Here is a 922,746-nt window from a genome sequence, read left to right as displayed (position 1 = left end):
CCAGCACCTGCACCGCAGGCAGATTAAGGGAACGCACCAGCGCTTCGCTGGCGCTGACCGGCCCATGAAAACCGGTATCGAAGTTACCCGGACGGTAGTCGCCAAAACGGCGCGGCACATCCTGCAGCAGCGACTCGGCATGAATCAGCCCGTCATCCAGCGCCATGCCATAAACAAAGGGTTTTAAGATCGATCCCGGTGAGCGTACGCTGGCAATCATATCGACATGCCCGAAGCGGTTGTCGTCAGCAAAGTCAACGGAACCAACATACCCACGTACGGCCATGGTGGTGTGATCGACCACCAGAATGGCCAGCGAGGTGCGCGGCGGCAGCTGATTTTTGATGTTCAGCGTCATACTTTCCAGCTCACGCTGCAGCGACGGGTCCAGCGTTGAGACGATTTTTTCGTGAGTGCTGATCGACAACAGCCGCCGGGCCAGCAAGGGTGCCATCTGCGGCATTTGCCGTGGTGGCAGCCAGACCGGTTCCTGGCGGATCTCGGCCACCTGACGCGCAGACCAGACGTGATATTGCGCCAGACGGTCCAGCACTTTATTACGTGCCGCCTCAGCCCGTTCCGGCCAGCGGTCGGGCCGCAAGCGGCTGGGTGACTGCGGCAGCACGGCCAGCAAGGCGGCTTCCCCGCGGGTTAACTGCGACGGGGCTTTGCCCAGCCAGCTCCAGCTGGCTGCGCCAATGCCTTCCAGCGTGCCGCCAAAGGGCGCGCGATTAAGATAAAGCGTCAGGATGTCGCGTTTTGACAGGTGCCACTCCAGTTGGAGGGCACGCCATGTCTGAATCAGCTTGCCGCGCAGCGTCCGCGGCTGCGGGTCGATAAGCCGTGCCACCTGCATCGTTAAGGTGCTGCCACCGGAAATCACACTACGATAGCGAAGATTCTGCCAGGCGGCCCGCAGCACAGACAGCGGATTAATACCAGGGTGATACCAGAACCAGCGATCTTCATAGGTCAGCAACGCCTGGATATAGGCGGGCGAAACCTCTTCGGGCGTGACCGGATAGCGCCAGATCCCCTGACTGTCGGCAAATCGCCACAGCGGCGTACCGTCCTCCGCGACCACTACTCGCGCAGGCTGGACCGCTTTAAGCGGCAGTGGTGACAGCCGGTCCAGTATCAGCAGCGCAAGCAGCAGCCCCAGAACACAAAGCGGCAGCGCCAGCAGCCACCGCTTTCTGATGTGCCTGATCACGCACGCACCCGATTACTGTACATGCAGCTGCTGCGGTGTGCTGCCAATGGCGCGCCATTCGGGCACGTACATGGATTCCACCTGCGGCGGGGGCAATTGATAGCGCCCCGGTGTGACTGCCCGCGCCAGATAAATCAGCGTGGTGGGACGATACGTATCGACGGCCAGAGCGGCAACAAAGCGGTCATCACGGAACTCAATATGCCTGATGCTGGCCTGTTGCATATCCATCATGCTCTCTTTTAAGGCATCGGCGCTGTCCCCCAGACTGGCACTGCTGTCCGCCAGGTTCTGATTTTCCAGCTCCAGACCGGCGGGCAATAAATCCACCACCAGCGCATCGCTAATGCTGCGTTTGGCTGAGACCGTCAGGCGCACCACCAGCAGTTCTCCGCTGCGCAGATTATTCAAATCGGCAGCCTGCCCATCCAGCGTAAAGTACTCGCGTTTAATCGCCATCATATGGCTGACTGGCGCAGGCGGACTCAGCGGATAGCCGACCACGTTCAGACTGGCGTACAGCGGCGTGCTGCCGACATTACGTACGTCAACGCCCTGAGTCAGTTGCTGATGATCCAGTCCTTTATTTAGCGGCGCATCTCCACTCACAGGCTGATCGCTACCAGAAAGTTGCGCCTGCCAGCGTTGCCCGTTGGCGGTTTGCAGCGTCCGGGCCGCCAGGTAAAGGGCATTATTCTCCTGAGTAGAGAACCAGCGCTTGCCCGTCACCTCTTTAGACAGTGACAGCAGCAGGCTGTTTTGCAGGTCCGGCTGCAGCTGATTTTCAGCCAGCAGCGCAATCATCATGCCCTGATCGCGCACGGTACTGCCGTAGTCGCCAAACCAGCGGTTCTCAGCGCGTGGCAGCGTTGCCCCCTGCATCACCGCCAGTTGCGCACGCTGTTCATCACCCATTAGCTTCAGCGCAATGCCCAACTGCATCAGCGCCAGGCCCGACTGGGCCTTGTCACGCTTTTCATACAGCGCACGTAAGGCACCCAGCGGTGCCCGCTGCTGGCGCGCCAGCACCAGTCCGGCATAAGCCTGCACGCTGAAACGTAACGCTTCGACGTGCTGGCTGCCGCCTCCGGTGATCTGCGCCGGGTCCTGAAGATAACGCAGCAGGCGCGCGTTCGCCCGGCTGACAACCTCATCAGGCAACGCATAGCCCGCCTCACTGGCGCGCAGTAAGAAATCCGTTACGTAAGGCGTTAACCAGAATTCTTCTTCGCTCTGTTTGCCCCATAAACCAAAGCTGCCGTCCGCGCGCTGCATGCCCGCCAACCGGGCAATACCGGTTTCCACCGCTGCCCGGCGAACCTCATCAGAGCTGGTTTTGATACCCATGGCGGTAAGTTGCGCCTGGCTGGTGTACAACGATGGCCACAGCCCGCTCGCCGTTTGCTCCAGACAACCGTAGGGATAGGCATAAAGCGCACTGATATAGCGCGCAATATTCAACGGTGGGCGATTACTCAGCGTCAGTTGTCCACTGAGCGTAGCCGCGTCCAGGCCGGCAAAGGCTGCCGCCGTTACCTGCCACGGCTGCTCACCGTTGATCACCGCGTCAAAACTGAGCGTCTGGGCTGGATAAGGGGGCCTGACGCCAATTTTCCACTGCTGCTGGCTGGGCCGCACCTGCTCACCCGGCAGATTCAGGCCCGAAATCGTGACCTGAACGTCACCGTCACCAAAACCATTTTGCGCGGTGACCGGCACCTGTAGCGTTTTCCGCTCACCTTTGGCCAGCGTCACGTTTTGCGTGGCCGCGCCGGACAGCGCAATCAGCCCCCGGGCTGCGAGATCCACCTTCAGCGTTTGCGGTAAATCAGTCAGGTTGGTGATATCCAGCGCCAGCGATGCGCTGTCGCCGCTGGCCAGGAAGCGCGGCGTGACCAGTTCACTGACCAGCGGCGCCGCCACAACCAGCTTGCGCTCTGCCGCGCCAAAGCTGTCATCGCTCCAGACCTGCGTCATCAGGCGCAGTTCACCGTTAAATGCCGGGACAGGGAGCGTGATCGAGCCCTTGCCGTTTTTATCCAGCGTAACAGCCTGTAGCTGCTGCGCCACAATGTTGACGTGGGTAACGGGTTTCTTGCCGCCGCGCGTCAGCGTGTCGTCTTCGCCGTCGCCGCCAAAGCGCAGCGCTGCCAGGCGTCCGCCGCCTTCAATCAACTGCCCAAACACATCGTACTGGTCGACGTTATAACGTTTACGGCCGAAAAAGGCCTGCCAGGGATCCGGGGTTTTGTAATCCGTCACGCTCAAAACCCCGCTGTCCACCGCCGACAGCAGCACATGCACCTTATCCGGCAGCGGGCCGCCTTCACGACTGGCCTGCACATTGACCGTCAGGTTCTGCTCAGGGCGAACCTTTTCGGGCGCATCCAGCGTCAGGGTCAGGCGGCGCGCGTCGGTCGCCATCGGCAGATGTAGCAGTCCGACGGCACGTTTTGGCGTAGCGCCGCTGGTCTTGTCCCCTTCCCGTACGACAATGGCACTAAAATAGAGATCGTGACGCTGCCAGCTGTTGGCAATCGGCACATCCACCGTCGTCCCGCCCTGCGGAACGGTCAGCGGCTGCCACCACAGCGTGCCGCTGCTGGACTCAACCATCAGATAGCCCTTACCGGCCGTGGGCGATTCCACCTGCAGATGCACGGTTTCTCCGGGCTGATAAGCGGCTTTGTCTAAGCGGAGTTTGACCTGATCCGGGCGCAGAGCGCCCGTACCATTAGTATTATCCTGCCAGTCATAGCCCGCCTGAAAACGCACGCTGCTGACAATTTTTTCACCCGCCTGCACTTCCAGTCGGTAGCTGCCCCACTCGACCGGGAAGCTGACTTTGGTACTGCCCTCAGCGGGCACCGTAATCGATCGCTCATCTTCCTGCAGATCTTTCGCGTCGTAGCGTGACTGCCAGCCTTCACTGTCAGAGAAGCTCCAGTAGTAGTCACGACGTTCGCGAATCAAGCGCACATTCAGCTTTTCTGCCGCCAGCTTTTCGCCCTGACTGTTGGCGTAAACAATGTCAAAATCGGCCAGGCTGTTTTCCGGCACGGTCGGCTCATCGCGATAACTGTCACTGCGGTAATCGTAGATCGACTTGTTGCCGAACAGGGGGCGAATGCCCGGCAGCGCCTCCGCGGGCCAGATCGCCTGAGTGGCACGTCGGGTCACAGGCCGTCCACCCGTTTCCAGCAGGCTGGCCTGTAAAATCAGGTTTAGCGGCGAGTGAAGCTGGTCCCACTGATTCTCGACGGTTAGCTGGGCTTTGCCGTTCGCATCCAGTTTGATATCCACATCACCCAGGCTGCGTTTGACGCCCTCCTCAGTGATATCCCCAAACTGATAGCCAGGCAGCGCTGCCACCGCGTCCCGGGCAGGACGTAGATAGAGCTGCCCCTGCAGCGCATTCCCCGCCGCAGGCGCACCATAGAGATAACGCCCCTCAACGTTAAAGGTGATATCCGCATCGGCAGGCTGAGGTTGCTCATCGTTTTTCAGCGTCAGCGCCATGCGCTCTGGCAGGAAATCTTCGACGCGGAAATGCCACTGACGCGGCAGGTTATCACCGGTGTTAAGTCGCAGCATCCAGCCACCAGTCATGGCGGTCGTGGGCAGGCTGAATCGCTGCTGATACAACCCGTCCTGCGGTTGCCAGACAAAGGTGCGCACCACTTCACCGTCGGGCTGTACCACTTCGGCTTTAACCGGCTGGGCCGGTAACGGTTTGCCATCAGCATCACGCAGCAGCGCATTGACGATCACCGTTTCGCCGGGACGGTAGATATCGCGCGGGCCAAACACGAACAGCTGCTTGTCATAGCCCTCCGGTCCCGCCACGGGAAATTCGGCTAAATCTAATGCCGGGCGAGCCAGATCGATGAGGGAGGTTTGATCGCCCTGTATTGCCAACAGGAACTTGCCCTTGTCTTCGGCTTTCAGACGCACATGCCCGCTGCTGTCGCTGGTGCCGTTTTGCAGGACCTGCCCTTTATCGTTCAGGACTCTGACATTGACGCCTGAGAGCGGATCGCCGTTTTCCAGACTCTGGGCAAACAGCTCAAACTGGCCCGGAAAACGGTGCAGTGACAGGCCGATATCGCTCAGGGTGAAGAGCGTGGCTGGCATACTGTAATGATACGTGCCGGCCTGTTTCATCACGGCCAGATAAACGCCCGGTTGCTGAAGCGGCTTGATGTCTTTTAGCGGCAGCTGCAGTTTTTCCCGCGTATTGCGTGCCGGGTTAAGCTCAAAGCGGCCGCTGTAAACCAGCTCGCTGGTTTTAAGCAGCTCCTGAGATTGCCAGGTTGAGAGATTACTCCCGTTATTCCACTGGGACAGGAATTGCGCCAGGCCCGCGTTTTTAATCCTGAAAAAATCGACATCCACCTGATCGACATTCAAGGCCAGCACCGGCAGGCCCTGCGCAATACGCAATGGCAGCAAAGAACCGCGACTGGCGAAGCCCACCATCGGCGCAATGTCGCGCGTGGTGATTTTTTGGCTGTAAGCCGCGGTCAGCGTTTCACCACTGGCGGCGCGCAAGCCCGGATCGACGGTGACAGTAAAGTGCCGTGAGGGTTCAGGATGGCGAAAACGCAGCGCCTTGCGATTCCCGGACAGCTCCCAACCGCCATCCACCTTGCCGCGCTGATCGTCCGTCAGCCGGACCTTTTTGGCCACGTCCTGCTTATCATCAAGCGGCTGATTGAACGTTAACACCAGTGCGGCAGCACCATCGAGCTGGAGCTCGGAGAGGTCGATAATGCTCAGCGGCTTACTGACCTGCGCACTGGCGGCAGGCGTTTCAGCGCTGACGGAAAAAGCAGGTAACGTGGCGGCAGACAGCAGCGCGCCGCCGATCAGCATGCTGAACAGCAGCCGGTTAATGCGTTGTTTCATGGTAAATCCTTCACCGTGCCCCAGGGGAATTGTTTTATAATGCTGCACGATTTCACATCAACCTTCGCATTTAATCAACGCTTCTCTTGAGATGGTGGGCACATTGCCCGACACTGGCATCACAGATTGCAGAGAAGAGGTTGTTATGACGACGCCACTGTTTGTGTCCGCCGACTGGTTACAAGAACATTTTAATGACGGCACGCTCCAGGTTCTGGATGCGCGTATGCTGCCGCCGGGCATGGAAGCCACGCGCGATATTCAAAAAGAATATCTGGCGGAGCATTTGCCTGGTGCGCCTTTTTTCAATATTGAAACGCTTTCCGATCACACCAGCCCTTATCCCCACATGTTACCCCGGGCCGAAAGCTTCGCGGTGGCGATGCGCGAACTGGGCATCAACAGTGATAAGCATTTGATTGTTTATGATGAAGGCAATCTGTTTTCTGCGCCCCGCGCGTGGTGGATGCTGCGCGCCTTTGGCGTGGCACAGGTCTCCATTCTGGCTGGCGGTCTGCAGGGCTGGAAAACGGCGGGTTATGCGCTGGCTGAGGGCGAGGTCAGTCTGCCGGAAGGTGAGTTTGATGCACAGTTCGATGAAGGCCTGGTGAAACGCCTGACGGATGTCTTGCTGATTAGCCATGAAGGCGGCGCGCAAATTGTCGATGCGCGCGCGGCGAACCGTTTTAATGCTGAGGTCGATGAACCCCGTCCGGGATTGCACCGTGGGCACATTCCCAACAGCCTTAATCTGCCCTGGAATACCCTGGTCGAGCAGGGCGCACTCAAGCCGGAAGCCGAACTTCGTTTACGCTTTGCGGAAGCCGGTGTGGATATCAGCAAACCCATCGTAGCCAGCTGTGGCTCTGGCGTGACTGCGGTGGTGTTGATTCTGGCGCTGACGGCTCTGGGTGCAAGGGAAGTGACGCTGTATGACGGATCCTGGTCCGAATGGGGCAGCCGGGATGATTTGCCGATTGCGAAGTAACGGTAAACGCGCGGCCGAACAGGCCGCGCAGTGTGTCAGATGATCCGCTGACCACCTTTGAACTCACGCAGGAAACTGCCCCAGCGGCGTTCATAAAAGGGCGTAATGTGCGCGGTAAAGAAGTGACTGATTCCGCGGTCCTCTGCCGTAATCTCACACACATCAATGGGTGCATCATCCAGTAATGTATCGGTGGCTACGCTGCCGGCCGCCTGAATAATTGCCTCAATATCGCTGTCCGCTTCAATACCAATCAACAGATTAGGCGCATCATCCGCCTGTTCACGAATGCTGGCAATGAAAGCGCGTTTAACCTGCTTGTATTTGCTGAACAACTGCGTCAGCGAGTCGATCATCTGCGCGGGCGGTTCCGCGATTTCTGACAGCAGCAGTGACTGACCGCCTTCCAGCACCGTTTGCTGCATCAGGGCACTGCCCTCTTCCCCCAGCAGATGACTGATTTCCGCCGCAGAAAACTCTTTGCCCGTGGGCAACTTTGGATTAAGAAACAGCGTTTCGCCACGGGTCATTTCAAACAGCGTACGTACCGGCAGCCGCACATAAGGCTGCTCATCGTTGATCGCCTCGCTCATCGCCTGTTCGGAGGTAAAAAACGGGATCACACTGCTGCCATCTTCTTTTTCCCAGTGCTGCAGGTCGACAGGCGTGCTGGCATCCAACTGCTGCTGGGTGCTTTCCCCCGGCACCCATGCATCCGCCTCCAGCAGTAGCTGAAAAAACTCAGGACGATGGGCAGGCTCCGTGGCGGCCAGCTTCAACACCTCTTCAAGACGGTTCATCATTCACTTCTACCTTCAAAAAGCGGTGACCAGGTCACCGCGGAGATTGCATTTATTTCAGTAACAGGTTGGCGATAGTGCGCACGCCCAGGCCGGTTGCGCCTGCCGACCATTGATCGACCGCGCTCTTACGGTACGTCGCCGAGCAGTCGATATGTAACCAGCCCTGCTGATAGTGGCTGACGAAATAGGACAGGAACGCCGCCGCGCTGCTGGCACCGGCAGAATGTGCCGGGCTGGCAATGTTATTCAGATCGGCAAAGTTTGACGGCAGATGACTGCGATGGAACTCTGCCAGCGGCAAACGCCAGAACGGTTCGTTTTCACTGACCGCACTGCCCATCACCGACTGCGCCAGCACATCGTCGAAGGTAAACAAGGCGTGATAATCATTGCCCACCGCCGTTTTCGCGGCACCGGTCAGCGTTGCCGCATCGATCAGCAGCGTCGGATTCTGCTCGCTGGCATCGATCAGACCATCTGCCAGGACCAGACGACCTTCCGCATCGGTGTTCATCACTTCTACCGACTTGCCATTGCGGTAACGAATGATGTCACCCAGCTTAAAGGCGTTGCTGCTGACCATGTTATCCGCGCAGCACAGGTAGAGTTTGACGCGCTTTTTCAGTCCGCGCGCGATGGCCATGGCCAGTGCACCGGTCACCGTCGCGGCACCGCCCATATCTGACTTCATGGAGTCCATGGTGGTACTGGTTTTGAGGCTGTAGCCACCGGTATCGAAGGTAATCCCTTTACCGACCAGGCAGGCGTAAACCGGCGCTTCGCTGTCGCCGGTGGGGTTAAAATCCAGTGCCAGGAAAACCGGCGGACGGTTTGAGCCCCGTCCTACCGTGTGCAGGCCCATATAGCCTTGCTCACGTAAATCATCGCCTTTGGTAATGCGATAGCTGACCGCTTCGCCACCTAACTCGCTCAGTAAGTCTACGGCACTGTGCGCCAGCGTCTCTGGCCCTAAATCATCTGCAGGCAGGTTAATCGTATCGCGCACCCAGCCTACGATCTTACGGCGGCGATCAAACTCCGCCTGTTCATGTTCACCCAACTGCGGCCAGTCAACGCTGTTTTTGGCTTTCGGGCTGCGATAGCCCTGCCAGAAGGCCCAGCACTGCTCCAGATGCCAGCCTTCGCCCGTCAGGGCAACATGACGAATGCCCTGCCCATCCAGCTTACGCGCGGCACGCTGGATGCTCATCAACGCATCGGCTTCACGCAGGTGCACGGTCATACCGTTTTCATTGCTGCTTAACAGTGCTTTTTCACCCCAGCGCGCATCGGCGGGCTGGTTGCTGAGCGTGATATTCATCGGTTGTGTACTCATTGTAGGGCTCCGTATTCGTTATTCGTTTCATCCAGCCTGTTTTAGCGACGGCTTTTCATACAGATGTTACGCCGCACACCGCAGGCGTTGCCGGTGCGCAGTGGTCAGCCTCTTCAGGCCTGATTATGACTTCATGAGTTCACGCAGGCGCGTCACGGACTTCTGCACCAGCGCAATGGCATAATCGATCTCTTCTTCAGTGGTGAACCGCCCCAGTGAGAAGCGAAGTGAACTGTGGGCCAGTTCTTCGTTCAGACCGAGTGCGCGCAGAACATAGGAAGGTTCCAGACTGGCAGAAGTACAGGCCGATCCGGACGACAGCGCAAGATCTTTCAGCGCCATGATCAACGACTCACCTTCAACATCAGCAAAACTGACGTTAAGTATGTTGGCGCAGCTGTGTTGCAAATCACCATTCACCGTTACGCCGCCTGTCTCACGGATGCCGTGCCACAGTTTGTCACGCAACAGCGACAAGCGGGCCATCTCTTCTTCACGCACCGCTTTGGCAATGCGGTAAGCCTCACCCATGCCGACAATCTGGTGCACCGGTAAGGTGCCCGATCGCATATTGCGCTCGTGACCGCCGCCGTGGATCTGCGCATCAATCTGGATACGCGGCTTACGACGGACATAGAGCGCGCCAATGCCTTTAGGACCATAAACTTTATGACCGGAAAACGACATCAGATCAACAGGCAGTTCAGCGAGATCGATAGCCAGTTTCCCGACGCTTTGCGTCGCATCGACGTGGAACAGGATGCCCCGCTCCCGGCACAGGGCGCCCAGCGCAGCGATATCCTGAATCACACCGATTTCGTTATTCACATGCATGATGGAAACCAGCACCGTGTCGTCACGTAGCGCGGCGCGCAGGTCGTCAGGCGCGATCAGGCCATTCGCTGCTGGCGTCAGCCAGGTGATCTCAAAGCCTTCACGTTCAAGTTGCAGGCAGGTATCAATGACCGCTTTATGTTCGGTTACGCTGGTGACGATGTGTTTACCACGCGACTGGTGGAAATGGGCTGCGCCTTTAATGGCGAGATTGTCGGATTCGGTGGCCCCGGAGGTGAAGACGATTTCACGTGGGTCAGCATTGACCAGCTCCGCGACCTGATTGCGCGCAACGTCCACCGCCTCTTCTGCCTGCCAGCCGAAACGGTGCGAACGGGAGGCCGGGTTACCAAACGTGCCATCCAGCGTCAGGAATTGCATCATTTTGCTGGCCACACGCGGATCGGCCGGCGTCGTGGCGGCATAATCCAGGTAAATCGGTAATTTCATTGCGCTACAGCTCCGTATAAAAAATCATACGTATTTATAGCAGATTCAGCCCCTGCCGCGTTAGCAGTAAGGGCCGGAGAAGCAGAGGATTAGGAGGCGCGGAGGTTAACGTTGATTTCCTGTGCGCGGGCGTGCTGGAAACGACGATTGTCGTTAGCATTCTGGCGGTCGGCCACATCCAGGATTTCCTGATTATTCACCAGCTCAGCCAGCGTAATGTTGTTCAGGAATTCGCTAATACGGACGCTCAGGTCACGCCACAACACATGGGTCAGACAGCGCTCGCCACCCTGACAGCCTTCTTTGCCCTGGCATTTGGTGGCGTCCACAGATTCATCAACCGCGGTGATCACTTCACCCACCGCAATCGCGCTGGCTTCTTTGCCCAGCAGATAACCGCCACCCGGACCACGAACGCTGGATACCAGATTGTGCTTACGTAACCGCGAGAACAGCTGCTCCAGATAAGAGAGCGATATACCCTGGCGTTCAGAGATGTCAGCCAGTGGAACAGGGCCCTGGTGAGAATGCAGGGCAACGTCCAGCATAGCGGTAACAGCGTAACGTCCTTTGGATGTCAGTCTCATAGCATACAACCTCAATAGCGTCCGGTTATCGGAGGATTAGCGAAGATGACGGCAAGTCTGACATTCCCGAGTAATTTGGTCAACTATTTAACCAAGTAATTTACTCAACTATTTAACCTGGCGTTTTACTCAACTATTCAGGGCCGTTTTGTTTCGGTCCTTTACGCTTCTCAAACGAGGCGAGCATCCCGCGCAGAATATTGAGTTCGTCGCGCTCAGGACGGGCGCGCGTATACAGACGACGCAGCTTGCTCATTACCTGGCCGGGATTGGCTTCACGGATAAATCCGCTTTCCAGCATCATCTGTTCCATGTGCTGGTAGAAACGTTCCAGGTCGTCAACCAGCGGATAAGGTGATTCCTCGTACTGCGGTTTGGGACTGGCGTTTTCCTGCGCCTGCAGCCAGGCCATGCGGACTTCATAGGCAATGATCTGCACAGCCATCGCCAGGTTAAGCGAGCTGTATTCCGGGTTCGCCTGGATGGCCACATGATAATGGCACTTTTGCAATTCATCGTTAGTCAGCCCGACACGCTCACGACCAAACACCAGGGCGACGGGGGCCTGCCGGGCCTCTTCAATACTTTTCAGGCCACATTCACGTGAATCCAGCATCGGCCACGGCAGCGAGCGGGAACGTGCACTGGTGCCGACCACCAGACTGCATCCGGCAATCGCGTCATCCAGTGAGTCGACAATTTTCGCCTCGCCAATCACGTCACTGGCCCCGGCAGCCAGCGAGATAGCCTGTGAATCCGGCTTCACTAACGGATTGACCAAATAGAGGTTAGTTAAGCCCATAGTTTTCATCGCGCGCGCGACGGAGCCCATGTTGCCGGTGTGAGAAGTTTCTACCAGTACGATACGAATATTTTGCAGCATAATTGGGATCGGTCAGAAAATGATGACGCGTACTCTAACATAAAGCAGGACATTTACCGAACACCCTGCTATACTCCGCGCCGTTTTCCCCGTTCTTTAACATCCAGCGAGAGATACCGATGCATCCAATGCTCAACATTGCCGTGCGCGCAGCGCGCAAGGCCGGAAATTTAATTGCCAAGAATTATGAAACCCCGGACGCCGTCGAAGCCAGCCAGAAAGGCAGTAACGACTTCGTAACCAATGTTGACCGCGACGCAGAACGCCTGATTATCGAAGTGATTCGTAAATCCTACCCGAAGCACACCATTATTACTGAAGAGAGTGGTGAACTTGAAGGTGAAGATCAGGACATTCAATGGGTAATCGATCCGCTGGATGGCACGACCAACTTTATCAAACGCCTGCCCCACTTCTCTGTTTCTATCGCCGTACGCATTAAAGGCCGTACTGAAGTGGCGGTGGTATATGATCCTATGCGTAATGAACTGTTCAGTGCCGTACGTGGCCAGGGCGCGCAGCTTAACGGCTACCGTCTGCGCGGCAGCATCGCTCGCGATCTGGATGGCACCATTCTGGCGACCGGTTTCCCGTTCAAGCTAAAACAGCACGCGCCGGCTTACATGAACATCATGACCAAACTGTTCACACAGTGTGCGGACTTCCGTCGTACCGGCTCTGCCGCACTGGACCTGGCCTATGTTGCCGCAGGTCGTGTGGATGGCTATTTTGAAATCGGTCTGAAACCGTGGGATTTTGCCGCGGGTGAACTGCTGGTGCGTGAAGCGGGCGGACTGGTTACTGACTTCACCGGCAATCATGGTTACCTGCATTCAGGTAACATTGTGGCCGGTAATCCTCGTGTGGTTAAAGCGCTGCTGTCGTCCATGCGCGATGAACTGAGCGAAGCGCTGAAGCGCTAAAGAAAAAGGCGGCACATTCTGTGCCGCCTTTTTTAACGCCTTTCGGTTAGCGACGTTCGTTCGCCAACACCTGACGTGGCTGAGTACGACGTCCCACCATGCCCATCACGCCTGCCAGGACTGCTTCAATAATCAGGATAAAGAAGGCGTACCAGCTGGCTTTCGCTGTCGCTTTAGCCGCCTGCTCACCGGCTTCACGGGCTTTCTGCTCAGCCTGCTGTTTCAGCTCCTGATATTTCTGCATAGCCTGCTGATAGCTCTGCTCTGCCTGATTAACGATCTGCTCTGCTTCCTGATCGCTTTTGCCGGTGCGCGCTTTAATAATATTTTTCAACGCCTCACGATCGGCTGCCTGTAATGTATCAGCATGACGATCAATAACGCCTTTAAACCAGTTAGCTAAATCCGTGTCTGCGGTTTGCGGATGATTAGCGGTGTTATTTGCCTGGTTCTCTGCATTCTGCGCTTCATTATTCGCATCCTGCTTCAGTTTTTCAGGTTGTAATTCAGGCTTGCCTGTTTGACGCAGCGTCGTTTCCAGCTCACGCTGCATGTCATTTAAATTAATATTGTTTTCCTGCAGCTTGTCTTTTGCCATTTGGGTAACAGATGGCGCAGCGGCTGAAATACCCTGACCGACAGCCTGGAAGCCCGTGCCCAGAATGTTCATCGCACCGCCTAATACGCTACTGGCAAGACTGACGGCTAAATAAATCGTTATCACCGTGCTGATGCCAAACATCAGTAACCCATGCAGCGCGCCTTCGCGCTGTGCCAGACGTCCGGCAACATAGGCGCCCGCGACGATGGCGAGAAGCATTTCAATCGCCGTCCACACCAGCGCACCGGTGCCCAGGTGTTTAAACGGATTGCCTTCCTGCAGGGGATCAATAGTCGTCGCGCCGATAGCTGTTCCCAGCAGAGTTAATAATATGTGAATTATCAGTGCGCAAATAACACCAGCAAAAACGGCACTCCATGAAATACGTTTTAGGGGCAAACCCGCTGTTCCAGTTACCAGCGGATCGGTGTAGCCATTATTAATACGGGTATCAGCCATGAGATATTTTCCTCGCAAAGCACGGAATCGTTCCGTTTTTATTCATCCCATTATTGGGAGGTGATTTAACTATTAACAGCGTAGACAGTGAAAACAAATTTCACCACTAAACAGTCAGCAGAAAAATAAAAAATAGTGAGGAATATATTGCAGAATGAGCAGCGAAAAACGCTTTTCGCTGCTATAGAAATCAGAAAGGCCGGATGCCGCCCGCCAACCCCGGCTGAGCAGATTGCCATAACGCACAGCCCGCAACGATTAACATGACGCTTCCCAGCAAAGCCAACAGAGGCAACAGACTGCGTGCGCGATCGCTTATGTGGCTGTTTGCACTCAGCCGTTGCGCCAGCGAACGCGAGCGCTGCACCAGCAGACCAATCGCCGAAATGGTCAGGGCCGTTCCCATCGCCATCACCGCCGCCGAGAGGACGCCCCAGAGGTAAACGCCAATCACCTTAGCAAACAGCAGCATCATAATGGCTCCTGAACAGGGCCGCAGCCCCATCGACAGAACCACCAGTAACTGGGTTTTCACGTTAACGGCACCGGCTACCTGCTGTGCACTGGGCAGATGAGCATGACCGCAGCCGCACTGATCATCATGATGATGGTGTGGATGCAGAGCACGAATGTTCATCGCCGGTTTCGGTCGGAACAGTCGCCACAGAGAGTTGACCGCCCGATAACCTGTCCAGATTCCCAGGGCAATCACCAGAAGATAACTGCCCTTCTCCAGCCAGAAACTGCTCAGATGCAACTGGCGTGATGAGGTGTGCAATACCACCAGCATCAGGGTTACCAGAACAATCGCGACTGAACCCTGTAACAGCGATGCCAGCAGCGTCAGCTTCATGCTGGTTTTCAGTTTTGCCGGATGAGTGGCCAGGAAAGTGGTGATAACAACCTTACCGTGCCCAGGTCCTAACGCATGCAGGATGCCGTACACCAGACTAAACGCCAGTAATGACAGGCCAGCCCGGTGCGGATGTTCGGCGACCTGTTGCAGGAGCTGCGTCATCTCGCGATTGAGAATTTTTTGCCAGAGCACACTTTGCAGCAGAATTTGCGGCCAGTACAGCCAGATCGCGCTGACCGCCGTCACCAGCCCGACCATGAATACTGCCAGTGGCCACAGCCGTTTTTTGGGCCGCGCTATGGTCGTCAGTGACATGTCAGAATCACCGTTTGCGCGAACTGCCTGCCCAGATCCATCTCTTCGGGTGGCGCATCGGCCTTGTCGAGCGATAAGGCATACTGCTTCAACGAGTCATTCGGCTTTGGCGTATGCAAGGTGAAGGCGCAGCGTGACTGCAACGCTGGCGGCACGGTTAAGGCGTCAGGCTTGTCATAGAACATGTCGACGAAATATGTGGGATCGAAGGTGAGAATCTCAAAGCGCTGACCGGTTAATGTGGGTGGCTCGGCCAGCGGCAACACAAACTCCAGCACCGCTTTGTTGCCACTGCGTGACAGATTGTATTCTTTTGGTAGATTCAAGAACTTCACCCGCTGCTTGTTATGCCAGATTTCAGAAAAATAATGTTGTCCCAGCACATTCGCCATCACGCCGGCTGCCAGTTTTTTCCAGACCACGGTGCCCGGTTTCGCATCGCTCGCGTCGTAAAGAAGATCGGCGGAGGTAATTTCATCCATGGTCCAGATCATTTTCAGGCCCGTAAACCGATCGCCGTCAGCAACCAGTTCCGTTTTCATATCAATAAAGCTGTGAGGATGTGCCAGTGCTGACGAACTTATCAGGGTTAGCAGTGCGAAAAACATGCGTTTCATAATGTTATAAAGTAACGTTCCTGATAAAAAGGTTTCATAAGTAACAAAATTTTGTGACCCGCCTTAAACCTCTGAACAAAAAACCGGGTAAACCATTCACCGGTCAGGGCAGTTGACTATTCTTAGCTAAAAAATAGCCAGCGGGAATATTGATTGATGAGTTCTGCTACATCTTCAGCACCACTCTTCACCGTTTCTCAGCGTCGCTGCCACCTGTTGTTATTGCTGTTTCTGCCCACTCCCGTGCTGACGCTCACGCGGTTAAGCCTGCTTAACGGCGTGGATGCTGCCACCGCCAGGCAAGATATTGCCGCCGTGGGTGATGAGATACAGCGCTATCATCAACTGGAACTTCACCAAATGGTGGATGGCAGCTTGCGCATTCATGGTACAGAGCTGGACAGACGAATTTGTCTTATACATAACCTGCGGCGCAGTTTGCGTCTGTCGCAGACGTTTGTCTGTGAGCATTTTGCGACACCGCTTCGCCAGCGCCTTAAGCAAATGAAAATTGAGAAGGCGCTCTACGATGAAACCAATCTACAGGCACTCATCCAGCACTGCAGCCTGTGCCTTGATCGCCCTTTCAGTACACGCGATCAACTCTTTTTACAAATATTTATGAAATACGGCCTGTGCCAGCGCCAGCCTGCCCTCTTTACTGCACAACAGCAGGACTGGCTGGCGATGAAGGCGGAGCGCCGCGCGGCCACTGATGTCATTCGTCACTGGAAAAAACGGTGCCATCTCGCACCGGATGCGAGTGAAACCGACTTCTGGACATTACTGTTCAGCCTCATCCACGCGCCGCATCCGGACGCCATCCGTCACGCCAGTGAACAGCGGCTCATGCGCGCCACGCATCAGCTGATCGATGACTTCGAGGCTTCGTCAGGCGCCCCTTTTCCTGAACGTGCCGAACTCCAGCAGCAACTGTATACGCACCTGGCGCAGGCGCTGGATCGCACTTACTTTACTATTGGCATTGATGACAGTGTGGCACAAGACGTAACCAGGCTTTATCCGCGCCTGCTGCGAACCACTCAGCAGGCGCTGGTGGCGTTTGAGCAGGAATACGCGATTTGTTTTAAACCGGAAGAAGTCAGTCTGATAACCATTATTTTTGGTGCCTGGCTGATGCAGAGCAGCGCCCTTCAGGAAAAACAGGTGCTGCTCCTGACCGGTGACGATCCGGCGCTGGAACAGGACGTTGAGCAGCAGATCCGGGAAATCACCTTATTACCCGTTAATATCACCTATCAGCATGTGGATGACTTTCAGCGCGACGGCGCGCCGCGCGAAGTTGATTTGATCATCTCGCCTTACGTCACCTCCCTGCCGCTGTTTTCGCCCCCGCTGATCCATGCAGAATTGCCGTTGACCGAATATCATCAGCAACGCATTCGTTATTTGCTGGAGTCCTGACGCGGGCGCAGAAACAGCGCAGGCAGCGCCACCAGCGCCATCACCCAAAACAGCTGTCCATGAAGATGGGTAAACAGCACGCCACAAATCATCGTCATCACGGCGATACCGCCGCCCATCGCCAGCGCCGAATAGAGCGACTGCAACCGAATCACCTCCGCACCCTGCCGCGAAGCAATGAAACGCATGGCTGCCAGATGGCAGACCGTAAACGTACCGCAGTGGAGAATTTGCGCCACAATCAACACCGGCAGTGCCGTGCTGGCCCCCAGCAGGCTCCAGCGAATTAACGCGCAAACGCCGGACAGCAGCAGTAAATCGCGCGCCTGCCAGCGGTGAAACAGACGGTGACTCAGCGCAAAGATCACAATTTCTGCCACCACGCCAAGCGACCACAGATAACCAATGCACGAGGCGGAATAGCCACTTTCCTGCCACCAGATCGCGCTGAAGCCGTAATAGGCCGCATGCGCTCCCTGCAGCAGGGTGACGCACACCATGAAACGCCAGACCGCGTTTTCCCGTATCAGATCGCGCCAGGCCTGCCAGCCACCGCTGACGTTGCTCTTGCGTTCGCTGCCCTGAGGGTGTGTTTGCGGCGTCAGCAACATGCCCGCCAGCATACTTATGACGCCCGCTGACAGCAGCATTAAAATCGCCTGGGATGAAAAAGCCGTCACCAGCATACCGGTCAACGACGAACTGATGACGAAGGCCAGAGAACCCCAGAGGCGCACCGGCCCGTAGGCCAGACCAATTTGTTGCGTCCAGGTCGCCGCCAGCGCATCACTTAAAGGCACCAGCGGGGAGAAAAACAGATTAAAGCCGGTCATCACTAACAGCAGCCACAACCACTGTTGTCCAGTCCAGTATCCCACGGCAAAAAGACAGGTCAGCAGCGCCAGCAGCCGCAACGCCGTAATCAGTTGAGAAGGATGTTTAACCTGCGAGGCGATGAACAAACTGCCTACAAAACGCGCCACCATGCCGCAGCCAAGCAGCAGGCCAATTTGTTCGGGGTTCAGTCCCACGCCTTTTAGCCAGACGCCCCAGAAAGGCAGGTAAATACCGTAACAAAAAAAGTAGGTGAAATAGCTTAATCCAAGCCATCTGGCGGAGCCGATTGCCATGTTCCCTCCAGCAATAGTGTGACCGGTCGTGTTAAGAGGTCGATACTTTGTCAGAGCCACGTGAGACGGGCAATAAAAAAGGATGGCCGGGGCCATCCTTTTTCCACCGTTGACTCACCTGACGGGATCAGGCGTAAACCGGCAGGCGCGCACAGATATCCAGCACTTTTTGCTTCGTGCGTTCAATCGTGGCTTCGTCGTTCACATCGTCCAGCACGTCAGCAATCCAGCCGGCCAGTTCACGCACGTCCGCTTCTTTAAAGCCACGACGTGTGACCGCTGGGGTACCGATACGTACACCGGAGGTGACAAACGGGCTTTTCGGATCGTTCGGCACGCTGTTTTTGTTCACGGTGATATTGGCACGGCCCAGTGCCGCATCCGCTTCTTTACCGGTCAGGTTTTTGCTCACCAGATCAATCAGGAACAGGTGGTTGTAAGTGCCGCCTGACACGATGTTATAACCGCGTTCCAGTAAGACCTCGACCATCGCTTTCGCGTTTTTTGCCACCTGCTGCTGGTAGGTTTTGAACTCGGGTTCCATCGCTTCTTTGAACGCCACGGCTTTACCCGCAATGACGTGCATCAGCGGGCCGCCCTGGCCGCCAGGGAAAACCGCAGAGTTAAGCTTTTTGTACAGTTCTTCGTCGCCACCTTTCGCCAGAATGATGCCGCCACGCGGACCGGCCAGCGTTTTGTGGGTTGTAGAAGTCACAACGTGCGCGTGCGGTAAAGGGTTCGGGTAAACGTCAGCCGCAATCAGACCCGCAACGTGCGCCATATCCACAAACAACCAGGCACCAACGCTGTCTGCGATTTCGCGCATTTTGGCCCAGTCGCAAATACCCGAATACGCAGAGAAACCGCCAATGATCATCTTAGGCTGGTGCGTTTTTGCCAGCTCAGCCAGTTCGTTGTAGTCAATTTTACCGGTTTCATCGATACCGTAAGGCACGACATTGTAGAGTTTGCCCGACAGGTTAACAGGCGAACCGTGCGTCAGATGACCACCGTGCGCGAGGTTCATACCCAGAATGGTATCGCCTGGCTGCAGCAGGGCGGTAAACACAGCAAAGTTAGCCTGTGAACCTGAGTGCGGCTGTACGTTGGCATAATCTGCACCAAACAGCGCTTTCGCACGATCGATAGCCAGCTGCTCAACAATATCTACATACTCGCAGCCGCCGTAATAACGTTTGCCAGGATAGCCTTCAGCATATTTGTTGGTGAGCTGTGAACCTTGCGCCTGCATTACACGCGGGCTGGTGTAGTTTTCAGAAGCAATCAGTTCAATGTGCTCTTCCTGACGCACTTTCTCTTGCTCCATCGCCTGCCACAACTCGGCATCATAATCGGCAATGTTCATTTCACGCTTTAACATCCGCATCTCCTGACTGGCTATCTTTAAATCGGCAAATTACGCCTCCAAAGGGCGAAGGCAGACAGTGTAAACCCTTTTACCAGGGGACGGTAGGGCCAATCCCCTCTTTTTACGCAAACGTTTGGCTTCGCATTGGCGATGTGTTTTTGGCTCGCTTTGCAAGCGGTTTTCCGCTGTTTTTCCCCGCACCCTGTAACGGAAATTTTCCATTTCTCCGTCTGAAAATTTGCCGCTCAGTCTTCCTGTAAACCACAACGCTATTTACAGAACAAAACGCCCGGCCATAAGATGCATTTAAAATGCAACTTTAAGTGAGGTATTCCCATGCTTGATGCCAAGACGATTCACATTGTGAAATCCACCCTTCCCGCGATTGCCGCATGCGGCCCCGATCTGACGGCCCATTTTTACAGTCAGATGCTCTCTCATCATCCAGAGTTAAAGCATGTCTTTAACAGGGCCAACCAGCGCAATGGCGCACAGCGTGAAGCGCTGTTTAATGCGATTTGCGCCTACGGGGCCAATCTGGACAATCTGACGGCGCTACGGCCAGCCGTCGAAAAAATTGCCCAAAAGCACGCCAGTCTGACGATCCAACCTGAGCAATATAAAATTGTGGGTGAGTATTTACTCTCCTCTATCGACGCCATGCTGAATCCTGGCGAAGCGGTGCTCGCCGCCTGGAGACGCGCCTACACAGTGCTGGCCGATATCTTTATCCAGCGTGAAGAAGCCCTTTATCAGGCATCGGCACACCAGCAAGGCGGCTGGCGCGGCACGAGAGCCTTCTTCATCAGCGCGATTGAGCAACAAAGTGACGTGATCAAAAGCGTTACCCTCGCTCCTGTTGATGGTAAACCCATTGCGTCCTTCAGGCCGGGACAGTATGTGTCACTGCATCTGCAGCCAGCGGGCTTCCGTTATCAGCAAATTCGTCAGTACTCACTCACCACCGTCAGCAATGCGCAGACCTACCGAATTGCGGTAAAACAGGAAGCCGGGGGAACAGTCTCAGGCTGGCTGCATCAACAGGCCAAAGCAGGCGATGAGATTCAGCTGACGCCTCCACACGGGGATTTTTTTCTCCAGGCAATTCCGACGACGCCGGTCACGTTGATTTCAGCGGGCGTAGGGCAAACGCCGATGCTGGCCATGCTGCATGCGCTGGCTGCCCGGCAGCACCCGGCAGCGGTCAACTGGTTACATGCCGCTGAAAACGGCCAGCAGCATGCCTTTGCAGATGAAGTGCGCGCGGCCGGTGCCCTGTTGCCTGATTTTGCCCAACATATCTGGTATCGCGAGCCAAATCAGGGTGATGCAGGTCGTTATGATGCGCAAGGCCTTATGGATCTGGCGAGCGTTTCACCACGTCTGCAGGAGGTGAATACCCACTTCTATCTTTGTGGGCCGCTGGGCTTTATGCAGTTCGTCGTTCAGCAGCTGCTGGCGGTCGGCGTGACGGCGGACAGGATTCACTATGAGGTGTTTGGTCCGCATAAAGTGATGTAATAATAAAAAAGCCCGCGACAGGCGGGCTTTCGACAAGGACACGATTAAATCGCTTCCTCGTCTTCTTCACCGGTACGGATACGCACTACGCGAGCGACATCGAAAACAAAGATCTTGCCGTCGCCAATTTTGCCGGTTTGCGCGGTGCGCATGATGGTTTCGACGCAGGTGTCCACGATATCATCGCCTACCACCATTTCAATTTTTACCTTCGGCAGAAAGTCCACCATATACTCTGCCCCACGGTAGAGTTCCGTGTGCCCTTTCTGACGGCCAAAGCCTTTCACTTCGCTTACGGTCATCCCGGTGATGCCGACTTCAGCAAGCGCTTCGCGCACATCATCAAGTTTGAATGGTTTAATTATTGCATCGATCTTTTTCATGTCAGACCCTTTCCTCGCGGCCTCCGTGGTCAGAGGGATTTTTTAAGTATAAATGTCGCTGGCCATGCTGCAGGCTGGTGCGGCAGAAAATTACTCTTTAAAGTCACTGGCGTCCAGTTCGTGACGTGACAGCAGCTTATAGAATTCAGTACGGTTACGTCCAGCCAGACGCGCCGCGTTGGTCACATTTCCTTTGGTCATCTGCAACAGCTTGCGCAGGTAATTGAGTTCAAACTGATTACGCGCCTCGACAAAGGTTGGTAATGCGCTGTTTTCGCCGCTCAGTGCCTGCTCTACCAGCGCATCGCTGATCACCGGCGAGGAACTGAGCGCCACGCACTGTTCAATCACATTCACTAACTGACGCACGTTACCAGGCCAGCTGGCGGAGATCAGGCGCTTCATCGCATCCACCGAAAAACTGCGCACCTGCGGTTTGTGACGGTCCGCGGCCTGGCGCAGCAGATGATTAGCCAGCAGCGGAATATCCTCGGTACGTTGATGCAGCGCCGGTATTTTCAGGTTAACGACGTTCAGGCGATAAAAGAGATCTTCACGGAATTCGTTTTTCTCCATCGCTTTCGGTAAATCCCGGTGCGTGGCGGAGATAATCCGCACATTGATATCAATATCGTTGTTGCTGCCAAGCGGCCGGACTTTACGCTCCTGTATGACCCGCAGCAGTTTCACCTGCAGCGCGGGCGGCATATCGCCGATTTCGTCCAGAAACAGCGTCCCGCCTTCGGCCGCTTTAAACAGGCCGTCGCGTGCGCTGACCGCACCGGTAAAGGCACCTTTCGCGTGACCAAATAACTCCGACTCCAGCAACTGCTCGGGCAAGGCACCACAGTTGATCGCGATGAACGGCTTGTCGGCGCGCGGACTGGCCGCATGGATAGCCTGCGCCAGCACCTCTTTACCCGTCCCGCTTTGCCCGTTGATCAGCACGCTGACATCCGACTGGGCAACCATGTGCGCCTGTTCAAGTAAGCGCAGCATCTGAGGATTGCGTGTTACGATGGCTTCCCGCCAGCGGTCGTCGCTGACCGGGACGCGCTGCGCGAGTGCTTCATCGATTGCCTTATAAAGCGCATCGCGATCGACCGGTTTGGTTAAAAAGCTAAATACGCCCTGCTGGGTTGCCGCGACGGCCTCTGGAATCGAACCGTGTGCGGTTAAAATGATGACCGGCAAGCCCATATGGCGTTTCTGGATTTCGCCAAAAAGCGCCAGGCCGTCCATCTCATCCATGCGCAAATCGCTTATCACCAGATCGATTTTCTCTTTCTGCAACAGCCGAAGCGCGTCAGGCCCACTGGCTGCGGTGGTCACCTGATAGCCTTCGCTGCTCAGCCGCATCCCTAACAGTTTCAGCAGGCTGGGATCATCATCCACCAGCAGCAGATGTGCCGCATGTTTTATCATTACTGCTCTTCCTCTTGTGGCAACGCCGTTCCATGACTGCCTTCTGGCATCTCTGAGGTTTTGCGCGACGAAAGCTGGCGTTCGATATCGGTTAACCGCTCCAGCTTGCTTTGCGTATCGCTTAACTGCTGCCGTAATTTTATCTGCTGCTGACGCAGCGCATCCGTCTGCGCATCGCTGCTCTGCTGCAGATGGACGTACCGCGAACGTAGCGCACTTAAATCCAGCTGTGCCGCCTGGTTACTGCGCCAGAGCTGGATGAGTGCCCGCAGGTTTTGCGGGAACTGCTCACTGTAGCTGTCCAGCTCGGTGATATAGTCGCGCCGTTCCAGTGGCGTTACGTTGCCATTTGCCATGAGTACGCCCTGTTTAAAGGCTCGCGACCAGCTGTCTACTGGCCAGCGGTGCGCCTCGGCGCGGGCTTCCGCGGGCGAAAGTCGTTCGGCGCAGTCAATACTGCGCATCCAGTAAAGGGGATTGGAAAGCGCGGCAGTGTTTTCAATATGCCAGATATCGCTACAGCGGGTTGTCAGATAATCCACCAGGCGCGTTTCAGGCACCGCGACAGAGTTTGGTGCGGGCTGGGATGCCGAGGTCGCCGGTGAGGAGGCACAGCCGCTGAGCATCAGGGTGCTCAGTGCGCTTATAAGAATCGCGGCAAAAAATTTCATACTTCAGACTTTCCCGGCGGTGGTATTCAGTTCAATGCGAAAACAAACATCCGCGTCATCGCGGCTGACCAGTTGCAGGTTGCCGTGCATGCGGCGCAGACAATCCTTTGCGATACTTAACCCCAGCCCACTGCCTTTAACCGGCCCTTTGCGCTGATGGCTGCCCTGAAAAAAGGGCTCAAAGATCATTGCCTGCTCATGCTCGGGAATGGGCGTACCGCTGTTAGCGACCTCAATGATGACTGTATCGCCCTGCTGCTGGCTACGAAGCCAGATGTTACCGGATTCATTGCCATAGTTCACGGCGTTAGAGTAGAGGTTATCAATTACGCTCATTAATAGCATAGGCTCAGCCAGGCAATCTGTGGCCTTCAGATCGATCTCAACATGCATCTGTTTGTTACGCGCCGAAAGGGCGTGGGCATTCACAACGTCATGCACGATATCGTCCAGTTTGATCGCCTCAAGCGTGATTGGCCCATCAGCGAGCCTGCGGTTGTAGTCGAGCAATTGTTCAATCAGGTGCTGCAAATGACGGCTGCTGGTATCGAGTATGGAGACGATTTCTTTCTGCTCCGGATTTAGCACGCCCGCGACTTCATCCGCCAGAAGCGCCGTGCCTTCACGCAAACTGGCCAGCGGGGTTTTCAGTTCGTGTGAAAGGTGGCGTAAAAATTCGTGTCGCTGAGATTCAAGCCAGTGCAGCCGCTCGCTCAGCCAGACAATACGTTGCCCCAGCGAACGCAATTCCCGTGGCCCCCGAAACACCATGCTGCTGCCCAGTTCCCGCCCTTCGCCAAGGCGGTTAATCATCCGTTCGACACTTTTGACCGGACCGATGATCATGCGGGTAAACAGCAGCGTGAGTGTCAGGCTGATAATGAACAGAATCAGCGCCTGCCAGCCAAAGAACTGACCGCGATCGGCGATTTCGCGCTGAAGCTGTAAGCCGCGGGCGAATACCACCTCCCGCGTGTCGTGCACCAGTTGTGCGTTGGTTGCGGAAAAACGGTCAAGCGCCTGCGCAGCACTGCCCATCGGATTACCGTTCTGGCACTGCAGGGTTTCCAACAGCGGCAGCGTGTCCCGTAGCGTCTTAAAAGCCGGTAAATCGGGCAGATTATCAGCATGGGAGCTGAGCATCTGGCTGTAACGAATCCGCTGCGTCTGATACAGCTTCGCCAGCGAGGCATCACCCAGTACGCAATACTGACGATAGCTGCGCTCCAGCTCAATGGCGGTTCGTGCCATGGCTTCGCTGCGCCGGACATCGGTAAAGGTGTTGCGGTTAGTGTCCGCCGCCTGATTGCTGAGTGCGGAGAGGCTTTCCCATGCCTGCCAGGCCAGTACCAGTAAGGGCAGGAGCACCAGCAAAAAGGCCATCAGCACCAGCTGACGCAGAGATTGGGGGAAAAAACGCCATTTTTTCACGCGACGGCTTCCATAAAGATACGCTTACCGGATGCTAGCGGAGTCGGCCCGGAGAAGGAAGAGGCAGAAAAGAAAACGGCAGACCATCTGGCCTGCCGCAGACGCGCCGCCTTAGCCACGCGTGAGAATGGGTGGAGCCTAACTCAACGTTACGTCCGATGCTTGATAACGATGCAATGCATACGATTATCGGTGTGGTGGACGGCAGGCTCCGTTTGGTGCGTCATTCGGGCTTTATGAGCTCTGACCGCAGCGCGGTGGCATTCATAAACAAGTGAATGAGCAGCGCGATAATTATAGCAAAGATCATGCCAACAATAAAAGACCCTTTCTGTTCAGGCTCTTGCAGGTAAGCGAGCAGTGAAAGCGGCCCATTCAGACCATCCGGTCTGGCAAATGTGTCGCCAAATGCCAACACATTTTCATCGTACCTCTGCCGTATAATAAAATCATAGAGATAGATGTCACCAATCAGCGACATCAAAAGGTGACGGCTGTCTCCTTTTGCCAACATCTCGTGCCCATAAAAAAGGGAGGCACCTGGCCTCCCCATTTTTTTACGGCAATTAACCCAGTTGTTTGCGCGCGTTACGGAAAATGCGCATCCATGGGCTGTCTTCCCCCCACTCCGCCGGATGCCAGGAGTTGCTGACCGTACGGAAAACACGCTCAGGATGCGGCATCATAATGGTGACGCGCCCGCTTTCGTTGGTCACGGCAGTGATGCCATTTGGCGAACCGTTCGGGTTGGCCGGATAGGTTTCCGTCACCTTACCGCTATTGTCCACAAAGCGCAGCGCCACCAGCCCTTTGGATTCCAGCGCCGCCAGGTGAGTACCATCGCGCACTTCTACAAAACCTTCTCCGTGTGATACCGCAACAGGCATCCGCGAACCCGCCATGCCATCCAGCAGTAATGACGGGCTGGCGGCCACTTCAACCAGGCTGAAGCGCGCTTCAAAGCGCTCAGACTGATTACGCACGAAGCGCGGCCACAGTTCGCTGCCAGGAATCAGCTCGCGCAGGTTGGACATCATCTGGCAACCGTTGCAAACACCCAGCGCCAGCGTTTGCGGACGATGGAAGAAGGCTTCGAACTGATCGCGCACACGCGGGTTGAACAGGATAGATTTCGCCCAGCCCTCACCGGCTCCCAGTACGTCACCGTAAGAGAAGCCACCACAGGCCACTAACGCCTGGAAACGTTCCAGATCGATGCGTCCTGCCAGCAGATCGCTCATATGAACGTCCACGGCGGTAAAGCCTGCGCGGTCAAAGGCTGCGGCCATTTCCACATGAGAGTTAACACCCTGCTCACGCAGCACGGCCACGCGCGGACGGGCACCTGTCGCAATCATCGGCGCGGCAACGTCCTCTTCCGGCCTGAAGGTCAGGCTGACGTTAAGACCCGGATCGTTGTCGTCCTGTTTTGCCTGATGTTCCTGATCAGCACAGGCCGGGTTATCACGCAGACGCTGCATCTGCCAGGTGGTTTCCGCCCACCAGGTACGCAGCGTGGCGCGACTTTCGCTGTACACAGCACTGTCGCCTGAACGAATCACGAAGCGATCGCCCGGCTGTGCGCTGCCCAGCACATGACTGCACTGCGCCAGTCCATGTTGAGCCAGAATCTGCTCGACACCTTCACGATCGGCGGCCTTGATCTGAATGACTGCGCCCAGTTCCTCAGTAAACAGCGCCGCCAGCGCATCACTGCCCAGCGCCGCGATATCAACATCTACACCGCAGTGACCGGTAAAGGCCATTTCTGCCAGCGTGACCAGCAGGCCCCCATCGGAACGGTCATGGTAGGCCAATAGTTTCTGTTGGCTGACCAGCGCCTGCATCGCATTAAAGAAGCCTGCCAGTTGCTGTACATCACGTACATCGGCAGGCTTGTCGCCCAGTTGACGATACACCTGCGCCAGCGCGGTTGCGCCCAGGGTATTGGCACCGTTACCCAGATCGATCAGCAGAAGCAGGTTGTCCTGATCCGCCATCAGTTGAGGCGTCACGTTGCGACGAACATCTTCGACACGAGCAAAGGCGGTAATCACCAGCGACAGCGGCGACGTCATTTCGCGTTGTTCAGTGCCTTCCTGCCAGCGGGTTTTCATCGACATGGAGTCTTTACCCACCGGGATAGTAATGCCCAGCGCCGGACACAGCTCCTCACCGACAGCTTTCACGGCGTCATACAGGCCCGCATCTTCGCCCGGATGACCCGCGGCTGACATCCAGTTTGCCGAGAGTTTCACACGCTTCAATGACCCCACGGGCGTGGCGGCCAGGTTTGTCAGCGCTTCACCAACAGCCAGTCGTGCTGAGGCGGCAAAGTCGAGCAGCGCCACCGGCGCGCGTTCGCCCAGAGCGAACGCTTCACCATGATAGCTGTCGAGGCTGGCGGTCGTGACCGCACAGTTGGCTACCGGGATCTGCCAGGGTCCTACCATCTGATCCCGTGCCACCATGCCGGTCACACTGCGATCGCCGATGGTGATCAGAAAGGTTTTTTCCGCCACGGTCGGTAAGTGCAGAACGCGATTCACCGCCTCCGTTAAGACGATGCCATCACGGTGTAACGGTGTGCCCTGCGCCTGCTGTTTGACGACATCGCGCGTCATTTTCGGGGTTTTCCCCAACAGCACATCCAGCGGCATATCAATTGGGCTGTTATCAAAGTGGCTGTCGTTGAGCGTCAGATGCTGCTCTTCTGTGGCTTCACCGATAACCGCAAAAGGCGCGCGCTCACGCTCGCAAATCGCCGCAAATTCAGCCAGCTTTTCGGGTGCCACCGCCATGACGTAACGCTCTTGCGATTCATTACACCAGACTTCCAGCGGGCTCATCCCTGGCTCATCGCTGAGGATATCACGCAGGTTGAAACGTCCACCGCGACCGCCATCGCTGACCAGCTCAGGCATGGCGTTCGACAGCCCGCCCGCACCGACATCGTGGATAAACAGAATCGGGTTGTCGTCGCCTAACTGCCAGCAGCGGTCAATCACTTCCTGGCAACGCCGTTCCATTTCCGGGTTATCACGCTGTACGGAGGCAAAGTCGAGATCAGCGTCAGACTGGCCCGATGCCATAGATGAGGCCGCCCCGCCGCCCAGACCGATATTCATTGCCGGGCCGCCCAGTACGATCAGCTTTGCCCCGACAGTAATCTCGCCTTTCTGGACGTGATCGGCACGGATGTTCCCGATGCCACCCGCCAGCATAATCGGCTTGTGGTAACCGCGCAGTTCGGTGCCGTTGTGGCTGTTGACCTGTTCTTCATAGGTCCGGAAATAGCCATTCAATGCAGGACGGCCAAACTCGTTGTTAAACGCCGCGCCGCCCAGAGGGCCTTCAGTCATAATGTCCAGTGCGCTGACGATGCGCGCGGGCTTGCCAAAATCCTCTTCCCACGGCTGCTCAAAGCCCGGAATACGCAGGTTCGACACCGAGAAGCCGACCAGACCGGCTTTCGGCTTCGCGCCCCGTCCGGTCGCCCCTTCGTCACGAATTTCGCCGCCGGAGCCGGTTGCCGCGCCAGGCCACGGCGAAATCGCCGTAGGATGGTTATGCGTTTCGACCTTCATCAGAATATGCGCCGCCTCCTGGTGGTAGCCATATTCCCCGTTTTCGGCATCCGCAAAGAAGCGTCCTACTTCAGAGCCTTCCATCACCGCCGCATTGTCTTTATAAGCCGACAGGACATAATCCGGCGTTTGCTCAAAGGTGTTCTTAATCATTTTAAACAGCGATTTCGGCTGTTTTTCGCCGTCAATAATCCAGTCGGCGTTAAAAATCTTGTGACGACAGTGCTCGGAGTTCGCCTGAGCAAACATATAGAGTTCGATGTCGTTAGGGTTACGGCCCAGCTTCGTAAAGGCTGCCAGCAGGTAGTCAATTTCGTCGTCTGCCAGCGCCAGGCCCAGCGATGTATTGGCATGAACCAGTGCCTGACGGCCTTCACCCAACACATCAACGCTTTTGACCGGTTGAGGTTCGTGGTGGGCAAACAGTTGTTCGGCCTGATGGAGGTCGCTGTACACCGTTTCCATCATGCGGTCATGCAGCAGCGCTGACAGCGTTTGCCACTGGGTTTCCGTCAACTGGGGTGCCTGAACATAAAACGCCAGACCGCGCTCCAGTCGACGGACCTGTGACAGATCGCAGTTATGCGCAATATCTGTCGCTTTTGAAGACCATGGCGAAATGGTGCCTGGACGTGGCGTGACCAGCAGCAAACGCCCTTGTGGCGCATGTTCAGCGAGAGAAGGACCGTACTTGAGCAGGCGCTGCAGACGGGATTTTTCATCCTCACTCAACGGCGCGCTGACATCGGCAAAATGGACGTACTCAGCGTAAATATCACTCACCGGCAGATGAGCGTCCTGAAAGCGGGCCAGCAGTTTGTTTACACGAAATGCCGACAGGGCGGGCGAACCACGCAGAATTTCCATCATAAGATCTCTCGTCTTTGAAACGCCGGGTGCGACGCTTCATTGGGCGCAACAGGGGGAAAACGGGGCGTATTATAGAGAAAGCCACTCCGCGACGAAACCGTTTGCGCAAAATTTATGGCCAACAAGATTTGGCTGATAATTGCGCAAAAATTGCTTTATAAGTTGCTCTACCTCAGTTTGTTGCGCAAAATGCCCCTCGCTCTGGGAGTTAAAACAAAATCAATACTGCCTTAAAAGACAGAGGCCTTGGAGCCATCGAGAGATAACTATTTGAAACGCCTGAAATTAAATTATCTGTTTATCGGTCTGCTCACCGTGCTGTTAGCACTGGCACTGTGGCCGTCCATTCCCTGGCATGGGAGCGGGCAGGATACGATTTCACAGATTAAAGCACGGGGAGTGCTACGGGTCAGTACCGTAAACTCACCGTTGACTTACTACACCGTGAATAAAGCACCGGCCGGGATGGATTACGAGCTGGCGAAGCGTTTCGCCCGTTATCTGGGCGTCAGGCTGGAAATCACGGTGCGCGCGAATATCAGCGACCTGTTTGATGCGCTTGACGACGGCAAAGCCGATTTGCTGGCCGCAGGCCTTATCTATAATAATGAGCGACTGAACCGCTATCAGACGGGCCCCAGCTATTACAGCGTTTCCCAGCAGTTGGTTTATCGTGTGGATAAAACTCGCCCGAAAAACCTGGGCGATTTAAAGGGACGGCTCGTCGTTGCCTCCGGATCGGCTTATCTGTCTACACTTAAGAGCGCCAGAGCGGATCACTATCCCGACCTTGACTGGGCTATCTCGACCGATCAAAGCCCGAAAGCGCTACTTGAGGCCGTCGCCGAGGGCAAGCTGGATTATACGATTGGCGATTCCGTCACCATCGCACTGCTTCAGCGCATCCATCCACAACTGGCGGTCGCCTTTGACGTCACGGATGAAGAGCCGGTGACGTGGTATATGCCCCGCGAAAGCGACGACAGCCTGAACGCGGCCATGCTGGATTTCTTTAATGGCATGGGCGAAGAAGGCGCAATGGCGCGGCTGGAAGAGAAATACCTCGGGCACGTTGGCACCTTTGATTATGTGGATACGCGCACCTTCCTGCGTGCGATTGATACGGTTCTGCCTGATATCAAACCGTTATTTGAGAAATACGCCAGTAATATCGACTGGCGTTTGCTGGCCGCTATCTCCTATCAGGAATCACACTGGAATCCGCAGGCAACATCACCGACCGGCGTGCGCGGCATGATGATGCTGACGCGCAATACTGCCGACAGCGTGGAAGTGGGCGATCGAACCGATCCTGAGCAAAGTATTCGCGGCGGCAGCCAGTATCTGCAAAATATGATGGATAAAGTCCCGCAGTCCATTCCGGAAGACGAACGTATCTGGTTTGCGCTGGCCGCCTACAACATGGGTTATGCTCATATGCTGGATGCCCGTAAGCTCACGGCAAAACAGGGTGGCAACCCGGACAGTTGGGCTGATGTGAAACTGCGCCTGCCGATGCTGAGCCAGAAGCGTTATTACGCGCAAACGACCTACGGCTACGCGCGGGGCCAGGAAGCGTATAACTACGTGGAAAATATTCGTAAATATGAGATTAGCCTGGTGGGCTATTTGCAGGAGCAGGAAAAGCGCCTTGCCCAGCAGGCCGCGCTGGAAGCGGAGATGGGCAAAGGCTATCCTGCCGTTTCGCCACAAGTGGCAATGAATTAGCTTTCGCGCTGCGCCTGTCGCAGCGCTTTTTGTTGCTGACGACGCATGCGGAAAAAGTCGCTCAGCAGCGCCGCGCACGCGTCTTCCAGCACGCCGTGATCTAACCTTACCTGATGGTTCATCCCCGGATGGCCCAGCACGTCAATCAGCGAACCGGCTGCGCCGGTTTTCACATCGTGCGCGCCATAAACCAGACGACCTATCCGGCTATGCACCATCGCGCCGGCGCACATGACGCACGGCTCCAGCGTCACATAAAGCGTGGTATCCAGCAGACGGTAATTTTCCAGTACTTTCCCGCCCTGACGAAGCGCCATAATCTCTGCGTGCGCGGTGGGATCATGCTGACCGATAGGCCGGTTCCAGCCTTCGCCAATGACGCGGTCGCCGTGAACCAGGACGGCGCCTACCGGCACCTCGCCCTCATCCCATGCGCGTTGCGCCAGCGTCAGCGCCCGGCGCATCCAGTATTCATCTTGTTCTTGTGTCACACGAACCACTCCCGGCAGCAAAAAGCGGCGCATTATACCGGGCATGCCGGCAAAACCGAAGCACAGTACAGGTTATTCTAACTGCTGCAATTCACCCGCCGGCGTGACGCGCCAGCGATGCTGACAAAAGAACAATAACGGGTTGTCCTGCTTGCTGTCGCTGTAACCACTATAGAGTTGCAGTGGTGTGCCGATGTGCTCTTCTAACTGCACCACTTTTTCGTGGCCCAGACAGCGCAATTTCAGCACGCGCCCCCCCAGGCCGCGCTGCATCTGGCTGGCAATCAACTTTACTCTGGGCAGAAACGCCGAATCGTAATAGACCTGCTCCACCAGCGACTGCGGCGAGCCCGTAATCAGCCACACATCCGCATCATCGCTGCTGAGGTACTCGCTGAGACGCTTCTGCACCACCGGAAACGCTTTCACGCGCTGGCGAAACCACTGAGCAAACTCGGCCTCCAGTCGTAACAGGGTGGTTTCAGATCGGCCAAAGGTGATTGACCAGAGCAACAGGCTCATCGGCCAGCGGGCCGCACGCCCTTTGAACAGCAGCCCCGCGCCGACGACGGGCAGCAAAGGCACGACCAGTAGCAGATTCAGGGGCTTGCGGCGCAGCAAATAGCGCATGAAAGTGCCAAACATATCCTGTTGGTGCAATGTGCCATCAAGGTCGAAAAACACCACGCGACGTTGTCTCTCGTTGGTCAAACAGCTCTCCTTTTTAACGAATATGCATCAACAGCCTCTATTGTAGTCATCTTCGCGCAGCGAGGCGATGACTGTCATTTTTTATTCCAGTGGCTACAATGCTTTTAGAATCATTTATTCCTTGCGGACGCACCGCTACATCATGAGGACTGGGCATGAGTTCATTGCTGCGCATTCGCCAGCTTTATCCTTCACTGGCGCTGAACGAACGCCGGCTGGCGGATTTTTTACTGTCACAACCGGATCGGGCACGGCATTTAAGTTCACAAAAGCTGGCAGAAGAAGCTGGCGTCAGTCAGTCCAGCGTCGTTAAGTTTGCGCAAAAACTGGGATATAAAGGTTTTCCGGCACTCAAGCTGGCACTGAGCGAATCGCTGGCCGATAAAGATGCCATCACCGTGCATAATCAGATCCTCAGTGACGATCCCCTTAAGGCTGTGGGCGAAAAATTACTGACAGAAAAGCTGTCAGCCATTCGCGCGACCCTGGATATCAACAGCGAAGAGAAGCTGAATGCCGTCTTGCAGCTGCTTAAGCGCGCACGCCGTATTTTACTGGTCGGAATCGGCGCATCCGGCCTGGTGGCAAAAGATTTTTCCTGGAAGCTGATGAAGATTGGTATCAATGCCGTCGCGGAGCAGGACATGCACGCGCTGCTGGCCAGCGTACAGGCCATGTCATCCGGCGATGTGCTGCTGGCGATCTCTTACACGGGTGAACGTCGTGAGATTAACCTGGCCGCGCAGGAAGCAGTGCGGGTGGGCGCGGACGTGCTGGCCTTTACCGGCTTTACGCCTAACACTTTGCAGCAGTGCGCCACGCACTGCCTGTACACCGTTGCAGAAGAACAGAGTACGCGCAGCGCCGCGATCTCCTCGACTACCGCCCAGCTGGCGTTAACGGACCTGCTCTTTATGGCGCTGGTACAGAACGATCCTGAGCGCGCGTCCAGCCATATTCGCCACAGCGAGGCGCTGGTGAAGAAGCTGATTTAGCCGCGCCGGGCTCAGGGTGCGCGATATCCTCATAACGGCCCGGTAACGTTCCGCTTACATGAGTGTTCATTTATCTGCATCATGTTTGCGAGGAACACGCTGTGTTATTGTACGCAGCGTAGCGCGCCTGACCCGGATCCCTTAGTTGAGTGACGAGGAGAAGGCGATCCATCGTGCTATAACGGCGTTATTTCGGGTGCTGTGGCGAGCATACTTGTTCGCCGCAGAAACGCCCTGCTCCCTTTACTGACTCAGAAACCGCGATGTCTTTACTGATTACAGAAAGATGCATTAACTGCGATATGTGTGAACCCGAATGCCCGAACCAGGCTATTTCGATGGGTGAGATGATTTATGAGATTGAGGTGAGCCGCTGTACCGAATGTGTGGGACATTATGATGTGCCGACCTGCCAGCGGGTTTGCCCTATTGATAACACCATTGTGACGGATCCCCAGCACATCGAATCACGCGATGCGCTGTGGGATAAGTTTGTTGCCCTGCACGATTAGCTTTCGATAATGACCGTAGCACAGGCATAGTGGCGCTCGTCGGCCAGGGTGACATGGACATGCTGTACACCCAGCCGCTGCGCCACCTCAGCAGCATGATCGAAAAAACGCAGGAGCGGTTTACCCAGCGCATCGTTGTAAACTTCAAACTGATTGAATGCCAGTCCGCCGCGAATGCCGGTGCCAAACGCTTTGGCTGCCGCTTCTTTAACGGCGAAACGTTTAGCCAGAAAACGCACCGGCTGACGATGCTGCTGATACTGCTGCCATTCGGCCTCACTCAGCACGCGACGCGCCAGTCGATCGCCAGAGCGAGAAATCACATCGGCAATCCGCTCTATTTCGACGATATCGCTGCCCAGTCCCAGAATAGCCATTAGCGACGCGCTTCTCGCAGCAGCTGTTTCATGGCTTTGACGGCGTCAGGCAGGCCGCTCATCACCGCCCGACCAATGATCGCATGACCGATGTTCAGCTCATGCATTTCCGGCAGCGCGGCAATCGGCAGGACATTGTGGTAAGTCAGACCGTGACCGGCGTTAACTTTTAATCCGCGGCTGGCCGCAAAGGTGGCCGCCTGACGGATCCGGGCCAGCTCAGCGTCGCGTGCCGGGCCTTCAGGGGCTTCAGCATAGGCACCGGTATGAATTTCAATATAAGGCGCGCCGCTGGTGACAGCCGCTTCGATTTGCCGGTGATCGGGATCGATAAACAGGGATACCAAAATGCCCGCCTCACTGAGTTTTTTTACCGCGGCGTTAAGTTTTTCCTGTTGTCCGGCGACATCCAGTCCGCCTTCGGTGGTCACTTCCTCACGCTTTTCCGGCACCAAGCAGCAGAAGTGCGGTTTGATATCACACGCGATGTTCAGCATCTCATCGGTGACCGCCATTTCGAGATTCATCCGCGTTTCGATGGTATCACGCAGAATACGCACGTCGCGGTCGGTAATGTGGCGGCGATCTTCCCGCAGGTGCACCGTGATCCCATCCGCGCCCGCCTGTTCGGCGATAAAGGCCGCCTGGACCGGATCAGGGTAATGGGTGCCACGCGCGTTGCGGACGGTAGCAATGTGGTCGATGTTAACGCCTAACAGTAACTCAGCCATGACAATCCTCGGTTCATTATGGTCATTGTATGGAGTGTAACGCGCCGTGATGCGATTCCGCTACGACCCGCATCAGGGCTCGCCGGCAATATCGGGCTTTTTTTTCGGTGTAAACTGACGGAAAAGCTCCTGACTTTTTAACGGTTTGCCCCCCAGGTAGGGTTTTAGCGCCATGCGGGTAAAGCGCTTCGCCGCGCGCAGGGCATCCGCATCGGGAAATTCACGCGTGGAGAGCGCCTGCAGGTGTTTACCTGTAAAGCTGCGCTGATTGAGCACCAGACTGGCGATGAAGCCCTTCTCTTCCCGGTAGCTGTAGGTCATGTCTTCACTGACCGGTTCACCACTGCCTGCGCAGTGCAGGAAATCCACGCCATAGCCTAGGTGCCCTAACAGCGCCAGCTCGAAACGACGCAGTGCAGGTTCGGGTGAACCCTCGGCGGCGGCCAGCGTCTGGATACATTGCAGATAGTCAAAAAACAGGTCGGAAAAGGGGATGTGCTGTTCCAGTACCCGAGACAACAGCTCGTTGACGTACAGGCCGCAGTAAAGCGTGATACCACTGAGGGGGAGAGCAAGCGAAACCGCTTCGGCATTGCGCAGCGTTTTCACCTCACCACGACCGCTCCAGCGCACCAGCAGCGGGGTAAAAGGCTGAAGTGTGCCTTTTAACTGAGAACGCCGTGATCGTGCTCCTTTTGCCAGGACACGAACACGGCCTTCACTTTCACTAAACAGGTCAAGCAGCAGACTGGTTTCGCTGAAAGGACGACTATGCAGCACAAAGGCGCGTTGCCAGCCTTCCATTTATTCAGAGATCGTCTGTGTAACCCAGACTACGCAGCGCACGTTCGTCATCTGCCCAGCCGGATTTAACTTTAACCCACAGTTCGAGATGCACTTTGGCATCGAACATCTCTTCCATGTCCTTACGCGCTTCAATACCAATGGTTTTGATTTTGGCGCCTTTATTGCCAATCACCATTTTTTTCTGCCCTTCGCGCTCGACCAGAATCAAACCGTTGATGTCATAACCGCCACGCGCGTTAGACACAAACTGTTCGATTTCGACTGTGACCGAGTAAGGCAGTTCCGCACCGAGGAAACGCATCAGCTTTTCACGGATAATTTCGGATGCCATAAAGCGCTGTGAGCGATCGGTAATGTAATCTTCCGGGAAGTGATGGTCAGATTCCGGCAGATGCTTGCGGGCGATGGCGGCGATGGTGTCGACATTTTTACCGCTTTCGGCCGAAACCGGCACGATATCAATAAAGTTCATCTGCTCGCTGAGGAACTGCAGGTGCGGTAACAGGACGCTTTTATCCTGGATGTTGTCGATTTTATTGATCGCCAGCAGAACCGGCACTTTGCCATCGCGCAACTTGTTTAACACCATCTCGTCGTCGGGCGTCCAGCGCGTGCCTTCAACCACAAAGATGATCAGTTCAACGTCACCGATAGAACTGCTGGCCGCACGGTTCATCAGGCGGTTGATCGCCCGCTTCTCTTCCATATGCAGGCCGGGCGTATCCACGTAAATCGCCTGATAAGCGCCTTCCGTATGGATGCCCATAATGCGGTGACGGGTGGTTTGCGGCTTACGCGACGTAATTGAAACCTTCTGCCCCAGTAACTGGTTCAGTAAGGTGGATTTACCGACGTTAGGCCGGCCAACTATCGCGACAAAGCCGCTGTATGTAACATTTTCGCTCATTCGAGTCCTGAGGTTTTCAGCGCCGGTTGCGGCGCCGGGATAATACTGTTATTCCAGACCGAGTTTAATCAGCGCCTGTTCAGCCGCTGCTTGTTCAGCTTTACGGCGGCTGGAGCCCACGCCCACCACCGGTTCTGCCATACCACTCACCTGACAGTGAATGGTAAATTCCTGATCGTGGGCTTCGCCGCGAACCTGCACCACTAAGTAACTTGGCAGCGGCAGATGACGGCCCTGCAGGTATTCCTGCAGGCGCGTTTTCGGATCTTTTTGTTTATCACCCGGACTGATTTCGTCCAGGCGCGTCTGATACCAGTCAAGGATCAGCTTTTCGACCGTCTGAATATTACTGTCGAGGAAGACACCACCAATCAGCGCTTCCACGGTGTCCGCCAGAATAGATTCACGACGGAAGCCGCCGCTTTTTAATTCGCCGGGCCCCAGACGCAGGCATTCACCCAAATCGAATTCACGCGCCATCTCTGCCAGCGTATTACCGCGCACCAGCGTCGCGCGCATGCGGCTCATGTCGCCCTCATCCACACGCGGAAAACGGTGGTAGAGCGCATTTGCAATCACGTAGCTCAGAATCGAATCGCCTAAAAACTCCAGGCGTTCGTTATGCTTGCTACTGGCGCTGCGATGCGTCAACGCCTGCTGTAAAAGTTCAGAATGTGTAAAAGTGTAGCCCAGTTTGCGCTGAAGCTTGTTAATCAGGATGGGGTTCATGCGATTCCAGTTCTGTTTTGCGTCTGTCACTCTGCATACCAAACAGGGCTGAGAATCCAACACATTCTGTTTGGTGTGCAGTGGCCCCCATGACGGAGGCCACCCTATTTTGCCTGACTCTCAGGCTGGCTTAATGGATACCGCCGATACGACTCAGTCGTACGCCGGTTGGCCACTGGCCTTCTTGTTTTTCAAAGCTCATCCAGATGGCGACCGCTTTACCGACCAGATTGCGCTCGGGAACAAAACCCCAGTAGCGACTGTCGGCGCTGTTGTCACGGTTATCACCCATCATGAAATACTGCCCCTGCGGCACAACCCAGCTCGCCTGCGGCTGGCCGGGCTGCTGATAGTACATGCTCGCCTGGCTTTGTGCTTCCGTCACCAACAGAATGTCATGCGTCACATTGCCCAGCGTTTCTTTGCGCGTGGCCAGACGTAATCCACCGCGCATGGTTTCATTCAGCGGCACCTGGTAGAACCCGTTACCGGCTTCGTTACCATCAAACCCGCTAAACGTCTGAACAAACTTGCTTGGCTCAATGTTACTGTAGGTCACTGGCAACGCTTTGCTGCAAGGCTTGCCATTATCGCAGGCCGGATTAATGGTCAGCGTTTTACTGTAGGGATCATAGGTTACACGATCGCCCGGCAGGCCAATCACGCGCTTGATGTAGTCCAGGCTGGGATCTTTTGGGTATTTAAAGACCGCAATATCGCCACGCTTAGGATGACCGGTAGGAATCAGCGTGGTTTGCGTAATCGGGTCTTTAATGCCGTAAGCAAACTTCTCGACCAGGATAAAGTCACCAATCAGCAGCGTGGGCATCATCGATCCTGACGGGATCTGGAAAGGCTCATACACAAATGAGCGCACAAAGAATACCACGGCCAGCACCGGAAATACGGAGGCAGCGGTTTCAATCCAGCCCGGCTTAGGTGCCATTTTTGCCAGCGTTTTTTTATCGAGCGTGCCGCCTGACTGCGCCTGTGCCGCCGCCTGCAGCGCCCGGCGCTGTGGTGCCCACTTGATACGATCGATCACCCAGAGAATACCAGTAATCAATGTCGCTATCGCCAGGACTAGCGCGAACATATTAGCCATTTAAGATCCTTATTTGCTGTCTTTTCCGACATGCAGAATGGCGAGGAATGCTTCCTGCGGCAGTTCAACGTTACCGACCTGCTTCATTCGCTTCTTACCCTCTTTCTGCTTCTGCAACAGCTTTTTCTTACGACTGACGTCACCGCCGTAACACTTGGCAAGGACGTTCTTACGCAGCTGTTTGACGGTTGAGCGAGCGATAATGTGGTTGCCGATTGCCGCCTGAATCGCAATATCAAATTGTTGACGTGGGATGAGGTCTTTCATTTTCTCAACCAGCTCACGTCCACGATAAGGTGCGTTATCACGGTGGGTAATCAGCGCCAGCGCATCAACGCGTTCTGAGTTAATCAGCACGTCGACGCGCACCATGTCAGAGGCCTGAAAACGTTTAAAATTGTAGTCCAGTGAAGCATAGCCGCGCGATGTTGATTTCAAACGGTCAAAGAAGTCGAGCACCACTTCAGCCATTGGAATCTCATAGGTCAGCGCAACCTGATTGCCGTGGTAAACCATATTTGTCTGAACGCCACGTTTCTCGATGCACAGCGTAATGACGTTGCCCAGGTATTCCTGCGGCAGCAGCATGTGACACTCCGCAATCGGTTCACGCAACTCTTCAATGTTATTGAGCGGTGGCAGCTTCGAGGGGCTGTCCACATAAATGACTTCGCCGCCCGTGGTTTCCACTTCGTACACCACCGTCGGTGCGGTCGTGATCAGATCGAGATCGTACTCACGTTCCAGACGTTCCTGAATGATCTCCATGTGCAGCAGACCCAGGAAGCCGCAACGGAAGCCAAAGCCCAGCGCGGTTGAACTCTCTGGCTCGTAGAACAGAGAAGCATCGTTCAGGCTCAGCTTGCCCAGCGCATCACGAAACGCTTCGTAGTCATCAGAACTAATCGGGAACAGACCGGCGTAAACCTGCGGCTTCACTTTTTTAAAGCCAGGCAGCGCTTTGTCCGCCGGGTTACGTGCTGTTGTCAGGGTATCGCCCACCGGCGCGCCCAGAATGTCTTTAATGGCGCAGACCAGCCAGCCGACTTCGCCACAGTTCAGTTCAGTGCGGTCAACCTGTTTCGGCGTGAAAATGCCCAGTCGATCGGCGTTATAAACCTGGCCGGTACTCAGTACCTTGATTTTATCGCCTTTACGCATGGTGCCGTTTTTCACACGAACCAGTGAGACAACACCCAGGTAGTTATCGAACCAGGAGTCGATAATCAGTGCCTGCAGCGGCCCTTCCGGATCGCCTTCTGGCGGCGGAATATCGCGCACCAGGCGCTCCAGCACTTCAGGTACGCCGACACCGGTTTTCGCCGAGCAACGCACGGCATCGGTGGCATCAATACCGACAATATCTTCGATTTCCTGTGCAGCACGTTCAGGATCGGCGGCAGGCAAATCGATTTTATTCAGCACCGGCACGACTTCCAGATCCATCTCAATCGCGGTGTAGCAGTTAGCCAGGGTTTGCGCTTCAACGCCCTGCCCGGCATCCACCACCAGCAGCGCACCCTCACAGGCGGCTAGTGAGCGGGAAACTTCGTATGAGAAGTCAACGTGTCCCGGCGTGTCGATAAAATTGAGCTGGTAAGTTTCGCCGTCTTGGGCTTTGTAATCGAGCGTCACGCTCTGTGCTTTGATGGTAATACCACGTTCACGCTCTAGGTCCATTGAGTCCAGAACCTGCGCGGCCATCTCGCGGTCAGTTAATCCGCCACAGATCTGAATCAAGCGGTCAGAAAGCGTGGATTTACCGTGGTCAATGTGGGCGATGATGGAGAAATTTCTTATGTGCTTCATTTATAGAGATATCTTCACGTAGAGAATCAGTTAGAAACCTGAGCACAGACACATTCAGGAAGATCGCTCTTAACCCACAATCCTGTCAGCCTCATTAATGACGACGCATATTACACTGTTAAGGCCGCGCATAAAAGAATGGAACGTCGTGGAAACGAAACAGTTTTTTGCGCGTCAGGCTTAAGACAAAAGCCGCAACAAGTGCGGCTTAAGCAGGGGTCAGGCTTCGCTTTCAACACGAAGCGCATCTGGGGGCAAGGCGATATTGAGGATAACCGGCTGGAAGGCCTCACGATCGCCAAATTTCATGGAAATGCCTTTGGCGACGATAAAGCCGCCAACTCCGCCTAACAGCGCGCCGCAGGCGGCGGCCAGGTCGCTGCCGAACAGGGCCTGGAACAGACCTGCGAACAGAAACAGGCCAAACAGCGGCGTCATGTATACCAGCAGTGCCGAACCGAGCAGGCTGCTCTCTTTGATGCCCAGTTCGACACGTTGGCCCGGAGCCAGGGGCTTGCTGCTGGCGATTTGCATCACATGCGCATTCTTTGGCCCCAGCTTATTCAGCATATGGCTGCCACAGCCTTTGCGTGCCTGGCAGCTGTTGCAGGAGGTTTTGGCTTCGGTATGCAGTGTCGCGATACCATCCTGCCATGCCACCACGGTGGCCCATTCTCTCATCATTTTTTTGCCCCAGGATTAACACTGTCCGCGATACGTTTGGCCGTCGCAGGCGGTAACTCGCCAACGACCGTAATTTCGTAATTATCGCGTATTACGGTTTCCACCGTACGACGTCCCGTGCGCAATGTCTGTGCGACGCTGTTTTTATCTGCCGGCGTAACGTTTACAGCAAAGCTAAACAGACCATCGCTGTACAGCCGGGATTCAAGGGATTTATTTAACGCGGGAAGCATACGCCGGCTTTGGGAAACGAGCGTCATCCCTGCGGGAAGCCAGGCGGGCTCCCAGTCCAGCGTCGCGTTGTCTGATTTGGTTAATGAGAGCGACGGCGGCAGATTGGCTTTTTCAAGGCCCTGCATCAGGTTGCGTACGCCATCATCCACCGCGAAGCTGATCACGCGAAACTGTTCCATCGTTTCACCGTCACGATCCAGCAGATCTACGCGCAGCGGCAGCTTGGTATCCACATCCAGCCATACAACATAGCTGTAGCGCGTGCCATCGCGCGACACTACGCGCACCACATCACACATTTGATCGGCAATGCGGGAACGGCCGACGGTAATAAAGTCATAAGCCGCATCAAGCTTGGCAAAGTCGGCGTAGATAATCGATGGCAACGCATCGACGATATGATTGCCGGGAAGCGAGAAAGGCTCAATACCCGGTTCGAAATAGCTGATGTCGTTGCCGCGCTGAATGACTTCGCGACGCGGACCGTCCATCTGCAGAATCTGTGCATAGACGCGATCGTCGATTACTGCGTGACGATAACGGAGCGATTCCATACCAAGACGGGAAACGTTGATGTAGGCGAATTCGTAGTTGAGCGTCTGACTTGCCTGCTCCATCTGCTGTAATAACGCCCCAGACGCAGAAACCTGCGCTGGGGCGGCAGTGGACCACAACAGGCTGCCCGTCAGAAGACTAACGGCATACCATAGCGGCTTCATTACTGCTGCTGCATTCCTAATGACTGATTACCCGGTACATTGGCCTGCGCTTGTTTTGGCGCATTGGTTTCGAACTGCAGCTGATCGGCGTGCAGACGACGCTGAAGTTCGTAGTCCTGCAGCATGGCGTTCACGCGGCGACGCTGGTCCTGCACCTGTTGTGAGGCATTGCCTGAACCAAACATATCCGAGGGGACACCCAGACTGACAGGTGACGCTTTGCCCATCACTGGCAAGGTGTTGAATACCGGTGAGTCAGAGCTTTCCACGCTGCCGTTGGTGGGTTGGTTATAGTGCTGAACACCCACAATTACCGCCAGGGAAACACAGGCGGCGACGCCGACCTGCGTAATCTGGGCCGCCCAGGGGCGAACTTTGTGCCAGAACGGCATTTTTTCCCAGCGAGAAGGCTCGGGCTGTGCTTCAGGAATCAGGGACGTCACATTGCGCTGTGGCTCGTTTTCGATGGCAGCGGCAACGCGAGCAGAAATATCAAAATGCAGGTGTTCACCAACATCGCCGCGCATGGTATCGCGAATCAGATGGTAGCGTTCCCAGCTTTTTTGTAGATCTGCATCCTTAGACAGGGCTGAAATCAGCGCGTTATCTAAAGCCTCACCATCCATTAAAGCGGAAAGTTTTTCTTTCTGCATGCCTAATACCCTTCCAGTAGCCGTTATCACTGACGTTGGATAAGCGGTTGAACTTTATTATCAATGGCCTCACGTGCACGGAAAATACGTGACCTTACCGTGCCCACCGGGCAATCCATAATGACGGCGATCTCTTCATAGCTCAGACCGTCAAGTTCCCTGAGGGTAATTGCCATTCGCAAGTCCTCAGGAAGCGCCTCGATGGTACGAAAGACGATTTGTTTCAGTTCGTCAGACAACATTAAGTTCTCAGGGTTCGAAATTTCTTTTAACGCACCCGCACTTTCGAAATTTTCCGCATCAATTGCATCAACATCGCTGGAAGGCGGACGGCGTCCCTGAGCAACCAGATAGTTTTTGGCTGTATTCACGGCAATCCGATACAGCCAGGTGTAAAACGCGCTATCGCCACGGAAAGAATCCAGTGCCCGATACGCCTTAATAAATGATTCCTGAACGACGTCAGGCACATCGCCTGAAGGCACATACCGTGAGACCAAGCTCGCGACTTTATGCTGGTAACGGATCACCAGTAAGTTGAAAGCTTTTTGATCCCCCTTCTGAACCCGTTCAACCAGAACCTGGTCCGCTAACTGCTCGCTCATCCGAGGTAAAGTCTCCCCAAATACTTTCTTATGCGTTAAGGAACTGCCAGCACACAGCTATTGAGCAAGCATGCGCTTTGAGTCATTACGTGGCGAAAAGTTCATTTTCGGCCGCTTTGCTGCAGGATTACACAGTTTGTTGATTTTCGTTCAATGTAACACGCGCAAATCGCAGGCAGAGTAACCTATGACAGCCGCTTTTTCATCTTTAAATCCTTGTATTCGATTAAGTTTGGTATGAAAAACAGATTTTAAACGGTTAAATGACTAACCATTTGATATATCTCATAAATTAGATTTAGTCCGCTATTACGCCTGCTTGCGTGTTCAAAATACTTCACAAAAAACCATCAAAGGCTTATGCTCGGGTCATTCTTGTTTAGTAAATTAAACACTATGACAACATTCTCCCCCTCAGATTATCAGTGTGATGTGCTTATTGTGGGCAGCGGTGCGGCGGGACTGTCACTGGCGTTGCGGCTGGCCTCGCATTACCGGGTCACTGTGCTCAGTAAAGCGCAGGTTAATGAAGGCTCAACGCTGTATGCGCAGGGCGGCATTGCGGCAGTGTTTGATGAAACTGACAGCGTGGATTCTCACGTTGAAGACACGCTGATTGCCGGGGCGGGCTTGTGCGATCGTGAGGCTGTTTCATTTGTCGCCAGCAATGCGCGGCACTGCGTGCAGTGGCTGATCGATCATGGCGTGGCGTTTGATACCGATCCTCAGGCCGGCGGTGAGATGCGTTATCACCTGACGCGAGAAGGCGGCCACAGCCATCGCCGTATTCTGCACAGCGCCGACGCCACCGGCCGGGAAGTGGAAACCACGCTGGTCGGCCAGGCGTTGCGTCATCCGAATATCCGCATCCTGGAACGCACTAACGCGGTGGATCTGATCCTGTCAGACAAACTGGGCTTACCGGGCCCCCGCCGGGTAATGGGGGCCTGGATCTGGAACCGCAATCGCGAACGGGTCGAAACCTGCCAGGCGCGCGCCGTCGTGCTGGCCACGGGCGGCGCGGCCAAAGTTTATCAGTACACCACGAATCCTGATGTCGCCTCTGGTGACGGCATTGCGATGGCGTGGCGAGCAGGATGCCGGGTCGCTAACCTGGAATTTAACCAGTTTCACCCTACCTGCCTGTTTCATCCGCAGGCGCAAAACTTTCTGTTGACGGAAGCCCTGCGCGGCGAAGGCGCCTGGCTGGTGCGGCCCGATGGTTCGCGGTTTATGCCTGACTTCGACGAACGCGCGGAACTGGCCCCGCGCGATATCGTCGCCCGCGCCATCGATCATGAAATGAAACGGCTGGGCGTAGACTGCATGTATCTGGATATCAGCCACCAGCCGCCGGCCTTCATCCGTTCCCACTTCCCGATGATTTACGAAAAACTGCTGACCTTTGGCTTTGATCTGACAAAGGACAGAATCCCTGTGGTGCCCGCCGCGCATTACACCTGTGGTGGCGTGGTCGTCGATCGGCATGGCCGCACCGACATCGATTGTTTATATGCAATCGGTGAAGTCAGTTATACCGGGCTGCACGGTGCCAACCGCCTCGCCTCAAATTCTGTCCTGGAGTGTCTGGTATATGGCTGGTCTGCCGCGGAGGATCTGATGCGGATCTTACCTGAAACGGAGACCGTAGATCGTTTACCGGCCTGGGATGAAAGCCAGGTGGATGATGCCGATGAGCGCGTGGTCATTCAGCATAACTGGCATGAACTACGGCTGTTTATGTGGGATTATGTCGGCATTGTCCGTACCACTAAGCGGCTGGAACGCGCGTTGCGCCGCATCAGCCTGCTTCAACAGGAAATCGACGAGTACTATCGCCACTTCCGGCTGTCAAACAACCTGCTGGAACTGCGCAACCTGGTACAGGTGGCAGAGCTGATGGTGCGTTGTGCGCTGCAACGCAAAGAGAGCCGCGGGCTGCATTTTATTCGCGACTATCCCGATACGCTGGCGGAAGCGCAACCGACCGTCCTGCAGCCCGGCGATCACATAAACAAATAGAAGTCACGCGTCAGGCTTTGCCAGGCGTCAGAATACTGCCGGTCGGCATCGCGGATAGCCAGGCGTTCAAACAGGGTTTCACCCGGACTGGGTGAAAACCCCAGCAATACACGATGTGGTGGACGGTGAGCATATTCCGCCACATCGAAGCGAAAGCGCAGATGCCAGCCCTCCGATTGTGCCTGCGCAATCACCTCCTGCCCTGTCGTCTCAGGCAATATCACACAAAAGAAGCCCTCTTCTTCTATGAGCAACGCTGCGCAACGTAATAAGGTCTGATGGTTTAAGGTACCGGTCGCGCGTGCGCTGTCGCGTGCCGACGTTGAGCAGGCCACGCCAGGTGCAAAGTAAGGCGGATTACTGACGATCAGTGAATAGCGCGTATTGCTGTTTTCCGCCCACTGCGCGATATCCTGTTGATGAACATGAATACGCGCAGCCCAGGGTGACTGACAGGCATTCTCGCTGGCCTGTTGCGCAGCGTCGGCATCAAGCTCCACCGCATCGATCACCACATCAGAATGCGTTCGCTGGGCCAGCATCAGCGCAATCAGGCCCGAACCGGTACCGATATCAAGGATGCGCTTTACCCCGGCGACCGGTGCCCACGCGCCCAGCAGAATGCCATCAGTACCGACCTTCATTGCACAGCGATCGTGTGCGACAAAAAACTGCTTGAAGGTAAACCCGTTCTTTTTTAACTGCGGCCGCGCCTGCGGCTTGTCCTGCATCATACTCAGCGACCATTCACCTGTTTTTCTGCCGTATAGCTGGCGCCAAGTGTAACGTGCCAGGTTGGGGAATTCACGCCGTTGACGTAATCTGACGCAGTCAATACCGATAAACAGATGAAGATTATGTCCGATCTGTCTATAATCAGCGCCCCAAACTGAGGTAGAACATGACCGTAACCACATTTTCCGAACTTGAACTCGACGAAAGCCTGCTTGAAGCGCTGCAGGAGAAAGGCTATACGCGCCCGACAGCAATTCAGGCTGCTGCCATTCCCCCCGCGCTGGAGGGCCGCGACGTTCTGGGTTCGGCACCTACCGGGACCGGGAAAACCGCCGCGTATTTATTACCGGCGTTGCAGCACCTGCTCGATTTTCCACGCAAGAAGTCTGGCCCGCCACGTATTTTAATTTTAACGCCCACCCGTGAACTGGCGATGCAGGTTGCCGACCAGGCGCGGGAACTGGCGAAACATACGCATCTGGATATCGCCACTATCACCGGCGGCGTGGCCTTTATGAACCACGCCGAAGTGTTCAGCGAAAATCAGGACGTTGTGGTTGCCACCACCGGCCGTCTGCTGCAGTACATCAAAGAAGAAAACTTTGACTGCCGCGCAGTGGAAACGCTGATCCTGGATGAAGCAGACCGCATGCTGGACATGGGCTTTGCCCAGGATATCGAAACCATCGCGGGTGAAACGCGCTGGCGTAAACAGACAATGCTGTTCTCCGCTACGCTGGAAGGCGAGCATATTAAAGATTTTGCCGAGCGCCTGCTGAACGAACCGGTTGAACTGGAAGCCGATCCCAGCCGTCGCGAGCGTAAGAAAATTCAGCAGTGGTATCACCGCGCCGACGATCTTGAGCACAAAACCAAACTGCTGGTTCACCTGTTAAAGCAGCCGGAAGTGACCCGATCCATTGTGTTTGTGCGTAAACGTGAACGCCTGCATGAACTGGTCAGCTGGCTGCATGATGCCGGAATCCGCACCAGCTACCTGGAAGGGGAAATGGTCCAGGCTAAACGCAACGAGGCGATTAAACGTCTGGTGGAAGGTCGGGTAAACGTGCTGGTCGCCACCGATATCGCCGCACGCGGGATTGACGTGGAGGATGTGAGCCACGTGATTAACTTCGATATGCCACGCACGGCGGATACCTATCTGCACCGCATCGGCCGTACGGGCCGTGCCGGTCGTAAAGGCATCGCCATTTCGCTGGTCGAAGCCCATGACCATCTGCTGCTGGGTAAAGTCAGCCGCTACGTTGACGAGCCGATTAAAGCACGGGTGATTGACGAGCTGCGTCCGGTCACGCGTGCGCCTTCGCCAAAAACCACCGGAAAACCGTCGAAAAAGGCGCTTGCGAAGCGTGCAGAGCGAAAAGCCAAAGAAGAAGAGAAACCGCGGGTGAAAAAACGCCATCGCGATCTTAAAAATGTCGGTAAACGCCGCAAGCCAAGTGGCAGCTCATCCGGCAGTGAGAATGCGGAATAAAACAGCACGCTTCTAAAAAAATCGCCTCCTGAGAGGCGATTTTTCATTGTTCAGGTGGGTAAAGCCCGGTTTCGTCGCCATTCAGCATCAAACATCATAAAGCCGCCCGGCTGGGTGTTTCACCCGACGACAGTCATGTTCTATCTGTCTGTTAACGCATAGAAATTTGTCCTTCTGGCGCTGCGTTTTATTTCAGCACACAGGCAGTTTATAAACTTTCCGTAAAGGTACGGGTAATGACGTCACGCTGTTGTTCAGGCGTCAGCGAATTAAAGCGCACGGCATACCCGGAAACACGAATGGTCAGTTGCGGATACTTCTCAGGATGTTTCACGGCGTCTTCCAGCGTTTCACGGCGCAGGACGTTAACGTTTAAGTGCTGCCCGCCTTCCACGCGCACCTGGGGTTTAATCTCGACCGGTACTTCACGGTAAGCCATGTCCCCTAACTCACCAATCGCGACAATCTGATCGTCCTGATAGCCTGCTACGGCACACAGACAACGTGCCTGAGCGGTTTCTTCATCTAACAGCCAGAACGAATTCACTAAGGCCGGATTGTGTGACTGGGTAATTTGAATACCTGTGATCATCTCAGTTTCTCCTGCAAGGCATTGGCTGGACCAATACCGTCAATAAATCAATGATGAGCAACTGGTATATCACTCGCTCATGACGTTAGTTTTGACCTGAATCAAGTACAATCGGGCACTTTTTGGCCACATTGCTAAGCGATTGATTTTTAAAACGTAGCGGGACTAAATTTTATTGAATTTTTAAAATAATTTTAGGCTTCATGTCTGGATACTGAACAGCTAAGCTTAGCGTTCAGAACACAAGGGAGTTGATTATGGCTGCAAAGCTGACCTGGCACGATGTGCTGGCTGAAGAGAAAGAGAAGCCCTATTTCATTGAAACCCTGAAACAGGTCGCTAACCAGCGGGCTGCAGGCGTGACCGTTTATCCGCCGCAGAAAGACGTCTTTAATGCCTTTCGCTTAACGGAGTTAGGCGATGTGAAAGTGGTGATTTTGGGTCAGGATCCTTACCACGGGCCGAATCAGGCACATGGTCTGGCTTTTTCTGTATTGCCGGGCGTGCCCATTCCGCCTTCCCTTCAGAACATGTATAAAGAGCTGCAGCAGGATATTCCGGGCTTTGAGAAACCCAGTCATGGCTATCTGGCCAGTTGGGCAGAGCAAGGCGTGCTGTTGCTGAATACCGTGTTAACGGTGGAAGCGGGCAAAGCGCATTCTCATGCCCGGCTGGGCTGGGAAACCTTTACCGACAGGGTGATTGACGCGATTAACGCGCAGCGTGAAGGGGTAATCTTTTTACTGTGGGGTTCGCATGCGCAGAAGAAAGGCAGCATCATTGATCGCCAGCGCCATCATGTGTTGCAGGCGCCGCATCCTTCTCCCCTTTCGGCACACCGCGGCTTTTTTGGCTGCCAGCATTTCTCAAAAACTAACGCCCTGTTAAAAGAAAGCGGCAGAGATCCTGTTGACTGGACACCAGTTTTACCTGACCCGGCAGCCTGAACACAACGGCCGCGTCAGTGCGCGGCCGTTGTGAGATGAGGCTACAATCAGGCTTTCGCCTTGGCCACTGCAACCATGGCCGGACGCAGTAGACGCCCATTCAGGGTATAACCGCGTTGCATCACCATCATCACGTGGTTAGGCTCGACATCGTCAGATTCCATCATCGACATCGCCTGATGGACTTCAGGGTTGAACGGCACGCCGGTTTCACCGACCACTTCAACACCGAATTTACGCACTGCGCCCAGCAGCGATTTCAGCGTCAGCTCAATGCCTTCCACCATCGAAGCGGATTTCTCATCTTCTTTGTTCGCCAGCTCCAGCGCACGCTCCAGGCTGTCAATCACCGGAAGCAGCTCGTTGGCAAACTTCTCCAGCGCAAATTTGTGCGCTTTTTCAATGTCCATCTCGGTACGACGACGCACATTTTCAATCTCTGCCTGTGCACGCAGCTGCGCGTCACGCACGCCGTTCTGCAACTGCGCTAACTCAGCTTCGAGCTGAGCGATGCGCTCATCACGCGGATCCACCTCACCTGCTGTCTCCGCGTCCTGAGGTTGCTGTTGTTCCTGTTGAATTTCGTCTGAGACTTGCTCGTTTGGGGTGTTCTGTTCTTTACTACTCATGAATTTCTCCGCGTTTTGCACATTCACTTCGCTGGTTGGCTTATTATGGGGATTGGTTTGGCGGTTTCAAGGGAACACGTCACATCATCGTGCCGATTTGGCTTATGAGGAAGACCCACTCGATGAACAAACACTTTAACTGCATTGGAATTGTGGGCCATCCACGCCATCCCACCGCGCTTACCACGCATGAAATGCTGTGCCGCTGGCTGACCGGTAAGGGCTACCGTGTCATTGTCGAACAGCAGATTGCGCAGGAACTCTCACTGGACGATGTCCAGACTGGCACGCTGGCAGAAATCGGCCAGCAGGCGGATTTAGCCGTCGTGGTCGGCGGTGACGGTAATATGCTAGGCGCAGCCAGAGTACTGGCGCGGTATGACATAAAAGTGATTGGCATCAACCGCGGCAATCTGGGATTTCTGACGGATCTGGATCCAGATAACGCGCACCATCAGCTTGATGACGTGCTAAACGGCAATTATTTTGTGGAAAGCCGCTTTCTGCTGGAAGCGCAGGTCTGCAAAACCGACTGCTCACCCCGCATCGGCAGCGCGATTAATGAAGTGGTACTCCATCCGGGCAAAGTCGCCCACATGATCGAGTTTGAAGTGTACATTGATGAGGTGTTTGCCTTTTCACAGCGCTCAGACGGCCTGATCATTTCTACGCCGACCGGATCTACGGCCTATTCCCTGTCCGCAGGGGGCCCGATCTTAACGCCGTCGCTGGACGCGATAACGATTGTGCCGATGTTTCCGCACACCTTATCGGCCCGGCCTCTGGTGATTAACAGCAGCAGCACCATTCGCCTGCGCTTTTCGGCCCGCCGCAACGACCTGGAAATCAGCTGCGACAGCCAGATTGCGCTGCCTATTCAGGAAGGGGAAGATGTGCTGGTCCGCCGCAGCGAAAACCATCTCAATCTTATCCATCCCAAAAACTACAGCTATTTCAACACGCTGAGTTCCAAACTGGGCTGGTCAAAAAAATTGTTCTGAAAGTGAGCGCACCCTCTTTACTGGATAAAAAACCAGTTTATACTGTATGAAAAACCATATGTGTTTATTCATACAGGTGACGCTATGCTGGCACAACTGACCATCAGCAATTTCGCTATCGTTCGTGAGCTCGACATTGATTTTCAACGTGGCATGACGGCCATTACCGGTGAAACCGGTGCCGGTAAATCTATTGCTATCGATGCGCTCGGATTGTGCCTCGGCGGTCGCGCGGATGCCGATATGGTGCGTCAGGGTGCCAACCGCGCAGATTTATGCGCGCGCTTTCAAATCAAAGCCTCGCCTTCCGCTCAGCGCTGGCTCAGCGACAACCAACTGGATGATGGCAATGAGTGCCTGTTGCGCCGCGTGATCAGTGCCGATGGCCGCTCACGCGGTTTTATTAACGGCACGGCGGTTCCGCTTTCACAGCTTCGCGATTTAGGCCAGTTGCTGATTCAGATTCATGGCCAGCACGCGCACCAGTTGCTGCTCAAGCCCGACCATCAAAAACACCTGCTGGATGCCTATGCCGGGCATGACGCGCTGCTGGTTGAGATGCGTGCGGCGTATCAGACCTGGCATCAGAGCTGCCGTACCCTGGCGCAGCATCAGCAGCAGGCGCAGGAACGTGAATCCCGTCGCGAATTACTGCAGTACCAACTCAAAGAACTGAACGAGTTTGCCCCGCAGGCAGGTGAGTTCGAGCAGATCGACGAAGAGTACAAACGCCTGGCCAACAGCGGACAGCTGCTTTCAACCAGCCAGCAGGCACTTCAGCTTCTGGCGGACAGCGATGACACCAACCTCAACAGCATGCTGTACAGCGCACGCCAGATGCTGTCAGAGCTTACCGCACTGGATGACAAGGTCAGCGGGGTTTATAACCTGCTGGAAGAAGCGGCCATTCAGTTGAGCGAAGCCAGCGACGAATTGCGTCACTACTGCGACAGCCTCGATCTGGATCCCAATCGCCTTTATGAACTGGAACAGCGTATCTCGCGGCAAATCGCGCTGGCGCGTAAGCACCATGTCACGCCGGAAGGCTTACCCGCTCTCCATCAGCAATTGCTGGATGAAGCAGAGTTGTTATCCCAGCAGGAAAGCGATCAGGAAAGTCTGCAAACATTGGTCACCGAACATTATCAGGCGGCCTTACAGTGCGCGGAACGACTGCACGAACAACGTAGCCGCTTTGCGGATGAGCTTCAGCAGTTAATTACCCAGAGCATGCATCTGCTTTCGATGCCGCATGGCCGCTTTGCCATCGACCTGGTGTTTAATCCCGATCAGTTAACGGCGGATGGCGCAAGCCGCATTGATTTCCAGGTGACGACCAACCCCGGGCAGCCTTTACAGCCGTTGGGCAAAGTTGCTTCCGGCGGTGAGCTGTCACGCATTGCGCTGGCCATTCAGGTGATTACGGCCCGCAAGATGGAAACCCCGGCGATGATCTTTGACGAAGTTGACGTGGGCATCAGCGGCCCTACCGCCGCCGTCGTCGGCAAGATGTTGCGCCAGTTGGGCGAATCAACACAGGTGATGTGCGTTACGCACCTGCCGCAGGTCGCCGGTTGCGGACATCAGCACTTCTTTGTCAGCAAAGAGACTGACGGCGAAATGACGGAAACCCATATGCAGCCGCTGGACAAGCGCGCACGTTTGCAGGAACTGGCGCGTTTACTGGGCGGCAGCGAGGTCACCCGCAACACGCTGGCTAACGCTAAAGAACTTTTAGCCGCCTGATATGCACTTTTTTAACACAGCGTGGTCATATGCATGCTCTGTAGAGGTTTCCAATAGCGAAAAGGTTTATTATCATCGACAGCTATTGTCGCCTGAATAATAAAGCCTGCCGCAGGCAGAGTTCAGAATTTGATGGCAGAAGAACAGCCTGTAAAAGGCGTTTGGCCCCAGAAAAGGAATGTATAGATGCGCTGTAAAACGCTGACTGCCGCGGCAGTGGTAATGTTGATGATGACCGCCGGATGCTCCACTTTAGAGCGCGTGGTTTATCGTCCCGATATCAATCAGGGAAACTATCTGGTTGCCAATGATGTTGCCAAGATTCATACCGGCATGACTCAGCAGCAGGTGGCCTATACACTGGGTACGCCGATGATGAAAGATCCGTTTGGTAGCAATGTCTGGTACTACGTATTCCGTCAGGAACCTGGCCATGAGAAAGTCAAACAGCAGACACTGACGTTGACCTTCGACCGCAGCGGTGTGCTGACCAACATCGATAATAAACCTGCCCTGTCCTCGCAAGAAGGCTAACGGTTGATCCTGACCGTCGCCATCGCGGCGGTGGTTAACCCGCAGAAAGCAAAAAGGCGCTCATCAGCGCCTTTTTCATGTTCTTCGATCTGACCGGTTATTTCTTGCTGCTGGCCGCGCGTTCTGCGCGTTGACGACGCAGTTCTTTCGGGTCGGCAATCAGCGGGCGGTAGATCTCAACCCGATCGCCTTCCTGCACGATATCCGTCAGTTTCACCGGGTGGCTGTAAATACCCACCTTATTGCTGGCAAGGTCGATATCAGGCCGCAGCTCAAGCAAACCTGATTTTTTGATGGCCTGCTCGACCGTACTGCCCTCTTCCAGCTTTACGTACTGCTGATACTGTTTTTCAGGCAGGGCATACACCACCTCAACCGAGATATCAGGCACTGTAAACCTCTTTGGCGCGTTGCGTGAACGCCTGCACCATGCTGTTGGCCAGTTCTTTGAAGATGCGACCGAATGCCATTTCAACCAGCATATTGGTGAACTCAAACTCCAGGCTTAGTTCGACCTTACAGGCATCATCGCCGAGATCGATAAAGCGCCATCCGCCGGTCAGCTTGCGGAACGGGCCGTCGACCAGCTGCATATGAATGCTCTGGTTGTCGGTCAGCGTATTACGGGTAGTAAAGGTTTTACTGATGCCCGCTTTAGACACGTCGACTGACGCCGTCATCTGATTTTCAGAGGCATCCAGCACGCGGCTACCGGTGCAGCCCGGCAGAAACTGCGGGTAGGCATCGACATCGTTTACGAGTTGGTACATTTGTCCGGCGCTAAAGGGGACCAGCGCCGAACGACTAATCTGAGCCATAATGGTTCCTGTTCGTCACAAAACCGCTAAATAATAGCATTTTCAGCGATTAAACAAAAATTCCTCATTGTCATGGTGTGCTAGAATACCCTGTTTCCTGCTGCCCCGCTGGACTGGGGATGCGATAACCGACCAAGTGATGTAAAATACGCGGCATTATGACAAAGAAAAAAGCACACAAACCCGGTTCTGCCACCATTGCCATGAACAAGCGCGCCCGCCACGAATACTTCATTGAAGAAGAGTTCGAAGCCGGTTTGTCGCTACAGGGATGGGAAGTTAAATCACTCCGTGCAGGTAAAGCGAACATCAGCGACAGCTACATTTTGCTGCGCGATGGCGAAGCCTATCTGTTCGGTTCAACCTTCCAGCCGCTCGCCGTGGCTTCAACGCACGTAGTCTGCGATCCTACCCGCAGCCGTAAACTGCTGTTGAAAAAGCGTGAGCTGGATTCACTGTATGGCCGCGTTAATCGCGAGGGCTATACCGTTGTTGCGCTGTCGCTCTACTGGAAAAACGCCTGGTGTAAGTTAAAAATCGGCGTGGCTCGCGGTAAGAAAGAACACGACAAGCGTAACGACATCAAAGATCGTGAATGGCAAATGGACAAAGCGCGTATTATGAAGAATGCCAATCGTTAAATACTGGAATTCGATACGCTTTTTTGCTAGTATTTGAAGTTCTGGGGCTGATTCTGGATTCGACGGGATTGTGAAGCCTTAGGAGCATGCCGAGGGGCGGTTGGCCTCGTAAAAAGCCGCAAAAAAATAGTCGCAAACGACGAAAACTACGCTTTAGCAGCTTAATAACCTGCTGAGAGCCCTCTCTCCCTAGCCTCCGCTCTTAGGACGGGGATCAAGAGAGGTCAAACCCAAAAGAGATCGCGTGGATGCCCTGCCTGGGGTTGAAGCGTTAAACTTAATCAGGCTAGTCTGTCAGTGGCGTGTCCGTCCGCAGCTGACCGGCGAATGTAAAGACTGGACTAAGCATGTAGTGCCGACGGTGTAGTAATTTCGGACGCGGGTTCAACTCCCGCCAGCTCCACCAAAATTCTTTCGCGGCGATACCAGAATTGTCCGCTGAAGTCCTGAAAGCCCGCAAGGTGAAAGCTCTGCGGGCTTTTTTGTGTCTCTGACTTCCATATAGCAGGCAAAAGTTAAGCGTTATTACCTCGATCACCACCATGCTGACCGGAACGGACAACGCCGTATTAACCACCATCGAGACGCTGTAATCCTCGCGCAAGCGCGTCTCGGTCATCGGCTATTCGCTCATCCGCCTGCCCGACCAGGAGAAGTGGAGCGGCGACGGCGCGGGCATCAAGGCGATTACCGGCGGCGATGCGGTGTCCGTTGACCCCAAGTACCACGACGCCTACTCCACCCACATTCCGGCGGTGATACTGGCCGTGAACAACAACCCCATGCGCTTCACGGACCGCAGCGGGGGCGTGTCGCGCCGCCGGGTTATCCTGCACTTCGCGGAAATCATCCCGGCGGACGAGCGTGACCCGCAGCTGAAGGATAAGATACAGGCGGAGCTGGCCGTTATCGTGCGCCAGCTGATGCAGCGCTTCAGCAACCCGCAGGACGCCCGCGCTGCTTCAGCAGCAGAACTCCGGAGAGGCCATGCGCATCAAGCGCGACGCCGACCCGATGGTGGACTTCTGCGGCTACCTGTTTGCCACCGCCGAGCCGAACGGTTTGCTCATGGGTAACGCCAGCATCCGGCCGCTCCAGCCGAAGCGCTACCTCTATCACGCCTATCTGGCGTACATGGAGGCCAAAGGCTACCGCAACCCGCTCAGCATGAAGACCTTCAGCCAGGCGCTGGAGAGCATCCTGCGCGAATACGGGAAAAGCTACCTCAAGCGGCGCACGAAGCTCGGGATGCAGACCAACCTCGGGCTGACGGACGAAAGCAGCGCTGACTGGCAGCCGAAGTGCGATGATCCGAACGCAGTATGACAACGTGAACCGGCGAAGGTCGGTTTTTTTACGTTCGCCGGTCATCTGTGGTGAACGATGTGCTCAGACATTCTCAGTTCACTATAAAGTTCCCGCGCCGTCAGGCGCCCCAGCACGTCATACTCAAACGCGGTGACCAGCGGCGCCTCCTGGCTGCCCGGCAGCGGATGGCGAATCACCTCCGTCACCTGGCCCAGCGCGTCGTGGCGATACTCCGTCAGACGACCCGCGTAGTCGCGCTGGCCCGTCAGCCGCCCCGTGGCGTCATACTCAAAGCGCCAGCTCTCGCGGTTCGGGTTAATCAGCGTCGTCAGGCGGCCTAAGCGGTCATAGCGCAGGCGCGTCAGATGGCCCGCCGGGTCGGCGGCGCTCACCACCTGCCCGCGCGCGTTGCGCGTGACTTTGCGCTCGCGCAGCCCGTCGTCGTACTGCCCACACAGCAATCCCAGCAGTGGCGCGTCGAGAAGCCCGCGTCGCAGCTCACCGTCGCGGAGCGTTTCGCCTCGTCAGCGTCGATGCGCCAGCGCTCCAGCACGTTAAAACCCCGAGATTTCTGTCCGGTACGTCCAGTTAAAACCTTCGATAAAGGCATTCTGCGATGGCTTGTCCGGCTTAATAAACGCCAGCAATACACCATGTTCTTCTGCCCACTGTGCCAGCGCCAGGGAGACCAGTGTTGATCCCCTTGGGACGAAAATTTAGTTTCAGCAGGCAGTAGATCCGATGATCGCCTTTATGGTTCCGGGTTTGGTCCTGCCTGCGCAGCAGCTGCTCAACATTTACCTGTATAAGAGGGGCTGATGTTTCGGGAACAACAGGATGTGGATGGTGATTACAGTGTGCTCTACGATTTTGATGGCAGTACAATTCAAATACTGCTTGTAATCAGTATGAAGCAGTATTTTGTTAATGCCCGGGCAGCCGGGCTATTTCGTATGCTCTGTCATTAGGGTGAGTTGAAGCCGGTTCACATTTCAAGGCTTCCGGATGCGAAATAAACTACGCCAGTTTTTTCCATCTGCCTTCATTGTCTTCCACTGCACCATCGAAAGGGTTTGAGCCTAAATCGTAAATTTCGATTAAGTGAGGAAGGATTTTAAAATTTGTCATCATAGCTCTATGGTCTGAGGGATCTTGTTTTAAACCATCAACGTCACTCTTTTTAACTCGCAATACCCTGCAATTAGATATTCCACCATGATACTTACCATAATCTTTCAAAGCTAAAGGACCATAATCTTTTTGGACAAAATAGATATTATTAGATGTTATATTTTCTTCAATATCATAAATCTTAGTAGTATATTCTTCCGCATAACGATAGATGTCACTATTACGGTGGCTTACAAGGTATTTTGGCACAATAGCCTTTATTTTTATACCAGAAAGCTTAACACTTGAAGGTGTTGTGGGTTTTCCAATAACAGTGTCTACCAATCTATTCTCTTCGTCAGTTAACTTTGACATGGCATCATCCCGATTCATCTTTGTATCGACACCCTGAATGGAGAAATTAAATTTTCGGTTAAAGAGTTCATCTGCAGAAAAACCTTTTTGTGATACTTTAAAGAGCACGTTACACAGCACGCTCTCAATCTTTTTTTGATACTGACTAGCTTTATTCACAGCAAAAGAACCAGAAGAACTGGCTTCGTTTCGTCCTGTTCTCTGGCTGGCGGGTACCAAACCTTGCTGGCGTATTTGAACAGTTGCTATAGCATTACCTGTCACATGATACAAATACTCTGACATTTTTACCTCGTCACACGTCATGAATTGGACATCTACAGCTTAATCCTGCTTCATTTTCGCACGTGAATCAAAAAAAATTTACTCACAAGAGTCAATTTAAAAATATGATAAGACTGGGGCAGTCAACATAATAATCTCAAAAAAAATAAATTTAGGATTTATCTTGCATTAATATGGCAATTTAATATACCAAAAAACATGATAAATAATTACTTCGACTAAAAAATAATGTCCTTAATTAGAATTGGGCGAGTATGGTTTATACGGCATTAAGGTGCCAGACGACTTTTGTCATTTTTTTGCGGCATACTTGGGGGCCAAAACCGACGTGATTTTCGCGTAACAGCGTCAGTATGCGGTGCCGCAGAGCCTCATCAATGCGATGCGTGCCGGGCTTTCCACGCCGTGCGTCGGTAAGACCGGCTGCGCCAGACTCGCGGTAGCGGTTCATCAGCCTCTGAACCTGACGCTCGGAAAGATCCAGCTGAGGGGCCGCATCACGGCGACGCATGCGCTTCTCAGTAACAGCCTGAATGACGGTAAGACGGTGAAGTTCTTTGTTCGACGTGGTCACCAGCATCAGCAGAGATCTCCCAGAAAAGGGGGTAAACGCGCCGCATCTGGGTGACATTATGAACCAGCTAAAAAGTGACATTACTATATTGGTGCTACACAGGGTGTGCGGCCAAGGGTTGTTATGTTTAATGTGGCAGAGCTTCACTGTGAACACCATTTGATGTCCGCTCCTCGCTCATAGCGGACCTTCAGCGCCGTTCGTCCACCTTGTGCCAGAAGCGGACGTTCATCGGGTTTACGTTGTTAAATTGAGCAACCTGAATTACTGCCTGATGTCCCGGTCCGAGGGTGAGAAACATACCTGACTGACTTCCAGGGATACGGTTTTTTCACCGACCCTGTAGTCTATCAACCTACAATTCCGTACTTTCCCTGCACGCCCTCTCTTAGGGCCAGTCAGATGACATTTTCAGCCTGGCCCGGCTTCTGAACATGGCGGCACCCAGACTCATTCGCCGTGCAGCTTCCTTTTTATCCATCACCATTAAAAGTCTGGCGCAGCGTTCAGGGTCATCTGTAGCTGCGTGATTACCGGCCTTGCGAGCTGAGACAGATTCTGGTGAAACGCATATTCTTTACTGATAAATTCAGTATTTAGCGAATGCCACTCCTCTCTGAGTTATGCAATCTCCTCCCGACTAAGCCTGCCCACCGACGTTTCACGTTCTTTCGCCATATACCAGAGGTGCAGGCGAAAAGGGTCGCGGCTTCGCGGTGCTGGCCGGAGAGGTGCGGACGCTGGGGCAGCGCCGTGGCCGCGAAAGACATCAAACTCCTGATTGAGCAGGCCGTTGCCCAGGTGGAAAGCGGCGTGGAGAGCGCTACGGGAACCAGCCAGAGCATCCTGAAGATAATGGGCATGGTCGGCGAACTGGCTGAGTCCGTGGACATCCTCGCTCTGGCCTCGTCGGAGCAGATGCAGGGGATTTCGCAGGTCAGCGTGGCCGTGAGCCAGATGGACGGCCTGACGCAGAACAACGCGGCGCTGGTTGAGGAGGCGTCCCCGGTCTCCCGTTCACTCTCAGAGCAGGCTCACCCCCCTGCGGGGTATGGTGGAGGCGTTTCGCGTCTGAAATGAATGTACCGGCTCTGCTATTTTAGCGGAGCCGGCAGAAAGCTGATAGTGATTCGCACAGTACGGGGTTATCTCAGGGCTGTGATAATCCCTCAGCCAATCTTCCAGAAAGGTCGGGAACAGATTTTTTTTACATTCCAGTAAGTTACTTTATTATTTCCGTAAACTTTAACAACTTCATCAGGGCTCTCTGATGCGTCTGGTCTGAAGCTGTCGGGAACCTGAACGGCACGGCTGCCTGAAGATACATAATAAGATTTCCCGGCCTCCGGAATGACTGAAGAGTCAGTATTCTCAATAAACCTCCCGTCATTTCTGATCTGGGATACGGAATAAAAAACGCCGGGTTTTATCCTGGCCGTTATCACGCTCCCTTTTGCTTTGAAGAAGTTGGAGTCGAGCTCGTAACGATCAGACATGTCGTAGCAGCTGTCTTTATTGTTATAGACATAAGATGCCAGATAGATTGTGCCCACGTTTCCCTGACTGTTAAGGACATACAGTGTCGCAGCGTCAATTCCCTCATAGTTTGTGTAATTAAGAGGTAGGACTTTTGCGCAACCATTCAGTCCCAGACAGAGCAGGCATAACAGTATCAGCCTTTTAGATTTCATATCGTCCTGCATGGGTTAATGTATGATTTTCGCCAGTGTTCAGTAAATATTGTGTAAGCAGCTAATATATCGGCATAAACCGGCACTTCTTCAGTCGCATCTGAATCTGCCCGGTTCCGGAAATATAGCGTGTAAGGCATTCTTTATAGTAATTCGCGCACGGAAGACTGATATCGATTCAGATAGTCGGCCTGATTATCGGCAGGTACGCCCCCTGACGCTGAGGGAGGCGCCTTCATACGCCTGCCTCGACCGCGGCGTTGAGCGCAAGGATATTGGTTTGGAAGGCAATGTTTTCAATCACCGACGTAATATCCCGTACCTTCAGCGCACTCCTGAATGCTCTGCATTGTTTCGGTCATGTGATTCACCTGAGACTTGTCGGCGTCAACGGTCTTCGTTGTATTCCGGGTTGAGGTACCCGCTCAGGCCCCGTTCGCCAGTGTCTCAGGAGAGGGCAGATAAGATAGATATGTTAAGATAGCCGGGTTTACATGGGACACGAGTGATCGGGGGTGATTTATGGATATATCAGTGTCACTGGAAGAACTCGGCCATCGCATCTGCATTTTGGGCCCCTCCAACAGTGGTAAATCCACGCTGGCCAGCGCGATAGCAGCCAAAACATCTCTGCCTTTAATCCATCTGGACCAACTCCATCACCAGTTGGGTACAAAATGGATCCCCAGAAAACCAGAAGGTTTTCATCGATTACATGCCGAAGCCGTGAATACGGAAAAATGGGTGATGGATGGCAATTACACGAAGTGCTTACAACAGCGACTTGCGCGTGCCACTGGGCTGATACTGCTGAATGTTTCGATGCCTCTGGCACTGCTGCGATATATAAAGCGGTGCTATTCGTCGAGTCCCAGAATCGGTGGTCTTTATACCGGAAAGGACAGCGTGACCTGGGAAATGCTCAAATACATCACGCTGACTGCGCCGAAAAACCAGCTTCGTCACAGAGAGCTTTTCTGCCACAGCACTCTTCCAAAAGTGATGCTGAAGTCATCCCGTGATATCAGTGCCTGCTGTCAGCAATGGGGACTGGAATTACTCCGCTGAAAGTAATACACAGCAGTACGCTTCGTCTTTTGCAGGCCCCAAAAAACGATGTAAGCACACGGCAGCAACAGTACACCATTTCTGTGCTTCACCGGCATCCTCCATAGAACGTTCGCTCTGTGCCAGAAGCGGACGTTTAACACACCTTAGAATTATGTTTAGCTGTAAAAATTAATAAACCGCCTGATGATGGCCCACGTGCAGTAAGGCAGATTCAGGTGTATTCAATAATATCAAAGCCTTCATCGGTTGTTGGTTCTGAGAAATAACGCGTTATGATCTCAAATTGTTGGTCTGAGGCCGAAAACTCATGTTCTCCTTCCGCGTTACGGGCGCGTAAGCGGGATTTACATACTTCATCAGAAACTTTCAGATAGTGCAGCTGATGACTGGCTCCTGACGCTTTAATAATGCTCATCATCCATTCACGATTTGTTTGTGTGTTTGCCGGAAAATCAAGAACTACTGATAAACCAGCTTTTAGTAATGACACCAGATGAGGCTTCATGGCATTTCTTAGTCTTAATGAATACTGCACATAATCAGATATGGATTGCATTTCATTGGCAAAGAGAGTAGCCAGCCAGTGATCCTCGCTGACAATTACAGTCCTAGGTGATGATCCTAATTTTGCTGACAATGTGGATTTTCCTGATGCAATTTTTCCACATAACAAGTGCAAGACCGGTTTTTCAGGCGTTGTTATTGCAGTTGTATCCATTGTTTACCTCACTGGATTGTTACCGGTAAGGCCCGCCTTACCGGCGGGAAAATGGCGAACGTTATCCCACCTGAATTCGACAGGTGATAATAATGATTGATTTGAATAGCACAAAGTTTGTTTTCATCGACATTCAAGTTAACAGTGTCTGGATGAAAAACCAGCACTTTTTTCACATATACGCTTAATGTCCGCTTTTCGCTCATAGCGGACTAAACCAACTCCAGTACCTCACGACGTGCTCGCATTTCGACGAAGCAAGATAAGAGCTATCTTCCGATGCGGCGATTATAGCTCGGGATGCAGACCAACCCGGGGCTGACGGACGAAAGCAGCGCCGACTTACTGCCTAAGTGTGACGATTCGAATCCAGCATGACAACCTGAACCGGCGAAAGCCGGTTTTATTATGTCCATCTTTCACCCTTGGTGAAGGATATGCGTCACCCTTCACCTATCCATTACCCGTTAAACAAATGATATAATTAGATAAAATATAAAGGTGAACAGTGTGAAGGATTATTTATAAAATCTTTTTTCGTAGAATCTCGCTTTCTGGCCGCGCAACTGTTTTGATGACGTTTGAATGCCTAAAAAAGGAGCAATAAATGGACACCTCTTTTTTGAATGCACTGGACACTGAAAATCGTGAACAGTTTGACGCAGCGATTAATGCTTTGCAGGGGGATGTTGCTGCTGCCGCTCGATTATCCATAGATCCCCGCTTGCGCCTTGAGTATTCCAGGCGTATCAAAGAGATGGCTGACGATTTACGAGCCCGAGTTAATGCTGGATTGCTGACATAGGAACAGGCTGCGAAAGAAGCTCAGGAAACGCGGAATCTCATCATGGAAATGATCAGGACTCGCAGTACGCCACCTGGGCGTGCAATGGCGGAAAGGATGAAGTCATCAGGTAAGACGCTTACTGAGTTAGTTGCAAAGAAAGCGACCTCACTTTTTGGGCCTAAAACAAACTTTGCCAGCCTTTCTGAAGTGCAAAAAAACCAAGTGTATGCCAGCATCGTGGAAGCTGCGGGTAAATCTAACCCCAGCGTTAACCTGAAGATGTTGCAGCTTTCACGAGCAGGAAAAAGGCTTATCGTCCTCTCTTTAGCCATCTCTGTATATGAAATTGATACCGCTGAAAACAAGGTTGCTGAAACCGGTAAACAAATAGCGATTAACGGTGCAGGCATAGCAGGTGGTGCAGCGGGAGGTGCTTTAGCAGGTTTAGTATGCGGCCCCGGAGCACCCGTTTGTGTTTTAATTGGTGGATTTGTAGGTGGTGCACTTGCCGCTTTTGAAATGGGACGTTTTTGGGGGTAGTCATGGAACAAACTCTCTCGGTAAAGCTTGTTGAGAAAAGTAAAGCGACTGATTTTCAGCAGGCCGTTTCTAAAGTAGTGATCGATAACGAACCGACGGGTATCACTATAAAAGGACAGGTACTCGAAGCCTCAGTTAAAGTCGACAATGACAGGTATATTCTTTTTACAACGGATGATGTGATATTTGAGGAGTTTCTTACTGTTACTCTCATCAGCCTGAGTCAAGGGATTGTTGAAAGTTTGCAGGTTGGCAATGCGTATTCATCAGGCTCTTTCGAGGCGCTGTCTGTCAATCACAAAACCATTGAGTTCAATTTCATTGGCGGGTCTGTCTGGACAATTAAAGTGAACGACACCCCAAAGCTCCGTGTTCCATTCTTTTCCGATCCGCGTGGTGTAAAACGCTCTTCAGGTCTAAAAGCGTATCTGACCATAGATGCAAAGCCATCGCCCTCCCCAACATAAAAAACCTTTTAACAAAAGCAATTGGTATACGCTTAGGTATACCAATTATTTTTATATTGGATATTTATATTAAATTTCATGCAGATAGGTGATTTATTCAGATTCCGCCAGCGATGAAATCCTGAAAGCCCACACGGCGCAAGCCTGCGGGCTTTTTTGTCCCCTCCTGTGCCTTTGAAACCCGCATTCAAAACTTACCGGTTCCAGAGAAGCATGGTCATTGATTGCAGGTATCCGATATTGACTGACTTAATGGCCCATGCGTCATGGTAGACCTCAATGCATTACGGGAAAACCATTATTCATTTAAATAACGCTATTATGCTAAGCCAGCTTATTTCACAAAACAGAATCAAATATTTCACATAATCAGACTTATTATTGATCCAAGTCATTTTTCTCAACTTCTTAACAATTATATAAATTAACAAGAACATCTTTTACCTTTCGTAAATATCATCCAAAACGTAAAAAAAGATAATATTAAAAAGAAACTTACAGGCAGGGAATTATTCAGAAATCCAATCAGCAAAAGAAGAAATTCTTCGTCTTAAATCTTTATATATCAAAGGCCTGTCTTACATAAAAAGCAACTACCCTTTCCCGCTTCCAGATCATTCCCGCCGATCCTGAATCATTAAAATTCCCACGCAATTACCCTGCGCATTTATTTCACCGCCAACTGATAATGATTATTGATTTGATTCCCATTTATATATCACCTTATGCTGTTTATCAGCCCGTAAATATCTTCAGGACAAACAACCGTTAAAGGATTAACCGTTATGACGTCGTTAACCCCTCTCGCCCGTCGTATCAAAACCAGTCTGTTCATTCCCGTTTTTGGCATAGCTTCACCTGCGTTTGCTGAGCCGGAGATCACCGATCCCGATGAAGAGGTGATGGTGGTGACGGCTTCAGCTGTCGAACAGCGTCTGAAAGATGCTCCGGCATCAATTTCCGTGATTACCGCACAGCAACTGGCACAGGACGTTGGTAAATCGGCCACGGATCTTGCGGATGTGCTGGAACGTGTCGCGGGCGTATCCAAAGCCATCGGAACAGATGTGGGCTCCGGTATTCAACTGCGCGGTATGCCAGCGGCGTATACGCTGTTGCTGGTTGATGGCAAACGCATGAGCTCCAGCAACGGCATCAAAAGCACGCAACAAAACTATTTCGACGATATCAACTGGATCCCCGTTGATGCCATTGAACGCATCGAAGTGGTGCGGGGACCGATGTCCGCGCTCTATGGCTCGGATGCGATGGGCGGCGTGGTGAATATCATCACGAAGAAAAACAGTGATGTCTGGCACGGTACCTTAACCGCAGGCACGCGCCAGCCGCAGGACGATAAGCGGGGAAGTACCCAGACCTGGACAGGTAGCGTTGGCGGCCCACTGGGGAAAGGGTTTGACCTGCGTCTGAATGGTTCGTGGAATAAGCGCCAGGCGGATAAAAGCGACACCGGCGCACTGCGCTGGGGAAGCGGTCAGGAGGGACGCAAGAATGAAAATTACGGTGCCGAACTGGGCTGGGATATTACCCGCCAGCATCGGCTGACGATCTCTACGCAGCAGGGAACCGAAGAAGGTCTTCCCGGCGTCGCCAGTAACGGCAGTGAAATTAATCTGCGCGGGGCCAGTAAGCTTGAGCGTGAAAACTATGCGCTGGATTACCGCGGCATTTTTGCATTTGGCACGGCGAAGCTAAGCGCTTATCAGAATAAATTTAAAAACTGGGTGTCGGACGTACCGGTTATCGCCAACGGCGCGGTGAAGGGCAGCGAGGACAGCACGTTGTGGAATAAAGAATCCATTATTGAAGGCGATCTCAACCTGCCCTTCGAACTCGGTTTGCCCCAAAACCTGACCGTGGGCGCGCAATGGAAAAAAGAAGAGCTGCATAACCCGCGCTCGCTGGGCGTGACAGCTGACGCGGCCGATACCTTTGGTAAACATACTGGCGAAGCGAAAAGCACCGGCATCTTCATCGAAAACCAGATTGACCTGCGGGACGATCTGGCCCTGACGCTGGGCCTGCGCCGGGATAATACCGATTACGGCAACCGGACCACGCCACGCGCCTATCTTGTCTGGCAAGCCACGGATGCTCTGACGTTGAAAGGCGGCTATTCCGAAGGCTTTAAGGCGCCCAGCGTTCGTCAGGCCAGCAAAGGCTTTATCGAAACCTCCCGCGGTGCCGGCTGTAACGGCTATGCCGATTACCAGGGCGGGAGCTGTTATACCCTGGGGAATGACGCGCTGAAGCCTGAATTGTCGCAGAACTGGGAAGTGGGCGCCCTGTACGATTATGCGGGATGGGGCGTGGGCTTAACCTTCTTTGACAGCCGCTTTCAGGACAAAATTGCTTCCGCGCCGGTGGGCTATATTCCGGGCGATGCGTCCGGTAGCTACTGGCTGAAGCGCGTCAATCTGGATACCGCCCGCACGCAGGGCGTGGAAGGCAGCCTGACGGTGCCTCTGATTACGGAAGAGAAAGGCCCCTGGCTGAAAAGCCTGACCCTGAATAACACTTTTACGCGCATGATCAAAGCGGAAGACACACTGGGCGTCATGTTGGTGACCACACCAAAACTCGCCACCTGGTCCTCGCTGGACTGGCAGGTCAATGAGGCGATCAGTCTGTCGATGACCGCCAAATACTACGGAAAAATGCTGGGGCTGAATAACCGCGCGGATCAGGCCGCACGCGGCAATACCGCAACTGCACGTATCCGCCAGGCCTATATGATTTATGGCCTGTCCGGGCAGTACCGGGCGACCAGGCATCTGAAATTCAACATGGGCGTCGATAACCTTTTCGATAAAAATCCGGTGTCCGCGCAACCCTCAGCCGGTACCACCAGCGGCAATAACTATTACGTTCCCGGACGAACGCTGTACGCCTCCGTGACGGCTTCGTTCTGATAACACTGAGGGTCCGCTCGCCATGCTGAACATACCACGTACCCAGGGCGGAAAGCGGATGGTCAGCCCGACAACCGGGCACACTTTTACGGACAATGACAACGTACAAGGAGAAGGTATGCGTTTTTCCCGTCTGGCAGGTTTACTGGCGCTCGCCTGCTTACTGAGCGCGCCGTTGGCGTCGGCCAGCAACGCGCCCAGCGTCCAGCTGTCGCATTTTCAGGGCACAACGGCCATTCCTCTGCATCCCCAACGTGTGGTGATCTTAAACCCGGTAACGCTGGACAGTGCCGATGCGTTAGGAATTCATCCGCTGGGCGTGCCCCGGACCGCGATAAGCTATCCGGCCCATCTGGCGCGCTACAACAGTGATGAGTACCTCAATGCGGGCACGTTATTTGAGCCTGACTATGAGGCCCTGAGCCACGCCAGGCCGGATCTGATTCTGGCCGGCGGCAGAGCCCTGGCGGCCTATAACAAACTCAGCGACATTGCGCCGACCGTATCGCTGGATATCGATCCCAATGATGTTTTAAACAGCCTGCGTCAGCGAACCACGCAACTGGGCGAAATCATGGGTAAACAGGCGCAGGCGAGCACCGTTCTGGCGAGATTTGATGCGCAGGTTGCTGACCTTCGCCGCCAGGCGGCTCAGGCAGGCACGGCCATGATGCTGATGGTCAACGGCGGCAAACTCAGTGCTTACACACCGCATTCCCGCTTTGGTTTTATTTTTGATGTCCTGCAGTTCAGACCGGCCATCGCCCTGCCGACCGCCAGTAAACACGGAAACGCCATTTCGCCCGAACTCATCATGCAGGCCAATCCGGACTGGCTGTTCGTTCTGGATCGCGACAGCGCCATCGGCAGCAAGGCGGGCGTTTCTGCCCGGCAGGTACTGGATAATCCGCTGGTGCGCCGCACCACGGCATGGAAAAAACAGCAGATAATCTGGCTGGATTCGGCCTCGTTGTACCTCGCTGGCGGGATCCAGAGTTACAGCCTGATGATGGAGCAGATCAGGCAGGCACTCAGCACAGCCGGCGTCCGCCCAGAATGAAGTCCGTGGCCTTTAGCTTTAGCCTGATCCTGCTGGGGGCGCTGATGATGCTCAGTGTGATGACGGGCGTCACGCAGCTGTCACTGATGGACGTGTGGCGCGATGCCGACATGCGGGAGATTATGTGGTTGAGTCGCGTGCCGCGCACGGTCGCGCTGGTGCTGGCTGGCAGCGCCATGAGCGTTGCAGGGCAAATCATGCAAATGCTGACGCAAAACCGTTTTGTCGAGCCCTCTGTCGTGGGCACGACACAGTCCGCCGGTCTGGGCTTACTGCTGGTCATGCTGTTTTATCCCGCCGCGCCCGTCATAGTCAAAATGGGCATTGCCGCCCTGTTCGCCCTGGCCGGTACCCTGCTGTTTATGCTGTTAATCGCCCCTGTTCGTCAGAAAAGCGCCCTTATTGTGCCGCTGACCGGCATCATGTTGGGGGCCGTTTTCAGTTCGGTCACCACCTTTCTGGCGATGCAGTTTGACCTGCTGCAGGCGCTGGGCAGTTGGGAATCGGGGGATTTTTCCAGCGTGATGCAGGGGCGCTATGAACTGCTGTGGCTAGTAGGGATGATCGCCCTGCTCGCTGGCCTGCTTGCCGACCGTTTCACGGTCGCCGGTTTAGGGCATGATTTTTCCGTAAACGTCGGGCTGAACTACCGTCGTGTTCAGCTCACGGGCATGGCGATGATTGCGCTCATCAGCGGCGTGGTTATCGTGGTCGTCGGGGTCCTGCCGTTCCTGGGGTTAATCGTGCCGAATATTGTCAGCCTGATGGCTGGCGATAACCTGCGACGCACCGTGCACTGGGTCGCGCTGACGGGGGCTATGCTGGTAGTAAGCTGCGATATCCTGGGGCGGCTTATCGTGCAGCCGTTCGAGATCCCGGTCAGTACGTTGCTCGGTGTACTGGGCGCGGCGGTGTTTCTGCTGCTGATTATGAAGGGGAAACGCCATGGCCGTTGAGTGTTCGCTGCCGTCTCGCGTGCTGAACAGGATGCGCTCCCCTGCCGGACGGCTGTGTTTGCTGACCATCATCGCGATTGCGCTCTGCACGCTGTTTCTGACCCTTAACCTGCAGGGCAATATCGGCTATCTCCTGAAACACCGCGGGCAGATTTTACTGACAATGGTGCTGGTTGCGTTTGCCTCGGGCATCAGCACGCTGCTTTTCCAGACCATCACGCAAAACCGCATTCTTACGCCGTCGATCATGGGGCTGGAGTCGCTGTTTATTTTACTTCAGACGCTGATGGTCTTTTTTATTCACCTGTCGCCGTTGAGCCAGACCTACCCTGTGGTGCAGTTTCTGGGCGAAACGGCGCTTCTGATGCTGTTTGCCACGCTGCTTTACCGCTGGTTATTTAACCGCAGCGGGCTGGAACTTCAGCGCGTCTTACTGGCAGGCCTGGTGTTCGGCACGCTGTTCCGCAGTCTGTCCGGACTGATGCAGCGCCTGCTATCACCGGGAGAATTTGCCGTTTTACAGAGCCGGATGTTTGCCACCTTTACCCGCGCCGACAGCGACGTCCTGCTGTTGTCAGGCAGCGTCATTGCTGTTGTGACGGTAATCATCTGGCGCATGCGCCATCGCCTTGACGTGCTGGCGCTGGGCAGCGATACCGCCACCGCACTCGGCGTGCCCGTTCAGCGCTACGTGACCGGTCTGTTGCTGCTCATCTCCCTGCTGGTAGCGATCTCAACCGCGCTGGTGGGGCCAATGACGTTTCTGGGCTTGTTGATCGTGAATCTGGCCTGGCCCGCCATGGGCTCATGGCGTCATCGCGAGATGCTGCCTGCCGTGGTACTCATCGGCATGATTACGCTGACCGGCGGACAGCTCATTCTGGAGCGACTGCTGGACAGGGCAGGCACGCTGTCCGTCATCATTGAATGTGTTGGCGGTGGACTCTTTCTTTATCTGGTGCTTAAAAAGGTGGCAACGTGATTGAAGTGGTGAATGTGAATAAGCGCTACGGCACGCTTTCTGTTCTCAACAATATCAATGAAACCCTGCCCGCGTCGGGCATTACTGCCATCATTGGTCCTAACGGTGCCGGAAAATCCTCTCTGCTGTCGGTGATGAGCCGACTGCTGACGCCGGACAGCGGTGAAATCAGAATCGATTCGCTGGTCGTGAACGAGGCGCACACTGAACAGCTGGCGAAAGTGCTGTCGGTGCTGCGGCAGGAGAATCATTTTACCCATCGGCTGACGGTGTACGATCTGGTCAGTTTTGGCCGCTATCCCTGGTCAAAAGGACGGATAACGGAAGCGGACAGGCACCATATTGAGCAGGCGCTGTATTTTCTGGATTTGTTGCCGCTGGCACAGCGTTATCTGGATGAGTTGTCCGGCGGGCAGCGGCAGCGGGCCTTTGTGGCGATGGTGCTGTGCCAGGATACGCAGTACGTTCTGTTAGATGAACCGCTAAATAATCTGGATATGAAACACAGCGTGGCCATGATGCAGCAATTGCGACGAGCGGCGGATGAACTGCACAAATCCATCATTCTGGTTATTCATGATATCAATTTCGCCTCCGCCTATTCCGACTACATCATTGCCATGAAAAACGGCGCCGTTTTTATGCGCGGTACGCCAGCCGACATCATGCAGCCGGACGTGCTGACGCGGCTGTTTGAGATTCCGGTGGCGATTGAAACGGTGGCGGATCAGCGGATAGCGATCTATTACCGCTAACCTGACTCACGCTTTCGTGGCGCGGAAGCGGAGCCGCGGACGTCGCCGCGCGGTCCGCTTTATCACTGGCCGATTGCAGGCAAGCGGAGAAACGCGGATGCGCCCGGCTGAGCAGTAGAATACATGTCGGAGTTCTGCCTGCACACGGGGCGGAGGACGGCAGCACATGCCTGCCCTGCTCAGCCGCCGAACGGTTCTTGACCCAACCGCGCGGCACTGCCCGCTATTTACCCCAGTAAACCCCATCGCAAAACGGCTTTCTGGCCCCTAACTGAGCCGACAATCTGGCGGCACTTTCCCGCATCAGGTCACCCAGCCCTGCCGCTTTGCGGTCCAGGGTTAAGCGTGATGACGGACCGGTCAGCGCCAGGGCGGCCGTTAATTTATCCCCTTCGCCAAACACCGGGATGGCAAAGGCGGCAGTGTGCGGATCGCGCGCCCCCGACGTATAGAGCGGTAAGTCCGGTGTCTCAGCAAACAGGGGTTCGCCCATTCCCCAGTAACGCAGCACCTGGCTAATCGCCGAGTTATCCAGAGGATAAAGCGAGCCCGGCAGTCGCGTATGGCGCAGGCCATCCGACGATTCCGCACGGAAGACGCAAAGACGCTGACCGTTATCAATCACATACCAGCTGGCGCTTTCATGGGTTGCCGAAGCCAGCGCCTGTAGCTCGGGCTGGACCACGCTGGCCAGATGAAACGACTGTTCGTAGAGCTTGCCCAGATACAGCAGTCTTGGTCCCAGGGTATAAATCCCGTTATCCCGTCTGACTACATAACTCATGCGTTCCAGCGAATTCATCAGGCGATAAACGGTGGTTTTGTGGTAGCCCGAGAGCTGCGACAGCGCCGTCAGGGACAGGCTTTCTTCGCCTGGCTTAAAACAATCCAGCAATGCCAGCGCCTTCTCTACCGCATTAACCCCTTCGTTTCCCATTTCGCTTCTCCTGATTTTTGCTGGCACTGAGTGTACCTGAAACTGTGAGTCACATCTTATTTACATCACAAACAAGCTCGCAACACTGGCGCGAGCGTCAGTGTCACCGATATAGTAATTTCATTATGTACAACACAGTTTTACTCTGTAAAACATCAAACCTGTGAGGTGACCCATGTCCGCGAACGAAAAACCGATGATCAACCGCGACGTTACGCGAGTCAGTCATGATTATGTCAGACGTGCCGCTGAATTTCAGGCCGCGATTATTGCGGATGTCGCGGGCAGACGAGGCACGCTCCATGGCCGCGTTAAGCCACTGGGTGCGCATATGAAAGTGGCCGGACCGGCGGTAACGGTGGAAGTGCGTTCAGGTGATAACCTGGCGATCCATGCTGCGCTGGCGGTGGCCAAACCCGGCGATGTCATCGTGGTAGACGGTAAAGGCGATATCAGTTGTGCGCTGCTAGGCGAAATCATGGCGACCCAGGCAGAAGCGTCCGGCATTGCCGGCATTATCATCGATGGCGCGGTCAGGGATGCGGATGCGCTGAGCAACCACACCTATCCGATTTTCGCCGCTGGCCTGAATCCATGTGGCCCGACCAAGCTGATTCCCGGTCGTGTGAATTACCCGGTTTCTGTGGCCGGTGCGACGATCAACGCGGGCGATCTGGTGGTCGGTGATATCGATGGTGTGGTGGTCGTCCCACGTGACGAGGTCGAATTGGTGCTGGAACTCGCGGCGAAAAAGCTGGATATGGAAACCCGCCGTATTGCGGCAATCAAAGCCGGAGACAAAAGACCGACCTGGCTGAACGGTGCCCTGCGTGCAGCAGGCATGTTAGCGGAAGGGGAGGAACTCTGATGCGCAAACAGGATACTGTCATTATTACCGGCGCTGACATCGCCCCCGCCGCGCTTGCGATGCTGAACGATTATGAAGTGGTGTTTGCGGGCACCAGGCCAACCGAAGACGATCTGGTCGCGCTGTGCCAGCAGTATAATCCCGTCGGAATCGTGGTGCGCTATGGAAAAATTAACGCCCGCATCATGGACGCCGCGCCTGCGCTGCGCGTGATCTCTAAACATGGCAGCGGCATTGACGTTATTGATCAAGCCGCGGCGGCCGAACGAAACATCAGCGTTCAGTCTGCGCCGGGTGCCAACGCGGCGGCGGTGGCTGAACATACCTGGGCAATGATTCTGGCCTGCACCAAATCCCTGATTCCGCTGAATCGCCGGATGCGTGACGGTCACTGGGACAAATCCAGCCACAAGTCCCTTGAACTGGAAGGCCGGACGCTCGGGCTCGTGGGCCTCGGCGCGATTGGCGGTCGGGTGGCCGATATTGGCCGCGTGTTTGGTATGCAGGTTATTGCTTACGATCCCTGGGCGAAAACGCTGCCCGCGGGCTGTGAGCAGGTGGACGACTTAGCCACGCTGTATGCGCGCGCGGATATTGTGTCGCTGCACTGTCCGCTGACCGCGCAAAACAGCAAGATGATTAATGACCAGGCGCTGGCACAGTTCAAACCCGGCGCCGTGCTGGTGAATACCGCACGCGGTGGACTGATTGATGACGATGCTCTGGTGCGTGCGCTCAGGAGCGGCAGGCTCAGTTGGGCGGCGCTGGACAGCTTTACTGTGGAGCCGCTGACCGCGCCCAACCTCTGGCAGACGGTAGAAAACGTCATTATTACCCCGCACATCGGCGGCGTGAGCGATAACTCTTACGTGAAAATGGGGACAGCTTCCGTGACCAATCTGCTGAAGATCTTAGCGCAGAAGGAAGCGACGGTATGATGTGCCTGACTACACCGGAGATCAGGCAGACCACGGTATTTACCCGGCTGCCCGATCGTTTCCGCCAACCTGACAGCCGCAATGCCTGGGCGGTCGCTAATCGCGGCGGCCAGCTGACCGATTCATTTCTGGAAGGGCCGGTCTGGCATCCCTCGGGTTGCCTGTACCTGACCGATATTCCGTATGGCCGCATATTCCGTGTCGATATGGCGGGCAACTGGGAGCTCGTGGTGCAGTACGACGGCGAACCCAACGGCATGAAACTGACCGATCCCGATACGCTTCTGATCACGGATTACCGTCACGGCCTGATGAAGCTGTGCCTCAAGGAGAACACGATCGCGCCGTGGCTGTCGCGCCGTAACAGCGAAAGTTTTCGCGGCGTGAACGATCTAACCCCTGACAGCCGGGGCAATCTTTATTTCACCGATCAGGGGCAAACGGGGCTGCACGATCCGTCCGGACGCGTTTACCGGCTCAGCCAGGACGGGCAACTGTCCGTTCTGCTGGATAACTGCCCAAGTCCAAACGGCCTGGTGCTGTCACCCGACGAGAAGGTGCTGTATGTCGCCATGACGCGCGGCAATGCGATCTGGCGCGTACCGCTTCAGCGTGACGGATCGGTCAGCAAAGTCGGCCAGTTCTTTACCTCGCACGGGCCAAGCGGTCCTGATGGTATCGCCGTCAACGCGCAGGGCGAACTGTTGATTGCTAACCCGGGGCTGGGCCGCGTCTGGCTGTTAAACGATATGGCAGAGCCGATTGAGATTCTGACCAGCCCGGTCGGACGATCCACCACCAACCTCTGTTTTGGCGGCGATCAGCGCCGGCAGTTATTTATCACCGAATCTGTCAGCGGCAGCATTCTTACCTGCTCAATGCAAACGCCAGGCCACCCGCTGCCCTTTCTTTCCACTGCTTTTCTCTGAGAATAACTCTGCGTTGACGCAACGCAGCGGAGACAACCATGAATCTGCACTCAACGCCTTCCCGCTCAATGACGGAGCAGGATGACGTGCCCGTGTCCCATGACGGCATGACTCAAACGGATTTTGAACAAAGTGAAGTCGCGGCAGGCAAAGCCTTTCGCCGTATCCTGCCTTTTATTTTTATCTGCTACGTGGTCAGTTATCTGGATCGCACGAATGTCAGCTTTGCCGCGCTGGGCATGAACGCGGATCTAGGGATTACAGCAGAGCAGTTTGGCTTTGGCGCGGGCATGTTCTTTATCGGGTATTTCCTTTTCGAAGTGCCCAGTAATCTGATCATGCAAAAAGTAGGTGCCCGCATCTGGATCGCCCGTATTATGATTTCGTGGGGGTTGATCTCCATGGCCACCGCCTTCGTCACCGGTCCCGTCAGCTTTGCCTTTGCCCGTTTCTGCCTGGGCGTGGCGGAAGCGGGCTTCACCCCGGGCATTTACCTGTTTTTTACCTACTGGTTCCCCGGCAGCTGGCGCGCCAAAATCACGGCCGCCTTTCTGGTCGGCATTCCCGTGGCGAATATTATCGGTGCGCCGTTATCCGGCATGTTGATGCAAATTACCGGACACGACACTATCCGCAACTGGCAGTGGCTGTTGCTGCTGGAAGGCTTTCCGGCGGTAATACTTGGTGTCATGTGCCTGTTCTTTTTACATGACCGTCCGGCCAAAGCGGGCTGGCTAAGCGAGGCGGAAAAAGTGTTGCTGAGCAGGCGGCTGGCGAATGAACAGAAAAAGATCGAACAGGCACACGGTTCCAGCCTGCGGGATGCAATGCGTAATCCCCTGCTCTACCTTCTGGCTTTTATTAACTTTTGCGGCATTGTCGGCTCAATTGGCGTAGGTTTGTGGATGCCGCAGATTATCAAACAGCTTGGCGTCAGCCACACCGCGACGGGTTTTCTGACCGCGTTGCCCTATATCTGTGGCGCCTTCAGCATGCTGTTTTGGGCACAGCGCGCGAATGCTTCCCGCCACCGTATTCGCTGGATCAGCGCGGCGCTGGTGATCGCCGCCGTGGCGTTAGGCTGCAGCGCCCTCATTGATGAACCCGTCCTCAAAATGCTTGCGCTGTGTTTCACTGTGAGCGGCATCCTGGCATTTCAGGCATCATTCTGGGCGCTGCCTTCCGGTTTTTTGACAGGGAGCGCGGCGGCGGGCGGACTGGCGATGATTGTCTCGATTGGTAATCTGGGCGGCTTCGTGGGCCCTTCGCTTATTGGCTATGTGCGCCAGACCAGCGGTGGCTTTATGTGGGCACTGCTGGCGGTGTCGGCGGTGCTGCTGCTGGGAGCCTTCTGCGTAGCGTCCGTCAAGGACCCTTACCGTCACACCTGACCGGACAAAACGACCACGCCGCCGACATTCAGGGTGGCGTGATGTCGCCTCGGATTATGGCCTCAGTTAACTAACCCCGACGCACGATCTGAATGGACACAAAGCCACGCCAATATCAGAGGCGGCGTGGTTTTATCCCCCACGGCTTCATTTCTCCATTATCCTCCTTCCTGCCGCCGTTCCTGCGCATGCAGACTGTTTTTCCACGCCGTTGTCTTTCCCACCGCAACAACGTTCGCGTTCGTCTGCTGATCGCGGCCCGGTATTTCCGATAACCGATACCGGTTTCCGGGAAGTATCCCATCACGAGGGCAGGCGAGCACACGGAGCAGAGCAGGCTGAAACGGTATACAGGCGTCCTTGCCGCATCAGAGCGCTCGGCCTGCCCGATAAGGATGGCAGAACCGAACACGGCACCGCTCCTTCCCGGCATTCCTGCGGTTCGCCTCACCTTCACTTTTCTCCGGTATAAAAAAAAGCGCCCGGAGGCGCTTCAGTGATTTCAGCGATGCGACTTATTTGCTGACGGTCGACAGGCTGTGATCCGCTTCGATTCTGGTCGCGCTTTTGCGGCCCATGATCAGCACTGCGATACCGCCCGCCCCGCAGAGCACGGCCAGCGGAACCATGGCCAGCGCATGACTGCCCGTCTGCTCGTTGATGATCCCGTACACGTTAACCATCAGGCCGCCGCCAATCAGGTTCGCCATGGCACCGATAGCCGCCAGGCCCGCCGCTGCGGTGCTGGACGACAGCCAGCCGGAAGCCAGTGCCCAGAACGGCCCTTTCATGGAGTACGCGCCAATCAGCACCAGCGACAGAATGACCACGCTGCCCGCCAGCGACTGCGTCAGGAAAGCCGACAGTAGCCCACCCGCAATAAGAAACAGCGTCAGCGCCGTGTGCCAGCGACGTTCGCCCGTACGGTCGGAACTGCGGCCCCAGACGATCATCAACACGGACGCCAGGCCGTAAGGAATGGCGTTCACCAGACCGGTCGTGAAGTTGTCGAGTCCGAACGACTTGAGTAATTGTGGCGACCAGACGCTGAGCGTGGAACCTGCCGCCGAGGCACCGGCATAAATTAAGGCCATCACCCAGATGTGCTTGTGTCGCAGTAACTGCCACAGCGAGATATGACCGATCACCTTACGTTTCGCATTCTCGTCCGCCAGCGTTGTGCTGAGCCAGTTGCGCTGTGCTTCCGTCAGCCAGGTCGCGTTTTCCGGGCGGTTGCTTAACAGGAAAAAGGCGGCTATTCCTAAAAGGATGGCCGGGAAGCCTTCTAAAATAAACAGCCAGTGCCAGCCACGTAAGCCAAACCAGCCATCCAGTGACAGGATGGCCCCGGAGATCGGTGAGCCGATAAAGTTTGCTGCCGGGATAGCCACCATAAAGGTCGCAATGACGCGGGCGCGGTATTTACCGGGGATCCAGTAGGTCAGGTAGAGGATCACGCCAGGGAAAAAGCCCGCCTCCGCCGCGCCCAATAAAAAGCGCAGGAAATAAAGCATCCCGGCACTGGAGACAAAGGCCGTGCAGACCGACACGATGCCCCACGTCACCATAATGCGCGATATCCAGATCTTCGCCCCGATCTTTTGCATCGCCAGATTGCTGGGCACTTCAAACAGAAAATACCCCACAAAAAACAGGCTGCTCGCCAGGCCGAACACCGCTTTGGTCAGCCCGAGATCTTCATTCATCTGCAGGGCCGCCATTCCGATATTGCCCCGGTCAATGATAGCGATCAGATAACAGACAATCAGAAACGGCAGAATGCGCCATATAACACGCTTTACCGTCTGCTGCTCTATATCGGAGGTTATGGCCACATTGGGTCTCTTTTCAGACATGGTGTTCCTCACAGAAGGTTCATGGTTTTACATCTGGGTAAACTTCATGTTTTACTCTGTAAAACTATGGTGTACAAAGTACACTCATTATCTGGCGAAACTTTTTCCTGTGCTGGCAAATGTTATGAGGTTGTGTGACTTGTCACAAAAAGGGATCAGTTTGCCGTGGGATATGTGACGCAGCCGGAGCTTTTCCCGCTTCCTCCGCGTTCCCGGGACATGGCGCATTGAGCAGAATCGCAGAAAGCCCGCAGGTACAAACGCCAGGAAAAGCGGAACCGTGCGATAAAAGCCGCACGGTGCCCTGCGGTGCTGACAATACTGAAAAGCAGTATGCCGTTTACCGGACTGCATATGTGATGCGGCTTCGTTGTTCCCCTCTTCGAAAAAATTAGCGTCGCCGCAGGTTAATTTGAAAAAGTCATTTAAAAGCCATAATACTGAAATATATTTTTAGCGGTAACAAACGCGTGCAAAATGATAATAGATATTGCAGACATAATGTCGTACTGATAATTAAAGGGCAAAAAGGATGGGGTTAATATGAAATATACTTTCTGTGCGGCTGCCGTTTTTGTCCTGGCCAGTTTTACCTCACAGGCGGCGATGAACAAAGTCGTTGACGAGAAGCGCCCACCCAACACCGTTAAAACGGTAAAAATTGCTTTCACTGGCGCGATAACGCAGAACAAAATTATGGCCCTGTCCGCCGCCATTGACGAGATTGCGCAAAACTACAAAGCCGCTACGGAGATACAGCTTTATCTCACCAGCCCCGGCGGTGATGTTGATGCCGGGAAAATGGGCTATCAGATAGTGAAGGACTCACCCATTCCGGTGACCACCGTGAATATGTCCTCCGTCGAATCCTCCGCAACCTTAATTTATTGTGGCGCAAAGAAACGGCTAACCATGGACGATTCGATTTTTTTATTACATGCGCCCACGATTCATGATGCTCAGGACAGAAATTTTTCAGAAAATATGCTGGTTGAAAAAAATGAATTTAGCAGCCGATTCCGCAATATTATTAAAAATATTTATCACACCTGTACCAACCTGACGGATGATCAAATCGACAAAATTACCTACAGCGAAGACAACCATATGCTGCTGGATAATCAACACGCACTGGCTGTCGGCATTGCGACAGGCGGGCTCAGCCATTTTATGCCCGCTGACGCGGCCTATTATATTCACGACAATAATTAATCCTGCGCAGGCCGCGATGCCTGATGAAGGTTCTGGTTTCAGCCCTCATCAGGCACCGTTTCTACGGACACACCAGCCTTACTGCGCGTGACTCACCATTCCACACAGATCTTGCCGAAATGCGAACCGCTCTGCTGCCAGGCAAAGGCCTCGGCGAGGTCCTGATAACGGAAGAGGCGATCAACGACGGGCTTCTGATTCATCCCTTCCAGCGCGTTCACGTAATCGATCTGATCCTGTCGGCTGGCAACGATCACCCCTTTGATGGTGACCTGCTTCGCCAGGACAGACAAAATGGACAGCCGGGCTTCATCGCCGGAAATGATGCCGATTTGGGTAATGTGGCCGCCCACTTTGATCGCTTTCAGCGACTCACCCAGCGTGGCAGGTCCGCCCACTTCCACCACCTGATCCACGCCCACGCCGCCGGTCAGTTCGAGCACCTTCTTCCCCCACTCTGGCGTCGTGCGATAGTTAATGGTTTCGTCTGCGCCCAGTTGTCGGGCGCGCGCCAGTTTCTCATCCGAAGAGGAGGTGGCAATCACTTTCGCGCCCATGGCCTTAGCGATTTGTAAGGCAGCGATAGATACACCGCCGGTGCCCTGCACCAACACGGTATCATTAGCCTGAAGATTGCCTTCGGTCACCAGTGCTCGCCAGGCGGTCAGGCCAGCTGTCGTAATGGTGGCTGACTCAGCGTGCGTCCAGCCTTTTGGCGCATGAGTAAAGGCGCTCTGCGCCCGCACAACGTATTCACTGGCCATGCCATCAATGCCGTCGCCCGGCGTGTGGGCAAAGCCGCCGACGTCCGCGGTGGGTTTGCCGGACAGCCAGACGGGGAAGAATGTCGACACGACGTGATCACCTGCGCGAAAATCGGTCACGCCCTCGCCCACGGCTTCCACCACGCCCGCGCCGTCGGACAGCAGTATGCGGCCATCTTCGGTGGGAAATTGCCCGGTCGCGACGACCAGGTCATGGAAATTCAGTGAGCTGGCCTTGATGGCAACCCGGATTTCGCCTTTTCCCGGCTGTCCCGGATCGGCTCGGTCTGACAGGTGGATGTTCTGCAGTCCGCCAGGGGCTTTCAGGGTCATTGCTTTCATTACGTTCTCCGTTGCCTGATGTGTTTTCTTAAGACATGTTGCTTAACATAGTCCACAGGGAGATTTTGTAAAATGTCGTCATCAGGAAGCGGACCGCGGCAAAGAGAATACGCTCAGGCCTGCGCGATGGTACGGTGACCGGGCTAAAGGCGTGACCATCATCACCGTGGTTAACGTCGCAGCGCTGTCAACGCGCGCCTCCGTTTCCCGCTAAACGGCCGTAAAGGGCACGCTCGCGCCTTGCAAAACGGGCACTGCGAAGCAGAGCACCCCGCGCGTCGTTCATTGTACGGGTGAGCATGTTAAAGGGCGCCTGTTGGCGCCCTGCCTCGCGTTAAACCGTGCTGTCTACCACCGCATACATTTGCTCAAAGAGTTGTGCATAGTGGCTGACGTCATCCTGAATGGCCTCCTCAACCCCTAACGTGTTGTAGAGGAAATGGACGTCCACATCGCGGATCGCCAGATAAGCCGAAACGCCCAAAAGATGATCGGTGATGTTTTTCTCCCAGCCATATTTAATAAATGACCGATGGGAGCCGCCCGCCAGCGCCAGCCAGCGCACCGTTTTTGCCGTTAACCGGTTTTGCTCACCATAGGCCAGGCCATAATTCCATACGCGCTCAAGATAGCCTTTCAACATGGCCGGAAAGCTGTACCACCACACCGGGAAGACAAAGAAGATAATGTCCTGATTGTCCAGTTCAGCAAACAGGCGGTGGACCTCTGGCGAATAGCGCTTATCCGGGTTGTCCCACTCCGGTTCATCCTCGACACGTAACACCGGATCAAAATCGCTGCGATACAAATCCAGTTCAGTAACATGGGCGCCGCGCGCCTCTGCGCGCTGGCGCAGGCTGTGGACCATCTGCGCGGTTAACGAATTCCTGCGCGGATGCGACCAGACGATATAGACATGTTGTTTCATCGTTCACCTCATTTTTGTGCTGACGAAAGCACCTTACGCTCGCGACATTGCTGTGGGAATCGTATGATTTGAGACGGGTTAATGAGGGATTTTCATCAATGAAACTGAACGTCTATGACTTCGCGACTTTTATTGCCGTTGCCCGGCACAACAGTTTTCGCGCCGCGGGAGATGAACTCGGACTGTCGCCATCGGCAGTCAGCCACGCGATTAAGCAGCTGGAGCAGCGGCTGAAAATTCGCCTGTTTAACCGTACCACGCGCAGCGTGTCACTCACCGAAGCCGGCGCCCGTATGTTTGAACGTTTACGCCCCGCTTTCGATGAAATCAACATGGTGCTGGATGAAGCCAACTGCTATCGCCAGACGCCGATGGGCGTGCTGAAAATCAATGCCTCGCGCCTTGCCTCACGTCTGGTGCTGATTCCGCTGGTCACCGGCTTTAGCCAGCGCTATCCGGATATTCGTGTGGAAATCACGACAGAAGACAGGCTGGTCGACATTGTGAAAGAGGGTTTTGATGCGGGCATTCGCCTGAGCAGTACGCTGGAAAAAGACATGATTGCCCTGCCGGTAGGGCCAAAAGTCAAACTGGTGGTCGCGGCCAGTCCCGATTATTTTGCCCGTCATCCTCGTCCCACGCATCCACGCGAAATCGACGTGCACCCGTGCGTCATGTTTCGTCATCGCAGTGGCCGGATTTATCAGTGGGAATTCAACGGACCGGACGGCCAGTTTGCGCTTCTTCCCGGCGGAAACATCATCCTTGACGACATGGATTCACAGTTGGATGCCGTACTGCAGGGTGCGGGGCTCGGCTATCTCTATTACGAGCAGGTGAAAGATCATCTGGCAAACGGCAGTCTGATCTCGGTACTGGAGGACTGGTTACCGGAACGGCCCAGCCTGCAGTTTTATTACCCTAATCGCCAGTATATGTCTTCGGCATTGCGGACGTTTATTGACTATATCAAAGCGGCACCGTTGTCGACATTCAGCCGCTGATCTCATACGCTTTTAGCTTACGCCACAGGGTGGTCGCACTGATCCCCAGCATTGCCGCCGCCTGGGTTTTATCACCCTGGCATTGTGCCATCACGTCAATAATTAGCCGGCGCTCCTGTTTTTTCAGAAGATCGGTTTCAGCGTCTATGCACGCAAAAGAGGATGATTCATACACCACGTTATTGAGTACCTGCTCATCCTCAAGCAACGAGATCACGGTCGATTTATCGACCGTACCGCCCTGATGAAATACCGCCAGTCTGCACACGACCGATTGCAGTTCTCGTATATTCCCCGGCCAGTGATAACGGTTTAAATACGCCAGCGCATCCGGCGAAAAGACCCTGTCTTTTCCCTGCTGGTGAAGTAAATGCCGGATAAGAGGTTCAACGTCACCTTTACGCTCAGTCAGCGCGGGAAGCCGGAGTGTGAGGATATTGATACGGTAATAAAGATCCTGACGAAAAGCGCCCATGGTTATCTGCGCCTTCAAATCTTTATTACTTGCTGTTATGAGTCGAAAATCCGCCGCAATCAGCCCATCACCGCCCACGCGAACAAACTGTTTTTCCTGTAGCACACGCAGTAATTTGACCTGTACGTTGAGTGGGGCCTCGCTGATTTCATCAATAAATACGGTGCCCTTCATCGCCATCTCAAAGATACCGGGCTTGCCCCCTTTCCGGGCCTGGGTAAATGCCCCGTCAGCATAACCAAACAGTTCACTTTCAAGCAGACTTTCAGGAATCGCCGCGCAGTTAATCGCAATGAACGGGCTGTGGCTTCGGGTGCTGTGCTGGTGAATGCTTTGAGCGAACAATTCTTTACCCGTACCGGTATCACCTAAAATATGGACAGGTGCATCATGGCTGGCACAACGCTTTGCTTTTTCGATCGCTGACTTAATACTGGCTGACTCACCAACAATATCATCAAAGGTGTAACGGGTATAAAAAGCACGCTGTTTTCGCTTTTTACTGACCGTGTTTCGCCACGGGGCTTGCGATTGCAGACAGCCGGTCACGATTGAATAGCTCTCCTGCCGCTTACAGTAATGCTTTATCGCGACAGAAATGCGTTCCCCGTCAAGTTCAAGGGTCATATCGCTGAAGTCAGACTCGTCAATAATGGCATTGTATACGTCTTTGAATCCTTCTTTTTTGTATATTTTCTCCCCGACGCGGCACTGAAAAAGCGCTTTTCCTTTGCTGTTTATTGTGACGACAGTCCCCATCGGGTCGAGACACATAATGCCTTCCCGTGACTGATTTATCGCGGACTGACTTATCTCCAGCTTCAAATTTTCCTGGTTAATATATTTTAACAGGCTGAAGGCCTCGTTGATGGCCTGTTCAATAGAGATATTATCGGTATCCCCCATTACAACCTTCAGACCATATTTTTTGGCCATTTCAGCAACGGTCAGACCGCCAATCACGACCTGATAATTATTTTCCGCAAGGCTTTTGACGACATTATCGATATCGTAATGATTATAGACCTGACAGATCTTGAAATTATCATGAGTCATATGTTGATAATGCTTAAGCGCGTGGCAAAACTGGGGAAAGCCGACCGCAGCAATCTTCTGTGACTTGATTTTTGCTTCCTGCAGAATACGGTTCACGCCTTGAAAATCATGTGCAATTTCGACCACCGGGATGGCCAGGCTGCTGCGCAGTAAGGCAGCGGTACCGCCACGACTGATGATGATTCTGGTGCCGGCGCGAATCATTTCATTCGCTTTATCCAGCACATCTGAATAACCTATTTCGTAGACGGGTAATTCTAGCTGTTTTTCAAACAGCACATTAGAGATACGCTGAGTAATGGTTTTTGAAACAGAGAAAATGACAATTTCATTGAACTTCATTAACAGTCCGATTATATCGATAACGCGCTGAACAAGTATAAAGATAACGTCTGCCCCTATATTGACAGACGTCATGTGCAGGCACGTAAAAGCCACCTGGCGTTAATATTCCAAAACTGAGCGAACGGATAAGGCGTGATTAAACATGCAGACGGCGATAGCAGATCTGCCCACGACTGATGGTTAAGCAGTTATCAATATAGCGATCGCCTTGTAACTGATTGCCCCTCGTGTCTTCGAAAATGGTTTTTTCCTGACGTATTTTAACCACGGCGATGTCGGCAAATGCCCCCGGTGTGAGCGTTCCGATCTGGCCCTGCATTTTCATTAGCCTGGCAGGGGTGCTGGTGACCGCTTTTACGATATCAAACAGTGACATACCCATATTCAGGTATTTTGACATGACATGAAGCAGACTGTAGACCTTATTCGTACGCAGGCTGTTACGCTGCGTTAAGTCCGTGCTGATAATATCGGGATAAAATCCCTGCGCCATCGCATGACGGGCAATATTAAAATCAAAATGCGCCACGCCATTTGAACAGTCAAAGATGACGCCTTTCCGCTGGGCTGCCTGAATCGACGGGTACACTTCGCCCTGCTCATTAAGGATGGTGTGACCCGTTCCGTGAAAGCAGTGCGCGTATATATCACCCGGGTTGAAATGCGGGATGAGTTCGTCCGCCTGGCGTTGGGAATCCGTGACGTGCACGCATAACGAGGTATTCAGCTCACGTGCCAGCGCAACGGTCGTCAGAAAAGGATCGCTGCTGTAGGGTTTGCCTTTCGCAATATCCTGACTGTAGCGCAGCTTCAGGCCCAGAATATTGTCTGCATTTTTGCTGACAACCTGCTTTATTTTTTCCCGATTAAAATTGGCCGGATTCGTGTTTTCCAGATATCCCGTCGGCCCACCACCCAGCGTAGACAGGCCTACATTTACCACATTTAAGTAACTTTTTATCCTTACCGTAGCCGTGTTGATCACACTGTTACGGAACAATCCATAATTGACCCAACCGCTACTGCCAGCGTCAACCACGCTGGTTACGCCATTGGGCAAACAAATGATGTCTGGATTCACGCTTATAGCCGTTCCGCCATGAAAAACATGAGTATGAAAGTCAATTAAACCAGGAAGGACAATACAGCCTGCGGCATCAATTTCAGTTTCAGCTTCAATGCCGTCAACCTGGGTAAGATCAACGATAACATCCCCCATAATGCCCACATCCCGCTGAATATAATTCTGGCCCTGGCCGTCTATCGTCAGGCCATTTTTGATACGAAGATCCAGTTTCATGTTTATCCTCCGATCAGATACCGATGAATTTCCAGTAAGGAATGCCGAGCAGGAAATAAACAATGACGTTAAACAGCACCATCATTGTGCCCAACAGCCAGAAGGTTTTTTGCGGCACATAGCCACTGGAGAAGGTAAAAACCCCCGCTCCGTTACCGTAATGCGTGAGGAGAGCACCGTAGCCTGCTGAAAACGCCAACGACAATGCAACGTACATTGGATTGGCCTGCGTCGTCATGCCGAGGGTAAACAACACGGGATAAAAAGAGACGACAAACGCACTGTTTGAGACAAAGAAATAACGTACGGCAAGACTGATAAAAATCAGCACACCAATTGCGCTAAATTCATTGAGATGAGAAAGATCCAGGTAGTTTTTAATCACCCCCACCAGGAAAACGTAGAACCCGCCTTTTGACAGCGCGACAGCACATCCATAGAACGCGCCGTACCAGACAAACGTTTGCCAGGCCGCTTTTTCACTGACCACATGTTCCCAGCTCAGCACTTTAAATAACAACAAGCAGGCAAGGAATGCAAAGCCAACCGGAATAAAAGGAATACCCGTTACTGAGCCGGTCATCCATCCCAAAACGCCCAGAATAAAAAACACGATCAGCAGTTTCTCTTCGCGCTTCACCGGCCCGAGTTCACGCAGTCCCTGTTCAGCGATCTCATTGACGTTATCAATTTTTTTCAGTTCAGGCGCATAAACTTTATAAAGTATCCAGGGACACAGCAGCAGAACTAATCCGGCCGGAATAATGGCCGCCTTAAACCAGGTCATCCAGTCCAGATCGACCTTCATAATTTCGTTAGCCAGTGACACGGTGATAGCGTTGGTGGCCATACCGGTTAAAAACAAGCTGGATGTTCCCATTGATACGACATACATCAGAATCGTCAGGTAGGAACCAATCCGGCGGCTACCCTCGTCAGGTTTTGAGCCCAACGCTTCAGCAATGTTGCGGAAAATGGGATAGACGATACCGCCAGAGCGCGACATATTCGAGCCGGTGGCCGGAGCCAGCACGGTGTCCGTAACCATCATCAGATAACCCAGCGTCAGAGTATTTCTGCCGTAGCGTTTCAGTAAAATGTAGGCGATACGCTTACCCAGCCCGGTAATAACGAATGCCTTACAAATAATAAAGGCGCTGATAATAAACCAGACCATGGCCGTGCCATAACCTGCAAACAGAATATGAGGATCGATAAAAACAGATGCGATGCCGAGGATAATGAGCATAATAATCGCATCCGTAAAAGGCCGAAATACCAGCCCGCATAACATCGCCAGATAAATACCGACCATATGCCAGGTCGTGGCGGAAATCTCGTCAGGGTTAGGCAAGATCCAGAATAAAACCGGGAAAAACACGATCAATAAGATTTTTAAAGAGAACATATATTTTTACCTTTGCTTATCACCACGAGAGCATGACTCCCGTGGTTTGAGCGAATGGATATTATATTGGTCGACTAACGAAATACGTCGTTAATAAATTCAACGCCCTTTTCTTCCAGTGATTTGGTGACCCATTCACGATTTGCCGTGCCGTTTTTTGCGGCTTCAACTTTGCTCGCATCGAATGCTGCATACGCTTTAGCTTTTTCGAGTAAGGGTTCTGCATCATGCAAAGGAACAACAATTACGCCATCCGCATCACCAATAATGAGATCGCCAGGGCACACGGCTACGCCACCCACCGCAACAGGTGTATTTACTTCGCCAGGACCTTCTTTAAACGGACCGGCCGGGTTTGCCCCTGTGGCAAAAAGGGGAAAATCCAACTGTGACAAAGCATCAATATCGCGGATGGGACCATCCAGCACGATGCCAGCGATCTTCTTGCAGTGATGCGCGTAAGCCACCATGATTTCGCCCATCAGGGCTCGCGAACGGTCACCTTCATTAGATACGACAATAACGTCATTCTCCGTCGCCATATCCAGTGCGGCATGCAACATCAGGTTGTCGCCCGCGCGCGCTTTCACCGTAATGGCATATCCCGCCATAACCGGTTTTTGAGGGGAAGAAATCCGCCTGATACCGTTGCCCAACACAGCAATACGATTCATGGTATCGGCGATATTCGCAGCGGGAAGTTGCGCGTATTCCTTGAGTAAATCAGGCTTACCTGCAGGACGTTTTAAATAAATACGATTTCCAATAGTCATTTTATTATTCTCCAAAGCCAGGAACGGGCCAGGTTGGTTTTTTACCCGACAGCACCTCATCAATCCCTATGGCGGTATGAAGTGAGGCTCTGTCGGTGGCTTCTTTCGTTGCGGCGCCGATATGAGGGCCAATAACGACATTGCTGAGTGAAAAAATCGGATCGCTGGCGTCGAAGGGCTCTTTCTTTAAAACGTCCAGACCTGCGCCGGCAATAAGGTGGTGACTGAGGGCGTGATACAGCGCTTTTTCATCGACGAGTTTGCCGCGCGCAGTATTAATGAAGTAAGACGTCGGTTTCATCATGGCAAATTGCTTTTCTCCGACGAAATTCTGGGTCTCTGCCGTTGTCGGGCAATGCAAAGAGACAACGTCGCTTTCGCTGAAAATGCGGTCAATATCATCTGTACGTTCAACGCCGTCTGGCATTTGTTCCTGCGTCTTATAGGGATCGTATGCAATCACTTTCATATTAAAACCCCGTAAGGCTTTAACAGCGACGCGCGAGCCAATATTGCCTACACCAATTAATCCCAGCGTTTTGCCATCCAGTTCCACTTTGGGCGTGCGCAATTTTGCCCAGTAGTAATCCTCAAGCATTTTCTCTTCAACCAACCTGAAATTGCGGGAACAGTGCAGCATGTAGAAAATAGCCAGTTCGGCCACGGACATGCTGTTCGCCACCGGCGCATTCAGCACCACAACACCGTGACGTTTCGCGGCCTCAAGATCGACAGTATCGTAGCCCGCGCCGTGTCGTGCGACGACTTTGAGTTTTTTCGCGGCGTTAAATACACGTTCAGACATTTTTGAAAGCCGAACGATGATGCCATCACAGTCGGGAATATCACGAATAATGTCGTCCTCTTCCATGCCAGAGCCCGTAATTAATTCATAGCCCCGACTCTCCAGATACGCTCTCCCTTCCGCCATAATTTCCTGTGGGAGTAAAATTTTATAAGCCATGCCATTATCTCCAGTGTTATACGCGACAATGTTATTGTTTGCAGACGCCGTGCCAGACCCGATAAAAAAACAGAAGAAATAATGCAATCGCCTGAGAAGAAAGGATTTAATTTATTTGGCCGTAAAAGAAGGTGAAGGGGTAAAAGTGAAATGCGTCACGAAATAAAAAAATGATAATTTCAAAAAGAAAACCCATTTCGGATAGTGAGTTCATTTTGAAATGCGAGATGTGAATACGTTAACAGCGAATTAAACATCAACACCGCATCATCTATGAACACCTGATGCATCGACGCAGACTTCTTATTACTGCAATCCGTACAGGTATGATAAAAACGCGCTTTAATCACGCGTGCCTTTCTAAGGCGTCACCTAAAAAAATGAATACGCTTAGCAACCTGCTCCATTTTTTGTGCTGGCAGGCTAATACAGAAAACGATCAGGCCCGATGTTTTAACCGATGCTGCAACAGCGTCAGGAGGCTTGATGGGCATTTTTGAGGAATCTTTATTACAGCGTTAGTGTCATCTGCAAAATACCTCTCTCTTGACGCTATGCACGCTGCCTTTCACTCAAATTTTAATAATATAATTCGATACAGCTTTAACTATTACTTAAGATATGCCTCTGTAATTAACATGCTAGTTACGACTTCTGATCGATACAAAAAATGACATAAACCATCACAGCGACACCCATAAAAATTCAAACAAAAAGTAAAAATAAGAAGCAGTAACAACAAACACCGCCAAGGTAAAAATATATACAAAAACATTCAAAATAAATATCACAATAAAATCAAACAGCATAATAAAGTGATAACAAATAATCACTGATTACTGGATCGGGATCATATAAACAAAAACAAACAAGATCTTACGGAAACTTATTATTGAATTTACACTGCATCTATTTTAAAAATAACGCGCCATTTAAGCGCACCATACTTTTCAATTGCTCTGGTCGAGATAAAACATAATTAAAAGGATTTCTTTAATGAAACTTAACTTAGTTGCAGTGGCCGTTACCACCTTATTCGCCGCAGGCGTAACAAATGCTGCGGAAGTTTATAACAAAGATGGTAATAAAATTGATCTCTACGGTAAAATGCAGGGGCTGCACTATTTCACCAGTGATAACGACGGACGTGGGGATAACTCCTATGCCCGTCTCGGTGTAAAAGGTGAAACACAGATTACTAACCAACTGACTGGATTTGGTCAGTGGGAATACAATATGCAGGCGAACCGTGATGAAAGGTCTGAAAACCAGTCCTGGACACGTTTAGGCTTCGCCGGTCTCAAATTCGGTGAGTATGGTTCGGTCAACTATGGTCGCAACTACGGCGTCGTTTACGATGTCACCTCCTGGACCGACGTCCTGCCAGAGTTCGGCGGTGACAGCTACGGCTCGGATAACTTTATGCAGCAGCGTGCCAATGGCCTGGCAACCTATCGTAACACCGATTTCTTTGGCCTGGTCTCCGGCCTTAATTTTGCCTTGCAGTACCAGGGCAGAAATGGGGGCTCCAACGCAGAAGGCGGCAGTCTCACCAATAACAACCGAAATGCAGTGAAACAGAATGGCGATGGCTATGGCGCGGCTGTAACGTATGCTCTGCCAGAAGGTGTGAATTTCGGTGTCGCCTATTCCCATTCTAAGCGTACGCTGGACCAGAACGGCCTGGCATTGGGCGAAGGCGATAATGCTGAAACGTATTCAGGCGCCCTGAAATACGATGCCAATGCTATTTACCTGGCAGCCCAATATACACAGACATACAATGCTACCCGCATTGGTAATGGCAATCCAGGCTACGCCAATAAAGCCCAGAACGTTGAACTCGTTGCACAATACCAGTTTGACTTCGGTCTGCGCCCCAGCATCGCGTATCTGCAGTCAAAAGGAAAAGATCTTGAAAGCTATGGCGATCGGGATTTAGTGAAATACATCGACGTGGGCGCGGCTTATTACTTCAATAAAAACATGTCAGCCATCATCGATTACAAGATCAACCTGCTTGATGAAACCGACTTTACTCAGGCAGCCGGTATTTCAACCGACAATATCCTGGCCGTGGGTCTGACTTACCAGTTCTGATTCCGGTGTACTTGTATCAAGCCAGCGCTTTCTGCGCTGGCTTTTTTTATGGTGCGGCTTTTATCGCTCTGCGGTTTCACAACTGGCGCTCACGGCACTGACCGGACAGCATCTTTGGTGGGGCGGCCCGTTCACAATCCAGATCCACGAACGAAACAGGCACGTCCGTTATTTACGCTCCGCCCGCCTCCCGGCGACAATGCAGAAGGCGTTGGTCTTCTCCACTGTGCTTTTCACGCTAAGAGGCGGCCTTTTGCCCACGCGGCCCTGCACACTGTTAAGACCACTTACGCGTCAGTTTCTCCACGACCTTCATGACCGAGAAATAGAACAGCGGAACAAAGAAGATAGCCAGTAATGTGCCGCTGATCATGCCACCAAACACGCCCGTTCCAATCGCCTTTTGCGTTGTCGCGCTGGCCCCTGTGGCCAGCATCAGCGGTACAACACCCAAGGTAAACGCCAGCGATGTCATCAGAACAGGCCGCAAACGCATACGTGAAGCCGCTAAGGTGGCGTCGATCAGCCCCTTACCACCTTCGTGAATCTGTTTCGCAAACTCGACGATCAAAATGGCATTTTTTGCCGACAGCCCGATGAGAGTGATCATCCCGACTTTAAAAAAGACGTCGTTTTGCATATCCAGCATGCTGACCATCAGTACCGCTCCCAGCAGTCCCAGCGGGACGACCAGCATGACCGATATCGGAACTGACCAGCTTTCATACAGCGCCGCGAGCACCAGAAAGACCACCAGCATCGACAGCACCATGAGCGCGGGCGCTTCTGATGCAGATTGCTGCTCCTGTAACGATCCACCGCTCCACTCAAGGGCAAACCCTTCAGGCAACTGCTTTACCAGACGTTCCATCTCGTTAAGCGCATCGCCACTTGAATAGCCTGGTGCAGGGTTACCGGTGATTTTTATTGACGGGTAGCCCTGATAACGCACCCGTTGCAAGGGGGCAGTTTCCCACTGAGCCTGCACAAACTCACCGATCTGCACCATGCCGCCTGTCGCGTTGCGCACATATAACGCCAGGACGTCGTCCGGTTGCATGCGATATCTCGCATCCGCCTGAATGATGACCTGCTGCATACGATCGCGGTTCGGGAAGTCATTGACGTACAGCGAACCGATCGCTCCCGAGAGCGTCTGGCTGATCTCCTCAAAAGAGACGCCCAACGCGAAGGCTTTCTGGCGATCAATATTCAGTCGGATCATCTGTCCGTCAGGCAGGCCATCGACATAAACGTTGCGGACCACCGGGCTTTTTGCCGCCAGCGCGAGCAACTGCGCTTCAGCCTTCTTCAGTTCAGCAAGGCCTTTACCACCGCGATCCTGCAGACGCAGGGTAAAGCCCGAGGAGTTTCCCAGTTCATCAATGGCGGGCGGGATCAAACTGAAGGTTTCCGCTTCAGGATTCATCGCCATCTGTTCCTGCGCATGCGCCGCTTCAGAAAAGGCGGTCGCGCCGTTTCGTTCGTCCCAGCCTTTTAAAGTCGTAAACGCCATCGCCGAGTTGGGCCCGGATCCGGCAAAGCTGAAACCGAGAATGGCGATGGTCGATTGCGTCGCGGGGCGTGAAAGCACCGCCTGTTCAAAAGCCTTAACCACGTTTAACGTGCGCGCTGCCGTGGCTTCCGAGGGTAGCTGAATGGACGTCATAAAGTAGCCCTGATCCTCTTCAGGCAAAAAGGACGAAGGCAGATTTTTCATCGCCAGGAAAAGCAGCAGACACAGCGCCGCGTAAACCCCCAGCGCGCTGCCGACGCGTTTCAGTAAGCGACTGACGCCGCGACCATACAGCGCCGTAATGGCGGCAAACTGGCGGTTAAATCCGCCAAAAAATCCTGTTTTCTGCTGCGCGTGTTGGTTGACAGGCCTGAGCAATGTCGCACAAAGGGCGGGGGTCAGGCTCAGCGCCAGAAATGCCGAGATCAAGACAGAGACAGCCATTGTCAGCGTAAACTGGCGATAAATCGCGCCGACCGACCCGCTTGCCATCGCCATCGGGATAAACACGGCACTCAGCACTAACGTAATGCCGATGACCGCGCCGGTAATCTCTTTCATCGCTTTCCGGGTCGCTTCTTTCGGGCCCAGTCCCTCTTCCGCCATGATACGTTCGACGTTTTCCACCACGACGATGGCATCATCAACAATGATCCCTATGGCCAGTACCATACCGAACATCGTAAGTACGTTGACCGAGAAGCCAGACAGCAGCATAACGGTAAATGTGCCCAGCAGGGCAATCGGAGCCACAATAGCCGGGATAAAGGTATAACGAATGTTTTGCAAAAACAGGTACATGACGAGAAAGACCAGCACCATGGCTTCAATAAAGGTATGAACCACTTTCTCGATGGAGATTTTTACAAACGGCGTGGTATCAAACGGAATGCTGTAGGTCATGCCTTCGGGCATGGCGTTACTCAGTTCATTCAGGCGCTGTCTGATCCTGTCTGCGGTTTTAACGGCGTTTGCTCCCGGCGTCAGCTGAATGGCCGCCGCCGTCGACACGTGACCGTTTTCACGCGTAGCAAAACCATAGGATTGGGAACCCAGTTCGACGCGAGCCACATCCGACAGAATGACGCGCGAACCATCGGGATTGGCACGTAAGGTAATATGACCAAACGCCTCAGGTGAGCCGAGCTGCCCGGTGACCAGCAGCGGATAGCTGACCTGCTGACCGGGGATAGCGGGTGAATCACCGGTCCGGCCTGGCGCAATCTGTGCGTTTTCGATGCTGACCGCCCGGTTAATATCGCTGACGGACAGACGATACTGACTCAGCCTGACGGGATCGATCCAAATCCGCATCGCTTTCTCGGCACCAAACAGCTGAACGCGGCCCACGCCTTCCACCCGGCGCAGTTCTTCGGAGAGGTTACGGGAAAAGTAATCGCTCAGATCGGCGTCAGTCAGCTTACCGTCTTTCGATGTCAGCCCGACAATCATCAAAAAATTTGCGCCTGAGGCTTCAACGCTCAGGCCATTCTGTCTCACAACCTGCGGCAGGCGAGGCTCCACCACTTTTATACGGTTTTGCACGTCAACCTGCGCCAGCTCGGGATCGGTTCCCGGCGCGAAGGTCACGGTAATGGAAGCCATGCCGCTGGTATCGCTGGATGATTCGTAATACAGCACGTGCTTCGCCGAAGAAAGCTCACGCTCAATCAGGGCAATTACGCTGTTGTTCATCGTTTCCGGCGTTGAGCCCGGATAAGAGGCATTAATGGTAATGGTAGGCGGCGCGACAGACGGATACAGGGCCACCGGTAATTTTGGAATCGCGAGCAGGCCAGACACGATAATAAAGATGGCAATTACCCAGGCAAAAACGGGGCGGTTAATAAAAAACTGAGGCATGTTCTACCCTGAGAAAATAAGTAAGGTATGTTCCTGCTGCATCTGATCAGGTGTTATTCAGCGCATGACGCCCTTTTGTGCGCATCTGTGGAATGCATTTCACCCGACGCGCTCCACCGTCAGTTTTCAGTCAGCCGATGGACAACGGACTTATATAACAGCCGGGTAACCCGACCGCCGCGCCAGGCTGTGGCGTTTGTCGCGACGGCCTGCCAAAAATGCCGGTTCCACGCGTGAACGGTGAGCGTTTTTTTTGGATAATAAAGCGCAATAACCGTCGGCTTTGCGTGGGGAACACGGTAAATTTTTTGAGACAGGCCTGATGCGGGACTTATTCCTGTCGCGAGTAATGACCAAAATAAACAGCAATAACTTAACCTGATTAAAATACCTGGCCTCATCACGAACGGTCTCATAATAATGCGCATAGTTACAGCTTAACGCGCGAACAATGAGCCATGATGTCATTTTTATGGAGGGAATATGGAGAAGAAAATCATTAAATAAAAACGGGGGGAATGGCTTATATACGATGGACAACATCAAACCATCAACAGTAATATAGCGCCAGTTTTCACACAGGGCAGCCTTTTAAAAATGCTTTATCTGTCCCTATTATCGCTTCTATTTCCTCACGTAAAGGTGCGTTATGCAAATAGCAGAATCAGAACGATTAATCCTGCGGCGTTTTATGCCGGACGACGCCGAAGCGTTGTTTGCTTATTTGTCTGATCCCCAGCCCGCATGCTTTTACGATGAAAAACTGGAAGACATGGCCGCCGCCAGAGAGGAAGCGACAAAAAGGCGCGATGATGACACGCAATATGCCATCTGTTTAAAAGAAACGGGTGCCGTGATCGGCCATCTGTTTGCTTCTGGTGAGGCCGAGCCTGATGACAATACGTTAAGCGTTGGCTGGTATGTCAATCCACACTATCAGGGACAGGGTTTTGCACTGGAAGCCACGACCTGTCTGTTTACTTATCTCTTTAACGTCAGGGACGTCCGCCGCCTCTATGCGTATGTCGCAAGCGATAATACAGGCTCACAAGCGCTATGCCGCCGTCTGGGGATGCGCCTGGAAGGCTGCTTCAAAGAGTACGTCTGTTTTGCGCAGGAAGACGGTGTGCCTGTGTATGAGGACACGTTGGTTTTTGCCCTGCTGCAAAAAGAGTGGTGAGTGAACTGTTGCGAGCCTCCTGCGGTCTCATCATGCTGTATGCGTTCAGGGCCTGATGTCTGTTATGTCGCAGTGTGCTTTGCTGGTCTGCCGCGACTGACAACTGTGCCGATTGTGAGGCGACGCATTCTGGTGTGGATGTGACATTGACCGGCAACCGTTTCTGACTTTGATGTTGAGGGCGTCATGAATAACGACAAATTAATCCTGGTGGCGGAGGATGATGTTGAAATCTCCGATATCCTGATGAGTTACATCAAGCGAGCCGGGATGAGAACCGTCCATGCGGCCGACGGTGAGCAAGCCCTCACATTGATCACCCGCCTGCAGCCTGATTTAGTGCTGCTTGATATCCAGTTGCCCCGCGTTGATGGCTGGAATGTCCTTTCAACATTGCGTAAAGAGAGCAATACGCCGGTCATCATGGTCACAGCCCTGGATCAGGATATCGATAAACTCATGGGGCTTCGGCTGGGTGCGGACGATTATATCGTTAAACCGTTTAATCCTTCTGAGGTCGTGGCCCGTATCGAGGCGGTGTTGCGCCGCGCCAACCCTCAGGCGGCACCGCATAACCTGATTAAAACCCGTTTCATGACGCTTTATCCCGATGAGTTTTATGTGGAGATCCACAGCAACGGTCAGACACTGACGCCTGTCCTGACCACGACAGAATTTAAGCTGCTGACGCACATGGCAAAATACCCACGTAGAGTTTTTAGTCGGGAAGAGTTGCTGAACGCCTGCTTACCTGAAAGCGATACGCTGGACAGAACGGTCGACAGCCACATGAGTAAATTACGCAAAAAATTCGAAAACTGTGGCATATCAGGCGTACCGGAAAGTATTCGCGGCATGGGCTATCGGCTGGGTGAACAGAAGTGAATAAAGACAAAGCGCTCAGTCGGCAAATTCTTTTGTTTATGCTGACTCTGGCCTTAGCCATTATTTTTGTTGCGGTGGTGGGCTCTTATCTGTTCTACAGCTTTGTCATTGATCATATCCCTGGTGGCTTATCCGCCAGCAACAGCGAAAATATGACGGTCTTCGACTGGGTCTGGATCGCCATCAGTTCCTCTCTCTGCATCCTGATTGCCTTGCTGTTTGCGTTTAAACTCACCGCGAAAATCCTTCACCCCTTAAGTTCCGTCGCCGCCAGCCTGCGACGTATTTCTCAGGGTGATTTAAGCGCGCGCGCCGCCAGCAGCCAGAGCCGCCTGGGCGAGGTCAATCTGTTAGTCCGGGACTTTAACGACATGGCGGAAAAACTGCAGACCCTGGACAACGAAAGGAAGTCCTGGAACGCGGCCATTGCCCACGAACTTCGCACACCGGTGACTATTCTGCGCGGCAGGTTGCAGGGGCTGGTCGACGGCGTTTTTGAGCCTGAACCCCCCTTATTTATCAGCCTTTTGCGGCAGACTGAGGGATTATCTCGTCTGATCGACGACCTTCGCGTTGTCGGCGCGGCGGAAGGGGGTTCGTTTACGCTGGATATCCAGTCTGTCCCGTTTAGCGATATCCTGGAGAACGTCAGTACTGCGTTTTGCCATCCGTTCCGTGAACGTGGATTCACTCTGGTCATGGAGAAAACGCAGGCGATAACGCACTGTGATCCCCTCAGAATTATTCAGTGCCTGACGATTTTATTTGATAATGCACGCAATTACGCCACGCCAGGCCCGATCGCTGTGCGAAGCGGTGTCCGGGACAGCGCCTACTTTATTGAGGTGGAAGATGCGGGGCCGGGCGTAGCCGAAGAGTTCCAGCGTCATATGTTCGAGCCGTTTCAACGTGGTATCGCAGGCCGTGCGGCCAATCCGACAGGCTGCGGGCTGGGCCTGTCGGTCGCCAAAGCAATTATGCAGGCTCACGGTGGCGATATCGGCTATAAAACGTCTTCTCAGGGCGGGTCGCTGTTTTTATTGCGCTGGCCCGTTGCGCGCCAGGGCAGATCGGCAGGATAAGGTGGGTTGATACGGCTTCTGTTGCCACATCGCGCCGAGTTTAGCGTCCCATTCCAGAGGCATTATTTTGAGCTTGCCGCGCTGAGGCGTTAAGGTGATTTCACTAAAATACAGGCTGTCATCTTTCAGCATTAAATCGACCCGACAGTAGTCGATATCTTTTGCCAGCGCCTGCGCCGCACAGAGTGCGCGATAAAACAACGCGGGCTCGGCTATCGGCGCGGGATGATGAGGATAGGCAATCTGGAAAGGCTGCAGTTCCCACTTTCTGTTGTAGACATTGACATATTCCCTGCCCTGCTCATCCGTAAAATCCGCTTCAATAATGCTGGCATTACCGTTGAAACAATGGATACGCAACATCTCAGGCGTTGTACTTCTTTCACGGCCTGCAAACAATTCAATATATTCTTCACAGAGAATCATCGGCGAGATGTTTTTATATTGCCATTCCCGAGTGGTGTAATACATATTCTTTTTCATCGCTAAATCCAGCTTCAGTAAAGCGGCTTTGATATTGAACGTCGTTTTGTCTTTACAGATTATCGTGCTGCCGCTGTCGTGATTGCATTTCAAAACGAAAGTCGCGGGTAAACGTTTTAACGTAATCTCTTTGGTGCTTTTATACGTGTTAATGAGTGGCACAATCATCACATCATCGGTCCGGCTGGCCACGTAATCGCGCACCGCTAATTTATCCACCAACTGCGTATAATGCGGATTCCTGTCATAAATCAACCGATGACACATTTTTTCATTCAGGGTGACCGGATGAATCAGGTCAGGCTCTCTGCCCAGTAAAATACGCAATCGCTGCGTATGAAAACGTGCATCATTAATAATAAAACACCTTGCAACCTTGAGGCCGTATTCACAGTATTTAGCAATAAACGTAAGGGTATTCATGACATCCTCCACAACGGTGGCAGGATGATAAGCACCCCAGGTTGCCTGAGTTTGTCTGAACTGTGGAGCGCAAATGGAGGCTATCTGTTTCACTCTGCTCTCTCACCCAGGCCCGTTTTAATCGTGCGTTCGGTCAAAGTGCAAAGCGGTTTTTGGGTTTATTCTCTGATATCGATGCCGCTCAATGGTTCGTGATCTTTTTATCACGTGGAAAACGATTAACCCGTTCTTATGCAAGAGCGGCGTCAGTGCCGCCTCAGCAAGGGCTTATCACGCTGTTTTGACTCGGCGTGATTTATCTTTATTGCTGCGCTGATATTTCTTTCCCGGCTAATAACTGAAGTAAATTTTATGCGTTTTTGTTAAATATCAACTCATATAATAATGATTTCTATTTACATTTTTTGTCTGATAAAATTCGCCGCGCCAGAATCGTTACGGCATGCCGTCTCATTTAATGATGGAAAACACCAATGAAAAAAATGCTTAGCCTGTTAAGTTTTATTTTCCTCACGACGAGTTCCGCCTGGGCCACCACCTATCCGCTGACCATCGAAAACTGTGGTCAGAAGGAAACCTTTACTAAAGCGCCAGCGCGCGTCGTAGCACTTGGGCAAAATACGGCGGAAATCATGCTGCTGCTGGGGCTGCAGGATAAAATGGTGGCGAGCGCATTCTGGCCGACCAAAGTGTTACCTGAGCTTGCTGAAAAGAATGCGAAAGTGCCGGTACTGACGGTGGAAATTCCTACGCTGGAATCCATCCTGGCGAAAAACCCCGATTTTGTGGCTGCCCAGATTCAGCTACTGATGGGGCCGAGCAGTAAAGTTGCCAAACGTGAAGACTTTGAGTCCGTTGGCATAAACACCTACCTGTCACCAGGCATGTGTGCCACAAAGCAGAATACCGGCGATATTTATGGCAGCCGTTCGACGCTGTGGAATATGGCCTATGTTTACGAAGAAATCGCCGATTTTGCCAAAATCTTTAACGTTGAAGATCGCGGACAGCAGGTGATCAACGACTTTAAGAAGCGTGAAAGCGCCCTGAGAAAAGCCTTTCCTAAAGGCAAGAAAGACCTGTCTTTCGTGTTTTGGTTCTCCAGCTCCTCCCCCACCGCGGATGCCTACGTGGGCGGTAAAAATGGTGCCTCCGGCTTTATCGCCGATCTGCTGGGCGGCCATAATGCCATTACCACCGAAACCGAGTGGCCCACTGTCAGTTGGGAAAGTATCATTGCCGCCAATCCGGATGTCATCGTGGTCACCAGCCTTGATCGTAATCGCTGGAAGCTGGATAGCGCCGAAGAAAAGATTAAGTTCCTGAAAAGCGATCCGGCCGTGAGCCAGCTCGATGCCGTGAAAAAAGGCCATATTGTCGTGATGGACGGTCAGGCGATGAACCCGACGATTCGTACGATTTATGGTGCAGAACAGGTTGCAGAGCAGTTACGTAAGATGGGCCTGAATTAATGAGTGAAGGGGTTGTTCAGGCACGACGAGTGGGGTTTATCGCCATTGCGATCCTCGCCCTTGTCGTGCTGGTTGTGGTGATTGCACTGGGCGTCAGCGTAGGCGAGTTATCAATACCGCTAAAATCCGTCTTTTATACCGTCACCAATAAACTGGGAATGACGGCGGTGCCCGTTAACCGTATCCATGAAAGCGTGATCTGGGATTTCCGTTTAAGCCGGGCGCTGGTTGCCGCATTCAGTGGGGCAGGTCTGGCGATCTGCGGGGCGGTGTTACAGAGCCTGCTGAAGAATGCACTGGCCGAACCCTACGTGTTAGGGGTTTCGGCTGGCGCATCAACCGGGGCGGTGTTGATTGTGGTCTCGGGCGTCGGCGCGGGGGCCATCTCCCTTTCGCTGGGCGCCTTTACCGGTGCCTTTGCGGCCTTTGCGTTTGTTGCCCTGCTGACCAATGGCGCACGTGGCGGGACGGAGCGCACGATTCTGGCGGGCGTTGCGGCATCGCAACTCTTTAATGCGATAACCGCTTACACCATCAGTACCTCGGCGAATGCGCAGCAGGCGCGCGACGTCATGTTCTGGCTGCTGGGCAGCTTTAGCGGCGTACGCTGGCCGGAGTTTCAGTTGGTGGTCGTGGTCGTGCTGGTCGGTTTAGCGGTCTGTCTTTATTATGCGCGCGCGCTGGATGCCTTCACCTTTGGCGACGATGCCGCGGCTTCGTTAGGTATTCCGGTTGGCGTGGTTCGTCTGGTGCTGTTCACGGCAACCGCCCTGATGACCGCCACGATTGTCAGCATGGCCGGCTCGATTGGCTTTGTCGGGCTGGTGGTGCCGCATGTGATGCGCTTCTTTTTCGGTCCTCTGCACAGCCGCCTGCTGGTGGCCTGTGCTATCGCGGGTGCGATTTTGATGGTGCTGGCGGACATTGCCTCTCGTATGCTGATTGCCCCCCAAAGCCTGCCGGTGGGCGTGGTTACCGCGCTGGTGGGTGTGCCATTCTTTGCCGTTATTATTTATCGCTCCAGGAATCAATAATGAGCATTAGCGCCGAACACCTTACCTGGCAGGTGGGGAAAAAAATCATCGTTAATGACGTTTCCCTGGCGGTATCGCCGGGCGAAACGGTGGGATTACTGGGGCCAAATGGCTCAGGCAAATCCTCCCTGCTTCGTCTTCTGGCTGGCCTGCGTAAGCAACAAAAGGGCAAAGTGCTGCTGGATGGCAAGGACCTGTCGTCCATTGCCCGCAAACAGCTTGCCCGTCGTGTCGCCTTCGTTGAACAACATGCGTTAACCAGTGCCAATATGCGCGTGCGCGATATCGTCAAACTGGGCCGCATTCCGCATCACTCTCCGTTTTCCAGCTGGACCCATCAGGACGATGACATCGTCGATGCCGCACTGAAACGTGTGGATATGGCCTCACGTTGCGATCAGGGCTGGCAGAGCCTGTCTGGCGGAGAACGGCAACGCGTGCATATCGCCCGGGCCCTTGCTCAGTCACCGAATGAAATACTGCTTGATGAGCCCACCAACCATCTGGATATTCACCACCAGATTCAGCTGATGAAGCTGATCAGCGAGCTACCGGTCACCAGCATTGTGGCAATTCACGATCTGAACCATGCCGCGCTGTTTTGCGATCGTCTTATCATTATGCTGCACGGGGGCGTGGTGGCGCAGGGCACGCCGGATGAGATTCTCACGGAGTCACTGCTGTGGGACGTGTTCAGGGTCAAAACACAGATCGAGACGTCCCCGGTACATGGTAAAAAACATATTCATTTCTATGTGTGAATCCCCGCGGCGCGCCGTCAGGACGGCCGGTTACCGGCCATCAGTCTGACGCGCGCGGGGGCGCGTCCGTTGCCGCGTTATGACGGGCTTCTTTCCCTGCGGCACATCCCGCCTGTGCAGTCACGCACGGTTGCCGGTGAGCGTCAGGTCATCGGGAGCACGCATGGGAAACACTAAAGAATAAACCATTTACAGGATTTGGTTCCGGCCTCTCTTTTTAGCAGTCCACTGTTTTCCAGTTTTAACAGCCAGTTTCTTGCAGCGTAAATAGACATATCGCACTCATCGGCGACGTCCCGGGTTAATATGCCTTCCGACTGTTTTTTAATAAGACACATAATGACGTCTTTCATCTGTGGTTTTTTCTCAGTGTCCTGAAGCTGATTCCATTTCGCGTCACATTGAATTTTATAAGCAAGCTCTTTCATGGCCGTTTCCCCGTAAAGTGTTAACACCTCAAAAATTAAATTTTCCGGCTATGTCTGTTATTTCGTTACAGCGCCAGGCTGTAACGAACCCGGGCATGCTGCCGATATGAGGATTTAACAATTACGGGGCTCAAATAGCTACAAACACCTTAGAGTGGTTAATCTTAGAAAGGAAAAACTGTTTTTATAAATTTATATAAAATTAAATTCCACACAAGAGACGCTCGCTGTGCAGGGTAGCCACCAGAAGGAGGCGTAAACCCGCGTACATTCCACAGGGCAAGGACGTGCGAAACGGCGCTACCCGCGCCTGCGGACAACGCCATTAGCGGGTATGACAAACGATAAGAGGTAATACCCGACTGCCTACCAATATCGCATCCTCCATTCCTTTTATTTTCGAAATATAGAGATAGGCAAAGTGGCTGTTTAATATATTTTCCGGTACGTTGTCGCGCAGACCGCGACTCACACTATAGTGGTCGAGCTTATAAAGTGACTGGATATAGGGTGAATACTGAAATTCGACATTACGTCTTAAGATATACGTATTTCCCGCTTGATAGACCGTTCCATCAACGGACACCATACCTTCTCCGGAATGACGCAGCGTCAGCACAAAGCTGGCATCCAGATGATAATTCCGGGTGAGATCGCGCTGTTGAAAATTCGCTGCGCAGGTAAATTCGAACATGGCGCGTTGCGATTTTACAGAGTACAGGCCTCCCGCAATAACCAGGATGGCACAGAGCAAAACCAGACTGAGCGACACGACGGTCTTCTTATTCATTCTCTGCCCGCCATCCGAGTTCAGAATAGTTTGAGCAGTAGGCCTGGCCGCCCGTTACGTGGCGGCAGTAAGCGACGTAGACATTGCCCCAGTGGCCGGCCGTCACGTTTCTGTCCGCGTAAAACAGATATTTGCCGCCCTTCTGACAGGGCATGCCGCTGCTGGCGATGATTTTGCGCCACACGGGTTCCGGCGGGAAAGCCGATTCCCCCGGATGCACCGGCAGATAGAGTACCTCGCAGCCGTTGACGTCTGCCACGCTGACAGGCGCGATCGATTTTTCAGGCCGGAGGGAAGACAGCACCAGCACAGCCATGCCTGCCAGCAGGAGCACCGCAATACCTGCAGCGTAATAACGACGGTCGCGTCGCGGCAGAGCCGCCGTCGGAGAGACCGGATCCGCAGTGGGAGCCGCCAGTTCCGGCTCAAGGTGCGTCGTTTGAATCGCCAGCGTGGGATTGAAAACAAAGCCCACTTTATAAACGGTGGTGATAACGTCCTGGCTGATGCCCAGCGAGGCAAAACCGCGTCGAATAGACGATACATAGGCATTCAGGCTGTTGAACGAAGGCGTTGCGCCCGTTTCCTGCCAGAAATTATCAAGAATATGTTCCCGGGCCAGCACCACGCCGGGGCTTTTCAGAAACATTTCCAGTAAATGATTGCAGGCAGGCGATAAGGGCACGCTGGTTTCACTGGACTCGACCAGGCACAGTCGTCCCTGAGCGGGTGAAAACCGAACCAGACCTTCAATTACATATTCTGTCTGCTGCATTTCAGGCTCCGGCAACACACAGGCAAGGCAGTAAACAACAACGCATGCGGGATAACGATCCTCAATCATCGGGCAAAAAAGTCCGCGCATCATCAGCGCCGGCCGGGTGTGGTATGCATGGCCACTGAGCAAAATCTTCTGACGTGGCGGGCAGTGTGCATTACCGGCCGGGGAAACGGGCGGCGTTCAGATACGTGTCCGTTCGCTGAGCTAACACGCATGATGACGGCAGATCCCTCCAACCCGAATATTGTCAGGTCAGGTTAAATAATTTCGCTGTAATTGTATCAGAGAACGCCACGGCAAGAGCGGGAATGGCAGAAAGGTTCGTCTACGTTATCGACATCACGTTTTTTGCAATGATTTAGCACAAGTTCACGAAGACGGGCCATGCAGATGCGCACAGAGGGAAAACCGGTCAATGCCACCCTCACCTTGTGGCATTGACCGGCGATGTTTTTACGGCTGATGCATTTAATACCAGCGGCCAAAGCGTTTGATGTACGCCATCTTCATTCCCTGCGCCACCAGACAGTAGCTAAACAGGGTGAGCACCAGCCAGGGGAAATAGTGCCAGGGCAGCGGAACTAATCCCACCAGCGTACCCAGCGAAGAGAACGGCAGCAGGATACCCGCCGCACAGATACCCATCGTGGTCAGCAGCACCGGCAGCCGGGCGCAGCTTTGAATAAAGGGAATTTTCTGCGTCCGCAACATATGCACCACCAGCGTTTGAGACAATAACCCTTCCACAAACCAGCCAGACTGGAAAAGCGACTGGGCGCTTTCATGATTTGCCCCGAAGACGTACCACATCAGCGCAAAGGTCGTGACATCGAAAATAGACGATGTTGGCCCCATCCACAGCATAAAGCGCTTGATGTTACCAGCATCCCACTTACGCGGTTTACGTAAAAACTCGCGATCCATCTTGTCCCAGGGCAGAGCCAGTTGAGAGATGTCATACATCAGGTTCTGAATCAGCAACTGGATAGACAGCATGGGCAGAAAAGGAATAAATGCGCTGGCAATCAGTACGGAGAACACGTTGCCGAAATTCGAGCTGGCCGTCATGTTCAGATACTTGATGATATTGCCGAAGGTTTCGCGCCCTTTGAGGACACCTTCGCCCAGCACAGCCAAATCTTTTTCCAGCAAGATAATGTCCGATGACTCTTTGGCAATGTCCGTCGCCGTATCGACAGAGATCCCCACATCAGCCTCGCGCAGCGCAGGCGCATCGTTGATGCCATCGCCGAGGAAACCGACGGTATGACCATTCTGCTGCAGCAGTTTAAGCACGCGTGACTTTTGCTGCGGCGTCAGCCGGGTGAAAATCATGCAGCGCTCCACTTCCGTGCGCAGCACCGCGTCGCTCATGTCATCAATCTCATTGCCGGTCAGCATGGCTTCAGAAGCCAGCCCCACTTCCTGACAGACGCGCAACGTCACCAGCGGATTGTCGCCTGTCAGCACTTTGACCTTCACGCCACTGTCTTTCAGCGCCTGAATCGCTTTGCCCGCGCTCTCCTTAGGCGGATCCAGAAAGGTCAGCATCCCTTCAATGGTCAGCTCGCACTCATCATTGCTGCTGAGTGGCAGCGCTATGCCGTGCTCACGGGTTGCCACCAGGAGGACGCGAAAGCCTTGCTGATTATAATGCTGCGTCAGGTTCAACAGTTCGACGCGTTTCTGTTCGCACAGCGGAATGACCGACTCGCCCTGACGTAGTGTGGTCGCAGCAGCCAGCATTTCCTCGACCGCCCCTTTGCAGATTAACAGTGGACGGTGCGTTTGCAGATCTTCCACCACCACAGAGACACGACGGCGGACGAAGTCAAAAGGCAGCTCATCCACCTTCTGAAACTGGCTGCACTGGGCCGCAGACAGGGTTTGCTCTCCAAATTTCAGTACCGCGCGGTCCATCAAATTTTTTGCCCCGCTCTGGCTGCTGCTGTTGAGCCAGGCCAGCAGCAATACGCGCGCATCCTCTACGCCTTCCCCGTTCAGATGCGCCGACAAAAAAATGTTGTCCTGCGTCAGCGTGCCGGTTTTATCGGTACACAGCACATCCATTGCACCGAGGTTTTGAATCGCGTTCAGCCGTTTAACGATGACTTTGCGCCGTGACATCGCAATCGCGCCTTTGGCCAGATTGGCACTGACGATCATCGGCAGCATTTCGGGGGTCAGACCGACGGCAACCGCCAACGCGAACAAGGTGGCGTCCATCCAGTCGCCTTTAGTAAAGCCGTTGATCAGTAAGACAACCGGCACCATCACCAGCATGAAGCGGATCAGCAGTCTGGACACGCTGTTTACGCCACGGTCAAACGCGGTCTGCGGACGACGACCTGAGAGCGAGGCCGCCAGCGAACCAAACCAGGTTTCACTGCCGGTGGCGACAACCAGTGCGCGAGCCGTGCCGCTGGCGACATTGGTCCCCATCAGACAGCTGTTTCTGAGCTCCAGTACGCTGCGACCGGGCTGCTCTGCGATCTCTTCACCTGCGCTGAGATCGTTTTTCTCAACGGGCAGCGATTCACCGGTCAGGATCGCCTGACTGATAAACAGATCGCGCGAAGCCAGCAAACGCACGTCGGCCGGCACCAGATCGCCCGCACTCAATAAAATCACATCGCCGGGCACCAGTTCACGCATATCGATATCGTGACGGCGGCCAGTCGTGCTGCCTTCTTCACGACGCAGTACAGTAACCTGCGTGCGAACCAGCGACTTTAAAGCCTGCGCGGCGCGGTTGGTACGGAACTCCTGCCAGAAACGCAGCAGTCCACTGAGCGTTACCATGGTAAGTATGATGATCACGCCAGACAGATCGGTGTCCTGACCGGCCCGCATCGGTAGCCAGTAATCGGTTACCCAGCTGACCAGTGCCAGCACCATCAGCACATAGATGAACGGATTGTTAAAGGCCAGGATCAGCTGGACAAACGCGGAAGGCGCTTTTTCATGCACCACTTCATTGCGGCCATAATCACCCAATCGCGCCCGGGCTTCCGTGTGCGTCAGGCCCTCATAGCTGCTGTGGAGGTTGCTCAGCGTGACATCGGTGCGATTGCGTGCTTCGCGTTCAATGGCAAAGGGCGTTTTGGTTTTTTTAAGTGCACGCTGGCGGTTGTGAATCATCGCGGCGTGTTCGAGTTTCATGTCGCTCATGTCGACATCTCCCTGCTTTAAAGCAACAGATATCCTGCATGCGAAATAAAGCATGCCTGTATGTCCGGTTATTTCCGGTAAAGAGGTTCAGTCAGTTTTTAATAAATAAGCGCGCACGTCCGCCGCGCAGAAAAATAAAAACACCGCGCAATACCGGACCTGGGGAAATAAACGCACAAAAAATGACTGTATGAGAAAGGGTGCGCAGCCCGCGGCTACGCCTGTCGAGGCGGAGGAAAAAGTGCCTGAATATACATAAACATAATGCGCTCTCGCAGTGACTACAGCGTGTATTTCAGGGAGAGCAATCGGATCGTACAGAGAAGATTGCTGCCCGCCAGGTGGCAAGCAGCGAAATGCAGTTAGCTTGCCGGAGTAATAACGTATTTAGGGTGACTGTCCAAAGTATGACTCCTGCGACTATTTTCGCTTAGTATAATCCCAGCCCGGTTCGGGTAAAGAAAAATAACGGTTCAATCCCGGTTTCGTTTATTAACCGTTGTGACTTCAGCATGACCGCCTGATCAGCCTTATAACTGTGCTGCATTTGTTATAACTTTTTTGCATATCATTAGCCCATAATCGACTATTCTTTGCATGAGCCCTTTCGTACACTCGCGTTACTTTCTCAGGCAAGGATTTTCCATGAAAAAAATAATTCCATCATTACTGGCCTTGTCACTGGCCACCGCATTCAGCGTTAACGCCGCCACACCAAAAGATACCCTGGTCGTCGTACAGTCAACAGACGATGCAGACAGCTTTGATCCGGCGAAAGGGTTTGAACTGACCAGCGTGCAAGCATTTACCAACATTTATCAGCGCCTGGTGCAGTCGGATCCACAAAACCCCACAGATTTAAAACCGACCCTGGCGACATCCTGGCAGCCAGGTAGCGATAACCGCAGCCTGACGTTTGCATTGCGTAAAGACGCCAAATTCGCCAGCGGCAATCCCCTGCGCCCGGAAGATGTGATCTTCTCGCTGGGGCGCGTGGTGAAACTGAATCTGGATCCTTCCTTTATTCTGACCCAGCTCGGCTGGAACAAAGATAATGTGGATGGCTTCCTGAAAAAGGTTGATGACAACCATGTGCAGATTAGCTGGACGGCGAACGTCAGCCCGGCTTACGTTCTTAGCCTGCTGTCCGCACCGGTTTCCTCCATCGTCGATGAAAAAACTGTCAGCGCGCACGCCGAAAAAGGCGATTTCGGTAACGGCTGGCTGGCCACCAACTCTGCCGGTAGCGGCCCTTACCAGATTCGTAAAGTGGTGATGCATCAGGCCGTCATCCTGACCGCCAACCCGACGTCACCGGCCGGCGCGCCGAAGATTAAAAATATTCTGATCAAAAATGTGCCGGAACCGGCGGCCCGCCGGTTGCTGCTTGAGCAAGGCGACGCTGACATCGCCCGTAACCTGGGGGCAGACCAGATTGCCTCGCTGCAGGGCAAAAGCGGTGTGAAAACCGACGCGATTCCGATGGCCTCGCTGTATTACATCCAGTTCAACATCGGCAACAAAAACAACCCGGCGTTAAAAAACCCGGCCTTCTGGGAAGCAGCACGCTACCTGTTCGACTATAAAGGCATTGCCGGACAGCTGCTGAAAGGGCAGTTCGATGTGCACCAGACGTTTCTGCCGAAAGGTTTTCTGGGTGCCTTAAACGACAACCCGTACAGTTACGATCCGGAAAAAGCGAAAGCGATCCTGAAAAAAGCCGGCCTGACGAATGTCAGCTTTACCCTGTCCACCAGCAATCAGCCCCCGTATCTGGATATTGCCCAGGCCCTGCAGGGCAGCTTTGCTAAAGGCGGCGTAAAAGTGGAAGTGTTGCCGGGACTGAGCTCTGAAGTTTCTACCCGCGTTAAAGCGCATAACTACGAAGGCACGATCAACGCCTGGGGCGCAGACTACTTTGATCCGAATACCAACGCCTCGTCGTTCGCCTACAACCCGGAAGATGGCAGCAAGACGATTGCTTACCGTTCTGACTGGCATATTCCAGAGCTGAATAAGCAGGTGCTGGCTGCAACCGCGGAAAGCGATCCGAAAAAACGCGTTGAACTTTACCAGGCGATGCAACGTGAAGTGCTGAAAAGCTCGCCTTATGTTATTGGACTGCAGGCGAAAAACCTTATCGCCCTGCGCGATAACCTTAAAGGCTACGTTCAGGGCATTAACCCGGACATGGTTTACTATTCGCAGGTTACTAAGTAATGGCACACTCTGCCTCTTCTGCCGGGTCCGCCCGGCATTTTTGGCGGCGCGCTGGCCGCCTTTCATCAGGCTTACTGTCACTGGTAATCACTCTGTCAGGATTGCTGGCGTTTACCTTTATGCTGTCGCATCTCTCGCCGATCGATCCGGTACAGCAAATCGCGGGCGATCATGCCAGTGAAGCGACCTATGCGCAGGTTCGTCACGATCTCGGGCTGGATCAACCGGTACTGATGCAGTTCTGGCACTACATTGCGCATCTGATGCGCGGCGACCTCGGCGTTTCGCGTCTGACGAATCAGCCCGTCAGCAGCGACCTGTTGCAGACGTTTCCGGCCACCATTGAGCTGGCCACCTGCGCAATGATTTTTGCCGTGATCTTTGGCGTTTCACTGGCGTTGCTGGCCGCCTGGAAACCCGGCAGCGTGATCGATAACGTGGCACGCTTTATCTCTCTGTTGGGTTACTCCGTGCCGGTCTTCTGGCTGGGCCTGCTGGGCTTATTGCTGTTTTATGCGGTGCTGCACTGGTCTGCCGGACCGGGACGGCTGGATGATATCTGGGCCTATACGCTGGAGCCGAAAACCGGCTTTGTGCTGATTGACAGCTGGCTGTCGGGCGACCGGGAAATTTTCTGGAATGCGGTGGCCCATCTCTGGTTGCCGGTGGTGATTTTGGGCCTGCTGGCGATGGCGGGCATTACCCGTTTGCTGCGCGCGGCGCTGCTGGAAGAGAGCAGTAAAGAGTACGTGGTGCTGGCGCGGGCAAAAGGCGCGGGCCGGGTGCGGATTCTGCTGCGCCATATCTTCCCGAACGTGCTGGGTACGCTCATTACCGTGATTGCGCTGTCCTACGCCACGCTGCTGGAAGGCTCGGTGCTGACAGAAACCGTGTTTGCCTGGCCTGGCGTAGGGCGCTATATGACCAATGCGCTCTTCTCTGGCGATGTGCCAGCCATTCTGGGGGCCACTCTGTTGATTGGAAGCTGTTTTATTCTGATCAATGCGCTGGCGGACGCCCTCACCTGGTTAACCGATCCGAGAACACGATGACGCAACAACTTACTGAACTTGAAACGGTGCGACCACGACGCAGCCGCCGACGCATCACCTCGTTAACCATCGGGTTAACGCTGGTGGCGATTGTCATTCTGATGGCAGTGCTGGCACCGCTCATCGCGCCTTACGATCCCAATCTGCAAACCATCTCCAGCCGCCTGCTGCCGCCTTCGGCTGCACACTGGTTTGGCACCGATGGCTTTGGCCGCGACCTGCTCTCACGGGTGATCTATGGCGCACGTCCGACGCTGCTGCTGGTATCACTGATTCTGATCCTCACTATCCCGGTGGGCCTGCTGGTGGGCATTACCGCCGGCTATACGGGCGGCTGGACCGAGCGCGTCTTAATGCGCATCACTGATATTTTTCTTTCACTGCCAAACCTGGTGATTGCCCTGGCGCTGGTTTCCATTATGGGACCGGGCCTGATGAACGGTGCGCTGGCGCTGGCGCTGACCAGTTGGCCGCCGTTTGCCCGTCAGGCGCGCGCCGAAACCCTGGCGCTGCGGCGCAGTGACTATCTGGCCGCCGCCCGTATGCAAGGCATTACCGGCTTTCGCCTGATGTTCGGCCATATTCTGCCGCTGTGCCTGCCCACCGCCGTGGTGCGCGCGGCGCTGAGCCTGGGCGGGATTATCCTGGCCGCTGCCGGACTGGGCTTTCTGGGCATGGGCGTGCAACCGCCTACCGCCGAGTGGGGCTCAATGGTTGCGGAAGGCAGTAAGGTGATCTTTGACCAGTGGTGGGTGGCGGCGGCTCCCGGCGCGGCCATTCTGTTTGCCAGCCTGGCGTTTAACCTGACAGGCGATGGCCTGCGTGACCGACTGGATACCCGACATGCAAAATAACATTCTTGTGGAGTCACTCAGCATCCGCAGCGAGGCGGCGACGCTGGTCGACAATATCAGTTTCTCCATCGGGCGGGAGCGGGTGGCGCTGGTTGGTGAATCCGGTTCGGGTAAATCGCTGACCGCCCGGACGTTAATGGGCTTACTGTCCCCTGCCCTGCATCTGCAGGCCAGCCAGCTTCAGGTCGCGGGTGAAAATGCCCTGGCCCTGAACGAGCGCGGCTGGAGTAAGCTGCGGGGCGAGCGCGTGGCCATGGTCATGCAGGACCCCAAATATGCGCTGAATCCGTCACGGACGATCGGCTGGCAGGTGGAAGAGCCGCTGATTCTGCACCGTCGCCTGAGCCGCGCAGCGCGCAAAGAAAAGGTGTGCGACATGCTGGATGCCGTCGGCCTGCCTAATCCGCGCCAGTTGATGCAGGTTTATCCGCATCAGCTGTCCGGCGGGATGGGACAACGCGTGATGCTGGCCATCGCCCTGATTACCGATCCGGCCTTTTTGATTGCCGACGAGCCGACATCCGCACTGGATCACGCCATGCGCGATCAGGTGCTGTCGCTGATTCGTGAGCTGGTGGAGTCCCGCAACATGGGCCTGCTGCTAATTAGCCATGATCTGCAACAGGTCTCAGAGCACTGCGAGCGCGTGATGGTAATGTACAAAGGTCGCGTGCTGGATACGCTGCCTGCGGCGGATTTGCCGCGCGCAACCCATCCCTACACTCGCACGCTGTGGTCCTGCCGCCCCAGTAAAGCCACGCACGGACAACCACTACCGGTGCTGGACCGCGCAGCGCTGGAGGCTCACTATGATTAATCTGCAACACCTGAGCGTGTCACACAAACAGGGTTACGATCTGCGTACCGTCGTACACGACGTTAACCTGCAGGTTAACGCGGGCGAGTGTTTTGGTCTGGTCGGCCCGTCTGGCTGCGGCAAGTCATCGCTGCTGTGGGTGATGGCCGGACTGAACCCGCACTGGCAGGGGGATATGCAACTGGCAGGGCACAAAGTCCTGCCGGGCAAAAGCTTTACCGGCGCGCTGCGTCAGGAGGTGCAGATGGTGTTTCAGGATCCCTATGCCTCCCTGCATCCCCGCCATCGCCTGCGCCGTACGCTGTCCGAGCCGCTCAACCTGCTGAAACGGGACAACATCGACGATCGTATTCATGAGGGATTTCGCCATGTGGGGCTGGATCCGTCGCTGGCCGATCGCTATCCTCATCAGTTGTCCGGCGGTCAGCGCCAGCGTGTGGCTATCGTGCGCGCCCTGTTGCTTCAGCCCAAAATACTGCTGCTGGATGAGCCAACATCGGCACTGGATATGTCAATCCAGGCTGAGATTCTCAATCTGCTTAACGATCTTAAGCGTCAGGATGGTCTGACGATGGTGCTGGTCAGCCACGATCCCGATGTGATTGATCACATGTGTGACCGTGCCGTCCGGATGGCGCAGGGACGGATCGTTGAGCAGATTGCCGCCTCAGCCTGATGCAAGGAAAAACCATGAGCATCCGACTTCGCCCACTGGAACGAGAAGATCTTCACTTTGTGCATCAGCTGGATAACAACGCCAGCGTCATGCGCTACTGGTTCGAAGAGCCGTATGAAGCCTTCGTGGAATTGTCCGATCTGTACGATAAGCACATTCACGATCAGACCGAACGGCGCTTCGTGGTTGAGCATGAGGGGCAAAAAGCGGGGCTGGTGGAGTTAGTGGAGATTAACCATGTTCACCGCCGCGCTGAATTTCAGATCATCATTGATCCGGCGCATCAGGGCAAAGGTCTGGCCACCCAGGCGGCGAAGCTGGCGATGGATTACGGTTTTTCCGTGCTGAATCTGTATAAGCTCTACCTGATCGTCGATCAGGAAAATGAGAAAGCCATCCACATCTACAGCAAACTGTGCTTTGAGATTGAAGGCGTGCTTAAACACGAATTCTTTATCAATGGCGAATACCGCAACACCATTCGTATGTGCATTTTCCAGCATCAGTATCTGGAACGCCATAAAGCACCGGGCGGTATGGTAAAACCTACCGCCCAGTAATCAGCCGCGTGCGCCGACCGGGTTCATGTAAGGCTTTGGATGCTCGGGCTCCAGGTTATACATGCCCCCGTAGAACGGATCGACCAGCAGCCAGCCGGGGAAGCCCAGCAGTGGAATATTCCCCAGCAGGTACCACAGGTTGGCACGGGCTTCGATCGGCACCGTGACGGGCACATAGCCCGGACTTTCCAGCATCAGCAAATAGTGCTTTTTACCAAAATAGCGATGGGTGGATTTTTCCAGGATGACGGTTTTTGGCGTATAGCCTTCCGCAACCGGACGACCAGTTTCATCCTGTACGGTAAAACGCGCGCCGGGCGGCTGCGAATCGATCAGAACCGATTGGGTTTCGTTGCCAACAATGGTGGCGCAACCGCTCAGTAGCATCGCGGCAGCGAGAGCCAGAATGTGCTGTTTCATGGCAGGATCCGATAAAAGTCAGGAAGCACAGTGTAAACCGCCCTTCCCACCTTTTCATCCTTCTCAATCGGGCTATCATCGCCCGATTCTGCTGCTTTATTGCGGTTGACAATGGCGGGCAATCGCCGCGATGTCACGGGGTGAGGTGCGGCAGCAGCCGCCAATCAGTCGGGCGCCGGCCTGCTGCCATTCGGCAAATTTGTCATGCAGCGTGCAACCTGAGGGCGCGGAGTGCCAGCTTTTGCTGTTGGCATCGTACTGCTCACCCGAATTGGGATACACCACCAGGGGCTTCTCTGTCAGGCGCTGAAGCTGCTGCAGAGCGGGTGTGACACTTTCCAGCGCGATGCAGTTGATCCCCACGGCAATAACCTGCGGCTGCGCATTCAGGTAGGCCGCAACGTCACGCAGCGGCGTGCCATCGCTGAGGTGTTCCGCATCACGCAGCGTAAAGGAGAACCAGGCACAGCTGTCAGGGAATTCGCGCAGCAGGTTGACCAGCGTCTGCGCTTCGGCAAACGAAGGCAGGGTTTCACAGGCCAGCACATCCACGCCCGCTGCCAGCAAGACAGCTATCCGGGGGCGATGAAACGCCATCATCTCGGCTTCGGGCAACGTATAGTCGCCGCGATATTCCGACCCGTCCGCCAGAAACGCGCCATAAGGGCCCACCGAGCCTGCTACCAGCAATATCCTGTCGTCTGTCTGCGTCGCCAGGTAATCTGCGCGGGCACGTTGAGCCAGTTCGACGCTTTGTGCGATCAGCGCCAGCGACTGCTGTTCGTTCAAACCGCGTGCCGCAAAGCCTTGTGGCGTCGCCTGATAGCTGGCGGTAATCGCGCAGCGCGCGCCAGCAGCAAAATAGTCATAGTGCACCTGGTAAATCAGCTCAGGATTTTCCATCAGCACTTTCGCGGACCACAACGCATCCGTCAGATCGCAGCCCCGGGCTTCCAGCTCAGTCGCCAGCGCCCCATCCAGAATCAACGGAGCAGTCTGCTGCAGTGCGTGTGATACAGGATTACGCGACATCTCTGGCCTCCTTAGCCTGTGATTTTTTGTGGGTCACATGGTAAGCGCCATAGCAAAACAGCACAAACGGAATTCCGCACCACAGGGCAATGCGCTGTGAGGGATCAAACGCCAGCCCGGCACAGGCCAGCAGGCAGAGTAAAAAGCCCAGAATCGGCGTAAACGGATAGAGTGGCGCGCGGTAAATCAGGTCCGCTGGCGCTTTGCCCTGCTGCACATGGCGGCGACGGAAAACATAGTGCGATGCACAGATGCTGAGCCACACCGCCACGACGGCAAAGCCAGAGATAGCAGACAGCGCCACAAATACGGTGTCCGGCGCGACCACACTGGAAAACAGCGCCAGCAGCCCGCCAATCATGCTGACGGTGATAGCCAGCAGCGGTACGCCACGTTTATTTACCCGGGCGAAGGCGCGCGGCAAGGTGTTTTCATTGGCCAGCGACCACAGCATCCGGCCCGAAGCATACAGGCCCGAGTTCGCCGCTGACAGGATGGCCGTGAGAATAACAAAGTTGATGATATCCGCCGCCCATGGAATACCGATTTTCTCAAACACCAGCACAAACGGGCTTTTGACGATACCGGCCTGATCCATCGGGATCAGCGCCGCCAGCACGAAGACGGTGCCGACAAAGAACAGGATGAGACGAGCAACGGTGGTACGAATAGCCAGCGGCACGACTTTTTGCGGGTTTTCGGTTTCACCGGCGGCAATACCGATTAACTCAGTGCCGGAAAAGGCAAAGTTCACCGCCACCATGGTCATGATGATCGGCAACACACCGTTAGGCAACCAGCCGTGCGCGGTAAGATTGCTCAGTCCGGGTGCTGGCGTACCGTCCTTCATGGGAATAAACCCGAACATGGCTGCGCCGCCCAGGACGATAAAGGCGACAATGGTGATGACCTTGATGATGGAAAACCAGAATTCCCCTTCCGCAAAGAAGCGGGTAGAAATCACGTTCAGCAGATAGATGGCAATACAGAAAACCAGGCACCAGATCCAGACCGGCACATGCGGAAACCAGTACTGCATACAGAACCCTGCCGCCGTCAGGCTGGATCCCAGCGCGACGGTCCAGGTCAGCCAGTAGAGCCAGGCCACGGTATAGCCGGTTGCCGGACTCAGATAGCGGGCCGCATAGACGTGGAATGCGCCGGTTTCGGGCATCGCCACGGACAGCTCACCCAGGCAGGCCATGACCAGCCAGACCACCAGCGCGCCAATCAGATAAGCCAGCAGCGTACCGGCGGCCCCTGTCGTGGAAATGATGTAGCCGGTGTTAAAAAACAGGCCCGTACCGATCACGCCGCCCAGCGATAACATCACCAGGTGGCGTACTTTCATGGTTCGCTTGAACTGACCCTGCGAAGACGTATTCTGCTCGCTCATAAACCTCATCCGTATGGACGTCTAAACATCTATATGCAGCAGATTTATACGCGTCGTCGCGCCGAAATGCAACGGGCGAAGCGGTAAGGTGCCAGAAAGGCCGGGATCGGTGCCCCGTGATAACGGGGCGGAATGCGTTAGCCAAACACGCTTTGCAGGTAGCGTTCCAGCGCCATTCGCGAACTGAAACCGTGCGGAATACCGTAGTGTTCCTGCGTATCACCGGCCAGGTAGAGAGGGAACTGTGTGTAGTGATCACAGGTTTTCATTTCTGAGGCCGGTTCGGCGAAAGGCTGACTTTTTTCTTTTAACGTCGGGTGGATGACCAGCGCCGTGCGCCCCATGCGCGCTTCGCGATTGACGTAAACATAGTTGTCGCCACGACGATAGCCGTACGCACGGGGGGTAATTTCATCGACTTCAAAGCCCACTTTTTCCAGGACGCGCGCTACCTCATCTGGTCGTAAATACATGCTTGATCCTCTCCTCTTCAAAAGCCACGCAACCTTACATCAGCGTGGCTGTACGGGCATTCGGAATTTTCCCTAAAGGGTCGTCCCGCGCCTCGTTAAGCAAAACGTGGTCTACACTGAGTATTACGTGTTAATGACAAGGGAGCCAAAAATGTTTAATCGAACGCAAAAAAACGATGACATTGATATCAATCAGGATGTTAATGAGTTGGCAGATTCACTTGAAGCCCTGCTGAAGTCTTACGGCAGCGAGGCCAAAGACGAAGTCAATTCTGCGCGCAGTCAGGCTGAAGCCCTGCTTAAGCAAACCCGGGCAAAACTGAACGGCGGCGGTAACCGTGTCACGCAGGTGGCCCGCGATGCCGGCTATCAGGTTGACGCGTATGTCCATGAAAAACCCTGGTACGGTGTCGGTATCGGCGCGGCCGTCGGCATTGTGTTAGGCGCACTACTGGTTTCACGCCGCTAACGCTGTTCCACCCCGTTATCATCCGCCTCGCTCACTGAGCGGGGCTTTTTTATGCCTGTTTTTTAATCAATCAGCTTTACAAATTTATTTTTCGGGTGGCAGAGCGCGCCAGGCCTGACTTGCCGCGATAATCGCGATTAACCCTACATATGGTGCTATTGACCGCCATAAATACTACATCTAGTATTCATTTCATTGTCAGCCCACAAGATGTTTGCACGAACGAAGCCTGATTCAGGGATATACACGTCGTTATTCGCAGCAGGACCGCAATGAAAGAGGAATACGAATCATGCGCATTATTATTTACACTAAAAACCACTGTGTCCAGTGTAATGCCACGAAGAATGCACTGGATCGCCACGGCATCGATTACCAACTGATCAATCTGGATACCCAGCCGGACGCAATCGACAGCCTGAAAGCGCTGGGCTATCGCCAGGTGCCCGTGGTGATGACCCATGACGATCACTGGAGTGGCTTTCGTCCTGACAAGATAGCCCGTTTAACCCAAACCACGACCATCGGCGGGTAGTCACATGTTCCCACTGGTCTATTTTTCCAGCCAGTCGGAAAACACCCATCGGTTTATTACCCGTCTGGGCCTGCCCGCGCACCGCATACCGATTGAGAGTAAGCAACCGCTGCATATTCACCAGCCTTATATTCTGGTGGTGCCGAGCTATGGCGGTGGCAGTCATCGCGGCGCCGTGCCCAGACAGGTGATTCAGTTTCTTAATGATGAAGCCAATCGTCGCGGTCTGCGCGGCGTGATCGCGGCCGGTAACCGTAACTTCGGTGAAGGCTACTGCCTGGCGGGCGACATCATTGCTAAGAAATGCCAGGTTCCCTACCTGTATCGGTTTGAACTGATGGGAACGCCGGACGATATCGCCAATGTAAAAGCGGGAGTAACCCAATTTTGGCAACAACAGACACTCTGAACAACGTTGCGCTGGACTACCATGCGCTGAACGCCATGCTGAATCTGTACGACGCCGATGGCCGTATTCAGTTTGAAAAGGATCAGCAGGCGGCGCGACAGTTCCTTATTCAGCACGTGCAACCCAATACGCTGCACTTTGCCAGCGTAGCCGAGCGCCTGCGCTATCTGGTTGCAGAAGGCTACTATGAAGCGGACGTGCTGAATCAGTACGATTTTGACTTCCTGTGTGCCCTGCACGATGAAGCCGACGCATGGGGTTTTGAGTTCAAAACCTTTTTAGGCGCGTGGAAGTACTACACCAGCTACACGCTGAAGACATTTGACGGCAAGCGTTACCTGGAAACCTTTGCGCAGCGTGCCTGCATGGTGGCACTGACGCTGGCACGGGGCGACGAAAGCCTGGCACGCGCAGTACTGGCGGAAATCCTCAGTGGCCGTTTTCAGCCTGCCACGCCGACGTTCCTTAACTGCGGCAAGCAACAGCGCGGCGAGCTGGTTTCCTGCTTCCTGTTGCGTATTGAAGACAATATGGAATCGATTGGCCGGGCGGTGAATTCCGCCCTGCAGCTGTCCAAACGCGGCGGCGGCGTGGCGTTCCTGTTGTCGAACCTGCGGGAGGCCGGTGCGCCGATTAAGCGCATTGAAAACCAGTCTTCCGGCGTCATTCCGGTCATGAAAATGCTGGAAGATGCGTTCTCCTATGCTAACCAGTTGGGCGCACGTCAGGGAGCGGGCGCAGTCTGGCTCAGTGCTCACCATCCTGACATTTTACGTTTTCTGGATACCAAGCGCGAAAACGCCGACGAGAAAATCCGCATTAAAACCCTGTCGCTGGGCGTGGTGATCCCGGACATCACCTTCCAGCTTGCCAAAGAGAATCAGCCGATGGCGCTGTTCTCGCCCTACGATGTGGAGCGGATCTACGGTCAGGCGTTTGGTGATATCAGCGTCAGTGAGAAATATCACGAGATGCTGGCGGATGACCGCATTCGTAAAACCTATATTCAGCCGCGCGATTTCTTCCAGACGCTGGCGGAAATTCAGTTTGAATCGGGTTATCCCTACATCATGTATGAGGACAGCGTCAACCGCGATAACCCTGTTGCCGGTCGCATTAATATGAGCAACCTCTGTTCAGAGATTTTGCAGGTGAACAGCGCCAGCGAGTTTAATGAAGACCTGAGCTACCGCCGCGTGGGAAAAGACATTTCCTGTAATCTGGGTTCCCTGAATATCGCGCATGCGATGGACTCGGGCAATCTCGCACAGACGGTGGATACGGCAATCCGCGCCCTGACGGCGGTATCAGAGATGAGTGATATTGCGTCCGTGCCTTCCGTTGCAGAAGGTAACCGGCGTTCCCATGCGATCGGCCTGGGCCAGATGAACCTGCATGGCTATCTGGCGCGGGAAGGCATCGTCTATGGTTCTCCGGAAGCACTGGATTTCACTAATCTCTATTTTTACTGTGTGACCTATTATGCGCTGCGCGCCTCGAATCAGCTGGCAAAAGCACGCCAGCAAACCTTCGAGGGTTTTGAGTCCTCGACCTATGCCACCGGCGCTTACTTTGACAAGTATCTGAACGCTGACTGGCAGCCGCGCACCGCCCGTATTGCCGCCCTGTTTGCCAAAGCGGGCATTACGCTGCCCGGCCGTGAAGACTGGCTGGCGCTGCGTGAAGCGGTGATGACCTCGGGTTTATACAATCAGAATCTGCAGGCTATCCCGCCCACGGGGTCGATCTCCTACATCAATCACGCCACCTCCAGTATTCATCCGATTGTGTCGCGTATTGAGATCCGCAAAGAGGGTAAAACCGGTCGCGTATACTATCCCGCCCCCTTCATGACCAATGACAATCTGGCGTTCTATGAAGATGCCTACCAGATTGGGCCGGAGGCCATTATTGATACCTACGCTGAGGCAACCCGACATGTGGATCAGGGCCTGTCACTGACCCTGTTCTTCCGGGACGACGTGACCACGCGCGACATCAATAAAGCGCAGATATACGCCTGGAAGAAAGGTATCAAAACGCTCTATTACATTCGACTGCGCCAGATGGCCCTGCAAGGCACCGAAGTGCAGGGGTGCGTCTCCTGTGCACTGTGAGAAACCTGTTATGCAACTTCGACATATTCACGCGATTAACTGGAACCGGATTCAGGATGAGAAAGATCTTGAGGTCTGGAACCGTCTGACAAGCAACTTCTGGTTGCCGGAAAAAATCCCGCTGTCCAATGATTTGCCGGCCTGGCAGACGCTGGACAAGTCACAACAGCAGCTCACCATTCGCGTCTTTACCGGCCTGACGCTGCTGGACACCATTCAGAATGTGCTGGGCGCACCGGGGTTAATGCCTGACGCGCTGACGCCGCATGAGGAGGCGGTGCTGTCGAATATCAGCTTTATGGAGGCGGTGCATGCCCGCTCCTACAGCTCGATTTTTTCGACCTTATGCAATACCAGCGATGTGGATGCGGCGTACCAGTGGAGTGAAGAGAACCAGGCCCTGCAAAATAAAGCCGGGATTATCCTGACCCATTACCGCGCTGACGATCCGTTAAAGAAAAAAATCGCCAGCGTCTTTCTGGAGTCGTTTCTGTTTTATTCGGGCTTCTGGCTGCCGATGTACTGGTCCAGCCGCGGCAAGCTGACCAATACGGCGGATCTGATTCGTTTAATCATCCGCGATGAGGCGGTACACGGCTACTATATCGGCTATAAATACCAGAAAGCGCTTGAGCAGGTCGATGAGGGCCGCCGCGAAGCCTTACAGCAGTTCGCCATCGATCTGCTGCTGGCGCTGTATGAAAATGAAGTGGCCTATACGGAAGCGCTGTACGGCGAAACAGGCTGGGCAGACGAGGTGAAAACCTTCCTGCATTACAACGCCAATAAGGCGTTGATGAATCTGGGCTACGAGGCTCTGTTCCCGGCGGAGCTGACGCAGGTCAATCCGGCCATTCTGGCGGCACTGTCACCCAATGCGGATGAGAACCATGATTTCTTCTCGGGCTCAGGATCGTCTTACGTGATGGGGAAAGCGGTCGAAACCGAAGACGAAGACTGGAATTTTTAAGACGTTGTGTGCCGTGCTGTCAACGGCACGTTTCCCCTTAGCGAAGGGACAGGCGCGCGGCATTTTCACAGCGCGCTGAACCTTCCCTCTCCGTCCGCGGAACGGGTGCCGATCGCGCCACAATAAATGACGGTAACGATTTGGCCGCCGTTGCCAGGGTTAACCAGGCTGAGATCACTGCTCACGCAATGACCGCTCTCAGCATCGCGCTGCCTTTGGCATGGCGTTGAGAAACCCGTTTATTCCGACGCCAAAACGGGGCGCCGTACCCGGATCCAATCTGACAGAGGGATAAGTCTGTGCCTGCCACGACCCGAGAAATCGCGACCAACAAACCCGACGTAAACGGCTGTCGATCTTTACTGTTACCCGACTATCATATAAACATAGCTATCAAATTATTTTTTAGGTTATTATTAACGCCACATTATTATTCATCTTTGCTACTGACGACCTATGACAACGTCTCACCCTGGTTTATCTTCCGCGCTGGTGGGACTGATGTCCGTTGCCACGGGACTGTGCGTCGCCAGTAATTATTATATTCAGCCTCTGCTGCATACTATCGCCCTTCACTTTCACTTATCCGTCGCATTCGCCGGGTTTATCGTGACCAGCGCGCAACTCGGCTATGCCTGCGGTCTGCTGTTGCTGGTCCCACTTGGCGATATGCTGGAACGGCGTGGACTGATTGTTGCCATGATGGTGCTGGCGGCGCTTGGTATGGTGATCATTGCCCTTTCCTCCTCTTTTCCTGTGTTGTTACTGGGAACGGTACTTACCGGGCTCTTTTCTGTCGCGGCGCAAATTCTGGTACCGCTGGCGGCCACCCTGGCCCGCCCGGAAACACGGGGCAAAGTGACCGGCACCGTCATGAGTGGCTTGCTGTTGGGTATTTTGCTGGCGCGCACCGTGGCGGGCGGCCTGGCTCAGTTGGGCGGCTGGCAAACCGTCTACTGGGTCGCCAGCGTCTTAATGCTGTTGATGGCGCTGGCGCTGTGGCGCGCGCTGCCGCGTATTACCCCCTCGGTCTCGTTAAATTATCCGCAGCTGCTGGTTTCCATTTTCAGGCTGTATGCGGCCGACGCTGTTCTGCGCACCCGGGCCTTTACCGGTTGCCTGACGTTTGCCAATTTCAGCATCCTGTGGACCTCAATGGCCTTTCTGCTCTCTTCCGCGCCCTACGGTTATTCGGAAGGGGAGATCGGCTTACTGGGGCTGGTGGGTGCCGCTGGCGCGCTGGCGGCCAGAAAAGCCGGGGCGCTGGCGGACAAAGGTAAAGCGAAACTGACCACCAGCATGGGCTTGCTGATTATGCTGCTGTCATGGAGCGTGACCGCCTGGGGCACGCAGCATCTTGCGGCTCTGATTATCGGCATTTTGCTGCTGGATCTGGCGGTACAGGGCGTGCATATCACCAATCAGAGCGTGATTTACGCGCGTCAGCCTGATGCCCGTAACCGCCTGAATGCCGGCTATATGACCAGCTACTTTATCGGCGGTGCGTTGGGTTCGCTGCTGTCTGCCAATGCCTATCATCTGGGCGGCTGGCATGGGGTTTGCGCAGCCGGTGCAACACTGACGTTACTGAATTTACTTGTCTGGTGGAGGAATCACCGCTTAGAGCAACCGAATAGCTAGAATAGTGTGATTTAGCCTGTTCAGCCGAGTGTGAGTTTGCTATGGTTGGCCCCAAAGTTATTCACGTCGGTTATTTTTTCTTTCGAAATCATTTGATGTCGTACCGTTTCGCTCTACGACTAACGCCTGTGATATCGATGCGCACCACCTTCACCCTGGGGTCAAGGACAGATCTTGAATCACCACAGTGGAACAGCCCGAGAACACCGCTTCTGTGTCCGGTGACTCAACAGTCATGCTGTCGCCGTGGTTACTATAAAAGTTGAAATTAGTGAGGTTTTTTCTAATGGAAAGTTCGTTTACTCCCATTGAGCAAATGTTAAACATCCGCGCCAATCGTCATGCGGATTTCCCCTTTCAGGAGATTCTTCTGACGCGACTCTGCATGCATATGCAAGGTAAGCTGCTGGATAATCGTAATAAAATGCTGAAAGAACAGGGCATCAATGAAACCCTGTTTATGGCATTGCTGACCCTGGATGCGCAGGAAGATCAGAGCATTCAGCCTTCTGAACTGAGTACCGCGCTGGGTTCATCACGTACCAACGCCACGCGCATCGCTGATGAGCTGGAAAAACGCGGCTGGATTGAGCGCCGTGAAAGTGCGCAGGATCGCCGCTGTCTGCATCTGCATCTGACCGACAAAGGTAATGCCTTCCTGCAGCAGGTTCTGCCGCCGCAGCATCAGAGCCTGCAATATCTGTGGTCCGCTCTGACCGCTGACGAAAAGTCGCAGCTCGAAAGCATCACCCGTAAGTTGCTTACCCGACTGGATAAAATGGAAGAAGACAAACTGTCTGCCTCGTTATCACGGTAATAGCAAGATCTGCGACACAATCACCTGACGAAATCGTTATTTTAACCCTCTTTCATCCGGCCAGCGCTTAGTCGCTGGCTTTTTTGGCTCGGGCGAAGGCGAAAACGGACTTGACCTCGCCGACATAGTGGAAAACGTGGAGAAATACATGAGTGCATCAGAGGCGCAAAGCCCGCATCAGCCTGTGAACAACAAAAAGAAAAAGCGCAAAGGCGCACTGATTTTACTGGCGCTGGTGGTCGTACTGCTCGGCATTGCGTGGGGCGTATACTGGTTTTTAGTGTTGCGTCATTTTCAGGAAACGGATGATGCCTATGTTGCGGGTAATCAGGTGCAGATCATGGCCCAGGTATCAGGCAGCGTGAACAAAGTCTGGTTTGACGATACGGACTATGTCAAAAAAGGGGATGTGCTGGTGTCGCTGGATAAAACTGACGCACAGCAGGCCTTTGAAAAAGCGCAGACGGAGCTGGCTACCAGCGTTCGTCAGGTGCACCAACAGATGATTAATGCGAAACAGTATCAGGCCACCATTGCACTCCGTCAGACGGCGTTGGATCAGGCGCAGGCCGATCTGAAACGCCGCGAACCGTTGGGTGCGTCCAACCTGATTGGCCGTGAAGAACTGCAACATGCGCGCGATGCCGTGGCCTCGGCGAAAGCAGAGCTGGATGTGGCGATTCAGCAATACAACGCCAACCAGGCGATGATCCTGAACACCTCACTGGAAAACCAGCCTGCCGTAAAACAGAGCGCCGCGCAGCTGCGTGACGCCTGGCTGGCACTGCAACGTACCGACATTCGCAGCCCGATGGACGGTTATGTCTCGCGTCGTAGCGTCCAGGTCGGATCGCAAATCAGCACCAGTACCCCGCTGATGGCTGTCGTCCCGGCGACGGATTTGTGGGTGGATGCAAACTTTAAAGAAACCCAACTGGCAGGCGTGCGTATTGGTCAACCGGCCACCGTTGTGGCAGATATCTACGGCGACGATGTGGTCTATCACGGCAAAGTGGTGGGGCTGGATATGGGCACAGGCAGCGCGTTTTCCCTGTTACCTGCACAGAACGCCACGGGCAACTGGATTAAAGTCGTTCAGCGCCTGCCAGTGCGCATTGAGCTGAACCAGGACGAAGTCGCGAAGCATCCACTGCGTATTGGCCTGTCAACGTTGGTCAAAATTGATACCGACAATAAAGACGGTAGCGTACTGGCAACCAGCGTACGTCAGCAGGCAGCTTACAGCACTAACGCGCTGGCCATTGACCTGGCACCGGTTAATACGCTGATCACCGATATCGTCCACGCGAACGCCGGATGATGAGCCGGAGGCTGTAATGGCACAAACACCGCTTAAAGGGATGCCGCTGGTCTTAATGACCATTGCGTTATCGCTGGCGACGTTCATGCAGGTTCTGGACTCTACCATTGCGAACGTTGCGATTCCGACGATTGCCGGTAACCTGGGGGCGTCCAACTCCCAGGGAACCTGGGTCATCACCTCATTCGGGGTGGCCAATGCTATCTCGATTCCGATTACCGGCTGGCTCGCCAGGCGCATCGGTGAAGTCAAACTCTTTACCTGGTCCACTATCCTGTTTGCGCTGGCCTCCTGGGCCTGCGGTATGTCAGAAAGCCTGGAGATGCTGATTTTCTTCCGCGTCATTCAGGGGATCGTGGCCGGTCCGTTGATTCCGCTGTCGCAAAGCCTGTTGCTGAACAACTATCCTCCGGCCAAGCGCAGTATCGCCCTGTCGCTCTGGGCGATGACGGTGATCGTGGCCCCGATATGTGGACCGATCCTCGGCGGCTGGATCAGCGATAACTACCACTGGGGCTGGATTTTCTTTATCAACGTTCCTATCGGGGTTGTCGTCATTATGCTGACGCTGCAAACCCTGCGTGGTCGTGAAACACAGACACAGATTCGACCGATCGATACCGTCGGGCTGGTCCTGCTGATTGTCGGAGTCGGTTCGCTGCAGGTCATGCTGGATCGGGGTAAAGAGCTGGACTGGTTTAGTTCGACGGAAATCATCGTTCTGACCATTGTTGCCGTGGTGGCGCTCGTGATGTTGCTGATATGGGAGTTGACGGATGAGCATCCGATAGTCGATCTGTCGCTGTTCAAATCGCGTAATTTCACCATAGGCTGTTTGTCGATTAGCCTGGCCTACATGCTCTATTTTGGCTCGATTGTCCTGTTGCCGCAGTTGTTGCAGGAGGTCTACGGCTATACCGCAACCTGGGCCGGGCTGGCGTCGGCACCGGTGGGGATTATCCCGGTTATCCTGTCGCCGATTATTGGGCGTTTCTCGCATAAGATAGACATGCGGCAACTGGTAACGTTTAGCTTCATTATGTATGCCATTTGTTTTTACTGGCGAGCTTACACCTTTGAGCCCGAGATGGACTTTGCGGCCTCCGCCTGGCCTCAGTTTATTCAGGGCTTCGCGGTGGCCTGCTTCTTTATGCCATTGACGACAATCACGCTTTCCGGTCTGCCACCGGAGCGCATGGCCGCGGCATCCAGCCTGTCTAACTTTGTGCGTACGCTGGCGGGCTCGATTGGCACTTCCATTACCACGACAATGTGGACGGATCGTGAGGCAATGCACCACAGCAACCTCACCGAATCAGTGACGCCGTACAACATCAATGCGCAGCAGATGTACAGCCAGCTTGAAGGGATGGGCATGTCGCATCAGCAGGCGTCGGCCTACATCGCCCAGCAGATTACCAATCAGGGGCTGATTATCTCTGCCAATGAGATTTTCTGGGCCTCGGCGGGCGTGTTCCTCGTCTTGCTGGTCCTGATCTGGTTTGCCCGTCCACCGTTCGGCGCGGGCGGTGGAGGCGGCGGCGCGCACTAGCGGCTGCCGCACTGTCTTCGCCGGTTCTGGCGTACCTGCCCGGTACGCCAGAACGTCCTTACCAACGCGTCGCTTTTATATCAATCACGAACCGGTATTTCACTTCTCCTTTCAGCATCCGCGCAAATGCCTCTTCTGTCTGCTCTCCGCGAATCAACTCGATGTCAGCCGTAATATTGTTCTCACCGCAGAAGTCCAGCATGTCCTGCGTTTCTTTGATGCTGCCAATAGAAGAGCCGCTGATGCTTAAACGGCGGAATACCATAGGCGTGATATCCGGTGAGGCGTGCGGGCTGTCGGGAATGCCCACCAGCACCAGACGGCCATTGGTTTTAAGCGTGGCCAGATAGGGATCCAGATCGTGAGGCGCGGCAACGCAGTCCACGATCAGATCCAGCGACTGCTGACAGGCCTGCATCTCTGCTGCATGGCGTGATACCACAACATGACGGGCACCAAGTCGGCGCGCATCTTCCGCTTTGTCGGGAGAGGTGGTGAACAGCGTGACGTCCGCACCCAGTGCGCTCGCCAGTTTTACCGCCATGTGCCCCAGCCCACCCAGGCCAATGACGCCAACCTTGTCGCCCGCTTTGACATCAAAGTGACGGAGCGGTGACCACACAGTGACGCCCGCACACAATAGCGGGGCCACGCCTGCCAGCGGCAAGTGCGAAGGAACCGATACGACAAAATCCTGATCGACGACAACGTGTTCCGCATAACCGCCCCGGGTGCGCTCCCCGGTATATTTATCTGTGCCGTTATAGGTCGCGGTGAAGCCGGCTTCGCAATACTGCTCTTCCTGCTGCTGACAAAAACGACAGGTGCGGCAGGCATCCACCATCACGCCCACACCGACAAGATCGCCGGGGGCAAAACGGCTGGCCTTTCCGCCGGTTTCAATAACCCGGCCCACAATTTCATGACCGGGTACTAATGGATAGTGGCTCACCGCCCACTCATTGCGGGCCATGTGCAAATCGGAGTGGCAAACGCCACAGTAAAGAATTTCGATTCTGACATCACTGGGCTGAAGCGGACGCAGCGCTATCTGGCCGGGCGTCAGGGGTTGTGTCGCATCGTGGGCGATCAGTGCATTGATTTTCATTGTGCCTCTCATCGTATCTGGCGTTATTTAACGGAAGGCGGCAAACTCTACTCAAATGGGTTCATTATTGATAGTAGTCACCTTTTGGTGACCATAGAAAGGAAGGACACTATGCCAGCCTGGGTTGACGGAAAACTGGTTTTTTATGTGGATTCGCCACCGCGCCGCCTGATGGATCTGTTTTCGGTGAAGTGGAGCACAATGGTGCTGCACGCGCTGTTTCACTGGCCAGGTGGCCGCGCACGCACGGGGGAACTGCAGCGAAGCCTGCAGGGAATATCGAAAAAGATGTTGTTTCAGACGCTAAAAGAGCTGGAGCAACGCGGACTAATTTCCCGCCATGTTTATGACGTGGTGCCGCCTAAAGTGGAATATCAGTTAACGGCGCTGGGCAGAACCTTTGCGGAACCGGTGGAACAGCTTTATCAATGGGGACTGGAGAATCAACGGGTACTTAATGAGATGGATGCGCATTATCAGCGATCAAAGCCTGAGGGAGAGTAAAGCGCGGTAACGAACGGCATAGAGCATGATGGCGCCTTGGCCGCGCCATCGTTTTGCTCGCACAGATTATGCGTTCTGACGCCACCATTCGGCTAACAGCACACCGGTCGCGACCGACACATTCAGACTTTCCACATTACCGGTGCCGCCAATTGACAGGCTCATATCGCCCTGCTGGAACGTGCTGTCGGACAAGCCTTCACGTTCCTGCCCTAACACCAGGACCATTTTGGCAGGCAGCTCGGCTTCAGACAGCGGCGTACCCTGATGGCTGGATGTGGTTACGATGGTGTAACCCGCTTTACGGAACGCGTCGAGGCCTTGCGTAAAGGTTGTGCCGCTGATGGCCTGAACGTGTTCCGCCCCGCCTTCCGCGGTACGAACTGCCGCGCCGGATTCCAGCAACGAGGCATCATTCACCAGCAGCCCTTTCACACCGAAATGTGCACAGCTACGCATGATAGCGCCAAGGTTATGTGGGTTACTGACATCTTCAAGGGCCAGCACGCAGTCTTTGCTTTCGGCCTTCTCCAGCCACGCCGCCACATCCATGCCCATGCGCTTTTTAATCAGGAAGCACACACCGCCATGGTGTTCGGTGCCGGAGGCTTTGGTGATCTCAGCGTCATCTACCACGTGGTAGGCTTTACGGTTCGCTGCCAGCCAGCGCAGCGCGTCGCGAAAACGCGGCGTAACGCTCTGCACAAACCAGGCACGCACGATGCTTTCGGGACGGCTCTGGAACAGCGCCTGACAGGCGTTTTCGCCATAAACCCGGGTTTCTTCCAGGCGCTGGCGGCGGATCTGCTCTACGTCCACGACACCTTTACCGCTGATGCCCGGGTTATCCGATTTGGGCTCATCGACCGGTGCACGGGAAACGGTGCGCCAGGGCGAATCACTGCTGCCGTAAGCGTCGCGGTTATCGCTGCTGCGATCGTTGCGGCGAGGTGCACTGTCATTGCGGCGTGGCGCGCTGTCGCTGCGACGACCTGTACTGCGTCCGCCTTCTTCACTGCGCTCAGTACGTGGGCCGGATGAACGACGAGTGTCTTCACGGCGAGCAGCAGGACGGCCACCTTTGCCTGTACGAGGATTGGGCGCACGCGCGCTTTGCTCATCTTCGCCACGCACATACATGACTTTGACCTTACCACTTTTGCCTTTAAATTCGTCGTTCATTTCTTCCTCCTGCATTGAGAGCGCGAAGATTACCTGATGTGACTGCGCTTAGCTATCAACTATTGAACCTATAGAGCAATCCACATTGAGCGGATCTTATCACCCTTTCATAATGGACAATATTGAGCAAAGCGCTCTACATCATTATCAGAGGTTTTTTATGAATACGGTATGCACGTCTTGTCAGGCAACCAATCGCGTTCCCGAAGAACGGCTTGCCGATGGTGCCAAATGTGGTCGTTGTGGCGAAAGCCTGTTTTCGGGTGACGTGATCAACGCCACTGCCGCCACGCTGGACAGCTATCTGCAGGATGACCTGCCTGTCGTCGTGGATTTTTGGGCACCCTGGTGCGGCCCTTGTGTCAACTTTGCGCCCGTTTATAAAGACGTCGCGCAGGAGCGTAGCGGTAAGGTTCGCTTTCTGAAGGTGAATACCGAAGCCGAGCCCGCCCTGAGCAGCCGTTTCCGCATTCGCAGTATCCCGACCATCATGGTGTTTAAAAAAGGCGAGATGGTAGATGTGCTGAACGGCGCGATGCCGAAAGCCCCCTTTAATGAGTGGCTCGACGAATCCCTGTAAGTCCCTGAGGCCAGCATCTGCTGGCCTTTTCCTTTTGTCCGACGCTTCGATTACACTACGCTTTTTCCTGTCCTGAAGAATCATGTCTGATAACGCCGTTTTACGTTTACGCAGCCAACGTCTGGCCCGTGCTACGCGTCCTTTTTTAGCCCGCGGAAATCGTGTGCTTCGCTGTCAGGGCTGTCTGTTGCCGGAAAAACAGTGCCTGTGCGACAGCATCGTTACACAGTCCGCCCGGAGCCGCTTTTGCCTGGTGATGTTTGATACCGAGCCGATGAAGCCAAGCAATACCGGCCGGTTGATTGCGGATGTGTTGCCAAATACGCAGGCCTTTGGCTGGTCACGCACGGAGCCCGATCCGCTGTTACTGGCGGCGGTGGCCGATGGGGCTTATCAGCCGATGGTGGTTTTTCCTGCCTCCTATGCGGATGACGGTCGCGAGGTTCTCCACGCGCCGCCGCTGTCGGGCAAACCGCCGCTGTTTATTATGCTGGACGGTACCTGGAATGAGGCGCGGAAGATGTTTCGCAAAAGCCCCTGGCTTGATCGTTTCCCGGTGCTGTCGCTCAATGTAACGTCCCCTTCCCGCTACACGCTGCGTGAAGCACACGGCGAAGGCCAGCACTGTACGGCAGAAATTGCAGCGGCATTACTGCAACAGGCGGGCGACAGCGACGCAGCGCAGGCTTTATCCCGGCATTTTGAGCAGTTTCGCCAGGCTTACCTGGCCGGTAAACCGCACCATCCCGGTCAGAACCGATAACGTTAGCGGTCACGTACATGCGTGACGAATAGTGTCCCGGGCGCGCTGATGTACGCCCTTCTTCAGCCTGCGATCTGCCCGGCGGTAAAACGGGGCAAATACGTTTACAATCACCTAAATCCTGATGAATGGAGTACGTGATGAGTCAACGCGGACTGGAAGCGCTGTTAAGGCCGAAATCCATTGCGGTTATCGGCGCCTCGATCAAACCGGGACGCGCAGGCTATTTCATGATGCGCAACCTGCTGGCCGGCGGCTTTAGCGGACCGGTGTTGCCGGTTACGCCAAAATACAAAGCCGTCAGCGGCGTGCTGGCCTGGCCTGATATTCACAGTCTGCCTTTCGCCCCGGATTTGGCGGTCATTTGCACCCATCACAAAAGGAATCTGGAACTGCTGCAGCAGCTTGGCGAGAAAGGCTGTAAAGCCTGCATCATTCTTTCTGCGCCCACCAGCCAGCTTCCCGAATTAAAACAGTGCGCCAGCCGCTGGCAGATCCGCCTGCTCGGCCCTAACAGTCTGGGCCTGCTGGCACCGTGGCAGGGACTGAATGCCAGCTTTTCGCCCGTACCCATTGCTAAGGGCCGCATTGCGTTTATTTCGCAGTCATCCGCCGTCTCTAATACCATTCTCGACTGGGCACAGCAGCGTAACCTGGGCTTCTCCTGGTTTATCGCGCTGGGAGACAGTTTGGATACCGACGTGGATGACCTGCTGGATTTTCTTGCCCGCGATGGCAAAACCAGCGCGATTCTGCTTTATCTTGAACATCTTAGTGATGCACGCCGTTTTGTCTCGGCTTCGCGAAGCGCCTCACGTAATAAGCCCATCCTGATCATCAAAAGTGGGCGCAGCCGTCAGGCACAGGCGTTGCTGGGAACGCACAGTGGTCTGGATGCCGCCTGGGATGCCGCCATTCAGCGCGCGGGGTTACTGCGGGTACAGGATACCCACGAGCTGTTTACCGCAGTGGAATCCTTAAGCCATATGCGCCCGCCGCGTGGTCATCGCCTGATGATCGTCAGCAATGGTGCCGCGCCCGCCGCACTGGCGCTGGATGAACTCTATGCCCGCAACGGTAAGCTGGCCGTGCTGAGCGACGAGACCGTGCAGCAGCTCAATGCTGTCCTGCCGGAGGGCGTCGGACATGGCAATCCGCTTGATTTAAAAGACGATGCCACACCGGCGCGTTATCTTGACTGTATTAGCGTGCTGCTCGACAGCCATGATTTAGATGCGTTGATGCTGATTCATGCCCCCAGTGCCGTTGCCCCCGCCACCGAAACCGCAGAGAAAATTATTCAGCTGGTGCAACAACATCCGCGCGGTAAACAGCTTACGCTGTTGACGAACTGGTGCGGGGAATACTCTTCTCAGGCGGCGCGCCGGGCTTTTACGCAGGCGGGCATTCCTACCTGGCGCACGCCGGAAGGTACCGTTACTGCCTTTATGCACCAGGTGGAATACCGGCGTAATCAGAAGTTACTGCGGGAAACCCCCGCGCTGCCGGCCAGTCTGACTCAGGACAGTGCGCAGGCGCACCAGATCTTATCTCAGGCATTAAATCAGGGTGTGTTATCGCTGGATACGCATGAGGTGCAGCCGGTGCTCAAAGCCTACGGACTGGCCACTCTGCCCACCTGGATTGCGAAAGACAGCGATGATGCGGTCACCATTGCCGAACAAATCGGTTACCCGGTTGCGCTAAAACTGCGCTCCCCGGACGTGGCGCATAAATCCGACGTCCAGGGCGTGATGCTGTATCTGCGCAATGCTGCTGAAGTGCGGCGCGCGGCAGACGCCATTATCGACCGCGTAAAACAGACGTTACCCAGCGCCCGAATCGAAGGGCTGGTCGTGCAGAGCATGGCAAATCGTGCCGGAGCACAGGAGCTGCGCATAGTCGTGGAACAGGATCCGCTGTTTGGCCCGATCATCATGCTGGGTGAAGGTGGCGTGGAATGGCAGGCTGAGAAACAGGCTGCCGTAGCGTTGCCGCCGCTCAATATGACGCTGGCGCGCTATCTGGTCATACAGGCGATAAAAGGCGGTAAGATCCGCAGCCGCAGTGCGCTCATCCCTCTTGATGTTGCCGCGCTGAGCCAGTTACTGGTACAGGTGTCTAACCTGGTGGTGGATTGCCCGGAAATAGCGCGCCTGGATATTCATCCGCTGTTGGCGGCGGGCAGTGATTTCACGCTGCTGGACGTCACCCTGTCGTTGGCCCCCTTTGACGGCGACAGCGAAACCCGCCTGGCGATTCGTCCTTATCCTCAGCACCTGGAAGAGGAGGTGGAGCTGAAAGATGGTCAGCATTGCCTGTTCCGCCCGATCTTACCTGAAGATGAACCGCTGCTGCGTGACTTCATCAGTCAGGTAACCAAAGAAGATCTCTACTACCGCTATTTCAGCGAAATTAACGAATTCACACATGACGATCTGGCCAATATGACACAGATCGACTATGACCGGGAAATGGCGATCGTCGCGGTGCGTCAGCACCAGGGACAGCCGGAGATCATCGGCGTCACCCGCGCCATTTCGGATGCCGACAACATTGATGCAGAGTTCTCCGTGCTGGTACGTTCCGATCTGAAAGGTCTGGGAATGGGGCGGCGGTTACTCGAAAAAATGATTCGTTACACCCGCGCCCATGGCCTGCAACAACTGAACGGCATCACCATGCCGGGCAACCGTGGCATGGTCACGCTGGCGAAAAAACTCAATTTTAACGTGGATGTGCAGATGGACGATGGTATCGTCAGCCTTAAGCTTTTGTTACAGGATAATGTCAATTTACCGTGTACAGAAAAGTAAAAATCGCCCGGTCAGCTCGGGTTGATGTTATTATTTAGCGTTATGACCCTGATTTGGTGGCAAAAGGCCATACAATGAACCGAGAAGAAGTGCACTGTGATGTTGTCTAAATTTAAGCGCAATAAACACCAACAACACCTCGCACAGCTGCCTAAACTGTCACAATCTGTTGCGGATGTGTCGACGCTTTATTCGCCTGGCGAATTCCGTGAGACGCTTTTGGAAAAGATTGCGTCAGCGCAATCGCGCATTTGTATCGTCGCCCTTTATCTGGAAAATGACGATGCGGGCCGCGCCGTCATGAACGCACTTTATGCGGCAAAAATCGCGCGTCCACAGCTGGATATCAGTATTTTAGTTGACTGGCACCGCGCCCAGCGCGGGCGCATTGGTGCCGCGCGCGGCGTCACTAACGCCGACTGGTATTGTGAGATGGCCCAGCAACATCCCGACAGCGTGATTCCGGTGTACGGCATCCCGGTGAATACGCGTGAAGCGCTGGGCGTACTGCACCTGAAAGGTTTCATCATTGATGACATGCTGCTTTACAGCGGTGCCAGCATTAATGACGTCTACCTGCACCAGCATGATAAATACCGCTACGACCGCTATCAGCTCATCCGTAACCCCGCCCTGGCTGACACCATGTTCGAATGGATTAATCACCATTTGAAAGAGGCGGAGGCGGTGAATCGTCTGGACTATGCAGAGCGGCCTTCCAGCCCGGAAATTAAAAACGAAACCCGGCAGTTTCGTCAGGACCTGCGCGGTTTTAACTATCAGTTTGAAGGCAACGCTGGCAACGATGAGCTGGCCGTAACGCCTTTAGTGGGCTTAGGTAAACACAGCCTGCTGAACAAGACCATTTTCCATCTGATGCCCTGCGCAGAGAAAAAACTCACTATCTGCACCCCCTATTTCAACCTGCCCGCCTTGCTGGTGCGCAATATCATTTCCCTGTTACGTCAGGGCAAAGATGTCGAGATCATTGTGGGTGATAAGACGGCGAATGACTTCTATATTGCACCCGATGAGCCGTTCAAGATCATCGGTGCACTGCCCTATCTCTACGAAATTAATCTGCGTCGCTTTTTGAGTCGCCTGCAGTATTACGTCAGTAACGGACAGCTGATCGTGCGCTTATGGAAAGAGGGTGAGAACAGCTATCACCTGAAAGGGATGTGGGTCGATGATGAATGGCAGCTTATTACAGGCAACAACCTGAATCCGCGCGCCTGGCGGCTGGATCTGGAAAATGCGGTACTGATCCACGATCCGCATCAGCAACTGGCCGATCAGCGCCAGCACGAACTGATGCTGATCCGCCAACATACCACTGTGGTTAAGCATTTCCGTGAGCTGGAAAGTATTGCTGACTACCCGGCTAAAGTCCGTAAACTGATTCGACGCCTGCGTCGTATCCGTATTGACCGCCTGATCAGTCGTATCCTCTAGTTTTTCAGCATGCCGCAGACTGACTGCGGCATGTTTACCGATTAAAGCGCCATGCCCTTACCCTGCCGGTGCAGCAACAGCGATACCACGAAGGCCAGTGCACCCATCCCAGAAACATACCAGAAGAACGTGGTTTCCATGTCGTGGTGTTTCATCAGCAACGCAACATACTCTGCCGATCCACCAAAAATGGCATTCGCCACCGCATAGGAAAGCCCGACACCGAGCGTCCTGACCTGCGGTGGAAACATCTCTGCTTTTAAAATCCCACTGATCGAGGTGTAAAAACTGGTGATCAGCAGCGCCAGCATAATCAGAACAAATGCCATGCCCGGACTCTGAACGTTTTGCAAAAGTGTCAGGATGGGCACAGTACAGATTGCGGCACCAGCCCCGAAGATCATCATGGACGTGCGGCGGCCGATTTTATCCGACAAACCACCGATAATCGGCTGCAGCAGCATATAAACCAGTAACGCGCCGGTCATTAATCCGCTGGCCGTTTTCGCATCCATGCCTGACGTATTGACCAGGTACTTTTGCATATAGGTGGTAAAGGTATAGAAACTCAGCGATCCGCCCGCGGTAAAGCCCAGTACCATCAGAAACGGCTTAGTATGATTTCGCAATAAGCCGATGACGCTGCCCGCATCGCGGTGTTCACGGGTTTGTTTATCTGAGGTCTCATCCAGCGAGCGGCGCAGCCATAACGCGACGACAGCCAGCGCGGCGCCTAAAAAGAACGGGATACGCCAGCCCCAGGTTCGTAGCTCATGATCGGTTAACAGAAACTGCAGCACCACGACCGTCAGTACCGCAGCCAGTTGGCCGCCGATTAAGGTGACATACTGGAATGAGGCATAAAATCCTTTTCGTCCTTCCAGCGCGACTTCACTCATATAGGTGGCGCTTGTGCCGTATTCACCGCCTACTGACAGTCCCTGAAACATACGCGCCAGCAAAAGCAGTGCGGGCGCGGCGATGCCAATACTTTCGTAGCCCGGCAGGCAGGCGATCACCAGCGATCCGAAACACATCATGCAGACCGAGATCAGCATGGATTTTTTGCGACCGTGGCGGTCGCCAATGTAGCCAAATAACCAGCCACCAATCGGCCGCATTAAGAAGCCCGCCGCAAAGACGCCCGCGGTTTGCAGCAGTTGGGTTGTGGTGTCGCTCTGGGGGAAGAAAATATGGGCAAAGTAGAGTGAGAAAAACGAGTACACATAAAAGTCGAACCATTCGACGAGATTACCTGAGGATGCGCCTACGATGGCCCAGATACGTTTTTTTCTGTCGATCGCCTGCGTGTGGGGAGTGCTGTTCATGTCTGACATGCTATGCCTCGGCTCCTTGCTGATAAGCAGCGTTAAAGCGTTGAGTAAAGCATGGACGGCAATAAAACGGAAAGAGGTGTTGCCCCGAGCCTATAAAATGTGACCTGTGTTGCTAATTTACTGAAATCATTGCGTGATATATCAGGCGGCATTTACCGATAACGCTGCGTCAGCGCCTCACGATGACATCCTGGAAGCACTGACATGCGCACAGGGAGACCGTTAAAATGCGGTGATCACCGTAACACCGGGCGATTCAAACTTATCCATATTCATTAACGCCTCTATGGATTGCTCCAGGTTAATGGTTCTGCCGATCAGTTTTTCCGGACAGAGTTTTCCTGCATGAATCATGTTCATCATCACATCATAGCGATGGGCCTGCATGCCGTGGCTGCCAATAATTTCCAGTTCATTAGCAATGACCCGCGCCATAGGAATGGGCGGTGCGCTGTGTTCACCTGCCATCAGGCCAACCTGAACGTGCCTGCCTCTTTTTCGTAATGAGTTGATAGCGTTGACACAGGTTGCCGTATGACCCAGCGCATCGATTGAAACGTGCGCCCCGCCGTGGGTGAACTCTCTGACCGCTTCCGCTACGTCGGCGACCTGCGTGGCATTTACGATGGCAACAGCGCCCAGCTCACGCGCCAGTTGCAGCTTTTCATCCGAGATATCCACCGCTATGACATTGGCGCCAAGTGCATTGGCAATCATGATGGCGGAAAGGCCTACGCCACCACAGCCGTGCACAGCAAGCCACTGCCCTGCGGACGTTTTCCCCTGATCAACAACGGCCCTGAAAGAGGTGATGAAGCGACATCCCAGACTGGCCGCAGTGGTGAAATTCAGCGTATCCGGTAGAGCAATGAGGTTCAGATCCGCCTGCTGTATGGCGACATATTCTGCGAAGGATCCCCAGTGGGTAAAGCCTGGCTGAAACTGATGATCGCAGACCTGTTGATTGCCTGAATGGCACTCATGGCATAAACCGCATCCCGAGACAAAGGGCACGGTGACATTATCGCCCGGGCGCCATTTCGTCACCGCGCTGCCGACCGCTTCAATCGTGCCGGCGAATTCATGCCCCGGCACGTGGGGTAACGGGATATCAGGATCGTGGCCGACCCAGCCATGCCAGTCGCTTCGGCAAACCCCAGTTGCTTTAACCCGAATCACAACGCCATGGGGTTCCGGTGTGGGATCCGGCAGCGTTTTCAGGACAGGCGGGGACAGAAATGATTCGTATATGACCGCTTTCATCAGTAAACCCTCATGTATGGTTTACTAAAAGTATACTGACAGGCCGTGAAATTACTTTTCGTGTATTGCAGGCGGATCATGGTTTATGAAATTATCTTTCATTAACGATAGTAAGGCTGAGTGGATATTTCAGTGAGTATTCTTGATAAGAAAGATGTGGCGTTACTGCGCTATCTGCAAAAGGACGGCAGAGTATCGAGTCTTAAGCTGTCTCAGGATTTGGATATGAGCCCGGCGTCAACATGGCGGCGCCTGAAGCGGCTTGAGGACGAAGCCTTCATTGAAGGTTATCAGGCGGTAGTGAATCGTCGAAAGATGGGGTTTGGCGTGATGGCATTCGTGCGTCTGGTCTGCAGCCAACACAGTGAGGCGGCAACACGAGACTTTGAAGAGCGGATCAATGCGAATCCTTATGTCCTGTCATGCCACAATATCACTGGCGAGGCCGACTTCCTTTTGCAGGTGGTTGCGCGGGATTTAGATCATTACAGCCTGTTTATTGAAAAGGAACTGCGCAAGCTGCCGGGGATCCTGAGCATTAATTCTTCGATTTCGCTCAGGGAAGTGAAGAAAAGCCATCCCCTGCCGGTCTGAGGGTACGGTTTACTTTCTGACCCAGGATGGCGGGCCTGGAGAATTTATACAAAGAAACGGTACCAGGCGACGATGGAAGGAGTCTTGCCAGCCGGTTCAGTGCAAACAGCAGCGTAGGATATCGGGCTCAAGAGGCTTTAAACGGCCATAAGATTCTGCCCGGCTGCCTGCTGAACCATGATTTGCGGACGTAAAAAAGCCCCGTACGGAAGTACGGGTCTTTTTTACTTTATTGATGCCTGGCAGTTCCCTACTCTCGCATGGGGAGACCCCACACTACCATCGGCGCTACGGCGTTTCACTTCTGAGTTCGGCATGGGGTCAGGTGGGACCACCGCGCTACAGCCGCCAGGCAGATTCTGTCTGCCGCACCGCCCCCTCGGGCCGCACGGCGTTATCCGGTAAACAAGGCTGAAAATTCTTCTGTCTCTCAACCAAAACGCCTCTGGCGTTGTAAGGTTAAGCCTCACGGGTCATTAGTACCGGTAAGCTCAACGCATCGCTGCGCTTACACACCCGGCCTATCAACGTCGTCGTCTTCAACGTCCCTTCAGGAGGCTCGAAGCCTCAGGGAGAACTCATCTCGGGGCAAGTTTCGTGCTTAGATGCTTTCAGCACTTATCTTTTCCGCACTTAGCTACCGGGCAGTGCCACTGGCGTGACAACCCGGACACCAGCGGTGCGTTCACTCCGGTCCTCTCGTACTAGGAGCAACCCCCCTCAATTCTCCAGCGCCCACGGCAGATAGGGACCGAACTGTCTCACGACGTTCTAAACCCAGCTCGCGTACCACTTTAAACGGCGAACAGCCGTACCCTTGGGACCTACTTCAGCCCCAGGATGTGATGAGCCGACATCGAGGTGCCAAACACCGCCGTCGATATGAACTCTTGGGCGGTATCAGCCTGTTATCCCCGGAGTACCTTTTATCCGTTGAGCGATGGCCCTTCCATTCAGAACCACCGGATCACTATGACCTGCTTTCGCACCTGCTCGAGCCGTCACTCTCGCAGTCAAGCTGGCTTATGCCATTGCACTAACCTCCTGATGTCCGACCAGGATTAGCCAACCTTCGTGCTCCTCCGTTACGCTTTGGGAGGAGACCGCCCCAGTCAAACTACCCACCAGACACTGTCCGCAGCCCGGATCACGGGCCCACGTTAGAACACCAAACATTAAAGGGTGGTATTTCAAGGACGGCTCCACGCAGACTGGCGTCCACGCTTCAAAGCCTCCCACCTATCCTACACATCAAGGCTCAGTGTTCAGTGTCAAGCTGTAGTAAAGGTTCACGGGGTCTTTCCGTCTTGCCGCGGGTACACTGCATCTTCACAGCGATTTCAATTTCACTGAGTCTCGGGTGGAGACAGCCTGGCCATCATTACGCCATTCGTGCAGGTCGGAACTTACCCGACAAGGAATTTCGCTACCTTAGGACCGTTATAGTTACGGCCGCCGTTTACCGGGGCTTCGATCAAGAGCTTCTCCTTACGGATAACCCCATCAATTAACCTTCCGGCACCGGGCAGGCGTCACACCGTATACGTCCACTTTCGTGTTTGCACAGTGCTGTGTTTTTAATAAACAGTTGCAGCCAGCTGGTATCTTCGACTGGCCTCGGCTCCGGGAGCAAGTCCCTTCACCTACGCGCCAGCGTGCCTTCTCCCGAAGTTACGGCACCATTTTGCCTAGTTCCTTCACCCGAGTTCTCTCAAGCGCCTGGGTATTCTCTACCTGACCACCTGTGTCGGTTTGGGGTACGATTTCGTGTTACCTGATGCTTAGAGGCTTTTCCTGGAAGCAGGGCATTTATCACTTCAGCACCGTAGTGCCTCGTCGTCACGCCTCAGTGTAAAGTGCACCGGATTTGCCTGGCGCACACACCTACACGCTTAAACCGGGACAACCGTCGCCCGGCCGATATAGCCTTCTCCGTCCCCCCTTCGCAGTAACACCAAGTACAGGAATATTAACCTGTTTCCCATCGACTACGCCTTTCGGCCTCGCCTTAGGGGTCGACTCACCCTGCTCCGATTAACGTTGAACAGGAACCCTTGGTCTTCCGGCGACAAGGTTTTTCACCTTGTTTATCGTTACTTATGTCAGCATTCGCACTTCTGATACCTCCAGCATGCCTCACAGCACACCTTCGACGGCTTACAGAACGCTCCCCTACCCAGCAACGCTTGCGCGTCGCTGCCGCAGCTTCGGTGCATGGTTTAGCCCCGTTACATCTTCCGCGCAGGCCGACTCGACCAGTGAGCTATTACGCTTTCTTTAAATGATGGCTGCTTCTAAGCCAACATCCTGGCTGTCTGTGCCTTCCCACATCGTTTCCCACTTAACCATGACTTTGGGACCTTAGCTGGCGGTCTGGGTTGTTTCCCTCTTCACGACGGACGTTAGCACCCGCCGTGTGTCTCCCGTGATAACATTCTCCGGTATTCGCAGTTTGCATCGGGTTGGTAAGCCGGGATGGCCCCCTAGCCGAAACAGTGCTCTACCCCCGGAGATGAGTTCACGAGGCGCTACCTAAATAGCTTTCGGGGAGAACCAGCTATCTCCCGGTTTGATTGGCCTTTCACCCCCAGCCACAGGTCATCCGCTAATTTTTCAACATTAGTCGGTTCGGTCCTCCAGTTAGTGTTACCCAACCTTCAACCTGCCCATGGCTAGATCACCGGGTTTCGGGTCTATACCCTGCAACTTAACGCCCAGTTAAGACTCGGTTTCCCTGCGGCTCCCCTATACGGTTAACCTTGCTACAGAATATAAGTCGCTGACCCATTATACAAAAGGTACGCAGTCACACCACGAAGGTGCTCCCACTGCTTGTACGTACACGGTTTCAGGTTCTGTTTCACTCCCCTCGCCGGGGTTCTTTTCGCCTTTCCCTCACGGTACTGGTTCACTATCGGTCAGTCAGGAGTATTTAGCCTTGGAGGATGGTCCCCCCATATTCAGACAGGATACCACGTGTCCCGCCTTACTCATCGAACTCACAACTCATGCACCTTTGTGTACGGGAGTATCACCCTGTACCCTGCGACTTTCCAGACGCTTCCACTGATGCACAAGCTGATGCAGGTTCTGGGCTCCTCCCCGTTCGCTCGCCGCTACTGGGGGAATCTCGGTTGATTTCTTTTCCTCGGGGTACTTAGATGTTTCAGTTCCCCCGGTTCGCCTCATGCCGCTATGTATTCACTGCATGATAGTGTGACGAATCACACTGGGTTTCCCCATTCGGGTATCGCCGGTTATAGCGGTTCATATCACCTTACCGGCGCTTATCGCAGATTAGCACGCCCTTCATCGCCTCTGACTGCCAGGGCATCCACCGTGTACGCTTGGTCGCTTAACCTCACAACCCACAGGCGTTTTGCGCTTGCGTGTCGTGAGCTTTTGAGAGACCCGAACGCATCGTGCTGTGTTCCTTATTACGGAGGAACACGACGTGCGTCGTTTCAAATTTTCAGCTTGTTCCGGATTGTTAAAGAGCATAATACTTCGCAGCACACCGTCGCCGGTACGCTCTGAAGTATTGTCAGAAAAAACAGCAAGTATGGTGGAGCTAAGCGGGATCGAACCGCTGACCTCCTGCGTGCAAGGCAGGCGCTCTCCCAGCTGAGCTATAGCCCCATACAGTTACTGCAGAGACCACTACTACCACTCAACCGAGTACACATTCTTCGCATGGAGGAATGCAATTTCTTCTCAGGCAAGGCATGCGGAAGGGAAGTTTACCTCTGTAAACGACCGCGCGCATAACGCAGCATGAGGAGAAATTTGGTAGGCCTGAGTGGACTTGAACCACCGACCTCACCCTTATCAGGGGTGCGCTCTAACCACCTGAGCTACAAGCCTGTAGAGGTTTTTTCTGCTCGTGACTTTCTATCAGACAATCTGTGTGAGCACTTCGCACGAAGGTATCTTCAGGTAAGGAGGTGATCCAACCGCAGGTTCCCCTACGGTTACCTTGTTACGACTTCACCCCAGTCATGAATCACAAAGTGGTAAGCGCCCTCCCGAGGGTTAAGCTACCTACTTCTTTTGCAACCCACTCCCATGGTGTGACGGGCGGTGTGTACAAGGCCCGGGAACGTATTCACCGTGGCATTCTGATCCACGATTACTAGCGATTCCGACTTCACGGAGTCGAGTTGCAGACTCCGATCCGGACTACGACGCACTTTATGAGGTCCGCTTGCTCTCGCGAGGTCGCTTCTCTTTGTATGCGCCATTGTAGCACGTGTGTAGCCCTACTCGTAAGGGCCATGATGACTTGACGTCATCCCCACCTTCCTCCGGTTTATCACCGGCAGTCTCCTTTGAGTTCCCGACCGAATCGCTGGCAACAAAGGATAAGGGTTGCGCTCGTTGCGGGACTTAACCCAACATTTCACAACACGAGCTGACGACAGCCATGCAGCACCTGTCTCAGCGTTCCCGAAGGCACCAATCCATCTCTGGAAAGTTCGCTGGATGTCAAGAGTAGGTAAGGTTCTTCGCGTTGCATCGAATTAAACCACATGCTCCACCGCTTGTGCGGGCCCCCGTCAATTCATTTGAGTTTTAACCTTGCGGCCGTACTCCCCAGGCGGTCGACTTAACGCGTTAGCTCCGGAAGCCACTCCTCAAGGGAACAACCTCCAAGTCGACATCGTTTACGGCGTGGACTACCAGGGTATCTAATCCTGTTTGCTCCCCACGCTTTCGCACCTGAGCGTCAGTCTTCGTCCAGGGGGCCGCCTTCGCCACCGGTATTCCTCCAGATCTCTACGCATTTCACCGCTACACCTGGAATTCTACCCCCCTCTACGAGACTCAAGCCTGCCAGTTTCAAATGCAGTTCCCAGGTTAAGCCCGGGGATTTCACATCTGACTTAACAGACCGCCTGCGTGCGCTTTACGCCCAGTAATTCCGATTAACGCTTGCACCCTCCGTATTACCGCGGCTGCTGGCACGGAGTTAGCCGGTGCTTCTTCTGCGGGTAACGTCAATTGCTGAGGTTATTAACCTCAACACCTTCCTCCCCGCTGAAAGTACTTTACAACCCGAAGGCCTTCTTCATACACGCGGCATGGCTGCATCAGGCTTGCGCCCATTGTGCAATATTCCCCACTGCTGCCTCCCGTAGGAGTCTGGACCGTGTCTCAGTTCCAGTGTGGCTGGTCATCCTCTCAGACCAGCTAGGGATCGTCGCCTAGGTGGGCCGTTACCCCGCCTACAAGCTAATCCCATCTGGGCACATCCGATGGTGTGAGGCCCGAAGGTCCCCCACTTTGGTCTTGCGACGTTATGCGGTATTAGCTACCGTTTCCAGTAGTTATCCCCCTCCATCGGGCAGTTTCCCAGACATTACTCACCCGTCCGCCACTCGTCACCCGAGGAGCAAGCTCCTCTGTGCTACCGTCCGACTTGCATGTGTTAGGCCTGCCGCCAGCGTTCAATCTGAGCCATGATCAAACTCTTCAATTTAAAGTTTGATTTGCTGCAACCAGTGCAGCGATGCTCAAGGAAAACGTCGTAATGAATTTCAATACGTGTTCACTCTTAAGACTTGATATTTTTTTGCGTCCGGAGACGCGGATATCAATCCTGCGAGTGCCCACACAGATTGTCTGATAAATTGTTAAAGAGCAGTGCAACCACCGGGTTAACCGTCTGTTGCGAGGTGGCGTATATTACGCTTTCCTCCTTCAGAGTCAACCTCTTTTTCAGAAGTTTTTCTCCGGCGAAAACTCCGGGGAGTTCTCTGCTGAACACCGCGTTACGTAAGCCGTTGTGCCGTGTCAGTGGAGGCGCATTATAGGCAAATATTTTGGGCTGGCAAGGGGGTAATTCAAAGAAACTTCTCAACCGCTCACTTTCCAGGCAAACCGTCGCAGAAACCGCCAATCCGGCCCGTTTCAGAAACAAAAAACGGGCATTACGCCCGTTTTTAACAGAGACAGCCTTACTGATGTGCCGTAATGACGTCGTCTTTGACATCCATTTCTATCACTTTTCCCGGAACCAGTTGTCCGGAAAGGATCTGCTGTGCCAGCGGATTCTCTATCTGTTGCTGGATAGCGCGTTTCAGTGGACGCGCACCGTACACCGGATCATAACCGTTCTCACCCAGCAGCTTGATCGCGGCATCAGAGATATGCAGCTGATAACCGCGATCCTCCAGACGTTTGTACAACCGTTGCAGCTGAATCTGTGCGATAGAGGCAATGTGTTTTTCACCCAGAGGATGGAACACCACCACCTCATCAATACGGTTAACAAATTCAGGACGGAAGTGCTGTCCTACCACACCCATGACAACCCCCTTCATTTCGGCGTAGTTCAGATTGCCGAAACGTTCCTGAATCAGATCGGAGCCCAGGTTCGAGGTCATGATTACCACCGTGTTGCGGAAATCAACGGTGCGACCTTGCCCATCCGTTAAACGGCCATCATCCAGCACCTGCAGCAGGATATTGAAGACATCGGGATGCGCCTTCTCTATCTCATCCAGCAGAATCACCGAATACGGACGACGGCGAACCGCCTCGGTCAGATAGCCGCCCTCTTCATAGCCAACGTAGCCCGGAGGTGCCCCCACCAGCCGCGATACCGAGTGTTTCTCCATAAATTCAGACATGTCGATACGGACCATCGCATCGTCACTGTCAAACAGGAAGTTAGCCAGCGATTTACACAACTCGGTTTTACCCACACCCGTTGGGCCGAGGAACAGGAATGATCCGACAGGACGGTTTGGATCGGCCAGACCCGCACGGCTACGACGAATGGCATTGGACACCGCTTCGACGGCTTCATCCTGTCCGATAACGCGCGAGTGGAGCTCCTGTTCCATTCGCAGCAGTTTGTCTCGCTCCCCTTCCATCATGCGGGCAACCGGAATACCGGTCCAGCGCGCCAGCACATCGGCAATTTCCACATCTGTCACGCGATTGCGCAGCAGCTTCATGGTTTTGCCTTCAGACTGGGTGGCAGAAGCCAGTTGTTTTTCCAGCGCCGGGATTTTGCCGTACTGCAGCTCAGACATCTGCGCCAAATCACCAGAGCGACGCGCCTGCTCAAGCTGGAGGCGTGCCTGTTCCAGCTCCGCTTTAATATTCTGCGTACCGGTTAATGAGGCTTTTTCCGCTTTCCACTCTTCTTCCAGCTCAGCATATTCACGCTCTTTCTGATTCAGCTCCGCTTCGAGCATCTCCAGACGTTTCACGCTGGCATCATCAGACTCTTTCTTCAGCGCCTGCTGTTCCAGTTTCAACTGAATAATGCGCCGCTCCAGTCGATCCAGTGCCTCTGGTTTGGAGTCAATCTGCATACGAATGCTGGATGCCGCTTCATCGATCAGGTCAATCGCCTTATCGGGTAACTGACGATCGGCGATATAGCGGTGAGAAAGCGTGGCCGCCGCAACGATAGCCGGGTCAGTAATCTGTACATGATGGTGCAACTCATAGCGCTCTTTTAACCCGCGCAAAATGGCGATGGTATCTTCAACGCTTGGCTCTGCGACAAACACTTTCTGGAAACGACGCTCCAGTGCCGCATCCTTCTCAATGTACTGGCGATATTCATCCAGCGTGGTGGCACCGACGCAGTGCAGCTCACCACGTGCCAGTGCCGGCTTCAGCATATTACCGGCATCCATTGCGCCGTCCGCTTTGCCTGCGCCCACCATGGTATGTAACTCATCGATAAACAGGATGACGTTGCCTTCCTGTTTGGCCAGGTCGCTGAGTACGCCTTTCAGGCGCTCCTCGAATTCACCCCGGTATTTTGCCCCTGCCACCAGCGCGCCCATATCCAGCGCCAGTACACGGCGACCTTTCAGCCCTTCCGGCACTTCGCCATTGATAATGCGTTGGGCCAGCCCTTCAACAATGGCGGTCTTACCTACGCCGGGCTCACCGATTAACACAGGGTTATTTTTAGTACGGCGCTGCAATACCTGGATGGTACGGCGAATTTCCTCATCACGACCAATCACCGGATCCAGCTTGCCTTTCTCGGCACGCTCAGTGAGATCGATTGTGTATTTCTTTAACGCCTGACGCTGATCTTCAGCACCCTGATCGTTCACGTTGTCACCTCCACGAAGTTGTTCTATCGCTTTGGTGAGCTTGTCGTTAGTGGCACCCGCAGACTTCAGAATGTCTGCCAGCGAGCCACGTGAATCCAGGGCTGCCAAAACAAATAATTCAGATGAGATAAAGTTGTCATTGCGCTTCTGTGCCAGCTTGTCGCACAGATTAAGCACTCTGATCAGGTCGGCAGAAGGTTGCACGTCGCCGTCGCTGCCTTCCACCTGGGGCAGACGATCGATAGCCTGGTCAATCTGCGTACGCAGAGAGGCCACATCTATGCCGGTAGAGGACAACAGCGGAGCGACCGATCCCCCTTCCTGTTTGAGCAGTGCGCTCATCAGATGCAAAGGTTCGATAAACTGGTTGTCGTGTCCCAATGCCAGAGACTGCGCGTCGGAGAGAGCAAGTTGAAATTTATTAGTAAGACGATCCAGACGCATAATTCCTCCCATTACAGGTCAAATGCTACTGGAGATTAAAATGAGGTCATCCCTCAAGTTTTCAAGGATAATGACCTGAGATATGAGTAAAAAATGCACTGCCTGGATCGTCTTATGGCGTAAGACTATAACAGCCAAATTAAAGTTGCCATACGCCCGGTGATCCCGTCCCGACGGTAGGAGAAGAAATTGTCGGGTTCACTGACGGTGCAGCGTGAATCTGCACTGACAGACTGGACCCCTGCGGCCTGCAGGCGTTGTCGGGCCAGATGCCAGATATCGGCAAAAAATTTATCTCCGACGGGGCGGAATGCATCCGCCGCACGCGGATCAATGTCCATGAATGCACGACGAACCTCCGCGCCGACTTCAAAAGCATCAGGACCGATCGCCGGCCCCAGCCAGGCATGGATTCTGTCGGGCGGCGCCTGAAACTGCGCCAGCGTATTTTCCAGCACGCCGCCACAAAGCCCACGCCATCCGGCATGTGCAGCGGCCACTTCACGCCCATCGTCAGAACAAAACAGCACGGGCAGGCAGTCAGCGGTCATCACAGCACAAACTACGCCCGGCTCACGCGTCATGCAGGCATCGGCTTGCCGCGGCTGAGGATCCATACCGGCAGAGAGATGTTCAACGTCAGTTGAATGCACCTGATTCAGCCATTGCGGCATCGCGGGCAACGCCGCTAGCGAGACCAGTCGCTTGCGGTTAGCACGAACATGTTCTGCTTTATCACCGACATGGCCCCCGAGATTCAGCGAGCACCAGTTTCCCTCACTGACGCCACCGTGGCGTAATGTCGAGACAGCTCGCACCTGCGCTGGCGCAGGCCATTTTGGGATAATCAGACTCATAACCAGTCCAGTTGATCCTTGAACATCTCTGTGTCGGCTTTCAGCGCGTCAATCAGATCGATCATATCCTGCGGAATGGCCGCATGAAACTCCATCTCAATACCCGAGATAGGATGATAAAGACGGAGCATCGTGGCGTGCAGTGCCTGACGATCAAAACCGCGTAAGGTCGCGATAAATTCTTCAGACGCGCCTTTTGGCGGACGCGGCCGACCACCATAGAGCGGATCGCCCACCAGCGGATGATTAATATGCGACATATGCACGCGAATCTGGTGCGTACGGCCGGTTTCCAGTCGCAGACGAAGCCGCGTATGGGCGCGGAAATGCTCCATAATGCGATAATGGGTCACAGCGGGTTTACCCATTGGATGCACGGACATATGCGTACGTTTCGTCGAGTGACGGCTAATCGGTTCATCCACCGTTCCCCCCGCCGTCATGGTGCCAATGGCCACCGCCTCATATTCACGCGTAATTTCACGACGCTGCAGGGCATCAACTAAATGCGTCTGCGCCGGTACGGTCTTCGCCACCACCATCAAACCGGTGGTGTCTTTATCCAGACGATGGACAATCCCCGCACGCGGAACGTCCACAATGGCGGGATAGTGATGCAGTAGTGCATTCAGTACCGTACCGTCGGGATTTCCCGCCCCAGGATGAACAACCAGGTCACGTGGTTTATTGATGACGATAATATCTTCGTCTTCGTATACGATATCCAGCGGGATGTCCTGGGGTTCCCAGCGCTGCTCCTCTTCGATCTCTGCATCAATCGTGACGCGCTCGCCGCCAAGCACTTTCTCTTTCGGCTTATCAATGACAGTGCCGTTAACACTGACGCGCTGGTTGAGAATCCACTCTTTTATGCGGGAACGTGAATAATCAGGGAACAATTCCGCCAAAGTCTGATCTAAACGTTGTCCGAGTTGTGACTCGGATACCGTTGCGGTGAGTTGAACTTGTTGTGCCATATACAGCTTCTTCGTTAACGTTGGGTTTTACGGCGATGCCGTTTAATATAATGTGCTATCGTACCTGGTCATTACCGGGAGCTATACGGACAGCTTCCGCCATAACATTTTGAGGATAATCACTTCGTCATGACGCGTATGAAATATCTGGTGGCTGCAGCCACACTGAGCCTGGCACTTGTTGGTTGTTCCGGCTCAAATGACGCGGTACCGGACAACCCGCCTTCTGAAATCTATGCTACAGCGCAACAAAAGCTGCAGGACGGTAACTTTAAAGCGGCGATTAAGCAACTGGAAGCGCTGGATAATCGTTACCCGTTCGGTCCCTATTCGCAGCAGGTTCAGTTGGATTTGATCTACGCGTACTATAAAAATGCCGATCTGCCCATGGCGCAGGCGGCGATCAGTCGCTTTATGCGTTTGAATCCTACGCACCCTAATATCGATTACGTCATCTATATGAAAGGTCTGACGGATATGGCGCTGGACGATTCAGCATTGCAGGGCTTTTTTGGCATTGACCGTTCGGACCGTGATCCTACGCATGCGCGCGATGCTTTCCGCGACTTTGCACAGCTGCTGCGCAGTTACCCGAACAGCCAGTATGCCGCTGATGCTTACAAGCGTCAGGTCTTCCTGAAAGATCGTCTGGCTAAATATGAACTCTCGGTGGCGCAATTCTATACCAAGCGCGGGGCTTATGTCGCGGTCGTTAACCGTGTTGAAGGCATGATGCGCGATTATCCTGATACGCAGGCGACCCACGACGCGCTTCCGCTGATGGAAAATGCCTACCGTCAACTGCAGTTGAATGCAGAGGCCGATAAAGTGGCAAAAATTATCGCCGCCAATAACGGTTAATCAGCCTTCCTTTCCCGAAACAAAAAAAGCAGCCCTGAGGCTGCTTTTTTTTGCGCACAGAACAGGCAATATTGACACGTTGCCGCTGAGCTAACCTGTCAACAATGCCTTGTTAATGCCCTGGCTTCAAGCCTTTTCGACCACATTCTCGCCCTTTCTCACAATTTGCCCTGGTTGACAAAAAGTGACATTTTTTTGTGATCAAAATCACACAAATACAGAATTATCGCGCTATGCTGGATCTATTCCGACGGCAATCACAGAGAGGTAAGCATAATGATCGTGAACATTACCAGTAAGCAAATGGAAATTACTCCAGCCATCCGTGAACACGTCGAAGACCGCCTTGCCAAGCTTGAGAAATGGCAAACTGACCTGATTAATCCGCATATCGTCCTGTCGAAAGAGTCCAAAGAGTTTGTGGCGGACGCGACCATCAACACACCAAACGGTACCCTGGTCGCCAGTGCCAAACATGACGACATGTACACCGCTATCAATGATTTGATCGGCAAACTTGAGCGCCAACTCAATAAAGTCCAACACAAACCTGAAGCGCGGCGTGCGGCCAGCAGCGTGAAAGATTTCACGCCAGCAGCCGAAGAGTAGCCTCATCCCCGCTTTTCTGACGCGCCTCCGGGCGCGTTTTTTGTTGACAGCTTTTCGTGAGTACGGTTACTCTCAGGTCAGCTCAATTTTGGAACGCCTCATGAAAATACTGTCGTTTTTCTTCGCTTTCTTTTTTACCTTCCCCTGAACGGGAGGCCATTCGTCGTGTAAAAAGAAAGCGAAGACGAACAACAAAGCCTCCCAATCGGGAGGCTTTTTTATTGGATAGCTTACAGGTGAGCCTTATGACCCCGGACAATCCGCTTCTGGCGCTGCGTGAAAAAATCAGCGCCGTGGACGAAAAACTACTGACGTTACTTGCCGAACGGCGTTTGCTGGCTGTGGAGGTGGCAGAAGCGAAACTCGCCACCCATCGTCCTGTCCGTGATATCGAACGTGAGCGCGCGCTGATCGAACACCTTATTGTGCTGGGCAAAAAGCATCAGTTAGATGCGCATTACATTACCCGTCTGTTTCAGTTAGTCATTGAAGACTCCGTGCTGACACAGCAGGCATTGCTGCAAAAGAACCTGAACCATCCGCATGCACAGGCTGCGCGCATCGCGTTTTTAGGGCCAAAGGGCTCTTATTCTCATCTGGCTGCGCGACAGTATGCTGCCCGCCATTTCGACAGCATGGTGGAATGCGGTTGCCTGAAATTCCACGACATTATTAAACAGGTGGAGAACAACGCGGCAGACTACGCTGTCCTGCCCATCGAAAACACCAGTTCCGGCTCCATCAATGATGTTTATGACCTGCTTCAACAGACCAATTTGTCGATTGTCGGTGAAATGACGTTGCCCATTGAGCACTGCATGCTGGTGAGCGGCCCGAGCGACCTGGAACAAATCGAAACGGTTTACAGCCACCCACAGCCTTTCCAGCAGTCCAGCCACTTTATCAACCGTTTTCCACACTGGAATATTGTTTACACAGAAAGTACCGCCGCCGCGATGGAAAAAGTGGCCGCGCTCAACTCGCCGAAGGTTGCGGCTATCGGCAGTGAGGCTGGAGGTGAGCTTTATCAGTTACGCGTGCTTGAGCGCCATCTGGCTAACCAGCAGCAGAACCATACTCGCTTTATTGTTCTGGCACGCAAACCTATTGATGTCTCCGATCAGATTTCGGCCAAAACCACGCTGATCATGGCAACCGGTCAACAGGCAGGTGCACTGGTTGACGCCCTTTTGGTCCTGCGCCAGCACAATCTCATCATGAGCAAGCTGGAATCCCGTCCAATTAACGGCAATCCCTGGGAAGAAATGTTTTATCTGGATGTGCAGGGTAATTTGCAGTCTGAGAAAATGCAGCAGGCACTGGAAGAACTTCGCGCCATGACGCGTTCACTGAAAGTTCTTGGCTGCTATCCCAGTGAGAATGTGATTCCTGTGGAACCCAAGCAATAGAAATGAAAAAGGCATCCGGTTGGATGCCTTTTGCTTTTAAGGACGGCTGTCGTTAGCCGATCGCAGTAAGCTTCTGCTTTCAACCAAAAAGCGTTTTGCGTGATCGCCAAACCAGGCCTCAACCCGATTGAAGCTGGCGATAAAGGCGTGCTTATCGCCTTGTTCCAGCAAAGCAATCGCTTCGCCAAATCGCTGATAATACCGCTTGATAAGATTCAGGTTATTTTCAGACGACATGATGATATCCGCATAGAGCTGGGGATCCTGAGCAAACAGGCGCCCAACCATTGCCAGCTCCAGCCGGTAGATAGGCGATGACAACGCCAGCAGTTGGTCAAGATTGACGTTCTCTTCCGCCAGATGCAGCCCATAAGCAAACGTCGCAAAATGGCGCAGGGCCTGAATAAAGGCCATGTTCTGATCGTGCTCTTCCGCACCGATACGATGGAGGCGCGCGCCCCAGACCTGGATCTGCTCCAGAAACCACTGGTAGGCTTCCGGTTGTCGCCCATCACACCAGACCACAACCTGCTTGGCCAGGCTGCCGCTGTCAGGCCCAAACATTGGATGCAGACCCAATACTGGCCCGCGATGTGCGGCCAGCATCGCCTGCAAAGGGCGATGTTTAACCGAGGCAAGATCCACCAGAATGCAGTCATCCGGCAAGGGAGGAAGCCGGTTAATCACTGCCTCTGTCAGATGAATAGGGACACTGATCATCACCATACCGGCATCCGCCAGCAATGTATCCGCCTTGTCCCAGTCATCTTTGTCCAGCGTCTTTACCGCATAGCCAGACAACGTCAGCATTTTATTGAACAGGCGCCCCATCTGCCCTTCACCGCCGATAATCACGATTGGGCGAAGCGCAGGACACAATGTTTTAAAACCTTTATCGTTTTCGCTGGCGTAAGATTCACGCATCACTCGGCGTAATACGTCTTCGATCAAGTCCGCAGGAACACCGAGGGCCTCAGCTTCTTTACGACGCGACGCCAGCATTGATGCTTCACGTTCAGGGACATAGACCGGCAAACCATGGCGGCTTTTGACTTCACCCACTTCAGCGACCAGTTCCAGACGTTTTGCCAGCAGATCCAGTAAAGCTTTATCTACCGTATCAATTTGTTCACGTAATGCGTTTAGTTCCGCGACCATTACCTATCAGACCTCGTGTGAAAAACGCGCCGCCAGCGCCCCTTGTAGCTCATGATGCATGCCACGCAGTAAATCTTCGGTAACCTGCCAGTTAATGCAGGCATCCGTGACGGAAACACCGTACTTCATCTCGCTGCGCGGCTGCTCAGAAGACTGGTTGCCTTCATGGATGTGACTTTCCAGCATCAAGCCAATAATTGAGCGGTTACCTTGTTTGATTTGCGCAACGGCAGATTCCGCTACACCGGGCTGACGGCGGTAATCTTTATCGGAGTTACCATGGCTGCAATCTATCATTAAGGCCGGACGGAGTCCCGCTTTTAGCATGGCGGCTTCGCACTGCGCCACATCTTCAGGGCTGTAGTTGGGCGCTTTTCCTCCGCGTAAAATGACGTGGCCATCCGGATTACCCTGCGTTTGCAGCAGGCAGACCTGGCCCGACTGATTGATCCCGACAAACCGGTGAGGCATCGCCGCCGCACGCATGGCATTAATCGCGGTGCCCAGGCTGCCATCAGTCCCGTTTTTGAAGCCAACCGGCATGGAGAGCCCTGACGCCATCTCACGGTGCGTTTGCGATTCCGTTGTACGCGCACCGATCGCCGACCAGCTGAAGAGATCGCCCAGATACTGTGGGCTGTTAGGATCCAGCGCTTCCGTAGCTAAAGGCAGGCCCATGTCGACCAGATTAACCAGCAATTCACGTGCAATATGCAGCCCTGCTTCCATATCAAATGAGTTATCCATGTAAGGATCGTTGATCAACCCCTTCCAGCCAACGGTTGTGCGGGGTTTCTCAAAGTAGACGCGCATAACAAGATAGAGTTGATCACTCACCGTTTCGGAAAGAGTTTTTAAACGACGCGCATAATCAAGAGCGGCTTCTGTGTCATGAATAGAGCAAGGACCGCACACCACTAACAGGCGTGGATCGCGACCGGCAATGATATCGGCAATGGTCTGGCGCGATGCCGCGATTTGCGCCTGCTGCGCAGGGCTTAACGGAAACTTGGTTTTCAGCTCTTCAGGGGTGATCAACACTTGTTCATTCGCAATGTGAACATTGTTTAGCGCGTCTTTTTGCATCTTGCTGTCCTTTACACTCATTTATGCGTTTACAGGATCCTCACAGAGGATGTGGCACTACTGTACCATAACTGATACACGCAACAATGCTGGATGTACACTTTATTTACCACTAACCATAAAATCATTGGCAAAATAAATTAAATACCAATAAAAACATAATATTAATAAAAACAAAAGAACTCAAAAGTCGCTGAATGTGTAAACTTTAATATACATACAAGAATTTTACGTGGCGGTATCGCCTGTTAAGATAAGCGCAATCCCACAGAGAGGCAGAAATATGGTTCAGATCCCACCAACAATCCGGCTACGTCCTTTTCAGTTAAACGATGTCGAGGCATTTACCGCGGCGGTAAATGCCTCACTTGATACCCTTTTGCCCTGGATGAGCTGGGCACACGAAAACTATCAGCCTCATGAGGCCGAAAGCTGGATTCGCTTTACCCACTTACAACGGGCGGTACGAGAATCAGAAGAGTTTGCGATTGTGGATGCGCAGGATCGTCTGTTAGGCGGTGCTGGTTTTCGTTTTGCCAGCGAGCCGGGCGCGTTGTGTTCCCTCGGTTACTGGGTGCGCAGCGATGCACAGCGCCAGGGCGTGGCTACGCAGGCGGTGAAGTTATTACTGGAATTTGGCTTTGCGCGGCCGGATGTGCAGACAATCGAACTGCTGGCGGTGGAGAACAACTATGCCAGCCGGCGAGTGGCAGAAAAAAGCGGTGGGCGCTTTATCGATTACCGTTATGGCTTAATTGTCTTGGACAGCGGGCCAGTAAACGCGGCGATCTATCATTTTCAGCGCCCCTGATGTCAGGTCAGCCGGGCGTTCTCAGAGGCTATAAGCCTCAACATAAGCGATAAGCCAGTCGTCAACGGTCATGCTTTCATTTGTCCGCCAGACAATAACCATGCCGTACTCAATCCGGTCCAGTTCGAATGCGCGTAACTCTCTGTAAAAATGACTATAACCTTTAATAAATCGCCCATCGCAGGATTCCACATCGACGCGTTGGTAAACGACCTTGCCCTCATAGTCAAAATAACTGAAGCCAATCTCTTTCATGTTCAGCCAGGGTATATCCACATCGACTAACGGGATATGCGGCTTAACTGCCGTGGCTTTCTGCTTCTTACGCGCCATTTCCTTTCTGTGTTCACGGCCAGCCCAGACAATGATGAGGTTCAGCGCCACCAGAATCAGGGCCGGACCATATAATCCAATGGCGAGAAACAGGGGAAACAACACGAACACCATGAGGGACCACAGCACGGTCAGAATGCGGCAAAGCCATAGATTGCTGTTGCCTTCCAGCGCATAGCGGGCTGAACGAAATGAGGCGATGGAAAGTAAAAATCCAGAAAGAAAAAAAAGAGCGTCCTTCACAACCTGTCCTTATGATAATGCGCACCTTCCCGGGCAACCCCTCTCATGGGCGAGACGACGAAAATCGGGGAGGCAATATTTATGCAGCCGCTCATGACAGCGTGCTTTTATTTTGCAGTACGGCCCTGTCTTCAACGCGCGAACGGCGGGACACATGTTACCTGAAAACACCGGCAGAGACGCCATCCCTTGCTGACGGGAGTGACCGTGATCGTCCTTCACGCCGGGATTCGTCATCCTAAACGACAATCAGCCCTGTCAGGCCGACAGACCCGGACTGCGGGCTGCATCGGGTAAGTCTTTTCTGTAAAAGCGTTTCTCTGGCAATAAAAAAAGGGGCTGGCATGCTGCCAACCCCTTGTTTGCTATTAACTTTTAGATGTCGCGTTAGCGATACCTTAGCTAAGACGCTCTTTGATACGAGCAGACTTACCAGTACGCTCACGCAGGTAGTACAGTTTGGCTTTACGCACAGCGCCACGACGTTTAACAGCGATGCTGTCAATTACCGGAGAGTGAGTCTGGAAGACACGCTCAACGCCTTCGCCGTTAGAAATTTTGCGAACAGTGAATGCAGAGTGCAGACCGCGGTTACGAATAGCGATAACCACGCCCTCGAATGCCTGCAGACGTTTTTTAGAACCTTCAACGACCCATACTTTCACTTCCACGGTATCACCCGGACGGAAGGAAGGTACGTCCTGTTTCATCTGCTCTTGTTCAATTTGCTTAATAATGTTGCTCATAATTAAATCTCTTATCCTGGGTAAACTGATAGTCAGGGAAGATTACTCTTCCGCATCATCGTTTTGTTGCTGGTGTTCCTGTTGGAACGCCTTAAGCAACCTTGCTTGCTCTTCAGTCAGAGCCAGGTTTTCCAGAAGTTCAGGTCTTCTCAGCCAGGTACGGCCTAGCGACTGTTTCAGGCGCCACTGGCGAATATCGGCATGGTTGCCCGACAGTAATACTGGCGGAACCTCCATCCCTTCTAACACTTCAGGTCGGGTATAGTGTGGACAATCCAGCAATCCCTCCGAGAACGAATCCTCATCGGCTGACGCCTGCTTGCCGAGTACTCCCGGAATGAACCGGGCGACTGCGTCAATCATCGTCATTGCGGGCAGTTCCCCACCGCTGAGAACGTAATCACCGATTGACCATTCTTCATCAATTTCGGTCTGGATTACGCGCTCATCAATCCCTTCATAGCGGCCACAAACAAGAATTAACTTGTCGCGTGACGCCAGTTCGCAAACGCCCTGTTGGTCCAGTTTGCGCCCCTGAGGTGAAAGATATATCACCCTGGCACCCTCTCCCGCCGCTGCTTTCGCTGCGGAGATGGCATCCCGTAAAGGTTGTACCATCATCAGCATTCCCGGTCCGCCACCATAAGGACGATCGTCCACAGTACGGTGCCGGTCGTGCGTGAAGTCACGTGGACTCCAGCTTTGAACGCTGAGCAGGCCATTTTTTACTGCCCGGCCAGTTACCCCGTAATCGGTAATAGCGCGAAACATTTCTGGAAACAGGCTAATTACACCAATCCACATTGTTTTCGCCGTTACGTTACCGTTTGATTCGGAGATCAAAAACCAGGATCCCAATCTACTTCAATAAGGCCAGTAGCGAGATCGACTTTCTTGATAACCTGTTCATCAAGAAACGGAATTAACCGCTCCTGTACACCAAACGCATCTTTCAGGTTTGCCTTCACGACGAGAACGTCGTTCGAACCGGTTTCCATCATATCGATGACTTTACCCAGCTCGTAGCCTTCAACGTTGACCACCTTGCAACCCATCAGGTCTTTCCAGTAGTACTCACCGTTTTCCAGCGCAGGCAGTTGCGTAGAGTCGACCTGAATTTCGCAATTGGTCAACTGTGCCGCCGCATCCCGATCGTCAATGCCTTTGACTTTGATGATCAGGTCCTGATTGTGGTGCTTCCAACTATCCAGTTCCACCTGCTGCCATTTACCGGCGCGCTGGATAAACCAGGGTTGGTAGTCAAAGATGCTTTCAGCGTCTTCAGTGGAGGAAAACACTTTGAGCCAGCCGCGAATGCCGTATGCAGCGCCCATTTTGCCCAATACAATCGGGTTAACAGGTGCCTGTGCGGCAAGTTGTCTGCTCATGCTCACCACCGTGACAGATTAAGCTGCTTTCTTTGCTTCTTTGATCAGCGCGTTAACGCGATCAGAAAGCGTTGCGCCCTGGCCAACCCAGTGCTCGATACGATCCAGATCCAGACGCAGTGCTTCAGCCTGACCAGAAGCGATCGGGTTGAAGAAACCTACGCGCTCGATGAAGCGACCGTTGCGTGCATTGCGGCTGTCAGTAACGACGACCTGATAGAACGGACGCTTTTTAGCGCCGTGACGTGCCAAACGAATTGTTACCATAACATCCTCTTCAGTTAATAAAACACCCGGCCCCCATCGAGGAACGGGGTCCGGGTGCTGTATAAAAAGCCCGAAAATTTTACTCATTTTGGCGCAAAAAGCAACCTAAACTGAGCCATCCCAGGCTTTTTTGTGGAACCCCTTAGCGTCCGGGGAAACCTGGCGGCATCATACCTTTCATGCCGCGCATCATTTTCGCCATTCCGCCCTTCTTCATTTTCTTCATCATCCGCTGCATGTCGTCGAACTGCTTTAATAAGCGGTTAACGTCCTGCACCTGCATACCGGAGCCGGTGGCAATACGGCGCTTACGTGAGCCTTTGATGATTTCTGGTTTTTCGCGCTCTTTGCGCGTCATTGAATTGATGATGGCTTCCATGCGGACCAGCACTTTGTCATCCATCTGCGATTTCACGTTGTCAGGCAGTTGCCCCATGCCCGGCAGCTTGCCCATCAGGCTCGCCATTCCGCCCATGTTGCGCATCTGCTTCAGTTGCTCAAGGAAATCATTGAGATCAAAACCGTCGCCGGTTTTCAGCTTCTTCGCCAGTTTTTCCGCTTGCGCGCGGTCAACTTTGCTCTCGATATCTTCAATAAGCGAGAGGACGTCGCCCATACCAAGGATGCGTGAGGCGATACGGTCCGGATAAAACGCTTCCAGCGCATCGGTCTTCTCGCCCATCCCCATAAACTTGATTGGCTTGCCCGTGATATGGCGAATCGACAGCGCGGCACCGCCGCGCGCGTCACCATCCACTTTCGTCAGGATAACCCCGGTCAGCGGCAGCGCTTCATTAAAGGCCTTCGCGGTATTCGCCGCATCCTGACCGGTCATGGCATCCACGACAAACAGGGTTTCAACCGGATTAATCGCGGCATGAACCTGTTTAATCTCGTCCATCATCGCTTCGTCTACGTGCAGACGACCTGCGGTATCCACCAGCAATACATCGTAAAACTTGAGTTTGGCTTCACGCAGCGCGTTGTTGACGATATCAACAGGCTTCTGGCTCAGATCGGACGGGCAGAAATCCACCCCCACCTGTTGTGCCAGAGTTTCCAGCTGTTTGATCGCCGCCGGGCGATAAACATCCGCAGACACCACCAGCACTTTTTTCTTGTGCTTTTCACGCAGGAATTTACCCAGCTTACCCACACTGGTGGTTTTACCCGCACCCTGCAGGCCCGCCATCAGCACGACAGCCGGCGGCTGCGCGGCCAGATCCAGCGCGTTGTTTTCTGCGCCCATCGCCGCAACCAGTTCATTGCGGACGATTTTGATAAATTCCTGCCCCGGCGTCAGGCTTTTATTGACGTCATGGCCCACCGCGCTTTCTTTTACGCGGTTAATGAAATCCCGCACCACCGGCAGCGCAACGTCAGCTTCCAGCAATGCCATGCGCACTTCGCGCAGCGTGTCTTTGATGTTGTCTTCAGTCAGCCTTCCGCGGCCGCTGATATTGCGCAGGGTTTGCGACAAACGATCGGTTAAATTGTCAAACATTGTCTCTCACTTAAAAAAAATCGCGAGGCGCCATATCGGCAGAATGCGGCGGATTATAACACGAAGCCGAGCCGATCTCTTCAATTCCACCTCAGATCGTTTGGAGCCTGCTTCGCCTGGCGCTATACTGCCCTTTTCCTTTATCTGACTGATGCCTGAAAGGAACTATGTCCGTTTTCGCGATTGTGGCGCTGTTCGCCTACTCCCTGAGTCTTGCACTCATCATCCCCAGCCTGTTGAAACGTCAAAGCGGCTGGCGTCGGTTAGCTGTGTTGTCGGCCTGTGTGGCGCTTGTCACCCACGCCGTCGCCCTGCAGCAACGAATTTTCGCTGTCGATGGCGGGCAAAACCTCAGCCTGCTGAATATTGGTTCGCTGGTCAGCCTGCTGATCTGTGCCATTATGACCATTGTTGCCTCACGGAATCGTGGCTGGTTACTGCTGCCGATTGTCTACAGCTTTGCCTTAATTAACCTGGCTTTTGCCACATTTGTACCGAACGCATTCATTACCCATCTTGAAACAACGCCAGGCATTATGATCCACATTGGCCTGTCGCTGTTTGCCTATGCCACGCTGATTATTGCGGCGTTGTATGCGTTACAGCTGGCATGGATTGACTACCAGTTGAAAAACAAAAAGCTGGCCTTCACGCAGGATATGCCACCGCTGCTGACCATTGAACGGAAGATGTTCCACATCACCCAGGTCGGCGTGGTGTTACTGACGCTGGTGCTGTGTACAGGCCTGTTCTATATGCACGATCTGTTCAGCGCCGAGAACGTGGATAAAGCCGTGCTGTCCATTATTGCCTGGTTTGTCTACATCGTTTTGCTCTGGGGCCACTATCATGAAGGCTGGCGCGGTCGCCGTGTGGTGTGGTTCAACTGCAGCGGCGCTGTGCTGCTGACGATGGCTTATTTCGGCAGTCGCGTGCTTCAGCATCTGCTTATTCACAGTTCTTAATCAAAAGGAAGTTTTGCGGTGGAACATGTTTCGACCACGACCCTGATTGTCACGCTCATCATCATGGTGTTGGTTTCAGCCTACTTTTCGGGTTCTGAGACCGGCATGATGACGCTCAATCGGTATAAATTGCGTCATCAGGCAAAAAATGGTCACCGCGCCGCCCGCCGCGTTGAAAAGTTGTTAAAGCGTCCCGATCGCCTTATCAGCCTGGTGCTCATCGGGAATAACCTGGTCAATATCCTTGCGTCCGCCATTGGCACCATTGTGGGAATGCGCCTGTATGGTGACGCCGGTGTGGCGATTGCGACGGGTGTTCTGACCTTTGTCGTGCTGGTTTTTGCCGAGGTGCTCCCTAAAACCGTTGCTGCACTTTATCCAGAAAAAGTCGCCTATCCCAGTAGCTTTCTGCTGGGTCCGCTGCAGTACGTTATGCTGCCGCTGGTCTGGTTACTGAATACCATTACGCGTCTACTGATGCGTCTTGTCGGCATTCGGGCAGAAGGGGCTATCAGTTCCGCGTTAAGTAAAGAGGAACTGCGCACTATCGTTTATGAATCACGTACGCACATGTCCCGACGCAACCAGGACATGTTGCTGTCCGTACTGGACCTGGAAAAGGTCAGCGTGGACGATATTATGGTGCCACGCAATGAAATCGTCGGCATCAATATCAATGACGACTGGAAATCCGTGATTCGTCAGCTCAGCCACTCACCGCACGGTCGTATTGTACTGTTCCGCGACTCACTGGATGACTGCGTTGGCATGCTGCGCGTGCGTGAAGCCTGGCGCATGATGACGGAGAAAAAAGAGTTCACTAAAGAGATGTTGCTGCGTGCCGCTGATGAAATTTACTACATCCCGGAAGGCACTCCGCTTAATACACAGTTGGTGAAGTTTCAGCGCAACAAGAAAAAGACCGGTCTGGTCGTTGATGAATATGGCGATATTAAAGGGTTAATCTCTATCGAGGATATTCTGGAAGAAATTGTCGGGGACTTCACTACCTCGATGTCGCCGTCGCTGGCCGAAGAGGTCATGCCGCAAAACGATGGCTCGGTGCTCATTGAAGGCAGCGCCAATATTCGTGAGATCAACAAAGCTTTCAACTGGCAGTTACCCGAGCAGGAAGCGCGCACGATTAACGGCATGCTGCTGGAGGCGCTGGAAGAGATCCCCACCGTTAATACGCGAGTCCGGGTGAATCATTACGACGTCGATATCCTGGATGTGCAGGATAATATGATTAAGCAGGTGCGCATTACGCCACAGACGCCGCTTAAACAGTCTGTAGGCTCCTGAGCAGAATAAAGCCGCCTTTTAGGGCGGCTTTTTATTGGCCTGGCTCCGGCTTTTTGCATAAACGGCGAGCCGTAACCCAATAAAAAACGCCGCGTATGCGCGGCGTTTTTGTGAGAACAGCCCAGACTAGATGTGCAGCTCTTTTAGCTTTTCAGCAGGCAGTTTCAGATCGTCATTGTGGTTAACGCCGATCTCCTGTGCCAGCACATTACGGGCAATTTGCTGCGCTTCATCCAGCGAATGCAGCTTGTAACTTCCACACTGGTATTCATTCAGCTCAGGAATCTGGTTCTGATCTTTCACTTTCAGCACATCTTCCATCGCGCCTTTCCAGGCCTGTGCCACACGTTGCTCATCTGGCGCACCAATCAGGCTCATGTAGAAGCCGGTACGGCAACCCATAGGTGAAATATCGACAATTTCTACGCCATCACCGTTGAGGTGGTTACGCATAAAACCTGCAAACAGATGCTCAAGCGTATGGATGCCACGTTCAGTCAGAATATCGATATTGGGGCGACAAAAACGCAGATCGAAAACGGTAATCGTATCGCCATGCGGCGTCTTCATGGTTTTTGCAACACGCACGGCGGGCGCGGCCATGATGGTATGATCTACAGTAAAACTATCCAGTAATGGCATACGTCACCTCTTAGTCTGAAAAATTTTTTATGAACGATGAAACTTTTCCGATCGCCCAGCGTCTGAATATATGAAAGACGCGCATTTGTTATCATCCATCCCTGACAACAGAGATGTTAATTTGGCCACAGTGATGTGGCCTTTTTCTTTTCTACCCTTCCCGGCTGGCCAGATAGGTTTCAAAATCCAGCGTATCACTCGCTTCGAGCTGCTGTTGCGCCGCAACAGATGCCTGCGCCTGTTGCGCAAAGTCTTCTGGCTTTAACACTTCCAGCGGCTCATTAACCAGCAGCTGACGATACTGTTCCGCCAGCATAATCCCCGTGCCCGTTACGCCGTGTTCTTTCATGGCATTCAGAATACGTGCCGAATAGGTTAGCTCAGGATCGTCAAAGGATGCTACCAGTTCATCGCAGACCTGCTGATATTCAGTGGTGCCCTGATTACTGTCCAGCGCTTCTGCGACGCGGCGCAGGTCGGCGAACAAGGTTTTGCCCACCTCGCGCAGTGAATATTCCGCCTCACCACATCCTACCGCAATCTTCAGGTCAGGCTTACGTCCTTCCAGCACTACGCGGTTCCAGTTCTGCCGGCTACATTGTAATTCATCAGCGCTCATTTCAGGCGCGTCTGCCAGCGTGCACCAGATCAGGAACAGATCGAGGAAGCGGACCTGATTCTCATCCACACCAACAGGTGAGAAGGGATTAATGTCCATGGAACGCACTTCAATGTACTCAATACCACCCCGTAACAGCGCATCTGATGGAGCTTCTCCGGAACGGGTAACGCGTTTCGGACGAATCGGCGCATAGAGTTCATTTTCAATCTGCAATACGTTGGTATTCAGCTGTAACCAGTTGCCCTCAGCATCCCGGGTGCCCATCTTCACAAAGTCTTCTGAAGGCGTTTTAATCGCTTTTTTCAGTGCGCTGACGTAACCCTCAAGGGAATTAAAGGTAATGCCCAATGCGCTTTGTGACTTGTTGGTGTAACCCAGGTCGCTCAGACGTAACGATGTCGCGTAAGGCAGCCACAGCGTGCCTTTGTCATCGTGTTTAAACGGCAGTGCGCTTTCTTTGCCCTGCAGGAAGCTGGAGCAGATAGCGGGCGATGCGCCAAACAAATAAGGAATGACCCAGCCAAAGCGATAATAGTTACGAATCAGGCGCAGATAGCCCGCAGAAATCGTCTCTTTACCACTTTCGTAATCTTTTACGTCTGCCCATGCCTGCCAGAACGACAGCGGCAGAGAGAAATTATAGTGAATGCCGGAGATGGTTTGCATCAGCGCACCATAGCGGTTTTTAAGCCCCTGGCGATACAGCGTTTTCATCCGACCAATATTCGATGTGCCATACTGCGCCAGCGTAATCTTATTGGCGTCCTCAATCAGGCAAGGCATGCTGAAAGGCCACATGCGTTCGTCACCGAGCTCATCCGCAACATGGCGGTGGACATCGCGCAAAAACGCCAGCATATGCTCAATGCTGTGATCGACTGGGGTAATGAACTCTAACAGCGTCTCAGCAAAGTCAGTGGTGATCCAGTCATGCTTAAGCGCCGATCCGAGCGACGCAGGATGCGCAGTCGTTGCAAGATGTCCATCCGGCTGCACGCGCAACGTTTCACGTTCGATGCCACGACCAATGCCTTTTAATGCATCAGGATGCGCCTCCAGCCAGGATAACGCTTTTGATACGTCGGGGATCACATTAACCTCCGGCTGTGTGAATAATTTATTTTTGTTCAGCATAGTGTTAACCCTAGCCCCGAATCTGTACGAATCAATGCCACCATTCCATGCCCTGTAATGTGGCGGTCGCAATAACGATGTAACGCAGAGTTTTGCCAATCGCCAGAAACAGCACAGTAGGTAGCCAGGCAAAACGCAACCAGCCTGCAAGCACGCAGAGCAAATCACCCACTACCGGCAACCAACTCAATAACAAAGCCGCCGGCCCAAGCCGCTGCAACCATGCCATTGCTGTTTCATGCCATCGCCCCTGACGTTTTAACGGCAATAAGCGACCCAAAATTATGTTGGTCAAGCCACCCAGGGTATTCCCTAACGATGCGACTCCAATCAACCCGTAAACTGATGCGCTTTTCGCGATCAGCAATGCAACCAACAGCGCCTCTGAGCTACCCGGAAGTAGCGTCGCACTAAGAAAGCTGCTGCTCAATAAAGACAGATATGCCAGCGTCTCGCTCACAGCAGACGGACATCAACCACGGCCATACCTGCGGCTTTCGCTGCCTGTACGCCAAAATCTGCGTCTTCAAATACTACACAACGCGCCGGTTCAACGCCCAGTAATGCCGCACAGCGCAGGAACGTCTCGGGCTCCGGTTTGTGATGCTCGACGTCATCCGCCCCAACCACCGCCGAGAAGAGATCTCTGACACCCAGATGATTAAGAAGTGCATCTGCCATGGCGTGCTGGCTACCGGTGCCAACAGCCAGTGGTCGACGTCCGTGATAAGCCTTAACGACGTCCATTAACGGAAGCGGCTGGACATTTTCCAGCAGCATCGCTTTCACTGCCGCCGTTTTTTCTGCGGCAAGCAGATAAGGATCGTGATCGGCGTTATTAGTTTCGACAATTAGCTGCGCCAGCCGCCATGATGGCGCACCATTGAAATCCATCATGCGCGCTTCATCAAACGTTAAGCCATAACGCGTCAGCACCTGACGCCACGCTTTTCGATGTGTCGGTTCTGTATCAAGAATAGTCCCGTCCATATCGAAAATCAGGGCGTCGTATTGATCGTAGATTGTCACAGAGGACCTCCAACAAATGAGCCACTACTTTAGCTGAATGTGCGTAGGTTGTCGCCAGGCGGGATGAACAGCAAATGCTTTGAAAGCATTAGCTATTTTAGTTTTCAGATAAAGGTGATCGTGATGGAAAGCCTGTAACCCTTCGAATTTCCAATGGTTTTAGCAGGAAAGCAGAACGTAAGCATTATGTTAAGAAAGCCGAAGTGCCTGCCATCCGGGACAGAAAGTTTACGTCGCGGTAAACACGATATTCCTTACAAAATCAGCCTGATCGAGAGGAATTCAATACTATGTTTATGACTAAAACAGTTAAGTTGGCGTTCTGGATTGCGACGGTAAGGCTGGATGTTACGCACCTGCTGCACCAGGAAGGCGTTGAATGAAATACACGACGCCAATCCTTGCTTTTGCGTTTAGCACGCGTGGCGAGGTTGTGTGGACTGTCAGGTGGAGCGCAGAGAGAAGGCGTTTGAAGATTAATCGCGATACACCGGGAGGATGATTCGGCTAGCGCCTTACCCTTCGGGCCGTTGCTGTCGCAACGTTATCCTCTCTGGTTCTGACTGACAGACTGAATGGCTTACAGACCAGGAACACATGTTCGTCCTGAAAAGTATGGTGCATCCGGGAGGATTCGAACCTCCGACCGCTCGGTTCGTAGCCGAGTACTCTATCCAGCTGAGCTACGGATGCATTTAGAAAGCTTTATGGGACGGCAGAAGCCAGTCTGGGGATAATACGAAGAATGGTGCGTCCGGGAGGATGATTCGGCTCGCGCCTTACCCTTCTGTCCGTTGCTGACGCAATGCTGGTTCTGACTGACAGACTGATTGGCTTACAGACCAGGAACACACGTCCACACCGAAAAGTATGGTGCATCCGGGAGGATTCGAACCTCCGACCGCTCGGTTCGTAGCCGAGTACTCTATCCAGCTGAGCTACGGATGCATTTAGAAATCTTTTATGGAACGGCAGAAATCAACCTGGGGATAATACGAAGAATGGTGTATCCGGGAGGATGATTCGGCTCGCGCCTTACCCTTCGGGCTATTGCTGTCGCAACGTTATCCTCCCTGGTTCTGACTGACAGATTAAATGTCTTACAGACCAGGAACACACGTCCATACTGGAAAGTATGGTGCATCCGGGAGGATTCGAACCTCCGACCGCTCGGTTCGTAGCCGAGTACTCTATCCAGCTGAGCTACGGATGCATTATGAAATTCTTGTACAACGCAGGGTGCTAACGACTCACCATGAAGGAATTGCTAATTCACTTTACAACTCTGTTCCGATACCGTTCTCTGCTGGCGTGTAGCCTTGCATCAACGTGTCCATATTCAACGATATGGTGCATCCGGGAGGATTCGAACCTCCGACCGCTCGGTTCGTAGCCGAGTACTCTATCCAGCTGAGCTACGGATGCATCGGAAATGGCGGTGAGGGAGGGATTCGAACCCTCGATACAGCTTTTGACCGTATACTCCCTTAGCAGGGGAGCGCCTTCAGCCTCTCGGCCACCTCACCTTACGCGTTCTTCCGAACTGTGCTTCTGAACTTTGTTTCCGCTCATCGGCACTGCGTGGCGCACATATTACTTTCCCGGACTTATAAGTCAAACAATTTTTCGGAAGGTTTTTTCTGTTTGCACAAATGACAGGCAATTGGAACAAAATGACGGCAAAAAGGGTGAATAATCAACAATGAAAGATGATGAAGTTAACAAAAATGAGCGATAAACAGAAAAAAGGAAATTAAGCGGCGGGAGGAAAAAGGGGAGCGTCTCGCACAGGTGCGAGACGCAGAATCTGTCAGACGTTAGTTTGTTGCGTTTTTTCGGCCTGGATGCGCTGGTAAATCTCTTCGCGATGCACAGACACTTCTTTGGGTGCGTTAACACCAATACGGACCTGGTTACCTTTGACGCCCAGCACCGTTACAGTCACCTCATCGCCAATCATGAGGGTTTCACCAACTCGACGAGTTAGAATAAGCATTCTTTGCTCCTTGAAAGATTAAAAGAGTCGGGCTCATACAGCTTCCCGGCGTTATCCATCACTTAACGCTGTACACAGGTTATGAGAAATACACCATTGCACATCAACGCGCCAATACATTCTGCTGATAAATAGTTTAGCCGAAATACGCTACATCAACCCGACTTTGTCACTAGCAAATTTAACACCGTATTAAAAAGCGCCGGAACATCAGTTCTGACGCTTGCTACGATGAATTATTTTATTTCATCACAGACGGCTCGAAACCCATCCTTCAACACCTGCCAGCGCACCTTTCAGTGCCGTAGCATCACTGCCACCTGCCTGCGCCATATCAGGTCGACCACCGCCTTTCCCGCCCACTTTCGGGGCAAGTTCAGCAATCAGCTCTCCCGCTTTTATGCGGTCGGTAAGATCTTTTGTTACGCCAGCAATCAATGACACTTTGCCCTCAGCGACAGTGGCCAGAACAATGATGGCTGAACCCAGCTGATTTTTAAGATCATCAACCATAGTGCGCAACATTTTCGGATCGGTGTTACTGAGCTCTGTCACCAGCAGCTTCGCGCCTTTCACATCAATGGCGTTGTTGCCAAGCTGGGCACTTTCCTGCGCCGCCTGCTGATCGCGCAACTGCTGTAATTCTTTTTCCAGCAACCGCACGTGATCAACCAACCCACGCACTTTGTCGTTCAGGTTACTGCTGTTGGCTTTCACCAACTGAGCAATGTCCTGTAACTGACTGCTCTGGGCATAAACCTGCGCCAGTGCTGCTTCACCCGTGACCGCTTCAATGCGGCGAATACCGGCTGCGCTACCCGATTCAGCCTGAATACGGAACAGACCAATATCCCCCGTACGTGCAGCGTGCGTACCACCACAGAGTTCAACAGAGAAATCGCCCATGGTCAGTACACGCACGCGTTGGTCATATTTCTCGCCAAACAGCGCCATTGCGCCTTTCGCCTTCGCCGCCTCAAGATCCATCACGTCGGTTTCTACCGGTAAGTTGCGACGGATTTGCGCGTTCACAATGTCTTCGACCTGACGAATCTCCTGAGGTTTCATGGCCTCAAAATGAGAGAAGTCAAAACGCAGGTATTTATCGTTAACCAGAGAGCCTTTCTGTGCGACGTGCTCACCCAGCACCTGACGCAATGCAGCGTGCATTAAGTGCGTTGCGGAGTGATTCAGACGGATACGTGCACGACGTGCTTCATCAACCACCGCCTCCACGCGGTCGCCAATGCGCAGTTGACCGCTGCTCACTTTGCCAATATGCCCAATTGCCTGGCCATATTTCTGCGTATCCTGAACCTGGAATTCAACGTTATTGCCTTTCAGCACACCGGTATCGCCAACCTGACCACCCGACTCGCCATAGAAAGGCGTTTCATCCAGCACTACCACCGCATCCTGGCCTGCCGAAACGGTGTCAACCGCTTCACCTGCGACGAACAGCCCTTTCACCGTCGCGGCCAGGTCCAGTTGGTCATAGCCTTTAAAGGATGAGGCCGCATCTGTGCGGATGACATTGCTGTAGTCAGCGCCGAAGCCGCTGGCTTCACGGGCCCGTTGACGCTGTTGTTCCATGGCTTTTTCAAAACCGGCTTCGTCAATTTTGAGATTACGCTCACGGCAGACATCGGCCGTTAAATCGGCAGGAAAACCAAAGGTATCGTACAAACGGAAGACAGTTTCACCATCCAGCGTATCGCCTTTCAGTTTAGCCAGTTCGTCATCAAGCAGGGCCAGGCCACGCTCCAGCGTTTTCGCAAACTGCTCTTCTTCGCTCTTCAGAACATTTTCAACCTGAGCCTGTTGGCGCTGCAGCTCTTCGCCAGCCGCCCCCATCACCTCAATCAGTGGCGCAACCAGTTTGTAGAAGAACGCCTCTTTCGCACCCAACATGTTGCCGTGACGCACTGCACGACGAATGATACGGCGCAGAACATAACCGCGGTTTTCGTTCGACGGGATCACGCCATCCGCAATCAGGAATGCACAGGAGCGGATATGATCGGCAATAACGCGCAACGACTTATTGCTCAGATCGGTCGCACCAGTGACCTCAGCAACCGCGTTAATCAGCTTCTGGAACAGATCGATTTCATAGTTGGAATTCACATGTTGCAGGACCGCCGTGATGCGTTCCAGCCCCATTCCGGTATCTACCGACGGCTTAGGTAATGGCAGCATGGTGCCATCCGCCTGACGGTTAAACTGCATGAAGACGATGTTCCAGATTTCGATGTAACGATCGCCGTCCTCTTCAGGACTGCCTGGCGGCCCGCCCCAGATATGATCGCCATGATCGTAGAAAATCTCGGTGCAGGGACCACAAGGACCCGTGTCCCCCATCTGCCAGAAGTTATCTGACGCGTAAGCACTGCCTTTGTTGTCGCCAATACGGATAATACGTTCGCGCGGAACACCAATATCATTGGCCCAGATGTCGAACGCTTCGTCATCGGTTTCATAGACAGTAACCCAAAGGCGCTCTTTCGGCAGCCTGAACCATTGGTCGCCGGTCAGCAGTTCCCAGGCATAGGCAATGGCTTCTTTTTTGAAATAGTCGCCGAAGCTGAAGTTGCCCAGCATTTCAAAAAAGGTGTGATGGCGTGCGGTGTAACCGACGTTTTCAAGGTCGTTATGCTTCCCGCCCGCACGAACGCAACGCTGCGACGTGGTGGCGCGGGTATAGTCACGCTTGTCCTGACCGAGAAACACATCTTTAAACTGGTTCATTCCGGCGTTAGTAAACAGTAACGTCGGATCGTTGTTCGGTACCAGGGAGCTGCTTGCTACAACCTGATGTCCCTTACTATTGAAAAAGTCGAGAAACGCTTGACGGATCTCAGCAGTGCTCTTGCTCATATATATCCTGGAATCACGCTAACGAAAGGTCCTTCTTTATCAGGCGTACCGCGTTATCACGGCAGCAAGCTTAAGGAACCAAAAGGGGTAAGATAAATATTCTTCGGAGGGAAGTAAAATCACATCGGCCTTTAGTCGTCAAAATTTCTGAAAACCTGCTGAATATCTTCACTCAGAAAGCCTTTTGCATGCAGATAGCGTTGCACTTTTGCTTTTTCTTTCCATTCGGTCGGCAACGGATGGCCAAATTTCTTTTCTGCCAGTTCCGCTGCGCAGGCTGACCAGTCGATCTCCGTCTCTTCCATGGCGAGATCAATCGCATCACGGCTTATGCCCTTTTGCCCCAGCTCCAGCCGGATCCGTTGTGGGCCAAAGCCTTTACGGCTGCGGCTCTGAATAAATCGCTCTGTGAAGCGCTCATCGTTCAGCCAGCCATTTTCGCTGCACCAGTTGATGACCCTTTCCAACAGCTCGGGAGTGATAATTTCAGGTTCTTTTTGTTTTATCCACGCACTGCGCTGGGCAGATAACTGCAGTTTTTGTTTGAGCTCTTCGCGACTGTGATCGCGCTGACCCAGCAGGCGCATTGCCCGATCGAGCAGGCGTGAAAAAGAGATAACGTGTGGCTGAGGTTGTTCAGACATACTGCGCACCTTTAACAAACGGAAAGAGAGTATGGAGGCAGAGGAGGAAAGAGGAAAGGCAAGTGAGAGGTTAACGTCAAACGGGAGCAGATTTCTCTGCTCCCGTTTCAGGCATTAATAGTCTTCGTTTGCTTCGCTGGCTGCATTCTCAACGTCGTCAGCGGAGAAGTCCGCTGCGTCGTTTTGCTCAGCGCCGTTGAGCAACATGTCGCGCAGTTTCAGGTCAATTTCGTTCGCGACAGCCGCATTTTCCTTGAGGAAGTTGCTGGCGTTTGCCTTACCCTGACCAATTTTATCGCCTTTATAGCTGTACCAGGCACCCGCTTTTTCAATCAGCTTGTGCTTCACACCGAGGTCTACCAGCTCGCCAAAGGTGTTGATCCCTTCGCCATACATGATCTGGAACTCAGCCTGCTTAAAGGGCGCAGCAATTTTGTTCTTAACCACTTTAACGCGGGTTTCACTACCGACGACGTTATCACCCTCTTTGATGGCGCCAATACGGCGGATATCAAGGCGAACTGACGCGTAGAACTTCAGTGCGTTACCGCCGGTGGTGGTTTCCGGATTACCGAACATCACACCAATTTTCATACGAATCTGGTTGATGAAGATCAGCAGCGTATTCGACTGTTTCAGGTTACCGGCCAGCTTACGCATCGCCTGGCTCATCATACGCGCCGCCAGGCCCATATGTGAGTCACCGATTTCGCCTTCAATTTCGGCTTTTGGTGTCAGGGCAGCAACGGAGTCGACGATAATCACGTCAACGGCACCGGAGCGCGCCAGCGCGTCACAGATTTCCAGCGCCTGTTCACCCGTATCGGGCTGTGAACACAGCAGGTTATCGATATCAACGCCCAGTTTCTTGGCGTAGACCGGATCCAGTGCGTGTTCAGCATCGATAAAGGCACAGGTTTTACCTTTACGCTGTGCGGCGGCAATCACCTGCAGCGTCAGCGTGGTTTTACCCGAGGCTTCAGGACCGTAGATCTCGACGATACGGCCCATCGGCAATCCACCCGCACCTAATGCGATATCCAGTGACAGGGAGCCTGTTGAGATGGTTTCCACATCCATTGAGCGGTCTTCACCCAAGCGCATGATGGAGCCTTTACCAAATTGCTTCTCAATCTGGCCGAGCGCGGCAGCTAAAGCCTTCTGTTTGTTTTCATCAATTGCCATTTCTACTCCTAATCATGCCGGGTAAACACGCACACATGGTGCCTGTGCACTTTCTGTTGCGAATAATTATACTGTATAGTCATACAGTATCAAGTTTAATTTTTCAGAAATTTACTGGCCAATGTCTGCAGCGCCCAGGCAACCGACTGACGGCGCACCGCATCACGGTCACCGTCAAACTGCTGGCGAAAAGCCATGACAATATCGTCGGGGCCGGCAAAGCCAAACCACACCGTTCCCACGGGTTTGTCTTCACTGCCCCCCTCCGGGCCAGCAATGCCGCTCACGGAAATGGCGTAATCGGCCCGCGCCTGCTGCCGGGCACCGACAGCCATTTCGCGCACTACGGCTTCACTGACCGCGCCAGAGTGCGTCAGTGAGGCGGCACTGACGCCGACTAATTCCTGCTTGGCTTCATTACTGTAGGTCACGAATCCCCGTTCAAACCAGGCCGAGCTTCCACTGATGTCCGTAAACACCTTGGCGATCCAGCCGCCGGTGCAGGATTCGGCGCAGGTCACCGTAGCATTACGCTGCTTCAGCGCCTCACCAATCTGCGCACTCAACGTCTGCAACTGCGAATCATTCATTTTGTCGCTCCCTGTCAACGAGTACTGAACATGGTGCAAGCCCTGCCCTTTTTCAAGCGCCTGGGGTAAAGCAATGCAGAAATTGCGTGTGACTATCCAGATATTTTAGCGATTACGTGTCGCCACCATGAAAAGCCGGGGAAACGCCAGTAAGACCTTGCCGTCCTGCCGCGCCGGATACGCGGTCATGAGGCACTGGTGATAGGCGGCCAGAAACTGTTCCTGTTCAGATACGCTAAGTGGCGCAAGAAACGGACGCAGCCCGGTGGCTTTCAACCAGTGGATGATGGCCTGGGCATTATCCATAACGTGATAATAGGTGGTCCGCCAGATATCAACGGCACACCCGGCCGTTGTCAGCACATCGTAATAGTGTTCAGTTGAAGGTATTCGCTTGCGCTCGGCCGCCTGCGCGCTGATTTTGTCACGCCACGGCCCGGAAGTGGCCACATCTCGCATTAACTGATGTGAAGGCTCATCCAGATTATCAGGCATCTGGACGGCCAGCGTACCGCCGGGTGCCAGCTGATTTACGAGATGTGGTAAGAGCGAGGAATGGCCGCCCAGCCACTGTAGCGAGGCATTCGCATAGATAACCTGCTGTGGAATCGCGGCCTGCCAGGTGGCGATATCAGCCTGAATAAATGCGCATTGTGGTAGACGTTCACGCGCCTGCTCCAGCATGGCAGCAGAACTGTCGAGGCCCGTAATCTGCGCCTGTGGCCAGGCGTCGACAAGCAGTTCGGTACTGTTGCCGGGGCCGCACCCCAGATCGGTAACGAAACGGACATCTTCAACCCTGATTCTGGACAGTAATTCCTGAGCCGGTCGTGTTCTTTCGGCTTCGAACTTGCGATACAGCGTGGGATCCCAGTCTTGCATAACGTTTCACCTCTCATGCGCTCCGGACACACAGAACATAGACGTATAAATACGCATAAAGTGCCCGTTCAGGCAACAAAAGGGATAATGTCTGGTGGGGCTGTCAACGGATTTTGGCAGAGCCGGTGAGTACCGGTAACGCATCAGGGCGACGTGAGGACACATAAAATCGGGCGCACTGGGCGCCCAATACCATCAGTTCTTTTTGACAAACTCAGACTTCAGCTTCATCGGACCGAATCCGTCAATTTTACAATCGATATTGTGGTCGCCTTCTACCAGCCGGATACTCTTCACGCGGGTGCCAATCTTCAGCACAGAAGAGCTGCCCTTCACCTTGAGATCCTTGACAACCGTTACGCTGTCGCCATCTGCCAGTATATTGCCGTTAGCATCGCGAACGACCTGTTCCTGAGCGCTGTCGCTGCCTTCAGCTTGCGTCCAGATATGACCACATGACGGACAGTTTAGGTTCTCAGCATCCTGCCAGGTGTAATCAGCCTGGCAAACGGGACAAGCAGGTAAAGACATAACGACTCCAGATAATAACGGCGGCACAAAATACAGGGCCGCCATCATATAGCCTTACAGTTAATAAGGGTAGTATTAAAACAGCGAGCCCTTGCGCGCCTTGCTGACCGCTTCACCCAACTGCCACACAGCCATCGCATAATGCGTGCTGTTGTTATAACGCGTAATGGCATAGAAGTTAGGTAAACCGTACCAGTACTGATAACTGGTGCCTAAATCCAGCCGCAGCAGGCTGACCTGATCATTGCCGTCCAGCGGACCCTGGGGAGAAAGTCCTGACGCGGCCAGCGTACTGACGCTGTAACGGGTCTTAAAGCCATTCTCCAGCATCGGTGCCTGGCCGCTGGCCGGCACGGCCACATTCTCGCCAGGACGCCAGCCATTCTGCTGAAAATAGTGCGCGACGCTGCCTATCGCATCGACCGGATCCCATAAATTAATATGGCCATCACCATTGAAGTCGACTGCGTAAGCTTTGTAGGACGATGGCATGAACTGGCCATAGCCCATCGCACCGGCAAACGATCCTTTGAGATCGAGCGGATCGTCTTTTTCATCACGCGCCATCAGCAAAAAGGTTTCCAGTTCGCTGCTGAAATAGGCAGAACGGCGTGGATAATCAAAGGAGAGCGTAGCCAGTGCATCCAGAATACGGGTTTTGCCCATAACACGGCCCCAGCGCGTTTCGACGCCAATAATGCCGACGATAATTTCCGGCGGAACGCCATAGACCTGCTGCGCGCGCTGCAGAGCATCCTGATATTGATTCCAGAACGCCACGCCATTTTGTACGTTATCCGGCGTAATAAACTTATCGCGATAGCGGATCCAGGCCCCGTTAGGCCCACTTGGTGGTGTATACGAGGGAGCCTGGCGATCCATCAGACGCAGGACATAATCCAGTCGTTTTGCCTGGCCGATGATGGCGTGCAGTTGCTGACGGTCAAAGCCGTGCTTCGCCACCATTTTATCAATAAATTGTTCTGCAACAGGGTTACTGGCGAAATCACCAAACATCGGTTGAACCGCATGTGCGGGTTCCAGTAAAAATCCGCCTTTCGGCGCAATCAGTTCCGCAGGAGGCTGCGGCTGCGAAGTGTGTGGCTTACTGCTACAGGCGGCAAGCAGGGCAAAAAGCGGAAGAAGAGCAAGCTTAGAACGCATTGGATATCCATATAACAAGCCAGACCAGGGATGTTAATGTTAATCGTTCAGCAGGAAGACATACAAACGTGATCGTATAAAAAATCGCTTTTTTTACCGCTGCATCGGCACGTTTTGTGAAGTGGCCCGAACGCTGAGGCCTCCCTTTACTGACGCGCTTTCTGTCACCCCGCGGCTTTGTTAAGTTCATGACTCGCCGTGGCAACCCTGATGATGCAGAAGCCGTAAACTGGTAAGATTCCTGCACGGTACAGACATCCCTGTCTGTCTCTCTGTTAAACCACCGCCTTGACCGTGACGGGCAAAAGGAAGAGTCAACCTTGAGTAAAGATGAGATGAAAAAAGCAGAGCAAATGGACTTGAGCACCCATACGCCAATGATGCAGCAGTATTTACGCCTCAAGGCCGAGCATCCTGACATCCTGCTGTTTTATCGCATGGGCGATTTCTATGAGCTGTTTTACGACGATGCGAAACGCGCCTCTCAGTTATTAGACATTTCCTTAACCAAGCGCGGTGCCTCGGCGGGCGAACCGATCCCTATGGCCGGTGTCCCGCATCATGCGGTTGAAAATTATCTGGCGAGGCTGGTGCAACTCGGTGAATCGGTCGCCATCTGTGAACAAATTGGCGACCCGGCGCTCAGCAAAGGGCCGGTCGAACGTAAGGTCGTCCGCATTGTTACCCCGGGGACGATCAGTGATGAGGCACTCTTGCAGGAGCGGCAGGATAACCTGCTGGCCGCTGTGGTGCACGGTGCGCGCGGCTATGGTTATGCCACGCTGGATATCAGTTCAGGCCGGTTTCGTCTGAGTGAGCCCATGGATCTGGAAACCATGGCGGCCGAACTGCAGCGAACCAATCCTGCCGAACTCCTTTATCCGGAAGATTTTTCGCCGATGTCGCTCATCGATCAGCGTCGTGGTCTGCGCCGGCGTCCCCTGTGGGAATTTGAAATTGATACCGCGCGTCAGCAGCTTACTTTGCAGTTTGGTACGCGGGATTTAAACGGTTTTGGTGTTGAGCAGGCCCATCTCGGCCTGCGCGCGGCGGGTTGTCTGCTGCAGTATGTCAAAGATACCCAACGGACCAGCCTGCCACATATCCGCGCCATCAGCATGGAACGTCAGCAGGACAGCATCATCATGGATGCCGCTACCCGACGTAATCTTGAAATTACCCAAAACCTTGCAGGCGGTACCGAGAACACCTTAGCCGCGGTGCTGGATAAAACCGTCACGCCAATGGGCAGCCGGATGCTAAAACGCTGGCTGCATATGCCGTTGCGTGACAGCAGCGTCATCGCGAAACGACAGGAATCAATCGCCGAGCTGCAGGCGCTGAGCGACGTGCTTCAGCCCGTTCTGCGCCAGGTCGGTGATTTAGAGCGTATTCTGGCCCGTCTGGCGCTACGCACGGCGCGTCCACGCGATCTGGCGCGCATGCGCCATGCGTTTCAGCAGTTGCCGGAACTCAACGATCTGCTGGCAAACGCCGGGTCCGCCCACCTGAAAACCCTGCGTACCCAGATAGGTGACTTTAGCGACCTGCGCACACTGCTTGAGCAGGCCGTTGTCGAATCCCCACCGGTATTAATCAGAGATGGCGGGGTGATCGCCCCGGGTTATCACGCTGAGCTGGACGAGTGGCGCGCCCTGGCGGATGGCGCGACGGATTATCTGGATCGCCTGGAGATCCGCGAACGTGAAAAACTCGGTCTGGACAGCCTGAAAGTCGGTTTTAACGGCGTGCACGGTTATTACATTCAGGTCAGCCGGGGTCAGAGCCATCAGGTGCCTATTCACTATGTCCGCCGTCAGACTCTTAAGAATGCTGAACGCTATATCATTCCCGAGCTGAAGGAGTATGAAGACAAGGTCCTGACGTCAAAAGGCAAAGCGCTGGCGCTGGAGAAAAGCCTGTATGAAGGCCTGTTTGATCTGCTGCTGCCGCACCTTGAAGCGTTACAGTTAAGTGCGGCGGCGCTGGCCGAACTGGATGTACTGAGTAACCTCGCGGAACGCGCATGGACGCTAAACTACTGCCGTCCCACGCTGCACGACAAGCCCGGGATTAAAATCACCGCCGGCCGCCATCCGGTAGTGGAGCAGGTCCTGAAAGAACCTTTTATCGCCAACCCGCTCTCGCTGGCACCACAACGCCGCATGTTGATCATCACAGGCCCGAATATGGGCGGTAAAAGTACCTATATGCGTCAGGCTGCGTTAATCGCGCTGATGGCCTGGATCGGCAGTTTCGTTCCCGCCGAAGAAGTGGTTATTGGTCCACTGGATCGTATCTTCACCCGTGTGGGCGCAGCAGATGATCTGGCCTCCGGCCGCTCGACATTTATGGTCGAAATGACGGAAACGGCCAATATTCTGCACAACGCGACAGAAAACAGCCTGGTCCTGATGGATGAAATCGGCCGCGGCACCTCTACGTATGACGGCTTGTCGCTTGCCTGGGCTTGTGCGGAAAACCTGGCGAACCGAATCAAAGCGATGACCCTGTTTGCAACGCACTACTTTGAACTGACGACCCTGCCTGAGAAACTGGAAGGCGTGGTTAACGTTCACCTGGATGCGGTAGAACATGGCGATACGATTGCGTTCATGCACAGTGTGCAGGACGGTGCCGCCAGTAAAAGCTACGGGCTGGCCGTGGCCGCGCTGGCCGGCGTGCCAAAAGAGGTGATTAAACGCGCGCGTAATAAGCTGAAAGAGCTCGAAACGGTTTCCAGTCAATCCGCAACGTCAAACGTTGACGGCTCGCAGTTGCCATTGCTGGTGGAAGAAACGTCTCCCGCCGTGGAAGCGCTGGAAGCACTGGATCCCGATACGCTGACACCGCGCCAGGCGCTGGACTGGATTTACCGCCTTAAAGCACTGGTCTGATGACGGCCGCCCTTTCGCGGGGCGGCTATGGATTTCCCGTTACGCGTTTCTCTGCGCCCGCCTTCTTTACCCCTGCTGGCGCATCCTTCTGCTACCGCTTTACGCGATTACAGGCTGATAAAGCGGTGTCATAATGCTGTCGTGTGCCTGTCGTGCTGCGATCGTGTTTCTGTCGACACTTACCGGCGATGCTGCAAACCGATTGTTTACTCTTTCGGAGACTCATTATGCGTAACCTGAACAACGTCAGAGAATATCGTCTGGCACGTGCCTGGTCACAGGAACAACTGGCTGAAATGGCCGGCCTCAGCACCCGAACCATACAGCGCATCGAAAACGGCGATCCGCCCAGCCTGGAAACATTGAGCGCACTGGCGGCCGTGTTTGAGATTAACGTGACCGATCTGACCGATGCCCCTGCGAATAACGGTGAAGCGCTGGACAGCTACATTTCTGACGCCCGCCAGCAGCTGGCTGCCGAGAGCCGGTTTTACCGTTCTCTGTTTAGCGCTGTGGTGGTATGCGCATTGCTGTATGTCCTGAACCACTTTACGGCGCCCAATGACCGCTGGTCACTCTGGGTCGCCGCCATTTGGGGCGCCTTACTGCTCGTCAGAGCATTGCGTCTGTTTATATTTAAGGATGCGATCCGCCGCTGGCAGCAAAAACGGCTGCAAAAATTATTGCGCAGGCAGGGCTAAGTTGCGCCGGTTACACATCTCTGTTACACCACACTGTGGGAAAAGCCTATGAACTGGTATCGTCAGGACGCGTTTGCTGTTCGTCTGGAATGGGGGATCCCGGCCATTGATCATCTGGCCGGGGACGTGGATATCATCGTGATTATTGACGTGATGTCCTTTTCTACCTGTGTCAGCGTGGCAGTGGAGAACGGGGCGCGCGTCTATCCTTATCCTTGGAAAGATCACTCTGTCACGCAGTATGCGCAGTCCGTCGGTGCCATCGCGGCTAACAGCGACAGGCGTTTCAGTGGCGAGGGCTACAGTCTGTCGCCGCGAACGTTACTCAGCGTTCGTCCGGATGAAAAACTGGTGCTGCCCTCCCCTAATGGCTCCGCAACCTGCTTCAGGGCGCGGGAACGGGGCGTCCCCGTGCTGACAGGCTGCCTGAGAAACCTGACCGCAACGGCCGAAGCCTGCCGCGCCTTCAGCCGTATTCTGATTGTCCCCTGTGGCGAACGTTGGCCAGACGGGAGCCTTCGCCCCTGTATTGAGGATTATGTGGTAGCGGGGGGAATCATTGCCGCGCTGGCACAACGCACGCTTTCACCTGAAGCGCAGACCGCTGTCGCCGCCTGGCACGCTCATCAGTCCCAGAATTTCGCGGCACTGTTTCACTGCGCGTCCGCAGTCGAGCTGATACAAAGAGGCTTTCCGGACGATGTGACACTTTGCCTGACAAAAGATGCCGCCCGTCAGCCCTGTTTTCTGACAGGGGAGTATTTTGCCGGACAGACTTAAGCGTAAATAACAGACAAAAAAAAGCGATGGGGGTTACCCATCGCTTTCTGTTGACGTGCCGTATTCAGCTTATTCGCGGAACAGTGCTTCAATGCTGAGGCCCTGACCTTGCAGGATTTCGCGCAGACGGCGCAAACCTTCAACCTGAATCTGGCGCACACGCTCGCGGGTTAAACCGATCTCACGGCCAACATCCTCAAGCGTTGCCGCTTCATAGCCCAACAGGCCGAAACGACGAGCCAGCACTTCGCGCTGCTTGGCGTTCAGTTCGAACAGCCATTTAACGATACTTTGCTTCATATCGTCGTCTTGCGTGGTATCTTCTGGGCCGTTGTCTTTTTCATCGGCCAGGATATCCAGCAGCGCTTTCTCAGAATCGCCCCCTAAAGGAGTATCAACTGAGGTAATACGTTCGTTGAGACGCAACATACGGCTTACGTCATCAACCGGTTTATCCAGTTGTTCTGCAATCTCTTCCGCACTCGGCTCGTGGTCGAGCTTGTGAGAAAGTTCACGCGCAGTACGCAGATAAACGTTCAATTCTTTCACAATGTGGATCGGCAAACGAATTGTCCGGGTCTGGTTCATGATTGCCCGTTCAATGGTCTGACGAATCCACCAGGTGGCATACGTTGAGAAACGGAATCCACGTTCTGGATCAAATTTCTCAACGGCGCGAATCAAGCCGAGGTTACCTTCCTCAATCAGGTCCAGCAGGGCCAGACCGCGATTGCTGTAACGTCGTGCAATCTTCACCACCAGTCGTAAGTTACTTTCGATCATGCGGCGACGAGAAGGAATATCACCTCGTAATGCCCGGCGAGCGAAGAGTACCTCTTCCTCGGCCGTCAGCAATGGAGAATAGCCAATCTCCCCAAGATAGAGCTGAGTAGCGTCAAGGACACGTTGCGTCGCACCCTGCGCCAGCAACTCCTCTTCTGCTACATCATTGTCGCCAGAGTCATTTTCGACGAGCGCCTTCTCATCAAAAATTTCTGCTCCATTCTCTTCGAATTCCGCATTCTCATGTAACTCGTTTACTTTCAGCGTATTCTGGCTCATAAGTGGCTCCTACCCGTGATTCCAGGGCAGACTCCAGAGGACTCTGCCGGATTATCGCTGCGGTAAATAACGCAACGGGTTTACGGATTTCCCCTTGTAACGAATTTCAAAGTGTAATCTAACTGAACTGGTTCCGGTGCTACCCATGGTAGCGATCTTTTGCCCAGCCTTAACTTCCTGTTGTTCCCGGACCAGCATTGTATCGTTGTGGGCGTAGGCACTCAGGTAATCATCATTGTGTTTGATGATGATTAAATTACCGTAACCACGAAGCGCGTTGCCTGCATAAACCACCCTTCCTGAAGCAGTGGCCACAACCGGCTGTCCGCGCGAACCTGCGATATCGATCCCTTTGTTACCACCCTCGGTGGCAGAGAAGTTATCGATGATCTTACCTTCGGTCGGCCAACGCCAGCTTCCAACAGGCGTTGAACTGTTTGTTGTACTGCTCACCGTCGGTGGTGCGGTAACGGCTGGAGCTGTTGTCGTTGCAACATTTGCTCCCTTCGAAGGCAACAATTTACTGCCATTCGAGTTACCTGAATCATCAGAATACGTAATAACAGGCTGCTGTGCAACAGGGGCCTGTTTTATTTGTGGTGCGGTGACGATGCCACTTTGTGATGCATCCGCCGCGGTAATCGCGTTGCCCCCGGTAATAGGCTGGCCGGAGCCGTTGTCGACCTGCAAGGTTTGCCCAACATTTAGGCTGTACGGTGGCTGTACGTTGTTGCGCTGCGCCAGATCGCGGAAGTCATTGCCGGTAATCCAGGCAATATAGAAGAGGGTATCGCCGCGTTTTACGGTGTACGTTTGTCCAGAATAGCTTCCTTTAGGAATATTCTGATAACTTCTGTTGTACACAATTCGCCCGTTCTGGGTTTCAACTTCATTACTTGTATTATTACCGGTACTAATGATTCCCGGCTTATTCTGCGGCACAGGCGTATTTCGGCTTAACATGCCGCCCTGCGATGGCATCGTCGGCACACCACTGGCAACAGGCGCAGTACCAGTGCTGGCCATATTACCGTTATCATTCATGCTGCTGCCGTCGCCGATATTACTTATTGGCGCTTGTGTATTGTCGCCTGAACTACAGCCTGCCAGCCAAAAACTTACCAGTGAAAGCGCCGCCAGACGGCGTAACTGAAAAATTGTGCTTCCCGTGCTCATTAATCCCCCGTGGTGGCAACCTTTAAAAACTGACTTTCTCTTTTCACCAGCACATTACACTGTGTGGCACGTTAAACGCTGTATTTTCGTTGAACTGACTGGATAGTAACAATATCAACTACCGTGTGCCATGAAACAGTTATTAAGAAATGCTAACACGGTCATCAGGCCAGATCGCCCTGAACCAGCGGGACGAAACGCACCGGCTCAATCGTTTCCTCGGTGATTTCACCGCCACGTCGGCGCAGGCGTTTAAGCACCTGCTGCTCTTCACCGACAGGTAGCACCATAATGCCACCTTCTGCCAGTTGTGCTATCAGCGCAGTCGGAATTTCGGGGGGCGCCGCCGTCACAATAATGGCATCGAAAGGCCCGCGCGAGGGCCAGCCCTGCCAGCCATCACCGTGGCGGGTAGAGACGTTATGTAAATCGAGCTGTTTCAGACGGCGCTTTGCATGCCACTGCAGACCTTTGATGCGTTCGACAGAGTAAACATGCTCAACCAGATGAGCCAGAATCGCGGTCTGATAACCAGAACCGGTCCCGATTTCCAGAACACGCGAGTGCACATCGAGCTCCAGCAGGGCGGTCATCCGCGCCACCATATAGGGCTGTGAAATCGTCTGGCCTGAGCCGATGGGGAGCGCCATGTTATCCCAGGCTTTGTGCTCAAAGGCCTCATCGATAAAGCGCTCACGCGGCACGTCGGCGATGGCTTTTAACAGGTGTTCGTCATGAATCCCCTGTTGACGCAGTTGCGCCAACAGTGTCTCGATACGCCGACTCACCATACCAGGTTTACCTCAGCGTTATCCAGCCAGCGACTCAGCACGTCCTGAGCCTTGTGCGCGGTGAGATCAACATGCAGCGCGGTGACGGACACATAACCTTCATCCACGGCGGCAAAATCAGTATCAGGGCCGGCATCCAGTTTTTCGCCCGGTGGTCCTATCCAGTACAGCGGATTGCCGCGCGGATCGGTTTGGGCAATCACCTGATCGGCCGGATGCCGACTGCCACAGCGCGTCACGCGAATGCCTTTCACCTCCGCCAGCGGCAGATCGGGCACATTGATGTTCAGTATGCGTCCGGTGCGCAGCGGCTCACGACTCAGCGCTTTTAGCAGCGCACAGGTTACCGCCGCCGCAGTGGCATAGTGCTCGTGACCATTGAGCGAAACCGCAATGGCGGGCAAACCCAGATGACGTCCCTCCATGGCCGCGGCCACCGTGCCGGAATAGATAACGTCATCACCCAGATTGGGGCCGGCATTGATCCCCGAGACCACAATATCGGGTCGGGGTTGCATCAGCGCGTTTACGCCCAAATACACGCAATCGGTGGGCGTGCCCATTTGCACCGCAATGTCCCCGTTTTCATGGGTAAAGGTGCGCAACGGGGTTTCCAGCGTCAATGAGTTGGAGGCACCACTGCGATTGCGATCCGGTGCCACCACCTGCACCTCGGCAAATTGACGCAAAGCCTTTGCCAGCGTCTGAATACCAGGCGCATGGATGCCATCATCGTTGCTGAGCAATATCCGCATTTAATTCTGACCTTTTCTGTTCAACCGGGTCGCCGTAATAAGGACCTGTTTTGAAGCATGGCAACAGGTTATGACTGGACAGCGACTTTTGCATTCTAGCGGTGAGCGAGAGGAAGTGGTAGACGAAAATAAAACGCACAGGCAGGAAAAAGGTAACACATTTGCTTGAAAGGAAAGATTTCGTGCGATGCTGGCCCCCTGCTACGCCGCCCATTGTGCACGCCAGCGCGTCCCTCACCCGCGCGACTGGCCAGGTGAGGACGTGGCTTATTCGTCAGGTAAATCCGCTGTGTCGTCAGTGATGACCAGCTCTCTGACCACGCTGGTGGCAAAGCTGCCCGCCGGTAACCAGAACTGCAACGTCAGGGTGGCGTCATCCAGCCACTGCCAGTGCAAATCGCGCGGCACCACCAGCATGGCACGCCGGCTGGCCTCCACCCGTTCACGCACCAGCAGCGCGCGCAGTTCTACCGCATCCGCCAGACAGTGCTCTTCGAACGCCAGCGCGTCGCCCTGTGGCCCCGCCTCGCCTTTTCCGGGCAAGGGTGCCGTGATACGCAACGCATGCTGATCCACGCGCGCCTGCAACGCCTCCCTTTCCTCGGGCTGGGCGACAAACCAACTGCCACGCCCGGTAAGCTGCAATGCATCCCCGTTCATGACCTGAGTCAGGCTACCCTGCTGCTGCAAACGCAGACTGGTGACCTGATTGAATAACGCACTGCGTGCAGCAGAGAGCATCAGGCCACGTTTATTGCGGTCACGTATCTGGATTTCCTGACGCGCCAGTTTCAACGCCGTCTGCAGATTGTTGCCGTTGCGCCCAAAGCGTTGCTCGCCAAAATAATTAGGCACACCGCGTTCACGAATCTGCTTAAGGCGGGCCTCGACGTCATCACGCTGGCTGACCTGTCGTATGGTCAACCGAAAGGCGTTTCCGGCCAGCGCGCCGACGCGCAATTTGCGCTTATGACGCACAACCTCAAGGATTTCGACGCCTTCTGATGCAAAGCCTGTCAGGTTGGGCATCGCATTGCCCGGCACACGGAAGCAGAGTGTTTGCTCAGTCACGGCGTGGCGGTCTTTCATGCCGGCATAACTGAGGTCGCGGGCAGGAATTTTCATAAATTTTGCCAGGGCTTCGGCAACAAAACGCGTATTGGCACCCGTTTTACGAATGCGCACCAGCACATGCTCACCTTCACCGTCAGGGCGGTACCCCAGGTCTTCCTTCACCTCGAAGTCTTCCGGACGGGCTTTAATCACGCCCGTCGCGCCAGGCACACCGTGGAGGTACTGCAACGTCATGCCGACTCCGTTTTCAGCAGCAACGCGACCGCTTCACAGGCAATGCCTTCGCCGCGTCCGGTGAACCCGAGCTTTTCCGTCGTGGTGGCTTTAACGTTCACCTGATCCATATGGCAATCCAGATCTTCAGCAATATTGATGCGCATCTGGGGTACATGCGGCAGCATTTTAGGTGCCTGAGCGATAATCGTGACGTCCACGTTACCGATGCGATAGCCTTTCGCCGCAATACGGCGCCAGGCTTCCCGCAGCAAACCGCGGCTGTCTGCGCCTTTGAACGCCGGATCGGTATCCGGGAACAGCTTGCCAATATCGCCCATTGCCACCGCGCCCAGTAAGGCATCGGTCAGAGCATGCAGTGCCACGTCGCCATCCGAATGGGCGATAAAACCATACTCAAATGGAATTCGCACACCGCCAATCACCAGCGGACCTTCTCCACCGAAAGCGTGAACGTCAAAACCGTGACCGATACGCATCATGCGCTCTCCTTTGACTGAATCTGACTAAGATAAAAAGCCGCCAGGGCTAAGTCTTCCGGGCGGGTAACTTTAATGTTATCGCTGCGACCTGTGACCAGTTCAGGATGGTAGCCACAATATTCCAGTGCCGAGGCTTCATCGGTAATGATCGCGCCCTCGTTCAAGGCGCGGGTCAGGCAGGCGGTAAGGAGCGCGTAGGGAAAAAGTTGCGGCGTCAGGGCATGCCACAGATGGTCACGTTCGACCGTATGCGCAATCGCTGACTGGCCGGGTTTCCCCCGCTTCATGGTGTCACAGACCGGTGCCGCCAGAATGCCACCCGTTTTGCTCTTTCCTGGTAACTGCAGCAGGCGGTCCAGATCATCCGGATGCAGACACGGGCGCGCGGCATCGTGCACTAACACCCAGTGTGCGCCCTGCGCCGCCTGTAATCCCGCCAGAACCGACTCGGCACGCGTTTCTCCGCCGGTCACGCGCACAACACGCGGATCGCTGGCCAGCGGCAAACGGGCAAAGTGATTATCGTCAGGGCTTAACGCGACGATGACCTGAGAAACCGCGGGATGGGAGAACAGACGCGCAATACTGTGTTCCAGAAGTGTGTGCTGACCAATCGTCAGATACTGTTTGGGACAGGTTGCCTGCATGCGGCTGCCGATACCGGCAGCGGGCACCACGGCAATCACATCCGCAGAGTGGGACTGATTGTTCATGTTTTATCGTTGTTGGTTTTGCGCAGCTTGTTGCGCGTTGCGTTTGTTCTGGTCAGGCACCAGACGATAGAAGGTTTCACCCGGCTTAATCATGCCTAATTCACTGCGTGCGCGTTCCTCGATCGCTTCAGAGCCGCCATTGAGATCGTCAATTTCGGCAAACAGTTGATCGTTACGCATTTTAAGTTTGGCGTTTGTCGCCTTTTGTACCGCCACGTCATCGCTGACGCGCGTAAAATCATGGATACCATTCTTGCCTAACCACAAGGAATATTGCAGCCAGCCAAGCAGCACCAGTAGCAGTAACGTCAGTTTTCCCATCCCGCCCCCTAAAAACGGCTCAATCATCCCATAACTTTACTCAGGACTCCACACTAGCAGCGAAAATGCCTGCTAATGCCGTTCGCCTGAGCAAAAAAGGAGAAGAATGAGAAGGCACAAGACCGGAAAACTTTTGTAACCTGCTGGTGCGTTTAGACATCAACGCCGTTACCAGCGTGACAGAAACAGGAACAGTATCCAGAACTGGAGGGCGACAGCGATAACGCATATCAGGGAGGTCCATATCCATTGTCCACGCAGCCAGGTACTCAGTACCATGCCCGTCAGGACGGAAACCGGAAACAGCGCCAGGAAAAAGGGCCACGTGTAGAGAAAGAAAAACAGCGTACTGGAGCCGTACAACAGGAAAGGAATGGCCAGCGCACACCAGTAACATACGAAACCAATGATGCCACCCGGTAATACCGAACGCGGTTCATCAGGCGTACGTGAGTCTTTGCGTGCCAGCATGGGGGTTATATTCTGCATAAATATCCTGTCAACGCGAAGGCGGCAAAACGGAATGCGCTCTGCCGCTGTCTGTTCAGGAACTGATAATATCGCGCTGGCGCAGCAGATCTAATAATTGGGGCGTCAGTTTTGTAACCAATTGTTCCCCATTAAGCCGGATTTCTGGCTGTTCCGGCGCTTCATAAACGCTGTCTATACCGGTGAAATTTCGCAATTCGCCCGCGCGGGCTTTTTTGTATAACCCTTTCGGGTCGCGCGCTTCACAGACTGCCAACGGTGTATCGACATAAACCTCAATAAACCGGCCTTCATCCAGCAGATCACGCACCATTTGACGCTCGGCCCGATGCGGTGAGATAAACGCGGTCAGCACCACTAACCCCGCATCCACCATCAGTTTTGCGACTTCGCCTACCCGGCGAATATTCTCTTTACGATCGGCATCGCTAAAGCCCAGATCGCGGCACAGGCCATGACGCACGTTGTCGCCGTCCAGCAGATAGGTGCTGACGCCGATGCGGTGCAACGCCTGTTCCAGCGCGCCAGCCACGGTGGATTTTCCCGACCCCGAAAGGCCGGTGAACCACAGCACCACGCCCTGATGGCCGTGCTGCTGTTCACGCGCATCGCGCGTGACGGGATGGTCATGCCATACGACATTTTCATCATGCCGGGCCATTACTGACCGCCCAGCAGATCGCGTGCATTCCAGTGCGGGAAATGACGACGAACCAGCGCATTCAGTTCCAGTTCAAACGCACTAAATTCACCGTGCTGCTGGGGGTTATCGGCCAGCGGCTCATGAATAAGCCCTGCCCCGACGGTCACGTTACTCAGACGATCGATGATAATCATTCCGCCGGTGACCGGGTTATCCTGATAGCTGTCGAGCACCAGCGGTTCGTCAAAGGTAAACGTCACCAGACCAATGCCATTCAGCGGCAGGTTGTCCGCCTCGCGTTTTTCCAGCGAGTTAATCTCAACCTGATGAATGACCTTTTCAACACGACCGCGCGCTTTTTTGCCCGCAATTTTTACATCGTAACTTTGCCCGGCCTGTAACGGCTGCTCTGCCATCCACACCACATCGACGGTGGCTGACTGAACCGCACGCAGTTCCGCGCTTGCCTCCACGAGCAGATCGCCACGACTGATATCAATCTCATCATTGAGAACCAGCGTAATGGCTTCACCCGCGCCCGCCTCCTGCAAATCGCCATCAAAAGTCACGATACGGGCAACAGTCGATTCAACGCCGGAGGGCAGCACTTTAACCCGCTGGCCCACCTTTACGGTCCCGGACGCGAGCGTACCGGCATAACCCCGGAAATCAAGATTGGGACGGTTGACGTACTGCACCGGAAACCGCATTGGCTGATGATCGACGACTGCGTTCAGCTCCACCGTTTCCAGCACGTCCAGTAAGGTCGGACCGGTGTACCAGGGCATGCTTTGACTCTGTGAGGCGACGTTTTCGCCTTCCAGCGCCGACATCGGCACGAAACGAATATCCAGGTCGTCGGGCAGTTGTCCGGCAAAATCGAGATAATCCTGTTTGATCTGCTCGAACACAGACTGCTGATAGTCCACCAGATCCATTTTGTTGATCGCCACGACCAGATGCTTGATTCCCAGCAGAGTGGAAATAAAGCTGTGGCGGCGGGTCTGGTCCAGCACGCCTTTACGGGCGTCGATCAGCAGAATAGCCAGATCGCAGGTCGATGCCCCCGTCGCCATATTGCGGGTGTACTGCTCATGCCCCGGCGTGTCGGCAATGATGAATTTGCGCTTCTCGGTAGAGAAATAGCGGTAAGCGACGTCAATGGTGATGCCCTGCTCACGCTCGGCTTGCAGGCCATCCACCAGCAGGGCCAGATCCAGTTTTTCGCCCTGCGTACCATGACGTTTACTGTCACTTTGTAATGACGACAGCTGATCTTCGTAGATTTGTCGGGTGTCGTGCAGCAGGCGACCGATCAGCGTACTTTTCCCATCGTCCACGCTGCCGCAGGTCAGAAAACGCAGCAGGCTTTTGTATTGTTGTGCGGTCAGCCAGGCTTCAACGCCGCCCTGTTCGGCAATTTGTTGTGCAATTACGGTATTCATCTGGCGTCTCCTTAGAAATAACCCTGACGTTTTTTCAGTTCCATCGAACCGGACTGATCGCGGTCAATCACCCGGCCCTGACGCTCGCTGGTGGTCGAAACCAGCATCTCTTCAATAATCTCAGGCAAGGTTTGCGCTTCAGATTCCACCGCACCGGTGAGCGGCCAGCATCCCAGGGTACGGAAACGCACCATGCGCTGTTTAATCACTTCACCTGGCTGAAGGTTGATACGGTCGTCATCGATCATCATCAGCATGCCGTCACGTTCCAGTACCGGACGCGGCGCGGCAAGATAGAGCGGAACAATCTCAATGTTTTCCAGGAAGATGTACTGCCAGATATCCAGCTCGGTCCAGTTTGACAGCGGGAAAACACGGATGCTCTCGCCTTTGTTAATCTGGCCGTTATAGTTATGCCACAGTTCCGGGCGCTGGTTTTTCGGGTCCCAGCGATGAAAACGGTCACGGAATGAGTAGATACGCTCTTTAGCGCGTGACTTCTCTTCATCACGGCGCGCGCCACCAAAGGCCGCATCGAAACCGTACTTGTTCAGGGCCTGCTTCAGGCCTTCGGTTTTCATGATGTCGGTGTGTTTGGCACTGCCGTGCACAAAGGGATTAATGCCCATCGCCACGCCTTCCGGGTTGCGATGCACCAGCAGTTCGGCCCCCATGGCTTTTACGGTGCGATCGCGGAATTCGTACATCTCACGAAACTTCCAGCCGGTATCGACATGCAGCAACGGGAAGGGCAGCGTACCCGGATAGAAGGCTTTGCGTGCCAGATGCAGCATCACAGAAGAATCCTTGCCGATAGAATACATCATGACCGGATTGCCAAATTCGGCTGCCACTTCACGGATGATATGGATACTCTCTGCCTCCAGTTGGCGCAGATGAGTGAGTCGTTTTTGATCCATCGTTTTTCCTCTCAAGCCAGATTGACAACGGCGGACTCACGAGCCCCCTGCTGTGCCGAATGCTGAAACCAGGCAAGTTGCCCGTGTAAATTAACCACTTCCCCAATCACCAGCAGGGCCGGGGAAGGCGCTGACGCTGCCAGCGTTTCAAGATGTTCAAGCGTGCCGGTCAGAACCTGTTGGTCGGACCGGGTGCCGCGGCCAATTACCGCCACCGGCGTCGACGCCGCGCGTCCATGGAGAATAAGCTGTCGACTGATTTCGGCGGCCTTCATCGCGCCCATATAAATCGCCAGCGTTTGTCGCGCGCGCGCCAGGGACGGCCAGTCAATGTCATCACTATCCGGCCGACAGTGACCGGTAATAAACAGAACGCTCTGCGCGTAATCACGGTGCGTCAGCGGGATACCGGCGTAGGCGGTTGCGCCAGCGGCAGCGGTAACGCCAGGCACGACCTGGAACGGAATGCCCGCCTGCTGGGCGGCCTGTAACTCTTCGCCGCCGCGGCCGAAGATAAACGGATCGCCGCCTTTCAACCGCACCACGCGCTTGCCTTTCTGCGCCAGCTGCACCATCAGTTGGTTGATTTCGTCCTGCGGTAACAGATGCGCGCTGGCACGCTTGCCCACGCAGATACGGTCGGCATCGCGTCGAACCAGATCCAGCACCTCTTCACTGACCAGATGGTCATAGAGCACCACATCGGCAAGTTGCATCACCTGCAGCCCGCGCAGCGTCAGCAGACCGCTGTCGCCCGGCCCGGCACCGACAAGGATAATCTCGCCCTGCCGGGGCGGCTGATCGCCCAGTTCGCTGTCCAGCGTCGCTTTGGCGGCCTCAACATCGCCTGTTGCCATCTGACTGGCAAAGCGGCCGTTAAAGATCCGTTCCCAGTAGCGGCGGCGATCGGACATGCGACTGAAGCGGGCTTTGACTTTGTCACGCCACTGCCCCGCCAGCTCGGCCATCTGGCCCAGATGAGACGGCAGCAACGTTTCCAGCTTTTCACGTAACATGCGGGCAAGGACCGGTGCCGTCCCGCTGGAGGAGATCGCCACCACCAGCGGTGAGCGGTCTACGATGGAGGGGAAAATAAAACTGCATTTCGGCTGATCGTCGACGACATTGACCAGTTTATGGCGGGCATTGGCCTCGTCATAAACCTGCGCATTCAGCGCGTTATCGTCGGTCGCGGCAATGACCAGAAACACCTTGTCTAGCTGTGCAGGCTCAAAAGCCGTCGCCAGCCATTCAAGCTGCTGTTCATCCAGTAAGGTTTGTAACTCCGGGCACAGCTCGCGTGAGGCAATCTGAATGCGCGCCCCCGCCCGACGCAGCAATTCAATCTTGCGCGCCGCGATATCTCCCCCGCCCACGACCAGTACAGGTCGACCCGCGAGATCGGCAAAAAGAGGCAAATAATCCACGTTAACCCTGGTGTTGTTACGATGCGTTATCGCGACTATACGTTCCCTGGTGAATTGAGATGAAATTACGAATTGGAATGAGATGTTACCGAATGGAATAACGCTAAAGAAAAGCTCAGAACAAAATGTGCTTAGCGGATGATCCTACAGGCCTTTCAGGACGATTCAAATTGTGTAATGAGCATCACAGTTTCATACTAGGCCACAAAAAATGCCCCTCCTTTTTAGGAATAAGCCACAAGGAACCCGACATGCTTGCCTTTCTCCGCCTGGCCGCACTGCTTGGTGGCAGCGTGATCTTCAGCGCTCAGGCCCTGACCGACCTCACAGGACACTTCGCCGAACAGCAGGTCCGTCATATCTCAACGTACTTTCCCGGTCGCATGAGCGGCAGCCCGGCCGAGTTGATGGCGGCGGAATACCTGCAACATCAGTTTACGGCCCTGGGGTTTGAAACCAATACCCGACAGTTCAATACGGGTTACACATGGCAGGAACGTGATGGCACATCGCGCTGGCGCAAGCTTACCGCGACCTCGGTGATCGCCGCACGGGAAGGCAGCGCCCCACAGGAAATTCTGGTGATTGCCAGCCTGGATACCTGGATTCCACTCAGCGACAATGAGCAGGCGCGCGGCCTGGGTGGCCTGCGTTTGCAAGGCGTGGATGATAATGCTTCCGGATTAGGCGTGATGCTGGAACTGGCTAAGCAGTTAAGCCATAAGCCGCTTCATTACGGGGTGCGCTTTGTGGCGCTCAGCGCCAGCGAATCCCATCTGCATGGCATGGACGATTATGTGGCGCGCATGAGCGAGAAAGAGAAGAAGAATACGCTGCTGGTAATCGATCTCAACAGTTTGATTACGGGCGACCACCTCTATTTCAACAGCGGTATGAACACGCCGCGTGCCGTACGCAAACAGACCAGCGAACGCGCCCTGCTGCTGGCGCGTCGTTTTGGCATTTCCGCCGCCAGTCGTCAGCTCACGAAAAATGACTTTCACGGTGTCAATCCTTTCGATGCGGCAGGTTTTCCCTTACTGGATGTCACCGCCAGAAACTGGAACGCAGGCAGCAAAGACGGCGACCAACAGCGCCGCCGTTCCCGGCATTTCCCTGACGGTACCACCTGGCATCAGACCGACCGCGACAATCTGGATTTCCTGGATCACTGGCTGCCCGGTCGTATCAGTCTGCGCACCCATGACAGTGTGAAAGTCCTGCTGCCGTTACTGAGTGAACTAACCAACCCCAAAGTGTGAGGCGCTACGATGTACATCGTTTACCTGAACTATTTCCGCCCGATTGAGGACGTCGAGGCCCTGCTGGCTCCGCACATTACGTGGCTGGATCAGCATTTTAACAGCGGCGACTTTATCGCTGCGGGCCGAAAGGATCCGCGTACCGGCGGCATGATTATGGTCAAAGCAATGCCGCGCGCCCGGTTAGATCACATTCTGGCGGACGATCCTTTTGTTGCGGTGGCCCATTACGAGGTCACTAACGTCAACATCACGCGCGCAGCCGATGAAGTCGCGGTCCTCAAAGGTTATTAGCACGTCAGTGTGACCGACAGAAGAAGCAGGCTCTTCTGTCGGTTCAGGTAAAGTCAGACAGCTTTTGCCCCGCGTTAATAAGCGTTTTTAACAGCATCTGACGTCGCTCCTCGGGCGTATCCCGACTGACCATAAAACAAATCGCGGCCACGGCCAGATCGTTTCGGGCGCGAATCGGGGCGGCCATACAACAGGTAAAACTTTCAGACAGCCCTTCCGTCATCGAATAGCCCTGATGGCCCGCCCGATGAATATCGGTCAGAAAAGCCTGCTTATCTAAGACGTTACCATTGGCCAGCCGGTAATCCTCCTCGGGGATCAGGGCCAGAATCGCCTCATCACTCCAGTTACTCAACAGCAGACGGCCCGTTGCGGTCCAGGGAATCGGAATTTTAACGCCGATGTCTGAGGTGATTTTGAAAGGATGCGCATTGCTCTCTGACAGCACCACCGTATATTTATTGCCTTCCAGCATGCACAGCTGCACGGTTTCGCCATGCTCAGCAACCATCTCGATCATTAATTGATGCGCGCGGCGAATCAGAGGATTGTGCGCCATGTAGTCCGCACCGTAATAGTGCATTTCGCGGCCAAAATACACGCTGCCTTCTGCATCCAGTTCAACCAGCCCTGCCTCACTCAGCAGATTAACCAGTTCATAAACGCTGGAACGCGGCGCACCGGTCGCTTCAATCAGTTCGCGCATCGCCATCGGCTGGCGGGCAATATGCAGCTGACGGAAAATATCAATTACGCGGTCCACGCCGCGCGCTCTGGCGGGTTTATCTTCCTGCATACCACTTTTCTCCTACCGGCATCGCCACGTTAAATCGGTTCAGGCCGCCATCATACACAGCCAACACGGTTTTACCTGAGTACGCGCACAATAACCATCCTTTTCTTTTTCCTCCTGATGCTAATTATTGGGGCACCAAAAACGCGCACGCTGAATTAAAAAAAGAGACATCGATCACTTTTAATTTAAAAAACTAATCATTGATAAAAAATATTCGTGAGCCATACGTTAATGCTAAAAAATAATCCCGTTACTCGCTATTGCAAAATAATTAACATTGTGCAAATCTCGAACTATCCGGTATTGCAGATTGAATTCCGGTATACCAGACAAAGCGAAGTGACGATTTTAAGGGCATAAGTATGACTATCAAGCGTTACGGTACGGAAGGCGGCGTCGGAACCGGAGGACAAAAACTGCCTTTTGCACGTGCGGTCGAAGCCGATGGCTGGCTTTATATCTCCGGACAAACACCGATGACAGGCGGTGAAGTCGTAGAGGGCGGCATCATTGAGCAAACACGGCTGGCCTTTGAAAACTGCCTGACCATCATGCGGGAAGCGGGTTATCAGATTAAGGACGTGGTGCATGTGACGGCGGTCCTGACGGATGCCCGGTACTTTAGTTCATTTAATAAAGTGTTTAGTGAACTTTTTCACGACCATCCGCCCGCCCGAATCTGCAGCGTGCAGGACCTGGTTGTGGATTGCAAAGTCGAAGTCGATATGACGTGTTTTAATGCCGGACGGAAATAATAGCTGCGGTTTATTCGCCTGGTAAAAATAAACGCATCCAACAGAAAAGCCATAATTAAAAATATCCCGCCACATTATTTAATAATGTTGGTGATATCCCTCTTTTATTTGAGAGAAGAAATATGAATACCACTTTCCAGCAAAATGTATTCGTCCGGCTCCTTCCCGCTCTGCTCACCGTCGCGGCGCTGACCGGTTGTACACCGACCGAAAATAAAAACGAAACCGCAGGTGCAGCACCGCCATCCACGCTACAAACCGTTCTTCAGCGCGGCACATTGCGGGTGGGCGATTGCCTGAGTTTTGCACCGTTCGGTTTTTACGATAAAGCGGGTAATCCGGATGGTTACGATGTCGACCTGGCGAAAGCGCTGGCAAAAGAGATGGGCGTCAAACTGGAAATGGTGAATACCACCAGCGCTAACCGTATTCCTAATCTGCAAACCAACAAAGTGGATGTCGTGTTCTGTAATTTCACCCGTAACCTGACGCGCGCGAAAGAGATTGGCTTTACTCAGCCCTACGTGGTGGCCAGTGAAGCCATGCTGGTGCGTAAAGCGAGCGGGATCAAATCGGCCCACGACATGGCGGGCAAAACCATTGCGACCGTGAAAGGCTCGACCAACGGCGACGAAGTACGCAGCATGGGGATCGACGTGAAGATTCAGGAATATGACTCTTCTCAGGCCGCTATCCTGGCGGTGAAACAGGGACAAGCCGATGCGATGATTGAGGATAACAACTTCCTCGCCTACCAGGCCAAGCTCGATCCGACGCTGGAAGTGACAAACGAAGCGCTGGTCCCGCTGGAATATAACGCGTTTGGTGTTAAACAGGGCGATCAGATCTGGACGAACTACCTCAACGAGTTCCTGTTTGAAATTAATGCATCCGGTGAGAATGCCCAGCTCTACCAGAAATGGTTTGGCAGTAAACCTCGCTATCCGCTGAATCCGCAGTTCTGACCAGAGAGGACGCAGGTGATGTCCTGCGTCCTGTTAAGGAGGCTTCCTATGCGCTATCAATGGCTGACACTCTGGCAGTATGCCGACACCTTTCTCGCCGCGACCTGGCTGACGCTTCAGGTGACGCTGCTGGCGTTTATGCTGGCGCTGGCGCTGGGATTGCTGGCTGCCGTGGCAAAAGCCGCCCGCTTTGCGCCTGTTCGCTGGCTGAGCCACGGCTATGTTGAATTTATCCGTAACACGCCCGTGCTGTTGCAAATATTCATCGTGTTCTTTGGGCTGCCTTCGCTGGGCATCACCATGAGTGCGTTTACGGCGGGTGTGCTGGCGTTGGGCATTAACGTCGGAGCCTATCTGGCCGAGATTTTCCGGGCCGGGATTCAGTCGGTTCCTAAAGGTCAGCTGGAAGCCGCCTGGATTTTGGGCATCAGCCGCCGCCAGATGTTTATCAATGTGGTCATGCCCCAGGCAGCGCGCGCGGTCTGGCCCGCTATCGTGAATAACCTGATTCAGCTGTTGCTGGGCACCTCACTGCTGTCAGCGATTGCGCTACCGGAACTGACGGGCACAGCCACCGTGATTAACGCCCGGACGCTGCTCTACATCCAGACCTTTAGCGTTGTCGCGCTGGTCTACCTGTTTCTCAGCAACCTGTTCTCGTGGTTAGGGACGGTTGCGGGACGTCGGCTGTTCATGCCACCGCTGGTCGTCGCCGTAAAAAGGCCGCTCTGGTCACAGGCCAGAAAAATGCTGTCACCTTCCGCTAAACAGGAGCCGGTCCAATGAGCGAACTGATTCTCAGCAGCCTGCCATTGTTGTGGCGCGGTCTGATAATTACGTTGTTGCTGTCGGTTGCCGCCATTGTCGGCAGTACGTTGCTTGGCCTTCTGGCCGCCGTCTTGCGGACCAGCCGCCTGCCTGTCGCCCGGCAGATTGCGGTGATCTATACCGAGCTGTTTCGCGGCACACCGGTTTTGATCACGTTGATGTTTATCTACTTTGGCGTGGCGTATTTTGGCTATGACATCAACCTGTTTGCCGCAGGCATTTTGGGGCTGAGCATTTATCAGGGCGCATACATTGCCGAGATCTTTCGTGGTGGCATTGAGGCGGTCCCGAAAGGCCAGTGGGAGGTTTCCTGGATCCTCGGCCTGTCCAGACGACAGACCTTCACCAGCGTTATCCTGCCGCAAACCCGTGGGATCGTCTTGCCCCCGCTTGTCGGCCAGTATCTGTCGCTCATCAAAGATACCTCGATTGTCAGCATGATCGGCATGTCTGAACTGATGCATCAGGGCCAGGCCATCGTTGATCGTATCGGGCAGCCGGTGCTGATTTATGGTCTGGTCGCCCTGCTCTACTTCGCGCTTTGTTACCCGCTTTCTCGCTGGGTGCAACACCAGCAAACCAGGAACCCGTTATGATGAAAAATGCAGCCATTACCCTGAGCCGGATCACGAAGTCATTCGGCGCGACTCAGGTTCTGAAAGAAATCAGTCTGGATGTCTCGCCGGGCGAGGTTCTGGTGCTGATCGGAGCGTCCGGTTCGGGTAAAAGTACGGTACTGCGCATTATGAGCGGTCTGGAAAAAGCCGACGGCGGCGAAATTTGGGTTAACGGCATACCGCTGCACGATCAAAAACGGAGTCGTGATATCTGTGGGCACGTCGGCATGGTGTTTCAGCAGTTCAATCTGTTTCCCCACAAAACGGCACTGGGCAACGTCACGCTGGCCTTGATTAAAGCCCAGAAACTCTCCGTCGCAGAGGCAAACGCGCGCGGCATGGCCGCGCTGGAACGCGTCGGACTGGCTGACCGCGCCGGCCACTATCCTTCTCAGCTTTCGGGCGGACAACAGCAACGTGTGGCTATCGCACGCGCGCTGGCGGTACAGCCCAAAATCATGTTTTTCGACGAAGCGACCTCCGCACTCGATCCCGAATTAGTCGGCGAAGTCATGGAAGTCATGCGCGGGCTGGCGCGTGAAGGGATGACCATGGTTGTGGTGACGCATGAGATGGGCTTTGCCCGCAAAACCGCCGACCGGGTGGTGTTTATGGATCAGGGCGTGATTGCCGAACAGGGCACACCAGACGCCATTTTCGGGCATCCCCAGAATCCACGCACGCAACAGTTTCTGTCACGCGTTCTTGAGCATTAAGGAGCCGCTATGTCTTTACGTCTTCCGCTAAACGCGGATGCCACGCTGGATGCCGCGCAGCCATCGCCCCGTTTTAAATCCGTTGCCGGTACCGGCGCGGCGCCGCTTGAGATCGGCACCGACGTCCTGCGCAGCGCAGCGGTGTTTTCGCCGGTGATGGTCATGAAACAGGCCGCACTGGAGAATAACCTGCAGCAACTCGCGGCATTCTGTCGCGAAAAAGGTGTCATGCTGGCGGCGCACGGTAAAACGTCGATGGCACCGACCATCTTACGGCGAGCTGTCAGTCAGGGCGGTGCATGGGGCATCAGCGCCGCCACGCCCGCTCAGGTCCGTGCCCTGCGACACTTTGGTATCCGCAATGTCTTTCTGGCAAACGAGTTAGTCGATCCTGCCGGTATTCGCTGGATCGGTGAATGGCAGCGCCAGCATCCTGACCACGGCTTTCTCTGTTATGTGGACTCACTGGCGGGCATCACGTTGCTGGAAGAGAACCTGGGCGATACGGCCATTGCCGTGTTGATTGAAGTATCGATTCCCGGCGGCAGAACAGGATGCCGAACCGAGGAGGAAGTGCTGAGGATAGCTGAACGCATCGCCCGGAGTCGTCACCTGCAGCTTGTCGGTGTCGCGGGCTATGAAGGGGCGCTGGGTGCCGCGCGTGATGCAGCGGGCGTGGCGTTAATTCAGCACTACTGCAACGTCATGTTATCTACCGCCACTCTGCTGGCTGAACGCCAGCTGTTTCAGAGTGAGACCATTCTGCTGAGCGCCGGTGGGGGTGCCTGGTTTGATGTGGTGACAGCGTGCTTTACCCAGGCCACGCTGCCGCTACCGGTTCAGCCTTTAATTCGCTCGGGTGCGTATATGGCACACGACAGCGGTCTCTATTCCCGTATCGCCCCCTTTGCGCAGCCGGGCTCAGGCCACCATTTTGAAGCCGCGCTGGAAATCTGGGGACGCGTACTGTCCCGTCCGGAACCGGGACTGGCGCTGCTGGACTTTGGCCGACGCGATGTCCCTTTCGATCAGGATTTACCTGTCCCGCTATGGATGCGTGCCGCTGACGGCAGCGCACCGCGATCCGGCACGCATCTGTCGATCAGCGAGGTTAACGATCAGCATGCCTATCTGCGCCTGCCTGCGGATGAATCCCTTCAGCCGGGCGACTGGGTAGGATGCGGTATTTCTCATCCCTGTACCGCTTTTGATAAGTGGCGCTATCTTCCGCTGGTCGATGACGACTACCGCGTCATGGACAGCGTAGAAACCGCGTTCTGACCGCAGAGAATCTCCACCGCTGAGGCCGCGACCCGGCCCATAACAAAACGGGCGATTCGGATGAATCGCCCGTTTTGTTATGCTGTCTTCATCAGCCTTCGTGCAAGCCGCACTCGCGTTTCAGGCCAAAGAAACGTGTTTCTTCTTCCGCCATGCCCGGTTCCCACTTACGCGTGGTGTGCGTATCTCCAACCGACAGGTAGCCTTCGTCCCACAACGGATGGTATTTCAGATTATGGGTTTGCAGATACTGATGAACCTGGCGGTTATCCCAGTCAATAATCGGCAGCACTTTAAACACACCGCGCTGAACGCCCAGCACCGGCAGACTGGCACGACTGCCTGACTGATCGCGACGCAGGCCCGCAAACCAGGTCTGGGCGCCCAGCGTTTCCAGTGCCCGGTTCATCGGCTCAACTTTGTTGATTTGATTGTACTGCTCAATGCCTTCAACCCCTTGTTCCCACAGCTTGCCATAACGCGCTTCCTGCCAGGCAGGCGACGTTTCGGCGCGGAACACCTTCAGGTTGAGATTGAGCTGGTCGGCCAGCTCATCTATAAAGCGATACGTTTCCGGAAACAGATAGCCCGTATCCGTGAGGATAACCGGAATATCGGGTTGCACACGCGTGACCAGATGTAGCGATACGGCAGCCTGAATACCAAAGCTGGACGAGAGCACATAAGCACCCGGCAGGTTTTCCAGTGCCCAGCTTACGCGTTCTTCCGCAGAGGCTTTTTCCAGTTGGGCGTTCGTCGCGGCCAGCGCCATCGCGCGCTGGACCTTCGACATCGCATTCAGTGCTGCAAGATCGATACTCATTTTGCCTCCTGCCAGAAGTCGCGCGCAGGGTCCAGCACCGGAGCAACGATGCCCGCACGGATCACGAAGTCGCCAAAGCCTTCTGCGGCCTCGCGCTCTTTCGCCCAGCGCCCTACCAGCTCATCAATTGTGGCGAGAATTTCAGGTTCGGTAATGTTTTCACGATACATACGTGGGATACGCGTGCCGATACGGTTACCCCCAATGTGCAGGTTGTAACGCCCTGGCGCTTTCCCGACCAGGCCCACTTCTGCCAGCATCGCACGGCCACAGCCGTTCGGACAACCGGTAACGCGTAGCACGATGTGCTCTTCACCGACGCCGTGATTGTGCATGATCGCTTCAACCCGGGTGACGAAAGACGGCAGGAAACGCTCAGCCTCCGCCATAGCCAGTGGACAGGTCGGAAACGCCACGCAGGCCATTGAGTTTTCTCGCTGCGGCGTCACATTTTCCATCAGTCCATGTTCACGGGCAATCGCCTCAATCTGCGCTTTCTGGCTTTCTGGCACGCCCGCCACGATCAGATTCTGGTTGGCGGTCAGGCGGAAATCGCCCTGATGGATTTTGGCGATTTCGGCGATGCCGCTTTTTAACGGACGTCCCGGATAATCCAGCAGACGGCCGTTTTCAATGAACAGCGTCAGATGCCATTTGTTGTCGATCCCTTTGATCCAGCCGAAACGATCGCCGCGTGTAGTGAATTCGTAAGGGCGCGTCGGCTCAAACGTTACACCAGCGCGCTTCTCAACTTCGGCCTTAAAGGTGTCAACGCCCACGCGCTCCAGCGTGTATTTGGTTTTGGCGTTTTTACGATCGGTACGGTTGCCCCAGTCGCGCTGCGTGGTAACCACCGCCGCGGCGACGTCCAGAATCTTCTCTACCGGAAAATAGCCGAATTCGCTGGCGGTACGGGCATAGGTCGCTTTGTTACCGTGCTCAATGGACAAACCGCCGCCCACCAGCAGGTTAAAGCCGACCAGCTTGCCGTTTTCCGCAATGGCAATAAAGTTCAGATCGTTAGCGTGCAGATCGACATCATTGTGCGGCGGGATCACCACCGTGGTTTTAAACTTACGCGGCAGGTAGGTTTCCCCCAGGATCGGCTCTTCGTCGGTTGTGGCGACTTTCTCCTGATCCCACCAGATCTCAGCATAGGCGCGGGTTTGCGGCAGCAGATGTTCTGACAGCTTTTTCGCCCATTCGTAGGCTTCCTGATGCAACGCGGATTCCACCGGGTTGGAGGTACACAGGACGTTACGGTTAACGTCATTCGCCGTCGCCAGCGCATCCAGCCCCACTTCATGCAGCATCTGATGCGTAGGTTTGACGTTCTTTTTCAGGATGCCGTGAAACTGGAACGTCTGACGGTTCGTCAGACGAATGCTGCCGTAGAGCGTTTTCTCGGTGGCAAACTTATCGATCGCCAGCCACTGGGTCGGCGTAATAATCCCACCCGGCAGGCGGCAGCGCAGCATCATGGCATGGCGCGGTTCCAGCTTTTGCTCGGCGCGTTCTGCGCGAATATCGCGATCATCCTGCTGGTACATGCCGTGAAAACGGATCAGCAGGAAGTTGTCGCCGCTGAAACCACCGGTCAGTCCATCCTCAAGATCGTCAAGAATGGTTCCACGCAGGTAATTGCTCTCTTTTTTTAACCGCTCTGCATCCGTCAGTTTGCCTTCAACCACCAGCGGTCCAGGGTATTTTTCAGTCATTAGTAAACGTCTCGCTGATAGCGGCGCTCAATGCGCAGCTCACTTAAAAATTCGTCAGCCGTTTCACGATCCATAGCACCGTGCTCGACCACCACATCCAGTAACGCCTGCTCAACGTCTTTTGCCATGCGATTTGCATCGCCGCAGACATACAGGTGCGCGCCATCCTGAATCCAGCGCCAGACTTCCGCACCCTTCGCGCGGATTTTATCTTGTACATATATTTTCTCTGCCTGATCGCGCGACCAGGCCAGATCGATGTGCGTTAACAGACCGTCTTTAACATATTTCTGCCATTCAACCTGATACAGAAAGTCATCCGTAAAGTGCGGATTGCCAAAGAACAGCCAGTTTTTCCCACTGGCCCCATCGTTATCACGCTGTTGCATAAAGGCGCGGAACGGGGCGATTCCGGTGCCCGGACCAATCATGATCACAGGTGCATCGGGATTCTCCGGCAGGCGGAAGTTATCATTATGTTCGATAAACACCCGGACTTCGCCGTCTTCTTCAACACGGTCTGCCAGCCAGGTTGATGCGCCGCCGCCGCGCTGCCGTCCTTCGATATCAAAACGTACCGCACCCACGGTGATATGCACTTCGGTATCGGTCTCCGCCTGCGAAGAGGCAATCGAATACAAGCGCGGGGTTAAGGGACGCAGCAGGCCGGTCAGCTGCTCAGCCGTCAGTTGCGCAGGCGCCAGGCGAACCATATCGACAATCGGATAACGTTGCGCGTACTGTTGAAGTTTAGCTTTGTCATCCACCAGCGACAGCAGTTCGTCGTTGCGGGACAAAGTGGCGTACTGCGCCACAATTTGCGCGGTGTTGACCGTTAACTCGAAATGTTTCTGCAGCGCCTCTGCCAGCGGCAGCGTCTGGCCCTGTACGTCAACCGGCTCATCGCCTTTTAACCACACCAGCTCCAGCAGTTCGCTGACCAACGCGGCATCGTTTTCATACCAGACGCCCAGCGCATCGCCGGGCTGGTAGCGCAAACCGGAATCGCCCAAATCAATTTCGATATGGCGGACGTCTTTATCCGAATCGCGGCCGGTGATTTTCTGATTGACCGATAAACTCGCGCTGAGGGGCTGCGTTTTGGAATAGGGGCTGGTGGACACTTCATTGACGCTGCCCGCCACGGTTGCCGCCGCCTGTGCGGGCGAGGCCGTCGGGACCCGTGCTTTCAGAATGTCGGTGAGCGCCTTGCGCCAGGCGCTGGCCTGCTCAGCATAGTCAACATCGGCATCAACCCGATCCAGCAGGCGTTCCGCCCCCAGCTCAGCCAACCGTGTATCGAAATCTTTGCCCGCCTTGCTGAAGAATTCATAGGAGGTGTCGCCCAGACCCAGTACGGCAAAAGCCGCACCGTCCATTTTGGGCGCTTTTTTCGACATCAGGAATTTATGCAGCGCAACGGCTTCTTCCGGCGGCTCGCCTTCCCCTTGCGTGGAGGTCACCACAATCAGCAGCTTTTCCTGGCCGATTTGTTTAAATTTGTAGTCGCCGGCGTTTACCAGATTCACGGTCAGCTTTGCGGCCTGCAGGTCATCGCGGAGCTGTTCAGCCACCCGACGGGCGTTGCCGGTTTGCGAGGCGGAAAGCAGCGTAATCGCGGGCGCTTCAGGCTGTGCCGGAGCGCTGGCCACCGCCTGACCAGGCGCATGATTGACTTTGCCCCAGAAGTAGCCGGAGAGCCACGCCATTTGAGTGGTGGAAAAATCTGTCGTTGCTGCCTCTAAACGGGCAAGTTGCTCCGGAGAGAGCGGAAGCAGTGAACCTGGTGCCTGAGTCGTCATCGCGATAAAAATTCCAGTAGCAGAAATCCGGACCGAATAGTGGCGGAAGAGAGAGAAGGGTACAGCCAGCTATATTAACGATTAAAGACGCCTTCGACATATCAAATAACCAAAATGACTAAATGGTTTTTCAGATACAATTAATCGTTAAAAGTGGTAATCCTGACAGTCATCAACAGACTCAGGTAATCATCCTTCCCGCTCTGATTAATGGCGGGTGATTGCCCTGAATACGTGGCATAACGAATTGCCAAAGCGACGATACGAGAGGATCGGGTGCCTGAGACAGTAACTGCATTATCGCCTGCGCTGACAGAGCGAATCCTGGATAAACTGGGCCTGGATCACTCCCCTGCCCCAGATGCGGCCGGGCTTCAGGCGCTTTACCGCGCCTGGTGCCAGAAGGTGCCCTTCGACAATATCCGCCGGCGCATTCTCGCGGACGATCCTCCTTCCCAACCGTTGCCCGGCACTACGGCCGACGATTTTTTCACGCACTGGCTACAATTTGGCACCGGCGGCACCTGCTGGGCCGGTCATGGCGCACTCTTTGCGCTGCTCATGCAACTGGGATTTCGTGCGCAACTCGGTGTCTCCAGGATGCTGTCCTCGCGTCCGTCCCCCGTCGATTCTCCCGGTCATGGTCTGCTGTTGGTCACCCTCGACGATCGTCCTCTGGTGGTGGATGCTACGATGCTTCATGGCCATCCGCTGCCGCTTGAGGTAGCAGAGTATGCGCATCCCGTCTGGGGCACGCAGGTTCATCAGCAGGGCGACAGTTGGTTGATTAACTGGAAGCCGTTAGGTCGGGCAAGGCTGGATTGTCAGCTCCTGGCGCTTAATATCCCCTTCGCTGACTTTCAGGCGCGCCATCAAAAAAGCCGCAACACCAGTCGCTTTGATGGTGCACTGCTGATTCGTCGGGCAGGTCATGAAACACTCACCGGCATCGTTAAAGGTGAGCAGGTAGTAAGAGCCCAGGACGGAAGCGAAAGCTTCACGCCGCTGTCACAATCACAACAACATCAGTTGTTAATTGAACATTTCGGTATCGCCGAAGAAATCGTGGCGCGTCTTCCCGCCGACGTGTCGCACAACGGTTAACGGCTTTATGCCGGGTTAACGCCCTGATGCGCTTAACCATTCTGGCGATTGGCTGAGCAAACTCCGCTTAACGGGTGCGAAAAAGCTGCTTTTCAGGTAGAATTCGGCCCGTTTTTAATGCCTGAGAGCGATTATGTCTACCACGTTATTTAAAGAGTTCCAGTTCGAAGCCGCACACCATTTACCTAATGTACCGGCCGGACACAAATGCGGTCGTTTGCACGGTCACTCCTTCCTGGTGCGTCTGGAAATCACCGGCGAAGTGGATGCGCATACCGGCTGGGTGATGGATTTTGCTGAACTGAAAGCGGCCTTTAAACCCCTTTATGACCGGCTTGATCATTATTACCTCAATGACATTCCGGGACTGGAGAATCCGACCAGCGAAGTGCTGGCCAAATGGATTTGGGATCACATGAAGCCTCGCCTGCCGTTGCTGAGCGCGGTCATGATCAAAGAAACCTGCACCGCAGGCTGTACCTACCGCGGTTAACCGGCCGCCCTTCGCCAACGGGCGGCTGATCGGACACAGGGTTGATCAGTCGGCAGGGTTGCTGACATGTGCATTTTAACGTTCCGTCGGCTGTCATCCCGCTGTCATCTTTACCGACCAGGCTGTTCTCTCCTTCATTAAAGATCATGAGAATCAACAATGAACCTGAGAAAGCCTTTTCTGGCCTTGTCCGTTTTTATCACTGCCTCTGCCGCCGTCCAGGCGGAAAACATCCTTAACTTCCCGCAACCCGAAACGCTGCCGGATGCCTTCTATGCCGTCACGGAAATTCCGGCAGGCGGCATCATTAAATATGAAACCGATGCGAAAACAGGTTTCATCGTTGCCGACCGTTTTCAGTCCATGCCGGTTGCGTATCCGGCTAACTACGGTTCGCTGACGCAATCACTGGGCGGTGATAACGATCCGCTGGATGTGATCTTCTATACGCGCGCCCCACTCGCCCCCGGGACACTCATTAAACTGCGCCCGATTGGCGTACTGAAAATGATCGACGGCGGCGAAGTGGATGACAAAATTGTCGCCGTACCCGCCAGTCATGTCGATCCAACCTATGATGCGATTCAGACGGTAGCGGATTTGCCCAAAATGGAGCAGCAGCGGCTGGAGGCTTTTTTTCGCGTTTACAAGGAACTGCCCGAGGGCCGTAAGAAGGTTGAGCTGAAAGGGTTTGAAGACGCGAACGCCGCAAAAGCGGAGATTAAGCAGGCTTATGAAACCTGGAAAGCGAAACAGTAAATGAAAAAGGCGGCCAGGGCCGCCTTTTTGCTGTCAGGCAATATTCAGGTATTTATGCGTCTGCATCGACAGGCGCCAGTTGCGCGCAATGCAGGTTTCGATACACAGTTTAGTCGCATCATCTTTGCGACTGATCGGCTGCAGCGCAATAATGCGCGCTTTCGTGTCCTGAATCCCGGCCAGTAAATCGTCTAAGGCCTCCACATCACGTTGCCGTGCTACCGGATGTTTGATCTCATCTGCACGGCTCAGCGCCTGTGCCAGGACATCATAACCGCCGCGCATATTAACCTTCGGCGACACGGTCACCCAGGTTTGTGCAGAGCAGTGGATTTCGTGGGTCCCGCTGGTTTCGATCTGGCACTGAAACCCTGCGGCTTCCAGCGCGTCGGTCAGTGGGCGCAAATCGTAGATGGCCGGTTCTCCGCCGGTGATCACAATGTGACGGGCAGTCCAGCCCTGTTGCGCGATGCTGCTGAGCAGCATTGGCACATCCGCGTTGCCCCAGGCATCGCTTTCCACCGTTTTAACCAGAATATCGCCTAATGCTGTTTCCCGATCCGCCTGTTTTTCCCAGGTGTGTTTGGTGTCACACCAACTGCATCCTACCGGACATCCCTGTAAGCGGATGAAAATCGCCGGCACGCCGGTGTAATAGCCTTCGCCTTGCAGCGTCTGGAACATTTCGTTAATCGGGTACTGCATAATCATCTCTGTGAAGTTTTAAAACGCGATTATCGCAGAACTCAGCGCTGAGATCATGTCAGGTGATGCTGAACCGACGCGATCTGCTGTGAACGCGCCAGGCGACAGGAGGACAGCAGGCGGGATCAGAGGGCCAGATCCACCCACACCGCCGCATGATCAGACGCCGCATTCACCTCTTTTTTCAGTTCGGGATAGGTTTCCCATTTTACCGGGCGAACACCGGGCCACATCCCTTTGCGCCACACGCCGCCTTTTTCGACCTTTTTCCACAGGGCGGGCGACAGCAAAATATAGTCAATTTTATTACTGGCGCTGCAACCGCCCCAGGTACCGGGATAGCCACCGTTATCAAACTTTTCATGGGTAAAGATATCTTTCAGGTCGGTGTCCTTCAGCAACGGCGATAAGGCCTCGCTGTCTGGCGTGTCGTTAAAATCGCCCGTGATCGCGATCAGGGTTTGCCCGTCTTTAATGCGTTGCTGATATATCGCTTTGACCCGCTCCGCCTGCCGTTTACGGCGGGCGTCAGAGGTGGCTTTTGCACCGTACCCTTTGCTTTTAAAATGGTTAACCAGCACAAGCAGGGTTTGACCGTCGGGCAAAGGAATCGTGAATTCGGGACAGTCGCGCGAGAAAATCAGCTCGCCCTGTTTATCTTTGTCATCGACATGACTTCGGATTGTGTCGATAGCAAAGTCTGCCGCGCTCATTAGCCCGACATCAATGCCCCGCTCATCGTTGCCATCAATCACCATCACATGATTAAACGGCGTGCCGCCGCGGGCGGGCAGCATCGTGTTATTAAATTCCAGCAACGCGGGGCGGCTTTCTGCTTCCACGACCGTCAGGATATCCGCCCTGAGATCTGTCATGACCTGCGCCGTTAATCCCATAGCAATCTCGTCTATCGGCGCACGTCGCAGTTCCAGCGAACCGACCCAGTCAGCACGGCCATTGGCGATAATGCGAATGCCGCTGTTGTCTGTGGGTCGGGTCAACAGTTTACCCCGGTTGCGCCGCAGGAGAACAAAAGGCCCGGTGTCTGACTTTTGCAGTCCCAGCGCCACCATCAGTTCAACCATCTGTTTTTTCATCGCGTCGGTATACTCAGCCTGCCCCAGCAGGGCATTCAGCTCGGCGAATTTTTCGAGCACCGGTTTTCCTGCACGCCATTCGTTCTGATTCATCGCTCTGGCGCGATCAAACAGGTTTTCAACGTTATACGAAGCCAGCCTCACAGGTTTCCTCCTTCAGCCAGTTAATTTTTGCCTGAAAGCGGCGATTCATGCGCCTCAGGCGAGCAACAGGATGCGTCAGATTCGTGTATACAACGTCAGTGTCGGTGGGTTGTGTTAAGCGCAGATGTATACAGCATAGACGTCGCAGAAAAAGGTGAGGAAGCCTGACAGCAAAGGCATAAAAAAACCCGCCACGTGGGCGGGTTTTCATCAGAAGTCAGAAGTCAGTAAACTTACTGGCCTTTTACTTCTTTCAGACCGTTGAAGGGCGCTTTTGAACCCAGCGCTTCTTCGATACGGATCAGCTGGTTGTACTTCGCAACACGGTCAGAACGGCTCATTGAACCGGTTTTGATCTGGCCTGCAGCAGTACCGACCGCCAGGTCAGCGATGGTCGCATCTTCGGTTTCACCTGAACGGTGAGAGATCACAGCGGTGTAGCCTGCGTCTTTCGCCATTTTAATCGCAGCCAGGGTTTCGGTCAGTGAACCGATCTGGTTGAATTTGATCAGGATGGAGTTCGCGATGCCTTTCTCGATACCTTCTTTCAGGATCTTCGTGTTGGTAACGAACAGGTCGTCACCTACCAGCTGGATTTTGTCGCCCAGCACTTTGGTCTGGTAGGCGAAGCCATCCCAGTCAGATTCGTCCAGACCATCTTCGATAGAAACGATCGGATACTGCTTCGTCAGATCTTCCAGGAAGTGGGTGAACTCTTCAGAGGTGAAGGCCTTACCGCCTTCACCGGCCAGCACGTATTTGCCATCTTTATAGAATTCAGATGCCGCACAGTCCATTGCCAGGGTGATATCTTTACCCAGCTCATAGCCTGCTGCTTTTACCGCTTCAGCGATAACCGCCAGCGCTTCGGCGTTAGAACCCAGGTTTGGCGCATAGCCACCTTCGTCACCTACCGCTGTGCTCATACCTTTGCTTTTCAGCACTTTCGCCAGGTTGTGGAACACTTCTGAACCCATGCGGATCGCTTCTTTCACGCTTGATGCGCCGACAGGCTGAATCATGAATTCCTGAATGTCGACGTTGTTATCCGCGTGCTCACCACCGTTGATGATGTTCATCATAGGCAGTGGCATAGAATATTTGCCTGGGGTGCCGTTCAGTTCAGCGATGTGCTCATACAGCGCCTGACCTTTAGAGGCTGCCGCCGCTTTTGCCGCAGCCAGTGAAACAGCCAGAATGGCATTAGCACCGAAGTTAGATTTGTTCTCAGTACCGTCCAGGTCGATCATGATTTTATCGATGTTCGCCTGATCTTTCGCGTCTTTGCCTTTTACCGCTTCAGCAATCGGACCGTTAACCGCAGCAACCGCTTTAGTTACGCCTTTGCCCAGGAAGCGAGATTTGTCACCGTCACGCAGTTCCAGTGCTTCACGAGAACCGGTAGAGGCACCTGATGGTGCTGCAGCCAGACCTACGAAGCCGCCTTCCAGGTGCACTTCAGCTTCAACAGTTGGGTTGCCACGTGAGTCGATAATTTCGCGACCGATGACTTTTACGATTTTGGCCATTACGATTTTCCTCAGTACAAGTTAGTCAATCCTAAGACAAACAACGCGCGAAAAGTTCGCGCGTTGTTCGTTAAACTTATTTCGCTAAACGCTTCTGATGCTCATGTGCTGCCTTCACAAACCCGGCAAACAACGGATGACCATCGCGTGGCGTCGATGTGAACTCAGGGTGGAACTGGCAAGCAATAAACCATGGATGGTTCGGGATCTCAATGATCTCAACCAACTGATCGTCGCCAGAACGTCCTGCCACGCGTAAACCCGCTGCTTCAATTTGCTTCAGCAGCATATTATTTACTTCGTAGCGGTGACGATGGCGCTCAACAATCGTGTCAGAACCGTACAGCTGGCGAACCTTGCTTTCCGGGGTCAACTGGCACTGCTGGCTGCCAAGACGCATGGTACCGCCCAGATCGCTCTGCTCAGAACGGACTTCAACGTTACCTTCTTCGTCACGCCATTCGGTGATCAAGGCGACCACCGGATACTTACAGTCTGGCACAAATTCTGTGGAGTTTGCGCCTTCCATACCGGCAACATTGCGCGCGAACTCCATCAGGGCAACCTGCATGCCAAGACAGATGCCGAGATAAGGCACGTTGTTTTCGCGGGCATATTTCGCCGTCATCAGCTTGCCTTCGACACCGCGGTAACCAAACCCACCCGGAATCAGAATGGCATCTAAATCTTTCAGCAATTCGACACCGCGGGTTTCTACGTCCTGGGAGTCGATCAGCTTGATGTTGACGGTAACGCGATTCTTCAGCCCGCCGTGCTTCAGGGCTTCAATAACAGATTTATACGCATCCGGCAGTTCGACATATTTGCCCACCATACCAATGGTGACTTCGCCGCCCGGGTTCGCTTCTTCATAAATCACCTGCTCCCACTCGGCCAGATTGGCTTCCGGAGCATTCAGATTGAAACGCTTACAGATATAGTCATCCAGACCCTGCGATTTCAGCATGCCTGGAATTTTGTAGATGGAATCGACGTCTTTCAGCGAAATAACGGCTTTTTCTGGCACGTTACAGAACAGGGCAATTTTGCCACGCTCGTTGGCCGGCACCGCCCGATCGGAACGGCAGATCAGGACATCTGGCTGAATACCGATAGAGAGCAGTTCTTTTACAGAGTGCTGCGTCGGCTTGGTTTTGACCTCGCCCGCTGCCGCCATGTAAGGCACCAGCGTCAGGTGCATGTACATCGTATGTTCGCGGCCCACGTCGACGGCCATCTGACGAATCGCTTCCAGGAACGGCAGGGATTCGATATCACCGACCGTACCGCCGATTTCGACCAGCACGACGTCGTGACCTTCGCCACCTTCGATGATGCGCTCTTTAATCGCATTAGTAATATGCGGAATGACCTGAATCGTGGCACCCAGATAGTCGCCACGGCGCTCTTTGCGCAGGACTTCCGAGTAGATACGGCCAGTGGTGAAGTTGTTGCGGCGCGACATTTTCGTGCGGATGAAGCGCTCATAGTGACCCAAATCCAGATCGGTTTCGGCCCCATCATCAGTGACGAATACTTCACCGTGCTGTGTCGGGCTCATGGTACCCGGATCGACGTTAATGTACGGATCCAGTTTCATGATGGTCACGTTCAGACCACGCGCTTCGAGAATGGCTGCGAGGGAGGCTGCGGCAATGCCTTTACCCAGAGAGGAAACGACCCCGCCGGTCACAAAAATATAATTCGTTGTCATGCTGAACCTGAGAGTTTAGGTTTAAAGACGGTGGAATAACCAGGACGGGAAAACAGTATACTGGAAACCGCCATCAGCCACAATTGATGAATCACATCCCTCTCCTCACGCATTGCTGCGCGTACCTTAGCGGATAGCGGTTAACAAAATGTTGACGTACATCACAAAGTTGACGCGAAGCTGAATCGAGTAAGCCCGAGCGCGCACTTTATGCGCAGCGCTGGAATAATCAGCGTTTTTCGTCGGCTTTTACCTGCTGCCAGGCCGCTTCCATTTGTTCCAGCGTGGCGCCAGGCATAGACAGTCCCTGTGCAGTAATGATTGCTTCCACCGCACGGAAACGGCGTTCAAACTTATCGTTGGCCTTCTGTAGCGCGATTTCGGCTTTGCTGCCCAAGTGACGCGAGAGGTTAACCGTCGCAAACAGTAAATCGCCGATCTCTTCTTCCAGCTTTTGCGGGTCGACGACGCTTTGCTGCGCCTCATGCATCACCTCATCGATCTCTTCATGCACCTTGTCGACCACCGGGCCCAGCGTGGTCCAGTCAAAGCCCACATTGTGGCAACGCTTTTGAATTTTATGGGCGCGCATCAGCGCAGGCAGCGCTTTTGGAATATCGTCCAGTGCCGAATGCTGGGCTTTCTCTGCCCGTTCCGCGCTTTTTATCGCCTCCCAGTTTTTCAACACCTCAGCACTGTTCCCGGCGGTGCCTTCCGCAAAAATATGCGGATGGCGACGTTCCAGCTTGTCACTGATGGCATGGCAGATATCATCAAAATTAAAGCGCCCCTGCTCCTGTGCCATCTGGGCATAAAACACCACCTGAAACAGCAAATCGCCCAGCTCCCCCCGCAGATCGTCGAAGTCTTCGCGCTGGATCGCATCCAGCACTTCGTAGGTTTCTTCCAGGGTATAAGGCGCGATGGTGGCAAAGGTCTGCTCGCGATCCCACGGGCAGCCCTGTTGCGGATCGCGCAGGGTTTTCATAATGCCCAGCAGGCGATCAATTGACGTCATAGGGTAATCCTTCCGGTGTTTCGTTGGCATAAACGCGGTGATAAAAGCAGCCAGGCGCACGTCGGTCAAAACGTGCGCCTGATGACAGGTTAGTGCAGGCGGCGGGCATCGATGATGTCAGGTACCTGATTGAGGCGAGACAGCACGCGCCCCAGGACCTGGTGATTGTAAATCTCGATGTCCATATCAATGGTGGCGAGCTGTTTTTTGGTATCGCTGCGGCTCGATACGCCAAGCACGTTGACCTTTTCGTTGGCGAGAATCGTGGTGATATCGCGCAACAGCCCGCTGCGATCGTTAGCCGTGACGCGCACCACCAGCGAATAGCCGCTGGAGTAGCTTTCGCCCCATACGGCATCGACGATGCGCTCTGGCGCGTTGGAGATCAGCTCCGACAGCTGATCGCAGTCGGCACGGTGAATGGAAATACCGCGTCCGTGGGTGATAAAGCCGACGATATCATCGCCCGGGATAGGCTGACAGCAGCGTGCGATATGGTGCATGAGGTTGCCCACGCCTTCCACCACGACGCGACCACTTTCCTTGCGGGCAGACGGCGCGTGCGATTTTTGCGTCAGCTGACGCAGGGCTTCACGGTCCTGTTCTTCCGCCGTCGGCTTATTAAGTTTGGCCTGCAGGAAATTCACCATCTGGTGCAGACGAATATCCCCGCCGCCAATGGCGGCCAGTAACTCGTCCAGCGAAGTGACGTTATAGCGCGGCAGCAGCAGCTTCTCGGCTTCACGCAGGCTGATATCCATCTGGTTCAGCTCGTTGTCCAGAATCTGGCGACCGGCGAGAATGTTTTTATCGCGATCCTGCTTACGGAACCAGTTGTGAATTTTGGCGCGGCCACGGCTGGTAGTGATGAATCCTAAATTCGGGTTCAGCCAGTCGCGGCTCGGATTCGGCTGTTTTTGTGTGATGACTTCAACCTGGTCGCCCATCTGCAACTGATAGGTAAAGGGCACGATGCGCCCACCGATTTTGGCACCGATGCAGCGATGGCCGATATCGCTGTGGATATGGTAGGCAAAGTCCAGCGGCGTAGAACCGGCGGGCAAATCGACCACATCGCCTTTCGGGGTAAAGACGTAGACGCGGTCATCAAACACCTGACTGCGGACCTCTTCCAGCAGCTCGCCGGAATCGGCCATCTCTTCCTGCCAGGAGATCAGCTTACGTAACCAGGCAATGCGTTCTTCATGGCCTGCTGCCCCACGGGCATGGCTGGACGACGGGCCTTCTTTGTATTTCCAGTGTGCCGCGACGCCGAGTTCCGCGTCCTCATGCATCTGACGCGTACGAATCTGGATCTCAACGGTTTTACCCTGCGGTCCCAGCACCACCGTATGAATGGACTGATAGCCGTTAGGCTTCGGGTTAGCGACGTAATCGTCGAATTCACTGGGCAGATGGCGGTACAGCGTATGTACCGTACCCAGCGCGCCATAGCAGTCCTGCAAACGCTCAGCCACAATACGCACCGCGCGCACGTCGAACAGCTCATCAAAGGCGAGCGATTTTTTCTGCATCTTGCGCCAGATGCTGTAGATATGTTTGGGACGGCCGTACACTTCGGCACGAACGCCCTCTTTCGCCATCTCTTTACGCAGGTTAACAACAAAGTTATCGATATATTGCTCACGATCGATACGACGTTCGTGCAACAGTTTCGCAATGCGCTTGTATTCTTCGGGATGCAGATAGCGGAAGCAGTAATCTTCCAGCTCCCATTTCAGCTGGCCGATGCCCAGCCGGTTGGCCAGCGGCGCGTAAATATTGGTGCTTTCTTTGGCGGCCAGAACGCGTTCGTCTTCCGGTGCATCCTTCACCTCGCGCAGGTTCATAATGCGCTCTGCCAGCTTAAGCACCACGCAGCGGAAATCTTCCACCATCGCCAGCAGCATGCGGCGCACGTTATCCACCTGCTCTGAGGCCATTGAATCGTTATGAATGGCTTTCAGCTGGCGAATCGCATCCATATCGCGCACGCCATGTACCAGCGAAACGATGCCTTTGCCCACGGTTTTTTCCAGCTCTTCTTCGCTGACCACTTCGTCATTGGCGAGCGGGAAAATCAGTGCCGCACACAGGCTTTCAATGTCCATGCTGAGCATTGAGAGGATTTCCACCATCTCAATACCGCGCCACAGCAGCAGCGACTGGTCGGGATGGCCTTGCGTCTGCGCCTCACAATAGCGCCAGGTTTCAGCAAGACGTTCACATGATTGCGGGTTAGACACGCCAAGACTGGCGATCCACTGGTCGAGGGCAAATTCCCCTTCCGTATTTAAATGTGCACTTCTGACCGCAACCATATCCTCTCCTGCACAGCGCCCCTGCCGGACACTTATGTTTTTTTTCTGAACAGCACCATGGATTCGAGATGACGGGTATGCGGAAACATATCCAGCATCGCGACCCTTTCCAATTGGTAGCCCGCCGACAACAGTGTTTCGCTGTCACGCGCGAGTGTTACAGGATTACACGACACATAGACCACACGCTGTGGTGATAGTTTGACGACATGGGACATGACACCCGCCGCCCCGGCCCGCGCCGGATCGAGTAACACCTTATTAAAGCCTTGCGTCGCCCAGGGCTGACGCGAAACATCGTCTTCCAGATTGTGCTGAAAAAATCTGACGTTTTTAAGATCATTGACCTCAGCATTATACTCCGCCTGCTGGACTAATGCTGCAACGCCCTCCACACCTACGGCATTTTGTACCGTTTTTCCTACAGGGAGCGTAAAGTTTCCCATGCCGCAAAACAGGTCCAGCACACGATCGTCAGGCTGTAAATCCAGCCACGCGATTGCCCTGGCGACCATCTGCTGATTCACCGTATCATTAACCTGAATAAAATCCTGTGGACTGAAGGTTAGCGTAAGCTGGTGTGAATGATAAAACGGGCGTTGTTCACTGATTGCGCGCAGTGCCTCGCCGCCATCATCCAAAAACAGCATGAGCTGATGCTGATGCGAAAACCGTTCCAGTTTTGCCATATCGTCAGCAGTTAATGCATCCAGATGACGCAATAACATCACCGGCCCGTTATCAGCCAGCACCAGTTCGACATGGCCTAAACGGTTGACAGCATTAAGCGTAGTGAGACAATTGCGCAGCGGAATAATCAGCGCCTCAAGTTGGGGCACCAAAACGGGGCACTGCTGGATATCGACCAGATCGTTGGTGGCTTCCTGGCGAAAGCCCATCTGAAGCTGCTGTGTTTTGCTGTGCCACTGCAGGCCAAGGCGGGCACGGCGGCGATAGCCCCAGGCAGGACCGGCGATGATCTCATCCACCGTGATCGGCTGCTTTGCTGCCTGAGTAAGCATTCGTGCCAGCGCACGCGCTTTACTCTGCTGCTGTAGCGGCTCATCAACATGTTGCTGTTGGCAGCCACCACAGCGGCTAAAATGCGGACAGCGAGGTTCAACCCGTGACGGGCTGTGGTTCAACAGACGCTCTGTTTTGGCGCGAGCATACTGGCGCTTCTCCTCCAGCAGGGTGACTTCCGCCTGTTCGCCGGGCAGCGCACCCGCGACAAACAGGGTTTTTCCTTTGTGCCGGGCCACGCCCTGACCGAAAGGATCCAGGTCTTCGATAGTGACGGTCAGCCTTTTTCGGGTCGTCACGCGCTGTTTTGCGGAATAAAATTGCGCCATAGTGTAGTTCTTTCTCTTTAAATTCGATGTGCATCCATTTCAGCGACGTGCACAGGGACGTTCAGGCCGAAACAGCAGGCGACTATTATGACTAAATACAGCCTGCGGGCGCGAATGATGATTTTAATCCTGGCGCCTACGCTAATGGTAGGCTTACTGCTCAGCTCATTTTTTGTGGTGCATCGCTACAATGAATTACAGCGCCAGGTGATTGAGGCGGGGGCAAATATCATTGAACCGCTGGCGGTCTCCACAGAATACAGCATGACCTGGCACAATCGTGATGCGCTGCGTGAACTGGTGAGTTTACTCCATCGCCGCCATTCCGGCATTGTACGGGCCATTTCTGTTTTTGATGATAATAACCAGCTCTACGTCACCTCCAACACCAACCAAAACCTCAGCCTGAAGACAAAGCAGGCGATCCAGGCGCTGCCCGAGGATGTTTCCCTGGAGGGCAGCGGCAACCTGTTGATCCTGCGCAAACCCATCACCTCCGAGCGTTACGCGGTGGATGAATTGCCCGGACAGGATGCCAAGCCCGCCGGGAATCCGCTGGGCTACGTGGCGATAGAGCTGGATTTGCAGTCCGTGCGTTTACAGCAATACCGGGAAGTCTTTATTGCCACCCTGATGCTGCTGTTCTGCCTGTGTATTGCCATGTTGTTTGCCTATCGCCTGATGCGGGACGTTACTGGCCCCATTCGCAATATGGTCAGCACCGTTGACCGGATTCGTCGTGGGCAACTGGACAGCCGGGTGGAAGGCCACATGCTGGGCGAGCTGAGCATCCTGAAGAATGGGATCAATGCCATGGCGATGTCGCTTACCGCCTACCACGAAGAGATGCAGCACAACATCGATCAGGCGACCTGGGACCTGCGGGAAACGCTGGAGCAGCTCGAAATTCAGAACGTTGAGCTGGATCTGGCCAAAAAACGTGCCCAGGAAGCTGCCCGCATCAAATCCGAATTCCTGGCGAACATGTCCCATGAACTGCGCACGCCGCTGAATGGCGTGCTGGGCTTTACCCGTCAGATGCTGAAAACGCCGCTGCGCACCACCCAGCGTGACTATATGCTGACGATTGAACGTTCGGCCAATAACCTGCTGTCGATTATCAATGACGTACTGGATTTCTCGAAGCTGGAAGCCGGAAAGCTGATGCTGGAATCCATTCCTTTCCCGCTTCGCGCCACGCTGGATGAAACGCTGGTTTTGCTGGCCCCATCGGCCCACGAAAAGAAGCTGGAGTTGACGGTGGTATGCGATAACAACGTCCCCGACAACGTGATCGGTGACGCGCTTCGCCTGCAGCAAATCCTGATTAACCTGATGGGCAATGCGATTAAGTTCACCGAAAAAGGCACCATCAATTTACGGGTTGAGCAACATACCCTTACGGCAACCCAGGTTGAGCTGGAGATTCAGGTGCGTGATACGGGGATAGGCATTTCCGAAGAACAGCAGGCGCAGCTGTTTCAGGCTTTTCGCCAGGCGGATGCCAGCATTTCCCGTCGCCACGGCGGATCGGGGCTGGGACTGGTGATCACCCAGAAACTGGTGCGGGAAATGAACGGGGAGATCACCTTCGTCAGCCGCCAGAATCACGGTTCCACCTTTTGGGTGCGCGTGAAACTTGATCTCAATCCGAATGCACCGAGTATGCCGCGCGTCCTTGACGCACTATCGAACACCCGCATGGCCTATGTGGAAGCGAATCCCGATGTTGCCAGCGCAGTCGTCGAGATTTTAGGCGCGACGCCGTTACAGGTAGAGCACAGCTTAACGCTGGAAGGCCTGAGTCAGCCGCGTTATCCCCTGTTGCTGATGGCGATGCCTGTCGATGCCAGCCAGTCGCAGGTGCTGGAAAGCCGGTTTATCAATTCGCTGCTGGAACGCGCCGATCAGGTCATCATGGCGCTGCCAAGCCCAATGATGTTGCTGGCCGATGAGCTAAAAGTACGCGGTATTGACGGCTGTATTGCCAAACCTGTCTCACAAACGCGTTTACTGCCCATGCTGCTGGAGCTGCATGCCCGCCACAGTAACGATGCCTCTTCCTCGCCGCGTCTGCCGTTAACCGTCATGGCGGTGGATGATAATCCTGCGAATCTCAAGCTGATCGGCGCACTGCTGGAAGAACAGGTTGAGCACAGCATCCTGTGCAATAACGCCGAGCAGGCCATCCACGTCGCCCACCGGCAAGCACTGGACGTGATTTTAATGGATATCCAGATGCCCGACATCGATGGCATTCGCGCCAGTGAAATTATCCGCACGCTGCCAAACCATGCCAACACGCCGATCGTCGCTGTAACCGCGCACGCGATCGATGGTGAACGTGAGCACCTGATCCGGGCCGGCATGAACGACTATCTTGCTAAGCCTATTGATGAAAATAAGCTCAGTCAGGTGTTGACGCGTTATATGCCCAGCCCGGCCAGCGCTGTGCCTGAGGTTCCCCAGATCCTGCCCACGCTGGACTGGAAACTGGCGTTACGTCAGGCGGCCAACAAACCTGATTTAGCGCGGGATTTATTGCGAATGCTGCTGGAATTTTTGCCGGAAGTGCACGCTAAGATCGTACAGTATATGGCTGAAAACGATGCGGTTGCCTTGCGGGAAATTATCCATAAACTTCACGGCAGCGCCAGTTACAGCGGCGTACCGCGGATGAAGCAACTCTGTCGTAAACTGGAAAAAGAACTGCATCAGGCCAGTGATATTGAGGCGCTGGAGCCGGAGTTGCTGGAGCTGCAGGATGAGATGGAAAATGTGGCCAGACAGGCGCGCCGCGTGCTCGCTATGCCGTGAAAGGCCGGTCAGTCAGCAGGCCCCTGAACGCCAGGGGCCCCCAAATTAGCGTTTAAAAACCCCCGATTTTCAGGGTGGCCGCCACATTGCGTGCAGTAAGCCGCACATTGTTGCGTGCGCCATCCAGCGCTTCATCCAGCGAACAGATACGGTATAGCACGCTGAATACCGCATCAATGCCATGTTGATGAACGACGCCGACATCGTCCGTCAGGCTACCGGCAATGCCAATCACCGGAAGACCAAACCGCTTTGCAACTTTCGCGACGCCAATCGGCACTTTGCCATTGATACTCTGACTGTCTATGCGCCCTTCGCCCGTAATCACCAGTTGGGCGTCCTGCAACTGCGCCGCCAGCCCGAGCGCTTCTGTAACGATTTCAATACCGGGGCGCAGGGCCGCCTGGCAAAATGCATACAGCGCGGCCCCCATTCCCCCTGCGGCACCGCCACCGCTGACCTGCAGGACATCCATGCCCAGATCGCGCTGAATCATCGCAGCATAGTGCGTCAGCGCCTTATCGAGCAGTGCCACCCGTTCAGGTGTTGCGCCCTTTTGCGGGCCAAAGACCGCCGACGCACCGTCATCGCCTGTCAGCGTATTGGTCACATCACAGGCCACTTCGAAACGGCACGCCCGGATACGGCTGTCCAGGCGAGAAATATCAATGCGGGCCAGATGCGGCAGCGCGCCGCCGCCTGGGCCAATCTCTTCACCTTGCTTATCCAGCAAACGTGCACCCAGCGCCTGCATCATTCCTGCGCCGCCGTCATTGGTGGCGCTGCCACCAATGCCAATAATGATGTGCTTTACCCCTTTATCCAGCGCGTTTTTGATCAGTTCACCTGTGCCAAACGAAGTGGTAATCAATGGGTCGCGCCGCGCCGCCGGGACCAGCTCCAGGCCACTGGCGGCGGCCATCTCGATATAGGCGGTCTCGTCGTTGCCCGACACCCCATAGAACGCCTCCACAGGTTCCCCCAGTGGACCGGTCACCTGTAACCTGATCTTTTTTCCCTGGGTTGCAGCGACCATCGCTTCAACCGTGCCTTCACCGCCATCAGCGACCGGTATTTTCACATAATGCGCATCGGGGAAAATCTCGCGAAATCCCGCTTCGATTGCCGACGCCACATCCAGGGCAGAGAGACTTTCTTTATATGAATCCGGTGCGATGACGATTTTCATAAGCAATCCAGGCGGTATGGTTTGACGATAAGGGAAGGACATTCGCCCGGCATCCGCAGATACCGGGCAACCCTTAGCGCGAAATTTCGACGTTTGCTAACTTTTCATAATAGCAGGCCAGCGCGCTGTGGTCGGCGGTTCCCTGTCCGTCGTTACGCAGTGCCTGCATCATCTCCATCACCGCCGCTGTCAGTGGCAGAGGAGCACCAATGTCATGTGAGGTATCCAGTGCGTTAGCCAGATCTTTAATATGTAAATCGATACGAAAGCCGGGTTTAAAATTGCGGTCCATCACCATCGGCGCTTTCGCATCCAGCACGGTGCTTCCTGCCAGACCGCCACGTATAGCCTGATAGACCAGCTCCGGATTGACACCGGCTTTGGTCGCCAGTGACAGCGCTTCTGACATCGCGGCAATATTCAGCGCCACAATCACCTGATTGGCCAGCTTGGTCACGTTACCGGCACCGATATCGCCGGTATGCACGACCGAGCCCGCCATGGCTTTCATGATGTCGTAACACTGGTCAAACACCGCTTTATCGCCGCCCACCATCACCGACAACGTGCCTTCGATGGCTTTGGGTTCGCCGCCGCTGACCGGCGCATCCAGCATACGGATCTGTTTTGCCGCCAGCGCATCATGGATTTCCCGGCTTGCCAGTGGGGCGATTGAACTCATGTCGATGACAATCAGACCGGGTTTTGCCCCATTGATAATGCCATTTTCACCCAGACAAACCTCTTTGACCTGCGGCGAGTTCGGCACCATGGTGATGACCACATCGCACTGCCCGGCAATCTCTTTCGCGTTGCTGGCCGTTGTCGCACCCAGCGCGACCAGCTCGGCCTCGTTTTCGGCATGATGATCCCGCACGACCAGTGAATAACCCGCCTTCAGCAGGTTTTTACTCATAGGTTTGCCCATAATCCCAAGGCCAATAAAGCCAATTTTCATTGCGTCTCTCCTGGATGATTACGTTTTAAATTTGCCACACAACGCCTGCGTGGCACTGCGGAAAACACCGAGATCGCTACCCACAGCAACAAAGGTCGCGCCCCACTCGAGGTAGCGGCGGGCGTCGGCCTCGACCGGCGCCAGAATCCCGCTGGGTTTGTTGGCAGCTTTTGCCCGTTCGAAGATGTGTTTGATAACGGGCAATACCGCCGGGTGCGCCGGCTGGCCGAGATAACCCAGCGCGGCGGACAGATCGCCCGGTCCGACAAAGATCCCGTCCACGCCCTCAACGGCCGCGATAGCATCGATGTTGTCCACGGCCTGCTGCGTTTCTATCTGGACTAACACCGTAATGTTGTCGTTGATAGTGCTGTTGTACGCTGGCATGGTGCCGTACATATTGCTGCGATGTGAAACGGATACGCCGCGAATCCCCGCAGGCGGATAACGCGTCGAGGCGACCGCACGTCTGGCCTCGTCTTCGTTCTCGACGAAGGGCACCAGAATGTTGTTAAAACCAATATCCAGCAGGCGTTTAATAATCACCGGCTCGTTACAGGGTGGACGCACAACCGGCGCACTATCGCTGCCTTTCAGCGCCATCAGTTGAGGCACAAAGGTGGTGATATCGTTAGGCGCGTGCTCGCCGTCCAGCACCAGCCAGTCAAATCCGGCCAGCCCCAGGACTTCGGTCGAAAGGGGATTCGCCAGGGCACACCAACTGCCAATCAGGGTTTCACCTGCCAGCAGGCGATGGCGAAATTCATTGCGCCAGGTTGTATTACTCATGGTTTTACTCCTGTGAAACGGGTTTCCTGCAGGAAGCCCAAAAACGTTAACGCACCAGGCACGGACGCTTGTGATCGAACGTCCACTGCGGAATCAGAAACTGCATGGCCTGTGCATCATCACGGGCACCCAGGCCATGCTTTTGATAAAGCGCATTAGCCTGCATCACCCGCTCCCTGTCCAGCTCAATACCCAGGCCCGGCTTCTGTGGCACTGCCACCCTGCCACCTTCAATCTGGAAAGGCGCTTTTGTGAGCCGTTGATTGCCCTCCTGCCAGATCTAGTGTGTATCAATGGCGGTGATGTTGCCCGGTGCGGCGGCCGCAACGTGCGTGAACATCGCCAGGGAAATATCGAAATGGTTGTTGGAATGGGAACCCCACGTCAGGCCAAATTCATGGCACATTTGCGCCACGCGCACGGATCCCTGCATCGTCCAGAAGTGCGGATCGGCCAGCGGGATATCGACTGACTGTAAAGACAAGGTGTGTCCCATCTGACGCCAGTCTGTAGCAATCATATTGGTGGCGGTAGGCAGGCCGGTGGCGCGCCGAAATTCGGCCATAACTTCGCGTCCGGAGTAGCCCTGCTCTGCGCCACAGGGATCCTCTGCATAGGCCAGCACACCTTTAAGCTGTTTACCCAGCGCGATGGCCTCCTCAAGCGACCAGGCCCCGTTGGGATCGATCGTGATACGCGCCTGGGAGAAACGCTTCGCCAGCGCAGCGATCGCTTCCGCCTCATCATGGCCATTCAGCACACCGCCTTTCAGTTTAAAGTCGTTAAAGCCGTATTTTTCATAGGCCGCTTCGGCCAGCCTGACCACGGCCTCAGGCGTGAGCGCTTCCTCATGACGCAGGCGATACCAGTCACAGGTCTCGCTGTCCTGGTTCTGATAAGGCAAGGTGGTTTTTCGGCGGTCGCCGACGTAAAACAGGTAACCCAGCATCTCGACGCTGTCGCGCTGCTGCCCGTCCCCTAACAGTGAGGCGACATTCACGCCCAGATGCTGTCCCAGCAGATCCAGCAGCGCGGCTTCGATGCCGGTGACGACGTGAATGGTGGTGCGCAGGTCAAACGTCTGATTACCGCGCCCACCGGCATCCCGATCGGCATAAGACGTGCGCACCAGATTCAGGATATTTTTATATTCACCCACCGTTTTACCCACCACCTGCGCGGCAGCCTCTTCCAGCGTCTGGCGTATCTTTTCGCCGCCGGGGATTTCTCCCAGGCCCGTATTGCCGGCATTATCTTCAAGGATGACGATATTACGGGTAAAGAAAGGTGAATGGGCGCCGCTCAGGTTCAGTAACATACTGTCATAGCCGGCGACCGGAATGACCTGCATGGCGGTGATCTTCGGTGTCGTGTTCATCTGTTATCCCTTAAGCAGAGGCTCGGCCAAAAGCCGGGCGTTTACGGTCAAATGTCCAGCCGGGAACCAGGTACTGCATGGCCGTCGCGTCATTACGTCCGCCCGCTGGCAGTGATTTGTAGCGTTCGTTTGCCCGCCGCAGTTGCGCCCAGTCCAGTTCAATGCCCAGGCCCGGTGCAGTGGGCACTGCAATTTTTCCCTGCTGAATCGGCAGTGGATTTTTCGTCAGGCGCTGGTCGCCCTCCTGCCAGATCCAGTGCGTGTCTATCGCGGTGGGGTTACCGGGTGCCGCAGCGCCGACATGGGTAAACATGGCCAGGGAAATATCAAAGTGGTTATTGGAGTGACAGCCCCAGGTGAGTCCCCATTCATCGCACAGCTGAGCGACCCGCACGGCACCGCTCAGCGTCCAGAAATGGGGATCGGCCAGCGGGATATCGATCGCGTTAAGCATCAGTGCATGCTGCATCTCGCGCCAGTTGGTGGCGATCATATTGGTGGCGACCGGCAGGCCCGTCGCGCGCCGAAACTCCGCCATCACCTCACGCCCGGAATAACCCTGCTCCGCCCCACAGGGATCTTCTGCATAGGTCAGCACATCCTGCATGCCTTTGCACAGCCGGATCGCCTCGTCCAGCCGCCATGCGCCGTTAGGATCAACGGTGATACGCGCAGCGGGAAAGCGTTTTTTCAATGCCTGCGCGGTCGCGATTTCCTGTTCGCCCGGCAGCACACCGCCCTTGAGTTTAAAATCGTGAAATCCGTATTTATCCTGAGCCGCTTCCGCCAGCCTGACGATGGCCTCACTGCTCAGGGCTTCCTGATGACGCAGCCGATACCAGTCATGCTGCGCGTTCTCACCAGTGAGGTAAGGCAGATCGGTTTTGCGCCGGTCACCGATATAGAACAGGTAACCCAACACCGTGACCGCATCGCGTTGTTTACCCGGCCCCAGCAGCTCGGCGACCGGCACGCCCAGACATTGCCCCAGCAGATCCAGCAGCGCGGCCTCCAGCGCCGCAACCGCATTTACGCGCAGTTCAAACGTCCAGGCGCCCTTGCCAAAGGTCTCGAAATCCGCAGACTGATTGCCCCGATGCACCTGCTGTACCAGCCGGTTCAGGCAGGCGACCTGCTGACCTGTCACCTGCGGTACGGCATCCAGCAAGGTCTGATAAATGGTCTCGCCTCCCGGTGCCTCACCCAGCCCGGTATGACCCGCACTGTCCGTCAGTATCACAATGTTGCGGGTAAAACTGGCATTGTGTGCCCCCCCAATGTTGAGCAGCATACTGTCGTAACCGGCCACCGGCACAACCTGCATAGCGGTGATAACGGGCGTGGATTGCGTATTCATACAGGCTCCTTAGCGGGTTTTCAGCTCAATGCGCTTGATGTTATCCACCAGCACCAGATAACTGAGTACCGCGACAAAGGCGTGGATACCCACGTATACCAGCGCACCGTTATACGATCCGGTCGAGGCAATGATGTAGCCAATCGCGACAGGCGTGATAATGCCGGACGCATTACCAAACATATTGAACAGGCCGCCGCTCAGACCGCTGATCTCCTTCGGCGCGGTATCGGCCATCACCGCCCAGCCCAACGCACCAATGCCTTTGCCAAAAAAGGCCGTCGCCATAAACAGCACCACAACCCAGTCGGTTTCAACGTAGTTACATATCACCATAGAGGTCGAGAGCAGCATCCCGAGCACAATGGGCGTTTTGCGGGCGATGTTCAGGGAACCGGTTTTGCGCATCAGCCAGTCGGAGATCACGCCACCCAGCACGCCGCCAATAAAGCCGCACAGTGCCGGTACGGAGGCAACAAAACCGGCTTTAAGAATCGACATTCCGCGCGCCTGAACCAGATAAACCGGAAACCAGGTGATAAAGAAATAGGTCAGTGCGTTGATGCAGTACTGGCCAATATAGATACCGATCATCATGCGTGACTGCAGCAGCTGTTTGATCTGGAACCGCTTGTCACGGAAGCTGACGTTTTGCTTTTCGCTTTTCTGATCCATGTTGATCAGCGCACCACCCTGCTCCATGTATTCCCGTTCCGCCTGATTAACGCCAGGATGATCGCTGGGATCGTGAATCACTTTGAGCCAGATAAGGCTCAGGATGATGCCCAGTCCCCCCATGAACCAGAAGACATGAGCCCAACCGACTGCGGAGGTCAGCCAGCCCATGATGGGTGCGAAAATCACGGTCGCAAAATACTGGGCAGAATTGAAAATGGCCACGGCGGTACCGCGCTCCTGAGCCGGAAACCAGGCGGCCACAATCCGGCTGTTACCCGGAAATGAAGGTGCTTCTGCCAGCCCCACCATAAAGCGCAACATAAACAGCGCCATAACGATGGTGTAACCACTGAACAGGTCCACGAAACCTTGCAGCAAGGTAAATAACGACCAGAGGAAGATGCTCCAGAAATAGACGCGTTTGGACCCAAAGCGATCCAACAGCCAGCCGCCGGGGATTTGTCCAATAACATAGGCCCACGAAAACGCCGAGAAGATGTAACCCATGCCCACGGGATCGAGGCCAATATCCTTTGCCATCGCGGAGCCAGCGATGGATAACGTCGCCCGGTCGCCGTAGTTGAATGAGGTCACAATAAACAACATGACCACAATCCAGTAGCGTGCATTTGTCCGTTTATGGACCGCCTCTGACGTCTGGTGAAAACTACTCATGATGCACTCCTGAAAAATAGCGAAAGTGACATTCGCTCTGACTGCATACACATCGCGTTGGGTATCAGAGAGATGTAGGTTAAACACGGCAATTTTTTTATTGGCAAATTGCTCACGCGGCGTGACATATAACCTGACCGGGGAAACGGAAATCAGTATAAGAAGTGGGTTTCACGGTGACATTGGAATATCTCCCTGGAATAAGGAGAAGGAATCGTGCTTTTTTGGGCTATTGCATAAAACACTGCGGCGCATTTCACGTATTTTGGTATTCCTCACCCAAAGCCAGCTCCTACGCCCGACGATCGCCGGCTTTGTGAGAATCTTCACTTGATTTGGTAAAAAGACATGAAAACGGCCGTCTCTGAAGGCTGAATGTAGGTCAATTGCACAATGTGCAGGTGAGAACCCCTCTTTATACTGACGGTGGCAAATACTGAACCTGTGACATCTGACTTCTTATAATGAATGCGCCACAGAAATAAGGCGCGACGCACTGGAAGGTGAGCGATGATCCCCCTGTCAAACGAACAACCGCTCTATATCAAAGTTCATGAAAACGATAACGTGGCCATTGTGGTTAACAGTCAGGGACTGCCTGCCGGTACCACGTTTCGTGATGGCTTAACTCTGACCGAGCATATTCCCCAGGGACACAAGGTGGCGCTGCAGGCTATTCCTGGTGGGCAGCCCATACTGCGCTATGGCGAGGTGATTGGTCTGGCCATGCGTGATATCGGCCAGGGGAGCTGGATCGACGAATCGCTAATTGCTCTGCCGGACGCCCCGGACTTAGCGCATTTACCTTTAGCGAATAATGTGCCGCCGGCGTTACCGCCGCTGGACGGTTATACGTTTGAGGGCTATCGCAACGCCGACGGCAGCGTGGGCACCCGTAATCTGCTGGGAATCACCACCAGCGTGCACTGCGTCGCGGGTGTGGTGGATTATGTGGTGCAAATCATTGAGCGTGATTTACTGCCCCGCTATCCCAACGTTGATGGCGTGGTGGCGCTGAATCATCTTTATGGCTGTGGCGTGGCGATCAATGCCCCCGCGGCGGTGATCCCGATCCGAACCGTTCATAATATGGCCCTGAATGCCAATTTCGGCGGCGAAATCATGGTGGTCAGTCTGGGATGCGAAAAGTTACAACCCGAACGCCTGCTGACCGGCACGCCTGACGTACAGCCCATCTCGCTGGACGATGCGGATATTGTGCGTTTGCAGGACGAGAGCCGGGTGGGCTTCGGTGCCATGGTGGATGAGATTTTGCAGGTCGCAGAGCGTCACCTGAGCCGCCTTAATCAACGCAAGCGCGAAACCTGCCCGGCCTCTGAACTGGTGGTTGGCATGCAGTGTGGCGGCAGCGACGCGTTTTCGGGCGTGACCGCGAATCCCGCCGTCGGCTTCGCCGCTGATCTGCTGGTACGCTGCGGAGCCACCGTAATGTTTTCTGAAGTCACGGAGGTACGGGATGCCATTCATTTGCTGACGCCACGCGTGGTTGACCAGACCGTGGGCCAGCGACTGATTGAGGAAATGGCCTGGTATGATCGCTATCTCGATCAAGGCAAAACGGACCGCAGCGCCAATCCCTCGCCCGGCAACAAGAAAGGCGGACTGGCCAACGTGGTGGAAAAAGCATTAGGCTCGATTGCCAAATCAGGCCGAAGCCCGATTGTGGAAGTGCTGTCGCCGGGACAACGGCCAACACGACGAGGGCTGATTTTTGCCGCCACGCCCGCCAGCGATTTTGTCTGCGGCACGCAGCAGCTGGCCTCAGGCATCACCTTACAGGTTTTTACAACAGGCAGGGGAACGCCTTACGGCCTGGCGGCGATTCCGGTGATTAAGATGGCGACCCGTACCGCATTGGCTGAACGCTGGCATGATTTAATGGATATTAACGCCGGTACGATTGCCACGGGCGAAGAAACCATCGAGCAGGTTGGCTGGCGGTTGTTTACATTAATTCTGGACATTGCCAGCGGCCGGAAACAAACCTGGTCAGACCGCTGGGGCATCCGCAATCAGCTGGCGGTCTTTAATCCCGCACCGATCACCTGATGCCGTTTTTATGCAGACAGGCAGTGCTGACACCCGCATGGCGCGCATGTCAGCCACGCGGGTGCCGTCTTCCCCACCCTGTACAGTCAGAGCTGTTTGCCCCACTGCTCAACCCAGGGAGACGTTACCGACTCTGGCTCCGGATTTTCGGTGGCGTCGATGAGCAACACGTCACCGATCCGCTTCGCCTGGTGCGCCTGCAGCAATGCATCAAAACGCTTGCCTGCGCCGCAGAAATTTTCATAACTGCTGTCGCCTAACGCTATCACGCCATAACGCAGCGTGGGCTGATGGCCCAGCTTATCCTGCATAGCATGAAACAGGCCGGAAATCGTATCCGGAAAATCGCCCTGACCGGTGGTCGAGGTGATGATCAGAGCGACATCACTGGCATAGTGTTGCCAGTCGGCCAGTGTCGGATCTTCGAAAATCGTTACCTCATGGCCCTGCTGCTGCAACAACGGCTCAGCTTCTTCTGCAACCAGTAAGGCGTTCCCATAGACGGTGCCTACAAAAATCCCAATCTTTGCCATTTCTTTTCCCCTTTATTCCGGAACGCTATCCTGACCTGAGCCTGCGAGAAACTCAACCCGTGGCACATCAGGAATACAGGCCTGCCAGCCAAACCGCTCCATCACCCGTTGCCAGACAGGATCGAGCCCGGCACGAATAAGCAGCGGTTCGCCCGTCACAGGATGGTTAAGGGATAAGCTGCTGGCATGCAGCATCAAACGGCTGGCCCCAAAGTGCGCAGCCGCACCACGATTCTGGCGTAAATCCCCGTGGGCCGAATCGCCGATGATGGGATGACGCAAATGGGACATGTGCCGACGGAGTTGATGTTTCCGCCCGGTTTGCGGTTTAAGCTCAACCAGGCTGTAACGTGCCGTGGGATAGCGACTGATGGCGACCGGCATTTCTACCGTTGCCAGTGCGGCGTAATCGGTCACCGCCGGCTGCGGCGCACGGGGTTCGCTGACAAATTTGTCCGCGATCTTGTCCAGTTCTTCCACCAACGGATAATCCAGCCTGTCACTGCCTTCAAGCCAGCCGCGCACAATGGCATGGTAGGTCTTTTCCATGTGGTGATGCTCAAACTGCTGGGACAGCAGGCGGCCTGCCTCACTGGACAGCCCCATCAGCAGCACGCCTGATGTGGGACGATCCAGCCGATGCGCCGTGAAAACATGCTGGCCTATCTGGTCGCGTACCGTCTGCATCACAAACCGGGTTTCATGGCGATCAAGCCAACTGCGGTGCACCAGCCAGCCTGCGGGCTTATTCACCGCGACCAGCCACGCATCCTGATAAATGATTTCCAGCATCAGACCGGGTCATCCTGCAGCAATGCATCCAGCTGCTGTAAGGTCAGCAACAACAGTGTGCGCCCCGGCTGAACCGGCGTTAACGCCATTTCAAAATAGGGGGCAACCGCAAAATTTTTTGGCAATGCCTGGCCCGCACGAATCAGCATCTGCACCCGTGGAATCAGGACCCACTGCAACCATTCCAGCGGCTGCATCGTGTCGAGGAAAAAAGGTTGCTGGCTTGCGAAAGCCTGTTCGTCTGGCGCGTCCACCTGCCACAGATCGTGCTCACGCATGACGGCTTCGAGCTGTTCAAGCCGTTGCATAATAAACTGTTCTGACGTCATGCCTCACCTCTGACGAATAAAAAGGGGCGGCAAGGATAACCCGCAGGCACAAAAAAAGGGAGCACTGTATTAAACAGTGCTCCCGGTTCGTTTGCAGCTCTCCTGCTACGTTAATGCTCCCTGCTCATCCTTGACAACTTTTCCCGTGCGTAGTCCTTCCGCGAATCATCCTGATCACTCCTTAGCCTCCTGGCCCACCGCCTCGTCCGAGGGGCTCTCATTCTCCATCCTGGAGGTGTCCCTTAACTCATTCCTGAGTGTCCTGCTTCGTCCTGAAGCCTTCCTTGTGACGTAACAGCATTACGTTCCTGCCTCCTGGCTACCGTCTTCCTGACGGTTCCTGCTGTCCATGACGTCCTGTCAGCGAGACCTATTCTCTTAAGAAAAGCCTCAGGGCACAAGGTGTTAAAACACGATATAACGCGATCCTGTTCAAGAGATTGAACAGCGGTGCTAATAAGTTAATGATTTACAATATTTTTACATCTCGGCCGCCACTTCACCGTTTCGCTAATATGGCGATCTCTCACACGGCATGTAAGAGATCTCTCACACGCGAAGCGGCACATCTCTGCAATTAATCACTAAGCGGTTGTAAATTATTAAGAAAAGTACAGATATCCGATGCCAGCGTAATACGTTTCTTCTGACCGGGCGTTTCAAGGATGATGTCACCGCTCAGATTGCACAGGGAAATAATGTTCTCTTCTGACGCAGTGGTGGCAATAAACAGTGTTGGATTCTGCTTCAGGCGCCGCTGCATGACGAGGTGCCCGATCAGGTTTTCCTGCAGCCGGACAAAGTCGGTTTCACTCCAGACCTGGAGCAGCGTTAGCCTGTGGTCCTGCCACATGGCCTGCATGTCCCCCGCGAACTGGTGCGTATAAAAGGCCGTAATCTGCGGTTGCAGCGCAATCTCCAGCGCCCGCTCAACCGCCTCCAGCGAGGGCGGTAGTGTAAAGGGTTGCGGTTGCCAGAGCGCACACTCATCACGGTTTTCCAGCAAACAGGGGGAAGGAATACCATAAAGATCGCGACTGGCTGGCGCATGGCCCCGGCTCTGCTGCCAGTGCTGGCAGTAGCGCGTGGTAAAATCCGTTAACGCTTCAGCGGTTTGCTGCATCATTCAAATTCTCACTTCTGATAGGTTACACTTACTCACTTTGATGACTCTAGTGGTAACCGTTATGTCTTCTTACCAGCCGGACCCGGCACTGAGCAACCTGACGCTGGGCAAGCCTACAGCGTATCACGATCGCTATGACAACAGCTTATTACAGGCCGTGCCGCGCAGCATGAATCGCGAGCCTTTGGGCCTTTATCCCGATAATTTGCCGTTCTCGGGCAGTGATATCTGGACGCTCTATGAACTCTCATGGCTCAACAGCAAAGGCGTGCCCCAGGTGGCCGTGGGCGAAGTCGAGCTTGATGCCCGGAGCCGTAATCTTATCGAATCAAAGAGTTTTAAGCTCTACCTTAACAGCTTTAACCAGACGCGATTTACAGACTGGGCCGAGGTACGCCAGACGCTGGAGCAGGACCTGCGCGCCTGTGCCGAGGGCGATGTCCGTGTGGCGCTGTTTCGCTTACAGGAGATCGAAGGTCAGCCTGTCGGCCACTTTGCGGGCACCTGCATTGATGAGCAGGACATCGAGATTGAAGATTACGGCTTCAATGCCGATTATCTGATCGACGCCGCCGGTCAGGAACAGGTGCAAGAAACGCTGGTCAGCCATCTGCTTAAATCCAACTGTTTGATCACCAATCAGCCTGACTGGGGATCGGTAATGATTCGCTATCAGGGCCCGCGCATCGATCGTGAAGCTCTGCTGCGCTATATCGTTTCATTTCGTCAGCATAATGAGTTTCATGAACAGTGCGTGGAGCGTATTTTCAACGACCTGATGCGCTTTTGTCAGCCATCACAGCTGACCGTCTACGCACGTTACACGCGACGGGGTGGACTGGATATCAATCCGTGGCGCAGTAATGTGCCCTTTACGCCGGGCCATTCTCGTCTGGTTCGTCAATAGTTTGCGAATCCTTTCTCAGACTGTTAAACGCGCATACGGTTCCACTTGAGCAAACCTTGCCGACAAGGCTACTCTGGACAGGGCGGTAACCTGCGGGTTGCCAACCAGGGATTTTGGTCACTGCATTTGCAGTGTCAGTTATCACCCCAGCGGGTGCAAAGGAGTTCATTTGATTACACATGTCAGCCCTCTTGGCTCTATGGATCTGCTCTCCCAACTGGAAGTAGATATGCTGAAGCGCACGGCCAGCAGCGATTTGTATCAACTTTTCCGTAACTGCTCGCTCGCCGTACTCAACTCTGGCAGTCAGACTGACAGCAGCCATGAACTGCTGTCGCGTTTTGAGAACTTCGACATCAACGTACTGCGCCGTGAGCGCGGCGTTAAGCTGGAACTGATTAATCCCCCGGAAGAAGCCTTCGTCGACGGTCGTATCATCCGTTCACTCCAGGCCAACCTGTTTGCCGTCTTGCGCGACATCCTGTTTGTGAATGGCCAGCTCGCCAGCTCGGGGCGTTTACCCTGCGAAGAGGACAACGACTCAGCCACCATCACCAACACGGTGTTTTCCATTTTGCGCAATGCCCGCGCCCTGCATGTGGGTGAATATCCCAATACCGTTGTCTGCTGGGGTGGCCACTCGATCAACGCGGTGGAATACCAGTATTGTCGCAACGTGGGCACGCAACTGGGGCTGCGTGAGCTGAACATTTGTACCGGTTGTGGACCGGGCGTGATGGAAGCGCCGATGAAAGGTGCCGCCGTGGGCCATGCCCAGCAGCGCTATCGTGACAGCCGCTTTATCGGGTTAACTGAGCCGTCTATTATCGCGGCTGAGCCACCGAATCCGCTGGTGAACGAACTTATCATCATGCCGGATATCGAAAAGCGCCTGGAAGCCTTTGTGCGCATCGCGCACGGCATCATCATCTTCCCGGGCGGCGTGGGTACCGCAGAGGAGTTCCTCTATCTGTTGGGCATTCTGATGAATCCACAGAACGCGCATCAGGTTCTGCCGCTTATTCTGACCGGCCCGAAAGAGAGCGCCGATTATTTCCGCGTACTGGACGACTTCATTGTCAGCACGCTCGGCGAGCAGGCACGTAAGCATTATCAGATCATCATTGACGATGCTGCTGAAGTTGCCCGTCTGATGAGAAAAGCCATGCCGCAGGTGAAAGAGCATCGCCGTGAAACCGGTGACGCCTACAGTTTTAACTGGTCAATGCGTATTGCTCAGGATCTGCAGGTGCCGTTTATGCCAACGCATGAAAATATGGCCAACCTCAATCTCTACACAAACCAGGCTCCAGAAAAACTGGCGGCGGATTTGCGCCGGGCCTTCTCTGGGATTGTTGCAGGAAACGTCAAAGAGATGGGCATTCGCGAAATCCGCGAAAAAGGCCCTTACAAACTGCACGGCGATGCCGACATCATGCACCGCATGGATGAACTGCTACAGGGCTTTGTGGCGCAGCAACGTATGAAACTGCCCGGCACTGCCTATATTCCGTGCTACGAAATCATCAAGTAAATCTGGAGGCAGCCTGCGGGCTGCCCATATCTTATGTCTCTTCACTTACTCATTGTTGACGCCCTCAATTTAATTCGTCGCCTGCATGCGGTACAAGGCTCGCCCTGCGTCGACAGTTGCGTAGGCGCGCTGCGTCAGCTTCTGGGGCACACGCGGCCGACGCACGTGATGGCGGTGTTTGATGGTGAAGCCCGCCATCAGGGATGGCGGCACCAGTTGTTGCCTGACTATAAAAGTGGACGCCCACCGATGCCCGACGATTTGCAGGCCGAAATGCCCGCGCTGAAGGACGCCTTTCGAAACGCGGGCGTCAGTTGCTGGATAGCCGACCAGGATGAAGCCGACGATCTGGCGGCGACGCTGGCGGTCAAAATGGCGCAGGCTGGTCATCAGGCGACCATCGTTTCAACCGACAAAGGTTACTGCCAGTTACTGGCACCGACGATTCGCATCCGTGACTATTTTCAAAAGCGCTGGCTGGATGTGCCTTTTATTGAAGCCGAATTCGGCGTTGCACCCGCGTTGCTGCCTGACTACTGGGGATTGTGCGGCATCAGCAGCAGTAAAATTCCCGGCATCGCAGGCATTGGCCCCAAAAGCGCCCGGGAACTGCTACAGCAGTTTGGTTCACTGGAATCGCTGTATCAGCAGTTGGATCAGGTGCCGACCAAATGGCGTAATAAGTTACAGGCCGGACAGGAGATGGCGCTGATCAGCCGCGATGTGGCCCGGCTGAAACAGGATTTGGTGCTGGAAGGGAATCTGAATTTACTGCGTTACCATGGCGGCTAATCATATCAGACCGGGCACAATCGTGCCCGGTCAGCAGGGTTAACGCTCGTCGCGGCGGCCACCGACAGCGGCCCAGATGCGACGAATGTGCACTGTCACTTCTTCACGATCGTGATAAAGCTGACGTGCCCGAATCTGCGCGTTAACGCCATTTTCATTGAGCCGCTGCTCGATCATGGCCAGATTCTGCGTGACTTCTTCGTAGCGCTTCTTCATGGGCAGTTTCAGGTTAAATATGGCTTCGCGGCACCAGCCGTTGACCAGCCAGTCCGCCATCAGGTTCGCCACGCGAGCCGGCTTTTCCACCATGTCGCAGACCAGCCAGCTGATGTTGGTGCGGGGCGGACGGAAACGGAAACCGTCTTCACGCTCGTGAAAAACCTGGCCGGTCTCCATCAGGCTGGGCGCCATCGGCCCGTTATCCACGGCGTAAACCATCATGCTGCGCTGTACCAGTTGATAGGTCCAGCCGCCTGGACAGGCCCCCAAATCGACGGCATACATTCCACTGGCCAGACGTTCATCCCACTCATCGGCCGGAACAAAAACGTGAAAGGCCTCTTCCAGCTTAAGCGTGGACCGACTCGGCGCATCAGACGGGAACTTAAGACGCGGAATGCCCATATAAAAGGGTGAGCTGTTCTCCGGCAGTGAATACCCGACGTAGCAGGTGCCGGGGGCGATAAAGAACACATGCACGACCGGGCGTTTTGGGCTTTCATAGTTGAGCAGGATTTTGCTCTCACGCAGGCTGGCGCGCAGCGGGACGGTAAACTTGCGGCAGAACCTGGTGAGCTCTTTGGCTTCGTTGGTATCCGGCACTTCAACACGCAGTTCCCCGCCCTTTTCCACCACGCCGCTTAACATGCCTACGATGGGGGAAATACGATCGTCCTGGGGCAGATCCCGCAGCAGTTCGCCAACAACCAGCATCTGACGGGCAAAAATCAACTGCTCAAACGGCAACTCGCGGATCAGTCTCTCCGCATCGGGCTGCTGGTAGCACTCAAACAGGACATAACCTGCATCCTCTTTAACCCGAGGAAAGCCGTAAACATTGCGCTCGGCGGCTTTAGCACTAATTTCCGCCGCACACTCTTTTTCAAAGCCAGCGCGGCAATACAGTAAAACTTTATTCATGGCGTTCTGCCTTGGTTTTAAGACGCAGTGCGCCAATCAACATCAATAGCCAGCCAACGAGGAAGAACAGCCCCCCGACTGGCGTGATAAAAACAAAAAACGTTAAGTGCGACAGCGCCAGGGAATAGAGGCTGCCGCTGAATAATACGGTACCCAGTGCCATAGAGGCGCTGCTCCAGTAGAACCAGATATTACAGCGATAAAGCATCGCCGCTCCCAGTCCCAGCACAGCCAGCGTATGATAAGCCTGGTATTCCAGCCCGGTATGAATCCAGGCCATTTCAGTCGCTCCCAGCGTTTTATTCAACACATGAGCACCAAAAGCACCAAATGCCACCAGGAAAAACCCACTGATGGCCGCAAAAATAAACATGGCACGTCTGGACATGAATGTATCCTCAAGGTGCGTTTGCAGGTCCCTGCAAAAAAATAAAAAAGTTACTGATCATAACGAAAGCGGAATTTTTCTTGTTCGGTAGCCGCTTTGGCGAGGATCCACTGTCGAAAGGCGGCTATTTTACCCAGTTCTGCCTGACTGTCATGACAAACCAGATAAAAAGCATTTTTGCTCACTAAAACGTCATTAAACGGACAAATCAACCGTCCCGCTTCGATTTCGCTTTGCGCCATAACGTTATTGGCCAGGGCAACGCCCTGCCCATGGATGGCCGCCTGCAGCACCATCGCGCTGTGGCTGAAAATGGGCCCCTGTTGCACATTGATATGCTGGACGCCTGACTGACGGATATACGCCTGCCAGTCACGGCGGGAAGCATCATGCAACAGTGTAAAACGAGCCAGATCCATGGGCGTTTTCAGGGGATTTTCCCCCGTCATCAGCGACGGCGAACAAACCGGCAGCAAATATTCGGCATAGAGTTTTTCGACCCGCAGGCCTGGCCAGTTTCCCCGGCCATAGAAAATGGCCACATCCACATCATCGGCCAGCTTCTCTTCATCCCGATCGACCGCCTGAATGCGGACGTCAATTCCCGGATAAGCCAGATTAAAGCTGGAAAGACGCGGGACCAGCCACTGAATCGCAAAGCTTGGCAGCAAACTCACCGTCAACGCCCCTTTGGCGCTGCGTGCCTGCAGTTTACGCGTCGCCTCGTTGAGCGCAGAGAAAATTTCTTTGATATCCAGATAGTAGCTTTGGCCTTCCTCGGTGAGTAAAAGCGACCGGTTTCGCCGTCTGAACAGCTTCAGTCCCAGAAAATCTTCCAGTGATTTGATCTGGTGACTGACAGCAGCCTGGGTCACAAACAGCTCTTCAGCGGCTTTGGTGAAGCTTAAATGGCGTGCTGCGGCATCAAATACCCGCAGTGCATTCAGGGGAGGAAGACGTTTTGACATGGTTATCCATAGCCAGCCTGGCAAAAAATACGCGGACTAATACAAAGCCTTAACGTATTAGAATTTATAATCCGAGACATTATAAATTGTCCGTTGAGGAAGCTCCAGCAAATACCTATAGTTGCGGTACTTCCTGAGCCGGAACGAAAAGTTTTTAGATTTGTGAGTGAGTTCGCAGATTTTCTGAAAGCTTTTGGCTTGTGGTCGTGATGTTGTGTTTGCAATTTTGATCTGACCTTTACAGATCAAGCTTTTTTATTTCCTGTAGATTTACCCTGTCTGTCCATTGTGATATTGAGTAGCACCGCGAATTGCGGTGCTTTTTTTATGCGCGGATTACTTCATCTCAACCATTTCTTTCACATCTGAACGGTTAATCTGCTGCTCATTGCCATTCGCATCTTTATAGCTAATCATACCGGTATCAGTATCGACTCTTGGTTTACCTTCAGCAACGATAGTGCGTCCGTCATTGGTATGCATTACGTAGTTGCTTGAACAGGCAGCCAGGGTAAAGGCCATTGTACAAACGGCCAGCATTGCGGCGAGTTTTTTCATCTTCTATCTCCTTGCAGATTGATTGCACCAAACCGCCCGCGTTACGCTGACCCGAGAAATGGTCAAGTGGGATCGACTATCAGAATGTCGTATCGCCATGCGGGTGAAGTTTTTACCTTGCAATATTCAGCATAACCCGCTTTTCCAGCTTTGCCAGACAGACATCCATCTTTCAGCCTGAGTCTGAAAATTAACAACGAGCTATGTATGCGTGCCTTTAATCCTTCTTCATTCCGGCAGCAGTTTCCTGCCCTGAGCGACGCGGGTGTTTATCTCGACAGCGCCGCCACCACGCTAAAACCGCAGGCGGTAATCGAGGCGACTCAGCAGTTCTACAGCCTGAGCGCCGGTACGGTTCATCGTAGCCAGTTTGCAGCGGCCCGCCGGTTAACCGAGCAGTATGAGCAGGCGCGGGGCCAGGTGGCGCAGTGGCTCAATGCCGCCAGTAACCGGCAGATTGTCTGGACGCGCGGTACCACCGAAGCCATTAACCTGGTGGCGCAAAGCTGGTTAGCCCCGCGTTTACAGCCCGGCGATGAAATCCTCGTCAGCGAAGCCGAGCACCACGCCAATCTGGTTCCCTGGCTCATGGTCGCACAGGCCACGGGCGCGCGCGTGGTAAAATGGCCAATCGGTGAGGATCGCCTGCCCGATATCGCCGTGCTGCCCTCACTGATCACTCACCGGACGCGTCTGCTCGCGCTGGGTCAGATGTCCAATGTCACAGGCGGCTGCCCCGATTTATCCCGGGCCATCGCTCTTGCCCATGCGGCAGGCGCAAAAGTTATGGTCGATGGCGCGCAGGGCGTCGTACATTGCCCACCGGATGTACAGGCGCTGGATATTGATTTCTATGCCTTTTCCGGCCACAAGCTCTATGGCCCAATGGGCATCGGTGTGCTGTACGGTAAAGCGGAATTGCTGGAAGAGATGGCCCCCTGGCAGGGCGGCGGTAAGATGCTGACGAAGGTCGACTTCACCGGCTTTACGCCCCAGCCGGTGCCCTGGCGCTTTGAGGCCGGTACGCCAAACGTGGCGGGCGTGACCGGACTGAGTGCCGCGCTGAGCTGGCTGCAACAGCATAATATGTCTAAAGCGGAGATCTGGAGCCAGCAGTTAGCCAGTCTGGCCGAGGAACAGCTTGCAGAACTGCCGGGCTTTCGCAGTTTCCGTTGTGGCCAGGCCAGCCTGCTGGCCTTCGACATTCAGGGAATTCATCACAGCGATATCGTGACACTGCTGGCAGAGCATGGGATCGCCTTACGTGCGGGTCAACATTGTGCCCAACCGTTAATGGCGGCACTGGGCGTTGAGGGGACGCTGCGCGTATCGTTTGCCCCCTATAATAATTTACAGGACGTCGATGCGCTGCTGCGCGCTATGCACAGCGCTGTCGCGTTGTTATCGGAGTTTTAATCATGCACGCATCCCTGCTTGCCCCGCATCCGTTCGGTGTTGAAATTACGCCTGCGGATCTGAAAGAAACCTTCTCTCACTGTCGGCAGTGGGAGGATCGCTACCGGCAGCTGATTTTACTTGGCCGACAGTTGCCGGCCTTACCTGACGCATTAAGAACACCGAACAGTGAGCTGAGTGGTTGCGAGAATCGCGTCTGGCTGGGCAGCCAGATCCGGGAAGAAGGTTCCCTGCATTTTTACGGTGACAGCGAAGGTCGCATCGTTCGTGGTTTGCTGGCCGTGCTGCTCACCGCTGTTGAAGGCCAGACGCCCGCGCAATTACTGGCGGCCGATCCGCTGGATCTGTTTGAATCGCTGGGCCTGCGTGCGCAGCTTAGCGCCTCACGCAGTAGCGGCCTGAAAGCGCTGGCCGATGCCGTCCAGCAGCATGCGCAACGGGCGCTGGGTTAACCGCTCATGGCGCAGTCGTCGGCCAGTGTTTAGCTAATCAGGTCAGGCTGGCGGCCTGGCAAACGCGGGCTAAAGCCGTACAACCGCGTTGCACGGCAGATTAGCATTACGCCTGGCGCGCGGCCCGTGCCAGAAATTTCTTCAGGGCATGCGAAACGGCAACAAAGCCAAAGGTGGCGGTGACCATCGTGGCTGCGCCAAATCCGGATTCACAATCCATTCTTTTCGGCCCTTCCGCTGTGCTGCGTGAAGCGCAAACCGAGCCATCCGCCTGCGGATAAACCAGCGCCTCTGTAGAGAAAACGCAGTCGATGCCCAGCTTGCCTTTGCTGTTTTTTACCACGCCCAGCTGTTTAAGCCGCTCGCGTAATTTAGCTGCTAGCGGATCCTGGATGGTCTTCGCTAAGTCAGTCACCTGGATTTGCGTGGGATCGATTTGCCCACCTGCGCCGCCCGTGGTGATCAGGGGAATCTTATTGCGTCGACACCAGGCAATCAGCGCCGCCTTGGGGCGCACACTATCGATAGCGTCAATCACATAGTCGATATCGGCAGTCAGCAGCGTCGCCGTGTTTTCCGGGGTGATAAAGTCATCAATACAGATCACCTCACAGTCAGGATTAATGGCGCGCAGACGCTCGGCCATCACGTCCGTTTTGGCTTTACCCACATTGCCGCTCATCGCATGTATCTGACGATTGGTGTTGGTGATACAGACATCATCCATATCGATCAGGGTAATCCTGCCGATGCCGGTTCTTACCAGTGCCTCGGCAGCCCAGGAGCCCACGCCGCCAATACCAATCACACAGAAGTGGGCATCAGCGAAATGCTGCAACGCCGACTGCCCATAAAGACGTGCCGTGCCACCAAATCGCTGGTGCCAGGCATCGTTTAACACTTTCATAGTTGAACCTGTTACTGAGCGCGGGCCCGATCGCCCGCCGCTTCAAAATTTAGTTAGCGCCTAACAGCAGGCTGCCGTTGTTGTTGCTCTGCGCGTTGCTGAACAGCGGCTGACCGGCTCCCGGTGCTGATTTCAGCACCCACACACGACCATAATGGTTATAGAATCCCGCCAGATGGGCAGCATCTGGCCCTACGCCCTGATAGATATCGAAGTGCTGGCCTTTGATCGCGCCGCCGACATCCAGCGCCACCATCACCCGCATTTCATATTTCCCGTTGAATTTGCCCTTTTCATTGAGCTGCGGCACTTCCGCCAGCAGCACCGTTCCGGCAGGAATCAGTGAACGATCGGATGCCACAGAGGCTTTCGCCACCAGCGGCACCGCGCTCGCGCCACGTACCGGCACATAAGGTTCGGGTTTGAAAAAGACAAAGGAGGGGTTAGTTTCTAGCAGCGCCCGCACTTCCTCGGGTGAATGTTCCTCAGCCCACTGGCGAATGGCCTGCATTGACATGTCTTCACGCTTGACCTCGCCCCGGTCGATCAGCTCTTTACCGATGCTATGATAACCCCAGCCGTTTTTGCCGCCATAACCAAAAAAGCTCATCGGACGTCCGTCACCAAAATCGACATAGCCGCTGCCCTGCACATCCATAATAAAGTTATCGATGAGTGAGTTACTCCAGGCAATGACGTAGCGATCGTCCAACGCCCCACTGTATATCGATGCGCGGCTGGGTAATTTCTGACCGCGTTTGCGCGGCGGCATGCGGTAAATAGGGTACTGAAACTCGCCCTGTCGCGTGTAGCGTGCCTGAACGACCGGCGTGTAGTAGCCCGTGAACTGGACGTTACCGTAATTATCGGTGCCTTCCATCTGAAACGCATTTAACCCAAACTGGCGCAACTGTCGTGTATCGCCCCCCGCCATCAGCCAGTTTTCAACCGCACTGTAAGTGCTGTTGTTACGGCCAAACAAACCCGAAGCGGCCGCCTGGATTTGCTGAATCTGTTGCCCAAAATCTCTGCCGTTAACCGGACGGCCTTTGGCGTTAGGTTGATTCACCAGCGCTAAGGGCTGATCAAGTTTTCCGTCTTTATATTGTTGACCCCGATCGGTCGGCTTAGAACTACAGCCCGCCAGAAGCGCTAAAAATGCGCCAGTAAGTGCGTACTTCGCCCAACGTCCTTTCATCTTCATCTCTTTTTATAAGTGTTCGCCACGCGACGATAGCAAAGCCGTCATCAGAATGAAATCCATCCTCTTTCGTCATAACGGATATCGGTGCAATAAATCACCAATTGGTGGAATCCTTCAGCAATTAACAGCAAATTTAGCCTTTTAGGGCAAAAAGGGGTTGCAACAATCATCGTGCGGAGTATAGTGCGCATCCACGGACGCGGGGTGGAGCAGCCTGGTAGCTCGTCGGGCTCATAACCCGAAGGTCGTCGGTTCAAATCCGGCCCCCGCAACCAGTTCTTCTGTAGTTTTGCTCAGACAGAAGAAACAATGTGAAAAGTCGCTATGCGCAATCGGACGCGGGGTGGAGCAGCCTGGTAGCTCGTCGGGCTCATAACCCGAAGGTCGTCGGTTCAAATCCGGCCTCCGCAACCAATTCTTCTGAGATAATGCTCACTCAGAAGGGACAATGTGAAAGTCGCTATGCGCAATCGGACGCGGGGTGGAGCAGCCTGGTAGCTCGTCGGGCTCATAACCCGAAGGTCGTCGGTTCAAATCCGGCCCCCGCAACCACTTTAAACACCTGAGAAGGTGTTTTTTTGTTTCTGGCCTCCGTCAGTCAATCCCCCTCTCCTTTTTACCGCTCAGACACGCAGTGAGATCAGACCGCACGCGAATGTCGCAACAGATCTTGCTCTGGCCAACCCGTTTCTGCTTTTATGATTCATCCGGACACGACAAGGTCTGTTATGAATACCTTCAACATTGCTGCACTTGCTGCACAGTATCCGCCGGTTGCGGATATGATCGCGCTGAAAGAAACCATCTGGTTCAATCCTGCCACCACAACCGTCGCCGACGCCCTGCCCTTTGTGGGTCTGACAGAGCAGGACGTTGAAGCCGCCCATGCCCGCCTGAAGCGGTTTGCGCCTTTGCTGGCTCAGGCCTTTCCTGAAACCGCCGCCACGGGCGGTATAATCGAATCGGATGTGGTCGCGATCCCCGCCATGCAGGCCCGGCTGGAACAGGCGTACGGCCAGAAAATTGCAGGCACACTGCTGCTGAAGAAAGACAGCCACCTGCCGATTTCTGGCTCCATCAAAGCGCGTGGCGGCATTTATGAAGTCCTGAATCATGCCGAGAAACTGGCATTAGCTGCCGGTTTGCTGTCCCCGGAGGCGGATTACCGCACGTTGCTCTCCCCCACGCTTCGGCAGTTTTTTAGCCAGTACCGTATTGCCGTGGGATCGACCGGCAATCTCGGGCTGTCGATTGGCATCATGAGCGCCCGCCTCGGCTTTAACGTAACCGTTCATATGTCGGCGGATGCCCGGGAATGGAAGAAAGCAAAACTGCGCAGCCATGGCGTAACGGTGGTGGAATATGAACAGGATTACGGCGTGGCGGTCGGGCAAGGACGCAAAGCGGCCGCATCGGACCCCAACTGTTTCTTTATTGACGATGAAAACTCCCGCACGCTGTTTTTAGGTTATGCGGTCGCAGGCCAACGGCTGAAAGCGCAGTTTGAACAACAGGGTCGCGTGGTTGATGCCCAACATCCCTTATTTGTGTACCTGCCCTGCGGCGTAGGCGGTGGCCCCGGCGGCGTCGCGTTTGGCCTGAAGCTGGCATGGGGTGACCATGTTCACTGTCTGTTTGCGGAGCCCACTCATTCGCCCTGCATGTTGCTGGGCATAACAACGGGCTTACACGACGGCATTTCCGTACAGGACATAGGTATTGATAATGTCACGGCTGCGGATGGTCTGGCGGTAGGCCGGGCGTCCGGCTTTGTGGGCAGAGCCATGCAACGTCTGCTGGGTGGCATTTACACACTTGATGATGCGCGCATGTACGACATGCTCGGCTGGCTGGCGCAGGAAGAAGGTCTGCGGCTTGAACCTTCTGCGCTGGCCGGGATGATCGGTCCACAGCACGTATGTGGTTCAGCGCACTATCACGCGCTGCACGACTTCGGCCCAACACAGTTACGACAGGCCACTCACCTGGTCTGGGCGACGGGCGGCGGCATGGTGCCGGAACAGGAAATGGCGCACTACCTGGCAAAAGGCCGCTAAGTGGACGCACATCGCCGGCGAGACAGGAACGCCACGCAACCCGGTCCCTGTTCTTCTTCTGACGACAAACCCTGACAGCAGATAAGGCCGGGCGGGTGATTTTTCCTGCCCGGCTGCTTAACGGTGTGCCAGCGCCGCCCCGTTTTTGAAATAGGCCTTAATGCCTTCCAGAATGGCCTCGGCGACCTGATGTTGATAGCGCGTGGTGCGGAGTTTACGCTCTTCTTCGACGTTGCTGATGAACGCGGTTTCCACCAGGATCGAGGGAATATCCGGTGCCTTCAGCACCGCAAAACCGGCCTGATCCACAGTGCGTTTGTGCAGATGGTTAATCCGCCCCATCCGGTGCAGCACTTCTTTGCCAAACTTCAGGCTGTCATGGATCGTCTGGCGCTGCACCATATCAAACATGGTGTGATCCAGATAGCGATCGCCACTCATGCTGACGCCGCCAATCAGGTCGGATTCATTCTGGGTTTGCGCCAGAAAACGCGCCGCGGCTGACGTCGCCCCCCGGGTCGAAAGGGCAAACACAGAGGAGCCCCGTGCGGCCCGGCTGGTGAACGCATCCGCATGAATGGAGACGAACAGATCGGCCCGCTGTTTACGGGCTTTGGCCACGCGAACCCGCAGAGGAATAAACACATCCTCGTTACGCGTCATGTACGCCTTCATATTGTGTTCTTTCTCAATCAGCGCCTTAAGGCGGCGGCCAATCTTCAACACAATGTCTTTTTCACGGGTTTTGTATTTACCGTGCGCGCCCGGATCTTCCCCACCATGGCCAGGATCGATCATGATAATGATAGGGCGATCGCGCCCGGCTTTACCGGGTAACGGCGGCTGAACGCTTTCATTTTTATCCAGATCGCCCTGGTTGTAATCTTTCAGTAATGCCAGCAGTGGATCATCTTCTACCGTATTCTGGCTGGGGTAGAGATCGACCACCAGCCGGTGTTGAATACTGGAGACCGGTGCAAGGCTGAAGATTTTTGGCGAGACGTTGCGTTTCAGTTCCAGCACCACCCGCACGGTATTGGCATCGAACTGCCCGACCCTGGCGTTTTTGATAAAAGGATCGTCCACCCTGACGTGCTGGTTAACGCCCTTAAGGACCGAATTAAGGTGCAGGTTCTCAATGTCGATGACCAGCCGGTCCGGATTCGTCAGTGCGAACTGCTTATACTTAAGGGCAACATTGGATTCCAGCGTCATGCGCGAATAGGTTGAAGAGGGCCAGATGCGAACCGCCATAATATGGCTGGTGGCCGCGATGCCCACACCGCTTACGCTGAGCAGCAGCAGTGCCCCAGTACCTTTTAATAATCGTCTACGTGAAATAAGGGGATGACCTTCCGACATGCCACTCCAGCTGTTATATCGTGTTTAAAAAAACGGCAACCAAATAAAATGGCGGCGAAAACTTTATCCAATCCGGCTGACGATGTCACCCCGGAAACTCTAAATAATGCAGTCTGTTAGCGGCGTTATCACCTGAAAAAACGTAAATAAACGTCAGGATTAGCGCTTGCAAAATGGCCGCCAAAGGCATAAAAATACAGAAAATACGAATAAAGATTCACTGAGGGTTAGCCGTGAAGGAACGTAGTACTGAACTGGTTCAGGGTTTTCGCCATACCGTTCCCTATATCAATGCGCATCGGGATAAGACATTTGTCATCATGCTTGGCGGTGAGGCCATTGAGCATGAAAATTTCTCCAGCATCGTCAACGATATTGGCCTGCTTCACAGCCTTGGCATTCGTTTAGTCGTCGTGTACGGCGCACGTCCGCAGATTGATGCCAGCCTCGCCGCAAACCAGCTGGAACCGGCTTACCACAAATATACCCGCGTAACCGACGCGCAATCACTGGAGCTGGTAAAGCAGGCCGCAGGCCGTCTTCAGTTGGATATTACCGCCCGCCTTTCCATGAGCCTGAACAACACTCCGTTACAGGGCGCACATATCAACGTGGTGAGCGGCAACTTTATCATTGCCCAGCCGCTCGGCGTGGATGACGGCGTCGATTACTGTCACAGCGGTCGCATTCGTCGTATTGATGAAGAGGCTATTCACCGCCAGCTCGACAACGATGCCATTGTGCTGCTGGGTCCGGTGGCCGTGTCAGTGACCGGTGAAAGTTTTAACCTGACTTCTGAAGAAGTGGCCACGCAGCTGGCAATTAAGCTTAAAGCAGAAAAAATGATTGGCTTCTGCTCGGAACAGGGCGTAATCGATCGTGAAGGCAACATTGTTTCGGAGTTATTTCCCAATGACGCTCAGGCACGCATTGATGAAATGGAACGCGATGGCGATTTTCTGTCTGGCACGGTGCGCTTTCTGCGTGGCGCCGTTAAAGCCTGTCGCAGCGGCGTCCGTCGCAGCCATCTGATCAGCTATCAGGAAGACGGCGCCCTGTTACAGGAACTCTTCTCGCGCGACGGCATTGGTACGCAGATTGTCATGGAGTCCGCCGAGCAGATTCGTCGGGCCACGATCAACGACATCGGTGGCATTCTGGAGCTGATTCGTCCGCTGGAGCAGCAAGGGATTCTGGTACGCCGTTCACGCGAACAGCTGGAAATGGAGATCGACAAATTCACCATCATTCAGCGGGATAACCTGACCATCGCCTGCGCCGCGCTCTATCCGTTTATGGATGAAAAGATTGGCGAAATGGCATGCGTTGCGGTCCATCCGGATTACCGCAGCTCCTCACGCGGAGAGCTGCTGCTGCAACGCGTTGCACTTCAGGCGAAGCAGATGGGGCTGGAAAAACTGTTTGTGTTAACCACACGCAGTATCCACTGGTTCCAGGAGCGCGGCTTCACGCCGGTGGATATCGAGTCGCTGCCGGAGAGTAAGAAAGAGATGTACAACTACCAGCGCCGTTCCAAGGTGCTGATGGCCGATTTAACCTGATGGCAGCCGGGCGGCCATCCCGCCGCCCGACGTGTTATCCCTGCGTTTCCGCCCCCAGCCTTTCCACCAGGCCACTTCGCCGCTGCGTCTGCAGCTGGACTGCCCGTTCAAATATCGCGCGATCGCTGTAAAGGGTCAGTTGTTTGCGTGCGCGGGTAATGGCCGTGTAAACCAGCTCACGGGTCAGGACCGGCAAAAACTGCGTCGGCATGACCAGCGCGGTATGATCAAATTCTGAACCCTGCGACTTGTGCACCGTCATCACCCATGCCGTTTCATGAGACGGCAAACGGCTGGGCTGAATCGCTTTCACGCTGCCGTCTGGCAACGGAAAAAACACCCTGAGTTGCCCTTCAGCATCACGCAACGTAATGCCGATATCGCCGTTAAACAGCCCCAGGGCACTGTCGTTGCGGGTGATCATCACCGGACGTCCCGGATACCAGCGGCTGCCCAGTGCAGGACGCCGGATGCGCTGCAGCTGCATCAGACGCTGTTCGATGCGCTGATTTAATCCGTGCACACCGAATGGCCCTTCACGCAGGGCACACAGGAGCTGATAACGGCTAAATGCCGCAATGGCCTGTTCTGGCGCAGCCTGACGCTGAACGGCATCCAGATAGTCCTGATAGCCCTGCGCCACCTCGTTCAGCATGGTCTGATATGCCTCACCGTCATTCAGCGGCTGAAAAGACAGGTCAGCATGTCCGGCGGCGAACACCTTACTCATCTGGCGCGCATCGCCCTGGTTGACGGTGCGGGCAAGCTGGCCAATACCGGACTTTTCGTCAAAGCGGTAACTCTGGCGGAGCAGACAAATGCTGTCGCGAACGGCAGGCGCGGTATCGTCATCGCTGCCCGTAAGCGCACATTCGGTAAGCGTCACCAGTTGTGCGGCGCGCGCCGGACTGAAGCCGGTTTCGCTGCAACGACAAATGTCCCCCAACACCGCTCCGGCTTCAACCGAAGCCAGCTGATCGCGATCGCCCAGAAACACCACTCTGGCGTGAGGCGGCAAGGCGGAAATCAGTTTTGCCATCATCGTCAGATCAACCATCGACGCTTCATCAACCACCAGCACATCCAGGTGTAACGGGTTACCCGCATGGTAGCGCATGCGCTGCGAGTCAGGCTGTGCGCCAAGCAGGCGATGCAGCGTGGTCGCTTCAGCAGGAAAACGCGCACGCTCGTCATCGTCCACCGCCAGTCCCTGCAGGGCTTTTCCCAGGGATTCGGTCAGACGGGCTGCCGCTTTCCCTGTCGGTGCCGCCAGCTGTATGCGCAGAGGTTCGGGATTAAGGCGAATCAGCGCCGCCAGCAATTTCGCCACCGTCGTGGTTTTGCCGGTACCGGGTCCGCCTGAAATAACGGCGGTTTTACGGGTCAGTGCCACCGCAGCAGCAATTTTTTGCCAGTCGTCAGGTTGACGGCCAAATAACGTCTGCAGAACATCTCGTGCCTGTTGCGAATCGAACGTCCCGCTATCCGGCTGCAATGAGAAAAACCGGGCAACCTGGCCTTCACTTTGCCAGAGCCGGTGCAGGTATAAACGCTGGTGACTCAGCACCAGGGGCGTGACAACACGGCCATCGCTCACCGCTGACCAACTGGACAACTGTGCATGCCGCTCTGCTTCATCGGGCGCGCCTGCGGCCTGCCACAGTGCCTGTGCCAGTGCGGGCTGACGACCGGAGAACAGCCCAGCCTCATTCAGGTTAGCCAGCGGCAGGCAGACATGTCCTTCGCCCGCGTCGGCACTCACACAGGCCGCTGCCAGCAACCGAAAGGGTTGCGTCTCATCTGCAATCAGGCGGGCAAACTGAATATCCAGAGGACGCAGTAAACGCTTTTCGACTGCCTGAAGCAGCAAGGCGTTTATATCACTCATAAGCTCTCCTCTGTATGACCAAACAATGCATCCAGTACCTCAATAAAGGCGGGATCGGGACGAGTGGTAAAGATGCCGTTATCGGCAGAGGTGCCATCCACCCCGCGCAGGAATACATAAAAGACGCCGCCAAAATGCTGTTGGTAATCATAGCCCGCCAGGCGGTGCTGCAGATACCGGTGCAGCGCCAGTGTGTACAGCTGATATTGCAGGTCATAGCGATGGTCGATCATGGCCTGCGCCATCGCCTCCTGCGTATACGCGGTATGGCTGTCACCCAGCCAGTTCGATTTGTAATCCAGCAGATAATATTTTCCCTGCCAGCGAAATACCAAATCAATAAAGCCTTTTAACATGCCTCTCACCTGACGGAAATCCAGCGCGGCAGCGCGCTGCGACAGTGGATCGTACCGGCGCATCAGCGCATCCAGATCGGCAGCCGTCAGCAGGCGGTTGATCGGCAGGTAAAACTCCATCTCAATCAGCCGATCAGCGCTGCGGATGCAGTCCAGGGTTAAGCCGTCTTTGTTGAGCGGCGTGGTCAGTACGCGGGCGATCCACTGCTGAATCACGGGCAGCCAGTTCAGGGAATAGCCCTGTTGCTGAAGCTGATCCTCCAGCCAGAATGCGTCCGGCGGCTCAGTGAAATCCATGGCCTCAAACAGCCCGTGCAGAAACGTGCCGGGAGCCGCACCGCGGGGGAAGTGGTGCGGCGTTAACAAGGGCTCTTCATCCTCAACCGCCTCACCAGCAGCATCAATATCGAATTTCGGCAAAGCATCCAGCAGGGGGGAACTGCCGTGCTGTTGTAATCCGGAGTAACTGGTGACGCGCCAACTGTCCGCCAGCGCTCGGGTCATTTCCCGACTGCTCAGCGCGTTCTCGCGGTGTTCGCTGTCCTGCCACTTCGCGCCGGGCTGCAGCTCGCTCCGTATCACCTCAATCCCTTCGCCTGCGAGCGCCTCAAGATGGTGACTGAGCACGGCGGCATCGCCGCTCTCACCGCGCTGTACCAGGTAGCCCAGCGCGCTCTTATGCAGATCGCTGTCGCCCTCTTTTTTACGCGCGCCTTTGATTAGGGGCGCAATACCCACGCTGCAGTGGTAAACCGAGCGCGTCAGCGCGACATAGAGCAGCCGTAAATCCTCGGCCAGTCGCTCCTCTTCCGCCAGCGTCAGGCTCTGTGCATCGCCCTGTACGTCGAGCATGGCAGCAAAACTTTCACGGTCGTGATACAGGGCGCTGGCCGCTTCGCGAAATCCGGCCGCAAACGGCAGCCAGACCAGCGGATACTGCAGGCCTTTGGATTTGTGAATCGTGACGATCTGCACCAGATGGCGATCGCTTTCCAGACGCAGCTGCTGACTGGCGGCCTGGCTGTCAGGGCGGGCAATTTGCTGTGCCAGGAAACGCACCAGAGCATGCGTGCTGTCGAGCTGCGTTGCCGCTTCCTGCAGTAATTCGCCCAGATGCATCAGATCGGTTAAGCGCCGCTCGCCATTTTCGGAAGCCAGCATATTTTCCGCCAACTGCCGTTTAATCATTACATCGCGCAACATGGGCAGTACGCCACGTTGCTGCCAGATCTGCTGCCAGCTGACAAACTGCTCTACCAGCGCATCCCACTCACGTTCGTTTTGCGCCAGCGCATCAAGTTGGGCGGCATCGATAGCAAAGATGGACGTGGCCAGCGCGCTACGCAGCAGTCGCTCCTGTTCAGGTGACTGCACCGCCTGCAACAGCCATAACAGCTCGCGCGCTTCAGGCGTGGTATAAACGCTGTCGCGGCTGGAAAGATAGACCGACGGAATGGCCAGCTTATTCAGCGCGTCACGAATCAGACTGGCTTCATTGCGGCTACGCACCAGTACGGTGATATCCGAGGCCTTAACCGGCTGCAGTGCATCGCCTTTCCCTAACCGCGCCTTGCCCTGCTGACCGGCCGCCAGCCAGCGGCTGATATCGGCCGCACACTGCTGGGCCATAAATTGTTGGTAATCACTTACTCCAACACCTTCGCCCGGCTGGAGCCAGAAGCGCAAGGCTGGCTGGGGCTGATCATGGTAAACCAGCGTTAACGCCTGATTCGGGGCGGCCGGGCTGACCGGAAGAAACGGAATGGAAGAAAATAAAAAGGGTGCGTCAACCTGTGAAAACAGGCGGTTGACGCTGTTCACCATCGCGGGCGATGAGCGCCAGTTCGTCTCCAGCGTATAGTGAGCACTAACTTCACTACGAGCGCGTAAGTAGGTAAAAATATCTGCGCCGCGAAACGCATAGATCGCCTGCTTGGGATCGCCAATGAGCAGCAACGCCACATCCGGCTGTTGAATATACAGCGTACGGAAGATTCGGTACTGTTGCGGGTCGGTATCCTGAAACTCGTCAATCAGGGCCACCGGGAAACGGCCACGAATAGTTTCGGCCAGCAGCGCCCCGCCCGGCTGCTGAAGCGCTTCATCCAGACGACTTAACAGATCGTCAAATCCCAGCAAGGCACGCTGCCGTTTTTCCCGCTGCACCGTTTCTTTCACCTCGCTCAGCGCCTGCCAGATGATGATATCGCGGAGCGTCAGCGGTTCGGCAAGAAAGCCATCGACGGCATCGAACACCGCATGTTGCGGTGCCTCGCCCTTTTTGGTTTTTTCGTGCAGCACCTGCTGGCCAAAGCGTTCAAGCTCTTTAGGAAACTGGTAATCCAGCGTATCGCTCTGTGCCCACTGAGTCACTTTCGCCACCCAGTTAGGTAAGTGCTTACTGCTGTAGCTGCGTTTGTCGACGCCGGAAGCCGCGATCATCCCTTCGATATCGGCACAGACAGTCTGCCACTGCTGCTTGAGGGCCTGGATGCGTTGCAGGTTAGCGGTATGACGTGATGCCAGCGTTTCGTCTGCGCGAGGCGGACGCTTCAGCCTGGGGGATTCCCCCTGCAGCCAGGGCCGTAACGTCGTCAACAAACTGTCCGGGCCGCTCCACTCCGCCGCGATCACCCGGGCCACATCCAGTGACAGGGGATAACACTGGCGACGCCAGAAATCCGCCGCGGCCTGGCGGAGTAACGTTTGTTCGTTTTCGATGAGTTCCTGCTCGAACAACATGCCTGACTCAAAGGCATTCAGGTTGAGCATGCGCTGGCAAAAACCATGAATGGTAAAAATCGCCGCTTCATCCATTTGCCGCTCAGCCGCCAGCAGCAGCGAGGCCGCCTGGGGCAAATCCGCTATCTGTTCAATCAGCTGTTGGTGCATGGTGTTATGGCTTTTACCCCGCACGCAGGCGAGCCGAAGCTGATGAATATTGTCACGAATACGGCCGCGCAACTCCGCCGTGGCGGCTTCTGTAAAAGTCACCACCAGGATCTCTTCGACTGACAGCGGCCTGCGCCAGGCGTTCTCGCCCCCCAGCCCTAATAACAAACGCAGGTAAAGCAGACCAATCGTAAAGGTTTTACCGGTGCCCGCTGAGGCTTCAATTAACCGCTCGCCGTTGAGGGGCAGCGTTAGGGGGTTTAACGGTTCAGGTCTGGACGCCGTCATGGTGTTTCACTCTTGACCGGCAAAGACTGCTGTAATTTGGCGATTTCTGGCCAGGTCCGCCAGCCCGGTAACGGTGCGAACGCGATGTTATGCTCGCCGCTACCGGCGATTTGAGAGGTCATTGCCATGCCCTTTTTCTGCATGACGGCCTGGTGAAAGAAGTCCGCCAGTCCGGCAGGGGTAAGCTGTTGAACCTGCTCCATCAGCTTTTGTCGGGTATCAAAATCGTAATTCTGCCGATCAAAATCGCGGCTGTAACGGTCGGCCTCTTCATTCAGCGTTTGTGGACGCTGTTTCAAATCGTTGATCATGGCCTGCTGATACTGCACAAAATCGGCCTGACTCATCGAGCGCAGGCGGTGTTCCGCCTGGGGATAAAACGCCTGATAGCGCTGCATCAGATAAGCGGGTGGCTTACTGTTACTTTGCAGCAGAAAGCCAATCCCCCACTGACGCCCTACCGGCATCCTGAACGCAAACACGGCATAACCTAACTGCTCCTCGGTACGCAGTTGGTTATAGAACCACGGCTGGACAATCTGACTGAGCATCGCGCTGTTGGCCATACTCTGGTATTCGTCATAACCCAGGGGAATATAGAGCGCCGCCAGCGCAGAGTCCGTGCTGCTGCCGTGCTGCTCCAGATTCGCCTTAAGCGGCTTTTCGACACTGAGGTAATTGCTGTGCCAGTAGTGCGTACCGTCGCACTGCATCTGCTGTTTCAGCTCGCGTCCCAGTTGCGTCACACTGTCAGCACTCAGGTTACCGATCACCATCATTTCTGGCGTGGCATTTTTAATTAAGGCATCGCGATAGGCCACGACATCCTTCAGTGTAATCCCGTTGACCAGCTTACGGCGCGTGTCTCGTTGCGTGTAAGGCAGTTGGGATAAGAGCTGCATAGGCTGGATCGCCTGCTCGAAGGCTTTTCCTTTCTCTGCGGCATCCAGACGCTCCAGATACCAGGATTTGGCCTGTTGTAGCTGTGCCTCGCTGGGCTGAAAAGTGCTGTAGCGATTAACTAACTGCTTAAGCAGGTCAGGCAGGCGTTGTGTAAAGCCGCTGGCATTAAAGACCAGACCATCGTTTTCGCTGGTTGAAAAACTGATGCCGCCAATAGACGCCTGGGAACTCAGTTCATCCAGCGCCAGGCTTGCCAGATAATCATTCAGGCCGAACAGTACCTGCTGACGCGCATCACTGATCGCCTGCTGATTTCGCAGCGCGACGGTGATGCTGGCCTTTGGCTCGCTGGCATAGAACTGGCTTGGCATCCAGTAAATACGCATCCCGAAATCATTGTCGAGCTTAACCGGATGACGGTAGGTTTTGTCAGTCGACACCAGGGTAAACGCATCGGGAATGTAGGGATTTAAGCGCGGCATGGCGAGCTGAATCGCCTGGCCACGCTGTTGCCATTGCGTCAACGTCTGGGCCGTTATCTTATCAACCTGATAAGGCGCATTCACAAAATAGGCCAGCTTGTTATGCGGTTCCTGCGGGCTGATGTACCAGATTCGCGCCTGCGCTGGCGTCATGCTTTCCAGACGAGCATTGATAGCCGCGGGATCGTAGCGATCGGCCAGATAAGGCGCATCCAGCGTGTGCTCAACCGGGACACGCAGCATCGTATCCGCCAGCCACTCAATATAGTCCATGTCGCGGGTGATTGACGGATAACGGAAGTCCAGCGCCAGCACATGCGAAACTTCATCGAAATAGCGTTGGTCGATACCTTTTTTGCGCAGCATCGCGAGATAGCTAAAAACAGCCGCGACGACCTCATCACGTTGTGCCAGACCTTTGTCCGTTAATGACACGCTGATGGAGAACACGCCGCTGGTGCGCTCGGTCACCGGATCGGCCCCCGCGCTGACGCCGTCGGCCAGGCCCTGTTTTTGCAGCCAGTCGGCCAGCGTATTGGGGCTGCGGTTACCAATGACATAGCTGATAAGCGTGTCCGTTTTACTGCGAAAGCGGTCGCTGTTATTCGGTATACGGAACTCGATTTTTAACTGCTTACGCGGCTGCGCCGGCACATAGTGAATAATGATGCCTTGCTGGGCTTCCGTGACGACCGGCTCGGTAATCGCGGGAACGCTGGCATTGTGGTTAGCCACGCGCCCAAACGTATTCACGGCGATGGTCGCCATCTCTGCCAGCGGTTTATTACTGTAGATCACCGCCTTCATCAGATTGGCTGAATAGTGCGTGTGGTAAAAGTCCAGCAGCGCCTGATGCAGATTACTGCCGGGCTTATCGCGCAGGGTATCCAGATTGCCGCCGTAAAAATGCGCGGCCGGGTGCGCCGGGTTAATCGTCTCAGCCCCGACCTGTCCCATGCGCAAACCGTCACGGGACCGTGCCATGGTCAGCTCCGCATTGACCGCATGGCGTTCCCGATCGGCATTGACCGGATCCAGTAAGGGTTCGGCAATCGCGTCGGCCAGACGATCGACGGCAGGCTCAAGCGCATCGTTTTCGACTTCGAGGTAATAAGCCGTGCGACAGGAGGCGGTGCTGGCATTATGGCTGCCACCGTGTTTCTTGAGAAAATCGGCAAGGCTGTCAGGCTGTGGGTAACGCGTTGAGCCCATCAGCACCATATGTTCAAGATAGTGCGCCAGGCCGGGCTGCTGCGCGGGATCATCCAGTGAGCCAATGGGCAATGTCAGCGCAGCAAGGGATTTCGGCGCCTGAGTATCTGAAACCAACAGCACCGTCATGCCATTATTCAGCGTGATGGCCTGATACTGACGCGGATCCTGTTCGCTTTTCCCGATGGGCGTGTTGACAGGCTGCCAGCCCGCGCCGGTTTCGGCTTGTACCGCCAGCGCCAGTAAGCCCAGCAGAATGGCGGCGATCAAGCGTGCATGTGTGCGCATGTAAAACCTCTTACGTTACCCAAAAGCCGCGTTGCGAGCGCATTAACGGCTGAAAGTACAACAAACTTTTTGATGTTTTCATTACCCGGCAGCGGTCGCTTACCGGTCGTCCTGATGCGCCTGGAGTACCGGTAAATACCAGCATTCAGCCGCGTCGGTTATCTGCTGTATCCGGGGTTCATCCAGTGCCCTGCATAACCGTTGCAGGTAGGGATCGCTTCCCTCGCCTTCCTGTTGGTAACCGCCGACCCAGGCGGCAAGCAGAGCGTTACGGGCTTTGAGCTGTGTCGCCTCATCTGTCATAAGCTGATGATTTTTCTTGGCAAAACAGGCATTAAGCCAGGCGCCACCGCTTTTGGTCAGCAACATCAAAGGCTCGCGCATGCCCTGCAGATAGCCTTGCATATAGCGCGCCAGCGCATCAGTCGCCTCGTCCGGCGGCACGGCAGGGAAGCACCAGTAGCTGTGCTGTCGGCCAAACATCCGACTTTTACCGTCGCCACCCAGTGCACAATAAACTAAATGTTCCAGCCACAGTAATAAACCGTCATTGATATTCAGCACACCCGGTCGCCAACGCAGCAGGCCATCGCTCTGCACCTGGGTTAACCAGCCGGTTAATGTGACGCCCGCCAGTGCCAGATTGATCTCCCGACTTTCACCCTCACTGCGCTGAGTGATCACCTCTGCGGCCACCTCCTGCATCTCTTCGCGCTGAGCCTGCCAGAACAGCTCGCCAAACGCCCCATAAGGTAAATTGCCGGCGGCGCGGTGATGGGCATAAAGGCGATCGGTGTCCTCCCCTGTTACCAGCGCATTCAGTAGCTGCGCATTGATCTGATAGCGCTCCAGGCTGTCCAGAGCAAAGGGTTCACTGTCGGGCAGTTCATTTTCTTCAAGCCAGAAATTGACCCCCAGGCGCTGCTGAAACCAGGCCCGAACCGGATGACGCCAGAAGCGCAGAAACTGTTCGAAGGCTAATGTCTCTACAGGCGGTGTGCTCAGCGGCTGAACAAAATCAGGCTGGGGCTGACCGGTGCCCTGCGCGGCAGGCAGCCATTCACGGGCAAAGCTGTGTGCCGCTGACGCAGGCTGGAAGTTTTCCGGCGCAAACGGCATCCGGCTGTGTAAATGTTCCAGGTGTGCCCGTACCCGCTGTGCGCTGTCATCCAGTTCCCTGTCCTCGTCGCCAGGCAGGTAAAAACTTTGCCCGATATACTCCAGCAATTCGGTGACCAGCACCGAAGGGTAACGTTCGGTATTGTCCTGAATAGCGCGGCCAATATAGCTGATATAGAGCTGTTGCTGAGCGGAAATCAGGGCTTCCAGAAACAGATAGCGGTCGTCATCACGACGGCTACGGTCACCTTTGCGCGACTGCTGCTGCATCAGGTCAAACCCCAGCGGCGCTAAGGTGCGCGGATAAACGCCGTCGTTCATCCCCAGTAAGCACACCACGCTGAAGGGAATCGAGCGCATCGGCATCAGGGTACAAAAATTGATTTGCCCGGCCAGAAAGCGTTGGCTGATCCGCTGCTGATCCAGCCGCCCACGCAGATCGTCGCGCAGGAGCACGACCGGAATCGCCTCATTGAAACGCGCGTCCATACCGTACTCAATCAGCGTCTTCCACTGCTCTTCCACCAGCAGCAATGCCGCTTCTGTTTCGGTATCCGGTGTAAAAAAGGCATTCAGCAGTTCGCGACACAGCGGCAGCCAGGCCTCCAGCGGGCGCGGCTCCGATAAGACCTGTCGCCAGTGATTAAGCCGGGACAGCAGTTCAGCCAGATGGCCCGCCAGTTCGGCGACCAGCCCACTTGATTCGTCATAAGGCAGAATACCTTGCCAGTCGCCATGCTGGCTTTCCATTGCATATCCCAGCAGCATACGTTGCAAACCAAAGCGCCAGGTATGCTGACCGGTGACCGGCAGAGCCAGCGCTTCCACACTGGCATCATCCAGCCCCCAGCGCACGCCTGATTCGCTGACCCAGCGGCGCAACAGACGCAGGCCGCTTTCGTCAATCGAGAAGTGATTCGCTAAGGCCGGGACATCCAGCAGCGCCAGCACATCTTCAGAGACAAACCGGCTGTCCGGCAGTGACAGTAATTGCAGAAACGCGACGATAGCAGGATGCGCCTGACTGGCACGACGGTCAGAAATGGCAAACGGCAGATAGCGTTCTGCCGGGGCGTTTGCAAACACGGCCTGAATAAAAGGCGCGTAAGCGTCAATATCGGCCACCATGACGATAATATCCCGCGCTTTCAGCTCAGGATCGGCTTCCATCAACGCCAGCAGATGATCCTGTAGCACTTCAACTTCGCGCTGCGCACTGTGGCAAACCTGGATGGCAACAGAGCGATCCTGCGGGTCCAGCCGCCGTTTCTGCCCACTGTAAGCCAGTTCATCCGCCGTCAGGCCAATGATTGCCCTGTCCTGCAGATTAAGAAGATCGTGCTGCATGCAGTGCAGCAGGTTGTCTTCTTCGACGTCAACAAACGCATCGATTTCGCTGTTCAGCTCCATCTGGCTGAGCAGGAAGAGGTTATCGCGGCCTAACTTGCCCCAGGAGGCCAGCAGCGGGTTAGTCAGATGTTGTTCCCCTTGCTCACTAAACAGGGCTGGCGCGCGCGCCACATCACTGAATAAACCGCGATATTCTTCCCGGTCATGACGCCGCCGCTGGCGGCTTTGTAGCTTCGCCAGAAACGCATAGTCCTGAATATCGCCCCAGTAATCACGGCAGGGATTGGTAAACAGCAGATAGATATCAACGTGCCGCCCCAGCGCCTGCAACGCCTGTAAATAGACCGGCGGCAGCGCTGAAATACCACAGATAAACACCCGCTGCGGCAGGTTATCAGGTCGGGTTTGTGCCTGCTCAAGCGTGGTAATAAAGCGCGCATAGAGGTTGGCACGATGCCATTTGGGCTGGCCCAGCGCGTCGGTATAGTCGACTAAATCACGCCACAACGCGGCCTGCCACACCTGCGCCTCTCCCAGGCCCTCGATCTGTTGACCGCGTTCCCAGCTGTTAAGCCAGTCCGCGCGGTAAACCAGATACTGGTCAAACAGGTCGGCAATGCGGGCACTGAGCTGAAAAAGTTTGCGCCTGTCTCCGTCGTCACTCAGATAATGGCGCAGTGAGGCAAACTCGTCCTGCAGCAGCAACGTGGGTAAACGATGCATCAGTTTCCAGCTCATGCTGGCTTTGCTGAAGGCGCTCTCCGGCGGAATGTCTGGCAGGACGCGCACAAACATTTCCCAGATAAAGCTGGCCGGGAGCGGGAATTCGATATTTGCCGCAATGCCAAAGGTGCGCGCCAGTTCCATCTGCAACCACTGCGCCATCCCCGGGCTTTGCACCAGCACCATTTCTGACGCAAAGGGATCGTCAAGCGGATCCAGTTTAATCACTCTCGCTGCCAGACTTTTGAGCAGATCAAGCTGATTAGAGTGATAAACGTGAAACATGCAAACTCCTGTGGAAACACTAAACGGCATGGCGATGGCAGACGGTACTCACTCTACCGCGTATCGCATTTGAAGCCTACCGTGAAAACCCATTCTCATCCGCTCAGCAGTGTAATCGCGTCAGGCTGGCCTGACGTTGATGCGGACCGCTCACCGTAACCGTTTCCAGCGTGCAGCCGCCCGGCCCCGTTTTTTTATCTGACCGGGTTTGCCAGCCCGCCACTTCACGCCCCAACAACCGCTGTTCCGCCACACGCCAGGCTTCACGCTGCTGCCATTGCTGACTAAAGCCGAGCGTTAACACCCGGTGATACTGCAATAAGGCGCTGGTGCTGACGGCCATCAGTAACAGGGCAAACAAGGCTTCCGGCAGGCTAAATCCTGCCGCCTCACAGGCACTGCTCCGGCGCGGATTGCGGGCAATAATCAATCCAGCCCTGTGGCAAGGGACTGATTTTGCTGCCCTCCAGCCTGACCCAGTGCCATAACGCCTTATCACCTTTTTGCGTTTCACCTTTAAGCAATCCTTTCTCATCGTCCACGCGATGCAGGCACGCCTGCCAGCCATACTGCGGCTCGCGCTGGCAGGTGGCAGGTGGTTGCGCTGGCCACGTTAATGTCAGTCCCCATTGCAGTGCCGACTGGGCCTGCCAAAACCCCTGAATAGCGTGTTGCTCATCGGCGACGATAAACATTCCCTGCGCCAGCATCTCGCGGCTGGCCTGAAGCGTGATGCCGCCTGTCAGCAGGATGACGAGTACCATCCCCAGCGCACTGTTGCCCTCGGCGTTCACAGATTCATTCCTTCGACCCGGCTTTCCAGCGTTTCGGTTCGGTTCCCGCTTCGCCCCTGCAGTACAACGGTGACCAGCCGGCCTTCACGGCGCACGTCGAATGCCTCAATCGAAAGGAAATCCGGATCGGAAAGCCGTTCCCATCCACTGCCGTTGCAGTTATCCACACCACGCTGCATCTCCAGTTGGTGTTGTCGCAGCCGGTAACCGTAGTAATCGCTCTCACTGTGCGTAACCCCTTCCCACTGACCGTTGCTGTTCTCGTCAAACCGGATCAGCACACAGCCTTCGGCTGTCATCAGGCCACCCGTTCCGCACTCCCCGTGGCAATAACCCGCCCGCCGGATCGCTTTTTCCAGCGTGGACAGCATTTGCTGTAACTCCTGACGCAGTTGAACCTGTTGTTGCAGCCTGAGGTTTTCGGCCAACAGTCGCGGCATAAAGCGTCCTGCACTGACCATCAGCACCGCACTGATCGCCATGGCGATGAGCATTTCCAGCAGACTAAACCCGGCCATTTTCATTCGCAGTCCGCATCGTCAATACGGCAAAGACGAATTCGCGCCCGTGCAGAAATAATCACCCGTATTTTTCCGGCGCGATTGCGCAGCTCAATGCTGCCCGCTTTGGCCACGTTGCGGCGTCCGTAAAAACCCGGCTCGCCACGCAGGGCGTGAAGGGTGATGTCCGCATACGGCGCGATAAAGTGCAGGCGGCTTGCCGTACTGCAGCCATTCTGTGGCGGTGCTGCCACGCCGATACACCAGGGCTGTGTGGGGCGGTGCCACAGCACCAGGTCCCGGTTTTGCGCATTGGCCTGAGCACGGACGCGTAACAGAAAGTGTTGCAGTTGCAGCGCCGTATCGCGAAGCTGTTGACGCTGCTGCCAGCGCTGCCAGCCTTGCGTGGCAAAGGCGCTGAGTATGCCAGCGATTACCATCACCAGCAGCAGCTCCGCCAGCGTAAACCCTTTTGACTGTGATCTTTTCATGGCGGCAGAGTGCCGCAGCAGCGAGCGCTTCAGCAAGCCCGAAAGCCACCTGTTGGAAGCAAAGCTACAGCATTTTTCCTCTGGATAAAGACATGATCAGTGCAAGTGTGCACCGCGCCGCAACATCGCTGTAAAAAAAACGCCCCGGCATGCTGTGGCAAGACCGGGGCGGATGCTGGCGGCGGGTGTTCAGACCGCAACCGGCGCTTTGATGGCGGGATGCGGATCGTAACCTTCAATCTCAAAATCATCGAAGCGATAGTCAAACAGCGAGGCAGGCTTGCGTTTAATCACCAGCTTCGGTAACGGACGCGGTTCGCGCGTCAGTTGCAGGCGCGCCTGCTCCAGATGGTTGCTGTAAAGGTGCGTATCGCCGCCGGTCCAGACAAAGTCACCGACCTCCAGATCGCACTGTTGCGCGACCATATGCACCAGCAGCGCATAGCTGGCGATGTTAAACGGTAGCCCCAGGAAAATGTCGCAGGAACGCTGGTAAAGCTGACAGGAGAGCCTGCCATCCGCGACGTAGAACTGGAAAAAGGCATGGCACGGAGCCAGCGCCATTTCATCCAGTTCGCCCACGTTCCACGCCGAGACAATGATGCGGCGGGAATCCGGATCGCGCTTGATCTGTTCAATCACTTTGGTGATCTGATCAATCTCTTCGCCACGGGCGGTGCCCCAGCTACGCCACTGTTTGCCGTATACCGGTCCCAGATTGCCCTGCTCATCTGCCCACTCATCCCAGATAGAGACATTGTTTTCTTTCAGGTAACCAATGTTGGTGTCCCCTTGCAGAAACCACAGCAGCTCATGAATGATGGAGCGAACATGGCACTTTTTAGTCGTGACCAGGGGAAAGCCATCCTGCAGATTAAAACGCATCTGGTGACCAAAAATTGAAAGCGTGCCTGTACCGGTACGGTCAGATTTTGGTGTGCCTTCGTTCAGCACGTAGCGCATTAAGTCCAGATACTGTTTCATTTTTCCTCGTGAAGTTGTTGCTGCGGACGTCGACGGTACGCCCAAATCATCATAATCACACCGGCGATGATCATCGGCAGAGACAGTATTTGTCCCATGCTCAGGCCGCCGGTGAGCAAACCCAGTTGCGCGTCGGGCTGACGGAAGAACTCAACAATAAAGCGGAAGCAACCGTAGCCGATCAGGAACAGGCCGGACACGCTGCCCATCGGGCGGGGTTTGCGAATAAACAGGTTCAGGATAATGAACAACACAATGCCTTCAAGGAACAGTTCATAGAGCTGTGAAGGATGGCGCGGCAGGACGCCATAGGTGTTCAGCAGTGCCTGATATTGTGGATTGTTAGCCGCCAGCGCGATATCTTCGCTGCGCGAGCCGGGGAACAGCATGGCGAAACGGAAATTGGGATCGACACGGCCCCACAGTTCACCATTGATAAAGTTGCCCAGACGACCGGCGCCGAGGCCGAACGGAATCAGAGGGGCAATAAAATCAGCAACCTGGAAGAAATGACGTTTGGTACGGCGCGCAAAAATCAGCATCACCAGGATGACGCCAATCAGACCGCCGTGGAACGACATGCCGCCATCCCAGACTTTGAACAGGTAAAGCGGATTTTCCAGGAACAGCGGCAGGTTATAAAACAGCACGTAACCGATGCGTCCGCCCAGGAAAACCCCCAGGAAGCCGGCATACAACAGGTTTTCGACTTCCTCTTTTTTCCAGCCGCTGCCGGGTTTGTTCGCGCGGCGCACCGCCAGCCACATGGCGAACACAAATCCCACCAGATACATCAACCCGTACCAGTGAAGCGAAAGCGGTCCGATTGAGAAAATCACCGGATCAAACTGTGGAAATGCGATGTAGCCGTTATTCATCATTCACCGTTTTTTTTCTGCCCTGAAAGGGGACGTGATGCACATAAATTAAGGCTGTGCATCATAGCACAGCCAGTTTTTTGCGTAGTCGCAGAAATGTAACCTGGGTTAACGCCCGCCGCGTATCAGACCGCCCAGACCACGCTGTTCCATAAACGCCGACATCATCTGGCGTACCTCCGTCGCTGACGAGGCTTTAAGCGCCTGGGTGCTGAGCTTCTGCGTTTCTTCGTAATCCAGATGACGCAGCAGGTATTTAACACGCGAGACGTTTTTCCCGTTCATACTGAGGTGGTGATATCCCATTCCCACCAACAGCGCCACGCAGGTCGGATCGCCCGCCATTTCACCACACAAACACAATTCCAGATTCGCCAAATGGGCTTCAACAGAAATGGCCTGCAGTGCGCGCAACATGGCCGGATGGAGGGAATCGTACAGATTCGCCACGCGCGTATTGTTACGATCGACCGCCAGCAAATACTGGGTCAGATCGTTGGTGCCTACCGAGATAAAATCAACACGCGAGGCCAGATGCGGGATCATAAACAGCATGGAGGGCACTTCAATCATGATGCCGATGCGCGGCTTCGGAATCGCATAGCCAAGCATCTCTTCCACTTCTGCCCCGGCACGCTGAATCAGCCGTTTGGCCTCGTCGATCTCATCAATGTGGCTGATCATCGGCAGTAAGATGCTCAGGTTGCCGGAGGCGGCATTCGCACGCAGCATCGCGCGCACCTGCACCAGAAAAATTTCCGGTTGATCGAGCGTCAATCGAATCCCGCGCCAGCCCAGACACGGGTTCTCCTCGCTAATCGGCATGTAAGGCAGTTGTTTATCGGCCCCGATATCCAGCGTACGCAGCGTAACGGGCTTGTCGTGAAAGAGCTGTAACATGCCCTGATACTGTGCCACCTGCTCTTCTTCTGACGGGAATCCACTTTGCAGCATAAACGGGATTTCCGTACGGTAAAGACCGATGCCGTCAACCCAACTGCCCTGCGTTTGCTCATGCTCCGGGCTCAGTCCCGCATTAAGCATCACCTGTATGCGCTGACCGCTTCTCAGTTCTGCCGGTCTGTCTACACCGCCTTCAGCCATCTTGCTGAGGGCATTTTCTTCATTGATTAACCGCTGGTACTCCTGCACGATCACCGGTTCAGGGTCGATCAGCAGTTCACCACGATAGCCATCGACAATCAGCAGGCGCTTATTGAGCTGGCCGGGCTGAATGTCTGCGCCCATGACCGTGGGGATCCCCATGGCGCGGGTCAGGATCGCGGCGTGCGAATTCGCGGCGCCGTCACGCACCACAATACCGGCCAAGCGATCATGCGGGATCTCGGCGAGCGTTGTCGCTGTCAGCTCATCGGCTACCAATACAAAGCGTTCGGGCCAGGCGTTGACGCCCACCAGGGAATCATCAAGGTGGAACAGCAACCGCTGTCCAAGCACCCGCAGATCGCCCGCGCGCTCTTTCAGATAGCTATCCGTCAGGCTGGCAAACTGCGCGGCAAACTTTTCAATCACGGTTTTGACTGCCCACTCGGCCACGGATCCGCGTTCGATCTCATCGAAGAGATCTTTTTTCAGGCGGGCATCCGTTAACAGGTGCGAGTAGAGATCGAAGATTGCCGCGCTTTCTTTCTGCGCGCTGGCAGAAAAGCGTTTACTGAAGCGACGAAACTCACTGGCAGCTTCGCTCATCGCCAGTGACAAGCGCTCACGTTCGCGCAGTGGATCCAGCGTGGAGGCCGCGGAGACCTGATCGAGCAGGGGTTGGGTTTCATCCACCCAGCCCGGTGCAACCGCCACACCCGGTGCGGCCGCGATGGCGCGAACACGGGCCTGGCGATACTGACCAAACAGCTGGCTCAGCTGCGATTGTGACAGCAGGGCCGCTAGCTGGGTGGCGAGCGTAACCAGAAAAGACTCTTCGCTTTCGTCGAACTGGCGATGCTCGCGCTGCTGCACCACCAGCACGCCCAGAAGCTGGCGGCGGCTGATGATGGGCACACCAAGGAAAGAGCGATAGCGTTCTTCCTTAACGGAAGGGATGTATTTAAAGCTCGGATGGCTCTGCGCATCAGCCAGGTTGATAGGCTCGGCCAGGCGACCGACCAGGCCCACAATCCCTTCATCAAACGCCAGTTTCACCGTCAGGCCACGCGGTTTTTTCAGACCGCGCGTCGCCATCAGGTAATAACAGCGATGATCGTGATCGGCCAGATAAACGGAACAGACTTCCGTTTCCATCGCCAGACAGATCTCATTAACCAGGATGTCGAGTGCTTCGTTCAGACGGGGCGCACTCGCCACCTTTTCAACAATTTCTCGCAACTGAGTGAGCATAAAGGGCGTGGCCTATCCTCTTTTACGTCGATGGGCAGGATGATTTCGCTGCACCGCACTCTCCTGCATGGACATGACAACGCCTGCAAACTCCTTCATCACCCGACGGTACACATCGCGTTTAAAAGAGACAACCTGACGTACCGGATACCAAAAGCTCACCCAGCGCCAGCCGTCGAATTCCGGCGTGCTACTGTGTTGCACATTAATATCTGCATCACTGCACATCAACTGCAGAAGAAACCACTTTTGTTTCTGACCAATACAAACCGGTTTTGTGTCCCAACGCACCAAACGTTTTGGCAATTTGTAGCGCAACCAGTTACGGGTAGATGCAAGTATTCGGACATCCTTTCTGTGTAACCCTACTTCTTCGAACAATTCGCGATACATCGCCTGTTCTGCGGTTTCACCGGGATTGATGCCTCCCTGAGGAAATTGCCAGGAGTGCTGTCCAAAGCGCCTGGCCCATAACACTTGTCCCTGCCTGTTACAAATTACGATACCAACATTCGGGCGGTAGCCATCATCATCGATCACTGGACTACCTCAAAAGCTAAATTTGAATGGTCTGATTGTTTCACACTCCTTACAGGCGGTAAACCACTGGATTCGCGGGCAATGGGGACCGTAATCTCGGGATAACTCACAGAAGAATGCAAAGTTATAAACAAAGTACCGAGAAAACATCGATCTTATTCACGTTTTCTGTGGATAGCTTTGTGTAGAACACGGGAGTTAACTGAATAACCCGTTGGGAGGAATCTGAATACGCTTTACTGTGATTCTGAAATAGCCATTGAAATATAAGACTATTTCTCTGCTGAGGTTTGAATAAATTCGTCTGAGTGACATTGTATAATGTCCTGCCGCTGACAATTGGCTAAAGATCCACCACCCGGCTTTTTATCCACAGAGATCGGTTCAAGCTTGCAGCAAACCGGCTAATTTTTGCTAAAAAACAGCAAAGTCAAGGCTGTAAATCGAACCAGTAACCCGTCTGATGCCAGGTTATCCCATCTTTCTGTGGATAACTGGTCATAAGATCCTGTTCATTGTTGATAGCAAGTTGGGATAACCTGACCCGTCGTTAACAGCATGAAGCGGTGCATTCTTAAAAAAGCACTATGTTTCATGTTATTATGCGCACCTTACCCTGCTCATTCCTGTGGAAAACCTGACAGGCCGCAGGGCGCTTATTTTTTAACCACATCGGGTTACGCATATGATCACTCTTCCAGAGCCACCTGAAAACGAATCGGTACTGTTCGCGCGGGCGCAGGCACTGGCAGGTTTACCTTTACACTGTCTGGCAGAACAGGCCGGCATTCCAACGCCAGCCAATCTGAAGCGCGATAAAGGCTGGGTGGGCATGCTGCTGGAATGGCATTTGGGGGCCAGCGCAGGCAGTAAAGCCGAGCAGGATTTTGCGCATCTGGGCATTGAGTTGAAAACTATCCCTGTCGATCGTGAAGGCAAACCGCTGGAAACCACATTTGTCTGCGTTGCACCGCTGACCGGTAACAGCGGCGTGACGTGGGAAAACAGTCATGTTCGCCATAAGCTGGCTCGCGTACTGTGGATGCCGGTTGAGGGTGAGCGTGATATTCCCCCTGGCGAGCGCCGGGTAGGCGCGCCCTTGCTGTGGAGCCCGACGGCACAAGAAGAAGACATGCTGCGTCAGGACTGGGAAGAACTTATGGATATGATTGTGCTGGGTCAGGTGGAACGTATTACTGCCCGTCATGGTGCCTGGCTGCAAATTCGCCCCAAAGCGGCTAACAGCCGGGCCCTGACCGAAGGGATCGGCGAACAGGGACAGCCCATTATGACGTTACCGCGCGGGTTTTATCTCAAGAAAAGCTTTACCGCCCCGCTGCTTGCCCGCCATTTTCTTCTCTGAATCCCCTTTCCCCTGGCCATACACTATTTAAATGTGAGTTCGACAGATTAGGTGCGTATAATCTTCGTTTACTTTTCGTTTAGGATACGAGTGCAGGTATGTTCGAGTGGATTTCCGATCCTAACGCCTGGCTGGCGTTGGGCACCCTGACCATTCTGGAAGTGGTTCTGGGCATTGATAACATTATCTTTTTGTCATTAGTGGTGGCAAAACTGCCTAAACATCAGCAGGCCCGCGCACGGCGCATTGGTCTGATGGGCGCGATGCTGATGCGGCTGGGACTGCTGGCCTCGATTGCCTGGGTAGCAAAACTGACCAATCCCCTGTTTACTCTGATGGATCATCCGTTCTCCGCGCGCGATCTTATTCTGCTGTTTGGTGGCTTATTTCTGCTCTGGAAATCCAGCATGGAAATCCATGAAACTATCGAAGGTGAGGAAACCGAACACAAATCCAATGTGCATTCGTTCCTGGGGGCGATTGTGCAGATTATGTTGCTCGACATTATTTTCAGCCTCGACTCGGTTATTACAGCCGTCGGCCTTTCCGACCATCTGTTTATTATGATGGCCGCCGTGGTGATTGCCGTCTTAATGATGATGTTTGCGGCACGCAGTATTGGCGAATTTGTTGACCGTCATCCGTCGGTCAAAATGCTGGCGCTTTCTTTCCTGATTTTGGTGGGTTTCACCCTCATTCTGGAGAGTTTCGGCGTGCATGTACCAAAAGGTTACATTTATTTTGCCATGTTCTTCTCGATGGCCGTTGAGTGCCTTAACCTGATGCGCAGTAAGAAAAAAGTCAGCTAGCGTTGTCAAGGGCGGCGGCCTGCCGCCCACCTATTTTCAGATTGATACGATTAACCCAATCGGTAAAAGGATTTATTACTACACTTTTTTACAGTGGACGCGTTGCGAGGATAAGCACAATGAAAGGGCTGAGTAAGATTATATTGGTGGCCGTTGCCGCAGTGACATTAGGTGGTTGTAGTTCTGATTATGTGATGGCGACAAAAGACGGTCGCATGATTATGACGGAAGGCAAACCGAGCATTGATAAGGAGACCGGACTGGTACAGTACACCGATCAGTCAGGCCATACGGTACAGATTAACAGTGATGAAGTATCAACCATCATTGAGCGTTAAATGCGAAACCGAGCAGGCCTGTCGACCTTTCCCTCTCCGGCAGGCTGTTTCTCCTTGTTGTTTCCCTTTCTTAGCCGCTACGCCTCGCGCTATAGTCCCTTAAGACACAATATCCATCCTCAGAGAAAAGGAAGCCGGCAATGCATTATCACCGTATCCCCCATAGCACGCTGGAAGTGAGTCAGCTTGGATTGGGCACCATGACGTTTGGTGAGCAAAACAGCGAAGCCGACGCCCACGCGCAACTGGATCTTGCGATCAGTTCCGGCATCAACCTGATCGATACTGCCGAAATGTATCCGGTGCCGCCTCGCCCGGAAACCCAGGGCCTGACCGAAAAGTACATTGGCAGTTGGTTAAAAAAGACCGGCAGCCGCGATAAAATCATTCTCGCCAGTAAAGTCGCAGGGCCGACCCGCGGCAACGATGCCTCCATTCGCCCTAATATGGCGCTGGATCGTAAGAACATTCGCGAAGCGCTGGATGCCAGCCTGAAGCGCCTGAATACCGATTATATCGACCTGTACCAGCTGCACTGGCCGCAGCGCCAGACCAACTTCTTTGGCAAACTTGGCTATCAGTACAGCGCTTCCAGCGTCCCGGTGACCCTGCTGGAAACGCTGGAAGCGCTGGCAGAACAGGTGCGGGCCGGTAAAATTCGCTACATCGGCGTCTCTAATGAAACCCCCTGGGGCGTGATGCGTTACCTGCAACTGGCAGAAAAGCATGAGTTACCGCGCATTGTTTCTATTCAGAATCCCTACAGCCTGCTGAACCGCAGTTTTGAGGTGGGCCTGGCGGAAATCAGCCAGCATGAAGGCGTGGAACTGCTGGCCTATTCGTGCCTGGCTTTTGGTACGCTAAGTGGGAAATACCTGAACGGTGCACAGCCTGCTGGTGCACGTAATACCTTGTTTAGCCGGTTTACCCGCTACAGTGGCGAGCAGTCTCAGCTGGCAGTCGCAGAATATGTGGCGCTGGCAAACAAGCATCAGATCGATCCCTCGCAAATGGCCCTGGCGTTTGTTCGCCAGCAGCCGTTTGTTTCCAGTACGCTGCTGGGCGCCACCACGCTGGATCAGTTAAAGATCAATATCGACAGCGCCAACCTGACGCTCAGTAGTGAGATTCTGGAAGAGCTTGAGGCGATTCACCGCCGTTATACCTACCCTGCACCGTGATGCCATGTGCCAGCCGCAAGTGCGGCTGGCAGTCCTGACTGACAGCCTGCCTTAACCCAGTTCCAGAGCCAGCAGATCCTCGATACGCTGCGCGCGACGAATCTCACGTGGCGTGCCGTTTTCAAACAGGATTTCCGGAATCAGCGGTCGACTGTTGTAGTTAGAGGACATGGACGCACCGTACGCCCCGGTATCGTGGAACACCAGATAGTCGCCGACTTTCGCGTCGGGAATCGCCCGGGTTTCCACTTTGCCCCCTTCAAGCTGAGTAAACACATCGCCGGACTCGCAAAGTGGCCCCGCGACAACGCTTTCACGCGTATCCTGTTCATCAATCTGTCGGTTGTCGCCAGCCATCAGGGAGATATGGTGATAGCTGCCGTACATCGATGGGCGCATAAGATCGCTGAATCCGGCATCCACCAGCACAAAGTGACGGCTGCCCATCTCTTTAACGGCCCGCACCTGCGACACCAGCACGCCTGACTCCGCCACCAGGAAACGGCCCGGTTCAATTTCCAGCTTCACGGCGTGACCCAGATGTGAGGCAATACGCTGGCGCGCGGCGTCCCACAGGCCAAAATAGTGATCGGTATCAATCGCTTCTTCCCCATAGTGATAGGGAATGGATAAACCGCCGCCCGCAGAAATCGCCTCCAGATCCTGACCGAACGCCACCACCAGATCGACCATGGCATCGCAGACCTGCTGCAGGTGCGCATAGTCCACGCCCGAGCCGATATGCATGTGAATGCCGATCAGGCGCAATCCATATTGCTCAACCGCCGCCTGAGCAGCAGGCAAATCACTCGGCCAGATGCCATGTTTACTGTTTTCACCGCCGGTATTGGTTTTCTGGCTGTGGCCATGACCAAATCCCGGATTGATACGCAGCCAGACCGCGTGCCCTGGCGAAACCGCACCCAGCTGATGCAGCATATCGACCGAACCGGCATTCACCGGCACCTTTAATTCTGCAACTCTGGCGAGTGTAGGTTCATCCAGCACGTCAGCCGTAAACACGATGTCGTCACCGCCGGGCGTAAAACCGGCCACGAGGGCGCGCTCAATTTCGCCCAGCGAAACGGAATCCACCTTAACCCCGGCCGATTTCATGAGGCGCAGGATGTGCGTATTTGAACAGGCTTTTTGAGCAAAGCGCACCACATCAAAAGCGTGAAGCTGTGCAATACGCTGCTGAATCACCTGCGCATCGTAAGCCCAGAACGGGCCCGAATACTGGCGGGCAAGCGGCAGCAGATGATCAACGTTGAGGGCGGTTTCTGTGGTGTTTAACGGACGCGGCATGGCATTTCTCCTGTGGCAATCCTCCTATTAAGCCAGATTCGTGCCATGACTAAAAATATCTGTTTTAATAGCATCTATGCATAAATGATATGGGATATCCCATGGCCACGATTAACTGGCGCCACATTGAGATCTTTCATGCCGTGATGACCAGCGGCAACCTCACCCAGGCCGCCACGCTGCTGCAAACCTCACAGCCCACGGTCAGCCGTGAACTGGCGCGGCTTGAACGGCAGTTGAGTCTGCAACTGTTTGAGCGCGTGCGTGGCCGTCTGCAACCGACGGTGCAGGGATTACGCCTGTTTGAAGAGGTGCAGCGCTCGTGGTATGGGCTGGACCGCATTATGGATGCGGCAGAAGGTTTGCGGCAGTTTCGTCAGGGCGAGCTGTCGATTGCCTGTCTGCCGGCCTTCTCACAGTCGTTGCTGCCGCCCATTTGTCAGACGTTTTTACAACGCTATCCCGACGTCAGCCTGAACATCATTCCGCAGGATTCACCGCTGCTGGAAGAGTGGCTGTCGGCGCAGCGCTATGATTTGGGCCTGACAGAAACGCTGCACGCACCTGCCGGTACCGATCGCCAGGCTTTACTGACCTGCGATGAAGTCTGTGTCTTACCGAAACAGCATCCTCTGGCGCAGCGCAACTTACTTACGCCGCAGGATTTTGCGGGTGAGAACTATGTCAGCCTGTCACGTACGGACAGCTATCGGCAGTTACTGGATGCACTGTTTCATGAGCAAGGCGTGACGCGCAGGATGGTGATGGAAACCCATAGCGCAGCCTCGGTGTGCGCGATGGTGCAGGCTGGCGTGGGTATTTCTGTCGTTAATCCGCTGACAGCACTCGATTATGCTGACAGCGGGATCGTCATGCGTCCGTTTAGCGTGGCGGTGCCCTTTACCGTCAGTCTGGTCCGGCCGCGCCACCGGCCGGCTTCAGCGCTGGTTGACGCCTTTGCGGCGCACCTTCAACATCAAATTGCCCGTTTTCCGGCGCTAATTGCGGCCAGGCTGGCTTAGGCGTGTACGCTGGTCGCCGCACCGCCTGATTTACGGAAGGTGATCAGGCAGACGATCAGCCCCACCGCCGCCAGCGCGGCCGCGGCAACCGGCACGCTGGTCAGCCCATAGCCCCGGGCAATAACCGCTCCGCCTACCCAGGCGCCCAGTGCATTCCCGACATTAAAGGCCGAAATGTTCAGGGTCGACACCAGATTTGGTGCCTCCTTACCGTGGCGCACGACATTTATCTGCAAGCCGGGTACCGTAGCGAAGGTAGCCATCGCCCAAAGGAACAAGGTGATTTCCGCGAGCCACAGCGCATGGCTGGTCCAGCTAAACAGCAGTGAGAACAGCGCGATCAGCAGGAAACTGCCTGTCAGGCTGAGCGCCACATTGCGGTCAGCCAGTTTGCCGCCCAAAATATTGCCTGCCGTCAGCCCCGCCCCAATCAGGAACAGAGTCCAGCTCACGCCATGATCGCTGATGCCGGTGACCTGCAACAGCAACGGCGCAATATAGCTGAACAACGTAAACATGGCGGCAGCAAAACAGACCGTCATCAGTAACGACAGCCACAGTTTACCGTTTGCCAGCGCGCTGATTTCGCTGGCCAGATTGACGGGCTTCTCGTTTTTATTTCCCGGCAGGCTGGTGATCAACGCAATAAAGGCCAGCACACCAATTACCGCAACGCCCCAGAAGGTGGCACGCCAGCCAAACAGCTGACCAAACCAGGTCCCCAATGGCACGCCTAATACGTTGGCTAACGTCAGGCCGGTAAACATCAGCGCCACGGCGGACGCCTGGCGATCGGCAGCCACCAGACTGGCAGCCACCACAGCGCCAATGCCAAAAAACGCACCGTGACAGAGGGCGGTAATCACCCGCGCCAGCATCAGAAGGTTGTAGCTGTACGCCAGCGCGCACAACAGGTTACCGATGATGAAGATGGCCATTAACAGAATCAGCGTTTTCTTGCGTGGCAGTTTCGCGGTCAACAGTGCCATGACCGGCGCGCCAATCGCCACGCCCAGGGCATAGCCGCTGATGAGCCAGCCCGCTGACGGAATGGTCACCTGTAAATCGTTTGCCACTTCCGGCAGTAATCCCATAATAACGAACTCAGTGGTTCCGATGGCGAACGCACTCAGCGCCAATGCCAGTAATGCCACAGGCATAACACTCTCCCAAATATGATTATTGCGACGCGGTTGCTTCCGCGTGCATCGCGATGAACAGGCTATAATTTATGATCTCTGTCACATTCTGTATTACACCATAGCTGACTGTCATCGGATACTCACACAGAGGCAACACTGTATTGCAGGAAAGGCAATAATTGACAGTAAGATGAACTATGCTTATTAAACATGAGGTTAAGGAGAAAGGGATAGCCCGCCACTTAAAACAAGCAGAAAGGTTGCCAGCGAAGTAGCCGTTTTTTAGCTAATACCGATTTTAGTTATCAATAAAGTATTAGCGTTGCCGATAAAGCTCTTATGAATCGCCAGATGAAATGCAGTCCAACTGACGCGGAGAGAGAATAATGCAACGGCTTACCCTCTTACTGGTACTGGGCTTAACGGGTTGCTCAGTCGGTCACTATGAGTACAGTAAAGAAGCTGAAAAGCGGGTTGATATGACCGTTACCGGCATTCCAACCATCATGGGGCTGGGCACGCTGGGTACGACCATTCCCCTGACCCCGGACTACAGCCTCACGGCGGCCCACGTGGCGAAATATTCGCTTTACCGGGTGAAAGCCTGGCATCCGGAGTGCGACCTGGCGGTGGTCTACCACAAGAACAGCGAAGCCAACCTTCCTCCTGCCTTCCGTAACAGCCACATTGGCGACAAGGTAAACCTTTACGGATACAGCTTTATCTCGGCCATGCCGGTCAGCTCAACCGGTCAGAATCTGGTGAATACCACGCTGGCCAATGACTGGAACAAAGCTAACTGTGTGGTGGTGGCAGCGAATGCCGGCGTAGTGAAAGGGATGTCTGGTGGCGCGGTTTACAATGCCTCTGACGACACACTGGCTGGCGTGATTGTCGGCTACAGCCAGCGCATTAACGATAACCACAGCGGCAAGACGTTGTATAAAGACGTCGCCCTCTATGTTCCTTACTCTCGCTTTCAGCACTGGCTGGATGACGCCGTAAAATCTTAATTTTTGTCGGGCAAACCGGGATGCTTGCCCATCATCTGTTCAGGCGGATTCAGCCACCTGTCCTCACGGGTTGCTTCGTAGTCCGGATTGAGCGGATAAGTAATACGGTTTTCGGGTTTGCTCACCTCGCCCACCACTAAAAAGCGCGCCTCATGGTCGCGGTTGTTGATAAAGGTGTGGCAGATGCCTGTTCCGGCCGGAAAAGCAACGGCATCGCCCGGCGACAGCGGGTACAACTCACCGTTGATCCAGGCGTCAGGATGACCTTCAAGCACAAAGATAAACTCTTCTTCCGCGCTCTCCGCGTGCGGATAGGACATGCGGCGTCCGGGCAACAGCCTTTCATGGTGAATGCCGAGGCGGGTTAACCCCAGTAACCGCCCCAGTGGCGCGCCAATCGACATGCGCTCATCGCTGTCAGAATAGTGTTCGTTATCGTCGCCTTCCAGCGTCTGCCAGTGGCGAATACAGTCGGGACGTTGTGTCATCGTGGTTGGCTCCCTGTTGAGATTTCAGTCTGGCAGAGGGAGCGGGATGACTCAAGCACGGCATCGCGAACAGCAGAAAGAAAAAAGGCCGGGATAACCCGGCCTTTTTACAGAACAACAAGACTTATTTAGCGCCAGGACGCAGCGCCGGGAACAGGATCACGTCACGGATGGTATGGCTGTTGGTAAACAGCATCACCATCCGGTCGATACCAATGCCTAAACCTGCCGTTGGCGGTAAGCCGTGTTCCAGTGCGGTAACGTAGTCTTCGTCATAGAACATGGCTTCATCATCGCCCGCGTCTTTGGCATTAACCTGCTGCAGGAAGCGATCAGCCTGATCCTGCGCATCGTTAAGCTCAGAGAAGCCGTTGCCGATTTCACGTCCGCCGATAAAGAACTCGAAACGGTCGGTGATTTCCGGGTTTTCATCGTTACGACGAGCGAGCGGAGAAACTTCCGCCGGGTATTCGGTAATGAAGGTAGGCTGAATCAGGTGCGCTTCTGCGGTTTCCTCAAAAATCTCGGTCACCACGCGGCCTAAGCCCCAGCTTTTCTCGACTTTGATGCCGATGGCCTGGGCGACTGCCACGGCTTTATCGAAATCGTCAAGATCGGCCAGATCGGTTTCCGGACGGTATTTTTTGATGGCTTCACGCATGGTGAGCTTTTCAAACGGCTTGCCGAAATCGAATTCCTGCTCACCGTAAGGCACGACGGTGCTGCCCAGCACATCCTGCGCCAGCGTGCGGAACAGGCTTTCGGTCAGTTCGATCAGATCCTTATAATCCGCATACGCCATATAGAGTTCCATCATGGTGAACTCTGGATTATGACGTGGCGAAATCCCTTCGTTACGGAAGTTACGGTTGATCTCAAACACGCGGTCAAAACCGCCCACAACCAGACGTTTCAGATACAGCTCTGGCGCAATACGCAGGTACATATCGATATCCAGCGCATTATGATGCGTGATAAACGGACGCGCTGATGCGCCGCCCGGGATCACCTGCATCATTGGCGTTTCCACTTCCATAAAGTCGCGAGCGACCATGAACTGGCGAATACCGGCCATAATCTGAGAGCGAATTTTGAAGGTGTTGCGTGATTCATCGTTGGCGATGAGATCAAGATAACGCTGACGATAACGTGTTTCCTGATCGGCCAGGCCGTGAAACTTATCAGGCAACGGACGCAGCGCTTTGGTCAGTAAACGCAGTTCTGAACAGTGAACAGACAGCTCGCCAGTTTTAGTTTTGAACAACTTACCGCGTGCGCCGAGGATATCGCCCAGATCCCACTTTTTGAACTGCTCGTTATAGATGCCTTCAGGCAGATCGTCACGTGCTACGTACAGTTGAATGCGGCCGCCAACGTCCTGCAGGGTGATGAAAGACGCTTTGCCCATAATACGGCGCGTCATCATACGGCCCGCCACGCTGACCTCAATGCCTAAGTCTTCCAGCTCTTCGTTACTCTTCTCGTCATAGCTGGCGTGCAGCCGATCGGAGGTGGTATCACGACGAAAATCGTTAGGAAACGCCACGCCGTTTTCACGCAGCACGCTCAGTTTCTCGCGACGCGTTTTCAGTTCGTTATTTAACTCAAGTGCGACGTCAGCGCTCTGCGGTTGTTGTTCAGACATGTCGGTTCCTTATAGCCCTGCTTTTAAACTTGCTTCAATGAAACGGTCCAGATCGCCATCCAGAACCGCCTGCGTATTACGCGTTTCCACGCCGGTACGCAGATCTTTAATTCGTGAGTCGTCCAGAACGTAAGAACGGATCTGGCTTCCCCAGCCGATATCCGACTTATTGTCTTCCAGCGCCTGCTTCTCGGCATTTTTTTTCTGCATCTCAAGCTCGTACAGCTTCGCCTTCATCTGCTTCATCGCCTGATCTTTGTTTTTGTGCTGAGAGCGGTCATTTTGACACTGCGTGACCGTACCGGTCGGAATATGGGTGATACGCACCGCAGATTCCGTCCGGTTAACGTGCTGACCACCGGCACCGGAGGCACGGTAAACGTCAATGCGCAGGTCTGCCGGGTTAATGTCGATATCGATATCGTCATCGACTTCCGGGTAGATAAACGCGGAGCTGAATGAGGTATGGCGGCGACCACCGGAGTCAAACGGACTCTTACGAACAAGGCGATGAACGCCTGTCTCGGTGCGTAACCAGCCAAACGCATAATCGCCCGACACGCGAATGGTTACCGATTTAATGCCCGCCACTTCGCCTTCGGACTCTTCAATAATCTCGGTTTTGAAGCCTTTCGCTTCAGCCCAACGCAGATACATACGCATCAGCATGCTGGCCCAGTCCTGCGCCTCGGTGCCGCCGGAGCCAGCCTGCAAGTCGATATAACAGTCTGCGCTGTCGTACTCACCCGAGAACATACGGCGGAATTCGAGTTCACCCAGTTTAACATCCAGCGCGTCCAGTTCTTCGACCGCTTCGTTAAAGGTTTCTTCGTCATCGGCTTCCACAGCCAGATCAAGCAGGCCCTGTACGTCTTCCAGCCCCTGCGTCATCTGATCCAGCGTATTCACGATTGCTTCGAGAGAGGAGCGCTCTTTACCCAACGCCTGGGCGCGTTCAGGTTCGTTCCAGACGTCAGACTGTTCGAGTTCTGCGTTTACTTCTTCAAGGCGTTCTTTCTTGGCATCGTAGTCAAAGATACCCCCGAAGAACGTCGCTGCGCTCGGTGAGGTCCTGAATACGGTATTTGACCGGATTAATTTCAAACATGTGTTTAGCGTCTTTTTAACGTTTGATGGAATAAGAAATGTAACCTGCGAGTTTACCCGAAACCGGCGACAGTTTGTAGCGTTGAGAAAATGCGCAGGGTGTAAACGTTTGGGACAGGCTGTGCTGAAAGGGAGGGAGGCAACGTCAGAAAGGCCTGGCGGACGGACTCCCGTCCGTCCACCTTCATCCGTTAACTGAGCGGCCAGAGATGTTCAATAATCAACTGCACTGAGCGGTTACCGCGATATTCATTGATATCCAGCCGGTACGCCAGTTCAACCTCGCGAACGCTGCTGTCAGGCCACAGCGTGGTATCTACGTTAAACGCGATACCGTCGATCAATGGCCCGCCGCCCAGTGGCTCCACCATGACTTTCAGATGACGTTCCCCCACCAGCCGCTGCTGCAACAGCCGGAATTTGCCGTCAAACGCAGGCTCCGGAAAGGCCTGTCCCCAGGGACCGGCATCGCGCAGCATTTCGGCGGTCTCCAGAGAAAACTCAGCGGGTTGTAACGCGCCATCAGACCACATCACCCCTTGCAGCGCTTCGCCAGCCAGCCAGTCGCCGACCAGTTCAGCGAACCGCTGACGAAACTCCTCGTAGCGCGCCTCCTCCAGCGACAGCCCGGCCGCCATGGCGTGACCACCAAACTTCTGCATCAGCCCGGGGTGAAGCGTATCGAGCCGTTCCAGGGCATCCCGCAGGTGCAGGCCCGCAATCGAACGTCCCGAGCCTTTGAGCATGCCGTCGCCCGCAGGCGCAAAGGCGATGACCGGACGGTGAAAACGCTCTTTGAGCCGGGAAGCCAGAATACCTACCACGCCCTGATGCCATTCGGGATGATAAAAGGCCAGCCCCAGCGGCAAATCGGTTTGCTCACGCTCCAGCGTCTGACAGAGCGCCAGCGCCTCGCTTTGCATGCCCTGTTCAATCTCTTTGCGCATCTGATTGAGCGCATCCAGCTCGCTGGCTAGCATACGCGACTGGCTGAGATCGTCCGTCAGTAACAGCGCGACGCCGACCGACATATCGTCGAGCCTTCCGGCCGCATTCAGCCGCGGTCCCAGCGCAAACCCCAGGTCGCTGGCGGCCAGCTGGCGCGCATCGCGATTGGCGATTTCCAGTAGCGCCTTGATGCCCGGTCGGCATTTACCGGCACGAATGCGGCTCAGGCCCTGCCAGACCAAAATACGGTTATTTGCATCCAGCGGCACGACATCCGCAACCGTGCCCAGCGCCACCAGATCGAGCAGGTCAGCCAGGTTAGGTTCTGCCCGCGTGACGCCAAACCAGCCCTGGGTTCGCAGATGGGCACGCAGCGCCATCATCAGGTAAAAGGCCACACCAACGCCTGCCAGCGCACGCGACGGGAAAGTGCAATCAGGCAGGTTTGGGTTAACGATAGCGTCCGCGTCAGGCAGCGTTTCGCCGGGTAAATGGTGGTCGGTCACCAGCACCGCAATCCCGTGCGCATGCGCGACGGCGACGCCAGCATGAGAGGAAATACCGTTATCGACAGTGAGGATCATCTCCGCGCCGCGCGCTTTCGCCTGTTCGACAACCTCAGGACTGAGGCCGTATCCATCCTCAAACCGGTTAGGTACCAGATACTGAACATTGCTGCATCCCATGCTGCGCAGAGCCAGCACGGTAAGCGCGGTACTGGTGGCACCGTCAGCATCAAAATCGCCGACGACCATAATACAGCGTCCATCCAGCAGCGCTTCATGCAGCAAGGCGACGGCCTTATCAATACCGCTCAGCGCACTAAACGGCAGCAGGTTTTTCGCGCCTCTTTCCAGCTGAGCGGCATCACTGACGCCGCGTTGCAAATAAAGCCGACGCAGAAGCGGCGGCAAATCAGCAGGGAGCCCGGGCAAATCCGGTACCGCCTCACGACGACGTAATTCGACTTCGTGCTTTACCACGCCTTAACCACCACGCTTTTGATTATCCAGTACCTGTTTGAGTTCCTGAGGGCTTTGGTAGCCCGGGATCATCATTCCGCTATCGGTCAGAATGGCGGGCGTGCCCTGAATGCCGAACAGAATGCCCAATTTATACTGCTGACCAATGTCAGTTTTGCATGACGCAGGCGCCTCCATCTTCGGCGCATCACCTTTCATCGCGTCATCGAAGGCTTTGTTACGATCGGCGCTGCACCAGACCGCTTTCATGGCGCTGGCGACATTACCGTTCATCCCTTCGCGTGGGAAAGCAAGATAACGAACCGTGATGCCCAGCGCATTGTAATCGGCCATCTGCTCGTGCAGCTTGTGACAATAGCCACAGGTAATGTCCGTGAACACCGTGACCACATGCTGCTCTTTTGGCGCTTTATAGATGATCATCTCCGGAACCAGCGCGTCGACCTTTTTATCCAGCAGCGTATTGGTCACGTTCACCGGTTGCGTGCCGCTGACATCATAAAGGGGACCCTGGATCATGTGTTTACCATCATCGGTCACATACAGGACGCCGCTTTCGCTGAGCACGGTTTTGAAGCCTGGCAGCGGAGACGGCTGAATCTCGGTCTGGTGTAAACCCAGTTTTTTCAGGGAAAGCTGAATAGCGCTGTCATCAGCGTGGGTTAAACCGGAAAAGGCGCTGACCAGCAGCGCCAGCGTGGCAACATGTTTGTTCATTGTTTTCCTTATATCCGTCGGTCATGCACGCGGATGATGCTGTTGATGTAACAGTCGCAGACGTTCCGTGGCGACGTGAGTATAAATCTGGGTCGTGGAGAGATCGCTGTGTCCCAGTAACATCTGTACGACACGCAAGTCTGCCCCGTGGTTCAGCAAATGTGTGGCAAAGGCGTGGCGCAGCACATGGGGCGACAGCTTTTCGCTGTCAATGCCTGCCAGCGTGGCGTAGTGCTTGATTCGGTGCCAGAACGTCTGCCGCGTCATTTGCTGCGCGCGGCTACTGGGGAAGAACACATCCAGCGTTTGCCCGTTGAGCAACCACGGACGACCATGTTCCATATAATATTCCAGCCAGTAAACCGCCTCTTCACCTAATGGCACCAGGCGCTCTTTATTGCCCTTACCGATCACCCGCACCACGCCCTGACGCAGGCTGACGTCGTTCAGGGTTAATCCCACCAGCTCCGAAACACGCAGCCCGGTGGCATACAATAATTCCAGCATGGCTTTATCGCGCAGTTCCAGCGGCACGTTGACATCCGGAGCCTGCAGTAAACGCTCGACCTGTGCCTCGCTCAGATCTTTGGGCAGCCGCTGGGGCAGCTTTGGCGCGGCCAGTTGGGCGCTGGGATCGTCCACACGAATCTTTTCACGGTACAGGTACTGAAACAGGCGGCGCATAGCGCTGAGCAGACGCGCTGAGCTGGTGGCCTTATAGCCGCCTTCCAGTCGCTCTGCGAGAAACTGTTGCAGATCCTGCGGGCTTAATGACACCAGCGTCAGGCCGTGATGTGCCAGCCAGCCGGTGAGCGTTTGCAGATCCTGTCGATAGGAGGACAAGGTATTTTGCGCCAGATTGCGCTCAATCCACAGCGCGTCAAGAAACTGTTCTGTCAGTTCGCTGTCTTGCACGTTTTCCCCGCCGTTCAGTCTGAAATCGTGCTCATTATGCCTGATTCACCCCTGCTTCTGATACAATTACGCCAAAGTCTGGATTAACAGAGCACTATCTGCATGAAAATTGGTCTTTTTTACGGTTCCAGTACCTGCTACACCGAAATCGTAGCGGAGAAGATTCGGGATTGTATTGGCGACGAGTTAGTGACGTTGCACAACGTGAAAGATGACGATCCGCGTCTGATGGAAGAGTACGACCTGCTGATTTTGGGCATTCCGACCTGGGACTTTGGCGAGCTACAGGAAGACTGGGAGGCCATCTGGCCGCAGTTGCCCACCCTCAATCTGCATAACAAGATAGTGGCGCTTTACGGCATGGGCGACCAGATTGGCTATGGTGAATGGTTTCTCGACGCGCTGGGTATGCTGCACGACCTGCTGCAACCCATGGGCGTGCAGTTTGTCGGCTACTGGCCGCTGGATGGCTATGAATTTACCAGCCCCAAACCGCTTAGCGCGGATGGCAAACAGTTTGTGGGGCTGGCGCTGGATGACGTCAATCAGTTTGACGTGACGGATGAGCGCGTTGAGCAGTGGTGCGAGCAGATTCTGACGGAAACGGCAGAACGCCTGTAGGCTGTCGGTGTTAACGCGCGCGCTGTCTGTCGCGAAAACAGCAGGCGCGTAAGGCGCGCCATTCAGCAGGCTGCATATTATCCTGCATGAGCCAAAACCGCGTTATCCTGCCCTGAGGGTTCTTCATAACCAGCAACACCGCGCCAGGTAACCAGTAAAGCGGTTGCTGCGTTTGCCAGTGTTCATCCTGCCAGTGCCAGTCACGGGCACTGTCGCGTTGTAGCGCTCCACAGCGCAGACACAAGCGCCTGTCCTGCCGCCATCCTTCCCACACGATGAGGGCGAACAGCACCGGCTTTATCACCCACTCTGCCGCAGACAAGGGCATCAGCCCGACGCCGGCTAGCGTTACCACCAGCGTCAGGGCAAGGATTGTGCGCGCCTGCAACGAGGGATGAAGGTTACATTGCCACCGGGCCGCGTTCACGATTACGCTGCTGAATAAGCTTCACCATGCGTTTCAGCTCGGGATCGGCTGGCTCGCCGTGGTTCATCATCCAGTTGAAAAGGTCCGGATCGTCACTTTTCAGCAGGGCAATGAAAACCTGCTTGTCGGTATCGTTTAACGTGTCATATTCGTACTTGAAGAACGGCATAATAGCGACATCCAGTTCCAGCATGCCACGACGGCAGGCCCATTGAACGCGCGATTTATCATTAATATCCATGCATCAGTTTTCCTGTTTCACATCGTGGCGACTAGTGTAACCTGGATTAACAGCGGCTGCAGGCTCCAGACTTCGTCATGTGCACAACGCCGCAGGATGACGCTTTTGCTGCGTTCATCACGCGTTTTGTGCGCCCTGTTCAGTAAACAGGTTGCAATGCCAGTCTGCTCTTTTACCATTGAAGATATTGTTCCGGATGAACCTTCATACTCAGGATTTATCAATGCCAACATTTACGCTTCCCCCACGTCAACCTGCGGCCTCATCGCGTCTGCCGCTCACGTTAATGTCTCTGGATACCTGGGCTCTGGTGTCTGTAGTGGGCCCGGACAGTACGTCCTATTTGCAGGGTCAGTTGACGCTGGATGTCGCCGCGCTGGATGCCGCCCATCATCTGCCCGCCGCCCACTGCGATGCGAAAGGCAAAATGTGGAGCAATCTGCGTCTGTTTCACCGCGGCGAAGGCTATGCCTATTTAGTGCGCCGGGCACTGCGTGATACCCAGTTGCCGGAGCTAAAAAAATACGCCGTATTCTCTAAAGTGACGCTGGCCGCCGATGACGATGTGGTGCTACTGGGCGTTGCCGGTTTCCAGGCTCGGGCTGCGCTGGCCGACCTGTTTGAAGTCCTTCCTGACAGTACCACTCCCGTGGTGCAACAGGGCGAAACCACCCTGCTGTGGTTTGCCCAGCCCGCAGAGCGCTTTTTACTGGTCACCTCGCTTGCTGAGGCAGAAGCACTGAAACAGAAGCTGGCCGAGGATGCTCAGTTAACAGACAGCACACAGTGGCTGGCCCTGGACATTGAAGCCGGTATTCCGGTGATTGAACCTGCGACCAGCGCGCAGTTTATTCCCCAGGCGACTAATTTGCAGGCACTGGACGCGATCAGCTTCAAAAAAGGCTGCTACACCGGGCAGGAGATGGTGGCCCGCGCGAAATACCGTGGCGCCAATAAGCGCGCCCTGTACTGGCTGTCAGGCCAGGCCAGCCATCTGCCTGCCGCAAACGACTCGCTGGAATTGCAGATGGGTGAACGCTGGCGTCGCACAGGAACCGTTCTCGCCGCCGTGCAGCTTGATGATGGCGTGACCTGGGTGCAGGTCGTGATGAATAACGATCTGGAGCCAGACAGCGTATTGCGCGTCGAAGGGGATGAAGGAGGCAAACTCACTATTCAGCCTTTGCCTTATTCGCTGGACGAAAACTGAGTGTCGGGGCGGGAACCTCTCCCGCCCTGTTTCTACATGACGTAGAAATAGATGGCGCAGAAATGACAGATGCAGCCGCCTAACACAAAACCGTGCCAGATGGCGTGATTAAACGGCACGCGGCGCGCCACATAAAAGATCACCCCCAGGGAATAGATGATGCCTCCCAGCGCCAACAGCCAGATTCCCCCGGCGACAGTTTCATCGCCAGTTGATAGACCACCACCAGCGACAGCCATCCCATACAAAGATACGTGACCAGTGACAGCACCTTATAGCGTTCGGCGATCGTCAGTTTAAACAGGATGCCCAGCAGCGCCAGTCCCCAGATGACCGCCATTAATGCGTGAGCCAGCGGTGACTGCAGCCCTGTCATCAAAAACGGCGTATAAGTGCCCGCAATCAACAGATAGATGGCGCAGTGATCCACTTTTTTCAGCACGCGTTTGGCGCGTGGATGACTGACAGCGTGATAAAGCGTGGACGCCAGAAACAGCACGATCATGCTGCCGCCATACAGGCTTGAGCTGACGATGGTGGTGACATCCGCATGGATCGCTGTTGCCTTAACCAGTAGCAGCACTAACCCAACGATCCCAAAGAGGCAACCCAGCCCGTGACTGATACTGTTGACAATTTCCTCTGCCAGTGGATAGCCCTGCGTGGAAAAATGTTTATGCGTCATAACCTTCCTGCCTGAAAAGTGAGAGCCATTGCAGATTAATCACCAGACAAATTAATCAGAAAAACTTTCAGTGTACAAGTGTAAGCTTAAATTAATTAATGCGGTCAACGCCGGTTCAAATTCTGTTAAAATGCTGACTGGTCAACTATCTGGTGATTTTTTCATGTTCGCGCATCACGATCTTGCCACGCTCAACGATCTGGAATTGCAGGTTTATCAGTACATCATCAGACATCGTGAAAGTGTCAGTTACATGACCATTCGTGAACTGGCGGAGCAGGCCGCCGTGTCAACTACCACCGTGCTGCGTTTCTGTCGCAAAATGCACTGTGAAGGCTGGTCTGAGTTTCGTATCCGTCTGCGGCTGGCCCAGGAACACACGGCCCCAGCTTTACCGGTCTCTGGCCCGGCCGATATGCTGAGTTTTTTTAAAAGCATCAATAATGCTGAATTTGAGCAGGTCATCACCCAGGCAGCCGCGATGATCAGGCAGGCTGAGCGGGTTTTTTTTATTGGTGTGGGCACATCAGGAAGCCTGGGAAAATACGGTGCACGTTTTTTTTCGAATGTGGGGAAATTCAGTCATGCTATTGATGATCCTTATTATCCCGTCAGTCCGAGCCTGTATGAAAATGCCCTGGCGATCATCCTTTCTGTCTCGGGCGAAACAGAAGAAGTGCTGCGTATCGCCAGCCAGTTTAGCCTGAATAAATGCAAAATTATTGCGGTCACCAACAGTGAAAACTGTTCGCTGGCAAAAATGAGCGACTTTACGGTTTCCTATCACGTCCCGGTTATCCGCCTAGCGGATAACTGCGATATTACCACTCAGGTACCGGCGATTTATATTATCGAATCGCTTGGCCGACGGTTAAGCCAGTAAAACACAGCGTTTTTTAGCTGTGACAAATCCCTTTTTTCGCACGGTGTTATACCGTGACTTTATAAAGTGCTTTGCTACACTCAGCCCAATTTTATCTGTATTGGAGAGTGGGTAATGAGCTTACCAGACACATTTTTGTGGGGCGGTGCCGTCGCGGCTCACCAGGTTGAAGGCGGGTGGGATCAGGGTGGAAAAGGTATTAGCATCGCTGACGTGCTGACAGGGGGTGCACACGGCGTGGATCGTGTCATTACCGATGGCGTTCAGCCCGGAAAATTTTACCCTAATCATCAGGCCGTCGAGTTTTACTCACACTACAAGCAGGATATTGCGTTATTTGCGGAGATGGGATTTAAATGCTTCCGTACCTCGATTGCGTGGACGCGTATATTCCCTAATGGCGATGAGCAGCAACCTAACGAAGCCGGCCTGCAGTTTTATGATGACCTGTTTGATGAATTACTGAAATATGGCATCGAACCAGTAATTACCCTTTCCCATTTTGAAATGCCCTACCACCTGGTAAAAGAGTATGGCGGCTGGCATAACCGTAAAGTCGTCGATTTCTTTGTGCGTTTCAGTGAAGTCGTGCTGGAACGATACAAAAATAAAGTTAAATACTGGATGACCTTTAACGAAATTAATAACCAACGTAACTGGCAATATCCGCTGTTTGGCTACTGCTGTTCCGGCGTTATTTTCACCGACCATGAAAAACCTGAACAGGCGATGTATCAGGTCATGCACCATCAGTTCGTTGCCAGTGCCCGGGTGGTGAAGCGCGGACACGAGATCAACCCGGACTTCAAAATTGGCTGCATGATCGCCATGGTGCCGGTTTATCCGTTCTCCTGCCATCCGGACGATGTCATGCTGGCTAAAGAAGCGATGCATCAACGCTATGTCTTTAGCGATGTACAAATGCGCGGTTACTACCCTGCCTACGCGCTGAAAGAGTGGGAACGCAAAGGCTACCACATTGAGATGCAACCAGAGGATGCAGATACCCTGCGTCAGGGCTGTGCCGATTACATCGGTTTCAGCTATTACATGAGTAATGCCGTGCAGCACAGCGCCAGCGGTGTTGACGACCCCATTACCGGTTTTGACGGGGTGGTCAAAAACCCGCATGTCAGCGCCTCAGACTGGGGCTGGCAGATCGATCCCGTTGGCCTGCGTTATGTGCTGAACGATCTGTACGAACGCTACCAGAAGCCGCTGTTTATCGTGGAAAACGGCTTTGGCGCGATCGACAAACCGAATGCGCAGGGCGTGATCGAAGATGATTACCGCATTGCGTATCTGGCGGCGCATATCGCAGAGATGAAAAAAGCCGTCATTCATGATGGTGTGGATCTGATGGGATATACGCCGTGGGGCTGCATCGATTGTGTATCCTTTACGACCGGCCAGTACGACAAGCGCTACGGTTTCATTCACGTTAATAAAAACGACGATGGCAGCGGTGATTTCTCACGCGCGAAAAAGAAAAGCTTTGCCTGGTATCAGCAGGTTATCGCCAGTAACGGTGAAAAGCTGTAAGTCGGCTGCCGCAGCGTCACGCTGCGGCATGAATTTACCGCCCGCCGGCGGCATCAATTATGCTGCCGGTGATGTAAGAGGCCGCATCGCTGGCCAGCCAGACCACCACTTCTGCAATTTCTTCGGCATGTCCACCACGTCCCATCGGAACGCCGCTCGCCAGTCGGTCGACGCGGCCGGGCTCCCCGCCATCGGCATGCATCCCGGTGTAGATCAGACCGGGCCGCACACCATTGACACGAATCCCCTGTTGCGCGACCTCCAGTGACAGACCTTTCGTCAGCGTATCCATCGCGCCCTTCGATGCGGCATAGTCGACATATTCACCGGGAGAACCCGTACGGGCTGCCGCGGAGGAAACGTTCACGATACTGCCGCCCAGTCCTCCCAGGTGCGTTCCCATGCGCCGGACGGCTTCACGACAGCAGAGGAAGGTACCCGTGACATTTGTGGCAAAAACCTGTTGAATGCGCGCCGCATCCAGTTGCTCAAGACGGCATTGCTGAAACAGGATACCGGCGTTATTTACCAGCAGCGAGAGCGGCAGGTTCTCCTGATCCAGCCGTTGAAACAGCGCCATGACCTGCGCCTCGTCACTGATATCGGCCTGTACGCTAAAGGCTTCTCCGCCGTTACGCACAATCTCATCCACCACCCGCTGCGCTTCACTTTCGCGCGTGCGATAATTCACGGCCACACGGTAGCCCCGTGTCGCCAGTAAAACGGCGGTCGCACGGCCAATGCCGCGACTACCGCCAGTAACAAGCGCGAGTTTCATCTGAGCCTCCATAAAAAAGGGCCGAAAACCGGCCCTCAAAACAGTTGTGTTAACCCGACTCAGGCATAGTCGCTCATCGGTACACATGAGCAGAACAGGTTGCGGTCACCAAAAACATCATCCAGGCGCTTCACTGTTGGCCAGTATTTATTGTGGCTGCCTGCCGGGAAAACGGCCAGCTCGCGGCTGTAAGGATGCGTCCATTCGCCAGTCACTTCCATTTGTGTGTGAGGCGCGTTAACCAGCGGATTATCATCCATTGGCCACTCGCCCTTTTCCACCCGCCCAATTTCCATACGAATCGCCAGCATGGCATCAATAAAGCGGTCCAGCTCCAGTTTGCCTTCCGATTCGGTAGGTTCCACCATCAGCGTGCCCGCGACCGGGAATGACATGGTTGGCGCATGGAAACCGTAGTCGATGAGGCGTTTTGCAATATCCAGTTCACTGATCCCGGTCTGCTCTTTCAGCGGACGAATATCCAGAATACATTCGTGCGCCACACGACCATCCCGCCCGGTATACAGAATCGGATAAGCTGATTTCAGACGGCTGGCGATGTAGTTGGCATTGAGAATCGCCACCGAACTGGCCTGCTTGAGCCCTTCCGCGCCCATCATGCGGATGTACATCCAGCTGATTGGTAAAATGGAAGCACTGCCAAACGGTGCAGCAGATACAGCGCCCTGCTGTGTCAGCACACCATCAATCTGTACCACGCTGTGACCGGGTACAAACGGTGCCAGATGCGCTTTCACGCCAATAGGTCCCATGCCCGGGCCGCCGCCGCCGTGCGGAATACAGAAAGTTTTGTGCAGGTTAAGGTGCGAAACGTCAGCGCCAATATAACCCGGCGTCGTAATGCCCACCTGGGCATTCATGTTCGCACCGTCCAGGTATACCTGGCCGCCGTACTGATGCACGATCTGGCACACTTCACGAATAGTCTCTTCATACACGCCGTGCGTGGATGGGTAGGTCACCATGATGCATGACAGTTTATCGCCCGCCTGTGCGGCTTTTTCGCGCAGGTCGCCCAGATCGATATTACCCTGTTTGTCACAGGCCACGACCACCACATCCATGCCCGCCATCTGGGCTGAGGCCGGGTTGGTCCCGTGTGCTGAGCTGGGAATCAGGCAAAGGTGACGTTCACCTTCACCACGGCTTTCATGGTAACGACGAATCGCTAACAGCCCCGCGTATTCCCCCTGTGCACCGGAGTTCGGTTGCATGCAGAGCGCATCGTAACCGGTAAGCTGAACCAGCCACTGGGAAAGCTGGCCAATCATTTGCAGGTAGCCGCCCGCCTGTTCTGCCGGGCAGAACGGATGCATTTCGGCAAATTCAGGCCAGGTGATGGGAATCATCTCTGCGGCAGCGTTAAGCTTCATCGTGCATGAACCCAGCGGAATCATCGCCTGGTTGAGAGCCAGATCTTTTTTCTCCAGGCTGTGCATATAGCGCATCATCTCGGTCTCACTGTGATGGCGATTGAACACAGGGTGAGAGAGGATGTCGCTGACGCGCTGCTGGCTTGCAGGGATTGACTGGCTGTCTGCCGCAACCTGGCTATCAAGTTGATCGATATCCAGACCATGATCATCGCCCAGCAGGATGGCGAACAATGTCGCAACGTCTTCACGACATGTGGTTTCATCCAGCGTGATACCGACAGCGTTATGAATATCACTACGCAGGTTAACGCCGAAACTCAGCGCACGGTTTAACACGGCGGCTTTATCGGTCACGTCCACTGTCAGCGTGTCGAACCAGTGGTGATGACGCAGCTTCAGCCCGCCACGTTGCAGTCCGGCAGCCAGGATATCGGTGAAGCGGTGAATACGTGAAGCGATACGTTTCAGCCCAACAGGCCCGTGGAACACGGCATACAGTCCTGCGATATTGGCCAGCAGCACCTGAGAGGTACAGATATTGGAGTTGGCTTTTTCCCGACGGATATGTTGCTCGCGAGTTTGCATCGCCATACGCAACGCGGTGTTGCCAGCGGCGTCGCGTGAGACACCGATAATACGGCCAGGCATAGAACGCTTGTGTTCATCACGGCTGGCAAAAAAGGCCGCATGAGGACCGCCATAGCCCATTGGTACACCAAAGCGCTGAGCGGAACCGAACACAATATCCGCGCCCTGCTTGCCCGGCGATTCAAGTAACACCAGGGCCATAAAATCCGAGGCCACGCTGACGACCACCTTACGGGTTTTCAGCTCGGCAATCAGGCTGGTGTAATCGTGTACCTCGCCCGTGGTGCCTACCTGCTGAAGCAGGACACCAAACAGATTATCGTGCTCCAGGGCTTTCTCCGCGCTGTCGATAATCAGTTCAAAACCAAAGGTTTCGGCGCGGGTCCGTACCACATCCAGCGTTTGCGGATGGATATCATCAGCGATAAAGAACCGGTTGGCATTTTTCAGTTTGCTGATGCGTTTTGCCATCGCCATCGCTTCGGCCGCCGCGGTGGCTTCATCCAGCAGTGAAGCGGACGCGATATCCATGCCGGTCAGATCAATGGTGACCTGCTGGAAGTTTAGCAGCGCCTCCAGGCGCCCTTGAGAAACTTCGGGCTGATACGGCGTGTAAGCCGTGTACCAGCCCGGATTTTCCAGCATGTTCCGCAGGATAACGGGCGGCGTTATCACCGCACTGTATCCCATGCCGATCCAGGATTTGTAGCGCAGGTTTTGCGCGGCAATCGCTTTTAACTCTGCCAGCGCCTGCTGTTCAGTTGCCGCATCGCCAACGGCGGGCGGACCGGGCAACTGAATGTCGGCGGGAACAATAGAACCAATCAACGACGCCAGAGAGCTGGCACCAATCGCCTCCAGCATAACGGCCTGTTGTTCTGGCGACGGACCAATATGGCGCTCGATAAACGCACCGTTGTGTTCAAGCTGGCTGAGAGTCTGAGTCATGAGCTGTAAATCCTGAATCGGGCTGGGGAACAGAGAGTGCTGGTCAGATATCGGCGGCCTCATCTGGAGGCCGCGCAACGATTACTCGTCAATAGATGCTTTGTAGGCATCCGCGTCCAGCAGTGAGTCTAGTTCTGACTCATCGCTGGCTTTGATCTGGAATAACCAGCCGTCCTGATAAGGCTCGCTGTTAACCAGCTCTGGGGAATCATTCAGCGCGTCGTTCACGGCGATAATTTCGCCACTGACAGGAGAATAGATATCGGAAGCCGCTTTTACGGATTCGGCGACGGCGCACTCTTCGCCGGCAGCGAACGTCGCCCCTACTTCTGGCAGGTCCACAAAGACCATATCGCCCAGTAATTCCTGCGCGTGTTCGGTGATGCCGACGGTGTAAGATCCATCCGCATTTTTGCGCAGCCATTCATGACTGTCGCGGTATTTCAACTCAGCTGGCACATTGCTCATCGCCCTTTCTCCTGTAATTATGTTTTACTGCGCAACCGGCTTGCCGGCGCGAACGAAAACGGGTTTAGTCACTTTTACGGGCATTTCACGGTTGCGGATTTCAACGATAGCGTCTTCGCCAATGCCCGCAGGCACGCGGGCCAGCGCAATGCTGTAACCCAACGTTGGTGAGAAAGATCCGCTGGTAATAATGCCCTGCTGCATCTGCCCCTGACTATCCGTAAAACGCACGGGCAGGCCGTTACGCAGTACGCCTTTTTCTGTCAGGATCAGGCCAACCAGTTTTTCAGTGCCTTTTTCGCGCTGACTTTCCAGTGCTTCGCGCCCGATAAAATTGCGGTTCGCCGGTTCCCAGCACAGGGTCCAGCCCATGTTGGCGGCCAGCGGTGAGACGCTTTCATCCATTTCCTGACCGTAAAGATTCATGCCCGCTTCCAGACGCAATGTATCACGTGCGCCCAGTCCGGCGGGTTTGACGCCCGCGGCGAGCAGGCGCTGCCAGAATGTAACGGCCTGCGCCGCAGGTAGCGCGATCTCGTAACCCACTTCACCGGTATAACCGGTGGTGGCGATAAACAGCTCCCCGGCCTGGATGCCAAAGAACGGCTTCATACCTTGTACAGCCTGACGCTGTGCATCACTGAAGAGCGTTTGTGCTTTTTGCTGGGCCTGTGGGCCCTGCACGGCGATCATCGCCAGATCGTCACGCTCCCGGACTTCCACGCCATAACCCTGCGCATGCTCATTGATCCATGCCAGATCCTTTTCACGCGTCGCAGAGTTCACGACCAGGCGGAAAAACGTCTCATCCATGAAATACACGATCAGATCGTCAATCACGCCGCCCGACGCATTCAGCATGCCGGTGTAAAGCGCTTTGCCGGGTTGCGTCAGCCTCGCGACATCGTTTGCCAGCAGAAAACGCAAAAACTCACGCGTACGTGCACCGTGCAGATCGACGATGGTCATGTGCGAAACATCAAACATGCCTGCGTCGTTGCGAACAGCATGATGTTCATCCAGTTGGGAGCCATAGTGCAGCGGCATCATCCAGCCATGGAAATCCACCATACGCGCACCGTTTTCCTGATGCTGGTCAAACAGAGGTGTGTGCTGAGTCATAACTATCCTGTGCTGAAACAAGTAAGTTTGAAACCACGCCGCCGGGAGCCGACGCAAACGTTCTCTTTGCAATGACGTTACCACTGAACGGGTCGATTAACCATAAGCAAAGCGAGGTCGAACGCAGGCGCACAGCCTAACCGCGCAAAAGAAAAAGCAGGACAAAAGACTGTAATTCTGTGATTAAACACACAACAAATACGACCTATTCATTTTTTTACAGCCATTTTATTCGTACCGACACGCAAGATGTTAAAAAAATAGCGAAGCAAAAATGGCGTCGAATAAAAATAAGTAATGCGAAACATCACGCAAAATTAGAATAAATCAAATGAGGCGCTGCAACGGTGCAGGACTGCATTTTTACGGTGCAGTCCTTTTTTTAATATAAAAAAGCCAGCAATTACGCTGGCTTTAAGAAAGGGATTCGCGTCAGCGAAGCCAGGCGGGAATGTCGTTCAGGCCCATCGCCTGCCGCAACATGACAGGTTTCACGCCCGGTAAATTATCGGCCAATTTTAGCCCGACATCGCGAAGCAGCTTTTTAGCCGGATTATTGCCCGCAAACAGCTCACGAAATCCCTGCATGCCCGCGAGCATCATGGCGGCACTGTGTTTACGGCTGCGTTCATAGCGGCGCAGATAGAGGTGCTGCCCGATATCTTTGCCCTGCTGATGCAGGCGGCGAACTTCACCAATCAACTCTGCGGCATCCATAAAACCGAGATTGACACCCTGCCCGGCCAGCGGATGAATGGTATGCGCAGCATCGCCCACCAGCGCCAGCCGATGTGCAGCAAAGCTGCGCGCATAGCGTGCCGTGAGGGGGAATGCCTTCCGTTCGCCTTCCAGTTCGCACAGGCCAAGGCGCATATCAAACGCCACCGACAACTGTTGATTAAAGAGCGCCTCAGGCATCGTTTCCAGCCGGGTGGCTTCCTGGGGCGACAGCGACCAGACGATGGAGCACAGATGCGGATCCTGCATCGGCAGAAACGCCAGAATGCCATCCCCATGGAATACCTGACGCGCGACGCCATCATGTGGCATGGAGGTACGGATGTTCGCCACCAGGGCATGGTGTTCATAATCCCAGAAAGTCAGCGGAATATCGGCTTTGTTGCGCAGCCAGGAATTGGCACCGTCTGCGGCAACCATCAGCCGTGCGCTCATCATGCCGCCATCCTGTAGCGTAATGAAGGCTTCGTTATCGCCAAATGCCACCTGCTGAAGATGTGACGACGGCAGCAACGTCACGTCACTGCACTGCCTGGCTCGCTGCCATAAGGCGCAGTGAATCACCGGGTTTTCGATAATGTGCCCGAGATGGGTTAAGCCCTGCTGCTCACCGTCAAATGAGATAGCACCGAAGCTGTCACGATCCCAGACTTCCATGGCCTGATAAGGGCTGGCTCTGAGCGACAGGATCGTCGACCAGACATCCAGTTTTTGTAAAAGACGTTCACTGGCCGCATTGATAGCCGATACGCGGACAGACGGAGAAGCGGTGGCATCAAATTGCGGCTCGGGCGCTTGTTCGAGTACGGCGATACGCAAGCCACTGCCCTGCAGACCGCAGGCCACGGCCAGTCCTACCATACCGCCACCGGCGATCACCACATCATAAGTTTGCATCAGTGCCTCTCAGTTAACGCTTAACCCAGCCAAGCGTGCGCTCGGCCAGAAGATTTCTCAGCAACGGCAGATGATCCATTGCCAGCAGGCCAAGGTTGCGCCCGACGACCAGCGGTGCATGGCGGTTGGCAAACAGGCGCACCAGACCGTCGGTGAGACCGATGGTCGTGGCCCGATCCTGTTGGCGACGCTGACGGTAATGCTGCATGACAGCATAGCTGCCAGGGTCCTGTTGCTGCCGGTGCGCGGTGGCCAGGATTTCGGCTAAGGACATGACATCCCTCAGGCCCAGGTTAAATCCCTGCCCGGCAATAGGGTGCAGCGTCTGGGCTGCGTTGCCCACGGTGGCAACACGATGTGAAACGACCGGTTCGGCCTGTTGCAATGCCAGCGGATAGATATCGCGTTTACCGGTGTGGGTAAATTTCCCCAGTCGCCAGCCGAACGCGTGCTGAAGTTCGCTGAGAAACGTCTCGTCGTCCCAGCGCTCAAGCTGCGGGCGCTTATCCAATGAATGACACCACACCAGCGACAGACGGTTGTCAGACATCGGCAGCAGGGCGAGCGGGCCGAACTCAGTAAACCGTTCAAAGGCCCGCCCCTGGTGCGGTATCTCGCTGGTGACATTCGCAATGAGTGCCAGCTGCTGATAAGTTTCGGTTTGCCACTGAATACCGCAGGCTGCCGCGACAGCCGAACGCGTGCCATCAGCCGCCACCAGCACATCAGCGTCCAGCTGTTCATCATTATCCAGCGTGACCTTCACGTGCGCCTGAGTACGGTTCACATTGGTGACCCGTGCCGGACAGCGCAGGGTGACGCCGGGAGCCTGTTTAAGCTGCGCGAATAAACGCTGGCCTACGTCGAACAATTCGACGACCTGGCCCAGCGCGGGAATCGCATAGTCGCTGGCCGTCAGTGAGACAAAACCCGCATGACCCCGATCGGAAACATGGATCGTCGTGATCGGCGTTGCGCAGGGGGCAATGCGCTGCCAGAGATTAATATTGGCCAGTTGCTGACAGGTGCCGGCAGACAGCGCAATGGCACGGCCGTCATAACCTGGATGCGCGCGGCTGGCAGGTTCGCTGCTTTCGATCAGCGTGACGGGCAGCGCGCCCTGTGTCAGGTGCGAAATAGCCAGCGCCAGCGTGGCACCGGTCATTCCGCCACCCGCGATGAGGACGGTCATCCTGCGCGTGCCGCCGCCATCAGCGCCTCAATAGCATCCGGATCTTTCACCACGCTGTCAGTGAGATTCTCGTTACCTGTTTCAGTGATCACAATGTCATCCTCAATGCGAATGCCGATACCGCGGTATTCCACCGGCACGTCGGCATCGGGGGCAATGTATAAGCCTGGTTCAATAGTAATGACCATGCCCGGTTCCAGAATGCGATCCCGGCTTGGCGTGCCGTAGTGCCCCACATCATGGACATCCAGCCCCAGCCAGTGGCTCAGGCCATGCATAAAGAATTTGCGATGCGCGTCTTCAGCAATTAACGCGTCAACCTCGCCCTGCAACACGCCCAGTTCAACCAGACCGGTCACCATGATGTGCACCACCTCATCATTCACCTCGCGAATACTGACGCCAGGCCGGAAACGGGATAATGCCGTCTCTAACGATTTCAGCACGATGTTGTAGACAGCACGTTGAGCGGGTGAGAATTTACCGTTTACCGGGAAGGTGCGGGTAATATCGCCTGCGTACCCCTGCCATTCACATCCCGCATCAATCAGCACCAGGTCGCCATCCCGCAGCTCACATTCATTCTCGGTATAGTGCAGAATACATCCATTTTCACCGGAACCGACGATGGTGTTGTAGGAGGGAAAACGCGCACCGTGGCGGTTAAACTCATGATGAATTTCGCCTTCCAGATGGTATTCGTACAGGCCGGGGCGACAGGCCTGCATAGCGCGCGTATGGGCCAGCGCACTGATCTCACCTGCACGGCGCAGAATGGCGATTTCTTCCGGACTTTTGAACAGGCGCATCTCATGCACCCAGGGACGCCAGTCTGTCAGGCTGGCAGGGGCGCTCAGGTTCTGGCGGAAACCGCGACGTAGTTTATCCAGTGCACTGAACACCAGCTTGTCAGCCTCAGGATATAACCCTTGCGCGTGATAAACCTCATCCAGACCGTTCAACAAAAGATGAAGCTGCTCACCGATATCGTTCCAGGGCAGTGCGCGATCCACACCCAGTTTTGCCGGTGCCGCCTCCTGGCCCAGACGGCGACCAAACCAGATTTCTGCGGTCAGGTCGCGGACACGATTAAACAGCACACTGTGGTTGTGGTTCTCATCACTTTTGATCAGCACCAGTAAGGCTTCAGGCTCATTAAAACCTGTGAAGTACCAGAAATCACTGTTTTGACGAAACGGATATTCGCTGTCGTTACTGCGCGTTACTTCAGGCGCCGCAAAAATTAACGCTGCGCTGCCCGGAACCATTTTCGCTAACAGCGCCTGACGACGCTGCTGGAAGGTCTCCAGTGAAATCATATCTGCACTCCCTGTTGAACTGAGATATCTGGCTTAGTGTAACGTTGGCTTCTGTACTTCAGGTGCGGTTGGCTGCGGGCGCGTGAACGTATCGTGACAAAGTAGCGCCGCGACGCGGACGTACTCGATCACCTCCTCCAGCGACTGCTCCAGCTCTTCCTGATCTTCGTCTTCGTCATAGCCAAGCTGCGCGATAGTACGCAGATCATCAATGGCCTCGCCGGTTTCGCCGGTGACCTTATCCAGTTTAGGCTGAGTTACGCCCAGGCCGAGTAAAAAATGGTTTACCCAGCCAGCCAGGGCGTCCGCCCGATCAAACACGGTGATGTCATCATCGTCGGGCAGCATCAGTTGAAAGAGAAAGCCATCTTCTTCAAGCGCCGTCGTAATATTTGCATGCAAATCCTGCAGCGGCTGGGCCAGCGTGTGCGAAAAAGCCATGCCTTCATTCGCGAGATCGTGGACCAGCGTTTTCCAGCTGGTATCCTGATTACCGCCACACAGAATACCGCTGAGTAATCCGTGCATTTCGGCAGGTGTCATTCCGACGCCGTGCTGTGAGAGCGCCGCCGCCAGCGCATTGTAATCAGGGGTTGCGTTCTGTGAAGACATCATTTTTCATCGTCGTTGGCTGTAAGAGTTCGTGGTATGCTACCACTAGCTGCCTCAAGGTTTCCAGAAAAGGGGTTGTATCTTATTTCTCAGGTCTATATAGTTGCCCGCCTCCCAGGCCATTGAAGGCTAAGGGAATGGCGAGCCAGGTAATCAGTCAGGAAGGTGGCATGTCTGCACAACCGGTAGATTTACAAATTTTTGGTCGTTCTTTGAGAGTAAATTGTCCGCCTGAACAGCAAGATGCGCTGAACGCGGCGGCGGAAGATCTCAATCAACGGTTGCAAGATTTAAAAGTTCGCACTAGAGTCACCAATACAGAGCAACTGGTGTTCATTGCCGCGTTAAACATTTGCCATGAACTGGCACAAGAAAAAAACAAGACGCGCGACTATGCTGCTAATATGGAACAACGAATCCGTATGTTACAGCAGACGATAGAGCAGGCATTAGTTGAGCAAGGTCGCATAACTGATCGTCAGGATGCGAAGTTCGAATAATACTTCATGGTCACTGTGCTACACTGACGGTGAAGTCAATTTTCTCTGAGATGTTTGCAAGTGGGCCAGTCCCCTGAGCCGATATTTCATACCAACAGAATGTGACGCTCCGCAACCTGTGAGCATGCTCGGTCCGTCCGAGAAGCCTGATGGTTGCGACGGCATGTTCACCTTGAACCAAGGGTTCAAGGGTTACAGCCTACGGCGGCATCTCGGAGATCTCCTTTCTGGTTGTACTGCATTATCCCCCACCAGACATGATATAGTGCGTCGCTCAGGCGACTTCTTCTGGGGGACACCATGTCAGAACCCTCTTTACTTCAGCGACAGGCCATTCGTCAGCATGTTCGTCATTTACGTCGCGCCTTAACCCCGGAACAGCAACATACTGCCGCCGAACAGCTTGCGGAACACGTGATTAACTTTGCGCCTGTCTCCGACGCCCAAAACGTCGCGCTGTTCTTATCCGTCGATGGGGAAATTAATACGCGTCCGCTTATCGCAAAATTATGGCAGCAGAACAAACGCGTTTATCTTCCTGTGCTTCATCCCTTCTCTGCCGGTCATCTGCTTTTTCTGCGCTATACGCCAGAAACGCCGCTGAGCCCGAACAAGCTACGTATTCCTGAACCGCCACTTGATATCCGGCATATGGTTACGCTGGACGAACTGGATGTGATGATGGTGCCGCTGGTGGCCTTTGATCGCAGTGGTCAGCGTCTGGGCATGGGGGGCGGCTTTTACGACCGCACGTTACAAAACTGGAAACAGCACGCTTTTTTACCGGTTGGCATCGCGCACGACTGCCAGTTGGTCGATTCGCTGCCTGTGGCGGCCTGGGATATTCCTTTGCCCGCCGTGCTGACGCCGTCAACGCTGTGGTTGTGGGAAGAATAAACCCAGGCACTGTTGTGCGCCTGGGTTGATTATGTCGATAAATCAGTAGAGGAGACGGGCGCGGATAGTGCCAGGGATAGCCTTCATCAGCTGCAACGCTTTCTCTGCCAGTTCATGCTCGGCATCGATATCAATCACCACATACCCCATCATGGGTGAGGTTTGCAGGTACTGCGCGGCGATATTGATGCCCTGTTCGGCAAAAATCTGGTTAATTGCGGTCAGCACACCCGGACGGTTTTCATGAATGTGCAGCAGACGGCTTGCGCTGACGCCGTGCATAGGCAAGGACACTTCAGGGAAGTTCACTGCAGACAGCGTTGAACCGTTATCGGAATATTTCGCCAGTTTGCCTGCTACTTCGATACCAATGTTTTCCTGCGCTTCTTCGGTGGAACCCCCGATGTGTGGCGTCAGAATGACATTATCGAACTCACTCAGTGGCGAGACAAACGGATCGCTGTTTGTGGCTGGCTCAACCGGGAACACGTCAATGGCCGCGCCCCCGACCTGCTTGCTGGCCAGCGCGTCACACAGTGCCGGAATATCCACGACGGTGCCGCGTGAGGCGTTGATTAACAGCGCGCCAGGTTTCATCTGCGCCAGCTCATCAGCAGAGATCATATTTTGTGTCGAGGCGGTTTCAGGCACATGCAGACTGACGACATCGCTCATATTCAGCAACTGCGTCAGGCTTCGCACCTGCGAGGCATTACCCAGCGGCAGCTTATTTTCAATATCGTAAAAATACACGTGCATGCCCAGGCCCTCAGCCAGCACGCCTAACTGCATACCAATGTGACCATAGCCGATAATGCCCAGCTTCTTACCGCGCGCTTCGAATGAGCCTTTAGCAATCTTATTCCAGACACCGCGATGGGCTTTGGCGTTCGCTTCTGGCACGCCACGCAGCATCAGCAGCATTTCGCCAATCACCAGTTCGGCGACCGAGCGCGTGTTAGAGAACGGGGCGTTAAAAACGGGAATACCGCGCTTTGCCGCCGCATTTAAATCAACCTGGTTGGTACCGATACAGAAACAGCCCACAGCGACCAGTTTTTCTGCTGCGGCAAAAATCTCTTCAGTCAGTTGGGAACGGGAACGGATACCGATAAAGTGCGCGTCACGGATGGAAGCCTTTAATGACTCGCTATCCAGTGCGCCTTTGTGGAATTCAATATTGGTGTAACCTGCAGCACGAAGATTGTCCAGCGCGCTCTGGTGGACACCTTCCACCAGCAGGAACTTAATCTTGTCTTTTTCCAGTGAAACCTTTGCCATTTCCCAACCCTATTCAGAATTCAACGAGGACTGAACGCAGTCAGCCAGCAGTCAAAATATCAAAAAAAACGCCAGCAGCAATACAAACGATTGCCTGACCGGCTGGCTGGCTGGATTCAGAAGCCAAACTTTGCCGGACAAAATCGTGGGTTGGCCGCATCGGGGAGAATGAACCCGCTGTTGATGACGCTTATGTGACATAAGTCACCAAATTTCAGCCTGGCGAGAAAAGTTTTTTTTTAATTAAAAAAACGCGGGCGCAAATTATGCGCCCGTCGCGTTATTTTTTCAGCGTTTTGACCCCATCCGGTCCGCCAATCAACGCCACATCGGCACCCCGGGTAGCGAAAAGCCCGACGGTGACGACGCCCGGTAACGCGTTAATGGTTTTTTCCAGCTCAATGGGATCCAGAATACGCAGATTATGCACGTCCAGGATGATATTACCGTTGTCAGTGACGACATTCTGGCGATACTCAGGCAAACCGCCCAGCCTGACCAGTTCACGCGCGACGTAGCTGCGTGCCATGGGAATCACTTCAACGGGCAACGGAAAACGCCCCAGCACGTCGACTTCTTTCGATGCATCGGCAATACAGATAAACTTTTTAGCCACGGCCGCGACGATTTTTTCGCGGGTCAGCGCGGCACCGCCGCCTTTGATCATCTGCATCTGGGGATTAATTTCGTCGGCACCATCAACATAGATGGCCAGGTCATCGATTTCATTCAAATCAAACACCTGAATACCGAGGCTTTTGAGCTTTTGCGTGGAGGCTTCAGAGCTGGACACGGCACCTTCAATCTGGTGTTTGATGCTGCCGAGCGCATCAATAAAATGGGCAGCGGTAGAGCCTGTTCCCACGCCGACGATCGTACCTGGCTGGACATAATCAAGTGCAGCCCAACCAACAGCTTTTTTCAGTTCATCCTGCGTCATGGTATGTTTAGAACCTGTGCGATAAGAAAATGCGCGTAGTATAAAGCAAGGTTTGCTGAAAATGCTCGGATGCATTGGGCGGATTTAATGCTTTGGAAGCCAGCCCACAAAAATACCCCAGACTTTTGCTCAGGCACATTTGTGGCATCGTAACGTCCACCCTGAAGGAGAGAAAAGAATAATGAAACGCCCGGACTACAGAACGCTTCAGGCGCTGGACGCAGTGATACGTGAACGTGGCTTTGAACGTGCTGCGCAAAAACTGTGCATCACCCAGTCGGCCGTATCGCAACGCATCAAACAGCTGGAAAACCTGTTTGGTCAGCCGCTGTTGGTTCGCACCGTGCCCCCTCGTCCCACTGAGCAGGGGCAAAAGCTGCTTGCGCTGTTGCACCAGGTTGAACTGCTGGAGGAAGAGTGGCTGGGGGACGAAATCAGCGGTACGACGCCGTTACTGCTCTCCCTGGCGGTGAACGCCGACAGTCTGGCCACCTGGCTGTTGCCTGCATTAAAAGACGTGCTGGCCGATTCGCCGGTGCGCCTTAACCTCCAGGTTGAAGATGAAACCCGTACGCAGGAACGTCTGAGACGTGGCGAAGTGGTCGGCGCAGTCAGTATCCAGCCCCAGCCTTTACCCAGTTGTCTGGTTGATCAACTGGGCGCCCTGGATTACCTGTTTGTGGCTTCCCGTGACTTTGCCGAGCGCTTTTTTCCCAACGGCGTCACCCGTTCCGCGTTGCTGAAAGCGCCTGCCGTCGCATTTGACCATCTGGATGATATGCATCAGGCCTTTTTACAGCAGAACTTCGATCTTTCGCCGGGCAGCGTGCCCTGCCATATCGTTAACTCTTCTGAAGCCTTTGTGCAGATGGCCCGTCAGGGCTCAACCTGCTGTATGATCCCGCATCTGCAGATTGAGCGCGAACTGGCGAGCGGTGAGCTGATCGATCTGACACCGGGGCTGTATCAGCGCCGGATGTTGTACTGGCACCGTTTTGCACCGGAAAGCCGACTGATGCGTCGGGTAACCGATGCGCTGATTGCGCATGGTCATCGGGTTCTGCGTCAGGACACGATGGAATAGCGGCCAGAGGCGAAAGTGAAGGCCGGATAAACTGGAAGACGGTGCGTGCCAAACGCGACTCTCTGCCGCTACCGGGCAGCATTCCTGGTCTGCTTATTCTCCTGACAAACCGCCCGGAACCGGACAGCCTGTCCGGGCTTCTGCTGAACTAAAGAGAATAATCCCCTGTGCCGCAGCAAGCGTCAGGCGTTGCAGTGAGAGTGTACCCTGCTAAAAGCAGCACGGCTCCATGGCCATCAGGGGCGTGATTTCAGCAGGTGATACCGGGCGCTGAAAAGCGGGAATCAACCAGAGATTGCCCCCGCAGGGATGCGGGGGAAAAGCGCCGCCGGCAAAGGAACAGGCCGACTGCGACAGTCCGTCAGGTTGCTGAGCGATGGAAAGGCACCGCATCAGCGGCGCAAAGCGCACCTGGTAAACACGGCCGCTGATGGCTTCACGACAGCATCGATAGGCTTACTGTGCCGTATTGGGTTTCATCTCAAAAACCACATCAACCTGGTCATCGAAGTTAATGCTTTGCTGGTCGTAGGTTTCCTGCGCGGAAGTATCGGCCGCTGCCGCGGAGGCTTTAAACATGCGATTCATCGGCATAGGCTGGTAGTTAGCGACCTGATAGCGAATGCTGTAGATTGGCCCCAGTTTGGCGTTAAAGCCTTCTGCCAGTTCTGTGGCTTGCTGAGTCGCATTTTTGATGGCGGCTTTCAGCGCCTGCTGCTTGTAGCGCTCAGGATTGGCGACGCCTAACTCGACGCTGCGAACTTCGTTCAGGCCCGATTTCAGCGCGCCGTCAAGCAGCTCATTCAGCTTGTCCAGCTGGCGGACGGTCACCTGAACCTGACGTACCGCACGGTAACCTTTCAACTGCGATTTACCGTCTTTGGTATAATCGTATTCTGGCTGCGTGGTCAGGTTGGCCGCTTCAATATCCTTTTTCTCGATGCCGTTTTTCTGCAGGAAATCAAAATACTGCGCAACACGACTGTCGACCTGTTTCTTTGCCTCTGCGGCATCTTTCGATGAGACATTCACCACAATTGACAGCGTCGCGATATCCGGGCGGGCATCAACCGTCGCTTTGCCTGACGTCACAACATGCGGTCCGTTTGGCAGTTCATCAGCCTGTGCGCTTAAAGGCAATGCCCCTGCGCTCATCATCGCGACAAGCGCCAATGCTTTCAGTTTCATGAAAGTCCTCCTTGAAAGGTCAGTTCGGTGGCTTCGGGTCCGAAGCCGGCACGCGCATCATATTACGCCTTGCTTGGAGTGAAGGTAATGACAAAAGTTCGGAAAACGGGTCTGGATAACCCGTTTTCGTTTACCTTTTGCTCAAAATCCTTTGATGGCCTGCTGTACGAGTTGAAACGCGATAAACCACATGACCGCGCCGACCAGCAGGTTGATGAGGCGTTGCGCGCGCGTTGTCTGCAGTAACGGCGCAAGCCAGGCCGCCAACAGGGCTAAGCCAAAAAACCACAACACAGAGGCACTGACGGTCCCTAGGGCGAACCACTGACGCGCGTGGGTATCAGGAAACTGGCTTCCCAGGCTGCCAAGCACAACAAAGGTATCGAGATAAACATGGGGATTGAGCCAGGTGACTGCCAGCAGGGTAGCAATGATCCGGCCTCGGCTCTGCCGGATATCCAGGCCTGACGCCAGCGCCAGCTCGCGGCGAAAAGCGGTCCGTAATGCGCCCCAGCCATACCAGAGCAAAAAGGCCACACCTGCCCAGGTAATCACGGTCAGCAGCAGTGGCGACTGCTGCAGGATCGCACTTCCCCCGAAAATCCCCGCGCAGATCAGCACAACATCGCTCAGCGAGCAGAGCGTGGCGGTCATCAGATGATAGTGCCGTTTCACGCCCTGATTAAGCACGAAGGCATTTTGCGGCCCCAGCGGCAGAATGAGCGCGGCCCCAAGAGCAAGCCCTTGAAAATAAATCGATAACACGGGAAATATCCTTACATCAGTCAGATGTCAGGCATTATAGGGAAGCCGATATGATTAGCGGAAATGGAAAAAATTAATACGTCATTAGCCATTTTAATGGGCGGCGGCTGCCGCCCATCGGCTTAACGGGTGACCGCAGTTTCCGCGTCAGGTTTGTTCACCTGATGCAGATGGACATCCATCTGTGGGTAAGGAATACCAATGCCTTTGTTATCCAGCGCACGTTTGAAGTTCTTGAGCAGATCCCAGTAAACGTCCTGCAGATCGCTACTGTTGCTCCAGCAACGCACAACGAAATTCAGCGATGAAGCGCCCAATTCATTCAGGCCAATCTGGATGCCACGATCTTTTAAGACACGCTGATCGGCTTCCACCACTTCACGCAGCAGGGCAATCACCTCATCCACATCGGCTTCATAGGCCACGCCGACAATGAATTCATTACGGCGCACGGGTTCACGCGAGAAGTTGATGATATTCCCGCTGATGATTTTGCCATTGGGCACCACCACAATCTTGCCATCCGCCGACCGCAGTGTGGTCGAGAAAATCTGCACATTCAGTACGGTGCCCATCACGCCGCCCAGATCAACAAACTCACCGGTACGGAAAGGACGGAACGTGACCAGCAGTACACCGGCTGCCAGATTGGACAATGAGCCCTGTAGCGCAAGGCCGACGGCCAGACCTGCCGCACCCAGCACGGCAATGACCGACGCGGTTTGCACGCCAACGCGTCCCAGCGCAGCAATCACCGTAAACGCAATGACGCCATAACGAACCAGCGCGGAAAGAAAGTCTGCCACGGTGGCGTCAATATGACGCGCGATGAGCAGACGATTAACGGCGTTTGAAATCACTCTGGCGATGACCATCCCGACAATAATGATGGCAACAGCCGCAACGATATTCACGGCATAACTCAGAATCAGCGCCTGGTTGTGTACTAACCAGCCACCGGCACTGTTGATACCATCCACAACATTCAAGTCTTCCATTTGTAAGCCCTGTTGATGAATCCCCGAGGGGAAAAACAAAAACTGCCAGATGTAATCCGACACCCAGGGATTAAGGGTAATCAATTATTTAGCCTGGTGCCAAATTACATGGCACCATAATGAGGACGGGCAGCCTGAATCGTCGCCACAATGCGTTTGACTCCCCTCGCTTCGCCCTTCCCTGTTGAGAAGTTTTTGAGCATAAAAGGTGGTGAGCGATGCCGCTGTAACCGGACGTCGACTTATCAAAAGCGCAAAGAGAAAGGTGTGCAAAGGCGGGATAAAAAAAGTCCCGATCGGCTGATCGGGACAGAGTCAGTCACGCTGACGTCCTGACGACCTCAGCGCTGAGCAACGCTACTTACAGAACGTCAACGGCGTTGAGTTCTTTGAACGCCTGCTCCAGACGCACCACCATGGATGCCTGCGCAGCGCGCAGCCAGACGCGTGGATCGTAGTATTTCTTGTTCGGCTTATCAGCGCCTTCTGGGTTACCCAGCTGCGCCTGCAGATAGCCTTCGTTCTTTTTGTAGTACTGCAGAATACCGTCCCAGGTCGCCCATTGAGTATCGGTATCGATGTTCATCTTGATCACGCCGTAGCTGATAGACTCTTCGATTTCTGCAGCAGAAGAACCTGAACCACCGTGGAACACGAAATCCAGCGCATTGTGCGGCAGGCCATGTTTTTCACAGACAAATTTCTGGGAGTCACGCAGGATGGTTGGGGTCAGTTTCACGTTACCGGGTTTGTAAACGCCGTGGACGTTACCGAAGGATGCCGCAATGGTGAAACGCGGGCTGATCGCATTCAGTTTTTCGTACGCGTAGTTCACGTCTTCTGGCTGGGTGTACAGGGCAGAAGCGTCCATGTGGCTGTTGTCCACGCCATCTTCTTCACCGCCGGTGCAGCCCAGTTCGATTTCCAGGGTCATGTCGATTTTCGCCATGCGCGCCAGGTATTTGCTGCTGATTTCGATGTTTTCTTCCAGTGACTCTTCAGACAGGTCGATCATATGAGAAGAGAACAGCGGCTTGCCGGTTTTTTTGAAGTGCTCTTCGCCTGCGTCAAGCAGACCGTCGATCCACGGCAGCAGTTTTTTGGCACAGTGGTCGGTGTGCAGGATAACCGGCACGCCATACTGTTCAGCCATCAGATGCACGTGCTGTGCGCCAGAGATCGCACCGAAAATGGCGGCGCCCTGTGGCTTGTCGGTTTTAAAACCTTTACCGGCGATGAACGCAGCACCGCCGTTAGAGAACTGTACGATAACCGGGGCTTTAACTTTCGCGGCGGCTTCCAGCACAGCGTTAATTGAGTCAGTACCGACGCAGTTAACCGCTGGCAGAGCGAATTTATTCTCTTTCGCTACTTTGAAGATCTTCTGAACGTCGTCACCAGTGACAACGCCGGGTTTTACGAAATCAAAAATTTTAGACATGATTGTGTCCTGTTTCGTGACCGGTTATCCCCAACATGGGGACAGCGATTTAAACGCCCGGTATCGGGCGAGTTTTCAGGCAGTGCCGCCAGGCACCGCCCCCAAAGGATTACTGCTTCGCACGCTCTTCCAGCATGGCAACGGCAGGCAGTTTTTTGCCTTCAACGAACTCAAGGAACGCGCCGCCGCCCGTCGAGATATAGGAGATTTTGTCTTCAATGCCAAACAGATCGATAGCAGCCAGCGTATCACCGCCACCTGCAACAGAGAACGCGTCACTGTCTGCAATCGCGTTAGCGACAATCTCGGTGCCTTTACGGAAGTTCGGGAACTCAAACACACCAACCGGGCCATTCCACAGAATGGTTTTCGCATTCTTGAGGATGGTTGCCATGGCCTGAGCGGTTTCGTCGCCGAAGTCCATAATCTCTTCGTTATCTGCCACTTCCGAAACCTTTTTCACGGTTGCCGGGGCAGTTTCAGAGAATTCCGTGCCAACGCGTGAGTCGGTTGGGACAGGAATACCGTACTGATCGCGCAGGCCTTTTGCCGCTTCAACAAAGTCTGGCTCATACAGCGATTTACCCACTTTGTTATCGATAGCGACGAAGGTGTTCGCAATGCCACCGCCGACAATCACGGTGTCCGCAATCTTGACCAGCGACTGCAGCACATCAAATTTGGTTGAGACTTTAGAACCACCGACAACGGCCACCAGCGGACGCTCAGGGTTTTTCATCACTTTACCCAGCGCGTCCAGCTCAGCCGACAGCAGCGGGCCCGCACAGGCGACAGGCGCAAATTTACCCACGCCGTGTGTAGAGGCCTGGGCGCGGTGCGCGGTGCCAAAAGCATCCATCACGAACACGTCACACAGTGCTGCGTATTTTTTTGCCAGCGCTTCGTCGTCTTTCTTTTCGCCTTTGTTAAAGCGAACGTTTTCCAGCACAACCAGCTCGCCCGCGCCGATATCGACGCCGTCAAGGTAGTCTTTCGCCAGCGTTACCGGGGTGCCGTTCAGTTTTTCTTTCAGGTAGTTCACTACAGGCAGCAGTGAGAATTCGTCGTTGTATTCACCTTCGGTCGGACGACCCAGGTGAGAGGTAACCATCACTTTAGCGCCCTGCTTCAGGGCTGCTTCGATGGTAGGCAGAGACGCACGGATACGTGCATCTGACGTCACTTTCCCTTCTTTTACCGGCACGTTGAGATCGGCGCGGATTAGAACGCGTTTGCCAGCAAGATCCAGATCGGTCATCTTAATTACGGACATGGTGAACCCTCTCGTTGATTCTCATAAGTTTTGCCAGACGCAAACCGCGTCTTACCTGAAACCGCTTGCGGCCATCGCTAACGTCGTGTCGATCATTCGGTTAGCAAAGCCCCATTCGTTGTCGCACCAGACCAGGGTTTTGATCAGATGCTGACCGCTGACCCGCGTTTGTGTACCGTCCACAATGGCACTGTGCGGATCATGGTTGAAATCTATTGAGACTAACGGCAACTCCGTATAGTCAACTATACCACGAAACGCCCCTTCTGCCGCGCTCAGCAACAAGGCGTTAACCTCACAGGCCTTAACCGGCTGACGCACAGAAACGCTGAGATCAATGGCGGTCACGTTGATCGTCGGCACACGCACTGCAATGGCTTCAAAGCGATCGTTAAATTTCGGAAAAATACGCGTAATGCCTGCCGCCAGGCGCGTGTCCACCGGAATAATAGACTGACTGGCTGCACGCGTGCGGCGCAGATCGCTGTGATAAGCATCGATCACCTGTTGATCGTGCATCGCCGAATGGATCGTCGTCACCGTGCCCGACTCAATCCCAAACGCATCATCCAGCAGCTTAATCACGGGAATAATGCAGTTGGTGGTGCAGGAGGCATTCGAGACAATACAGTCCGTTTGTTTCAGTTCCTGCTCGTTAACACCGTACACGACGGTGGCATCAAGATCGTGACCACCCGGATGGGAAAACAGGACTTTTTTAGCGCCAGCGCGCAGATGAGCTTCACCATCCTGGCGGGAACCATAAACGCCGGTACAGTCCAGTACCACATCGACATTGAGTTCGCGCCAGGGCAGCGCGTCCAGTCCGGCGTGGTGCAGAATACGAATAGTATCTTCTCCCACCCACAGCAGGTCCCGCTCCTGGCGAACATCCAGTGCAAAACGGCCATGACTGGTGTCGTATTTTAATAAGTGCGCCATGCCTGCGGCTTCCGCCAGCTCATTAATCGCCACCACGGTGATTTCAGCACGGCGTCCCGTTTCATACAGTGCACGCAACACGTTGCGTCCAATGCGACCAAAGCCGTTTATTGCAACCCGAATGGTCATCTTTCTCCTGCCAAACCAGACTGAAAAAAAGGTGCAGATAGCCTGAGCGTTTCACCACGTTTTGTACAGGAGATTCTTACCCGATGCAGGGTGAACGCGCCATAACTGAAACGGTTCAGCGAGAATAATAGAAGTGAGGAATAACAGGAATGACTGCGATCAAGCGAGCTGCGAATTTTTGGATCTGCATCACATAATTGAGCAAAAATGAGCGATTACTCCAGGAATAATTGCGTCAGTCAGGGGGCAGAAAGCGCCCCCTTTTTATTGCTATCCTGACGCGCAGGCACGCGTCAGGACTGTGGCATTACGCCAGCAACGCTTTTGCTTTTGCGACAACGTTGTCGAGCGTGAAACCAAACACTTCGAACAGCTTCTCAGCAGGAGCCGACTCACCAAAGGTGGTCATCCCAACAATAGCCCCGTTCAGCCCGGTGTATTTAAACCAGTAATCGGCGATACCAGCCTCAATAGCGACGCGCGCCGCAACGGCTTTTGGCAGAACAGATTCACGGTATTCTTCGGACTGTTTATCGAAAGCATCGGTCGATGGCATAGACACCACGCGCACCTTGCGACCTTCTTCGGTAAGCTTCTGGTAAGCCGCGACGGCCAGTTCCACTTCGGAACCTGTGGCAATCAGAATCAGTTCTGGCGTGCCTGCGCTGTCTTTGAGGACATAACCACCGCGGGCCACGTTGGCCAGTTGCTCGGGTGTACGCTCCTGCTGTGCCAGGTTCTGACGCGAGAAGATCAGGGCGCTTGGGCCGTCTTTACGCTCAATGGCATATTTCCACGCCACGGCAGATTCAACCTGGTCACACGGACGCCACAGGCTCATGTTCGGCGTCGTGCGCAGGCTTGCCATCTGCTCAACAGGCTGGTGCGTCGGGCCATCTTCACCCAGACCGATTGAATCATGGGTATACACCATGATCTGACGGATCTTCATCAGCGCAGCCATACGTGCCGCGTTACGCGCATATTCCACGAACATCAGGAAGGTTGCGGTATAAGGCAGGAAACCGCCGTGCAGGGCCAGACCGTTAGCAATCGCGGTCATACCAAACTCCCGCACACCATAATGGATGTAGTTACCCGCAGCATCTTCATTGATTGGCTTAGAGCCCGACCAGATAGTCAGGTTACTGGGTGCCAGATCCGCTGAGCCGCCCAGATATTCCGGCAGGATCTTACCAAACGCTTCAATCGCATTCTGCGAGGCTTTACGGCTGGCAATTTTCGCCGGGTTCGCCTGCAACTGCTCAATGAATTTTTGCGACTCTTGCTGCCAGTTAGCTGGCAGTTCGTTGCTCATGCGACGTTTGAATTCGGCAGCCAGTTCCGGGAAGGCTTTGGCGTAAGCGGCAAATTTTTCATTCCACGCGGCTTCTTTCGCCTGGCCCGCTTCTTTAGCATCCCACTCGGCATAAATCTCAGACGGGATAACAAATGGCGGATACTCCCAACCCAGTTGCTTACGGGTCAAGGCCACTTCGTCGTCACCCAGTGGCGCGCCATGTGAATCATGGGTGCCCGCTTTGTTTGGTGAACCGAAACCAATCACGGTTTTGCACATCAGCAGTGAAGGCTTATCGGTTACGGCTTTCGCTTCTTCGATGGCTTTCGCGATCGCATCCGCGTTATGCCCATCCACACCGCGCACCACATGCCAGCCATAGGCTTCAAAACGCTTAGCGGTGTCATCGGTAAACCAGCCGTCGATATGGCCATCGATTGAAATACCGTTATCGTCATAGAAGGCCACCAGCTTACCGAGCTTCAGCGTACCGGCCAGTGAGCAGACTTCGTGTGAGATGCCTTCCATCATGCAACCATCGCCCATAAACACCCAGGTGTTATGGTCTACGATGTCATGACCCGGACGGTTAAACTGCGCCGCTAATGTGCGCTCAGCAATGGCAAAACCCACGGCATTGGCAATGCCCTGGCCCAGCGGACCGGTGGTGGTTTCCACACCAACGGTGTAGCCGTACTCAGGGTGCCCCGGGGTTTTAGAGTGCAGCTGACGGAAGTTTTCCAGTTCGCTGATGGGCAAATCGTAACCGGTCAGATGCAGCAGGCTGTAGATCAGCATCGAACCGTGACCATTCGACAGCACAAAACGGTCGCGGTCAGCCCACAATGGGTTAGTTGGATTATGATTCAGGTAGCCACGCCATAACACTTCGGCGATATCCGCCATGCCCATAGGGGCACCCGGATGTCCCGATTTAGCTTTTTGCACTGCATCCATACTTAACGCGCGAATGGCATTGGCAAGATCTTTACGAGAGGGCATCTTCTACTCCATTTCGGATTAACGATTTGCGCCTTAACCTTTTGTAATTAATCAGTTATCGGGCAAAGCGAGGGGAAACTTTCACAACAATGTACATGAAAAACGGCCTAAAAGTAATGTCGTAAAACGCGAAATATGCCCGGCGCGTTTGGCTTTTCCGGTAATGTCTGCTAGCAAAACGGTTTACCGCCGACTATAACCAGTAAGTTCGATCACCAGCCACCGCGTCAGGTGATTGTTTTTTATCTTGTTACTATTGGGAAGATGGAATGAAAATTCAGAAAACGGTACTGGCTTTGGGGATGATCGCGCTGTTAAGCGGCTGCGAGGGGATGAATAACAACGGCCTGCTGCAGTCAGGTGCACAGGCTTTCCAGGCTTACACATTAAGCGATGCCCAGGTGAAGCAGTTGAGCGATCAATCCTGTGCCCAGATGGACAAAGACAATCAGGTCGCGCCGGCGAACAGCGAATACCAGCAACGTCTGAATAAAATCGCGGCCGCACTGGGCGACAACATTAACGGTACGCCGGCTAACTATAAGGTCTACCAGACCAAAGATGTGAATGCCTGGGCGATGGCCAACGGCTGTATTCGCGTTTACAGCGGCCTGATGGACATGATGAACGACAATGAAGTGGAGGCGGTGCTGGGGCACGAAATGGGTCACGTCGCGCTGGGCCATACACGTAAAGCGATGCAGGTTGCCTTTACCACGACCGCCGCGCGCACCGCTGCCGCGTCCGTAGGAGGCATCATTGGCTCGCTGTCGCAGTCACAACTGGGCGATATGGGCGAAAAACTGGTGAATGCGCAGTTCTCCCAGACTCAGGAAACGCAGGCGGATGACTACTCTTACGATCTGCTTAAAAAAAGGGGAATTGACCCTGTCGGATTAGCGACCAGCTTTGAAAAACTGGCGAAACTGGAACAGGGTCGCCAGAGCTCTATGTTCGATTCGCACCCTGATTCTGAAGCCCGCGCACAACACATTCGCGATCGTATCGCGGCAGACAGCAAGTAAGCCTGAATCAGCGGGATAACGCTGTGTTATCCCGCTGTGGCATTAGCCTTTGTTGGCGGCCTGAACGTGTAACATATCCAGTGCCAGCGTTGCGGCAGCCAGCGCGGTCAGATCGGCGTGATCATAGCCCGGGGCCACTTCCACCAGATCCATCCCGACAATATTCATGCCCTGCAAACCCCGAATCAACTTGGTCGCTTTATCGGTCGTTAAGCCACCGATCACTGGCGTACCGGTACCCGGCGCATGCGCAGGGTCCAGGCAGTCAATGTCAAAGGTAAGGTAAACCGGCAGATCGCCAACGGTGCGCTTAATTTCCGCAAGGATATCGTCCACGCTGCGGTCGTTAACCTGCGCCGCATCCAGCACGTTAAAGCCCAGGCTCTTATCGAACTCGGTACGGATACCGATCTGGACGGAGTGCTGCGGATCGATCAGGCCCTCTTTTGGCGCCGTAAAGAACATGGTGCCATGGTCAAACGTGGGGCCGTTAGAATAGGTATCGGTATGCGCGTCGAAGTGCACCAGCGCCATTTTACCGAAGTGCTTCGCGTGGGCACGCAGTAGTGGCAGCGTGACGTAGTGATCGCCGCCAAACGTCATCATACGTTTACCGTTAGCCAGCAGCTTCTCTGCGTGAGCCTGCAACTTGTCAGACAGGTCCTGAGAGTCGCCAAAGGCATAAACCAGATCGCCACAGTCCACGACATTCAGGCGCTGACGCAGGTCAAAATCCCACGGCCAGCGACAGCCTTCCCAGGCCAGATTCGTTGAAATCTGACGGATGGCACCAGGGCCAAGACGGCTGCCTGGACGGCCAGAGGTTGCTGCATCAAACGGAACGCCGGTGATCACCCACTCTGCGTCGCTGTCGTAAGGCTGAAAATTGACTGGAAAACGCATAAAACCAAAGGCGTTAGAAACCAGTGAATTGTCGTACTGATTACCGAGGGTATTGTACATAAGTCGTCCTCTGTTAATGTCTGAACCGGGCCGGGCCCGCACACCTTTCAGGTTGAGATAAAAAAAATCCCCTCCGCGTCGTTAGGCCCGACGAGGAAGGGATGTGTTGCCGCCGATTATCAACAATGTCCCGCCCGGCTGCAAGCGCTTCGCAGGGCGTTATTCGTCTTCTAAATACGTGTAGCCATACAGACCGCTTTCAAACTCCTGCAGGAACTGCTCACGCAGGTCTTCGTCCAGTTCAGAAGTCTGAATCTGTTTACGGAACAGCGTCATCAGCTCATTGGGGTCCAGTTGCACATACTGCAACATGTCGGCCACGGTATCGCCTTCATCGGAAAGCTGTACTTCCACTTCGCCATCCTGGAATGCGAAGACATCCACCGCTTCGGTATCACCAAACAGGTTGTGCATGTTGCCCAGAATTTCCTGGTACGCGCCGACCATAAAGAAGCCCAGCATCGGTGGGTTCTCCACATCATATTCCGGCATCGGCATGGTCGTAGCGATGCCGTCGCCGTCCACGTAGTGATCGATGGTGCCATCGGAGTCACAGGTAATATCCAGCAGCACGGCCCGACGTTCGGGCTTTTTATTCAGGCCTTCCAGTGGCAGCACCGGGAACAGCTGATCGATGCCCCACGCGTCCGGCATCGACTGGAACAGCGAGAAGTTCACATAGATCTTATCCGCCATGCGCTCCTGCAGCTCATCAATAATCGGGCGATGTGCGCGGTTGCTGGGATCCAGATGCTGCTGAATATAATGGCAAATGCTCAGGTACAGCTGTTCAGCCCAGGCGCGCTGCTTAAGGCTGTAAATGCCTGACGAATAGCCGGTGTGAATATCAAACAGGTCCATCTGGCTGTCGTGCAGCCATTCACGCAGAGAGCGGCGCGTATTCGGCTCGTGCATCTCCTGCCAGGTTTCCCACATGCTCAGGATAGGACGTGGCGCATCATCGATATCGGGCGCTTCAGGTTTGCTGAATTCGTTCCGCTCAACACCAATGATGTTAGAGACCAGCACCGTATGGTGCGCCGTTACGGCGCGACCGGACTCGGTGATGACGGTAGGATGTTCAAGTCCGTGTTCGTCGCAGGCGGCACCGATGGCCCAGATAACATTATTAGCGTATTCATTCAGCCCGTAGTTTACCGAGCAGTCAGACTGTGAACGCGTCCCTTCATAATCCACGCCCAGGCCGCCGCCGACGTCGAAGCACTTAATGTTGACGCCCAGCTTCGCCAGCTCCACGTAAAAACGTGCCGACTCGCGCACGCCGGTGGCGATATCGCGAATATTCGCCATCTGAGAGCCAAGGTGGAAGTGCAGCAGTTGCAGGCTGTCAATGCGTCCGGCTTCGCGCATGATTTCAACCAGCTTCAGCACCTGCGTGGCAGACAGGCCAAATTTGGATTTCTCGCCACCGCTCGACTGCCATTTACCGGAACCTTGCGACGCCAGACGCGCACGAATGCCGAGGCGCGGCACCACATTCAGGCGTTCCGCTTCTTCCAGCACCAGGCGCACTTCGGTCATCTTCTCCAGAACCAGATAAACCTTGTGCCCCATTTTTTCGCCGATCAGCGCCAGACGAATGTATTCACGATCTTTATAACCGTTACAGACAATCACTGAGCGGGTGTGGCCGGCATGCGCCAGCACCGCCATCAGTTCCGCTTTTGATCCGGCTTCAAGGCCCAACGGCTCACCGGAGTTCACCAGCGATTCAATCACGCGTTTGTGCTGGTTAACCTTGATGGGATAAACCAGGAAGTAGTCACCGGTATAGCCATAGGATTCACGCGCGCGTTTGAACGCGGCGTTGATTGAGCGCAGGCGGTGCTGAAGGATCTGCGGAAAACAGAACAACGCCGGCAGACGCTGGCCTTGCGCCTCACGTTCTTTCACCAGTTTTGCCAGATCAACGCGCACGTCCGGGCGATCCGGGTCGGGACAGACACTAATATGACCCAGTTCATTCACGTCATAATAGTTATTGCCCCACCAGGCAATGTTATAGGTCCGCAGCATCAGGCTGGCGTCCTGATCGTTCATCGCCACCTCCTGCATAGAGCGGAGAGCACCTTGTTCGCCAGCTGACGAACCCTTGATATTCTTCATGCCGTCAGACATCACGAACCTCAATTTTCCGTTGAAAGATAATACTGTAATCCGACTCAACAGCCGGATGTAGGGAAATTCGTTGCCACATATTACGTCATGCTCTGTCAGCGTCATGCGCCCAGATAATCCCCTTGCATGACCTAAGTGTAAAACACTCCGCCACGACAGGGGAAAAAAGGGCCGCGAATAATTCACACCACGTCGGTCGGGCCACTTGCCCACTTTGACGTGTCAGAGGTTAGCCAGCGCTTGTGTCGGGATAATTACCGAAGCGAATAAAAGGGTGGCAGGAAAGAAATAAAGACGGGAAACAGGATAACGCTGACGCAAAGCCAGCACGCAAAGAAGCCGTGAAGGAGAAGATAAGGCTCATGACGTGTATCACCTCCGCACATGACGCCGTCATGTGGCAAACCATCAGGGTGAAAGCCAGACAGTGGTCTGACGGGCGCGACGCGATAGCGCGTCATCCTTTTTCTGCTGCAAACGCAGCGGCGTTTTATACAATTTGCGCCTGAAAAATGCAAAGAGATTATTCGCTTAATGCTGGCCCTGCCCGCAGCATTATTCACTACTCAGCACCAGGCCGGCAGTGCATCAGAAAAAAGGGCTGGTAATTCGCTCATCTCGTAACCTAAAATAGACGTCCAGATGGTTTTCCATCTAAACAGGTTAATATCCAGGCGGTGTTGGCCTGGCGTGCTGACACTACCTGACTGCTCTCGGCTTTGCCTTAAGGGGCGTTAAGTCAGCTAACACTCACTTGCGCTACGCAGTCGAACTCAAACCATTGGTAAGGTAAAGAACATAATGGCTAAACATCTTTTTACATCCGAGTCCGTATCAGAAGGACATCCTGATAAAATCGCTGACCAGATTTCCGATGCGGTGCTTGATGCGATCCTGGAGCAGGATCCTAAAGCGCGCGTGGCCTGCGAAACGTACGTGAAGACCGGTATGGTTCTGGTCGGCGGCGAAATCACGACCAGCGCCTGGGTTGATATCGAAGAAATCACCCGTAATACCGTACGTGAAATCGGCTATGTTCATTCCGATATGGGCTTTGATGCCAATTCCTGCGCTGTGTTAAGCGCCATCGGTAAACAATCTCAGGACATCAACCAGGGCGTTGACCGCAGCGATCCGCTGGAACAGGGTGCAGGCGATCAGGGCCTGATGTTCGGCTACGCGACCAACGAAACCGACGTGCTGATGCCCGCCCCGGTAACCTATGCGCATCGTCTGGTCCAGCGTCAGGCTGAAGTCCGCAAAAATGGCACGCTGCCATGGCTGCGCCCGGATGCGAAAAGCCAGGTCACTTTCCAGTATGACAATGGCAAGATTGTAGGCATCGACGCGGTCGTGCTCTCGACTCAGCACAGCGAAGCCATCAGCCAGAACGATCTGCAGGAAGCGGTGATGGAAGAAATCATCAAGCCGGTACTGCCTTCTGAGTGGCTGAACGCGTCCACCAAATACCACATCAACCCAACCGGCCGTTTTGTTATCGGCGGTCCAATGGGTGACTGTGGCCTGACCGGTCGTAAAATCATTGTCGATACCTACGGCGGGATGGCGCGTCACGGTGGCGGCGCATTCTCAGGTAAAGATCCCTCAAAAGTTGACCGCTCCGCGGCGTACGCTGCGCGCTATGTTGCCAAAAATATCGTGGCGGCTGGCCTGGCCGATCGGTGTGAGATTCAGGTTTCCTACGCCATCGGCGTGGCAGAGCCGACATCTATCATGGTGGAAACCTTTGGTACCGAGAAAGTCTCTACTGAACAGCTGACGCTGCTGGTCCGTGAATTCTTTGACCTGCGTCCATACGGTCTGATTCAGATGCTGGATCTGCTGCACCCAATCTATAAAGAAACGGCTGCTTACGGTCACTTTGGCCGCGAACATTTCCCATGGGAAAAAACCGACAAAGCGGCACAGCTGCGCGAGGCCGCTGGCCTGTAAGCATCGGTGAGTAAGTGCACCTGAAAGCCCTGCCCGATGGCGGGGCTTTTTTATGGGCTTTATCCCGCATTCGACCTCCGCTTTTTTCCTGCGGCACATTTTTTTAACTCAACTACACTTTCTTTCAGTTTGTACCCTGCCCTTGTGTTAACGATTACAATTTGAAACGCTTTAAATATCGGCTATTTAGGAATTTATCGCCGTAGTTATTCTTTTAAAAATGCGTTATTTTCAGCGTCATCTGATAGGCGTTAATCAGGACATTGTCAGAAACTTCGAGGGTACTATACCTCACTGGTTACTTGACCTTTCTGGGTTGTAAATGCTGGATTTCAGGGTTTCAGCATGTGTAAGCGATTACATCAATGTGATCGGGCTCACTTTTAACCCAGATAAGGTTTTTTAACATCGATAACAACAATGATGGATAATTTGGAGGCAACCATGCCTGGCAACTCACATAAAAGCAGAACCTCAAATAAGGCAATGACCTTATTTGTCTGCTTTCTGGCAGCGCTCGCAGGCCTGCTCTTTGGGCTGGATATCGGCGTTATCGCAGGTGCCCTGCCCTTTATCGCTAAGGACTTTAATGTTACTGCCCACCAACAGGAGTGGATTGTCAGCTCCATGATGTTTGGTGCAGCCATTGGTGCTATCGGCAGCGGCTGGATGTCATCACGTCTGGGCCGTAAAAAAAGCCTGATGGCCGGTGCGATTCTGTTTGTCATTGGATCACTCTGGTCAGCGATGGCACCTAATCCAGAAATGTTGATCTGCGCGCGCGTCCTGTTAGGTCTCGCCGTGGGTGTCGCCTCGTATACCGCGCCACTTTACCTTTCTGAAATCGCACCAGAGAAAATCCGCGGCAGCATGATCTCGCTGTACCAGCTGATGATTACCATCGGTATTCTGGGTGCGTATCTCTCCGATACCGCATTTAGCTTTACCGGAAACTGGCGCTGGATGCTGGGCGTGATCACGATCCCTGCCATTCTGCTGCTGATTGGTGTGTTCTTCCTGCCGAACAGCCCGCGCTGGCTGGCGGCGAAAGGCAACTTCCGCGACGCACAGCGTGTTCTGGATCGTCTGCGTGACACCAGTGAACAGGCAAAACGCGAACTGGATGAGATCCGCGAAAGCCTGAAAGTGAAGCAGTCTGGCTGGGGTCTGTTTACCAATAACGCCAACTTCCGCCGCGCGGTCTTCCTCGGCATTCTGCTTCAGGTGATGCAGCAGTTCACCGGGATGAACGTCATCATGTATTACGCGCCGAAAATCTTTGAGATCGCCGGTTTTGCGAATACGACTCAGCAGATGTGGGGAACGGTTATTGTCGGTCTGGTTAACGTACTGGCCACCTTCATCGCCATTGGCCTGGTGGATCGCTGGGGCCGTAAGCCTACGCTGATTCTGGGCTTCCTGGTCATGGCTGCCGGTATGGGCATCCTGGGCACTATGCTGCACATGGGCATCCATACACCAGGCGCGCAGTACTTCGCCATTGGTATGCTGCTGATGTTTATCGTGGGCTTCGCCATGTCAGCCGGTCCGTTGATTTGGGTACTGTGTTCCGAAATTCAGCCGCTGAAAGGGCGTGATTTTGGTATCACGGTTTCAACCACCACCAACTGGATTGCCAATATGATCGTTGGCGCAACCTTCCTGACCATGCTGAACACGCTGGGTAATGCACCGACCTTCTGGGTTTACGCGCTGCTGAACGTGTTCTTTATTGTGCTCACCGTTATGCTCATTCCGGAGACCAAAAACGTGTCGCTGGAACATATTGAACGTAACCTGATGGCGGGTAAAAAACTGCGCGATATCGGCCAGTAAATTCCTTCGCGCCCGCGTCCGTGAAAGCCAGTCAGTGTAAACTGACTGGCTTTTTTTAACCCTTTACCCACGTCAACAGCTCAGCGTATTCACGCTCAAACCCTGCCACGCCTGGCTTGCGCCGCCCCGCTTCGCTTTTCTTTCGTTAAAGTCGAAAAAATATACGCCGATAAATGACCTGACGTTTCCCTTATAAAAACCCGTTTTCAGACTTTATTTTCATCAGGAAATCCAATGAACAACCCCAGCGTAAAAAAGACAATGAGCACTCGGGCTCAGATGCTGCTGGCAGGGGGAATGACGATTGTCGTGGGCTTTGCAGCGACCATCGGATTGCTCAGCTGGCAGTCTTCAAAAGCGCAAAAATCTCTGGCCGCTGACTACCTGCAACAAATTGCTGCCAGCCATGCCGGACAAATTCAACAGGAACTGACGCATGCCCTGGACGCGGCACAAAACCTGGGGCAAAGCCTTGCCGCGCTGCCTGCGGCCGGCGTGACCGATCGCAACGTTGCCCATAAGCTCATGGAATATGCCCTGCAGAAAAATCCTGACTTTGTATCGATGACCGTGGTGTTCGAACCCAACGCCTTCGACGGTCGTGACAGTGCTTTCGCCGGCCAGCAGGGAATGCCACCCGAGGGGCGCTATGCCTGGTATATTGATCGGGATAAAGACGGGCATTTTAAAATGAATCCGGCGCTGGATTTTTTACAACCCGGTGCGGGCAATTACTATCTGCTGCCGAAAGAAACGCTTAAAGACACGCTGATTGAACCCTACAGCTTCGCCTATGATGGCGCGAAACCCGAGTGGTTAACCTCAGTCGCCACGCCTGTCATGGTGAACGATAAGCTAAAACTGGTCGTCAGCTCGGATATTCTGCTGTCGTCTATCCAGAAAAAAATCAACCAGATCAAACCCTGGCAAGGCACCGGTTACGCGCTGCTGATTTCGAACAGCGGTAACGTGATTTCCTCCCCCGATACAAGTGAAGCGGGCAAGAAATGGCCGGGGAACGTAAACAGCACCAGTACCAACGTGACGGAGCAATACGATCCGGTGCTCAAAGAACAGGCCATGTATACGTGGTATCCCGTGCGCGTTGGGAAGAGTGATAAACCCTGGTATGTCGGGATCGTGGCGCCCGTCAGTCAGGTGATGGCGGCCGCTGACCGCCAGCTGTACTGGGCCATCGGGCTGATGATCATCAGCATCCTGTCGGTGGGTGCCGTACTGGGGCTGCTGTTCAGTCGCAAAGTGATGCGCCCGCTGGGTGGTGAACCGGCAGAGGCTGCGCGTATCGCGCTGGCTGTGGCTGAGGGGCGGTTAAACAACAGCATTGGCGTTGCGCCCGACGATAGCCGTAGTCTGTTCTACGCGTTGAGTACCATGCAGTCACAGCTTAGGACGATGGTCGGCCAAATCAAAGATGCCAGCCTCTCTGTCCAGCAGGGCGCGGGCGAAATCGCCAGCGCCAACCTGAACCTGTCCTCCCGAACTGAGGAGCAGGCTGCCGCCCTGGAGGAAACTGCGGCCAGCATGGAACAGATTAGCGCGGCCATTCGTATGAACGCTGACAACGCACAACAGGCGACAGGCCTGACGGAAAATGCCACCCGTATCGCTAACCGTGGCGAAACGCTGGTGGATCAGGTCGTGACAACCATGGCGAAGATCGATGAAAGCTCGCAGAAAATTGGTGATATCACCACGCTGATTAACAGCATTGCTTTCCAGACCAATATTCTGGCGCTTAACGCCGCCGTTGAAGCGGCACGTGCAGGGGAACAGGGACGCGGATTTGCCGTGGTGGCCTCAGAAGTGCGTAACCTGGCGCAGCGCACCACCAGTGCCGTAAAGGACATCGCCGCCCTGATTGAAGAGTCAGCGCTGCGCGTCGAGAATGGCGTTGTGCTGGTCAATGATGCGGGCAAAACCATGCATGAAATGACAAATGCCGTTTCATCCGTGCAGCGCATCATCGGTGAAATTGTTGCCGCATCCGATGAACAGGCGCGCGGTATCGCTCAGGTCACCATTGCCGTTAATGAAATGGACGGCACGACTCAGCAAAATGCGGCACTGGTTCAGCAGATGTCGGCGGCCTCCAGTTCGCTTGAGGATCAGGCCCGCCAGCTGGCACAAACCGTCGCGCAGTTCCATTAAGCCGTGGCGATGTCCGTCGTGACAGACGGGCATCGCCATCTTTGCCCCGCGCATTCATATTGAGTTCCGCCTCTGCGGCGCTTATGCTGAGCGCCATGAAAACACCTCGTCTTCCGATTGCCCTGCAACAAGCCGTTATGCGCGCCCTGCGTGATGCTCTTGAGCGCGCTAATCGCACGCTTGAACGCACCTACCCTGAGCCCACGCTGGTTTATCAGCAACGGGGCACCGCCGCCGGTACCGCCTGGCTGGAAAAATGGGAGATTCGCCTCAATCCTGTGCTGCTGCTGGAGAACCAACAGGCGTTTATTGATGAAGTCGTCCCTCACGAACTGGCCCATTTGCTGGTGTGGAAGACCTTTGGTCGCGTGGCACCGCACGGGAAAGAGTGGAAGTGGATGATGGAAACCGTCCTCGGTGTTCCGGCCCAGCGTACCCACCGTTTTGAAGTCGCGTCCGTCCGTAGTCGCACCTTTGCCTACCGCTGTCAGTGCCAGCAGCACCACCTTACCGTACGGCGTCATAATCGCGTGATTCGCGGCGAAAGCGAATACCGCTGTGTCCATTGCGGCAACGTATTAAAAGCCGGCCTTTTCCTTCCATCCTGACCGGATTCTCATTCCGCCTGCCCCCGCATTCTGGTACCCTGCCGCCCTTTTTAGGATCAAGGTGATAACTGGAATATGTCTCGCAAAATAATCATGACCGCCGCGCTGCTGCTGGCCTCCTTTCATGCTACCGCGCTTAACCTGAATAATTACCATCAGAATAATTTTCAGCAGGCAAAAGCTTATGCGGCCGAGATTAATGCCGATGCACCGGGCAGCTTTTATTGCGGCTGCAAAATGACCTGGCACGGTAAAAAGGGCGAACCTGATCTGAGCAGCTGCGGTTATCAACCGCGTAAAAATGCCAACCGTGCCGCGCGCATCGAGTGGGAGCACGTGATGCCTGCCTGGGAGTTCGGTCATCAACGTCAGTGCTGGCAGAATGGTGGACGCAAAAACTGCAGTAAAGATGCCGACTATCGCCATATGGAGACCGATCTGCACAATCTGCAACCGGCAATAGGGGAAGTAAACGGCGACCGGGGTAACTTTGCTTACAGCCAGTGGAACGGGACAGAGAAGCAATATGGTCAGTGCAGCATGCACATTGATTTTAAAAACAAACAGGCAGAGCCACCAGAACGGGCCCGCGGTGCCATCGCGCGCACCTACTTCTATATGCGCGATCAATATCATCTGCGCTTGTCGCGCCAGCAAACCCAGCTATTTACGGCCTGGAACAAGCTCTATCCGGTCAGCCAGTGGGAATGCGAGCGAGACCAACGTATCGCACGGGTACAGGGGAATCACAATCCTTATGTGCTCGAAGCTTGCAAGCGTTAAAATCCCTGCCCTAAACTAACTGTCTTTACGGCCTCGCCGCGTGGATCGCGCGGCGTTTTGCTCTCAGGTACTTTATGCGCATACCTCGCATTTTTCACTCACAGCCGCTGCATGTTGGCAGTGAGATTACACTGGATGACGATGCCTCTAACCATGTTGGTCGCGTATTACGCATGACCAGTGGACAGCATCTGGAACTGTTTGATGGCAGTAATCTGACTTTCGCAGCAGAAATCACGCAAGTTGATAAAAAACGTGTAAAAGTATCCATCACAACGAGTCAGACTGACGATCGTGAATCGCCCCTTTATCTCCATCTCGGCCAGGTGATGTCGCGTGGCGAAAAAATGGAATTTACCATCCAGAAATCAATCGAACTGGGCGTTAATGTCATCACGCCGCTGTTTTCTGAGCGCTGTGGTGTCAAACTGGACGCCGAACGTCTGGCGAAAAAAATTCAGCAATGGCAAAAGATTGCGATTGCCGCCTGTGAACAGTGTGGCCGTAACCGGGTACCGGAAATCCGTCCGGCGATGACGCTGGAAGCCTGGTGCAGTGAAGCGGAAAGTGGGTTAAAACTGAATCTGCATCCGCGCGCCAGCCACAGTATTAACACCTTGCCCCAACCGGTCGAGCGCGTCAGGTTGCTGATTGGCCCGGAAGGTGGGCTGTCCGCTGAAGAAATTGCCATGACGGCACAGCATGGATTTACGGATATTTTGCTTGGCCCACGCGTTTTACGCACCGAAACCACCGCGCTGACGGCCATTACGGCACTTCAGGTGAGGTTTGGCGACCTGGGTTAAGCGATACTTTTAGCACGTTCAGGCCATGCAGCCTCACCGCCAGCCTGAAAGATCAGCCCCTTTTGCCCGAACGGAACGAGACGGTTAGTGCCGCCTCCTTCAGGAGAGAATAATGATTAAGCTTGGCATCGTGATGGACCCGATCGCATCCATCAACATTAAGAAAGACTCCAGCTTTGCAATGCTGCTGGAAGCCCAGCGCCGGGGCTACGAAATTCACTATATGGAGATGAACGATCTCTCCCTGCGCGGCGGCGTGGCCTTTGCCCGCACGCGCCTGCTCAGCGTGGAACAGAATGCCGCGAGCTGGTACCAGTTTGGCAGCGAACAGCAGATCAAACTGGCCGATCTTGATGTCGTCCTGATGCGCAAAGACCCACCGTTCGATACCGAATTCATCTACTGCACCTACATTCTGGAACGTGCCGAAGAACAGGGCACGCTGATCGTTAACAAGCCGCAAAGCCTGCGCGACTGCAATGAAAAACTCTATACCGCCTGGTTTGCTGAATTTACGCCGGATACGCTGGTGACCCGTTCGAAGCAGCAACTCCGTGCGTTCTGGCAGGAACATGGCGATGTGATTATGAAGCCGCTGGACGGCATGGGTGGCGCATCCATCTTTCGCGTGAAGCAGGATGACCCGAACTTTGGCGTAATCGCCGAAACGCTGACAGAGCATGAAAGCCGCTACTGCATGGCGCAAAATTATCTGCCAGCGATCAAAGAGGGCGACAAACGCGTACTGGTCGTCGATGGCGAACCCGTTCCCTATTGCCTGGCGCGTATCCCCCAAGGCGGTGAAACCCGTGGTAACCTGGCCGCCGGTGGACGCGGTGAAGCGCGCCCGCTGAGCGAAAGTGACTGGGCGATCGCCCGCAAAGTCGGACCCACGCTTAAAGCCAAAGGCTTGATTTTTGTCGGACTCGATATTATTGGTGATAGACTGACAGAAGTTAACGTGACCAGCCCAACATGCATTCGTGAAATCGAGGCCGCTTTCCCTGTGTCCATCACCGGTATGCTGATGGATGCCATTGAGAAGCGTCTGGGCTCAGCATAACGCTGGGACCATGCTCCGTGATCAACCCAACACCGGTGCTGACGTTACGCACCGGTTATCTTTGGTAAAGCATGTGAGAATGAATTTACAGCATCACTTTTTGATTGCCATGCCAGCGTTGCAGGATCCCTTTTTCAAACGTTCTGTGGTCTACATTTGCGAGCACAACGAAGAAGGGGCAATGGGGCTGATTATTAACAAGCCTATGGAAAACCTGACGGTTGAAGGCATTTTGAAAAAGCTCAAGATTGCCGAGGAAAACCGCGATCCGGCAATCAACCTGGATAAGCCGGTATTCAGCGGCGGCCCGCTGGCAGAAGATCGCGGATTTATCCTGCACTCTGCCCAGCGCACGTTTACCTCCAGCATCCGTGTCTCAGACAACACGGTGATCACGACATCACGCGATGTCCTGGAAGCCATAGGTACCGCCGATCAGCCCGACCATGTTCTGGTGGCGCTGGGCTATTGCGCCTGGGAAAAAGATCAGCTTGAAAATGAGCTGATGGAAAACGCCTGGCTGACCACCCCCGCAAACAGCAATATTCTGTTTCAGACGCCCATCGCTGAGCGCTGGCGCGAAGCGGCACGAAGCATCGGGGTGGATATTCACAATATGGCCAGCGATGCAGGTCACGCCTGATGACACATCAAACCTTGTTAGGCTTCGACTTCGGCACCAAAAGCATTGGCGTTGCCGTCGGGCAGCAGCTGACGGGCAGCGCCCGTCCGTTAAGTGCCCTCAAAGCACAGGACGGTACGCCTGACTGGCTGCAAATCGAAAAGTTGCTGAAAGAGTGGCAGCCTGATTTTGTGGTGGTGGGATTGCCGCTTAATATGGACGGCAGCGAACAGCCACTGACCGCGCGTGCGCGCAAGTTTGCCAACCGCTTACACGGGCGTTTCGGCATTCGCGTGGAGCTGCAGGACGAACGCCTCAGTACCGTTGAAGCCCGTGCGGGCCTGTTTGAGCGTGGCGGTTACCGTGCGCTGAACAAAGGGTCGGTCGATTCACAGTCAGCGGCCATTATCCTGCAGGACTGGTTCGACACTCACTAGCGAATGACCCCTTCAGCCTGACGGGCTGCGCGGCTCTGTTCGAATGTCTGCATCCCGGCCCGAGCGCCGGTTTGCAGAAGCGCCGGAATCTGATGCATTTTGCCTTCCCGAATCAGATTGACCACGGCACTGGTCGCCATCAATACTTCAAACAGCCCGGTCCTCTTCTCATCACAGGCTGGCACCAGTTGCTGCGCGATCACTGCGTTGAGGCTGCTTGCCAGTTGAGTGCGCACCAGATTTTTTTCTTCCGCAGGAAACACATCCACCAGCCTGTCTACCGCCTGCACCGCACCGCGCGTGTGCAGCGTGGCCAGCACCAGATGGCCGGTTTCTGCGGCAGTGAGCGCCTGACGAATGGTATCGCTGTCGCGCAGTTCCCCCAGCATAATAACGTCAGGATCTTCCCTGAGTGCGGCTTTCAGGCCCTGGCTGAAACTCCGGCAATGCACACCGACTTCACGCTGTTGAATCAGGGATTGCTGACTGCGATGGATAAACTCAATCGGGTCCTCCAGGGTCAGGATATGGCGGGCCTGCTGCCGGTTAATCGCATCCACCATTGCCGCGAGGGTGGTCGACTTACCGCTGCCCGTCGCCCCGGTGATTAATATCAGTCCGTCCCGTTTCTTCAGTAACGCCTGCACCCCTTCCGGTACGCGCAGATCGGTCAGCGTCGGGCATTCGCTGGCGATGGTGCGTAGCGCCAGAGACAGCCCGTTACGCTGCATAAACAGGTTGGCGCGCAGGCGCTGTCCCGCCGCCAGGGTCAACGCGAAATCCAGTTGCCCTTCCCGCTTAAGTTGCTGCTGCTGTTCGCTGTCCAGCCACACCGACGTAAACTGCGCCATCCAGTCAGGTGACAGCGCAGACCGAGCGGGCAGCGGCTCCAGCCTGCCCTGACGCCGCCAGTACGGCAAATGTCCGCTACAAAGGTGCAGATCGGCAGCGTTATGCTTTACACTAAGCGCCACGATTTCATCCAGATTCATTGTGTTCTCCCGACTATGACTTCAATCCAGCACAACCTACAGCAAGTCCGCCAGCGAATCGCCGCTGCTGCAAGGCGTTTCGGCCGGGCTCCCGAAGAAATTACGCTACTTGCAGTGAGCAAAACGAAACCTGCGAGCGCAGTCAAAGAAGCGGCGGCGGCGGGTCAGCTCGCGTTCGGGGAAAATTACGTTCAGGAAGGGGTTGAAAAGGTTCAGGCGCTGACCTCACATCCCAATCTGATATGGCACTTCATTGGCCCGCTGCAGTCCAATAAAAGCCGACTGGTGGCAGAACACTTTGCCTGGTGCCACACCCTTGATCGTCTGAAGATTGCACAGCGGCTTAACGATCAGCGGCCTGAACATCTGGCACCGCTCAATGTGCTGATTCAGGTAAATATCAGTGACGAAAACAGCAAATCTGGCATCATGCTGGAGGCCGTCGACGAACTGGCGCAGGCTATTGCCGCGATGCCGCGTTTGCGTTTGCGCGGGCTGATGGCGATTCCGGCACCCGAACAGGATTATCAGAAACAGCTGGCGGTATGCCAGCAAATGGCTGATGCATTTCACCAGTTAAAACAGCACTATAGTGATGTTGATACGCTGTCGATGGGAATGAGTGATGATATGGAGGCGGCGATTGCCGCAGGCAGCACCCTGGTGCGCATTGGCACCGCAATATTTGGCGCACGTGATTACACACAGCCTTCACAACAATAATTGAGGAACTTCATGTTAACAATGACGTTTTTGGTAAAAACGCTAATCGATCTCTACGTCATGGTGCTGTTGCTGCGCATCTGGATGCAGTGGTCACGTTGCGATTTTTATAATCCGCTTGCCCAGTTTGTCGTGAAGATTACTCAGCCGATTGTAAAACCGTTGCGTCGCATTCTGCCTGCGCTGGGTCCGATTGATACGGCTTCTCTGCTGCTGGCGTTTGTGCTCACTACGCTGAAATATCCGCTTCTGCTGCTGATTCAGGTCGGCGTGTTCTCTGTCGATCCCGCTAACTTGCTGGTCGGCCTGCTGTCGCTACTGAAATCCGCCGGTTATCTGGTGTTCTGGGTCATTATTATCCGTTCCCTGATGAGCTGGATCAGCCAGGGCCGCGGTCCGATGGACTATGTGCTGATTCAGCTGACCGAGCCGTTAATGGCGCCGATTCGCCGCATTCTGCCCGCGATGGGCGGCATCGACTTCTCCGCCATGATCGTCATTCTGGTGCTGTATGCCCTGAATTTCCTCGGCATGGACCTGTTCCCGGGTCTCTGGTATTTGCTGTAAATGAACCAAACTGGAACTGTTATGCAAAAAGTTGTTCTTGCCACCGGTAATCCCGGCAAAGTCCGTGAACTGGCGGATCTGCTCTCCGCCTTTGGACTGGATATCGTGGCGCAAACCGACCTCGGCGTTGAATCCGCCGAGGAGACCGGCCTGACCTTTATTGAAAACGCCATCCTGAAAGCGCGCCATGCCGCGCAGGTGACCGGGCTGCCCGCTATCGCAGATGACTCCGGGCTGGCCGTCAACGCGCTGGGCGGCGCACCGGGCATTTATTCGGCCCGCTATGCCGGTGACGACGCCAGTGACCAACAGAACCTGGAAAAGCTGCTTCAGGCGCTGGAAAGCACCCCGGACGGACAGCGTCAGGCCCAGTTCCACTGCGTGCTGGTGTATTTACGTCACGCTGCCGATCCCACGCCGCTGGTGTTTCACGGCGCCTGGGACGGCGAAATCACCCGCACCCCAGCCGGTGAAGGCGGCTTCGGCTACGACCCGGTGTTCTACATTCCGGCATTGGGTAAAACCGCCGCCGAGCTGACAAAAGCAGAGAAAGGAAAAGTCTCTCATCGAGGTAAAGCATTGACGCTGTTACTGGAAGCGATGCGTAATGCCTGATTTACCCCCGCTGAGTTTATATATCCATATTCCCTGGTGCGTCCAGAAATGCCCTTACTGCGATTTTAATTCTCACGCGTTAAAAGATGAGGTGCCGCACATTGAGTATGTGCAGCACCTGCTGCGCGATCTTGAAAACGATCTGCCGCTGATTCACGGACGTGACGTACGCACGATATTTATCGGTGGCGGAACGCCAAGCCTGTTAAGCAGTAGCGCGATGCAGATGCTGATGGATGGCGTACGCGCGCGCCTGACGCTGGCAGAAGGGGCGGAGATTACGATGGAGGCGAATCCAGGCACGGTGGAAGCCGACCGTTTCAGCGCCTATCAGCGCGCCGGGATTAACCGCATCTCCATTGGGGTACAAAGCTTTAGCCCGCAGAAGCTGGAACGCCTCGGTCGCATCCATGGTCCCGAGGAAGCGAAGCGCGCCGCGGCGCTGGCGCAGGGCCTGAACCTGCGCAGCTTTAACCTCGATCTGATGCACGGTTTGCCCGACCAGTCACTGACGGAAGCGCTGGACGATTTGCGTCAGGCGATCGCGCTTAATCCTCCGCATTTGTCCTGGTATCAGCTGACCATCGAACCGAATACGTTGTTTGGCTCACGTCCGCCTAAATTGCCCGACGACGATGCGTTGTGGGACATCTTTGAGCAGGGACATCGGCTGCTGACCGCTGCCGGTTATGAGCAATATGAAACATCGGCCTATGCCAAACCGGGATACCGCTGTGAGCACAACCTGAATTACTGGCGTTTTGGCGATTATCTTGGGATTGGCTGTGGTGCCCATGGCAAGCTGACCCAACCCGATGGCCGTATTGTTCGCACGGTCAAAGTGCGCCATCCGCGGGGTTTTATGAAGGGCAACTATCTCGATAAACAGTACGAGGTAGCAGACAGTGACAAGCCGTTCGAGTTCTTTATGAACCGTTTCCGGTTGCTGGAGCCTGCGCCACGCGCGGACTTCGGCCGCTATACCGGGCTGAATGAAGCGCTGATTCGTCCACAGCTCGATCAGGCTATTGCCGCAGGTTACATCACTGAAACAGCGGACATCTGGCAAATTACCGAGAAGGGCAAACTGTTTCTGAACTCGCTACTGGAACTGTTCCTGGCCGACGAGTAACGCGCTTCGGGTTCGGCGTGCAAACTGCGGCTGTATGAAGGAGGCCGAATCCTTATCCGCGCTCAGTATTCTGTCTCAGTTGCAACAACCGGGTATTGATGATGGCAATGTTCACCTCGCAGGGCATGCCATCATCCAGATAAACCGTCTCATTAATCTCCAACGCCGCCTCATTCGCACTAAAATTCAGCAGTCTGAGTTGCTCACTGTCGGTCACGTTAATCGCATTAAGCTGCTGGTCGCGGCGCTGAATCTTTTTGCCGGTGATTTGTTCAATGTAAGAGTATTTCGAGATTTCCAGCCGGCCAAACTCCATGCTGCTGAACAGGCTGACAGGCAGGTGGATATATTCCAGCGCCACGGGAATATCGTCAAAGCACATCAGTCGAAGAATTTTGTATATCTGATCGCTGTTTCTGATACGTAACGCCTGCGCCATCTCCGGTCCGGGCACCTTGATGATGCTGGCAGTGAGCACCTTCCTGACCGCTTTATGGCCTTTTTTATGAGCCTGATAATCAAAGGGCGAAAGCGCATGGAACCGGCCGGCGTGATTGCTCTTGCCGATAGAACCGACAAACAGTCCCGACCCCTTCACGCGATAAATACGCTGCTGCTCAATCAGAATACGGGTTGCTTCCCGTACCGTCGCCCGGGTGATACCGATGTTCTTTGCTATCGCAATTTCGGTATCCAGCTTGTCGCCCGGCAGCAGTCCGTCCTGCATGATCTTGGTCAGAATATAGTCGACAACCTCTTTTTGTTTCTCTGTTATGCCATCGAACATCACGCTGTTCCCGAATAGTAAGCCCGTGCCTGCGGTGCGCCGCCGCATCGCCTGTATGCCTGATTTCCGTCACTGCGTATGAGTGAGACAGGAACCAGTGTGATCCAGCTAACGATTTTGCACTCCAGTGTCGCCTGTCCAGCCAGAATTGATTCTTGCATATTGTATCTGTACAGGTCGAGGTGCATCATCAAGATGACTAGACACGTTAAACATGTCTATACGTATAAATAAATTTGTGCAACAGGCAATTGTCAGAACTGACGCCTGCTTTAGCAATAAAAGTCATTACTAATCAAATAACTGGTTTTGACTTTTTATCTACCCTGACGTGTGTGGAAGAGAATCAGGAAAAACAAACAGGTTGACCGCCTGAAAAAGGCAAAAAGCTGACTGTACATCTTGCAATGACAAGCAGCCTGCCTGCTGGCCCAACTTTTTTATCCAGGACACCGTATGGCAAATCTTACCCAATGGCTGAATGCTGAAAAAATTCAATACATTGAGCGCGTTTCCGACTGGAAAGAGGCGATTCAGGTCACCGGTAATCCTCTCTGCCGTGAAGGCGCTATTTCGCAGGATTACATTGACACCATCGTCCGGCTCAAAGAAGAGACCGGCCCCTACTTCGTGATCGCCCCCCGAATCGCGATGCCACATGCGCGTCCTGAACAGGGCGCGAAGAAACTGGGCTTGTCCGTCGTGAAACTGGCAACCCCTGTCAACTTTGATGCTGATGAAAACGATCCTGTCGACATCCTTTTTATGTTCTCGGCCCCTGACAGCAACAGCCATATCGAGATGATTTCGCAGCTGGCTGAAGTGCTGACAGACGAGGACATCATGCAACGCGTTTATCACGCACAAAGCCAGCAGGAACTGTGCACGGTTCTGCTGGCAGACGACCTTATCAGTTAACAATTTCAAATAAGAAGAGGTAGTTATGAAAATTATGGCAGTGTGTGGTTCAGGCCTGGGAAGCAGCTTCATGATGGAAATGAACATCAAAAAAGTGCTTAAAGCGATTGATATGACGGCGGAGGTCGAACATGCCGACCTCGGCTCGGTGACGCCGGACGTCGCAGATGTATTCGTGATGGCAAAAGACATCGCCTACAGCGCTAATCTGCCCCCGGAAAAAGTCATTATCATCAACAACATCATCGACCTGAAAGAAGTTGAGCAGAAAATTCGCGACTACTTCAACAAATAACACCGTTATCCCCTTTGATAAGAACACTTACCGCTGAGGTTATTATGTTTATACAAAACCTTTTACTGGTAGTTGTCGATGTGCTGAAAGTCCCTTCGATTCTGGTCGGATTAGTCGCGATGTTCGGCCTGATCGCGCAGCGCAAGCCGTTGCCGGATGTGATAAAGGGAACGGTAAAAACGATTCTGGGCTTTTTAGTGCTGGCAGGCGGTGCCACCGTTCTGGTGGGCTCGCTGACGCCGCTCGGCGATATTTTTAAGCACGCATTCAACGTTCAGGGCATTATTCCTAATAACGAAGCGATGGTATCCATCGCGCTGGCGAAATACGGCGCGCCTACCACGCTGATTATGGCGTTCGGCATGGTGGCAAACATTACCGTCGCCCGCTTTACCCGCCTGAAATATATCTATCTCTCTGGCCACGTCACCTTCTATATGGCCTGTATGATTGCCATTATTCTGTCCGTTGCCGGTTTTGAAGGTGTGCAGCTGATTTATACCGGTTCGCTGACGCTGGGCATGCTGATGGCCTTTTTCCCGGCCCTGGCTCAGCCCTATATGCGTAAAATTATCGGTCACGATCAGGTTGCGCTGGCTCATACCGGCACGGTGGGTTATGTCCTGTCAGGCTGGATAGGCTCTATAGTGGGCAAAGGTTCAAAGTCCACCGAAGAGATGAACATGCCCAAAAACCTGAGTTTTTTGCGCGACAGTACCATCTCCATCTCTCTGACCATGATGATCATCTATTTTATTTTGTCCGTCTCGGCGGGCAGAGAGTATGTTGAAAGTCAGTTCAGCCATGGTCAAAACTATCTGGTGTATTCGTTTGTCCAGGCCATTACCTTTGCTGCCGGGGTCTTTATTATCCTGCAGGGCGTGCGCTTAATTCTGGCGGAGATTGTACCGGCCTTTACCGGGTTTTCAGAGAAGCTGGTGCCCAGCGCGCGTCCTGCTCTGGACTGCCCTATCGTGTTTCCCTATGCGCCCAATGCCGTTCTGGTCGGCTTTATTTCCAGCTTTATCGGTGGACTCGTCGGGTTGTTTATCCTTGGGCAGCTGCACTGGGTGCTGATTTTGCCCGGCGTGGTGCCGCACTTTTTCTGCGGGGCGACGGCGGGCGTCTTTGGCAATGCGACGGGCGGCAAGCGGGGTGCGATGATTGGCGCCTTTGCACACGGTATTCTGATTACCTTCCTGCCGGTTGCGTTACTGCCTGTGCTGGGTGCGATTGGTCTGACGAATACCACATTCTCAGATACGGACTTTGGCGTGACAGGGATTCTGCTGGGTAATATGGCGAGGTTCCTCGATAAAGGCACCATTACCATGATTATTACGGGCATCTTTGCGCTGCTGGTGATCTATAACTATGTCGCCGGTAACAAGACCGTGACCAAAGAAGCTAACAGCGACTGAGACAAAACGGGGCTGATGATTCAGCCCCTTCTTAACAGGGCAGGACATAAAACGGGTTAGTTAAATGATTTAACCAGCGTTTTACGGTCTTTTTCCAGCGAGATAACCCGGTTACAGACGTCTTTACCAAACTGCTGGAAGTCCGTTTCCTGATTATTCCATTCGCTCTGAATGGCGTTCTGCAGACCACCAAGGTTACCCATCAACCCCTGCAGCCCGCTGCCGCCACCGTTGGTCATGGCTTTCGTCCCCATCTCATTAATGCTGTCCTGCAGGATACCGCCCATCGCCTGATTCACCAGTTGCTGCCCATCGGCACGAACCTGATCGATCGCCTGGTGATGGAACGTCAGTCCGTCACTGCGATGTTCAATAATGCGGTTCATCTGGGTTTTTAACTGGGCATTCAGCGTGGCCAGTCGGCTGTGCAAGCGGCTTGATTCCCCTACCTGCTCAGTGATGATCTTATCCAGCGCCAGCCGACCTTTCTCCAGACGGGAGGTGGCACCGTTATCGATCCACGGCAGATCGCGACGTAACGCATTTTGGTAATTAATGGCCTGCTGACGACTGGCGGCGTTCATCGTGATTTTTTGCCCGTTGAACTGCACATCGCCCTGCGGCGAAATCACAAGATTGCCGTTTGCGCCAACAACCTGCACGTTTTGTGGGCTAATGACCACATCATCCTGTGGTTTAACGCTGCATTCCCAGGCCGCCTGGGCCTGCGTTGCCGCCAGCAAGAGGCCAGCGACCAGCACGTTACGAATCATACGTTCTCCCTGTCTGGGTGTGAAAGCGATATCGCTGGTAACTTAGTCCCACCAGACGTCAAAGAGTTCGGTCACCTTTACATCCAGTAACTGGCGATCTTCCAGCCATTTACGTACCAGCTCGCGATGTTCCTCGGTACATTTACCGGTTTGCTGCAGGCAGATTAGCCCTTCCCAGGCCAGATAGCCGCTGCCGTCATAAGCCAGGCCATTGGGATCGATCGCTTCGTTAATAAACTGATTCAGCGTTTCGTCGATAACCTCTTCAGAGGTGCCGTCCGGGAAGCGCCAGGCTACGGAAAAGCCCAGCTCCTGAAACTCATCAATATGCAATTTTTTACGTAAACGACGGCTGCGTTGTGTGGCCATTATTTCACCCTCTCAAACATTAAATCCCAAACGCCATGGCCCAAACGCTGCCCGCGCTGCTCAAATTTGGTCAGTGGACGCGTCTCAGGACGCGGCACATACGTATTGTCTTCAGACAGGTTTCGATAACCCGCGATGCTGCTCATCACCTCAAGCATATGCCCGGCATAGGCTTCCCAGTCGGTCGCCATATGGAACACACCGCCCAGTTTCAGTTTACGCATCACAAGCTCGGCAAACGGCACCTGCACGATACGGCGTTTGTTGTGACGGGCTTTATGCCACGGATCGGGAAAGAACAGCTGAACCATGCGCAGTGAATTATCCGGGATCATTTTCTCCAGCACTTCCACCGCATCATGACACATCACCCGCAGATTGCTGACATTGGCCTCTTTCGCCGACGCCAGGCAGGCTCCCACGCCGGGCGCATGCACTTCGATGCCAAGGAAGTTTTGATGCGGATTATTTTGCGCCATGGTGACCAGCGACGCGCCCATACCAAAACCGATCTCCAGCGTGACAGGCGCATCGCGCCCAAACAGCGCGGGCAAATCAATGGGCTCTGGCTGATATTCAACACCCATTTCCGGCCAGTAGTTGTCCAGCGCCTGCTGCTGGCCTTTGGTTAAGCGGCCCTGGCGGCGCACAAAACTACGAATCCGACGCAACGGGCGTCCATTTTCATCATATTCTGGGGTGATGACGTCATTAATCATGTTGAAGCCTGCTGGTTAGCCTGTTCAGGGAAACGGGCATTATGCAAAGTTCAAAAGCAGAAGCAAGCCTTTGCCACTTTCCGCGCGCACCCGGCGTGTTTTGACATGCGTTTTCCTGCCTGAGTGTAGAGTAATGCAAGAAAATTGCCTGGGAGGCTGCTGGCCGGAAACAGAATTATAACGTCATGGTCTGCCGCCGTTGCTGACTGAGCTTGCGGTACTGTTGTGGCGACATGCCGACATACCTGGCAAAGGTGCTGTAAAAGCGACTACTGGAACGGAAGCCGGCCGTCAGCGCCACATCCAGCACGGTAATATCGGTATCGCTCAGCAGCGCCCGGACATGGTTAATGCGCATCGCGGTAATGTACTGTTTTAGCGTAAGCTGCATGACGCGTTGAAAGATGCCCATGGCATAGTTTGCATTAAGCTTGACGTGCTCTGCGACGTCATTGATTGTCAGAGCCTGGTCATAATTGTCGGCAATATAGCTCAGCATCTGGCTGACATAAAACTGCGCATGGCGCGACACGCTGTTTTTGTGTGTCCGCGACGTTTTGTTCACCAGCACAGGCTGCCACCCTGACAGACTAAAGCGTTTAAGCATCAGGCCAATTTCATCCACAGCAAGCTGGCGAATCTGTTCATCCGGGCTGTTCAGTTCCTGCTGCCAGCGCTGCACTTCAAAGGCGCTGAGCTGCTGTTTTGCCACAGACTTAATCACCATGCCATGTGTGACATGATTGATGAGTTCCCGGTCGAGCGGCCATGACAGAAACAGATGCATCGGCAGATTAAGGATAGCCATGTTCTGGCAGTTACCGGGCCGGGTAAGCTGGTGCGGTGTACAGGCCCAAAACAGCGTGATATAGCCCTGCTTAATCTGCACGACTTCATTATTGATTAAATATTCCACGTCCCCGTCGAACGGCACATTGACCTCAACCTGCCCATGCCAGTGACAGCTGCTCATCGCCAGCGGCCGACGCAGTTCGATATCCATACGTTGATATTCGGAATAGAGCGACAGCGGGCTGCGGGTTTGCTTTTCGTCACTGCTGCACATATGCGGATCGGGCGGCAGCGTGGCAACGGGCTGTAATGTCGTCATGATTCTCTCCTGAATTATCAGAACCCCGCCCAGCGTACCCGCGGAGACGGCCAAAAACAGCAGTGGATTCCCTATACTAAGCGCTCTTTCAGACCAGATACTCTTCTTTTTACGTTAATTTATCCCAAAAACTCAGATCTGTTCGTTGCCAGCATCTGATCTGAGTTTTTGGGAATGCTCATCCGATAAGACGGAAGTTTTCGCCCGCACAGCGTGCCACCATGAGATTATCCCACCCTGTCATGGAGCGTTCTGATGTCTGCACCCAAAATTACCTTTATTGGCGCGGGTTCCACTATCTTCGTCAAGAATATCCTTGGCGATGTCTTCCATCGCGATGCGCTAAAATCGGCCCATATTGCCCTGATGGATATTGATGCAACCCGGCTTGAAGAATCCTATACCGTCGTCAGTAAACTTATGGATTCCGCGGGCGCGGCTGGCCAGATTACCTGCCACAGCGAGCAGAAAGCGGCCTTAGCGGATGCGGATTTTGTCGTGGTCGCCTTTCAGATAGGCGGCTATCAGCCCTGTACCGTCACCGATTTTGAGGTCTGTAAACGCTATGGTCTGGAGCAGACCATAGCCGATACGCTGGGCCCCGGCGGCATTATGCGCGCCCTGCGCACCATCCCGCACCTGTGGCAGATTTGCGAAGACATGACGGAAGTCTGCCCGCATGCCACCCTGCTTAATTACGTCAACCCCATGGCGATGAACACCTGGGCAATGTATGCGCGCTATCCCCATATCAAACAGGTTGGGCTGTGCCACTCGGTACAGGGAACGGCGGAGGAACTGGCCAACGATCTGAATTTAAATCCTGCCGATCTGCGTTACCGCTGCGCCGGGATTAATCATATGGCGTTTTATCTGACGCTGGAGCGCAAAACCGCTGACGGCAGTTACGTTGATCTCTATCCCGACCTGCTGGCGGCCTGGAACGCCGGCCAGGTGCCGAAGCCCAACCTGCACGGCAATACGCGCTGTCCCAACATTGTGCGCTATGAAATGTTCAAAAAGCTGGGCTATTTCGTCACCGAATCCTCAGAGCACTTCGCAGAATATACGCCGTGGTTTATCAAACCAGGCCGCGAAGATCTTATTGAACGGTATCAGATTCCGCTGGATGAATATCCCAAACGTTGTGAAGAACAACTGGCGGAATGGCGGGCAGAACTGGCACGTTACCGTCGCGCCGAAGGTATTGAAAGCAAACCCTCGCGTGAGTACGCCAGCACGATTATGAACGCTATCTGGACCGGCGAACCGGCGGTCATTTATGGCAACGTGCGTAATGATAGTCTGATTGATAATCTGCCGCAGGGATGCTGCGTGGAAGTCGCTTGTCTGGTCGATGCCAATGGGATTCAGCCCACCAAAGTCGGTACGATTCCGTCACATCTGGCCGCCATGATGCAAACCAATATCAATGTGCAGACACTGCTGACCGAAGCCATTCTGACTGAAAACCGCGATCGGGTTTATCACGCCGCCATGCTGGATCCGCATACGGCAGCGGTATTAAGCCTTGATGAGATCTATGCACTGGTGGACGAACTCATCACTGAGCACGGCAGTTGGCTGCCCGCCTGGCTTCATCGTTAATTCTTTGTCGCCGGATGCTATGTCCGGTCGCGATTCTACGTCATAACAGTGAGCGGGCGCTGGCAACAGCGACCCGGCAACCGATGAGCATTTCGATAACGACAAAACTCAGTTACGGATGTGGTGCGTTTGGAAAAGACTTCGCGATTGGCATTGTTTACCTCTACCTGATGTATTACTACACCGACGTGGTGGGATTATCGGTTGGCATGGTCGGCACGTTGTTTTTAGTCGCCCGGATCTGGGATGCGATTAACGATCCCATTATGGGATGGATCGTTACCATTACACGTTCTCGCTGGGGGAAATTTAAACCCTGGATTTTAACTGGCACGCTGACAAACTCGCTGGTGCTGTTCGCGTTATTCAGCGCTCACCTGTTTGAAGGGACGACACAGCTGGTTTTTGTCTGGGTCACCTACATTCTGTGGGGAATGACCTATACCATAATGGATATTCCGTTCTGGTCACTGGTACCGACCATTACGCTGGACAAACGTGAGCGCGAAGAGCTGGTGCCCTGGCCACGCTTTTTTGCCAGCCTCGCCTCCTTTGTCACGGCCGGCATTGCGCTACCGTTTGTCAGTTATATCGGGGGCGACGATCGCGGCTTTGGCTTTCAGATGTTTACCCTGCTCCTGATCGTATTTTTCATCGCGGCAACCCTCATCACGCTGCGTAATGTTCATGAGGTTTATTCATCAGACGGCGCGCAGACCCAGGACGGCGGCCGGATGGGACTGAGCGCGATCGTCGGCCTTATCTACCGCAACGATCAGCTTGCCTGCCTGCTCGGTATGGCGCTGGCCTATAACATTGCGGCGAATATCATTACCGGTTTTGCGATTTACTATTTTACCTATGTGATCGGCGATGCCAGTCTCTTCCCTTACTACCTCTCCTATGCTGGCGCGGCGAACCTGGCAACACTGGTTCTGTTCCCCAAATTAGTGAATCTGCTGTCACGCCGGATACTATGGGCGGCGGCGTCTGCCCTGCCGATTCTGAGCGGCGGTGTGCTGTTCGCTATGGTATTAGCAGGCAGTCACGCGACATCCTTAATCGTTATTGCCGGGATTTTATTCAATACCGGAACGGCGCTTTTCTGGGTGCTTCAGGTAATTATGGTGGCGGATACCGTAGATTACGGCGAATACAAACTGCATGTGCGCTGTGAAAGCATTGCCTATTCGGTGCAAACCATGGTCGTTAAAGGCGGTTCTGCGCTGGCGGCTTTCTTTATCGCTGTCGTGCTGGGCATGATTGGCTATCTGCCCAACGTCAACCAGTCGCAGGAAACCCTTGCTGGCATGCAGTTTATTATGATCGTGCTGCCCGCTGTCTTTTTTGCCCTGACGCTGCTGCTCTATTTCCGTTTCTATACACTGAACGGCGACATGCTACGGAAAATTCACATCCGCCTGCTGGATAAATACCGTAAGCCACCGGAAAAGGAAGCGGTGCCGATCGCAGCAACCAAAGAGATAAAAATTTAAACGCGAAGCCCCGACCCGGGGCTTCTGTTTTAAGTCTGACTTTCGGCTATGCCCGAAAACGAGAAACAACCCGTGTTTTATCAGCAACATTTCCATCGCCTTCTTGTGTGTAACCGGCCTTATCTGACAACCGGGCGTCAGTGGCCACCAGAAAGAAACAGGCCTTTGCAATCTTCAGGTTTACTCTCAGTGGCGCTTATGCTGGAATTCCCACCTGAATGTCGCGTAATCACGGAAATATCCCCTTTATGATGCAAGCCCCGCAGTTCGCGCAACAGGTGCTGGACTGGTATCAACGCTTTGGCCGCAAAACCCTGCCGTGGCAGTTAGAGAAAACACCTTATAAGGTGTGGCTGTCTGAAGTGATGTTACAGCAAACCCAGGTCGCCACCGTTATCCCCTATTTTGAGCGCTTTATGGCGCGCTTTCCGACCGTCAGCGATCTGGCCGCCGCGCCGCTGGACGAAGTGCTGCATCTCTGGACCGGTCTGGGTTACTACGCGCGTGCGCGTAACCTGCACAAAGCCGCCAAACAGGTGGTTGAGGTGCACGGCGGCGAATTCCCGCGCAACTACGATGACATCGCCGCGCTGCCCGGCGTAGGCCGCTCGACAGCGGGTGCGATCTTATCGCTATCGCTGGGCCTGCACTTCCCGATTCTGGACGGTAACGTGAAACGGGTTTTGGCTCGCTGTTACGCAGTGGCTGGCTGGCCGGGCAGGAAGGATGTTGAAAAACGGCTGTGGCAAATTAGTGAAGACGTGACGCCAGCCGAGGGCGTCAGTCAGTTTAACCAGGCCATGATGGATCTGGGCGCCATGGTTTGCACCCGCTCGCGCCCGAAATGTGAAATCTGCCCGCTCAGCGATGGTTGCGAAGCCCGCGCGACGAACAGCTGGGCAAACTATCCGGGCAAAAAACCTAAGCAGACGTTGCCTGAACGCAGCGGCTGGTTTTTGATGATGCAAAACGGCGACAATGTCTGGCTTGAACAGCGTCCGCCGGTGGGTTTATGGGGCGGTTTATTCTGCTTCCCGCAGTTCACCAGCGAAGACGATCTGAACGCCTGGCTGTCGACGCGCGGCATCCATGCCAAACCGCAGCAGCTTACGGCATTTCGTCACACCTTCAGCCATTTTCATCTGGATATCGTTCCCATGTGGCTGTCATGGCCTTCTGCCGGGGCATTAATGGATGAAGCTGGCGGTCTCTGGTATAACTTAACGCTGCCGCCATCTGTGGGATTAGCCGCACCTGTAGAGCGTCTTTTACACGAACTGCGCCATCCCCAGCCGTTGCCTGTGGGCGACGGTGAGATTAATGAGGAAGAGTAATGAGCCGCACCATTTTTTGTACTTTTTTACAACGCGACGCTGAAGGGCAGGATTTTCAGCTCTACCCTGGCGATCTGGGAAAACGCATTTACAATGAAATCTCGAAAGAAGCCTGGCAGCAATGGATGGCTAAGCAGACGATGCTGATCAACGAGAAAAAACTCAATATGATGAATCCCGACGATCGCAAAGTGCTGGAAAAGGAAATGATCAATTTCCTGTTCGAAGGTAAAGACGTTCATATTGAAGGCTACACGCCACCCGAAGCATAACTTTATTGGCCTCCGTGTTGAGGCCGTTTTCCAGGTCAGGCACGTATTTTAGATGAATAAAAAGCTGATAGCCCTGCTGGTGATTGCCCCCCTTTTGGTGTCCTGCTCCGGTAAAAAACATCCGGAATATTCAGAGGAATGGGTCAAAGATACCAACGGATTTGACATTCTGATGGGGCAATTCGCCCATAACATTGAGAACATCTGGGGTATCAATGAGGTCCTGATCGCCGGACCGAAAGACTACGTTAAATACACCGACAATTATTACACCCGCAGCCACATCAACTTTGAAAGCGGGAACATCACCATTGAGACCATTTCCGGTACCGATCCTGCCGCCAGTCTGCGTCAGGCGATCGTGACTACGTTACTGATCGGTGACGATCCGGGAAATGTCGATCTCTACTCTGATGCTAACGACATTCAGATCAGTAAAGAGCCGTTGTTGTACGGACAGGTGCTGGATAACACCGGTCAGGCGATTCGCTGGCAGGGACGTGCTCAGGCCTTTGCTGACTACTTGATTGCCAATAAACTGCAACGCCGTACGTCCGGCCTGCATGTGATCTACTCGGTCACGATTCCGATGGTGCCAAACCATCTGGATAAGCGTGCGCATAAATATCTGCCTATGGTGCGTAAAGCCGCCGAAGAGTACGGTGTAGATGCGTCTCTGATTCTGGCTATTATGCAGACCGAATCCAGCTTTAACCCCTACGCAGTCAGCCATTCTGATGCGCTCGGGCTGATGCAGGTAGTGCAGCATACCGCCGGTGTGGATGTATTCCGCATGAAGGGCAAATGGGGCAAACCGAGCCGCAGCTATCTGCTGGATCCCGAGAACAACATTGATGCCGGTACTGCCTATCTGTCGTTGCTGCAGAGCAACTATCTGGCCGGTATTCAGGATCCGGTTTCACGCCGCTATGCGGTTATCACCGCCTATAACGGCGGCGCCGGTAGTGTACTGCGCGTGTTCTCCAGCGATAAAGATCGTGCCTTTACCATTATTAACAGTATGTCGCCGGGTCAGGTTTATCAGACGCTGTCGAAGCAGCATCCGTCGGCGGAATCGCGGCGGTATTTGTATAAGGTGAGTTCGGCGCAGCGGAGTTATCACAGGTATTGATTTGGCGGGGTTCCGCTCAGCAGGTGCTGCGGGTTGCTCTGAGCGGGTTCCGCCCGCCAGGTGGCGGGAGCTGCGGGTTGCTCTGAGCGGGTTCCGCCCGCCTGGTCGCGGGGCTGCGGGTTGCTCTGAGCGGGTTCCGCCCGCCTGATGGCGGGAGCTGCGGATTGCTCTGAGCGGGTTCCGCTCACCAGGTGGTGGGGCTGCGGGTTGCTCTGAGCGGGTTCCGCTCACCAGGTGGTGGGGCTGCGGGTTGCTCTGAGCGGGTTCCGCCCGCCAGGCGACCGGGAGTTTCAGCCTGCCCGTGCAGGCGGACGTGTTAAGGGGCTCGCGCCAGCCCCTTAACAATCCCGGCGGCCGTCAGCCGTCGCTGTTCCTTCGTCTCTCACTCCGGCCCCACGGGCCGTCCGGATGCGCCCTCCCTGGCGCAGCCGTCCTCGTCGCGGCATCCCTGCCGCGCCGCCCTGGCCTCCGTTCTCTCCTCAGCGCGCCGGATGCCGGCAGAAAACCCCCCGCCTGCCAGTCCTGGTTTCTTTTAAAAGCGGGTGTTGTCTGTTTGAATGTGTTCAGTGAGGCTTAAAAAGAGCAGACTTGATAAACGGGGAGTGCTTCAGAACCTACAAGAGCAGGTTTTGCGATTACCTACAGCGACACCGGAAGTGGCTTTAACAAAGACAGTGAAGCGGGGGTTTGGGGCGGCCTTCCCACCCGCTGAGCGGATGAGGGATTTCCGGATGAGCCGACAGGACGTCGGCGAGAGCCGGGCCGCGCCACGGATGGCGCGTCCTGGCGGTCCGCAGAAATCCTGAAGCAGCGAAGGCACCGCGAAGCGGCGGGTGGGCAGGACGGGAGCCCGGGGTCAAGGGGCCGCGGCGGCTGGCGGCCCCTTGTCGGTCGCCCGCACCGGGCAGACTGAAACTCCAGGCCGCCTGGCGGGCGAAACCCTCTCAGCGTTTCATAAGCTGTCAGAGACTCAAACCTTCTCAGTACCAGCCATGGCCCCTGATTCCAGCCAGGCTGTGCAAACAGCCACCCAGCACTTACCCCTGCATCATGTTCGCCACCAGGTACTTACGTCCCTCGGCATCTTCCTCGGTGTAAACGCCCTGTAGCTCGGGTGAAAAACCCGGGAGCTGGTTGATGCCTGCTTCCAGCGCAAGAAAATAACGCTGTACCGCCCCACCCCAGGCTTCACCGGGAACAACACAGAGTACGCCAGGCGGATAAGGCAGCGCGCCTTCCGCGGCGATGCGTCCTTCTGCTGACGCAATCGGCACCAGCTCCACATCACCGCGAATATAAGCCTGATGTGCGTCCTGTGGATTCACTTTGAGCTGAGGTAAGCCCTGCTCACGGAACATGAGACGTTGCAGATCTTTCACATTGAAGCTTACGTACAGGTCATGCATCTCCTGGCACAGGCGGCGCAACGTGTAACCGGCGTAGCGTTTGGCGTTCTTACGGTAAAGCGTGGGCAGGACTTCAGCCAGCAACGTGTCGTCTTTTACATGCTGCTCAAACTGCGCCAGCATGGCGACCAGGTTGGCCATTTTCTCCGGGCTTTCCGCTGGCGTAAGCAGAAACAGGATGGAGTTAAGGTCACATTTTTCCGGCACGATGCCGTTTTCACGCAGGTAGTTGGCCAGGATCGTCGCCGGAATCCCAAAGTCAGCATATTCGCCGCTTGCCGCGTCAATGCCCGGCGTGGTCAGCAGCAGTTTGCAGGGATCGACGCGGTACTGATCGCGATCGTATCCCGCAAAACCGTGCCATTTGGCGTTGGGTTCGAAGCTGAAATAGTGCAGATCCCGCGCGATCTCCTCTGTGGGCGCATCCTGCCAGCGTTTGCCGTTCACCGTTTCAGGAACAAAAGGCAGGATCATATCGCAGCGTTCAAAGATTGCCTTGCGCGCCTCAATGCCCAGCATGACGCACTCGTCCCACATGCGACGTCCCGCCTCGCCCTGGTGCATTTTGGCGTTAATATCCAGTGCGGCAAACAGCGGATAAAACGGGCTGGTAGAGGCGTGCAGCATAAAGGCGTTATTCAATCGCTTATGCGGGCAGAAACGCTTCTGACCACGGATATGGTTGTCTTTTTTATGAATCTGCGAGGTCTGTGAAAAGCCCGCAAGCTGCTTGTGTACCGACTGCGTCACGAAAATGCCGGGATCGTTTTCGTTTAACGACAGCGTCAGCGGTGAGCAGCCTTCCATCAGCGGAATAAACTGTTCGTAGCCCAGCCAGGCGGAGTCAAACAGGATGTAGTCACACAGATGACCTATGCGATCCACCACCTGACGCGCGTTGTACACCGTGCCGTCATAGGTGCCTAACTGGATAATCGCCAGGCGGAAAGGACGTGCTTCCTGCGCTCGCTCAGGGGCCACGTTGGCGATCTGAGCACGCAGATAATCCTCATCAAAACAGTGCGCGTCAATGCCGCCAATGAAGCCAAACGGATTACGGGCCGCTTCGAGATAAACGGGCGTTGCGCCAGCCTGAATCAGCGCCCCATGGTGGTTGGACTTGTGGTTGTTGCGGTCAAACAGCACTAAATCGCCGCGCGTCAGCAAGGCATTCGTGACCACTTTGTTGGCGCTTGAGGTGCCGTTCAACACAAAGTAGGTTTTATCGGCATTAAAAACTTTGGCAGCAAACTTCTGTGCATGCTTGGCCGATCCCTCATGGATCAGCAGATCGCCCAGCTTGACGTCAGCGTTACACATGTCTGAGCGAAAAACGTTTTCGCCATAAAAATCATAAAATTGCTTACCTGCCGGATGCTTTTTAAAAAAGGCACCGCCCTGATGACCGGGGCAGGCAAATGTACTGTTTTGCATATCGACATAGCGGGTCAGCGTTTCAAAGAACGGGGGCAGCAACTCAGCTTCATACGCCTGCGCCGCCGTTTCCAGTGCCGCCCAGTCCTGCGGTTCACCGTTCAACTCACCCGTCACGCCGGGCAGATGCATGACCTCTTCTTCAAAGGCATTGGCAACAAACACCGGTAAGTTAAAACCGGTATGCCGCAATAAGGCCAGCACGCCACTGCGTGTATCCGCAAGCGAGACGACCACAGCCGCCACATCGGTAAAATCAGTATTATCCAGCGTGACCACGTCGCGCGCAGTATTCAGGGACAGACTTGGCGCAACGGCAGCGCTGGCAGCAATTTTAAGTGGTGTCATAACACAAATCCCTAACAGTCAGGGAGTGGGTGCCTGAGGCACGGCAATAGGGAAATTTCCCCGGCGAATGATATCTGACGGGCCAAACCGATAGACATCAGTAAAGAGTAGTCCTTACTCATGTCCAACAGCAACGACCAGGCTGGCGTCACCGCATAGTGACGGAAATTTGTGTAACCGGTATGACGGCGGAAAACAGGTCACGCGCCAGGTCTGGCGAGTGGGAACAAGTGCAAAAACGCATTGATCCGGACATGGTAGCGTCCTCTGTCTGGGATGGCGGCGGGGAAAAATGTGGCGGCAATAATGTCATTTTTTACTGACAGGGACAACCCGACAACGTTAAATATCAGGTCAATAACTTTAAAATAAAAAACAATACATATCATTCAGTTGCAATATCTTTAAGCGACTAAGCTTCTGTAATCAATGCAAAATTATGCCATGTCCGGACATTGCCGCCCCGCCACCGGGATGTTTGATAATGCCTCAGAGCGGGGTACTTGTCGGGCCAGTACCTGGCCCTCTCAGGCTGTCGGGCGTAAACTTGCCTGATGATTCTTACACCTGACGGAGGCTGTATGTTTAAGGCACTGGTCATTGAAAATGACGAACAAGGTTACCGTACCGAGTTAAAAGAACTCTCCGAAGCACAGTTGCCCCACCAGGATGTCACGCTCGACGTGCACTATTCCACCCTGAACTACAAAGATGCGCTGGCCATCTGTAATAAAGGCCCGATTGTCCGTGAATTTCCCATGGTGCCGGGGATTGATTTCGTCGGTCGCGTAGTCGCCAGCCAGCATTCCGACTGGAAGCAGGACGACACCGCTATTTTGACCGGCTGGGGCGTGGGAGAAAAACACTGGGGCGGCCTGGCGCAAAAAGCCTGTGTCGCAGGCGACTGGTTAGTGCCCGTGCCAGACGGCTTATCGCCACTGAATACGATGGCCATTGGCACCGCCGGTTTTACCGCCATGCTGTGCGTGCTGGCTTTAGAAAAACAGGGCGTTACGCCCGATCGCGGCCCCGTGCTGGTCACCGGTGCCAGCGGTGGCGTGGGCAGCTTTAGCGTCAGCCTGCTGGCAAAACTCGGCTACGAGGTGATCGCCTCCAGCGGCCGCGCCAGCGATGAAAACTGGCTGATCAACACGCTGGGCGCGAAAAGGATTATGGATCGTGCTGAACTGTCTCAGCCGGGCAAACCTTTGGGCAAAGAGCGCTGGGCCGCGGCTGTCGACAGCGTGGGCAGCCATACGCTGAGTAACGTTCTGGCGGGCACGCAGCGCGATGGCGTTGTCGCCGCCTGTGGCATGGCTCAGGGGCTGGATCTGCCCACCAGCGTCGCGCCTTTTATTTTACGCGGCGTGACGTTGGCGGGCGTGGACAGCGTGATGTGCCCTAAACCGCTTCGCCAGCAGGCCTGGCAACGGCTCGGACAGTTGATGAATGATGCGCAACTGTCTCAGATGATCACGGTCATCCCACTGAGCGAAGCCAGTCAGGGCGCGCGGGATCTGCTTGAAGGCAAGGTTCGCGGCCGCCTGGTGGTGAACTGCCGCTAACGGTCTTTATGGGGCGGCGCATCCTGCTGCATCAGTAACGCGCTTAGCCCCTGCAGTGCCCAGCTCGCGCCCTGCTCCATGACGGCTTTGGGGTCGCCAGAAAAGTGCTGACAACGGGCCACGACTTTGCCATCAGGCAATGTCCATCCTACCCAGATAGTGCCTGCAGGCGTACCATCTTCGCCGCCGTCCGGTCCGGCATAGCCGCTTATCGCCAGACTCACCGGTTCGCCGGACCGTTCACGCGCCCCCAGCGCCATTTCACACACGGTTTCTCTGCTGACTGCAGTGTGGTTTTCCAGCGTTTGCGGGTTAACGCCAAGCAGACGCACTTTGGCGCTTTCGCTGTAGGTGACGAAGCCGCTGGTAAAAAAATCACCGCTGTTTTCGACCGCCGCCAGCGTAATACTGATCAATCCCGCCGTGCAGGACTCTGCGGTTGCCAGACGCAAACCAGAGGATAAAAGCTGCTGACCCAGTTGTTCAGCAGCCTGACTGAGTTTCATGGTCATGAGTTTTCCTTTGTTTTCTGTCACAGGTAAAGTATGGCTGAAACTCAGTAATCTGATGCGGCTAATCTGATGTTTTATCAGCGTAAACGGGAAAATGGCCTGTGCCGTTTCGGCTAACACGTCGCCCATCGTTCTCTGCCGTTTCGGCTGGCAACGCGAACCGGTTTGTCCCGGTCAGCCTGTAGATGTTTCATGTAGCCTGTCTGCCATTGCGTAACATCGCTGACAGCCCTTATTCAGGAAAAGGAGAAAAGAATATGCAAAAACCTGTCGTTGTGATCCACTACTGTACCCAGTGTAACTGGCTGCTGCGCTCAGCCTGGATGGCACAGGAATTGCTGCACACTTTTGCTCAGGACCTGGCCAGCGTCACGCTTCGCCCCGGCAGCGGCGGCATATTTGAAGTCACGGTAGATGACCATCTGGTGTGGGAACGTAAACGTGACGGCGGCTTTCCCGATGCTCAGGTGCTCAAGCAGCGTGTCAGAGATATCTGCTTTCCGGAACGTTCACTGGGACACATCGACAAAAACAAAACTGACGGAAGCTGACGGGCGCGATCCGGCGTTAACTGCGGCTGATTTGCTCAGCGGCTGCGTTCAGCGCAGCCACAATCTTATGCCGTGTTTCGTCCGTGATGTCCTGCTGTGCCAGACGGCCATTTAAGGCGTTTTTAAACTGAAAGATGGCCTGTTCTATGTCGGGAATACTGCGGTTGTTGACTAATACAGCCAGCGAGGTAAGGCGCGTAATCAAACGCGACAATGGCTGGGCTTCGGCCTCTAACATCGCCTGACCCGTTGCGGTCACTACATAAGCCTTTCTCGCCGCCTGAGGCTCGACAATCTCAATGGCCTCCATTTCCTCAAGCAAGGTCAGATTGGGATAAATGATACCCGGGCTGGGGGAATATTCCCCTTTCGACAGTTCTTCAACGCATTTAATCAGCTCATAACCGTGAGAGGCGCGCTGAGCGATAAAGTGCAGCATCAACAGGCGCATTTCACCCGCATCAAGCATCTTTTCCCGGCGCTTCCGCCGCGCTGCGCAAGGCCGCGCAGACTGGCTGCGGTTATCCTGTTCTGAATGGGCCGAATCCATCTGTCGCCTCTGCCTGTTTAAGGAGAAAGAGCCTGATGGTAGAGGGCCACCAGGTAAAATTCAATCAACGGCAGGTCACTCACTTGTGATGCCAGTAAGCAACCGCACGCACAAGATCAGCATCCACGCCGCGTTGCGTTGTGAAGTAGTCAGCGAGCTGTTTAACGACGCGCCCTTCTCCCGTTAGCCAGATAAAAGCGTCATGCGACGGTATCGCTATCTTATCCAGCGCCGCCGTCAGGGCTGGCAAAGCCGCCTGCGTCATCTGCTGGCTACCGAGCCAGGCCACATTTGCCTTGCCGGTGTCCGCTAAGTAGTCACGCCCCGTTTTTTCATCGGTGAAGGCAAACAGGTGCAGGGTTTCGGCTTCAATGCTGCGGCTGCGGCGCTGAAACGCAGGCAGACCAGTTTCATCACAGACATAAAGCTGGAAAGCATAATCCGTTGGGACCAGCAGAGAACCGCGAGGTCCACCGATAATCAGGCTGTCGCCGGTCTGTGCCTGCGCGGCCCAGTCGCTGGCGACACCGCTTTCATGCAGGTAAAAATCGATTGTCAGCGAAGATTCACCATCAAAGTCAAACGGCGTGTAGTCACGCGCAGCCGGCCGCAAGCCGTCTTTCCAGTGAATGCCGTCATCGTCCATCGTCGGCAGTTGCAGCGTCGTGTCAGCGGTGGGCGGGAAAAAGACTTTGATGTGATCATCAAAACCGGGCGAATTAAATCCTTTCAGGTCGTCGCCCGTAAACACGATGCGCCAAAACCGGTCAGCCACTTTGGTTTTGGTGGCAACGTGAATACAGCGAAAGCGGAGCGCGTTACGGATACGTTCAGGTAAACGGCGGGAAGAAGATGCAGGCACAGTGGCTCTCCGAAAAACAGGGTTGTACGCAACCTTAGTAAACAACAATCATTCTCATGTCAGTCGGAGAGAATAGCTATGATATATCTTAAGAACAATGACTAAAAATGCGGTCCGGCAATAGGTGCAGGCACATCTGTCGGCCTTTTATCGCTGAAAAGCAAAAAGGCGCTTACGCGCCTTTTAAAGGAGGACTGTCGGTCATCGGGCGGTTACTGCGCCTGATTTTGTCCGCTGTTTTGCGGCAGCGAGCTGTCACCGAGTATCTCGCTGTGGCCGGCCTGACTGCCGGGATGTAATCCTGTGCGAACATTGCCGGGATCGGTGAGTTGTGCAGTCGCCAGGCCGGGAGCGGCACACAGCGCGACAGTCAGAAAAAAGGCGGCTATTTGCGTTATTTTGGTCATGGTATTTTGCCTGTTCAGGCGTAAAAAGCAGGTGAATATCCAGCGCTGAGAAGGAAATACAGTATGCGTAGCTGCGCTCAGCGCTTCGGTAAGGATTTTACGCCTTGCCTGCCAGCCTGCTTATAAAATCGTGCGCTTTATCACACATTGACGCACATAATGTGCATTATCCCTGCGTGACAGGAATAGAGAACACGCCTTCAATGTTGTCGGCTGTGCATCGGGTTAAATCCAGACAGAGCAAATCCATTCCCGGCCGGCAGGCCACATTCAACTGCGGCAGATAAAGGTAGTAAATATCCGCGATGAAACGCGTCAGTTCTTCCGGTGAGCCACGCCATGCCAGGCGGGCGTAAAGCCCCGCAGGCACCGTGCGGCATTGAAGATCGCCTGGCCCGGCATCCGTGTTTGCCAGCGCGACGCCACGAAACAGGCTGATGTGCTGTTGATCGACGGACGCGTTGCCGGGGCCATACTGAAATCCCAGCCATCCTTGCGCGTCACCCTGCTGCGTACGGACAAAATGGCGTACCAGGCCGGCCATACGCTGATGCCGGTCGCGAATATAGTCGCCATAGGGGCATTCCCATTCCAGCGTGTCGCCCTGCAGGAGCAACTCCTCTTCGCGCCGGTAAAGCGATACCGGCATGACCGGCTCGCGCTGAGCAATACGGCCGTGAAAATACCGGACAGGCAGCACGTTAAGACGGCGAAAACCGCCCGGCGTAACAGAGAAGTGATTTTTAAACACGCGGTTGAAGTTTTGCTGATTTTCAAACCCGAAACGGACGGCGATATCAATTAACGGCATGCGCGTCAGTCGTAACGCCATAGCGGCAAGGGTTAAGCGGCGCTTGCGCGTATAGGCCGCCAGCGTTTGTCCGGTCATCTCCTTGAACAAACGTTGCATATGCCATTTGGAATAGCCCGATTTGAGCGTAATCAGATCGATGGAAATGTCGTTGGTCAGGTTGGCTTCAATCCAGTCGACTAAATCATTTATATGCTGTTTTTTTATGGTTTGACTTAGCATTTTAAAAAACGTGAAAAGAAAAAAGAGGGAAAGATTTGTAATAAAATAGTAACAAAAAGCGTTGCAGGATGTCATGACTCATGGGCCAGCTAGGGCCGGATAGCGGCAAAAAGCGCATTAATTGCCTGGGTTACTACTTTAAAAAGCCAGCACACAGGCTGGCTTATGGAAGGACGAGGGGAACAACGGAGGCAGTCGGGAATGCACTGCCTCGTTCGGAGGACTCAGTGGCTACGCATGCCTGCGGCGGTCATCATCATTCTGAACAGCGTCGCGACCACACCGAGTGCCAGCACGCTGGCACTGTAGATGACCACCAGCCACAGCACGCGTTTCCACCACGGTGACCGGGTTTCGTTCTGACGTTCTTTGCTGCTGACCTGGGTCTGCATATCAATGGTATCCTTCGTCTGCTTTGATTTTTCCACGGAACACGTAGTAGCTCCAGAAGGTATATCCCAGAATCATTGGAATGATCAGTAAGCTACCTACCAGCATAAAGGCCTGGCTCTGTGGCGGGGACGCGGCGTCCCAGATGGATACCGAGGGCGGAATAATATTCGGCCAGATACTGATACCCAGACCCGAGAAGCCCAGGAAGATCAGGGCCAGCGTCAGCAGGAAAGGCGAATAATGCGCCTCGCGCTTGATTGCGCGGCGCAGTCCCCATGCACACAGCAGCACCAGTACAGGCACCGGCAGGAATAAGAACAGATTTGGCGTGGTGAACCAGCGATGTGCAATGTTCTGATGCGTGAACGGTGTCCAGATACTGATGATGCCAATAATTAACAACAGCGCAATCAACAGCGGTGTCGCCAGGGCTGACATTTTACGGTGCAGTTCATGTTCGGTTTTCATGATAAGCCAGGTGCAGCCCAGCAGCGCATATGCCACCACCAGCCCGACGCCGCAGAACAGCGGGAACGGGGCCAGCCAGTCCATCGTCGAGCCTGCAAAGCTGCGGCCTTCGACAGGAATGCCATCCAGCATCGCGCCGACGGCAACGCCCTGGCTAAAGGTTGCGAGGAGTGAACCGGCAATAAACGACTTGTCCCAGAAGGCCCGATGGTGCTCGACAGCCTTGAAGCGGAACTCAAAGGCGACGCCACGGAAAATCAGCCCAATCAGCATGGCGGTTAACGGCACGGAAAGCGCATCGGCTATTACCGCATAGGCCAGCGGGAAAGCGCCATACAGTCCTGCGCCGCCCAGCACTAACCAGGTTTCGTTGCCGTCCCAGACAGGCGCAACGGTGTTGACCATCATGTCGCGCTCGCCTGCGTCTTTGTTAAAAGGAAACAGCAGGCCGATGCCCAGGTCGAAACCGTCCATGACGATATACATCAGGACAGCAAAAACGATAATCGCGAACCAGATAACAGAAAAATCAATCATCTCAACGCTCCTCATGATGGTGAGTGGCCGCAGAGAGCGGGCGCGCTGGCGTTTTGATTTGTCCGGGGCCACCTGTTTCCACGGTATCGCCTTCGCCGGTGACCGGCCCTTTTTTAATCAAGCGCATCATATAGTGATAACCCACACCGAAGACGGAGGAGTAAACCAGAATAAAGGCGAGCAGGCTGATACTCATGTGCATTTCGCCATGGGGAGATACCGCATCAATCGTTCGCTGAACGCCATAAACTACCCAGGGCTGACGACCGATTTCGGTAGTAAACCAGCCTGCTAAAATCGCGATCAGGCCGGAGGGTCCCATGAGCAAAGCAAACCACAGGAACGGACGCGACTGGTACAGGCGTCCTTTGTAACGCAGCCACAGGCTGACTACGCCAAGGGTGATCATTAACAGTCCCATTGCCACCATGACGCGGAATGACCAGAAAATGATGGTGGAGTTAGGACGGTCCTCTTTCGGGAAAGATTTCAGCGCCGGGACCTGTTTATCCAGACTGTGCGTCAGGATAAGGCTGCCCAGATACGGGATTTCGAGCGCATATTTAGTACGTTCCTCTTCCATATCCGGTAAACCAAAGAGTATTAATGGCGTGGCTTCACCGGGTGGGTTTTCCCAGTGGCCTTCAATGGCCGCAATTTTTGCAGGTTGATGCTCCAGCGTGTTCAGTCCATGCGCGTCACCAATCATGGCCTGCACAGGGGCGACAATCAGCGCCATCCACAACGCCATTGAGAACATTTTACGGATGGCAGGATTGTCATTTCCTTTAAGCAGATGCCAGGCCGCCGACGATCCGACAAAGAACGCACTGGCCAAAAATGCCGCCACGGACATATGTAACAGGCGATAAGGAAAGGACGGGTTAAAGACAATTTTAAACCAGTTTTCTGGCACCACGATGCCATTCTGAATGAGATAGCCCTGCGGTGTTTGCATCCAGCTGTTAGAAGACAGGATCCAGAAGGTGGAAATCAACGTTCCCAGTGCCACCATGCAGGTCGCAAAGTAGTGCAGCCCGGGGCCGACGCGGTTCCAGCCAAATAACATCACACCTAAAAAGCCCGCTTCAAGGAAGAAAGCCGTTAACACTTCATAGGTCAACAAGGGACCCGTGATACTGCCGGCAAACTGGGAGAAACCACTCCAGTTGGTCCCAAACTGATACGCCATGACCAGCCCGGAAACCACGCCCATGCCGAAATTCACCGCAAAAATTTTCGACCAGAAATGATAGAGATCGCGGTAGGTTTGATTACGTGTTTTGAGCCACATTCCCTCCAGCACAGCAAGAAAGCTGGCCAGACCGATGGTGATGGCTGGAAAGATAATATGGAAGGAAACAGTAAAACCGAACTGGATCCTGGCGAGATGAAAGGCATCTAATCCAAACATTGCTTACCTCTTTGCCACATAGAGCACCACATATAGTTACTTATAATTAACGACTTATACACAAAGCATGTCATTCCATTGCATGGAAAAATGCCATGACGAATGTAAGATGCTTCGTCCTGGTAAAACAGAGACAATCAGATAAGTAAAAACTATAACAGTATTTTTTGATTAAGATCATTTTTTTATTGAAAGTTTTCTTATTTAGGACGGATAAGCAAAACGTTAATTTCAAAGGGGCAATGTGACATTATTGTTATTAAAACAGACCCTGCGCGGAGCCGTAACGGCCACGCGAGATTACCGCTAAAAAATAACGCAACTCGCTGTTTTTAAGCGTCATTCGCCATTTCCGCGCTTCGTTAAACAGAGAAAAGTACCGTTCTGACAGGGGAATCACGTGTTTTATTATATTGTTAGCAGGATATTTATCTTATCTGCGCTTTATGATGCTTTTTTTTAGAATACGTCCGGTTTTTCGCACTCTGGCTTCGCTATTTCCGGGCAGGAAAACGAAGCTCAACCGGTCAGGCATGTTAAAAATCATATGCAATATGTAAATAACTCATCACATCTTTATCGCGCGCAATAATTAACGCAGCCAGAAACCTCAGGAAAAAGTCGCCTGGTAAAAAGGATGTTAAAGAAATGCTGTGAGTAATTAAGACCGCCCGACGCAGAATGAATCTGTTATGTCGGACAGGCATTTTTTTACGGTGGCCGAGGGGAGTGTTTCTCTGCGCGCTTCGGTCCCGTCTTATGAACGGTCTTACGCGTCGGCGGACTGTTTCTCCCGGTGGGCGAGGATGCGTTCTACATTCATCTCCAGCCAGTCGGCCAGTCCTACCACCTGCTCCCCTACTTCCAGACCCAGCGGTGTCAGTCGGTATTCAACATGCGGCGGCACAACATCGTAGGCGATGCGCTCAACAAAGCCGTCTTCCTCCATATAGCGCAGGCTCTGCGACAGCATACGTTCGCTGACGCCGCCGACTGCACGCCGGAGTTCGCTAAAACGCAGCGTGTCATTTTTCAGCGCCAGTAAAATTAATACGCTCCAGCGACTGGTAATGCGCTTTAACACATCGCGCGACGGGCAGTTAACATTCAGCAATTCGCCGCGCATAAATTTTTCGCTTAATTTATCAGTCATTTAAACAAAACCCTTCATCCTAACAATTCTGTAAGTACTTACGAAAAGTTAGCATATCGCATAGGCTGCTGTTGACCAACTGTCCTCTTAAAGGAGCTATGTGATGATCGCAGTGACTGGAGCAACAGGCCAACTGGGCCGTTTAGTTATCGACGCATTACTGAAAAAAGTAGCCGCAGATACGCTGGTTGCCGCCGTACGCACGCCGGCGAAAGCGAGTGACATCGCCGCCCGTGGTGTTCACGTTCGTGAGGCGGATTACAACCGCCCAGAAACCTTAACGGCCGCCCTGCAAGGGGTCGACAAACTCCTGCTGATTTCCGGCAGTGAAGTGGGCCAACGTGAAGCGCAGCACCGTGCAGTTATTGATGCCGCTAAAGCCGCAGGCGTGAAATTTATCGCCTATACCAGCCTCCTCCATGCGGATAAGTCTCCGCTGTCGCTGGGCGCTGAGCATCGGGCTACGGAAGCCCTGCTGGCAGCGTCTGGCGTCCCTTATGCCCTGCTTCGCAACGGCTGGTACACCGAAAACTACGCGGCGAGCATCGCCCCTGCCCTGGCGCATCATGCGTTTCTCGGTGCGGCAGAACAGGGCCGTATCGCTTCTGCGGCGCGTCGGGATTATGCCGACGCCGCAGCGGAAGTTATGGTGCGTGACGGCCAGGCGGGCAAGGTGTACGAGCTGGCCGGCGATGACAGCTATACGCTGGCGGAGTTTGCGGCTGAAATCGCCGCGCAGAGCGGCGAAAAGGTGGATTACGTCAATCTGCCACAGGCAGATTTTGCCGCCGCACTGAAAAGCGCAGGCTTGCCGGCCCCGCTGGCAGAGCTTCTGGCAGATTCCGATGCGGGTGCCGCTCAGGGCGGTCTGTTCGATGCGTCCCGCACACTGAGCCAACTGCTTGGTCGCCCCACCACGCCTTATGCCGAGGTGATCCGCGCGGCGCTGACAAAGGGATAACGCACTCACGCTTACGCTGCGGTTAAGCCCTGCCGGTTAACCGCAGCGATTATCCTCTCTCACTCCCTTTCTCCCCTTTCTGATGCTCCATCAGCCACGATTCGGTGCACACCGAAGTAACCGCTTTTGCATCGGGTACGCTGTCTGCAGGCTGACTTAAGGGAGAGAGAAATGATTGCCGTACTTTTTGAAGCAGAGGCCTTACCGGCAGCGCAACAGCGTTACATTGAACTGGCGGCCGAACTTCGGCCCGAACTGGACAGGATACCGGGATTTATCGCGATTGAGCGCTTTCAGAGTTTGAGCGAGCCTGGCAAGATATTGTCCCTGTCGTGGTGGGAAGATGAACGGGCGGTGCGTCACTGGCGGGAAAACAGCCTGCATCAGTCGGCACAGCGGGAAGGCCAGAACACAATTTTCAGCCATTACCGCCTGCGCGTTGCGAAGGTTATGCGTGATTATGCTGGTCCAGAGGAGAACACCCGGCATGTTTAATCTTTATGTGGTCTTCAGGAACGAACCGGGGTCGCTGGCCGCGTTTGGAACACTGCTTGGGCAGCATGGCATCGGCCTGGAAGGCGGCGGCGTCTTTTCAACGGGCAAGGAAAGTCACGCTCATTTTCTGGTGGAGGATGGCCCGCGCGCCCGGCAGGTGTTAGTGAATGCCGGTTTCGATGTCAGGGACGTCCGAAGGCCACTGCGCCGAAAACTCCCTCAGCAGCGGCCAGGTGAACTGGGTGAAATTGCGCAGTGCCTGGCGCAAAATGGCATTAATATTCGCGCGCAGTACAGCGATCACAGCAACTGGCTGGTGCTGATTACCGATGATGACAGGCGGGCCGAAGCACTGACCCGCCAGTGGAAAGGATGAGCAGAATGACACGCATGGCGGCCCGGTGTGATGACAGCACACACTCTTCTCTGACCTTCAGCATGGCGACGGTGGCCACTGCGCTGGCGGATACCTCGCGCATGCACATCCTCTGTGCCCTGATGGATGGCCGGGCCTGGACGGCGACCGAGCTGAGCGTGGTCGCTGACGTTGCGCCCTCCACCACCAGCGGCCATCTGAATAAGCTGACGGAGACAGGGTTGCTGACCTGCGTGGTACAGGGACGGCATCGTTATTACCGTCTGGCCAGCCATGAGGTGGCGGGCCTGCTGGAAAACCTGATGGGCATTTCGACCCGGCCCGGTTCAGTCCTGAAAACAACCACGCCAGACCGGCTCCGGCGAGCCCGCACCTGTTATGACCATCTGGCCGGTGAGATTGCCGTCGGTATCTATGATGCTATGCAGTCAGCGGGCTGGCTGATGTCGGATGGCACGGCGCTCACAATGGAGGGCAAGGCGCATTTTGCCGCAACAGGCATCGAGCTGACTTCGCCGTCGCGACGAAAGCCCTGTTGCCCCTGCCTGGACTGGAGTGAGAGGCGCTTTCATCTTGGTGGCGAGGCCGGTGCAGCCTTGCTGCGCTTCATGATACAAAAAGCCTGGCTACAGCAGACGCCCGGCTATCGGGAACTTGGCGTCACCGCACGCGGCCAAACTGGGCTGTCGCGCATATTTAACCTCCGCCTCGGCTGACAGCCTCCTTTTCGCCTTATACCACGCGCGGGCATGCTGGCAGTGCGCCTCAGCCGATAGCCGTTAAGTCCAGCCGCATCAGCACGGTATCGTGGAACACACCGTCGACATACAGCGCCGCGACGTCTGTTCCGTAGGTCGTAAATCCCGCAGACCGGTACAGGGCCGTTGCTGCTGCATTGGTGGCGCTCACGGCAAGCCGAATGCTGATGCATTCACGGGCTTGCGCGATTGCGGTCATGAGCAGCGTCTTCGCCAGGCCGCTTCCCCGCCACTCAGGCAGCACATACATTCCCCAAATCGTGGCGTCGTGCCGCTGTTTCTGGCCGGGATGGAAGCGTAAACCCGTCACGCCCACGATCTCGCCCTGGGGATCGAATCCGGCCAGCACAGTATTGTTTTGCAGCAGAGCCGCAAAAAACGCGTCAGGTTCTGAGCGCTCACGCGCATAATCCGCGCCAAACGCCTCAGGATGGCGTTGTAATCCGTCCAGCCGAATGGCGCGATAGCCTACACTGTCGCTGCTGGTGAGTCGTCGCAGAGTAAAGGAACGCACGATCATTCTCCTTAACAGGGCACCCCAGAGGGTATTTTCTTACATCATGCCACTTTTGCTTCATTTTCCTGCCACACAGGGAAAAAACAGCCCCTTTTGGCCCAGGCAAAATTTTATTAAGCCTGCCGTAAGAGATTCATCTGAAATGCATTTACGTCATAAGTCGAGATATTCGGTTGAATTGTCTGTGTTTTATTCAATCTATACGATTAATAGACAATTTTTATTACGTTCATAGACAATCTGCATTGTTGTTCCTGCCTGCGAGAGGTCTATAATTTCCTTTTTGTGCAACCCCGTTCGCTCAGGAGGCCGTTATTAATACTTATCGCCAGCAACTCAATGCATTCGAAGAGAATCGTGCCGGGGCGGAAGTTGAGTATCAATACGATCCCCATGAACTGAAGCTGGAGCGCATGCAGGATTCTGAACCCGAGCCAGAGCTGATCGAAGGTCTGCCTGCCCCGGATGCGTTGACGCCTGCCGATCGCTATCTTGAGCTTTTCGAGGCCGTTCAGATGTCGGGCATCTTCGAGGACAGCAAAACGTTCCCCGACTGCTCGCCCAAATACGATCCGCTTGATGTGCTGATGCGTTACCGCCGTCAGAAGCGCAGCAAGGACTTCGATCTGGCGCGATTCGTTGCCGACCATTTCTACATGCCAGGTATCAACGAAAGCTTCTACGTTTCGAACCCTGACAAAACGCTTAACGAGCACATCGACGATCTGTGGCCGGTTCTTACCAAGATGCCGCAGCAGCATATGCCGCATTCGTCGTTGCTGCCGTTGCCTAAACCTTATGTCGTGCCCGGTGGTCGTTTTGGCGAAACTTATTACTGGGACTCGTACTTTACGATGCTCGGCCTGGCGGAATCAGGGCGTGACGATTTGTTACGTCATATGGCCGACAACTTTGCCTGGCTGATTGATAACTACGGGCACATTCCGAACGGGAACCGCACTTATTATCTGAGCCGCTCACAGCCACCTGTGTTTGCGCTGATGGTGGAACTGTTCGAAGAGGACGGCGTGCAAGGCTCACAGCGCTATCTGGATCAGCTGATGAAAGAGTATCAGTTCTGGATGGATGGCGCCGGCTCACTGATGCCCAACCAGGCTTATCGCCATGTGGTCCGGATGCCGAACGGCTCGCTTCTGAATCGTTACTGGGACGACCGCGACACACCACGTGATGAATCCTGGATCGAGGACATCGAAACAGCGCGTCATTCTAAGCGTCCGGCAAGCGAAGTTTACCGCGATCTGCGCGCGGGTGCCGCGTCAGGCTGGGACTATTCATCACGCTGGCTGCGTAATCCAAAACGTCTGTCGAGCATCCGTACAACGCAGTTTATCCCGATCGATCTCAATGCGTTTTTGTACAAGCTTGAGCTGATGATTGCGACGTTGTCTCACGTTAAAGGCGAAGAGCTGACTGCGCTGGCCTGGCAGAATAAGGCGGATGCCCGCAAACGTGCCATTACCCGTTACCTGTGGGACAGTACCGCAGGCGTTTTCCGGGATTATGACTGGCGCCGCGCCCGCTTTGGCGCGTTCACCGCCGCTGCGGTAGTGCCGCTCTTCGTCGGACTGGCAACGCCTTATCAGGCGCATTTACAGGCTATCGCGCTGCGCCATCTGCTGCTCAGCAATGGCGGGCTGCTGACCTCTATGGTGGAAAGCGGCGAACAGTGGGATAAACCTAACGGCTGGGCGCCTATGCAGTGGATGGCGGTGGTGGGCCTGAATAACTACGGCGAAGAAACCCTGGCGAGCGAAATCGCCGTGAACTGGCTGACAACCGTGAATAACTTCTACCAGTTACACCATAAACTGGTCGAGAAGTACGATATCAGCGGTGACCGCGCGCGTCCCGGTGGCGGCGGTGAATATCCTCTGCAGGACGGCTTTGGCTGGACAAACGGCGTAACCCGTCGGCTGATGGCGATGTATGGCCATATGATGATGGATTAATCTGTGTCGCAGGCACAAAAAAGCCGGGAAACGTTCCCGGCTTTTTTCTGGCGATTTCTCTGTAGAGAACTTACTTTTTCGCTTCAACGCCTGGCGCCGCAGAGCGCTGCAGGAACTGCTGAGTGACTTCCGGCAGATGCGTGAACAGCCATTCGGCCATCGCAATTTCCTGATCGCGAATTTCGGTCAGGACTCTGACGCCATCACTGTCGCCGACCTGCTCGGCAGCCGCGATCAGGCTGGTGTAGCTGGCGATTTCCGCGTTTTCGAACACATAGCCGCTCATCGCGCCTTTGACGACTTCGTCAGAAGTAAACATGCCGCCAATCGCCTGTCCTGTGGCGGCCATTTTGCCCATCACGTCTTTCATAATGGAATGGTCAATGCCGTGGCGATCCAACAGTTGTTCAAGCAGAGTAAGCTGATGCTTAGTTTCATCCAGATGCTGGGCAAGGCGCTGCTCCAGAGCGGGATAATGCTCCAGACGACCCGCCATTTTGCTCAACATGCTCTCGGCCTGCTTCTCCATGGCATGCGCGTCACGCAACCAGTCATGATAGTTTTCAATGGCCGTCATTTCGCAACTCCTTCAGCCGAACTGATGGTCTGTGCAACGCTGGTCAGTTTTTCATCCGTCTGCTTTTCCTCCGCAAGGGTTTGGGCCAGCAGCTTCGCGGCTTTGGTATAACCCAGCTTTGAGGCCAGCGCGTGCAGCGTACCGTAGGTCGCAATTTCATAATGCTCGACCTTCTGCGCCGCCCCGATCAATCCCTGATCGCGTACTTCACCCTTTTCAACAGACTCAATAATTTCCTGGGCTTCTTCTACCAGGCCTTCCAGGGCATGGCATTTCATTCGCTTGATTTTCACTTCAGGCGTAACGTCGACTAATTCGTCCAGACGTTCGATTTGCCCGCGTGTCTCTTCGAGATGCTGATTAAACGCAGCGATAAGATTTTCATCACTTGCCGCACGCGCCATTTTGGGCAGTGCTCTCGCGATTTGTTTTTCCGCACTGTAAACATCGGACAAGTCATGGATAAAGAGATCGTTTAACGTTTTGACAGTCATAAAAGAGCCTCATTAATTGAACGGCTACGCCACTATTTTTAATGCAGCGCCAGTGACAATGTACTCACTAACCTTAGACTATTTAACGAAGAATGCATTCGGCTCCGTTTAATTCAGATTTTAAAGTAGCATTGAAAATGCCTTTTTCCCTTAATTACCAGTACTTTACTCAAAATGAGTTATTTTGATAAATGCCCCGCCTCACCTCAATTAAGACAAACCTATACAGAATTAGCAAAAACCGTACAAGTTAACCTTCAGTTAAAATAGAGGCGTTTCACCTGGTGAACCCGGATTTCATTTTTTCGTTCAGACAGCCGTGCGTTGACCGGAAAAGCAGCAATAAAAAAACCGGAAAGGAATATCCTTTCCGGCAAGATTGACCAAATCCTAAACCAGAGGTGGTTTATTTCATGGATTAAACAGCGAAGTTTATATATTGAGTAGAAGTCAGCTTCACTGAAGGTTTCAGTTTAAATAGCTAACCCCTTGTTAATATTGAATTAACTCCTTCGACTGACCTTACCTCCCTTACGCCCCGCCTCAATAGCTCGCTGGGGATCGTTTTTGAAATTCCCACCGCTGTTTTGTCCGCCTTTACGGCCTGCTTCTGCTGCTCTCTCTTTGTCTGCAGCGAAATTACCGGCCCCACCACGATATTGAGTCATTCTGTGTTCTCCGCAAGTTTAATTATTGAAATAGCACAGTGGAAGTTGCATCAACTAAAGGGTGCACAAACAAATGTAGCTGTAAAAATCACCTAATCAAGCATGACGGCCACGACACTCACAAAGGCAGATACATATACCTTATTTGTACATCCAGTTAATTCTTTAGTGATGAAACTATTTTTCGAGGAAACTCTAGTTTAACGCTCCTGGCGAAAACTTTAATGAAAACGCTCCTCTAAGGCTCTATTAATCGATCTATTTATTAAAAAGTCCACACTGATTTTATTTTCAATCGCAGCACAGGGACGGCCAGGTGACATTGCCTATCGTCAATATGATCAATAAATGATCTATTTAACTAAGCGCGATAAAATCGAATTCATTACGGCAGGGTTTGCAACATGCAAAAATAAGCGAAGCGGTAAACGTCTCGTTTATTAGAATGAAGAGAAAGAAAAGATCATAAAATGACCAGGCAGGCGACAATTAGTAAAATGGCACTTCTCACAAGCGGAAGAAATACCGCTCATCACATTTCAGGTAAGCGAAGCGGCAATAAAAATAAAAACGCCCTGACGGGCGTTTTTTTCGGACTATTCTGCCCTGCTGTTTTGCAGGAAGGCGAGTAAATCGTTGTTGAGCTGAGCCTGATGCGTGACAGCGAATCCATGAGGCCCCTGATCGTAGATCTTGAGCTCTGAACCCGTAATCAGTTCATGGGCCAGCTTTCCGGTCGCCTCGAACGGGACGATCTGATCATGGCTGCCATGAATGATTAAGGTGGGCACATCAACGCGAGCGAGATCCGCGCGGAAGTCGGTTTCAGAAAAAGCGGTAACACAGTCCAGCGTTCCCTTGAGCGATGCCAGCAGGGCCATGTTTAACGTCTGCGTCAATACGCCCTCGGATACTGACTGGCCAGCATTGGTGCCATAAAAGGGGGCGGCAAAATCCTTAATAAACTGCGCTCTGTCGTCAAGCAGTCCCTGTTTGATATCGTCGAAAACCGATTTCTCTACGCCTTCGGGATGATCGTCTTTCTTACCAAACACGGGCGTGACTGCGCCTAACAGAACCAGCCCTTTAACGTTGCCCGTGCCATATTTTCCAATATAACGCGATACGTCGCCGCCGCCCATTGAGAACCCGACCAGCGTGACATCCTTGAGTTGTAAATGTGTGATCAGGCTATGAATGTCGTCAGCAAACGTATCGTAGTCGTATCCTTCCCATGGCTGGTCCGAACGTCCAAAACCGCGCCGGTCAAAAGCAATAACCCGATAGCCGCGTTCGGCAAGGAAGTTGAGCTGGCTATCCCACATATCCGCGTCCAGCGGCCAGCCATGGCTAAACAGTACCGGTTGCCCTTTGCCCCAGTCTTTGTAGTAGAGGTTAAATCCATCTTTGCTTTTAAACAGACTCATAAACGCCTCGCTATGGATGAAGGTGATGACGCTTCCGGCCATCGTCTGAGAAGCTCAGCGACGTTCCGGCGCGCGGCACTACCTGTCAAGCATGGCAGAGGGAAACCGATGGTCAAACCAGAAGCAGAAAAAACGCGTTTTTACAACGCTACACCGCGTTTACCGTTTTTTTTGATGCGGTACATCGCCTCATCAGCACGGGCCAGCGCACTGTCAAAGTTTTCTGGCTCCTCAACCTGAACAACCCCAATGGATGCGCCAATGACGGCAGTACCGTTGGCCAGCTCAAAAGGTTGCATGGCAGCATTAAGACAGGCGTGCGTGAGCCTCTTCGTGAGTGGATGGGTTAACGCGAGCGGAATCAGTAAAACAAACTCATCGCCGCCCAGTCGCCCAATAATGACACCTGGTGGGCAGGCTGCGATAAAGCGCAGACTAAGTTGAATCAGGACTTCGTCGCCACTGCGATGCCCTAACGTGTCGTTGACATGCTTAAAATTATCTAAATCAATAAAGGCAATACATAATGCCTTTTTCTTCATATCGCGAAAATGATTGATCAACGCATGCCGGTTGGTTAATTGCGTCAGGGGATCGTGCATGGCCAGTGAAGCCAGTTGCGCTTCGTACTGTTTCTCTTTGGTCATATCAATGTGCGTGCCCGTCACTTTGATCGGTCTGCCCTGCTCGTCCCATTCACTGACGCGGCCCCGGTCCAGCACCCACGTAATTTTTCCTGTTTTACCAATCATCCGATGTAAGGCTTCATAGAAGGGTGCTTTGCCCTCGATATGATCATAGAACGCCTTCAGAACATCTGCGGCATCCTCAGGATGCAGGCAGGATTTCCAGACATCAAAATGGGCATCCGTTTCTTTAGGCTGAAAACCCAGCATGGATCCCCAGCGGCGGTTAAAAATAACCAACTTGCCCGTGGGAATATCCAGTTGCCACAAGCACAGGCCCGTGCCGTCCAGCGCAGCACCCAATTTATCGCGGGCATCATGCGCAATACGCCTTAATCGCGCATTGTGTTTTTTTAAATTCGCAATTTGCTGCCGCAGGGCATCTTCAGACATATCGATAGCGGGAAAGAGAAAAGGCTATTTTGCCATTGCCATGCGCACTGTAAAGCAACATGTTCAAAACACGATGAGACAGGGATAAAGTCAACCCGTTCAGAATTAACCACGCTTAGCCGCATCAGAACCAGCATACGGCAGACACTCAGTGACAGCGCGCTGAATGATTATCTTGCACAGAGAGTGATCAACGACGGCGCGGCTGATGTGGCTTCTTTTATAACCCGACTGTCAGCCTGTACGCTTTCTTCTATAGAAAACTCAGGTTTTTTAAAGAAGCGGTAAGATGTAACAAACACTGATTCGCAAGCCATTGAATTAAAATGATAAAAAACCATGCAATTGTAACAGTGACATTTTTCTGCAAACTCATAATTACAATTAAATATCCTCCGGGTGTTAAGTAAAGACGTCAAGACGACATCAAGGAGATAACATTATGGCTCTGCCCCTTCTGCTTTCTTACCACGGTAACCTGTGTAAAAGTGATTATTCACGCCAGGATTCACATCTGACCGACGCCCTGTTTGTTGGCGATATGTTTTTCTCAAAAAACAGCCCGGACATTTCGCAGGCGGATTATGTTTTCAACGCCGTTTCACCTCATTATTTTTGCGTGAAGAATGCCATTCTGGATAACTGTTTCCCAAACAGCAAAAACAGCGACGTTGCATTTGTCTGACAACGCAGTGTTATTGCTTTTTCGAAAAAAGACAGTCCAGGTAAATGAACACTACAGATGTAATCAATGACGTTAGCACCTTTCGGATGCATAAATACAGAGGATAAATATCATGAAAAAGATGATTATTAGCTCAATGATTGTAGCCGTATTAGTGTTTACTGGTGGCGCTGCGGCCGCTGAGTCCTTTAAAGACAGCCATACATTAAATAATGAAGTCATTTCGGCCCAGGCCGCGCAGGCCATGAATGATATTCAACTTTCACGCAACGCGTTATTTAATGGCCAAACTCAACAAGCAAAAGCGCTGGCGACTCAGGCTGACACTTATTTAAAAGATAATAGTGTGGACTGGACAAAGTATATTCGCTATGACAAAAAAGCCCCGATGACGGGAGATAATTATATTCGCATCGGCTCCGATGTATCCGTGTCGGAAGATTACCAGTTATCAAAACAGAAAAATGACGCGATCGATAAAGCCAATCAGCATATTAAAGCAGGTGATAAGCAAGGTGCGCTTGATGCGCTGAAGCTGGCTGGCGTAGCCGTCACTGAAACGCAGGAACTGATGCCGCTACAACAAACAGAAAATGATGTTTCAAATGCCCTTGCTTTAATGAAACAGGATAAATACTACCAGGCAGGCATGCTGCTGAAATCCGCAGAAGAAGGCGTGATTTACGATACGCAAACTTATTCTGAACTGCCTGTGAGCCCGACCCTGCATCACTCACAGACCGGTGCCAGTGCATCACAGAGTAATAAAGGCTCGTAATTATCAATAAGCGTGACATTAAATACACGATGACGATGTTTAACAATAAGGCCGCTTTCATTTCATCGATAAGGTGAGATGAAAGCGTCAACCTTATTTAATCCGTTCAGATATCAAGCGCACAATGATACGGCCTGATTATCATCCATTTTTTTCTCCCCACTCCAGCGACTACGCTCACTTAACACAAATCCCCCGCATCTCCTTTTCATTATCACTTTTATTTTCAGTTTATTTATACACCTTACGCTAATCTCGTCCTTTCTATCGAATACTATAGATAACTCAGGAAATTAACTTTTTACTAAACTTAAGGATAGTTTTTAAACTTTTTTTTAAAAAACGGCTTCGCTTTCATAAACTGCCTTCCTTTGTTGCCGATACTCGAAAAGCAAGGGTTGTTATTACAAAAATAAAAAAATTACTAAACGGGGAATCAACATGAAAATCACAACAGGCCGCAAAATCGCGTTCGCGTTCGGCATCATCGTTCTTGTGTCATTAATAGGCAGCAGCTTGTCGATTATTAACTTTCTCAAGCTACGGCAGGCCAATAGCTGGAATATTCACAGTTATAAGGTGATGAGTCTGAGCGACAGCATGTTAACTGACATGGTTAATATGGAAACGGGCGTGCGGGGATTTGTCATTTCCGGTAATGAAGCCTTCCTGGCACCGTTCAACGCAGGCAAAACGGCGTTCGACCAGAAATATAATCAGCTCCGCACCATGACGGCAGATAATGCCAGTCAACAGCAAAGACTGACGTCATTACTTGACCTGCACAACAGCGTCCAGGCCATTGACGATCAGCTAATCGCATTGCGTCGTCAGGTTAATGGTGGACAACAACCGCTCGATGCCCTGACGCATTTTTTTCAGGAAGGGCGTGATAAAGCCTTTATGGATCGCTACCGCGCCGTCGCCGCCGATTTCAACAACGCAGAATCGTCGCTGCTGGCTACGCGCTCTGACGACGTCAACAGCCTGGCCTTTGCCACGAAAATGACGCTCAGTCTGGCCGGGTTAACCACCATCCTGCTCTCGTTGGTGCTGGGCACCATCATTACACGCAGTATCGTTCGCGCACTGGGCGGCGAACCCAAAGCGGCTGCCGATATTGCTGGCATGATTGCCCAGGGTAACCTGACGGTAGACATTGCTGTGCCGCTTAAAGGCCAGGGCAGCCTGATGGCCTCGCTGGAAGCCATGCGCCAACAGTTGGTCACCATTGTGAGTGGCATTCAGTCCTCTGCGGAACTGATCAATAACTCAGCGAGCGAAATCGCCCAGGGCAATATTGACCTGGCTCAGCGCACTGAAGAGCAGGCTGCCGCACTGGAACAAACGGCCGCCAGTATGGAGGAGCTGACCGCTACCGTCCGTCAAAATACCGATAACGCCCGTCAGGCAAATTCTCAGGCGGATACCACTTCGCACGTGGCCCTGCAGGGGGGAGATGTGGTGAAACAGGTTGTCGAAACCATGCGCTCTATTTCAGAAAGCTCAGGCAAAGTGGCCGAGATTATCTCTGTCATTGAAGGGATTGCATTCCAGACGAATATTCTGGCCCTGAACGCCGCCGTTGAAGCCGCACGGGCTGGTGAAGGCGGACGCGGATTTGCGGTGGTTGCCGGAGAAGTACGTTCGCTCGCCTTACGCAGTTCTACCGCGGCTAAAGAAATCAAAGATTTGATCACCCAGTCGGTTGAACACGTGGCGAAAGGTTCGGGCCTGGCGAAACAGGCAGGTAACACGATGGAGGAGATCGTGAAATCCGTACAGGGCGTGACGACCATTATGGGCGAAATCACCATTGCGTCGGATGAGCAAAGCAACGGTATCGGGCAGGTCAGCATTGCCGTCAGCCAAATGGACCAGGTCACCCAGCAGAACGCCGCGCTGGTGCAGCAGGTCTCCTCTGCGGCCCAGGGCATGGTGGAACAAACGACCCTGTTACGTAATGCCGTGTCCATTTTCCGTATTGACCGACACCAGCCAGCCGCTGTGCTGCGCTAAACAGCCTCGGTGTTTAGCTGCGGCATGACGTAAAGCCCACCCGGCACGTGTCTGGATGATTCTGGCGCGTGCCGATTTTACTGTTAGCGTGAATCACTCACCTTCCTCTGTCGCCTGAAAAAAGCCGTTTAAAAAAACAGCCATGCCGACTAAAGTGGGCCTTCCCTCACTTATCAGTGGCCATACTATGTTTAGCAAAACGTATCAGGTTGACGAAAAGCATATCGATTTTCAGGGCGTTGTAGACGGACTTTACTATCCCTTCTATATGGAATGGACACGCCACGCGTTCATGAAAGAGCATCTTGGCGTGGATCTGGAAGCGGAGTTTGCCGAAGGCCGTATCCATATGCTGCTTGAATATACGCTTCGCTTTAAAAAGAGTCTGAAAAAAGGCGATGAGATGCAGGTGACCTGCGCACTCGCGGCAAACGAAAAGCGTAACCGCGTTAATTTCGTCCAGCAAATTTTGGTTGATAACGTTGTTTATGCTGAGGCGGTTTTCACCGGCACCTGTCTGGAAAAAGGGCGTCCTGTTATTCCGGCTTTTTTACGTAGTGCGATACCTGACGCCGGAAACTAACGCGCCGGCTTTCCGGCTGATTACCGCGACGCTCGATCACGACATTCTCATCATGTTGAGATCGAGACGTCCTCTCCTGTGTCGATGTACCTGCCTTGCCCACCACCTGTAACGTGACGCATCTCACTGTGCGCTCACCGTGGCTGAAATGTGACCTAAATATGACATGCGCAATGCCGATAACCGAAGTAGACCCGAGCCGATCGACTTCCCCTTAACCGGGTCGCTGTCTCTCCACTACGCGGTCATCACCTTTCGAGCTTATTACAGCGATATCTGGAGAGATCTATGTTTTCCCTTATGCGTTTACTTCGCGGCAAAAACGCGCGGAGCGCCTCGGATGATCAGAATAATATCCAGGCCATCCAGGCCTGTAGCGGCTGGATTGAATTCACGCCCGAGGGCATTATTCTCACGGCTAACCCGGCCTTCCTTGCCGTAACGGGTTACCAGCTCAGTGAGATCACCGGTCAGCACCATCGGCTGTTCTGTAAGCCTGATTTTGTGCGCTCCCGTGAATATGCCCTGTTTTGGGAAACCCTGGCCTCAGGCCAGTCATTCAGCGGCATTTTCGAACGCTACCGCAAAGACAACAGCCTGCTCTACTTAAGCGCTAACTATTTCCCCGTGAAAGATAAACACGGCACGGTCAAAAAAATTATCAAAATCGCTAACGACATTACCGATCGGCATGAAGAACTCACGCATAAAGAAGCGATTATTACGGCGCTGAACAACACCATGGCCATGATTGAATTTACGCCACAGGGCGAGGTCATTAATGCCAATAAAAACTTCCTTACGCTGATGGAGTACGATCTGGCCGCTATTCAGGGCAAACATCACCGTCTGTTCTGTTTTGACGCGTTCTATAAAGAAAACCCGGACTTCTGGCACAAAATTCAACAGGGGCGCGCGTTCACCGGGCGCTTCGAACGGGTAACAGCATCAGGAAAACGCGTCTGGCTTGAGGCCAACTACAACCCGGTGAAAGATGCCTCGGGACACGTTTATAAAGTGATTAAACTGGCGTCGGATATTACCGAACGTGTCGTCACGGCGCAGGACGTGGCGGATATCGCCATGACCACGTCTGAAAAAACGTCACACATCACCGTGAATGCCAATGATGTTCTCAGTCAGACGGTGCGTAACGCCGAATTGATGGCCTCGCAGGTCGCTGCGGCAGCGGGAATCAGCGACAAACTGAATTACTCAGCCAAAGACATCAAAGAGATTGTCTCAACCATCCATAACATTGCCGGACAAACCAATATCCTGGCGCTCAATGCTGCGATTGAAGCCGCACGGGCAGGCGAAGCAGGACGCGGTTTTGCCGTGGTGGCAGAAGAAGTCAGACGTCTTGCTGCTTCTACCTCACAGGCGACGCAGAAAATCAGCAAGGTGGTCGAAGAAAATGCCAGCCTGATTGGCGATATGCACCAGCAACTCGACGGCATTAACAGCTTTCTCACCACAGAAAACGACAAAATCACGCATCTGTCCGACAACATTCAGGAAATTTTCAGCGGCGTAAACGAATTCGTAACGGTGATTCATCGACTGAAGGTCTGAGGGCACAGGCAGCATTGATGCGATTCACGGCACTGCATACGGTTTTATTGTCAGGGTTACGCCCCACACACGGGCGCGTCATTGTTTGACGCGTCAGCCTTTTCTGCTGCCACCAGCCTGTCAACGCCGCCGTGTGGTGATGCAGCGCCTGGGTATCACAGCGGCGACATGCCTGCCTGACAGAAAATCCGGCTCATCGCCATCGCAGGCGCGTTCTCGGGTGTGCATGAAAACGCCTGGCGACGCCATTGCCATCGGCTTCGCTCTCGCTGATTCGCGCTTTCCTGTCATAAAAACGTCCCTACACTGCAACAAGCCCTAAACACTTTATGTTGACTGTATAACCCCTCCTGATGTCTTCTTTTACCTCGTTTGACAAACTCTGGTTAACAATCTTATCCGGGCTGTAGCGGTTGCCGCTGACATCTGCCCGGAAAAGCCCCCGCTCATCCTGCTTTTTTATCTGCCGTCCTGTCTGGCAGCGGGAAGCAATCCGCCACATGGCTGCTGTTTTTCTGCTTTCGCCATCTTTTCACTGTTACAGGCAGTCTGTCAGAAGACGTAGCTCGTTATCTGTGTGCACTGACAGTCACTGTGATAAGCATCAATTTTTTTAATACATTTCTAAATATGAACCGGCCTGTGCCGATAAGTTAAATGACCCGGGCCGGACGCTTTACTTTCCATCAGACAGCAAACTCTCCGCCACGAGGCCCGACGCTTTACGTCCCTTTAACTGAATCAGATGGAGAGAAGTATGTTAGCCCTGACACGTTTTATGCCTGGTAAAGCTTCACTGGGGTTAGCGGACGACCAGACCAATACACAGGCGATCAAAGCCAACATCGGCTGGATTGAATTTACGCCCGACGGTCGCATCATTACGGCAAACACGCCTTTCCTCGAACTGACAGGCTACACGCTAAATGAGATCGCCGGTCAGCATCATCGCCTGTTCTGCGATGATGAATTTGTGCACTCCAGCGACTATACCCACTTTTGGCAAACACTCGGCTCAGGTCACTCGTTCAGCGGTATCTTTGAGCGGTTTCGCAAAAATCACAGCCGGCTGTATTTGAGCGCCACCTATTTCCCTGTGAAAGATCGCCACGGTGCGGTGAAAAAAATCATAAAAATTGCCAACGACATTACGCATAAACATGAAGCGTTAAAGCATAAAGAAGCCATCATTACCGCGTTGAATAACTCCATGGCCATGATTGAGTTTACACCGCAGGGTGAGGTCATTGACGCCAATAACAATTTTCTGAAATTAATGGGCTATCAGCTTGAGGCCATTCAAGGTAAACATCATCGCATATTTTGCTTTGATGAATTTTATAAGGAGCAGCCTGATTTTTGGCAAAAGATTCAGCAGGGGCGTGCTTTCACAGGGCGTTTTGAACGTGTGACAGCGTCTGGAAAACGCGTCTGGCTGGAGGCCAGCTATAACCCTGTCAAAGATGCCTCCGGGCATGTTTATAAGGTTATTAAACTGGCGTCTGATATCACCGACCGCGTAGAGAATGCCAAACGGATCGCTGACATTGCCGTTACAACGTCGGAAGAGACGTCGCAAATCACCTTTAATGCCAATGATGTCCTGGGTGAGACCATCCGCAATGCGGAATCCATGTCGTTACAGGTGGGTGCGGCAGCAGACATTGGCGACAGACTCAATCATTCTTCCATGGACATAAAAGAAATTGTTTCGACGATCAACACCATCGCCGGACAAACCAATATTCTGGCGTTAAACGCGGCGATTGAGGCCGCGCGGGCAGGCGAAGCGGGACGTGGGTTTGCCGTGGTGGCCGAGGAGGTCCGGCGACTGGCGGCTTCGACGTCGCAGGCAACGCTTAAAATCACGAAAGTTGTGGAAGAAAATACCGCGCTCATTGAAAACATGTCCCGGCAGCTTGATGAAATCAGACGCTTTCTTACGACTGAAAACGATAAGATCAGCAATCTCTCGCGCAGTTTCCAGGAGATCAATCGCGGGGTAAATGAATTCGTGACGGTCATCCACCGGCTCAATGTATAAGCATGAAAACGTCATGCCAGCGGCGCATACGCTGGCTTTTTCTTTCTCAGACGAGCAGAAAAAAGCGCGCAGATGAACAAGCCACGACGACGCTGCATCGGGCGTTATGAAGCGTGCTGCAAGCGCCATTGCGGCCCGCTTAGTCATAACAGATATTCCTCTTTCGCTCGTTGTACATCTTCAGTCATTTTTTAGTCACAGATCTTCACTAAGCTCCCCGGTTGAGAAGCGCCCTGAGCGGATCACCGTGCAGGATGACGTCGGGTTCTTTGTTTCTGCGCATGCGCGTTATTGTCCCCTTATCACAGCACCCCTGCCTGTTAAGCCCGGTCAGGCATGAGAACAGCTTCTCAGGAATACATCACGCGCAGATACGGGTGGCGTTGCGCGGGGAAACGGTCCCGTTACCGACCTTGTCGGAACCGGCTAAATGCAGAGGTTATTCGATGACAACACGGAGAAGGCTGTTGAAAGGTACGATTGCCACCCTGGGCGGTCTGGCCGCTTCCCTCGCCATCGGTGCGGAACACCGCCCCAACGATGTGGGTCGTAAGTTTGACGCAGATGGCCGGGTTCTTCCCTTTAAAGGAAACACGATTATCTGCCATCTGCCGCAGCAAGGTGACGGCTCAGAATCCTTTGATGCCCTGCTTGATGTCTATCGTGAATTGCCCGGCGAAAGCTGGTCAAGGAAGGTTACCGCACTGCCGCCCTCCAGTTATCACATGACTGTTTTCGGCGGAGCCAACGACAAGGCAAGACGCTATCCCTTATGGCCTGCCGGGCTGCCGCTGGACATGCCCATGGACGAGTGCGACCGGATTCTGGCTGAACGCCTGCGGACATATAAACTGGGTGAGGATGCCTCGCCTTACCACATGCGCGTCAATCCGGAGGCGCCGTCTGCGCGTGAAACCCCGTTAACGCTGCGCCTGCTAACGGCGGATGCGGAGACAGAGACGCGGTTGCGCCGTTTACGCGATCGGCTGTCCGAGGTCACCGGCATTCGCGAACCAGACCACGATCGCTACCAGTTTCATATCACGCTGGGATATCAGTTTGCGCCGTTGACCGACGACGAAGACGCCGCCTGGCGACGTTCACTGGCGAACTGGAAAACGATGATCGCGCAGCGCGCGCCAGTTATTACGCTCGGTAATCCCGAGTACTGCCTGCTGAATGATATGTTTGCCTTCAAGCGACAGTTTTATCTGACCTGATCCGCCTCACTGTGCAGCGCGACGCCCCTGCTTCGCGCCTTTGTTTTGATTCCTGACTTTGCGCGCCAGCCACGGTTTACAGGTGGTGGCTGAAACGTTTACAGCTTTCGCGTTTATGCCGATAAAAAGATGACATAACAGCATTAATAAGCATTTTAAATGTGAGCAACATCCCACTAACACGCTTAATCCTGCCTGATTTTCCAGCAGGTGAGAGAAATCACGTTTCCGCGTAGCCCAAATCAGTAAATTCCTCTCACTAATGAAAAAACGATTCAGCCAGAGAGGTAAACGATGAAGACGAAACTCGCACTGACGGTGCTGGCCGTAATGATTTCGGGTTCGGTATCTGCAAAAACTTGGGTGCTGACGAGTGCTGAACAAGGCACCGACAAAGGAAACTGGCAGATAAACAGCAGTGAGCTGAACATTCAGGGCAAACCGTTCAGCATTGAGCAGAAAGTGTTGCATGGCGGCAAGCAGGAAGGCAGTAAGCTTCTGGTCATCCGCAGTCAGGATGGCCTGACTATTACGCTTATTCCGACACGCGGTATGAACCTGCTCCGCGTAGAGGGATTCGGCACCCGCCTGGGCTGGGATTCGCCCGTTAAAGAGGTGGTAAACCCGGCGTTCATCAATCTTGAAAGCCGCAATGGCCTGGGCTGGCTGGAAGGATTCAACGAAATGATGGTGCGTTGTGGCTACGAATGGACCGGCCATCCGGTGAACGACAAAGGCCGTATCTACACGCTGCATGGCAAAGCCGGAAACACGCCGGTCTCGCAGCTTGAAGTCGAGGTGGCGGATGCGGCCCCGCATGAAATCCGTATTCGCGGTTTGATCAAAGAGAGCACGTTTAAGAAAGCCGATTTGCAGACGTGGACGGAATTGCGTTATGTGCCGGGCAGCAACCAGTTCAGCCTGCACGACGTGCTGACCAACCATTCCGATTACCCGCACGATTACGAGATCATCTATCACAGCAACTTCAGTACGCCCATTCTGGAAGAAGGTGCCCGCTTTATGGCCCCGATGTCGGGCATCAGCCCGTTCAATGACTATGCCAAAGCGGGGCTGAAAAACTGGCAGACCTATCAAGGCCCAACCAAAGACTTCGATGAAATGGTGTTTAACATCAAACCGCTGTCCGACAAGGATCATCAGACGGTCGCCGCCGTGGTTAATAAAGCGGGCAACAAAGGCGCGTCCATTCAGTTTGATACTCAGCAGTTACCGCTGCTGACCTTGTGGAAAAATACCGACACGCTTAAACAAGGCTATGTCACCGGGATTGAGCCCGGCACCAACTATGCCTATCCGGTCACGATTGAACGGGAGCAGAAGCGCGTGAAACAGCTGGCACCGGGCGCGAGTGCAACCTTTGATCTGACCTACACGCTGTTGCACAACAGCGATCAGGTAAATGCGGTAGAGAAGCGGATTCAGGCGATTCAGGGCGACACCAAAATCGAGGAAAATTCGACGCCGATCGCGAATGAATAAGCGCGGTTTACTGCCACAAAAGCGGTAAGGTTTCGCTGTTCATCACAGAGCCGGGGGCAACCCCGGCCAGTTGATATTAACGCGAACAGCGTGGACAGGTTTTTTATTGCGCAGCTGAACGCAATATGGCGTTACGCTGAAAACTGGCCGGGATTATCCAACTCGTCCAGCTTCTTCTCCACCAGCCACTGAAACGTTTTACCATCCGGTTGTGAGTAGAGCGTCTTTCTCACCGTTGACAGTGCAACCCACTTTTGGGCGATGGTCATTTTTCTGACCTCCGCCAGCGGCAGCCCCTGACTCTCGCTAATCACGCGGTTGACGGCCTGCTCCGCGCTGATATCAGTCCAGTTGTAGTTACGTTTCAGCGCCTCGCCGAACCACAGCAGACGAAAACTCTGGTGACGTTCGATAAGCTCTTTCATCGCACTGACGCGCTGCCAGAACGTTTTACTGAGGGTATCAATGACATCCTCAGGAAAGAAAGAATCCATGGTGGTTCTCCTTTGCAGATGAATGTTCAGGTCAGTATGTGCACTGTTTTCTGTTTTATCGGCAAACTTCCGACTGAGTGACAGTGACGTATGGCAGGAATGATAAGCGCGTCACAGGCTAAAAACGCGCGTTTTTACAGCCTTTTACGTCCTTTACACTACTCCACAACGCAGCCGTACTGGCGATCAGATAAAGCGGAAAAGCGATAAGGCGAAGTCCGAAAAACGCAGTCTGCCTTCACAGCGGGTGCGTAACCTGATGACGTAATCAAACGGCTGAAGAATGAAGCGGCCCAGGCAAGTGAACGCACGGCGCTTTCGTCATCCGTCAGGGGATCGTGGCCGTTGCAGAGCAAAAAGGCGGGCTTGCAGGGCGTTGAGCGGAAACGCTCTTATCGTCTGGGAAGCCCTACCTGAACCTACCGCTTTATAATCCGGCCTCTCAGGGCTGCGTGAGTGCCTCCAGCGCCGTTAACTGCTGCCGCGCAAACGCTAAAAACATCTCCAGCGCGGCGCTGCGGGGCCGACCAGAAGGCACCTGCAGTTGCAGATTGCGCTGGCTCAGTTGATCGATGTCGACAGATCGCATCACCAGTCCATGCGCTTCGGCTTCCTGTAGCACGCTGAAGGCACTACAGATGGTCATGGCCAACGGCGTACGGAGCAGAAACTGGAATAAGGTAGAGAAATTATCGCAGGTCACCACCGGCTCAATCAGGTTGCCACTCATATGGCTCGCCAGCTCGAACAACTGACGCACGGTGGTATTCTGCTGGGGCAGTGCCAGCGGATAGGGACTGATATCACGCAATGTCACCTGCGGCGCGCTGGCGAGTGGGTGGCTCTGATGCATCACTAACAACACCGGCGCAGGCCAGGAGCCGATAATTTCCACGCCCGTTTCGGCATGAAGACTGAACTGCAGCGCCAGGTCGCACTCGCCGCTGCGTATTCGTTCGGACACGCCCTGTGGGCTGGCGACATTAATGTCAAAGAGGATGCCGGGATTCGTCTCGCGAAAGTCGGCAATCATGCGCGGCAGCAACGTAAAGGCCAGCCCGTCGGTACAGGCCAGCCGAATCAGCGTGCGCCGCACGGCTTTCAGCCCTTTGATCTCGGCCAGCGCATAGTCCATATCCAGCATGTTCTTGCGCACATGGTGGGCAAAAATCTCCCCGGCTTCATTCAGCACCATCCCGCGAGCGTGACGTTCAAACAGCGGAACGCCCACCTGGGTCTCCAGCCGCTGAATCTGACGGCTGATAGCCGACACCGCAATAAACAACTGTTCGCTCGCCGCACTTAACGAGCCCGTATTCGCCACGGCGAGAAAATAGCGGATTTCATTACTGATCATGCGCGCCTCATGCTGGTGCATGCCTCGAAAACGGGCAGGTTAGCTTTGCTTTAAAAGCAAATCTTACTCGATAAATTGATAATTGTGGCAAAGCAGCGTTTCGGAAATGATGGGACAACATAATACGCATAAAAGATACGCAAACATGACAGCGCAAAACGCCATACAACAGGCCACCGCCTGGTTCGACAGTGGGGAATTTCAACGCATTCTGGCGCGTCGCGTGGCGCAGCGCACCGAGAGCCAGCGCCAGGATCGCGACGGCGAGTTGCATCACTATTTACACGATGAGATTGGGCCGCAGCTGCGCGCGCTGGGCTTTACTTTGCACTTTATTGAGAACACCGAAGCAGCCCACCGTCCCTTTCTGGTGGCGGTACGCATTGAAGATCCCGCCCTACCCACCCTGCTGAGCTATGGTCATGGCGATGTGGTGTTTGGCGATGACGAAAACTGGCGCGCAGGGTTAACGCCCTGGGAGCTTGTTGAAGAAGACGACCGCTGGTATGCCCGCGGCAGTGCGGATAACAAAGGTCAGCACTGCGTCAACCTGGCCGCGCTGGAACAGGTGTTTCAGGCGCGCGGCGGCAGGCTGGGTTTCAACTGCAAGCTGCTGTTCGAGATGGGCGAAGAGATCAGCTCGCCAGGTTTGGCACAGCTGTGCCAGCAGCACGGCGATCTGCTCAAAGCCGACCTGTTTGTCGCCTCAGACGGTCCACGCCTGAACGCGGTGCAGCCGACCCTGTTCCTGGGCTCGCGCGGTGCCGTCAATTTCCGCCTTACCATCACGGCTCGCGACAACGCCTATCACTCCGGCAACTGGGGTGGCCTGTTGAGTAACCCCGGCACGCAACTGGCCAATGCCATTGCCTCGCTGGTGAATGCTCAGGGCGTGCTTCAGGTGGCGGCGCTGAAACCCAGCTCACTCACTCAGCAGGTACGCGATATTCTCCGTCAGATTCACGTCGGCGGCATGCCTGGCGATCCCGAGATTGACAGAGACTGGGGCGAACCGGCACTTACCCCCACAGAACGCCTGTATGGCTGGAACACGCTGGAGGTGCTGTCTTTTCTCACCGGCAATCCTGCCCGCCCCATGAACGCCATTCCGGGCGAGGCGACCGCGGTATGTCAGCTGCGGTTTGTGGTCGGCACCGACTGGGAAAATCTGGCGCAGCACGTCAGGAAACACCTTTCACAGCACGGCTTTGACAACGTGAACGTCGAGTTTATGCGCGGATCGCCTGCCACGCGGCTGGATCCCACCGATCCGTTAGTCGACTGGGTGCTGACCAGCATGGCCGAAACCAGCGGCAAAACGCCGGCACTGCTGCCGAACCTGGGCGGTTCACTGCCTAATGAGGTGTTCTCCGACATTCTCGGCCTGCCCACGTTGTGGGTGCCGCACTCTTATCCCGCCTGCGGTCAGCACGGCGTGAACGAGCATATGCTGAAGTCAATTGCGCGCGAAGGCCTGCAGATCATGACCCGACTGCTGTGGGATTTGGGCGAACAAGGCCGCGAACTGGTCGCGAAGCATCGTCACCATGCCGGAGGTGCCGCATGAGCACACTTAATACCACCGCATCTCTGCACGCGAATAAACCCAGCCTGCACAAAACCCTGTTTGCCACCTGCATCGGTAATGCGCTGGAGTGGTTTGATATTGCGGTTTACGGCTTCTTTGCCAGCTATATCGCCCATGCGTTTTTCCCGACCCGCGATCCGTCCGTGTCGATATTGCTTACGTTCGGCAGTTTCGGTGTGTCTTTCCTGATCCGGCCGCTGGGCGCGATTGTGCTGGGCAACTATGCTGACCGCCATGGTCGCAAAAAGGCGCTACTGCTCTCCATCAATCTGATGATGCTGGGCGGTGCCGTGATTACGTTTATGCCGGGTTACGACAGTATTGGGTTGATGGCCCCTGTACTTATCCTGCTGGCGCGGCTGGTTCAGGGTTTTTCTGCCGGCGGCGAATTTGGCAGCTCGACGGCGTTCCTGGTGGAGCATTTTCCCGAGCGCAAAGCCTTTATCGCCAGCTGGCAGTTTGCCACTCAGGGGGCCAGTACGCTGATGGCATCCGCGTTTGGTCTGGGATTAACGAAAATCCTGACGGAAAGCGAGATTCAGGACTGGGGCTGGCGCATTCCCTTTGCCTTTGGTCTGCTGATTGGCCCACTGGGAATTTATATCCGCCGCCATGTGCATGAACCTGCCAGCTTTGCCACACATCAACCTGATGTTGCCCCACTTAAACGCCTGTTTGGCCGCCAGAAAGAGCTGATGTTGCTGGCGATTGGCCTGATGGTCATCTCCACGGCGGTTAACTACATGCTCAACTATGTACCGACCTATGCCACGCGCAATCTGCACCTGCCCGGCTCTGTGGCCTTTACCGCGACGTTAATGGCGGGTGTGATCCTGACCGTGGTGACGCCGGTTATGGGTCTGTGGGCAGAACGCATCGGCCGGGTTCCGTTGATGTGGGGATCGCTGATTTTACTGATCGTCACCATCTATCCCGCCTTTAAGCTGGTCGTCAGTCACACCACGCCCACCACGCTTGTCGCGCTGGTCTGCTGGATGGCGTTGCTGAAATCGATCTACTTCTCAACCGTGCCGTCGGTCATGGCCGATCTGTTTCCGATGGGCACCCGCGCCAGCGGCATGGCGATCAGCTATAACATCGCAGTGACCGTATTTGGCGGATTTGCACCGCTGATCTGTTCGCTGTTAATCACGGCCACCGGCACCAGCCTGGCACCCGGCTATTACCTGATGGCCATGTCGGTGCTGAGCGGCCTGGCACTGCTGCGCAGCCAGAAGCGCGTGAAGTAGGAGAACAGGTGCACAGGGTTGTGCACCTGACGGATTTTACAAGGTGGCAGAAGTTTGGCTGTTAACGCTTCATTTGCTTCAATAACCCCAGCATCAGTCGGGCTGAGAAAGCTGACTGATTTTTCCTTTCTTTATACCTTGCTAAGAACCCCACCGATTGCTTTCAACAATATTCATCCCCCCCACTTTAGAATGTAACAGTCTTCATAAAACCCGGTAATGGCTCAATGTGTGGTCTGCCACCCCGAAAACGGAACGGTAGAAAAGACGCATTAATACTGTAAACAAGATTAACTTACTCACATGAGGCATCATCTTTATGCCGTCTGGCAAGCTGACGATAATGAAAAATAACAATCCAGTCACGATAAAGAAGCTCTGTGAACCATCATATTCTGCTGCGTTCCAGCAGCAAGACTTACGGAGAACCCACTAACAATTAACACGCACCGTTTTTATTCCAGTGATGGAACGGCAGAACAATAAGGATGCGTTCACCAATACGAGCAAAGGTTATTACAGCGTTATTAAGAACAGCCCATTTCGGAAGTATTTTTTAGCAGCATTAAAACTATCAGACCATGACTTTTCGCCTGGCCAGTGAGCCATCTTTCCTCCGCCTGAATATGCTGTTTGTCAGCGACCCGTTCGCCTTTTTCCTGTTGCGCGATTTGGCAGGGATCTGTGAATCATTTCAGATCGGCTTTAACTGTAAAATCTATCCCGTATTCTGTTTAACTCATCCCGGCTCTGTTAACCATTTTGATCTCGCTCAATGTTCTTACGCTTAATGTTGCCTACCCAGGCAGAAACCCGTTTTTTATTACGTGCAATCATGCAAACCTGCCATTATTCGGCCCTCCCTTGCTGAAGATGCAGTAGAAACACTGCGTAATTTACATTAAATACGGACAGACACACCATGCAGATCAAGTAGGTTTTACGTTAAAAATGAGGTGAATATGGATACGTTATATGACTATATTTTTGCGCCCGACATGGGTATTTACCCTGATACATCCGAAGATCTCTCTGAAAAACTCATTGCGCTATTAAATATCAGCACGCAACAGAAAAAAGGCATTTATTTCCCCGCAGGCGTCTACCTTTTCTCGCAGGATATCCAGCTCAAATCGTTTAACTCACTGAAAGGTGATGTTACCGGCACGCTATTTCGCGGTATCAACAACAAACGCGCCGTCATGTTTGGTGACGGTCAATATGGCAATACCGTTGCTAACCTGACAATAGAGAATATTATCTTTGAGAATGCGACGCTGTATTTTTACGGAAGAAAAACCGGCATTAATGTTAACTATAATGTTTTTATTAATACGGTGAGCGATACTAACGAGGCCCAGTTAACCTGCTCAACAAAGGCTTACCTGATTAAGGGCAATGTTTTTATGCGTGGCCGGGGTTATCCCGGCGTGGCGATAAATACTTATGGCAATGCGCCCGGCCTGACAATCGAGCAAAATTTTCTGGGTTCAATAACGGACATTTCTGTTGCTGAAGCGTGGATTGATGCAACCACAAAAGCGATGCTGCTGACGCTTATCGCATTACGCACACGGGGGATAATGACATTTGATGATGAGCAGGGGCACTTTGTTGCCGGGTGGTACTCGACCAGCAATTTGAAAAAAGGGGTTTTCCGTAAAAATTTCTTTTCAGGTAGCACGACTCCCCGCTTGTATAATCCGGCCAGCGGTGAAAATGATATTGTCCGGGATCATGCTGTTTATATTAAAGCCTACGACCAGGTTGAAGTTGTTGAGAACTATTTTTCAGGCTGGCCTGCTGATGCGTCCGGTCAGTTGAAATTCCGTAATGCCCGAGGCCTCGTATTTGCCGGTAACTATCTAAAAAGTATCTCATTTGATGCACGTCCCTACGACGATCTAGCCGTTCAATGGCGCATCATGCAGGATACCTTTATATTCAATAATTATTTGAACGATGGAATGATTAGCTACTGGAGTAACATTTATGATACGCCAGAGAAACACATCACCGTTTCAAAGTATCTGGTGTTCTCTAATCTGTTTATTAATCGCAGCGAAGATTCTCAACTCATTGGTTCGCCTGGCCCTGGCGTCACCCTGTTCCCTGACGCTTTTCATTGCGCGGAAAACCGCTTTGCCGACAGCGGAAAACGGGTGGTGATAGCAGGCGTCATCGCAGAAATACCCCTGCCAGCGATCATCGATCTGTTACCTGACTATGCGTTGCCCTATCTGAATCTTCAGCCGATCATGCCAGCCGTGTAGCCTCTCGCTTCGCCCCGGTACCGTCCGGGGTTTATTATTAGCCTGGGCCAGGCCGGACAGCCTGATTTACGCAATTCGAATGGGGCAGCAGGCCGTAGCAGTAAACTGGATGTCAGTCCTTGCGTCTGGCAGGCGTCAGCGACGTGATCCCGTTAAGCTGATGATAACAGGCTTCCGGTAAAAAGAGGTCTTTCTGCTCTGCTACCGGACTGCATACTTTTCGGAGAAGCGCATGACATAGGGAAGATCGAGGTGCTATCGCCGCTCAGTCAGCCTTTTTATGGGCAGATGCCGTAACAGGCTGGCAATCGACATACGCCTTGTCCCTCGCCACGAAGAGGCTGTTTTGCACGTTTAGCCGTCCCGATAACTACGGCCTTGCCCCCAAACGCAAAAACCCCCGCCGAAGCGAGGGTTTCAAATTTGTGGTGCCCGAACCCGGAATCGAACCAGGGACACGGGGATTTTCAATCCCCTGCTCTACCGACTGAGCTATTCGGGCAACGGGGCGCATTAAACCCTATGCAGGCCCCAGCGTCAAACGCTTTTCACAAAAATGAAATCAACTGCCGCCTTTTCCATCAACCGCAGCAACATTGACCGCCGGTCCCGGTGGCGCATAACTCGGGTGCCGGATTTTCACGCTGTCTAACGCCGCCTGGCTGGCGGTTTTTCGCTGCTATTTTGCTTTATCCACGATTTATCGGCGCTCTTTTTACTAACTGTTTTTTTGCCATAAATCCGTCATCTGCGCTCATTACTCTTAAGATTATTCCTGGACAATCAAGAGCCGCATCATGCAGTTACCCGCCTCTGTGAATACTGTGGTTTCCGCCTCAAGTCGTTACGACGCGCGGGTGTTATGCATTGAGGTCCCTTTTGTCAGTCCGGAGACGGATAACCGTGCGGTGATGGCGCTGTTTGCCGAGCATAAAGATCTCATCGGTTTGCCCGTGGTAGAAAACGGCAAGCCATTCGGCATGATTAACCGCCACATCTTTTTGTCGCAGATGGCGCGGCCCTTCTTTCCCGAACTGTATGACCGTAAGAGCTGCATTGCCTTTATGGATAAGTTCCCGCTGGTGATCGACGTAGAAAACACGCTGGAAAGCGTGGCGCAGCAGGTGGTGGCCAATGGCGATAAGTCCGTCGCTGATGGCTTTATCCTGACGGAGAACGGGCACTATATTGGCATTGGTTTAGGGATCGATCTGATCCGCCGCGTCTCCGACTTACAGGCGCGCCAGCATCAGCAGATTTTACAAAGCATTGATTACGCGCGGGTGATTCAGGATGCGATGCTGGACCGATCCAATCAGCTAATCGCGACTCTGCTCGACGACTGGTGTCTGTACTGGCAGCCCAGGGACGGCGTGGGGGGCGATTATTACGCCTTTCACCGTCATGATAACGGCTGGCTGGCGGTCATTGCCGACTGTACGGGCCACGGTATTCCTGGTGCCTTTATGACGGTAATTTTGCAGTCTGCGCTGGAAAATGCGCTACGCGAGGCCGATCTGCAGGCGCCTGCCCGCATTCTGCATGCGCTTAACCACCATATTAAACAAACCCTGGGACAGTTAAATGCGTCTCAGCAAACGTCACTCTCTAACGATGGCTGCGATGCCATCGTGCTGTCTGTCGATACCGAACTGCATCAGCTGCGTTGGGCCAGCGCCCGAACCCAGGCATTTATGCTCAGCAACATCAGTAACGAAATCATCGCGCTCAGCCAGGATCGCGTCGGCGTGGGGTATACCGATACGCCGGAGGATTATGACTGGCCGGAACAGAGCCTGGCATTTAATCGCGGCGATATGCTGTTTGTGCTGACGGACGGCGTCACCGATCAGCCGGGTGGCGAGCGCAATATTATGTTTGGCAATAAGCGTATTCAGTCACTGCTGATGCGCTATCAGCATTTGCCTATGGCGGAGTTATCGCTGGCGTTTCAGCAAGACTATTTAAGCTGGCAAGGTAACCAGGCGCGACGCGACGACGTCACCTGGTTTGGCTTTCGCTATTGATTGCACCGGGAAGAAAATGAAAAACGAATCACTCCGTGGTCTGCCGTTCAACACCGAATCGCAATCTGGTCTTATCGCGCTCCAGTACACCGGCTTTTTTTCGCCGCAAAACATCACGGCAATGGGTGAAGTGGTCAAACTGTTTCTGGAGAACCACGAGCAGTCACAGAAAGTGCGACGACGGCTGTTCTCCAGCTTTGTCGAGATCGCGCAAAACATCCTGCGCTACTCGCAGGACAGCCGGGCGCTGAGCCACAACGATCAGCTCTATCGTTTTGGATCGCTGAGCCTGCGCTATGATGGTGGGCGCTACTATCTGGAAAGTGCCAATCTGGTAGGCAGCGATGCCAGCGTTCAACTGCGTGGCGATCTGGACTCGTTACGGGTCATGAACGCAGACGAAATTAAACAAGCCTACCGCAGTCGGTTACGCGCAGAGAGTCCTGTCTGGAGCAAAGGCGCCAATATCGGCTTACTTACCCTTGCCCGCGACGTCAGTGAACCGCTGGAATACTGCTTCCAGCCACTGGAAGCCAGCGAGCTCTCTGCCTTTTGGCTAAAGGCGACAATCTGCCATGACTAAAGAATCCTCTATGCAAACCATTCATCTCACCGCCACCGAATGCACGCCCGCCGTGGAATTTGATTTTGCGGCCCAGCGATTTTCCCTGCGGGGCGAATCCTGGCCGGAAAATGCGGCCGCCTTTTATCGCCCGCTGCAAAGTGCACTGGAATCCTGGCAACCGCAGGCCAGCCAGCTGACTGAAGTCAATATCGACCTGAGCTATTTCAACAGCTCCAGCACCAAAATGCTGTTTGGGCTGTTCGATCAGTTCAACAGGCTGGCGCAGAACGGCTGTGAGATTGTGCTGAACTGGTTCTATGACGCTGAAGATGACGTGTCAGAAGAGTTTGGCGAGGAGCTGTCGCTGGATTTCACCGCCCTGACCGTCACATTACATGCGGAACAGCGCCAATGACGCACCTTAATGAGCTGTTTCTGGAAGAAACCCAGGCGCTGAACCATGCCAGCCATGTGGCGGCGCAGAGCTGTCTGCACGCCGAAGAGTACCGCCAGGCGCTGTCCGATCTTAATAACCACTATCAGCGGCTGATGCGCGAAACTTACCGGCTGATCTCGCGCAGCGATCGAGCCGAGCGTGAGTTAAACCGGGTGAATGAGCAGCTTATTGAGCTTACGAGAGAGCTGGAGTACAAAGCCACTCACGATCCGCTGACGAATGTCTGGAACCGCAGCGCCATTATTCAGCGCATCAGCGACACACTGACGCGAACCCCCGCCGCTCTGATCATTCTTGATATCGATTTTTTTAAACGGATTAACGACGAATATGGCCATCCCACCGGGGACAAAGTGATCTGCGAGCTGGTGCAACGTATACAGCGCAACACACCGGACATTGCCAGCATCGGGCGCATTGGGGGGGAAGAGTTCACGATTATGCTGCCGGATACGTTCCTTGGGGAAGCGGTGATTGTCGCCGGGGCGATTCTCGCCTCACTGAACGCGTCTCCCCTGGATGCGTTGCCCGAGCGGCTGGTCACCGCCAGCCTGGGCGTGAGTTGGGGCGCGGCGGGCTCCCACTTCGAAGCGCTTTATACGCATGCCGACGCCGCACTCTATGATGCTAAAAAGCACGGACGTAACCGGGTATTTTTCCGCTAGCGGGCCGGACGCTGGGCAACCTCAACGGGCGGCGGCGTGGTGGGCGGCAGGAAAATATGATCGAGAAGCTGCCGCATTACCGGCGCGGCCAGCACGCCTTCGCTGCCCCCATTTTCCAGGATCAACGCCACAGCCACCTTAGGATCGTTAAAGGGGGCGAAGGCGGTATAAAACGTATGATCGCGCAGCCGCACCGGGATCATTTTGGCATTGTAGGTCTGATTTTGTTTCAGGCTGAATACCTGCGACGTTCCACTCTTGGCCGCAATGCCATAAGGCGCGGTGTGGAAATACTTGTAGCCTGTGCCGTTCGGCGCGTTAGCCATGCCAAACATGGCGTGACGCACCAGCGACCAGTAAGGGGAATGCGGATCACCAATCTGCGCCTGCGGCAGTTTCGGCTGGTAAAGCTGCACGTGGTTGCCAAGCTGCGATTTCTCCAGCAGGTGCGGGGCAATGACTCTGCCATTGTTAATCAGCGCCACCAGCGCCTTCACCATCTGAATCGGCGTGGCGATCCAGTAGCCCTGACCAATGCCGACTGACACCGTATCGCCCTGATACCAGGGTTTCTTATGCACTTTCATCTTCCAGTCACGGCTGGGCAGCAGTCCGTTGTACTCTTCATTCAGATCGATGCCGGTGGACTGACCGTAGCCAAATTTACTGAGCATGGTGTGAATACGATCGATGCCCATCATAAACGCCACCTGATAGAAGAAGGTGTCCGCCGACTCTTCGATCGCTTTAGTGACATCCAGCGTACCGTGACCGCTTTTTTTCCAGTCGCGATAGCGGCGGTCAGTACCGGGTAATGTCCAGGTGGGCCCGCCAAAAAAGGTGGTCTGTGGCGTAATGACGTGCGTGAGCAGCGCCGACATCGCCATATAGGGTTTTACCGTTGAGGCCGGCGGATACAGGCCCTGCGTGACACGGTTGATCAGCGGTAAATTTTTATCCTGCAGCAGCTTTTTGTACGCCTGATAGCTGATGCCCTTTACGAACGGATTGGGATCGTAGCTGGGGCTGGAAACCATCGCCAGCACTGAGCCATCATGGGGATCTTCGACCAGCAACGCGGCGCGCTGCCCGACCAGCAGGCTTTCCGCGTACTGTTGCAGATGCAGATCCAGCGTCAGCGTAATGTTCTTTCCCGCCACCGGCGGCACTTCTTTCAGCACCCGGACAATGCGCCCGTGGTTATCCACTTCCACTTCCTGATAGCCGGGTTTGCCGTGCAGCAGGGATTCGTAATAGCCCTCAATCCCCTGCTTACCGATGTTATGGTCGGCAGCATAGTTTTCAGCGATGCCCTCTGCGTTCAGCCGCTTGTAGTCATTATCGTTGATTTTGGAAACATAGCCGATCACATGCGCGAGATCGGCCCCATAGGGATATTCCCGGTCCTGATAGGTATCGATGCTGACGCCGGTAAAACGGAACTGGTTAACCGAAAAACGCGCCACCTCTTCGTCTGTGAGTTCCTCTTTGAGAATGACGGGCTTATAACGGCTTGTCTGATGCAGATCGTGCTGAAAGCGCTCGATATCTTCCGGGGTCAGATCAACCAGTGGCGTCAGTTCTTGCAACAGCGCCTTCATGTCCTCCACTTTGTACGGGGTAACCGTGATGTCATACCAGGTCACGTTGCGCACCAGCGGGATCCCGTTGCGGTCAAAGATCAGTCCGCGCGTGGGCGCAATGGGGATCATTTTGATGTCGTTCTCGTTCGAGCGCGTCTGATAATAGCTGTGGTCGCGGACCTGCAGGCGATACAGGTTAAAACCCAGGATGCTAAAGCACAGGCAAACCAGTACAAACGCCATAGCGGCACGGCGGACAAACAACTTCTCTTCAGCGTCGAAATCACGGAAATTCATCAGGCAGGTATTTTCTGTATGGCGTGTTGTTATTAATTGTTCGGCTTCATGATAGTGACATCAGCCCGTCGTGCCAGCGCGAAGATGCACAAGCCTGATGAAAAGTGTGTCATTTAGTGAGAATGTTGCGAAATGGAAAACGGGAGAGGATCATCCGGCCGCAGATGCGCAGCCGGATAAAGGGGCCGATCAGCCACCGTGGGGATTAATCACCCAGCAGCACCGACTCCAGCGCGATTTTAATCATGTCATTAAAGGTGGTCTGGCGTTCTGCGGCCGTGGTCTGCTCGTGGGTACGGATATGGTCAGACACGGTACAGATGGTCAGCGCTTTCGCGCCAAATTCAGCGGCTACGCCGTAGATGCCTGCGGCTTCCATTTCCACACCCAGAATGCCGTACTTCTCCATCACGTCGAACATCTGCGGATCGGGCGTATAGAACAGATCGGCCGAGAAGATGTTACCGACGCGCGCCTCGACGCCCAGGTTTTTGGCCGCATCCACCGCGTTGCGCACCATGTCGAAGTCCGCGATAGCGGCAAAGTCATGGTCTTTGAAGCGCATACGGTTCACTTTGGAATCGGTGGATGCCCCCATGCCGATCACGATGTCACGCAGTTTCACATCGGGACGCACCGCACCGCAGGAGCCCACGCGGATGATTTTCTTCACACCGAACTCGGTGATCAGCTCTTTCGCATAGATAGAGCAGGACGGAATGCCCATGCCGTGGCCCATAACAGAGATTTTGCGGCCTTTATAGGTGCCGGTGTAACCCAGCATGCCGCGCACGTTGTTGACCTCAACGGCATCGTCCAGAAAGGTTTCTGCGATGTGTTTCGCACGCAGCGGATCGCCCGGCATCAGTACGACGTCAGCGAAATCACCCATTTCTGCGTTAATGTGAGGAGTTGCCATGATTCTCTATCCTTTTTAAAAATTTCGCTGTTTTTACAGCATGTTCTTGCCGTAGTCCATGGGGGACAGGTCAAAATAGTGTGCAATCGTCTGGCCGATATCCGCGAAGGTATCGCGGTAACCCAGCGATCCCGGCTCGACCTTCGGGCCGTAAATTAAGATCGGAATATGCTCGCGCGTATGTTCCGTGCCTTGCCAGGTCGGATCGCAACCGTGGTCGGCGGTGAGGATCAAAATATCATCCTCTTTGACCAGCGCCATCAACTCTGGCAAGCGGCGATCGAACAGCTCCAGCCCGCCTGCATAGCCTGCCACATCGCGACGATGGCCCCAGGTAGAGTCGAAGTCTACGAAGTTGGTAAACACAATCGCCTGATCCGGCGCGGTTTTCATTTCCTGGATGGTGGCATCAAACAGCGCATCCAGTCCGGTGGCTTTGACTTTTTTGGTGATGCCCTGCTCCGCGTAGATGTCGGCAATTTTACCTACCGAAATCACATGACCGCCCTTCTCATCCACCAGCTTCTTCAGCATGGTAGGCGATGGCGGCTCCACGGCCAGATCGTGACGGTTACCGGTGCGCTCAAAGCTGCCGGCTTTGTCACCCACGAACGGGCGGGCAATCACGCGGCCAATGTTATAACCGCCTTCCGTCAGCTCCTCGCGCGCAATTTCACACAGCGCATACAGGCGATCTAAGCCGAAGGTTTCTTCATGGCAGGCAATCTGAAACACGGAATCCGCCGAGGTGTAAAAAATCGGCTTGCCCGAAGCCATGTGTTCTTCACCCAACTGGTCGAGAATAACCGTACCGGATGAGTGACAGTTACCGAGATAACCCGGCAACTCCGCCCGCTCAACCAGTTTATCCAGCAGCTCCTGCGGAAAGCTGTTCTCTTTATCGCTGAAGTAGCCCCAGTCGAACAGAACAGGCACACCGGCGATTTCCCAGTGGCCTGACGGCGTATCTTTACCGGATGAGCGTTCGCTGGCGTAAGCGTAAGCGCCTTTTATCTCAGCGTCAGGATCCAGTCCCGGCGGGAAACGCCCGGTAGAAAGCTCGGCCGCTTTGCCCAGACCTAACGCGGTCATATTCGGTAAGTGCAGCGGTCCTTTACGGCCCTGATCCGCTTTACCGTTAAAACAGGCTTCTGCGATATGACCTAACGTATCGGAACCTGCATCGCCGAATTTGTCGGCATCTTTGCTGGCGCCGATTCCAAAGGAATCCAGCACCATAATAAAAGCACGTTTCATGCCAGTCTCCTGCGCTAACGCGCGCGACAAGTCAAAAAAAGCGATCAGATCAGTATACCCGAATCGTCTCCGGTATACAGTCTGTTATCCGCGTTATCCCGCTTCAGTCACACGGCGATAAACCACCGGTGTGGTCGCCGGGGCGCTGTCCCCCAGAGTGATGGCCGCTTTGACAGCGGCGGCGGCCTGCTGCCAGTGCGCTTCGCTGCTGGCATGAATAACCGCCAGCGGGCGTGAAGCGTCCACCCGCTCGCCCAGCGTGATCATGTCGCTTAAGCCCACGCTGTAATCAATGGCGTCGCTGGCGCGCTGACGTCCACCGCCCATCGCAACCACCGCCATGCCTAACGCGCGGGTATCCATCTGCGTGACGTAACCTGCGCCATCGGCATAAACCGCTTTGCTCATCACAGGGGCTGTGAGGTAGCTGTCGTAGCGCTCAACGAAATCGGTTGGGCCACGTTGTGCTGCCACCATGCGGGCAAATACCTCTGCGGCTTTGCCGTTATCCAGCACGGCGAGAAGTTGTTCACGGGCGTCGGTTTCGTTAGCCGCCAGTTTGCCGGAAATCAGCATTTCGCTGCACAGGGCCAGCGTCACGTCCAGCAGGCGCGGATTGCGCTGCTCACCCGTCAGGAAGCGCACGGCTTCGCGCACTTCCAGGGCATTGCCCGCCGAAGAAGCCAGGACCTGATTCATATCTGTTAGCAGCGCCGTGGTACGGCAGCCCGCGCCATTCGCCACGCCCACAATGGCCTGCGCCAGACTCTCAGAGGCTTCCCAGGTCGGCATAAAGGCGCCGGAGCCGACTTTGACATCCATCACCAGCGCATCCAGGCCTTCGGCCAGTTTTTTCGCCAGGATCGAAGCGGTAATCAGCGGAATGGAATCCACGGTGGCGGTGATATCGCGGGTCGCGTAAAAACGTTTATCCGCCGGTGCCAGCGAGTTAGTTTGCCCGATGATGGCCACACCAACCTGTTTGATGGTCTGGCGGAAATGGTCATCGCTGGGGAAAATGTCAAAACCGGGAATCGCCTCCAGCTTATCCAGCGTACCGCCGGTATGGCCCAGTCCGCGTCCGGAGATCATCGGGATATAGCCGCCACAGGCCGCCACCATGGGTCCGAGCATCAGCGAGGTCACATCGCCCACGCCGCCCGTGGAGTGCTTGTCGACCACCGGCCCGTTCAGATTCAGTGAAGCCCAGTTCAGGACGGTGCCGGAATCCCGCATCGCCATGGTCAGCGCAACGCGCTCCGGCAGTGACATATCGTGGAAATAGATGGTCATTGCCAGTGCGGCAATTTGCCCTTCGGACACGCTGTTATCGCGCACCCCGTTGATGAAGAAACGAATTTCGTCTTCAGTCAGCGCCTGGCCGTCACGTTTTTTTCGAATGATTTCTTGTGCGAGGTACAATGTCGCCCCCTTACGTCAGGGAAAGAGGAGAAGAGGCGGCCGTGAGCCGCCCGGATGAATCAGTAACCCGACTTGCTGGTGTCGCTGCTGTGCCCAAGCGTGTTGAGCAGATTTGCCAGCAGGCTGGAGGCACCAAAACGGAAATGGCGGGCATCGGCCCAGTCGGCACCCAGCGTGTCATCCGCCAGCTGCAGATAGACAGCGGCATCTTCAGCGGTGCGAACGCCGCCTGCCGGTTTGAAGCCAACCTGCGCTTTCACACCTTTGTCGCGAATGACGCTCATCATGATCTGCGCCACTTCCGGCGTGGCGTTGACCGGCACTTTACCGGTTGAGGTTTTGATAAAGTCAGCCCCGGCATCAATCGCAATTTCAGAGGCCTGACGAATCAGCGCTTCCTGCTTCAGTTCGCCGGTTTCGATAATAACCTTCAGTAAAACGCCGGCTTCCGCACAGGCGGTTTTGCAGGCCTTGACCAGATCAAAGCCGACCTGCGCATTGCCTGCCATCAGCGCGCGATAAGGGAAAACCACATCCACTTCATCAGCGCCGTAAGCGATGGCGGCACGGGTTTCGGCCAGCGCAATCTCAATATCGTCATTGCCATGAGGGAAGTTGGTTACGGTGGCGATGCGCACGTCAGGCGTGCCCTGCTCACGCAGCGTTTTACGCGCCACGGGAATGAAACGCGGATAAATACAGATGGCAGCGGTGTTACCCACCGGAGATTTCGCCTGATGACAGAGCGCGATCACTTTCTCGTCGGTGTCATCCTCGTTCAGCGTGGTTAAATCCATCAGTTTCAGGGCGCGCAGGGCCTGCTGTTTAATATCGGTCATGGTGATCTCCAGAACATCGGGTAAACGTTCGCCCACCCTTAAATGTGATAATATTAACAATAATGACGGCCATTTTATGTGCACCAAATCACATAAAAGTATGAAACGGCTGCAAACACTCAGCGAAAATTTAGATTATATGCAAGGTATGGCGCAAGGCAGCCAGTATAAGTCAGCGACAGGGATGTTACTATTATAACATTTCACCAGGACACGATGTGACGGCGGGAATTATGTGAGCGAAAACAGCGCATGACTGTTGTGCCATAACGCGTCGGCGATTTCGGCGGGCGGCTCGTCACGCAGTTCACACAACACCTGCCAGACTAAAACGGCGCGCTCGGGTCGGTTTGGCTGGCCCTGGTAGCCGTTCAGCGGCATATCAGGCGCATCGGTTTCCAGCAGCAGCGACGAGAGCGGTAAACGGGCAATCGTCTGCCGGGTTTTACTGGCGCGGGGATACGTAATCGTGCCGCCTACGCCAATCGCATAGCCGAGCTTAATAAACGCCTGCGCCTGCTGCAGGCTACCGGCAAAACCGTGTACGACGCCGCGCCGTGGCACAGCCTGCCGACGCAGATGCAGTGCCAGCTGATCGTGCGTGCGGCGCGAATGCAGGATCACCGGCAGATCGTAACGTTTCGCCAGCTTCAGTTGCGCATCCAGGAAACAGGTTTGCTTATCAAACTGCGGATCGTCCCGATACAGATCCAGGCCGATCTCACCGAGGGCCACCAGCTTTGGGGGCCGCTGTTGTAACAGGCTTTCAAGCTGAGCGAGGTGCTGCTCCTCGTGCTGCTCCGTCACAATCGGATGCAGGCCGAGTGCGGCATATAACGCGCGGTGCTGCCGGGCTAACTGACAAACAAGGTCAAAGCGCCCTGCCTCGACCGACGGCACAATAATTTTTTCAACGCCCGCGTCCGCAGCCTGGCGCAGACTGACGTCGGCCGCGTCCACAAACGGCGGAAAATCAAAGTGACAGTGGGTATCAACAAACCTCATGTCAGCGGACCCTCGCCATAAGTGCCATCGTTGCCGGTCAGCGGGATGACCGGAGCGATATCCCCCGGCTCATTTGCCACCGGCGCAGAAGGGACCACAATATCCAGCCCTGTGTGGGGCTCGGCATCGCTCAGCCATTGCCCCAGCGTGGCAATAAAGTAGCGACCACAGCGGCGCCCCAGATGGTAATCCTGATTCAACGCGGCAATACGACTGCCCAGTGCGTTACTGGCTAACACGCGCGGCGGGAAGATTTCGATGATACGTAAATCACCCGGCGGCTTTTCAATAAACTGCTGGGTTTCGCGATAGGTCTGCTCGTGATGGTGCAGAATCTTGATCATCGGCTGCAGCGCCCCGCCGCTGAACCAGCGTTCCATACGGGTCACCCAACGGGGCACATCGAACATCTGCGACGGCACGGTACGGATGACCACAATGGTATCGGCCCCGCGTTTTGCCGCTTCGCGTACGGGAATCGCATCGCTGACGCCGCCATCCAGATAGCTTATGCCTTCCAAATCCACGCCCAGACGGTAAAAGCCCGGAATGGCGCTGGAAGCCTTAATAATATCCAGCCAGTTACTGGCTGTGGGGGCAAAGTAACTGGGGGCATAGTCATCACTGCGACAGGCGCACATGTAAAATTGCCGCCCCGAAGCAAACAAGGTTTCGGCGCTGGTCATGGCCAGCGGAAATTCGCTGCGGGTGATATCAATTAACCAGTCGAGATCGATAAGATTACCGCCGCGCAGGAAACGCACGGGGTCAAAGAACAGCTTACTGGTGGTATAGCGGGTAATCACCCGACGTGCATAGCCCGGTTGGCCGCAGACATAAGCGGAAAGGTTCTGCGCACCAGCAGAAGAGCCTAACAGCAACTGAAAGGGATTGAATTTTGCCCGCTGGAACTCATCCAGAACGCCTGCTGTGAAAATGCCGCGCTGGCCGCCGCCCTCGCACACTAAGGCAATTTTGTTGGCTTTAAACGGTGTGAGTGCAAGGGGTTCAATGGCCCCGAGCGTCACGGGAATACGTATACCCAATGTACCGACCTCAGAGTGGGATCCCGAAATACGAATGAAGAGAATGCAGGGAGTTAATTGTGGGTCGATACTAGCACGGAGAACCAGCCAGAGTGTCCATTAATTGTGCTATTAGCGTTGCGCTTTTTAACACTTCGTTGCGAATATGAAGCATCCTTTGCTTCACACTACCTTTCGCGACAAATAACTGGTCTCCGTTTAACGCTGACTATGCCAGCGTTAACCTGTCTGGGTCATCGCTATAGCTTTTTACGGCCAGTAAACAAGCTGATGAGGAACAGAATAATACCCACCACGAACACGACTTTCGCTGCCCATGCTGCGGTACCGGCCAGGCCACCAAAACCTAATGCAGCGGCGATCAGTGCAATCACCAGAAAAATAATGCCCCAACGAAACATAAGCCTCTCCTTAACCATTTTTAATATTGAACTGCTTGTTTCATCCCAGGATGGGTATTCTTATTTGTGCGGCCCGGACAGAGGCCGCACGGAGTCATGTTAAGACTTGACCTTCAGGTCGTTTTTAACACTTTTTACGCCTTCGATAGCTTTCGCGATGCTCTCGGCACGATCGGACTGCGCCTGGTTCGCCACTTCACCTGAGAGCTGTACCACACCGTCGGTGGTTTCAACTTTCACGTTACGTGAAGGAACCTTGTCATCTGCTAATAGCTTAGCTTTAATTTCGCTGGTTGTGGCAGCGTCACCGGCATAACCTTTCATGGACTGCTTTTTCACGTCTTTTACGTGCAGCTTGTCACTAACGGATTTCACACCTTCGACTTTCTTCACCACGGCCACGGCTTTTTCCGCCTGGTCTTGTGAAGTCACGAAACCGCTCAGCGTCACAACGCCGTTGTGGGTTTTGACCGAAATATCGGTGCTCTTAATCGAGTCGTCATCCACCAGCGCCGCTTTCGCTTTGGCGGTCACCGCGCTGTCGTCCATAAAGCCACCGACTTTCTTCATTGAGCTGTCGATTTTCGCGCCCGCGCTGTCAGCGGTTTGTGACGCTTTCTGAGACGCGGACTCTTCTGCAAAGACGTTTCCGCTTAACAGTGCGGTACCTACCATTGCAGCCATTAATGTTTTAGTAAGCTTAGTTGTGTGCATCGATATCATCCTTCTATCTGTTAATTCGCCCCAGACTGTGGGCGCAAGAGCAGCAAACAACGCTACTGCGGCACAGGACGCATGGAGAAATAAGTCTCTTTAACCGTCCGATGAAATAAGGATAGTCGGGATTTGGCACTTTGCTCGGGTAACTGGTTGATCGTGCGTCAAAAGCGAGGAAAAAGCGTGTTTTAGGAGGGTTCTGTATCGTGGGAAACCGGGCCATTCCCAGGGAGAATGGCCCGGAAAACGCGATTAGTGCTCGCGGGTTTTGCGGAAAATGACGTCAGGATAGCGCTCCTGAGTGATGTTCAGGTTCACCATTGTTGGGGCGATATAGGTCAGATTATCGCCGCCATCCAGCGCGAGGTTGACCTCGTTTTTACGCTGGAAATCTTCAAATTTTTTGGCGTCTTTGCATTCAACCCAGCGCGCCGTCGACACGTTAATCGCCTCATAGATGGCTTCGACGTTGTATTCGCTCTTCAGGCGCGCCACCACCACGTCAAACTGCAGCACACCGACCGCACCGACAATCAGGTCGTTGTTATGCACCGGGCGGAACACCTGCACTGCCCCCTCTTCCGACAGTTGGACTAATCCTTTCAGCAGCTGTTTCTGCTTAAGCGGATCGCGCAGGCGGATACGGCGGAACAGTTCGGGGGCGAAGTTCGGAATCCCGGTAAACTTCATGTTTTCACCCTGCGTAAAGGTGTCGCCGATCTGAATGGTGCCGTGGTTATGCAGGCCGATAATGTCGCCCGGATAGGCTTCTTCCACATGCGAACGGTCGCCCGCCATAAAGGTCAACGCATCCGAAATCACTACATCTTTGCCGGTACGGACCTGACGCAGCTTCATGCCTTTTTCATAACGCCCCGACACGACGCGCATAAAGGCCACGCGGTCACGGTGTTTTGGGTCCATGTTGGCCTGAATTTTAAACACGAAGCCCGTGAATTTCTCTTCTTTGGCTTCAACGGTGCGGGTATCGGTCTGGCGCGGCATAGGGCGCGGCGCCCACGCCACCAGGCCATCCAGCATATGATCTACGCCGAAGTTACCCAGTGCGGTTCCGAAGAACACCGGCGACAGCTGACCGCTGAGAAACGCGTCCAGTTCAAACTCGTGTGATGCGCCCTGCACCAGCTCCAGCTCGTCACGCAGTTGCGAGGCCAGCTCTTCCCCGACGGCCGCATCGAGGTCAGGGTTGTTCAGGCCCTTAACGATGCGGACTTCCTGAATCGTGTGACCTTTACCGGTCTGATACAGGTAGGTTTCGTCCTTGTAGAGATGGTAAACGCCTTTAAACAGCTTGCCGCAGCCAATCGGCCAGGTGATGGGCGCGCAGGCAATTTTTAGCTCACTTTCCACTTCATCCAGCAACTCCATCGGATCGCGGATATCACGGTCAAGTTTGTTCATAAAGGTCAGGATCGGCGTATCGCGCAGACGGGTTACTTCCATCAGCTTACGGGTACGATCCTCGACACCTTTCGCCGCATCGATCACCATCAGGCAGCAGTCGACCGCCGTCAGCGTACGATAGGTATCCTCGGAGAAGTCTTCGTGCCCCGGTGTATCCAGCAGGTTTACCAGGCTGTCACGATAGGGAAACTGCATAACGGAGGTAGTAATCGAAATACCACGCTGCTTTTCCATCTCCATCCAGTCGGATTTTGCGTGCTGGTTAGAGCCACGGCCTTTTACCGTACCGGCGGTCTGGATAGCCTGTCCGAACAGCAGAACTTTTTCGGTGATGGTGGTTTTACCGGCATCCGGGTGCGAGATAATCGCGAAGGTGCGGCGGCGTGCCACCTCTTCTAAAAAGGGATTAGACATGAGTGAATTCTTCTCAACGTAGCCACGCACTCTCAGGCGCAGCAGATAAATCACGGTGGCCGGCAGAATTTTACCGGCGAGTAAACGGTGCCAGATGCGACTTTCTGTCGTCGCGGGATGAGCGCAAAGTTACATTGGCGTGATTCCGGTTACCTGGTCAACTTTAAGGCGGCATAGCATACAATATTTTGCGCTATTGGCCTACAGCGGACGGAAGAGAAAGTCGCGCCACCGGCAAACAGCGGGTCACTGTGCAGCAGAGGGCTGCTGGTGAAGCCAACGCGGGGGAAATGACGCCGGGTTTTCTCCCGTCTTTACGGTATTCATCCCGCCGCCTCGCCAGCGGGTTAATCCACCAGCTCAATGCCCAGACTTTCCAGCAGGCAAACCGCCTCCAGCCGCGAAAAGCGGGCTTTTTCGACTGTGTTATTAAAGATGTTGATGGCGTAATGCCAGGATTCCGTCAGATCGGCCCCGCGCAGCACGGTGTGATGAAACAGGCTGCCCGTCATGTCACACTCGGTCAGCGTGGCACCCGTTAAATCGCACTCTCTGAAATCCACCTCGATCAGTTTGCATCCTTCCATTTTCACGCCGTGTAGCCGCAGACCAAAAAACGATCCGCTGGTCAGGATACACGTTGAAAAGTGCAATTCATGGTCCAGGTAAAAATCAGGCCACCAGGCTTTCGTCCAGTCCATGCCGGTCAGCTTGCAGTCGTTAAAGTGAACGCCAAAGAAGCGGGTGCCGGACGGATCGACCAGACTGAGGTTACAGTGCGTAAAGACGCAGTTAATGAATTTACAGGCTGAAAAGCGCGCCGAGGTAAAGTTAACGTGCGTAAATTCACAGTCTTCAAAATGCGCCTGCGTGAGCACCCGTTCGCTGAGATCGCAGGTGGTAAAACACGCATCATAGTATTCAGTTTTGCTTTCCAAAGATTGCATTTTTACGCCATCCTCTTTCGTGCGAAGACACAGGCCCCGCTCCGCATAGTAAACCCCGGCCAGGCACACCAGTGTAATGCTGTTCATGCTTCCTGACGCGATTATGGCCTTACCTTATCACCGGGACGGGAAAAAGCGGTTGCCGGACAGTAGCAGAACGCCGCAGAACGCGGTCCACTGACGGATCCGGGCCGACTGGATAAACCGCCTTCACGCCCGCGCGTCCGGCACAACCTGGCTCAGACACAGGCAGAAAAGCAGACCACAATGATAATCGCTCGCATTCAAGAGTTGAAATAATTCTTTTTAAATCAATCAGATAAAATGGTATTTTTTTAACAAAACGCTTCACATTTCTTATAAGCCTGATGCATAATTCATCACTTATCACCTGTCTATTTACAATGAAATAAGGACGCGGCCATGCTGACTGCTGAAATGACTGGGCGTTTAAACGACCAGCTGAACCTGGAATTTTTCTCCGCGAATCTCTATTTACAGATGAGTGCGTGGTGCAGCGATAAAGGCTATGAGGGCGCAGCGTCCTTCCTGAAAATGCACTCACGTGAAGAAATGGAACACATGCAGCGCCTGTTTAACTATCTGAGCGATACCGGTGCGATGCCGGTGCTGGGTACCATCGCAGCCCCGCCTGTTGCCTACAATTCACTGAACGAAGTGCTGATTCAGGCGCTGGATCATGAAAAGCTGATCACCAGTAAGATTAACGAGCTGGCCCATGCGGCAATGACCACCCAGGACTATTCGACCTTCAACTTCCTGCAATGGTACGTTGCGGAACAGCATGAAGAAGAGAAGCTGTTTAAAACCGTACTGGACAAACTGGCGATGGTCGGCGAAGGCGGCAATGGCCTGTTCCTGGTAGATAAAGACCTGGGACGCATGAGCACTGAAACGCACTCAGCCTGAATACAAACCGGCCCACGCAGGTGGGCCGGTGGTTATCGTAACGAACCCTACCGGTCTGACACGTTACGGCTTATGCCAGCCGATAGCATGATGTCATTTCACCATTGATCCACAACGTACGTTTCTCACCCGGCGGTAAGATAACCGTCATTTCCCGCCATGCTGGCAGATAATCCCCGCGCTTCTCGACCGTCAGATCCAGCCGCGACGCGCTACTGGTTAACGTCCAGCTCAGCCAGAGTGCATTGCCCTGGCGCCAGCCGTGCGACTCGCCGTCATCGTCAAACAGCTCACCGTGGGTCGTGGCGTTGCCCGGCGCAGGCCATACCTGCAGTTCACGCACGTTGTCACGTTGCGCATCGGTGGTGGTTTCACACTGGCCAAGCGGAAGCGCGGCACCTGCGCGCACCAGCAGCGGCAGGCGATCCAGCGGTGCATCCAGCGTAACTGTTTGTCCGCCCGCCAGCCAGTTGCCGTTATGCCAGTCATACCAGCCGTGTGGATTCTCGGGCAGATATACGGATCGGGTACGCGCGCCCTGCTCCACAACGCTGGCGACCAGCAGGTCGCGTCCCAGCATAAAGTCATCGCACTCATCATAGGTCCGTGCATCGTTCTCATGGTCCAGGAAAGTCGGACGCAGCATCGGTTCATCGTGCGCGCTGGCCTGCCATGCCAGCGTATACAGATACGGCATCAGCCGGTAACGCAGGCGAATCGCCTCGCGAATCATTGGCGTGGCTTCCGGATACATCCACGGCTCATTCACGGTGTGATCGTCATTCCATGAGTGAATGGTAAAACGCGGATGCATAACACCATTCTGAACCCAGCGCACAAACAGCTCCGGATCCGGTTTATCCCCGGCAAAGCCGCCGACATCGTGCCCCACGTTAAACAATCCTGACAGGCTCATCCCCAGTCCCATGCGGATGTTGTAGCGCAGGGTCTGCCAGTTGGTCCGGTTATCCCCGCTCCAGGTCTGCACATAGCGTTGCATACCGGCACAACCCGAACGGGAAATCAGGTACGGGCGTTTTTCCGGGGCAAAACGCTGTTGGGCTTCCAGCGAGGCGCGCATCATCAGCAACGGCATGACCGGACGAATATGCTTAATGGCAATCGGCTGGCCGAAGCCATGACAACGCGCTTCGCCGTCCCAGACTTCATATTCATTGTTGTCGTTCCAGGTCGCGTCGATGCCTTTTTTCAGCAACTGCTCCGTGACGTTTTCCTGCCACCACGCCACCGTTTTGGGATGGGTGAAATCCAGATGCGAACCTTCGTCGTCCCAGAACACGGAGCGTTCTGGCTGATCCTGCTCAGAATCACGGATAAACAGTCCCTGAGCCGCCACCTCGTCATAGCGCGGATGATCCTGTAACAGACAGGGTTTGATATTGGCTGCCAGCTTCATCCCGGCATCATGGAACGCGGCGGTCATCGCCTCGGGATTGGGCACTTTGTCGTAGTTCCAGTTAAAGACATAGCGCTTGTTATTAATTGAGGTATAACCGGATGACAGCTGGAACGAATCACAGGGGATCTCATGCTCACGGCACAGCTGGATGAAGGAGAGCAGCTGGTGTTGCGCATCCGGCGCATCGGTGTAGTGCATGGTGGATCCGCTGTAGCCCAGGCTCCATTTCGGCTGAAAGAGCGTTCGGCCCGTCAGGCGCACAAACGCCTTGGTCACATCCAGCAGCGTCGGCCCCAGCATCATGTAGTAATCCAGATCGCCCGCCTCTGCACGATAGCGGCGATAAGGCAGATGGTAGTTATCCAGCTCATTGCCCAGATCGAGCCAGCTACTGGAAAGATTATCGTAAAACAGCCCAAAACTGACGCCGTCGCGCTGGGTCAGCGTGAAGGGAATATGTTTATAGAGCGGATCGGTGCTGGCCGCGTTATAGCCCATCGCATCCAGATTACGCATCTCATAGCGGCGATTAACCCGGTTAAGATCCCCGCTCTTTTCGCCCAGGCCATACACCCGATCCTGCGGCTGACGGCGCTGGTAATGTTCAACGCCATCGCCATGCATGTTCAGCAGATAAGCCCCGGTATGACGATCGGCCGCCAGCGGCTGCCACTCGGTACCATCGAAATGCTCCCAGCTAAGGTACAACGGCGAATGCACCGTCACGCGCAGCCGGTCGGTGGCCAGGCGAACAAACTGCGCCCCCTGTTCAAAGGTGAATGCGGGCAACGAAAAGCCTTCCAGCGATTCCCGATCGCGCCCCTGCCAGGGCACGTCATCCTGAGGCGCAATGCTCCAGGTCCGGTTTAATGCCAGCTCCCCATCGCGTTTCAATAACACGCGCATCAGCCCGCTTTCCAATACGTAAATACGTAAAAAGTGACGCTGCTCGGTTTTCAGTTCGACGAAGTGCGCTGCCTGCTGATGGAGCGTCCATGTCTTAAGCGTTTTCATCAGGTTACCCTCAATTTTTAGCAATATTCTGGCGGCGTTCGGCGATAAACATCACCAGGAAAACCGCGCCAATCAGGTCAAAGAAACCCATGGCAATAAACAGGGGATTGAAGCCAATCGTGTCGGCGGTGACGCCGATAATCAGCGAGAAGATAAAGCTGGCGATCCAGGCGCAGGATCCGCGCATGCCGTTGACTGTCGCCATCTGGCGGCGATCAAAACGCTCTACCACCAGCGCACTCAACATGCAGGAGATCACCTGATGACCGAAGCCACCAATGGAGATCAGCGCGATGGCCAGGTAGGGATCTTTAACCAGCGTCATTAACGCCAGCGAGATCATCAGCACCGCACCGGTGATCGAACTGGCAACGATCGAGTTCACCCGGGTGCAGCCAAACCAGCGCACATAAATTTTGGTCAGATAACCACTGGCCACGCTGCCAATATCTGCCGCCAGGAAGGGCAGCCAGGCAAACATCACGATCTGTTTCAGATCCATGCCGCGTTCATTGGCGAGGTAGAGCGGCACCCAAAAGCTCAGCACGGCCCAGGCGGGTTCGGCTAAAAAGGCCGGAATGGCAATGCCATAGAATTTCTTTTCTTTGCCGATGACTTTCAGCGCGGTAAAGAACGGTAACTTTTCACCGATGACTTCCTTGTCCTGCGTAATAAAATCCCGCTCTTCATCCGACAAACGAGGATGGCGTTCCGGTGAGTGATAACCCCACCACCAGAGCGTGACCCAGATAAGGCCAAGGCCGCCGGTCAGCAGGAACGCGCCCTGCCAGCCAAAGGAGATATGGGCGACATAGATGATGGGCGGTGCCAGCATCGCGCCAATAGAGAACCCCACGCCCGCCCAGCCTGCCGCAACCGGACGTTCCTTTTTCGGAAACCACTCGCCGATGGCCTTGGCGTTGGCCGGCGTCGCCGCCGCTTCGGAGGCACCCATCACAAAGCGCAGCAGCGCCAGATGCAGCCAGCTTCCCGCCCCGGCGTGCAGCAGGCAGGTGATCGACCAGATGACGGCGCAAATCAGAAAGCCCATCTTCAGACCGATGACATCGATTAACCAACCGCACACGGGCTGAAACAACGTGTAGGCCAGCTGGAAGGCGGCAACGACCCAGGAATATTGCTCGGTGCTCATATTCAGGGTGTTTTTCAGTTCAGGGGCCAGAATGCCCAGGGAGTTTCGGGTGATGTAGTTCACCGTCACGCCAAGCAGAAACATGCCCAGCATCCACCAGCGCAGATTTTTTATGATCCGCAGCGGGCGCGATGCGCTGCGGGCAGAGGTTGAGTCGAGACTCATGATGACGCTCCTGTAGCCAGTGATTATCACGTTGCCGTGAACAAACTTCTCTCTGCCCCGACCTTAAAAAAGCGCAAAACGTGGGTACAGCCAATTTTTTGCAACTCTTTTCATGGCAAGCTTGCAGCACAACAAAAATGTCCGTTCACACCAGAAAGGACACGATTCAGCACTTTATGAAAAATTTTTCATTTGCAGACTTGAGGGCGATCACAGAATGAAACAAAGCTTAAAAGTGAGCGAAATTGCCGCCCTGAGCGGTGTGTCGGTGAGCACGGTTTCACGCGTTCTGGCCGGCAAAGCCAACATTCGCCCTGCCACGCGCGACAAGGTACTGCGTATTGCCCAACAGCAAGGTGTGCTGGACAACCTGCACCATGGCCGGCTGCTGCTTAATGACCTGATCGTGTTTGCGCCGCCGCGTGCCTTCGATATCCGTACGGATATTTTCTATTACAAGGTGATCCAGGGGATCAGCGAAGCCGTGAAACCGCACGATGTCCGGGTGCGCTACTGCCCGCTGGAAGAAGTCGACAGCGATGCGGCACTGTTTATCGATAAGATGCAGCAGACCGAAGCTGCGCTGGTGATTGGTATTGATGATGAACATATCCATCAGCTGGCCGCTGAAATGCACAAGCCCTGCGTGCTGATTAATGCCCGCGACCGCCGGATGCGCCTGCCGTCGGTCTCCCCCGATCATCATTTGATTGGCGAGTTCTCAGCACGCTATCTGTTTGAACAGGGCCACCGGCAAATCCTGTCGCTGCACTGCCTGCGCCGCTACACGATGGAGCAGCGGCTACAAGGCGTCCGTGATGCCTGGCATGCCATGAATCTGCGCTTCGACAGTCGTCAGCATCTGCTAACGCTGAACAGCTTTAGCAGCAATGACGCCCGCGACCGGCTGAGCGACTACCTGCGCCATTGCCCTCAGGCGCAGCGGCCCACGGCCATTCTGGCCAGCGGCGATTATATTGCCGCCGGGGCGGTTCAGGCGTTACAGCAGGCGGGCCTGCGGGTGCCGGAGGATGTGTCGGTGATGAGCATGGATGGTTTTAACCTGGCGACCGTTCAGGAGATTCCCTTAACCTCAGTACAGGTGCCACGCGATGAGCTGGGCGAAGCCGCGGTGAGAATTCTTCAGTCGCTCCGGTTAGATCCGGATCTTCCTCCGGGTAACCTGCTGCTGAACGGCAAACTGGTGGTGCGCGATTCGGTACGCCGCATCCGGGATAATCCGGGCCATGCGCCGGTCCAGCAGTACGGGCTTTACAGTTGAAGCCGTTTGCTAAAGCGTCAGACAAAACTCTCCCAGCGGGATGACAGCGTGAAGTGACGCTGCCAGCACAGCGTGCTACCCGCACGGGCCATCAACTGCTGACACTGTTCGGGTGCGACAAAGGCGGGGATCACCTGCTCGGCTCCGCAGTGTTTTATCAGGGCCAGTTGATCGTCCAGCGGCGGATGAACGTTCCAGGGCAGCCACTGCGCCAGCCCGTTTTGCAGCATCTCAAAGGCTCGTGTCCCGCGGGCGACGTGGCTACTAAAAATCAGGGTAAACTCAGGGCAGTGGCTCAGCGTGGCCGCCAGACCGCTGTCGGCGACCGCATCGGCAGCCACGATTACGCTGTCAGGTTGCCAGCGTGCCGGTGTCGGCTCGCGCAGCAGCGGCAGTAACGCCAGCGCCGTGGCGGCCGGTAACGTTTTTTGCGCCAGCAACTGGGAGACTTCCTCGCGCACCTGCGGACACAGCCTGACCGGTAATCCCTGGCTGCGCAGTCGCAGGGCCATCTCTGGCCCTCTGCCATGTAACGGTGCCGTGACCACCACCCCGTGTCGGGCCGCCTGCACCAGCGCGTCGACCTGTTGATGCAGACGCTGATGACGGTCGCCGTAGGACGCATCGGTAATCAGCCAGCGCGCCCGTGGTGGGCGGTCAAACGGTAACAATAATGACTCGCGGCTCCAGTCACCCATATAGGTGATGCCGCCAGCGACAGGCAGATGAAGCCACACGGATCCCGGTGAATGTCCGCTCCGGCCGGTAAACAGATTCAGTGGCCCTACGGCGCACTGGCCCTGTAAAGGCAGCGCATGTCGGCAGCGCGCAGGCACCGGACCGTCGCCCAACTGCTGCCAGGTGATGTCCGTCGCGTAAACCGGTGGCGAGCCCAGTTGCTGCCAGCTGTCCAGCGCCCCGGTATGATCGCGATGAGAATGGGTCAGGCAGATCGCATCAACCTGACCGATGGCGGCCAGATCGGGTCTGACGCCCGGCTCCGGCCCGGCTCCCAGGTCCCACAGCAGACGATAGCCCTGAATCTCCAGCAGGAACGCCGCGGGCAATTTGCCGCCCACCCCGCTTACAACGGTCAGGCTTGCCATGGCAATGTACCCTGTGGCAGACGACGCGTTAAACGCGTCGCCAGCAGCATTAAGGTCAGAACCACCAGTATCATCAGGCAACCCACCGCCGCCGCCAGCGGGGCAGATCCGCCTTCATCAAGAAAGATAATCGTGGGACCGAGGGTTTGCGTTTCCGATGTCACCAGCAGAACCGATACCTGAATTTCGTTTAACGCGGTAAGAAACACCAACAGACCGCCTGCCAGTGCGGAGGGTGCGGCCAGCGGCAGTAAGATATCGCGCATACGGCGCATCAGTCCTGCGCCACACAGACGGGCGGCTTCATCAAGCGCAGGTTCGATTTGCGCGAAGCCAGCCAGCACAGGCCGCAACACCAGCGCCAGAAAGTTGGACAGATAGGCGGCCAGAATGATCCAGACCGTGCCATAAATCGACACGTCCAGCAGCGGAAGCGGCGGCAGAAAAAACAGGATTGCCGCCACGCCGGTGACAATACCAGGCAGCGCATAGGTCAGCTCGCTGGCGAACCACAGGCCGCGAACCAGTCGGGTACGCTGCCAGCTCAGAAAAAAAGCCAGAAACAGCGCCATGGCGGTCAGGATCAGCGTCGCCAGCCCGGTCAGCCACAGGCTGGTTGCAAAAGCATGGCGGATGGCGGGATAGCCCCACAGCGCCTGAAAAAAGTTTTCCAGCGTCAGGGTTTGCCACGTCAGAGCCTGTCCAAAACCCCGCGTCAACGCGCTGGTCAGCAACGCACTGACGGGCAGGATAAGCGTTGCGACCATCCACAGCCAGGCCAGAATTTCTGTCGGCAAACGTGCGCCCTGTAGCGGTTGTCGCCACGCCTGCGGGGATCCACTGACGCGGACATCGCGCCGTCCGCCCAGCCAGCCGCTCAGCAACATGCCCGACAGGCTAATCAGCGCCATCAGCAACGAATAGACAGCCGTGTCCGGCAACGCACCCGGACCTGTCGCGTTAAGCTGTTGATAGACGAGGGTGATAAGCGTCGGCAGGCGCGCCGGAATGCCCAGCATGGCCTGAATACCAAAATTGCCGACGGCCGCGACAAAGGCCAGCGCGGCGCCGGCAAACAGGGCCGGACGCGCCAGCGGCAAAATGATGGTGCGAAGAATCTGCCCATGTGACGCGCCACTGATACGCGCCGCTTCCACCAGTTCGGCGGGTAAACGCCGCAGACCGGCCCGTACCGTCAGAAACACCAGCGGCGCGCTGTGCAGGCCCAGCAGCAGTACGATGCCGCCCCATGAAAAGAGCGGCTGATCGCCTGGCGCGAACCAGGGTAAACCCAGTAACTGAAACAGTGAGGCCAGCAGGCTACCCGGTGCCAGCGCCTGCAGCCAGGCCAGCGCGGTCACCTGGGGCGGAATCATCAAGGGCAGAATAAACGCAAAAACCCAGGCTGCTTTGGCGCGCATATCGCTGAGCGCGACCAGCCAGGCAGCGAGCGTGCCCAGCAGCAGCGACAACAGTGTGGCACAAAGCCCGATACTCAAGGTATTGAGCGTTGCACTGAGGACCCGCCGACTGACCAGCAACTGCGCCAGCCGCGTCAGATCGGGGACGCCCTGCGGCGCTACCGCCGTCCAGATAAGCCGGGCAAAAGGCGCCACCGACAGCAGCCCAATCATCAACACCAGCACGCCCAGCACCCACGGCTCGGCGCGAAAACGCCCGCGTGTAAGATGCCAGCAGCGAGGCTGACTGTCGTGACTCAGCACGCTCATGCTCAGCCTCCGAACAGTGCGGTAAACTGCGCCCGCACCTGCGCATCATCTGCGACCGCCTTTTCCACGTCCGGCGTCAGCAGTTTGATCTGCGCAACCGGAACAAAGCCTTCCGGCGCGGCTACGCGATCGTCAACCGGCCGGTTGCCCTGATCGGCCACCAGTTTCTGGCCCTGCTCTGACAGTAAAAAATTCACAAAGGCTTTCGCAGCGGGCAGGTTGTGGACGGATTTCATAATAGCAACCGGTTCGGTGACGTAAGACACGCCCTCTTTGGGATACACCAGATCGATCGGCGATCCTTGCTTTTTCGCCCGGATAATATCGGCATCGGTGATCACGCCATATTTATCCATCCCGCTCGCCACGGCTTTCAGTGCTGGCCCGTTGCCTCCCTGCGGCGCAATGCCCAGCGCCGCCAGCTGTTTATAGAAGTTCCAGCCGATGTCAGGCGTGGCGATGTCGGTATGCAGTTTGTACAAGGCCGCCCCGGAATAGAGCGGACTCGGCATCGCGATTTGCCCTTTGTTATCGGCGTTGAGCAATGCGTTCCAGCTGTTGACCGGTTTGGCCCGTTGCGTGTTGTAGGCAATGACCGTGGCAATGATCTTGGTGCCAAAAAAGGTCTTGTCACGATCGTAGAAGGACGGCTTCAGGTGTGCAACGGGGGCGTCCTGATAGGCATAGAGCTGCTGCTCTTTCTTCAGCGCGCCGAGATTAATGGCATCCGCAACCAGCAGCACATCAGGCTTGACTCTGCCGCTCATCATTTCCGTATGCAGCACATTCATTAACTGCGTGGTGCCGTTGCGCGTCCACTCCACCTGAATATCGGGATAGGCCGCTTTGAACGCATCCATCGTTTGCTGTGCAATTTCCGGTGCCTGCGAGGTGTACACCACCAGTTTACCGGTGGGCTGGTCTGCCGCCTGCGCCAGCGCTGAGCCTGCCAGCAATACGGTAAACAGCAGCGAGGTCACCGAAGTGAAAATAGCCTTTTTCATACTGTCTGAAGTCCTTTATGCGGGGAGAATCCAGCCGTCAGTCACGATAATGCCGACGGTATCGTCAACCGTAAGCGCAGAAACGTCGTTGAGGGCCAGGGTAAAAGACACATCAGGCGCTGCCGAGGGGGACAGATGGACGTCGTAATGACCGCCACGGTAGACCAGACGTGTGATCTGCGCGGCAAAATGCCCGGTTTCGCCCCGGGCCAGGCGGAAACTGGCGCGATGGAAACTGGCTTTGCCATAAGGTAAGGCTGTCTGCTGCGCGGCACAACGCAGCCGTAGTCGCGTACCGCAGAGCATGACCGATGCCACGCCCTGTCCCAGGGGTTCAATATCCTGTATCGGTAGCACACGTCCTTCATCGATAAAGGTAGCAACCATCTCGTTGGCCGGTTCGCGCCACAAGGTTTGTGGCGAGGCAAACTGCATCACCTGACCACCCTCCATCACCACAATACGATCGGCCAGTGCCATGGCCTCACGCTGATCGTGGGTGATGTAAATCAGCGTCGCGCCGCTGTGACGATGAAAACGGCGAAATTCGTCTTCCATCGCCGCGCGCAGATGTACGTCAAGGTTAGCCAGGGGTTCATCAAGCAGCACCAGCCGTGGCCTGGCCACCAGACAACGCGCCAGCGCCACGCGCTGACGCTGGCCCCCGGAGAGATCGGCCGGGTGCCGATCGGCAAACGCCAGCAGATCGACCAGCGTCAAGGCCTGCCGGATGCGATCCGCCCGTTCAGTTCGGTTTACGCCGGTGACTTTCAGGCTGTAGCCCACGTTTTCGGCCACCGTCATGTGCGGCCACAGCGCGTAGTTTTGAAACACCACGCCAAGATCGCGACGTTCCGGAGGCAGGTGAAAATCCGGAGCAGCAAACACGGTGTCGTCCACCCGAATCTCGCCGCGATCCAGCGTTTCGAATCCGGCGATCAGGCGTAGCAAGGTTGTCTTGCCGCAGCCGGACGGACCCAGCACGGCGACAAATTCGCCCTGCTGGATCTTCAGCGTTACGTCATGGATAACCGGCTGCGCCGCGAAGGCCTTATGCAGCCCGGTGAGAGAGAGTGCGGCCATATCTACTGTGCCTTTGCCATAAACGTCCTGCGTTAAACGTTACGACACGTTGATGACAGCACCGTGACATCCCGCTACTTCGGCAGATGCACCGCCACGTAACGTTCATAGCGCGACGGCTTGATTTTGGTGAGATCCGCCAGCACCAGCCCATCAATACAGTTGTTAAAATCGGGATCGCTTCCGAAATCAATAAACTGCACGCCGCCCGGCTCGTACACTTCGCAGTACTGTTTGTACAGGGTCGGAATCGCGGCGCCAAGGTTACTGAGCAGTTGTTTCAGCCGCTGCAGATCCTCTTTGTAATCATTACCGCTGAACTGTGCCAGCACGTCAGGCAGCGAGGCCGGATACGGGCAGCGTGAGGTGGCCAGCGGAAAATCTGTCGGGAAGTAGATGCGGTAGAACGCCACCAGCAAATCACGCGCCGCCAGCGGCATGGTGCCTGAAATCGAGACCGGCCCGAACAGATAGCGTACTTCGGGATATTTGGCGACATAGGCACCAATGCCGAGCCAGAGGTAATCCAGTCCACGTTTGCCCCAATAGGCTGGCTGAATAAAGCTACGGCCCAGCTCGATGCCCTGGCGCAGGATCGGGATCATCCGTTCATCGTAATGGAACAGGCTGTGGCTGTAGAGACCTTCCATTCCGCGCCGTTCCAGTTGTTCGCCACCCGGAATAAACCGGTAGGCACCGACGATTTCCAGTTCGGCGTCATCCCACAGAATCAGGTGATAATAGTCATCATCGTAGCTGTCCAGGTCACGACGACGTCCGCTGCCCTCGCCCACGGCGCGAAACGCAATTTCACGCAACCGGCCCAGCTCGCGCAGGATTGGCACCCAGGTTGCGCCGTTGCGTCGCCACAGATAGATCTGCTTACCGTCGGTGGTCGTTCCCAGCAGCTCGCTTTGCAGTAGCGCTTTCTTCAGTTCAGCGCGGTCTTCCGCCAGGGCGATAGCGGATTCGGTCTGGAAGAGCCCCTTTTTTCCCTGCCCCAGGCGATAGACATGTTTACGCACACGTTTTGCCAGCTCTTTGCCTGGCGTGTGACCATCGTGCCAGTGCGCGAACGGAATCTGTGCCCCAATGCGCAGTTTGATGCGCATGCCGCGCTGCTTAAACATTTCACGCACCAGCATCAGCATCGCCACCGGTGGGGCGACTTTGGCGGTGGTGTAAAACAGGGAGCTGTTACGCCCTTCAACGTGCACCGGTACCAGCGGTGCGCGGGCTTTCGCGGCAAGGCGCAGGAAGCTGTGATGCCATTCACGGTCGCGAACGCCCGCGCTGGTGAGACGGGAAACTTCCCCGGCAGGGAAAATAATCAGTACGCCCTGATTATTGAGGTGCTGCTGCATGTGTTGCAGCTGCTGGCGGCTGGTACGGTTACCGATGTTGTCGACAGGCAACATCAGACTGTTGAGCGGCTCCAGTAACATAATCAACCGGTTTGCCACGATTTTGACATCACGGCGCACCTGAGAGATCGCATGCAGGAGTGCCATGCCATCAATCGTGCCCAGCGGATGGTTCGCCACCACCACGACCGGGCCGCGCGGCGGAATTTGTTCCAGATCGCGCTCGCTGAGTTCGCAGCGTACATCAAGGTGTTCCAGTACCTGCTCCACCATATCCAGCCCTTTCAGGTGCGGATAGCGCGCGGCAAAGCGCTGGAATTCATCTTCACGCAACACCCACTTCAGCATCCGTTTCTGCCAGTTGGCAGGACGCTGGTTAGGCCAGAAACTCTCAATAACCTGATCGACTGAAAACATAGTTAACCTTTCGTGCCTGTCCCAGAGATACAGCGAAAGTAAGTCGCGATGTTTGCACTTTTATGAATCGGGACAAATCGAAGGGCAAAATTGTCAGCACAGTCTGCTGATAACGCATGGAAACACGGATTTTATTTACTAAAAACAGCAGGTTAATAAAGACAATTTCGCCAGAGCGAAACGCGGCGTAAAGGGGGAAAAGTCGGCTATGACGTGGCAGTCACTTGCCCTTGCCGGGAGAAACAAGGGGCGGTTGCGCGGCGTAAAAAACGGCAGCGCAACCGTGCAGCGGGTCCCTGCCTTACTGCTGGTGCATGATGGTGGCAACGGGATTCCAGATCTCCGTCATCGCCCCGGCTTTGCCTGTGAAGGGATCGCGTGTTGGCAGGGGCACTTTTTTCACTTTTTCCTGCGACAGTTTGAGCAGGCCGATTTCGTCGCGCAGAATCTCGGGCTTCAGGCCCTCGGGATACGCGCCCACGGCCACGAAGTCTTCGCTGGCCGACACCTGACGGTGCCCAACGCCCGCAGGAATCAGGACGGCATCGCCCGCCCGCAGGGTAATCATACGGCCGCTGTCCCCACCAAACAGCACTTCAGCCCAGCCTTCCGCCACACCCAGCAGCTCATGCGTGTTGGGATGATAGTGCATGTAGGGGAAGATCTGATCGCGCCAGTCCGAAGGCCAGCCATTTTTTTCAAACGTCGTCTCAAACCAGCGCGCGATGTCCTCTTCCTCTTCAGGCACAACGCGCGGCCAGATGATGAGCGGCAACGGATTATTGGGCACGCCAGCAGACGGGCTGGCGAACATCAAATGTTGCGGGTTATTCGATGCACCGGCTGAAAATGTCCCTGCGGCGAAAGACATCAGCAACATCAGACTGGAAGTTTGGGCAGTCATACAATGTCTCCTTTTTTCTATAGTGTGACAAAGGTCGCAGGTGATGTAATGTGCGCCATGCATCACAATTTACACAATCATCCAAACTCGCTAACCAAAGCCAAATTAATTGTTAACAATTCCACCTTAAGTCGGTAAGGCTTTGTATCGTGGTAGGATTAATCTGTAAAACGCGCAACACAATGCGCCCGTCGCTGAGCAGGCCGGGAAAACCTGCCAGGGCAACCGGCCATGCAGCCTGTTTATATCAGGAAGGGATGAGCGAAAACAGGCTGACCGCGCAGCCTTCTTCTGTCAGATGAGACGGGATTATTCGCCCGTGCTGGCACTGGACTGTCAGGGCCTGTGGGGGAAAATCCGCCTGCAGGCCCTGAATCAGTACACAATACCGGGTGGGTTAATCGTGGAATGGGTGATCGCCTCATCCTGCTCACCCCAGCGTTGCAAAACCTGCTGATATTGTCCGCCTGCAATCGTGCCATCGAGTGCAGTTTGCAGCGCCGCCGCCAGGCCATTGCCCTTTTTCGTCGTGACGGCAACCCAGGCGCGAAACGGCCCCTGGCCCACCAGTTTCGTCTGGCCCCGTGAGGCGACTTTCCAGGCCGCCACAGAATGTGGACCAAACATCACATCGGCCCGCCCAGATAGCAGATACAGCGTGGCTGAAGCATCATCGGTCAGATAGATCGGCGTAACCGGCGGCAAGCCCTTCGCCCGATTCTGTGCGTCCCAGTTCAGCAGAATGCGTTCCTGATTGGTCCCCGAGGCCACGATGATACGTTTCCCTGCCACGTCCGCCGGTGAGGTGATCGCGCGGAGGGGACTGTCAGCTTTGACCGAAAAGGCATGGTTATCGGCACGATAGGTCGCGAAATCAAATTTCTGCTTTCGCTCTTCGGTTACTGCGATGTTAAACATGGCTACGTCATAGCGGCCTGCGCGAATGCCCAGGGGCCAGTCCTCCCAGGAGGCCGGCACCAGTTTCAGTTTGAGTCCCAGGCTGTCTGCCAGCAGGCGGGCAATGTCCGGATCGCTGCCAATGCGCGTCACGTTATCCGACGCCAGCAGCGCCAGCGGCGGTGAGTGGATAGCCGAGGTGGCGACGGTCAAGGTGCCCGGCTCCACAAACGGAAAATTCGCCGGGATTTTTCTCACCGCTTCCGGGTTCACGGGCGCATGAATGGGCTGTTCATTCTGGGCGGCATCCCGTCTTTCTTCGGCGCATACCGCACCGCTCACCAACACCGCTAACAGCGTCAGAGACGCGTATTTCATATCGGCGGCTCCTTATAATACGCGTGCCAGAAAGCGGCGGGTGCGTTCATGACGTGGATGGTTTAGCACCTGGGCACTGCTGCCCTGCTCGACAATTTTCCCGTCCACCATAAACACCACGTTGTCGGCAACTTCACGGGCAAAGCCAACCTCGTGCGTCACGATAACCAGGGTGGTGCCGGAGCGGGCCAGTTTTTTAATCACATCCAGCACCTCGCCTACCAGTTCAGGATCCAGCGCGGAAGTCGGCTCATCAAACAACATGACACGGGGTTGCAGCATCAGGGCCCGGGCAATCGCAATGCGTTGTTGCTGACCGCCCGACAGATGACGCGGCCAGGCATCCGCTTTATGGCGCAGGCCGACCGTTTCCAGTAGCTCGCCAGCCCGGATGATCGCCTCACGTTTTGAGAGCTGCCGGTGCGCTATCGGCGCTTCGATTAAATTTTCCAGCACCGTGAGATGAGGAAACAAATTGAAGTTCTGAAAAACATAGCCAACGTTGACGCGCTGGCGCAGTATCGCTCGCGCCTTCAGTTCATAGAGTGTATTTCCCCGACGCTGATAACCGATGTACTCACCGTCGATCTGAATAAAGCCTTCGTCCACGCGTTCCAGATGGTTGATGGTGCGCAGCAGGGTCGACTTTCCTGAACCGGATGGCCCCAGAATCACCGTCACAGAACCGGGTTCAAGTTCCAGCGAGACGTCGTCCAGCGCCTTGAGCTTGCCGAAACGTTTGCTGACCCCGGTAATGCTGATGGCCCCGGTACGTTGCGCTACGCGGTAATCAATGGCTTCGGACATGGCTGATCTCCTCAACAGGATTGAGCGGTGTGACGCGGCTGCGCCATTGTCGCCAGCGCGACGGTTGGGGTTCACGGCTGACGCTACGCGCCAGCCAGCGTTCGACGCTGTGCTGAATCAGTGACAGAACGGTGGTGATAATCAGATACCAGGCCGCACCGACCATGAGTAAGGGGATCACCTCCTGGTTGCGGTTGTAGATCATCTGAATGGTGTAAAACAGTTCCGGCATCGCCAGCACATAGACCATTGCCGTGCCCTTCGCGAGGCTGATAATTTCGTTAAAGGCCGTGGGAATAATGGCGCGTAGGGCCTGGGGCAGAATAATGCGGAAGGTGCGCCGCGTGGCAGACAGCCCGAGTGCGGAAGCCGCTTCCACCTGACCGTGATCAACGCCCAGAAAACCACCCCGGATGATCTCTGCACTGTAGGCCGCCTGGACCAGGGTCAGGCCAATGACGGCCGCCGGAAACTGCCCCAGCACGTTAATCGTCTGAAAATGGCCCCAGGACAGCGTGGTAAAAGGCACGCCAATGGACAGCGTGTCGTAGAGATAAGAGAAGTTATAGAGAATGATCAGCACCACGATAAGCGGCAGCGATCGAAACAGCCAGATGTATCCCCACGCCAGGCTGCTTAACAGCCAGGACGACGACAGCCGCGCCAGCGCCAGTAGCCCGCCTAAAAGCAGGCTGAATACCGTGCCCAACAGCGTTAGCAGCAGCGTTTGCCCCAGACCATGCAGAATGACGGGATCAAAGAACCAGCGGGCAAACACGCCCCATTCCCAGCGTGGATTAAACGCGACCGACTGCACCACGCCTGCCAGGATAAACAGCGCGACCACCGCGCCCAGCGTGCGGGCAGGATAACGGGCAGGCACGACATGTAAATGTTGATGAGAGTTCATACTGACTCCTTAACTTGCCTGCACAACGCTGTGCACGCCAATCACTTTGATAAACCGTAAGCGGCCATCGTGCGGTGGCTGCCCGTAACGCTCCAGATCGCCACTCAGATCGAACTGCGGCTCATAGCCGTGGCCGGTATATAAGCGAACGGCCTCGGGCTGCCGGAAACCGGTAGTCAGAAACAGCCGTTGATAACCGGCGCGCAGGGCCCGTCGCTCCAGCTCTTTCAGCACCACCAGGGCTAACCCCTGTCGCCGGAGATCGCCACGCGTCCAGATTCGCTTCAGCTCTGCCGTCTGCGCGTCGTAAGGTTTGTACGCCCCCATCGCGATAATCTCCTTGTCGCGCTCCAGCACGATGAATAAGCCGTGCGGCGGCAGATACCATTCGGTTTTTTCCTGCTCCTTGTGGCGGCTGAAGTAATCGCCATAGCGGGCCGCATATTCACCAAATAAGCCGGTGAGAATGGGCTCTAACTCTGGTGCATCAGGTGACAGTTCACGGAATTGCTGTTGACTCATCGTGTGCGCCTCAGTCACCCAGACCGGGTGGATTAATTTCGGAATGGTCGATGCGTTCAACGCCTTCGCCCCAGCGATCCAGTACCTTCTGGTAAGCGCCATTTTGAATGACGCCGTTCAGCGCCGTACTGACAGGTTGCGCTAAGCCGCTGCCTTTCTTCACCGTCACGGCGATATGCGCCGCCTTGGGCCAGCCGCCATCCACACTGCCGACCAGACGAGTCTTACCGTTGAGCGCGGCTTTCCAGGCGCCAATCACGTTAGGGCCAAAATAGGCATCTGCACGTCCGGCCTGCAGCGCCAGCGTCTGTGCCGCATCGTCTTTGGTATAAATGGGTGTAAACGGTTTAAGCCCTTTGGCCTGATTTTGTTTGTCCCAGGCCAGTAAAATGGCCTCCTGATTGGTCCCGGAACCGACAATGATGCGCAGCCCGGCGATATCGTCGGCTTGAGTGAGTGATTTAATCGGGCTGCTGGTTTTTACGTAGAACCCCAGCGAATCTTTGCGGTAGGTAGCAAAATCGAATTTCGCTTTGCGCGCCTTCGTCACGGTGATGTTGGTAATGGCGGCATCATATTTTCCGGACGCCACGCCCAGCGGCCAGTCCTCCCACGAGGTGGGCACCACGTTGAGCTTTAACCCCAGGCTGTCTGCGACCAGTCGCGCGATATCGACTTCGCTCCCCAACAACGTGGTATTGTCGTCCGAGAAAACGGTGAGCGGCGGCGAGTTCAGGGCCGCCACCGCCACCGTGAACGAACCCGGCACAGCAAAGTGGTAACCGGCGGGCAACTGTGCGATGGCCTGCGCATTCTTTACGGTATGGACAGGCGTTTTATTGGCTTCAAGACTGACGCGCTGCCCATTTACCGCGACGCTGGTGCTTTCCGCCTGGCTGGTAGCGCTGGCCGTCAGCAGCATCAGCGCCATCAGCATTTTTTTCTGCATAGCAAAGGTCCTTATTGCAAAGTGAACTGATTGACCGGCTTGGGCAAGGCGAAGCTGCCACGCAGTGTGCGCCCCGGATACTCACGTCTTGTCAGGCCACGCGCCTGCAAAACAGGCACCACTTCATCAACAAAGCGCTCAAACGTATCCGGCGTACCGCCATTGATGATGAAACCGTCTGCAGCCCCGCTCTCAAACCATGCCTGCAGGCCGTCGGCAACCTGCGCTGGCGTGCCATGAAACAGCGGCCGTGGCGTGGCGGCTTCCAGTGCCGCCTGGCGCAGTGAATGTCCCTGTTCACGGGCTTTGCGTTTAATTTCGTCGGTGGTGCTGCGGAAACTGTTCTGGCCAATGTCGCCAACGTCGGGGAACGGCGCATCGAGCGGATACTGGGAGAAGTCATGGTGATCGAAGAAGCGGCCGAGATAATTCAGCGCATCATCAATCGAGACCAGCGCAGCGGTAGTTTGATACTGCTGCTCCACATCCTCTGCATCGCGACCCACAATGACGCTGACGCCCTGAAAGATATGCAAATCGTCCGGTTGCCGTCCGTTTTTCACCAGCTGCTGCTTCACATCCCGGTAAAAGGCCTGGGCTTCTTCCCGCGTCGGCTGGTGCGTAAAGATGGCATCGGCATGTCGCGCCGCCAGCTTTTTACCGTCGTCAGACGCGCCGGCCTGGAAAATGACAGGCCGTCCCTGCGGCGTGCGTGAAATATTGAGCGGCCCCTGTACCTGAAAGAAATCGCCGTGATGATGCAGTGTGTGTAGTTTGGCGGGATCGAAGAACTGGCCACTCTCTTTGTTGCGAACGAAGGCATCCTCTTCCCATGAATCCCACAGCCCTTTCACTACCTGAAGGTATTCGTCGGCAATGCGGTAACGCAAAGCGTGTTCCGGGTGCTGCTGGCGGGAAAAGTTTTTTGCCGACCCTTCGAGTGGCGAAGTGACGACGTTCCAGCCCGCGCGGCCACCGCTCAGATGATCCAGGCTGGCGAACTGGCGCGCCACGGTAAAAGGTTCGCTATAGGAAGTGGAGACCGTGCCCACCAGCCCTAAATGTTCCGTAACGCCGGCCAGCGCCGAGAGCAGCGTTAAAGGTTCAAAACGGTTCAGGAAGTGAGGAATCGATTTTTCATTGATAAACAGACCATCGGCGACAAACAGAAAGTCCAGTTTGCCCTGCTCGGCTTTACGCGCGATTTTTTTGGCATAGTCGAAGCTGATGCTGGCATCCGCCTGAGCGGCCGGGTGGCGCCAGGCGGACATGTTACCCGAGGCACCGTGCAACAGGGTACCCAGTCTAAGCTGTCTTGTGGTCATGATTACTCTCTTTTTTCTGCGTCACAATGCCAGGCGGTTGTCCGCGACAAGCCGCACAGGTCGTCAGGAAGTGGAACTTAATTCAGGGCGGGTTCACGACATCGGTCATGAAGATGGCGCAGGGCCTGCTGCGCGAGTTGAGCAAAGTAGTGGGCAGCGGGCGCGATCGACGCTTCATCGGGTGTAAAACCGGCATGGTGCAGACCAAAGTCGCTGCCGCTGCCGATGCTGACAAAGGCACCGGGCACCTGCTGCAGGTAGAAGGCAAAGTCTTCTCCCCCCAGATGCAGGTCAGCCGTCTGTACCCGATAGCCGACATCGTGCGCTACTTCGCTGGTAAACTGCGCCCACTGCGCATCATTGATCAGCACAGGCGGTCCGGCGTGCCAGCTCAGACTGGCCTGCGCGCCGCTGGCCCGGGCGATGTGCTCCACCAGCGTGCGCACACGGTCTTCCAGTTCGGCACGGCGTTGCAGGTCGTGGGTGCGGGCAGTGCCGCCAAATTCCACAGAACCCGGCAATACATTCCAGGTTTTGCCGCCATCAATGCGGGTCACGCTGAGCACCAGGCTGTCGAGCGTATTGAAGCTGCGACTGGTCAGCGTCTGAAGAGCCTGAATAATCTGGCTGGCCACCACAATGGCATCCACGCCCTGCTCAGGATGCGCCGCATGCGCGCCTTTGCCGGTAACCTGAATGACGAACTTGTCTGCATTGGCATAAAACGCACCGCTGCGCGTGGCAAAGGTGCCGCTCGGCAGGCCCGGCTCGTTATGCATGCCAAAAATTGCCTGAACGCCCTCCAGCACGCCGGCCTCAATAAACTGTCTGGCACCGCGTGCGATCTCTTCGGCGGGCTGAAATAAAATACGTACCCGTCCTGGTAGTTGATGCGCCCTTGTCTGCAGCTCAAGTGCAGCGCCCAGCATGACGGCAGTATGGAGATCGTGACCGCAGGCATGCATGACGCCGGGCTGACGGGAATGAAAACTGACGCCGCTGGCTTCATGGATTGGCAACGCGTCAATATCGGCACGCAGTGCGATCAGATTTTCACCCTGGCCGATTTCCGCCACCACGCCGGTTGCCAGTGGGTAATCCAGTAAGCGAACCCCGGCGGCCTGGAGCCACTGGCGAAGGCGCGCGGTGGTGGCAAATTCCTGACCGGAAAGTTCGGGCCAGGTATGCAGTTCACGTCGCCATTCAATTAGCTGTGCTTCGTTCAGACTCATCATGACCTCGGCGATTCAGGCAGCGACCCATTGATGGGTTGCCAGTAATTCCAGAGACCGGTATCGGGCGCGCGCATCGGCAACCGGCGTGTCGATAACGAATTCATCAATGCTGAAGTTCTGATGCAGCGCGTCAAGCTGCGCGTGAACCTGTGAGGCCGTGCCTTTCAGCAGCGAGGGCGTGCGCGGCTCAATCAGGTAGTCCGTGAATCCACCCTGACGGACATAACGTTCGGCCTGTTCCAGACTGGCAACATTGACGCCCGGCCCGTCTTTAACCTGGACATGGAACTGTTTGAGCCCCGCGACCAGCAGATCGGCCTGGGCGGGAGAATCCGCCACCACAACCTGTACCGCCACCAGTGCCCGCTTGCCGCGGGTCAGATGTGAATAGGTCTTCAGTGCACGCTCAAGTAACGGGCGATCACCATTGATGTGAGCGGCAAAGACAAACTGCCAGCCCAGCTCTGCCGCCAGCTGTGCGCTCTGTTCACTGCCACCCAACAAAAAACGCTGCGCCGGGCGCGCCGGTATCGGCGTGGCGCGTAACGTTTCGTCCTTATTCTCTTGCGCCGCGCCGGGTGCCAGCCAGTGTGCTAACTGGCGCAGTTGTTCCGCAAAGCTGCCTTTTTCATCCTGATGCACACCGCGCTGCAGCGCCCGGGTGGAAAGCGGCAGGCCGCCCGGTGCTTTACCAATACCCAGATCGATACGTCCGGGGGCCAGCGAGGCCAGTAGATTGAAATTTTCTGCCACTTTGTAAGGGCTGTAGTGCTGCAGCATTACGCCACCCGATCCCAGCCGGATGCGCGTCGTTTGTGCCGCAATCCAGGCGATTAACACTTCGGGCGACGGACTCGCCAGCTGTTCAATGTTGTGATGCTCAGCCAGCCAGAAGCGGTGATAGCCCCATTTCTCGGCCTGTTGCGCCAGCCGCAGCGTACGTTGCAGGGCCGCGCCGGGCGATTCCCCTTCCGCCACGGGCGCTTTATCTAACAGACTTAACTGATATGCCATTCACCTGCCCTCGCTTATTTCCTTTGAAAGCTAGTGTGGCGAGAACGTTATATTTCGTAAAACAACAATTATGAGAATATGAAGTTAAAAAACGGCAATAGAATTTAAAAGAATAAAAAAAGCAGAGAGTAACGTTATTTCCGCCTCCCTGTTTAGACGACCTGTGGAAATAAACCCGGCAACATATCTCAGGCATTTGCGTATTTTCACTAAGCTTTGCGCTATTCCTTATTTTATCTGTCAGACAGAACGTTTAATGATGAAACCATTGTAAAAACACCGCGTTTCAAGAGGAAGATAAGGATGAATAACATCATTGGCCTGATACGGGAAAACGTTCTGAAGCCGGATGGGTTTTCAAAAAAAAGACTGTCGGCTATCCCGCCTGCCCTGCCAGACCGCGCATCTAATCAGACGTATTCTGACAGCGGTTCATGCCTGAATAATATTCCTGCCCCTGAGACGCGTGAAAAGAACAACGTGCAGCAAGCCTTTATCCAAACGCCATTATCGCGGAACGACAGTGCCCTTACGGTATTACCGGATTATCGCTGGCAGCCCAATCATATTTAAAGACAACGCGGCCCCTTTTGCTGACCGGGTCTCAGTCTGTGTTATCAGGAGAATCATGACTTCTTTAACGGAAAAACTGGTGCAGTGGCGGCGTGAACTGCATCAGCATCCCGAGCTCTCTCATCAGGAGTTTGCGACCACGGAACGTCTTACCCGTTGGTTACAGCAGGCGGATATTCGTCTGTTGCCCCTGCCGTTAACGACAGGTGTGGTGGTGGAGATTGGTCAGGGCGAGCCGCTGATTGCTTTTCGCGCCGACATTGACGCCCTTCCCATTGACGAGGCGGTGAACGTGCCCTGGAAATCTCAGCGGCCCGGCGTCATGCACGCCTGCGGACATGATATCCATACGTCAGTCATGCTTGGCGTTGCGCATCAGCTGAAACAGCAGGAAGCCGCCCTGCCTGGCCGGGTACGCATTCTTTTTCAACCCGCAGAAGAAACGTTCGACGGTGCCAGACAGCTGATTGATGCCGGTGCACTGACGGGCGTACAGGCTATTTTTGGTCTGCATAACGCGCCGGATTTGCCGCTGGGTACGCTGCGCACCCGCCCCGGCGCGTTTTACGCCAATGTTGACCGCTTTACCATTCGGGTGCTGGGTAAAGGTGCGCATGCCGCCCGACCGCAGGAAGGCATTGATGCCATCGTGATCGCCAGTCATATCGTTTCGGCACTGCAAACCCTACCGGCTCGCGTCTTTAGCGCGCTGGACACGGTGGTGTTAAGCGTCACCCGCTTTACCGCCGGCAATACCTGGAATGTGCTGCCAGAGCAGGTGGAACTGGAAGGTACGGTACGTACGCACAATGCGACCATACGTGAGCACATGCCTGAACGCATGACCGCGCTGATTCAGGGCATCGCGTCGGGCTTTGGCGCGCACGCTGAACTGGCGTGGATAACGGGACCGCCTGCGCTGCTGAATACCCCGGAATGGGCCGACTTTGCCCTGCAACAGGCTGCCCAGAGCGGTTATCGCGCCGAACGGGCTGAAGTACCGCTGATGGGAGGTGAGGATTTTGCCTTTTACCTGCAGCAGGTGCCGGGGGCATTTGTCAGTATTGGCAGTGCCAGTGAATCGGGGCTTCATCATCCGGCCTTTAATCCTGACGAAGCGCTGATGGGACCGGCTGTCGACTATTTTAGTCAGTTGGCTCCGCACGCCCTACGCCGGATTGCGGCGCGCAAGGAGGCATTGGCGCAACTGTTATAGAAAAACGGGCGTAATCTGTGTCTGAACAAGTTGACTGTTATCTGTTCTAATCGCTATCAGTTGAAAGTGAGGGGAACGATGGACGCCATTAAACAGATCTTAATCGACGAAATTAATACGCTAAACCGTGAAGGACGCCGCGATAATTTGCCGCGTTTCAGCTTCTCGTTTTTAAAAACCCATCCCGGACTGTGGGCAGTGATGTACCTGTGCTATGGCCTGTGCGTCGCGCTGATTTTTTCCACGGATATGCTGGGCTGGCCCGCGTTCTGGTTTGCAACAGCATTTGTGCTGGTGATGAGCTTTCTGATGTTGCTGGACATCAATCCTAAATACCGTTTTGAGGATATTGATGCTCTGGATCTGCGGGTTTGCTACAACGGCGAATGGTATTACGTGGAGCCCGTCCCTGAACAGGCGGTCTCCCGCATTCTGTCACTGCCGGATGCGCCAGAGCGTGTGAAAAGCGGCATTACCCGTTTGCTGAAGCAGAAAGGTGAAGTGGACTTTTACGATGTGTATTACCTGACCTGGGGACATCGTCAGGCCGCTCAGGTTTAATCCTGCGCCATCTCTGCCATTAACCTGCCCAGCGTGACCACCGCCGCCTCGGCCCGCGTATCCCACGGCCAGGCGGTGTTAAGCCGAAAACAGTGACTGAACTGTTCGCCTGCGGCAAACATCTGTCCCGGTGCAATACTGATCCCTTCTGCCAGCGCACGCTGATACAGCTGTGTGGTATTAATACTGTCTGGCAACGTCACCCATAAAAAATAGCCCCCCGCCGCGTCACTGACCGTTGACTGCGCAGGCAGCACCTTTATCAGGGCCTGGCGCGCCAGTTGCTGACGCTTAGCCAGACTTTGCCGCAGCCGTTTCAGGTGATTATCGTAACGTCGGGTCGCCAGGAAATCGGCTAACGCTAACTGCATCGGCGCGCTGGTCGAGAGTGTGCTCATCAGTTGCAGGCGCTGAATTCGCTGCGCATGCCGCCCGGCCGCGACCCAACCGACACGGAACCCCGCCACCAGCGATTTCGAAAAGGAACCGCAGTGCAGCACATTCCCCTGGCTGTCCCAGGCTTTAGCGGGCAACGGCGGTGTGCTGTTGTCGTCCCATAGCTCTGCGTAGACATCATCTTCAATCAATGGCACCTGATAGCGTTCCAGCAGGGCAACCAGTTGCGCTTTACGCGCCGGCGTTAAGGTCACGCCGAGGGGATTTTGCAGCGTGGTCATTAACCAACAGGCTTTAACCGGCCAGCGCTGAAGCGCGTCTTCAAGCTGTTGCAGGTCGATGCCGTGCTGGGTATCGCTCGGGATCGCCAGCGCCTTGAGCTTAAGGCGCTCAATGGCCTGCAGGGCACCATAAAAACTGGGCTGTTCGATCACCACATAGTCACCCGGTTCAGTGAGCGATTGCAGGCTGAGGTTCAGGGCTTCCAGTGCGCCGCTGGTTATCACGATTTCGTCGGGCGACAAAGTGATGCCCTGGCGGGCATAGCGCTGAGCCAGGAGCTGGCGCAATGTCGCGTTGCCCGGCGGCAGGTTATGCAGCGCATCCGTGGGCGTGAGCTGATGCGAGACATTTGCCAGCGAACGCATCAGCGGACGTTGCGGGAACAGCGCCGGATCGGGAAAAGCTGAGCCAAACGGCACAATAGCGGGATCGCGCGAGGCCTGTAACACATCGAACACGAAGTCATTAATATCGACCCGTTCGCTGATGGCAACGCTGAGCGGCGCGGCGGCAAGGGCACGGGGCGCGACGTAATAGCCTGACTGCGGACGCGAAACGATCCAGCCCTGACTTTCCAGCAGTTCGTAGGCGTGCAGCACCGTCATCAGGCTCAGCCCCTGACGCGCGACCTGCTGGCGCAGCGACGGGAGCCGGGTACCCGGCGGCCAGATACCGGCTTCTATTTGCTGCTGAATGTCATCCATTAATCGCTGATATTTCGCCACGGCCTGTCGCTCCTGATGCAGAGGCGTCACTTTATCATGTTGATCAGCGCTAACAAAAATCCCTGGCGGGCCTTACACTTCCAGTGCGGCAGGCTCAGTAGCGTGCGGGCCGACAAACTCCTTCAGCTCATCGATCCGATCGGGTGGCAGCGGTTTGCCAAGCAAATAGCCCTGCAGCGTATTACAGCCAAGCTGGGTCAGAAACGCTTGCTGTTCCGACGTTTCCACGCCCTCTGCCACGACCTTTAACTGCAATGACTGCGCCAGCGCCACAATGGCCGACACAATGGTGGCATCTTCAGAATGATGCTCCAGTTCGTTGACGAAGGCGCGGTCAATTTTCAGCTCACTTGCAGGCAGGCGTTTAAGATACAACAGGCTGGAATAGCCGGTACCAAAATCATCAATCGAGGCTTTCACGCCCAACTGCGTCAGTTCGGTCAGAATCCGCACGCTTTCATCGGGATTACGCATGGCGGTGGTTTCGGTCACCTCCAGCGTCAACAGCTCCGCCGGAATCTGGTGTGTCGCCAGTGCCAGCTTGACGGTGTCGATCAGATTGCTTTGCTCAAACTGCAGCGCCGACAGGTTGACCGCGACTGACCACGTCTGATGGCCCTGCAGGTGCCACTGATGCAGCTGGCGACAGGCTTCGTTAATGACCCATCCCCCAATATTCACAATCATGCCGGTTTTTTCCGCTATCGGCAGAAAGCGATCCGGCGACAGCAGGCCATGCTGGGGATGCTGCCAGCGCAGTAGCGCTTCGAAGCCCAGAATCGGGCCGTGCGGTGCGCAGTACTTGGGTTGATAAAACAGGCGCAGTTCATCATTGTCCAGCGCATGCCAGAGGTCGTTGTTCAACTGTAACTGGCTCTGTGCCAGCAGATTCATAGAAGGCTGGAAAAAGGTGTAACCGTTTCGGCCATTGTTTTTGGTGTGGTACATCGCGGCATCGGCATTAAACATCAGCTCGCGCTCATCCTCGCCATCACCGGGATAGACAACAATGCCAATGCTCAGTGACACCACCAGATCGTAACGCGAAATGGGGAACGGGCGGTCAACGGCCTTAACCAGCTGATCGGCGACCGCCGCCGCATCATTCGGCTCGGTAATTTCAATCAGCAGTACAAACTCGTCGCCGCCCAGACGTGCCAGCGTGTAGTAGCCTTTCATCTGGTCACTCATTCTTTTGGTGACGCTGATCAACAGGCTGTCACCGATGTGGTGACCAAAGGCATCGTTTACGGCCTTGAAGCCATCAAGGTCCATAAACATCAGCGCAAACTGCGTGCTTTCACGATTCGCTTTATTGATGGCCTGCTCAAGGCGATCTTCGAGCAGAATACGGTTTGGCAACCGGGTCAGGTTGTCGTGCAGCGCCAGTTGTGCCAGCTCACGGTTGGCTTCAGCCAGCGAGCTGGCCAGGATCGAGGTGCGCGCCTGCATACGGGCATCCAGCATGGAAACCAGCAGCGTAATCCCCAGTATGGCGAGGGTTACTACCGTGACGACAATCGCCAGCCAGTTGCTGTTGACGCCGGATGACATCGTGTGGCTTCCCATCGGGAACTCCGCCGCCATCATGCCGGTATAGTGCATGCCGGCAATCGCGGCCCCCATTACGATAGAGGCACACAGCCGCAAGGCGGCAATTCGCCCCTGTGGGCCTTCGCGCAGTTTAAAAGCCAGCCACAGTGCGGCCACCGAGGCCACAAGGGCAACAATGACTGAAGCCGCGACCCAGCCCCAGTTCCAGCGAATACCCGGTGAAAGCATCAGCGCGGCCATGCCGGTGTAGTGCATCGCGACAATGCCGCAGCCCAGGACAATCGCGCCGCCCAGCAAGCGGAACAGCGGCAGGTTGCCCTGGCAAACCAGCCACAAGGCGAAGATGGATGCGCACACCGCAATGCCGGCGGACAGCGCCGTCAGCGAGGCGTCGTAACTCATCATCATGTTCAGGTCCATGGACAGCATGCCAATGAAGTGCATGGCCCAAATCCCTATCCCCATGGCAAAGCCACCGCCAAAGAGCCACGCCAGGGCCACTTTACCGGTTGAGGTCGCAACCCGTCCCGCCATATCCAGCGCGGTGAATGAAGCCAGCATCGCCACTAAGACCGAAATGACGACAATGAATGAGTTGTATGAGGCCACTAACATAGTGATTTCCGAATAGCGCCGAACACGCCGCTGTTAAAGAGATGATGGAAAGGAATTTTCGCCTTGTTACCCTTTTATCGGCGCGGGAAACGACTAAATTAGGCTTTTTTAATAGCGCTTTCCGATACCTGCAAGCGTCCGGCTCAATCAATTCTTTTAGCTGGCATATGAGCCGCCGTTTTGCTGCCTGACCACAACGTTATGCCTGCACTGACGACCTTTACCGCACGGGCAGACAGCAGCTATTCAAAGATAGCGCATCTGCCGCTTTTCAGCCTCACATCCCACATGCGCTTCTTTCTCATACCAAACTGACGGAAACATAACAGCGACACCACAGACAGGCAAAACAGTTCTGCGGCTCTGCGTCTTCAGCCCGTGATCGCCTGTCGATTCGCCGTTGCGGCAGGCAATGTAACAAAATAATAAAAAATTTATCGATGAGTTTCGCCACTTTGCCTGCGCTGATGTATAGTAAAAAAAACTAATATAAATCAGCCCCCCCTTTTTGCTGGGGCGCTGGAGAGAGTGACGGCAGGTTGCTGTTATCTGGCGATTTAATGTTATTTTTTCGAGGTTTTTGCATTATACCATCAGGTGAAAAAGCACTGACCCTAAATAATCAGTAAGGAATGGTTATGAAATTCAAGCTTTTTCTGTTAGCTGCCGGTGTTGCTACCACCCTGCCGTCCGCGACGTTTGCTGCCACTACCACGGGTGCAATTAACGCTACGCTAACATTAACCACGGGATGTCTGGTGAACGGCCAGTCGGCCACCTCTGGCGTCAACTTCGGTTCGTTGAACTTCGGTAGCAGCGCAGCCACCTTTGGTACGTTGAACGCTACGCTGGTCGGCGCGGCAGGTAACGGCATCTATGTGCGCTGTACGACCGGCCAAACGTTTAACGTTCAGGTGACCAGCAGTAACGCAGCACCGGGAACCGTCTACGGTACCGTTTCTTCTGCGCCACGCTACCTGGTGCTGGGCGCCGATAATACTCAAGGCATCGCTTATACCCTCTACAGCGATGCGTCCTTCACGACCGCCATCGCCAACAACACGAATATTGCGCCCAGCGGGACGACCGATCCGACCCTCGGCACCAATTACGCGATCTATGGACGTGTGGTGGGCGGCGGATTTAATCCGGTGATCCCGGCCGGGACTTATACCGACACGATTAACGTCGCCGTGAACTATTAAGTGCCTGTGTTGGCGTAGATGCAGATGACGGTAAGACGGTCACCTGTTTCGTTCACCGCTGGCGGGTTGCTGCTGATCGTGTGTATGAATGGGTGGAGCATTACGACCAGCTCCACAACATTCCAGGTTTCAGCGTCAATCGTGGCAGGTTGCGTGATCTCCGGCACCAATACGGGGATCTTCGGCACGCTCAATTTTGGCACCCAGTCGGGGCTGGCCAGTAGCAGCGTCAGCGCCAGCTATGTACAAAGTTCCACGATTAACCTGGCCTGCACGCCGGGTACGACGCTGAGTATGACCATCAACGGCGGCAGCAATTACACCACGGCCCGTAACCTGAAGCTGGCGAACAATACCAACACGATTCCTTATTACCTCTACAGCAATGCTGCACACACCACGCCGATTCCGGTGAACACAGCCGTGCCATTGAGTTACAGCAACGCGAACAACATTACGTTACCTATTTACGGCTTGCTGCAATTACCCGGTCCGACAAGCGCCGGGGTTTATTCTGACACCCTCAGCGTCACGCTGACCTGGTGATGAAAAAGGAGCTTTACCATGCCATCCCTGCGTGCCCTGTTTTTTCTGTTCGCTTTTCTGGTGTTGCCTCAGGCTCAGGGTGCAAATTCCGTAATGATTTGGCCCATCGATCCGGCCATCGATCCGGAAGATAAGGCCAGTGAACTGTGGCTGGAAAACCGAGGCAATACTACCACGCTGATGCAGGTGCGCATTTTTGCCTGGCAGCAAACGAACAACCAGGAGCAGTATCAGACCCAGCAGCAGATTGTTGCCAGTCCCCCGTTAGTGCGCATTGAACCGGGGCAAAAGCAACTGGTCCGTCTGATTAAACAGATCCCGCCTGCCGCAGGACAGGAGATGGCCTATCGCGTTGTGCTGGATGAAATCCCCACGCCACGTGCCGTTGGCGATAATCAGGCCGGGCTCAATTTTCAGATGCGCTATTCGGTGCCGCTCTTTGTCTATGGCAACGGTCTGGTGCGCGACAATGCAAAACCCGCCCTGAGCTGGCGTCAGGTGAATGCGGGCGGTAAGCGCTACCTGGAACTGACGAATCGCGGTAACGGCCATGCCCGACTCAGCAATGTCACCATTGGTGGCCAGCGGCTCGGCAACGGCCTCTATGGTTATGTGCTGGCGAACAGCACACAGCGCTTTCCGCTCAGATCCGCCGTCAGCGGTGAACTGCGCGCAGAGACCAACACCGGACAGTGGCGCAGCGCCGCGGCGCAGTAAATCGCAATGAAGCCGTATTCCCCGCATCCCGTTGCGCTCGCCATTGCGAGTCTGTGTTGTCTGGTGCCCACGTTTGTGTGGGCAGAAACGTTTACGTCGCTTCCCCCGCCGCCGCCCGTTGACAACGGGGCCACGGGCCAGCGCTATATGCTGGAGTTGGTGGTGAATCAGCTGTCACGTGGCGATATTGTGCCCGTGGAGCAACAAAACGGCCACTTCCTGGTGCGGGCAGGCGACTTACAACGCGCGGGAATCCCGGCGGAGAAGATTCAGGGGCAACAGCAGGTCGATGTGAATCAGCTCGCCGGGGTCAACGTGGAGTACGACGATCGCCGTCAGCGCCTGTTGCTGACCGTGCCGCCCGGCTGGCTGCCTGAACAGACCATTGGTGAGGAAAGGAACGGGTCGCGCTTCCCCGGACGCGTGAGTACCGGGGCGCTGTTCAATTACGATCTCTATGCCACGCGCACCGATGTGGCAGGCACGCGTCTGGCCGCCTTTAATGAGCTGCGCGTGTTTGGTCCCGCCGGGCACTTCTCCAGCAATGGCGTTTTACAGCAGCAGCTGGAAGGACAGAATCGCTACCAGAATGACGGCTACATTCGCTACGACACCTGGTGGAGCAATGAAGACGAAAACGCCATCCTGAGCTGGCGGGTGGGGGATCTGACTACCGATGCGCTGTCATGGAGCAGCAGCGTGCGGCTTGGCGGCATCCAGATTGCCCGCGACTTTAGCGTGCGGCCGGATCTGATCACCTATCCCTTGCCTGCCTTTTTTGGCCAGGCGGCGGTGCCGTCAACGGTGGATCTGTTTGTCAATGGCTACCGCTCTACTCAGGCGAATGTCCAGCCTGGCCCCTGGTCGCTCACTAACGTGCCTTTCGTTAACGGTGCCGGTGACGCCGTGATTACAACAACGGATGCGGTGGGCCGTCAGGTCGTCACGACGCTGCCGTTCTATGTGTCCAGTAACTTGCTCAAGCCAGGCCTGTCTGACTACGCCTTTTCAGCCGGTGCGCTTCGGCAAAATTACGGCATCAAAAACGCCGATTACGGTGCGGCCGCGATGAGCGGCTCGTGGCGCTATGGCCTGACAGACTGGCTCACACTGGAAACCCATGGTGAAGGGAGCCGCGATTTGGCCATGGGCGGCGCAGGTGCCCTGTTTAAAGTCGGCAGTTGGGGCGTGATCAACGGAGCCGCCGCACAGAGCCACCTGGACAGCGAGTCGGGCAATCAGTACAGCTGGGGTTATCAATACAACACCAGCCGTTTCAGCCTGGGCACTCAGCATACGGTGCGCAGCGCGGGCTTTGGCAACCTGGCGTTGGTGAGTAGCCAGAGCAATGCCCTCTATGCAGATAACCGCTACAGCCTGGCACGGCGCACGGCGCAGTACACCGCCAGCGTGTCGCTCAATCGCTATGGCAGTCTGGGCGCGGCCTGGATCGACATTGCCAGCGGCGATAACCAGCGTACCCGCCTGTGGAACCTCTCCTGGAGTAAAAATTTGTGGGGCAATGCCAGCCTGTATGTCTCCGCCAGCCGCGACAGAGAGCAGGGAGAATGGAGCGGCGCAGTCTCGCTGGTGATTCCGTTTGGTGAAAACAGTAATGCTTCCCTGAGCGTCGAACGCGATCAACAAGGTCAACAAAGCCAGCGGGCGTATTTATCCCGCGCCATGCCCAGCGATGGCGGATTCGCCTGGGATGCCTCCTGGGCGAACCAGGGCGGCAACAGTGGCGACTATCGTCAGGGCAGTCTGCGTTACCGCAATAACAAGATCGATACCTCTGCCGGCTTCTACGGCGATGACGACAACCTCACCCAGTGGGCCGATGTGTCCGGCTCGGTGGTGTTAATGGACAGCCAGGTGTTTGCCGCTAACACCATTAACGATGCGTTTGTGGTGGTGAAAACCCATTACCCTGACGTGAATGTGCGCTATGAAAATCAGTCGATGGGACGCACCGACCGCCAGGGCTATCTGCTGGTGCCGTCGATCAGCAGCTACTATCCCGCTAAATACGACATCGATACGCTCGATCTGCCCGCCGATATGACGGTGCCCAACGTCGAGCAGCGCTTTGCCGTTAAACGGCAAAGTGGGTTTTTGCTGAACTTCCCGGTCGAGCGGTTGCGCGCCGCCAGCGTGATACTGCATGACGGTCAGGATAAGCCGCTGCCCGTGTCCAGCCAGGTGATTCGGCCGGGACGGGCTACGGGCTATGTGGGTTGGGACGGTATTGTCTGGATGGAAGAACTGGGTGCCACCAATCCCATCCGCGTGATCGCCCCTGATGGTCGCGCCTGCGAAACGATCCTGACGTTGCCTGGCGGTCAGCCGCAGGCACTCAAAACGTATGGCCCGCTTACCTGCCCGTTGCCGCCGCTCCCCAGAGGCGCATCCGTGCCTAATCCCGATAACGCCACTGCCGGAATCACCCCATGAAAACGCTAATGTTGCTGCTTTGCCTGCTGCTGTTACCCTCGCTGAGTTACGCCGCCTGTGCCCTGCCCGCCTCCAGCGCCAGCTTTGGCAGTGTGACCACCTTTGTGGCTAACACCACGGTCAGTAGCACCTCGACCAATGCTGACGTCAACTGCGGGGCCGGCAGCGCGCTGTCGCTGCTGAGCAATAACCAGATCACCTTTCAGCTGACCAGCGCCAGCAACGCCAATGGGACGCGCGGCATCCTCAAACGGAGCGGCGATACCGGCAGCGACAACATTCCGGTGCGGTTATGTACCGACAGCGCCTGTGCCAGTGAGCTCACCATTGGCGGACCTGCGTTTGTCTACAACTCCGCCACCTTAATCAACCTGGCGGGATTGCTGGGTAGTCTCAACTTTGCCATTCCGGTCTATTTGCGCACCCTCACCGGGCAAACCGTGGCCGCCGGGACCTACACGGTGACGCTGAATATGACGGTCACCTACAACATCTGTACCAGCGTTTCGGCTGTTGGCCTGTGTCTCACACCGCAAACCGGCAGCGGCGTCATTCCCATTACTGTTACCGTGGTGCTCAGCAACGACTGTACCGCCATCACCGCGCCCAATATCAGCTTTGGCAGCGCACCGCTGGTCGCCAGTTTTGGCAGCGTGTCACAAACCATCAATGTCCTGTGCAGTAAAGGCAGCACCTATACAGTGGGGTTAAGCAACGGCAATAACGCGGTAAGCAGCGTACGTAATATGGCGAGTGGGACGAACCGACTGAGTTACGAGATTTATAAAGGAACGACCAGTAATCGCTGGGGACCGAGTGGCACGGAACGGGTAAGCAGCACGGCGGCGGATACCGTCAGTACCGATGGGCTGACGCGCAGCTACAACTACACTGCGCGTGTCCTCACCACCCAAAATACGCCGCCTGCAGGGAATTATACCGACAGCGTCGTGGTGGATATCGCGTTTTAGAGCGGCGCGCTGACGGGGGTTCCGCTATGCCGGGCGCGATACTGTTTCACCATGCGGCCAATCAGTAATGTCCCGATCAATCCACAAATGGCCGCAAAGGTCAGCCACGCGCCGGGCATCGCCTTATCGCCGCTGGCGTGGATCAGATAGCTGGAAACGGCGGGCGTGAAGCCACCGAACAGCGCCGTGGCCAGGCTGTAAGCCAGCGAGAAACCGGCGGCACGCACCTCGGCGGGCATAATTTCTGCCAGATAAACCACCATCGCGCCGTTGTAGCTGGCGTACAGGAAGGAGAGCCAGAGCTCCGCCGCCAGCAGGTGGCCGAAGCTCGGCGCGCCAACCATCCAGTGCAGCACAGGCCAGGCGGTGGCAATCATCAATACCGTAAACGTCAGCAGCAGCGGACGACGACCTACGCGGTCAGACAGCGCGCCCATCACCGGGAGCCAGAACAGGTTGGAAATCCCCACAAACAGCGTCACCATAAAGGCCTGTTTGTCACTCATCATTAATACGGTCTTGCCGAAGGTTGGGGTGAACGCGGTGATCATGTAAAACATCACCGTGGTGGTCACCACCATCAGCATACCGGCCAGCACCAGTGCCCAGTTGCTGGCGACGGAACGCATAATGTCGGTCATTGATGGATGGTGTTTACGCTGACTAAAGGCTTCGGTCTCTTCCAGCATGCGACGAATATAGAACAGGAAAGGGACGATCAGGCAACCCACGACAAACGGAATACGCCAGCCCCATTCGGTCACCTCATCATGTGAGAGCAGATGATTCAGCCCCAGCCCCAGCAGAGCCGCGAAGATCACCGCGATTTGCTGGCTACCGGACTGCCAGCTGACAAAGAACCCTTTACGCCCTTTCGGTGCCACTTCGGCCAGATAAACCGAAACGCCGCCCAGTTCTACCCCGGCAGAAAAACCCTGCAATAAGCGACCAAGTAAAATGAGTATCGGTGCGGCAGCACCCAGGGTGGCATAACCCGGTACCAGTGCGATAGTCAGCGTGCCTAACGCCATCAGCCCAAGCGTTAACAGCAGTCCTTTACGACGGCCATGATGGTCAATGTACGCTCCCAGAATAATCGCCCCCAGAGGACGCATCAGAAAGCCGGCACCGAAGGTCATCAGTGTCAGCATTAACGAGGAGAAGGGATCGTCTCCGGGGAAAAAGGTTTTGGAAATGGCCGTGGCGTAGTAGCCAAACACCATAAAATCGTACATTTCAAGGAAGTTACCGCTGGTAACATTGAAAATGGTTCTGGCCGCACCTTTTGGCGGCTTTTGTAAAGTTTCACTTTGGCTCATAACTGCTTCCTTGGTTTTTTATCCCTTTTAGCCTGCCAGAGGTGAGATTAATGTGACCTCCATCACCATTGCACTTTACAAACTCTCTGGTTTAAGTAACAAGAAATTAACAGAAGGGTTACAGCAGCATAACTGCCTGCTCGGCGCAGGATTTGCCAGACAAGATGTGGCAAAAATTCAGGCATAAAAAAAGCGCGTCGGGCTGAACGCGCTGTCTTACAAAACAAGGGATAAACGGATGAAGGAGAAACAGGCGAAACGCACTCAATGCAAGGCTGTGCAGGACGGGTTTAGCCTGCGCACATCAACGACGCGTTATTTTTTTACCGTTTCCATCCCCATCAGGCCGATCTTGAGATAACCCGCCGTGCGCAGTTCATCCATCACGCTCATCAGAGTTTCATAATCGACCGATTTGTCGGCCTGGAAGAAAATGGTGGTATCTTTGTTGCCTTGCGTCTGCTGCATCAACACGTTGATAAGCGCGTCCTTGTTCACCTGATCGTTACCTACGTAAAGCTGCTTATCGGCTTTAATCGAGAGATAGACCGGTTTTTCCGGACGCGGTTGCGGCGCACTGGTGGAGGCGGGCAGATTCACACGCACATCCACCGTTGCCAGGGGCGCAGCCACCATAAAGATAATCAGCAGTACCAGCATCACGTCGATAAACGGCGTGACGTTGATTTCATGCATTTCACCATCGGTTTCTGAGCTGTCGTTAAATCGCATTGCCATAACGCTTACCCCAGACGCAGTTTTTGCGCGGCGGCAGGACGGCTGACCTCAGGCTGAGCCAGGTTTCCCAGGTCGATATCGCGGCTTTGCAGCAGCATGACCTGCGCGGCAACGTCGCCTAAGGAGGCTTTGTAATTAGCGATCATACGGGCAAACACGTTATAAATCACAACCGCCGGAATCGCCGCGACTAAACCAATGGCCGTCGCCAGCAGCGCTTCGGCGATACCCGGTGCCACGACCGCCAGGTTAGTCGTCTGGGTTTTGGCAATACCGATAAAGCTGTTCATGATGCCCCAGACGGTACCAAACAGGCCGACGAAGGGCGCTACCGAGCCAATCGTGGCCAGGAAGCCATTCCCGCGCCCCGCATGACGGCAGAATGCCGCAACCCGACGCTCAAGACGAAACGCAGTGCGTTCTTTAATGCCGCCGGTTTCTTCAACGCCTGCGGACAGTTCCAGCTCGTTTTGCGCATCATGTAACAGCACCGCGCTGTGGCTGGCCGCATGGAAGCTCTGGGCCGCGCGCGCGGCATCATTGAGATTGCGGGCTTCGCCTAATGCCAGCTGTTCACGCTTCAGGCGACGTCTGGCGGCGCTCAGCTCAGCGTACTTCCCGAAGAAAATGGCCCAGGTCACGACTGAGGCCAGTAACAGACCGATCATGACAACCTTCACCACAATATCGGCATGCTGATACATGCCCCACACGGAAAGGTCCGCTTGCATTAAATCACTGGCTACCACGCTGCTTCTCCAACTTCATATACAGGATGCGGAATAAGGGCAAATGATAGCAAAAATCAATCGAATTGATAGTGGTTCTCATTAGTATTTACAATCAAATAGCTGGACATCGCTGGAAGAAGGGATAACGCGTAGCCGTATCTGTTGCACCGTGTTGCCTGTATCCGGACAGTATGCAACGCAGCGATGAGGGCGGTCAGAAACTGCCTGGTCGATGGCTGATGCGCATGGAGAGTGAGTTGATCCGCAGCCCGCCCTGCTGAGCACGCTAACCGCAGACGCAGGGAAAGTGTTTTGTGGCGTTTAATAAGCCATCGGGCGTCATAATGGCGCGAGAAAAATAATTTTATCCGGTCCAGCATCAATCTGAATTTTCATTGTCAGATAAGCCAGCACGTAAAACATTGAGGCCGCCAGTCAGGGTTTGCCTGTTGTAAGTGGCCGTTGCGCAAACATAATGAAAACAGCCGATGAGTAACCTCTTTATCGCCAGCCTGATGACGTTTTTTCGTCGAATAAAGCAGCAGGGCCGCTGTGCTTCACATAACAGGATCGCTGCCTGCAATCGCCACGCTGATCGGCAATCCGTCCGGGCCCATCCGGAAGATGCGTCACTGAGTGCCGGCGCGCGCCGGTCCTCTTTGGTATCTGTACCAGGCGCTGAGGACTCGCCACAAATGCCGGGACGCCCTGCCTCTCTCTGGCTGTCGCGCGTCTTCCTGCTTATCTCACTGCTGTTGCCGGGATCGGGCATGGTTTCACCCTGTTCAGGGGCGTGCTATGCCGCGACGAACACCTTGATTACGTTGCACTTCTTCAGACGCTGCTATGAATCGGGTAAGCCCTCATCCGGTATGGTGAAGTGTTTCAGTCGTCAGCTCCGCACGGTCGCGCTCATTCGCTTTATTCATGCTTCACGCAATGCGGCACCGCCGGGCAAACTGAAGCGTTTTCACTATGCGCATCACGCCGGTAAAAAGTCCGTCCGGCCGCCATTCCGTGCAGACAGCGGGGAAGCGCCAACACCGGTAAGTACGTCAACCTCCCCCCTGTTCCAGCCTGATACCTTACTGCGTCAGCGCCCTGCGCAACCGCTGCCGCCCTGCCTGAGTCAGGCAGACAACGCGGCACAGCAAAATCTGTTTGTGCCGCAACGGGACATGGACGCGGGCTTACTGCCCTGTCTGCATTGACCGCGGCTGGGCAGGTTAATGGATATCCCCCGGGCTGACGCCCCAGCGGGAGACGGTGCCGCTGTCCGCGCGCTGACGCTGCTGATAGCGTCCTTTCGCCGCAATCATTGCCACCGTCAGCAAGGCCGGAATCGCTAATACCGCGAAAATCGTGGTAACGCCCCACCCCAGCGCCAGCATTTCCGCGCCCGCCAGCGCACTCAGGATTGCGCCAACGCGCCCGACGCCGTGCATCCAGCTGGAACCGGTTGCCCGCGCCTCGGTGGGATAAAAGCTGGCCGACAGGGCATTCATTCCGGTGTTCGCGCCACCAATGCAAAAGCCTATCATCAGTGCGCAGCCGCCAAGCAACACCGGATGCGTCATCGACAGCCCCATACAAACAGTAAACAGTCCACCCGCACCGTAAATCAGCGATAAGGCACGATGCGATTCAATACGATCCATCAGCCAGCCCGAAAACAGAGAACCGCATGTGCCGCCAGCCTGGAACAGGGCCGTAATAACCGCTGCCTGAACCACGCTAAAACCGTTGTCTTTAATCAGCATCGGCAGCCAGCTGCCCAGGGTGTAAAACAGAAACAGTGCGGTGAAATAGGCGCCCCACAGCATCAGGCTGCCGAAGCGGTAGGTGTCATTGAGGACGACTTTAACAGGTTGCGCGTGAGCCCGACTGACCGGGGGCAACGCCAGCGTACACTGTTGCAGATCCAGATCCGGGGCCAGTTTCGCCAGGATACGGTGAATTTTTTGGCTGGCCGCGCGCCTGACCACCAGAAAGCAGACCGACTCCGGCAGCGCCCAAAGCAGTAACGGCACAAACAGGATCGGCAGGATGCCGCCCAGCAACAGCACAGCATGCCAGCCAAAGTGCGGCATCAGCCAGGAGGCGGCGAAACCGCCCAGTGCCGCGCCAAAAGTAAAGCCACAAAAAACGACGGTGATAAGAAAGGCGCGCCGTCTGGCCGGGGCAAACTCCGCCACCAGCGTCCCCACATTCGGCATCGCCGCGCCTAAACCCAGGCCGGTGAGAAAGCGAAACAGGACCATCTGTTCCATATTTTGCGAGAAGGCGGTGATCAGCGTCCACGCGCCAAAAAAGAACACGCTGTTAATGATGACTACTTTTCGGCCCAGCTTATCGGACAGCGGACCCGAGAGCATCGCCCCCAGCGCCAGTCCCACCAGCGCCGCGCTGATAATCAGCCCCAGTTCGCGATTCGTGATCCCCCAGTCTGCTTTTAATTCAGGGGCAATAAACCCCATGATGGCGATATCGAACCCATCAAGCGCGATGATGCAGAAGCCGAACAGCACCACCATCTTTTGCCACATCCCCAGCGGGCGGCTGTCGATTAACGCCCGAACATCAATTGCTTTGCTTTCCGCCACGGTGACTCTCCGGTGAAATAAGTAATGTGCAGTTACTATATGCAGGCGCTGCAGGGCAAGAAATGGCGATAATCGAAATTTTGTGCGTTTATCGCGCAACCTGCGCCCGTGCGGGCAGCTGAAATGCGTTAATGGCTTGTTAAAAATAAGGAATTTTCTGGAAAGTCTGTCTGGACTGTCCGGTGAGGATTGTGAGCGTGATCGGCGTGATGCCAGCAAAGGGAAAGAGAGAAAACGCGGGATTAGGGTAACGGGGCCAGTCAGCCTGGCCCCTGTGAATTACCGCATGGCGGTCAGCCGTACCGGCGCGTTTGCCGCACCGAAGCCGTGATAGCGACGCCGCCGCTCCAGTAGTTCAAAGAAAAAGCGCCCTTTTTCATAGGGTTCCGTATAGACGTGAAGCAGCTCTCCGCCCTGTTCATCGCGATCATACATCACGTCAAAGCGCTGTAACTGCGCCAGAAAATCCGGGTCGAGGTCAAAGCGCGCCAGCAGATCCTGATAATAGTTAGCGGGGATGCGCAAAGTTTTCAGGCCGCGTTCGCGGGCGGCTTTTACTGCGCTGAACAGATCGTCGCAACCAAACGCCACGTGCTGTAATCCCGCCCCCTGGTAGGTCGTCAACGCACGGGCGATCTGCGTTTCCCGGCTGACCGACATATTCAACGGCAGACGGATAGCATCATTCGGGCTGCGTAAAACGCGGCTGCGCACCAGCCCAAGCGGATCAGGCAGTTCCCATTCGGTATCCTGAACAAAGCCCGGTACGCTGCGCAGGAACATAATCCAGTTGTCGCGCGTTTCATCCGGCAACGCGATCGCCAGATGATCCAGGGTCTGCATCGCAGGCTGAGGCGCGCTGCGATGCGTTAAATTGAAATCACTGTGGTAACCGTCCTGACCGGCGGGCTCGTCTTCCACCAGATAAATCAGGCTGCCATCCGGCGCGCATAAAGCCGGTATCTGACGTTCATTCGGGCCGGTTTCGCCCTGCCAGATAGCGTAGCCATAATCCTGCGCCCGCTGAATCAGGTTCTCCACGCCGCATACGCGCCAGGCCACTGCACAGAGGGAAATACCATGCTGATGGTAGTAACCGCTGGCCTGGCTGTCGGGCTGCGCATTCAGAATGACGTTGACCTTGCCGTTGCGATAAAGCGAAACCTGTTTCGAACGGTGCTCGCCCGCGTGCACCAGGCCAAGCTGCGTGAGCCACTGTCCTAACGCCAGCGCATCGTTATGGCTGACGGCAAATTCAATAAACTCCAGTGCCATCAGCGGCGGCTGAGGCGCTGAGTGAAATAATTCTTCTCCCGCCAGCGAAGCCAGCGCGCTGGGTAGCAGCGGTTGCCTGACCAGCCAGTCGCGGGTTTGCTCCTCCAGCCACAACAGCGATCGGTAGCCGTCCTGCGCCGTCGGCACTACCGGTGAAGCGCGGAATCCGTCGTTAAAAATCTCCAGCGACCAGGCATCGCGATAGCCATGTGCTGACAGCTGCGTCATAAACTGCGTCAGATTCAGTTCCCCCTGGCCGGGGAAGCAGCGGAAGTGACGGCTCCAGGAAAGCACGTCCATTTTCAGCAGCGGCGCATCTGCCAGTTGCACGAACACTATTTTTTCGGGCGGCACGATGTCCAGGCCGTCAAGGCTGTCGCCGCGAGACAAAATATGAAAACTGTCGAGCACAATGCCAAAGGAGGGATGGTCCACCGCTTCCACGCGGGCCCAGGCATCACGCCACAGGCTGACATGCCGGCCCCAGGCCAGCGCCTCATAACCGAGGGTAATACCGTACTGCGCGGCCAGCTCCGCCAGCGCACGCAGATCGCTGACCTGGGTGTTGAAATCATCGCTGCAGTCGGGTGACACATTACTGCATACCAGCATCCGCTGGCAGCCCAGTTGCGTCATCACCTCAAACTTGCGCGCCGCACGGGCCAGATTTTGTGCCAGCCTGTCACGCGGGCCGCCTTCGAAGTCACGGAAGGGCTGGAACAGCAAAATTTCCAGGCCCAGCTCTTCGCACAACTGGCGAATCTCCACGGGTGAGCCGGGATAATAGACTAAATCGTTATCGAAAATTTCGACACCATCAAAGCCGGCGGCGGCGATTGCGCGCAGCTTTTCCGGCAGCGTGCCCGATACCGAGACCGTTGCGACAGAACGTTTCATTATTGCCTCCTGATAAACGGTCACAGGGTGACCTTAAAGCAGCCAGTCAGCAGCGAGGCGTTCTGCTAACGGAGATTGGCAATTGTTATGAACCAGATGGAACATTTCGTCAATGTGACAGGTCATGATTTTTGGTTATGAGCAAAGCTACGTTTTTTCACTTTTCTTTTACAAGTTACGCTTCCTACACTCGTTCCTCTGTACGCGAAAAACAAAACAATAAGGATGCCTGGATGAAAAATGACTGGCCCGCCCGTGAACTGGTACACCGTGATTACCGCCATCACCCGCCGGCGCTTGCGCCGTTGTACAAAACCAGCATACTGCGCTCGCCGCGCAATGCGCTGATTTCGCTGCAAAATTCCTTATCGGAAATCACCGCACCGGTGTTCACCCGTCAGGAGCTGGGCCCCCGGGACAGCGATCTGATTCTTAATTATGCGAAGGACGGCCTGCCGATTGGCGAGCGCATCATTGTGCATGGCTACGTGCGCGATGCGTTTGGTCAGCCGGTGCGGAATGCCCTGGTTGAGGTATGGCAGGCCAATGCTGGCGGTCGCTATCGTCATAAAAAAGATCAGTATCTGGCCCCCATCGATCCGAATTTTGGCGGCTGTGGTCGCATGCTGACCGACGACAATGGCTACTACTGCTTTCGGACCATTAAGCCCGGCCCCTATCCCTGGCGTAACCAGGTCAGCGACTGGCGTCCAGCCCATATTCATTTTTCCCTTTCTGGCGAAGCCTTTGCTCAGCGCTTGATTACGCAGATGTATTTTGAGGGCGATCCGCTGGTAGGACGCTGTCCTATCCTGCAGTCGGTAGGCAGCGAAGAAGCCGTCCGCACCCTGATTGCAGAGCTGGATACGCATTCGGCGATTCCCCTGGACTGTCTGGCCTATCGCTTTGATCTGGTATTGCGGGGTCACCGCGCAACCTGGTTCGAAAACCGCACTCAGGGAGCCGCATCATGAAAAACTATCTGCCTGAAACAGCCTCACAAACTGCCGGCCCTTACGTGCACATTGGCCTGGCACCGCATGCCGCGGGCTTTGATATCTTTGAACATAATTTCAGCGAGGTGCTCACGCAGCCGGAAACGCGCGGTGAGCGCATTACCGTTGAAGGCTGTGTTTACGATGGTTCTGGCACGCCGGTGCGCGATGTGCTGATTGAAGTGTGGCAGGCCAATGCCGCCGGGCGCTACCAGCATCCCGCTGACCAGCAGCACGACAAGCCGCTGGATCCGGCGTTTCGCGGCTGGGGGCGCACCTGCTCCGATTTTGACAGCGGCATCTGGCGTTTTGAAACCATCAAGCCCGGCAGCGTGACCGGCCGCGACGGACGTCCCATGGCGCCTCACCTCAACTTATGGATTGTGGCACGAGGTATCAATATCGGCCTGAACACCCGCCTCTATTTTGTCGATGAACAGGCGGCAAATGCCCGGGATCCGGTGCTGAATCTGATTGAGTGGGAGAAGCGGCGCAACACCCTGCTGGCACACCGTGAACAACGCGGCAGCGAAACGGTTTACCGTTTCGATATCGTTCTGCAGGGCGAAAACGAAACCGTATTTTTTGATGTCTGACGCTTAACAAAGTCGCTACATTGTCCTTGCCGCTGCGGCGGCAAATTCTTACCATGAGCCATGGATAGTGTTTCCCGGTTCAGTCAGCGCGTGCGCCTGCGTCATCTTCACGCTTTTGTTGCCACCGCGCAGCAAGGGACGCTGGGCCGTGCCGCCCGCCAACTGGGTATTACTCAGCCCGCCTTATCGAAAACCCTCAGCGAACTGGAATACCTGACCGGTGAACAACTGCTGGTGCGCAGCCGCCAGGGAACAGCGCTGACCGCCAGCGGGACGCGCTTTCTGCATGACGCCATTCGCATCCTGGATGCACTTACGCTGGTCGATCAGGTCATGCGTCCGGACAGCGCGCCACATCTCGCGCCTCTGCATATCGGTGCCTTGCCGACCGCCATCGGCAGCGTGGTTGCGCCGGTGCTGGCCAGCCTGCAGCAGCACTATCCGGGCTGGCGTATACAGGTCACTACGCTTTCGAACGACGCGCTGCTGATGGCGATAAAGTCGGGGCAAATGACGCTGGGAATCGGACGGATGGCGGAACCGGTTCTGATGGACGGTCTGAACTTTGAACTGTTGTATCTGGAAACACTGCGTCTGGTCGTGGCCCCGCACCATCCCTTGCTGCATGCGGGCGTGACCCTGGCAGAAGCGCTCAGTTGGCCGTTGATCCTTTCGCCACGCGGCACCGTACCGCGTCAAAATGCGGAATCGCTGATGACCAGCCATGGGCTGACCCTGCCTGAAGGCGCGGTAGAAACCCTGTCAACGACGCTGGCGCGGCGGCTGACGCAAAACCACGGTTACGTCTGGCTGGTGCCTTACGGCGCGGTGCGCGACGACTTAACGAGTAATCAGCTTCGGGCTCTGCCGCTGCCGAACCAGGGCATGGCCGAAGCGGTGGGCATCCTGACCCGTCAGCAGCATACACCGCCCCCTGAACAACAACATCTGGTGGCGGCATTGCGTCAGCGGGTGCTGGATGTCCCGGTCTGACGCCGCGATTTAACGGGCACTATCCCGCTCGTCGAAAATGCTTTGCGCCAGGTGGAACGCCGCGTTCGCCGCAGGCAGGCCACAATACAGCGCGGCATGCATCAGTACCTCTTTGATCTCATCCCGACTGACCCCGTTATTGAATGCGGCCCGCAGATGCATTTTCAGTTCGGCTTCACGGTTAAGCGCAATCAGCATACCGATGGTGATCAGGCTGCGCGTGTGGCGCGACAATCCGGGCCGGGTCCAGATCTCTCCCCAGGCGTAACGACTGATGAAGTGTTGAAATTCGTCGTTCAGAGGGGACAGATTCTCCAGGGTGCGGTCCACATGCGCGTCACCGAGTACCGCGCGGCGCACCGTCATTCCCTGCTGATAACGCTGCTGCTGCGTCAGTTGCGCGTCAATAAACGGCTGCAGGGCGCGATTAAATGCCAGCCACACCTCCACACTGGAGAGATGCGACGCAGGCAACACCACCAGCTGCGCGCCGTGGATGTGCGCCACCATGGCTTCTGCGTCGGCCACCGTCGTCACGGCATCGTCCCGCCCCGCAATGACCAGCACAGGAAGATGAATGGCCGCCAGTTCGTGACGTAAATCTGCGGCAGCCAGCGCATCGCAGCAGTCCGCATAACTTTCTGCATCACAGTCACGCAGTTGCGTGAGCAACGCCTGCACGGTGGCGGGTGCCCGTTCGCTGAACGCCGGCGTAAACCAGCGTGCGGCAGCACCGTCAGCAATCGCCGCCATACCGTACTGACGCACCTGCGCTGCGCGCTGCTGCCAGGCCGCAGACTCACCGATCTTCGCGGCGCTGTTGGCGACCGTGAGCGTGATCAGGCGATGAGGATGGAAACGGGCCAGCCAGAGCCCGGTCAGCCCGCCCATCGAAATGCCGCAAAAATGCACCCTGTCGATAGCCAGCTTATCCAGCAGCGACAGCACCGCCATCCCCAGCTGTTCCAGCGAACGGGTTTGTCCGTTCGGTGCCGAGGCACCGTGCCCCGGGACATCGTAACGCAGAATGCGATAATGACCGATCAGCGCATCGCGCTGGGGCTGCCACATGTCTGCCGCCGTTCCTAAGGAGTTGCTGAATAACACCACCGGAGCATCGTCTGGCCCCTCAAGGATGTAATGAAGTGTCATGATTCCCTCGCCGCCGCTAAAACCTGTTGAATAAAGCGCGCCGCACTGCCCGTGGCATTGGCCGGGTCGAGCAGTGCCTCCAGCGTTGAATGACTCAGGCGCGTTCTGACCGTTTCATCCGCACTCAGTACGGACAACAAACTCTGCTGTGTGTCCAGCGCCCGGCGGCAGCACTGCTCAATATGATGGTGCGCCTGCTGGCGTCCCATCTCGTTCGCCAGCGCCAGCGTGACCGCTTCCGCCATAATTAATCCCTGCGTCAGGCCAAGGTTACGTTGCATGGCATCTTCATGCACCTCCAGCCCGTCGATCAGTTCCGTGCTGTGGGCCAGCGCCGCGCCGCTCAGTACGATCAGCTGCGGCAGGCTCTGCCACTCGGCCTGCCAGCCACCCAGCGCACGCTCGTGTTCCTGCACCATCCCGGCATACAGACCGGACATCAGCGCCGGTACCCGATTGGCCGCGCTGAGAATGGCGGCGCACAGTACCGGATTACGTTTATGCGGCATGGTTGAGGAGCCGCCGCGCCCTGCCGCCTGAGGTTCGCTGATCTCCCCTACCTCGCTCTGCATCAGCAGCGACATATCCCGCGCCAGCTTGCCCAGCGTCCCGGTCAGGCCGGCATACCAGCCTGCCAGCTCGGTAAGCCTGTCGCGCTGAGCATGCCAGGGCGTGGCGCTACGCGGCAAATTCAGCGCCTCGGACAGTGCCTGCTCGACCTGCTCGCCTTTATCGCCCAGCGAGGCCAGCGTGCCTGCCGCCCCGCCAAACTGCAACGCCAGTACCCGCGGCTGCATCGCCCTGAGGCGTTGTCGATCGCGTACCAGGGCGTCCAGCGTGCCTGCCAGCTTTAGCCCAAGGGTAACGGGCAAGGCATGTTGCAACCACGTGCGTCCGACCATCAGCGTTTTGCTGTGCCGTTCGCACTGCGCGCTCAGCACGGCAATCAGCCGATCCAGCAGCGTAGCCGTACCGCTGAGCGCCGCGCGCAGTTGCAGCATCAGTCCGCTGTCGATTGCGTCCTGGCTGGTTGCGCCCCAGTGGACATAGCGCGCCGCCTCGGGCGATCGGGCAGCCACCAAAGCGGTCAATTGTTTGACGAGGGGAATCGCCAGGTTGCCGGCCAGCCCTGCGGCCTGGGTCAGCGCAGCGGCATCGATCGCGTCGGCACGGCAGCAGTCCTGAATGATCTGCGCAGATTCGCGGTCCATCAGCCCCGCACTGGCAAGCGCCTGTGCCAGGCCAGCTTCAAAATCCAGCATCCCCTGCAGCAGCGCCGTATCGCTGAAGCCCTCACTGAGAGGAGAAGCCATAAACATGGCGCGGTAAAGAGACATTAATTATACCCGTTCCAGAATAAGTGCGATTCCCTGCCCGACACCGACGCACATGGTGCAGAGTGCGTAACGTCCTCCGGTGCGCCGCAGGTGATAGGCCGCGGTCATGGTCAGCCTGCCACCGGATGCGCCGAGCGGATGGCCCAGCGCTATTGCGCCGCCGTTAGGGTTCACCTGCGCGGCATCGTCGGCCAGCCCGAGCGCCCGCGTCACGGCCAGCGCCTGGGCAGCAAACGCTTCATTTAATTCGATTACGTCCATTTGTGCCAGCGTCAGGCCACTCTGGGCCAGCACTTTGCGTACCGCAGGTACGGGACCATAACCCATGATACGCGGTTCAACGCCGCAGGCAGCCATCGCGACCACACGCACCAGCGGCGTGAGGCCGTGGGCGGCAACCGCGTTTTCACTGGCGAGTAATAAGGCGCAGGCCCCGTCATTGATGCCCGAGGCATTGCCTGCCGTCACGCTGCCGTCCGGCGTCACGACGCCTTTTAACCCCGCCAGCGCCGCCAGGGAGGTACTGCGCGGATGCTCATCGCAGGCAACAGTGATAGCTTCACCTTTGCGCTGCGGGAGAGTGACGGTCATCAGCTCGTCACTGAACAGGCCCATCTCCTGCGCACGCGCGGTACGAAGCTGGCTGCGTAACGCAAAGGCATCCTGATCGGCGCGGCTGATAGCAAAATCGTGTGCCACGTTTTCCGCCGTTTCCGGCATGGTTTCAACGCCAAAGCGGTCGCGCATCTGCGGGTTGATGAAACGCCATCCCATGGTGGTGTCTTCCATTTTCAGGCTGCGACTAAACGCGCTTTGTGCTTTTCCGGTCACGAAGGGCGCGCGCGACATACTCTCTACGCCGCCTGCGATCATGACCTCGGCTTCGCCGCATTTTATTGCCCTGGCCGCCATGCCGATGGCATCCAGCCCCGAACCGCAAAGACGATTGATCGTCGTGCCAGGCACGCTGGACGGCAGCCCGGCCAGTAACAGGGCCATACGCGCCACGTTACGATTGTCTTCGCCTGCCTGATTGGCGCAGCCATAGATCACATCATCGATCGCCTGCGCGACAGAAGCAGGCTGACGGGCAAGCAGCGCCGCCAGCGGTAAGGCCGCCAAATCGTCTGCCCGAATTCCCGCGAGCGCGCCGCCATAACGGCCAAATGGCGTGCGGAGCGCATCACAAATAAAAGCCTGTTGCATTCGCGGTTCCTCAGGCGGTGGTCGCCAGTTCAGGTTGCAGTAAACGCACCGGCGTGACCGCCTGGAGCGCCTCAAAACTCAGTCCGGGGCAGCACTCGACCACCAGCGGACCGTCCGGCGTAATATCAATCACGGCCATATCCGTATAGATCCGGCTGACGCACCCCAGCCCGGTGAGCGGATAGCTGCACTGCTTCACCAGCTTGCATTCCCCTTTTTTCGTCAGGTAGTCCATCATCACGTAAACCTTGCGCGCGCCAATGGCGAGATCCATGGCGCCGCCGACAGCAGGAATTGCATCCTGCGCACCGGTACTCCAGTTCGCCAGATCGCCGCTGACGGATACCTGGTACGCGCCCATGACGCAGATATCCAGATGCCCGCCACGCATCATGGCAAAGGAGTCGCCATGATGGAAAAAGCAGCCGCCCGGCAGCAGGGTTACCAGCTCTTTCCCGGCATTGATCAGCTCCGGATCGGCGTCTTCCGGCGCAGGCGCTGGCCCCATGCCGAGCAGTCCGTTTTCGCTGTGCAGAAAGATTTCTTTGTCCGCAGGCAGATAGTTCGCAATGCGGGTCGGCAGGCCAATCCCCAGGTTAACGTAAGCCCCTTCCGGAATATCGCGCGCCACGCGCTGTGCCAGTTGGTCACGGGTGAGTTTTTGCATTGCCGACTCCTCAGGCTGAAACGGTCAGGGTAACGGGATGGGGAACGCACACCAGGCGCTGGACAAAAATGCCCGGCGTGACGACGTTTTCAGGATCGAGCTGGCCCAGCGGCACCAGCTCTGCTACCTGGGCAATGGTCGTGGTGGCGGCCATCGCCATCACGGGGCCAAAATTCCGCGCCGCTTTGCGGTACACCAGGTTGCCCCAGCGGTCGCCCTGATGGGCTTTGATAAGCGCGAAATCGGCTTTGAGCGGTTTTTCGAACACGTAATGGCGGCCATCGATTTCCCGCGTTTCCTTGCCTTCCGCCAGCGGCGTGCCAAAGGCGGTGGGGGTGAAAATGCCGCCTAAACCGCTGCCTGCGGCCTGCATCCTGGCGGCAAGGTTGCCCTGCGGCACCAGCTCCAGTTCAATCTCTCCACGACGATAGCGCTCATCGAACACCCAGGAGTCAACCTGGCGCGGAAATGAACAAATCATTTTATCAACGCGGCCTGCCTTAAGCAGCGCGGCCAGGCCGCTGTCACCGTTGCCAGCGTTATTGCTGATCACCGTCAGCCCGCGAGCGCCGCTTTCGATCAACGCATCGATCAGTTCCAGCGGCTGACCGGCAGGTCCAAATCCGCCAATCATGATGCTGGCCCCGTCCGGGATGACCGCCACGGCCTCTGCCAGTGTTGCCACACTTTTATTGATCATTAGCTGTTCCTTTAGCCCGGCATCAGCCGGTTGGTAGTGAATAGCCAAAAAGTAGATCGCTCTGTGAGCGCAAACAATACCGATTATCGAAATAGTGTGCGATTATCGGTCACTGGCAAAACCAAATAGCACAATGTGATCGTTCGCACAGTTGCAGGACGATCCAGTTAATCTCGGGAGAAAAGCATGACGGATGACGATCAGACGCTGCGCGGCAGCAGCGATCCCTGGAAAGGGGATCCGAACTTTATGGCCTCACTGGCGCGTGGGCTGGAGGTCTTGCAGGCATTCACCCCACAGCGACGCGTGATGTCCGTGTCGCAAATCAGTCAGCGCACCGGTATTCCGCGCGCAGCCGTGCGGCGCTGTCTGTACACTCTGAGTAAGCTGGGTTTTGTCTATGCCGAAGATGGTAAAAACTTTGAACTGCGTCCGCGCGTGCTCACTCTGGGTCATAACTGGCTGGGCGCCACGCCGCTCGCCAGCGCCTCACAGCCGGTTTTACGCCAGCTGAGCCAGACGCTGAACGAGTCCTGCTCAATGGCGGTGCTGGACGGGGATGACATTCTCTATATCGCCCGCGCGTCCGCGTCGCGCATCATGACGATCGACCTGCATATCGGCAGTCGTCTGCCCGCCAGTACCACCTCCATGGGCAGAGTGCTGCTGAGTGGGCTTGCCGCTGAGCCATTGAACGACTATCTGGCGCGGCTGACCCAGCTGCGTTATACCAGCCACACGCTGGTCAGCAGCAGCGCACTGCGTGAAGAACTGACCCGCGTCCGGCAGCAGGGTTACGCCATTAACGATCAGGAACTGGAAATCGGTCTGCGTTCGCTTGCCGTGCCGCTTTGTGGCGCGGACGGACGCATCGTGGCCGCTCTGAACGTCGGCGTCCATGCCGGACAGGTTTCTGCGGATACGCTGCGTCAACACCATTTGCCGCTACTGCAGGAGGCCGCACGGGAAATCTCCCTGTTGCTGCGCGAATAATCTGTGTTGCCCCTCAACGTCATCGCCGAATTCGTGCTAACGTGAAGGCTCAGGTGCAAGCGGCAAGGCAGGGAGTTCATGACCACAAAAAAAATTGATACCACACTCGTCAGCGCAGGACGCGATAAACGTTATACCCAGGGTTCGGTGAATGCGGTCATTCAGCGAGCCTCGTCGCTGGTTTTCGATACCGTTGCGGAGAAAAAACGCGCGACCGCAGGGCGGGCAAAGGGCGAACTGTTTTATGGTCGTCGTGGCACGCTGACCCACTTTGCCTTGCAGGACGCCATGACAGAGCTGGAAGGCGGCGCGGGCTGTGTGCTGTATCCTTGCGGCGCCGCAGCGGTCTCTAACGCTATTCTGGCGTTTGTTGAAGCAGGCGATCATGTGCTGATGAGCGGCGCGGTGTATGAACCAACCCAGGATTTCTGCACCAAAATTCTTGCTAAACTTCAGGTCTCCACCACCTGGTTTGATCACGGCATCGGCGATGCGATCGCCACCCTGATTCAGCCCAACACGCGCGTGGTGTTCCTGGAGTCGCCCGCCTCCATCACGATGGAAGTGCAGGACGTTCCCGCCATTGTGGCGGCGGTGCGCGCAAAAGCACCGGACGCGATTATTATGATCGACAACACCTGGGCGGCGGGCGTGCTGTTTCGTCCTCTTGCGCTGGGCGTGGATATTTCGATTCAGGCTGGCACCAAATACCTGATTGGTCACAGCGATGCCATGATTGGGACCGCCGTCGCCAATGCCCGCTGCTGGGATCAACTGCGCGAGAACAGCTACCTGATGGGGCAGATGGTGGATGCCGATACCGCCTACATGGCCAGCCGGGGGTTACGTACGCTGGGCGTACGTCTGCGGCAGCATGAAGAAAGTGCACTTCAGGTCGCGGAATGGCTGGCCGCCCGCCCGGAGGTCGCCAGAGTGAATCATCCGGCGCTGCCCTCATGCCCCGGTCACGCCTTCTGGCAACGCGACTTCAGCGGCAGCAGCGGATTATTTTCGTTTGTGCTGAAAGAAAAACTGAGCCGCGAGCAGTTAGCGATGTATCTTGATCATTTTCAGCACTTTAGCATGGCGTACTCATGGGGCGGTTATGAGTCGCTGATTTTAGCCAGTCAACCCGAAGAGCTGGCGGCTATTCGCCCGGCGGGCGGCGTTGATTTCAGCGGTACGCTGGTACGGCTGCACATCGGTCTGGAACATGTGGATGATTTACTGGTTGATCTTGACGCGGGTTTTGCACGCCTGACGCGCTAAAAGAGTAAACCTGATATAAACCAGATACAGACCCGTGTGATATATCGACAGGCCACAGCCAGATAGATGTTAAAATTCTCTTAATATAAAAGTGTTCAGCGAGCAGAAGAACCCCCGCAGGTTAAGGTTGTCGCCCACTCTGGGGCAGGCGACAACCAAGAGGTCAGGCCGATCTGAACACTATAATTCAGCATGATTGTGACGTAATGGGATAGCTAATGGGTGTTTTACATGAGATTGTGCACGCGCTTTGGCATCAAGACTTCGCCGCGCTGGCCAATCCGGAAGTGGTATGGATCGTCTACAGCGTGATGTTTATGACGCTATTCCTGGAAAATGGTTTACTGCCCGCCTCTTTTCTGCCCGGCGACAGTCTGCTGCTGCTGGCTGGCGCGATGGTAGCCAAAGGCGTGATGGATTTTTTCCCCACGCTTTTGATCCTGACCACCGCCGCCAGTCTGGGCTGCTGGCTCAGTTACCTGCAAGGCCGCTGGCTGGGTAATACCCGACTGGTTAAGAGCTGGCTGATGCAGCTTCCGGCACAATATCACCAACGCGCATGGAATATGTTTAATCGTCATGGCCTGATGGCGCTGCTGGTGGGACGTTTTCTGGCCTTTATTCGTACCATTTTGCCAACAATGGCGGGCATTTCCGGCCTGAAGAACAGCCGTTTTCAGCTGTTTAACTGGCTGAGCGGTCTGCTGTGGGTGGGCATTGTGGTGACGCTGGGTTACGGCATCAGCCAGGTGCCGTTTATTAAACGGCACGAAGATCAGGTGATGGCTGTCCTGATGGTATTACCGATGGTGCTGCTGGTCGTCGGGCTGGTTGGCAGCATCGTGGTTATCTGGAAAAAACGTCGTCAAAGAGCCTGACCACGCGTGCGTCAGGCGGGCGGTTCGGCCACCGTCTGACGCACCCGATTCACTTCCTCACCCGGCGTCACGCCAAAGTAGCGCTTAAACTCCCGCGAAAACTGCGACGGACTCTCATAACCGACGCGCACCGCCGCGACGCTGGCTTTCAGGCCATCCTGCAGCATCAGTAAACGCGCCTGATGCAGGCGATAACGCTTGAGATACTGCAGCGGCGACGTCTGCGTCACCGCTTTGAAATTATGATGAAACGCTGAGACACTCATGTTCACCTCTGCCGCCAGCGTGTCCACGCTGAGGTTGTCGGCATAGTGATTCTCTATACGGCGCAGTGCCCGGGCAATCTGGCTGAACTGCGTCTGACGACTCACCAGTGACAGCAGTGCCCCCCCAATCGGCCCGGTCAGCACATAGTAAAGAATTTCCCGCACAATCTGTGGCCCCAGCACCCTTGCATCACGAGGCTGGGTCATCACATCCAGCAGGCGTTCTGCCGCACACAGCATCGGCTCTGTGAGAAAGGCAGAGTGAATGCCCGAGGTCAACGGCTGAGGCTGAAACCCTTCGTCATCACCGATGTCCATCAGCAAATCCTGCAGGCTGGCCGTATCTACGCGCAGGCACATCCCGGCCAGAGGCTGCTCGGGTGACGCCCAGGTTTCACATTCGACCGGGAGCGGCACGGTGAGCATCAGGTATTTTGTGGCGTCGTACTGAAAAACCGTACTGCCCAGATAACCGGTTTTGCTGCCCTGAAACAAAATGACAATGCCGGGCTGATACATGATGGGCTCACGCGGTCGGTGCTGCCCCGCATAAATCAGTGAGACATTTTCCACCGGACACAGTTGTTCGCGTCCGTTCGTCATCAGCGTGACCACCTGTTGAGCCAGCCGCTGACACAGTAAGTCGTGGGGCATCATCACTCCTGAAAATTAAAAGCGCAGTTTGCCGCGCGCCTGGTTAAATCGCCAGCAAAATGGAGGATCAGGCAGGGTTATCCTCGCCTGTTCGCAGGCAGCCTGAAAATTGTTAGCTAGACTTAAGCACAGCGAAGACTCACTGGTTTACTGCAAATGTAAGGAGCAGGATATGGCAGACCAACCTATTATCAAACTGCACGACGGTAACATGATGCCACAGCTTGGACTTGGCGTGTGGCAAGCCAGCATGGAAGATGCGCGCAACGCCGTGCTGAAAGCGCTGGACGTTGGCTATCGTTCAATTGATACCGCCGCCGCGTACAAAAATGAAGAAGCGATTGGTCAGGCGTTACAGGAAACCGATGTCGCGCGTGAGGATATTTTTATCACCACTAAACTGTGGAATGCTGACCAGCAAAATGTCCAGCAGGCACTGGAAACCAGTCTGCAAAAACTGAAGCTGGAGCAGGTAGATCTGTATCTGATGCACTGGCCGTGCCCGGAGAAAGATCAGTACGTTGATGCCTGGAAGAACATGATTGCGATGCAGCAACAGGGCCTGGTCAAAAGCATCGGCGTCTGTAACTTCAACCAGCCGCACCTGAAACGTCTGCTGGAAGAAACCGGTGTAACCCCGGTGATCAACCAGATCGAGCTGCATCCGATGCTGCAACAGCGCACGCTGCATGCCTGGAACGCCATGCACCAGATTCAGACCGAGTCCTGGAGTCCCCTGGCTCAGGGCGGCGAAGGCGTATTCGATCAGGAAATCATCAAGTCTCTGGCCAAAAAATACGGTAAGACGCCGGCGCAAATCGTTATCCGCTGGCATCTGGACAGCGGGCTGGTGGTTATCCCGAAATCCGTCACGCCGGCACGCATCGAAGAAAACTTCAATGTGTTCGATTTCCGCCTGGATAAGGCAGAAATGAGTGAGATTGCCCAGCTTGATACCGGTAAGCGTTTAGGTCCTGACCCGGATACGTTTAACGGCTAATACGGGCGCATCGGACCCGATGCACGCCTCATGCAGGCCTCTCCTCCGGGAGGGGCTTTTTTACGGTTAGCGCCCACGCAAAATGTTAAACGTCCTTAAAATGTATGACAAAACGCATAATAATTACGCAACGCCTTTCTGGGCAGTGCGCGGCGCAGGGCAAAAAAACCCTTCCCTGACCGAAATCCCCCTGTCTTTCCGCTCTGCTAAATCAAATTTTTTGCGCTGAACGCTGACACCTTAATTCCGCCCTGTATTTTGTTTTTTAAATCAAAAACTTAAAATTCAAATCACCTCACCTTACCTTGTTATAACAGGTAAAATTTTGCAACACACCGAAGCCGCTCCGCTTTTGTGAAAACGTCGTTGTGCAGGTAATACTGTTTTCTGTCACACCTGTCGCGTGATCCCGGCTACCACCATTGAACGTCATTTCACGGTTTTCAGAACGTTAAGCGACTTAACCAGGGAGCGTATCATGTCGGTTATCAATACCAATATCGTGTCGTTGATCGTTCAAAACGATCTGTATAACTCTCAAAATGCTTTATCGACCGCCATTGAGCGCCTGTCTTCAGGTTTGCGCATTAACAGTGCGAAAGATGATGCGGCGGGAATGGCGATTGCTAATCGTTTGACCTCAAACATCGACGGCATGACGGTAGCGGGCAGAAATGCCAATGATGCGATTTCGCTATCACAAACCGCTGAAGGGGCGCTCTCCACGATTAACGACAACCTGCAACGCATACGTGACCTGACGGTGCAGGCGCAAAATGGCAGCAACTCCGCTGCGGATATCGACTCTATTCAGACAGAAGTGAATCAGCGAATGGAGGAGATTAACCGTATTACCGCACAAACGAATTTTAACGGCATTAGTATGCTGAATACCGGATCGGGCTCGGCTGCGTATCGCTTTCAGGTCGGTGCGGAAGACGGCGAAACGATCACGATCGATCTGGATGCCAGCGACAGCTATAACCTTCTGAAAGCGGGTACCACCGGCTCAACACTTAATATCCGGCAAATGACCTCAGGAGATACCGTAAATGGCGTGGCCCGTACGGTTGCGGCAGAAGGCTTTGACGTTTTAAAAGGGGATGTTACCGGCGGAGCAAGTGGAACCGCGACAGACGGTACGCCTTTGGCCGATCTCGATCGGGCGATTAAATCCGTTGATAGTCAGCGTAGTATGCTGGGTGCCTATGAGAACCGCTTTCAGTCGGTTATCGCCAACCTGAACAATATGGTCACAAACCTTACCTCTGCCCGTAGCAGGATAGAGGACGTAGACTACGCTGCGGAGGTATCGGCGATGTCACAGGCGCAGATTTTACAGCAGGCCGGTACCGCCATGCTGGCCCAGGCAAATCAGATGCCCCAACTGATGTTGCAGCTTCTGCGCTAGCCAAACGCAAAAGCTGAAAGCCCTGCCCGGCACAGTCTGCTCCGTTATGCCGTGGCAGGCTGCACCAGCAGCTGACCTGCCGTTCCCCGATCCGCCAGCTCCAGCGTCTGACTGTAATAGACAAACGGGAAATGGTCTGAAGAGCTTTGGGTAAAGTTGACCAGCAGTTCGACCTCGCCGTCCACCCAGACGGTGTCTTTCCAGCCCCGGTCTTCCCCCATCGACTGCGCACCGTTCACGCTCTTAATCAGGAACATTACACCCTGAATATGCAACGATTGCGGACGATCGGCACGGATAATCCAGCGCTCAAATGTGCCCTGCTGCGCGGTGGTATCAATGCGGTTCATATCCCACACGGCACCGTTGATGCCGGGCATACTGTCGCCAATACGAAACTCCCGGGTACGCACCGAAGCGCCGTCCAGAATCTGATCGGCCAGTAAACGCATTGGCAGGTTATCCGTCACCAGCGGCAGCAGGCCAGTGGGGCGAAGCGTGAGCACCAGCGTTGAGGTCAAAATCGTCGAAGGCTCGAAGAAACCGCGCAGGCGATCCATGATGCCAGCCGCGGTGCCCGCTGTAATGGAGACCTCATCCCCTTGCGACATATCCACCAGAACTTCGCGCCGCTCACCGGGAGCCAGCGTTAGCCGCTGTACCGCTACCGGCGACGGTAAAAAACCCTGATCGCTGGCGATGACCGTAAACGGTCGGTTATCGCTGATGCTGAGTTCGTAACGTCGGGCATTGGAGGCATTGAGCAACCGCAGGCGCACCCAGCCGCGTGATACCTCAATAAACGGATTGCGTACGCCATTAACCAGCAGCGTATCGCCCAGGAAACCGCCGTCAGCGGGTGGGTCATAAACCGGTGTCGCAAAATTATCCAGCCGCTTGTCCTGAATGATCAGCGGAAAGTCATCCACGCCATAGTGTTTTGGCAACGGAAGCTGCTTACTGAGGTCGTCCTCGATCAGCCACATGCCCGCCAGGCCGTTATAGACGTGCGGTGCCATGCGGTTTGGCGTGTTGGCGTGATACCAGCAGGTGGCGGCGTTCTGACGAATCGGTAACACCGGTGCCCAGTCGACGCCCGCTGACATCATCCGCGGCGCGCCGCCCATCAGTGCCCCTGGCACCTGCAGGCCGCTGACGGTCATCGAAACCGGTTCATTGAGGCGGTTGCTGTAGATCAGTTTGACATCATCGCCGCTGTAAACACGGACAGTTGGCCCAAGGTACATGCCATTGATGCCCCAGACCGGCACCTTGTTATTGTCACCGTTAAACGACCAGTGGCTGCGCTGTAAGGTCAGAAACAGCGGCTGACCCCGGCGGGATTCGATCAACGGCGGAACGGGAAGCGGCGTGTCACCACGTAAGGAAGCGGCACGTGCCGCATGCGGCATTACCGTGGCACTGAGCGCCACACCGGCAGAAAGCTGGATAAACTGACGTCTGCTGAAAGACATGAAATTTCAGACCTTTTACGCGTGGCGCTGAAACGCCAACCCTGTTTTTATTGCTGTCATTGCTGTGCTGCTTTCACGGCGAGCGACGCAGGACGTCACTCGCCGTGGGGCATCCATGCAGAATAGTCCGACAACGGATTTGTCGGTTAGATTTTACCGTTTTTTTCGCGTTCTTCGACTTCGGCGTTAAGCTCTTCCAGCTTCGCCGCCATCAGTTCACGACAGTGGGTAGCCAGTTTGCGCACAGACGACGACTCAAATTGTTTGACGTCTACCGGCGGCAGCATTTCCACAATCACCAGGCCGTTTTTCAGGCGGTTGAGGTTAATTTTATTATGCGTATTGGACACCACAATCGGGATGATCGGGACGCCGGCCGCCACCGCAGCGTGAAACGCACCGGTTTTAAACGGTAATAATCCCCGCCCGCGACTGCGCGTACCTTCAGGAAACATCCAGAACGAAATCCGTTTTTTATTGAACTGCTCGACCAGCTCGCCAATGGTGCCGTGAGCTTTGGCCCGGTTGTCACGGTCAATCAGCAGATTACCGGTCAGCCAGTAAAGCTGGCCAAAGAACGGTATCCACAGCAGGCTTTTTTTCCCCACGGTCACGGTGGTGGGCTGCACAATTTTAGCGGCCGTCACCATATCGTAGTTGTTCTGGTGATTAGCGATATAAATCGCATTACCGTAATTATCCGCGCCCTCTGGGCGACGAAGTTCAACCTTCAGACCAAACAGCGTCGATAATTTGCCAAACAGATGACCAAAGGTGGCGACGTGACGCGGATTGCGCGGCGAGAACAGACACCAGATGCAGCCAAATACACAGACCAGAATCGAATAAATTACCACAATAATCGTGCGTAATATCAGTAACATAGCTTCCTCAATGTAACACGGCTGGCGATGAACCAGCCGGATGAATTACGCGTCGCTGTCAGCGCTGTCAGGACGTGCCGGGGCATCCAGTTCGACCCGATCAATTTTTTGCAGACCGCGCGGTAACAGCGTGCCACGGCGACCCCGATCGGCACGGAATTTCTGCAACTCTTCACTGCGCAGCAACAGCTTGCGTTTACCGACGTGCAGCGTAATCGCGCTGCCTGGTGGCAGAATCATGAGCCAGGCCAGTTTATCCGTGCCCGCCGCGGCATCTGCCGACGGAATCGAGATAATCTTGTTGCCCTTGCCTTTCGACATTTGCGGCAACTCGCCGACCGGGAACATCAACATCCTGCCCGCCTGGGTGATCGCTAACAGCATGTCGTCTTCATGATGCACAGCCATCGGCGTCATGACGCGCGCATTCTCCGGCAGGGTCAGCAGCGCTTTGCCCGCACGGTTGCGCGAAATCAGATCGTTGAAGGTGCAGATAAAGCCATATCCGGCATCCGAAGCCATTAGCAGGCGCTGCTCTTCCGGCTCCATCAATACCTGTTCAACAACCGCACCCGGTGGTGGCGTCAGTTTACCGGTCAGTGGCTCGCCCTGGCCGCGTGCCGACGGCAGCGAGGTGGGATCCAGCGTATAGCTGCGGCCAGTGGAATCGATAAAGGCCACAGGCTGATTACTCTTGCCGCGTGCCGCCGCCAGGAAGCTGTCACCGGCTTTATAGCTCAGGCCCGCCGGGTCAATATCATGTCCTTTGGCGCTGCGCACCCAGCCCATCTGCGACAGAACAATCGTAACCGGCTCAGACGGAACCAGCTCGGTTTCGCTGAGCGCTTTGGCTTCCTCACGTTCACGCAGAGGCGAACGGCGATCATCACCAAAACTGTTGCTGTCTGCCTGCAGCTCTTTTTTCAGCAGCGTATTCATTTTGCGTTCAGAGGCCAGCGTCGCCTGCAGCTGATCGCGCTCTTTTTCCAGTTCGCTTTGCTCACCACGAATCTTCATCTCTTCCAGCTTCGCCAAATGGCGCAGCTTGAGTTCAAGAATCGCTTCGGCCTGGGTTTCACTGATCTCAAAGCGCGACATCAGCACTGGCTTTGGTTCGTCCTCGGTACGGATGATGTGAATGACTTCATCAATATTAAGGAAGGCCACCAGCAAACCGTCCAGGATATGCAGACGGCGCAGCACGCGTTCTAAACGATGATTCAGACGGCGACGAACAGTATCGCGACGGAACACCAGCCATTCAGACAGGATTTCCAGCAGGTTTTTCACGGCCGGACGGTTATCCAGTCCGATCATATTCAGGTTGATACGGTAGCTTTTTTCCAGATCGGTCGTGGCGAACAGGTGGTTCATAACCTGATCCAGATCGACACGGTTTGACCGGGGCACAATCACCAGGCGAGTCGGGTTTTCGTGATCGGACTCATCACGTAAATCCTCGACCATTGGCAGCTTCTTATTGCGCATCTGGCTGGCAATCTGCTCCAGTACCCGGGCACCGGACACCTGGTGCGGCAGCGCGGTGATCACCACCTCGCCGTCCTCTTTTTTCCACACCGCACGCTGGCGAATCGAGCCGCGCCCGTTCTGATAGATTTTGCGAATCTCGTCGCGTGGCGTAATGATTTCGGCTTCGGTCGGGAAATCCGGCCCTTGCACAATCTCCAGCAGCGCATCCAGGCTGGTTTTCGGATCGTCAATCAGGGCGATAGCGGCCTGCGCCACTTCGCGCAGGTTATGCGGCGGAATATCGGTTGCCATGCCCACCGCGATCCCCGTGGTGCCGTTCAGCAGAATGTTTGGCAGGCGCGCCGGCAACATCTTCGGCTCCTGCATCGTGCCGTCAAAGTTTGGCACCCAGTCTGCCGTGCCCTGCCCCAGCTCACCCAGCAGCACTTCGGCATACTTCGACAGGCGAGACTCGGTATAACGCATGGCGGCGAAAGATTTAGGATCGTCAGGTGCCCCCCAGTTTCCCTGGCCATCGACCAGCGGATAACGGTAGGAGAACGGCTGTGCCATCAACACCATGGCTTCGTAACAGGCGCTGTCACCATGAGGATGGTATTTACCCAGCACGTCACCCACGGTACGGGCCGATTTTTTAAATTTGGCGGTAGCGTTAAGCCCCAGCTCCGACATGGCATATACAATGCGGCGCTGGACGGGTTTCAGGCCGTCGCCAATGTAAGGCAACGCACGGTCCATGATGACGTACATGGAGTAGTTTAAGTACGCATTCTCAGTAAACGTATGCAGGGCAAGACGCTCTGCACCATCCTGCGTCAATTCGCTCATTAAGTCCTCATCCTCACATCGTGACCCGCAACGGCGGATCACCCGGCGGTTGTTTGGCGAGGATAGTACCTTATTCGTGGGTATTAGTCACAGTCCTGGAGCGGGCTGGTCACTCTTTTTTCCCTGTTTTCCGGTCGCCGAAAAAACCGCACCGGTAAAAATCCCCGTGCGCTTATTTTTAATAGTTTGTGACCTTCCTCGCAATTAATTATCAGCTTATTTATAGCGTATTAATCCTGTCCCGTTCCCGGGACAACATTTAGTATTGTTGCTTTTTCTTTCACCACCTAAATTCAATTTCAGCGACATATACCGGTTTTATTTTATGCCCTGGTTGGATTTAACGAATTGCCACTTAAGCACCGCTAACGAAATAATAGACGGGTGACTGAATGCAAAATCTGACTTCACGACAACACCGATTACTGAAATTACTGTTACAGGCGGGCACGCCGCTGGCGTTGGCGCAATTAGCCCAACAGTTAACCGTTTCTGAAAAAAGTATTTATCGGGATTTACAAAGTCTGGAACCCTGGCTGCATGGCTGGCAGGCGCAACTGGTGAAGCTGCCTGGCCGCTGTGTGGCGCTGGAAACATACGATCATGAACAGCGGCTGCGCTTGCAGCAGCATGTTGCCAGCGACGATAACTGGTCTGCGGGCTTAAGCAACAATGCGCGGCGGGTAAAAATCCTGTCCCAGTTGCTACGAGACGCGCCACGTGAAACCTCGATCAGTAAGTTATCTGAACGTTATTTCATCAGTCACGCTTCGATTGTTAATGACCTCAAGGTGATTGAAGAGTGGTTGCAACCGCTGGCGCTGGAGCTGGTCCGTAGCCAGAGCGGCACGCATGTGGCAGGCAGCGAACAGGCACTGCGCCAGGCCATGGTTTTGCTGATTAACGACGTTATGCAGCATAACACGGGCAGCAATATGGCCCTGCCGCGGCTCGACCCCGGCAGTTATCAGGCGCTGATCCACTATTTCGGCGAAGAGGACGTGGCCTTTGTGCAGCGCTTACTGCAGCAAATGGAGCAGCAGCTTGGCTACCCTTTGAGCGATGCGTATTACCTCAATCTGTCCACCCATATTCTGATCATGATTCACCGTATGGCGCAGGGCAAAGCCTTGTCCCTGCCGCTGGCTCTGAGCGCGTCAGAAATGGACAACCGCATTCTGAAGATTGCCCGCCAGATGGTAGTACAGATTGAACAGCGGCTGGGGCAATCCGCGCCCGCGGATGAAGTGGGATTTATTTATCAATATATTATTTCATCGGGCATTGTAGTCGAAGAACGCGGCAGCCACATGCTATCGCACTCTCCTTTTTCAAATGCAGCATCGCGCAATATTACGCTCGAATTAATTCATTGCTTTTCCGCATTCATCCAAAAGGATCTGTCGACCGATTCTTTATTATTTGAAGGTTTGCTATTCCATATTAAGCCGCTACTTAACCGGCTTAAATATCATATTACGATTCGCAATCCCTTACTCGATGACATAAAAGCGGAATTACAGGATATTTTCACGCTGACCCAACGCGCCATGCAGGTAACGGCCGAGCGGTTTCATTATGGGCCAATCGCTGACGATGAGATCGGTTATCTGTGCGTGCATTTTCAGGCCGCGCTTGAACGGCAAATCGCCCATAAACGTATTTTGCTGGTGTGTTCCAGCGGCGTCGGCACGTCGCATTTGCTGAAAAGTCGCATCCTGCGCGCCTTTCCGGACTGGATTATCGTGGGCGTTATTTCGGCCAGCACGCTGGACGACTTTTGTCAGCAGGAGCCGGTGGATCTGGTCATCTCCACCATTCATCTCGATATCAGCACCTTGCCCACCGTGTATGTTACTGCGTTTTTTAACGACGACGATATTCGCCGGGTGACGGACGCCATGATTGGTCGCCAACTGCCACAGGCCGCAACGCGCGCACTGGCAGAACATTAACTGAATGAGGTCTGATTAATGGATATTTCTCGCATTCTCACGCCACGCCGCGTCAATCTCAATCTGCAGGCCAGCAGCAAAGAAGCGGCCATTATCGAACTGACGGAGTTGCTGTTCAGCGACGGTGCCATTAGCGATAAAGAGGCCTTTATCCGCGATGTCTGGCTACGCGAGGCGGAGGGATCGACCGGGTTTGAGAATCATATCGCCATTCCTCACGGTAAGTCCTCTGCCGTTAAGCAAACCACGCTGGCCATCGGGCGCAGCCAGCAGGATATCCCCTGGGAGACGCTGGATGGCAGCAAGGTGCGCTGCATCATCCTGTTTGCCGTGCGGCTGGAAGATCAAAACACGACCCATATTCGCCTGCTGTCACAGGTGGCCAGTGCGCTGGCCGATGATGAGGTGATTGCGCAACTGCTGGTGGAAAACGATCCCAGCGAAATCATTCGGCTGTTTAGTCAGTACGCCGAAACCGACCTCTGTTAACCCTGGAATCCGAGGTAATCATGAACATTGTCTGTGTTGCCGCCTGTACGGCGGGCATCGCGCATACCTACATTGCGCGTGAAAAAATGATCAAAGGCGCTCACGCCCTTGGCCACACCATCCATGTGGAAACGCAGGGCACCATCGGGACAGAAAACGCCCTGGATGCCGAAACGATAGCGGCAGCCGACGTGGTGATCCTGGCGGTGGACGTGAAGATCACAGGCGAGGAACGTTTTCGGGGCAAACCGATCGTGCGGGTGAAAACCGAAGTGGTGATCAAGTCGCCCATCAAGTTTCTGGAAAAAGTGGCGGATTCACTGGCGCGTGCCTGAGGAGATCCACAATGAACGCTAACAAAAGCCAGTACGGGCAAGCGATCAAAGGCCATCTGTTAACCGGGATCTCCTGGATGATCCCGCTGATTGTCGCCGCCGGGATCTGCATTGCGCTGGGTCAGGTGATTGGCGGGCCCGATGTGGGTAAACATCCCGGTACGATCGCCTGGATGCTGAACCAGATCGGTGGCTGGGGCATGGGCTTAATCGTCCCGTTGATCAGTGCGGCTATCGCTTACTCGATTGCCGACAGGCCGGGCTTCGCGCCGGGTTTGATCGTCGGGTTTATCTGCGGACAGATTGGCACCGGCTTTATCGGCGGCATCCTGGGTGGCTTCCTGGTGGGTTACACGGTGATTTTGCTGCGGCGCAGTATCCGGTTGCCACAGTCGATGCAGGGGCTGATGCCGATCATGGTCTTGCCCGTACTGAGCACCATCATTGCCGGGCTGCTCATGATGACGTTTATCGGTCAGCCCATTGTCTGGCTGCAAAAGGCGCTGATCGCCCTGCTGGAATCAATGCAGGGGGGCTCTAAGTTCATCATGGGGGCGATTCTGGGGGCGATGGCGACCTTTGACTTCGGCGGGCCGGTCAATAAAACCATGTCGCTGTTTGCGGATGGCATGCTGGTGGACGGCATTTACGGGCCGGAAGCGGTCAAATTTGCCGGTTCGATGATCCCGCCCTTTGGCATCACGCTCTCCTGGCTGCTCACGCGCCATAAGTACACCCGCGCGGAAAAAGAAGCCCTGAAAGCGGCCTTCCCGATGGGGATCTGCATGATCACCGAAGGTGTGATCCCCATTGCCGCACGCGATTTGTTCCGGGTCGTCGGGAGTTGTGTGGTTGCCTCAGCCGTTGCCGGTGGCCTGATCATGGTCTGGGGCGTGGAAGCGCCGGTGCCTCACGGCGGCATGTTCGTCGTACCGCTGTTCACCAAACCCGGGTTGTTCTGCCTGGCGCTTGGTATCGGCACCACGATCTGTGGCGTCATGCTTTCGCTGCTGAAAAAGCCCGTCACTGAAGCCGACGAAGAGTTTGACGACGTGGAAGATCACACCGTTCGCGACGACGACATTAAATTCACACTGGAATAAGGAGTGAGTATGTACGCGGCAATGAACGACCTGATAAGCCAGGCTGCGCAGAAAAAATATGCCGTTCTGGCCATCAACTGCTTCAACCTGGAAAGTGCCCGGGCGGCGGTTAAGGCGGCGGAGCAGCAGCGTGCGCCCCTGATACTGAATGTGTATCAAGGCCATAGCCGTCATTTTCCGCCAGCCATCGCGGTGCCGCTGGTGCAGGCGCTGGCGGCAGAGGCCAGCGTACCAATCGCGCTGGCGCTCGATCATGGCAAGGCCTTTCCGCTGATTGGCCAGGCCTTTCGCGCAGGCTTTACCGGGCTGATGATCGATGCTTCGGCGGAGCCGCTGGCCGAAAACATTCGTCAGACGGCCCGCGTGGTCGACATGGCCCACACCGCCGGGGTTTGCGTCGAAGGTGAACTGGGCCATATCGCCGATGCGCCCACCTACGCGCTGGCCGACGCGGCGGTCAAAATGACCCAGGTGGCGGATGTCCTGCCGTTTCTTGAGCAGACCCATATCGATCTGCTCGCGGTTTCGGTTGGCACCGCGCATGGGCTTTATCCCGCTGGGGTGCAGCCGACAATCGATTTCCAGCGTCTGGCAGACCTGCACGCGGCCTCATCGCGCCCGCTGGCGCTTCACGGCGGCAGTGGCACGCCAGCGGACGATATTCGGCGCGTCAGTCAGCACGGCGTCGCCAAGATTAACGTTGGCGCGGCGGTATTTGAAGCCGGTAAACAGGCGCTGCACCAGGCGCTTAAACACCCTCCCACCACCGAACTGCCGGACTTACTCGCCCTGATGGAGTCCGCCTGTTGTGAAGTCGTCAGTGACTATCTGAGCTGGTCTGGCTCCGCCCGCCAGGCCTGATGGCTTTCTGCTGTAACCCGGTGCGCGTCACTGAACGTCAGCGCAGGGCAACCCTTTGTCATAAAACAAGCTGAGGAAGATTTAACATGTTGATTTCTATGAAAGAGATGTTAAGACCCACCCGTCAACATCGCTTTGCGATTGGCGCCTTCAATGTCGCTGACAGCTGTTTTATCCGCGCGGTCGTGGAAGAAGCCGAAGCCACTCAAACCCCGGCCATTATCTCGATTCATCCCAGTGAACTGGAATTCGTCACCGATGCATTTTTTGGCTATGTGCGGGAGCGCACACTGAAAAGCAGCGTGCCGTTTACGCTGCACCTGGATCACGGTGCATCGGTGGCCCATGTGCTGCGCGCTATTCAGTGCGGTTTCACGTCGGTGATGATTGACGGTTCCCTGCTGCCTTACGAAGAAAACGTGGCGCTGACGAAAGAGGTGGTGAAGCTGGCCCATGCGGTGGGCGTGTCGGTTGAGGGCGAACTGGGGACGATTGGCGATACCGGGACGACCGTGGAAGGCGGCGTGAGCAAAGTGATCTACACCGACCCGGCTCAGGCCGAAGACTTTGTGCAGCGAACCGGCGTGGATACCTTAGCGGTCGCCATCGGCACCGCGCATGGTATCTATCCCAAAGATATGAAACCGGAATTGCAAATGCATATCCTGCGCGACATTTCACAGCGCGTTTCCATTCCACTGGTGCTGCATGGCGGCTCGGCGAATCCCGATGCCGAAGTGGCCGAGGCGGTGACGCTGGGCGTGGGTAAAATCAACATCTCCAGCGACATGAAATATGCCTATTTCCAGAAAGTGCGTGAAGTGTTAACCCGTGAAACCTGGTGGGATCCGAACGTAATTTATCCCGAAGCGATTGAGGCGGCAAAAGCGGTCATTCGCTACAAGATGAATTTGTTTGGTGGGCTGGGTAAAGCGTCGTTGTATTAAGCATCTTCGCTTTTGATTCAGACAACCGCACCGTGGCGTTTCAAAGCCATCTGACAGGAAGTCGGAGCAGGCAATCCGCAGCGCTGAACAGAGCGATAAAACCAGGATTTGCCCGCAGGACGCGGGCAAAAAACGGAGTCGGTACAGGCTGTATCGTCTCCGTCAGTCCGTCAGGCTGAAGCGCGACGTGAAGGCACGCGACAGCGACGTGAGGACGCCCGCTCAGAAACCCTGTCGGATGGCGTGTACAGCGCTGCAAAAAAACTGAGCGCACAAAACATGATTACTTCATCACGCCCATCCACTGCTGCGCAATCTTCGCATATTCTCCCGTGGCCGTGCTCAGGTGTAGCCACTGATCGACATACTGTTTCCAGCTCATATCATCACGCGGAAGCATATAGGCCTTCTCGCCATACTGAAGCGGTTTATCCGGATTGAGTGCGCACAGGGAAGGGAAGCGTTTTTGCTGATACAGCGCCTCTGAGGCATCGGTAATCATCACATCGGCTTTGTTATCCACCAACTGCTGGAAAATGGTGACGTTATCGTGAAACAGCGTTAACGCCGCCTGAGGAAGATAACTGTGCACAAAGGCTTCGTTCGTCCCGCCCGCGGGTTCGATTAACCGGACGCCGGGTTTATTTAGCTGGTCAACCGTCTGATACTTCGTTTTATCCGCGCAGCGCACCAGCGGAATTTTGCCGTCCACGCCAAGCGGCTGAGCAAACCAGGCGGTTTGCTGGCGCTTCAGCGTAACCGATACGCCACCCAGTGCGATATCACACTGTTTCGCTAAAAAGTCCTGCATCAGGGTTTTCCAGGTGGTAGGTACCCATTGCACTTTCGCTCCCAGTGACGCCGCCAGCGACTCCGCCATGCTGATATCCAGCCCTTCATAGTGGCCATCGGGTTTCAGAAAGCTGTAGGGCTTGTAGTCCCCGGTCGTACAGACTTTCAGGGTTTTGGTGTTGAGCACGCTGTCCAGACGCGACTGGGCCTGGGCAACGCCAGCCACCAGCAGTAAAGTCATTATGAGTGTTTTCTTCATCATTCTTTTTTTTCGGAGGTGAGTTTGCGCCGTTATGGTGACATAACCTTACGGGTTATTGCGCTAATCGCAAAAGTGTTGTGATCATTCTCGCATTTTTCTCCCGCGCGTCGCGGCCTAAGCTACTCCCCATAAACGCATACGGGAGACACGCTTAATGAGCTACATTTTAATTATCGATGGTGGTAAAACTTTCGCCCATTCTAAAGGTGAACTGAATCATACGCTGACCGACGTGGCCGCCAGCCAGTTGCGCGATCTGGGCCATGAGGTGACCGTTACCGTCGCCGACAGTGACTATGTTGTGGCAGATGAGATCCAAAAATATCTCGACAGCGATGTCGTGATTTATCAGATGCCAGGCTGGTGGATGGGCGAACCCTGGACCGTGAAACGTTATATTGACGAAGTCTTTACGGAAGGCCACGGCAAGCTGTATGCCAGTGATGGTCGCACACGTTCAGACAGCGAGAAAAAATACGGTTCTGGCGGCCTGCTTCAGGGCAAAAAATATATGCTTTCCCTGACCTGGAACGCTCCGCTGGAAGCCTTTACCGATCCTGAGCAATTCTTCGAAGGCGTCGGCGTGGATGGCCTGTACCTGCATTTTCACAAGGCTAATCAGTTCCTTGGAATGGAAGCCTTACCGACGTTCATCTGTAACGACGTGATCAAGCAGCCTGATGTGCCGCGGGATATTGCTCGTTATCGGACGCATCTCAGCGAAATTTTTGCTTAAATAGACTTTCCCCCCGAAAGAGGAAACGTGAATGTTAACCGTCGTTGCTGAAATTTGTGTGAAGCCAGGCTACCGTCAGAAAGTACTGGAGGCGTTTCATCAGGTGATCCCGACCGTGCTGGAAGAAGAAGGCTGCCATCAGTACAGCGCGCTGGTCGATCATCAGGCGCAGGTGCCGTGGAAACACAACTCACCCGATTCGATTTTCATGCTGGAGCAGTGGGAAACCCTGCGTCATCTCGACCAGCATCAGCAAATGCCGCATATGGAAGCCCATCGCGCTGCCATTAAAGAATACGTGACAGACGTAAAAATTCTGGTGCTGGAACCCGGCCAGTAATTTCTGCTACGCTGACACGAAAAAGCCCCGGTACAGGCCGGGGCTTTTTGCAGCGGGTAACCGACTCAGACTTCGATATCGGCCTTGTCGCCTTTTTCCTGTAACCAGTTGCGGCGATCTTCAGAACGCTTCTTCGCCAGCAGCATGTCCATCGTCCGCAGCGTCTGCTCAATATCGTCGTCACTGACGGTAAGCTGAACCAGACGGCGGGTATTCGGATCGAGCGTGGTTTCACGTAACTGAAGCGGGTTCATTTCACCCAGCCCTTTAAAGCGCTGAACGTTCGGTTTGCCCTTCTTACGCTTTAACTGCTCCAGTACGCCCTCTTTCTCGTCTTCATCCAGCGCGTAATACACTTCTTTGCCCAGATCGATACGATAAAGCGGCGGCATCGCTACATAAACGTGGCCGTTTTTTACCAGCGTACGGAAGTGCTTCACGAACAGCGCGCAGAGCAGCGTGGCAATGTGCAGCCCATCTGAGTCGGCATCGGCGAGAATACAGATCTTACCGTAGCGCAGCTGCGTCAGATCTTCGCTGTCGGGATCGATACCGATCGCCACAGAGATATCGTGCACCTCCTGTGAGGCCAGCACTTCATCCGACGAGACTTCCCAGGTGTTCAGGATCTTGCCTTTAAGCGGCATGATCGCCTGGTATTCGCGGTCGCGTGCCTGCTTGGCTGAACCGCCCGCCGAATCCCCTTCCACCAGGAACAGTTCGGTTTTATTCAGATCCTGTGCTGTACAGTCTGCCAGTTTTCCGGGCAACGCCGGGCCGCTGGTCAGCTTTTTACGCACGACCTTCTTCGCCGCGCGCATCCGGCGCTGGGCGCTGGAAATCGCCAGCTCTGCCAGCTGTTCTGCCGCCTGCACGTTCTGATTCAGCCACAGGCTGAAGGCATCTTTGACCACGGCTGACACGAAGGCGGCGCACTGGCGTGAAGATAAGCGCTCTTTGGTTTGACCGGCAAACTGCGGATCCTGCATTTTGACCGACAGCACATAGGCACAGCGATCCCAGATATCCTCGGCGGACAGCTTCACGCCACGCGGCAGGATATTGCGGTATTCGCAAAACTCACGCATGGCGTCCAGCAGGCCCTGGCGCAGACCATTAACGTGTGTCCCACCCTGCATGGTCGGGATCAGGTTCACATAGCTTTCGGTCAACAGCTCACCGCCTTCCGGCAGCCACAGTAACGCCCAGTCCACCGCTTCGATATCGCCTGCAAAGGCACCCACAAACGGTTTTTCCGGCAGCGTCGGCAGGCCGTTTACGGCTTCACACAGATAATCTGTCAGGCCATCTTCGTAACACCAGCGCTGCTCGGTATTGTTGAGCTTGTCTTTAAAGACGATTTCGACACCCGGACACAACACGGCTTTCGCTTTCAGCAGGTGAGATAAGCGGGAAACCGAGAAACGCGGGCTGTCAAAGAAGTGTTCGTCCGGCCAGAAATGGACGCTGGTGCCGGTGTTGCGTTTGGCAACCGTGCCGGTGACGGTCAGATCCTGCACCTTTTCACCATTTTCAAAGGCGATAGTGTAGATCTCGCCGTTACGGCGCACATTCACTTCAACGCGTTTGGACAGGGCATTAACCACCGAAATCCCGACGCCGTGCAGGCCACCGGAAAACTGGTAGTTTTTATTGGAAAATTTACCGCCCGCGTGCAGCCGGCACAAAATGAGTTCAACAGCCGGAACGCCTTCTTCCGGGTGGATGTCCACCGGCATGCCGCGCCCGTCGTCGATGACTTCCAGCGACTGATCGGCATGCAAAATCACCTCTACCCGTTTGGCATGGCCCGCCAGTGCCTCATCGACGCTGTTATCAATGACTTCCTGACCCAGGTGGTTAGGGCGCGTCGTATCGGTATACATTCCCGGGCGACGGCGAACCGGCTCAAGGCCAGTCAGGACCTCAATGTCACCCGCATTATAGCTTGATTGACTCATGGTAACTGTCTGATTAGATGAAGAAAATGGTTGCGATTTCCACGTTGCTCAAGCGTGATTCAGGCCCAGAAAGTCCAGAATTTGCGGGAAATGGCGCTCGAATCCAGTAAATGCATGATTTCCGCCCTCTTCAACCGTATGACGGCACGCGCTGTAATAGTCGAGTGCCTGGCGGTAGTCGAGCACTTCATCGCCGGTTTGTTGCAGCAACCACAATAAATCAGGCGCTTCCAGCGGATCAACTTGCATCACTTTCAGATCGTAAATGTGGCGAGACTCTAACACATATTGCTGACCGGTGTAGGGATTCTGATTTTCACCCAAAAAATCCACCAGCAACTCAAACGGGCGAACGGCGGGATTGACCACCACCGCCGGCAGCATAAAACATTGTGACAGCCAGGTGGCGTAGTAGCCGCCCAGCGAAGAACCGACGAGGCCCAGCTGTCGTCCGCTGTGGCTGAGCACGATATCTTCCAGCATAGCTGCCGCATCCGCAGGAAACGTTGGCAACTGCGGCACAATCATCTCAATATCGGGATGATGCTGGCTCAGCCACTGTTTAAACAACGTCGCTTTTGCTGAACGCGGTGAGCTGTTAAAGCCGTGCAGATAAAGCAGCGCCTTCATCCGTTAATATCCTTCAGCATCCAGATCGGGGCGAAAAGCCTGTGTGGTGAGTCGGTTGACTTCGGTCTCAAGCTGACCGTCATTGTGCAGCGTAAACCAGCGCCAGCCGGGCGCAACGGTATCGATGGTAAAGCTGGTACAGTGCGGTTTGAACTGCACGCAGGTCGACGGCGTTGCCAGCACACGGCGGCCCTGCCACGGTACATCCATTTCCTGATGAATATGGCCGCAGACCAGCGTTTTTGCCAGCGGATAGTGCTGCAACACGGCGTCTAACTGATGCGGATTGCGCAGGCTGTGTTGATCAAGCCAGGTGCAGCCCGACGCTAAAGGATGATGGTGCAACAGCACCAGCGTATGGCGCTGCGGATAACGGGCAAGCGTGGTATTCAGCCACTCAAGCTGGTAGTCACTTAACATGCCATGGGGCACGCCGAAGACCTGGCTGTCCAGCAGAACAACCTGCCAGTGATCGCCTAACAGCACATGCTTGTGTGCGTTAATGCCGGCCTCTGCCAGCGTATCGACCATCGCAGGTTGAAAATCATGATTCCCCGGCAGCCAGACGCAAGGTTTAGGCAGGCGCGAAATGCCCTCAACAAAATGCTGATAGGCTTCGACTGAGTGATCCTGAGAGAGATCGCCGGTGGCAACGATAAGATCATAATCACGCTGCTGCGCGATGATCGCATCCAGTACCGCGTCATAACTGGCCCAGGTATTCACCCCCAGCAGGGATTCGTGTTTTCCTGCGAACAAATGCGTGTCCGTTACTTGCAGAATCCGAACCTCAGATTCTGTTGTCGCAGGAAGAGTTAGCAGGCTATCCAAAGCGTTTCCTTCGTCTCTACGCCATTCAGTGCATTATACGCATCAGCAAACCGGAACTGCCATCGCGCCGTGCGTCAGGCAATAACGTAACCAGTCAGCAAGAAACTGATTGATTTGATGCTTCTCATCACGCTGATTCATTTTTTTATTCGGATAATCATAACGTGCTTTGAACCGATAGATCTGCTGTGTCGAACACACTTCAGCCACCATCGCGTCATGATACAGCCTGACAGACATTGACGGCAGGCTCCAGTAACTTACGGCTGGGGCCGTCTGACGGATATCGACCAGGGTAGTATAACGCGTTGATTCTTCAACGGTTACCTGGTAGCGGGCGCCACTCACCTGATAGATCACCGATGCGCCTGCTGCGTCATCACGTGGTAGCAGACGACGTAACTGGGCGAAATTGGTTTCGCACAGCCTCATCATCTCGGGGAAATCAGGGATATAGCGCTGTTTCATTTTTGCGTCCACTCTTCTCGAAGTTTTTTATGGTGCAGTGCCAGCCATTGCAAGGCGATGACAGATGCCGCGTTATCAATAATCCCCTGTTCCACCCAGTGGTAAGCCTGTTCACGACTGACCACATGGACAAGAATATCCTCATTCTCTTCCTCCAGACCATGGCATCCTTTTGCCTGGCTGGCATCCACTTCTCCGACCATTACCGATAACCGTTCGCTGGTGCCGCCGGGGCTGGCCAGGTAGTTCAGCACCGGTTTGACCCGGCCAACCGTCAGATCCGCTTCTTCGACGGCCTCACGGCGTACCACCTGCTCCGGGGTTTCACCCGGTTCAATAATGCCTGCCACCATTTCCAGCAGCCAGGGCGTGGGACTGCAATCGAAAGCCGGGATGCGGATCTGTTCAATCAGCACCACTTCATCACGGACGGGATCATAAGGTAGCAGCACAGCGGCATGACCGCGCTCAAAAACTTCACGCGTCACTTCCCGGCTCATTTGGCCATTAAACAACCGATGACGAAAGCGATAACGCACAATGGAAAAAAAACCCTCGTACGCGGTTTCTCGTGCAATAATTTCTACATCATTTTTTGTGAAAGTCACAGGTGATGTTTTATTGTCCTTCATCATTAAGTTCCTTATGCAGATTGGGATAACACAGATAAAACACAAGCCCAGATGCCATCCAAAGGGTTATTACTGAGTTATTTACCTGAAACACACAAATATGGCACGTTCAGCCACCTTATCTCACAGTTGCCCTCTGCTAGAATCTGCGATAATTTTTGGCTTACAGGCGGCACAGTCACTGCGATTTGCTGCAACAAAAGGAATGCAAATGAAAAAACTGCTCCCATTTTTTATTGGGCTGAGCCTGGGCGGTTTCAGCTTCGCCAGCCAGGCGGAAAACCTGCTTCAGGTTTACCAGCAAGCGCGTTTAAGCAACCCTGATCTGCGTAGCTCTGCGGCGACGCGTGATGCGGCGTTCGAGAAAATTAACGAAGCGCGCAGTCCTTTATTACCCCAACTGGGTTTGGGTGCAGACTATACCTACGCAAACGGCTACCGTGATAGTAGCGGTATTCACTCCAATACCACCAGTGGCTCGCTGCAATTGACGCAAACCATTTTCGATATGTCAAAATGGCGTGCGCTGACGCTGCAGGAAAAAGCAGCCGGTATTCAGGATGTGACCTACCAGGTCGCCCAGCAGGATCTGATTCTGAACACCGCGACGGCCTACTTCAATGTGCTGAAAGCCATTGATACGCTTTCTTACGTCGAAGCGCAGAAGATGTCGATTTATCGCGAACTGGATCAAACGACCCAGCGCTTCAACGTGGGCCTGGTCGCCATCACCGACGTGCAGAACGCCCGCGCGCAGTACGACAGTGTCCTGGCGAATGAAGTGACCGCGCGTAATGACCTGGACAACGCCGTGGAGTCTCTGCGTCAGATTACCGGTATGGATTACCTGGCGCTGGCGTCGCTGGATATTGATCGCTTCAAAACCACTAAACCTGAAGCGGTTAACTCGCTGCTTAAGCAGGCTGAAAGCCGCAACCTGAACCTGCTTTCTGCCCGTCTGAACCAGGACTTAGCCCGTGAGCAAATCCGTTCAGCGGAGGCGGGCCATTTACCGACGCTGGATCTGACCGCCTCGACGGGCCTGTCCAACAGCAAATACGGCGGAAGCCGTGCTGAGCAAAATGCCAGCTCGACAGATTCCATCACCGGCAACAACAAAGTGGGCCTGAGCTTTACCCTGCCGCTTTACAGCGGTGGCAGCGTGACCTCGCAGGTGAAACAGGCGCAATACAACTTTGTCAGCGCCAGTGAGCAGCTGGAAGCCGCGCACCGTTCAGCCGTGCAGACCGTGCGCTCGTCTTACAACAACGTCAATGCGTCAGCAAGTAGCATTGCCGCGTACAAACAAGCCGTGGTGTCCGCACAAAGTTCATTAGACGCGATGGAAGCCGGTTACCAGGTGGGAACCCGTACCATCGTTGACGTGCTGAATGCGACATCAACGCTTTATAACGCTAAGCAGCAGTTGTCGGATGCGCGTTACAGCTATCTGATTAACCAGTTGAATATCAGCTATGCCCTGGGCACGCTGAACGAGCAGAGTTTGGGTGTGCTTAACAGTCAGTTAGGTAAAGAAATCTCAACCTCGCCGGAAACGGTTCAGCCACAAAATGTACAGCAGGTGCTGGGTGAAGATCACATCTCCACTTCCGAAACGGCACCAGCACCGGCCCCCGTACATAAGGCCGCACATAAGAGCAGCCGTAATCCGTTCAGTCACTAAGCCTGTTGCGGGCTGCTTTGCGGCCCGCCTCTCTGCAAAACGTATAACTACGTAAAGATCCCCGTCCTGCCTGGCCGTTAGCTTCATTTCTCACCACTCATCCCCTATTCTATGCACTACCTTTGGGCACAGGATATTTATAATGAAACGGACTAAAACGATCCGCTATGCCGCCTTTCGTAAGAGCTGGCAAGCAAGACACTTAACGCCTGTTGCTATCGCTGTTTCAGCGGTATTTATGCTGGCAGGTTGTGAGCAAAACGACGAAACCGTCACCCTTTATCAAAACGCGGACGACTGTTCAAAAGCCAATCCGGGACAAAGTGCGCAGTGCACCACCGCGTTTAACAACGCTAAAAAGGAAGCTGAACGCACCGCGCCAAAATATGCGACACGTGAAGACTGTGTCGCCGAATTTGGTGAAAACCAGTGCCAGCAGGCACCGGCACAGGCGGGCACAGGCAGTACGAATGCCGAAGCGCAGCAAAGTGGCAGCTTCTGGATGCCGTTAATGGCAGGCTACATGATGGGGCGCATGATGGGCGGCGGCGCGGGCTTTGCCCAGCAACCGTTGTTCTCACCGAAAACCCCCAACAGCCCGGCAAACGGTCAGTTCGTGGATGCCTCTGGCCGTAACTACGGTAATGCCACCCCAGGTAAAACCATGAACGTGCCCAAAACTGCCCTGGCGCCGAAACCGACCACCACCTCCACCATCACACGTGGTGGTTTTGGCGAAACGGTTGCGAAACAAAACGCGATGCAGCGCAGCAGTGCTTCCTGGACCTCCAGTCGTTCGCTGGGAGGCTAATACCGTTTATGCAACGTATCGCGATTTCTGAGCGTCCGGGCTGGCGGGAAAAAGCCACAGAGTTTGGTTTTCGTTTTCACACCATGCACGGTGAGCCCTACTGGTGCGAAGATGCTTACTATCAGTTTACCCTGGCGCAAATCGACTATCTGGAGGAGGTGACCGCCGAACTTCATCAGATGTGTCTGCAGGTGGTGGAAAAAGTGGTAAACAGTGAAGCCCTGCTTACCCGCTTCCGTATTCCAAAACATACCTGGGACTTCGTGCGTGACTCGTGGAATCAGCGTCAGCCTTCACTTTATTCCCGTCTCGATCTGGCGTGGGATGGCCGAGGCGATGCCAAACTGCTGGAAAACAACGCCGATACACCGACCTCGCTGTATGAAGCGGCGTTTTTCCAGTGGCTGTGGCTGGAAGACCAGCTGAATGCGGGCCAGTTGCCGCCTGGCAGCGACCAGTTTAACAGCCTGCAGGAAAAGCTTATCGATCGCTTCACGGTGCTGCATCAGCAGCACGGCTTTAACTGGCTGCACTTTGCCTGCTGCCGGGATACCGAGGAAGATCGCGGCACGGTGCAATACCTGCAGGACTGCGCCACGGAAGCCGGCTTACCCAGCGAATTTCTCTATATTGATGAGATAGGGCTGGGTGAGAAAGGCCAGTTTACTGACCCGCACGATCAGGTGATCAGTAATCTGTTTAAGCTTTACCCGTGGGAATTTATGCTGCGCGAAATGTTTTCGACCAAGCTGGCGGATGCGGGCGTGCGGTGGCTTGAACCCGCCTGGAAAAGCATTCTGTCAAACAAAGCGTTATTGCCAATGCTGTGGCAGATGTTTCCCAATCATCCCAACCTGCTGCCTGCCTGGTTTGCTGAAGACGACGTGCCGCCTATGGACAAGTATGTGGTCAAACCGCTGTTCTCCCGCGAAGGCGCTAACATTCGTATCGTGGAAAACGGCAAAGAGATCGCCCGGGTGGATGGTCCATACGGCGAAGAAGGCATGATTGTGCAGCAGTTCCATCCGCTGCCAAAATTTGGTGACAGTTATACGCTGATTGGCAGTTGGCTCATCGACGATCAACCGGCCGGTATTGGCCTGCGGGAAGATCGGGAGTTGATCACGCAGGATCTGTCGCGTTTCTATCCGCACGCCTTTATTGAATAGCCTTTTATCTCCAGGCCAGTTCGCTGGCCTGTCTTACGCGTTAACCGACCTGTACCGACAACATACTGATTGCGCCCATCTCCATACCTTCCACCGGAACGGTCACAGGCTCATCTGCGTGACGGGAACCCAGCACATACAGCAATGGCAGGAAGTGTTCCGGCGTCGGGTTGGATAAGGCCGCATCCGGATGCTGCATAAAACTCACCAACGGATGTGCGTCCGCCTCGGCCTGCACCGCCAGATTGTCCCGCACGAAGTTATTGAACCCCGTCGCCCAACTGTAAGCTTCGCCACCGCCCCAGAGAACTTTACGCAGGTTGTGCACCACGTTACCGCTGGCGACGATCATCACGCCGCGATCGCGCAGCGCAGACAGCTTTCTTCCCATCCCGAAATGCCAGGCGGCGGGCTTGCCGCTGTCGATACTGAGCTGGACGACCGGGATATCTGCGTCGGGATACATCTTAATCAGCACGCCCCACGAGCCATGATCCAATCCCCATGCGTGATCCAGATGAACCGGCACCGGGGATAACCGTTCCGCAATCTCTTCCGCCAGTGCGGGTGAGCCCGGCGCGGAATAACGGGTATCAAAAAGCGCCTGAGGAAAGCCGCCAAAATCGTGAATAGTGCGTGGATTGTCCATCGCCGTCACGGCAGTTCCCTGTGTGTACCAGTGAGCCGAAACCGCCAGAATCGCACGTGGCCGTGGCAGGGTTTCACCGGCTTTACGCCAGGCAGCGGTATAGCGGTTTTCTTCTAAGGCATTCATTGGGCTGCCGTGTCCCAAAAACAGCGCCGGCATGCGAACCTGACTCATAGTGATCCTTGATGTGCTCATTCTGTGAACACCACGATACGCTTTTTACCGGCGTGATCACGCGGATAAGCATGATGTTCTCTGTCAGAAATTTTGAATAAAAATGGCAGGGACTGAGGAAGCACACACACAGGACAAGGCGAGACGATCAGGCCAGAGAACTGGCCTGATTAAGACGAAAACTAGCTGGCCTGACGCGTTTCGTGTTCGCGACGGTAGGCGACCAAATCTTCGATGGTGACGACGGGCATGGCGTGTTGTTTCGCGAACGCGATCACTTCCGGCGCATGCGCCATGGAACCGTCGTCGTTGGTCAGTTCACACAGAACGCCTGCGGGCTTGAAGCCTGCCAGCGTCACCAGATCGATAGTGGCTTCGGTGTGGCCACCGCGCGTCAGAACGCCGCCATCATGGGCACGCAGCGGGAAGACGTGACCCGGACGGTTTAAATCTTCAGGTTTTGCGTCATCGGCAATCGCGGCACGGATAGTGGTGATACGATCCTGAGCAGATACGCCGGTGGTTACGCCTTTTGCCGCTTCAATCGTCACGGTGAAACCGGTGCCGTAGGCGCTGGTGTTGTTTTCCACCATCATCGGCAGCGCCAGTTGCTGGCGACGCTCTTCAGTCAGGCACAGACAAACGATACCGCTGCCGTGACGAATGGTTAACGCCATCTGCTCCACGGTCATGGTTTCCGCGGCGAAAATCATGTCACCTTCGTTTTCGCGATTCTCATCGTCGAGAACCATAACACCACGGCCTTCGCGTAAGGCTGCAATAGCACGTTCTACACGCTGTTTCGGCGTGCCAAATTCAGAAAGTAGAGTCTGATTCATGGTAATAAAACCTTATAAATGTGTTGGGTTACCAGAATCAGGGCAAGCTTAGGAGTGACGTCGTAAAGACGTAGCAATGACGCAAAACAGACATAATGCCTGACAGATGTCGTTACCCTCTCCCATCCGGACTTTAACCGTCGGCCCCGGAATTACACCGGATCTGCTGACCTTCACCATTACGGCGAAGCGCTCGCGGGCTTTCAGCCTGGGCTGATTTACCGCCGGTGGGGAATTTCGCCCCGCCCTGAGAATAAGCGTTTTAACTATAACGTTTCCCCGTCAGGGCAGCAATCCACAAAGCCATTATTGCTTTAGCTTTTTTTGCGCTATGGATTTCAGGTTTAACCTTTTCAATTCAGGCATTACACTTAAGTGACTCTAGCGTTGGTAAAATGCTGCCACAGCAACCCGTAACCAGGAAATCATCATGATCGACACGAAAAAAATTGAACAAATTGCCCGTCAGGTTCATGACGCGCTGCCGAAGGGAGTTCGTGAATTTGGCGATGATGTTGAAAAGAAAATACGGCAGACTCTGCAGGCCCAGCTGACCCGCATGGATCTGGTCAACCGTGAAGAGTTTGATGTACAGACTCAGGTTTTACTGCGTACGCGGGAAAAACTGGCGGCGCTGGAACAACGTCTGGCCCAGCTGGAAAGCAAAGGAACCGGGACCGCATCGTCTGCACCAGCGGTGCCCACCACGCCAGGCCCGGCACCGGCGATTGTCCCGGCGGCGAACCCTGCGGATAAATCCGGCGAGTGATGCTGGCTGGCGGGAGCGCAGGCTCCCGCCATCACGACTCAGTTGCCGCGAATGGTTTTAATGATATTGGTGGTTGAAATGCCATCTTCAAAGTTCAGCACCCGCACGTCACCGCCATTCGCCCAGACTTCCTTACTGCCTGCAATGTCTTCCGGCTTGTAATCCCCGCCTTTCACCAGTAAATCCGGTAATATGCTGGCGATCAAACGCTGCGGCGTATCTTCTTCAAACAGCACGACCCAGTCTACGGCTTCCAGTGCACCCAGCACGATCATCCGGTTTTCCTGCGGATTCACCGGACGGCTGTCGCCTTTAAGACGTTTCGTCGACGCATCGCTGTTTACCGCCACAATCAGGCGATCGCCCAGTTTACGGGCGTTTGCGAGGTAGGAAACATGACCGGCATGCAGGATGTCGAAGACGCCATTGGTCATGACCACTTTTTCGCCGCGCTGACGGGCCATAGCGACGGCCTCTTTCAGTTCCGCTTCGGTCATGATGCCAAAACCGCGCTCCGGACGGGCATGAATGGCGTTTTCGAGCTCCACGATGCTGACGGTTGAGGTTCCCAGTTTACCCACCACCACACCGGCTGCCGCGTTGGCCAGGAAACAGGCTTCTTCCAGCGAATCCCCCGCCGCCAGAGCAGCAGCAAGCACACCAATCACCGTATCCCCGGCGCCGGTAACGTCAAACACTTCCTGTGCCTGCGTGGGCAAGTGCAGCGGCGCTTTCCCCGGCTGTAGCAGCGACATGCCATTCTCAGAACGCGTGACCAGCAGCGCGGAAAGGTCGCAATCGGCAATCAGTTTCATGCCGCGTTCAACAATTTCCTGCTCCGTCCTGCATTTACCGACAACAGCTTCAAATTCCGACAGGTTGGGCGTCAGCAGCGTCGCGCCGCGATAGCGGGCAAAATCGGTGCCTTTCGGATCGATCAGGACGGGCACACTGGCTTCACGCGCCAGAGTGATCATCTGCTGAACGCTGTCGAGCGCCCCTTTGCCGTAATCCGACAACACCACCGCGCCACTGCTGGCCAGCGACTGGCGCATTTTTTCGTGCATCGGTGCGGCATCAACCTGCTCAAAACCTTCTTCAAAATCCAGGCGGATAAGCTGCTGGTTGCGGGACAGCACACGCAGTTTGGTGATCGTCGGATGGCTTTTTAACGTGACAAAATCGCAGTCAACACGAACGTCCTTCAGCGTTTTACTCAGGACCTGAGCCGCATCGTCCTCACCGGTCAGCCCGATCAACCGTGAACCGGCACCCAGCGCAGCAATATTCATCGCCACGTTAGCGGCGCCGCCAGGGCGTTCTTCAACGGTCTCCACTTTCACCACCGGCACCGGGGCTTCAGGGGAAATACGGCTGGTAGGGCCATACCAGTAACGATCCAACATGACATCGCCAACGACCAGTACCGAAGCCTGGCCGAACGCGGGCAGAGTAACTTTCATTCCAGACACTCCAGACTGCATTCAAAATAGTGCGCGGATGATAGCACAGTTGCTATCAGCATCACGCCGTGAGAGATTCTGCTGACTGCAACCACCGCTGCCAGCTGGCGTTGACCGACGCTCTTTCCTGCGCAAAGGCATCCGGTTCGACGTGTCCCGGCAGCGCCTGCAGCGCCAGATGGTGCAAGGCATCGCGCAGCGTGACATAGGCATGGGTTAATGCCGCCGCTTCGTCGTCTGCCATTTTTTGATGGTTTGCCATCAGTTCAAAGATCCGCACATTGTCCGACCAGCGCGTTAAGGCAGGCTCTGCTGCGGCATAGCGCAGTACCAGATATTGGGCAATAAACTCGATATCGGTAATGCCGCCTTCGTCGGTTTTGATCTCCCAGCGCCCTTTATGCTTATTGCTCAGATGCGCGCGCATTTTATCACGCATCTCCCTGACCTCGGTTTGCAACGCCACCGGTTCACGGGGCAGGCAGAGAATCGCCCGACGAATGGCGTTGAAACGTTCGCTCAGGGCGGGCTCACCGAAGACAACCCGGGCACGCACCAGCGCCTGATGTTCCCATGTCCAGGCTTCGTTACGTTGATAGTCATCAAAAGCGTCAAACGTGCTGACCAGCATGCCCGCCGCACCGGAAGGACGCAGGCGCGCATCCACTTCGTACAAAATCCCGGACGAGGTGCGGGTGCTAAACAGGTGCATGATGCGCTGCGCCAGCCGCAGATAAAACTGTCGGCCGTCAATGCTGCGTTCGCCCTGGGTCACCGCGTCCAGCGGGCAGTCGTGCAGAAAAACCAGATCAAGATCGGAGCTGTAACCCAGCTCCCATCCACCCAGCTTGCCATAGCCCAGCACGGTAAAGCCCCGCTCGTGCTCCTGCACCAGATGCGAAGGCCGACCGTAACGCTGCACCATCATATTCCAGGCCTGTTGCACCACCGATTCAATGATGGCTTCGGCCAGCCAGGTTAAGTGATCGCTCACTTTCATCACTGGCAATGTCCCTGCAATGTCGGCTGCCGCGATGCGTAACATCTGCGCCTGTTTAAACTGGCGTAACGCTTCAAGCTGTTGCTCTTCATCGTCGGCGGGAATGCGCATCAGGTACTGGCGCAGTTCATCACGATAGGCATCCGTCGCGGTGGGCTGATACAGCGTGGCGGGATCGAGAAGCTCATCCAGCAGCAGCGGATAATGCGCCAGCTGGCTTGCCACCATCGGCGAGGCTGCACACAGACGGATCAGGTGCCGCAGGGCTCCGTGATATTCCGTCAGCAGCTCCAGATAGGTACTGCGCGTCAGCACGCTGAGCAGCAGCGGTGCCAGCCGGCTAAAGGTGACGGCCGCATCGCTGCGCAGACAGACTTCGCTCAGCAGGCGCGGCATCAGCTGATCCAGTGCCTGACGGCCGCGCGGACCAATGGAACGGCGGCTGATATCCTGACGAAACGCTTCCAGTGACTGATTGAGCGCCTGACAGTGTTCCGCGTCCAGTTGAGGAACCAGCGGGGCCAGCTCGCTGTCTTCCAGACTGTCCTGCCAGAGCATATTAAAATCGGCCAGCTCCGGTTGATCGCCAACATCCGGCGAATCTTCACCAATCAGCTCGTCAAAGATTGCCCGCACGGCGGCCATGTGCGTATCCAGTTTTGCGCTAAGTTCTGACCAGTCCTGACACTGCATCGCCCAGGCCAGTCGGGCGCGGTGCAGGGCATCTTCCGGCAGCGTTTGCGTTTGTTCATCGGCCAGGCTTTGCAGCAGGTTTTCCAGCCGCCGCAAAAACAGGTAGGCCTCGCGCAGTGCAGCAACCTGCTCCGGTGGCAGTAAGCCCAGGGATTCAATGGCGGAAAGCGTGGGCAGCAAGGCTCTGAGCTGAAGCGAGCGCTCACGTCCACCACGAATCAGTTGAAAGACCTGGACGATAAACTCCGTTTCGCGGATGCCGCCCGCCCCCAGCTTAATGTTATTTTTCAGGCCACGGCGGCGCACTTCACGTGAGATCATCGCCTTCATGTTACGTAACGACTGAATCACGCTGAAATCAATGTAGCGGCGATAGACAAACGGCCGCAGCATCTGCTGCAACTCCTGGCTCCAGCGATCCTGATCATCGCCCATCAGCCGGGCTTTCACCATGGCATAGCGTTCCCAGTCGCGCCCCTGCTCCTGGTAATAATCTTCCAGCGCGGCAAAGCTCATCACCAGCGGCCCACTGTCGCCAAAGGGCCGTAAACGCATATCCACCCGGTAAACAAACCCGTCCGCGGTGGGCTGATCGAGCACCTTGATCAGGCGCTGCCCCATACGGGTAAAAAATTGCGCATTGTCGAGTTCACGCCGACCGCCACGGGTACTGCCGTTCTCGGGCCAGACAAAAATTAAATCGATATCAGAGGAGAAATTCAGCTCGCCGCCGCCCAGTTTTCCCATGCCCAGGATCAGCAGCGGCTGAGGCTCACCCGCGGCATTACACGGCGTGCCAAACTCACGACAGCAGTCCTGATAAACCCAGTCACGCGCCGCACTGATCAGGACCTCCGCCAGTACACTCAGCTGTTGCAACGTCTGTTCTGTGCTGGCGTGATGCAGGCACTGCATCCAGGCAATGCGCACCAGCATCCGACGCCGAAACAGGCGCAGCACGCGCATCAGACTGGCTTCGCTGTCTGCCGCCGCCATGTCACCACTCAGCCACTGCGCATAGTGCCGCCACTCTTCAGGCTGAGGCGAGCGGTCAGCGATCGCCTGCCACCAGTCCGGGTTCTGCTGCAGGTTGTCGAGCACGAAATCGCTGAAGGCCAGACCGGCAAGTTGCTCTTCCGTAAGAGCAGAACCGGTAAGACCTGACTGTTCGACCGCCCGCTCGGCCTGAGTACGCAATACGGTAGGTAAGGCTGGCAACATGTTCTCTCCCTGATAGCGTGCTGTTAGATTCAGCGCGGCGAGCCGCTGGTTAACCAGAACGGCGGTTGTTTCATTGCCTGCGCGGTTAAGCCGTCTAAGCTGACGTGCTGCTTTTCGTGTATGGCGCGCTGTAGCTGCTGCCACGGGGCCAGCCAGTGCTCTACCGCGTCCGGCGAGTAAGCGCCCGCCAGCAAATGAACGGCCAGTAATTGTCGATCGAGACGCGTGGCTTTGTCCTGATATTCATTCGCCTGATGAATAGTGGCAAAGGTTTCTTTCAGATCGGCATTAATGCGGCCCAGCATGATATCGCCGAAACGCTTGAAGGAACCTTGCAGCTTGGCTTGCCCCTTCTGATCAATCCACGGCGTCCATTGTGCCTCAGCCAGCCAGTGAGTAAGTGCTAACTGAGTTTCTACGGAGCGAGTAGAGAAGCAGAAGCTGTCTGCATCCACGTCTTCATTCAGCAGCGTTTCTTCCAGCGTCGTCAGCTTCTGACGCAGATCGCTACTGGCCTTACGCGGCACTAACGCACCAAAGAGCGCAAAGGCCTGGCGCAGCACGTCCAGCGCTTCACGTACTGATTCCCGCGCGCGCTTATTGCCCCGTAACCACACTTCTTCATGATATTGCCAGTGCTCCAGGCCAGCGGCCATTGCCGCCACCATGCCAGCTTCCACCGTCGCCTTCGGTCCGGCTTTCAAAAGCGGAAAAGCACGTAATTCACGTGGAAGGTTACCTTTAGCCAGCTGATAGCCGCGTGCCGCTTTGCTCAGGCTGCCCATACGCAGGTCGCCCACGGCAATCAGTTGCTGCGCAAACGCCAGCATATCGCTGCGCTCACCGCTTTTTAACTCCAGTTCGACTTCTGACAGCGCTTCCTGATGCTCACCGGCCGCGACCTCGCCTTTATCGAACGCGATTTCCACTTCGCTCTTACCTGCCGTCACCAGCCAGATTTCACGGTCAAAATGCGTGCTGAACAGCGGGTTCAGGCGCTGCTGCAAGGCCGCGATATCCGTTCCCTCTGGCCAGATGTCGGCGGGCAGACGGCTGATATCCAGCGTAGGTTCCGTCAGGTCAACGTTGTATTCGCCGCGCTGATGTAAACCGCCCAGCGTACTGCCGGCCGTTTTCAGCGTCATTTCGTAACGCTGGTCCACGCCGCGAATACGTAAGCCCATGTTCCACCGACGTAACTGGTTATCGTCGGTTTCAAAATAGATATTGGTCAGCTGGCGCGCTGCCTGATGCTGATGCGGAAAAGCCGCTAGCTTCTCTGCCAGTTTCCCGGCAGCGTTGGGTTTTGCAATGAACTTAAGCTCAATCTCGATGGTCATATTTTTTTATTCACTACGTCGCTGGCACTTGAGGATATATTCCCTGCCCGTTTAAGGTTATCTTCTGCTGCATCCACTGAGCCGAAGATGCGGGTTTTCAGGCGAAGAGTAATGCACAGAAGCCTTGCTGTCTCTGGTTTCTTTCTGCTTTCGCTCGCCTTTTCGCACTGTTATGAGACCAGGATAGTTCTCATTCAGATTTATGCGAAGCCTCTACAGACTGTGCCGGTAAATTATCTTTATTTTTAAACAAAACGAAATCGAATGAAAAAAATCACACTTGCTGGAATCACTTTGCTGGCCCTCAGCGCCCTTACACCTGCTCATGCCGATCAAAAACGCTATGTTTCTGACGAATTATCCACCTGGGTTCGCAGCGGCCCCGGCGACCAGTTTCGCCTGCTCGGTAAGCTGAACGCGGGTGAACAGGTCGAACTGCTACAAACCAATGACGCCACCAAATATGGCCAGGTGCGCGATGCGGAAGGCCGCACCGTCTGGATTCCCCTGTCGCAGTTGAGTGAAAATCCCAGCCTGCGCACCCGGGTGCCTCAGTTAGAACAACAGGTTAAAGACCTGACGGCTAAGTTAGCGAACATTGACAACAGCTGGAACCAGCGCACGGCCGAGATGCAGAATAAAGTGGCCAGCAGCGACAGCGTTATCAATGGGCTGAAAGAGCAAAATCAGAAGCTGAAGAACGAACTGATCGTGGCCCAGAAGAAGGTCAATGCCGCTAACGTTCAACTGGATGACAAACAGCGCACGATCATCATGCAGTGGTTTATGTACGGTGGCGGCGTGCTCGGCGTGGGCCTGCTGCTGGGTCTGTTGCTGCCGCATATGATGCCGCGTCGCAAGAAAAACGATCGCTGGATGAACTAACCTTTTCCACCGCTCGCTGCAAAAGGGGATCGCAAGATGCCCCTTTTGGCCTGTCTGCAATATGTCGAATTTGTGTAACAATAAGGGTTGTGCCCGTCTGAATTCAGGTGCAGGACGCCCGCAGACGCGCAGGTCGCTTATTTATCTCTGGAGTGGTGCGTGAAGACGTTTCTTGTTGGCGGTGCGGTACGTGATGCGTTGTTGAAATTGCCGGTTAAAGACAAAGACTGGGTGGTCGTGGGCGCAACGCCAGAAAGCATGCTGGACCAGGGCTATCAGCAGGTGGGCCGCGATTTTCCGGTGTTTCTGCATCCTGACAGCCGCGAAGAATATGCACTGGCGCGCACCGAACGCAAAAACGGCAAAGGCTATACCGGTTTTACCACCTGGTCGGCCCCGGACGTCACCCTGGAGCAGGATTTACAACGCCGCGATCTGACGATCAACGCTATCGCCCGCGATGAAAACGGCACGCTCTATGATCCCTACCAGGGGCAACAGGATATTGCTGACCGACTGCTGCGCCACGTTTCAGAAGCCTTTAGTGAAGATCCGCTGCGCGTGCTGCGCGTGGCGCGGTTTGCTGCGCGCTTTGCCCACCTTAACTTTCGCATTGCCGATGAAACCCAGGCGCTGATGCGGCAAATGGTCGAGAGCGGCGAGCTGGCCGATCTTACCGCTGAGCGCGTGTGGAAAGAGACCGAAAAAGCGCTGTCCTCGCATAATCCTCAGGTCTATTTTCAGGTGCTGCGTGACTGCGGTGCCCTGAAGGTGCTGTTCCCGGAAATCGATAACCTTTATGGCATCCCCGCCCCCGCCAGATGGCATCCTGAAATTGACACGGGCGTGCATACGCTGATGGCATTGACGCTGTCCGCCGCCTTAAGTGAGGCCATTGATGTACGTTTTGCCACGCTGTTTCACGATGTAGGCAAAGCGTTAACGCCCGTTGAAAAGTGGCCCAGCCATCGCGGTCATGGCCCCGCCGGCGTGCCGCTGGTTGCCGCACTCTGTGAGCGTTTGCGCGTGCCGAATGCCATTCGCGATTTAGCCCTGCTGGTAACCGAATTCCACGACACGATGCACACCATTGAGCAGTTGCCTTCTGAGGCGATTGTGGCGTTATTTGACCGTCTCGACGCCTGGCGTAAACCTGAACGCGTGCATCAACTGGCGCTGTGTAGCGAAGCCGATGCCCGTGGGCGCGGTGGGCTCGCCAGCATGCCGTATCCACAGGGCGACTATCTGCGGCGCGCATTTGCGCGGGCGCAGGCCGTGTCATCGAAAGCGGTGGTTGAGGCGGGCTTTAAAGGGAGTGCGGTGCGGGAAGAGCTGACGCGGCGCCGCATCGACGCCGTTGCCGAAGGCAGAGGTTAACGCGGCCAGTGACCTGGCCGCGTTGGGTTTACGTGAACAGCATGTAAACCGCAGCCGCTACGATAAAGCGGTAGACCGCAAACGATACGAAAGAGATGCGTTTGATCAGCTCCAGGAACACTTTGATCGCAATCATCGCGACGATAAAGGCAGTGATAAAACCCACCGCAAACATCGGGAAGTCGGCCATGCTCAGGAAGCCCAGGCTCTTATACAGATCCAGCCCGGTCGCCCCCATCATCATCGGTACGGCGAGGATAAAGGAGAACTCGGACGCCGCATAGCGACTCACGCCCATCAGCATCCCGCCTGAAATCGTGGCACCTGAACGCGAGAAGCCCGGCCACAGCGCCAGACACTGGAAGCAGCCGATCATAAACGCCTGACGATAGGTAATGTCATCCACGCCAACGGATTTTGGCTGTTTTGGCTTCAGGAATTCCGCCGCTAACAGCAGCAAACCGCCGACCACCAGCGCATACATAACATTTATCGGATTAAACAGCGTTTTAATTTGATCGTGTAAGACCAGCCCTATCACGACAGCAGGAATCATGCCCAGCAGGATATGAATCAGCGTTAAGCGACCGGTTCCTGTCCCTTCGTGTTTGACTTCGCCAAAGTGGATGCCGATCAGGCCAAACAAACGCCGCCAAAACATCACGACTACCGCCAGAATGGAGCCTAGCTGAATCACGACTTCAAAGGTTTCGGCTTTGTCACCCTCAAAGCCAAGCAAATGCCCCACTATAATCATGTGCCCGGTGGAAGAGACCGGTAAAAACTCGGTCAGCCCTTCTACCACGCCCAGGATTGCAGCTACCCACAGCTGATGAATATCTGCCATCAATGTATTCCCTCTGTCCGTTTTAAAACCATGAAAAAGGCGCTAGCAGCCGCGCTATCGCCTTAAATCTTATCTGCTTCAGTCTGAGTAAAACCTTAAGGTTAACTACCGTTGAGTTTTTACTAACGAAACGGTATCTGCTGAGACAGACCATAATTTGGTTTGGTTTCATTGTGATGGCAATCACATCATCACTATTTAGGAATAGTCCCGCGCTCAATTCGCACGCCAACCTGCGCGGCCTGCGCTACAGCGCCCGGTTTTGCTACCTTTATACGCACACCGGGCGAATTGAAACGGTTCATCAACAGATCCGCAATTTCTTCGGCAACGCGTTCGACCAGTGCAAAACGTCCGCCCGTCAGATGTGTCAGGATCGCCTCAGAGACGTCGGCGTAGCTCAGACAATCCTTAACATCGTCACTGGCGGCCGCCTGGCGGTTATCCCAGGCCATTTCGATATCGATCACCAGCTTCTGCTGAATCCCCTGCTCCCAGTCGTAAACGCCAATTGTAGTGAAGACGGTGAGTTGTTCTATAAAGACGATATCCATGACGGTGCTCTCTGTTTTTGGCCAGGCCGGATACCACTTCCGGCAGATTGTGCGTATTATCCATAGTTGACGTGATCAAAACGACCCCAAAGGAAACGGGACGGTGTTATGAGTGCTTTCGCGCTTGGTATGATTATTTTCGCGTATCTGTGTGGGTCCATCTCCAGTGCGATTCTGGTATGCAAACTCGCCGGGCTACCCGATCCCCGCACCCACGGTTCAGGCAACCCGGGTGCCACCAATGTGCTGCGCCTTGGCGGCAAAGCGGCGGCAGCAACGGTGCTGGTATTCGATATTCTGAAAGGTATGGTGCCTGTCTGGCTGGCGTACCTGCTTCATGTGCCCCCGCTCTACCTGGGCTTAACCGCCATTGCCGCCTGTCTGGGCCATATTTATCCGGTGTTTTTCCGCTTCAGAGGCGGGAAAGGCGTGGCGACCGCGTTTGGTGCTATCGCGCCTATCGGCTGGGATCTGACCGGGCTGATGACCGGCACCTGGCTCTTGACCGTGCTGCTCAGCGGCTACTCATCGCTTGGGGCGATTGTCAGCGCCCTGATTGCGCCGTTCTATGTCTGGTGGTTTAAACCGCAGTTTACGTTCCCGGTTTCCATGCTCTCCTGCCTGATTTTGCTGCGGCATCATGACAACATCCAACGTCTGTGGCGTCGTCAGGAAAGTAAAATCTGGAAGCGCAAAAAGAAACAGTAAGCGTAAAAAAAGCCGGTTGACCGGCTTTTTTCTGTCAGATGGCAGGCAGTTCGGCCAGCGGCCAGCGCGGCCTGACGCTTACGCCCAGCTCTCCCCGCGTACCGCCTTTCAGACGCACCATGCCCGCGTAGGCAATCATGGCACCGTTATCGGTGCAAAATTCAGGACGGGCATAAAACACCTCACCACCGCGCTTCTGCATCATGACCGCCATTTGCTCGCGCAGCGTACGGTTGGCACTCACGCCGCCCGCAATCACCAGCCGCTTAAAGCCGGTTTCATCCAGGGCGCGTTTGCATTTGATGGCCAGCGTATCCACCACCGCATCTTCAAACGCACGGGCGATGTCGGCACGGGTTTGCGCGTCATCGTCATGGCCACGAATGGTATTCGCCGCAAAGGTCTTCAGGCCCGAGAAACTGAAATCCAGCCCCGGACGATCGGTCATCGGACGCGGGAACGTGAAGCGTCCAGCCGTGCCCTGTTGCGCCATTTTCGACAGCATGGGACCGCCGGGATAATCCAGCCCCAGCAATTTGGCGGTTTTATCGAAGGCTTCGCCTGCGGCATCGTCAATTGACTCGCCAAGCAGTACATATTCACCAATGCCGGTAACGCTGATCAGCTGCGTGTGGCCGCCAGAAACCAGCAAGGCCACAAACGGGAAGGCGGGTGGATTGTCTTCCAGCATCGGCGCCAGCAGATGGCCTTCCATATGATGCACGGGCACCGCAGGCACCTTCCACGCAAAGGCCAGCGCGCGCCCAATCGTCGCGCCCACCAGCAGCGCGCCGACCAGGCCCGGCCCCGCCGTATAGGCCACCGCATCAATCTGCTGCGGCGCTAAATCCGCCTGTTTCAGCGCCGCCTGAATCAGGGGCACCGTTTTACGTACGTGATCGCGCGAAGCCAGTTCCGGTACCACGCCGCCGTAATCGGCATGCAGTTTTACCTGGCTGTAGAGCTGGTTCGCGACTAAGCCAGCCTCGTCATCATAGATTGCGATGCCGGTTTCATCGCACGATGTTTCAATACCCAGAATTCGCATTGCTTCACCTCATTCTTGCGGCGCGCAGTTTAGCATAGCCACTGTGCAAAAAGAGGACTCAATCCACGCAAAAAGTCATTTTCTGCTGCCTAAAGAGTGCGCTATACTCCCGCCCCTGGAAAAAACCGGCAGCCGCACAGGCACACGCTCCTGTTGGTTCTTAATTATCCATGGTGCTTTACAAGCCGACGCGAGTTGGAGTAAAATGCTGCACCATTTTGAAATGTGCTGGCGCCGCAGTCAGCAGAAAAACCGAATTTTATTGAGGTGAGAGTTACATGCCGGTAATTAAAGTACGTGAAAACGAGCCGTTCGACGTAGCACTGCGTCGCTTTAAGCGTTCTTGCGAGAAAGCAGGCGTTCTGGCTGAAGTTCGTCGTCGTGAGTTTTATGAAAAACCAACGACCGAGCGTAAGCGCGCTAAAGCATCTGCAGTTAAGCGTCATGCCAAAAAACTGGCTCGCGAAAACGCACGCCGCACTCGTCTGTACTAATATCCCGGAGGTTCGCCTCCACAGCGTGATAAACGCAGACCGAGTCAAGTAAAAGGCCGTGCTTTCCGAAAGGAAGCGCGGCTTGTTGTCGTTTATGAGCTGAAAAAACGGGGCTTATGGCAGGACGAATTCCACGCGTATTTATCAATGACTTACTTGCCCGCACGGACATCGTGGAGTTGATCGATGCTCGCGTAAAGCTAAAAAAGCAGGGAAAGAATTATCATGCGTGCTGTCCTTTTCATAATGAGAAAACCCCCTCTTTTACCGTAAATGGCGAAAAACAGTTTTATCACTGTTTTGGTTGTGGTGCGCACGGTAATGCCATCGACTTTCTGATGAACTACGATCGTCTGGAGTTTGTTGAAAGTATCGAAGAGTTAGCCACTTCTCACGGGTTAGATGTCCCTTACGAAGCGGGTAACGGGCCCAGCCCGATGGAACGCCATCAGCGCCAGAGCCTGTACCAACTGATGGACAACCTTAACGGTTTTTATCAGCAGAGTTTGCAGCAATCCAGTGCCCAGTCAGCGCGCGATTATCTTCAACATCGCGGCCTGAGCGCCGATATCATTAATCATTTCGCGATAGGTTATGCCCCCGCCGGTTGGGACAATGTTCTCAAACGCTTTGGTAAGCAGCCGGAAGATCGCGAGTCATTAATGGAAGCGGGCATGCTGGTCAGTAATGACAAAGGCCGGGTTTACGATCGCTTTCGCGAGCGCGTGATGTTTCCCATCCGCGATAAGCGAGGCCGCGTTATCGGTTTTGGCGGCCGCGTGCTGGGTAATGATACACCGAAGTATCTGAACTCGCCGGAAACGCCTGTTTTTCATAAAGGTCGTCAGCTGTATGGCCTGTATGAAGCCTTAAAAAATCATCCTGAACCGAAACGCCTGTTAGTGGTGGAAGGCTATATGGATGTCGTTGCCCTGGCGCAATACGGCGTGGACTACGCGGTTGCCTCACTGGGTACATCGACCACGGCTGAACATATTCAGTTGCTGTTTCGCAGTACGGATAACGTAATTTGCTGTTACGACGGCGATCGCGCCGGACGTGAAGCCGCCTGGCGAGCGCTTGAAACCGCATTGCCTTACATGAATGACGGTCGTCAACTACGCTTTATGTTTTTACCTGACGGCGAAGACCCGGACACGTTGGTTCGCAAAGAAGGTAAAGCCGCATTCGAAGCGAGGATGGAGCAGGCTATGCCGCTCTCTTCGTTTTTGTTCGACAGCCTGTTGCCGCAGGTCGATTTAAGCTCTCGTGACGGCAAAGCGCGTTTAAGTACACTGGCATTGCCACTGATCACGCAGATTCCCGGTGAAACGTTACGCATTTATCTGCGTCAGGAACTGGGAAACAAACTCGGTATTCTGGATGATGCGCAGCTTGAAAAGCTGATGCCTAAACAGGCACAGGGCGCAAGCGCACCGGTTGCTCCGCCGCTGAAACGCACCACAATGCGCGTACTGGTGGCGTTGCTGATTCAGAATCCACAACTGGCAAGTCTGGTCCCTGCACTGGATGGGCTGGCCGAGTCAAAAATAGCCGGTTTACCGCTATTTATTGAATTAGTGAAGCGCTGTAACGAGAATCCTGGATTGACCACCGGTCAGCTACTAGAGTTATATCGCGGAACAAATTTTAGCCAAACGCTTGAAACACTGGCCGTGTGGAACCACATGATAGTGGATGAAGAGAGCGAAGCGGTGTTCCAGGATTCCCTGGCCAGTATTTATGACGCGGCTCTGGAAGAACGACTGGAGTTCCTGATTGCGCGAGAACGCACCCATGGACTCAGCACCGACGAACGTCGCGAGCTCTGGACACTGAGCCAGGCCTTCGCGAAAAAGTAACAGGTTACCCTACCTGCTGCTGTCCGTAACCGGAGCGGCAGGTTTAGTTATTCAGGGCGAAGCAGGTTTTGTCGCGGTAAGCGAACCGTTACCTCCGCTATGTGAGGATGGCGAGTACCGCCAGTGGCAAAAATGTTGTGAAAGCCAGCTTCCGTCCTCGGGCTATTGGCGTTGAAGCAGGTTTTGCCGCTGAAAGCGCGCAGTCACCGGAGCGTACTGATGTACGTGAGGATGACGAGCACTGTCAGAGGCAAAAATGGCGAGTAAGCCAGGCCCGACATAAAATTTGCGGCTTAAGTGCCGATTACTAATGGGCAAAGCCCAGGCCGCGACGAAGGCAGCGGCGAGAACGAAATGCCTTCAATGTTATTGTTGGCTCGCTGCCGACCGACACCAATCTAATTAACAGAAGTGTGGATACCGTCTTATGGAGCAAAACCCGCAGTCACAGCTCAAGCTTCTTGTCACCCGTGGTAAGGAGCAAGGCTATCTGACCTATGCTGAGGTCAATGACCATCTGCCGGAAGATATCGTCGACTCCGATCAGATCGAAGACATCATCCAGATGATTAACGACATGGGCATCCAGGTGGTTGAAGAAGCCCCGGACGCCGACGATCTGATGCTGAATGAAAACAGCTCCGATACTGACGAAGATGCCGCGGAAGCTGCCGCTCAGGTATTATCCAGCGTTGAATCTGAAATTGGCCGCACCACCGACCCGGTTCGCATGTACATGCGTGAAATGGGTACCGTTGAACTGCTGACCCGCGAAGGCGAAATCGACATCGCGAAGCGTATTGAAGACGGTATCAACCAGGTTCAGTGCTCCGTTGCTGAATATCCGGAAGCCATTACCTACCTGCTGGATCAGTACGATCGTGTTGAAGCCGGTGAGTCGCGTCTGTCAGACCTTATCACTGGCTTTGTCGATCCTAACGCAGAAGAAGACCTGGCACCGACCGCCACCCACGTCGGTTCTGAGTTGTCCGAAGAAGATCGTAATGACGACGACGATGACGACGAAGAGAGCGACGACGACAGCTCTGACGACGATAACTCTATCGACCCGGAACTGGCGCGCGAGAAGTTCTCTGACCTGCGTACGCAATACGAAACGACGCGCGATGTGATCAAGAGCAAAGGACGCAGCCATGCGGCCTCTGTCGCTGAGATCCAGAACCTGTCTGACGTCTTCAAACAGTTCCGCCTGGTACCGAAGCAGTTCGACTACCTGGTGAACAATATGCGCGAAATGATGGAACGTGTCCGTACCCAGGAGCGTCTGATCATGAAGCTGTGTATTGAAGTGTGCAAAATGCCGAAGAAAAACTTCATTACGCTGTTCACCGGTAACGAGACCAACGAGAGCTGGTTCAAAGCCGCACTGGCGATGAACAAGCCATGGTCTGAAAAACTGCTGGACGTGCAGGATGACGTGATGCGTTCGCTGCAGAAGCTGGCACAGATTGAAGAAGAAACCGGCCTGACCATCGAGCAGGTGAAAGACATCAACCGTCGGATGTCGATCGGTGAAGCGAAAGCCCGCCGCGCGAAGAAAGAAATGGTTGAAGCTAACCTGCGTCTGGTGATTTCAATCGCCAAGAAATACACCAACCGTGGTCTGCAGTTCCTGGATCTGATTCAGGAAGGGAACATCGGTCTGATGAAAGCGGTTGATAAGTTTGAATACCGTCGCGGCTACAAGTTCTCGACCTACGCCACATGGTGGATTCGTCAGGCGATTACCCGTTCTATCGCTGACCAGGCGCGTACCATCCGTATTCCGGTGCATATGATTGAGACCATCAACAAACTCAACCGTATTTCGCGCCAGATGCTGCAGGAGATGGGCCGTGAGCCGACGCCAGAAGAACTGGCTGAGCGTATGCTGATGCCAGAAGATAAGATCCGCAAAGTGCTGAAGATTGCCAAAGAGCCTATCTCTATGGAGACGCCGATTGGTGATGATGAAGATTCACATCTGGGTGATTTTATCGAAGACACCACGCTGGAGCTGCCGCTGGACTCTGCGACCTCTGAGAGCCTGCGTTCTGCGACCCACGACGTGCTGGCTGGCCTGACCGCGCGTGAAGCCAAAGTGCTGCGCATGCGTTTCGGTATCGATATGAACACCGACCACACGTTAGAAGAAGTGGGCAAACAGTTTGACGTTACCCGTGAGCGTATTCGTCAGATTGAAGCGAAAGCCCTGCGTAAACTGCGCCACCCGAGCCGCTCGGAAGTGCTGCGTAGCTTCCTCGACGACTAAGTCCCTTAAAACCCCGGTTCGCCGGGGTTTTTTATGTCTGCTGCCCTGCCCTTTTCCCGCAAACCGCCACCATTAACGCCGCAGTTGTAACGCCTCGTACATCTGGCGATATAGGGCCACCATCTCTTCCAGTGAGGCCCGGTTTAATCCGCTGGGATTCGGCAACACCCACACCTGGGTTTTCCCCATGTAGATCGGCTGCTCGCCCCATTCCACTTTGCTCTGACGAAACGCGCGTTTAAAGGCATCTTTGCCCAGGATAGCCAGCGCGGCAGGCTGATAGCATAGAACCTTGTCCATCAGCCGCTGACCGCCATCACGTAGCTCATCACTGGCCAGTTCATTTGCCTGGATGGTCGGGCGCTCGACCAGCATTGTAATACCACAGCCGGTCTCCAGTAAGCGCTGCTCCTCTTCCGGCTTCAGTTGCTGCACCGTAAACCCTGCCAGGTGAATCACCTTCCAGAAGCGATTGCCGGGATGGGCAAAATGATAGCCGGTGTGCGCGGTCGACTGACCGGGATTAATGCCGCAGAAGAGGACGTTCAGGTCCGGTGCAATGATATCGGTGATGTTGTGTTCGCTCATGAGGCCTCCTGGCTTTGCGCTGCGTCCTGGCCGCTCACGCAAAGAATCCGTATTCGTCATAATCTTGCCAGTGGTTAACGCTTATTTGCGGAGCAATGTCGTGATCGCGGCTGTCTTTCCTACTGTTAAGCCCGGCAAGTCAATCGTGCATTACCGCGCATGTGATGACGCTGCGTATCAGCGTAGCGTTTTTGGCGGTTTTATCATAGTTATCAGCAAGTAAAACATTGCTGCTTATTTCAGCAACCAGCCGAACAACGCTGGATTGCCCCGAACAGATACTTTATAATCCCCGCTCCATTGGCCCCTTAGCTCAGTGGTTAGAGCAGGCGACTCATAATCGCTTGGTCGCTGGTTCAAACCCAGCAGGGGCCACCAGATAAAACAAGGAGTTAGATGAGAAATCGTCTGACTCCTTTTTCTTTGGGTGCGATTCAGGTGATGTAGTGGATGACGCAAGTGAATGGCTGGGTGACGTAAGTAGTATGGGTTTAAATGTCTGGCTGGCCGGTTGCCAGAAACCTGATTTCCTGTTTTCGAAAAGCCTGAAAGCCCTTCGAGTTCAATAATAAACACAGCCTTATCTAAACCATCCTAGGGTTGCAGTACAAAACAAGCCATGAGTTTCGACGATTCCATTCAGCAACTGCGTAATGAGCAACTAGCGTGCCGGTCAGATACAGAACGCTTTATAAGCATCCCGGCAAACCCGACCATTCACTTTAGAGATCTTCCGGCATACTGATTATGTCCACGGAGGAGATCGCCATGCTTAAAGCACGATTCACTGAACACCAGATCATAGCCGTTCTGAAGCCCGTCGAAGCCTGACGCACGATTAAGGATGTCTGCCGCGAGGCCGGGGTCCCTGAGGCCTCGTACTACAACTGGAAAGCGAAGTTCGGCGGCATGGAACCCTCTGATATCAAAAAGATTAAGGAACCTGAGGATGAAAACCGTCGACTGAAACAGATGTTTGCGGAACTGAGTCTCAAGTGCCGCGCCCTGATAGACGTTATTGAAAAAAGCTTTAAAACCAGCGATAAAGCGTGAGCTGGTCAGCTATCTGACCGCGCAGCTTGCCATGAGCTTACGTCAGGCATGCAGGACATTGTCACTGAGCAGGACGGTATTCGTTATCAGCCGGATACGCGACGTGATGAGCCGGTGATTATGGAACTGACCGTGGCGGCTGAACGCTATCCGCTATCCGCGATACGGATTTAAAAAAGCTTTTTCAGGTGCTATGCAGGCAGGGCAATAGGTGGAACCATAAAAGGGTTCGCCGTATTTATTGCCTGCTGAAACTGAATTTTCGCCGTAAGAGAAAACAGCGCCTGCCGGTGCGTAATCTGGCTCCGCTGGCGACGCCAGGAGGCGATGAACCAGAGCTGGCCCGTCGATTTTATGCACGATGCGCTGGTGTGCGGCTGGCGCTTCAGGACTTTCACCGTGGTGGATGATTTTAACCGCCAAGCACTGGCGATCGAAATTGACCTGAATATCCCGGCGCAGCGGATTGTGAGAGTGCTGGACATGATCGTGACAAACCGCGGATATCCGCTGAAAACGCGGATGGATAACGGTCCGGAGCTGATCTCGCTGACGCTGGCACAATGGGTAGAAGAACATGGTGTGATGCTGGAATTTATCAGGCCCGGCAAGCGCACGCAGAATGCCTTTATCGACCGGTTCAATCGTACATAAAGGACAGTAAAACTGGATTTTTATCTGTTCAGAACGCTGAATGAAGCACGGGAAATTACTGAGCGCTGGCTCAAAGAATATAACAGCGAGCGCCCTCATGAATCCCTGAATAACCTGACGCCTGAAGAATACCGGCTGACGGTCGAAAACCCGGAGATCTAAAAAAGTGCGTGAAATTAAAACAGGCATGCTTACAATAAAGTGCATTAATTCGGTGAGTTGTGTGTTCATGCTGAAATGATCGCAGTCTAAACATATTAAGGAAATCATTGCATTATGTGTGGCAGATGATACAAATTTATATACATTTTCAATCTGAAAAAAGCTGGAGAGCAATATGGTAGAAACACATGCTGTTAGCGGGCTGCTTAATAATCTTAGCATGAAGGATATAATTGTTAGCTTGGCAGGATTGACTGCTATATTAACTGCCTTAGGTAAATTTATAAGTACAACCATAAATAAATTAAACCTTCCTATAAAATATCATCAAGAAACTTATCGGAAAGCAGGTATAAAAACATGGCTATTAAAATTATTTTCTATAAGCATCAACCTTAAAAAGGTTCCAAAGTTAGATCGCATTGATCTTTTCTTTATTTATTTAATGATGGCGGTATTTATTTCTGCAGCTGTAACTTTTACATACCTAGACTGGAAGATCGCAATAGTTCCTAAAAACTGGACTGCATTAACGTTAAAATCAACAAAAGAAAAATTCCTTATTACATATGATAAAGCTTCTGCACATGCATTGAAACCATCTTGGTCAATTAGTAGTGAGCAGTGTAAATCAACCCCTCACACTACCCTAGCCTACAATAATAAAATATCCAATGAGCTTGCGAATGTAATTTGTGAAATTTTAAGTGCAACACCTCCTGATAAAAAACTCAAGCAATCCATACTGGAGTTTAACAAAAATCGTAATTTTTATATTATACTCCTTTCCCTATTAATATTACTTATGGTTTGGTTATCAATTGGCGCCAGGCTTAATATAAAGTACACAAAAAAATTAAGGGAGCATATTTTAAAGGAGCAAGAAATGGTAGAGAGATATACGTAATTTTATTTTCAATATATTCCCAACCAACGGAGTAATGCTTTCCATATTGCGTTGGTTAAATCACCCCTCTTAGTGAAAACTCATCAAGAATTTAAATTCTATAAGCTTCTTACCTGTTCACTAAGCAATTAGTTATGTTTCTCTTAAATAAAACAATTATTATTGACTGTAAAGATAGTTCCAACATAGCTCAAGTTGGAGGTAAAACGCATTAGCTCAACAATTTTTTTCATAGTGTTATAATGACATGAAAATAACTACTATACCTTAAACAGAAATTTTGACAAATTACATAGCACGATATACCACCTAACTTTTAAATTATATGATAAATCCATCTGATAAGAGAATCCGACTGGACAATCACCCACTTTATGTATTTTTAAAAACCGACAGGAACGCATCAATGTTTGATATTAAAGACGAGAAATTTACGTTTACGGTTTCTCCTTTTGAAAGAGTGGTCGATAACGACATTGACCCTGAACATCATCGCTGGGACTGGATAAAATCTTTTGTTGAATTTTCTGTTCCTGGCCTGAAAGCGCAGTTTCAAACTGAATTTACGGTAGGCGAGCTACTGGAACTACGTGAGCAATTTGCAGCGCACCATAACGCTTTAATTGCTCAACGTGAGATAAAGCCTTTCGAGTTTCAAAGCCAGTGCCATCAACTGAATATGATAATCAGGAAAGTAACCGGCGAAGAGGGTGTAATTATTGAATATAACCTTCGTCCTGAAGCGCATGCTGACAGCGCTCAGGTGAAAGGTGATTTCGACATCAATGAGAGCTACTTCCCAGATATTTTAAAACGGCTGGATGAGATGATTGAATGGCAAAATTAAGCCTTCCCGCCTCTAAAATTTTCCTGATAGTCCCCGCTGTAACGGGGATGTTTCTGTTTAGGCTTTCCCGGCCAACTAATATCCGGTGCCGTTAAGGTCTCCACGCGGTAGGTTCTCCATTACTCCAGTAGCGCTTTCTCGCTCTCCATGGCGATGCCCAACTCGTCCGCATCCTGCAAGGGCGGAATAACGTATTACACCTCACATTACGCTAAGAATGGCACACTTTGACCTACTCACATTTCCCCCATGATTTTGCGCGGACCAGCCACTGTAAAACAGGTCCGCAGATCCTATACGCTTTCCTGGATTGCTTTCGCTCAACGTTTTCAGCTTTGGCAAAATTTTGCTCTCAGTGCGTTGGTAACGCATACAGAGCGTACAGCAGGTATGCTATTTTTTTAACCTGACAAAATATCGGTAGATTTTTTTTGCCAGACAGATAGCGGCAATGCCCAGCAAAATCGATGTTATACCGAGAAAAAGCATTAACGAAAGGAGATGGCTAAACATCCCGCCCAGGCTTGTGAAATCGCTGAGTCTGACGAGTTGTTCTGGGGTTAGTGTACGAACCACTATTTCCGGAAGAATCAGAAAACATATAATGACTGCTAAAATATAAATCGTCTTATTTTTTCCCTTTTTCATTATTTTCCTGTCTGAGTTTGAGGGTAAGGTATTTTCTGTTTTTGATTTTTCTTCATCCGTCCAGTGACCTGCTCGGGCCGAGTCAATCAGTAATTGAATGGTCAACGCCTTTTCTGCTTTGCCATTGTCTTCAGGAAAATAGCGAGTGAAATTGATTTCATCTAAATTAATTGAAAATTTCTCTGTGAATTCCTCTAGTAAATCATAGACATCTAACGGGTCCATTCGAAAATCTTGATTAAGATCGGTATTATGTTTGAGCGGATACCGCTTAAAGGTAAATATGCTTCGACCATTGTAAGTCTCAACAAGATCGAGTACTGCTTTTTCTGTCTCGTCCATTATCGTAGTCTGCTCTTCTTTCTGGCAATCTTATTTTATTTGAATGTTATCTCATAGCTAATTTTGTAAGCGTACAACTTAGATTGCTCATTCATTTATAAGGATCTTACATCCTGATTATTTACTTTGAGCAAGTCAATATGGGTAAGGCCCGATTCACTGAACATCATATTACAGATAAATATTTAAATTTCATGGTGTTTTGAAAATCGTCATGAAAAAGATTATACGGTTGAGGTTAAACCCACTTACTGTATCTTACATAAAGATAAGCAACGATACCGACCCAGGCAACCACAAACCCCATTGGGTAAAATGGAACGAATCGCACAATAAAATAAGCACCAACAACACTGACTATAATCGGTACAAGATAGAAAAAAGATTGAAGTAACCATAAAATAAAAAGCTTCATTTACTCACAACTCCATCAAAGCCTCAGCTATTTTATCAAACTTGTAATGGCCACATTAAAAAATTCACAATAGTGAAATTTAGCTTTTTTTCATTTACCACACATATAATTAACTCAATATTTCACGCACAAATTACCCCTCCGGCTCAATCCCCCTTGCCTTTAACGCCTCTCTCGCCAGGTTCTTCAGCCAGCTTGCCAGACTAATTCCTTCTTCAGCTGCAACCGCATCGAGCTGTTTTTTCAAGGCGGGATCAATGCGCATTTGAAATTGTGGGGACTTGCCTCCACCTTTTGGTTTTTTTTCACGCATTATAATTGACATGTACTGACCTATTCCCTCATTTTAATCCTTTAAAAGACCACACTAACATGAGGCCTTTTATGAGAGCAACGCCCCGGCAGTGATGCAACACATACCGGAGCGTCTGACCACAACGTTCACTCTAAAGGAAACAACGCTATGGCTAATACCAATAGTAACACAACCACTCATTATGAAATCGTGGACATTCAGCCAGTTATCGAACCGGCAGTATCAACCCTTTTGAAAACACCGCTCGGCACGACGCACGATCTCTTTCAGGTGCTGGAGGCATGTAGCCACTATGTCGATGCCCTGGTGGAATATCACGATATCACCGCTCGTATGGCACTATGCGGCCGTCTGCTCGCTGCACTGGAAGTCTTGAAAGTTCTGTTAGACAAGCCACTGCCAGAACACCTGATTAAACGCCTCACGCTGGAGAAAGGTAATGACAAAGCCTGTCGCAGCGGTTGTTCGATAGATTCGGAAGAGATGCGGCAATATTGCAGCGCATTGACGTTAGTGTTGCTGAATCAGCCGGCTTCTACAGACTTGCAGAAACACATCACCGGCTTGTTATTCCAGATGATTAACATCATGACTGATGACTTAACCGCGCCGCGTTTTGTGCAAACAGCGTCGGGGCTGGTGATGATCGATAGCAAACTTACAGATAGCGTTCATTAATTTCGGCCCTTTCCCTTCTTCCCTTTGGAAGAAGGGAATTCGCATACCGAATTCAAATCCCAGCGCGGACTTACTCTTAGTACCAAAATACTTTATCACCCCTGCGTTTTCTTCTGGCGAAAATCGCCACGCTTTTTCTCTCTTCACCGGAAGCCTGTTTTGCCTGACTCATATCAGTGAAATCTTTTTATTCCGTACAGTAATTGCCAGTGTCCCCCCAAGGGCCCCGGCCCTCACCACCGTACAGTTATTAACAGCACTCCCAGAGGCCGCTGTCGCGCCCTTAAACGTCAACGGCGCGTGGGCCTTCAGCCCCGTCTGTCCTCTATCCCACCTAAACCGCTATCATAAAAAACCCGCTTTCGCGGGTTGGGCTTACAGCATCTGCGGTGACGGGTTATTGCTGCCTTTCGCCATCACCGGCACGGTATTAATCTGCGCCGGTTCGACGATAATCCCGGATACGCTCTCCAGGGTTTTAAAGGTACAACTGCAGTTAATGTTCTGGCACTGGTGATAACGTTCTTTCGTCTCTTTCGAAACGTAACGGCTGCTTTTCGTATGGGCGGCGGTCTGACATTTTGGGCAATGCATCATAGTTGTTCTCCTCTCTGGCATAGTGCAACATTAGCCAAAGACTAAGCAAAAAGCAACAATAATTAGACTAAATCTAACCACCTTGCTTTTCAACTAAGATGTATTCCACGTTTTCGATCATAAGCTCCAGGTTCAACTGGGTGGTAAAGCCACTTTTATCGAGGGTATGCACGATATTGGTAATCAGCCATTTTTGATTATCGATGACCGATTTAAAACCTTGAGCTTTGACCGGCGTTTCAGGAATCAACTCCGCAGCACCCAGCGCCAGTAGGATCTTCAGCGTAGCCCGGTTGCGTTGCAGTTCCTGCCACTTTGCCTTAGCCGCCTCCTCTGCTTCCTCCTGGCTACTGAAGTGCGTATTCAGTACATACAGCTTCTTATTGCTGCCAAAAACATAGGTTTTTCCCGGGTCTTGTTGCCCGATTGTGGGGATATTTTTGGCCGCGGGATGGACAGGGTTCACCGTCGGTGTTGCTGGCGGTATCGTGTTGACGGTTACCCCTTTCTGCTGCGCCTTTTTCTGATCGTACCATTTTGCTTCTACGCCACTGTAATCGTCGCGCTTAAACAATTTGTACTCATACTTATCGCCATCCTGTCGGTTCAGATTCAGGAGTGAAATCGGCTTTCCGCTCACGGTCACGCCCTGCCCGGGGGCAAAGAACTGCAGCATTTCTTTTTTAATTGTCGCCACCGCGCCAACCAGCATAGCCAGACGAGTAATAAATGTGCCGTCCGTTTCCTGCGTTTGATCGAGATGCTTAATCTTTTTCTTAGCTATCTCCTGCGAAACTTTCCACTTGAGGTTGTTACGTTTCGCGATTTTCTCCACGGCCTCGCCAACCGTCATGTCTGGATATGAATCAGTGATTTTAACATCGAGCGAACCGCTAAAATCGGCGCTTCGGGCGACCACCGTTATCGTGTCCGGCGCGCCCTGGTAGGTGACCTCATCAATGAGGTAGATGCCTTTATTTGCAAGCGGCTGTCCTTTCCAGCCAATCTCCAGGGCGATTTTTGCGCCAAAAGGCGGCATGACCAACTGGCCGTCGCTGTCGTCCAGTGTCAGCTCCAGTTGATCGGCCTGCAAGCCACGGTTATCCGTTAACTTCAGAGAAATCAGCCGTGGGCGAATATCTTCCGTTTTATCCTTCGTCTCAATTTTGATATTGAAGTCCGGCGTCGGCGCAACGCGCAGAGGCACCGGAATCGGGGCGATATCGCTCATCTCAGCGCCCTCCGCTCAGCGCAGAGGTAACGCTGTTGATGACAGAACCCACCCGTTGCGCTGCGTCACTAGCCCGGTTTTGCAGTTCTTCCGCCTGCCTTTTTAAGTCGCCGAACATGCTGGTCAGCGAATCGTCAACCCGCAGCAGGTTGAGGGTAAAGCCAATCTTGCGCGCGCTGCCGTCGCTGTAAAATTCCGTATGCGTGGCCGAGAAATCTGCTACGACAAACATGCCGTAAATAATGCCATTACCGCCAATCAGCGGCCACGCCAGGCCTTCATCGGCCATCGCCTTCAGTGCCAGCAGCGTGACATTGCCGCCGGTGATTTCAGGCCGGAGCTCGCCAGACAGGGTGATTTTATCGTCACCGGCACCCATAAACTGGGTCGACTCACGTCGCCCCACGCGACTGTTCTTTGCCCAGCGATAGCCCACGTCATGCTTCAGATTGTCGAAGGGAAGGGTTTGCCGTACAAACGGCATCATGCCTAATATCATCATCATGGTGAATTAATCCCGGCTAAACATGGAGTTATAGCTGCTATCAGCCGTGGACCACGGCGATGCCGTGGAATACTGTGCAACGGCCTGTCCAATCGCCTGGGGGTCGCCTGTCGCATAGATGTTGTTGGTTACGGTGTGCTGACGGTTATCCACGTTTGAATTGTTAACCGAGGGCAAAGGCTGATTGAGCGTGCTGTTAAGGCTGGCGCGCGATGCGGCCGGACGGGCATACGCATTATCCTCATCCTCGTCGTCCTGCTCGCGCATTTTGGGCGGTGGCAGCTTGTCTTTCACCTTGTCAGATTTCTCATCGATGATGCCAAGTTTGCCCAGCACCCAGTCAATGCCGCCCCGCAGTTGGTTAAGGGCTTCACCGGGCAATTTCAGCGCTGTCGCCAGCATGTTGCCGAAGCGCTGTCCCATCTCCCCTGCTGAAGCCAGCTCCTGCTGAGAAAACTTCACGGGTTCCAGCAGCTTCGAGAACCATGCGCCCAGCTCGGACACTTTGTTACTGAACCAGTCAAATACCGGCTTCAGCGGCGCGAACGCGTCGCTGATCGGTCCCATCGCCGCGCTGAAACCTTCAGCAACCCCGCTGATAAAAGCGCTAATCGGATCCCAGTATTGGTAAACCAACATGGCGCCCGCCGCGATAGCCGCGCCAAGCAAGACCACCGGTAGCGTAATCGCCCCCAGCGTGGCCGTAATCGCGCCACCGATGATGGCAAACGCGCTGCCCAGCAGCTCCACACCCGCCATGATAGTGCTCAGCCCGCTAATGACAGGCCAGGCAATGTTTCCCACGCTGGCCAGGGAATCCACCAACGTCAGCCCACCGGCCGCCAGCGTCAGCAGGCTGTCCGAGAGCTGGGGATTGATATTCATAACGCCGGTCAGGACGGACTGTACGGACAAGCCGTCCTGGGTGATGGCCTGCAGGCTGGTATCAACCGACGCGTCTGCGGCTGGCGGCTGGGCAGCGGGCGCCTGAGACAGCTGATCCAGTCGGCCACTGGCTGCGCCCTTCATCAGCACTGCGGCAGGGGCCGCGCCCTGTTCACCAAAAATGGCCTGCAGATAAGCGGCTTGTTGGGCTGCGTCGAGTTTATTTTTCTCAAATGCCGCCTGTACCTGACCGAGCACCGCGAAAATGGGCTGGTTGTTGCCCTGGTCGTCAGCGGTTTGCACATTCAACGCTTTCAGAGCGCTGTCTGCGCTGGCGTCCGGTGCCTGAACATGTGTCAACATGGCGCTGACGCCAGCACCGGCCTGGCTGCCCGTCATGCCGTTTTCCGCCAGCACGCCCATCATGGCCGCGGTCTGACCGACGCTTACACCGGCGTCCTTCGCGGCTGGCCCTACAGCGACCATCGCCGTCTTAAGCGCGGTAAAATCGGTGGTTTTATTGGCAAAGGTCGATGAGAGCACGTCGCCTAACTGACCAACCTGGTCATCTGCAATGCCGAACGCGTTTTTAATATTGAGCACCAAAGACGCGCTTTCTTGCATGCTACGTTGCGTCGCGTTTGCAAGGTTAGCCACTGCCGGTGCTGCAGCTTTTGCCTCTCCCGATGAGCCACCCGATTGCGTAATCGCCGCGCGGGCTTGCACAACCTCATTTGCAGGTGACAGGTAACCAATGACTTTTCGGCCCTTCTCAACAAAGTCTTTGGCCTTCGAACTGGCACTTTGCACGTTATCTGCCAGCGCCATGCCGGCACGGTAGCGATCGCGTATGCGGTTGAGCTTGTCCTGACGTTGATTCAGCCGATCCATGGACTGACCCTGCGCATTGAGGGTGGATGTCGTCTGCTCGGCTTGTTGGTTCAGCTTCCGGCGCTCACTGCTCAACCGGCGCGTGGAAATCCCGGCGTCATTCAGCGCCTGGCGTTGCTCCTGTACCGACTGACGCAGCTGAATATTTTTTTGCTGCAGCGCGTTAGCCGACTGACGCAGCTTATCCAGCGCCTGCGTTTGTTCCGCGGTGGGGTTTTGGGTGTTTTTAAGTTGAATGGCGAGTGCTGCCGCTTCTGCCCGGGTATTTTTAAGATTTTGCTGGGTCAGCGTCAGTTCTTTGCGTGTCGCCCGGAACCCTTCAATCTGCGCGGATTTAGCGTTGAGCGCATCCAGGTGGTCCTGCGTTTCCTGGATATCCGCAGACAGTTTTTCTGTTTCTTTACGCACGGCACTGAACGGGCGCGTCGCCCGATCAACCGCTTCCAGCAGCACTTGCAGCTTGAGCGTGTTACTCATCTGAGGTTACTCCACTGCGGATCATCACTCTATGCCGCCAGTCGAGTAACTCTTCCAGCGACATGGGATACATTTCTGAGGGGGGCCAGTGAAAAACGCTGGCAATATCGGCCATCAGATCATTGACCGTCATATCGCGGGGCCAGCTTACGTGGCCGATTTCGCTGACAAAAAACCAATCACCTTGCCGCCCAGGGCAATCAGGTCAACCGGGTCCAGCGCATTGCATTCCGCTTTGGTCAGCGAAGGCATCGTGATACGGGGCAGCACCATCAACAGCGCATCCACATCGGACGAGGCCAGCTCGGCCAGTCGTACACCGCGCAGTGCGCCGGCGTTCGGTTTGACCAGCTCGACCTGGGCGATCACTACATCACCGCGTGAAATCGGGCTTTCCAGCACCACCAGGTTGTCTTTCTGTTCCGGCTTATCCAGCTGTTCCATTTTTTCTCCATCTCAATCAAGAGGGGCCAGCGCAGAACGCGCTGGCCTTTGTTATTACACCAGGCCGAGATTTTTACGGCGCTGTTCCAGACGATCGACGCCGTTGACCTTCTCCACCATGTTGACGGTGTCGATTTCGATCAGCTCTTTGCCATTCCAGGTCAGTTTGAAATAGGTATTTTTGCTGGTGACTTTGGTTTCGGTGTTTTCACCCTGCTTGGCTTCACCGAAGTCAAACGCCTGATGCTTACCGCGCACTTCAATTTCAACGGCAATCTCTTCGCCGGTGTCATCGCGCTGATAAGAACCGGTAAAACGTAACGGAACGTTGGCCGTTGCGCCCCACTGGCTGAGTACCAGCTCATCCATACCGCCCAGCGTCCACTCCATATCGAGCGCCGCATCGTCCAGGCCGTTATCGATAAACGCGGCGCCGTTCATGCCGCCTGCGCGATAGGTATCCAGCTTGCGTGACAGCTTCGGCAACGTAACGGCGGTTACAATGCCCTGATAGCTGTTTGAATCATTAAAGAGGTTTAACCCCTTGAGTTTACGTGGCAGTGCCATTTATCCGGCTCCTTAGCTGTTTACGGATGCGGCGAAGTTCGCCAGATAGGTATCAGTGATGCGCTGACGCAGCGTCAGATCTTCCAGCGGGGGTACCGGCGTGTACTCGTAATCGATAAACAGTTTGCCCGCCTTCAGGCTCTCTTTATCGTTCGCACTTTCGTCGTACCAGCAGTTCGCACCCAGCAGATAACCAGCGCTGACCAGTTCACGGAACTTCGCGTTGATGCCAGCGATGATTTCGCGTACCAGCACTGGCGTCAGCGGTTTATCGTTGGCCCACATGTGCGCTTCCGCCATGGTATCGGCCAGCACCTGCGCTGAACGGGTGTAGTTCTCAAACGCGAAAAGCGGATCGTCGCTACAGGTACGGTTGCCCCAGAAACGGAAGCCGTCTTTGCGGATTAGCGTGGTGACGCACTTCTCATTCAGCAGATCGGCATCGGTGCCAGTCTGTTGCAGATCCCAGAAAACGTCTGCAGAGATGCCGGTTACGCCATTGACGCCCACGTTGGACAGGGTTTTATGCCAGCCCGTATCGTTGTCAATTTTGGCGCGCAGGCCCAGCGCACGTGCGGTGGCATAAGCCATTTCAGATTTGCTGGTCGCGGTATTCCAGGCAATAAAGTCTGGCCAGATGACCATCAGCTCACGCTGGCTGAAGTTTTCGCGGTACTTCATGGCATCAGAGATGGTTTTGCTGTTCCAGGCGGACACGTAAGCAAAGCCACGCAGCTGCTGTGCAATGCTGGCCAGCGCGGTCGCCACTTCCAGCGAATCCAGCCCTGGCACGCCCAGAATACGTGGCTTAACACCCAGCTGAGTTTGCGCGCTGAGCAGCGCCTTCATGCCGGTGTATTTACCGTTCGCGTCTGTCGAGCCAATCAGGTTAGAGGTGGTTTCCGCCTGACTCGCGCCTTCTGCTACGCGAACCACGACAGTTACCGGCTTCGCCTGGTCAGCAATCGCCTGCAGCGCGGCCGCCAGGGTGCCCTGGGTACCGGCTTTGCCGATGGCCGCCTGCACGTTGGTCAGCAGAACAGGTGTGTTAAGAGGGAACGCCGTTGCATCAGCATCTTCTGCGGTGCAGATCATGCCAACAATGGCGGTTGAAACAGTCGAGATGGTGCGTGTGCCGTCATTAATTTCGACGACGCGGACACCGTGATGAAAATCAGACATCTGTAGCACTCCGTGTTGAGGGTGTGCTCAGAGTGTCAGGTCAGCAGAAAGGATGCATGCGATTGCGGTTTGCTGGCGCGTGGCTAAACAGCGGCGATAATTTACAGGGTAACGGGGCTGTCAAAAGCCTTACTCCAGAGCCGGATATCCACGTTTTGACGCAGTCCCTCTTGCTATAACGGGTCCTGCTTCAGGAGGGTTTCAACGGCTTCTTTGGATGCGGCTTCCACAATCCATAACGCACCATCGGGATGAGCCGTGGCATGCTCTCTGAGGGAGCCCGCAATCAGTACGCCTGACCTGACGCTTTCCAGCCACTGCAGATGAGCGTCCATATAGATTTTGCGGATATCAGCCCGGTCGGCACGATCGTAAAAACGCACGGCAAATAACATCGCTTATTCCTGTTAGTTACTACTGTGATCGGTGGGTTTAGTGGCGTTGACTGGAAGGTAGCGATACAGGGTTTTGACAGAAATATCCAGCACCAGTGCCACCTGGTAACGTGTGGCGCCGTTCGTCAGCATTCTTTTTGCCCGCTCCACGACGTCCGGCGTCATAATGCGCCGCCGCCCACCAATGCGTCCTTTCTCTCGCGCAGCGGAGAGGCCCGCTCGCGTGCGTTCAACGATTAATTCACGCTCCATCTCCGCCAGGGCGCCCATCACATGAAAGAAAAAACGTCCCATCGGCGTGCTGGTGTCGATGCTGTCTGTCAGGCTACGGAAATTGACCCCGCGTTCACGCAGCTCCTCAGTGAGCATGACCAGATGACGCATGCTGCGGCCAAGCCGATCCAGCTTCCACACCACCAGAGTATCGCCCTCTTTTAACGTCCTGAGCGCCCGCTTTAGGCCTGGTCGTTCGCTGGTCTTACCGCTGATTTTATCCTCAAAAATCTGTTCACAATTTGCACTCTGCAAGGCATTCCGTTGTAAATCGGTGTTTTGGTCATTTGTTGACACCCTGACATAGCCAATCAGCATCGTTTTTCCTCTGGTAAAAGGTGGGGAGTTTGCCATTGTGCAGGTTACAGGGGCCAGGGGTTTGTTTCGTGGAAACCTCGGTTTAGGGGAAGGCTCTGCTTTGCCGGTTGGCGTGCCGGTTCCCTGGCCGTCTGAAGTACCACCATCAGGCTGGTTGACCTGTAATGGTGATACTTTTAGCGCAGCTGATTACCCGCTTCTGGCGAAAGCCTATCCATCACTTAAATTACCGGATTTACGTGGAGAGTTTATTCGTGGCTGGGATGGTGGTCGTGGTATCGATAATGGAAGAGGGATCTTAACATCGCAGCAGTCTACGACCCTCAGAACAGCGATGCTCGATTATTATAATCAGGACGCAACGGGCGCTAATGGTGTAGTCGGGCTAGGATTCAAAAATGAAGACTCATTATTTGATATGCAGCAATCTGACTTTAAAATGCCAGATGGAACTAACCCGAATAATTATGAAGGCGCGATTTCAGACAATGGTATGAGTTCAACCATTATTACCTCTATAAAATCTGGAATATCCAAAGGTATAACTACCAGGCCACGCAACTTAGCATTCAATTATATAGTGAGAGCTAAGTAATGACTTATATACATCCTGCTTTAGAGTTCTGTTTAAGAGATAATGAAAGCTGGGTAAGGGGCTGGCAAAAAGTATGAAGCCTGTATGTCAAATGTCGACAAGCATTGATAATGTGTTATTGAATGATACTAAAATATTATATTGCACCGAAAGATTGCAACTTTCTTTTGTGATATTAGCGGCAATATAAAGTCGAAATATTATCTTGTTTATCATATGATAATCCAGTAAAAGCCGTCGATGTATCGACGGCCCTGGAATATTAAAATTTATCCGTCTCGGCTTGAAGTTGACATCGAAATAATTACAGATGCAAGGATATTTATGCATCTGTAATTTGCAGGAGGGTTATTTTTAGTTGAACATCTTCCTGTGGAATAAAGTGGCTGGATTTTTTAGTATAAAAAAAAGCCCTGGTTACGCTCACTATTGAAAAGATAAATCATTAATTTTTTGAGATGACGTTGACTTGATTCTGGAATTAATCTACTCGAAGAATATTTCAATGGAAAATAATTGTTATATTTCTACAGTTTCAAATGGCCTAAAAGACAAGTGGGTTTCTATTGTTTCCCTGTCCAAAGAGTGAAAAATTCTCATAACCAAGCTGAGTTAACAGATAGCGAGCCTCGCTATCTGTCATTCTTGAGGAACACTTTAATTATTCCGGTTTTTGCGGCCAGTTAACTTCAGGTGCCGTCGATACATCGACGGCTTTCACTGCAGACTTGTATGCCATCCACGCTGATAGTTTTGCTTTGTCATTATCGCTAATGTCACCAAGCAAAAGTTCAATCTTCCAATCGGAGATTGTCTTATCGATACTATTTAAAATATCTTCTCGATGTTTTTCTGCATTTTTTTTATCGGCTTCATGTTTAAGCGAAAAATCCTCAGCCCAGTTTTCACCATCCCATTTACAGTACTCTGAAGCTGGAACTTTTGAAGTTGTATTGGTTGGGTAATCACCCAGTTCAGTTATAATAAATGATTCTCCTGTCTCAGTGTTGTAGACAGTTTCACCGCGATGATCACTAATATATTCCCATGCAGAAAGGTCTTTAGTTCTGCAAACCTTCATGCCCTCTTTTTTTTCTAAGGGAGCATCGACACATGAATTAGCAGGAAGTCCTACTCCTTTAGCAAGGGTTTCAGTGATAGTTGAAAGATATTCACGAGAAACACCATCATAATTATAAACACTAATTTCCCCATAGTTAATAGCTATGAGATTTTTATCCAACTGAGCTCTTAACATTACGCAGCCCTCAAAATATAATTAAATGCAATATTGCGTGGTCTTGTTTCATTGCCGCCAGTATTTTCCATGAAAATATAAGTCCAGGCTCGCAAACCATTGACATTATTTGCCTCAGCGTTTTCGTTATTTTCATCCGTGTACGCGATTATCTTGTCCGTAGGCGTACCATACTCATTTATAAATCTGTGATTATGGGACTTAAACATATCATCTTGGGAAGAAAGCAAGCTACGTGAGCTGTCGATGCCTCGACCATCATCCCATCCACGAATAAATTCGCCGCGTAAGTCCGGCAATTTTAACCCAGGATAAAGTACAGCCAATTTAGGGTAGGTTGTACTGGTGAATGAGGCACCATTCGCTTTGACAAAAACCATTCCAGCCATTGATGCAAACAGTTCATTGGGCATTTTTGAATGCGGCCATGCAAAAGGGGAGCCAATGAGTGGAGCACCTTCTCCCAAACCGAGGTTTTTGAGAACCTCCGCCACCAGCCCCGCATCTTTAATCTCTGCCAGCGCTTTAGCCGTTTGCAGATACTGGCTATGAGGGTTTGTCGCATCGACATGCTTCTTCATCACGTCGTCGGTATAGGCTTTCACTTCGATGACTTTGTCATCCACATACTGGCGCGTGGCCAGCACCACCGAAGGATCAATCTTTAATGTGACGGCACTGGTGCTGTTCACGATCAGAATCATGCGCACGGTCTGGGTACGGCCGCTGCCTTCCTGAAGTTGTGGCTTATAAGTTTCAGCGCAGTTTGCCACCGCAACCATAACGCCATCGGCGTCATACAGGCCAATTTCGCGGATCCAGAAGCCGCCTTCACCTTCAGGGATAATCTGCTCAGCAATAATCTGGCTGGTGTTCGCGGCATCCACCTTCAGTGAATTCAGTGCGGCGCGTCGCTTTTCGCCGACCAGTTTGGTCTGTGCAGGATCGGGCGTGGGCAAAGTGCCGCCGCCATCCCCCACCGCCATTTGGGTGATTTGCAGTTGGGTACCCAGGGCTGCGGCATTGGCCAGCTTAGCCGCGCCCTGATTGGTCAGTATGGCAAAATATTTCGTTGTCATGCTCTCACTTCCGTCAGGTCAATAAGATGGACCGCTGCGCCGGTGTAACCGGAACCGCCTGCGGTGATAACTTCAGGTGTATAGGGATAAACGGTAAGCTCATCGCCACTGTAACTGGCGGCCGCAACAGGAACGGTGCCGGTGCTGTCCAGATTGATGGATAACCCCGTCAGATGACGGCTGACCGGCTTGGCATCGGCAATTAATCGCTCCAGCTCGTTGTACATAGCCTCAGTGATACCGGTTTCCAGCACGCCCACGTCCAGGCGGAACGTGCCCGGCGCTTCGTTGGTGTTCCACCATTCCTTGATGCGGATTAGATAGCCAAGCGGCTCCACCACACGGCGCAGCGATCCAATCGTTCCCTTGTGCTTATGGATGTATTCCGATGCGGCAACCACGCTGCGCTTGGTGCTTTCGCTCCAGCCTGAATCCCAACGGTCAACCGACCAGGCCCAGGCCAGATAAGGCAGCAGCTCGACCGGGCAGGTCTGAGCATTCCACAACATGCGCATCGGCGCAGGGATGGCCTCCAGCGTTGCGCAGGCTTCCGCCGCCGCCACTTCCAGTGCCGAAGATCCGGTGGGCAGCAGGCGTTTACTCATCAGAACCTCCTACCGTGATCTGATAACCGGTGCAAAACGCCGCCTGGGTTTTATCCAGCACCACATCCGCAGTCGGCTGCGCCAGTTCGACACGCTGTACACCTTCGACGTGCAGGGCGGCGTAAAGCGCAGACTTCCGGATATCGCGGCCCAAACGTGCCTGGGTGTTCACGAACGCCTGCAGTTTTGCTTCTGAGGCAGCGCGAATAGGTTCGGCTTCGGGGCCGGGATAGAGGTACAGCGTGGCCTCGACGCGATAATCCACAATCTGAGCCGACTGAACAGTGACGCGGTCGGCGACCGGTCGTACATCTTCATCGTTCAGGGCGGCATCCACGATTGCCAGCAGATCGTTATCCGCCACGCCGTTGCCTTCACGTGACAGCACGGTAATGGTGACGCTGGCAGGAGACGGACTGATGGCGGAAGCATCGGCGACGCGTCCGTCGGCACTCCGCGCATGAAACTCATAGGCACCCGATGGCCCTGCCACACTCAGCCCCTCAAAGGCGGCAGCAATGCGGGCGCGAAAATCTTCGTCACGCTCCATTACGGCTTCAACAGGCGGCGTGGCGGTAGGATCTGCAGGGGTCAGTACCAGCCGCGTCACGCCGTTATTCGCGCCCAGTTGATCCAGATCGCTGCCGTTGGCCCAGGCAACCATCACCGCCTTTGCCGCCTCGTTAACGCGCTGGCGCAGGATAACTTCCCGGTACGCGTTCTCCTGCAGGAGCTTCACCAGCGGATCCGACTCCAGCGCCAGTACGCGAGCAACCGACGCCTGCTGGTCAGCAGGATAGAGCGAAATCAATGTCGCCTTGCGTTCCGCAAGCAGCGTTTCATAGTCCAGCGTTTCCACCACATTTGGCGCAGGCAGCTGGCTCAGGTCGATAGTAGGCATGATTCAACTCACAGGGACGGTTAACGAAAAATCCTGCGCGGTATCCGCTCGGTTGCCGGTGATTTCCACCTCCATCCCGCCGTTAAACGCAGACTCAAAATTGATGCCGCTCAGGCTGATGCGCGGCTCCCACTGCAGCAGCGCCATATAACAGGCCGACATGATTTGCAGACGCAGCGTGTCGTTTTGTGGCTGGTCAATCAGCGCCGACAGTAGCGAGCCATAATCACGGCGCATCACCCGCGACCCGAGTGGCGTGGTCAAAATGTCGCGCACGGATTGTCGGATGTGATCCAGCTCTTCCAGCGTCGTACCCGTTTCGCGGCTCATACCGCTGTAGCGTGCTGTTGTCATAATGGCGCTCCTGTTGTCCCACCGCTGTCGCCCGGATGTTGGTGCGTATGCAGCACTTTGCCATTGGAGGCGAAACTGCCGCCGCTGTGCGATACGTCGCCCTTCATGGTGCCGCCCTGTGTGACTTCCAGCGTGGCGGTTTTGAGTAACGTTGTGCACTCCACCTCGGGCGTATCCAGCAGGATTTTAACGGCCGCCTTGAGAGTGGCAGTCTGGATCCCCTCCGCTTTTAGCGCGCCGGTCTGGGGCTCATATTCAATAACCGCCCCATCGGGAAAGGAGCAGTGCAGCGCATCCGCAGAGGCCGATGGCGCCGGGCTGGCATCCGAAAACACACCGGGCAAAACAAAGCCGCTGTTCAGCTCGCCGCCCAGGCTCATGATCAACACCTGCTCGCCAACCGAAGGGGCATTCCAGGTACGGGTGCGTCCCGCCCGGGCTGTCAGCCAGTGCAGCCAGTCAGTGGTGTTATCACCGGTCTTTACACGGCAGGTGCCCGCCTCCAGATTGACGTCGGAGACAGTACCGATGCGGACCATGTTGCGCAGCAAGCGCTTGATTTCTAATATTTGCTCGTTCATGGCAGTAGTTTCACGTTGCAGGAGAAAAGCAGCAATCGAATGCCGTTTACTCAGAAATGACTAAACAGCGCCTCAGCAACAGCGGCAGTGGCTATGCCTTCCATTCGCTGACCAGCTTGCCTTTGATATACAACTGCCAGGGCCGCGCATCGTTTTCTGGCAGCGCAGGTTCCGGCAAATGCGTGATGTGTAATCCACCTTCCTGCTGCTCAACCCAGACACGTTCGGTCAGCTGGAGCGTGACCGTCACGGTGTGCTTCCCCTCGCCCGTGGCATCGAGCGTGAAGGTAAAGCCGGTGCGGCGTTTTTCCTCCGACACCATGATGTCGGGCTGGTTTTCCCGCAGCCAGGTCAGCACGGGCACCATGATCAGATCAATATCGTCGGCATACTGAGTAATGACGACAGCCAGCTGAAAGTGGTATTCAAACGACAGCGAGCTGGCGAGGGTGGAGACCAGACTGCCGGACTGAATATCGATGGTCAGGTTGTCAGGATTTTGCTGTAGCAGCGGAACGCTGTTTATCAGCACCTGACGGAGTTGGGTTGCTTTCAACATCATGCTGCTCCTGGCACGCTTTAATCATCTCTACCTGCAACCCGCACGATGCGAGCGCAGCCTCTAACTGGCGGTTATCTGCCGCCAAATCACCCTGCGTTTGCAGGCGGTTCTCCGGGATGGGGCAACTGGTCACGCGTGGACAGCCAGTCCAGATAATCTCGGGCATTGCTGAAGGCGGGACGGCTGTGCAGCCGGATAACGTCAGCAGGCAAAGCAGTCGCACTCCAGGTACGTAAAGCGGGATTCGCATCGGTTTCTCTTCTGATTGTCGTTTCGCGGTTCAGCGCCTGAGCGCTGGCCTGGTTTTGCTGTAGCCGCAGTTCGGCCTCACGTTTTCGGCTGGCCTGACTATCCCGGTTGAGTTGATCGATGGCCTTCTCCCGGTTGCTCAGGTCGGCGGCCAGCGCCGCGGCCTTGTGCTGTGCCTTGTCCAGCCGCGCCTCGATGACGCTGAGACGCCAGCCGCCGGCCCCCAGTGCCGCAAGTAACGTCACGATCGCAAACACCATCAGTCGCATCATCCTGCCCCCTTCAGGCACCAGGCCATTTCACGCTGGCGACGGTTATCCAGCCCGGCGTTATACGTCCCTTTGACATAGACCCAGCGTCTGAGCTGCAGGCAGGCATCGCGCCAGCGGCCACGGTTAATGAAGCCCGCCAGCGTGGAGTTACAGGCGGCATGCACGCCGACGTTAAAGCCAAAGGACACCACCGCGTCGTAGACCTCGGAGGGCATGTCACGTGTCATGCACTGATCAATGCCGCGCTCAACGCGCATGACGTCATAAACCAGGTTGACTGCCGCCTGGCGCTCGTTCACCACGCTGGCAGGCGTAACGCCCTGCGTATGGCCAATGCCGTTAGTCCAGACGCCGGCGCTGCACTGATAAGGTGACGTGCGGCACCCTTCGGCATCAGCAATCAGCCTGAGTCCGGCTTCGGAGGTTTTTAGCATCTTGATTTGCGGTAGCAGTGCGGCCATGGCCAGCACGGCGACGACGGCACATCGCTTAGCGGTCTGGCTCAAAATTCAGCCCCTTAACGTTGCGCTGCTGCAGCTCGTAGGTTTTGCGGCGGTAATACCAGTTGATAAAAAAGGTTGCGACATTGATGCACATCGTTAACACAGCAACGCCAGAGCCCACCATAAAAGCGATATCCTGTGGTGTGTGACGTCCAAACCACATCAGGACAATCCCGATGAGGTAATTAATCAGAGAACTGATTTTTTCCATTGGCACTAATCCCACAGATTGAGCGTCTCACCAGTAGCCGCCTGGGGCAGATCCGGTAAGACCACTTTGCATCCGTGCGGTAAGGTTGGGCCTTTTTCTGCCAGGCCAGGATTGGCGGCATAAACCTGTTCAACCGCCTGCTGCGTGCGTCCGTAATAACGCCAGCAAATCTCATCAACCGTTTCTTCCTGTCGTGCATAAATCAGCATTGATTGGCCCCTTATGAGCATAAAAACCATGGTTGGCTGGGCGAAATATTGTCAGCGGTAGCCTGCATTACCGGCACCGCATCGCCAGGCCATATCTCCTGTAGCAAAAGCAGGTTTCATAAAGCTCAGGCCATGCGGTAAACAGGGGGCATGTGCTCAGCGCGGCCTGCGTTGCCAGCGCGCGACAGGAGTAGTGTCTGCTTCAGCAGCGCATTGCTCAACGCGGGAGCGCCCGCTCAACAGTGAGCGGGCAAAGGCAGTAAAAATGGGATGACTCCGGCTAAAAAAACGGTAGGAAGGAAGAAAAGCGCGCGTTTTAACGATGAGGTTCCATGACCGGAAGAGGCAATAAAACGGGAAAGGAAGGTGCGTGTTTTAGCCGTGATGATCCGCAGGCGGAAGAGGCAGCGAAACGGGAAAGAAAAGTGCGTGTTTTAACGATGAGCGTCTGCGGCCGGATGAAGCAGTGAAACGGGAAAGGAACGTGACAACTGCCTGGCGTTTTTTGTGGCCTGACATGACAGAAAGGAACGCTAAAGACCGATCGAAGTGAAGGTCTGTTTGCCCGGACCGCTGCCCGCGCCTGAACCCACATCATCCTTTGGGTGGGCTCAGGCGACGGACAACCCGCTGACGTTACAGTGAGAACGCCGGCATCATGGTTTTTTTAAAGGCGTAGCCGAAAAGACAACGGAAAATCGGTTATCGGAAAGGGTGTAGTTAGCTGCGAGTTCAGCAATCAAATTTAACGCAATTTCCCTGTCTCGTTCGCCGCAGGCCCCTTCACTGGTGAGCCTGGCGATAAGCTCAACGCGCTCAAGCATAACTCGCTCATGTAATTCATTTCCCACAATTCCCTCCCCCAAAATAAACACTGTACATACATACAGTATCATAGCATTGATTAACTGTGGAAGCGTTTTAAGATAGTTGGTAAAAAATTATATCATGTTGATAGGCATCAACTTTTATTAACCTTCCCTTAAGACAAACCTGCGGCACTGACCTGCAGAAGCGTAAGAAAAATCAATAGATTTTCACTGTTTATAGTTTAAAAATCTGGCCTTTTAACCCGCCTGTTTTCGTCCGGATCAGGCCAGGCCTGCCTGTCACGATAACGCGGCGGTACCGTCAACGCTGTCCGGCTGTCCGGCTTAAAAACCGTGCCGGAGAATGCGACAGACTGGGTTGTGTGTGGGCACTGAAAAGGCTTCTGACCTGTACCGTTCCCGAACCCGACTTTATTCCGCGCCTCCGCAGATAATGTCCCGCTGTCAGAAAGAAGATATGCCTGAGACGTACAGTTATTAACAGAACTCCAAGACCGCAACGCCGGCTGCGGTTTTTGGCCGCCCTCTTCTTCAGCGCGTTTAGGCACAACTTTCCATGTTTTCAGCCGGGTCAACACGGGCACGCCGGGCCCTGTCGCCGTGGCATAAACACCTTTAATCGACTGCGTTTCCTCACCAAAGGCATTACAATTTTCATCGGGCTGATACCAGACACGCACGGTAAGTGCGTCACGTTTAACGAAGGGGCCGCCCTGGGCATCGGTGTACGCAGCCCATTGACCGGCATCAGCCGCAGCATGTACGGCAGCAAACGCCTCGCCCGCACCATGAGCGCTTTGCAGATCAGCCAGGCGGCGCAGTTCGCGATAAACCGTGACGGGAGCACCGCCGATAAACTGAAACTGGCGGATGCGCCAGCGGGCCGCCCAGGCCGAGACGGCCATCGCCGTTTCCTTCAGCGGCTTTCCGCTTTCATGATCCCGCTCACCTTCGAGCGCATAACCATCAATGTTTTTTGCTACGTATTTAGCGATATAGCCTGTCGCGCTGCCTTTTGCTGGATCAATGGCTTCCGCATGAAAACGCGCTTTGCATGCGCGGGCGCTGTTCAGCTCATCGCTGTCCTGCTGGCAGGCATAATCACGCAGGATCTCACTTACCCGACTGACGTCCTCAGGGCGCATAAACATCAGCATGTGCCAGTGCGGTGTACCATCGTGATGAGGCTCAGCAACGCGCAGACCAAAAATACTGATGTTATTTCGATGCAGTTTGGCACGGACTCGCTGCCAGAGCGTGCAAAGATAGCGCTGCGTGTCCGCCGGGCTGGCCCCGTTCCATTTCGCATTGCGGTGGCCCGTTTGCAAGGTGGCGTGATAGCGAGACGGGGCGGTTAAAGTATAAAACTCCGCCCGGAAGCCCATATTTTGACAAAGGGTTTCAAAGCCACGAATGCGTGTCATGAGTTCCGCACGACGAATGGCTGGATTGGCCACACTGCCGTCATATTTTTCGATCAGGCTGATGCGGTTCCCCTCCTCATCTTCCAGATCCATACTCTGCAGGAAGTCACGAGTGCGTCGACGCTGTTCCCGCCATTCCGCAACCGCCATCGGGCTGGCATAAGGTGACCGCTTTTTGCTGACGTTGGCTAAGGCAATATGCAGATGTTCTCGCCAGAAGGCGCTGAGACGACGCAACTGTCCTTTCCACCATTTCTCTGCCTGCATACGCAGGATGGCGGCGGTAACCTCGTCGGGACAGAAGAAGCGAGTACTGACCGTTTCCCAGAGCGGTGGCGTTTGTCCCAGCTCACGGGTGATGATAGCCGCGGTTGTGTAAAGGTGATGGACATAACGGTAATCCGTCCTGTCACTGATGCTGGCATGCAACTGCACCAGTTCTGCATGAATAAAGCTGGCAATATCGCCCGCGAGTAAATCAACATCAGCACGGGACATATCCGGCAGGCGGTTAAACCGCTTCATCAGTTCCCACAATGTGCCGGCCGCTCTGGCTGCACCTTGCGGGCACGACAGCGTTCGGGATAGTTGCGCCACGATGCCGGGACGCATGGCATGCAACTGGTAGCGCTGGTTGACTGACTCAACACGCGGTAATGTACGCTCAACAAAGGTTTTTGCTAAGTACGCATTAGCCCGGGCTGTGCCCTGTTGCTTTTCAAGTAACGCCATGCGACGCCGGACGTCCAGTTGCACCATCCTGGCCTGGGCATTAAGGGTTTTCTGCCCATGCAGCCACGCCGCAATCAGGCGATCGCGGTGTTGCTGCTGGTCATAAGTGGGATACGGGCTGGCAATCGCCAGCCGGGGGGCATTCCACGGGTAAGCAAAAGTCATCATCGCGCCTGTCCGTGGTGAAGACGTGTGCGTAACTCGCAGACTTCCTGACAGGACAGGCAGCGGGTGACACCCTGAACGGCGCGACGGCGCGCCTCGGGAATCGGTGCATCACACTCTTCACAAAACGAAGCGCTGATTGCCACGGGCCGTTGCGTGACCTGGGCAATATTGTGCGCCAGGATTTCTTCGCTGCGCTGCTGCGCGACATCAATGGTATCGGCCATCAGCGCAGCGCTCCTGATTCGTTTTCATAACGTTCAGCTTCGTTGCGCAGCAGTTCCGCAGCCTCAATGCCGTTTAATGTCTGACGCGTAATATGCGCCGCCATAACATTCAGCCGTCTGGCGACCGCCAGTGCGCAGGCTTTTCTTTCGTTATCAAGTAGTTTGTTAAGGGTAAAGGTTGTGGCGTCATTCAGTGAATGGGTTTCGCTGTTCATCATTTCTCTCCAGATTTTGGGCAAAGTCATGCCCGACGGGTTTACGTCATTGCGTTACGATTAGGTGGTCTATTCAGGCAAAAAGCAGTCCGCCGTTGAGAACTGTCGCGGCAATATCTTTCCCCAGCGCGCCAGCTTGTTCATCGCCATGATGATGCGTTCACGACGTAACTGATCGAAACACTCGAAAGGTTTGCCAATATCTTCCTGCCTGAAACTGCCGGGCCAGTCACGATTGACCAGCGTTAAAACACAGAATTTGAAATCGTCATTTTGGTGATTGAAGTACCGCAGCGCAGGGTTACGGTTGCTGTCGCGCAGCAAACGCCAGCGCTGACGAAATTCATCAAAGGTCATCTTTTCGCTGCTGCCGTTGTCAAAACGCGCTTCAGCATGCGAAGCGGATAGCGGGCTTTTTATCTGGACGGTGCGACTCATTGTTTTCCTCCGATAAAGTTTGCATCGGGTTTGACTGACCAGTCGCCACCGTCACTGACATCATGGTGTCTGTACCTGATGACGGATTCGCGCCTGTCTCATCGCTGGCTTTTGTTAAGCATTAAGCGAAACGGTAATAAAACTGGCCTCAGTGTCAGCACGACAAGGCGTTAAACCACTTTCACTCACATCTTGCGCGCAATCGCGGCGCTTACCGACACAATCGCCCTTGTTGCCTTATCTCACCGGTGCTGACCGTTACACGCAGACAGGTGAGCGACGCGATAAGGTTCCGGCATGACGATTGTAAAAATGGGCCTCATCAGGCAAAATCTTTCGTTATCTGATAAAGCCGCCTGCTGCTGCATCAATCAAAGGCTAACTAAAACCGGAGGATACTTAGACTAAATCTAAGTGTCAATGAAAATGAGCGTTTATACTAATTTCAAATTTCCGAACTCGAGCGCTGAAGCTCTGGATCGCGTTGTCGATGCCTATGGCTTTACCATGAAAATGCAGCTTGCAGATCACCTTGGAATTGCCGCAAGCAGCCTGTCTGCACGCTATAAACGTGATGTTTTTCCGTCAGATATCGTTTTGCAGTGCGTTATGGAAACGGGGGCGGACTTGCAATGGTTGATTACGGGTAAAGGAAGTAAGTTCTCAGAAAGCAAACCTGACACACCGACACTGATTAGAAAAAAACTAATCAGCGGAAAAATCGAGGATGCGGGTTATGTGATGCTGGATAAAGCCTTATATGCGCCCCTGAAGCAGGAACCGCGCAACGCTTTTTTACTGTTGGCCGAAACCACGCAATACATCATCGATACTGACTTCGAAGATATGCATGACGGCGTCTGGTTGGTCGAAATTGAAGGCACAGCCAGCGTCAGAACGCTGACGCGTATTCCGGTCAGGAAAGTCCACGTCAGCGGGATTGGCGTGGCCTTTGATTGTGGAATTGATGACATCAAACTGATTGGCCGGGTTGTTCTGACCATTCAGTGACAGGCCTGATCGCGGGGATGTCCTGTCGTGAGGCTGGAGACACCAGACTCTGTGATATAAAAAAGGGGCGTTACCGCCCCTGCTAAGCGATCAAACCTGAAATGCTTCAACCATGCCGCGTAAGGCGTGCGCCTGCTCTGACAGGGAGTGCGAGGCGGATGAGGATTCTTCAACCAGCGCCGCGTTATTCTGGGTGACCCCATCCATCTGACTGACGGCGACGCTGACCTGCGAGATCCCCTGCATCTGCTCTGACGAAGCCATTGATATTTCATCCATCGCGCCCGCCAGTGCATTGACCATGCCCACGACCTTCAGAATACTTTCTCCGGTCCCGGCGGCGACATGAACGCCGCTATCCACCTGTTCCACCGCATGTTCGATCAGTTCTTTGATCTCTTTTGCGGCAGTGGCGCTACGCTGTGCCAGGATTCTGACCTCGCCAGCGACGACGGCAAAACCGCGCCCACCCTCGCCCGCCCGCGCTGCCTCAACCGCCGCATTTAACGCCAGGATATTGGTCTGAAACGCAATACTTTCAATCACGCCTGTGATGTCGCGTACTTTTGTCGCGCTCAGGGCGATGTCATTCATGGTATGAGACATCCGCTGCACTTCGGACTCGCCGCTGCGCGCCAGGGTTGCAGCCTCGCGGGCAACGGTAGCCGTGTGTTGTGCACTGGCCGTATTGCTCTTCACCGTGGCGGTGAGCTGTTCCATACTGGCCGCCGTTTCCTGTAGGGCGGCAGCCTGCTGTTCTGTACGTGATGACAGCTCAGTATTGCCCTGAGCGATTTCATCGGATGCCGAGGCGACCGATCCGGCGGTCTCTTTGATTTGGCTAACCAGACGACGCAAACTGGTCTGCATATTCGCCAGAGAGGCGAGCAGACTGGTTGAATCGTTGGCACGCAAGGTGACCGGTGCGGTTAAATTGCCGCCGGCAATCGCCGCAGATAATGCCTGCGCCTGAGCAGGTTCACCACCGAGCTGACGCATCAGCACGCGTATAATCATATACCCCGCTGCGACGGAAACGACCACCGACAGAGAGGCAAGAATCAACAGAATCAGCGTGGCCCGGCGCACATTTTGACTGGTGATTTCAACGGACTTTTCACTGTCTTCCATTTGCAGCCTGGTCATCTCTTTCAGCGACTCAAGTAATTGCCCTTGCAATGGCCGAACCGTTTTTATCAGATAAGACGTCGCGTCCTGCTGCTTGTTTTGTAAGCCAAGCTGGCCGGCATGTTCCAGCGCCGCCAGCACCGGGCCCTCGCTACTTACTATCTTATCAAAGGCCTCTCTGGCCTTTGGCGTTGAATCTCTGGCAACCATTGCAGCCAGACGCTCACGGTTCTCTATATAGCTCGCTTTTTGCGTGACAATACGTTGCCACTCTCGCTGCATTTGGTCGGGATCCGTAATCAGGGCAAGGTTACGCACAATGACGGCCATGTCACGTAACCCACCGTACATGTCCATCCCCACACGGTATTTCTTCATTTTGACATTTACGGCTTCATCCATGCCGTTACGGGCATTATTCATACCGGTATAGGCCACTGAGGTGCAGATAATAAACAGCGTAATTAAAAGGCCGAAACTCATCGTCAGGCGCGTTGAAATTTTCATTATGGACTCCCTGCTTATGGTGAAAAACAGGTATCGGTTAAAAAAGTAAAATCCACAGTAAAAATTAAGAGCCCCGTAATAAAAAAATAATAAGCAATTGATAATTATGGTTTTTTAATAAAAACAAAAATAATTTGACGAATATTAAATCTTAAACTAAACGAGAAGAATTTCATTTAGAAAAAGAGAATAAAACATTGTATTGGTTACTTTCTGGCGATAAGAAAAAAATATTCAATCTTGGTTAACAGGGAACACTCACCGTTTGCCGCTGCGGCGTCAGAGCGTGCACCACTTCTTCACTGTAAACAGTGCTTAAGCGCAGGAAAACACGCAGGCGATGACGCACGCAGCGACACAAAACGCGTCACAGGGATTGCAACACAACCCTCAGCTTCGGAAGCGTCTTGCGGGAGTAAGCGGAATGTATGTTTAACCGGTCCTGAGCACGTGGCGATACTCATCGTAAGTCATATGACTTTAATTATCTGACCAGAATATTACCCGGTAAAAGCCCCTGGAAGACTTTATTGTTGGCTAAAAAAATAAGGACCGCCATTATCGTCACCCCTCAGGATAACTTTAATTTTTTTTCATTCTTTGGGATCGAGGCTGCTTTTTTATAACAAGCATCCCATATATACCTATTTATGATTAGATGAAAATTAAAAAAGAAAAATAATTTGGCTTAGCCACACTGAAAAGAAAATTTAGTGAATCTTTAACATGATAAACAGAAGAATGCACTCTATACTGTCTTTCACTGTGAAAAATGGGCCTCGTCCTGCCGTTAAATCAAACAGATCGTTGATAATAAGCGAAAAATTTCCATTCTATTACAGTAAAAACATAACATAATTATATTTTGATGATTTTATCAAAAGACACCACTCCACCTGGACCGCAAGTAATGAAAAACATTCTCGACAAACTCGGCCTGCCGACAAAATTTCTTATCCTCGGTATTTTTGCTCTGGTTTTATTTATATTACCTACCTATCTATTTATTCAGACGGGTAATGAAGCGATTAACGTAAAAACACAAGAGTTACAGGGCGTACCGATCGAAAAAGATATCCTGACATTACTTAACCTGATACAGCGCCATCGTGCGGAAAGTGCCATCGCTATTTCCCAAAATAAGCTGGATAACGCGCCACGCGTAGCGCTGGCTTCTCAGATCGATGCAATGTATGAAAAAATAGCCTCTGAATTGCGTCAATATGATGCCAGCGCACAACCCACTCAGCGTTTTTTAAATGTTCAGACCGCATGGTCACAGCTACAACAGGACGTGTTAACGGGGAAGTTAACGCTGTCGAGCAGCCTGACGCATCATGCCCAACTCATTCAAAACCTGCTGGACACGAATCAAGACATTCTTGATTTGTATAGTCTATCTTTAGATGCCGACCTGAATACTTATCAGCTTATCATGAGTATTTATGGCCGCCTGCCAGAGCTGACCGAAACGCTCGGGCGCATCCGGGCAAGTGGTACGTCCATCATTGCGGCGGGGGATAAAGCTGACGAATCCTATCGTGGCGCCATGGAATATCAACTTGAAGGCGGCCGAAATGCACTGGAAAAATTCAGTAATGTACTGAATAAAGCCTTTACCGTGGAGCCAGGACTGAAAACTGACTTTGCCGCGCAGGCGCAGGACGCCTATCAACGTTCGGCCAGCGTACTTAAGATGGCGGAAAACGTCTTTATCACGAAAACCGTGCAGATTACGCCTCTGGACTACGTAAAAGACTTTACCCAGGCGATTAACGCCTATAACGATCTTGACACAAAACTCAGCCAGCAACTGGCAATCACGCTCAACGATCAAATCGATCAACGTCGTCATTCGCAGTATATCCTGCTGGCCGCATTACTGGTGTTAGCACTCATAGCAGTCTTTGTGGCGTTTATGATTAGTCGTTCGGTCACGCGCCCTGTAAAAGAGGCGGTGGCAGTGGCCAGTAAAGTTGCAGCGGGTGATCTAACCACCGTAATAACGGTATCGGGCAATAATGAGATCGCCGAACTGCTGAATGCCCTGGCGCAGATGCAGCTACGTCTTTCGCTGTTAGTGACCAGTATTAAAAATAACGCGTCAACCATTGCCAACTCGTCGGAAGAAATTGCGATGGGTAATAACGACCTCTCATCGCGTACGGAGGAACAGGCCGCCTCGCTGGCTGAAACCGCCGCCAGTATGGAGCAACTGTCGTCCATTATTAAACAGAATGCCGATAACACACGTTACGCCTCCGATATGGCCGTATCGGCGACTAATGCGGCCTTAATGAGTGGTGATGCGATGAACGCTGTCATGGCGACAATGCAGAAGATGCGTGGCAGCTCAAGCCAGATTGAGGAAATCACCGCCGTCATTGACAGCATCGCCTTTCAGACTAATATACTGGCGCTTAACGCCGCCGTTGAAGCGGCTCGCGCCGGCGAACTGGGTAAAGGATTTGCCGTAGTAGCGGCCGAAGTGCGCGCGCTGGCGCAGCGCTCAGCCGGTGCCGCCAAAGAGATTAAAGGTCTCATAGAGCAATCCGTCGTTCAGTCGAATGAAGGCTTAACGCTGGCGCAGGATGCGGGCAGCAAAGTTAAGCAGAGCGTAGAGGCCATAGAGCAAACCTCTCAGCTGATTCGCGATATCTCATCATCGTCTGAAGAGCAGAGCAGCGGCGTAAGCCAGATTAATATTGCCGTTAACCAGATGGATCAGGTGACACAGCAAAATGCAGTACTGGTTGAGCAGTCGGCGTCATCCGCAGATGAACTGGCAAAACGGGCCAGTGATTTGCGCGACATGGTTTCTGTGTTTCGTACAGCCTGACCGCCTGCTCAGTTAACCGGCGATGCAGCAGCATGACCGCCAGAGCCCGGCACTGCCCGGGCTGTTTCTTTGGCAAAGATGAAAAATACGTCAATGTGCAATTGAATGATTGCTCAAAGAAACTTATTCTGTTGCCCGCAAAAAAAAGCCAGTAAAGGTTTTCGGTGCCATTGCAGTGCCGCCTGCACATCCGTGCAGTCTCATTTTGATGCTGAGCAAACCCCCACTGGAAAAACCTGTGCTAATCTTTCGGTCTCAGAACCGCCTTCCGGGGAGTATATGAATAACGTTTTTGACGAAAAAATGACGGACATCATCATCGGAGAGATGGTGACGCAGCTACTGAATGAGGATGCGGCAATTTCCTGGCGCCTTCTCCTTGAGCGGCTGCAACAGCTTCTGGATACCGAAAGTGATGAGGTACGCATTCGCGCAGCATTGCGGGCCATTGAAGAAATCCGTGCGGAGATGATTTCTCGTCCGGCTGAATCGCAAACGACAGAACTCGGTGATCTCAGTATCCATCACCTTCATTAAGTCGCTGCCAGGCAGCGGCTTACCCCATTTTCTGAAAAACGCTTTGCACGAGTAAGCGCCTTGAAAGGTATTCACATAACCGACGCGCTGATTAATAAAGGCACGTTTTCGCTGACGGAGGTCGAATGAGTGATGACACCGCCATGCAAGACATCTATACCATTATTGGTACGATAGTTGCGCGTTTGCTTAAACCCGATGGCGAGCTCCATCTTCAGGATATTGTCAGTTCACTGCATAATTACAGTGAACAGAGCACAGAGCAGCTTGAAAAGAAAGCGTGTCAGGAAGCGATACGCCTGCTTTCCCGACAGTTTCATTAAGATGATGAAGCACCGGACTAGCGGTGGTACCGATACCGCTTTATCAGTACAGGGCGATGCGCTTTTATTCCATGACAGATTCAGCGAGACCGCGCAGGCTGTATCTTACGCATCGTCCCTGGAGGATGTTCGCCCCACAACAATTTCCAGGCAATGGCGTAACACGGCCAACTCATTGCTATCTTCCGTGCATTCCAGTTCGGCAATCAGACGTATGATGATGGCCTTACTGGTCACCTTTTGCCCCTGAATGACGATGTCACGAATCACCGCATCCAGCACTGCATTTTCAGCCTGAAGTGTGTCACCCGCACGGCGAAAGAGATGCAGTATTTCTGCTTCTGTCGTGTTTTGCTCAATGTCGATAGTATTCGGCATGATGATCTTCTTAATCTGTATCTGTGAAGGTAAGTGACGTCATACTGACTGTTCAGTGCTGCAATCCTGCGTGCATACCAGCAACCGCTGCGTTTTTACCCTGCATGCATCGCCCTGAAGGCCGCCCAGACTTAGTGCTTACGACTGTTGTCCGGAATGCTCTGACCAAATGCCAGTACGGTGGCATCAATCGGGTCACGTGCGGAGGCAAACTCGTTGCGAACTTCCGTAAGCGCCATTTCAATAGCCTCGTGCCGCTCGTCGTGAGTTTCATCCCGGAGAATGATCTTAAGTCTGTTTGCCAGTGTCGCACCACTGATGGTGTCATTGCTGTCAAGCAACGCGGTAATCGCCTCGCCCATGACAATTTCAATAAGTTTCTCTTGTTTATCTTTTTGCATACCCGCATTCCTGATGACATTGTGCCCCTGTAACCGGGCAAACCAGCCTCAAATGCTCAGGCCTCTGGTGACCTGCTTATTTGACCAATCAGATTACTGCTGCGGGACGTGAATGCACGTGTGCGTCGCAGTGTTCAGCGGTCAAAAAGCATACTGATCAGTTTCTGATAATGTTGCTCTTCAAGCGGACTGGCCGACTGACTCAGTCGACGAATCAGCGCGCTACAAATGGCCTTACGGTTAAGGCTTTTGCCTGCATGAAGGATCTCCACGATGACCTGACCCAGCGTCGCTTTTTCGGAAGGGAGCGTGTCGTTGCCAAAGTAACGGGCAATATCGTGAACCGTATTGGACGTATTTTCGTTCTGACGCATCATGAATCTCCCAAATGAGAAATAGTATAAACGTTAGTCAACGCAATGTTCACTAAACTTATACAACATCTGGAAAATTGTACAGGAATTCTCTTAACTGGCTGGCAGGGTTATTGTGCATAAAGTGCTATATCATACTTAACAGTCACTTGCGTAAATATCAGAAAGCTAACCGTCTTACAGCGTTGTGATTACACCACAGGGCAGAGGCGAGGCGGTAAAGCAGAGGCAGAGAGGTCATTGATTACCTTTTCTTGACTAACTTGCCAACGTTTGGCTATGCACGGTCGTCATCCTCTTCCGGATTAAGACGAATAACATTTTCATCTGTTTTTCCTTCCTGACTGGCTGTCATTAACCAGCGCAGGCCGGAATCCCTCCTGACGGGTGAAGGTCTGAACTGCTTTAGCCAGCGTCGCGCCGAAAAAATATCGGCTAATCTGTTATCACAGGTTTCTGACTCGGCCATCATATTGAGCTCCGCAATGAGTGTATCAATACTAATTTCTTTCTCACCAAGGGCAAGATTGACCACCGCTTCGCCAAGAATGACATGACTTTTCTCATCGTCGTGAAATAACACTTTACGCTCCTCAATCGGGCAATTAATCACTATTGTTTTTCACATTCTAGTAATAATCAAACAGATGACAAAAGCCTTTTTCTGCCGAAAGAATAGTAGCCTGAAGTGATAAAAATGATACTTTTGAAATGCCTGTTTTAACTTAATGAATTGCAATAAATTTATTAAATTCCTGGCCTGAATGCTGTCTGATAAAGACTATTCTGAATATATCTACAGTACGCCTGACAACACCTGCAGGCCTTGCCAGGCCTGGCCCGGCGTTATGCGTGTATTTTCAAAGGCACGTAAAGACAGATATCCGTCAACGTCGAGATATTATCGTTCAGCATTTTGTAAGAGCAGTATTAATATTTTTTGTTGTGGCGCTGATGGTTATACTTCCTGGCGACTGTTTACGCCCATGAATAAAACCCTGCTAATGATGATGTTATTCTCTTCGGTAATGCTTCGCACTAAAACGTTATTATTAACGTGCGCCATGCCTGTGCCTGTTCATTTAGCGGCGTTTATGCTCTTATCACAGACTGAAATATTCACGCACAATGGGAAGCCAGTCGCCGCTGTCAGCCAGCTCTGAAGCGCCAGTGCCCGCCTTACATATCGCCGCTTTACCCTGCCAGATCTAAGCCAGACGGCTGGCAACCTTTCTCTCGCCAGTAATCGGTAATACTGCTGTACAGCGGCCCCCAGGATCGGTTAACTTGCGCACAAATACTCCTACTCAGCTTCAAGGAACACTATGCGCCAGGACGGTTTGCCGCCCTCAGGAAAAACCAGCAATCTGGCCCATTATTTCAGCCAGATTGATCACCCACATCAACTTGAAACACTTGGCAGGATCGCAGTCGAAATTCTTCGGGAAAATAAGCCTGTGAGTCGACGCATCATCTGTCTGAAGCTGATTGGTTGTCTTGAAACGGCAACGAATGAGGACGATGCGTCACATTATCGTGAACTTCTGACGCTGCTCTTCAGGCAATAAACGTTACACGCGCCTGCTTACCTGCCTCTCGACTCACCATTACCACGCTGACGTTAATGCCCTTCCCTCTCTTACTCTGTCCTCTGTCGTTATGCACAGGAAACGGGCTGTCGTCAGCGCTGGCCTGCAAGCAGGTTTTACGGCCTTCCCTGACGCGTTGAACGTGCAACAGAGAGGCAAGGCGCTGTTTAAAGTGCAAAAAAATGCCCGAACCTCGTTAAAGGGCCGGGCCGGAGTTCTCAGGGAAATCCTAAATGACTTCCAAACAGCGTTATTACACTAGTTCACGCTTTGGATTGTCGCCACCCGGGATCAAATAAATTTTCTCTATACCTGAAATGCCTCTCTCTTTTTTTGCGGATAAATGCCCTCAGACCGCTTAAAACCTGCGTCGCGTCACGTTTTCACAAACGTGTCATCGGTTCGCTCAATCTTACTGGCACAGGGCCGATAATCTTAGTGTGAGTTGATTATCACAATGATTGTCCTGACAAACGTTGCTCACTTCGGCATCCTCGCGGTGCCGTTTTTTCTGCCTCATCGGTCAGGACAGCGTCATCTTCGTTAACGCTCAGGACCCTGAGCGTTAACTCCAGAAGAACAGCAAATCAGGGTTGGGGGCAATTGAGCGGCGTAACATAAAGCTTTTCGAAGCGAGGCGCGCTGACGGGTGCCCCCATCTGTTTGCCCTGTAAAATGTCACATGCCGCAGCACAAATGAATTCATGCTGTGCACGGTTCTCAATGCCTTCAGCCGCGACCGTGATGCCCATATTTTTGCCTAACGAAGCAATCGCGTTAAACAGCAGTCGGGCTTTGTTGCTCTGCTCAAGTTGGCCCGTCAGCGATTTATCTATCTTGAGACCGGCAACACAGCGATGCTGCAACAGGCTGAGCGAGGCCAGGCTGCGACCAAAATGGTCGATGATAAATAACGCCCCTGTATTTTTAACCGCATCCAGAACCTGTAATTTTGTCTCATCGGCGTCGGTAAGCAGCGGTTCATCGATTTCCAGTTCGATAAAGCCTGCATCTTCTCCGGCACAGTGACGGATAACATCGGCCAGGCCCGTTTCCAGCAACTGACGTGGGAACAGATTAATACTGACACGCAAGGCAGCGTGTTGACGCCGCCACTGCTTAATTTGACTGACAGCGGACTGAATGATCCACTCCCCAAGTTTGACTGACAGCGGACTTTTAATCAGCATATCAATAAACTCAGCGGGAAAAAGGATGCCACGCGCGGGATGCATCCAGCGCACCAGTGCTTCGCAGCCGATCAATGTCCCATCGGCCCCATTAAAACGCGGCTGGTAATGCAGAACGAACTGATGCTGACGTACCGCAGCTTCCAGTTCACGCTCAAAACGGCGTCGTCCCTGTTCCGCCTCACGAAATTCAGGCTGAAAGAGAACAGACTGGCCTTTCCCGCGCGCTTTGGCGCGGTACAGCGCTAAATCGGCGGCTGACATGACCGATGACGTGTCGGTGCCATGTAAGGGAAAACAGGCCACACCGGTGCTGGCTCCCACCGTCAGCACCGATCCCATGTAATCAAATGGCATCTGGATGGCCGCAGTGAGTATATGCGCTATCCCCATGGCCTCATCGCAACCATTGGGTAGCAGGACAATAAACTCATCGCCGCCAAGTCGGGCTGCCGCAATCGCATGGGTACAAACCGCGCGAATCTGCTCAGCCACATGGCACAGCAAGGCATCGCCTGCGGCATGGCCTAGTGTATCGTTCACCTCTTTAAAACTGTCTAAATCCGTCATCAGCAAGGTATAAGGTACGCCGGATTCCGTCAGCTTACTGAGTTGGGTCATAAACGCACTGCGGCTGGCAAGACGCGTCAGCATATCCAGTGACGCCAGCTCACACAGTCGCGCCTCGCTTTCATAACGCAGCGTAACATCACGGATAATCATGCCGACATAGCGTTCCTCCCCTTCGCGCCAGCCCGAGAAAGAAACTTCTGCCGGAAACTCTTCACCGTTGCAGCGTTTCCCCCAAATCTGCAGAGTACGAGGGACTGCGATCGCGTCATCGTCATGCTCAAGCCGATCAAGTTCGTTGCGGTAGTCGGTCTGGCAGCGTTCCGGGATCAGTCCGGCGACATATTTTCCCATCATTTCGCTGGCGTCATAGCCAAACATGTTGGTCGCGGCAGGGTTCCAGAATGTAATCCCGCGATTCAGATCGGTACAAATAATGGCATCAGGCGAGGTGACCGATATGGCTTCAAGCCGCTGCTGACTGGCATGGCGCAGCACCTCCATACGATGAACCTCCATGCGGTCCATCACCAGCGCAGCCAGATCGGTCAGGTTCTGACGATCCGTTGGACTCATTGCAGGGCGGGGATGATTATCGGTCAGACATAATGTCCCAATTCTGTGCCCGTCGGGCGTAATCAGCGGGACGCCAGCATAGAATCGAATATAGGGATAACCCAGCACCAGCGGGCTGTTACAGAAGCGGGGATCGTTGAGTGCGTCAGGCACACAAAGAATCGAGTCACTCTCAAGCGTATGATGGCAGAACGCCACGCTCCGCGAGGTTTCAGTAATCTGCAGACCATAGCGAGACTTGAAAAACTGGCGTTTTTCATCAATCAGCGACACAAACGCCACCGGCACGCTAAACAGTCGCGCGGCCAGAATCGTCAGGCGATCGAACGCTTCATTCGGCGGCGTGTCCATCAGGTGATACTGGGCCAGCGCACGCAAGCGCGCTTCTTCAGCGCCGTTTTCGGTTGAGTGCTTCAGAGTATGTCCTCCTGAGGTCGTATACTGTGGCCGGGCATCTCACAGTAAAAAGAGGACGCCTGCAATCAGACAGAACCAGGTAAACGTCATCTGCCAACCTGAAACCGCAACAAAGGCCCGCCTGTACAGCAAAAATCCCAATCTCAGTCATCTGCTCTGATCACGGGATCGCCTTTAACTTCGACCCCGTTTTTACTGTTATCGTCCTCTCAGAGATGAACTTCATAGTCTGAGGCTGCTTATCTGTGTAAAACGGTAAAAATCGCTATTTTTTGGACTGTGGCACCAGTTCATAATAGGGATGCTTGCCTGCCAACAGCAGCAGCAATTCATACTCGCCCTGACTCAGTAACGCGACTTTCGCCGTGGCTTCTTTTGTCTGCCAAGCGCGCAAGCTAAGATCAAAGCGTTCGGCTGCGCCCTCCTGTGACAGACCTGCCGCAATACGCAGCTCCCGGACGTTATTCTGGACGGGCACGGGCCGTCGGACGATTGAATTTCCCAAACCAGGCTCCCTGTTGTTGACTTAGGGTAACAGTGCCTTAGCGCAGCCCGTATCGGTTCTCTCACACGGTCATCAGCCACCGCCGCAGCACACATTTCATAAGAATACTTAATCTTAACAGGGGAAATGTCAATCGAGGGAAGGCCGTTCTGGCAGGAATTTTATGGGTCCGAATCTATGCTTTGATCAACTTATATCACTTTCCCTTAAGCGAAACGGCATGACTTTTAAAAAAACCAATAATTTGAGTTTATTTCGTAACGTAAGATGTAAGGAAATATAAATTTAAAACAGGACGTTCAACAATAAATTCCCCCGCCATAAGGCGGGGGCATGAAAACCTCAGTGGTTATTTTCAATTGAAAAACAGACCACCGGCTGGCTTATATATCTTTATTTGCCAAACGCAATCCAGGCCGCATCATCTTTTGTCGCCACAGAGACCGAAGGACGAAGAGGTTGCGTGGCCTTATGGCTGGCTGAACGGACAACAGACGAGGTTGTCACGGGCAGTGTAAACCGTGTAATGACGCTGGTCAGTGTCTCAGTCTGGCTGCTCATGCTTTCCGCAGAGGCTGAGATAGTCTGCACCAGACTGCTGTTTTGCTGCGTAACCCGGTCAATTTCCGCTACGGCGAGTGTGACCTGAGAAATACCTTTACTCTGTTCTTCGGAAGCCAGAGCAATCTGACCAATCAGGTCGTTCACGCTGCCGACGTTACGTAACACCTCTTCCATCGTGCTGCCCGCCGTGTTGGCCGCATCACGTCCTTGACTGATACCGGCGACCGTATCCGCAATTAACCCTTCAATCTCTTTCGCCGCTTCGGCACTGCGTTGCGCCAGAGAGCGTACTTCGCTGGCCACTACAGCAAAACCGCGCCCCTGCTCTCCGGCGCGCGCCGCCTCGACGGCGGCATTGAGCGCCAGAATATTGGTCTGGAACGCAATACCATTAATGGTAGCCGTAAACTGACGTATTTTTTCTGCGCCCACAGACAGGCCTTCCATCGCGCCAACCACCGTTTTCACCAGTTGTTCGCCCTGCTGAGTGGTTTGCGCAGTGATGCCTGACAGCGCGCGCGCTTCACGGCTGTTTTCTGCGTTATAGCGCACGGTCGCGGTTAACTGCTCCATGCTGGCCGCCGTTTCTTCCAGCGCGGCTGCCTGAGTCGCCGTCCTGTTCGACAGATCGGCATTGCCTTTAGCGATATCGCTGGCCTCATCCCGTAACACGGATGCATTGTCGCGAATCGCCAGAACGGTCTTCAGCAAACTTTGTTGCATTTCTTTAAGTAACGGCACCATTTGCCCGACACAATTCCGACCAAGATCTTCGGGTTCCTGGGTCAGATCGCCGTCAGCAATGATGCGGAAGTGATTACGCAGTTTTGCTACGGGGCGAACAAGATGGACAACCAGATAGCGGTCACAAAAGAAAAGCAGCCCCGTGACCGCAGCCAACGTAATCAAAAAGAGTTCTACCAGTCTCTGATGCTCTACGCTCAGCGGCGCGTTATTGCTGGAAATCTGCTGCGTCAGAGCACGGAGTCTTTCCTGCGCAGCCGCAGGATAATCCTGTGGCGCGCTGGTCAGCGCGGCACGGTAGCGCTGCCACTCATCACCCGCAGGCACGTCTGCCGCCAGCGCAGCACGATTCGCTGTCGCATTCTCCTGCATCTGCAAACTGGCACGATTGAGGAAAATAAGCTGCTCTGTCAGGCTGTTACTGCGCGTAACTTCCCGATTAATGTCTTTGAGAATCACCGAACCATAGGCACCCGCAAGCGCAATGACGATCACGGCGATAATGAGTATCCATAAGACGACACGTCTTATCGTAAAATTTTTTAGAATATTCATAGTATTTCCCCGGTGTGGCTGTGTAAAAACGTCAATAAAAATATTCATGCCTAATAGTTGCGGGCAAAACAATAGCGCGCTACTCTTTATAAAAATAATTGTGGCAGTGTTAATGAAAAAATAAAACGTAAAAATTGATTAAATGTGTGCATCGTTCATAACTAAGAAATTTATTAAAGAAAATAAAAAGAGACATAAACCCAGAACACGCCTATTATTTAGTGAAAATAAAATTATTTCCTGTTTTTCCTTTCGCGCCCTTTGGCCAGCGTTGCGGTGCTTCTATCCGACACTTTTTCTTTTTAATTTCGCGCCGTTATCAGTACGGAGCGGAGGACACACATGCTTATGAGTCTCGACGGCGATCCTGAACGCCGCATCCGTGCCCTTGAGGCACTTCGTCATCCTGATGAAAGTCGGGATGACATACTGAGAAAATTTGTCAGACTGGCCAGTCAGGCACTGAACATTCCCGGCAGTTTTATTTCTATCATTGATGATGAGTTTCAGTATGTGCGTGCCTCACACAATTTTAAGCTGGAACGTTCGTCCCGGGAGGATTCACTTTGTCGCTATGCGGTAGATGGTGATACCGCCGTCGTCGTGCCTGATACCTATCTCGACAGCCGCTTTGCGGCCCATCCCCTGATCGTTGGGGCGCCCTTTATTCGGTTTTATGCGGGCGTCCCACTGAAAAACCGTGATGGCATAAACCTGGGTACGCTGTGCGTCACGGATGTTCAACCGCACCCCTTCAGCGCCTCACAAATTACGACGCTTCAGTTACTGTCATCATTAGTGATGTCGTTTCTGGAGGCCTGGCATTCTGCGGGCTTTGTCGACCCGGTGACCGGGCTGCCCAACCGCCAGCGCCTGATTCGTGACATGCATTATTTATCGGCAGCAGGCGATACAACCTTACGCCGCCTGGTCCTGATTGACTGTATTGATATGCCGCGCGCCTATGAACTGGCCCGGTCGATGGGCATGGGGCCCGTTGAAAGCCTGCTCAAGGATGTCGCTACCCTTTTGCCCCTTCGGCTGCGTCCTGCGGCCAGTGACATTATTTATACTGTTGCCACCGGGCGTTTTGCGGTGCTGACGCGTGCGGACAGCCGCATCAGTGCGCACTGGGTCGCCTGTCAGATGGAAGGCATCAGCGCCGACCTGGGTGAAGGCCTGTCAGTGGGGCTCAGCACCCACACCGGCGAGGTCGATTTCGTCTCCGGTATTTTCCCGCCCCATGAAACCCTGCGCCAGGCGGTCAGCGCCTTGCACGAGGCCATTGGGCGCGGTTTACCCTCTTTACGCTTTAGTGAAGCCACGGATATCAGACGTACGCAGGATTTCACGTTAATCAACGATCTGGCGCGCGCGCTGCGCGAAGATGTGGGCCTTTATCTGGTTTATCAGCCTAAAATTTGCCTGCAAAGCGGTAAACCCATCGGGCTTGAAGCCCTGATTCGATGGCATCATCCTGAACGAGGCGAACTCTCACCGGCCACTTTCATCCCGCTTGCCGAGCAGACCGAAACCCTTACTGCCCTGACATCATGGGTGATTGACAACGTTATCGCCCGCCTGAAGCGCCTGCGCAACAGCTGTATCCAGTTGCCTGTTACGATTAATGTGAGTGAGCGCGATTTCTCGCTTGACGGTTTTGCGGATAGTCTGGAAGAGAAAATGCTTAAGGCAAAACTCCCCACCTCCCTGCTGGGAATCGAGTGTCTGGAAACGGAGCGCATTGTTGAGAGCCCCTCGTCCATGCGGGGGCTTGAGATGCTGAAACTGCGCGGCTTTGGCATTTCTCTTGATGATTTTGGTACCGGCTACAGCAATATCAGTTATCTGCGCCGGATGCCGCTGGATGTGATCAAGCTGGACCGTTCGCTAATTAGTGAGCTTTCATCCGATATGGCCTCACGCATTATTGCTCGTAATATTATTACCATGCTGAAAGAGCTGGATTATGTGGTACTGGCCGAAGGCGTGGAATGTGTCGATACCGTGGAAGCGTTAACGGAATATGGCTGCGATCAGGCCCAGGGTTTTTTCTATTCCCGTCCCCTGGCAGACAGCGAACTGGACCACTGGCTGCACTGGAAACTCCGCGAAATGTGTTAAGACGCCGTTGGGTTCACGCCCACGGCGTTACCTGGCAGGATAGCGAGAAATGTTCCCCTCATGGTTCACCATGACGCAGTTACGGCCTTCGTCTTTTGCCGCGTACAACGCTTCATCTGCTCGCCTGAGCAGTGAGGCGTCGTCGCCCAAACCGTTTAAGGTAGCGACGCCGAGGGAAACCGTCATGCTGTTGATAAACGGGAACACCGTATGACTGACGGCCTCACGGATGCGTTCTGCCATTGCGGCCGCGTCGCCCATAGAGGTGCCCGGCAGCAGCAGCACAAACTCTTCGCCGCCGAACCGGCTGATTACATCCAGCGTACGGCAGCGCTTTCTTAACAAACCCGCCAGGCTCACCAGGACTTTGTCGCCAGCATCGTGTCCATAGCGATCGTTGATGATTTTAAAGTGATCGATATCGATGGCAATCGCACTCTGCACAGGCTCCTCGCGGTGCTGAGCCGCCTGTGCATAGAAACCGCGACGGTTATTTAATCCGGTCAGCGGATCGGTCATGGCTTTATCGTTCAGGTCCGCAACATGCCCGGCGACCGCACGCCGGTGATGCTGAACCGCTTCTCTTAATCTGTCAGCTTCGTTGTACCAGGTGTTAACGGATGACAGCGGATCCGGGCTGGCCTCACTTCCCCCGTCACGCACCATGCCTGCCAGTTTTTCCAGCGGATAAGAGATGCGGGACGCCAGAAAGGCCATGCAGGTTGCAGTCAGGACGATGATGATCAGAATAAACCAGAAGGCATTTCTGGCCGTATGCATCATCAGGCCATTTACCGTTTCTGAGGTACCGGACATAAAGATATTCCAGTCCGTTTTTTGCAGGCTGGCGTAACCGATAAGGTACTTTTTGCCCGCGTCCTGAATCATAAACTGGCCGCTCATCGTGGCCGCCAGGCGTTTCTGTAACGGCTGACTTAACGCCATGCGCGTCCCGACACGCGTCGGATCCTGACTGAAAATAATCGTGCCATCATCACTGACAATACTGACCGATGTGCCATCACCGTAATAATGCTGGCTCAGGATGTCACTCAACATACTCTGTTTTTTCAGGTAAATCGTTCCCCCAATAAAGCCGAGATAATGACCGTCATACGCAAACAGGGGATGCGAGATAAAGACCACATAGTTGCCCGAGGGTGAGATAAAAGGCGAAGAAATAAACGGTTTTTGTAGCTTATTCGCCTGTTCCGTTTCAGCGGTGTCCACCTTAACACCCAGCAGAGACAGGCTTTCAGGCGAGAGGGAGGCGATAATGGAATGGTTATCCAGCACGACTACCGAGTTGAAAAAACCTGACTGTTGTAACAGGCGCGTAGTTTCGCGATGTAACAGCTGAACGTTATTCAGGTCAGCGATCTGACCGGCGCTCCAGGCCAGTTCACGTTGGGCAATGGCAAGATAATGATCGGTGGTGTCGGCCAGCTTACGGGCATAGGCAATATTGCTGTCCAGCAGCGACTCTTCAATATTACTTTTTTGAAAAAGAAACAGCGCGCCCAGCAGCAAGCCGGAAGTCACAATGACACTTCCTATCGATAACGCGGTGAGTAACGTTCGAAGATGGATTTTTCTGCGATACATAACGGGATGTGCTGAGAATAAATTATGCAGATAGTAAACGCTAATCAGCCAGACAAAGGGCAGAATAAACGTCACTTTTGTTCTCTACAGTACTGAATGAGTGGCAGTATTCATCCGCAGGCAGCAAGCGACACTTTTTTACCTGTGTGCAGATTCTCACCGTGTTGAGGCGTCATCTGAGCTGGCATCAATCATAGTGGCCCCGCACGCAATACCGCTATAAGAGTAGTTAATTATTTTGCCTTAAACAAAATAATCCAGTTATTCGATGGCAGATTCTTTCTTAAATATACGTCAGTCCGTTAACCCCGTGTTGAGGAGTACGCTGAAAGAAATTCAGGCGCTACTCCTTGCGAAGTAATGAAGCGTTGCAAGCGTTCTGAATCGCGTGTCTCCTCTTTTCTCTCCGACCTTGCCCGGCGTGCTGATCACGACGCACAACAGAAGGCGCTCTCGTTCATCCGGCTGTTTTTTATGACAATGCGCATGCTATGGTAGTGATTTGCGTTTATGTGGATACCTTTGATGAAAAAACAGCGGGTTGGCATCGTCTTTGGCGGGAAATCTTCAGAACATGAAGTATCGTTGCAGTCAGCAAAAAATATCGTTGATGCCATTGATAAGACCCGGTTTGAGGTCGTGCTATTGGGTATCGACAAACAAGGGCAATGGCACCTCAATGACGCCTCCAGCTTCCTGCTGAATGCAGAAAATCCGTCACTTATTGCCCTCAATCGCACGGCAAAACAGATTGCCCTGATTCCCGGCGAACCTGAGCAGCCACTCATTGCCCGTGACGATGCGCATTCCCTGTCACAGCTGGATGTCATTTTTCCGGTGGTTCACGGTACGCAAGGCGAAGATGGCGCGTTGCAGGGGTTACTGCGCATGGCGTCGCTGCCCTTTGTCGGGTCGGATGTGCTGGGGTCGGCGGTCAGCATGGACAAGGATTTCACCAAGCGCCTGTTACGCGATGCCGGCTTGCAGGTTGCCCCCTGGCTGAGCGTCACGTCTTCACAGCTGAACCAACTGGACACCGAAGCCGTCATCGCCCGCTTCGGCCTGCCGCTGTTTGTTAAGCCTGCCAATCAGGGCTCTTCGGTGGGCGTAAGTAAAGTGACCCATGCCGCAGCGCTCCTGCCCGCGCTGGAAATGGCGTTTACGTTCGATCGTAAAGCCCTGATTGAAAAAGCTATTAAAGGCCGGGAGATCGAATGTGCGGTGCTGGGTAACGAAGAGCCACAGGCCAGCCCGTGTGGCGAAGTGGTGGTGAAAGAAGGCTTCTATTCCTACGACACAAAGTACATCAGCGAAACCGGCGCACAAACGGTTATTCCTGCCGCCATCCCACCGGACGTCGATGCGGCGATTCGCCAGGTAGCGATTAAGGCATTTACCACACTGGAATGCTTTGGCATGGCGCGTGTCGACGTGTTTTATACCGAGGAAGGCGAAATCGTGATCAACGAAGTGAATACACTACCCGGTTTCACCAATATCAGCATGTATCCCAAACTGTGGCAGGCGGCGGGCCTGAGCTATCAGGACCTGATTACCCGACTGATTGAACTGGCTATCGCACGCCATCAACAGAGCGCCCTGCTGAAAACCAGTATTCATTAATGTGCGTCCAGCGACCTGCTCAGGCAACGTCGCTGGTCATTTCATTATGGGCTTTGCCCGGCGATGTCTGATTGCGACCATTTCGCTTGGAAATATAGAGATTTTTGTCGGCTGCGGAGATCAGGTTGTTAATCGTCTCAGCCCAGGCCGTACCCGGTTGGGCTTCGCCATTTGCCAGGCCCAGGCTCACCGTGACCGTGACGGCATTGCCCTGCAGCACAAATTTCTCGCGGACAATGCTCTGCCGAATCCCCTCCGCCAGCGAATAGATTTTCTCCGGAGACAGATCGAACTGCACCACCACAAATTCTTCTCCGCCAAAACGGCAAATGTGCCCTTTGCTGCCAACCAGCGGCGAAATGCGGCGGGCAATCTCTTCCAGCACGCTGTCGCCCGCATCATGGCCGAAATTGTCGTTGACTGATTTAAAGTAATCCACATCCAGCAGGATCACGCCGACCTGACGTTGCGCATAGCTGGGCTCGTTACGCAGTCTTTCATACAGGCCGGATCGCGATAATAACTGGGTAAGAAAATCGTAATCGGCGCGCAGAGCCAGCCGCTCATTGAGCTGACGGATAGCATCCACGCTGACCGCCACAATCAGAGGACTGATGGCAAGCGTAGCCACGCCCAGTCGCGCTGACGTCAGATGACTGATGGGCAGCAGGCTTGAATCGCCCTGGATATGCATGACGCCATGGGAAACCAAAATGATCTGGCTGATGCCGGTTATCAGTGTCACCAGGCTGGTGAGCGGGATGGGCAAGACAATGGCGCACCAGATTAACGCCGGCACCGGCAGCGTCAGGCTGCCTGCGCCGCCCATTAAGGCCCCCGTCGTTAAGGACAGCCCCACGGCGATAAGCGGCAGAATCGTCCCCACCTTTACCCGTAGCCCTGAGAACATCACGCGCCAGTTTGGGGTCAACAGAAACGGCAACAGCATTAAGCCGGTCGAAAACTGTTCGCTGAACCAGTTCATCCAGGCATCGGCGAACGCGGCATTGACACTGCCTACCTGTGCCAGTGCGCCCCAGGTGGCGCAACCGAACGCCGCCAGCAGGCAGGCGGGGAAGATCCGTAAGGCATTTGAGATGCGTTCACTGCTGGAATCATGCTGATACTGTTTTCCCATCACTAGTACGCATATCAGGATAAACAGAATATTGGCGACATTGAGCGTAAATGCCGGTAACGTCCAGCCCGAAAAGACCGTATCGTTAAATACCATCGCACTAAAGCAAATAAGATAAAAACGGGTTCGGTGAAGGAAGGGATAACGCAGCATCATACCGGCAATAAACACGTTTACCGGCCAGAACAGGGATAAATCGTGGGGAATGCGCAGATGACCGCCAACGAAACAAAACATCAGCGTAATCATAAACAGCCAGAAGGCACTCTTTTTAGCATTATGCTCTTCAAACAGCTTAGCGCGCATACGTCCGGACCTTGTCACAAAGAGGCTCACTATCTCGCCGCCCACAAAGTATGTGGCGTTATCATCATCATTAAAGCCTGATTAGTGTCTGCGCCATTCAGAGAAAAACAACAGTAAACAGGCGAACGTCAGGGTATTGAAACAGGTTACCGGTAACGAATGGGCTGGCAGACATCCCTGCCTATTATGTCTTACAAATAAAAAAATCGGATATCCGAGATATCCGATTTTTCTGCTGTAAATTCCAGAATACCGATGTCTGGTTATTTCACCGCCACCGGCCACTGACTCAGGCGTATGTTTCGTTTATCAGCATTTTCACCAAAATCTTTCAACACGGCTTTTACATCCGGATCGATATATTCTGCATTATCGTTATCAACAATTACCACGCTATTTTCGGGAATTTTTTCCAGCAGGCCCTGAAGTTTAGGGTTGTGCAAAAACGTCAAATTTTGCTGAAAACGCAGCACATAGTGGTCGTCATAGCGCGTAAGCTGCAAGGCGTTGCGATGACTCTTGTAGATGCTGTAGATAATTTGAGTGGCAATACCTATGCCGATTCCCACCAGCATTCCCAACGTGATAATTCCGATAATCGTCGCCAGGAACGGGACGTACTGCTGTGCGCCCATACGAAACTGTTCGATAAACAGTCGCGGTGCAGCCAGCTTATAACCGGTATAGAGCAGGACCGCAGCCAGACTGGCAAGCGGAATGGCATTCAGCATCTCACTAAACCACATACCGCAAATCAGCAACATCACACCATGAAGCAAAATGGACAGTTTGGTTTGTGCGCCTGCGTTGACGTTTGCTGAGCTGCGAACAATAACCGCCGTGATAGGCATTGCACCAAAGAAGCCCGCCGTTATGTTACCAATGCCCTGAGCAAACATTTCTCTGTTGGGCGATGGCGCAGGATTTTGCGGACGTAGCTTTTTCAGGGCTTCCTGGCTCAGGAGCGTTTCCAGACTGGCCACCAGCGCCAGCGTCACCGCGACAACCCACACCTGCGGATTTTGCCAGGCCATCCAGTCCGGCGTTTCAAGTTCGGCTATCATCGCCGAAACGCTGTCAAAAGCGGGCAGTGAAATACGCGGTAAGGCGTCGGTGAGTGACGGGAACAGTCGCGCCCCCAATACTGTCACCCCACAGCCAAACAGAACCGCAAAGAGCGGCCCCGGGATCCAGGCTATCGCCTTGATGCGCTTGATGGGGCCGGTTGTCCACGCAAACAAAATGAACAAGCCCACCAACGACACCAACAGCGCCGAGAGCGAAAAGGTCATTTCACCGTTTACCAGCGACACCAGTTTTACGCTGCCGCCGGCTCCTAGCGCCACCGGTATTTGCTGCATGATCAGCAGCAGGCCAATCGCCGCCAGCATACCTTTAATCACGCTACCGGGCACGAGTGCAATAAAACGGCCAGCGCGCAGCAGACCAAACAGGCACTGTAAAAGCCCGGCGATGATCAGCGCAGTGAGAAACGCGGAAAAACTTCCCAGCGTGGCCATCGAGGCGACCACGATAGTGACCAGTCCTGCCGCAGGACCGCTGACGGCGAAGCGTGACGGACTGAGTGATGTCACGATTATCCCGCCAATCACACCGGTCAGTAAGCCGGCAAAAGGCGGTAAACCGCTGGCCTGAGCAATACCGAGGCAGAGCGGGAGTGCGACCAGAAACACAACCAGCCCTGCCGGCACATCGCGGCGTAACGTATCCAGATTCATGGTGAAGACTCCTCTGCAGATTGCTGAATCAACTCTTTAAGATGACCCGATTGCAGGCCGTAAACACAGCCAAACACATCCAGTTCCTGACCAGATTGCCAGGCCTGACGGACAGGGTCGGAAGCCACCAGCCTGGCAAACTGCACCCGCACGTTTGCCTCCACCAGACGGTTCAGTTTCTCACCCTCTGTTTCCTGCGCCGTCGGGTCGCCAAGATGGCTTGCCAGGCCGTCGCGCAAACAGGTAATACGACGCGCCAGTGCAGAATCCTCCGTCGCTAACGGACTGCCAGGCAGATTCAGAGCCGCCTGAACGCCGCCGCAACCATAGTGACCGCTTAATACAATGCGCTTCACGCCAAGAAAGAAGACGGCATATTGCAGAACACTCAGCAGATTGTCGTCTTCCGCCACGACCATATTGGCGATATTACGATGAACAAACAGCTCGCCAGGATGGGAACCCGTTAACACCTCCGCCGGTACCCGACTGTCTGAGCAGCCAATCCATAATGAATGCGGTTTTTGCTGATAGAGCGATTTTTCAAAATAGGCGGGGTTACGTTGGCGGCGCTGTAAGGCCCAACTGCGATTTTTCGCTAATAAGGGTTTAAGTGTCGTCACAATCATCTTCTCTTAACTACCGGGAATATCATTTCCAGGCGAACCACGGAGTGAACCCGCTCACCTTATTTGGCCGAGGGGCTAATGAAACCTGAACTCCATCACATTAAAAGGTTATAGACGCTTATCATTTTCAATGCACCTGGAATATTACACGCGCCAAAATACTGCCTGCCTGTGTAAGACTTTATTCAACTAACGTCATCAAAACGTAAATAAGATTAAGAGGTCATACCACCAAATTTTGCAGCTATTTTACTTTTATTCATTTAAAATCAAACACATAAAATTCACGCCATGATTTATAAATTGACAAATAAATACAAAAATTTCATAGCGAACTAAGTAATTAAAATAACAGCGACGCCGCAGACCAGGATTAGTCTTAAATGCAGAATTTATGAATAGCACGATTAACCGCCTTTATTTAATGCAGGCAGTGAATCCGTCTTAATGAAGGGGTAAACTAAAGCGAGAGATAGTTAATTTAATTTGCGTGAAAATAGTGACGGATGTAAGTAAATATTTGAGCCAACGTGAAGGCGCCCGCCCAGTGCAGGCGCTTCATATTGACATTTTATTTACCGTTCCAGGCGTTGAGGCGCGCCTCACGAACGGAAAGCTGTTGTTGTGGTGTCAGCTTATTGTAATTTTCCGCCATGCCGCTTTCCCAGTCGCCATACAATGGATTGGGTAAAACAATAAATTGCGTACCGAAAAGCGCGTGATTATTGTCGACAAATGCCCGACGCTGCGCGTTACCCTGATGCCAGGTTGCGCCGCCAAAATCATTCAGGTTGTCACCGATATATAAAACGACATTGTAGCCCGCATTTTTAATGGCATCGAAACGCGCCTGCTTGTTTGAGGAGTCGGTTTTCAGGCTGACCGTTTTCTCACTGACTCCGCTGAAGCCAAGCTGCTGCAGGTTGGCCACCGTGGCGGCATAGTCTTTTTGATCGCGATTGGAAACGTAAAAAACGGTGCCGCCATGGCTGTTGACGTAGCGGGCGAATTCCACCGCGCCGGGAACCGCTTTTGCCTGCCGCGCCTGTGTCCAGGCTGACCAGGTTTTGTCGCTGAAAGGCTGGCCATTCTTCACCTGCCACGCGCTATAGGCACTGTTGTCCAGCATAGTTTCATCTAAATCGACAATGACCGCTTTAGGCTTGCCCGCCAGCGAAGCCGATTGATCAAAGGCCAGACGGGCGCTGTTGAATGCCTGCCAGCAGAGCGCCTGATATTCGCCGGACTGCTGGAACCAGTTCAGGGCCAGGACCGATTGTTGCCCCAGTTGCTGCTGTGCCTGCTGTCGGGCAGGTTGCGCGCAACCTGCCAGTGCCAGCGCAACCACCGCCGACAGTGCGAAATTCACTGAATGTTTCATCGTTTTATCCTAAGGTGTGAAAGATTTAAGTGGGTAACGCTTCAAAAATGTAGCAGTTAACGTAAGCTGAGGGCAGCAACATTACACGCTGTTTCAACAGGAGATGAGGATGTCCGCTACACCGCGTTCGCCGTTGCTTGATGCACTTGACTGGGTCGATTATGCGTTTCAGCCCGCAGGCGAACCGCCTCCTGATGATGCCGCCTATGCCCATCAGCGTCACAGCGCCGTCGTGTTAACCGACACTCACACTATTCCACCCAAAAGCGGTGATGCAGATGGCGTGATCGCCACCGGCCACCGCCCCGTCGCGGTTTACACGGCCGACTGTTTACCGGTGCTGTTTGCCGACAGCCAGCAGAAACAGGTTGCCGCTGTTCATGCGGGTCTGCAGGGGACCCTGGCTGGCGTGCTGTATCGGGCGGTAGCGCATCTTTGCGAACGCGGTGCCACGCCAGCGAGCCTGACGGTGGCGATTGGCCCGGCGCTGGCTCCCTGCTGTTTTGAGCTGGATCGTCAACGTCTGGCAGAGATTGAACAGATGCCCGACATGCCATTGCCCCTGCGCTATTATGCGGCGCAGCCCCACAATCCCGGCGCTCAGCGCCCCCAGGCCGTTGCTACCCGTGGCGGTGTCTGGTTTGATCTACCGTATCTGGCGACGCAAATGCTGATAAAAGCAGGCATTCCGGCAGAAAACATTGACCCTGTCCACCAGTGCACCTATTGCACTACCGAGGCGGGCGCCAGTTACCGTTTCAACACGCATCACGGCAGTGGCTATCGTTCTCGCTATTCCTGGATTCGCCGCCGCTAAGGTTGCGCACACATCCGCTGGCCTTCCCCTGCATTTCCCCGGCCTGGCCGTTTTATGTGGCGGCTAAGGCCGCTTTTATGATGTTTCTCACAGCCTGATGCCATTTCACTTTTTTTTAACAGAAAAATGGTTAAAGCTAACTCATCCGACCACTTTATCTGTGAGTGATTATGACTGTGCTGCCCTCATCCTACCCGGCGTTGTTTACGCCCCTTGATCTGGGGTTTACTCAGCTCAGAAACCGCTTTTTGATGGGATCTATGCACACCGGTCTGGAAGAGCGTGAAGATGGCGCGGCCAGGCTGGCGGCATTCTATGGCGAACGGGCACGGGAAGGCGTGGCGCTGATCGTGACGGGCGGCGTGTCGCCCAATCCTCAGGGCGTGACCGCCGCACACGGTGCGGTGCTGAACCAGGATTCACAGTGTGACTGGCACCGGCAAATCACCGCCGCCGTGCATCAGCACGGGGGAAAAATCGCGCTGCAGATTTTGCATACCGGCCGTTACAGTTTTCAGCGCGATCTGGTTGCGCCCTCTGCAATACAGGCCCCCATTAACCGTTTTACGCCGCGGGAACTGAGCGACGCCGAAGTTGAGCAGACCATTGCCGACTTCGCGCACTGTGCCCGTCTGGCGCAAAAAGCGGGCTACGACGGCGTAGAAATCATGGGCTCCGAAGGGTACCTGATTAATCAGTTTCTGGTACCGCACACCAACCAGCGTCAGGACCGCTGGGGCGGCGATTTTACCGGGCGCATGCAGTTTGCTTTAGCGGTCACCCGCGCGGTCCGTCAGGCCACCGGCGACCGTTTTATCATTATCTTCCGCTTGTCGATGCTGGACCTAATTGAGCAAGGCAGTACGCTGGACGAAACGCTACGACTGGCAACAGCGCTGGAACGCTGTGGCGTGACGCTCTTTAACACCGGCATTGGCTGGCACGAAGCTCGCATTCCGACCATTGCGACCTGCGTGCCCCGCGCCGCCTTCGCGTGGGTCACGCGCCGCTTGCGCCAACACGTTGCCGTGCCCGTGGTGGCAACGAATCGAATCAACCATCCACAGGTGGCAGAACAGCTTTTGCAGGATGGCTGTGCGGACATGGTTTCCATGGCCCGACCGTTCCTGGCCGATGCCGCGTTTGTCAGCAAGGCGCAACGGGGGGATGACGACAGTATCAACACCTGTATCGCCTGTAATCAGGCCTGTCTGGATCAGATCTTTGCCGGTCACGTCACCGCCTGTCTGGTCAACCCGCGTGCCTGCCACGAATCCCTCATGCCGGTGACACCGGCGCACATGCCCAAACGGCTGGCGGTTGTAGGGGCCGGTCCGGCAGGTATGGCGTTTGCCTTACAGGCGGCTGAACGCGGCCACCAGGTCACCCTTTATGAGGCGGCCGATGAGATCGGCGGACAGTTCAATATCGCCCGACAGATCCCAGGTAAAGAGGAATTCCGCGAAACCCTGCGCTATTTTCGCCATCGTCTGCCGGCGGCGGGCGTGGTAATCAAAACAGGCTGTCGGGTCACCGCTCCCCTGCTGGCAGACGCCGATGAAGTCATCCTGGCGACCGGCATTAAACCGCGTACGCCAGATATCCCCGGTATTGATCATCCCAAAGTCCTGAGCTATCTGGCCGTGCTGGCGGATAAGCGTCCGGTTGGTGCACGCGTGGCGATTATTGGCGCGGGCGGGATCGGGTTTGATACGGCTGAATATCTGTCTGAACCGCCCGCAAACGAAACCACCGGGGATTTTTATCGCGAATGGGGCATCGATCAGAGCCTGACGCAGCGCGGCGGCGTGATTGCGCCCGCGCCACAGCCTTCACCGCGTCAAATCTGGCTGCTTCAGCGCAGGCCCGGCAAGCCCGGTGCCACGCTGGCGAAAACGACCGGCTGGATCCATCGCAGCAGTCTCCAGTCACGGGGAGTTGAAATGTGGGGCGGGATTGAGTATCTGGCGATTGATGATGAAGGGCTGCATATCCGGCGCGACGGTGAGCGCCTGCTCCTGCCGGTCGACAACGTGATTATTTGTGCCGGTCAGGAGCCGCAACGCGAGCTGGAAGCGGCGCTGCGGGCAAACGGTAAACCCGTGCAGGTGATTGGCGGGGCCGACGTCGCGCAGGAGCTGGATGCCCGTCGGGCGATAGCCCAGGCCACCGCGCTGGCGTTAACGCTGTAGTTAACGCATTTTCACTGCACGCAGCACCACAAATTTTTTGTTGGAGGCAACCAGGGTGCAGTTGCCAAAGAGCTTCTTCAGCTTGTGGTGATAATCCAGGTGACGGTTGCCGACAATGCGCAGCTCCCCGCCGTATTGCAGGCAGCGCTTTGCGTCACGGAACATCTGCCAGGCCAGGTGATCGGTCACCGCGTGCTGCTGGTGGAACGGCGGATTACACAAGACCGCATGCAGCGTATCGGAAGGATAACCGCTCAGGACATTATTGACCCGGAACTGACAGCGTGACAGATCGTCCGGGCGGTTGATCTCTACGTTTAACCGGCTGGACGCCACCGCCATGTATGACTCATCAAGAAAATGCACCTCCGCCTCGGGATTTTGTGCCAGCGCCATCAAGCCAATCACGCCGTTGCCACAGCCCAGATCGACAATCTCGCCTTCAATATTTTCCGGCAGGTGCTGCATGAACAAGCGCGCGCCAATATCCAGTGAAGAGCGGGAAAAGACGTTGGCGTGGTTATGGATCTGATAAGGCGTACCGTCCAGCGACCAGACCTGGGTAGGCGATTTTTCGCGCAGCGCAGGCTGGGTGAACTGGCTGTAAATCACGCGCGCTTTTTTGACGGCCAGTGAGGTTTTGGTCTCACCAATGATTTGCTCAAACAATTGCAGAGTGGAGGTATGAATCTCTTTCGCACGCCCCGCCGCCATTATCACGGTCTCTGGCGTGATAACCTGACGCACTGCGCGCAGTTGCTGCTCCAGCAACGCCAGGGTTTTAGGAATTTTGATCAGGACCAGTGCCGGTGCGGCCGGCAACGGTGCCAAGCTGTCAAGGAACTGGACATCGCTGTCGTCCAGCGCATTCAGGCGCAGGTTCTGACGCGTGGCCTGCTGACTCAGCCAGGAGTCACTGATATGCCACAGCGGACGGGTGTTTAGTGCGCAGGTTAACGCCCCAAAGCTGTCGTTAAAGATTAACGCTGGACCAGACGGCAGGCTTTGCTGCAGGAGATATTCATCAGCGGCATCCCAGGCTTGTAACGGACTTTCGTCACGCATCTGCGGGAAACGGTGCAGGATCAGTGTGCGATCGTTCAGTTCAAGTTGGCTCATGAATTCTCCGGCGTGGTACACTTTGGTTGATTTTCGCCCCAAAAAGGGGGCGCAGTATACTGTCTTTCGCCGGGAATCTCTAATGTCCTCACTGATCTATCTTCAGGGTTATCCTGAGTCCATCCTTGAACAGGTGCAAACGCTCATCGATCGCCAGCGTCTGGGCCCGGTGCTGCAACAGCGCTATCCCGACAGACACGATGTGATGAGTGATAAGGCGCTGTATGACTTTACGCTGGCACTAAAAAACCGCTTCATGCGCAACGCGCCGCCCATCAATAAGGTGATTTGGGATAACAAAATCAAGGTGATGAAGCACGCGCTGGGCCTGCACACGGCCATTTCCCGTGTGCAGGGCGGCAACCTGAAGGCCAAAGCGGAGATTCGTATTTCCACGTTTTTCCGCCAGGCGCCTGAGCCTTTTTTACGCATGATCGTGGTACATGAGCTGGCGCACCTGAAAGAGAAAAATCACGACAAGGCGTTTTATCAGCTGTGCTGCCATATGGAGCCGGACTATCACCAGCTCGAATTCGACGCCCGCCTGTGGATGACAGAACAGGCTTTGCAGGGCAATGCGGCTTAGAGAAACTCCTGCGCTTTCTGAATCAGGCTGGTTTTGGTCAGCGCGCCTAAAAAACGGCGCTCCTGGGGATTATTCAGGACAGGCAGACGTTCCAGCGTGACGGCTGCAAAAGCTTCCCATCCTTCCCGCAGACTTTGGTTTTGATAGGCCACCGGGAAATCCTCATCCATCACGCACTGCACCGGCGAGTCCAGATTAATCTCCTGCGCCAGCACCCGGCGGGATATTTCGTGAATGGAAACCACGCCCAGAAACGCGCCCTGCGCATTGATGACGTACACATAGCGCTCACGCTTAAGCGAACTCACCGCCAGTGCTTCCCCAACCGAAGCCTCAGGTTGCAGGGCCGCCCCCGGAATGATCAGTTCGCTGATGCGCATATTATCGAAGTCATATTTGGCTTCAGAACGGTTGAAATGGTGCGTCACGACGGGATAGGTACTGGCCATTTGCAGGCGGTAGACCACCATTGTCGCCAGAACGGACGCTATCATCACCGGAAACAGCAGGCTGCTGTTGAGCGTCATTTCCAGCACCATTAACATGGCCATTAACGGCGCCTGACTGACGGCCGCCAGGACGGCCGCCATGCCAACAGCGGCGAACAGCAGGACATTATTCAGGGGAAGATGCAGGGCAACCCCACATAACGCGATGACCATACCCAGCAGCGCCCCGATCAGCAAGGACGGTGTAAACAACCCGCCCACCGCATTGGAGCCTACCGAGAGGCTGGTCGCGAGCGTTTTTAAGACCAGCAGCAGCAGTAAACCTGATAACACATAATGCCCTGCCATCACCTTTACAATGACTTCATAGCCGTTCCCGAGGATATCGGTCGAGACCAGCGCCAGCAGGCCCACGGCAAAGCCACCCGCCCCAAGACGTAGCGGTAAGGACCGAACCCGACTGAACAGCGTTTTAGCACGGGCGATCAGGCGAATCAGGAGCAAACCGGCCAGCCCGGACAGTAAGCCAATCAGGACGGTAATCAGCAGGCTGCTGACATCCATCGTGAAACTCACCTCGGCCAGCGGATAAAGCGCATTACGAAAGCCCAGCGCCCACATGGTCATGACCGCAACAGCGGAGGAGACCACCAGCGGAATCAGGCGTTGCAGGGCGGAGATACCAAACGCGATCTCTGCCACGAAAATGGCCGATGCCAGCGGCGCATGGTAGACCGAGGAAAGACCAGCTGCGGCGGCCATGGCGACGACGTCGCTGTTTTTTAACTGCACGCCAGGCGGCAACAGGCGGCCGATCATGCTGCCACAGAGCGCGGCCAGTTGAACCATCGGGCCTTCTTTACCGATTGACGCGCCGCTGCCAATACTGGCAACCGAAGACAGCGCCCGGAAAAGGGAGGTTTTCGTCGGCACGGCGTCAAGGCGGGCATTAATGACTTCGAGATAGTCGGTCTTGACGGTTTGCTGCCGCTCTATCGCGACCGCGTAGCGCAGGAAGAAACCGGCCAGCAGACCGCCCACGCCGACCAGAACGGGCCAGAACAGCATGGGCCAGAGATGGATGGATTCGGTGATGTCGTTGCTGCGGCCAAACAGCAGATAATTGATGAGCTCAATCGTTTCGCGGAACAGCAAAGTAACTAACGAGGCGGCACAGCCCACCGGCACGGCAATCACTAATGTGGTCCAGTTTAATGCGTGTTTGCTTCCTTTCACCTGCGCTCCCCGTCTTGTGCTTAACGTGCGGTATTCAGACATAGTATTGGAATGGCGATCTCAGGATCAACGTCTGATGTTGCCTGCCGGATGCCAGATGCTACTCTGCACTTTTACCTGCGCAGGAGATCACTGTGATTCGCTTTGCCATTGTGGGAACGAACTGGATAACGCGTCAGTTCATCGAGGCGGCACACGAAACCGGCAAGATGAGGCTGTGTGCCGTCTATTCACGTACCCGGGAGCAGGCGGCGGCATTCTGTCATGACTATCCCTGCGACCAGCGCTTTACGTCGCTGGCGGCCATGGCCGCCTGTCCTGATATCGACGCCGTCTATATCGCCAGTCCCAATGCCCTGCATTGTCAGCAGGCCATGCTGTTTATGTCGCAGGGCAAGCACGTCATTTGTGAGAAACCGCTGGCCTCGAATCTGCACGAGGTCGAAGCCATGATCGCCTGCGCCCGCCAGTATCAGGTGGTGCTGTTCGAAGCCTTCAAGACCGCCAGCTTACCCAACTTTATTCAACTCCAACAAGGGCTGCCTGCGCTTGGCACAGTGCGCAAAGCGCTGCTGAACTATTGTCAGTACTCGTCCCGTTATCCGCGTTACCTGAACGGCGAACATCCCAACACCTTCGATCCTCGCTGGTCCAACGGGTCCATCATGGATATTGGCTACTATTGCCTGGCGGTCGCCGTCACGCTGTGGGGCGAACCCCGGCAGGTGCTTGCCTCGGCCACCCTGCTGGAAAGTGGCGTGGACGGCCACGGCACCGTGAATCTGAATTATGGTGAGTTTGATGTCACGATAGTGCATTCAAAAGTCAGCGACTCGGTACTGGCCAGTGAAATCCAGGGGGAAGCGGGTTCGCTGGTGGTGACACGTATTTCTGAGTGTCCATCTGTGACCTTTATTCCGCGTGTCGGGGAGAAACAGGATTTGAGCCAGCCTCAACACATCAATACCCTGCTGTATGAAGCAGAAACCTTTGTACGACTGGTAGAACAGCGCCATGTCAGCCATCCGGCGCTGGACATTTCCCGTAGCGTTGCAAAATTACTGACCGAGATCCGACGTCAGACCGGCGTGGTCTTTCCGGCCGACAGTGCCTGAGTGTAAATATTTCAAAATATGACGGGCAGACGATTGATTCCTGACGGCCAGCCACGTAATTTATCGGCTTGCAAAGGGGAGTAACTTGTAAGCTGATTGATCGTCACTACGTTGCGTACGCATCCGGTCATCAGGCAACCCAGAATCCATTCCTGAGTTGTAAGTGAGACCTTGCCGGAAGGCGAGGTTTGCTTACACAGAATAAGCGGCTGACGTCTTCTGACCTCAGCCGTTTTTTTATTTCAGACAGGATACGATTATGCAAACTGTAGGTACGCCACTCCTCTGGGGCAGTTTTGCGGTTGTAGTACTTATCATGCTGGCGATTGACCTGTTCCTGCAGGGCCGTCGCGGTTCGCAAACCATGTCCTTCAAACAGGCTGCCGTCTGGTCGCTGATTTGGGTCTCCGTCTCGCTCCTGTTCAGTGCGGCGTTCTGGTGGTATCTGGACGGTACCGCCGGGCGTGACGTGGCGACCAGTCAGACGCTGGCTTTCCTGACCGGTTACGTGCTGGAAAAATCGCTGGCGGTAGACAACGTCTTTGTCTGGCTGATGCTGTTCAGCTACTTCTCTGTTCCGGCCAACCTGCAACGCCGCGTCCTGATCTACGGTGTACTGGGCGCTATCGTTTTGCGCACCATCATGATTTTTGCGGGTAGCTGGCTGGTAACGCAGTTTAGCTGGATCCTCTATGTCTTCGGTGCCTTCCTGCTGTTTACCGGTATCAAAATGGCGATGGCGAAAGAGGACGATGCAGCCGTAGGTGACAAACCGGTTGTGCGCTGGCTGCGTAAACATCTGCGCATGACCGATACGCTGGACGGGGAAAAATTCTTTACGCGGAAAAACGGCGTGCTGTTTGCGACGCCGCTGCTTTTGGTACTGATCATGGTCGAACTGAGCGATGTCATTTTTGCCGTCGACAGCATTCCGGCCATCTTTGCCGTCACCACCGATCCCTTTATCGTTCTGACCTCAAACCTGTTTGCGATTCTGGGTCTGCGCGCCATGTACTTCCTGCTGTCTAACGTGGCGGAACGTTTCTCAATGCTGAAATATGGTCTGGCTGTCGTGCTGGTCTTTATCGGTATAAAAATGTTGATTGTCGATATCTACCACATTCCGGTAGCGATATCGCTGGGCATCGTCGGAACGATTCTGGCGTCGACGCTGCTGATCAACGCCTGGGTTAACCGTCAGAATGACAAAAAGAAGCTGAATAAGCCGTAACGGTAAGGCAAGGAAAAACACGGAACAAGGGCGGCATGGGTGCCGCCCTTGTGATTTACAGCGTCACACCGCTCTTGAAAATCGCGAGCTCACGAAAATCATTTTGTTCGTTACGGGTGCGTTGCCCGTTGGCAATGGCCACAATCGTGTCCACGAAATCCGCCAGCAGCGCCTCCATGCTCATGCCCTCAACCAGCCTTCCGGCATTAAAATCAATCCAGTGCGGTTTCTTTTCAGCCAGCGGCGTATTGGTGGCCAGCTTAACGGTCGGTACGAATCCGCCGTAAGGGGTTCCGCGTCCGGTGCTGAACAGCACCATATGACAGCCTGCGCCCGCCAGGGCACTGGTCGCCACTGCATCATTGCCCGGTGCGCTTAACAGATTAAGGCCGGGTACCGTCAGGCGTTCACCGTACTTCAGTACGTCCACCACCTGACTTTGCCCCGCTTTTTGTGTGCAACCGAGCGATTTCTCTTCCAGCGTAGTGATGCCGCCGGCTTTATTGCCCGGAGACGGATTTTCATAAATAGGTTGATGGTGATCGATAAAGTACTGTTTGAAATCGTTGATCATTGCCACGGTTTTATCGAAGGTCGCGCGGTCGCGACAGCGCCCCATCAGAATGCGCTCGGCACCAAACATTTCGGGGACTTCGGTCAGCACCGTGGTGCCGCCGTTGGCGATCATCTGATCAGAAAAACGCCCCAGCAGCGGATTGGCGGTAATGCCTGAGAAGCCATCAGAGCCGCCACATTCCAGACCAAATTTCAGCTCGCTGAGTTTGCCCGGTGTACGGCGATCGTGACGCATTTTTTCGTACAGTGCGTGCAGGCGTTCCAGCCCGGCTTCTATTTCATCGTCATGCTGCTGGCAGACCATGAACGCAACGCGGTCGCTTTCAAACGCCCCTAATGTTTCACGAAAGGCATCGACCTGATTATTCTCACAGCCCAGGCCAATCACCAGCACCGCGCCCGCGTTTGGATGACGCACCATGTTTTGCAACATGGTGCGGGTGTTCTCATGGTCCTGGCCCAACTGTGAACAGCCAAATGTGTGGCTGAAAAGAAACGCCCCGTCGGTTCCGGCCGCGTCCTGGGTTTCTTTCAGGAAACGCTGCAGAATTTGCCGGGCAATTCCGTTAACACAGCCGACGGTCGGTAAGATCCACAGCTCGTTGCGAATGCCTGCCTCACCGTTAGCGCGGCGGAAGAGCTGCACGTCGCGATCGCCAGGTTGAGGCGTTAAGGCTGGCGGCTCTGGCTGGTAGTCGTACTGGTCGAGATCGCTAAGATTGGTACGTGCATTGTGCGAATGCACCCGTTCTCCGGCCCCGATAGCCTGCGTGGCGTGCGCGATGGGCAACCCGTATTTCACGACCGTTTCGCCTTTCTCCAGCGAGCGTAAGGCAAACTTATGCCCCCGCTCCACGGCCTGTCGTAACGTCACGGGGTGATCCGCCAGCGCAATTGACGTCCCGATGTCGATATCCTGCAACGCCACGGCGACATTGTCCTGCGGATGAATTTTTATGGCGTCTTGCATCATGATCTCCGGTGGCTCAGCGCGTCGCGTATTCCATGCGCGAGAATGCGTTGCAGATGGTGGCTGACCGTTTCGGTCAGGCCGGGTAGCTGAGTTAAATCCTGTCCCCAGTGCGATGCCTCACCTAAAACCTGCTGAACCAACGCCGCGGGAGAAAGACGTTGTGCGCTGACGGCAGCCCAGCTCTCTGCATAACGCTGCAACCAGTACGGCTCGTCCTGCAAGGTCCAGCGCTTGTCTGCCTGTTCGCCCCGATAAAACGCGATCAGGGCGGCAAGCGCAAACGTCAGGTTTGTTGGCCACTGGCCGGTTTGCTGATGGGCAGTCAGTAATGGCTGCAGCAAACGTGTGCGAAATTTGGTCATGCCATTAAGAGCGATAGACAGCAGCGCATGGTGGATAAAGGGGTTACGAAAGCGACGCAGTACCGCGTCGGCGAAGGCGTTAAGCTCATCAGCGGGCAGATCGAGCGTAGGGATGATCTCTTTGCGCAGGAGATCGTCAATATACCCAGCGATCTGTGTATCCTCCATCGCCTCGCCCACGCTCTCCAGGCCCGCCAGAAACGCCACCGGCACCATTGCGGTGTGCGCGCCATTCAGAATGGCCACTTTTTGGGCTTTATACGGGGCGATATCCTCCACCCGGCGCACGTTGGGTGCCAGCGCCGTCAGCCTGAGTTCGTCAAACAGCGCGGCGGGGCCTTGCAGAACGAACTGATAATAGACCTCACCCGCTACCAGGAAGTGATCCTGATAACCCAGTTGTGCCTCAAGCGCGGCGCTGTCGGCCGGAAACCCGGTGACGATGCGATCCACCAGCGTGTTATAGAACGCACAGCTTGTCGTTACCCAGCGTGTAAAGGCGTCCGGTAACTGCCAGTGTTCGGCATAGCGCAGCACCAGCGCGCGCAGCATATCGCCATTATGATCGACCAACTCGCACGGCACGATAAGCCAGCCTTTGCTTTCGTCACCGGCAACGTGCTGATAACGCGCCCAAAGCAGCTGCGTCAGTTTGCCGGGAAAGCTGGCGGCGGGCGAATCGGTCAGCCGATCCGTTTCGCTAAACGCGATGCCCGCTTCGGTGGTATTCGAGAAAACAAAGCGCATGTCGGGCTGGCGCGCCAGCGCCATAAACGCATCGAACTGCGTGTAAGGCTGGATTTCACGGTTCACACTGCGGATCAGGCGGCTTTCGCTCACCGACTCACTCTGCGCGTTCAGGCCACGAACCAGGGTCGTATAAAGGCCGTCCTGCTGATTCAACGTGTCGCTGACTTCGCGATTGCGCGGCCTGACCACCACCACACCGGCATCCGTTCCCTGATGCTCATTGAGCCAGTCCAGTTGCCAGTCGATAAAAGCACGCAGAAAATTGCCTTCACCAAACTGAATCACGCGATCGTGGTAGACCGCGCCGGGAAAGTCGTGGCGGTTCAGCCGCGTCATCATCAGGCTCCCAGCTCAATGCCAAAATAGTCGCGCGCATTGTTAAAGCAGATGTTTTGCACCATCTGTCCTAACAAGGCTTCATCGGCCGGGGCTTCGCCGTGATCCACCCAACGACCAATCATCTGACACAGCAGACGACGGAAATACTCGTGGCGGGTATACGAGAGGAAGCTTCGGCTGTCGGTTAACATGCCCACGAAACGGCTCAGCAGACCGATTTGGGCCAGCTGCGTCATCTGACGTTGCATGCCATCCAGTTGATCGTTAAACCACCAGGCGGAGCCAAACTGCATTTTCCCGGCCTGGCCTTCTCCCTGGAAGTTGCCGGCCATAGTTGCCAGCACTTCGTTGTCACGCGGATTCAGGCAATAAAGGACCGTTTTAGGCAGCGCATTATTGAGGTTTTGCGCACCCAGCAAACGAGCCAGCGGTTCTGCCACAGGCTGATCGTTAATGGAGTCAAAACCGACGTCCGCGCCTAACAGCTGGAACTGGCGCTGATTGGTATTGCGTAACGCACCAATGTGGTATTGCTGCACCCATCCGCGTCGGGCGTACTCGCCGCCCAGCCAGACCAGCACCGCCGTTTTGAACTGGGCGATCGCCTGTGCATCGGGTTTGGCACCACTGCGACGGTGCGCCAGAATCCTGTCCAGCGTCGTTTCATCGGCCTCGGCATAACACACGACATCCAGCGCATGATCGGAAATCTTACAGCCGTGTGCGGCAAAGTGGTCCAGCCGTTTGCTGAGCGCCTGACGCAAATCATCGAAGCGTTGCACGCTGACATCGGTAAGGCTTTCCAGCTTTTCAATCCACGGCAGGAAGGTGTCCGCTTCGATGTTGAACGCTTTATCCGGACGCCAGCTTGGCAGCACCTTAACGTTGAAACTGCCGTCTTCGGCGATCGCACGATGGTGCACCAGATCGTCCAGCGGATCGTCGGTGGTGCCGACCATTTTCACATTCATCTGCTGCATGATACCGCGCGCGGTGAAAGCGTCCTGAGCCAGCAGATCGTTACAGCGCTGCCAGATCTCATCCGCCGTTTTTTCTGACAACAGGACGCCGGTAATCCCGAACGGGCGACGCAGCTCCAGGTGCGTCCAGTGGTAAAGCGGGTTGCCGATGGTGTGCGGTACGGTCCGTGCCCAGGCATTAAATTTCTCGCGATCGCTGGCATCACCGGTGCACAGCGCCTCAGCCACGCCGTTTGCCCGCATCGCGCGCCATTTATAGTGATCCCCTTTCAGCCAGATATCGTAGAGATTGGCAAAACGGTAGTTTTCAGCGATCTGTTGCGGCGGTAAATGGCAGTGATAGTCGTAGACAGGCTGGTCTTTGGCGTAGTCGTGGTAAAGACGACGGGCGAACTCTGTGTCCAGCAAAAAATCCTCGGTCATGAAACGCGACATAAAAAGCTTCCTTATGGGATACACCCCGAATGGCCCAAAGTTATCATACCAATTTTCACTGACTGCCGTTTTTTTTACGACTCAGGTCACATTTAAGCGAGATTTTTCCCCCGAAAAGCGACCTTTTTGCCGCCGGCAGCGCGCTAACTGGCTGTGTTCTCATCTGTTTGCAGTATCCCACATGCGATTACGGGTTTTTGTGATGGCTTTCAACTTTTAAAGTTGTATAACAAGTTAGGCTCTCGCTTTACCGCAAGGTAACAAACTTCTGACATAAGGCAAGGCAGATAACGGTCGCTCAGGCAGGGCCGGCGGGCGTGAGCAGAGCTGTATCACGAGATGTCCCGCTCCAGATAACAACAGCGGTTTGACCGCATACACAACTGGAAGAGGTACAGAATGCGTAAGATCAAAGGATTACGCTGGTATATGATTGGCCTGGTGACGCTGGGGACGGTACTGGGTTATCTGACGCGTAACACTATTGCCGTAGCAGCGCCAACCTTACAGACCGAGCTGCACATCACCACCCAGCAATACTCGTACATTGTGGCGGCGTACTCCGCCTGCTATACCGTGATGCAGCCCGTTGCGGGTTATGTGCTCGACCTGCTAGGCACCAAAGTCGGTTATGCGGTCTTTGCCGTACTGTGGGCCACATTCTGCGCCGCGACCGCGCTGGCAGGCAGCTGGGGCGGACTGGCCCTGGCGCGTGGCGCTGTCGGTGCCGCCGAGGCAGCCATGATCCCCGCCGGGCTCAAAGCCAGTAGCGAATGGTTCCCGGCAAAAGAGCGCTCCGTCGCAGTGGGCTACTTCAATGTGGGCTCATCCATTGGTGCCATGGTCGCGCCGCCGCTGGTCGTGTGGGCTATTGTGGCGCACAGCTGGCAAATGGCGTTTATCATCGCAGGCGTACTGAGCATGATTTGGGCGCTGTGCTGGCTGGTGTTCTACAAGCATCCTAAGCAGCAAAACAAGCTGAGCGACGAAGAACGTAACTACATCATTTCAGGTCAGGAATTGCAGCATCAGACAGGTAACACGACCAAAATGTCGGCACTGCAGATCCTGCGTAACCGCCAGTTCTGGGGCATTGCGCTGCCGCGTTTCCTGGCCGAACCTGCGTGGGGCACCTTTAACGCCTGGATCCCGCTGTTTATGTTTAAGGTTTACGGTTTCAACCTGAAAGAGATCGCGCTATTTGCCTGGATGCCCATGCTGTTTGCTGACTTTGGCTGTATCCTGGGTGGCTACCTGCCTCCGCTGTTTCAACGCTGGTTTGGTGTAAACCTGATCGTGTCGCGCAAAATGGTGGTCACAATGGGCGCGATATTGATGATAGGCCCGGGCACCATTGGTTTGTTCACCAGCCCGTACGTTGCCATCGCGTTGTTATGTGTTGGCGGCTTTGCCCATCAGGCGCTCTCTGGCGCGTTGATTACGCTCTCGTCTGACGTTTTTGGCCGTAATGAAGTGGCCACCGCCAATGGTTTAACCGGTATGGCGGCCTGGACAGCCAGCACGCTGTTTGCGCTGGTGGTTGGCGCGCTGGCAGATACGTTAGGTTTCAGTCCCCTGTTCGCTGCGCTGGCCGTGTTTGATTTGCTGGGCGCCATCGTCATCTGGACCGTCCTGAAAAATCAACCGGTGTCGGAACTGCAGACGCCACATTCGCCTTCTCAGGCTGCGCCCGTTCGCAGCTAATCTCCCGGGCTGGCCTGCGCCAGCCCTTTTCTTCAGTTACAGCAAAGTGGTATAACAACTTATCTGCTTGTTACTTTGGATGGTGCTATGGACCTCACCGAATCGCGTCGACTTTATCAACAACTGGCCAGCGAATTAAAACGGCGCATTGAAAATGGCGTTTATCAGGTGGGAGACAAGCTGCCCGCAGAGCGTCTGATTGCCGAAGAAATGCAGGTCAGTCGCACAGTGGTCCGCGAAGCCATCATCATGCTGGAAGTAGAAGGCTATGTTGAGGTGCGCAAAGGCTCGGGTATTCATGTGATAGCCAGCCAGCAGCAAACCCGTGTGGCTGAGTCCAGCAGTCAGTTGGAGTTCGCCACCTTTGGTCCCTTTGAACTCCTTCAGGCGCGTCAGCTGATTGAAAGTAATGTCGCCGAATTCGCCGCCACGCAGGTAACGCGTCAGGATATTGTCGACCTGATGGCGATTCAGGAGAAAGCCCGTCAGGAGGACCATTTCAGGGATTCAGAATGGGATATGCACTTCCATGTTCGTATTGCGCAGTCCACGCAGAACAGTGCCCTCGCGGCCATTGTCGAAAAAATGTGGCTGCACCGGTTACACAATCCCTACTGGCTCAAACTGCACGAGCATATCGATCAGCGCAGTATTCTCAGCTGGTGTGACGATCACGATCAGATTCTTAAAGCACTCATCCGCAAAGATCCTGCCGCCAGTAAGCTGGCAATGTGGCAACATCTCGAAAATACTAAGCAGATGTTATTTAACGCCACCGCCGACGATTTTGAATTTAATGTCGACCGCTACATGTTCAGCGAAAATCCGGTTGTCTTACCTGATGCCGATACGATTCAGCGCTAATCTGGCCTAAAAACAGTCAGTTAATCTGCAATAGTGTCAGAACATGTAAAACTCCTTTTTACATCGTAATGGAGAGGGTAAAACTCCTGTTCGTTTAGGAGTAGTTCTGTCTCCGAAGCTGGATTTTTGTTACAGTTATCACCCTTTTCTTACCTTTTGCGTTAAGGGCTTATCAAATCGCTGATTTAACAATCAGTTCTGGAAGGATCCAGACATGCATGCTCAGACGGTCACCCCAGAATTTATAACTAACTGTCAGTCTGCGCTTTAGTCCCAGTGGGACATGTTCAACGATGATGTTCGGGAATGATTGATGGAAATTTTGCAAGCGCTGCTGCATGCCTTATGGCAACAGGATTATGAAACGCTTTCTGATCCAACACTGGTGTGGGCGATTTACGGCGTTTTATTCATGATTCTTTTTCTGGAAAACGGTTTACTGCCTGCCGCTTTCCTTCCCGGGGACAGTCTGCTGATTCTGGTTGGCGTGCTGATTGCCAAGGGCACAATGAGCTTCCCGCTGACGATCCTGGTCTTAACAACAGGTGCCAGCCTTGGCTGCTGGGTCAGCTATATTCAGGGCCGATGGCTCGGCAATACGCCCACCGTACAAAACTGGTTATCGCACCTTCCCGCCCGCTATCATCAGCGGGCCCATAATCTGTTTCATCGCCACGGATTATCCGCCTTACTGGTTGGCCGTTTTATCGCCTTTGTCCGCACCTTACTGCCCACGATTGCCGGGCTGTCCGGTTTAAGTAATGCCCGTTTCCAGTTTTTTAACTGGATGAGTGGCTTCCTGTGGGTGGTGATTCTGACCGTTCTGGGCTTCGCGCTGGGTAAAACCCCTATTTTTCGGCGTTATGAAGATGAGCTGATGTTCTTTCTGATGATGCTGCCGCTGGTGTTACTGGTGGTGGGATTAATCGGTTCGCTGGTTGTTCTCTGGCGCAAGCGCCGTGCAAATCAGCGGGGGACCGGCTTATGAAAACATTACAGGCCATACCTAAACACTGGCGGCCCTGGTTGATTGGCGGTGCATTCGCGCTGATTGCGATAAGCCTGGTGCCAGGTCTGATGCGCCATGAAAATGTGGTACAGATTCGTGTTTCGCACGCGGGAGCCCCGATGCCGGACGGCTTCTATTTATACCAGCAGTTGAGCGCGCAAGGTATTCGCATCAAAAGCATCACACCCGCAGGTGATGCGCTGGTTATTCATTTCGACAATGAAGAGCAGAGCCTGGCCGCGCAAAAAGTGTTGCGTCGCTTGCTGCCTGAGGGCTTTATCGTCGCGCAACACGATCAATCGCCTCACCTCTCTCTCGCCTGATGCGCGTTTCTTTATACGTTCAGCGTTTATCGACCGCGCGCTGAACGTTTCCCCGTATATCGGTGATCTTTGGACTTTTTCCACCTGATGTCTATGCTTAAACTAAGGCGGGTTTCAACGCACACCGTGAAGCGGTTGCGCCGCGTTGATGTAAATCAGGCAACAATGGAAGGTACTACGCCTAATGAAAAATAAATTACTGCTGGGCATCGTGTTGTTTTCGCTTTCAGGTTCATTGATGGCGGCGGAATCGCTGTGCCAGCAAAAAGAACAGGACATACAGCACGAAATTGAGATGGCGAAGAAGCATAACAATCAGCGCCGGGTAAACGGCCTTGAGCGCGCCCTTACTGAGGTGCGCGCGGGCTGCACGGACAAAAAGCTGAAAGCTTCACATCTGGAAAAAATCAACGCGCAGAAACAGAAAGTGGCTGAGCGTGAACGCGAACTCAAGGAAGAGCGCGATGAAGGTCATGATAAGGACAAGATAGCAAAACGCGAACATAAGCTGGAAGAAGCACGCCAGGAGCTTAAGAAGTTACAGGCGGAGCCCTATTAATCGGATTCACTCTACTGATGTTAAAGGAGTATTTTATGTCTAAAGACACATCATCGGAACATTTGCGTGCTGAGCTGAAAAACCTGGCGGATACGCTGGAAGAAGTGCTGAGCAGCGGCACAGAAAAATCGAAAAGTGAACTGGATAAACTGCGTCATAAAGCGCGCGTGGCGCTAGACAGCTCCCGCGAGCGTTTAGGTGAATCCGGCGAGCGCCTGGCAGCCACTACGCGCGAAGCGGCACAAAAAGCAGACGGTTATGTACGTGATAACCCGTGGCATGGTGTCGGTATTGGCGCGGCGATCGGTGTCGCTATCGGTATGCTGATCTCGCGTCGTTAACCATGACCGATTCACAGCAGAACCACGGACCAGCTAAAGGGGTGATCACGATTGGTCAGCGTATCGTTACGACGCTGGTCAGTATGGTCGAAACACGCGTTCGTCTGGCAGTGGCAGAGCTGGAAGAAGAAAAGGCCAATCTGATACAGATGTTGTTGATGCTTGGCCTGACGATGCTTTTTACTGCTTTTGGCCTGATGAGCCTGATGGTGCTGATTATCTGGGCAGTCGATGCGCAGTACCGTCTTATGGCGATAGCCATCACCACCGGCGTACTGTTCCTGCTGGCGTTGATTTTTGGGCTCTGGACACTGCGTAAATCACGCCAGTCGACGCTGCTGCGTCATACGCGTAAAGAGCTGGCCAACGATCGTGATTTGCTTGAGGATAACCGCTAATGAGCCGCCGCGAACGTGAAGCGCGTATAGAAGAGTTGCTTAAACAGGTTCAGCAACAGCGCCTTGATCTCAGCGCGGCGCGGCGTGGCTGGCTCGAAATCACGGCACCTTACGACCGTGGCTGGTTTACCTTTTTGAGCCTTAAACGCTATCTGGCCATTGGCAGCAGCGCGTTAGCGATTTACTCCATCCGCAGTCCCAACCGCCTGTTACGCTGGGCTAAGCGCGGCTTTGGCCTGTGGAGCACCTGGCGCATGGTTAAGTCAACCTTCCCCCCGCGCTGACATCACCAGGCCAGTCCATTGTGACTGGCTTTTTCTTTTGTCAGATTTACTGAATAACATCGACAGTTTATATCGCTTACAACTGTCACACCTCGCGACTATCATCTCCAGCTATCAGCCCAGCGGTTTGCTATCAGGCGGCCAACGGGAATATTCACTGCGGGCATTCCTGCCTTGCAAACTTATAGCGTTGGAGTAGATGATGAAAAAATTCGAAGACAGTGGTTTGTTGGCCGCCCGTATCCTGATGACCATTCTGTTTATCACCGCAGGCTGGGGCAAAATTACCGGTTATGCAGGTACACAGCACTACATGGAAGCGATGGGCGTCCCCGGCTTCATGTTGCCACTGGTTATCCTGCTGGAGTTTGGCGGCGGTCTGGCGATCATGTTTGGCTTCCTGACCCGTTTCACCGCGCTGTTCACCGCGGGCTTCACGATTCTGACCGCCTTCCTGTTTCACAGTAACTTTGCCGAAGGCGTGAACCAGCTGATGTTTATGAAAAACCTGTCTATCGCTGGCGGTTTCCTGGTGTTAGGTCTGGTTGGACCGGGCGCGTACAGCATCGATCGCCTGATCAGTAAAAAGCCACAGGGTGTTCTGGCGCGCTAATTCACCGCCAGCAATCCCGCTTTAGCTGAACGCACCGGCTGCTTTTTCCGGTGCGTTTTGCTTTTTTGCTGCCTGCCGTCTCGCCGCTTCTCCGGTACCGCGGAGAAACGCTTAAGGTAAGCCTAATCTACGCATGAAAATATAGTGTCCTGTTCTTTTCATTTCAGGATTACTATGAACATGTCTTACAGGCAGTGGCTCCCTCATCACGATGCGCCTTTTTTTCGACGGCTCCATCTCTTCGTTGCCGTCCTCATCCTTTCCCAGATCATCAATTCCAGTTTCACCGAACGTGAAGCGCTGGGCGGGCACAGTCTGGAAACGGTGATCACCTGGTTTCATATCCTGTCTGGCCTGTTACTGATTGTCGCCGGATTCGCTATGCTGATCTGGATGCGCATGCAGCGCGGCTTACACTGGTACTTTTCGTGGCTGACGCTGGATTTCCGCGGTATTCGGGACGATCTCGCCTGTCTGGCGCGCATGAAATTACCCGACGCGCACAGTGGCGGCATCGCTGCCACCGTACAGGGGCTGGGCGTTAGCGCGTTGCTTGTGGTGGCCTGCTCAGGCGCGCTATGGTTTTTACTTAACAGCACATCGTTCGCGTCGCCGGGTCTGACGCATGCAGTGCTGCACTGGCACAGGTTCCTGACCACGTTTGTCGAAATCTATTTCTACAGCCACGGTGCAATGGGCGTGCTGCATATTCTGCTTTCGCACGATGAAAATAAGCGTACCCGTCGGGTCGCTGATCACAGGGATAACGAATGCAACACAGTGAAACGCATAAAATAGAACACGCAGGCTGGCTGCGCGCGGCCGTTCTGGGGGCTAATGACGGGATTGTCTCAACCGCGAGCCTGCTGGCAGGCGTGGTGTCAGCCAGTAGTGCCCCCCACACGGTATTGCTCGCCGGGCTGGCGGGAATCGTCGGCGGCGCGATGTCGATGGCCACGGGAGAATATGTCTCCGTGTCTTCACAGTCAGATAGCGAACAGGCCTCTCTGCAGCAAGAAAAAGCCGAGCTGGAGGCTGACTTTGCGGCGGAAACCGTTGAACTGACGGCGATTTACCAGGCGCGCGGGCTGTCTGCTGACCTGGCTCATCAGGTAGCAGAGCAACTGATGGCCCATGATGCCCTGGCCGCACATGCCCGGGACGAGCTGGGCATTACCGACTTCAGCAGCGCGAAACCTCTTCAGGCCGCGCTGTTTTCCGCTATCAGCTTTGCCTCCGGCAGCGTGCTGCCGTTTGCTGTCGCCCTGCTCATTACCGGGCCCTTCGCCCTGCCCGCGATTGCATTGTCGGCCCTGCTGGCGCTGGCACTACTGGGTGCCCTGGCAGCTAAAGCGGGGGATGCGCCCGTACGCAAAAGTATCATGCGTATCTGCTTCTGGAGCCTGCTGGCAATGAGCTTTTCGGCGACCGTCGGCTACCTTACGGGTCAGGTACTGGGCTAGCCGCATAAGGCCGTCCACGAGCCCCATCAGGCCTTCACGGGCTGGCCCACCACCAGCCCAAGCTGACTGGCCAGAACCCGGCCTGAAACAGATTCACCGTCCGGGCCCTGCCCTTGCAGGATTTCGAGTTGCCCTTGTCCACAGCGAATGATCAGGGGCGATAGTGATACAACCTCACCCGCACGCCCGCTGTTATCGCCGTTCATCACCTGGGTTTGCCAGACAGTAAACCTTTGCGTGCGGGTAAAGCTGAACGCCCCCGGCCAGGGAAAGTCCAGCGCCCGAACCAGATTGTGGATATTGACGGCACTGTCCTGCCAGTGTATCTCGCCGTCCTCGGGTTTGCGGCTGCCCCAGCAGCTGGCGGCCCGTTCATCCTGCGGTGTTTCTGTCAGCTCGCCCGCCACCAGCGCCTTAAGCCAGCCCGGCAACATCTTGCCCGTCGTTGCCACTAAGCGCGTATGCAAGGCCAGAGCATTATCTTCCGGCAGAATATCCACCGCCTGCTGCGCCAGTATGGGACCGGCATCTGGCCGTTTAATCATGCGGTGCAGCGTAACGCCTGTACGGGTTTCGCCCTTGATAATGACCCAGTTGAGATGGGCGCGGCCACGGTAGGCTGGCAGCAGCGCGGCATGAACGTTATAGGCGCCTTTTGTTACCGAAGACAGAATGGCCTCGCTCAGTACCTGACGGTAGGAGAAGCAGAACAGGTAGTCCGCGTCGAAACTGGCGATACGGGCCTGCCACTCGGCGGTATTCACCTCCTCGGTGATAAATACCGGAATAGCGTGACGACGCGCCAGCTCAGCAACGGAACCATAAAATGGTGTGGCGTTGCCGGGATCGGCATGGGTAAACAACGCACTGATACTGAATCCGGCATCCAGCAGCGCCTGTAATCCGGTACAGGCCATTTCATGGTATCCAAAGACGACGGCTTTCATTGCACTTTCCTTTTTCTCCGCCTCTCCGGATGGACAGGCTGGTGGAATGAGATGCCTGGGGCAGGCAGAATGTCCGACATCATAAAGGAATCGTTACCGGTTTACGTCATCAACCCTTCTCTCAGTGAGAGGCCGTTAAGACGATGGCACAAAATGTCTGACGCCATGCGCGCACAACGCTGTCGCAGTCGCGCATCACCACCTATGGTTAATCAGACGAGAACATTTCATTGCACGACAGAGAGTGGAGACAAGATGGGCCAGTTAATTGATGGTGTCTGGCATGACACCTGGTATGACACAAAATCAACCGGCGGGCGTTTTAAGCGCTCGGAATCCGCATGGCGCAGTTGGGTCACGCCGGATGGCAGCGCCGGCCCGAGTGGCAACGCCGGGTTTGCGGCAGAGCGCGATCGCTATCATCTTTATGTATCGCTTGCCTGTCCCTGGGCACACCGTACCTTGCTGATGCGTCAGTTAAAAGGGCTGGAGAACATGATCGATGTGTCAGTCGTGCATCCGCTGATGCTGGAAAATGGCTGGACCTTCGATGACAGCTTCCCGGCGGCAACCGGTGACAAGCTGCATCAAAATGAATTTCTTTATCAGCTCTATCTGCACGCGGATAAGGACTACACCGGTCGGGTGACCGTGCCCGTGTTATGGGATAAGCAGCAGAATACCATCGTCAGTAATGAATCTGCCGATATCATTCGCATGTTTAACAGCGCCTTCGACGGCGTGGGCGCACGTGCGGGCGACTATTATCCGCCGGCACTGCGCGACAAGATTGATGACCTCAACGGCTGGATTTACGACACGGTCAATAATGGCGTGTATAAGGCGGGGTTTGCCACGTCACAGGCGGCTTATGATGAAGCGGTTACGGCACTCTTTCAGTCGCTGTCCCGTCTGGAACAGATCCTGGGCCAGCACCGTTATCTGACCGGCGACACGTTGACCGAGGCGGATTTACGTTTATGGACTACGCTGGTGCGCTTCGATCCGGTCTACGTCACCCACTTTAAATGTGACCGTCACCGTATCAGTGACTACCTGAATCTGAGCGGTTTCCTGCGGGATATTTACCAGATGCCTGGCATTGCTGAGACCGTGAATCTGGCCCATATTCGCCATCACTACTACTGCAGCCATAAAACCATCAACCCGCACGGCGTAATCTCTGTCGGCCCGGCGTTCAACTGGGATGAACCTCACGGTCGCGGTTAACAGGATGACGCAGACCTGACATGGGGACATGTCAGGTCAAAACGGCTGCGCGGCCCGTCAGAAAAACTTATACGCAATATTCAAAATCGTCAGCACGCCAATCGCGCTCACGAAAACGTTGTCAGCGCGGCCTTTATATTTCGCCAGCGCCGGAACCCTGCGGATAGCAAACATCGGTAACAGGCACAGCAGCGAGGCGATAATGGGCGCACCCATCGCCTCGATCAGGTCAAGAATATTGGGATTGAGATACGCCACCAGCCAGGTGGACCCCATAATAAAGACCATACTTACGGTGTTCAGCTTACGATGGGACACGGCGTCTTTATCACCGTGGTAGCGGAACTTGATGATTAACCCATTCAGCCCTTCCAGCGTGCCCAGATAGTGGCCAAAGAAGGATTTAAAAATCGCGACCAGGGCGATGACCGACGCGCTGTATTCCAGCACCGTGGAAAAGGTAGACTTTTCACCCGCCATACTGGAGAAGTGATTCGCCAGATAAGACAGCACAGGAATATTTTGTGCCCTGGCATCCGCCATGTCCTGCGGCGACAAGGTAAACAGACAGCTAAAGGCAAAGAACATGACCACTGCCACCATCAGGATGCTGGCGCGGGAGATAATCTGACTGCACTTGTTTTCTGTGTAGGTCCGGCCCATTTCCGGCTCGTACTCCTCCCGTTTCGACACCACGAAAGAAGACACAATGGGCGAGAAGTTAAACGAGAACACCATGATAGAAATGCCAAGCCATACCGTGACGAGAATGCCATCATGCCCGGTAAAGGCCAGATCGTTCAGGTGAACCTGATCGATAACGGCGCGATTCCAGTACGGGATGAGCGACAGTGAAATCAGCACCAGACTGGCAATAAACGGAAACACCAGCCAGCTCATCACTTTGACCATCAAATCTTTACCAAACCCAATCACAAACGCCATCAGCAGCAGCAGACACAGCGCGACGACGCCACGATTAAGGGCGGGCAACAGTAGCTGATATTGCCAGAACGCCATAAACGTGTTGGTGATGGTGACGCCATAAATCCATAACAGCGGGCAAATGGCAAAAAAGTAGAGGAAGGTGATGACCACGCCGCCGGTTTTACCGAAGTGTTCTTCTACGGTGTCGGTAATATTGCCCGATACGTTACTGCCGGACAGGCACAGGCGCGCCAGTGCCCTGTGGCAGAAAAAGGCAATCGGATACGCCAGCACTAACATAATCAGAATGGGGATCAGGCCGCCATAGCCCGCTCTGATAGGAAAGAAAAGGACCCCGGCTCCAATGGCGGTACCAAAAAGCCCCAGTGTCCATGTGGTATCGGACTGACGCCAGATCGACGCTTTTTCCCGGTTGAGAATATTTTCAGAATTACTCATAACTTATCCTTTATGCGTCAGCGAGACCCGAAACCCGGGACAAATCAATATTGCCGCCAGAGAGCGTGTAAACGGTTTTCCGCCCCTGAATGTCATGGTCCACGTTGCCGCTGAGCGACGCAGCGCAGGCTAACGCACTGACGCTTTCCGTAACCATCTGGTTTCGCTGAGTCTTTTCAATCAAACACTTACGAATGTCGCCTTCACTTAGTCACCCCTTCTGATCGACCTGTTCGTTCATAACCGCGAAGGTGAGTTCACCCGAACAGGCGACATCGCGGCCATCCGCAAGGGTACCCGAGTACAACAATGGGGCGTCATGGTACCAGCAAAAATGGAGGCTGCCATACCGTCAGGATCAACAGATTGCGCACCGTTGACGGTAAACGCTGGATTCCTTGATCTCAGGGCAGCCACCCTACCGGCCCTCCGTCCATGGCGAAACCGACACCGAAAAGTTCGTCAGGCATCGCCAGACCGATGGCGCCCTGCCCGGCAATACTGGGCATTTTCTTGCCAGCAGGGATAAAAACAGGGGATGAGTGCGCGAAAAAAACGCCCACTGGGTGAGTGGGCGTGATGAGGACATTACTTCTTGTCGCAGGCGACCGGCCAGGGCTTCGCGGGGGAGTTAAACGGATGGTACTGATAACACCAGGTTTCAGATACCACGTTTTCCTGCGCTTTCAGATAAAGCTTCAGCTCCACCGGGTCACCGTCCCCCGCCACCAAATCAAACTGCGCCAGCCAGTTGCCGGAGTCATCAGGCAGCTTAGAGACCAGCACGTTCTCAAACGTCCCGCGCGAGGCGGACAGCACGGCTTCCGGCGCAACGCCTGACGGCAGGTGATTCAGGTTGCCACCGTGGAATTCAACGGTGAATTTACGACTGTCATGCGGACGGTCAGATCCCGGCACGCCGCCGCGTCCCAGTCGGGTTGCACCACAGCGCGCCAACGTTGAGGGATAAGGTTCATCGGACAGCCAGTGCAGCCGGTAATGGAAATGATGTTCATCACCCGCTTTGGCTGGCGCATCCGGCACCCACATGGCGACGATATTGTCGTAGATTTCGTCATCGGTCGGTATTTCCACCAGTTGTACCGATCCTTTGCCCCATTTCCCTAGCGGTTCGACCCACAGGTCCGGGCGACGCTCGTAGTGCGCAGCATCCAGGTAGCTGTCGAAATTCCTGTCTTTCTGCAGTAATCCAAAGCCTCGCGGATTCTCGTCGTGGAAGCTTGAGGTGACCACACGCAACGGATTGTTCAGCGGTCGCCAGAGATGTTCACCGCTGCCGGTCCACATTGCCAGACCATCGGAGTCATGCACTTCGGGACGCCAGTCTGTCGCAGCCCCCTTGACCGTTTTTGAGAACCAGTACATGGACGTCAGAGGCGCGATGCCGAAACGCTGAATATCCTTACGCAGGAAAAGCGTGCATTCCACGTCCTGCACCACGCCTTTGCCACGATGCAGGATAAACTTGTAGGCACCCGTTATGCTCGGCCCGTTGAGCAGGGCATAGACCGTGAGGTTTTTGCTGTCATCTTTCGGCGCTTCGAACCAGAAATCCGTGAAATCAGGAAACTCTTCATCCACACCGGGCTGGACGGTATTCAGAGCAATACCGCGAGCGGACAAACCAAACTGCCCTAATTCACCAATAGCGCGGAAATAGGACGCCCCCATGAAGGAAATCCAGTCATTTTGGGGATTGGTTTTTAACGCGTCCTGGCTTGCCAGCACTCTGAAACCTGAAAATACGTTTCCTTCCAGCGCCGGCAACCTGACGCTTTTATCCGTCGTGGTGAAGTAATCAATATTTTGAATGATTTCGCGCGCGGCGTTATTTTCCACTACGTGCATTTTCACCGGCATGCGGTGCAGGCCGTTAACCATGAAAAAGGTGACAGGAAACCGCCCGGCATTTTTGAACAGGGCATATTCCGGTTTGTACACGGTCTTCATGTAGGCGTCATAGGTGATGTTGGACAACAATGACGGATCGAATTCGGTGGGTTTTTCGTAAGGTTTGGCTGCCAGCGCTTTAGCCCGGGCAATCAATGTCTGAAAATTAAATGTTTCGCTGTTACCCAGTTTGAGCACACCTGCTGCCATCGCGCCGGGAGAAATGCCTAAAGCAGATAAGGCAGCAAACGCCCCAGAATACGTTAATAAATCCCTTCTTGTAACCATGATCCACCTGTTTTTTTAATCTTCATTCAATGAATGCGTGCCCAATGGGGCAAAACGTAAAATCAGTGACGTCTGGCGAGCTGCCTTCAACTATAGACGAGAGAAACCGTTGCCTCCCAAACAGATGGCAAGCCATCATGTAACACATCGGATGAGCGTATAGGGCATTGGCGAGAAATTGCATGGGATTTGCCTGAGAAACACACCCTCTGGCAACCGGCCGCTTATTTCCCCGATCAAAGGGTATAGCCCGGACGCCCGTACAGAACCGCCCTGCCGCATTTTTTTACCACGGCATCGTCAAACCATCCTGTGTGACTCGCGCCGAACAATGGCTCCCGTGGCAACGTCGTGCGCGTCTTTCCCCTGTGCCTGATGGAGACAGCAAAGCCTGCATAGCTGCGCCATAAAGCAAAAACCCCGCTTGCGCGGGGTTTGCATGAATAAGTCGAAACTGACCGATAAGCCGGGTTCTGTCGTGGACAGTCATTCATCTAGGCCAGTAATCGCTTACTGGCTCAAGCAGCCTACCCGGGTTCAGTACGGGCCGTACCATGTGAACCCCTATTTGGCCTTGCTCCGGGTGGAGTTTACCGTGCCACGGACTGTTACCAGCCGCGCGGTGCGCTCTTACCGCACCCTTTCACCCTTACCTGATCCCATTACTGGGCCATCGGCGGTTTGCTCTCTGTTGCACTGGTCGTGGGTTTCCCCCCCAGGCGTTACCTGGCACCCTGCCCTATGGAGCCCGGACTTTCCTCCCCTTTGCCCGTCTCCCTCAGAGAGGGACGACGACAAAGCGGCGACTGTCTGGTCAGCTTCGGCGCGCATTATAGAGCGTTTAGCCGGCGCTGTCACGCAGGCAAAACAGGCGGCTTACGCCTGCTGATCCAGCGCATATTTATAGAGGGCGTTCTTTTTCACCCCATGAATCTCCGCTGTCAGGGCGGCCGCTTTCTTTAGAGGCAATTCCTGCTGTAACAGGGCCAGTGTGCGCAAGGCCTCCGCTGGCAAAGCCTCTTCATCAGGCTGGTGGCCTTCCACAATCAGCACCATCTCACCTTTGCGGCGATTTTCATCCTCTTTGACCCAGGCCAGCAGTTCCGCCACGGGCGCACCATTGAGATTTTCCCAGGTTTTAGTCAGCTCACGCGCCAGCACGACATAACGATCGGCACCCAGCTCGGTCACCATGTCCTGCAGGCTGTCTAACAGACGGTGAGTCGACTCATAAAAAATTAAAGTGCGTGGCTCGTCGGCAAGGGCCCGCAGCGCATCACAGCGTGCCTTGGTTTTGGCTGGCAGAAACCCTTCGTAACAGAAACGATCAGACGGCAATCCCGCTGCGCTTAATGCTGTAATCGCTGCACAGGCACCCGGTAAAGGAACGATGCGAATACCGGCCTCCCGGCAGCGGCGAACCAGGTGGTAACCGGGATCGTTGATCAACGGCGTGCCAGCATCAGAAACCAAAGCTATGCTTTCTCCCTGTTGCAGCCTGGCGAGCAGGATGTCTGCTTTCTGCTGTTCGTTGTGGTCATGAAGTGCGAAGAGTCGCGCATTGATGGCGAAATGTTGTAGCAACAGTCCGGTATGACGTGTATCTTCCGCTGCGACCAGATCGACGCTGGAAAGTACCGCTAGCGCCCGCTGGGTAATGTCAGCCAAATTACCTATTGGGGTTGGCACGATGTAAAGCGTGCTGGCGGAAATGTCTGCCCGATCGAGTTGTTTCATTGTTTCATCCGAATTGCCGATTTAATATTGAGCATCTTGAAAAAAACATCACTGGATACAGTATGCTTCCTTCAAAAATCGTTCGTCATAAAGCAGGACGCTTTGTGCCTGTCCTTCTTGCTGGTCTGATTTTAGCCGCGTGTAGTGGCCAGGGTCCCAAAAGCCAGTCCGTAGACATTCAGGGGCCAGCCACCAATAATTCTGCTTACTATCTGCAACAGGTGCAGCAAAGCAGCGATGATAGCAAGACCGACTGGCAATTACTCGCAATCCGCGCCTTGTTAAAAGAGGGAAAATATCCTCAGGCCGACCAGGCGATTGGCGAACTGCCTAATCAACTGTCCTCAACACAGCAACAGGAATTACGCTTGCTGAAAGCCCAGTCGCTGATTGGACAGCAAAAAGTGGCTGACGCGCAGCAACTGTTGAGCCAGGTGAAAACCAGTGAATTGTCTCAGGATCAACTGGCGCGCTACTACGATTTGCAGATCGCCAGCGCACAGGGGAAAACCTCTCTGGCCCTGCTCCGTGCCTACATTGCCCAGGAACCGTTGCTGAAGGGTGACGCACGTCAGAAGAACATTGATGCAACCTGGCAGGCACTGACGCAACTGTCACAGCAAGACATGAACGCGCTGGTCATCAATGCCGATGAAAACATTCTGCAGGGCTGGCTGGATCTGCTGACCGCCTGGCACGCCAATGCGCAGGATGCCAACATGCTTAAGTCGGCCATTAAAGACTGGCAGACGCGCTATCCTGACAATCCCGCGTCCAAAACCTTGCCGACGCAGCTGAGCCAGGTGCAGAACTTCACCAAAGCGTCCACCAGCACCATCGCGCTGCTGCTGCCACTCAACGGTCAGGCTCAGATGTTTGCCAGCGCCATCCAGAAAGGCTTCAACGACGCGAAGAACGGTGTTATCCCGGCGGCACCCCAGGCAACGCCGGGCAGCGCACAGGATCCCATCGCGATGAATCAGCAGCAGCCTGCTGATGCCAACGCGGTTGTCAGCCCCTCAGCCGCCCCTGCGGCAACAACGCAGACGGGCACGGCTCAGCAACCTGCCACGACCGCCCAGCAGCCTCAACAGCAGCAACAGCCGTCGGCGCAACCGGCCAGTAATGCGCAGGTTAAAGTCTATGACACCAGCAGCCAGCCCATCGCCCAGGTGATGCAGCAGGCGCAACAGGATGGCGCGACACTGGTCGTCGGCCCGCTGTTGAAAAACAACGTCGAAACCGTCGCCAACAGCCAGACACCGTTGAACGTTCTGGCCCTGAATGAGCCGGAACACATCCAGAACCATCCCAATATGTGCTACTTTGCGCTGTCGCCAGAAGATGAAGCGCGTGATGCGGCTCACCATATCTGGGATCAGGGTAAGCGCCAGCCGCTGCTGTTGCTCCCGCGTAATGGCCTGGGCGATCGCGTCGCAACGGCCTTTGCGAAAGAGTGGCAGTCACTGGGCGGTGGCACCGTGCTCCAGCAGCGTTTCGGTTCGGTTTCAGAGCTTAAGCAGGGCATCAACAGCGGTGCAGGAATCAGCATGAGCGGGACGCCGGTGGTTATCCCTTCTGCGTCTCAACCGCAGAACGTGTCCGTTGCAGGGCTGACTATACCGGCCCCTCAAACCAGCGCACCGGCAGCCAGCGAATCGGGTGCGGTAGATGCGGCCTATATCGTGTCGACGCAGGATGAACTGCAGCTGATTAAACCGATGATCAGCATGCGCACCGGCAGCCGCAGTAATGTCGCGCTCTACGCCAGTTCCCGTAGTGCTCAGGCTGGCGCAGGCCCGGATTTCCGTCTGGAAATGGAAGGCCTGCAGTACAGCGATATCCCTCTGCTGTCCGGCGCCAATCCAGGCCTGATGCAGCAGGCCGCCCGGTCGTTTAACAACGATTATTCACTGGTGCGCCTGTATGCCATGGGGATGGATGCCTGGACGCTGGCTAACCACTTCAATCAGATGCGTCAGGTGCCTGGCTTCTCTCTTGATGGCAATACCGGCAAGCTCAGCGCGACGCCTGATTGCGTGATCAACAGGAAGTTGACATGGAACCAGTATCGTCAGGGCAATATCGTACCGGCCAGCTAAACCGCCGCCGTACAGGTGCCGAATATGAACAACGCGCCCGCCGCTATCTTGAGCGGGCGGGGTTAACATGGGTCGCCAGCAATGTGTACTATCGCGCAGGTGAACTTGACCTGATAATGCGAGACAACCAATGCTGGGTGTTTGTCGAAGTGCGTTACCGCCGTAACGCACGATTCGGCGGCAGTCTGGCCAGCATTACCCGACAGAAACAACACAAGCTGCTGCGTGCTGCCTCTCTCTGGCTGGCGCAACGCGGCGGCAGTTTTGAAACAGTGAATTGCCGTTTCGACATCATCGCCATTACAGGCCCGGCGCTCGAATGGTTGCCCAATGCCTTTAATGCAGACGTTTAGAACCAGGTGGTCGTGTGCAGGAAAGAATTAAAGCGTGTTTTACTGAAAGTATCCAAACTCAAATCGCTGCGGCTGAGGCATTACCTGATGCCATCTCACGTGCAGCAATGACCATGGTGCAGTCCCTTCTCAACGGTAACAAGATACTGAGTTGCGGTAACGGCGCATCATCCGCCAACGCACAGCATTTTGCCGCCAGCATGATCAATCGTTTTGAAACCGAACGCCCCAGCCTGCCTGCGCTGGCTTTAAGTGCGGATAACGTCATGCTGACTGCGATCAGTAATGACCGCCTGCATGATGAGATTTATGCCAAGCAGGTGCGCGCCCTCGGGCTAAACGGTGATGTGCTGCTCGCCATCTCGACCCGCGGCAATACGCGTGACATCGTCAAGGCTGTCGAGGCCGCCGTCACGCGCGATATGACGATCGTTGCGCTTACCGGTTATGATGGGGGAGAATTAGCCGGATTGCTGGGACCGCAGGATGTGGAAATTCGTATTCCTTCACATCGCAGTGCTCGCATTCAGGAGATGCATATGTTAACACTCAACTGTTTGTGCGATCTGATTGATAACACCTTGTTTCCCCACCAGGAATGACGGAAGGAGCACCCATGAAAGCATTGAACGCTGTAGCCATTGTTTTAACCGCCATGCTGCTGCAAGGCTGCGTCGCGGTGGTGGCCGGTAGTGCCGCTGTCGCGACCAAAACCGCCACCGATCCCCGCTCTGTGGGCACGCAGGTTGATGATGGCACGCTGGAGTTACGCGTCAGCAATGCGCTGGCTAAAGATCAGCAAATCAAAACCGATGCCCGCGTCATTGCCACCGCCTACCAGGGTAAGGTTCTGTTGACCGGCCAGGCACCTAATCAGGAAGTCGCTAACCGCGCGAAACAGATCGCCATGGGCGTTGACGGTGCCACCGAAGTCTATAACGAGATTCGGATTGGGCCGAAAGTCAGCCTGGGTACGTCCTCCGCTGACACCTGGATCACCACGAAGATCCGCTCGCAGCTGCTGGGCAGCGATCAGGTGAAATCATCAAGCGTGAAGGTGACCACTGAAAACGGTGAGGTGTTCCTGTTGGGTCTGGTCACGCCGGAAGAAGCGAAAGCCGCTGCGGATATTGCCAGCCGGGTAAGCGGGGTGAAACACGTCACCACGGCCTTTACCATGGTGAAATAACGCGGAGGTCGGGGTGGTCTTGCCTGCCTGAATCGCGTGAATAAAAAAGCCGTCCCCTTTCAGGGACGGCTTTTCTCGTTTCTGGCGTCTGATCCCATGACCAGGCTGACGCACACCACTTCGCCCTTCGCTGTCGGCTATCCGTCTCTGCGCGGATATCCACTGTTGTGATACCGCCACAACGCCACGCCAACAGAAGCGCGTCAGACAGGGATATCGATTACCAGCGCCCGCGTCGGTGTGAGGGCAGCCAGCCACAGTTGCTGCTCTTCCTGCAAAAACGCGCCATCACCACAGCCGAGCGTTTCCTGATGCGATGCACCTGCAGAGGCTTCAAGCGAACCATGGATCGACTGCAGATAGGCGCGCGCGCCATGCAGCGGCACCAGATGCTGCTCGCCAGCCGCCAGCTCAAGCTGGTGGATCCAGACCTGCTGACGCAGTTGCAAGCTGTTGTCGCGGCCATCCGGCGAAGCCACCAGTTGCGAGCACGTTCCTGCGGTCAGGCTGATTTTCTGCATACGCGGGTTTTCCCGTTCCGGGCAGGCCGCCAGCCAGAGCTGCATGCGGGTCAGTGAGCGCTCTTTACTCGGATTCAGTTCACTGTAGCTCACGCCAGGCTGGGCAGAGAGCAGCAGTGCCTCACCTTCACCGACGGTAATGTGATTGCCTTCGCTGTCGCGGTACTCCGCTTCACCCTGCAGGACAATATTCAGCACATCCACCTGAGGATAGGTGCGCGGCTGAAACGCCGCGCCGGGTGCCAGCACTTCCTGGTTCAAAACACGTAAAGCGGCATAACCCATTAATTTGGGATCGAAATAGTGGCCAAAAGAGAAACTATAGCGTGCCTGTAGCCAGCCATAATCAGCCTGACCACAATCGGATGCACTGCGTGTGGTTATCATTGTTTACCTCCTGCATCCGTCGGCAAGAATCGACGACGGGTATGATTCCCTTATGGTAAAAGTCTGGACGCCGGATTGTTAGCCAGTTAATCTGCCGGGCATATTCAAATTTCCTGACAGAGAACCAGGATGGCAAAAGACCGTGCGTTAACCCTTGAAGCTTTACGTGTGATGGATGCTATCGATCGCCGGGGCAGTTTTGCCGCCGCCGCCGATGAGTTAGGGCGCGTGCCCTCGGCACTCAGTTACACCATGCAGAAACTGGAAGAGGAGCTGGATGTGGTGCTGTTTGACCGCTCTGGCCATCGCACAAAGTTTACGAATGTCGGACGCATGCTGCTTGAGCGCGGTCGGGTGTTGCTGGAAGCCGCTGACAAACTCACGACCGATGCCGAAGCACTGGCGCGCGGTTGGGAAACGCAGTTGACCATCGTGACCGAAGCCCTTGTCCCTACCGATGCGCTGTTCCCGCTGGTTACAAAGCTGGCTGACAAGGCTAACACCCAGATATCCATTATGACAGAAGTGCTGGCAGGTGCCTGGGAAAGGCTGGAACAGGGGCGGGCAGATATCGTTATCGCACCGGATATGCACTTTCGCGCCTCAACTGAGATCAATACCCGCAAACTCTACAGCATCGTCAGCGTTTATGTCGCCAGCCCTGACCATCCTATTCATAACGAACCCGAGCCGCTTTCAGAGATTACCCGGGTAAAATATCGGGGGATTGCCGTGGCCGATACCGCACGCGAAAGGCCGGTGTTGACCGTACAGCTGCTGGATAAACAGCAACGTCTGACCGTCAGTACAATGGACGATAAGCGGCGTGCGCTTCTGGCCGGTTTAGGCGTGGCGACCATGCCCTATAACATGGTAGAGCAGGATATCGCGGAGGGGCGGTTACGGGTCGTCAGCCCGGAATATTCTCGCGAGGTGGACATCATCATGGCCTGGCGTCGTGACAGTATGGGCGAAGCGAAAGCCTGGTGCCTGCGCGAAATCCCCCGCCTGTTAGCAAAGAAACACTGATAACGGGCTGGACGCTATCCAGCCCACCTTGCCCCTACTTACAGCCGACTCAGACAGTCCAGCGCCACGGTTTTAAAACTGCTGAAGTCAGTGCTGTCGCGCAGGCGCGTCATCGCCCGCTCACGCATAAACGTGACGAAAAGGTCATAAATTGCCATGGCTTCTTCATACTCGCTTTTACTGATTGCCAGCAGAAAAATCACGTAAGCCGTATCGTCGCCCCACGGAATACCCTGTGGAGCCAGCACGGTGTAGACGACCGTTTCCCGGGCCATGAGCCCCAGCGAGTGCGGTAGCGCAATGCCCTCGCCCAGCATGGTACTGACAATGGCTTCGCGTTCCTCCACGGATGCAAAGAAAGCCTCATCCACCACCCCTTCATCCTCAAGCTGATCGCACAATAACCGGAACAGATCCGACTGGCTCATGGGCGCATCAACAATCCGAAAATGCCGGGCATCAAAAAATTTCTCCAACATATAGGGGCGGGTACGATCCACCAGCACCAGCTTACCAATCTGCTCCAGCTGGAATTCGGTCGGGAACGGCGCCACCACCACCACCGGTTTTTCTTTTTCGCTGACCCGCGCGGTAGAGATGACAAAGTCTTCTTCGATACGTTGACGCGCTTCGTATTCGCGCTGAGACAGGCACTGGGTTACCTGCAACTGGGGATAGTTTCGCAGCAGCATCGCTTCAATCATGCGCAGCGTGGAATTCCCGCTGTCGCACACCAGCAGCACCTGAGGGCGACGTTGATAGCCCACGTTGTAATGGCGCTCCAGCCCGACGCCAATATGCAGCACCAGGAAGCCAATTTCATTCTCACTGATGACGTAAGGCGAATATTTGCCCCAACTGGAAACCGCCGCCAGCGTTACGTCATAGGCCATCGGATAGTGCTGCTTGATATTACTTAACAGGGGATTGGGAATATGGATCTGATAACGCACCCGCGTGATCATGGTTTTAATATGGGTGAGCAGATCGGCACGCAACTGAGGATCGTTCTGCAGATCGTAATAGTAGTGTGTGTTAATAAAGCTGAGCAGATAGTCGACCAGCGCATCCGCGTCATCCGCATTGATCGTGCTGGGTGCGCTGTCCTGAATGCGCCGGGCAGCGATATTAACCTGTAGCCAGCTCTCCTCCGCCGGCGAAACGGGCTTGCCGATAAGCGGCAGCAGCGAATGAATCAGGGTTTGTGCCGCGTCGCGTATCGCATCGTCCATCTGTTCCGTGTCCGCGGGATCGTTAACCGGATAACCTTCGCTGATGCGCCGGACCGCCACCGCACAGTAAAACTGTAAATAGCGTTCACCTTCGTCACTGAGACGGATATGGTGCTGGGCAAAACAGCGTTGCAGGCACGGTTCCAGACTTTCCAGCAGGCCACCTTCCAGGGATTCCGGCGTGATCAGCGGGCTGTCTGGCTGCGACTGATCGATCTCGATCAACAGATCGGTTAAGCAGGTGCGGATCGCCACCTCGCTGCCAAACAGTTTCATGCCGTGGTGCGGTTTGCTTTCAATGCTGAGTTGGTAGCGTCCGAGCCATTCACGTACGTCGGCCATGTCATTCTGCAAGGTCGCGCGGCTGACAAACCATTCTTCTGCCAGCGCCTCCAGTTTCAGCGAATAGGCGGCGGTCAGGAAGCGCACCAGCAGATAGCGGATCCGCTCCTGAGAAGTACGCGGCACCCGGAGAGGCGCACGCGTTTGCTGCTGGAGAATAGTAAAACGCTGCGCGTCGGCAATTTTAAGCTGATAGCCGGCCCCGCGATTCAACACAAACTGCGCGCCGTGCTGTTCCAGTAAGGCATTCAGGGCGGTGATATCCGTGCGTACGGTACGCGTTGACACGGCAAAGCGCCGGGCCAGCTCGTCCTGAGGCAAGGTTTCGTTTTTCAAAGCGTCAAACAGTTGCGCAAGGCGCTGATTAGGAAATCTCACGTCGGTTTACCTGACTGAATGGAGAAAAGAGCAACACTCACAGAGTGCAGGAAACGCGGCTGTACGTCCAGGAAAGGGCGCGCCGGCCACAGTTTTCTGCGCCAGCGCACAACCTACGTCAGGCCAGCAAGGACTTGCTCATTGCCAGAAGCTGTTTGACGTCATCCACGCGGGTTTCACCGCTGGCCTGATCAATGATCGAACTGTAAATATGCGGGATCACCTTGCTGACGCCCGCATCCAGCGCAATTTTTACGATCTCGCTAAAATTTGCCAGATCGATCCCGCCTGTCGGCTCCAGCCAAAAATCCTGCTGTGCACAGGCCTCCGCCACGGCGCGGTATTCTTCCACCCTGTCCAGACCGCCCATGGGGAAATATTTTACCGAGCTGCCGCCCATATCGATCAGCATGGCGATGGCGGTGTCGATGGGCACGATGCCGTCGTTGCGCTGTGAGCTGAGCGGACCGGTCGAAATTTTTACTTTTCCTGGCGTCCCTGTCGGCGAGATCAAGCCGTTCACCACCGTTTGCGACTGGCCAAGCAGCGCCCGGCTGGTGCCAACGCCGGTAAAGACCTGGTTAACATGCTGAGGCTGTAGCTCAGCGGCCAGCTCGCTGACCATGCGTGACTGCCGGGGATCGCCCGCGCCCAGGCCAATCGAGAGCGCATTATTGATCAGCGCAGCATAGTCGCGCATATCCGCGATTGCGGCGTCATGACTGGCGTAATTCTTCGATAGCACACCGACCAGAACGTGCCCTTCTGCCGCCTGCCAGATAGCGCGCGCATTTTCTTTTGAGCCGGCCAGCACGTTGAGGCACAGCCGGTCTTGATAAAAATCAGGGGTAAGCGTCATTAGTGTTCTCCGGTTATCAGCGCCTGAATACGGGTAAAAATGATATGCAGTTGCTCAGCGCTGACGCTACGCACGTCGGCTTCGATAATGCCTTCATTCGCTTTGTAGCCACGGAAGTAAATGGCGATATCACCGTTTTTCAATGCCTGAACCAGATCGCCGGTTTGACGCGCAATTTTGGCTTCATCAAAGTGTATTTCGGCGCGTGCAATATCGCGTCCGGCCGCATCCCAGACGACGCGCGCAGTTACGCCGTCCAGCCCATTGAGGTTGTTAATAAAGGGCGTCATTTTTTCTACCATCTGTGCGCCGGTCACTTTCGGCTGAGTCAGATAGGACTCAATGGCCTGCGTCAGCCCCAGAATCCCCTCTTTGCCCACTTTCATGGTGCGGCCAATGCCGTTGCTCTGGCGCTTTACCCACTCAACAAGCTGGTGCTTACCGATAACCAGGCCGCTGGTTGGGCCTTCAATCGCTTTGGCGCCGCTGTAGATCACCAGATCGGCACCGGCCTGGTAGTAACACTGCAAGTCCTCTTCGGCGGCGGCATCCACAATCAGTGGCACACCATGCTTACGTGCGACTTCTGCGGCCTGTGCAACGCTCAGGTGGCTCTTTTGTACGCAGTGATGTGACTTCACGTAGAGAATGGCGGCCGTCTGATCGGTCACCGCGGCGGAAAGCTGCTGAGCCGAGCATTCATTACTGTAACCCGCTTCAACCGTCCGGCCCCCACCCAGCGCGATCATGCTGCCCACCGGCGCACCGTAGTTCACGTTATGCCCTTTTGGCACCACGATGTCGCGCGGCACGGTCAGCGGTGCACTGTGTAAATTATCCAGCAGCCAGTCATCATCTTTCACAATGACGGCGGCCACGCTCTGGGCTATCCCTGCCGAGGCGCAGGAGACCACCAGCGCATTTTCCACTTTCAGCAGGTTAGCAATATACGCGCCGGTTTTATCGACCAGATCCTTTACTTCAAAGTAGTGCGCCAGACCGTACTTAACCGTATCGATCACCTCATCCGATGGCGTTGAAACGCCCAGTATGGTCATACGACCGGAGGCGTTGATGACCTGCTTCAGGCCATATTTTTCATACAGAGAAGACATGGTATTTTTTTCCTTGTTCAGTAATCCAGCACTCGCCGGCGACAATGGCGGCAAGGGGAATCAGGTGACGATCGCCCTGTTCCGCCAGCCCTTCCGCATCTACAAAGGACACCGGCTCTTGCGCGACGGTGAACAGCGTAAAGTCGGCATCGTAGCCGGGCTCAATACGGCCTTTGTGGCGTAAACGCAGGCCGCTGGCTGCCTGGTGAGTCACACAGGCGATAATCTGTGGCAGGGTCATGCCGACATTGAAAAACTTCGACATCACATGGGCCAGGGTATAAACCGGTCCATTGAGGCGGTTACGGCAGTAAATATCCGAACTGATGGTGTCAGGCAAAATGCCCTGTGCGATGGCCGTACGCGCGACCTCGAAACTAAAGCTGGCGCTGCCGTGGCCGACATCAAGCCGTACGTCGCGTGCCAGCGCATGTTTGACGGCGGCACGCAGTTCGCCGTCGGGTGTCAGGATGCGATTGGGTTTGCCGTTATAGCAGTGAGTGATGATGTCACCCGAGGTCAGCAGTTCCGCGATCTCATTAAGGTTGGGTGGGTTGTTACCGATATGCACCATCAGCGGCAGATGGCCGTTTTCCTGCTGAATAGCTTTCGCGAGGACCAGCGGCTTAATGCCGTTTTCGCCCACTACGCTGCTGCTCATACGGGCTTTAAGCCCCACAATAAAGTCGGGGTGACGTTTTACCGCGTCGGCAATGGCCTGGCGATCAATCTGCGTCATGTCCGCCAGTTCATTTTGGGTAATGATGCCAGTGCGTGCGATATTCAGCAGCGCGTAAACCTGCGTGCTCACCGCTCGGGTGCGCTGCCAGAAATCGTCAATGTCATTCGCGCCAGTACTGCCTGCATCCACCACGCAGGTGACGCCGCTTTCCACGCCAACCCGATCGGGATGATCGTGGTAGACAGGGGATTTTTCATAGCAGTGCACATGCGAATCAATCCAGCCCGCACTGAGATAACAGCCTTCTGCCAGCGTTTTCTCGACGGTTGCGTGGCCGCTGATTTCACCTGTGGCGGCAATCTTGCCGTCACGTATCGCAATATCGATCAGGGTTTCATCAGGCAAACGCGCACGCCGCAGAATCAGATCGTACACAGGAACCTCCTTAACTGCCCCGATCGGCCTGAACCGATCGGGGGATAACAGGGTCAGATCGCCACAGGAAAGATCGCGCCCAGGATCATGGCACCCAGGATCGCACCGCCCGTGATCGGTTTATTCCACAGATAGAACACCAGCGCGCCCAGCAAGGATCCGAGGCCGATAGGAATTGAGGCACCCATCGCGGCCAGAATGATCAAGGGTCCCAGGAAACGGCCTGATGCATTGCCCGCCCCCATCATGACGTCCGCACCGTACGTGCTGTTGCTCTGATTGATGGTGAACTTACGCGCCAGGATAATGACGTAACCGATTGCCACACCGAGAATCAGGCCGGTGACCAGCGAAGCCGCAAAGTTGGCGACGGGGAAAACAAAACCCGCTCCGAGCAGCAGCGCCGGCACGCCCAGACCGACACCGGTCTGTATCGCACCACCGATGTCCAGAATCCCGACCAGCGATCCTTCAATGATGCGGGCGAACAGGAAGCTGGCTCCGAAGGCAGCCACCGCCCCATAGACGCCGGTATCGATTCCGGCCCGGAGCATGGACACGAAAGCGACTTCGTTAAACGCCCCAATGCCGTACAGGTAGTACATATGGGTCCCGGCAAACACGCCGGAGGAGAGCAAACCGACAAAAATCGGGAATGACCAGTCGGCATACCAGAAACCTTTGTTTGATTCTTCCATTGCAGACGCTCCGTTATTTGCCGCTCAGGCTGTTATGAATACTGTCGAGCCAGCCAGGAATGCCGAGCTGGAAGGATTGCAGCATCTTCATATCGAAACCGCGGAAGAAGGCGCTGAGGACAAACAGGGCAACGATGGCGGTCATCATGACTTTGGTCACTTTGTGCCAGCCGCTCTCTTCAACCCCTTTGCCAATCAAAATACCCAGCACCAGGCCCGGTACTGCATTGCCCATAATCAGCTGCGCCAGACCGCCAAAAATGGTGGCCCAGAAGCCCGATTTCTTACCGGCATCGATTGCGGCCAGCCAGAAGATGACGGGCATGACCGTGTTCACCAGCAGATTCGCCGCAGGGACCAGCACTTTGACCGCCGTAACCTGCAGGGCCGCCGGAACGGCAGAGGCCGTCGAATTCAAAAACGCGACCACCACCATGCCGATGATGCCGCAGGCGATAGCCATCTTTTTTGGATCGTGCAGCGTTTGCGCGACGTTGCGGTTTTTGACCATGATGGCCGCCGCGCCCCAGTTGGGAATGATGCGGTGATCCACATCCTGGGTGAATGCACCCGCCGCAACGGAGGAAGCCCAGGCATTGAAAAAGAAACCCAACCCAAAAGAGAAGTGAGAAGCGGGATCGCCTTCACAGGAGTTGAGTTCACCCAGTGTGCGAAACGCGCCCATACCTTGTGTCGTCGGCGCGTGGAACATGCGGGCAGCGCCAGCACCCACACCGACGCCCACAAGGCCGCCGATGATTAACGACTTGAGCAAAATGATGAGAAACATCCTCTTTCCTTATTTATGTTGTTTGAGGCTGACTTACACGCGGGTGAACGCAACTTTATCGCCGTCCAGACAGGTCACGTTGATGGTGACCTCCAGATCGACACTGAAGTGCCTGCGCTCGCGTGCCAGGAAAAAGAAAAGAAATTTTTCGGTTCTGACGCGCTCCTGCGCGCGCACCACCTTTACGTCCTGGGGTTCGATGCGCAGCAAAATCTTGTTGGCGTTGCGCAGGACTTCGTGCTGCACCCGGCTGAGCGCATCAGAGAACGCTTTCGCTTTGGTATCGCCTTTGCCGCTTACGGCTACCGAGGTTGTAAAGGTCTCTTTCATTCCTTATCCACCGTGTTTTTTGTGCCAGGCCTGAACCAGACGTTCACCCAGCTCTTCTTTATCCATAAACCCGAAGCCCAGCACGGTGGCGCCTTCGTTGATGGCTGTCACACCTTCATCCACTGAGCGCATGCCGTGTTTGGCTTTGTAGCCATACTTGTTTTGTGCCGTAATCGCCCCCGCACCGCCGCTGCCACAAAAAGAAATGCCAAAGTCGGCATTCTCAGCCTTCATCACATCGCCCAACTTCATGTCAGCTGCCACGCCGGGCACGACAACAGCACGCCCGCCCGCTTTCTCAACGCCGGCCGCCACTTTCTGTCCTTTACCTAATCGATCGCCTATTACTACGGTTACCATATGTCTGTACCTCTCATGATGGTGAAAATCAGTCGTTCTTAGCCACTTCAAAGTGGACGGAGAGCAGCCAGGCTTCTTCCGGCGGTAAATTGCCAAACAGATCCACGACCTGCTGCGCCAGTGCCATTGACGCTGGCGAGATCTCATCGAACAGATCCGCCTCCACCTCCGGCAGCCCTTCACCGGTTACCGATCGCAATGCCATTGCGCGGACATGCGAAGCCAGCATTTGCAGCTGTACCGCATTCGGCTTAATGGACCGCTCGGCAAACAGCGCGCCGATCTGGGTCATTACGCGATCCGCCAGGGCCTGAATCGTTTGCTGCTCGTCTTGTGACGCGTTCATCGCTACCGCTCCATTACACGTGCTCATCGTCTGCATCCCGTTACGCATTCAGCGTGATCACAAACTAAACAGAGTCCGCGCGGCTGTGGAGAACGACTTTTTCCGTTTCGAAGTGGAAATCCTGCACCTGAGCGTGATCGGTGCCGCAAAGTGGGGAATGAACAGGGGGAGAATGGAGATTCAGGTTATATAAAACAACAGGTTAGGCTGTCTTACCTGTGCGCAGTGATGCGCCTGCGAACACATAATGCGCGATGGCCGGTACTGTACCGCTGTCACAAAACCGACAAACAGTTACCTGCCATCACGTCTTAACAGAGAAACTTATGGCTTTTCCGCACCCGTCACCTGAACGCAGGCCTCGTTGCGCGTTGGGATAGCAGCAGGGGCAAGAGCGTGCCGTTTACGCTGGTTAATGGCCGCGACAATGCGCGCGAAACGCGCTTCATTGAGCCTGTAACCCCATCCCATAATCAGTGCCGCCGCGATGGCCAGCGTACAGGGCCAGATAAAGATCAACTGCCGCAGCCCCGCCAGCGTGGCATCCGATTGAAGGGCATTCGGCACATAGCCGATTTGTGTCAGCATCAGGCCCGGCAAAAACCCCGCCATGGCGGCAGAGATTTTACGGAAGAAGGTGTAGCCGGTATAGCAGGCGCCCTCTGCGCGGATACCGGTTTTCCATTCACCGTACTCGACGGTATCCGGCACCAGCGCCCAGTTAAGGCTGTTCACAAACGCTGTGCCGAAGAACGCCATACAGGAGAACAGGACGAACATTAGCGATGTGCTGCCCCAGAGAAAATTGCACAGATCGCCGACAGCCCAGAATACTAAACCCCCCAGATACACCTGCTTTTTACCCCAACGTTTCACCGCAGCGGGCACCAGCAGCACACCGGCCAGAATACAGCCCATGCTGAAGAAACCCATCCAGGAGAGCAGACTGACATCGTTCAGCACGTACTGGGTGTAATAAACCTGAATCGCCAGCTTGATGTTGAATGCCGCCAGGGTACACAGGTTCGCCAGGCACAGCGTCCGCAAGGGCGGATTGTGAAAGATGGCGCGAAAGGCGGTTGCAACGCCAGGTTTGTGATGGGCGGGCGTGACCTCGACATAGCGTTCTTTCACGCCGCTGTAGCAAAGCCCCATGCACAGCAATCCGCCAGTGACAAAGACGGCAGCCGCCACCTGATAACCCAGCGCACTTTTGCCCACAAACAGCGACTGGATGGGCATAAAGCCTACGGTACAAACCAGCAATCCTAACGTGGCCCCGCCCTGCCGCCAGGCGGCAAGATGAGCGCGCTCGGTGGGATTTCTGGTGATGGCAGGCACCATTGCCCCGTAGGAACAGTTCATCAGACTGTAAAACAGGCCAAACAGCATAAACAGCGCGGTGGCGACAGCCGTTTTACATGTCAGGCTGAGGTCATGCGCCACAAACTGCGCCGCCGCCACCAGCGCGACCGGCAGCGAAAAATACAGGATAAACGGCCTGAATTTTCCTCTTGCGCCAATTGTCCGCCGTGAATCCAGCACGATGCCCGTAAACATATCGGTAAGGGCCGTAAAGAATTTGGCGACGAGGAAAATCACGCCGCCATACCAGGCCGGCATCCCCAGTTCATCGGTGTAAAACTTAAGTAAGTAAAGCGTCCCGATAGCCAGCATCAGGTTGGAGCCGAAATCACCGATGCCGTAAGCAAACTTCTCACGCAGAGGCAGTTTCAGCGTTAAGGGATCAGAACCTGTGTTCATAACGGATCCTTATCACAGAGCCAAATCAGTGCTGACGCTTACGGGCGTCAATCTCGTCAATGATGCGGACATACATCTTTTCATTGAGGTTGTAGAAACACCCCATGGCCACAATCGTGACCACGGCTAACGCACCGGGATAAATAAACATCAGTTGCTTCAGGCCCTCGACCGTACCGGCGCGCTGGACAACGTTAGGCACGTAGCCAATCTGGGTCAGCATCCAGCCGGGGAAAAAGCCCGCCAGTGCCTGTGAGACCTTACGGAAAAAGGTGAAACCGGTATAAACCGTGCCTTCAGAACGCACGCCCGTCCGCCATTCCCCGTATTCGACCGTATCAGAGACCAAAGCCCAGTTAAGACTGTTCACAAAGGCAGATCCAAAAAAAGCCAGACAGGAAAACACGATGAAACTGACGGAACCGCCCCCATAGCAATAGTTGAGCAGATCGCCCACGACCCAAATCAGCAAACCGCCGATATACACTTTTTTCTTACCAAAGCGCCTGACGGCGCCGGGCATCATAAAGACACCGATAAAAATGCAGCCCATGCTAAAGAAGCCCATCCATGACAGCAGGATGGGATCGTTCAGAACGTACTGGGTGTAATAGACCTGAATCGCCAGCTTGACGTTGAACGCCCCCAGTGTGCACAGGTTGGCAATACAGAGAATAAACAGCGGACGGTTACCCGCGATAGCGCGGAAGGAGGCTAACAGGCCCGGGTTTTGCGTGGGGTGGGCAGACGGCTGTTCGACATAGCGCTCCTTTACACCGGCATAGCACCACCACATAAAGAACAAACCAAATGCCGAGAAAAGTGTGGCTGCAGCGATATAGCGGAACTGCGCGCTGCCTTCTGCCAGGTTCATCACCGGCACAAAACCCACAGTACAAATCAGTAACCCCAGCGTTGCACCGCCCTGCCGCCAGGCGGCCAGGGAGGCGCGCTCATCAGGATTTTTGGTGATGGCGGGCACCATCGCCCCATACGAACAGTTCATCATGCTGAAGAACAGGCCATACAACATAAACAACACCGTGGCGACGACCGCTTTACCGGTGATTTCAAACGGCGTGCCGATAAAGTTGGCGACAGCCAAAAGCGTGACCGGAAACGCGGCGTACAAGACAAACGGCCGGAACTTCCCTTTCGGGCCAATCCTGCGCCGCGAATCCAGCATGATGCCCGTGCCCATATCGGTAAACGCCGTGAAGAACTTGGCGACCAGAAAGATAATTCCGCCGTACGTTCCCGGCAGCTCCAGCACATCGGTATAGAACTTCAGTAAGTAAAGCGTCCCGATATCTAACAGGATGTTAGAACCCAGATCGCCCATGCCATAGGCCACTTTTTCCCGGAACGGCAACCGCAGCGTCGCAGGCTCGCCGGCAGAAGATACAGTTTGCTGATTCATGATGGTTCTCCGGTTTACCCGCCCGCCTGGCGGGTAACCTTGCTCAGGATGAAGGGGAAGCGTTTTGCTGCTGTGTTTCCGCGCGTATCGCCGCAACTTTTTTGCCCAATACCCACTGCATAATCGCCAGCAGGCCAAACACCGGCACCAGTACCGACCATACCGGAATCGCCAACGCCCCCTTGATCAGCATGGCGCCGGATGCGATCAGCAGCAGGAGCACCATCAGCCGGAAAGTGCTGACAGAGATGCGTTGGTGAACATACTGGCCCACCAGCGAGCCCAGGATCATGGTGGGCACGCAGAACAGCACCAGCTTGACGGTTGACAGCGTTAAGATGCCGCTGGTCGTCAGGCCGCCAATAATGGCGATGTTACTGGCGGTAAAAAACGCATTGAGCGTGCCACGAAACGCCGCCGGAGCCAGATTTCTCAACATGCCATAAATCACTACCGGCGGGCCGTTGGTCGCAAAAGCCGACCCCAGAGCGCCGGCGATGATGCCCGTAGGCACCACTAGCCAGTTTTTGTCACAGACGGGCAGACGAGGAACAAACAGGCTGTAAAACGCGTACAGGATCAGGAAAGTGCCCAGCCCGGTTTTCATGATGTTGTCCGGGAAACTGGCGAGCGCATAAATCCCCAGGGGAATGCCGGCAAAGGAGAACAGGATAAGCACCAGCGCAGATCGCCAGTGGGTTTCGTTACGTGACAACCAGGTCGCATATAACGCGGTGGCTGTCCCGACAATGACCGACATAGGTGCCGCCATTTTGACTGGCAGCAACAAGGTGATCAGCGGCATCGTCACCAGCGCGCCACCAAAGCCTGCGCAGATACCGATGAAGGTATACAGGAACATGATGGCGATGATGATGCAGACAACCTCAATACTCAGCTCAAGCCCGTCGGGAGTAAAAAGCGTGAAGAAATCCATACCCTTTCTCCTTTATCGCGTCGAACCGGCACTGTCGATCAGCCGTAACGAGGCGAATAACGCCTGCCATTCACTTTCAGCCCGGTAAAAGACGGGCGGCTGGCCAAGCGGTGCGGCCACCGTGATCTCGCCACCGCTGGCCGCTTCACCGGTCCAGAGGTTTATCCAGCGATCCTCCGGCAGATAGAGCGTCCAGTCGTGGCGGCCCTCTTCATACACCGGCGCGACCAGCAAATCACGACCAAACAGGTACTGGTATTTCAGCGAGTAGGTGCGGGCATCCGCTTCATAGTGCAGGAAAAGCGGCCGCATAACAGGCAGACCACTGCGGGCATTCTGCGCCACCGCCTGCCTGATGTAAGGCTTTAAGGAAGTAAAGATCGTCGACATACGGGCAAAATGCGCCATGGTTTCGTCATCGCTGTCAAACTGCCAGTTATCGCCGGGACGGTTACCTTCATGGGTACGCATCATGGGCGTAAAGGTGTTGAAATCACACCAACGCAGCAGCAGTTCTTTGCTCCGTTTCATACCGTAGAGCGTGGTATAGCCACCAATGTCACTGTGATGCAAACCGTGCCCACTCATTGCCAGCGACAAGGCGGCAGGCACTACCGACGCGAGGCCATCGTCCAGACTCCAGTCAACGTTTTGATCCCCGGCCCACATCATCACGGCGTATTTCTGACTGCCGGTATAACCCGCGCGCATAAAATAGAGCGTTTCGCCGAGCTTGCCGGTTTCTGCCAGCGCGTCGTAGTTACATTTTGCCCACAGCGCAGGCCAGGCATTATGCATAATCTCGGCGTGGACACCGTTATGCAGAACCGTATCGGTTGGGAGATATTCGCCAAAATCCGCCATCCAGCCGCCACAGCCCAGGCCGATCAGATTTTGTTTGATAACCTCTTTGAACCAGTTATAAGCATCAGGATGAGTCAGATCGACAACGCCCGCATAGAACTCACCAAATTCAACGTGGTAGTCCTGACCGGAAGCCGTTTTGGTGAGATAGCCGTGCCGGGCGGCCTCGTCGCACAGAGGGCGATCGCTGGCGACATAAGGATTGATATAAGAGAGAAACTGGACGCCTTCGGCTTTCCATTGCTGAATGCGTGTATCCAGTTGCGGATAGAGTTCGCTGTCCCACTGCCAGTTCCACATGACACGTTTGCCAAACGACGTCATGCGAATACCGGACCAGTCCTGAGCCCAGATACCGTTAACCTTCACGCCCGCCTGACGCATCTTGTCTAACTTCTGCTGACACACGTCGGTGCCGCCCTGAATGCCCAGAATCACGCCATCGTAAACCCAGTCAGGCAATTCAGGCTGGCGGCCCAGCAAGGCGCTCAGTTTTTCCAGCAGCGCAATATAGCTGTCGGCGCATTCAAAGCGTAACGTCGCGCGGTTTTCCCAGAACGCCAGTTCGTGATAATCGGGTGCGCTGAAGTCAAAATTCATGTAGCCGCTGTTGTCCACATGGCAGTAATACTTCTGGCTGCTGACGAAGGTGGGCTGAGGGAAAAACGTCCAGTAATAATCGCCGCCGGCATTCTCCGCACAGTCCGCCTGCCAGGTAACATAACTGTTTTTATTCCGTCCGACGCCCTGCTCACTGGTCCAGAGCGGGAACGGTTTCCCGCGCAGGTCAAAACAGGAAAACTGTTCGCCGCAGCCGTAGATGTGATCCGCCTGCTGCGCTGCCAGCCGTAGCCAGATGCGGTTATGACTGTCGGCGTCATTATTTAGCGTGAGCAGTAAACGCCCGCCGGCATCCAGCCCAACCGTCAGCGTGGCGCTGATGACGTTGCCGCGCGAGAAACGAATGTGCCAACAGTCGGCCTGCGACGTCATGGTGGCCTCAGTCAGGGCCAGCTTTTCATTCAGCCGATCTTTGATACTGAAGTTGCCACGAAACATTTTAATGTCGGCCCGACCGTGCCCCATCCACAGACAGGGCGCTTCCGGGCTGTGGCTCAGAATAACGCGGCCGTGATAAACCAGTGAAAAGCCGTTATCAGTGGCAGTGAGTTTTACCCCTGCCGTTTCAAGATGTTGTAAGTGCATACTGGCCTCTTAGTTGTAGGGTAAGGCGGTAAGGTGATCTTTATCCGGGGCGATCGCAGCCAAGGGTGAAGGCCAGCCGATGCGTCGCCTGCGGTGCGAGCCAGACCAGATCAACGCCGGAGTTAAACGCATCAGGCGGGCAACTCATGGGCTCGGTTGCCAGCCCGGTGCGGCCCAGTTTTTCGCCGGTGTAAATTTGCAGCCAGGGCTGATCGCTACGTAAGTAAACAGAAAGGGACGGCTTCCGGCTGGTCAGGCGCACTTCCCACTGCTGGCCGTCCGTGCCTGTGCGAAGGCTGTCATCAATTTGCGTTGCGCCGAGCAGACGTGGGGAAAGGAAATCGCCTTGCGCTATCGCGGCAGGCAACGTGAGCAGGCACTCGTCCAGCGGCGTTCTGTTGCAGGTCAGATACGGGTGCGCACCTGCGCCATAAGGAGCAGGTTCACGTCCTGTATTTTGACTGTCGAGCGTCACCAGCAGGCCCTGCATGGCATCCAGCCGGTACGTCACCGTTGAAACCAGGGCAAACGGATACCCGTAGCTGGGCGGTAAAAAGATTGTCAGCCTCGCTGTGCTGTCGGTATGTTCCGTAATCTGCCAGTCACGCCACGCCAGCAAACCGTGAATGGCGGTTCCCCCTTCGTGATCATTGATCGGTAAATGAAGCCATTTACCGTTATGGTACCAGGTGCCCTTCGCGACGCGATTGGGCCAGGGAATCAGGACTTTCCCCATGTGCGCCAGCGGCAGGGTTTCAGGGGGATGGGGGAGCACCAGATGCTGACCTGCGTATGTCAGTTCAGCCAGACCCGCGCCCACGGTGACAAGGGTGGCCTGATAGTCTCCGGCACGCAGTACAAGGGTTTTTCCGCTGCTGTGCATAGCTGGTACTCCCGTCTGTTTTGGAATTATTTTGCGTTACAGTCCAGTAATCCGGCGGCGACAGCGGGAGCCAGGCCCGGTGCCAGCGGAAGGCGTGGGATGACCAGGCAATGCAGCAGGTGGTAGATATCCTGTTTGCCGTCCCAGACTTTGGTCGTCACCTTGTTTTCGCAATCCAGTTCCTGCCACCAGGAACCGTTTTCGAAGTCCATCAGGTAGGTCATGCAGTAGTCCCACCACTTCTGATACCAGGCTTCGTATTGCGCCTCACCGGTGACGGTATACAGCGCATAGGCGGTTCCCATCGCTTCGACGATAGGCCAGCGTACCCGCTCGCGCACCACGGGCTTGCCGTCCCAGTCCACGGTATAAACGAAACCGTCTGCGCCATCGGGCGCCCAGGCATCACGCAGGGTGGCGTGAAATAACCCTTTGGCATCTTCCACTAACCAGGCCGGTGGGGTTTCAAAGCGCGCTTCAAACGCGGCGTGCAGATGCAGCATCAGTCGCCCCCACTCAATCCAGTGGCCGGGCGTGCCACCATAAGCACGGAAGCGGTGGGCAGGGTTGTCTTTGTTGTAATCGCGCAGTGGCGTCCAGTGCGTGTCAAAGTGTTCATTCACGCGGTAATTATTTTGACGCGCGACATCATGGATGATTACGGACGTGACGCGCAGCGCGCGATCCAGCCATTTCTTATCGTGCGTGACGTCATACACGATCAGGAACGCTTCAACGGCGTGCATATTGGCGTTCCCTCCCCGGTAGTCTTCGGTCTTGCTGAATGCCTCGTCCCAGGATTCCAGGCACATCTGCTCGTCTTCACTCCAGAAGTAACGTTCAATGACCTTGATCGCCTCATCCAGCAATGGACGTGCCGCCGGATGACCGGTGGTAACGGCGCTGGCGGCGCCCAGCAATACAAAAAAATGCTGGTAGCCCTGCTTGGAGGCATCGAGAACGCCTTCGTCGTTGACGCAGGCGTACCAGCCGCCATATTTTTTATCGCGAAGGGCACCGTTTAATGCATTGATACCATGTTCAACCAGTTGATAAGCCCCGGGCCGCCCCATCGAGGCCGCCACCGCATAGACGTGCAACATGCGGGCGGTGATCCACAGGTGCGTTCCCTTATCGGGTTTGACCTGACCGTTATTACCCAGCCAGCCAAATCCGGTTGGCACCGCCGCATGCTTGCCAAAACTGAAAATCCGATCGGTTTCCTGTTCGAGCCAGCGATTGTGGCTTAAGGTGTTAAACCATTTCATCTGCTTCTCCCTATTAACGTTTCGCCATCATTTCATCTACGATCTCGCCCAGCCGTTGCAGTCTGGGAACAGAGATATCCCGCAGCATCAGGTCGGTATCGGGTAAACCAATAACCGAAGACCAGACTGCGCGGCCCGCCAGGAATCCGGAGGCACCCGCCTGCATGGCGACTCTGACGGCTCGTGGGAATAATTTTTCGTCAATGCCAGAGGAGAGGATGACCCACGGCATCATGATCAAATCGTTAAGTTTCTGCGCGGCCGTCAGCAGGTCGGCTTGTGAACCTTTGCCGTACAGCGGCATTTCCACCTTATAAAGATCCGCTCCGCTGTTACCCAGTTCCTTCGCTGCAGCGAGGATCGCCTGCTCGCGATCGAAGCGATCGCCCCGGCGCGGCGGTCTGACAACGGGTTCGATAATGCTGAGCAGACCATGGCGATGACAGCGCGCAGTGAAGGTATTCACCATATCGAGCCGCTGCTGTGCGTCTTCATCGCTGCGCCACAGCACCAGCAGCTTGAGCGCCTTTGCCCCGTCACGCTTGACGGTCTGAGGATCGACGCGGTGATCAATCTCCACACTGTCAACCGGCATGCCGTTGCCCGGTATAAACGCATCCGCCGCGACAATGATGCCGCAACCGGGCGACACAGCCCGCTGCTCCACAATCTGCTGAAAGCAAAATTGCTGATCCACCAGGATGGCGGAGGCATAAGGCGATAACACGCTGGCGGCATTCACTTTGAATTCGGTCAGAACCCGATCGCTGACCGGCTGTGGCGCACCCGCGGCGGCAAACATCAGCCGCATCGCTTCACGCTGATCCACAGCCAGCATGGCGAAACCACCTGATGGCCGGGCGATGTCTTTAAGGGTGTAATGAGTCATGTGCTTTCCTCTGATTAAGCGTCACAAGGGGTTGTCGAAGGTGAGAGGCCTGCGCTGGCGCGCACGTGTTCGAGAAGGGCGGTCCAGTCCTGACGTCCGCGTCCGGCGGCGCGCGCCTGGCTGTAAACCTCACGTGAGGCGGCCCCGAGCGGCATGGGCACATGCAGCTGGTTAGCCACATCCAGCGCGATGCCCAGGTCTTTATGAGCCAGATCGATCATAAAGGCCGGTGACAGGTCGCCTTTCAGCACCTTATTTGGCCAGGTCGTGGTGAAGTGCCCCTTCCCTGCTGGCGTGCCGTTCATGACCTGTAGCGCAACTTCCAGCGGCAGCCCCAGCCCTTCACACAGCACCGCCGCCTCTGCAGAGAGCGCATTCAGGGCGATACTCATGTAGTTATTAATCAGCTTGACGCGAATCCCCATGCCCGGTCCGCCAGCCACCACCACCTCATTTCCCATGGCCAACAGCAGCGGTTTTGCCCGCTCAATCTGTTGCAGTGTTCCGCCTGCCAGCAGCAACAGCGTGCCGGCGATAGCATGATCGGATGTGCGCCCAACCGGCACGTCCATCATGCTGAAGCCGCTCGCCCGCATCTCGTTAATCATCTGGTCGGTCTGTAGCGGATGGATCGTCGACATATCGATCACCAGTGCCGAAGGCGACAGGGTGGTACAGACGCCCTGATCACCTGACAGGACAGCGCGCACCAAATCGCCATTGGGCAGCATGGTGATAACGAATTCAGCCCCTTCGGCGGCCTCGGCTGGAGAACGGGCAGCCTGTGCGCCTTTTTCCACTAACCTGGCAACCGCCTCGGGATTGACGTCAAACACCCTGAGCTGATGGCCCTGCTTAAGCAGATTGCTCGCCATCGGCGCCCCCATTTGCCCCAGTCCAATAAACGCTACTTCCGCCATACCGCTCTCCCAAACCCGATGAATGTCACATTTTGTCCGATATATGATTTTTGCTGTCTTTTTCGGATCATATTTGTAATTTATGGTCAAAAAATTGACAGGTGTCACTTTTAAAACATTTGATGAAATTAAAATGACAGCACGAGAAAATGTCTGAGGAAGAGTGATGACGCGCATAGCTTGTGTAGGGATCACCGTACTGGATCGCATCTGGTACCTGGAAACGTTACCGCATCAGGGCGGAAAATATGTCGCCAGCAACTATCGGGAAGTCGGCGGTGGCCCGGCGGCCACGGCAGCCGTCGCGGCTGCCAAGTTGGGTGCGCAGGTAGATTTTATTGGCCGGGTCGGGGACGATGACACCGGGAAAAGGCTGCTGTCCGAGTTAAACAGTTACGGCGTAAATACACGTTATACAAAGATTTTTAACGCTGCCCGCTCCTCGCAATCTGCCATTCTTGTGGATGCTGAAGGCGAACGTATCATCGCCAACTATCCCAGCCCGGATTTACCCGACGAGGCCGACTGGCTAGCGGAAATCGATTTTTCTCAGTGGGATGCCGTGCTGGCGGATGTCCGCTGGCATCAGGGCGCAAAATGCGCCTTTACGCTGGCACGCAGGTCCGGCGTTCCCACTATTCTGGATGGCGATGTGACGCCACAAAACATTGCTGAACTGGTAACGCTGAGCGACCACGCGGCGTTTTCCGCACCCGGTTTGCAGCGCCTAACCGGTATGGAAAGTGACGCCAGTGCGCTGAAAAAAGCACAAATGCTCACAAAGGGACATGTCTATGTGACACAAGGCGTTCAGGGTTGCCTCTGGCTTGATGCGGGCAGATTACAGCATCAGCCAGCTTTTCATGTCAGGGTGGTCGACACGACCGGTGCCGGCGATGTGTTTCATGGCGCACTGGCATTCAGGCTGGCCCAAAAGCCCGCCGTGGCGGAAGCGGTGCGCTTTGCCAGCGCTGTCGCGGCCTTAAAATGTACGCGCCCGGGTGGCCGGGCCGGTATTCCCGATTATGAGCAAACCTGTTCTTTTATGTCAGTTAATGGTTAAACTGACAGCCAAAGTGGTCTTCAGAGAGCAGCTCATGATCCTCACGGACGTAACCGGTAATCCTCGCCACGATCGTTTACTCAGCCTGATCGCCGAACGTGGCTACATGAATATTGATGAACTTGCGGTGCTACTGGATGTGTCGACGCAAACAGTACGCCGCGACATTCGCAAACTCAGCGAACAGGGATTGATTACCCGTCATCATGGCGGCGCAGGCCGCGCATCCAGCGTGGTCAATACCGCCTTTGAACAGCGCGAAGTCTCACAAACCGATGAAAAACGATCTATCGCTGACGCCATCGCTGACTACATTCCTGATGGTTCTACGGTGTTTATTACGATTGGCACCACCGTGGAGCATGTGGCCCGCGCCCTGATGAACCATAAGCATCTGCGGGTTATCACCAACAGCCTGCGGGTGGCACATATTCTGTATAAATGCCCCCAGTTTGAAGTCATGGTGCCCGGCGGCACGTTGCGCCCACACAATGGTGGCATTATTGGTCCGGTGACCACGGCCTTTGTGGCCAGTTTCCGGGCGGATTATCTCGTCACCAGCATGGGCGCCATTGAGAGTGACGGTGCGCTGCTGGAATTTGACGTCAATGAGGCCAACGTTGCACAAACGATGATGGCGCATTCGCGTCATATATTGCTCGCCGCCGATCATACTAAATTCCAGGCCTCGGCCGCGGTGGAGATGGGCAGCGTGGCGCAGGCGACAGCCCTGTTCACTGATAAACTGCCGGGTACGGCGCTGCAAAACCTGCTGAAAACCCATCAGGTTGAAGTGATCCTGGCTAAGCCGGGTGGCGATGAGGGGGCGGAATAATTAACCCCGGCAGTGCCGGGGTTAGCGTGGGTTTAGCGGAACTTCTTGTGGTTTTCGTTACGGATAGCAGCCAGTTTTTGCGCTTCTGCTTTCGCTTCATCCAGCTTGCCCTGCTTAGCCAGTGCATCGGCTTTATCAATCTGGGCAATCAAATCATCCATGCCTTTGTGAAAGTCTTTCATTTCCGGGCTGTCCGGTGCTTTGCCTTCCAGTTTGTCCGGGGTGCCTTTTTTGGCATCTTCGGCTTTGGCGCGCAAATCACCTAACATTTTGTGCAGCTGATCGGCGCTTTTCGCCCCATCCAGCGACTTGTAAATACCCGCCATCTCTTTCATATCGTGCTCAAGAGAAGCCGCACCGGCGGTGACATTAACAGATAACAAGGCAACAGCTAACAACGACATAAACGCTTTACGCATGCTCAGCTTCCTTTTTATTGTGAAAACGCTGCTTATAAAAAAGCGGAGGGTCGATGCCCTCCGCTTGCTATCGCCTACACAACTTAAAAGAGATTTTACTGTCCGGCAATATACATTTCGGGTAACAGAACAGAACCACACTGAATATTGCTGCGGGTTTCAATGTCATCGCCTACGGTAACAATGTTCCGCCACATATCGCCTAAGTTACCTGCAATCGTAATTTCACTTACCGGATACTGAATCTCGCCATTCTCCACCCAGAAACCGGCTGCGCCACGCGAATAATCGCCCGTGATGGCGCTGACGCCCTGTCCCATCAGTTCGGTCACGACCAGCCCGGTGCCCATCTGCTTCAGCATGTCGTTGAAGCTGTGCCCCTGACCGGCGATGCGCCAGTTATGAATGCCGCCCGCGTGACCGGTGCTGGTCAGGCCCAGCTTGCGCGCAGAATAGCTGGTCATCAGCCAGGTTTGCAGCACGCCATCTTTAATAATGTCGCGGGCCTGTGTACGTACGCCTTCGCTGTCAAACGGCGTGGAGGCCAGGCCTTTTAACAGATGCGGCTGCTCCTGAATGGTCAGCCATTCAGGCAGAATCTGTTTGCCCATCGCATCCAGTAAGAATGTGGATTTACGATAGACGCTGCTGCCGCTGATGGCGCCGACCAGATGGCCGAACAGGCCGGTCGCGACTTCCGGCGCAAAAATGACCGGCGCTTTCATGGTATCGAGCTTACGCGGTGCCAGGCGCGACAGCGTCCGGCGAGCGCACTCAGCCCCAACCCAGTCCGCGCTCTTTAAGTCCTCAATGGCGCGGCCAATGGTGTACGCATAATCACGCTCCATATTGCCGTCCTGCTCAGCAATGACGCAGCTGGACAGCGAATGACGGCTGGAACAGTAGCTTTGCAGCATGCCGTGGCTGTTACCAAAGACTTTGATACCGACATGGCTGTTAAAACTACCGCCTTCAGTATTGGTGATGCGTTTGTCTGCCTGCAATGCCGCCTGCTCTGCCTGTGCCGCCAGCTGGATAGCATAATCGGCATCGATCTCCCACGGATGGTAGAGATCCAGATCCGGTGCGTCATAAGCCAGCAGTTCGGCATCCGCCGGGCCGGCAAAGGGATCCGGCGAGGTATAGCGTGCGATATCAATCGCCGCCTGCACGGTTCGTTTAATGGCATCCGGGCTGAGATCGGTCGATGAGGCACTGCCTTTACGGTTTTGGTGGTAAACAGTGATGCCCAGCGCGCCATCACTGTTGAATTCGACGTTTTCCACTTCGCCGTAACGGGTACTGACACCAATACCGGTGGTCTTGCTCACCGCGACTTCCGCGCCATCCGTACTTGCTTTTGCCAGTTCAAGCGCCTGTGCAATTGCCTGTTCCAGTGCTTTTCGCTGTTCTGCAACTTGAGTTGATACGTTCATCGACCTGCCGTCTAATCTTATGGTTGAATAATTTGAGTCTATCAGAGTCAGAGAACAATTTCGCAGTCACCCGATAAACTGGTAGGATTAGCCTCTTTTTTTTGGAGCCAGATATGACTAAGCAGCCTGAAGAGTGGCTCGATGATGTGCCCGATAATCACGAAGAAGAAGATGAAGAGATCATTTGGGTTAGTAAGAGCGAAATCAAACGCGATGCTGAAGAGCTGAAACGCCTGGGGGCCGAACTGGTCGACCTGGGGAAAAACTCGCTGGATAAAATTCCGCTGGATGAGCGTTTGCGTACCGAGATTGAACTGGCGCAGCGTATTAAGAAAGAAGGCCGCCGCCGTCAGTTACAGTTAATTGGTAAGCTGCTGCGCAGCATCGACGTTGAACCGATTCGTACCGCACTGGATAAGCTTAAAAACCGCCATAACCAGCAGGTTGCGCTGTTTCACAAGCTGGAAATGCTGCGCGATCGCCTGATTGAAGAAGGCGATGAGGCGATGACCGACGTGCTTGCCCTTTATCCTCAGGCCGATCGTCAGCAACTGCGTAGCATGATTCGTAATGCACAGAAGGAAAAAGCGGGTAACAAACCGCCAAAATCTGCCCGTCAGATTTTTCAGTACCTGCGCGAATTAGCAGAAGCCGTCTGACCCTGGCGGTGATGTGCGGCTGAGCAGTGCCCAGCCGCAGGGTTTTCTCTCCCCTCGTTCGGGGAGAAAAGGATCGGCTACCGGTTAACGAGCCAGACGATCCAGCAGCTTCTGATGAATCCCACCAAAGCCCCCGTTGCTCATTACCAGGATGGAATCGCCCGGCTGCGCCGTTTTGGCGATCGTTTCTACCAGCGCATCAATATCCGCGCTGCAGTGCGCAGGCTGCATGCAGGCTTCTGCGACATCCGCGACCTGCCAGGGAATATGGCTCGGCTGGAACAGAAACACTTCGTCGGCACGCGCCAGTGACGGGGCAAGTTCATTTTTATTCACGCCCATTTTCATGGTGTTTGAACGCGGTTCGAGCACGGCCAGGATACGCGCCGTCCCGCCCACTTTGCTGCGCAGCGCGCTCAGCGTGGCAAGAATCGCGGTCGGATGATGGGCAAAATCATCATAGATCTTGATGCCGTTGACCTCGCCGCGCAGTTCCAGACGACGACGGGCATTGATAAAGCTGTCCAGTGCCTGGCTGGCATCCTCGGGTTTCACGCCAACATGACGGGCTGCCGCAATGGCCATTAAACCATTGTGCATGTTGTGTTCGCCGACCAGTGCCCAGTTCACTTCACCCACTTTGTTGCCGTCCAGCCAGACTTCCCAGTGTGAGGCGTCAGGCGTCAGTTTTTTCGCCTGCCAGTGACCGCCGTCGCCGACATGTTCCTGCTCGCTCCAGCAGCCCATCGCCATTACCTGCTTCAGGTTATGATCGTGCTCCGGCAGCAGGATCTTCCCCTGGCCCGGCACGATGCGCACCAGGTGATGGAACTGTTTCTGGATCGCCCGCAGATCGTCAAAAATATCCGCATGATCGAATTCCAGGTTATTCAGAATCAGCGTACGTGGGCAGTAATGAACGAATTTAGAGCGCTTATCGAAAAACGCGCAGTCATATTCGTCAGCCTCAATCACAAAGAATGGGCTTTTTCCTAATTTTGCTGAAACATCGAAGTTGCCGGGTACACCGCCGATAATAAAGCCCGGTTCCAGACCACACGCCTCCAGAATCCACGCTGCCATGCCTGCCGTCGTGGTTTTACCGTGGGTGCCGGCCACGGCCAGCACCCACCGGTCACGCAGCACGAAATCATGCAGCCACTGGGGACCTGAAAGGTAGGGAATGTTGCGTTCCAGAACCGCTTCCACACAGGGATTACCGCGCGTCATGGCATTGCCGATGATGACCAGGTCTGGTTGAGGATCAAGCTGACTGGCGTCATAACCCTCTGTTAATTCAATACCTTGCTGTTCCAGCAGGGTGCTCATCGGCGGATAAACATTGGCATCTGAGCCTGTCACCTGATGGCCAAGGGAGCGTGCCAGCATCGCCAGCCCGCCCATAAACGTGCCACATATCCCGAGGATGTGAATGCGCATAAAAACGTCCATAACTCAAAAGTTCGGCGCACAGTGTAACCTCGGTTGCGAGCGGAAGAAACGGATTAGGACTATGGTTTTTGAAGTTCAATCGGCTAAACTGCGTACGCATCCGTCGGCAGTGAAGTATGCCGCTGCCACTCCATCGATGATTCAGGGAATGTGTTATGAAAACGTTGGGCGAATTTATCGTCGAGAAGCAACACGACTTTCCGCACGCTACAGGTGAACTGACGGCGCTTATCTCAGCAATTAAGCTGGGTGCCAAAATTATCCACCGCGATATTAACAAAGCCGGTTTAGTGGATATCCTGGGGGCCAGCGGCGTCGAGAATGTTCAGGGTGAACAGCAGATGAAACTGGATCTGTTCGCCAACGAAAAACTCAAAGCCGCACTGAAAGCGCGCGGTATCGTTGCCGGTATCGCTTCTGAAGAAGAGGACGAATTTGTCATCTTTGAGGGCGAGGAAAACGGCAAGTACGTGGTCTTGATGGATCCGCTGGATGGATCATCGAACATCGACGTTAACGTCTCTGTCGGCACCATTTTCTCAATCTATCGTCGCGTCAGTGAACCCGGCACACCGGTCGTCGAAGCGGACTTCATGCAGCCGGGCAATAAACAGGTCGCGGCCGGTTATGTGGTTTACGGTTCGTCTACCATGATGGTTTACACCACCGGTTGTGGTGTGCACGCGTTTACCTACGATCCGTCACTGGGCGTGTTCTGCCTCAGTCACGAACGGATGACGTATCCGGAAGTGGGCTACACCTATTCCATTAACGAAGGTAACTACATTCGTTTCCCGCAGGGCGTGAAAAAATACCTGAAATTCTGTCAGGAAGAGGATGTGGCAACGCACCGTCCTTACACCTCACGCTACATCGGTTCACTGGTGGCGGATTTCCATCGTAACCTGCTGAAAGGCGGCATCTACCTTTACCCCAGCACGGCCAGCCATCCGAAGGGTAAACTGCGCCTGCTGTATGAGTGCAACCCCATGGCCTTCCTGGCCGAGCAGGCGGGCGGTAAAGCCAGCGACGGGCAAAACCGTATTCTGGATATCCCCCCGGTAACGCTGCATCAGCGCTGCCCGTTCTACTGTGGCAACACCGCCATGGTGGATGACGTAGAGCGCTTCCTGGCAGAGTTCCCGGAGTGTCGTCAGGGCTAAACATAAAGGGCGCGGGTGTCGCGCCCTTATTTTGTCTTATGCCTGCTGAAGCCGGAACAGCGCCATAGCAGCCTGCAACTGCTCTGACTGCGCCTCCAGTGAATGCGTGGCGGCGGTGGCCTGCTCCACCAGCGCAGCGTTCTGCTGCGCCGCTTCATCCATCTGCGTCACCGCATGGTTGACCTGATCGATGCCCCGACTTTGCTCTTCTGAAGCCATCGAAATCTCTTTCATCAGTGCCGTCACGCGCATGACTTCACCAGCGATATCATCCATGGTTTCGCCTGCACGCGTGGCCATTTCACTGCCCTCTTTCACCCGCGTTTGTGAATCGCTGATCAGCGTGCGAATCTCTTTCGCCGCGCTGGCACTGCGCTGCGCCAGGGTGCGCACCTCATTCGCGACGACGGCAAAACCGCGCCCCTGTTCACCGGCACGTGCCGCTTCCACGGCGGCGTTTAACGCCAGAATGTTGGTCTGGAAGGCAATGCCGTCGATCACGCTCAGAATATCGCCGATGCGATTGGCGCTCTCGGTGATCTCACGCATTTTTTCCATCACGTAGTTCACCACTTCCGCCCCGCGATCGGCACTGTCAGAAACGGCATTTGCCAACTGGTGAGCCTGCTGCGCGTTACTGGCGTTCAGACGAACCGTTGCGGTCAACTGTTCCATACTGGCCGCCGTTTGCTCCAGCGACGCGGCGGATTCTTCGGTACGTTGAGAAAGGTGAACGTTGCCCGCCGCCAGCTCGCGGCTGCCGCTGTCGATTTTCAGCCCGGCCTCACGCACCTTATTCACCGAGTCACGCAGAGCCTGCTGCATACCCGCCAGCGCATTGTTAAGACGACCCAGTTCGTTGTTGCCCGCCAGCGGCAACGGTTGAGACAGATCGCCCGCCGCCACCTGCTCAAGGTGAATAATCGCCTTGTTCAACGGCGTCAGTAACATGCGGCGCAACAGCACCCAGGCCAGTACCAGCAGCAGCACGGAGAGCCCCACCGCCACGGCGATCAGCACTTTCATCATGATTTCATTGCGCTGAGCTTCAACTAACTGTGCCTGGGTAATTTCGTCGGCTTTTGCGCCAAAGGTCTCTACCGCTTTGGTGTACTTCGCGGATAAAGGCTCCAGTTTACCTTCCAGCAGTTGGTAATATTCATCGTTATACTGTTTGTCGAGCGCCTTCATCATCGGCAGGATGCCCTGATCAAGGTAATCCTTATAGCTTGATGCAATGGCATCAGCCATGATTTTGCCTTCCGCCGTCACGGTTCCGGCATCCACAAAACGTTTTAAGTTGCGCTGAGAGGACTCGACATCGGCCTGCGCCGTTTTGGTGACCTGCGCGCCCTCATCCAGTAAACCAATCTCAATCTTGCGTACTGCAAGCGCAGCACTGGCACGCGCGCGCATTAAATCGGCGTTACTGCGATACAGACTGTTTAACTCAATCCCCTGAATGCGGTTAATCACATCCAGCGAGCGGTTGCCCTTGTTGATTGCCACAATGCCCATCACACTCACCGCCAACAACAGCAGTGTCATGAATGCCAGCAACGCCAGCAACCCCGTGCGTAGTGATAACTGTTTCATCTTGATCGTTTCCGTATGAGTAGTAAAAGGCGAAATAATTTCGACAACCCTTAAACGGAGAAAGTATCGGCATCGGGATTCGCAAACTTTAACGCCTGTGAATGATTAATCCGGTGCTTGCCGCTAACCTGTTAATGGAATTGAAGGTATTTTGTTAAGGAAACAAAGGGGAAATCGATGAAAAAAAGGGTAATGTTGATAGCACTCTTGAGTTGTAAGCTCGCAGTGGCTGAGCAGTCCACTATTGATGTCACTTTAAATCAATGCCTTAATCAAGCCGATACCACGCTGGCCTTGATGCAATGTCAGGATACGGCAACCCAGCAATGGGACGCGGAAATGAACGCGCAGTACAGTGCATTGATGAAAAAATTAAGCGGAGAACCCAGAGAGAAACTGCGTATCGCCCAGCGCGCCTGGCTGCGTTACCGGGAAGCCTGGTTAGCGGTGAGCCGCAGCCAACTCAACACGCAGGGCACTCTCGGCCCCGTTGCGCTGGCCACCCAGAGCACCGCGCTGGTCCGCAATCAAACTCTACAGTTGCAATCTTTAGCCACTGGCAGTTGCGCGAACCCCGACGATTGTTGATTAATGTAACCCTTTAAAGTCAGTCATAACTGTCTTCATTCATTTTCAGGGAAAAACTATGGTTGCTTACGCCTCCACGCTGATCTTGATCTGCCTTGCTGTACTGAGTTACTTCGTCCACAACACCGCCGTGACCCTGTCCATTCTGATCCTGCTGATCATCAAAATGACACCGCTGTCGCAATTCTTTCCTTATGTGGAAAAACAGGGCATTACAGTGGGCATTATTATCCTTACCGTAGCCGTAATGGCCCCGCTGGCCAGTGGTTCGCTGCCTGCGTCATCCCTGCTGAAATCCTTTGCCAACTGGCAGTCGATTGTCGCGATTTTGGTAGGCATTTTCGTGGCCTGGCTGGGCGGGCGCGGCGTGAGTTTTATGAGTGTACAGCCTTCCGTCATTGGCGGATTGCTGATAGGAACAGTAATCGGCGTGGCGTTTTTCCGTGGCGTTCCGGTAGGGCCACTGATTGCTGCGGGCATTGTATCCCTGTTTGTCACGGCCAAATAGCGTTGAGGAGCATTCTGAAACGCCAAAAAGGGGGCGTACTTTCACAGTCAGTTGGCTATAATAGCCGACACTCAACATACGACGACTGAAGGAATACCCGATGAGTTTGAACCAGGTGCCAGCAGGTAAAGACCTGCCAGAAGATATCTACGTAATTATTGAGATCCCGGCGAATGCCGATCCGATCAAATATGAAGTTGATAAAGATTCTGGAGCCCTGTTTGTGGATCGCTTTATGTCTACGGCAATGTTCTATCCATGCAACTATGGTTACATCAACAATACGCTGTCGCTGGATGGTGACCCGGTAGACGTACTGGTTCCAACACCGTACCCACTGGAGCCCGGCTCAGTGATCCGCTGCCGTCCGGTTGGCGTGTTAAAAATGACCGACGAGTCTGGCGAAGATGCCAAACTGGTTGCTGTCCCGCACACCAAACTCACCAAAGAGTACGATCACATCAAAGATGTAAACGACCTGCCAGAACTGCTGCGTGCGCAGATCACCCACTTCTTTGAGCACTACAAAGATCTGGAAAAAGGCAAATGGGTTAAGGTTGACGGCTGGGATAACGCCGAAGCAGCCAAAGCCGAGATCGTCTCGTCTTTTGAGCGTGCGGCGAAGAAGTAATGCCACTTGTGCTGTGAAATAAAACTGAAGTTGCAGCACAGGATACACGCTAAATCTGTTGATATAAACAGGCCCAGCAATGGGCCTGTTTTTTTGTCTCAAAACTAATAAATTACAGCAAGCTCTTATACATTAGTGCTGGCAACCCTTTAGCGTAAAGTCGACGGTCAGTCGGTCATGGTACTTATATAAATCATAATCCTGATTATGTGCAATGCGCTCTCCGTGACACAGCGCCATAACCAAATCTTCATTGCTCACAGTAATATTGTCCTGAATAGGATTTTTAGCCTGAAAGCCCCTTATCGCCATGTAAGGAAATGGAAACCACCAGTTGGCGAAATATTCAGGAATCAGCGCGCTGAGAACCGGATAGTTATTCAGGGAATTAAGATATACTGGGGAACGCGGCGAGGCTCCATAAAACTGCATATAGAGGGAGCCAACGGATAATGCATTGGTGTCCTGTTTTAACCGTTGTGTGATTGCGGCATTAATCTCATCTTGCTGATGAATGGCATTCCCATAGACATATATACCTGTAAAGGCGTAGAGCAAAGGAATTGCGATAACCATGTTTACGAATGACCATTTTCCTTTCATCGCCCACGCCAGTAATGTTGCACTGAACAACATAAACCCACTCACTGCCAGCATGACCCGAGGTGCAAGTAATGGATTTTGTAAAATGAGCAGGCTACCGGGAATCATCAGGAATGCAGCGAAAGGTAAAAACAGCGCTATAACTGCAACAATAATCCTGGCTGGATTACGTTGTTGCTTTATATAACGCGAAGCGATTATCGCTGCGGAGACCACTGACGCACTCAGGACAACCATGAGCACAGCCATTCCTTTACCATCTTTATAAAAGGTGGCATTAACGAAGTGCCAGTATGCGAGCGCATTATTGCAAGCGGTGAGCCACAATTGCTCAAAGGCAATAGCCGGATGATTAGCTGCGTACTCACCTGAAAAAGTCAATGGTAAAACAATTTTGAGGTAAACAGCTGAGGCGACGATAAACTCTGCGCTTCGCAGTATAAGCCCACGAATGATCTCTGTGGCAGGGGCATTGTTGACCATCTGTCCAAAGACGATCACGAACACCATCATCACAGCAATGTTTGCCGCAATCTGATAGAGGCTAAAGATGGCAACGATAGCAAGTACAGCCACTAAGAACTGTATCCATGTTTTCTGCACAGGAAATAAAATCCATGCGATGCTCAACACCAGCGCGCAACCTATGGTGAGCACGTCAAAACGATAGGAAAAGATTTCAGCAAGATAAGGGTTAGCAAAAAAACTCAGCGCGGCTAAAGCACCGACCCAGGTTTTGAGTGACGTAAAGTGGCGGCGATGATAGTGCGCTAATACCACTGCGATAAGCACACTTGTGATGATCAGCGGTAAAGGAAAAATGTCTGAAACGTGAGAACTAAGAAATAATATTTTCATTAGCAGGTCAGCTAAAGGCCTCCCATCCCGGCCCCAAAGCGCATTCCCTGTAATGGCTCTTCCGTTGTCATCAATGTAAAAAGTATTGGCAAGCAATAACGGTAATGAAAATAAAAAAACTGCGACAAGATAAATATTGATTGTTTTTTTCATTGCTTTTCACTTTGGTAAAGTTTTGCTGGCGTCGTGATAATGGCACCATTATGCGATTTTCTCGCATGCGTACAGACTCGCAAGCGTCATGTGGGCGCGATTATCAATGTATATTTCTTTTTCGCAAACCGCTTTTTTATAACTAACCCCGCGGATGTACGATTACGCTGTAAAAGTGAATGATCGGAAAATTACCGCTATCAGGTTGGCGCAGGAAGAAACAGAGAGGGCTTTAAGCCACTTTAGTGCATGGATAAAAGGGCACATAACAATCATGAACCCTTTTACCTGAGAAGCATTTAGCCTGATACACGCAACCGCAACGTATTAGTGGCTTTCCTGCTCCTCATCACGCTTCAGCCAGTCTCCACTCTGGATACGCTGGCGACCCGCGACCGAACGCTGATAGACATAAAGCCACGCACTACCAAACGGCGTCTGAATCAGATGGCGTTTGTACTCACCACCTTTGGTCCGAAGCGCATCTAACTCGGCGAGAATGGAGGCATCAATTCGGTAGACTTCGCAATATACCGTTCCTTCGCCCGTGATCACGCCAGGATAGTGACCCAGACTGTAGAGTTCATAACCCTCAATCTGGTGATCACCCAACCATTGCGCATGTGTCATCCAGTGACTGTTTCCCTGTTTGCGCCGTAAACTGCCATAGACAATTATTCGCATTACTAAAACTCAAACTGATAGAGCAAATCAAGAGCCTGATCCACACCGGACACGGCTTCCAAATAGAGTTTGGGCATCAGTCGGTAACGTAAGGTTAACGTTGCCAGTGAATCAAAGATGCCAACCCCGTATTTTACTTGTAGACCCGGCAACACATAGCCGCTGACCTGTACCTGCTGACTGTCGCCAACGCCGGTCGTATCAAGGGCAAGATTACTGACACCGAATGTCTCGCCGATTTTACCCACAACCTGCCCACTTTGTGCAACCCCTAAGCCGACTAACGCTGACGTTAACGCGTTACTGTCGCCGTCGCTATTCAGCCCCTGACCGCGTAACAGGTAAGAAAGGGCCTCCTGCTGTGACATCGCCGGATCGGAGAACACTTCCACTTTCGGCTCATCCGCCAGCCCCGTAACGCGCAATCCTGCCGTTACGCCATCCTCGGTCGCATCCGGATTACGAATCGCTTCCAGGTTAAGATAAGGCTGGTCTGGCGGGCCCGCAAACTGCAGCTCGCCTTTACGCACGATCAAGTCCTGACCGTAAGCATGGAAACGGCCGGATGGAATATTGATCTGTCCGTTGAGTCCCAGTCCTGATTTATCCTGGACCATTTTCAGATCGCCATTCAGACGGGCTTTCAGTCCAAAGGCCGACAGACGCACATCGTTTCCAACATGAATGGTCAGGTTACTGTTAATCGGTATTGAGGCCGTTTTAGGCGCAATCGGTTTAAGGTTTTTATCCAGCATAACTTCATCAGACGATACGCCGACTGCGCTCTCAGGAACCTCCTGTACCGTGATACGTGCCCAGGGAATATCGACGCGCCCGTCAAGATTAAAGGCGGCTGGCGTGGCTTCAAATACCACATCCGGCGACACATCCATGCGCACCATTGGCGGCACCGTGACACGGACCCGGCTGCCTTTGGCGGCTACGCGCGCACGCCAGTTATCCAGTTGGCTCCAGTCCGCATCGCCGCTCAGGTTGATATTGCCCTGTGCGGTCTGTAGCAGGCCATTCAGCGTCGAACTCATGCCGTTAAACACCATGTTCAGACTGGCACTGGTCAGATCCACCGGCATGAAGTTGCCTTTCACATTCACATCTTTCAGACCCAGTTGCCCAAAAAGCTGCGGCTGCTGCACTGTGCCGCCCAGGCGCAGATCGCTGTTCAGCAGGCCTTTGATGCTCTCGCCCTGCATTAAGGCGGGATTGATCATCGCCAGCGAGATATTGCGGATATTCACATTGCCACCCAGCTCACGGCGCTGTTGCGGATCGGTAATCTGCACATTGCCATCCAGTTGGCCGTTATTGACGAGGCGAATCAGCCAGTCGAGCTGTGCACGTCCGTCCCGCAGTGCCGCATTGACATTAATTGTGTTAAACGCGATGGGCAGCGTATTGCCCTGCACATCCTGCGCGACTTTCACGTTATTACTCTTCAGCGCCAGCGTGCCGACGGGCAGTTTGCCATCCGCCGTCCAGTTAACGCGGGCATCACCGCTGAACACGCCGCTCAGTTGGGTCTGGTCAGTCAGGAAGGGTTTTAGCATCGCCAGATCGAAGCGGTTTAATACCACATGAGCGTGACCGCTGGGGCCGGCTTCAATCGGTTCTGGCACACAAAGCTGCGCGTTGGGGTTTTGCCAGCAGTGCGGGCCGATTGACGCAGTCTGCTTCTGATTAACATAGTCGATCGCCATAGCGCGCGTCAGACGCCATTCCCCGACGGGCGTATTAAAACGCGTATTGTTCAGGCTGCCTTTCCATGTCTCCGTCTGGCGGTCAAAGCTACCGTTCAGCGCGAGCTGACCCGATACCGGCTCGCCCTGCACGTTAAGTTTAAGCTGATGCTGCTTTTCGTCGCCATCAGCATTGAGCGTCAACAGATTAATGTTAAGCGCATCCTGCTTCAGTTGTTCAACGCGCAACTGCAGCTTACCGGCGATCTGGTCGCTGGAGCGTACATCGCTTTTCAGCGTTACGCGCCGGACCAGCAGTTGCTGCCAACGTAAGCCAGTGGCCGTCAGATCCGCCAGCAGCTGAGGGGCTTTCAGCGATCCGCGGGCTTTGATATCCCCTTTGACCACACCGCCCAGTCCCGGCAATGCGTTATCAAGATGGGGGGCATCCACGTTGGCATCCAGGTTCAGCGTTTCGCCCAGACTGCCTTTGATATCCAGATGATTGCGGCCCAGCGCAATCTTAATACCCGGAATATCCCACTGGTTGTAGCTGTTGCCCCGTAATGTTCCGTCCGCACTGACCGCGTTCTGTTTGACGTTACCCTTCAACATCAGTTGCGGCATACTCAGCTGCCAGCTGCCGCCATACAGGCTGCCGCGCGTAGTGATTTTACCCTCCAGTCTGGCTGGCCAGTCCGGATACTGGCGGGCGGTATTGATGCCCGCCAGCGTCAGTTCACTGCGCCAGCTGATGGCTTTGCTCCAGTCCACCAGCGCCGTCAGATCGATAGTGCCCTGTAACGCTGCCACACGCAGCTTGTCCAGGCTGAACTGTTCACTATTCCCTTTACCGTCCAGCGTAATCGTGGCAGGCGGCACCGCTTCGCCTTTCACCGCCGTGCGCAGCGACATCACGTAGTCGGTCGCCTTGCCTTTGAACTGATAGTCGAGATTGTCCGCCTGATACTGAACCGCTCCGGTGAGCGGCCAGCGCAGTTGCGGACTGGTCAGGGTTAATGCCAGCGGAAGACCGGCAACGGCAGGCTGAGCGCGGGCATCCAGCTGCGCCCTGACCGGGCCAGAGAGGTTGAGCGCCAGCTTCAGCTCGTCACGCATCGCGCCCTGTAAGGTCAGACTCAGCTTTTCCCCTTTAACCGGATCAACATTCACATCGCCATTCAGGGCAAAATCAACGGGCCAGTTGTCTGCGAGCGTGGCCTGGCCGCTGCCGTTGAGCCTGCCGAGGTTTGAGTCCACGTCCAGCGTTTGCAGTTGTATATGGCGGTCAAGCGTTTTGGCCTTCACACGCAGCTGATTCACAACGATATCCGTATCGCCGGTAATGCGCAGTTGTTCGCCCACGATGTCCTGAACATCGATATCCAGCGGTAACTGGAAGTCCGGCAGTGTCGGTAGCAGGGGTTTGGCAAACATCGCCTGCAGCGTTTCGCCCAGCGGCTTCTCGTTTGGCTGCGGCTGCTGGACTTTCGGATCGACCACCTGCTCCTTCGCGACCGCTGCCGCTTTAGGCAGCGCAATTAACAGGCTTTGAATGTGGGTAGGATTCAGCGTTAACGCCCGCGCCTGCCAGTGTAATCCGGTGGAAAAATCCACCAGCGAAATCGCGGTATCATCGACTTTCACACTGATGTTATGCAGCCCGACGTGGCGCAGGCTGATGGGATACGGCGTACTGAGATTGGTCGCGCTGTTATCGTCTTCGGGTGCCGCCGCCGACGGCGTCATCTTTTTACTGTCGACGACCACACTGATATCTTTTAGCGTCAGATCATCGACGCAGACCGACGAGTGCAGCAGGCAATTGAGATTTACCGCCAGATGGATATTGCCCGCGTTAACGCTGACGCCCGGCATGTCGTAACGCAGACCGCTGAGCGTAAGATTACGCCAGCCGCCATCCACTTTGTTGATGGATAATCCCGGTACCCAGCGCGACGCGCCGTTTAACACTAAATGCAGGCCCGGCGTCGTACCAATCAAAAATGCCACACCAGCCAACAACAAGACCAAAAAAATCAGAAAGCCAGTCAGGACCTTTTTCCAGCGCTTCATAGTTCAGGCCCCAATCCTACGTAAAATTGCAAACCGTGCTCCTCCCTGTCGCCAATGGGACGCGCAATATCAAACTTAATGGGCCCCACAGGCGATGCCCAGCGCACGCCGATACCGGCACCGGTTTTAATATCGCTTTGGCTGATGTCATTGACGGCCTCACCGGCGTCAACAAACACCGCACCCCACCATTTTCCGCTGACGTTGTACTGGTATTCCAGTGAACCGGTGGCCATTTTTGAGGCTCCGGTCAGTTTGCCATCACTGTCACGCGGCGAGACGTTTTTGTACTTATAGCCACGAATACTGCGGTCCCCCCCGGCGAAGAAGCGCAGATCCGGCGGCACCTTATCGAAGTCGTTGGTTTCAATCCATCCCACCGTGCCGCGTGCAATAAAGCGGTTCTTTTCGCCCAGCGTACGAATCCAGACGTTTTGCGCCTGCAGGATCAGGAAATCGACATCCGATCCCCAGGTGGTATCGGACACATCGACAGAATAACGCTGCGAGTCGCCCCAGGTCGGCATCAGGCCACCGCGTGAGCGCGTGCGGTTCAGACTGACGCCGGGATAAAGCAACATCGTGGTATTGGTGACATTCCCCTGGGTAAAGTGGTCAAGGCTCCAGCGCAGATTGACGGCCCTTTGCCAGCCACTGCTGCTGTCCCAGTTACGCGATACTGCCAGCGTGCTGGTATCCGCTTTGGTGTCGTTCAGATCGGTGCGTTTGAGCCCGCCTGAAAAAGTGTAGTACTGCTCCAGCGGGCTTTTGAGTAACGGAACTTTGTAGCTGAGATCCACCTGCTGCTCAGGCGCAGAAATATAGGCACTGGCCATCATGCTGTGGCCACGGTCGTTAACCCAGGGCTTTCTCCAGGTGCCTTTCAGGCGCGGCCCGACATCCGTCGAATACCCGACACCGGCTTCAACAATATTTTTTGCCCGAGGGGAAACGGCCGCATTTAACGGCAGGACTTTGGTTTTGCGTCCCTCTTTAAATTCCGGCGCGACGACCACCGACTGGAACCACCCCGTCGCCGACAGGCGGCGATTCAGTTCAGCCAAATCACGGGAACTGTAATAGTCGCCCTTTTTAAACGGCACCAGATTTTGCAAATAGGCGTCACGGATCTGTGAGCCCTGGAAGGTGACATCGCGGAAGCGGTAACGCGGTCCGCTATTGTAGTCGATATCCCAAAAGGCTTCGTGGCGCGCCACGGAAACGCCTAACTGACTTTTTTCAAATTCGCCATCGAAATAGCCGTTGCGCAGCGCCAGGTTGGTAAAGCCACTTTTGAATTTATCGTACTGACCATGATTGAGGATTGTGCCAACTTTAGGGCGGCCCTGGGCGATCCAGTTTTTATAGTCTGCATCGTTTTTTGCCTGACCGGTGACAATGATCGTACTACCGGCAATCTTTACCGGCTGGCCAGGCGTCACGCGCGCGATGAGCACCGGACGGCCGCCTTGCGCAGGGGCAGGGCGTGATTCAAAGTCGATATCAGGCTCATAGTAGCCGAGCGCGCGAAGCCCTTCTTTGATAGCGGCCGATACACGCGCGCGGAAACGGCCATCGTTGGTGACTTCGTCGCTGCTGATGGTCGACAGGCGTGCCCTGACGTTTTTTTGCAGTTCGCCGGTCAGCCCTTCAAGCTGTAGTCGAACCGGTGCCGCCCCAAAGGCGGGCGCGACGAGCAATAAGCCCGCCATGCAATAAACATAAAATCGTGGCACCTGTACTCCTGTCTCTCATGCCCGCCCCATTCCGCAGGGCGCGTGTTAATCCTTGTTGCCGTCACAATCGCAACGGCAACTTACTCATCATAGCCGCACTTTTTGCCAAAGGGCAGTCTGTAACGCGTTCTAAGTCAAATTGCGCATTATTGTCGGTAAAACGGACGCACGATACAACGACCTTGTTGTCCAGACAGGCCGCACGCCAGTAGACCGCTCTCCTGCATTACACATGCATCCTGAGCTGAAAACCTCATTATAAGCCACTGTTTGCCCTCTGGCGGCGGCCTCCTCGCTGCTGCTATAATCACCCACCGCAGGCATCCCGCCTGTCTTCATTTCTGCCCCTTTCCCCTTACAACCTTGTCGAACGGGCGCAGACATTTTTGGCACGGATAGCTCCTCTGCGTCGTACGTACAGGGAAGAAGCGCATCAACCGCACGCTGCCCAGGCCAAAAATGACAAGTGGATAACTCTTTGGATTACTTATGCTTGATAGCTTACTTGTCATTCTGCTACTGATCGTAATCAGTGCTTTTTTTTCTCTCTCCGAAATCTCGCTGGCTGCCGCCCGCAAGATTAAGCTGAAACTGCTGGCTGATGAAGGCAACGTTAACGCTCAGCGGGTATTGAAGATGCAGGAAACGCCCGGCATGTTCTTCACCGTGGTGCAAATTGGCCTGAACGCCGTCGCCATTTTGGGTGGTATCGTCGGTGATGCGGCCTTTTCCCCGGCATTTTCCGCCCTCTTCAATCGCTTTATGTCTCACGAACTGGCCGAACAGCTCAGTTTTATCTGCTCATTCACCATCGTCACCAGCCTGTTTATTCTGTTCGCCGACTTAACCCCAAAACGGGTAGGCATGATCGCGCCAGAAACCATTGCCCTGCGGATTATCAATCCCATGCGCTTTTGTTTACTGGTTATGCGGCCGCTGGTCTGGCTGTTTAACGGCCTGGCCAACGTCTTTTTTCGCGTCTTTAAGCTGCCGATGGTACGCAAAGACGATATCACGTCCGACGATATTTACGCGGTTGTGGAAGCCGGTGCGCTGGCTGGCGTGCTGCGTAAGCAGGAACACGAACTGATTGAGAACGTGTTTGAGCTGGAATCACGCACCGTGCCCTCCTCCATGACGTCACGTGAAAATATCGTCTGGTTTGATCTGCACGAAGACGAAGTCAGCCTGAAAACAAAAATCGCTGAACATCCTCACTCGAAATTCCTGGTCTGTAATGGGGATATCGACCACATCGTTGGCTATGTCGATTCGAAAGAGCTGCTGCTGCGTGTGCTGGGCAATCAGAGCATGGCGCTGAACAGCGGCGTGCAGATTCGTTCCGCGCTGATTGTTCCGGATACCCTGACGTTGTCTGAGGCGCTGGAAAGCTTTAAAACGGCGGGCGACGACTTCGCGGTCATCATGAACGAATATGCGCTGGTGGTCGGTATCATTACGCTGAATGATGTGATGACGACGCTGATGGGCGACCTGGTGGGTCAGGGCATGGAAGAACAGATTGTTGCGCGCGATGAAAACTCCTGGCTGGTGGAAGGCGGGACGCCGATTGATGATGTTATGCGCGTGCTGGATATCGATGATTTTCCGCAGTCGGGTAACTACGAAACGATTGGCGGCTTTATGATGTATATGCTGCGTAAAATCCCGAAACGTACCGACTTTGTGAAATTTGCGGGCTACAAGTTTGAAGTGGTCGATATCGACAGTTACCGCATTGATCAGCTGCTGGTGACACGGATTGATGAACGACCGCCGATGCTGAACGTGACGAAAAGCGAAGAATAGAAACACTCAGGGCGCCATCGGCGCCCTGTTTTTTAGTTAAACTCTAGCTTGAGACGAACGACCTGGCGGTTAATTTCTGACATCACGCTCAGGTGCTGTTTGTCTTTGACCCGGGGGATCAGGACTTTACCTTTATCAAACTCAAACGCGCCCACATCCTTGATGTACAACCTTCCTTTAAACAGCGTCTTAACATATTTTGCTATCTGTAGCGGATTATAGCGCTGGAAGATTTTCATACTTCTTAACTCCTTAATTTTTAAGCACGCTTCACCGTTGCCAAATTCGGTACGGGTCCATGAAGCGCGAATGCGAGATAAACTATAGAACACTCTGCTTACTTCGCACGACCAGAAATAACTTTTTTTACCGTGCTGACAGAACATTACAGAATACTCTGTTATTTACTTTTCACTATTCAGTATAAACCTTCGTTCGTTACAGAATTGTGTGGTTGATAACAAAGCTGACAGCTTTTTGAGACAGCCGCATCATCCCTGCTTACTATTACAGTTGGATGACTAACTGGTCTGATCACTGGAGAAAATAATGAGGCGTATCACTCTGGCCGCACTGGCCTTGTCACTGCTGCTTCCTGTAAGTGCGTTGGCCCACAATCTTGAGCCGGGAAAACGCGTGCCGCCCGTGGGCGTCAATGACAAAGGCGAGTTGATCCTGGCGCAGGAAAAATTCAGTTATCAAGACTGGAACAGCGCGCAACTGAACGGAAAAGTACGTGTCATACAGCACATTGCAGGCCGCTCATCGGCTAAAGAGATGAATGCAGCGTTGGTTGAGGCCATCAAGTCAGCGAAACTGTCACACGATCGCTATCAGACCACCACGATTGTGAACACCGATGATGCCATTCCCGGCACCAGCCTGTTTGTTCGCAGCAGCATTCAGAGTAATAAAAAGCAGTATCCGTGGTCGCAGTTTATCGTCGACAGCAAGGGCAATGTGCAGCACGCCTGGCAGTTGCAGCAAGGCGGATCGGCCATTGTGGTGCTGGATAAAAACGGTCAGGTGAAATATGTCAAAGACGGGGCACTGACGCAGCAGGAAGTCAAAGAAGTCATTACGTTGTTAAAAACGCTGTTAAAAGCACCCTGACAGGTGAAGTCGGGAGGCGAGTGCCTCCCGTCTGACGTCAGAACAGCGATACACGGAAGCCCGGATTCAGGAAAGATTCACGCGGCGCATAATCCAGCGTTCTTCCCTGCCAGTCGTGGACGTGGGCACCTGCCGCGACAGCAACGGCATGACCTGCGCCGGTATCCCAGATATTGGTGGGTCCAAAGCGCGGATAAAGCTGGGCCTTACCTTCAGCGACCAGGCAAAATTTTAACGATGAGCCGGTTGCCACCGTCTGATGTTCCCCTAGCTGCTTCAGATACTCTTTCATCTCATCATCATCGTTGTGGGAACGACTCACCACCACCAGCGGTGGACGTGCATCCAGAACGTGAATCTGCTGCTTTTCTCCGCCCTCTTCCTTCCAGGCTTTACCTTCTGCTGCCGAGTACATCACGCCCAGCGCGGGCGCGTACACCACGCCCATGATCGGTTTGCCCTGCTCGATCAACGCAATATTGACCGTAAACTCACCATTGCGTTTGATAAACTCTTTGGTGCCGTCAAGCGGATCCACCAGCCAGTAGCGCTGCCAGTGCTGACGGACTTCCCAACCGGGCGGATCTTCCTCTGACAACACCGGAATATCCGGTGTCAGCTGTTTCAGGCCCTTCACAATCACATCATGCGCGGCCAGATCGGCTGCTGTGACGGGCGAATCGTCTGCTTTATGCGAAACATCAGCGGGAACCGAACCGTTATAGACCTGCATAATCGCGTCGCCTGCCTCACGCGCCAGTTGGCTTATTTGCTCTAACATTTGTCACCTCATGTATGCGAATGCTACGCGTTAACTGTTATGCCTGTTGGAGTACATTTTAGCAGCTTCATGCTCGCCCCTGGTTTCAGGTAAACATTTTGAATCCTTTTTCAGCTATATCAACACAATAGCCCACAATGGCAAAGACCTCTTTTCACGCTGGCCTCTGCACTGATATGACTGAAGCGGCACCAGTCAGGCTCAAAACGTTATTTGCATCACGTTTTAATCTGCCCTTTCATCAGCCTTTTACATTACTTTTGTAGCCTTGATCTTTTAACGTTGGGAGTGAACATGGTTAAGGCGGGAATGATGTTACTGGCACTGAGCGTTTCAGTTGCAGCACAGGGAGCCACCGTGGATTTACGCGTGCTGGAAACGACCGATCTGCACAGCAATATGATGGACTTCGACTATTACAAAGATACGCCCACAGAAAAATATGGTCTGGTGCGCACTGCGTCCCTGATCCATGCCGCGCGTCAGGAAGTCACGAACAGCGTGCTGGTGGACAATGGCGATCTGATTCAGGGTAGCCCGTTAGGCGACTATATGGCTGAGAAAGGGCTCAAACAGGGTGAAGTCCATCCCGTCTATAAGGCGATGAATACGCTGGATTACAGCGCGGGCACGCTGGGCAATCATGAATTCAATTATGGTCTGCCCTATCTGCAAAAAGCCCTGGCGGGCGCGCATTTTCCTTACGTCAATGCCAACGTCATCGATCTGAAGAGCGGTAAGCCACTGTTTACGCCTTATCTGATTAAACCCACCACAGTGACCGATCGCGACGGCAACACGCAGACGGTGAACATCGGCTATATCGGCTTTGTCCCGCCGCAGATTATGGTGTGGGATAAAGGCAACCTGCAGGGCAAAGTGCGGGTGGACGATATTACAGAAACCGCCCGGCGCTACGTGCCCGAAATGCGCGCTAAAGGAGCGGACGTGGTTGTCGTATTAGCCCATTCAGGGTTAAGCAGCGAGCCGTATCAGGCGATGGCAGAAAACTCGGTTTATTACCTCAGCGAAGTTCAGGGCATCAGTGCCATTATGTTTGGTCATGCGCATGCCGTATTCCCGGGGAAAGAGTTTGCGGGGATCAAAGGTGCAGACATTGAGAAAGGAACATTAAACGGTGTGCCTGCGGTCATGCCCGGCATGTGGGGCGATCATCTTGGTGTGGTGGATCTGGTGCTGAGCAAGGAAGGCAATCACTGGCAGGTGACAAGCGGTACCGCGCAGGCGCGTCCGATCTACGATATCGCGCATAAAACTGCGCTGGCTGCTGAAGATCCTGCACTGGTTAAGGTTCTGAAAGACGATCATGATGCTACCCGCACCTTTGTCGCCCAGCCTATCGGAAAATCTGCGGATGTGATGTACAGCTATCTGTCGCTGGTGCAGGACGATCCTACTGTGCAAATTGTGAATAACGCCCAGCGCGCCTACGTCGAGCATTTTATCCAGGGCGATCCCGATCTGGCGCACTTGCCGGTACTGTCTGCCGCCGCGCCGTTTAAAGCCGGGGGACGTAAAAACGATCCTGCCAGCTATGTGGAAGTTGAGAAAGGCAACCTGACCTTCCGCAACGCAGCCGATCTCTATCTGTATCCGAATACGCTGGTGGTGATGAAAGTCAGCGGCGAGCAGGTGAAAGACTGGCTGGAGTGCTCTGCGGGTCAGTTTAACCAAATCGATCCGACCAGTCGCCGCACACAGCCGCTGATCAACTGGAATTTCCGCACCTATAACTTCGATGTGATTGACGGCGTGAGCTATCAGATTGATGTCACACAACCCGCCCGTTACGACGAAGAGTGCAACCTGATCCATCCGGACGCGTCACGCATTAAAGATCTTCGCTGGCAGGGAAAACCCATCGATCTTAAGGCGACCTTCCTGGTAGCAACCAATAACTACCGGGCCTACGCGGGCAAGTTTGCCGGAACGGGCGACAAATACATTGCCTTTGCCTCGCCTGATGAAAACCGCGCGATTCTGGCGGCGTATATCAGTGCCGAAACCAAAAAGCACGGTGAAGTGCGCCCACAGGCGGATAATAACTGGCGACTGGCTGCAATACCTGCCGCGCAGCCTCTTGATATTCGCTTTGAAACCGCACCCGGCGATAAAGCCACACACTTTATTCAGCAGCATGCGCAATATCCCATGAAGGCGACAGGGAATGACGAGACGGGATTCGCTCTCTGGCAGGTAAACTTACAGCAGTAGAGGGGTAAGGGCAGCATCGCGCCGCCCTTTATCCTTACAGGATTTCCAGTAGCTCAACTTCAAAAATCAGGGTGCTGAATGGCGGGATGGACGCGCCCGCTCCACGCTCGCCGTAGGCGAGGTTGTGGGGAATCACCAGTTCCCACTTTGAGCCAACCGGCATCAGCGTCAGCGCTTCGATCCAGCCCGCAATCACGCCGGTGACCGGGAATTCCGCCGGCTCGCCACGTGCAACAGAGCTGTCAAACACCGTGCCGTCGATCAGTTTACCGGTGTAATGCACGCGTACGCGGTCCTGGCGCGAAGGAATCGGGCCTTCGCCCTGCGTAATCACGCTGAACTGTAAACCTGACTCGGTGCTGCTGACGCCTTCACGCTGAGCATGGTCCTGCAGGAAAGCCTGGCCTTCTGCGGCCATGGCTTCCACGCGCTCACGACGCACGCTTTCCGCACGCTCATGTACTTCACGCAGGGCGCGATGTACCACATCGACAGGCACCGCAGGTGAGTTCCCTTCCAGCGCGTCGCGCAGGCCCGCGAGCAGTGCTTCTGGCTGCAGCCCCTGCAGACCAGATTCCAGCAGCTGCTGGCCAACCTGTAAACCAATACCGTAACTTGCTTGTGCTTCGACGCTGTCGAAAGAAGGGGTAGTCATCTTCGTTCCTTTCACTCTCGGATATAGTAAGACGGGCAGCATAACAGCGCTGGCCGCTGGCGTAAAATCCGCAGCGCTACAGATGACTTTTGTCGGCGAAAGAGAAACAATACGCAGGTCAAATTTACCAATGCTGGCAGGCACTTCGCGTCCACATTGCCCATACTGTATAAGTGACAAGTTCCCCCTTGTCAGTGGCACTATAAGAAAGAGAGAGAATATGGGCCAGATAGCCCCTCGTCGCCGCAGGACGCATGCACTGCGTATTTTAACCCGGTTACAGAACTTACTGCCGCAACGAACGCGGTCGCAAGGTGCCGGAGCGGAGGAACCCGATATGACTTCAGACGTCCCGTCTCGCCTGCCCAACTGGCTGTATCGCCTCTGGCATTTTACAGACGATATTCGCTGGATGGACCCGCTCCCGGCTTTCCACCGTCGGGGGATCGTCATTGCCGTCATCGTACTGCTGCTGGCCTTTCTCTGGCCCTCCAGCACGCCGCAGTATCCGGTCGAACGGCCTGTGACACCTTCGGCCGAAAAAGACGTGCCGATGCAGGCGGATATCTACGATAACAAACCGTCTCGCTCCTCTGCCCAATCCGAACCGAAGGCGGACACGCAGGGTGACTGGCACAGCTATCAGATTGCCGCCGGACAAACGCTGGCACAGCTGTTCCGCGACAATAATCTGCCGGTCAATGATGTGTTTGCCATGGCACGCGTTGAGGGCAACGATCAGCCGCTCAGTACGCTGAAGCAGGGGCAGCAGGTGAAGATCCGGCGGGATGCGAATGGCGTCGTTACAGGCTTAACGCTGGAAGGCGCTAACGGTCCCGTCCTGTTTACCCGCCAGCCGGACGGCAGCTTTTTACGTGTAGAATAAGTCCTCCCCGGTGGCGGTCCGTCACCGGTTGCGCCCTTCATGGCCGTCATTTTATTTGCCCGCCCGGTTTCCGGGCTGACCAACCGCAACACAAGCGGATAGCCGCGTCAGCACAGATGACGGAGTGTGGTCGGTGATGTCGCGTCGTCACCCTGATGCGCTGAGGGTTTAGCCGCACATATCATCGTCACCTTTTAATCGGCAAACAGCGCGTTAATCGCATGAGGATCGGGCTGTCCGGTACGCCTTTATGTGATGGTGAAGATGCGGGTGCCGGTGAAGAGGGATGGGGCCGGGCAGAAAAAGAAAGGGTGTTAACGACTGAAAACAAAAACGCCGACACAAGTGTCGGCGTTCAGGTGCGGCAGGCTAATAAAAATTAACCTGCAACCACGTTCACGATCAGTTTCGCGAATACTTCGCTGTGAACCTGGAAGTCCACTTCGTGCTCACCGGTGGTGCGCAGAACGCCGTTCGGTAAACGAACTTCGCTCTTAGCAACGTCAACGCCAGCTGCAGTAACAGCGTCAGCGATGTCGCGGGTACCGATGGAACCGAACAGTTTACCTTCATCGCCTGCTTTAGACGTGATGGTAACAGTGCCCAGTGCGTTGATTTTTTCTGCGCGCGCGTTAGATGCTGCCAGAACGTCAGCCAGTTTGGCTTCCAGTTCTGCACGGCGTGCTTCGAAGAATTCAACGTTTTTCTTGGTAGCAGGAACAGCTTTACCCTGTGGAACCAGGAAGTTACGAGCGTAGCCCGCTTTAACGTTAACCTGATCACCCAGGCTGCCCAGGTTTGCTACTTTATCAAGCAGAATAACTTGCATTACCTTATCCTCTTAAAGTCGTTAATGGACAGTTGCCGATTACTGATGACGATCAGTGTACGGCAGCAGAGACAGGTAACGCGCGCGCTTGATAGCACGAGCCAGCTGACGCTGGTATTTTGCGCGAGTACCAGTGATACGGCTTGGTACAATCTTGCCGCTTTCAGTGATGTAGTTTTTCAGCGTTGCGATATCTTTATAATCGATCTCTTGAACGCCTTCCGCGGTGAAACGGCAGAACTTGCGACGACGGAAATAACGTGCCATTTGGCTAGTCTCCAGAATCTATCAATTCAATCTGCTCGGCATGTAACACCATTTTACTCTGACCATTTCGCGCCTGATGGCAGCTAATAAAGCCTTCGAGAATGAGTTGCGTGCCGACCGTTATATGTTGAGTAATCACCTGATGGGCGCTGCCGCTAAGAATAACAGGCATTCGACACCAGGCTTGCCGGTGAAATCCGGCTTCCATCTGCACCGAGTTGTGCTCAAGCACGAACTGACAGTGCGGAATTCCTGACGGGCTAATTTTTCGAACTGGCGTCTTACACACGGTGCCAGACAGGCGCAGCCGATTAACCGTCACGATGGATTACTCTTCAGAATCCCCAGCATCTGAGTCATCAGCGGATTCGTTAGCAAAATCTTCGCGGCGCTCACGACGCTCGTCTTTCGCTTTAACCATCGGTGATGCTTCAGTTACCGCGTTTTTAACGCGCATAACCATGCTGCGGATAACGGCGTCGTTGAAGCGGAAGTTCGTTTCCAGCTCGTCAATCACTTCCTGCGGCGCTTCTACGTTCATCAGAACATAGTGTGCTTTGTGCAGTTTGTTGATTGGGTAAGCCAGCTGACGGCGGCCCCAGTCTTCCAGACGGTGGATCGTGCCTTCTGCACCAGTGATAGCACCAGTGTAACGCTCGATCATGCCAGGAACCTGTTCGCTCTGGTCAGGATGAACCATAAATACGATTTCGTAATGACGCATCGAAATTGCTCCTTACGGATTATTCAGCCTCCTGTCAGGGTCAGCTGCGGCCCACGGAAGCAAGGAACGTTATAGGTTGTGAATCACCGAAATGACACACACCTCTGAATGCAGCTGAAAAATTGACGCGTAATCATACTGGCGTGGGCGGACAAACTCAAGCGGGGATTTCATTTAAATCGGCGGGAGACCGCCCCGCTCCCGCGCTTATGTGTGAAAAGCAAGCAAGGTCCAAAGCAAGAGGGCGGTTTCGTTAACGGATCAGAGTTGACGCTTAAAAAAGCTGACCAGCGCGGTCAGACCTGACGGCGTAATTTTATGTCCGATATGCGTTTCGGACAGCGTGGTCAGGTGGGCATCAAGCCCCTTTTCGCGTAATGCCCGATCCAGGCGCTGAGTTTCAGCAAAAGGCACCACTTCATCGGCATCACCGTGCCACAACAAAAGTGGCCGGTTCGCCAGGTTCTGCAGCCGGGCAGAAGGATCATAGTCCGCCAGCGATGCCATACGTGCTGTGAACTGGGCTTTCTGTTCTTCGTTCGTTACCACCACAGGCGGAAACAACGTATGACTGAGCTGCATAAAGTAGCCTGACCCCATCATGCAGGCAACGCTGTGGATGTGTGAATAGCGCGCCATAATCCCCAGCGCCGTCATGCCTCCCATTGAGGCGCCAGCAACGGCAAAGCGCGCATCGGCAATCAGATCGTCGGCACGTAAGGCGGCCTCGATAGCCGGAAATTCATCAATGTTCTGTTTGAGGATGTCCCAGAAATGGCGCAACCGCGTCTCGGCATCACCGTTATAACGCGCACCATGCATGTCGGCATCGGGCATAACGGCACGGAAGCCTGCCTGCGCCAGCGCAACGGCAAAGTAAGCGTACACCTCTTTGGATGAGGTAAACCCGTGATAGAAAACGAGGGTGGGTAAACGCTGGCGACGCTGACCCGCAGGCGCAGCATGCAGGCACTCGATTCCTGCAAACCTTTCCGTGGTGAGCTCAATCATTTTTTCTCCTCTCCGACGACAAATTGAGACGACATATTAGGGGTTTAATGTAATTCCGCGCTTCACAACATCATAAAGGCAATAATTTCTTAACTAAACATTTGCGCCGCGCTGCCGTTGTTAGTGCATATTTGACAAAAAATAAAGGTACTTTATGAAACGTTTCTCTCTCAGCAGAACAAGCCTTGGAGTGAAGCTGTGCGCCATAACTTCAGTAAGTGTAGGCGTTTTATTGTTAGTTTTGACGCTGATTCAAAGTCAAAATGCTTCACGCCAGTTGGAAAGTCTCGCCATGGATGACATGGTCAATCAGGTGCAGGGCATTACTGAAATGGCGTCCATGTTTAACGCGACGCTGACGCAGGAAGTGGGCAATTATACTCAACTGTTTGTCAGCTTTTTGCCTAAGCGTTTCAGCCGCGATGAAACTTCACGTATTCAGGTGGGCGAGTTTTTAACACCGACTCTGCGGGCCGGGCTCAAAACGCTGAACCTCGATCAAATTGCCGTAGATGATTTTACGGATCGTACGTCGGCCGTCGCCACCATCTTTGTGCGTGATGGTGATAATTTCATTCGTGTTTCCACCTCGCTGAAAAAAGAAGATGGCAGCCGGGCCATTGGCACCCAGCTTGATCGGACCAGTGGGGCCTGGAAAAAAGTGACGCAAGGCGAGATCTACCGTGGACTGGCCACCCTGTTTGGTCACCGTTATATCACGCAGTATCAGCCCGTTAAAGACGACAGCGGTACCGTGATTGCCATTATTTTTGTTGGCGTACAGATCGATAAACAGTACGGCCTGATGCGCGAAAAAGTGCTGGCACGTCGTCTGGGCGACAGTGGGCATTTCTACGTGTTAAACGGCACGCCAGGTGCTATGCAGGGGCAGTACCTGTTTGATAAACAGGCTGAAGGTAAACGTCCCGACTGGCAGGAGGGCGTGCTGAACGCGATGCTGACGCAGCCTGAGGGCGTACAGCAAGCCGATATTGATGGGGAAACCAAAATGCTGGCCTGGCAACAGTTGCCTGGCTGGAACTGGATTGTGGTCGGTGAGGTCAACCGCGACAGCCTGCTGGCACCGGTGATTCACAGCCGCAATATGTTCCTCATAACCGGCCTGATTCTGGTCTTGCTGTTTGCGCCGTGTTTTGTCTGGTACAGCCGTCGTGCCATTACGCGTCCGTTACAGCAGGTCATCCATTTGGCTGAGCAATACGCGGCCGGCAACTTACTGGTTCATCTGGCTACGACGCGCCACGATGAAGTGGGTCAGTTGATTAATGCCATTAACGGGATTGGCGAAGGGCTGGAGAAAATAGTCGCGCAGGTTCGCCGTGCCGCGCAGGAAATCAGCGATGGCACGGATACCATTGCCGCCAGCAGTCACAACATCAGTGAGCAAATTGGGCGCCAGGCAAGCAGCGTTGAAGAGACATCGGCCAGCATGGAGCAGTTTGGTGCGACCGTTGAGCATACCGCCGACAGCCTGCGTCAGGCCATGTCGCTGGTGGCCGAGGCCAGCAGTATCGTGGATAACGGCAACCAGACGGTCACCCGTTCGGTCAACACCATGTCCGCCATTAACGTTTCGTCGCAGAGCATCGCTGACATTACGCACGTTATTGAGTCCATTGCCTTCCAGACCAATATTCTGGCGCTGAACGCCGCGGTTGAAGCCGCCCGGGCGGGTGAGCACGGGCGCGGCTTCGCCGTCGTTGCCGCCGAAGTACGGGCGCTGGCACAGCGTTCCGCGCAGGCAGCAAAAGAAATTGATACGTTGATTGCGACCTCAATACGTCATGTTGCTGAAGGCCATGCATTGTCGGAACAAACCCGCGATGCGATGAGCGAAATTGTGATGCATATTGAGCAGGTTCAGGCGTTAATGGGTGAAATTAACGTCGCCGCACAACAGCAAACGGCCGGCATTGGCCAGGTTAACCTGGCGATGAATCAGATTAGCCAGGCCACGCATCAGAACAGTGAACTGGTTACGCAGGCAGAACAGACAGCCCAGAGCCTGAGTGATAAAGGCCACCACCTGACGCAGCTTGTCAGCGTTTTCTCGATTAAGTCGTGATGATCGTGGGGCGGTAGCTTACACTTATCTTGTTAAGGTGACTCTCAAGGATTAGCTATGCGTTATGTTGTGTTACTGACGTTGAGTCTGTTGTTGAGTAGCTGCACGGCGTTTCAGGAGACGCCGAAAGCCCCGCCCGCGCCAACGGCTCAGGCGCAGTCGATTACCCGCGCGCAAAGCTATGGTTTACCGAAGCTCGGTACGATTAGCGCCAGCGTGAGAGGCTCACCGGATGACGCGGAGCGGGCGATTGCTGCGCGCGCGAATCAGGCAGGCGCCGTTTATTATCAGATTCTGATGGTCGACGAAACGATAACGCCTGGCATCTGGTATACCACCGCGATCCTCTACGGTGCCTCACCGGCCGCTGGCACGCGCCAGTAGGCGATTGGCCAGTGCCGCATCGATAGTGGGGTCGCCCCGCGTATCCAGCCACTGGCCGCACCAGGCATCCGCCAGTCGCGGTTCAGCGTGGCGTAACAGTTGAACCGCTGTGGCCAACTGCAGGATGTCCTGTGTTAACGTCCGCGCCTGGGCTTCATCGTGTTTGCCAAGGCGCAGCTTCAGTTGACGCCAGCGTCTGTCGAAGTGGCGGTTAACGCCCTTTACCTCATCACATTCCCGAATTAACGCCTCCACGATACCGCTCTTTTTGCTTATCACACGCAGAACATCCAGACACATCACATTGCCTGAGCCTTCCCAGATGCTGTTAACGGGCATATCACGGTAAAGCCGGGGCAGTTCGCTTTCCTCGCAGTAGCCATTTCCTCCCAGCATTTCCATGGATTCCGCTACAAACGGCATGCCCGCTTTGCAAATCACAAACTTCGCCGCGGGGGTTAACAGCCGGGCAAACGCCGCCTGATTCGCGTCATCCGCCTGCGACCAGGCACGCGCCAGCCGCATCAGTAAGGCCGTTTGCCCTTCCAGTTGTAGCGCCTGACGCGCTAACACCTGACGCATCAGGGGCTGATCCACCAGATTTTTTCCCATCACCTGGCGCTGGTGGGCATGGTAAAGGGCGACGGAGAAGGCCCGGCGCATTTGTCCGTGGCTGCCCAGCGCACAGTCAAAGCGCGTCATGCCGGCCATTTTCAGGATCAGGCGCACGCCTTCGCCCTCTTCACCCAGCAGCCAGCCGGTTGCGTCTTTGAACTCCACTTCACTACTGGCATTGGCGCGGTTACCGAGTTTGTCTTTTAAGCGCTCAATGAAAATGGCGTTATGTGACCCATCCGGCAGCAGGCGAGGCAGAAAGAAACAGCTGAGTCCCTGCTGAGTTTGCGCCAGGATGAGGTGGGCATCGCTTTGCGGTACAGAGAAAAACCATTTATGGCCGATGAGGCGATACGCTTCGCCACTTCCCCGTCCCTGCAGCGGCTCTGCGCGCGTGGTATTCGTCAGCACATCGCTGCCGCCCTGCTTTTCAGTCATCCCCATGCCGATCAACAGTCCACGCTTCTGATCGCCCGGCATCGCATGTGTGTCGTAACGATCGCTGAGTAATGGCTCAAGCCAGCCCCGAAACGCGGTGGGCAGATAGCGTTGCAGCAAGGGAATCGCGGCGTGCGTCATCGTCACCGGGCAAAGCGTGCCAGCCTCAACCTGGGCATGCAAAATAAACCGGGCCGCGCGCGCCACGCTGGCGTTTGGCTGTACATCAGGCTGCCAGCTGAGGTTATGCAGACGGCTGCTGCACACGCCCTGCATCAGCAGATGCCAGGCAGGATGAAAGCGCACGTCATCCACTCTTACGCCGCGCGCATCATAGCGGTGAAGTTCAGGAGGACAGGTATTCGCAAGCCGCCCCAGCTCCAGCGACTCTGCACTGCCCAGTTGACTGCCTACCGATGCCAGCCAGTCGCTGTCCCATCCGCCGCCTTCACGCAACAGCGCGTCACATAACGGCACGTCAGACAGAAACAGGTTGCTGTTACTGAGAGGAAAAGGTTGATTAAACACGGTGTGAGTTGTCCAGGTCATAACGGCTCCTCGCGGATATCACTCACTCAGTATGTAAGGTGAGTGGCCATTATGACCGGACAGAAAACCTAATTTGCGGCGGCGATCACGCGTTGCGCTGACGCACCGCCTCAAACAAACAGACGCCCGTTGCGACTGAAACATTGAGCGAGGAAACGCTTCCTGCCATTGGAATGCTGATCAGTTCGTCACAGTGCTCACGTGTCAGGCGGCGCATGCCTTCGCCTTCCGCGCCCATGACCAGCGCCATCGGGCCTGTCATCTTACTTTGATAAACGGTGTGGTCGGCTTCACCAGCGGTACCCACAACCCAGATGTGATATTCCTGTAGCAGACGTAAGGTACGCGCCAGATTCGTGACCCTGATTAACGGGATGTTTTCCGCTGCACCGCTGGCCACTTTTTTAGCGGTTGCGTTCAGGGGCGCAGAGCGATCTTTCGGCACGATAACGGCATGTACGCCCGCCGCGTCGGCACTGCGCAGGCAGGCACCCAGGTTATGCGGATCGGTGACGCCGTCCAGCACCAGCAGGAAGGGTTTCTCCAGGCTCTGCAGCAGATCCGGCAGATCGCCCTCCTGATACTGCCGACCCGGCTTAACACGTGCCACGATGCCCTGATGTACGCCGCCTTCGACCTGGCTGTCCAGCCATTTGCGGTCGGCCAGCTGAATGACGATCCCTTGAGCTTCCAGCGCGGTCACCAGCGGTTGCAGGCGACGATCGTCGCGGCCTTTGAGAATAAAGACTTCCTGGAAACGTTGTGGGTCACGTTCCAGCAACGCCTGCACGGCATGGATACCAAAAATAATTTCGCTCATCAATCTGCTCAGTGGTTGGAAATAAATGGATAACAGCCCCTGCGCGAACGCAGAGGCCTGGGCGCATCAGGCAGGCTTCGCCTTCTTCGCGGCGCGCTTCGCCTTAGTGGCGGCGGCGATTTTACGGGTTTTCTCCGAAACTTTTTTACTTTTTTTCTCAGTCTTTGCCGCAGCAGGCTTGCTGCTACTCTTGCGGAAAGCGGAATCCGGTTCAAAGTTGGTTTTACGGCTGGCCTGGCGGCGGCGTTTGGTTGGTGCTTTACCGTCCCGCTTCGCCTTGTCACGTTCGGTTTTCCCTTCGCCGCGCACCTGACGCTTGCTGGAGATCAACGCAAAGTCAATCTTGCGCTCGTCCATATGGACCGCTTCAACACGCACTTCAACCGCATCACCTAAGCGATACGTGCGCCCACCGGATTCACCGATCAACCGCTGCCCCACCGGATCAAAGCGGTAGTAATCATTGTCCAGTGTCGACACATGCACCAGGCCGTCGATAAACAGCTCGCTGAGACGGACAAAGAAGCCAAAGCCGGTAACGCTGGAGATGACACCATTGAAGACATTACCGACCTGATCCTGCATAAAGTCACATTTCAGCCAGTCGGCGACATCGCGGGTGGCTTCGTCGGCACGACGCTCGGTCATGGAACAGTGCTGGCCCAGTTGCAGCATCTGCTGCATATCGTAGTGATAACCGCCCGTGGGTGTCGTCAGGCCTTTCACGTCGCCCTGCTCTTTAGCCAGCAAATACTTGATGGCGCGGTGCAGGAGTAAATCCGGATAACGGCGAATGGGTGAAGTGAAGTGAGCATATGACGCCAGCGCCAGGCCAAAGTGCCCACGGTTTTCCGGGTCGTACACCGCCTGTTTCATGGAGCGCAGCAGCATGGTTTGCAGCATTTCCGCATCCGGACGATCGGCAACCTGCTCCAGCAACGCGGCGTAGTCGACAGGCTGCGGTTTATTGCCTCCAGGCAGACTCAGGCCAAGTTCATTTAATACGGTGCGGAAACTTTTGATGCTGTCGTCGCTGGGGCGATCGTGATCGCGGAACAGCGCAGGCTCCTGATTCTTCTCCACGAAGCGGGCAGAAGCAATGTTTGCCAGAATCATGCACTCTTCAATCAGCTTGTGGGCGTCATTGCGCGAGGTGCGTTCAACGCGTTCGATGCGGCGTTCAGCGTTGAAAATAAACTTCGCTTCTTCTGTCTCAAAGGAGATACCACCCCGTTCTTCGCGGGCGGTTTCCAGCACCTGGTACATGTTGTGCAGTTCCTGCAGGTCTTTGACCAGCGGCGCGTACTGCTCACACAGCTCCGGGTTGCCTTGCAGAATATTCCACACTTTGGTGTAGGTCAGACGCGCATGGGAGTTCATCACCGCTTCATAGTGTTTGAAGCCGGTGAGTTTACCTTTTGCCGATACGGTCATTTCGCACACCATACACAGGCGATCGACCTGAGGATTCAGCGAGCACAAGCCGTTCGACAGCACTTCCGGCAGCATTGGCACTACCTGCGAAGGGAAATATACCGATGTCCCGCGCTGCTGTGCTTCGTTATCCAGCGGTGTGCCGGGGCGAACATAGTAACTGACGTCCGCAATGGCCACCCACAGACGCCAGCCACCTCCGCGCTTTTTCTCGCAGTAAACCGCATCATCAAAATCGCGGGCATCCTCACCGTCGATAGTGACTAACGGCAACTGGCGCAGATCGACCCGGCCTTTTTTCGCCGACTCGGGCACCTCTTCACTCAGCTTGCTCACCTGAGCTTCAACCTCTGGCGGCCAGCTGTGCGGAATTTCATGGGTGCGCAGCGCCATATCCACGGCCAGGCTGGTGCCCATATCATCGCCCAGAATCTCGGCGATTTTACCGATTGCCTTCGAACGGCGGGTTGGACGTTGTAAAAGCTCAACGACCACGACGGACCCCATGCGGGCATTCATGGTTTCTTCAGGCCCGATCAGAATATCGAAGCTCAGACGACTGTCGTCGGGCACAACAAAGCCGACGCCGGCATCGGTGAAATAACGGCCGACGATTTGATTATTGCGCGGTTCCTGAACCCGAACGACACGCGCTTCGCGGCGACCTTTCCGATCGGCCCCCAGCGGTTGCGCCAGGATGACATCGCCATGCATACAAAATTTCATCTGTTCGGCAGAAAGATACAGATCGTCTTTTTGCCCTTCAACGCGTAAAAAGCCATAGCCATCGCGATGACCAATGACCTTTCCACGCAGCAGATCAAGACGTTCAGGCAGGGCATAACACTGGCGGCGGGTGAAAACTAACTGGCCATCACGTTCCATTGCACGTAAACGACGGCGTAAGGCTTCGAGGTGCTCTTCTTCCTGCAAATTCATTTCTTGTGCCAGCTCTTCGCGGCTGGCGGGTTTTTCGCGTTTTTCTAATAAAGCCAGAATAAATTCACGGCTTGGAATAGGGTTTTCGTACTTTTCAGCTTCTCTGTCCAGAAAAGGATCTTTTGACATTACGGTTCCTCCGATGTCATTGAGTATTCATTGCCACCGGCGGTTCAGACAATACAATTTCATATAAAGGCGTATTACCTTCCACTAAATCTGCCAGCGTATAGCCGTCCAGTTCTTTTAAAAATAACTGCACGGCATCATGTAAGGCCTGCTTAAGGCGACAGGCAGGCGTGATAGAGCACCGGGCGCAGTCAACCAACTGCAAAGGTTCCATTTTGCGAACCACATCACCAATGATGATATTTCCCGGAGGCATTCCCAGACGAATGCCCCCATTTTTGCCACGTATGGCCGCAACAAACCCAGCACGACTAAGTTGATTGATAATTTTGACCATATGATTACGCGACACGCCATACGTATCGGTGACCTCTGTAATACTGGTTAGTCTGCCTTCCGGCAGCGTGGCCATATAAATCAACGCCCTCAGGCCGTAGTCGGTAAAACTTGTTAGCTGCACAGTGACCTCAGTCAATCATTCGGTGGCACCTGTATGCTCGCCCGTCCTGCTGTTTATTTCAATATTGAACTGGTTCTGACGTATTTCGCTACGATGATAAACCAGAGTGTTGGCGGCTGTGTATTTTTTTCAGCCAGTGTAGAGTTGGACAAGCGAAGGGAATTTTAGTGGCATTAAATCACATAAAAAACAAAGGCCGGACATTGTCCGGCCAGATGATGATTACGCGCTGAATGGGTCACGCAGAATCATTGTCTCGCTACGATCAGGGCCGGTTGAAATAATATCAATCGGAACACCGGTCACTTCTTCTACACGTTTGATGTAGTTGCGCGCCGCCTGAGGCAGGCCTTCCAGCGTTTTAACGCCAAAAGTGGTTTCGCTCCAGCCCGGCAGGGTTTCATAGATCGGCTCAATGCCTTCCCAGTTCTCAGCAGCCAGCGGCGTAGTGGTGACTTCACTGCCGTCAGGCATGCGATAAGCCACGCAAATTTTTACTTCTTTCAGACCATCCAGTACGTCCAGCTTGGTCATACAGAAACCAGACAGTGAGTTGATCTGCACCGCACGGCGGACCGCAACGGCATCCAGCCAGCCCGTACGACGGCGGCGGCCTGTAGTGGCACCAAATTCGTTACCTTGCTTGCAAAGGAACTCACCGGTTTCATCGAACAGCTCGGTAGGGAACGGACCCGCACCCACACGCGTTGAGTAGGCTTTAACAATACCCAGTACGTAATCGACAAAACGCGGGCCGATACCTGAGCCTGTCGCCACACCACCGGCGGTGGTGTTGGACGAGGTCACATAAGGATAGGTACCGTGATCGATATCCAGCAGTGTTCCCTGCGCGCCTTCAAACATAATCAGATCGCCACGCTTACGCGCCGTATCCAGCAGTTCAGACACATCGACCACCATGCCGGTCAGAATGTCGGCAACCGCCATGACATCGTTCAGCACTTTATCGTAGTCGACGGCTTCTTCTTTGTAATAATTCACCAGCTGGAAGTTATAGAGATCCATCACTTCTTTCAGCTTGGCAGCAAAGGTTTCTTTGTTGAACAGGTCGCTGACGCGCAGTGCACGACGGGCAACTTTGTCTTCGTAAGCCGGTCCGATGCCACGGCCCGTCGTCCCGATCGCTTTTGCACCGCGCGCTTTTTCGCGCGCCATGTCCATGGCGACATGGTATTGCAGGATCAGCGGACAGGCTTCAGAAATCAGCAGACGTTCGCGTACGGGAATCCCACGCTCTTCCAGGCCTTTCATCTCTTTCATCAATGCTTCAGGAGAGAGAACCACGCCATTACCAATGATGCTGGTAACGTTATCACGCAGGATGCCAGAAGGGATTAAGTGGAGAACGGTTTTTTCACCGTTGATGACAAGTGTATGGCCCGCATTGTGGCCGCCTTGATAACGCACCACGTAGTTAGCGCGCTCAGTCAGAAGGTCTACAATCTTACCTTTACCTTCGTCACCCCATTGGGTGCCCAGTACGACGACGTTCTTACCCATTTCTCAAAATCACCGATTGCTTAAAAAAGGATTCTACCATCTGATTTTATGGTTTTCAGCACTTTTAGCACACGATTGCGCGCTTTTTTGCCTGCGTTTTGATCACTACTACATCCAGGGGGTAAACACGACTTCAGATACCACACAGATGGCGAGCGCCACCTTATCAGGCTTCGCCATGCAGCCGCAGCATGCAGTAAATCACCACGCCGGCGACCACTAATCCCCCACCAAAACGGTGTAAAAGCCGATCGGGCAACTGGGTCATGCTCAACACTACGCGCCGCCACAGCCGTGGCATAAACATCGGCCCCAGTCCCTCAAGCACTAAAACCAATGCCAGTGCCATCCAGATATTTACGTTCATTCCGCATCCAAAAAAAAGGCCGACAACATTGTCGGCCTGTCAGTTATATCAGTTCTTAGCGCGTGGCGTTAGACGGTGCCTTCATATAGCGGAAGAAGTCACTGTCCGGGCTCAACACCATCACGTCCTGATTTTCGTTGAAGCTGTTTTCATAAGCACGCAGGCTGCGGATAAAGGCGTAGAAATCCGGATCCTGACTGAAAGCATTCGCAAACAGTTTTGCCGCTTCTGCATCGCCATCACCGCGGGTAATCAGGGCTTCACGCTGGGCTTCTGCCAGCGTACGGGTAACCTGATAGTCAGCCTGAGCACGCAGTTTTTCCGCCTCTTCCTGTCCCTGTGAACGCTGGCTACGCGCAACCGCTTCACGCTCGGCGCGCATACGGTTAAAGATCGCATCTGAGACTTCCGTCGGCAGATTGATCTGCTTGATCCGCACGTCAACAACCTGAATCCCTAACGCCGCCATACTGTTTGGATTTGGCGCAGGTTCACTGCTGTTGGTTTCCCGTTCAACCCGGGCCGCTGCGCTGGCGATAGCATCATCTGCGGCTGGCGTAGACACGTCATCGTCACCGCCTGCCGTACCGGTATTCAGCGCATCACGGACATCCGTGGTCAAACGACCACGAGAATCGGTCACGATGTCTTTCACGTCGAGACGGCCCATTTCTGAACGTAAACGGTCACTGAATTTACGCTTCAGCAGCACTTCGGCCTGAGACACATCCCCACCACCGGTTGCCAGGTAGTAGCGACTGAAATCGCTGATGCGCCACTTAATGTAAGAGTCGACAATCAGATCTTTCTTCTCTTTGGTCACGAAGCGATCGGCCTGGTTATCCATGGTCTGGATACGCGCATCCAGCATTTTAACCGTTTCGATAAACGGAATCTTGAAATGCAGACCCGGTGCAAAAACCTGAGGCTTGTTTTCGCTGTCGCGCAGGACTTTACCAAAGCGCAGGACAATACCGCGCTCACCTTCCTGTACCACGAAGAGCGACGCATAAATGGCGACCAACGCGATAATAATGACAACTATGACTGGCTTACGCATTGATTACTCTCTCCCTTCGCGCTGGGTATCGTTGCGCAGAGCGTTGGCTCGACGCTGATCCATGATGCTGTCTGGACTGTATGACGACGTGTCCGTGCGGCTTGCACTCCGATCGGAAAGTGACGGCAATGCTGCGCTGCTCTTTTGCCCGTTCTTCGCAGAGGAAGACTGAACACCACGCATCAGTTGATCGAGAGGCAGAACCATCAGGTTGTTACCACGATCGTTCACCAGCACTTTACGTGTATGACTCAGCACACGCTCCATGGTCTCAATGTACAGACGCTCTTTGGTAATTTCCGGCGCGGCTTTGTATTCCGGTAAAAGCTTGGCAAAACGCGCCACTTCACCCTGTGCTTCCAGCACCGTGCGCTCTTTGTAAGCACGAGCTTCTTCCAGCACACGCTGCGCACGACCGTTAGCCCGCGGCTGAACTTCGTTCGCATAGGCTTCCGCTTCACGCACATACTGCTCACGGTTTTCACGCGCGGCAATCGCGTCATCAAACGCTGACTTCACCTCTTCAGGAGGACGCGCCGCCTGGAAGTTAACGTCAAGCACCGTGATGCCCATATGGTACGGGCGAATGGTTTCGTCGATTTCGCGCTGCGTTTCGCTACGCACGACCGTACGACCTTCTGTCAGAATACGATCCATGGTAGAGCGACCAATTACGCCGCGCAGCGCACTGTCCGTTGCCTGACGCAGGCTGTCGTCCGGGCTGGTAACAGAGAACAAATAGCGTTCCGGATCGGTTACGCGGTACTGCACGTTCATCTCCACGCGCACGACGTTTTCATCAGAAGTCAGCATGACGCCCGATGCCGCCAGTTCACGCACGGCTTCGACATTCACGGCGCGGACCTGATCGATAAAGGTGGGCTTCCAGTTCAGGCCTGGCTCAACGATGTGGCTGAACTTACCAAAGCGCGTGACAACACCGCGTTCCGCTTCTTTGATCGTATAAAATCCGCTTGCTGCCCAGATCACTACTGCCGCAACAGCGACAATGCCAAAAAGTTTGCCGCTACCGCCGGAACTGCGCTGACCATTGTCACCTTTATTGCCGCCGCCGAATCCGCCAAGCTTTTTACTCAGCTTGCGGAAGATATCATCCAGATCAGGAGGCCCAGATTCCTTACCTCCCTTATTCCCCCCAGAGTTGCCGCCTTGATTATTGCTGCTTCCCCACGGGTCGCGGTCCTGTCCGTTATTTCCGGGCTGATTCCACGCCATGTCATTACTCCATTTATAGTTTTAGCGGCTTACCCTTGTGATTTTCCGTTGTGGCGGCACTGGCTGCGTCTGTGTTCCCGACTCGCCGACCAGGTGAAGAGAGTGGCCGTCGGGAAATATGTCAACTAACGCCGCGCAACAACATAAAATCGTCAGGGTAAGTTCGGTTTGGCAATCTCAAACAATATAACTGGTCAGCGACGGCTCCTGCTTGCATAAGCGGTGCCAGTCAACAATCGGCATTCGCACATGCAACCCCACACTGCCGTCCTCTTCGTTCCACTCTTTTTCAATCGCCTGCAACTGATAGAAACGGCTGCGTAAGCGCCCCGCATCCGGTGGCAAACGTAAATCGTACTGGGCAATCTCGCCCGACAGACGCTCGGACAGCGCCTGCCATAACAGCGGAATCCCCGCCCCCGTCTGCGCAGAGAGCCATACTCGCACCGGCAGGTTATTTTCGTCACGGTCAATGCGCGGTTCAAAACCGTCCAGCATATCGATCTTATTCATGATCAGTAACGCGGGAATTTCATCGGCTTCGATTTCTTCAAGCACCTCATTGACAGCATCTATGTTTTCATTGACCCGTACGTCGGCTGCATCGATCACATGCATCAGCAACGTGGCCTGGCGGGTTTCCTGCAAGGTAGCTTTAAATGCGGCCACTAAATCATGCGGCAGATGGCGGATGAAGCCGACGGTATCGGCCAGCACAACTTCACCGACATCGGCAACATTCAGGCGACGCAGCGTGGGATCCAGCGTGGCAAACAGCTGATCCGCGGCATAAACGTTGGCAGAGGTGATGGCGTTAAAAAGGGTAGACTTGCCGGCGTTGGTGTAACCCACCAGCGAGACAGTCGGCACATCGGCTTTAGCGCGCGCCTGTCGTCCCTGCTCGCGCTGTTTTTCAACGCGTTCCAGACGTGACAAAATCTGGCTGATACGGCCACGCAATAAACGGCGGTCGGTTTCTAACTGCGTTTCACCCGGGCCACGCAGGCCAATACCGCCTTTCTGGCGTTCAAGGTGCGTCCAGCCTCTTACCAGGCGTGTTGCCAGGTGACGCAACTGCGCCAGCTCAACCTGCAATTTCCCCTCATGGGTACGTGCACGTTGGGCAAAAATATCAAGAATCAGGCCAGTGCGGTCGATAACACGGCACTCGCACAGGCGCTCAAGATTACGTTCCTGAGCGGGCGTTAAGGCATGATCGAAAAGGACGACCGATGCTCCACTTGTTTTTACCGCATCGGCAATTTCAACGGCTTTTCCTTCACCGACAAAATACTTGGGATGTGGCGCTTTACGACTGCCGGTGACAACCTGCAGTGCTTCAACGCCAGCAGAAGAAACCAGGGTTTCGAATTCCTGTAAATCTTCGAGCTCTTTGTCTTGGGAGAACCAGATGTGTACCAGTACGGCCTGCTCACCGGCATCATAACGGTCAAACAAGCTATAACCTCGCTTATATAAAAAGACCAGGACGGAAAACCTGAGGCTTTCCAGTCCTGGTTAAACGGTGCCGCCTTACTCTGCGTTATCACCGTCTTGTTGTGGCTGCGACTGAGCAGACGTATTGCTGCCGCCGTGATGGTAATTGTTGTTGCTGCCACCGCCGGTATTGTTGCTATGGTGAGAAACCGGACGTGAAGGCACAACAGTAGAGATGGCATGCTTATACACCATCTGACTTACCGTGTTTTTCAACAAAATAACGAACTGATCAAAGGATTCAATCTGACCTTGCAGCTTGATACCGTTGACCAAATAGATCGAAACCGGAACACGTTCACGACGCAGTGCGTTCAGAAACGGGTCTTGTAATGATTGCCCCTTAGCCATTCTATCTTTTCCTTATATGCTTGTTGTTTGTTGCTTGTAGAACACAGTGGTTCTGAAAAAAACTGCGTAAAAATTTGCGCACGTAACTTGCCAATTGTACACAATCACCCATGCTTCGCACTAACAACCTGAAGTACTGTATCACGCGCTAAGTGAGGTTCATCACTGTCTAACCAGTGAATGTTCTCCCAGCCACGTAACCAGGTCATCTGACGTTTAGCGAGTTGCCGGGTTGCGCAAACTCCCCGATAAACCATTTCGTCGTAGTCGATCTCGCCCGCTAAATAAGACCACATCTGGCGATAGCCGACACAACGAATGGAAGGCATATCCGTATGCAAATCACCTCGTGCAAACAGGGCCCGAGACTCCGCTTCAAATCCTGACGCCAACATCTGGTCGAAACGCAACGCGATGCGTTGATGCAACAGCTCGCGGCTCGCGGGGGCGATAGCAAACTGGTGAACATCGTAAGGGAGCGCTTCGCCGGAAATTTTAGTCAGTTCCGTTAAAGTTTTACCCGAAATAAAAAAAACTTCCAGTGCTCGCGAAAGTCTCTGCGGATCATTCGGATGAATACGACTGCCTGCGACCGGATCAATTTCGCAAAGTTGACGATGTAAAGCTTCCCAGCCTTTTTCACTCGCCATTTGCTCTATTTTTTGGCGGACATCCGGATCGGCCGAGGGCAGCGGCGACAATCCTTCAAGTAACGCCTTGAAGTAGAGCATAGTTCCACCAACAAGCAACGGAATTCGTCCATGCTGAACGATATCCGCCATTTCTGCTAACGCGTCTCGCCGAAACTCCGCTGCCGAATAGGCCTCAGCAGGATCGCGAATGTCCAGCAAACGATGGGGTGCCAGCGCCAGTTCCTCTGCAGAAGGCTTCGCCGTACCGATGTTCATCTCTCGATAAATCAGAGCAGAATCTACGCTGATCAGTTCCACCGGCAACTGTTTACGCAGCTCAATCGCTAATGCGGTTTTGCCTGACGCTGTCGGCCCCATCAAAAAAATCGCCTTTGGCCGGCCAGCCTGGTTTAATTCACTCATGCTTCAACGCGTTTATCGCGCTCTCAATCTCGATGGCTTGCAACAAGCCTGAAGGTGGCGATTTCAGCAGCTGTGGACAAAGCCTTTCCAGCTCCGTCAACAGCGTAATCGCCTGGGAGTGATTCCAGTTCTGAGGCTCTGCATCCTCTCGTCGCGCCAGCCACTGGGCCAGCTGCGTCGCAGAGTTCTCTTGCTGCCGGGCGAGATAGCCTAACAGTTCAGGAATCAAGATTTGTAAATTTTGTGTTCGTAACGGTAAAGGCACGGCGCGCAAGATAATGTGGTCGCCCTCCGGATGCAAATCAATGCCCATCTGGTTAAGCAGACTGAGATTGTCCTGTGCCGCCTTGCGCTCTGCCGAGGCGATTTTTAACCGCACAGGAATCAAAAGCGGTTGTGCTTTTAATCCACCTTCCTGCGGCTCTAACTGGGCCTGTTTTAACCACCGCGCCGCTACGGGCAGGGCTAATAACAGTAAAGTCTGGTCCTGCTCCAGCACGGCATACTGATCTGCCAGCACCGTCAGTACGCGACCAAAACTGTGCAGATGCGCTTTCACAGGTGCTGGCGTGATCGTCGCCTCACGTGGCGGCGAGACCGGCGCTTTTGCCGCAGTGGCAGGAGGGGCTGCGGTATCCAGCAACTGCTGATAAACCTTGCCTTCACGCGGGCGATAACCCGGCTCTTTACTTTGCCAACCCGCCCCACCGGTTGTGCCACCACTGTTACGCGGCGTTGCCGCAGGCTGGCTGAAATGATTGCCGCCTGCGGCCTGGCGGTTTTCCTGTTGCCAGCGTGGTGCAGGCTCCTCTGCCTGTACGGCTGGCAGAACGGGTGCCGCGCTTTCCTGCAAGACGCTCATGACGCCCTGGTAGATAAAATCATGCACCAGACGTGACTGATGAAAACGCACCTCATGTTTTGCCGGGTGGACGTTGACGTCGACCTGGTGAGGATCGATCGTCAGATAAAGCACATAGGCGGGCTGTTGATCGTCCTGCAACTGGCTCTGAAACGCCTGCCGGATGGCATGGTTGATGAGCTTGTCACGCATCATGCGGCCATTAACATAACAGTACTGGATGTCGCTGATCTGACGAGAGCCGGCGGGATCGGCAACCCAGCCGCGCAGAGCTAAATCGTCATGCTGCCAGTCGATTCGCAGTGCATGCTGCATGAAGGTCGTGCCACAAATCGCGCCAAGGCGACGTTCACGCTGGCGCTCATCGTTAACCGCCCGGTACTGACGCATCAGCTTGCCGTTATGGTTCAGAGAAATCGCCACGTCAAACCGCGCCAGCGCAATGCGACGGATGACTTCATCAATATGACCAAACTCGGTTTTCTCAGTACGCATAAACTTGCGGCGCGCTGGCGTATTGTAAAAAAGGTCAAGGACTTCCAGCGTCGATCCACAGGGATGTGCGGCAGGCTTGAGGGTCACCTGCATATCACGGCCTTCCGCGTACGCCTGCCAGGCTTCGCTTTGTTCGGCCGTGCGCGACGTCAGCGTCAGGCGGGAAACCGAGCTGATACTGGCCAGCGCTTCCCCACGGAACCCCAGGCTCATAATGGCTTCCAGATCGTCCAGCGATGCAATTTTGCTGGTTGCATGGCGAGCCAGCGCCATCGCGAGTTCATCTTTTGCGATACCACAGCCGTTATCGCGGATGCGGATGAGTTTTGCACCGCCCTTTTCGATATCCACATCTATTCGCGTTGCCCCCGCATCAAGGCTGTTTTCCACCAGTTCCTTCACAACCGATGCGGGGCGCTCAACCACTTCTCCGGCGGCAATCTGGTTAGCGAGTTGCGGCGGTAAAATTTGTATTGGCATGCGGGATATCCTTGTAGCTGGTTGCCCGGCCTGCTGGCCGGGCCCACAATCAGGATGCAGGGATTTTCAGGTTTTGACCCAACATCACGTTGGTTGATTTCAGGTTATTCGCCTGAAGGATCGATTTCGGGCTGACACCGTAATGGGCGGCGATGCTGCTCAGTGAATCACCACGAACCACCTTATGTCGGATCGGGCGACGGGGAGTCGTTGCAGCTGGCGTTGTCCTGCTGGCTACCGCGCTGGCAGGCACTTTCAGTCGCTGTCCCACCCAGACGACATCGCGCTTCAGGGTATTCATCTGCCGTAACGTTGCCATACTTACGCCATATTTTGCTGCAATACCGGACAGCGTCTCTCCACGTGTCACGGTATGCCGCTGCACAGCGCCCGTATACTGCGTCTCACCGGTAGCCGGATTACTGGCTACGCTGACCGCTGGCGACGAGCCCAGCGGCCGGTTTTCCTCCTTTGGGACCGATTGTAGCGGGTGCGCCAGGAAATAAGCGCGCAGTCCTTTATATATTGACTGTGCAATCTTATCCTGGTGTGCGCTACTGCCGAGCAGTCGCTCCTCCGAGGCATTACTGATAAATCCGGTTTCCACCAGAAGCGACGGAATATCCGGCGAACGCAACACGCCAAGGCTGGCATGCTCCGGTAAACGTTTGTGTAACGACGTCACACCGCGCAACTGTTGGATGACTTTCACCGCAATGTCATATCCGACGCGCTGCGAGTGACCAAACTGGAGATCAAGCACCGCCTGGCTCAGATAAGGATCGGCCTGGCTGTTGGCCAGTAAATCGCCAGCCCCGCCCAGGAGTTCAGACTGTTTCTCTTTTTGCTCCAGCCAGTTCGCCATCTCACTGTTTGCACGACGGTTAGACAAGACCCATACCGAGGCACCTGTGGCCGCATGGCTGGGGGCAGCATCCGCATGGATAGAGACCAGCACGTTGGCATTCGCTTTACGCGCCACGTCTGACCGGCCCATCACTGAAATAAAGTAGTCGCCATCACGCGTCAATACACCTTTAAACATCGGATCATTGTTTAAGAGCACTTTCAATTTACGCGCAATCGCAATAGTGACGTTTTTCTCTTTCAGGCCGTGCTGCCCAATTGCGCCTGGGTCCTGACCGCCATGTCCCGCATCAATGGCGACAATCACCGTATCGTTGCGGCTGGACGTGCCACCCGGTACGGCCGTGCTATTGGTATTGGTTACCGTAGTGACCGGATTCGCATTGAACGGATTGCTGGCATTGCGTTGTCGCGTTCGGGTGGGCTGGGATTCTGCCACGGCAGCAGGTGCGCTGCGCGTAACGGCGGGATGCTTACCCTGAATAGTAAAGACAACGCTGTAATTGCTGCCATTGCGCTGTGTCACTGCGCGGGTTTTTCCCGACTGCGTTAGCTCAAAAACCAGCCGGATACTTTGTTTATCTTTTGGCGTGCTGGTACGAATGCGCTTTACGATGTTATCGCCGCTAAACGTTAAGGGTAGCCCTTTAATCACGCCACTTTGACGGATATCCAGAACAACGCGGTCGGGATTATGTAGGGGAAAATAGGCATAAACCGGCTGGCCAGAAAAACTGAGCGTTACTGTCGCCTGATTCCCGCCATTTGATACCTGAATGTCCGATAAATTAGCGGCAAACAGCGGACCCGCAACCAGTAGCAATCCTGCCACGATAACTGTTTTCATCCATGACATCATGCCGGTGCCCTGCCTTGTTCGATCTGCGTCACCCAGCGCTGTCCCTGCTCGGAATGTGCCACCAGTTCGGCCTCGCGTGCCTCATTGACATAACGCAGCGTTAAGGCGATATCCGGGGAAGGCAAAATACCGGCACCCTGTTGCGGCCACTCCACCAGACAAATCGCGTCATTGGTGAAGTAATCACGAATCCCCATGAACTCGAGTTCTTCCGGATCGGCAAGGCGATAAAGATCAAAATGATAGACAGCACGCCCGTCCAGAACATACGGCTCAACCAGCGTATAGGTCGGACTTTTCACATTGCCCACGTGGCCGGATGCCTGTAAGAAACCGCGGCTGAATGTGGTTTTTCCCGCACCGAGGTCGCCGTAAAGATAGATAACCGCCGCCTTGCCACAGGCATGCGCCAGTTGAGCACCCAGGTCGAGTGTTGCCGCCTCAGTGGGCAAAGGTATAACACAGCTCTTCATGCTTCTTGATTCATCTCTGGATTAACAAACTGCCACAGCAGATCAAATAAGTCTGATGCCAGCATACCGCGCGTGCCCCATAGTGCCGCTCGCTTATCAGCGGCAGCACCGTGAGCGACACAACCTGCGCAGGCAGCATCAAACAGCGCCAATTTTTGTCCCATCAACGAGGCAATAATACCGGTGAGCACATCACCCATACCACCCGATGCCATTCCTGCATTACCCACATCGGCAAAAGCCATCTGACCACTTTCACTGGCAATAATGGTGCCGGCGCCTTTTAAGACCACGACACCACCATAGCGTTTCACCAGTTCCTGTGCAGCATGTAAGCGGTCACTTTCAATTTCGCTGGTTTTAACACCCAGCAAGCGAGCCGCTTCGCCTGGATGCGGCGTTATAATGCGATTCTGACGTTTCTCTGCCTTTATTGCCAGCAAGTTAAGCGCATCAGCATCCCAAAGCATCGGCTTTTCAGCGCTTTTAACCTTCTCCAGTGCATTCTGGCCCCATTCACGCTGTCCCAGCCCCGGTCCAATCGCAATGACATCCGCCCAGGCGATGCCGTCATCCAGGCGCGTATCCGTCAGCTCGTCCACCATCACTTCCGGGCGCGCGGTAAGAATGGGCGCAATATTATCCTTGTGAGTAAGTACTCGCACCAAGCCGCTACCGGTGCGTAGCGCTGCTTCCGCAGACATCCGAATAGCGCCCGCGGTTCCACTGTCCCCACCAATAATCAGCAGGCGGCCCTGATCACCTTTATGGGAGGTCGCCTTACGCGGCTTAAGCCACTGGCGTAAACTGTGTGCATCGTATCGGGCCATGGGGGGCTGCTGTGCTGCCAGAAAGTCGTGTAAACCCAGACCGGCGAAATAAAGTTGTCCGACACAATCCCGTGCTTTACCGGTGAGCTGTCCGGGTTTTAACGCGATCACGCTCACCGTATGCGTGGCTTCTGTCGCCTCACCCGGCGTCGTGCCGTTTTCTGCCGACAGGCCGGATGGCATATCGATGGCCACGACCGGCGCGCTATGCTGATTTATCTGTGCAATCAGGGTGGATAAAGGCTCAACCGGCGCCCGTGAAACGCCAGTGCCTAACAACGCGTCTACGATCACGTCGACGTTTTCAGGCCAGGCGGCGTCGGGCGCGTGAATTTCGCCGCCCGATTCAAGCCATCCGTCTCGCGCAGTACGCGCTTCGTCGGGTAAAGGTTTACTGCCATCGCACGCCAGCAACGTCACCTGTTTACCTGCAGCCTGAGCCAACCGGGCAACAACATAGCCATCGCCTCCGTTGTTGCCGTGACCGCACAACACCAGCCAGTGCTGAGCTTCTGGCCAGTGCGCCATAATATGTTCATATACCGCCTGACCTGCACGTAACATCAGCTCGTAGAGCGTAATGCCCAGCGCATCTGCCCCCTCGCGCTCAAGTTGTTTCAGCGCCTGCGCAGGCCAGACAGAGTGTGGTAAACTGCCGCGGTTTCTCTTCGGATTCTGGTTAGTCATGTCATACCCTCTGGATCTTGATCAACTCGCTCAACACATTAAGCAGTGGGGACGCGATCTGGGCTTTCAGCAGGTCGGTATTACCGATACCGATCTCAGCGCAGAAGAACCGCGCCTGCAAGCCTGGCTGGATAAGCAGTACCATGGCGAAATGGAATGGATGGCCCGCCATGGAATGATGCGCGCACGTCCGCATGAACTGCTACCCGGCACGCTGAGGGTGATCAGCGTTCGCATGAACTACTTGCCCGCGAAAGCCGCGTTTGCCAGCACGCTGAAAAACCCACAGTTGGGTTATGTCAGCCGTTACGCGCTGGGCCGCGATTACCACAAAGTATTGCGCAATCGCCTGAAAAAGCTTGGAGAAATGATCCAGACGCACTGTGGCGAAAGCCAGTTTCGCCCGTTTGTGGATTCTGCGCCGCTGCTTGAACGCCCGCTGGCGGCTAAAGCCGGACTGGGCTGGACCGGTAAACATTCGCTGATCCTGAATCGTGAAGCCGGTTCGTGGTTTTTTCTGGGTGAACTGCTGATCGATCTGCCCCTTCCCATCGATACGCCGCAGGAAGAACAGTGTGGGCGCTGCGTTGCCTGCATGACCATTTGCCCGACGGGCGCGATTGTTGAGCCCTATACCGTCGATGCGCGACGTTGCATTTCCTACCTGACGATCGAACTCGAAGGAGCTATACCGGAGGAGTTTCGGCCGCTCATGGGAAACCGGATTTATGGCTGTGACGACTGTCAGTTGATTTGCCCCTGGAATCGCTATGGGCAGTTGACTGACGAAGCCGATTTTTCGCCCCGCGCCGCGCTGCATGCCCCAGAGTTAACCGCGCTGTTTCAGTGGGATGAAGCTAAATTCCTGCGCATTACTGAAGGGTCCCCTATTCGGCGCATTGGTTATCAGCGCTGGTCCCGTAATATTGCCGTCGCGCTGGGCAATGCACCCTGGCATACAGAGATCCTTAGCGTCCTTGAGCAACGACGTGGCGAAAGCGATCTGCTGGACGAACATATTGAGTGGGCTATCACGCAACAGTTACATAAGCGAAAAGCGCTGGCGATCGATGTTCAACCCGCGCAGCAAAAACGGCTGGTGAGAGTCATTGAAAAGGGATTACCACGTGATGCCTGATTGCGCAACTGTCCAGAAGGCGCAGATTTCCACATCCTGTGAATAAAAATAAAAACGCGTTGTCATTCAATCGTAATAACACAACTGACAGAAAAGAATAACATAATGAAATATTATTATTTCATTAAAAATCAGCAATTTAAATAAAATTTGTGTTATTTTGCAAATGCGTCTACCGTCTGGCTTAATTCACAAACCTGTGGATAACTCTGTTTAAAACAAAATTTCAGAAGGGCGAAAACGGCACAGACAACGCGATAACGGCTGTGGATAACTGGACTGAATTGTCGTTGATACTGCTGCCAGCCTGACAGGCTGTTAACAAAAACGTGACGATAAATCTGGAGCGGGAAACGAGACTCGAACTCGCGACCCCGACCTTGGCAAGGTCGTGCTCTACCAACTGAGCTATTCCCGCATAGAAGGGCACTGCAAAACACATTTTGGAGCGGGAAACGAGACTCGAACTCGCGACCCCGACCTTGGCAAGGTCGTGCTCTACCAACTGAGCTATTCCCGCATAGTAGGATACTGCTAAACATCATTTGGAGCGGGAAACGAGACTCGAACTCGCGACCCCGACCTTGGCAAGGTCGTGCTCTACCAACTGAGCTATTCCCGCGCCTTGTACCGTCATAAATTCTTCACCGGTACGGGGTGCGCATTATACGAGAAATCGCTGCTGCTGCAAGATGCTGACAACAAAATTTTGCGCTTTTAACGCGTTTGCTGATTATTGCAGCAACATGGCGATTTCCTGTGCACCCTTTGCTGGTTAAAGCTGCAAAAAGTGTTGACGGTAATAAGCAAGCTCGGCAACAGACTCACGAATATCGTCCAGTGCCTGGTGCGAACCCGTCTTTTTGAAGCCTGGCAGGATGTCTGGCTTCCAGCGGCGAGCCAGTTCTTTTAGTGTACTGACATCCAGATAGCGATAATGGAAGTAGGCTTCCAGCTCCGGCATGTACTTAAACAAAAAACGGCGATCCTGGCCGATACTGTTGCCGCAGATCGGCGAGGTATTGGCTGGCACCCACTGTTTCAGAAATTCGATCGTTGCCTTTTCAGCAGCACGGTCATCTGTCTGGCTGGCCTTAACGCGCGCAACCAGTCCACTGTTAGTATGAGTACGGACGTTCCAGTCATCCATCAGGCTCAGTTGTTCATCAGACTGATGAACCGCCATCACCGGCCCCTCCGCCAGAATATTCAGATCGGCATCAGTCACCAGAGTGGCAATCTCAATGATACGATCGCGTTCCGGATCGAGCCCGGTCATTTCCAAATCAATCCAGATTAAATTATTTTCGTTTCCAGTGGCCATGCTATTACCTGTGGTTGCTGAGTCGTCATTCGTCATCAATAAGGTGTATCATAGACGTTTTGCCCCTGTGGCGAAATCCAGCTAAACCGGTGAGGGTGAGTGAGTAAAAATAAACTGTCGAAAGGTCAACAACGCCGCGTAAGCGCTAACCACGATCGTCGTTTAAATCAGCGCAAAACGCGCCCGGAAGCGGACGATAATTTATTTGGTGAAGATGCTGAGGGCATTGTGGTCAGCCGATTTGGCATGCATGCCGATGTCGAAGACAGTGCGGGCATTACGCATCGCTGCAATATTCGCAGGACGATTCGTTCACTGGTGACGGGCGATCGTGTGGTCTGGCGCCCTGCCCTCAACGGCGGCAAAGGCATTGTTGAAGCGGTGCATGAGCGCACCAGCGTACTGACACGTCCTGATTTTTACGACGGCGTTAAACCTATTGCCGCGAACATCGATCAGATTATTATCGTGTCGGCCATTTTGCCCGAGCTCTCCCTGAACATAATTGACCGCTATCTGGTCGCCAGTGAAACGCTGGATATCGAGCCGCTGCTGGTGCTCAATAAAATTGACCTGCTGGATGATAAAGCCCGCGCGTTTGTCGATGAGCAAATGGCGATCTATCGCAAGATTGGTTATCGGGTCTTAATGGTCTCCAGCCATGAGAAAGCCGGTCTGAGTGAATTGCAGGCGGCATTGATTGACCGGATAAGTATCTTTGCGGGACAGTCCGGCGTCGGCAAGTCGAGCCTGTTGAATGCCCTGCTCGGTTTTGATCAACAGGAAGATACGGCCATTCTGACCAATGACGTGTCCGACGTGTCGGGTCTGGGTCAGCATACGACGACAGCATCCCGGCTTTATCATTTCCCCGACGGCGGCGATGTGATCGATTCGCCCGGCGTTCGCGAGTTCGGTTTATGGCATCTGGAGCCGGAACAAATCACCCGGGGATTTGTCGAATTCCGTGAGTTTTTAGGCGAATGCAAGTTCCGTGACTGCAAACATGGCTCGGACCCTGGCTGTGCCATCCGTGAAGCCGTTGAGCAAGGAAAAATCGACGCATCCCGCTTTGACAACTATCACCGCATTCTGGACAGTATGGCGCAGGTGAAAGTCCGGAAAAACTTTGCTGAGAGTGAAGATTAAGGCCAGTAACAGCGTAGTCGCCATCTGACCGGGGCGCTGCTACAATCCGCCCCCATTTTGTCAATGTTATAAAAGATAGCCAGGAGGCTAGGGTGTTTGATCGTTTTAAACTTGGCTTGAACCACATTCTCCCCAAAAAATGGCTGACTGAACTTGCTGGCTGGGGCGCAAGCCGTCGCGGCGGCTGGCTGACAAAGCTGGTGATTGACGGCTTCGTCTGGTTTTACAAAGTCGATATGACTGAAGCACGTAAACCGGATACCGCCAGTTACCGCACCTTCAACGATTTCTTCGTCCGCCCGTTAAAGGATGAGGCGCGCCCTGTGGATCCGGATGCGAGCCTGATCGCGCTGCCTGCGGACGGTGCCATCAGTCAACTTGGACATATCGAAGGCGACCAGATTTTCCAGGCAAAAGGCCACTACTATACGATCGACGCGCTGCTGGCAGGGAACGAGCAACTGGCCGCGTTGTTTCGTGAGGGTGAATTTATCACGACGTATCTGGCACCGCGTGATTATCACCGCGTCCATATGCCGTGCAACGGCATCCTGCGTGAAATGATTTACGTGCCAGGCGATCTTTACTCAGTGAATCCTCTGACCGCACGCAACATCCCTAACCTGTTTGCCCGTAACGAACGGGTCATTTGTTACTTCGAGACCGATATGGGACCGATGGTACAGATTCTGGTGGGCGCGACTATCGTCGGGAGCATTGAAACCGTTTGGGCTGGCACGGTCACGCCACCACGCGAAGGCATTATCAAACGCTGGCACTATCCGGCCGCCGACCACGACGGTGCCGTTGTTCTGCTTAAAGGCCAGGAAATGGGCCGCTTCAAGCTGGGCTCGACCGTGATTAACCTGTTTGCGCCTGGCCGTGTCAGGCTGGCAGAAAGCCTTGAGGCCGAAAGCAAAGTCCGGATGGGACAACCTATGGCGGTCGCCCTGCCTCTGGCCACCGCACCGTCTGACGCTGTCGAATAAGAGTAAGCCCTGTGTTCGTACGCGCGTTCCTCTGTTTGCTGCTGAGCCTGGGGCTCAGCAGTACTACGTTTGCCGCCAGCCTGCCAGATGCCAGCCAGCTCAGACAACAGCTGGAAGAAGTCAAGTCCGCTAAAAACGCCACTTCGCAAACCGATCAGATTCAGTCGCTTGAAGCTGCACTGGCGGCCCTTTCTGAACGTGATGATGCCGTTGAGCGCGCGCAGCAGTATCAACAGGTCATTGATGATTTTCCGCGTCTGGCACGCGAGCTGAGACAGCAAATCGCCTCACTCAACGACAGTGTGAAGACGGTACGCAGCACAATGAGCAGTGCCGAGCTGGAACAAGAGATTCTGCAAATCAGCAGTCAGCTGATTGAGGAAGGACGCCAGGCTCAACAGGAGCAGGATCGGGCCCGCGAGATCAGCGATTCCCTGTCACAACTGCCGCAGCAGCAAACGGAAGCACGCCGGGCGCTGACGGAGAGCGAGCGACGTCTGCAGAGCGCGGGCAGCCCTGCCACGCCAGCCGGCCAGGCACAGCTGATGGCCCGTCAGGCAGAAAATGCCGCGAATAAGGCCCGGGTGGATGAGTTTGAGCTGGCGCAGCTGTCGGCAAATAACCGTCAGGAACTGGCGCGCATGCGCGCCGAAGTCCACCAGCGTAAGGTCACCCAGCTCGATAATTATCTTCAGGCGCTGCGTAATCAACTTAATGAGCAACGTCAGCGCGAGGCAGAAACTGCACTGGCCAGGACAGAACAGCTGGCGGAAAACAGCGGTGATCTGCCGCCAGCGATCAGTAAACAATTTCACGTTAACCGCGAGTTATCTGGCGCACTGAATCAGCAGGCGCAGCGAATGGACCTGGTGGCCTCACAACAACGCCTCGCTACCAATCAAATCATTCAGGTCCGCCAGGCACTGTCCACGTTACGGGAACAATCTCAATGGCTGGGTGCATCCAGTCTTCTCGGTGATGCCCTTCGCGCGCAGGTCGCACGATTACCTGACATGCCGAAGTCTCAGCAGATCGACAATGAGATGGCTCAGCTCCGTGTTCAGCGACTGCATTATGAAGATTTGCTCGAACAGCAAAACGTATTGCGTAAGGCCCATCAGCCCGACGGACAGCCTTTTACTAGCGAACAAAAGCGGATTCTGGATGCGCAGCTTAAAACGCAACGCGAACTGCTTAACTCGTTGATTTCGGGCTGCGATACGCTGATTCTGGAAATCACCAAGCTGAAAGTGGCGAACACGCAGCTACAGGATGCGCTAACCGAAGTTAAAGATGCGACGCATCGCTACCTGTTCTGGACGGCCGATGTCAGCCCGATTTCGTTGAGTTATCCCCTCGATGTGGCTAACGGCCTGTCTCACCTGCTGACGCTGGACACACTGGGGCAGCTCGGTAAAGCACTGGCCATGATGTTTACCAGCCGCAGCACGGTATTACCTATTCTCGGTGCGGTGCTGCTGGTCGGCTTCAGTCTCAGTACCCGCCGTCACTTCAATGCTTTTCTTGAACGCTCAGCCAGTAAAGTCGGTAAGGTGACGCAGGATCGTTTTCGCCTGACAATCCGTACCGTGTTCTGGTCGATTCTGGTGGCGCTGCCGCTGCCGGTACTCTGGGCTACGCTGGGATACGGCCTGCAAAATGCCTGGCCCTATCCTGTCGCCGTGGCGATAGGCGATGGCATCACCGCCACCTTACCTTTGCTGTGGATCTTTATGGTCAGCGCACAGTTTGCCCGCCCGAACGGCCTGTTCATCGTGCATTTCCGCTGGCCTCAGGTGCGTGTTGCACGCGCGATGCGCTATTACTCGTTGAGTATTGGCCTGATCGTGCCGCTGATCATGTTGCTGATTACCTTCGATAACCTTGACGATCGCCTGTTCTCCGCCACCCTGGGGCGGCTGTGCTTTATTTTGATCTGTGGCGCGCTCAGTATTGTGACGGTAAGCCTGAAGCGTGCGGGCATACCGCTTTATCTCGATAAAGAGGGCAGCGGCGAGAATATGATTAACCGCCTGCTGTGGAATCTAATGATCGCTATTCCACTGGTAGCCGCCCTTGCGTCAATGACGGGCTATCTTGAAACCGCGCAGGCGCTGCTCGCCCGTCTGGAAACCTCTGTGGCGATCTGGTTTTTCCTGCTGGTGATTTACCACATCATTCGCCGCTGGATGCTGATTCAGCGACGCAGGCTGGGCTTTGATCGCGCACGCCAACGCCGTGCCGATATGCTCGCCAACCGTGCGCGCAACGAAGAGGAGAAAGATCAGGCCGCACAAAATACTGACGTAATTGAAATTGAAGAGCCTGTTATCGACCTGGACGCCATCAGTGCCCAGTCGCTGCGTCTGGTACGCTCCATTTTGACACTTATCGCGCTGGTATCGGTCATTGTCCTGTGGTCAGAAATCCACTCTGCATTTGGTTTCCTTGAAAATATTCGTCTGTGGGACGTGAATACCTCCGTTCAGGGCGTCGAAAGCATTCAACCTATTACGCTGGGTGCCGTCCTGATTGCCATTCTGGTATTCGTGATTACCACACAACTGGTGCGCAATATGCCGGCTCTGCTTGAGCTTGCGTTACTGCAGCATCTTGATTTGTCACCGGGCACCGGTTATGCCATCACCACGCTGACAAAATATGTGCTGTTGCTGATCGGTGGCTTGCTGGGCTTCTCACTCATTGGCATTGAGTGGTCAAAACTACAATGGCTGGTTACCGGTCTGGGCGTCGGGCTGGGATTTGGTCTGCAGGAGATTTTCGCGAACTTTATTTCCGGCCTGATTATCCTGTTTGAAAAACCGATTCGTATCGGTGATACCGTGACCATCCGCGACCTTACCGGCAGCATTACGCGCATCAATACCCGCGCAACCACGATCACTGACTGGGATCGCAAAGAGATTATCGTGCCCAATAAGGCGTTCATTACTGAGCAGTTTGTTAACTGGTCGCTTTCCGATTCCGTCACGCGTGTGGTGCTGACCATCCCTGCCCCCGCAACCGTTAGCAGTGAAGAAGTCACTACCTTGCTTAAACAGGCGGCAGAGCGCTGCAGCTATGTGCTGGATACACCGCCACCTGAAGTGTTCCTGGTGGATTTACAGCAGGGAATTCAGTTGTTTGAACTGCGCGTGCATGCGGCGGAAATGGGCCATCGAATGCCGCTTCGTCATGAACTGCATCAGCTTATTTTACATGGCTTTGCAGAGCATGGCATTGAAATGCCGTTCCCGCCGTTCCAGATGCGTGTAGAAGCGCTGAGCCGAAAAACGCCGACAGGTAATAGCGCATCGACCACCCGAACGTTCCGTTCAGGTGGGCTCTGAGAATAAAAATTGCCGTAACGGGCCGGTTAAGAGCGGATTGGTGCGCAGCGAGACAGCGCGTAATCTTGTTCAGGTTGGTTATCAGAACGCAATAAAAAACGCCCGGTCGAACCGGGCGTTATGTTGTCTGAAACGCTTTATTGCTTCACAAAGGCTTCGCCCTGCGCGATATCTTTTTTCAGCGTTTCAAGCATGCCTTCCAGTGCCTGCTGTTCAAACGGACTTAATGCGCCGATGGGCTTGCGCTCAGCAACGCCATTCTTGCCCAGCAGCAGCGGTTGGGAGAAGAAGCGGGCATACTTTCCTTCACCTTCAACATAAGCACATTCCACTACGTTCGCTTCGCCATTCAATGCACGCACCAGCGATAATCCAAAACGGGCAGCTGCCTGGCCCATAGACAATGTAGCAGAGCCGCCACCGGCCTTGGCCTCAACGACCTCAGTACCCGCATTCTGGATACGTTTGGTCAGGTCAGCCACTTCCTGCTCACTGAAGCTGACGCCCGGCACCTGAGACAACAGTGGCAGGATGGTCACACCGGAATGCCCACCGACGACAGGCACTTCAACTTCGCCAGGTTGTTTACCTTTAAGCTCCGCAACGAAGGTGTTTGCACGGATGATGTCCAGCGTAGTGACACCGAACAGACGATTCTTATCGTAGACGCCGTGTTTTTTGAGCACTTCCGCCGCAATCGCCACGGTCGTATTAACAGGGTTGGTAATGACACCAATCAGCGCCTTAGGGGCGGTAGTCGCCACCTGCTCGATCAGGTTGCTGACGATGCCGGCGTTAACATTAAAGAGATCCGCACGATCCATGCCCGGTTTGCGTGCCACACCCGCGGAAATAAGCACAACGTCGGCCCCTTTCAGGGCTGGTTTCGCATCCTCACCGCTGAACCCCTGCACCTTTACTGCGGTGGGAATATGGCTGAGATCTACTGCCACGCCCGGCGTGACAGGCGCGATATCGTAAAGAGACAGTTCTGAACCTGCTGGAAGCTGGGTTTTGAGTAGAAGTGCGAGCGCCTGGCCTATGCCACCCGCGGCACCGAGAACGGCAACTTTCATTCATAACTCCTTATTAAGGTGGGGCAGAGAAGATCCGATATTCCATCTGTATCAGAGCGTAACCAACGGCTCAGTGGATGACGTTTGTCCGGTGCCTGCTCTACCTGCTTCTATACAGAAGCGCCGGATAAAAAATGACACATCATCTTCCTGTCCCTTACTCGCCAGGTTACTCACGCGAGTCAGGCAATTCCCGGTTCAGGCTTACTTTAGTAACAAATGATGAAGGCATCATTCTCACTAACAGGCTGTAAACATTATACCCGTGAACTGGCAACCGTATTATCCGCAGAAAGAGATCGGCAATGTACATTTTTATTTTCTTACCTCATCAATAATATAACACCTTTGCAACCTTTGCCTTTTCAGGCTGTGAGCTGGGTTTTGGTCTGAGGAGATTCTTTGCTATTATCGCCGCCCGCGATGATGACCTCGCAGTACAATTAACAACCGATTGCATAAAAATTCATTTATATGCATAATAATGTCTTTGCTGCGGCCTGGTTCGCGGTTTGTCTTACGTATACTGGTAAATTATGCGAAACCCATCGAAACAAGACGATCTGATTAAAGCCTTCAAGGCATTATTAAAAGAAGAAAAATTCAGCTCTCAGGGCGAGATTGTTCAGGCGCTTCAGGAAGACGGCTTCGAGAACATTAATCAGTCAAAAGTTTCTCGTATGCTGACGAAATTTGGCGCGGTGCGCACCCGCAATGCCAAAATGGAAATGGTTTACTGTTTACCTGCGGAACTGGGCGTGCCGACTACCACCAGTCCTCTGAAAAATCTGGTGCTTGATATTGACTATAACGATGCTCTGGTCGTGATTCATACCAGCCCGGGTGCCGCACAGTTAATTGCGCGTTTACTTGACTCATTAGGTAAGTCCGAAGGCATCCTGGGCACGATTGCAGGAGACGACACCATTTTTATCACGCCAGCACGCGCCTTTACTGTCAGGCAACTGCACGATGCTATTCTGGTATTGTTTGAACAAGAACTTTAGCCTTTATCTCTGACCGGCAGCGCATCTGCCGGTTGATCTGCAGCGCGTCCCTCCTTGTGTTCTCTTCTGTTTAAACGCTCTATTATCAACGAGTTGAGCCTATCTCATTGCCGCTATTTACCTTGTACTATTGGTCATACCCTTTATCCTGACTACTTTTCCACGCTATTTTATACTGCTCTACACCGCATCGATGGTGCTATCCTTTGAGGTTATGTTCACAAGCAGCCTGATCGGCCATAAATTTCCGCACCAAAAGTTAAAGTTGCGCATCTTACTGTTTTTATAAGTAATTACCTGCCAAAGGCCGTTTTTTAACCGCTTTTAATAACGTTTAGTTATAAAAAAATCCCATAAGGTTAAAGTATGACTACAAAACATTATTAGGCAGATATTAATTTCTTCCGTTATTAGTCCTATACTTACTTTCGTGATGTGAATCACACTAATAAAAAAGAAGAACAGCCACGACGAGGACATCTTTCATGAAAATTAAAACTACCATCGCTGCTTTAAGCATTCTCTCTGCCCTGTCATTTGGTGCATCTGCAGCTGAATATGTTTCTGCTGCGGATGCTCAGAATCTGCACTCTGTCGGCACTGTGAGCGTTAGTGGTGTCGCCGGTGCGCCATCAGATATCAGACAGCAACTGAGTGAGAAAGCGGATCAACACGGCGCTAAAGCTTTTCGTGTTATCGAGGCTTACAACGATGGCAACTATCACGCCACCGCTGAGTTGTACAAATAAAAGCGTTTGAACTGACAGGTAACCAGATGAGACCACATGCTCACTGGTTAATTAACATTGCTGGAGAAGAGTAATGAAAACCACATTAACCTTTGCCGCCCTGAGTTTGGCTTCGCTCCTGTCCTTTGGTGCCCATGCCGCCAGCCCGGTAACAAATCAACAGGCGCAGGAAATGAACCTGCAGCCCCTGAATCAAACCATCACCGTCAGCGGCATCGACGGCGATCAGACGAATGTTCGCCAGGTTCTGTCTCAAAAGGCAGATGCCCAGGGTGCGGGTCACTATCGCGTCATTGAAAATAATCGCGACGATACGTTCCACGTTACCGCTGAACTTTATAAGTAATACATCGACGGCAATCGTGCCGCATCTGAAATTAATCGACAACCCGCTCTGTGTTTTGACTCCGTAGGTTGTTGACAGTTATGAGGAAATAAACATGAACATCAAAGCAACCATCGCAACAGTAAGTCTTCTTTCTGCTATGACATTCGGCGCTTCCGCTGCACAGCTGGTGACCGCCGAACAAGCACAGAACTTACAACCTGCCGGAACCGTAAGCATCAGCGGTGTAGCAGGCTCTCCGATTGATTATCGTGCTCAGCTGTCTCAAAAAGCTGATGAGCAAGGCGCAAGCGCTTACAAAATCATTGAAGCAAATACCGGTGACAGCTATCACCTCACCGCACAGCTTTATAAATAGTTCCTCGTCTGTTCATGACGAACCCTTTAGCCCCGGTCGCCGGGGCTTTTTTCTGTCTGAAACGGCGAGGCAGAACCTGACAGCCGTAAGGCGCAGGAAAACGGACATCGGCTAACGATCGCGCCAGCGGCACAACACTCAGGCGCGTTAAAAGACAGGAACTGGCTTGCGCATGAGGTGCTCTGACGCGAAATGGGTGACGTATTTAATGACAGAGTTGCGCTAAGTCGTCATCAGAGAGTGCTGTCATCTCGGCGACAACACGGGGATGCAAACCATTTTGCAGCATCGTGCGTGCGATCTTCAGCGCGGCCGCACGCTCTCCCTCGCTGCGTCCTTTCTCCAGACCACGTTGCTCACCGAGCTGAATGCCCTTTTCAATGCCTTTCTGCTCAAGCTGCTGTGCAATAGTCATCAATGCATCCTCATGTTGCGGTACTCGCTGTGCCAGCGTCCTGACGAAAATGTCGGCGTCGGCTGTTTCGCCTGCCTGCAAGAGATAGTGTACCAACGATATCACTTGCGATGAAGAGAGATATCCAGCCAGTAAGACGGGAGCCAGCTTATCGATGAGTTCTGTCAACTCTCTTTGATGTATATGCTTTTGCAGCAATGTTAAAGCCGCCATGCTGCGGTGACCGATAATGTCCTCATCCGGAATAACCGTCACGTCCACCAGCGGAAAAGCGTTGCCATACAGTTCACTGGCGAGCACGGGCATTGCAAACTCATCAAGCCAGCGGGTACTGTAAGGATACGGGCTACGTTTGCCGCTATAGAACAGAACCGGGATGACTAACGGTAGCCGTTTGTTCCCTGCGTCAAGATGCCGCTGCATTGCCGCAATGGCATAGCGCATCAGTCTGAACGCCATATGCTTATCTGGTGATGACTGGTGTTCGATTAAGACATGGATGTAGCCATCCTCTCTGCTTGTAGTTTTCATGCTATACAGCACATCGCTGAAATATTGCCGCAGATCCTCCTCCACAAAAGCACCCGATTCCAGTTTTAATGTATTCAGATCGCACAGGGCGAGCAGCGCTGCGGGAAGGTGCAGTTCCATAAAATCACGGGCAATCGTAGGCTGGGACAAAAATTGCCGGAAAGTCGCATCATGTGGCGTGGGCGTACCTCTTTTACTTTTCATGTGACCTGTCCTGATGATTGGCGGGCAGAGTATCACGACCAGAAAAAGCGAGGCGTCAGTAAGCGTTAACGTTGCGAGGATGCTCGAGAAATAATGTTTACTTACGCGGACAAGGCATTAAGCCTGATGATCACAGCCGACCTTAGCGTGTTGAAGATGAGAGCACGTTAAACTGCAGTTGCCCTTCCAGTTCCTCCTCCGCCTCGTCGAACAGCAGAATCAAGGCACCGTAGCGCCGCTTCTGTCCCTGCCCCAGGTTCACAAACTCTATTTTGATGGGCAAAGGTAGCCCTCTGCAGACAATCACATCCCACAATCCATCCAAATCGCAGATATAGCGCGCTTTCAGGGAAAAGCGTTCACAGAACTGCCGGAAGAAATGGGCCTGATCGACAATCTCATTAAAATCAAAACGCTCGACTCTCATACAGGTGACTCCTGTTATTCGTCGCTGGGCGGCCCGGTGCCGCCCAGATAGCCGTTTAACTTAAACCGCCAAGGTGCAGCGCTTTGACCTCAAGGTACTCTTCCATTCCCAGTACCGATCCTTCCCGGCCCAGTCCCGACGCTTTCACACCGCCGAAGGGGGCCAGCTCTGTCGAGACGGCACACTCATTGATGCCTATCATCCCACTTTCCAGCGCCGAGGAAACGCGGAAGACGCGTTGCAGATTCTGCGTATAGAAATACGCCGCCAGCCCGTATTCGGTTTGGTTCGCCCGACGAATAACCTCGTCTTCATCCTCAAACCGGAAGCACGCCGCAACCGGGCCAAATGTTTCTTCCTGAGCCAGCTTCATGCCTTCATGCGCATCGACGATGACCGTAGGCTGCCAGAAATTGCCGCCCAGCGCATGTCGCTTACCGCCCGCGAGCACCTTGCCACCCTGGGCAACCGCATCGTTAACATGTTCTTCCACTTTTTCTAACGCCGAACGCTCAATTAACGGTCCGACAATGACGCCGCTGTCCATACCGTTACCCACTTTGAGTTTATTGACCTCATCTGCCAGTTGGGTTGTGAAACGCTCATAGATCGCATTATGAACAAAAAAACGGTTTACGCTGACGCACACCTGGCCCGCGTTACGGAATTTATTGGCGATAGCGCCCTGAACGGCAGCATCGATATCCGCATCCTCAAACACGATATAGGGCGCGTTGCCCCCCAACTCCATCGACACTTTTTTCATGGTCTCGGCCGCATTGCGCATCAACGTTTTGCCCACCGCCGTCGAACCGGTGAACGAGATTTTACGTACGGCGTTGCTCGCCATAATCGCATCACTGATAGCATGCGTATCTCCTGCCACGCCGTTAAGGACGCCGTCCGGGATACCGGCTTTCTTTGCCAAAGCCAGCAAGGCAAACGCAGAAAGTGGCGTATTGTTGGCAGGCTTGATGATCCCTGTACATCCTGCTGCTAACGCCGGACCTAACTTACGGGTCAACATGGCCATCGGGAAGTTCCACGGGGTGATCGCCGCTACAACACCAACGGGTTCCCGCGTGGCCAGGATACGTGATCCCGCTTTAGCAGGCGGAATGATTTCACCATTGGCTCGTTTGGCCTGCTCGGCAAACCACTGGATGAAACTGGCGGCGTACTCAACCTCGCCTTCCGCTTCTTTAAGCGGTTTGCCCTGCTCCGTTGTCATGAGCTCAGCAAGCCAGCGTTTGTTTTCAATGATTAACGTATACCAGCGGTAAAGCAGCGCTGAACGCGCTTTAGCCGTCTGCGCCCGCCAGGCGGGAAAGGCGTCTTGTGCAGCCTTAATCGCGTCTTCGGTTTCCTTTTTACCGGCTTTCGCCACCTGAGCAACAACGTCCCCCGTTGCAGGATTGGTTACGTCAAAAGTCGACGTCGTCCTCAGCCACTGCCCGTTGACTAAATAGCCGGTCTGGAACAGTTCGCTGTCTTGCAGTGAAGAAGGCATCTGCGTTACTCCTGTCAGTTTGTTTTTACTTCAGGAAAGTATAGATGGCAAAAATGACAGGTCGGGGAAGGAAGGAAAGTGAAAGGGCCGCCAGCATGGCTGACGGCCCAAATTCAGATTTGGACGAGCGTATTTTGATACTTTGAAAGCATCTCAGACAGCCGTTTCACCGGCTCGGTAACACTGTCCGGTGCATCATAAAGGGCCAGCTTTTCCTGATAGACATCCAGCTCGCGCAGCAAGCGTTGGAAATAATAACGGCGCTTCTCATCACTACGGACGGCAATGATACGATCGGCCGTGTGCCGTAACTGGCGGTGGAAGGCGGAAAGCTCCGCATTAATCGGCACGTCTGCCGCACGCAATCGTTGATGTCCAATGATTAACGTCAGGGCGATGCGGTATTTGTCGATGTCGCCGGGAAACAGGTTAAGCAATAAGAAGAGCTGCTGGTACAATGCTGGCAAATGGTTTTCACGCCGGCGCGCCTTATTGGTGGTCATTGCCGACACCGCAGCATACATAAAGCGGTTAAGCAATTTACGTCCTGTTCGTGCTTTCGATTTATCACGGATCAGCAGAATCACCATTAAGGCAAGAAAACTCCCGATCCACTGCCCCAGTGCGTTATCGATAAAAACTGTAAAGTTGAACTGCATCGGATTATCCAGCACCAGGACGTTAATCGTACCGGCCATCGCGCCCAGCGTACCAATCTGGCGGCGTTGAATGAGAATGCCTGAAATAAAGCCCAGTAAACCGATGGCAATGCACAGCAGCAGAGCGCTTTGCTGCGTATTGGGCAAGATGTACATAAAATAGAGCGCCCCCAGCGGTATCGCGACCGTCATACCATAAACGAAGTCTTTCGCCATCATGAGCGGATTAGGCATGCGCATCGCCAGGGCGGTAATCACGCCAAGCATGACCATACAGCCACTACCTGAAGTCCAGCCGGTATAGAGCCAGAATAATGAGCCCAGTGCCGTCGCCACAAACGTACGAATACCGTTTATCATCGCATGGTGGGTTTCTGCCGAACGCGCCTGAATCACGACTTCTCGCTGGAGAATGCGCGCTTCCAGATCGGTAATACGACTATTGCTCTTCACACCATGAATCAACAGCTGGTATTCCGTTGCGGCACTCATCCAACTCCCCAACGTTTCCGGCACGGTTTTACTGCTGGCTGCCATGAGTCGCCGCATCGTTTTCAGACGTTTATGCACATCTTCTGGCGTCGTGGCCTCTTTTTCCGTCAGCACGCGATACTGCGTGGGAATGTACTCAGGACGTGAGTTCTGAATCAAAAACGTTTCCGCCGCCTGTGTAATCAGCGTCAGCGATAGCGTGTTTAGCATCTGCAGACGGCGGCTGGTATTTTGCCAGCGTGACGACTCCATCATTAACTGGCTACGCATACTGCTCAGCGCGGTTGTGCGTCGTACCAGCGCACTCCAGGCTTTATCGACTTCCTCTTTGTCCTGATGCGCCACACACAGTTGCAGCAACCGGTAATGGGCCACCAGCAGCGACGTCACCTCGGCATCAATCACTTTTTTAATGGAGCGCGGGGAAAAAATCATATCTGCCAGAATGGCGCAAAGGATGCCCAGGATAATTTCGCTACAGCGTTCCACCGCATATTGCGGAACCAGCGTAAGGCCGCCGCTGGCGTTTGCCGTGACCACGATAATTAATGCGGTATAGCCCGCGAGACCGAGCGCATAGGAATTTTCGACTTTAATCAGCGACGAAAGCCATACGCAAAAACCGGCCCAGATACAGCACAGCAACAGCATGACCACTGGCGCTCGCACAGTGGCAATCATGATAACCAGAGCGGCAACACAGCCAATTAAAGTACCGATAATACGCAGAAGACCGCGATAGCGTAATGCGCCAGAGTAGGGATCGCCTCCTGCCGCAAACGCCGTTCCCCCTGCAACAATCCCGGCGGTCATCACGGCCCAGCGCGGTGTTTCAAGGTTGAGATGAAAGCCGATCATCAACGCTGCCACCAGGGCAAAGGTCAGCTTTATCGGGAAACGGAGAAATTCGATCATATCGCCCTCTTAACCAAACTCACGCAGGCGGTTAAAGAAGGACATCATGGGTGAAACCGCCTGGTGCGGACGATCCTCCGCGCCAGTAATCACCACGGTCGCCGTCGTGCCGGCAGGGAACTGATTACCAGGCTGCTGATCAAGTCGGATGCGGACCGGTACGCGCTGAGCCAGGCGAACCCATTCCAGATTAGACTGAACGGTTGCCATCCCCTTGCTGTCAACACTGCTACTGCTGTTGGTTACGCCTGCCGCAATGCTGTCCACGGTGCCACGTAAGGTGATGTTGCTGCCCAATGGCGTGATCTCTGCCCGAAAGCCCGGTCTGACGCCGTGCAGTTTGGTCTCTTCCAGATAGGCCAGCACATAAAAGGAGTGCTGCTGCACCAGGGCGACCGCAACCGAGCCGCGCGTAATGAATTCACCCTGGTAAACATTCAGGTTCGTCACCCAGCCGTCTGACGGTGCCTTAATCGTGGTCCGCTCCAGATCAATTTTCGCCAGATCGCGGGTCGCAACAGATTTCGCCAGCTGGTGTTCTGTGGTTTGCAAATCGTTATTGGATTGCTCGATGGCTTCACGCGACATCGCAGAGGTGCCGAGTTGGTTACGACGTCCGGCCTCACGGCGTTTTTCATTCACCAGCGCCTGGTAATATTCTACGTCCGCCTGGGCTTCATCCAGCGCCTTTTGATAGCGGGGACGATCGACAACAAACAGCGTATCGCCTTTTTTAACGAGCTGGTTGTCATGAACCGGCACATCCGTAATTAACCCAGTGACATCAGGAGAAATGGCCACCACGTCGGCTGCAAATCTGGCATCACGCGTCCAGGGCGATTCGGTGTAGAACACCCAGGCACGGAATATGATGATAACGGCGATGATGACCAGCAGGATGGTGATCGCGTAACGCGCGATTTTTCTTATAAGCGTGTTCACGTAAACCTCAAACGAATAAACGGGATACTAAATAAAATACACAGCAGTAGAGAGCTGTATTGAAGAGTGCCGGGTGCCAGACAAGATCGTAAATACCACTGGGCGTCAGCACGCGTTTCACCAGCCAAAACAGCATAAGTGAAACGATGAGTTCGATAAAAATGGGCGGAAAAGAGAGCCCAAACATGACAAAGACCGGAAGTACACTCATTAAAAATCCTTAGTTCGACACGGCCGGGATAGTCCACCGCCTTGATCGACGCAAAAGCCTGCGCCCTAAGCCACATCTGAACTACGGCTGGCTTAATAATAGCGTATCATCGGGTGTTTTCAGGTAATGAAGCGTCGCCAGGTGATACCCCGGTACGCTTATAGTAACGCGCTTAACTATACGTTTTCTACTGAATGTGATCTAAATCACTTTTTAGCCAGAGTAAACAATGGAACGACTTAAAGGTATGTCGATATTTGCCAAAGTGGTTGAATTAGGTTCTTTCACGGCGGCCGCACGACAGCTTCATCTCAGCGTGTCATCCATCAGCCAGATAATCGCCAGGCTGGAAGATGCCCTTCAGGTTAAGTTACTCAATCGCAGCACACGCAGCATCGGCCTGACCGAAGCGGGGAAAATTTACTATCAGGGTTGCCGCCGCATGCTGGCTGAAGCCAGCCAGGTACATGAGCAGTTATATGCGTTTAATAATACACCTGTCGGGGTGTTACGGATTGGCAGTTCCTCCACGATGGCGCAGAACGTCCTGGCCGGCATGACCAGTGATATGTTGCGTGACTATCCCGGCCTGAGTGTCAATCTTGTCACCGGCATTCCTGCCCCCGATTTAATCGCCGATGGCCTGGACGTGGTTATTCGGGTGGGCGCATTGAAAGATTCCAGTCTGTTTTCACGCAGGCTGGGGGCAATGCCCATGGTGGTGTGTGCCGCTAAATCCTACCTGGCGCAGCATGGAACACCCGAAAAACCGGCAGACATTACAAAATTCGCCTGGCTGGAATACAGCGTTCGCCCCGACAACAATTTTGAATTGATTGCACCCGAAGGCCTTGTGACTCGTTTGTCACCTCAGGGGCGTTTCGTCACCAATGACTCCCAGACGTTAATTCGCTGGCTTAAGGCAGGCAACGGCATCGCCTATGTCCCGATGATGTGGGTGGCAGATGAGATCAAGAGCGGAGAGATCGATATTTTATTCCCACACTATCAATCCGACCCGCGTCCGGTTTATGCGTTATACACCGAAAAAGACAAGCTGCCGCTGAAAGTTCAGGTCTGTATCGACTACCTGACGCACTACTTTGAACAGGTTGCCGAGCAGTACAAGCAGCACCGCAAGACATAGCGCGTCGCCTTTAGCAAGGTGCAGAACAGGGCATCACAAAGGTGCGGAGCAGGACTTTAAACAGGCCTCATTTACGGCAGAGACAGGAAAATCGCGCCAGCGTTTACTGAATGTGGCGCCTTCAGGATGTAATAGTAGCGCACTAAAAAAACCCGCCAGCAGGCGGGTTTGTCAGGCTAATCAGGCGGTGCCGCCGATAGTCAGCTTGTCCAGCTTGAGCGTAGGCTGGCCCACGCCAACCGGCAGACTCTGGCCTTCTTTACCGCACACGCCAACGCCTTTATCGAGCGCCAGATCGTTGCCAACCATAGAGATTTGCTGCATTGCCTCAATACCGGAGCCGATCAATGTCGCCCCTTTTACCGGTTTGGTGACTTTGCCTTTCTCAATCAGATAGGCTTCGGACGTGGAAAACACAAATTTACCCGACGTAATATCGACCTGGCCGCCACCAAAATTAGGCGCATACAACCCGTATTCCACACTTTCAATAATGTCCTGCGGCGTCGATTTACCCGCCAGCATGTAGGTGTTGGTCATACGAGGCATTGGCAGGTGCGCATAAGATTCGCGACGACCGTTTCCGGTAGGATTCACGCCCATCAGCCGGGCATTCAGCTTGTCCTGCATGTAGCCTTTCAATACGCCATTTTCAATCAATACGTTGTACTGTCCGGGTACGCCTTCATCGTCAATAGCCAGTGAACCGCGTAATCCCTCGATCGTGCCATCATCAACCACCGTACAGAGGTCAGACGCCACCAGTTGGCCCATCTTACCGCTAAAAACGGAGGTTCCACGGCGATTGAAGTCGCCTTCCAGACCATGACCCACGGCTTCATGCAGCAGCACGCCTGGCCAGCCCGCCCCAGCACCACCGGTAAAGCGCCTGCAGGCGCAGCCACTGCGGAAAGATTGACCAGTGCCATGCGTACCGCTTCGCGTGCCCAGGCATCAGCGCGCACATCGCCATTTTCATCAGCGAGGAAAAACGCGTAACCAGTACGCGCACCGCCACCGCTGGTACCCCGTTCGCGTTTGCCTTGATCTTCCACCTGAACGCTGATGGACAGACGCACCAGCGGACGCACATCGGCGGCCAGGGTACCATCGGTTGCCGCCACCAGGACCTGCTCATATACGCCGGTCAGGCTGGCATTCACTTCCTGAACCCGTGGGTCAGCAGCCCGCGCAACCTGGTCAACACGATGTAACAGGGCGATTTTGTCTTCACGGCTGAGGCTGCCAAGCGGATCGACAGGCGCATAGAGCGCGCGGTTGACGACGGCTGACAGCGTGTGCGCCTTGCCATTCCCCTGCTCGCGTACGATGCTGCGGGCCGCTTCTGATGACAGACGCAGGGCATTCATTGTGATCTGATCGGCATAGGCGAAGCCGGTTTTTTCGCCGCTGACGGCGCGGACACCCACGCCCTGATCGATATGGTAGGAACCATCTTTAATGATTTTATCTTCCAGAACCCAGGATTCATGGAAGCTGGACTGAAAATAAAGATCGGCATAGTCCAGACGACGTTCTGAAAGCTGCCCTAACAGGGAAAAAAGGTCCTGCTGATTAATGTTGTTAGCAGTTAGCAACTGCTCACTTACCAGATTCAGAGTCATCGTTTCTCACTCAATATGTGCTCGGATATTCATAGCCTGAGGCAATTATGTTACGCCGTCAAATATCACTTGTTATAGGTTTCGCGTGGCTTACGCATAACCTCGTCAATTTTGGGCTTATCGAGCGGGCCGCTGATGTGATAGCGCAGCACAGAAATTTTACTCCAGAGCGGCCCCAGAACCTTACTGGCCGCGAATACCGCGGCCCCGACGACCGGGTTAATCGCGAACGCGGTGGCGACACCAACGGAGGCGGAAATTTCCGGGGTAACTATGGCTTCCATATCAATCCGTCGCTTCACAAGATCCATATTGCCCTGCATGGCGATATCCGCCTCCAGCCCATCGACTGACAGGTTATCAGTACGGATGACGCCATCTTCAATCCAGGCGGTACCATTGATTGAATCGAAATAGAAACCCTGTTTAAAAGTATCACTGAAGTCGAAACGCAGTTTACGTAGCAGTGCATCAAAACTGAGCAGGCGCAAAATCTGCCCCGCCGCACCGGTATCCACATCCGTTATCTGGCCTTTACCAAAGTGTGTTTTCAGTGTGCCGCTCAGCGTTTCCGCTGATGGTTGCCAGGGTGCAGCGCGCCAGTGCAGGTCATAGTTAATTTTGAAAGGTGCATCGCGTAATGGCGTATTTACGCCGAACCAGTTGGTTGCGTTATTGATGTTGCTGCCCTGCAAGGTGCCTTTCAGCGAGGTACGCTGGTCGTTGGGCCGGTTAACCCATTCGCCCTGAATATTCAGACGCGAACTGCCTGTATCCACCAAGCCATTAGTAAGTGCTAACGTACTTCCTTTAGGTTGCAGCCCAGCGGAAACGCGCCCGTATTTTTGTCCCATCAGCCAGCATTCTGCACACTGAAACTGCACCGCAGGCCACTTGCTAAAGTCAATCTGGTCGCTTTTTTGCCCCAGTGGCGAAGCCGCGGTATTTTTTCCGTCAGCGCCCTGCCAGTCGGGATTGTAATAAAGATAATCCAGAGCAACCTGCCACGCTGCTGACGGCGAGGTCGTAAGCTGACCACGTAACTCTTTGGCATTAACCTTCACCTGGGTTTTACCGCCCATTTCCTGGGTGACGGTGGTATCCACGTCATGCCACTCTTGCCCTGCCAGACTGACAGCGGGGCTACGTAAGATAATATTGCCTGGCAACGTTGCCCCGCCCACCTTATGCTCACCCGACGGGCTGGCCGCTCCGCCTTCGCCCGCCATCAGGAGTGCCGCCCAGGCTTCGCCATCGAGCGCAGGCAAATTCAGCACCATGCCTGAACGATCCGGCAGCGCCGGTGTGGTTTTGGTGTCGTTAAGCCAGATGCCTCGCTCAACGCGCAGCGTGGGCTCCAGCAGCCAGCGGCTGTTAAACCGGTGCCGCTCGTCAACGCTGCCGCTCAGATCGAAATGCGTTAAGTCGCCGTTTGCATTAACGGTAACCGGCAGGCTCTCGCCAGCCTTTTTGTCGAGTGGTGGAGGTAAGCGACTACTTACTTCCTTACCGTCTCCTTTGAGTTGCACGGCATAATGCGCACCGCCCTTGTGAGGCAAGGTGACGTTTACCTCACCTTGCCACGGAAGATGACCGGCCAGTTGGCTGCTAATCTGTCGGGGTATGTCAGTGATTTTTGCCAGTTGCCAGTCCGCCTGTAATTTGACGTTCACGCCAAAATCGTCAGGATTCTCCTGCGTCGTGAAGCTGACATCAATCGGCTGTCCAAACCAGTTGGCCTGCAGCGTATCGCTTTCGAGATTGCCGTTGTTATAGCGGAACTGCCCCGTCAAATGGGTCATTGTGGTATTCAGGGGTTTGATATGCAGGCTGTTGTTATTCATCTGCACATCCCCGCTGGCGTGAACATCTTTGCCATTCAATGGAATATCCAGCTTGAGATGACCTTTGGTCAGGCCTTTGACCTGGAGCTGTTCCAGTGCCGCTCCCAGCGACGATTTGAGCGGCGTGTGCTGGAAGTACTCACCGATTTGCTGCCCGTCACCGCTGATATCGCCATTAATAATCAGCTTTTCCTTCAGATAATCCGGGATGACAGCGCTGACATTGCGGGCATCGACTTCACCCAGTTTCGCCAGTGGCGCATTCATCCACAGGCCGTCATTCAGGAAGTTAAGATCGATATCAAGATTGCTGAGATCGGGCCAGCCCGGCTGGAACGCATAGGTTGCCTGGCGTAACGGCACCCAAACCTGGAACATCCCGTCGTTGTGCTGGAAGGGAAAAAGCGCTGGATTACCGTTAAACAGCAGCGTGGCATTACTGACCTTGCCGCCTTTAATCGCACCGCTTAAATAGTGTGTCAGCGAGTGGCCCATTATCGGTGTCGGAAAATAGCGCCACGCATCACCAGCGTTCGTGACGTTAATGCCGGCCAGAATATTCAGTTGAGGTTGCGCATCACTGTTTTGCTGATAGCGGAAATCGCCGTGCGCCCAAAGGGAACGGGCCTGAATGTCAAGGTCGTGACCCGCCAGCGTCAGCCCCTGCTTATCCTGCGTCCAGTTAAGGTTGCCGGTGATCTGTTTGATCTCCAGCGGTGCCTGGAACATATCACCATAAGGCACCGTAGCCTGCCCCATCGCAATTGCGGCTTGCCCATCGTTCAGGCTGCCTGTCGCCTCACCATTAAGATGGCTGATGCCGGGAACCAGCTTCCAGTACTGCCAGCTAAAATCACGCCACTTTACCTGAAAGCGGGTCTGCTCGGGTTGTGCTAAGGGAATATCTAACGCAAGCCCATCAATCGTGCCCCGCGGCCGCAATGCACGCCAGTTATCAAACAGCGCAGGTGAGAGAGGCGCAAAAAGCGGCACCAGCGGCGCGATGCGATCTAATGCTAACTGCGTCGCACGAACGCGGACTTCGGCCTCGCTGTTGCTGCCCAGCATCTGCTCGTCCTGCGGTTGCCAGAACAGCGAAAAATGACCAGCAGGCCACGCATTGCCGTCTGTGCTGAGTTTGGTTTGCGGCACCGTTACCACCCAGCCATTTTTATAACGCGAAAGGTGCGCCGTCAGACCATCAACGTTGAGAGTATGGGGGCCGCTCTCGCCCTGCCAGCTTGCGCCGCCTTGACTTAACAGCAGGTCGCCAGCGTAGATATCACCATCACGCAGAGTGACCCAGGCTGCCAGGCTAAACCGGGCGCTGTCCAGACGGGTGTTATCCCGCACCCAGCGGCCCAGCCAGGGGCGCATATCCACGTCATCAGCCTGCATCCAGATGCGACCGTCGTTGAGTAAGCCTTCGTTATCGTTCAGGTCGAGACGGACCTGCACAACACCGTGCTGTCCGGTAAAACTCGACAGGCTGACCTCACCTTCTGCGCGATGTCGGGTATGTTCGTTCAGCCAGGTGAGTTTAGGGATAGCCAGTTCAGCATGCTGACCGGATGGCGTGATAAAACCAATCGTGCTGTCGCGCAGATCGAAGTGATCGAACTGGCGTAAAAACAGATCGTTGATCTGGGTGAGCCTGAAGCTGTGCTTCTCGTTGTCACTGGTCAGGAGAGGCTGAGTGCTGTTAAAGTGCAACTGCCAGAAAGTCAGATCGCGGAACTGCCAGCGCCAGTGGAGCAATGACTGCCAGACGTCCAGCGCAACGGTAATACGCGCGATCGAGAGCGTCCCCGTTTGTTTCATGTCCACGTTCAGGTCACGGATTTGCAGCGTGGGCCCAAAATTTTCCCACTTGCCCTTCAGCTGGCTGGCGTTAACATTGGCACCGCTGACATCAGAAACAAACTCTAAGACCTGACTACGATAGTTATCAAGGTGCGGCATCGCCAGACGCAGCGCACTGACCAGCAGCGCCACAATCACAATGACTGTCGCGAGCAGCAGTAACATCACTCTTGGCAACTGCCTCACTCACACCTCTCCTTGTCTACCGTTAACGACGGATGGTTGCTGCTCATACCCGGCGTCTTATGACATAAGCGGTATGGGGCCACATTTTACCCTAAAATGTGCGGCCAGACATCGTGAGCCTGACCGGCCAGCACTACATCATGACCACATCGAACTGTTCCTGAGTATAGAGCGCTTCAACATGCACCTTTACCTGCTTGCCGACAAACAGCTCCACTTCCGCCAGCGCATGGGACTCATCCGTTTTCAACGCTTCGCCCACCGTCGGCGACACGTAGACCAGGAAACGGTCAGAATCATAAGCATGATGAACACGAACAATTTCACGCATAATTTCGTAGCACACCGTTTCGACGGTCTTCAGTGTGCCGCGCCCTTTACACACCGGGCAATCCTCACACAGCACGTGTTCGATACTTTCGCGCGTACGCTTGCGCGTCATTTCCACCAGCCCTAAGGCGGAAAACCCGCTGATGCCCGTCTTCACTCTGTCTTTACTGAGCGCGGTTTCCAACGAATGCAGCACGCGACGGCGATGATCTTCATTACTCATATCAATGAAGTCGATAATGATGATGCCGCCAAGGTTACGTAGCCTCAGTTGGCGGGCGATCGCCTGTGTCGCTTCCACATTGGTGTTAAAAATAGTTTCATCAAGGTTTCGGTGGCCGACAAAGGCACCGGTGTTGATGTCGATTGTCGTCATCGCTTCAGTTTGGTCGATGATGAGGTATCCGCCAGATTTCAGTTCAACTTTACGTTCCAGTGAGCGCTGAATCTCGTTCTCAACATCAAACAGATCAAAGATGGGCTGTTTGCCATTGTAAAGCTCGAGCTTGCTGGACATCTCCGGGATGTATTCGCTGGTGAATTCCTTGAGGAGATCGCAGGTCAGGCGCGAATCGACACGAATGCGATCCAGCGCTGCGCCCGCAAAATCGCGCAGAATACGCTGCGCCAGCGCCAACTCACCATAGAGTAAACAACGGGTTTGATTGCGCTTTTTCCGCTCTCTGACTTTGGTCCAAAGCCGTTTCAGAAACGCAGCATCCTGCGCCAGCTCTTCTTCGCCAATACCTTCCGCGGCGGTGCGGATGATGAAACCGCCCAGGTCGTCACAGTAGTCGGCCACGACGGCTTTAAGCCGTTCACGCTCTTTTTCACTGGCAATGCGTTGTGAAACGCCAACGTGTGAAGCGCCGGGCATAAACACCAGATAGCGCGAGGGCAACGTGATATCTGTGGTCAGCCGCGCGCCTTTAGTGCCAAGGGGATCTTTCACCACCTGCACCACGAGATCCTGTCCCTGACGCACCAGCTCCGCGATATCACGTACCACGAAATTTTTCTTTTCATCGCCCGCAACGCATTCTGTATGCGGCATGATGTCGGACGCATGCAGGAAGGCCGCTTTATCAAGCCCGATATCCACAAATGCCGCCTGCATGCCAGGCAAAACCCGGCTGACGCGCCCTTTGTAAATATTACCGACGATGCCACGCCGGGCTTCGCGCTCAATGTGAATTTCCTGCAGGATACCGCCATCAATGTAGGCGACGCGCGTTTCAGCAGGCGTAACGTTAACCAGTAGTTCTGCCGTCATGTTAACCCCTTACGGCACGCAGTGACTGGAACTGGTCGATCAGTTCCGCGGTCTCAACCAACGGTAATCCGACGACTGCGTGATAACTTCCATTGATTTTACGAACAAAGTTTCCGCCCTTTCCCTGAATACCGTAAGCGCCTGCTTTATCCATAGGTTCACCTGTGGCGATGTACTCATTGATGTCGTGTGCGGTTAAGTTACGAAACGTCACCTCGGTGACCACCAGACAGTCCAGCACCTGCTGACGATCGGCCAGCGCGATAGCCGTCATGACCTGATGCGTTTTTCCCGAGAGTTTACTGAGCATCGCGCTGGCATGGTCGGCATCGTGGGGCTTTTCCAGCACCTCGCCATTGAGCACCACGATGGTGTCGGCACCCAGCACCGGTAAGTCTTGCCGGGCAAGCGTGACGCCCGCTTTAGCTTTGTCATGCGCCAGGCGTCGAACATAGCCCTCCGCCGTTTCACCGGGCTGACGTTGCTCTTCAACATCAGTGACAAGACGCTCGAAGGTGATGCCAAGCTGGCTCAGCAGTTCACGTCGGCGGGGAGACGCGGAGGCCAGATACAGGGTTACCATAAATTTCCTTATTGAACAGCGAACTGACGGCGGATCTTTCTCATCAATAAGAATAGCCACGGCCAGAGAATCCCGTCGACAACACTGCTCCAGAAAATTTCAGGGCGGAATGAGACGTTGATCACCAGAAACTCTGCCCAGAAGACGATCACATCCATTGCTAATGACAGCACCATAACCATTAACGCCTGCTGCCACAATGCTAAGTTACGGAATAACTGGAATTTAAACGCAACCAGATAGGCGATAATGCTGAGCGCCAGAGCGCGAACGCCCAACGTCGAACCGGCGATTAAATCCATAATCGCCCCCAGCAGAAAACCGCTGCCCACATTCACGCGATGCGGCAGCGCCAGCACCCAATACACCAGAATCAACAATAGCCACGATGGCCGGAACATATAGATCTGTTCCGGCCATGGCATGATTTGCAGAATAAACGCCATCAGAAAGGACAGCCAGATCACCCATCGTCCCTGGCTGCGATATCGACTCAATTCTGGCCTCCGCGTGAGCGGGAAGCGGCATCCTGCGAACGACTTTCGCTGCTGCCCGAAGCGGGTGTGGTAGTCTGTGTGGTGGGCGCAGGCGGCCCCATTTCGCCGGCAGGCGGCAGCACCTGCGGCATCATTTGCATCAGGCGCTCGTTCGCGACCCGATGCACTTCATCAGGCGCCATAGGCATATCACCATTATGATCGGCTCCCCAAAGCAGCAGCAAATAGCGCAGACGTTGCAGACCCGCAGTAGGATGTGCCTGAATCACGGTATAAGCGCGTTGCGTATCCACTTTTACCGAGGACACGACACCGACAGGATAGCCTTCAGGGAAGCGGCCACCTAAGCCTGAGGTGACTAACACATCGCCCACGCGAATATCGGTATTGCCTGGCAGATGTTCCAGTTGTAAATCTTCCGTACAGCCATTGCCCGCCGCAATGACACGAATATCATTACGCAGCACCTGAATGGGCAGCGCATGTGATGCATCACAAATGAGCAGAACGCGACTGGTAAACTGACCGACAGCGATGACCTGGCCCACAACCCCTTTATCACTGATGACCGGCTGACCTTCATACACGCCATTGGCGCTGCCTTTATCAATCACGACCTGATCGGTATAGGGATCGGTACCGGTGGAGATCACCTGGGTCACCATCTTATGCTCGTCCTGACGCAGAGGTGAACCCAGCAATTCGCGCAGGCGTGCATTCTCCTGCTTGTATTGCCCCAGCATGAGCAGGTCGCTGTTTTTCAGAAACAGCTCCCGACGTAACGCTTTATTTTCCAGCTCAAGCTGCTGGCGCGAAGCCAGCGTATCTGACACGCCATCCAGAAGTTGACGCGGGCCGTTGGCCAGGAAGTAAAACGGACTGACCGATGTGTCCAGATAGTTGCGTATTTGCGTAAATGAACTCACGCGACTATCTGCGATGATGATGGCAATTGCCACAATCACCGCCAGAAAGAGACGCAATTGCAGAGAAGGGCCTCTGCTAAAAATCGGCTTCATATAATCTGCGTGTTCCTCGACTACAAGGTAAGAAAGTACGGACGTACCGCACTTTCCTGGGCTGGACACATCATACCGATGCACGCAGCGCCGGTTTACACGCTACTCCCTGCGCACTGTTACGACGGTCTCAGCCGGTTGAGGCCATTATTCTTCGCTGAATAAATCGCCGCCATGCATGTCGATCATTTCCAGGGCTTTACCGCCGCCGCGCGCAACGCAGGTCAGCGGATCTTCCGCGACGACAACAGGAATGCCTGTTTCTTCCATCAGCAGACGATCCAGATTTCTCAGCAGCGCACCACCGCCCGTCAGGACCATGCCACGCTCGGAAATGTCAGAGGCGAGTTCTGGCGGACACTGTTCCAGCGCGACCATTACTGCACTCACAATTCCGGTAAGCGGCTCTTGCAGGGCTTCAAGGATTTCATTTGAGTTAAGGGTAAAGCCGCGTGGCACACCTTCTGCCAGGTTACGACCACGCACTTCGATCTCACGCACTTCGTCACCCGGGTAAGCAGAGCCGATCTCATGCTTGATACGTTCCGCTGTGGCTTCACCAATCAGTGAACCGTAATTACGGCGCACATAATTAATGATGGCTTCATCGAAGCGGTCACCACCGATACGCACGGAAGAAGAGTAAACTACGCCGTTCAAAGAAATGACGGCAACTTCAGTGGTACCGCCACCAATATCGACTACCATTGACCCGGTCGCTTCAGAAACCGGTAAGCCAGCGCCAATGGCGGCCGCCATAGGTTCTTCAATCAGGAACACTTCACGTGCACCCGCCCCTTGGGCAGATTCGCGGATTGCGCGGCGCTCAACCTGCGTGGCACCGACAGGCACACATACCAGCACGCGCGGACTTGGACGCATAAAGCTGTTGCTGTGAACCTGCTTAATGAAGTGCTGCAGCATTTTCTCGGTCACGAAGAAGTCGGCGATAACGCCATCTTTCATAGGACGAATGGCTGCAATATTGCCCGGTGTACGGCCTAGCATCTGTTTGGCGTCATGACCAACGGCCGCTACACTTTTAGGTGAGCCGGCACGATCCTGGCGAATAGCCACTACGGAAGGCTCGTTCAGCACGATGCCTTGTCCTTTTACATAAATCAGGGTGTTCGCGGTACCCAGGTCAATGGACAAGTCATTGGAAAACATGCCACGAAATTTTTTAAACATACTAAGGGATAATCCTGCAAGCTGGAGGCGGAAAATAAAATCCGCTTACTTTACCAACCACACGAAGCTGCCACAAGGCGCAAAAACGTTCTGCTTCGGTGAAAAATTAGGCGACATTCGCATTAAATCATTTACAGCTGTTTCGCACACGAGCGGAACAGCGATATCACGCTATCAGAGCAGCTTGTTAAAGAATTTTCTTAACTTTACTCCGACATAAAATCTAACATTTCAGGCGCTCTATTCTGCCTGTTTGTTGTCCTGTATTCACTAAAAGCTGGCGTAAAACCGGCGAATTTAGGCAAACGATTAAATCTGGTAACGTTGCGAGTACTTTTTCACATTACTGTTGACCGGCTGAGAAGGTGAAAACAGGTCGCCCTGCCCGCCTTCAACGCCTAATTCGACCAGAGTTTGCCACTCCGCTTTTGTGCGAACGCCTGCCGCATAAAGCCGGGTACCGGTCGGCTTGCAGACGTCCAGCAGGCTCCGCACAAACAGCTGATTTTCAGTACGGCGCTCAATGTTGCGCACCAGGCCGGCATCCAGCTTGATTAACGCGACCGGCAGTTGCCTGATATAGGCGCTACTGACTACCGTCAGTCCTGCCTGACTGATGGCAATCCGGCAGCCAAATGCCTGGAGCGAATGCAACACCGGAATCAAACGGCTGATGTGTTGACAAACATCCCCTTCCGCAAGTTCAAATAAAAATCGTTTTCGCTGACTTTTTGGGCAGGCCAGCAACATTCGCTGCAACCAGACGACAAAGGGACGCTTTAACAGAGAGTCGATACTGACCGGGATAACCAGTGTTTCTTCAGGCCACAGCTCTGACAAAGCGGCAATGCGCAACACCATCTGCCGGTCCCAGCTCTCTACCATCCCAAGCTGCTGCACCAGTGGCATGTATTCAGCCGACAGCACTTCTTTATCACCATCAAAGATGCGGCTGAGTATGACACGATGACGAACCTTGCCCTCACGGTCCACGGCAGGTTTTTGATAGAGCCGCGGCCCACCGCGACTGAGTGTATTTTCCAGCAAAGTGCGCCAGCGAACACTGCCGCGCCCGGCATCCTGCGGATTGCCCGCGCCGTTTGACCAGTTATTGCCACCGGACAGCGTTGCCCGTCGCGTCGCCATCTCCACATTTTCCATTACCTGCGGCACCGTCTGGCCACTGTGCCAGGCGCTGATACCAATGTGAATAAAGTCGTCACGGTTCACCATGCGCATAGGAGGTAACGCATCAACGGCATTAATTAACTGGTCAGCGATGCTGTTGGCCTCTTTCAGGCTGCGGTGCGGCAGCAATACCGCAAAATCACTGCGAAAATAACGCGCAAGAAGCGCGCCGGGATAACGCATGACAAAAGTGGACAGCATATTGACGACGTTAAACAGGTACTCTTCAACCAGCACCGGTCCAAGCGAGTGATCGTGCGTGTCGAGCTCAGGAAAGCGGATCATCATGACCACGCCGTGTGTCCCGACATCTTCCTGGTCCTCCAGCAAGGTGGCCAACTGATTATCGAAGAAAAGCCGGTTATTCAGCCCGGTTCGGCCATCCTGCGCAGCAAAGGTACGAATTAACGTATCAATGCGAACGCGCTGCTCGCCGGCTTCCTGTAAATCTGACAGAAGCTGATCGATCGCCCGACTGGCTTTGGGCGGCCACTCATCACGCTGCTTTTGGCGGAAGAAGGTACGCTCGCCAGCAAGAATCGATGCCGAACGACTTTCCAGGTGTTCCATCCCGCGCCATTGACGCACCAGCCAGCGATGGATGATGGACAGCATCACCGCCATAATCAGTACAACCAGCACGAGGGCGACAAGGGTATAAGTCGCAGGAATCGAGCGTAGCCAGGTTTGTGCAGGATCGAGAATCGTCAACTGGAGCCGCATTCCCGGTTGGTGCATTAGCGCAATGTCAAAATGGATATAGCGGTTTTTTTCGTGCTCGAGCATCTGATTTTCATGGCGGGACAGCGTAAAAACAGGTTGGCGACCGTTATAGAGAGAAAGTTGCTCCGCGTTAATAACAGGTAACATAGGGGCCAGCCAGGCCTTAAGCGCATCGGGAGGCTGGCTCAGCAAGACGTTATCAACTTCGGTCGCCAGCACCTGTACGCGACTTTCGACGCGCTGATGCGTGAGCCAGAAAACACTAAAAGCACAACCCACCAGCATTAAAACCATTGCCAGTACGCTAATCAGTGTAATAAATGCAGAAAGTTTGGTCGTTAATCGCATCCCTGTGCCTGTTTCACTTCGGTTGTCGCCGGATCACGCTGGCGCTGCACGGCAGCCGGAAGAAATTTGTGCAAAATAACACAAATGTCGTCTGGCAACAGTGGCGTTGTGCGTGAAGGCGAAGTATACCGCTGAGAAGATCTCACAGCGCCTGATTCTACATTTTTCAGTGGATTCCCATTTGAGAGCGAAGCCAGGAAATTTCACATTTTTGCAGCGAAATTCGCCAGCATAAGTAATAGTCATCATGCTGGTTGAGACTATCGCGCCTGGAGAAAAACGATGAAGCCGACTAAAAGCCTGACCGAAGCAGATGTAACGCCAGAAAGCATCTTTAATATGAACCGTCGTCGGGTGCTTCAGACGCTGGGGCTGGGTGCCGCGGCCATGGGCCTTCCCGGCATGGCGAATGCTGATATCCTGAGCTGGTTCAAAGGCAACGACCGCCCTGCTGCCCCCGCAGGCCGTCCGCTTGACTTTACCAAACCCGCCCAGTACCAGGCTAACCTGCCCTTAACGCCCGCCGATAAAGTTTCCGGATACAACAATTTCTACGAATTCGGTCTGGATAAAGCCGATCCTGCGGCGAACGCCGGTACCCTAAAAACCGATCCCTGGAAACTGACGATTGAGGGCGAAGTGGCTAAGCCCGTGACGCTGGACATGGATGATATTTTTAAGCGCTTCGCGATGGAGCAACGAATCTATCGCATGCGCTGTGTTGAAGCCTGGTCGATGGTCGTTCCCTGGATCGGATTTGAACTGAATAAACTGCTGAAGCTGGCAGAACCCACCAGCAAAGCCCGCTTCGTCGCCTTCCAGACGCTGTACGCGCCCGATCAGATGCCAGGGCAAAAAGACCGGTTTATTGGCGGCGGGCTCAATTACCCTTATGTAGAAGGTTTGCGTCTGGATGAAGCGATGCATCCGCTTACGATTCTGACAACGGGCGTATACGGTAAAGCGCTGCCGCCGCAGAATGGTGCGCCGATTCGCCTGACGGTTCCGTGGAAATATGGCTTTAAGGGCATCAAGTCCATTGTGAAAATTACGCTCACTCACGATCAACCGCCAACGACATGGAATCAGATTGCCGACAATGAGTATGGTTTCTATGCCAACGTGAATCCTCATGTGAACCATCCACGCTGGTCACAGGCGACCGAACGTTTTATTGGGCCGGGCAGTAGCTTTAATGTGGATCGTCAGCCCACGTTACTCTTCAACGGTTATGCCGATCAGGTTGCCTCACTCTATCGCGGCATGGATTTGCGGGAGAATTATTGAGTGCGCCTGACAATAAAGCAGATCGGCTGGCTTAAAGTCCTGTTGCATCTGGCTGCGTTCCTGCCGTTGGTTTATTTGATCATGGCCGCGATGCACGGTGGACTGAGCGCCGATCCGGCAAAGGATATCCAGCATTTTACCGGCCGAATGGCATTGAAACTGCTGCTGGCTACGTTGCTGGTGTCGCCCTTAACGCGCCTGATAAAACAACCCCTGCTTATTCGGACCCGACGCCTGCTGGGGATCTGGACATTTTTCTGGGCCAGTTTGCATTTGACCAGCTACTACCTGTTGGAGCTGGGAATAAATAACATCGGCCTGCTGGGCAGTGAGCTGATTTCCCGGCCCTATCTGACGCTGGGGATCCTCTCCTGGTTTATCTTGTTGGCGCTGGCCGTCACGTCTTTCCAGCGCATGCAGCGTAAACTCGGCAAACGGTGGCAAACATTGCATAACCTGATCTATCTGGTCGCGATCCTGGCACCTGTCCATTATCTCTGGTCAGTCAAAATCCTTTCGCCGCAACCCATTATTTATGCGCTTTTAGCTCTGGTCCTGTTAGCCTGGCGCTACAAAAAGTTCATTAAGTGGTGGCCGCGTTAACCGCTCTTTTCCCCGCTATCGTCTGCAAAAATGCGGTCTCCGGACCGCATCCGATCAACTTCGCAGATAAGACCAGTATTTTGCTGCGAAATGCCACGAAACGGATATAATGGCCGGCTTTATTGCGATTTGACGCTTCTTTTTCACCGTGACGGGTGACAAATGGAAAGCGGCAAGGTATTTTACGCGATGCCTCAATGATTGCGGGAGATGGCAGCAAGATGGCCGATAAATTACATATTCTGCTTTTGAACGGTCCCAACCTTAATCTGTTGGGAACGCGCGAGCCTGAAAAATACGGGGACGTCACGCTGGATCAGATCGTTTCTCGTCTGGTGCAGCAGGCAGACCAGTTGAATGTAGCGTTAAGCCATTTGCAGTCCAATGCTGAATATCAGCTCATTGATCGCATTCATGAGGCAAAAGGCAACGTGGATTATATCATCATCAATCCTGCCGCGTTTACGCACACCAGCGTCGCACTTCGTGATGCGCTGTTAGCAGTGGACATTCCCTTTATCGAAGTTCATCTGTCAAATGTGCACAGCCGCGAGCCCTTCCGCCAACATTCCTATTTTTCTGATGTCTCTGCGGGCGTTATTTGTGGGCTTGGCGCCGATGGCTACTCGTGGGCATTACAAACGGCAGTAAAGCGCCTGTCTCATACTAATTAATCAAACTGAGTACGGAACCCCATTCATGGATATTCGTAAAATTAAAAAACTGATCGAACTGGTTGAAGAATCTGGCATTTCTGAGCTGGAGATTTCCGAAGGTGAAGAGTCTGTTCGTATCAGTCGTGCACCTGCAAACACTGGTTATCCGATGATGCAGCAGGCTTATGCTGCGCCTGTTGCTCAGCAACCGGCGCTGGCGAGCGCCGTGGCACCTGTTGCCGCTGTCGCAGAAGCTGCACCAGCAGAAATCAGTGGTCACATCGTACGTTCACCGATGGTCGGTACCTTCTACCGCACACCAAGCCCGGATGCGAAAGCGTTTGTGGAAGTGGGCCAGAAAGTCAATGCCGGTGACACGCTGTGCATCGTTGAAGCCATGAAAATGATGAACCAGATCGAAGCCGACAAATCTGGCGTTGTTAAAGCCATTCTGGTCGAAAGTGGTCAACCGGTAGAATTTGACGAGCCACTTGTTGTCATCGAATAACGGGGCGAACCATGCTGGATAAAATTGTTATTGCTAACCGCGGTGAGATTGCACTGCGCATTCTGCGTGCCTGTAAAGAACTGGGCATTAAGACTGTCGCTGTTCACTCAAGCGCGGACCGTGACCTGAAACACGTGCTGCTGGCAGACGAAACGGTTTGCATCGGCCCGGCACAGTCGGTCAAAAGTTATCTCAACATCCCGGCGTTGATCTCTGCTGCAGAAATCACCGGCGCGGTGGCGATTCACCCTGGCTACGGCTTCCTGTCTGAGAACGCGGATTTTGCTGAGCAGGTTGAGCGCTCTGGCTTTATCTTTGTGGGCCCAAAAGCTGACACCATCCGCCTGATGGGCGATAAAGTGTCGGCCATCACGGCGATGAAGAAAGCTGGCGTGCCGACCGTACCTGGCTCCGATGGCTCACTGACCGATGACATGGAAAAAAACCGTGCCTTCGCCAAGCGCATCGGCTATCCGGTCATTATTAAAGCCTCCGGCGGCGGCGGCGGTCGTGGTATGCGCGTTGTGCGCAGTGACAAAGATCTGGAACAATCCATCAACATGACGAAAGCGGAAGCCAAAGCGGCTTTCAACAACGACATGGTGTACATGGAGAAGTATCTGGAAAATCCACGTCACATCGAAATCCAGGTACTGGCTGATGGCCAGGGCAACGCCATCTATCTGGGCGAGCGTGACTGTTCTATGCAACGCCGCCACCAGAAAGTCGTGGAAGAAGCGCCAGCACCGGGCATCACGCCAGAGCTGCGTTCATTCATCGGTGAGCGTTGTACTAAAGCCTGTATCGATATCGGCTATCGCGGCGCAGGGACGTTTGAGTTCCTGTACGAGAATGGCGAGTTCTATTTCATTGAAATGAACACCCGTATTCAGGTTGAACATCCGGTCACCGAAATGATCACCGGCGTCGACCTGATTAAAGAGCAGCTGCGTATTGCTGCTGGCCAGCCGCTGTCAATCAAGCAAGAAGATGTGATTATTCGTGGTCATGCGGTTGAATGCCGTATCAACGCCGAGGATCCGGTCACCTTCCTGCCAAGCCCTGGTAAGATTACCCGTTTCCATGCACCGGGTGGTTTTGGTGTGCGTTGGGAATCCCATATTTATGCGGGTTACAGCGTGCCGCCGTATTATGATTCCATGATCGGAAAGCTCATCACCTACGGTGAAACCCGTGATATCGCCATTGCCCGTATGAAAAACGCGCTGGCGGAGCTGATTATCGACGGTATCAAAACCAACATCGAACTGCAGATGAAAATCATGTCCGATGAAAACTTCCAGCACGGTGGCACCAATATCCACTATCTGGAGAAAAAACTCGGCCTGCACGAGAAGTAATCGCAATGCTGAGTTAGTCTGAGGCCGGATATTCCGGCCTTTTTCTTTTCCCGCTGGCGTTAAGGTCACATCATGGACGCGCGTTTTTTACAGGCTCACAAAGAGGCTCGCTGGTCGCTCTGTCTCACGCTGGCCTGGCTGGCTGTCTGGGGCATTTCCGCCTGGTCGGGCGGCGATGCGGTTGGCATAACCGGTTTGCCACGCTGGTTTGAGCTCTCCTGCATTTTTGCGCCTCTGCTGTTCATTTTTCTGTGCTGGCTAATGGTCCGTACACGCTTCCGTGAGATGTCTCTTGAGGAGGAAGATGAACACTGAAATCATCCTGCCACTGTTGGCTTATCTGGTCGTTATTGCCGGTCTGTCCGTCTTTGCGATGCGTAAACAGCGCAAAGGAAATTTCCTGACCGAGTATTTTCTGGGTAGCCGTTCGATGGGCGGATTTGTGCTGGCTATGACCATCACCACCACCTATATCAGCGCCAGCTCCTTTATCGGTGGCCCAGGCGCAGCGTATAAATATGGTCTGGGCTGGGTGCTGCTGGCCATGGTTCAGGTTCCTGCTGTCTGGCTTTCACTGGGTGTACTGGGGAAGAAATTTGCCATTCTGGCGCGTAAGCATAATGCGGTCACGCTTAACGATATGCTCTATGCGCGCTATGGCAGCACACTATTGGTGGTCCTGGCCAGCCTGAGTTTACTCGTTGCCTTTGTGGGCGCGATGGCCGTGCAGTTTATCGGTGGCGCACGCCTGCTGGAAACCGCAGCCGGTATCCCCTACGACACGGGATTACTGATCTTCGGTGGGACTATCGCGCTTTATACGGCATTTGGTGGCTTCCGGGCCAGCGTGCTTAACGATGCCATGCAGGGCATTGTGATGCTGATTGGCACCTTTTTGCTGCTGTTTGCAATTATTCACCATGCCGGAGGGATCCACACTGCTGTAGAAAAACTGCATGCGATTGATCCCAAACTGCTGTCTCCTGAGGGGCCGGGCGATATCATTACGCCGACGTTCCTGAGCTCATTTATCGTTCTGGTCTGTTTTGGCGTTATCGGTCTGCCCCATACCGCTGTCCGCTGTATTTCCTACAAGGACAGTAAAGCCGTTCACCGGGCGATTGTTCTCGGCACTATCGTGGTGGTGGTACTGATGCTGGGAATGCATCTGGCAGGCGCGCTGGGCCGCGCCATATTGCCCGATCTGACCGTGCCGGATCGGGTTATCCCGACGCTGATGATTACCGTACTGCCGCCGCTGGCCGCAGGGCTGTTTTTAGCGGCGCCGATGGCGGCGATCATGTCGACCATCAATGCGCAGCTATTGCAGGCTTCCGCTACGCTGGTTAAAGATCTGTATTTACGCCTCGCACCTCAGCAACTGGACAATGAGCCACGACTGCGGATGTTATCGGGCACGGTGACATTTGCCCTTGGTGTCGTTTTGCTGTTCGTGGCCTGGCATCCGCCCGACATGATTATCTGGCTTAACCTGCTGGCGTTTGGTGGGCTGGAGGCAGTATTCCTGTGGCCGCTGGTTCTGGGGTTATATTGGGAACGCGCCAATGCCGCAGGCGCGCTCAGCGGGATGGTGGTGGGCGGAGGCTGTTATGCCATTCTGGCAACCCTGGGCCTGCAACTGTGGGGATTTCATCCCATCGTGCCTTCCTTATTGTTAAGTCTGCTGGCGTTCCTGGTCGGCAATCTGTTTGGGCGTTTACCCGCCGTGGTTAACGCACCACAACACTGAATTAAGAGAGATGTTATGCCGTGGATTCAAATCAAAATTAACAGTTCTGGTGCCAACGCAGAGGCGCTGAGCGATGCACTGATGGAAACCGGTGCCGTGTCAGTGACCTTTCAGGATACCCATGACACGCCCGTCTACGAACCTCTGCCCGGGGAAACCCGTTTATGGGGCGATACCGATGTTATCGGGTTGTTCGATGCCGAAAGCGACATGGAAGGCGTCATTGCCGAACTTTCACAGCATCCACTGCTGGGAGAGAATTTTCGCCACAAGATCGAGCAGATCGAAGACAAAGACTGGGAACGCGAGTGGATGGAGAACTTCCATCCTATGCGCTTTGGCGAACGCTTGTGGATCTGCCCGAGCTGGCGCGATGTGCCCGATCCGAATGCCGTCAATGTCATGCTGGATCCCGGGCTGGCTTTCGGAACCGGCACACATCCCACCACATCGCTCTGTCTGACGTGGCTCGACGGTCTGGATCTGAACGGTAAAACGGTGATCGATTTTGGCTGCGGCTCTGGGATCCTGGCGATCGCCGCCTTAAAGCTGGGTGCAGCGCAGGCCATTGGCATTGATATCGATCCTCAGGCGATTCAGGCCAGCCGCGACAATGCCGAGCGCAATGGGGTGGCGGACCGTCTGTCTCTTTATCTGCCGCATCAGCAACCGGAAAACCTGCAGGCTGATGTGGTGGTGGCAAACATTCTTGCCGGACCGCTGCGTGAGTTAGCGCCACTTATCCGGGTGCTGCCTAAACCAGGCGGACATCTGGGGTTATCAGGCGTGCTGGAAAGCCAGGCCGAGAGTGTCTGTGAAGCTTATGCCATGCACTTTGCGCTGGACCCTGTCGCCGTTAAGGAAGAATGGTGCCGGATTACGGGTGTAAAAAACGCTTAGCGTCGTAAACGATGCGAGCGTCAGACTCTGCCCTGCGAACGTCGCAGGGCTGTATACCTTCTCCTCATACAGATGAAAGCGAACCTGTCTGGTCGTCGCTGCCTTTCACGCTCAATCGCTATGCTTTTGTCAACCGTCTGTACGGCGTGTTGTGTCGTTAATCACGGTATGTGACGTTTTTTATCTGGCGAATGCCGAATCTTCGTCGGAAAAACCTTTGTTCACAAAATAAACATAACTGGATAACGCCATGATTTTTAATGTCATTTATCCATAACACCCTTGTCAGAGCAGACTAAAAGCAGTTTTCTTGCGAATTGTTCAAAGTTTGGCCTTTCATCTTAAGAAAAAAATGCGTAATATACGCCGCCTTGCAGACACAGTATGGCATTACGACTTCATGCGCATTGGAAACCTCCAGCTGAGAAATCGACTGATTGCGGCACCGATGGCCGGTATTACAGACAGGCCTTTCAGAACGCTTTGTCATGAGATGGGTGCAGGAATGGCGGTTTCTGAGATGTTGTCATCCAATCCCGAAGTGTGGGCCAGTGACAAATCTCGTTTACGCATGGTGCACAGTGATGAACCCGGCATTCGTGCCGTCCAGATTGCAGGCTGTGATCCCAGTGAGATGGCTCAGGCTGCACGTATTAATGTCGATGCTGGTGCACAGGTGATTGATATTAATATGGGTTGCCCAGCCAAAAAGGTGAACCGCAAAATGGCGGGGTCGGCCTTACTGCAATATCCTGCCGTGGTCGAGTCTATTCTCTCTGCCGTGGTAAATGCGGTTGATGTACCGGTCACATTGAAAATCCGTACCGGTTGGGATCCAGAAAACAGAAACTGTGTCGCGATTGCCCAATTGGCTGAGCGTTGTGGCATTCAGGCTTTGACGATACATGGCCGCACTCGTGCCTGCCTGTTCAACGGAGACGCTGAATACGACAGCATTCGGACAGTTAAGCAGAGTGTCTCTATTCCGATTATCGCGAACGGAGACATAACTGACCCGCATAAAGCCAGAGCAGTGCTCGACTACACCGGAGCCGACGCTTTGATGATAGGACGTGCTGCTCAGGGAAGACCGTGGATCTTCCGGGAAATCCAGCATTATCTGGACACTGGGGAGCTGCTTGCCCCGCTGCCACTGGCAGAGGTCAAGCGTTTGCTTGTTTCGCATATACGTGAGCTGCACGACTTTTACGGTCCAGGCAAGGGATACCGTATAGCGCGGAAGCACGTGTCCTGGTATCTCCAGGAACATGCCCCAAATGACCAGTTTCGGCGCACATTCAACGCCATTGAGGATGCCAGCGAACAGCTGGAGGCGTTGGAGGCATACTTCGAAAATCTTGCGTAACGAAATAAAGAGCTGAAAGAACTATGTTCGAACAACGCGTAAATTCTGACGTACTGACCGTTTCTACCGTTAACTCACAGGATCAGGTAACTCAAAAACCTTTGCGTGATTCGGTTAAACAGGCACTGAAGAACTATTTTGCTCAACTGAATGGTCAGGATGTGAGTGACCTGTATGAGCTGGTTTTGGCTGAAGTCGAGCAGCCTCTGTTGGACATGGTGATGCAGTATACCCGTGGCAACCAGACCCGTGCTGCCCTGATGATGGGTATCAACCGCGGTACGCTGCGTAAGAAACTGAAAAAATACGGCATGAACTGATTCAGGTTCACACCGTTAATCTCGCCAGCCTTCGGGCTGGCGTTTTTATTTGTGCGTTACTACGCAAATTTTTTTAAAAAACGCTGAAACAGTTGCATCACATATGGTAACTGTAGTTGCAGTCGCCAGCGTGACTTTAACAGACTTACCTTTCACATTTTCTCTTCTTCGCGGCCTTTGTCTTTTGTACCACCATGCCCTTCAGCCCAGCCCTGTCGGCCTTTTGTGAGCACGGCTACCTTTTTAAGCAATCTCATGTCTGCTTACATCAGCCACATGCAAACAGGCTCACACTGTTGCTAAATAGTGAAACAAATTGCACTAAATGTGATCTACCCGACTCGAAATGCATCCTTTTGGTGCGCCATATTATTGCAGCCTTCCGGATAATTCAGATTATTACCCGATATTTCAGGTGAATTCAGAATTCTGCAAACCTGGCACTGGCTTTGCAAAGTCGTGGATGGCTGATCGCCACAGACAGGAAACGCACACCAAAGTGCGCACTACATAACAACACAACACGACATGCCACACAGGATGCTTTATGAAAAAGATGATGCTCTCTACTCTGGTTGCTGCGGCTTCGCTGCTCGCCGTTGCTCAGCAAGCCCACGCAGGCGCCACGCTGGATGCGATTAAAAAGAAAGGATTCGTTCAATGTGGTATCAGCGATGGCCTGCCAGGTTTCTCTTATGCAGACGCCAGCGGTAAATTTACCGGTCTTGATGTGGATATCTGTCGTGCCGCGGCAGCAGCCGTATTTGGTGATGCAACAAAAGTAAAATATACCCCGCTGACCGCAAAAGAGCGCTTCACCGCATTACAGTCTGGCGAAGTGGACGTGCTTTCTCGTAACACTACCTGGACCTCATCACGTGATGGCGGCATGGGCTTCATGTTTACCGGTGTTAACTACTATGACGGCATTGGTTTCCTGACACACAAAAAAGCGGGCCTGAAAAGTGCGAAAGAGCTGGATGGTGCCACCGTCTGTATTCAGGCCGGTACTGACACTGAACTGAACGTTGCGGATTATTTCAAAGCGAACAAGATGCAGTACACCCCGGTGACATTTGACCGCTCCGACGAATCGGCAAAAGCACTGGATAGCGGCCGTTGCGATACGCTGGCTTCCGATCAGTCACAACTTTATGCACTGCGTATCAAATTAGGTAAACCAGACGACTTTATCGTTCTGCCGGAAGTCATCTCTAAAGAACCGTTGGGTCCTGTTGTTCGTCGTGGTGATGATGACTGGTTCACCATCGTGAAATGGTCACTGTTTGCCATGCTGAACGCCGAAGAAATGGGCATCACCTCTAAAAACGTGGATGAGAAAGCCGCGAAGCCAGCGACGCCCGATATGGCCCACCTGTTAGGTGCCGAGGGTGACTATGGCAAAGATCTGAAGCTCGATAACAAATGGGCGTACAACATCATCAAGCAGGTCGGTAACTATCAGGAAAGTTTTGATCGCAACGTCGGTAAAGACAGCCCGCTGAAAATCGCTCGTGGCCAGAATGCGCTCTGGAACCAGGGTGGTATTCAGTACGCACCACCGGTTCGTTAAGTCTACCTCCCCGTCGGGCACCGTTTTCTGCGGTGCCCCAGCAAGGCTTTCGTTATTGAGGTTTCAACATGTCACAACGCCCAACCGTGAAAAGGGATTTTTCGTTCGGTAATCCCACGGTTCGCGCCTGGCTTTACCAGATCGTGGCGATCGTTATCGTACTGTCTGTGGTGGGTTATCTCGTCCACAACACCGTCATCAATCTCGCTAATCGCGGTATCACTTCCGGGTTTGGTTTTTTAGAACGTAATGCGGGTTTCGGCATCGTTCAGCATCTTATTGATTATTCCGAAGGGGATACCTACGCGCGGGTATTTCTGGTTGGCCTGACAAATACCCTGCTGGTTTCCGCACTTTGTATTGTATTTGCTTCCATACTGGGCTTCTTTATTGGTCTGGCGCGTCTCTCAGAGAACTGGTTATTACGTAAAATCGCGAATATCTACATTGAAATCTTCCGCAATATCCCGCCGTTATTGCAGATTTTCTTTTGGTATTTCGCGGTGTTGCGTAACCTGCCCGGCCCGCGTCAGGCGCTGAATGCCTTTGATCTCGCCTTCGTGAATAATCGTGGCCTGTATATTCCCTGGCCGACCTATGCGCCTGGTACCTGGCCTTTCGTTATCGCTCTAGCACTGGCTGTGGTGGCGAGCTACGGTTTATACCGTTTTAACCGACAGCATCAGCTTAAAACCGGTCAGTTACGTCGCTCCTGGCCCGCAGCTGTTGCGATGCTGATCCTGTTCCCGCTGGTTGCGCATGCAGTTTTTGGTGCCGCCATGCACTGGGATATCCCGGAGTTGCGTGGGTTTAACTTCCGGGGCGGCTTCGTCATGATACCTGAGCTGGCAGCGCTCACGCTGGCCCTGTCGATCTATACGTCATCTTTCATTGCCGAGGTGATTCGCTCAGGTATTCAGGCTGTGCCTTACGGACAGCATGAAGCGGCGCGTTCACTGGGGTTACCGAATCCCGTCACGCTGCGTCAGGTTATCATTCCTCAGGCCATGCGAGTGATTATTCCGCCCCTGACCAGCCAGTATCTCAATATCGTCAAAAACTCCTCTCTGGCTGCCGCGATAGGTTACCCGGACATGGTGTCGCTGTTTGCCGGTACGGTGCTGAATCAGACCGGTCAGGCTATTGAAACCATTGCGATTACGATGAGCGTCTACCTGATTATCAGCCTGCTGATTTCACTGTTGATGAATCTTTATAACCGCAAAATCGCTCTGGTTGAGCGTTAAGAACACGGGATGACTATGTCTGTCACTGCACATGAAACGACGCCCGTAGCCTCCTCGCCGCTGAGCCGGGGCTGGCTATGGGCCCGCAAGAACCTGTTTTCAGGATGGTTTAACACCTTACTGACGTTGTTATGTATCTGGCTGATCTGGCACCTGATCCCCCCGGCGCTGAACTGGCTGATCTTTGATGCCAACTGGTTTGGCACTACGCGCGCAGACTGTACAAAAGAAGGCGCATGCTGGGTCTTTATTCATGCCCGTTTTGGTCAGTTTATGTATGGGCTCTATCCCCATGAGCTGCGCTGGCGCATTAATCTTGCGCTGGTGATTGGCTTAGTGTCGATTGTGCCCATGTTCCTGAAACGGTTGCCCTTTCGTGGACGCTATATCGCCGTCTGGGCGGTATGCTATCCGCTGATCGTCTGGTTTTTACTGTATGGTGGATTTTTGGGACTGGATCGCGTGGAAACGCGCCAGTGGGGCGGCTTAACGCTGACCCTGATCATCGCCTCGGTGGGCATTGCGGGCGCCTTACCTTTAGGCATTTTGCTGGCGTTAGGGCGCCGCTCTAAAATGCCTGTTGTCCGTACGCTTTCTGTCATCTTTATTGAGTTCTGGCGTGGCGTTCCGCTGATCACCGTGCTGTTCATGTCATCGGTCATGCTGCCGCTGTTTATGGCAGAGGGAACCACTATCGACAAACTGGTACGTGCCTTAGTCGGCGTGATTCTGTTCCAGTCGGCGTATGTGGCCGAGGTAGTTCGCGGTGGGCTGCAGGCATTACCAAAAGGACAGTATGAAGCCGCTGAATCCCTTGCCCTGGGATACTGGAAGACCCAGATGCTGGTGATCCTCCCTCAGGCGTTAAAACTCACCATTCCGGGCCTGGTGAATACCATTATTGCGTTATTCAAAGATACCAGCCTGGTTATCATCATCGGTTTGTTCGATCTGTTTAGCAGCGTTCAACAGGCTACGGTCGATCCGGCCTGGCTGGGCATGTCCACAGAGGGCTATGTCTTTGCGGCGCTGGTCTACTGGATTTTCTGTTTTAGCATGTCACGTTACAGCCAGTATCTGGAAAAACGTTTTCACACCGGGCGTAAATCGCACTGAGGTTTCTATGACACAAATAATAACTGATTCAACCAATGCGATGATTTCGCTTGAAAATGTGAACAAATGGTACGGCCAGTTTCATGTGCTGAAAGACATTAATCTGCAGGTGAAACCGCGCGAACGTATCGTGTTATGCGGTCCGTCAGGGTCAGGAAAGTCGACGACGATTCGTTGTATCAACCATCTGGAGGAACATCAGAAGGGGCGGATTGTGGTCGATGGTATTCATCTGAATGATGACGTACGGAATATAGAGCGCGTTCGTACTGAAGTCGGTATGGTCTTTCAGCACTTTAATCTTTTTCCTCACCTTACGGTTTTGCAGAACTGTACGCTAGCGCCGATGTGGGTGCGTAAGATTGCCAAAAAAGAAGCGGAGGAGCTTGCGATGCACTATCTGCAGCGCGTACGCATTGCTGAACACGCGCATAAGTTTCCTGGTCAGCTTTCAGGCGGCCAACAGCAGCGTGTCGCGATTGCGCGTTCATTGTGCATGAAACCTAAAATTATGCTGTTTGATGAGCCCACCTCTGCCCTGGATCCGGAAATGGTGAAAGAGGTGCTGGATACCATGATTGGGCTTGCAGAAGATGGCATGACGATGCTGTGTGTCACGCATGAGATGGGCTTTGCACGTACCGTTGCCGATCGGGTGATCTTTATGGATCGCGGCGAGATCGTGGAGGTTGCGCCACCGCAGGAGTTTTTTGCAAATCCGAAGTCAGAACGTACCCGCGCTTTCCTGTCACAGGTTATTCACTAACCGCTCTCGTTGCTGACCGTACCTCCGTCTCTGACAGAGGTACGGTTCTGACCTTTCCTGTCCGGATGATGCACCACGTTGCAATCCTCCGTCACCTTTATAAAACTCCGCTTTTAGCAACTGAGGATACGCTGTCGTCGACGGTGCATGCCTGAATCGTGCTGTATCCAGCGAGGGTGAGCTGGCCCAGCCAGTGCTCGCTGTGCATTGATCGGATATGGGTGATTCAGGCAGGTTTACTGACGGCTTATAGGGTGATCCACAGGTCTTTCCGCTTTAACCCTGATACGCGTCTGCCTGAGCTGGCCCGTCATGTACTTTATGTGGACGAGCCTGCTGGCGACAGGTAGAAATCGACGTTGCGGAAGTCAGCCAGCCCACCAATGAGGCGAGTTTCCAGGCTGTGGGGCCGGCGGTAGCGCGGCTTACGCTGAGGTGCGGCTCGCCCCTTTCGGTTTCAGGCGAATAACCGACGTAAAAAAGCCCCGTACTTTCGTACGGGGCTTTTTTACTTTATTGATGCCTGGCAGTTCCCTACTCTCGCATGGGGAGACCCCACACTACCATCGGCGCTACGGCGTTTCACTTCTGAGTTCGGCATGGGGTCAGGTGGGACCACCGCGCTACAGCCGCCAGGCAAATTCTTTATTCGCCGAACTCTAGCCATATATAACTGGTGCTGATACCCAGAGTCGAACTGGGGACCTCACCCTTACCAAGGGTGCGCTCTACCAACTGAGCCATATCAGCACGCAACAGGTATTCCCGGCATTATTATGCTGATGCTCGGGTCGTTCAATTTGATGCCTGGCAGTTCCCTACTCTCGCATGGGGAGACCCCACACTACCATCGGCGCTACGGCGTTTCACTTCTGAGTTCGGCATGGGGTCAGGTGGGACCACCGCGCTACAGCCGCCAGGCAGATTCTGTCTGCCGCACCGCCCCCTCGGGCCGCACGGCGTTATCCGGTAAACAAGGCTGAAAATTCTTCTGTCTCTCAACCCAAAACGCCTCTGGCGTTGTAAGGTTAAGCCTCACGGGTCATTAGTACCGGTAAGCTCAACGCATCGCTGCGCTTACACACCCGGCCTATCAACGTCGTCGTCTTCAACGTCCCTTCAGGAGGCTCGGAGCCTCAGGGAGAACTCATCTCGGGGCAAGTTTCGTGCTTAGATGCTTTCAGCACTTATCTTTTCCGCACTTAGCTACCGGGCAGTGCCACTGGCGTGACAACCCGGACACCAGCGGTGCGTTCACTCCGGTCCTCTCGTACTAGGAGCAACCCCCCTCAATTCTCCAGCGCCCACGGCAGATAGGGACCGAACTGTCTCACGACGTTCTAAACCCAGCTCGCGTACCACTTTAAACGGCGAACAGCCGTACCCTTGGGACCTACTTCAGCCCCAGGATGTGATGAGCCGACATCGAGGTGCCAAACACCGCCGTCGATATGAACTCTTGGGCGGTATCAGCCTGTTATCCCCGGAGTACCTTTTATCCGTTGAGCGATGGCCCTTCCATTCAGAACCACCGGATCACTATGACCTGCTTTCGCACCTGCTCGAGCCGTCACTCTCGCAGTCAAGCTGGCTTATGCCATTGCACTAACCTCCTGATGTCCGACCAGGATTAGCCAACCTTCGTGCTCCTCCGTTACGCTTTGGGAGGAGACCGCCCCAGTCAAACTACCCACCAGACACTGTCCGCAGCCCGGATCACGGGCCCACGTTAGAACACCAAACATTAAAGGGTGGTATTTCAAGGTTGGCTCCACGCAGACTGGCGTCCACGCTTCAAAGCCTCCCACCTATCCTACACATCAAGGCTCAGTGTTCAGTGTCAAGCTGTAGTAAAGGTTCACGGGGTCTTTCCGTCTTGCCGCGGGTACACTGCATCTTCACAGCGATTTCAATTTCACTGAGTCTCGGGTGGAGACAGCCTGGCCATCATTACGCCATTCGTGCAGGTCGGAACTTACCCGACAAGGAATTTCGCTACCTTAGGACCGTTATAGTTACGGCCGCCGTTTACCGGGGCTTCGATCAAGAGCTTCTCCTTACGGATAACCCCATCAATTAACCTTCCGGCACCGGGCAGGCGTCACACCGTATACGTCCACTTTCGTGTTTGCACAGTGCTGTGTTTTTAATAAACAGTTGCAGCCAGCTGGTATCTTCGACTGGCCTCGGCTCCGGGAGCAAGTCCCTTCACCTACGCGCCAGCGTGCCTTCTCCCGAAGTTACGGCACCATTTTGCCTAGTTCCTTCACCCGAGTTCTCTCAAGCGCCTGGGTATTCTCTACCTGACCACCTGTGTCGGTTTGGGGTACGATTTCGTGTTACCTGATGCTTAGAGGCTTTTCCTGGAAGCAGGGCATTTATCACTTCAGCACCGTAGTGCCTCGTCGTCACGCCTCAGTGTAAAGTGCACCGGATTTGCCTGGCGCACACACCTACACGCTTAAACCGGGACAACCGTCGCCCGGCCGATATAGCCTTCTCCGTCCCCCCTTCGCAGTAACACCAAGTACAGGAATATTAACCTGTTTCCCATCGACTACGCCTTTCGGCCTCGCCTTAGGGGTCGACTCACCCTGCTCCGATTAACGTTGAACAGGAACCCTTGGTCTTCCGGCGACAAGGTTTTTCACCTTGTTTATCGTTACTTATGTCAGCATTCGCACTTCTGATACCTCCAGCATGCCTCACAGCACACCTTCAACGGCTTACAGAACGCTCCCCTACCCAGCAACGCTTACGCGTCGCTGCCGCAGCTTCGGTGCATGGTTTAGCCCCGTTACATCTTCCGCGCAGGCCGACTCGACCAGTGAGCTATTACGCTTTCTTTAAATGATGGCTGCTTCTAAGCCAACATCCTGGCTGTCTGTGCCTTCCCACATCGTTTCCCACTTAACCATGACTTTGGGACCTTAGCTGGCGGTCTGGGTTGTTTCCCTCTTCACGACGGACGTTAGCACCCGCCGTGTGTCTCCCGTGATAACATTCTCCGGTATTCGCAGTTTGCATCGGGTTGGTAAGCCGGGATGGCCCCCTAGCCGAAACAGTGCTCTACCCCCGGAGATGAGTTCACGAGGCGCTACCTAAATAGCTTTCGGGGAGAACCAGCTATCTCCCGGTTTGATTGGCCTTTCACCCCCAGCCACAGGTCATCCGCTAATTTTTCAACATTAGTCGGTTCGGTCCTCCAGTTAGTGTTACCCAACCTTCAACCTGCCCATGGCTAGATCACCGGGTTTCGGGTCTATACCCTGCAACTTAACGCCCAGTTAAGACTCGGTTTCCCTGCGGCTCCCCTATACGGTTAACCTTGCTACAGAATATAAGTCGCTGACCCATTATACAAAAGGTACGCAGTCACACCACGAAGGTGCTCCCACTGCTTGTACGTACACGGTTTCAGGTTCTGTTTCACTCCCCTCGCCGGGGTTCTTTTCGCCTTTCCCTCACGGTACTGGTTCACTATCGGTCAGTCAGGAGTATTTAGCCTTGGAGGATGGTCCCCCCATATTCAGACAGGATACCACGTGTCCCGCCTTACTCATCGAACTCACAGCCTGTGCACCTTTGTGTACGGGAGTATCACCCTGTACCCTGCGACTTTCCAGACGCTTCCACTGATGCACAAGCTGATGCAGGTTCTGGGCTCCTCCCCGTTCGCTCGCCGCTACTGGGGGAATCTCGGTTGATTTCTTTTCCTCGGGGTACTTAGATGTTTCAGTTCCCCCGGTTCGCCTCATACAGCTATGTATTCACTGCATGATAGTGTGACGAGTCACACTGGGTTTCCCCATTCGGGTATCGCCGGTTATAGCGGTTCATATCACCTTACCGGCGCTTATCGCAGATTAGCACGCCCTTCATCGCCTCTGACTGCCAGGGCATCCACCGTGTACGCTTGGTCGCTTAACCTCACAACCCACAGGCGTTTTGCGCTTGCGTGTCGTGAGCTTTTGAGAGACCCGAACGCATCGTGCTGTGTTCCTTATTACGGAGGAACACGACGTGCGTCGTTTCAAATTTTCAGCTTGTTCCGGATTGTTAAAGAGCAAATATCTCAAACGTGACCCTGAGGCCAGTTTTGAGATACTTCGTGGAGACACCTTTCACCTGTCACCAAGCAAGTGGCGTCCCCTAGGGGATTCGAACCCCTGTTACCGCCGTGAAAGGGCGATGTCCTGGGCCTCTAGACGAAGGGGACGTGAAATCCTTGTGCAACAGACACGGGTTATTTCACGTGAAGGTGAGATTAGATAATCAGGCGACAATAGTTATTGTTACCGCACCCCAACGCGTAGACGCTTTGCTCATTACTTTTCTATCAGACAATCTGTGTGAGCACTGCGCACGAAGGTATCTTCAGGTAAGGAGGTGATCCAACCGCAGGTTCCCCTACGGTTACCTTGTTACGACTTCACCCCAGTCATGAATCACAAAGTGGTAAGCGCCCTCCCGGAGGTTAAGCTACCTACTTCTTTTGCAACCCACTCCCATGGTGTGACGGGCGGTGTGTACAAGGCCCGGGAACGTATTCACCGTGGCATTCTGATCCACGATTACTAGCGATTCCGACTTCACGGAGTCGAGTTGCAGACTCCGATCCGGACTACGACGCACTTTATGAGGTCCGCTTGCTCTCGCGAGGTCGCTTCTCTTTGTATGCGCCATTGTAGCACGTGTGTAGCCCTACTCGTAAGGGCCATGATGACTTGACGTCATCCCCACCTTCCTCCGGTTTATCACCGGCAGTCTCCTTTGAGTTCCCGACCGAATCGCTGGCAACAAAGGATAAGGGTTGCGCTCGTTGCGGGACTTAACCCAACATTTCACAACACGAGCTGACGACAGCCATGCAGCACCTGTCTCAGCGTTCCCGAAGGCACCAATCCATCTCTGGAAAGTTCGCTGGATGTCAAGAGTAGGTAAGGTTCTTCGCGTTGCATCGAATTAAACCACATGCTCCACCGCTTGTGCGGGCCCCCGTCAATTCATTTGAGTTTTAACCTTGCGGCCGTACTCCCCAGGCGGTCGACTTAACGCGTTAGCTCCGGAAGCCACTCCTCAAGGGAACAACCTCCAAGTCGACATCGTTTACGGCGTGGACTACCAGGGTATCTAATCCTGTTTGCTCCCCACGCTTTCGCACCTGAGCGTCAGTCTTCGTCCAGGGGGCCGCCTTCGCCACCGGTATTCCTCCAGATCTCTACGCATTTCACCGCTACACCTGGAATTCTACCCCCCTCTACGAGACTCAAGCCTGCCAGTTTCAAATGCAGTTCCCAGGTTAAGCCCGGGGATTTCACATCTGACTTAACAGACCGCCTGCGTGCGCTTTACGCCCAGTAATTCCGATTAACGCTTGCACCCTCCGTATTACCGCGGCTGCTGGCACGGAGTTAGCCGGTGCTTCTTCTGCGGGTAACGTCAATTGCTGAGGTTATTAACCTCACCACCTTCCTCCCCGCTGAAAGTACTTTACAACCCGAGGGCCTTCTTCATACACGCGGCATGGCTGCATCAGGCTTGCGCCCATTGTGCAATATTCCCCACTGCTGCCTCCCGTAGGAGTCTGGACCGTGTCTCAGTTCCAGTGTGGCTGGTCATCCTCTCAGACCAGCTAGGGATCGTCGCCTAGGTGGGCCGTTACCCCGCCTACCAGCTAATCCCATCTGGGCACATCCGATGGTGTGAGGCCCGAGGGTCCCCCACTTTGGTCTTGCGACGTTATGCGGTATTAGCTACCGTTTCCAGTAGTTATCCCCCTCCATCGGGCAGTTTCCCAGACATTACTCACCCGTCCGCCACTCGTCACCCGAGGAGCAAGCTCCTCTGTGCTACCGTCCGACTTGCATGTGTTAGGCCTGCCGCCAGCGTTCAATCTGAGCCATGATCAAACTCTTCAATTTAAAGTTTGATTTGCTGCAACCAGTGCAGCGATGCTCAAGGAAAACGTCGTAATGAATTTCAATACGTGTTCACTCTTAAGACTTGATATTTTTTGCGTCCGGAGACGCGGATATCAATCCTGCGAGTGCCCACACAGATTGTCTGATAAATTGTTAAAGAGCAGTGCAACCAGCGGGTTAACCGTCTGTTGCGAGGTGGCGTATATTACGCTTTCCTCCTTCAGAGTCAACTTCTTTTTCAGAAGTTTTTCTCCGGCGGCTCAGTTGCCTGACCCTCTCAACACCGCATTCCGTAAGCCGTTGTGCCGTGTCGATGGAGGCGCATTATAGGGATCCGAATGAATTGCACAACCCTTTTTTTGGATCTTTTTACTGACTGCCGAGAAAACATTCATATTGATTAGATCACCAACGATCCGGCACAAAATCCCCTTGCCAGTTGGTCAGAATCGCATCAGGCTGCCAGTAAACTCAGTAAAAGGAGAACAAAATGACTGTAGCGTTACGCCCTTACAAACATCTTTTCCCAAAATTGGGTCTGCGCGTCATGGTTGATCCCACCAGCGTGGTAGCGGGTGACGTCATTATGGAAGATGATGTAGGTATCTGGCCTTTAGTCGCTATTCGTGGCGATGTGAACCAGGTGCATATTGGTGCCCGAACCAATATTCAGGATGGCAGCGTCCTGCATGTCACGCATAAATCAGAGGCCAACCCCGCCGGTTTTCCTCTGATAATTGGGGAAGACGTAACGGTTGGGCATAAAGCGATGCTGCATGGCTGCACGATAGGCAATCGCGTACTGGTTGGAATGGGCTCAATCGTACTGGATGGCGTCATTGTTGAAGACGACGTTATGATTGGTGCCGGGAGCCTGGTTCCCCCCGGCAAACGACTGGAAAGTGGCTATCTGTATGTCGGGAGCCCGGTCAAACAAATCCGGCCGCTGAATGAAAAAGAAATTGAAGGTCTACTTTACTCTGCCAGCAACTATGTTAACTGGAAGAATGACTATCTGGCCGGAGACAGCCAGACCCATCCTTCATTATCGACCTGATCGTTTCGAATGCAGTCTTCGGCCTGATCTTCCAAATCCCAGCGATGATGGCGAAACAACGTCATCGCTTCTCCCTCACCGAACTGTTCATTAAGCGCCTCAACACTGATAGCGCAGGTTAAGCCCATCCCGTTTACCAGAACAGGGAAACAAACGGCCCTTAATTCTGTATTCAGGCTTTCCCGATCAGGAAACTGTATCGCCTGGTTCATGACTGCATCCCGGCTTTTAATGAGGCGATGACCGGTGCGATTTCGGGCATCACCCCGTGCCATAGATGAAAGGCATGCGCGGCCTGACCCACCAGCATTCCCAGCCCGTCAGCAAGATGAGATGAACCGTGCTGCTGACACCAGCGCAGGAAAGGCGTTAAGCCACTCTGATAGAACATATCGTAGCAACGTAGCTCAGCATGAACTAATGAAGGCGGCAACGGCGGTACTTCTCCCTGAATACCACTTGATGTGGCATTAATGACAAGGTCGAAATGTCTATCCACAAGCGCGTCAAACGAGCACGCATTAATCGCTCCGCGATGGGCAAACTCTGCGGCCAGAGTCTGCGCATTCAACGCCGTTCGGTTCACGACCGTGATCGTTGCTCCCATTGAAAGCAGAGGGAGAATGACGCCCCGAGCGGCCCCACCTGCCCCCACCAGCAGAAGATGGCTGTCGGGCTTAATCATCCCAAGGCGCTGAAGATCGCTGAGCAGCCCAATACCATCCGTATTGTCGCCAAGAATTTGGCCATCATCACACAGCTTTAGCGTGTTCACAGCTCCTGACAGCGCAGCGCGCTCGGTCAACTGGTCGGCAAATGCCCACGCCTGCTGTTTAAAAGGCAGCGTAATGTTCGCACCCGCCCCGCCGTCGTGGAAAAAAGTGCGGAGAGTCTCAGGAAAAGCATCAACAGGCGCATCAATACGATCATACTGAAGAGAGATTCCTGTCTGTCGCGCAAACGCCTGATGAATGTGCGGCGATTTGCTGTGACTAATGGGATGACCGAAAACTGCAAAATTTGCCATATATTAACCCTGGCGTATCAAATTGCCGCTGATGACATCGCGAATCTCAGAAGGATTGAGCCTTCCTCCTGTCTTTCCATTAAATACGGGAAACGCGGTGCCAAACTGCAATTTGACCTCTTCGACTGAACGGCACGGTGGCTGACCGGAAAGATTAGCGCTGGTCGATACCAAAGGTTTTCCAAACGCCCGGCACAGCGCCTGAACATCCGGATGATCGCTAACGCGGATGGCCAGCGAATCAAATTGCCCGGTTAACCAGCGCGGGGTAACCGGAGAAGCAGGCACGACAAAGGTGACCGGGCCTGGCCAACAGGCAAACATACGTTCACGCTGCTCCGTGGTTAAGGCCTCATCCGATACGTAAGGTTTAAGCTGATCATAGTCGGCAGCTATCAGGATCAAGCCTTTCTCTACTGGCCGTTTTTTTAATGCCAGCAGTGCCATGACCGCAGATTCATTATCGGGATCACAGCCTAAGCCGAATACCGCTTCGGTGGGATAGGCAATCACAGCATGCTGGTTAAGATGGCTTACACAATCCTGCAATGAGCCGGCAACGGGTTGATTTAACATGGTTATGCCTTATGTCTCTTGAATAATAGCTTTGCCACAACTTTTACTGGCGCAGAAAAGCCGGATGCCCTGCGCCGTCTTTTTCTCGACTAAAAGCGGAAATTCACAATGCGGACAGCGCCCCGCCACTGGCGTCAGGTTCACGGCAAACTGACAGGCTGGATAGCGTTCGCAGGCATGAAACGTTTTACCAAAACGCGAGCGGCGTTGTACCAGCTTACCCTGCTGGCACTGCGGACAGTCGATCGTGGTTTCATCCGGTTTATCGATGGTTTCGGTGTAATCACACGCGGGATAGTCGCTACAGCCAATAAACATGCCAAACCGGCCCTGGCGCAATACTTTATCTGCCCCGCATTGTGGGCAAACGTGGCCTTCCAGAACTTTGACGACATGCCCATCAGCCTGGTTTCCCAAAGGCTTGATATAGTCACAGGCAGGGTAATTTGCACAGCCCAAAAATGGGCCATGCTTTCCTGAACGTATAACAAGTTCTGCCCCGCATGCGGGGCAGGGATCCTGTTTACGCACAGTAAAGAGTGCGGTTTTACTCATAACAGTCATGCATTACTAAAAATTTAATGCAGCATACCTTCGTTGACGTCGAATAGCAGTTCTTCCATCTGCTGATACGCGTTTTCACATCCAGGGATGTTAAACAGCACCATCAGCACCACCCATTTAAGATCCTCAAGATCGAAATCCAGCGTATCAAGCGCCATGACACGTTCAATGACCATTTCTCGTGTTTCCAGACTCAGTACCTGGATTTGCTCCAGGAACAGCAGGAAACCGCGGCTTTCGGCATCTAAACGCTTGCTCTCTTCATCGGTATAGATGCGCATAGAGAGCGGATCATTTGCCAGCAAAATTGGTGCGACCAGTCCTTCCTGATAGTCCGCCAATTTCTCTAACCAGTTCAACGCATTATAAATATCTTCGCGGTGGAAACCGGCATCCGTCAAGTCATCTGTCAATCTGTCCTGATCAACACCCATTTCTGTTTCGTTGTGGATATAGGTCTCAAACAAGTACATGAGTACGTCGAACATGGCATGCCCTCCTCAATCGGACATAGCCGCCGGGTACAGCTGCGATCCATCCTGCTAACTCCAGTTCCAGCAATTGAGCTGTAATAACTGGCACAGGTTGGCCGGCACGTTCAGCGACAACGTCAACAGGTGTAACCTCATCACCTACGTTAGCCAACAGCTCGGCAAATGGCAATGGAGCATCGTCACTGGCATCAGAATAAATTTCATCTGACGGGTTAACAGGTAACCAGTTAAGCATAGCGCGTAAATCTTCGACAATGTTATTAGGATGTGCCACCAACATGGCACCTTGTTGGATCAACCAGTTTGTCCCCTCACTGCCGCTGTTACCCAGCGCACCCGGTAAGGCATAAACATTGCGATTCTGCTCTAATGCATAACGGGCTGTGACTAATGAACCACTTTTTAATGACGCTTCAATGACGAGAACACCCTGACTTAACCCACTGATAATACGGTTTCTGCGCGGAAACTGATGCGCCAGTGGCGCGGCAGTAAGCGGAAACTCCGAGATCACGGCGCCTCCCTGCATAACAATCTCCTGCGCCAGCGCAGTGTGTTTTTTGGGATACAGATGGGCCAGTCCACTCCCCAGTACGGCCACGGTTTTACCCTGCACATTTAATGCGGCACGGTGTGCCACGCCATCAATCCCGATAGCCAGCCCACTGGTTATGGTCAAACCGCTCAATGCCAGTTGTTGGGTGAACCAGTCGCACCAGTAACGGCCTGAGGGCGAACACAGACGGCTGCCTACCACCGCCAGTTGAGGTGAAGATAATACGGTTGGATCACCGTTTACATATAAGAGCGGAGGGAAACAGGCCGTTTCAAGGAGTTGAGCGGGATAATGCGCATCCAGCGCCGTAATCAGGTGATGCGTTGGACGCTGTGCCAGCCAAGTGTTAACGGTTGCCAGCCAGTCCGTGGTTTTCTGAGGGGCATAATGATGTTGCGCTGTCTCGAAGCCCTTTTGGCTTAATATCACATCAATATCCTGACCTGCGCACAGTTGCTGCGCCGCGTTCAGCCAGCGTCGGCCCGTCAGGCCGGGTATCGCGGCCAGCCGCAGTAATCGCGCCCTTTTTTCCATCGTCACGGCCTCCTGATAACCGTCGCATCCCTCCGCAGAATGCTGTCAATCAGGTACTAAAAAGTCTACAATATGAGGCAGTAATCTTTTCCTTTTAGAATATAGATCTGGATATTTATGTCAGTTTTACAGGTGTTACATTTTCCTGACGAGCGCCTGCGCAAGATCGCCGCGCCAGTCAAAGAAGTTAACGCAGAAGTTCAGCGTATCGTTGATGATATGTTCGAAACCATGTATTCCGAAGAAGGTATCGGCCTTGCCGCTACGCAGGTGGATATTCATCAGCGCATCATTGTGATTGATGTCTCTGAGAACCGGGACGAGCGACTGGTATTGATCAATCCCGAGCTTCTGGAAAAAAGTGGTGAAACAGGTATCGAAGAAGGTTGCCTGTCCATTCCTGAGCAACGCGCCTTTGTGCCTCGTGCAGAGCGGGTAAAAGTGCGGGCGTTAGATCGCGAAGGTAAGCCGTTTGAACTGGAAACCGGTGACCTGCTGGCTATCTGTATTCAGCATGAAATTGATCATCTGGATGGCAAACTGTTTATCGATTATCTGTCGCCTTTAAAGCGTCAGCGAATCAAGACAAAGTTAGAAAAACTGGCGCGGCAAAACGCCCAGGCCTCTTGAGATCTGAAAAAGGGATAAACGTGTCTGCCCCGCTTAATATAATCTTTGCTGGCACACCAGACTTCGCGGCGCGTCACCTTGACGCGTTGCTCGCATCTGAGCATAAGGTCGTTGGTGTTTTTACCCAACCAGACCGCCCTGCCGGGCGCGGCAATAAGTTGACCGCGAGCCCGGTAAAAGCGCTGGCTCTTGCCCACGACATTCCGGTTTTTCAGCCCAAATCGTTGCGCCCTGCGGAAAACCAACAGTTGGTTGCCGATTTGCAGGCCGATGTCATGGTCGTGGTGGCTTATGGCCTTATCCTGCCGAAAGCCGTGCTTGAGATGCCACGTCTGGGCTGCATCAACGTACATGGTTCGTTGCTGCCACGCTGGCGCGGCGCGGCGCCTATTCAGCGCGCGCTTTGGGCAGGTGATCAGGAAACCGGTGTCACCATCATGCAAATGGATGTCGGGCTGGATACCGGTGATATGCTGGTAAAACTGGCCTGCCCTATTACTGCTGAAGACACCAGTGCTTCATTATACGACAAGCTGGCCAGCCTCGGACCAGAAGGGCTACTGACAACCTTGTCGCAGTTACGTGAGGGCAACGCCCAGCCGGTGAAACAGGATGAAACCCTGGCAAATTATGCTGAGAAGCTCAGCAAAGAGGAAGCACGTCTTGACTGGCAGTTACCCGCGGAACAGCTTGAACGCTGCATTCGCGCCTTTAATCCCTGGCCGGTTAGCTTTTTTATGGTAAATGATCAGCCAGTAAAAGTATGGCAAGCCGGTGTTTTACCTCATGTCAATAAACGACCGGGCGAGATCGTTAAGGCTGACAAACAGGGCATTCACATTGCCACCGCCGACGGCGTACTCAATTTACTTCAGTTGCAACCCGCCGGTAAAAAACCGATGTCGGCACAGGATCTGCTCAACTCTCGCCGGGAATGGTTTGAACCTGGCTCTCTTCTGGACTGACATTCAGGCCCGGTAAATCCGGGCCTTTTGTTTGATGGCACTATCTTATGACTAAATCATCCAACCTTCGTAGCCTGTCTGCACAACTGATTGAACGTGTTGTCGATAAGGGCGAGTCACTCAATACTGTGCTGCCTGCCGCACAGAAAAAAGTCGCCGATAAAGACGCCGCTCTGGTGCAAGAGATCTGCTTTGGTGTGTTACGAACGTTACCGCAGCTGGAAGCGCTTATCGGGAAATTGATGGAGCGCCCTCTGACCGGCAAACAGCGTACGCTGCATTTTCTGATCATGGTGGGCCTGTACCAGTTACTCTACACGCGCGTCCCGGCACATGCGGCATTAGCCGAGACCGTTGCTGGTGCTGAAGTGCTTAAACGTGCCAATCTGAAAGGATTGATCAACGGTGTGTTACGTCAGTTCCAGCGCCGTCAGGAGGAACTCCTTGCCAGCATCCAGGAAGGTCCACAGCGCCATCTTCATCCCGGATGGCTACTGAACCGACTGCAGCTTGCCTGGCCAGATCGCTGGCAACAGATTGTTGACGCGAATAACCAACGCCCACCGATGTGGCTGCGGGTTAACCGTCAGCACCATACCCGTGACAGTTGGCTTGCTCTGCTGACCGCCAGTGAAAGAGAGGCGATGGCTGCAGAGGATGTGCCGGAAGCATTACGCCTGGCCTCGCCAGCGCCGGTTCACCAGTTACCCGGTTTCGACCAGGGCTGGGTTACGGTGCAGGATCTCTCAGCACAGCGCTGTGCGCTTCTGCTTGCGCCTAAAAATGGCGAACATATTCTCGATCTGTGTGCAGCGCCAGGCGGCAAAACGACGCATATTTTAGAAATAGCCCCTGACGCGCAGGTCCTTGCTGTGGATGTGGACGCACAACGACTGAAGCGCGTAACCGAAAACCTGACACGGCTGGGAATGACCGCCGAGGTCAAACAAGGTGATGGCCGTACTCCGCAGCAATGGTGTGACCAACGGCAGTTTGATCGTATCCTGCTGGATGCGCCCTGCTCAGCCACAGGCGTGATTCGCCGCCATCCGGATATCAAATGGTTACGCCGCGATCGCGATATCAGCGAACTGGCCGCTTTGCAGCGTGACATTCTGGAGGCCACCTGGCCGCTTCTTAAAGCAGGCGGTACGATGATCTACGCGACCTGCTCTGTCCTACCGGAAGAGAACCATGAGCAAATCAGCGGTTTCTTACAGCGACATGCGGATGCACAGGCTGTCTCCCTTTCAGGCGCGCCCGACACGGGCTGGCAGGTGTTCCCTGACGCTGAAGGCGGAGACGGATTTTTCTACGCTAAGCTGATTAAAGACGCTAACGCATAATGAAAAGGCTTTGAAAAGCGATGAAAATCATCATTCTTGGTGCTGGCCAGGTTGGAGGCACACTGGCCGAAAATCTGGTTGGCGAAAACAACGATATAACAGTTGTTGATACAGATTCAGCACGTTTACGTCAGTTACAGGATAAATTTGATTTACGTGTTGTGCAGGGTCATGGTTCCCACCCACGGGTTCTCCGTGAGGCGGGCGCGGAAGACGCCGATATGCTGGTCGCCGTTACCAGCTCTGACGAAACCAACATGATAGCCTGTCAAATCGCGTATTCGCTCTTCAACACGCCAAATCGTATCGCCCGTATACGTGCGGCTGACTATCTGCGCGATGCGGATAAGCTTTTTATCCCCGAAGCAGTGCCTATCGACCATCTGATTTCGCCTGAGCAACTGGTTATCGACAATATTTACCGCCTGATTCAATATCCGGGCGCGTTGCAGGTAGTTAATTTTGCTGAAGGCAAAGTGAGCCTCGCAGTCGTGAAAGCCTATTACGGTGGCCCCCTGGTGGGCAATCCATTGTCGATCCTGCGCGATCACATGCCCCATATCGATACGCGCGTAGCAGCGATTTTTCGTCAGGACCGCCCTATCCGGCCACAGGGCTCCACCATTATCGAAGCCGGTGATGAAGTTTTCTTCATTGCCGCCAGCCAGCATATTCGTGCGGTAATGAGTGAAATGCAGCGCCTGGAAAAGCCTTATAAACGCATCATGTTAGTAGGCGGCGGCAACATTGGCTTTGGCCTGGCGCAAAAGCTCGAGAAAAACTACAGCGTGAAACTTATTGAGCGCAATCCCCAGCGCGCGGCCGAACTGGCTGAACAGTTGCACGACACGGTGGTCTTTTACGGTGATGCCTCCGATCAGGAACTACTGGCGGAAGAGCATATTGAGCAGGTGGATTTGTTTATCGCCGTCACCAACGATGACGAAGCCAATATCATGTCTGCCATGCTGGCCAAAAAAATGGGCGCCAAGAAAGTTATGGTGCTGATTCAACGCCGTGCTTATGTCGATCTGGTCCAGGGCAGCGTCATTGATATCGCCATTTCACCCCAGCAGGCGACCATCTCGGCCTTACTGGGACATGTGCGCAAAGCCGATATTGTGGGTGTCTCGTCATTACGTCGAGGCATTGCCGAAGCCATCGAAGCCATCGCGCATGGCGACGAAACCACATCGCGCGTTGTGGGACGGTCAGTTGATGATATCAAGCTGCCACCCGGCACACTGATTGGTGCTGTGGTGCGCGGCGACGATGTGATGATAGCGAATGACAATCTGCGTATTGAACAGGGCGATCACGTTGTGATGTTTTTAACCGATAAAAAGTTTGTGCCGGACGTCGAGCGCCTGTTCCAGCCCAGTCCGTTTTTCCTATAACACATAAAAAGCCAGCACTGACATGTCAGTGGCTTATTGTACGTGGTTAATGGCAAATATTGTGAGCTTTGTTAAACTTTATGGCATTGGCTAAGGCAAGGAGAGAAGTATGAGTTTATTCAAAGAGTTTCGTGATTTTGCGATGCGCGGCAACGTGGTTGATCTGGCCGTCGGTGTGATTATCGGTGCGGCATTCGGTAAGATTGTTTCATCACTGGTCGCGAACATCATTATGCCACCGCTGGGCTTGCTGATTGGCGGCGTTGATTTCAAATCGTTTAGCTGGGTGCTTAAACCTGCCGTCGGCAACACACCGGCTGTGGTTATGGAATATGGTATTTTCCTGCAAACCGTATTTGATTTCATCATTGTTGCTTTTGCTATCTTTATGGCGATTAAGCTGATGAACAAACTGTATAAGAAGAAAGAAGTAGAAAAACCGGCACCTAAGCCTACAAATGAAGAACTGCTTCTGACAGAAATCCGCGATTTACTCAAACAACAGAATACGAAAATCTAAAATAAAAAGCCGCTCTGAAGCGGCTTTTTTGTGTCTGTAAAGCAGAAGGCCAGTGATAAACGGCTTGCTTATCACTGGCCTCCCAGCCTTTCGCATGTTTTTCTTTACGCCGGTAACTGCCTTTGCCTTTTTGTTTTTCTTCAACACGTTGCCTGAACAGCGGGTCGTGTAACAATGCCTGTAAGGCGTTATCCTGTATTTGTCCTTTCGTATGACGGTATCTGGACATAACTTCTCCGGTTGAGTAATGGAATAATGCGGTGAAAAGATGAAGCAAACTCATTATACGCGCACAACAGCGACAAAAAATACACCTTAATCGGGCACGAGTTTGGTCTTAATCGCACGACCATATTCCCCTTCAAGAAAATCAGTGCGCATACCGGCCTGGCTCAGCCTTATCTTCAGTTGCCGTAATCGTTGTGTCTGGATCAGCGCCTCTGGATCGTCAGGATCTAAATGCTGTAAAAGATCGCTGACCTGAAGTGCTTCGCGGCGCAGCTCAAGTTCGGGGGAAGAAAACCTGCATTTTTTAACAGTCGGTATCCTGCTCGTAGTTCAGGTGGAACCTGACTGTCGTCTTCGAGATTCAGCGGTGCGCCTTCGCCCGGCAGATCACTCAGCTCACCTTTCTCCTGCGCGGCTTTAATATGCTGTTCTGCAAGCTGATCAATTAACCACATTGTTCACCTCCTTCATAACACCACAAGCGTAGCAGACGCAAAATGACAGGCAATAAAAAACCCGCCGAAGCGGGTTTTTCACGTTGCAACAGATTACTCTGCTGCAGCTTCTGCTTGAGCTTCTGGACGATCAACCAGCTCGATGTATGCCATCGGAGCGTTGTCACCAGCGCGGAAGCCACACTTCAGAATGCGAGTGTAACCACCTGCACGGCTCGCGAAACGCGGGCCTAACTCATTAAACAGTTTTGCCACGATCTCGTTATCACGAGTACGGGCGAATGCCAGACGACGATTAGCTACGTTGTCGGTCTTGGCAAGAGTAATCAGCGGCTCAACTACGCGGCGCAACTCTTTGGCTTTCGGCAGAGTCGTCTTGATGATCTCGTGACGAACCAGAGAGCCAGCCATGTTGCGGAACATAGCCTGACGATGGCTGCTGTTGCGGTTCAGTTGACGACCACTCTTACGATGGCGCATGACCTTATCCTTCTCAGTGAAACCTTAACCTGTGATCGGGTTATTCATCAGCAATGCTTGCCGGTGGCCAGTTTTCCAGGCGCATGCCCAGAGACAGACCACGTGAGGCCAGCACATCTTTAATCTCGGTAAGAGATTTTTTACCAAGGTTAGGCGTTTTAAGCAGCTCAACCTCAGTACGCTGTACCAGATCACCGATGTAGTGGATAGCTTCTGCCTTAAGGCAGTTAGCAGAGCGGACAGTCAATTCCAGATCGTCAACAGGGCGCAGCAGGATCGGATCGAATTCTGGTTTCTCTTCTTTCACTTCTGGCTGACGTACATCACGTAAGTCAACGAAAGCTTCCAGTTGTTCTGCCAGGATGGTCGCCGCACGACGAATCGCCTCTTCAGGATCGATTGTGCCGTTGGTTTCCATTTCGATGACCAGCTTGTCCAGGTCGGTGCGCTGCTCTACACGCGCTGCTTCAACATTGTAGGCGATACGGTCTACAGGGCTGTAGCAAGCGTCGACCAGCAGACGGCCGATTGGGCGCTCATCTTCTTCCGAATGAATTCGGGCAGAAGCCGGCACATAACCACGACCACGCTGAACTTTGATACGCATGCTAATAGATGCGTTGTCATCGGTCAGATGGCAGATCACATGCTGCGGCTTGACGATTTCGACATCACCATCATGGGTAATGTCGGCTGCAGTCACAGGGCCAATGCCAGATTTATTCAAGGTAAGAATAACTTCATCTTTGCCCTGAACTCTTACCGCCAAACCTTTAAGGTTGAGCAGGATTTCCAGGATATCTTCCTGTACACCCTCTTTGGTGCTGTACTCATGCAGTACACCATCAATTTCAACCTCGGTCACCGCGCAACCCGGCATTGATGAAAGCAGAATACGGCGCAGCGCGTTACCAAGAGTATGGCCAAAGCCACGCTCTAAAGGCTCAAGGGTCACCTTGGCGTGCGTCGAACTCACTTGCTCGATATCTACCAGGCGCGGTTTTAGAAACTCTGTCACAGAACCCTGCATTGTGTCCTCTCTTTGGTACTAAGCTTTACTTAGAGTAAAGCTCGACGATCAGGTGTTCGTTAATGTCCGCAGACAGATCAGTACGTTCAGGAATACGTTTGAACACACCTTCCATCTTAGCTGCATCAACTTCCAGCCAGGTTGGCTTTTCACGCTGCTCAGCCAGCTCCAGAGCGGCCTTCACGCGAGATTGCTTTTTGGCTTTCTCACGGATGCTAACGACATCATTCGGAGATACCTGATAAGAAGCGATGTTAACAACGCGACCATTTACCAGAACAGACTTATGGCTGACCAGCTGACGTGCTTCCGCACGCGTGGCACCAAAGCCCATACGATAAACGACGTTGTCCAGACGGCCTTCCAGCAGAGCCAACAGGTTTGCACCGGTGTTGCCTTTCAGACGTGCTGCTTCTTTGTAATAGTTACGGAACTGACGCTCAAGCACACCGTAGATACGACGAACTTTTTGCTTTTCACGTAACTGACCGCCGTAGTCAGACAGACGTGGCTTGCGCGCACCGTGCTGACCAGGGGCTTGTTCAATCTTACACTTGGAATCAATCGCGCGAACGCCAGACTTAAGGAATAAGTCAGTGCCCTCACGACGGCTCAGCTTGAGCTTAGGACCCAAATATCTTGCCATTTTCTTTCTCCAACTAACCTAAAAAACGGACGTTATACGCGACGTTTTTTCGGCGGACGACAACCGTTGTGAGGGATCGGAGTCACATCAGTAATGTTCGTGATGCGGAAACCAGCGGCGTTCAGAGCACGAATCGTTGATTCGCGGCCTGGACCCGGACCCTTAACCATAACTTCCAGGTTCTTAATACCGTAATCTTTTACAGCTTCTGCACAGCGCTCTGCAGCGACCTGAGCAGCAAACGGCGTAGATTTACGTGAACCGCGGAAACCGGAACCACCGGCGGTTGCCCAACCCAGTGCGTTACCCTGACGATCAGTAATGGTAACGATGGTGTTGTTAAAAGACGCATGGACATGAGCCACGCCATCTGAGACTTGTTTTCTTACACGCTTACGTGCACGAACTGGTGCCTTTGCCATTATTTACTCACCCCGATTATTTCTTGATCGGTTTACGCGGACCCTTACGGGTACGTGCGTTGGTCTTGGTGCGCTGACCGCGAACCGGAAGACCACGACGATGGCGCAAACCACGGTAGCAACCAAGGTCCATCAGACGCTTGATGCTCAGGGTGATTTCACGGCGCAGATCACCTTCAACAACGAATTTAGCAACTGCATCACGCAGCTGATCAATTTGTTCTTCAGACAGCTCACTGATCTTAACATTTTCAGCAATACCCGTTGAAGCGCAAATGGCTTTAGAACGAGTTTTACCAATACCGAAGATCGAAGTTAATGCGATAACGGTATGTTTCTGATCAGGAATGTTAATGCCTGCTATACGGGCCACTATGCACTCCTACTATTTAATATGTACGCACCATGCTGAAAAGCCCGTTTTCAGGATACTCAAATGGAAACGTACAGACATACAAAAGATTGGCTGGCTAATCTAGCCAGCTCAACCCGACTTTGCAAGAAAAATATGTGAAAATCAGCCTTGGCGCTGTTTATGCTTTGGCTCGGCGCTGCAGATCACACGAACGACACCGTCGCGACGAATGATTTTGCAGTTACGACATAATTTCTTGACGGAAGCACGAACTTTCATTTTTACTCTCCGTAACTTCTCAACCACCTGAATTAACGGCCATAGCCCTTCAGGTTAGCTTTCTTCAATGCAGACTCGTACTGACTTGACATCATCAGAGTTTGCACTTGAGCCATAAAGTCCATGATGACGACCACTACGATAAGCAGCGATGTACCGCCAAAGTAGAAAGGAACTTTCATCGCATCACGCATGAACTCCGGGATAAGGCAAATAAAGGTAATGTAGAGGGCACCGATTAAGGTTAACCGTGTCATTACTTTATCGATATATCTCGCCGTTTGCTCTCCCGGACGAATTCCCGGTACGAATGCACCAGACTTCTTCAGGTTATCTGCTGTTTCACGCGGGTTGAAAACCAACGCCGTGTAGAAGAAACAGAAGAAGATGATAGCAGTCGCATAGAGTAGCACATAAAGCGGCTGTCCTGGCTGCAAATACATCGAAATTGTTGTCAGCCAGTTCCAACCGGTACCGCCCCCGAACCACGATGCAATCGTTGCCGGGAACAGAATAATGCTGGAAGCGAAGATTGCCGGGATAACCCCTGCCATATTCACTTTCAACGGTAAATGTGTGCTCTGTGCAGCGTAAACGCGACGACCTTGTTGACGTTTCGCATAGTTCACCACGATGCGGCGTTGACCACGCTCAACGAAAATAACAAAGAAGGTCACTGCAAATACGAGAACTGCAACCAACAGCAACAGAAGGAAGTGCAGGTCACCTTGCCGCGCTTGCTCGATGGTATGGCCAATGGCCGGCGGAAGTCCCGCAACAATACCCGCGAAGATAATGATCGAGATACCGTTACCGATACCACGTTCAGTAATCTGTTCGCCCAGCCACATCAGGAACATTGTCCCGGTAACCAGACTTACAACAGCGGTAAAATAGAATGCAAAGCCTGGATTCATTACCAGGCCTTGCATACCAGGCATATTCGGCAAACCGGTAGCAATACCGATCGACTGGAATATGGCCAATACCAACGTACCGTAACGGGTGTACTGGCTAATCTTACGACGGCCAGCCTCCCCTTCTTTCTTGATTTCTGCTAAGGCAGGATGAACCACCGTTAACAGCTGGATAATAATAGATGCCGAAATATACGGCATGATACCCAGAGCAAAAATAGAAGCACGGCTGAGAGCACCACCAGAGAACATATTAAACATTTCAATGATGGTGCCACGCTGTTGCTCAAGCAGTTTGGCAAGTACAGTGGCATCAATACCAGGGATTGGAATGAAAGAGCCAATGCGGAAGACAATCAGTGCACCGATAACAAACAGCAGTCTGCGTTTCAGTTCACCAAAGCCACCTTTGGCACTTTGAAAATCTAATCCCGGTTGTTTAGCCATCTGCTACTTATTCCTCGATTTTACCGCCAGCAGCTTCGATTGCAGCACGAGCACCTTTGGTGACACGCAGGCCGCGAACCGTCACCGGTGCAGAAACTTCACCAGACAGAATGACTTTAACGAACTCAATCTGGACACCGACAATGTTAGCTGCTTTCAGCGCGTTCAGGTCGACGATACCGCCTTCAACTTTCGCCAGATCAGACAGACGAATCTCTGTGGTGATCATTGCTTTGCGAGAGGTGAAACCGAACTTCGGCAGACGACGGTACAGAGGCATCTGACCACCTTCGAAACCGCGACGTACGCCACCGCCAGAACGTGAGTTCTGACCTTTGTGACCACGACCACCGGTTTTTCCGAGGCCAGAACCGATACCACGACCCAGACGCTTGGTAGCGTGCTTAGACCCTTCGGCCGGAGACAGAGTATTTAAACGCATCTCTTACTCCTCCACTTTAACCATGTAGGAAACCGCGTTGACCATGCCGCGTACAGCTGGCGTGTCTTCACGCTCTACGGTATGACCAATACGACGCAGACCCAGGCCAACCAGAGTGGCTTTATGCTTAGGCAAGCGGCCGATTGAACTACGGGTTTGAGTGATTTTAATAGTCTTTGCCATCGTGATTACCCCAGAATTTCTTCAACGGATTTACCACGCTTAGCAGCGACCATTTCCGGAGACTTCATATTGCCCAGGCCGTCAATAGTTGCACGAACCACGTTAATCGGGTTAGTAGAACCATAGGCTTTTGCCAGAACGTTATGTACTCCAGCGACTTCCAGAACGGCGCGCATTGCACCACCGGCGATGATACCGGTACCTTCTGAAGCCGGCTGCATGAACACACGGGACCCAGTGTGCGCACCTTTAACAGGGTGCTGCAGGGTGCCGTTGATCAGCGCGACATTAACCATGTTGCGACGGGCTTTCTCCATCGCTTTCTGGATCGCTGCTGGAACTTCACGCGCTTTACCGTAACCAAAACCAACGCGGCCGTTACCATCACCCACTACAGTCAGTGCGGTGAAGGAGAAAATACGACCACCTTTTACAGTTTTAGATACACGGTTTACCGCGATCAGTTTTTCCTGCAGTTCGCCAGCTTGTTTCTCGATGTGTGCCATCTTAGACCTCTACCTTAGAACTGAAGGCCAGCTTCACGGGCAGCATCTGCCAGTGCCTGGACGCGACCATGATATTGGAAACCGGAACGGTCGAAAGAAACACCAGTGATGCCTTTTTCGATTGCGCGTTCTGCAATAGCTTTACCTACAGCAGCTGCGGCTTCTTTATTACCGGTATACTTCAGTTGTTCAGTGATAGCTTTTTCTACAGTAGAAGCAGCAACCAGAACTTCGGAACCGTTCGGGGCGATTACCTGTGCGTAAATGTGACGCGGGGTACGATGTACCACCAGGCGAGTAGCACCCAGCTCTTTGAGCTTGCGACGTGCACGGGTCGCACGACGGATACGAGCAGATTTCTTATCCATAGTGTTACCTTACTTCTTCTTAGCCTCTTTGGTACGCACGACTTCGTCGGCGTAACGGACACCCTTGCCTTTATAAGGCTCAGGACGACGGTAGGCGCGCAAGTCAGCTGCAACCTGGCCGATCACCTGCTTATCAGCGCCTTTCAGCACGATTTCAGTCTGAGTCGGACACTCTGCAGTGATACCCGCGGGCAGCTGGTGATCAACTGGATGAGAAAAGCCCAGAGACAGGTTAACTACGTTGCCTTTAACGGCAGCACGATAACCAACACCAACCAGCTGCAGCTTCTTAGTGAAGCCTTCGGTAACACCGATAACCATTGCGTTCAGCAGCGCGCGAGAAGTACCCGCCTGCGCCCAGCCGTCAACATAACCTTCGCGCGGAGCGAAAGTCAGGGTGTTGTCAGCATGCTTAACTTCAACAGCATCATTGATAGTACGAGTCAGCTCGCCGTTTTTACCTTTAATCGAAATTACCTGACCGTTGAGTTTTACCTCTACGCCGGCAGGAACAACGACAGGTGCTTTAGCAACACGAGACATAGTATCCTCCGATTACGCTACGTAGCAGATAATTTCGCCACCAAGACCAGCCTGGCGCGCTGCACGATCAGTCATAACACCTTTCGATGTAGAAATGACAGCGATACCCATACCAGCCATTACCTTTGGCAGCTCATCTTTTTTCTTATAGATGCGCAGGCCGGGACGGCTTACTCGCTGAATGCTTTCTACAACCGCTTTACCCTGGAAATACTTAAGAGTCAGTTCCAGTTCCAGCTTGGTGTCGCCTTCGATTTTAAAATCTTCAATAAAGCCTTCTTCCTTCAGCACGTTGGCAATTGCCAATTTCAGCTTGGAGGAGGGCATGGTGACCGCAACTTTGTTCGCGGCCTGACCGTTACGGATACGGGTCAGCATATCCGCGATCGGATCTTGCATGCTCATCTGTGTTACTCCCGTGATTCAATTGGTGACAATTACCAGCTAGCCTTTTTCAGACCCGGGATTTCACCGCGCATTGCGGCTTCACGGACCTTGATACGGCTCAACCCAAACTTCCGCAGGAAACCGTGCGGACGACCTGTTTGACGGCAGCGGTTACGCTGACGTGAAGGGCTGGAATCACGCGGCAGACTCTGCAGCTTGAGAACGGCATCCCAACGGTCTTCGTCGGAAGCGTTCACATCAGAAATGATCGCTTTCAGTTCAGCGCGTTTTGCGAAGAATTTGTCTGCTAATTTCACACGCTTAACTTCGCGTGCTTTCATAGATTGCTTAGCCATTAAGTAACCCTACCTTACTTACGGAACGGGAAGTCAAAGGCAGCCAGCAGAGCACGGCCTTCATCATCAGATTTCGCAGTAGTGGTAATGGTAATATCCAAACCACGAACGCGATCGACTTTGTCGTAGTCGATTTCTGGGAAGATGATCTGCTCACGTACACCCATGCTGTAGTTGCCACGACCATCGAATGACTTAGCGGACAGGCCACGGAAGTCACGGATACGCGGTACAGCAATGGTGATCAGACGCTCAAAGAACTCCCACATGCGTTCGCCACGCAGAGTTACTTTACAGCCGATCGGATAGCCCTGACGGATTTTGAAGCCTGCAACTGATTTGCGTGCTTTGGTGATCAACGGTTTTTGACCGGAGATTGCTGCCAGGTCAGCTGCTGCGTTATCCAGCAGTTTCTTGTCAGCGATCGCTTCACCAACACCCATGTTCAGGGTGATCTTCTCGACCCGAGGGACTTGCATGACAGAATTGTAGCCGAACTCAGACATGAGTTTCTGGACTACCTCGTCTTTGTAGTAATCATGCAGTTTCGCCATCGTACTACTCCAAATTACTTGATAGTTTCGCTATTAGATTTGAAGAAACGGACTTTTTTACCGTCTTCGAATCTAAAGCCTACACGGTCAGCCTTACCGGTTGCCGCATTGAAGAGAGCAACGTTAGAAACCTGAATTGCAGCTTCTTTTTCAACGATGCCGCCTGGTTGGTTCAGAGCCGGAACAGGCTTCTGATGTTTCTTAACCAGGTTGATACCTTCAACGATGACCTTGCCAGAAGACAGGACGTTCTTAACTTTACCGCGCTTACCTTTATCTTTACCGGTTAACACGATAACTTCGTCGTTACGACGGATTTTAGCTGCCATTGTTCGCTCCTTAGAGTACTTCTGGTGCCAGAGAGATAATTTTCATGAACTTTTCAGTACGAAGTTCACGAGTTACCGGCCCAAAAATACGCGTACCGATAGGCTGCTCGCTGTTATTGTTTAAAATAACGCATGCATTACCATCGAAGCGAATGACAGAACCGTCCGGGCGACGAACACCCTTCCTGGTGCGCACCACTACCGCCTTCAGGACATCACCTTTTTTAACTTTACCACGTGGAATTGCTTCCTTGATGGTAACTTTAATGATGTCGCCGACGCCTGCGTAGCGACGGTGCGAGCCACCCAGAACCTTGATACACATTACGCGACGTGCACCGGAGTTGTCGGCGACGTTCAGCATAGTCTGTTCTTGGATCATTTCAGTGCTCCGCTAATGTCAACTACTACTTCGGGACCTAGACCTCAGGTCGATTGAAAGCCCCATAATTGAGGGCGCGGCATTATAACACCGGTTCTCGCAGATGGGTAGAAAAAATGAACGGCTCTTTCGAGCCGTTCATTAGATTTTTAAAGAGGGCAAATTCTATTACAGAATTGCTTTCTCTACAACGCGAACCAGTGTCCAGGACTTAGTCTTAGACAGTGGACGGCATTCGCGGATTTCTACCACGTCGCCGATTCCACATTCGTTGTTCTCGTCATGGATGTGCAGCTTAGTCGTACGCTTAATGAATTTTCCATAGATTGGATGCTTCACGAAACGCTCGATAGCAACAACAGCAGATTTCTGCATTTTGTCACTAACAACACGACCCTGCAGAGTACGGATTTTATCGGTCATTACGAACCCGCCTTCTCAGTCAGTAAAGTCTTAACGCGTGCAACATCACGGCGAACCTGCTTCAGCAGATGAGACTGCTGCAGTTGACCAGATGCTGCCTGCATGCGCAGGTTAAATTGCTCACGCAGCAGATTAAGCAGCTCAGTGTTCAGCTCTTCAACGCTTTTTTCACGCAGCTCTGTTGCTTTCATTACATCACCGTCTTAGTTACAAAGGTGGTTTTGATAGGCAGTTTTGCTGCTGCCAGCTTGAATGCTTCACGGGCCAGCTCTTCTGGTACGCCGTCCATTTCATACAGGACTTTACCAGGCTGGATCAGGGCAACCCAATACTCAACGTTACCCTTACCTTTACCCATACGCACTTCCAGCGGCTTCTCGGTGATCGGTTTGTCCGGGAATACACGGATCCAGATCTTACCTTGACGCTTAACTGCACGGGTCATAGCACGACGTGCTGCTTCGATCTGACGGGCAGTCAGACGACCACGGCCAACAGCTTTCAGACCGAAAGTCCCGAAGCTAACATCCGTACCCTGCGCCAGACCGCGGTTGCGGCCTTTGTGCACTTTACGGAATTTCGTACGCTTTGGTTGTAACATAGCGACTCTCCTTACTTACGGCCTTTACGCTGCTGCTTTTTAGGTTGAGCAGCCGGTTCCGGTTGTTCAACAGCAGCCATACCACCCAGGATCTCGCCTTTGAAGATCCATACCTTAACGCCGATTACACCATAAGTGGTGTGCGCTTCAGAGGTGTTGTAGTCAATGTCAGCACGCAGAGTGTGCAACGGCACGCGACCTTCACGGTACCATTCGGTACGTGCGATCTCGGCGCCGCCCAGACGGCCGCTAACTTCAACTTTGATACCCTTCGCGCCCAGACGCATGGCGTTCTGAACCGCACGCTTCATAGCACGACGGAACATCACACGACGCTCCAGCTGTGAAGTGATGCTGTCAGCAACCAGTTTTGCGTCCAGTTCCGGTTTACGGACTTCGGCGATATTGATCTGTGCAGGAACGCCAGCGATTTTCGCGACGACCGTGCGCAGTTTTTCTACGTCTTCACCTTTCTTACCGATCACGATGCCAGGACGAGCGGTGTGAATGGTCACACGGATGCTCTTAGCTGGACGCTCGATAACGATACGAGATACAGACGCCTTAGCCAGTTCCTTAGTCAGGTACTGACGTACTTTAAAGTCGCTGTCCAGGTTGTCAGCGAATTCTTTGGTGTTCGCAAACCAGGTAGAGTTCCATGGTTTTACAATACCCAGGCGAATACCATTAGGATGTACTTTCTGACCCATTGCTAGTCTCCAGAGTCTCAGCGATCGGACACAACCACAGTAATGTGGCTGGTGCGCTTCAGGATGCGATCTGCACGACCTTTTGCACGCGGCATAATGCGCTTCATGCTTGGGCCTTCGTCGACGAAAATTTTCGCGACTTTCAGATCGTCGATATCAGCGCCATCGTTGTGTTCAGCGTTAGCAATGGCAGATTCCAGAACTTTCTTGACCAGTACAGCCGCTTTCTTGTTGGTGTAGGTCAAAATGTCCAGTGCCTGCGACACTTTCTTACCGCGGATCAGGTCAGCAACAAGGCGAACCTTCTGAGCAGAAGAACGAGCGTGGCGATGTTGAGCTAAAGTTTCCATCTCTTCCTCCTACTTATTTCTTCTTGGCTTTTTTATCAGCCGCGTGACCGCGATAAGTACGTGTCGGCGCGAATTCACCCAGTTTGTGACCAACCATTTCGTCGGAAACAAAGACAGGAACGTGCTGACGACCATTATGGACAGCGATGGTCAAACCGATCATGTTAGGAAAGATCGTTGAACGACGGGACCAAGTGCGCAAAGGCTTCTTGTCACCGCTTTCCACCGCTTTCTCTACCTTCTTCAGCAAGTGCAGGTCAATAAAAGGACCTTTCTTGAGAGAACGTGGCATGGCTTATCCTCTAATATTATTTGCTACGGCGACGTACGATAAATTTATCGGTACGCTTGTTGCTACGGGTCTTCTTACCTTTGGTCTGAACGCCCCACGGAGTTACCGGGTGCTTACCAAAGTTACGACCTTCACCACCACCGTGCGGGTGATCTACTGGGTTCATCGCGGTACCACGAACGGTCGGACGAACACCACGCCAACGGGTTGCACCAGCTTTACCCAGAACGCGCAGCATATGCTCAGCGTTACCGACTTCGCCCAGTGTAGCGCGGCAGTCAGCTTCGACTTTACGCATTTCACCTGAACGCAGACGCAGGGTAACGTAGGAACCTTCACGCGCAACGATCTGCACGTAAGCACCGGCTGAGCGAGCAATCTGACCGCCTTTGCCTGGTTTCATTTCTACGTTGTGAACGGTAGAACCCACCGGGATGTTACGCATCGGCAGTGTGTTACCTGCTTTGATCGCAGCATCAACGCCAGACTGAATCTGGTCGCCGGCTTTCAGGCCTTTAGGGGCCAGGATGTAACGGCGTTCGCCGTCTTTGTACAGAACCAGTGCGATGTTCGCAGAGCGGTTCGGATCGTACTCAAGACGTTCAACGGTTGCCGGGATACCATCTTTGTTGCGTTTGAAGTCAACCAGACGGTAAGCCTGCTTATGACCACCACCGATGTGACGGGTAGTGATGCGACCGTTGTTGTTGCGGCCACCGGATTTGCTGTTTTTTTCCAGCAATGGAGCAAACGGCTTGCCCTTGTGCAACTCTGGGTTCACCACTTTAACGACGTGGCGACGACCCGGAGATGTCGGTTTACATTTAACAACTGCCATTGTCTTTCTCCTCCGACTTACTCAGCGCCGCCGACGAAGTCCAGATTCTGGCCTTCCTTCAGGGTGACGTAAGCTTTTTTCCAGTCGCTACGACGACCGATACGCTGTCCGTGACGCTTAACCTTACCTTTAACTACCAGGGTGTTAACGTCTTTAACTTCTACTTCGAACAGTTTCTCAACAGCAGCAACGATCTCTGCTTTAGTCGCGTCTTTAGCTACTTTGAGTACGATGGTGTTGGTTTTTTCCATCGCGCTAGATGCCTTTTCAGATACGTGCGGCGCGCGCAGTACTTTCAGCAGACGTTCTTCACGGATCATGCCAGCATCTCCTCAACTTGCTTAACTGCATCAGCAGTCATAACGACTTTGTCGAAGGCGATCAGGCTAACTGGGTCGATACCCGCTGCATCACGCACGTCAACCTTGTACAGGTTACGCGCAGCCAGGAACAGATTCTCATCCAGTTCGCCGGTGATGATCAGCACGTCTTCCAGCGCCATGTCTTTCAGCTTCTGTGCCAGCAACTTGGTTTTCGGTGCTTCAACAGAGAACTGCTCGACAACGATCAGACGATCTTGACGTACCAGTTCGGACAGGATGCTTTTCAGCGCGCCGCGGTACATCTTTTTGTTAACTTTTTGACTGTGGTCTTGTGGCTTAGCAGCAAAGGTCACGCCACCTGAACGCCAGATCGGGCTCTTTACAGAACCTGAACGCGCACGGCCGGTGCCTTTCTGACGCCAAGGCTTTTTGCCTGAACCGGTTACTTCAGCGCGAGTTTTCTGCGCGCGAGTACCCTGGCGGGCGCCTGATGCGTAAGCAACAACAACCTGGTGAACCAGCGCTTCGTTGAAATCACGACCGAAGGTAGTTTCGGAAACAGTCAGCGCGCTCTGCGCGTCTTTCAATACTAATTCCATTGCTATCCCCTTACGCCTTCACAGCTGGTTTAACGATCAGGTCGCTACCGGTAGCACCGGGAACTGCACCTTTAACCAGCAGCAGGTTGCGCTCAGCGTCAACACGTACTACGTCCAGGCTCTGAACAGTTACGCGCTCATTACCCAGCTGACCTGCCATTTTCTTGCCTTTGAACACTTTGCCCGGAGTCTGGTTCTGACCGATAGAACCCGGAACGCGGTGAGACAAGGAGTTACCGTGGGTTGCGTCCTGGGTACGGAAGTTCCAGCGCTTAACGGTACCTGCGAAACCTTTACCTTTAGAGGTGCCAGTTACGTCTACTTTTTTAACGTCAGCGAAAATTTCAACGCTGATGCTCTGACCTACAGAATACTCATCACCTTCAGCGGTGCGGAATTCCCACAGGCCACGGCCAGCTTCTACGCCAGCTTTAGCAAAATGACCAGCTTCAGGTTTGGTCACACGGTTTGCTTTTTTAGCACCGGTGGTAACCTGAATTGCCTGGTAACCATCGTTCTCCAGGCCTTTGACCTGAGTAACGCGGTTCGCTTCAACTTCGATTACGGTTACTGGGATAGATACGCCATCTTCAGTGAAGATGCGGGTCATACCCACTTTTTTACCGACTAAACCAATCATTGTTTCAACCTCTCAATCGCTCGATGACCTGATTAACCCAGGCTGATCTGCACGTCAACACCGGCAGCCAGGTCCAGACGCATCAGAGCATCAACGGTTTTTTCAGTTGGCTCAACGATGTCTACCAGACGCTTGTGAGTGCGAATTTCGTACTGGTCACGCGCATCTTTGTTAACGTGCGGAGAGATCAGAACGGTAAAGCGCTCTTTGCGGGTCGGCAGCGGGATCGGACCACGTACCTGCGCACCAGTGCGCTTGGCAGTCTCGACGATTTCCGCGGTTGATTGATCGATCAGACGATGATCAAACGCTTTAAGACGGATACGGATTCTTTGGTTCGACATGAGACCAAGGCTCCAAACATTTTATAGACGAAAAAAATTACTACTCGAACCCATTACGATTGATGGGAGAGTGTAATCGTTCAGCATATAACTCCACAGTTGGGAGTATTGTCAGACGGCCCAACAAACTGCCGTCTGCGATTCAGCTCGAATCGCGCCTGCCAATATCGGCAGGCCCGCGCATTATACGTAGATTTGCTCAGGAAGCAACCCACGATGCACATTTGCCACATAAAACTGTGTTTAACGCTTTTGTGTACGTCTGCACAGAAGCCCTGCAGGACGGATGTCTTCGCCCCTTTTTTTCTGGGCGCGGTTTTCCATTCTCTTTTTCTCATCCGCGACGCAGAGGACGCGTTCAGACAGACTCAGTCATCACATCAGGTTAACCGGAGGTCATCGTGTTGCTCATCATCGTTGCTGTCTCCCTGTCAGGCGGCGCGCTTGGCAGCTTTCTCGCCCTGGCCTGTCAACGTTTTAATACGTCCGCTTCACCACGTCGCTGGCTGCAGTCATTGTGGACGCCGCCTTCCCACTGTAGTTACTGTCGCCGCACGATCCTGTGGCACGACAGCGTTCCGCTGATAAGCTGGCTGTGGTTGCGGGGGCACTGTCGGTTTTGTTCGCATCCGGTCGGTTTGCTGCCCGTGCTGTTTGAGCTGACAGGCGCCCTGCTCTGCCTGTTGCTGGCTTACCTGTTTTACGACAATCTCATTCATGCGCTGTTTCCGCTTCTGGCTTCCTGTTTGCTCCTCGTCCTTGCGGCCATCGACCAGCGCCACTTCCTGCTGCCAGATGTTCTCACCCACGCGCTCCTGTGGCTGGGTCTTTCACGTTTCATGTTCTTTCAGCCACTCACGGTCAGTTCGGCCATCGGTGGCGTCATGTTTGGCTATGGTTCACTTTGGTTGCTTGCCGGAATTTTTCAACAGGTTACGCGGCGGAAAGGATTAGGTTGTGGGGATATCAAACTGTTTGCCGCACTGGGCGCATGGTGTGGTTGGCAGGCCCTGCCCTTCATTGCCCTGACTGCCTGTACGACAGCCTTGATCGCTTTCGGCGCGCTGCGGATAAGGAACCGGGCGTGGTACCTGAACAGCCCGCTTCCCTTTGGTCCTTTCCTGGCCGTCGCGGGCTGGGGAGTTATCGTTAGTCAAAGCCTTACTCTTCTTTGATTTGCGCCTGCAGGTAATTCTGAATGCCCATCTTACTAATGAGATCAAGCTCGGTTTCAATCCAGTCGATATGGTGCTCCTCATCTTCGAGGATGGCGATCATCATATCGCGGCTTACGTAATCATGAACTTTATCCGCATAGGCGATGGCTTCTCGCAGGTCTTTTGCGCCTTCGAGTTCAAGATTGAGATCGGACTGCAACATCTCCCCGACATCTTCTCCAATCCTGAGTCGCCCCAGATCCTGTAGATTAGGAATGCCTTCAAGAAACAGAATACGTTCGATGTATTTATCCGCATGCTTCATTTCATCTATGGACTCATGGTACTCAACGTCGTTAAGACGCATCAGTCCCCAGTTTTTGAACATCCGTGCATGTAAGAAGTACTGGTTTATTGCAACCAGTTCATTCCCCAACAATTTATTGAGATGACTTATGATTTTCGCATCGCCCTTCATTTCGCTTCCTCCGCTCATGTTTATTTGAGCGTAGATGCGGTTAAAAAGAAGTCAAAAAAACGCGATGAAAATTGTGGGTATTATCAAGTCGGTGGTGTGTGTGCGTTTACGCGATTTCTTTATATTGCGGAGCGTGCTGCATCTCTTCATCCATAATCGCGCGGGCATCCCGAATACATTTTCCACATTGCTTTCCCACGGGCACGATTTGGCGCAACTGCTGGATAGATTTGGGCTGATAACGGCGCACGACTTCACGGAGCGTTTTGTCACTGATGGCATTACACAGACAGACGTACATTTATTCATCACCCGGTCTATTTCGTGCGCACAGTGTAAATGCGAATCGTTTTTATTTCAAACCTACCTTTTGTGAGGAGAAAGCCTGCGTGATTAAATGACAGGCATAAAAAAAGAGCACCGAAGTGCTCTTTTTATTTTGCAGTGGCCACTCATGTGGCCACATCAGAGATCACAATTAAGCGATAACTTTAGCAACAACGCCCGCGCCAACGGTACGGCCACCTTCGCGGATTGCGAAGCGCAGACCTTCGTCCATTGCGATTGGGTGAATCAGGGTAACAACCATTTTGATGTTGTCGCCTGGCATAACCATTTCAACGCCTTCTGGCAGCTCTACTGAACCGGTCACGTCAGTGGTACGGAAGTAGAACTGTGGACGGTAGCCCTTGAAGAACGGAGTATGGCGGCCACCTTCGTCTTTAGACAGAACGTAAACTTCTGACTCGAACTTGGTGTGTGGCTTGATGGTGCCTGGCTTCGCCAGAACCTGACCACGCTGGATGTCTTCACGCTTGATACCGCGCAGCAGAACACCACAGTTTTCGCCTGCCTGACCCTGGTCCAGCAGTTTGCGGAACATTTCAACACCGGTACAGGTTGATTTCGCCGTATCTTTGATACCCACGATTTCAACTTCGTCGCCGACTTTAACAACACCGCGCTCAACACGACCGGTTACTACAGTACCACGGCCAGAGATTGAGAATACGTCTTCGATTGGCAGCAGGAACGGCATGTCGATAGCACGAACCGGATCCGGGATGTAGTTGTCCAGGTGGTTAGCCAGCTCAACGATCTTCTCTTCCCACTCTGGGTTGCCTTCCAGCGCTTTCAGTGCTGAACCGCGAACGATTGGAGTGTCGTCGCCCGGGAAGTCGTACTGTGACAGCAGGTCACGGACTTCCATCTCAACCAGCTCCAGCAGCTCTTCGTCATCAACCATGTCACACTTGTTCAGGAACACGATGATGTAAGGAACGCCTACCTGACGACCCAGCAGGATGTGCTCACGGGTCTGCGGCATTGGGCCGTCAGTCGCAGCAACAACCAGGATCGCGCCGTCCATCTGCGCAGCACCGGTGATCATGTTTTTCACATAGTCGGCGTGGCCCGGGCAGTCAACGTGTGCATAGTGGCGAGACGGGGTTTCATACTCAACGTGTGCAGTGTTGATGGTGATACCACGTGCTTTTTCTTCAGGGGTGCTGTCGATCTGGTCGAACGCACGCGCCTGGCCGCCGTTGGTTTTAGCCAGAACGGTGGTGATTGCTGCAGTCAGGGTGGTTTTACCGTGGTCAACGTGACCGATGGTGCCCACGTTTACGTGCAGTTTGTTACGTTGAAATTGCTCTTTCGCCATGGCGATATTCCTTACGTTATGCCTTCATCACCCGGGATGAAGGCATCAGTTCAAATTTAAACCGTAGCTTATTTGCTACGAGCTTCAATAACGGCCTGCGCAACGTTGTTCGGTGCGTCGTCATACTTCAGGAACTCCATGGAGTACGAAGCACGACCTTTGGTCAGAGAGCGCAGCTGAGTTGCATATCCGAACATTTCAGACAGTGGAACTTCAGCGTGGATCTGAACGCCAGTAGCGTTAGATTCCTGCCCTTTGAGCATACCACGACGACGGCTAAGGTCACCGATTACGTCACCGGTGTTCTCTTCTGGGGTTTCAACTTCAACCTTCATGATAGGCTCAAGCAGAACAGGCTGCGCTTTCTTAAAGCCATCTTTAAAGGCAATAGACGCGGCCAGTTTAAACGCCAGTTCAGAGGAGTCAACGTCATGGTAAGAACCGAAGTGCAGACGAACACCCAGATCCACAACCGGATAACCTGCCAGTGGGCCTGATTTCAACTGCTCCTGGATACCTTTATCAACGGCTGGGATGAATTCGCCAGGAATTACACCACCTTTGATATCGTTGACAAATTCGTAACCTTTCGGGTTCGAACCTGGCTCCAGCGGGTACATGTCGATAACAACATGACCGTACTGACCACGACCACCAGACTGCTTGGCGTGTTTACCTTCGATACCGGTAACTTTAGAGCGGATAGCTTCACGGTAAGCAACCTGTGGTTTACCCACGTTCGCTTCAACGTTGAATTCACGCTTCATACGGTCAACGATGATATCGAGGTGAAGTTCACCCATACCAGCGATGATAGTCTGGTTAGACTCTTCGTCAGTCCATACGCGGAATGACGGGTCTTCTTTCGCCAGACGACCCAGAGCCAGACCCATTTTTTCCTGGTCAGCTTTGGTTTTCGGCTCAACGGCGATAGAAATTACCGGCTCAGGGAATTCCATACGCTCCAGAATGATTGGCGCGTTTGGATCACACAGGGTATCACCAGTGATAACGTCTTTCAGGCCGATCGCAGCGGCGATGTCACCTGCGCGAACTTCGCTGATTTCTTCACGTTTGTTAGCGTGCATCTGAACGATACGACCGAAACGCTCACGTGCAGATTTCACGGAGTTCAGAACGGTATCGCCTGAGTTAACTACACCAGAGTAAACGCGGAAGAACGTCAGGTTACCCACGAATGGGTCAGTTGCGATCTTAAACGCCAGAGCAGAGAACGGCTCTTCATCACTTGCGTGACGCTCAGCTGGGGTATCTTTACCATCGTCCAGCATACCGTTGATTGCCGGTACGTCGGTCGGGGCTGGCAGATACTCAACAACCGCATCCAGCATTGCCTGAACACCTTTGTTCTTAAATGCAGAACCACAGGTCACCAGGATGATTTCGTTTTTCAGCACGCGCTGACGCAGCGCTTTTTTGATCTCTTCTTCAGTCAGCTCTTCACCGCTGAAGAATTTCTCCATCAGCTCTTCAGAGGCTTCTGCTGCAGCTTCGATCAGCTTGCCGCGCCATTCTTCAGCCAGTTCTTGCAGGTTAGCTGGGATCTCTTCGTAATCGAAGGTCACGCCCGCATCCTGGTCGTTCCAGTTGATGGCTTTCATTTTGATCAGGTCAACAACGCCGGTGAAGTTTTCTTCAGCGCCGATAGCGATCTGCAGCGGAACCGGAGTCGCGCCCAGACGAGATTCGATCTGACCAACTACTTTCAGGAAGTTTGCACCCATGCGGTCCATTTTGTTAACGAACGCAATGCGTGGAACTTTATATTTGTTAGCCTGACGCCATACGGTCTCAGACTGTGGCTGAACACCACCTACAGCACAGTAAACCATTACTGCGCCATCGAGCACACGCATGGAACGTTCTACTTCGATGGTGAAGTCAACGTGTCCCGGGGTGTCGATGATGTTGATGCGGTGTGGCTCAAACTGCTTAGCCATACCTGACCAGAACGCGGTCGTTGCAGCAGACGTGATGGTAATACCACGTTCCTGCTCCTGTGCCATCCAGTCCATGGTCGCTGCGCCATCATGCACTTCACCGATTTTGTGGTTAACACCGGTGTAGAACAGGATACGCTCGGTAGTAGTGGTTTTACCGGCGTCGATGTGTGCGCTGATACCAATATTACGGTAGCGCGCAATGGGTGTTGTACGAGCCATTTTATTCCTCGGTTTTTAGGACGTTCAAAGTTAGTCGACCCCAGCGGGTTGGCTGTTTGAGCGCCCGCTGGTTTAACAACAACTACGCAGCTGTTACCAGCGGTAGTGAGCGAACGCCTTGTTGGCTTCAGCCATACGGTGAACGTCTTCACGTTTCTTAACTGCAGTACCTTTGTTTTCTGCAGCGTCAGAAAGTTCGTTCGCCAGGCGTAAAGCCATAGATTTATCACCGCGTTTACGAGCAGCTTCTACGATCCAACGCATTGCCAGGGCATTACGACGAACCGGACGGACTTCAACTGGAACCTGATAGGTTGAACCACCAACGCGACGTGACTTAACTTCGACAGTCGGACGCACGTTTTCGAGAGCAACCTCAAAAGCTTCCAGGCCATCTTTACCAGCACGTTGAGCCAGGGTCTCAAGTGCGGTATAGACGATAGATTCAGCAGTAGATTTTTTACCATCTACCATCAGGATATTTACAAATTTAGCCAGCAGCTCTGATCCGAACTTAGGATCCGGCAGAATTTTACGCTGACCAATGACGCGACGACGTGGCATGGAAATACTCCGTTGTTAATTCAGGATTGTCCAAAACTCTACGAGTTTAGTTTGACATTTAAGTTAAAACGTTTGGCCTTACTTAACGGAGAACCATTAAGCCTTTGGCTTCTTCACGCCGTACTTGGAGCGTGACTGCTTACGGTCTTTAACACCTGAGCAGTCCAGCGCGCCACGAACGGTGTGGTAACGCACACCTGGCAGGTCTTTAACACGACCGCCACGGATCAGGATCACGGAGTGTTCCTGCAGGTTGTGACCTTCACCACCGATGTAGGAGGTGACTTCAAAACCGTTAGTCAAACGCACACGGCAAACTTTACGCAGTGCTGAGTTTGGTTTTTTAGGAGTGGTGGTGTACACACGGGTACAAACGCCACGTTTCTGCGGGCAAGCTTCCAGCGCCGGCACGTTGCTCTTTGCAACTTTGCGGACGCGTGGTTTGCGAACCAGCTGGTTAACTGTTGCCATTAAATAGCTCCTGGGATTTAGCTTTTTGCTTCGTAAACACGTAATAAATCACCTCGTAGAATTACGAGGAGGCAGAATTTTAGGGCTGTGTCAAAAAGGTGTCAAGAAATAACCAGGGGGCCAACGCATTACCAGGCCATTTGTTGTTGATGTTTTACCGTTAGCGCAACGAAAAAAGTATAGTCCACAGACTGCACAACAGGGGAAATTTGCGTGCTCAGCCCCCGGGCATTCAGGTCATCTTCCAGTGCCCAGAGCTTCGCCCCTGAGGCGCGAAGCTGTTCCAGCGCCCTGCTGCCCTCAATCGCCGCCAGTACGCCATCCTGCAGCAAGAGCAGGTCATCCTCCGGCATAAGCAGTCGGGTCAGGCTTTCGATGTCGCTGTAAGTCGGTGAGTGAAATAACGTATGCAGCATTAGGTGCTCTTAAAAAGTCAAAATACGGTCATAGCCTGCGAGTTTTTGCCGCAGGGCCGACGCATCTAAAATTTCGGCATCCAGAATGCGTGGCGCATTTTCCGCTAAACCGCGCGACTGCAGCGACGCCCTGCACAGATAACACTGGTCGATATCATACAGCGCCAGCACGCCGAAGGTAGCGGCATAATGCCGGCTGTGAATATTTTCCGGCTGTTGCTCACTGTTAAGCTGCAGAACGCCATCTCCAATAAAAAACAGGCCGATATCGTCACTCAACGCGCCGGTGGCCAGCACCGCATCTAACCCTTCACGTCCCGCACTGCTGCCATGTGGGGCTCGGGTGAATACAAACGCGACACGCTTCATCAGAACTGCACCATCCGCTCGCAACGCAGCGCCGCTTCCGCCAGCGCACCTAAGCCGGCCAGGGTAAAACCGGGCTGAAGATTCGCGCCCGGCAGCGCAAGCCGTGAGGCTTCCTGCGCATCCGTCACGCCGCGCCGGAGTGCGGCCGCCACGCAAATGTTCAGCGCCACGCCATGCGCCTGATGAAGCGACTGCCAGGCACGAACAAGATCGAATTCGTCACTGGCGGGCGCGCTAAGCTGATTGGCGTTCAGCACCCCTTCCCGATAAAAAAAGACGCTTTCCAGCTGGTGTCCCGCTGCCAGCAGCGCGTTGGCAAACAGCAGGGCGCTGGTCGCCTGCTGCGTACCATAGGCCGGACCGGTGACAAGAAGCGCATAGCGCATTAACGATCCTGCCCCTGAAAGTCACCGTTTTTAAACTGGCGGATGTACAGGTACACGGTATGTTTGGAAATATTTAAGCGCTCGGCGACCTGATTGATGGCGTCTTTGATATCGAAAATCCCTTTTTCATACAGATTCAATACGATCTGACGGTTCTTGGCATTATTCGAGACGTTACGGTCGGCGCTCACTTCTTCAATCGTAAATTCCAGCGTCTGCATGACCAGGTCATCGACCGAACTGGCAAAGTTCACATTGGAATCGACCTGCTGCATCTCTGGCGGCAGAAACGTCGACATGATCTGTGAAAACGGAACGTCGAGGTTCATGTTGATACACAGCAAGCCAATCACCCGCTGCTGGCGATTACGAATCGCAATCGTGACGGACTTCATCAGCACACCACTTTTCGCGCGGGTAAAATAAGCGCGGGAGACGTTGCTGTCTGCACCCTGCATATCATGCAGCATGCGCAAGGCTAAATCCGTGATGGGCGAGCCCACTTTACGCCCTGTATGCTCGCCGTTAGCAATACGCACGGCCGAACAGTTTAAATCTTCCAGTGAGTGAAGGACGATTTCACAATGCGAGCCGATCAACATGGCAAGACCATCTACAACGGCCTCATACGATTTTAAAATATCGTAATCAGTTTGCTCGAACGGATGCTGCTCCAGAAGATCGAAGTCGCTCAGTTCACCGGGATTGAATGGATTAGACATTGAAGACATCACCCTACATGGCTGGAGCCTGTCACAGCGGCTACGGGCAGACTCAATATTGGGATAGTTATGCAGGCGATAGTCTGGCAAATGTCGCGGGGTTATGCCAGAGGTTTGTCATAAAGAGAAACCGCCACCCGAAGGTGGCGGCAGACAGATTACTGGGATTTCTTCGCGTCAGCAGCAGGTGCCTGCGTTTTTTCATCCGCTTTTGGTGCCGGTTTGATATCAAGCAGCTCAACGTCAAACACCAGCGTGGAGTTAGCCGGGATGCCCGGAACACCGTTTTTACCGTATGCCAGGTTTGGTGGGATAACCAGCTTGATCTTACCGCCTTTCTTAACGTGCTTCAGGCCTTCAGTCCAGCCTGGAATCACGCCGTCAAGACGGAAAGACAGGGGCTCACCGCGCGTGTAAGAGTTATCAAACTCGGTGCCGTCGATCAGGGTACCTTTGTAGTTTACAACGACTGTATCGCTGTCTTTTGGTGCCTCACCGGTCCCTTCTTTCTCAACCTTATACAGCAGACCACTTTCGGTCTTCTTCACGCCGCTCTCTTTAGCAAACTTAGCGCTGTAAGCTTCACCCTTCTCGGCATTTTCTTTTGCGTCTTTTTCCATCTTGGCTGACGCCGCGCCTTTCACGCGGGCTTCGAACGCCTGCAGGGTTTGCTCGATTTCTTCGTCAGACAGCTTGCTCTTGCCGCCAAACGCGTCCTGAACACCGGCAATCAGTTGCTGCTTGTCCAGCTTGATGCCCAACTTCTCCTGTTCTTTCAGGGAGTTGTCCATATAACGGCCCAGTGACGCACCCAAAGCGTATGCAGATTGCTGATCTTCATTTTTGAAGGCGGCATTTTTTGGAGCCTGAGGAGCAGACTGTGGAGCATCGGCAGCGGCCGGAGCTGCTGCTGTTTCTGCAGCCATTGCCAGCGGAGCATTCAGCGCGACGGCCATGGTGGTAGCTAACAATGTGACTTTAAACAGTGATTTCATCCTTTCTCCAAAACCGAAGCCTCTCACCTCGGGAATCATTGCGGACTGAGGGCCCACACTATAACTTTACGTGGCAGTGACGAACACTCCCACAACGTAATTATCTGGTCTACTTCCGACCTTTTTTGCATCAGGAAGTTTCACCAGAGATGATGTCATCTGACCCTTTTTCAAGCTAAACACCAAATAAAAGCGAATAAATAGGGCAATTCTGCAACGCCAGCCTTTAGAATCATGCGCTGAGTAGCCCCTTAACAGGAGAAAAGATCATGCAACAGTCAGAGTGGGAACAACGTATTGAAGCGCTTGAAAGCAAGCTGGCCTTTCAGGAGATCACTATCGATCAACTGAACAATACCGTCGTTCAGCATGAACTTGAAATGAGTAAGATGCGCGAACATATGCGCCTGTTACTTGAGAAGTTTAAAGCCAGCGCGCCGTCGATGATTGCCGATGCTTCAGAAGAAACCCCGCCGCCGCATTACTGATCCATCCGTGACAGGTCAGGCTGACTGTCGGCAGGCCCGCTCTGCCGAGGCCTGCTGACAATAAAATGCCACAAAAAGTAAGGCCACCCGAAGGTGGCCCTGCACTACCGCGTCGGACTTAGTGGCTGCAGCCACAACCGCCCGTTCCGCAACCACCTTTACCGTGGTCATGGTCATGGTCGTGATGATGACCATCTGCACCGTGAACATGGCCGTGTGCCAGCTCTTCCGGTGTGGCTTCACGAATCGCAACCACCTCAACGTTAAAGTTCAGGTTCTGACCCGCCAGCATGTGGTTACCGTCAACCACAACATGGTCGTCTTCCACTTCGGTGATTTCAACCGGCACCGGACCCTGATCGGTTTCCGCCAGGAAACGCATGCCAACCTGTAATTCGTCAACGCCCATAAAGACGTCTTTTGGTACGCGCTGTACCAGGTTGTCATCGTACTGACCGTACGCGTCATTTGCCGGGATATGCACGTCAAACTTATCGCCCGCGACGTGGTTTTCCAGCGCATTTTCCAGACCAGAAATCAGGGAACCATGACCGTGCAGATAGTCTAACGGTGCACTCACCGGTGACTCGTCAACCAACACACCGTCTTCTGTACGTACCTGATAGGCCAGGCTTACCACCAGGTCTTTTGCTACTTTCATGATATCTCCTAACCGTTGAGAACTAAGATCCCGTCTCATTGGTCTATTCTTGCGTGCAATAACACCAACCAGAAAGGTTCGGGGCTGAGTACAAGAGGCACTCTTTTTCTCTTGCGACTTCAGCGTTAATGGCGTCAATTGTAACGGAATTCAATCCCGCTGTGTGCTTAAGCTTAAAAAAAGCTGGGCCATTTCGCTACTCGGGATGGAAAATTCCGATCACTTGCTCGTTACTGCGAACCTGATCGCGTGCCTGTTTATCGGCTTCCCGCATTTGATGGCCGCACTTCACACACTCGACGACATCGACATTGTTTTCACGCCACATGGCCAGCGTGTCTTTTTCCTGACAATGCGGACATACCGCACCAGCAATAAAGCGTTTACGCATGCTGTTCTACCTGTGTCTTTTGATTACTGATCGTCATCCCAGTCATGGAACTGACGTCGTTCATGCTGCATTTCACGCTGAAAAATGTCTTCCAGTTCACGTCGCGCCTCGCGGACACGGGAAATCTGCGCCATATCAGAGTGGACAGGCATCAGCTCCCGCAACATGCGCATATCCAGCCGGCGGAAGTGTTGCTGTGCCCGATGAGCCTGATGAGGATGCATTCCCAGCGACATAAGCGTTTTACGCCCCAGTTCCAGCGCACTGGAAAAAGTTTCGCGTGAGAACTGCGTCACGCCCGCCTGCAGCAGTTCGTGGGCTTCCACACGACCACGGGCACGCGCCATAATCTGCAAATGCGGAAAATGTTGCTGGCAGAGATGCACAATCGTCATCGCATCTTCCGGATTGCTGCAGGTAATGACGATTGACTGCGCATCAGCCGCACCCGCCGCTCGCAGCAGTTCCAGCTCCGTTGCATCACCATAGTAAACCTTGTAGCCGTACTTGCGCATCAGGTTGACCGCACTAATATCACGCTCCAGTACGGTGATGCGCTTATTGTTTGCCATCAGCAAACGGCCCACTACCTGACCAAAACGTCCGAAGCCCACCACAATGACCTGCGGCTGATCGTCCTCAACGAAGGGTTTTTCAGTGTCTTCATCGCTTTCATTAAAGCGACGCGCCAACAGCCGATCAATTGCCTGCATAAGCAGCGGCGTGGTCATCATGGACAGCGTCACGGTAACCAGCAGCAGCGGCAGTTGGTCGCCCGAAAACAGTCTGGCTGACGAGGCCGCCGAGAACAGTACAAAAGCAAACTCGCCGCCCTGACTCAACACGCCGGCAAACTGCTGACGTTCAGAGCTGCGTAAGCCATAGATTCGAGCCAGCACATACAGCACCAGTAACTTGACCGACACCAGCGTCAGTACGCCCAGTAAAATGGCGATAATGTGGGTATAAAGCACCCCGAGGTTCAGCGCCATGCCCACCGAGATAAAAAACAGCCCCAGCAGTAAGCCTTTGAACGGCTCGATCGCCACTTCCAGCTCATGACGGTATTCACTTTCCGCCAGCAGAATCCCGGCGATAAAGGTGCCTAACGCCATGGATAACCCCAGCGCATCCATAAACAACGCGGAGCCCAATACCAGCAGCAGCGAGGCGGCGGTAAACACTTCACGCACGCCTGAGGCCGCGATGTAGCGAAAAATGGGGCGCAGTAAATAGCGGCCCCCGACGAGCATGCCGGCAAACGCCAGGACCTTCATGCCCACTTTCATCCAGTCGACGCTGCCGCTGTCATTCCCGGCCAGAAGCGGAATCAGTGCCAACGCCGGAATAACAGCCAGATCCTGAAACAACAGCACCGAAAACCCTAGCTGGCCCGCTTCGCTGCGGTTCATGCCCTTGTCCCGCATCAGCTGCAAGGCCATCGCTGTTGATGACATGGCCAGACCGATCCCGCCGATTACCGCCGCGCGCCAGTCAAAGTTTGTCAGCCACAGCAATGCGCCAAGAATGGCGGCGGAGAAAATCACCTGCGCGGCACCGATACCAAAGATAGAACGGCGCAGCGCCCACAACTTTGCCGGGTTCAGTTCCAACCCGATGATAAACATCAGAAAGACAACGCCCAGTTCAGAAAAGTGCAGAATCTCGTCGACGTCACTAATAAATCCCAGTCCCCACGGACCAATGGCAATACCGGCCAGTAAGTACCCCAGTACTGCGCCAATCCCCAGGCGAGCCGCTACCGGTACAATCAGCACCGCCGCAAAGAGATAGATGACTCCTGCGGTCAGCAGCGTTTGTCCTTCCATTTATAACCCTCCATTCGGCAGCGGTGCTGCCAGCCAGTCGCTATAGGCACGGGCATATTTTTTGAGTAAATCAGGTTGCTGACGGCGCGCCCAGTAAATAATCATCGGCGACATCCAGTGCATACGGCACATCTGTGCGGTCAGCTCAAAAGGTCGCAAAATGTCATTCATGGAATAGCGGTTCAGTCCGTGCTGCTGAAAGGCCGTTTCAGGTTCGCCGGTTGTGACGATACTGCGCCAGTACTTTCCTTCTAATGCGTTTCCGTCTATGCCGTTAGCAAAACCCCGGGACAACACGCGATCTAACCACTCTTTAAGTAACGCCGGGCAGCTGTAGGTATAGAGAGGATGTTGAAAAATAATCACATCATGCTCACGCAGTAGCTGTTGCTCATGGTGGATATCGATAAAAAAATCCGGATAGGCGGCGTAGAGGTCATGAACGGTAACATGCTCAAGGGGCCTGGCCGCGTCCAGCAAAATACGATTTGCGATGGAATCCTGCGCTTCCGGATGAGCAAAAAGCAGCAAAATCTTAGGTGGCTGCGACATCCTTTCCCTCCAAAGCGTCGTCATTGGTGCGGATTTCCGCTACCATGCACAACGCAACAAAAACCCAATTATGTTGCACGTAAATTAACATATTCTGACGATACGGCGCTTATGATTGTCTTTTCTGCCCTACAAATTCGCCGCGGTGTTCGCGTCCTGCTCGACAACGCTACCGCCACCATCAATCCCGGCCAAAAAGTCGGGCTGGTGGGTAAAAACGGCTGTGGAAAATCCACCCTGCTGTCGTTGCTGAAAGGTGAGATCACCAGCGATGCGGGATCGTTTACCTTTCCCGGTAACTGGTCGCTTGCCTGGGTGAATCAGGAAACGCCTGCCCTCAGCCAGGCCGCCCTTGACTATGTCATCGATGGCGACCGTGAATACCGCCATCTTGAAGCAGAACTGGCAGAGGCCAACATCAGAAATGACGGAAATGCCATCGCCCTGATTCACGGTAAGCTCGATACCATTCAGGCCTGGACGATTCAGTCGCGCGCCTCAAGCCTGCTGCACGGGCTCGGATTCAGTCAGGAACAGCTTCAGCGCCCGGTCAGTGATTTTTCGGGGGGCTGGCGCATGCGTCTTAACCTGGCCCAGGCACTGCTGTGTCGATCGGACCTGTTGTTACTCGATGAACCGACGAACCACCTCGATCTGGACGCCGTGATCTGGCTGGAACGCTGGCTAAAAAGCTATGAGGGCACGCTGATTCTGATCTCGCACGATCGCGATTTTCTCGATCCGGTGGTGGACAAAATTATCCACATCGAACAGCAGACGATGACCGAGTACACCGGTAACTACAGTTCCTTCGAACGCCAGCGCGGCGCGAAACTGGCCCAGCAGCAGGCGTTATACCAGAGTCAGCAGGAAAAAGTGGCGCACCTGCAAAAATATATCGATCGTTTCCGTGCACAGGCCACCAAAGCCAAACAGGCGCAAAGCCGTATTAAGATGCTGGAACGGATGGAGCTGATTGCGCCAGCCCATGTGGATAATCCGTTTAGCTTCAGCTTCCGCGCACCCGAAAGCCTGCCGAATCCGCTGCTGAAAATGGATAAAGTCACCGCGGGCTATGGCGATCGCATTATTCTGAACGCCATTAAACTTAACCTGGTGCCGGGATCGCGCATTGGCCTGCTGGGTCGCAACGGTGCCGGCAAGTCAACGCTGATTAAGCTGCTGGCGGGCGAACTCGCCGCCAAAGCGGGCGAAATTGGCCTGGCGAAAGGGATCAAGCTGGGTTACTTCGCTCAGCATCAGCTGGAGTTCCTGCGCGCCGATGAGTCGCCTTTACAACATCTTTCACGGCTTGCGCCGAAAGTGCTCGAGCAGCAGTTACGGGATTATCTGGGCGGCTTTGGCTTTCAGGGCGATAAAGTCACAGAGGTAACCGAACGCTTCTCTGGCGGCGAAAAAGCGCGGCTGGTGCTGGCGCTGATTGTCTGGCAGCGCCCCAACCTGCTGTTACTGGATGAACCCACCAACCACCTCGATTTGGACATGCGTCAGGCATTAACCGAGGCGTTGATTGATTTTGAAGGCGCACTGGTTGTCGTATCGCACGATCGCCATCTGTTACGTGCCACCACCGATGACCTCTATCTGGTGCATGATGGCAGCGTTGATGTGTTCCCGGGCGATCTGGAAGATTATCAGCAGTGGCTGAGCGACCTGCAAAAACAGCAAACGCAAAATGAGGCCGCGCCTAAACAGGACAATGGTAACAGTGCTCAGGCCCGTAAGGATCAAAAGCGTCGTGAAGCCGAGCTGCGAACGCAGACCCAGCCCTTGCGCAAAGAAATCGAGAAGTTAGAAAAACAGATGGCGAAGTGGCAAGCCCAACTGGCCGACGCCGAACACCTGCTGGCAGACAGCGCGCTGTACGAACACAGCCGCAAGGCTGATTTAACGGCTGCCCTGCAAAAACAGGCTGAAAGTAAATCGGCGCTGGAAGAGGTGGAAATGGCCTGGCTGGACGCGCAGGAAAAACTGGAAGCGATGCTCGCCTCCTGACAGAGGCGGCATCACCTTTCGTCACAACCGTACCGGTGTACTCGCGGTACGGTTCAGTAAGGCTTATCGCCTAATACCGTGGCGCGCTGCATCACTCTTCGGGCCGGATAGTAATCGGCATTGGCGTAGTGCTGAGTGACGCGATTGTCCCAAATCGCCAGGTCATTAGGCTGCCAGCGCCAGCGCACCTGAAACTCCGGTTTCGTGCTATGCGCAAACAAAAAGCCCAGTAATGCATCGCTCTCTTTCTGACTCAGCGTCAGAATTCGGGTTGTAAAACCCTCATTGACGAACAACGCTTTTTTCCCACTAACCGGATGCGTCCGGATAACAGGATGCTGCACAGGTGGGTTTTTCGCCGCAGCCTGCTGCCAGCGCTGGTGTTCCTCTTCTGTCTTACGGTGTTTATATTCCGGAAACGACTTTGTAAAATCGTGCTCCGCATAGAGTTCAGACAGCAAGGTTTTGAAGGGAGCAGACAGCGCCTCATACGCCGCAATACCGCTGGTCCATAACGTATCGCCACCCGCCTCCGGCAACACTTTGGACGCCAGCAGCGCCACAGCCGGAGGCGTCTGGATGAACGTCACATCGGTGTGCCAGTTATCATTATCCGGAGGATTATCCTGATGCGTATCCAGGACAATGATCTCTTCCACGCCCGGCGCATGCGGATAAACCGGATGGATATGAAGATCGCCAAAGCGAATGGCCAGCGCACGATGCTGCTCGGGCGTGATCGCCTGGTCACGTAAAAACAGTACCTGATGACGCAGCAGGGCGTGATAGAGCTGCTCAAACTGCGCGTCACTGAGTGGACGCGAGACATCAAGGTTGCCGACCTGCGCGCCGATAAAGGGGCCCAGAGGCGTAATCGCTAACTTTTCGTTCATTTTTGCTCTCCGTTCCAGGGCGTCAGACGGCGCTGTAGCGCACGCAGACCCAGTTCTAAACTACATGCCACAATGGCAATCACCGCGATCCCTGCCAGCACCACATCCGTTGCCAGAAATTCCCCTGCCGACTGCACCATAAAGCCCAGCCCACGCGTGGCAGCAATGAGCTCGGCGGCCACCAGCGTTGACCAGCCCACACCTAATCCAATGCGTAAGCCGGTCAGTATTTCTGGCAAGGCACCCGGCAGGATGACCCAGCGCAGCCGTTGCCAGCGATTCGCCCCCAGCGATGCCGCGGCGCGCAGACGAACCTGCTGTGCGTTGCGAACACCGGCCACAGTCGACAGCACTATCGGGGCGAAAATCGCCAGCGTGATCAGCAGTATTTTCGATGTTTCACCAATACCGAACCAAATGACCATCAACGGTAAATACGCCAGCGGCGGCACGGGCCGATAGAGCTCAATCAGGGGATCGATCAGGGCACGTAAAACCGGGCTGACGCCCATCGCAATGCCCACCGGAATGCCTGTTAATGCCGCCGCGCTGAGCGCAATCAGCATGCGCGTCAGGCTGGCTGACAGGTGCTGCCACAACGTCGCGTCCATAAACCCCTGCGGACCGGCAACGCTCAGTAACTTACTCAGCACCTGCTGCGGCGACGGCAGAAACAGCGGCGCAATGAGCCCCAGTGTGGTCACGCTCCACCAGATGAACAACAGCACAAGCAGGCTCACTGTGCTCAGCGTGGCCGTCAGGGAGAAAGGCCAGCGCAGGCGACGACGCCGGGCGCGGGTCGGCACATCGTTAATGATCGCACTCATGCAAATGCCTCCCGTTGTGCAAATACCCGGTTCAGCACATATTCCCGTTGGGCGATGAAATCGGGATCAGACTTGATGCTGCGGCAGGGTTCGCCGTCCACAAAACGCTGGCCAAAATTCAGCGTCAGCGTTTCCTGTACCCGACCGGGCCCCGGAGAGAGCAGCACCAGCTCGCTCGCCAGAAAAATGGCTTCTTCAATGTCATGCGTAATCAGCAGGATCTGTTTACCGCTGTCCTGCCACAGCCTTAACAGCAAGGTCTGCATTTGTTCACGGGTAAACGCATCAAGTGCGCCAAACGGTTCATCGAGCAGTAACAGGCGGGGATCGGCAGCCAGCGCGCGGGCGATGCCAACGCGTTGACGCTGTCCGCCAGATAACTGCCAGATATGCCGCTTTTCAGCGCCTTCCAGCCCAACATTTTTTATCATCTGCCGTGCAAGGGCTTCACGCGGCTGGCGCGCCATATCGGCAATCTGTAATCCGAAAGCGACGTTATCCAGCACATTCCGCCAGGGCAGCAGGCCTTCATGCTGAAACACCACGCCGCGATCGGCGCCTGGCCCCTGGATCGCCTTGCCGTCCAGAGAAATACTGCCGGACTCGACCGGTAAAAACCCGGCGATCAGGTTCAGCAACGTGGTTTTGCCACAGCCTGACGGTCCCAGCACAACGACCAGCGCGTTATCCTCCACGCGCAGTGAGATGTCCTGTAATACCGGCTGTCCGCCATAGCTCGCGTTCAGATGGGCTATTCGCAACATGACGATGTCCTCAGGGCTTGACCAGGGGCGCAACAAAACGACTCGTGACAAAGGCGCTGTAATCATTACCGGCCTGCGGCACCTTGCCCTGTTCTTTCAGGAATTGCGCCGTGTCCACGATGGCTTTGTTCACCGGCTGCTGCAGTTGCGCCACCTGCTGGGCGGCGGTCAGATAGGTGTTGCCCTTAACCAGTCCAGGAATTTGTTGCTCGGGCACGCCGCTTAAGCGCGAAAGTTTACTGAGGTTATCAGGCTGTTTAAGCCACTGTTCGGGATGGTCCAGGTAGGCTTTCTGCGCCTCAATAGCGCTACGGGCAAAGGCGGTCACGATATCCGGATGCTGCTGCGCGAAGTCTTTGCGTACCACCCAGACATCAAGTGTCGGTGCGCCCCAGCGCCCGACCTGCGACGAATCCGTTAAAACGGTGCCATCTTTCTCCAGTTCATTCACCGCAGGTGCCCAAACGTAAGCACCGTCAATGTCCCCGCGTTGCCAGGCCGCCACAATCGCAGGCGGTTGCAGATTGACCAGTTGAACCTGAGACGGCTTAATCCCCCAGTGTTTTAATGCCGCTAACAAGCTGTAATGGGTGGTCGAAATAAAGGGCACGGCGATCCGCTTGCCGATCAGGTCCTGGGGACGGGTGATTGTTTTCTTCACGACCAGCGCTTCAGAATTGCCTAACTGAGAAGCCAGTAAAAAGGCTTCGATGGGGAGTTGCTGCGTTGCCGCAACGGCCAGTGGGCTGGAACCAATATTGCCAATCTGGACATCGCCTGATGCCAGCGCACGAAGCACGCCTGATCCGCTATCGAATTTGCGCCATTCGACCGTCGCACCGCTCTCTTTGGCAAACGTATTATCCGCCTGCGCCACCTTAGCGGGTTCAGCGGAGGTCTGATAAGCCACCGTTACGTTGACCGCGTTGGCCTGAAACGCCAGCACTGACAGGACCGCCGCCAGAATCGTGAGTCGCCCTTTCTGCATGATTTTTCCTCATCATTTTTATGATGTGGGCAGTGTTGCTGGCAGAAGTAATTTCATAAAGGAATTAAAAGTTATCCCTAATAGAAAGAAATTCTTAGATCATCATCTGCAATAGATTGCCGTTATACGCAAATTAAATTTCAGACAAAAAGCCATAAATTTGTCAGGCGCTCACATCCTGGTTGTGCTATTGATATGCGCTATTATTTGCTCCCCGGTGAGGCTTGCGAGTTCGATGTCGATCGACAAAGTTGCCCTGTTAGCTGGCGTGTCTAAAGCCACGGTATCCCGCGTGCTTAACGCGCATCCTGGGGTAAAAGCAGATACGCGACAGAAAGTGCTGGATGCCATTGCCACAAGCGGCTATCAGCCAAACCTGCTGGCGCGTCAGTTGCGAACCTCGCAAAGTCATATGCTGCTGGTCCTGATCTCCGATATCACGAACCCTTTTTGCTCCCGAGTTGTTCAGGGCATCGAAGCTGAAGCAGAAATGCACGGCTACCATATTCTGCTGTGCAATTCGGCCTCACAGTTTAAACGTGAGTCGGCCTACCTGACCTTACTGACCGGCAAGGTGGTGGACGGCGTGATTACGATGGATGCCGCCGCCGGGCTGCAAAGCCTGATCGATATTATCGGTGATGCGCCCTGGATTCAGTGTTGTGAGTTTGATCCCGAGATTGCGGCCTCGTCCGTCTCCATCGATCATCTGGACGCCGCACGTGATACCGTCCATTATCTGGCCGGCCGGGGCCGTAAGCGCATTGCACTGGTGAATGGCGATATGCGTTATCTCTATTCTCAATATCGCGAACAAGGCTATCGAGAAGGCGTTGCGCAATCGGGGTCAGACTGGACGAATGTCGTCTATACCGAAGGCATTACCTGCGAAGAAGGCAGTCGGGCATTGCAGGAATTGTTGCGTTTAGCGGAGCCGCCGGATGCGGTATTTGCCGTGTCTGATGTGCTGGCGGTTGGCGTGGTGCATGCAGCGCTGGAGGCGGGCCTGCGTGTCCCGGAAGACCTTGCCGTCGTGGGGTTTGACGGCATTCCCTTTACCAGCAGCCTGAATCCACCGTTAACCACCATTGAACAGCCCATGTATCAACTGGGTGCGCGCAGCGTGCAGCTGTTGCTGAAAAAAATTCGCCAGCCGCATGCGCCGGTTGTTCGCGAAGTGTTGCCCTGGACGCGCCTGGAGCGCGCATCCAGCTAAGCTCAGTGCCAGATCAGCAATACGCAGGCCGCCGTTAACAGCCCCATGCTCAGGTTAAAGCGTTTCCAGGCGCGGGGACTACGTAAAATACGGCCGATCATCGCACCAAAGCCCATCCAGATAACGCCTGCAACCAGATTGACCATAACCATGCCAAGACTAATTAACAGGACAGAATGGCGATAGCCCGCACCGGCCAGACTAAAACTGGCGACGGCACCCAGCGCCATGAGCCAGGCTTTGGGGTTGATCAGTTGTAATAAGCCTCCCTGCCAGAACGGCATAGGTGCGACAGGCGCCGCATCGGTTTCCAGCTTCTCATAGGCTGCGGTGGCAATCTTCCAGGCCAGCCACAGCAGGTAAAGGCTACCGGCAATTTTCAGGATGAGATGCAGGGAGGGATAAAGCAGTATCAATCCACCCACGCCAAACGCTACCAGCAGCAGCATTAGCTGCATGCCGATCATAATGCCGATCATCAACGGGAGGGTGCGCAAAAAACCAAAATTGGCCCCCGAGGCGGTGAGTAACATATTATTAGGTCCGGGTGTAATCGCCGCGACCCAAAGAAAGCCTAATAATGATAAAAACAGACTGAGTTCCATTAACCCGGGTTCTCCTCCCTTAGTGAAAACTTATCGAAGCTAACAGTGTGATATGGAACAGACAAGCCTTTACAACATGAAATTTTCGGGCCCTGACGACGCGGCGTTCATTCCCCTGCCCGGTCTGGGCAACCCGCACCTGCAAACCATTCTGCCGCGGCTGATACGGCGGACGAAAAGGTTAACGCCACACTGGCAGCGGCTGGATTTACCTGACGGTGACTTTGTTGATTTGGCCTGGAGTGAAGATCCTCAGTTTGCCCGGCATAAACCGCGCGTGGTGCTGTTTCATGGCCTGGAGGGAAGTTTCCACAGTCCCTATATTCATGGCCTGATGCTGCAGTGCAAACAGCGTGGCTGGCTGGCAGTAGTAATGCATTTTCGCGGCTGCAGCGGTGAGCCGAACCGTCTGAACCGGATATACCACTCCGGTGAAACCGAGGATGCGCGTTTTTTCCTGCACTGGCTGACGACGCGCTGGGGCCGGGTGCCCACAACTGCTGTCGGCTTCTCGCTGGGCGGGAATATGCTCGGTTGCCTGTTAGGCCAGCAAGGTGATGAAGCCCTGATTGACGCGGGCGTGATTGTGTCTGCGCCCCTGATGCTGGAACCCTGCAGCGCCCGACTGGAGCGCGGCTTTTCACAGGTTTATCAGCGTTACCTGTTAAGCCAGTTAAAAAAGAATGCCCAGCGTAAACTGCGGGCCTGGCCCGACACGTTGCCGGTGAACCTCATTCAGCTTAACGCCCTGCGCCGTCTGCGGGACTTTGACGACGCGATCACGGCCCGGGCGCATGGTTTTGCCGACGCCACGGATTATTACCGTCGCGCCAGCGCTATGCCGCGACTTAAGTTCGTGACAAAACCGCTGCTCATCATCCATGCAAAAGATGACCCGTTTATGAGCGATGAGGTGATCCCGCAGCCTGCGCAATTATCTGCCACTATTACCTATCAGCTGACACAGCAGGGTGGGCATGTTGGTTTCGTCAGTGGCACCCTGCGTCAGCCTCGGTTGTGGCTGGAGCAGCGCGTGCCACAGTGGATTTCCTCTTATCTGGATAACTGATTCTGTGATTATTCCCTGGGAACAGGTTTCTCCCGAAACCCTTGAAAATCTTATCGAAGCGTTTGTTTTGCGTGAAGGCACGGATTACGGCGAGCAGGAGCTCAGCCTGACGGAAAAAGTCGCCGATGTGCGTCGTCAGCTGGAGCACGGCGAGGTCGTTCTGGTATGGTCGGAACTGCACGAGTCGGTCAACATCATGCGCAAAAGCGAGTTTCGTGGCTGATGCAACGAACGGAAAATCGTGCTAACAATGCTCATCGCCCGACGTCACAGGGACTTCAACTATGTCTGCACGCCATCCGATTATCGCGGTAACGGGCTCCAGCGGTGCGGGAACCACCACCACCAGCCTGGCGTTCCGTAAAATTTTTCAGCAACTCGGTTTGCACGCTGCCGAACTGGAAGGGGACAGTTTTCACCGCTTTACCCGACCCGAAATGGACATGGCTATCCGAAAAGCGCGCGATCTGGGGCGACATATCAGCTACTTTGGCCCGGAGGCGAATGATTTTGGCCTGCTGGAGCAAACGTTCATCGAATACGGCGAACACGGTAAGGGTCAGTCGCGTAAGTATCTGCACACCTATGATGAAGCCGTTCCCTGGAATCAGGTTCCCGGCACCTTCACGCCCTGGCAACCGTTACCACCGGATACGGATGTGCTGTTTTATGAAGGCTTGCACGGCGGCGTGGTGACTGCACAACACAATGTGGCGGAAAAAGTCGATTTGCTGGTCGGCGTCGTGCCCATCGTCAACCTGGAGTGGATTCAGAAACTGGTGCGCGATACCAGCGAGCGTGGCCATTCACGCGAAGCGGTGATGGATTCGGTAGTGCGTTCCATGGAAGATTACATCAATTTCATTACGCCGCAGTTTTCACGAACCCATATTAACTTTCAGCGAGTCCCCACGGTGGATACCTCTAATCCCTTTGCCGCGCGCACCATCCCTTCGCTGGATGAAAGCTTTGTGGTTATCCACTTTCAGGGGCTGGAAGACATTGATTTTCCCTATCTGCTGGCCATGCTGCAGGGATCGTTTATTTCCAATATCAACACGTTGGTGGTACCCGGCGGCAAAATGGGACTGGCGATGGAGTTAATTATGGCGCCGTTAGTAAAACGGCTCATGGAAGGGAAACGGATTGAATAAGCACAGAGGCCAGCCTGGCCTCTGTGAGATTACAGCGCGATCACTTCGTAGCTGTGGGTAATGTTGACGCCTTTGCCTAACATGATGGCGACAGAGCAATATTTTTCCGCTGACAGATCGACAGCGCGTGCCACGGCTTTATCCGAAAGTGCGTTGCCGCTGACGATAAAATGCAGATTGATATGGGTAAAGATGCGGGGGGCTTCTTCCCGACGTTCAGACGATAGTTTCACTTCGCAATCAACCACATCGTTGCGGCCTTTTTGCAAAATTGACACAACGTCAATGGCGCTGCATCCCCCTGCCGCCATCAGCACCATCTCCATAGGGCTCGGCGCTTTGTCGCCAGAATTGCCATCCATCAGTACCTGATGGCCGGACGATGATTCCCCCAGGAATGTTAACCCTTCAACCCATTTGACGCGTGCCTGCATAATTTTGACCTCAGAATACCCTGTTTTGGCTCAGCGTACGCTTTTGCCTGGGAAACAGCAATCCAGAGAAAACGCCATCTTGCTGAAGCGAGACAACACAAGACAGTCGACGTAAGCTGTGCTACAAACAGAGCTGAAAATATTTTTCGTCATCCGAAGACGAAGCCGGGAAGAATGATGCGCACTGCGCCGAATGCAGCCCGAATAATTTCCTGAATGGAAAGACGCTTAACGCTTACATCGCCTGGCAGGGAAACAGAGCCCTGTATTTTGGGCACGATTACAACAGAGGATAATAGCGAATGGTTCTCGGCAAACCGCAAACAGACCCTACACTTGAATGGTTCCTGTCCCATTGCCATATTCACAAGTATCCATCCAAAAGTACGCTCATTCATCAAGGTGAAAAGGCGGAAACGCTTTACTACATCGTTAAAGGTTCCGTTGCGGTACTGATTAAGGATGAAGAAGGCAAGGAGATGATTCTGTCCTATCTGAATCAGGGCGACTTTATTGGTGAGCTTGGCCTGTTCGAAGAAGGTCAGGAGCGCAGCGCCTGGGTACGTGCGAAAACCGCGTGCGAAGTGGCAGAGATTTCCTACAAAAAATTCCGTCAGCTGATTCAGGTGAATCCGGACATCCTCATGCGCCTCTCCTCGCAAATGGCGCGCCGTCTGCAGGTCACATCGGAAAAAGTGGGCAACCTCGCGTTCCTTGATGTCACCGGTCGCATTGCGCAGACGTTGCTCAACCTGGCGAAACAGCCGGACGCCATGACGCATCCTGACGGCATGCAAATTAAAATTACGCGTCAGGAAATTGGCCAAATCGTGGGATGTTCACGTGAAACCGTGGGACGTATTTTGAAGATGCTGGAAGACCAGAATCTGATCTCCGCACACGGCAAAACAATTGTTGTTTACGGCACGCGCTAAGCTTTATTCTTCACGGCATAATGGCAACGTTATGCCGTGAATTATTTGCGTTGAGCCGATGTGGCGAAGAATAATTTATCACCCTGAAGTTAACTATGCCCTGCGCCAGACACTGGTGTTGTGTCTCCCCGTCGCGCTCGGCTGGCTGTTTGGCGATCTGCAAAAAGGATTGCTGTTCTCATTGGTGCCTGCCTGCTGCAATATTGCCGGTCTGGATACGCCCCACAAACGCTTCTTTAAACGCCTGATTGTCGGCGGCAGCCTGTTTGCCCTGGGTAGCTTACTGATGCAGTGGCTTCTGTTTAAAGACGTGCCCTTACCGCTTATTCTTTTCGCCCTGCCTTTGCTGCTGGGCGTGACAGGTGAAATCAGCCCACTGCACGCACGGTTACTCCCTGCCACACTGATCGCAGCGATATTTACCACCAGCCTGATTGGCCGCATGCCCATTTACGTACCGCCCCTGCTCTACATCGGCGGTACGCTGTGGTATGGCCTGTTTAACTGGTTCTGGTTTTGGCTGTGGAAAGAGCAGCCAATGCGTGAAAGCCTGAGTCTGATTTACCGCGAACTGGCGAACTATTGTGACGCCAAGTACACCTTGCTGACGCAACTTACCGATCCGGAGAAGGCGCTACCACCGTTGCTGGCGCGGCAGCAAAAAGCAATCGACCTCATCAACACCTGTTATCAGCAGATGCATATGCTGTCCGCCAGCCGCGATCACAGTCATAAGCGACTGACCCGCGCTTTTCAGGTCGCACTGGATTTACAGGAGCACATTTCTGTCAGCCTGCATCAGCCAGAAGAAGTGCAAAAACTGGTAGAACAAAGCCATGCTGAGGCCGTGATTCGCTGGAATGCGAAAACCATTTCCGCCCGTTTACGTGAGCTGGCAGACAACATCCTGTACCACCAACTGTCCAGTCGCTTTGATATGGACAAGCAGCTGGGGGCACTGGAAAAAATCGCCCGTCAGCACCCGGACAATCCGGTAGGAAATTTTTGCCTTTATCACTTCAGCCGCATCGCACGGGTACTGCGTACACAAAAGCCCCTTTATCAGCGTGATTTGATGGCGGATCGCCAGCGCCGTTTACCGCTTCTGCCCGCACTCAGAAGCTATCTCTCGCTGCGCTCTTCTGCCCTGCGCACGGCCGGACGTTTTTCTGTGATGCTGATGCTGGGTAGCGGGCTGGCGCTGTTCTTTTCGATTCCCAAACCCTACTGGATTCTGATGACCATCATGTTTGTCAGCCAGAGTAACTACAGCGCCACACGGGTGCGTATTCAGCACCGTGCGCTGGGCACCTTTGCCGGGCTGGTGATTGCGGCAGCCTCGCTGCGGCTGGATGTCCCTGAACCGCTGGTGTTGAGCATCATGCTGGTGATTACCTTTATCAGCTATCGCTTTACCCGCCAGTTTTACGGCTGGTCGATGGTGGGGTTCACGGTCACCGCGGTATATACCCTGCAACTTCTGTCACTTAACGGCGCACAATTCTTACTGCCGCGCCTGCTGGATACCCTGATGGGCTGCCTGATTGCGTTTGGCGGAACGTTATGGCTTTGGCCGCAATGGCAAAGTGCCCTGCTACGACAGAACGCACATGATGTGCTTGAGGCTTTCCAGGACGCGTTACGCATGTTGCTTGGTCCGGAACAGTCTCCCGAGGTACTCGCCTATCAGCGCGTTAACGTTAATCAGGCCCACAATGCAGTCTTTAACTCACTAAATCAGGCGATGCAGGAGCCGGGGTTTAACGCACGCTATTTACAGGATATGCGTTTATGGGTCACGCACAGCCAGTTTATCGTTGAGCACATCAACGCCATGACGATTCTGGCACGCGAACATACCATGCTGCCGCCTACGCTGGCGGAGCACTATCTGCAATGGTGTGAAATTGCGCTGCAGCGTTGCCAGCAGCGGCTTGAATATGACGGCGAAAGTTCGCAAACCGATCTGTTACAGGGGATTGAAGATATCAACGAGGGACCGGTCACAGTACTGGAGCAGCACATCAGGCGCATTCTGGATCATCTTAAGGTGATGCACACGATCTCATCGCTGGCGTGGAACCAGCGACCGCATCATGGTCGCTGGCTGATTCGCAGTCTGGGTCGAAAATAACTCAGGCAGCCAGGACTTTCCCGACCGCTTTGGCAAAGCGCGCCATGCCTTCTTCAATATCGGCGGGTTCAATAATCAGTGAAGGGGCAAAACGCATCACATCCGTACCAGCCACCAGCACCATAACGCCTTCAGCCGCGGCGGCATTGAGGATATCGCGTGATTTTCCGGCATGTTGCGGCTTCAGGGCCGCGCCTACCAGTAAGCCTTTGCCGCGAATATCGCTAAACAGATCGTAACGGGCATCAATCGCCTTGAGTGCCTCGACAAACTGCTGGCGACGGGATTCCACGCCGTTCAGCACGTCTGGCGTATTGATCAGATCCAGCGCGGTTTCAGCAATCGCACAGGCCAGCGGATTGCCACCATAGGTGGTGCCATGCACGCCAGGAGCCATCGTTGACGCCACCTCTTCGGTGGTCAGCATCGCGCTGACAGGAAAACCACCGCCCAGCGCTTTCGCCGAAGTCAGAATGTCTGGCGTGACGCCGTAGTGCTCATAAGCAAACAGCTTACCGCTGCGCCCCATACCGCTCTGAACTTCATCCAGCACCAGCAACGCCTGATGTTTATCGCAGAGCTCACGCAGCCCCTGCATAAATTCTGGCGTGGCCGGCATGACGCCACCTTCACCCTGAATGGGCTCAACGACAATCGCACAGGTGTGGTCGTCGATAACGGCTTTCACTGCCGCCAAATCGTTGAAGGGCACATGCACAATGTCAGCGGGTTTTGGGCCAAAACCGTCGGAATATTTTGGCTGGCCGCCTACCGTGACCGTAAACAGCGTCCGGCCATGAAAGGCATTATGGAAGGCAATAATTTTGCTTTTAAACGGGCTATGACGTTTACAGGCATAATAACGCGCCAGCTTAAACGCGGCCTCGTTGGCTTCTGCGCCGGAGTTGGCAAAAAACACTCTGTCCGCGAAGGTGGCGTTAATCAGTTTGCTGGCCAGGCGCAAAGCCGGTTCATTGGTGAACACATTGCTGGTGTGCCACAGGGTTTCGCCCTGTTTCTTCAGGGTTTCAATCAGCGCCGGGTGACAATGGCCCAGCGCGGTAACGGCAATCCCACCCGAGAAGTCGATATACTCTTTACCCTGCTGATCCCACACCCGGCTTCCTTTGCCTTTTACCGGTACAAACTGCGCAGGTGCATAAACAGGCAAAATAACCTGATCGAACGTTTCCCGTGTTACCGCAATGTTTTCCGCTGCCATTGACAACCTCGCAAACTGATGAGTTGATTCATGATGAAATAATAATCATGAAATATGCATAAAAAATCACTTAAAGGCAAACACAACTTTACTGTTGCAGGAAATTAGCGAGCAGTTGATGCCCCTGTTCGCTGAGGATACTTTCAGGATGAAACTGCACGCCTTCCAGTGCCAGCGTTTTATGGCGGATGCCCATAATTTCGTCGGGCTGACCGTCACGTAAACTCCATGCGGTGACGTCAAATTCATCAGGCAGCGTATCGGCTTTCACAATCAGCGAGTGATAACGCGTTACGGTCAGCGGTTGATTCAGACCGCGAAATACACCACAGCCGTTATGCTGAACAGCAGACGTCTTACCGTGCATGACTTCGCGCGCACGCACAACCTGCGCACCGAACACCTGGGCGATGGCCTGATGCCCCAGACAAACGCCCAGCACCGGCAGGCGACCGGCGAAGTGGCGAATGGCCTGTAATGAGATCCCGCTCTGATCGGGCGTACAGGGGCCGGGTGAAATCACCAGGTGGGTTAACGGCAACGCCGTCATTTCATCCAGAGTGATGGCATCATTTCTTACCACCTGAACGTTCGCGCCCAGTTGGCAAAAATACTGGTACAGGTTCCAGGTGAAAGAATCGTAATTATCAATAAGCAGCAGCATGGTTATGATTTCAGGCAGATCAGAAGGATACGTACAAGGCCCGGCATCCGGAATGAGGACCAGAGCCGTATCTTATCATGCGGTGTGACGTGAGTGTGATGTGAGGAAAACAGACTACCACGCGCAGGGAGACGCGCTCGCCTCCCTGGCGGGAACGGGGTTCAGACAGGATGCGCTTCGCTGACGATGCTGGCAAAGACGTCTTCCAACGGTTGTAAATCCCCTGCCGCACCGGCCTGACTGGCGCTGACCCACTCTTCCGGATTCAGTTTTTCCCATTCCAGCAGGTAACCTGCATGCAGGGCCAGTTGCTCAAAGAAAATACGCTGCGCCCGGCCATTACCTTCGCGAAAAGGATGAAGCATATTGATTTCGCAATAATACCAGGCGACGCGTTTCGCAAACTCAGCTAAAGGCAGATCGGCCAGGCCGTTCTCTTCTTCTAGCGCGGCCATGAGTGCATTACCCTCTTTTTCGATATATTCGAAGTGACAAAAAGGGGTTTCGTCGCGCCAGATGTCCAGCGTGCGGAGTTCGCCAGCCCAACTGTAGACATCCTGAAACAGCGTACGGTGAATGTGACACAGATAAGGCAGGCCGATTTTGGGTGGGCCCAGTTCAAGTGTGGCAAGCCGGGCGGCGCTAAAGCTCAGTTCCGCTTTACGTAACTGTGCCTCATCATGAATATCGAGACGGTTTTTGAGGACCGTGTCGTTTTGCCACAGGTAGGGATCCTGCGTGACGGCAGTATTAGCAGCCATATTGCCTCCTTAATGAGGCCAGACGGGCTTCCGCCTCTTCACCCTTAACCTCCGGTTCCGTCAGGGTAAAGCCTTCAAGCCGACAGCTTGCCCGATAGCTGGCATTCCGCCGCTGTCGCCAGAGCGCTGCCTTCTGTTTGTCTGTAAGTGTATTTGCCATACCGCCTCCTGCTCAGGTTTGCCCTAAGTATAAGAGCAAATTTTCCCTTTGCCGGAAACGGGATGGCAATCAAGACAATCAGGGCAGGACTTTTGCCGACAAAATGACCACCGGCTTGACGGGAACATTCTGGTAAGGCCCGACATCTTTGGTTGGCACCTGAGAGATTTTGTCCACGACGTCCTGGCCCTTCACGATCTTACCAAAGACGGCGTAGCCAAAATCGCGCTGACCATGATCCAGAAAGGCGTTGTCAGCGACGTTCAGAAAGAACTGGCTGGTGGCGCTGTCTTTGTCGGAGGTGCGCGCCATGGAGATGGTGCCGCGCAGGTTGCGCAGACCATTATCCGCTTCATTTTTGATCGGCGCATTGGTTTGTTTTTGCTGCATTTCATTGGTAAAGCCACCGCCCTGAATCATAAAACCCGGGATAACGCGGTGAAAAATCGTGTTGTTGTAAAAACCACTGTTAACGTAATCAACGAAGTTTTTAACGGAGATCGGTGCTTTTTGATTATTCAGTTCGAGTTCGATGTTACCGGCAGAAGTGGTCAGCAGGACATGCGTATCACCTTTGGCCGCTAAAGCTGAGGCAGAAACAGAAGAGAGCGCTAACAGGGCAACTGCCGCTGTCAAAGTACGTTTAAACATGAGTAATTCCTTACTTTGGAGAGCTAGCTCAAAAACGATATTGATTGTAAAGAGCATGTAATACAAGAGCCAGCGTTTTACCTATATTTACGCTAAACGCACCCAAAAACGCCTGAAAAAGATTGCTTCCGCTTCGTGACTAAAATCACAGTATTGATGAAATGAATGACAACAGTTTTCACTCTTAGTTTATTAAGATCACGGTTCCGTTTACAATTTCTGCCGCTTCAACGCTCCCGCTTCCCAACAGGTTCAGAACATGACAAATCGTAATCGTATCGGCCTTACCTGGATTAGCTTTCTTTCCTATGCGCTCACCGGTGCCCTGGTGATTGTCACCGGTATGGTAATGGGTGATATCGCGAAAGATTTCCAGATTCCCATCGACAGTATGGGTAACACCTTCACTTTCCTGAACAGTGGCATCCTGGCTGCCGTTTTCCTTAATGCCTGGTTGATGGTCATTGTGCCGCTCAAGCGCCAGTTGATTTTTGGCTTTGTGCTGATGGTATTAGCCGTTATCGGACTGATGACCAGCCGGGATCTGTCGGTATTTTCGCTGTGCATGTTCGTACTGGGCGTCGTCAGTGGTATCACCATGTCGATTGGGACGTTCCTGATTACCCACATGTACGAAGGCCGCCAACGGGGTTCACGCCTGCTGTTCACGGACTCCTTCTTTAGTATGGCTGGCACCATTTTCCCGATTCTGGCCGGCATTTTACTGGCACGTCATCTGCCGTGGTACTGGGTTTACGTCTGCATTGGCGTCATTTACGTCGGTATTTTTATCATGACGTTATTCGTGGAGTTTCCGGTTCTGCGTAAGCCAGAGAACAGCCCAACGGTTGAAAAAGAAAAATGGGGACTGGGCGTACTGTTACTGGCGATTGCCGCCTTATGCTACATTCTTGGCCAGCTCGGCTTTATTTCCTGGGTGCCTGAATATGCCACCAAAGTGATGGGCATGAATATTGATGATGCCGGTCAACTGGTAGGAAGCTTCTGGACCGCTTATATGGTCGGCATGTGGGTATTCAGCTTCCTGCTGCGCTTCTTCGATCTGCAACGTATTCTGATGGTACTGGCAGGACTGGCCACGGTGCTGATGTACTGGTTCGTAAGCAGCCAGGATGCAAGCATGTTGCGGTGGATTATTCTGACGCTGGGCTTCAGCTCAAGCGCGATCTATACCACCATCATTACGCTCGGCTCTCTACAAACCAAAGTCGCGTCTCCCAAGCTGGTTAACTTTATTCTGACCTGTGGCACCGTGGGTACCATGCTGACCTTCGTCGTTACGTCACCCATTGTGAAAAACAGCGGCGTGCACAGCGCGCTGCTAACGGCAAATGGCCTGTACGCCGTGGTGTTTATCATGTGTGCGTTGCTGGGCCTGGTGACCAAACACCGCTCGCACGGTCATATCACGCATTAATCCTCTCAGGGCGGCGGCAACGCGCCGCCCTTTGCTTCAACGCCTGAAGGTCACCGCTTCCCAAGTGTCCAGACAGATTTTGCTCTCTGCGGGCTGCGTCGCCGCGATGACCTGTCCACGCCGAAGCGAATAACGCACCGGCACCTGCCGCCTGACCGCATCAAAACCGTTTTCTGCGGGCAGAATGATAAAACTGGCGTCATGACCGCGCTGAATACCGTACTCTGCTAAATTCAGCGTGTTGGCACTGTTGCGTGTAATCAGATCGAGCCCGGCATTAATTTGCTCGTACCCCATCAGCTGACACACATGTAATCCCATATGCAGCACCTGAAGCATATTGCCTGTACCCAGCGGATACCAGGGATCGAACACGTCGTCATGGCCAAAACAGACGTTAATCTCCGCCTCCAGCAGCTCTTTCACCCGGGTAATGCCGCGGCGTTTGGGATAGCTGTCAAAGCGACCCTGTAGGTGAATATTCACCAGGGGATTGGCAACAAAGTTGATGCCGGAGAGCTTCAGTAAGCGAAACAGACGAGAAGTATAAGCCCCGTTATACGAGTGCATCGCTGTGGTATGGCTTGCCGTGACGCGCGCACCCATCCCGTCACGGTGTGCCAGCGCGGCAACGGTTTCGACGAAGCGTGACTGCTCATCGTCAATTTCGTCACAGTGCACGTCCACCAGCCTGTCGTAACGGTTGGCCAGCGCGAACGCTTTATGCAGGGATTCCACGCCGTACTCCCGCGTGAACTCAAAATGGGGAATCGCGCCGACGACATCCGCGCCGAGTCGCAGCGCTTCTTCGAGTAGCGCTTCGCCATTAGGGTAAGACAGAATGCCTTCCTGCGGGAACGCCACGATTTGAATCGTGATCCAGGGTGCCATCTCCGCTTTCAGTTCCAGCATAGCCTTGAGGGCGGTTAACGTCGGATCGGACACATCCACATGCGTGCGCACAAACTGTATGCCATTCGCGATCTGCCATTTCAGCGTTTGCATCGCGCGCCGTTTTACATCCTCATGACTTAATAAGGCTTTCCGCTCTGCCCAGCGCTCAATACCTTCAAACAGCGTGCCGGACTGATTCCAGGCCGGTTCACCCGCCGTTTGGGTGGTATCCAGGTGAATATGAGGCTCAATAAAAGGCGCGTACGCCAGGCCGCCTTCCGCATCCAGTGCTGCGCCCTCGGCTGACAGCTGCTGAGGCTGCGCCGTGATGCGGGCGATTTTTCCTTCCACGATCTCTATCTGCCACAGCCCTTCCCGGGTGGGCAAACGCAGATTGTTTATCCAGCGAAGTGGTGCTGTTGTCATTCCGGGCTCCTCATGCGTTAAGCGCTGCGAAGTAAAGCTAACACGATCTCTCTGCCCTGCTCCAGATGACTTTATTCGTTATTTAAATCACTTAGCGCGTACGAGGCCGAACCGGTGCCCTGCCTCTGCGGACAGGTCAGGCGCGGGAGCAAAAGGTCGGGGACGAATAAGATGACATGATTACCGAAAGCGAAACGCAAGAAGGGTTGGCACACGTTCCGCTCCGTTTGCGCGTGGTACCTGGCCGTCATTTTCCTTTGTCGGCAGCGTGGTCAGCCTGCGCCGCCCATTACGCTGGGGGGAAAATCAAAACGGCGAGCCTTCGCTCGCCGTTTGACTTACAACGTTACCGATCAGGGTTGAGAAACAAATCCGACCGCTTCATAGACTTTTTTCAGGGTTTCCTGCGCCTGGGCACGGGCTTTCTGTGCACCGTCACGCATCACCTTTTCCAGCAACGCTTCGTCGTTGCGGAAGCGATGATAACGTTCCTGCAGGTCTGTCAGCATGCCCGATACGGCTTCTGCGACCGCGCCTTTCAGGTGCCCGTACATTTTGCCTTCGAACGCCTGCTCCAGCGTGGTCACCGGCGTACCGGTTACGCCTGACAGGATGTCCAGCAGATTCGAGACGCCCGCTTTCTCTTTAATGTCATAGCGGATAACCGGCGGCTCTTCAGAGTCGGTCATCGCACGCTTAATCTTTTTAACCACCGATTTGGGATCTTCAAGCAGGCCGATCACATTGTTGCGGTTATCATCCGACTTAGACATCTTTTTCGTCGGTTCCAGCAGCGACATCACGCGTGCGCCTGATTTTGGAATGAATGGCTCCGGCACCTTGAAGATATCGCCATACAACGCATTAAACCGGCTCGCAATATCACGGCTCAGCTCAAGATGCTGTTTCTGATCTTCACCCACCGGTACCTGCGCGGTCTGGTAAAGCAGAATGTCGGCAGCCATCAGCACCGGATAACTGAACAAACCCGCGTTGATGTTTTCTTCATAGCGTGAGGATTTGTCTTTGAACTGGGTCATGCGGCTCAGCTCACCGAAATAGGTGTAGCAGTTCAGAATCCAGCTGAGCTGCGTGTGCTCCGGCACATGCGACTGAACAAAGATGGTGCTCTTCTCGGGATCGATGCCGCAGGCCAGATAGAGCGCCAGCGTATCTAAGGTGGCTTTACGCAGTGCAACCGGATCCTGGCGCACGGTGATGGCGTGCAGATCGACGATACAGTAAATGCAGTGGAAATCGTCCTGCATCTGCACCCACTGACGCAGCGCACCCATATAGTTGCCAATGGTCAGTTCGCCGGACGGCTGTGCGCCGCTGAAAACGATGGGTTTGCTCATGCTTATGTCCTGATAAATTACAGCCCGATAGCGGGCAAAAGTTCGTCAAAAGAGTCAAGGGTCAGATCGGGCTGGCTGCTGGCAATGGGTTCACCATAGTTATAGCCAAACGTCATGCCGACATTGGGTACGCCGGCAGACTGCGCGGCCAGAATATCATTGCGTGAATCCCCGACAAACAGCAGTTGTGAGGGCAGCAGCCCCCATTTACCCAACACCAGAAAAATCGCGGCAGGATGCGGTTTTTTAACCACCACATCATCGCCACCAATGATCAACGAAAACGCCTGGTCGATTCCCAGCGATTGCAGCAGCGGCGCGACAAACGGCGTCGGCTTATTGGTCACAATCGCCATCGGCATGCCTGTGGCCTGTAACCGTGTCAGCGTCTCTTTGACCTGAGGAAACAGGGTACTGCCCGCCTCCACCGTGCTGGCATAATGTTTGTCAAACAGCACACGCGCATCACGCTGCTCGTCCGGGTGTGGCTCGCGCCCGAGTGCCCAGGTCAGCGCACGGCACATCATAACGTCGGCACCATTCCCAATCCACGTTGATACGCGCGCCACGCCAGCAGCAGGCAACGCCAGGTCTGCCAGCGTCAAATCGATCGCATCCGCCAGCCCCGGCGCGCTGTCGACCAGCGTACCATCCAGGTCAAAGGCCAGCCCACGAATATCAGTGAAATGAGCCATTCGCTTTCTCCAGCTCGTTCCGCATGTCGTCGATCACTTTCTTGTAATCCGGATGGCCAAAGATGGCCGAACCGGCAACGAACATATCTGCACCCGCTGCCGCGATTTGCGCAATGTTATCAATCTTCACACCACCGTCGACTTCAAGGCGAATGCTGTAGCCGCTCTGATCAATCCGCTTGCGCGCTTCACGAAGCTTGTCGAGCGTGCCGGGGATAAATGACTGACCACCAAAGCCGGGGTTCACCGACATCAGCAAAATGATGTCCAGTTTATCCATCACATAGTCGAGGTAGCTGAGCGGAGTGGCAGGATTAAAGACCAGGCCTGCTTTGCAACCGTGCTCTTTGATTAACTGCAGCGTGCGGTCAACGTGCTCGCTCGCTTCGGGGTGGAACGTGATGTAGGTCGCGCCAGCCTTGGCAAACTCGGGGATTAACGCGTCCACTGGCTTCACCATGAGATGCACATCGATCGGGGCTGTGATGCCATAGTCACGCAGCGCTTTCAACACCATCGGTCCCATTGTCAGATTCGGCACGTAGTGGTTGTCCATTACGTCGAAGTGAACCACGTCGCCTCCGGCCGCCAGTGCCTTCGCGGTGTCTTCACCCAGGCGAGCAAAGTCTGCCGAAAGGATGGAAGGGGCCAGCAAATATTGTTTCATCCGATTCTCCACTGTTGTGCGCCAGCATGATGGCTGGCGTAGTACCCTGGTCGCGGACGAAACAGACTAGCTATAGAGTGCCAGCAGTTCGTCGACCTTGGTGCGACCGGTTATGCTTCGGCTAATAGAACGCCGGACTTTGACCACATGTAACACGGCATCCTGATACCAGCAACGCGTCAGTTCCGTATCATGGTTAGAAATCAGGACCGGAATTTGACTCTCAGACGCCAGCTTTGCGGCCAGTTGCGCCAGATGCTGCTGCTCATGCAGGCTAAAACTGTTGGTGTGGTAAGCCGTGAAGTTAGCCGTTGCGGACAGCGGCGCGTACGGCGGATCACAATATACCACAGAGCCTTTTTGGGCATTGTTCAGGGTAACATCGTAGGATTCACAGACAAACGTCGCCTTTTGCGCCCGTTCGGCAAACCAGAGCAGCTCGGCTTCCGGGAAGTAAGGTTTACGATAGCGCCCAAACGGCACATTGAACTCACCACGCAGATTGTAGCGGCACAGGCCGTTGTAGCAGTGGCGATTCAGATAGAGGAACAGCAGCGCACGCTGATAAGCGTCATGACTGAGGTTAAACTCCGTGCGCAGTTGGTAATAACGGATTTCGCTGTTTGTTTCGCTGGTAAACAGTAAACGCGCATCGCGAATAAAATCCACCGTGCGCGTTTTGACAATATTGTAGAGATTGATGAGATCGTTGTTGATGTCGGCCAGATGATAGCGATCAAAATCGGTGTTAAGAAACACGGAGCCCGCGCCAACGAAGGGTTCGATCAGGCAATCACCTTGCGGCAAATGACGGTGGATCTCTTCGACTAAGGGAAATTTTCCCCCCGCCCATTTCAAAAAAGCGCGATTTTTTTTCATGCTGTCGTGGTAATTACATCTTATTGTGAGGCTGTGGTTGAACCGACAGCAGATCTGCGCTTAAAACAGGGCCCGCATGGGCAGGCCCCACATCACTTATTGACTGGCTTCTTTCCTGACCTGACTGACCGGTTTCACCCAGGGATTCTGTGCACGTACCTCTGCAGGCAATGTCGCAACGGCACGCTTTGCGTCGGCCGGCGTGGCGTAAGAACCACTGACCAGCACATACCAGGGTTGACCATTGCGCGTGGTTTTATACACATGGTACGCACTCAGGTTTTGCTTCTTCGCCCAGGCATTCAGGCTTTCCGCTTTAGATGCGCCGCTCAACTGCAACGTGTAGTTGCCGCCCGGTACTGATTTGCTGGCCGTAGCGCTACTGCCCGCCGCTTTTGCCGGCGCGTTATTCACGGATGAGTGCGCTGGCGTTGTGTGGGTTTTATGCTCGCTGGCTGCGGGTTTAGACGCCGTTCTGGCAGGCTCACGCGTATGACGCGGCGTGACGGGTGCCTGCGCGGCGTTTTGACGACCTGTAGCGGGAAGACTCGCCGCTGCACCTGCTTTCCCGCTCACCGTAGCGGGTGCGGTCGGCAGAGAACTGCTGCCTTCTGCACCCTGTGCGGCGCCATCAACCTGCTGTTGCTGGTTGGTCAATGCGCTGTTCAGGTCGCCGGGTAATGTAATGCGTTGCTGATTAGCCGGGGTTTCAACCGGGGCTGCCTGCGTGGGTGTGGATGCAACCGGTGGCATGGAAATATCACGTGGCGCATTTGTCGCCACCGCTGCCGGTTCCGCTCCTGCTGCATTCGGAGTGCCGGTGGAAGGCTGTGCTGTTCCCGTGGCGTTCTGACCGCCGCTCATGGCGGTGGAGCCGCTGAGATCAATATTTTTTCCGTTGCCCGATCCTGCGGCCCCGCTGGTGGCGGTGCCTTTGTCAGTAGAGGACGACGCGGATTTGCTGTCGTCAGCGCCGTTGAGCGCTGAGCCAATGCCCAGCACGAGCAGCAGCAACACAAGGATACCGACGCCCATCATGACGTGCTGGCGCGAGACCGGAGCTTTCGTCGCAGAGGACGATTTACGTGGGCGCGAGGGACGACGGTCACTGGCGTCAGGTTTTAACTCATCATCCGGTTTGAACTCATCCATTTTGCCTCCTCCGTAAAGCGGCCGTTCGCACTGCGCACCCGCGCGTCGCGTCACCACTTACCTGCTGAATATCAAGATTTCTGGCAGTCATTAATTGCCGCCATCACCATATCATGAGCCACGCCACCACGCACTTCAGCGCGGCCTATCGCCAAAGGCAGTATCAGACGTAATTCGCCCGCCAGCACTTTTTTATCGCGCATCATATGGGGCAAATAGTCTTCGGCCTGCATCTCAACCGGGCCGTGTACCGGCAAACCGGCGCGCTGCAGTAACGCGATAACGCGTTCGCAATCCTGCTCGCTGAACTGACCAAGACGTTGCGCGGTTCGCGCCGCCATCACCATACCAGCGGCAATCGCTTCACCATGCAACCAGTTGCCATAGCCCATATGCGCTTCAATGGCATGGCCAAAAGTATGACCCAGATTCAGTAATGCGCGCTGACCGTTTTCACGCTCATCCGCGGCGACAACCTCGGCTTTCAGCTCACAGCAACGACGGATGCACCAGGCCAGCGCGGCTTCATCCAGCGCCAGAAGGCGATCAAGATTTTGCTCAAGCCAATGAAAGAATTCACCGTCCAGAATGATGCCGTATTTAATCACTTCAGCCAGACCGGACGCCAGCTCACGCGGAGGCAGTGACCGGAGACATTCCGTATCAATCACGACCGAAGCGGGCTGGTAAAACGCACCTATCATGTTTTTGCCAAGAGGATGGTTAACCGCCGTTTTTCCGCCAACCGACGAGTCAACCTGAGACAGCAGCGTGGTCGGCACCTGAATGAACCGCACACCACGTTGATAGCTTGCCGCAGCAAAACCGGTAAGATCGCCAATCACGCCCCCACCCAGCGCCACCAGCGTGGTATCGCGCCCGTGGGGCTTTTGCAGGAGGGCGGTAAAAACCTGATCCATCACCGCCAGCGTTTTGTGCTGCTCACCGTCGGGCAAAATCACCTGATCCGTCTTCACTCCCGCCGCCTTTAGCCGCGCCGTGACCTTATCCAGGTAAAGCGGTGCCAGCGTCTCGTTCGTGACCAGCATGGCATTATCACCCGCTTTTAACGGCCAAAAAGAAGCCGGATCATTAAACAGTCCGGCGGCGATAGTGATGGGGTAACTGCGTTCCCCCAATGAAACGGTGATCTTCTCCATGATGCTCGATACCTGTCAAAGAGCTTTCAAACGTTGGATCAACTTTTTTCCAACATGTGGATAATCTGATTCGCCACCACTTTTGCACTTTGATCGTCAGTGCGGATGGTAACATCGGCGATCTCTTCATACAGCGGGTTGCGTTCAGCGGCCAGCGCTTCAAGTACTTCACGCGGTGGCGACTCGACCTGCAGTAAGGGGCGTTTTTTGTCACGCTGCGTACGTGCCAGTTGTTTCTCAATAGTGGTTTCAAGATAAACCACGACGCCGCGGGCGGAGAGACGATTACGTGTTTCCCGGGATTTTACGGAGCCACCGCCGGTCGCCAGGACGATGCCCTGCTTCTCGGTCAGTTCATTGATGATTTTTTCTTCACGATCGCGGAAGCCAGCTTCGCCTTCAACGTCAAAAACCCAGCCCACATCCGCTCCGGTGCGTCGCTCAATTTCCTGATCGGAATCGAAGAACTCCATATTGAGTTGCTGAGCCAACTGACGGCCAATAGTGCTTTTGCCGGCACCCATCGGCCCAACCAGAAAGATATTGCGTTTCTCTGCCATTTTGTCGGTATTACTAAGAATTCGTTAATGATACCCCGCTTTCAGCATTTTACTGGCGGGACAGGAACTGAGACCTCATGAGCGTTAGCAAGAGTCAGACGAAAAATTATCTCAACACTCAAGGCTGTTTGGCAACCGATTATATTGCTTACAGCACATCCATTTCTGAATTGGCCTGTTGTTCGCGAAACTGTAAGGCGTCAGTAAAGCGTTGTGACATGACTGCGTACAGAGGAATTCGCTCATCTGCTTGCCGGGTTCTTCCAACTCAGACGCTTACAACGTGTTAAAAATCGCTAAACCTTGTAAGCTAATTCCTGTCCTGCGTCAACGCAGTTAAACTTTAAGGGCACATTTTCCGTTTTATCGTGCCGTAAGCGCTGCTTCCCTGACCAATCGCGGCGTCATGAAGATCACCAGCTCGCGTTTTTTATGTTCTTCAGCCTGCTGGCGGAATAATCCCCCCACGACAGGCAGACGGCCAAGTAACGGCACCTGCGTTTGCCCCTGAGTGCGCTGCTGATGGAAAATACCGCCCAGGGCCAGTGTTTGCCCGTCGTTAACCGTCACCTGCGTTTCCATTTCCTGCTTATCAATCGACAGCACCTGCGAGGCGCTGGTCTGAACCACGCGCCCCGGCACGTTCTGGCTGATACGTATTTTCAACTGAATGCGGCCATTGCCTAAAACGGTGGGCGTGACTTCCATGCCCAGCACCGCTTCTTTGAATTCGATACTGGTTGCGCCGCTGTTACCGGCTGAGACTTCATAAGGGATTTCGGTGCCCTGTTTAATCGACGCGGTTTGCTGATGCGACGTAAAAAGCCGTGGGCTGGCGATGATTTCAACCTGGTTTTCCTGCTCCAGCGCACTGAGCTCCAGATCCAGCACTCTGCCGCCTGTCCGCGACAACGTGACGCCCAGCGAAACAGCGGGCGAGCTCAGCCCCAGGGGAATAGCCAGAAGCGGGTGATGTAAAGCCCGGCTGAGGCTTTCACTATCCTCAGACAGTCGCCAGTTGACGCCCAGCTCATGCAGATTCTCTTCACTAATCGTCACGATATGGGCCGCCAGCTCAACCTGTTCCAGCGGCACATCCAGCGCCTGAATCCAGCGCTCCGTGTCTTGCAGCGCCGGTTCAATGTCGCGTAGCAACAGGCTGTTGGTGCGCGTGTCCACAGAGGCGCTCCCGCGCGATGTCATAAGCGACTGGCGTTCCCCTTGCAGGCTGCGGTGCACCTCACTGGCACTGGCATAGAGCAGGTTGATCCTGCGCTGCATTAAAGGACGCTGCTGACGCGCTTCCGCCTGTTGTACCTTTTCTGCTTCGCGCCGCTGCTGCTGCCAGCGCTCGGGATAAACCAGCAGAACGTTATCTTCTTCCAGCACAGTCAGTTGCGCCATCCGCGCGACCAGCGACAGTGCCTGTTGCCAGGAGACGTTGTCCAGCCGCAGTGACAGCGTTCCGTTAATCTCAGGGGAGATCATCAGGTTGATCTGCTGGTAATCAGCCAGCGCCTGTAAAATGCGCTCAATCGGCGCATCATCAAACGCGAGGCTCAGGCCCTCATCAGGGCTGGCGTGAGCGGGGATCTGGCAAAACAGCAGGAGGGTCAGAATCGCTATCCTTATCATGCAGGCGTCCTTTGAGATGAAACGTGAAACGTTGGGCCGGGCAACTGCCCGGAATAAATAGCTGAAGCGAACGGGAAGTAAACCGGAGGGTTTGCCAGGGGAACAACGGAAAAGGCTGGTCGCTCAGGACGTGAACAGATTTGCCCTGTGGCGTCAGTAGCCAGCCCTGAAACCGGGGAGCACGACCAATGATGCCCTGCAAACGCCATTCGCTGAGAGGTTCAACCTCCGCCAGGCAGGCCGCGCCAGGAAGGGGACGAAACGGATCGCGTGCCTGCGCAACGCCAGCGCCACAGCTGAGTAACAGCAGAACAACACTAATGGGTTTCATCAGCGTCCAGCCAGAGTTGCGCCACCAGATAGTCAGAATGAGCGGTTAACTGAAAGCGATCAGGAAACGCCGTTGCAGACGTTGAAAGCGCAGAAAACAACGGCGGAAACTGGGCCCATTGCAGATGGAAAGTGAGGGCTCGAGGCTGTTCATCGGGCAGCCACTGCTCAAGCGCTGCACCCCGCTCTGCGATAATCGCCTCCAGCGTCGATGACGTAGCTGGCTTTTCCATCTGAATCTGCTGAAGTTGTGCCTCTAAAACAGCAAGGGCGGGATAGCGGGCAAACTGTCGCTGCAACTGTTGCAGGTGCGCCTGCTGCTGCACGCATTGATGCCTGGCATCAGCCAGCACCCGTTTTTGCGGCTGTAGCACGGTCCACCAGGCCACACACAGCAGGCAGACCGCGCCCGCCAACAGGCTGCCATAACGCAGCGGTGGAGCTAACCGCATCCAGTGCCCGGTAAGGCTACTCACTAGTCGCCTCCTTAAGGCGAATATGCAAGACGAAGCGATACTCCCCTTCAGGCTGGCGTTGCACATTGCCTTGTTTGATCTGTGAAAACAGCGCCACATCGCTTAAGCGCTGGCGAAAGGCGCGAATCTCCTGCATATGCTGCGCTTTGCCCTCCAGTTGTAACGACGTTTCCCGTTTATCCAGTCGCGTTAACCACAGCCCGTCAGGCAGCAAAGCAGGCAACGCAAGCCAGAGTTGCTGCCAGACCTGAAACTGCCTGCTCTGCTGGTGCAGCCAGTGGCGGCGCTGCTGCGCCTCATCCAGTTGTTTCAGCAGTCGCTGTTGCTGCACCACCTGCTGTTCAGCGGCCTTAAGGGCATGACTGAGGCCGACATGCTGACGCTGAACCCGTCTGAGCGCCTTATGATCCCGCCAGCACTGTCCTGCCACCAGCAGCACGACCAGTCCTGACGTGACAGCCAGCATACGTAAGCTCTGACGCCGTTGACGCTGCCAGCGCCAGTACCGCCAGGGAAGAAGGTTTACAGCGACCATCAGCAATCCTCTTTCCGCAACGCCAGCCCGGCGGCCAGGACGAAGGCCCCCGGATGCGCGGGCAAAGGTGGCTGCTGATAGCGAAATGTTTGCAGGGGAGAGAACGGCACCGTGCCAGCCGGCGGCAATGCGTTATCGGCATCACAATAATAAAGCGACGTCGCGTGGGGAAAAGCCTGCTCACGTAGCGCGTCAAAACCGCCCTCTCCGGCAAAAAGTGCGGCGTTGACGCCATCGCTCCACAGGTAACGTGCATCCTGGCGTAAAACCACTACACTTCCCGCAGCCAGTTGCGCCTGTTCTGCGACGATGTTGAGTGCGTTCGTCGCCAGTTCAAACACAGAGCATTTAAGGCCGGCCTGCTCCAATGGTGTCCGCCACTGCGTAACGACATCCCGCCGTGCAGCCGTGACGCTTAGCCGTTCCAGGTTGGTATCGACGCGGTAATCCAGGGCCAGTTCACTGGGGTCCACCGGGAAAAGACGCTGAGCGGATGCCCGGACAAAGCGGCCCAGTGCGGGTTCTTTTAAGGGCGGATCAGGCAGAGAAAGCGGTTCCTGTAGTGCCAGGTGCGCGGGAAGACAGACCCGTAACGTATAGCGCCGTGGTAACACCTTACGCCACTGGCTTAATACAGACAGCAATGCAGGGGAAGATTGCAGCACACCGTTTCTTAACGTATCTTGCGGCAGCCGTTGCTGCCACCAGTGGCATAATTGCCAACCCCGGCGACGACGCAGGATGGCAAGGGCACAGCACTGCCGGTTCTGAATATCCAGTCCAATTTGCCAGGTGTGAAAAGCCATGCGCGCGATCTCCTTATCGTCCGGAAAAATGGACATATCAAAGCGTCTGGCTTGCCTTTATACTACTGCGCGGTTGCTTATAAACTGCCCAAACGACAACAGATGGGAAATCTCAGGTGAAGTTCGTAAAGTATTTATTAATCCTTGCAGTGTGTTGCATCTTGCTGGGAGCTGGCTCGATTTATGGTTTGTACAAATATATAGAGCCCCAGTTACCCGACGTTAACACACTGAAAGATGTGCGTTTGCAAACCCCTATGCAGGTTTACAGCGCCGACGGCGATCTTATCGCCCAGTATGGTGAAATGCGCCGTATTCCGCTTAGCCTGCAGCAGGTTCCACCTGACATGGTCCATGCGTTTATTGCGACGGAAGACAGCCGCTTCTATGAGCATCACGGTGTGGATCCCATCGGGATTTTCCGTGCCGCCAGCGTTGCGCTGGTTTCAGGCCATGCGTCCCAGGGGGCCAGTACCATCACACAGCAACTGGCGCGTAACTTTTTCCTCAGTCCGGAACGCTCCCTGATGCGTAAGGTAAAGGAAGCCTTTCTGGCGATTCGCATTGAGCAGTTGCTGAATAAAGACGAAATTCTTGAGCTTTACCTGAATAAAATCTATCTCGGCTACCGGGCTTATGGCGTTGGCGCAGCCTCGCAGGTGTATTTTGGCAAACCCGTTGGCGAGCTGTCGTTGAGTGAAATGGCGACCATCGCCGGGCTGCCGAAAGCCCCGTCAACCTTTAACCCGCTGTATTCCCACAGTCGTGCTGTCGCCCGGCGCAATGTGGTGCTGGCTCGTATGCTGGACCAGAAATACATCACCCAGCAGCAATATGATGAAGCACGTAATGCGCCGCTGGTCGCCAGCTATCATGGCCCGAAAATCGTCTTCTCCGCGCCCTATCTGACCGAGATGGTGCGCCAGGAAATGGTGAAACGCTATGGCGATAATGCGTATACCGATGGTTACAAGGTTTACACCACCGTGACGCGCCGTCTGCAGGAATCCGCGCAGGAAGCCGTGCAGAACAACGTCATCGCCTACGATATGCGTCACGGCTATCGCGGCCCTACCAGCGTGCTGTGGAAAGTCGGCGAGCCAGCCTGGGGGCAAACGCAGATTGTTAAAGCATTAAAAAATCTGCCTCTGTACGGGCCGCTTCATCCGGCCGTCGTAACGCATGTCCAGAGTGACGAAGCTACCGTCATGATGAAGGATGGCAGCAATGTGTCACTGACGATGGCGGGCGTGCGCTGGGCGCGTGCCTTTAAATCGGACACAGTACAGGGCCCGACACCCAAAAGCATTGCACAGGTGCTTCAGCCGGGCCAGCAGATCTGGGTACGCCAGGTCGGCGATACATGGTGGCTGGGCCAGGTACCGGATGTGAACTCGGCGCTGGTTTCACTGGACCCTAATAACGGTGCGGTTCGCGCACTGGTCGGGGGCTTTGACTTCAACCAGAGCATGTTTAACCGCGCGACTCAGGCGCTGCGCCAGGTGGGTTCAAACATCAAGCCGTTCCTGTATACCGCGGCGATGGATCGCGGGTTAACGCTGGCCTCCATTCTGAACGACGTACCGATTTCTCGCTGGGATGCCGGTGCCGGTGCGGACTGGCGTCCAAAGAACTCTCCGCCCACTTACGATGGTCCGATTCGTCTGCGTCAGGGGCTGGGGCAGTCTAAAAACGTTGTCATGGTTCGTGCCATGCGTGCAATGGGCGTGGATTACGCCGCAGAGTATCTCCAGCGTTTTGGCTTCCCGGCACAGAATATTGTGCATACCGAATCGCTGGCCCTGGGTGCCGCGTCGTTCACACCGCTGCAGGTCGTGCGGGGCTATTCGGTGATGGCTAACGGCGGCTTCCTGATCGATCCTTATTTCATCAGTAAGATCGAAAATGAACAGGGACAGACCGTTTTCGAAGAGAAACCCAGAATTGCCTGTCCGCAGTGCAACTTACCGGTGATCTACGGTGAAACCAAAAAAGCGCTGGCGCTGAATGCGGAAAGCGTTGAGAACGTTGCCCCGTCCGCCCCACAGCAAAATCAAGCCGTGCCGCAGCCTGAGCTGGAGCAAGTGCCCGCCCAGCCTCAGCAGGGTGGCGAGCAGCAGTATGCGCCGCACGTGATTAACACACCGCTGTCCTTCCTGATCAAAAGCGCACTGAACAGTAATATTTTTGGTGAGCCAGGCTGGATGGGCACCGGCTGGCGTGCCGGACGCGACCTGAAACGTAATGATATCGGCGGGAAAACAGGGACGACTAACAGCTCCAAAGATGCCTGGTTCTCGGGTTACGGCCCGGGCGTGGTGACCTCGGTGTGGATCGGCTTCGATGATGCGCGTCGCGATCTGGGTCGCAGTACGCTTTCTGGTGCCATTCCCGATCAGATTTCGGGCTATGAAGGCGGGGCGAAGAGTGCACAGCCTGCATGGGATGACTTTATGAAAGTGGCCCTTGAAGGTGTACCTGTTCAGCCGTTAACGCCGCCTGAGGGCATTGTTACCGTGACCATTGACCGCAGTACGGGCAAGCTGGCCAATGGCGGAGGAAACACACGTCAGGAGTACTTTATCAACGGAACACAGCCAACCGAATATTCGGTTCATGATGCAGGTACGACCATCATGGACAATGGCGAAAGTCACGAACTGTTCTGATAAACGTGAGAGGCGGCCTGGCCGCCTCTCCGCTTTTTACCGCCCGGAAATCTGGTGCTCAATTAGTAATGCAGACGGCCCTGCTTCACCAGCCACTCACGCACCATAAACAACGCACTGACGTTGCGCGCTTCGCGGAAATCAGGCTCCTGCAGTAACGCCAGCATGTTGCTTAACGGCCAACGGTGGACCACCAGCGGCTCAGGCTCATCCCCTTCCAGCTTCTCCTGGTAAAGCCCTTCTGCAACCACGATGTTCATCTTGCTGGAAAAATAGGACGGTGCCATCGTCAGTTTACCCAGCAAAGTCAACTGGCCAGCCCCGAATCCCGCTTCCTCTTTCAGTTCACGGTCGGCCGCCTGATTGACCGTTTCACCCGGATCGATTAAGCCTTTTGGAAAGCCCAGTTCATAGCTTTCCAGGCCCACGGCATACTCTTCGATCAGAATCAGATGATCATCAATAATGGGCACAATCATGACTGCCTCGCGTTCCGACGGTTTCATGCGTTCATAAATGCGCCGGGCGCCATTGCTGAAGGCCAGGTCGACCGCTTCGACAGTAAACAACCGTGAACGTGCTACGGTTTCTACATTGAGGATGTCAGGTTTTTTTAACGACTTTTTCATATCAGCCTCAAACTTGCTGCGCCAGCACTCCGTAGCGAATTAGCATACCTAACCGTGGAGCATTGTGCGACTCAATGACGTCATCCGGTTACGCAGCCCACGTTTTCTCTATGCAATAACGGCTCTATTTCGGGCACAAAAAATTTGCGTTAGTCAATATCTGCCTTCAAAATTCAGACAATGCCGATACAATACTATGTGCATGATAGTTACTATTCTGGCACTGTGTGCTGTAATAACGCCTAATCAAATGATTTACAGTACAATTTTGTTTGTTGTTAAACTTGTCAGAGTTGTTTAACCTCCCATCAATCGCCTGAAATCAGGGGCGCGTCTGGGGACGTAAGTCTAAAGTGAAGGCAGTATTTTGGCTGAATTGAGCAAAGCATGAGCACAATAATTATTATATTGGCCTTAGTGCTAACCTGTTCAATTCTGGCAGGTATTGGATTTTGGTACGCTATGCGGCGCAGGCCGCCGTTGGCGAAACCGTTGCCATTCATCAGCCCGCCCTGCCGTAAACTGACTGAAAGAGAGCGCAGAGCCGTAGAGCAGTATCTTGCCGCCCTGGAAAAACAACCCCGTATTCTCAGCCCTGGTGAATCCCGTCGTCGGCACGAAAAGCTGGTGCTGACCGCCCAGAGCAACAATGTTTATCCGGTTACCCGCGCGATTACCCGCTATGGGCTTTCCACCGACGATCCGCATAAGTGGCGCTACTATCTGGATGAAGTTGAAGTCCATTTGCCGCCGCTGTGGGAACAGTACATCACCGATGAAAATTACGTTGAGTTGATCCGTACGCAATCGATCCCACTCATCATTTCGTTAAACGGCCACTCGCTGGTGGATTACGCGATTGATCAGCAGTCACTGCCTAATCTGATACGTCCGGCATCCACAAATGCCTCTATCCGTAAGGCCGAAAGCGAAAACGTTGAGTTAGTTCGGGTGCGCAAAGAAACACTGGAAGAGTATCGACTGTCCCGCCCGGATGGCACGCGCGAGGCCGTTATCATCTCGTTTGCGTTGATGATGTTTTTTATTGGTTTGTTATTACCCACAAGTCTGATGATCTGGCTGGTGGTGATTGCCAGCGCGATGGTCGCCGCAAGTCTGTGGTTAATGTACCGGATTCCCGGTGAAAATGGTCTGCGTGAGATCCACTGCCTGCGCGGCGCGCCAAAACGCTGGGGCTTATTTGGCGAGTCCAATCAAGAGCAGAGCAACATCACGCTGGGGATTATCGACCTGATTTATCCCGCGCACTGGCAGCCTTACGTCGCACACGACCTGGGACAGGTTACAGACGTCGAAATTTATCTTAACCGTCAGGTGGTGCGTCAGGGGCGTTTTCTTTCTTTGCAGGACGAGGTAAAAAACTTTCCGCTTCAGCGCTGGCGGAAAAATGTCGTTCTGGCCTGCGGTGCCTTTATTGTTCTGGCCTTCTTACTCACCTGGATACCGCTCAGTATGCCCATCAAGCTCAGCCTTGCATGGGTAAAAGGTACTGACAGCCTTGATGTCAGTAGCGTCAATCAACTGAGTCGTGAAGATTTGAAAGTGGGTGACAGCCTGAAGGTTACCGGGACCGGCATGTGTGCCGTGCCGGGCAATTATCAAAGCAATCGCACTTATATCTACATGCCGTTCGACTGCTCGCAGATCTACTGGAATAACGCTACGCCTCTGCCACTGCCTCACTCAGATATTATTGAGAAAGCCTCCGCGCTTCTGGAAACCACCACAAAACAGCTGCATCCCGAAACCAATACGGACCCCAAACTGAATCCGCAGTTAGCGTCTGCGATTCAGAAATCAGGCATGATTTTGCTGGATGACTTTTCCGATCTGGTGTTGAAAACGCAGGCGCTGTGCAGCCAGGCACAGGACTGTGTTCGGCTTAAAAACGCGTTGGTGAATTTGGGCAATGCCAAAGACTGGGACACATTAGTCAGCCGCGCCGATTCCGGTCAACTTAACGGGATGAATGTCCTGCTGCGCCCTGTCAGCGCGGAAGCGCTGGAAAATCTGGTGCACACCGCGACGTCGACCTTCTTTTATCGTGAAACGCGTCGTGCCACAGAAAATCTCAACAGCCCACCGCCGGGCGGGTTTGTGATTGTCAGCGACGAAGGGCATCAGTTAGTCAACCAGCCTCAGCCCGCGGTTCCCTTGTTTGATCTGGATGCGGCCTCACAATGGCAGGAGCTGCAACGTCTGTCCTCACTGCTGTTGCACACGCCGTTCAGCGCGACGGGCATCATCACGAACATCTACACAGATGCCAACGGCACGCGCCATATCGCCCTGCATAATGAACCTGATGCGATGGCAAAATGGCGCTATCTCGGTGCCGCCTTGCTGTTAATCGTGCTCCTGGCCTGTGGCCTCACTAACGGCCTGCTGGCGCTGCGTCGTATGCATCTGAATCGTCAGCGTATGCTCGCGATTCAGCAATACTACGACACGTGCTTTAACCCTTCCCTCAGCACTATACAGGGCGTGCGCTCCGTATTCTGACCGGCCTGCAACTGTGCTACCCTGTTGCGCGAAAAGGCAATGGGTAAATCCGCCATGATGTGTAACGGTTCTGATATTGATACCGTGCTGTTGGATATGGACGGCACGTTACTGGATCTGGCGTTTGACCGCGTCTTTTGGCGGGAACAGGTGCCGGATGCGCTGAGCGCGCATCGGGGCATCCCTGTCAAACACGCGCGGCAGTTGATGGAAGAAAAATATCAGGCCGTGTCCCATACGCTAAACTGGTATTGTCTGGACTACTGGTCAGAGGCCCTGCAACTGGATATCCACGCGATGCTCTGGGCACACCGTCATCGCGTCCGCTTACGGCCCGATACGCTGCCTTTTCTGCAGATGCTGCGGCGCGCAGGTAAGCGCACTATTCTGCTGACCAATGCGCATCCCTGGAATCTGGACGTTAAACAACGACAAACAGGTTTAGCACCACACCTTGATTTATTACTTTCCACCCATACCTTTGGCTATCCGAAAGAAGATCAACGTTTGTGGCAAGCGGTCGCGCAACACACGGGCTTTGATGCATCACGAACATTGTTCATTGATGACAACGAAATCCTTCTTGATGTCGCTAAATCCTGGGGAATCGGCTGGTGTTTAGGCATCCGTAATCCTGATTCCGGTCGTCCCGAACAACCCTTTCAGCGTCACTATGCAATAAGCCATTACCGCACAGTGATCCAGGCCTGGGAGCAGCTATGAAAGAAAAATCTGAAGACGGTGTTCGTCTTGATAAATGGCTTTGGGCGGCGCGGTTCTATAAAACCCGTTCCATTGCGCGCGAGATGATTGAAGGCGGTAAGGTTCATTACAATGGTCAGCGCAGCAAACCAAGTAAGCTGGTTGAACGTGATGCGGAGCTAACCCTGCGCCAGGGCAATGATGAACGTACCGTCGTAATTACCGGGATCAGCGAACAGCGGCGCCCGGCCAGTGAAGCGCAGCAGCTTTATCGTGAAACGGACGCCAGCATTGAGAAGCGCGAAAAAATGGCGCTGGCGCGCAAAATGAATGCGCTGACTATGCCCCATCCCGATCGCCGGCCTGACAAAAAAGAGCGCCGCGATTTGATGAAATTTAAGTTATCGGGTGATGAGTAAGACAGGCCTTGATGCCGCTCACCGCCCGCCCAAAGAGAGAAAAATTATGTCTGTAAACGATCAACTGCGCCGTTATCTGTTTGAAAATGCTGCTGTTCGCGGCGAACTGGTCAACGTTTCAAACACCTGGCGTGAAACCATTAAAAACCACGATTATCCACCCGCTGTGCAAACCCTGCTGGGTGAGTTACTGGTGGCAACCAGCCTGCTTACCGCGACGCTGAAATTTGATGGTGAGATCACCGTGCAGTTGCAGGGCGATGGTCCGCTGACGCTGGCCGTGATCAATGGGAATAATCAGCAGGAATTACGCGGTGTCGCGCGAATGAAAGGCGAGATCCCTGACGACAGCACGCTTAAGAGCATGGTGGGCAATGGCTATCTGGTGATTACGATTACACCAGAAAAAGGTGAGCGCTATCAGGGCGTGGTCGGTCTGGAAGGTGACACGCTGAGCGAATGCCTGGAAGATTACTTCATGCGTTCAGAACAGCTGCCAACCCGACTGTTTATCCGCACCAGCGATGCAGGCGCCGCCGGGATTCTGTTACAGGTTCTGCCCGCGCAGGACACGGATAAAGAGGATTTCGACCATCTCGCTACGTTGACAGAGACGATTAAAACAGAAGAATTGATCGACCTGCCGGCAACTGATGTGCTCTGGCGACTGTACCATCAGGAAGAAGTGACCGTTTACGATCCCCAGCCGGTGATCTACAAATGTACCTGCTCGCGCGAACGTTGCGGCGAGGTCCTGAAAACGCTGCCGCAGGAAGAAGTCGATGAGATTATTGCCGAAGACGGCAAAATCGATATGCATTGCGACTATTGCGGATCGCATTATGTTTTCGATGCTGTCGATATTGCCGGTATCCGCAGTAACTCCGTGGAAAACAGCAACCGTCTTCACTGATCCGACCAGGGCGGTTTTGCCGCCCTCACATCTACTCTGCTATGCCCTTAATTTACTTGATAAATTATCTTTTTTTACTTTCTTAACATCTTAAAAACGTTCGAAACACGACCTTAACGCGCCCTGAGTCGCATTTTTAAAAGAACATACCTTCCCCCTCAGACTCAGTAGAGTACACTGCGCGCGATCTGTCTCCTCGCCTGACCGGGCGGCCTTTGACCGACACGATCCCAAACTCTTTTTGCCCGTACAGAACAGACACCGATTTAAGGAGCAGTAAAATGCGCGTTAACGGCCTGACCTCGAAAGCCCTTGCCGATCTGGGCATCACCGATACCACTGAGGTGGTTCACAACCCTGATTACGACACGTTATTTCAGGAAGAGATGCGCCCGGAGCTCGAAGGTTTTGAGCGTGGCACCCTGACGCAAAGCGGCGCAATCGCAGTCGATACCGGGGTGTTTACCGGGCGCTCGCCTAAGGATAAGTACATCGTCCGCGATGACACCACGCGCGATACGCTGTGGTGGAACGATCAAGGCACCGGAAAAAACGATAACCAGCCTCTGTCGCAGGAAACCTGGCAAGCGCTGAAAAAATGCGTGACGCAGCAGCTTTCAGGTAAGCGTCTGTTTATTGTGGATGCCTTCTGCGGTGCCAATCCTGACTCACGCCTGAGCGTACGCTTTATTACCGAAGTGGCCTGGCAGGCACACTTTGTGAAAAACATGTTTATCCAGCCCAGCGCTGCCGAACTGGATAACTTCACGCCGGATTTTGTGGTCATGAACGGCGCAAAATGCACTAATCCGGACTGGCAGGCGCAGGGACTGCATTCTGAGAACTTCGTGGCCTTTAACCTGACGGAAAGGATGCAGCTGATTGGCGGCACCTGGTATGGCGGGGAGATGAAAAAAGGGCTGTTCGCAATCATGAACTACCTGCTCCCACTGAAAGGCATTGCGTCAATGCACTGCTCGGCCAACGTGGGTAAAGCCGGTGACGTGGCGGTGTTCTTTGGTCTGTCCGGCACGGGTAAAACCACATTGTCTACCGATCCGGATCGCCAGCTTATTGGCGATGATGAACACGGCTGGGACGATGACGGCGTGTTTAACTTTGAAGGCGGCTGCTACGCTAAAACGATTAATCTTTCTGAGCAGGCCGAACCCGAAATCTACCGCGCCATTCGCCGCAATGCGCTGCTGGAAAACGTTGTGGTGCGTGAAGACGGCAGTATCGATTTTGCGGATGACAGCAAAACCGAAAACACCCGCGTCTCCTATCCGATTCATCACATCGATAATATCGTGCAGCCGGTTTCCAAAGCAGGTCATGCGAAGAAGGTGATTTTCCTGACCGCCGATGCCTTTGGCGTACTGCCTCCGGTCTCCCGTTTAACGCCAGAGCAGACGCAGTACCATTTCCTGTCGGGATTCACCGCCAAGCTTGCCGGCACGGAACGTGGTGTGACCGCCCCCACGCCAACATTCTCAGCCTGCTTTGGTGCCGCCTTCCTGACACTGCACCCCACGCAGTATGCAGAAGTGCTGGTGAAGCGCATGGAAGCGGCCGGTGCGCAGGCTTATCTGGTTAACACCGGCTGGAACGGCAGTGGAAAACGCATTTCGCTGAAAAATACCCGCGCCATTATCAACGCGATTCTGGCCGGTGAACTGGATGATGCGCCAACGGAAACGCTGCCGGTATTCAACCTTCAGGTCCCTAAAACCCTGGGCGATCTGGATGAAGACACCCTGGATCCACGTCGTAGCTGGGAAAGTGAAGCGAAGTGGCACGCTGCGGCGGATGATTTGGCCCAGCGTTTTATCACTAACTTTGAGAAGTATACCGATAATGCGGCAGGTGCCGCGTTGGTTAAAGCCGGTCCACAGCGCTAATCGCCACGGCGCGGCCTGAACCACCGCGCCGTTGTTTTAGCTCAGCGAAAGATTGCCGCTGTTTTGAACCGCTTCCGGGGTTTCTGCTAACGGCAGCCAGGCACGGATGCGTAATCCTCCCCGCTCACTGTCGCCAATTTCCAGCGAACCCTGATGTGCATCGATAATACGCTGCACGATAGCCAGTCCCAGACCGGTACCGCTGGTGCTACGCGCACTGTCACCGCGCACAAAGGGCTGGAACAGATGGGCCAGTTGATCGGGTTTAATACCCGGGCCATCGTCTTCAACCTGGAACCAGGCGCGATGCAGTTCCCGACCGCTGCTGACCTTGATCCAGCCATTTCCATAACGTGCTGCGTTCACCACCAGGTTAGCCAGCGCACGTTTAATGGAAAGGGGATTAATCTCCAGCATCAACTCTTCCGCCATCACCGCATTTTCGATTTCACGCTCGTAACCGCTTTCTGCGGCCACCACTTCACCTAAAACGCTGTTCAGGTCGGCCAGTTCGGTCTGCATTTCCTGACCGGTGCGCAGGTAGTCAATGAACTGCTCGATGATGGCATTGCACTCTTCGATGTCTTTATTGATCGATTCGGCCAGATAGCCATCCTGCTCGTTCATCATCTCTGTGGCGAGGCGAATACGGGTTAACGGCGTACGTAAATCGTGGCTGACGCCCGCCATGAGCAACGTTCTGTCGTCAGCGAGCTGTTTAACGCCTGCCGCCATCTGGTTGAACGCGCGCGTGACCGAGCGCACTTCTGACGCGCCATACTCACGCAGTGGCGGCGGGATAATGCCTTTACCGACCTGCAGTGCGGCGTGTTCCAGGTCCACCAGCGGGCGGTTTTGTATGCGGATAAATAGCCAGGCCCCGCCGATCGCCAGCAACATTATCGCCAGGGTATAGCGGAACAGCGGCGAGAAATCACCCTGGTGAATTTCAGTCAGCGGCACGCGCACCCAGATATCGGGCGACAGCCAGGTCTTTAACCAGACAACCGGGGAGTTTTTATTAACCTCGACGCGCACATCGGTCGGGCCACCAAGCTGCTGCCCCATCTGATCGCTGAGGAACTTATAGTGCTGTGCCCAGCGCAGTCCGCTCTCCTCTGCTGCCGCATTGGTATAGAGCGAAATACCCAGTTCACGATAGATTTCGCGGCGAAACGCGGGTGGCACTTCCAGCTGCGTGCCATCTTCCAGTTGTAGACGGTCCGTCATCAGCATACGGACTTCATACGCCAGAACCTTATTGAACTGTTGCAGGCTGGGAAGAATGGCGAAGTTCAGCACCACCAGGTAGGTCGTTACCAGGCTGACAAACAGCAAGGTAACGATCAACAGCAGGGTGCGGGCAAACGAACTTCGTGGCGAGAAGCGCAACCGCCTCATGCTTTACTGCCGTCCGGTACAAAGACGTAACCCAGGCCCCAAACGGTCTGGATGTAGCGTGGGTGAGCCGGATCTTCTTCCACCATGCGGCGCAGGCGAGAGATCTGAACGTCAATGGAACGCTCCATAGCACTGTATTCACGACCGCGGGCCAGGTTCATCAGTTTATCGCGCGACAGCGGCTCACGTGGGTGACTCACCAGCGCCTTAAGCACGGCGAATTCGCCGCTGGTTAACGGCATAGGTTCATCTTCACGGAACATTTCCCGCGTGCCCAGATTGAGCTTGAACTTACCAAACGCGATGACCGCTTCTTCCTGCGAAGGCGCACCGGGCAGCTCATTGGCCTGACGACGCAGCACGGCACGAATGCGCGCCAGCAGCTCACGCGGGTTGAATGGTTTAGGAATATAGTCGTCCGCACCGATTTCCAGCCCCACGATACGGTCCACTTCTTCACCCTTAGCCGTGACCATGATGATAGGCATGGGGTTGCTCTGGCTACGCAGACGACGGCAAATCGACAGCCCATCTTCGCCAGGCAGCATCAGATCCAGCACCATCAAATGGAAGGATTCGCGGGTTAACAGACGATCCATCTGCTCGGCGTTGGCGACACTGCGCACCTGAAAGCCTTGTTCGGTAAGGTAGCGTTCAAGCAGAGCGCGTAAACGCATATCGTCATCGACGACCAGGATCTTGTAGTTTTCTTGCATTTTTAACTCCCAAAGGCGCGATTGCCTGAGCCAATATTGTTAAAAAAACATGTGGCACAGCGACAGTGTTTAATGGTTTATATTCTAGTCAAAATTGTTACAAAGCATATTAAACAGCAGCTTATATTTAAATTCACGTTCTGCTGACGGGGAAGCCGTTCCGTTTCGTCCTCCGTGGGACAGAATACGGCAAATCTGAAATATTGGCTAAAATTCCGCTATTTACTGGTTTTAACACCGTACCAGTGATAATCGCGCTAACAAAAACAACGGGTTGCCAGAAAATTTGACTTAAATCGAATCTGTTATTGCCCGCTTCTCCGGCAAGCTGCGGTTTATGACTCTGATAACAGCATATTCTTCCGCAAAAAAACAGGATAATACGCGACCGTTCTCGGATTAGTATGAGATCCGCTTTTAATGAGTCCACTTGCAGCTAAAGTCCAATAAATCAATCAGTAAAGCTCACTTTGCGTACTGCCTGATATCACCCAGACTAAAGCAACGCCAATCTGTCGCTTTACGGGGAAAACATGAAAAAAACGATCTTACTGCTGAGCGTACTGGCCTTGTTCAGCATCAGCCAAAGTTATGCCGCCCCTGCAGCCGGTGAAGCCGCCGGTGCACAGGCCACCACAACCGCTCAGGGCAACTCCAATGCCATCGGTATTGGTGCCATTGGCGCGCTGTTGGGCGTAGCGCTGGCGACCGCAGGCGGTGGCGGTGGCGGCGGTGATGGTAACAGCAGCAGCACCTCAACCACGACGTCGACCAAAGCGGGTAAATAAGTCAGCCTCCTCGCCTCATTGTGCTTCCCTGAGCGTGAAGCGCAGTAAAAGGGTTTTTAGCCTGTTAAAAACCCTTTTCTCGCCCCCTTTTTCGTCACACCGGATTTGCTTTACACTGAAGCTCTTTTGATTTGACCGGCTGCAGTACATGAGAACGCGACTGATTACCCGTGAAGGTTTTAACACCTTAAAAGCTGAACTCGATTATCTGTGGCGGGAAGAGCGACCCGAGGTCACCAAAAAAGTGACCTGGGCTGCCAGCCTGGGCGATCGGAGTGAAAATGCCGATTACCAGTACAATAAGAAGCGTTTGCGCGAGATTGACCGCCGCGTCCGCTATCTCAGCAAAAGTCTTGAGCAACTGCGTATTGTGGATTATTCGCCCCAACAGGACGGCAAAGTATTTTTTGGTGCCTGGGTGGAAGTCGAGAATGACGACGGTGAAGTGAAACGCTTTCGTATCGTGGGCTACGATGAAATTTTTGGCCGTAAGGATTACATCTCGATTGACTCGCCGATGGCCCGTGCGCTGTTAAAAAAAGCGGTCGGTGATATGGCCATTGTTGAGACGCCAGCCGGGCCGGCCGCCTGGTATGTTAATGAAATTAGCTATATTGAAGCCTGATTCAGAATATCGCTGAAAGCAGGCCCATTCTCTGGCATTTTCGCCCATCAATCCGTATAACTATCGGCTATTTCTCAACCCAGAAAGCATAATAGTCCGATGATGAATGTTCTTAGCCAGCTAATTGCAAGTGAGCTCCAGGCGCGCCCCGAGCAAGTTGACGCCGCCGTCCGCCTGTTGGATGAAGGGAATACCGTGCCATTCATTGCACGTTATCGTAAAGAGGTGACGGGCGGTCTGGATGATACGCAACTCCGCCAGCTGGAAACCCGCCTCGGCTACCTGCGTGAACTCGCTGAACGCAGGCAGGCCATCCTGAAATCCATTGAGGAACAGGGAAAACTCACCGACGACCTGGCTCAGGCCATCAATGCAACGCTCAGCAAAACAGAACTCGAAGATCTTTACCTGCCCTACAAACCCAAACGCCGCACCCGTGGGCAAATCGCCATCGAAGCCGGTCTGGAGCCGTTGGCCGAGACATTGTGGCAGGATCCCTCGCACGATCCGGAGCAGCTGGCTGCCGGTTATGTGAATGCCGATAACGGTGTCGCCGATGTGCGCGCAGCCCTTGATGGCGCGCGCTATATCCTGATGGAGCGCTTTGCTGAAGATGCCGCGCTGCTGGCTAAAGTACGCCACTATTTGTGGAAGAATGCCCATCTGGTATCGAAAGTGGTGGAAGGTAAAGAGGAAGCGGGCGCGAAATTCCGCGACTATTTCGACCACCATGAGCCGCTGCATACCGTACCGTCTCACCGTGCACTGGCGATGCTGCGCGGACGTAACGAAGGCGTGCTGCAACTGTCGCTGAATGCCGATCCGCAATTTGATGAGCCACCGCGCGAAAGTCATGGCGAAACCCTGATTGCCGAACACCTGAACCTGAGACTGAATAACGCGCCCGCCGACAGCTGGCGCAAGGCTGTGGTCAGCTGGACCTGGCGCATCAAGGTGATGCTGCATCTGGAAACTGAGCTGATGGGCACGGTTCGCGAGCGGGCCGAAGATGAGGCCATCAACGTCTTTGCACGCAACCTGCACGATCTGTTGATGGCGGCACCTGCGGGCATGCGTGCCACTATGGGCTTGGATCCGGGCCTGCGTACCGGCGTGAAAGTTACCGTCGTTGACGCCACCGGCAAGCTGGTCGCCACCGATACCGTTTATCCCCATACTGGCCAGGCCGCGAAAGCGGCGGCGGCCGTGGCGGCGCTGTGCGTGAAGCACCAGGTCGAACTGGTGGCGATCGGAAACGGTACCGCTTCACGTGAAACCGAACGTTTCTTCCTTGATCTGCAAAAGCAGTTCCCGCAGGTCACGGCGCAAAAAGTGATCGTCAGCGAAGCGGGCGCATCGGTCTACTCCGCGTCAGAGTTAGCGGCGCAGGAGTTCCCGGATTTGGATGTCTCCCTGCGCGGGGCGGTTTCCATTGCCCGCCGCTTACAGGATCCGCTTGCCGAGCTGGTGAAAATCGACCCGAAATCCATTGGTGTAGGCCAGTATCAGCATGACGTCAGCCAGAGTCAGCTGGCGAAAAAGCTGGATGCGGTCGTGGAAGACTGCGTGAATGCTGTCGGCGTTGATCTGAATACCGCTTCCGTACCGCTGCTGACGCGCGTAGCAGGTCTGACGCGCATGATGGCGCAAAATATCGTCGGCTGGCGTGACGAAAACGGGCGTTTTCAGAATCGTCAGCAGTTACTCAAGGTGAGCCGCCTGGGGCCGAAAGCCTTTGAGCAATGCGCAGGCTTCCTGCGTATCAATCACGGCGATAACCCGCTGGATGCGTCTACGGTTCACCCCGAAGCCTATCCGGTCGTCGAGCGCATTCTGGCGGCCACGGAACAGGCCCTGACCGATTTGATGGGCAATCCGGCCAGCCTGCGGAATCTGAACGCTGTGGACTTTACCGATGCGCGTTTCGGCTTGCCGACCGTGACTGACATCATGAAAGAGCTGGAAAAACCTGGCCGCGATCCCCGTCCTGAGTTTAAAACCGCGCAGTTCGCGGAAGGCGTGGAAACCCTGAACGACCTGATGCCGGGCATGGTGCTGGAAGGTGCGGTCACTAACGTCACTAACTTCGGTGCTTTCGTGGATATTGGCGTTCATCAGGACGGGCTGGTCCATATTTCTTCCCTGTCCGATAAGTTTGTGGACGATCCGCATCAGGTCGTGAAGGCGGGCGACATCGTCAAGGTCAAAGTCATGGAAGTGGATCTGCAGCGTAAACGTATCGCGCTTACTATGCGTCTTGACGAGCAGCCGGGTGAAGGCCATGCCCGCAGTGGTAAGAGCAGCACGGCACGTGAGGAAAGACGTCCCGCAGCGAACAAAGGCCGGGCGCGTCCCGCCAGTCAGCCAGCAGGTAACAGCGCCATGGGTGATGCCCTGGCTGCGGCCTTCGGTAAGAAGCGCTAGTTAACGGCGGTTACGTCGCCTCTTTCCCGGTGCGGAAGGAGGCGACGCTTCACCCTCTCTTCCCCTTTACGCTGTTCTTAGCCCTCCGCCAGGCTTTGCCTGCCAGCAAGCCATTGCGCCCTTTCGCTGGCTGCGCGTGCGATTAAGTTGAAAATCCTCACCCTGACGCTACGCTAAAAAGACGCCCGTGATAATAACGACACCCGCTGTGGCAGCCCCTTAAAATGGAAAAAATCACTGCTTTACTCGATGCGATTTATGCCGATGCCTTTCCACAGGCTTTACGTGAACGCCTGCTCGTCCTGATTGCAGACGCTCGCGATACCACAAAATTGCCACGTAAAGCGCACTGGGACGAACAGGATGTCGTACTGATTACCTATGCCGATCAGTTTCGCGAACCGAATACGCCTACGCTCCGCACTTTCTCACGCTTTTATCAGCAGCATTTGCAGTCGACCTTTCCACTGGTGCACCTTCTGCCGTTCTATCCTTATTCGTCCGACGACGGTTTTTCCGTCATCGATTACCATCAGGTCAATCCGTTATGTGGCGACTGGCATGACATTGCCCTGCTGCATCAGGAAACACGACTGATGTTCGATTTTGTCTGTAACCATATGTCGGCGCACAGCGCATGGTTTAAGCATTATCTTGCACAGGATCCGGGCTGGGATGATTTTTTTATAAGCCTGCCGCCCACTACCGATCTGAGTGCGGTAACGCGGCCACGGACGTCGCCCTTGCTCACCCCGTTCACGCTGGCAAACGGTGACATTCGTTTTGTCTGGACCACCTTCAGCGCCGATCAAATTGACCTGAACTTTGCCAGCCCTGACGTGCTGCTGCGCATGGTTGAGGTCCTGCTCGACTACCTGAAACGTGGAGCCGATTACGTACGGCTGGATGCAGTGGGCTATATGTGGAAAACACCCGGCACCACGTGCATTCACCTCGAAAAAACGCATCTGCTGGTCAAACTGTTTCGTGCCATCGCCGACGAGGTTGCACCGGGCACCGTGATCATTACTGAAACCAATGTGCCGCATAAAGACAACATCAGCTATTTCGGCAAGGGTTATGATGAAGCCCAGATGGTGTACCAGTTCTCGCTGCCGCCGCTGGTGCTGCACGCCATCCACACCGGCTCGGCGCGTGCGTTACGCCAATGGGCCAGTACCCTTACGACAGGCAATGGCAATACCACTTTTTTCAATTTCCTGGCATCGCACGATGGTATTGGCCTGAATCCGGCACGCGGTATTTTATCTGAAGTGGAAATTACCGCCCTGGTGCGCGATCTGGCGCTGGAAGGTGCGCTGATCTCGTACAAAAATAATCCTGATGGCACAACCAGCCCCTATGAAATCAACGTGACCTATTTCGACGCGCTCAACCGTGAAGGCGATGACGATGAAACGCGGCTCAAACGCTTTATGTTAGCGCACGCTATCTTACTGGCGTTTCCGGGCGTACCCGCCATTTATATCCAGAGCATACTGGGTGCACGTAACGATTATGAGGGCGTACGCGAAGCCGGCCATAACCGGGCGATCAACCGGCAAAAATATGCGATGCCGGAGATTGAAGACGCGCTGGCAAACAGGAACGGTTTACGCCATCAGGTTTATACGCATTTGAGTAAACTGATTCAGCAGCGTCGCCGTCTGGCCGCTTTCCATCCTGATAATCCGATGCAGCTCTTTCAGAGTGACAATGCGCTGTTAATAATGAAGCGTGATGAGCCCGCCCGCGGCGATGCGTTACTGTGTGTATTTAATCTCAGTGGCAGACAGGTTAAAGCGCAGTTACCCGAAGCGCGCCTTTTTCAGGATGTGATCAGAGGTGAGAAGGTGGATGGCACCCAGCCTGTGGTGCTGGATGCCTGGCAATTCATGTGGCTACGCTAATTACTTGTACACTTCCGCAGTTGCACTGAACTTACCGTGCTCACGGCCCGCGATCACCCGGAAGTACTTGCCGCCCTTCTCATCCGCTGCTTTTGACAGCTTCTTCTTGGCATCCATTGGCGAGGTGGTTTCTGCCGTGGTGTTTACGGTACCAATTTTGGTCAGATTCATCTTCTGCACTTCTTCTTTGGTGACTTCTTTCGCCGCCAGTGCAGAAAATGACACTGCGCCCATCATCACTGATGCAACTACCCATTTCATAACCTTCATTTGTCTACCCTCATTCATGATCCATTGTTGAGATGTAAGCAGCCGCAAATCGCTTAAGGCTATATCGAACGGCATAGTCATTTCCCTGACTAATCGCATAGAAGTGCAGCGGCCTTGCTCACTCATCAAGTATTGCCGCTACACAGAAATTTGCCAGTTACGGTCTGGGTTAACTGTCTAATCCGCTGATAAATGAAATAATATGCTGGCAGAAGGCGTCAGGATGAGAAATAAACGGCGCATGTGCGGCTTTGTCTGTCACAACAGAAGGCGATGCCGGTAACTGTTGGTCAAGCTGTTGCGCAATGCGACGGGGTACCAGACCATCCAGCGCGCCATAGATGCGCAGAAAAGGCAGTGAAAGCGTGGCAAGCCTGTCACGTAAATCGCATTCGCTCAGAATCTGCAGGCCACCATTCAGCACCGCTACGTCGGGCATCGGCTGTGACAGCACAATGTCTTTCAGCTGGCGTGCATCGGCGCGGGCGCTTTCCGAGCCCATGGTTTGCAGAGCCAGAAAACGCTCAACGGTACGCTGAAAGTCCTGACTCAGCTGCTGCTGAAAGTTATGTAAGGTTAAAGGGGCAATCCCAGGCCAGTCATCGCGGGCGGTAAAGCAAGGTGACGAGGCGACGGTAATCAGGGCACGTAATCGTTCGGGGACGCTCAACGCCAGCTGCGTGGCAACCAGCCCGCCCAGAGACCAGCCCAGTACAGTGGCGCGCGAGGGCAGATGCGGCTCAAGCACCTGTGCCATCGCTTCCAGCGACATCGCCGGGAATCCCTGGCTGCGGCCATAACCGGGTAAATCCACTAAGTGCAGACGGAAATGCGTGCTGAGTCGCGGCACGATGTTTTGCCACACTTCCGCATTCAGTCCCCAACCGTGCAGCAGCACAAGATCGTTATCTCCTTCGCCGCAGGTATGCCAGTAAAGTGAGCTCATCCGTTATGCTTCCATCATTCATTAATAAGGAGGCCACTATGCTACCAATGCCCGCCCTGTGTTGGCTATGCCAGTTGCCGCTACGTCTTGCCCGGCACGGCATTTGCTGTGTCTGTCTGCGCCAGTTGCCCCGCCTGCCCCCGTTATGCCCGGTGTGCGGTCTGCCTGCCGCCTCTGGCAACCTGACCTGCGGGCGCTGCCTGCGTCACCCGCCGCCCTGGCAGACGTTAGTCTGCGTCAGCGCCTGGCAGCCCCCGCTCAGCACATGGGTAAACCAGTTAAAATTCTCCGGGACAACCGCACTAAGGGTGATGCTGGCGCGTTTGCTTTTGTTAAGCTGGTTGAATGCGTACCGTAGCAAACGGACGAGCCGTCCCGATCTGCTGATGTGTGTTCCGCTGCATTCACGACGCTGCTGGTGGCGCGGCTACAATCAAACGGCCTTGCTGGCCGCACCCCTGGCTCACTGGCTGGGCTGTGCATTCAGTCCGGCGTTATACCGACGGCGCGCAGGTGCCGTTCAGCATCACTTAAGCGCCCGCCAGCGTCGTCGCAACTTGCGAGGAGCGTTTCATCTTGAAGCCGATGTCACCGGACGCCATATCGCCCTGATCGATGATGTGGTCACCACCGGCAGTACGGTCAAAGAAATCAGCCGGCTGCTCCGGGCGCAAGGCGCAGCCAGCGTGCACATCTGGTGCCTGTGCCGTACCTTGTAGAGCCCGAATGATGGGCGTATTATAACCAACTAAATTAGTCAACTATTGAGCAACTGACATGATCCGAATTACTGATTCTGCCCAAGAGCATTTTTCAAAACTGCTGTCTAAACAAGAAGATGGCACCCAGATTCGCGTATTCGTGATTAATCCGGGTACGCCAACGGCCGAATGCGGCGTGTCATACTGCCCACCCGATGCGGTTGAAGCCACGGATACTGAACTTAAGTTTGAAAAACTGTCCGCGTATGTTGATGAACTGAGCGCGCCCTATCTGGAAGACGCTGAAATTGACTTCGTCACCGATAACCTGGGCTCGCAGCTGACGCTGAAGGCGCCTAACGCTAAGATGCGCAAGGTTTCTGACGATGCGCCACTGGTTGAGCGCGTGGAGTACCTTTTACAGGCGCAGATTAACCCACAGCTGGCCGGACACGGCGGACGCGTTTCGCTGATGGAAATCACCGACGACGGTTTTGCTATCCTGCAGTTTGGTGGCGGCTGTAACGGCTGTTCGATGATCGACGTTACCCTGAAGGATGGCATTGAGAAAGAGTTGCTGGCAGCCTTCCCGCAGTTGAAAGGCGTGCGCGATATTACTGAGCACCAGCGTGGCGAGCACTCGTTCTACTGATGTTTACGCGCGACAGCCCGGCTGTCGCGCGTTCCCGTTATCCCGCCTTTCGCCGTTTAGTCACGGTTTTCAGTAGCTTATTGACGTCATCATCGGCAAAGATGCTTTCCAGTGGCTGCACCAGCTTGCGACGCCAGTTGGGATATTGATCGACGGTGCCCGGCACGTTAACCGGCGTGGTCATGCCCAGCCAGTCCTCAGGCTGCAACCCAAGCAGTGCACTGTTGGTATCCGCCAGAAAACGGTGCACAGACTGATTCAGACCGGGCGTCATCGCCAGCGACGCCGCCTGTTTTGCGCTCCGCGCCGGCACCGCGCCCGATTTATGTAGCGCATCGAGCAGCGCCTGCTTTTGCTTCAGTCGCTGCTGCTGCAGGTTGAGGACAGTTTTTTTATCGGGATAAAGCCCAAGCTCCTCGCCAAGCTGCAAATCGCCGCCACTCCAGAACCCTGTCAATGTAGGCAGATCGTGCGTGCTGGCGCTGGCGATTGACTGCCGTGGATAGGCCCGGGGCGCGCGATACTGGCCCTGCCTGCCCTGTTCAAACCACAACACTTTCCACGAAAAGACGCCACTGTCGCGCAGCAGACTGACAATCTCTTCAGGCACGGTACCTAAATCCTCGCCGATCACCATACAGCCCTGTCGGTGGCTTTCCAGCGCCAGAATACCTAACAGATCGTGAACCGGATAAGCCACATATGCCCCTTTATCCGCCGTTTCACCCGCCGGTACCCACCAGAGGCGCAGAAGCGCCATTACGTGGTCGATACGTAGCGCGCCGCAGTCACGCATATTCGCACGCAGGATGTCGATAAAGGGCTGATAACCTCTGGCCTGCAGAACATGGGGATCCATCGGCGGCAGCCCCCAGTTTTGGCCCAGCGGACCAAGCCGATCGGGCGGCGCGCCGATGGACGCTTTCAGCCGGTAGAGCTCTGGATCGTGCCAGGTTTCAGCGCTGCCTTCTGCTACGCCGACGGCCAGATCGCGGTACAGGCCGACACTCATACCCAGCGCCTGACTGCGCGCCCAGCACTGCGAAAACTGCTGCTGCGCCAGCCACTGCAACCACTGCCAGAAAGCAATCTCCTCGCCGTGCTGTTCGCACCAGTTCTGCACCTCCGCGGAGCGGCAGTCACGCCAGCTTTCGGACCAGGCAGGCCAGCCTGTCAGCGCGGAGCCTTCACGCTGCATGTCTGCCTGCAGACCGTCATAAACGGCCTGATAGCGCAAACTGTCGCCCCCTTGCTGGATAAATTCGGCAAAGCGTTGTTTCTGCTCATCTTCCGCACGCCGGGCCTGGAACTGAGTCCAGCTATGGCGCAACGCCGTCAGCTTCAGCGCCATCACTGCATCGTAATCCACCCACTCACTTTCCCGGGCCTTGCTGAGTGCTTTTTGGGTTTTCGCGCTTTTCCACCACTTTTGCGCCGCGCGGCTCTGCTGGAAATCCTCTACCTGTGCCACATCGATATAGATAATGTTTAACCAGCGACGGGACGACGGACTGTAAGGGCTGGCAAAAGCGGGGCTGGCCGGATAGAGCGCGTGCAGGGGATTCAGGCCGACAAAATCACCACCGCGCGCGGCAAGCTGCTCCAGCAAATATTCCAGATCGCCAAAATCACCAATGCCCCAGTTTGTTGCTGAACGCACGGTATAAAGCTGAACCAGCGCGCCCCAGCGTTTCTCTCCGGCACGCAAGGCCGGGGGGAGATAACAGCGGCGCGGCGCGACGATCACTCTCGTCTGCCACGTACGCTTGCCCTTGCTCAGGGTAAGCTGGTGATAACCCTGTCCCAGAGGAGAAGGCAGCGTAAAGGGCGCACCACCTTCGAGTGTTCCGCTAAAAGTTTTGCCTTTCTCTGTCTGCAACTGCCAGCTTATGCGACCGTCAATCTGTGGCGCCAGCACGCGTTGGCGATTACCGCTGAAGACCACAACAGGCGGCAGCGGTGATTTGCTGGCTTTCTGCGGGTTTTCCATCACGGCGAGCAAGGCACGCTTTGTCTCATCGCTGATCGCTTCCGGTTCACCGTTCGCATTGAAGTACGTCAGCGCTATTCCTGCCGCCAGTGCGGCTTTATCAAGTGAAGAGGATGTCATCGCAATTCCTTAGCGTTGCGCCTGCCAGATGCGCTGTTGGTAGTCCCGAATCGAACGATCCGAACTAAAAAACCCGGCTCGTGCCGTATTGAGAATGGCGGCGCGCGTCCAGGCTTCCTGATCGCGCCATAACGCCTCAACGCGTTTTTGCGCATCGACGTAAGCCTGATAATCCGCCAGCACCAGCCAGGGATCGCCATTTTTTGTCAGACTCTCCAACATTAGGTCGAATGCATGCTTATCGCCATTACTGAACTTCCCTTTTTTCAGAGACGTCAGTAATTCATCCAGCTCTTTGTTATGCTTGCGGATCTTTTGCGGCTTGTAACCTGCCGCTTTAAGCGCCTTAACCTCATCCACGGTATGGCCGAAAATAAAGATGTTCTCTTCGCCGACCTGTTCGGCGATTTCTACATTCGCGCCATCCAGCGTGCCAATAGTGAGTGCGCCATTTAATGCCAGCTTCATGTTGCCTGTGCCTGAGGCTTCGTAGCCCGCTGTGGAGATCTGCTCCGACAGATCGGCAGCAGGGATCAGGTATTCGGCTGCCGTAATGCGGTAATCCGGCATAAAGACGACTTTGAGTTTGTCGCCAACAAGCGGGTCGTTATTCACCACGTCTGCCACCTTGTTGATGGCATAGATAATGTTTTTTGCCAGGTAATAACCCGGTGCGGCTTTGGCACCAAAGAGAAACACGCGGGGAATCATGCTGGCATCATCGGGATTATCGCGAACGCGTTTATAGCAGTGCAGAATATGCAACAGGCCTAAATGCTGACGCTTATACTCATGCAGCCGCTTGATCTGCACATCAAAGATCGCTTCTGGATTAACGAGGATGCCGGTGCGCTGCGCAATGTAGGTAGCCAGACGCGCTTTGTTATGGCGCTTAACAGCACGGAAGCGCTCACGGAAGGCAGGATCATCCGCACAGGGCTCCAGGCCCTGTAAGGCCGTCAGATTACTGACCCATTCGCATTGAAGCGTGTCGTCAATCAGGCTCGACAGTGCGGGATTACACTGCTTAATCCAGCGGCGCGGCGTGATGCCGTTCGTGACATTGTGGAATTTTTGCGGCCAAAGCTGATGGTACTCGGGGAAAAGATCGGTCACGACCAGGCCGGAATGCAGGGCCGCCACGCCATTCACTGCAAAACCGCTCACCACGCACAGGTTTGCCATGCGCACCTGACCATCGGCCACCACTGCCAGCTTCTTCCATATCGCTTTATCACCTGGCCAGCGCTGTTTAACCTGCTGTTTCAGGCGGCGATTGATCTCTTTGATAATGACCATATGACGCGGCAGCACACTGCGCATCAGCTTTTCATCCCAGCATTCCAGCGCTTCAGGCATTAAGGTGTGATTGGTATAGGCAAACACGCGGCTGGTGATATGCCAGGCCTCATCCCAACTCAGCTGATGCGCATCCAGCAATACACGCAGCATTTCCGGTATAGCGATGGTGGGATGCGTATCGTTTAGCTGGATCACTTCATGGTCTGGCAGGGCATGGATTCTGCGCCCTGCCTGATGATGACGTCGCAAAATATCCGCCACTGCGCAGGCACACTGAAAATATTGCTGCATCAGGCGCAGGCGTTTTCCCTGTGGGTGATTATCGTTGGGATAAAGCACTTTGGTCAGGCTGGCGGCATCAATCCCCTGCTGTTCAGCCTGTAAAAACTTACCATCGTTAAACAACGTCAGGTCAAAAGGATGTTCGCTGCTGGCTTTCCACAGCCGTAACGGCAGCGTCACCCCGTTACGGTATCCCGTGATCGGCAGATCCCAGGCTTCCCCGCGAAGATAAAGGGCAGGTACCCATTCCAGGCGACCTTCATCGCGCTTGATCACTTTTCCACCCAGCCCGACACGCACATCCAGCGCTGCGTTATGGCGAAACCAGGGATAGGTGTCGCGTTCCCAGTCATCCGGTTCTTCAACCTGTTTGCCCTCTGCGAAACGCTGGCGGAACAGACCATATTGATAATTAAGCCCATGTCCGGTTGCAGGCTGGCCTGCCGTCGCCATGGCGTCCATGTAACAGGCCGCCAGCCTTCCCAGGCCGCCGTTACCTAAGGCTGGATCGACCTCTTCTTCCAGCAGTTCGCTCAGCTCAACCTGATGTTCAGCCAGCAGAGCTTTTACCTCATCAAACCAGCCCAGATTAAGCAGGTTATTGCCCGTAAGACGTCCCAGCAGAAATTCCATCGACAGATAGTTCACATGACGTTGTGGCGAGAGGGATCGGGAGGTGGGCTGCACACTGATCACATCATTCATTGCGGCACTGAGTGCCTGCCACCACTGATGCGGCGTCATTTGCCTGGCGGAGGTGTAGCCAAGATGTTGCCATTGGCGGGTTAATGCAGCCTGAAAGCGGGATTTATTGAATTTCTGCTGTGGCATATCACTCCCTTTGTATCCATATGGGTAAGGTAAACATGGCATGCGCATGGGCCGGCAACATGGCCAGCGACCGTTTTAATTAAATACGTGAGTGCGGGAAAAAGCGACAGACTGAGGTAAAAAACGCCAGTTTACTCACTGGCGGGCAGGAATTAGCAAAGTTCGAGGTGAACGTCGTGCTGTTCAATCACCTTCATGACGCTGGCGGGCGGCATTTTATCGGTATAAAGATAATCAAGCTGGCTCATATTGCCCAGGTTGACCATGGCATTACGTCCAAATTTCGAGTGATCCACAACCAGCATGACACAGCGTGAGTTCTCGATGATGGCGCGCTTGGTGCGCACCTCGTGGTAGTCGAACTCCAGCAGTGATCCGTCCATATCAATGCCGCTAATCCCGAGGATGCCGTAATCAAGGCGAAACTGTGAAATAAAGTCCAGCGTCGCTTCGCCCATGACCGCGCCGTCACGGGTACGTACTTCGCCACCCGCAATAATGACTCTGAAGTCCGGTTTGCCCATCAACAGCATGGCTACGTTCAGGTTGTTCGTCACCACGCGCAGATCGCTGTGGCCCAGCAGCGCATGCGCCACCGCTTCCGGCGTGGTGCCGATATCAATAAACAGCGTTGCGCCGTCGGGAATCTGGCTGGCAACGCGCTGGGCAATGCGCGCTTTTTCGGCCGACCACATCATTTTACGGTCCTGCCAGGCGGTGTTCTCCGAGCTGGAGGGCAAAGCCGCCCCACCATGGTGCCGTTGAATTTTATTTTGATCGGCAAGGTCGTTTAAATCACGACGAATCGTTTGTGGGCTGACTTCAAAATGGTCGACCAGCTCCTCAGTACTGACATATCCCTGACGCCGAACCAGATCAATAATGGCGTCATGACGTTGCGTCTGCTTCACATTCCTCTCCTGTTTCGGGCTTATTCTTCTTCGTTGTGACTAGCGTTTTTTCTTGCGCGTATCAACAAATGCCATCGCCAGGCCAACCAGTAGCCCACCCACGTGCGCGGCATTGGCGATGGCCAGACCAAAGGCCCCAAACCAGCCGACCACCAGCCAGACGAGGGCAAATCCGATTAACCCGCGCTCCAGACAGATACCACTCTCAGGATCGCGTTCGCCACGCAGCCAGCAATATCCCATTAATGCATAGACCACGCCGGACAGACCACCAAACCAGATGCCGCTGAACTTTGCCTGCAGCCAGCCACTGAGCAGGGCGGAGATCAGTAAAATGACAAAAAGTTTGCCGCTGCCTAACCGTTTTTCTACCGCTCCGCCGAGATACCACCACCACATCAGGTTAAACAGGATATGCAGCAGCGAAAAATGCAGCAAAGCATGACTAAACCAGCGCCAGACCTCAAAGTGCTGATCGGCATCGGGCCAGGCTAACCAGTACATTACGGTGCGATCGCCCAGCACCTGCATCAGAATAAAGACGGCGATACAGGCCAGCATCACGACGGTCGTCAATGGTCCGGCCCGCTCACGTATGTTTGCCCAGATGTTGCTGCGCTCATAGCGCAGGCCGCTGTCGGTTTTACCACTTTGCCAGCTCGCTGCCTGGTAGCGCGGATGATTGGGATCGCGCACGAACGCCTGAAGTTCGTTTTCGACCATTGAAAGCTGACTTTCATCATCCAGCACAATGACATAGTGACTTTCATGCTCAATACGCAATTTCACGCCACGCGTCGCCATGTAGTCAACAAAAGCCTGCGCCATGCGCGGCTGATTAAATTGGGTAATGCGCATTACTCACTCTCCGTGTTACGCCCGCTTATTTATTCAGCGCCGCTGGCAACCTGTTGAGGAAAGGCGGCGCGCCAGGCGTCAAATCCGCCATCTATACTGTAAGCCGTGGCAAATCCCTGACCATGCAGATAGTCCGCCGCACCCTTACTGCTGTTGCCGTGATAGCACATCACCAGTACAGGCAGGCTCATGTCAGTGGTGCTGATGAAATCATTGAGGTTGCTGTTCGACAAATGCAAGGCGCCGCGGGCATGGCCGAGTGCAAAACTTTGCGCATCGCGAATATCCACCAGCACTGCGCCCTGCTCAAGATGCGCCTGCGCCTGGTGAACATCGATACATTGGTAGGTTTCCATGGTGTCTCTCATCATGTTTCATCATCAAAATGACAGCTAGTGTAACCCGATAATCCTCGGCAATAACCTGACAATAATTGTGGCTACTCACCTTTCCGCACACATAATGTTATCCATATCACGCAAAATTGTTTTTAAGCGGTTAAATACTGGCATCAATGTTGGTTTGCGATTATGATTATGCTCGAAAACGAACATAAGTGAACTATTCCGAACATCGGAGGAGACAACGTGGAAACCAAAGACCTGATCGTTATCGGCGGCGGCATCAACGGTGCTGGCATCGCAGCAGATGCTGCAGGACGCGGACTGTCGGTGTTAATGCTAGAGGCGCGGGACCTGGCTTGCGCGACCTCTTCCGCCAGTTCAAAACTGATTCATGGTGGCCTGCGCTACCTTGAACATTATGAGTTTCGTCTGGTAAGTGAAGCGCTGGCTGAGCGCGAAGTGCTGCTAAAAATGGCACCGCATATCGCGTTCCCGATGCGTTTCCGCCTGCCGCACCGTCCGCATCTGCGCCCGGCCTGGATGATTCGCACCGGTCTGTTCATGTATGACCACCTGGGCAAACGCACCAGCCTGCCGGGCAGTAAAAGCCTGACCTTTGGGCCGGATTCGGCGCTGAAGCCTGAAATTAAACGTGGTTTCGAGTATTCCGACTGCTGGGTCGATGATGCCCGTATGGTCGTCCTCAATGCGCAGGAAGTGGTTAAGCATGGCGGTGAAGTGCGCACCCGTACCCGCGTTACCCGCGCGTGGCGTGAAAATGGCCTGTGGATGGTCGAAGCAGAAGACATTGACAGCGGCAAAACCTTGACCTGGCAGGCCAAAGGTCTGGTCAACGCAGCCGGCCCCTGGGTTAAGCAATTCTTTGACGACGGACTGGCGCTGAAGTCGCCTTACGGTATCCGCCTGATTAAAGGCAGCCATATCGTGGTGCCACGCGTTCACAACGAGAAGCAGGCTTATATCCTGCAAAACGAAGATAACCGCATTGTGTTTGTCATTCCGTGGATGGACGAGTTTTCCATCATCGGCACAACCGACGTGGAATACAAAGGCGATCCGAAAAATGTCGCTATTGACGACAACGAAATCGACTACATCCTGAAAGTGTACAACGGCCACTTTAAAAAGCAGTTAACGCCTGACGATATCGTCTGGACCTATTCCGGTGTGCGCCCGCTGTGTGATGATGAATCGGATTCGCCGCAGGCCATCACCCGTGACTACACGCTGGACGTCCGTGATGAAAACGGTAAAACGCCATTACTGTCGGTCTTTGGCGGTAAATTAACGACCTATCGCAAGCTGGCTGAGCATGCGATGGAGAAACTGGCGAAGTATTATCCCAAGGCTGGCCCGGCCTGGACGAAGAACTGCGTATTGCCCGGCGGTAATATCTCTGGCACCAGTGATGACTACGCTGCCAGCCTGCGCCGCCGTTATCCGTTTATTACTGAAAACATGGCGCGCCACTATTCCCGCACTTACGGCAGCAACACGGAACTGCTGCTCAACGATGCAACGTCGCTGGAAGATCTGGGTGAGAACTTTGGCCACGAGTTTTATGAGGCCGAACTGCGTTACCTTGTTCAGCATGAATGGGTGCGTGAAGTCGACGACGCTATCTGGCGCCGCACCAAGCAAGGTATGTGGCTCAACGAAGCTCAGCAGGCCCGTATCGCTGAGTGGCTGGCGGCGAAGGCCAAGCCGACGCTGTCGCTGGCCTCGTAACAGCGCGTCAGCGTTGAGCGTGCGGCACAACAGGTTACGGCCTGTTGTGCCGTTTTTTTTTGCCTGCGCGGCTGGGCGGTGGTGGGAAAGCGGCTGATGAAACGCTGAGAGGGTTTCGCTCGCCAGACGGCCTGGAGTTTCAGCCAGCCCGATGCGGGTGACCGCCCAACTCCCCCGCTTTGAGATTTACGCCCGCTCAGGCGTTTTTATTGCTTTGGATACCGATAATTGATGCTTGTGCGAGAAGTCTTTTCAGGCACTGAGAAGGTTTGAGTCGCTGACATCTGATGAAGCGCTGAGAGGGTTTCGCTCGCCAGGCGGCCAGGAGTTTCAGCCAGCCCGGTGCGGGCGACCGACAAGGGGCCGCCAGCCGCCGCGGCCCCTTGACCCCGGGCTCCCGTCCTGCCCACCCGCCGCTTCGCGGTGCCTTCGCTCCTTCAGGATTTCTGCGGACCGCCAGGACGCGCCATCCGTGGCGCGGCCCGGCTCTCGCCGACGTCCTGTCGGCTCATCCGGAAATCCCTCATCCGCTCAGCGGGTGGGAAGGCCGCCCAACTCCCCCGCTTTGAGATTTGCGCCTGCTCAGGCGTTTTTATTGCTTTGGATACCGATAATTGATGCTTGTGCGAGAAGTCTTTTCAGGCACTGAGAAGGTTTGAGTCGCTGACAGCTTATGAAGCGCTGAGAGGGTTTCGCTCGCCAGGCGGCCTGGAGTTTCAGCCTGCCCGGTGCGGGCGACCGACAAGGGGCCGCCAGCCGCCGCGGCCCCTTGACCCCGGGCTCCCGTCCTGCCCACCCGCCGCTTCGCGGTGCCTTCGCTCCTTCAGGATTTCTGCGGACCGCCAGGACGCGCCATCCGTGGCGCGGCCCGGCTCTCGCCGACGTCCTGTCGGCTCATCCGGAAATCCTTCATCCGCTCAGCGGGTGGGAAGGCCGCCCCAAACCCCCGCTTCACTATCTCTGTGTTAAAGCCACTTCCGGTGTCGCTGTAAGTAATCGCAAAACCTGCTCTTGTGGGTTCTGAAGCACTCCCCGTTTATCAAGTCTTCTCTTTTTAAGCCTCACTGAACACATTCAAACAGACAACACCCGCTTTTAAAAGAAACCAGGACTGACAGGCCGGGGGTTTTCTGCCGGCATCCGGCGCGCTGAGGAGGGAACGGAGGCCAGGACGGAGCGGCAGGGATGCCGCGCAGAGGACGGCTGCGCCAGGGACGGCGCATCCGGACGGTCCGTCAGGCCGCAGTGAGTGACGAAGGAACAGCGACGGCTGACGGCCGCCGGGATTGTTAAGGGGCTGGCGCGAGCCCCTTAACCCGGCCGCCTGCACGGACAGGCTGAAACTCCCTGTCGCCTGGCGGGCGGAAAATTCCCGGAGCAGGACCGTAATCTCCTCCGCCCCGCGGGCAAAATATTCCCGGCGCACGACCGTAATCTCCCCCGCCCCGCGGGCAAAATATTCCCGGCGCACGACCGTAATCTCCCCCGCCCCGCGGGCAAAATACTCCCGGCGCACAACCGTAAACCCTCACCCCACGAACAACGCCCCAATAAAAAAGGGGCTGTCACTAGCCCCCTCAATCTCAACTTTACCGCCAGACTACAACCTCACCGGCGAAATGTTCCAGATCTCATCCGCATACTCCTGAATCGTGCGGTCAGACGAGAAATAGCCCATGCCGGCGATGTTCATGGCGGCGCGGCGCTGCCATTCGTCTGGCTGACGATACAGTTCATCGACCTTATCCTGCGTATCCACATAACTGCGGTAATCCGCCAGCAACTGGTAGTGATCGCCAAAGTTCACCAGCAAATCGAACAGGTTACGGTAGCGGCCCGGATCCTGCGGGCTAAAGACACCCGAGGCGAGCTGGGTGAGCACCTGGTGCAGTTCGGCATCTTCTTCATAGTACTTACGCGGATTGTAGCCTGCCTGACGCAAGGCTTCGACCTGCGGAGTGGTATTACCAAAAATAAAGAAGTTTTCTTTGCCCACATGCTCCAGCATTTCGACGTTGGCACCGTCCAGCGTGCCAATGGTCAGCGCACCGTTGAGGGCAAATTTCATGTTACTGGTGCCCGAGGCTTCGGTACCTGCCGTCGAGATTTGCTCAGAGAGATCGGCTGCCGGAATAATAATCTGCGCCAGACTCACGCTGTAGTTAGGGATAAAGACGACCTTCAGCTTATTTTTAACCTGAGGATCATTGTTAATTACCTTCGCCACATCGTTAATCAAATGGATAATGTGCTTGGCAACGTAGTACGCCGAAGCCGCTTTACCCGCAAAAATATTCACGCGCGGCACCCACTCGGCATCGGGATCGGCCTTGATGCGGTTGTAACGGGTAATCACGTGCAGGACGTTAAGTAACTGGCGCTTATACTCATGAATACGCTTGATCTGAACGTCGAACAACGCGTTAGGATCGATCACCACATCGAGGTTTTTCGCCACCCAGACGGCGAGCCGTTTTTTGTTTTCCAGCTTGGCATCCGCCACTTTCTCAATAAAGGCCGGGTAATCGATACAGGCTTTCAGCTCGCTGAGCTGGCTTAAATCTGTCCGCCAGTTACGACCAATCTGCTCATCCAGTAATTCAGACAGAGGTGGGTTTGCCAGCGCCAGCCAGCGGCGCGGCGTAACGCCATTGGTTTTGTTGCAGAAACGGCCGGGGAACAGGCGGGAGAAATCGGCAAACAGGGACTGAACCATCAGGTTCGAGTGCAGCTCTGAAACGCCATTGACCTTGTGACTGACGACCACGGCCAGCCAGGCCATGCGCACCCGGCGCCCATCGTTCTCATCAATGATAGAAATGCGCGACAGCAGATCCCAGTCGTCAGGATAATATTCCTGAATCGTTTTAAGGAAAAAGTCGTTGATTTCAAAAATGATGCTGAGGTGGCGCGGCAGGATCTTGCCAATCATATCTACCGGCCAGGTTTCCAGCGCTTCGCTCATCAAGGTGTGGTTGGTATACGAAAACACCTGGCAGCACACATCGAACGCATCATCCCAGGTAAATTTATGCTCATCAATCAACAACCGCATCAGCTCGGGAATCGCCAGCACCGGATGGGTGTCATTGAGGTGAATGGCAATTTTGTCCGCCAGGTTGCCCCAGGTCCGGTGCATCGTCCAGTGACGATTCAGAATGTCCTGCACGGTAGCCGACACGAGGAAATATTCCTGGCGCAAACGCAGTTCCCGACCGGAATAGGTTGAGTCGTCGGGGTAAAGCACGCGGGACACGTTTTCTGAGTGGTTCTTGTCTTCCACAGCCGCAAAATAGTCACCCTGATTGAATTTACCCAGGTTGATTTCGTTACTGGCCTGCGCGCCCCACAAACGTAACGTGTTAGTAGAATCCGTATCGTAGCCGGGGATGATTTGATCGTAGGCCATAGCCAGAATCTCTTCGGTTTCCAGCCAGCGAACCTTGGCCCCTTCGTGCTGAACACGGCCACCGAAGCGAACTTTATAACGGGTGTTGAAACGCTGGAACTCCCACGGGTTGCCGTATTCAAGCCAGTAATCCGGTGACTCTTTCTGCTCGCCATCCACAATATTCTGTTTGAACATGCCGTAATCGTAGCGAATGCCGTAGCCGCGGCCCGGCATACCGAGCGTTGCCAGCGAGTCCAGGAAGCAGGCCGCGAGGCGACCCAGGCCACCGTTACCCAGACCGGGATCGTTCTCTTCTTCCATCAACTCGGCCAGATCGAGGCCCATTTCGTCGAGCGCCAGATTGAGATCGTCATAGATCCCCATCGCCAGCAGAGCATTGCCCAACGTGCGCCCCATCAGAAATTCCATCGACAGGTAATAAACCTGCCGCACATCCTGAGAAAGTTGCGCGCGGTTAGAGCGCAGCCAGCGCTCAACCATACGATCGCGCACGGCCAGCAGTGCGGCGTTCAGCCATTCGTGTTTATTCGCAATAGAAGGGTCTTTACCAATGGTGAACATCAGTTTGTATGCAATTGAGTGCTTTAAAGCATCAACCGTCAACGTAGGTGAAGCGTAAGTGAATGGTGTATTCATTTTCAGTTTCCCAATCCGTTACAACAAACGTTGATAAAGATCGCGGTAGGCTTGAGCGGCGACCTGCCAGCTAAAATCCATCCCCATCGCCTGACGCTGCACATAACGCCACAGTGAAGGACGAGACCACAACACAAACGCGCGACGAATGGCCCTTAATAAAGACCAGGCATTACTGTCTTCAAAACTGAATCCACTGGCAATACCATCCGCAAGGTTTTCCAGCGAACTGTCGTTTACCGTATCGGCCAGGCCGCCCGTGCGACGCACTAATGGCAGGGTGCCATATTTCAGTCCGTAGAGCTGTGTCAGACCACAAGGCTCGAAGCGGCTTGGCACCATGATGACATCCGCGCCGCCAACGATGCGATGCGAAAACGCTTCGTGGTAGCCAATCTGTACGCCAACACTGCCGGGATGTTCCGCCGCAGCGGCCAGAAAACCCTGTTGCAGTTCGGCATCACCCTGCCCTAACAGCACCAGTTGTCCGCCCTGAGCCAGCAAACCGGGCAGCGCTTCCAGTACCAGATCCAGCCCTTTCTGTCGGGTCAGGCGGCTGATCACGGCAAAGACGGGGGCTTTGTCGTCCACCTTCAGTCCCATCGCCACCTGCAGCTGACGCTTGTTTTCCGCTTTGGCTTCCAGCGTATCGCGGTTATAGCGTGAGCTCAGCAGCAGATCATGGGAGGGATCCCAGATTGCCGGATCGACACCATTTAACACACCGCTTAAACGCCCTTCGCGCATCCGTTGGGCCAGCAGGGTTTCCATGCCGTAACCGTATTCGGGCGTGGTGATTTCATGCGCATAGGTTGGGCTTACGGCCGTCACATGATCTGCGTAAAACAGGCCCGCTTTCAGATACGAGATCTGTCCAAAAAACTCCAGGCCGTACATATTAAAAAAGGATTGTGGCAGTTGAATCTGATCCAGATGATGCGCGGAAAACAGTCCCTGATAGGCCAGGTTATGCACGGTGAAAACGGATTTTGCAGGCCGTCCACGCGCTTCAAGATAGGCACAGGTCAGCCCTGCATGCCAGTCGTGTGCGTGAACGATATCGGGCCGCCAGTAGCTGTCCAGACCGCAGCCTAACTCACAGCCCATCCACCCCAATAAAGCAAAGCGTAAATAGTTGTCGACGTAGGCAAACTGCGATTCATCATGATAAGGACTACCCGGACGATCATAGAGATCAGGGGCATCAATAAGGTAAATGCCTACCCCATCAAACTGCCCAAACAGTAAGCGAACGGGCCCGGCAAACGTCTGCAACTCCGCCACCAACTGCGTATCCGGTATTCCTTTACGTAATGCAGGAAACGCGGGAAGTAACACTCGCGTATCTGTTCCACCCGCAATTTGTGCCTGAGGTAATGCCCCGACTACATCAGCCAGCCCGCCCGTTTTCAACAGCGGGAAAAGTTCTGAACAGACATGTAAAACCTGCATCCTCGACCTCATTAAGTTACCAGGCACGATCCTCGTGCCGATGGGTTGTGTGCCGCTTGTCGTTTATTGTCCCGCACTACTGAGTTTGGCCAGCATGGCGCGGGTCACCAGTACAATGCCTTCTTCTGAACGGAAAAAGCGGCGGCTGTCTTCATCAGGGTTTTCACCAATCACCATCCCTTCTGGCAACACACAGGCGCGGTCAATGACGCAGCGGCGCAGACGACAGGATCGGCCAACCACCACATCAGGCAGCAGTACCGTTGAATCAATGTTGCAAAATGAGTTCACCCGCACGCGGGAAAACATAACCGAATTCACGACCACCGAGCCCGAAATAATGCAGCCGCCAGAGACCAGGGAATTCATTGTCATACCATGGCTACCGGAACGGTCCTGGACAAACTTCGCCGGGGGTAAGGGTTCCATATGGGTACGAATCGGCCAGCTGCTGTCGTACATATCCAGTTCCGGTGTGACCGAGGCCAAATCGAGGTTCGCACGCCAGTAAGCCTCCAGCGTACCGACATCCCGCCAGTAAGGCGGAGCCTCGTGATCGTTTTGCACACAAGAGATCGCAAATGAATGGGCGTAGCCCTCACCACTTTCTACGACCTTCGGCAAAATATCTTTGCCGAAATCGTGGCTTGAACCGGCCTGATGCAGATCGTCCTCCAGCAAACCATAGAGATACTCGGCGTCGAAAACGTAAATCCCCATGCTGGCGAGCGATTTTGTGTCATCGCCCGGCATGGTTGGCGGCTTCGGCGGCTTCTCCACGAAATCGATTACTTTATTGTTTTCGTCAACTGCCATCACACCAAACGCGGTCGCCTCTGCGACGGGCACCGGCAGACACGCGATCGTGCAGCGGGCATCGTTCAGCACGTGATCCAGCAGCATTCTGGAGTAATCCATTTTGTAGATGTGATCGCCTGCCAGGATAACCACATACTGCGCGTTGTAACGCCGGATAACGTCGAGGTTCTGGGTCACCGCATCCGCTGTGCCGCGATACCAGTGCTCAGTGGAAAACCGCTGCTGAGCCGGAAGCAGATCAACAAATTCATTCATCTCTTCGTTGAAGATAGACCAACCACGCTGAATATGTTGGGTTAACGTATGAGATTGATACTGCGTAATGACGCCGATACGGCGAATGCCGGAGTTAACACAGTTGGAGAGCGCAAAATCGATAATGCGGAATTTGCCGCCAAAATGAACGGCGGGCTTGGCGCGTTTGGCGGTCAGATCCACCAGGCGCGTCCCGCGTCCTCCAGCGAGTACAAGGGCGATGGTTTGTGTAGGGAGCTGGCGCGCCAGCATAAGATGTTCTGCTCTTTCTAATTTAACCATGTCTGACTCCTTATCATTGCTTTTGGAACACACACACAGCGTGTGCGGGACCATGCCAGACAGTTAATCGGATGGGGTTACATTCCCCGGTAAAAGGAGGAAGGACGTGCCATTCTCCGTCTGGTAAGGCGATATCACATTGCGTATCTGTCGCATTTATTGTTATTAACCAGCAACCAGAGAGCAGAATTTGCAACCTGCGCATGCCCTGCTTCCAGCCGCCTTCATCCACAGGTTTACCCTGGTCATCCAGCCACTCGACATTGCCGTCCTCGTTCTGCCACCAGCTATCCGCAGTGAGTGCCGGAATGCGCTTACGCAGGTGAATCAGCGATGCGGTAAAGTCGACAAGGCCTTTTTCTTCATCGTCCCACTTGAGCCAGGTCAGTGGGTTGTCCTGGCAGTAGGCATTATTGTTGCCGTGCTGGGTTTGACCACGCTCGTCCCCGGCCAGCAGCATCGGTGTGCCCTGAGCAAGCAACAACGTTGTCAGCAGCGCTTCCGTGCTGCGCCTGCGGCGCTGGGCCACATCCGCACTGACCACCAATCCTTCTGTACCATGGTTATGGCTGTAATTGTTACCGTGTCCGTCACGGTTTTGTTCGCCGTTGGCTTCATTATGTTTTTGACTGAAGCTCACCAGATCGCGCAGCGTGAAACCATCATGCGCGGTGATCATATTCAGGCTGGCATGGGGCTTGCGGCCATTGTGCTGAAAAAGGTCGCTTGAGGCGGCAAACCGGCGAACAAAATCCCCCATCGTCACATCCCCATGCAGCCACGTCCGGCGGGCCGTATCACGAAACTGATCGTTCCATTCAGCAAACTGTGCGGGGAAATTCCCTACCTGATAACCATTGGGGCCAATATCCCAGGGCTCGGCAATCAGTTTGACCGTTGAGAGGATCGGGCAGGCGCGCATGGCCTGGAACAGCGCGGCGTCGCGATGGTAGTCAGGCTCACGCCCCAGAACCGGTGCCAGATCAAAGCGAAAGCCATCCACGTGGCAGACGCGCACCCAGTAGCGCAACGCCTCCAGTATCCAGTTCATGACCTGAGGATGGCTCAGATTGAGTGTGTTACCGCAGCCAGTCCAGTTGTGATAACCGCCCTGGTCGTCGAGCCAGTAATAGCTGGCATTGTCGATGCCGCGAAAGGATATTGTCGGCCCGGTCTCATCCAGTTCTGCCGTATGGTTAAACACCACGTCCAGGAGCACTTCAATGCCCGCAGCATGCAGGCGCTTCACCGTCTGCTGAAACTCCTGCAGCGGAGACAGCCCATCCTGGCCGGAAGCATAACGGGGATCGACCGCCCAGAGGGCAAAAGGGTTATAGCCCCAGTAGTTGGTTAAGCCCAGACGCAACAGGCGCGGCTCGCTGGCAAAGTGGGCCACAGGCAGTAACTCGATAGCCGTAATGCCCAGTTGGAGCAGGTAATCGATCATCACAGGATGCGCCAGTGCGGCATAAGTGCCACGCAGTGCCTCAGGAATACCGGGATGCAGCTGGGTCAAACCGCGAACATGGGCTTCATAAATCACGCTGCTGCCCCATGGCGTGCGCGGTGCCTGATCTCCCTGCCAGTCGAAATCCTCCATCACCACGACAGATTTGGGTGCCAGCGCCGCGTTATCGCGTGTGTCGGGTTCCGTGTAGCCACAGTGGAAACGCGGATCGTCGGGGATGTCGCCCAGCACCGCTTTGGCACAGGGATCGACCAGCAGCCTGGCGGGATTGAAAACATGCCCCGCCTGCGGTGCCCAGGGGCCATAAACCCGGTAACCATAGCGCTGTCCGGGCTGGACGCCCGGGAGATAACCGTGCCAGATATCGCCGCTACGCGCAGGGAGTTCAACGCGCTGCTCAAGCCCGTTCTCGTCGAACAGGCAGAGTTCAACGCGCTCAGCATGATGGGAGAACAGCGTAAAGTTTACGCCCTTCCCGTCATAGCTGGCACCCAGCGGGTGGGGATGTCCGGCACGCACGATCATTCTCCCTCCCGCACCAACCATACCGTCGCCAGCGGCGGTAAGTTCAGGCTCAGTGACTGGGGACGACCGTGGCTTTCCTGCTGATCGGTATGGACACGATGATTACGTACGTCGCTGCCGTGATAGTCATGCTGATCGGTATTGATGACTTCGCGCCAGCTGCCCGCCTGATTGACGCCAAAGCGATAGCCCGGCCGCGGTACAGGCGTAAAGTTGCTGACGACAATGATTTCATTGCCTTCACGATCGCGACGCACAAAGGCAAAAACTGAATGTTCGGCGTCATCCACCACCAGCCATTCGAATCCGGCCGGATCGAAATCAAGCTGATGAAGCGGGGTGTAATATTGGTAGGTATGGTTCAAATCACGCACCAGACGCTGCACACCGTGGTGCCAGTTGTCTTCCCCTTCCAGCAAATGCCAGTCCAGGCTGACATCATGGTTCCACTCTTTGCCCTGTGCGAATTCGTTGCCCATAAACAGCAGTTTTTTACCCGGGAACGCCCACATCCAGCCGTAGTAGGCGCGGAGGTTGGCAAATTTTTGCCAGGCGTCGCCGGGCATGCGATCCAGGATAGAGCGTTTACCGTGCACCACCTCGTCGTGGGACAACGGCAGGACAAAGTTTTCGCTGTAGTTGTACATGATGCCGAAGCTCATCAGGTTGTGATGGTAACGGCGATGAACGGGATCGAGCTTCATGTAGTCGAGCGTGTCATGCATCCAGCCCAGATTCCATTTGTACCAGAATCCCAGGCCGCCGCTTTCAGGAGGACGTGAAACGCCGGGATAATCGGTAGACTCTTCGGCCATCGTCACCGTACCGGGCGCAACATGCCCCAGCGTGCGGTTGGTGTAGCGCAGGAAGTTAATCGCTTCGAGATTTTCCCGACCGCCATATTGATTGGGGATCCATTCGCCCTCGGCGCGGCTGTAATCGCGATAGATCATTGAAGCAACGGCATCCACGCGCAGACCATCAATACCAAAACGTTCCAGCCAGTAAAGCGCATTGCCTGACAGGTAGTTACTGACTTCGCGGCGACCAAAGTTGTAAATCAGTGTGTTCCAGTCCTGATGGTAGCCTTCACGCGGATCGCTGTGTTCGTACAGTTCTGTGCCATCGTATTTCGCCAGGCCAAAGTCATCGCTGGGGAAATGGCCTGGCACCCAGTCCAGCAGAACGTTGAGTCCCGCTGCATGGGCCGTCTCGATAAAGTGACGGAAATCATCCCGGGTGCCAAAACGGCGCGTGGGCGCATACATGCCCAGCGGCTGATAGCCCCAACTGCCGTCAAAAGGATGCTCATTGATGGGCAGCAATTCGATATGGGTAAACCCCATCTCTTTCACGTAAGGCACCAGCTGCTCAGCCAGCTCTTTGTAGCTGAGCCAGAAGTTGTTGTCGGTATGGCGGCGCCACGATCCCAGGTGAACTTCGTAAATAGAAACAGGCTTGTCGAAGCCATTGGCCGCTTTACGGGCCTCTGACATCTCGACTTTTTCTGGCAGGCCACAAATCATCGAGGCCGTTTGTGGCCGCATTTGCGCCTCAAAGGCATAGGGATCGGCTTTGATTCGCAACTGACCCTGCGCATCGATGATTTCAAATTTATAGAGCTGCCCGTTAATGGCCCCAGGAACAAACAGCTCCCAGACCCCCATTTCCTGGCGCAAACGCATCGGATGGCGACGGCCATCCCAAAAGTTGAAATCACCGACAACGGAGACACGACGCGCATTAGGAGCCCAGACGCAGAAACGCGTGCCGATGACGCCATCAATCACATCACCGTGCGCGCCCAGGGTTTCATAAGGCCGAAGGTGAGTTCCTTCCGCCAGCAGCCACAAATCCATCTCCTGCAACAGAGGACCAAAGCGGTAAGCATCATCGATGAGGTTTTGCTGACCATGCCAGTTCACAGCCAGTTGATAGCGAAAGGGATTTTTACGACGAGGAATAACGCCGCTGAAAAACCCGCGCGCGTCATCGCATTTCAGTTGAGCAAGCTTACGTCCTGTGGAGGTTTCGATAACCCAGACTTCAAGGGCCTCGGGGAGCAACGCCCGCACTTCAAGACCGTTTTCCGTTTTATGCATCCCCAGCAACGAAAAGGGGTCGGAATAGTTACCCGCAAAAAGGGCATTGATCGCCTGGCGATCGGGTAGCTCTGACATGACTTTCTTCCTGTGATAGTTGGCAGGCTAAAAGACCACGATGCACGCGCTATCGCATATCTCTTGCGCTGCTCTTCATTGAGCCATGAGTACAGCGGCGTGGGCGCCAGCAAAAAACGCTTGTCACCACGCGCCTCCTTAAATCACAACCAGTAAGCATTAAGCCTGTCTGCTTGATGCCAATCCCGCAGTATCACCAGACGACTATCCGGCACTCCGAGACATTAGATAATTTTGACTTTTCCCTACCGTCCGGTTCCTGATGCAATCCTGCGCCATTCGGACGATTTTCCTGTATACCGTCGACTTCAACCGCGGAGCCGGTATGTGAGCGCCCTTGCACAATGATGAAAAACAGTAAAATATATTAATACATAACGGATTTATGTCTCATAATCTTCACTCAAATGCAGTATCTTTTTTTGGCGCGATCATCATGCCTGCGTGCCGTATGGACGAAAGGCGGTCAACGGCCTGCCGGACTCGCCACCTGTCTTACGCGCCGGGAGCCGTGAGCCACGGCGACATTTCCCTGGCCGCTTTAACATGACATAAAACGGACAACTGCCGAGTGTGCGTTAACAGTGTGACAGGATTCCGCTCACACGCCGGAACCACGCGCCTTTTGAAAAAAAACGCGGCCAGCTTGCACCGAAAAAAGTCTGTCTTTACCAGCCACAACAACCAGTTAGTGAATACATTAAAACAGCCCGTCTGTTACACGCCCTTGTTAAATCATAGCTTGGCGGCGAGCGTTGACAGAGCAGATCAGCAAAAATTTATTTCTGGACAGGCAAAAAGGGGAAGCGGATCACTTAGTGATCGTAACGGTAGAACAGTTTGCAGGGATTTGTAGAAAAAAGACCGGAAAAACCCGGTCTTTTTCGTCTTTCAGATTTAGTCGATCAACAGACGTAACATGCGGCGCAACGGCTCAGCCGCACCCCACAGTAGCTGATCGCCCACGGTAAAGGCCGAGAGGTATTCTGGCCCCATATTCAGTTTGCGCAGACGGCCGACCGGCGTGTTCAGCGTCCCCGTTACCGCCGCAGGCGTCAGTTCACGCATAGTGATTTCACGATCGTTAGGCACGACTTTTACCCATTCATTATGGGACGCCAGCAGTTGCTCAATCTCGGCCAGCGGCAGATCCTTTTTAAGTTTCAGCGTGAAGGCCTGACTGTGACAGCGCAGCGCACCGACACGGACGCAAAGTCCATCGACAGGAATGACGCGCGGGGTCGCCAGAATCTTGTTAGTCTCAGCCTGTCCTTTCCACTCTTCGCGGCTTTGGCCATTATCAAGCTGCTTGTCGATCCACGGAATCAGGCTGCCCGCTAACGGCACGCCGAAATTATCCGTCGGCAACGTGCCAGAGCGCGTGAAATCCGTCACGCTACGTTCGATATCCAGAATGGCAGAGGCAGGATTTTGCAACGAGGTCGCCACGTGATCGTGCAGCATGCCCATCTGTGTGAGCAGCTCGCGCATGTGACGGGCACCGCCCCCGGACGCAGCCTGATACGTAGCCACGGAAACCCATTCAACCAAATCATGTGCGAACAGGCCGCCCAGTGACATCAACATCAGACTCACCGTACAGTTGCCGCCAACAAAAGTTTTGATGCCGCTGTCGATGCCCTGACGAATAACCTGATGGTTAACCGGATCCAGGATAATAATGGCATCGTCTTTCATGCGCAGCGTGGACGCCGCATCAATCCAGTAGCCATTCCAGCCACTGGCACGCAATTTCGGATACACCTCAGAGGTATAGTCGCCGCCCTGGCAAGTAATGATGATATCCAGCGCCTTCAACGCGTCAATATCAAAGGCGTCCTGCAATGTTCCCTGCTGTTTGCCCGCAAACGTCGGGGCCGCTTCACCATGTTGTGAAGTGGAGAAAAAGACCGGATTGATTACATCAAAATCACGTTCTTCACTCATGCGGGACATCAGCACTGAACCCACCATACCGCGCCAACCCACTAAACCTACATTCTTCATGTCATATCCGTTTCAGGGTGATAAACACCTGACTTTCTCATCGAAGGGAAAAGTGTCGTGGTACTTTCACGCCACTCTGCGTAATAATCAACGTTGCCTGTGATGATTAACTCTACAAAATGCAGATTTTCTGGCAAGTGAATTAATGTAATCGGGCCAACTTTTTCAGCAGCCCTGCTAATAACCCGGCTTTATCTATAACGAGAAGATGTTAAACGAATGACTGAAATGATCTCAGCAACAATATTATTGTTGTTAATAATGGATCCGTTGGGCAATTTGCCGATTTTTATGTCGGTTTTAAAGCATCTGGAACCCAAACGTCGGCGCGTCGTGCTTATTCGCGAAATGCTGATTGCCCTTATCATCATGTTGTTGTTTTTATTCACGGGCGAACGCATTCTGGCCTTCCTTAATCTGCGTACCGAAACCGTCTCCATTTCCGGTGGCGTTATCCTGTTTTTAATCGCAATTAAGATGATTTTCCCCTCGCCGGAAAGCAGCAGTACCGGGTTACCGGCGGGCGAAGAACCCTTTCTGGTGCCGCTGGCCATCCCACTGGTGGCGGGGCCTTCACTGCTGGCGACACTGATGCTGTTATCCCACCAGTATCCGAACCAGATGTCGCATCTGGTTGGAGCCTTACTCATCGCCTGGGGCGTAACGGTGATGATCCTGCTGTTATCGGGCCTGTTTCTGCGTCTGCTGGGGGACAAAGGCGTTAACGCACTGGAACGCCTGATGGGATTGATCCTGATTATGCTGGCGACGCAGATGTTTTTAGACGGGATTCGTGTGTATCTGAAGCTATAGCTGTCGGCGTTAACCCGGGCAGCGTTGCCCGGGTTAAATCGCTCAGGTGAGCAGGGTAAAGGCGATCATCCCGACCACCGCGCCCACGGTGCCTAAAATGGTTTCCATCAGCGTCCATGTCTTGAGCGTTTCACCTTCGGTCGCGCCGGTGAAGCGGCCAAACAACCAGAAGCCCGCATCATTAACATGGCTGATAATAATGGAACCGCCGCCGATGCAGATGGACAAGGCTGCCAGTTGTGCGCCGGAGTAATGCAACGGTTCTATCACCGGCATGATCAAGCCCACCGTCGTCAGGCAGGCCACCGTCGCCGACCCCTGAATCACCCGGACCGCACCGGACAGAATAAAACAGGCCAGGGCAACCGGCAGCCCGGCACCGGTCAAGGCATTGCCCAGTACCGGCCCTACGCCAGAATCAACCAGCACCTGTTTAAAGACGCCGCCCGCTCCTATTACCAGCAAAATAATCCCCGCAGGCTGCAGCGCACTGCCACAAATCTGCATCACTTTTTCTTTATCCATGCCCTGACGGTACGCCAGGCCATAGATAGCGACCAGGCAGGCCAGCAGAATCGCGATGAAGGGATGCCCGATGAATTCCAGCCACTCGTAAAGTGTAGAGCCCTCAGCGGTGAAGCGTGCACCAATGGTTTTCAGCCCGACCAGCACAAGTGGAAACAGGATAAGCGCCAGGCTAAAGCCAAAAGAGGGCAACTTGCCGGCATCAACGTCGGGCTGATGATCTTCCGGTGGTGCGCTGAACGTTACGCGCTTCGCGATAAAATTGCCAAACAACGGCCCGGCAATCAGCATGCCCGGCAGAGCGGCACACAGCCCAAGCAAAATCATCCAGCCGAAATCCGCATGCATTTGCGAAGCTAACAGCATGGGCGCAGGGCCCGGCAGCAAAAAGGCCGCCGCCGCCGCCACACCGGCAAACAAGGGAATAACCAGCCTGACCAGGTTATCCCCTGTCCGCCTGGCGACAGCGAATGCGATGCTAATCAGCAGCACTACGGCCACCTCAAAGAACAGCGGCAACGCGCAGATTAAGCCGGCAATGCCCATGGCAAAATGCGCCCGGCTCTCGCCAAAGGTTTTCAGCATGCGAATCGCAATCTGATCCACCGCCCCGGTTTCGTGCAGGATCTTGCCAAACATGGCACCCAGCGCCACGACGATGGCTAAGAAACCGAGCGTGCCGCCCATGCCTTTCTGCATCGTTTCCGCGATTTTATCCAGCGGCATGCCCGACAACAGACCCGCGCCCACAGAAACCAACATCAGGGCAAGAAAAGCATGCATCCGGGCTTTCATCACCAGAAAAAGCAGCAGCAGGACAGAGCCTGCTGCAGTCAAAATAAGTGTTGCGGTATTCATGGTCTAGCCTTGATTGATTGCATCCTTAATGGTTGCAACCGTTGCCGCTACAACCTCGTCCAGGGAGTGCGTGATATCGACAGCCAGCACATCCGTTTCATCCGCACCCGGCTCTTCCAGCGTCGCAAATTGTGTTACCAGCATTTGCGGCTTAAAGAAGTGCCCTTTGCGCGCTTTCAGACGCGATTCGATGGTGTCGAAATCCCCTTTCAGGTAGACAAAACGCAGGTTGTCGTTGCCCTGTCGAAGCATATCGCGGTAATGCTTTTTCAACGCTGAGCAGACGATGATCGAGATCGCCTGCGTACGTTGCATGGCGAACGCCGCGTCGTTCAATGCCTGTAACCATGGCAAACGGTCGTTATCGTCCAGCGGATGGCCTTCTGCCATCTTTAAGATATTGGCGCGGGGATGAAGAAAATCGCCATCGAGAAAAGCGGTGTTCAACTGGTGGGAGACCCGGTTTGCCACAACGGATTTGCCGCTGCCTGAAACACCCATCAAAATAAAAACGTGATGTGGCGTGGATTGCGTCGTCATTTTCTACTCCGGCAAGTCAATGTGCCATGTTACCGATAACAATGATGCTTATCATTCTCCTGGTGACATTACACTCTGGCAACCTTTTTACTGACTGAAGCCTTAAAGTGTGAGCTGACTCATAAATTTGCGCGAATCAGATACTGCCGCCTTCCACAATAGCAAATCCCATATCCAGCGGCTGGCTGGCCCGGTTTTCGCCGGCAATGCGCGCCAGCAACAACGCGGCCGATTCACGACCTATTTGGTCACGCGGCGTCAGAACCGTCGCCAGCGCAGGCGTCACCACCTGACTAATATCATGACCGTGAAAACCGGCAATAGCCATTTGGGAAGGCACCTGAAGTCCCTGGCGCTGGCACTCAAACATCGCGCCCACCGCCAAATCGTCGTTGGTACAGAACAGGCTGTCCGTCTGAGGATAGCGTCGCTGCGCTTCGCGGAGCAATTCGCCACCGGCACTGAAAGAGGAGGCTTCTTCCATCATGACACTGCGCGGCGTTAATCCGGCTTCGCGCATGGCACTTTCATAACCCCGCTGCTTTTGCAGCGTGCGTTCATCCAGGCGCGCCCCCAGATAAACGGTATGACGGTGTCCTTTTTTCAGAATCGCCAGCGTCATTTGCCGGGCGGCTTCGACGTTGTCAAAGCCTACCGCCATATCCAGACAGGGCGTAACGCTGTCCATCATTTCAATCACCGGAATACCGGCCACCTCCAGCATGCGTAACGTCCCTGCTGTATGTGTGCGTTCGGTCAGAATCACGCCATCGATGTTCCAGCCAAGCAGCGACCGCAGCTGGCGCTCCTCTTTTTCCGGGTTATAACCAAAGTGTGCCACCAGCGTCTGGTAACCGGCTTCATCCGTCACCGCTTCGATTCCCCGCAGAACATCGGCGAACACCTGATTGGTCAGCGAGGGCAGCAACACGCCGATGGCGCGGCTGGTCGCGTTGGACAGCATATCGGGGGCGCGATTGGGGATGTAACCCAATTCATCCAGCGCAACGGCGATCTTCTCCCCCAGCGCAACCGACACCTGCTCAGGATTGCGCAGATAACGACTGACAGTCATTTTGGTGATACCGATACGATCGGCAACGTCCTGTAGAACCGGTCTTTTCTTCTTCATCGTAAGCGCCTGGATCTCGCTGAAAGCACATGACGACGAGTCTACCACTTTTTTACAGGCAGATTGCTAATGGGGCGAGACAGGCTCGCCCCCTTCAGGCTCAGACCGGCGGCAGGTCGAACAACAACACTTCGGCCGCGCTGTCGGCTTCAAGCGTCAGGCCAGTTTCGTCCCAAACGGCAAAGGCATCACTGTTTGACGCGGATTGCCCGTTCACCTTCACGTCGCCTTTGACAACCTGAATCCAGATACGGCGTCCCGGCTCAATGGTCACGCTGTCGCTTTCGCCTGCCGCAAATACCCAGCGCGATAGCGTCATGTCCTGCCAGACTTTGAGCGAACCGTCACGGGCATCCGGGGTGAGGATAAACTGGCGACCCTGCACATCCGGAAAGCGACGCTGATCGTAACGCGGCTCAATCCCCGTGCGCTCTGGAATGATCCAGATTTGGTAAAGATGCAGCGGTTCTGTTTTGCTGGCGTTGTATTCTGAATGACGTACGCCGGTACCTGCACTCATGATCTGGAACTCACCCGCGGGAATCTGTTCCTTGTTGCCCATGCTGTCCTGGTGTTCCACGGTACCCGACAGGACATAGGTCAAAATTTCCATGTCTTTATGCGGATGCGTACCAAATCCCTGGCCGGGATCGATCACATCTTCATTAATCACCCGCAGGGCTGAGAAGCCCATAAAATTTGCATCGTAATAGTTGGCAAACGAGAAGGTGTGCCAGCTGTCCAGCCAGCCATGATTAGCGTGGCCACGTTCTTCAGCTTTACGTAAATAGATCATGTTCAAATCTCCTCACTGTTTTTTATAGTTTGGTATCAGGTGAGAAAGATTGATAGCTGAAAAACTTCACCTCTCTGTTCAAAAATTATGAACCTCTGGCAAAGGGTTGTTGAACGGAACTGAAGGAAAGCAGGACGGGCGCGCAAAAAAAAAGCCAGCACCCGGCTGGCTAAATAATACTGGAAGCAATGTGAGCAATGTCGTGCTTTCTGACGTCTCGACAACATCCAGAAGGCATGACAATAATAATCATTATCATTCTCGTCTGTAAAGCGCTTTTGTGTATTATTTCTGTTGACGCCTGACGTAAATCCCCTGATGTTTAAAGGGCTTACCACGTGCTCATAAGGATAACCGCCATGCCTTCAGTGATGATTCGCCATGCTGTCCCGGCTGATGCCCCCGCGTTAACTCGTCTTTACAGCCAGCCTGAAACCCAGGCCGCAACCCTGCACCTGCCCTATCCCTCGCCCTCACTATGGGAGCAAAAACTGGCCAGTCCACGCGCCGGTGTGCATATGTTGGTAGCCTGTATTGATGAGCAGGTGGTCGGGCAACTCACGCTTGAAGGCGTTACGACAGCACGGCGGCGACACTGCGCCAGCATAGGGATGGGCGTTGATCCGGCGTTTCATCGACGCGGGGTGGGCAAAGCTTTGATGGCGGCAATGGTCGATCTTTGCGACAACTGGCTTCAGGTGACGCGCATTGAACTGACGGTCTTTGCTGATAATCACAAAGCAATCGCGCTGTACCAGCAGTTCGGTTTCCGAATTGAAGGCACCGCGCAGCGCTATGCGATACGCGAGGGGAACATGACAGATGCGCATTTTATGGCGCGTATCAGAGCATAACGAAACGGGCAGCCAGAAGGCTGCCCACCGATATCAATAACCGGCACTCAGATCGCCCACCGTGCGGGGATCAGACGCACCGTACAGCGTACCGTCAGGACCAATCATAATACTTTGTGTACTGCCCATGGCCGGTTGCACTTTAACGTGTTGCCCTTTCGCTTCGAGTAAGCGCAACGTATCCGGGCTGAAGCCCTTCTCAACCCGTAACTGATCGGGCAGCCACTGGTGATGGAAACGCGGCGCATTGGTCGCCTCTGCCACGTTCATGCCGTAATCAATGCTGTTCACGACCATTTGTAATACCGTGGTGATAATGCGACTGCCGCCCGGGCTACCGGTAACCAGCCAGGTTTTTCCGTCCTTCGCAACGATAGTCGGTGACATTGAGGATAACGGACGTTTGCCAGCCTGCACCGCGTTGGCTTCCCCGCCCACCAGCCCATATACATTCGGCGTGCCCGGTTTGGCCGAGAAATCATCCATCTGGTTGTTCATCAGAATGCCGCTGTTACCCGCTACGATGCCACTGCCGAAGTTAGTGTTTAAGGTGTAGGTTACCGCAACCGCATTGCCGCTTTTGTCCACCACAGAGAAGTGAGTGGTTTGATTACTTTCGTAAGGGGCCAGTTTACCGGGCTTAATATCACTGGATGGCCGTGCCTTCGCCAGATCGATTTGCTGTGCCAGCGATTTGGCATAGGCTTTGCTGGTCAGCGCCTGCCACGGGACTTTGACGAAGTCTGGATCGCCCAGATACTCGGAACGATCGGCATAGGCATACTTCTCTGCTTCAGCCATGACCTGCATGGCGTCGGCGCTGCCAAAACCCATTTTTCCCAGATCGAAATTTTCCAGGATATTCAGGATCTGCACGATATGAATACCGCCCGATGAGGGTGGTGGCATCGAGAAGACCTCATAGCCCCGGTAAGTGCCGCTGATCGGCTTACGCTCTACCGCATGATAGGCCGCGAGATCGGCTTTCGTTATCAGGCCGCCATGCTGCGCCATCTCGGCCGCAATCTGATCGGCAATCTTGCCTTTATAAAACGCATCCGGGCCTTGTTGTGCGATCAACTGCAGGCTGTGAGCCAGATTCTTTTGTACCAGACGTTCGCCTTTCAGCCAGGGCGTGCCATCCGGTTTGAAGAAAATAGCTTTACTGTTGGGATGGGCGAGCAGGACTTCCTTGCCATAGGTGTTAAGATCGTCCGCCAGCGCATCATTCACGATAAACCCGTCGCGCGCCAGTTTGATGGCAGGTGCCAGCAGTTTATTCAGCGGCAGCGTACCGTATTTGTTCACCGCCAGCGCAAAGCCAGCCACGGTGCCAGGCGTGCCTGAAGCCAGCGGTGACGTTAGAGAAAGCTTACTGTCGGCGTTGCCTTGCTTGTCCAGGAACATATCGCGCGTGGCCGCCGCCGGGGCCATTTCACGAAAATCGATCGCCGTGGTCTGTCCTGATGCCGTTCGCAACAGCATAAATCCACCGCCGCCCAGGTTGCCCGCCTGCGGATGCGTCACTGCCAGCGCGAAGCCAACCGCCACAGCGGCATCGACCGCGTTACCGCCCTGACGCAGGATATCCACGCCCACATTGGTGGCCAGCGCATCGACTGACGCTACCATGCCGTTATGGGCTTTGACCGGATGAAACGTATCGCTGTCTACGCCATAGGAGACGGGCGGCGCCTGAACCGGTGCGGCATTTGCCCCCGTAACAACAGTAAAACTCATTAGTAGTGACCAGCTCAGCTGGCGTAACCTGGCTTGCATCATCATTCCGTTCCCACCTTCACGGTTATTTACATTTCTTTATCCTTTATGTAACTGACTACAAACAAAGCCGAATATCAAGGATTAACGCAAATTCAGTGCACTCCTGGAGCAGTAATCTGAACCAGCGCATAAACTTACGCTAACGACCACATGACCTGCTTCAGGCATGCACACACAGCACCGGTCGTTTACTGGAGGATTAAAATGAAAAAGTGGCTTATGGTTTTCGCCGCCCTGCTGCCGTTAACCGGCATGGCGAACATGCTGAACAGCACGAATGATCCCAACAAGCCTGGCTATAATCCCAGCCAGCAACGCATGCAGACCCAGATGCTTAACCAGTCGCAGCAACAGCAGACGAAGTTACAGCAGGACCAGCAGCGTCAGAATCAGGACGTACAGCGGAAGTTGCAGGAGCAGCGGGATAGTGCCCAGCAGCGCGTGATCAAATCGCAGCCGGGCCAGCAGCAGAACCAACAGAATATGAACTAGTGAAAATCGGGGCCAATGCTGTCGATGCTGTCGGTACAGATGGCATCGACGCCCCATTTCAGTAATGTCCTTGCCCGTTCCGGGCTGTTCACGGTATACACCAAAATACGCAGATCGGCCTCTTTCAGCTCAGCGACTCTGGCCTCAGTGAGGACTTTGTGATTCAGGTGAATTGAAGTGCAGTCCAGCGCCCGCGTCTTCTCCTGCCATGCGTTATCCCAGTGATGAGATAACAGGCCGCGCGGCAGTTGTGGTTCGGCCTGCATGGCCGCTTCCAGTGCCACAAAGGAGAACGAGGATAGAAGAGGAAGAGGTTGCCCCTGCCACAGCGTGGCAGCGGCCTGCGCAATGGCGCGTCCGGTTTCGGCGTCGGTCCCTGTGGTCGGTTTAATTTCGATATTGGCCATCAAACCATGCTGACGGCAGCGTGCCGCGACCTCATCCAGTCGGGCCAGCTTTTCGCCCTGAAAGGCCGCGCTGAACCAACCGCCCGCATCAAGCTGCGACAGCTTGTCCCACGGGAGCTCGCCCGCAATGCCCCAGCCGTCGCTGGTGCGATCTAACGTATCGTCATGCAGCAGAAAAATGTGCGCATCTGCCGAGAGTTTGGCATCAAACTCAATCATCAGATGTCCGTATTTTGCGCCAACGTCAATCGCAGCAAGGGTATTTTCAGGTGCCAGCTTGCCACCACCACGATGGGCGACAATGCGCGGATAGGGCCATTGCTTTTTACTCATTCCAGACGCTTCCCGTGACTTGAATCGAAGAAATGTAACGCCTCAACAGGCAGATGCAGCCACAGGGTGCTGCCTGCTTCCGGGCGCTCGCTATGGGGTAAGCGTACCACTAAACGTGCCTCACCGATGCGACCGTGTGCCAGATTGTCGGCACCCAGCATCTCAAGCGTCTCAACACGGAAGGGAATGCCGCCCTGCTGCTGGCTACTGAGTTGAACATGTTCGGGCCGGATACCGAGCACCACGGGGCGATTGGCCCATTTGGCTTTGCCCTCGCCCACCGGAATAGCGTGGGAGGCATCAACCACAAAGCGAGCGCCATCTTCGCTGAAATTGCCCTGTATCAGACTCATCGCGGGGGAACCCATAAAGGAGGCCACAAACAGGCTGGCCGGGCGCTCGTAAACGTCGACCGGCGTGCCAATCTGTTCCAGCACGCCTTTGTTCATCACCATCACACGCTGGGCCAGCGTCATCGCTTCAACCTGATCGTGCGTCACATATAAGCTGGTCGTTTGCAGACGGCGATGCAGTTGCTGAAGCTCAAGGCGCATTTGTACGCGCAGGCGCGCATCCAGGTTAGAGAGCGGCTCGTCGAACAAAAACACGGCGGGTTCACGCACGATGGCGCGCCCCATGGCCACGCGCTGGCGCTGTCCACCGGATAACTCACGTGGACGGCGCGTTAACAGATGATCCAGCTCCAGGCTCCGTGCCGCATCCAGCACGCGTTGGCGAATATGCTCTTTACTCATCCCACGAATTCTGAGGCCGTAAGCCATATTTTCTTCGACGGACATATGGGGATAAAGTGCGTAGTTCTGGAACACCATGGCAATGCCGCGATCCTTGGGCTCCTCATGCGTGACGCGTTTATCGGCGATATAAATATCGCCGGACGTGACGCGCTCCAGTCCGGCCACCATGCGCAACAGCGTGGATTTGCCACAACCCGAAGGGCCTACCATCACCATAAACTCGCCGTCATTGATCGTAACGTTGAGCGGCTGGATGATTTGATTTTTACCGTCGTAAGATTTGGTCACCGCCTGAAGGGTTACGCCTGCCATCACTATTTCTCACTCTCAACCAGACCACGCACGAAGGCGCGCTGCATAACAAACACCACCACCACGGGTGGAATCAGGGTTAATAACATTGCGGCCATCACTTCGTTCCACTGCGTTGGCGAACCGTTGGTAGAGATCATGCTTTTAATCCCCGCCACGGCCGTGCCCAGGCTGGCGTTATCAATGATTAATAATGGCCAGAGGTACTGGTTCCAGCCATAGATAAACGTGATAACGAACAGCGCCGCCAGATTGGTTTTTGACAAGGGCAGCACGATGTCCCAAAAAAAACGCATCGCGCTGGCACCGTCAATGCGCGCGGCTTCAATGAGCTCATCCGGCAGCGACATAAAGAACTGCCGGAACAGGAAAGTGGCCGTCGCGGAGGCCATCAAGGGCAGTGTCAGGCCGCTGTAGCTGTCCAGCATGTTGAGATCGGCAATCACCTGCACCGTTGGGAAAATGCGCACTTCGACCGGCAGCATCAGGGTGATAAAGATCATCCAGAAGAACAGTGAGCGCAGGGGGAAGCGAAACCACACCAGGGCAAAAGCGGACAGAATCGACACCAGAATCTTACCGACGGTGATACCCAGCGCCATGATAACGCTGTTCATCAGCATCAGGCTAAAGGCCGGACCGTTGCCGTTCACGCCCTGCGTCCAGATATGCGAAATGTTTTCCCACAGGTGAGTACCGGGAATCAGCGTCATCGGGACGTTATAGACGGCGTCGTTATCCAGCGTGGCGGCCACAAAGGCCACATAGAGTGGAAACAGGATGGTCAGAATACCCAGCACCAGGACGACATGGCTGAAAATGTCCAGCCCGCGACGATTTTCAATCATTGATATTGCACCTTACGCTCGACGAAGCGGAACTGAATGACGGTCAGCGCGATAACCAACAGCATCAACACCACGGACTGCGCAGCAGATGAGGAGAGATCCAGACCGGTAAAGCCTTCACGATAAATCTTATAGATGAGCGTCGTCGTCGCCTGGACCGGGCCACCGCCTGTCGCGGCATCAATGACCGGGAACGTATCGAAGAAGGCATAAATCAGGTTGACCACCAGCAGGAAAAAACTCACCGGGGTAATCAACGGAAGCGAAATAGAGAAGAACCGACGCACCGGCCCTGCCCCATCAATGGCGGCGGCTTCGACCAGCGACTTTGGTATCGACTGTAACGCGGCAAAAAAGAACAGGAAGTTGTAGCTCATCTGCTGCCACACTGAAGCCAGCACCACCAGGAACATAGCCTGGCCGCTGTTCTGTGCGAAGTTCCAGTTATAGCCCATGTGGTTAAGCAGGTAGCTCAGCAACCCCAGGCCGGGACTGAACAGAAACATCCACAATACGGCCGCGATCACCGGTGCCACCGCATAAGGCAACAGCAGCAACATCTGATAGAGCTTGCGCAGGCGCACGACGTAGTCCACCAGCGCCGCCAGGAGCAATGAGGACACCATGCCAAAAAAGGCGACCATGCTGCTGAACTTGATGGTGGTCCAGAAGGTGTCCAGATAAAGCCCGTCGGAAAAGAGCCGTTCAAAGTTCGCCAGACCCACAAAGGTGCTGGAGATGCCGAAAGGATCCAGGTTTTGCAGTGAATACCACAACGCTTCACCCGCTGGCCAGACAAAGAAAATAGCGGTGATCAGGAGTTGCGGCAGCACCAGCAAATAGGGTAACAGGCGATTACGAAACACCGGGCGAGATGGAGACATAACGTTCTCTGACTTGGGTGAAAAAAGGCCAGCCGGAGCTGGCCTGCAGAACGGATTATTTATTCTGTTGCTCGAAACGACGCAGCAGCTCATTACCCCGCTTCACGGCGTTATCTAACGCAGCCTGCGGTGTCTGCTTGCCGGTCCAGACGCTTTCTAACTCTTCATCCAGGATGGTACGAATCTGCGGCATATTCCCCAGACGCATGCCTTTGGTGTAAGGCAACGGCGGCTTGTTCATCATCTGGCGAATCGCAATATCCGCACCTGGGTTTTTCTCGTAGAAGCCTTCTTTCTTCGTCAGCTCATACGCGGCGGTAGTAATAGGCAGGTAGCCCGTTTTCTGGTGCCATTCCGCGGCAATTTTTGGCTCGGTAAGGAACTTCATAAATTCCGCCGCGCCTTTGTAGGTATTGGCATCTTTGCCTTTCATCACCCACAGGCTGGCACCGCCGATAATCGCGTTCTGCGGGGCATTCGGAATATCCGCATCGTAAGGCATCATGCCGACGCCGTAATGGAATTTGGCGTAATGGCGGATATCGGCCAGTGAACCTGACGAGGCCGTGGTCATGCCACAGTCACCGTTATAGAACTTCGCGGTGGATTCATCTTTACGACCAAAATAGGTGAAATCACCTTTCTTGTTCATGTCTTCCAGCAACTGGATATGACGAACCTGCGCCGGTTTATTGAATTCCAGTACCGCATCGGTGCCGTCGAATCCGTTATTTTTGGTGGCCACCGGCAAACCGTTCCAGGCGCTGAAGTTCTCAATCTGAATCCACCCCTGCCAGCCGCTGGCATAGCCACAGCTCATGCCTGATTTACGCAGTGCATCGGCATCTTTTGCCAGTTCCTGCCAGGTTTTGGGTGGCTGATCCGGGTTTAAACCGGCTTTTTTAAACGCATCTTTGTTGTAGTACAGCACAGGCGTGGAGCTGTTGAACGGTTGCGAGATCAGCTGGCCTTTTGAATTGCTGTAGTAAGCCGCGACCGCAGGAACAAACTGCTTCTCGTCCATTGAAATGCCCGCGTCTTTAAAGACCTGATAAACAGGCACAATGGCTTTAGAGGCCATCATGGTGGCGGTGCCCACTTCGTAAACCTGTAACAGCGCGGGCGCTTTTCCGGTGCGGACCGCGGCGATACCTGCCGCCAGACTTTGTTCGTAGTTCCCTTTGTACACAGGGACGATTTTGTAGTCAGGGTGTTCCTGGTTAAAACGTTGTGCCAGTGAGTCAACTTCTTTGCCTAACTCGCCTTCCATTGAGTGCCAGAAAGGGATCTCAGTGACGGCCAGTGCATTACCACTGATCGCCAGACCGAGCAGGGCGCTCATCAGGCTACGACGAAAAGTAACAACGGACATAGGATTTTCCTGTTCAGGTAGGTACGCGCGCTATCACGCATTTTTTGCTCGCGAAGTAACATGACATGTGGAAATGACGGAAAAATAACAGTCAGATGACGGAAAAATGACGACAGAATGTCAGGATATGACAGTGATAAGCGCGTTTAATGGACCGGAAAGCACCGGGCTGAACCGCGCTGCTGAAGCAGGGATAAGTATGTGCCGTAAGGGAAGGAAAATCCGCCGGGTGACAGCCCGGCACAGAGCCTGCAGTCACCCGGCGTAGATGATGGCGGGGAAACCTAGGCGCCCAGATAGGCGCTGCGCACGGCTTCATTCGACAGCAGTGCCGCACCGCTGTCCTCCAGCACGACATGACCATTTTCCAGTACGTAGCCCCGATCGGCCAGCTTCAGCGCCTGGTTCGCGTTCTGTTCAACCAGGAAAATCGTCATACCTTCGCTGCGCAGTTGCTCAATCGTGTCAAAAATCTGCTGGATAATAATCGGCGCCAGACCCAGAGAAGGCTCATCGAGTAACAGCAGGCGCGGCTGGCTCATCAACGCGCGGCCGATGGCGAGCATTTGCTGTTCACCGCCCGACATGGTGCCCGCACGCTGCACCTTACGCTCTGCCAGACGTGGGAACAGAGTGTAAACGCGATCGATGCGCGCCAGATACTCCGGGCGACTGGCAAAAAAACCGCCCATGGCCAGGTTCTCTTCCACCGTCATGCGTGAGAACACGCGGCGACCTTCGGGCACGATGGCAATCGCCTCACGCATAATGCGCGCCGTTTGCCAGTCGGTAATGGTTTTGCCGTCAAACGTGATCGTACCGCTGGTGGCGCGCGGCTCGCCGCATAATGTGCCCAGCAAAGTGGTTTTGCCTGCACCGTTTGCGCCGATCAGGGTGACGATTTCGCCCTGATCGATATGCAAACTGACATTATGCAGCGCCTGAATTTTGCCATAGTGCGCACTGACGTTATCAATGGTTAACATGGCCATATTACGCCTCTCCTAAATAGGCACGGATCACATCCGGATTATTACGAATCTCTTCCGGCGTGCCGTTCGCCAGTGGCGTGCCCTGATTCACCACATAAATACGGTCAGAAATGCCCATTACCAGCTTCATATCGTGCTCAATCAACAAAACGGATACCTTATGCTCGCCTCGTAACTCGGCGATCAGCGCATCCAGCTCATGCGTCTCTTTCGGGTTAAGTCCGGCTGCCGGTTCATCCAGCATTAGAATCTCCGGCCGCGTCACCATGCAGCGGGCGATCTCCAGTCGGCGCTGCTGACCGTAAGCCAGATTACCGGCCTGGCGATTCGCCATATCGAGTAAGCCAACCCGCTCAAGCCAGGTGGCAGCGCGATCCAGCGCCTCGCCTTCACTGCGGCGAAAAGCCGGGGTTTTCAGCAGCCCCGCAAACACGCCACTTTTCAGGTGCTGGTGCTGGGCGACTAACAGGTTTTCAATCACCGTCATTTCGCGGAATAAACGGACGTGCTGGAAGGTCCGCACGATCCCCATACGGGCGATCTTCTGTCCGGGAAGGCCAGTCAGGTTCTTGTCGCGTAAGGTGATACTGCCGCCCGTTGGCTTATAAAAGCCGGTCAGGCAGTTAAACACGGTGGTTTTACCCGCACCGTTTGGACCAATAAGCGACACAATTTCCTGGGGGCGCAATTCCAGTTTAACGTTGTTCACGGCTAACAGACCGCCGAAGCGCATCATCAGGCCTTCAACGGCTAATAAAGGCTGACTCATGCCTGTTCTCCTTGTTTACCCTGACGCAGTTTCAGGTGCGGTCGTTTCATCGGCAGTAAGCCTTGCGGACGCCAAATCATCATCAGCACCATCAGCGCCCCCAATACCAGCATGCTGTATTCGTTGAGGTCGCGCATCAGCTCACGCGAAACCACCAGCAAAATGGCGGCCAGAATAACGGCAAACTGCGAGCCCATTCCGCCCAACACCACGATAGCCAGAACAAAAGCGGACTCGACAAAGGTAAAGGACTCCGGACTGACAAAGCCCTGGCGAGCAGCAAACAGCGTCCCCGCGAAGCCAGCAAAGACGGCGCTGATAGTAAACGCGGTCAGCTTAATGCGGGTCGGGCTCAAGCCCAGCGAACGACAGGCGATCTCATCTTCACGTAACGCTTCCCATGCCCGACCCAGCGGCATGCGCAGCAGGCGGTTGATCACAAACAGCGTCAGCACCACCAGCAACAACGCCACCAGATAGAGGAATATCACCCGGTCGTTAGGATCGTACTTCATGCCAAAGACATCGTGAAACGTGCCCCATCCCCCCTCGCTGACGCGACGGCCAAACTCCAGGCCAAAAAAGGTGGGCTTAGGAATCTGAGCAATTCCATTTGGACCGCCGGTGATTGCCGTGTTATTGAGCAGCAGAATACGGACGATTTCGCCGAAGCCGAGCGTGACAATAGCCAGATAGTCACCGCGCAAGCGCAGCACCGGGAAGCCGAGCATCAGGCCAAATGCGCCCGCAACCAGGCCCGCCAGCGGCAGGCTTTGCCAGAAACCAAAACCATAGTAATGATTAAGCAGCGCGAAGGTATACGCGCCAATGGCATAGAAACCACCGTAGCCCAGCACCAGCAGACCCGACAGCCCTACGACCACGTTCAGTCCCAGACCCAGCATGATGTAGATCAGTGTCAGGGTGGCAATATCGACGCTGCCGCGTGTAACCAGGAACGGCCAGATAACCGCCGCGGCGATCATCAAGCCCATAATGGCTTTTTGCTTTGGCGTTGAGCCGTCGAAGCCCGGCAGCACCAGGCCACCACCGCTACGTGTCAGCTTGCCCTGAAACAGCGGACGTAGCAGTTGAAACAAAAACACAACGGCACAACCGATGAATATCCAGTTCCAGCGCACGCTGCCGGCATTCACTATCTGTAGCTGCGTACCATTCAGATCGAGGCGCATTCCCATAAAGAAGGCCGCCAGCACCAGCAGCATGACCGCTGAAACAATCGCATTGACCAGACCAAGGCGTTTCATACTTTCTCCACCTCCGGGCGGCCCAGAATACCGGTAGGCATGACCAGCAGCACCACAATCAGTAAGGCAAACGACACCACATCTTTGTATTCGGTGGAGAGATAAGCCGAGGTCAGCGCTTCGGCAATGCCCAGCACCAGCCCGCCAATCATCGCGCCGGGAATACTGCCGATGCCGCCCAGGACCGCCGCAGTAAAGGCTTTCATCCCCGCCATAAAGCCGATAAACGGGTTAATCGAGCCATAAAACTGCCCCAACAGCACGCCCGCAACCGCCGCCATCGCCGCACCAATCACAAAGGTCAGCGAGATCACCCGGTCAGTATTAATGCCCAGCAGGCTGGCCATTTTGAGGTCTTCCGCACAGGCGCGGCAGGCGCGTCCCATGCGGGAATAACGGATAAACAGGGTCAGGGCCAGCATTGCCAGGAACGTGACCACCCAAATTACGATCTGCATCGTCGACAGCGTGGCGGCAAAGCCGTTGCTTTCGCCCAGCGTCCACTGGCCGGTGATTAAGCTCGGCAGGGCAAGGTCACGTGAACCCTGCGTCAGGCTGACGTAGTTTTGCAGAAAGATGGACATTCCGATGGCGGAGATCAACGCAATCAGACGCTTGGATGCCCGTACGGGACGATAAGCCACCCGTTCGATGCTCCAGCCATAGGCACTGGAGATGATAACGGCCATAACAAAACCGGCGGCAATCATGAGCCAGCCGGTATCAATACCCATCATCATCAGGGCTGCAATAACCATAAAAGAGACATAGCTGCCGATCATATAGACTTCGCCATGGGCGAAGTTAATCATACCGATAATGCCGTAAACCATGGTGTAACCGATGGCGATCAGCGCGTAGGTGCTCCCCAGAGTCACCCCGTTGAACATCTGCTGAATAAAATAGAGAAACTGCTCGGACATAGTGAGGACCTGCTCAGAAACCAGAAAACCCCTCTCCTGCTGCCAGAAGAGGGTTAGCCAGGCGATGGCGCGTCAGTCACGCCTTCTCCTGCTTCCCCGCTGTCGTACGACGGGGAAGAATCAGTGCCTTATTTAACTGCGGTAGACGAACCGTCTTTGTGCCATTTGAAGACGCCAAACTCGAAGCCTTTCAAATCGCCTTTCTGATCCCAGCTCAGGTCGCCCATCACTGTCGGAACCGGTGCGCCGGTTTTCAGGTTCTTCGCAATCGCATCCGGCTCATCGCTCTTACTGCGCTCCATGCCGGTCACCAGAGACTGGATAGCCGCATAGGTTGTCCAGACAAACGGGCCGGTAGGATCTTTACGGTTAGACGCGCTATTCGCTTTGATGGCGTCTACGATGGCCTTGTTCTGAGGCAGCTGGTCGTAACGTTTTGGCAGGGTTACGTAGAGCCCTTCTGAGGCGTCGCCCGCAATGTTAGACAGCGAGGCGTTGCCCACACCTTCTGGCCCCATAAAGCCTGCTTTCAGTCCTGCCGCTTTTGCCTGACGCAGAATCTGGCCCAGCTCCGGGTAATAACCACCGTAATAAACAAAGTCGACGTTTTCTTTCTTCAGTCGCGCAATCAGCGTTGAGAAATCTTTATCGCCCGCAGTGATCCCTTCAAACATCACCACGTTGCCGCCTTTCGCTTTCAGGGTTTTCTGTACCGATTCTGCCAGACCCTGGCCGTATTGCTGCTTGTCGTGCACCACAGCAATGCGTTTTGGCTTGATGACATCCAGAATGTAGTTCGCCGCAGTTGGACCCTGATCAGAATCCAGACCGGTCGTACGCATCACGTCGGCATAGCCGCGTGCAGTCAGTTCTGGCGCGGTAGCCGCAGGCGTAATCATCAGCACGCCTTCATCGTTATAGATATCTGATGCAGGCTGCGTAGAGGAGGAGCACAGGTGACCGATAACATATTTAATACCGTCATTGATGACCTTGTTAGCCACCGCAACCGCCTGTTTCGGGTCACAGGCATCGTCATATTCGACACCAACCAGTTTGTCGCCGTTTACGCCACCTTTGGCATTGATGTCTTTAATCGCCTGTGCGGCGCCGGTAAATTCCATATCACCATATTGCGCGACCGGGCCAGTAGCGGCACCTACGATAGCGATCTTAATGTCTTTCGCCATTGCCGCATGGCTCATCGCCAATGCAATGCATCCTGCCAGTAACGCGCGACCTGTCATTTTCATGCGAACTACCCCATCAGTTATGTCGTGTTTGTTGTGAGTGGTTTTATTTTTGCCAGATAAAGGGGAAAACTGATTTAACAATAAGGAGTTAGCACGCTTTTCTGGCTTTTATTAATAATAAGGCTTTATATTTCAGTCTATTAAACAGGAAGTTTATTCTGTAAAGCAACTGACATATTCATGATTCGCGGCCAAAAGCAGCATAATCAACTGGATGCAATGCGCGGCTTTTGTTCACCAGGCCAGCACGTTATGCTGGCTTTAAATGCTGACTACCTGTTTATAACTATTATCCTGGCACTCTGTCGCTGTTTTGACCTGTTTTATTGCGTAAAATGTGCCGGGGTTCTGATTACGGGAATTGACTACACTTTCGGCTTTTACACGGACAGGTGTTTGTTATGAAGCTTACTATTTTGCGGTTGACCACTCTAACGCAGCAGGATCGGATCGATCTGGGGAAAATCTGGCCTGAGAGGGATTTGGCCACGCTGGAAAACGCGTTAAATGAAAATCACCGCCTTTATGTCGCACGCTTCAACGACCGTTTGCTGGCGGCGTTACAGTTAGAGATAGCCGGTATCCACGGTAAAGTGCATCATCTTTCCGTCAGAGATGTCACGCGACGTCGCGGTGTCGGGCAATATTTGCTGGAAGACACGATGAAGCAGAACCCATCGCTGGAGGACTGGTGGATTGCTGATGACGGTAGCGAAGATCAACGCGTTCGGGCGGCGTTTATGCAGGCCTGTGGATTTCGTGCGCAGGTTGATGGCTGGGTAAAATAAATCGCGGGCAATAAAAAGGGCGACCTGAGGTCGCCCTGTCTCGTCAGGCTTCGATAGCCATTCGGAGTTTTTTCATCGCGTTCTTCTCAAGCTGTCGGACACGCTCAGCAGAAACACCATATTGATCGGCCAGTTCCTGCAGGGTGGTTTTGTTGTCTTCGTCCAGCCAGCGGGCACGGATAATATGCTGGCTGCGCTCGTCCAGCCCTTCCATTGCATAAGTCAGCTTATCGGCTGCATGCGATTCCCAGTTGTCCTCTTCGATGCCGTCCGCAAAGTCAGAGGTTTTATCCTGGAGATACAGCACCGGCGCCATGGATTTTCCTTCGCCGCTTTCATCGTCAGCGGACATATCGAAGGTCATATCCTGAGCCGCCATGCGCGATTCCATTTCTCGCACATCTTTGCTGCTCACGCCCAGCTCACGCGCCACCATCTCGACTTCATCCTGGTTAAACCAGCCCAGACGCTGCTTGGTTTTACGCAGGTTAAAGAACAGCTTGCGCTGTGCCTTAGTGGTCGCCACTTTCACGATGCGCCAGTTACGCAGCACATACTCGTGAATTTCTGCTTTGATCCAGTGAACGGCAAAGGACACCAGACGAACACCCACTTCAGGATTGAAGCGACGAACGGCTTTCATCAAGCCAATGTTACCTTCCTGGATCAGGTCAGCCTGAGGCAGGCCATAGCCAGAATAGTTACGAGCGATATGAACAACAAAGCGTAGGTGAGACAGGATCAGCGTCTTTGCCGCATCCAGATCGCCCTGGTAATGCAGCCGTTCAGCCAACGCTTTTTCCTCTTCTGCCGACAGCATCGGCCAGGTGTTGGCAGCCCGAACGTAAGATTCCAGGTTGCCCAGAGGAGCAATAGCTAAAGTTTGCATTTCTTTGGTCATTCAAACCCTCACAAAATCAGTGGAATTGCCGCATCTTTCCATAAGCGCACGTCACATTATGTCAACGTCGCAGGAAAACCAAAAGCAATCTGTGCTACTTAGAAAACAAAGTTATCCACAAGTTCAATTATAGCAGTGAATATTTTACACACAGATGACAGCAGGGCAAGATCCTCTGCGCCCACTGTCGGCAGCAGAGGATGATTATAACAAAAAAATGTTGCAGCGCTTTACTGGGGCGTAAATCGACGTAAATGTTGTACGGTTGCCAGCCAGGCGGCAATCCAGCCGATAATGGCGGCGATGAGCAACAGCAGTAACGCCTCATCCCAGGAAAACCCTTCCAGAGAGAAGGTGGTGCCAAATACCGACGCCACCTGAGCCACAACAGACTGCAGGCGCAGCACCAGCACTTCAGACAGGATCAGGGAAAGTACCGCGCCACTGAACCCGAGTAACGCGCCACCATACAGGAACGGCCGCAGGATAAATCCATCCGTTGCCCCGATCAGCTTCTGAACGTTGATCGTATCGCGGCGGGCAAAAATACTCAGCCTGACGCTGTTACCAATCACGAGGAAGACCGCCACGATCATCAGGATACCGATCATCGACGCAATTTGACCGACCAGGCCGGTCAGCGCCGCCAGACGGGCAAACCAGCTGTCATCCATCCGTACCTCATCGACGCCCTGCACTTTCGCCACTCTGTCGCGTAACGTTTGCATGGTGTCCGAATTCTGGAAGTTGAGCTTTGGCGTAATGATAACGACAGCAGGCAGCGGATTCTGTTCCAGCATGTCCATCGCGCCGCCGAAGCCTGACCAGTTGCGGAATTCATTCAGGGCTTCTTCACGCGTCAGATAGTTAACGTGATCCACGCCCTCAACCTGTTTCAGTTGCGCGGTCACATTCTCAGCAGCCGTATCATCCAGCGTTTTTGAGAGATACACCGTCAGCTGCGGCGCGGGATACCACTGCGAAGCCGCCTGGCTGACGTTTTTCCACACCATATAGCAGACGCTGGGCAGCGTCAGGGAAATCGCAATCACCATCACTGTCAGCAACGTCGCCAGCGGCTGACGCCACATATCTGACAGCGTACCGCGTAGCGCGTAGCGCCACTGTTCCTGCCAGCCACCGCGTAACGCTTTACTCTTTGACGGTTGCTTCGCCTTCGGGGCTGCCGCGCGTTTGTTGCGTTTATTGACCATCGTGGCCTCCGTGCAGGCGTCCTTTATTCAGCGTCATTACCCGATAATTGCGGCGACCAATAAGGGCAACATCATGCGTCGCCATCAAAACGGTCACACCTACGCGGTTAAACTCTTCAAACAGGCGCAGGATGTCTTCTGACAGCGCCTCATCCAGGTTACCCGTTGGTTCGTCAGCCAGCAGAACGGCGGGCTTATTCACGACGGCACGGGCAATACCGACACGTTGCTGTTCACCGCCGGAGAGCTGAATAGGAAAACTTTTCGCTTTGTCGAGCAGGCCCACTTTATCGAGCGCCGCCGAAACACGACGACGGATATCCTCGCCGCTGGCACCGGAGATGATCAACGGGATGGCCACATTGTCATAAACGCTACGATCCATCAGCAGATGGTGATCCTGAAAGATCATCCCGATCTGACGACGCAGGAACGGCACTTCGCTGTTACGTAGGCGCGAAATATCGTGTCCGCTAAACCAGATTTGCCCGGCGCTGGGGCGCTCAATGCCACAAATCAGCTTCAGCAACGTACTCTTACCTGCCCCGGAGTGGCCGGTCAAAAACGCCATTTCGCCAGGACGCAGATTAAAATCTACGCCCTGCAGCGCCTGACGTCCGCCGAGATATGCCTTACTGACCTCTTCAAAGCGAATCATCCTAATTAGTCCTCTCGGGCAAACAGTGCCTCAATAAAATCCTCGGCCTTGAAGGGCCGTAAATCGTCGATGCCTTCTCCGACACCGATATAACGGATAGGGATGCCAAACTGATCGGCGACCGAGAAAATCACGCCACCTTTGGCTGTCCCATCCAGTTTAGTCAGTGTAATGCCGCTCAGCCCTACCGCTTCATGGAACAGTTTGGCCTGGCTGATGGCATTTTGCCCGGTACTGGCATCCAGGGTCAGCATGACTTCATGTGGCGCCTGCTCATCCAGCTTCTTCATCACACGGGTAATTTTCTTCAGCTCTTCCATCAGGTGCGATTTATTTTGCAAGCGCCCTGCGGTATCCGCGATCAACACGTCAACGCCACGTGATTTGGCCGCCTGGATGGCATCGAAAATCACCGAGGCCGAATCCGCGCCGGTATGCTGCGCGACAACGGGAATGTTGTTGCGCTGGCCCCAGACCTGAAGCTGTTCAACAGCGGCCGCACGGAACGTATCGCCCGCCGCCAGCATCACAGATTTACCTTCTGCCTGATACTGACGTGCCAGCTTGCCGATGGTGGTGGTTTTACCCACGCCGTTCACGCCGACCATTAAGATGACAAACGGGGTTTTACCTTCGACATTCAGCGGTTCATCGACTTTCGCCAGGATCGCCGCCATTTCGCTTTTCAGCAGGCCATAAAGCGCTTCCGCATCGCGCAGTTGCTTACGGTCAGCTTGCTGCGTCAGGCTGGTAATAATGCGCCGCGTCGTTTCCACGCCCACGTCGGCAATCAGCAGTTGTTCTTCCAGTTCTTCGAACAGGTCATCGTCGATTTTCTTGCCACGGAACAGGCTGATAAAACCCGAGCCCAGGTTCTGGCGAGTCTTCACCAGGCTGCGCTTCAGGCGGGCAAAGAATCCCTCTTTGGTGGGGCGCTCCTGTTCCTGCTCGTGCGCTACCAGCGGTGCGGCGGCTAACGGAAGATCGCTGACCGTGTCGTCTGGCGCTGTCGCCCCGGCATCGTGCCCGACAGTTTCAACGTTAACGACATCCGCGTCTCCCAGCGCCAGTGCAGCCAGTTCTTCGTCACTCAACGGCGCATCGTCCGCCTGTTCAGTTTCAGCGATGGCAGCGTCGTGCGGCGCGATATCTGTCACGTCGGCATCCGCCAGCGCCAGCGCGGCCAGCTCATCGTCGCTCAGCGGCGCATCGTCCGCCTGTTCAGTTTCAGCGATGGCAGCGTCGTGCGGCGCGATATCTGTCACGTCGGCATCCGCCAGCGCCAGCGCGGCCAGCTCATCGTCCGCCACAGATACCTGTTCAGGCGCGGATGAGGCAAGCTCAACCTCCGCTGACGGCAGCGCAGTCAGTTCCTCATCGTTGACGTCATCGGCAGGCTCAACGGGCGTGATCATACCGGTATGCGGATCAACCGCCGTTTCAGGCCCGGCTACACGGGCGGTAACCGGTACGTCTTCAGACGTAGCTTCATCACTTTCCTGTTGCTGTTCAACACGGTTTTCAGGTGCGGCACCGCGTTCCTGTTCAGCGGTTTCCGCCTGACTGCGTGCCGGGGCTTCCTGTTCTGGCTGCTGGGCTTCCGGTTGTGCCGTCTGCGCATCCGTTAAGGGTTGTTTCTCTTCTTCTTTGCCAAATCCCAGCCAGGAAAAAAAGCCTCGTTTCTTCTCTTTTGCCATTGTGTAACCACACTCCTCGATGGCTTCATCCCGGTAGCACAATGTTCCCAGGGTTAAAAACAGTATTGGTGATAAACGCCAAAGTGGCGTTAAACCGCAGAATTATGCATAACATCAGCAGCGTCGTAGTCTAACACTTTCCTGGCGGCTCACCACAGCACCCTTTTTTAACGTTTCTTCTCATCGTTTCGCCCGTTAAACTACGCAACAAATTATGACGATTTGTGAGCAAGATGATAAAACCTCCCCGTAAAACAGGTGGTGCGGGCCAAATCCGCATTATTGGCGGACAGTGGCGCGGCCGCAAATTACCGGTGCCAGACAGCGCGGGTCTTCGTCCCACCACCGACAGGGTGCGAGAAACCCTGTTTAACTGGCTGGCACCCCACCTGCAGCAGGCTGACTGCCTGGATTGCTTTGCCGGAAGTGGCGCACTGGGGCTGGAAGCGCTCTCACGCTATGCCGCGTCGGCAACGCTGCTTGAGCTGGAGCGCCCGGTGGCGCAACAGCTGAGCAAAAACCTTCAGACATTGCAGGCCTCAAACGGCAACGTTGTACAAACCAACACCCTGAGCTGGCTGGCGCAGGACGGCCATCCCTTTGGTATCGTGTTTGTCGATCCTCCGTTTCGGCAGGGTTTGCTGGAGCAAACCCTGCAACTGCTGGAAAAAAATAACTGGCTGACAGCGGATGCACTCGTCTACGTTGAAAGCGAAGTGGAAAACGGCCCACCGCCGGTGCCGGTTCACTGGGATTTACATCGCGAAAAAATTGCGGGCCAGGTGGCCTATCGTTTATATCAGCGCCAACAGGAGACGCATGATGTTACTTAATTTAGGACGCCTGCTGATGCTGTGCGTATGGGGTTTTTTACTGTTTAACCTGATTCATCCGTATCCGAAGCCCCTGACCTGGTTCATCAATGTGGCCTTGATATTTATGATCCTGATGCACGGCCTGCAGTTAGTCCTGCTGCGCACGACGCAGGGCAAAGATGCACCACCGCTCGATCGCGCTACCCAGATCAAAGTCTTTTTGTTTGGCGTGTTCGAACTGGTTGCGTGGCAGAAAAAAAATTTCCCACGTAAATAAAGGATAACGGCGGGCGTCACGCACGCCGCCAGTTTCCGGCAGGCGTGAAGCGGATAAAACGCGTGCCCTGAAGTGTCAGCTCGCCTTTCGTGCCCTTGTCCATCAGGTGGTAGTCGCTTTCATTAACGCGCATCTTAATATCGCTTTCGCCATTGAGCGGATGAAACCAGGCCTCATAGCGCATTTCGTCTCCGGCGATCACTTCGCGCTCACGTGAGCGGCGACTGGATACCGAAAACTCACGTTTGGTTTTGACCTCAACCGCGACGGTGCGTACCGGCGAGGCATCGTTGACGGCTGCCTCGCGCCGCTGTTTGATGAACTGGCGTGTCGCGAGTACGGCAATAATGGCCACGACAATAATAAAAAGTAGCGGTGGTTTCATCTTTCCTCAGCGTTTATCCGGTCTCAGATCGTCTTGCATTGCGCGATAAAGCATACAACCAGAGTTGACCGATTGTCACATCGCGCTGGCATAACCTAGACTGACAGGAGTGTTTCAGGAACTGTCACCATTTTGGTAAAAAGGGAGAAGCAATGCTCTGGTCCTTTCTCGCTGTACTTTTCTCCGGCTGGCTGTACGTTGATGCCTCTTACCGGGGCCCGCAATGGCAACGCTGGTTATTTAAACCTGTCACGTTGCTCCTGTTAGTCGGTCTGGCCTGGCAGGCCCCCACACGCAATACATCTGATTACCTGATTGTGGCTGGGTTAGTCGCCACGCTCATCGGCGACACGCTGACGCTGCTCCCGCGGCAACAAATGCTTTATGCGCTGGGCGCGTTTTTCCTGTCGCATCTGCTGTACACGCTGTGTTTTGCGGCCAATATGACGATGACATTTTACTGGCCCATCCCACTGACCTTTCTGATCATCGGGGTAGTTGTGATTGGTGTGCTGTGGAGTAAGCTGGAAACGCTGCGCTGGCCCGTCTGTACGCTGATCGGCATGACGCTGGTCATGAACTGGATGGCCACTGAACAATATGTCTTCCGCCCCAGCGATTACAGCTTCTCAATTCTGGTTGGCTCTGCCCTGCTGCTGCTGGCCAATATCGTGTGGTTTATCAGTCATTATCGCCGCCGTTTCAGCGCCGACAGCGCGATTGTCGCGGCCTGCTACTTTGCCGGTCACTTTATGATCGTCCGCTCCCTGTGGATCTACTGAAAAAAGACACAATAATGCTGGCGTTGGGTTAAACCTCTGGGTGTAAGATAAGCCGTGGGCACGTCGCCCACGTCTTCCGGAGGTTATATGCATCAACATCATGCTTGTGGCTGCGGTAAGCCACGCAATACTCATCGAGCCGCAAAACCACTTTGTGCCATTCGCCCTGTTCGTCCGGGCACCTTATCCATTACTGCGGCCTCTCCTGAAACGACAGAGCACGCCAGCTGCGGCGGCGACTGTAGCTGCTCTGCCGCGTCTGCCGGCGAAGCCAGCGACGAAGGTGACCGACGACGATCCTCTGATGCTTTTCAGTTCAGCTGGCAGGTTAGCGGTATGGACTGCCCCAGTTGTGCCCGCGCAATCGAAACCGCCGTTCGCCAACTCCCTGACGTCCTGCAGGTCCGCGTCGTCTTTTCCAGCGAAAAACTCGTCGTTAATGCCCGTGCCCCGGTTCAGTCTGCAATAGAAGACGCGGTGGTAAAAGCAGGTTTTCATCTCTCCTCAACCTCTGTTTCTGCGCCTGCGCCATCGCCCTGGCGTGCCCGTTTCCCGCTTTTACTGCTTGCTGCGCTCATGGTAGCCAGCGCTGCGCTTACGCAGGTGAATGCCGTTTGGGGCGACCGGTTATTTATTCTGACGACGCTGGTCGGGCTGGTGCCGGTCGCGCGTAAGTCGTGGCAACGTCTGCGAACCGGCTCTGCCTTTACCATTGAAACTCTGATGACCCTGGCGTCGGCAGGTGCGTTATTAATTGGTGCGCATGCGGAAGCCGCCATGGTTCTGCTGCTGTTCCTGTTGGGCGAAAAACTGGAAGCCTATGCCGCAACCCGCGCGCGCAGTGGGGTAAGCCAGCTGATGGCGCTGCGTCCCGAGTTCGCTGTGCGCCTGCAAAATGGAACCCGTAGTGAGGTGCCCCTGTCCGCGTTGCAGCCTGGCGACCGGATCGTAATCGCCGCCGGTGGCCGTTTGCCGGTCGACGGCTGCTTACTGGCGGAAAGCGCCAGTTTCGATGAGAGCGCGCTGACGGGCGAGTCGGTACCGGTGCTGCGTCAGCGTGGCGAAAAAATACTGGCGGGTGCGACCAGCGTTGATCGTCTGGTGGAACTGGAGGTGGTTTCCAGGCCTGGCGAAAGTGCCATTGACCGCATTTTGCAGTTGATTGAGGAAGCCGAAAGTCATCGTGCTCCGGTAGAACGTTTTATCGATAACTTTAGCCGGATTTACACGCCAGCCATCATGCTGCTGGCCCTGCTGGTGATGGTGCTGCCGCCCCTGTTTGGCGCGGGTGCCTGGCTGCCCTGGGTTTATAAAGGCCTGACGCTGCTGTTGATCGGCTGTCCCTGTGCGCTGGTAATCTCCACGCCCGCCGCCATCACGTCCGGACTGGCCGCCGCCGCCCGCCGTGGTGCGCTGATTAAAGGAGGCGCGGCCCTGGAACGGCTGAGCACAGTGCAGACGATCGCGTTCGATAAAACGGGTACGCTGACAGAAGGCCGGCCGCAGTTGACGCGAATTTTGCCGTTCGGCGAGGCTAACGAAGACGCGATTCTGCAATTAGGTGCCGCGGTGGAACAAGGTTCTACCCATCCACTGGCAACGGCGATTGTGGCAGCCGCACAGTCCAGGGCACTGCCGTTTCCGTCTGCCACTCAACAGCAGGCACTGGCGGGAAGCGGTATTCAGGCTGAAGTGGACGGCCAGCGTATAACGTTGCTGGCACCGTCGTACGTCAGCAGCCTGAGCCCGGCGCACCAGGCAATGGTGCATGAGCAGGAAGCCCAGGGCGAAACCCTTGTGATGGTGCTGCGTAATGGCGAGGTGCTGGGGGCGCTGGCCTTACGGGACAAGCTGCGCAGCGAAACCCCCGCCGCCTTGCAGGCCTTAAAAGCGCTTGGCATCAACAGCCTCATGCTGACAGGTGATAACCCGCGGGCGGCCGCTGTCGTCGCCCAACCTTTAGGCATCGGCTGGCATGCCAGCCTGTTGCCAGCCGGTAAGGTGGAGGCGGTTCGTCAGCTCAGTGAGCAGCAGGTGGTGGCGATGGTGGGCGACGGTATCAACGATGCACCAGCCATGAAGGCCGCCACGCTGGGTATTGCGATGGGCAGTGGGACGGATGTCGCGCTGGAAACGGCGGATGCCGCCCTGACGCGCAATCAGCTCAGCAACCTGGCCCCGATGATTGCCCTGGCGCGCCGCACCCGGGCGATTATTCGTCAGAATATTGGTATTGCGCTGGGGCTGAAGGCGCTGTTCCTGGTGACGACGCTGGCGGGGTTAACGGGATTGTGGCTGGCGGTGCTGGCTGATTCCGGTGCCACCGCACTGGTCACGGCAAACGCGTTGCGGCTGTTGCGCACGCGGGATGCATAACCTGACGGCGGCTCACTGCCGCCGTTATTCTCCCATCCCTTTCTGAATCAAAAACTGGTAAGGCAGCGTGTCGGTTTGTTCGGCCAGTAGCTGATGCTCCATAAACCGGCAAAAACCGGGGATATCCCGCGTGGTTGCCGGATCGTCCGCGATAATCAGCAGCGTTTCACCGTCCTGCATGCCGCGCACCGTTTTACGTACCATCATGACCGGCTCGGGACAACGCAGGCCCTGAGCATCCAGTTGATGGTCGGCGGAAGAAAATGCATCACTCATGACGGTCTCGATTTCAGTTAACGGGCGCTTATTCTAGCGCGTCCGCCCTTTGACGCAAGGCGGTAACGATTGCGTTAAAATTAGCCATTGCATTAATAGCACAACAGGGTAAGATGCGGCCGTTTTTTGTTCATAAAACTGCAGCGCACTGAATGTTCAGTTGCCTGCACTGGGTTCCCTCACCCCACCACTAAAAAGGCTTACTATGCTCGCATTTACCCCGCGTCAGCGCGCTCATGCGCTCGTCTGGTTGTCCCTGTTTCATCTGCTGGTGATCACTTCCAGCAATTATCTGGTGCAGTTGCCTGTTTCCCTTTTCGGTTTTCATACCACCTGGGGCGCCTTTAGCTTTCCGTTTATTTTCCTGGCCACTGATCTGACCGTGCGCATCTTTGGTGCGCCGCTTGCACGCCGCATTATTCTGGCGGTGATGGTGCCGGCCCTGTTTATCTCTTACGCGATTTCCAGCCTGTTTTACCAGGGCGAATGGCAAGGCTGGCAGGCGCTGCAACAGGTAAACCTGTTTGTCGCCCGTATCGCCTGCGCCAGCTTTATGGCTTACGCATTGGGCCAGATTCTGGATGTGCACGTTTTCAACCGCCTGCGTCGCTTGCCGCAGTGGTGGGTGGCGCCAGGCTGTGCCATGTTTTTAGGCAACATCAGCGATACGCTGGCCTTCTTTTTCATTGCCTTCTACAAAAGCTCCGATCCGTTTATGGCACAGCACTGGGTAGAAATCGCTCTGGTCGATTACAGTTTCAAAGTGCTGATTTGTATGATTTTCTTTTTGCCTGCCTATGGTGTTTTACTCAACGCTGCGCTCAAACGCCTGGCCGAACGCCAGGCCCAGCCGCAGATACATTTCGGCTAACCGGCAATACAGCCTTTCCTGACAATCCGCTAAAATCTCCTGACAATACTCAGGTTGCGTTTGCAACCTGATTCCTGTTGTATAAACGCCTTCGTGGAATGTTAAAAAGGGATTCTGATGCGTAATTTAGTGAAATATGCGGGAATTGGTTTGCTGGTACTCGGCCTTGCCGCCTGCGATCAAAAGAAAGATGAAGCAGCAAACGATAATGGCGCATCTGCCAGTCAGTCTGCACAAACCGTGGCGCTGATGGACGGTAAATTACGTTTTACCCTGCCACCTGGCCTGTCAGATAAGAGCGGTAAACTGGGTTCTCAGAGTACCAACATGCACGTTTATGCTGATGAAAGCGGTGCGCGGGCGATTATCGTCATTGCCGGTGAGCCGACGAATGAGGCCCTGGATGTGTTAGCGCAACGCATGGAACAACAGCAGCGTAATCGCGATCCCCAGCTTCAGGTTGTCTCCAATAAAGCGGTCACGCTGGGCGGTGAGCCGGCACAGCAGCTGGATACCGTCATCTCAGCAAACAACCAGACCTCCTGGTCCTCGGTTGTTCTGGCCAAAGTCGATGGTAAGCTGATGACGATGCAGATTACGCTGCCCGGGGACAATCAACAGCAGGCCCAAAGCGATGCTGAAACCGTGGTGAAAAGCATTACCCTGAAATAACGGCAAGGGCACACCACACCACCGCGCGTTAATACTGAGCCATGCAATGATCATTCTGCCGCATGGCTCAGTTATCACTCATCCCTTCTGCTTTAGACACACTGTTCGCGCGCCTGACGCCAGTAATCAATCAGCCGCAGGTAGTTCTCTTTTACCGCCGCCACCAGTGCGTCGTCACGTATTTCACCCTGCAACCACTGGCGCGAGGGCTGTGCAAAGATTGTGCGCCCCACCGCAAACCCTTTTACCCACGGGGCCTGCGCCGCCGCGGCAAACCCCGCTTTAAGCGTGGCTTCTGGCGCATCAAGTCCCAGTAATAAAATGCCACGACAGTAAGGATCCTGCTGTTCGATCAAGGCACCTATGTCACGCCAGCTTGCCGGAGACAGGGGTGGGAGCTTCCACCAGTCAGGCTTGATGCCAAGCGCATAAAAGTGGTTCAGCATCTTCAGAAAATGCGCTTCATTGTGGTCTGGCTGGCTGTCAGGCAGGATCACTTCCAGCAGTAACTCATGACCGCTCTGGTTACAGCTTTTCCACACTTCCAGCAACAGCGCGTCCTGCTCCTCGCGCAGTTCGGCACTGTCGTGAGGATGATAAAACACCAGGCATTTCACCACATGCTCCGCTGGCCAGCCGATCAACTGGGAACCAATGCTGCCATGTTCCAGGCGTAACGGACGCGACCCCGGTAGTTCAATGGGTCGGCCAATCCATCGGTTCTTACCCGTAATCGCATTCAGCGTTTTCTGACCGAAGGTCGTGTCCGCCAGAATGCCGCTTTTACTTTCAATGCCGGCTTGCTGCACGGCCTGCTCCGCAGCCTGCAATAGCAAAAGTTTCAACTGCGGAATGCGCGAAACGTCCGCGCCAGCCTCCGTAGCCATCTCTACCAGCTGTTTGCGGTGATCAAAAGCGAAAATATTCAGTTCTGGCCAGGCGTGTTGACGCGACGTGACGCGGTGCAGATGGGTCAGACGGCTATCCAGATCGGGGCGTTTCACGTCCTGTTCGCGGCTTAAAAAGTCATCCAGCTCCTGTCGGGTGGGCATCGCAGGGGCGCACCCGTGTCGCGAAACCACCAACGCGCCACAGGCGTTTGCGTAACGGCAGGCCTGTTCCCATCCTTCATCGTTTAACCAGCCGCGCAGCAGACCGGACATAAACGCGTCCCCTGCGCCCAGCACATTCAGGACCTCGACACGCACGCCGCTGTGCAGTTTCACCGCTGCCCAGTTGTCTGGAATCGCGCCTTCAAATACCACGCATCCCATTGCTCCTCGCTTACAGACCAGCGTTGCGTTGCTCACCGTGCGCACGTTTTTCAGCGCGGTCAGCGTATCGGTGCTGCCGCCTGCGATATGAAACTCTTCTTCCGTGCCGACAATGAGATCGAAATAATGCATAACCTGCTGCAGTTGCGCGGTGACTTCAGAGGAGGCAATAAACCGGGTTTCCCCGTCCCCCAGTGAAGTCAGGCCCCACAATACCGGGCGATAGTCGATGTCCAGCGCGGTACGCAGACCATGCTTACGGGCATACTCCAGCGCTTTCAGCACGGCCGCTCGCGTCTGCGGGTGCGACAAATGCGTGCCGGTTACCGCAACCGAGCGAGAAGAAGCGATAAAGTCTTCATTAATGTCGTCTGGCACCAGGGCCATATCGGCGCAGTTGTCGCGGTAAAAAATCAGCGGAAAAGTGTCTTCATCTTTAATGCCCAGGATGACCAGAGCGGTCAGCCGCTTTTTGTCCGTGATAAGTGCTTCTGTATTGCAGCCGACCCGCTGCAAACTTTCCCGCAGAAAACGGCCATTATGTTCATCGCCTACACGAGCCAGCATGGCGGATTTCAGCCCCTGAATCGCCGTACCGTATGCGACATTGCCTGATGACCCGCCCAGATATTTCGCGAAAGACGTGGTGTCTTCCAGCCGCGCGCCAATTTGCTGACCATAGAAGTCGACGGCAATGCGTCCGATACAAATCACATCAAGACGCTTCTGTTCTCTCTGCATGCTTCTGGTTTCCTTCTGTGATGAGCAGACACTGCGGACAGGTTGTGCGTGGGGTCTGAAGGTGTCTGGTTAACGATAAACGCAGTATGAGGAACAAATATTCCAAACTCAATTCAAAATGAAACTTACACTGCGATTATGTGAAGCAGTTAAAAATCTGTTATGCCCGACACGTCAGTCAGGCGTTGCCGGACGGGACCTCGCGGACCCGGTGCGACAGGGCCATGACGCTCCTGCCCGTTTTGCAGCATCTTTCTGCGTGATGAAATGAAATCTCGAAAACTTTGTAACTCTCACTAAACATTCCAGTTACGCTTATGGCATAGCTTCCCGCAGCCCTGTCAGCAAGGGTAAATTTGATCCCCCTCGCAAAATGAAATATTTCTTCTGTAATCGTATTTTATGAAAAATGCATTTGTTTATAATCCTCTGACATTTCAGTTCTTCAGGTAGCCTTTTCCGTTACGTCACGCCTTTTTAGCGCGGTGCCGGACTCTGCTACTGCCAGCACGTTGAGGAAGGTTTATGGCCACCATCAAACTGACTACCGCACAGGCATTAGTTAAGTTTCTCGATAATCAATACATTGACGTAGACGGCACAGAGACAAAGTTTGTAAAAGGCATTTTCGCCATTTTCGGTCATGGCAATGTGTTGGGACTGGGACAAGCGCTGGAGCAGGACAGCGGCGATCTGGTGGTCTATCAGGGGCGTAATGAACAAGGGATGGCCCACGCCGCAACGGGCTTTGCCAAACAGTCTTTGCGCCGCCAGATTATCGCCTGTACGTCGTCCGTAGGGCCCGGCGCCGCCAATATGCTGACGGCCGCCGCCACTGCCACCGCAAACCGAATTCCTCTTCTGCTCCTGCCTGGCGACGTCTTTGCCACCCGCCAGCCCGATCCGGTCCTACAGCAGATTGAGCAGCCCTGGGATCTGAGTATCAGCACCAACGACGCCTTTCGTGCCGTCAGTAAATACTGGGACCGCGTCAGCCGTCCGGAACAACTGATGAGCGCCTGTATTAACGCCATGCGCGTCCTGACCGATCCGGCTGAAACGGGTGCCGTCACGCTCTCTTTACCGCAGGATGTTCAGGGTGAAGCCTGGGATTATCCGGATTATTTCTTCCAGAAACGCGTTCATCGTCTGGATCGGCGTCAACCCACCGTTGCCCAGCTCGAAGATGCGCTGAAGCTCATCATCCGTAAACGTAAGCCATTAATTATCTGCGGCGGAGGCGTGAAATATTCCGGCGCAGGCGAGGCGCTGCGTGCATTTGCCGAACGCTATCAGATTCCGTTTGCTGAAACCCAGGCGGGAAAAGGTACCTTATTGTCTGATCATCCTCTCAACGTCGGCGGCGTGGGTGAAACCGGCTGTCTGGCGGCCAACCTGCTGGCAAAAGAGGCCGATCTGGTGATAGGCATTGGAACGCGCTACACCGATTTCACCACCTCGTCGAAATGGATCTTTCAGCATCCTGATGTGAGCTTTCTGAATGTCAACGTCAGCAACTTTGACAGTTATAAGCTCGATGGCGTGCAGCTGCTGGCCGACGCACGTGAAGCACTGCTGGCGCTCAGTCATGGACTGGTTTCACAGCACTATGCCAACGACTGGGGCGATCAGATTGCCCTGGCCCGGCAGCAGCTGGAAGACGAGACACAGCGCGTTTATCACATCACGCCCAACGATACCGCCTTTGAGCCTGAGATTGCCGATCACCTTGACCGAAAAGCCGTCTATGCCGAATTTAACCGCCTTACGCAGTCTCTGCTGACACAAAGCAGCGTAGTGGGCACGCTGAATCAGCACCTGCCTGCCGATGCCGTGATCGTGGGTGCTGCGGGCAGCCTGCCCGGCGACCTGCAACGCGCCTGGCGTACGCGGGGTTATAACGGCTATCACCTTGAATATGGTTACTCCTGCATGGGGTACGAAGTGAATGCGGCACTGGGCGTCAAACTGGCGCAGCCTGAGCGAGAGGTTTATGCCCTGGTAGGCGATGGCTCGTTCATGATGCTGCATTCCGAGCTGGTGACCTCCCTTCAGGAAGGGGCGAAAATCAATGTGGTCCTGCTGGATAACATGAGCAATGGCTGCATTAACAACCTGCAAATGGGGCACGGCATGGACAGCTTTGTTACCGAGTTCCGTTTCCGTAATCCGGACGGTGGCAAGCTCGACGGCGGACTGGTTCCGGTGGATTTTGCCGCCATTGCCGCCGGTTATGGCTGCAAAACCTATCGCGTCAGTACGCTGGAGCAGCTTACCGCCGCGCTGGAAGACGCAAAAACGCAGCGCGTTTCCACGCTGATTGATATCAAAGTGCTGCCCAAGACCATGATTCACAACTACTTCAGCTGGTGGCACGTTGGTGTGGCACAAACCGCCCACTCGACGCGCGCGCAACAGGTGGCGAACACGCTGAATACGCATCTGGCTCAGGCCCGTAAATACTGATTTCCGGGCCGTCTGACGGCCCATGTTTCTACTCTCCGATTTAACCCTACAGGTGTAATTATGACATTGAAACTTGGTGTGATTGGAACAGGTGCGATTGGTCAGGAGCACATTCGCCGCTGCAACAATGTCTTACAAGGGGCAAAAGTGGTTGCGGTATCCGATATCAATGCGGAAGGCGCCAAAGCCGCGCTGCAACGTCTGAACAGTGATGCAGACGTATGCGAGGATGGCTTCGCAGTCATTCAGTCACCCAACGTGGATGCCGTGCTCGTCACCTCCTGGGACCCGACCCATGAAGCGTTCACGCTGGCCGCCATTGAAGCGGGCAAACCGGTCTTCTGTGAGAAGCCGCTGGCGATGAGCGCTGAAGGCTGTCGTCGTATCGTGGACGCCGAGATCAAACACGGCAAACGTCTCGTACAGGTCGGCTTTATGCGCCCCTACGATGCCGGTTATCGGGCATTGAAAAAGGTGATTACCGATGGTGATATCGGTGAGCCGCTGATGCTGCATTGCGCGCACCGCAACCCGACGGTGCCGGAAAACTACAACACCGAAATGGCGATTACCAATACGCTGATCCACGAGCTGGATGTCCTGCGCTGGCTGACCCGCGACGACTATAAAACCGTGCAGGTGGTGTTCCCGCGCGTCAGTTCTAAAGCCCGTCCACACCTGAAAGACCCGCAAATCGTTCTGTTTGAAACGCAAAAAGGGATTCGCATTGATGTGGAGATCTTTGTGAACTGTACCTACGGCTACGATATTCAGTGCGAAGTCGTGGGCGAGGAAGGTATCGCCAGACTGCCCGAGCCGTCATCGGTACAGTTACGTAAAGACGCCAAACTGTCCAATACCATTCTGGTCGACTGGAAAGATCGCTTTATTGAGGCATACAACGTTGAGCTACAGGCCTTTATCAACGACGTAAAAGCGGGCCAGTTAACCGGTCCTTCCGCATGGGATGGTTTTGCCGCCTCGGTCGCTGCTGACGCCTGTATCAAAGCGCAGAAGAGCGGCGCGATCGAACCCATTGAAATGCCCGCCCGTCCGGCATTTTATAACTGACTCCTCTCGCCTTCAGGCAGGTAACTGATGAACAATCAAAAGGTTAAGTTGGCGATCGCGCCCATTGGCTGGACGAATGATGATATGCCCGAACTGGGCAGCGAAAACACCTTCCAGCAAACGGTCAGTGAAATGGCGCTGGCCGGGTTCACCGGCAGTGAAGTCGGCAGTAAATACCCACGCGATCCTGCGGTTCTGAAACCGATGCTGGAGATTCGCGGTATTGAGATCTGTAACGCCTGGTTCAGCACCTTCTTTGCACAGGGCGACAAAGCGAAAACGATTGAGGGATTCACCGAGCACATGAATTTCCTCTTCGAGATGGGCGCCCGGGTGATTGGGTGCTCTGAACAAAGCAAGAGCATACAAGGCACGACGCTGGCGGTGCTGGACGATAAGCCCGTGTTTAACGACGATGAATGGCAGCGCACGGCGGAAGGCTACAATGAACTGGCCGCGATCGCCGCCCGTAAAGGCATGCGCGTCTGCCTGCACCATCACATGGGCACCGCTATCCAGACGCCAGCAGAAATTGACCGTTTTATGGCCATGACGAACGATACTGTCGGCTTACTTTACGACACCGGCCATATCTACTATTCCGAAGGCTCACAGCAGGCCATGCTGGCGGTACTGGAAAACCACTTGCCACGTATTTTCCACGTGCACCTCAAAGATGTGCGGGATGACATCGTCGCTGAAGTCAGAGATCAGCATCTGTCTTTCCTGGACGGCGTAAAAAAAGGCACTTTTACCGTGCCGGGCGATGGCGTGATCGACTTTAAACCCGTGTTTAAAATCCTTGATGATTACGGCTATCAGGGCTGGATGGTGGTGGAGGCAGAGCAGGATCCCGCGCTGGCGAATCCATTTGAGTATGCGGTGAAGGCACGAAAATATATTCGCGAGCACACCGGGCTGTAAATTCACCCTGACGCAGGACGATATGCCTAAGGCTGCCCCAGAGCAGCCTTTTTTCAGCCCGATCGCACCGTTTGACGACGAATCTGTGAGTCATTTCATAAACCAATGAAATAAATTATGCCTGAAAAACAAACAAATGAAATTTTCCATCCATCTGGTATCATAGCGATTCTTATCCAGCCACGCTTTCCGCACATGAGCCGACGTAATGAGCAATAACCCTTCCCAACTTTCACTGCTGCAGGACGAGATTCGTCGCCGTTATGAAACGCTGAGTAAGCGTCTGAAGCAGGTGGCTCGTTATATTCTTGATAACAGTAACAGCATCGCCTTTGATACCGTCGCGTCTATTGCTCAGCAGGCCGATGTGCCGCCTTCGACCCTGATTCGCTTTGCCAACGCCTTTGGTTTTAGCGGCTTCAACGAAATGAAACAAATTTTTCGTCAGCATCTGATGGAAGAGACGGTTAACTACACCGAACGGGCACGCCTGTTCCGCCAGACCGCCGCAGACGACGCAGCGAACGCGCCTGAAAGCCCGGCGGAAATTCTGAATGTCTTCACCATGGTAAACAGCCAGGCGTTGCAGCAACTGGCGATGCAGGTGAGCCCGGAGCAGATGAACAAAACGGTACAGTTACTCAATGATGCCGAGAATGTCTATGTTATCGGCCTGCGTCGCTCGTTCAGTGTCGCCTCCTATCTGGTTTACGCCCTGCGCCATCTGGAGCGCCGCGCCTTTCTGATTGACGGGTTAGGCGGCATGTTCACTGAACAGCTGACGCTGGTGAATCCGAAAGACGTGGTGATTGCTATCAGCTGTTCGCCTTACGCCCGCGAAGCGGTAGAAGTGGTTGAGCTGGGTGCCAGGCGCGGTGCCCACCTGATTGCGATTACGGACAGCCAGGTGAGCCCTCTGGCCGCGTTCAGCGACGTTTGCTTTGTGGTGCGGGAAGCCCAGGTTGACGGTTTCCGCTCTCAGGTGGCGTCACTCTGTCTGGCTCAGACGCTGGCGGTTTCCCTGGCGCTGAACAATGCCCGGACGCCCCCCGCATCCTGACGATCGCGCCACCTGACAGGGCGGCGTAGCCTGCGCCCGTCAATCAGAAACGGCCTCGTCAGGTAACAGACAGAGCCTGTCGCCGAACACCGTTCTCTGGTCAACTTACAGGTACCATCACGCAATAAAAAAGGCAGCGCATAGCGCTGCCTTGTCAGTCCTTGCCACGGATTAACGTCGCGGATAACTGTCGCTGTTAACCCAGGCGTGATCGTGCTCCCAACTGAACTTCCACAAACGTACCGGCCCCGACATGACGTTAAGGTAGTAATTGTCGTAGCCTGCCAGCGTCGCCACAGGATGATAGCCGCGCGGCACCATGACCACATCACGGTTATACACTGCCATGCACTCATCCAGCGAACGGTCGTCAGTATAAACGCGCTGCATAGCAAACCCCTGCTCGGGTTGAAAACGGTGGTAATAGGTTTCTTCCAGATAGGTTTCGTGTTCGCTGTTTTCCTGATCGTGTTTGTGGCTCGGGTAAGAGCTGGTATTGCCCTCATCGGTATACACTTCCACGACCAGCAGGCTCTCTGCCGGTTGATCGTCCGGCAGAATATTATGCACCAGGCGCTGATTTTGCCCTTTGCCCCGCCGTTCAACGCCAACATCCTCCGGCGCAATCAGGCGAGCGGGCAGCTTGCCGCCCTGCCCGGGTGCCTGGCAGACCGCCAGCTCAAGATCGCTTTCAGCCTGTACCCTGACGTCATCATCATGAGGAACATACACAGAATAAGGCGGCGTGCGCTCAAACGGTGACAGACGTTTGCCGATATTCGGGAAACGTGCGTGGCGCGTGGTGACGGAAGCCAGCCCCGCGACCAGCACCAGGCAAAGTTCGCTGTCGCCACTTTTCAGGTCGAGCGTTTGCCCTTTTTTCAGCAGATAGGATGAAAAACCGACATAACGCCAACCGGCGCGCGCTGGCGTCACCTGCTGAATGCAGCCGTTATTGTCGGGCTGTTTTACCTTCGAAAGTAAGGCCATTCGCCTCCTCCTGTTTTGCGGTCCTTCACCTGACAACCCGCGCCCCTGTGTGTGGAACGCTGCGTCAGTGGTGCAGGTGATTTAGCCTAACGTTGGCATGCTGAATTCGGACACCGTTTGCTGACCGCCTGGCCAACGCACGGTGGCGGTTTTCATGCGGGTGTAAAAACGCACGCCGTCTGGCCCGTGCACGTTTAACGCACCAAAGACTGACCGTTTCCAGCCCCCAAAACTGTGGAAGGCCATCGGCACCGGCACCGGCACATTGACGCCGACCATTCCGGCCTCAACATCCTGCACAAACTCCCGCGCGGTATGGCCATTGCTGGTAAAGATGGCGCTGCCGTTACCAAATTCGTGGCTGTTAACCAGCTTCAAGGCACTGTCGTAATCCGGCGCGCGCATAATGCTCAGCACCGGACCAAAAATTTCCTCACGCCAGATGGTCATCTCGGCGGTAACGTTATCGAACAGCGTACCGCCGACGTAGTAGCCCTCTTCGAAACCGGCGACTTTGTGGTTGCGGCCATCAACGACCAGCTTCGCCCCTTCCTGCTCGCCCAGATCGATATAGCCCAGCACTTTTTTCTGGTGTGCCGCAGAAACCACAGGCCCCATTTCATTTTCATCGCTGCCTTGCTGGATTCCCGGCCCAACCCGTAATGCGTTGATCAGCGGTGTCAGGCGCGAAATGAGCTTATCGGCGGTATCGTTGCCCACTGCAACGACAACCGGCAGCGCCATGCAACGCTCGCCCGCCGAGCCAAACGCACCGCCCATAATCGCGTTTACCGTGGCGTCCAAATCGGCGTCTGGCATAACGATGGCGTGATTTTTTGCCGCGCCAAAAGCCTGAACGCGCTTACCGTGCGCACTGGCCGTTTTGTAAATATGCTCGGCCACACCGGATGAGCCAACGAAGCTGACGGCGGCAATACGCGGATCTTTATAAAGCTGTTCTGCATTGTCATTGGAACTGTGCACGACATTAAACACGCCATCCGGCAGGCCCGCCTCCTTCAACAGCTCGGCCATGCGCACCGATGCTGACGGATCCAGCGCAGGCGGCTTGAGAATAAAGGTGTTACCGCAGGCCAACGCAATCGGGAACATCCACAACGGCACCATTGCCGGAAAGTTGAAGGGCGTAATCCCTGCCACGACGCCCACCGGCTGCATCAGCGAGTAACTGTCTACGCCACCGCCCACATTCGGGGAATACTCGCCTTTAAGCAGGTGCGGAATACCACAGGAAAATTCGATGACTTCGATACCGCGCGTCAGCTCACCCAGCGCATCTGACCAGACTTTGCCATGCTCAGACACAATCAGCGCCGCCAGTTCATCGCGGTGCTGCTCCATCAGAGCTTTAAAATTGAACATGATGCGTGCGCGGCGCAACGGGGAGGTTTTTGACCAGGCAGGAAAGGCCGCATGTGCCACATCAATCGCCTGAGCCACTTCATCTGCGCTGCTTTGCGTGAGCTCACGGATAACCTTGCCGGTTGCCGGATCGAACACAGGAATGGTTTCGTTGCTGGCGCTGAATGTGGTTTGACCGCCAATAAAGTTTCCTACGATAGTCATGATGTTGCCTCTTTGGTATGTACGGTTCCAGCGGGCAGAGCACAGAAGTGGCATGCTGGCTGGGCAGGAAAAGCCAAAAGCATGCTGGAAAACTATTACAATGGAATAAATTTTTCAAATAGATATTTTTGGAAAATTACTTTTTAGCGGCACAGATCGCATTTCTCTTTTCATAAAGGATTGACGCCTTCGCGGCGGCCATTCTGGCTCGTCATCGCTGACGGTGTAATCGGGGTCCCCATGACATTGTCGCTTCAGGGCGTTTTAACGCCTTTGCGGGATGAAAGGTTTTCGGCCTGACGGCATTAAGCAGCCCGGATATGTTTCATCAATTTAAAATATGAAATATACATTTCTTTTTGCTGAGAGTCGGCCAGAAAAATGGCTGCTGGCCATGAGGACAGGTGTCTGGTGAAAAAACATCACTACGCACTAACGCAGTGCAAAAAAGGGCGTTAATCGTCATTTCATGAACCAATAATTTCTTCACTGCCCCATCAGGAATCATGTGTTTCACTTTCCCTGGGCGAGCAACACGTTTTATCACAACATTATCCCTATGATTTTAAAGGCATTGATAGCAGAGGAACGTTTATCAGATAAACCTGGCCTGCTTTATGCAACATCCGGTGACTTCCCCGCACTGAGATGAGATAACCGTGTCTGACGAAAAAAACAGTGGCTTACTGTACGGCCTTGATCAGCGAATTCCGCCTGTGCAGGCTTTTTTTAGCGCATCGCAGCATGTACTGGCAGGTCTGGTCGGGATTATCACGCCGCCTTTGCTGATTGGCACCGCGCTTGGTCTGGAAGCCTGGCTTCCGTATTTAATTAGTATGTCGCTCCTTGCTTCGGGCATCGGCACCTTTCTGCAGTCAAATCGCGTGTGGGGCGTGGGCGCGGGCATGATATGCATGCAGGGCACCAGCTTTGCTTTTCTCGGCGTCGCCATTTCAGGTGGCCTGTGGGTCAAAGCCCAGGGCGGCAGCCCTGAGGACATTATGGCGATGCTGTTTGGCGTCAACGCCGTGGCCGCGCTGGTTCCGGTTATCGTCAGCCGCTTTATTGATACCTTAAAACGGGTCTTTACGCCGGTCGTGACGGGAAGCGTGATTGCGTTAATCGGTATCAGCCTGATTAAGGTCAGCGTGATTAACTGGTGCGGCGGTCAGAATGCACAGGATTTTGCCAGCCTTAGCAACCTCGCCCTGGGGGCCTTGACGCTTGGCGTGATCGTGCTGCTGAGCTGTTCGGGGAACCGCTGGCTGCGTCTGTCATCCATCGTGGTCGGCATTCTCACCGGCTGCATCGCGGCGGCACTGAGCGGCAAATTTCAGGTGCATGGTTTGGGGGACAGCCTGTTTCGCCTGCCCGCGCTGTTTCCGTTTGGCTTTCACTTCAACAGCAGTCTTTTTGTGCCTGTGGTGCTGGTTTCACTGGTCTGCATCATTGAGGCGGTAGGCGATCTTACCGCAAACCACCTGATCTCCGGTAAGTCGATTACGGATAAAGCGTTCAGTGCGCGCCTGAAAGGCGGCATTCTGGCTGACGGACTGAGTTGTATGATTGCCGCCATGCTGAGTGCCTTTCCAAATACCACCTTTGCGCAAAACAACGGCGTCATACAGATGACCGGTGTGGCAAGCCGTTTTGTTGGCCGCTATATCGGTGTGATGCTGATTTTACTGGCTCTGTTTCCGCCGTTTAGCGAAGCGTTGCGTCAGATTCCCACGCCCGTCCTGGGTGGCGCGACCATGGTGATGTTTGGCTGCGTGGTAACGGCCGGCATTCGTATTCTCAGCCAGACCGCGCTGACGCGCAGAGAGATGCTGATTGTCGGCCTGGCCTTCAGCTTCGGCTTAGGGATTGAGTCCGTGCCTGCTGCCCTTTCCCATCTGCCGCCCCTGTTTGCAAACCTGTTTGGTTCAGCCGCCACCAGCGGCGGGATTGTTGCCATCGTGCTGAATATTCTGATTCCCGGCGGGCAGGAGACGGTGCCACAGGACGCCACGAAAGAGGAATCTGCGCCCTCAGTGTAAGGCGGCGGCAGGCGGTCGCCTGCGTCGTTTCATTGCGGCGGCATCGCTGTTGACAGCATATCGCCGTGACAGTCGCCATTGTCCGCCGCGGCATCAGGACGCTTAACACCCTTTCGCGTCCTGTTTCCCGTCACCGTCTCGCCTCGCTTATCCTTTTCCTCAACGAATCCGCTTCTGATTTTTCCTTCAACTACACTTCAATCAGTTATTTATGCGTAGAGAGAACGAATGAACGGGTTGCAGCAGGAAAGAATTGGACAAAATATCTTAATCAAACTGGCGATGTTAGTGATTATCCTTGCCGGGATAAGAGCCGCTTCCGATATTCTGGTGCCGTTACTCCTGGCGGCGTTTTTTGCCATTGTGTTGAATCCCTTAGTCACGATACTGATGCGGCGCGGACTGCGGCGCGGGATGGCGATTACGCTGGTGATCACGGTCATTTTTGCTGTGATTTTGCTGCTGGGGGCCGTACTGGCCAGCTCAATGAGTGAATTTTACGATCTCTATCCTCAACTGCGCACCATCATGGAAAAGAAAATGCTGGTCGTTCAGCATCTGGCGGCCAGCATTCATCTGAATGTCTCTACCGATGCGCTGGTTCAGCGCTTCGATCCCAACACATTGATGAATCTGGCCAGCGTGGCGCTGAGTGGTTTTTCCGGCGCAATGACCAATACTGTCCTGTTGATCCTTACCGTCGTCTTTATGCTGTTTGAAGTGCACCACCTGCCTTACAAAATGCGCAACTCGTTTGTGAACCCCAAAATTCGTATTGCGGGTTTACACAAAGCGCTTAAAGGCGTGACGCATTACCTGGCATTAAAAACGCTGATCAGCCTGATTACCGGTATCTCGGTCTGGCTGACGCTGTACCTGCTGGATGTGAAATTTGCATTACTGTGGGGCGTGGTAGCCTTTATCCTGAATTTTATTCCCAATATCGGGCCGATTATCGCCGGTATTCCCCCTTTCCTGCAGGCACTGTTGCTGAACAGTGTGTTTGACGCGGCGATGGTGGCGGCGCTGTTTACCGCCATTCATATGGTGTTTGGCAATATGTTAGAGCCGCGCATCATGGGGCGCGGACTGGGATTGTCGACACTGGTGGTCTTTCTGTCCTTGATCTTCTGGGGCTGGCTGTTGGGTCCGGTCGGTATGCTGCTCTCCGTACCGCTGACCAGCATTACAAAAATTTTGATGGAAACCACGCCAGGCGGAAGCCGGCTGGCAATCATGCTGGGCACCGGACGTCCTAAACCTGCCCGGCTGCTAACCAAGTAAACGCTGCTGCACATGCTGCAGATGCGCTCTCATCGCAGCCTGTGCAGCCTGCTCATCTCCCCCGACAATGGCATCTGCAATGCACTGATGGTCGGCGTTCATTTCGTCAGCAAAGGTATTGTCGGCATAATGGCGTTCCAGCCGACGAAAATGCGCGCTGTCGCGTTTGTTCCACAGGTTTTCCATCATCTCCCGCAGCAGATCGTTACCGCTCATCTCGCTAATCAAAAGATGAAAGGCTTTATCCTGTTCTATAAACGCCGCATCGTTTTCATTAAATTGCTGGAGGCTGATGCTCATCGCCATGAGCCGCTCACGTTGCGCCTCACTGCCGTTACGCGCCGCCATTCCTGCCAGCAGACTTTCATAGGCTTCGCGCGCCTGTAAAAGATCCTGCAGGCTGAAATGTTCGGTGTCTTTGACCGCTGAGGGCTGAGGCAGGGTTTGGGCGACAAATACGCCCGTTCCGGTCTGGATAGTGACGTAGCCCGTCATCTCAAGCGCAATCAGCGCTTCACGCACGGACGAGCGACTGACGCCCAACTGCTTTGCCAGCTCTCGCTCCGGTGGCAACGCACCGCCGGGTACGAAATCCCCACGCTGAATGCCCGCGATAATGGCATTGGCGATCTGTCGATAAAGTCGTTCAGTTTTCAGTACCGGTAGCACCATCACCTTCTCCTGTTATGGCCGTCTTTGCAGAATCCAGCCGGACGTATTTACTATGCTGCGATCCGGATCACGGCCTTAATTTACGCGCTAATTTACTCTTGGTCCAGCGGCCTGACCACTGGGCCACCCGTTCATCAAGGAGTAATAATGGAACATACATGGCGCTGGTACGGCCCCAACGATCCTGTTTCACTGGACGATGCTCGCCAGGCAGGTGCAACCGGTATTGTTACGGCACTTCATCACATCCCAAACGGCGACGTGTGGCCCGTAGCCGAAATCAAAGCGCGTCAGGCGCTACTGGCGGAAAAAGGACTCACCTGGTCTGTTGTTGAAAGCATTCCCGTTCACGAATCCATTAAAACGCAACGGGGCGATTATTCGCGCTATATCGCCAACTATCAGCAGTCGATTCGTAATCTGGCCGCCTGCGGGATCGATACCGTGTGCTACAACTTTATGCCGGTGCTTGACTGGACGCGTACCGATCTGGCCTGGACCTTGCCGGATGGGGCGAAAGCGTTGCGGTTTGACGCCGATGCGTTTGCTGCGTTTGAACTGTACCTGTTAAAACGTCCCGGTGCGGAAAAAGAATACAGCCCCGCCGAGCAGCAGGCCGCTGCTGCCTGTTTTGCCGCGATGAACGAAGAAGAGAAAGCCACGCTGGTGCGCAACATCATTGCGGGCTTACCCGGTGCGGAAGAAGGCTACACGCTTGAACAGTTCCAGGCCCAGCTGGCCCAATATGATGGCATTGATAAAGCCAGACTGCGCGAGCATATGGCCACCTTCCTGCGGGCTATTGTGCCAGTGGCAGAAGAGGTGGGCATCAAACTGGCGGTACATCCCGACGATCCGCCGCGTCCTATTCTTGGCCTGCCGCGCATTGTCTCCACCCAGGAGGATATGCAGTGGCTGAAAGAGACTGTCGACAGCCTGCATAACGGATTCTGCTTCTGTACAGGATCGTACGGCGTTCGCGAGGATAACCCACTGGTTACGATGGCCGAAACCTTTGCCGATCGTATTAACTTCGTGCATTTACGCGCCACAAAACGCGAAGCAAACCCCAACAGCTTCCACGAAGCCGCTCATCTGGCGGGAGACGTTGATATGGTTGGCGTCATCAAAGTCATTCTGGCTGAGGAGCAGCGCCGTCGTCGTGCAGGCAATCTACGCGCTATTCCTATGCGTCCCGATCACGGTCATCAGATGCTGGACGATTTGCACAAGCGCACCAATCCGGGCTATTCAGCAATCGGCAGGCTCAAGGGGCTGGCCGAGCTGCGTGGCGTAGAAGTCGCGCTGAAGCAAATCTACTTTCAGGATTAGCCCACCACGGTGCCGCTGGAGGGACGTGCCAGACCAGAAGCCATCGTGTTCGGTTGAGCCGCCGCATGTGGTCCGTGCCTGCGGCGTCAACGCCCTTTTGCTTTCTCCACCGCGCGGGGACATTCTTTTGCCCCGCGCGCACGGCTTGCCTGCCGGCCACAGGAACACTTAGCAGAAAATGTGAGTATTCACTTTCATCAGTACACTCTGTCATATGCCGTCTTTCACCCAATCCGGGCATGAATTTTCTGTCAATAAATTATGGACGAGGCCGATAATGACGATTATCGGAGGCAAAGGATATCCGACCGTTCACCCGTGGTGTGAACTGGCGTGCTATGCTGAATAAACCCTTAGCACCGCTCAAAAACATGATTACAATTCAGAGGTTATACGGTGCCGCTGATTAAAGAAAAACCGGCCCATACCAGGCTACTTATCGTCTTTGCTGGCGTCCTGCCACTCCTTCTGGGACTGTTTTTTTGTGCCATTGATGCGCGTCAAACTGTGCGCGAGCAACAGATCAACACGGCAGCGACTTTACTGTCTCAGGCAGAAAAAATCAGCGACAACGCCTGGAGCATGATTGCCTGGCTTCGGCAGTACGAGGAGCAGCCCTGCGAGCAAATTGAGCATGCATTGCGGCTTAACGGCACGCTTTATCCCTATTTTCGTGGCCTGGGCACGCTGGAAAACGATGTGATCACCTGCTCTTCGGCTTACGGTAATAAACCCTCAACCCTGAAAGCGATGATTGGCGTAACGCCGCCGGTGGCGCGCAAAGACGGGTGGAGTTTGTCTCTGCGCGGCTCCTACAGCGTACCCGACCGGCCCGCCGTCATCTTTGTGCGTAACCTTACCGCAGGCAGAGCCGTCTGGGTAATGGTGGAAGGGCAATATCTCATCGATTTTATGAGTGCGTTAGGGAGCACGCACGATTATCAGATCACGATGCGCTTCAGTGACGGTGCGTCAATTGTGTCAGGTGAACATGATTTTACCGGAGATACCGGGCCTTCTCCTCAACTTTATCGCGCCACGTCATCGCGCTATCCCATCAGCGTAACGCTACTGGCACCGGGCACAGAACGCATAAAAGCACTGAAACAGTTGTTGCTCCTGATTATGCCTTTTGCTTCCGTGTTTTCCGTTTTGTTGATGATTCTCACGGCATCATGGCTACGCCGGCGATTTTCATGGGCAGATGACATTCGTCGCGCCATTCGTTCCGGGCAGTTCAGCGTGCACTATCAGCCCACCTACAGCTATGCGCTTAAACGCTGCACCGGCGCAGAAGCCCTTTTGCGCTGGACGCTGCCCAATGGTGACAGCGTACGTCCCGATACCTTCATCAGCGCGGCGGAAGCCGAGGGAATGATCATTCCCGTTACCCGCCATTTAATGGATTTAATCGTTGAAGACGCGCGGCAGTGGAAAACGAATCCCGGTTTTCATCTGGCAATTAACGTGGCCGCCGACCATCTTCAGCATCCAGACTTCGTCGATGAGATGCTGAGCTTCGCGGAAAAGATGGCAGTAACGGAATTCAACCTTACTCTGGAGCTGACCGAACGAAGCCTGATTAAGGAAGGTAACGTGGTGGCGGACAAACTGGAAAGATTGCGTGCGGCGGGGATGAAAGTCGCGATTGATGACTTCGGAACCGGCCATTGCTCGCTCAGTTATCTGCAAACTTTCGCGCTGGACTATCTCAAAATCGATCGGGGCTTTATTAATGCCATTGAATCACTGGATGGCGAAACGCCTGTGCTGGACGCCATTATCAGCCTGAGCCACAAGCTTAAGCTACAGGTATTAGGTGAAGGTGTTGAAACTGCACTGCAATTCCACTACCTGCAACAGCACGGCGTGACCTTCGTGCAAGGCTATTTTTATGCCCGCCCTATGGAAAACAGCGCCTTCATTGCATGGATGGAAAAATATGGTCATTTGCCAGTGCCTCCTGAAGCGCTCTAGAGCACATCAGGTCACCATCGGATGACAACAGCACGAGATGATTTTGTAGGGATTTAGCGCCGTTTACGTGCCGCGCGCAATGCGACGGCTACCGTTTCTTCCTGCTGGCAGACAGACAGGCCTTCACAGGGCCGACGGGTTCGCTGACTTAGCCGCTGTAGCGTTGGCACCGACTGCTGGAGTAACTGCTGGCATTCTTCATATGCCGAGCACTGCTTCCCCGTTGTCGTCGACGTGATAAGCGTTTCGCTCAGCTTTGTCAGTCGGTTTATCCAGCGTTTCCCCCGACAGCGAAACCAACCCGGCGCAGAGTCCATCTGTGTCCTCTCGCCGCGCTGCCGGTCAGCGGACAACAGAGTGGCAGGATAGATTAATTTTTTTTCCACACTATCGATGAGCGCCACCCAGGGATTTTGGCTCATGGCGATATCCTCCTTGACAATTTCTATCCAAATCAAGGGGGATGAGTATTACTGAAGGGAATTGATTAGGCAAGCCTCAACAGTCAACACGAAAAATCATAAGTAATTTTAACCTGTAATGCGTCAGAGCGCATTTTCACTTGCGATCGGCACGTATCGTTACCAGGCAATCGCGTTCGCCTGCTTCTTTTTTTAGCCAGTAAGACTGGTGTAAACACAAGGCAGAGTTGGTCACTTTCAGGCCAAACATGACAAATATCACACAAAAACGTTATACTCTGCGGTCGATGAAATGAATCACGGCAGTTTTCGTTGTATTTATACGTCGACAGATAATGCTGTTTTACGGCTATGCTTAAATTTCCTCAACGCAGCGGTCTGAACGCTGTGGTCGGTTCGCGCCGTTGAGGACTTTCATGTTCCATTACAGGGTAATTCTATGAAATTGCGTAGGAAGCGTGTAAAACCGATTGGGATCGATGATGTGACCATCATTGATGATGCCCGTTTACGAAAAGCCATTACCGCCGCGTCGTTGGGTAACGCCATGGAGTGGTTTGATTTTGGTGTTTATGGCTTTGTGGCTTATGCCTTAGGTAAAGTCTTTTTTCCGGATGCCTCACCGGGCATTCAAATGATTGCCGCCCTGGCAACGTTCTCTGTTCCTTTTCTGATTCGTCCTCTGGGTGGCCTGTTCTTTGGCATGCTGGGTGATAAATATGGCCGTCAGAAAATACTGTCCATTACCATTGTCATTATGTCGGTCAGTACGTTCTGTATTGGTCTGATTCCCTCTTACGCCTCCATCGGCATCTGGGCACCGATTTTGCTGCTGTTGGCCAAAATGGCGCAGGGCTTTTCCGTCGGCGGGGAATATACCGGCGCATCGATTTTCGTGGCGGAGTATTCACCGGACCGCAAACGTGGCTTTATGGGAAGCTGGCTCGACTTCGGTTCTATTGCCGGTTTTGTGCTGGGTGCGGGCGTTGTCGTCCTGATCTCGACCATTATTGGCGAAGAGAACTTCCTTGAGTGGGGCTGGCGTCTTCCTTTCTTCCTGGCCTTGCCGTTGGGCATTATTGGTTTATATCTGCGTCATGCGCTGGAAGAAACGCCAGCATTCCAGCAGCACGTTGATAAGCTGGAACAGGGGGATCGCGAAGGCCTGCGTGATGGTCCGAAAGTCTCTTTCAAAGAGATCGCCACCAAACACTGGCGCAGCCTGTTAGCCTGTATCGGCCTGGTCATTGCGACCAACGTGACCTACTACATGCTGCTCACCTACATGCCAAGTTATCTGTCACACAACCTGCATTACTCGGAAGATCATGGCGTGCTGATCATCATCGCCATCATGATGGGGATGCTGTTTGTGCAGCCGGTAATGGGCATGCTGAGCGACCGTTTTGGCCGCCGTCCGTTTGTGATTCTGGGCAGTATTGCGTTGATGGTTTTTGCTATTCCCGCCTTTATGATGATCAACAGCGGCGTGCTGGGAATGATTTTTGCCGGACTGCTACTACTGGCGGTAATCCTGAATGCCTTTACGGGTGTGATGGCATCGTCTCTGCCTGCAATGTTCCCTACGCATATTCGTTATAGCGCCTTAGCCAGCGCCTTCAATATTTCGGTATTGATTGCCGGTCTGACGCCAACGGCCGCGGCCTGGCTGGTCGAAGCGACCAACAACCTCTACATGCCCGCGTACTATCTGATGGTCGTGGCGGTGGTCGGTCTGATTACCGGTCTTTACATGAAAGAGACCGCGAATAAGCCGCTGAAAGGGGCGACGCCTGCCGCATCAGATTTAGAAGAGGCGCGCGAAATCCTTCAGGAACACCACGATAACATCGAACAGAAAATCGAAGATATCGACGCAGAAATTGCCCGTCTCGAAGCGAAACGTAAAAATCTGGTGCAGCAGCACCCGGACATTAACGAGTAAGCTCCCCCGTCTCCCGCCTTGTGGCGGGAGACGTTTTATTCTCTCAGCGCACCGCACACAAACCTTCATCGCCTGCTCTTAATCGGAGTAGACTGTCCGTCTTATTTGAATTAGCTACGTGAGTAACTATGTCTGATTTTTCCCTTACCCAACGTCCCAGAAGATTGCGCGCCAGCGCATCCATGCGTGCAATGTTTCAGGAGTCCACCCTCAGTATCAACGACCTGGCTTTACCCATTTTTGTTGAGGAAGGCGTTGATGACTATAAAGACATTCAGGCTATGCCAGGCGTAAGGCGTATCCCGGAAAAACGTCTGGCCCACGAGATTGAACGTATCGCCAGGGCAGGCATCCGCTCCGTGATGACCTTCGGGATTTCTCATCATACCGACGCGACCGGCAGCGATGCCTGGAATGAAAACGGCCTGGTCGCACGGATGTCGCGCATTTGCAAAGATACCGTGCCTGAAATGATTGTGATGTCGGATACCTGCTTCTGTGAATACACCAGCCACGGCCACTGCGGCGTGCTGTGCGATCACGGCGTGGATAACGACGCAACCCTTATTAACCTGGGTAAGCAGGCCGTTGTCGCGGCAGCGGCAGGCGCTGACTTTATCGCGCCCTCGGCCGCGATGGATGGTCAGGTGCAGGCTATCCGCCAGGCACTGGATGCTGCGGGCTTTACGCAAACGGCGATTATGTCTTATTCCACCAAATTTGCGTCATCCTTCTACGGCCCGTTCCGTGAAGCCGCCGGAACCGCGCTGAAAGGCGATCGCAAAACGTATCAGATGAACCCCATGAATCGCCGCGAGGCCATTCGCGAATCACTGATTGATGCCGCCGAAGGTGCCGATTCGCTGATGGTGAAACCGGCTGGCGCCTATCTGGACATCCTGCGCGACATTCGTGAACGCACTGAGCTTCCCCTGGCGGCTTATCAGGTCAGCGGTGAATATGCGATGATTAAATTTGCCGCGCAGGCCGGCGCGATTGATGAACGTAACGTGGTGCTTGAGAGCCTGGGGGCCATTAAACGTGCGGGTGCCGATCTGATCTTCAGTTATTTTGCGCTCGACCTGGCGGAGCAAAATCTGCTGTAGGCAGTCGTTCTCTGCGATGCGACAACGTGTCGCAGAGAGGTCTGTTTTAACTTTGCTCAGGGTGACATTTTACTTGCGGCATGGTAACGTTATGTAATAGTATCACAAAGTCACCCCTCCCACCTTTGCAACAAATAATATACATATCACGCATAAATATAATTGCTCATCATGTTATTTCACATTCCTGGAAATAACCATGCACTTCCTTGAGAATCTTTACGTAACGCCTATTTTGAGAAACATATGTTAATTTAAAATCATCCTCATTATTTAAGGGGGTGTTATGAATGAGAACAAATACAATGAGAGCGTAATTATTTCTGTTACTGAATGGATTAATGAAAATCTCGATCAGCGATTAAGCATTGATGATATTGCGGAAAAGGCGGGCTATTCAAAATGGTATCTGCAGAAGTTATTTTCCCGCTATAACGATGAAACGCTTGCACGCTATATTCGCAAGAAGAAATTAATATCCTGTATTAACGATCTCAAAAACAGCCGTACACCTATTATCAACCTGGCCGTTAAATACCATTTTGAAAGCCAACAATCTTTTACGCGCTCGTTTAAACAGATGATGGGCTGTACGCCCAGCGTTTGCCGCAAAAGACAAATGAAAGGGGGAACGGACAGCGCCACGTCCACCGGTGCGCATCCCTGTAGTCTCTGCATACGGACGCCGAAAAAGACAAAAAAGCCGGTTTACAGCGGAATAAATGACACCCGGAGCAGCGACGATTTAGTCCGCTTTTTTTAAATACAGGCGTTACTCGTCCGGCTTATAATATTGCACGCCAATCTGAATTCGCTCTCGCCCGTTGGCAACACGATGACGATTGGTATCGCGTAATGAGTAAATACATCCGCAGTACTCTTGCTGATAAAAGCTTTCGCGCTTACTGATTTCGATCATACGCGCCGAGCCGCCGCCTTTGCGCCAGTTAAATTCCCAGTAGGTCAAATCGGGATATTTTGCCGCCGCACGGACACCGCAGTCATTAATCTGCTGCATGTTCTTCCAACGGGAAATCCCCAGACAACTGGTGATAACAGGAAAACCATTTTCATGCGCATAGAGCGCCGTACGCTCAAAACGCATATCGAAGCACATGGTGCATCGCTCACCACGCTCAGGCTCCCATTCCATGCCTTTGGCCCGTTTAAACCAGTCGTCACGATCGTAATCTGCATCGACAAAAGGCACATTAAACTTTTCAGCAAAGCGGATATTCTCCTCTTTACGCAGTTCGTACTCTTTAAGCGGATGAATATTCGGGTTATAGAAATAGATCGTGTATTCAATGCCGGAGGCCAGCATGGCTTCCATGACTTCCCCTGAACAGGGCGCACAGCAGGAGTGCAGAAGCACTTTTTTGTGTCCACCGGGCAACGGTAGCGGTTGACGCTGATAGGGCTGAGACATAAGCACCTTCAATCAATGAAATAAAAAAGGCAGTGTAATGCCGGGACAGGTCTGTTGCAAAACTTCAGTGTATCGGATCGCCCCTGCCTGTAGTGAAGGCCTGAGGGCGAATTCCTTTACGCCATTACCATTGCAGCGTTTTTCCCGCGTAGTCCACATAGTGGTGACCACCTCGCCCCTGAAACATCGTCAACTGCGTGAAGATCCCTTCCGCGCTTTTTTCAGCCGTAAGGGGGGCCTTATCGCCGCCCATATCCGTTTTCACCCAGCCGGGATGCAGCGTTAACAGCGTGCCATTCTGCGCTTCTACCCCTCTGGCAAGGGAACGGGTCAACATATTGAGCGCCGCTTTACTGGCCGAATACAGAGGAGCGTCCGCGCTGCGGTTCTCATTCAGGCTGGCAAGCTGCGAAGACGTTAACGCAATCACGCCCTTTTGCTGATTCAGCAACGGCAGCAAAATCTCAGCGCAACGTACCGGCGCGACGGCATTGGTCAGGAACAGCTGCATCAGTTCGCTGTCATCCGTCTCGGCCAACTTTTGATGCGCTGGCCCGTAAACGCCTGCATTAATCAAAATGGCGTCATAAGGCTCTCCACTCAGCTGGACCGCAACGTGTTTAACCGCGTCGGTATCCGTTATATCCACTTGATGCCAGTCAACCTCAGGGTGCTCGCCTTGTGGCGGAATAGCACTACGGTAAGTGGCCGTCACCTGCCAGTGATGGGCTACAAACGCGTTAACCACGGCGAGTCCGATGCCGCGCGACGCGCCGATAACTAAGATTTTCCCCTGATGAGCCATAGGATTGTCCTCGTTGATGAAGTCAGTAAGCAGAGTAGAGGCGGGTTAGCGCACGCACTGTATTATACAGGCTGTTTTGTGCGGATACCGCCGCTCCGACCCTGCTGTGTGTCCTGATACGCCCTGCCTGGGTTATTCAATTTGCTGATCAGGCGGCGAAGATTTGTTGCCATCCCGGCTCTTTTCCACACTCTGCGGATGATCTTCTCCCATTGCCAGGGCTGTCGCGCTGGCGGGATCGAACAATGAGAAGCTCTCGATCTGGTCCAGCATGATCACTTTGCGAAACGCCATGGCATTTTTGGGTTCTGAATCCAGCGTGATGCCGTGCTCGGCGTACCAGCTACTGTAATTATGTTCGACCGCCAGCTTTAATGTATGGCTGTCGCGATAACCGCTCAGCATCGGAATGAGCACGATATTGGCGGTGCTTTCATATTCAAAAGTTGCCGCATGCACCATGCCTATGTAGATGCGTCGCGATTTTAGCGTGATCCATGCCAGTTCCCCCTCCTCCATGCACTGGAAAAGCATCTGCTCGACGCCGTTAGAACGGGAGAGTTTTTGATAGAGGTCTTTTCGGCCAGAGACATTCAGCCGTGCGCTGCCCGCCCAGTTCGAGCGATAAAGGCAAAACAGAATGGCGAAGGTCAGCATAATGACTACCGGTGCCTGAATACCTAAAAAGCTCCAGTTCATAAACTTCATTTGCAGCTGAAGATGATCGCCGGGGAAAATATAAAGCGCGTTGGAAACGGAGGAAATAATAAATAAGACAAACCAAATAAATGCGGTGGCAAAAACCCCCTGAAGCACGAATATACAACCGTATAACGCCACCAGAAAATAGACATCCCAGCCTGAGGTACGGCGCATTTTGAAACGGCTGGAAAGATCCCGACTGGTGTACCAGTAACCACTTACCATCAATACCATAAAAATCGCGGTACCCACCTCAGACTCCTTTTAAGCTATTGACGTGCCGGTTGAAATCCTCCTTTACTTCCTCACTGAGGATATTGACCGCGGCGTTACCGTTTTCATCGATAATAATGCGCTCACCATCGGCAATGGAGTCGTTTATGTCCTGGCGGCTCATTATCTGGAGGAATTTATCCGGGCTGGCGAACAAGGAACGAACAAAGCTGATCATGACAGGTCACTTACTGAGTTAAAAAACACAAGTATGTGACCGAATTGGCTTTGCTGCCATTTTATTGCCGGTAAACATTCTTAAAAGCCTGATTAACGAAGCGGTAAATGTTGCTGATTTTTTCGCGTTCTGCTCTCCCCCTTTATAAAAGATGGCGAAACGCATTCATTCATCCCTGACGATGATGCCCTTCTTAACGCAATCCGGTCTGCCCGATGCACGCCATAAAACGACAGTGCACAAACCGCTTTTGTCGCCTGATGGCAGCTCATCGCGGCGCTCGACAGCGCCGTGCATCGTACGCACCTTGTTGCCGGCCCCGACGTAAAGGATCGGCCACTCGCTCGTACGCGGAAAGAGGAACATCATTTCTTCAGTCTGGATCACATTACCGGGTTATTTTGTTGCACTAGTGTGATGCAAGTTTCAATTACGTTGCACCTCGATTGCGCTTAATTTATCGGCAGGCTATCAACTCCACCATTCCGTTGCACATAATCACCTGACGTGGCTGTTTTTTAACAGGCCAGGGCAAACTGGCATGCATTGTGCTTGTTACTTCAATAACAACATTGCGAGCAATGACAGCCAGGTAACATTGAGGACGACATGAGCGCTCACACCGAACTGCTGAAAAAAATCGAGGCTGCCATTAGCCAGCAAACGCCCAGCGAAAAACGGATAAGTTCGTGGCTGCTCAGCCATTCCGAACAAATCCCCTTTGAAACGGCGGACAGCATTGCCCAGGCGACCGGCACCAGCGGAATTACTGTCGGGCGTTATTTGCGCAAGCTGGGATTTAAAAATCTTGATGATGTGAAAAACCTGCTGCGCGATGTGCCGAATACGCCGTACAAGCAATGGGGCGTGATTGACCGTCTTGATTCATGGGAGCAGCAACGCACGCTGCCGGATCCGGCCAGTCAGTCATTACAAATGGAGTTAGAGGCTATCCGCTATGTCTACCAGCTGGCGCAGACGGAGACCTTTCGCCATATCAGCCAGCAAATAGCCGAGGCCGAAACCGTCATCGTGCTGGGGATTCAGTCCACCCGGGGCATCGCGAACACCTTCTTCAGTCATCTGGAATATCTGCGACCGCGCGTGACCTATGCCGATGGCAGCTCGGGCAGTTGGCTGGAGTCGCTGAACTCCGAGTCGTCAAAGCCTTACGTCATTCTTACGGATACGCGAGCCTATTCCACCGTAGCAAGACAGTTTTGTCGGGTCGCCACCGCACGTGGCGTGTCGATGGCGCTGGTTACCGATATCTGGTGTCCGTGGGCCCGGGATTATCCGGTGGATTTACTTCAGGTAAAAACGGACACCGCCAATTTTTGGGATTCACTGGCCCCCATCAGTTGCCTTTTCAACCTTCTGCTGTCTGCAGTCGTCGAACGCCTTGGCCCCGCGCTTTCTCAGCGCCTGGCACAAAACCGACTGTTGCAGCAGGAATTTGGTCAGTTTGAACATTGATAAAACAGGGATTACAGAATGATGCAGGAAACAGAGCTGGTCGATATCGCAGTGGCCTTTCCGGCGCTGACTATCGATCTGAAATATGCCACCGCCGATAACATCACGGGCCAGCCCATCTACAGCGTAGCCCGCTGCCTGCTGCATCCCGATGCCGCCGTCGCGCTGGAGAAAAGTATTGCTATTGCCAGCGTGGCGGGTTTTACGCTGCTGGTGCTGGACGCCTATCGCCCACAAAAAGCGCAGGAGCTGCTGTGGCACGCCTGTCCTGATCAGAATTACGTCGTGCCTTTATCGCAAGGCTCGAATCACAGCCGTGGCACCGCGATTGATGTCACGCTAATCGATGCTGACGGGCACATTCTGGATATGGGAACCGGGTTTGATGAAATGCAGGCGCTGTCGCACCCCTACCATCCCGACGTGCCGCTGGCTGCTCAGCGCAACAGGCTACTGCTTAATGCCGTGATGTTTGGCGGTGGCTTTACTGGCATTGCGACCGAATGGTGGCATTTCGAGTTACCGGAAGCGGCCCGTTATCCGCTGATTAACGATGTTTTCACCTGCATATCCCCAGCCCAGACTGACGGAGTTTTACCATGACAATGACGCACACAGCACCCCGTTATTTTCGCCCTTTGTTACTTGCTATTACCCTCGCGGCCACGACGACATCCGTGCTGGCTGCGGTACCGAAAGACATGCTGGTGATCGGAAAAGCGGCCGATCCGCAGACGCTGGATCCGGCGGTGACGATTGATAACAATGACTGGACCGTTACGTATCCTGCCTACCAGCGCCTGATCAAATACAAAACAGAAGACGGTAAAGGCACCACGGAGATCGAGGGCGATCTGGCTCAAAGCTGGCAGAGTAGTGACGATGGCAAGATCTGGACGTTTACGCTACGTCCGGATGCCGCGTTTGCCGATGGCTCACCCGTGAATGCTGAGGCGGTTAAGCTCTCTTTTGAGCGTCTGATGCGTATCAAACAAGGCCCGTCGGAAGCCTTTCCAGCCGACATGAAAGTCGAGGTAGTCGATCCGCATACCGTGCGTTTCACGCTGAACACCCCGTTCGCACCGTTTCTTTATACGCTCGCGAATGACGGCGCGTCCATTATTAACCCTGCCGTGCTGAAAGCGAACGCCGCCGATGATGCGCGCGGCTATCTGGCCGAGCATATCGCAGGATCCGGTGCCTATATGCTGCAACGCTGGCAGAAAGGTCAGCAGCTGGTGCTGGTGCCTAACCCGCACTTTACGGGGCCTAAACCGGCCTTTAAGCGCGTTTCCGTGAAAATTATCAGCGAAAGCTCTGCTCGTCGTTTGCAGCTGGCAAAAGGCGATGTCGATATTGCCGATGCGTTACCGGTAGACCAGTTCGCCGCGCTGAAGAAGCAAGGCGACGTCACCGTCATGGATTATCCCGCCCTGCGTGTGACCTACCTCTATCTGAACAACAGCAAAGCACCGCTGAATCAGCCTGATTTACGCAGAGCAATCTCCTGGGCTACCGACTACCAGGGCATGGTACAGGGCATTCTGGGCGGCAACGGTAAACAGATGCGCGGTCCGATTCCGGAAGGCATGTGGGGCTATGATCCTCAGGCCATGCAGTACAGCTTTAACATGGATAAAGCCAGGGCTGAACTGGCTAAACTGCCCAGCAAACCGCAGACGTTGTCCTTTCTCTATTCGGACAACGATCCTAACTGGGAGCCGATTGCCCTTTCCATGCAAGCCAATCTGAAGACGCTGGGCATCAACGTTAAGCTGGAAAAACTGGCCAACGCCACCATGCGCGAGCGTATCGGTAAAGCGGACTATGACATTGCCATTGGCAACTGGAGCCCGGATTTTGCCGATCCCTACATGTTCATGAACTACTGGTTTGAATCAGACAAAAAAGGTCTGCCCGGCAACCGCTCTTTTTATTCCAATCCGGCGGTCGATGCGCTGCTGAAGAAAGCGGTTTCCACGACCAGTCAGGCTGAACGGACCCGCGATTACCAGCAGGCCGAGCAGATCGTGATTAACGATGCGGCTTACGTGTATTTATTCCAGAAAAATTATCAGGTTGCGATGAATAAGTCGGTTAAAGGCTACGTGTTTAATCCGATGCTGGAGCAAATCTTTAACCTCGCCACCATGCATAAAGAATAACAACCTTCACGCCCGTTCACGCAGGGCCTGCCTGGCCCTGCTGAGGAAGACATGATGAGTTACTGGAGTCTGTTAAGACAGCGTAGCTGGGGACTGCTGTTGGTGGTCGCTGGCGTCTGCGTCATTACGTTTATTATTTCGCATCTTATTCCCGGGGATCCGGCCAGGCTGCTGGCCGGCGATCGTGCCAGTGATGAAATTGTCCAACACATCCGCCAGCAGTTAGGGCTGGACTTACCGCTGTGGCAACAATTTATCCGTTATGTACAGCAACTTTTGCATGGCGATCTGGGCACCTCGATCCGCACAGGCCGCCCGGTGTTAGATGATTTGCGGGCATTCTTTCCCGCCACGCTGGAGCTGGCCTTTTGTGCGCTGTTGATCGCGCTGCTGGTCGGCGTGCCGCTGGGCGTGCTTTCTGCCGTTTATCGCAATCGCTGGCTTGATCATCTGGTGCGTCTGCTGGCGCTGACCGGTATTTCGACCCCGGCGTTCTGGCTGGGACTGGGTGCCATCGTCCTGTTTTATGGCAAGTTGAACCTGCTGCCCGGCGGCGGACGCCTGGATGACTGGCTTGATCCACCCACACGCATCACCGGTTTCTACCTGGTTGATGCCTTGCTGGAGGGCAATACTGAGGTCTTTATGAACGCCCTGCAGCATCTGATTTTGCCTGCCACCACGCTGGCCTTTGTCCATCTGGGCATCGTGGCGCGTCAGATTCGCTCGGCCATGCTGGAACAGTTAAGCGAAGACTATATTCGCACCGCGCTGGCGAGCGGACTGCCTAAGTTTACTATCGTCGTGCGCTATGCCCTGCCCAACGCCCTGATCCCCTCTGTGACCGTGCTGGGGCTGGCCCTGGGTGACCTGCTGTATGGTGCCGTCCTGACCGAAACCGTGTTTGCCTGGCCCGGTATGGGCGCGTACGTGGTGTCCTCGATTCAGGCACTCGATTTTCCCGCCGTGATGGGTTTTGCCATCGTCGTGTCCTTTGCGTACGTGCTGGTCAACCTGTTTGTGGATCTTCTTTATCTGTGGATTGACCCGCGCATGGGTCGGGGAGCGTAACGCATGATGATGACGCAAGAACAGCCTGCTGTACGTCAGGCGAAACCCACGCTTCTCGTCTGGAAGCGTCGCCTCTGGATGGTGCGTAAAAGTCCACTGACCCTGCTGGGGGCCGCCATTATTGTCCTGATGCTGGGATTGATGGTGTTCTCGCCCTGGCTGGTGCCCCACGATCCGAATGCCATCAGTTTGACCGACCGTCTTCAGCCGCCCAGTGCTGCGCACTGGTTTGGCACCGATGAAGTCGGCCGGGATCTGTTTAGTCGCGTGCTGGTCGGCAGCCAGCAGTCTGTCGCGGCCGGACTGGCCGTGGTGTTGCTGGCGGGCATCAGCGGTTCATTACTGGGCTGTCTGTCCGGTGTTCTGGGCGGTCGCAGCGATGCGCTCATTATGCGCCTGATGGACATCATGCTGTCTATCCCTTCGCTGGTGCTGACCATGGCGCTGGCCGCGGCGCTGGGACCGAGCCTGTTTAACGCCATGCTCGCCATCGCCATTGTGCGTATCCCTTTTTACGTCCGGCTGGCACGCGGTCAGACGTTGATTGTCAGACAGCATACCTTTGTCGAAGCCGCCAAAACCTTTGGTGCCTCGCGCTGGCATCTGATTAGCTGGCATATCCTGCGTAATGCGCTGCCGCCTCTGGTGGTACAGGCCTCACTGGATATCGGCAGCGCCATTCTGATGGCCGCGACACTGGGCTTCATTGGCTTAGGCGCGCAGCAACCGACCGCTGAATGGGGCGCGATGGTGGCGAACGGGCGCAACTACGTGCTGGACCAGTGGTGGTACTGCACCTTCCCCGGCGCGGCGATCTTAATCACCGCCGTTGGATTCAATTTGTTTGGCGATGGGATTCAGGATCTGCTGGATCCGAAAGCAGGAGGACGTCACTGATGCAAGAGAGAATCCTGACGATTGAGGATTTACGCCTCAGTTTCCCGGTCTATCAGGGCGAGGTGAATGTGCTGAACAATGTGTCCATGCACATTAACCGTGGTGAAATTGTCGGCGTAGTCGGGGAATCCGGTTCGGGGAAATCGGTCACCGCCATGCTGGCGATGCGGCTGATTCCCGAACACAGCTATCAGATCAAAAGCGGCAAACTGGAACTGGCGGGACAGAATGTCCTGACCGCCAGTGAGGCCGCGATGCGTAAAATGCGCGGCAATCGCGTTGCCATGATCTTTCAGGAACCCATGACCGCCCTGAATCCCACTCGCCGCATCGGCAAGCAGATGGTGGATGTCATTCGACAACATCGTCCCGTGTCAGCCCGTGAGGCCAACGCACGGGCGCTTGCGCTGTTGGGCGATATGCAAATCGCGGACGCAAAGAACGTGATGGCGCGCTATCCTTTCGAGCTTTCCGGCGGCATGCGTCAGCGCGTCATGATCGCCCTGGCCTTTTCCTGTGAACCCGATCTGCTGATTGCCGATGAACCCACGACCGCGCTGGATGTCACCGTACAGCGTCAGGTACTGCGCCTGTTAAAACAAAAAGCGGAGGCAACGGGCACGGCGGTGCTGTTTATCAGCCACGATATGGCGGTGGTTTCGCAGTTGTGCGACCGGATTTACGTCATGTACGCCGGCGCAGTCATTGAAAGCGGCATGACGGAAACCGTCCTGCATTCACCGAGCCATCCCTATTCCATTGGCCTGCTTGCCTGCTCGCCCGATGCCAGCGAACCGCGCGCCCCGTTGGCGTCCATTTCCGGCACCGTCCCCAACCTGACCTCCCTGCCCTCGGGCTGTGCGTTTCGCGAGCGCTGCTTCGCGGCAGGCGAACGCTGCACCCGCGCACCACGTTTACAGGCGACGGGCAACGCTGCCCAGCAGGTGGCCTGCTGGTATCCACAACAGGAGACGCGCCATGTCTGATGCTCTGCTCACGCTACAAAACGTACACGTTGCCTTTCCTGCGAAGAAGAACTGGCGTGGCAAAGTGACGGAACGGGTTCATGCACTGAATGGCCTGGATATCCAGGTCAGACAGGGCGAAACGCTGGGCATTGTCGGTGAATCCGGTTGCGGCAAAAGCACCCTGGCGAAACTGTTGATGGGCATGCTGAGTCCGACAACGGGTCAGCTTGACCTGGCCACCGCCGCTGGCGGAGGCCAGGAACGTCGCATGCAAATGGTCTTTCAGGATCCGCTCTCGTCACTGGATCCCCGCCTGCCGGTCTGGCGTATCATGACCGAACCGGTCTGGATTCAGTCACGCGCGTCAGAAAAAACGCGACGCGCCCTGGCTGACTCCCTGGCCCGTCAGGTGGGGATTCGCCCGGAATACCTGGACCGTCCACCGCATGCGTTTTCCGGCGGTCAGCGTCAACGCATTGCCATCGCCCGGGCACTGTCCTCCCAACCCGACATCATTGTGCTGGATGAACCTACCTCGGCACTGGATATTTCTGTCCAGGCGCAGATTCTGAACCTGCTGGTGGAACTGCAACAGCAGTACAATCTGACGTATATCCTGATCTCTCACAACGTCTCGGTCGTCCGTCACATGAGCGATCGCGTTGCGGTCATGTATCTGGGCCAGATTGTCGAACTGGGCGCGGCTCAGCACGTTCTCGATTCGCCTCAGCATCCCTATACGCAATTGCTGATGGACTCTGTGCCACGCATTGGCGCGCCGCTGGAGGGGGCTCCAGTCAACACCGAACTACCGGGTAACCGCCACCTGCCAACCGGCTGTTTCTTTCGCGATCGCTGTCCGCAGGCAACAAGTGGCTGTGCCACGCCTCAGTCTTTGCGCGTTCAGGATGACGGGCGGGCGGTCAGGTGCTGGCTGGCCCATAACCATATGCATGCCTGATTCACAACACATCAAACGGGTGGCGCAACGCGACCACCTTTTAACGATCACTCTTTCAGGAAGACATTGCGATGAAAATCATTGTGCTTGGCAGCGGCGTGGTGGGCGTCACCACCGCCTGGTATCTGCAGCAGGCAGGGCATCAGGTCACCGTGATCGAACGCGAAGCGGGCCCGGCATTGGGTACCAGCGCCGCCAACGCCGGTCAGATCTCGCCTGGCTACGCCGCGCCCTGGGCCGCGCCAGGCGTGCCGCTTAAAGCGGTGAAGTGGATGGTGCAGCGCCATGCGCCCCTTTCGGTACGGCCGGATGGATCTCGCTTCCAGCTGGCCTGGATGATGCAAATGCTGAAAAACTGCAATCCTCACAGCTATGCCGTCAATAAAGCCAGGATGGTCAGACTGGCAGAGTACAGCCGTGACTGTATCAGTGCGCTGCGGGCCTGCACAGGAATTGAATATGAAGGACGCCAGGGCGGCACCCTGCAGCTGTTTCGCACAGAACAGCAGTTTGAAAACGCAGCGCGTGATATTGCCGTGCTGCAGGAGGCTGGCGTGCCGTATCAACTGCTTGAAGCCGACCAGCTGGCGACCGTCGAACCTGCACTGGCTGATGTAAAGCACAAGTTGACGGGAGGTTTACGGTTGCCTAACGATGAGACTGGCGATTGCCAGCTGTTTACCCAGCGACTTGCCGCCCTGGCGCGCGATGCCGGCGTCACGTTCCGCTTTAACACGCAGGTGGATGCGCTACTGAGCGAAGGTGACAGGATCAGGGGGATTGTCTGTGGCGATCAGACGCTGACGGCAGACGGGTACGTTATGGCATTTGGCGCTTACTCTACCCAGTTGCTTCGACCACTGATGTACATTCCGGTGTATCCGCTGAAAGGCTATTCCCTGACGATTCCCCTCGCCGATGAGGCCGGCGCCCCGGTTTCCACGGTACTGGATGAAACCTATAAAATTGCCATCACGCGTTTTGATAATCGCATCCGCGTCGGCGGTATGGCGGAAATCGTGGGATACAGCAAAACCCTGCTGCCCGCGAGACGGCAAACGCTTGAGATGGTGGTAAACGACCTTTATCCCCGTGGCGGCCGCGTTGAGCAGGCGACCTTCTGGACCGGATTACGTCCGATGACGCCTGACGGCACGCCGATTGTCGGTCATACACATTTCACCAACCTGTGGCTGAACACCGGACATGGCACGCTGGGCTGGACGATGGCCTGCGGATCCGGCCAGCTGTTAAGTGATGTGATTTCAGGCAAACAGCCCGAGATTGCGCACGCAGACTATGCGGTTTCGCGCTATGCCTGAGCGCGTCACTGATGGCGAAGCACGTTACACGGCCTGCGCGCAAGCCCAGGCCGAGCTCCAGGCCCACTGGAAATTATAGCCTCCCAGCCAGCCGGTCACGTCAACGACCTCACCGATAAAATAGAGTCCCGGCACGTCACGTGCTTCCATTGTTTTAGAGGACAGCTGAGTCGTATCCACACCGCCCAGCGTGACTTCAGCGGTACGGTAACCCTCCGTGCCGTTGGGCTGCACCTGCCAGTTGTGCAACGTCTGCACCAGCGCTGACTGCTGCTTGCTGTTCAGCTGCTTCAGCGTGACATCCGGCACCACCTGCATTTCCTGTAAAATTTCGACCAGGCGCTTAGGCAGAATTTTCGCCAGACTGTTTTTCAGACTCAGATTCGGGTGCGCGTCACGTTGAATCGTGAGGAACGCATCCAGCGGCGTGGCAGGCGAGAGATTGACCGAGATAAACTCACCCGGCTGCCAGTAGCTGGAAATCTGCAAGACCGCCGGGCCGGACAGGCCACGATGGGTAAACAGCATCGCCTCTTTGAAGACGGTGCCGTCTTTCGCTTCGATGGTCGTGTCCAGCGCCACACCGGACAGTGTCTGCAGTTGTTCAAGCAGGGGTTTATGCAGCGTAAAGGGCACCAGGGCGGCACGGGTTGGCAACACCGTTAACCCAAACTGCTCGGCCACTTTATAGCCAAACGGTGACGCGCCCAGGCCCGGCATGGAAAGCCCGCCGCTGGCGATGACCAGCTTCTCTGCCTGTACGCTGCTGCCGTTGAGCTGCAGGACGTAGCCCGCTTCGTCGCGGGTTACACTCAGGATTTCGCTGCGCAAACGCAGGGTCACACGCCCCTTTTCACACTCGGCGAGCAGGAGATCGACCATCTGCTGCGCAGACTCATCGCAAAACAGTTGCCCCAGCGTTTTCTCGTGCCAGGCAATGCCGTGACGATTCACCAGATCGATAAAATCCCATTGGGTATAACGCGCCAGCGCTGACTTACAGAAATGGGGATTATTCGACAGGTAGGCGGCCGGTTCGGTATAGAGATTGGTGAAATTGCAGCGCCCACCGCCTGACATTAAAATCTTGCGGCCCGGCTTTTTGCCGTTATCCAGCAGTAATACGCGGCGACCGCGCTGTCCAGCCTGCGCGGCACAAAAAAGCCCCGCGGCCCCTGCTCCAATCACGATAACGTCAAACTGTTCCACTGCCATTGTCCACCTGATAAAAGAGGGGCAGATTGTAGTGATCTGCCTGCGTTGATGCCAGTGTCAAAAAATTGCCGCAATTATGTCATAATGTAACTTTATAATTTTAAAGGAATTTACGCCTTTAAGCTTACAAAATTGACACTTTTAAGCCGGTTCAGGTCTATATTTTCCTTTCCCAGACCACATATTGTCGCGGATAATGCGCCGCGTTCATGTCCTCCAAAATGGCGTAACGTCTATGCTACATCTGTTTGCTGGTCTCGATCTTAGCACCGGCCTGTTACTGGTTCTTGCTCTGCTGTTTGTATTGTTTTACGAAGCAATTAACGGCTTCCATGATACGGCCAACGCGGTTGCGACGGTCATCTATACACGCGCTATGCGTGCTCAGCTTGCTGTGTTAATGGCTGGGGTATTCAATTTCTTTGGCGTGCTGCTCGGCGGATTAAGCGTGGCTTACGCCATCGTGCATATGCTCCCGACCGATCTGCTGCTCAATGTTGGCTCCGCTCACGGTCTTGCTATGGTCTTCTCCATGCTGCTGGCCGCGATTATCTGGAACCTGGGAACGTGGTATTTAGGGCTTCCGGCCTCCAGTTCTCACACCCTGATCGGCGCGATTATCGGTATTGGCCTGACCAATGCGTTAATGAGCGGGACATCGGTGGTGGATGCGCTTAACATTCCGAAAGTGCTGAATATCTTCCTGTCGCTCATTCTCTCCCCCATTGTCGGTCTGGTGATTGCGGGCAGCCTGATTTTCCTTCTGCGCCGTTACTGGAGCAACACTAAAAAGCGTGCACGGATTCATATGACGCCCGCTGACCGTGAGAAGATTGACGGCAAGAAAAAACCGCCTTTCTGGACCCGTACCGCCCTGATTATCTCCGCCATTGGCGTCAGTTATTCACATGGTGCTAATGACGGGCAAAAAGGCATTGGTCTGATTATGCTGGTCCTGATTGGCGTTGCGCCAGCGGGCTTTGTAGTCAATATGAACGCGTCGGGTTACGACATCACGCGAACGCGCGATGCTGTGAATCACCTGGAACAGTATTACCAGCAGCACAGCGAATCACTGACCCATATTATCCAGATGGCACCGCCTAAGCTGCCCACGCCGGAAGAAGTCGAACCCACCAGTCCCAAAGAGTTTCACTGCGACAGTGCGCGTGCGCTTCAGGCCGTGCAACGTGCGCAGGTGCTTCTGAACAATCTGCAAAACTACAACGACTTGTCGGTTGAGCAACGCAGCCAGATGCGTCGCCTCTTGTTGTGTATTTCCGATACGGCCGATAAAGCGGCGAAGCTGCCGGAAACCTCACCAGAGGATAAACGCTTCCTGGGCAAGCTCAAAGGCGACCTGCTGAACACCATTGAGTACGCGCCGGTGTGGATTATCATGGCGGTCGCACTGGCATTGGGAATCGGCACGATGATTGGCTGGCGCCGCGTGGCCACCACCATCGGTGAGAAAATCGGTAAAAAAGGCATGACGTATGCGCAGGGCATGTCGGCGCAGGTTACTGCCGCAGTGTCCATAGGGATTGCCAGCTACACCGGCATGCCGGTTTCCACGACCCACATCCTCTCGTCTTCCGTGGCCGGCACCATGCTGGTCGACGGTGGCGGACTGCAGAGTAAAACGATCAAAAACATCGCCATGGCCTGGGTTTTCACCCTGCCGGTCTGTATTTTGTTATCAGGTTCACTCTACTGGATAGCGCTGAAGCTCATCTGAGTAAGCAGCACATCAGGGCGACTTCGGTCGCCCTTTTTAATGCCAGATAGCCAGGGCGATCAAACTGATAATGACTAATCCGCACAGCGAACTGGTCAACAAAAACAAGCCTCTTACCCGCTCACACCGGCGAATAAATTCGTCATCATGATGATCAAGATAGCGCCTTGCCCAGATATAGCGGACCAGCCGCACCTGCTTGCCAGGCTGACCATGGGAGGTGAAAAAACCCGCGCCGTCAACATATTGGTATAAGAGGGGATCGCAACCCCGCAGAACCACCAGCAGCGCACGCAACGAAGAGAAATAGCGCGCCATATTTACAAGGCATACCACACAAAGAGCCCAAAAAAGCGCGATAGTGCTGATCATGTCACCCTCCTTACCGGCACCGCAGAACAGTGCAGAACGCGCACCATGCTGAACAGTCCCTGCAGAATTTGCCAACAACCCCGTTAAGCGATTTGTAGTTTTATTTTTGAATCATCAGAAAAGTAACAGCCATGTGATCAAGGCTGCTTTTTTTAGTTTAGGAGAAATGTTCAATTTTTTACCAGCGAGGATTTTCGTTTTATACGAGTAAAAATCGTTCATCATTGATCTTATTCACAAGCCAGACGGCTTCAGAAGCATTTGTTAACACACAGGGCTATACTTTCAGGTATAACAACAGCATTGCCTGTATTGCAGGTTACCCAATTTGGTGGCGCTCATCGCCCGTTCGCGCAATGGATTTCGCAGCTGTGACGCGTCTGGAAACCGCTGCCATTCTGAATCTCGTGGAAGGAGTTATATCATGGCTTATAAACATATCCTGATTGCAGTCGATCTTTCGCCAGAAAGTCAGTTATTAGTGGATAAAGCTGTCTCGCTCGCGCGCCCTTACGACGCCAAAATTTCGCTGATTCATGTCGATGTGAATTACTCTGATCTGTACACCGGCCTGATTGACGTCAACCTGGGCGATATGCAAAAGCGGATTTCTGAAGAAACCCATCTGGCGCTGAAAAATCTGTCAGATGCAGCGGGCTATCCCATCACCGAAACCCTGAGCGGCAGTGGCGATCTGGGCCAGGTGCTGGTCGATGCGATTAAAAAATACGACGTGGACATGGTGGTGTGCGGTCATCATCAGGACTTCTGGAGCAAGCTGATGTCATCAGCGCGTCAGTTGATCAATACCGTGCATATCGACATGTTGATCGTGCCACTGCGCGACGAGGATGACGAATAACCCGCACGAAAAAAGCCGGGGCGGTTGACGTGAAGGAACGTCGTCGCCGACCGGCTTGACATGACTACTCCGCGAGCGGCGGATAGATATCGAAGCGGTGGCTTTTCGTGACCACCGCAGACTGCGTAACGACACCGGCCAGCGGTGGCGCATAATCAGGACGTTTCACCACGATACGCTTCTTTGCCAGACGGCGGGCCGGTTCCAGCAAGGCATCCGCATCCTCATCCGCGCCGACTAATGACTGAAACACCCGCATCTCTTTTTTCACCATGGCGCTTTTTTGCCGATGGGGATACATAGGATCGAGATAAACCACATCTGGCGGTGGCGCAATATCGGTGAGTGCCTGAATACTGGAGGCATGAATCAGTGAAAGACGCTCACGCAGCCAGCCACCAATTTCCGCATCCTGATAGCCACGCGCCAGCCCGTCTTCCAGCAGTGCCGCCACCACGGGATGCCGTTCCAGCATGCGCACCCGACAGCCTAAGGCCGCCAGCACAAACGCATCGCGCCCTAACCCGGCGGTCGCATCCACCACATCGGGCAGGTAACTGCCTTTAATGCCGACCGCTTTTGCTACCGCTTCGCCACGGCCACCGCCAAAACGCCGGCGATGCGCCATGGCACCGGAAACAAAATCCACGAAGATGCCGCCCAGTTTAGGCTCATCCCGCTTACGCAGTTCAAGATGCGTTGCGGTCTTTACCAGCGCCAGCACCGCATCGTCACAATGCGTCAGTTGCCAGCGTTCGGCCAAAACAGATAAGGCGCCGTCACCGGCGCCTGTTTCATCAAACAAACAAATTTTCACGTACGGCTTATCCCTGAATACCGTAGTGTTCCAGCATGGCATCCAGCTGAGGCTCACGGCCACGGAAGCGTTTAAACAGCTCCATCGGTTCTTCCGAACCGCCGCGCGTCAGAATGTTGTCGAGGAAGGACTGACCGGTTTCGCGGTTAAAAATGCCCTCTTCTTCAAAACGTGAATACGCATCCGCCGCCAGTACATCGGCCCACAGATAGCTGTAATAACCCGCTGCGTATCCGCCCGCGAAGATATGGCTGAACGCATGCGGGAAGCGGCCCCATTCCGGGCTGGGGACCACGGCGACTTTGCTTTTCACTTCGCGCAGCGTCTCCAGGATCTGTGCGCCTTTTTCTGGGTTGAATTCAGTATGCAGACGGAAATCGAACAGACCGAACTCCAGCTGGCGCAGGATGAACAACGCCGCCTGGTAATTTTTCGCTGCCAGCATCTTATTCAGCAGGTCTTCAGGCAGTGGCTCGCCGGTTTCGTAGTGCCCGGAAATAAACGCCAGCGCCTCCGGCTCCCAGCACCAGTTCTCCATGAACTGACTTGGCAGTTCCACCGCATCCCATGGCACACCGTTAATGCCTGACACGCCAGCCGCCTCAACGCGGGTCAGCATGTGGTGCAGGCCGTGACCAAACTCATGGAACAGGGTGATCACTTCGTCGTGCGTGAACAGCGCCGGTTTACCACTGACGGGACGGTTAAAGTTACAGGTCAGGTAAGCGACCGGTTTTTGCAGGCTGCCATCGGCTTTACGCATCTGCCCAACGCAGTCATCCATCCACGCGCCGCCACGCTTATGCTCACGCGCATACAGGTCAAGGTAGAAGCTGCCGCGCAGCTCGCCACTTTCATCAAACAGATCGAAGAAACGCACATCCGGGTGATAAACATCCACATCCGTCCGCTCTTTGGCGGTGATGCCATAGATGCGTTTGACGACTTCAAACAGGCCAGACACCGCACGGGATTCCGGGAAGTAAGGACGCAGTTGCTCATCACTAATGGTGTAGAGGTGCTGTTTCTGTTTTTCGCCATAGTAGGTCAGATCCCAGGGATTCATGGTCTCCACGCCGTACTCTTTCTTCGCGAAAGCACGCAACTGCGCCAGCTCTTTCTCGCCCTGTGGACGTGCGCGGTCGGCCAGATCGTTCAGGAAATCGATCACCTGAGCAGGGCTTTGCGCCATTTTGGTTGCCAGCGATTTATCCGCGAAGGAGTCGAAACCCAGCAGCTGAGCCAGTTCGTGGCGCAGAGCCAGCTCCTCGGCCATAATCGGGCCGTTATCCCATTTGCCCGCATTAGGGCCTTGATCGGAGGCGCGGGTGGAATAAGCACGGTACATTTCTTCACGCAACGCGGCGTTATCACAGTAGGTCATCACCGGCAGGTAGCTGGGAATATCCAGCGTCAGCAACCAGCCTTCCTGACCTTTGGCTTCAGCCTGCGCTTTCGCTGCGGCCAGTGCGCTCTCCGGCATGCCCGACAGTTCGCTTTCGTCAGTGATCAGCTTGCTCCAGCCCATCGTGGCATCCAGCACGTTGTTACTGTAGGCAGAGCCCAGCTCAGACAAACGCGCGGCAATTTCGCCATAGCGCTGCTGCTTGTCTTTTTCCAGACCAATCCCGGACAGCTCAAAGTCACGCAGGGCGTTATCGACGGCTTTCTGCTGCGCCTGATCCAGCGTGCGGTAATGACTGCCTTCCTTTAAATCCCGGTAAGCCTGATAGAGCCCTTCGTGCTGACCAACCCAGGTACTGTACTCAGACAGCAGCGGCAGCGTTTGCTCGTAGGCTTCACGCAGTTCCGGGCTGTTTTTAACCGAGTTCAGATGGCTGACCGGCGAAAAAATACGGCTCAGGCGATCGTCGGCTTCTGCCAGCGGCTGGACAAGATTGTCCCAGGTGTAAGGTGCGCCGTGCGCTACCACTTTTTCCACCATCGCCCGGCATTCATTCAAAACGTCGGTCACGGCAGGCACCACGTGCTCAGGCTTAATCGCCGAAAACGGGGGAAGCGTGAACGAGGTGAGTAACGGATTAGTCATAGCGCAGTCCTTTAACAATGTGTGGGGCGCGATGAATCGCGCAACGCAATCTTATTAACATGCGGTCTGGAATGCTGAAAATCAATGGTGTAACCGGTCATGAATAGCAGAATAGCGCCAGGCTGGCCTTCCGCCGGCGTTTGGATTAACCATAGCAGAGGATAAAACAGGCTAACACACCGATGGCGCAGAAGGTTTACCCTGTAATCCAGGGCCAGAGGCCCGCTGCCGTGCGCGAAATGCCAGCAATTATTCTTATCTGTCGTTATAATCGGGCCAACTTGATTATTTTTAGCTTCAACCGCGGACATACCCTTTTTTATGTTGAGTTATCGCCACAGTTTTCACGCTGGCAACCATGCCGACGTGCTTAAGCACACCGTACAGAGCCTCATCATCACTGCGTTAAAAGAGAAAGAAAAACCGTTTCTCTATCTGGATACGCACGCCGGTGCAGGACGTTATCAACTCAGCGGCGAGCACGCAGAGCGCACGGGTGAATATCTGGAAGGCATCGGACGCATCTGGCAACAACCGGACGCGCCCGCCCTGCTGCAACCCTATTTCGATGCAATTCATGCCCTGAACCGTAACGGCACGCTGCGCTACTATCCCGGCTCTCCGCTAATCGCCCGCCATCTGCTGCGCCCTGAAGATAAGATTCAGCTGACCGAGCTGCATTCCAGCGATTATCCGCTGCTGCGTACCGAGTTCAGCAAAGACAGTCGCGCGCGCGTTGAAAGGGCCGATGGCTATCAGCAGCTAAAAGCGAAGCTGCCACCGCTGTCACGTCGTGGACTGATACTGATTGATCCGCCTTACGAAATGAAAAGTGATTACCAGGCCGTCGTAAAAGGCATTCAGGAAGGTCACAAACGTTTCGGTACCGGTATTTATGCGCTGTGGTACCCGGTCGTCTTGCGTCAGCAAATCAAACATATGCTGCGCGAGCTGGAAGCCACGGGCATCCGTAATATCCTGCAGATTGAGCTGGCCGTGCGCCCCGATAGCGATCAGCGTGGCATGACCGCGTCCGGCATGATTGTCATCAATCCCCCGTGGAAGCTGGCCGATCAGATGAACACGCTGCTGCCGTGGCTGCATCAGAAGCTGGTGCCAACCGGCACAGGCCATTTCAGCGTTAACCAAATCGTACCTGAATAATTCCTTTCCCAGCTTAACGTCGCCGCGCACAGCACGGCGGCGTTGAACGTAGGTCATTTTTATGTGGATCATCCTGGCGGGCGCGCTGGCCGCCCTGCAACCGGCGAAACGCCTCTCTCTGTTATTGCTCGCGCTGGCAACGGCGCTGGGCGTTTATCAAAACGTCCTCGACTGGCCCGTTACCTTTGTGTTTGCGGCTGTCGCTGCCCTGGTCGCGTTTCGTATCTACGATCGCCGGAGTCGGCGATGGCAGATCGTCAGCGAAGCCCTTCTGGTGTTGATTGCGCTGGCGCTGATGCTGCACCTTATTCCGGGATTCAATAATCCCCTGCAGGTCGAGGCGGTTAAGGTCGGTGCCCGCAGCGTGCCCTTCTCATTTTCCTTTAATTTCGATAAAGCGCTGATTCCTTTTCTGCTGCTGGCCTGTATGCCGACGCTGTTCAACGCAGAGGCGCATCCGCCGCGCTCGCCGGCCTGGTGGCTCGCGCCTGTCGCCGCCGTGCCGCTGCTGTTGGGCAGCGCCGTGTTGCTGGGCGGCCTTGCCGTCGAAACGCACCTTCCGGACTGGCTGGGATCGTTTGCCCTGGCCAATCTGTTTTTTGTCTCACTGGCCGAAGAGGCGTTTTTCCGGGGTTATCTCCAGCAGCGCCTGCGCCAGAAATGGGGCGGCGTGATCGCCCTGCTGGTAACGGCACTGCTGTTTGGTCTGGCCCATGCATCTGGCGGGGTGCTGCTGATGATCTTTGCCGCGCTGGCCGGACTGATTTATGGTCTGGTCTGGCACTGGAGCGGCCGCCTGTGGCTGGCGACCGCGTTCCATTTTGCACTCAACATGGTCCACCTGCTGTTCTTTACCTACCCTGCGCTGGCGCACTGATCCCTACAGCGTGAAGACCGCCAGGTCGTGCGCCATCTCGGTGTCAGGGAAAATGCGCTGGCATTCTGCCAGCAGGCGCGCCATGTCCCGGGCGAGATAACGCGAACTAAAATGGGTGGCAATCAGGCGCTTTGCTCCGGCCTGCTTTGCCACCGTCGCAGCCTGTAAGGTGGTAGAGTGACCGCGCCCGTTGGCTTTTTCAGCCAGCGCCTCTTCCAGCGTGGTTTCATGCACCATCACATCAACGTCCGCCGCCAGCTGTAGCGCGACGTCAGTGGGCGCAGTATCTCCAAAAATGGCCAGCGTTTTGCCTTTCACTGGCGGCCCAAGATACTCAGCGCCGTTAACGGTACGCCCGTCTTCCAGCGTAATCGTGTCGCCCTGCTTTAACTGCTGATACCAGGGACCGCGCGGTACGCCCTCTGCTTTCAGGCGAGGCGCATCCAGAAAACCGGGTTTGTCATGCTGCTCAATGCGATAGCCAAAGCAGGCAATGGTGTGATTCATCGGCCAGGCGGTCACGCGAAATTCGCCATCATCCAGTACCTCACCCGCGGCGATCTCAACGATCTCCAGCGGGTAATCGGTATACGAGCTGGACAGCGACAGTGCCGTTTCAACGAAGGCTTTCAGCCCTGCTGGACCGTAAACCGTCATTGGCGTGGTTAACCCCGCCATCGAGCGACTGGTAAGCAGGCCCGGCAACCCAAAAATATGGTCGCCATGAAGATGGGTGATAAAGATTTTATCGAGTTTGCCAGGCTTCAGGTCTGAGCGCATAAACTGGAGTTGCGTGCCCTCACCGCAGTCAAACAGCCAGGTGGCGCCGCTTTTGTCGCGGGTAAACGCGATGGCAGTGACATTGCGTTGCAGACTCGGCGCGCCCCCGCCGGTGCCAAGAAAAGTCAGGTACATGCTATGCTTCCCTGTAAATAATGAAACGATAAGGCCTGTTACAATCATAGGCGCAATTTTTGCGACGCCGTACCCTGCGGCGTTACACTCTCTATCACTTTCCCAGTAACCGGATGAGACTTCCATGACCCGACATTATGACTATCTCGCCATCGGCGGCGGCAGCGGCGGTATCGCTTCAATTAACCGTGCAGCAAGCTATGGCCAGACGTGCGCCCTGATTGAAGCCAAAGCGCTGGGCGGAACCTGTGTCAACGTCGGCTGCGTGCCGAAAAAAGTAATGTGGCACGCCGCACAAATTGCCGAGGCCATTCATCTTTACGGGCCGGATTATGGTTTTGATACCACCGTTAATCGCTTTGACTGGGGCACGCTGGTGAAAAACCGTAGCGCCTATATCGATCGTATTCACCATTCATACGACAATGTTCTGGGGAAAAATAAGGTCGATGTGATCCACGGTTTTGCCCGTTTTGTTGATGCCCATACCGTTGAGGTGAATGGCGAAACGATCACCGCCGATCATATTTTGATTGCTACGGGCGGACGCCCGAGTCATCCCGACATTCCCGGCGCGGAATACGGGATTGATTCTGACGGCTTCTTTGAGCTGGATGCCCTGCCAAAACGTACCGCCGTGGTCGGCGCGGGCTATATCGCCGTTGAGCTGGCGGGCGTGGTAAACGCATTAGGTTCAGAAACCCATCTGTTTGTTCGCAAACATGCGCCACTACGCAATTTTGATCCGCTAATTACGGATACGCTGGTTGAGGTGATGAACGCGGAAGGCCCAACGCTGCATATGCAGGCGACGCCAAAAGCGGTAGTAAAAAATGCCGATGGCAGCCTGACGCTGCAGCTGGAAGACAGCAGTGAATACACGGTTGATTGCCTGGTCTGGGCGATTGGACGCGTTCCTGAAACCGACGGCCTGAATATTCAGGCAGCGGGTGTGGCGCTGGACGAGAAAGGCTACATCAAGGTCGATAAATTCCAGAACACCAACGTGCCTGGCGTTTATGCCGTCGGCGATAACACCGGTGCCGTTGAACTGACGCCGGTCGCCGTCGCGGCGGGCCGTCGCCTGTCAGAGCGTTTGTTCAATAACAAACCGGATGAGCATCTGGACTACCGCAATATCCCGACTGTGGTGTTCAGCCATCCCCCCATCGGCACGGTGGGCCTGACAGAGCCGCAGGCGCGCGAACAGTACGGTGATGACCAGGTGAAAGTCTACAAGTCCGCCTTTACCGCGATGTACACCGCCGTCACGCAGCATCGCCAGCCGTGCCGCATGAAACTCGTCTGCGTCGGTCCGGAGGAAAAAATCGTCGGCATTCATGGCATTGGCAGTGGTATGGACGAAATGCTGCAGGGCTTTGCGGTTGCGTTAAAAATGGGCGCGACCAAAAAAGACTTTGATAATACCGTGGCGATTCACCCGACGGCGGCGGAAGAGTTTGTCACCATGCGCTAACCCGTTCCTCTCTGCTGCCGACAGACAGCAGAGAGACCACCGCTCGCTGGCCTTCGCGCCAGTGAGCGATTTATCAGTTGAAATAGGTCTCCCGCAGCGGCGTCAACGCCGCACCGAGTGCCGAGCTGTCGCCCTCAATAGTGCTCAGCAGAATATCCGGATACTCCGCCGAAATATTCCAGCGTTTGCCCGAACTGACCCGGGGCATGGCTAAAAACATTTCGCCCAGCTTACGAGGCAATTCGCCGCCTAAAATAATGGCACCGGGATCGATAACGGCATTTAGGGCATCCATGGCCCGATGTAAATTGGGCGTGACTTCGTTGACCCATTGCCGGGCAATGGGCCAGTCCGGATCGAATTTATTATTCAGATCGCGAATGTTGTGAATTTCAATACCGCCGTTGCGCAGTCGATCAATTAAGATCCCCAGCGCAGGACGCAGTTTGCCCTCTTCCGGCGAAAAAATCCGGCTGATCTCGCCCGCATTGCCAAAAGCGCCCTGAAACGGTTTGCCGTTAATGACAATGCCGCCACCAAAGCCGTAATTAAAAGAGAGGTAGCCGAAGGTCTCGTAGTGCAGGCCCGCGCCCAAAAAAGCTTCTGCATGCGCGGCCGTCGTGGCGTTATTTTCAATCCAGACGGGCCGGTCAAACAGCGTCATAATTTCACGGCGCAGATCAATGCCCATCCAGTTTTTCAGCGGTTCTGGCGGATTAAAATATTTCCGGGCGTCATACAGAAAGCCCGCCATGCTGTATCCGACGCCACACACTTTTTCTGACGAAATACCAATATGTTTTAAGGTATCCAGATAATGGCGTTTGAGATCCAGCAGCGTTCGGGCAGGATTGCCGGGCAGCGTGTCCAGCACGCAGTATTCGATAATATCGCCGCGGAAATTAATCAGGCTTGCCGCCACGCTGTCAGAGTTAATGGAAATACCGTAACTGTAACGTGCGTCCGGATTCAGGGATAACGACGGGCTGGGCTTACCCCTTCCCTGTGAGGGCGATTCCCCCAGGCTGAGAAAACCGTTTTCGGTCAGTGTATCAACAATACGGTGAACCGATGACTGATTCAGAATCGTTTGTGAAACCAGCGAGGAGCGGGAAATGCCGTGATTGCGGCGGACAAGCTCAAGAATAAGTTTTTCACTGCGATTAAGTTCGACTTCATCACGACCTGAATATCCATGAACCACCACGTTATCCTCACCGTTTTAATGACAGGTTCTGTTACACCCTAGCACGCTTTTATGCATTCCGAATAGTCATGCGCCTGACCTTTACGTGCTGTGTGAACATGCTGATTCAGGACGATATTCCTAAAAAAAAATCGCATCACCAAATCATCATAATACTGACACAAAACAGGCCGACACTCTAATTTCATGCGTAAAGCATTATATTAAATCAGCGTTTCCCGTTGCTGAGTCATTGTGCAGCACAAGGTAAACGAACAAGCTCAGGACCTTTCACAAAATGAACGGATTAAGAATGGATACGCGCGTAAAGGTGATTGAACGTATTGCTCAAGAAGCATCACAGCTGGCGCTGGATTATTTCAGGCAGCTCAGTGAATTAGAAATCTGCGAAAAAAGGCCCCAGGATGTGTTCAGTGAAGCAGATCAGGAGGTTGAGAAGCTGATTCGTCAACGTCTGGCGCAATATTTCCCCAATGAACGCGTCATTGGCGAAGAGCAAGGCGGCGAACTCAGTGACCGTTACTGGTCGGTCGATCCGATTGATGGCACCAGTAACTTTCTCCGTGGCTCGTCGTTATGGGGCATTTCTGTCGGTTATGTCATCGACGGCGAACCGGTCATCGGGGTGATTGTTCATCCGGTGTTAAACATCATGCTGAGCGGGGGCAAGGAGGCCGGCATTTATTTTAACGGCCAGCCTTTTACGCGACCCGAAATCGCCCAGGGACTCAAAACCGTTGCCATTGGCGACAGTCCTTCATGGGACTTCACCCACCAGCTCTGCATTGAAAAAGCGTACCGGGATACTGGCTGGAATGTGGTGCGCTACCGCTGTGCCACCATCGGTTTAAGCTTTAGTGTGCTGGGCTATGTCGATGGCTATCAGGAGTGCTTCAGCAGTATGTGGGATGTTTCCGCGGGCTATGCCCTATGCAAAGCCGCAGGGCTTGATGCTCATCTGGCCGGGAGCCAGGAAAAAAGTTCAACACATGTGAGTGTTGGCACCGCGGCACTCAATCGCCTTTCCGCCCAGTTTATTCCGCACCCCCGCTTTACCCCCGCCTGAATATCCGTCAGTCCGCGCTCTCTTCCTGCCGTCTTTTCAGGACAGCGTTTCGGCGCTGTCCTCCCCGCTTTTTTCTTCATATGACCGACAAACGTTCTGCCTTCAATATTATTCACTATGCATGATAATAGTTAGCAGAGTAAATGTAAGAAATCAAATCAACTCATTATTACCATGTTAAATATGGGTTTTATAAAATTAATAAATTCTTAACCTGCCTGAAATTGCCTAATTTCGCCGCATCAAATTATTATGCGCATCGCATTAATTAAGATGCACACATTTCTTCAATGACGGGGCAGCCATACGTGAATACGCTTGAAATCAATAATGCCATGCTCAGATTCGACGACTTTGTCGCGCTGGACGGCATTTCACTGAAGGCCGAAAAAGGACAGTTCGTTTCCCTGCTGGGTCCGTCTGGATGTGGCAAAACCACGCTGCTCAAAGTGATTGCGGGCTTTTACAGCCTGGACAGCGGGGAAGTCCTGATTCACCAGCAGGACATGCATCAGGTTAACCCTGAGCACCGCGATACGGCCATGTGCTTTCAGTCCTATGCGCTGTTCCCTCACCTGTCTGTGGCCGAAAACATTGGGTTTGGGCTGAAGCAGAGGAAAATGGCCAAAGCGGAGAGACAGGATCGCGTCACGCAAACCGCCGCTCAGGTCTCGTTAAACGCCCACTTACCGAAGCTGCCTGCGCAGTTATCGGGCGGTCAGCAGCAGCGTGTCGCGCTGGCCAGAGCGCTGGCTGTGCGGCCCGAAATCGTGTTGTTCGACGAACCGCTGTCGAATCTCGACGCCACATTACGCGACAGAGTCCGCCTCGAAATCCGCCAGCTGCAGCGTTCACACGGGTTTACCGCTATCTATGTGACCCATGACCGTGCAGAAGCCCTGTCCATGTCTGACGTCGTCGTGGTTATGAACGCCGGACGCATTGAGCAAACCGGCACCCCTGAAGATATTTATTACTCGCCGGTTAACCGGTTTGTTGCGGGCTTTGTTGGCCAGGCGAATGTGATGAAAGCGCATGTCATTGACGGTGACAGTCACACCGGAATGTATCGTGTTTCCTGCGTGCTGGGTGAAATGAACATTCACAGTCCTGTTCCGCCCCTTTCCGACAAGGTATACACCTTCTGGCGTCCGGAAGATGCTCTGCTGAGCGAACAGGAAACCGGTATGAATAGCCGTGCTTTCGAAATAGGTGCCGTGAGCTTTCTGGGCAACCTGTCCGAGCTACAGGTTCACCCAAAGGACCATGAAGAGCCGGAATACCAGTGGCATATTCAGTTAGTCGGTAAAAATCACATTCGGGAAGGAGATAGCGTTAATTTTTCCATCGCGCCTGACAGGATTCGCTTTTTGCAGGAAAGCTGGTCATGAAAGTGCACAACCGAAACATAGTCGCCTGGTTACTGGTGCTGCCTGCGGTCGCTCCCGTCGTGCTCACCCTGATTCTGATTGTCGTTATGGCCATCGCGCAATCTGTCGGACTGTTCAACTTTGGCGCGCCTGCGCATTTTACGCTGCAGTACTGGGAAACCATCCTGAACGACAGTCAGCTGTGGCGCGCCACCGGCTATTCCCTGAAAATTGGCGTGGTCAGTGCCGTCCTGTCTGTGGCGCTGGCCCTGCCGCTGGCGCTGTGGCTGAGAAAGCCCTTTCCCGGCTCTGTGCTGATGAGCGGCTTACTGAAAGCCCCGTTGATGGTACACGGGCTGGTCGCCGCCCTGCTGTTCATCAATCTGATTTCCTGGCAGGGCTTTATTAACCTCGGCCTGCTCAAACTGGGCATCATCTCGCAACCCATCCGTATGCAGAATGATCGCTGGGGCATTGGTGTCATTATCCTGCAGGTCTGGAAACAGCTTCCCTATGCCCTGTTGATCATCACCGGCAGTCTGCGCGCTATCGGGGACGAAATCGTTGATGCGGCCCGCGATCTGGGCGCAGGCAAAACCGCCCGCCTTTTACAGATCATTCTGCCCTTATCCATCAAAGCCGTTCAGGTCTCGCTGATCCTGATCTTCATTGGCGCATTGGGCGACTTTTCATTCCAGGTCGTGGCTGGACCCACCAGCGTTTTCTCCCTGTCGCAATACATGCTGCGCTTTCCGGAAATCAGCGCCCAGGGCTGGAACCTTGCGGCCGTGGTGGCGGTGATATTAATGCTGGCGGCGTTTGTCGGTGCGGTGGTGCTGGCCGGTGTGGCGAAGTGGCTGCAAAAAGTGGGAGAACATAAATGATGAGAGCCAGAAAAAGCATGTCGCCCCTGCGTATCATGATGATGATCCTGATTACCGCACTGTTCATGTTGTGGCTGGTGATCCCCTTTATTCTGACCGTGCTGTGGTCTCTGGTGGATAAAACGCATCCCTGGGCCTGGCCGGATGCCCTGCCGCCCGTGCTTTCCCTGGGCCGCTGGGTCGAAGTCTGGACGACCACGGCCCTGCCACAGGCGCTGAAGAACAGCTATTTACTGGCAGCAACCGTCTCTGTGCTCACGTTGCTACTGGCCCTGCCAGCGGCCTGGGCGTTTGGCCGGATGTCGTTTACGGGTAAATCCCTGCTACAGAATGCGGTTTTGCTTCCGCTCATCGTGCCCGGCTTTGTGATTGCGCTGTTTTTTTCCATGCTGTTGAACGTGGTGGGCATCCACAGTCGGTTTGTCGGCATTTTACTGGGACATACCATCATCTTAATGCCCTATGCCGTGAGGATTCTGACCCTTTCCTTTTCTCAAATACGTCAGGACACCCTGGATGCCGCCCGCGATATGGGCGCGTCTGTAGTAAATCGTTTTTTAGTTGCCTGCCTGCCAACTATCAGACCCGGCATATTTGCGGCCTTAATTATTGTCTTTACGTTATCCATCGAAGAGTTCGCCATTAGCTTTATTGTCGGCTCGCCGGATTTTATTACCGTACCGACCATTCTTTATTCTTATCTGGGTTACAACTTTATCAGACCTAATGCCGCTGTTATTTCTTTAATGCTGGTCGTGCCGAATGTCATTTTAATGCTGATAGCTGAAAAATTACTGACAAAGAATCCCGTCGCCGCTTTTGCTGGAAAAGGCTGACGGTTATTAATTCGCTTAACTGGGGAAAATCATGTTCAGACGATCTGCCACCTTATTATTACTTGCGTGGGCTTTTTGTACTCAGGCTCAGGATATTACACAAATGGACTGGCAACACATTGTTGACGAGGCTAAAAAAGAAGGGAAATTAACCTGGTACCAATGGTATTACCAGGATCGTCTTAAAGAGCAGGTCAGCCTGTTTGAAAAACAGTACGGTATTGCTGTTACGATCTCTGAAGGTCCGCTGCAAGGCAATATTAATAAACTCATGGCTGACCGGGGACGGGAAACAGGCGATATTGATGTGTTTTCGATTGGCGGAGGCGCATTCGGTACGGTATCGCCTCAGCAAACGTTTTTTGGCCCGATTAATACACTGCTGCCGGAAGGCAAAACCCTGAACTACACCATTGAGGGTACGGACAGTAAAGGTTATGGCGTGGCATTTTGGGGCAATCAGACGGGCCTGGCCTACGATTCGCGCCGCATGAAAGAAAGCGAGTTGCCCCGTACCCTGCCGCAGCTCACCACCTTCCTGCAGACTCATCCTCAGGAGTTTGGCTTTAACGTGGAAAACGGCGGTTCCGGTCCGGCGTTTATTGAATCTGTCACGCGTACGCTGGTGCCTGGCTTTGATTTCACCAAAGGCGATGCGGATGTAAAAAGCCTGACGGCCTTACAACCGGCCTGGAACTGGTTCAAACAACTGCGTCCTGATTACATTATTACCGCCTCTAACGCCGACAGCGTAACGCGACTGGTGAGCGGTGAGTTTCTGCTGGTCCCCGCCTGGGAAGACTATCTGGTGGGCTTAGAAAACCACGGCGAAGTCCCCAAAACCATCCGACTCTATATCCCCGATTTCGGCATGCCCGGCGGCGGAAATATGGTGGCGATTCCCAAGAATGCGCCGCACAAAGCGGCAGCATTGCTGTTTATCCACTGGCTGACGCTGCCCACGACACAAAGGCTGTTTCAACAGGTTTATGGCATTACGCCACAAAACAAAGAAGTGAATCGCGATGCAGGTCTGATCAACAGCAAAGAACGTGTTCATGGCACCCAGTTCATGCCTAAACCGCTGGGCGACGAAGTCAGAACCGAATTTTCTAACCAGGTCTTACTTAAGTAAGCCTGTGCTAACCCGACAACAGAAGGTAACGCTGAGCATGCCGACAAAAAAACACCCTGTACGCGTAGTGAATTCCCGCCTGATTGCACATCGTGGTGCGCCTCTGCTGGCACCAGAAAACACACTGCCTTCTTTTCAGGCGGCCGTTGAGCATGGCGCGACGTGGATAGAGGTGGATGTCAAACTGACCAAAGACAGGCACCCGGTCATCATTCACGATGATGCGGTGGATCGGACAACAAATGGCACCGGCTACGTCGCCAATTTAACCCTGGACCAAATCCGGTCGCTGGATGCGGGCGTCTGTTATGGCCACCTGTTCAAAGGCGTTAAAGTCCCTACACTGGCTGAAACCGTGGGATTTGTGCTGGATAAAGGTATTGGCCTTCAGCTGGAGATCAAACCAACGTCTGGTCAGGAAATTGAAACTGCGGAAATTGCCATTACGCAGCTGAAATCGCTGTGGCCTGCGGATGAAAAGAAGCTCTTTATCAGCAGCTTTTCTGAGCTCTCGCTGAAGGTTGCGGAAAGGATCATGCCTGACGTCCCGCGTGGACTGGCCGTGTGCGTTCCTCCCAGCGATCCTGTGGCATTACTGGCCAGAACCGGCTGTCAGATCCTGCACTTCCTGGCGGACTTTGCGACGGATGACGACCTGAAACGCCTGGCCGATTCCGGTATTGAGTTTGCGATTGCCACAATTAATGACCCTGCTGTCGCCCGTAAATATTTACACAGTGGCGCGCAAACGATATTGAGCGATATACCTGATTTAGCCATTTAATAATAAATACATTATCAAGGCGTTATGCGCCCTGATAATCAACACCAGGGAAAACCATAAAAATACGGCCACATGATGTAGCCACGTAACGCTTTTAATTATTTCGTCATAACGAAACTGACATTTTTGAACAATTCCGCCTTGTGCGGAAATAAACCTCATGCTTCACCAACATTAAAGGGTAGATGATATGCAACGTAAAATAAAAATATGCGCGCCGCATGCACTGTGTTTGCTGATCTCATTTTCTGCATGCTCCGCTGAAATTTATAATAAAAACGGTAATAAACTTGATCTGTACGGTAAAGTCGATGCGCGTCATGTATTTTCGGACAATACCGCCGAAGATGGTGATAACTCTTATGCGCGCCTGGGTTTTAAAGGTGAAACCCAAATTAACGATCAACTGACAGGCTATGGTCAATGGGAATATAACTTCCAGCTGAACCACAGCGAAGGCGGCACTGACGCACAAACCGGGAATGCGACGCGTCTGGGTTTTGCAGGTCTGAAACTGGCTGACTTTGGCTCATTCGATTACGGCCGCAGCTTTGGCGTGCTGTATACCGCATCGGCTTACACCGATATGGCACCGATTTACGGTTCCGGCACCATGACCACCAACGACAACTTCCTGTCAAAACGCTCAACCGGCCTGGCCACCTGGCACTCGCCAGACTGGAACGGCCTGAAGGTCATTCTTCAGTATCAGGGGAAAAACGACCGCTCAACCGCTAAGCTGGCAAACGGCGACGGCTACGGTGCCGGTCTGACCTACAGCATTACCGATGGTTTGAGCATTGCTGCGGCCGGTATGAAAGCCAATCGTACGCTGACACAGCAAGCGGACGGTCAGGGTGACGATGCGACGGCATGGGTGACCTCGGCCAAATACGATGCGAACCAAATCTACCTTGCCGCGATGTACGGTGAGGCCAACGATGTGACCCCGTACGGCCAGCTGTCGCAGATTGCTGACAAGACGCATAACTTCGAAGCCATTGCGCAATATCAGTTCCTCAACGGCTTACGCCCTTCCATTGGTTTTGTCACGCAGCGTGGGGAAAACCTGCAAGGCGCAGGCAACTTTGCCGGTGGAAGTCAGACCATGCAGAAGTATATTGCGGTGGGCACCTATTACTACTTCAACAAGAACATGCTGACCTATGTGGATTACCGCATTAACCTGTTGAAAGATAATGACTTTACTCGTGCTACTGGTATCACTACGAAAGACAGCGTCGGGATGGGCCTGACCTATCAGTTTTAATCGCAGTGACCATGCTTTATCACATGCTTTGCCCTGTGTCGCTTCAATCCTGAGAATCGCTGTTTTAGCGAGGCCGGCAACTGCCGGCTTTTTTTATGACCGGCGTCGCCAGAATAACTAAAGGACAGTGGCAGACCGATGCGTCAACGGCGAGGGGTTCTGATCAAGGTTTTCCAGCCATTTCACATAGGCCTGATCCCACAGCGCAGCCGGCGTGCCCGCTTTACCCAGGCCAAAACCATGCCCGCCGCTGGAAAGCTGAATCAACTGAACCGGCACGCGATTGCGGCGACAGGTATCGCGCATTAACTGCGTGTTAAAGGGTTTTGAAGTGTGGTCGTCACCGGCCTGCGCCAGGAAGGTTGGCGGATAAGCGTGCGTGACATAATTTTGCACAGACCAACTGGCTTCTTCCTGTGGGCTGGCATCATTACCGACCATCATCAGATGTGTATTGGTATGTTGATAAGGGGCTTCCAGGGTAATGACCGGATAAATCAGCCCGACACTGTCCGCTTTGGGGATTTCCTGATCCACTCTGTCAATGGGGGGATAGGACTGAAAGTCCGGACGCGCCGCCGCCATCCCCAGCAAATGCCCACCGGCCGAAAATCCTAATACATGCACTTTTCGTTCGAATGAGCGAAGCAGACGCAGCGCGCGCTGGGCATCCTGTAAAGGCGCCAGATTCCCGGCCTGCCACTTTTCACGCGGCAAACGGTAGCTGAGAACATAGGCGGTATAGCCGTTGGCATTTAACCAGTGTGCAACGGGCCAGGCTTCACGTCCCATACCGATCCAGCGGTAGCCGCCGCCTGCCGCGATGAGCACCGCTTCACCGTTGGGGTTTTCAGGTCTGAAACGCTGAATCGCCGGGCTGACGATATTCGACCAGGAGCCCCATGCATCAACACGTAATTTTCCGCCAGGGCCGCCACCGCCGGGCGGTTCGTCCGGCCAGAGGGGAATAATATCATCGCGGGCAAACAGTTTGCTGGTAGCCAGTGAAAGCGCAAGCGCTCCTGTGCCGAAAATAAAGCGTCGACGCGTAATCATGATGCCTGTTAAATCTATGCCAGAAAGGTCAGACGGCCCTGTCGGTCCGCTGCGTTTTTATTATGTATCGCACGTTTGGTGAAGACGCTGGCGATTATGTACGCAATCGGGCATGAAAATCCATTAAAAAACGCGCCATTTTAGCGCGTTTATTGACGATTTAACTGCGGTTAATCTTCCTGCTGGAACTGCGTCATCACCGTTTGCTCACACTGCTGCGTATTTTTACGCAGTTTAGCGCGCTCTTCGTCACCCAGCTGCAGCCATGCGCTGGCGACTTCATTCGCCAGTTCCTCGTCAAATTCAGGTTTATTGAAGGCGGAAGAGGACTGCGATCCTGCGACGCTGGATTTCATTTTTTCGACATACTGATCGGCTGTCGATACGCTTTTTTCACTGCTCACGATGTGACACAGCTGGCTGGCGTAAGCACTTTGTTCCGTGTCGTCTGCCGCCAGCGCACTGCCAGAGGCCAGTACGCTCAGCAACAGTATCTGAGATATCTTCATCGTCTTCTCCTGTTATCAGTTAACCCACTTTCATGACTGGCGCTGCTTTGCATCCAGTCGGGCCTGGCGCCAGTTTAGCAGCGGCGTTACTGACACGCCGTGCACCACGATGCTGCATACCACCAGCGTCAGCGCCATATCAACCATCATCGTTGCCTGCGAGCCGCCCATACCATGGACCCAGGCAAACGCAATATAATTAAGACTACCTATACCGCGAATCCCCAGCCAGCCGATGAGCAAACGGTGAGGAAGCGATACGCCGCAACGCAGCGTGACCAGCCATACGGCGAGTGGCCGGACGACCACAAACAGCAACAGGCCGAGCATCACGCCCTGCATGTTCCAGTGATGGGCCAGCGTCACGCCGAGGACCACCATCATTGTGGCCGCCAGTAAACGCTCAATAGTATCGCCAAAAGACAGCGCGTCGCCTACCACTAAACCGACCGATTTCACCATACCGCTACCGTGTTGCTGTAAACGCTGGTTGGGATTGACCAGTGCTTCCGCAGGCAGCACCCGATCGTCATCCGGCATATCATCAGGCTGATAACGTTTGAACACACCCAGTTCAGCCCGACGTAATCCCAGGCCTGCCGCAAAGGTAGCCAGAAAGCCCGACGCGCCCAGCGATTCAGCAAGGGCATAGCTCAACGCAATGAGCGCCAGCGCCAGAAAGTCATTGGGTGCGACATCACCATGCGCATGACGAAGCCGTGCGGCCAGCAGGCCGACTAACCGCCCCAGACCAAACCCCAGCAGAATGCCGCCGCCAATGGCCCACACCACATCAATGGCTGCCCAGCGTGCCAGCATGCCCGTGCCCAGACTTTCACCGTTAAACAGCAACAGGGCCAGAATGAGTAACGGCAGCGCCGAACCATCATTCATGCCCGCCTCACTGGATATCGCAACGCGCAGGGCGTCATCGTCCTGCGCATCGCTGACGGAAATCAGGCTGGCCAGCACAGGATCGGTGGGCGCAACAATGGCACCAAAGGCCAGCGCAATCGGCCACGACAGCCCCACCAGCCAGTGAGACAGCAGCGTCATTGCGGCGACCGTCAACAACATGGCCGGAAACGCCAGCAGGCTGCCCGCGCGCCATTGCCTGGCTTTCAGCGGCAGACGCAGCTTGAGCCCGGTGATGAACAGCGACGCGGCCATCGTTATCTCGGTAATATGCGCGACCAGTTCAGCATGGCGGAGGATATCGATTTCAATCACATCAAATCCCCACGGCCCACAGGCGATCCCGGTTAATAAAAAAAGACCAAAAGAGGTCACGGGGCCGCGGTGGATCCACCCTGATGCCAGCGACATTAATAACAGCAGACAGCCCGTCGCAGCTGTCCAGGCAATGAAGTTCATAACGCACCGTTTTAATTGAGTTTATGACTAAGCCTGGCACATTTGCTGGCGGGCGGAAGAATCAGTCCCTGAGGTGACGACTGGCGAGGCGGATTAACAGGCTGACAGCGGCGGCAACGGTGGATAACACGACAACGCCATTCCAGCCCCAGTGCGCCAACGCCAGGCTACCCAGTGCCGCCCCACTGGCCATACCGATAAACACCACGGTAAACAGCAGGGCATTTAGCCGGCTACGCGCCTCGGGAACCAGACCGTAAATCAATGTCTGATGGGCCACCAGCGTGGCCTGCACGCCTAAGTCAAAACCTATTGTGCTGATAATAATGACGGCCAGTTGAGCAGACAGCGGCAGGAAAGGCAGTAAAAACATCAGCGCGAAAGAGAGCGTCACCAGACCGGCACCAAACTGGGTGACGCGCGCCGGGCCAATACGATCCGCCACGTTCCCGGCCAGCGGCGCCGCCAGCGCGCCTGCCGCCCCTGCCAGACCAAAAGCACCGGCAATGGCACTGTCAAAATGGAAGCGGTCGCTAAGCATGATCGCCAGCGTTGACCAGAACGCACTAAAACTCACGGAGAGCAGTCCCTGTGCCAGCGCCGCACGCCGCAGGGTTTGATGCGCACGCCATAAGTGCACCAGTGACAACAGCAGGCGGGGATAGCTTACCGACGTACCCGGCGTAAAGCGCGGCAGTACGCGCCACAGCGTCAGGCTGATCAGCAACACGGCCACAGCCGCAATCATGTACATGGTGCGCCAGCCAAAATACTCCGCCACCACACCGCTAACGACACGGGATAATAAAATGCCGACCAGTAAACCCGTCATCACCGTGCCAACCGTTTTACCCCGGCTGGCCACCGGGGCGAGCGCGGCCGACGCCGGAACAATGTCCTGCGCCACGGTCGCCGTCAGGCCGGTGATAAAACTGGCGATAAGCAGTGCGCTGATGCCGCCGGAAAAGCCGCACAGCAGAAGCGCCATGACTAGCAGTAACCCTTTGATCAAAATAATGGTGCGACGATCGTGGCGATCGCCGAGCGGGGCCAGCAGCAGGATCCCCAGCGCATAACCCGCCTGGGTTAACATGGGCACCATACCGACGCTGCCGACGCTTATCTGGAACTGCTTGCTGATGATGTCGAGCATGGGCTGACTGTAATAAATCGATGCCACGCTCAGACCCGCACCGGTTGCTAACGTAAAAACAAGGGGCGCAGGCAGGCGCTCAGTTGAATGCCGGTTCAGGTTATGTACCACTGTCATAGTGAAATCCTCGAAAAAAGCGTGTGGCAAGTAAAGCCTGTTTTTGGCATACGCGGTAGACTGATAAAAAACAAAACGGTTATACGTGGGGCGCATGAGCAATTTCAGCAATAACGATCGTATCGCATTGATGCATACCTTTATTCGCATTGTCGAAAGCGGCAGTTTGTCTGCCGCCGCAGTGCAACTTGGCACAACGCAGCCCACTATCAGCCGTCGGTTGCAGGCGCTTGAGCACGGGCTCGGCGTGAAACTGATACTGCGCACGACGCACGCGCTCAAGCTCACCGATGATGGCGAACGCTGTTATGCACAGGCACGGCAACTGCTCGCCACCTGGCATGCGCTGGAAGACGATCTGACCGGCGCAGGCAGCGATCCCGTCGGGACACTGCGGGTACGCGCGCCACATGCATTTGGTCAGGATCAACTGGTCGCCCCGCTGGTGGACTTTATGCGCCGCTATCCCCGTTTACGCATAGAGTGGATGCTGAACGACAGAACACCCGATTTTGTGGCCGAGAACGTTGACTGCGCCATTCAGGTCGGCGCGCCTACCGATCCTTCGGTCGTGGCGGTGCTGCTGGCCGAAGTGCCGCGCATTGTTGTCGCGGCCCCTGAACTGCTCCGGCAGCATGCACCGATCACCCGGGTCGAACAGCTGGGCGCGTTGCCCTGGCTCGCGTTAACCAGCTTCTACCGTAACGAAATCGCGTTACAGCATCAGGACAAAGGTGAACCGGTGAATCTGCCGATCGCCCCTGTTTTAAGCAGCGACAGCCTCTATGCGGTACGCAAAGCTGCGCTGGCGGGCCTGGGGGCCGCCATCGTCTCGTCGTGGGTGATACAAGAGGATTTAGCAGAGGGCAGGCTGGTCCAGCTCATGCCGGAATGGCAGGCTCCGGCGTTACCGGTATGGCTGACCTATCCCTGGGCGAGCTATTATCCTGCCCGGCTGACTGCGTTTTTTGCCATGATCAAGGCGGTGTTGCCTCATCTGGCGGGGGCACGGCCGGCGTCAGGCTGACGCCGGCATCTCGCGGGAAAAGCGACGTCAGTCGCCGGCGCGGATAACGCGTGCCGTCGGTTACACGTTTTTCTTCTCTGCCCGCGACATGCTGTCCAGCCAGCCCATCACAAAGGCCGACAAAACGAAGGTCAGATGGATGATCACGTACCACATCAGCTTATCGTTTTCGACATTGCGCGCGTCCATAAACACCCGCAGCAGGTGGATGGAGGAGATAGCCACAATCGACGCCGCCACTTTGTTTTTCAGCGAGCCGGAATCCATCTTACCCAGCCAGCTCAGCTTCTCTTTACCCTCATCAATATCGAGTTTGGAGACAAAGTTTTCATAGCCAGACAGCATCACCATCACGAGCAGCCCGCCGACCAGCGTCATGTCCACCAGTGACAGCAACAGCAGGATCAGATCGTTTTCTGCAATGCTAAAAATGTTGGGCAACAGGTGAACAATTTCCTGGAAAAATTTGATGGTCAGTGCCAGTAATCCCAGCGAAAGTCCAATGTAAACGGGAGCCAACAGCCAGCGCGATGCATACATCAGGTTTTCGGTAAAACGTTCCATAATTTCCCAGTCATAAGCAGTAAAGTCGCGCATTATAACCGATCATCTGTGAAGTTATTTCAGCCCTTCAGGAGAAATTTCAGGTGCGGGCGGCAAGGGTAAAGAAAGGCGGAAACAGGCCCCACCTTCCGGGCGATTTTCCGCCCAGATCTGACCGCCGTGACTCTCAATGATGGTTTTACAAATGGCCAGTCCCAGTCCGACGCCAGGCACGGCCGACTCTTTGTCGCCACGCGAAAACTTATCAAAAATACGGGTCATGTCCTGTTCCGCGATGCCCGGACCGCCATCCCAGACGGCAATTTCCAGGCGGGCATGATCACACCAGGCGCGGATCCCGCGCGGCGCGCAGTTACCGGCGTATTTGAGGCTGTTTTCGATCAGGTTGGTAAACACCCGCTCCAGCAAGGTGCTGTCTCCCTTAATCAGGACGATATCCGCAGGCAGATCGAGTTCGACCGCCTTTCCTTTCAGCGACGGTGCCATGCTACTGAGCGCCCCGCCGATCACCTCTTCGAGAGCCAGCCACTCTTCCCGTAAATTCAGACCGCCGGACTGAATACGCGCCATATCCAGCATATTGCTGACCAGACGAATCGTGCTCAGGGTCTGTTCGCGAATCTGGCTGGCCTGGGGCACATATTTTGAATTATCACTGGCCAGGTCGAGCATCAGCATTTCCGCCTGACCAAACAGCACGGTTAAGGGCGTGCGTAAATCGTGAGACAGCGCCGACAACAGGGCATTGCGTAACTGTTCACGCTCGGCGGCCAGCCGCGAAGCCGCTTCACTCTGCGACAGCGCCAGACGTTCCAGCGCGTTCGCAATCAGGACGGTGAAGGTTTCTAACAGCCGCTGCTGTTCGGGAATCATCAGCTGGCGCACGTTTTCTGGCTCGACGACCAGCAGCCCGCGACAGGATTCTCCTACCTTCAGCGGCAGAATCTGGTAGGGCACGGCCGGTAACGTGTCTGTGCCTGCGCCGGCTGGCTGGCCTTTGCTGTAGCTCCATTTGGCGATAGCCCAGTCCGGTTCATTTCCCGGCAGCGCGTTGCCCAGGGTTTGCAGCTCGCCCTGCTCATCCGGCAGCAGGAGCAGGGATCGGGCCTGCAATGTGGCGTCGAGCACGCGCTGACTGGTGGCCGCGATATCCTCGGGTGTCAGACCGCTGCCCAACGATTTAGCCATTTCATACAGTTGCCGGGTGCGCTGTTCGCGATAACGCGCGACGCGCGCCTGGTAGCGCACGCCCGCCGTCAGGTTACCCACGATCACGCCGACCGCCAGCATTACGCCAAAGGTCACCAGGTACTGTAAATCGGAGACGGCAATCGTGCCTTTCGGTGCCACAAAAAACAGATCAAAGGCAATGATGTTGATGACTGTGGCGATCACGGATGGCCATCGGCCATAACGCAGGGCCACGATCACCACCGCCAGCAGGTAGATCATCACGCAGTTGGCCGGATCAAAGCTGATCAGCACCGATTGTCCGGCGGCGGTGACCAGAATACACAGCACCAGCGCCATCATGACGCCGCGCAACTGCATGCGCCATTTGTCGCTGTTAACCCGGTCGCTGGCTAAGGGATGCGGCGCATCCTGCATGGGCTCATTGAGTGCCACTACCAGCAAATCCAGATCCGGGCCCAGTTGCCCCAGCCGCTCAGCAAAACTGTCGCGTCGCCAGCGTCGCACGGGACGCCGTCCGGTCACAATCTTGCCCAGATCGTGTTCCCGCGCGTAGCGCAGCACCGCCTGAGCGTCGTCGGGATCGGAGAGCGTTGCCGTTTCCGCGCCCATCTCCTGCGCCAGTTTGAGCGTCCGCAAAATGGCGCGGCGACGGGCCTCCGGTAAGCGGTTGAGGCGCGGCGTTTCAACATAGACAGCATGCCATTCGCTGCCGAGCCGGGCGGCCAGCCGTGCCGCCGTACGAACCAGTTTCTCGCTGCCCGTATCGTCTCCGATACAGAGCAAAATCGCGTCGCGCGTGTGCCAGACCTTGTCCCGTCCCTGGCTGTCGCGCCAGGCGCGCATCTGGTCGTCTACCCGATCGGCCGTGCGGCGCAGTGCCAGCTCACGAAGCGCAAACAGGTTGCCTTTGCGGAAGAAATTTTCGATGGCCCGCTCGGCGCGATCGCCAATGTAGACCTTGCCCTCTTTCAGGCGTTGCCGGAGATCATCAGGCGGCAGATCCACCAGCACCACTTCATCGGCGCTGTCAAAAAACGGGTCTGGTACGGTTTCACGCACCTGAATGCCGGTAACGCCGCCGACCACATCATTCAGGCTTTCCAGGTGCTGAACGTTCACTGTGGTCAGCACATCGATGCCCGCATCCAGCAGTTCTTCAATATCCTGCCAGCGTTTGGGATGTCGCGAGCCTTTCACGTTGGTATGAGCCAGTTCATCCATCAGGATGACCGCCGGATGACGTGCCAGCGCGGCATCCAGATCGAATTCAGCATGGCGGGATCGGCCGGTAGCGCGACGCGGCAGCACCACCAGTCCGTTAAGAAGCTGGGCCGTTTCCGGCCGCTCGTGGGTTTCCACCACGCCGACCAGCACGTCGAGTCCCTGGGCACGGAGCCGCTGCGCCTCCTGCAGCATGGCGTAGGTTTTCCCTACCCCCGCACAGGCACCAAAATAGATCTTGAGCTTACCGCGATGGCTGTCACTGTTGGCCTGTAACAGCGCATCCGGATCGGGGCGCAGCGGTTCGTGATTCATAGCGTCCTTTTACTTATTTAAGATCGTTCAGCGCCAGATTGAGTTGCAGCACATTCACCGTGGGTTCGCCGATAAATGGGAGCAGCGGACGTTGGGTCAGACTGTCCACCAGCGCATCCACTTTCGCCAGCGGCAACTGACGGGCCGCCGCCACGCGCGGTGCCTGCCACAGCGCTGCCTGTGGCGAAATCTCTGGATCAAGCCCACTGGCTGAACTGGTCACCAGATCCACCGGCACCGGCCCATTGGCCTGCGGATTGGCTGCACGTAACGCGGCAACGCGTTCAGCCACCGCTTTGTCGAGTGCCGGATTACTCGCGGCCAGGTTACTGCCACTGGATGCCAGGGGATTATACGGTTTGTCGCCGGTGGCAGAAGGACGGCCCCAAAACTCGCCAGGCTGGCTAAAAGCCTGCCCAATCAGTGCAGAGCCCCGTTCTTCACCTTCTACCTTTAACAGCGATCCGTTAGCCTGCCAGGGAAACAGCCACTGCGCCAACCCGGTCGTGAGCAAAGGATAAACTACGCCACATACAACCGTTAGCAGCAGCAGCAGAAAAATTGCCGGACGTAACTGACTCATTTTATTCTCCTCAGGCCATACCAAACAGCACAAGCAACATATCGATCGCTTTGATACCGATAAACGGCACCAGCAGTCCACCTAATCCATAAATCAGCAAATTACGGCGCAGCAGTGATGCGGCGCTTAATGGCCGGTAGCTCACGCCTTTTAAGGCCAGCGGAATCAGGAAGACGATTACCAGGGCATTAAAAATCACTGCCGACAGAATCGCGGAGGACGGTGAGTGCAGCTCCATCACGTTGAGCATATTGAGCTGAGGATACGTAGCCGCAAACGCCGCCGGAATAATGGCGAAGTATTTGGCTACGTCGTTGGCGATACTGAACGTGGTTAACGATCCGCGCGTCATCAACATCTGTTTACCGATATGGACCACTTCCAGCAGCTTGGTCGGGTTGGAATCCAGATCGACCATGTTGCCTGCCTCTTTTGCGGCCTGCGTCCCCGAGTTCATCGCGACCGCGACATCGGCCTGCGCCAGCGCAGGCGCATCGTTGGTGCCGTCGCCGGTCATCGCCACCAGGCGGCCTTCGGCCTGATACTGACGGATCAGCGCCAGTTTGGCTTCGGGTGTCGCTTCCGACAAAAAGTCATCCACGCCCGCTTCGGCTGCAATCGCGGCGGCGGTCAGCGGGTTATCACCGGTAATCATCACGGTTTTAATGCCCATTTTGCGCAGTTCGGCAAAGCGCTCTTTGATCCCGCCCTTGACGATATCTTTCAGCGCGACCACGCCCAGCACTTTCGGGCCTTCAGCGACCACCAGCGGAGTGCCGCCCGCCCGGGCAACCTCTTCTACCCGGGCGTTTACTTCTGCCGGGAACGCACCGTGACTGGCTTCAATATGACGGCGCACCGCATCGACCGCCCCTTTACGAATCAGGCGGTTCTGCACGTTCACACCGCTCATGCGCGTCTGGGCTGAGAAGGGAATAAAACTGGCTCCCATGCTGCTCAGGTCCCGCTCACGCAGATTAAATTTTTGCTTCGCCAGGACCACGATACTGCGACCTTCCGGCGTTTCATCCGCCAGCGAGGCCAACTGCGCGGCATCGGCAAGCTGTTCTTCTGTGACACCGGGGGCCGGTAAAAACTGGGTCGCCTGGCGGTTACCCAGTGTGATGGTGCCGGTTTTGTCCAGCATCAGCACGTCCACATCCCCGGCCGCTTCGACAGCACGACCACTGGTGGCAATCACGTTTGCCCCCAGCATTCGGCTCATCCCCGCGACGCCGATAGCGGAGAGTAAACCACCAATCGTGGTAGGGATCAGGCACACCAGTAACGCAACCAGCACGGTGATGGTCACCGGCGTACCGCCCCAGGCGGAGAACGGCCACAGCGTGACGGTAGCTAACAGAAACACAATCGTCAGGGACACCAGCAGAATCGTCAGGGCGATTTCGTTGGGCGTTTTACGGCGCTGTGCGCCTTCCACCATCGCGATCATGCGATCCAGGAAGGTTTCGCCGGGGTTTGCACTGCAGGTGATGACCAGCCAGTCGGACAGAATACGCGTCCCGCCGGTTACCGAGGCAAAGTCACCGCCCGATTCACGAATCACCGGCGCGGATTCCCCGGTGATGGCACTTTCATCAACCGATGCGCCCCCTTCGACCACCTCACCATCGCACGGGATAACGTCGCCCGCTTCCACTAATACCGCATCCCCTTTGCGCAGCTCATCGGCCGCAATCTGCTGCCATTTTGCACCGTAATGCGCAGCCGACAGTTTTTTCGCAAAGCTGGTTTTTTTGACGCCTTTCAGGCTGTTCGCCTGGGCTTTACTGCGCCCTTCGGCCAGCGCTTCTGCCATGTTCGCAAACAGCACGGTAAACCACAGCCAGACAGACACCGCGCCGGTAAAACTGGCGCTGCCGGTCTGATAGCCAGTAGACATCAGCACCGCCAGTACCGTGGTCAGGAGACTGCCCAGGTAGACGACAAACATCACCGGATTACGAAACTGAACGCGTGGGTCGAGTTTTTTCACGGCATCGATTGCTGAAGTGCGCAAGAGCGCTGCGTCAAACACCTGTTGTTGACGACTCATGATTAATGTCCCTGAATAAGTTGCAGATGCTCGGCTACCGGACCCAGAGCCAGAGCGGGGATAAAGGTCAGTGCGCCCACCAGCAGGACGGTGCCCACCAACAACGCGATAAACAGCGGACCATGCGTTGGCAGCGTCCCGTTACCGACCGGCTGAATTTTTTTACCGGCCATAGAACCGGCAATCGCCATTACCGGCAGGATGATGCCAAAGCGCCCCAGGAACATGCAGATGGCCAGCAAAACGTTCCAGAACGGCGTGTTCGCGCTCAGACCGGCAAAGGCACTGCCGTTGTTGTTGGCGGCCGACGATACGGCGTATAACACTTCACTGAAGCCGTGGGTGCCTGGGTTAGCCATACCGGCCCGGCCAGCGTCGGTCATCATGGCGATGGCTGTACCGATCAGCACCAGCGCGGGCGTCACCAGAATGGCAAGGGCGGTCATTTTCATTTCCCAGACTTCGATTTTTTTGCCGAGAAACTCGGGAGTACGGCCAATCATCAGTCCGGCGATAAACACCGCCAGCAACACGAACAGCAACATCCCATACAGGCCCGCACCGACACCGCCGAAGATCACTTCGCCCAGTTGCATCAGCAACATAGGTACCATGCCGCCCAGGGCCGTGAACGAGTCATGCATCGCATTCACCGCACCACAGGACGCGGCGGTCGTGATAACCGCAAACAGGCTGGAATTGAGAATGCCAAAGCGCGTTTCTTTTCCTTCCATATTGATGGCACTGTCCGCGCCCAGCGTCAGGAAGTGCGGATTCCCGTTCACTTCCGCCCACATCACGAAGGCCGCCGCCACGACAAACATCAGCGTCATTGACCACAGCAGCATGTTGCCCTGACGACGGTCTTTCACACATTCGCCAAAGGCAAAGCACAGCGCGGCCGGTATCAGGAAGATACTGAGCATCTGCACGAAGTTGGTCAGCGCGGTGGGGTTTTCAAACGGGTGAGCAGAGTTCGCGTTAAAAAAGCCGCCGCCGTTGGTGCCCAGCATTTTGATGGCTTCCTGCGAGGCCACCGGGCCCATTGCCAGCGTTTGCTGCGCCCCATCCAGGCCGGTAATCGTCTGATAAGGCAGGACGTTCTGAATGCTGCCCTGGCTGACAAAAAACAGCGCCATCAGCAGACTGACGGGCAATAACACGTAAAGCGTAACGCGCGTCAGATCGCGCCAGGCGTTACCCAGGGTTGCAATCGAGCGATTCGCAAAGCCCCGAATCAGGGCAAAGGCGACAGCGATACCGGTCGCGGCAGAGAAAAAGTTCTGCACGGTCAGGCCCACCATCTGGCTGAAATAGCTCAGGGTGCTTTCGCCTGAATAAGCTTGCCAGTTGGTGTTAGTGACGAAGCTAATCGCGGTGTTAAGCGCCAGATCCCAGCTCAAGGCCGGAAAATGTTGTGGATTGAGCGGGAGCTTGTCCTGAAGCAGCAGTATAGCCAGCAGGAGGATCAGGCCGAACAGGTTGAACAGCACAATGGCCAGCAGGTATTGCGGCCAGCGCATATCGCCTTGCTGTACCCCGGCGACGCGCCAAAACAGCGCTTCGGCACGGGTAAAAAGGGGTTTGTCCGCCACCAGCGCTGCCAGACCACGTCCCAGCGGCTGTGCCAACACCATCAGCACCAGCAGATACACCGCGATCAGTAAAAATGCATTGGCCGCCATCAGAAGGCCTCCGCATTCAACAGGGCATACACTAAATAGCCCAGCAACAACACGACCAGCACAATGCCGGTTATCACGCCTGCACTCACAGCAACCTCCAGAGGTTTGGATTTGCTGAATAGCTTGCGCTGAGTCACATAAAGAAAGGGTTAAAAAGCACTGGCACGCTGTAAAAAAGGTATAAAAATGGCGACGTTGGCTCAGGCAACGTCCAGCAACCAGACCCGGTTGAGGTCGATCGTTGGCCAGGCCGCGAGACTCTCCGAGCAGACAATGCTGTCCGTGCAAAAACTGTCCCCCAGATCGACCACTTCTGGTCTGACGGGGCGCTTAGCGTGCAACGACCAGAAAACATGTACGCGCGGCTTCTGAAGCGATTGTTCGCCCGCCTTGACCACCAGTGCAATACGTCCCGATGCCAGCCGCACCAGCGACCCCACCGGATACAGACCGATTGTCGTAACGAACGCATGCAGCAGCGTTGTGTCAAAATGCCCGCGCCAGGCCAGCATCGACTGTAAAGCCTGTGCGGGTGTCCAGCCCTCGCGGTAAGGACGCGTTGAGGTCAGGGCATCGTACACATCACAAATGGTGGCCATACGGGAATAGACGCTAATCTCATGGCCTTTATGGCGGTAGGGATAACCGCTGCCGTCATATTTTTCATGATGATGCAGGGCAATATCGACCAGGTCATCCCCTGCGTTCGCTTCCATCAGCATCTGTGCACCCGCTATCGGATGCTCGCACATGATGGCAAACTCGTCGTCGCTCAGCTTATCCGGTTTATTCAGGATACTGAGCGGTACGGCCGCTTTGCCAATGTCATGTAACAGCCCTCCCATGCCAACGCGCTGAAGTTGATGCGCATCCAGGCCGAGCTTTTTACCCAGGGCGATCATCAAGCCGCAGACCGCCATGGAGTGCAGGTAGGTGTAATTATCGTGATCTTTCAGTTGTGCCACGCGCAGAAGTGCGCTGGGCTCGCGCTCAATCGAACCGGCTATTTTATCCACAATATCAATCATACTGCTCAGATCGAGGCCGCAACCCATTCGCGCTTCGTTAAACAGCGCCAGCACCTTGATTTTGCCTTGTTCAAACAGCTGCTGTGCCTGTTCACGTTCCTGCGTAAAGGGAGCCTGCTGGCAGGGTGCGGTATGGACTGGCTCAGGAGGTGGTGATGAAATCGATTTCTCTTCATCAATCCATAACCGCTGAATACCTTCACGCCGGAACATCGCAACCTGCTGCGGATCGGTGATCAGCATCTGATTACGAATACGTTTGTCTTTAAACCACCAGACCTCAAGTTTGTGGACGAACATGCCCGTTTTCAGTTCGTCGATCGTTATTAGTTTTATCACAATCGCCCTCCAGAGCATCAGTGGGTGATACCGTCATATCGGCAGGCGATGGGTTTTATGCAGGGCATTTTGTGCGAACTGTGGCACAGAACAACGTTTAAACATGTTGCGCGACTTTTGACCTTAACGCCGCGCGCAAAAACGGGCAATGCGCGGTCGTTACGCCACGTTGAGCAGTTTGGCCATCATCACCACATCATGAAGTTTACCTTCACGTAAGGATGCCTGACGACGCACCCCTTCGCGCTCAAAACCCAGCCTTTCATACAGCGCCAGCGCCCGATGATTGTCATGAAACACCTCAAGCTCCATGCGGGTGATGCCCAGCCAGTTACGTGCATAATCCATTGCCGTGCGGATCAACAGCTCGCCAATGCCGCGCCCTGAGAACGCCGGATTGACACCGATGCCGAAGCTGATGCAGTGACGCGTACGCGGATTATGATTTGTAAACAAGGTCAGCTCACCAACCATTTCGCCGTCTACTTCGGCAACAAAATTGATGAAGCCCTCGGCATCCATTTTTGCGAATTTCTTTTCCCAGGTGGCGACGCTGGGAAACGGCAATTGCAGCGTCCAGGGGAAAACCGCCGGATGGCCGTAAAGACGTTGGTAAGCCGCTGCATCATGTGGTTCACGGCCGCGCAGAGTGATATCCATAGAGAATCCTTTTTTTAATCGGGCGTACACATGCACTAAGCTGTAATTCTTATCGAACGGAAAGAGTAACTGTATGTTGTATCGTCGTTTCGAACGTTTTATCAATATTTTTCAGGATGCCCCCACCGATATGCCGCCCTCACGGGTCTGGCCTTTTTATTTTTACTACCTGCGCCAGGTGTGGCCGAGCTTCGCCGCACTGCTGGTGGTGGGGCTGGTGGGCGCGCTCATTGAGGTGGCGCTGTTCAGTTATCTGAGCCGCATCATTGATCTGGTTAACCATTCCACCCCGGCTACGCTGTTCCACGATAACTGGCCAACCTTACTCTGGATGGGCTGCGTCGCCCTGATACTGCGGCCGATGTTTATTGCGCTGCACGATATGCTGGTTCACCAGAGCATTAATCCCGGCATGACCAGCATGATTCGCTGGCAGCACCACAACTACGTTTTGCGTCAGAGCATGAATTTTTTCCAGAACGATTTTGCGGGCCGGATTGCGCAGCGCATTTTGCAAACCGGCAACTCGCTCCGCGATTCTGCGGTGCAGTTGGTCGATGCCATCTGGCATGTGCTGATCTACGCCGCGACGGCGCTGGTGCTGTTCGCCGAAGCGGACTGGCGTTTGATGATTCCGCTCATTATCTGGATTGTGCTTTACAGCGCGGCGCTGCGCTATTTTGTGCCGCGCGTAAAGGCCCGTTCCGTGGTGTCCTCAGAAGCGCGCTCGAAACTCATGGGCACGATTGTGGATGGTTACACCAATATCGCTACCATCAAGCTGTTCGCCCATAGCGACCTGGAGCGGCAGTACGCACGTGAGGCGATTCAGGAGCAGACAGACAAAACGCAGCAGGCTAACCGCATGGTAACCAGCATGGATTTGACGCTGTCGACGCTGAACGGCGTTCTGATTGTCGCCACGTCCGGCCTGGCGCTGTGGCTGTGGAGCGCATCGCTGATTAGCGTCGGTGCCATTGCCCTGGCGACCGGCCTGGTTATCCGTCTGGTTAATATGTCCGGTTGGGTGATGTGGGTGGTGAACGGCATTTTTGAAAATATCGGCATGGTGCAGGACGGACTGAACACCATTTCCCAACCGCTTAGCGTGCAGGATGCGCCCCAGGCGAAACAGCTCAGAGTGACGCAGGGGGAGATTCGCTTCGACAACATCCGTTTTAACTATGGTGGCGAGCGGCAGGTGATTAATGGCCTGAACCTGACCATTAAACCGGGGGAAAAGATTGGCCTGATTGGACCTTCCGGTGCCGGAAAATCGACGCTGGTCAATCTGCTGTTGCGTCTTTACGACCTGAACGGCGGGCGCATCCTGATTGACGGTCAGTGTATTGCCGAGGTGACGCAGGAAAGCCTGCGCAGCCAGATTGGAATGATCACCCAGGATACCTCGCTGCTGCACCGCTCTATCCGCGAAAATCTGCTCTATGGCCGGCCCCATGCCAGCGAGGAAGAACTGCAACTGGCTATCCGTCGCGCCCGCGCCGACGAATTTATCCCGCTGCTGTCGGATTCCCAGGGCCGGACGGGGCTGGATGCGCATGTCGGTGAGCGCGGCGTAAAACTGTCTGGCGGGCAGCGTCAGCGCATAGCCATTGCGCGCGTGTTGCTGAAAGACGCGCCGGTTCTGATCATGGATGAAGCCACTTCCGCCCTTGATTCAGAGGTGGAAGCGGCGATTCAGGAAAGCCTGGAGTCGTTGATGCAGGGTAAAACGGTGATTGCCATCGCTCACCGTCTGTCCACCATTGCAAAAATGGACCGGCTGGTGGTGCTGGAACACGGCCAGATTGTCGAAATCGGTAGCCACCAGGAACTGCTGGCACAAAATGGCCTGTATGCCCGGCTCTGGCAACACCAGACCGGCGGGTTTGTTGGGGCGGACTAGTCGCCGCGTCGGTAAGGCAAGGCGTCCCGGGCTTCCTCGGCCCACAGGTGAACGCCCTGCCGCTCCTGCTGCAAAAAATCGTCAACGGCGGCGCGCAGGCCGGGATGACACAGGTAGTGCCAGGAGTGGGTAATCTGCGGTTCGAAACCACGCACCAGCTTGTGTTCGCCCTGCGCGCCCGCATCGAAGCGTTGCAGGCCTTCGGCGATGGCGAAATCCATCCCCTGATAAAAACAGGTTTCGAAGTGAAGCTGGTTAAATTCCGCCAGGCAGCCCCAGTAGCGGCCATACAGGCTTTCCCCGTCTTTAAGGTAAAAAGCCATCGCTGCGGGCTGCTGCTGCAAACGGGCAATGACGACGCGAATGTTTTCCGGCAGACGCGCGGCCAGTAAGCTAAAAAAGGCACGCGTCAGATAAGGACGCTGACCGCGCACCGCGTACGTGTTGGCATAGCAGGTGTACACAAAATCCCATTGATCTTCACGCAGTTGATCGCCGCGATACCAGTCAAATTCAAAGCCGTTCAGGGCGATCTGCTCCCGTTCCTTGCGCAGCTGTTTGCGCTTGCGTGACATCAACGTATCCAGAAAGTCCTGGAAGTCGCGATAGCCGCGATTGTGCCAGTGATACTGGCAGCCCAGCCGCGCCAGCCAGTCGGGTTGTTCCGCCAGCAGCGCGTTAGCGTGAGAGTCGGTGAAATTGATATGCGCGCCACTCAACGCCTGGCGCTCCAGCCAGTCTGGCAGCCTCGACAGCAGACGGATAGCGGCATCGGATTTGCCCAGCACGCGCGCGCCCGTTACCGGGCTGAAGGGAATGGCACCGAGCCATTTCGGATAGTAAGCGATACCGGCTCGCTGACAGGCATCGGCCCAGGCGTGATCGAACACGTATTCACCCTGTGAATGGCTTTTTTGGTAGCCGGGTAGCGCGGCGCAGAGTTCACCCTGCTCACGCCAGACCAGATGGGCTGGCTGCCAGCCCCTTTCCGGCCTGACGCTGCCGCTGTCTTCAAGGCTCAGCAAAAAGGCATGGCGCAAAAAAGGCTGATCATCAGGCAGCAGCGCATCCCATTCAGCGGCGGGAATGTCGGATAACGTGCTCAGGGTAAACAACGACATGCATAACTCCAGACGGCAAGCGGTGACGTTTCAGTCAAGCAGGTTTTACGTTACAGGGAAAGGGAGACGGCACGTAATGTTTGCCTTCCCCTGTACGACAGGCGGCCTTCCCGGCGGTCAGTTTGATTTTGACGTTAACCGGTGTAACTGTTCAAATACCTGTCAGACAACACAACTTTTACAGGAACCGGCATGGCAAAAGCACTGGTGATTTTTCTGCACGGCGTAGGCAGTAACGGCGACGATCTGGCACCTGTCGGCGACTATTGGGCAACCTTGTTACCCGATGTGGTCTTTGCCTCACCGGATGCGCCTTATGCTTTTGAACAGGGCATGGGCTATCAGTGGTTCAGTCTGGCGGGCATTACGCCGGAAAACCGTCCAGGGCGGGTTCGCGAAGCCCGTGAGGCGTTTGACCGCGTTCTGCGTGACCTGATGGCGCAGCATGATATGGCAGAATGCTGGGAGAAGGTCATCCTGGTGGGCTTTTCTCAGGGCTCGATTATGGCGCTAGATCTACTGGCCTCTGGCCGTTATCCCCTGGCGGGCGTGGTGGCATTTTCCGGCCGACTGGCCTTTGACGGCCCACTGACACCACTCGCGCATACGCCAGCCCTGCTGATCCATGGCCGGGCTGATGCGGTGATCCCCGTCAGCGAAAGCGAGTCAGCCGCGGCCCGCCTGAAAGCTGCGGCGGTTCCGGTCGAGGCATTGATTGAGCCACAGACTGGCCACACGATTTCAGCCGAGGGCGCCCTGCACGCCGCCAGCTTCATCGCTCAGTGTCTGCAGGACTGATGGCATCCGGTTTCGCGGCGGCGTTAACCCAACAGGTTAATCAGCGCGAAACCGGCAAAACTCATCAGCAACGAGCCAATGACATGCACCAGCGCGCTGCTCATCGCCCAGAGATATTTTCCGGACTGCAACAGGGTCATTAATTCTGCGGTAAACGTGGAAAACGTGGTGAGCCCGCCACATAAGCCTGTAATGATCAGTAACCGCCAGGCGGGATCGAGCTGGGGATTTTTAATAAACCAGGCCATGGCCCCCCGATCACAAAGCCGCCAATCAGATTCACCAGCAACGTACCCGGTGGAAGATTGGGGAAAAACGCATTGAAACGCATACCGAACCACCAACGCAGTACACAACCTACGCTGCCGCCCACAATCACAGCGAATAGCGGTTTTAACATCTTATACTCCCGTTAACAGGCATTGTGCAGAAGACGGTGGAGGGTCAGCAAATACCGGCACCTGACGCTCCCGCTCCCACGAAAGGATAAAGGATAGTGTCAGGCGTCATCAGCCGCAGGGGAAACCTGCTGGCGGTTGGGGAAGGTGGAACGCCATCACCTTGCGCAGGCAATCATACGATGCCTTTTTCTGACTGGCAACTCAGACCATGTGAACGCGCGCCCGTGATGTGCGGCTGACATGCTGTGTCAAAAACCCGACGCGGGTAGCCTTAAAAGGGGGGAGAATTCAGGTTTCCCCTTTTTCCGTTTTCCGCTTAAATAAATGACGGCTTTTACGCTTGCCGCGCCCACACAACGATTGTCGCCCCGGGTGAGGCGCTCACGCTTTCTGGAGAATCCTGTGCGCACTGTCATTTTTGATACTGATATCGGCGTGGATGATGCCTTTGCGCTGGCCTATGTCGCGCGGACGCAACATCTGCTGGGCATTACCACGGTATTCGGCAACGTTGCCGTGGGCCAGGCGGTGAAAAATGCGCGGCTCTTTTGCCAGAAAATGGCGATTGACGTGCCGGTGTACCGCGGCTGCGCCCGTCCGCTGGCACGGGAACCGAGCGCACCTGCCAGGCTGCATGGTGAAGACGGTTTAGGGGATGCGTTTGATAATCCGTTTAGCGACGACGCGCCCGGTGCCGTGCAGTTTATTATCGACAGCGTTCGTGCTAATCCCGGCGTCATTACGCTGGTGGCAATCGGTCCCCTTACCAATATCGCCAGCGCCATCAATCAGGCACCGGATATTATCCCGCTGGTCAAAGAACTGGTCATCATGGGCGGCGCCTTTGGTACCGATGGCCACAGCGGGAATGTGACACCGTTCAGTGAATTTAATATCTGGAAGGATCCTCATGCTGCGGATCAGGTCCTGTCCTCGGCCTTGCCGGTTATTCTGATCCCGCTGGATGTTACCCATAAAGTGTTGATCAATAGCGATGAGGTGGATCAACTGCAACAGCCGATCCTGCGGGCGATCTGCCGCCCTTATCTGGCGTACAGTCTTGAGAAGGAAGGATTTGCGGGAATGGCGTTGCATGACACGCTGACGATATCCTGGCTGTGTTTGCCCGAGGCATTTACGCTGGTGGAAAGCCCACTGCGGGTGATTACCGAAGGCATCGCCTGTGGTCAGACGGTGCGCCAGATCAGCACGCTGGCTTCCCGTCACAACCCTTTTCGCGATTTGCCCCGACAACGCATCGCATTGGGCGTGGATGCCGACGCCGTGCGTCGCCACTTTTTCCAGTCGCTCTCCGGAACGGCGTAGCGCGTGCGGAGACAGCGCCCCCCGTTGTCTCCGGCTTCAGCGATCAAAATCGATAACGCCCTTAATTAACGCTCGATTGTTGATGACCTGCGCCTCAAAGTGTTCTGCCAGCGTCGAAAACGCGAAACGCCGGTTGAGCATCATATCGGCACGTAACGTCCCGGCCGCCATGAGTTCACGCACCCGATCAAAATCCTCACGGGTGGCGTTACGGCTACCCATGATCGTGCTCTCCTTCTTGTGAAACTCACTGTCAGGAATCACCAAATCCCCTTTATGCAGACCGACATACACGACTGTTCCGCCATGGCGAATCAGGCTTACGGCCGCGTTCATCGCCGCAGGATTGCCTGTGGCATCAAGCACCTTCAACGGCAGCCTGCCATCAAATTCGTTTCGCAGTGAGGTTATAAACGCCGCATCAGCCGGATTGAGTGCACAGAGTCCCAACTGCTGACTGACGTGCTGACGGCGGTAATCACTGGTATCCGCGACCACCACCTGCGCGCCGTTAGCAGCGGCAATGGCGGCAGCCCCCAGGCCGATCGGCCCCGCCCCCACGACCAGCACCTGCTCGCCCTGCGCCACCGCCGCTCGCCGCACCGCGTGGGCGCTGATGGCAAAAGGCTCAATGAGCGCTGCGGCTTCTGGCGCAAGATCGTCCACCACCAGCAGGTTAGCTGCCGGTACGCAAAGATAGTCGCTAAAGCCGCCATCCTGATGGACACCCATCACCGAAATGTTTTCGCAGCAGTTGGTTTTACCGCTGCGGCAGGCATCGCATTCAAAACAGGAGAGATAGGGAATCAGTGCCACCCGCTGTCCTGCGGCTAAATCGTGAACGGCAGCGCCTGTCTCCACCACCTCCGCACAGAGTTCATGGCCGAGGACACGCGGATAGCTAAAAAAGGGTTGGTTTCCTGCCCAGGCGTGAATGTCGGTGCCGCAAATGCCTGCGCTGACGATTTTAAGCAGCGCTTCAGTCGCGGCAGGCCGGGGTTGAGCGCGTGTAGCCCAGACCAGCGAACGCGGTTCTGCGATGACTAAGGCTTTCATAGTGGTCATGGCTACTCTCCGGTTATCAAAAGCGCAGTTATGGCGAATCTGGCTGCGGCACCGTATTCCCCTCTTCTCACTTTGTGAACCAGAACGGCTTTTTTGGGCCTTCAATGGTTTTTAATGCATAAAAAACCGGAGCCCCCGCATGAGCCGCAGCCAAAATTTACGCCATAACGTCATCAACCATATGCTGGAAAGCATCGCCCAGGGCCACGTTCAGTCGCCGCTGCCACCGCAGGCCGCCCTGGCCGAAATGTTCACAGTCAGCCGCACGACCGTGCGTCATGTGCTGAGTTATCTGCATGAGCGAGGCGTGCTGGAAAAAGTCAAAGACAGCTGGGTTATTGTGCGCGCGCCGGAGGCGCAGGACAGCCTGAACGCGGTGATGCCGCCGATTGATCAACAGGCCAGTCTGGTTGAAAAGCGTTTTTTCGATCTGATCAATCAGCGACAGTTGCAGCCCGGCGATACCTTCAGCGAGCTGCAACTGGCAAAGCAGGCCAATGTCAGCCCGGTGGCCGTGCGCGAATTCTTACTGCATTTTATGCGCTACAACCTGCTGGAACCGGTCAAACGCGGCCACTGGCAGATGAAAAAGTTTTCGCAGACGTATGCGGAAAAGCTGTTTGAGCTACGTGAAATGCTGGAAACCCATGCCCTGACGCGTTTTTTAAACTTGCCCATGGACGATGAACGCTGGATTCAGGCGCGCGATCTACTGGATCGGCACCGATCGATGCGTGAGACCATTGCCAGCAACTATCGCCATTTTGCGGCGCTGGATAAGCAGTTGCACTCGCTGATTCTGTCTGCCGCCAATAACCCGTTCTTTAATCAGTCGCTGGAGATTATTTCCGTTATTTTCCATTCGCACTATCAGTGGGATGAAAGCGATCTGAAGCAGCGCAACATCGTTGCCCTGGAGGAGCATATGGCGATTTTGTCTGCGTTAATCGGTCGCCGGGATGTGGATGCGCTTTGCGCCCTGCACAGTCATCTGGCCACAGCCAAGCGATCCATGATCCGCAGCATTAATCAGTACAATTAAAAACCGATTAAAAACCGCAAAGCATTAGCTCTCGCACGATTTTGAAACAACTTTACAACATCTCTGCTTTATCGCCCTTACTCTTCATCGCAACGCGCCGGCGGCCCTGTGCCGTCGGGCATCCTTAATGCTCACAATAATGATAAATCGCCTGCTCAGGGAGATTGCCATGGAAAACAGATCGGTTATTGATCGTTCAACCTCGCCCGCCGCCGCTGCACCTGATGAGGCGTTTGTGCCGTTGCGCAGTGATATCGTGCGCTCGCCGCGCATCCGTAAAGTCCAGATTACCGCCATGCTGTTGCTGCTGCTTGCCGCCATCATTAACTACCTTGATCGCAGCTCGCTGTCGGTAGCCAATATGACGATTCGTGAGGAGATGGGGCTGAGCGCGACGGAAATTGGCGTGCTGCTCTCGGCATTTTCGCTGGCTTACGGGCTGGCACAACTGCCCGCTGGCGCCCTGCTGGACCGCAAAGGCCCACGTATTATGCTGGGCGTGGGCATGTTCATCTGGTCACTTTTCCAGGCCGCGTCCGGACTGGTGCATAACTTTACTCAGTTCGTGTTGGTGCGCATTGGCCTCGGGATGGGTGAAGCGCCCATGAATCCATGTGGCGTAAAGGTCATCAATGACTGGTTCAACATTAAAGATCGCGGGATGCCGATGGGGATGTTTAACGCCGCCTCGATGATCGGATTATCGGTGGCGCCGCCGATCCTGGCGGCCATGATGCTGCTGCTGGGCTGGCGCGGCATGTTTGTGACTATCGGTATTTTAGGGATTTTCCTCGCGATCGGCTGGTACATGACTTATCGCGACCGTGATAACAACACCTTAAGTGCGGAAGAGATCCATTATCTGCAGGCGGGCAGCGTGGCATCGCGTAAAGCGCCGATCAGCTTTCGTGAATGGCGCGGCCTGTTTAAGCAGCGCACCATGTGGGGCATGATGATTGGCTTCAGCGGCATTAACTACACCGCCTGGCTGTATATTGCCTGGCTGCCGGGTTATCTGCAGTCGACCTATCACCTTGATCTTAAGAGCACAGGCTTACTGGCGGCGATTCCTTTCCTGTTTGGCGCAGCCGGCATGTTGCTCAACGGCTATGTGGTGGATGCGTTAGTGAAACGCGGCTGGGATGCGGTTAAAACCCGTAAGGTGTGCATTGTCAGCGGCATGGTTTTGTCTGCGGGTTTTACCGCCTTCGTCACGCGCGCCACTGAGACCACCAGCGCCGTCACCCTGATTGGCATGGCCCTGTTTTGTATTCACTTTGCGGGGACCTCATGCTGGGGCCTGATCCACGCTAACGTGACCGCGCGCATGACAGCCTCCGTAGGCAGCATTCAAAACTTCGCCAGCTTTATCTTCGCGTCCTTTGCTCCGGTGATTACCGGCTGGATACTGGACACCACGAAGTCCTTCAGCCTGGCGCTGATGATTTGTGCCTGCGTAACCCTGATGGGCGCACTGGCCTATCTGGTGCTGGTTCGCAAGCCCATCACCGACGGAGCCTGACTCAGGTCAGCGCCCTGATGCTCACGCCATGACGGGCGCCGTAACGCTGAATACCGGCGATCGCTGTCCCGACAGTGAGCGGCGGCGGCGCAGGCAGCAGCGGTGCCCGCTCACGGAGCGCCGCGTCAAACTGCGAAACACTGGTGACATCATGAGGAAAACGCGTTTCATCCACACCGACCAGCGCGCCTTCGTCTTTGGCGAAGGTAAGCAACTGCTGCCAGCGGGCGATGTCGGCCAGCCCGATGCTGTCGGCCCCTTGTGAGTACAACAGCATATCGATGTAGCGGAACGGCGGCTGTTTTTCCAGAAAACGCTGCAGCGCATCTGCCGAGGCGGCAGAGGGGAACATCAGCCAGAAGGGAATCGCCTGTTGCTGCATACTGCACCAGGGATCCAGCAATATAAAGCTGTCTACCGTAAGCCGGGTGGGCAGCACGCCTGCCGCCAGATACCAGTCACGGTAGATTTCCGCCACCACAAAACTCAGCGCCTCCGGTTGCTCATAACGAATTTCCATCAGCGTCCAGCGTTGAGCTTCTGCCAGTTTTTTCAGAGGAGAGATCAGGTAACCGTCCAGCCCCCATTCGGCTTCAGGGACGTGATCGGTGATGGCAGGCGGCGTCCAGCGCGCCCGATCAACCCCTGCCCGCGCCAGATATTCCGCAACGCGGGTGCCGCCCTGCAAATACTCGCTTTCCGTTGCCCCACCGGGTGCGCCAAACTGGAAAAACGAACGGTCGCTGGTGCGGGTAACCGGCCACTGGCGCGTGCAGTGATTGATAAACAGGGTCGCGCCTGCGGGCAATCCTCCCAGCAGAAATTCATTAAAGGCGAGTGGCATATCGCGTAATTTAAGCCGGAAAGCCTGCATATTTTCGAGCAGCAGCCGGTCCTGACTCGGATCCTGCCTGTGATGGACCGCCAGCCTTGGCCAGGTCGCCAGCAGCGCCGCGGCCACCGCTTTGCCTTGTTCAAAGCCGGCCTGGGCATCATCCGGATCGCTGGGTTCCACGCGCACCGGGCACAGAAACGTTTGCGGTAGCCAGGGCGTTCCCATCGCCGCCGCCAGATGGATCAGCGCACCGTTCGATGCGCCGATAAATGCCGCCGGATACTCGCGCTGCGGGTAGGCACTCACCATCCATTCGGCGATGCCTTCCACATCCAGCTCACCCGCCTGTTTCGGGCTGATTCCGTCCGCCTGGCCACTTATCGCATGGCCCCATTCACGTAACCGGCTCGGTAGTCGATCCAGTGAAGGCAGTAACCGGTCCAGCATCGATGACGAACGGGTCAGGGGCTCATCGCGCAGTGCACTTGCCAGAGCCAGCAACATGGTTGCTGCGGAATCAAAGCGGGCGATGCCCTTCGGCGGTTTACTCATCGGCGTTCTCCTGCTGAATACGGGCCAAAAAGGGTCGGATCGCATGGCAGAAGCTCCATGGATAGACATAGTGCAGCCGGTGGGTACCGCCGCGCAGGGTGATTTTTTCACACTGAGGCAACAGCCCCGCCAGCTCATCCAGCCAGCGCGCCGGACAAACCGGGTCCCGCGAACCCCGGAGCAACAATGTGGGGGCCGTCAGATACGTCAGATGGTATTCAATCGGATCGTTAAGCATGGCGCGCAGCGTGCCAAATACACGGGGGAGACCGGCTTTCGCCCAGTCGATGCGGGCCAGCGGGTCAGGTGAACGGTGGGCTTCCAGTCGGCTGTTGCGCCAGCCGCGCCAGAGCTGGCGCAACAGGCTTCGCGCATGGCGATCGGCTGTGGGCCCCTGTAGCACCAGTCCGGCCACGGCGTCCGGGTGTTTATCCGCCAGCGCCGCCAGCACCTGACAGCCAAAGGCGCTGCCGACCCAGATTGCCCGCCGGAAACCATTGTGCTGGAGCCACTGCCACAGGATATCGGCCAGTTCACTGACGGAAAGCACCGGTGCCGATGCGGGCAACGCGCTACCGCCAAAGCCGGGCAGGTCGGGGACCAGCACGTGATAGTCCCGACCCAGCGCGAGGGCCAGCGCCTCCATCGAACGGCCTGACATCGCCAGACCGTGAAGCAGGACGACAGGTAAACCATGAGGTGCGTCGGGCGTCACGCGGGTGAACATGCGCCAGTCACCGATCTGTTGATAGTAACCCGCCAGTCCCGCATGGTGACTACGCGGTGAAACAGGCGGCGTTTGTTTCATTTGCTGCCAGCGCTTCGCGCCCCACAGCACTGCGCCTATACCTAAACCAACCCCTGCGGCCACGGCTATGCCCTGTCGCCTTTTACACCGGATGGTACGCCTCATCAGCTGCTCCTGTTCCTGGGTACTTATTGAGTGTAGGACGGGATCGGCAGAGAGGCAGTGAATACGCTGCGTCAGGCGACAGGGTTACGCAGGCAACCGATTTTTTCTATCTCGACTTCCACCACGTCGCCACGGAACATGAACAGGGGCGGCGTCCGTTTTTTCCCTACGCCGCCGGGGGAGCCGGTGATAATGACATCGCCGGGTGATAGCGGACTGAAGGCAGAGATATATTCGATAATGCTGGCGACCGGATGCACCATGCTGGCGGTGGTATCGTTTTGCACTTCACGACCGTTCAGTCGGGTTTTAATCGATAACTGTTGGGGATCAGGAATCTCGTCCGCAGTCGTCATCCAGGGGCCAAATCCTCCGGTCTGCGGCCAGTTTTTCCCGGCGGTAAACCAGGTAAACTGCATGTCACGCACGGTGGCATCCATAAAGCAGCTGTAACCCGCAATGACGTCCAGCGCGTCGGCGGCCTTAACCCGATGCGCCGGTTTACCAATAATCACCGCCAGCTCACCCTCGTAATCGAATTCCTGGGTAGTCAGCGGTTTTTGCAGCGGTTGCTCATGGCCGGTCAGTGAATCAGCAAAACGGATAAATAAGGTTGGCGCGTCCAGCGTTGCGGCAAACTCCTGGCGTTTATCCGCGTAGTTCATTCCTACGCAGAAAATTTTTCCAGGCTGCTCAATAACGGGAAGAAACTGCACGGCAGAAAACGCGTGATCGACGGGCATGTTCTGAAAGGCGGCAAGATCGGCCAGAGAAGAACGCGTCAAAAAGGTTTTTAAATCCGGGCAGGCTTTGCCCAGGCGCATCCCGACATCGATCACGCCCTGTTCCCGAACGATACCCACGCTTTTTTTCCCCTGAGCGGGAAGATAAAAACTGCATAACTGCATTGCTGCCTCTTTTATTATGTCGGGCGATCCACCCGTGTTGAGAATAAATCGGCGCGCAGAGTAGCAAAAAACATGACGGAAATCGTACTGCGATTGGCACAGTGGATGTCCAGATGTATCACAGTATGTCAGGCGGAATGCGAGACCAGTGCGGGCTGAACAGAGAGGCGGAGACAGGCGAGAAGAACGACAAAATGAGGTGATAATCACCGGTCATTCCCTGACCGCGACTATCGAGGGTAAAACGTGGCGCTTAGTTCAGCGCACCAGGTGGTACGTGTTTAAAGGTTTCCACATACGCGTGAAACACGTACTTAAATAAACGTTTCATACAGCATCCAGTTAAAAATTTGTTGAATAACTACAGGAAAAGTATAGCTCCTGCTGTTTTAATCAGCAATAAATTTTGAACCAGATCACAAAATACGATTTTGCGGGCGTTACTGAAACAGCCCGAGATGCTCGGTGAGGATGGTGGAGCCGATGGCGATGAGGACCAGTCCGCCCAGCACTTCGGCCCATTTACCTAAAACAGGCCCAATGAAGCGGCCGACCAGCACACCAGTGGTAGCCATAACGGTAGTGGCGGCACCGATTGTCAGAGCCGTGGTGACGATATTAACCTGAAGGAAGGCCAGCCCCACGCCAACCGCCAGCGCATCCAGGCTGGTGGCAACGGCGGTCGCCGCCAGGACCATAAAACCATGGCTTTGCGGCGCTTCGCACGGTTCAGACGCCGTTTTACGGAAGCCTTCCATCATCATTCGGGCACCCAGGAAAGCCAGCAGGAAAAAGGCTATCCAGTGATCCCACGCGGCAACATACTGGCTGGCAGCAAGACCCAATGCCCAGCCAATCAGCGGCGTCAGGGCTTCGATACAACCGAAAATCAGACCGGTGCGCACGGCTTCTTTCAGGCCCGGGCGATGCAAGGTCGCACCCTTGCCCAGCGCAGCAGCAAATGCGTCCATCGACATTCCAAAAGCAAGAATCAGGGTGGCGATAAAGGTCATGATTTGTTCACTTGGGATGAAAAGCCAGCATTTCGTGCTGAATTCATCACACATATGGCTCGGTTATTAAAAAGTGCGCGCAGTCTATCACGCAATAATCGTTATAAAAAGACAATAAAATCAGGGATTTAAGTATAGCAAAGGCTATAACTCATAACAATCGCTATGAATGTCTCTAAGTTAATGTCATTTAAGCCTTTTCTTTGCAATGCACAGCGTGACTTCCTGCCCTGAACAGTCCGTCATTGAACCTTCCCGCGGAATGCCGGAAAATGGCGGGCTGGTAAATACGGAATTTTTGTCCATGACTAACCCCTTCGAATCCCTGATCATTCCCGGCGGCATTTTACTGTTGGGCTTTCTCTCTGCCCTTCTGCTTCCCGCTCCCGCGTTTAGCCTGGCCGTCGCGCAGCACCTGCAACAGATGTTCCATCTGCAGGACCTTAATCAGCTTTATACCGTGGTCTTTTGCCTGTGGTTTTTACTTTTGGGCGCGCTGGAGTTTTTTGTTATTCGCTTTATCTGGCGCCGCTGGTTTCGGGCGTAATCACGCCGTCAGGGCGACATCTGCCTGCTGCCCCTCTTTTTTTAAAAGACTGAATTACTGAGAGGCTGGCGGTGGAGAACCTTTGATCATGCAAAGCGTCAGCGATGCGGCGCGCTTCCTTGCCGTCGGTCAGTCACCTGGCTGGCTCTGAGGTCACAAAAATGTAACATTTGTTTTACAAGATAGCCTTCGCCGCCTTATCGATTAAAAATTCAACGCAAAGAATAAATTTCAATAATCCCTTTTTTTCATTAGGTTAGATTATTCCTTTCGCTAAGTTACATTTTCATACCGCACCATTATGGGGCAATCCCGCAACATCCTCTTTTACTTAACCCGTTGAGTTAGCTGCAAAAAAGGCTTATGGCGCGCCTGTTATTATGATTCTTTCTTATGCTGAATCATTTCTGCATTTAAAAAATAAACAAATGTTTAATTCGAACGCGAGAATGTTATATTTGGGCAACAAAGCATAACGTTCAGTTAACTCGTTATCGTCGCTTTAACCTATACCTGAGTCTTAACCCGGAAATAGCGCAACGCGCTCGACAGAAGCGTGACTATTTCGCCTGCAACACTGTTGAGCTTCAGGTCAACAGAAGAGGAGATGTCGCCTCATGTGCAAATCAGCTGTAAATCTTGCGCTCACAATGAGTGTTAGCGGAAAGGACACCACCGGGGCGCAGGAGCGTAAAGACGTCGATGTGCTACTCATTGGCGCTGGCGTCATGAGCGCCACCTTAGGCACCTGGCTGCAGGATCTTGAGCCAGACTGGTCCATTGAAATGGTGGAACGGCTGCCGCATGTGGCGGAAGAGTCCTCTAATGGCTGGAACAATGCCGGTACAGGCCATGCCGCGCTGGCCGAGCTGAACTATACGCCGCAGAGAGCTGACGGCAGTATCGATATCGCGAAAGCCATTGCGATTAACGAAGCCTTCCAGATTTCTCGCCAGTTCTGGGCCTATCATGTCCAGAAAGGCAATCTGCATACGCCAAAAAGCTTTATCCACAGCACACCGCATATGAGCTTTGTCTGGGGCGATGACAACGTTAACTTCCTGCGCAAACGCTTTAATGCATTACAGAAAAGCACTTTGTTCCGTGGCATGGCTTACTCTGAAGATCCACAGCAAATTGCGAAGTGGATTCCGTTGGTGATGAAAGGCCGTCCCGCCAGTCAAAAAGTGGCCGCGACCTGGACCGATATGGGCACCGACGTCGATTTCGGTGAAGTGACGCGTCAGTTGATTGCCTCACTGGAGAAAAAAGCCAGTTTCCGTTTGCGCATGAGCCAGGAAGTTCGCGACATTACACGCCTGAACGATGGTCGCTGGCAGGTTACCCTTGTCAGCCTGACAGACGGTTCACGTCGTACGTTAACCGCCGGTAAGATTTTCATTGGCGCAGGCGGTGCGGCGTTGCCGTTGCTGCAGAAGGCTGGCGTTCCCGAAGCCAATGGCTATGCGGGCTTCCCGGTCGGCGGCTCTTTCCTGGTGACCGAAAATCCCGATGTTGTGAAACAGCATATGGCGAAGGTCTATGGTAAAGCGAGCGTCGGTGCGCCGCCAATGTCCGTGCCGCATGTGGACACGCGCGTTCTGAACGGCAAACAGGTTCTGCTGTTTGGGCCGTTCGCGACCTTCTCGACCAAGTTCCTGAAGCAGGGTTCGCTGCTGGACATGTTTGCCTCGCTGAACAGTACTAACCTTATGCCGATGATCAAAGTCGGACTGAAAAGCTTTGATCTGGTGAAGTACCTGATGGATCAGGTTCTGCAAAGCGACCGTGACCGGATGGACGCGCTGCGCGCCTATGTTCCGCAGGCGAAGCAGGAAGACTGGCGTCTGGTGACCGCAGGTCAGCGCGTGCAAATCATCAAGAAAGATGAAAAAGAAGGCGCGGTATTGCGTCTGGGCACAGAAGTGGTGTCGTCGGAAGATGGCTCGATCTCGGCACTGCTGGGTGCTTCGCCGGGCGCCTCAACAGCGGCACCGATCATGCTGGAACTGCTGCACAAGGTCTGTCCAGAGCAGATGGCGTCACCGGAATGGCAAAATAAAATTCGTGCCGTTGTGCCGTCCTGGGGCCGCAAACTTAACGGTGACGTCGCCCTGACTGAAAAAGTACTGGCTGAAACCAGCCGCGTCCTGCAACTGCCGTATACGCCTGTAACGCCGGTGGCCGCGAATGACGAAGGCCGTGAAACTGCCTATGTCGTCGGTAAATAACCGTCTTCTACCTGTCTGAGGCCTCGCTTGCGAGGCCTTTTTGTTTGCCGCTTGCCTGGTTGACTCCCCCATTCTCTATTAGGGTTAGTGCATCGTCTGACGTAATGCAGGAGAAAATGGCATGGCTCAACCGAACACGGCACACGAACTCACGTTACTTGATCGCTACTGGCGCGCCGCTAACTATCTGTCTGTCGGGCAGATTTATTTGATGGACAATCCGCTGTTACGCGAGCCATTGAAGCCAGAGCATATTAAACCGCGCTTACTGGGCCACTGGGGCACCACGCCCGGACTGAATTTTATCTATGCCCATCTGAACCGGATTATTCGTCAGCGCGACCTCAACCTTATTTATGTCTGTGGTCCCGGCCATGGCGGGCCTGGCATGGTTGCGAATACCTGGCTTGAGGGGAGCTATAGCGAAATCTATCCGCATATCCGTCAGGATGCCGACGGCATGCAGAAGCTGTTCAAACAGTTTTCTTTTCCGGGCGGTATTCCCAGTCATGCGGCACCCGAAACCCCGGGCTCGATCAATGAAGGTGGAGAGTTAGGCTACTCACTTTCTCATGCCTTTGGCGCTGTCTTTGATAACCCCGATCTGATCGCGCCCTGCATCATTGGCGACGGCGAAGCCGAAACCGGGCCGCTGGCCTCCAGCTGGCACGGGATTAAGTTTCTTAATCCCCAGCGCGACGGTGCCGTGCTGCCCATTCTGCATCTGAATGGTTATAAGATTGCGAATCCAACGATTCTGGGCCGCGCCAGTGACGACGATCTGCGTCAGCTGTTTCGCGGTTACGGCTATGAACCGCTGTTTGTCTGCGGTCATGAACCTGAAGAGATGCATCCGTTGATGGCCGACACGCTGGATCGCGCTTTTTCAGAGATTGCCAGCTTTCAACAGGCCGCCCGGCAGGGCTCACCAATGAAGGCCATTCCCCGCTGGCCGATGATTATCCTGCGCAGCCCTAAAGGCTGGACCGGGCCGAAAACGGTAGACGGCAAGAAAGTGGAAGGTTTCTGGCGGGCGCACCAGGTGCCCGTAGCGGCCTGCCGCGAAAACGAAGACCACCGTAACATTCTGGAAAACTGGCTGCGCAGCTATCAGCCTGACGATCTGTTTGATGAACAGGGGCGGCTTAAGCCGGAACTGCAGGCGTTGGCCCCGCAGGGCGACAAACGTATGGGCGCGTCCCCGTTTGCCAACGGTGGTTTACTGCGCCGTGAATTAGTTACGCCTGATATTCGCGAATTTGCTTTCGATACACAGCAGCCCGGCTCGCAGGCCGGACAGGCAACTGAACAGTTTGGCCGTTATCTTAACGCCCTGTTCCAACGCAATCGGGACAATTTCCGCGTGTTTGGTCCGGATGAAACCGCCTCTAACCGCCTGACGCCGGTATTTGACACCACCAGCCGCACCTGGCTTGAAGCTATTGAGCCTTATGATGAGCAGTTGGCCCCCGATGGTCGGGTAATGGAAATTCTCAGTGAACATCAGTGTCAGGGCTGGCTGGAAGGATATCTGCTTACCGGCAGGCACGGATTATTTAACTGCTACGAAGCCTTTATTCACATCATTGACTCGATGTTCAATCAGCATGCCAAATGGTTAAAGGTGACACGCAAGCTGGGCTGGCGTCAGCCCATCTCCTCGCTTAACTATCTGCTGTCTTCTCACGTCTGGCGTCAGGATCATAACGGTTACAGTCATCAGGATCCGGGCTTTATCGATCACGTTGCCAATAAAAAAGCCGACATTGTGCGTATTTACCTGCCGCCCGATGCAAATACGTTGTTATGGGTGGGCGACCACTGTCTGCGAACATGGGACCGCATCAACGTGATTGTGGCCGGCAAACAGCCTGCGCCGCAGTGGCTGGACATGGACAGCGCCATCGCCCATTGCGAGGCCGGAATGGGTGAATGGCACTGGGCCGGCACAACCCCACAGGGCGCAGAGCCGGATGTGGTGATGGCCTGCGCGGGTGATGTGCCCACCATGGAAACGCTGGCGGCCGTCGATCTGCTGCGAAGTTATCTGCCGGACCTGCGCATTCGGGTGGTTAACGTGGTAGACCTGCTGGCGCTGCAAACGCAGAAACAGCATCCTCACGGCAAGTCAGAAGAGGCGTTTGATGCGCTGTTTACCGCAGACAAGCCGGTGATTTTTGCCTTCCATGGTTACCCCAGTCTGATCCACCGGCTGACCTATCAACGCAATAACCATCGTAATTTCCATGTGCATGGCTTTAATGAAGAGGGCACAACTACCACGCCTTTCGACATGACGGTGCTGAACGAGCTGGATCGCTATCATCTGGCGCTGGCGGCCATCAGGCATATCCCGGGGCTTGCCGATCGCCATCCTGAACTGCCTGACGATCTGCAGCAGCGCCTGGCAGAGCATCATCGCTATGTACGGGTCTATGGCGAAGATGTGCCGGAGGTGCAGAACTGGAAGTGGCCCTCCGCCAGCGCCCCCGGCGCACCGGACTAAACCGCTTTCAGGGCATCGGCCAGCATCCAGATCGTCGTTACCACCAGTGACAGCGCCATCAGGCTGTTGAACAGCTGGCGTTTCCAGGCGATTTGCAGGTGACCGCGCAGGCGGTCACCTAACGCCGCCCACAATAATATGCAGGGCAGGTTGAGCAGCATAAAACTCGCCATCACGATCAGGACGTGACTGTTGGCGCTGTACAACAGCGCCACGTTGCTGGCCATTAACCAGGCTTTAGGATTCACCGCCTGAAAGCAGGCACCGCCGAGAAACGTCATCGGCTGAGGCTTGTGCCGGGCCTCAGGTGCAGCCGCACGAAATATTTTCCAGGACAGCCACAGCAGATAGCTACATCCCACCAGCGTAAGCGGCAAGCGGATGGATGCCATCCAGTGCAGCAACAGCTCCAGTGTCATGCCCGCAATAACCGTTTGCAGGCCGCATCCAAGTAAAATGCCAAACACCATCGGCAGCGTCCGGCGCATACCAAAATTCACGCCGGAAGTGGCAAGCAACAGGTTGTTAGGACCCGGCGTAATCGACATCACGGTGACATAACTGAAAAAAGAGGGATCAAGCATCATGGTATTCCTGACAGGGAGACAGAGCACCATGCTACGTTGCGAAAAGTGATGGTAACAGGGACAGGAAATGGCTATTTTGATGGGTACAATCACGATGATGTCAAACTGTACCTGTCGTGCCAGGAGGCAATTGTGTCCCTTGAAATTCAGCCTGAACAAACGCTTTACCAGCAACTGGCCGATAGCTTCGCAGAGGCCATTCATCAGGGTACTCTCAAGCCTGGTAAGCGCTTACCGGCTATCCGTCGCGTCGCCCAGTCGCACCAGGTGAGCGTGAACACCGTGCTGAATGCCTGGCAGCTGCTGGAGAACCGTGGCCTGATTGAGGCACGACCGCAATCAGGCTATTACGTGCGCGGCGTCCTGCCTGTGGTCACCCGGCATACTCAGCACGCTGCTCGTGTGATACGCGATCCCAGCAACGAAAAGCTGGATTTGATCGATAAAGTGTTCGCCGCGCAGAATCATCCTGATTACATCAATATCTCGCTGGCCTGTCCGCAGGACAGCGAACTGTTCCCCTCGGCCCGGTTAGCCCGCATCACCGCCTCATTGCTACGACGCAATCCCAACCTTATCGGTCGCTATGCGCTTCCGCCCGGTAGTGAGCGCTTACGGGAGGAGATTGCGCGACGCGCATTACATGCGGGTCAGTCACTCACCGCCGATGATATCACCCTCACCCATGGTTGTATGGAGGCGTTGCAGCTGGCATTGCGCGCGGTGACGCAGCCCGGCGACTGCGTAGGGCTGGAATCACCTACCTACTTTTTTTTGTTCCCTTTGCTGGCTTCACTCGGCCTCAAAGCGCTGGAAATCCCCACCGATCCGCAGCGTGGTTTGTCGCTGGATGCGCTGGAAATGCTGCTGCAGGAAGAGCGACTTCAGGCGATTGTGGCGATGCCCACGGCACAAAATCCGCTGGGTTACTGTATGAGCCTGCCCGACAAGAAAAGGCTCGCAAGGTTGGTAAATACTTACAAAGTGCCGCTCATTGAAGACGGCCTTTACGATGAATTGCAGTTTGACTGGCCGCTTTCCCCTGCCGTGAAGGCCTTTGACGAGCAGGGCTGGGTTTTATACTGCACCAGCTTTACCAAAACCGTTGCGCCGGATTTCCGTGTCGGCTGGATTGCGGCCGGACGCTTCCACGATGCTATCGCACGGCTTAAAGCCGTGTCATCGATGGCTGAGTCCGCTCTGCTGTCAGAGACGCTGGCAGAGTTTCTTGCCAATGGCGGTTATGACCATCATCTGCGTAGCCTGCGGCGCTGTTATGCCAGCAATCTGGATGAGGCGCGAGGGTTAATTGCCCAGCATTTTCCCCAGGGCACGCAGGCCACGTTGCCGCGCGGCGGCTTTGTTTTTTGGGTGGAACTGCCGGGCAACGTGAACACGACCGAGATGTTCTCTCGTCTGCTGAAAGAGCAGATCTGCGTGACGCCCGGCGCGCTGTATTCGCTGAGTGAGCGCTATAACCATGCACTGCGCCTCTCGTGCTGCTATCCGTTTACCGATCGCTACATTCGCGCTATCGCCCGCGTCGGTGCCATCGCCTGTGAACTTGCGGGCCTGCCGCCGGGTCGGGCTCAGGGCGTTCCGTTCCGTCCCCAGATTGTATAACCATGACGTTCAGTCAGACGCTCGTAATAGGTCCGGACAGCCGGCAGGTCGGGATGATCCAGCGGGGTTTCAAACCAGCGGTTCACGGCAAGGCCAATCGGGATATCCGCCAGCGTGAAGTTGCGTCCGGCGACATAGCGACCGGTGTGCTCCAGCTGCTGGTTGAGAATCCCCATGGTATGGGACCAGCCTTTGCAGGCCGCAGCTAACAGGCGGGGATCCTGATGCGCGGGCGAATGGCGCACCAGCGACATAAAGGCATAGCGCCACGAGGTGTTAAGTTCGGTTGATTGCCAGTCCATCCACTGATCCACCGGCGCGCGCGCGCGCGGATTTTCCGGGTAAAGCCACTCGCCGCCATAGGCCGTGGCCAGATAGCGCAAAATAGCGTTGGATTCCCACATGACAAAGTCGTCGTCGAGTAATACCGGGATCATGGCATTGGGATTAAGCGCCATAAATTCTGGCGAGTGAGTGGATTTGAAACCTTCGCCCCACTCTTCGCGTTCGTAAAGCAGGTCCAGCTCGTCACACAGCCATAATACTTTGCGCACATTGATTGAGGAGGCGCGTCCAAGAATTTTTAACATAGCAGGCTCCATCCGGTTGCTTAACTTATTCATAGCCCTGTTAACTGACATAAGCAATTGCCCGGGCATGAAAAAACCGCTTTATCTCAATGAAAAGGAGTGACAATGAAGGTTGCGTTTAAACAAGTGGACGTTTTCACCTCGATTGCGTTCAACGGCAATCCGCTGGCCGTCATCATGGATGCGCAGGGCCTCGACGACAGCCAGATGGCGGCGATTGCACGCTGGACCAACTTATCCGAGACGACCTTTGTCCTGCCGCCAGAAGACAGCCAGGCTGACTACCGCGTGCGCATCTTCACCGTACAGGGCGAGCTACCGTTTGCAGGTCATCCCACGCTGGGTACCGCCCATGCCCTGCTTGAGGCGGGCTGGAAAACCAAAACACCAGGCAGGATGGTGCAGCAGTGCGGCGTCGGCAATGTGGTGGTGACAATCGCATCCGATGGTACGCTGGCTTTTGCCGCGCCCAGCGCCACCCTGACGCCCTACCACGATGCCCTGATCAGCACAGCATTAAACAGCGACGCGCTGGATCATTCACAGCCTGTCACCGTGGCGGATATGGGCATTCGCTGGTTGCTTATCCCGATGGTCAGTGCCGAGGCGGTGCGCGCCGTCATACCCGACGTCAACGATCTTGAGCGGTTAATTACCCACGCCAGCGTGGATGGTGTAATGCCCTTTGGCCCGCTGCCCTCGGGAGAAACAGAACAGTATGAAGTGCGGGGATTACTGGTTGAGCACGGCAGCCTGACAGAAGATCCGATTACCGGCAGCGCAAATGCCTGCCTGGCGCGCTACTTCGCGGCTCAGGGTAAACCGCACAATTACCGCGTTCGTCAGGGCACGCAGGTCAGACGTCAGGGCCGGGTGAACGTGGCTTATGAGGGCGAAACCATCTGGATTGGCGGAAAAACAGTGACGATCGTTGAGGGCACAATTGACGTTACGCCCTGAGACACGACAGGGCGACGGGGTCGCCCTTACTGTTACAGTCCCTGCCCGCCCGATGCTTCGATGCGTTGCGCGGTGATCCAGCCGGTTTCCTCGCTCAGAATGGCGCAAATGGCGTCGCCAATATCATCAGGTAATCCGACCCGCCCCAGAGCGGTCAACGCAGCGATGCTTTCATTCACGGCTTTATCGTCACGCACCCGTCCACCGCCAAAATCCGTTTCAATCGCGCCCGGCGCCAGGATATTAACGCGGATTCGACGTTCCCCCAGCTCTTTGGCCTGGTAACGGGTCAGCACTTCCATCGCCCCTTTCATCGCCGCATAGGTGCCCGAGCCAGGATAGGTCAGGCGCGTTAATCCACTGGAGATATTCAGAATGCGCCCGCCGTCGCTGATAACAGGCAGCAGTTTCTGCGTCAGGAAGTACGGCCCTTTGAAATGCACATTCATCAGCGCATCAAATTCCGCCTCCGTCGTCTCGGCAAAAGGTTTGTAGTGACCATGCCCGGCATTGTTCACTAAATAATCAAATGTCTCACGCTGCCAGTGCTGCTGTAAGGTGTTTTTGACATCAGAAATGAAGCGGTCGAACTGGCTAACATCACCCACATCCAGCTGTAGCGCTATGGCGCGGCCGCCTGCGCGCTCAATAGCGTTGACGACGTCTTGTGCTTCGTTTTGATGATTGCGGTACGTCAGGATGATATCCCGGCCTTTTGCCGCCAGTTTTAGCGCTGCATTCTTGCCTAAACCGCGATTTGCGCCCGTAATCAAGACGATTTTACGATTCATGTTGATTTCCTGTTGCAAAATTGAACACAGATTCAGGATATTCGTTAAAAATTGTTCTATAAACGCTTAAGAATACGCAGCACTGTTCCACTTACAACAACAATCGGCAGGCTATATGGATAAAATTCATGCAATGCAGGTGTTCGTCAGAGTTGCAGAGATGGGCAGTTTTACGGCGGCGGCTGACAGCCTTGGGTTACCAAAAGGCAGCGTATCACGGCAAATTCAGGCGCTGGAGAATCTGATGGGCACACGGCTGCTGCATCGTACTACCCGCCGCGTGCAGCTTACTCAGGATGGCCTGGTATACTATGATCGCTGTCTTGATTTGCTGGCGATGATTGGCGATATGGACAGCCTGTTTCAGCACGATCCCGCGACGTTAAGTGGCAAACTGCGGGTCGACATGTCCGTGGCAATGGCGAGCGATCTTATTCTTCCGCGTCTGCCTGAATTCCTTCAGCACTATCCTGGCGTGGAAATTGAACTCAGCAGCAACGATCGCCAGGTTGACGTCATTCGCGAAGGTTTTGACTGTGTGATTCGCGTTGGCGAGCTAAAGGATTCGGGACTGATCGCCCGCCGTATAGGCACGCACACCTTGATTAACTGTGCCAGTCCTGACTATCTTGCGCGTTTTGGCAGGCCGATTCGGCTTGAAGAACTGTCGCAGCATGCAATGGTGCATTACAGCCAACCGTTAGGTCAGGCGGCGCAGGGCTTCGAATACTTCGATGGTAAGCAGTGCCACTATGTGCACACGGGCGGCGTCGTGACGGTGAACAGCACCGAAACCTACCGCGCCGCCTGCCTTGCGGGCCTGGGCATTATTCAGGTGCCGACGGTGGGCATCCAAAAATATCTGGAAAGCGGTCAACTGGTCGAGGTGCTCCATGCGTTCCCGGCCAAACCGATGCCCATTCACTTGCTCTATCCCCATCGCCGGAATGTCGCGCGTCGGGTTCGGGTGTTTATGGAGTGGTTAAGTCAGGTGCTCCAAGAGTATGTCACCTGACAGGCTATAATGTGATTTTAAGGTTCAACAGGAAAGTGAATGTCTATGACAGACGAGCAGGACAACGTAAAAGACGCCAAACCGCTGATCGATATTAAAACCGGCAACAAGTCCGTCGATCGCTCCATCGTGCGCGTATCACGCTTCGCCGCCTGGTTCCAGGCGATACCGGCGGTAGCGCACTTTATTCGCGCGCTGGATCGGTTTAACGATCGCCTCGGCAGCCAGTTTGGTGCCGCCATTACCTATTTTTCGTTTCTGTCGCTCATCCCCATTTTAATGGTGTCTTTTGCTGCCGTGGGTTTCGTGCTTGCCTCGAATCCGGACCTCCTGACCGATATCATCAACAAAATCGTCAGTAGCATCAGCGATCCGTCGCTGGCGACCACGTTAAAAAACACCGTGAACACGGCCATTCAGCAACGCGCAACCGTGGGCATCACCGGTTTGTTGCTGGCGTTGTATTCCGGTCTCAACTGGATGGGGAATTTACGCGAGGCTATTCGCGCGCAGTCACGCGACGTCTGGGAACGTCAACCCGACGATAAAGAGAAGATCTGGAAACGCTATATTCGCGACTTCTTGTCTCTGACCGGCCTGATGCTGGCGCTGGTGATTACTTTGTCACTGACCTCCGTCGCCGGTTCCGCCCAGGCGACTATCGTTAATGCGTTAGGGCTGGATGGCATTGAATGGTTGCGCCCGGCACTGACGATCATCGCGACGTCCATCTCTGTACTGGCAAATTATCTGCTGTTTCTGTGGATTTTCTGGATTCTGCCTCGCCATAAACCGCGCAAAAAAGCCCTGCTGCGTGGCACCTTACTGGCGGCCATCGGGTTTGAAGTCATTAAGTTTGTGATGACGTTGACGCTGCCGAAACTCGCCAGCTCGCCCTCGGGTGCGGCTTTTGGCTCGGTGTTGGGGCTGATGGCGTTCTTCTATTTCTTTGCCCGCCTGACATTGTTCTGCGCGGCCTGGATTGCCACCGCCAAATACAAAGACGATCCACGCATGCCTGAAAAAGGCGCAATGGCCACCCACGAACAGCAGTAACCAGCGAAAAATCCCTGCCCCCGGTTATTTATCAGCCACTTTACAGCATGAATAACCAGGGGGTCACTTTTCTTCAGCGCTTTCACAGAGTATCTCGCCATGTTTATCTCTGTTAACGCTGCCATTCTCCGACATTTCACATCAGGCAAAGATTTTCTACTTTTAGGCAGAGAAAGCCGCGGCTGACGCGGTTTCCAGCCATTGAATGCCGCTATACAGGTGCGTAAGATTCCTTAACGGTATTTAAAAATAAGAAACATTTATGCAAGCCTCCATCTCAGAAACTCTTGATAAACAACATGAGCCAACGCCAGTGAACTCACGCAGTAAAGTCGTTATTGCTTCACTGGTCGGCACCGCCATCGAATTTTTCGATTTCTATATTTATGCCACCGCCGCGGTCATTGTCTTTCCGCATATCTTTTTTCCTCAGGGTGATGCCACTGTCGCCACGCTACAGTCACTGGCGACCTTCGCGATTGCGTTCGTTGCCCGCCCTATCGGCTCAGCGCTGTTTGGTCACTTCGGTGACCGTGTCGGTCGTAAAGCCACCCTGGTAGCCTCGCTGCTGACCATGGGGATCTCTACCGTGGTCATCGGTTTGTTACCCAGCTATCAGAGCATTGGCGTTCTGGCCCCGCTGCTGTTAGCACTGGCCCGCTTTGGTCAGGGCCTGGGACTCGGCGGCGAATGGGGCGGTGCGGCCCTGCTGGCCACGGAAAATGCGCCAGCCAAAAAGCGTGCTCTGTACGGTTCCTTCCCGCAGTTGGGTGCGCCCATTGGATTCTTTTTTGCCAACGGCACCTTCCTGCTGCTCTCCTGGTTGCTGACCGACGAGCAGTTTATGCAGTGGGGCTGGCGCGTGCCTTTTGTACTGTCTGCCGTGCTGGTCCTGATTGGCCTGTATGTGCGCGTGTCGCTACATGAAAGTCCGGTCTTTGCCAAAGTGCAGAAAGAGAAGAAGCAGGTGCGCGTGCCGATTGCCTCACTTCTGAGCAAACATCTGACGGCGACCATTCTGGGCACCTTCATCATGCTCGCCACCTACACGCTGTTTTACATCATGACAGTTTACTCAATGAGTTACGGCACCGCCGCCGCGCCTGCGGGGCTGGGCATCTCACGTAACAGCATGCTGTGGATGTTGATGATGGCGGTCATTGGCTTCGGCGTGATGGTCCCCATCGCGGGCCTGCTGGCTGACCGCTTTGGTCGCCGGAAAACCATGATCACCATTACGCTGATGATTATTGGTTTCTCATTCCTGTTCCCTGTGATGTTGGGTTCCGGCTCTCAGGCGCTGGTGATGGCCTTCCTGCTGCTGGGATTAAGCATTATGGGCCTGACATTTGGCCCGATGGGTGCGCTGCTGCCCGAGCTGTTCCCGACAGAAGTGCGCTATACCGGCGCGTCGTTCTCATACAACCTGTCGTCGATTCTGGGGGCCTCCGTTGCGCCATATATCGCAACCTGGCTGAACGTGCACTACGGCTTATATGCCGTCGGATTGTACCTGGCCTCTATGGCCTTCCTGACGCTGATCGCCCTGATTGCCTGTAAAGAAACCCGGCATCAAACGCTGTATGAAGTGTGATCTCAGGTCACGCTCATAAAAAAACCCGGCTCAGGCCGGGTTTTTTTATGCGTTTCCGCGGCGAAAGCGCGCTATTTCGACTTAAGCCAGGCCATAAAATCGTCGCTAAAAACCCGGATTTTTAGCGGCAGCAGACGGTTGGGTAAGGTGATGGCCCAGGGCGTCATCGGTGTTGTGTTTTCACTGTGCCAGTCCGGCAAAACACGACGCAGTGGACCATCAAGCAGATAGCCGTTTGCGATAAATCTACACACATTGCGCAGCCAGACTTTTCCCGAAGCACATTTGGGGGAAAAGGCGGGGACTGACTGAATGCCGACCCGACCCGCAGCGCACGGCTGTCGCTTCTGTCGCCGTATGCTATGCCCTCAGACATCATCACGAGTATTTTGCTGGCAACCTTACGGCTGGCATGTTCCTTATTCTTGCCGGGTGTCAGTATGTTGGTTACAGGAGCCTTTTACCGCCTGTTATCGTGTCGCCAGGCGCATGCTAAAACAAAAAGGCGCAGCCAGATGGCTGCGCCTTTTTGTCTTACATTTGCTGAAAACGGTGGCGGTGCGACTTAGCCTGCAACCGCGATGCGTTTCATATCGGTCATGTAACCACGCAGTTTGCGGCCAACCTGCTCGATAGGATGCTGACGAATGGCTTCATTAACGTCGCGCAGTTGGGCGTTATCCACCTGCGTGCCGTCAATAGCTTTACCCAGATCGCCCGGCTGCAGTGAGGTCATAAACTCTTTCAGCAGCGGCACCGCCGCAAAAGAGAACAGGTAGTTACCGTACTCAGCGGTATCAGAAATAACCACGTTCATTTCATACAGGCGTTTACGGGCAATGGTGTTCGCGATCAGCGGCAGCTCGTGCAGTGACTCGTAGTAAGCCGACTCTTCGATGATGCCAGCATCTACCATGGTTTCAAATGCCAGCTCAACGCCCGCTTTGACCATGGCAACCATGACAACGCCTTTGTCGTAGTATTCTTGCTCTTCGATTTTGCCGTCGAACTGAGGGGCGGTTTCGAACGCGGTTTTACCGGTCTCTTCGCGCCAGGTCAGCAGCTTCTTATCGTCATTCGCCCAGTCCGCCATCATGCCAGCAGAGAAATCGCCTGAGATGATGTCATCCATGTGCTTCTGGAACAGGGGAGCCATGATGGTTTTCAGCTGCTCAGACAGTGCGTAAGCACGCAGTTTCGCCGGATTAGACAGGCGATCCATCATCAGCGTAATGCCGCCAAATTTCAGGGATTCGGTGATGGTTTCCCAGCCAAACTGAATCAGTTTCTCAGTGTACGCCGCATCGTGACCTTCAGCCACCAGCTTATCGAAGCACAGCAGAGAACCGGCCTGCAGCATACCGCACAGAATGGTCTGCTCACCCATCAGGTCAGATTTCACTTCCGCAACGAAAGAGGATTCCAGCACGCCAGCGCGGTCACCACCGGTGGCAGAAGCCCAGGCTTTGGCGATAGCCATACCTTCACCTTTCGGATCGTTTTCCGGGTGAACCGCGATCAGCGTCGGTACCCCGAAGCCACGCTTGTATTCTTCACGGACTTCGGTGCCCGGACACTTCGGCGCCACCATAACGACGGTGATATCTTTACGGATGGTTTCGCCCACTTCGACAATGTTGAAGCCGTGTGAATAGCCCAGCGCGGCACCGTCTTTCATCAGTGGCTGTACAGCCTGAACCACGGCGGAGTGCTGTTTGTCTGGCGTCAGGTTAACCACCAGGTCCGCCTGAGGAATCAGTTCTTCGTAAGTGCCCACTTTGAAACCGTTGTCGGTGGCTTTGCGATACGAGGCACGTTTTTCGGCGATGGCTTCTGCACGCAGGGCATAAGAAACATCCAGACCGGAATCGCGCATGTTCAGGCCCTGGTTCAGGCCCTGCGCACCACAGCCCACAATCACAATCTTTTTGCCTTTCAGGAAGCTGGCGCCATCCGCGAACTCGTCACGCCCCATAAAACGACATTTGCCCAGTTGCGCTAACTGGTTGCGCAGATTCAGTGTGTTGAAGTAATTAGCCATGGGTACTCCGGTTAAATGTTGTGTTTGCTTTTGTCTGTTGACGGCGTGAGATTCAGCACCGCGAATGACCCCATCAT

The 922,746-nt window shown here is 54.4% G+C and carries 849 protein-coding genes, 17 tRNA genes, 7 rRNA genes, 3 other RNA genes, 14 pseudogenes, 2 riboswitches and 1 other annotated feature (1 of these 893 running past the window's edge); of the genes and pseudogenes, 344 read left to right on the top strand and 546 right to left on the bottom strand.

What is annotated here, in order from left to right; translation table 11 throughout:
* Nucleotides 1-1,213, bottom strand: partial view of a peptidoglycan glycosyltransferase PbpC gene (gene pbpC, locus GC090_RS05520; RefSeq protein WP_324021052.1) — the 5' portion only. It extends 1,112 nt beyond the left edge of the window; 1,213 of the gene's 2,325 nt are visible here — the first part of the coding sequence; it begins with the start codon at nt 1,211-1,213; the stop codon falls past the left edge of the window.
* Nucleotides 1,214-1,225: 12 nt separating this feature from the next.
* Complete coding sequence (locus GC090_RS05515; protein WP_324021050.1) at nt 1,226-6,121, bottom strand: alpha-2-macroglobulin family protein; 4,896 nt, start codon at nt 6,119-6,121, stop codon at nt 1,226-1,228.
* A 145-nt stretch (nt 6,122-6,266) separates the two neighbouring features.
* Here GC090_RS05515 and sseA point away from each other — a divergent pair, with 145 nt between their 5' ends.
* On the top strand, nt 6,267-7,109 hold the full coding sequence (gene sseA / locus GC090_RS05510) for a 3-mercaptopyruvate sulfurtransferase (protein ID WP_324021048.1): 843 nt from the start codon (nt 6,267-6,269) through the stop codon (nt 7,107-7,109).
* Between the two features lie 35 nt (nt 7,110-7,144).
* Here the strand turns inward: sseA and sseB are convergent, their stop codons facing one another.
* From sseB to trmJ, 5 genes are all read right to left on the bottom strand, one after another.
* A complete protein-coding gene (gene sseB, locus GC090_RS05505) occupies nt 7,145-7,909 on the bottom strand; it encodes an enhanced serine sensitivity protein SseB (protein WP_185199544.1) in 765 nt (254 codons plus the stop codon).
* A gap of 52 nt (nt 7,910-7,961) precedes the next feature.
* Complete coding sequence (gene pepB, locus GC090_RS05500; RefSeq protein ID WP_324021046.1) at nt 7,962-9,248, bottom strand: aminopeptidase PepB; 1,287 nt, start codon at nt 9,246-9,248, stop codon at nt 7,962-7,964.
* A gap of 123 nt (nt 9,249-9,371) precedes the next feature.
* Complete coding sequence (locus GC090_RS05495; protein ID WP_033740900.1) at nt 9,372-10,532, bottom strand: IscS subfamily cysteine desulfurase; 1,161 nt, start codon at nt 10,530-10,532, stop codon at nt 9,372-9,374.
* An 89-nt stretch (nt 10,533-10,621) separates the two neighbouring features.
* Nucleotides 10,622-11,119, bottom strand: a complete 498-nt coding sequence (iscR, locus tag GC090_RS05490) for a Fe-S cluster assembly transcriptional regulator IscR (RefSeq protein WP_006120637.1) — start codon at nt 11,117-11,119, stop codon at nt 10,622-10,624.
* 133 nt (nt 11,120-11,252) lie between these two features.
* Nucleotides 11,253-12,002 carry a tRNA (cytosine(32)/uridine(32)-2'-O)-methyltransferase TrmJ gene (trmJ, locus tag GC090_RS05485; RefSeq protein ID WP_033740902.1) on the bottom strand — a complete coding sequence of 250 codons (750 nt, stop codon included), beginning with the start codon at nt 12,000-12,002 and terminating at the stop codon, nt 11,253-11,255.
* A gap of 119 nt (nt 12,003-12,121) precedes the next feature.
* Between trmJ and suhB the strand changes: the two genes are divergently transcribed.
* On the top strand, nt 12,122-12,925 hold the full coding sequence (suhB, locus tag GC090_RS05480) for an inositol-1-monophosphatase (RefSeq protein ID WP_006120639.1): 804 nt from the start codon (nt 12,122-12,124) through the stop codon (nt 12,923-12,925).
* Between the two features lie 46 nt (nt 12,926-12,971).
* Here suhB and GC090_RS05475 read toward each other — a convergent pair whose 3' ends face one another.
* From GC090_RS05475 to GC090_RS05465, 3 genes are all read right to left on the bottom strand, one after another.
* Nucleotides 12,972-13,985, bottom strand: a complete 1,014-nt coding sequence (locus tag GC090_RS05475) for a TIGR04086 family membrane protein (RefSeq protein WP_039339998.1) — start codon at nt 13,983-13,985, stop codon at nt 12,972-12,974.
* A 190-nt stretch (nt 13,986-14,175) separates the two neighbouring features.
* Nucleotides 14,176-15,156 (bottom strand): nickel/cobalt transporter, encoded by a 981-nt coding sequence (locus GC090_RS05470; protein WP_039340000.1) that lies wholly within the window; start codon nt 15,154-15,156, stop codon nt 14,176-14,178.
* Entirely contained in the window at nt 15,147-15,773 is a 627-nt protein-coding gene (locus GC090_RS05465) for a DUF1007 family protein (protein WP_006120642.1), read from the bottom strand. The genes GC090_RS05470 and GC090_RS05465 overlap by 10 nt, the downstream gene beginning before the upstream one ends.
* 156 nt (nt 15,774-15,929) lie before the next feature.
* Here GC090_RS05465 and csiE point away from each other — a divergent pair, with 156 nt between their 5' ends.
* Nucleotides 15,930-17,198 carry a stationary phase inducible protein CsiE gene (gene csiE, locus GC090_RS05460; RefSeq protein ID WP_324021044.1) on the top strand — a complete coding sequence of 423 codons (1,269 nt, stop codon included), beginning with the start codon at nt 15,930-15,932 and terminating at the stop codon, nt 17,196-17,198.
* On the opposite strand, the gene GC090_RS05455 is transcribed toward csiE, so the two are convergent.
* Both GC090_RS05455 and glyA read right to left on the bottom strand, forming a co-directional pair.
* On the bottom strand, nt 17,180-18,328 hold the full coding sequence (locus GC090_RS05455; protein ID WP_110268117.1) for a 3-phenylpropionate MFS transporter: 1,149 nt from the start codon (nt 18,326-18,328) through the stop codon (nt 17,180-17,182). The two genes, csiE and GC090_RS05455, sit on opposite strands and share 19 nt — an antisense overlap.
* A gap of 127 nt (nt 18,329-18,455) precedes the next feature.
* Nucleotides 18,456-19,709, bottom strand: coding sequence for a serine hydroxymethyltransferase (glyA, locus tag GC090_RS05450; RefSeq protein WP_033740908.1), 1,254 nt, complete (start codon nt 19,707-19,709; stop codon nt 18,456-18,458).
* A gap of 324 nt (nt 19,710-20,033) precedes the next feature.
* On the opposite strand from glyA, the gene hmpA reads away from it, so the two are divergent.
* Entirely contained in the window at nt 20,034-21,218 is a 1,185-nt protein-coding gene (gene hmpA, locus GC090_RS05445) for an NO-inducible flavohemoprotein (RefSeq protein WP_324021042.1), read from the top strand.
* Nucleotides 21,219-21,262: 44 nt separating this feature from the next.
* Here hmpA and glnB read toward each other — a convergent pair whose 3' ends face one another.
* From glnB to purL, 6 genes are all read right to left on the bottom strand, one after another.
* Nucleotides 21,263-21,601 (bottom strand): nitrogen regulatory protein P-II, encoded by a 339-nt coding sequence (gene glnB / locus GC090_RS05440; RefSeq protein ID WP_003848647.1) that lies wholly within the window; start codon nt 21,599-21,601, stop codon nt 21,263-21,265.
* 90 nt (nt 21,602-21,691) lie between these two features.
* Nucleotides 21,692-23,026 (bottom strand): two-component system response regulator GlrR, encoded by a 1,335-nt coding sequence (glrR, locus tag GC090_RS05435; protein ID WP_006120648.1) that lies wholly within the window; start codon nt 23,024-23,026, stop codon nt 21,692-21,694.
* Nucleotides 23,026-23,697, bottom strand: a complete 672-nt coding sequence (gene qseG / locus GC090_RS05430; RefSeq protein ID WP_039340013.1) for a two-component system QseEF-associated lipoprotein QseG — start codon at nt 23,695-23,697, stop codon at nt 23,026-23,028. Before qseG ends, glrR begins: the two co-directional genes overlap by 1 nt.
* 3 nt (nt 23,698-23,700) lie before the next feature.
* Nucleotides 23,701-25,128, bottom strand: a complete 1,428-nt coding sequence (locus GC090_RS05425) for a sensor histidine kinase (RefSeq protein ID WP_006120650.1) — start codon at nt 25,126-25,128, stop codon at nt 23,701-23,703.
* Nucleotides 25,129-25,351: 223 nt separating this feature from the next.
* Nucleotides 25,352-25,642: a hypothetical protein gene (locus GC090_RS05420; RefSeq protein ID WP_172912852.1), complete on the bottom strand. Its 291-nt coding sequence runs from the start codon at nt 25,640-25,642 to the stop codon at nt 25,352-25,354.
* 52 nt (nt 25,643-25,694) lie between these two features.
* Nucleotides 25,695-29,585 carry a phosphoribosylformylglycinamidine synthase gene (gene purL, locus GC090_RS05415; protein WP_324021037.1) on the bottom strand — a complete coding sequence of 1,297 codons (3,891 nt, stop codon included), beginning with the start codon at nt 29,583-29,585 and terminating at the stop codon, nt 25,695-25,697.
* A 270-nt stretch (nt 29,586-29,855) separates the two neighbouring features.
* Between purL and mltF the strand changes: the two genes are divergently transcribed.
* The gene (gene mltF, locus GC090_RS05410; protein WP_054633320.1) at nt 29,856-31,313 is read left to right on the top strand and encodes a membrane-bound lytic murein transglycosylase MltF; all 1,458 of its coding nucleotides are present in this window, start codon (nt 29,856-29,858) and stop codon (nt 31,311-31,313) included.
* Here the strand turns inward: mltF and tadA are convergent.
* On the bottom strand, nt 31,310-31,804 hold the full coding sequence (gene tadA / locus GC090_RS05405; protein WP_006120653.1) for a tRNA adenosine(34) deaminase TadA: 495 nt from the start codon (nt 31,802-31,804) through the stop codon (nt 31,310-31,312). The genes mltF and tadA overlap by 4 nt on opposite strands.
* A 72-nt stretch (nt 31,805-31,876) precedes the next feature.
* Complete coding sequence (yfhb, locus tag GC090_RS05400; RefSeq protein WP_039340020.1) at nt 31,877-32,515, bottom strand: phosphatidylglycerophosphatase C; 639 nt, start codon at nt 32,513-32,515, stop codon at nt 31,877-31,879.
* Between the two features lie 155 nt (nt 32,516-32,670).
* Here yfhb and GC090_RS05395 point away from each other — a divergent pair, with 155 nt between their 5' ends.
* Together GC090_RS05395 and GC090_RS05390 are read left to right on the top strand one after the other, a co-directional pair.
* Complete coding sequence (locus GC090_RS05395; protein ID WP_006120655.1) at nt 32,671-33,510, top strand: MurR/RpiR family transcriptional regulator; 840 nt, start codon at nt 32,671-32,673, stop codon at nt 33,508-33,510.
* 263 nt (nt 33,511-33,773) lie between these two features.
* Nucleotides 33,774-34,022 (top strand): YfhL family 4Fe-4S dicluster ferredoxin, encoded by a 249-nt coding sequence (locus tag GC090_RS05390; protein ID WP_324021035.1) that lies wholly within the window; start codon nt 33,774-33,776, stop codon nt 34,020-34,022.
* Here GC090_RS05390 and acpS read toward each other — a convergent pair.
* From acpS to rpoE, 11 genes are all read right to left on the bottom strand, one after another.
* Entirely contained in the window at nt 34,019-34,399 is a 381-nt protein-coding gene (acpS, locus tag GC090_RS05385; RefSeq protein ID WP_006120525.1) for a holo-ACP synthase, read from the bottom strand. The two genes, GC090_RS05390 and acpS, sit on opposite strands and share 4 nt — an antisense overlap.
* On the bottom strand, nt 34,399-35,130 hold the full coding sequence (gene pdxJ / locus GC090_RS05380; RefSeq protein ID WP_033740925.1) for a pyridoxine 5'-phosphate synthase: 732 nt from the start codon (nt 35,128-35,130) through the stop codon (nt 34,399-34,401). Before pdxJ ends, acpS begins: the two co-directional genes overlap by 1 nt.
* 72 nt (nt 35,131-35,202) lie before the next feature.
* A complete protein-coding gene (gene recO / locus GC090_RS05375) occupies nt 35,203-35,934 on the bottom strand; it encodes a DNA repair protein RecO (RefSeq protein ID WP_039340024.1) in 732 nt (243 codons plus the stop codon).
* A 4-nt stretch (nt 35,935-35,938) separates the two neighbouring features.
* A complete protein-coding gene (gene era / locus GC090_RS05370; protein WP_033740928.1) occupies nt 35,939-36,844 on the bottom strand; it encodes a GTPase Era in 906 nt (301 codons plus the stop codon).
* A 48-nt stretch (nt 36,845-36,892) separates the two neighbouring features.
* On the bottom strand, nt 36,893-37,573 hold the full coding sequence (gene rnc / locus GC090_RS05365; RefSeq protein ID WP_006120517.1) for a ribonuclease III: 681 nt from the start codon (nt 37,571-37,573) through the stop codon (nt 36,893-36,895).
* Between the two features lie 130 nt (nt 37,574-37,703).
* Nucleotides 37,704-38,678: a signal peptidase I gene (gene lepB / locus GC090_RS05360; RefSeq protein WP_006120515.1), complete on the bottom strand. Its 975-nt coding sequence runs from the start codon at nt 38,676-38,678 to the stop codon at nt 37,704-37,706.
* A gap of 9 nt (nt 38,679-38,687) precedes the next feature.
* Nucleotides 38,688-40,487 (bottom strand): translation elongation factor 4, encoded by a 1,800-nt coding sequence (gene lepA / locus GC090_RS05355; protein WP_039340027.1) that lies wholly within the window; start codon nt 40,485-40,487, stop codon nt 38,688-38,690.
* Between the two features lie 219 nt (nt 40,488-40,706).
* The gene (gene rseC / locus GC090_RS05350; RefSeq protein ID WP_039340029.1) at nt 40,707-41,171 is read right to left on the bottom strand and encodes a SoxR-reducing system protein RseC; all 465 of its coding nucleotides are present in this window, start codon (nt 41,169-41,171) and stop codon (nt 40,707-40,709) included.
* Nucleotides 41,168-42,124: a sigma-E factor regulatory protein RseB gene (gene rseB / locus GC090_RS05345; RefSeq protein WP_006120511.1), complete on the bottom strand. Its 957-nt coding sequence runs from the start codon at nt 42,122-42,124 to the stop codon at nt 41,168-41,170. The genes rseC and rseB overlap by 4 nt, the downstream gene beginning before the upstream one ends.
* Nucleotides 42,124-42,777, bottom strand: a complete 654-nt coding sequence (rseA, locus tag GC090_RS05340; protein WP_033740931.1) for an anti-sigma-E factor RseA — start codon at nt 42,775-42,777, stop codon at nt 42,124-42,126. Before rseA ends, rseB begins: the two co-directional genes overlap by 1 nt.
* Nucleotides 42,778-42,803: 26 nt before the next feature.
* Nucleotides 42,804-43,382: an RNA polymerase sigma factor RpoE gene (gene rpoE, locus GC090_RS05335; protein ID WP_006120509.1), complete on the bottom strand. Its 579-nt coding sequence runs from the start codon at nt 43,380-43,382 to the stop codon at nt 42,804-42,806.
* 360 nt (nt 43,383-43,742) lie between these two features.
* On the opposite strand from rpoE, the gene nadB reads away from it, so the two are divergent.
* A complete protein-coding gene (gene nadB, locus GC090_RS05330) occupies nt 43,743-45,404 on the top strand; it encodes an L-aspartate oxidase (RefSeq protein WP_058707690.1) in 1,662 nt (553 codons plus the stop codon).
* Here the strand turns inward: nadB and trmN are convergent.
* On the bottom strand, nt 45,389-46,138 hold the full coding sequence (gene trmN / locus GC090_RS05325; protein WP_039340031.1) for a tRNA(1)(Val) (adenine(37)-N(6))-methyltransferase TrmN: 750 nt from the start codon (nt 46,136-46,138) through the stop codon (nt 45,389-45,391). The genes nadB and trmN overlap by 16 nt on opposite strands.
* A gap of 167 nt (nt 46,139-46,305) precedes the next feature.
* Between trmN and srmB the strand changes: the two genes are divergently transcribed.
* Nucleotides 46,306-47,634: an ATP-dependent RNA helicase SrmB gene (gene srmB, locus GC090_RS05320; protein WP_033740936.1), complete on the top strand. Its 1,329-nt coding sequence runs from the start codon at nt 46,306-46,308 to the stop codon at nt 47,632-47,634.
* A 208-nt stretch (nt 47,635-47,842) separates the two neighbouring features.
* Here srmB and grcA read toward each other — a convergent pair whose 3' ends face one another.
* Complete coding sequence (gene grcA / locus GC090_RS05315) at nt 47,843-48,226, bottom strand: autonomous glycyl radical cofactor GrcA (protein ID WP_324021030.1); 384 nt, start codon at nt 48,224-48,226, stop codon at nt 47,843-47,845.
* Nucleotides 48,227-48,483: 257 nt separating this feature from the next.
* Here grcA and ung point away from each other — a divergent pair, with 257 nt between their 5' ends.
* On the top strand, nt 48,484-49,173 hold the full coding sequence (ung, locus tag GC090_RS05310; protein ID WP_054633312.1) for a uracil-DNA glycosylase: 690 nt from the start codon (nt 48,484-48,486) through the stop codon (nt 49,171-49,173).
* A gap of 47 nt (nt 49,174-49,220) precedes the next feature.
* Here the strand turns inward: ung and grpE are convergent, their stop codons facing one another.
* Complete coding sequence (gene grpE / locus GC090_RS05305; RefSeq protein WP_164482471.1) at nt 49,221-49,802, bottom strand: nucleotide exchange factor GrpE; 582 nt, start codon at nt 49,800-49,802, stop codon at nt 49,221-49,223.
* Between the two features lie 122 nt (nt 49,803-49,924).
* On the opposite strand from grpE, the gene nadK reads away from it, so the two are divergent.
* The 3 genes from nadK (at nt 49,925) to bamE (ending at nt 53,083) form a co-directional block, all read left to right on the top strand.
* Nucleotides 49,925-50,803 carry an NAD(+) kinase gene (nadK, locus tag GC090_RS05300; protein ID WP_006120497.1) on the top strand — a complete coding sequence of 293 codons (879 nt, stop codon included), beginning with the start codon at nt 49,925-49,927 and terminating at the stop codon, nt 50,801-50,803.
* 84 nt (nt 50,804-50,887) lie between these two features.
* A complete protein-coding gene (gene recN, locus GC090_RS05295; protein ID WP_054633311.1) occupies nt 50,888-52,549 on the top strand; it encodes a DNA repair protein RecN in 1,662 nt (553 codons plus the stop codon).
* Nucleotides 52,550-52,735: 186 nt separating this feature from the next.
* On the top strand, nt 52,736-53,083 hold the full coding sequence (gene bamE, locus GC090_RS05290) for an outer membrane protein assembly factor BamE (RefSeq protein WP_033740942.1): 348 nt from the start codon (nt 52,736-52,738) through the stop codon (nt 53,081-53,083).
* Nucleotides 53,084-53,180: 97 nt separating this feature from the next.
* On the opposite strand, the gene GC090_RS05285 is transcribed toward bamE, so the two are convergent.
* Both GC090_RS05285 and GC090_RS05280 read right to left on the bottom strand, forming a co-directional pair.
* The gene (locus GC090_RS05285) at nt 53,181-53,474 is read right to left on the bottom strand and encodes an RnfH family protein (protein ID WP_006120493.1); all 294 of its coding nucleotides are present in this window, start codon (nt 53,472-53,474) and stop codon (nt 53,181-53,183) included.
* The gene (locus GC090_RS05280) at nt 53,467-53,901 is read right to left on the bottom strand and encodes a type II toxin-antitoxin system RatA family toxin (protein ID WP_006120491.1); all 435 of its coding nucleotides are present in this window, start codon (nt 53,899-53,901) and stop codon (nt 53,467-53,469) included. Before GC090_RS05280 ends, GC090_RS05285 begins: the two co-directional genes overlap by 8 nt.
* Before the next feature lie 158 nt (nt 53,902-54,059).
* Between GC090_RS05280 and smpB the strand changes: the two genes are divergently transcribed.
* The 3 genes and pseudogenes from smpB to GC090_RS05265 form a co-directional block, all read left to right on the top strand.
* Nucleotides 54,060-54,542 carry an SsrA-binding protein SmpB gene (gene smpB / locus GC090_RS05275; RefSeq protein ID WP_033740943.1) on the top strand — a complete coding sequence of 161 codons (483 nt, stop codon included), beginning with the start codon at nt 54,060-54,062 and terminating at the stop codon, nt 54,540-54,542.
* Between the two features lie 43 nt (nt 54,543-54,585).
* Nucleotides 54,586-54,948, top strand: a transfer-messenger RNA (tmRNA) gene (gene ssrA, locus GC090_RS05270).
* Nucleotides 54,949-55,075: 127 nt separating this feature from the next.
* Nucleotides 55,076-55,868, top strand: a pseudogene (locus tag GC090_RS05265) (primase-like DNA-binding domain-containing protein); the annotation flags it as partial.
* An 89-nt stretch (nt 55,869-55,957) separates the two neighbouring features.
* Here GC090_RS05265 and GC090_RS05260 read toward each other — a convergent pair.
* The 4 genes and pseudogenes from GC090_RS05260 to GC090_RS05245 form a co-directional block, all read right to left on the bottom strand.
* A pseudogene (locus tag GC090_RS05260) lies at nt 55,958-56,314 on the bottom strand (hypothetical protein); the annotation flags it as partial.
* A gap of 93 nt (nt 56,315-56,407) precedes the next feature.
* Nucleotides 56,408-56,551: pseudogene (locus GC090_RS05255) on the bottom strand (integrase core domain-containing protein); the annotation flags it as partial.
* A 316-nt stretch (nt 56,552-56,867) separates the two neighbouring features.
* A complete protein-coding gene (locus tag GC090_RS05250) occupies nt 56,868-57,620 on the bottom strand; it encodes a hypothetical protein (protein ID WP_205955580.1) in 753 nt (250 codons plus the stop codon).
* Nucleotides 57,621-57,912: 292 nt separating this feature from the next.
* Nucleotides 57,913-58,200: pseudogene (locus GC090_RS05245) on the bottom strand (helix-turn-helix domain-containing protein); the annotation flags it as partial.
* Nucleotides 58,201-58,883: 683 nt separating this feature from the next.
* On the opposite strand from GC090_RS05245, the pseudogene GC090_RS05240 reads away from it, so the two are divergent.
* Nucleotides 58,884-59,269: pseudogene (locus GC090_RS05240) on the top strand (methyl-accepting chemotaxis protein); the annotation flags it as partial.
* A 94-nt stretch (nt 59,270-59,363) separates the two neighbouring features.
* On the opposite strand, the gene GC090_RS05235 reads toward GC090_RS05240, so the two are convergent.
* Together GC090_RS05235 and GC090_RS23250 are read right to left on the bottom strand one after the other, a co-directional pair.
* The gene (locus GC090_RS05235) at nt 59,364-59,885 is read right to left on the bottom strand and encodes a hypothetical protein (RefSeq protein ID WP_324021027.1); all 522 of its coding nucleotides are present in this window, start codon (nt 59,883-59,885) and stop codon (nt 59,364-59,366) included.
* A 244-nt stretch (nt 59,886-60,129) separates the two neighbouring features.
* A pseudogene (locus tag GC090_RS23250) lies at nt 60,130-60,247 on the bottom strand (methyl-accepting chemotaxis protein); the annotation flags it as partial.
* A 160-nt stretch (nt 60,248-60,407) separates the two neighbouring features.
* Between GC090_RS23250 and GC090_RS05225 the strand changes: the two are divergent.
* Nucleotides 60,408-60,953, top strand: a complete 546-nt coding sequence (locus GC090_RS05225) for a P-loop NTPase family protein (protein WP_324021025.1) — start codon at nt 60,408-60,410, stop codon at nt 60,951-60,953.
* 214 nt (nt 60,954-61,167) lie between these two features.
* Here the strand turns inward: GC090_RS05225 and GC090_RS05220 are convergent, their stop codons facing one another.
* Nucleotides 61,168-61,674 carry a P-loop nucleotide/nucleoside kinase family protein gene (locus tag GC090_RS05220; protein ID WP_324021023.1) on the bottom strand — a complete coding sequence of 169 codons (507 nt, stop codon included), beginning with the start codon at nt 61,672-61,674 and terminating at the stop codon, nt 61,168-61,170.
* A gap of 607 nt (nt 61,675-62,281) precedes the next feature.
* On the opposite strand from GC090_RS05220, the gene GC090_RS05215 reads away from it, so the two are divergent.
* The 8 genes from GC090_RS05215 (at nt 62,282) to GC090_RS05180 (ending at nt 70,154) form a co-directional block, all read left to right on the top strand.
* Nucleotides 62,282-62,479 (top strand): hypothetical protein, encoded by a 198-nt coding sequence (locus tag GC090_RS05215; RefSeq protein WP_324021021.1) that lies wholly within the window; start codon nt 62,282-62,284, stop codon nt 62,477-62,479.
* Nucleotides 62,480-62,521: 42 nt separating this feature from the next.
* Nucleotides 62,522-63,001: a hypothetical protein gene (locus tag GC090_RS05210; protein ID WP_324021019.1), complete on the top strand. Its 480-nt coding sequence runs from the start codon at nt 62,522-62,524 to the stop codon at nt 62,999-63,001.
* Between the two features lie 2 nt (nt 63,002-63,003).
* Complete coding sequence (locus GC090_RS05205; RefSeq protein ID WP_324021017.1) at nt 63,004-63,468, top strand: hypothetical protein; 465 nt, start codon at nt 63,004-63,006, stop codon at nt 63,466-63,468.
* A 785-nt stretch (nt 63,469-64,253) separates the two neighbouring features.
* The gene (locus tag GC090_RS05200) at nt 64,254-66,401 is read left to right on the top strand and encodes a TonB-dependent receptor domain-containing protein (protein WP_324021015.1); all 2,148 of its coding nucleotides are present in this window, start codon (nt 64,254-64,256) and stop codon (nt 66,399-66,401) included.
* A gap of 118 nt (nt 66,402-66,519) precedes the next feature.
* Nucleotides 66,520-67,461 (top strand): siderophore ABC transporter substrate-binding protein, encoded by a 942-nt coding sequence (locus tag GC090_RS05195; RefSeq protein WP_324021519.1) that lies wholly within the window; start codon nt 66,520-66,522, stop codon nt 67,459-67,461.
* Nucleotides 67,458-68,417, top strand: coding sequence for an ABC transporter permease (locus GC090_RS05190; RefSeq protein WP_324021013.1), 960 nt, complete (start codon nt 67,458-67,460; stop codon nt 68,415-68,417). The genes GC090_RS05195 and GC090_RS05190 overlap by 4 nt, the downstream gene beginning before the upstream one ends.
* Nucleotides 68,407-69,399 carry an iron chelate uptake ABC transporter family permease subunit gene (locus tag GC090_RS05185; RefSeq protein ID WP_054633282.1) on the top strand — a complete coding sequence of 331 codons (993 nt, stop codon included), beginning with the start codon at nt 68,407-68,409 and terminating at the stop codon, nt 69,397-69,399. Before GC090_RS05190 ends, GC090_RS05185 begins: the two co-directional genes overlap by 11 nt.
* Nucleotides 69,396-70,154: an iron ABC transporter ATP-binding protein gene (locus GC090_RS05180; protein WP_324021011.1), complete on the top strand. Its 759-nt coding sequence runs from the start codon at nt 69,396-69,398 to the stop codon at nt 70,152-70,154. The genes GC090_RS05185 and GC090_RS05180 overlap by 4 nt, the downstream gene beginning before the upstream one ends.
* 223 nt (nt 70,155-70,377) lie before the next feature.
* Here GC090_RS05180 and GC090_RS05175 read toward each other — a convergent pair whose 3' ends face one another.
* Nucleotides 70,378-71,091, bottom strand: coding sequence for an IclR family transcriptional regulator (locus GC090_RS05175; protein ID WP_033739386.1), 714 nt, complete (start codon nt 71,089-71,091; stop codon nt 70,378-70,380).
* Nucleotides 71,092-71,266: 175 nt separating this feature from the next.
* Between GC090_RS05175 and GC090_RS05170 the strand changes: the two genes are divergently transcribed.
* Genes GC090_RS05170 through GC090_RS05155 form a run of 4 tightly spaced genes read left to right on the top strand, consistent with a single transcriptional unit; the run spans nt 71,267 to nt 75,217 of the window.
* The gene (locus GC090_RS05170; RefSeq protein WP_054633280.1) at nt 71,267-71,959 is read left to right on the top strand and encodes an RraA family protein; all 693 of its coding nucleotides are present in this window, start codon (nt 71,267-71,269) and stop codon (nt 71,957-71,959) included.
* A complete protein-coding gene (locus GC090_RS05165) occupies nt 71,959-72,897 on the top strand; it encodes a hydroxyacid dehydrogenase (protein WP_205956900.1) in 939 nt (312 codons plus the stop codon). The genes GC090_RS05170 and GC090_RS05165 overlap by 1 nt, the downstream gene beginning before the upstream one ends.
* The gene (locus GC090_RS05160; protein ID WP_324021008.1) at nt 72,894-73,826 is read left to right on the top strand and encodes an SMP-30/gluconolactonase/LRE family protein; all 933 of its coding nucleotides are present in this window, start codon (nt 72,894-72,896) and stop codon (nt 73,824-73,826) included. Before GC090_RS05165 ends, GC090_RS05160 begins: the two co-directional genes overlap by 4 nt.
* Nucleotides 73,827-73,864: 38 nt before the next feature.
* A complete protein-coding gene (locus tag GC090_RS05155) occupies nt 73,865-75,217 on the top strand; it encodes an MFS transporter (protein ID WP_039340082.1) in 1,353 nt (450 codons plus the stop codon).
* Nucleotides 75,218-75,732: 515 nt separating this feature from the next.
* Here the strand turns inward: GC090_RS05155 and GC090_RS05150 are convergent.
* Nucleotides 75,733-77,073 (bottom strand): MFS transporter, encoded by a 1,341-nt coding sequence (locus tag GC090_RS05150; protein WP_033739396.1) that lies wholly within the window; start codon nt 77,071-77,073, stop codon nt 75,733-75,735.
* Nucleotides 77,074-77,616: 543 nt separating this feature from the next.
* Between GC090_RS05150 and GC090_RS05145 the strand changes: the two genes are divergently transcribed.
* On the top strand, nt 77,617-78,285 hold the full coding sequence (locus tag GC090_RS05145) for an ATP-dependent Clp protease proteolytic subunit (protein WP_324021006.1): 669 nt from the start codon (nt 77,617-77,619) through the stop codon (nt 78,283-78,285).
* 92 nt (nt 78,286-78,377) lie between these two features.
* On the opposite strand, the gene GC090_RS05140 is transcribed toward GC090_RS05145, so the two are convergent.
* Nucleotides 78,378-79,391 (bottom strand): zinc-dependent alcohol dehydrogenase family protein, encoded by a 1,014-nt coding sequence (locus tag GC090_RS05140; RefSeq protein ID WP_054633276.1) that lies wholly within the window; start codon nt 79,389-79,391, stop codon nt 78,378-78,380.
* Between the two features lie 334 nt (nt 79,392-79,725).
* Nucleotides 79,726-80,319: an NAD(P)H oxidoreductase gene (locus tag GC090_RS05135; RefSeq protein WP_282498114.1), complete on the bottom strand. Its 594-nt coding sequence runs from the start codon at nt 80,317-80,319 to the stop codon at nt 79,726-79,728.
* A 98-nt stretch (nt 80,320-80,417) separates the two neighbouring features.
* On the opposite strand from GC090_RS05135, the gene GC090_RS05130 reads away from it, so the two are divergent.
* Complete coding sequence (locus GC090_RS05130) at nt 80,418-81,323, top strand: LysR family transcriptional regulator (RefSeq protein WP_033739403.1); 906 nt, start codon at nt 80,418-80,420, stop codon at nt 81,321-81,323.
* Here the strand turns inward: GC090_RS05130 and GC090_RS05125 are convergent.
* From GC090_RS05125 to GC090_RS05105, 5 genes are all read right to left on the bottom strand, one after another.
* Nucleotides 81,313-83,196 (bottom strand): sigma 54-interacting transcriptional regulator, encoded by a 1,884-nt coding sequence (locus GC090_RS05125; RefSeq protein WP_324021004.1) that lies wholly within the window; start codon nt 83,194-83,196, stop codon nt 81,313-81,315. The two genes, GC090_RS05130 and GC090_RS05125, sit on opposite strands and share 11 nt — an antisense overlap.
* Nucleotides 83,197-83,335: 139 nt before the next feature.
* Nucleotides 83,336-84,499: a metallo-dependent hydrolase gene (locus tag GC090_RS05120; RefSeq protein WP_205956906.1), complete on the bottom strand. Its 1,164-nt coding sequence runs from the start codon at nt 84,497-84,499 to the stop codon at nt 83,336-83,338.
* A gap of 13 nt (nt 84,500-84,512) precedes the next feature.
* On the bottom strand, nt 84,513-85,907 hold the full coding sequence (locus GC090_RS05115) for a DASS family sodium-coupled anion symporter (RefSeq protein ID WP_033739407.1): 1,395 nt from the start codon (nt 85,905-85,907) through the stop codon (nt 84,513-84,515).
* 74 nt (nt 85,908-85,981) lie between these two features.
* Nucleotides 85,982-86,680 carry an RraA family protein gene (locus tag GC090_RS05110; RefSeq protein ID WP_033739409.1) on the bottom strand — a complete coding sequence of 233 codons (699 nt, stop codon included), beginning with the start codon at nt 86,678-86,680 and terminating at the stop codon, nt 85,982-85,984.
* 4 nt (nt 86,681-86,684) lie between these two features.
* Nucleotides 86,685-87,644, bottom strand: coding sequence for a hydroxyacid dehydrogenase (locus tag GC090_RS05105; RefSeq protein ID WP_058702307.1), 960 nt, complete (start codon nt 87,642-87,644; stop codon nt 86,685-86,687).
* Nucleotides 87,645-88,640: 996 nt separating this feature from the next.
* Between GC090_RS05105 and ompC the strand changes: the two genes are divergently transcribed.
* Complete coding sequence (ompC, locus tag GC090_RS05100) at nt 88,641-89,744, top strand: porin OmpC (protein ID WP_033739413.1); 1,104 nt, start codon at nt 88,641-88,643, stop codon at nt 89,742-89,744.
* 277 nt (nt 89,745-90,021) lie between these two features.
* Here ompC and GC090_RS05095 read toward each other — a convergent pair whose 3' ends face one another.
* The gene (locus GC090_RS05095; RefSeq protein WP_324021002.1) at nt 90,022-93,123 is read right to left on the bottom strand and encodes a multidrug efflux RND transporter permease subunit; all 3,102 of its coding nucleotides are present in this window, start codon (nt 93,121-93,123) and stop codon (nt 90,022-90,024) included.
* Between the two features lie 649 nt (nt 93,124-93,772).
* Here GC090_RS05095 and GC090_RS05090 point away from each other — a divergent pair.
* From GC090_RS05090 to GC090_RS05080, 3 genes are all read left to right on the top strand, one after another.
* Complete coding sequence (locus tag GC090_RS05090; RefSeq protein WP_324021000.1) at nt 93,773-94,303, top strand: GNAT family N-acetyltransferase; 531 nt, start codon at nt 93,773-93,775, stop codon at nt 94,301-94,303.
* Between the two features lie 186 nt (nt 94,304-94,489).
* The gene (locus tag GC090_RS05085) at nt 94,490-95,188 is read left to right on the top strand and encodes a response regulator (RefSeq protein ID WP_033739419.1); all 699 of its coding nucleotides are present in this window, start codon (nt 94,490-94,492) and stop codon (nt 95,186-95,188) included.
* Nucleotides 95,185-96,270 (top strand): ATP-binding protein, encoded by a 1,086-nt coding sequence (locus tag GC090_RS05080; protein WP_324020998.1) that lies wholly within the window; start codon nt 95,185-95,187, stop codon nt 96,268-96,270. The genes GC090_RS05085 and GC090_RS05080 overlap by 4 nt, the downstream gene beginning before the upstream one ends.
* Here GC090_RS05080 and GC090_RS05075 read toward each other — a convergent pair.
* Entirely contained in the window at nt 96,226-97,176 is a 951-nt protein-coding gene (locus tag GC090_RS05075) for an ATP-grasp fold amidoligase family protein (protein ID WP_110268884.1), read from the bottom strand. The two genes, GC090_RS05080 and GC090_RS05075, sit on opposite strands and share 45 nt — an antisense overlap.
* A 473-nt stretch (nt 97,177-97,649) precedes the next feature.
* Here GC090_RS05075 and GC090_RS05070 point away from each other — a divergent pair, with 473 nt between their 5' ends.
* The 3 genes from GC090_RS05070 to GC090_RS05060 are packed head-to-tail and all read left to right on the top strand — an operon-like array spanning nt 97,650 to nt 100,443.
* Entirely contained in the window at nt 97,650-98,648 is a 999-nt protein-coding gene (locus GC090_RS05070) for a siderophore ABC transporter substrate-binding protein EitA (RefSeq protein ID WP_006120487.1), read from the top strand.
* Nucleotides 98,648-99,682: a FecCD family ABC transporter permease gene (locus tag GC090_RS05065; protein WP_033739425.1), complete on the top strand. Its 1,035-nt coding sequence runs from the start codon at nt 98,648-98,650 to the stop codon at nt 99,680-99,682. The genes GC090_RS05070 and GC090_RS05065 overlap by 1 nt, the downstream gene beginning before the upstream one ends.
* Entirely contained in the window at nt 99,682-100,443 is a 762-nt protein-coding gene (locus GC090_RS05060) for a siderophore ABC transporter ATP-binding protein EitC (RefSeq protein ID WP_006120484.1), read from the top strand. The genes GC090_RS05065 and GC090_RS05060 overlap by 1 nt, the downstream gene beginning before the upstream one ends.
* Before the next feature lie 173 nt (nt 100,444-100,616).
* Here GC090_RS05060 and GC090_RS05055 read toward each other — a convergent pair whose 3' ends face one another.
* From GC090_RS05055 to mgtA, 4 genes are all read right to left on the bottom strand, one after another.
* A complete protein-coding gene (locus GC090_RS05055; RefSeq protein WP_006120482.1) occupies nt 100,617-100,871 on the bottom strand; it encodes a FaeA/PapI family transcriptional regulator in 255 nt (84 codons plus the stop codon).
* Nucleotides 100,872-101,196: 325 nt separating this feature from the next.
* Entirely contained in the window at nt 101,197-101,661 is a 465-nt protein-coding gene (locus tag GC090_RS05050) for a hypothetical protein (protein ID WP_324020996.1), read from the bottom strand.
* Nucleotides 101,654-102,436 (bottom strand): winged helix-turn-helix domain-containing protein, encoded by a 783-nt coding sequence (locus GC090_RS05045; RefSeq protein ID WP_283785978.1) that lies wholly within the window; start codon nt 102,434-102,436, stop codon nt 101,654-101,656. The genes GC090_RS05050 and GC090_RS05045 overlap by 8 nt, the downstream gene beginning before the upstream one ends.
* Nucleotides 102,437-102,910: 474 nt before the next feature.
* Nucleotides 102,911-105,613, bottom strand: coding sequence for a magnesium-translocating P-type ATPase (mgtA, locus tag GC090_RS05040; protein ID WP_324020994.1), 2,703 nt, complete (start codon nt 105,611-105,613; stop codon nt 102,911-102,913).
* 645 nt (nt 105,614-106,258) lie between these two features.
* On the opposite strand from mgtA, the gene GC090_RS05035 reads away from it, so the two are divergent.
* Genes GC090_RS05035 through speG form a run of 6 tightly spaced genes read left to right on the top strand, consistent with a single transcriptional unit; the run spans nt 106,259 to nt 111,792 of the window.
* On the top strand, nt 106,259-107,833 hold the full coding sequence (locus GC090_RS05035) for an ABC transporter substrate-binding protein (protein WP_033739429.1): 1,575 nt from the start codon (nt 106,259-106,261) through the stop codon (nt 107,831-107,833).
* Complete coding sequence (locus GC090_RS05030) at nt 107,833-108,885, top strand: ABC transporter permease (RefSeq protein WP_039340107.1); 1,053 nt, start codon at nt 107,833-107,835, stop codon at nt 108,883-108,885. Before GC090_RS05035 ends, GC090_RS05030 begins: the two co-directional genes overlap by 1 nt.
* Nucleotides 108,882-109,739, top strand: a complete 858-nt coding sequence (locus GC090_RS05025; RefSeq protein WP_054633264.1) for an ABC transporter permease — start codon at nt 108,882-108,884, stop codon at nt 109,737-109,739. Before GC090_RS05030 ends, GC090_RS05025 begins: the two co-directional genes overlap by 4 nt.
* Nucleotides 109,729-110,556 (top strand): ABC transporter ATP-binding protein, encoded by an 828-nt coding sequence (locus GC090_RS05020; RefSeq protein WP_324020992.1) that lies wholly within the window; start codon nt 109,729-109,731, stop codon nt 110,554-110,556. Before GC090_RS05025 ends, GC090_RS05020 begins: the two co-directional genes overlap by 11 nt.
* Nucleotides 110,549-111,232: an ABC transporter ATP-binding protein gene (locus tag GC090_RS05015; RefSeq protein WP_054633263.1), complete on the top strand. Its 684-nt coding sequence runs from the start codon at nt 110,549-110,551 to the stop codon at nt 111,230-111,232. Before GC090_RS05020 ends, GC090_RS05015 begins: the two co-directional genes overlap by 8 nt.
* Nucleotides 111,233-111,246: 14 nt before the next feature.
* The gene (gene speG, locus GC090_RS05010) at nt 111,247-111,792 is read left to right on the top strand and encodes a spermidine N1-acetyltransferase (protein WP_324020991.1); all 546 of its coding nucleotides are present in this window, start codon (nt 111,247-111,249) and stop codon (nt 111,790-111,792) included.
* Here speG and GC090_RS05005 read toward each other — a convergent pair whose 3' ends face one another.
* The 4 genes from GC090_RS05005 to GC090_RS04990 form a co-directional block, all read right to left on the bottom strand.
* Nucleotides 111,793-112,212, bottom strand: a complete 420-nt coding sequence (locus GC090_RS05005) for a hypothetical protein (RefSeq protein WP_006120675.1) — start codon at nt 112,210-112,212, stop codon at nt 111,793-111,795.
* A 96-nt stretch (nt 112,213-112,308) separates the two neighbouring features.
* Nucleotides 112,309-113,244 carry a homocysteine S-methyltransferase gene (gene mmuM, locus GC090_RS05000; RefSeq protein ID WP_324020990.1) on the bottom strand — a complete coding sequence of 312 codons (936 nt, stop codon included), beginning with the start codon at nt 113,242-113,244 and terminating at the stop codon, nt 112,309-112,311.
* The gene (gene mmuP, locus GC090_RS04995) at nt 113,234-114,640 is read right to left on the bottom strand and encodes an S-methylmethionine permease (protein WP_006120677.1); all 1,407 of its coding nucleotides are present in this window, start codon (nt 114,638-114,640) and stop codon (nt 113,234-113,236) included. The genes mmuM and mmuP overlap by 11 nt, the downstream gene beginning before the upstream one ends.
* Nucleotides 114,641-114,777: 137 nt before the next feature.
* Complete coding sequence (locus tag GC090_RS04990; protein ID WP_006120678.1) at nt 114,778-115,113, bottom strand: DUF2002 family protein; 336 nt, start codon at nt 115,111-115,113, stop codon at nt 114,778-114,780.
* 151 nt (nt 115,114-115,264) lie between these two features.
* Between GC090_RS04990 and GC090_RS04985 the strand changes: the two genes are divergently transcribed.
* The 9 genes from GC090_RS04985 to emrB all read left to right on the top strand — a co-directional run bounded on the left by GC090_RS04985 (nt 115,265) and on the right by emrB (nt 124,944).
* The gene (locus tag GC090_RS04985) at nt 115,265-115,582 is read left to right on the top strand and encodes a DUF883 family protein (protein ID WP_324020988.1); all 318 of its coding nucleotides are present in this window, start codon (nt 115,265-115,267) and stop codon (nt 115,580-115,582) included.
* A 292-nt stretch (nt 115,583-115,874) separates the two neighbouring features.
* On the top strand, nt 115,875-116,117 hold the full coding sequence (locus GC090_RS04980) for a redoxin NrdH (RefSeq protein ID WP_006120680.1): 243 nt from the start codon (nt 115,875-115,877) through the stop codon (nt 116,115-116,117).
* Nucleotides 116,118-116,121: 4 nt separating this feature from the next.
* The gene (gene nrdI / locus GC090_RS04975) at nt 116,122-116,526 is read left to right on the top strand and encodes a class Ib ribonucleoside-diphosphate reductase assembly flavoprotein NrdI (RefSeq protein WP_006120681.1); all 405 of its coding nucleotides are present in this window, start codon (nt 116,122-116,124) and stop codon (nt 116,524-116,526) included.
* Nucleotides 116,505-118,643 (top strand): class 1b ribonucleoside-diphosphate reductase subunit alpha, encoded by a 2,139-nt coding sequence (gene nrdE / locus GC090_RS04970; RefSeq protein WP_072021703.1) that lies wholly within the window; start codon nt 116,505-116,507, stop codon nt 118,641-118,643. Before nrdI ends, nrdE begins: the two co-directional genes overlap by 22 nt.
* Before the next feature lie 10 nt (nt 118,644-118,653).
* Nucleotides 118,654-119,613: a class 1b ribonucleoside-diphosphate reductase subunit beta gene (nrdF, locus tag GC090_RS04965; protein WP_006120682.1), complete on the top strand. Its 960-nt coding sequence runs from the start codon at nt 118,654-118,656 to the stop codon at nt 119,611-119,613.
* A gap of 456 nt (nt 119,614-120,069) precedes the next feature.
* Complete coding sequence (locus GC090_RS04960; RefSeq protein ID WP_324020986.1) at nt 120,070-121,254, top strand: MFS transporter; 1,185 nt, start codon at nt 120,070-120,072, stop codon at nt 121,252-121,254.
* A 286-nt stretch (nt 121,255-121,540) separates the two neighbouring features.
* Nucleotides 121,541-122,071, top strand: coding sequence for a transcriptional repressor MprA (mprA, locus tag GC090_RS04955; RefSeq protein ID WP_033739447.1), 531 nt, complete (start codon nt 121,541-121,543; stop codon nt 122,069-122,071).
* Nucleotides 122,072-122,219: 148 nt separating this feature from the next.
* A complete protein-coding gene (gene emrA, locus GC090_RS04950) occupies nt 122,220-123,392 on the top strand; it encodes a multidrug efflux MFS transporter periplasmic adaptor subunit EmrA (protein WP_033739448.1) in 1,173 nt (390 codons plus the stop codon).
* A 16-nt stretch (nt 123,393-123,408) separates the two neighbouring features.
* Complete coding sequence (emrB, locus tag GC090_RS04945; protein WP_039340119.1) at nt 123,409-124,944, top strand: multidrug efflux MFS transporter permease subunit EmrB; 1,536 nt, start codon at nt 123,409-123,411, stop codon at nt 124,942-124,944.
* Between the two features lie 58 nt (nt 124,945-125,002).
* On the opposite strand, the gene GC090_RS04940 is transcribed toward emrB, so the two are convergent.
* Nucleotides 125,003-126,052 (bottom strand): NAD(P)-dependent alcohol dehydrogenase, encoded by a 1,050-nt coding sequence (locus GC090_RS04940; protein ID WP_033739450.1) that lies wholly within the window; start codon nt 126,050-126,052, stop codon nt 125,003-125,005.
* Nucleotides 126,053-126,163: 111 nt separating this feature from the next.
* Here GC090_RS04940 and GC090_RS04935 point away from each other — a divergent pair, with 111 nt between their 5' ends.
* Entirely contained in the window at nt 126,164-126,556 is a 393-nt protein-coding gene (locus GC090_RS04935) for a winged helix-turn-helix transcriptional regulator (RefSeq protein ID WP_324020983.1), read from the top strand.
* Nucleotides 126,557-126,622: 66 nt separating this feature from the next.
* Here the strand turns inward: GC090_RS04935 and GC090_RS04930 are convergent, their stop codons facing one another.
* Nucleotides 126,623-127,738, bottom strand: coding sequence for a tRNA/rRNA methyltransferase (locus tag GC090_RS04930; RefSeq protein WP_006120689.1), 1,116 nt, complete (start codon nt 127,736-127,738; stop codon nt 126,623-126,625).
* A gap of 160 nt (nt 127,739-127,898) precedes the next feature.
* Between GC090_RS04930 and trxC the strand changes: the two genes are divergently transcribed.
* From trxC to pssA, 4 genes are all read left to right on the top strand, one after another.
* The gene (gene trxC / locus GC090_RS04925) at nt 127,899-128,318 is read left to right on the top strand and encodes a thioredoxin TrxC (protein ID WP_039340125.1); all 420 of its coding nucleotides are present in this window, start codon (nt 127,899-127,901) and stop codon (nt 128,316-128,318) included.
* A gap of 82 nt (nt 128,319-128,400) precedes the next feature.
* Nucleotides 128,401-129,081 carry a tRNA-uridine aminocarboxypropyltransferase gene (locus tag GC090_RS04920; RefSeq protein ID WP_033739452.1) on the top strand — a complete coding sequence of 227 codons (681 nt, stop codon included), beginning with the start codon at nt 128,401-128,403 and terminating at the stop codon, nt 129,079-129,081.
* A gap of 140 nt (nt 129,082-129,221) precedes the next feature.
* Nucleotides 129,222-131,897 carry a bifunctional acetate--CoA ligase family protein/GNAT family N-acetyltransferase gene (locus GC090_RS04915; protein ID WP_164482513.1) on the top strand — a complete coding sequence of 892 codons (2,676 nt, stop codon included), beginning with the start codon at nt 129,222-129,224 and terminating at the stop codon, nt 131,895-131,897.
* A 99-nt stretch (nt 131,898-131,996) separates the two neighbouring features.
* Nucleotides 131,997-133,352, top strand: coding sequence for a CDP-diacylglycerol--serine O-phosphatidyltransferase (gene pssA / locus GC090_RS04905; RefSeq protein WP_006120692.1), 1,356 nt, complete (start codon nt 131,997-131,999; stop codon nt 133,350-133,352).
* A 41-nt stretch (nt 133,353-133,393) separates the two neighbouring features.
* Here pssA and GC090_RS04900 read toward each other — a convergent pair whose 3' ends face one another.
* Nucleotides 133,394-134,689, bottom strand: coding sequence for an MFS family transporter (locus GC090_RS04900; RefSeq protein ID WP_324020980.1), 1,296 nt, complete (start codon nt 134,687-134,689; stop codon nt 133,394-133,396).
* 222 nt (nt 134,690-134,911) lie between these two features.
* Nucleotides 134,912-135,952: a zinc-dependent alcohol dehydrogenase family protein gene (locus tag GC090_RS04895; RefSeq protein WP_058702295.1), complete on the bottom strand. Its 1,041-nt coding sequence runs from the start codon at nt 135,950-135,952 to the stop codon at nt 134,912-134,914.
* Nucleotides 135,953-136,084: 132 nt separating this feature from the next.
* Between GC090_RS04895 and GC090_RS04890 the strand changes: the two genes are divergently transcribed.
* A complete protein-coding gene (locus tag GC090_RS04890) occupies nt 136,085-136,546 on the top strand; it encodes an Lrp/AsnC family transcriptional regulator (protein ID WP_233255815.1) in 462 nt (153 codons plus the stop codon).
* 237 nt (nt 136,547-136,783) lie between these two features.
* Here the strand turns inward: GC090_RS04890 and rrf (GC090_RS04885) are convergent.
* The 8 genes from rrf (GC090_RS04885) to rluD form a co-directional block, all read right to left on the bottom strand.
* Nucleotides 136,784-136,899: ribosomal RNA gene (rrf, locus tag GC090_RS04885) — 5S ribosomal RNA — on the bottom strand.
* Nucleotides 136,900-137,001: 102 nt separating this feature from the next.
* Nucleotides 137,002-139,907, bottom strand: a 23S ribosomal RNA gene (locus tag GC090_RS04880).
* Between the two features lie 202 nt (nt 139,908-140,109).
* Nucleotides 140,110-140,185, bottom strand: a tRNA-Ala gene (locus GC090_RS04875).
* A 148-nt stretch (nt 140,186-140,333) separates the two neighbouring features.
* Nucleotides 140,334-140,410, bottom strand: a tRNA-Ile gene (locus tag GC090_RS04870).
* A gap of 73 nt (nt 140,411-140,483) precedes the next feature.
* Nucleotides 140,484-142,025, bottom strand: a 16S ribosomal RNA gene (locus GC090_RS04865).
* Together the 16S, 23S and 5S rRNA genes with 2 tRNA genes alongside form the textbook arrangement of a ribosomal RNA operon.
* 478 nt (nt 142,026-142,503) lie before the next feature.
* On the bottom strand, nt 142,504-145,077 hold the full coding sequence (clpB, locus tag GC090_RS04860) for an ATP-dependent chaperone ClpB (protein WP_033739502.1): 2,574 nt from the start codon (nt 145,075-145,077) through the stop codon (nt 142,504-142,506).
* 125 nt (nt 145,078-145,202) lie between these two features.
* Nucleotides 145,203-145,934: a purine nucleoside phosphorylase YfiH gene (yfiH, locus tag GC090_RS04855; protein WP_324020977.1), complete on the bottom strand. Its 732-nt coding sequence runs from the start codon at nt 145,932-145,934 to the stop codon at nt 145,203-145,205.
* Complete coding sequence (gene rluD, locus GC090_RS04850) at nt 145,931-146,911, bottom strand: 23S rRNA pseudouridine(1911/1915/1917) synthase RluD (RefSeq protein ID WP_006120699.1); 981 nt, start codon at nt 146,909-146,911, stop codon at nt 145,931-145,933. Before rluD ends, yfiH begins: the two co-directional genes overlap by 4 nt.
* 129 nt (nt 146,912-147,040) lie before the next feature.
* Between rluD and bamD the strand changes: the two genes are divergently transcribed.
* From bamD to pheA, 4 genes are all read left to right on the top strand, one after another.
* Nucleotides 147,041-147,772 carry an outer membrane protein assembly factor BamD gene (bamD, locus tag GC090_RS04845; protein ID WP_006120700.1) on the top strand — a complete coding sequence of 244 codons (732 nt, stop codon included), beginning with the start codon at nt 147,041-147,043 and terminating at the stop codon, nt 147,770-147,772.
* 276 nt (nt 147,773-148,048) lie between these two features.
* Nucleotides 148,049-148,381, top strand: coding sequence for a ribosome-associated translation inhibitor RaiA (gene raiA, locus GC090_RS04840; protein WP_006120701.1), 333 nt, complete (start codon nt 148,049-148,051; stop codon nt 148,379-148,381).
* 99 nt (nt 148,382-148,480) lie between these two features.
* Nucleotides 148,481-148,604: a sequence feature (Phe leader region), on the top strand.
* Complete coding sequence (locus tag GC090_RS04835; RefSeq protein WP_193750318.1) at nt 148,482-148,529, top strand: hypothetical protein; 48 nt, start codon at nt 148,482-148,484, stop codon at nt 148,527-148,529. (Overlaps the previous feature by 48 nt.)
* Before the next feature lie 22 nt (nt 148,605-148,626).
* Nucleotides 148,627-149,790 (top strand): bifunctional chorismate mutase/prephenate dehydratase, encoded by a 1,164-nt coding sequence (pheA, locus tag GC090_RS04830; RefSeq protein WP_033739505.1) that lies wholly within the window; start codon nt 148,627-148,629, stop codon nt 149,788-149,790.
* A 36-nt stretch (nt 149,791-149,826) separates the two neighbouring features.
* Here pheA and tyrA read toward each other — a convergent pair whose 3' ends face one another.
* Nucleotides 149,827-150,948 carry a bifunctional chorismate mutase/prephenate dehydrogenase gene (gene tyrA, locus GC090_RS04825; RefSeq protein ID WP_006120703.1) on the bottom strand — a complete coding sequence of 374 codons (1,122 nt, stop codon included), beginning with the start codon at nt 150,946-150,948 and terminating at the stop codon, nt 149,827-149,829.
* A 6-nt stretch (nt 150,949-150,954) separates the two neighbouring features.
* Complete coding sequence (locus tag GC090_RS04820; protein ID WP_033739508.1) at nt 150,955-152,034, bottom strand: 3-deoxy-7-phosphoheptulonate synthase; 1,080 nt, start codon at nt 152,032-152,034, stop codon at nt 150,955-150,957.
* A gap of 283 nt (nt 152,035-152,317) precedes the next feature.
* On the opposite strand from GC090_RS04820, the gene GC090_RS04815 reads away from it, so the two are divergent.
* A complete protein-coding gene (locus GC090_RS04815) occupies nt 152,318-152,845 on the top strand; it encodes a GNAT family N-acetyltransferase (protein WP_033739509.1) in 528 nt (175 codons plus the stop codon).
* Between the two features lie 21 nt (nt 152,846-152,866).
* Here the strand turns inward: GC090_RS04815 and GC090_RS04810 are convergent, their stop codons facing one another.
* From GC090_RS04810 to ffh, 6 genes are all read right to left on the bottom strand, one after another.
* A complete protein-coding gene (locus GC090_RS04810) occupies nt 152,867-153,421 on the bottom strand; it encodes a hypothetical protein (RefSeq protein WP_324020974.1) in 555 nt (184 codons plus the stop codon).
* Between the two features lie 398 nt (nt 153,422-153,819).
* On the bottom strand, nt 153,820-154,167 hold the full coding sequence (gene rplS, locus GC090_RS04805; RefSeq protein WP_006120707.1) for a 50S ribosomal protein L19: 348 nt from the start codon (nt 154,165-154,167) through the stop codon (nt 153,820-153,822).
* Nucleotides 154,168-154,209: 42 nt separating this feature from the next.
* Entirely contained in the window at nt 154,210-154,971 is a 762-nt protein-coding gene (gene trmD / locus GC090_RS04800) for a tRNA (guanosine(37)-N1)-methyltransferase TrmD (RefSeq protein ID WP_050504850.1), read from the bottom strand.
* A gap of 35 nt (nt 154,972-155,006) precedes the next feature.
* The gene (gene rimM, locus GC090_RS04795; RefSeq protein ID WP_006120709.1) at nt 155,007-155,555 is read right to left on the bottom strand and encodes a ribosome maturation factor RimM; all 549 of its coding nucleotides are present in this window, start codon (nt 155,553-155,555) and stop codon (nt 155,007-155,009) included.
* A gap of 18 nt (nt 155,556-155,573) precedes the next feature.
* On the bottom strand, nt 155,574-155,822 hold the full coding sequence (gene rpsP / locus GC090_RS04790; protein WP_033739514.1) for a 30S ribosomal protein S16: 249 nt from the start codon (nt 155,820-155,822) through the stop codon (nt 155,574-155,576).
* 142 nt (nt 155,823-155,964) lie between these two features.
* Nucleotides 155,965-157,326: a signal recognition particle protein gene (ffh, locus tag GC090_RS04785; protein ID WP_006120711.1), complete on the bottom strand. Its 1,362-nt coding sequence runs from the start codon at nt 157,324-157,326 to the stop codon at nt 155,965-155,967.
* A gap of 167 nt (nt 157,327-157,493) precedes the next feature.
* On the opposite strand from ffh, the gene GC090_RS04780 reads away from it, so the two are divergent.
* A complete protein-coding gene (locus tag GC090_RS04780) occupies nt 157,494-158,291 on the top strand; it encodes a cytochrome C assembly family protein (protein ID WP_006120712.1) in 798 nt (265 codons plus the stop codon).
* A gap of 18 nt (nt 158,292-158,309) precedes the next feature.
* Nucleotides 158,310-159,596, top strand: coding sequence for an HlyC/CorC family transporter (locus GC090_RS04775; protein WP_033739517.1), 1,287 nt, complete (start codon nt 158,310-158,312; stop codon nt 159,594-159,596).
* Nucleotides 159,597-159,722: 126 nt separating this feature from the next.
* On the opposite strand, the gene luxS is transcribed toward GC090_RS04775, so the two are convergent.
* The 17 genes from luxS to mltB all read right to left on the bottom strand — a co-directional run bounded on the left by luxS (nt 159,723) and on the right by mltB (nt 172,892).
* Nucleotides 159,723-160,238, bottom strand: coding sequence for an S-ribosylhomocysteine lyase (gene luxS / locus GC090_RS04770; RefSeq protein ID WP_006120714.1), 516 nt, complete (start codon nt 160,236-160,238; stop codon nt 159,723-159,725).
* Between the two features lie 151 nt (nt 160,239-160,389).
* Nucleotides 160,390-161,994, bottom strand: a complete 1,605-nt coding sequence (gene gshA / locus GC090_RS04765; RefSeq protein WP_033739518.1) for a glutamate--cysteine ligase — start codon at nt 161,992-161,994, stop codon at nt 160,390-160,392.
* Nucleotides 161,995-162,025: 31 nt separating this feature from the next.
* Nucleotides 162,026-162,454 (bottom strand): YqaA family protein, encoded by a 429-nt coding sequence (locus GC090_RS04760; protein ID WP_006120716.1) that lies wholly within the window; start codon nt 162,452-162,454, stop codon nt 162,026-162,028.
* Entirely contained in the window at nt 162,451-163,017 is a 567-nt protein-coding gene (gene yqaB / locus GC090_RS04755) for a fructose-1-phosphate/6-phosphogluconate phosphatase (protein WP_044242548.1), read from the bottom strand. The genes GC090_RS04760 and yqaB overlap by 4 nt, the downstream gene beginning before the upstream one ends.
* A 622-nt stretch (nt 163,018-163,639) precedes the next feature.
* A tRNA-Arg gene (locus GC090_RS04750) sits at nt 163,640-163,716 on the bottom strand.
* Between the two features lie 178 nt (nt 163,717-163,894).
* Nucleotides 163,895-163,971 (bottom strand) — tRNA-Arg (locus tag GC090_RS04745).
* A 188-nt stretch (nt 163,972-164,159) separates the two neighbouring features.
* A tRNA-Arg gene (locus tag GC090_RS04740) sits at nt 164,160-164,236 on the bottom strand.
* A gap of 135 nt (nt 164,237-164,371) precedes the next feature.
* Nucleotides 164,372-164,448, bottom strand: a tRNA-Arg gene (locus GC090_RS04735).
* 8 nt (nt 164,449-164,456) lie between these two features.
* Nucleotides 164,457-164,549: transfer RNA gene (locus tag GC090_RS04730), tRNA-Ser, on the bottom strand.
* 284 nt (nt 164,550-164,833) lie between these two features.
* A complete protein-coding gene (gene csrA, locus GC090_RS04725) occupies nt 164,834-165,019 on the bottom strand; it encodes a carbon storage regulator CsrA (RefSeq protein ID WP_006120718.1) in 186 nt (61 codons plus the stop codon).
* Nucleotides 165,020-165,268: 249 nt separating this feature from the next.
* Nucleotides 165,269-167,896 carry an alanine--tRNA ligase gene (gene alaS / locus GC090_RS04720; RefSeq protein ID WP_324020969.1) on the bottom strand — a complete coding sequence of 876 codons (2,628 nt, stop codon included), beginning with the start codon at nt 167,894-167,896 and terminating at the stop codon, nt 165,269-165,271.
* A gap of 131 nt (nt 167,897-168,027) precedes the next feature.
* On the bottom strand, nt 168,028-168,540 hold the full coding sequence (locus GC090_RS04715) for a regulatory protein RecX (RefSeq protein ID WP_080752857.1): 513 nt from the start codon (nt 168,538-168,540) through the stop codon (nt 168,028-168,030).
* A 114-nt stretch (nt 168,541-168,654) separates the two neighbouring features.
* Entirely contained in the window at nt 168,655-169,725 is a 1,071-nt protein-coding gene (gene recA, locus GC090_RS04710; RefSeq protein WP_006120721.1) for a recombinase RecA, read from the bottom strand.
* Nucleotides 169,726-169,820: 95 nt separating this feature from the next.
* Nucleotides 169,821-170,315, bottom strand: a complete 495-nt coding sequence (gene pncC, locus GC090_RS04705; protein ID WP_058708937.1) for a nicotinamide-nucleotide amidase — start codon at nt 170,313-170,315, stop codon at nt 169,821-169,823.
* A gap of 105 nt (nt 170,316-170,420) precedes the next feature.
* Nucleotides 170,421-171,197, bottom strand: coding sequence for a trans-aconitate 2-methyltransferase (gene tam, locus GC090_RS04700; protein ID WP_324020967.1), 777 nt, complete (start codon nt 171,195-171,197; stop codon nt 170,421-170,423).
* A gap of 195 nt (nt 171,198-171,392) precedes the next feature.
* A complete protein-coding gene (locus tag GC090_RS04695; RefSeq protein ID WP_006120723.1) occupies nt 171,393-171,728 on the bottom strand; it encodes a zinc ribbon domain-containing protein YjdM in 336 nt (111 codons plus the stop codon).
* Nucleotides 171,729-171,803: 75 nt separating this feature from the next.
* On the bottom strand, nt 171,804-172,892 hold the full coding sequence (gene mltB, locus GC090_RS04690) for a lytic murein transglycosylase B (RefSeq protein ID WP_058708939.1): 1,089 nt from the start codon (nt 172,890-172,892) through the stop codon (nt 171,804-171,806).
* A 335-nt stretch (nt 172,893-173,227) separates the two neighbouring features.
* Here mltB and mutS point away from each other — a divergent pair, with 335 nt between their 5' ends.
* The 3 genes from mutS (at nt 173,228) to GC090_RS04675 (ending at nt 177,270) form a co-directional block, all read left to right on the top strand.
* Nucleotides 173,228-175,789 (top strand): DNA mismatch repair protein MutS, encoded by a 2,562-nt coding sequence (mutS, locus tag GC090_RS04685; RefSeq protein WP_172913447.1) that lies wholly within the window; start codon nt 173,228-173,230, stop codon nt 175,787-175,789.
* Between the two features lie 227 nt (nt 175,790-176,016).
* A complete protein-coding gene (locus GC090_RS04680) occupies nt 176,017-176,490 on the top strand; it encodes a helix-turn-helix domain-containing protein (RefSeq protein WP_033739674.1) in 474 nt (157 codons plus the stop codon).
* A 48-nt stretch (nt 176,491-176,538) separates the two neighbouring features.
* The gene (locus tag GC090_RS04675) at nt 176,539-177,270 is read left to right on the top strand and encodes a 2-phosphosulfolactate phosphatase (RefSeq protein ID WP_006120727.1); all 732 of its coding nucleotides are present in this window, start codon (nt 176,539-176,541) and stop codon (nt 177,268-177,270) included.
* Nucleotides 177,271-177,339: 69 nt separating this feature from the next.
* On the opposite strand, the gene rpoS is transcribed toward GC090_RS04675, so the two are convergent.
* The 13 genes from rpoS to cysG form a co-directional block, all read right to left on the bottom strand.
* A complete protein-coding gene (gene rpoS, locus GC090_RS04670; RefSeq protein WP_006120728.1) occupies nt 177,340-178,332 on the bottom strand; it encodes an RNA polymerase sigma factor RpoS in 993 nt (330 codons plus the stop codon).
* 51 nt (nt 178,333-178,383) lie between these two features.
* Nucleotides 178,384-179,508, bottom strand: a complete 1,125-nt coding sequence (gene nlpD, locus GC090_RS04665; RefSeq protein ID WP_033739535.1) for a murein hydrolase activator NlpD — start codon at nt 179,506-179,508, stop codon at nt 178,384-178,386.
* A 164-nt stretch (nt 179,509-179,672) separates the two neighbouring features.
* Nucleotides 179,673-180,299 carry a protein-L-isoaspartate(D-aspartate) O-methyltransferase gene (locus GC090_RS04660; protein ID WP_006120730.1) on the bottom strand — a complete coding sequence of 209 codons (627 nt, stop codon included), beginning with the start codon at nt 180,297-180,299 and terminating at the stop codon, nt 179,673-179,675.
* Entirely contained in the window at nt 180,293-181,054 is a 762-nt protein-coding gene (gene surE, locus GC090_RS04655; protein WP_006120731.1) for a 5'/3'-nucleotidase SurE, read from the bottom strand. The genes GC090_RS04660 and surE overlap by 7 nt, the downstream gene beginning before the upstream one ends.
* A 267-nt stretch (nt 181,055-181,321) precedes the next feature.
* Nucleotides 181,322-182,362, bottom strand: coding sequence for a tRNA pseudouridine(13) synthase TruD (gene truD, locus GC090_RS04650; RefSeq protein ID WP_058708940.1), 1,041 nt, complete (start codon nt 182,360-182,362; stop codon nt 181,322-181,324).
* The gene (gene ispF, locus GC090_RS04645; RefSeq protein WP_269751002.1) at nt 182,359-182,841 is read right to left on the bottom strand and encodes a 2-C-methyl-D-erythritol 2,4-cyclodiphosphate synthase; all 483 of its coding nucleotides are present in this window, start codon (nt 182,839-182,841) and stop codon (nt 182,359-182,361) included. Before ispF ends, truD begins: the two co-directional genes overlap by 4 nt.
* Entirely contained in the window at nt 182,841-183,557 is a 717-nt protein-coding gene (gene ispD, locus GC090_RS04640) for a 2-C-methyl-D-erythritol 4-phosphate cytidylyltransferase (protein ID WP_324020965.1), read from the bottom strand. The genes ispF and ispD overlap by 1 nt, the downstream gene beginning before the upstream one ends.
* Before the next feature lie 3 nt (nt 183,558-183,560).
* Nucleotides 183,561-183,878 carry a cell division protein FtsB gene (gene ftsB, locus GC090_RS04635; protein ID WP_006120735.1) on the bottom strand — a complete coding sequence of 106 codons (318 nt, stop codon included), beginning with the start codon at nt 183,876-183,878 and terminating at the stop codon, nt 183,561-183,563.
* A gap of 168 nt (nt 183,879-184,046) precedes the next feature.
* Nucleotides 184,047-184,367, bottom strand: coding sequence for a DUF3561 family protein (locus GC090_RS04630; protein ID WP_006120736.1), 321 nt, complete (start codon nt 184,365-184,367; stop codon nt 184,047-184,049).
* 55 nt (nt 184,368-184,422) lie between these two features.
* A complete protein-coding gene (gene cysC, locus GC090_RS04625; RefSeq protein ID WP_033739539.1) occupies nt 184,423-185,028 on the bottom strand; it encodes an adenylyl-sulfate kinase in 606 nt (201 codons plus the stop codon).
* Nucleotides 185,028-186,455, bottom strand: coding sequence for a sulfate adenylyltransferase subunit CysN (cysN, locus tag GC090_RS04620; RefSeq protein WP_324020963.1), 1,428 nt, complete (start codon nt 186,453-186,455; stop codon nt 185,028-185,030). The genes cysC and cysN overlap by 1 nt, the downstream gene beginning before the upstream one ends.
* Nucleotides 186,456-186,466: 11 nt before the next feature.
* Complete coding sequence (gene cysD / locus GC090_RS04615; protein ID WP_006120739.1) at nt 186,467-187,375, bottom strand: sulfate adenylyltransferase subunit CysD; 909 nt, start codon at nt 187,373-187,375, stop codon at nt 186,467-186,469.
* 11 nt (nt 187,376-187,386) lie between these two features.
* Entirely contained in the window at nt 187,387-188,802 is a 1,416-nt protein-coding gene (cysG, locus tag GC090_RS04610) for a siroheme synthase CysG (RefSeq protein ID WP_033739542.1), read from the bottom strand.
* Between the two features lie 251 nt (nt 188,803-189,053).
* On the opposite strand from cysG, the gene GC090_RS04605 reads away from it, so the two are divergent.
* Entirely contained in the window at nt 189,054-190,064 is a 1,011-nt protein-coding gene (locus GC090_RS04605) for an aminopeptidase (RefSeq protein ID WP_006120741.1), read from the top strand.
* A gap of 9 nt (nt 190,065-190,073) precedes the next feature.
* Nucleotides 190,074-190,358 (top strand): YciI family protein, encoded by a 285-nt coding sequence (locus tag GC090_RS04600; protein WP_033739545.1) that lies wholly within the window; start codon nt 190,074-190,076, stop codon nt 190,356-190,358.
* 43 nt (nt 190,359-190,401) lie between these two features.
* Here the strand turns inward: GC090_RS04600 and GC090_RS04595 are convergent, their stop codons facing one another.
* Nucleotides 190,402-191,154, bottom strand: coding sequence for an IclR family transcriptional regulator (locus GC090_RS04595; protein WP_033739547.1), 753 nt, complete (start codon nt 191,152-191,154; stop codon nt 190,402-190,404).
* Between the two features lie 362 nt (nt 191,155-191,516).
* On the opposite strand from GC090_RS04595, the gene GC090_RS04590 reads away from it, so the two are divergent.
* From GC090_RS04590 to GC090_RS04565, 6 genes are all read left to right on the top strand, one after another.
* Entirely contained in the window at nt 191,517-191,909 is a 393-nt protein-coding gene (locus tag GC090_RS04590; protein ID WP_033739549.1) for a RidA family protein, read from the top strand.
* A 122-nt stretch (nt 191,910-192,031) separates the two neighbouring features.
* Nucleotides 192,032-192,874 (top strand): ABC transporter substrate-binding protein, encoded by an 843-nt coding sequence (locus GC090_RS04585; protein ID WP_039338353.1) that lies wholly within the window; start codon nt 192,032-192,034, stop codon nt 192,872-192,874.
* 48 nt (nt 192,875-192,922) lie between these two features.
* A complete protein-coding gene (locus tag GC090_RS04580; protein WP_039338355.1) occupies nt 192,923-193,660 on the top strand; it encodes an amino acid ABC transporter permease in 738 nt (245 codons plus the stop codon).
* A complete protein-coding gene (locus GC090_RS04575) occupies nt 193,657-194,298 on the top strand; it encodes an amino acid ABC transporter permease (protein ID WP_006120747.1) in 642 nt (213 codons plus the stop codon). Before GC090_RS04580 ends, GC090_RS04575 begins: the two co-directional genes overlap by 4 nt.
* Nucleotides 194,298-195,035 (top strand): amino acid ABC transporter ATP-binding protein, encoded by a 738-nt coding sequence (locus GC090_RS04570; RefSeq protein WP_033739676.1) that lies wholly within the window; start codon nt 194,298-194,300, stop codon nt 195,033-195,035. The genes GC090_RS04575 and GC090_RS04570 overlap by 1 nt, the downstream gene beginning before the upstream one ends.
* A gap of 9 nt (nt 195,036-195,044) precedes the next feature.
* On the top strand, nt 195,045-196,316 hold the full coding sequence (locus GC090_RS04565; protein ID WP_324020957.1) for an alanine racemase: 1,272 nt from the start codon (nt 195,045-195,047) through the stop codon (nt 196,314-196,316).
* 91 nt (nt 196,317-196,407) lie between these two features.
* On the opposite strand, the gene GC090_RS04560 is transcribed toward GC090_RS04565, so the two are convergent.
* The 3 genes from GC090_RS04560 to cysJ are packed head-to-tail and all read right to left on the bottom strand — an operon-like array spanning nt 196,408 to nt 200,659.
* Nucleotides 196,408-197,139 (bottom strand): phosphoadenylyl-sulfate reductase, encoded by a 732-nt coding sequence (locus tag GC090_RS04560; RefSeq protein ID WP_006120753.1) that lies wholly within the window; start codon nt 197,137-197,139, stop codon nt 196,408-196,410.
* Nucleotides 197,136-198,857: an assimilatory sulfite reductase (NADPH) hemoprotein subunit gene (gene cysI, locus GC090_RS04555; RefSeq protein WP_033739554.1), complete on the bottom strand. Its 1,722-nt coding sequence runs from the start codon at nt 198,855-198,857 to the stop codon at nt 197,136-197,138. The genes GC090_RS04560 and cysI overlap by 4 nt, the downstream gene beginning before the upstream one ends.
* Entirely contained in the window at nt 198,857-200,659 is a 1,803-nt protein-coding gene (cysJ, locus tag GC090_RS04550) for an NADPH-dependent assimilatory sulfite reductase flavoprotein subunit (RefSeq protein ID WP_058708943.1), read from the bottom strand. Before cysJ ends, cysI begins: the two co-directional genes overlap by 1 nt.
* A 276-nt stretch (nt 200,660-200,935) precedes the next feature.
* Here cysJ and GC090_RS04545 point away from each other — a divergent pair, with 276 nt between their 5' ends.
* The 3 genes from GC090_RS04545 (at nt 200,936) to GC090_RS04535 (ending at nt 203,015) form a co-directional block, all read left to right on the top strand.
* Nucleotides 200,936-201,763, top strand: a complete 828-nt coding sequence (locus GC090_RS04545; protein ID WP_324020955.1) for an arylamine N-acetyltransferase family protein — start codon at nt 200,936-200,938, stop codon at nt 201,761-201,763.
* Between the two features lie 133 nt (nt 201,764-201,896).
* Nucleotides 201,897-202,256, top strand: a complete 360-nt coding sequence (queD, locus tag GC090_RS04540; protein WP_006120757.1) for a 6-carboxytetrahydropterin synthase QueD — start codon at nt 201,897-201,899, stop codon at nt 202,254-202,256.
* Between the two features lie 159 nt (nt 202,257-202,415).
* Nucleotides 202,416-203,015 carry an inorganic diphosphatase gene (locus GC090_RS04535; protein ID WP_039338364.1) on the top strand — a complete coding sequence of 200 codons (600 nt, stop codon included), beginning with the start codon at nt 202,416-202,418 and terminating at the stop codon, nt 203,013-203,015.
* Between the two features lie 33 nt (nt 203,016-203,048).
* Here GC090_RS04535 and queE read toward each other — a convergent pair whose 3' ends face one another.
* From queE to rlmD, 7 genes are all read right to left on the bottom strand, one after another.
* Nucleotides 203,049-203,720, bottom strand: a complete 672-nt coding sequence (queE, locus tag GC090_RS04530; RefSeq protein ID WP_006120759.1) for a 7-carboxy-7-deazaguanine synthase QueE — start codon at nt 203,718-203,720, stop codon at nt 203,049-203,051.
* A 125-nt stretch (nt 203,721-203,845) separates the two neighbouring features.
* Nucleotides 203,846-204,961, bottom strand: a complete 1,116-nt coding sequence (locus tag GC090_RS04525) for an endonuclease/exonuclease/phosphatase family protein (RefSeq protein WP_110268343.1) — start codon at nt 204,959-204,961, stop codon at nt 203,846-203,848.
* 233 nt (nt 204,962-205,194) lie between these two features.
* Nucleotides 205,195-206,490: a phosphopyruvate hydratase gene (eno, locus tag GC090_RS04520; protein WP_006120761.1), complete on the bottom strand. Its 1,296-nt coding sequence runs from the start codon at nt 206,488-206,490 to the stop codon at nt 205,195-205,197.
* A 76-nt stretch (nt 206,491-206,566) separates the two neighbouring features.
* A complete protein-coding gene (gene pyrG / locus GC090_RS04515) occupies nt 206,567-208,204 on the bottom strand; it encodes a glutamine hydrolyzing CTP synthase (RefSeq protein WP_006120762.1) in 1,638 nt (545 codons plus the stop codon).
* Between the two features lie 229 nt (nt 208,205-208,433).
* Nucleotides 208,434-209,222, bottom strand: coding sequence for a nucleoside triphosphate pyrophosphohydrolase (mazG, locus tag GC090_RS04510; RefSeq protein ID WP_033739678.1), 789 nt, complete (start codon nt 209,220-209,222; stop codon nt 208,434-208,436).
* A gap of 89 nt (nt 209,223-209,311) precedes the next feature.
* Complete coding sequence (gene relA, locus GC090_RS04505; protein ID WP_324020953.1) at nt 209,312-211,543, bottom strand: GTP diphosphokinase; 2,232 nt, start codon at nt 211,541-211,543, stop codon at nt 209,312-209,314.
* A 32-nt stretch (nt 211,544-211,575) separates the two neighbouring features.
* Complete coding sequence (gene rlmD, locus GC090_RS04500) at nt 211,576-212,895, bottom strand: 23S rRNA (uracil(1939)-C(5))-methyltransferase RlmD (RefSeq protein WP_039338374.1); 1,320 nt, start codon at nt 212,893-212,895, stop codon at nt 211,576-211,578.
* Nucleotides 212,896-212,982: 87 nt separating this feature from the next.
* On the opposite strand from rlmD, the gene barA reads away from it, so the two are divergent.
* Nucleotides 212,983-215,712, top strand: coding sequence for a two-component sensor histidine kinase BarA (barA, locus tag GC090_RS04495; protein WP_039338376.1), 2,730 nt, complete (start codon nt 212,983-212,985; stop codon nt 215,710-215,712).
* Between the two features lie 52 nt (nt 215,713-215,764).
* On the opposite strand, the gene GC090_RS04490 is transcribed toward barA, so the two are convergent.
* The 6 genes and pseudogenes from GC090_RS04490 to GC090_RS04465 all read right to left on the bottom strand — a co-directional run bounded on the left by GC090_RS04490 (nt 215,765) and on the right by GC090_RS04465 (nt 222,736).
* Nucleotides 215,765-216,901, bottom strand: coding sequence for a glycerate kinase (locus tag GC090_RS04490; RefSeq protein WP_006120767.1), 1,137 nt, complete (start codon nt 216,899-216,901; stop codon nt 215,765-215,767).
* 73 nt (nt 216,902-216,974) lie between these two features.
* Nucleotides 216,975-217,859: a 2-hydroxy-3-oxopropionate reductase gene (garR, locus tag GC090_RS04485; protein WP_039338380.1), complete on the bottom strand. Its 885-nt coding sequence runs from the start codon at nt 217,857-217,859 to the stop codon at nt 216,975-216,977.
* An 18-nt stretch (nt 217,860-217,877) separates the two neighbouring features.
* Nucleotides 217,878-218,648 (bottom strand): 2-dehydro-3-deoxyglucarate aldolase, encoded by a 771-nt coding sequence (garL, locus tag GC090_RS04480; protein WP_039338383.1) that lies wholly within the window; start codon nt 218,646-218,648, stop codon nt 217,878-217,880.
* A gap of 46 nt (nt 218,649-218,694) precedes the next feature.
* Nucleotides 218,695-220,026, bottom strand: a pseudogene (gudD, locus tag GC090_RS04475) (glucarate dehydratase).
* Nucleotides 220,027-220,036: 10 nt separating this feature from the next.
* Complete coding sequence (locus tag GC090_RS04470) at nt 220,037-221,383, bottom strand: enolase C-terminal domain-like protein (protein WP_054687115.1); 1,347 nt, start codon at nt 221,381-221,383, stop codon at nt 220,037-220,039.
* A gap of 9 nt (nt 221,384-221,392) precedes the next feature.
* Nucleotides 221,393-222,736: an MFS transporter gene (locus tag GC090_RS04465; protein WP_324020951.1), complete on the bottom strand. Its 1,344-nt coding sequence runs from the start codon at nt 222,734-222,736 to the stop codon at nt 221,393-221,395.
* A 510-nt stretch (nt 222,737-223,246) separates the two neighbouring features.
* Here GC090_RS04465 and garD point away from each other — a divergent pair.
* Nucleotides 223,247-224,806: a galactarate dehydratase gene (gene garD, locus GC090_RS04460; protein WP_324020949.1), complete on the top strand. Its 1,560-nt coding sequence runs from the start codon at nt 223,247-223,249 to the stop codon at nt 224,804-224,806.
* An 86-nt stretch (nt 224,807-224,892) separates the two neighbouring features.
* Here garD and GC090_RS04455 read toward each other — a convergent pair whose 3' ends face one another.
* From GC090_RS04455 to syd, 4 genes are all read right to left on the bottom strand, one after another.
* Nucleotides 224,893-225,339: a flavodoxin gene (locus tag GC090_RS04455; protein ID WP_033739574.1), complete on the bottom strand. Its 447-nt coding sequence runs from the start codon at nt 225,337-225,339 to the stop codon at nt 224,893-224,895.
* 12 nt (nt 225,340-225,351) lie between these two features.
* Nucleotides 225,352-226,131 carry a tRNA pseudouridine(65) synthase TruC gene (gene truC, locus GC090_RS04450; RefSeq protein ID WP_006120774.1) on the bottom strand — a complete coding sequence of 260 codons (780 nt, stop codon included), beginning with the start codon at nt 226,129-226,131 and terminating at the stop codon, nt 225,352-225,354.
* Nucleotides 226,131-226,460: a YqcC family protein gene (locus tag GC090_RS04445; protein ID WP_006120775.1), complete on the bottom strand. Its 330-nt coding sequence runs from the start codon at nt 226,458-226,460 to the stop codon at nt 226,131-226,133. The genes truC and GC090_RS04445 overlap by 1 nt, the downstream gene beginning before the upstream one ends.
* 577 nt (nt 226,461-227,037) lie before the next feature.
* Complete coding sequence (syd, locus tag GC090_RS04440) at nt 227,038-227,586, bottom strand: SecY-interacting protein (protein WP_006120776.1); 549 nt, start codon at nt 227,584-227,586, stop codon at nt 227,038-227,040.
* A gap of 61 nt (nt 227,587-227,647) precedes the next feature.
* Between syd and queF the strand changes: the two genes are divergently transcribed.
* From queF to xni, 3 genes are all read left to right on the top strand, one after another.
* Nucleotides 227,648-228,493 carry an NADPH-dependent 7-cyano-7-deazaguanine reductase QueF gene (gene queF / locus GC090_RS04435; RefSeq protein ID WP_033739575.1) on the top strand — a complete coding sequence of 282 codons (846 nt, stop codon included), beginning with the start codon at nt 227,648-227,650 and terminating at the stop codon, nt 228,491-228,493.
* Between the two features lie 169 nt (nt 228,494-228,662).
* A complete protein-coding gene (gene ppnN / locus GC090_RS04430; RefSeq protein ID WP_006120778.1) occupies nt 228,663-230,027 on the top strand; it encodes a nucleotide 5'-monophosphate nucleosidase PpnN in 1,365 nt (454 codons plus the stop codon).
* A gap of 33 nt (nt 230,028-230,060) precedes the next feature.
* Nucleotides 230,061-230,819 (top strand): flap endonuclease Xni, encoded by a 759-nt coding sequence (gene xni, locus GC090_RS04425; protein WP_324020947.1) that lies wholly within the window; start codon nt 230,061-230,063, stop codon nt 230,817-230,819.
* Nucleotides 230,820-230,858: 39 nt separating this feature from the next.
* Here the strand turns inward: xni and rlmM are convergent, their stop codons facing one another.
* The 4 genes from rlmM to GC090_RS04405 all read right to left on the bottom strand — a co-directional run bounded on the left by rlmM (nt 230,859) and on the right by GC090_RS04405 (nt 233,873).
* Nucleotides 230,859-231,959 carry a 23S rRNA (cytidine(2498)-2'-O)-methyltransferase RlmM gene (rlmM, locus tag GC090_RS04420; protein ID WP_039338395.1) on the bottom strand — a complete coding sequence of 367 codons (1,101 nt, stop codon included), beginning with the start codon at nt 231,957-231,959 and terminating at the stop codon, nt 230,859-230,861.
* Nucleotides 231,952-232,347, bottom strand: a complete 396-nt coding sequence (locus GC090_RS04415) for a DUF423 domain-containing protein (protein ID WP_014605150.1) — start codon at nt 232,345-232,347, stop codon at nt 231,952-231,954. The genes rlmM and GC090_RS04415 overlap by 8 nt, the downstream gene beginning before the upstream one ends.
* A 50-nt stretch (nt 232,348-232,397) precedes the next feature.
* The gene (locus GC090_RS04410; protein WP_006120782.1) at nt 232,398-233,315 is read right to left on the bottom strand and encodes a transcriptional regulator GcvA; all 918 of its coding nucleotides are present in this window, start codon (nt 233,313-233,315) and stop codon (nt 232,398-232,400) included.
* 336 nt (nt 233,316-233,651) lie between these two features.
* Entirely contained in the window at nt 233,652-233,873 is a 222-nt protein-coding gene (locus tag GC090_RS04405) for a YgdI/YgdR family lipoprotein (protein ID WP_006120783.1), read from the bottom strand.
* A 207-nt stretch (nt 233,874-234,080) separates the two neighbouring features.
* Between GC090_RS04405 and csdA the strand changes: the two genes are divergently transcribed.
* Together csdA and csdE are read left to right on the top strand one after the other, a co-directional pair.
* Nucleotides 234,081-235,289 carry a cysteine desulfurase CsdA gene (gene csdA / locus GC090_RS04400; protein WP_324020945.1) on the top strand — a complete coding sequence of 403 codons (1,209 nt, stop codon included), beginning with the start codon at nt 234,081-234,083 and terminating at the stop codon, nt 235,287-235,289.
* Between the two features lie 2 nt (nt 235,290-235,291).
* The gene (gene csdE / locus GC090_RS04395; RefSeq protein WP_324020943.1) at nt 235,292-235,741 is read left to right on the top strand and encodes a cysteine desulfurase sulfur acceptor subunit CsdE; all 450 of its coding nucleotides are present in this window, start codon (nt 235,292-235,294) and stop codon (nt 235,739-235,741) included.
* 106 nt (nt 235,742-235,847) lie between these two features.
* Here csdE and tcdA read toward each other — a convergent pair whose 3' ends face one another.
* Nucleotides 235,848-236,648, bottom strand: a complete 801-nt coding sequence (gene tcdA, locus GC090_RS04390; RefSeq protein WP_006120786.1) for a tRNA cyclic N6-threonylcarbamoyladenosine(37) synthase TcdA — start codon at nt 236,646-236,648, stop codon at nt 235,848-235,850.
* Nucleotides 236,649-236,697: 49 nt separating this feature from the next.
* A complete protein-coding gene (gene mltA / locus GC090_RS04385; protein ID WP_039338403.1) occupies nt 236,698-237,846 on the bottom strand; it encodes a murein transglycosylase A in 1,149 nt (382 codons plus the stop codon).
* Between the two features lie 204 nt (nt 237,847-238,050).
* On the opposite strand from mltA, the gene GC090_RS04380 reads away from it, so the two are divergent.
* From GC090_RS04380 to dsdA, 4 genes are all read left to right on the top strand, one after another.
* A tRNA-Met gene (locus tag GC090_RS04380) sits at nt 238,051-238,127 on the top strand.
* A 62-nt stretch (nt 238,128-238,189) separates the two neighbouring features.
* Nucleotides 238,190-238,266 (top strand) — tRNA-Met (locus GC090_RS04375).
* Nucleotides 238,267-238,327: 61 nt separating this feature from the next.
* Nucleotides 238,328-238,404: transfer RNA gene (locus GC090_RS04370), tRNA-Met, on the top strand.
* Between the two features lie 176 nt (nt 238,405-238,580).
* A complete protein-coding gene (gene dsdA / locus GC090_RS04365) occupies nt 238,581-239,909 on the top strand; it encodes a D-serine ammonia-lyase (RefSeq protein ID WP_324020941.1) in 1,329 nt (442 codons plus the stop codon).
* Nucleotides 239,910-240,026: 117 nt separating this feature from the next.
* On the opposite strand, the gene amiC is transcribed toward dsdA, so the two are convergent.
* Nucleotides 240,027-241,271 carry an N-acetylmuramoyl-L-alanine amidase AmiC gene (gene amiC, locus GC090_RS04360; RefSeq protein ID WP_033739588.1) on the bottom strand — a complete coding sequence of 415 codons (1,245 nt, stop codon included), beginning with the start codon at nt 241,269-241,271 and terminating at the stop codon, nt 240,027-240,029.
* 233 nt (nt 241,272-241,504) lie between these two features.
* Here amiC and argA point away from each other — a divergent pair, with 233 nt between their 5' ends.
* Nucleotides 241,505-242,833: an amino-acid N-acetyltransferase gene (gene argA / locus GC090_RS04355; protein ID WP_033739589.1), complete on the top strand. Its 1,329-nt coding sequence runs from the start codon at nt 241,505-241,507 to the stop codon at nt 242,831-242,833.
* Nucleotides 242,834-242,867: 34 nt separating this feature from the next.
* Here the strand turns inward: argA and recD are convergent, their stop codons facing one another.
* From recD to rppH, 12 genes are all read right to left on the bottom strand, one after another.
* Complete coding sequence (recD, locus tag GC090_RS04350; protein WP_164482534.1) at nt 242,868-244,721, bottom strand: exodeoxyribonuclease V subunit alpha; 1,854 nt, start codon at nt 244,719-244,721, stop codon at nt 242,868-242,870.
* Nucleotides 244,718-248,257 (bottom strand): exodeoxyribonuclease V subunit beta, encoded by a 3,540-nt coding sequence (gene recB, locus GC090_RS04345; protein WP_324020939.1) that lies wholly within the window; start codon nt 248,255-248,257, stop codon nt 244,718-244,720. The genes recD and recB overlap by 4 nt, the downstream gene beginning before the upstream one ends.
* The gene (ptrA, locus tag GC090_RS04340; protein WP_324020937.1) at nt 248,254-251,142 is read right to left on the bottom strand and encodes a pitrilysin; all 2,889 of its coding nucleotides are present in this window, start codon (nt 251,140-251,142) and stop codon (nt 248,254-248,256) included. The genes recB and ptrA overlap by 4 nt, the downstream gene beginning before the upstream one ends.
* A 99-nt stretch (nt 251,143-251,241) precedes the next feature.
* On the bottom strand, nt 251,242-254,619 hold the full coding sequence (gene recC, locus GC090_RS04335; protein WP_324020935.1) for an exodeoxyribonuclease V subunit gamma: 3,378 nt from the start codon (nt 254,617-254,619) through the stop codon (nt 251,242-251,244).
* A 103-nt stretch (nt 254,620-254,722) separates the two neighbouring features.
* The gene (locus GC090_RS04330) at nt 254,723-255,049 is read right to left on the bottom strand and encodes a prepilin-type N-terminal cleavage/methylation domain-containing protein (protein ID WP_172913418.1); all 327 of its coding nucleotides are present in this window, start codon (nt 255,047-255,049) and stop codon (nt 254,723-254,725) included.
* Nucleotides 255,009-255,413, bottom strand: coding sequence for a DUF2509 family protein (locus tag GC090_RS04325; protein WP_205956939.1), 405 nt, complete (start codon nt 255,411-255,413; stop codon nt 255,009-255,011). Before GC090_RS04325 ends, GC090_RS04330 begins: the two co-directional genes overlap by 41 nt.
* Entirely contained in the window at nt 255,410-255,937 is a 528-nt protein-coding gene (locus GC090_RS04320) for a prepilin peptidase-dependent protein (RefSeq protein ID WP_205956940.1), read from the bottom strand. The genes GC090_RS04325 and GC090_RS04320 overlap by 4 nt, the downstream gene beginning before the upstream one ends.
* Nucleotides 255,934-256,404: a prepilin peptidase-dependent protein gene (locus GC090_RS04315; RefSeq protein WP_033739681.1), complete on the bottom strand. Its 471-nt coding sequence runs from the start codon at nt 256,402-256,404 to the stop codon at nt 255,934-255,936. The genes GC090_RS04320 and GC090_RS04315 overlap by 4 nt, the downstream gene beginning before the upstream one ends.
* A 189-nt stretch (nt 256,405-256,593) precedes the next feature.
* The gene (thyA, locus tag GC090_RS04310; RefSeq protein WP_006120797.1) at nt 256,594-257,388 is read right to left on the bottom strand and encodes a thymidylate synthase; all 795 of its coding nucleotides are present in this window, start codon (nt 257,386-257,388) and stop codon (nt 256,594-256,596) included.
* The gene (lgt, locus tag GC090_RS04305) at nt 257,385-258,266 is read right to left on the bottom strand and encodes a prolipoprotein diacylglyceryl transferase (protein ID WP_033739682.1); all 882 of its coding nucleotides are present in this window, start codon (nt 258,264-258,266) and stop codon (nt 257,385-257,387) included. Before lgt ends, thyA begins: the two co-directional genes overlap by 4 nt.
* A 108-nt stretch (nt 258,267-258,374) precedes the next feature.
* Entirely contained in the window at nt 258,375-260,621 is a 2,247-nt protein-coding gene (gene ptsP / locus GC090_RS04300) for a phosphoenolpyruvate--protein phosphotransferase (protein ID WP_006120799.1), read from the bottom strand.
* Nucleotides 260,622-260,633: 12 nt separating this feature from the next.
* Nucleotides 260,634-261,161 carry an RNA pyrophosphohydrolase gene (gene rppH, locus GC090_RS04295; RefSeq protein WP_006120800.1) on the bottom strand — a complete coding sequence of 176 codons (528 nt, stop codon included), beginning with the start codon at nt 261,159-261,161 and terminating at the stop codon, nt 260,634-260,636.
* 685 nt (nt 261,162-261,846) lie between these two features.
* Here rppH and mutH point away from each other — a divergent pair.
* The 4 genes from mutH to GC090_RS04275 all read left to right on the top strand — a co-directional run bounded on the left by mutH (nt 261,847) and on the right by GC090_RS04275 (nt 264,852).
* A complete protein-coding gene (gene mutH, locus GC090_RS04290; RefSeq protein ID WP_006120801.1) occupies nt 261,847-262,524 on the top strand; it encodes a DNA mismatch repair endonuclease MutH in 678 nt (225 codons plus the stop codon).
* Nucleotides 262,525-262,622: 98 nt separating this feature from the next.
* Nucleotides 262,623-263,333 carry a TerC family protein gene (locus tag GC090_RS04285; protein WP_006120802.1) on the top strand — a complete coding sequence of 237 codons (711 nt, stop codon included), beginning with the start codon at nt 262,623-262,625 and terminating at the stop codon, nt 263,331-263,333.
* Between the two features lie 119 nt (nt 263,334-263,452).
* Nucleotides 263,453-263,671 (top strand): YgdI/YgdR family lipoprotein, encoded by a 219-nt coding sequence (locus GC090_RS04280; protein ID WP_058708963.1) that lies wholly within the window; start codon nt 263,453-263,455, stop codon nt 263,669-263,671.
* A gap of 140 nt (nt 263,672-263,811) precedes the next feature.
* Nucleotides 263,812-264,852: an NADP(H)-dependent aldo-keto reductase gene (locus tag GC090_RS04275; RefSeq protein WP_006120804.1), complete on the top strand. Its 1,041-nt coding sequence runs from the start codon at nt 263,812-263,814 to the stop codon at nt 264,850-264,852.
* Nucleotides 264,853-264,903: 51 nt separating this feature from the next.
* On the opposite strand, the gene lysA is transcribed toward GC090_RS04275, so the two are convergent.
* Nucleotides 264,904-266,160, bottom strand: coding sequence for a diaminopimelate decarboxylase (gene lysA / locus GC090_RS04270; protein ID WP_324020932.1), 1,257 nt, complete (start codon nt 266,158-266,160; stop codon nt 264,904-264,906).
* Nucleotides 266,161-266,261: 101 nt separating this feature from the next.
* Between lysA and GC090_RS04265 the strand changes: the two genes are divergently transcribed.
* Nucleotides 266,262-267,182 (top strand): LysR family transcriptional regulator, encoded by a 921-nt coding sequence (locus GC090_RS04265; RefSeq protein WP_058702204.1) that lies wholly within the window; start codon nt 266,262-266,264, stop codon nt 267,180-267,182.
* Here the strand turns inward: GC090_RS04265 and GC090_RS04260 are convergent.
* Nucleotides 267,179-268,342 carry an MFS transporter gene (locus GC090_RS04260; RefSeq protein WP_172913414.1) on the bottom strand — a complete coding sequence of 388 codons (1,164 nt, stop codon included), beginning with the start codon at nt 268,340-268,342 and terminating at the stop codon, nt 267,179-267,181. The two genes, GC090_RS04265 and GC090_RS04260, sit on opposite strands and share 4 nt — an antisense overlap.
* 368 nt (nt 268,343-268,710) lie before the next feature.
* On the opposite strand from GC090_RS04260, the gene GC090_RS04255 reads away from it, so the two are divergent.
* A complete protein-coding gene (locus GC090_RS04255) occupies nt 268,711-269,337 on the top strand; it encodes a hypothetical protein (RefSeq protein WP_006120808.1) in 627 nt (208 codons plus the stop codon).
* Here the strand turns inward: GC090_RS04255 and GC090_RS04250 are convergent.
* The 6 genes from GC090_RS04250 to xerD form a co-directional block, all read right to left on the bottom strand.
* Nucleotides 269,334-269,825, bottom strand: coding sequence for a cupin domain-containing protein (locus tag GC090_RS04250; RefSeq protein WP_324020930.1), 492 nt, complete (start codon nt 269,823-269,825; stop codon nt 269,334-269,336). The genes GC090_RS04255 and GC090_RS04250 overlap by 4 nt on opposite strands.
* A gap of 124 nt (nt 269,826-269,949) precedes the next feature.
* Complete coding sequence (lysS, locus tag GC090_RS04245; protein WP_033739607.1) at nt 269,950-271,470, bottom strand: lysine--tRNA ligase; 1,521 nt, start codon at nt 271,468-271,470, stop codon at nt 269,950-269,952.
* 9 nt (nt 271,471-271,479) lie between these two features.
* Nucleotides 271,480-272,578 (bottom strand): peptide chain release factor 2 gene (prfB, locus tag GC090_RS04240; protein ID WP_100208631.1). Its coding sequence is split into 2 segments (ribosomal slippage): nt 271,480-272,502 and nt 272,504-272,578, totalling 1,098 coding nucleotides; the frame shifts between segments, so codons are not numbered across the junction.
* Nucleotides 272,579-272,768: 190 nt separating this feature from the next.
* On the bottom strand, nt 272,769-274,508 hold the full coding sequence (recJ, locus tag GC090_RS04235) for a single-stranded-DNA-specific exonuclease RecJ (RefSeq protein WP_039338426.1): 1,740 nt from the start codon (nt 274,506-274,508) through the stop codon (nt 272,769-272,771).
* 3 nt (nt 274,509-274,511) lie between these two features.
* On the bottom strand, nt 274,512-275,225 hold the full coding sequence (gene dsbC / locus GC090_RS04230; RefSeq protein ID WP_039338429.1) for a bifunctional protein-disulfide isomerase/oxidoreductase DsbC: 714 nt from the start codon (nt 275,223-275,225) through the stop codon (nt 274,512-274,514).
* Between the two features lie 21 nt (nt 275,226-275,246).
* Nucleotides 275,247-276,140, bottom strand: a complete 894-nt coding sequence (gene xerD, locus GC090_RS04225; RefSeq protein WP_033739613.1) for a site-specific tyrosine recombinase XerD — start codon at nt 276,138-276,140, stop codon at nt 275,247-275,249.
* A gap of 102 nt (nt 276,141-276,242) precedes the next feature.
* Here xerD and fldB point away from each other — a divergent pair, with 102 nt between their 5' ends.
* Complete coding sequence (fldB, locus tag GC090_RS04220) at nt 276,243-276,761, top strand: flavodoxin FldB (RefSeq protein ID WP_324020928.1); 519 nt, start codon at nt 276,243-276,245, stop codon at nt 276,759-276,761.
* Between the two features lie 10 nt (nt 276,762-276,771).
* Here the strand turns inward: fldB and GC090_RS04215 are convergent, their stop codons facing one another.
* Nucleotides 276,772-277,188 carry a protein YgfX gene (locus tag GC090_RS04215; RefSeq protein WP_324020926.1) on the bottom strand — a complete coding sequence of 139 codons (417 nt, stop codon included), beginning with the start codon at nt 277,186-277,188 and terminating at the stop codon, nt 276,772-276,774.
* Nucleotides 277,163-277,429: an FAD assembly factor SdhE gene (gene sdhE, locus GC090_RS04210; RefSeq protein ID WP_324020924.1), complete on the bottom strand. Its 267-nt coding sequence runs from the start codon at nt 277,427-277,429 to the stop codon at nt 277,163-277,165. Before sdhE ends, GC090_RS04215 begins: the two co-directional genes overlap by 26 nt.
* A gap of 223 nt (nt 277,430-277,652) precedes the next feature.
* Here sdhE and ygfZ point away from each other — a divergent pair, with 223 nt between their 5' ends.
* Complete coding sequence (gene ygfZ / locus GC090_RS04205; protein WP_324020923.1) at nt 277,653-278,639, top strand: tRNA-modifying protein YgfZ; 987 nt, start codon at nt 277,653-277,655, stop codon at nt 278,637-278,639.
* Nucleotides 278,640-278,671: 32 nt separating this feature from the next.
* Here ygfZ and trhA read toward each other — a convergent pair.
* Nucleotides 278,672-279,324, bottom strand: a pseudogene (gene trhA, locus GC090_RS04200) (PAQR family membrane homeostasis protein TrhA).
* A gap of 163 nt (nt 279,325-279,487) precedes the next feature.
* Between trhA and GC090_RS04195 the strand changes: the two are divergent.
* Together GC090_RS04195 and GC090_RS04190 are read left to right on the top strand one after the other, a co-directional pair.
* Entirely contained in the window at nt 279,488-280,207 is a 720-nt protein-coding gene (locus GC090_RS04195; protein WP_033739684.1) for a MurR/RpiR family transcriptional regulator, read from the top strand.
* 114 nt (nt 280,208-280,321) lie between these two features.
* Nucleotides 280,322-281,749 (top strand): 6-phospho-beta-glucosidase, encoded by a 1,428-nt coding sequence (locus tag GC090_RS04190; RefSeq protein WP_033739620.1) that lies wholly within the window; start codon nt 280,322-280,324, stop codon nt 281,747-281,749.
* A gap of 34 nt (nt 281,750-281,783) precedes the next feature.
* Here GC090_RS04190 and GC090_RS04185 read toward each other — a convergent pair whose 3' ends face one another.
* From GC090_RS04185 to GC090_RS04150, 8 genes are all read right to left on the bottom strand, one after another.
* Nucleotides 281,784-282,527, bottom strand: coding sequence for an SDR family oxidoreductase (locus GC090_RS04185; protein ID WP_054633209.1), 744 nt, complete (start codon nt 282,525-282,527; stop codon nt 281,784-281,786).
* A 59-nt stretch (nt 282,528-282,586) separates the two neighbouring features.
* Nucleotides 282,587-285,460, bottom strand: coding sequence for an aminomethyl-transferring glycine dehydrogenase (gcvP, locus tag GC090_RS04180; RefSeq protein WP_033739624.1), 2,874 nt, complete (start codon nt 285,458-285,460; stop codon nt 282,587-282,589).
* A gap of 81 nt (nt 285,461-285,541) precedes the next feature.
* Nucleotides 285,542-285,928, bottom strand: a complete 387-nt coding sequence (gene gcvH / locus GC090_RS04175; RefSeq protein ID WP_033739626.1) for a glycine cleavage system protein GcvH — start codon at nt 285,926-285,928, stop codon at nt 285,542-285,544.
* Nucleotides 285,929-285,952: 24 nt separating this feature from the next.
* The gene (gcvT, locus tag GC090_RS04170; RefSeq protein WP_324020921.1) at nt 285,953-287,050 is read right to left on the bottom strand and encodes a glycine cleavage system aminomethyltransferase GcvT; all 1,098 of its coding nucleotides are present in this window, start codon (nt 287,048-287,050) and stop codon (nt 285,953-285,955) included.
* A gap of 432 nt (nt 287,051-287,482) precedes the next feature.
* Entirely contained in the window at nt 287,483-288,685 is a 1,203-nt protein-coding gene (ubiI, locus tag GC090_RS04165; protein WP_006120825.1) for an FAD-dependent 2-octaprenylphenol hydroxylase, read from the bottom strand.
* 13 nt (nt 288,686-288,698) lie between these two features.
* Nucleotides 288,699-289,877, bottom strand: coding sequence for a 2-octaprenyl-6-methoxyphenyl hydroxylase (gene ubiH, locus GC090_RS04160; RefSeq protein ID WP_324020919.1), 1,179 nt, complete (start codon nt 289,875-289,877; stop codon nt 288,699-288,701).
* Nucleotides 289,874-291,196 (bottom strand): Xaa-Pro aminopeptidase, encoded by a 1,323-nt coding sequence (pepP, locus tag GC090_RS04155; RefSeq protein ID WP_080752861.1) that lies wholly within the window; start codon nt 291,194-291,196, stop codon nt 289,874-289,876. Before pepP ends, ubiH begins: the two co-directional genes overlap by 4 nt.
* 33 nt (nt 291,197-291,229) lie before the next feature.
* Nucleotides 291,230-291,808 (bottom strand): YecA/YgfB family protein, encoded by a 579-nt coding sequence (locus tag GC090_RS04150; RefSeq protein WP_006120828.1) that lies wholly within the window; start codon nt 291,806-291,808, stop codon nt 291,230-291,232.
* A gap of 170 nt (nt 291,809-291,978) precedes the next feature.
* Here GC090_RS04150 and zapA point away from each other — a divergent pair, with 170 nt between their 5' ends.
* The 3 genes from zapA to GC090_RS04135 all read left to right on the top strand — a co-directional run bounded on the left by zapA (nt 291,979) and on the right by GC090_RS04135 (nt 293,205).
* A complete protein-coding gene (gene zapA, locus GC090_RS04145; protein WP_006120829.1) occupies nt 291,979-292,308 on the top strand; it encodes a cell division protein ZapA in 330 nt (109 codons plus the stop codon).
* 39 nt (nt 292,309-292,347) lie between these two features.
* Nucleotides 292,348-292,531, top strand: a non-coding RNA gene (gene ssrS / locus GC090_RS04140) — 6S RNA.
* Between the two features lie 77 nt (nt 292,532-292,608).
* Nucleotides 292,609-293,205: a 5-formyltetrahydrofolate cyclo-ligase gene (locus GC090_RS04135; protein WP_324020916.1), complete on the top strand. Its 597-nt coding sequence runs from the start codon at nt 292,609-292,611 to the stop codon at nt 293,203-293,205.
* Nucleotides 293,206-293,247: 42 nt separating this feature from the next.
* Here GC090_RS04135 and serA read toward each other — a convergent pair whose 3' ends face one another.
* Complete coding sequence (serA, locus tag GC090_RS04130) at nt 293,248-294,486, bottom strand: phosphoglycerate dehydrogenase (protein WP_006120831.1); 1,239 nt, start codon at nt 294,484-294,486, stop codon at nt 293,248-293,250.
* A gap of 280 nt (nt 294,487-294,766) precedes the next feature.
* Nucleotides 294,767-295,426: a ribose-5-phosphate isomerase RpiA gene (gene rpiA, locus GC090_RS04125; protein ID WP_033739634.1), complete on the bottom strand. Its 660-nt coding sequence runs from the start codon at nt 295,424-295,426 to the stop codon at nt 294,767-294,769.
* A gap of 181 nt (nt 295,427-295,607) precedes the next feature.
* Here rpiA and GC090_RS04120 point away from each other — a divergent pair, with 181 nt between their 5' ends.
* Nucleotides 295,608-296,510, top strand: coding sequence for a LysR family transcriptional regulator ArgP (locus GC090_RS04120; RefSeq protein ID WP_006120833.1), 903 nt, complete (start codon nt 295,608-295,610; stop codon nt 296,508-296,510).
* A gap of 456 nt (nt 296,511-296,966) precedes the next feature.
* On the opposite strand, the gene GC090_RS04115 is transcribed toward GC090_RS04120, so the two are convergent.
* The 7 genes from GC090_RS04115 to tkt all read right to left on the bottom strand — a co-directional run bounded on the left by GC090_RS04115 (nt 296,967) and on the right by tkt (nt 305,548).
* Nucleotides 296,967-297,698 (bottom strand): oxidative stress defense protein, encoded by a 732-nt coding sequence (locus tag GC090_RS04115; RefSeq protein WP_006120834.1) that lies wholly within the window; start codon nt 297,696-297,698, stop codon nt 296,967-296,969.
* Nucleotides 297,699-297,839: 141 nt separating this feature from the next.
* A complete protein-coding gene (argO, locus tag GC090_RS04110; RefSeq protein WP_172913409.1) occupies nt 297,840-298,463 on the bottom strand; it encodes an arginine exporter ArgO in 624 nt (207 codons plus the stop codon).
* Between the two features lie 122 nt (nt 298,464-298,585).
* Nucleotides 298,586-299,461, bottom strand: a complete 876-nt coding sequence (gene mscS / locus GC090_RS04105) for a small-conductance mechanosensitive channel MscS (RefSeq protein WP_006120836.1) — start codon at nt 299,459-299,461, stop codon at nt 298,586-298,588.
* Nucleotides 299,462-299,822: 361 nt separating this feature from the next.
* Nucleotides 299,823-300,902, bottom strand: a complete 1,080-nt coding sequence (gene fbaA, locus GC090_RS04100) for a class II fructose-bisphosphate aldolase (protein WP_039339288.1) — start codon at nt 300,900-300,902, stop codon at nt 299,823-299,825.
* A 109-nt stretch (nt 300,903-301,011) separates the two neighbouring features.
* The gene (pgk, locus tag GC090_RS04095) at nt 301,012-302,175 is read right to left on the bottom strand and encodes a phosphoglycerate kinase (protein ID WP_033739641.1); all 1,164 of its coding nucleotides are present in this window, start codon (nt 302,173-302,175) and stop codon (nt 301,012-301,014) included.
* Between the two features lie 51 nt (nt 302,176-302,226).
* Complete coding sequence (gene epd, locus GC090_RS04090; protein ID WP_033739643.1) at nt 302,227-303,246, bottom strand: erythrose-4-phosphate dehydrogenase; 1,020 nt, start codon at nt 303,244-303,246, stop codon at nt 302,227-302,229.
* Nucleotides 303,247-303,553: 307 nt separating this feature from the next.
* Nucleotides 303,554-305,548 carry a transketolase gene (gene tkt / locus GC090_RS04085; RefSeq protein WP_006120840.1) on the bottom strand — a complete coding sequence of 665 codons (1,995 nt, stop codon included), beginning with the start codon at nt 305,546-305,548 and terminating at the stop codon, nt 303,554-303,556.
* 269 nt (nt 305,549-305,817) lie between these two features.
* Here tkt and GC090_RS04080 point away from each other — a divergent pair, with 269 nt between their 5' ends.
* Nucleotides 305,818-306,573, top strand: coding sequence for a metalloprotease LoiP (locus tag GC090_RS04080; protein WP_006120841.1), 756 nt, complete (start codon nt 305,818-305,820; stop codon nt 306,571-306,573).
* Between the two features lie 42 nt (nt 306,574-306,615).
* Here GC090_RS04080 and speB read toward each other — a convergent pair whose 3' ends face one another.
* Nucleotides 306,616-307,536, bottom strand: coding sequence for an agmatinase (gene speB, locus GC090_RS04075; RefSeq protein WP_033739645.1), 921 nt, complete (start codon nt 307,534-307,536; stop codon nt 306,616-306,618).
* A 159-nt stretch (nt 307,537-307,695) separates the two neighbouring features.
* On the bottom strand, nt 307,696-309,675 hold the full coding sequence (gene speA / locus GC090_RS04070) for a biosynthetic arginine decarboxylase (RefSeq protein WP_033739647.1): 1,980 nt from the start codon (nt 309,673-309,675) through the stop codon (nt 307,696-307,698).
* 801 nt (nt 309,676-310,476) lie between these two features.
* Here speA and metK point away from each other — a divergent pair.
* From metK to ruvX, 9 genes are all read left to right on the top strand, one after another.
* Nucleotides 310,477-311,628 (top strand): methionine adenosyltransferase, encoded by a 1,152-nt coding sequence (metK, locus tag GC090_RS04065; RefSeq protein ID WP_006120844.1) that lies wholly within the window; start codon nt 310,477-310,479, stop codon nt 311,626-311,628.
* A 444-nt stretch (nt 311,629-312,072) separates the two neighbouring features.
* Entirely contained in the window at nt 312,073-313,464 is a 1,392-nt protein-coding gene (locus GC090_RS04060; RefSeq protein ID WP_006120845.1) for a sugar porter family MFS transporter, read from the top strand.
* Between the two features lie 234 nt (nt 313,465-313,698).
* Entirely contained in the window at nt 313,699-315,633 is a 1,935-nt protein-coding gene (locus GC090_RS04055) for a methyl-accepting chemotaxis protein (protein WP_054687090.1), read from the top strand.
* A 95-nt stretch (nt 315,634-315,728) separates the two neighbouring features.
* On the top strand, nt 315,729-316,241 hold the full coding sequence (locus GC090_RS04050; RefSeq protein WP_110268430.1) for a SprT family zinc-dependent metalloprotease: 513 nt from the start codon (nt 315,729-315,731) through the stop codon (nt 316,239-316,241).
* Nucleotides 316,242-316,316: 75 nt separating this feature from the next.
* Nucleotides 316,317-317,024, top strand: a complete 708-nt coding sequence (gene endA, locus GC090_RS04045; RefSeq protein WP_039339282.1) for a deoxyribonuclease I — start codon at nt 316,317-316,319, stop codon at nt 317,022-317,024.
* 74 nt (nt 317,025-317,098) lie between these two features.
* Nucleotides 317,099-317,830 (top strand): 16S rRNA (uracil(1498)-N(3))-methyltransferase, encoded by a 732-nt coding sequence (gene rsmE, locus GC090_RS04040; protein WP_006120849.1) that lies wholly within the window; start codon nt 317,099-317,101, stop codon nt 317,828-317,830.
* A gap of 112 nt (nt 317,831-317,942) precedes the next feature.
* Nucleotides 317,943-318,893, top strand: a complete 951-nt coding sequence (gshB, locus tag GC090_RS04035; RefSeq protein ID WP_033739652.1) for a glutathione synthase — start codon at nt 317,943-317,945, stop codon at nt 318,891-318,893.
* A 79-nt stretch (nt 318,894-318,972) separates the two neighbouring features.
* Entirely contained in the window at nt 318,973-319,536 is a 564-nt protein-coding gene (locus GC090_RS04030; protein WP_033739653.1) for a YqgE/AlgH family protein, read from the top strand.
* Nucleotides 319,536-319,952 (top strand): Holliday junction resolvase RuvX, encoded by a 417-nt coding sequence (gene ruvX / locus GC090_RS04025; RefSeq protein ID WP_006120852.1) that lies wholly within the window; start codon nt 319,536-319,538, stop codon nt 319,950-319,952. Before GC090_RS04030 ends, ruvX begins: the two co-directional genes overlap by 1 nt.
* Here the strand turns inward: ruvX and GC090_RS04020 are convergent.
* On the bottom strand, nt 319,949-320,944 hold the full coding sequence (locus tag GC090_RS04020) for a type IV pilus twitching motility protein PilT (protein ID WP_324020912.1): 996 nt from the start codon (nt 320,942-320,944) through the stop codon (nt 319,949-319,951). The two genes, ruvX and GC090_RS04020, sit on opposite strands and share 4 nt — an antisense overlap.
* A gap of 15 nt (nt 320,945-320,959) precedes the next feature.
* Here GC090_RS04020 and GC090_RS04015 point away from each other — a divergent pair, with 15 nt between their 5' ends.
* From GC090_RS04015 to hemW, 4 genes are read left to right on the top strand one after another with little or no spacing between them, the layout of a single operon-like run.
* On the top strand, nt 320,960-321,667 hold the full coding sequence (locus GC090_RS04015) for a YggS family pyridoxal phosphate-dependent enzyme (protein ID WP_324020910.1): 708 nt from the start codon (nt 320,960-320,962) through the stop codon (nt 321,665-321,667).
* Between the two features lie 12 nt (nt 321,668-321,679).
* Nucleotides 321,680-322,234, top strand: a complete 555-nt coding sequence (locus GC090_RS04010) for a YggT family protein (RefSeq protein ID WP_006120855.1) — start codon at nt 321,680-321,682, stop codon at nt 322,232-322,234.
* 21 nt (nt 322,235-322,255) lie between these two features.
* Nucleotides 322,256-322,849: an XTP/dITP diphosphatase gene (locus GC090_RS04005; RefSeq protein WP_006120856.1), complete on the top strand. Its 594-nt coding sequence runs from the start codon at nt 322,256-322,258 to the stop codon at nt 322,847-322,849.
* Entirely contained in the window at nt 322,842-323,981 is a 1,140-nt protein-coding gene (hemW, locus tag GC090_RS04000) for a radical SAM family heme chaperone HemW (protein WP_324020908.1), read from the top strand. The genes GC090_RS04005 and hemW overlap by 8 nt, the downstream gene beginning before the upstream one ends.
* Before the next feature lie 52 nt (nt 323,982-324,033).
* On the opposite strand, the gene GC090_RS03995 is transcribed toward hemW, so the two are convergent.
* The gene (locus GC090_RS03995; RefSeq protein ID WP_039339294.1) at nt 324,034-324,768 is read right to left on the bottom strand and encodes a GntR family transcriptional regulator; all 735 of its coding nucleotides are present in this window, start codon (nt 324,766-324,768) and stop codon (nt 324,034-324,036) included.
* A 456-nt stretch (nt 324,769-325,224) separates the two neighbouring features.
* Between GC090_RS03995 and GC090_RS03990 the strand changes: the two genes are divergently transcribed.
* From GC090_RS03990 to GC090_RS03980, 3 genes are read left to right on the top strand one after another with little or no spacing between them, the layout of a single operon-like run.
* A complete protein-coding gene (locus GC090_RS03990) occupies nt 325,225-325,686 on the top strand; it encodes a PTS sugar transporter subunit IIA (protein WP_054633250.1) in 462 nt (153 codons plus the stop codon).
* Between the two features lie 25 nt (nt 325,687-325,711).
* Nucleotides 325,712-325,981: a PTS sugar transporter subunit IIB gene (locus GC090_RS03985; protein ID WP_006120860.1), complete on the top strand. Its 270-nt coding sequence runs from the start codon at nt 325,712-325,714 to the stop codon at nt 325,979-325,981.
* Between the two features lie 44 nt (nt 325,982-326,025).
* Nucleotides 326,026-327,402: a PTS ascorbate transporter subunit IIC gene (locus GC090_RS03980; RefSeq protein ID WP_033739662.1), complete on the top strand. Its 1,377-nt coding sequence runs from the start codon at nt 326,026-326,028 to the stop codon at nt 327,400-327,402.
* A 56-nt stretch (nt 327,403-327,458) separates the two neighbouring features.
* On the opposite strand, the gene GC090_RS03975 is transcribed toward GC090_RS03980, so the two are convergent.
* The 4 genes from GC090_RS03975 to melR all read right to left on the bottom strand — a co-directional run bounded on the left by GC090_RS03975 (nt 327,459) and on the right by melR (nt 330,374).
* The gene (locus GC090_RS03975; RefSeq protein WP_006120862.1) at nt 327,459-328,175 is read right to left on the bottom strand and encodes a YggN family protein; all 717 of its coding nucleotides are present in this window, start codon (nt 328,173-328,175) and stop codon (nt 327,459-327,461) included.
* A gap of 42 nt (nt 328,176-328,217) precedes the next feature.
* Complete coding sequence (locus GC090_RS03970; protein ID WP_006120863.1) at nt 328,218-328,544, bottom strand: YggL family protein; 327 nt, start codon at nt 328,542-328,544, stop codon at nt 328,218-328,220.
* The gene (gene trmB, locus GC090_RS03965) at nt 328,544-329,263 is read right to left on the bottom strand and encodes a tRNA (guanosine(46)-N7)-methyltransferase TrmB (protein WP_033739664.1); all 720 of its coding nucleotides are present in this window, start codon (nt 329,261-329,263) and stop codon (nt 328,544-328,546) included. The genes GC090_RS03970 and trmB overlap by 1 nt, the downstream gene beginning before the upstream one ends.
* Nucleotides 329,264-329,438: 175 nt before the next feature.
* Nucleotides 329,439-330,374 carry a transcriptional regulator MelR gene (gene melR, locus GC090_RS03960; protein WP_006120865.1) on the bottom strand — a complete coding sequence of 312 codons (936 nt, stop codon included), beginning with the start codon at nt 330,372-330,374 and terminating at the stop codon, nt 329,439-329,441.
* A gap of 252 nt (nt 330,375-330,626) precedes the next feature.
* Between melR and GC090_RS03955 the strand changes: the two genes are divergently transcribed.
* The 5 genes from GC090_RS03955 (at nt 330,627) to mltC (ending at nt 336,216) form a co-directional block, all read left to right on the top strand.
* Nucleotides 330,627-331,982 carry an alpha-glucosidase/alpha-galactosidase gene (locus GC090_RS03955; RefSeq protein ID WP_205952356.1) on the top strand — a complete coding sequence of 452 codons (1,356 nt, stop codon included), beginning with the start codon at nt 330,627-330,629 and terminating at the stop codon, nt 331,980-331,982.
* Nucleotides 331,983-332,065: 83 nt separating this feature from the next.
* A complete protein-coding gene (gene melB / locus GC090_RS03950) occupies nt 332,066-333,478 on the top strand; it encodes a melibiose:sodium transporter MelB (RefSeq protein WP_324020905.1) in 1,413 nt (470 codons plus the stop codon).
* Nucleotides 333,479-333,726: 248 nt separating this feature from the next.
* On the top strand, nt 333,727-334,812 hold the full coding sequence (mutY, locus tag GC090_RS03945; RefSeq protein WP_054633249.1) for an A/G-specific adenine glycosylase: 1,086 nt from the start codon (nt 333,727-333,729) through the stop codon (nt 334,810-334,812).
* Nucleotides 334,812-335,084 (top strand): oxidative damage protection protein, encoded by a 273-nt coding sequence (locus tag GC090_RS03940; RefSeq protein ID WP_006120869.1) that lies wholly within the window; start codon nt 334,812-334,814, stop codon nt 335,082-335,084. Before mutY ends, GC090_RS03940 begins: the two co-directional genes overlap by 1 nt.
* Before the next feature lie 52 nt (nt 335,085-335,136).
* Entirely contained in the window at nt 335,137-336,216 is a 1,080-nt protein-coding gene (mltC, locus tag GC090_RS03935) for a membrane-bound lytic murein transglycosylase MltC (RefSeq protein ID WP_033739669.1), read from the top strand.
* A 1,037-nt stretch (nt 336,217-337,253) separates the two neighbouring features.
* Here mltC and GC090_RS03930 read toward each other — a convergent pair.
* Complete coding sequence (locus GC090_RS03930) at nt 337,254-339,404, bottom strand: ornithine decarboxylase (protein ID WP_324020902.1); 2,151 nt, start codon at nt 339,402-339,404, stop codon at nt 337,254-337,256.
* A gap of 581 nt (nt 339,405-339,985) precedes the next feature.
* Between GC090_RS03930 and GC090_RS03925 the strand changes: the two genes are divergently transcribed.
* Nucleotides 339,986-340,969: an acrylyl-CoA reductase (NADPH) gene (locus GC090_RS03925; protein ID WP_324020900.1), complete on the top strand. Its 984-nt coding sequence runs from the start codon at nt 339,986-339,988 to the stop codon at nt 340,967-340,969.
* Here GC090_RS03925 and GC090_RS03920 read toward each other — a convergent pair.
* On the bottom strand, nt 340,966-341,481 hold the full coding sequence (locus GC090_RS03920) for a CinA family protein (protein WP_054687184.1): 516 nt from the start codon (nt 341,479-341,481) through the stop codon (nt 340,966-340,968). The genes GC090_RS03925 and GC090_RS03920 overlap by 4 nt on opposite strands.
* Nucleotides 341,482-341,738: 257 nt before the next feature.
* Here GC090_RS03920 and GC090_RS03915 point away from each other — a divergent pair, with 257 nt between their 5' ends.
* Complete coding sequence (locus GC090_RS03915) at nt 341,739-342,032, top strand: Rdx family protein (RefSeq protein ID WP_006118282.1); 294 nt, start codon at nt 341,739-341,741, stop codon at nt 342,030-342,032.
* A 16-nt stretch (nt 342,033-342,048) separates the two neighbouring features.
* On the opposite strand, the gene GC090_RS03910 is transcribed toward GC090_RS03915, so the two are convergent.
* The 8 genes from GC090_RS03910 to GC090_RS03875 form a co-directional block, all read right to left on the bottom strand.
* Complete coding sequence (locus tag GC090_RS03910) at nt 342,049-342,582, bottom strand: PadR family transcriptional regulator (RefSeq protein WP_058702228.1); 534 nt, start codon at nt 342,580-342,582, stop codon at nt 342,049-342,051.
* A 79-nt stretch (nt 342,583-342,661) separates the two neighbouring features.
* Nucleotides 342,662-343,444, bottom strand: coding sequence for a siderophore-interacting protein (locus tag GC090_RS03905; protein ID WP_324020898.1), 783 nt, complete (start codon nt 343,442-343,444; stop codon nt 342,662-342,664).
* 212 nt (nt 343,445-343,656) lie between these two features.
* Nucleotides 343,657-343,851 carry a hypothetical protein gene (locus GC090_RS03900; protein WP_006118279.1) on the bottom strand — a complete coding sequence of 65 codons (195 nt, stop codon included), beginning with the start codon at nt 343,849-343,851 and terminating at the stop codon, nt 343,657-343,659.
* Between the two features lie 166 nt (nt 343,852-344,017).
* Entirely contained in the window at nt 344,018-344,884 is an 867-nt protein-coding gene (locus GC090_RS03895) for a helix-turn-helix domain-containing protein (protein WP_006118278.1), read from the bottom strand.
* Nucleotides 344,885-345,108: 224 nt separating this feature from the next.
* Nucleotides 345,109-345,276 carry a DUF2474 domain-containing protein gene (locus tag GC090_RS03890; RefSeq protein WP_006118277.1) on the bottom strand — a complete coding sequence of 56 codons (168 nt, stop codon included), beginning with the start codon at nt 345,274-345,276 and terminating at the stop codon, nt 345,109-345,111.
* A gap of 1 nt (nt 345,277) precedes the next feature.
* Entirely contained in the window at nt 345,278-346,282 is a 1,005-nt protein-coding gene (cydB, locus tag GC090_RS03885; protein ID WP_033739704.1) for a cytochrome d ubiquinol oxidase subunit II, read from the bottom strand.
* A 1-nt stretch (nt 346,283) separates the two neighbouring features.
* Complete coding sequence (locus tag GC090_RS03880; RefSeq protein ID WP_033739705.1) at nt 346,284-347,696, bottom strand: cytochrome ubiquinol oxidase subunit I; 1,413 nt, start codon at nt 347,694-347,696, stop codon at nt 346,284-346,286.
* A gap of 769 nt (nt 347,697-348,465) precedes the next feature.
* The gene (locus GC090_RS03875; protein ID WP_033739707.1) at nt 348,466-348,849 is read right to left on the bottom strand and encodes a winged helix-turn-helix transcriptional regulator; all 384 of its coding nucleotides are present in this window, start codon (nt 348,847-348,849) and stop codon (nt 348,466-348,468) included.
* A gap of 103 nt (nt 348,850-348,952) precedes the next feature.
* Between GC090_RS03875 and GC090_RS03870 the strand changes: the two genes are divergently transcribed.
* The 4 genes from GC090_RS03870 (at nt 348,953) to GC090_RS03855 (ending at nt 351,397) form a co-directional block, all read left to right on the top strand.
* Nucleotides 348,953-349,810, top strand: a complete 858-nt coding sequence (locus GC090_RS03870; RefSeq protein WP_058702231.1) for an SDR family oxidoreductase — start codon at nt 348,953-348,955, stop codon at nt 349,808-349,810.
* A gap of 171 nt (nt 349,811-349,981) precedes the next feature.
* On the top strand, nt 349,982-350,305 hold the full coding sequence (locus GC090_RS03865; protein WP_006118272.1) for an antibiotic biosynthesis monooxygenase family protein: 324 nt from the start codon (nt 349,982-349,984) through the stop codon (nt 350,303-350,305).
* Nucleotides 350,298-350,681: an amino acid-binding protein gene (locus tag GC090_RS03860; protein ID WP_006118271.1), complete on the top strand. Its 384-nt coding sequence runs from the start codon at nt 350,298-350,300 to the stop codon at nt 350,679-350,681. Before GC090_RS03865 ends, GC090_RS03860 begins: the two co-directional genes overlap by 8 nt.
* A 5-nt stretch (nt 350,682-350,686) precedes the next feature.
* Entirely contained in the window at nt 350,687-351,397 is a 711-nt protein-coding gene (locus GC090_RS03855; RefSeq protein ID WP_054687067.1) for an ArsR/SmtB family transcription factor, read from the top strand.
* 49 nt (nt 351,398-351,446) lie between these two features.
* Here the strand turns inward: GC090_RS03855 and GC090_RS03850 are convergent, their stop codons facing one another.
* A complete protein-coding gene (locus GC090_RS03850) occupies nt 351,447-351,959 on the bottom strand; it encodes a GNAT family N-acetyltransferase (RefSeq protein ID WP_324020895.1) in 513 nt (170 codons plus the stop codon).
* Nucleotides 351,960-352,270: 311 nt separating this feature from the next.
* Between GC090_RS03850 and GC090_RS03845 the strand changes: the two genes are divergently transcribed.
* Nucleotides 352,271-353,929, top strand: a complete 1,659-nt coding sequence (locus GC090_RS03845; RefSeq protein WP_050504863.1) for an alpha,alpha-trehalase — start codon at nt 352,271-352,273, stop codon at nt 353,927-353,929.
* Between the two features lie 70 nt (nt 353,930-353,999).
* Here the strand turns inward: GC090_RS03845 and GC090_RS03840 are convergent, their stop codons facing one another.
* From GC090_RS03840 to GC090_RS03820, 5 genes are all read right to left on the bottom strand, one after another.
* Entirely contained in the window at nt 354,000-354,506 is a 507-nt protein-coding gene (locus tag GC090_RS03840) for a ferritin-like domain-containing protein (protein ID WP_033739715.1), read from the bottom strand.
* A complete protein-coding gene (locus GC090_RS03835) occupies nt 354,503-355,000 on the bottom strand; it encodes a YciE/YciF ferroxidase family protein (protein ID WP_006118265.1) in 498 nt (165 codons plus the stop codon). The genes GC090_RS03840 and GC090_RS03835 overlap by 4 nt, the downstream gene beginning before the upstream one ends.
* 503 nt (nt 355,001-355,503) lie before the next feature.
* A complete protein-coding gene (locus tag GC090_RS03830) occupies nt 355,504-355,668 on the bottom strand; it encodes a con-10 family general stress protein (protein ID WP_006118264.1) in 165 nt (54 codons plus the stop codon).
* A 596-nt stretch (nt 355,669-356,264) separates the two neighbouring features.
* The gene (locus GC090_RS03825) at nt 356,265-357,095 is read right to left on the bottom strand and encodes an alpha/beta fold hydrolase (protein WP_006118263.1); all 831 of its coding nucleotides are present in this window, start codon (nt 357,093-357,095) and stop codon (nt 356,265-356,267) included.
* Between the two features lie 140 nt (nt 357,096-357,235).
* On the bottom strand, nt 357,236-358,174 hold the full coding sequence (locus GC090_RS03820) for a sensor domain-containing diguanylate cyclase (protein WP_039342291.1): 939 nt from the start codon (nt 358,172-358,174) through the stop codon (nt 357,236-357,238).
* Between the two features lie 442 nt (nt 358,175-358,616).
* Here GC090_RS03820 and GC090_RS03815 point away from each other — a divergent pair, with 442 nt between their 5' ends.
* The 8 genes from GC090_RS03815 to GC090_RS03780 all read left to right on the top strand — a co-directional run bounded on the left by GC090_RS03815 (nt 358,617) and on the right by GC090_RS03780 (nt 368,581).
* Nucleotides 358,617-358,859, top strand: a complete 243-nt coding sequence (locus GC090_RS03815; protein WP_033739719.1) for a hypothetical protein — start codon at nt 358,617-358,619, stop codon at nt 358,857-358,859.
* Between the two features lie 112 nt (nt 358,860-358,971).
* Nucleotides 358,972-359,637, top strand: a complete 666-nt coding sequence (locus tag GC090_RS03810) for a YfdX family protein (protein WP_033739721.1) — start codon at nt 358,972-358,974, stop codon at nt 359,635-359,637.
* A gap of 441 nt (nt 359,638-360,078) precedes the next feature.
* Complete coding sequence (locus GC090_RS03805; protein WP_039342287.1) at nt 360,079-361,656, top strand: methyl-accepting chemotaxis protein; 1,578 nt, start codon at nt 360,079-360,081, stop codon at nt 361,654-361,656.
* Between the two features lie 187 nt (nt 361,657-361,843).
* The gene (locus GC090_RS03800) at nt 361,844-362,239 is read left to right on the top strand and encodes an acyl-CoA thioesterase (RefSeq protein ID WP_006118258.1); all 396 of its coding nucleotides are present in this window, start codon (nt 361,844-361,846) and stop codon (nt 362,237-362,239) included.
* Between the two features lie 288 nt (nt 362,240-362,527).
* Nucleotides 362,528-363,814, top strand: coding sequence for a methyl-accepting chemotaxis protein (locus tag GC090_RS03795; protein WP_133745639.1), 1,287 nt, complete (start codon nt 362,528-362,530; stop codon nt 363,812-363,814).
* A 757-nt stretch (nt 363,815-364,571) separates the two neighbouring features.
* The gene (locus GC090_RS03790) at nt 364,572-365,858 is read left to right on the top strand and encodes a methyl-accepting chemotaxis protein (protein WP_006118256.1); all 1,287 of its coding nucleotides are present in this window, start codon (nt 364,572-364,574) and stop codon (nt 365,856-365,858) included.
* 467 nt (nt 365,859-366,325) lie between these two features.
* On the top strand, nt 366,326-367,078 hold the full coding sequence (locus tag GC090_RS03785) for a DUF1868 domain-containing protein (protein WP_226374566.1): 753 nt from the start codon (nt 366,326-366,328) through the stop codon (nt 367,076-367,078).
* A gap of 294 nt (nt 367,079-367,372) precedes the next feature.
* Nucleotides 367,373-368,581, top strand: a complete 1,209-nt coding sequence (locus GC090_RS03780; RefSeq protein ID WP_133745637.1) for an aldose 1-epimerase family protein — start codon at nt 367,373-367,375, stop codon at nt 368,579-368,581.
* A gap of 131 nt (nt 368,582-368,712) precedes the next feature.
* Here GC090_RS03780 and GC090_RS03775 read toward each other — a convergent pair whose 3' ends face one another.
* Nucleotides 368,713-369,075: a hypothetical protein gene (locus GC090_RS03775; protein WP_324020890.1), complete on the bottom strand. Its 363-nt coding sequence runs from the start codon at nt 369,073-369,075 to the stop codon at nt 368,713-368,715.
* 442 nt (nt 369,076-369,517) lie between these two features.
* A complete protein-coding gene (locus GC090_RS03770; RefSeq protein WP_033740086.1) occupies nt 369,518-370,432 on the bottom strand; it encodes a LysR family transcriptional regulator in 915 nt (304 codons plus the stop codon).
* A 145-nt stretch (nt 370,433-370,577) separates the two neighbouring features.
* Between GC090_RS03770 and GC090_RS03765 the strand changes: the two genes are divergently transcribed.
* From GC090_RS03765 to GC090_RS03755, 3 genes are all read left to right on the top strand, one after another.
* The gene (locus GC090_RS03765) at nt 370,578-371,999 is read left to right on the top strand and encodes a M20 family metallopeptidase (RefSeq protein WP_033740088.1); all 1,422 of its coding nucleotides are present in this window, start codon (nt 370,578-370,580) and stop codon (nt 371,997-371,999) included.
* Nucleotides 371,996-373,270 carry an MFS transporter gene (locus tag GC090_RS03760; RefSeq protein WP_277283116.1) on the top strand — a complete coding sequence of 425 codons (1,275 nt, stop codon included), beginning with the start codon at nt 371,996-371,998 and terminating at the stop codon, nt 373,268-373,270. The genes GC090_RS03765 and GC090_RS03760 overlap by 4 nt, the downstream gene beginning before the upstream one ends.
* Nucleotides 373,271-374,232: 962 nt before the next feature.
* Complete coding sequence (locus GC090_RS03755) at nt 374,233-375,543, top strand: glycosyl hydrolase family 28-related protein (RefSeq protein ID WP_324020888.1); 1,311 nt, start codon at nt 374,233-374,235, stop codon at nt 375,541-375,543.
* A gap of 426 nt (nt 375,544-375,969) precedes the next feature.
* Here the strand turns inward: GC090_RS03755 and GC090_RS03750 are convergent.
* A tRNA-Phe gene (locus GC090_RS03750) sits at nt 375,970-376,045 on the bottom strand.
* Between the two features lie 295 nt (nt 376,046-376,340).
* Between GC090_RS03750 and GC090_RS03745 the strand changes: the two genes are divergently transcribed.
* Genes GC090_RS03745 through GC090_RS03730 form a run of 4 tightly spaced genes read left to right on the top strand, consistent with a single transcriptional unit; the run spans nt 376,341 to nt 379,257 of the window.
* Entirely contained in the window at nt 376,341-377,570 is a 1,230-nt protein-coding gene (locus tag GC090_RS03745) for a SpoIIE family protein phosphatase (protein WP_033739730.1), read from the top strand.
* 16 nt (nt 377,571-377,586) lie between these two features.
* A complete protein-coding gene (locus GC090_RS03740) occupies nt 377,587-378,153 on the top strand; it encodes a SiaB family protein kinase (protein ID WP_006118245.1) in 567 nt (188 codons plus the stop codon).
* Nucleotides 378,146-378,550, top strand: coding sequence for a DUF1987 domain-containing protein (locus GC090_RS03735; RefSeq protein WP_033739731.1), 405 nt, complete (start codon nt 378,146-378,148; stop codon nt 378,548-378,550). Before GC090_RS03740 ends, GC090_RS03735 begins: the two co-directional genes overlap by 8 nt.
* The gene (locus GC090_RS03730; protein ID WP_033739733.1) at nt 378,547-379,257 is read left to right on the top strand and encodes a GGDEF domain-containing protein; all 711 of its coding nucleotides are present in this window, start codon (nt 378,547-378,549) and stop codon (nt 379,255-379,257) included. Before GC090_RS03735 ends, GC090_RS03730 begins: the two co-directional genes overlap by 4 nt.
* Here GC090_RS03730 and mrdA read toward each other — a convergent pair.
* The 11 genes from mrdA to GC090_RS03675 form a co-directional block, all read right to left on the bottom strand.
* Complete coding sequence (gene mrdA, locus GC090_RS03725; RefSeq protein ID WP_039342248.1) at nt 379,254-381,137, bottom strand: peptidoglycan DD-transpeptidase MrdA2; 1,884 nt, start codon at nt 381,135-381,137, stop codon at nt 379,254-379,256. The two genes, GC090_RS03730 and mrdA, sit on opposite strands and share 4 nt — an antisense overlap.
* 205 nt (nt 381,138-381,342) lie before the next feature.
* Entirely contained in the window at nt 381,343-382,056 is a 714-nt protein-coding gene (gene deoD, locus GC090_RS03720; RefSeq protein ID WP_054633162.1) for a purine-nucleoside phosphorylase, read from the bottom strand.
* A 33-nt stretch (nt 382,057-382,089) separates the two neighbouring features.
* On the bottom strand, nt 382,090-383,313 hold the full coding sequence (deoB, locus tag GC090_RS03715; protein WP_110268390.1) for a phosphopentomutase: 1,224 nt from the start codon (nt 383,311-383,313) through the stop codon (nt 382,090-382,092).
* A gap of 93 nt (nt 383,314-383,406) precedes the next feature.
* Nucleotides 383,407-384,735, bottom strand: a complete 1,329-nt coding sequence (gene deoA / locus GC090_RS03710; RefSeq protein WP_054687052.1) for a thymidine phosphorylase — start codon at nt 384,733-384,735, stop codon at nt 383,407-383,409.
* A 59-nt stretch (nt 384,736-384,794) separates the two neighbouring features.
* The gene (gene deoC / locus GC090_RS03705) at nt 384,795-385,574 is read right to left on the bottom strand and encodes a deoxyribose-phosphate aldolase (protein ID WP_033739743.1); all 780 of its coding nucleotides are present in this window, start codon (nt 385,572-385,574) and stop codon (nt 384,795-384,797) included.
* 231 nt (nt 385,575-385,805) lie between these two features.
* Nucleotides 385,806-386,579: a TatD family hydrolase gene (locus GC090_RS03700; RefSeq protein ID WP_033739746.1), complete on the bottom strand. Its 774-nt coding sequence runs from the start codon at nt 386,577-386,579 to the stop codon at nt 385,806-385,808.
* Nucleotides 386,576-387,625 carry a patatin-like phospholipase family protein gene (locus GC090_RS03695; RefSeq protein WP_006118237.1) on the bottom strand — a complete coding sequence of 350 codons (1,050 nt, stop codon included), beginning with the start codon at nt 387,623-387,625 and terminating at the stop codon, nt 386,576-386,578. Before GC090_RS03695 ends, GC090_RS03700 begins: the two co-directional genes overlap by 4 nt.
* A gap of 239 nt (nt 387,626-387,864) precedes the next feature.
* The gene (locus GC090_RS03690; RefSeq protein WP_003848537.1) at nt 387,865-388,026 is read right to left on the bottom strand and encodes a DUF1328 domain-containing protein; all 162 of its coding nucleotides are present in this window, start codon (nt 388,024-388,026) and stop codon (nt 387,865-387,867) included.
* A gap of 99 nt (nt 388,027-388,125) precedes the next feature.
* Nucleotides 388,126-388,740 carry a molecular chaperone OsmY gene (gene osmY, locus GC090_RS03685; RefSeq protein WP_006117598.1) on the bottom strand — a complete coding sequence of 205 codons (615 nt, stop codon included), beginning with the start codon at nt 388,738-388,740 and terminating at the stop codon, nt 388,126-388,128.
* Between the two features lie 255 nt (nt 388,741-388,995).
* Complete coding sequence (prfC, locus tag GC090_RS03680; RefSeq protein ID WP_039342235.1) at nt 388,996-390,582, bottom strand: peptide chain release factor 3; 1,587 nt, start codon at nt 390,580-390,582, stop codon at nt 388,996-388,998.
* Nucleotides 390,583-390,929: 347 nt separating this feature from the next.
* On the bottom strand, nt 390,930-391,529 hold the full coding sequence (locus tag GC090_RS03675) for a pentapeptide repeat-containing protein (RefSeq protein ID WP_324021516.1): 600 nt from the start codon (nt 391,527-391,529) through the stop codon (nt 390,930-390,932).
* Between the two features lie 423 nt (nt 391,530-391,952).
* On the opposite strand from GC090_RS03675, the gene ftnA reads away from it, so the two are divergent.
* On the top strand, nt 391,953-392,459 hold the full coding sequence (gene ftnA / locus GC090_RS03670) for a non-heme ferritin (protein WP_006117595.1): 507 nt from the start codon (nt 391,953-391,955) through the stop codon (nt 392,457-392,459).
* 70 nt (nt 392,460-392,529) lie between these two features.
* On the opposite strand, the gene GC090_RS03665 is transcribed toward ftnA, so the two are convergent.
* A complete protein-coding gene (locus tag GC090_RS03665) occupies nt 392,530-394,893 on the bottom strand; it encodes a glycoside hydrolase family 31 protein (protein WP_058708817.1) in 2,364 nt (787 codons plus the stop codon).
* Between the two features lie 10 nt (nt 394,894-394,903).
* Complete coding sequence (locus GC090_RS03660) at nt 394,904-396,211, bottom strand: MFS transporter (RefSeq protein WP_133745631.1); 1,308 nt, start codon at nt 396,209-396,211, stop codon at nt 394,904-394,906.
* A gap of 217 nt (nt 396,212-396,428) precedes the next feature.
* Between GC090_RS03660 and GC090_RS03655 the strand changes: the two genes are divergently transcribed.
* Nucleotides 396,429-397,493 (top strand): LacI family DNA-binding transcriptional regulator, encoded by a 1,065-nt coding sequence (locus tag GC090_RS03655; protein ID WP_039342364.1) that lies wholly within the window; start codon nt 396,429-396,431, stop codon nt 397,491-397,493.
* Between the two features lie 17 nt (nt 397,494-397,510).
* Here the strand turns inward: GC090_RS03655 and GC090_RS03650 are convergent, their stop codons facing one another.
* The 14 genes from GC090_RS03650 to GC090_RS03585 all read right to left on the bottom strand — a co-directional run bounded on the left by GC090_RS03650 (nt 397,511) and on the right by GC090_RS03585 (nt 413,138).
* Complete coding sequence (locus GC090_RS03650; protein WP_324020880.1) at nt 397,511-398,599, bottom strand: MBL fold metallo-hydrolase; 1,089 nt, start codon at nt 398,597-398,599, stop codon at nt 397,511-397,513.
* On the bottom strand, nt 398,587-400,329 hold the full coding sequence (locus GC090_RS03645) for an ABC transporter permease (protein ID WP_033739752.1): 1,743 nt from the start codon (nt 400,327-400,329) through the stop codon (nt 398,587-398,589). The genes GC090_RS03650 and GC090_RS03645 overlap by 13 nt, the downstream gene beginning before the upstream one ends.
* A 2-nt stretch (nt 400,330-400,331) precedes the next feature.
* Nucleotides 400,332-401,333 (bottom strand): ABC transporter substrate-binding protein, encoded by a 1,002-nt coding sequence (locus tag GC090_RS03640; RefSeq protein ID WP_133745630.1) that lies wholly within the window; start codon nt 401,331-401,333, stop codon nt 400,332-400,334.
* A gap of 15 nt (nt 401,334-401,348) precedes the next feature.
* Complete coding sequence (locus GC090_RS03635; RefSeq protein ID WP_324020878.1) at nt 401,349-402,416, bottom strand: ABC transporter ATP-binding protein; 1,068 nt, start codon at nt 402,414-402,416, stop codon at nt 401,349-401,351.
* 74 nt (nt 402,417-402,490) lie between these two features.
* Nucleotides 402,491-404,197: a bifunctional ornithine lipid synthase OlsF gene (locus tag GC090_RS03630; protein WP_033739756.1), complete on the bottom strand. Its 1,707-nt coding sequence runs from the start codon at nt 404,195-404,197 to the stop codon at nt 402,491-402,493.
* 301 nt (nt 404,198-404,498) lie between these two features.
* The gene (locus GC090_RS03625; protein ID WP_033739757.1) at nt 404,499-405,101 is read right to left on the bottom strand and encodes a cupin domain-containing protein; all 603 of its coding nucleotides are present in this window, start codon (nt 405,099-405,101) and stop codon (nt 404,499-404,501) included.
* A 375-nt stretch (nt 405,102-405,476) separates the two neighbouring features.
* The gene (locus GC090_RS03620; RefSeq protein WP_006118145.1) at nt 405,477-406,376 is read right to left on the bottom strand and encodes an ABC transporter substrate-binding protein; all 900 of its coding nucleotides are present in this window, start codon (nt 406,374-406,376) and stop codon (nt 405,477-405,479) included.
* 12 nt (nt 406,377-406,388) lie between these two features.
* Nucleotides 406,389-407,183 (bottom strand): amino acid ABC transporter ATP-binding protein, encoded by a 795-nt coding sequence (locus tag GC090_RS03615; protein WP_006118146.1) that lies wholly within the window; start codon nt 407,181-407,183, stop codon nt 406,389-406,391.
* Entirely contained in the window at nt 407,167-408,093 is a 927-nt protein-coding gene (locus tag GC090_RS03610) for an amino acid ABC transporter permease (protein ID WP_058708812.1), read from the bottom strand. The genes GC090_RS03615 and GC090_RS03610 overlap by 17 nt, the downstream gene beginning before the upstream one ends.
* A 9-nt stretch (nt 408,094-408,102) precedes the next feature.
* Entirely contained in the window at nt 408,103-408,615 is a 513-nt protein-coding gene (locus tag GC090_RS03605) for a GNAT family N-acetyltransferase (protein ID WP_006118148.1), read from the bottom strand.
* Nucleotides 408,616-408,625: 10 nt separating this feature from the next.
* Nucleotides 408,626-409,564 (bottom strand): ABC transporter substrate-binding protein, encoded by a 939-nt coding sequence (locus tag GC090_RS03600; protein ID WP_205950752.1) that lies wholly within the window; start codon nt 409,562-409,564, stop codon nt 408,626-408,628.
* Between the two features lie 11 nt (nt 409,565-409,575).
* On the bottom strand, nt 409,576-410,889 hold the full coding sequence (locus tag GC090_RS03595; protein WP_324020876.1) for an LLM class flavin-dependent oxidoreductase: 1,314 nt from the start codon (nt 410,887-410,889) through the stop codon (nt 409,576-409,578).
* A 77-nt stretch (nt 410,890-410,966) separates the two neighbouring features.
* On the bottom strand, nt 410,967-412,121 hold the full coding sequence (locus GC090_RS03590; protein WP_081316784.1) for an amidohydrolase: 1,155 nt from the start codon (nt 412,119-412,121) through the stop codon (nt 410,967-410,969).
* A gap of 15 nt (nt 412,122-412,136) precedes the next feature.
* Nucleotides 412,137-413,138, bottom strand: coding sequence for an LLM class flavin-dependent oxidoreductase (locus GC090_RS03585; protein ID WP_324020874.1), 1,002 nt, complete (start codon nt 413,136-413,138; stop codon nt 412,137-412,139).
* A 303-nt stretch (nt 413,139-413,441) separates the two neighbouring features.
* Here GC090_RS03585 and GC090_RS03580 point away from each other — a divergent pair, with 303 nt between their 5' ends.
* From GC090_RS03580 to GC090_RS03570, 3 genes are all read left to right on the top strand, one after another.
* A complete protein-coding gene (locus GC090_RS03580) occupies nt 413,442-413,711 on the top strand; it encodes a hypothetical protein (protein WP_324020872.1) in 270 nt (89 codons plus the stop codon).
* Between the two features lie 55 nt (nt 413,712-413,766).
* Nucleotides 413,767-414,927, top strand: coding sequence for an amidohydrolase (locus GC090_RS03575; RefSeq protein ID WP_162285900.1), 1,161 nt, complete (start codon nt 413,767-413,769; stop codon nt 414,925-414,927).
* Nucleotides 414,928-415,005: 78 nt separating this feature from the next.
* The gene (locus GC090_RS03570; RefSeq protein ID WP_006118156.1) at nt 415,006-415,488 is read left to right on the top strand and encodes a YlaC family protein; all 483 of its coding nucleotides are present in this window, start codon (nt 415,006-415,008) and stop codon (nt 415,486-415,488) included.
* Here the strand turns inward: GC090_RS03570 and GC090_RS03565 are convergent.
* Nucleotides 415,485-416,891, bottom strand: a complete 1,407-nt coding sequence (locus GC090_RS03565) for an aminotransferase-like domain-containing protein (RefSeq protein ID WP_054633191.1) — start codon at nt 416,889-416,891, stop codon at nt 415,485-415,487. The two genes, GC090_RS03570 and GC090_RS03565, sit on opposite strands and share 4 nt — an antisense overlap.
* Nucleotides 416,892-416,963: 72 nt before the next feature.
* On the bottom strand, nt 416,964-419,060 hold the full coding sequence (locus GC090_RS03560; protein WP_006118157.1) for a putative bifunctional diguanylate cyclase/phosphodiesterase: 2,097 nt from the start codon (nt 419,058-419,060) through the stop codon (nt 416,964-416,966).
* 638 nt (nt 419,061-419,698) lie between these two features.
* On the opposite strand from GC090_RS03560, the gene GC090_RS03555 reads away from it, so the two are divergent.
* Genes GC090_RS03555 through GC090_RS03535 form a run of 5 tightly spaced genes read left to right on the top strand, consistent with a single transcriptional unit; the run spans nt 419,699 to nt 424,953 of the window.
* Nucleotides 419,699-420,265, top strand: coding sequence for a spore coat protein U domain-containing protein (locus tag GC090_RS03555; RefSeq protein ID WP_006118158.1), 567 nt, complete (start codon nt 419,699-419,701; stop codon nt 420,263-420,265).
* Nucleotides 420,266-420,289: 24 nt separating this feature from the next.
* A complete protein-coding gene (locus GC090_RS03550) occupies nt 420,290-420,811 on the top strand; it encodes a Csu type fimbrial protein (protein WP_006118159.1) in 522 nt (173 codons plus the stop codon).
* Nucleotides 420,812-420,829: 18 nt separating this feature from the next.
* Nucleotides 420,830-421,528 carry a fimbrial biogenesis chaperone gene (locus GC090_RS03545; RefSeq protein WP_006118160.1) on the top strand — a complete coding sequence of 233 codons (699 nt, stop codon included), beginning with the start codon at nt 420,830-420,832 and terminating at the stop codon, nt 421,526-421,528.
* Between the two features lie 6 nt (nt 421,529-421,534).
* A complete protein-coding gene (locus tag GC090_RS03540) occupies nt 421,535-423,982 on the top strand; it encodes a fimbria/pilus outer membrane usher protein (protein WP_039342188.1) in 2,448 nt (815 codons plus the stop codon).
* Nucleotides 423,979-424,953, top strand: a complete 975-nt coding sequence (locus GC090_RS03535) for a Csu type fimbrial protein (protein WP_039342185.1) — start codon at nt 423,979-423,981, stop codon at nt 424,951-424,953. Before GC090_RS03540 ends, GC090_RS03535 begins: the two co-directional genes overlap by 4 nt.
* Here GC090_RS03535 and GC090_RS03530 read toward each other — a convergent pair.
* Nucleotides 424,950-426,272, bottom strand: coding sequence for an MFS transporter (locus GC090_RS03530; RefSeq protein WP_006118162.1), 1,323 nt, complete (start codon nt 426,270-426,272; stop codon nt 424,950-424,952). The genes GC090_RS03535 and GC090_RS03530 overlap by 4 nt on opposite strands.
* A 52-nt stretch (nt 426,273-426,324) precedes the next feature.
* On the opposite strand from GC090_RS03530, the gene GC090_RS03525 reads away from it, so the two are divergent.
* Complete coding sequence (locus GC090_RS03525; protein WP_255421309.1) at nt 426,325-426,459, top strand: hypothetical protein; 135 nt, start codon at nt 426,325-426,327, stop codon at nt 426,457-426,459.
* A 128-nt stretch (nt 426,460-426,587) separates the two neighbouring features.
* On the opposite strand, the gene exbD is transcribed toward GC090_RS03525, so the two are convergent.
* Together exbD and exbB are read right to left on the bottom strand one after the other, a co-directional pair.
* Nucleotides 426,588-427,010: a TonB system transport protein ExbD gene (exbD, locus tag GC090_RS03520; RefSeq protein ID WP_006118163.1), complete on the bottom strand. Its 423-nt coding sequence runs from the start codon at nt 427,008-427,010 to the stop codon at nt 426,588-426,590.
* Nucleotides 427,011-427,015: 5 nt separating this feature from the next.
* Nucleotides 427,016-427,741 carry a tol-pal system-associated acyl-CoA thioesterase gene (gene exbB, locus GC090_RS03515; protein WP_324020868.1) on the bottom strand — a complete coding sequence of 242 codons (726 nt, stop codon included), beginning with the start codon at nt 427,739-427,741 and terminating at the stop codon, nt 427,016-427,018.
* 488 nt (nt 427,742-428,229) lie between these two features.
* On the opposite strand from exbB, the gene GC090_RS03510 reads away from it, so the two are divergent.
* Nucleotides 428,230-428,952 (top strand): hypothetical protein, encoded by a 723-nt coding sequence (locus GC090_RS03510; RefSeq protein ID WP_072021712.1) that lies wholly within the window; start codon nt 428,230-428,232, stop codon nt 428,950-428,952.
* Between the two features lie 15 nt (nt 428,953-428,967).
* Here the strand turns inward: GC090_RS03510 and GC090_RS03505 are convergent, their stop codons facing one another.
* The gene (locus tag GC090_RS03505; RefSeq protein ID WP_039342179.1) at nt 428,968-430,344 is read right to left on the bottom strand and encodes an MFS transporter; all 1,377 of its coding nucleotides are present in this window, start codon (nt 430,342-430,344) and stop codon (nt 428,968-428,970) included.
* A 279-nt stretch (nt 430,345-430,623) separates the two neighbouring features.
* The gene (locus tag GC090_RS03500) at nt 430,624-432,516 is read right to left on the bottom strand and encodes a bifunctional sugar phosphate isomerase/epimerase/4-hydroxyphenylpyruvate dioxygenase family protein (RefSeq protein WP_324020866.1); all 1,893 of its coding nucleotides are present in this window, start codon (nt 432,514-432,516) and stop codon (nt 430,624-430,626) included.
* Between the two features lie 233 nt (nt 432,517-432,749).
* Here GC090_RS03500 and pcaH point away from each other — a divergent pair, with 233 nt between their 5' ends.
* Genes pcaH through GC090_RS03485 form a run of 3 tightly spaced genes read left to right on the top strand, consistent with a single transcriptional unit; the run spans nt 432,750 to nt 435,100 of the window.
* Nucleotides 432,750-433,490, top strand: a complete 741-nt coding sequence (pcaH, locus tag GC090_RS03495) for a protocatechuate 3,4-dioxygenase subunit beta (RefSeq protein WP_033739780.1) — start codon at nt 432,750-432,752, stop codon at nt 433,488-433,490.
* Nucleotides 433,487-434,107 (top strand): protocatechuate 3,4-dioxygenase subunit alpha, encoded by a 621-nt coding sequence (gene pcaG, locus GC090_RS03490; RefSeq protein WP_324020864.1) that lies wholly within the window; start codon nt 433,487-433,489, stop codon nt 434,105-434,107. The genes pcaH and pcaG overlap by 4 nt, the downstream gene beginning before the upstream one ends.
* 60 nt (nt 434,108-434,167) lie before the next feature.
* A complete protein-coding gene (locus GC090_RS03485; protein ID WP_033739783.1) occupies nt 434,168-435,100 on the top strand; it encodes a LysR substrate-binding domain-containing protein in 933 nt (310 codons plus the stop codon).
* Nucleotides 435,101-435,109: 9 nt separating this feature from the next.
* Here the strand turns inward: GC090_RS03485 and pcaC are convergent, their stop codons facing one another.
* The 6 genes and pseudogenes from pcaC to GC090_RS03455 form a co-directional block, all read right to left on the bottom strand.
* A complete protein-coding gene (pcaC, locus tag GC090_RS03480) occupies nt 435,110-435,496 on the bottom strand; it encodes a 4-carboxymuconolactone decarboxylase (protein ID WP_206536933.1) in 387 nt (128 codons plus the stop codon).
* Nucleotides 435,497-436,252 (bottom strand): annotated as a pseudogene (gene pcaD, locus GC090_RS03475) (3-oxoadipate enol-lactonase); the annotation flags it as partial.
* A complete protein-coding gene (locus tag GC090_RS03470; RefSeq protein WP_162285892.1) occupies nt 436,249-437,589 on the bottom strand; it encodes a 3-carboxy-cis,cis-muconate cycloisomerase in 1,341 nt (446 codons plus the stop codon). The gene GC090_RS03470 and the pseudogene pcaD, both read right to left, overlap by 4 nt.
* A 3-nt stretch (nt 437,590-437,592) precedes the next feature.
* Nucleotides 437,593-438,795 carry a 3-oxoadipyl-CoA thiolase gene (pcaF, locus tag GC090_RS03465; protein ID WP_324020861.1) on the bottom strand — a complete coding sequence of 401 codons (1,203 nt, stop codon included), beginning with the start codon at nt 438,793-438,795 and terminating at the stop codon, nt 437,593-437,595.
* A gap of 10 nt (nt 438,796-438,805) precedes the next feature.
* On the bottom strand, nt 438,806-439,462 hold the full coding sequence (locus tag GC090_RS03460; RefSeq protein WP_033739788.1) for a 3-oxoacid CoA-transferase subunit B: 657 nt from the start codon (nt 439,460-439,462) through the stop codon (nt 438,806-438,808).
* Nucleotides 439,463-439,472: 10 nt separating this feature from the next.
* Nucleotides 439,473-440,162 carry a 3-oxoacid CoA-transferase subunit A gene (locus GC090_RS03455; protein WP_054633141.1) on the bottom strand — a complete coding sequence of 230 codons (690 nt, stop codon included), beginning with the start codon at nt 440,160-440,162 and terminating at the stop codon, nt 439,473-439,475.
* A 186-nt stretch (nt 440,163-440,348) separates the two neighbouring features.
* On the opposite strand from GC090_RS03455, the gene GC090_RS03450 reads away from it, so the two are divergent.
* From GC090_RS03450 to GC090_RS03440, 3 genes are all read left to right on the top strand, one after another.
* Nucleotides 440,349-441,155: an IclR family transcriptional regulator domain-containing protein gene (locus tag GC090_RS03450; protein WP_110268406.1), complete on the top strand. Its 807-nt coding sequence runs from the start codon at nt 440,349-440,351 to the stop codon at nt 441,153-441,155.
* 78 nt (nt 441,156-441,233) lie between these two features.
* A complete protein-coding gene (gene metC / locus GC090_RS03445; protein ID WP_185200142.1) occupies nt 441,234-442,424 on the top strand; it encodes a cystathionine beta-lyase in 1,191 nt (396 codons plus the stop codon).
* A gap of 218 nt (nt 442,425-442,642) precedes the next feature.
* On the top strand, nt 442,643-443,302 hold the full coding sequence (locus GC090_RS03440) for a DedA family protein (RefSeq protein ID WP_006118175.1): 660 nt from the start codon (nt 442,643-442,645) through the stop codon (nt 443,300-443,302).
* 11 nt (nt 443,303-443,313) lie between these two features.
* On the opposite strand, the gene GC090_RS03435 is transcribed toward GC090_RS03440, so the two are convergent.
* Nucleotides 443,314-444,222: an AraC family transcriptional regulator gene (locus GC090_RS03435; RefSeq protein ID WP_033739797.1), complete on the bottom strand. Its 909-nt coding sequence runs from the start codon at nt 444,220-444,222 to the stop codon at nt 443,314-443,316.
* A gap of 172 nt (nt 444,223-444,394) precedes the next feature.
* Between GC090_RS03435 and dkgA the strand changes: the two genes are divergently transcribed.
* Together dkgA and GC090_RS03425 are read left to right on the top strand one after the other, a co-directional pair.
* The gene (gene dkgA / locus GC090_RS03430) at nt 444,395-445,222 is read left to right on the top strand and encodes a 2,5-didehydrogluconate reductase DkgA (protein WP_006118176.1); all 828 of its coding nucleotides are present in this window, start codon (nt 444,395-444,397) and stop codon (nt 445,220-445,222) included.
* Nucleotides 445,223-445,700: 478 nt separating this feature from the next.
* Nucleotides 445,701-446,633, top strand: coding sequence for a flagellin N-terminal helical domain-containing protein (locus GC090_RS03425; protein WP_033739799.1), 933 nt, complete (start codon nt 445,701-445,703; stop codon nt 446,631-446,633).
* A 44-nt stretch (nt 446,634-446,677) separates the two neighbouring features.
* On the opposite strand, the gene ftsP is transcribed toward GC090_RS03425, so the two are convergent.
* The 3 genes from ftsP to parC all read right to left on the bottom strand — a co-directional run bounded on the left by ftsP (nt 446,678) and on the right by parC (nt 451,311).
* A complete protein-coding gene (gene ftsP, locus GC090_RS03420; RefSeq protein ID WP_039342152.1) occupies nt 446,678-448,108 on the bottom strand; it encodes a cell division protein FtsP in 1,431 nt (476 codons plus the stop codon).
* A 146-nt stretch (nt 448,109-448,254) separates the two neighbouring features.
* On the bottom strand, nt 448,255-448,992 hold the full coding sequence (locus tag GC090_RS03415) for a 1-acylglycerol-3-phosphate O-acyltransferase (RefSeq protein WP_039342149.1): 738 nt from the start codon (nt 448,990-448,992) through the stop codon (nt 448,255-448,257).
* A gap of 45 nt (nt 448,993-449,037) precedes the next feature.
* Complete coding sequence (parC, locus tag GC090_RS03410; protein WP_033739803.1) at nt 449,038-451,311, bottom strand: DNA topoisomerase IV subunit A; 2,274 nt, start codon at nt 451,309-451,311, stop codon at nt 449,038-449,040.
* A gap of 392 nt (nt 451,312-451,703) precedes the next feature.
* Here parC and GC090_RS03405 point away from each other — a divergent pair, with 392 nt between their 5' ends.
* The 6 genes from GC090_RS03405 (at nt 451,704) to GC090_RS03380 (ending at nt 457,001) form a co-directional block, all read left to right on the top strand.
* Nucleotides 451,704-453,266: a BglG family transcription antiterminator gene (locus GC090_RS03405; RefSeq protein WP_133745624.1), complete on the top strand. Its 1,563-nt coding sequence runs from the start codon at nt 451,704-451,706 to the stop codon at nt 453,264-453,266.
* Between the two features lie 18 nt (nt 453,267-453,284).
* Entirely contained in the window at nt 453,285-453,755 is a 471-nt protein-coding gene (locus tag GC090_RS03400; RefSeq protein ID WP_033739808.1) for a PTS sugar transporter subunit IIA, read from the top strand.
* Nucleotides 453,756-453,775: 20 nt separating this feature from the next.
* Entirely contained in the window at nt 453,776-454,090 is a 315-nt protein-coding gene (locus tag GC090_RS03395; protein WP_006118182.1) for a PTS fructose transporter subunit IIB, read from the top strand.
* A gap of 11 nt (nt 454,091-454,101) precedes the next feature.
* Entirely contained in the window at nt 454,102-455,193 is a 1,092-nt protein-coding gene (locus tag GC090_RS03390; RefSeq protein WP_054633136.1) for a PTS fructose transporter subunit IIC, read from the top strand.
* A gap of 9 nt (nt 455,194-455,202) precedes the next feature.
* Entirely contained in the window at nt 455,203-456,054 is an 852-nt protein-coding gene (locus GC090_RS03385) for a class II fructose-bisphosphate aldolase (protein WP_033739812.1), read from the top strand.
* A gap of 86 nt (nt 456,055-456,140) precedes the next feature.
* On the top strand, nt 456,141-457,001 hold the full coding sequence (locus tag GC090_RS03380; protein WP_006118185.1) for a ketose-bisphosphate aldolase: 861 nt from the start codon (nt 456,141-456,143) through the stop codon (nt 456,999-457,001).
* A gap of 283 nt (nt 457,002-457,284) precedes the next feature.
* Here GC090_RS03380 and GC090_RS03375 read toward each other — a convergent pair whose 3' ends face one another.
* Nucleotides 457,285-458,034 (bottom strand): transporter substrate-binding domain-containing protein, encoded by a 750-nt coding sequence (locus GC090_RS03375; protein WP_369974383.1) that lies wholly within the window; start codon nt 458,032-458,034, stop codon nt 457,285-457,287.
* 175 nt (nt 458,035-458,209) lie between these two features.
* On the opposite strand from GC090_RS03375, the gene GC090_RS03370 reads away from it, so the two are divergent.
* Together GC090_RS03370 and GC090_RS03365 are read left to right on the top strand one after the other, a co-directional pair.
* Nucleotides 458,210-458,791, top strand: a complete 582-nt coding sequence (locus tag GC090_RS03370; protein WP_324020858.1) for an NAD(P)H-dependent oxidoreductase — start codon at nt 458,210-458,212, stop codon at nt 458,789-458,791.
* A gap of 31 nt (nt 458,792-458,822) precedes the next feature.
* Complete coding sequence (locus tag GC090_RS03365; protein WP_033739815.1) at nt 458,823-459,131, top strand: putative quinol monooxygenase; 309 nt, start codon at nt 458,823-458,825, stop codon at nt 459,129-459,131.
* 65 nt (nt 459,132-459,196) lie between these two features.
* Here GC090_RS03365 and parE read toward each other — a convergent pair whose 3' ends face one another.
* From parE to nudF, 5 genes are read right to left on the bottom strand one after another with little or no spacing between them, the layout of a single operon-like run.
* Nucleotides 459,197-461,092: a DNA topoisomerase IV subunit B gene (parE, locus tag GC090_RS03360; protein ID WP_006118187.1), complete on the bottom strand. Its 1,896-nt coding sequence runs from the start codon at nt 461,090-461,092 to the stop codon at nt 459,197-459,199.
* Nucleotides 461,093-461,140: 48 nt separating this feature from the next.
* Nucleotides 461,141-461,722, bottom strand: coding sequence for an esterase YqiA (gene yqiA / locus GC090_RS03355; protein ID WP_033739817.1), 582 nt, complete (start codon nt 461,720-461,722; stop codon nt 461,141-461,143).
* A 3-nt stretch (nt 461,723-461,725) separates the two neighbouring features.
* Nucleotides 461,726-462,553: a 3',5'-cyclic-AMP phosphodiesterase gene (gene cpdA / locus GC090_RS03350; RefSeq protein WP_033739819.1), complete on the bottom strand. Its 828-nt coding sequence runs from the start codon at nt 462,551-462,553 to the stop codon at nt 461,726-461,728.
* Between the two features lie 42 nt (nt 462,554-462,595).
* Nucleotides 462,596-463,021 carry a DUF1249 family protein gene (locus GC090_RS03345; RefSeq protein ID WP_006118191.1) on the bottom strand — a complete coding sequence of 142 codons (426 nt, stop codon included), beginning with the start codon at nt 463,019-463,021 and terminating at the stop codon, nt 462,596-462,598.
* Complete coding sequence (gene nudF / locus GC090_RS03340; RefSeq protein WP_033739821.1) at nt 463,018-463,653, bottom strand: ADP-ribose diphosphatase; 636 nt, start codon at nt 463,651-463,653, stop codon at nt 463,018-463,020. The genes GC090_RS03345 and nudF overlap by 4 nt, the downstream gene beginning before the upstream one ends.
* Nucleotides 463,654-463,864: 211 nt before the next feature.
* On the opposite strand from nudF, the gene tolC reads away from it, so the two are divergent.
* The 3 genes from tolC (at nt 463,865) to GC090_RS03325 (ending at nt 467,317) form a co-directional block, all read left to right on the top strand.
* The gene (tolC, locus tag GC090_RS03335; RefSeq protein ID WP_006118193.1) at nt 463,865-465,337 is read left to right on the top strand and encodes an outer membrane channel protein TolC; all 1,473 of its coding nucleotides are present in this window, start codon (nt 463,865-463,867) and stop codon (nt 465,335-465,337) included.
* A gap of 142 nt (nt 465,338-465,479) precedes the next feature.
* The gene (locus GC090_RS03330) at nt 465,480-466,148 is read left to right on the top strand and encodes a DUF1190 family protein (protein WP_324020856.1); all 669 of its coding nucleotides are present in this window, start codon (nt 465,480-465,482) and stop codon (nt 466,146-466,148) included.
* Between the two features lie 8 nt (nt 466,149-466,156).
* Entirely contained in the window at nt 466,157-467,317 is a 1,161-nt protein-coding gene (locus GC090_RS03325; RefSeq protein ID WP_006118195.1) for a glutathionylspermidine synthase family protein, read from the top strand.
* 40 nt (nt 467,318-467,357) lie between these two features.
* On the opposite strand, the gene ygiD is transcribed toward GC090_RS03325, so the two are convergent.
* Both ygiD and ribB read right to left on the bottom strand, forming a co-directional pair.
* Nucleotides 467,358-468,140 (bottom strand): 4,5-DOPA-extradiol-dioxygenase, encoded by a 783-nt coding sequence (gene ygiD, locus GC090_RS03320; RefSeq protein ID WP_054687032.1) that lies wholly within the window; start codon nt 468,138-468,140, stop codon nt 467,358-467,360.
* Between the two features lie 182 nt (nt 468,141-468,322).
* The gene (gene ribB, locus GC090_RS03315; RefSeq protein ID WP_006118197.1) at nt 468,323-468,979 is read right to left on the bottom strand and encodes a 3,4-dihydroxy-2-butanone-4-phosphate synthase; all 657 of its coding nucleotides are present in this window, start codon (nt 468,977-468,979) and stop codon (nt 468,323-468,325) included.
* Between the two features lie 110 nt (nt 468,980-469,089).
* Nucleotides 469,090-469,238, bottom strand: a riboswitch (FMN riboswitch).
* Between the two features lie 171 nt (nt 469,239-469,409).
* Here ribB and ubiK point away from each other — a divergent pair.
* Nucleotides 469,410-469,748 carry a ubiquinone biosynthesis accessory factor UbiK gene (gene ubiK / locus GC090_RS03310; RefSeq protein WP_006118198.1) on the top strand — a complete coding sequence of 113 codons (339 nt, stop codon included), beginning with the start codon at nt 469,410-469,412 and terminating at the stop codon, nt 469,746-469,748.
* Between the two features lie 38 nt (nt 469,749-469,786).
* Here the strand turns inward: ubiK and hldE are convergent, their stop codons facing one another.
* The 3 genes from hldE to GC090_RS03295 form a co-directional block, all read right to left on the bottom strand.
* On the bottom strand, nt 469,787-471,211 hold the full coding sequence (gene hldE / locus GC090_RS03305) for a bifunctional D-glycero-beta-D-manno-heptose-7-phosphate kinase/D-glycero-beta-D-manno-heptose 1-phosphate adenylyltransferase HldE (protein WP_033739825.1): 1,425 nt from the start codon (nt 471,209-471,211) through the stop codon (nt 469,787-469,789).
* A 61-nt stretch (nt 471,212-471,272) separates the two neighbouring features.
* Entirely contained in the window at nt 471,273-474,125 is a 2,853-nt protein-coding gene (gene glnE / locus GC090_RS03300; protein WP_058708789.1) for a bifunctional [glutamate--ammonia ligase]-adenylyl-L-tyrosine phosphorylase/[glutamate--ammonia-ligase] adenylyltransferase, read from the bottom strand.
* A gap of 29 nt (nt 474,126-474,154) precedes the next feature.
* Nucleotides 474,155-475,465, bottom strand: coding sequence for a CYTH domain-containing protein (locus GC090_RS03295; protein WP_033739827.1), 1,311 nt, complete (start codon nt 475,463-475,465; stop codon nt 474,155-474,157).
* A 264-nt stretch (nt 475,466-475,729) separates the two neighbouring features.
* Here GC090_RS03295 and GC090_RS03290 point away from each other — a divergent pair, with 264 nt between their 5' ends.
* Nucleotides 475,730-476,350, top strand: coding sequence for a TIGR04211 family SH3 domain-containing protein (locus tag GC090_RS03290; RefSeq protein WP_033739829.1), 621 nt, complete (start codon nt 475,730-475,732; stop codon nt 476,348-476,350).
* Between the two features lie 159 nt (nt 476,351-476,509).
* Nucleotides 476,510-477,727, top strand: coding sequence for a multifunctional CCA addition/repair protein (locus GC090_RS03285; RefSeq protein WP_164482585.1), 1,218 nt, complete (start codon nt 476,510-476,512; stop codon nt 477,725-477,727).
* Between the two features lie 28 nt (nt 477,728-477,755).
* Here GC090_RS03285 and bacA read toward each other — a convergent pair whose 3' ends face one another.
* Both bacA and folB read right to left on the bottom strand, forming a co-directional pair.
* Nucleotides 477,756-478,574 carry an undecaprenyl-diphosphate phosphatase gene (bacA, locus tag GC090_RS03280; protein WP_033739833.1) on the bottom strand — a complete coding sequence of 273 codons (819 nt, stop codon included), beginning with the start codon at nt 478,572-478,574 and terminating at the stop codon, nt 477,756-477,758.
* 194 nt (nt 478,575-478,768) lie between these two features.
* Nucleotides 478,769-479,128, bottom strand: coding sequence for a bifunctional dihydroneopterin aldolase/7,8-dihydroneopterin epimerase (folB, locus tag GC090_RS03275; protein ID WP_006118205.1), 360 nt, complete (start codon nt 479,126-479,128; stop codon nt 478,769-478,771).
* A gap of 108 nt (nt 479,129-479,236) precedes the next feature.
* Between folB and plsY the strand changes: the two genes are divergently transcribed.
* Nucleotides 479,237-479,836 (top strand): glycerol-3-phosphate 1-O-acyltransferase PlsY, encoded by a 600-nt coding sequence (plsY, locus tag GC090_RS03270; RefSeq protein ID WP_006118206.1) that lies wholly within the window; start codon nt 479,237-479,239, stop codon nt 479,834-479,836.
* Between the two features lie 34 nt (nt 479,837-479,870).
* Here the strand turns inward: plsY and tsaD are convergent, their stop codons facing one another.
* Nucleotides 479,871-480,884 (bottom strand): tRNA (adenosine(37)-N6)-threonylcarbamoyltransferase complex transferase subunit TsaD, encoded by a 1,014-nt coding sequence (tsaD, locus tag GC090_RS03265; protein ID WP_006118207.1) that lies wholly within the window; start codon nt 480,882-480,884, stop codon nt 479,871-479,873.
* A gap of 278 nt (nt 480,885-481,162) precedes the next feature.
* Between tsaD and rpsU the strand changes: the two genes are divergently transcribed.
* The 3 genes from rpsU (at nt 481,163) to rpoD (ending at nt 485,512) form a co-directional block, all read left to right on the top strand.
* Entirely contained in the window at nt 481,163-481,378 is a 216-nt protein-coding gene (gene rpsU, locus GC090_RS03260; protein ID WP_001144069.1) for a 30S ribosomal protein S21, read from the top strand.
* 116 nt (nt 481,379-481,494) lie between these two features.
* Entirely contained in the window at nt 481,495-483,240 is a 1,746-nt protein-coding gene (gene dnaG, locus GC090_RS03255) for a DNA primase (RefSeq protein WP_033739835.1), read from the top strand.
* A 427-nt stretch (nt 483,241-483,667) separates the two neighbouring features.
* Nucleotides 483,668-485,512 carry an RNA polymerase sigma factor RpoD gene (rpoD, locus tag GC090_RS03250; RefSeq protein ID WP_028723590.1) on the top strand — a complete coding sequence of 615 codons (1,845 nt, stop codon included), beginning with the start codon at nt 483,668-483,670 and terminating at the stop codon, nt 485,510-485,512.
* 72 nt (nt 485,513-485,584) lie between these two features.
* Here the strand turns inward: rpoD and mug are convergent, their stop codons facing one another.
* On the bottom strand, nt 485,585-486,100 hold the full coding sequence (gene mug / locus GC090_RS03245; protein WP_006118211.1) for a G/U mismatch-specific DNA glycosylase: 516 nt from the start codon (nt 486,098-486,100) through the stop codon (nt 485,585-485,587).
* Between the two features lie 302 nt (nt 486,101-486,402).
* Here mug and GC090_RS03240 point away from each other — a divergent pair.
* The 4 genes and pseudogenes from GC090_RS03240 to GC090_RS03225 all read left to right on the top strand — a co-directional run bounded on the left by GC090_RS03240 (nt 486,403) and on the right by GC090_RS03225 (nt 489,723).
* Nucleotides 486,403-486,478, top strand: a tRNA-Ile gene (locus GC090_RS03240).
* Nucleotides 486,479-486,868: 390 nt separating this feature from the next.
* A pseudogene (locus GC090_RS03235) lies at nt 486,869-487,969 on the top strand (IS3 family transposase).
* 175 nt (nt 487,970-488,144) lie between these two features.
* Entirely contained in the window at nt 488,145-488,876 is a 732-nt protein-coding gene (locus tag GC090_RS03230) for a DUF6216 family protein (protein ID WP_058708783.1), read from the top strand.
* A gap of 406 nt (nt 488,877-489,282) precedes the next feature.
* A complete protein-coding gene (locus tag GC090_RS03225) occupies nt 489,283-489,723 on the top strand; it encodes a WapI family immunity protein (protein WP_205952308.1) in 441 nt (146 codons plus the stop codon).
* Between the two features lie 702 nt (nt 489,724-490,425).
* Here GC090_RS03225 and GC090_RS23245 read toward each other — a convergent pair.
* Both GC090_RS23245 and GC090_RS03215 read right to left on the bottom strand, forming a co-directional pair.
* Nucleotides 490,426-490,713, bottom strand: a pseudogene (locus GC090_RS23245) (DUF1493 family protein); the annotation flags it as partial.
* Between the two features lie 548 nt (nt 490,714-491,261).
* Entirely contained in the window at nt 491,262-491,453 is a 192-nt protein-coding gene (locus GC090_RS03215; RefSeq protein WP_033739903.1) for a toxin-antitoxin system HicB family antitoxin, read from the bottom strand.
* A 138-nt stretch (nt 491,454-491,591) separates the two neighbouring features.
* On the opposite strand from GC090_RS03215, the gene GC090_RS03210 reads away from it, so the two are divergent.
* Complete coding sequence (locus tag GC090_RS03210; RefSeq protein WP_324020851.1) at nt 491,592-492,122, top strand: hypothetical protein; 531 nt, start codon at nt 491,592-491,594, stop codon at nt 492,120-492,122.
* A gap of 375 nt (nt 492,123-492,497) precedes the next feature.
* Here the strand turns inward: GC090_RS03210 and GC090_RS03205 are convergent, their stop codons facing one another.
* The 10 genes from GC090_RS03205 to GC090_RS03160 form a co-directional block, all read right to left on the bottom strand.
* A complete protein-coding gene (locus GC090_RS03205; RefSeq protein ID WP_058708780.1) occupies nt 492,498-492,719 on the bottom strand; it encodes an ogr/Delta-like zinc finger family protein in 222 nt (73 codons plus the stop codon).
* Nucleotides 492,720-492,792: 73 nt separating this feature from the next.
* Entirely contained in the window at nt 492,793-493,950 is a 1,158-nt protein-coding gene (locus tag GC090_RS03200; protein WP_324020849.1) for a contractile injection system protein, VgrG/Pvc8 family, read from the bottom strand.
* A gap of 1 nt (nt 493,951) precedes the next feature.
* Nucleotides 493,952-494,455, bottom strand: coding sequence for a phage tail protein (locus GC090_RS03195; protein ID WP_205957018.1), 504 nt, complete (start codon nt 494,453-494,455; stop codon nt 493,952-493,954).
* Between the two features lie 6 nt (nt 494,456-494,461).
* Nucleotides 494,462-496,708 (bottom strand): phage tail tape measure protein, encoded by a 2,247-nt coding sequence (locus GC090_RS03190; RefSeq protein ID WP_324020847.1) that lies wholly within the window; start codon nt 496,706-496,708, stop codon nt 494,462-494,464.
* On the bottom strand, nt 496,701-496,823 hold the full coding sequence (locus GC090_RS03185) for a GpE family phage tail protein (protein WP_013027268.1): 123 nt from the start codon (nt 496,821-496,823) through the stop codon (nt 496,701-496,703). Before GC090_RS03185 ends, GC090_RS03190 begins: the two co-directional genes overlap by 8 nt.
* Nucleotides 496,824-496,855: 32 nt before the next feature.
* Nucleotides 496,856-497,152 carry a phage tail assembly protein gene (locus GC090_RS03180; RefSeq protein ID WP_033739909.1) on the bottom strand — a complete coding sequence of 99 codons (297 nt, stop codon included), beginning with the start codon at nt 497,150-497,152 and terminating at the stop codon, nt 496,856-496,858.
* A gap of 54 nt (nt 497,153-497,206) precedes the next feature.
* Nucleotides 497,207-497,719, bottom strand: a complete 513-nt coding sequence (locus GC090_RS03175) for a phage major tail tube protein (protein ID WP_110268421.1) — start codon at nt 497,717-497,719, stop codon at nt 497,207-497,209.
* A gap of 12 nt (nt 497,720-497,731) precedes the next feature.
* Complete coding sequence (locus GC090_RS03170) at nt 497,732-498,901, bottom strand: phage tail sheath protein (protein ID WP_324020845.1); 1,170 nt, start codon at nt 498,899-498,901, stop codon at nt 497,732-497,734.
* A 173-nt stretch (nt 498,902-499,074) separates the two neighbouring features.
* Nucleotides 499,075-499,296, bottom strand: coding sequence for a YciI family protein (locus GC090_RS03165; RefSeq protein WP_324020843.1), 222 nt, complete (start codon nt 499,294-499,296; stop codon nt 499,075-499,077).
* A 12-nt stretch (nt 499,297-499,308) separates the two neighbouring features.
* Nucleotides 499,309-499,887, bottom strand: coding sequence for a recombinase family protein (locus GC090_RS03160; protein WP_058702291.1), 579 nt, complete (start codon nt 499,885-499,887; stop codon nt 499,309-499,311).
* A 61-nt stretch (nt 499,888-499,948) separates the two neighbouring features.
* Between GC090_RS03160 and GC090_RS03155 the strand changes: the two genes are divergently transcribed.
* The gene (locus GC090_RS03155) at nt 499,949-500,482 is read left to right on the top strand and encodes a phage tail protein (RefSeq protein ID WP_324020841.1); all 534 of its coding nucleotides are present in this window, start codon (nt 499,949-499,951) and stop codon (nt 500,480-500,482) included.
* Nucleotides 500,483-501,143: 661 nt separating this feature from the next.
* Here GC090_RS03155 and GC090_RS03150 read toward each other — a convergent pair.
* From GC090_RS03150 to GC090_RS03070, 17 genes are all read right to left on the bottom strand, one after another.
* The gene (locus GC090_RS03150; RefSeq protein ID WP_324020839.1) at nt 501,144-501,740 is read right to left on the bottom strand and encodes a tail fiber assembly protein; all 597 of its coding nucleotides are present in this window, start codon (nt 501,738-501,740) and stop codon (nt 501,144-501,146) included.
* Nucleotides 501,740-502,819: a phage tail-collar fiber domain-containing protein gene (locus tag GC090_RS03145; protein WP_324020837.1), complete on the bottom strand. Its 1,080-nt coding sequence runs from the start codon at nt 502,817-502,819 to the stop codon at nt 501,740-501,742. The genes GC090_RS03150 and GC090_RS03145 overlap by 1 nt, the downstream gene beginning before the upstream one ends.
* Nucleotides 502,816-503,424, bottom strand: a complete 609-nt coding sequence (locus GC090_RS03140) for a phage tail protein I (RefSeq protein WP_033739917.1) — start codon at nt 503,422-503,424, stop codon at nt 502,816-502,818. The genes GC090_RS03145 and GC090_RS03140 overlap by 4 nt, the downstream gene beginning before the upstream one ends.
* Nucleotides 503,417-504,325 (bottom strand): baseplate assembly protein, encoded by a 909-nt coding sequence (locus GC090_RS03135; RefSeq protein WP_033739920.1) that lies wholly within the window; start codon nt 504,323-504,325, stop codon nt 503,417-503,419. The genes GC090_RS03140 and GC090_RS03135 overlap by 8 nt, the downstream gene beginning before the upstream one ends.
* Before the next feature lie 3 nt (nt 504,326-504,328).
* On the bottom strand, nt 504,329-504,679 hold the full coding sequence (locus GC090_RS03130) for a GPW/gp25 family protein (protein WP_324020835.1): 351 nt from the start codon (nt 504,677-504,679) through the stop codon (nt 504,329-504,331).
* Nucleotides 504,676-505,260: a phage baseplate assembly protein V gene (locus GC090_RS03125; RefSeq protein WP_033739923.1), complete on the bottom strand. Its 585-nt coding sequence runs from the start codon at nt 505,258-505,260 to the stop codon at nt 504,676-504,678. Before GC090_RS03125 ends, GC090_RS03130 begins: the two co-directional genes overlap by 4 nt.
* Before the next feature lie 91 nt (nt 505,261-505,351).
* The gene (locus tag GC090_RS03120; protein WP_324020833.1) at nt 505,352-505,822 is read right to left on the bottom strand and encodes a phage tail protein; all 471 of its coding nucleotides are present in this window, start codon (nt 505,820-505,822) and stop codon (nt 505,352-505,354) included.
* Nucleotides 505,752-506,027 (bottom strand): Rz1-like lysis system protein LysC, encoded by a 276-nt coding sequence (gene lysC, locus GC090_RS03115; protein WP_226374589.1) that lies wholly within the window; start codon nt 506,025-506,027, stop codon nt 505,752-505,754. The genes GC090_RS03120 and lysC overlap by 71 nt, the downstream gene beginning before the upstream one ends.
* Entirely contained in the window at nt 505,909-506,343 is a 435-nt protein-coding gene (lysB, locus tag GC090_RS03110) for an Rz-like lysis system protein LysB (protein WP_324020831.1), read from the bottom strand. The genes lysC and lysB overlap by 119 nt, the downstream gene beginning before the upstream one ends.
* Nucleotides 506,340-506,849, bottom strand: a complete 510-nt coding sequence (locus GC090_RS03105) for a lysozyme (protein WP_033739928.1) — start codon at nt 506,847-506,849, stop codon at nt 506,340-506,342. Before GC090_RS03105 ends, lysB begins: the two co-directional genes overlap by 4 nt.
* Nucleotides 506,833-507,057, bottom strand: a complete 225-nt coding sequence (locus tag GC090_RS03100; protein ID WP_033739930.1) for an HP1 family phage holin — start codon at nt 507,055-507,057, stop codon at nt 506,833-506,835. Before GC090_RS03100 ends, GC090_RS03105 begins: the two co-directional genes overlap by 17 nt.
* 5 nt (nt 507,058-507,062) lie before the next feature.
* On the bottom strand, nt 507,063-507,266 hold the full coding sequence (locus GC090_RS03095) for a tail protein X (RefSeq protein WP_033739932.1): 204 nt from the start codon (nt 507,264-507,266) through the stop codon (nt 507,063-507,065).
* A gap of 656 nt (nt 507,267-507,922) precedes the next feature.
* Complete coding sequence (locus GC090_RS03090) at nt 507,923-508,117, bottom strand: hypothetical protein (protein ID WP_072021722.1); 195 nt, start codon at nt 508,115-508,117, stop codon at nt 507,923-507,925.
* 200 nt (nt 508,118-508,317) lie between these two features.
* Entirely contained in the window at nt 508,318-510,420 is a 2,103-nt protein-coding gene (locus GC090_RS03085) for a replication endonuclease (protein WP_324020828.1), read from the bottom strand.
* Nucleotides 510,417-510,644 carry a TraR/DksA C4-type zinc finger protein gene (locus GC090_RS03080; protein WP_006118222.1) on the bottom strand — a complete coding sequence of 76 codons (228 nt, stop codon included), beginning with the start codon at nt 510,642-510,644 and terminating at the stop codon, nt 510,417-510,419. The genes GC090_RS03085 and GC090_RS03080 overlap by 4 nt, the downstream gene beginning before the upstream one ends.
* Nucleotides 510,644-510,862: a DUF2732 family protein gene (locus GC090_RS03075; protein WP_006118223.1), complete on the bottom strand. Its 219-nt coding sequence runs from the start codon at nt 510,860-510,862 to the stop codon at nt 510,644-510,646. Before GC090_RS03075 ends, GC090_RS03080 begins: the two co-directional genes overlap by 1 nt.
* Before the next feature lie 66 nt (nt 510,863-510,928).
* The gene (locus GC090_RS03070) at nt 510,929-511,297 is read right to left on the bottom strand and encodes a hypothetical protein (RefSeq protein ID WP_033739936.1); all 369 of its coding nucleotides are present in this window, start codon (nt 511,295-511,297) and stop codon (nt 510,929-510,931) included.
* Between the two features lie 426 nt (nt 511,298-511,723).
* Between GC090_RS03070 and GC090_RS03065 the strand changes: the two genes are divergently transcribed.
* Nucleotides 511,724-512,308, top strand: a complete 585-nt coding sequence (locus GC090_RS03065) for a phage repressor protein CI (protein WP_006118225.1) — start codon at nt 511,724-511,726, stop codon at nt 512,306-512,308.
* 90 nt (nt 512,309-512,398) lie between these two features.
* On the opposite strand, the gene GC090_RS03060 is transcribed toward GC090_RS03065, so the two are convergent.
* Complete coding sequence (locus GC090_RS03060) at nt 512,399-513,943, bottom strand: methyl-accepting chemotaxis protein (RefSeq protein ID WP_006118226.1); 1,545 nt, start codon at nt 513,941-513,943, stop codon at nt 512,399-512,401.
* 910 nt (nt 513,944-514,853) lie between these two features.
* Between GC090_RS03060 and GC090_RS03055 the strand changes: the two genes are divergently transcribed.
* The 3 genes from GC090_RS03055 (at nt 514,854) to GC090_RS03045 (ending at nt 517,642) form a co-directional block, all read left to right on the top strand.
* Complete coding sequence (locus GC090_RS03055) at nt 514,854-516,782, top strand: methyl-accepting chemotaxis protein (protein WP_324020826.1); 1,929 nt, start codon at nt 514,854-514,856, stop codon at nt 516,780-516,782.
* A 279-nt stretch (nt 516,783-517,061) separates the two neighbouring features.
* A complete protein-coding gene (locus GC090_RS03050) occupies nt 517,062-517,319 on the top strand; it encodes a hypothetical protein (RefSeq protein ID WP_033739939.1) in 258 nt (85 codons plus the stop codon).
* Nucleotides 517,320-517,444: 125 nt separating this feature from the next.
* Complete coding sequence (locus tag GC090_RS03045) at nt 517,445-517,642, top strand: hypothetical protein (RefSeq protein ID WP_033739941.1); 198 nt, start codon at nt 517,445-517,447, stop codon at nt 517,640-517,642.
* Nucleotides 517,643-517,747: 105 nt separating this feature from the next.
* Here GC090_RS03045 and GC090_RS03040 read toward each other — a convergent pair whose 3' ends face one another.
* From GC090_RS03040 to GC090_RS03025, 4 genes are all read right to left on the bottom strand, one after another.
* On the bottom strand, nt 517,748-518,020 hold the full coding sequence (locus tag GC090_RS03040; RefSeq protein ID WP_058702158.1) for a biofilm development regulator YmgB/AriR family protein: 273 nt from the start codon (nt 518,018-518,020) through the stop codon (nt 517,748-517,750).
* A 131-nt stretch (nt 518,021-518,151) separates the two neighbouring features.
* Nucleotides 518,152-518,421 carry a hypothetical protein gene (locus GC090_RS03035; RefSeq protein ID WP_324020824.1) on the bottom strand — a complete coding sequence of 90 codons (270 nt, stop codon included), beginning with the start codon at nt 518,419-518,421 and terminating at the stop codon, nt 518,152-518,154.
* Nucleotides 518,422-518,555: 134 nt separating this feature from the next.
* A complete protein-coding gene (gene ycgZ / locus GC090_RS03030; RefSeq protein ID WP_033739954.1) occupies nt 518,556-518,795 on the bottom strand; it encodes a regulatory protein YcgZ in 240 nt (79 codons plus the stop codon).
* A 277-nt stretch (nt 518,796-519,072) separates the two neighbouring features.
* Nucleotides 519,073-519,378 carry a hypothetical protein gene (locus tag GC090_RS03025; RefSeq protein ID WP_033739956.1) on the bottom strand — a complete coding sequence of 102 codons (306 nt, stop codon included), beginning with the start codon at nt 519,376-519,378 and terminating at the stop codon, nt 519,073-519,075.
* Between the two features lie 742 nt (nt 519,379-520,120).
* On the opposite strand from GC090_RS03025, the gene GC090_RS03020 reads away from it, so the two are divergent.
* Nucleotides 520,121-520,363, top strand: coding sequence for a biofilm development regulator YmgB/AriR family protein (locus GC090_RS03020; protein ID WP_033739960.1), 243 nt, complete (start codon nt 520,121-520,123; stop codon nt 520,361-520,363).
* A 608-nt stretch (nt 520,364-520,971) separates the two neighbouring features.
* On the opposite strand, the gene GC090_RS03015 is transcribed toward GC090_RS03020, so the two are convergent.
* From GC090_RS03015 to GC090_RS03005, 3 genes are all read right to left on the bottom strand, one after another.
* On the bottom strand, nt 520,972-523,071 hold the full coding sequence (locus GC090_RS03015) for a sensor domain-containing phosphodiesterase (protein ID WP_226375587.1): 2,100 nt from the start codon (nt 523,069-523,071) through the stop codon (nt 520,972-520,974).
* Nucleotides 523,072-523,402: 331 nt separating this feature from the next.
* Nucleotides 523,403-523,642 (bottom strand): hypothetical protein, encoded by a 240-nt coding sequence (locus tag GC090_RS03010; protein WP_033739962.1) that lies wholly within the window; start codon nt 523,640-523,642, stop codon nt 523,403-523,405.
* Between the two features lie 393 nt (nt 523,643-524,035).
* The gene (locus GC090_RS03005; RefSeq protein ID WP_039341927.1) at nt 524,036-525,505 is read right to left on the bottom strand and encodes a methyl-accepting chemotaxis protein; all 1,470 of its coding nucleotides are present in this window, start codon (nt 525,503-525,505) and stop codon (nt 524,036-524,038) included.
* 342 nt (nt 525,506-525,847) lie between these two features.
* On the opposite strand from GC090_RS03005, the gene GC090_RS03000 reads away from it, so the two are divergent.
* Entirely contained in the window at nt 525,848-527,629 is a 1,782-nt protein-coding gene (locus GC090_RS03000; protein WP_006118233.1) for a GGDEF and EAL domain-containing protein, read from the top strand.
* A 27-nt stretch (nt 527,630-527,656) separates the two neighbouring features.
* Here the strand turns inward: GC090_RS03000 and GC090_RS02995 are convergent, their stop codons facing one another.
* Entirely contained in the window at nt 527,657-529,234 is a 1,578-nt protein-coding gene (locus tag GC090_RS02995; protein WP_324021513.1) for a sensor domain-containing diguanylate cyclase, read from the bottom strand.
* 525 nt (nt 529,235-529,759) lie between these two features.
* Here GC090_RS02995 and ddlA point away from each other — a divergent pair.
* A complete protein-coding gene (gene ddlA / locus GC090_RS02990) occupies nt 529,760-530,857 on the top strand; it encodes a D-alanine--D-alanine ligase (protein ID WP_033739964.1) in 1,098 nt (365 codons plus the stop codon).
* A 19-nt stretch (nt 530,858-530,876) separates the two neighbouring features.
* Here ddlA and GC090_RS02985 read toward each other — a convergent pair whose 3' ends face one another.
* The 4 genes from GC090_RS02985 to GC090_RS02970 form a co-directional block, all read right to left on the bottom strand.
* Nucleotides 530,877-532,301: a GGDEF domain-containing protein gene (locus GC090_RS02985; RefSeq protein WP_033739966.1), complete on the bottom strand. Its 1,425-nt coding sequence runs from the start codon at nt 532,299-532,301 to the stop codon at nt 530,877-530,879.
* A 263-nt stretch (nt 532,302-532,564) separates the two neighbouring features.
* Nucleotides 532,565-534,040 carry a SulP family inorganic anion transporter gene (locus GC090_RS02980; RefSeq protein ID WP_110268782.1) on the bottom strand — a complete coding sequence of 492 codons (1,476 nt, stop codon included), beginning with the start codon at nt 534,038-534,040 and terminating at the stop codon, nt 532,565-532,567.
* Complete coding sequence (locus GC090_RS02975) at nt 534,037-534,669, bottom strand: carbonic anhydrase (protein WP_324020822.1); 633 nt, start codon at nt 534,667-534,669, stop codon at nt 534,037-534,039. Before GC090_RS02975 ends, GC090_RS02980 begins: the two co-directional genes overlap by 4 nt.
* 571 nt (nt 534,670-535,240) lie before the next feature.
* Entirely contained in the window at nt 535,241-536,050 is an 810-nt protein-coding gene (locus tag GC090_RS02970) for a 5'-nucleotidase, lipoprotein e(P4) family (protein WP_039341918.1), read from the bottom strand.
* Nucleotides 536,051-536,159: 109 nt separating this feature from the next.
* Between GC090_RS02970 and GC090_RS02965 the strand changes: the two genes are divergently transcribed.
* On the top strand, nt 536,160-536,867 hold the full coding sequence (locus GC090_RS02965) for a purine nucleoside phosphorylase YfiH/LACC1 family protein (protein WP_033739970.1): 708 nt from the start codon (nt 536,160-536,162) through the stop codon (nt 536,865-536,867).
* Between the two features lie 170 nt (nt 536,868-537,037).
* The gene (locus GC090_RS02960) at nt 537,038-539,059 is read left to right on the top strand and encodes an NADPH-dependent 2,4-dienoyl-CoA reductase (RefSeq protein ID WP_054633055.1); all 2,022 of its coding nucleotides are present in this window, start codon (nt 537,038-537,040) and stop codon (nt 539,057-539,059) included.
* Here the strand turns inward: GC090_RS02960 and rlmG are convergent, their stop codons facing one another.
* Nucleotides 539,060-540,178, bottom strand: a complete 1,119-nt coding sequence (gene rlmG, locus GC090_RS02955) for a 23S rRNA (guanine(1835)-N(2))-methyltransferase RlmG (protein ID WP_164482602.1) — start codon at nt 540,176-540,178, stop codon at nt 539,060-539,062.
* Between the two features lie 82 nt (nt 540,179-540,260).
* Here rlmG and GC090_RS02950 point away from each other — a divergent pair, with 82 nt between their 5' ends.
* Nucleotides 540,261-540,764, top strand: coding sequence for a M48 metallopeptidase family protein (locus GC090_RS02950; protein WP_006118297.1), 504 nt, complete (start codon nt 540,261-540,263; stop codon nt 540,762-540,764).
* Here the strand turns inward: GC090_RS02950 and GC090_RS02945 are convergent.
* On the bottom strand, nt 540,761-542,449 hold the full coding sequence (locus tag GC090_RS02945; protein ID WP_324020820.1) for a chloride channel protein: 1,689 nt from the start codon (nt 542,447-542,449) through the stop codon (nt 540,761-540,763). The two genes, GC090_RS02950 and GC090_RS02945, sit on opposite strands and share 4 nt — an antisense overlap.
* Before the next feature lie 134 nt (nt 542,450-542,583).
* On the opposite strand from GC090_RS02945, the gene GC090_RS02940 reads away from it, so the two are divergent.
* Nucleotides 542,584-543,564, top strand: a complete 981-nt coding sequence (locus GC090_RS02940; protein ID WP_162285863.1) for a Gfo/Idh/MocA family protein — start codon at nt 542,584-542,586, stop codon at nt 543,562-543,564.
* A 259-nt stretch (nt 543,565-543,823) separates the two neighbouring features.
* On the top strand, nt 543,824-544,795 hold the full coding sequence (locus GC090_RS02935; protein WP_033739986.1) for a TerC family protein: 972 nt from the start codon (nt 543,824-543,826) through the stop codon (nt 544,793-544,795).
* A gap of 55 nt (nt 544,796-544,850) precedes the next feature.
* Here GC090_RS02935 and GC090_RS02930 read toward each other — a convergent pair whose 3' ends face one another.
* Genes GC090_RS02930 through uxaC form a run of 3 tightly spaced genes read right to left on the bottom strand, consistent with a single transcriptional unit; the run spans nt 544,851 to nt 549,210 of the window.
* Complete coding sequence (locus GC090_RS02930; RefSeq protein ID WP_110268776.1) at nt 544,851-546,341, bottom strand: UxaA family hydrolase; 1,491 nt, start codon at nt 546,339-546,341, stop codon at nt 544,851-544,853.
* A complete protein-coding gene (locus GC090_RS02925; RefSeq protein ID WP_324021512.1) occupies nt 546,341-547,792 on the bottom strand; it encodes a tagaturonate reductase in 1,452 nt (483 codons plus the stop codon). Before GC090_RS02925 ends, GC090_RS02930 begins: the two co-directional genes overlap by 1 nt.
* A 2-nt stretch (nt 547,793-547,794) precedes the next feature.
* Nucleotides 547,795-549,210: a glucuronate isomerase gene (uxaC, locus tag GC090_RS02920; protein WP_033739988.1), complete on the bottom strand. Its 1,416-nt coding sequence runs from the start codon at nt 549,208-549,210 to the stop codon at nt 547,795-547,797.
* 399 nt (nt 549,211-549,609) lie between these two features.
* Here uxaC and GC090_RS02915 point away from each other — a divergent pair, with 399 nt between their 5' ends.
* The 11 genes from GC090_RS02915 (at nt 549,610) to GC090_RS02865 (ending at nt 556,768) form a co-directional block, all read left to right on the top strand.
* A complete protein-coding gene (locus tag GC090_RS02915; protein ID WP_039341892.1) occupies nt 549,610-550,914 on the top strand; it encodes an MFS transporter in 1,305 nt (434 codons plus the stop codon).
* Nucleotides 550,915-551,001: 87 nt separating this feature from the next.
* Entirely contained in the window at nt 551,002-551,778 is a 777-nt protein-coding gene (gene exuR, locus GC090_RS02910; RefSeq protein ID WP_006118304.1) for a transcriptional regulator ExuR, read from the top strand.
* Between the two features lie 313 nt (nt 551,779-552,091).
* Nucleotides 552,092-552,766, top strand: coding sequence for a DedA family protein (locus GC090_RS02905; protein WP_006118305.1), 675 nt, complete (start codon nt 552,092-552,094; stop codon nt 552,764-552,766).
* The gene (gene mzrA / locus GC090_RS02900; RefSeq protein WP_006118306.1) at nt 552,763-553,110 is read left to right on the top strand and encodes an EnvZ/OmpR regulon moderator MzrA; all 348 of its coding nucleotides are present in this window, start codon (nt 552,763-552,765) and stop codon (nt 553,108-553,110) included. Before GC090_RS02905 ends, mzrA begins: the two co-directional genes overlap by 4 nt.
* Nucleotides 553,111-553,294: 184 nt before the next feature.
* Nucleotides 553,295-553,669 carry a DUF1090 domain-containing protein gene (locus tag GC090_RS02895; RefSeq protein WP_033739991.1) on the top strand — a complete coding sequence of 125 codons (375 nt, stop codon included), beginning with the start codon at nt 553,295-553,297 and terminating at the stop codon, nt 553,667-553,669.
* A 35-nt stretch (nt 553,670-553,704) separates the two neighbouring features.
* Nucleotides 553,705-554,010 (top strand): ElaB/YgaM/YqjD family protein, encoded by a 306-nt coding sequence (locus tag GC090_RS02890; protein ID WP_006118308.1) that lies wholly within the window; start codon nt 553,705-553,707, stop codon nt 554,008-554,010.
* 2 nt (nt 554,011-554,012) lie between these two features.
* Nucleotides 554,013-554,408, top strand: coding sequence for a phage holin family protein (locus tag GC090_RS02885; RefSeq protein WP_006118309.1), 396 nt, complete (start codon nt 554,013-554,015; stop codon nt 554,406-554,408).
* On the top strand, nt 554,408-554,692 hold the full coding sequence (locus GC090_RS02880; RefSeq protein WP_006118310.1) for a YqjK-like family protein: 285 nt from the start codon (nt 554,408-554,410) through the stop codon (nt 554,690-554,692). The genes GC090_RS02885 and GC090_RS02880 overlap by 1 nt, the downstream gene beginning before the upstream one ends.
* A gap of 202 nt (nt 554,693-554,894) precedes the next feature.
* Entirely contained in the window at nt 554,895-555,305 is a 411-nt protein-coding gene (locus GC090_RS02875) for a DoxX family protein (RefSeq protein ID WP_033739992.1), read from the top strand.
* A gap of 174 nt (nt 555,306-555,479) precedes the next feature.
* Complete coding sequence (locus tag GC090_RS02870; RefSeq protein WP_205953711.1) at nt 555,480-556,103, top strand: cytochrome b/b6 domain-containing protein; 624 nt, start codon at nt 555,480-555,482, stop codon at nt 556,101-556,103.
* On the top strand, nt 556,076-556,768 hold the full coding sequence (locus GC090_RS02865; RefSeq protein ID WP_006118313.1) for a VIT1/CCC1 transporter family protein: 693 nt from the start codon (nt 556,076-556,078) through the stop codon (nt 556,766-556,768). The genes GC090_RS02870 and GC090_RS02865 overlap by 28 nt, the downstream gene beginning before the upstream one ends.
* 26 nt (nt 556,769-556,794) lie before the next feature.
* Here GC090_RS02865 and GC090_RS02860 read toward each other — a convergent pair whose 3' ends face one another.
* Nucleotides 556,795-557,715, bottom strand: a complete 921-nt coding sequence (locus tag GC090_RS02860; protein ID WP_110268774.1) for a formyltransferase family protein — start codon at nt 557,713-557,715, stop codon at nt 556,795-556,797.
* 255 nt (nt 557,716-557,970) lie between these two features.
* Here GC090_RS02860 and GC090_RS02855 point away from each other — a divergent pair, with 255 nt between their 5' ends.
* Entirely contained in the window at nt 557,971-558,945 is a 975-nt protein-coding gene (locus GC090_RS02855) for a glutathione S-transferase family protein (RefSeq protein WP_006118315.1), read from the top strand.
* Between the two features lie 57 nt (nt 558,946-559,002).
* On the opposite strand, the gene tdcC is transcribed toward GC090_RS02855, so the two are convergent.
* The 5 genes from tdcC to rsmI form a co-directional block, all read right to left on the bottom strand.
* The gene (tdcC, locus tag GC090_RS02850) at nt 559,003-560,331 is read right to left on the bottom strand and encodes a threonine/serine transporter TdcC (RefSeq protein WP_039341878.1); all 1,329 of its coding nucleotides are present in this window, start codon (nt 560,329-560,331) and stop codon (nt 559,003-559,005) included.
* A gap of 10 nt (nt 560,332-560,341) precedes the next feature.
* Entirely contained in the window at nt 560,342-560,488 is a 147-nt protein-coding gene (locus GC090_RS02845; protein ID WP_155550063.1) for a hypothetical protein, read from the bottom strand.
* 431 nt (nt 560,489-560,919) lie between these two features.
* Nucleotides 560,920-562,530: an OpgD/OpgG family glucan biosynthesis protein gene (locus tag GC090_RS02840; RefSeq protein ID WP_033739994.1), complete on the bottom strand. Its 1,611-nt coding sequence runs from the start codon at nt 562,528-562,530 to the stop codon at nt 560,920-560,922.
* 446 nt (nt 562,531-562,976) lie between these two features.
* An RNA gene (rnpB, locus tag GC090_RS02835) (RNase P RNA component class A) lies at nt 562,977-563,352 on the bottom strand.
* Nucleotides 563,353-563,406: 54 nt separating this feature from the next.
* A complete protein-coding gene (rsmI, locus tag GC090_RS02830) occupies nt 563,407-564,267 on the bottom strand; it encodes a 16S rRNA (cytidine(1402)-2'-O)-methyltransferase (RefSeq protein WP_006118319.1) in 861 nt (286 codons plus the stop codon).
* A gap of 62 nt (nt 564,268-564,329) precedes the next feature.
* Here rsmI and GC090_RS02825 point away from each other — a divergent pair, with 62 nt between their 5' ends.
* Genes GC090_RS02825 through dolP form a run of 4 tightly spaced genes read left to right on the top strand, consistent with a single transcriptional unit; the run spans nt 564,330 to nt 567,911 of the window.
* Nucleotides 564,330-566,369 carry a penicillin-binding protein activator gene (locus GC090_RS02825; protein ID WP_205953713.1) on the top strand — a complete coding sequence of 680 codons (2,040 nt, stop codon included), beginning with the start codon at nt 564,330-564,332 and terminating at the stop codon, nt 566,367-566,369.
* On the top strand, nt 566,327-566,722 hold the full coding sequence (locus tag GC090_RS02820) for a YraN family protein (RefSeq protein ID WP_006118321.1): 396 nt from the start codon (nt 566,327-566,329) through the stop codon (nt 566,720-566,722). Before GC090_RS02825 ends, GC090_RS02820 begins: the two co-directional genes overlap by 43 nt.
* A gap of 14 nt (nt 566,723-566,736) precedes the next feature.
* Nucleotides 566,737-567,324 carry a DnaA initiator-associating protein DiaA gene (gene diaA / locus GC090_RS02815; RefSeq protein ID WP_324020816.1) on the top strand — a complete coding sequence of 196 codons (588 nt, stop codon included), beginning with the start codon at nt 566,737-566,739 and terminating at the stop codon, nt 567,322-567,324.
* A 14-nt stretch (nt 567,325-567,338) separates the two neighbouring features.
* Nucleotides 567,339-567,911 carry a division/outer membrane stress-associated lipid-binding lipoprotein gene (dolP, locus tag GC090_RS02810; protein ID WP_006118323.1) on the top strand — a complete coding sequence of 191 codons (573 nt, stop codon included), beginning with the start codon at nt 567,339-567,341 and terminating at the stop codon, nt 567,909-567,911.
* A 203-nt stretch (nt 567,912-568,114) separates the two neighbouring features.
* On the opposite strand, the gene GC090_RS02805 is transcribed toward dolP, so the two are convergent.
* Nucleotides 568,115-568,819: a pirin family protein gene (locus GC090_RS02805; RefSeq protein WP_164482607.1), complete on the bottom strand. Its 705-nt coding sequence runs from the start codon at nt 568,817-568,819 to the stop codon at nt 568,115-568,117.
* 129 nt (nt 568,820-568,948) lie between these two features.
* Between GC090_RS02805 and GC090_RS02800 the strand changes: the two genes are divergently transcribed.
* A complete protein-coding gene (locus tag GC090_RS02800) occupies nt 568,949-569,848 on the top strand; it encodes a LysR family transcriptional regulator (protein ID WP_164482608.1) in 900 nt (299 codons plus the stop codon).
* A 38-nt stretch (nt 569,849-569,886) separates the two neighbouring features.
* Here the strand turns inward: GC090_RS02800 and GC090_RS02795 are convergent, their stop codons facing one another.
* The 17 genes from GC090_RS02795 to yihU form a co-directional block, all read right to left on the bottom strand.
* Nucleotides 569,887-571,800 (bottom strand): BglG family transcription antiterminator, encoded by a 1,914-nt coding sequence (locus GC090_RS02795; RefSeq protein WP_033739999.1) that lies wholly within the window; start codon nt 571,798-571,800, stop codon nt 569,887-569,889.
* A gap of 118 nt (nt 571,801-571,918) precedes the next feature.
* Nucleotides 571,919-572,659: a 2-dehydro-3-deoxy-phosphogluconate aldolase gene (gene dagF / locus GC090_RS02790; RefSeq protein WP_033740000.1), complete on the bottom strand. Its 741-nt coding sequence runs from the start codon at nt 572,657-572,659 to the stop codon at nt 571,919-571,921.
* Nucleotides 572,659-573,774 (bottom strand): DgaE family pyridoxal phosphate-dependent ammonia lyase, encoded by a 1,116-nt coding sequence (locus GC090_RS02785; protein WP_033740001.1) that lies wholly within the window; start codon nt 573,772-573,774, stop codon nt 572,659-572,661. The genes dagF and GC090_RS02785 overlap by 1 nt, the downstream gene beginning before the upstream one ends.
* Nucleotides 573,758-574,891, bottom strand: coding sequence for an EF_0837/AHA_3915 family putative deacetylase (locus tag GC090_RS02780; protein WP_033740003.1), 1,134 nt, complete (start codon nt 574,889-574,891; stop codon nt 573,758-573,760). The genes GC090_RS02785 and GC090_RS02780 overlap by 17 nt, the downstream gene beginning before the upstream one ends.
* Nucleotides 574,892-574,944: 53 nt before the next feature.
* Complete coding sequence (locus GC090_RS02775) at nt 574,945-575,589, bottom strand: EF_0833/AHA_3914 family membrane protein (RefSeq protein ID WP_054633034.1); 645 nt, start codon at nt 575,587-575,589, stop codon at nt 574,945-574,947.
* A 13-nt stretch (nt 575,590-575,602) separates the two neighbouring features.
* The gene (locus tag GC090_RS02770) at nt 575,603-576,379 is read right to left on the bottom strand and encodes a DUF4311 domain-containing protein (protein WP_006118328.1); all 777 of its coding nucleotides are present in this window, start codon (nt 576,377-576,379) and stop codon (nt 575,603-575,605) included.
* A 33-nt stretch (nt 576,380-576,412) separates the two neighbouring features.
* The gene (locus GC090_RS02765) at nt 576,413-576,709 is read right to left on the bottom strand and encodes a DUF4312 family protein (protein ID WP_033740005.1); all 297 of its coding nucleotides are present in this window, start codon (nt 576,707-576,709) and stop codon (nt 576,413-576,415) included.
* A gap of 3 nt (nt 576,710-576,712) precedes the next feature.
* On the bottom strand, nt 576,713-577,069 hold the full coding sequence (locus tag GC090_RS02760; RefSeq protein ID WP_006118330.1) for an SFCGS family glycine-rich protein: 357 nt from the start codon (nt 577,067-577,069) through the stop codon (nt 576,713-576,715).
* Nucleotides 577,070-577,097: 28 nt separating this feature from the next.
* Complete coding sequence (locus GC090_RS02755) at nt 577,098-577,442, bottom strand: glycine dehydrogenase (protein ID WP_044241509.1); 345 nt, start codon at nt 577,440-577,442, stop codon at nt 577,098-577,100.
* Nucleotides 577,443-577,739: 297 nt separating this feature from the next.
* Complete coding sequence (locus GC090_RS02750; RefSeq protein ID WP_033740006.1) at nt 577,740-579,179, bottom strand: MFS transporter; 1,440 nt, start codon at nt 579,177-579,179, stop codon at nt 577,740-577,742.
* Between the two features lie 25 nt (nt 579,180-579,204).
* On the bottom strand, nt 579,205-580,599 hold the full coding sequence (locus GC090_RS02745) for an MFS transporter (RefSeq protein ID WP_033740007.1): 1,395 nt from the start codon (nt 580,597-580,599) through the stop codon (nt 579,205-579,207).
* Between the two features lie 43 nt (nt 580,600-580,642).
* Nucleotides 580,643-581,536, bottom strand: a complete 894-nt coding sequence (locus tag GC090_RS02740) for a sulfite exporter TauE/SafE family protein (protein ID WP_133745567.1) — start codon at nt 581,534-581,536, stop codon at nt 580,643-580,645.
* Between the two features lie 12 nt (nt 581,537-581,548).
* On the bottom strand, nt 581,549-583,606 hold the full coding sequence (locus tag GC090_RS02735) for an alpha-glucosidase (protein WP_058702676.1): 2,058 nt from the start codon (nt 583,604-583,606) through the stop codon (nt 581,549-581,551).
* A 40-nt stretch (nt 583,607-583,646) separates the two neighbouring features.
* Complete coding sequence (locus GC090_RS02730; RefSeq protein WP_263757491.1) at nt 583,647-584,489, bottom strand: aldose-1-epimerase; 843 nt, start codon at nt 584,487-584,489, stop codon at nt 583,647-583,649.
* A gap of 26 nt (nt 584,490-584,515) precedes the next feature.
* Nucleotides 584,516-585,757: a sulfoquinovose isomerase gene (gene yihS / locus GC090_RS02725; protein ID WP_054633031.1), complete on the bottom strand. Its 1,242-nt coding sequence runs from the start codon at nt 585,755-585,757 to the stop codon at nt 584,516-584,518.
* 13 nt (nt 585,758-585,770) lie between these two features.
* A complete protein-coding gene (locus tag GC090_RS02720; protein WP_324020814.1) occupies nt 585,771-586,646 on the bottom strand; it encodes an aldolase in 876 nt (291 codons plus the stop codon).
* Between the two features lie 14 nt (nt 586,647-586,660).
* Nucleotides 586,661-587,566, bottom strand: a complete 906-nt coding sequence (gene yihU / locus GC090_RS02715) for a sulfolactaldehyde 3-reductase (RefSeq protein WP_039342326.1) — start codon at nt 587,564-587,566, stop codon at nt 586,661-586,663.
* 166 nt (nt 587,567-587,732) lie between these two features.
* Here yihU and GC090_RS02710 point away from each other — a divergent pair, with 166 nt between their 5' ends.
* Both GC090_RS02710 and GC090_RS02705 read left to right on the top strand, forming a co-directional pair.
* Nucleotides 587,733-588,629, top strand: a complete 897-nt coding sequence (locus tag GC090_RS02710) for a sugar kinase (RefSeq protein WP_006118340.1) — start codon at nt 587,733-587,735, stop codon at nt 588,627-588,629.
* A gap of 34 nt (nt 588,630-588,663) precedes the next feature.
* Nucleotides 588,664-589,464 (top strand): DeoR/GlpR family DNA-binding transcription regulator, encoded by an 801-nt coding sequence (locus GC090_RS02705; RefSeq protein WP_133745666.1) that lies wholly within the window; start codon nt 588,664-588,666, stop codon nt 589,462-589,464.
* A 32-nt stretch (nt 589,465-589,496) separates the two neighbouring features.
* Here the strand turns inward: GC090_RS02705 and cybC are convergent, their stop codons facing one another.
* Both cybC and pmbA read right to left on the bottom strand, forming a co-directional pair.
* A complete protein-coding gene (cybC, locus tag GC090_RS02700; protein WP_006118342.1) occupies nt 589,497-589,883 on the bottom strand; it encodes a cytochrome b562 in 387 nt (128 codons plus the stop codon).
* 95 nt (nt 589,884-589,978) lie between these two features.
* On the bottom strand, nt 589,979-591,319 hold the full coding sequence (gene pmbA / locus GC090_RS02695; protein WP_006118343.1) for a metalloprotease PmbA: 1,341 nt from the start codon (nt 591,317-591,319) through the stop codon (nt 589,979-589,981).
* 113 nt (nt 591,320-591,432) lie between these two features.
* On the opposite strand from pmbA, the gene yjgA reads away from it, so the two are divergent.
* Nucleotides 591,433-591,978, top strand: a complete 546-nt coding sequence (gene yjgA / locus GC090_RS02690) for a ribosome biogenesis factor YjgA (protein WP_033740015.1) — start codon at nt 591,433-591,435, stop codon at nt 591,976-591,978.
* 84 nt (nt 591,979-592,062) lie between these two features.
* On the opposite strand, the gene mpl is transcribed toward yjgA, so the two are convergent.
* Complete coding sequence (gene mpl, locus GC090_RS02685) at nt 592,063-593,418, bottom strand: UDP-N-acetylmuramate:L-alanyl-gamma-D-glutamyl-meso-diaminopimelate ligase (protein ID WP_033740016.1); 1,356 nt, start codon at nt 593,416-593,418, stop codon at nt 592,063-592,065.
* A gap of 167 nt (nt 593,419-593,585) precedes the next feature.
* On the opposite strand from mpl, the gene fbp reads away from it, so the two are divergent.
* Entirely contained in the window at nt 593,586-594,593 is a 1,008-nt protein-coding gene (gene fbp, locus GC090_RS02680; RefSeq protein ID WP_006118345.1) for a class 1 fructose-bisphosphatase, read from the top strand.
* 36 nt (nt 594,594-594,629) lie between these two features.
* Here the strand turns inward: fbp and GC090_RS02675 are convergent, their stop codons facing one another.
* Nucleotides 594,630-596,189, bottom strand: a complete 1,560-nt coding sequence (locus tag GC090_RS02675) for a methyl-accepting chemotaxis protein (RefSeq protein ID WP_054633026.1) — start codon at nt 596,187-596,189, stop codon at nt 594,630-594,632.
* 177 nt (nt 596,190-596,366) lie between these two features.
* Between GC090_RS02675 and GC090_RS02670 the strand changes: the two genes are divergently transcribed.
* The 3 genes from GC090_RS02670 to ppa all read left to right on the top strand — a co-directional run bounded on the left by GC090_RS02670 (nt 596,367) and on the right by ppa (nt 597,916).
* Complete coding sequence (locus GC090_RS02670) at nt 596,367-596,777, top strand: lysozyme inhibitor LprI family protein (protein ID WP_058708628.1); 411 nt, start codon at nt 596,367-596,369, stop codon at nt 596,775-596,777.
* 58 nt (nt 596,778-596,835) lie between these two features.
* A complete protein-coding gene (locus GC090_RS02665) occupies nt 596,836-597,285 on the top strand; it encodes a DUF441 domain-containing protein (RefSeq protein ID WP_039341815.1) in 450 nt (149 codons plus the stop codon).
* Between the two features lie 100 nt (nt 597,286-597,385).
* Nucleotides 597,386-597,916 (top strand): inorganic diphosphatase, encoded by a 531-nt coding sequence (ppa, locus tag GC090_RS02660; protein ID WP_006118350.1) that lies wholly within the window; start codon nt 597,386-597,388, stop codon nt 597,914-597,916.
* Nucleotides 597,917-598,048: 132 nt separating this feature from the next.
* On the opposite strand, the gene GC090_RS02655 is transcribed toward ppa, so the two are convergent.
* The 4 genes from GC090_RS02655 to tamA form a co-directional block, all read right to left on the bottom strand.
* A complete protein-coding gene (locus tag GC090_RS02655) occupies nt 598,049-599,530 on the bottom strand; it encodes a glucosyltransferase domain-containing protein (protein ID WP_324020808.1) in 1,482 nt (493 codons plus the stop codon).
* Nucleotides 599,531-599,857: 327 nt separating this feature from the next.
* Nucleotides 599,858-600,214 (bottom strand): gamma-glutamylcyclotransferase family protein, encoded by a 357-nt coding sequence (locus tag GC090_RS02650; protein ID WP_058708626.1) that lies wholly within the window; start codon nt 600,212-600,214, stop codon nt 599,858-599,860.
* Nucleotides 600,215-600,216: 2 nt separating this feature from the next.
* The gene (tamB, locus tag GC090_RS02645; RefSeq protein ID WP_324020805.1) at nt 600,217-603,984 is read right to left on the bottom strand and encodes an autotransporter assembly complex protein TamB; all 3,768 of its coding nucleotides are present in this window, start codon (nt 603,982-603,984) and stop codon (nt 600,217-600,219) included.
* Nucleotides 603,981-605,696, bottom strand: coding sequence for an autotransporter assembly complex protein TamA (tamA, locus tag GC090_RS02640; protein ID WP_324021510.1), 1,716 nt, complete (start codon nt 605,694-605,696; stop codon nt 603,981-603,983). The genes tamB and tamA overlap by 4 nt, the downstream gene beginning before the upstream one ends.
* Before the next feature lie 513 nt (nt 605,697-606,209).
* On the opposite strand from tamA, the gene GC090_RS02635 reads away from it, so the two are divergent.
* Entirely contained in the window at nt 606,210-607,529 is a 1,320-nt protein-coding gene (locus GC090_RS02635) for a polyamine export protein PaeA (protein ID WP_033740022.1), read from the top strand.
* 32 nt (nt 607,530-607,561) lie between these two features.
* Here the strand turns inward: GC090_RS02635 and GC090_RS02630 are convergent, their stop codons facing one another.
* Nucleotides 607,562-607,768, bottom strand: a complete 207-nt coding sequence (locus tag GC090_RS02630) for a stringent response modulator YtfK (protein ID WP_003855513.1) — start codon at nt 607,766-607,768, stop codon at nt 607,562-607,564.
* A 310-nt stretch (nt 607,769-608,078) separates the two neighbouring features.
* Here GC090_RS02630 and GC090_RS02625 point away from each other — a divergent pair, with 310 nt between their 5' ends.
* Nucleotides 608,079-608,642 carry a YtfJ family protein gene (locus GC090_RS02625; protein WP_324020803.1) on the top strand — a complete coding sequence of 188 codons (564 nt, stop codon included), beginning with the start codon at nt 608,079-608,081 and terminating at the stop codon, nt 608,640-608,642.
* 37 nt (nt 608,643-608,679) lie between these two features.
* On the opposite strand, the gene cysQ is transcribed toward GC090_RS02625, so the two are convergent.
* Nucleotides 608,680-609,423, bottom strand: a complete 744-nt coding sequence (gene cysQ / locus GC090_RS02620) for a 3'(2'),5'-bisphosphate nucleotidase CysQ (protein WP_039341801.1) — start codon at nt 609,421-609,423, stop codon at nt 608,680-608,682.
* Between the two features lie 294 nt (nt 609,424-609,717).
* Here cysQ and GC090_RS02615 point away from each other — a divergent pair, with 294 nt between their 5' ends.
* Nucleotides 609,718-611,658 (top strand): bifunctional 2',3'-cyclic-nucleotide 2'-phosphodiesterase/3'-nucleotidase, encoded by a 1,941-nt coding sequence (locus tag GC090_RS02615; RefSeq protein WP_324020801.1) that lies wholly within the window; start codon nt 609,718-609,720, stop codon nt 611,656-611,658.
* 34 nt (nt 611,659-611,692) lie between these two features.
* Here GC090_RS02615 and fklB read toward each other — a convergent pair whose 3' ends face one another.
* Complete coding sequence (gene fklB, locus GC090_RS02610; RefSeq protein ID WP_006118358.1) at nt 611,693-612,313, bottom strand: BamJ family beta-barrel-assembly machinery protein; 621 nt, start codon at nt 612,311-612,313, stop codon at nt 611,693-611,695.
* Between the two features lie 220 nt (nt 612,314-612,533).
* Here fklB and GC090_RS02605 point away from each other — a divergent pair, with 220 nt between their 5' ends.
* Nucleotides 612,534-613,199: an OapA family protein gene (locus GC090_RS02605; RefSeq protein ID WP_317453268.1), complete on the top strand. Its 666-nt coding sequence runs from the start codon at nt 612,534-612,536 to the stop codon at nt 613,197-613,199.
* A gap of 379 nt (nt 613,200-613,578) precedes the next feature.
* Here the strand turns inward: GC090_RS02605 and rplI are convergent, their stop codons facing one another.
* The 5 genes from rplI to yjfP all read right to left on the bottom strand — a co-directional run bounded on the left by rplI (nt 613,579) and on the right by yjfP (nt 616,030).
* Nucleotides 613,579-614,028, bottom strand: coding sequence for a 50S ribosomal protein L9 (rplI, locus tag GC090_RS02600; RefSeq protein ID WP_006120926.1), 450 nt, complete (start codon nt 614,026-614,028; stop codon nt 613,579-613,581).
* 39 nt (nt 614,029-614,067) lie between these two features.
* Complete coding sequence (gene rpsR, locus GC090_RS02595) at nt 614,068-614,295, bottom strand: 30S ribosomal protein S18 (RefSeq protein ID WP_000135199.1); 228 nt, start codon at nt 614,293-614,295, stop codon at nt 614,068-614,070.
* A 4-nt stretch (nt 614,296-614,299) separates the two neighbouring features.
* Nucleotides 614,300-614,617 (bottom strand): primosomal replication protein N, encoded by a 318-nt coding sequence (gene priB / locus GC090_RS02590; RefSeq protein WP_006120927.1) that lies wholly within the window; start codon nt 614,615-614,617, stop codon nt 614,300-614,302.
* 6 nt (nt 614,618-614,623) lie between these two features.
* Nucleotides 614,624-615,019 carry a 30S ribosomal protein S6 gene (gene rpsF, locus GC090_RS02585; protein WP_006120928.1) on the bottom strand — a complete coding sequence of 132 codons (396 nt, stop codon included), beginning with the start codon at nt 615,017-615,019 and terminating at the stop codon, nt 614,624-614,626.
* A 261-nt stretch (nt 615,020-615,280) separates the two neighbouring features.
* A complete protein-coding gene (gene yjfP, locus GC090_RS02580) occupies nt 615,281-616,030 on the bottom strand; it encodes an esterase (protein WP_006120929.1) in 750 nt (249 codons plus the stop codon).
* A 154-nt stretch (nt 616,031-616,184) separates the two neighbouring features.
* Here yjfP and GC090_RS02575 point away from each other — a divergent pair, with 154 nt between their 5' ends.
* Together GC090_RS02575 and bsmA are read left to right on the top strand one after the other, a co-directional pair.
* A complete protein-coding gene (locus GC090_RS02575; RefSeq protein WP_324020798.1) occupies nt 616,185-618,116 on the top strand; it encodes a methyl-accepting chemotaxis protein in 1,932 nt (643 codons plus the stop codon).
* Between the two features lie 57 nt (nt 618,117-618,173).
* Nucleotides 618,174-618,500 carry a biofilm peroxide resistance protein BsmA gene (bsmA, locus tag GC090_RS02570; protein WP_164482619.1) on the top strand — a complete coding sequence of 109 codons (327 nt, stop codon included), beginning with the start codon at nt 618,174-618,176 and terminating at the stop codon, nt 618,498-618,500.
* On the opposite strand, the gene GC090_RS02565 is transcribed toward bsmA, so the two are convergent.
* From GC090_RS02565 to nnr, 15 genes are all read right to left on the bottom strand, one after another.
* On the bottom strand, nt 618,474-620,102 hold the full coding sequence (locus GC090_RS02565; RefSeq protein WP_324020796.1) for an isovaleryl-CoA dehydrogenase: 1,629 nt from the start codon (nt 620,100-620,102) through the stop codon (nt 618,474-618,476). The genes bsmA and GC090_RS02565 overlap by 27 nt on opposite strands.
* A gap of 85 nt (nt 620,103-620,187) precedes the next feature.
* The gene (rlmB, locus tag GC090_RS02560; RefSeq protein ID WP_033740035.1) at nt 620,188-620,922 is read right to left on the bottom strand and encodes a 23S rRNA (guanosine(2251)-2'-O)-methyltransferase RlmB; all 735 of its coding nucleotides are present in this window, start codon (nt 620,920-620,922) and stop codon (nt 620,188-620,190) included.
* A gap of 66 nt (nt 620,923-620,988) precedes the next feature.
* Nucleotides 620,989-623,424, bottom strand: a complete 2,436-nt coding sequence (gene rnr / locus GC090_RS02555) for a ribonuclease R (RefSeq protein WP_205957035.1) — start codon at nt 623,422-623,424, stop codon at nt 620,989-620,991.
* 16 nt (nt 623,425-623,440) lie between these two features.
* Nucleotides 623,441-623,884, bottom strand: coding sequence for a nitric oxide-sensing transcriptional repressor NsrR (nsrR, locus tag GC090_RS02550; RefSeq protein WP_006120936.1), 444 nt, complete (start codon nt 623,882-623,884; stop codon nt 623,441-623,443).
* Nucleotides 623,885-624,106: 222 nt separating this feature from the next.
* Nucleotides 624,107-625,405: an adenylosuccinate synthase gene (locus GC090_RS02545; RefSeq protein ID WP_033740036.1), complete on the bottom strand. Its 1,299-nt coding sequence runs from the start codon at nt 625,403-625,405 to the stop codon at nt 624,107-624,109.
* Between the two features lie 166 nt (nt 625,406-625,571).
* Complete coding sequence (locus tag GC090_RS02540) at nt 625,572-625,772, bottom strand: DUF2065 domain-containing protein (protein ID WP_006120939.1); 201 nt, start codon at nt 625,770-625,772, stop codon at nt 625,572-625,574.
* Nucleotides 625,773-625,827: 55 nt separating this feature from the next.
* The gene (gene hflC, locus GC090_RS02535; RefSeq protein ID WP_006120940.1) at nt 625,828-626,832 is read right to left on the bottom strand and encodes a protease modulator HflC; all 1,005 of its coding nucleotides are present in this window, start codon (nt 626,830-626,832) and stop codon (nt 625,828-625,830) included.
* 3 nt (nt 626,833-626,835) lie between these two features.
* Nucleotides 626,836-628,068 carry an FtsH protease activity modulator HflK gene (gene hflK / locus GC090_RS02530; RefSeq protein WP_033740037.1) on the bottom strand — a complete coding sequence of 411 codons (1,233 nt, stop codon included), beginning with the start codon at nt 628,066-628,068 and terminating at the stop codon, nt 626,836-626,838.
* Nucleotides 628,069-628,245: 177 nt separating this feature from the next.
* Nucleotides 628,246-629,526 (bottom strand): ribosome rescue GTPase HflX, encoded by a 1,281-nt coding sequence (gene hflX / locus GC090_RS02525; protein WP_006120942.1) that lies wholly within the window; start codon nt 629,524-629,526, stop codon nt 628,246-628,248.
* 75 nt (nt 629,527-629,601) lie between these two features.
* Complete coding sequence (hfq, locus tag GC090_RS02520) at nt 629,602-629,916, bottom strand: RNA chaperone Hfq (protein ID WP_033740039.1); 315 nt, start codon at nt 629,914-629,916, stop codon at nt 629,602-629,604.
* A 104-nt stretch (nt 629,917-630,020) separates the two neighbouring features.
* A complete protein-coding gene (gene miaA / locus GC090_RS02515) occupies nt 630,021-630,971 on the bottom strand; it encodes a tRNA (adenosine(37)-N6)-dimethylallyltransferase MiaA (protein ID WP_006120944.1) in 951 nt (316 codons plus the stop codon).
* The gene (gene mutL, locus GC090_RS02510) at nt 630,964-632,808 is read right to left on the bottom strand and encodes a DNA mismatch repair endonuclease MutL (protein ID WP_039341770.1); all 1,845 of its coding nucleotides are present in this window, start codon (nt 632,806-632,808) and stop codon (nt 630,964-630,966) included. Before mutL ends, miaA begins: the two co-directional genes overlap by 8 nt.
* 49 nt (nt 632,809-632,857) lie before the next feature.
* Nucleotides 632,858-634,534 carry an N-acetylmuramoyl-L-alanine amidase AmiB gene (gene amiB, locus GC090_RS02505; protein ID WP_006120946.1) on the bottom strand — a complete coding sequence of 559 codons (1,677 nt, stop codon included), beginning with the start codon at nt 634,532-634,534 and terminating at the stop codon, nt 632,858-632,860.
* Nucleotides 634,531-635,007: a tRNA (adenosine(37)-N6)-threonylcarbamoyltransferase complex ATPase subunit type 1 TsaE gene (gene tsaE, locus GC090_RS02500; protein ID WP_033740042.1), complete on the bottom strand. Its 477-nt coding sequence runs from the start codon at nt 635,005-635,007 to the stop codon at nt 634,531-634,533. The genes amiB and tsaE overlap by 4 nt, the downstream gene beginning before the upstream one ends.
* Nucleotides 635,004-636,524, bottom strand: a complete 1,521-nt coding sequence (gene nnr / locus GC090_RS02495) for a bifunctional ADP-dependent NAD(P)H-hydrate dehydratase/NAD(P)H-hydrate epimerase (RefSeq protein WP_162285845.1) — start codon at nt 636,522-636,524, stop codon at nt 635,004-635,006. The genes tsaE and nnr overlap by 4 nt, the downstream gene beginning before the upstream one ends.
* Between nnr and queG the strand changes: the two genes are divergently transcribed.
* The gene (queG, locus tag GC090_RS02490) at nt 636,523-637,662 is read left to right on the top strand and encodes a tRNA epoxyqueuosine(34) reductase QueG (protein WP_033740044.1); all 1,140 of its coding nucleotides are present in this window, start codon (nt 636,523-636,525) and stop codon (nt 637,660-637,662) included. The genes nnr and queG overlap by 2 nt on opposite strands.
* A gap of 342 nt (nt 637,663-638,004) precedes the next feature.
* Here the strand turns inward: queG and GC090_RS02485 are convergent.
* The 4 genes from GC090_RS02485 to orn all read right to left on the bottom strand — a co-directional run bounded on the left by GC090_RS02485 (nt 638,005) and on the right by orn (nt 638,986).
* A tRNA-Gly gene (locus GC090_RS02485) sits at nt 638,005-638,080 on the bottom strand.
* Between the two features lie 26 nt (nt 638,081-638,106).
* Nucleotides 638,107-638,182: transfer RNA gene (locus GC090_RS02480), tRNA-Gly, on the bottom strand.
* 26 nt (nt 638,183-638,208) lie between these two features.
* Nucleotides 638,209-638,284 (bottom strand) — tRNA-Gly (locus GC090_RS02475).
* 153 nt (nt 638,285-638,437) lie between these two features.
* Nucleotides 638,438-638,986: an oligoribonuclease gene (gene orn, locus GC090_RS02470; protein ID WP_006120954.1), complete on the bottom strand. Its 549-nt coding sequence runs from the start codon at nt 638,984-638,986 to the stop codon at nt 638,438-638,440.
* A gap of 99 nt (nt 638,987-639,085) precedes the next feature.
* Between orn and rsgA the strand changes: the two genes are divergently transcribed.
* The 3 genes from rsgA (at nt 639,086) to mscM (ending at nt 644,474) form a co-directional block, all read left to right on the top strand.
* Nucleotides 639,086-640,135, top strand: a complete 1,050-nt coding sequence (rsgA, locus tag GC090_RS02465) for a small ribosomal subunit biogenesis GTPase RsgA (RefSeq protein ID WP_033740048.1) — start codon at nt 639,086-639,088, stop codon at nt 640,133-640,135.
* Between the two features lie 92 nt (nt 640,136-640,227).
* The gene (gene asd / locus GC090_RS02460) at nt 640,228-641,124 is read left to right on the top strand and encodes an archaetidylserine decarboxylase (protein ID WP_033740050.1); all 897 of its coding nucleotides are present in this window, start codon (nt 640,228-640,230) and stop codon (nt 641,122-641,124) included.
* Between the two features lie 11 nt (nt 641,125-641,135).
* Nucleotides 641,136-644,474, top strand: a complete 3,339-nt coding sequence (gene mscM / locus GC090_RS02455) for a miniconductance mechanosensitive channel MscM (RefSeq protein ID WP_006120960.1) — start codon at nt 641,136-641,138, stop codon at nt 644,472-644,474.
* A 137-nt stretch (nt 644,475-644,611) separates the two neighbouring features.
* Here mscM and mdh read toward each other — a convergent pair whose 3' ends face one another.
* Entirely contained in the window at nt 644,612-645,550 is a 939-nt protein-coding gene (gene mdh, locus GC090_RS02450; protein ID WP_006120961.1) for a malate dehydrogenase, read from the bottom strand.
* Between the two features lie 536 nt (nt 645,551-646,086).
* Here mdh and argR point away from each other — a divergent pair.
* The 4 genes from argR to yhcN (GC090_RS02430) all read left to right on the top strand — a co-directional run bounded on the left by argR (nt 646,087) and on the right by yhcN (GC090_RS02430) (nt 648,010).
* On the top strand, nt 646,087-646,557 hold the full coding sequence (argR, locus tag GC090_RS02445; protein ID WP_006120962.1) for a transcriptional regulator ArgR: 471 nt from the start codon (nt 646,087-646,089) through the stop codon (nt 646,555-646,557).
* Between the two features lie 485 nt (nt 646,558-647,042).
* On the top strand, nt 647,043-647,306 hold the full coding sequence (gene yhcN, locus GC090_RS02440; RefSeq protein ID WP_039341751.1) for a peroxide/acid stress response protein YhcN: 264 nt from the start codon (nt 647,043-647,045) through the stop codon (nt 647,304-647,306).
* Between the two features lie 73 nt (nt 647,307-647,379).
* The gene (locus tag GC090_RS02435) at nt 647,380-647,652 is read left to right on the top strand and encodes a YdgH/BhsA/McbA-like domain containing protein (protein ID WP_006120964.1); all 273 of its coding nucleotides are present in this window, start codon (nt 647,380-647,382) and stop codon (nt 647,650-647,652) included.
* A 94-nt stretch (nt 647,653-647,746) separates the two neighbouring features.
* The gene (gene yhcN / locus GC090_RS02430; protein WP_006120965.1) at nt 647,747-648,010 is read left to right on the top strand and encodes a peroxide/acid stress response protein YhcN; all 264 of its coding nucleotides are present in this window, start codon (nt 647,747-647,749) and stop codon (nt 648,008-648,010) included.
* A gap of 205 nt (nt 648,011-648,215) precedes the next feature.
* On the opposite strand, the gene GC090_RS02425 is transcribed toward yhcN (GC090_RS02430), so the two are convergent.
* From GC090_RS02425 to aaeX, 6 genes are all read right to left on the bottom strand, one after another.
* Nucleotides 648,216-649,160 (bottom strand): Rpn family recombination-promoting nuclease/putative transposase, encoded by a 945-nt coding sequence (locus tag GC090_RS02425; RefSeq protein WP_033740054.1) that lies wholly within the window; start codon nt 649,158-649,160, stop codon nt 648,216-648,218.
* A gap of 142 nt (nt 649,161-649,302) precedes the next feature.
* On the bottom strand, nt 649,303-649,587 hold the full coding sequence (locus GC090_RS02420; RefSeq protein ID WP_033740055.1) for a barstar family protein: 285 nt from the start codon (nt 649,585-649,587) through the stop codon (nt 649,303-649,305).
* Between the two features lie 55 nt (nt 649,588-649,642).
* Complete coding sequence (locus GC090_RS02415; protein WP_058708613.1) at nt 649,643-651,097, bottom strand: NAD-dependent succinate-semialdehyde dehydrogenase; 1,455 nt, start codon at nt 651,095-651,097, stop codon at nt 649,643-649,645.
* A gap of 113 nt (nt 651,098-651,210) precedes the next feature.
* Complete coding sequence (gene aaeB / locus GC090_RS02410) at nt 651,211-653,163, bottom strand: p-hydroxybenzoic acid efflux pump subunit AaeB (RefSeq protein WP_039341742.1); 1,953 nt, start codon at nt 653,161-653,163, stop codon at nt 651,211-651,213.
* Between the two features lie 9 nt (nt 653,164-653,172).
* Entirely contained in the window at nt 653,173-654,105 is a 933-nt protein-coding gene (aaeA, locus tag GC090_RS02405) for a p-hydroxybenzoic acid efflux pump subunit AaeA (protein WP_033740058.1), read from the bottom strand.
* A 7-nt stretch (nt 654,106-654,112) separates the two neighbouring features.
* Nucleotides 654,113-654,316: a p-hydroxybenzoic acid efflux pump operon protein AaeX gene (gene aaeX / locus GC090_RS02400; protein WP_006120970.1), complete on the bottom strand. Its 204-nt coding sequence runs from the start codon at nt 654,314-654,316 to the stop codon at nt 654,113-654,115.
* Nucleotides 654,317-654,545: 229 nt separating this feature from the next.
* Here aaeX and aaeR point away from each other — a divergent pair, with 229 nt between their 5' ends.
* On the top strand, nt 654,546-655,463 hold the full coding sequence (aaeR, locus tag GC090_RS02395; protein ID WP_006120971.1) for an HTH-type transcriptional activator AaeR: 918 nt from the start codon (nt 654,546-654,548) through the stop codon (nt 655,461-655,463).
* A 180-nt stretch (nt 655,464-655,643) separates the two neighbouring features.
* Here the strand turns inward: aaeR and tldD are convergent.
* The 8 genes and pseudogenes from tldD to csrD all read right to left on the bottom strand — a co-directional run bounded on the left by tldD (nt 655,644) and on the right by csrD (nt 668,133).
* Nucleotides 655,644-657,088 (bottom strand): annotated as a pseudogene (gene tldD / locus GC090_RS02390) (metalloprotease TldD).
* 65 nt (nt 657,089-657,153) lie between these two features.
* Entirely contained in the window at nt 657,154-660,981 is a 3,828-nt protein-coding gene (gene yhdP / locus GC090_RS02385; protein WP_164482629.1) for an AsmA2 domain-containing protein YhdP, read from the bottom strand.
* 133 nt (nt 660,982-661,114) lie between these two features.
* On the bottom strand, nt 661,115-662,584 hold the full coding sequence (rng, locus tag GC090_RS02380) for a ribonuclease G (RefSeq protein ID WP_054633002.1): 1,470 nt from the start codon (nt 662,582-662,584) through the stop codon (nt 661,115-661,117).
* Between the two features lies 1 nt (nt 662,585).
* The gene (locus tag GC090_RS02375; protein WP_058702694.1) at nt 662,586-663,167 is read right to left on the bottom strand and encodes a Maf family protein; all 582 of its coding nucleotides are present in this window, start codon (nt 663,165-663,167) and stop codon (nt 662,586-662,588) included.
* Between the two features lie 8 nt (nt 663,168-663,175).
* A complete protein-coding gene (mreD, locus tag GC090_RS02370) occupies nt 663,176-663,664 on the bottom strand; it encodes a rod shape-determining protein MreD (protein WP_006120976.1) in 489 nt (162 codons plus the stop codon).
* Nucleotides 663,661-664,683 (bottom strand): rod shape-determining protein MreC, encoded by a 1,023-nt coding sequence (gene mreC, locus GC090_RS02365; RefSeq protein WP_006120977.1) that lies wholly within the window; start codon nt 664,681-664,683, stop codon nt 663,661-663,663. Before mreC ends, mreD begins: the two co-directional genes overlap by 4 nt.
* A 147-nt stretch (nt 664,684-664,830) precedes the next feature.
* Nucleotides 664,831-665,874 carry a rod shape-determining protein MreB gene (gene mreB / locus GC090_RS02360; protein WP_003855260.1) on the bottom strand — a complete coding sequence of 348 codons (1,044 nt, stop codon included), beginning with the start codon at nt 665,872-665,874 and terminating at the stop codon, nt 664,831-664,833.
* Nucleotides 665,875-666,183: 309 nt separating this feature from the next.
* Complete coding sequence (csrD, locus tag GC090_RS02355) at nt 666,184-668,133, bottom strand: RNase E specificity factor CsrD (protein WP_110268752.1); 1,950 nt, start codon at nt 668,131-668,133, stop codon at nt 666,184-666,186.
* A 282-nt stretch (nt 668,134-668,415) separates the two neighbouring features.
* Between csrD and msrP the strand changes: the two genes are divergently transcribed.
* From msrP to GC090_RS02285, 14 genes are all read left to right on the top strand, one after another.
* Nucleotides 668,416-669,420: a protein-methionine-sulfoxide reductase catalytic subunit MsrP gene (gene msrP / locus GC090_RS02350; protein ID WP_006120979.1), complete on the top strand. Its 1,005-nt coding sequence runs from the start codon at nt 668,416-668,418 to the stop codon at nt 669,418-669,420.
* Nucleotides 669,421-670,023 carry a protein-methionine-sulfoxide reductase heme-binding subunit MsrQ gene (gene msrQ, locus GC090_RS02345; RefSeq protein WP_006120980.1) on the top strand — a complete coding sequence of 201 codons (603 nt, stop codon included), beginning with the start codon at nt 669,421-669,423 and terminating at the stop codon, nt 670,021-670,023. It abuts the gene before it with no gap.
* 221 nt (nt 670,024-670,244) lie between these two features.
* Nucleotides 670,245-670,697, top strand: coding sequence for a type II 3-dehydroquinate dehydratase (gene aroQ, locus GC090_RS02340; protein WP_033740114.1), 453 nt, complete (start codon nt 670,245-670,247; stop codon nt 670,695-670,697).
* 25 nt (nt 670,698-670,722) lie between these two features.
* A complete protein-coding gene (accB, locus tag GC090_RS02335; protein ID WP_033740068.1) occupies nt 670,723-671,187 on the top strand; it encodes an acetyl-CoA carboxylase biotin carboxyl carrier protein in 465 nt (154 codons plus the stop codon).
* 11 nt (nt 671,188-671,198) lie between these two features.
* Nucleotides 671,199-672,548, top strand: coding sequence for an acetyl-CoA carboxylase biotin carboxylase subunit (accC, locus tag GC090_RS02330; RefSeq protein WP_039341728.1), 1,350 nt, complete (start codon nt 671,199-671,201; stop codon nt 672,546-672,548).
* Nucleotides 672,549-672,620: 72 nt separating this feature from the next.
* Entirely contained in the window at nt 672,621-672,863 is a 243-nt protein-coding gene (locus GC090_RS02325; RefSeq protein WP_033740072.1) for a YhdT family protein, read from the top strand.
* Complete coding sequence (gene panF / locus GC090_RS02320) at nt 672,853-674,298, top strand: sodium/pantothenate symporter (protein WP_033740073.1); 1,446 nt, start codon at nt 672,853-672,855, stop codon at nt 674,296-674,298. Before GC090_RS02325 ends, panF begins: the two co-directional genes overlap by 11 nt.
* A gap of 15 nt (nt 674,299-674,313) precedes the next feature.
* The gene (gene prmA, locus GC090_RS02315; RefSeq protein WP_033740074.1) at nt 674,314-675,198 is read left to right on the top strand and encodes a 50S ribosomal protein L11 methyltransferase; all 885 of its coding nucleotides are present in this window, start codon (nt 674,314-674,316) and stop codon (nt 675,196-675,198) included.
* 400 nt (nt 675,199-675,598) lie between these two features.
* Nucleotides 675,599-676,564, top strand: coding sequence for a tRNA dihydrouridine synthase DusB (gene dusB, locus GC090_RS02310; protein ID WP_033740115.1), 966 nt, complete (start codon nt 675,599-675,601; stop codon nt 676,562-676,564).
* 23 nt (nt 676,565-676,587) lie between these two features.
* Nucleotides 676,588-676,884, top strand: a complete 297-nt coding sequence (fis, locus tag GC090_RS02305) for a DNA-binding transcriptional regulator Fis (protein ID WP_003855228.1) — start codon at nt 676,588-676,590, stop codon at nt 676,882-676,884.
* Between the two features lie 547 nt (nt 676,885-677,431).
* Complete coding sequence (locus GC090_RS02300) at nt 677,432-678,457, top strand: amino acid ABC transporter substrate-binding protein (protein WP_033740076.1); 1,026 nt, start codon at nt 677,432-677,434, stop codon at nt 678,455-678,457.
* A 68-nt stretch (nt 678,458-678,525) separates the two neighbouring features.
* Nucleotides 678,526-679,704 carry an amino acid ABC transporter permease gene (locus tag GC090_RS02295; protein ID WP_324020783.1) on the top strand — a complete coding sequence of 393 codons (1,179 nt, stop codon included), beginning with the start codon at nt 678,526-678,528 and terminating at the stop codon, nt 679,702-679,704.
* Between the two features lie 15 nt (nt 679,705-679,719).
* Nucleotides 679,720-680,820 carry an amino acid ABC transporter permease gene (locus tag GC090_RS02290; RefSeq protein WP_375094075.1) on the top strand — a complete coding sequence of 367 codons (1,101 nt, stop codon included), beginning with the start codon at nt 679,720-679,722 and terminating at the stop codon, nt 680,818-680,820.
* Between the two features lie 7 nt (nt 680,821-680,827).
* The gene (locus GC090_RS02285; protein WP_033740081.1) at nt 680,828-681,586 is read left to right on the top strand and encodes an amino acid ABC transporter ATP-binding protein; all 759 of its coding nucleotides are present in this window, start codon (nt 680,828-680,830) and stop codon (nt 681,584-681,586) included.
* 521 nt (nt 681,587-682,107) lie between these two features.
* Here the strand turns inward: GC090_RS02285 and rrf (GC090_RS02280) are convergent.
* The 6 genes from rrf (GC090_RS02280) to GC090_RS02255 all read right to left on the bottom strand — a co-directional run bounded on the left by rrf (GC090_RS02280) (nt 682,108) and on the right by GC090_RS02255 (nt 687,510).
* A 5S ribosomal RNA gene (gene rrf / locus GC090_RS02280) occupies nt 682,108-682,223 on the bottom strand.
* A 37-nt stretch (nt 682,224-682,260) separates the two neighbouring features.
* Nucleotides 682,261-682,336 (bottom strand) — tRNA-Thr (locus GC090_RS02275).
* 55 nt (nt 682,337-682,391) lie between these two features.
* Nucleotides 682,392-682,507 (bottom strand): 5S ribosomal RNA (gene rrf, locus GC090_RS02270).
* A 103-nt stretch (nt 682,508-682,610) separates the two neighbouring features.
* Nucleotides 682,611-685,516, bottom strand: a 23S ribosomal RNA gene (locus GC090_RS02265).
* Between the two features lie 213 nt (nt 685,517-685,729).
* Nucleotides 685,730-685,805: transfer RNA gene (locus GC090_RS02260), tRNA-Glu, on the bottom strand.
* Nucleotides 685,806-685,968: 163 nt separating this feature from the next.
* Nucleotides 685,969-687,510, bottom strand: a 16S ribosomal RNA gene (locus GC090_RS02255).
* A 490-nt stretch (nt 687,511-688,000) separates the two neighbouring features.
* Between GC090_RS02255 and GC090_RS02250 the strand changes: the two genes are divergently transcribed.
* Nucleotides 688,001-688,567, top strand: a complete 567-nt coding sequence (locus GC090_RS02250) for a gamma carbonic anhydrase family protein (protein ID WP_006120665.1) — start codon at nt 688,001-688,003, stop codon at nt 688,565-688,567.
* Here GC090_RS02250 and GC090_RS02245 read toward each other — a convergent pair.
* Genes GC090_RS02245 through dprA form a run of 6 tightly spaced genes read right to left on the bottom strand, consistent with a single transcriptional unit; the run spans nt 688,522 to nt 692,318 of the window.
* Nucleotides 688,522-688,779, bottom strand: coding sequence for a DUF1488 family protein (locus GC090_RS02245; RefSeq protein WP_006120664.1), 258 nt, complete (start codon nt 688,777-688,779; stop codon nt 688,522-688,524). The two genes, GC090_RS02250 and GC090_RS02245, sit on opposite strands and share 46 nt — an antisense overlap.
* On the bottom strand, nt 688,776-689,594 hold the full coding sequence (aroE, locus tag GC090_RS02240; RefSeq protein ID WP_033741503.1) for a shikimate dehydrogenase: 819 nt from the start codon (nt 689,592-689,594) through the stop codon (nt 688,776-688,778). Before aroE ends, GC090_RS02245 begins: the two co-directional genes overlap by 4 nt.
* A gap of 3 nt (nt 689,595-689,597) precedes the next feature.
* Complete coding sequence (tsaC, locus tag GC090_RS02235; RefSeq protein WP_054632998.1) at nt 689,598-690,170, bottom strand: L-threonylcarbamoyladenylate synthase type 1 TsaC; 573 nt, start codon at nt 690,168-690,170, stop codon at nt 689,598-689,600.
* Nucleotides 690,171-690,179: 9 nt separating this feature from the next.
* Nucleotides 690,180-690,725, bottom strand: coding sequence for a DNA topoisomerase family protein (locus tag GC090_RS02230; RefSeq protein ID WP_006120661.1), 546 nt, complete (start codon nt 690,723-690,725; stop codon nt 690,180-690,182).
* A gap of 23 nt (nt 690,726-690,748) precedes the next feature.
* The gene (smg, locus tag GC090_RS02225) at nt 690,749-691,222 is read right to left on the bottom strand and encodes a DUF494 family protein Smg (RefSeq protein ID WP_006120660.1); all 474 of its coding nucleotides are present in this window, start codon (nt 691,220-691,222) and stop codon (nt 690,749-690,751) included.
* Nucleotides 691,194-692,318 (bottom strand): DNA-protecting protein DprA, encoded by a 1,125-nt coding sequence (gene dprA, locus GC090_RS02220; RefSeq protein ID WP_324020780.1) that lies wholly within the window; start codon nt 692,316-692,318, stop codon nt 691,194-691,196. Before dprA ends, smg begins: the two co-directional genes overlap by 29 nt.
* A 117-nt stretch (nt 692,319-692,435) precedes the next feature.
* On the opposite strand from dprA, the gene def reads away from it, so the two are divergent.
* The 5 genes from def (at nt 692,436) to mscL (ending at nt 697,176) form a co-directional block, all read left to right on the top strand.
* On the top strand, nt 692,436-692,948 hold the full coding sequence (gene def / locus GC090_RS02215; protein ID WP_006120608.1) for a peptide deformylase: 513 nt from the start codon (nt 692,436-692,438) through the stop codon (nt 692,946-692,948).
* A 20-nt stretch (nt 692,949-692,968) separates the two neighbouring features.
* Nucleotides 692,969-693,913: a methionyl-tRNA formyltransferase gene (gene fmt / locus GC090_RS02210; protein ID WP_006120607.1), complete on the top strand. Its 945-nt coding sequence runs from the start codon at nt 692,969-692,971 to the stop codon at nt 693,911-693,913.
* A 47-nt stretch (nt 693,914-693,960) separates the two neighbouring features.
* The gene (rsmB, locus tag GC090_RS02205; protein ID WP_164482644.1) at nt 693,961-695,259 is read left to right on the top strand and encodes a 16S rRNA (cytosine(967)-C(5))-methyltransferase RsmB; all 1,299 of its coding nucleotides are present in this window, start codon (nt 693,961-693,963) and stop codon (nt 695,257-695,259) included.
* Nucleotides 695,260-695,279: 20 nt separating this feature from the next.
* Nucleotides 695,280-696,656: a Trk system potassium transporter TrkA gene (trkA, locus tag GC090_RS02200; RefSeq protein ID WP_033741512.1), complete on the top strand. Its 1,377-nt coding sequence runs from the start codon at nt 695,280-695,282 to the stop codon at nt 696,654-696,656.
* A gap of 109 nt (nt 696,657-696,765) precedes the next feature.
* Nucleotides 696,766-697,176 (top strand): large-conductance mechanosensitive channel protein MscL, encoded by a 411-nt coding sequence (gene mscL, locus GC090_RS02195; protein WP_006120604.1) that lies wholly within the window; start codon nt 696,766-696,768, stop codon nt 697,174-697,176.
* Here the strand turns inward: mscL and GC090_RS02190 are convergent.
* The 30 genes and pseudogenes from GC090_RS02190 to rpsJ form a co-directional block, all read right to left on the bottom strand.
* On the bottom strand, nt 697,151-697,405 hold the full coding sequence (locus GC090_RS02190) for an alternative ribosome-rescue factor A (RefSeq protein ID WP_033741514.1): 255 nt from the start codon (nt 697,403-697,405) through the stop codon (nt 697,151-697,153). The two genes, mscL and GC090_RS02190, sit on opposite strands and share 26 nt — an antisense overlap.
* An 86-nt stretch (nt 697,406-697,491) precedes the next feature.
* A pseudogene (locus tag GC090_RS02185) lies at nt 697,492-697,859 on the bottom strand (DnaJ family domain-containing protein).
* Nucleotides 697,860-697,952: 93 nt separating this feature from the next.
* A complete protein-coding gene (gene rplQ, locus GC090_RS02180) occupies nt 697,953-698,339 on the bottom strand; it encodes a 50S ribosomal protein L17 (protein ID WP_009087575.1) in 387 nt (128 codons plus the stop codon).
* A gap of 40 nt (nt 698,340-698,379) precedes the next feature.
* Nucleotides 698,380-699,369 (bottom strand): DNA-directed RNA polymerase subunit alpha, encoded by a 990-nt coding sequence (locus GC090_RS02175; protein WP_033741519.1) that lies wholly within the window; start codon nt 699,367-699,369, stop codon nt 698,380-698,382.
* 25 nt (nt 699,370-699,394) lie between these two features.
* A complete protein-coding gene (gene rpsD, locus GC090_RS02170; protein ID WP_006120599.1) occupies nt 699,395-700,015 on the bottom strand; it encodes a 30S ribosomal protein S4 in 621 nt (206 codons plus the stop codon).
* A gap of 32 nt (nt 700,016-700,047) precedes the next feature.
* On the bottom strand, nt 700,048-700,437 hold the full coding sequence (gene rpsK / locus GC090_RS02165; RefSeq protein WP_004160563.1) for a 30S ribosomal protein S11: 390 nt from the start codon (nt 700,435-700,437) through the stop codon (nt 700,048-700,050).
* Between the two features lie 16 nt (nt 700,438-700,453).
* Nucleotides 700,454-700,810, bottom strand: coding sequence for a 30S ribosomal protein S13 (gene rpsM, locus GC090_RS02160; protein WP_003850176.1), 357 nt, complete (start codon nt 700,808-700,810; stop codon nt 700,454-700,456).
* A 144-nt stretch (nt 700,811-700,954) separates the two neighbouring features.
* Nucleotides 700,955-701,071, bottom strand: a complete 117-nt coding sequence (rpmJ, locus tag GC090_RS02155; RefSeq protein ID WP_004160566.1) for a 50S ribosomal protein L36 — start codon at nt 701,069-701,071, stop codon at nt 700,955-700,957.
* A gap of 32 nt (nt 701,072-701,103) precedes the next feature.
* Nucleotides 701,104-702,435 (bottom strand): preprotein translocase subunit SecY, encoded by a 1,332-nt coding sequence (gene secY / locus GC090_RS02150; protein WP_006120598.1) that lies wholly within the window; start codon nt 702,433-702,435, stop codon nt 701,104-701,106.
* Between the two features lie 7 nt (nt 702,436-702,442).
* Nucleotides 702,443-702,877 carry a 50S ribosomal protein L15 gene (gene rplO / locus GC090_RS02145; RefSeq protein ID WP_009087579.1) on the bottom strand — a complete coding sequence of 145 codons (435 nt, stop codon included), beginning with the start codon at nt 702,875-702,877 and terminating at the stop codon, nt 702,443-702,445.
* Between the two features lie 3 nt (nt 702,878-702,880).
* Nucleotides 702,881-703,060 (bottom strand): 50S ribosomal protein L30, encoded by a 180-nt coding sequence (gene rpmD, locus GC090_RS02140; RefSeq protein WP_003850166.1) that lies wholly within the window; start codon nt 703,058-703,060, stop codon nt 702,881-702,883.
* Between the two features lie 5 nt (nt 703,061-703,065).
* Entirely contained in the window at nt 703,066-703,566 is a 501-nt protein-coding gene (gene rpsE / locus GC090_RS02135; RefSeq protein WP_006120595.1) for a 30S ribosomal protein S5, read from the bottom strand.
* 14 nt (nt 703,567-703,580) lie between these two features.
* Nucleotides 703,581-703,934: a 50S ribosomal protein L18 gene (rplR, locus tag GC090_RS02130; protein ID WP_003850163.1), complete on the bottom strand. Its 354-nt coding sequence runs from the start codon at nt 703,932-703,934 to the stop codon at nt 703,581-703,583.
* Between the two features lie 9 nt (nt 703,935-703,943).
* Entirely contained in the window at nt 703,944-704,477 is a 534-nt protein-coding gene (gene rplF, locus GC090_RS02125) for a 50S ribosomal protein L6 (protein ID WP_033741521.1), read from the bottom strand.
* 12 nt (nt 704,478-704,489) lie between these two features.
* Nucleotides 704,490-704,882: a 30S ribosomal protein S8 gene (gene rpsH / locus GC090_RS02120; protein ID WP_006120593.1), complete on the bottom strand. Its 393-nt coding sequence runs from the start codon at nt 704,880-704,882 to the stop codon at nt 704,490-704,492.
* 32 nt (nt 704,883-704,914) lie between these two features.
* Complete coding sequence (gene rpsN / locus GC090_RS02115; protein ID WP_006120592.1) at nt 704,915-705,220, bottom strand: 30S ribosomal protein S14; 306 nt, start codon at nt 705,218-705,220, stop codon at nt 704,915-704,917.
* Between the two features lie 14 nt (nt 705,221-705,234).
* Nucleotides 705,235-705,774: a 50S ribosomal protein L5 gene (gene rplE / locus GC090_RS02110; protein WP_006120591.1), complete on the bottom strand. Its 540-nt coding sequence runs from the start codon at nt 705,772-705,774 to the stop codon at nt 705,235-705,237.
* 14 nt (nt 705,775-705,788) lie between these two features.
* The gene (gene rplX, locus GC090_RS02105) at nt 705,789-706,103 is read right to left on the bottom strand and encodes a 50S ribosomal protein L24 (protein WP_003850150.1); all 315 of its coding nucleotides are present in this window, start codon (nt 706,101-706,103) and stop codon (nt 705,789-705,791) included.
* Nucleotides 706,104-706,113: 10 nt separating this feature from the next.
* A complete protein-coding gene (gene rplN, locus GC090_RS02100) occupies nt 706,114-706,485 on the bottom strand; it encodes a 50S ribosomal protein L14 (protein ID WP_006120590.1) in 372 nt (123 codons plus the stop codon).
* Between the two features lie 168 nt (nt 706,486-706,653).
* A complete protein-coding gene (rpsQ, locus tag GC090_RS02095; RefSeq protein WP_006120589.1) occupies nt 706,654-706,908 on the bottom strand; it encodes a 30S ribosomal protein S17 in 255 nt (84 codons plus the stop codon).
* The gene (gene rpmC, locus GC090_RS02090; protein WP_006120588.1) at nt 706,908-707,099 is read right to left on the bottom strand and encodes a 50S ribosomal protein L29; all 192 of its coding nucleotides are present in this window, start codon (nt 707,097-707,099) and stop codon (nt 706,908-706,910) included. The genes rpsQ and rpmC overlap by 1 nt, the downstream gene beginning before the upstream one ends.
* On the bottom strand, nt 707,099-707,509 hold the full coding sequence (gene rplP, locus GC090_RS02085) for a 50S ribosomal protein L16 (RefSeq protein WP_002438716.1): 411 nt from the start codon (nt 707,507-707,509) through the stop codon (nt 707,099-707,101). The genes rpmC and rplP overlap by 1 nt, the downstream gene beginning before the upstream one ends.
* 11 nt (nt 707,510-707,520) lie before the next feature.
* The gene (rpsC, locus tag GC090_RS02080) at nt 707,521-708,219 is read right to left on the bottom strand and encodes a 30S ribosomal protein S3 (RefSeq protein WP_006120587.1); all 699 of its coding nucleotides are present in this window, start codon (nt 708,217-708,219) and stop codon (nt 707,521-707,523) included.
* A 17-nt stretch (nt 708,220-708,236) separates the two neighbouring features.
* Complete coding sequence (rplV, locus tag GC090_RS02075; RefSeq protein WP_002919773.1) at nt 708,237-708,569, bottom strand: 50S ribosomal protein L22; 333 nt, start codon at nt 708,567-708,569, stop codon at nt 708,237-708,239.
* A 13-nt stretch (nt 708,570-708,582) separates the two neighbouring features.
* Entirely contained in the window at nt 708,583-708,861 is a 279-nt protein-coding gene (gene rpsS, locus GC090_RS02070) for a 30S ribosomal protein S19 (RefSeq protein ID WP_001138115.1), read from the bottom strand.
* 16 nt (nt 708,862-708,877) lie between these two features.
* A complete protein-coding gene (gene rplB, locus GC090_RS02065; RefSeq protein ID WP_006120586.1) occupies nt 708,878-709,699 on the bottom strand; it encodes a 50S ribosomal protein L2 in 822 nt (273 codons plus the stop codon).
* 17 nt (nt 709,700-709,716) lie between these two features.
* Complete coding sequence (gene rplW, locus GC090_RS02060; RefSeq protein WP_006120585.1) at nt 709,717-710,019, bottom strand: 50S ribosomal protein L23; 303 nt, start codon at nt 710,017-710,019, stop codon at nt 709,717-709,719.
* Nucleotides 710,016-710,621: a 50S ribosomal protein L4 gene (gene rplD, locus GC090_RS02055; RefSeq protein ID WP_006120584.1), complete on the bottom strand. Its 606-nt coding sequence runs from the start codon at nt 710,619-710,621 to the stop codon at nt 710,016-710,018. Before rplD ends, rplW begins: the two co-directional genes overlap by 4 nt.
* Before the next feature lie 10 nt (nt 710,622-710,631).
* On the bottom strand, nt 710,632-711,261 hold the full coding sequence (rplC, locus tag GC090_RS02050; protein ID WP_006120583.1) for a 50S ribosomal protein L3: 630 nt from the start codon (nt 711,259-711,261) through the stop codon (nt 710,632-710,634).
* A gap of 32 nt (nt 711,262-711,293) precedes the next feature.
* Nucleotides 711,294-711,605, bottom strand: coding sequence for a 30S ribosomal protein S10 (gene rpsJ / locus GC090_RS02045; protein WP_006120582.1), 312 nt, complete (start codon nt 711,603-711,605; stop codon nt 711,294-711,296).
* A gap of 401 nt (nt 711,606-712,006) precedes the next feature.
* On the opposite strand from rpsJ, the gene GC090_RS02040 reads away from it, so the two are divergent.
* On the top strand, nt 712,007-712,780 hold the full coding sequence (locus tag GC090_RS02040; RefSeq protein ID WP_133745896.1) for a prepilin peptidase: 774 nt from the start codon (nt 712,007-712,009) through the stop codon (nt 712,778-712,780).
* Here GC090_RS02040 and bfr read toward each other — a convergent pair.
* The 11 genes from bfr to fkpA form a co-directional block, all read right to left on the bottom strand.
* Nucleotides 712,767-713,240: a bacterioferritin gene (gene bfr, locus GC090_RS02035; protein ID WP_006120580.1), complete on the bottom strand. Its 474-nt coding sequence runs from the start codon at nt 713,238-713,240 to the stop codon at nt 712,767-712,769. The two genes, GC090_RS02040 and bfr, sit on opposite strands and share 14 nt — an antisense overlap.
* Before the next feature lie 106 nt (nt 713,241-713,346).
* A complete protein-coding gene (bfd, locus tag GC090_RS02030) occupies nt 713,347-713,541 on the bottom strand; it encodes a bacterioferritin-associated ferredoxin (RefSeq protein ID WP_033741530.1) in 195 nt (64 codons plus the stop codon).
* A gap of 177 nt (nt 713,542-713,718) precedes the next feature.
* A complete protein-coding gene (tuf, locus tag GC090_RS02025; RefSeq protein WP_006120578.1) occupies nt 713,719-714,903 on the bottom strand; it encodes an elongation factor Tu in 1,185 nt (394 codons plus the stop codon).
* A 68-nt stretch (nt 714,904-714,971) separates the two neighbouring features.
* Complete coding sequence (gene fusA / locus GC090_RS02020; RefSeq protein ID WP_006120577.1) at nt 714,972-717,086, bottom strand: elongation factor G; 2,115 nt, start codon at nt 717,084-717,086, stop codon at nt 714,972-714,974.
* A gap of 93 nt (nt 717,087-717,179) precedes the next feature.
* Entirely contained in the window at nt 717,180-717,650 is a 471-nt protein-coding gene (rpsG, locus tag GC090_RS02015; protein ID WP_006120576.1) for a 30S ribosomal protein S7, read from the bottom strand.
* A gap of 96 nt (nt 717,651-717,746) precedes the next feature.
* Nucleotides 717,747-718,121: a 30S ribosomal protein S12 gene (rpsL, locus tag GC090_RS02010; protein ID WP_006120575.1), complete on the bottom strand. Its 375-nt coding sequence runs from the start codon at nt 718,119-718,121 to the stop codon at nt 717,747-717,749.
* Nucleotides 718,122-718,249: 128 nt separating this feature from the next.
* On the bottom strand, nt 718,250-718,537 hold the full coding sequence (gene tusB, locus GC090_RS02005) for a sulfurtransferase complex subunit TusB (protein WP_033741532.1): 288 nt from the start codon (nt 718,535-718,537) through the stop codon (nt 718,250-718,252).
* 9 nt (nt 718,538-718,546) lie between these two features.
* Nucleotides 718,547-718,906: a sulfurtransferase complex subunit TusC gene (tusC, locus tag GC090_RS02000; RefSeq protein WP_033741534.1), complete on the bottom strand. Its 360-nt coding sequence runs from the start codon at nt 718,904-718,906 to the stop codon at nt 718,547-718,549.
* On the bottom strand, nt 718,906-719,292 hold the full coding sequence (gene tusD / locus GC090_RS01995; protein ID WP_006120572.1) for a sulfurtransferase complex subunit TusD: 387 nt from the start codon (nt 719,290-719,292) through the stop codon (nt 718,906-718,908). Before tusD ends, tusC begins: the two co-directional genes overlap by 1 nt.
* Entirely contained in the window at nt 719,292-720,014 is a 723-nt protein-coding gene (locus GC090_RS01990) for a helix-turn-helix transcriptional regulator (RefSeq protein WP_054632986.1), read from the bottom strand. Before GC090_RS01990 ends, tusD begins: the two co-directional genes overlap by 1 nt.
* Before the next feature lie 158 nt (nt 720,015-720,172).
* Complete coding sequence (fkpA, locus tag GC090_RS01985) at nt 720,173-721,009, bottom strand: FKBP-type peptidyl-prolyl cis-trans isomerase (protein ID WP_006120570.1); 837 nt, start codon at nt 721,007-721,009, stop codon at nt 720,173-720,175.
* A gap of 269 nt (nt 721,010-721,278) precedes the next feature.
* On the opposite strand from fkpA, the gene GC090_RS01980 reads away from it, so the two are divergent.
* A complete protein-coding gene (locus tag GC090_RS01980; RefSeq protein ID WP_006120569.1) occupies nt 721,279-721,497 on the top strand; it encodes a protein SlyX in 219 nt (72 codons plus the stop codon).
* A gap of 118 nt (nt 721,498-721,615) precedes the next feature.
* On the opposite strand, the gene slyD is transcribed toward GC090_RS01980, so the two are convergent.
* The 4 genes from slyD to kefG form a co-directional block, all read right to left on the bottom strand.
* Nucleotides 721,616-722,158: a peptidylprolyl isomerase gene (gene slyD / locus GC090_RS01975; RefSeq protein WP_054686935.1), complete on the bottom strand. Its 543-nt coding sequence runs from the start codon at nt 722,156-722,158 to the stop codon at nt 721,616-721,618.
* A 196-nt stretch (nt 722,159-722,354) separates the two neighbouring features.
* Complete coding sequence (locus GC090_RS01970; protein ID WP_006120567.1) at nt 722,355-722,549, bottom strand: YheV family putative zinc ribbon protein; 195 nt, start codon at nt 722,547-722,549, stop codon at nt 722,355-722,357.
* 23 nt (nt 722,550-722,572) lie between these two features.
* Nucleotides 722,573-724,378 (bottom strand): glutathione-regulated potassium-efflux system protein KefB, encoded by a 1,806-nt coding sequence (gene kefB, locus GC090_RS01965; RefSeq protein WP_006120566.1) that lies wholly within the window; start codon nt 724,376-724,378, stop codon nt 722,573-722,575.
* A complete protein-coding gene (gene kefG / locus GC090_RS01960) occupies nt 724,379-724,930 on the bottom strand; it encodes a glutathione-regulated potassium-efflux system ancillary protein KefG (protein ID WP_006120565.1) in 552 nt (183 codons plus the stop codon). It lies immediately after the preceding gene.
* A gap of 111 nt (nt 724,931-725,041) precedes the next feature.
* On the opposite strand from kefG, the gene GC090_RS01955 reads away from it, so the two are divergent.
* The gene (locus GC090_RS01955) at nt 725,042-726,946 is read left to right on the top strand and encodes an ABC transporter ATP-binding protein (protein WP_058701411.1); all 1,905 of its coding nucleotides are present in this window, start codon (nt 725,042-725,044) and stop codon (nt 726,944-726,946) included.
* Between the two features lie 53 nt (nt 726,947-726,999).
* Here GC090_RS01955 and tauD read toward each other — a convergent pair whose 3' ends face one another.
* Genes tauD through tauA form a run of 4 tightly spaced genes read right to left on the bottom strand, consistent with a single transcriptional unit; the run spans nt 727,000 to nt 730,418 of the window.
* A complete protein-coding gene (tauD, locus tag GC090_RS01950) occupies nt 727,000-727,839 on the bottom strand; it encodes a taurine dioxygenase (RefSeq protein WP_205952370.1) in 840 nt (279 codons plus the stop codon).
* Entirely contained in the window at nt 727,836-728,666 is an 831-nt protein-coding gene (tauC, locus tag GC090_RS01945; protein WP_006120562.1) for a taurine ABC transporter permease TauC, read from the bottom strand. Before tauC ends, tauD begins: the two co-directional genes overlap by 4 nt.
* A complete protein-coding gene (tauB, locus tag GC090_RS01940) occupies nt 728,663-729,430 on the bottom strand; it encodes a taurine ABC transporter ATP-binding subunit (protein ID WP_324020765.1) in 768 nt (255 codons plus the stop codon). Before tauB ends, tauC begins: the two co-directional genes overlap by 4 nt.
* 10 nt (nt 729,431-729,440) lie before the next feature.
* Nucleotides 729,441-730,418: a taurine ABC transporter substrate-binding protein gene (gene tauA / locus GC090_RS01935; protein WP_033741547.1), complete on the bottom strand. Its 978-nt coding sequence runs from the start codon at nt 730,416-730,418 to the stop codon at nt 729,441-729,443.
* 235 nt (nt 730,419-730,653) lie between these two features.
* On the opposite strand from tauA, the gene GC090_RS01930 reads away from it, so the two are divergent.
* On the top strand, nt 730,654-731,634 hold the full coding sequence (locus GC090_RS01930) for a LacI family DNA-binding transcriptional regulator (RefSeq protein ID WP_006120559.1): 981 nt from the start codon (nt 730,654-730,656) through the stop codon (nt 731,632-731,634).
* A 2-nt stretch (nt 731,635-731,636) separates the two neighbouring features.
* On the opposite strand, the gene GC090_RS01925 is transcribed toward GC090_RS01930, so the two are convergent.
* The gene (locus GC090_RS01925; protein ID WP_033741549.1) at nt 731,637-732,239 is read right to left on the bottom strand and encodes a LysE family translocator; all 603 of its coding nucleotides are present in this window, start codon (nt 732,237-732,239) and stop codon (nt 731,637-731,639) included.
* A 52-nt stretch (nt 732,240-732,291) separates the two neighbouring features.
* Here GC090_RS01925 and GC090_RS01920 point away from each other — a divergent pair, with 52 nt between their 5' ends.
* The 3 genes from GC090_RS01920 to GC090_RS01910 all read left to right on the top strand — a co-directional run bounded on the left by GC090_RS01920 (nt 732,292) and on the right by GC090_RS01910 (nt 734,462).
* Nucleotides 732,292-733,308, top strand: a complete 1,017-nt coding sequence (locus tag GC090_RS01920; RefSeq protein ID WP_006120557.1) for a hydrolase — start codon at nt 732,292-732,294, stop codon at nt 733,306-733,308.
* Between the two features lie 4 nt (nt 733,309-733,312).
* Complete coding sequence (locus GC090_RS01915; RefSeq protein WP_006120556.1) at nt 733,313-733,531, top strand: YheU family protein; 219 nt, start codon at nt 733,313-733,315, stop codon at nt 733,529-733,531.
* A gap of 61 nt (nt 733,532-733,592) precedes the next feature.
* Nucleotides 733,593-734,462 (top strand): phosphoribulokinase, encoded by an 870-nt coding sequence (locus GC090_RS01910; RefSeq protein ID WP_033741552.1) that lies wholly within the window; start codon nt 733,593-733,595, stop codon nt 734,460-734,462.
* A 29-nt stretch (nt 734,463-734,491) separates the two neighbouring features.
* On the opposite strand, the gene GC090_RS01905 is transcribed toward GC090_RS01910, so the two are convergent.
* Nucleotides 734,492-734,896, bottom strand: a complete 405-nt coding sequence (locus GC090_RS01905) for an OsmC family protein (protein WP_033741554.1) — start codon at nt 734,894-734,896, stop codon at nt 734,492-734,494.
* A gap of 302 nt (nt 734,897-735,198) precedes the next feature.
* Here GC090_RS01905 and crp point away from each other — a divergent pair, with 302 nt between their 5' ends.
* Both crp and GC090_RS01895 read left to right on the top strand, forming a co-directional pair.
* The gene (gene crp / locus GC090_RS01900; protein WP_000242758.1) at nt 735,199-735,831 is read left to right on the top strand and encodes a cAMP-activated global transcriptional regulator CRP; all 633 of its coding nucleotides are present in this window, start codon (nt 735,199-735,201) and stop codon (nt 735,829-735,831) included.
* Between the two features lie 58 nt (nt 735,832-735,889).
* Nucleotides 735,890-737,965 carry a YccS/YhfK family putative transporter gene (locus GC090_RS01895; protein ID WP_033741557.1) on the top strand — a complete coding sequence of 692 codons (2,076 nt, stop codon included), beginning with the start codon at nt 735,890-735,892 and terminating at the stop codon, nt 737,963-737,965.
* 1 nt (nt 737,966) lies between these two features.
* Here the strand turns inward: GC090_RS01895 and argD are convergent, their stop codons facing one another.
* From argD to ppiA, 5 genes are all read right to left on the bottom strand, one after another.
* Entirely contained in the window at nt 737,967-739,187 is a 1,221-nt protein-coding gene (gene argD, locus GC090_RS01890; protein ID WP_033741559.1) for a bifunctional acetylornithine/succinyldiaminopimelate transaminase, read from the bottom strand.
* Nucleotides 739,188-739,275: 88 nt separating this feature from the next.
* Nucleotides 739,276-739,851 carry an aminodeoxychorismate synthase component II gene (locus tag GC090_RS01885; protein ID WP_006122311.1) on the bottom strand — a complete coding sequence of 192 codons (576 nt, stop codon included), beginning with the start codon at nt 739,849-739,851 and terminating at the stop codon, nt 739,276-739,278.
* 161 nt (nt 739,852-740,012) lie between these two features.
* Nucleotides 740,013-740,612: a putative adenosine monophosphate-protein transferase Fic gene (locus GC090_RS01880; protein WP_006120990.1), complete on the bottom strand. Its 600-nt coding sequence runs from the start codon at nt 740,610-740,612 to the stop codon at nt 740,013-740,015.
* The gene (locus GC090_RS01875; RefSeq protein ID WP_006120991.1) at nt 740,602-740,772 is read right to left on the bottom strand and encodes a FicA/YhfG family antitoxin; all 171 of its coding nucleotides are present in this window, start codon (nt 740,770-740,772) and stop codon (nt 740,602-740,604) included. The genes GC090_RS01880 and GC090_RS01875 overlap by 11 nt, the downstream gene beginning before the upstream one ends.
* 78 nt (nt 740,773-740,850) lie before the next feature.
* Entirely contained in the window at nt 740,851-741,423 is a 573-nt protein-coding gene (ppiA, locus tag GC090_RS01870) for a peptidylprolyl isomerase A (protein WP_033741562.1), read from the bottom strand.
* A gap of 259 nt (nt 741,424-741,682) precedes the next feature.
* On the opposite strand from ppiA, the gene tsgA reads away from it, so the two are divergent.
* Entirely contained in the window at nt 741,683-742,861 is a 1,179-nt protein-coding gene (gene tsgA, locus GC090_RS01865) for an MFS transporter TsgA (RefSeq protein WP_006120993.1), read from the top strand.
* Nucleotides 742,862-742,897: 36 nt separating this feature from the next.
* Here the strand turns inward: tsgA and GC090_RS01860 are convergent, their stop codons facing one another.
* The 13 genes from GC090_RS01860 to pilM form a co-directional block, all read right to left on the bottom strand.
* The gene (locus GC090_RS01860; protein WP_324020763.1) at nt 742,898-744,181 is read right to left on the bottom strand and encodes a cytosine deaminase; all 1,284 of its coding nucleotides are present in this window, start codon (nt 744,179-744,181) and stop codon (nt 742,898-742,900) included.
* A 353-nt stretch (nt 744,182-744,534) separates the two neighbouring features.
* Nucleotides 744,535-745,539 carry a tryptophan--tRNA ligase gene (gene trpS / locus GC090_RS01855; protein ID WP_006120995.1) on the bottom strand — a complete coding sequence of 335 codons (1,005 nt, stop codon included), beginning with the start codon at nt 745,537-745,539 and terminating at the stop codon, nt 744,535-744,537.
* A gap of 17 nt (nt 745,540-745,556) precedes the next feature.
* A complete protein-coding gene (locus GC090_RS01850; protein WP_006120996.1) occupies nt 745,557-746,234 on the bottom strand; it encodes a phosphoglycolate phosphatase in 678 nt (225 codons plus the stop codon).
* A complete protein-coding gene (rpe, locus tag GC090_RS01845) occupies nt 746,218-746,901 on the bottom strand; it encodes a ribulose-phosphate 3-epimerase (protein ID WP_006120997.1) in 684 nt (227 codons plus the stop codon). Before rpe ends, GC090_RS01850 begins: the two co-directional genes overlap by 17 nt.
* 66 nt (nt 746,902-746,967) lie before the next feature.
* Nucleotides 746,968-747,780: an adenine-specific DNA-methyltransferase gene (gene dam, locus GC090_RS01840; RefSeq protein WP_324020760.1), complete on the bottom strand. Its 813-nt coding sequence runs from the start codon at nt 747,778-747,780 to the stop codon at nt 746,968-746,970.
* A gap of 96 nt (nt 747,781-747,876) precedes the next feature.
* Nucleotides 747,877-748,932, bottom strand: a complete 1,056-nt coding sequence (locus GC090_RS01835) for an SPOR domain-containing protein (protein ID WP_324020758.1) — start codon at nt 748,930-748,932, stop codon at nt 747,877-747,879.
* A 71-nt stretch (nt 748,933-749,003) separates the two neighbouring features.
* Nucleotides 749,004-750,092 carry a 3-dehydroquinate synthase gene (aroB, locus tag GC090_RS01830; RefSeq protein WP_054632975.1) on the bottom strand — a complete coding sequence of 363 codons (1,089 nt, stop codon included), beginning with the start codon at nt 750,090-750,092 and terminating at the stop codon, nt 749,004-749,006.
* Between the two features lie 38 nt (nt 750,093-750,130).
* Nucleotides 750,131-750,652, bottom strand: coding sequence for a shikimate kinase AroK (aroK, locus tag GC090_RS01825; RefSeq protein WP_033741572.1), 522 nt, complete (start codon nt 750,650-750,652; stop codon nt 750,131-750,133).
* 363 nt (nt 750,653-751,015) lie between these two features.
* Nucleotides 751,016-752,287, bottom strand: coding sequence for a DNA uptake porin HofQ (gene hofQ / locus GC090_RS01820; protein ID WP_324020756.1), 1,272 nt, complete (start codon nt 752,285-752,287; stop codon nt 751,016-751,018).
* Complete coding sequence (locus GC090_RS01815; protein ID WP_072209546.1) at nt 752,223-752,618, bottom strand: HofP DNA utilization family protein; 396 nt, start codon at nt 752,616-752,618, stop codon at nt 752,223-752,225. Before GC090_RS01815 ends, hofQ begins: the two co-directional genes overlap by 65 nt.
* Nucleotides 752,605-753,093 (bottom strand): HofO family protein, encoded by a 489-nt coding sequence (gene gspM / locus GC090_RS01810; RefSeq protein WP_282498271.1) that lies wholly within the window; start codon nt 753,091-753,093, stop codon nt 752,605-752,607. Before gspM ends, GC090_RS01815 begins: the two co-directional genes overlap by 14 nt.
* Nucleotides 753,086-753,628 (bottom strand): PilN domain-containing protein, encoded by a 543-nt coding sequence (locus GC090_RS01805; protein WP_324020754.1) that lies wholly within the window; start codon nt 753,626-753,628, stop codon nt 753,086-753,088. Before GC090_RS01805 ends, gspM begins: the two co-directional genes overlap by 8 nt.
* Nucleotides 753,628-754,434 (bottom strand): pilus assembly protein PilM, encoded by an 807-nt coding sequence (gene pilM, locus GC090_RS01800; protein WP_324020753.1) that lies wholly within the window; start codon nt 754,432-754,434, stop codon nt 753,628-753,630. The genes GC090_RS01805 and pilM overlap by 1 nt, the downstream gene beginning before the upstream one ends.
* A gap of 116 nt (nt 754,435-754,550) precedes the next feature.
* Here pilM and mrcA point away from each other — a divergent pair, with 116 nt between their 5' ends.
* A complete protein-coding gene (mrcA, locus tag GC090_RS01795) occupies nt 754,551-757,103 on the top strand; it encodes a peptidoglycan glycosyltransferase/peptidoglycan DD-transpeptidase MrcA (protein WP_039342670.1) in 2,553 nt (850 codons plus the stop codon).
* 62 nt (nt 757,104-757,165) lie between these two features.
* Here mrcA and nudE read toward each other — a convergent pair whose 3' ends face one another.
* Nucleotides 757,166-757,732, bottom strand: a complete 567-nt coding sequence (gene nudE / locus GC090_RS01790; protein WP_006121006.1) for an ADP compounds hydrolase NudE — start codon at nt 757,730-757,732, stop codon at nt 757,166-757,168.
* Nucleotides 757,733-758,119: 387 nt separating this feature from the next.
* On the opposite strand from nudE, the gene GC090_RS01785 reads away from it, so the two are divergent.
* The 5 genes from GC090_RS01785 to pckA all read left to right on the top strand — a co-directional run bounded on the left by GC090_RS01785 (nt 758,120) and on the right by pckA (nt 764,190).
* Nucleotides 758,120-760,255, top strand: a complete 2,136-nt coding sequence (locus tag GC090_RS01785) for an intracellular growth attenuator family protein (protein ID WP_039342672.1) — start codon at nt 758,120-758,122, stop codon at nt 760,253-760,255.
* Nucleotides 760,256-760,312: 57 nt separating this feature from the next.
* Nucleotides 760,313-760,978 carry a GMP/IMP nucleotidase gene (yrfG, locus tag GC090_RS01780; RefSeq protein WP_375096810.1) on the top strand — a complete coding sequence of 222 codons (666 nt, stop codon included), beginning with the start codon at nt 760,313-760,315 and terminating at the stop codon, nt 760,976-760,978.
* Entirely contained in the window at nt 760,975-761,376 is a 402-nt protein-coding gene (gene hslR, locus GC090_RS01775; protein ID WP_006121008.1) for a ribosome-associated heat shock protein Hsp15, read from the top strand. Before yrfG ends, hslR begins: the two co-directional genes overlap by 4 nt.
* 46 nt (nt 761,377-761,422) lie before the next feature.
* The gene (gene hslO / locus GC090_RS01770; protein WP_006121009.1) at nt 761,423-762,289 is read left to right on the top strand and encodes an Hsp33 family molecular chaperone HslO; all 867 of its coding nucleotides are present in this window, start codon (nt 761,423-761,425) and stop codon (nt 762,287-762,289) included.
* Nucleotides 762,290-762,570: 281 nt separating this feature from the next.
* Nucleotides 762,571-764,190 carry a phosphoenolpyruvate carboxykinase (ATP) gene (pckA, locus tag GC090_RS01765; RefSeq protein ID WP_054686900.1) on the top strand — a complete coding sequence of 540 codons (1,620 nt, stop codon included), beginning with the start codon at nt 762,571-762,573 and terminating at the stop codon, nt 764,188-764,190.
* A 36-nt stretch (nt 764,191-764,226) separates the two neighbouring features.
* Here the strand turns inward: pckA and envZ are convergent, their stop codons facing one another.
* On the bottom strand, nt 764,227-765,591 hold the full coding sequence (gene envZ, locus GC090_RS01760; RefSeq protein WP_006121011.1) for a two-component system sensor histidine kinase EnvZ: 1,365 nt from the start codon (nt 765,589-765,591) through the stop codon (nt 764,227-764,229).
* Nucleotides 765,588-766,307 carry an osmolarity response regulator transcription factor OmpR gene (gene ompR / locus GC090_RS01755; RefSeq protein WP_001157751.1) on the bottom strand — a complete coding sequence of 240 codons (720 nt, stop codon included), beginning with the start codon at nt 766,305-766,307 and terminating at the stop codon, nt 765,588-765,590. Before ompR ends, envZ begins: the two co-directional genes overlap by 4 nt.
* Before the next feature lie 533 nt (nt 766,308-766,840).
* On the opposite strand from ompR, the gene yjbE reads away from it, so the two are divergent.
* The 4 genes from yjbE (at nt 766,841) to GC090_RS01735 (ending at nt 772,054) form a co-directional block, all read left to right on the top strand.
* Nucleotides 766,841-767,095 carry an exopolysaccharide production protein YjbE gene (gene yjbE / locus GC090_RS01750; RefSeq protein WP_324020750.1) on the top strand — a complete coding sequence of 85 codons (255 nt, stop codon included), beginning with the start codon at nt 766,841-766,843 and terminating at the stop codon, nt 767,093-767,095.
* A 148-nt stretch (nt 767,096-767,243) separates the two neighbouring features.
* On the top strand, nt 767,244-767,720 hold the full coding sequence (greB, locus tag GC090_RS01745; RefSeq protein WP_033741594.1) for a transcription elongation factor GreB: 477 nt from the start codon (nt 767,244-767,246) through the stop codon (nt 767,718-767,720).
* Nucleotides 767,721-767,819: 99 nt separating this feature from the next.
* Nucleotides 767,820-770,144, top strand: coding sequence for a Tex family protein (locus tag GC090_RS01740; RefSeq protein ID WP_324020748.1), 2,325 nt, complete (start codon nt 767,820-767,822; stop codon nt 770,142-770,144).
* A gap of 224 nt (nt 770,145-770,368) precedes the next feature.
* On the top strand, nt 770,369-772,054 hold the full coding sequence (locus tag GC090_RS01735; RefSeq protein WP_054632969.1) for a sugar phosphorylase: 1,686 nt from the start codon (nt 770,369-770,371) through the stop codon (nt 772,052-772,054).
* Here GC090_RS01735 and GC090_RS01730 read toward each other — a convergent pair whose 3' ends face one another.
* Nucleotides 772,055-772,324, bottom strand: a complete 270-nt coding sequence (locus GC090_RS01730; protein WP_033741618.1) for a YdgH/BhsA/McbA-like domain containing protein — start codon at nt 772,322-772,324, stop codon at nt 772,055-772,057.
* 169 nt (nt 772,325-772,493) lie between these two features.
* A complete protein-coding gene (gene bioH / locus GC090_RS01725; RefSeq protein WP_033741601.1) occupies nt 772,494-773,270 on the bottom strand; it encodes a pimeloyl-ACP methyl ester esterase BioH in 777 nt (258 codons plus the stop codon).
* 38 nt (nt 773,271-773,308) lie between these two features.
* Between bioH and gntX the strand changes: the two genes are divergently transcribed.
* Together gntX and nfuA are read left to right on the top strand one after the other, a co-directional pair.
* Entirely contained in the window at nt 773,309-773,989 is a 681-nt protein-coding gene (gene gntX, locus GC090_RS01720) for a DNA utilization protein GntX (protein WP_324020746.1), read from the top strand.
* Between the two features lie 58 nt (nt 773,990-774,047).
* Complete coding sequence (gene nfuA / locus GC090_RS01715) at nt 774,048-774,623, top strand: Fe-S biogenesis protein NfuA (protein ID WP_033741605.1); 576 nt, start codon at nt 774,048-774,050, stop codon at nt 774,621-774,623.
* 37 nt (nt 774,624-774,660) lie between these two features.
* Here nfuA and malQ read toward each other — a convergent pair whose 3' ends face one another.
* The 5 genes from malQ to glpE form a co-directional block, all read right to left on the bottom strand.
* Nucleotides 774,661-776,733, bottom strand: a complete 2,073-nt coding sequence (gene malQ / locus GC090_RS01710; RefSeq protein WP_324020744.1) for a 4-alpha-glucanotransferase — start codon at nt 776,731-776,733, stop codon at nt 774,661-774,663.
* A 9-nt stretch (nt 776,734-776,742) separates the two neighbouring features.
* On the bottom strand, nt 776,743-779,148 hold the full coding sequence (malP, locus tag GC090_RS01705) for a maltodextrin phosphorylase (protein WP_324020742.1): 2,406 nt from the start codon (nt 779,146-779,148) through the stop codon (nt 776,743-776,745).
* A gap of 152 nt (nt 779,149-779,300) precedes the next feature.
* Entirely contained in the window at nt 779,301-780,059 is a 759-nt protein-coding gene (locus GC090_RS01700) for a DeoR/GlpR family transcriptional regulator (protein WP_006121023.1), read from the bottom strand.
* A 39-nt stretch (nt 780,060-780,098) separates the two neighbouring features.
* Nucleotides 780,099-780,917 carry a rhomboid family intramembrane serine protease GlpG gene (glpG, locus tag GC090_RS01695; RefSeq protein WP_006121024.1) on the bottom strand — a complete coding sequence of 273 codons (819 nt, stop codon included), beginning with the start codon at nt 780,915-780,917 and terminating at the stop codon, nt 780,099-780,101.
* Between the two features lie 29 nt (nt 780,918-780,946).
* The gene (glpE, locus tag GC090_RS01690; RefSeq protein ID WP_006121025.1) at nt 780,947-781,273 is read right to left on the bottom strand and encodes a thiosulfate sulfurtransferase GlpE; all 327 of its coding nucleotides are present in this window, start codon (nt 781,271-781,273) and stop codon (nt 780,947-780,949) included.
* Nucleotides 781,274-781,504: 231 nt separating this feature from the next.
* Here glpE and glpD point away from each other — a divergent pair, with 231 nt between their 5' ends.
* A complete protein-coding gene (gene glpD / locus GC090_RS01685) occupies nt 781,505-783,010 on the top strand; it encodes a glycerol-3-phosphate dehydrogenase (protein WP_164482661.1) in 1,506 nt (501 codons plus the stop codon).
* Nucleotides 783,011-784,610: 1,600 nt separating this feature from the next.
* Here glpD and glgP read toward each other — a convergent pair.
* The 6 genes from glgP to asd (GC090_RS01655) form a co-directional block, all read right to left on the bottom strand.
* Nucleotides 784,611-787,058 carry a glycogen phosphorylase gene (gene glgP / locus GC090_RS01680; protein ID WP_033738164.1) on the bottom strand — a complete coding sequence of 816 codons (2,448 nt, stop codon included), beginning with the start codon at nt 787,056-787,058 and terminating at the stop codon, nt 784,611-784,613.
* Nucleotides 787,059-787,076: 18 nt separating this feature from the next.
* Complete coding sequence (gene glgA, locus GC090_RS01675; RefSeq protein WP_033738165.1) at nt 787,077-788,510, bottom strand: glycogen synthase GlgA; 1,434 nt, start codon at nt 788,508-788,510, stop codon at nt 787,077-787,079.
* 63 nt (nt 788,511-788,573) lie between these two features.
* The gene (glgC, locus tag GC090_RS01670) at nt 788,574-789,866 is read right to left on the bottom strand and encodes a glucose-1-phosphate adenylyltransferase (protein ID WP_033738167.1); all 1,293 of its coding nucleotides are present in this window, start codon (nt 789,864-789,866) and stop codon (nt 788,574-788,576) included.
* Between the two features lie 13 nt (nt 789,867-789,879).
* Nucleotides 789,880-791,859: a glycogen debranching protein GlgX gene (gene glgX, locus GC090_RS01665; RefSeq protein ID WP_324020740.1), complete on the bottom strand. Its 1,980-nt coding sequence runs from the start codon at nt 791,857-791,859 to the stop codon at nt 789,880-789,882.
* On the bottom strand, nt 791,856-794,039 hold the full coding sequence (gene glgB / locus GC090_RS01660) for a 1,4-alpha-glucan branching enzyme (RefSeq protein WP_033738170.1): 2,184 nt from the start codon (nt 794,037-794,039) through the stop codon (nt 791,856-791,858). Before glgB ends, glgX begins: the two co-directional genes overlap by 4 nt.
* An 897-nt stretch (nt 794,040-794,936) precedes the next feature.
* Nucleotides 794,937-796,046 carry an aspartate-semialdehyde dehydrogenase gene (asd, locus tag GC090_RS01655; protein ID WP_033738171.1) on the bottom strand — a complete coding sequence of 370 codons (1,110 nt, stop codon included), beginning with the start codon at nt 796,044-796,046 and terminating at the stop codon, nt 794,937-794,939.
* 219 nt (nt 796,047-796,265) lie between these two features.
* Between asd (GC090_RS01655) and GC090_RS01650 the strand changes: the two genes are divergently transcribed.
* The gene (locus tag GC090_RS01650; protein WP_006121032.1) at nt 796,266-796,859 is read left to right on the top strand and encodes a YhgN family NAAT transporter; all 594 of its coding nucleotides are present in this window, start codon (nt 796,266-796,268) and stop codon (nt 796,857-796,859) included.
* Nucleotides 796,860-796,901: 42 nt separating this feature from the next.
* Here the strand turns inward: GC090_RS01650 and gntU are convergent, their stop codons facing one another.
* The 4 genes from gntU to GC090_RS01630 all read right to left on the bottom strand — a co-directional run bounded on the left by gntU (nt 796,902) and on the right by GC090_RS01630 (nt 800,710).
* Entirely contained in the window at nt 796,902-798,242 is a 1,341-nt protein-coding gene (gene gntU, locus GC090_RS01645; RefSeq protein WP_039342707.1) for a gluconate transporter, read from the bottom strand.
* A 3-nt stretch (nt 798,243-798,245) separates the two neighbouring features.
* Nucleotides 798,246-798,782, bottom strand: a complete 537-nt coding sequence (gene gntK / locus GC090_RS01640) for a gluconokinase (RefSeq protein ID WP_006121033.1) — start codon at nt 798,780-798,782, stop codon at nt 798,246-798,248.
* Between the two features lie 136 nt (nt 798,783-798,918).
* The gene (gene gntR / locus GC090_RS01635; RefSeq protein ID WP_006121034.1) at nt 798,919-799,914 is read right to left on the bottom strand and encodes a gluconate operon transcriptional repressor GntR; all 996 of its coding nucleotides are present in this window, start codon (nt 799,912-799,914) and stop codon (nt 798,919-798,921) included.
* A 100-nt stretch (nt 799,915-800,014) separates the two neighbouring features.
* On the bottom strand, nt 800,015-800,710 hold the full coding sequence (locus GC090_RS01630) for a pirin family protein (protein ID WP_033738177.1): 696 nt from the start codon (nt 800,708-800,710) through the stop codon (nt 800,015-800,017).
* A gap of 359 nt (nt 800,711-801,069) precedes the next feature.
* Here GC090_RS01630 and GC090_RS01625 point away from each other — a divergent pair, with 359 nt between their 5' ends.
* Nucleotides 801,070-801,564 carry a GNAT family N-acetyltransferase gene (locus GC090_RS01625; protein ID WP_033738179.1) on the top strand — a complete coding sequence of 165 codons (495 nt, stop codon included), beginning with the start codon at nt 801,070-801,072 and terminating at the stop codon, nt 801,562-801,564.
* Nucleotides 801,565-801,597: 33 nt separating this feature from the next.
* Here the strand turns inward: GC090_RS01625 and ggt are convergent, their stop codons facing one another.
* The gene (gene ggt / locus GC090_RS01620; protein ID WP_369974390.1) at nt 801,598-803,343 is read right to left on the bottom strand and encodes a gamma-glutamyltransferase; all 1,746 of its coding nucleotides are present in this window, start codon (nt 803,341-803,343) and stop codon (nt 801,598-801,600) included.
* 207 nt (nt 803,344-803,550) lie between these two features.
* Between ggt and GC090_RS01615 the strand changes: the two genes are divergently transcribed.
* Nucleotides 803,551-803,838, top strand: coding sequence for a DUF2756 domain-containing protein (locus tag GC090_RS01615; RefSeq protein WP_033738183.1), 288 nt, complete (start codon nt 803,551-803,553; stop codon nt 803,836-803,838).
* On the opposite strand, the gene ugpQ is transcribed toward GC090_RS01615, so the two are convergent.
* The 10 genes from ugpQ to GC090_RS01565 form a co-directional block, all read right to left on the bottom strand.
* Nucleotides 803,835-804,578, bottom strand: a complete 744-nt coding sequence (gene ugpQ / locus GC090_RS01610) for a glycerophosphodiester phosphodiesterase (protein ID WP_164482665.1) — start codon at nt 804,576-804,578, stop codon at nt 803,835-803,837. The two genes, GC090_RS01615 and ugpQ, sit on opposite strands and share 4 nt — an antisense overlap.
* Nucleotides 804,575-805,648, bottom strand: coding sequence for a sn-glycerol-3-phosphate import ATP-binding protein UgpC (locus GC090_RS01605; RefSeq protein WP_033738186.1), 1,074 nt, complete (start codon nt 805,646-805,648; stop codon nt 804,575-804,577). The genes ugpQ and GC090_RS01605 overlap by 4 nt, the downstream gene beginning before the upstream one ends.
* A 2-nt stretch (nt 805,649-805,650) precedes the next feature.
* A complete protein-coding gene (gene ugpE, locus GC090_RS01600; protein WP_039342718.1) occupies nt 805,651-806,496 on the bottom strand; it encodes a sn-glycerol-3-phosphate ABC transporter permease UgpE in 846 nt (281 codons plus the stop codon).
* Nucleotides 806,493-807,380, bottom strand: coding sequence for a sn-glycerol-3-phosphate ABC transporter permease UgpA (gene ugpA, locus GC090_RS01595; protein WP_006121041.1), 888 nt, complete (start codon nt 807,378-807,380; stop codon nt 806,493-806,495). The genes ugpE and ugpA overlap by 4 nt, the downstream gene beginning before the upstream one ends.
* Nucleotides 807,381-807,435: 55 nt before the next feature.
* Nucleotides 807,436-808,752 carry a sn-glycerol-3-phosphate ABC transporter substrate-binding protein UgpB gene (ugpB, locus tag GC090_RS01590; RefSeq protein WP_033738192.1) on the bottom strand — a complete coding sequence of 439 codons (1,317 nt, stop codon included), beginning with the start codon at nt 808,750-808,752 and terminating at the stop codon, nt 807,436-807,438.
* Nucleotides 808,753-809,036: 284 nt separating this feature from the next.
* Entirely contained in the window at nt 809,037-809,744 is a 708-nt protein-coding gene (gene livF / locus GC090_RS01585; protein ID WP_058701434.1) for a high-affinity branched-chain amino acid ABC transporter ATP-binding protein LivF, read from the bottom strand.
* Between the two features lies 1 nt (nt 809,745).
* The gene (livG, locus tag GC090_RS01580; RefSeq protein WP_006121046.1) at nt 809,746-810,513 is read right to left on the bottom strand and encodes a high-affinity branched-chain amino acid ABC transporter ATP-binding protein LivG; all 768 of its coding nucleotides are present in this window, start codon (nt 810,511-810,513) and stop codon (nt 809,746-809,748) included.
* Nucleotides 810,510-811,781 (bottom strand): high-affinity branched-chain amino acid ABC transporter permease LivM, encoded by a 1,272-nt coding sequence (locus tag GC090_RS01575; protein ID WP_033738194.1) that lies wholly within the window; start codon nt 811,779-811,781, stop codon nt 810,510-810,512. The genes livG and GC090_RS01575 overlap by 4 nt, the downstream gene beginning before the upstream one ends.
* Nucleotides 811,778-812,704, bottom strand: a complete 927-nt coding sequence (gene livH / locus GC090_RS01570; protein ID WP_033738195.1) for a high-affinity branched-chain amino acid ABC transporter permease LivH — start codon at nt 812,702-812,704, stop codon at nt 811,778-811,780. Before livH ends, GC090_RS01575 begins: the two co-directional genes overlap by 4 nt.
* Nucleotides 812,705-812,832: 128 nt before the next feature.
* Nucleotides 812,833-813,957, bottom strand: coding sequence for a branched-chain amino acid ABC transporter substrate-binding protein (locus tag GC090_RS01565; RefSeq protein ID WP_006121049.1), 1,125 nt, complete (start codon nt 813,955-813,957; stop codon nt 812,833-812,835).
* 401 nt (nt 813,958-814,358) lie between these two features.
* On the opposite strand from GC090_RS01565, the gene panM reads away from it, so the two are divergent.
* Entirely contained in the window at nt 814,359-814,745 is a 387-nt protein-coding gene (gene panM / locus GC090_RS01560) for an aspartate 1-decarboxylase autocleavage activator PanM (protein WP_324020734.1), read from the top strand.
* A 43-nt stretch (nt 814,746-814,788) separates the two neighbouring features.
* Here panM and rpoH read toward each other — a convergent pair whose 3' ends face one another.
* The 4 genes from rpoH to ftsY all read right to left on the bottom strand — a co-directional run bounded on the left by rpoH (nt 814,789) and on the right by ftsY (nt 819,215).
* The gene (gene rpoH / locus GC090_RS01555; protein ID WP_006121051.1) at nt 814,789-815,646 is read right to left on the bottom strand and encodes an RNA polymerase sigma factor RpoH; all 858 of its coding nucleotides are present in this window, start codon (nt 815,644-815,646) and stop codon (nt 814,789-814,791) included.
* 230 nt (nt 815,647-815,876) lie between these two features.
* Nucleotides 815,877-816,860, bottom strand: a complete 984-nt coding sequence (gene ftsX / locus GC090_RS01550) for a permease-like cell division protein FtsX (RefSeq protein ID WP_033738206.1) — start codon at nt 816,858-816,860, stop codon at nt 815,877-815,879.
* The gene (ftsE, locus tag GC090_RS01545) at nt 816,850-817,518 is read right to left on the bottom strand and encodes a cell division ATP-binding protein FtsE (protein ID WP_006121054.1); all 669 of its coding nucleotides are present in this window, start codon (nt 817,516-817,518) and stop codon (nt 816,850-816,852) included. The genes ftsX and ftsE overlap by 11 nt, the downstream gene beginning before the upstream one ends.
* 5 nt (nt 817,519-817,523) lie before the next feature.
* Nucleotides 817,524-819,215 carry a signal recognition particle-docking protein FtsY gene (gene ftsY / locus GC090_RS01540; RefSeq protein WP_324020731.1) on the bottom strand — a complete coding sequence of 564 codons (1,692 nt, stop codon included), beginning with the start codon at nt 819,213-819,215 and terminating at the stop codon, nt 817,524-817,526.
* 233 nt (nt 819,216-819,448) lie between these two features.
* Here ftsY and rsmD point away from each other — a divergent pair, with 233 nt between their 5' ends.
* Complete coding sequence (gene rsmD, locus GC090_RS01535; RefSeq protein ID WP_033738212.1) at nt 819,449-820,048, top strand: 16S rRNA (guanine(966)-N(2))-methyltransferase; 600 nt, start codon at nt 819,449-819,451, stop codon at nt 820,046-820,048.
* Nucleotides 820,038-820,307 carry a DUF1145 family protein gene (locus GC090_RS01530; protein WP_006121057.1) on the top strand — a complete coding sequence of 90 codons (270 nt, stop codon included), beginning with the start codon at nt 820,038-820,040 and terminating at the stop codon, nt 820,305-820,307. The genes rsmD and GC090_RS01530 overlap by 11 nt, the downstream gene beginning before the upstream one ends.
* A gap of 16 nt (nt 820,308-820,323) precedes the next feature.
* Here GC090_RS01530 and GC090_RS01525 read toward each other — a convergent pair whose 3' ends face one another.
* On the bottom strand, nt 820,324-820,692 hold the full coding sequence (locus GC090_RS01525) for a DUF2500 domain-containing protein (RefSeq protein WP_324020729.1): 369 nt from the start codon (nt 820,690-820,692) through the stop codon (nt 820,324-820,326).
* A gap of 152 nt (nt 820,693-820,844) precedes the next feature.
* Here GC090_RS01525 and GC090_RS01520 point away from each other — a divergent pair, with 152 nt between their 5' ends.
* The gene (locus GC090_RS01520; RefSeq protein WP_033738214.1) at nt 820,845-821,474 is read left to right on the top strand and encodes a lysoplasmalogenase; all 630 of its coding nucleotides are present in this window, start codon (nt 820,845-820,847) and stop codon (nt 821,472-821,474) included.
* 87 nt (nt 821,475-821,561) lie between these two features.
* Entirely contained in the window at nt 821,562-823,850 is a 2,289-nt protein-coding gene (locus GC090_RS01515; RefSeq protein WP_324020727.1) for a zinc/cadmium/mercury/lead-transporting ATPase, read from the top strand.
* Between the two features lie 24 nt (nt 823,851-823,874).
* On the opposite strand, the gene tusA is transcribed toward GC090_RS01515, so the two are convergent.
* The gene (gene tusA / locus GC090_RS01510; RefSeq protein ID WP_006121061.1) at nt 823,875-824,126 is read right to left on the bottom strand and encodes a sulfurtransferase TusA; all 252 of its coding nucleotides are present in this window, start codon (nt 824,124-824,126) and stop codon (nt 823,875-823,877) included.
* A gap of 205 nt (nt 824,127-824,331) precedes the next feature.
* On the opposite strand from tusA, the gene GC090_RS01505 reads away from it, so the two are divergent.
* Nucleotides 824,332-824,997: a 7-cyano-7-deazaguanine/7-aminomethyl-7-deazaguanine transporter gene (locus tag GC090_RS01505; protein WP_039342735.1), complete on the top strand. Its 666-nt coding sequence runs from the start codon at nt 824,332-824,334 to the stop codon at nt 824,995-824,997.
* Nucleotides 824,998-825,114: 117 nt separating this feature from the next.
* A complete protein-coding gene (locus tag GC090_RS01500; protein WP_006121064.1) occupies nt 825,115-825,669 on the top strand; it encodes a DcrB family lipoprotein in 555 nt (184 codons plus the stop codon).
* Between the two features lie 92 nt (nt 825,670-825,761).
* Here GC090_RS01500 and GC090_RS01495 read toward each other — a convergent pair whose 3' ends face one another.
* Nucleotides 825,762-827,684 (bottom strand): bifunctional 5-dehydro-2-deoxygluconokinase/5-dehydro-2-deoxyphosphogluconate aldolase, encoded by a 1,923-nt coding sequence (locus tag GC090_RS01495; RefSeq protein ID WP_006121065.1) that lies wholly within the window; start codon nt 827,682-827,684, stop codon nt 825,762-825,764.
* 525 nt (nt 827,685-828,209) lie between these two features.
* Between GC090_RS01495 and iolD the strand changes: the two genes are divergently transcribed.
* The 4 genes from iolD to GC090_RS01475 all read left to right on the top strand — a co-directional run bounded on the left by iolD (nt 828,210) and on the right by GC090_RS01475 (nt 833,205).
* On the top strand, nt 828,210-830,150 hold the full coding sequence (gene iolD, locus GC090_RS01490) for a 3D-(3,5/4)-trihydroxycyclohexane-1,2-dione acylhydrolase (decyclizing) (protein ID WP_110268716.1): 1,941 nt from the start codon (nt 828,210-828,212) through the stop codon (nt 830,148-830,150).
* A 60-nt stretch (nt 830,151-830,210) separates the two neighbouring features.
* Complete coding sequence (locus GC090_RS01485) at nt 830,211-831,221, top strand: bifunctional inositol 2-dehydrogenase/D-chiro-inositol 1-dehydrogenase (protein ID WP_324020725.1); 1,011 nt, start codon at nt 830,211-830,213, stop codon at nt 831,219-831,221.
* A gap of 27 nt (nt 831,222-831,248) precedes the next feature.
* Nucleotides 831,249-832,145 (top strand): myo-inosose-2 dehydratase, encoded by an 897-nt coding sequence (gene iolE / locus GC090_RS01480; RefSeq protein ID WP_006121068.1) that lies wholly within the window; start codon nt 831,249-831,251, stop codon nt 832,143-832,145.
* A gap of 208 nt (nt 832,146-832,353) precedes the next feature.
* Nucleotides 832,354-833,205, top strand: a complete 852-nt coding sequence (locus GC090_RS01475; protein WP_324020723.1) for a MurR/RpiR family transcriptional regulator — start codon at nt 832,354-832,356, stop codon at nt 833,203-833,205.
* Between the two features lie 171 nt (nt 833,206-833,376).
* Here the strand turns inward: GC090_RS01475 and iolB are convergent, their stop codons facing one another.
* The 3 genes from iolB to GC090_RS01460 form a co-directional block, all read right to left on the bottom strand.
* The gene (gene iolB, locus GC090_RS01470) at nt 833,377-834,195 is read right to left on the bottom strand and encodes a 5-deoxy-glucuronate isomerase (protein ID WP_324020721.1); all 819 of its coding nucleotides are present in this window, start codon (nt 834,193-834,195) and stop codon (nt 833,377-833,379) included.
* 81 nt (nt 834,196-834,276) lie between these two features.
* Nucleotides 834,277-835,782, bottom strand: coding sequence for a CoA-acylating methylmalonate-semialdehyde dehydrogenase (locus GC090_RS01465; RefSeq protein WP_324020719.1), 1,506 nt, complete (start codon nt 835,780-835,782; stop codon nt 834,277-834,279).
* 328 nt (nt 835,783-836,110) lie between these two features.
* The gene (locus GC090_RS01460) at nt 836,111-836,329 is read right to left on the bottom strand and encodes a hypothetical protein (RefSeq protein WP_324020717.1); all 219 of its coding nucleotides are present in this window, start codon (nt 836,327-836,329) and stop codon (nt 836,111-836,113) included.
* A gap of 112 nt (nt 836,330-836,441) precedes the next feature.
* Between GC090_RS01460 and GC090_RS01455 the strand changes: the two genes are divergently transcribed.
* Nucleotides 836,442-837,821 (top strand): nucleobase:cation symporter-2 family protein, encoded by a 1,380-nt coding sequence (locus GC090_RS01455; protein ID WP_172913578.1) that lies wholly within the window; start codon nt 836,442-836,444, stop codon nt 837,819-837,821.
* A gap of 228 nt (nt 837,822-838,049) precedes the next feature.
* A complete protein-coding gene (locus tag GC090_RS01450) occupies nt 838,050-839,105 on the top strand; it encodes an AI-2E family transporter (RefSeq protein WP_164482674.1) in 1,056 nt (351 codons plus the stop codon).
* On the opposite strand, the gene GC090_RS01445 is transcribed toward GC090_RS01450, so the two are convergent.
* Nucleotides 839,094-839,777 carry a FadR/GntR family transcriptional regulator gene (locus GC090_RS01445; RefSeq protein WP_324020715.1) on the bottom strand — a complete coding sequence of 228 codons (684 nt, stop codon included), beginning with the start codon at nt 839,775-839,777 and terminating at the stop codon, nt 839,094-839,096. The two genes, GC090_RS01450 and GC090_RS01445, sit on opposite strands and share 12 nt — an antisense overlap.
* Nucleotides 839,778-839,924: 147 nt before the next feature.
* Here GC090_RS01445 and uxuA point away from each other — a divergent pair, with 147 nt between their 5' ends.
* On the top strand, nt 839,925-841,109 hold the full coding sequence (gene uxuA / locus GC090_RS01440; protein WP_164482675.1) for a mannonate dehydratase: 1,185 nt from the start codon (nt 839,925-839,927) through the stop codon (nt 841,107-841,109).
* 396 nt (nt 841,110-841,505) lie between these two features.
* The gene (locus tag GC090_RS01435) at nt 841,506-843,086 is read left to right on the top strand and encodes an EAL domain-containing protein (RefSeq protein WP_054632928.1); all 1,581 of its coding nucleotides are present in this window, start codon (nt 841,506-841,508) and stop codon (nt 843,084-843,086) included.
* 53 nt (nt 843,087-843,139) lie between these two features.
* Here GC090_RS01435 and GC090_RS01430 read toward each other — a convergent pair whose 3' ends face one another.
* Nucleotides 843,140-843,508 carry a hypothetical protein gene (locus GC090_RS01430; protein WP_226376310.1) on the bottom strand — a complete coding sequence of 123 codons (369 nt, stop codon included), beginning with the start codon at nt 843,506-843,508 and terminating at the stop codon, nt 843,140-843,142.
* 439 nt (nt 843,509-843,947) lie between these two features.
* Here GC090_RS01430 and proP point away from each other — a divergent pair, with 439 nt between their 5' ends.
* The 3 genes from proP to GC090_RS01415 all read left to right on the top strand — a co-directional run bounded on the left by proP (nt 843,948) and on the right by GC090_RS01415 (nt 847,322).
* Nucleotides 843,948-845,453 carry a glycine betaine/L-proline transporter ProP gene (proP, locus tag GC090_RS01425; RefSeq protein ID WP_006121078.1) on the top strand — a complete coding sequence of 502 codons (1,506 nt, stop codon included), beginning with the start codon at nt 843,948-843,950 and terminating at the stop codon, nt 845,451-845,453.
* A gap of 128 nt (nt 845,454-845,581) precedes the next feature.
* Nucleotides 845,582-846,559: a porphobilinogen synthase gene (gene hemB, locus GC090_RS01420; RefSeq protein ID WP_006121079.1), complete on the top strand. Its 978-nt coding sequence runs from the start codon at nt 845,582-845,584 to the stop codon at nt 846,557-846,559.
* 286 nt (nt 846,560-846,845) lie between these two features.
* On the top strand, nt 846,846-847,322 hold the full coding sequence (locus GC090_RS01415) for a helix-turn-helix domain-containing protein (protein ID WP_054686856.1): 477 nt from the start codon (nt 846,846-846,848) through the stop codon (nt 847,320-847,322).
* A gap of 9 nt (nt 847,323-847,331) precedes the next feature.
* On the opposite strand, the gene GC090_RS01410 is transcribed toward GC090_RS01415, so the two are convergent.
* The 4 genes from GC090_RS01410 to GC090_RS01395 all read right to left on the bottom strand — a co-directional run bounded on the left by GC090_RS01410 (nt 847,332) and on the right by GC090_RS01395 (nt 849,946).
* Nucleotides 847,332-847,988 carry an epoxyqueuosine reductase QueH gene (locus GC090_RS01410; RefSeq protein WP_006121081.1) on the bottom strand — a complete coding sequence of 219 codons (657 nt, stop codon included), beginning with the start codon at nt 847,986-847,988 and terminating at the stop codon, nt 847,332-847,334.
* A 124-nt stretch (nt 847,989-848,112) separates the two neighbouring features.
* Complete coding sequence (locus GC090_RS01405) at nt 848,113-848,793, bottom strand: SDR family oxidoreductase (RefSeq protein WP_033738243.1); 681 nt, start codon at nt 848,791-848,793, stop codon at nt 848,113-848,115.
* A gap of 132 nt (nt 848,794-848,925) precedes the next feature.
* Nucleotides 848,926-849,747 (bottom strand): hypothetical protein, encoded by an 822-nt coding sequence (locus tag GC090_RS01400; RefSeq protein WP_006121083.1) that lies wholly within the window; start codon nt 849,745-849,747, stop codon nt 848,926-848,928.
* A 1-nt stretch (nt 849,748) separates the two neighbouring features.
* Nucleotides 849,749-849,946 (bottom strand): hypothetical protein, encoded by a 198-nt coding sequence (locus tag GC090_RS01395; RefSeq protein ID WP_033738245.1) that lies wholly within the window; start codon nt 849,944-849,946, stop codon nt 849,749-849,751.
* 609 nt (nt 849,947-850,555) lie between these two features.
* Here GC090_RS01395 and GC090_RS01390 point away from each other — a divergent pair.
* The 8 genes from GC090_RS01390 (at nt 850,556) to GC090_RS01355 (ending at nt 858,806) form a co-directional block, all read left to right on the top strand.
* Nucleotides 850,556-851,422, top strand: a complete 867-nt coding sequence (locus tag GC090_RS01390) for a MurR/RpiR family transcriptional regulator (protein ID WP_006121084.1) — start codon at nt 850,556-850,558, stop codon at nt 851,420-851,422.
* A gap of 18 nt (nt 851,423-851,440) precedes the next feature.
* Nucleotides 851,441-852,025, top strand: a complete 585-nt coding sequence (ddpX, locus tag GC090_RS01385; RefSeq protein WP_039342773.1) for a D-alanyl-D-alanine dipeptidase — start codon at nt 851,441-851,443, stop codon at nt 852,023-852,025.
* On the top strand, nt 852,022-853,587 hold the full coding sequence (locus tag GC090_RS01380) for an ABC transporter substrate-binding protein (RefSeq protein WP_416381867.1): 1,566 nt from the start codon (nt 852,022-852,024) through the stop codon (nt 853,585-853,587). Before ddpX ends, GC090_RS01380 begins: the two co-directional genes overlap by 4 nt.
* Before the next feature lie 54 nt (nt 853,588-853,641).
* Entirely contained in the window at nt 853,642-854,658 is a 1,017-nt protein-coding gene (locus GC090_RS01375) for an ABC transporter permease (RefSeq protein ID WP_054632925.1), read from the top strand.
* Between the two features lie 3 nt (nt 854,659-854,661).
* Complete coding sequence (ddpC, locus tag GC090_RS01370; protein ID WP_006121090.1) at nt 854,662-855,555, top strand: D,D-dipeptide ABC transporter permease; 894 nt, start codon at nt 854,662-854,664, stop codon at nt 855,553-855,555.
* Entirely contained in the window at nt 855,555-856,541 is a 987-nt protein-coding gene (locus tag GC090_RS01365) for an ABC transporter ATP-binding protein (protein WP_324020709.1), read from the top strand. Before ddpC ends, GC090_RS01365 begins: the two co-directional genes overlap by 1 nt.
* Nucleotides 856,534-857,484, top strand: coding sequence for an oligopeptide/dipeptide ABC transporter ATP-binding protein (locus GC090_RS01360; RefSeq protein WP_324020707.1), 951 nt, complete (start codon nt 856,534-856,536; stop codon nt 857,482-857,484). The genes GC090_RS01365 and GC090_RS01360 overlap by 8 nt, the downstream gene beginning before the upstream one ends.
* A gap of 71 nt (nt 857,485-857,555) precedes the next feature.
* Nucleotides 857,556-858,806, top strand: coding sequence for a D-amino acid dehydrogenase (locus GC090_RS01355; protein WP_324020705.1), 1,251 nt, complete (start codon nt 857,556-857,558; stop codon nt 858,804-858,806).
* 24 nt (nt 858,807-858,830) lie between these two features.
* Here the strand turns inward: GC090_RS01355 and GC090_RS01350 are convergent, their stop codons facing one another.
* Nucleotides 858,831-860,015, bottom strand: coding sequence for a BaiN/RdsA family NAD(P)/FAD-dependent oxidoreductase (locus GC090_RS01350; protein ID WP_033738343.1), 1,185 nt, complete (start codon nt 860,013-860,015; stop codon nt 858,831-858,833).
* 241 nt (nt 860,016-860,256) lie between these two features.
* Here GC090_RS01350 and pitA point away from each other — a divergent pair, with 241 nt between their 5' ends.
* Entirely contained in the window at nt 860,257-861,759 is a 1,503-nt protein-coding gene (pitA, locus tag GC090_RS01345; RefSeq protein WP_039342786.1) for an inorganic phosphate transporter PitA, read from the top strand.
* A 36-nt stretch (nt 861,760-861,795) separates the two neighbouring features.
* On the opposite strand, the gene uspB is transcribed toward pitA, so the two are convergent.
* On the bottom strand, nt 861,796-862,131 hold the full coding sequence (uspB, locus tag GC090_RS01340; protein WP_006121097.1) for a universal stress protein UspB: 336 nt from the start codon (nt 862,129-862,131) through the stop codon (nt 861,796-861,798).
* A 424-nt stretch (nt 862,132-862,555) separates the two neighbouring features.
* On the opposite strand from uspB, the gene uspA reads away from it, so the two are divergent.
* Nucleotides 862,556-862,993 (top strand): universal stress protein UspA, encoded by a 438-nt coding sequence (gene uspA / locus GC090_RS01335; RefSeq protein WP_006121100.1) that lies wholly within the window; start codon nt 862,556-862,558, stop codon nt 862,991-862,993.
* A gap of 64 nt (nt 862,994-863,057) precedes the next feature.
* Here uspA and rsmJ read toward each other — a convergent pair whose 3' ends face one another.
* Nucleotides 863,058-863,810, bottom strand: coding sequence for a 16S rRNA (guanine(1516)-N(2))-methyltransferase RsmJ (rsmJ, locus tag GC090_RS01330; RefSeq protein WP_033738260.1), 753 nt, complete (start codon nt 863,808-863,810; stop codon nt 863,058-863,060).
* A gap of 7 nt (nt 863,811-863,817) precedes the next feature.
* Entirely contained in the window at nt 863,818-865,860 is a 2,043-nt protein-coding gene (gene prlC, locus GC090_RS01325) for an oligopeptidase A (RefSeq protein ID WP_054632922.1), read from the bottom strand.
* Nucleotides 865,861-866,181: 321 nt separating this feature from the next.
* On the opposite strand from prlC, the gene GC090_RS01320 reads away from it, so the two are divergent.
* Together GC090_RS01320 and GC090_RS01315 are read left to right on the top strand one after the other, a co-directional pair.
* Nucleotides 866,182-867,024, top strand: coding sequence for a 23S rRNA (adenine(2030)-N(6))-methyltransferase RlmJ (locus GC090_RS01320; RefSeq protein WP_006121111.1), 843 nt, complete (start codon nt 866,182-866,184; stop codon nt 867,022-867,024).
* Between the two features lie 61 nt (nt 867,025-867,085).
* Entirely contained in the window at nt 867,086-867,901 is an 816-nt protein-coding gene (locus tag GC090_RS01315) for a CPBP family intramembrane glutamic endopeptidase (RefSeq protein ID WP_324020704.1), read from the top strand.
* 3 nt (nt 867,902-867,904) lie between these two features.
* On the opposite strand, the gene rnz is transcribed toward GC090_RS01315, so the two are convergent.
* Nucleotides 867,905-868,816: a ribonuclease Z gene (gene rnz / locus GC090_RS01310; protein ID WP_033738264.1), complete on the bottom strand. Its 912-nt coding sequence runs from the start codon at nt 868,814-868,816 to the stop codon at nt 867,905-867,907.
* 124 nt (nt 868,817-868,940) lie between these two features.
* Here rnz and gorA point away from each other — a divergent pair, with 124 nt between their 5' ends.
* Complete coding sequence (gene gorA / locus GC090_RS01305) at nt 868,941-870,293, top strand: glutathione-disulfide reductase (RefSeq protein ID WP_324020703.1); 1,353 nt, start codon at nt 868,941-868,943, stop codon at nt 870,291-870,293.
* Nucleotides 870,294-870,366: 73 nt separating this feature from the next.
* Here gorA and GC090_RS01300 read toward each other — a convergent pair whose 3' ends face one another.
* Nucleotides 870,367-871,497: an ROK family transcriptional regulator gene (locus GC090_RS01300; RefSeq protein WP_033738268.1), complete on the bottom strand. Its 1,131-nt coding sequence runs from the start codon at nt 871,495-871,497 to the stop codon at nt 870,367-870,369.
* Between the two features lie 295 nt (nt 871,498-871,792).
* On the opposite strand from GC090_RS01300, the gene GC090_RS01295 reads away from it, so the two are divergent.
* From GC090_RS01295 to GC090_RS01265, 7 genes are all read left to right on the top strand, one after another.
* Nucleotides 871,793-872,566 (top strand): inositol monophosphatase family protein, encoded by a 774-nt coding sequence (locus GC090_RS01295; RefSeq protein ID WP_039342793.1) that lies wholly within the window; start codon nt 871,793-871,795, stop codon nt 872,564-872,566.
* A gap of 290 nt (nt 872,567-872,856) precedes the next feature.
* The gene (locus GC090_RS01290) at nt 872,857-873,957 is read left to right on the top strand and encodes an ABC transporter ATP-binding protein (RefSeq protein ID WP_416381866.1); all 1,101 of its coding nucleotides are present in this window, start codon (nt 872,857-872,859) and stop codon (nt 873,955-873,957) included.
* Entirely contained in the window at nt 873,954-874,820 is an 867-nt protein-coding gene (locus GC090_RS01285) for an ABC transporter permease (RefSeq protein ID WP_039342799.1), read from the top strand. The genes GC090_RS01290 and GC090_RS01285 overlap by 4 nt, the downstream gene beginning before the upstream one ends.
* Nucleotides 874,820-875,656, top strand: coding sequence for an ABC transporter permease (locus GC090_RS01280; RefSeq protein WP_039342845.1), 837 nt, complete (start codon nt 874,820-874,822; stop codon nt 875,654-875,656). Before GC090_RS01285 ends, GC090_RS01280 begins: the two co-directional genes overlap by 1 nt.
* Before the next feature lie 31 nt (nt 875,657-875,687).
* Nucleotides 875,688-876,791, top strand: coding sequence for an extracellular solute-binding protein (locus tag GC090_RS01275; protein ID WP_033738282.1), 1,104 nt, complete (start codon nt 875,688-875,690; stop codon nt 876,789-876,791).
* Nucleotides 876,792-876,828: 37 nt separating this feature from the next.
* Nucleotides 876,829-877,575 (top strand): glycerophosphodiester phosphodiesterase family protein, encoded by a 747-nt coding sequence (locus tag GC090_RS01270; RefSeq protein WP_006121123.1) that lies wholly within the window; start codon nt 876,829-876,831, stop codon nt 877,573-877,575.
* A gap of 190 nt (nt 877,576-877,765) precedes the next feature.
* Nucleotides 877,766-878,845, top strand: coding sequence for a porin (locus GC090_RS01265; protein WP_006121125.1), 1,080 nt, complete (start codon nt 877,766-877,768; stop codon nt 878,843-878,845).
* 117 nt (nt 878,846-878,962) lie between these two features.
* On the opposite strand, the gene GC090_RS01260 is transcribed toward GC090_RS01265, so the two are convergent.
* The 4 genes from GC090_RS01260 to GC090_RS01245 all read right to left on the bottom strand — a co-directional run bounded on the left by GC090_RS01260 (nt 878,963) and on the right by GC090_RS01245 (nt 883,054).
* Nucleotides 878,963-879,901, bottom strand: coding sequence for an alpha/beta hydrolase (locus tag GC090_RS01260; RefSeq protein WP_006121126.1), 939 nt, complete (start codon nt 879,899-879,901; stop codon nt 878,963-878,965).
* A gap of 170 nt (nt 879,902-880,071) precedes the next feature.
* Nucleotides 880,072-880,410: a hypothetical protein gene (locus GC090_RS01255; protein WP_006121127.1), complete on the bottom strand. Its 339-nt coding sequence runs from the start codon at nt 880,408-880,410 to the stop codon at nt 880,072-880,074.
* 30 nt (nt 880,411-880,440) lie between these two features.
* Nucleotides 880,441-881,784, bottom strand: a complete 1,344-nt coding sequence (locus GC090_RS01250) for a cation:proton antiporter (RefSeq protein ID WP_006121128.1) — start codon at nt 881,782-881,784, stop codon at nt 880,441-880,443.
* A gap of 61 nt (nt 881,785-881,845) precedes the next feature.
* Nucleotides 881,846-883,054 carry an MFS transporter gene (locus GC090_RS01245; protein WP_058701475.1) on the bottom strand — a complete coding sequence of 403 codons (1,209 nt, stop codon included), beginning with the start codon at nt 883,052-883,054 and terminating at the stop codon, nt 881,846-881,848.
* A 94-nt stretch (nt 883,055-883,148) separates the two neighbouring features.
* Here GC090_RS01245 and GC090_RS01240 point away from each other — a divergent pair, with 94 nt between their 5' ends.
* Nucleotides 883,149-884,081, top strand: coding sequence for a LysR family transcriptional regulator (locus GC090_RS01240; RefSeq protein WP_006121130.1), 933 nt, complete (start codon nt 883,149-883,151; stop codon nt 884,079-884,081).
* 60 nt (nt 884,082-884,141) lie between these two features.
* On the opposite strand, the gene GC090_RS01235 is transcribed toward GC090_RS01240, so the two are convergent.
* The 8 genes from GC090_RS01235 to GC090_RS01200 form a co-directional block, all read right to left on the bottom strand.
* A complete protein-coding gene (locus GC090_RS01235; protein ID WP_006121131.1) occupies nt 884,142-884,645 on the bottom strand; it encodes a TIGR00645 family protein in 504 nt (167 codons plus the stop codon).
* 54 nt (nt 884,646-884,699) lie between these two features.
* Entirely contained in the window at nt 884,700-887,375 is a 2,676-nt protein-coding gene (gene kdpD / locus GC090_RS01230) for a two-component system sensor histidine kinase KdpD (protein WP_054632914.1), read from the bottom strand.
* Nucleotides 887,376-887,388: 13 nt separating this feature from the next.
* Nucleotides 887,389-887,958 carry a potassium-transporting ATPase subunit KdpC gene (gene kdpC, locus GC090_RS01225; RefSeq protein WP_006121133.1) on the bottom strand — a complete coding sequence of 190 codons (570 nt, stop codon included), beginning with the start codon at nt 887,956-887,958 and terminating at the stop codon, nt 887,389-887,391.
* 10 nt (nt 887,959-887,968) lie between these two features.
* Nucleotides 887,969-890,014 (bottom strand): potassium-transporting ATPase subunit KdpB, encoded by a 2,046-nt coding sequence (gene kdpB / locus GC090_RS01220; RefSeq protein WP_054632913.1) that lies wholly within the window; start codon nt 890,012-890,014, stop codon nt 887,969-887,971.
* Between the two features lie 2 nt (nt 890,015-890,016).
* A complete protein-coding gene (gene kdpA, locus GC090_RS01215; protein WP_033738293.1) occupies nt 890,017-891,699 on the bottom strand; it encodes a potassium-transporting ATPase subunit KdpA in 1,683 nt (560 codons plus the stop codon).
* The gene (gene kdpF / locus GC090_RS01210) at nt 891,699-891,788 is read right to left on the bottom strand and encodes a K(+)-transporting ATPase subunit F (protein ID WP_033738296.1); all 90 of its coding nucleotides are present in this window, start codon (nt 891,786-891,788) and stop codon (nt 891,699-891,701) included. The genes kdpA and kdpF overlap by 1 nt, the downstream gene beginning before the upstream one ends.
* Nucleotides 891,789-891,899: 111 nt before the next feature.
* On the bottom strand, nt 891,900-893,066 hold the full coding sequence (locus tag GC090_RS01205) for an HD-GYP domain-containing protein (RefSeq protein ID WP_039342807.1): 1,167 nt from the start codon (nt 893,064-893,066) through the stop codon (nt 891,900-891,902).
* Nucleotides 893,067-893,225: 159 nt separating this feature from the next.
* Entirely contained in the window at nt 893,226-893,726 is a 501-nt protein-coding gene (locus GC090_RS01200) for a GNAT family N-acetyltransferase (RefSeq protein WP_006121137.1), read from the bottom strand.
* A gap of 73 nt (nt 893,727-893,799) precedes the next feature.
* On the opposite strand from GC090_RS01200, the gene GC090_RS01195 reads away from it, so the two are divergent.
* Complete coding sequence (locus GC090_RS01195; RefSeq protein ID WP_324020702.1) at nt 893,800-895,632, top strand: ABC transporter ATP-binding protein; 1,833 nt, start codon at nt 893,800-893,802, stop codon at nt 895,630-895,632.
* On the opposite strand, the gene GC090_RS01190 is transcribed toward GC090_RS01195, so the two are convergent.
* The gene (locus GC090_RS01190; protein WP_324020701.1) at nt 895,629-896,753 is read right to left on the bottom strand and encodes a GNAT family N-acetyltransferase; all 1,125 of its coding nucleotides are present in this window, start codon (nt 896,751-896,753) and stop codon (nt 895,629-895,631) included. The two genes, GC090_RS01195 and GC090_RS01190, sit on opposite strands and share 4 nt — an antisense overlap.
* Nucleotides 896,754-896,945: 192 nt before the next feature.
* Between GC090_RS01190 and GC090_RS01185 the strand changes: the two genes are divergently transcribed.
* Complete coding sequence (locus tag GC090_RS01185; RefSeq protein ID WP_033738302.1) at nt 896,946-897,551, top strand: alpha/beta hydrolase; 606 nt, start codon at nt 896,946-896,948, stop codon at nt 897,549-897,551.
* 23 nt (nt 897,552-897,574) lie between these two features.
* Here GC090_RS01185 and crcB read toward each other — a convergent pair.
* Nucleotides 897,575-897,951 (bottom strand): annotated as a pseudogene (gene crcB, locus GC090_RS01180) (fluoride efflux transporter CrcB).
* A 93-nt stretch (nt 897,952-898,044) separates the two neighbouring features.
* Nucleotides 898,045-898,121: riboswitch (Fluoride riboswitch) on the bottom strand.
* Between the two features lie 233 nt (nt 898,122-898,354).
* Here crcB and GC090_RS01175 point away from each other — a divergent pair.
* Nucleotides 898,355-899,278 carry a nucleoside hydrolase gene (locus tag GC090_RS01175; protein ID WP_324020700.1) on the top strand — a complete coding sequence of 308 codons (924 nt, stop codon included), beginning with the start codon at nt 898,355-898,357 and terminating at the stop codon, nt 899,276-899,278.
* Nucleotides 899,279-899,314: 36 nt separating this feature from the next.
* On the opposite strand, the gene GC090_RS01170 is transcribed toward GC090_RS01175, so the two are convergent.
* Nucleotides 899,315-900,343, bottom strand: coding sequence for a zinc-binding alcohol dehydrogenase family protein (locus tag GC090_RS01170; RefSeq protein WP_039342818.1), 1,029 nt, complete (start codon nt 900,341-900,343; stop codon nt 899,315-899,317).
* 139 nt (nt 900,344-900,482) lie between these two features.
* Here GC090_RS01170 and GC090_RS01165 point away from each other — a divergent pair, with 139 nt between their 5' ends.
* Together GC090_RS01165 and GC090_RS01160 are read left to right on the top strand one after the other, a co-directional pair.
* Nucleotides 900,483-901,385 carry a GntR family transcriptional regulator gene (locus GC090_RS01165; RefSeq protein ID WP_054632905.1) on the top strand — a complete coding sequence of 301 codons (903 nt, stop codon included), beginning with the start codon at nt 900,483-900,485 and terminating at the stop codon, nt 901,383-901,385.
* Nucleotides 901,386-901,554: 169 nt separating this feature from the next.
* The gene (locus GC090_RS01160; protein WP_006121144.1) at nt 901,555-902,907 is read left to right on the top strand and encodes an MFS transporter; all 1,353 of its coding nucleotides are present in this window, start codon (nt 901,555-901,557) and stop codon (nt 902,905-902,907) included.
* 1 nt (nt 902,908) lies between these two features.
* Here the strand turns inward: GC090_RS01160 and GC090_RS01155 are convergent, their stop codons facing one another.
* The 5 genes from GC090_RS01155 to mntP form a co-directional block, all read right to left on the bottom strand.
* On the bottom strand, nt 902,909-904,294 hold the full coding sequence (locus tag GC090_RS01155; RefSeq protein WP_324020699.1) for a hypothetical protein: 1,386 nt from the start codon (nt 904,292-904,294) through the stop codon (nt 902,909-902,911).
* Entirely contained in the window at nt 904,287-905,207 is a 921-nt protein-coding gene (locus GC090_RS01150; RefSeq protein WP_172913593.1) for an alpha/beta fold hydrolase, read from the bottom strand. Before GC090_RS01150 ends, GC090_RS01155 begins: the two co-directional genes overlap by 8 nt.
* Nucleotides 905,208-905,278: 71 nt before the next feature.
* Entirely contained in the window at nt 905,279-906,115 is an 837-nt protein-coding gene (locus GC090_RS01145) for a fumarylacetoacetate hydrolase family protein (RefSeq protein ID WP_006121146.1), read from the bottom strand.
* A gap of 253 nt (nt 906,116-906,368) precedes the next feature.
* A complete protein-coding gene (gene azuC, locus GC090_RS23240; protein WP_416381882.1) occupies nt 906,369-906,446 on the bottom strand; it encodes a stress response protein AzuC in 78 nt (25 codons plus the stop codon).
* A 109-nt stretch (nt 906,447-906,555) separates the two neighbouring features.
* On the bottom strand, nt 906,556-907,128 hold the full coding sequence (gene mntP, locus GC090_RS01140) for a manganese efflux pump MntP (protein ID WP_033738352.1): 573 nt from the start codon (nt 907,126-907,128) through the stop codon (nt 906,556-906,558).
* A 304-nt stretch (nt 907,129-907,432) separates the two neighbouring features.
* Here mntP and GC090_RS01135 point away from each other — a divergent pair, with 304 nt between their 5' ends.
* The 3 genes from GC090_RS01135 to GC090_RS01125 all read left to right on the top strand — a co-directional run bounded on the left by GC090_RS01135 (nt 907,433) and on the right by GC090_RS01125 (nt 912,412).
* Entirely contained in the window at nt 907,433-907,675 is a 243-nt protein-coding gene (locus GC090_RS01135) for a DUF1158 domain-containing protein (protein ID WP_033738354.1), read from the top strand.
* 617 nt (nt 907,676-908,292) lie between these two features.
* Complete coding sequence (gene mqo / locus GC090_RS01130; protein WP_033738313.1) at nt 908,293-909,906, top strand: malate dehydrogenase (quinone); 1,614 nt, start codon at nt 908,293-908,295, stop codon at nt 909,904-909,906.
* Nucleotides 909,907-910,027: 121 nt separating this feature from the next.
* Nucleotides 910,028-912,412, top strand: coding sequence for a phosphoketolase family protein (locus tag GC090_RS01125; RefSeq protein WP_054632901.1), 2,385 nt, complete (start codon nt 910,028-910,030; stop codon nt 912,410-912,412).
* Here the strand turns inward: GC090_RS01125 and GC090_RS01120 are convergent.
* Complete coding sequence (locus tag GC090_RS01120; RefSeq protein WP_033738356.1) at nt 912,409-912,996, bottom strand: LysE family translocator; 588 nt, start codon at nt 912,994-912,996, stop codon at nt 912,409-912,411. The two genes, GC090_RS01125 and GC090_RS01120, sit on opposite strands and share 4 nt — an antisense overlap.
* Before the next feature lie 135 nt (nt 912,997-913,131).
* On the opposite strand from GC090_RS01120, the gene GC090_RS01115 reads away from it, so the two are divergent.
* On the top strand, nt 913,132-914,622 hold the full coding sequence (locus GC090_RS01115) for an aminotransferase-like domain-containing protein (RefSeq protein WP_162286661.1): 1,491 nt from the start codon (nt 913,132-913,134) through the stop codon (nt 914,620-914,622).
* Here the strand turns inward: GC090_RS01115 and GC090_RS01110 are convergent.
* Nucleotides 914,589-915,212 carry a glutathione S-transferase family protein gene (locus GC090_RS01110; protein ID WP_033738317.1) on the bottom strand — a complete coding sequence of 208 codons (624 nt, stop codon included), beginning with the start codon at nt 915,210-915,212 and terminating at the stop codon, nt 914,589-914,591. The two genes, GC090_RS01115 and GC090_RS01110, sit on opposite strands and share 34 nt — an antisense overlap.
* Before the next feature lie 105 nt (nt 915,213-915,317).
* On the opposite strand from GC090_RS01110, the gene GC090_RS01105 reads away from it, so the two are divergent.
* Nucleotides 915,318-916,172, top strand: coding sequence for a PhzF family protein (locus GC090_RS01105; protein ID WP_033738318.1), 855 nt, complete (start codon nt 915,318-915,320; stop codon nt 916,170-916,172).
* A gap of 32 nt (nt 916,173-916,204) precedes the next feature.
* On the opposite strand, the gene GC090_RS01100 is transcribed toward GC090_RS01105, so the two are convergent.
* The gene (locus GC090_RS01100) at nt 916,205-916,963 is read right to left on the bottom strand and encodes an SDR family NAD(P)-dependent oxidoreductase (protein WP_324020698.1); all 759 of its coding nucleotides are present in this window, start codon (nt 916,961-916,963) and stop codon (nt 916,205-916,207) included.
* A gap of 115 nt (nt 916,964-917,078) precedes the next feature.
* On the opposite strand from GC090_RS01100, the gene GC090_RS01095 reads away from it, so the two are divergent.
* The 3 genes from GC090_RS01095 (at nt 917,079) to GC090_RS01085 (ending at nt 920,628) form a co-directional block, all read left to right on the top strand.
* On the top strand, nt 917,079-917,978 hold the full coding sequence (locus tag GC090_RS01095; protein ID WP_033738321.1) for a LysR family transcriptional regulator: 900 nt from the start codon (nt 917,079-917,081) through the stop codon (nt 917,976-917,978).
* Between the two features lie 39 nt (nt 917,979-918,017).
* Nucleotides 918,018-919,034 carry an inner membrane protein YhjD gene (gene yhjD / locus GC090_RS01090; protein ID WP_110268694.1) on the top strand — a complete coding sequence of 339 codons (1,017 nt, stop codon included), beginning with the start codon at nt 918,018-918,020 and terminating at the stop codon, nt 919,032-919,034.
* A gap of 262 nt (nt 919,035-919,296) precedes the next feature.
* Nucleotides 919,297-920,628, top strand: coding sequence for an MFS transporter (locus tag GC090_RS01085; protein ID WP_033738323.1), 1,332 nt, complete (start codon nt 919,297-919,299; stop codon nt 920,626-920,628).
* A 71-nt stretch (nt 920,629-920,699) separates the two neighbouring features.
* Here the strand turns inward: GC090_RS01085 and GC090_RS01080 are convergent, their stop codons facing one another.
* Nucleotides 920,700-920,882, bottom strand: coding sequence for a type 2 periplasmic-binding domain-containing protein (locus GC090_RS01080; protein WP_324020697.1), 183 nt, complete (start codon nt 920,880-920,882; stop codon nt 920,700-920,702).
* A 311-nt stretch (nt 920,883-921,193) separates the two neighbouring features.
* Nucleotides 921,194-922,669: a ketol-acid reductoisomerase gene (ilvC, locus tag GC090_RS01075; protein WP_324020696.1), complete on the bottom strand. Its 1,476-nt coding sequence runs from the start codon at nt 922,667-922,669 to the stop codon at nt 921,194-921,196.
* Between the last annotated feature and the right edge of the window lie 77 nt (nt 922,670-922,746).

The sequence above is a fragment of the Pantoea sp. JZ29 genome (genome assembly GCF_035190385.1).
GTDB classification, from domain to species: domain Bacteria; phylum Pseudomonadota; class Gammaproteobacteria; order Enterobacterales; family Enterobacteriaceae; genus Pantoea; species Pantoea stewartii.
The sequence above is the reverse complement of the archived record's forward strand: the minus strand, read 5'-3'. Positions and strand labels throughout refer to the sequence as shown.

Coding starts and splice junctions, on each gene's coding strand:
- GC090_RS04990 (WP_006120678.1), bottom strand. CDS start 115,113: ATGTATTTACGACCAGATGAGGTAGCGCGCGTCCTGGAAAAAGTGGGC.
- recB (WP_324020939.1), bottom strand. CDS start 248,257: ATGACGGCGTCCAGACCTGAACCGTTAAACCCCCTAACGCTGCCCCTC.
- aaeB (WP_039341742.1), bottom strand. CDS start 653,163: ATGATCGAATTTCTCCGTTTCCCGATAAAGCTGACCTTTGCCCTGGTG.
- hslO (WP_006121009.1), top strand. CDS start 761,423: ATGTCTGTAAACGATCAACTGCGCCGTTATCTGTTTGAAAATGCTGCT.
- pcaH (WP_033739780.1), top strand. CDS start 432,750: ATGAAAAATGACTGGCCCGCCCGTGAACTGGTACACCGTGATTACCGC.
- GC090_RS01270 (WP_006121123.1), top strand. CDS start 876,829: ATGCCGACAAAAAAACACCCTGTACGCGTAGTGAATTCCCGCCTGATT.
- hflK (WP_033740037.1), bottom strand. CDS start 628,068: ATGGCGTGGAATCAGCCCGGAAATAACGGACAGGACCGCGACCCGTGG.
- ispF (WP_269751002.1), bottom strand. CDS start 182,841: ATGCGTATCGGTCACGGTTTTGACGTTCACGCTTTCGGTGGAGAAGGT.
- rpsG (WP_006120576.1), bottom strand. CDS start 717,650: ATGCCACGTCGTCGCGTCATTGGTCAGCGTAAAATTCTGCCGGATCCT.
- GC090_RS02325 (WP_033740072.1), top strand. CDS start 672,621: ATGGACGCGCGTTTTTTACAGGCTCACAAAGAGGCTCGCTGGTCGCTC.
- ptsP (WP_006120799.1), bottom strand. CDS start 260,621: ATGCTCACTCAGTTGCGAGAAATTGTTGAAAAGGTGGCGAGTGCGCCC.
- greB (WP_033741594.1), top strand. CDS start 767,244: ATGAGAACGCGACTGATTACCCGTGAAGGTTTTAACACCTTAAAAGCT.
- GC090_RS01275 (WP_033738282.1), top strand. CDS start 875,688: ATGTTCAGACGATCTGCCACCTTATTATTACTTGCGTGGGCTTTTTGT.
- cysN (WP_324020963.1), bottom strand. CDS start 186,455: ATGAATACCGTAATTGCACAACAAATTGCCGAACAGGGCGGCGTTGAA.
- recD (WP_164482534.1), bottom strand. CDS start 244,721: ATGAGTGATATAAACGCCTTGCTGCTTCAGGCAGTCGAAAAGCGTTTA.
- mzrA (WP_006118306.1), top strand. CDS start 552,763: ATGAAAACATTACAGGCCATACCTAAACACTGGCGGCCCTGGTTGATT.
- ygiD (WP_054687032.1), bottom strand. CDS start 468,140: ATGAGTCAGGTTCGCATGCCGGCGCTGTTTTTGGGACACGGCAGCCCA.
- zapA (WP_006120829.1), top strand. CDS start 291,979: ATGTCTGCACAACCGGTAGATTTACAAATTTTTGGTCGTTCTTTGAGA.
- rpsD (WP_006120599.1), bottom strand. CDS start 700,015: ATGGCAAGATATTTGGGTCCTAAGCTCAAGCTGAGCCGTCGTGAGGGC.
- nnr (WP_162285845.1), bottom strand. CDS start 636,524: ATGACTAACCAGAATCCGAAGAGAAACCGCGGCAGTTTACCACACTCT.
- pepP (WP_080752861.1), bottom strand. CDS start 291,196: ATGATTTCACTGGAGACCTTCCAGCAGCGTCGTCAGGCGCTGTTAGCG.
- pyrG (WP_006120762.1), bottom strand. CDS start 208,204: ATGACAACGAATTATATTTTTGTGACCGGCGGGGTCGTTTCCTCTCTG.
- yqiA (WP_033739817.1), bottom strand. CDS start 461,722: ATGAAGGCGCTGCTTTATCTGCACGGCTTTAACAGCTCACCGCGTTCA.
- hemB (WP_006121079.1), top strand. CDS start 845,582: ATGTCTGATTTTTCCCTTACCCAACGTCCCAGAAGATTGCGCGCCAGC.
- mutS (WP_172913447.1), top strand. CDS start 173,228: ATGAAAAAAGCAGAGCAAATGGACTTGAGCACCCATACGCCAATGATG.
- GC090_RS01885 (WP_006122311.1), bottom strand. CDS start 739,851: ATGCTGCTGCTTATTGATAATTACGATTCTTTCACCTGGAACCTGTAC.
- ptrA (WP_324020937.1), bottom strand. CDS start 251,142: ATGCGCACACATGCACGCTTGATCGCCGCCATTCTGCTGGGCTTACTG.
- amiC (WP_033739588.1), bottom strand. CDS start 241,271: ATGTCGGAAGGTCATCCCCTTATTTCACGTAGACGATTATTAAAAGGT.
- rnc (WP_006120517.1), bottom strand. CDS start 37,573: ATGAACCCCATCCTGATTAACAAGCTTCAGCGCAAACTGGGCTACACT.
- cysD (WP_006120739.1), bottom strand. CDS start 187,375: ATGGATCAAAAACGACTCACTCATCTGCGCCAACTGGAGGCAGAGAGT.
- GC090_RS02890 (WP_006118308.1), top strand. CDS start 553,705: ATGTCTAAAGACACATCATCGGAACATTTGCGTGCTGAGCTGAAAAAC.
- trpS (WP_006120995.1), bottom strand. CDS start 745,539: ATGAGCAAACCCATCGTTTTCAGCGGCGCACAGCCGTCCGGCGAACTG.
- GC090_RS03165 (WP_324020843.1), bottom strand. CDS start 499,296: ATGTTATTTGCCGTGCGTTTTTACGATCGTGCCGACCGGGCTGATATC.
- secY (WP_006120598.1), bottom strand. CDS start 702,435: ATGGCTAAACAACCGGGATTAGATTTTCAAAGTGCCAAAGGTGGCTTT.
- yhjD (WP_110268694.1), top strand. CDS start 918,018: ATGTCTATGACAGACGAGCAGGACAACGTAAAAGACGCCAAACCGCTG.
- GC090_RS02655 (WP_324020808.1), bottom strand. CDS start 599,530: ATGAAAAAAACAATCAATATTTATCTTGTCGCAGTTTTTTTATTTTCA.
- GC090_RS01970 (WP_006120567.1), bottom strand. CDS start 722,549: ATGCGTAAACGCTTTATTGCTGGTGCGGTATGTCCGCATTGTCAGGAA.
- GC090_RS03405 (WP_133745624.1), top strand. CDS start 451,704: ATGCAAAATCTGACTTCACGACAACACCGATTACTGAAATTACTGTTA.
- GC090_RS02885 (WP_006118309.1), top strand. CDS start 554,013: ATGACCGATTCACAGCAGAACCACGGACCAGCTAAAGGGGTGATCACG.
- GC090_RS01285 (WP_039342799.1), top strand. CDS start 873,954: ATGAAAGTGCACAACCGAAACATAGTCGCCTGGTTACTGGTGCTGCCT.
- GC090_RS04405 (WP_006120783.1), bottom strand. CDS start 233,873: ATGAAAAAACTCGCCGCAATGCTGGCCGTTTGTACAATGGCCTTTACC.
- rseC (WP_039340029.1), bottom strand. CDS start 41,171: ATGATGAGAGAATGGGCCACCGTGGTGGCATGGCAGGATGGTATCGCG.
- GC090_RS02730 (WP_263757491.1), bottom strand. CDS start 584,489: ATGCACAGCAGCGGAAAAACCCTTGTACTGCGTGCCGGAGACTATCAG.
- GC090_RS02710 (WP_006118340.1), top strand. CDS start 587,733: ATGACGCGCATAGCTTGTGTAGGGATCACCGTACTGGATCGCATCTGG.
- yjgA (WP_033740015.1), top strand. CDS start 591,433: ATGACTAAGCAGCCTGAAGAGTGGCTCGATGATGTGCCCGATAATCAC.
- grpE (WP_164482471.1), bottom strand. CDS start 49,802: ATGAGTAGTAAAGAACAGAACACCCCAAACGAGCAAGTCTCAGACGAA.
- GC090_RS01155 (WP_324020699.1), bottom strand. CDS start 904,294: ATGAGTAAACCGCCGAAGGGCATCGCCCGCTTTGATTCCGCAGCAACC.
- bsmA (WP_164482619.1), top strand. CDS start 618,174: ATGCGTTATGTTGTGTTACTGACGTTGAGTCTGTTGTTGAGTAGCTGC.
- rplD (WP_006120584.1), bottom strand. CDS start 710,621: ATGGAATTAGTATTGAAAGACGCGCAGAGCGCGCTGACTGTTTCCGAA.
- GC090_RS03800 (WP_006118258.1), top strand. CDS start 361,844: ATGTTTAGCAAAACGTATCAGGTTGACGAAAAGCATATCGATTTTCAG.
- malP (WP_324020742.1), bottom strand. CDS start 779,148: ATGCCACAGCAGAAATTCAATAAATCCCGCTTTCAGGCTGCATTAACC.
- trkA (WP_033741512.1), top strand. CDS start 695,280: ATGAAAATCATCATTCTTGGTGCTGGCCAGGTTGGAGGCACACTGGCC.
- GC090_RS02985 (WP_033739966.1), bottom strand. CDS start 532,301: ATGCGCGCTAAGCTGTTTGAAGAGCATAATGCTAAAAAGAGTGCCTTC.
- tam (WP_324020967.1), bottom strand. CDS start 171,197: ATGCAAGACTGGGATCCCACGCTGTATCGCAAGTTCGAAGCCGAAAGA.
- GC090_RS01245 (WP_058701475.1), bottom strand. CDS start 883,054: ATGACAGTGGTACATAACCTGAACCGGCATTCAACTGAGCGCCTGCCT.
- tdcC (WP_039341878.1), bottom strand. CDS start 560,331: ATGAGTAATTCTGAAAATATTCTCAACCGGGAAAAAGCGTCGATCTGG.
- GC090_RS05250 (WP_205955580.1), bottom strand. CDS start 57,620: ATGTCAGAGTATTTGTATCATGTGACAGGTAATGCTATAGCAACTGTT.
- GC090_RS01355 (WP_324020705.1), top strand. CDS start 857,556: ATGAAAATCATTGTGCTTGGCAGCGGCGTGGTGGGCGTCACCACCGCC.
- mltA (WP_039338403.1), bottom strand. CDS start 237,846: ATGAAAGGACGTTGGGCGAAGTACGCACTTACTGGCGCATTTTTAGCG.
- GC090_RS02855 (WP_006118315.1), top strand. CDS start 557,971: ATGGGCCAGTTAATTGATGGTGTCTGGCATGACACCTGGTATGACACA.
- GC090_RS03880 (WP_033739705.1), bottom strand. CDS start 347,696: ATGTTTGGATTAGATGCCTTTCATCTCGCCAGGATCCAGTTCGGTTTT.
- GC090_RS04580 (WP_039338355.1), top strand. CDS start 192,923: ATGCGCTATCAATGGCTGACACTCTGGCAGTATGCCGACACCTTTCTC.
- rpsS (WP_001138115.1), bottom strand. CDS start 708,861: ATGCCACGTTCTCTCAAGAAAGGTCCTTTTATTGACCTGCACTTGCTG.
- GC090_RS05105 (WP_058702307.1), bottom strand. CDS start 87,644: ATGGCTTATAAAATTTTACTCCCACAGGAAATTATGGCGGAAGGGAGA.
- aaeX (WP_006120970.1), bottom strand. CDS start 654,316: ATGAGTGTACTTCCGGTCTTTGTCATGTTTGGGCTCTCTTTTCCGCCC.
- azuC (WP_416381882.1), bottom strand. CDS start 906,446: ATGAAACGTTTATTTAAGTACGTGTTTCACGCGTATGTGGAAACCTTT.
- GC090_RS04415 (WP_014605150.1), bottom strand. CDS start 232,347: ATGTCCAGACGTGCCATGTTTATTTTTGCGGCCATCAGTGGGTTTTTC.
- gcvH (WP_033739626.1), bottom strand. CDS start 285,928: ATGAGCAATGTGCCAGCTGAGTTGAAATACCGCGACAGTCATGAATGG.
- GC090_RS03120 (WP_324020833.1), bottom strand. CDS start 505,822: ATGATGTTGAAAGCAACCCAACTCCGTCAGGTGCTGATAAACAGCGTT.
- tusD (WP_006120572.1), bottom strand. CDS start 719,292: ATGCGCTATGCGCTTCTTGTCACCGGTCCGGCCTATGGTACGCAGCAG.
- lysB (WP_324020831.1), bottom strand. CDS start 506,343: ATGATGCGACTGATGGTGTTTGCGATCGTGACGTTACTTGCGGCACTG.
- GC090_RS02545 (WP_033740036.1), bottom strand. CDS start 625,405: ATGGGTAAGAACGTCGTCGTACTGGGCACCCAATGGGGTGACGAAGGT.
- GC090_RS04585 (WP_039338353.1), top strand. CDS start 192,032: ATGAATACCACTTTCCAGCAAAATGTATTCGTCCGGCTCCTTCCCGCT.
- GC090_RS04080 (WP_006120841.1), top strand. CDS start 305,818: ATGAAAATTCAGAAAACGGTACTGGCTTTGGGGATGATCGCGCTGTTA.
- GC090_RS02875 (WP_033739992.1), top strand. CDS start 554,895: ATGAAAAAATTCGAAGACAGTGGTTTGTTGGCCGCCCGTATCCTGATG.
- orn (WP_006120954.1), bottom strand. CDS start 638,986: ATGGCCACTGGAAACGAAAATAATTTAATCTGGATTGATTTGGAAATG.
- tusB (WP_033741532.1), bottom strand. CDS start 718,537: ATGCTGCATACGTTATTTCACTCACCGACTTACAGCGACATCGAAAGC.
- fklB (WP_006118358.1), bottom strand. CDS start 612,313: ATGACTACCCCTTCTTTCGACAGCGTCGAAGCACAAGCAAGTTACGGT.
- mmuM (WP_324020990.1), bottom strand. CDS start 113,244: ATGTCGCGTAATCCTGTATCACACGCACTGCAGCAGACTGCTCCGTTG.
- GC090_RS03070 (WP_033739936.1), bottom strand. CDS start 511,297: ATGAGTCGCACCGTCCAGATAAAAAGCCCGCTATCCGCTTCGCATGCT.
- trmJ (WP_033740902.1), bottom strand. CDS start 12,002: ATGCTGCAAAATATTCGTATCGTACTGGTAGAAACTTCTCACACCGGC.
- GC090_RS03455 (WP_054633141.1), bottom strand. CDS start 440,162: ATGATCAATAAAAGTGTGGCAACACTGGCAGAGGCCGTGGCGGTCATC.
- rplP (WP_002438716.1), bottom strand. CDS start 707,509: ATGTTACAACCAAAGCGTACGAAATTCCGTAAAGTGCACAAAGGCCGC.
- slyD (WP_054686935.1), bottom strand. CDS start 722,158: ATGAAAGTAGCAAAAGACCTGGTGGTAAGCCTGGCCTATCAGGTACGT.
- GC090_RS05475 (WP_039339998.1), bottom strand. CDS start 13,985: ATGGCTGATACCCGTATTAATAATGGCTACACCGATCCGCTGGTAACT.
- GC090_RS03660 (WP_133745631.1), bottom strand. CDS start 396,211: ATGAGTCTCGACTCAACCTCTGCCCGCAGCGCATCGCGCCCGCTGCGG.
- GC090_RS05095 (WP_324021002.1), bottom strand. CDS start 93,123: ATGCCTCAGTTTTTTATTAACCGCCCCGTTTTTGCCTGGGTAATTGCC.
- GC090_RS03145 (WP_324020837.1), bottom strand. CDS start 502,819: ATGACAACGAAATATTTTGCCATACTGACCAATCAGGGCGCGGCTAAG.
- GC090_RS03795 (WP_133745639.1), top strand. CDS start 362,528: ATGTTTTCCCTTATGCGTTTACTTCGCGGCAAAAACGCGCGGAGCGCC.
- mreB (WP_003855260.1), bottom strand. CDS start 665,874: ATGTTTAAAAAATTTCGTGGCATGTTTTCCAATGACTTGTCCATTGAC.
- GC090_RS01415 (WP_054686856.1), top strand. CDS start 846,846: ATGAATGAGAACAAATACAATGAGAGCGTAATTATTTCTGTTACTGAA.
- rplC (WP_006120583.1), bottom strand. CDS start 711,261: ATGATTGGTTTAGTCGGTAAAAAAGTGGGTATGACCCGCATCTTCACT.
- pncC (WP_058708937.1), bottom strand. CDS start 170,315: ATGAATGATTCGCAGTTGCAGACGTTGAGTGCGCAGATTGGTGAGGCG.
- GC090_RS01190 (WP_324020701.1), bottom strand. CDS start 896,753: ATGTCGTTGTTTACCCTGAGCACGTTATCCGACATTCCCGCCGCTGAA.
- tusA (WP_006121061.1), bottom strand. CDS start 824,126: ATGAGTGATGCATTTTCTTCCGCCGACCATCAACTGGATGCTCAGGGC.
- GC090_RS02720 (WP_324020814.1), bottom strand. CDS start 586,646: ATGACTCATTACACCCTTAAAGACATCGCCCGGCCATCAGGTGGTTTC.
- GC090_RS04600 (WP_033739545.1), top strand. CDS start 190,074: ATGTACATCGTTTACCTGAACTATTTCCGCCCGATTGAGGACGTCGAG.
- GC090_RS04410 (WP_006120782.1), bottom strand. CDS start 233,315: ATGTCAAAACGTCTTCCTCCCCTGAATGCACTGCGGGTATTTGATGCC.
- rlmD (WP_039338374.1), bottom strand. CDS start 212,895: ATGGCGCAATTTTATTCCGCAAAACAGCGCGTGACGACCCGAAAAAGG.
- GC090_RS01170 (WP_039342818.1), bottom strand. CDS start 900,343: ATGACCACTATGAAAGCCTTAGTCATCGCAGAACCGCGTTCGCTGGTC.
- GC090_RS03985 (WP_006120860.1), top strand. CDS start 325,712: ATGAAAATTATGGCAGTGTGTGGTTCAGGCCTGGGAAGCAGCTTCATG.
- GC090_RS02870 (WP_205953711.1), top strand. CDS start 555,480: ATGAACATGTCTTACAGGCAGTGGCTCCCTCATCACGATGCGCCTTTT.
- rplB (WP_006120586.1), bottom strand. CDS start 709,699: ATGGCAGTTGTTAAATGTAAACCGACATCTCCGGGTCGTCGCCACGTC.
- GC090_RS01465 (WP_324020719.1), bottom strand. CDS start 835,782: ATGACTATCGTAGGAAACTTTATTGGCGGTCAAACCACATTCAGCGCC.
- kefG (WP_006120565.1), bottom strand. CDS start 724,930: ATGTCGCAGCCACCTAAGATTTTGCTGCTTTTTGCTCATCCGGAAGCG.
- yjfP (WP_006120929.1), bottom strand. CDS start 616,030: ATGATTGAGCTCACCACGGAAAGGTTTGCAGGAATCGAGTGCCTGCAT.
- GC090_RS04275 (WP_006120804.1), top strand. CDS start 263,812: ATGCATTATCACCGTATCCCCCATAGCACGCTGGAAGTGAGTCAGCTT.
- crp (WP_000242758.1), top strand. CDS start 735,199: ATGGTTCTCGGCAAACCGCAAACAGACCCTACACTTGAATGGTTCCTG.
- GC090_RS03820 (WP_039342291.1), bottom strand. CDS start 358,174: ATGTCTGAAGATGCCCTGCGGCAGCAAATTGCGAATTTAAAAAAACAC.
- gshA (WP_033739518.1), bottom strand. CDS start 161,994: ATGCTGAACAAAAATAAATTATTCACACAGCCGGAGGTTAATGTGATC.
- amiB (WP_006120946.1), bottom strand. CDS start 634,534: ATGATGTCATGGATGAAAACAGTTATCGTGGCAGGATTGCTACTGGTT.
- GC090_RS02705 (WP_133745666.1), top strand. CDS start 588,664: ATGATCCTCACGGACGTAACCGGTAATCCTCGCCACGATCGTTTACTC.
- trmB (WP_033739664.1), bottom strand. CDS start 329,263: ATGATTAATGACGTCATCACCCCAGAATATGATGAAAATGGACGCCCG.
- GC090_RS02820 (WP_006118321.1), top strand. CDS start 566,327: ATGGAACCAGTATCGTCAGGGCAATATCGTACCGGCCAGCTAAACCGC.
- rlmM (WP_039338395.1), bottom strand. CDS start 231,959: ATGAATAAAGTTTTACTGTATTGCCGCGCTGGCTTTGAAAAAGAGTGT.
- GC090_RS01920 (WP_006120557.1), top strand. CDS start 732,292: ATGGAACAGACAAGCCTTTACAACATGAAATTTTCGGGCCCTGACGAC.
- sseA (WP_324021048.1), top strand. CDS start 6,267: ATGACGACGCCACTGTTTGTGTCCGCCGACTGGTTACAAGAACATTTT.
- GC090_RS02840 (WP_033739994.1), bottom strand. CDS start 562,530: ATGGTTACAAGAAGGGATTTATTAACGTATTCTGGGGCGTTTGCTGCC.
- GC090_RS01235 (WP_006121131.1), bottom strand. CDS start 884,645: ATGGAACGTTTTACCGAAAACCTGATGTATGCATCGCGCTGGCTGTTG.
- GC090_RS03625 (WP_033739757.1), bottom strand. CDS start 405,101: ATGACTGCCCAAACTTCCAGTCTGATGTTGCTGATGTCTTTCGCCGCA.
- GC090_RS02800 (WP_164482608.1), top strand. CDS start 568,949: ATGGCAAAAGACCGTGCGTTAACCCTTGAAGCTTTACGTGTGATGGAT.
- ppiA (WP_033741562.1), bottom strand. CDS start 741,423: ATGTTTAAACGTACTTTGACAGCGGCAGTTGCCCTGTTAGCGCTCTCT.
- kdpD (WP_054632914.1), bottom strand. CDS start 887,375: ATGAATCACGAACCGCTGCGCCCCGATCCGGATGCGCTGTTACAGGCC.
- rpoE (WP_006120509.1), bottom strand. CDS start 43,382: ATGAGCGAGCAGTTAGCGGACCAGGTTCTGGTTGAACGGGTTCAGAAG.
- GC090_RS03510 (WP_072021712.1), top strand. CDS start 428,230: ATGAGTAACCTCTTTATCGCCAGCCTGATGACGTTTTTTCGTCGAATA.
- GC090_RS01815 (WP_072209546.1), bottom strand. CDS start 752,618: ATGAAACCCATTAGTGTTGTTCTGCTGTTACTCAGCTGTGGCGCTGGC.
- csrA (WP_006120718.1), bottom strand. CDS start 165,019: ATGCTTATTCTAACTCGTCGAGTTGGTGAAACCCTCATGATTGGCGAT.
- GC090_RS02670 (WP_058708628.1), top strand. CDS start 596,367: ATGAAAAAAAGGGTAATGTTGATAGCACTCTTGAGTTGTAAGCTCGCA.
- GC090_RS03840 (WP_033739715.1), bottom strand. CDS start 354,506: ATGACGGCCATTGAAAACTATCATGACTGGTTGCGTGACGCGCATGCC.
- ruvX (WP_006120852.1), top strand. CDS start 319,536: ATGACACATCAAACCTTGTTAGGCTTCGACTTCGGCACCAAAAGCATT.
- GC090_RS05065 (WP_033739425.1), top strand. CDS start 98,648: ATGAGTGAAGGGGTTGTTCAGGCACGACGAGTGGGGTTTATCGCCATT.
- GC090_RS02615 (WP_324020801.1), top strand. CDS start 609,718: ATGGTTAAGGCGGGAATGATGTTACTGGCACTGAGCGTTTCAGTTGCA.
- nlpD (WP_033739535.1), bottom strand. CDS start 179,508: ATGAGCACGGGAAGCACAATTTTTCAGTTACGCCGTCTGGCGGCGCTT.
- GC090_RS05125 (WP_324021004.1), bottom strand. CDS start 83,196: ATGAAGTTCAATGAAATTGTCATTTTCTCTGTTTCAAAAACCATTACT.
- trmD (WP_050504850.1), bottom strand. CDS start 154,971: ATGTGGATTGGTGTAATTAGCCTGTTTCCAGAAATGTTTCGCGCTATT.
- mgtA (WP_324020994.1), bottom strand. CDS start 105,613: ATGAGCGACATGAAACTCGAACACGCCGCGATGATTCACAACCGCCAG.
- GC090_RS03615 (WP_006118146.1), bottom strand. CDS start 407,183: ATGTCCGAAGCCATTGATTACCGCGTAGCGCAACGTACCGGGGCCATC.
- GC090_RS03395 (WP_006118182.1), top strand. CDS start 453,776: ATGAACATTGTCTGTGTTGCCGCCTGTACGGCGGGCATCGCGCATACC.
- GC090_RS01100 (WP_324020698.1), bottom strand. CDS start 916,963: ATGAATCGTAAAATCGTCTTGATTACGGGCGCAAATCGCGGTTTAGGC.
- gshB (WP_033739652.1), top strand. CDS start 317,943: ATGATTAAGCTTGGCATCGTGATGGACCCGATCGCATCCATCAACATT.
- GC090_RS04060 (WP_006120845.1), top strand. CDS start 312,073: ATGCCTGGCAACTCACATAAAAGCAGAACCTCAAATAAGGCAATGACC.
- GC090_RS01315 (WP_324020704.1), top strand. CDS start 867,086: ATGTGGATCATCCTGGCGGGCGCGCTGGCCGCCCTGCAACCGGCGAAA.
- mazG (WP_033739678.1), bottom strand. CDS start 209,222: ATGACGTCAATTGATCGCCTGCTGGGCATTATGAAAACCCTGCGCGAT.
- kefB (WP_006120566.1), bottom strand. CDS start 724,378: ATGGAAGGACAAACGCTGCTGACCGCAGGAGTCATCTATCTCTTTGCG.
- GC090_RS02575 (WP_324020798.1), top strand. CDS start 616,185: ATGAAACGTTTCTCTCTCAGCAGAACAAGCCTTGGAGTGAAGCTGTGC.
- miaA (WP_006120944.1), bottom strand. CDS start 630,971: ATGAGTGAATTAAACCAGGCTGGCCGGCCAAAGGCGATTTTTTTGATG.
- livH (WP_033738195.1), bottom strand. CDS start 812,704: ATGTCCGAGCAGTTTCTCTATTTTATTCAGCAGATGTTCAACGGGGTG.
- surE (WP_006120731.1), bottom strand. CDS start 181,054: ATGCGGATATTGCTCAGCAACGATGATGGCATCCATGCGCCTGGTATT.
- GC090_RS01565 (WP_006121049.1), bottom strand. CDS start 813,957: ATGAAAATGACAGGTCGCGCGTTACTGGCAGGATGCATTGCATTGGCG.
- GC090_RS05220 (WP_324021023.1), bottom strand. CDS start 61,674: ATGGATACAACTGCAATAACAACGCCTGAAAAACCGGTCTTGCACTTG.
- GC090_RS03610 (WP_058708812.1), bottom strand. CDS start 408,093: ATGAACTCTCATCAACATTTACATGTCGTGCCTGCCCGTTATCCTGCC.
- GC090_RS05090 (WP_324021000.1), top strand. CDS start 93,773: ATGCAAATAGCAGAATCAGAACGATTAATCCTGCGGCGTTTTATGCCG.
- truD (WP_058708940.1), bottom strand. CDS start 182,362: ATGACGTTGCAGTACCTCCACGGTGTGCCTGGCGCGACGGGCGTGATT.
- GC090_RS04470 (WP_054687115.1), bottom strand. CDS start 221,383: ATGAATACGCAATCCACGCCCGTTATCACCGCTATGCAGGTTGTGCCG.
- GC090_RS04115 (WP_006120834.1), bottom strand. CDS start 297,698: ATGAAACTGAAAGCATTGGCGCTTGTCGCGATGATGAGCGCAGGGGCA.
- GC090_RS04120 (WP_006120833.1), top strand. CDS start 295,608: ATGAAACGCCCGGACTACAGAACGCTTCAGGCGCTGGACGCAGTGATA.
- GC090_RS02245 (WP_006120664.1), bottom strand. CDS start 688,779: ATGAACCAGGCGATACAGTTTCCTGATCGGGAAAGCCTGAATACAGAA.
- GC090_RS04050 (WP_110268430.1), top strand. CDS start 315,729: ATGAAAACACCTCGTCTTCCGATTGCCCTGCAACAAGCCGTTATGCGC.
- panM (WP_324020734.1), top strand. CDS start 814,359: ATGAAGCTTACTATTTTGCGGTTGACCACTCTAACGCAGCAGGATCGG.
- ppa (WP_006118350.1), top strand. CDS start 597,386: ATGAGTTTGAACCAGGTGCCAGCAGGTAAAGACCTGCCAGAAGATATC.
- GC090_RS01410 (WP_006121081.1), bottom strand. CDS start 847,988: ATGTCTCAGCCCTATCAGCGTCAACCGCTACCGTTGCCCGGTGGACAC.
- GC090_RS01530 (WP_006121057.1), top strand. CDS start 820,038: ATGTTACTTAATTTAGGACGCCTGCTGATGCTGTGCGTATGGGGTTTT.
- rplO (WP_009087579.1), bottom strand. CDS start 702,877: ATGCGTTTAAATACTCTGTCTCCGGCCGAAGGGTCTAAGCACGCTACC.
- GC090_RS03730 (WP_033739733.1), top strand. CDS start 378,547: ATGACGCACCTTAATGAGCTGTTTCTGGAAGAAACCCAGGCGCTGAAC.
- GC090_RS02845 (WP_155550063.1), bottom strand. CDS start 560,488: ATGGTTACGGAAAGCGTCAGTGCGTTAGCCTGCGCTGCGTCGCTCAGC.
- ddpX (WP_039342773.1), top strand. CDS start 851,441: ATGATGCAGGAAACAGAGCTGGTCGATATCGCAGTGGCCTTTCCGGCG.
- GC090_RS03130 (WP_324020835.1), bottom strand. CDS start 504,679: ATGACAACAGCACGCTACAGCGGTATGAGCCGCGAAACGGGTACGACG.
- GC090_RS03635 (WP_324020878.1), bottom strand. CDS start 402,416: ATGGCCGCACTCTCTCTCACCGGGCTGCATAAGGCCTTCGCGGCGCAG.
- GC090_RS03760 (WP_277283116.1), top strand. CDS start 371,996: ATGAGCACACTTAATACCACCGCATCTCTGCACGCGAATAAACCCAGC.
- queD (WP_006120757.1), top strand. CDS start 201,897: ATGTCTACCACGTTATTTAAAGAGTTCCAGTTCGAAGCCGCACACCAT.
- GC090_RS05015 (WP_054633263.1), top strand. CDS start 110,549: ATGATTAATCTGCAACACCTGAGCGTGTCACACAAACAGGGTTACGAT.
- GC090_RS04250 (WP_324020930.1), bottom strand. CDS start 269,825: ATGACACAACGTCCCGACTGTATTCGCCACTGGCAGACGCTGGAAGGC.
- GC090_RS02665 (WP_039341815.1), top strand. CDS start 596,836: ATGGTTGCTTACGCCTCCACGCTGATCTTGATCTGCCTTGCTGTACTG.
- metC (WP_185200142.1), top strand. CDS start 441,234: ATGACCACAAAAAAAATTGATACCACACTCGTCAGCGCAGGACGCGAT.
- smpB (WP_033740943.1), top strand. CDS start 54,060: ATGACAAAGAAAAAAGCACACAAACCCGGTTCTGCCACCATTGCCATG.
- relA (WP_324020953.1), bottom strand. CDS start 211,543: ATGGTTGCGGTCAGAAGTGCACATTTAAATACGGAAGGGGAATTTGCC.
- ddpC (WP_006121090.1), top strand. CDS start 854,662: ATGATGATGACGCAAGAACAGCCTGCTGTACGTCAGGCGAAACCCACG.
- GC090_RS01365 (WP_324020709.1), top strand. CDS start 855,555: ATGCAAGAGAGAATCCTGACGATTGAGGATTTACGCCTCAGTTTCCCG.
- uspA (WP_006121100.1), top strand. CDS start 862,556: ATGGCTTATAAACATATCCTGATTGCAGTCGATCTTTCGCCAGAAAGT.
- GC090_RS03290 (WP_033739829.1), top strand. CDS start 475,730: ATGAAAAAAATCACACTTGCTGGAATCACTTTGCTGGCCCTCAGCGCC.
- GC090_RS03415 (WP_039342149.1), bottom strand. CDS start 448,992: ATGTTACTGATATTACGCACGATTATTGTGGTAATTTATTCGATTCTG.
- GC090_RS01395 (WP_033738245.1), bottom strand. CDS start 849,946: ATGATCAGCTTTGTTCGTTCCTTGTTCGCCAGCCCGGATAAATTCCTC.
- GC090_RS02960 (WP_054633055.1), top strand. CDS start 537,038: ATGACTGTGCTGCCCTCATCCTACCCGGCGTTGTTTACGCCCCTTGAT.
- bfd (WP_033741530.1), bottom strand. CDS start 713,541: ATGTACGTCTGTCTGTGTAATGCCATCAGTGACAAAACGCTCCGTGAA.
- GC090_RS03575 (WP_162285900.1), top strand. CDS start 413,767: ATGACTTCTTTAACGGAAAAACTGGTGCAGTGGCGGCGTGAACTGCAT.
- GC090_RS03200 (WP_324020849.1), bottom strand. CDS start 493,950: ATGAGCGATATCGCCCCGATTCCGGTGCCTCTGCGCGTTGCGCCGACG.
- pitA (WP_039342786.1), top strand. CDS start 860,257: ATGCTACATCTGTTTGCTGGTCTCGATCTTAGCACCGGCCTGTTACTG.
- GC090_RS01165 (WP_054632905.1), top strand. CDS start 900,483: ATGAGCCGCAGCCAAAATTTACGCCATAACGTCATCAACCATATGCTG.
- GC090_RS02980 (WP_110268782.1), bottom strand. CDS start 534,040: ATGAATCTGGATACGTTACGCCGCGATGTGCCGGCAGGGCTGGTTGTG.
- GC090_RS01200 (WP_006121137.1), bottom strand. CDS start 893,726: ATGGATATCACTCTGCGCGGCCGTGAACCACATGATGCAGCGGCTTAC.
- GC090_RS03380 (WP_006118185.1), top strand. CDS start 456,141: ATGTTGATTTCTATGAAAGAGATGTTAAGACCCACCCGTCAACATCGC.
- tauD (WP_205952370.1), bottom strand. CDS start 727,839: ATGAACGAAAAGTTAGCGATTACGCCTCTGGGCCCCTTTATCGGCGCG.
- hmpA (WP_324021042.1), top strand. CDS start 20,034: ATGCTTGATGCCAAGACGATTCACATTGTGAAATCCACCCTTCCCGCG.
- GC090_RS03940 (WP_006120869.1), top strand. CDS start 334,812: ATGAGCCGCACCATTTTTTGTACTTTTTTACAACGCGACGCTGAAGGG.
- GC090_RS03180 (WP_033739909.1), bottom strand. CDS start 497,152: ATGGAACAGCTGGATAAGCCGGAACAGAAAGACAACCTGGTGGTGCTG.
- GC090_RS02905 (WP_006118305.1), top strand. CDS start 552,092: ATGGAAATTTTGCAAGCGCTGCTGCATGCCTTATGGCAACAGGATTAT.
- GC090_RS04535 (WP_039338364.1), top strand. CDS start 202,416: ATGAACCTGAGAAAGCCTTTTCTGGCCTTGTCCGTTTTTATCACTGCC.
- GC090_RS02765 (WP_033740005.1), bottom strand. CDS start 576,709: ATGAAAGAGACCTTTACAACCTCGGTAGCCGTAAGCGGCAAAGGCGAT.
- GC090_RS02805 (WP_164482607.1), bottom strand. CDS start 568,819: ATGATAACCACACGCAGTGCATCCGATTGTGGTCAGGCTGATTATGGC.
- GC090_RS03005 (WP_039341927.1), bottom strand. CDS start 525,505: ATGAATATTCTAAAAAATTTTACGATAAGACGTGTCGTCTTATGGATA.
- dusB (WP_033740115.1), top strand. CDS start 675,599: ATGCGCATTGGAAACCTCCAGCTGAGAAATCGACTGATTGCGGCACCG.
- tsaC (WP_054632998.1), bottom strand. CDS start 690,170: ATGTTAAATCAACCCGTTGCCGGCTCATTGCAGGATTGTGTAAGCCAT.
- uspB (WP_006121097.1), bottom strand. CDS start 862,131: ATGATCAGCACTATCGCGCTTTTTTGGGCTCTTTGTGTGGTATGCCTT.
- GC090_RS03545 (WP_006118160.1), top strand. CDS start 420,830: ATGCCATCCCTGCGTGCCCTGTTTTTTCTGTTCGCTTTTCTGGTGTTG.
- GC090_RS04935 (WP_324020983.1), top strand. CDS start 126,164: ATGCCAGCCTGGGTTGACGGAAAACTGGTTTTTTATGTGGATTCGCCA.
- nrdI (WP_006120681.1), top strand. CDS start 116,122: ATGTTCCCACTGGTCTATTTTTCCAGCCAGTCGGAAAACACCCATCGG.
- glpG (WP_006121024.1), bottom strand. CDS start 780,917: ATGCGCATTACCCAATTTAATCAGCCGCGCATGGCGCAGGCTTTTGTT.
- fbaA (WP_039339288.1), bottom strand. CDS start 300,902: ATGTCTAAAATTTTTGATTTCGTAAAACCCGGCGTTGTCACTGGTGAC.
- proP (WP_006121078.1), top strand. CDS start 843,948: ATGAAATTGCGTAGGAAGCGTGTAAAACCGATTGGGATCGATGATGTG.
- dolP (WP_006118323.1), top strand. CDS start 567,339: ATGAAAGCATTGAACGCTGTAGCCATTGTTTTAACCGCCATGCTGCTG.
- GC090_RS03210 (WP_324020851.1), top strand. CDS start 491,592: ATGGCTAATACCAATAGTAACACAACCACTCATTATGAAATCGTGGAC.
- GC090_RS05070 (WP_006120487.1), top strand. CDS start 97,650: ATGAAAAAAATGCTTAGCCTGTTAAGTTTTATTTTCCTCACGACGAGT.
- barA (WP_039338376.1), top strand. CDS start 212,983: ATGACTAAATACAGCCTGCGGGCGCGAATGATGATTTTAATCCTGGCG.
- GC090_RS03045 (WP_033739941.1), top strand. CDS start 517,445: ATGAGTGATGACACCGCCATGCAAGACATCTATACCATTATTGGTACG.
- GC090_RS01930 (WP_006120559.1), top strand. CDS start 730,654: ATGTCGATCGACAAAGTTGCCCTGTTAGCTGGCGTGTCTAAAGCCACG.
- panF (WP_033740073.1), top strand. CDS start 672,853: ATGAACACTGAAATCATCCTGCCACTGTTGGCTTATCTGGTCGTTATT.
- mqo (WP_033738313.1), top strand. CDS start 908,293: ATGTGCAAATCAGCTGTAAATCTTGCGCTCACAATGAGTGTTAGCGGA.
- GC090_RS04010 (WP_006120855.1), top strand. CDS start 321,680: ATGTTAACAATGACGTTTTTGGTAAAAACGCTAATCGATCTCTACGTC.
- pgk (WP_033739641.1), bottom strand. CDS start 302,175: ATGTCCGTAATTAAGATGACCGATCTGGATCTTGCTGGCAAACGCGTT.
- nrdF (WP_006120682.1), top strand. CDS start 118,654: ATGCAACTTCGACATATTCACGCGATTAACTGGAACCGGATTCAGGAT.
- pckA (WP_054686900.1), top strand. CDS start 762,571: ATGCGCGTTAACGGCCTGACCTCGAAAGCCCTTGCCGATCTGGGCATC.
- ubiK (WP_006118198.1), top strand. CDS start 469,410: ATGATCGACACGAAAAAAATTGAACAAATTGCCCGTCAGGTTCATGAC.
- GC090_RS03915 (WP_006118282.1), top strand. CDS start 341,739: ATGCAAAAACCTGTCGTTGTGATCCACTACTGTACCCAGTGTAACTGG.
- GC090_RS03100 (WP_033739930.1), bottom strand. CDS start 507,057: ATGGAAAAAATCAGTTCTCTGATTAATTACCTCATCGGGATTGTCCTG.
- GC090_RS03890 (WP_006118277.1), bottom strand. CDS start 345,276: ATGCAGACCCAGGTCAGCAGCAAAGAACGTCAGAACGAAACCCGGTCA.
- GC090_RS03295 (WP_033739827.1), bottom strand. CDS start 475,465: ATGACCATCGAGATTGAGCTTAAGTTCATTGCAAAACCCAACGCTGCC.
- GC090_RS02865 (WP_006118313.1), top strand. CDS start 556,076: ATGCAACACAGTGAAACGCATAAAATAGAACACGCAGGCTGGCTGCGC.
- GC090_RS01515 (WP_324020727.1), top strand. CDS start 821,562: ATGCATCAACATCATGCTTGTGGCTGCGGTAAGCCACGCAATACTCAT.
- kdpB (WP_054632913.1), bottom strand. CDS start 890,014: ATGAGTCGTCAACAACAGGTGTTTGACGCAGCGCTCTTGCGCACTTCA.
- GC090_RS04570 (WP_033739676.1), top strand. CDS start 194,298: ATGAAAAATGCAGCCATTACCCTGAGCCGGATCACGAAGTCATTCGGC.
- tauA (WP_033741547.1), bottom strand. CDS start 730,418: ATGCAGAAAGGGCGACTCACGATTCTGGCGGCGGTCCTGTCAGTGCTG.
- GC090_RS02565 (WP_324020796.1), bottom strand. CDS start 620,102: ATGACCTGGACAACTCACACCGTGTTTAATCAACCTTTTCCTCTCAGT.
- GC090_RS03810 (WP_033739721.1), top strand. CDS start 358,972: ATGAAAAAGATGATTATTAGCTCAATGATTGTAGCCGTATTAGTGTTT.
- GC090_RS01145 (WP_006121146.1), bottom strand. CDS start 906,115: ATGCAGTTATGCAGTTTTTATCTTCCCGCTCAGGGGAAAAAAAGCGTG.
- rpsN (WP_006120592.1), bottom strand. CDS start 705,220: ATGGCTAAGCAATCTATGAAAGCACGCGAAGTTAAGCGTGTGAAATTA.
- GC090_RS05020 (WP_324020992.1), top strand. CDS start 109,729: ATGCAAAATAACATTCTTGTGGAGTCACTCAGCATCCGCAGCGAGGCG.
- suhB (WP_006120639.1), top strand. CDS start 12,122: ATGCATCCAATGCTCAACATTGCCGTGCGCGCAGCGCGCAAGGCCGGA.
- GC090_RS04980 (WP_006120680.1), top strand. CDS start 115,875: ATGCGCATTATTATTTACACTAAAAACCACTGTGTCCAGTGTAATGCC.
- rsmD (WP_033738212.1), top strand. CDS start 819,449: ATGATAAAACCTCCCCGTAAAACAGGTGGTGCGGGCCAAATCCGCATT.
- ugpQ (WP_164482665.1), bottom strand. CDS start 804,578: ATGAGTAAAAAGCAATGGCCCTATCCGCGCATTGTCGCCCATCGTGGT.
- GC090_RS02785 (WP_033740001.1), bottom strand. CDS start 573,774: ATGTCTTCTCTGTATGAAAAATATGGCCTGAAGCAGGTCATCAACGCC.
- hslR (WP_006121008.1), top strand. CDS start 760,975: ATGAAAGAAAAATCTGAAGACGGTGTTCGTCTTGATAAATGGCTTTGG.
- rpsU (WP_001144069.1), top strand. CDS start 481,163: ATGCCGGTAATTAAAGTACGTGAAAACGAGCCGTTCGACGTAGCACTG.
- GC090_RS03775 (WP_324020890.1), bottom strand. CDS start 369,075: ATGGATTCTTTCTTTCCTGAGGATGTCATTGATACCCTCAGTAAAACG.
- rplR (WP_003850163.1), bottom strand. CDS start 703,934: ATGGATAAGAAATCTGCTCGTATCCGTCGTGCGACCCGTGCACGTCGC.
- rluD (WP_006120699.1), bottom strand. CDS start 146,911: ATGGCACAACAAGTTCAACTCACCGCAACGGTATCCGAGTCACAACTC.
- rplN (WP_006120590.1), bottom strand. CDS start 706,485: ATGATCCAAGAACAGACTATGCTGAACGTCGCCGACAACTCCGGTGCA.
- rlmG (WP_164482602.1), bottom strand. CDS start 540,178: ATGAGCCAACTTGAACTGAACGATCGCACACTGATCCTGCACCGTTTC.
- GC090_RS01860 (WP_324020763.1), bottom strand. CDS start 744,181: ATGACAACAGCACCACTTCGCTGGATAAACAATCTGCGTTTGCCCACC.
- epd (WP_033739643.1), bottom strand. CDS start 303,246: ATGACCATTCGGGTTGCAATAAACGGCTTTGGTCGCATTGGACGCAAC.
- GC090_RS05205 (WP_324021017.1), top strand. CDS start 63,004: ATGGAACAAACTCTCTCGGTAAAGCTTGTTGAGAAAAGTAAAGCGACT.
- GC090_RS03590 (WP_081316784.1), bottom strand. CDS start 412,121: ATGAGTCTGAACGAAGCACAGCTAATTGAATGGCGACGTGAACTGCAT.
- GC090_RS05210 (WP_324021019.1), top strand. CDS start 62,522: ATGGAAATGATCAGGACTCGCAGTACGCCACCTGGGCGTGCAATGGCG.
- GC090_RS02625 (WP_324020803.1), top strand. CDS start 608,079: ATGAGGCGTATCACTCTGGCCGCACTGGCCTTGTCACTGCTGCTTCCT.
- GC090_RS04780 (WP_006120712.1), top strand. CDS start 157,494: ATGTCCGTTTTCGCGATTGTGGCGCTGTTCGCCTACTCCCTGAGTCTT.
- rseA (WP_033740931.1), bottom strand. CDS start 42,777: ATGCAGAAAGAAAAACTTTCCGCTTTAATGGATGGTGAGGCTTTAGAT.
- GC090_RS03205 (WP_058708780.1), bottom strand. CDS start 492,719: ATGATGCATTGCCCAAAATGTCAGACCGCCGCCCATACGAAAAGCAGC.
- GC090_RS03980 (WP_033739662.1), top strand. CDS start 326,026: ATGTTTATACAAAACCTTTTACTGGTAGTTGTCGATGTGCTGAAAGTC.
- GC090_RS03215 (WP_033739903.1), bottom strand. CDS start 491,453: ATGTCAATTATAATGCGTGAAAAAAAACCAAAAGGTGGAGGCAAGTCC.
- GC090_RS03550 (WP_006118159.1), top strand. CDS start 420,290: ATGACGGTAAGACGGTCACCTGTTTCGTTCACCGCTGGCGGGTTGCTG.
- GC090_RS03080 (WP_006118222.1), bottom strand. CDS start 510,644: ATGGCCGATACCATTGATGTCGCGCAGCAGCGCAGCGAAGAAATCCTG.
- GC090_RS02635 (WP_033740022.1), top strand. CDS start 606,210: ATGCTTGATAGCTTACTTGTCATTCTGCTACTGATCGTAATCAGTGCT.
- GC090_RS05455 (WP_110268117.1), bottom strand. CDS start 18,328: ATGGCAATCGGCTCCGCCAGATGGCTTGGATTAAGCTATTTCACCTAC.
- gntR (WP_006121034.1), bottom strand. CDS start 799,914: ATGAAGAAGAAAAGACCGGTTCTACAGGACGTTGCCGATCGTATCGGT.
- GC090_RS02745 (WP_033740007.1), bottom strand. CDS start 580,599: ATGAATCAGCAAACTGTATCTTCTGCCGGCGAGCCTGCGACGCTGCGG.
- rplI (WP_006120926.1), bottom strand. CDS start 614,028: ATGCAAGTTATTCTGCTTGATAAAGTAGCAAACCTGGGCAGCCTGGGT.
- mltB (WP_058708939.1), bottom strand. CDS start 172,892: ATGCGTTCTAAGCTTGCTCTTCTTCCGCTTTTTGCCCTGCTTGCCGCC.
- GC090_RS03035 (WP_324020824.1), bottom strand. CDS start 518,421: ATGCAAAAAGATAAACAAGAGAAACTTATTGAAATTGTCATGGGCGAG.
- GC090_RS03140 (WP_033739917.1), bottom strand. CDS start 503,424: ATGAGTAAACGCCTGCTGCCCACCGGATCTTCGGCACTGGAAGTGGCG.
- folB (WP_006118205.1), bottom strand. CDS start 479,128: ATGGATATCGTCTTTATAGAACAACTCACCGTCTTCACTACAATTGGC.
- GC090_RS02915 (WP_039341892.1), top strand. CDS start 549,610: ATGCGTAAGATCAAAGGATTACGCTGGTATATGATTGGCCTGGTGACG.
- GC090_RS01255 (WP_006121127.1), bottom strand. CDS start 880,410: ATGAAGATATCTCAGATACTGTTGCTGAGCGTACTGGCCTCTGGCAGT.
- gcvP (WP_033739624.1), bottom strand. CDS start 285,460: ATGACTCAGACTCTCAGCCAGCTTGAACACAACGGTGCGTTTATCGAG.
- GC090_RS03540 (WP_039342188.1), top strand. CDS start 421,535: ATGAAGCCGTATTCCCCGCATCCCGTTGCGCTCGCCATTGCGAGTCTG.
- GC090_RS01430 (WP_226376310.1), bottom strand. CDS start 843,508: ATGAGCCAAAATCCCTGGGTGGCGCTCATCGATAGTGTGGAAAAAAAA.
- mscL (WP_006120604.1), top strand. CDS start 696,766: ATGAGTTTATTCAAAGAGTTTCGTGATTTTGCGATGCGCGGCAACGTG.
- deoD (WP_054633162.1), bottom strand. CDS start 382,056: ATGGCAACTCCTCACATTAACGCAGAAATGGGTGATTTCGCTGACGTC.
- GC090_RS03325 (WP_006118195.1), top strand. CDS start 466,157: ATGCAACGTATCGCGATTTCTGAGCGTCCGGGCTGGCGGGAAAAAGCC.
- GC090_RS04445 (WP_006120775.1), bottom strand. CDS start 226,460: ATGACGTCAGAACAGTTTATTATGCAACGGCTTGAACAGCTCGAAGCC.
- GC090_RS02880 (WP_006118310.1), top strand. CDS start 554,408: ATGAGCCGCCGCGAACGTGAAGCGCGTATAGAAGAGTTGCTTAAACAG.
- GC090_RS03085 (WP_324020828.1), bottom strand. CDS start 510,420: ATGATGACTTTTGCTTACCCGTGGAATGCCCCCCGGCTGGCGATTGCC.
- accC (WP_039341728.1), top strand. CDS start 671,199: ATGCTGGATAAAATTGTTATTGCTAACCGCGGTGAGATTGCACTGCGC.
- ung (WP_054633312.1), top strand. CDS start 48,484: ATGGCTGCAAAGCTGACCTGGCACGATGTGCTGGCTGAAGAGAAAGAG.
- gorA (WP_324020703.1), top strand. CDS start 868,941: ATGACCCGACATTATGACTATCTCGCCATCGGCGGCGGCAGCGGCGGT.
- recA (WP_006120721.1), bottom strand. CDS start 169,725: ATGGCAATTGATGAAAACAAACAGAAGGCTTTAGCTGCCGCGCTCGGC.
- GC090_RS04285 (WP_006120802.1), top strand. CDS start 262,623: ATGTTCGAGTGGATTTCCGATCCTAACGCCTGGCTGGCGTTGGGCACC.
- GC090_RS03995 (WP_039339294.1), bottom strand. CDS start 324,768: ATGTTCGATGGCATAACAGAGAAACAAAAAGAGGTTGTCGACTATATT.
- GC090_RS03230 (WP_058708783.1), top strand. CDS start 488,145: ATGGTAGAAACACATGCTGTTAGCGGGCTGCTTAATAATCTTAGCATG.
- GC090_RS03675 (WP_324021516.1), bottom strand. CDS start 391,529: ATGCAATCTTTGGAAAGCAAAACTGAATACTATGATGCGTGTTTTACC.
- GC090_RS03815 (WP_033739719.1), top strand. CDS start 358,617: ATGGCTCTGCCCCTTCTGCTTTCTTACCACGGTAACCTGTGTAAAAGT.
- mrdA (WP_039342248.1), bottom strand. CDS start 381,137: ATGAATTTCCGTGATTTCGACGCTGAAGAGAAGTTGTTTGTCCGCCGT.
- GC090_RS05115 (WP_033739407.1), bottom strand. CDS start 85,907: ATGTTCTCTTTAAAAATCTTATTGATCGTGTTTTTCCCGGTTTTATTC.
- mmuP (WP_006120677.1), bottom strand. CDS start 114,640: ATGAGCGAGCAGAATACGTCTTCGCAGGGTCAGTTCAAGCGAACCATG.
- tcdA (WP_006120786.1), bottom strand. CDS start 236,648: ATGAAAGTGTTAAACGATGCCTGGCACCAGCGATTTGGTGGCACGGCA.
- GC090_RS05200 (WP_324021015.1), top strand. CDS start 64,254: ATGACGTCGTTAACCCCTCTCGCCCGTCGTATCAAAACCAGTCTGTTC.
- mutY (WP_054633249.1), top strand. CDS start 333,727: ATGATGCAAGCCCCGCAGTTCGCGCAACAGGTGCTGGACTGGTATCAA.
- ubiI (WP_006120825.1), bottom strand. CDS start 288,685: ATGCAAACTTATGATGTGGTGATCGCCGGTGGCGGTATGGTAGGACTG.
- GC090_RS02755 (WP_044241509.1), bottom strand. CDS start 577,442: ATGAGCACGTGTAATGGAGCGGTAGCGATGAACGCGTCACAAGACGAG.
- GC090_RS04490 (WP_006120767.1), bottom strand. CDS start 216,901: ATGAAAATCGTCATCGCACCGGATTCATATAAAGAAAGTCTCTCTGCC.
- tsaE (WP_033740042.1), bottom strand. CDS start 635,007: ATGAAGAGCTGTGTTATACCTTTGCCCACTGAGGCGGCAACACTCGAC.
- GC090_RS03665 (WP_058708817.1), bottom strand. CDS start 394,893: ATGAAAACGCTTAAGACATGGACGCTCCATCAGCAGGCAGCGCACTTC.
- GC090_RS03990 (WP_054633250.1), top strand. CDS start 325,225: ATGGCAAATCTTACCCAATGGCTGAATGCTGAAAAAATTCAATACATT.
- GC090_RS03330 (WP_324020856.1), top strand. CDS start 465,480: ATGAAACGGACTAAAACGATCCGCTATGCCGCCTTTCGTAAGAGCTGG.
- yrfG (WP_375096810.1), top strand. CDS start 760,313: ATGTGTAACGGTTCTGATATTGATACCGTGCTGTTGGATATGGACGGC.
- kdpA (WP_033738293.1), bottom strand. CDS start 891,699: ATGGCGGCCAATGCATTTTTACTGATCGCGGTGTATCTGCTGGTGCTG.
- GC090_RS03630 (WP_033739756.1), bottom strand. CDS start 404,197: ATGTTTTCAGTCGATCAGGTTATTGAGAGTTTCTGGCCTAACCAGCGT.
- GC090_RS01125 (WP_054632901.1), top strand. CDS start 910,028: ATGGCTCAACCGAACACGGCACACGAACTCACGTTACTTGATCGCTAC.
- glgC (WP_033738167.1), bottom strand. CDS start 789,866: ATGGTTAAATTAGAAAGAGCAGAACATCTTATGCTGGCGCGCCAGCTC.
- exbB (WP_324020868.1), bottom strand. CDS start 427,741: ATGCAAGCGGACCTTTCCGTGTGGGGCATGTATCAGCATGCCGATATT.
- GC090_RS04465 (WP_324020951.1), bottom strand. CDS start 222,736: ATGAGTAGTTTTCACCAGACGTCAGAGGCGGTCCATAAACGGACAAAT.
- rpsH (WP_006120593.1), bottom strand. CDS start 704,882: ATGAGCATGCAAGATCCGATCGCGGATATGCTGACCCGTATCCGTAAC.
- GC090_RS03605 (WP_006118148.1), bottom strand. CDS start 408,615: ATGAGTCAACAGCAATTCCGTGAACTGTCACCTGATGCACCAGAGTTA.
- mreC (WP_006120977.1), bottom strand. CDS start 664,683: ATGAAGCCGATTTTTAGCAGAGGCCCTTCTCTGCAATTGCGTCTCTTT.
- speB (WP_033739645.1), bottom strand. CDS start 307,536: ATGTACAATACCCTCGGTAATCAGTACGACAATTCACTGGTTTCTAAC.
- pepB (WP_324021046.1), bottom strand. CDS start 9,248: ATGAGTACACAACCGATGAATATCACGCTCAGCAACCAGCCCGCCGAT.
- pcaG (WP_324020864.1), top strand. CDS start 433,487: ATGAAAAACTATCTGCCTGAAACAGCCTCACAAACTGCCGGCCCTTAC.
- dprA (WP_324020780.1), bottom strand. CDS start 692,318: ATGGAAAAAAGGGCGCGATTACTGCGGCTGGCCGCGATACCCGGCCTG.
- rpsC (WP_006120587.1), bottom strand. CDS start 708,219: ATGGGTCAGAAAGTACATCCTAATGGTATTCGCCTGGGTATTGTAAAA.
- GC090_RS02420 (WP_033740055.1), bottom strand. CDS start 649,587: ATGAGAGTCGAGCGTTTTGATTTTAATGAGATTGTCGATCAGGCCCAT.
- gcvT (WP_324020921.1), bottom strand. CDS start 287,050: ATGACTCAGCACACACCTCTGTTTGACCAGCATCAGGAAAACGGTGCG.
- endA (WP_039339282.1), top strand. CDS start 316,317: ATGTCTCGCAAAATAATCATGACCGCCGCGCTGCTGCTGGCCTCCTTT.
- truC (WP_006120774.1), bottom strand. CDS start 226,131: ATGCTGGAAATCATTTATCAGGATGCGTGGCTGGTCGCGGTGAATAAG.
- rpoD (WP_028723590.1), top strand. CDS start 483,668: ATGGAGCAAAACCCGCAGTCACAGCTCAAGCTTCTTGTCACCCGTGGT.
- hofQ (WP_324020756.1), bottom strand. CDS start 752,287: ATGATAAGGATAGCGATTCTGACCCTCCTGCTGTTTTGCCAGATCCCC.
- yjbE (WP_324020750.1), top strand. CDS start 766,841: ATGAAAAAAACGATCTTACTGCTGAGCGTACTGGCCTTGTTCAGCATC.
- GC090_RS01320 (WP_006121111.1), top strand. CDS start 866,182: ATGTTGAGTTATCGCCACAGTTTTCACGCTGGCAACCATGCCGACGTG.
- csiE (WP_324021044.1), top strand. CDS start 15,930: ATGAGTTCTGCTACATCTTCAGCACCACTCTTCACCGTTTCTCAGCGT.
- GC090_RS03015 (WP_226375587.1), bottom strand. CDS start 523,071: ATGGACACGCCGCCGAATGAAGCGTTCGATCGCCTGACGATTCTGGCC.
- speG (WP_324020991.1), top strand. CDS start 111,247: ATGAGCATCCGACTTCGCCCACTGGAACGAGAAGATCTTCACTTTGTG.
- GC090_RS03620 (WP_006118145.1), bottom strand. CDS start 406,376: ATGAAATACGCGTCTCTGACGCTGTTAGCGGTGTTGGTGAGCGGTGCG.
- aaeR (WP_006120971.1), top strand. CDS start 654,546: ATGGAACGACTTAAAGGTATGTCGATATTTGCCAAAGTGGTTGAATTA.
- recN (WP_054633311.1), top strand. CDS start 50,888: ATGCTGGCACAACTGACCATCAGCAATTTCGCTATCGTTCGTGAGCTC.
- uxuA (WP_164482675.1), top strand. CDS start 839,925: ATGGAACATACATGGCGCTGGTACGGCCCCAACGATCCTGTTTCACTG.
- ribB (WP_006118197.1), bottom strand. CDS start 468,979: ATGAATCAGACTCTACTTTCTGAATTTGGCACGCCGAAACAGCGTGTA.
- rpe (WP_006120997.1), bottom strand. CDS start 746,901: ATGAAACAATATTTGCTGGCCCCTTCCATCCTTTCGGCAGACTTTGCT.
- GC090_RS01290 (WP_416381866.1), top strand. CDS start 872,857: ATGACGGGGCAGCCATACGTGAATACGCTTGAAATCAATAATGCCATG.
- lepA (WP_039340027.1), bottom strand. CDS start 40,487: ATGAAGCACATAAGAAATTTCTCCATCATCGCCCACATTGACCACGGT.
- GC090_RS03870 (WP_058702231.1), top strand. CDS start 348,953: ATGATCGCAGTGACTGGAGCAACAGGCCAACTGGGCCGTTTAGTTATC.
- GC090_RS03185 (WP_013027268.1), bottom strand. CDS start 496,823: ATGGCCGATATTGCCAGCGTTTTTCACTGGCCCCCCTCAGAAATGTAT.
- GC090_RS01625 (WP_033738179.1), top strand. CDS start 801,070: ATGCCTTCAGTGATGATTCGCCATGCTGTCCCGGCTGATGCCCCCGCG.
- GC090_RS01925 (WP_033741549.1), bottom strand. CDS start 732,239: ATGGAACTCAGTCTGTTTTTATCATTATTAGGCTTTCTTTGGGTCGCG.
- GC090_RS04675 (WP_006120727.1), top strand. CDS start 176,539: ATGAACTGGTATCGTCAGGACGCGTTTGCTGTTCGTCTGGAATGGGGG.
- GC090_RS01405 (WP_033738243.1), bottom strand. CDS start 848,793: ATGGCTCATCAGGGGAAAATCTTAGTTATCGGCGCGTCGCGCGGCATC.
- GC090_RS01295 (WP_039342793.1), top strand. CDS start 871,793: ATGGATACGCGCGTAAAGGTGATTGAACGTATTGCTCAAGAAGCATCA.
- sseB (WP_185199544.1), bottom strand. CDS start 7,909: ATGAACCGTCTTGAAGAGGTGTTGAAGCTGGCCGCCACGGAGCCTGCC.
- GC090_RS01990 (WP_054632986.1), bottom strand. CDS start 720,014: ATGTCTAATCCATTCAATCCCGGTGAACTGAGCGACTTCGATCTTCTG.
- rpsQ (WP_006120589.1), bottom strand. CDS start 706,908: ATGACCGATAAAATCCGTACTCTGCAGGGTCGTGTTGTTAGTGACAAA.
- tauB (WP_324020765.1), bottom strand. CDS start 729,430: ATGTTGCGAATAGCCCATCTGAACGCGAGCTATGGCGGACAGCCGGTA.
- gntU (WP_039342707.1), bottom strand. CDS start 798,242: ATGAATACCGCAACACTTATTTTGACTGCAGCAGGCTCTGTCCTGCTG.
- GC090_RS04590 (WP_033739549.1), top strand. CDS start 191,517: ATGACTATCAAGCGTTACGGTACGGAAGGCGGCGTCGGAACCGGAGGA.
- GC090_RS02825 (WP_205953713.1), top strand. CDS start 564,330: ATGCTTCCTTCAAAAATCGTTCGTCATAAAGCAGGACGCTTTGTGCCT.
- GC090_RS05390 (WP_324021035.1), top strand. CDS start 33,774: ATGTCTTTACTGATTACAGAAAGATGCATTAACTGCGATATGTGTGAA.
- ompR (WP_001157751.1), bottom strand. CDS start 766,307: ATGCAAGAAAACTACAAGATCCTGGTCGTCGATGACGATATGCGTTTA.
- GC090_RS05155 (WP_039340082.1), top strand. CDS start 73,865: ATGAATCTGCACTCAACGCCTTCCCGCTCAATGACGGAGCAGGATGAC.
- prfC (WP_039342235.1), bottom strand. CDS start 390,582: ATGTCTAATCCCTTTTTAGAAGAGGTGGCACGCCGCCGCACCTTCGCG.
- GC090_RS05005 (WP_006120675.1), bottom strand. CDS start 112,212: ATGAAACAGCACATTCTGGCTCTCGCTGCCGCGATGCTACTGAGCGGT.
- tamB (WP_324020805.1), bottom strand. CDS start 603,984: ATGAAGCGCTGGAAAAAGGTCCTGACTGGCTTTCTGATTTTTTTGGTC.
- alaS (WP_324020969.1), bottom strand. CDS start 167,896: ATGAGCAAGAGCACTGCTGAGATCCGTCAAGCGTTTCTCGACTTTTTC.
- GC090_RS03855 (WP_054687067.1), top strand. CDS start 350,687: ATGACACGCATGGCGGCCCGGTGTGATGACAGCACACACTCTTCTCTG.
- GC090_RS02775 (WP_054633034.1), bottom strand. CDS start 575,589: ATGGAAGAATCAAACAAAGGTTTCTGGTATGCCGACTGGTCATTCCCG.
- cysC (WP_033739539.1), bottom strand. CDS start 185,028: ATGGCCCGGCATGATGAAAATGTCGTATGGCATGACCATCCCGTCACG.
- prlC (WP_054632922.1), bottom strand. CDS start 865,860: ATGACTAATCCGTTACTCACCTCGTTCACGCTTCCCCCGTTTTCGGCG.
- GC090_RS03375 (WP_369974383.1), bottom strand. CDS start 458,034: ATGACTTTACTGCTGGTGGCTGGCGTTGCCCAGGCCCAGTCGCGTCTG.
- GC090_RS05075 (WP_110268884.1), bottom strand. CDS start 97,176: ATGAATACCCTTACGTTTATTGCTAAATACTGTGAATACGGCCTCAAG.
- GC090_RS05280 (WP_006120491.1), bottom strand. CDS start 53,901: ATGGCTCAGATTAGTCGTTCGGCGCTGGTCCCCTTTAGCGCCGGACAA.
- recO (WP_039340024.1), bottom strand. CDS start 35,934: ATGGAAGGCTGGCAACGCGCCTTTGTGCTGCATAGTCGTCCTTTCAGC.
- cysJ (WP_058708943.1), bottom strand. CDS start 200,659: ATGACGACTCAGGCACCAGGTTCACTGCTTCCGCTCTCTCCGGAGCAA.
- GC090_RS05025 (WP_054633264.1), top strand. CDS start 108,882: ATGACGCAACAACTTACTGAACTTGAAACGGTGCGACCACGACGCAGC.
- GC090_RS04150 (WP_006120828.1), bottom strand. CDS start 291,808: ATGTCTTCACAGAACGCAACCCCTGATTACAATGCGCTGGCGGCGGCG.
- rpmC (WP_006120588.1), bottom strand. CDS start 707,099: ATGAAAGCAACAGAGCTGCGTGAAAAAAGCGTTGAAGAGCTGAACACT.
- melR (WP_006120865.1), bottom strand. CDS start 330,374: ATGACGACATTACAGCCCGTTGCCACGCTGCCGCCCGATCCGCATATG.
- GC090_RS01260 (WP_006121126.1), bottom strand. CDS start 879,901: ATGATTACGCGTCGACGCTTTATTTTCGGCACAGGAGCGCTTGCGCTT.
- tauC (WP_006120562.1), bottom strand. CDS start 728,666: ATGAGTGCGATCATTAACGATGTGCCGACCCGCGCCCGGCGTCGTCGC.
- yfiH (WP_324020977.1), bottom strand. CDS start 145,934: ATGAGTCTGATTATCCCAAAATGGCCTGCGCCAGCGCAGGTGCGAGCT.
- rpsK (WP_004160563.1), bottom strand. CDS start 700,437: ATGGCAAAGGCACCAGTTCGTGCACGTAAGCGTGTAAGAAAACAAGTC.
- GC090_RS04630 (WP_006120736.1), bottom strand. CDS start 184,367: ATGCAGAATATAACCCCCATGCTGGCACGCAAAGACTCACGTACGCCT.
- mpl (WP_033740016.1), bottom strand. CDS start 593,418: ATGCGCATTCACATCCTCGGGATATGTGGCACGTTTATGGGCGGGCTG.
- GC090_RS01905 (WP_033741554.1), bottom strand. CDS start 734,896: ATGCAGGCACGCGTCAAATGGGTTGAAGGGTTAACATTCCTGGGGGAA.
- garL (WP_039338383.1), bottom strand. CDS start 218,648: ATGAGTAATACAACCTGGCGCAATGAATTTCGCCATCGCCTGCTGGCA.
- GC090_RS01240 (WP_006121130.1), top strand. CDS start 883,149: ATGAGCAATTTCAGCAATAACGATCGTATCGCATTGATGCATACCTTT.
- GC090_RS01185 (WP_033738302.1), top strand. CDS start 896,946: ATGGCAAAAGCACTGGTGATTTTTCTGCACGGCGTAGGCAGTAACGGC.
- GC090_RS05060 (WP_006120484.1), top strand. CDS start 99,682: ATGAGCATTAGCGCCGAACACCTTACCTGGCAGGTGGGGAAAAAAATC.
- GC090_RS01730 (WP_033741618.1), bottom strand. CDS start 772,324: ATGAAGGTTATGAAATGGGTAGTTGCATCAGTGATGATGGGCGCAGTG.
- GC090_RS05085 (WP_033739419.1), top strand. CDS start 94,490: ATGAATAACGACAAATTAATCCTGGTGGCGGAGGATGATGTTGAAATC.
- fusA (WP_006120577.1), bottom strand. CDS start 717,086: ATGGCTCGTACAACACCCATTGCGCGCTACCGTAATATTGGTATCAGC.
- mdh (WP_006120961.1), bottom strand. CDS start 645,550: ATGAAAGTTGCCGTTCTCGGTGCCGCGGGTGGCATAGGCCAGGCGCTC.
- GC090_RS03370 (WP_324020858.1), top strand. CDS start 458,210: ATGAGCTACATTTTAATTATCGATGGTGGTAAAACTTTCGCCCATTCT.
- GC090_RS03400 (WP_033739808.1), top strand. CDS start 453,285: ATGGATATTTCTCGCATTCTCACGCCACGCCGCGTCAATCTCAATCTG.
- ftsP (WP_039342152.1), bottom strand. CDS start 448,108: ATGTCTTTCAGCAGACGTCAGTTTATCCAGCTTTCTGCCGGTGTGGCG.
- aroE (WP_033741503.1), bottom strand. CDS start 689,594: ATGGCAAATTTTGCAGTTTTCGGTCATCCCATTAGTCACAGCAAATCG.
- serA (WP_006120831.1), bottom strand. CDS start 294,486: ATGGCAAAGGTTTCACTGGAAAAAGACAAGATTAAGTTCCTGCTGGTG.
- GC090_RS04560 (WP_006120753.1), bottom strand. CDS start 197,139: ATGAGTATCGATCTTGCAGCACTGAATGCGATGTCGAAGGTCCAGCGC.
- queG (WP_033740044.1), top strand. CDS start 636,523: ATGTCATACCCTCTGGATCTTGATCAACTCGCTCAACACATTAAGCAG.
- GC090_RS03160 (WP_058702291.1), bottom strand. CDS start 499,887: ATGCTGATTGGCTATGTCAGGGTGTCAACAAATGACCAAAACACCGAT.
- GC090_RS02735 (WP_058702676.1), bottom strand. CDS start 583,606: ATGCACTTACAACATCTTGAAACGGCAGGGGTAAAACTCACTGCCACT.
- GC090_RS05195 (WP_324021519.1), top strand. CDS start 66,520: ATGCGTTTTTCCCGTCTGGCAGGTTTACTGGCGCTCGCCTGCTTACTG.
- nadK (WP_006120497.1), top strand. CDS start 49,925: ATGAACAAACACTTTAACTGCATTGGAATTGTGGGCCATCCACGCCAT.
- GC090_RS04455 (WP_033739574.1), bottom strand. CDS start 225,339: ATGGCAAAGATTGGGATTTTTGTAGGCACCGTCTATGGGAACGCCTTA.
- GC090_RS03450 (WP_110268406.1), top strand. CDS start 440,349: ATGACGGATGACGATCAGACGCTGCGCGGCAGCAGCGATCCCTGGAAA.
- rpsJ (WP_006120582.1), bottom strand. CDS start 711,605: ATGTCGAACCAAAGAATCCGTATCCGTCTTAAAGCGTTTGATCATCGT.
- purL (WP_324021037.1), bottom strand. CDS start 29,585: ATGATGGAAATTCTGCGTGGTTCGCCCGCCCTGTCGGCATTTCGTGTA.
- GC090_RS04900 (WP_324020980.1), bottom strand. CDS start 134,689: ATGTCAGACATGAACAGCACTCCCCACACGCAGGCGATCGACAGAAAA.
- GC090_RS01450 (WP_164482674.1), top strand. CDS start 838,050: ATGAACGGGTTGCAGCAGGAAAGAATTGGACAAAATATCTTAATCAAA.
- GC090_RS03065 (WP_006118225.1), top strand. CDS start 511,724: ATGAGCGTTTATACTAATTTCAAATTTCCGAACTCGAGCGCTGAAGCT.
- cybC (WP_006118342.1), bottom strand. CDS start 589,883: ATGCGTAAAGCGTTTATGTCGTTGTTAGCTGTTGCCTTGTTATCTGTT.
- glgX (WP_324020740.1), bottom strand. CDS start 791,859: ATGATCGTGCGTGCCGGACATCCCCACCCGCTGGGTGCCAGCTATGAC.
- GC090_RS01805 (WP_324020754.1), bottom strand. CDS start 753,628: ATGGTCGCTGTAAACCTTCTTCCCTGGCGGTACTGGCGCTGGCAGCGT.
- GC090_RS05215 (WP_324021021.1), top strand. CDS start 62,282: ATGGACACCTCTTTTTTGAATGCACTGGACACTGAAAATCGTGAACAG.
- GC090_RS03470 (WP_162285892.1), bottom strand. CDS start 437,589: ATGTCTCTTTACCGCGCCATGTTTATGGCTTCTCCTCTCAGTGAGGGC.
- era (WP_033740928.1), bottom strand. CDS start 36,844: ATGAGCGAAAATGTTACATACAGCGGCTTTGTCGCGATAGTTGGCCGG.
- pheA (WP_033739505.1), top strand. CDS start 148,627: ATGACCCCGGACAATCCGCTTCTGGCGCTGCGTGAAAAAATCAGCGCC.
- rpsL (WP_006120575.1), bottom strand. CDS start 718,121: ATGGCAACAGTTAACCAGCTGGTTCGCAAACCACGCGTCCGCAAAGTT.
- GC090_RS01735 (WP_054632969.1), top strand. CDS start 770,369: ATGGAAAAAATCACTGCTTTACTCGATGCGATTTATGCCGATGCCTTT.
- GC090_RS05170 (WP_054633280.1), top strand. CDS start 71,267: ATGTCCGCGAACGAAAAACCGATGATCAACCGCGACGTTACGCGAGTC.
- ffh (WP_006120711.1), bottom strand. CDS start 157,326: ATGTTTGACAATTTAACCGATCGTTTGTCGCAAACCCTGCGCAATATC.
- exuR (WP_006118304.1), top strand. CDS start 551,002: ATGGACCTCACCGAATCGCGTCGACTTTATCAACAACTGGCCAGCGAA.
- GC090_RS02290 (WP_375094075.1), top strand. CDS start 679,720: ATGTCTGTCACTGCACATGAAACGACGCCCGTAGCCTCCTCGCCGCTG.
- thyA (WP_006120797.1), bottom strand. CDS start 257,388: ATGAAACAGTATCTGGACTTAATGCGCTACGTGCTGAACGAAGGCACA.
- bioH (WP_033741601.1), bottom strand. CDS start 773,270: ATGAGCTCACTTTACTGGCATACCTGCGGCGAAGGAGATAACGATCTT.
- GC090_RS01390 (WP_006121084.1), top strand. CDS start 850,556: ATGAGCGCTCACACCGAACTGCTGAAAAAAATCGAGGCTGCCATTAGC.
- cysI (WP_033739554.1), bottom strand. CDS start 198,857: ATGACTGAAAAATACCCTGGACCGCTGGTGGTTGAAGGCAAACTGACG.
- GC090_RS01650 (WP_006121032.1), top strand. CDS start 796,266: ATGACTGAAATGATCTCAGCAACAATATTATTGTTGTTAATAATGGAT.
- ycgZ (WP_033739954.1), bottom strand. CDS start 518,795: ATGCGTCAGAACGAAAATACGTCCAATACGGTTCACGATATTGCCCGT.
- GC090_RS03020 (WP_033739960.1), top strand. CDS start 520,121: ATGCGCCAGGACGGTTTGCCGCCCTCAGGAAAAACCAGCAATCTGGCC.
- GC090_RS01110 (WP_033738317.1), bottom strand. CDS start 915,212: ATGTTAAAAATTCTTGGACGCGCCTCCTCAATCAATGTGCGCAAAGTA.
- garD (WP_324020949.1), top strand. CDS start 223,247: ATGATCCCCCTGTCAAACGAACAACCGCTCTATATCAAAGTTCATGAA.
- GC090_RS03825 (WP_006118263.1), bottom strand. CDS start 357,095: ATGAGTCTGTTTAAAAGCAAAGATGGATTTAACCTCTACTACAAAGAC.
- hflC (WP_006120940.1), bottom strand. CDS start 626,832: ATGCGTAAGCCAGTCATAGTTGTCATTATTATCGCGTTGGTCGCCATT.
- GC090_RS04960 (WP_324020986.1), top strand. CDS start 120,070: ATGACAACGTCTCACCCTGGTTTATCTTCCGCGCTGGTGGGACTGATG.
- GC090_RS02760 (WP_006118330.1), bottom strand. CDS start 577,069: ATGGTAACCGTAGTAATAGGCGATCGATTAGGTAAAGGACAGAAAGTG.
- tsgA (WP_006120993.1), top strand. CDS start 741,683: ATGACAAATCGTAATCGTATCGGCCTTACCTGGATTAGCTTTCTTTCC.
- GC090_RS01895 (WP_033741557.1), top strand. CDS start 735,890: ATGTGGCGAAGAATAATTTATCACCCTGAAGTTAACTATGCCCTGCGC.
- GC090_RS04715 (WP_080752857.1), bottom strand. CDS start 168,540: ATGTCTGAACAACCTCAGCCACACGTTATCTCTTTTTCACGCCTGCTC.
- GC090_RS04595 (WP_033739547.1), bottom strand. CDS start 191,154: ATGCAGGAAGATAAACCCGCCAGAGCGCGCGGCGTGGACCGCGTAATT.
- GC090_RS03150 (WP_324020839.1), bottom strand. CDS start 501,740: ATGTTAAGAGCTCAGTTGGATAAAAATCTCATAGCTATTAACTATGGG.
- glpE (WP_006121025.1), bottom strand. CDS start 781,273: ATGGAAACCTACCAATGTATCGATGTTCACCAGGCGCAGGCGCATCTT.
- GC090_RS02860 (WP_110268774.1), bottom strand. CDS start 557,715: ATGAAAGCCGTCGTCTTTGGATACCATGAAATGGCCTGTACCGGATTA.
- GC090_RS03850 (WP_324020895.1), bottom strand. CDS start 351,959: ATGATCGTGCGTTCCTTTACTCTGCGACGACTCACCAGCAGCGACAGT.
- GC090_RS04255 (WP_006120808.1), top strand. CDS start 268,711: ATGCAACGGCTTACCCTCTTACTGGTACTGGGCTTAACGGGTTGCTCA.
- ilvC (WP_324020696.1), bottom strand. CDS start 922,669: ATGGCTAATTACTTCAACACACTGAATCTGCGCAACCAGTTAGCGCAA.
- GC090_RS01495 (WP_006121065.1), bottom strand. CDS start 827,684: ATGCAGAGAGAACAGAAGCGTCTTGATGTGATTTGTATCGGACGCATT.
- GC090_RS03895 (WP_006118278.1), bottom strand. CDS start 344,884: ATGCTAAGTCAAACCATAAAAAAACAGCATATAAATGATTTAGTCGAC.
- GC090_RS01630 (WP_033738177.1), bottom strand. CDS start 800,710: ATGATCTATTTACGTAAAGCTGAAGAACGTGGCCACGCTAATCATGGC.
- GC090_RS01120 (WP_033738356.1), bottom strand. CDS start 912,996: ATGCTTGATCCCTCTTTTTTCAGTTATGTCACCGTGATGTCGATTACG.
- syd (WP_006120776.1), bottom strand. CDS start 227,586: ATGATGCAGCAAACCGCTGAAGCGTTAACGGATTTTACCACGCGCTAC.
- GC090_RS03365 (WP_033739815.1), top strand. CDS start 458,823: ATGTTAACCGTCGTTGCTGAAATTTGTGTGAAGCCAGGCTACCGTCAG.
- GC090_RS01265 (WP_006121125.1), top strand. CDS start 877,766: ATGCAACGTAAAATAAAAATATGCGCGCCGCATGCACTGTGTTTGCTG.
- GC090_RS05190 (WP_324021013.1), top strand. CDS start 67,458: ATGAAGTCCGTGGCCTTTAGCTTTAGCCTGATCCTGCTGGGGGCGCTG.
- deoC (WP_033739743.1), bottom strand. CDS start 385,574: ATGACCGATATTAAACAGCAGGCCCTGCGCGCCCTGAAACTGATGGAT.
- tkt (WP_006120840.1), bottom strand. CDS start 305,548: ATGCCCTCTCGTAAAGATCTTGCCAATGCCATTCGCGCGTTAAGTATG.
- GC090_RS02930 (WP_110268776.1), bottom strand. CDS start 546,341: ATGCAAGACGCCATAAAAATTCATCCGCAGGACAATGTCGCCGTGGCG.
- glgA (WP_033738165.1), bottom strand. CDS start 788,510: ATGCAGGTTTTACATGTCTGTTCAGAACTTTTCCCGCTGTTGAAAACG.
- GC090_RS02300 (WP_033740076.1), top strand. CDS start 677,432: ATGAAAAAGATGATGCTCTCTACTCTGGTTGCTGCGGCTTCGCTGCTC.
- gntX (WP_324020746.1), top strand. CDS start 773,309: ATGCTACCAATGCCCGCCCTGTGTTGGCTATGCCAGTTGCCGCTACGT.
- csdA (WP_324020945.1), top strand. CDS start 234,081: ATGCGTGCCTTTAATCCTTCTTCATTCCGGCAGCAGTTTCCTGCCCTG.
- GC090_RS03735 (WP_033739731.1), top strand. CDS start 378,146: ATGACTAAAGAATCCTCTATGCAAACCATTCATCTCACCGCCACCGAA.
- GC090_RS01850 (WP_006120996.1), bottom strand. CDS start 746,234: ATGGCTCATTTCACTGATATTCGTGGGCTGGCCTTTGACCTGGATGGT.
- GC090_RS01875 (WP_006120991.1), bottom strand. CDS start 740,772: ATGGCAAATACACTTACAGACAAACAGAAGGCAGCGCTCTGGCGACAG.
- ubiH (WP_324020919.1), bottom strand. CDS start 289,877: ATGACCGTCCTCATCGCGGGTGGCGGAATGACCGGTGCCACGCTGGCG.
- GC090_RS03650 (WP_324020880.1), bottom strand. CDS start 398,599: ATGGCAAGCCTGACCGTTGTAAGCGGGGTGGGCGGCAAATTGCCCGCG.
- malQ (WP_324020744.1), bottom strand. CDS start 776,733: ATGACATCCTCTTCACTTGATAAAGCCGCACTGGCGGCAGGAATAGCG.
- rlmB (WP_033740035.1), bottom strand. CDS start 620,922: ATGAGCGAAATTATTTTTGGTATCCATGCCGTGCAGGCGTTGCTGGAA.
- GC090_RS03385 (WP_033739812.1), top strand. CDS start 455,203: ATGTACGCGGCAATGAACGACCTGATAAGCCAGGCTGCGCAGAAAAAA.
- rplE (WP_006120591.1), bottom strand. CDS start 705,774: ATGGCGAAACTGCATGATTACTACAAAGACGAGGTAGTCCAGAAACTC.
- rng (WP_054633002.1), bottom strand. CDS start 662,584: ATGACGGCAGAACTACTGGTTAACGTTACGCCTGCTGAAACGCGCGTC.
- pdxJ (WP_033740925.1), bottom strand. CDS start 35,130: ATGGCTGAGTTACTGTTAGGCGTTAACATCGACCACATTGCTACCGTC.
- GC090_RS05175 (WP_033739386.1), bottom strand. CDS start 71,091: ATGGGAAACGAAGGGGTTAATGCGGTAGAGAAGGCGCTGGCATTGCTG.
- GC090_RS02425 (WP_033740054.1), bottom strand. CDS start 649,160: ATGAAAAGTAAAAGAGGTACGCCCACGCCACATGATGCGACTTTCCGG.
- GC090_RS03170 (WP_324020845.1), bottom strand. CDS start 498,901: ATGTCTGATTTTCATCACGGTGTCCGCGTCGTCGAAATTAATGACGGC.
- yihS (WP_054633031.1), bottom strand. CDS start 585,757: ATGAAATGGTTTAACACCTTAAGCCACAATCGCTGGCTCGAACAGGAA.
- GC090_RS01280 (WP_039342845.1), top strand. CDS start 874,820: ATGAGAGCCAGAAAAAGCATGTCGCCCCTGCGTATCATGATGATGATC.
- livF (WP_058701434.1), bottom strand. CDS start 809,744: ATGGCCATGTTAACCATTGATAACGTCAGTGCGCACTATGGCAAAATT.
- GC090_RS05165 (WP_205956900.1), top strand. CDS start 71,959: ATGCGCAAACAGGATACTGTCATTATTACCGGCGCTGACATCGCCCCC.
- GC090_RS01485 (WP_324020725.1), top strand. CDS start 830,211: ATGACATTGAAACTTGGTGTGATTGGAACAGGTGCGATTGGTCAGGAG.
- GC090_RS01505 (WP_039342735.1), top strand. CDS start 824,332: ATGCTCGCATTTACCCCGCGTCAGCGCGCTCATGCGCTCGTCTGGTTG.
- gntK (WP_006121033.1), bottom strand. CDS start 798,782: ATGACGACGCAATCCACGCCACATCACGTTTTTATTTTGATGGGTGTT.
- GC090_RS03460 (WP_033739788.1), bottom strand. CDS start 439,462: ATGCAAAAACTCACCCGTGACCAACTGGCACAGCGCGTGGCGCGCGAT.
- GC090_RS03555 (WP_006118158.1), top strand. CDS start 419,699: ATGAAATTCAAGCTTTTTCTGTTAGCTGCCGGTGTTGCTACCACCCTG.
- clpB (WP_033739502.1), bottom strand. CDS start 145,077: ATGCGTCTGGATCGTCTTACTAATAAATTTCAACTTGCTCTCTCCGAC.
- def (WP_006120608.1), top strand. CDS start 692,436: ATGTCAGTTTTACAGGTGTTACATTTTCCTGACGAGCGCCTGCGCAAG.
- GC090_RS03225 (WP_205952308.1), top strand. CDS start 489,283: ATGTTTGATATTAAAGACGAGAAATTTACGTTTACGGTTTCTCCTTTT.
- rpsF (WP_006120928.1), bottom strand. CDS start 615,019: ATGCGTCATTACGAAATCGTATTTATGGTTCATCCTGACCAGAGCGAA.
- GC090_RS02770 (WP_006118328.1), bottom strand. CDS start 576,379: ATGTTTCTCATCATTTTGCTCAAGTCGTTAATCATCGGCGGCCTTGTG.
- GC090_RS03075 (WP_006118223.1), bottom strand. CDS start 510,862: ATGATGAACAGCGAAACCCATTCACTGAATGACGCCACAACCTTTACC.
- srmB (WP_033740936.1), top strand. CDS start 46,306: ATGACCGTAACCACATTTTCCGAACTTGAACTCGACGAAAGCCTGCTT.
- GC090_RS02285 (WP_033740081.1), top strand. CDS start 680,828: ATGACACAAATAATAACTGATTCAACCAATGCGATGATTTCGCTTGAA.
- GC090_RS05035 (WP_033739429.1), top strand. CDS start 106,259: ATGAAAAAAATAATTCCATCATTACTGGCCTTGTCACTGGCCACCGCA.
- GC090_RS03435 (WP_033739797.1), bottom strand. CDS start 444,222: ATGCCCCACGACTTACTGTGTCAGCGGCTGGCTCAACAGGTGGTCACG.
- GC090_RS02895 (WP_033739991.1), top strand. CDS start 553,295: ATGAAAAATAAATTACTGCTGGGCATCGTGTTGTTTTCGCTTTCAGGT.
- GC090_RS04260 (WP_172913414.1), bottom strand. CDS start 268,342: ATGCCTGTGGCATTACTGGCATTGGCGCTGAGTGCGTTCGCCATCGGA.
- GC090_RS01605 (WP_033738186.1), bottom strand. CDS start 805,648: ATGGCAGGCGTAACCCTTCAGGCGGTGACCAAATCTTACGACGGTAAA.
- rsmE (WP_006120849.1), top strand. CDS start 317,099: ATGCGCATACCTCGCATTTTTCACTCACAGCCGCTGCATGTTGGCAGT.
- GC090_RS02175 (WP_033741519.1), bottom strand. CDS start 699,369: ATGCAGGGTTCTGTGACAGAGTTTCTAAAACCGCGCCTGGTAGATATC.
- dam (WP_324020760.1), bottom strand. CDS start 747,780: ATGAAAAAAAATCGCGCTTTTTTGAAATGGGCGGGGGGAAAATTTCCC.
- GC090_RS01360 (WP_324020707.1), top strand. CDS start 856,534: ATGTCTGATGCTCTGCTCACGCTACAAAACGTACACGTTGCCTTTCCT.
- prmA (WP_033740074.1), top strand. CDS start 674,314: ATGCCGTGGATTCAAATCAAAATTAACAGTTCTGGTGCCAACGCAGAG.
- emrA (WP_033739448.1), top strand. CDS start 122,220: ATGAGTGCATCAGAGGCGCAAAGCCCGCATCAGCCTGTGAACAACAAA.
- ugpE (WP_039342718.1), bottom strand. CDS start 806,496: ATGATTGAAAATCGTCGCGGGCTGGACATTTTCAGCCATGTCGTCCTG.
- fkpA (WP_006120570.1), bottom strand. CDS start 721,009: ATGAAATCACTGTTTAAAGTCACATTGTTAGCTACCACCATGGCCGTC.
- GC090_RS02675 (WP_054633026.1), bottom strand. CDS start 596,189: ATGAAACAGTTATCACTACGCACGGGGTTGCTGGCGTTGCTGGCATTC.
- mscS (WP_006120836.1), bottom strand. CDS start 299,461: ATGGAAGACTTGAATGTTGTGGATGGTATCAACAGTGCCGGTGGCTGG.
- GC090_RS03835 (WP_006118265.1), bottom strand. CDS start 355,000: ATGACTGTCAAAACGTTAAACGATCTCTTTATCCATGACTTGTCCGAT.
- deoB (WP_110268390.1), bottom strand. CDS start 383,313: ATGAAACGTGCTTTTATTATGGTGCTGGATTCCTTTGGAATCGGCGCC.
- trmN (WP_039340031.1), bottom strand. CDS start 46,138: ATGATGCAGGACAAGCCGCAGGCGCGGCCGCAGTTAAAAAAGAACGGG.
- cysQ (WP_039341801.1), bottom strand. CDS start 609,423: ATGTTAGAGCAAATAAGCCAACTGGCGCGTGAGGCAGGCGACGCGATT.
- GC090_RS03700 (WP_033739746.1), bottom strand. CDS start 386,579: ATGAGGTTTGTTGATACCCACTGTCACTTTGATTTTCCGCCGTTTGTG.
- sdhE (WP_324020924.1), bottom strand. CDS start 277,429: ATGGATATTAATGATAAATCGCGCGTTCAATGGGCCTGCCGTCGTGGC.
- GC090_RS02935 (WP_033739986.1), top strand. CDS start 543,824: ATGCAAACTGTAGGTACGCCACTCCTCTGGGGCAGTTTTGCGGTTGTA.
- GC090_RS03135 (WP_033739920.1), bottom strand. CDS start 504,325: ATGCCTACTATCGACCTGAGCCAGCTGCCTGCGCCAAATGTGGTGGAA.
- GC090_RS03440 (WP_006118175.1), top strand. CDS start 442,643: ATGGGTGTTTTACATGAGATTGTGCACGCGCTTTGGCATCAAGACTTC.
- GC090_RS03655 (WP_039342364.1), top strand. CDS start 396,429: ATGAAACAAAGCTTAAAAGTGAGCGAAATTGCCGCCCTGAGCGGTGTG.
- lysS (WP_033739607.1), bottom strand. CDS start 271,470: ATGTCTGAACAACAACCGCAGAGCGCTGACGTCGCACTTGAGTTAAAT.
- GC090_RS02295 (WP_324020783.1), top strand. CDS start 678,526: ATGTCACAACGCCCAACCGTGAAAAGGGATTTTTCGTTCGGTAATCCC.
- rpsE (WP_006120595.1), bottom strand. CDS start 703,566: ATGGCACACATCGAGAAACAAGCTGGCGAACTGCAGGAAAAACTGATC.
- GC090_RS04005 (WP_006120856.1), top strand. CDS start 322,256: ATGCAAAAAGTTGTTCTTGCCACCGGTAATCCCGGCAAAGTCCGTGAA.
- GC090_RS03560 (WP_006118157.1), bottom strand. CDS start 419,060: ATGTTAGTGGCCTCATACAACTCATTCATTGTCGTCATTTCGGTCTTA.
- GC090_RS05470 (WP_039340000.1), bottom strand. CDS start 15,156: ATGTCACTGACGACCATAGCGCGGCCCAAAAAACGGCTGTGGCCACTG.
- rpsP (WP_033739514.1), bottom strand. CDS start 155,822: ATGGTAACAATTCGTTTGGCACGTCACGGCGCTAAAAAGCGTCCGTTC.
- GC090_RS03600 (WP_205950752.1), bottom strand. CDS start 409,564: ATGCAGAAAAAAATGCTGATGGCGCTGATGCTGCTGACGGCCAGCGCT.
- GC090_RS05045 (WP_283785978.1), bottom strand. CDS start 102,436: ATGCAGCAGACAGAATATGTAATTGAAGGTCTGGTTCGGTTTTCACCC.
- GC090_RS03195 (WP_205957018.1), bottom strand. CDS start 494,455: ATGATGATGATATTAGGCATGATGCCGTTTGTACGGCAAACCCTTCCC.
- GC090_RS01980 (WP_006120569.1), top strand. CDS start 721,279: ATGCAACAGTCAGAGTGGGAACAACGTATTGAAGCGCTTGAAAGCAAG.
- nudF (WP_033739821.1), bottom strand. CDS start 463,653: ATGAAGGACAATAAAACATCACCTGTGACTTTCACAAAAAATGATGTA.
- mntP (WP_033738352.1), bottom strand. CDS start 907,128: ATGACCTTTATCGCCACCCTGATTCTTGCTTTTGGAATGTCGATGGAC.
- rpsR (WP_000135199.1), bottom strand. CDS start 614,295: ATGGCACGTTATTTCCGTCGTCGCAAGTTCTGCCGTTTCACCGCGGAA.
- GC090_RS04605 (WP_006120741.1), top strand. CDS start 189,054: ATGCTTGCCTTTCTCCGCCTGGCCGCACTGCTTGGTGGCAGCGTGATC.
- GC090_RS01250 (WP_006121128.1), bottom strand. CDS start 881,784: ATGAACTTCATTGCCTGGACAGCTGCGACGGGCTGTCTGCTGTTATTA.
- rpoS (WP_006120728.1), bottom strand. CDS start 178,332: ATGAGCCAGAATACGCTGAAAGTAAACGAGTTACATGAGAATGCGGAA.
- dagF (WP_033740000.1), bottom strand. CDS start 572,659: ATGACGCTTACCCCTGATTTTTATCAAGACCGGCTGTGCCTCAACGTG.
- GC090_RS01150 (WP_172913593.1), bottom strand. CDS start 905,207: ATGAGGCGTACCATCCGGTGTAAAAGGCGACAGGGCATAGCCGTGGCC.
- GC090_RS01475 (WP_324020723.1), top strand. CDS start 832,354: ATGAGCAATAACCCTTCCCAACTTTCACTGCTGCAGGACGAGATTCGT.
- glnB (WP_003848647.1), bottom strand. CDS start 21,601: ATGAAAAAGATCGATGCAATAATTAAACCATTCAAACTTGATGATGTG.
- GC090_RS05395 (WP_006120655.1), top strand. CDS start 32,671: ATGAGTTCATTGCTGCGCATTCGCCAGCTTTATCCTTCACTGGCGCTG.
- raiA (WP_006120701.1), top strand. CDS start 148,049: ATGATCGTGAACATTACCAGTAAGCAAATGGAAATTACTCCAGCCATC.
- GC090_RS05145 (WP_324021006.1), top strand. CDS start 77,617: ATGAAATATACTTTCTGTGCGGCTGCCGTTTTTGTCCTGGCCAGTTTT.
- GC090_RS02970 (WP_039341918.1), bottom strand. CDS start 536,050: ATGAAACATTCAGTGAATTTCGCACTGTCGGCGGTGGTTGCGCTGGCA.
- parE (WP_006118187.1), bottom strand. CDS start 461,092: ATGAGTCAATCAAGCTATAATGCGGGTGACATTGAGGTCCTGACTGGC.
- GC090_RS01105 (WP_033738318.1), top strand. CDS start 915,318: ATGAAGGTTGCGTTTAAACAAGTGGACGTTTTCACCTCGATTGCGTTC.
- tyrA (WP_006120703.1), bottom strand. CDS start 150,948: ATGGTCGCGGAACTAAACGCATTACGTGAACAAATTGATACGGTAGAT.
- GC090_RS04575 (WP_006120747.1), top strand. CDS start 193,657: ATGAGCGAACTGATTCTCAGCAGCCTGCCATTGTTGTGGCGCGGTCTG.
- GC090_RS02995 (WP_324021513.1), bottom strand. CDS start 529,234: ATGTATCGCAGAAAAATCCATCTTCGAACGTTACTCACCGCGTTATCG.
- grcA (WP_324021030.1), bottom strand. CDS start 48,226: ATGATCACAGGTATTCAAATTACCCAGTCACACAATCCGGCCTTAGTG.
- qseG (WP_039340013.1), bottom strand. CDS start 23,697: ATGAAATTTTTTGCCGCGATTCTTATAAGCGCACTGAGCACCCTGATG.
- GC090_RS03900 (WP_006118279.1), bottom strand. CDS start 343,851: ATGACCAAAATAACGCAAATAGCCGCCTTTTTTCTGACTGTCGCGCTG.
- rseB (WP_006120511.1), bottom strand. CDS start 42,124: ATGAAGCCGCTATGGTATGCCGTTAGTCTTCTGACGGGCAGCCTGTTG.
- GC090_RS02965 (WP_033739970.1), top strand. CDS start 536,160: ATGTCCGCTACACCGCGTTCGCCGTTGCTTGATGCACTTGACTGGGTC.
- dkgA (WP_006118176.1), top strand. CDS start 444,395: ATGGCAGACCAACCTATTATCAAACTGCACGACGGTAACATGATGCCA.
- GC090_RS03530 (WP_006118162.1), bottom strand. CDS start 426,272: ATGAGCCAAAGTGAAACTTTACAAAAGCCGCCAAAAGGTGCGGCCAGA.
- plsY (WP_006118206.1), top strand. CDS start 479,237: ATGAGTGCTTTCGCGCTTGGTATGATTATTTTCGCGTATCTGTGTGGG.
- recC (WP_324020935.1), bottom strand. CDS start 254,619: ATGTTTCACGTTTATCACTCTAATCAGCTTGATCTGCTCAAAAGTCTG.
- fbp (WP_006118345.1), top strand. CDS start 593,586: ATGAAAACGTTGGGCGAATTTATCGTCGAGAAGCAACACGACTTTCCG.
- pcaF (WP_324020861.1), bottom strand. CDS start 438,795: ATGCAACAGGCTTTTATTTGTGATGCGCTCCGCACGCCATTTGGCCGT.
- GC090_RS05140 (WP_054633276.1), bottom strand. CDS start 79,391: ATGAAAGCAATGACCCTGAAAGCCCCTGGCGGACTGCAGAACATCCAC.
- pssA (WP_006120692.1), top strand. CDS start 131,997: ATGTTGTCTAAATTTAAGCGCAATAAACACCAACAACACCTCGCACAG.
- ftsY (WP_324020731.1), bottom strand. CDS start 819,215: ATGGCAAAAGAGAAGAAACGAGGCTTTTTTTCCTGGCTGGGATTTGGC.
- queE (WP_006120759.1), bottom strand. CDS start 203,720: ATGCAGTACCCGATTAACGAAATGTTCCAGACGCTGCAAGGCGAAGGC.
- tsaD (WP_006118207.1), bottom strand. CDS start 480,884: ATGCGAATTCTGGGTATTGAAACATCGTGCGATGAAACCGGCATCGCA.
- lysA (WP_324020932.1), bottom strand. CDS start 266,160: ATGCCGCGTCCGTTAAACACCACAGAAACCGCCCTCAACGTTGATCAT.
- GC090_RS04190 (WP_033739620.1), top strand. CDS start 280,322: ATGAGCTTACCAGACACATTTTTGTGGGGCGGTGCCGTCGCGGCTCAC.
- GC090_RS04195 (WP_033739684.1), top strand. CDS start 279,488: ATGTTCGCGCATCACGATCTTGCCACGCTCAACGATCTGGAATTGCAG.
- luxS (WP_006120714.1), bottom strand. CDS start 160,238: ATGCCATTACTGGATAGTTTTACTGTAGATCATACCATCATGGCCGCG.
- metK (WP_006120844.1), top strand. CDS start 310,477: ATGGCTAAACATCTTTTTACATCCGAGTCCGTATCAGAAGGACATCCT.
- lepB (WP_006120515.1), bottom strand. CDS start 38,678: ATGGCTAATATGTTCGCGCTAGTCCTGGCGATAGCGACATTGATTACT.
- GC090_RS03050 (WP_033739939.1), top strand. CDS start 517,062: ATGAATAACGTTTTTGACGAAAAAATGACGGACATCATCATCGGAGAG.
- glgB (WP_033738170.1), bottom strand. CDS start 794,039: ATGTCAGAGCTACCCGATCGCCAGGCGATCAATGCCCTTTTTGCGGGT.
- GC090_RS04565 (WP_324020957.1), top strand. CDS start 195,045: ATGTCTTTACGTCTTCCGCTAAACGCGGATGCCACGCTGGATGCCGCG.
- ugpB (WP_033738192.1), bottom strand. CDS start 808,752: ATGTCCGTTGTTACTTTTCGTCGTAGCCTGATGAGCGCCCTGCTCGGT.
- GC090_RS02750 (WP_033740006.1), bottom strand. CDS start 579,179: ATGAACACAGGTTCTGATCCCTTAACGCTGAAACTGCCTCTGCGTGAG.
- ompC (WP_033739413.1), top strand. CDS start 88,641: ATGAAACTTAACTTAGTTGCAGTGGCCGTTACCACCTTATTCGCCGCA.
- GC090_RS01785 (WP_039342672.1), top strand. CDS start 758,120: ATGAGCACAATAATTATTATATTGGCCTTAGTGCTAACCTGTTCAATT.
- eno (WP_006120761.1), bottom strand. CDS start 206,490: ATGGCCAAAATCGTAAAAGTCATCGGTCGCGAAATTATCGACTCACGT.
- speA (WP_033739647.1), bottom strand. CDS start 309,675: ATGTCTGACGGCATGAAGAATATCAAGGGTTCGTCAGCTGGCGAACAA.
- GC090_RS02975 (WP_324020822.1), bottom strand. CDS start 534,669: ATGATTGTGACGACACTTAAACCCTTATTAGCGAAAAATCGCAGTTGG.
- GC090_RS05160 (WP_324021008.1), top strand. CDS start 72,894: ATGATGTGCCTGACTACACCGGAGATCAGGCAGACCACGGTATTTACC.
- GC090_RS03425 (WP_033739799.1), top strand. CDS start 445,701: ATGTCGGTTATCAATACCAATATCGTGTCGTTGATCGTTCAAAACGAT.
- GC090_RS03645 (WP_033739752.1), bottom strand. CDS start 400,329: ATGAGCGTGCTGAGTCACGACAGTCAGCCTCGCTGCTGGCATCTTACA.
- hldE (WP_033739825.1), bottom strand. CDS start 471,211: ATGAAAGTTACTCTGCCCGCGTTCGGCCAGGCTTCGGTACTGGTCGTT.
- glrR (WP_006120648.1), bottom strand. CDS start 23,026: ATGATAAAACATGCGGCACATCTGCTGCTGGTGGATGATGATCCCAGC.
- garR (WP_039338380.1), bottom strand. CDS start 217,859: ATGAAAATTGGCTTTATTGGCCTTGGGATTATGGGCAAACCTATGAGT.
- rpmJ (WP_004160566.1), bottom strand. CDS start 701,071: ATGAAAGTTCGTGCTTCCGTCAAGAAATTATGTCGTAACTGCAAAATC.
- GC090_RS05110 (WP_033739409.1), bottom strand. CDS start 86,680: ATGACTATTGGAAATCGTATTTATTTAAAACGTCCTGCAGGTAAGCCT.
- GC090_RS02250 (WP_006120665.1), top strand. CDS start 688,001: ATGACTGTAGCGTTACGCCCTTACAAACATCTTTTCCCAAAATTGGGT.
- yhcN (WP_039341751.1), top strand. CDS start 647,043: ATGAAAATTAAAACTACCATCGCTGCTTTAAGCATTCTCTCTGCCCTG.
- GC090_RS01445 (WP_324020715.1), bottom strand. CDS start 839,777: ATGGTGCTACCGGTACTGAAAACTGAACGACTTTATCGACAGATCGCC.
- GC090_RS04135 (WP_324020916.1), top strand. CDS start 292,609: ATGTCAGAACCCTCTTTACTTCAGCGACAGGCCATTCGTCAGCATGTT.
- melB (WP_324020905.1), top strand. CDS start 332,066: ATGAGCATTTCGATAACGACAAAACTCAGTTACGGATGTGGTGCGTTT.
- GC090_RS03780 (WP_133745637.1), top strand. CDS start 367,373: ATGAAGACGAAACTCGCACTGACGGTGCTGGCCGTAATGATTTCGGGT.
- rsmB (WP_164482644.1), top strand. CDS start 693,961: ATGACTAAATCATCCAACCTTCGTAGCCTGTCTGCACAACTGATTGAA.
- GC090_RS03095 (WP_033739932.1), bottom strand. CDS start 507,266: ATGCTGATTTATGCACGACAGGAAGAAACGGTTGATGAGATTTGCTGG.
- parC (WP_033739803.1), bottom strand. CDS start 451,311: ATGAGCGAATTGACGCAGGATGGTGCAGAGCGTCTTGCCCTGCATACG.
- GC090_RS02435 (WP_006120964.1), top strand. CDS start 647,380: ATGAAAACCACATTAACCTTTGCCGCCCTGAGTTTGGCTTCGCTCCTG.
- GC090_RS03580 (WP_324020872.1), top strand. CDS start 413,442: ATGAATAACATCATTGGCCTGATACGGGAAAACGTTCTGAAGCCGGAT.
- GC090_RS01195 (WP_324020702.1), top strand. CDS start 893,800: ATGTTGTATCGTCGTTTCGAACGTTTTATCAATATTTTTCAGGATGCC.
- tolC (WP_006118193.1), top strand. CDS start 463,865: ATGAAAAAACTGCTCCCATTTTTTATTGGGCTGAGCCTGGGCGGTTTC.
- GC090_RS01375 (WP_054632925.1), top strand. CDS start 853,642: ATGAGTTACTGGAGTCTGTTAAGACAGCGTAGCTGGGGACTGCTGTTG.
- livG (WP_006121046.1), bottom strand. CDS start 810,513: ATGAGTCAGCCTTTATTAGCCGTTGAAGGCCTGATGATGCGCTTCGGC.
- GC090_RS05030 (WP_039340107.1), top strand. CDS start 107,833: ATGGCACACTCTGCCTCTTCTGCCGGGTCCGCCCGGCATTTTTGGCGG.
- GC090_RS02540 (WP_006120939.1), bottom strand. CDS start 625,772: ATGAACGTAAATATCTGGATGGCACTGGCATTGGTTTTAGTGCTTGAG.
- GC090_RS03755 (WP_324020888.1), top strand. CDS start 374,233: ATGGATACGTTATATGACTATATTTTTGCGCCCGACATGGGTATTTAC.
- GC090_RS03830 (WP_006118264.1), bottom strand. CDS start 355,668: ATGACTCAATATCGTGGTGGGGCCGGTAATTTCGCTGCAGACAAAGAG.
- GC090_RS04815 (WP_033739509.1), top strand. CDS start 152,318: ATGGTTCAGATCCCACCAACAATCCGGCTACGTCCTTTTCAGTTAAAC.
- GC090_RS03640 (WP_133745630.1), bottom strand. CDS start 401,333: ATGAAAAAGGCTATTTTCACTTCGGTGACCTCGCTGCTGTTTACCGTA.
- glyA (WP_033740908.1), bottom strand. CDS start 19,709: ATGTTAAAGCGTGAAATGAACATTGCCGATTATGATGCCGAGTTGTGG.
- aroK (WP_033741572.1), bottom strand. CDS start 750,652: ATGGCAGAGAAACGCAATATCTTTCTGGTTGGGCCGATGGGTGCCGGC.
- GC090_RS03925 (WP_324020900.1), top strand. CDS start 339,986: ATGTTTAAGGCACTGGTCATTGAAAATGACGAACAAGGTTACCGTACC.
- GC090_RS01615 (WP_033738183.1), top strand. CDS start 803,551: ATGAAAAAGTGGCTTATGGTTTTCGCCGCCCTGCTGCCGTTAACCGGC.
- iolB (WP_324020721.1), bottom strand. CDS start 834,195: ATGGCCTTACTTTCGAAGGTAAAACAGCCCGACAATAACGGCTGCATT.
- GC090_RS02740 (WP_133745567.1), bottom strand. CDS start 581,536: ATGGATTTCTTCACGCTTTTTACTCCCGACGGGCTTGAGCTGAGTATT.
- GC090_RS03805 (WP_039342287.1), top strand. CDS start 360,079: ATGAAAATCACAACAGGCCGCAAAATCGCGTTCGCGTTCGGCATCATC.
- GC090_RS02375 (WP_058702694.1), bottom strand. CDS start 663,167: ATGGTAACCCTGTATCTGGCCTCCGCGTCTCCCCGCCGACGTGAACTG.
- nudE (WP_006121006.1), bottom strand. CDS start 757,732: ATGAAAAAGTCGTTAAAAAAACCTGACATCCTCAATGTAGAAACCGTA.
- hfq (WP_033740039.1), bottom strand. CDS start 629,916: ATGGCTAAGGGGCAATCATTACAAGACCCGTTTCTGAACGCACTGCGT.
- GC090_RS04660 (WP_006120730.1), bottom strand. CDS start 180,299: ATGGTGAGTCGGCGTATCGAGACACTGTTGGCGCAACTGCGTCAACAG.
- GC090_RS02190 (WP_033741514.1), bottom strand. CDS start 697,405: ATGTCCAGATACCGTCATACGAAAGGACAAATACAGGATAACGCCTTA.
- GC090_RS02230 (WP_006120661.1), bottom strand. CDS start 690,725: ATGAGTAAAACCGCACTCTTTACTGTGCGTAAACAGGATCCCTGCCCC.
- GC090_RS03865 (WP_006118272.1), top strand. CDS start 349,982: ATGATTGCCGTACTTTTTGAAGCAGAGGCCTTACCGGCAGCGCAACAG.
- GC090_RS03860 (WP_006118271.1), top strand. CDS start 350,298: ATGTTTAATCTTTATGTGGTCTTCAGGAACGAACCGGGGTCGCTGGCC.
- rnz (WP_033738264.1), bottom strand. CDS start 868,816: ATGTACCTGACTTTTCTTGGCACCGGCGGGGGCGCGCCGAGTCTGCAA.
- ygfZ (WP_324020923.1), top strand. CDS start 277,653: ATGCCAACATTTACGCTTCCCCCACGTCAACCTGCGGCCTCATCGCGT.
- mprA (WP_033739447.1), top strand. CDS start 121,541: ATGGAAAGTTCGTTTACTCCCATTGAGCAAATGTTAAACATCCGCGCC.
- ispD (WP_324020965.1), bottom strand. CDS start 183,557: ATGAACAATCAGTCCCACTCTGCGGATGTGATTGCCGTGGTGCCCGCT.
- tusC (WP_033741534.1), bottom strand. CDS start 718,906: ATGAAGCGTGTCGCGTTTGTATTCACCCGAGCCCCACATGGCAGCAGT.
- nfuA (WP_033741605.1), top strand. CDS start 774,048: ATGATCCGAATTACTGATTCTGCCCAAGAGCATTTTTCAAAACTGCTG.
- GC090_RS05135 (WP_282498114.1), bottom strand. CDS start 80,319: ATGAAACAACATGTCTATATCGTCTGGTCGCATCCGCGCAGGAATTCG.
- GC090_RS03740 (WP_006118245.1), top strand. CDS start 377,587: ATGAAAAACGAATCACTCCGTGGTCTGCCGTTCAACACCGAATCGCAA.
- GC090_RS02630 (WP_003855513.1), bottom strand. CDS start 607,768: ATGAAAATCTTCCAGCGCTATAATCCGCTACAGATAGCAAAATATGTT.
- GC090_RS04315 (WP_033739681.1), bottom strand. CDS start 256,404: ATGAAAAGATCACAGTCAAAAGGGTTTACGCTGGCGGAGCTGCTGCTG.
- ftsX (WP_033738206.1), bottom strand. CDS start 816,860: ATGGTCAATAAACGCAACAAACGCGCGGCAGCCCCGAAGGCGAAGCAA.
- hemW (WP_324020908.1), top strand. CDS start 322,842: ATGCCTGATTTACCCCCGCTGAGTTTATATATCCATATTCCCTGGTGC.
- ftnA (WP_006117595.1), top strand. CDS start 391,953: ATGCTGACTGCTGAAATGACTGGGCGTTTAAACGACCAGCTGAACCTG.
- msrP (WP_006120979.1), top strand. CDS start 668,416: ATGAAGCCGACTAAAAGCCTGACCGAAGCAGATGTAACGCCAGAAAGC.
- glgP (WP_033738164.1), bottom strand. CDS start 787,058: ATGAATACACCATTCACTTACGCTTCACCTACGTTGACGGTTGATGCT.
- mutH (WP_006120801.1), top strand. CDS start 261,847: ATGATCACTCTTCCAGAGCCACCTGAAAACGAATCGGTACTGTTCGCG.
- GC090_RS03345 (WP_006118191.1), bottom strand. CDS start 463,021: ATGAAACAGCGCTATATCCCTGATTTCCCCGAGATGATGAGGCTGTGC.
- GC090_RS01740 (WP_324020748.1), top strand. CDS start 767,820: ATGATGAATGTTCTTAGCCAGCTAATTGCAAGTGAGCTCCAGGCGCGC.
- rplF (WP_033741521.1), bottom strand. CDS start 704,477: ATGTCTCGTGTTGCTAAAGCACCTGTCGTTGTTCCTGCCGGCGTAGAG.
- GC090_RS01085 (WP_033738323.1), top strand. CDS start 919,297: ATGCAAGCCTCCATCTCAGAAACTCTTGATAAACAACATGAGCCAACG.
- bamE (WP_033740942.1), top strand. CDS start 52,736: ATGCGCTGTAAAACGCTGACTGCCGCGGCAGTGGTAATGTTGATGATG.
- GC090_RS01160 (WP_006121144.1), top strand. CDS start 901,555: ATGGAAAACAGATCGGTTATTGATCGTTCAACCTCGCCCGCCGCCGCT.
- GC090_RS03910 (WP_058702228.1), bottom strand. CDS start 342,582: ATGGATTCGGCCCATTCAGAACAGGATAACCGCAGCCAGTCTGCGCGG.
- rplV (WP_002919773.1), bottom strand. CDS start 708,569: ATGGAAACTTTAGCTCAACATCGCCACGCTCGTTCTTCTGCTCAGAAG.
- rpoH (WP_006121051.1), bottom strand. CDS start 815,646: ATGACCAAAGAAATGCAAACTTTAGCTATTGCTCCTCTGGGCAACCTG.
- GC090_RS04185 (WP_054633209.1), bottom strand. CDS start 282,527: ATGAAACTCGCGCTTGTTACTGGCGGTAGTCGCGGCATTGGCCGTGCG.
- GC090_RS01880 (WP_006120990.1), bottom strand. CDS start 740,612: ATGGCTGCTAATACTGCCGTCACGCAGGATCCCTACCTGTGGCAAAAC.
- envZ (WP_006121011.1), bottom strand. CDS start 765,591: ATGAGGCGGTTGCGCTTCTCGCCACGAAGTTCGTTTGCCCGCACCCTG.
- queF (WP_033739575.1), top strand. CDS start 227,648: ATGTCTTCTTACCAGCCGGACCCGGCACTGAGCAACCTGACGCTGGGC.
- csdE (WP_324020943.1), top strand. CDS start 235,292: ATGCACGCATCCCTGCTTGCCCCGCATCCGTTCGGTGTTGAAATTACG.
- ggt (WP_369974390.1), bottom strand. CDS start 803,343: ATGCAAGCCAGGTTACGCCAGCTGAGCTGGTCACTACTAATGAGTTTT.
- GC090_RS02925 (WP_324021512.1), bottom strand. CDS start 547,792: ATGACGCGGCTGAACCGCCACGACTTTCCCGGCGCGGTCTACCACGAT.
- rplW (WP_006120585.1), bottom strand. CDS start 710,019: ATGATCCGTGAAGAACGTCTGCTGAAAGTACTGCGCGCGCCGCACGTA.
- GC090_RS03790 (WP_006118256.1), top strand. CDS start 364,572: ATGTTAGCCCTGACACGTTTTATGCCTGGTAAAGCTTCACTGGGGTTA.
- emrB (WP_039340119.1), top strand. CDS start 123,409: ATGGCACAAACACCGCTTAAAGGGATGCCGCTGGTCTTAATGACCATT.
- bfr (WP_006120580.1), bottom strand. CDS start 713,240: ATGAAGGGCGATGCGAAAATCATAAGTCATCTCAATAAATTGTTGGGG.
- smg (WP_006120660.1), bottom strand. CDS start 691,222: ATGTTCGACGTACTCATGTACTTGTTTGAGACCTATATCCACAACGAA.
- iscR (WP_006120637.1), bottom strand. CDS start 11,119: ATGAGACTGACATCCAAAGGACGTTACGCTGTTACCGCTATGCTGGAC.
- mug (WP_006118211.1), bottom strand. CDS start 486,100: ATGAGCGAACACAACATCACCGATATCATTGCACCGGACCTGAACGTC.
- GC090_RS01380 (WP_416381867.1), top strand. CDS start 852,022: ATGACAATGACGCACACAGCACCCCGTTATTTTCGCCCTTTGTTACTT.
- GC090_RS05120 (WP_205956906.1), bottom strand. CDS start 84,499: ATGAAACTGGATCTTCGTATCAAAAATGGCCTGACGATAGACGGCCAG.
- GC090_RS03390 (WP_054633136.1), top strand. CDS start 454,102: ATGAACGCTAACAAAAGCCAGTACGGGCAAGCGATCAAAGGCCATCTG.
- pmbA (WP_006118343.1), bottom strand. CDS start 591,319: ATGAACGTATCAACTCAAGTTGCAGAACAGCGAAAAGCACTGGAACAG.
- yihU (WP_039342326.1), bottom strand. CDS start 587,566: ATGGCGGAAGTAGCGTTTATTGGACTGGGGCAAATGGGGGCGCCGATG.
- GC090_RS04015 (WP_324020910.1), top strand. CDS start 320,960: ATGACTTCAATCCAGCACAACCTACAGCAAGTCCGCCAGCGAATCGCC.
- GC090_RS01135 (WP_033738354.1), top strand. CDS start 907,433: ATGACTAACCCCTTCGAATCCCTGATCATTCCCGGCGGCATTTTACTG.
- GC090_RS03060 (WP_006118226.1), bottom strand. CDS start 513,943: ATGAAAATTTCAACGCGCCTGACGATGAGTTTCGGCCTTTTAATTACG.
- GC090_RS04055 (WP_054687090.1), top strand. CDS start 313,699: ATGAACAACCCCAGCGTAAAAAAGACAATGAGCACTCGGGCTCAGATG.
- GC090_RS05150 (WP_033739396.1), bottom strand. CDS start 77,073: ATGTCTGAAAAGAGACCCAATGTGGCCATAACCTCCGATATAGAGCAG.
- GC090_RS03970 (WP_006120863.1), bottom strand. CDS start 328,544: ATGGCCACACAACGCAGCCGTCGTTTACGTAAAAAATTGCATATTGAT.
- rpmD (WP_003850166.1), bottom strand. CDS start 703,060: ATGGCAAAGACTATTAAAATCACTCAAACCCGTAGTTCAATCGGCCGC.
- mutL (WP_039341770.1), bottom strand. CDS start 632,808: ATGCCAATACAAATTTTACCGCCGCAACTCGCTAACCAGATTGCCGCC.
- GC090_RS01835 (WP_324020758.1), bottom strand. CDS start 748,932: ATGGATGAGTTCAAACCGGATGATGAGTTAAAACCTGACGCCAGTGAC.
- dsbC (WP_039338429.1), bottom strand. CDS start 275,225: ATGAACAAACATGTTGCCACGCTGGCGCTGCTGGTCAGCGCCTTTTCC.
- GC090_RS04695 (WP_006120723.1), bottom strand. CDS start 171,728: ATGTCTTTACCTGCTTGTCCCGTTTGCCAGGCTGATTACACCTGGCAG.
- GC090_RS03595 (WP_324020876.1), bottom strand. CDS start 410,889: ATGACCACAAGACAGCTTAGACTGGGTACCCTGTTGCACGGTGCCTCG.
- GC090_RS02950 (WP_006118297.1), top strand. CDS start 540,261: ATGTCCTCACTGATCTATCTTCAGGGTTATCCTGAGTCCATCCTTGAA.
- GC090_RS03175 (WP_110268421.1), bottom strand. CDS start 497,719: ATGGCACTGCCACGTAAACTCAAGGGGTTAAACCTCTTTAATGATTCA.
- argD (WP_033741559.1), bottom strand. CDS start 739,187: ATGGCAGCGGAAAACATTGCGGTAACACGGGAAACGTTCGATCAGGTT.
- GC090_RS03875 (WP_033739707.1), bottom strand. CDS start 348,849: ATGACTGATAAATTAAGCGAAAAATTTATGCGCGGCGAATTGCTGAAT.
- rplQ (WP_009087575.1), bottom strand. CDS start 698,339: ATGCGCCATCGTAAGAGTGGTCGTCAACTGAACCGCAACAGCAGCCAT.
- GC090_RS05225 (WP_324021025.1), top strand. CDS start 60,408: ATGGATATATCAGTGTCACTGGAAGAACTCGGCCATCGCATCTGCATT.
- GC090_RS04915 (WP_164482513.1), top strand. CDS start 129,222: ATGAGTCAACGCGGACTGGAAGCGCTGTTAAGGCCGAAATCCATTGCG.
- GC090_RS03690 (WP_003848537.1), bottom strand. CDS start 388,026: ATGTTTCGTTGGGGCATTATTTTTCTGGTGATTGCACTGATCGCCGCT.
- iolD (WP_110268716.1), top strand. CDS start 828,210: ATGGCCACCATCAAACTGACTACCGCACAGGCATTAGTTAAGTTTCTC.
- GC090_RS01910 (WP_033741552.1), top strand. CDS start 733,593: ATGTCTGCACGCCATCCGATTATCGCGGTAACGGGCTCCAGCGGTGCG.
- GC090_RS03930 (WP_324020902.1), bottom strand. CDS start 339,404: ATGACACCACTTAAAATTGCTGCCAGCGCTGCCGTTGCGCCAAGTCTG.
- tamA (WP_324021510.1), bottom strand. CDS start 605,696: ATGGCGGGCTTATTGCTCGTCGCGCCCGCCTTTGGGGCGGCACCGGTT.
- yhcN (WP_006120965.1), top strand. CDS start 647,747: ATGAACATCAAAGCAACCATCGCAACAGTAAGTCTTCTTTCTGCTATG.
- GC090_RS04265 (WP_058702204.1), top strand. CDS start 266,262: ATGGCCACGATTAACTGGCGCCACATTGAGATCTTTCATGCCGTGATG.
- GC090_RS03125 (WP_033739923.1), bottom strand. CDS start 505,260: ATGAACGAGCAAATATTAGAAATCAAGCGCTTGCTGCGCAACATGGTC.
- GC090_RS04985 (WP_324020988.1), top strand. CDS start 115,265: ATGTTTAATCGAACGCAAAAAAACGATGACATTGATATCAATCAGGAT.
- ugpA (WP_006121041.1), bottom strand. CDS start 807,380: ATGTCTCCATCTCGCCCGGTGTTTCGTAATCGCCTGTTACCCTATTTG.
- GC090_RS04020 (WP_324020912.1), bottom strand. CDS start 320,944: ATGAATCTGGATGAAATCGTGGCGCTTAGTGTAAAGCATAACGCTGCC.
- GC090_RS01575 (WP_033738194.1), bottom strand. CDS start 811,781: ATGAAACGCCTTGGTCTGGTCAATGCGATTGTTTCAGCGGTCATGCTG.
- exbD (WP_006118163.1), bottom strand. CDS start 427,010: ATGGCAATGCGATTTAACGACAGCTCAGAAACCGATGGTGAAATGCAT.
- ftsB (WP_006120735.1), bottom strand. CDS start 183,878: ATGGGAAAACTGACGTTACTGCTACTGGTGCTGCTTGGCTGGCTGCAA.
- trxC (WP_039340125.1), top strand. CDS start 127,899: ATGAATACGGTATGCACGTCTTGTCAGGCAACCAATCGCGTTCCCGAA.
- GC090_RS04920 (WP_033739452.1), top strand. CDS start 128,401: ATGTCTGATAACGCCGTTTTACGTTTACGCAGCCAACGTCTGGCCCGT.
- GC090_RS04280 (WP_058708963.1), top strand. CDS start 263,453: ATGAAAGGGCTGAGTAAGATTATATTGGTGGCCGTTGCCGCAGTGACA.
- rsmI (WP_006118319.1), bottom strand. CDS start 564,267: ATGAAACAACTCGATCGGGCAGACATTTCCGCCAGCACGCTTTACATC.
- acpS (WP_006120525.1), bottom strand. CDS start 34,399: ATGGCTATTCTGGGACTGGGCAGCGATATCGTCGAAATAGAGCGGATT.
- xni (WP_324020947.1), top strand. CDS start 230,061: ATGTCTCTTCACTTACTCATTGTTGACGCCCTCAATTTAATTCGTCGC.
- GC090_RS05235 (WP_324021027.1), bottom strand. CDS start 59,885: ATGAAATCTAAAAGGCTGATACTGTTATGCCTGCTCTGTCTGGGACTG.
- GC090_RS05420 (WP_172912852.1), bottom strand. CDS start 25,642: ATGTTGGCAAAAGGAGACAGCCGTCACCTTTTGATGTCGCTGATTGGT.
- GC090_RS03485 (WP_033739783.1), top strand. CDS start 434,168: ATGGATAGTGTTTCCCGGTTCAGTCAGCGCGTGCGCCTGCGTCATCTT.
- GC090_RS03535 (WP_039342185.1), top strand. CDS start 423,979: ATGAAAACGCTAATGTTGCTGCTTTGCCTGCTGCTGTTACCCTCGCTG.
- GC090_RS02605 (WP_317453268.1), top strand. CDS start 612,534: ATGGGCCAGATAGCCCCTCGTCGCCGCAGGACGCATGCACTGCGTATT.
- osmY (WP_006117598.1), bottom strand. CDS start 388,740: ATGCACACAACTAAGCTTACTAAAACATTAATGGCTGCAATGGTAGGT.
- accB (WP_033740068.1), top strand. CDS start 670,723: ATGGATATTCGTAAAATTAAAAAACTGATCGAACTGGTTGAAGAATCT.
- GC090_RS03040 (WP_058702158.1), bottom strand. CDS start 518,020: ATGCCGAATACTATCGACATTGAGCAAAACACGACAGAAGCAGAAATA.
- rpiA (WP_033739634.1), bottom strand. CDS start 295,426: ATGACGCAGGATGAACTGAAAAAAGCTGTTGGTTGGGCTGCACTTGAT.
- GC090_RS03570 (WP_006118156.1), top strand. CDS start 415,006: ATGGACGCCATTAAACAGATCTTAATCGACGAAATTAATACGCTAAAC.
- GC090_RS01520 (WP_033738214.1), top strand. CDS start 820,845: ATGCTCTGGTCCTTTCTCGCTGTACTTTTCTCCGGCTGGCTGTACGTT.
- fldB (WP_324020928.1), top strand. CDS start 276,243: ATGAAAATTGGTCTTTTTTACGGTTCCAGTACCTGCTACACCGAAATC.
- argR (WP_006120962.1), top strand. CDS start 646,087: ATGCGAAACCCATCGAAACAAGACGATCTGATTAAAGCCTTCAAGGCA.
- aroB (WP_054632975.1), bottom strand. CDS start 750,092: ATGGAGAAGATCACCGTTTCATTGGGGGAACGCAGTTACCCCATCACT.
- ftsE (WP_006121054.1), bottom strand. CDS start 817,518: ATGATTCGCTTTGAAGAGGTCAGTAAGGCATATCTCGGCGGACGTCAG.
- GC090_RS04930 (WP_006120689.1), bottom strand. CDS start 127,738: ATGAACGACGAATTTAAAGGCAAAAGTGGTAAGGTCAAAGTCATGTAT.
- uxaC (WP_033739988.1), bottom strand. CDS start 549,210: ATGTCGCGTTTCATGACCGAGGATTTTTTGCTGGACACAGAGTTCGCC.
- mltC (WP_033739669.1), top strand. CDS start 335,137: ATGAATAAAAAGCTGATAGCCCTGCTGGTGATTGCCCCCCTTTTGGTG.
- GC090_RS03585 (WP_324020874.1), bottom strand. CDS start 413,138: ATGGCATATCAGTTAAGTCTGTTAGATAAAGCGCCCGTGGCGGAAGGG.
- GC090_RS04820 (WP_033739508.1), bottom strand. CDS start 152,034: ATGCAAAAAGACGCGCTAAACAATGTTCACATTGCGAATGAACAAGTG.
- kdpC (WP_006121133.1), bottom strand. CDS start 887,958: ATGAGTCAGTTACGTCCGGCAATTTTTCTGCTGCTGCTGCTAACGGTT.
- GC090_RS03000 (WP_006118233.1), top strand. CDS start 525,848: ATGCTTATGAGTCTCGACGGCGATCCTGAACGCCGCATCCGTGCCCTT.
- rnr (WP_205957035.1), bottom strand. CDS start 623,424: ATGTCAAAAGATCCTTTTCTGGACAGAGAAGCTGAAAAGTACGAAAAC.
- GC090_RS05495 (WP_033740900.1), bottom strand. CDS start 10,532: ATGAAATTACCGATTTACCTGGATTATGCCGCCACGACGCCGGCCGAT.
- aroQ (WP_033740114.1), top strand. CDS start 670,245: ATGGCCGATAAATTACATATTCTGCTTTTGAACGGTCCCAACCTTAAT.
- lgt (WP_033739682.1), bottom strand. CDS start 258,266: ATGAATAACGGCTACATCGCATTTCCACAGTTTGATCCGGTGATTTTC.
- GC090_RS03770 (WP_033740086.1), bottom strand. CDS start 370,432: ATGATCAGTAATGAAATCCGCTATTTTCTCGCCGTGGCGAATACGGGC.
- bacA (WP_033739833.1), bottom strand. CDS start 478,574: ATGGCAGATATTCATCAGCTGTGGGTAGCTGCAATCCTGGGCGTGGTA.
- GC090_RS05055 (WP_006120482.1), bottom strand. CDS start 100,871: ATGAAAGAGCTTGCTTATAAAATTCAATGTGACGCGAAATGGAATCAG.
- tuf (WP_006120578.1), bottom strand. CDS start 714,903: ATGGCGAAAGAGCAATTTCAACGTAACAAACTGCACGTAAACGTGGGC.
- GC090_RS04895 (WP_058702295.1), bottom strand. CDS start 135,952: ATGAAAGCGGTCATATACGAATCATTTCTGTCCCCGCCTGTCCTGAAA.
- rplS (WP_006120707.1), bottom strand. CDS start 154,167: ATGAGCAACATTATTAAGCAAATTGAACAAGAGCAGATGAAACAGGAC.
- GC090_RS05050 (WP_324020996.1), bottom strand. CDS start 101,661: ATGAATAAGAAGACCGTCGTGTCGCTCAGTCTGGTTTTGCTCTGTGCC.
- GC090_RS03920 (WP_054687184.1), bottom strand. CDS start 341,481: ATGACCATGAAACTCAGTCAGGCTGCTGAACAACTGGGTCAGCAGCTT.
- dsdA (WP_324020941.1), top strand. CDS start 238,581: ATGAATACCTTCAACATTGCTGCACTTGCTGCACAGTATCCGCCGGTT.
- dnaG (WP_033739835.1), top strand. CDS start 481,495: ATGGCAGGACGAATTCCACGCGTATTTATCAATGACTTACTTGCCCGC.
- fis (WP_003855228.1), top strand. CDS start 676,588: ATGTTCGAACAACGCGTAAATTCTGACGTACTGACCGTTTCTACCGTT.
- GC090_RS03055 (WP_324020826.1), top strand. CDS start 514,854: ATGAAAAACATTCTCGACAAACTCGGCCTGCCGACAAAATTTCTTATC.
- pilM (WP_324020753.1), bottom strand. CDS start 754,434: ATGGCTTTTCACACCTGGCAAATTGGACTGGATATTCAGAACCGGCAG.
- GC090_RS03500 (WP_324020866.1), bottom strand. CDS start 432,516: ATGAAACGTTCTGTCGCAACGGTCTCGGTATCGGGCACGCTGCCGGAA.
- rimM (WP_006120709.1), bottom strand. CDS start 155,555: ATGAGCAGACAACTTGCCGCACAGGCACCTGTTAACCCGATTGTATTG.
- GC090_RS05130 (WP_033739403.1), top strand. CDS start 80,418: ATGAAACTGAACGTCTATGACTTCGCGACTTTTATTGCCGTTGCCCGG.
- GC090_RS04030 (WP_033739653.1), top strand. CDS start 318,973: ATGAATTTACAGCATCACTTTTTGATTGCCATGCCAGCGTTGCAGGAT.
- GC090_RS01095 (WP_033738321.1), top strand. CDS start 917,079: ATGGATAAAATTCATGCAATGCAGGTGTTCGTCAGAGTTGCAGAGATG.
- nadB (WP_058707690.1), top strand. CDS start 43,743: ATGCTCGGGTCATTCTTGTTTAGTAAATTAAACACTATGACAACATTC.
- GC090_RS04680 (WP_033739674.1), top strand. CDS start 176,017: ATGCGTAACCTGAACAACGTCAGAGAATATCGTCTGGCACGTGCCTGG.
- csrD (WP_110268752.1), bottom strand. CDS start 668,133: ATGCGATTAACGACCAAACTTTCTGCATTTATTACACTGATTAGCGTA.
- GC090_RS03190 (WP_324020847.1), bottom strand. CDS start 496,708: ATGAGTAACACGCTCAAGCTGCAAGTGCTGCTGGAAGCGGTTGATCGG.
- GC090_RS03745 (WP_033739730.1), top strand. CDS start 376,341: ATGCAGTTACCCGCCTCTGTGAATACTGTGGTTTCCGCCTCAAGTCGT.
- rplX (WP_003850150.1), bottom strand. CDS start 706,103: ATGGCAGCTAAAATCCGTCGTAACGACGAAGTTATCGTGTTAACCGGT.
- iolE (WP_006121068.1), top strand. CDS start 831,249: ATGAACAATCAAAAGGTTAAGTTGGCGATCGCGCCCATTGGCTGGACG.
- GC090_RS04940 (WP_033739450.1), bottom strand. CDS start 126,052: ATGAAAATCAATGCACTGATCGCCCACGATGCGACACAACCCCTGACG.
- GC090_RS05515 (WP_324021050.1), bottom strand. CDS start 6,121: ATGAAACAACGCATTAACCGGCTGCTGTTCAGCATGCTGATCGGCGGC.
- GC090_RS02650 (WP_058708626.1), bottom strand. CDS start 600,214: ATGCGAATAATTGTCTATGGCAGTTTACGGCGCAAACAGGGAAACAGT.
- GC090_RS04320 (WP_205956940.1), bottom strand. CDS start 255,937: ATGAAAATGGCCGGGTTTAGTCTGCTGGAAATGCTCATCGCCATGGCG.
- GC090_RS02415 (WP_058708613.1), bottom strand. CDS start 651,097: ATGCCTTCTTCACTGCAAGACAGCGAACTGTTCCAGACCGGCTATTTA.
- GC090_RS03975 (WP_006120862.1), bottom strand. CDS start 328,175: ATGATTCGTAACGTGCTGGTCGCTGGCCTCTTGCTGGCGGCAACGCAG.
- cydB (WP_033739704.1), bottom strand. CDS start 346,282: ATGATTGATTTTTCTGTTATCTGGTTCGCGATTATCGTTTTTGCTGTC.
- GC090_RS01500 (WP_006121064.1), top strand. CDS start 825,115: ATGCGTAATTTAGTGAAATATGCGGGAATTGGTTTGCTGGTACTCGGC.
- GC090_RS01525 (WP_324020729.1), bottom strand. CDS start 820,692: ATGAAACCACCGCTACTTTTTATTATTGTCGTGGCCATTATTGCCGTA.
- GC090_RS01955 (WP_058701411.1), top strand. CDS start 725,042: ATGATTGTCTTTTCTGCCCTACAAATTCGCCGCGGTGTTCGCGTCCTG.
- GC090_RS05185 (WP_054633282.1), top strand. CDS start 68,407: ATGGCCGTTGAGTGTTCGCTGCCGTCTCGCGTGCTGAACAGGATGCGC.
- GC090_RS03765 (WP_033740088.1), top strand. CDS start 370,578: ATGACAGCGCAAAACGCCATACAACAGGCCACCGCCTGGTTCGACAGT.
- glnE (WP_058708789.1), bottom strand. CDS start 474,125: ATGTTGCCAGCCTTACCTACCGTATTGCGTACTCAGGCCGAGCGGGCG.
- ddlA (WP_033739964.1), top strand. CDS start 529,760: ATGAAAAAACAGCGGGTTGGCATCGTCTTTGGCGGGAAATCTTCAGAA.
- GC090_RS05465 (WP_006120642.1), bottom strand. CDS start 15,773: ATGAAACGCATGTTTTTCGCACTGCTAACCCTGATAAGTTCGTCAGCA.
- bamD (WP_006120700.1), top strand. CDS start 147,041: ATGACGCGTATGAAATATCTGGTGGCTGCAGCCACACTGAGCCTGGCA.
- asd (WP_033738171.1), bottom strand. CDS start 796,046: ATGAAGAATGTAGGTTTAGTGGGTTGGCGCGGTATGGTGGGTTCAGTG.